Consider the following 922,746-nt stretch of genomic DNA (forward strand, 5'->3'; position numbering starts at 1 on the left):
TAAGCTGTGTGCCTATAGAATTGGAATAGTCATCAGATTCTTCTTTCTCCGGTTGCCAGGATTTCCAGCCTGCATAGATGAGGAAACCTCCAAAAAGGGTCATGACCACGTTAATTTCTACAGTTTGGCCGGCCAATTGAATAGGAGGAAGGTAGCTGAGCTCAATAAGCGTGACCCCGAAGAAAATGAAAATAGCCCGCATGAAAATAGCACCCAATATACCGTAAAATAGGACTTTGTGCTGGTAAGCATCCGGGACTTTGAAAAACCTGAACACCATGATAAAGACAAAAAGATTGTCGACACTCAGTGCTTTCTCGATGAGGAAGGCCGTATAATATTGGGAGGCTTTTTCCATCCCCATATCGAAATAGATATACCCTCCAAAAAGTACTCCCAGGCCAATCCACATCACCGACCATTTGAGAGCTTCTTTGATGGTGACCTTATGTGATTTTTTATTGAATATAAAGAGGTCTACCAGTAGCAGTCCAATGATCAGAATGCCAAAAATGATTAAAGTAGTGCTTTCTTGTTGGATGTATTTCACAAGTTTATAGGGATTTGAACTGCAAAAATAGCTGATTTTCCCGTATGTCAATATACTTTTCCTTACTTATCAAAAGGAAAAAATATTGGAATGCAAAATGTTGCAATAATCCAGAATAGGATGTTTAGCGGTGTTCCTACCTTCAAATAATCAGTGAACTTGTAATTGCCCGGCGTATAGATCATAGTGTTGGTCTGATAGCCCATTGGGGTCATAAAACTCAATGAAGCGGCGAAGGTCACCGCCATCAGGAAAGGACGGTCACTGACGTCCAGTGCTGAGGCAATACTGATAGCAATAGGAGCCAATAAGGCAGCGGTGGCGTTATTTGACATGATATTGGTCGAAAGAAAAGTCACCAAGAAAACCACGCTCATGATAGTTCTAGGGCCAAAATTCCCTAATTGTTCCACTAGAGTAGTGGCGAGGAGATTGGCAGCTCCTGTTTTTTCCAATGCTGTTCCCATGGATAAAATACCAGCCAGCATAAAGAGCACTTTCCAGTCCACAGAGCGGTATGCGTCCTCAGCACTGATTGATTTAAACAAGATGAGCAAAACCACCCCGAAAATCGCCGCAATCGGAATGGGCAACAGCTTAAATGCCGCTACCGTAATGACTGCTGCTACAATGAAAATTGTAAAGGCGATTTTTTTCCAGACCATTCGGGGCGAGGTATCCTCAGAAATAATCAACAGACTGTCATTTCCTTTGAGCTGATCGACCATTTCTTCATCTCCGCGGACGAGTAAGACGTCACCCGCAGATATTTTGGTGTTTTTTAGCTTTGTGTGCAGGATGTCATTACGGTGCCTGATGGCCAAAACAGTGAGACCTGGGTACGTCCTTCTAAAATCAATGGATTTCACCGTATTGTTGATCAGGCTGGAATTGGGAGGGACCACCATTTCGTAAAGTTTATGGCCTTGCGAACGGAAATCCTCATCCTTTAGCTTAAGGTCTATTTTAAGTTCGATTCCCTGGATATTTCTGATTTGGGTGAGCGTGTCTTTATCACATCGAACCCGGATGGTGTCCTCCTCCCGGATCACGGTATATTTATAAGCATTGATTACTTCACCGGTCTTCCGGATGACTTGGATAGGATCCATATTGTAGTCAGTGAATAACCTTGACATTTTGATGGATTTGCCTGTATCTTCAAATTTTTTGGTGACAAATATCTCGGTGATATAATCTCCCATGTCAAATGTCTCAGAAATATTGCGTGAGGGCTGCCTTTTTGGGATTAGCCATTGGCCTATGATCATCATATAGGCAATCCCTGTGGCCAGAAAGATGAGGCCCATTCCACTCATTTCGAAAATCCCGAAAGGTTTGGCGCCATGGCTTTGTGCAATGCCGCTTACAAGGATATTCGTACTTGTCCCCAGCAGGGTGCAGACGCCTCCCATTAGTGCTCCAAAAGAAAGTGGCATTAGGAGTTTGGAGGGAGCGATTCCGGTATCTTTAGCGATTTTTAGCACAGTAGGCATCAGAAGGGCAACGACAGCAGTGTCATTTATGAAAGCTGATAAAACCCCCGAAAAGACCATTAGCGTAAACATAAATGCGTATTCATTCTTTCTTCCCATCCGGAGAAATAGAATATTGATGGTGTTCAGGGAGCCTGTCCTGAATACCGCTGCGCTGATCACAAACATGGCACCAACAGTAATGGTGGCCGGATTACTAAATCCCGCCACTCCTTCTTCAAAAGTAAGGATACCGGTGACCATAAAAGCCAACATGACCATGATCGAAACCGTGTCAATAGACCATTTTTCAGAAAGAAACAAGACCATTGCGACACCAATGATCGAGAGTACTGTTATGATTTCGGGTGTCATAAATTACATTTTAGCATAATGGCCCCTTTTAATTTTTCTTCTGATTGTGAAAAAATTAATGAACCCAACAATTAAAAATACGACACTAATTCCAAATGAAATATAACCAAGGCCTTTTATATTTTGTAGGTCCTCGACCTTGACCAAGGCTGTGCCACTGACCAAAAAATACAAGCTGGTTCGAATATAGGAAAGAAGTGTTCGGTTATTTGCCAATTTAGTTCGCTGGCGCGCCAGATAATCTCTTACTATTAATTCATTTTCAGATTCTTTTTCCATAATTTTGGAGCGTATATTTATATTAATATCATAATAAATCTATCAAAAATGTTTTTTTCGAAGAAGAAATTTATTGCTGTTTTGTCCTTCTCTGCCTTACTATCCATAGGAACGTACGCACAGGGTGTATCTGACAGTGTTTCCCAGGTGGCTACAGATACCACTTATTGGACAAAAGAATTTTCGGCCGGACTTAATTTTAATCAGGGTGCTTTCAGCAGCAACTGGTCTGCCGGTGGTGTAAACTCCGTAGCGCTGGGTGCCATACTCAAAGGTAAGGCAAATTACCTCAAAGGAAAGTGGAGCTGGGATAACCAAATGGAAATGCTTTATGGTATGGTGAAGAATGAAGGTGAAGATGGGAGAAAGTCCAATGATAGAATATTTTTGGATTCTAAAGTCGGATATAGTTTATCGGAACATTGGGGGGCTTATTTTTCCGCAAACTTCCTTTCGCAGTTTGCCAATGGCTACAATTACGATGAAGATCCCAGGACGTTGATCTCTGGATTTATGTCTCCGGGGTACCTGACCACCTCGTTGGGTTTCGAATATAAGCCTAATGAGGAATTTGTGTTAAGGATCGGCCCATTTTCTCCCAGATGGACATTTGTGACGGATTTATCCATTGCAGATAACATAGAAGAAAATTATGGAGTGCCTGTAGGTGAGAAAGTAAGAACGGAATGGCTGGCACTACAGCTCTATGCCGAGTGGGACAAGGATATCAACGAAAACTTCAATATCCTATCAAGGTATCAAATGTACGCCAACTACGAAACATTGTCTTTTAAGAAGATCGATCATCGGTTGGATGTAACCCTTACAGCAAAAATAACAGAGATCATTAGCGTGACATTTACAAGCATTAACCTATATGATTATGATCAGGATCCAGGTATTCAATATAGTCAGGGATTGGCACTTGGGTTACTGTACAAGGTGAGTAACAAAAAAGAGTAGACAACATTCCTTTTTAGATAAATATTTTGTTTGTTCACGGAATTTATTATTTTTGTTTAACTGTGGTAGTTAAATAATAGTTGGTTTAGTTTTCAAAGTAAAGAGCAGGGAATTTTTCCCTGCTTTTTTCTTTTTTATTGATTACCGATGGTGATATTTACTATAGGCAAAGGTCAAATAGTGATTTTTGATTGGAGGAAGGAGGAGTAGGTTAAAGGTTTTTTATCAATCCTAAGAAATTTAAAGTCTATTGATAAACAATAGGAATGACCTAATACTGAAACATTTTCGTGCGTTAGGTATTTGCTTGTGGAAATTTAGACTTTTCCATTTTCGGTTTGTTCAAGGCATTTGCAGATAGGGGAGGTCTGTTTGGCAAAATCATACCCCTCCTGCCACCATCTGCGCATTTGATTGGGGTCAAAGATCAGTGAGTTTTCAGTGAGTTCTTTTGGGGGATAGTAAAAGTTCAATTTGACTTTTTTCTGGGAACCTTGGAGCTTACCAATGGTGATATCGTCATTGGAGATTTGATTGAGCATAAAGTCAAAAGTCCTCGTGGTGAGCTCCAGGGCGTTTTTGACAGGATTTTGGGGCGAAGTGGGTTTGTTTGTTTTGAGGACAATTATGTCTATTTCAGTAGCTCCTCTTCGGATGGATTCTGAAATAGGTACCAGATCGGCCATTCCTCCATCAGCATACTCCATATTGTTCTTTTCGACCAGGCTCATAAACGGGACCATATTGGCAGATGCCCAGATCCAGTCACAAAAATCGGTGTAATTACATTCTTTAAGAGATTTGTATTCCACCTGGTTAGTGCTGAGGTTGGATACCGTAATGACCACATCGGCACTGTTTGCCTGCATTTTTTTATAATCCTCTTTACGGATGCTTCTTCCGATGAGTTTGCGCAGGCTGCTGGTGTCACCAAAGGTTTTCTTTTGCTGGATAAACATTTTCATGATCCCCAAGTGGTTAATGCGGCTCCTGAAAGTCCCGTTCTCTTTTGTGATGATAAAGGGGCAAATGGTGAAAATATCCTTTTGTTTTACGGTGGTATAGACATTTTTGATTTTTTCGACATTGTCGATAGATAGATGGGGGATAAGCAGGCTTCCTGTAGAGGTACCCATAAACAAGTCATACTCAAGTTTGCATTCCCTTATTAAAAACTCTGCTATACCTCCAGCGTAAGCACCCTTGCTTCCACCACCTGATATTACCAATGCCCTCATAGATTCACTATTCCATAAAATTATAAACCGAAATAACTTACGCGGGCCATTGGCTATCTGCCAATTTCCCACGCTAGTATAGTTTATAAATTTACTGTTTTGTGGCTAAAAGCCAAATATCAAGATTGATGTTGCTCCCTGAGGAGGTCATTGATGGTCTTAACAGGATTAAAAGTGCCCAATGGAACCTCAACAAATATGGAGTTCCAGTCAGCCATTGACCCATTCCACAGTCCTGGGAGCTCTTGCGCTTTTAGGTCTTTCCCGTTTTTGGATTTTTGTGTGATAAATCCCGTTTCTGGATCGCGGTACTTGAGCAGGTCGAATTTATCTCCTTTATAATCTTTTACACCACATACCAGATCAGTTGGGTTAAAGTGAGAGGAGCTTCTAAAGATCTTTGCCACTTTATTATCGTTCAGGTCAAGTTGTGCTGTTTCACCAATCTGTAAGGAGAATGATCCATCTTTGTCTTTTACCCAGAAAGGTCCGCCCCCTGGTTCTCCTGTATTTTCCACCATGCCACATACACGCAGCGGTCTATTGAGTTTGCCCTTAAGGAAGACTGTTTTTTCACTGTCAGATAGGCTGTTGAATTGGGATGAAAGTCTTAATCCCAGCTTGTTTTCCAAAAGTTCAGCTGCTGTACTGATGGTCTTCTTGCTTGGATTGTCGTCCAATTTTTCAAGCAAGTCAAAAAGCTCCGTTTGGGTTTCCAAAAGGATGGAAGCAATAACGATTTTATATTTTTTAGTGGCTTCTTTAAGCCGGTCAGGGACTACATTATCGATGTTTTTAATAAAAATAAGGTCTGCATCGATTTCATTTAAATTTTCCAACAGTGCACCATGCCCGGCAGGTCTAAATAGGATTTCTCCATTTTCTTCCAAAAATGGTGTGTTATCCATATTGACCGCAATGGTGTCTGTAGAAGGCTTTTGTTGGGAAAAAGTTACTTCAAAATTCACCTTGAACTGATTATTCAATTTTTCCTTGAGCTGGTTTACATGTTCTTCAAAACGTGCTTGATGTTCTGGTGATACGGTGAAATGTAGTCTTACGGTGTTGTCTTTACCAAGCCCATACTGCAGGCCTTCAATAAAATGCTCATGGACAGGGGTACGGTTTAGATCATTATAAGTGTGAAATTTCAGTAGTCCTTTTGGCAATTTTCCATATCCAAGTCCTTCGTCATTTAGCAGGTAAGAAACAATGGTGGGAAATTCTTCCCTTTCCAGCAGCTCTTTGATATCCAATCCGTTTTCAGAGAGCATTTCCTCTAGGTCTTTGTAAAAAGCAAATGATTTTAGGTTGGAAATAAAGGTCCTTACGAAAGGGTTGGCGTCTAAACTCTGATCCTCAGCTTCTAAATATGCGAAGAGGTTTTTGAACATTCGCGTGGCAGCACCACTGGCCGGTACAAATTTCACGATTTCTTTATTCAAAGTCACGGAGCCATAGTTTTTCTCAAATGCGGAAATCTGCGCATCGGTGATTTCTTCTATCCCATTACCAATGGTTGCTGGCTCATCTATGGCTAAAAAGGGAAAGCCATTTTTGAAATTGGAAATCTGTTTTTCAATCTTTTTTGGATCCCTCCCTTGTAAGGTGATTTTTTCTTTTACTACTTCCTCAATCATGTCTCTATTACTTATAATTAAAAACTATAACTAAAATGGTAATTGTGTCCTAATAATTGGGTTTACGTACTACTATAAAAGCACTTGTTAAATCTCTTAAACAATTTACTGTGTCAATTTTATATAAAAAAATGTATTTTAACTAATTTTTTATGCTTTTTGTGATCAAACAGCCTTAAAGTAGATGGGGTAGTTCCAGGTGGTAATTTTAATATTGGTGAAAGGCTTGTGTAACATACTGCAATACTAAAGGTAAAGATTTTCTCCAATAAGTCCAAGTATGTCCTCCATCTCTTATTCTGAATTCATGGGGGATTTCATGCTTTCTCATGGCAATATGGACCAAACTATTTCCTTCATAAAGAAAGTCATCATCACCACAGTCAATATACCATCTGATGGCTTTCTTATCCTCTTCTGGGATTTGTGCAATTAGGGAGAGCGCATTATGATTTTCATAATACGCTTGGAGTTGCTGGTCTGTATAGTTCTTCGTATCCATTCTCCTTTTCATTTCATCTAAGGATAATGGGCCTACATAGGCACTTAACGGAGCTGCAGATGAAAATAATTCAGGATGATGTAAAGCGTAAATCATGCTTCCTCCGCCTCCCATCGATAGGCCTGCGACGGCGCGATACTGCTTTTCACCCTTAATACGGTATTTCCCTTCTACATGTGGAATAAACTCCTCAAAAAAGAAGTCTTCATAATTCCAGTCACCATCGATCTGGTTAAAATATCCTCGTCTGCCCGTATCGGCATCAGGCATCACAATGATCATAGGAGTAGCTTTTCCTTCATGGATGGCTCGGTCGGCAATATGAAGTACTTCTCCAAACTGCACCCATCCAGTCTGATCATCTCCTGCTCCGTGAAGCAGGTATAGCACTGGATAGCTTCGTTCAGATGTTTCATAATCAGGAGGGAGGTAGATCGCATATTTTCTTTCACTTCCCAAAATCTCACTTTGCAGCGTGAGCTCATCATATACTTTTCCGGTTTGGGCATAAGAAAGGGAAGAGGCAAGCAGCGATACCAATCCAATGAATAGACTTAGCATAATTTTCATGATGGGGTAAATTGGGTTTGGTTAAATATAAGGTTTATCCCGTTTTATCAAGCGGTTTGGAGGCGAAATTGTTTTAGCTGATCATCTATTGTTTTCACAAAAGTGATTTGATGACATCTTTCGCTTTGTCGAGCTGTCCCCTGAAAACCACCTTTCCTTCTGTATTAAGCACCACGACTGTTGGGTAGACGTACACCCCAAAATCATCCATGACTTTTTGGGTTCCTTGTAGGACATTGAAATCATAGCCTTTTTTACGGATGGACTCAAAAGCCTGGCCGGGATGGTCACTGTTCATAGGGCGATTAACAGCATAAATAGCGATTTCCGGTTGATCACGGTATTGCTCGTGGAGTTGCTGTAGGTCGGGAAATTTCTTCCAGCAGGGGGCACAGCCTATAAACCAAAAATCCAATAGGACAATTTTACCTTTAAGGTGTTCATTAATGATTTCTCGTCCCGCTTCATCAGTCACCTTAAATGTAACCGAGGTTTCTTCTGCCACCTGCCCTGAAGTATTGCCAAATTCTATATAATGAACCCATGTATCGTATATCTTAAGGTTTAACATAAAAGGGAAAAGAAACAGTAAGAAGGTGTAGTGGTAGCGTTTATTGATGTTACCCGCAGTGAAAATAGCAGCGGCCAATACTCCCAATACCAAACAGAGAATCGTGGGAAATACTTTCATGGCAAACTTTAAGCTAGGAAGACTGATAAAAGCAAAAAGAATGACGGCAAAGAGAGAAGCGGAAATCACCCACTTCGAAGGAAAAAGTTTCGAGAGCTTTTGGATGCAAAGTGCGTCAATCAAAAAAATCAACGTAAAGCCAAGCAGGGCACCAAATCCCCACAGGGTATAGTCCCTTGACAAGGATAAAATGTGAGCGCTAATAAAAAAAGTGACGATGAATAGGATGACTGACAGAAAAATCCTGATAATGGTTGTTTTCATGAATATATAAGGAATAGATGGTTAATGTTATAGAACGTTAGTTGGTTGAGCTAGGTTTAATCACCATTCGTCGATAAGTTTAAAACTGACTTTATCACCTTGTTTTTTTTGCGATAGGCAAGAGATTGCCTGAGGGGAAAGCTGAAGGACACGAGGATAGCCGCCTGTCACTTGGGCATCTCGCATGAGGATCATTAATTGCCCCCCAGGGGTCAATTGGACAGTCCCGGGATAGACGGGTGAGGTAAGGATTTCGCTGAGATTGTTGTCAACTTTTTCTTCCAGCTGTATGCCCATTCTGTTCTGTTTGGCAGAAAGGTGAAAATCCCTTGTCAAGAGCTGCTCGAAAAGTGCTTCATCCATCTCAGCTGCTTCAGCCCCTGGGTATACTTCTAACACCTCATCTTCAAACAGCGCATCATCCATGGCTACTTTGGCATGCGCAGCTGGTCGTTCATTTGTAGCGGCTTGATAGGAGAGCCGCATGCCTTTTTCCAGTTTGTTACTTTTGGTAATTCCCGCATACCAGCTTTTACTGCCCAGGACTTCTTCGGTTTGGAAACCGCCATCGATGCCTAGGTAAATCCTACAGCCTTTTTTTGCTGGAGAGAGTTTGAGAAAGTCGTCTGCTGCGATGTCGATGACGTGGTTGATGGGATAGGTGTGGCCGTTTACCTGAATTTTTATAGGGGCACCGGTGACTATGATGGTTGTGGGATGGAGAAAGCGAAATTCCCCACCGATCATGGTGAGTTCCAAACAAGCATCATTTGGAGCGTTTTTGAGTAAGTGATTGGCCAGTAGGAAGGACTGCTCGTCCATGGCTCCAGCCGCAGGAATTCCCCAATGCGCATATCCAAATCTGCCATGATCTTGAATGGATCCATAAAATCCCGGTTTGATGACTTCCAAAATTCCCTCAGATTTTTTCATGTTGCAGTTGGTAGTTTCCTTCTTTTATTTCCGAAATAATATCTTGATAACTTTCCTCCGTGACTGCCTCAAATTTGATTTTATCACCGGGTTGAGGTTTTAGCGGAGGATCCGATTTGACGTCAAATAATTGAACAGGAGTTCTTCCAATCACATTCCATCCTCCAGGGCTGTTCATGGGGTAAATACCCGTTTGTTTTCCGCCGATAGCCACTGCTCCCTTTTCGATCAATGGATCAGGCTGCTTTTTTCTGGGTACAAAGAGCTGGTTATCCAGACCACCCAGATACATAAACCCAGGCATAAACCCATAAAAATGTAAGAGATAATTAGGTGTTTGATGAAGTGTAATGATCTTGTCGGGAGCCATGCCGGTGTGTTTGGCTACTTTCTCTAGATCTTTTCCTGAGTACCAAACGGGGATCATCCATTTTTTCCTGGTGAAATCTACAGGCGAACCGCCATTTTTTTCAGCAATGTGCTCCAGTTCATTAAGGACATCATTGAGCCGAAAAGGTGATTTAAAGTGAAGACTTAAGCAATGATATCCCATGCTGACTTCCAGCAACTCATCCTGCCAAATCTTCTGGATATGTGTTTTCATGGACATCATTTCCATCAGCGTGGACTCATCGATTGAAGCAGGCCAATACAGTTCCAGTATCATTGGGGAGATATGCTTGTATTTGAATTGATGTGACATGGATTGGTTCGCTTTAATAGTGGTCGGAATAATGTCGTTTTTAATTTTTCAAGGCCTTATGAATGGCCTTGGTCAGCGCTAAAGCTCCGGGATTATCTCCATGGACACATACGGTATCAGCTACGATTTGGAGCGTTTTTCCTGATATGGTCTGCACCTTTCCTGTAACCATTTTTTTTAAGTGCTTGATGGCATCTTCAGGGGCGTGGAGCAGTGCATTGGGTTTGTTTCTGGAAACAAGGCTCAAGTCATCATTATAGTTTCTGTCTGCAAATACTTCATACCAGACTTCCAGTCCATTTTCTTTGGCTACTTTAGCCATGAAAGATCCGTAAGGGGCGTAAACGATGGCTTCAGGATAGTGGGTTTTAATAAGAGCGACGAGTAAACTGGCTGTATCCAAATCCTTAGCGGCCAAGTTATACAGGGCACCATGGGGCTTGATATGGTGCAGTGTGGCGTCAGTTTGAGAAAGGGCCTCTTGAAAATCCCTTAGCTGTGAAAGAATAGTCTCCAGCAATTGTTCGGCTGGAATATCCATGGTTTTTCGTCCAAAATGTTCACGATCTGGAAAGGAGGGATGAGCACCGATTTTTACATGGTGCTTTTGTGCCAATTTGATAGTGTTGGCCATCGTTTTTTGATCTCCGGCATGTCCACCACAGGCGATATTGCAACTGGTAATGTAGGGCATCACATCAGCATCGGATGACATTCCTTCCCCGAGATCGCAATTGATATCTATCGTCATAAGCTCCAGTTTTGTATCACACTTAAAATACTTTTACATCCCAATATCAAGGTGATGGCCCAAATGGCAAAGCCTAAAATATTGGCCAAAAGATTATTTTTGTAGGCGCCCATTATCTTGGGCTTATTGACCATCCATAGAATAAAGGTACTTAAAACAGGTAATAAAATCCCGTTTGCAAGTTGGGCCATTGCAATCAACTCGATTGGTTTGATTCCCAGAGAAGCAAAAATCACACCGAGTAGAAGAATGGCACTGAAGGTCCAGCGCATGGGCTTTGCCGAGAGGTTATTATTCCATCCGAAGCAGCTGCAGATCACAAGCCCACCTGCCAACGGTGCAGTGATGGATGATGTTATACCAGCCGAGAACAGACCAATGCCCAAAAAATATGGGGCAAAGGATCCTAACAGAGGGACAAGGCTTTCACTCAAATCAGTGATGACTTCCACTTGTTTGGCATTTCCCATAGTGCCGGTCACCAAAATGGCCATGGATACCAATCCCCCTAAAATAACAGCGATAAAAATGTCAACTCTTACGTAGCAAAGTGCTATTGGATTTTTCCATTTTCGTGAAACTAATGATGAATGGAGAAAGAGGTTATATGGAACCACTGTTGTTCCGATCAAAGCGACGATGGTGATAATATTATCTCTACGCACACTGGGGACAAAACCCGCCAGTAGTGTAGTTAAATGGGGCTTTCCCGCCACCGCTGTAACCAGAAACACCATACTCATCATCAATACCACCCCAATCATAAACCTCTCGATTTGTCTATAATTTCCGCACATCAAGAGTCCCCAAGCCACCAATCCCGTAAGCATGGGCATTGGCCGAAAATACCCTCCAAAAGTTGAGGTTGCCTTATTGGGTAGAAATACTTCCAAGCCCATCACTGCCCCACTAAGATTCCCTGCTTCATAGGCTGCATTTCCCATCACAATAGCTGTGATGACCAATCCCAAAGCGATTGTTCTAACAGCCTTGGTCGGAATTTCGGCTCTCATGACTTCAGGCAATCCCTTCTGGGTGATCAGACCGATTCTTGCGGCCATTTCTTGCAGGACGATAGTAGCGATCACTGACAATAACAGGGCCCATAACAGCTCATAACCGAAATTTACCCCAGCCATACTACATACCGCTACGGTTCCTGGCCCTATAAAGGCAGCCGCGACCAATGGTCCTGGCCCCAAGTATTTAGTCCAGTTTTTAATCATCCGTCATTTTCACTTACTGGAATTTGCATGATAGCAATCTAATAAAATCTGTGAATTTAAACCTAAAATACTTTTGTTGCGGAGGTTCCGATGCTGTTGTGTGTTATGTTTTGAGACGGAAATTGTCTCAGTATTGTGATGGCGTTTTAGTTTTAATCCCGAGTGTCCGTTAATTTGCATTAAAAAATAGCATGACATGGAATTGATCGTAGTAGGGCTTATTGCAGTGAACGTGTTACTTAGCAGTTGGATATTGGTGAAGCATGGAGGCAATAGGTCGAATAGTAAAGCGATAGATGAGAAATTTGGGGCAATTAAGCAGGATTTAAATGCACAAATGGCAGAAAACCGCAAGGAAATGGCCTTACAAATGAATCAGCAATTTAAGTTGATAATGGACATGGTACGTGAATCCGGAAAGGATCAGAACGAAACACTCAGGGATTTCGGTAAGCTTTTCAGGGAAAATGTCCGTGACTTCAATGAATTGCAACGAGAGAAATTTTCTGATTTAGAGCGGCGCCAAGAGAAGATGTTGATTTCCACCGAAGCCCGCCTTGAAAAAATGCGTGAAACGGTGGATGAAAAACTTCAAAAAACTTTGGAAACACGTCTGGGACAATCCTTTGAAGCAGTCAGTAAACAGCTACAAGCTGTGCAAAAAGGATTGGGCGAAATGCAACACCTGGCCACTGGAGTGGGGGACCTGAAACGTGTACTTACCAATGTGAAAAGCCGCGGGATTTTGGGCGAATATCAGCTTCAGAGCATTTTGGAAAATATCCTTTCTCCCGATCAATACATTGCAAATGCGGTGATGAAAAAGGGAAGTTCCGAGCGGGTGGAGTTTGCCGTCAAGCTGCCTGGCAATAAAGAGGAGCCTGTCTATCTTCCTGTGGATGCTAAGTTTCCGCAAGAAGCATATCACCGACTATTGGAAGCTTATGAGGTGGGGGATAAAAGTGTTATGGAAGCTGCCAAGACAGCGCTTTACAGGGCGGTAAGGAAATCTGCCCAGGATATCAGCCAAAAGTACATCCATCCGCCCTATACCACTGATTTTGCGGTGATGTTTTTGCCTATGGAAAGTCTTTATGCCGAGGTTATTCGTGACGGGGGATTGGCACAGCAGCTCCAACAGGAGTTTAAAGTGGTTGTGGCAGGTCCTACCACCTTTGCAGCGATGCTAAACAGCCTGCAGATGGGCTTCAAAACCCTGGCGATCCAAAAGCGGAGCAGCGAAGTGTGGAAAGTTCTTGGAGCGGTAAAATCAGAGTTTGGCAAGTTCGGTGATTTGATCGAGAAGGCACAGAAAAAGCTCAATGAGGCCAATAATGAACTTGATACATTAGTGGGTACGCGGACCCGTGTGATTCAGAGAAGATTAAGGGATGTGGAAGCATTGCCAGAGGATGAAAAAGATAAGTTCTTGGATAGCTGATCCTGGACCGCTGATGAAATTTTCATATTTCTCCATGCAACTTTGTCGTTTAGCACTCGTTTTTTCTAGTAAAAGGAAGAAACTATGAAATGGAAAATGGTAATGGGTCTGTTGGCAATGGTTTTGGTGACTGCTGCCTGTAATCCAGTAAAAGTTTACTTAGAGAAAGAAGAGGTCAAAGCCGAGCGGAGCTACAGGACCTTCGCCATCATCAACCAGTATCAGGGAAAGGAGGCATGGAACTCGCCGACGTTGGACAAGAATTTAAGGGATGGATTAATCAAAGGAATGCAAGAGCGCGGTTATGAAGAGAATATCCAGCAACCAGACCTTATCCTTAGGTATAATACATTGCTTAGCGAAGGAGAGAAGGAAGTGAGGGACAATGATTATTATGGTATGTCGCCTTATGGTCCGTATGGAATGTACAATCCCTACATGTACCGCTATCCCTACGGGATGCCTTATTGGCCTAGCAGAACAGAAATAGAGAAGTATAATTTGGGGGAAGTGGTGATTGATTTTATAGACCCCAAAGCCGATGAGGTGATATTACGAATCAGTGCAGTAGGTGAAGTTAATAATGTGAAGCAAAAGTATAAGAATATTGACATATCTGTGAGCAAGATTTTGAGTGAATTCTCAAGGAATATATCCTCTTAAAATGCTAGTATTTCCTGAAATATGCTATTAAAGTAGATGGTTGCTGTTTTTTTGCTTATTTTTTCTATCCCAGTATTTTATGTAGGGGTGTTTGGCCTTTAAACAATTCAACATTTCTATATTGTGGGGAATTATCCAACATAGCAAGTTTATTTATGAATTATAACAACAAATCTTTTAAAACTGTAAGTAATAGCGATAATGGCGAAGTTTCAGGAGAAACCATCTTTGATTATAAACAGGAAGGGAATGTGCTATCGGGATATTATTCAGGAGGAGGAGTGACGAAAGGGAATTTGATCGGAACCGTAGATGAAAAAGGTACCATAAAAATGAGGTATTGTCATATCAATACCAAAGGGGAGATCAAGACCGGCAAATGTATATCGAAACCGAGTCAGGCAGCAAATGGAAAAATCAGGCTTCACGAGCTGTGGCAGTGGACTTCTGGTGATTTTTCCAAAGGAGAGTCGATTATTGAGGAGGTTTAGGGAAATACTGCTTGGGATAAAAAAGTTATATCGAAATTTACTATGATATAAGCAAAATAGGGCTACTTTTAGCAGGTACATCCTATGGGATGTGCCAGAAAAATTGATTTACAATTTTGTCATTGAGGTTTAAAACAACTTATCTTTACGCCCATGGCTATGAATATCGTTATTGCGGGGGCTGGTGATATGGGATTTCATCTTGCAGAATCACTCAGCTATGAGAACAAGGACATTACGTTAATTGATACAGACAAGGATATTTTGGAGCATGTGGCTTCCAGATTGGATGTGCTGACTGTGATAGGGGACTCGGCGTCCATCGATGTCCTGAAAAATGCAAACGTGAAGGATGCCAATATGGTCATGGCGGTCACTACCTCTGAGAAAACCAACATCGTGACGGCGATGCTGGCGAAACAGTTAGGTGCCAAGCGGGTGATTGCCCGAGTGAGAAATCACGATTATTTATTGGAAGACAATGTAGCTTACTTTCATAACTTAGGTATCGATGATATCATTTCTCCTACCATGCTTTGTTCTGGCGAGATACACCGTATGGTCAAAAATTCCACTTTTTCGGATATTTTTGAATTTGAAGAGGGTAAAATCAATGTGATGGGAGTGATCTTGGACCAGTACTCTTCATTGGTCAATAAAAGACTTGCGGATACCCGTACCATGTCCATTTTTGAGGATGTTCGGATCATTGCTATAGTGAGAGACCAAATGACCATTATTCCAGGAGGAAATACCATGCTCCGAAATAATGACCATGTTTATTTTGTGTCCAACAAAAAAGCTAGTGAATCCATCGCTCAGCTGACCGCCCAACGTGAAATAGATATTAAGAATGTGATGATCATCGGTGGTGATGATTTGGCTTTTACATCGGCGTTAAAGCTGGAACCGGAATATAAGGTAACCCTCATCCATAATAATAAGGAACGGTGCAAGTGGTTATCAGAACGTCTGAACTCTACTCTGGTCATTAATGGAGATTATAAAAATATCGAACTGTTGATCGAAGAGGGTTTGGAAGAAATGCAAGCTTTTTTGGCATTGACAGAAAGCTCCGAGACCAATATTATCACCAGTCTGAGTGCGAAGAATCATGGCGTATACAAAACAATCGCCCATGTGGATACGAGAGAATATATTCATATTTCCCATAGTATCGGGGTGGATTCATTGATCAACAAGAAATTAGTAGCTGCCAATCAAATTGCACGGCACCTGAGAAAGGGCAAAGTAGAAGCGATTTCAGGCATTTATGGAGTGGATGCAGAATTTATCCAATACGTCATTTCAAAAAACAACCGGCTTACCAAAAAACAATTAAGGGATCTGCATTTTCCTGAGACAGCCATTGTGGCGGGAGTGATTCGTGGAGAAGAGGTTTTTATTCCCGATGGGGATTTTAAATTGCAGCTGAACGATAAGGCCATCGTATTGGCTCTTCCATCTGCTAAGTCCAGTTTGGAGAAATTATTTAATTAGCATATGATCCATTATAAGGCGATTGCAAAAGTCATGGGGGGCTTACTGATGCTATTGGGGTTATTAATGCTCCCTGGGATCGGTTTTAGTTTCTACTATAAAAGTGGTGACCAAATGCCATTGATTTATTCGGCCTTTGTGTCCATGGCAATAGGTGGACTGCTGTTCTTTTCCTTTTCCAAAGAAGATCAAAATATCCGAAAGCGAGAAGGGTACCTGATTGTGGCATTAAGCTGGATTTTCATGTCCATATTTGGAATGCTGCCTTATTTGGTGAGTGGTACGCTTACCAATTTATCCGATGCCATTTTTGAGACCGTGTCAGGATTGACCACTACGGGAGCTTCTGTTTTAAATGATATAGAGGCATTGCCTAAGGGAATTCTGTTTTGGAGAAGCATGACCCAGTGGATCGGCGGTTTGGGGATTATTGTACTGACTGTGGCCATTTTTCCACTTTTGGGAATAGGCGGGATTGAATTGTTTGTGGCTGAATCCCCAGGGCCTACCTCAGATAAACTGCACCCCAGAATTAGGGAAACGGCCAAGCGATTATGGTATGTATATGTGGGGCTGACGGTACTTTGCACCGGTTTATATTATATAGGGGGAATGGATTTTTATGATGCTATAAACCATGCGCTTACTACATTGGCTACGGGTGGGTTTTCGACAAAGAATGCAAGTATGGCTTTTTTCGATGTTCCTTTTATCCAGTATGTCGCTATTATCTTTATGTTTTTGGCAGGTACCAACTTTACGGTGATCTATTTTGGGATCATGGGTAAGTTTGACCGGGTATGGAAAAGTGATGAGTTTAAGGCATATGTTCTGGTGGTCGGTTTGATCATTATTGGTTTGACTATTCCGGTGTTCTTTATCGGTGGACTGGAGTTCGAAAAAGCATTTAGGGATACGGCCTTCCAAGTGGTGTCACTGATTACGACAACAGGATATGTGACGGCTGATTACACTAGCTTTGGTCATGGCCTTACCATTTTATTCTTTCTTTTGCTCTTTGTAGGGGGATGTGCAGGCTCTACGGCCGGAGGGATCAAGTTTATCCGCCACCTCACGTTCTTTAAAAACACCCTTTTGGAGTTTAAGCGAATAGTCCACCCTAGAGCGATCGTGACGCTGAAAATTAACAGTGATCGCGTATCGGGTAAAATCATTACCCATATCATGATATTTTTACTGATTTATTTGATGGTGTTTGTCATCGGAAGCGTGATGCTGTCCATTTTAGGGTATGATATGCTGACCAGCTTTGGGGCTGTGGCAACTTGTCTCGGAAATGTAGGACCCGCTATCGGCAATGTAGGGCCACTGGATAATTTTTCCTTTTTCGATCCTTTCACGAAAGTTCTTCTGTCTGCTATTATGCTGTTGGGCCGTTTGGAGCTGTTTACCATTTTGGTTTTATTTACCCCTTATTTTTGGAGAGCAAATTAATGGTGAATTGAACTTGTTATTGCTAAAATTGCTTTTACTAGAAATGACTATCGGTAATTTTACACGTAGTGGTACCATTACAAAATGTGATTTGGAAAGTTAAGGAAGTCCCTTGGTGAGAACGGTTTAAGAAAAATGAGCAGGCCGTTAAGAAAATGAATTAGCTCGCGTCGTGGAACAGCGAGATCCATTCATTTTCAGGCCGGAGCAGTTTTCATAAATTAAATTGGGTAACGTATTTTCCTCACTGGAAAACTTGTTTTTCCCGTTTTAAAGGGCTCACCACCGGACTGGATTTTCCGTCCTTTTCATCAATGGAAATGCGTAGCATTCATGAAGACCTATTGAAAGCAATTTTACACCTGAATAAAAGGATGGAAACACAATTTATTCAATTATGCTTGGCTACGTGTATGATTGCGGAGACTCATATTACTGGAAACACTATTATTTAACAAAATTATTTTTCAACATATGGAAATAGATTATCAAATCATTTCAGTTTTTACCGACCAAAATCGGGGATTTACCGGAAACCCTGCTGCCGTGATCCTTTTGGACAAACTTCCCGCTGAAAAGGACATGCAAAATATTGCCAAGGAACTCAATCAACCTGCCACTACCTTTTTGGTCGAGGAGCCGGGTGATGACCGATTTGCAATTAGGTGGTTTGCACCGGATGCCGAGATTGGACTATGTGGACACGGTACAGCAGCAGCCACTGCTTTCTTGGGACAAAAAAAGAGTGGTGAGAGGACATTTACATTCATTTATCCAGAAGGGAAACTAGAAGGGAAATTGCATGCAGATCAAACCATTTCGATCATTACTCAGTCGATTGAAGTTTTGGATGAAGTAAAGGAAATTCCTGAGCAAATTGTAGAGGGGCTGGGGATCCCTTTATTGGCGATGTATCGAACCGAGAATAAATATATCATTCTGGCCAAAGACGGGGAGGACATTAAGAAAATGAACCCTGACTTTGAGCGCTTATCCCAATGTGAAGTCTTTGGCTATGCGGTCACCGCCCAAGGAGCGGATGTGGATTTTATAAGTCGGACTTTGGTTCCCCATACTTTGCAAAAGGAAGATTATGCGACGGGGTCTTCGCATGCGATGTTGGTGCCATTTTGGGCAAAACGATTTGAGAAGAACCATCTACAGTCATTGCAGCTTAGCAAAAGGGGAGGGGCATTCTCATGTGAGTTGGACGATAATGGCTTAGTCACACTTTCGGGAGCATTCTTGATGGAAAGAGCAGGTAGAATATCCTTGTAAATCGCAGGTTCCAAGCAATGTTGATGGTCAAGAACAAAAAGAGAGCTATAATGAGATATAGCTCTCTTTTTGGAAGAAGGGAAATTTAATCCTTCAAATATCATGAAAGATGCGAAGAGAAAATTAAGGTGTGGGGATGATTTTGACGATGCCCGTTCCTTGAATGGCCACATAGATATGGTTATCAGGACCAATTTTGACATTTCTCATTCTTCCGGCCCCATCCATCAATTTGGTTCTTTTGGTCACCTGCTTGCCTTCCAGGCTGAGCATTTCCAAGTATTGGAATTTTAATGAGCCTACAAGCATATTTCCTCCCCAATCAGGATAAGTTTCTTCTGGCACCAGCGCAAATCCACATGGTGCAATGGAAGGCACCCAATAATAAAGTGGCTGTTCCATACCTTCCCGGCTGGTTTCATCTGTCAACTTGGAATCGTCATAATTGATCCCATAGGATACTTCTGGCCATCCGAAATTGGCGCCTTTTTTTACAATATTGATTTCATCGCCTCCTTGGGGGCCATGCTCATTGACCCATATTTCATTATAAAGTGGGTGGAAGATCATTCCTTGCGGATTTCTATGGCCATAGGAATAGATAGCTTTTTTAGCATTTTCATCGTTGTAAAATGGATTGTCCTCAGGAATTGATCCATCGTCATTTAGACGATAGACTTTACCACCATCACGGGAGATGTCCTGAGGATTTACATCCCTTTCTCCCCTTTCACCTATTGAAAAATAGAGATAGCCCTCTTCATCAAATGCCATTCTTGAGCCAAAGTGCTGACCCTTTTCGGTATTAGGAGTCGCCTTATAAAGGACCTCTTGGTCAGTAAGGCCATTACCGTTAAATTTCGCCCTCATGACAGCTGTATGTGCCCCTTCACCTTCTCCTTCTCCTGAAGAATAGGTGAGATAAATCCATCCATTGGTATTATAATCAGGGTGTAGGATGATGTCCAATAATCCACCTTGTCCTTTGGACACGACATCTGGTGTGCCGGGGATAATTCTCTTATTGCCATCTTTGGCGTATATCAGTTCACCATCTTTTTCGGTAACCAATATCCCCCCGTCCGGGAGAAATGCCATACCCCAAGGATTATTGATGTCTTCTACAACCGTTTCAGTGGTGTAATTTTTTGGGTCGTCTTCTATCGGGGGAGTGTTTTCCATGACCCCCGGACGTTTGTCTTGTGCGCATGAAACGCTGCCCACTAATATCAGGGCAGAAATGACGAGCGGCTGGAGTAAGGAAAAGCTTGTAATTGGATTTTTCATTTCAATAGGTTTGTTTATAGGTTTTCTATATTTCATAAATATAATTACTGGCATCCGACTAAATTTCAAATATGATTAAAGACTGTCTTTAAACAGAAATTTGAGGGTTTTTATTCCAACCCCTAAAATGACACCTATCCCCTAAAGGGGAGTTCTAGAAAGTCCTCTTTAGGGGATTTAGGGGTGTAAACAGTTGATTTTTCAATTTGACGATTGTTTTCTCGGACGCCAGTAAATATAATCAATATTATGAGGAAAAGTTTTTAGAAAATAAAGATGATGCTGTAAAATACATAAGTGGTGCGATCAGGTTGGAAAAGCGTTTGTCGTATACGTTAAAAAATCGCAGCCCACTCGTCATCCATAACTCCATAAACTGTATCTTTAACCCAGATTGGTGCGATTACATTAAGAAACTGACTATATATGAAAAGGAAACTAGGCGTATTGATATTGGTTATTTTCTCTTTTTCATCCTGCAAAGATTTGACGGATTCGCTTTACGAGGATAATATTCTAACCTACGATCTTCATACGGTCAGTACAGAATATGGATACACTGGTGAAGCTATTTTTAAGGAGTTTTCCAATGGTACAGGCATTGAAGTGACCATTCAGCTTTATGGTGATGCCTCAGAAGATGAGTATTATTTCCCGGCTCATTTGCACTATGGAGCTTATGAAGCTGGCGCTCATGCAGGCATGGCTGATATGCTGAATAATGTCGATATCAGGCCCTTGCGCAGTGTGACTGTTCTGGAGGGACATAGTCTTGCTGATCTAATGGAAGATGATTACCATATCAAAGTACATTTGGCAGCCTCAGGGCCAGAATATGACGTGATTTTGGTAGCCGGAAACGTAGGTCGGGCTGCAGGACAATGACCCTGGTCGAATCCATGAAAAAAGCCCTGGATTCCAAGTAGAAAACAGGGCTTTGAAATGCTTGTTTAAGGCGGTTTAGAAGATTACATCAAAGTCAATATCCAGATCGCTTTCTCCGCCTGCCTGTACAAAATTCTCCCAACTTGGATTATCGGCGCCTTCAAAATTCTTGTCTAAATCATGGCGTAATACCAAGTTGAATACACTTGTGCCGTTGCCCGTATTTTCATTAACGGTAACAAAGCCACGAAGCCCTATTGGGTTTCTATCTTCGTCTTCATCATCATAGGCATATTCCAGTATGGTGCTTTCTCCTGTGAAAGCACTACCTAGAAAAAAGAACTGGTGTTCGTCTCCTTCTTCTTTGATTTCCTCTGTGATGTCCTCGTTGGCAATTCCATTATAGGCAGTAATCTCCACTAGGTACCTTTTGCCAGGTTCCAGACCATCGATATCGTCTATAATAACATTTCCTCCTAATCCTATACCTTCGTCAGAGGAGGCATTATACTCCATGGCAGTTCCAATGATGTCATCATTTCCATCCACCTCTGTAAAGGTAAGGGTGACGTCAGTAATCACTTCTTGATCCAGCTCGGGAACAGGATCATCTTTACCACAGGACAGCAAAGCTACTGATAAGATGGTCATTACGGCCAAGGCTGATAGTTTTTTCATATTGATCATAGTCTTTTGGTTAAAATTCATATTTGAGTCTTAGGGTGATATTTCGACCCATTTCATGGGTAAAATACCGGAATCGGTTCATATAATCTTTGTATTCGGTATTGAATATATTGTTTACAGTGAGGCTTCCTTTTAGATTGGACTTTTCTTTCTCCAATAGTGTTCTGTTGATACTGGCACTCCACAGGTTGTAGCCTACAGGTGCAGGAGCCAGGTCAAAGTCCGGTTCCCTTCTTTGTTTGAATACAGAAAGGTTACTAAGTTCCAGTTTTCCGATTTTATCTGTTTGGTAAACCAAGCCTGTTTCCAGTCTGTCGGCAGGGATAAATGGAAGATAAGTTTGCTCCGTAAGATTTTTAGCCCTGATCATACTGCCTTTAATGAACCATGATAGCGAGGGCAGTAGCCTGTAATCTGTACTCAAATCTATCCCCCAGAAAGAGGCATCTGTCTGGAGGTATTCATAGACATTGAAGGTGCCTCTGAGCGATACATATTCCTCACCCGTTGGGTTGAGATATATATAATTATTGATTTTATGGTAGTAACCCGATAGTTCTGCATTTACCTTATCATTGCTGAAATTCACCGTGTTTACCCATTTTATGGCCTGTTCACTGACAAGATTAGGATCTCCTATTTCAACTGCCGCAGCACCATGGTGTAGACCTTGGCTAAACTGCTCATTTATATTTGGTGGCCTCCAGGCAGAGCCCAAGTTGGTGGTAAGGAGCAAGTTTTTATCCAGGCTGTATCCAGCGCCTAGAAATGCGGTGAAGTTTCTGAAAGTGAAATCCTGCTCGTTCAACTCTCCCTGATTATAGCGGGCTGCATCCACATAGCGATAATCGTAGCGTGCGCCCCCCTCGAGTTCTAGTGGCCCATTGGTATATTTCTCGATCAAGAATGCTCCCAGGTTAACCATATCATAGTTTGGGATGAGCGGTGTCACCCCTGTGCCCGGGATATTGTTATTGGCTTGCTGGAGTGCACTGACGCCGATGGACCCATTCCAGTTTTTGCTTGAGGGATGTTCATAGCTCAAGTCAAGCGTATTGGTAAATAGCTCCAAATCCAGCGCAGCGCGGTCATTTAACGCACCTCTTCGGACATCGTATTCTTGGCGGTTATTTTGTTGGAAAGCATATTTGATGTTAATGACACCATCGTTGTTAAGATGGTAGTGACCTTTGGCTTTTAGGAGTTGGTGGACTACTTCCTGCCTGGGGTTTTCGATGGTATAAGTGAAGTCCGGGTTTGAAAAGGGCCTGCCGTTGGCAATCAATTCTGCCAAGTCGGAGGAGTTACCCGTATGACTATCGCTCAAAATCCCAATGGTCGTGGCAAATCGGCTATAGAAGAGTTCCATTCCCAATTCCTTGGTGTTATAGCCTATTGCTCCAGAGAAATTTAGTTCCCGCATGCCGGTATTATCCTGATAATATTCCGGCGTTTTGATATTTCCCCCGTTCCTTGAGGATGCCTGGACACGGTAGCCAAACCCGTGAAGGTTTTTTAAACCGCTTTCAAGGCTAAAAGCAGCCGCTCCATTCCACCCATTTGTGCCTCCTACCAACGTAGCAGATCCAGTGGTGCCTGCAGACACGGGAAGTTTAGGAGGGCTAACCAAAATGACACCACCCATGGCCTCTGGCCCAAAGCGTACTGTCTCGGCTCCCTTAACCACGGAAATATCCTCTGCCAAAAAAGGATCCACTTCCGGGGCATGTTCGCCTCCCCATTGCTGGCCCTCTTGCCTCACTTCATTGTTAAGAATCATGATGCGATTACTGTGCATGCCGTGGATGACAGGCTTACTGATATTGGCACCTGTGGTGAATGTGGTTACCCCGGGAAGTTCCTTGAGCGTTTCACCAAGGTTTTTGCCGCGGTTTTCATCCAATATATCTTTGCCCAAGTGGGTGATGCCGTTCAGGGTATTGACCGCGTTTTTATGCCCGATAATTTCCACTCCATCGATCAAATACTCCTTGGAAACCAGACGAATGGTCATGTTGACATGATCGTGCACATTAAGTTGGAGAAGTTGACTGGAATACCCTAAAAATTCAACGCTTATGCCATAGTGTCCTTCACAGACATCCTCTAGATGGAAGTTGCCATTTTGATTGGTAATGGCGCCCTTTTCCAGTTCCTTTATCCAGATATATGCGCCTTCAATAGGTTCTTGACTTTCTCGGTCTACTACTTTTCCTTTTACATCGAATGCACACTTATCTTGCGAAAAAGCAGGGTGGCAGATTGCTAAGAAGAATAAGATGAAAGCTTGTAGCTGTAGCATTTTGATCATGAGAGCACAAATATAGTGCAATAACGTTGCTAAATGCAATTAGGTTTCATGAAAAGTATTAATTGCTCTCTTGGATCTTAAATAAAGAATTCTTTTAGTTTGGAGAGAACAGCAGTTAATAGCTATAAACTCTTGCGCTAGTTTCCAAACTTGCTCAAATTAAGCTTATTACGGTATTAATTATTGTTTTTTGTTGTTGGCTCTTTATTTTTTTGAAAGGAGAAATGGAAATTTATCGGCCTTCATGAACTCGCTGCATTTCGTTAGTGGGAAAAAGACCCCGCCATTACGTTACACTTGTATTGACAGCAGATTGAAATTACTTCTATGCTGCAGTGCGTAATGACGGGAATCTATGTGATAGCCTTTTGGCTTAGTTAAATGCTATTAATTCTCATAAACTGGCTTATCTCCTCCAAAAGCCCTCAAATTATAGGTAAGGGTGAGCATAAAGAACTGTCTGAGGACATCGGTTCTTTCTGTCTCGATATAAACGTCTGTAACACTCCTGTTGATACTGGTGTTTTGGTTTAGCAGGTCGAATACGGTCATTTTAAGTTCAAGGTTCTGGGTAGGAGGAAAACGATACCCAAAGTCAGCGTTCATTAGCCAAACTGACTGGTCATAGGCTTCTCCCAAGCCGACATAGAATTGGTTGTTTACATTGGAGCTGATGAAGAACCCTTTCCAAAAATTCCAGTATAGATCCAATCGGGTTTCATGGGAGTAATACTCCGTATTTCTGTTTTCCTGGATAGAGCTCTTTACTAGGTTATAGTTTCCTGATGTGCTGATATTAAAGTCAAGATCTTCCCCTACATTACTGCTGATGCCTACCCCTTGGCCAAGTCCAAGGTTATGGTTGTTATTGAGTTGGTCATTGATTAGCCCTGGAGTATTGGAGTAACTGATCCGTGTGTCCAAGTTTAGATTGCTTTTCATGAAACTCAAGGGAAAGCCAAACGAGATGCTGGTATTTGCGTTCCAGGCCCTGCTCAGATTGACCGGCATGCTGAGCTGCCCGCCTTGCCTCAGGAGTACATCATCTTGGATCAGGGTATCCCGTGAGGCGATGTAGGTGCTGGTTCCCATGAAGTTGTTGCGCAACCCTGCGGAGAACCACATAAAGAAAGATTTGGAGTTTTCAAGGTTGATTTTCCGAATCCTGGAAAAGATTCTGTGCTCATATTCCTGCTCCAGTTCTGGGTTACCCATGGAAATCTGCAGTGGGTTACTGTTGTTGATCACATCCTGTAACTGCCTTACGGAAGGCGCTTCAGTATCTGTCCTGTAGCCAACTCGCACACTCAGGGATTTGTTGGGCTCGTAGTCTACAAATAACCGGGGTACAAAGTTCTTGAAAGTCCTTTTCGTGTTTTCATATCCGGGAAATAGGCGATCACTATTGAGTTTGGAGACTTCGTAATTCATGGATGAAAATATTCTCCAGATTTCACCAGAATAGCGGTAGCCCAAACTGATTTCATGTCTCTGGTAATTGTTTTCAAATTTATTACTCAAAGTACTGTCTTTTTCAAAGGTAGTAGATTCCATTTCCCGTTGGGACACGTCTTGTATGTTGTCGCTTTTGTCATTCCCTATTTCATATTCCACTCTTAATTGGGAATTTTCACCAATGGGTTCGGTGTATTCAATTTCTGCTTCATACTCGAAAGACCCGTTTTCATTGTTGGTCCTTTGAATTAAGCTGTCCAAGTTACCACTTTGATAATTTTGGTTGACAGAAATCAGCATTGATTCACTCTTATTATCCCTGTAGCCTGTCTCTATACTCGTGGAGATGGTTCTTCCAGGTTTGTTGAATTTGTAACGATAAGTGAAGTCATTATCAAACCTCAATCCTTCATTAGTGCTTTCTGTGGCGTTTACGGTCTCACTTATGGGAGTCGACTGATCAAAGAGGTTAACAGCAGCAAGTCTATTGGTGGAATTTCCTTTTTCATAGGAAAGACGTGGCCTCCAAATGATGGCGTGTTTTTCCGTAATATCATATTCTAACTTCATATTTATACGATGTAGTTGGCTGTTGCTTTCCTCATGCCTTTCTTCATCATAAAACTGCAAACTGTCACTTGGAAGAATATATTCCCTGGTAGACATTCTACTTAGCGTGTTTTGACTGTCATTAAAGAAGTAATTTCCCGAAAAACGCGCCTTGCCATCGTCAAATTTGTCTGTAAAGTTGGTGCCCAGGGCATTGGTTTTGGTAATGCCGGGTTGTTCGCGGACGGTAATGTCATCACTGTCCCTTCGTCCCCATCCACGGCTGTTCCCAGACCCAAAGGCCCCGGTAAGGTCGTCTGCAGAGAAGTTTTGTTGGTTGATGTTATTGCTGAGGCCAAGCAAGGAAAGGCGCTGGGCACCTTCAAAAAAGTGGACCGCACCACCTGCGAGGTAATTGTCATCCGTCCCATAGCCGGCAAATAGCTGCCCAAATTTCCCGCCACGGGTTTCTTTTTTGGTGATGATATTAATGGTCTTAATGGTCTCTCCATCGTCAAATCCTGTCAAACGAGCCTGATCACTCTTTTGATCAAGAAATTCAATCTTATCGATAACGGCCACTGGTAGGTTTTGCATGGCCATTGCAGGGTCATCCCCAAAAAACGGTTCTCCATCCACCAACACCCTGCCGACGGTTTCTCCCTGAACCTCAATGGTTCCACCGTTCATTCTGACACCGGGCATTTTTCTGACCAGTTCACCTGCACTGGCCTGAGAGCGTGTTTTGTAGGCGTTGGCATTAAAGGATACTGTGTCTCCCTTTACCTCTCCAGTCATTGCCTGTCCCTGGATTTCTACTTCCTGTAGCTGGTTGGCATCTTCCTCTAGGGTTATTGTCCCAAAATTGCTTATACTATTACCTTCAATACTTCTTCGCAGGGTCTTGTAGCCGATGAAACTGACTTCCAAAACGAACGTGCTTGCCTTAGGTTTAGTGATCTTAAATTCACCGTTCTCGTCTGTGTAGGTATTGGCCAGGTTATTATTCTCAGCATCCTTCAAAAAAATGTAAGCTCCAGGGAGCGTTTCCTTGGATTCCTTGTCCACTACCTTCCCTCGGAGCATATTTTGCCCTATGAGGTCTCCACATAGTAACAAGCAGAAAAAAAGTAGGAGGTAAATCTTACGCATAATGTTGTTTTTGAGTTAGTTGTGTTTGTTTTTTACTGGTGATCGTTACTTTATTAGACTCCTAAATTACGTAAAGGTTTACCTTAGGATTGCTTTATTGTATGAGTGGAGTGTATTTAAGGTGAGTGGGGTAAATAGATGGTGGGAATTTGGGCGGGGCAGCCTAAAAAAAACATCAAATGCGGCTTCCTTAGGTGCTAAGAAAGTCGGGATCATTGATCCTTAAATTATTTAAGTGGTTTTGATCCCCTATACAAGAGACCAACTACTCGTTTTCAGGGCGATGAGAGCTCGAAAAAAAGGGGCTGTGTTTACCAAAATAGACTGGTTTTGAAATGGTTTGTATAATATTGATATATGGTGTGTTTTTATGGTTGATATTGTGTTGTTCGTTTATATTTTTGGCTTTTTTGTTGATTTAATTTTGCGTATTTATTATTGAATTAATTTTTATTTATATGTTTGTTTATGATTTATAAGAAAAAAACAGGGGTCTGAAATGCGATTATTTATATTTAAACGTTTGGTTGCGTTTTGTCTATTGTTTGTGGTGATATGGGCTTGTCATTCGGATTTGCCAATTCCCGCTGACAGTTCCCATATGGGACATAATGGAGAGGTTTTGCAAATTCTTGAAAACCGGTATATCATTATTTTGAAGGAAGAAAATGCAGGGCTGTTGTTGACACAGGACAGAGAATCGATTAAGCAGCAAATAACTGACTTTGCAGATGATATGTTGAATGGGCTGTCCATACAAAAAGATCGGATAGACCATGTTTATAGTGGCGGGATTTATGGGTTTTCAGCTTATTTGAACGAGCAGGAATATAAGAAATTGAGCAGGATGCCTGATGTGGCGATGATAGAAAAAGACCGTGAAATTAGTTTTAAGGATATTGGCCCTGAAATAAGCCAGGATTTTTACGGGGGGGCAGCTGGAAGGGTGTCAGGAGACTTGGTGCCCTATGGTGTAGAGCGGGTGGGAGGCCCCAAAGCCTATACAGGCAATAATGTGGTGTATATAGTGGACAGTGGCATTGATCTGAATAACGATGAACTGAACGTAAATGAATCCCGAGGATTTAATGCCATATATACCGGGGAAGAAAGTAGGACCTTCCAGGATTTTAATGGGCATGGAACACATGTGGCAGGGATCGTAGGGGCAAAAATGGACGGTAAAGGCATTGCAGGGGTCGCTGCAGGTGCCCAGGTAGTTCCTGTTAAAATTGTCGATCAAGATGGACGTGGTACCTATTCTGGAATTTTAGCGGCTTTAGATCATATAATGGAAGATGGCTGTAAGGGTGATGTGGTCAATGTCAGTTTGACCGGTCCTATCACGCCTACACTGGAAACGTCAATACTTAAAGCGACTGAAAAGGGAATATATTTTGTTTTTGCTGCTGGAAATGATAGTGATGATGCTAACAACTATTCCCCTGGAAGGCTAAATGGTAAATATTTCTCTACTGTGTCGGCGATGGATGAAAATGATGTGTTTGCCGAGTTTTCCAATTATGGCAATCCACCTATCGATTGGTGTGCTCCCGGGGTTGGGATTCTTTCCACATGGATAGATGGGCAATTTAATTTTAGAAGTGGTACATCCTATGCCGCCCCACATGTGGCAGCCTTGATTTTATTGGGCGGTCCGGCAAAGGGAGGTCTGGTAAAAAATGATCCCGATGGCATTTGCGATCCTATTGCAGTATGGAAGTGTCCTTGATGTAGGGGCCGAGGATTGGCAGTGGAGAATTCGATCGCTACTTTTACTTTATCCTCTTTTTAAGCTCAACAAGTAAGTATTCCAGTCCATTGACCCTAATTTCATACATGGTGTGAAGCCACATGCCGAGTTTGCCTTCTGGAAATCCTTTCCCATGCATCCAAACGAGATAATGTTCAGGAATATCACAGATCAATTTGCCCTTGTATTTCCCAAATGGCATCTTTTTAGTAACTAGATCTACAAGTATTTCTTTTTGCATACGCGAAGATATTCTAAATTCCTTTTAACTTTAAAAAGAAATGGAAATACTCCTTCCATTTTCACCAGCGGCAATGTGTAAGGAGTCTGATTTTGGTTATATGCGATTATTTAGATCAATAGGTTTTTTAATTCTCCTATTCATGGTGATGGGTAAATCTCCCGTAAAGGCCCAAAGTAAAGCGGAGGGAGATTGGAAGGGTGTTTTGGAAGTAATGGGGCAAAAGTTGCCATTGGTCTTTCATTTGAATAAGACGGATGAAAAGTGGGAGGGTACCATGGACAGTCCAAAACAAGGGGCCACAGGCATTTCCTTGAATGAGGTTTCAGTTGACTCTTCGAACGTTTCCTTGGGTATCAGTAGACTAAATATCAGCTATAATGGTAAGGTGGAACAGGATACCATTCGGGGTACGTTTTCCCAGGGTGGCATGGAGTTTCCCCTTGTGCTGGCGAGGTTACCAGAGGGGGATCAGGGCATGGGGAAAAGGCCACAGGAACCGAAAGGGCCTTTTGATTATGAAGAAATCGAGACTTCCTTTACGAATGTTGCAGCAGGGATAACCCTTAAAGGTACCATCACAAAGCCTAAAGGCATGGGGCCGTTTCCTGCAGTAATATTGGTCAGTGGCTCTGGGCCTCAGGATCGAAACGAAGAAATGTTTGGCCATAAGCCGTTTTTGGTTTTAGCAGATTATTTTACACAAAATGGGATTGCCGTGCTACGATATGATGAGCGTGGAGTAGGGGGATCTGAAGGGGATTTTGATGGTGCATCTACTTTTGATTTTGCCGATGATGCAGAAGCTGCCATGACACATCTCAGGAAGTTCCCTTTTGTCAATCAGCTCAAAGTGGGGGTGATAGGTCACAGTGAAGGAGGCATGATCGCTTGGATGATGGCAGCCAAGCACAACGGGCTATGTTTTGCGGTTACTATTGCCGGGCTCACGGTTCCCGTGCCCCAATTGATGAAACAGCAAGTCAGGGACCTTTTAGCGTCAGTAGAAGCTCCGGAGGAACAGAAGAAAAGAGAGGAAGAAGTTATCGGTATTTTTTATGAAGTATTGGCCCAAACCAACGATTATGATAGTCTGGAGATAGTGCTTCCTGCCAGGTTGGAGGAGTATCTTGTGGGGGCAGGGGAGCATTATACTGAGGATGAACTTGAGGATTTTGTGTCGAAATATGCCAATATTCTAAATCCGTGGTTCTTTGCATTTGCTAAAATAAATCCTCAGGAATATATCCGGAAAACTGAAATTCCCGTATTAGCGCTTTTTGGCGATAAAGACATCCAGGTAAATGGCAGCATTAATTATGAGGTTTTGGAAGTGATGAAAGAAGAAAATGGAAAAGGGAATTTCACGATAAAATTGTATCCTGATCTCAATCACCTTTTTCAACATAGCAGTACCGGGTCAATGGCTGAATATGGTGCCATTGAAGAGACCTTTAGCGATGAAGTGATGGAAGATATTGCCCAGTGGGTATTAAGTCAATAAAGAAGAGGTTTTATATGCAACGTATATGAAAATAGAAACAATTTGGAATTGTTTTACGGAATTTGCACCAAATTTCGGTTTTCAATGGAAATATGCTCAAGACAAGGACTAAACACAGAGAAATATGCTGGATTATTATGGGCTTAATTTCTTTACTAAATTTTAATTCAATAAATTTGGCCTAGCAAAAAATCACCATCCTATACGAGGTTGCAAGATGTTTTTAGCATACGAACCACTTTTTTGTTTGGAATGTTAAGAAGTGGGGAGTGAGAAGATGGATTTAAAATAACAACATAATTTTACCTATTAACCTTAATTAAAAATGACAAAGATTAAAGTAGGAATTAACGGATTCGGAAGAATAGGAAGACTGGTGTTCCGAGCAGCCCAGGAAAGAGATGACGTTCAGATCGTAGGGATCAATGACCTGGTAGATGTGGACTATATGGCTTATATGTTGAAATATGACTCTACCCACGGCCAATTTAAAGGTGAGGTAGCAGTGAAAGACGGCCAATTGGTTGTTGACGGAAATGTTATCCGTGTAACAGCTGAAAAGAATCCTGCTGATCTTAAATGGTCTGATATCGGAGCAGAATACGTTGTAGAATCTACTGGTCTCTTCCTTACCAAGGAAAAGGCACAAGGACATATCCAAGCGGGTGCCAAGAAAGTAATCATGTCTGCCCCTTCCAAAGACGATACTCCAATGATCGTGATGGGTGTAAATGAATCTTCTTACACTACTGATATGCAGTTTGTATCCAATGCATCATGTACTACCAACTGTCTCGCTCCACTTGCCAAAGTGGTAAATGACAATTGGGGAATTGAAGAAGGCTTGATGACGACTGTTCACGCCACTACAGCAACTCAGAAAACGGTAGATGGTCCTTCCATGAAAGATTGGAGAGGTGGCCGTGGCGCCGGACAAAATATCATCCCATCTTCTACAGGTGCTGCTAAGGCGGTAGGGAAAGTAATTCCTGAGCTGAATGGCAAGCTGACGGGTATGGCTTTCCGTGTACCAACTCCTGATGTGTCTGTAGTAGACCTTACGGTAAGACTTAAAAATGCCGCTACTTACGAAGAGATCTGTGCTAAAATGAAAGAAGCCTCTGAAGGTGATCTCAAAGGTGTATTGGGATATACTGAAGATGCTGTGGTTTCCAATGACTTCATTGGTGACGCCAGAACATCCATCTTCGATGCAGGTGCAGGTATCCAGTTGAGTGACAAATTCGTGAAACTGGTCTCTTGGTATGACAATGAGTGGGGTTACTCTAACAAAGTAGTAGACCTACTTACTTATATAGCTAAGAAAGGTTAATTACTGACCTAACCATATAAAAAGGACCCGACAGGATGTTTTCTGTCGGGTTTTTTTGTGTAATGGTTGATGGTCCGGAGAGGTGGTTTTTTGCAGGGTCTTCCTACCTTAATCCCAAATGCCATTTGATCTGGTAAGGATCTCTGGAGTGCTATCTGTTATCAAAATGGTATGTTCATGTTGGGTCACAAAACCGCCTTTGTTTCCCACAAGTGTCCAACCATCGTCCAGGGTATCGGCGTAAGTGGATTTAGTGGCAATGAACGTTTCCACCGCCACAGTGGTATTTTTCTTAAACCGTTCACGATTGCTTTTTACCCTGTAGTTTAAGATGTCCTCTGGTTGTTCATGTAGACTTTTGCCCACCCCATGTCCTGCAAGGTTTTTGATCACTTTATAGCCTCTTTTCTTGGCTTCACTTTCTATCAAAAAGCCGATATCTGCAATTTTGATACCGCCCTTAATACTTGAAATAGCTTTTTTAAGAATTTCCTTGGATGCGTTGACAAGGGGCTGGTGATGATGAATGTCTTTGCCGAGGACAAATGATCCACCATTATCCGACCAAAAACCGTCCAATTCAGCGGATACATCTATATTGATCAAATCCCCTTCTTTTAGCACCCTGGCATTTTTAGGAATCCCATGGGCTACTTCCTTATTTACGCTGATGCAGGTATATCCCGGAAATCCATACGTTTCATAAGGTGCTGATTTGGCACCATATTCTTTCAAAATAGCACCGCCATACTCGTCGAGTTCTTTTGTAGTCATCCCAGGTTGGGCGTATTGGCTCATTAATTTAAGCGTTTGTCCTACGGCTTCACTGACGCGCTGCATTCCAAGTAATTCTGATTCTTGTGTGATCGACATGGTTTGATTTTTTTGCTGGCTTTGAGTAAAGAAAACCAAATTTAACTAAAAGGAGTGCATTTCCATGCCTTTTACCATTGCATTCAGGGCACATTAAAACACTAAATTTTCTTCATGTATCCCTAAGCGAAAAAGAGGTTGCACCATTGGTTTTTGGATGCAACCTCTTAGGAAGGTGAAATAATTCCTGACTACTTAATCCATGACGATTTTATAGCTCGGATCATTGTCGGCATAGTTGACATTGATGATTTTTTCAGCCTTCTCCAGTAAGGTTTTTGAGCTGGTGCTCAGGTGACGGATATAGACGGTCTTTCCGGCCTTGTAATACCTTTCGGTAACTTTGTGCACTGCATCTATTCCAGAGTGATCTACAATCCTACTTTCTGCAAAATCAATAATAATTTCTTCGGGATCATTAATAGGATCAAATTTTTCACTAAAGGCCAGCGCAGAGGCAAAGAACAGCGGGCCATAGATTTCATAGTGCTTCACACCGTTTTCATCTACGCGCTTTCTTGCACGGATCATTTTGGAGTTTTCCCAAGCAAATACCAATGCGGCGATCACCACCCCAATAAGCACGGCCAAAGCCAGGTTATGAAGGAATACGGTAATCAGGGTTACGACGACCATTAGGATGACATCAGAAGTAGGTACTTTTTTGAAGATTTTAAGGGAAGCCCATTCAAATGTACCAATGGCTACCATGAACATCAGCCCAACCAATGCAGCCATGGGAATCATTTCGATATAGTTGGATAAGAAGAGAATAAAGGTCAACAAACCGAGCGAGGCTACTATTCCAGAGATTCTGTTCCTACCTCCGGCATTCACGTTGATTAGGCTTTGTCCAAGCATGGCGCAACCGCCCATTCCTCCAAAGAAACCGGTAGTTGTATTGGCAATTCCCTGCGCAATGCATTCTTTGTTACCATTGCCGCGGGTTTCGGTGATTTCATCTACCAACGTAAGGGTCAGAAGGCTTTCAATCAATCCCACACCAGCCATAATCACGGAATAAGGAAGGATAATCATAAAAGTTTCCCAGTTTAAGGTAACCATTGGCAGATGGAATTCTGGTAGGCCTCCTGATATGGATGCCATATCCCCGACTGTTTTGGTGTCTACATTGCCAAAAATCACAATCCCGGAGATCACCAGTATTGCGGCCAAGGCAGAAGGGATCACTTTGGTGAGTTTTGGAAGGAATTTGATGATGACCATGGTCAGGATTACCAGGGCAAGCATAATCCAAAGAGGAGGGCCGGTGATCCACTCTTTTACGCCCGGGCTTGTTTCGATCTTAAACTGCTCGAACTGGGAAGTGAAGATAATAACTGCAAGTCCGTTTACAAATCCATATATGACAGGATGAGGCACTAGCCTGATGAGTTTTCCGAGTTTCAAAACCCCTATCAGTACCTGGATTATACCCATTAATACAACTGCGGCGAAAAGAAATTCTATGCCATGGGATTGGACCAAAGCCACGACGACAACTGCAATGGCTCCAGTAGCTCCTGAGATCATGCCCGGTCGTCCTCCGAAAATAGAGGTGATCAGAGAAATAATGAATGCCGAATAGAGTCCTACCAATGGCGATACCTGTGCTATGAGAGCAAAGGCCACTGCTTCAGGCACCAAGGCCAAGGCTACAGTAAAGCCAGAAAGTACTTCATCCTTTAAGCTGGATTGCTTGGGACGAAATAGATTAAAGAACATTTGTGTCATGTCTTTTGCTATTTATAGATAGTATGAAATGTGATTGTACAAGAAATCTGGACAGCCAATCGGTTTGGCTACCATGACATAAATGGTGTCAAAAAAAAATCTACTCAGGGTGGAGTAGGGGTGGACTTTATGATAATATTGTTTTCCATCAGAATCGTAAAGGTAACGTTTTTTGCAGGATACCAAATAATCTTTTAGGTTTTAACTAAGTTGGTTCAACTTAGTGATTATTTGGAAAAGCCCTATTGCTACCAGAAATTTCTAAATTGTTTATTTTGAAACAAAATTAGCGTTTTGTTATGGATAATTCAAATTTAGTGTGGCTTATTAATTGTTGGATAAATAAGATTTACTTTATTTATTCATTCGTAAACCTCTATGGGTAAGTGAGTTTTGGTATTGTAAATAATACTAATTACAGGTATTTATAATTTCGTAACATTTTAATAAATTAAGGTAATGTTGGTCTAAAATTAGAATGACAACAGTTTTTTGAATTTAGCAACCTAAATGACACACTAATGGACTCCTACAAAAAGACCATAGCTGAGTTGTTGGAATTTGCGGGTATTCAGCTGAATGGGTCGGCTCCCTATGACCCTAGGATACACCATGATCAATTTTACAGACGCGTGATGAGAGAGGGCTCGCTAGGCCTTGGAGAAGCCTATATGGAAGGATGGTGGGATTGTGAGCGGCTTGATGAATTTTTTTACAGGATTCTACGTGCAAATCTCGATCAGAAAGTAAAGGGAAACCTAAAGTTGCTCTGGCAGGGTGTGAAAGCACGGTTGTTCAACCTACAGACCAAGGGCCATTCCAAAGACATCATTGTCCAGCACTATAATGTAGGAAATGACCTCTATGAAAAGATGTTGGATGAATACATGATGTATAGTTGTGGCTATTGGCAAGGTGCTGATAACCTGGGTGAGGCGCAAGAGAATAAGCTGGAGTTGATATGCCAGAAATTGAAACTTAAACCTGGTTTACGTGTACTTGACATTGGCTGTGGCTGGGGTGGTTTTGCGGAGTATGCAGCAAAAAATTACCATGTGGAAGTCGTGGGGATCACCTTGTCAGTAGAACAGGCCAAGCTCGCTAAAGAGCGATGTAAAGGACTTAATGTGGAAATAAGGATCCAAGACTACCGGGATGTGGACGAACCCTTTGATCGCATTTTGTCCATCGGGATGATGGAACACGTAGGTGCTAAAAACCACCGGGAATACATGAAGGTGGTAAGCCATAACCTAAAGGACAACGGTATTACCTTGGTCCATACTATCGGCAATAATGCATCTTATCAATATACAGATCCATGGATAGATAAATATATTTTCCCAAACAGTCTGATCCCTTCGGCAGCTCAATTGACCAATGCCATGGAGGGCTATCTTTTGTTGGAGGATTGGCATAATTTCGGATTGCATTACGACTATACTTTGATGGCCTGGCTGGAGCGTTTTCGCATGGCCTGGAGTGGTTTAAAAAAAGAATATGATAATACTTTTTGCCGGATGTGGGAATATTATCTTACCTGCTGTGCAGGCTCTTTCAGGGCACGTAAAAACCAACTTTGGCAGCTGGTGATGGTAAAAGATACTTTTAAGGGAGATTATAAAGCTGTCCGCTCTGTCAATCAAACCCATTCGGTTTAATTATAGGACTGTTTTGTTCAAGTTACCTGACATTCCACAATGATTTCATGTAGGTTTATGTAAGTTTGTGAAGATCAATTTAGATGCGTTATTCATCATTAACCAACTGCTTATGCCTGACGGAAGAAATAGAAAGGATATTCAAATAGGAGACTTGGTAGAAGTGGTCCAAAAACATCACCAACGTACCGGAGAACTTACGGAAGGATTGGTGAAGAGGATATTGACCAAATCACCCCAGCATCCCCATGGAATAAAAGTGCAACTCGATACCGGTGAAGTAGGAAGAGTGAAAAATATCATGGAGGAAGAATAAAAAAAGGAGCGTTTAACGCTCCTTTTTTAAATATTTACATCCAAGCACTCCAAGGAATTCTTGAAAGGATCAAAAGCAAAGCAATTCCATAAAACATATACAGGCTTCTGAATCTGGCCCTGTCTTGCGTCAATTTTTTGGCACGGCTATAACCTACAGTTACCAAGACCACCGCAATAATATTCATGAGTGGATGCTCAAGGGCGTACAATCTACTTACAGCATCCCCCATGGCATTTCCGCTGGATAGATTGCTGAATCCCAAGGGGCTAATAAAATAGATGATGATGCCTACCAATAACTGAATGTGGAGCGGAATAAGGCCTATAAGCCCAAATTTACGGTCCTTATCAGTAAAGTTCCTGTTGCCCAAAGCACCGATCAGCGCATAAATAAAAACGGCTATCAAACCGGCCAGGACCAAATAGGCCATTCCGGAGTGAAGATGTTGAATTCCTGTTTGCATGTTGTCTCTTATTTTTGATACTCAAATTAACGCAAAACTTAGGAGATTTAAACGGATTTTAATCACTTTGTGTTGAGCGGACAGGGGGATTTATTGCTATGGGTTGGTTTATTTTATGGTATCTGCTTGAAGATTATCGGCATAACTGCTGCCGATTGGAACTGTGTGTTTGTTTACGGTGACTTGATGTCGTTCTATTTTGTCAATTTTTGACTTGTTGACAATGAACGAACGATGAATGCGGCAAAAGTAGCTTGGCAACAACTTTTCAGCTTCTGAAAAGGTCATTCTTGTTAAAATCTTGCTTTCGTTTGTCTGGAAGGTGACATAATTTCCCGATGCCTCCAAGAAGAGAATGTCTTCCAGCTGGACCTTTACCTGTTCATAGCCGGTTTTGAGAAAAATGGAGGTGTTTTCGGGATGTTGTTGGTTTTTTAGCATCCAGAGCTCGTTTGCTTTGGTGCAGGCCTTGATGAAGCGGGGGAGGGAAAAGGGCTTAAGGAGGTAATCGACTGCATCGAGCTCAAAGCTCTTGACGGCATGTTCCGAGTATGCTGTGCTGAATATGATCATCGGGTTATGCTGGGGAAGCTCAGCAAATTCTATCCCTGAAATGTCAGGCATTTTGATATCCAAAAAGATCAGGTCCACAGGATTTTCCTGTAAGTAGTCCAGTGCCTTGAAGGCATTGGTAAAGGTGTCCTTCAGGTCCACAAAGGAGACCTTGGAAGTATGGCTTTTGATTACTTCCAAGGCCATAGGTTCATCATCGATGGCAATTGCGTTGAGCATGGATCAGGATTTGTTCATTTGTATGGATAAATGTACAAAATATTCCATATCATTTTCCCGGATCACCAGTTCGTGGCGCTCTGGGTAGAGCAGCTGGAGCCGTTGCCTGACATTGGGAAGGCCGATACCAGAGTGCTTTTCTGGGTCATCGTCATTTTTAAGATGGATGCTATTGTGGATGTCCATGTGCAGCGAGCCTTCCAGGCACCTGAGGTTGATCCGTACCCAGGATTTTTTCTGGAGGCTGATGCCATGTTTAAATGCATTTTCGATAAAAGGGATCAGCAGCATTGGGGCGATGTTGCCCTTGCAGTGCTCATCTTTTCTGCTGAATTCAATGCTGATATTTTCCTGTGCTTCGATCCGTAGCTGTTGAAGGTCCACATAATTGATCAGGTAGTCAATCTCCCTGTTCAGCGGAATGGTTTCTTGGGTGTTTTCGTGGAGCATGAACCGCATCATATCGCCCAGCTTTTGGATGCTTTCTGCCGTTTTTTCCGCATTTTCCTGAAGCGAAATCCCATAAATGGTATTGAGCGCATTGAAGAGGAAATGGGGATTGATCTGGTTGCGGAGTTGTTTGAGGTCTGTGGTTTTTTCCACTAGCTGCACATTGAGTTCATCCATTTTTTCGATATATCCCTGGTATTTGTGGAACAGTGCATTGGAGATGGGATTGATTACCAAAACCAATAATGCGATGGCTACCAAACCGACCAGGATGGCTTCTTCATCTCCGGAACCAGCAGCGATTGTTAAAAATAACGCAGCCATAAATCCGATCAACAGCCAATAATAGATTTTTGAAGCCTTGTTTTGGCCTGTTTGCTTTTTACGATAGACCAAGAAGTAATTATAAATGAAAATGACAATAAGTGAAGGGACTACAAAAGCATAGATAATCAGGATCAGTTCGTGGAAAAAGCGATGAAATTTGAACAAAAATGTCAATAGAAATACATACAGCACTACCAACCTGGAAATATTGTATCCCAGATAGTTTGGTGTTGTTTGTGCTATAGTGGCCTTTTTTAAAAAAGATACCACAAACATGTACCCCACATAGAGCGCCACTGCGGCAAAGTAAAAGGGGATGAACATGTCTTTACCCCATTCTGCCCCCATATAAAAAGCACCTGTAGCCAGCCATGAAAGGATGAAAATTAACAGGCTAAAAAGAATGAGTTTCCATGTTTTGCCGTCAGTTTGATAAATAGGGACTACTTTCATGTGCATAAAATAAAAGGCAGCGAAAAGGATGGCGGGAATGAAAATGGTAGAAAAATACCGTGCCATTTGATCGGGATTTTCCCCTCCGATATAACCTATACTGATTTTACCACCCAGGATATTGGTCAGGATGATCAGGAAGAATACACCTGATACCATCCACCACTCTGTTTGTTTAAATTGTAAAGCTCTTTCTTTCATGTTCAAATTTGGTAAATAATGATGAAGCAATGATAGTCTTTGCCCAAACGGTTCCCAAAAAAATGTGACCAATGACGGGGTTTATGGGATGAAGCGGCAATTTAGAGAAAAGTATCAAGTAGCAAGACGCAAGTATCAAGATGGAACAAAGGATCAAGCGGAAAAGTTGGGGGGATTAGGGTTGGTTTCGATAGCACGCAGATGATGCGGATTAATAAGATTTACGCTGATTTTTTTATACAGGAGCAGGCCATTCCTATTGCTAAATTAAAGGGAAATATGCTTACCAAAATCACCTGGAAATCGCTCATCCCCCAGAAATATTGCTGGGTCCGTTATATGCCCAGTTGATTTCCGATTGCTCCCCAAACCTTCCAACCTCATAACCTTGTATAGCAAAAAAAAAGGTGACACGAGGGCCACCAGTTTAGGGTTTTATAGGTATTGATAGGATGTTTTATTTTTGATTGTTTAAAGTAGTTTAAAATATCATTCCGCTCCAAACACAAAGTTTCCGCAAACGGTTGTGCAATCAATTTCGGAACGATAATTTATATGATTTCTAAATAATAGCATTAAAATATTGGGCATGTGATGGGGTTTATGTAGGTTCATGTTCTTAATTTTGGAATGGATAAGTAAGTACAGAAAATGTCCGAAAAGCATCAATTAACATTAAAAGACATTGCCAAAGAATTGGGCTTGGCGGTCTCCACCGTTTCCAGAGCACTGAAGTCACATCCTGACATCAGCGAGGAGACGATCAAGCTGGTGAAAGACTATGCCGAAAAGCATCATTATGTGCCCAATTTGCTTGCGGTGAATTTCAGAAAGAGCAAAACGTTTAATATAGGGCTGATCATCCCGGAGCTGGTCCACCAGTTTTTTTCGTCCATCATTAGCGGGGTGCTCAGCGAATCCAATGCATATGGCTATAATGTCATGATCTGCCAATCCAATGAGCATGTAGAGGATGAAAAGAAAGTAGCCAAGGCACTGCTAAACAGTAGGGTGGATGGTGTGATCATTTCACTTTCCAATGAAACGACAGAAGTGGCCCATTTGGAGGAGTTTTTAGCAGCAGAGATTCCTGTGGTGCAAGTGGATAAGATCATTGAGACATTTGATACACCCAAGGTTATCGTCAATGATTACAGCGGAGCGCATCAGGCGGTGACCGAATTGATCAAAAAAGGTTATCAAAAAATCGCCCATATCCGGGGAAGGCTAAACGTCCATCATTCCAATGAGCGTTTTAGAGGGTATGCGGAAGCATTGGCCGAAAATGGGGTGAAGTATCCTAATGATTATATTAAGGTATGTGAGCACCTTACCCAAGAGGAAGGATATGAGTTTGCCAAATCTCTGATGGAAACCGAAAATCCTCCTGATGCCATTTTTTGCGTGACAGATCTGGTGGCATTGGGTGTAATGCAGTACCTTAAGCAGCATAACATCCACGTGCCCGATCAAGTGGGAGTGATCGGATTTAGCAACTGGCAGCTAGGGGAAATTATCAGCCCAACACTAAGTACTGTACACCAGCCAGGCTTTGAATTGGGGGAAAAAGCAACAGCCCTGTTAATCGATAAAATCACAAATGGACTGGAAAGCCCCAATGAACAAGTCGTGCTGGATGCTGACCTGATCGTAAGAGAATCGGTTAGATCATGAGTTTTCTAGGTTTGTTAACAATTTGGATATCCTAGGGTAATATAGCGTTAATTTTTAGGGAAAAATGTAGGCAGTTGCTTAAAAGAAAATTAACTTTGATCAAATTACACATGCGATGGAGACTGGCCTTACCTTCTTGATGTTTACACTTGCCTATGGCTTGTGTTTTCTATCATTTTACCCCGAAAGATATTTGAAAAAATTCAGCTATAAGTATTCCCATAAAAACATACCGGAATACAAGAAATTTAGGTTAGCTGAACCAATGTTTTTTAGTTTTTTGGCAGGTTACGTAGTGGCCTTCGCCGTCTTGTTCCTGATGCCTTGAATTTTTCGAGCTACCTGTATAAGTGGGAAGTTTTCAGTGAAATGTGCGGTTCGAACAAGCCATATTTCTGGGGGAATGTTTTTAGGTCAACCAAATAGAAACAATAGGACTATACTTCCCCGATCGCCTTAGCTGCACAGCCTATGCTTTAGGTGATGACCATTTGAATTGTAATTTACCCCAAATTTATTTGCATGCCATCCAACAAAAGGTAGTGGCTTCGTCAAGCCTCCTTTATTATAAAAAATCAGCGGATATATTTTCTATAGGCGTCATCAGCGAGCCATCAAAATGGTTCCTCAGCCCCACCTTTTCCGCTTTATCCGTTCCGAATACCTCACAATCACTTAATACCCCAATAATGATTAGCCACCAAGGCTCAAAGGTACAATTTTCCTTTTAAGCAGTGGACAGTCGATCAATATCAAGAAAGTGATTGATTTTCCTTGGATGCAAGTTCGAGTATTTTATCAAACTCACTAGGCTCTAGATCTTTGAAGAAGTAATGGACAGGATTAATGGTGCGTCCGTCCTTGATGACTTCGTAGTGTATGTGAGGAGCCGTGGACGAACCCGTGTTCCCGACTGTTCCGATTTGGTCACCTCTTTTTATTCTTTGGCCCCTTCGCACATTGAATTCATTCATGTGCCCATACCTGGTCTCAAAACCAAAACCATGGTCTATGGTTACGGATTTTCCATAACCGCCAAATTCAGTTTTGACTTCTACCACCTTGCCATCTCCAGTCGCATAAATTGGCGTGCCTTTTGGAGCGGAGAAATCAATTCCCGTATGCATTTTTCGGACTTTCAGGATAGGGTGGATCCGCATGCCATAACCGGAAGCCAATCTTTTGAGGTCTTCGTTATGAATGGGTTGTATGGCGGGAATAGAGGCCCAGTATTCTTCTTTATTGAGGGCTTTGTCCGCTAATTCATCGTAGGAAAGTGATTGGATGTACATTTGCTTTTTGAGCTTGCCCACTTTGCTCATGACATCCATGATCAGGTCTTCTTGTTGGAGCCCTTTTTCTTTTAGCTCCCTAAAGCGATCAGATCCGCCATAGCCTGCATCTCTAATGGAGGAGGGGATGGGCTCGGATTCGAAGATGACACGATAAAGGTTGTCATCGCGATCCTTTAGGTCGGTCATCATCTCGTTAAGATGAGAGACTTCTTTTTCCATCATCTCGTAATATAGCTTTAGCTCTTCGTTTTCTTGTTTTAGCATCAGCTCCTTTGGGCTGTCGAAGTAATAGCTAAAGATCATAAGGATCCCCACTGCAAAAATCGAAGATAAGGACAGGAAGCCAAGGACCCCTAATAAAATGTCCCATTTGCTCTTTGTGTATCGTTCGTATTTACAGGTTTTGGGATCGTAGTAATATTTTATTCTACTCATTATTAATTAAATGGTATTTCTCCTATTTTTGTACCCCTATGAATGGGTTTCTCGTGGAATGTCTCGCTTGAAACATGCCAATATAGGCATATCAGTTGTATAATCCGAATAATTTAAGCATATAACATCTTACATGGACGCTAAAAGAATCAGAAGTACTTTTATCGAGTATTTCCAATCCAAGCAACATCAATTTGTACCTTCTGCACCTATCGTGGTCAAAAATGACCCGACACTTATGTTTACTAATGCAGGAATGAACCAGTTTAAGGACTATTTCCTTGGAAATGAGACTCCTGCGAGCACTCGTGCCACTAACAGCCAAAAGTGCCTAAGAGTTTCCGGCAAGCATAATGACCTGGAAGAAGTAGGCGTAGACACCTATCACCATACAATGTTTGAGATGCTGGGGAATTGGTCTTTTGGTGATTACTTTAAGAAAGAAGCCATTGCCTGGTCTTGGGAGTTATTGACCGAAATTTATAAGCTGCCCGTGGACAGACTTTATGTGACCGTCTTCGAAGGTAATGAAGGAGATGGCCTGGAGCGGGACATGGAAGCATTCGACATGTGGACCGAGCATGTGGACAAGGAAAAGATCCTGTTTGGGAACAAAACGGATAACTTTTGGGAAATGGGAGATGTAGGGCCTTGTGGCCCATGTTCGGAAATTCACATTGACCTGCGGTCTGAAGAAGAAATCAAGGCAAAGCCAGGCAAAGAGCTGGTCAATGCAGACCATCCACAGGTAATAGAAGTCTGGAACCTGGTATTTATTCAGTTTAACAGACAGGCCAATGGCAGTCTTTCAGAGCTTCCAGCTAAGCATATCGATACAGGAATGGGTTTTGAAAGGCTGGTACGTGCCATCCAGAACAAGACTTCCAATTATGACACAGATGTCTTTACACCTTTTATCGCTGCTGTGGAGAAGAAATCGGGAAAGAAATATGGCGAAGACGAGACGATCGACATTGCTATCCGTGTGATCGTCGACCACATCCGTGCCATTTCCTTTACCATCGCAGATGGACAGTTGCCTTCCAACAACAAAGCTGGCTATGTCATCAGGAGGATTTTGAGAAGAGCGGTAAGGTATGGTTATACCTTCCTTGGCTTTCATGAACCTTTTCTGCATGAACTTTTGCCGCTATTGTCAGCCCATTTTGGAGAGATGTTTCCGGAAATTGCCTCACAGCAAGATTTTATTGCCAAAGTCATTTATGAAGAAGAGGCTGCTTTCTTGCGTACCTTGGACAATGGCCTGAAGCGGCTCGACCAGATCAAGACAGATTTGGCAGGAAAGGGGGAGCGTGTGATTTCCGGTAAGGTGGCCTTTGAACTATACGATACCTTTGGTTTTCCGCTGGACCTGACTTCCTTGATCGCAAGGGAAAATGGTATTTCTGTGGATGAAAAAGGCTTTGATGCAGAAATGGCCAAGCAGAAAAAGCGCTCAAGAGCTGCGGCAGAACAGGAAACCGGTGACTGGGTGCCGGTCAGTGAGGAGGCAGGTGTGCAATTTGTAGGATATGACCGCCTGGAGACGACCAGTAATATTATCAAATACAGGGAAATAAAAGAGAAAAAAGGCACCAAGTACCAATTGGTGCTTGAAGAAACACCGTTCTATGCCGAAAGTGGTGGACAGGTAGGCGATAAGGGTGTGTTGATAGGGAAGGATGAAACCATCATGGTCCTGGACACCAAAAAGGAAAATGACCTTATTGTGCACTTTGTGGAAAAACTTCCTCAAGACCCTGAGGCTACTTTTACGGCGAAAGTGGATGGAGCAAAGAGGGCGCTGACCATGAATAACCATACGGCTACGCACTTACTTCATGCGGCACTTAAGGAAGTGTTGGGAGACCATGTGCAGCAGAAGGGGTCACTGGTAAATGAGCAATTATTGCGCTTTGATTTTTCTCACTTCAGCAAATTGAGTGATGAGGAAATTGCGCAGGTGGAGCGTATCGTCAATCAAAAGGTGCGTGAGAACATCCCATTGCTCGAGCAAAGAAATGTGCCTATAGAAGAGGCGAAGAAAATGGGCGCCACAGCACTGTTTGGCGAAAAATACGGGGAGTTTGTCCGTGTAATCACCTTTGGTAAAGACTATTCGGTCGAGCTTTGTGGAGGAACCCATGTCCCGTACACGGGCCAAATCGGTTTATTCAAGATCGTTTCGGAAGGATCGATTTCCTCCGGCGTGAGAAGAATAGAAGCAATTACAGCAGATGCTGCCGAGCAATATGTCCATGAGCAGGTTGATGTGGTAAAGTCACTTCAGGAATTGCTGAAAAGTCCTAAGGATATCACCAAGGCCGTGGAAGCATTGGTACAAGAGCGAAATGAGTTGAAAAAGGAAATTGAGTCCTTTCACTTGAAGCAGGCCGGAACCTTAAAGAATGAGCTTATCCAGGCTGTTCAACAGGTCAGCGGAACCAATCAAATCATCTCCAAGGTAACCCTTCCTTCCGCAGATGCCCTCAAAAAACTGGCATTTGAATTGAAGAACGAGGTGGATCAAGTTATTGCTGTCATTGCAGCCGATATCGGTGGCAAGCCGCAGATTGCCGTGGTCATCGCTGATGAATTGGTAAAGGAAAAATCCCTTAATGCCGGCAATGCCGTCCGCGAACTGGCCAAGGAAATCCAAGGTGGAGGAGGTGGACAGCCATTCTTTGCTACAGCGGGAGGACAGAAGGTAGAAGGGCTGGATCAGGTGGTCATAAAGGCCAAGGAGATGTTTTCTGCCATCTAATCATGTAATAGCCAGTTATGAATTTGGTTTTGGGGTAAAACTCTGCCATTTTTGGTTAATTTAACTATAGAACACACTATTCATTAAGTAAAATGCCTTCACAGGAGATAAAAGATAAATACGAGTTGGTAGTTGGACTGGAAGTCCACGTTCAGTTGCTGACCAAAAGTAAAATGTACGCTTCGGATTCCACAGAATTCGGAAACTTGCCAAATTCTAATATTTCAGTCATCACACTTGGCCATCCAGGTACACTTCCAAAAGTGAACAAACGGGCGGTGGAATTTGCGATGAAACTTGGTTTGGCCTGTAAAAGTGAAATCACACGGAACAATATTTTTGCCCGTAAGAACTATTTCTATCCGGACCTTCCAAAAGGGTATCAGTTGACCCAGGATAAAAATCCTGTTTGTGTAGGAGGTACTGTGGCCATTACACTAGAAAAGTCAGGAGTCACGCGTGATATCGAGCTTACCCGAATTCACATGGAGGAAGATGCTGGTAAATCCATGCACCTTGCCGGCGAAGTGGACACCCTGGTGGATTATAACCGGGCAGGAGTGCCTTTATTGGAGATTGTGACGGAGCCATGTATCAGGGCATCTGAAGAAGCGTATCAGTTTATGTCAGAAATCAGGAAGCTGGTACGTTATTTGGATATCTGTGATGGAAATATGGAAGAAGGATCCATGCGGTGTGATGCCAATATCTCCATCCGGTTGAAAGGGGAGACCGAATTGGGTAAGAAGGTGGAAGTGAAAAACATGAACTCCTTCCGAAATGTCGCCAGGGCCATTGAGCATGAGTTTGATCGTCAGATTGACATGATGGAAAAAGGGGAGACGATCATCAGCGAAACGAGAACCTTTGATGCCACCACTGGACTTACAGCAGGTATGCGGACCAAGGAGGACCTCAATGACTACAGGTATTTTCCAGAGCCGGACCTTAGTCCTGTGGTGATTTCAGAAGATTGGCTGGAAAGCATCAAGGCGTCCATGCCTTCATTGCCTCGTGAACTGCATGAACGATTCGTGACGGTTTTTGGTCTACCGGAGTATGATGCCAATGTGTTGACCGACAGCAAGGAAATCGCTTTGTATTTTGAAGAACTATGTAGTGAAACCAATAACTACAAAGCTGCATCCAACTGGATGATGGGGCCTGTGAAATCTTATTTGAATGAGCTGACCCTTCATATTGAGGATTTTCCTGTCCGGCCAAAACAATTGGCCAGTTTGATAGCGTTAATTGATGAAGGAAAAGTGAATTTCTCTGTGGCTTCCCAGAAGGTATATCCTGAGATGATCAAGAACCCTTCGCAGACACCACTGGAGATCGCGCAGAAGCTCAATCTGATCCAGGAAAGCGATGAAGGTTCGCTAAAGCCAATCGTAGAAAGCGTGCTGGCTGAAAACGAAGCAAAGGTAGCAGAATATAAGTCCGGTAAGAAAGGACTACTCGGGATGTTTATGGGACAAGTAATGAAAAAGTCCAAAGGAAAGGCCGACCCTAAAGTGGCCAATAAAATTTTAACAGAACTCTTAGAAAACTAATTTCATGACTAAGTTTAATTATATGTTTTTGCTTGCTGCCTTATTAATGGTGGCAGCCTGTTCCAATGAAGTGAAAGAAGAGGCTTTCGATGGTGAAGTAGTTATCAGTGGGAAGTTGGAAAACACTCCGGAGGGCGTATTGATTCTTTCCAGATATACCGATAACAGCGTCGAGCCCATCGATACGCTGACCTTAAAAGATAATGGCAAATTTGAATATAATCTCAGCCTGGAAGGGCCGACATTTTATGAGCTTGATCTTTATGGTGTAAAGCAGATTAGACTGGCACTTTTCAATGAAGACGTGGCGGTAAATTATGATTTTGATAATGAAGAAAGCCTTGCTGTATCCGGTTCATTTGACACCGAACAGGTAGGGAAAGTGGATCAATTGGCGGATGATTATCAAGAGCAGATCAACCAATTAAACAATGATTATTACGAAGCACTTTCTGCAAAAGACGAAGCGGCCGTAAAAAGCATTCAGGAAAAAGCACTGACATTGGAATCTGATCATTCGACCAAAGTTAAAAATACCATAGATGGCATGAAGGGAAGTTTCGCGGCATTGGCAGCAGTGGGAATGCTTAATCCCCGAAACGATTTCTCTTATATCGATAGCCTGGTGGTGGAGCTGGACAAGAAATATCCTGAAACCAAAATGATTGTGGCACTCAAGCAGCAACTTGATGAAATGCGGGCACTGAGCATCGGTCAGCCGGCTCCCGAGATAGCACTCCCTAATCCAGAAGGAGAGGAAGTGAAGCTTTCCGATTTTAAAGGAAAATATGTGTTGATAGACTTTTGGGCTGCTTGGTGTAAGCCTTGTAGGGAAGAAAACCCCAATGTGGTCAGATTGTACAATGAATACAACGAGAAAGGATTTGAAGTATTCGGAGTGTCTTTGGATAGGAGTAGAGATGCATGGTTAAAGGCCATAGAAGAGGATAACTTAACCTGGACGCACGTTTCCGATTTAAAATACTTTAATTCTGAAGCTGCAGCTACTTATAAAATAAATGCTATTCCTGCGACATACATGGTTGATCCTGAGGGTAAAATCATAGCAAAGGACCTGAGAGGGCCAGCTTTGGAAAATAAATTAAAAGAAATTTTCGAATAATGGAATGCTTTTTGTTCAATAGCATTAGCCGGAATTTTAAATAACCATCGTATTTAATTATTAATCTATCTAACATGAAAAAAAGTAGTTTTAAATCACCACTAAGCAGGTTAGTCACCCTAGTTCTTTTTGGGTTGTTAGCCATGGGTGCTTGTAAGAGTAAGAAGAAAGTAGTAGAAGCTGCTCCAGAACCGGCACCAGTAGAAGAGCAGGCACCTGCTCCTGCTCCCGATCCAGAACCCACTGCAGAAGAAGTAGCTGTAGGTAAGTTGGAGGGATATTTCTCTACAATCGCATCCGCCAGCAGTGTACAAAGTGCCAATAGCTCTATTCAGGAAGCTTTGAGTATGTTTTCGAATCAAAATACACCCGTTTTGATCGTTATTCATGAGGAAAATGGTATCAAGGATTATGATGAGCCCACGAACATCGCCAAATACCTCAATTACCTTAAGGATACCAAGAAGAACCTAAACTTCATCAGTGATGTGAGATTGGATGGTAGCGGAAAAATCACTGAACTGGAACTTCGTCGTAGATAAAATAAGGAACACTGAAAAAAATAACCATGAAAAAACATATTCAAGCATTCATTCTACTGTTTTTTGCGACTGGCCTCATCGCGGCGGCGCAATCTGATAACATCAGCCCTCAAAGGAAGCAGGCCATTGATTCATTGGCACTGGAAAAGGTAAAAGACCTTAGTAAGTATATCAGCATCATCGGGAGTAAGGATACCCAATTTTCTGAAGCAAACAGGGTAATGGACCGTGCTGAGGAACTCTTTTCACCAGGGTCTGAGATGGGCGTTTCTTCTTTGAGCTCTCAAGATGTAGCATATTATCCTGTAAGAAGGTATTTTGAGCGTCTGATGGCCCTTAACTATGATAATGTGACCATTAGCTGGTACGATATCCATTATATCTCTGATCTGGAAAGACAGCCTGACGGAAGATATGTAGGTGTTGTGACGATTTATCAGCGATTTGAGGGTACATCTGTAGAAACAGGCCTAAACTATAAAGACACCACCAAGAAAGACATCACTATTTATGTAGAGAAAAAACAAACTCAGGTAGCCGGAAGAACTATCGAGTTTTGGGATGTGATGCTAGGTGATATTAGAGTGACTGAAACTTCCGCATGAAGAAATTAAGCTTATTAGCAATTATCATAATTTCATCCATACAATTTGTCTCGGGGCAGGGCTTAGGCGGCCCCGGGCAAATTAAGGATGACGGCAGATTCGCTGCCTCTACCAAACAACTAAACCAATTCTTTCGAAGATTTAATGCTGAAGAAAGCGAGGATGGACTGACACGGTACCACAATGGTGATGAGATGTACCATAATCGTGAGCTCCGAATAAAATACGTCAATTTACTTTTTGATAATGAGACTTCTAATATCACCAAGAGCCTCAAGCAAGAATTTATAGATCATGTTACTGCTGAAAATTACCCGCAATACCTGAGCTTCCACAGGGAAAACTGGTTTGCCGAAGTGTCGTCAGTGTTTACCTTCAAAGGTAAAAGAACCAATGTGACATTGTTTATGGAAATTCAGCAGGAAGGACTTGGGTTTGAGTGGGTCATAAAGGAAGTGGCTTTTGATGGATTCAAACCTTATTTCGATAAAAAAGAGGGCAAGGAAAAACCGTTCCTGCATCCGTTGAGTCATGAGCTGGGCTTTATGAACCTTAGAAAAGCCCTTCAGGATAATGATACCCCTGAATCATATACTTCCGATGGTTATAAACCCGACTATCTAACACTTTTTCTTTACGAGATCAAAAGTGGCAATATGAAATTTGAAACGGTAAATGGAGTTAAATTTCATTTTTTCCAGATTGGAGACTGGTATTTTGAAGTTTCTCAGTTTAACCGTCCCGGTTTCAATACCGGCTGGCTTATTAGTAACCTTACTAAAGTGGCCGATGCAGAAGAAAAGGAGGCTATTTTAAATTATATCTATGATCAGAAGTAGGCTATATATCGTCTTATTGGGATTGGTCCTTGTGCCCGGAATGGTATTTTCCCAGGATTTGGGAGATTATTCGAAACAGGAAGTAAAAGATTTTTCCCAGAAAGTAGAGGATCAGATACAATTTCTTGAGTATTTCCTCAATACTGTAGGAAACGCCGAGACATCGGCGAGGGACAAGGATGTGATCATTACCGAAAGTTACAAGAAAATTTTCCGTGATGATAAGGTACAAGTAGAAGATGATCTCCTGCTGGACCGTCAGGTGATCACTAATAAGGATGTGCCCGCTTACTTGAAAGATGTAGAGTTTTTCTTTAAAGATGCCAGTTTTAAGTTTAAAGTAAGGGATGTTAAGCCCTTTCTCAGGGATAATGACGAGCTGTCCTTTTTGGTTTCCATGGATAGGACGCTCAAAGCGACCGGTTTGGATGATGAAGCTATTGAGAATACCAAGCCTCGTTTTGTTGAAGTGAATTTGGATCCACAATCCAATGAATTGAAAATTGCCAGTATCTATACCACTAAGCTGAGCCGTGATGAAGAATTGACCGAATGGTGGCGTAACCTTTCATTGGAGTGGGAAACGTATTTTAGAGAGCATTTTGGGCTGATCGAAGATTCTATCACTGTGGATCACCTTAACCGGATAAGTGCCATTGACAGTTTGGATCTGTCCGGTAATAAGCTTATCCAAGACCTGAATCCTTTGGAATCCCTAAGGGATCTTAAATATATCGATATCAGTAATACGATGATCAGGGAACTGGGCCCTATCAGTAACGTAACCTATTTGGCTTATTTAGATGTTTCCAATACACCTACATCTGATATTCAGTTTGTGAAATATTCCGATAATTTGCAGTACCTGAACATTTCCAGTACACTGATCGAGAATATTGACGACCTCACTTCCTTGACCAATCTTAAGGTGCTGATCGCCGAGAATACTCCTTTGATGAGCTTTGCGGGCCTAAGTTCATTTACCGGATTGGAGGAGCTTAATCTGGAAAAAAGTGGCCTCAATAATGTGGAAAATATCCATCAGCTGACCAACTTGAAGCGATTGAATATCAGCGGAAACTATTTGATCAACTTTGAATTTCTGGCAGACCTTAAAAACCTCGAAGAGATCAACCTGTCCAAGACCAATATAGGGAGTTTGGATCCGTTGAAAGATCTTGAGCATCTGGCAGTGGTAAAGATCAATGAAACTTCCGTGAACAACCTTGGGCCACTGGCCCAAAAAGAGAGTCTTGCAACCGTATATGCGGACAGGACCGAAATAGCGGAGGAACAGGCCAATGCCTTTGCGGTAAGCAACAGAAAGGTGTTATTGATCCATAATGTAGAGAATTTACAATCTTGGTGGACGACATTGCCCGAAGGGTGGGAAGTGGTCCTCAGAAAGTATATTCCAGGCAATAGTGGCAGGATGCCATCAGTGGAAGAAATCAGTAGGATTGTAGGGGTGGACTCCCTGGATCTATCCGGCAGTGAAATTATTAATCTGCGCCCTGTCATCAAGTTTAAAAAACTCATTTCCCTGAAGTTTGATGATACCAAAATCCATGAGTTGAGCCCTGTCAGGGAGCTTCAAACCCTAAAACAGCTTTCAGCCAACTATGCGCCTATTGCAAATGTGGAGGATATTGGCAAAATAGAGGGCTTAGAAAGGTTATCCTTAAAGGAAACACTGGTTTCCAGTGTAGAGCCGTTGCAGAAGCTTCGTAGTCTAGAATATCTTGATGTGGATGGCACTGAGGTGCCCAAGTGGGAGGTGCAGGCCCTGCTTCAAGTCGTTCCTGATGCCAATATCATTTTCAGATCAGACGAGCTTAAAGGCTGGTGGAACAGCTTGGATGGTGTTTGGAAAACGCTCTTTGTGGAAGAATTTAATATTTCTACAGAACCAAATTCCCGTGAATTGCACAAACTTACTTCTAGCAGGGAATTGAAAATCCAGCGAAAAAGCATTCAGAATTTGAGGCCTTTGGTGGATTTTATCAACCTGCATACTTTACAAATCCATGATGTGCCGTTAAATGACATTGCTGATCTGGCGAGTTTCGAACTGATTAAAAATCTAAGTATAACCCAAGCGCCGATTACCACGGTGGAGCCCTTGGCACGATTACAGACGCTAGAGCACCTTAACCTGTCCAATACCGGTGTGGAAGACCTTCGTCCGCTGGAGGGATTGACGAATTTGAAAACATTGATTTTGTCGGGAACCAGCGTAAGGAGATTAAGAGGGCTGGATACGTTGCATAAGCTAGAGGAACTGGATATAGCCAGTACTGATGTTCGTAGCATCAGGGATATTGAAGACCTTCATGGACTGAAAAAGCTAAGCTGCTTTAACACCCGAATCAACAGCAGGCAGATCGATAGATTTAAAGAGTCCAACCCTGAGTGTGAAGTAAGGTATTATTAGGAGAAAGAAATTAATATGGTATTATTAAAAGGCCGTGGCAGGATAGACTGTCACGGTTTTTTTATTAATCCAATATAAGGATTTATACGAGTTTTATTCTTTTCCAGTGACCATAAGCAATTGGTCTCAGGGATAGATTTTAATCTTACAGACCAGTGAAACCGCTTTTAGATGAGCGACTGCGTATTCCACTAGCTATGCCATTCTAACAATGCCTTTGTCCCCGATACCATGGGCAGGCTATTCCGATCCCGATACATCGGGAAGGAATCTCTTAACCTCAGTTCGATTATAAAACCGTCACCGCGAGCCTGTCTACAGCCAAAGGCAGGCTTGTCTGGTGCCAAACAGAGCTTAGAGGAAGATTTGAGGGGAGGAAGCCGCGGCAGCTCGCAACGTAGGAAAAACCGTCATCGCGAACGGAGTGAAGCGATCCCGTATCTGAAAACGAGATTGCCGCGTCGCAAGCTCCTCGCAATGACGTTTTTGATGCTAATTATGAGTCGAACTCAGGTTCTTATTAAAAATTGAGATCCCTCCTCAAGTCGGGATGACAACGAATTAGAAATTGTGATTTATATAACATTTTTTTTAAACGCGATTGCCCTGTCTTACAGACCCAATTGTCTAATAAAGAGAGTGTTTAATCAAAAAAATGGAAAACGTTCTTGCCCGCAGCTGCATTGGGGCAATAAACAAACCGGAATAGCCATTGGGCTTTTCCGGTTTGGCTTATAGTTGTTTGATGGTTTACTTCATTCCAAGTGTTTCGGCAGGAGCATCCTGCACACATCTAAAGCCTACATTGGAGGAGCCACTGTCATAGGCATGTCCTTGACGGGCACTGGGTCGGTAGTTGATGCAGTAGTTGTCAGAGCATAGGTAAGAGCCGCCTTTGATCACCCTTTCTTTGGCATAAGGGTTGGTAGGGTTGTAGCATTGGTTCATATTGGCGTCCAGTTTAGGAGCATTTCCAGTAAGTCGCTGGAATTTGATGGCGTCAAACCAGTCATCAGTCAGCTCCCATACATTACCAATGATGTCATAAAGCCCGTATGAGTTGGAAGGGTAGTTCTTTACGGGGGCTGTTCCCATAAAGCCATCTTTGCCTTGGTTTCCATTGGGGAATCGTCCCTGAAAGGTATTTGCCATAAACTTCCCTTGTGGTCTTAGCTCATCACCCCAGGAATATCTTTTTGCTTTCAAACCACCTCTAGCTGCAAATTCCCATTCTGCTTCAGTGGGTAATCTTTTACCAGCCCATTCTGCATAAGCAAGAGCATCATCATAGGCGATATGAACAACGGGGTGATTCATTCTTCCCGTGAGATCAGAGCCTGGACCTTCAGGATGCTTCCAGCTGGCACCAGGGGTCCACTTCCACCAATTGGAGATGTCTCTCGTATCCACTGGTTGGTCAGGTGCTACGAAGACCAACGATCCCGCTTGGAGCAGTGAATCATCCGGTTTAGGTGTGTCAGGGGGAAGTTGCTTTTTCATTTCTTCCCATTCGGGTTTTTTTTCTGCAACGGTCACATAGCCTGTTTCATCAACGAACTGTTTAAATTCAGCATTGGTCACCTCCGTTTCATCCATATAGAATCCGTCCACATGGCGTTTGACAGCAGGTCTTTCCACTGGATAGGCCTCCTCTTCATCCGTCCCCATCATGAAGTCTCCCCCGGGAATCCATACCATGCCTTTTTGTTTAGCTTGTTTTTGATTAGAGACTTGTTGAGTTGGTTTAGATTTTTTGTCAGAAGAGACTTCTTCTGTGCTTTTTCCTTCACTACAAGCCCAAAGCAATCCTGCTGTTGCAGCTAGAAGTAAGGTGCTGCTAAAGGGCTTTCGATAGATAGGTATATTCATAACAGTAAATATTATCGCTGTGTAGCTAGTTTAGGTTTCATGGACAAGTTATGTGCTTGATTTTTAAATGAAAAGCATATTGTGTAAAGATTGCACCAAAATAGGCAATAATTTGTGCTTTGATGGCCTCTTGGCCTTATGAATAGGCTAAATGTCGATAAAAATCATCGAGTGATGATATAAAGGGTGAGTTTGATAAAAGTCTGGAGAAATAGTTTAAGAAAAGGGGACAGTTCAGGAATTTTTAATTCTTCCCTCATATAGGTCAATAAAATCCTGTACACTTATCTTCTTTACCAATTCACCAATAAGCTCAAAAGGGATAAAATCCGGCTTTTTGAACCTGATGCAGCTTTTCCCCATGTCCAACTTGTAATTACTATGTTTAGGAAATTCCTCAATAAACCATCGCATGATCTGATCATCTGCATAGATTCCGCAGTGATATAGTGCTATGAAATTTTTCTGGTTGGCAATGGACATATAGGGTAGAGGAAGCTTTGGGTCGCAGTGATATCCGCTGGGGTAGATGGAGCGGGGTACGACATAGCCAATCATCCCATAGCTCATGGTTTCCTCAAATCCATCGGGAAGATTAGTGGCAATGGTGGCTCTTAATTTTGTAAGTGCGGCCCTTCGATCTTCTGGGACTTTGGAGAGGTAGTCATCTGGGTTTTGGGCGATTGTTTTCATGGCTAGGCAAATCTGTTAAGCTTTGGGGAAAGGTTGTGTAATGCGTTCCCTGACCATTTCTTTGACAGATTCTCCCAAAAGCACCACAGAAGATATGACCAATAACAGGTAATTCAGGATAATGGTCAGGTTAAAAGGGAGGGCCTTGATGCAATAGATGGTGACAGCGATGAATATCAAGGCGCTTAAGCCCCCTCCGGCGATTCCCATTCTAGGAGACTTGAAATGGGCAACCAGCAAAATAGCGGTTAATATTGCTGGAACAGACCAGGATAGTTTACCGGAAAACACCAGGTAGGTTGCTTCTTCTCCGAAAATAGCGTAGCAACAAACTGCAATCCAAAAAGCCGCCATTACAATTCTGAGGGTCTTTTGACCTATTTTTTCTATTTGTAGGAGTTGATTGACCATAGCTTTTTTCAGGATTATGTGTTGAAAACGAAGGGGTATTATCGAATGCAATAATATACATTTCAGGTTTAAGCTAAGAAATTATGGGAAATAAAAAAAGCGACCTGATCGTTCAGGTCGCTTCGAGTATAATTCTTTTTAGAATGGCCTACTGTGCATCGTTCGTATTGTCATGGAGCTTACCAAGCTCTTGGTCGATGGTCCACAGTCCAATACCTTCTTCTCCAATGATATCGAACAACTCCAGGGCTCTACGTGCCAGTGTTTCTTCTTCACGTTGTTCAGTCACATACCATTGCATAAAGCTGAACGTGGCAAAATCCTTCACCCCAAAGCAGTGATCCACAATGATATTGATAGACTTGGTGACTTGGATTTCATGCTCCAAGGTAAGCTGGAAGATCTCTTTGAGAGAATTAAAATGATGCTTGATACCAGAGATCTCTGGCTGTACCGCTAGACCACCAGCTTCGTTGATATAATGGAAAAGCTTCAACATATGGTGTCTTTCTTCTTCGGCATGTTCGTAAAGTAGTTTGGCTGCGTTGTTATAGCCCATCATATCACACCAAGATGCCATGCTTAAATAGGAAGCGGAAGATTTACCTTCCATTTCTATCTGTTTGTTTAACATCTTTTCAGTATCATGTAATAATGAACGTTGTAGCGTTACTATTTCTTTTTCTTTCGTCTTCATAATCACTTATGTTTAAGTTCTTAATACAAACATAACCAAATTATCAGAGTTTAGTTCAATGTATTACCTGTGTTTTCGGAATTTAGAATTGGTATAATTAAAGTTCTAAAGAATAATATTCTGTCTAAGTTAATTTGAATTAAATATAAATAAAGATGAAAAATGGGCTTTAGCGTAATATGAGCATGGTTGATTTATGAGGTGGGCTCTTTCATATGACCTTTCCCACCGGAGAATTGACAGGAAGCGATTTGAAAGGCTACTTGGAAATAGTACCGTCGGTATGGAATATTAGGTAACCCGCGATTTTATCTGCAGGATTCTAAGTATTACCAATCTTCAAATAATTAATTTCTTGGCGGTCCATATATGCTTGGAGGATCTGTATATGCATTTCATGATTTATCCAAGGTGTTTTGGTTCTTTTAGCCATATTCTTCAATTGGTAGAAAAGCATATCATTATAAAATCTCCTATAATCAAAGGGGGGAATGACTTGTGAGATGCGACCTTTGCGTGTATACTCAGATATAAGTTTAGCTCTATGTAATACTATGGGTAAGGTATTTCACCGAAAACCCTTAAAAAAAATCGGACTGGACTATAAAACTTGTATTAATGGATCCGCCTTGCAGGTATTGGGTGTTAAGAAATTAAATAAGGGGTTGGGCAAGAAGACAGGAGGATTTTGTCTGCATGAGGGAGGGGGTTAATTTTAGCGTAATAGATGCACCGCAGCGGGTTTTCCTCCTCAGGCGGACGGGTTTTGGCCACTTTTTTCACTTGTAGGAAAAAAGTGGCAAAGGATGAGCTGATGACAAAGCTTAAATGATACCATTACAAATTAATTCAGCACCCACAGTCAATCATATAGAACCATAAGTTTTTGTCTAAAATGTCTAGTATGGATTTATTTTCATCATTTTTTTTTAAAATTGCCGTATGAAAATAGTTGCAATGATTCCAGCACGCTATGGTGCTACACGCTTTCCAGGAAAGCTGACTTCTGATTTATGTGGTAAACCCGTTATTGTCAGGACTTATCTGAGTACGATGGCCACGGGTTTATTTGATAAGGTGATAGTAGTGACGGATCATAGACAGATAGCGGAACAGATCGAGCAGGAGGGAGGAGAAGTGTTTTTCAGTCAGAAAGCACATGAGAGTGGATCAGACCGTATAGCTGAAGCAGTAGCCGATGTGGAAGCCGATGTGGTGGTGAATGTACAGGGGGATGAGCCCTTTCAAGATAAGGAATCATTGTCAGGATTGGTACAGGCATTCGAAGATAAGTCTGTAAAGGTAGCTTCTCTCATGAGGAAAATTGAAGATGATGTAGATGTCATCAATCCCAATTCGGTCAAGGTGGTAGTGGACAAGGAAAATTTTGCCCTTTATTTTAGCCGCTGTCCTATCCCTTTCGTCCGGGATAAGTACCAACCTGATTACTATAGACATATTGGTGTTTATGCCTATACCAAGCAACTGCTGTTGGCATATACCAATTGGGAAAAGACCATGCTTGAAAAGGCAGAGATGCTTGAACAGTTACGGTTATTGGAAAATGGCATTCGTATTAAGATGGTAGAAACCACTCATGAGGCCGTGGCGATAGACACCAAGGCGGATCTGGACCGTGCGATTGCATTTTACCAGCGTAATTCCCAATAGCCTCTCATACCTGCAATTAGGCAACGGCCTTGAGCCCAATGATAGAACTTATTAGCAACATCAGAAAGCCTATTCTAAGCCAATTGGAGGGTTCTTGGAAAAAGAAAATCCCCACCAGTACAGTTCCTGCTGCACCAATGCCTGTCCAAACAGCATAGGCTGTGCCCATGGGGATGGTCTTGATGGCATGATTGAGCAGGTAGAAGCTTAAACTGATGCTGATGAAAAATGCAACTGACCATTTAAAATTGGTAAAGTTGTTGGCCATTTTCAGTGAAGTGGTGAAGGCTACTTCGAAAAGCCCTGCCAGGATCAATATTAACCAAGCCATAAACTAACGGTTTTTTAAGCTAAATGTGTGTACAGCCGCCAATCCTGCAGTTTCAGTCCGAAGCCTACTATTTCCTAAGCTACAGGGAGCAAAACCATTCTTGGTGGCGAGGTTGATTTCTTCAGGTGAAAAGTCTCCTTCTGGACCGATAAGAATCAAATAGGAAGTATTCTTTTCTGCCAGGTCAAATAGGTGATGAGTATGCGCTTCATCCACGTAGGCAATAAACTTTTGATGGTCAGCAAACGCGTCATTTTTCAGCAGGTCATGGAAGGAGATTAGAGGGTTAATAACGGGGAAATGTGTTTTGAGACTCTGTTTACAGGCGGCAACCATTTTCTTCTCAAGCCGATCTGGCTTCAAGAAGCTTCGCTCAGAATTAGTAGTCTTTAAAAATGTCAATTCCTGAAAACCAATCTCCGTAATCTTTTCCAACATCCATTCCATCCTGTCCGTGTTTTTGGTAGGGGCAATGGCCAGATGAATGCGATGGTCTGGAAGAGGTGTCTCTTTCTTTTCAATTATACTTAATTCGGTTCTTTTCAGATCACTTTTGGTGATCGTACAGGTGAACAAGTGACCTTTTCCATCTGTTAGCAAAACTTCATCGCCAATAACTTTTCTCAGCACTTTGACCAAATGCTTTGATTCCTCATGATTGAGGATGATGTTACCGGTATCAGGAATGTCTTTTTGATAGAATAGCTGCATGTATCACGTAATTTCTTACAAAGATAACAAGTAGTGGGGAAATGGTATGGGACCAAGCAAAATTTCCGGGGGATGAGAGATTTATATTCATTTGGTATGTCGCCACGAAGTCGCCAAGACACGAAGTTTTTTGTAGGCGGATTCCAAATTTCACGGAAAACAAACAGCTTTGGGTCTTAGAATTTTTGTGGAAAAAAACAAAAAAGAAATCCTTTTAAAATAAAGGGATTCATGCCCTCAACTTTTTCGCTTGCCTCCTTTTTAGCACATTTTGAGGACCAAGCAAAATTTCCGGGGGATGAGAGATTTACAAGTGGCTATGGTAAGCATATTTCCCTTTAATTTAGCAATAGTAATGCGTGCTCCAGTATAAAAAAATCAGTGCAAATCTTAGTAATCTGCATGCTATCGAAATCAACCCTAATCCCCCCCCCAACTTTTCCGCTTGATCCCAATTTTACACCTGAATAAAAGGACGGAAACACAATTTATTCAATTATGCTTGGCTACATGCATGATTGCGGAGACTCAAAAATAAAAAAGCGCAAATCGAATGATTTGCGCTTTTCCTAACCTTTATTAACCTTTATATAATTTAATCTTTTGAGAGTTCCATGTTGACAGATTTACCTTTAATGGTATTCCTTTTCATGACACTAATGACATGACTTGCATCTTTGGTAGGTACGTCCACAAAAGAGAAATTATCAAAGATGTCTATACCACCGATCAGACGACCAGAAATTCCTGCTTCACCAGCTATGGCTCCTACGATATCATTCGGTCTGATTCTGTCTTTTTTACCCAGATTAAGGAAAAGCCTGGCCATATTTGCTTCTCTTTTTCCTCTTTCACGGCCACCTTTTCGGGCACCTGGACGTTCTCCTCGACCTTTTTTAGCACCTCTTTCGAAGCGGTCTCTTCCTCGGCTTCCTCTTTCTCCTCTATCCCTTTCACGGCCTAGGTTTAGGTCGAAGTTCATGTCGGAAAGTTCCTGAATTGATTTGCCCATTTGCAGTTTTACCAACCCAAGAGCGATTTGATCCATGCTTAATCCTTCGGCAAGTAGCTGACCTAATGCTGCTTCAAAAAACTGGTTGTCTTCCTCTTTGGAAAGTTCTTTTGTAACATCTTTTACCAATTGATCTTTTTTCTGGTCAACCATTTCAGCGACAGAAGGCGGATTCATTTTGGTCAGGGATGTTTTGATGTATTTTTCCAGATCTTTAAGCCTGAAAATATCCTTTCTTCCTGTAATGAAAGAGATTGCCATACCTGAACGGCCAGCTCTGCCTGTTCTACCGATACGGTGAACATAGTACTCTTCATCCAGCGGGAGGTCATAATTAAATACCACTTCCACATTGTCTACATCGATTCCTCTCGCGGCTACATCAGTAGCTACCAACATTGCGCAGTGACCTTTTCTGAATTTGTTCATCACCTTGTCACGCTGTGCCTGGGACAAGTCTCCGTGTAGTGCTTCAGCAGAGATTCCTCTAGCGATCAAGCCTTCGGTAACTTCGTCTGTAGCCCTTTTGGTATTACAGAAAACCACGCCAAGATTAAATTGATGTACATTGACCAGTCTCGTGATCAGTTCCATCTTCAATGGAGGCTTGACTTCGTAATAAACCTGTGAAATGTTCTCAACAGTCAGTTCCTTACGGAGGATCTTGACGATTTCAGGATTGGTTTGATATTTTCTGGTCAAGTCCATGATAGGCTTGGCCATAGTTGCTGAGAAGAAGATCGTCTGTCTAATCTCAGGCATTTGGCTAAGAACCATTTCAATGTCTTCCCTGAAGCCCATGTCAAGCATTTCGTCTGCTTCATCCAGTACAATGGTTTGAACAGTATCAAGTTTCAGGGTGCCACGTTTCATGTGGTCCATAATTCTACCTGGTGTACCTACGACGATCTGTACACCTTTTTTAAGTGTCCGGATTTGACGGTCGATAGCTTCACCACCATAGATTGCTGTACTGAAAACACCCTTTTTGTGCTTGGCAAGTTTGGTGATTTCACCTTCTACCTGTACTGCGAGTTCCCTGGTAGGGCATAAGATCAATGCCTGTGGGTGCCTGCTGCTGCTGTCTACGCGATCGATGATCGGAATCCCGAAAGAAGCAGTTTTTCCAGTTCCTGTTTGTGCCTGGCCAATGACATCACGGCCATCTAGCATCAAAGGAATTGATTGTGCTTGAATTTCAGAAGGTTGGGTATAGCCCATACCTTCCACTGCTTGAAGAATTTCGTCTGAAATTCCCAAGTCTGCGAATAAAATCTCGTTTTCCATGAATTTTTCCTTACTCCTGCGCCCTGATTTTCCTTGATATAACCCAACACTACGGAGTAAGGAACCTCATGACTCAGAAAAGTTCTTTTCTTAATTGTGCTGCAAAGATATGTGTAATTATTTGCTTTTACAAATAAGGATAAAGTATTATTGAAATAAATAGTAAATAAATGTTCTTGGAAGGAAAAAATATTTGGTATGATAGATAAGGGCTTAAGATGTATTTCACTAAAAAACAGGAATATGAAAAAAGCGGAATCCAAGGATCCCGCTTTAGTTATTAGTTACAGTTACTGTTTAGATTATATTTTTATCTATCACCCATAGTGACATAAGAACGCTCATTGGCACCAGTGTAAACTTGTCTTGGTCGACCAATAGGTTCGTTGTTTTCTCTCATTTCTTTCCACTGTGCGATCCAGCCTGGTAGACGTCCCAGGGCAAACATGACAGTAAACATGTCAGTTGGGATACCTAGTGCCCTGTAGATGATGCCAGAATAGAAGTCCACATTTGGATATAATTTTCTGTCTACGAAGTACTGGTCATTGAGGGCCGCTTCTTCCAGTTCTTTGGCAATTTCCAATACAGGATCATTGACCCCCAGTTTACCAAGGACATCATCGGCGGCTTTCTTGATGATTTTAGCTCTTGGGTCAAAGTTTTTATAAACCCTGTGGCCAAAGCCCATAAGTCTAAACGGATCATTTTTGTCCTTAGCTTTGTCAAGGTATTTTTTCGTGTCACCACCATCTTCTTTGATCGCTTCCAGCATTTCGATCACCGATTGGTTAGCGCCGCCATGAAGTGGTCCCCACAGGGCATTGATGCCTGCTGAGATGGAAGCATAGATGCTGGCTTGGGAAGAGCCCACGATCCTTACAGTAGAAGTAGAGCAGTTTTGCTCGTGATCTGCATGAAGAATAAGAAGCTTGTCCAATGCTTTGGCAATGATAGGATCTACCTCGTACTTCTCCGCTGGTAGCGCAAACATCATTTTCATGAAGTTAGAGCAATAGTCCAGCCTATTGTCTGGGTAATTGGCCGGGTGCCCCATTTTATTTTTATACGCCCAAGCTGCAAAAGTAGGTAGCTTGGCCATTAATCTTACGATGCTCAATTTGATTTCTTCCTCAGTCCTGTTTGGATCCAATGAAGTAGGGTAGAAGGCTGTCAATGAACAGATCAAAGAAGACAATACGCCCATCGGATGGGCTACAGATGGGAAACCATCAAGAATCTTCTTGATATCTTCATGCACTAAGGTATGATAGGTGATTTCATTTGCAAACTGGTCATATTGCTCTTGAGTAGGAAGCTCACCATAAATTAATAGATAAGAAACCTCCAAAAAGTTAGACTTTTCAGCCAGGTCTTCGATGTTATACCCACGATATCTGAGGATACCTTGTTCTCCATCCAAGAAAGTAATGGCACTTTTTGTAGATCCTGTGTTTTTGAATCCTGGGTCTAATGTTATTAATCCAGATTCGCCTCTTAATTTGGCAATTTCTATTGCCTTCTCATTTTCAGTTCCTTCCGTTACTGGTAATTCATATTCGGTACCATTGAAGGATAACTTAGCTATTTCAGACATAAGTTTTACGTTTATCTATTTATGGTTTTGTTCAATCATGAAACCGTATTTGGCGGCCTTAAGTTAATAAAAAACCGCCTTATTTTCATAATAAACAGTATATATTACACGAATAAAATTAAGTAATTTTACTTAATTTTTTGTTGAGGTTATTTGTTGCATCCCATTTGCGCAATAATCAGAAAAACATACCTGATTGGGTTCATGTCTTATGGGGCAAATGCTCGAAAATACAAAATAAAATCCTGAGCCTGATATGTGGGATGTAATGGGGATAAAAAAAAGTAGTCTACCATGGTAGACTACTTTTAATGATTACTTGCAGAAATGCTCAAAAACTTCTACTAAATGTTCTCCAATAATTTGGGCATTTCTTCCTTCGATGTGGTGTCTCTCGATAAAGTGCACCAACTCTCCGTCCTTAAAGAGGGCCATGGCAGGAGATGATGGTGGATAAGGAAGACAAAGTTCCCTAACCTTGTTTACCGCTTCTGTATCGTTACCCGCAAATACCGTGGACAATGTCCCCGGTCTTGCATCGGTTTTGTCCAAGGCATACTTTACGCCTGGCCTTGCAGCACCTGCAGCACACCCACATACGGAGTTAACGACAATAAAGGTGGTTCCTTTATCATTTTTTAAGTGATTTTCTACATCTTCGGCAGTTTTAAATTCTTTAAAACCTACATCTGTTAATTCAGCACGCATTGGTGCTACTAATTCTTCAGGGTACATAATATCTTCAATTTAAATTAGTGCTTTTACATAAATCCTAGTTCCAACTTAGCTGCTTCGGACATCATGTCCTGCGAGTAGGGTGGATCAAAGGTAAGTTCTACTTCTACGTCGTTAATTCCTTGGATCTGCTGGATCCGGTCTTTTACTTCAGCAGGAATAGATTCTGCAGCAGGACAGTTGGGTGATGTCAGGGTCATTAATACATAAACGTTGTTCACAGGGAAGACACTGATTTCATAGATCAGTCCCAGTTCATAAACGTCCACAGGAATCTCTGGATCATATACCAATTTGATTGCCTGGACCACCTTGTCCCTAAGCTCAGGGATATTGGCAGGTTGTGCAGTTTGATTTTCTTCAGCCATAAATCTACACGTTTAGTTTTGATTGGTAAGCTATTGCGTATAACTTCATTTGTTTGATCATGGAAGCTAGACCATTGGATCGTTGGGAACCAATGATATTGCCCATGCCTATTTTTTCGATAAAGTAAAGATCCTCGTCTATGATTTCTTTTGGAGACCTACCTGAAAGTACCCTGATCAGTAAACTGATCAAACCTTTGGTAATGTCTGTATTGGAATCGGCTTTGAAGATGATTTTTTGGTCTTTTACTTCGGTGGTTAGCCATACTTTTGACTGGCAGCCTTTGATCAGGTTTTCGTCCAGTCTGGCTTCTTCGGGAAACTCATCCAATTGGTTTCCCAATTCCATGATGTAAAATATGGTCGACTCTCTGTCGCCTTCCAGAATAGAAAATTCGTCTATGATTTCTTCCTGAACTTGCTTGATGTCACTCATTTATTTTTCAATTTCGCAATTTTGCGGACACTTTCACAGAGCTTGTCCACTTCTTCTTTGGTGTTATAAACAGAAAAGGAAGCCCTTACAGTTCCCTCGATATCAAATCGATTCATCAGCGGCTGGGTACAATGGTGTCCTGTCCTTACGGCAATTCCAGCTGCATCTAACATCACACCCACATCAAACGGGTGCATGTCCTTGATCAAAAAAGAAAGTACACTTACTTTTTTATCCGCAGTACCTACAGGTATAAAGCCTTTAATGTCTTTAAGTTGTCTTTCTGCATGGTGAAGTAAGTCCTCTTCATGCTTTCTGATGTTTTCTTTACCCAGTTCTTTGACAAACTCCAAAGCCTTCTGAAAGGCAATGACATCGGCAATATTAGGTGTCCCCGCTTCAAATTTAAAGGGGATTTCATTGTAAGTGGTCTTTTCGAAGGTTACTTCCTTAATCATTTCACCGCCACCTTGGTATGGGGGCATGGCTTCCAGTATCTCCCTTTTTCCATAAAGGACACCCAGGCCGGTAGGGCCGTAGATTTTATGGGCAGACATGACGAAAAAGTCACAGTCTAGCGCCTGTACATCTATAGCTAAGTGTGCAGAAGATTGGGCACCGTCTATTAGCACCTTTGCACCGACTTCGTGGGATTTGTCAATGATTTTTTTGACAGGATTGATAGTGCCGAGTGCGTTGGAAGCATGTACTACTGCAACCAATTTGGTCTTTTCGCTTAGCAGTTTATCAAATTCCTCCATGATCAGTTCTCCCTTATCATTGATTGGGATGACCTTTAGCTTTGCACCCGTTTCTTCACATAGCATCTGCCAAGGTACGATATTGGAATGATGCTCCAGTGTACTGATGATGATTTCATCGCCCGGTTCAATGAATTTTCTACCAAAAGTAGCGGCCACGAGGTTAATGCCTTCTGTGGTTCCCTTGGTAAAGATGATCTCTTCTTCTTCAGAGGCATTGATAAACTCCTTGATGAGCGTTCGGGTTTTCTCAAATGATCTGGTCGCACGGTCTGCTAATGTATGGGCACCACGGTGGATATTGGAATTATCATGGGTGTAATAAGCAGACAAAGCCTCCAACACCCTTTTTGGCTTTTGGGTAGTGGCCGCATTGTCCATATATATGAGCGGTTTTCCGTTTACTTCTTGGTCAAGTACCGGAAATTCTTCTCGGATATGTTGGATATTCAGCGTCATGAATGGCGTTTATTGATTGTTTGATGGTTTTATCCGAAATACGTATTAGCCTATGAGTTGTGACCTGAAATGGTTTCAACATCAGTTGATTTTCAGCCTTCTCTACGATTCCTCCTGCATAGTCCGTGTTTCAGGCCTGATATTCCGAAAGTAGAAAGCAAGCTTCATCATCGGAATAAAAGAGCATGGGGCCAAAAAAGCCCCATTTCTATCATTCAATTCTTTAGGAACTTATAGATTCCCCAATCGTTCTTGTACTAGGGCTATGCAGAATTCCCGCAATGGCTCGATTTTGATATGGTCAAGAATTTCTCCTGCAAAAGCATAAAGCAGTAGGTTTTTGGCTTCTACTTTACCGATTCCTCTCGCTTGAAGGTAAAACAAGGCTTCATCATCTAGCTGACCAGTGGTACAGCCGTGGGAGCATTTTACATCGTCAGCCCATATTTCCAATTGTGGTTTGGTGTTGATGATGGCATCTTCGGACAAGAGGATGTTATTGTTTTGCTGGAAAGCATTGGTTTTCTGTGCATCTTGGCGCACAAAGATTTTTCCGTTAAACACACCTCTTGACTTATCTGCAAGCACGCCCTTATAGAGCTCATTGGACTCCGCATGCGGCATGGTATGATCCACATTGGTGTGGTTGTCCACATGGGTATTGCCGTTAAGCAAATACAGACCGTACATATTACCCTCACAGCCGCTGTCTCTTAGGTTAAGGGTTAGATTGTTTCGGATAAGGTCACCTTTAAGGGAGAGTGTCACTGTCGAAAGCGTGGCATCACGATGGATATCGGCTTCGAAGTTATTTACTTCTATCGCTGCTTCACTTTCGTTCTGTATTTTGTTAAAGTAAAGGTGTGCATTTTCATTGACCTTCACCTCCGTCAAGCTATTTAGAAAATAGGGATCATCATCTACGCTGATGATCCGTTCGATAAAGGTAGCCTCAGCATTGGCTTCTCCCTGGATAAATACCCTTGGTGCGATGACTTGGCCATCATTTGCCTGGCAAAAGTGCAGCAATAGGATAGGCTTTTCCACCACTTTATTTTTAGCGATGTGGATATGTAGCCCATCTTCAAATAACACCGTGTTCAAGGCATTAAACGGCTCCTTTTCGGGTTTTGCAATGGTGCCGATTTTGCTGGATGCATCAGCATCAAGATCCTGGAAAGCGGAGATGGTATAATTTTCTTCCGTAAAGGTAGAGAGAGTGGCATCAAAATGACCATTGTTAAATACCAAGATATCTGCCTCCAGCTCTGGGATCAATGCTGCCTTTACCTGTTCAGCTGTCAATGAAAACTTACTGGCCACTTGAAGATTGGAAATTCCATTCTCCAGTTTTTTACTGATCGGAGTAAATTTGTACTCCTCTGCTTTGGGGGCTGGCAATCCTTCTTTTTCCAGGATATCGGCGGCGGTTTGCTTTAGTGTAGGCAAAATGCCAACTGAAGCATTGCGGGCGATATCCAAGAAGGAATCCGTTAGTTTATTTTTAGCTATTGTAGTCATGAATATTCAAGAAATGTGTGGTTTGACAATTGGACGAGTCGAGGATTAGACAGAAGCTCCGTCTACATCCGCTTTGATCCAGTCATATCCATTTTCTTCAAGATCCAATGCCAGTTCCTTAGCACCTGATTTTACGATTCTACCTTTATAAAGTACGTGTACATAATCAGGAACAATGTAATCCAGTAGTCGCTGGTAATGCGTTACGACGATGGTGGCATTGTCTTTTGACTTGAGTTGATTGACGCCATTGGAAACGACTTTGAGGGCATCGATATCCAAGCCTGAATCGGTTTCATCCAAAATGGATAGGGTAGGCTCCAGCATGGCCATTTGGAAGATTTCATTTCTTTTCTTCTCACCACCGGAAAAACCTTCGTTCAGGGCACGGCTCATTAATTTTTGGTCCATTTCGACCAATTTCATTTTTTCCTTCATCAGTGAAAGGAATTTTACAGCATCCAGTGCTTCTTGGCCTCTGTATTCCCTCACTTGGTTTACAGCAGTTCTCAGGAAGTTGGTAGTGCTTACACCTGGGATTTCCACTGGGTATTGGAAAGCCAAGAACACGCCTTCTCTGGCCCTGTCTTCAGGATTCATGTCTAGTAAATCCTTGCCTTTGAATGTCACTTCTCCATCTGTAACTTCATATTCTTCCCTTCCTGCCAATACTGAAGCCAATGTCGATTTTCCGGAACCATTTGGGCCCATGATGGCATGGATTTCACCTGCTTTGATTTCGAGGTTAATTCCTTTCAGGATTGGTGTTCCTTCAATAGATGCGTGTAAATTTTTTATGGATAACATGATTTGAACTGATTTCTTTCTGAAAATTTGGTAATAAAGAAGCATAGGGGAACATGTATGGTTCCCCAGCTTTTGCATAGAATGTCTGGTGGATTATCCCACGCTTCCTTCCAAGGTCAAGGCCAGAAGCTTTTGGGCTTCCACCGCAAATTCCATTGGAAGTTGGTTCAATACCTCTTTGGCGTAGCCATTTACGATGAGGGCTACTGCATCTTCGCTGTCAATCCCACGTTGGTTACAGTAGAAAATCTGATCTTCTCCGATTTTGGATGTAGTGGCTTCGTGCTCTACCTTGGCAGTAGGGTTTTGGATGTCAATGTACGGGAACGTGTGCGCTCCACATCGGTCACCCATCAGCAGGGAATCACACTGCGAGAAATTTCGCGAATTGACTGCTCTTTTCATGACTTGTACCTGCCCTCTGTAGGAGTTTTGGCTATGGCCTGCAGAGATACCCTTTGATACGATCCTCGATTTGGTGTTTTTCCCAATGTGAATCATTTTGGTACCGGTATCAGCTTGCTGATAATTATTTGTTACTGCTACCGAGTAAAATTCACCTACGGAATTGTCTCCCTTAAGAATACATGAAGGATACTTCCAGGTTACTGCAGAACCAGTTTCTACCTGTGTCCAAGAAATCTTGGAGTTGTCACCGGCACAGATACCTCTTTTGGTCACAAAGTTGTATATACCGCCTTTGCCATTTTTATCCCCTGGATACCAGTTCTGGACAGTGGAATATTTGACTTCGGCGTCTTTGGCAGCGTAGATTTCTACTACTGCTGCGTGCAATTGATTCTCGTCTCTTTGTGGTGCTGTACAGCCTTCCAGGTAGGATACATACGACTCATCCTCAGCCACGATCAAGGTTCTTTCAAACTGACCAGTGTTCGCTGCATTGATCCTGAAATAAGTAGAAAGCTCCATGGGGCATCTGACTCCTTTTGGAATATAGCAGAAAGAGCCGTCCGAGAATACGGCAGAGTTTAGTGCTGCGTAGTAATTGTCGGTCATTGGGACCACAGAACCAAGGTACTGCTTCACCAATTCAGGGTGCTCATGTACTGCTTCACTGAAAGAGCAAAATACAATTCCCAATTTGCTGAGTGTTTCCTTAAACGTAGTGCCTACCGACACAGAGTCCAATACGGCGTCGACCGCTATGCCCTGAAGTTTCTTTTGCTCATTGAGACTGATGCCCAACCGTTCGTAAATTTGCAAAAGTTCCGGGTCTATCTCGTCCAAACTTTTAGGTTTGCTTTTCTGCTTTGGAGCAGAATAATACTTCAAAGCTTGGAAGTCTACTTTGGGGTAATTGACGTTGGCCCAATCAGGCTCAGTCATATTTTGCCATGTACGGAAAGCCTTAAGCCTCCATTCGAGAAGCCATGTAGGTTCCTCTTTCTTGGCAGAAATCCAACGGATAATTTCTTCATTCAAACCGGCAGGAGCCTCATCAGCTTCAAAATCAACAGACCAGCCGTGTTCATATTCTTTCGAGGTGAATTCCTCTAAAATTTCGTTGTCTTTGCTCATAAAGCGAGTTATTTAGACTAATTACATTTTGTACCGCAAAGATATAACATTAATCTAAAATTATATGTTCAATGACAATGAAAATTCTTTATGGGAAATAGAAAAAAACTATGTGCAGGGTATGAAAAACAAAAGTTTTCGCAACCAAAAGCACTAAATCCGTGCTTTTGGTTGCGTGGAAAAAAGTCAATTAAAACTCTAAATATTTATTTGATTTTTTAATTTAGATTTAATCTAAATAATTATTTTTTCTAAGCAAAACTACTTAGCATCTTGCTCAAAAAGCTGTATCGGTCGATTTATACTTTCTTCTAGTACAATAAGTGTTTCTGTTCTGTCGATTCCGTCCACTTTTTGGATTTTGTTCAGTACGTCTCTCAGATGGTTGGTGTCCTTACAGATTATCTTCGCAAAAATGCTATAATTACCAGTAGTGTAATATGCATTAACCACTTCGGAAATTTCTTTCAGCTTTTCGATAACATTATCATAAAGTGAACTTTTTTCAAGGTAAATGCCTAGATACGCTGAAATGTCATACCCCAATTTTGAAAAATCAATGTTGAGCGTAGCACTTTTGACAATTCCCATATCTTCCAGCTTACGCATTCTCACGTGAACAGTACCAGAAGAAACGTAAACCTTCTTTGCGATCTCCGTATAGGGGGTTTTTGCGTCTTCATTAAGTAATGAGATGATTTTCAAATCAACATTGTCAATATCTAAATTTTTATCCATTATTTAATTATTTGGTTACCTTTATTTGAATAAAGATGCATTCAAATTGTTGAATTGTCAAAATTTACACGAAGATTTTTTTTGATTTGCAAAATAACAAAAAATGTATTTACTTTGGGATTACATTGTTAAGGAGGGTGAAAATTTTGAGAACAATCGATTAATTTAAAATTAACTATTGTTTTGTGATGAATTCCTTACTGAAACAATGGTTTTTGTATTGAAACTTTTAATCTCTAAAGTTATATTTGGGTTTATATTCTGAAAAGGGTCTTGCTACTGGCAAGACTTTTTTGTTTTAGTGCTAGCCACATCCAAATCCTACCACTGATCTAACAATTGATGAATAGTTTGTGGATATATCCTTAAATTTTGACCTTCATTTGATATATACTTATATTTTCTAAAAAGCCCTTTTATAAATGAACAGATTGAAAGTTGTTTTGTTATTGATGCTGGTAAGTTGGAGTGCATATGGCCAGCAGAAAAGACCCCTTGTACATGATGATTACGACGGTTGGGAATCCGTATCATCTACCACAGTCAGTCGTAATGGCCAATGGGTAGGTTTTGAAATCAACCCTCAAGATGGTGACGGCCACTTGGAAGTAAGCCTTCATGATGGTACGGGAACCAATTTTTCGATAGCAAGAGGCGATCACTATTCCTTTTCACATGACAGTCATTGGGTAGTAGGGAAAATCCTTCCGGAAAAGGATACTGTCCGCATGCTCAAACTAGAGGATAAAAAGGACATGCCAAAAGACAGCTTGTTCATCCTTTCTTTAGAGAAAGGAGGCTTGGAAAAGCTTTCACGCGTGAAATCCTATAAAATACCAGAAAAGGAAGGCAACTGGCTTGCTGTGCATTATGAAAAGGAGGAAGAGGATAAAGATGAAACCGAAAAGGACAGCACTGAGAAAGAAGCATCCAAAAAGGAAAAACAGCCCAAAACTGATGGGACACTTTTGCAGGTGAGGAATTTTGATGGTTCCATTACCTATGAAATCCAGCGAGTAGCCCAATATGGTTTTTCTGAAAAGGGGGCATATCTCTATTTTGTCCAAGCGGAAGAAGATACCCTGGATAATGCGGCCATTGGTCTGCTGGACTTAGAAGTAGGCCAACGGACAGTTATTGACACGGGAATGGCCAAGTACACAGATGTGGCTTTTTCGAAGGATCTTAGACATTTTGCCTATTTGGCCTCGGGGGACTCTGCCAAAGCAGAAAAGCCTTATTACCAGCTGTTTTTGCATACTATCGGTAAGGAGGGCTGTGAGCCAATTGTAACCAAGGATACGGAGGGACTTTTGGCAGAAGGTAAAGTAGCTAAAAGCGGTAACCTGAAGTTTTCAGAAAATGGAAACAGGTTGTTTTTTGGGGTCAGTGAAGATTATAAAGCCTATGCATATGAAGATGACACCACCATTCTCGATGAGGAGCGGGTGTCGCTGGATATCTGGAGTTGGAAGGATGATGAAATCCAGCCAATGCAATTGGAAGATAAGGAAAAAGAAGCCAATAAATCATTTTTGGCGGTCTATGATCTAAAAGACAAAGCAGTAGTCCAGCTTGGTGATCGAGCAGTGGACAATGTGAATCTCGACAAAGATGCCAAGTTTGACTTGGTAATTGCTACGGACGATAGCCCTTACCGGATCAATTACAGCTGGGATATCCAGATCGGAAGGGATATCTATTTGATCGATGTGAAAACAGGAAGTAAAAAAATGGTCATCAAAGGTGCCAAAGGCTATCCAAGCCTGTCTCCTTCAGCGAAATATGTGAATTGGTACAGTTATCCAGATAGTGCATGGTTGGCGTACGATATTGCGCAAGAGAAGACCATTGATCTTACCGCAAGTATTGATGATGATTTTTATGATCAACTCCACGACAGCCCCAGCTTGCCACGATCATATGGAGCGGCTGGATGGACTGAGGATGATAAAGCGTTTATCGTTTACTCCCGTTATGATATTTGGAAAATAGATCCAAGTGGCAAAAAGGCACCCGTAAATATCACTAAAGGAACCGGGAAAGCGCAACAGACCCGTTACAGAAGGGAAGTGCTGGATAGAGAGGAGGAATTTATTGATCCCAAGGCTCCCTTGATCCTACATGCCTTCCATGAAAAAAACAAAAGGAGCGGGTATTTTAAGGGTGATATCAATGGAGACCAAGCTCCTGAGCAAATGATTTTTACTGATCATCGTTATTATGGTTTGGAAAAAGCCAAGGAATCAGACCAAGTCATTGTGAGACGCTCCACCTTTCAAGATTACCCAGACGTTTATGCCACGGATTTAGACATGGAAGACTTGACACAACTTTCCCATGCCAATCCGCAGCAAAAGGATATCAATTGGGGAACAGTAGAGCTGACAGAATATATGACACTTAAAGGCGATAGCCTGCAGGGGATGATCTATAAACCAGAGGATTTTGATCCAAATAGAAAATATCCTTTGATGGTATATTTTTACGAAAGAAGATCTGACAGCTTTCACAATTATATCAGTCCTGCACCGAGTGCTTCCATTATTAATATTTCCTACTTTGTGAGCAATGGCTACGTGGTTTTTGTGCCGGATATCAAATACGATATCGGACATCCCGGCAAAAGTGCCTATGACTGTGTGGTGCCAGGGGTAATGTCTGTAGTAGAAAAAGGCTATGTGGATACCGACAATATGGCCATTCAGGGACAGAGCTGGGGAGGATATCAGGTGGCTTACCTTATCACACAGACGGACATGTTCAAGGCAGCAGGTGCCGGAGCTCCTGTGGCCAATATGACTTCTGCATACGGTGGCATCCGCTGGGGATCTGGCATGAGCAGGATGTTCCAGTACGAGCAGACACAGTCCCGGATAGGAGGGACGCTTTGGGAAAAGCCGATGGAATATATCGAAAATTCCCCGTTGTTCTTTGCCGATCAGGTCAATACTCCCGTGCTGATCATGCACAATGATAAGGATGGGGCCGTACCATGGTATCAGGGCATAGAGTTTTTTATGTCCCTTAAGCGGAACAGGACGCCTGCGTGGCTGTTGGTTTACAATGGAGAAGACCACAACCTTCGCAAGAGGAAAAATAGAAAGGACTTGTCCATCAGGCTAAGCCAGTTCTTTGACCATTACCTGAAAGGAGCACCTGCGCCGTTATGGATGACAGAGGGGTTGCCTGCAGTGGAAAAAGGGCGAACACTGAAATATGAGTTGTCTCAATAGCTCGCTGATGACGCTGATTTAGCGGATAATCACTGATTCAGTTATAGAATGGGCCACTGATGCATGGATGATCGGTTATGGTATCCGTGCATCAGTGGCATTATTACGTTCATCGACTAGTGAATAATACTTTTTATATATTTTTATTACGTAAATATTGTTTTTTTAATAATAAATTTCAATAAATATTAATTTTCACTTTATTATTTCGTTTTTTTTCTTGAATAAGAAGTTGCTGGTAAGCAGCTTTTTTAAACTCAGCATTGTTTCATTTAAACTGATTTTCACAATGAAAAGAACCTATTACTCAGTGTATTGATTGTCATGGTTTATCTGGCGGGATGCCAGACGGTCAATGAAGAAGAGATTGCCCCACAGTCAGCAGAAGGAGATAAAGAAGCACCCGAGCAGCAAGTCGCACAGGTAAAAGACTGGTTTGAGCAGAACGAAGCAGACCTCAACCAGCGAAGTAAAAGGGGAAATACCAATGCCCGAGAGGCAAATCCGGATGCATTTTTTGCACCCTTTACCGAGAAATTGCCGGACTGGGAGGACATGCACAGCTATCGGTTTCCCGATGGGAGACAGGTCTATGAGGTGTCCCTGAAGAACAGGCAGTATGTCATTCCCCGGCCGGTGCGGGAGACACTTGGAGAGGAGGACATCGATAAAAAGGTACTCCAGAACATGTTGTTCATCGAGCGACAGGGTGGTGGCTATGATATCCTAATCGCCCGCTACTACCCGGCCAGTGAAGCCGATGTAAAGGCCTTTGACGAAATCAACTACGGCATGCTGGCAGATGGATGGAGCGGAACGGTGGATGTGTACGGGTATGACGAGGGGCATGCGAACGGTTTCAAAATAGAAAACGGTATGGTGTTGAAAAAGTCGGAATACAGGATAGCCAAGGATAACTCAAGCAAAATAGCATCTTCATGGGGTAATTGTACAGGCTACTGGATAGAATACCCATACCATTCACAACTTTATTATGATCAATGGGTTTTATATGGAGGTTTAGCTGAAGGGCCACCATCAACATATGTGGAATCGTGCTGGTTTCCAACAACAGCTCCGGCTGGGCCACCACCAAACGGAGGGAGTACTTCAGGACAAAATCCATCCCATAATAATATTTCCCAAATCGAGGATCAGTTGAAGAATCCTTGTATGAATTCTTTTCACGATATTTGTTTTCCACAGCCTGGGTCCTATTCTCAGCCCACAGATGCCCAGCTTAAAAATCAGATTAAGGACAAGCCATTTGTCTTATTGAAAGATGTACCCTGTGAAACATTAAAAAAATGGATAGCGACGGCAAAACATACCGTTGGGCAGGTACAGATCGATAAACTCAAGAAAATTGCCAACAATTCCACGATAAAGATAAATGGAAAACCGACCTATTCCGATATAGCTCATATACAGAAGCTGGATGACGCTTATAGCACGGTAGTGAATATGGATTATTTTCCGGTGACGGTGACACAGCTCCCACTGATCAATGGAAAGCGAGCCACCCCGGCGCAGTTTCTCAGCCATATCAGGAAGAATATCAATAGCTTTGTGAATACTTACTATAGCAAATTCGCCCCTTATAACGCCTATGGGGCGGATGACACTAAATTATGGAATTCCTCCAATCCATTTGGGGCTGTGGTGGGAATTGATATCAAGGGGCCGGATAATGGCTCGGTGATTGTGAGCGGGTACACCAGCAGCAAATGGACCTTTACTACGGTACATGATCCTAAGTACAGTAACCATCCGGTAAGCGGCAACAGGGATTTTGGTTATATTAAGAACGCCAATGGCTCCTATACCTTCTATACCCGGGGCGTGGACAGGTTGACCAGTTGGGAAGGGACTTTCGCTCAGTGGATGTCGGATAAGATATCTGAAGAAAACAAAGTGCCCAGTCCCTTTGGACAGGCAGACAAATTATGGAAATCTTTCCAATCAAAATTAACGGATTATGTCAACGGGCATGGAGGGAAAGCCAAGACATCAAGTCCTCAGGTAGAAAGGCCCGACTGGAAGGATGTAAAAGATGTGATGGAAGGCAAAAAGTCTCTAAGTACTCTAAGCAAAGATTGTGAATAGACATGGAAATTATAATTATGAGGAACATCTTAAAATATAGCTATTACATCCTATTTTCCATAAGCCTTTTTTGGATTCTTTTTTATACATTTATGCCTTTTGGAGGCTACGGTGGGGCGGTGTGGGGGATTCTCCAAGAGGGATTATATAGCTTTGAATATGACGACTTTGAGGGGCTTGAATGGCTAGGTCGGACATATCAAGTCCTGAATATCATTACGGCTTATATCTATTTTACTTCAATTTTGCTTTGTTTTATTTCTATTTTCCTATTTAGGAAGAATAAGCTAAAAAGATATAGGTTTGGCGTATTTTTTGGGCTGATGATGATTTTGATGATAGTAATATAATTAGTGCCACTAAGAAAAAGGCTCTAAATGTTTAGTATGGCTAAACGTGCTAAACACTGTGGCTACTTGTTTATGTTTGTAGGATGAATAGTACACAGATTTTTGAGATGGCATTAGGGCTTGAGAAGCCTTGGTACGTAAAGGAGATTAAAATGGACCAAGCCGAAGGTGCTGGGCATGGCCAGATAGATATTTACCTTGATTTTGAAAAGGGCCATAGGTTTGCGGGTGGCAAGGTGTATGATACGATGGAGCGTACGTGGCAGCACCTCAATTTCTTCCAACACACCTGCTTTCTCCATGCCCGGGTTCCTCGGGTTGAAAATTCTACAGGAAAGGTGGAGACCGTACAGGTTCCCTGGGCACGTCCTGGGAGCGGTTTTACCCTTTTGTTCGAGGCATTTGGGATGTTGCTTATAGAGTCTGAGATGCCGGTCAACAAAGCTGCCGGTGTGCTGGATATTTATCCCAGCGTCTTTGGAACATCTTTTCCTACTGGATCAAAAAAGCCTACAATGCGGACGAGCAATCAGGGGTAAAGGTGCTTGGCATTGACGAGACCTCTTCAAAGAAGGGCCACCGTTATGTGACCGTAGCGGTCGATATGGAGGAAAGACGGGTTGTCCATGCATACCTTTCTTATGAACAACGTACAAATCCTTTTGAGGATCCGTATGATGCCATACGGCAATATAGTATGGCCCATGGGGTGACTGATGGCAATGCGCTCCATCACGAGTTTATGCCGGCTTATGTCAGTGCGGTGGCCTCTTCACTGCAGCGATGGGATGCTAATAATGGCGGCGGCAATCTGGATTGGTCATACTACGAGGCGATGGCCTGGGGCGGTCTGACCCATCACGGAGAAGGCGGTCCAATGACGGAGGCATTTAAGGCGAATTTCCCGAATAAATGGGATAGAGATAGGATACTGAAAATTTTAGCAAATGAAGCGACAGGAAATGGCCAGGCAAAAGGGGATAAGTGTGATTAGTGTTTTGTTGGTGATAGTAGCGGCAATGGGCTGTGCTTCGGCGCCCTTGACCACGGAGATCGGAGAAGATCATAAAATGGCGTATGAAGTGATCAATCTTCTTCCGCTCTCTGAGCGAGGGCTTTACTATAAAACGCTGGATAGGGATGATCCTTCTATTTATGGAATGCTGGACTATGCAACGATCAACCAAAACAACCGCAAGGAAAGCTTTGTCCTGGAACTGGAGCGGTATATGGACCTGGACACCGTGTTCACCGAGCGACAGCGTATCGAACTGGACCGCAAGCTAAAGAGTGTGGAAAGCGTGGAATTGGACAAAAGACGGCTAAACGTAAAGCAGTTAAGATATGATCATAAGGAAACGGGCAAACTGGAGAAAATTACTTTTCCGGTATTCCAGAAAGACGCCAAAGGCAGCCTATATGCTATTTTGTATTATAGCTGGGCCACTCCCCAGTGGTTCAATGGCGCCTCGAAAATATACATCTATAAGAGGAAGAACGGCAAATGGGAAAAGTTCGCGATGGTATTCGTTTCCATAACTTAGTTGACATTGGTCTGGAGGTAAGGTCACGGATGCACTGATTAAAATATTCCCCGAAGGGTCGGGGCAGGCTATGCATCCGTGGCCCGCTTTTGTAATGCAAAGGTAGTAAAATACACGTTCATGATATCGGCTTCTTTTTTCTCGAAAAGTACGTCAATCTTTGAGGAAAATTCATCGGTCAGCTTTTGGACTTTATCTTCTGCTCTTTTGACATCATCTTCCGAAAGACCTTCTATTTGGAGTTTTTTCAGTGAATCATGGGGCTCTTTCCGGGCACTCCGGATGCTGATCTTGCCGTTTTCGCATTCGAAACTGCTGTTTATCAAGCGCGCCGGAGGGGGCTAAGATGTGCTGATCGCCCGCTACTACCCGGCCAGTGAAGCCGATGTAAAGGCCTTTGACGAAATCAACTACGGCATGCTGGCAGATGGATGGAGCGGAACGGTGGACGTGTATGGGTATGACGAAGGGCATGCGAAGAGCTTTGTCATAGAAGGGGGAAGGGTAGTGAGTGCAGCTAAATATTGAACAGGGCAAAGTGACAGCAAAAGGTCAGGAGCTAATGCTATGATGTGCACAGGTATGTGGGTCCATTTTCCATCATATCATGTTTGGATGGGTGTAGGAGCTAACCAGTCACAATATGTGACAGTCTGCGATGATTATTTTCATACCAACGATGATGGAGCTCATACTATTTTAGAGCCATCCAACCAAATGGGGTATACAGGAAGTAGCGGAGGCCCAGGATCCAAATGGGGATCAGATCCAGCAATGCCCGATCCTACTTGTCCGAAATATTATGGTTCCCAGTGTTACCATCAGCCGGGATCCACTTATGAGGCTTTAGTTAAAGGATATACCGAAACTTTAACACCTGATGATGGTTATACATTTTATGGCGAAACTGATTATATACCGAGTTCCATTACTCTAAAAAATGGTAATACTGTCAAAGTCACTTTTGGAGTTACTAATAGTGATGACAAGAGTGCTAATCAAAAAGTAGCGCAACTTCTTATTAAGGGTATAGAGTTTGCGCTTAATGAGGCAAATAACAACTTGCCAGCATCTGGGAAATTAACAGAATAGAGGTCAGAGTTTAGCTACATATGATTTGAGCTTGGTAAACCTTGCCTCTATCGACCATTCTCTTGATGAGGTTATGGAACACTCTTAGTTTGGACTGTGACCTGTTCAGCCTGTAGCAGAATTCGTTGAAATACCTTCCGATGCGTTTCCTGCTTACCCATGAATAGGTTGTTTTTATCCAGTACTTTACCTGGTGAATCATGGTGTGCATGGCCTTGAAGTTTTGCCCATGAAGACTTGGGACCTGTTCTATATGGTAATCTTTGGCGATGGGCCTGTACCCCCGCCATTCATCTGTGGTGACACTCGCCCCTTTGCTGATATGCCCTTCAAAGATGCCTTTGAGCGATTTGGAGGAGAAGTCATCAATGGGCAGGGCATAAAAACGCCTGACCTTGCCCTGATCGGTCAGCTGGACTGCGCACACGGCTTTTTCTTCTTGCTGTCATAACTCCTACCGGGCTTGCCATCCTCTTTTCCGCCCACAACAAACTCATCCACATGCACTTCCCCGTCCATAGGGGAGTTGCCGCTGGATTTCATTGCTTCCCTGACCTTGTGCATGAACAGTCGTGCGGTGTTCTCGGCTACCCCATAACGGACAGCCATATAGCTGGCAGACAGGCTCTTTGTGCTCGTGGACATCTCAAAGCAGATAAAGAACGCCTTTCGGAGACCGAATTTCACTTTGTGGAAAAGCGTACCGGCACTGGCCGTTTCCGTGTCACTGCACCTGTTGCACGTCCGGGAATAATCCTTGCGCACTTGGCTGCCGGAATGACCGCATTTCCTACAGGTATAGCCCGGATCCCATTTGACTTCCGACAGGTATTTCTTGCAATCTACATCGCTTTTGAACCGATCAGAGAACTCCAGAAGGTTCTGTCCTTTAAAAATATCGATATTAATGCTCATTGAGTGGATAAATATATGAATTTACCTGATGGCCTCAATGAAATTATTTATTGTTATTATTTTGACAAGCGCATGTCTGTTAAACTTCAAAGCACAATCTTCCGTAGTTCAGGATATTTCTGATGAATTATCCCTGAATTATGTCCTGTCCAATATCGATAAGGTGGATTATTCCTTTTATGGTCTCTATGAGCGTAGTTTCTTTGTAAGTGTCTATACTATTTTTGATACTAAGGCTACACCAAAAGGCTATTTTGAAGGCCATGATAGTGTCCTTTCCAGTGTTTTGGTATCGGTAATGCCTGATGGGGATTATTATACCAAGAGCAATCTCTATAAAATAGAAGGGCTGTTAGACCCCAAGGTTCAGGGTATTGCGGAAACCACTTATCCAGATTTTGAGCTATTGGTAGAGCATGGAAAGTATGGTAATAGAAAAACTGAAAAGTATAAACTTCACTTCAAAGAGTAATGAGGAATAGCACGCTGATGACACTGATTTAGTGGATAATTGCTGGGATGCCTGTCCGGGGCATGAGTCGAAGGGTGCAATCCTGAACCGGAATAATGGGGATTTGTAATCCCCACATGGATTTCCCGGTGTTGTGTTTTATTCTGCGAAGTAAAATCAGGTTCCGAAACGAAAAAAAGGAAACCAAAATAGCTTCCTTTTTCTTTCTAAATCTAATATTAGGGGTTTATTGATTATACTTTTTCCTTGTCCATTAGTTGGCTTAATTGTTCCGCCACAGCTGCTTGGAGGCCTTCGACTTTGGTGAGGTCCGTGTCCCAAAAATTGATGTTTTTCAGGACTTCGTTCGCCACTTGGTCGAGATCATGGCTTTCCCAAATAGTCTTGAAGTAATTGATGATTTCTTCATCGTCCTGTACTGGGGTGGCTTCACCATTATAGCTGCCTTTATAGAAAACGATCAGAGCAGCGAGTGAGCGTACCAGATTTGGTGGCAATTGGCCTTTTCGGTCCACATATTCCAAAAGGGAAGGCAATAGCCTTACCTTAAACTTAGAGATGGAGTTCAAGGCGATGGAACTCAAAAGGTGTTTCACAAATGGATTCTTGAAGCGGTCCATCACGTCATTGGCAAACTGCTCCAGCTCTTCCTTGGGAAGGTCCAGGGTAGGGATGATTTCACCTTGGATGGTTTCGTTCAGGAATGGCCCTATGACCGGATCTTCGACGGATTCCCTTACGGTTCTCAGACCATGGAGATAGGCTACAGGTACCAAAGAGGTGTGGGCGCCGTTTAGTATCCTTACTTTTCTGGTCCTGTATGGGGATTGGTCTTTGACGAATTTCACTTCCAGTCCAGCTTCTTCTGCGGGGAATTCCGCTTTGACGGTATCTGGCCCTTCGATCACCCACAAGTGGAAAGGCTCTGCTTTTACCACCAAATTGTCCTCAAAACCAATGTTTTCTTGGATCTCCTTGATGGTCTCTTTGGGGAATCCAGGGACGATCCTGTCCACCAAGGTGTTGGAGAAGGTGTTTGCCTCATTGATCCATTGGATAAAGCCATTTGGCAGCCGCCATAGGGACGCGTATTGAAGAATGATCTCTTTTAGCTTGGCACCGTTTTTATCGATCAGCTCACAAGGAATGATATGAAGTCCTTTGGACTTGTCACCGTTAAACGTATCAAAACGCCTGTAAAGTAGAGCGGTCAGTTTACCGGGGAATGAACCGGGAAGTTTCTCCCTGTCATCATCTTCCGGATTATAAGCGATGCCTGCTTCCGTGGTGTTGGAAACGACAAATCTCAAATCTGGATTTTCGGCCAGCTTCAGGTACACTTCATAACTTTCATAAGGGTTGACCGCTCCTCTCACACAAGTGATCAGGCGGGTTTCCTCTTTGGCTTCACCTTTTTGGATGCCGCTGAGCTGTACATGATAGAGACCTTCTTGATCATTGATCATTTTGCCCAGGCCATGTTGGATAGGCTGTACCAACTGCACGTCACCGTTGAAGTCGGTTTTTTCGTTCATGGTGTCGATGATCCAGTCCACAAAGCCTCTTAAAAAGTTGCCTTCCCCAAACTGGAGGACTTTTACGGGCCTTTCTGTAAGCCCTTCGACATGTTGTCTGTTAAGTGTTTTCATGTGTTTATAATTGTTTTTTCAGCGATCATCCCTATGACTTTGGGACATGCTATGGAACCTTTGACGACCAATCCAATCTTTCTCCAAGAGGTCTAATGATGGTATTGGCCGTATCGGTTTCATGGTTTATCGTGAATTTCTATTGTTCAAACTCAAAGTAGTTTTTGGCATTGTGATAGCAAATATCACTGACAATCTTGCCGAGCCACTTCTCATCGGCAGGTAGTTCGCCATTTTCGACATCCTTGCCGATCAAGTTACAAAGCGTTCTTCGGAAATACTCGTGTCTTGGGAAGGAAAGGAAGCTTCTGGAGTCGGTAAGCATTCCCACGAAGCAACTTAACAGTCCCATATTGGAAAGTGCATTCATCTGTTTTTCCATACCATCCTTTTGGTCAAGAAACCACCAGCCAGAGCCGAACTGAACTTTGCCACGGATGGAGCCATCGTTGAAGTTGCCGATCATGGTCGCCAATACTTCATTGTCTCTTGGGTTGAGGTTATAAAGGATTGTTTTGGTCAGCTGGTCAGTGCTGTCCAGTTGGTTGAGGAATTTGGAAATGGCCTTGGCCTGAGAGAAATCGCCAATGGAGTCAAAGCCCGTGTCCGGCCCCAAAATACGGAGCATCCGTTCATTGGTATTTCTTAGTGCTCCCAAATGATATTGCTGTGTCCAGCCTTTTGCATGGTACATGTGGCTGAGGTGAAGCAATGTCTCAAACTTGAAGTATTGGATTTCCTCTATAGTGAGTGGCTTTTGTTCCGATAGTTTTTTGAACAGGTCTTCTGCGCTATAATGGCCCATATTGAAGAAGTAAAGCTGCTCCAGCCCGTGATCAGAAAGCCTGCCCCCATGGTCATGGAAAAATGCTATTCGGTTTTCCAACGCTGCCAAAAGGTCCCCGTATTTGTTGATGGACACCCCACTGGCTTCTTGGAGTTTTTCCAAGTAGGCCATGTAATCGGCAGGGTTTTCTACCGCATATGCCTTGTCAGGTCTGAAAGCAGGGAAGAGATTAGGTTTGGTTCCGTCTTTTTTGGCTTTTACATGGTATTCCAAGCTATCGATAGGATCGTCGGTGGAGCAAACCGTTTCCACATTCATTTGACTTAATAGTCCCTGGGTATGGTGAGAAGGTTGCTGGAGCAAATCGGTGGCTTTTTGATAAATACTATCAGCGGTATCAGGACTGAGTAGTTCCTCGATGCCAAAGTATCTTTTCAGCTCAAGATGTGTCCAGTGATAAAGTGGATTTCTTAAGGTATACGGAACGGTTTCGGCCCACTTTTGGAATTTCTCCTTGTCGGTAGATGCTTTTCCGGTAATGTACTTTTCATCAATGCCAAGTGTTCGCATGGCACGCCACTTATAGTGGTCTCCGGCAAGCCAGATTTCGGTGAGATTTTTAAATATTCTATTTTCAGCAATGTCCTTGGGAGACAAATGGCAGTGATAATCTATGATAGGCAGTTTTTTGGCATAGTCATGATAAAGAACCTGTGCAAATTCACTTTGCAATAGAAAATCATCTGACAGGAAAGTTTTGTTTGATTTGCGCAATCGATTGCTCACTTGGTCCAACATATACTTTTTTTTGGTTTTTTTATTTTCAAAAGATCTAAATTATTTATCTACAGGTTGATTTACTTTCCGCATAGATGATTCTCTGATGATCAGCTCAGGCTTGAGTACGGTTTTTTGCGGAACGTATTTTTTTGGATCGGCTTTGAGAAGTTCGAAGAATAATTCAGCCGCGACATTTCCCATCGGGATACTCACCTGATCCACCGTGGTCAGGGAAGGGGTGGTGAAAGACGTAAAGGGTTCATTTCCAAAGCCTGCCAAGCCCACTTCTTCTGGAACGTTGATGTTCTTTTCTTTGAGCATTTGCAAGGCGCCCATGGCCGCGTAGTCACTGGAAGAAAAAATGGCATCAAAATCCAGGTGCTTATCGAGCATCTTCAATACGGACTTCTGTCCATCTTCCAATTGCATATTACTTTCTATTACCAAGTTTTTGTCGAAGGGAATCCCATTATCACGAAGTGCATCGGTATAGCCTCGAAGCCTTTCGCTATAGATATTGATTTTTCGCGGGTTGGTAAAATGGGCAATTTTTTTGTACCCACTTTCTATGAGATGCTCCACTGTTTTGTATGCACCCATGTAGTCATCAATGACCACTTGGTTAACTTCCACATCATCAGTGATCCTATCAAATAATACCAAGGGGATACTCTTTTCCACTATGCGCTCCAAGTGTTCGAAATCTTCCGTGTTTTTCCCGATGGACATGATGATACCGTCTACACGAGCACTGAGAAGGGTGTCTACGATCTGGACTTCTTGCTCAAAGTTTTCGTAAGATTGGCTGATGATCACTTTATAGTTTAACTGATTGGCGATTTCCTCGATTCCCCTGACCACGGAAGAAAAGAAATTTCTGTTGGCCGTAGGGACGATTATCCCGATCAATCTGCTCCTTCCATTTCTGAGAGCCGCAGCAATATTGTTTGGTTGATAATTAATATCCTTCGCAGTTTTGTTGACCAGCTTTTTGGTGGCATCACTTATCCTCGGATGGTTGTTCAGCGCACGAGAAACCGTACTGGCTGTAATGCCTAACTTGGAAGCTATATCATGGATCGTCGCTTTCTTTCTCTTATTCATTTTTTCCGAACTGGTTGCCAAAACCTCAAATTTAAGACAATTCTTTCAATTTTATGGCAAATGTCTAAACCGGGTGATAATCACCTGTTTTTGGCATGTTTTGGTTATTAAGGGTTGTTGTTTTAGTACGTATTTGTCCTAAAATATAATGTAATCGTTTGCGCAATATAGTTTTTTATTTGAACTATAGCCAAGTAATATCTGTAATATTTTTTTATTGGAGAATGGTCGTTTTAAAGTATAATGATGGTTAATTATATTTATTTCCTACTTTTTAAAATAATTTTATCGATTATTTAGGATAAAGTTTTAATGTGTGAAAAAAAATAATTAAATATGCAATCGATTGCTCAAAGTAGTGAAGATGATGATTTGGTAGAGGAGGCGGATCACACTAAGTGACTGAGCAATCGTGAATTTGTTTTGAATGTAATTAGTTTAGGGTTAATGATGTGAAATGTCCCCTTCGCTTGAGGGGGACTTTTCAAATTACTCCCAAGACGAAAGCGCAAGAAGATAAATCAATTGACTATAAAACCCCAGAATGATGAAAAACCTAAGAAATAGTTTTAGCACCAGCTGTCTGCAATTTTTTAAGGTGTTGTTTAAGCTGCCAACAGCGACCGTTGTACCCGTCCCAGTAAGATCAGTGCGTAATAATTTCGACCGATTCTCTTAACCGATCGAAACCCTTGTTTTCTTACATTTTCCATTCATTTAACCTTTTGCCTCATGATTAAGCGCAATCAAAATCTACTGAGTAAAGCTCTTCCCGTAGTATTAGCATCCATTGTATTATTGTCCTGTTCCTCTAAAAAATCTTCCGAAACAGAAGAAACTGTTCAAATCACGGAAGAACAACAGGCTTATTCTACATGGATGGCAGATGCTGAAATTAAGAGAAATCCCGAAGGCTGGACATTAGACTTTAATGAGAAGCCAAAATGGGAATACACGCATGGATTGGTCATGACCGCCATGGAGGAAGTGTACGAAAAGACAAATGATCAAAAATACCTCGATTATATAGTGAATTTTGCAGACTTTATGGTAGAAAAGGATGGTGCCATCAAGACTTATAAAAAAAGTGATTATAACATTGATAGGGTCAATGGAGGCCGTTTTTTGATTGGACTATATGATGAGACGAAAGTGGAGAAGTATAAGCTTGCCATCGAGGAGCTGCGTGATCAGATGCGTGATCATCCCAGAACTTCCGAAGGCGGATTTTGGCACAAAAAGCGCTATCCGCACCAAATGTGGTTGGACGGTCTGTATATGGGCTCACCCTTTCTGGCGCGTTATGCAGCAGAATTTGATGAACCGGCACTGTTTGATGATGTAGCCAACCAGATTTACCTGATGGACAAATATGGCTACAGTGAAGAAACAGGCTTATATCACCATGCCTGGGACGAAAGCAAAGAACAGAAGTGGGCTGATCCAGAAACTGGACTCTCCACGAACTATTGGGGGAGAAGCATTGGGTGGTTTAGCATGGCCGTGGTAGATGTGCTGGATTATCTTCCTGTAGATCATCCCAAAAGGGACATGATCATCGGGGTAGCCCAAAAAATAGCCGCTGGTATCATTCGATACCAAGATGAGACGGGTGTTTGGTATCAAGTGTTAGATCAGGGTGAACGTAAAGGAAATTATTTGGAATCATCTTGCTCAAGCATGTTTACCTATTTTCTTTTGAAAGGGGTGGACAAAGGGTACCTGGACAAAAAATACTTGGCGTATGGTCAAAAGGCGTATCAAGGACTGCTGGATGAATTTATCCGTGAAGATGCAGATGGTGGCATCAGTATCACCAATGTCTGCGCAGTAGCCGGCCTCGGAGGAGATCCTTATCGTGATGGTTCTTACGAGTACTACATCAGTGAGCCCCAAAGGGACAATGACCCTAAAGGGGTCGGGCCTTTTATCTTGGCTTCCTTACAACATGAAGCATTAAAATGACCAAGGTTACTGAATATTTATTAATTTCCATGCTTTACCAAACCATAACCGCAATTCTTATCGCATGTCAAATAAAGAAGTAACCTATATTAAGTACCTATTAATTTTGTCCTTTTGCCTGATGGCTCCGCTTGCGCAGGCACAGGGATATGATATTACAGTAGCCAAAGATGGTTCCGGCGACTTTGCTACCATTCAAGAGGCATTTAATAGTGTCCCTGATTTTAGAAAATCCGTAACGCGAATATTCCTGGAGCCAGGAAAGTACAAAGAGAAGTTAACCTTGGCTTCGACAAAGACAAATGTACATTTGATAGGAAGTGATGCTTCCAACACGATCGTTACATACGACGATTATGCTTCCAAGGAAAATAAATATGGCGAAGAAATGGGAACCACTGGTTCAAGTTCCTTTTTTGTTTTTGGAGACGGGTTCTTAGCCAAGGATATCACCTTCGAAAACGCATCCGGTCCTGTAGGCCAAGCTGTAGCCGTGAGGGTCGATGGTGATAAGGTGATATTTGAAAATTGCAGGTTTTTAGGCTATCAGGACACGCTTTATCCTCATGGAAAGAACAGTAGACAGTACTATAAAAATTGCTACATCGAAGGGACAACAGATTTTATCTTCGGGTGGTCTACGGCCGTTTTTGAAGAATGTGAAATTTTCTCCAAGGATGGCGGAAGTTACATTACAGCAGCTTCCACAGATAAGGGGAGCCTCCATGGTTTTGTGTTTATCAAATGTAAGCTGACCAGTGACGCACCCGAGAAGAGTGTTTATCTAGGACGACCATGGCGCGATTATGCCCAGACGGTGTTTATCAGCTGTGAAATGGGTGCGCATGTTAAGCCTGAAGGGTGGCATAATTGGGGGAAGCCTTCAGCAGAGGAAAACTGTTTTTATGCAGAGTTTCGTTCTTACGGCCCCGGGGCGGCTCCTGATGACAGGGTAATGTGGTCATGGCAGCTTACTCCCGATATAGGCAAAGCCTACACGGTCGAAAATATCCTTAGCGGAGATGATGACTGGAATCCTCAAGAGGTCCTCCAAGCTGAAAAGGAAGATTAGGGATGATTGAAGACCAGAGAACAGAGAATTAACAGAACCAAAATAAATAACCCATTCATGAAATTATTCAGACCAATTTTGGCCGGATTAGCTTTCGGTATAGGAAGTACCATGTCTGTTTTTGCACAGGATAGCAGCCCTTCGGGAGTATGGGTGGCAGACCAGGGAGATGGCACTTATATCAATCCTATCATTCATGCAGATTATTCAGATCCAGACCTTTGCAGGGTAGGAGACGATTTTTATATGACCGCTTCGAGCTTTAATGTGGCTCCTGGACTTCCGATTTTACATTCTAAAGATTTGGTAAACTGGGAATTGGTGGGGCATGCACTGGATCGTCAAGTGCCATTGGATCATTTCAGTAAACCTCAGCACGGCAACGGTATATGGGCTCCGGCGATCAGGTATCATGAAGGCGAATATTATATCTATTGGGGTGATCCTGATTTTGGAATTTATATGGTGAAGACCAAGGATCCCGCAGGCGAATGGGAAGCCCCCGTTTTGGTGGAAGCCGGAAAGGGACTGATTGACCCGTGCCCGTTATGGGATGAAGATGGCAATGCCTATCTGTCCCATGCTTTTGCAGGAAGCCGTGCAGGTATCAAAAGTGTCTTGGTCGTAAAACCATTGAGTGCTGACGGTACCGAAACCACAGGGGAAGGTAAGATTGTCTTCGATGGCCATGAGGACCAACCTACTGTAGAAGGCACTAAATTCTACAAGCGTAACGGCTACTATTATATTTTTGCACCAGCAGGTGGTGTATCGACAGGCTGGCAATTGATCCTACGTTCAAAGAATCCTTACGGCCCCTATCAAGAGCACATTTCACTGGAACAAGGAGCTACGGACATCAATGGTCCCCACCAAGGTGGCTGGGTGAGCCTCGAAAGTGGAGAAGACTGGTTTGTTCATTTTCAGGATAAGGAAGCTTACGGCCGGATCGTCCACATGCAGCCGATGACCTGGGAAAATGACTGGCCCACCATGGGAGAAGACGAAGATGGTGACGGTACAGGAGAGCCGGTGATGCGTTATAAGAAGCCAGATGTTGGCAAAAGTCACCCTGTCGCCACAGTAGATGATTCGGATGAATTTGAAGGAAATGACATCGGACTGCAGTGGCAATGGCATGCCAATCCAAAGGCAACATGGGCTTTTGCCAATCCGGCTAAAGGGATGCTCCGACTGTACACCGATCAGCTTCCCGAAGATGCAGAAAACCTTTGGGCAGCATCAAATTTACTTTTGCAGAAATTTCCAGCCGAAGAATTTACCACGACAACCGAATTAACATTCCATCCAAATGAAAAGCTCCAAAATGAAAAAGTTGGCTTTATCGTCATGGGAATGAGCTATGCTTACCTGGCCTTAGAGAGTGCCGAAGATGGCGTCTATTTGAAATACGTAGAATGCGATGACGCCGAGCATGGTAAAGCTGAAAAGGAAACCATCATTAAGAAGTTATCCGATCATACGGTGCAGCTTCGGGTGACGGTAAAAGAAGGAGCGGTTTGCCAATTTGCCTTCAGTGAGGATGGTGAGACGTTCACCGCCATTGATGATACTTTTACAGCTGTCCCAGGAAAATGGATAGGTGCTAAAGTGGGGCTTTTTGCTGTCAGAGATGAAAAAATTAATGACTCAGGATACGCGGATGTAGACTGGTTTAGGTTTTCGAAGTGATGGTGAAAATGGAAAAACATGCGCGCCGGGGTGTAATGGACTAGTATAGAATTGAAAAAATAACGTTAGCGACTTCTTCCGGTAATTCTTAAAGTGGAAAGATATTAAGTATTGAACGTTGATATGGAGCTAGCAATAATAAACCCATGAATAATGAAAAAACAGTATAAAAGTATATTTCTGATTTCAGCCTTGGCAGTACTCACAAGTTTGGTGCAGGCAAGGCAGATCGACCCCGTGCTAGATGATATTTATGAAGGGGTGGAGATTAAGATGCCCAAAGTACAGCTTCCGTCTTTCCCAGACCGTGCAGTAAGTATTGCTGATTTTGGAGCAAAAGGAGATGGTATGGTGAAAAATACCGAGGCTTTTGCCAAAGCCATCGACGAAGTAGTACAAGCAGGCGGCGGGAGAGTGATCGTTCCGAGGGGAATTTGGCTTACCGGTCCCATCACGCTTAAGAGCAATACGAACTTGCATCTTGAAGATGGTGCATTGGTGCTATTTAGTAGGGATTTTGATGACTATCCATTGGTAAAGACCAGTTTTGAAGGCTTGAACACGGTGCGGTGCATTTCGCCCATCAATGCCCTTGAAGCTGAAAATATTGCCATTACCGGCACTGGAGTGATCGATGGAAATGGTGATGCTTGGCGTCCAGTAAAAAAAGGCAAGATGACCGCTGGCCAGTGGGATAAGCTCGTTAGATCAGGAGGTGTGCTTTCTGATGATAAAAAAATGTGGTTTCCCACCGCCAAGTCAAAGAAAGGATATACAAGCAGTACCAATTTTAATGTGCCTGATTTGATCAGCGAAAATGAACTGGCTTCCGTAAAAGATTTCCTGCGCCCCGTGATGGTCAGTTTAGTGAAGTGTAATAAGGTACTTTTGGATGGCCCGACCTTCCAGAATTCCCCAGCATGGAACATTCATCCGCTGATGAGTGAAAATGTGGTCATTCGTAACCTTAATGTTAGGAATCCTTGGTACAGCCAAAATGGTGATGGACTGGACCTTGAGTCTTGCAAGAACGCTCTGATTTATAATAATACATTCGATGTGGGAGATGATGCCATTTGCTTTAAGTCTGGAAAGAATGAAGATGGACGTGATAGAGGGATGCCTACGGAAAATGTCATTGTTAAAAACAATACTGTTTACCATGCCCATGGTGGGTTCGTAGTAGGCAGCGAAATGTCAGGAGGGGTGAAAAATATACATGTATCCCATTGCACCTTCATCGGTACGGATGTTGGGCTGAGGTTTAAAAGTACCCGTGGCAGAGGGGGAGTAGTGGAAAATATCCATATTTCTGATATTGACATGATCAATATTCCCACAGATGCGATACGTTTTAACATGTTTTATGGTGGCAACTCACCTGTACTAGAGGAAGACCAGGATGCAGAAGATGAAGCTAGGAATGAGGCCATTGTGCCTGTGACCGAAGAGACACCTGCTTTTAGAAATATTTACATGAAAAACATTAGAGCCACAGGTTCAGGAACTGCTGCTTTTTTCATGGGATTGCCGGAGAAGAGTTTGGAAAATGTGCGCCTTGAAAATGCACTGTTGGAAGCAAAAAACGGTATCACAGTGATTGATACTGATGGGTTGATATTGAAAAATGTCCAAGTGAAAGCCGAGAGAACTTCTGCATTGACCGTTTACAACAGCAAGAATGTCAATGTCAGTGGATTTACCTTTGAAGAAAATGGCAAGACCCCTGTCAGGATATTAGGAAAACTTACCAATGCAATTCAGCTTGACAAGGCTGATTTTTCAACTATAAATGAACAGGTATCAAAAGGTAATGATTTACCTGCCAACGCACTAAAAATTAAATAAAGATGAATAAAAAAATCGGTTTTATACTGTCTTTTGTTACTATCGCAGGTTTTCTCTTTTCTTTTGTGCCAAAGGACGGAGAGATTACCATATTTATGATTGGCGATAGTACGATGGCCAATAAACCCTATTCTGGCAGTAATCCAGAAAAGGGTTGGGGGCAGGTTTTTGGCTTATATTTTACAGCGGGTGTTCAGGTAGAAAACCATGCCCTCAATGGCAGAAGCACCAAGAGCTTTAGAGACGAAGGACATTGGGATAAGGTATATCAGTCCATACAGCCAGGCGATTATGTGATTATTGAATTTGGTCATAATGACCAAAAGTCCAAATCTCCAGAAAGGTATGCAGCACCCAATACAGATTACAGGAATAATTTGATTCGCTATATAGAAGAGACGTATGAAAAAGGTGGTAAGCCTGTATTGGCCACGCCCATCTCCAGAAGGAGTTATGAAAATGGTATCCTGGTGGATACTCATGGACGATATTCGGAAGTGGTAAGGGAAGTGGCTGAAGAGTACCATATCCCTCTTTTTGATTTGCATAAGAAAACGGTGGAAGTGATTGAGCAGTTTGGTGAGGAAAAATCCAAGGAACTCTTCCTGCATTATAAGCCTGGCGATTATGAACGGTTCAAAGATGGACAAGATGATAATACCCACCTCAGCCCAACAGGGGCATTTAAGGTATGTGACCTTGCAGTGGCTGAGCTGAAAAAGGAATTACCTGAATTGGTGATGTTTCTGAAAGATTGAAGTATCAAGATAAGAGTCCTCTGTTCCCGATTTGGGTTGTGAGCATCCCTTTTGGGTGATATGGAAATAATGATAAAGTAGGATTAGTCCTATTTTGCCAGCTTTTGGGTTGAAGATGAAAAAACACTAATAAAATGAGAAATACAATGAAGCTCCTTTTATGCCTACTGCCGCTTATGCTTGGATTTCAGCCTAGGGAAACAATTACAACCGTGTACTTGATTGGAGATTCTACCATGGCGGATTATCGTGATAATTATGATCATGGAAAGGATTATATGAAAACCCGTTATCCAGTAACTGGATGGGGGCAGGTATTTCAGCCATTTATGGAAAAGGGGAATTTACCCCATCTAAGTGGGCTGATAACTGGAGATTCCGTTGTGGTGGATGATAGAGCGAGAGGTGGACGGAGCACCCGCACCTTCTTCGAAGAAGGAAGGTGGCGTAAAATTTATGAAAACCTGCGACCAGGCGATCTGGTGCTGATGCAGTTTGGGCATAATGATGCTGCTGAAAATAAACCGGAGCGATATGTGACTACGGAAGGATACAAGGAATATATACGTCTTTTTGTTTCTCAGGCCAGAGAGAAAGGCGGAATTCCCATAATCATAACCCCAGTTAACAGGAATTACCCTTGGAAGGATGGCATTCTCCAAAATGTACATGGTGAATATTATAAGGCTGCTGTAGAAGTTGCTGAAGAGAAGGATGCATTGCTGATTGATTTGACCCGGTTATCCATGGAGCATTTTACAGAGATGGGTAAGGATTATGTTACTGAAAATTACTTTATGAATTTTGGTCCGGGACTGTATGAGGCCTATCCAGAAGGAAGTAATGATAACACCCATTTTCAGCCGGAAGGGGCTAAGGCAGTAGCACGTTTGGTCTATGAGGCCATGACTTCACTTGAAAGATAGGTTTACTGACCTATCGAATTGGGTTTACCACTACAAAAGAAATAATGATGGCTCATTTTAAATCGATTTTTGTTTTATTCCTCTTATGTTGGTGTTTTACTTCTGTAAACGCCCAGCATGTAAATTCGTATCCCAAGGATGGAAAAGTGCGTGACCTCAAGGGGAAAGTCCAAGAAGATATTGTGGTCGCAAAGGATGGTACAGGTGACTTTTTGTATATAGCCGACGCACTGGAGGCCATTAGAGTTTACTTGCCTAAACCCATTACAGTCTACATTAAAGAGGGGGTATACAAGGAAAAACTGGAAATTCCCGGCACCATTACCAATGTAACATTCAGGGGTGATGGACCTGAAAAAACCATCATCACCTATGATGATCATACGGGAAAAAATTACATGGATACATTTGATTCCTACACATTGCTTGTATGGGGGAATAGCCTGAGGTTTCAGGATCTGACCATTCAGAATACTGCAGGATCCGTGGGGCAGGCAGTAGCCCTTCATGCAGAGGGAGACCGATTGGTGTTCGAAAATTGCCATTTTAGAGGTGATCAAGATACCATGTTTGCCTCAGGTGAAAATAGCCGGCAATACTATAAAGACTGCTATATCGAAGGGACTACTGATTTTATCTTTGGATCAGCTACTGCGCTTTTTGATAATTGTGAAATTCATTCTAAGTCAAATTCCTACATTACAGCCGCTTCCACTCCAGAATGGGTGAATTATGGATATGTGTTTAAGGACTGTAAGTTAACTGCTGCAGCGGGAGTGGACAAGGTTTTCTTGGGCAGGCCATGGCGGGATTATGCCAAAACGGTGTTTATCAATTGTAAAATGGAGGATCATGTCGTGGCTGAAGGCTGGAATGACTGGGGGCGTCCTCAAGTAAAGGAGACTACCTATTATGGAGAATTTGGCTCTACAGGCCCTGGTGCCAACAGCTCCCAACGAGTAGATTGGGCTCATCAACTTTCAGCGGAAGAAGCAAAACAATATACTGCTGAGAATATCTTCACTGGACAAACATCGCAAACCAATGCGTACGGCTTTCCTTGGTATGGCTATCAAATAGACAGTTCATTTAACCTTGAAGATTCCTATAACCAACTACAGAAGCATTTTCCTGACATCCAACCTGTCCGGAATACAGCCGTGGCTGGTGTGATAGAAGACAATGTAGACTATAAGGATTTAGGGTACAGGCGGTTGAAAATGGATGTTTTTTACCCTGAGCACAGACAGAAGGATAGACTTCCTGGCATCCTCATGGTACATGGAGGAGGGTGGCGTTCTGGTCATCGTTCGTTACAGGCACCGATGGCCAAAGCACTGGCAAAGAAAGGTTATGTGACGGCTGTAATGGATTACAGACTTTCTTTAGAGGCGCCATATCCTGCTGGCGTATATGATGTGAAAGATGCTATCAAATGGTTAAAATCGCATGCCGAAAAATTTGGACTGGATACCAATAGAGTGGCCATTTCAGGTGGATCAGCAGGAGGACAGCTGGCCGCCTTGGTTGCCATGACCAACGGAAGAGAAGCATATGAATCTCCTTCCTCTGGCCTAACGGCTTCTGCCAGCGTCCATGCACTGATCGATATGGATGGTGTTTTGGCATTTCATCATCCGGAATCTTCCGAGGGGACAGTAGCCGCAGAGTGGCTGGGCGGTACTTATGAGGAAGTTCCAGAGATTTGGGACCAAGCATCTGCTTTACATCAACTAGGAGAAGTGGCCGTCCCTTCACTATTCCTTAACAGTCAATACCCTCGGTTTCATGCAGGGCAAGATGATATGATCAAGAAGCTGGACAAACTTGGTGTGTATAGTGAAGTCCATACTTTTGAGGCATGTCCACATCCCTTTTGGCTGTTCCGGCCGTGGTTCGGAACTACTGTGAATTTCGTAGATGGATTTTTACAAAAGGTGTGGTAAAAGTGCCTTTTTTTTCGAATTTACGGAATCGATTCCGTAAAAGGTAATCGATTGCACTACATTGAATCGATTTAGTATTTATCAAACTGTCGAATGATATACTTATGATCTATTATATCACTGTTTATGGTCAAATTAGATTTTTATATGGTAATTTGTAATAATTGTGAAATTAATTTGTATGTATAAAAATTATTAATTAATATGCAATCGATTGCGCATAGTTAGTGTAATAACACTTGAGCATAGTCAATTAGATTAATAAACCCTTAATTAAGATAACCATGATAAATCCTCATTTATTTCCCTTCCCCGAGGTAAGATCAACACGCTGTACACCTAGATTTCAATTCAGGAATTACCTAATGCCGGTAGGCCATCGCTTGCTGGAATTCATACATATTTATTAACAAAACCCAATCAATATCGAAATGATGTTTACCAAAAATCTATCGGGTTTTTCCCGATGCATCTCCTTGCTTTTGATGCTGATGGTAATCGGTGTGATGGACCTGCAGGCCCAGACATTGGAAGTTACCGGAGTAGTCCGAAGCTCAGAAGGTGAGACCGTACCGGGTGTCACCGTATTGTTAAAAGGTACAAGTACAGGCACCAGTACCGACATGGACGGTGCCTATAAGCTGACCGTCAATGATCCCAATGGTACCTTGATGTTTACATCCATTGGTATGATCAAACAGGAAATCCCTATAAATGGACGTTCTACAATTGATGTGACCATGGAAATGGATGTGGCACAACTGGACATGGTAGAAGTAGTGGATTACGGTTATGGCACCGTTAAGAAAAGCGATATGACAGGGTCCGTGGCATCCATGTCCGGTAAGGAGCTGGCCAAGATCCCCGTAGCCAGTGCCGCCCAAGCCATTACTGGTAGGCTTCCCGGCGTACGGGTATTGACCACAGATGGCTCTCCAGGTGCGGATGTCGTTATTCGTGTGAGGGGCGGTGGATCAGTGACACAGGACAATTCCCCGCTTTATGTGGTAGATGGATTTATCGTGGGAAGTATCAGGGATATTCCACCGACAGACATTGAATCCATTACCGTATTGAAAGATGCGGCGGCTACCGCCATTTACGGTGCCCAAGCAGCAAATGGAGTGATCGTGGTAACCACCAAAACACCGAAGGCAGGTAAAACCTCTATTTCCTATAATAATTTCTTCCAATGGAAAAGTCTTCCGGAAGACAGAAGGTACAATGTCTTGGACTCTTATGAATTTGCGCTTGCCAATTATGAATATGCCAAGCTTCAGTCCAATGCAGCTGTTAGAAATTTCGAAAAGTTTTATGGTGTTTACGATGACTTGGAACTATATAAGCAAAAACCATCAACCGATTGGCAAGATGAGCTTTTCGGTGATCCTAAGCTTAGCCAGTACCATAACTTGAGTATTAGCGGGGGGACCGAAAAAACCAAGTTTATGCTTAGCCTTACCAATAACACAGATGAAGGCCTGATGCTCAATTCCGGATATAAAAGGAATGTGATCAACTTCAAATTAAACCATAAACTGGCAGATCGCCTTACGATGGATGTGGGGGCAAGGGTAACCCATACCGTGATCGATGGTGCAGGTACTTCCGGTAATGCTCAGATAAATATTAAGGATGCTGTGCAAACACGACCTACCAACGGAATTGCCGATGAACTGGACATTGATATGAACCAGATCAATTCAGAAGATGATTTTCAATCTTTCTTGCTGAGCCTTGTTAGCCCTGTGGAGCTGGCAAAACAGGACTGGAGAAAAAGAACAGAGTATGATTATGTCTTCAATGCGGGATTGACTTGGGAAATAATCGACGACCTGAACTTTAAATCTACCTTTAACGGCTCCAAGGACTTTAGAGAAGATTTGAGGTTTTATGGCCCTCTAACGGGCGAGTCTTTCAATAATGGCAACAATATGCCTCTGGGCCAAAGGGATGATAGGTCTACTTTCTCCTACAGATGGCTAAACAGTGTTTCCTATAAATTTGACAATTTAGGAACCGACCATGCCCTTGATTTCCTAGTGGGGCAAGAAGTATATTCCAGCGGAGGTAAGCGAAACTTTCTTAGAGCAGAGGACTTTAGGCTGTCCATTACTCCTGAGGAACTGTTTGCAAATATGACTTTTGGACGGGCAGATCGACATGAAACCGAGGATTATACAAACTCAAACCGTTTTTCTCTGTTTGGTAGGGCCAATTACCAATTCATGGGAAAATACCTCTTCACCGCAACGGTAAGATCTGATGCTTCCAGTAAGTTTTCCAAAGCGAATAGAGTAGGTGTATTTCCTGCAGTGGCTGTGGGATGGAAAATCTCGGAGGAAGACTTCTTGAAGGCATCCTCTTGGATAGATGAGTTGAAGTTACGTTTAAGCTGGGGCGAAACGGGTAACGACCGAATAGAGACCACTGCCACACAGTTTCTGTTCAGTGCTTCCACCAATAGAGGTCCCGGATTTGGTAATACCGATAATGTATTTTACCAACCATCCAGCAGTACGCTTTATAATCCAGACCTGAAGTGGGAAACCACGATTACCAAAAATATTGGCTTGGACTTTACCCTTTTCAAGGCCAAGGTGGAAGGTAGCTTGGATTTTTACAGAAATGTTACAAGGGACTTATTACTTAGATCAGCCATTCCTCCAAATACTGGATTTCCTTTTCAATGGGATAATGTGGGCAGCACCTCCAATCAAGGGGTGGAATTGGGTATTAATGCCTTTATCATCGACAAACCGGATTTCTCACTTTCCGTAAATTTCAATACGGGGCTTAACCAAGCCAGGGTAGAGGAGCTGGATGGCACTAATGAGCGATTCTTTCAGTCCAACTGGGCCAGTACCGACTTGAATAATATCAATGATTTTTACCTTCGAGTGGGAGGCAAGATCGGTGATGTCTATGGTTATGTCACCGATGGATACTATACCGAGGATGATTTTGAAGGTTATGATGCTGCAGCTGGGGAGTATATCTTGAAAGCTGATGTGCCAAACTCCACTTCTGTAGTCGGCAATACCAATATCAGACCGGGATTTTTGAAGCTAAAAGATCTCAACGATGATGGCCAAATCGATGCGGATGATAGAAAAGTCATCGGCAATACCCTTCCTAAAAACCAAGGTGGATTTGGTGTAAATGCACGGTGGAAAGGTTTTGATGCTTCGGTCTTCTTCAATTATCAGTTTGGAAATGATGTCTATAATACGGGTAAGATCCAATACAACCAGTTCAGAAGAGTCACTTATGGTAACATGCTGACGACCATGTCTTCTGATAATCGCTACACTTATTTGGATGTAGACGGTACGTATACAGGAACTCCCGGTGAGATCGTAACGGATCTTACGCAATTAGAGGAAATGAACGCGGGCAAGAATATATGGTCCCATAACAGCTATGGTATCGCCGGGGCAGTGATTCACTCTTGGGCGATAGAAGATGGTTCATTCATCAGACTCAATAACCTAACGGTGGGCTATTCCCTGCCGACCGAATTGATTTCTCGTATAGGACTGTCCCAGTTCAGGGTTTACGCGACAGGAAACAACTTAAAGTTGTGGACAGATTACTCTGGCTATGATCCGGAAGTAAGTACCAGCAGAAGCAGCAGCTACTCTGCTTTGACACCAGGTGTGGATTATTCTTCTTTCCCAAGAAGCCGGTCCTATACAGTAGGTGTTAATGTGACATTCTAAACGCGAAACGTATCATGAAATTGAGCAAAACGAAAGCTTCACAATGCTTGTCCGTGACTTATTCCGGGGGAGGAATGCTTTTAGATATTGCGAGATTACATGTGTCCTTTGAAAGAAAATTATAAACAGATGAAACTAAAACATATAATTATAGCAGCGGCTACGGCGACATTTATGGGATCCTGTCAGGACTTCCTGGAGCCAGAATCGCTTTCTACTTTTGATTTAAATTATATTTATTCAAATGTGGATGATGCCAGAAAAGGGGTCAATGCCATCTATTCTCATTTTGGCCAGGATGCCTTCCGGTCCAGGTTATCCAATAACATGACCGGCAATACAGATATAGAACATTCCAGTGGATGGGGAAATAACGGTGACCGATATCAAATTTGGAATTTGGAAGCATTGGAGAGTAACCGTGACTTGCAGATCGTGTGGACCTATGCATATCGTGCCATCAGGGATGCCAATATTGCGATAGAAGGCTTAGAAACCAGTGGCATGCTGGAATCTACCGATGCAGCAACCTCTCAGACGATGAACCAGCTTTTGGGCGAAGCTTATACGCTAAGAGCCTATTGGTACAGCATGTTGACCTATTATTTTGGTGATGTGCCATATATGGTCGAAGCACCCAAGGCCGGCCTTGATTTTAACCTTCCCAAAAAGGACAGGAATGAAATCCTTACAGAGGAGATCAATCACCTGATCAATGTGGAAGAAAAAATGCTTTGGGCCGATCAGGTACCCAATGGTATTGAGCAGGTAAATAGAGAGTATACCTTGGGAATGATTGCCCGTCTTTCATTGCAAAGAGGGGGATATTTCTTAAATCCGGACTTGACGATGGCACGGGAAAGTGACTACCTGGACTATTATCAAATCGCCAAGGATTATTCGCAAAAGCTTATTAGTCTAAAGGATCGTGAGCTTAACCCCAGCTTCCGTCAGGTTTTTATGAACCAATGTACCTTCCAGACTCCAGTAAATAACGATATGTTATTCGAGGTACCTTTTTCCCTGGGGAATGGAGATGTTGGATGGAACATTGGCGTAAGGGTAGACGGTGGCAATACCGCTTCCCATGATTATGGTTCTGGAAACAACTACATGGCGATCCCGCCTACGTATTACCTTTCTTTTGATACATTGGATACAAGAAGGGATGTGACGTGTTCACTATATAAGGTGACTACGGAGTTCACCTATGAATTTGTCAATGGTGGACTGGATATCGGTCAAGGAAAATGGAGCCGTCACTTTCTGCCAACACCTCCCGGTAAATCCACTGCAAAAGGTACCGGTATCAACTGGCCAATGATGCGTTATTCAGATGTTTTACTGATGTTTGCCGAGGCTGAGAATGAATTGAACGGACCGACAGCAGAAGCTCAGGAAGCACTGAAGCGTGTACGTAGGAGAGCCTTTGATGCTGCCCATTGGGGACAGAAGGTGGATGCCTATGTAGGCCAAGTTTCTGGTGGAAAAGATACCTTTTTCGAAGCGATCGTGGATGAGCGTGCTTGGGAATTCGGTGGAGAGATGATCCGTAAGTATGAATTGATCCGCTGGGGGATATATTCCGAAAAGATGGCCGAGACGGTGGAAGGATTAAAGGAATTGGCTGACGCAGCTTTTAACGGTACCACACAGTATCCTGATTACATGTATTGGAAAGTGGATGAAAATGGCGATTTCACCATTTTGAACCCTAATAAGCGAGTGGTCGCTCCACCAGATGATACGTGGACGCAGCAGTCATTTTTGTTAGCACTTCATAGTGATGAATTTGGGTACCAGGAATGGGTGACCAATGACTGGGAAAACTACATTAACGGCCCCCAACCGGGCGTGGTGCGGTACATTTTCCCTATTCCTACTGAAGCTATCGCCAATAGCCAAGGGACGCTGACAAACGACGGTTATGGATTTTAAGGATTGACCTCTAATGCTAAAAATGGAACCAATGAAATTAATAAAGAACAATATATATCAAAACATCTGCATTCTTATGCTAGGCCTGATCGTGATCAGTGCCTGTAAGGAAGATGATGAAATGTTTGAAAGGACAAGGCTTTTCAGGCCTGTACTGATTGAGGATCTCTTTTCAGAAGAAAATACGATCATCGTCAATATGGGGAAAATGAACGAGGCAGTATCCTATACCTTGGAAGTGAGCAGGGATTCCTTTGCTACAGCTCCAGAGTATGTGATCGAGACAGACACAAATTATGTAGAACTGAACGAAGAACTGCTTGGGCAATCGTTATTTTGGGATATGCTCTATCAGGTAAGGGCCACCGCCCACGCCGATGAACAGGAATATGACAGTAAGGTATCTGATCTTGGATCAGTCCGTACCCAGCGATTTCCTACGATCCTTAACGATCCAGAAAGCTATGATGTGATCGATGTGGCTGCCCATGTGACCTGGCAAACCATCGGTGCAGCTGTGACAGAAGTGAAGGCTTATAGTGCAGAAGACTTGTACCTGGAAACACCACTGATCGAGCAAGAAGTGTCTGCTGAGGAGCAAGAAATTGGTGACATGGTCCTTAACGGTCTAGAACCAGAAACGGAATATCAAGTAGCCATATACAGCGAAGATGTCCTTCGTGGTTGGGTAAACTACACCACATTACCGCAAGATATTGATCCTACTGCACCCGGGGTAATTGACATAAGGGCAAATACCAGCCCTTCGGCGGTGTCTGACGCCGTGGCCATGGCTCCTGATGGCGCCATCATTTTGGTGCAGCGCGGGGTGACCTATGATTTCCCTGAGGATAACCTGAACAAATCCATCACTATTCGCGCGGCTTATGGTTTTGGTGAGCAAAAAGCCAAACTGTATACGACCGGCAACTGGGACATTGATGATAATTCTGATATCGATCATATCCGGTTTATTGGCCTGGAGCTGAGAGGGGAGGATTATGGTGGAGACTATGTCTTTAATCCTAATCGTGAGAATGTCCACGTAGGTGAACTGAGCTTTGACAATTGTGAAATAGGTACCTTTAGAGGTATTATCAGGGCTCGTACCAGCACGGTAATAGATAATTATATCATCAAAAATTCCGTAGTGGACAGCATCGGAGGCTATGGTATCTTTACGGTAGACACAGAGGCTACTGCAATGATCAAAAACATTCGATTGGAAAACTCCACCTTTAATAAGATCCAATTCGGGGTGACCTCCCGTAGTAATTCAGAGTCATTTGTCATCGAGAGTTGCACCTTTGCCAATTTCGTAAGTGGAGGTTCAGGCTTCTTCCGCTACAGAGGCGGAGATGGAAACAACAACGTGGCTCAAGGCATCGTGATCCATAACAGTATTTTTGGACATGGATGGGATGAAGCCATGGAAGACAACTATGCTATTAGAGGGATTTACGACGGATTGGAAAATACCAACTTTGACATTGTGAATGTCTATAGTACCAATGATTTCAGTTTCTCCAGTGGTGAAATACCTGGATTCCCCGTTGGAAACTATAAGGGTTCCCAAGCAGACCTTTGGGTAGATCCTGCCAATAATGACTTCAACTTCCAGGACAGAGGTTTTGCTGGTCGATATGACAGCGGTGATCCTCAATGGAGAGCTCGGCTTTAACAGAGACTTAAATTTTATTTGTAACCAATAAAAGGTGTGGCTTGGAAGCCACACCTTTTCAATAAACCCCAACTGACCATGAAAATCAACTATTTACTTTTTCGGCTTATTGGCGTGATGCTGCTGATGGCTTTTTATCAATCCTGTAGTAGTACAGAACCCGATCCAGATCCAGTGGACGAGGAGGAAGAAGAGCCTTATGATGGGCCTGTTTATGCTTTCCCAGGAGCAGAAGGATATGGACAGTATGCTACTGGTGGGCGTGGCGGAAATGTGTATTATGTGACCAAACTGGATGATGATAATAGCCAAGGCACGCTTCGGCATGCCTTGAACCAAAGTGGGCCTCGTACCATTGTTTTCAATGTGGGAGGGACGATCGAGTTAAAGTCCCGATTGAATATTTCCCGAGGAGATCTAACAATAGCTGGACAGTCCGCACCTGGTGGCGGAATCACCCTTCGCAACTACCCAGTGACCATTGACGCAGACAATGTGATCATTCGGTATTTGCGCTTTCGGATGGGAGATACAGCTCAGCAGGAAGGTGATGCCTTGGGAGGGCGGTTTCATAAGGATATAATTATTGACCACTGTTCAATGAGTTGGTCAACAGACGAATGCGTATCTTTTTATGCCAATGAAAATTTCACCTTACAATGGTGCATTATCTCGGAGAGCCTCAAAACCTCTGTCCATGAAAAAGGCTCTCATGGCTATGGAGGGATCTGGGGAGGAAAATATGCTTCTTTTCATCACAATCTCTTAGCACACCATGACAGCAGGAACCCACGACTGGGAGAGGAAGCAGGTAAAGCGTTTGCCTTGACAGATCTGGTAGACCTCAGGAACAATGTGATCTATAACTGGGGCGGTAATGCTGCCTACGGTGGTGAAGCCATGAATGTCAATATCGTGAATTGTTACTACAAACCAGGACCTGCTACTCCATCCGGCAGCAAGAGGAACAGGATCATGTCCATTGATAAGAATAAAAATGAAGGGACTGAGGTCTACGACATTTGGGGCAAGTTCTATATCGACGGTAATGTTGTAGAGGGCAGCAGCCAGACATCTGAAGATAACTGGACTTATGGCGTTTATAATCAATTTCACAGCAGCTATGGCACTGTGGGCGAAGCAGACAAAGCAGCTATGAAGATGGATCAAGCGCATGAGCTGGATGGCTTTACTGTAAGTACCCACCAAGCAGAGGAGGGGTACGATTTGGTACTCGATTATGCCGGGGCCAATCTTAAGCGGGATGAGGTAGATGCCCGGATTATTGCCAACGTCAAAAACGGAAATTATGATCATGAAGGTTCGAATGGTAGCACCAATGGCATCATCGATACGCAAAGTGATGTCGGAGGATGGCCGATACTGGATGCGGGAACACCTGTCACAGATTCGGATGGAGATGGTATGCCCGACAATTGGGAAACGGCCAATAAACTGGATCCCAATGATCCTGATGATGGCCATAAAATCCAAGCAGGTACACCTTACACCTTTTTGGAAGTATACCTTAATAGTTTGATCAAGGATTTTCCGCTTGAATAGTAAGATAAATTAACCCCCCGACAAGAATGAAGACGTTTTTTAAACCTTATAGATTGGTTCTTTTATGGATGGTATTGGTGAGCTGTTCCAGTTCGGAAGAGGCAGAACCGGATGAAATGGAAGAGAAAGAAGAGATCAGCATTGACTTTATGGTGGATCAAAATGGAGAAGGGGATTTTACCACCGTCCAAGCCGCTATCGATGCAGCGAGGCCCAACTTATTTGCAAATCAGTTTATATACATTAAAAATGGGATTTACAAAGAAGAGATAGTCGTTCCGAAGGGTAAAAATAACCTGGTACTCGTGGGAGAAAGTAAAGAAGAAGTTATCCTGACTTTTGATAATGCAGCCGATAAAGTCAATGAAGAAACCGGAGAGAAGTACGGAACCAGCGGTTCTAGTAGTACTTTTGTTCACGGCGAAGGTTTTGTGGCAATTAATATTACATTCGAGAACAGCGCCGGGACAGAAAACGGTCCGGCATTGGCGCTGTATGTAAATAGTGATAAGTCCATATTTTATAATTGTAGGTTTTTGGGCAGACAGGATACTTTTTATGGTAACCGGAAGCGAATATTTCTTAAAAACTGCTACATTGAAGGCACGGTAGATTTTATATTTGGACCTGCTACAGCGGTGTTTGAAAATTGTAAAATCCACTCTTATGGTGGGACTTCCATAACAGCTGCCTCTACCGAGGAGTATGTTGATTTTGGGTTTGTCTTTCGGGATTGTGAGCTTACGGCTGAGGAAGGAATTTCTACGGATCTTGGCAGGCCTTGGAGACCCCATGCTGCAGTGGCCTACATCAACTGCAAAATGGGGGATCTTATCAAACCATCAGGATGGAACAATTGGGGGAATACAGACAATGAGCTTACTGCGCGATTTGTCGAATACGGTAATACCGGAGCAGGTGCCGTCACCTCCAAAAGGGTCGATTGGGCTGTTCAGTTGAGTGAAAGTGAAGCCGAAGCCTATAATCCCCTCAATGTCCTTAAAACTACCTATGCGGAAAATCAAGTGACGGATAACTGGGATCCTTATGAATTTTTGGAAACCATATCTGAGTTAATTAAATAGATAATTAGTATGAAATTTGAGCATTTTGCGATCAATGTAGCCCAGCCACGAGCGATGTCTGATTGGTATGAAAAACATGTGGGACTCAGTGTTGTCAGTAAACAAGCCTCCAGTCCCTACATGACATTTTTGGCCGATGACAGTGATACCATTATGTTGGAGATTTATAATAATCCCAATGCTCCCGTGCTGGACTTTAAAAACCAACATCCCTTGGTCCTTCATTTAGCCTTGGTTTCTGAAGATCCTGCCGATGACCGTGATAGGTTAGTGGCGGCAGGAGCAGAGGTGATCAGTGATGATATCTTGGATGATGGCTCTCATTTGGTCATGTTAAAGGATCCCTGGGGTTTGGCACTTCAGCTCTGTAAGCGAGCCAAACCGATGCTAAAATAATATGAAATGGTCATGAAAATGCTCTCTAGGGTATGTTCATTTCTTTGATTTGAATTTTAGTCAAAAATATTGACTTATCGTAAATAACTGATTTATAAAGATAAAGGAACTATGACTTACCGATATCAATATCATTTTCTCATTGTGACCCTATTAGGTTTGATCCTAATGGTCGGCTGTAAACAGGAGCAGCAAAAGGAAGAAAAAGTCCAACCAAGTGCTTGGGATCAGGTTTCTGAAATATTGAAATCTATCCAAGCACCTGAGTTTCCTGACCAAACTTTTTCGATTACCGATTACGGAGCTGTGGGAGATGGAAATACAGATGCCAGTGAGGCCATTAAATCGGCTATCGAGGCCTGTGCAGAGGCTGGAGGGGGCAAGGTGCTTGTTCCGGCAGGTGATTTTGCCACAGGGCCCATTTATTTGGAAAGTAATGTGAATTTGCATTTGGAAAAGAATGCCAGGTTACTGTTTTCCACTGATCCTAAAGATTACTTACCACTGGTCTATACCCGATGGGAAGGAGTAGAGCTGATGAATTATTCCCCATTGGTATATGCATTGGAAGAGGAAAATATCGCCATCACCGGAGAAGGTGTTTTGGACGGACAGGCCGATGAAAGCAACTGGTGGCCATGGAAAGGAAAAACGCAATACGGCTATACAGAAGGAAATCCACAACAGGAAGATCCGGATAAAAGGCATGCGCTCTTCCAAATGGCAGAAGACAACGTTCCCGTGGAGGAAAGAAAGTTTGGAGAGGGATTTTACCTTCGTCCTCAGTTTGTGCAGCCTTACCGGTGTAAGAATGTATTGATAGAAGGGGTGAAGATCGTTAATTCGCCCATGTGGATATTAAATCCAGTGCTGTGTGAAAATGTGACCATTGAGGGAGTGACAGTAGAAAGTCACGGTCCCAACTCTGATGGCTGTGATCCAGAATCGAGTAAAAATGTCCTGATAAAAGATTGTTACTTTAATACCGGGGATGATTGTATAGCGATCAAGTCTGGCCGAAATGCAGATGGTAGGAGGATCAATGTTCCCAGTGAAAATATTATTATCCAAAACTGCAAGATGGCCGATGGACATGGCGGTGTTGTTATAGGAAGTGAGATATCAGGCGGTGTACGGAATGTTTTTGCGGAAAATTGTGAGATGAACAGTCCACATCTGGACAGGGCACTCCGTATCAAAACCAGTTCCATGAGAGGTGGTGTGATTGAAGATATTTATTTGAGAAATATTGACGTTGGCCAGATTGCCCAGCAAGTGATCCGTGTAAATATGTTTTATGAAGATAGCGGTGCATATGTCCCCACGGTAAGAAATATCCATGTGGAAAATATGACGGTAGAAAATGGGGGGGAAGTCGGTGTGCTATTGGAAGGCTATAAAAGCTCTCCGGTAGAAAATATTAGACTTGAAAATGTGACGATCAAGCAGGTAAAGGAAGCTTTTAAGTTTTCCAATGTAAAGGATGTGCACTTCGAAAATGTCACCATTAACGGTAAATCGGTTAGTTATGATCAAGAGTAAGATGTATCTTTTCTGCTTATTATTGCTGTGCATGCAGCTTTCGTTTTGGTCTTATGGGCAGGATAATGGCCAAAATGAAAACGAAAGAGCATTGGCATTTCCTGGTGCAGATGGTTTTGGCAAATATACGTCAGGTGGACGTGGAGGAAAAGTCTATGTAGTCACCAATCTCCAAGACGAAGGACCTGGGAGTTTGCGCGAAGCGATCAGGAAAAAAGAGCCGCGGATCATCGTATTTGCTGTTTCAGGTAATATCAAGTTGAAATCAAGTTTGGACATTAACCATGGTGATCTTACCATTGCCGGCCAAAGTGCACCAGGTGGTGGGATTACCTTGCAGAATTATCCCATAAAGATCAAAGGGGACAATGTCATCATCAGGTATATCAGAAGCCGGATGGGAGATGAAGAAGGCGTTCAGGATGATGCGATGAGCTGTCTGCGCAATAAAGATGTCATCATTGACCATTGTTCATTGAGCTGGGGCACGGATGAGTGTGGCTCGTTTTATGATAATGAGAACTTTACACTACAATGGTGTATCGTCTCAGAAAGCCTGAATGTTTCTGTGCATGAAAAGGGCAATCACGGCTATGGAGGAATATGGGGTGGAAATAAGGCCACTTTTCACCATAACCTGATCGCAAACCATGCCAGTAGATTGCCCCGCTTCAATGGTGCCAGGACTAGCAAGGAGCCTGAAAAGGAGATGGTGGATTTCAGAAATAACGTGATCTACAATTGGAAAAACAACAACGCTTATGGAGGGGAACAAGGGCATTATAACATGGTAGGAAATTTTTACCAACCAGGCCCGGCGACCACGTCCAATGAAGATCGCATCATAGAACCCTATGAACCCTATGGCCAGTTTTACTTGGCTGGAAACACCAATTCCCATGACTGTGAAGTGTCCCAGGATAATCGTTTAGGAGTAGATGGTGTGGAGGCTGTCGATAAGGTACTGGTGGATAATCCTTTCCCTTTTTTGATGGGACAGGAAACAGAGAGAGCTTCCATCGCATGTTTGCGTGTGCTTAGTAACGCTGGTGCCAGCTATAGCCGGGACCAGGTAGACAAGCGATTGCTAATGGAGGTGAAAAAGGGTAAAAGTACTGCTGGAAAAGACCGCAATGGAATTATTGACAGTCAGCAGGATGTGGGGGGATGGCCAAAACTGAAATCAAAAAAGGCACCCGAGGACAAAGATCGCGATGGCATGCCTGATAAATGGGAAGAAGAAATGGGCTTGGATAGCAATGATCCTTTTGATGCAGCAGGAAGTACACTTCACCGGTTTTACACCAACGTCGAGGTCTATCTGAATGATTTGGTGGATGGTTATTAATCGTTGTTAGTAGTGTTGAAGTAGGATTAGCATCCATGACTTTTTCAAAATTAAACAACTCCTTTTGCATGAGGTCATATAATCGGTAAATTTAACTGAATTATATGCTATGGAAAAAAGAGTTGATTTTTCAGCACTTCAAGAAACCTTAAAGCAGGTGCTTCTGCACTATCACTTTCCTGAAGAAAGGGCGTCACTGAGTGCCCAATTGTTTGCCCAGGCCAGTTTGGACGGAGTACCATCTCATGGGGTGAACCGGTTTTTGAGTTATTTGTCCTCTATCGAAAAAGGCCTGATCGTGCCTTCTGCCCAACCTGAGGCAGTGGCTAAGTTTGGTGGTTTTGAACGCTGGAACGGCCACTTGGGGCCAGGTAATCTCAATGCTCACGCTGCCATGAAAGGAGCCATTTCAATGGCCAAATCTACCGGGTTTGGCTGCGTGGCCTTACAAAATACCAATCATTGGATGAGAGCGGGTAATTATGGTTGGCAGGCTGTAGAAGCCGGATGCATCGGTATTTGCTTCACCAATACCAAGCCCAATATGCCAGGCTGGGGAGGAAGCGAACCAAAATTGGGAAACAATCCCCTGGTGGTGGCCATACCCCGGCAAAATGGCCCAATCGTCTTGGATACAGCAATGTCACAGTTTGCCTATGGAAAGATGGCCATTTATGCCAAAGAAGGTAAGGAGATGCCTTATGCTGCTGGATTTGATGGGGAAGGAAAACTTAGTCGGTCGCCCGCTGAGATCATCCAAAAGGAATTGGCACTGCCCATCGGATTATGGAAAGGTGCTGGCCTGTCATTGGTGTTGGACATGCTTGCAATGCTGCTTTCCGGCGGCCAGGCTACTTTTGAGGTGGGCAAACAGGATGATGAAAGTGGGCTCTCTCAGGTGTTTTTAGCGGTGAACCCTGAGAATTTTGGATTGGATGAATGGATGGAAGAGCGCTTGGATGCGGTGGTCAGTGACCTAAAAGAAAGTGGTGTTTTTGGTAAAGGCAATTCACTACGCTATCCTGGTGAGCAGACCTTAAAAGTAAGGGCTGAGAATATTAGAAGCGGTGTGCCCGTGGATGAAGATATCTGGATCGAGATCAATAATATACTTACATGAAAAAAATCAAAGATGATGAAGTAAGGTGGGGCATCGTAGGAGTAGGCGATGTGTGTGAGGTAAAGAGTGCTCCCGCCATGAATTTGGTGGAGAACAGTCGATTGGTAGCGGTGATGAGGAGAAATGAGGAAAAGGTAAAGGACTACGCCAAGCGGCACCAAGTTCCCAAGTGGTACACCGATGCCGATGCGCTGATAAATGACCCTGAGGTCAATGCGATATACATAGCTACTCCACCTTATGCGCATAAGGAGCTGACATTAAAAGCAGCAGCGGCAGGTAAACCAGTATATGTGGAGAAACCTATGGCCAAAACGTATGCAGCATGTCGAGAAATGATTGCTGCCTGTGACAAAGCTGGAGTACCGCTGTATGTGGCTTATTACCGAAGGGCGTTGCCCCATTTTCTAAAGATCAAATCCTTGATAGAGGAGGGGGCGATCGGAGAGGTACGCCATGTATCCATCCAGATGAACCAAGTGCCCAAGCCCGAAGTGGTAAGGAACCTTGATCATAATTGGCGGGTAAATCCTGATATTGCTGGGGGAGGTTATTTCTATGACCTTGCTTCCCATCAATTGGACTTTTTGGACTTTGCCTTGGGACCGATAAAAACTGCAAAGGGAATTAGTGCAAATCAAGCTGGACTGTATGAGGCCGAAGATATGGTCGTGGCTGCTTTTGAATTTGAGTCGGGTGTATTGGGGAGTGGCAGTTGGTGTTTTTCTTCCAGCAAAATAGATGTGATGGACAAGACTGTTATATTTGGGAGTAAAGGCCATATCAGTTATGAAACCTTTGGTGGGGGAAATGTGTCGCTTGAAACTGATGGTGAAGGAAAAGAAGTGTTTGAATTTTCTTTGCCTAAGCATATACAAATGCCTTTGATTCAGTTAGTAGTGGGTGATTTGTTAGGACTGGCTTTAAGTCCTTCTGATGGCTTGTCAGGAAGCAGAACCAATCGCATTATGGAAGAGATTGCGGTAAAATGAGTGGTTATAAGTGGAGAAACATATAATTATATTATATAAGCTTAAAAACTTATAAATATATTTTATATGTAAATTGACTTATAAATTGTGTTTATAAGTCTAAAATGCTATATTTAGTACGGTTATAAGCTAGATGTATGGGAAAAGTAGCAGTCATATCCGGAGATATTGTATCTTCTACCAGTCTGGTCAAAGAAGATCGGCTGATGCTAAATGATCGTTTGAAAGACCTTATCTTTCACCTTTCAGTAAAATTCGATACGTATGGAAGGGTACTGAAAGGAGATTATGTGGAGTGTGTGTGCAGAAAGCCCCAAGAGTCGCTTGCGGTGGCTTTGGCCATAAAGAGCTTTGTGAAATCCATTGAGGTAAGTACTGGAGAGAAAAGCAGCGACAAAAACCGTATTAAATTGTTTAAGACACATGGTATCCGGTTGGCCATAGGCTATGGTGAGTTACCGACCTTCGATACGACAAATGGCGTGATAGACGGAGAGGCGATTTACTTGGCAGGAAGAAAGATAAATGAGCAATCCGGCCGCAAGAAAAAAAGGGTAGTGATCAAACAAACGTTGTTTTTCGAATCGCATGAAGAGCTGCTAAAGGAACAATTTGATCCTGTGATGGGGCTCTTGGATGTGCTGATCAGCAAGGCCACAGCCCGTCAATCCGAGGTGCTGTACTGGAAGTTGATGGGGCTGAATGAAGATGAAATAGCAGAAAAATTTGGGGTCAGCCAGTCTGTGGTCAATCAGCACAGTACCAGTGTAGGTTGGAATGCCATCGAAGATACCGTAGCATATTATAATCATACCGTAAAGCGACATCAATCATGAATGCAGCCCAGTTTTTTATCCTACAGCTGATTGCCCATATGTTGGCGGATTTTTATTTCCAAAATGATCGATTGGCAGCGCAAAAGAACACACATGGATTTAGAAGTCCATTTTTAAAATGGCATATATTGATCGTGTTTTTATTGTCTTGGGGCTTGTCCTTTCAGCTGTATTTCGTTTATGGGGCGTTGGTGATTGCCCTGACACATTATATCATTGACGGCTTAAAAGTGTACTTAAACAGGAGCAAGTGGCTGGGAAACTATGCCTTTTTTATTGATCAAGTTTTACATTTGGCGGTGATCATTGCAGTAGCCGTATCGTACACGCTTTATTTGGGGCTGCACCCTTGGTGGCAAGTGGAGTTATCATCCAAATTACTTATGGCAATATTTGCCTATTTAGCCTGTTTGAAGCCTTCTAATATCCTCATTAAAGAAGTACTAAAAGCCTATGAAATCAAGGTGCCAGGTACCAATGACCTCCCCAATGCAGGAAAATTGATCGGGGTATTGGAGCGTATGCTGGTACTTACATTTATCCTATTGGGAGAATTTCAGGCTGTTGGATTTTTGATTGCAGCCAAGTCCATTTTAAGATTTAAAAATGACGATATTCTCAAAGCCGAATATGTATTGATCGGTACATTACTCAGCTTTGGCATAGCCATATTATTGGGAACTTGTGTGGGATTGGTATAAGGGATGAACCCATCCGATAAAACTATTCAACTCATTTCTGAATGGTAATGTAGAACCTTATTAAATTTATCAAAAACTAAAGTGACTTTCGTAAAGATATATAAAAAGGCAGGGTTGATATACTAGGTCTTTTTCCCTAAGTTTATACTTTAATAACCCAATAATATTTAAGTTTCATGTATCCCAAAACTAATTCAGTAGGAAAAAATACTGCTCTGGCATTGATGGCCATTGGCATCATTGCTTTCCTGTTTTCCTGCAAGCCCCCAAAGGAGGAAGAGGAGGCGACTGCCAATAAGCGTCCCAATATCATCTTCATCATGTCCGATGACCACGCGTACCAGGCGATCAGTGCTTATAGCGACAAGCTGATCAATACTCCGAATATTGACAGGATAGCCAAGGAGGGAATGCTTTTCGAGAAGGCTTTTGTCAGTAATTCGATATGTGCACCAAGTAGAGCCGTGATTCTGACGGGTAAGCACAGTCATGTAAATGGCCTGGTGGACAATGCAGTGAAGTTTGACAGTACACAGGTGACTTTTCCGAAAATTCTGAGAGAGAAAGGCTATCAAACCGCTATGATCGGAAAATGGCACCTGAAAACGGAACCTACTGGCTTTGATTATTGGAAAGTACTGCCCGGTCAGGGCCATTATTACAATCCTGAATTCCGTACTAAAAATGGTGTGGAGCTGGATTCTGGTTACGTGACGGATCTGATCACGGACTTTGCCATTGACTGGTTGGATGAAGCAAAGGAGAGCGAAGAACCGTTTATGCTGATGTACCAGCACAAAGCACCTCATCGGGAGTGGCTTCCTACGGAAGAAAATTTCCGTAAATATACAAAAAAAGAATTCCCTGAGCCTGAGAGTTTGCTTGATGATTATAGCGGACGGGGCAGCGCAGCCAGGGAAGCAGAAATGCGAATTGATACGCATATGGGGGTGACAAGCGATAACAAGATCCATCCGGATATCGCAGAAAAAATGGGTTATGAGAATTTTCTCACTTGGTATCCATATGCATACCATAACAATCTGGACCGCATGAGCCCATCGGAGCGCGCTGCTTGGGAAGAGGTGTACGGCCCGATCAATGCAGAATTTGAGAAAGCCAATCTTCAAGGAGATGAGCTGACCAAATGGAAGTACCAGCGTTATATGCAGGATTATTTGGCAAGCATTGAGTCAGTGGATGAAAATGTCGGAAGGCTGCTGGATTATTTGGAAAAGAATGGGTTAGCTGAAAACACCATTATCGTTTATACCTCTGATCAAGGTTTTTACCTTGGAGAGCACGGATGGTTTGACAAGCGGTTTATGTATGAGGAATCTTTCAGGACACCGTTGATGATCAAATGGCCAGGCGTGATCAAGGAAGGCAGTAGAAATACAGATTTAGTTCAGAACCTGGACTTTGCGGAAACTTTCTTGGATGCAGCAGGGGTGGCGATTCCAAAAGAAATGCAAGGTAAAAGTATGCTACCACTGCTGAAGGGGGAGGAAGTCGAATGGAGGGATGCACTTTATTATCACTATTATGAGTATCCGGGCATTCATGCTGTGAAGCGTCATAACGGCGTAAGGACAGACCGGTATAAATTGATCCATTTCTATTATGATGTGGATGAATGGGAGCTGTATGACCTTGAAAAAGATCCTCACGAAATGAACAATATATATGAAGATCCAGCTTATGCAGAGGTGAAAAAGGAGATGCATAATAAGCTGGATGAGCTCATGAGCCAATACAAAGATGAAGTGGTGATGCCCACTGAAAAATAGAGAATAACATAAATGTTTACATCCCCTGGCAATGTATTGTGCAGGGGATTTTTATGTCCAATGGTTCTTTTAGTGGTCTGATTCGTACATAACTGCCTTACAGCAGGGGAGAACACAATGATTTTGTGCACAAAATTATAATCTTTTACCGATAGGGATTCTTTTTTTACACGTATCGACGATGATTTGAGTAACTATGCATCAAGTATAGGGAAGCTGTTTCCGTTATTCGGTATTCCTTCAAATTCTGTATAGAACTTAAATGCTATAGTTAATATGAAAAAGCTCTTTTGTGTCCTTGCGATTTTGTGTTTGTTTTCCCTGGAAGGGTTTTCCCAGGATGTGCGGCTAAATGTTTACGGCTCTTATGTTTTCGCCGATAAGTTTGATTCCTATTGGGATGTAGGTAATAACTATTATTATGAGGGAAGGATTGAAGATGGCTTTCAGTGGGGTGGCGGTATCGAATATGTTGTCAATGACATGATAGGCGTGGAAGTGTTGTACCTGAGACAGGATACCAATAGTCCAACACGCTACAGCTATTCAGGTTTTGTGGATCGTCGCACGAATTTTGACTTAGGGATAAACTATATTTTGGTAGCACCATCACGCTATTTTAAAGCTCCTAGTGGAAATCTAGAAGGTTTTTTTGGGGTAATGGCCGGTGTGGTGATAGCCGACTTGTATAATCCTGATAATGGAAATGAGAACAATGCCACCAAAATGGCTTGGGGTGTAAAAGGTGGTGGAATTATGTGGGGTTCTGAACGCGTCGGACTGAAGGTCCAGGCACAATTGCTGTCTGCTGTCCAATCTGTTGGTGGCGGTTTTTATTTTGGAACCGGCGGCGCTGGAGCAGGCGTAAACAGTTACTCTTCCATTTACCAATTTAGCTTGGGAGGCGGATTGGTGTTTAAGCTGAACTAGACCACCAACCATTTTGTGTCGTTATATAAAAGAGGCTGTCTCCTTGTCAAAATGTCAAGGAGACAGCCTTTTCTTTTTAATGCCCTAATAATTAGGGATTAACTTTTACGACGGGACAGTTGGCCAATCCTGCTCCAGCAACCAAAAGATTGGCTGTTTTTGCACTTTCCCAGTCCATTACCGTTTCGAAGTCATTGTTGTCGTATACGTTAATGTACCAAAGTGGTGAGTATTCATCATCATTCGGTAGGGTCTCCACGGTGTTATGTGTTTGCATTGAGCCATTTTCAGTTACAAATCCAGAAGCCGGTCCGCCACCTTCCATGCCAGGGTTGATATTGAACGTGACATAGATGTCCGACAGCGGAACCGAAGTTTCATCGTTCACGTATTCTGCCGTGAGTATTTTTTCGAAGAAGTTGAAGTAATAGATCACTTGGTCGTGATACCATCCTTGATGTAGCTCAGTGTCTTCATCAGGGCTAAACCTTTTGCTAGCCGTACTTCCATCAGGTACTACGGGACAGTTGACGATGGTCTCTGTAGCCTCCACGGTATATCCTCTGGCATTAATTTCATCAAGGCTCGTAACGGAATTTGCAATATAGTAGTCCGGTACAATGACATGGTGTACATGCCAAAAATCACTATAGCCTTCATCCCCAGGAATGACGTCCAAGACATTGAGTTGGCCTTCCACCGGGCTGTCTTCGCCTTCGCGGAAGAACAAGTAAATAGGAGCAGGCTTGGTCGGCATGATATCAAAATTGTAATATTCCACCATTTCACCATTGGGTCCTAAACCTTTGGTGATAAAAGGCTCTTCATCAAAGTTTACCGGCATATTTGGGCCTGGGAAATTATTCTTTCCATTTCTTACAAATAGTGTGGCTGCAGCATCACTAAATCTGTCTACGGAAGATTTAGCGGCCATATCTGGATCCATTGGTGGATTTCCATCATCCACCGACACGACCGGGCAGTTTACCAAGGCTACATTAGCTCCCAAGACAGTAGCTTCCATAGCAGAAGGCCAATCATATACCGAATTAAAGAAAGCATTGTCATAAGCGCTTACACTCCAAAGAGGGCTGTACGCATCATCTGTAGGTAGGGTTTCTATCACATTATGGGTCTGCAAGGTACTGCCTTCCGTTGCAAAACCAGAAGTCGGTCCCCCTCCGGCCATATCCGGATTGACGTTAAAGGTAACCAGAATGCCGGATACCGGTACTGCTGCTTGGCTGCCCATGGAAGTGGACACCAGTGATTTCTCCGAAAAGGTAAAATAATACACTAACATGTCCTTATACCATCCTTGGATAAGGCCTGGCTCTTCACCGTTGCCGAATCGCTTGCTTGCAGTGGATCCATCTGGAACCACTGGGCAGTTAACGATGGTTTCTGTTGGCTCTATAGCGTAGTCTTCTGCCATGATTCCTTCGACACTGGTTACAGTGTTTGCGACATAATTTGAGGGAACCGTAACCCGGTTTACTAACCAGAAGTCGTTGTATCCCTCATCTCCCGGAATCACATCAATAATATTCAATTGATCTGCCACAGGTGTACTTTCGCCTTCCTTAAACAGGATATAAATAGGGGCAGGAGTGATTGGCTGCACGTCAAAATTGTAATACTCTACCATTTCACCATCAGGCCCTAAACCCGTGGTGATAAATGGACCTTCATCAAAATTGATAGCTTGATTGGCAGCTGGTAAGTTATTGCTGCTATTTCTGACAAATAAATTCCCCGCATCCTCACTAAAGCGATCGATAAATGCTTTTTCAGCATTGTTTGGATTCAGGGGCGTTACCGGTTCATCATCTTTGTTACAGGCGGTAAAGATAACGCCCGATACCAACAAAATGAGAAATATTTTTATTTTCATAACACTAAACAGTTTTGGTTCGGTGCTAAATTCCCATTTAAATGTCACAGAAAAGTCACAAGAAAGTCAATCTTTTATAATGGTTTTCCAATGAGTGTAGTTATTGACCAATATGAAGTGTTTTTTCACTTTTATTGGTTTTTTTTAATAACCCTTTAAGTTTTTATTTGGTTAGGATGCTTGCTCCACGGGCAGCATGAACGAAAATGAGGTGCCTTTTCCTGGGTGACTGACGACGTTGATTTCGGATTGGTGCAGTTCAATGATTTTTTTGACAATGGCCAGTCCTAGGCCTGTATTGTCTTCAGAAGAAGTTTGGTTACTCTTTTTGTAGTATCGTTCAAATATGAAGGGCAAATCCTCTTTTTGGATGCCTGTTCCATCGTCCGTTATGCTGACTTTTACTTTCTGGTCACTCTTCAGGTCTACTTCAAGAGTGATGGTACCACCTTCTGGAGTGAACTTGATGGCGTTGTCAATTAGATTCTGGAGGGCTCTTTCGATGAGGGAAATGTCGGCATCTACCAATAGAAGTTCTTTTGGGAAGACGGTATTGAAAGAAATGTGCTTCTGTTTGGCCAAAACCCTGTACTTATTGGTGATATCCTGAACCAGTTCAGAAATACCAAAACGCTCAATTGAAGGTTTAATCTGCTTGGCCTCTAGTTTGGACAATTCAAAAAGCGACGCTACTTGGCCTTTGAGTTTCTCACTGCTTTTCACGATGATATCCAAGTAGTGCAGCTGGTCACTTTGGGACAATGAATTGATTTTTAGAAGCAAGGTTTCCGCATACCCTTGGATGGAGGCAATCGGAGTACGTAGGTCATGGGAAATATTACTGATCAATTCCCTTCTCAAACTATCCAAGCTCTTCAATTCTTCAATATTCCTTTCGATGGTTTCGGCCATTTGATTGAATGTAACGCTGATTTTGTCCAACTCGTTTTGATTTTGTAGCGGAATGCGAGTTTCATACCGGCCAGATTTGAAAGCACTTATTCCTGAGATGATTGTATTGAGTTTCTTGGTCAAAAACCAAAGGGCTACCAGTCCCATGATGGCTGTTATGACCAATATGATCATCACCGATCTGATGGACAGTCCTAGGATGTAGCTGCCTTCCACCATATGGGCAGTGGAAATATATTCCTGGCTGGACAAAACAATGTAAAGATAACCCGCCAACTCTTTGTCATGCTTTATTTTACTCGCGGAAAAGATCTTCTTTTCGCCTGGATTCCGGGGATCATCTCCATAGATGATACTTTTGTCCGTGTTGTTCAAAAAAGTTTTGACAGGCTCTAGGTTTACATGGTCCAGCTGAACTACTTTGTCAGGTGCCACAAAACTTCTGATCTTGCCATCAGGAGCCAAAATGTAAATTTCTAGCGTTGGATTAATAACCATCATGGAATGCAAAAGATCCTCAATAGCTCCTTGGTTAATACTGTCCTTTACCACTAGAGGCTCTATAACACCCAGAACATTATTGGCTAGGTTATAGTTGAGCTTTTGGTTGACTTCTTCAGCATAATCCCTCGCAGATTTAATAGAGATGACCAAGGTGATGGCCGAAAAGACCAGTAAAACTGTGAGGAAAATAGCAGATACTTCCCAAAAGAGACGGTTAAAGAGTTTGAAAGGTTTTTTGGGTTGCGAATGATCCATTATAATGGGATTAATTTTCTCGGAATTTGTAGCCCACGCCCCAAGTAGTAAGTATGTACTCTGGGGTGTTCATATTGGCTTCTATTTTGGATCGTAGGCGATTGATGTGTGAATTGACGGTATGTTCAAACCCTTCAAATTCATATCCCCAGACTTGGTTGAGAAGATTGGGACGGGAGAAAGTCCGGCCGGGGTTAGAGGCCAGCAATACCAATAGGTCAAACTCTTTCGGGGAAAGTTCTATTCGGTTGCCGTTGAGCTCTACTATCCTTTTTCCTACATTGATAAAAAGTTGATGAGCCAGGATTTCCTTTTCTTCCATCACCTCCTGAACCGCCGGAGCACTGCTTCTTCTTAATACTGCTTTGAAGCGAGCGATCAGTTCCCTGATGCTGAAAGGTTTGGTGATGTAATCATCCGCTCCGATTTCCAGTCCGAGTACTTTGTCTATTTCTTCCGATTTGGAAGTTAACATTAGGATAGGGGTATAGATTTTTTCTTGCCTGATTCGCTTACAAATTTCAAATCCATCCATGGATGGTAGTCTGATGTCCAATAAGATGCATGTGTAAGTATAATTTAATGCTTTTAGCAATCCTTCTTTTCCATCAAAAGCGCATGCTACTTCAAAACCCATGTCAGAAATATGAATCGTGAGTAATTCTGAGATGTTATGATCATCTTCGATGATTAGTACTTTTTCCATTGTTGTATTTTGCGCTTATAAAAAGATTCTATCAGTGTAGGATTTGAACGTTTTTTTCAGTGGTAGGTGTCGTTTATCAAGTAACATTTTTTTATCTTCTGAGCCTACAATAGGCCAAATATACTAATATTATAAAGGCAGGTTGATCTTAATTTAAAAAACTCGATTTTTATGCGAAACAGATTAGCTTTTGTATCTTAAATTCTTTCCCCTATAAAATCATATTTCAATATGTCATATCCCATCAAATTTGGAATTATCGGAACCGGAGCCATTGCCGAAAAGCATGCTTCAGCCATCAATGAACTGGATTCCACAGCACTGGTGGCGGTGTGCAGTTCTTCAGCTGAGAGGGCAAAACAAGCTGAACTTCAGTTTCAGGTCAAAGGATATGATGATTTGAAGGACTTTTTGACTCATCCTGGATTGGAGGTGGTGTGTATTTGTACGGCGAGTGGGGAGCATTTGGAACCTACGGTAATGGCAGCACAGGCAGGAAAGCATGTTTTGGTGGAAAAGCCTATTGAGATCAGCATAGAGAGGGCAAATGCAATGATACAGGCTTGCAAGGAGAATGACGTAAAGCTGGGTGTGATTTTTCAAAACCGCTTTAATGAAGGTTATCTCTTGCTCAGGGCTGCTGTCAAAAGTGGACAATTGGGGAGCTTGTTGATGGGGAATGCTTATATAAAATGGTTTCGGGGCAGGGAGTATTATGAAAGTAGTCACTGGAAAGGAACCATTAGTGGTGACGGGGGAGGTGCTTTTATCAATCAAGGAATTCATACCATTGATCTGTTGCTGGACATTATGGGCGATGCAAACACTGTCTTTGGCAAGGTGAAAACAGCTTTATATGACATTGAAGGGGAAGATATAGGAACTTCGTTGGTCACTTTTAAAAATGGCGCTTTGGGGAATATTACCGCAGGAACATCACTCTATCCAGGCTATCCTGAGCGACTGGAAATTTATGGGACAGAAGGCAGCGTGATTCTGGAAGCTGGTAAAATAGTTGCCTGGAGCGTTAAGGATCAAGAGTCAAAAGCGGAAAACGCAGCTCAAGAGCCTAGTAGTGGTGCTGCTGATCCCATGGCGATCGGTCATGCACTTCATTTGATGCAGATCGAGGATATGGTCATGTCCATACAAGAGAATAAACCGCCATTGGTGACGGGAGAAATAGCAAAGAAGTCCCTTGCGATGATTTTGGGGATTTATGAAAGCTCCAAAACTGGAAAGGAAATTTCTTTCTGACTATTTCTTAAACCCGCATTATACATTGGGATTCCGACTACTGTTGGGATGGTTTTAAATAGCATATAATCAGTAGTTCATGGTTTAATGCAGAGCGCCGTTATAGTGGGTCAAGCGGAAAAGTTGGTGGATTAGGGTTGGTTTCGATAGCACGAAGATGGCGCTGATTTTTTTTACTGGAGCACGCATTCCTATTGCTAAATTAAAGAGAAATATGCTTACCAAAATCACCTGGAAATCTCTCATCTTCCAGAAATATTGCTTGGTCCGTTATAGTGAACCTGTCTGCCGGTCAGGTAGAATCATAAAACTCATGCAACGACTGATTCAAAGGGAACTAAGACCACAGTAGATTTTCTAATCTGGCGAAGATGGTTTGACTAGAAGGAAGTGTTGAGCTGGGCTTTCGGCCTGCGATAGAGGAATGAGGGAGGGCTTATGGCCCGAGTCCTTGCCTCGGGTTAAGGTCAGGAAAGGTTTTCAGCCTTCGGTTCTCGATAGAGGTAAGGGCTAAAAATCACACTTGAAGTTGTTATAAGCCAAATTTCAGGTTTAAAATGGCAATGAAGGATCCTCATCGACAGCTAAGATGTTTTAAATCGAATTGAGATTAAAAAGAAGTGGGTGTGTCATAATAGATGTAAAAGCCGGCGGAAGCAAATGAGCTCCCTCCGACATAAAATAATTATTGGGTGGGACAATTGATAAATCCATTATCCTAAACCATGGATCAATCCCATTTCCAAACCTCTCAGCTCTGCCAATCCTTTGAGCCTTCCGATCCCTGTATAGCCAGGGTTGGTGATTTTCTTAAGGTCATCGAGCATTTGATGGCCATGATCAGGACGCATAGGAAGTGATTTCCCCCTTTTTGCCTGTACTTTTATGAGTTCTTTGATTACTTCTACGATCGGGACATCTCCTTCCAGGTGATTAGCTTCATGGAAGTTGCCATCGGCATCCCGCTGGGTACTGCGCAGGTGGATAAAGTGGATATGGTCTCCGTGCTCCCTGATGATCTGTGGAAGATCATTGTCTGCACGCACCCCAAAGGATCCTGTGCAGAAGGTGATGCCATTATATTCACTGGAGTTATCCGTTAGCAGGCGTTTTACGTCCTGGATCGTGCTCATGACCCTGGGAAGTCCAAACATCGGAAAGGGAGGGTCATCGGGATGGATGGCCATGAAGACACGATTTTTTTCTGCGACGGGAATGATTTCATCCAGGAACAGCCTCAAGTTGTCGGCAAGTTTATCGGCGTTGATATCCTTATATGTGTCCAGTACTTTTTGAAAAGCCTCCAGTGAATAACCTTCCTCTGCTCCAGGCAATCCTGCAATGATATTGTTCGTGAGCAATTGCTTGGCTTCATCTGACATCTGCTTGAAATAAGCTTCGGCCCTTTTGATCACTCCATCGCTATAAGCATCCGCGGCATTTGGACGCTGCAGGATGAATAGGTCGAAAGCTGCCAGCGCTTGTAATTCAAAGCGCAGTGCCTTAGCTCCATTGGGGAGTTCATAGGCTAGGTCTGTCCTGGTCCAATCCAGCACAGGCATGAAATTATAACAAACCGTATGAATGCCTTCAGCAGCTAGGTTTTCGATAGAGGTTTTATAGTGGGTAATGTATTCTTGGTAATGGCCACTTCTGGTTTTGATGCTTTCATGGACAGGAATACTCTCGACTACTGACCAGGTAAGCCCTGCAGCTTCAATAGTGTCTTTTCTTTTTTTGATTTCTTCGCGGGACCATACTACACCATTAGGCAAATGGTGCAGGGCAGATACGATGCCAGTGGCACCGGCCTGTCGGATGTCCGCTAAGGTTACCGGGTCTTGGGGACCATACCAGCGCATGGTCTGTTCCATTTTTTTTATTGGTTTCATAGCTTCATCTTTCCCAATGCAGGTATGCTATTGGGCTAATCGAATTTCGGTTCACAAAATTTTTAATCCTTAACTGCTCACACCCCACCATAGGCACTGAAACCTCCATCCACGGGGATTATGGTTCCAGTTACAAATTTGGAAGCAGCACTACAAAAGAAACTTACTGCACCGAAGAGGTCTTCCGGATCCCCAAAGCGATCCATGGGCGTGTGACTTATGATCTGATTGCCCCGGGCAGTCAAGCTTCCATCATCTTGGGTAAGCAATGTCCTGTTCTGTTCCGTAAGGAAAAACCCTGGAGCGATGGCATTGACCCGATACTGTTTGCCGTATTTTTGACAGAATTCCACGGATAGCCATTTGGTAAGGTTATCGATTGCCGCTTTGGCAGATGCGTAGCCCATTACTCTGGTGAGCGGTCTCGAAGCTGCCATAGACGAGATATTGATGATGCTTGCAGCTGGGTTTTTTAATAACAGAGGAGTGAATACCTGAATAGGCATTAAGGTTCCCAGGTAGTTAAGTTCCATGACTTTCTTAACTTCTTCAATCTCCAAGTCTGTAATGTTCTGGTCTGGAGTGACGATGGCACCGGGCATATTTCCGCCTGCGGCATTGATGAGCACATCTACTTTTCCAAATTCTTTTTCCACTTGCTGTGCGGCAGTTTGGAGAGCGTCTTTATTGGTGACATCAGCAATCAGGGCAGAGGCTTTTCCTCCGTTCGTAGTAATGGCGGTTACCAGTTCTTTAACCTTATTGGGATTTCTTCCCAAGATAATCACTTGGGCACCTTCTTTGGCCAAATATTGAGTAATTTGGCTCCCCAGTACACCTGTGGCGCCACTGATAAGGATAATGTTGTCTTTTACAGAAAATAGTGCAGACATATTTAATGCTTTTATTTATTGGAAGTTAAAGTAGTTTTTAGCGTTGTGATAGCAGATGTCCTGAACCATTTTTCCAAGCCATTTTTCATCTGCAGGTAGTTCTCCATTGGCCACGTCATTGCCGATTAGGTTACATAGTGTTCTGCGGAAGTACTCATGGCGTGGAAAGGATAGGAAGCTTCGGGAATCCGTAAGCATTCCCACAAAGCAGCTGAGCAGTCCCATGTTTGAGAGGGTGTTCATTTGTTTTTCCATTCCGTCTTTTTGATCCAGAAACCACCATCCCGAGCCAAATTGCACTTTGCCCCTAATTGATCCATCATTGAAATTTCCCGTCATTGTGGCCATAACTTCATTGTCCCGTGGGTTGAGGTTATAGAGAATGGTTTTGCAGAGTTGATCTGTTTTATCCAGTTCATTAAGAAACTGGGAAAGGGCTTTTGCCTGGGTGAAATCACCAATGCTATCAAAACCTGTATCAGGCCCTAGCGTATCTAGCATACGTTCGTTCGTATTTCGAAGTGCCCCCAAGTGAAACTGCTGAGTCCAGCCTTTGGCGTGGTAGAGGCGACATAGCTCTAATAGGGTGACATATTTATAATAGGCAGTTTCTTCTTGATCCAGAGGCTTGCCTGTGGAGACCTTTTTGAATAGTATTTCTATATCAAAAGTTCCGATTGGAAAGTAGTAAAGCTGCTCCAGTCCATGGTCAGCTAGACGGCCACCGTTTTCGTGAAAGAAAGCGATACGGTTTTCCAGTGCAGCCATTAGTTTTTCGTGGCTGTCAATGGATACATTACTGGCATCGGACAATTTATTAAGGTAAGCCATATAGGTGGACGGTTGTTCCACAGCAAAGGACTTATCTGGACGGAAGGTAGGGTAGAGTCCAATTGGCATACCATTGTCAGCTGCCATTTTGTGGTATTCCAAGCTATCTGTAGGATCGTCGGTAGTGCAGACCGTTTCTACATTCATACCGGCCAGCAATGACTGTGTACTATGGGAATCCTTTTGTAACTGGGCTGTTGTTTCCTGGTAAACTATGTCGGCATTATCAGCGGACAGTAATTCTCCCATATCAAAATACCTTAATAGCTCGAGATGGGTCCAGTGATACAGGGGATTTCTCATGGTATAGGGAACTGTATAAGCCCATTTCTGAAATTTCTCTTGGTCAGAGGCGTTCCCAGTGATGTATTTCTCCTGAATACCCAAGGTCCTCATGGCCCTCCATTTATAGTGGTCACCTGCAAGCCACACTTGAGCGATGTTTTCGAATTTTCGGTTTTCGGCAAGGTCTTTAGGAGATAAGTGACAGTGGTAATCGATGATCGGCATCTTCCTGGCATAATCGTGATAAAGCACATTAGCCATTTCCGTTTGCAGCAAAAAATCCTCTTGGATAAAAGTGGATTTTACTTTGGGTTCAGGAGTACTCATATAATTTTAGGTTTTTGAGTGAAAGGCACAATTGATGGATGTGAGAATAGCGTTTTATAAAAGTGCGTTTCGCCCAATTAAAATAGGTTTTGATTTATAATATCCCTTCATATAAAATAATATTTGACTTGGGATGTTGACATTACCTACTTGCTTTAGTTACAAGTCGAGATGTTAGTTAACATCAAGTAATAATAGCCATTGTTTGCTGCATTTTTAAGGAAAAAGTCCACTTTAATCACGGAATCGTTTTCGTATGATTCAGGAAAGATCAGTACAGCGAGTGCAATAATATGCAGTACGTAGCAGGAGATTGGCGAAATCCCTTAAATTTGATTTGCAATAACCTGAAGAGCGTGTTTTTATGAATGGTGTAAACATTAAAAAATTGGCTGAAGTATTGAATCTGGCACCTTCTACGGTTTCCAGGGCACTGAATGACAGCTATGAAATCAGCGATAAGACCAAAAAGCGGGTCTTGGATATGGCCAGGCAAATGAATTATCAGCCAAATCCTTTTGCCCGCAGTCTGAGGGAACACAAAAGCAAGACCATTGCCATGATTATTCCTGATCTGGTCAATAACTTTTTTGCCCAAGTGATCGAGGGTGTAGAGGAAATTACCCAGCAGTTTGGTTACCATCTATTGGTGTACCATACACATGAAAACTTGGAGAAGGAGAAAGAAATTGTTACCCATTTGCTCAATGGCCGAGTGGATGGCATCATGATGTCCGTTTCCCACCAGACCAAAGAAACCGAACACCTGCTCAATGTGCATCAAAGAGGCATTCCCATTATTTTTTTTGATCGGATTTGTGAGACGATCCCCACTACTAAGTTTGTGACCAATGGGTATGAAAGTGGCTACGAACTGACCAGTCACATGATAAAGGAAGGTTGTCAACGAATTGCTTTTTTATTGCTGTCCAGGGAGATATCCATTAGCCAACAGCGTCTTAGGGGATATTTGGATGCGTTGAAGGACCATGGAATAGGAGAGGATGATACGCTTGTGCTTAAGTGTGAGAATTCTGATGAGGAAAACCACTGTATAATTAAAAACTTCTTATGTAGTGAAGCTAAACCAGATGGTGTTTTGGCGGCGGTGGAAAAACTGGCCATTAGTACATACTATGTGGCGCATGATCTGGAAATGGATATTCCTCATGAGCTGAAGGTAGCCTGTTTTTCGAACATGAAAATCGCCGATCTTTTAAATCCCAGCCTTACTACAGTGTCACAGCCAACCCATGAGTTTGGCCGTAAGGCCGCCAGCTTGCTGATGAATAAACTAACTAAAAAGAATGCTCCTGATTTTGAGGATGAGGTGATTGTTTTACCTTCTACCTTGCATATCAGAAAATCATCTCAGATGCAATAAAAAGCGCCAACTGAATTTGGTTCAGCTGGCGCCCATGGTGTTGGTGGTCAATGATTCGATTAATACCCGGGGTTTTGCGGGAAGGCTTCTTTACCTCCAGCTACTCTGTCTATTTGATTTTGAGGAATGGGTCTGAGGATATGGGTGGCTTTGATGTTTGGAGCCCCGGCTTCGTTGTACATTTTAACTCTTTCCACAAGTGCTCCCCATCTTACCAGGTCCATCCATCTCTTTTGTTCACCTAATAGTTCCCTGGCACGTTCGTCCATGATAAATTCGAGGTTCAGCTCGGCGGATGAAATTTCCATAGCTGCTTCCATCCCTGGCCAAGCTGCTCTCCGTCGGATGGCGTTTATGTTTTCGACGGCATCATCTATTTTGTCTTGCTGAAATTGGGCTTCTGCCAGCATCAGGTAAGTATCCGCCAGCCGAAATACAATATAATCCCTTCCTCCGGCAGCTTGGGTCTTGTCCTGTCTTCCCGGATCCAAGTGCTTGGTCAGCGTAGGGAATAGCTTGTCGGTGTACATACTTGGTGTCAGGATTTGATATGGCTTTGAAGCCCTTTCTGCTTCAGGTATTTCGTATCCAGGTACATAGATAGCGGTATCCCCTTCTGCAAATGAAACCGTACTTTTGCTGAGGTCGAAGGTCGTATTGTATTCTCCTGGACTGTTGGTGTAAAATACATCCTTGAAGGATTTGTGGTAACGCGCATCCACATCCCGGTTTACAAATGCATTATTTAAGGTGTAGTCAGTGGGGCGGTATCGCTTCCATGGCCTGCCATTTGCGACATCCCGTTGCATCCCTGGTTGGATATCATATTCCATTAAGAAATAAAGGTGTGCATTGTTTCCGTCTCCATTGGTGAGTGGATCACGGGTATATTGCACACTGAAAATGACCTCATCATTGATTTCATTTCCAAAAGCGTATACATCTGCAAAATCCGGGAGCAATTGGAAACCATAATCATCGATTACCTTTTTGAGATAGGATTCCGCATTGGCAAAATCATTTCCTTCTGCGGCTTCCGAGTAGCCTTTGGTCAAATAAACCAATCCCAGTAAATGTTCTGCAGCAGGCTTAGTGGCCCTTCCGTATTCTGTCGAGCGCATAGTGGCTTCCAGGTCGGGAATGGAGGCCTCCAAGTCAGCAATGATAGCTGCATACATGTCTGCTAATGTAGCACGGGTCACCTCATTAGTAGATACGACCGTTTCGGTGAGCTGCAGATCTACTCCTCCAAAATGCTGCGTCAACACAAAATAATGGTGGGCGCGGATAAACTTGGCTTCTGCTACGTACCGTGCCTTTAATCCTTCATCCATTCCGCTTACTTCCGGAGCTCTGTCAATTACGGCATTACAAGTATTGATTCCCGCATAAAAGTTGTTCCACACTTCCCTTACATGGCCCGTTCTTGGGTCAAACTGGGAAGTGTACTGATTCATGAATTTCCAGCTACCATCCGCACCATTGGTGTAGGTGTCTGTTCCGAAAATCGTGAAGTTATTTCCCCTTTCGGTGCCATAAAAGGATCTAAGGGTACTGTAGGCGGCATTGACACCATCATGGAGTCCACTTGGTGTGTTCATATATTCATCGCCGATATTGGCAATAACCTCTTCTTCCAAGATTCCTTCACATGAAGGCAGTGCAAGGATACCTACTCCTAGTGAACAAGCTAGGAGAACTTGTGATAATTTGTTCTTATATATATTGATTCGCATGAGTTCGTTTTTTATAATCCTACATTAAAACTTTGCATTGATGCCGAAGGTGAACGAGGTAACTGCGGGCGAGATGTTGGCATTTACCTCTCCGGCGCCGGCGCCTTGATCACCATCCAGATAAACTTCCGGATCTATCCCTTTGTGTTTGGTCCTGTACTCGGCAAAAATGAACGGTTGCTGGATACTACTATAGACCCTCAGGCTGCCCATGCCGATCTTAGCGGCAATTTTTTCAGGAAAATTATACCCTACATTGATGTTACGCACCTTTATGAAGGTGCCATCAAAGTAAGACATGGAACTGGCATACTTGGGGCTTTCTTGGTTTTGGTTTGGTCGAGGAAATTCATTGGTCGGGTTATTTGGTGTCCAATAATCCACAGCCAAGTTATTGTATCGACCGTATAGTCCGTTAAATTGATCATGAAAGCGGCTTCTGATCATGGATCCAAAGCGGCCATAAATGAAAAAGGACAGGTCAATGTTTTTATAGGAGAACCTATTGGTCATGCCCAGTACAAAATCAGGAACGGCAGAACCAAGAATCTGACGGTCATCGGCATTGATTTGTCCATCATTGTTGATGTCTTCTACCCTGATTTCCCCGACATTGTCTTCGTAGGATTCAGCCAGGTCAGCTTGGTCTGTTTGCCATATCCCGATTTTCTTGTAATCATAAAAGACCGTCAATGCCTCCCCGACAAAACGTCCTGCTGAAATATCATCGCCACTTGGAAGTTCAAGGATTTCTTCTCTGTTTCTGTTAAAAATCAGGTCAGTAGTCCAAGTGAAATTGGTGTTATCTATGTTGACACTGTTTACAGTCAGCTCTATACCCCTGTTTTGGGTTTTTCCAACATTGGTGGTGTAGCCTCCAAAACCGATGGAATTGGGTAGTGGCTGTGGTGCCAAAAGATCCTTGGTGGTGGTGATGTAGTACTCAAAACTACCACTTATCCTTCCGGCTATTAGGGAAAAATCCAAACCAGCGTTCAGCGTAGTGGATGTTTCCCACCTCAGGTCTGGATTCCCAATGGTACTTGGTCCGTACCCAAACGCCGGATTGTTTTCAAAGGCATACGTGCTTCTGCCCAATAACGCCTGCGTTTGATAAGGATCAATAGCCTGGTTACCAATGGACCCATAACTTACCCTTAACTTCATTTGGTCAAACGTCTCATTTGCTTTGAAGAAGGGTTCGTCACTGATATTCCAGCCCAATGCCACTGAAGGGAAATAGGAAAACTTGTTGTTTTCGCCAAACTTGGACGAACCATCAGCCCTCAAGGTACCGGTCACCAAGTATTTGCCTTTGTAATTGTAATTAAGCCGTCCCATATAGGAAAAAAGCGTCCACTGTACCAGGTTGGTGTTCGCTCCGGTGATCTGGCTGGCATCACCAAGCCTGTTATAGCTTTGGTTTTCAGCAGGAATGCCTTGAACACTTAAAAAAGTTTCTTCCAGATTATCCTTTTGGAAGGATTGAAGACCAGTAAATTTAAAGACATGGTCTTCCCCAAAAGTCCGGTCATAGGTGATGATGTTTTCCAAGGTGTAATTAAACCTGAAATCTTCTTCTACACTTCCTATTGGGTCACCGCCTCTTCTGGAGTTGGTTTGTGAACCTGTAAACCTACCGTTTCGGTCAATGGTAATGTCCGGGCCGAAATTTACACGGTAGGTCAGTCCATCAACGATTTTCCACTCGGCATAAATGCTGTTAAATATTCTGTACCTTTTGGTTAGGTCGATATTGGCACCGGGGACGATTTCTGCCAGAGGATTGGTCCTGAGACCGTCTGAGGTGGGAAGAAAAATAAGGCTGCCATCTTCATCATAGGGCTTACCAAGTGGATTCTCCTGCATGGCACCACCGATCGGGTTAAAGTTCTCCCCATTTCTTTCGCTGTACGACACCAATGTGGACGTCCCAAACCTGATCTTGTCATTGATTTTATGGTCAATATTTGCGCGAAAATTATACCGGGTATAGTCCTGATTGATCACCACGCCCTTATCCTGGAAAAATCCTCCGGAAACAAAAAACTGTGTTTTTTCACTTCCACCGGATACGGATACCTGATGGCTTTGGATAGCTCCCGTTCGGGTTAGTGCTCCCACATAATCGGTGGTTCTTCCCGCTGCAATTCCTTCGAGTTCCACGGGTTCAAACAGGGCTTCGTCGGCTTCCGCAGTGGCAGGACCTTCAGGGTAATTTCCGGTCGCCCTACGGGACTCACGCTTGTATTCTGCAAACTCAGGTCCATTGAACACCTCTATTGTACCCAAGGATTTATTGAATCCATAATAGGAATTCAGGGATACGACCGTTTTGCCGGTAGTTCCTCGCTTGGTGGTGACCAATACGACACCATTGGCACCTCTGGAACCATAGATGGCTGTGGCGGAAGCATCCTTTAGGATTTCCATGGAGGTAATGTCATTAGGGTTAATGTCATTGATTCCTCCAGTGATGGGAATTCCATCTACTACATAGAGCGGTTCGTTACTGGCATTGAATGATCTCCTACCACGGATTCGTACTTGTGGTGCTGCACCCGGCTTACTGCCAGGGGAGGTCACATCCACACCTGAAGATCGCCCTTGTAACGCCTGACGTGCATCAGTGATAGGTTGGTCAGTGATTTCTTTTGCACTGACCGACGAGATGGCTCCAGTGAGCTGGCTCTTTTTTACCGATCCATATCCCACGACTACCACTTCATCCAAGTCCGATACGTCCGGCTCTAGGGAAACATCTATGGTCGTCTGGTTACCGACGATCACTTCTTTTATCTTGTAACCGATAAAGGAAAATTGAAGGGTTTGGTCAGCACTGGCAGCTATGGTGTATTTACCATCGATATCCGCGGCAGTTCCGTTACTGGTGCCTTTGATAAGGGCGGCAGCGCCCGGTATGGGCATGCCATTTTCATCTGAAATGGTTCCGGTGACTTGTACATTTTGGCCCATCGAGGGACCGGAAAAGAATAGCAGGAACAGTATTATCCCTGTCCAAAAGTAATTTTTGGTTTGCATAGTTATTTGGTTTATTGTTAATCATTAAAGGGTTTAATGGCACTTGAAAATTCCTTGTTGTTTTATAAGGCATGTTTCAAATTAGATACACTATTGAATAAATTCAAGGTTGAATTATAATTTATTTACGGAATCGTTTTCGTAAATAATAATTCCTAATGTCAAAATTTAACGGTAATAAATTAATGTAATTGGAGTATTTTAGTGATTAATAATTTTTGAAACGCTTATTTTAGAGCTTCAAAACATGGCGGACAGAAAGTTTAATAGTATTATTAGAGGATATAGGTGGCGGATCGTAGCGTTGCTTTTTTTGGCTACCGCCGTCAAATATATTGACAGGAATGTCCTTTCATTTACCATGATCGATGAGGGATTCCGGAGGGAGATGTTGAATGTTTCCGAGTCATCCCCACTTTCCGCTGACCTGATTGGACGGTTTAAGATCCTGATGGGCTATGTGGACGCCAGTTTCAAATTTGCCTATGCTATCGGCTTTGTGTTGATGGGCTATTTTATCGATCGGGTGCTGGTCAAAAAAGGATATAGCATTGCCATTGCCATCTGGAGTTTTGCAGGTATTGTTACTGCCTTTGTCAGTAGTTTTAGGGGACTTAGCATTACCCGGTTTGCTTTTGGTTTTGGTGAGTCAGCCAATTTTCCGGCAGCGATTAAAACGATAGCAGAGTGGTTCCCGAAAAAGGAACGATCTTTTGCCACCGGGATCTATAATGCTGGAGCCAATGTCGGGATCATGGCCACAGCCTTGATTGTGCCTGCCCTAATTATCAATTTGGGATGGCGATGGTCGTTTTTGTGTACAGGACTGTTAGGCGTGATTTTGCTGATTTGCTGGCGGATGATTTACAGGCCTCTGAAGGCACATCCTAAGGTAAACGCCGAAGAGCAGGAATATATCAATTCAGATAAGGAAATTGAGTCCGATAATGCCAAGGTGCCATGGAAAAGCCTTATGAAAACCAGGGGTGCTTGGGCAATAGCACTGGGGAAGTTCTTTACAGATCCTGTATGGTGGTTTTATCTTACCTGGTTGCCGGACTTTTTCAATAGTAATGAAGCACTGGAAACCAAGCTGAATTTATCTGGGTTGGCTTTGCCGTTTATCTTTATCTATTTTACTTCAGACTTAGGGAGTGTATTTTTTGGTTGGCTCTCGGGTAAATTTATCAGCATGGGTTGGTCTGTAAATAAAAGCAGGAAATTGACATTGTTGCTTTGTGCACTGTTGGTGGTACCGCTGATGTTTGCAGCTAAAGTATCTAATGTATATCTGGCAATGGTATTGGTGGCACTGGCTGCAGCTGCACACCAAGGTTGGTCTGCTAATTTGTTCACCCTTTCTTCCGATATTTTTCCTAAACGAGTAGTGGGATCGGTAGTAGGATTGGCGGGAATGGTCGGAGGGATCGGCGGGACGATCTTTGCGGCCTTTGCGGGGATCATTCTGGTGAATTGGGGGTATTTCCCCATCTTTATAATGGCATCGGCGTCTTATTTGATAGCACTATTGATCATCCATCTCCTGGTGCCCAGGATAAGGTGATGCTGTCACTAATATCAAATCTAGGGGAGTAGAATACGTTTCAGATTATTTTCTTGAAGTGAATTGATTGAAAAATGGTAAAAAAGAGGCTGACTCATAAACCGGGACAAATGGAAGATGCCATCCCGATAGCCATCTGGGCGGGCTCTCACGATCCCGCCCAGGCAAAGAAGTGATTTCGACATAGACTCAATTTCAAGTATTTTGCCATCACTACGATCGTGACATAGCTATCCCGCGTGGCCATGGGGTAGATTTATGGAACAGCCTCTTTATGGTTCATTTAAATGCATCAGCCTTATGATATGCGTCTATTAAGGCCTTTTCTCCATCTTTTCCGGGTAAGGCATTGCCATGCTCCATGCCACAAATCCCTTTGAATCCTTTATTATCAATCCATTTGAATATATTTTGATAGTTTATTTCTCCCGTTCCAGGCTCCTTTCGGCCAGGATTATCACCAATCTGAATATAGGCGATTTCCTCCCAGCAAAGCTCCATATTGGGGATTAGATTACCTTCATTTCGTTGCATGTGGTAAATGTCATAGAGGATTTTGACAGCAGGGCTGTCCACGGCTTTGCAGATCATATAAGCCTGATTGGAATGTCTAAGGAAGAGGTGGGGATTATCGCTTAGTGGCTCCATTACCATGGTCAGTCCATGGGGTTCAAATACCTCCGCTCCCATTCTATAAGCATCGATGATATGTGCGGTTTGCTGGTCAAGAGGCAGGTTTCTTTCAAAATAGCCGGGCACTACGGTCATCCATTTTGCATGGACGATTTTGGCTACTTCCACTGCTTTTTCGCATTCTTTCACAAAAGCCTCTTTATACTCTTTCTTACCAGTGGTAAGCGCTACTTCCCAGTTGAATCCAGGATCAATCACGAAAACCCCCATAGTCATGCCGTTCTTTTCGAGGGCAGCACCAATGCGTTTTTGATCTTCCAGTGAGCGGTTCATCAGGCCATTATCTTCCAAGGCGGAAAAGCCCTGTTCTGCCATAAAATCAATTTGATCCACCAGATCATTGCCTGCATGGTTTTTGAACATGCCAAAATGGGGGGCATAATTTAAATTGAAATTTTGCCGAGTGTATTGCTTCGTTCTGGTATTAGCCAGGGAAACTCCGCTTGTAAAGGTAGCCAAAGCACTGCCCAATGCAGCATTTTTTAAAAAAGTCCTTCTAGGGTTATGGTGGTTTTTCATTTTGGTTATTGTGTTTTAGTTTTTTTAAAAGCTAACTAATATAAGGGATGAAGCATATGTTGACAAATAATTTTTTACTAATGGTACAGATAATGGTTATTTCATTCTATGAAAAAAGGTTCTGTGAAGAATACTGTGGGTAAATTATCCCCGGACCCGGCTCTCTTGTGCGGGTAGTCCTGAGAAACAGGATTGTACCGGCCTGGAGCGAGGCAGGCCTACAGCACAAAGCAACCTAGCGGCAACCTGATTTTACCAGGCTTTAATGCCTGGCGGCATTAGTCAGGACAGCTACTTCACTGTTTTAAACGGTCGGAAGGGGGCAGCAGCGATGCTCCATTAAGAGCTTTAGCTTGGTAACAGAAAGTGGATAGAGTATCCTAACAATGCCGTAGGTACTGACCACCGGCAATGAAGGAATGTATGATTATCGACTGCATCAGGAGCATGAGTACCAAAATCAACCGTCCACCTGTTTCTTCGATTCCAATAGTGCGGTATCGATTTACTTACGCTCAGTAAATCAATTAGAACCGACAATAGGAAGTTTATGATAGGTTTACCTTTATTGGGATTATTTGGGACAATTGGTGTCAAACTAAAAAAATCAAAACTTAGGATACCTGTAAGAAGTTGGAAAAAATGGTAAATTTAGAACGAACTATGGACAAGAAAAGCGATGAATAGAATTGACCGATTGACCGCTATACTGACCCACCTCCAGTCCAAAAGGCTCGTAAAGGCGCAGCAATTAGCCGATCGATTTGATATTAGCCTACGGACCGTGTATCGGGATGTGCGTGCCTTGGAAGAAGCCGGTGTTCCGATCATTGGAGAAGCGGGAACAGGCTATTCGCTATTGGAGGGGTACAGATTACCGCCTGTGATGTTTACGCAAGAGGAAGCAATCTCCTTTGTGATGGCCGAAAAGATGGTTGAAAAACTCACCGATAAGGAAAGTGCAGGTCATTTTAAAGAAGCCATGTACAAGATAAGATCGGTACTGAAAAGTGGACAAAAGGATATCTATGAATTGGCCGAGTCGCATATCGCTATTCGTAAACGGCCTAACAGCCTTTTGGAGAATCATCGGCCAAGGACGATTCCCACAATCCTCTCTGGTGTGGTTAAGAAGGAAATATTGCGCATGGAATACCAAGCTTCAGGAAAGGATGAACCATCAACCAGGGATATAGAACCTGTAGGCATTTATTATTACTTTGATCAATGGTATATGATTGCCTATTGCAGGCTCCGTTCAGCTTACAGGACCTTTCGCATAGATAGGATTATAGGATTGAAGGAGTTGGGTGAACATTTTGAGGATAAGCATCCTACATTACAGGCTTACTTAAAGAAACTGGAAAACCAGAAAGAGCTGACAAAGATCGTGGTACAGGTGGATAATGGTGTAGTACCCTATTTGAGCGGAGATAAATACGACTATGGATTAGTGTACCAGGCCGATAAAGGGGGTAAGACTGAAATGATCTTTATGCTTCCTTACGAAGATGATTTTATTAGGTGGTTCTTTATGTTTGCGGAGTACGCGGACATCATTTCACCAGATCATGTCAAGGAAAAAGTCGTGAAGCGACTCCAGCAGAAGTGGAGTAGATTAAAAATAACTCCGGCACTGCTGACATAGGGTTGTCATTATTGATGCGTTAATTTGTCTAACTGTTCATTTTGACCCTTAAAATAAGCCATATGATTTTGGTTTTTAGAACATCAATCGGAGATGAGTCGGAAGTTGAAAAAATAGCGCCAGCATTGGACCACCTTATAGGGAATACTGGTTCCTGGAACGTAGATCTTGAAGATTGTGACAATATTCTTCGGGTCGTGACCGATCAAGTGAATGTCAATGAAATAGCATTAGCCCTTATATCAAAAGGATATTTTTGTGAAGAACTGGAAGATTGATTTTTTTTGACTAATAATTTTCCGGGTTAGTCCCACCTTGTCAAATCCATAGTTGGCCACTATGGATTTATAAATCTCATAGTCAATAAATGACATTTAAAATCCCATAAATATAATCAATATTTATTTATTTGGATTAAGTCTAAATAGTTATACATTTGTGATGTTATCTATAATTAATCTAAATAATGAGAAAGAATATAGTTCTATTTTTCGTCATGGTTTTAGCAGTGTCATGCGGCACTAAAAGGAGCCAAGAGCAAGAAGAAACGGCAACAGCTGAAGCTACTCCCAAGATCATCACCGCAGGTGGCACCATAACCGAAATTGTGTATGCCCTCGGTCATGGTGATGCAATAGTGGCAACAGACCTGACCAGTACATATCCTGCTAAGATGCAGGAATTACCCTCCATTGGCTATAGAAATCAAATCCAGGCAGAGGGAATTTTATCCCTTAATCCGGACTGGATCCTAGTGGAAGAGAATTACCTCAATAATGATGTGGTGGCCCAACTAGAAAACAGTGGTAAGAAGGTCTTTGTACTGGATAAGCCTCAATCTGAAGAAGCGGCTGAATTGCTCATTACAGAGATAGGAGAAATTTTCGAAGAAAAAGAGAAGGCAGATGAGTTAATCCGTCAGTTAAATAAGGATTTGGAAGCTCTAAGGATGCTTAAAGAGCGGAATGATGAGCACCCAAGAGTAGCCTTCATCATGTCCCGAGGGCCTGAAATGGTCTTTCTAGCAGGCAAAAATACCTTTGCAGAGGCTATGATAACATTATCTGGTGCCCAACCTGTAGCAGTGGACTTTGAAGGATTGAAACCACTTACTCCCGAGGCTTTACCGGCACTTAATCCTGACTATATTCTTTTATTTGAGTCAGGGTTCCGAGCCGCGGGAGGCAAGGAGGGTCTTCGGGCGATTCAGGGGATAACCGCTACGACTGCTTGGAAAAAAGATCAGCTCATTGCAATGGATGGTCATTACCTGTCCAGTTTTGGTCCCCGAATGGGACAGGCTGCTATTGACCTATTTGAAGAGACCCACCCTTGATCATTGAAGAAAAACCATCATTATGCAATTATCGCTCAGCTATAAAACAGTAAGTGCCCATCGGCCAATGATCATATCGAGTACTTTGATATTCTTGGTGGTGTGTGTGTTGCTTTCACTGGTGACCGGTGCCTATGCCATTTCTGTACCAGAGGTGTGGAGTATTTTGGGTACCAAGATCGGCCTGCCGATGCAGCATGTTGCCGAAGAGAAAATGGCCGTTTTCTGGACAATTAGGTTTCCCCGAGTGTTGTTGGGCGTGTTGGTAGGGGGGAGTTTGGCCGTGGCGGGAGCTTGTCTGCAAGGATTATTTAGAAATCCTTTGGTAGAGCCTGCCATCATTGGTGTCAGCTCTGGAAGTGCCTTATTTGCCGTTATTATTATTGTCTTTTCTAGTTCCATCGGTTGGCAATTACGTTCACTATTTGGTGCATTTGCATTGCCTTTGGCGGCGTTTTTTGGTGGCCTGTTAAATACCTTTTTGGCTTACAGGCTTGCCAGCAAATCCGGCAAAACCGATATCTCCATCCTGATCCTTGCCGGGGTAGCAATCAATGCGCTATCCGCGGCACTGATCGGGTTAGTAATCTATTATGGAGATGATAATGCCATAAGGAATTTTACTTTCTGGAGCCTCGGTAGCCTCGGAGGAGCGAGTTGGAATAAGCTTTATATCGTTGGGAGCTTTATCATCATTTCCACCATAGTGATGATGTCTTTTCCCAAATTCCTTAATGCCTTGGCAGTGGGAGAATCAGAAGCCTTCCACATGGGCATCCATGTACAGAAAGTGAAATATCTAGTGCTTTTTTTTAGTGCATTGGCAGTAGGTGCAGGGGTCTCAGTGACAGGAGCCATTGGTTTTGTAGGACTGGTAGTACCGCATTTGGTAAGAATGATGTTGGGTTCGGACCATCGGACGCTCTTGCCCGTGGCCTTTCTCCTTGGCGCCATATTGATGTTGGTTTCCGATATTATTTCCCGGTTGATAGTCGCGCCTGCTGAGCTGTCCATAGGGATTATTACGGCGCTGATTGGAGCACCGTTCTTTATATCGATACTCTTGAATTTTAAACGTCAACGAATCCTATGATGGTCAGTGCCATAAATATCCATTTCTGCATCAGGAAAAAACCAATCTTGGACCACGTGAGCATTGATCTGTTACCGGGTGAAGTGGTGAGCATATTGGGGCCAAATGGAGCAGGGAAATCCACCTTGCTAAAAATATTGAGTGGTGAAAAAAACTGTGAAAAAGGGGCTGTTTCCATTAATCAAGTACCGCTGGCATCAATAAATCCGCAGCGATTGGCAAAATACAGGGCAGTGATGCCACAGCATTCGACAGTTAATTTTCCCTATACGGTAGAAGAGATCGTGGCATTGGGAATACTGTCTCATGATACCAATGCTCCTTCTGGGCGATTAATGGAAGAAGTGTTGGAGCTTACAGGGATAAAACACCTGAAGGAGAGAATGATAGATGACCTTTCTGGAGGAGAAAAACAGCGAGTACAGCTGGCCAGGGTGCTATTGCAGATTTGGGAAGATAAGCCTTACGCGAGGTACCTGTTTCTGGATGAGCCTACTTCCAGTATGGATATCGCCCAGCAGCACCAAGTGCTACGACTGGTGAGGCATTTACGAAAGAAAAATATAGGCGTTCTGGCCATTTTACATGATTTAAATCTGGCAGCACAATATTCCGATAAGGTCATGTTGATGAAAAACGGTTCGGTAAAAGCTTTTGGTTCCGCCAGAACCATTATGACTGCCGAAAACTTGTCGATGGTGTATGGCCATCCCATATCCGTGATGACTCATCCCCTGAACGATGAGCAGGTCATCATTACCTCAGAAAGTACTGAATACTCAACATTAGCATCCATCAAAACAGCATAAATAATGACTACGATTATCAATACCGTACAAAAGCTAAAAGAACGATATAAATCCCTCAGAGAAGGACAGCCCAATATAAGGATTCGTGAGGCTGCCAAACTTCTGGGTGTTTCTGAAGCCGAATTACTGGCCACTTCTATTGGAGAAGGTGTTGTAAGGCTGGAGGGAAATTGGGCCGACTTTATCCTTCACTGCCGTGATTTGGGGAGGGTTATGGCACTCACCAGATCAGAAGGATGTGTGCTCGAGCACAAAGGAACCTTCCAAAAAATCAGCATTCATGGTTCGGATCCACACCAAGTGGCCACGGTGATTGGGCCGATAGAGCAACGTATTTTCTTTAGCAACTGTAAATTTGGTTTTGCCGCTGAAATCCAAGGTGCGAGGGGCCTGATGAAAAGCTTCCAGTTTTTTGATCAGGCAGGAGAAGCGATCATGAAAATCTACCTTCAAAGGGAAAGCAATGAAGATGTTTATGAGCAGCTAAAAAATGAATACAAAGCGATAGACCAAATGGCTGATCTTGATATTGAAACGATCAAAACTCCTGAATATGCTAGTGAGATAGATGAAGCAGGTTTCAGGAAGGAATGGGAGGAAATGAAAGATACACATGACTTCTTTGGTATGCTAAAGCGGTACAGACTCCACCGTCAGGAAGCCCTGCGAAAGATCGGAGATAAGTGGGCCTATCGTGTAGATCGATTAGTGATTAGGGAAGTGTTGGAAAAAGCTGCCGAGCAAGAGCTGCCTATTATGATTTTTGCCGGTAACCGAGGCAATATTCAGATACACCAAGGAAAGGTGAAAAACCTTCGCCAAATCGATAACTGGTTTAATGTAATGGATCCGGACTTTGTGATGCACTTAAATGAAGATTCGATCGATGAAGCTTGGGTAGTGCATAAGAATACAGAGGACGGCTTGGTCTCTTCCATTGAGCTATTTGACCATTCAGGTGAATTGGTTGCACAATATTTTGGTCTCCGGAAGCCGGGCATCCCGCAAAATGTCGCCTGGAAAAAACTGGTGGATACCTTAAAGAGAATTTAGTTTGAAAGCATTTTTTGTGATTGTCTCTTTACTTTTTGAGTTGTTTTGATACCTCCGGGCACATGGCCCGGGGGCTCAAAAACCGATGACGATAAAAGGATTGGTCAATAAGCAAAATAAAATTTTAAAACATCCAGCTCCCCTTTGATTTGGGGTGATGGAGAATCTAAAACAGCAGCTTTTTACAAATGGCTGTTGAGTGAAATTTATGAATAAAAGGCTAATACATACTCTTCTACTCTGTTTGATCTGCATGGTTTCCTATGCAGTAAATGAACCTGTGGATATTTTGATCCAAGACACCAAGGGCAGTCCTATAGACCATGGAATTGTCCGATTGGATGGTGGAAAGGTGCTGTCTGTAGATAGCAAGGGACAGGTGAGAATCGATCTTTCAGCCTATGCATCATCCATGGAGTTGGAGGTTTATGCTATGGGATTCGAACAGTTAAAACTGACAGTAGGAGAGTTGATGAACAATCCACGTATAGTCCTTCGGGAGTCTTTAGGACAGCTAGATGAATATGTGCTTTCCGCAACGAGGACTGACCGTAGCGTAGAAGATTTACCAATGCCGGTAACAGTGCTGACACAGGAGAGAATTCGTGAAACAGGTGCCTTTCGCTTGTCGGATGTGTTGGCAGAACAAACTGGGCTCCAACTGGTAGCTGACCATGGTACAGGACTGCAAATGCAAGGTTTGGATGCCGAGTATATTTTGATTTTGCTGGATGGAGAACCTCTGATAGGAAGGACGGCGGGCACATTTGATCTGGATCGGATTAGTGTCGGCAATATCGACCGAATTGAGATTCTTCGGGGACCGTCCAGTGCCATTTATGGCAGTGAAGCCATGGCCGGAGTGATCAATATCATTACCAAAAAACAAAGCAATGGACTCAGTGCAAACCTCATCGCCCAATACGGATCATTCAATTCCTTGGACATGGGTGCCGAAGTAGGGCTGAATACCAACGGCTGGAATGTTTATGGATACTACGATTACTATAATACGGATGGGTATGATTTGAATACTGAAACCCTTGGAAACACCAAGGCTCCTCACGAAGCCCAGACAGCCCAGTTAAAGCTGGGTAAGGCAATGGGAGATAAATGGAAAGTTAACTTAAGTGGTAGATTTTATCAAGATGGGTATAAGGATGTAGTCGGCGTGAGTTCCGGAGGAGAGACATTGGTCGCTGATATGGCGGGAGACAGTAGGGATATCAATTTCAATCCGTCCATTCGCTTTAAGCCCAATACCGACTGGACTTTTACACTTCGAAATATGACCACGCTGTACGATACCCATTCCAGCACGGTTTTTTCCGAAACGGGTGAAGTGGTGGACCAAGAGGATTTTAGTCAGCGCTATCACCGGACCGAGCTGCAGACCGATTATCGATTGGATGAAAAGCAGCTATTGAGCGTAGGCATCGGTCACCAATTGGAAACGGTGGATGCCACACGCTATGATGACAATAACCGCTTCAACTCGGGCTATCTCTACCTCCAACATCAGTGGAGCCCTACGGAAAAATGGAATGTGGTGACCGGGGCGAGGGGAGACCTCCACAGTGAATACGGTGGGAGGATAAGTCCGAAAATTTCTGCCATGCACAAGTTTTCCGACCGCTTTAGCTGGCAAGGCTCCATCGGGGCGGGCTTCAAATCGCCCGATTTCCGACAGCTACTACTGAACTTCAATAACGCAGTCGTAGGCTATTATGTGTACGGTTCTGTACTTGTGGAAGAAGGTGTTCGACAACTGGAAGCGCAAGGCCATGTGCAACAGCTGCTGATGGATCCAAGCACATTTGGTGACCTGAAACCAGAAAACAGCTGGGCAGTCAATACTGGTTTCCGGTGGAAACTCACAGATGACCTGTTGCTAAATACCAATTACTTCCGAAATCAAATTTCCAATCTGATCGAAACGGCTGCAGTGGCCCGCCTGACGAACGGTAGAAATGTTTACAGCTACATTAACCTCAATGCAGTGATCACACAGGGAGCAGAAGTAGAAGCGAATTATAGACTGGGCAGCCAATGGAGGTTTTCGCTTGGATACGTGTATCTGGATAGCCGTGATAAGGAAGTAATCGAAGGCATCGAAAACGGCGAATACTTCAAAAGGGACAGTCAAAATCGCACCAGAAGGGTAGAACGACCAGACTACGGAGGACTGTTTAACCGCAGCAGGCACAGTGGAAATGTGAAAGTCAATTATTGGGAAAGGCATTCTGGAGTGAACGTGGCATTGCGTGGAATCTACCGTGGTAAATACGGTTTTGGTGATACCAATGGCAATCAGATTTTGGATGATCCTTCTGAATATGCCGAAGGGATCATGCAGGTGCACTTGACCTTGAACAAGCAATTTGACAATGGAATGACACTGGAGACGGGCGTAAGGAATATTGCTGGTGCTATCAACGAATACGACAGCACCAATCCAGGCAGGACCTACTTTATCCGTGCCAATGTTTCGCTGGATCAATTGTTTGGGAATTGAGAACGGACAATTAAGTATCAAGTATTGAAACTTGAGACAGTTGTTCCTCCCCGCCGCGGCGGGGAGGAACATACGAATAGGGCATAAGGATTTCCTGCAGGCTGTGGCTTCCCTCATAGGGGACAGAGAGGTTGCGGAAGGGAAGTAGGAAAGGTGAGCATAAAGAATCAGGAACTAGTATCAAGAAAGAGTAAAGAACCAAGAAGAAAGACAAAAGAAGATGTTGCTATTGATTTTCGTGATTGCGAGGAGGTGACGACGACGTGGCAATCCCGAATCATAAAAGTGAGATTGCTTCACTCCGTTTACAATGACGTCCTTTTTCGTTGAGCATGAATCGGTAGTGAAAATAAAAATGATCAATATATTCTAATAAATTTTAAAAACTGAAAAACCTTTAAACATTATAAAAAAACATGAAAAAAGTAAACTTTATTGCCCTAGCGATGCTGGCATTGCCTGTATTTTCCGCTTGTACCAATGGTGGTGACACGGAACCAAAAGTAAAAGAAGAACTAAATGCGGTGTTGGTAGAGGATCTTTATGCACCGGGAGCTCACTCTGGGGGACAAGATACAATTTATTATAGTTTTGAGAGTAATGAAAAGATAGCATCCCAGGAAGGGGATTGGGATATTGGTTTTTTTGGGGCAAAGATATTCGTAAACGGAGGGAACTCTGGAGATGGAAAAGCGGAAGTAGCCTTATTAAAAGAAACCATATTTGATGATTTGAATGCAGTGCCTGAAAATGCTGAATTTAAAGTAGATACAAAGGAAGAGGGACTTGCTATTCCTGCACAATCTGGAGCCGGATGGTATAATTATGATAGTTCCACTCATTTTGTTACCCCAATAGCTGGCCGGGTAATTTTGGTGAAAACAAATGCTGGAAATTATGTGAAAATGGAAATTTTAAGTTTCTTCAAAGGTAATCCTCCCGCAGATGAGTATGAGCTCAAAGATATGTACAACTATACATTCCGGTACGTCCTCCAACCCAATGGAACAAAGAATTTCTAAAGATAACTTGATTTGACATATGTTTTCGCTGAAAAGGTAGGGCTACTGGCTCTACCTTTTTTTTTGTACAACAAGTGCACATAATCACTGATATAAGTATCTGTTCCTATGGGATACTATAGGGCAAGTTGAAAAGTTGGGGGCATGAATCCCTTTATTTTAATATGCTTTCTTTTTGGTTTTTTGCCACAAAGTCACCAAGTTTTTTGGGAAACAATGGTGCAGACTGCACGACACTTCCCAATAAATCTACTTTGTGACTTCGAGCCTTCGTGGCAAAAAAAGCAGGCCACCTGTTGTTCCGACAGCTGTGCTGCGGAACCGCGAGCAGTGAGTTTTTAACTCAACATTTGTTAAAGTACGGGCGGCATGGAGCGTTATTTCTTTTCTATTAAGAGGTATATTCAACGCCAATTGGTCAGCCCTGCCTTTAGGTGGGCTGGCTTGGTAACGAATAAGATACGGTAAAGCACAAAGCTCTAAGCCCCAAAGCTGTTTGTTTTCTACTGGCGTCCGACTAAATTTCAAATATGATCAAAAACTGTCTTTAAATAGATATTTGAAGGTTTTTATTCCAATCCCTAAATCCCCTAAAGGGGAGCTTTAGAAAGTCTCCTTTAGGGGATTTAGAGGTGAAAACAGGTGGTTTTTTTAATTTGACGATTGTTTTCTCGGACTCCAGTAATTGTTTTATGATTATACGCTTTTCTGCCAGTTTGAGCATATTCAGCAAACTGCCTTATATCAATCAATGATTAACATAAAAAAATTCGTGACAATCCGTGTAATTCGTGGACTTTCTTCTAATGAATTTGATTACTTGCACAATTCCGTATAATCACATTTGTTTTCCATGAAATTTGGGATTCTCCTTCATAACACTTTGTGTCTTGGCGACTTACCAAATGAATGGAACTTTCCCCTACCCCCAGAAATATTGCTTTAATGGTCATGTTGGGTAAGTGTGAATGCAAATTTCCATTATCAATTAATCAGTGACAATTTAACTATCTCCCCTTCATTTTTTTTAACGATCACAAATCCGTACCAATCGATTTAAGGTCAGGGGGATTGAACAATAGGACTTTTGAAGTGATAAATATAGATTATCGTAAAAAGACAGTTTTTGGTAATATTTAAATGTAATTGTTATTTTTTATTATACGAATAAATAATTATTAAAATATTAGATTGTAAATTTTAATATTATGTGTTAAAAATTTTGAATTAGTGATTGTTAGATATAGTTTTGGGACTACATTGTTTTGATGAGTTTAAAACAGTACAGTCATAATCTTTTCTTCGTCAATTAAGTATGGCGAATCTAAAACAAGATCATTTTAATAAAATTATGAACAAGTTAATTTGCTTTTTGATTATTACGGGACTAATGGTAGCTTCTGTCCAGTCGGTTTTAGCCCAAAAAAAGGTGGGCAGCAGGATTTACAAGTATGGGATATTAAAAGACCAGTTTGAAAATAAAGTACTTGTGTCTTTTGAAGAAGCTGATCCAAAGCTTAAAAACAAAACCGTAAAGTATTTTGAAAAAAAGGACTTAGTCTCGCTGTCTTGGGATGACCTGTTTATTCCTGGATCGGGTGAATATTCCGAGGAGGAATTCCTCAATGCGCTTGAGAAAAATAAGGTTAAAACATTGGTAGTTATTAAAGTGGTGGATTCCCATGAAGTTGGGTACAATTATACCAGTACAAGTGCATATAATAGTATAAGTCGATTTGGTAATTTGGAATTCAATGAAGGATCGAGGGAAACTTACTCAAAGGATGTAACCTATACAACAGATGTTTCTCTCACCATGTCCGTATTTACCGCAAAAGATGATTATATGAAACCTGTAGGGGTCTTGGAAGGCAAGGCGTATAATAGCTGGGGTGAGTACGGGAGTTTTGCCCATGTTGCCAGAAAAGTGATAAGAAGAATGTTGAGAAGTTTAGATAAAATGGAGGCATTATAAATAAAGCCGGTTAATTAATTGATTATTTTTCGAAAAGTAAGACTGATCCTTGGTCGGGTGACTTTTTTGGTGGGCGGCAAGCGATGGAGCCAGTGTTTTTGGGAACCCTCTCGCATGACGAGCAAGCTACCGTTTTCGAGTACCAAACTGACAGTTTGTTTGGTGGTTTTGTGCTTGAAGGAGAATTTGCGCTCTGCACCAAAAGAGAGGGAGGTCACGATAGGATCATCGCCAAGCATTTTTTCACCATCGCTGTGCCAGGCCATGCCTTCGCCGCCATCATGGTAGAGGTTTAGGAGGCAAGAATTAAAAAAATTTCCGGATTTCTCTTCCACGATGGCTTTGAGCACTTTTAATTCAGTGGTCCAAGGGAGTGCTTGTTTTGTGGTTCCGGAATAGCGGTACTCATAAGCCTCATCTCCATACCAAGCCACTTTGCGCTTGGTGACATAATGCTTCCCATAGAGCAGCGCCTCATCATGCCTCCATTCGATGTTTTGTAGCAGCTTTTCAAAATAGGAAGCGGATTGGTCGGCACTAAAGATTTTCCCATAATAATGCACCGTGCCATCAAAGGGCAAAATGTTTGGCAGACGATCTTGACTAAATAAATCCATGGATATTGCGAAGGTAAGGGTTTGAACCCAAAAATGGAATATTGGCACCAGTCGTCATTTCGATCTGCCGTGATCAAGCAAAGGAGAAATTTTATTACTGGGTCCGACTAAATTTCAAATATGATCAAAAGCGGTCTTTAAATAGAAATTTGAGGGTTTTTATTCCAATCCCTAAAATGACCCCCATCCCCAAAAGGGGGGCTTTAGAAAGTCCCCTTTTGAGGATTTAGGGGTGAAAGCAGTTGATTTTTTCAATCTGACGAATGTTTCCTCGGACACCAGTAAAATTTTATGGTTCTATATGATTTACTATGGGCAAACTGAGCGCTAGCGGGCTATGGAGATCGAAGCATCGCGTGGACGGATGAATTTGGGTGCCCATTCTCCTGATGCAGTCGATAATGATATATGTTTTCCTTGCCCATGGTCAGTACCTACGGCACTGTTAGGATGCTGTATCCAATTTCTGTTACCAAGCCAATGCTCCTAATGGAGCATCCTTGCTGACACTTCTGGCGGCTAAAATAGTGAGAAGGGAGTCCTGGCCAATCCCACTAGGCATTTAAGCCTGGTAAAATCAGGTTGCCTCCAGGGGGCTTTGTGCCGTAGGAACAAAACTATTTCCCTGATCTATCCGCACAAGTGGGACAGTCCCGTGAATAATTTACCCACAGTATTCCACATAGAGCCAATTTTATCGTCTTTATTATACCATTCCCTGATGGAGTTTCTTCCTGCCGTCAGAAAGAGAGTAAAATTGGTTAATTGAAGTTATTTAACTACATACAAGCAGGGAAATCTCTTTTAGATGACTGCATATTCCATTAGCTATGCCATTCTAACAATGGCTTTGTCATTTCGACGAATAGCCTGTCTCGATACATCGGGAAGGAATCTCTTACTTAAAATTGAGATCCCTCTCCATGTCCGGATGACCACGAATTAGAATTTATAAGCGGTTTCCCTGCACAAACTAGTAATTCCATTATTCCAAGATGATGAAAAGCTTAGTTAAATTCAGCATTCCCATGGCTTTTTTACTTTACTACACCTTCAGCGTCACAGCGGATGATTTTACTGGAAATATAGTAGCTCTTTCCGCCTGGACTGGTAAAATGGTAAGCAAGGTAGAAGGTCTTCTGGCCATTTTTCGGCAGTTTTACCTTCGCTTGGTAGTGCTTTACTGTTTTGGATTTCCATTTTTCATCCCTGAAATCCATGTCCTCTGGTGATGATGCCTCCCAGAGCAGCACCTTGTCGGGTTTATGGTCATTGAAGCTGCATGAAACGGCCAAATGCTTATTTCCTGATTTTTCGACATCCATCTTTACCTGTGGCAGGGCTTGCCGGAGGCATTGGTATTCCAAGAAGGCGCTGAGGTTTTGGAGGGCGACTTCCCCATTTCCCAGTCCATGTTCCACATTTGGAATGTACACCAAATCATTGTCTCCCGGGATTTCAGCCCAATAGTTTTTGGCCGCATCGATGGGCCAATAGGGGTCATTGGTGCCCATGAAAACCAGCTTGGGCATATCCAACTGGTCACGATAAGCATAAGGGTCTACCATGGAAATAGTGGCGGTTCCTTCTGGGGTGTTGGAGGTCTGTGGGATGCCGAGATCCACGTAATCTTGAATTTCAGGACTATAATCCTGCCACATTTCTATTTGATATTGCAAGCTGACGGGCATGTTCAGCACATCGATCACCATCGGTGCGATGGCATTGACACGGCTATCTTGACTTCCGGTCAGCCATGTGGTCCAGCCTCTTTTGGATAAGCCTGTCAGTAGAAAATGGTTAAGGATATGGCCGGTTTCATCTTTTGAAAATGCCGTGATGGCGTCCATAGCGCGTTGGACGGATTTTACCATGGGAAAGAGCAGCGGCCACGTTTCATCACCCGTTTCTTGGTATTGGTGCAGGGTATAAGAGATGATTTCATCTTCTACTTTTCCATCAAAAATCGGTTGGTTGGGCACTTGGAAGATGGCAGCGACGATGGCTTTGTTATCGATTGCCAAATTTTCAAGGCCCTTAACGACGGCATCATCACGGTCCCGTTGCTTTGGCAGGTTATTTTCCAGCCGGCCGCCACCGATATAAAGCATGGCCTGATCATACCTAACTTGGTCAGGCACCAGAATCACCAATCGGTGATTCCAGATATAGTCCTTCCACTTTTGGGAGGTGAGCAACAGCTCGTATTGTGTTTGGTGAGCGGATTTGATTTTATCCACTAGCTCCACCGCAAATTCTGGCGAAGGCGATGATAGAAAATTGGTGATGGCTTCGTTTTTTTCCTGAGCAAAGGCAGAAATTACGAAGGCTCCAGTCATCAACATGACCAGTATACTGTGACGTAAGTGATGCATCTTCATATAAAATTAACAACAAACAATAGCCCATAAGGGCTGATCCAAAGTTTAACTAGTGTAAAGTGTTTAAAAAGAAGAAGACAACTAAAATTACTTAAAAAAATATAAACCACAAGTGAAAAATATAAATATGATTAACTCCAAATCATTGGTTTTGAGTGTGTTACTGCTATGTCTTTTATGTGGATTCAAACTAGAGGTATCCGGTAAGTCCATCCTGGATCAAGATTCAGTTAGTTTTCCAGATAAGGTCCATTTGATGCCTACAGCAAAGCCAGACAGGATTATTCTCAATTTGGCAGCCAATCCATTGGAAGCAGTAGGCATCAACTGGCGCACGGCTGCCTCTGAATCGACCTCTTTCCTTCAGTTTGCTGTGGCTACAGCAGGGCCAGCATTCAGTAAAAAAGCTGAAACTGTGACTGCTACAACGAGTTACCTGGAAACACAACAAGACGATGAACCTGTGATCAGGGCCCATTACCACGAGGTGGATCTGACAGGGCTGACTCCAGGTCAAACTTACGTGTACCGAGTGGGATCAGATAAGGTCTGGAGTGAATGGTTTCAATTTAAAATGCCCAAGAAAGACGGTCCCGTTAGCTTGTTCTACTTTGGAGATGCCCAAAATGACGTTTCCTCCAAATGGAGCCGGGTCATTCGAGAAGCCTGTTTCCAATTTCCTCGGGTAGACTTTATGCTGTATGCGGGAGACCTGATCAATTATGAAGACGCGGACTTTGAGTGGGGAGGATGGTTTGAAGCTGGAAGTTTTGTCCATGCATCTGTACCGGTCATGATGACTCCCGGAAATCATGAATATGCCAAAGGTGTGATCCTGTCCAAGCACTGGAAACCTCAGTTTAACTTGCCTGAAAACGGGCCGGAAGGCTTGGAAGAAATGGCCTATGAAGTGAATTATCCAGATTTAAAGGTGATTTCATTGGATGCGGAACAAATAGATGAAATCCCAGCTCAAAAGATGGCTCAAGTAAAATGGCTAAGGGAAATCCTGGAAAAGAATCCAAAAAAGTGGACGATCATTACGTTTCATTATCCGATTTACTCCACCAAACCCAATCGCATCAATGAAGATATGCTAGCGTATATCAAACCCGTGCTCGAGGAATATAAAGTGGATATGGTGCTCCAAGGCCATGACCATGCCTATGCCCGTGGTCGTGTGACTTCTAAAAATGGAAAGGAATTATTGGGTGAAGGGCCAATGTATGTGGTATCAGTAAGTGGTCCTAAAATGTATGATATAGGAGATGACCCTTGGATGGACAGAAGGGCCTATATGACCCAGCTTTTCCAATGGATCAATATCGGTGGAGACCAACTGGAGTATCAGGCACTTACGGCCACTGGTGAACTGTATGATGCCTTTATCCTCCAAAAAGATGAGCAAGGGAAAAATACGCTAATAAATCACATTCCTGCCACCAAAGAGCGGGTTGGGGATAATAATCCCTGAATTTTAGGAAAAGGCTATAAGTACAACGTTTTTGTCTTTCGCTGGTTCTGGCCAGTTTGTTTTTCAGGAAAATGGTTTTTAGATGAGCGACTGTGTATTCTACTAGCTACGCTATTCTAACAATGCCTTTGTCATCCCGACGAAAGGAGGAATCTCTTAGTTAAAATTGAGATTCCTCCTCAAGTCGGAATGACATCGAATTAAAAATTGTGATTTATACAACATTTCTTTTAAAAGCGATTACCCTGGCCTGTTTTTGGGTTCGGTATGCCAAGCCCAGGTAGCCGACATCCTAGCAAACCATCCCTATACTAAAAGATGCTCTGATTGCCTTCAAGGACAAGGTGATGGTAGATATGGACATGAAGACAGACCAGGCAGATACCGTACTCCCAGTGGTGGAAGAACTGGGTACAGCTGTTAATATTACTGAGGATTTACAGGGCGAGTGAATGGGTGCCAGGACAACTGGCTATTGAATCCTATCCGAAACTACAAGAGCTGTTTTGTGGTGAGTGTTGAAGAATTTTACGACGATTGGGTATCGTTTTTTTCAGCTTTTTTGATAGTTGGGATACTATATTCTGCCCTTATTTCCGGACTGTCCTGATAGCAGACGGGCGAGGAGGGAGCTGCTTTTGGGCTAGGTGGTGGAGCATCTTTATTTTTACGCTGTTTGGACATGTTGGTTTAAGTAATTTTAATGTTAAATAAGTGATATCAAGTGATTTAAGCAAGTTTAATCCTAATTTTATTCATTACTTACCAAATGGTAATAGAGGTCTTCCGCTGCTTTTCGATTTTTGGAGAAAAGAATAAAACAGATGAAAAAAGTATTGCTAACAGGAGTGACAGGTTTTTTGGGTGCTCATACGGCCATTCGACTTTTGGAAAAGGGTTATGCCGTTACAGGGACATTTCGGAGCCAGAACAGAGCCAATGCCATCAGAAAGTTGATTGCTTCCCATACTGATAAGACTGCTTACCTAACATTAGAAGAAGCCGACCTGAATGATCCGATAGTTTGGAAGACCCTGACCAAGGAAGTGGATTTCGTTCAACATATAGCATCTCCATTTCCCAGGAACATGCCAAAACATGAGGAGGAACTCATCCATCCGGCCAAAGAAGGCACCCTGAACGTTTTGCGTGCTGCCCAAGGCAATGGGGTGAAGCGGGTAGTGGTGACCTCATCCATTGCAGCGGTAGTCTATGGTAAATCCTCTGATACGCTAACCAAAACCATGGATGAGGCAGATTGGACAGATCCTTCTAACCGAAAAGACACCACGCCTTATTTCCGAAGCAAGGCCATTGCCGAAAAGGCCGCTTGGGATTTTGCTTTTAAGCACCCTGAAATGGAATTGGTGACTGTATTGCCGGGGGCGATTCTTGGGCCGGTGTTGGAAGCTGATTTTGGAACATCGGCAAATATCGTGATCAAGCTACTGGATGGTAGCACCCCTGCTTTACCAAAGATTGGTTTTGATATCATCGATGTAAGATCAGTGGCAGATTTGCTTATATTGGCAATGGAAAAGAAACAAGCTGCCCATAACCGTTACCTGGCTTCTTCCGGATATCGAATGTTTAGTGAAATTGCTAAAGTGCTAAAGGAGAATTTCCCCGACCGGAAGCTGCCATCTTGGGAAATGCCCAATTTTTTGGTGAGGGTGTTTGCCAAAATTGATCCTTCAGTAGGTCCGATATTAGTGGATTTGGGAATAAAAAGGAAAGTCAATAATCAAAAAGCTGTTCGGGAGTTGGGTTGGAAGCCTAAATCCGTTGAGGAAGCGATTGTTTCTTGCGCCGAAAGTGTTATTGAAAAGGGAATTGTGAAATAAAATGGAAAAACTTACACGTGCATTGGAATTTGGAGGCATCCTTTCTGAGGGGGACATTGGTGCCGTAGCAGGTTCCTTCCGACAGAAAATGCTTAATTCTGGTGATCATTTTCACCGTATTGGAAAGGTTGCCAAAGAAATAGCCTTTGTAAACCATGGAGCGATACGGGTGTATGCCGCCGAAGCCAACGGAACTGAGGTCACCAAATATTTTGTCAGGCCAAACCAGTTTGCAGTGGAGCTTGAAAGTTATTATTCCGGACAGGTAGGGAAGGACGGTATTCAGGCAGTGATACCTACCGAAGTGTTTATTATCCACCAGAATACCTTTCAGCAGTTGTTGGAGAAAATTCCTAATTTGTTTATTTATTTTAAGGCAGTATCAGAAGCGCACTTGTTAAATAAAATCACAGACGGTGATTTTTTGAATTACGGTAGTTCGAAGACCAAATATGTGGAGTTTCTGCGTAGGTATCCTGATTTGGCCCATCAGGTTCCTTTGCAGTATATTGCTTCATATCTAAAAATTACGCCGCAATCTCTGAGCAGGATCAGGCGACAGTTGATGGAGGATAGGGTTTGATATGCTTCGCCACATGCGAGGGACTTGATGTGGTAACCTCCTTAATTTAAGTTGTTAGTACCTGTCCCCATTTTTAATATTCAATCGTCATAAGGGTGAATCAAAAATAATAAAACGATGAAAGAATTTGCATTGATTTTCAGACTTAAGGACATGGCGGATTTCAAGCCATCTCCAGAACAAATGCAGGAGCGCATGAATTGGCTTGGGGGAATTGCCGCCCAAAACAAGCTGGTGGATAAAGGAAACACCTTACTTCCAATCCCGGGTAGTGCCAAAACGGTCAAGCCAGACAATGTGATCACTGATGGCCCCTATACCGAAATAAAGGAATTTATCAGTGGTTATATTGTGGTCAAGGCAGCGGATATTGACGAAGCTGTGGAAATGGCGCAAGGAAACCCAATCTTTAAGATTGGCGGGAACATAGAAGTGAGGGAAGTATTGAAAAGGGATTAGTTTTGGCAAAAACGAATAGCTATCCTGAGCTTTTGCCTCACCTGTTCAGAGAGGAATATTCCAAGATGACGGCCGTGCTGTGCCGTCATTTTGGCTTAAAGCATATAGAGATAGCTGAGGATATCGTAAGCGATGCATTTTTAAAGGCCTCAGAAATATGGGCACTTGAAGGAGTTCCTGAAAACCCTAGAGCATGGCTCTATAAAGTGGCCAAAAATAAAACCAAGGACTATTTTAAGCACTTATATGTATTTGAGGAAAAGGTAAAAACTGATTTGCCGAAAACAATGATGGCCGAGACGCAAGTAGCCTTTGACGAGGAAAACATCAGAGATAGCCAGCTAGCCATGATATTTGTGGTTTGCTCACCGATTAACGCTCAAGAAAGCCAGATATCCCTGGCGCTGCAAATTCTATGTGGCTTCAGTGTAGAAGAGATTGCCAATGCTTTTTTGTCCAAAAGGGAAACCATCAAAAAGAGACTGCTCCGTGCGCGAAAGAACCTTCGAAAAGCCAATTTTGATATCCAATTACTCTCTGACAATGCCATTCAAGAGCGGCTTTCGCCAGTATTAAGAACCATATATTTATTGTTCAACGAAGGTTATTCTTCCAATCATCCCGAGCATCCCATTCGCAAAGAACTTTGTTCAGAGGCAATGAGGCTGGCGGTTGTTTTAACAGAAAATGACATTACCAATTTACCAGTGACCAACGCTTTGTTGGCATTAATGTGTTTTCAGGCTTCGCGATTGGAGGCCAGACAGGAGGAGAATGGCGAGGTCATCCTTTTTGAAGAGCAGGACAAGTCCAAGTGGGATCAATCCCTTATCCAAAGAGGAAATTATTTTTTGATCGAAGCCTGCAAGGGAGAGCAGCTTTCAAAGTACCATTTGGAGGCAGCTATTGCATACTGGCATTCCGCTGCAGTGGGAGAAGAAAAATGGCCACATATCTTGCAAAGGTACAACCAGCTTATCCTTATTGAATATTCACCGATCACTGCTATGAATAGGGTATTTGCATATTCCAAAGTATATGGAGCAAAGAGCGCATTGATGGAGGCTGAAAAATTAGATTTGGCTGATAATAGCCATTACCATGCCTTGATGGGATATTTGTTTGCTAACGAAATTCCCGAAAAGGCAGTGGCATATTATACAAGTGCTATCCAACTGAGCAACTCAAAAAGTGAAAAATTGACCTTACAGAAACAACTCGATCGGATGAAGTCGAAAAAGCAATGAAAGATGATGATTCTGCATACTTCCAGAAAAAAACACCCAATGCTTATTCTTACTTGTTGGGGCAGGTTTTGAAAAGGGAAATTTTAAGAGATGCCCAATACGCTCCACTTTGGGGTGTGTGAAGAAATCATCAGATCAGGGGGTCAACTGTTTTTCTTCCCTATTGATAGAAAAAACAAACAATCGCCCCCAAAAATAATGACTTTACAATTCCTTTCCATTGATCTTGACATTTTTCATGATCAAGTTGTCGATATATTCCGGCTTGGTTTCTTGGTCCGGTGAGGTAGACAGCTTAACGTTTTCCATGGTCACATTGGAGACTTTATATTGATCAGAAGCCCTGGAATTAAAGATCCGATCACAATCTAGATCGATATTACGGAAAGTAATGTGATTACCTTTTGAGAACTTGATGCCCGTTTCGCCCTTGAGGTCAAAGAATTGCGTCCATGGACTGAAGTTAAACATGTTTTTGGCACTGCCCGTGATATCTTCAAGAGTGATGTACTCATAGTTTTGTGGTGTATCAGGGCGCATTTTTAGCAGAAATAGGCGCTTGGCATCCGTAACTTTTATCCTTCTTAAAATGATGTTCCTATTGTGAATAGATTCACTGCCGCAGGTCAATGCACTATGGCAAAATCCAAATTCGCAGTCTTCCACAATGATATTATAATTTCCTCCATTGTTGGGGTCAGTATCGGCTTTAGGGCCTTTACCTCCCTTGAGTGCAATCGCATCGTCATTGACAGACATAAAGCAATTTTTTACCAATACGTTTTTACAGGCATCTAAGTCGATGGCATCTGAGCTCGGTGCTTTTTCAGTGGTGTGGGGAGCAAAAATATGGAGGTTCAGAATTTTCACATTTTCACATTTGTAATAGTGCGATGTCCAGAAAGGGGAGTTGATCAGGCGGATGCCAGATACTTGGATATTTTTACTGTTAGAAATATAAAGCACACGTGGACGCATTTCGTCCATGTTGGTACAGTTTTTATTAAACTGACGGCGGATCCAGAAATGACGCCAGTAGCGGTGGCCATTGCCATTAAGGGTGCCTTTCCCGGAAATGGTAAAACCGTCCATTCCATCGGCATTTACCAAAGCGGCAAAGTACTTCAGCGTTTGTCCTTCCATTCTAGTTTCCAATAATTTGAAATGGGTAATGTCATCGCTTCCTTTCAGGACCGCGTTTCTTTCGAGGTGTAGGTGAGTGCCTGGTTTGAAAAACAGGGATCCACTTAGGAAGGTGCCCGCTGGAACGATAATCACGCCACCACCTTGCTCATGTGCTTGGTCAATGACTGCTTGGATCTTTTCGGTCTGTAAAACCGTGCTGTCACTGACCACGCCATAATCTGTGATCCGGTAGTGTTTTCCCAATTTATCGATATCGGTGGGTTCGATTTCCCTAAACCAATCGGGGATGGGCGTGCCATCCGGAAATACGTCGTCCTGAGCCATTACCGGGCCTAAACTGGTCATTAACATAAAAAAAAGGAAGAGGAAACTTTTCATGGATGAATCTTGGATTTATACGTTTTAGTTGTGTTTAAATGCGGGCTAATTACTTATGGTTGGAAATTAATTGATTGGGTTTACATATCAATCCTGTATCGTTATGGTTTCCTGTAAGAAAGTGGGAGACAGGGTAGGTTTTCTGCCATTTGGGTGCCTCAATTTAGAAAGGCCTTACACTGAAAAGGAGCAGAAGATAGATCAAGGAATATTGCTGGGGAGCCTGCTATCAATCAATAAAAACACTTATTTGTATCAATGGGGAGGGCAAAGGTGCAGAGGCAATAAGGAAAGTCCCCTCACTGCCTCTGTGATGATTTGGCCTTGTAGACTGGTATTCCATGATTTATGGAGAAGGCCTTTGGGCTTTGGAAAACCGTGCCTTCTAGGAGTGGTTTTGCCGGTCATATCTTTCTATTTCACTGATTCACTAATTAGCCTCACCATCAAGTCATTAAGGTATTCGACCTCATATTCTCCGATGGAGGGTTCCAAGTGGTCATGACCGATGCCGCTGTGGTTGGTAATGAAAACATAGGTGCCATTGGTGATGATGCCTAAGAATCGCATTAGAAATTCGGTTTCCTTATCTATTCCACTAGCGGTAACAGGGATGATTTTGATGCCTTTGGCGGCAGCCAATTTGGTAAGGTCATGGATTTCATCTATGATTTGGTCGTCATGATGTGGCGGGGCATCCAGCAATAAAAAGAGTAGCCTCGTCTTGGCTTGAGTGGACCATTGCAAGTCGTTCATGGCTTTGGAAAGTGCCGTATGGACGGCCTCAGGAAAATCACCGCCTCCATTGGCTTCTTGGTCTTTTATAAATGACAGCGTAGTTTCTATAGTGGAAGTGAAGGGAGATTGGCGGGTCAAGTATTCATCGCCAGTATCCCGGTAAAATACCGTTCCAGTTAAAAATTCCGTTCTAGGGTTTTCTGATTTTGCCCTTTGGATTACATCGAGCAGCTCAGTCTTTAAATATTTCAATTCATCCCCCATGGATCCGGTCGCATCCACTACAAAGGCGATTTCTGCTTGATTTGAAGGGTAGTTACTCGGCGTATAGGCGATTTGAAGGGGGTGTTGGGAATTGGTTTGGGAGACATTGATAATTTTATTGCCACCATCGATAGCAATGGTCAGGTTTTCTGCCTTTACTCTTGCCAATGCATTAGTGAAGACATCTCCCCATAATTCTACTCGGCCTTTATTGTCTGTCCTTGCCTGCCAAATGGTTTCATTACCAGCCTTCAATGAGACAGGAACATCTACAACAGGTTGTCCATTGGGTCGATTGATGTGAATAGGAATCCGGTGTTGGAAGTCCATTCCCCAATATTCGGGCATGTGCTCAAAATCCTTTTCGTTAAATAGGTTTTGCCAAAATTCCCATTGGCTCAGGTCATGCCATTCCCCGGCGGTAATCACTCCGGGCTGTGGTGCCTGGCCCTGGCCATTTCCACTTCCTGAAGAAGCTCCTTCACCTGAAAATGAACCATCAAGCTTGCCGTAACTGGCATCGGATTCAGGGTCTGAATTACCCAAGTGACTTTCACAGCCCAAAAGACTTATTATGCCAGCCAAAAATAAAAAAGAAGGTAGTAATGATCTTTTCATAATAAAATAGATTTAGGTCTTAATGTCCTGACGAAATTTAATCTGTTTTTGTCTCACCGAATAGGGAAATATTTCGTCTATTGGTTTTTAACCTTATCAATAGTGTTCTGGCTCCCTTGTTTTTCATGAGTGGCTGCCAGGGCCCTTCCAAAGAAGGACAGGAAGGGCCAAAACGATCCAATATAATTCTGATCATGTCAGATGATATGTAACATTCGGACATAAACATTCCTGAATCAGGAATATTATCTGGCGGCTTGTCAGTGAAATGTTTATTGTGGATAAAACGTTGTTTTTATGCTCTCAAAATATATGGAAAGGCGCTGGATATTCGTCTTTTGACGCTTCTATTATTTGAATCTATGCATTTGGAAGTGGTTGGAACTATGGGGTTTAATGGTTTCCTGTTTAATAACCATCAATTAAATAACAAATTTCTGTCACGACTTAAAAACTCAGATCATTTTTACTTCGTGATTTTATGGAATGAATTTTTTATTTGGGGAATTATCGTTAAGTTTAAATGTTTAAACATATAAGCTTTTCAATAACCCAAAAAACTATGAAAACACATTTATGCTTACACACAAAGTATGAAGTGATGTGGAAGGTCCCCGTGGCCTGTATCGCTTTTATGCTTTTGTTGTTGTTCCAGATGACGGGTTATGCCCAAGAGCAGGGCAAAACCTACAATGGTGTGGTGTATGACAATGCCACCAAAGAACCACTCCCGGGAGTGAACATCCTTGTAAAGGGTACAGGACAAGGGGTTGTCAGTGATATTGACGGTAAGTTTAGCATTACCATTGACACCCCGGATCCGGTTTTGATCTTCAGTTTTATCGGTATGGAATCACTGGAATATCCCCTTACAGGACAGACCGAGCTCGAGATCAATATGGATCCCAGCGAGGATAGCCTCGATGAGGTAGTCGTAGTGGGGTATGGTACCCAGAAAAAATCTGACCTGACCGGTTCGGTAGGTGTGGTCGGAGGGGATGAAATCCTCAAAGCGCCAGTGGCAAATGCCCTACAGGGTATGAAGGGAAAAGTAGCCGGCGTAAATGTATTTTTGAACTCAGGGTCACCATCCTCCAGTCCCAGGGTACTTATACGCGGATTAGGAACCATTAACTCGTCATCTCAGCCGCTCTATGTGGTAGATGGCGTGGTCATGGAGAACATAGAATTTTTAAATCCCAATGACATTGAGAGCATGGAAGTCTTGAAAGATGCTTCTTCCACCGCAATCTATGGTGCACGTGGGGCCAACGGTGTGGTAATGGTCACCACCAAAAGAGGGGCCAAAAACACCGGCACCACTATTGGATATGATGGCTATTTCAGTGTAGGGGTACTGCCAAAAAAAATGGATGTGCTCAATGCGGAGGAATTTATGGAAGTCCTGGAACAGGGATTTGCCAACCACAATAAATATCGACCGGATTCGCCCATTCCGGATTTTACCAAAAACGATCCTAATCTTTTTGATGAAAATGGCAATCCGTTATATGATACCGATTGGCAGGAGGAAGCTACCAGGACTGCCCTTTCCCATAACCATCAATTGTCCTATCGTTCCAAGGCGGAGAAATCCTCTTTTGGTGCCTTTGTCAATTATACCGACATGCAGGGCATTATGCTGAACAACTATCTAAAACGTGTAAATGGCAAGTTTGCATTCGATGCCGATCCAAAAGAATGGCTTTCGGTTGGGCTGAACCTGTTGGCCAACAGTACAACCGAGAACGTATTTGAGGAAAGTGGGGGTCACCAGATGCCAAGACGTTCCATGATCGAGATGCCTGCCATTTTCCCTGTCAAGTTTCCCGACGGCACTTGGAGCAATTCCAGTATGGTCGAAGATCCCTATGGATTAGAAGCCATTCCCAATCCTGTACACGTGCTGACCACACAGGACAGGCTTAGAAAAAGGACCAAACTGTTCGGGAACATCTATACGACTTTCCATATCCTTCCCGGACTTGATCTTAGAACACAGTTTGGTTTTGATAAAAATGACTTTAATGAGCAGATTTACAGTCCAACTGACCTGATCAATATCTCCTCGCCAAACGGTTACGCTTATTTGGCCAATGAAAGAGTGTTGTATTGGCAGCAAGAAAACTATTTGACCTATACCAAGGATTTTGGGGATCATGGGTTAAATGCAATGGCCGGGCTTAGTTGGCAAAAAAGAACTTCAGAATACTTTAATGTAAGTGCCACGGGATTTTCCGATGATACCTTTAAGTTTAACAGGATGCAGTCGGCCAGTCAGCCGGGAACACCCAATTCAGGATATGATGAATGGAGCATGAATTCCTATTTTTTACGAGGCAATTACAATTATAAAAGCAAATACCTGCTGACCTTTACCGGAAGAGTGGACGGTTCATCCAGGTTTGGTGAAAACAACAAGTATGGGGTGTTCCCATCCGTTGGTGTGGGCTATGTGCTTTCAAAAGAACCTTTTATGCAAGGCCTGTCCGGTACCGTGGATGAGTTCAAGATCAGGTCAAGTTATGGGATTACGGGAAATACCGAAATCCCTACCTACCAATCCCTGGGTACAGTTTCGACCGGTACCACGCTGATCAACGGATCCAGGGCTCCCATCAGCTATGTCAACAGGCTTCCCAACCCGGACCTGGAATGGGAAAAGACACGCCAGTTTGATATAGGGATGGACCTGACACTCATGGAAAGGGCATTGGTATTCAGTTTTGATTATTACCATAAACTGACCACTGACCTGTTGCTGGACAGACCAGTTCCTTCTTCCACCGGTTTTGCCGCTGTCAGGGACAATATTGGATCGGTATCCAATAAAGGAATTGAAGTGTTGGTGCGGGCCTTTCCAGTTACCAATGCCGATTTCAGCTGGGAGTCTACCCTGAATTTTTCCTATAACAAGAACCAAATCGAACAGCTTGGAGAAAATGACGAGGACATCTTTCCCGGCCCCAACTGGGTTTCTGGTAGCCAGACCATTTTGCGTGTGGGCGAGTCCCTGAGTTCTTTCTGGGGTTACGAACGATTGGGCACCTGGGGTACGGACGAAGCAACGGAAGCGGCTGAAGTCGGAGCCATCCCCGGAGAAGCGAAGCGGAGTGCTGAAAGAAAGATCATAGGAAACGGACTTCCGCATTGGACAGGGAGTTTTATCAATAATTTCTATTATGGTAATTTTGACCTTACCCTGGACGTGCAGTTTGTGGCAGGCGTGGATATCCTGCAGCAATTTTTCCATTCTACCCAAGATCGTACCGGTTATGCCAGCGGCCTGAAGGACGTGCTCTATGATGCATGGACAGAGACCAATCAGAACACCATGGTACAACAGATCAGAAACGGGCCATATTCGGGACAGAACAGTGAAGTAGACAGCCATTGGGTTGCAGATGGTTCTTATATCAGGGGTAACTTGATCTCGCTGGGTTACTCATTTGACCAGTCTTTATTGGACAGGATCGGCATGAATAAGCTGAGGGTATATGCCAGTGTGCAGAATGCCTTCCTTATACATTCCGATGAATTTAAAGGATATGACCCTGAGGCTTCTTCTTGGGAAGGCAACCAATGGGGCCAGAACATCTTCTTTTTCCAATATCCTCGGCCAAGGACCTTTACCCTTGGATTGAGCCTGCAGTTTTAACCAAAAAATTAATCTCATGAAAAAGTTATCGATTATATACTTGGTGGCAGTGGTGCTTTTATCTTCCTGTGAGGGCTTTTTGGAAGAAAAGCCCAAGGATGAAGTGTCCTCCACCCAATATTTTGCGCGGCCGGAACATGCCCGGGACGCAGTAAACGCATTGTACAGGACTGGGGCCATGCAGCTTTATGAGGCCAATGGCTCCTATGCCGGGGCAAGGATCATGTTCGGTCCTTATTTGTCCGGATTTGTGGACAATGAATACAAAGGCCAGGAAGTACACGTACAACGGGGACAGACCATGACCTACGATGGCTTGAACCTGTCGAGTTACTTTAATTCCATGTGGTCCGACATGTACGTGGGGATATCCAGGGCAAACAATGCCATTAAATATATTCCAGAGACTCCCGGACTTTCGGAAAGCGAAATGAACAAATACATGGCAGAAGCCCGGTTTTTTAGGGCGTTCAACTATTATTATCTGGTAAGGATGTTTGGGGCGGTTCCCTTGATTACAGAACCCTATGAGAGTTTGGAAGAACTGTTTCCCGAGCGGACAGCTCCATCTCAGGTCTATGCCCTGATCACCGAGGATCTGGAAGCAGCCATTTCAAGTGGGGGATTGGCCGATGTTTCCATGACATCAAACAGCGGCAGGATTTCCGCATCAGTAGCCCAGACAGTGTTAGCTGAAGTATACTTGACCATGAGCGGTGAAGCGGTAGGGCAGGATAACTATGCCAATGCGGCACAGGTCGCCAGGGAGATAGTGGATTCCGGACAATATTCCCTGGTCCAGCATTCTAAGAATGGACAGGGGCAACTCACTGAAAACGGGTCTGCCTATAACAAATTAAAGGACAGTGAACAGGTGCCCGGGGAATATATCTATTATTACGAATATGAGATAGGGATTGCCAACAATATCTATCCAAGTTGGTGCTATCCTTCCACTATTTCGCCCTTACTGGCCTATGCCATTGCAAACAATGCTTATGGCCCGACCAATGACCTGATCGCCTCCTATGATCCGGAAAATGACCTTCGTGTGCAGGAAAAACAGTATTTCCATTCTTCCATAGAATTGGATGGGGAAACTGTTGAATTCCAACGGGCTCCCTTCATGTGGGAGAATAAGGAAGCTGCCTACGAAACGGCACTTTCGGGACGTGAAATGCCGATCTATACCTATGCCGATGTGCTATTGATCGGTGCTGAGGCAATAGCCCGGTCAGAAGGGGTGACCAGTGAAGCGGTGGACTACCTTGCCCAAATCCGGGAAAGGGCTTACTGGAACAGTTCTTCGGCAGCCATTCGAAGTGAGCTGGCCACCATGTCGACTGATCAGTTTGTAGAAGAGGTTTGGAAAGAAAGGGTGAGGGAGCTTGTATTTGAGTTTCCTATTTGGTTTGATGTCATGCGAACAGGCAAATTTCCAAGGCCGGTAGGAGATGGTTCGGGAGAAATAACGTTTGTCGATGCGGTCGGTGCCACCAACTATTTTAATGGTACCATTAAAGCACAAAACATGCTATATCCTTTGCCCGAGCAGGAATTGCAGCGCAATCCTTCGCTGGAACAAAACCCTGGGTATGCCAATTGATCCTTGAGAAATAATGCTAAGGCTGTTCCGAGCCATGTTGATGTTGGCTCGGAACAGCCGTTTTTTCAAGAACCCTTTTCAGCGCAGGGAGCAATGATAAGGTCATCTTGTTACTTTTTGTTGGCAACTGATATGGAATAAAGCACCCGGCCCAGAGGGAAGATGTCCCCGGGGTATACAATCGAAATTCGCAAAAATTATTATAACAATGAACAGATTGAGCAATCAGCCACAGGTACCCGTTTACGATACGGATCAACCATTGAATTCCTACACCTTATTTCCATCCTTTGACTTGGGATCCTCAAGGATTAGTTATGGTTACGAGAGCCTCTTCGACCAGGTATTTGCCGGGCAGGTGGTCCTAATGGACGGCTATGTTGGAGTGGACTGGCGGGAAATCAGCACTAAACTAAAGCATTACTTGGCCAACAAGGACTTTACGTTTACACTGGTAAATATGGCCGATTTCTATAAGCCAACCAATGAGATTCTAGAAATGATTGCCCCGGATCTTGGAGGGGACGATCCGGTTTTCGGAAAAAAGACCCAACGAAATATGGCCGATTACATTGATTGGGGAAAACTGGAGACCTTACAGCTTTCAACGGATCATATTACGGTCATTTACGGTTGTGGTGCCGCCCAAACGGGGATTAAGGGAAAACTGGTCTATTTTGATCTTCCTAAAAACGAACTGCAATATCGTATGCGTGCGGGCAGTGTCCAAAACCTCGGTTGTAGCGGACAGCAAAAGAATGCCAAGCAAATGTACAAGCATTTTTTCTTTGTGGACTGGGAAATCTGCAACAGGGAGAAGAAGGCCTTATTGGCCAAGTTGGATTATGTGGTGGACCAACAACGTCCTGACCATCCTACCTGGATGAGCGGGGAGGATTTTCGGCAAGGGCTGGAAGCCATGTCCCACGCTTATTTCAGGGTCCGTCCGTGGTTTGAGCCGGGTGTTTGGGGCGGGCAATGGCTTCGTGAGCATATCCCGGAGCTTCCACAGAATGAGCCCAACTATGCCTGGTCCTTTGAGATGATTGTTCCCGAGAACGGTTTGATCTTTTCTTCCGAAGGCCTTCTCTTGGAGGTGTCCTTTGATTGGTTGATGTATCAGGCTGGGGAAAATATCTTGGGCAAGGCCCATCATCGGTTTGGCGATGATTTTCCCATCCGATTTGACTTTTTGGATACCTTCGACGGGGGAAACCTATCCCTACAGTGTCATCCAACCGATGCGTATGCAAAAGCCCATTTTGGCGAAAAATTCACCCAAGATGAGACCTATTATATTATGGATAACCGACCTGGTGCCAATGTTTACCTGGGCTTCCAAAAGGACATTGAACCGGAGAGATTCAAAAAGGAACTGGAAAAATCCATTCATGAGAAATCAGTCCTGGAAGTAGAGCGCTTTGTTCAAAAACTTCCCAGCCAAAAGCATGGGCTTTACCTAATCCCCAATGGCACCGTTCATTGCTCAGGAGTGGACAACCTGGTATTGGAGATCAGTGCTACCCCTTATATCTACACCTTTAAAATGTACGATTGGCAACGATTGGACCTAAATGGAGAACCTCGGCCTTTAAATGTGGAACGGGCCTTTGACAATTTGGATTTTGAAAGAAAAGGGGAAGAAGTCCAACGTACCCTGGTGTCACGTCCTGAAGTGATTGCCTCCGGATCGGATTGGCAATTGGTGGAATTGCCTACCCATGAACAACATTTTTACAAAGTCATGCGCTATGAATTTGATACCGAAATTTCTGTTCCCACAGATGGGCAATGCCATTTGTTGATGTTGGTCGAAGGAGAAACCATTTCCCTGTCCACCGAAAATGGAGGGCAAGCCAAGTTTCATTATGCAGAAACATTTGCTGTTCCTGCCGCTGCCGGTAGCTACAAATTGAAAAACCATGGAGCCTCCCGGGCGATGGTGATCATTTCCTTCGTCAAGGATTCCGCCTGTTAGATTGGGCTGATCAATACAATATGGAATGGTAACGAAAGCCTTATTTTATGCATCAGATAATTAGAAGTGTTTTTTTGGTAGTTATGGCCTTAGCGGTACACTGCCCGATCCTATTGGCACAGCAATATAAGGTCTTCCAACTAGGAAGTTCCTCAGACAATGGTGATGGCTTTGCGCTTTATCCCGGCGGTTATGCGGATTTTATTGCCCGTGATTTTGGTTTCGAGGACCGGATGTTTTGGATCGGAAGAGACGATCCGCAAATAGACTTCCCGTACATCCTCCCAGGGCCAAAGGACGCTTGGGGCGGAACAGGACATACCGCAGGAATCCGCTCTCATTTTCTGAACCTCGCCTTTGAACTTGAAAGGGTCCAAGGAGCAACGGGTCAGCTTACGATAGACCTTGCAGATGCCGATTCGTTGCATGCAGTCCTATTGAAGGTCTCTGTCAATGGTAAAGGGTACCATTACCAATTAAAGCCAGGAAAGGGAGCAGCCCTTGGAAATAAAGGATCAGCAAAAGGGGAGGAACAGCTGGTCATCATTGATCTGCCCCAAGGGCTCTTGAAGAGTGGAATGAACAAAATTACGTTAACCAGCCTTGAAGGTAGTTGGTTGGCCTTTGATCAAGTGGCTCTTTTTGCTTCCAGGCCTTTGAGGGTGAAAAAAACGAAAATGGCAGTAGTGGGGGATATAAGTCCGGCTAACTATCAAACCAAAGGGGATTCTGGACTGAACCAACCGCTGTTGGTGCCCGCTTATCACCTTGAAGGATCTCCGAAGATTGCTGTTGAACTGGATGGTTCTGTAATCCTTCACCAACGTTTGGTGAAGGGGGAGTACTTGCTGGAAGCCCCCATGCCCGCTGTCCAAAAGGAGAAGGAAAGCCATTATAAGATCAAACTGGATGGAAGAACGGTAAAGGAGGGCACTGTCAAAAGAATGCCCCAAGTTACCGGAAAATGGAGTCAATACGTCAATACGCTCATCGGAGCAGGACATTCCAGGTGGATGATTGCACCTGGCCCTTGGATGCCTTTTGGAATGGTAAAGCTAAGCCCGGACAACCAGAACTCAGGTTGGCAGGCAGGCTATGATCCTACTTTCGAATCGATCGGTACCTTTAGCCATATCCACGAATGGACCATGGCCGGCTTGGGGACCTTTCCGACTACCGCAGGGCCTGTACAGACCGCCGTTGGTGACCAAAGCGATGTCCAGACGGGATACCGGTCCTCATTTGACAAACAAACAGAGCAGGCAGGAATTGGCATGTACAAAGTCCATTTGACTGACACTGATATCTGGGCTTCCCTGACAGCTACAGAAAGGGCGACGATGCAACTATATGAATACCGAAAAGGTGATCGCGGGCGGATCATGATCGACCTGGCCATTCCCTCTGAATACCGCTACCAGATAGAATCCTGCGAGATTACCCGTGTTTCCCCTACACGGATAGAAGGCAAAAGCCATCAGCTTACGCCAAATGCATGGTCCAAGGGAGTGGGACAGGACTATATCGTCCATTTTGTTATTGAATTTGACCGTCCTTTTGCCCGGTTTTCCCATTGGAAGGACGGTGAGATCCTTCATGGCACCGACCTGGTGGCCGAGGAGCCGAAGAATGCAGGTGCCTTTGTGGAATTTGACCTGCAAGATTCCCGTAGTGTGAAAATGAGAACGGGAATATCCTATGTGAGCATCGAGAATGCTGCTGAAAACCTATCAACGGAGATTTCCACGCCTTTCGGATGGGACTTTGACGCGGTAGTGGCCCATCAACGGGACACTTGGGACAACCTGCTCGGAAGACTCAAGGTGACCAGTAACGATGCAAGGGAAAAGGAACGCTTTTATACCAATATGTACAGGGCTTTGGCCAGCAGGAATACCTTTTCGGACGTAAACGGACAATGGAGGGATGCTGATGAGAAGGTCCAACAACTGGAGCGCCCGGATGACCTTGCCCTGGGCTGTGATGCCTTTTGGAATACGTTTTGGAACCTTAACCAGTTTTGGAACCTGGTCACACCCGACTGGAGCAATCGCTGGGTGCGGTCTCAGCTTGCTATGTACGACAATGCCGGGTGGCTGGCCAAAGGCCCTGCGGGAATGGAGTACATCCCCGTCATGGTGGCCGAGCATGAAATTCCCTTGATCGTAGGGGCCTACCAGATGGGGATCAGGGATTATGATGTGGAAAAAGCGTTGGAAGCTGTAGTGAAGATGCAGACCACAGAAGCTACAGAAGTGGGCGGAGGGTTTGCCGGAAACAGGGATTTGGAGCACTATCTTGAACATGGTTATGTGCCGTATGATCTGGGAAGGTTTTCCAATTCCCTGGAATACAGTTTTGATGACTGGACCGTTGGACAGTTTGCCAAATCCCTCGGGAAGGCCTCCATCTTTGAAGCGTTTGACAAAAGAGGGGCTTGGTGGAAGCATGTTATTGATCCCGAATCAGGCTATGCAAGGATGAAAAATGCCAAAGGAGAATGGCTGGAAGATTTTGATCCGTTTCGCTCAGGTGCCAACCACCATTATGTGGAAGGAAATGCCTGGCAGCTCACCTTTTTTGTTCCCCAGGATGTACCAGGGCTAATGGACGCCGTAGGAAAACAGAAATTCCTCGAAAGACTGGAATGGGGTTTTTCGGAAAGCGATAGATGGCGGTTTAACGGCCCCAATGACCAATACTGGGATTATCCCGTGGTGCAGGGAAACCAACAGTCCATGCATTTTGCCTTTCTTTTCAATTATGCTGGCAAGCCTTGGCTGACCCAGAAATGGAGCAGGGCCATCATGGAACGGTATTATGGCCATGGCGTTACCAATGCCTATTTGGGAGATGAGGATCAGGGCCAGATGAGTGCCTGGTTTATCATGGCCTCCCTTGGTCTTTTCCAAGTGGACGGAGGAACAAGAGCAGCCCCTATCTACGAAATAGGCAGTCCACTTTTCCGACAAGTGGAAATTGATCTTGGCAATCGGTTTGGCAGAGGGGAGACCTTTACCATCAGGGCCATCAATGCCGACAGGAAGAATATTTACGTACAAAAAGCCACCCTCAACGGCAAACCGCTCAACCGTTTTTGGTTTGATGCGGCAGCGCTTCTCAAGGGAGGGGAATTGGTACTGGAGATGGGAGATGCCCCGAACAAGGAATGGGGAAATACTATTCTGCCCTATTGAGGGCGGCAAAGTACCCACAAATTTGTAATCAACGTTGAACAACAATAACCCAAAATTTTCATGAAAAACTACCTGGCATTGGCCGTATTCCTAATATTTGCACTAAAGGTCCATGGGCAAAACAGTGGGGGGGATGATGACAACCTTTCGAATAATATTGCAAACAATGAAAAATTCGAGGAAGTAAAGAAAATGGCCTTAAAAGTAGTCTCCGAAGGATTCAATGCCGGCGATGGATACCGGGAGGTCTGGATCAGGGATTACAATACTTTTATTAATATTGCCACCAAGGTATACCCAAAGGAAACACTAAGGGAAAACCTGTTGGTTTTTTTCAGGATGCAGGGAGATGATGGGAATATCATAGATGGCTTTACCCCAGTGGCATCCATAGGGGAAGACGACTCAGATTTTAGTTATTCGGAACTGGAACCAAGGTATGCAGGCCACAAAAATACCGTGGAGACCGACCAAGAGACTTCTTTGGTGCAAACAGTCTACAAGTACATCAAGGCCACGGGTGATTTCTCACTGCTTTCAGAAAAGGTGGGGGACAAAACGGTGGCCGAACGGTTGGAATGGTCCATGGATTATTTGATGGATTACCGCTTTGATCGGGAGCATGGCCTGCTTTGGGGAGCGACCACTGCCGATTGGGGAGATGTACAGCCAGAGCATGGATGGGGAGTGGATATTGATGAAAGCACCCATAGGGCCATTGATATTTATGATAATGCCATGATGGTCATTGCTTTGGCTAACCTGATGGATATAATGCCCGAAAGCAGTAAAAAGTGGGCTCCCATTAAGGTGCAATTGGAAAAAAATATCAGAAAGCACCTTTGGGACACTGAAGGACAAAAGTTCATTCCCCATATCTATCTGGAAGGTTCCCCGTTTCCAGAGGACTTCAAGGAGAATGAGATTTTTTATTTCGGGGGCACAGCGATAGCCATCGAAGCGGGATTGCTGTCACAAGAGGAAATCGAACATTCCCTGGATCATATGGTTTCGAGGGTAAAACAGGCAGGTGCACCTTCCATAGGATTGACACTATATCCTCCGTATCCAGCGGGCTTTTTTGCCAATAAGATCATGAATCCGGAGTATAGTTACCAAAACGGAGGCGACTGGACTTGGTTTGGAGGGAGGATGATCCTGGAACTGGTGAAAAATGGATTCGTTGAGGAAGCCTACAGGGAAATACAGCCAATGGTGGACAGGGTGATTGACAACAATGGCTTTTACGAGTGGTATTCGGTCGATAACCAGCCACGGGGGTCAGGAACTTTCAGGGGAAGTGCAGGGGTGCTCTATGATGCCATAGTGGCCTTACAGCAATCCATCAAAATAAAAAAATAGGGCAATGGAAAGACCGATAATATTGCCTGATACGGAGAAATCGCTGCAGGTTGGAGTGGACATTGGTGGAAGCCATATTAGCACTTGCCTTTTTGATGGTCAGCGTGCGGAGCTACTGCTGGAGTCAATGACCACACGACATCCCGATCCAAATGGAACAGCCAACGAACTCATAGGCGTATGGGCCGAGGCCATTGAGTGTACCATAAAACAATCCAATAGACCGATAGGAGGGATTGGGATTGCCGTTCCAGGGCCATTTGATTATGCACAAGGGATCAGCCTGATCACCGGGGTAAATAAATTCGAATGTATATATGGAGTCAATATCAAAGAGGAACTTTCCCATCGGCTTAAGCTGGAAAAATCCCAAATAAGATTTGTGAATGATGCAGCGGCATTTGGTATTGCAGTGACCAAGGTTGGCCTTGCCAAAAACGTGGATCGCTGTGTGGCCTTGACTTTGGGAACAGGGTTGGGATCTTCATTTTTGGTTGCTGGGGTACCGGTAATATCAGGCGATGAGGTACCGGAAAATGGATGGCTATATAATGGTGAATTTCAAGGGGAAATGGCAGATGACCATTTTTCAGCCCGTGGTTTGGTGAAGTGCTACCAGTCCCTGGGAGGCAGGGAAGCTTCTACTGCTCTGGACGTTTTTAACCTTGCCAAGTCTGATCGATTGGCCCAAAAAGCCTTTGAATTGTTTGGAAGTAGATTGGGCAGTTTCCTGGATCCATATATCCAAAAGTTCGGTGCCCATATACTTGTATTGGGGGGAAATCTATCACGGTCTTTCCCTCTCTTTGAGCAGTATTTGCGCAAGGAATTGTCTATAGACAGCGTGGTGGTTTCCGCCATCATAGATCACGCTCCGTTGATCGGTGGAGCCATGCTTTTTGAAGAGGAATATTATGAGGATTTAGCTAGGGTAATAAATAAGATGAAATGAAAGATATTAGTTCACAAACACTGCCATATGGTAAAATTGTACCGGTGCTGCTGAGTTTTGTGGTAATGGGATTTGTTGATATTGTCGGGGTTTCGACAGGGTACGCCCAGAAGGAGTTTGACCTCAGCCCAGAAATGGCTCAATTGATCCCTTCCATGGTATTCGTCTGGTTTTTTGTGCTGTCGGTTCCCATTAGCATACTCCAGAACAGGGTGGGGAAACGAAAGGTACTGCTTGCCGGAATTGGTGCTACAGCAATTGGAATGGCCATACCATTTGTCAGTTTTAGTTACGGGGTATTCCTTTGCTCTTTTGTGTTACTTGGAATTGGAAATACCTTAATCCAGGTTTCTTCCAATCCGTTGTTGAGGGAGGTGGTGACGGCAGAGAAGTATCCCAGTATCCTAAGCGTGTCCCAATTTATGAAGGCCATTAGCTCCTTGTTGGGCCCTGTGCTAGTGGCTATTTTGGTAGCAAGGACCGGCAATTGGAAGAATGTGTTTTTGGTATATGGTGTGGTGGCAATCTGTGCCGGGGCATGGCTGGCAAGAACCCCCATAAAGGAAACCCATGAGCAAGCTTCGGCGGGATTTAAGGATTGTTTTCGGCTGTTGAAAGATCCAGTGATTGCCTTTATGGTGTTTGCCATATTTTTGACCGTTGGGATTGATGTGGGAATGAACACCAATATCCAGGGACTCTTGGTTTCCAAATATGAACTTACGCTGGAGGATGCCTCCCTGGGAATCAGCCTATATTTCTTCTCCTTGCTGGTCAGCCGTTTACTGGGAGCGGTGATCTTGGGCAAAATGAGCCATATAAAGTTTCTCAAATGGTCTGGATGGCTTACCGTGGTCGCATTTGTATGCCTGATGGTGTCTCCCAGCCTTGAAACGACCTTGGCTTCCATCATCCTGGTGGGACTGGCTTCGGCTAATCTTTTTCCACTGATCTTTGCCTTGACCATCAACAGGACCCCTGAAAGGAGCAATGAAATATCAGGGCTGATGACCATGGCGATTGTTGGTGGGGCGGTCGTTCCGTTCATCATGGGACTGATCCAGAAATCAGCAGGAGTGGACCTGGTATTTCTCGTTCCCGCAATGGCGGCAGTGGTACTGTCGTTTTCCTACCGGAAATTCGTTAAATAATGTAGCAAGAAGTGACTCCTTCCATTAAACCTGAGCTTGATTTAAAAACCGTCATCGCGAACGGAGTGAAGCGATCCCGTATCTGAAAACGAGATTGCCGCGTCGCAAGCTCCTCGCTATGACGTTTAACTAGCCGGGATTGCTTCACTCCGCTACCGCTGCGTTCGCAATGATGGATTGATATCTATTTTATGGTCGAACTCCGGTATTGATTTTGGCTTACCGGTGGGATGACCAGATGAATCAATAAGTGGATTTAATGACAATTTGATTAATTTTGTTTTTGGTTGCAGTCCCAAGGACGGCGGATAATTTAAATTAAACAGCATCAAGAAGCCTATGGAGGTAAGGGGATTTAAACTGGAACATAAAAGTGCTATTCCATATCATGTGCAGCTGGAGAAATATTTGCGGGAGCTGATCAAATTGAAGGAGTATGCATCGGGAGAGTCTTTTCTTCCCAAGGAAGAAAGTTTGGCCAAACGATTCGGTATTTCCCGTAACACAGTCAGACAAGCAATCGACAAGCTGGTCCAGGACGGATTGATCGAAAGAAAAAGGGGGGTTGGCTCAAAAGTGGTTGCCCAAAATATAGCCACAAGACTGGACCAATGGATATCCTTTACCAAAGAGATGAAGGATAAGGGGATCGAGGTGGTTGAATATGCTGTAAAGGTCGGGTTTGTTTTGCCGGATAAGGAAATTGCCAAGGCGCTTAACCTTTCGTCTGAGGCAGAAGTTTGCCGGTTGGAAAGAATAAGGGGAGCAAAAGACGCCAAGTATCTATTCAGTATTTCCTATTTTCATCCAAGAATAGGCTTGACCGGAAAAGAGAATTTTTACCAACCGCTCTACGAAATGCTGGAGAGGGAATGCCATGTTATTGTTGCGGTTTCCAAAGAGAAATTAAAGGCCATCGCCGCTCCACAACCCATAGCAAAAGCGCTGGATATTAAGAAAGGCGATCCGGTTTTGAAACGTGAAAGGGTAGTCCTTGACCAGGGTGACCGGCCTGTAGAATATAATTTGGTTTATTATTCCACCGATTATTTTTCCTATGACATTGATATTAAAAGGGAGCTGTAGTAATCTTTCTATTCGCTGAATGGTCTTTAAGAAGGCCAGGGCAAACGCATTTACCAAGCATAAGGAGAATTAATGGTTTTATGAATAACAGGGCTAATTGCCGATCCTCAAGGCAGGGAATCGCTTTTGGATGAGCGATTGCGTATTCCACTAGCTACGCCATTCTGACAATGCCTTTGTCCCCGATATCCACCGGGGCAGGCTATTCCGATCCCGATACATCGGGAAGGAATCTCTTATTTAAAATCATTGGCATACGAGTAAAGAATTTACTTTCGAACGAAATTCGTCAAAATCTACCCCCTAAATCCCCTAAAGGGGACTTTCTGATCATTCATTCAGAGGACGGGGTAGATTTAGGAAATCCAAAAAATCTTTTCTCTTTCCGTTTAAACCTACCTTTCAGCGTATGTGAAATTTAGTCGGACGATAGTAATTTAAAATTGAGATCCCTCCTCAAGTCGGGATGACAACGAATTATAAATTGTGATTTATACAACATTGTTTTTAGATCATTCCTCTGAAAGGGGTGTTTAATCCAGCCCAATAGGTAATAGAGGGACTACCTGTGGCCTGTAATCCCAGCTAAAAACCTTCCCGTGCATATGTTTGGTAGATAGAAGAACTAAGTTGGGCTTTCAGCCTTAATGGCTACAAGCAACTTTCTGATAATAGAGCTCACTAACAGGGGATTAGGTGGTTGGTGACTATTCCTCGTCCAAGGATCAATCCTTGGACGAGGAAAACACGGCTAGATTTAGCAACCCCAAAAGGATCGATTTTTATATATGTGTATTCGTAATGTTGCACGTAACCAAATTCAATACTGTTTTTGCTATATTAATCTTTCCTACTTTTTATTCAGGTATTGGACTGACTTTCAAATATGATCAAAAGCTTTCTTTAAATAGAAATTTGAGGGTTTTATTCCAATCCCTAAAATGACCCCTAAAGGGGAGCTTTAGAAAATCCCCTTTAGGGGTGTAAACAGTTGATTTTTTCAATTTTACCATTGTTTTCTCGGACGCCAGTATTTAATAATTGTAAAACACTATAATATTATTAAATTTGTTTAAACATATGCACATATATAATATCGCTTGGTGTATCTATAATTAGATCATATACTATTACAGGACAATAAACCATTGTAAGAATGAAAAATACAATAAATTTTGGGGTTTTGCTGTTGGCATACATGCTGTTTGGTACGGCTTGTAATTCATCTACAGATGTACAGGAAGGGGAGCAACCTGATGGAGATTCATTGCTAGAATTAGTAGACCCTAACATAGGATCAGTACATAGTCGTTGGTTTTTTTATACACCCGGAGCCTTGCCATTTGGGATGGCTAAACTCGGACCGTCCACCAATGGAAGTTATGGGAATAAAAGTGGCTGGGAAGCGGTAGGCTATGATGGCAGGCATGAGAGTATTGAAGGGTTTGCCAATTTGCATGAATTTCAGATCGGTGGGTTTCTTTTTACAGCCACGACAGGTAAGTTGTATACAGTTCCAGGGACCCTGGAAAAACCCGATGAAGGGTACCGTTCCCGGTTTGATAAAGAAGATGAGGTGGCCACTCCCGGCTATTATAGGGTTAAGCTAAAGGACTATGATGTCACCGCTGAATTGACCGCGACCGAAAGAGTAGGATTTCATAAATATACGTTCCCAAAAACTGACAGTGCTCACATCATTCTGGACATCGGGAATCAACTCGGGGAAAGTGGTAAAGTAAAAGATGCCGCTGTTACTTTTAATGATGACAATACCATCGAAGGATGGGTGATTACCTATCCTGAATATGTGAAAAAGTACCAGCCCGATGGTGAAGTGAAAATTTATTTTTCAGCTGTAATAAACAAAACACCCAAATCGGTAGGTGCTTTTAATGGTAATGACAGAAAGGAAAATCAACAGAGCACGACTGGAATAGGGTCCGGGCTGTATATGGCCTTCGATACCCAGGAGGGAGAGTCCATAGAAATGAAAGCCGGGTTTTCTTACACCTCTCTGGAAAACGCAAAAAAGAACTTGCTTGCTGAAGCAAAGGACCTTGATTTCGAACAAGCCAAAACACTGGCCCAGAAAAAATGGAAGGAGGAACTTGGTAAAATCAAGATATCCGATCCTTCTAAGGAGAACAAAGTTAAGTTTTATACCGGACTGTACCATGCGCTTTTGGGAAGGGGACTGGCCAGCGATGTAAACGGTCAATTCCCCGAAAATGACGGGTCTATCGGACAAATACCGCTGGATGAAAATGGCGATCCGGAATTTAAATTTTACAATACAGATTCTGTTTGGGGTGCATTTTGGAACCTTACCCAATTGTGGACCCTGGTTTGGCCGGAATATTACAACGATTTTGTGCAGAGCCATTTGGCCGTTTACAAAAACTCGGGATGGATGAGTGACGGGTTGGCCAATAGTAAATATGTTTCCGGTGTGGGGACCAACTTTGTAGGACTCGTCATTGCAGCGGCTTACCAAGCCAATATCAGGGACTATGATGTGGAATTGGCCTTTAAAGCAGCTTATGAAAATGAAGTAAAATATGAAAACAGAAATGAGGGAGCGGGTAAAACAGATCTTCAGCCTTTTGTCGAAAATGGTTTTATTCCCTATCAGCCAGGTTGGGATACTTCACCGGAAGGTTCTGCATTTTCTGTTTCACATGCTCTGGAGTATAGCTTTAGCAGTTACGCCGTTGCCCAATTTGCAAAAGCCCTGGGGAAGGATGCAGCGTATGAAGAGTTGATGAAATTATCCCGGAACTGGGAAAAAGTGTATGATGAAGAAATAGATTTTGTACGACCAAGATTGGCCTCCGGAGATTTTATTCAGGATTTTGACCCTTTTGCTCCCTGGGTTGGATTTCAGGAGGGCAATGCGTGGCAATATACTTTTTACGTTCCCCATACCCCTGAAGCATTGGTGGAAAAAATGGGAGATGAAAAATTTGTCAGCAGGTTGGATTCTATTTTTACCGTTTCCGAAAAAACAGGATTCGGGGGGGAAGATATCGATGCTTTTGCCGGCTTAAGCTATTTATATAACCAAGGTAACCAGCCCAATTTGCATATTCCCTGGCTCTTTAATTTCACGAGTCAACCCTGGTTAACCCAGAAATGGGTGAGACGCATCTGTGATGTGTTTTATGGTGTGGAAGAAATACATGGTTATGGTTTAGGTCAGGATGAAGATCAGGGGCAGTTGGGTGCTTGGTATGTAATGTCTTCCATAGGCCTGTTTGATGTCAAAGGTTTGGTAGAAACGCAGCCCTCCTTTCAATTTGGCAGTCCCTTATTTGATGAAGTGGAAATTACGACTGCCAGTGGCAAGACCATTCGGATTACTACCAAAAATAACCAGGAAGGCAATGTTTTCATTCAATCCATAAATTTAAACGGCAAGCCTTACACTCAATCCCATATAGGACTCGATAAATTAAGGGCTGGAGCTCACCTGGAAATAGGCTTGGGCAATACTCCCAACAAAACCCTTTTTGAAGATTTATAGCCAATATTAATAACCTGAGCTCGATTTATAATACCGTCACTGCAAGCCTGCTTGGCATCTGAACAAGCTTGCTTGGCATCTGAACAAGCTTGCTTGGCATCTGAACAAGCTTGCTTGGCATCTGAACAAGCTTGCTTGGCATCTGAACAAGCTTGCTTGGCATCTGAACAAGCTTGCTTGGCATCTGAACAAGCTTGCTTGGCATCTGAACAAGCCTGCTTGGCATCTGACAAGCTTGCTTGGTGCCAAACAGTGTGTAAGAGGGGAGGTGCGGAAGGAGACGCATCTCCTTCCGCACTATCCATTACAAAAGGGTCTGCCTAGTACAGACAAGGGGCAAGTGGTATTTCTGGGGGCGGGGTAAGGTTTTTATTTATTTGGTATGTCGCCACGAAGTCGCCAAGGCACGAAGTGTTTTGTAGGAGTATCCCAAATTTCTTGGAAAACAAACAGCTTTGGAGCTTTGTGGTTTACCATATCGTATTCGTCACCAAGCTGCCCCACCTAACGGCGGGACAGACCAATTGGCGTTGATATACCACTTAATAGAAAAGAACTAACGCTCTATGCCGCCCGTACTTTAACGAGTGTCGAGTTAAAAACTCACTGCTCATGGTTCCGCAGCACAGCTGTCGGAACAACAGGTGGCCTGTTTTTTTGCCATCAAGGCTCGAAGTCACGGTCCAAGCAATATTTCTGGGGGATGAGCGATTTCCAGGTGATTTTGGTAAGCATAATTCTCTTTAATTAAGCAATAGGAATGCGTGCTCCAGTATAAAAAAATCAGCGCAAATCTTATTAATCAGCGCCATCTGCGTGCTATCGAAACCAACCCTAATCCCCCAACTTTTCCGCTTGACCGACTATTTGACCAACTGCGATGGAGGAGGCTTGAAATTGTTCCTGAGGTTGCCCGTGAATTTTAACAGTATCCAAGAGCCCAGTTTGGGAAGGGTACGTTTTGTATGTACAACAAAACGTACACCCATTGGAACGATCAACTTTTTGAACAATATCCACGATTTATCATGTTCTGTGACATTGGTTTTGGCGGGAATAATGTGGAGTTGAATATAAGGTCATATTATTCTAATAGAGGATAAGATTATTTAATTCTGATCGCTTAATAGTAATGGTTTTACTTATTCTAAACTCCTTTTAAGCGGATCATAAGACATCCAGTCTACCTCCATTTCGTAAGGTTGTAAGGGTTTTTCAATAGCTTGTGGATTCGTTTCAACTGGCCATTTGTCTGTATGCCAAAAATTCATCCGGTAATGCGTTCGGTTTTGTGGTATGCCCCTTTTGGATCCCTGGTAATCCCACAATACTACCTTTTCACCACTGTCGGGATGAATAATCCACCAACGGATTCGATCCTCAAACCAATCAAAGCCGTAGGTATAAAAGGTAGAAGAAGCATCAAAGTCCGGAATGGCCGCAATGGTTTCCGGCTGGTTTTGTTTACCGGTTAGGGGGGTACGTGTACCTGTATGACCTTCTCTATAGGTCGTTTCATAGATTATTCCTTTGGCCAGGTTGATGGTTCTGCCAATTCGTTTTAACGCTCCGGAATGCCCTCCCGTCCATGTCCCTATATAAATAACAGTAGGGTCAGCAGGGAGCCATTCAAAGTCAATTTCACTCAGTCCGGCCAAACTGTCTTCATGGTAAGTGAAATAACCTACCACTGCTCCGATATTCGGCTGAATATCCCTTACTTCTGGAACTTTCAACCGCGCTGAATAGGTGCCAAAATGCGTAAAGTCTTTTGAGATAATTTCAGGTCCACGTCCTGCACCGGCACTATCCTCCGGATCTATTTTAAAGGAAAGAATTTTAGTATCCGGCTCTGATGGAGAGTTCACACCTAGCTCGTATTTAAAGCTGGCTTTGGTTCCGGTGGAGCCATACCTAAAGTAGTTTGAAGCAGGATCTTCAAAATTCTCGACAAATGAACGGTGATTATTATCAGATTGAGAAATGGCAAGAAAAGGAATGAAAAGTAATATTGCCAATAAAATGTGTTGATTCATAGTTGGTGCCAGTTGATTTCGGAAACCAATATACAAAAAGAAGAGTAGGTTATTAACGTCAGTTCGACGATAATGGTTTTTGTCATTAAGACTGTCCACGACTTTGCACATGGCAAACGGATTTACCAAGCATAAGGAGAATTAATGGATTTATGAATACCAGGCCTAATTGCCGATCCTCAAGGCAGGGAAATCGCTTTTGGATGAGCGATTGCGTATTCCACTAGCTACGCCATTCTAACAATGCCTTTGTCCCCGATATCCACCGGGCAAGCTATTCCGATCCCGATACATCGGGAAGGAATCTCTTATTTAAAATCATTGGCATACGAGTAAAGAATTTACTTTCGAACGAAATTCGTCAAAATCTACCCCCTAAATCCCCTAAAGGGGACTTTCTGATCATTCATTCAGAGGACGGGGTAGATTTAGGAAATCCAAAAAATCTTTTCTCTTTCCGTTTAAACCTACTTTTCAGCGTATGTGAAATTTAGTCGGACGACAGTAATTTAAAATTGAGATCCCTCCTCAAGTCGGGATGACAACGAATTAGAAATTGTGATTTATACAACATTTTTTTTAGAACACTCCCCTGATAGGGGTGCTTAATCCAGCCCAATGAAACGCATTGAGCCAATAGGTAATAGAGGGACTACCTGTGGCCTGTAAGGCCAGCTAAAAATCTTCCCGGTTAAACCTAAGTTTGATTATGGATACAATATCATTCCATATAGCGAGGAGCCTGCGACGTGGCAATCTGGTATTAAGAAAACGAGATTGCTTCACTCCATTCGTAATGGTTTCTAAACCCAGGTTAAAGGTATTCCCGTGCATATTGTTTGACTTGATGGAAGAACTGAGCTAGGCTTTCAGCCTGCGTTAGCGGAATGTTTTTGGGCTTATGCCCCAAGACCCTGCCTTGGGTTAATGTCAGGAAGGCTTTCAGCCTTAATGGCTACAAGCGATTTTCTGATAATAGGGGATTAGGTGGGATTTAACCATTCCTTGTCTAAGGATGGATCCTTTGACGAGGAAAACACGGCTAGATTTAGCAACCCCAAAGAGATTGATTTTTTTAAATGTGTTTGCCCTGCGGCTTTGCACGTAGGCTTGGAGAAATGAAATTTTCATCAATGGAAAAGAACAGCAAAAACAATTTTCCTTAGTATGTGCCATGAGAATACATCGTGATCACTTCGCTTTGCTCGTGATGACATATTTTGAGACAGCCTCTTTTTCAGTTTCTATAAGGTTATTTTTTGAATTTGGTGAAATTTACTATATTTGATTTGGCAATAGCCATTTTTTAACAAACAACACTACTACTCAACATGCAACCACACACTCACCGCGCCGTGGCCATGGCGTTTTCAAGGCATTCATTTGCCATCCATTTATTGGACAGAGGGACGGATTTACGTTATATTCAACAATTGCTGGGGCATCACAGTCCCAACACAACGGCGATATACACGCACGCGTCCACCAAAAATTTGCAAAACATCAAAAGTCATTTTGACCAACTGACAAACGATAATCAACTGGATATTAACTATTTAAAAAACAAGTAACCAATGGCGTATATACTCCAATAGAGTATATTAAGACGTTGGCAACAAGCTAAAGAAACATCGTGCTGAAATTAAAAATTCTGTAAAATGACAAAAATTATTTCAAGCCCAAATTGAGGAAACTCACCAAAAATGGAATTTCTAAAAGAATTCAATATTTCTTTTGCAAAAGGAAAGGTGGAATTTATTATCGAAACCGTATCTGATGATATTGTTTGGAAATATTATTGGCGACAAAAAAGTCGAAGGAAAAGAAACATTTACCGTGGAATTGGAAAAAATGAAATCCGAAAAGGCGACCGAATTAATAATCGACCAAATTTTATCGCACGGAAAGAAAGGAGCTACAAACGGAATTATGAAAATGGAAAATGGAAAAAAATATGCGTTTTCGGACTTTTACAAATTTAAAGGTGCAAAAGGCGAAAAAATTATATCAATAACATCGTACGTAATCGAAATTTAAACACATCGGAAAAAGACACAACAATGAACAAAATATTTGAGACTTACCGACCAAAAGGATTTGGAACTATGAATGGATATTTATTCGTGGAAAACCCAAAAGAATTGATTGATTTTCTTAAAAATGCATTCTATGCAGAGGAATTGAACCGTTCTACTAATCCAAAAAATGGCGACATTGCAAACGTGATTTTAAAAATCGGTAGTTCCTGTTTTATGATAAGCCAAGCAAGAGGCCAATTTTTAAATATGCGCACGGCATTTTATTTATATGTCGAAAATGTTGACGAAATCCATAAAAGAGCCGTGGAATATGGAGCTAAAGTCGAGTTTGAGCCAGCAGATATGGATTATCAAGACCGACAATCAGGAATAATTGACCCAAGCGGAAATTATTGGTGGATATCAAAACGACTTGTAGAAAAAGGCTACAATGAATAGTGAGTTAAAACCAACAGAACGGAAAAGCCAGTTGCCAACAACGTATATAAAACATAGTGGGAGTCGTTGCTAACACGAAGGTTCGGGCATTTTTGGCAAGTCGCCAAATTTTTAAATTTGACGAATTGCCAAAAATAAAATAATTAGTAAAATTTAAAAATTCGGCTTGTGCTTAACCGAAACGAAACTGCCTATTTTCTGCACTATGTTTCATATACAAGACCGTTGGGCACAATATGAAAAACTATGTTTGGAAAAAGGAAGATAGAAGTTAATGCCATTCAAGATTCTGATTTGGAAGAAGCTTTGAAGAAAACTGATCAGTTTGAAGATTTAATAGAGGGAAATATTAAATGTCGATCATGTAATACAATTATTACTGAAAAGAATATTGGAGTTATACAGCCTGAAAGTATAGGTATGAAACTTAAAATTACATTTTATTGCGAAAAAATTGACTGTGTTGATGAGTTCAAAAGAAGATTAAATGAATAAAGTGACAGATAAACTCTTTGATTTTTTAAATTTATTTGGCTTTTCATCAGCCTTAGTTATAATAGTCGTACTTGTAATAACTATTGCTGCTACGAAGCCAGAAAACTTTAAAATACTTTTTGGATATCTATGGCATTTGATAGCAGGTCCTTTTTCATTTTTTCGCAAGAAAGCAATCAGATTTCAAATTGAAGGACCTTTAACTAAAGCCTTAAAAAGAATTTCTAAGGAATTACCTGAAATGGATATTCCTGATTTGAAGATTAATTGGATCAGCTCTGACAATTTGCAAACAAAGTTGAAAGAAGGTAAGGCAATAATAAAGCTGAAATATGACAATGACAACTCAAGAAATATAATTAAAGCTACCTCAATCTATGTTAAAGATGCATTTTTAATAAATTCAAAACCCTATTTAAGTACCGATTTTGTTAAGGCGATTGATTTAACAGTAACAAAAAAAATACTTCTAAACGCCAACATTAAAAATAAGGGGAATATAATTCCTCTTTTTATAAATGAAAACAAAACTGAGAGTAACGAAATTTTCGAGAAATGTGAGAAACTTGAAGAAATAGATGATAACGGATTATTTACAAGAGTCATTTTAAGAGAACTAAATAATCTTGGAGAAAACCAATTTGGGAGAACGCCCAAATCTGAACATCACATTGAAAGTGAAGAATTTTTAGATTTTATTTATAATGTTGTAACACGAGAATATGATGACAATACACCACTAGTTTACAACAAAAGATATTTTAAGGTTGGCTTTTTACTTGTTGCTAAAGCTGAGACATATTTGAATTATGGACTTGAGCCATATTATCGTAGAATTCGACTCGGATTAGCGAGCGGTGTAAATGCATTTTATTTATTAGCACGATCAGAAAAAGTCGAAATCCTAGAAAAAGTAGCAAAAGAGTTATTAGGAACAGGTAATTTCATTTTAAGAAATACTCCGAGAGAATATATAGATACAAATAATAGAAAATGCATATGTTATTCTCTGGAAGTGAATTCAGATAGCATTTTATCAAGTACATTAGCTAGCATCGGAGAAGCTATCAAGGAAAAGTCAACAATTCATGGCGTTATTACATCAGTTAGAGAAAATCGGTTATTGATAGACATCAATGGATTATCTGGAGAAGTTAAACATCATAACTTAAGTGCTGGACAAATTACAGATGCCAGAAATTATTTTAAAGAGGGAAACGATATTGAGCTTGTTCCTCTCGAAATTCTTGAAGGAGGAACTGTTAACTTCAGCCTGAAGAATACGAAAAGTGATCCTGTAAATTTTGTTAAATCAGAATATGAAATAGGTAAAAAGATCAATGGTAGGGTAATTTACTGCGATGATAGTTTCATTAAATTAGATATTGGCAATCAAGTACTAGAAGGTATCGCATTTAGAAATGAGTTGACATTTAGTAAGTATATCTTCCTACATAAGAAGTTTGAACTTGATGAAGTATTTGAATTTATTATAAAGGATTACGACTTCACTCGCGGTAATATCATACTAGCTCTCAATGGCTTAAAAGATCCATGGGAAAATAAAAATTATAAAATAGGTCAAAAGGTGGAATTTACAATTATGCGTAAAGCAAAAAACGCATTGATTGGTGAAATCCAAGAAGGTATAGAAGCTTTAATACCAAAATACGAATTAGGTTGGACAGAAAAACAGCAGCAGTCTGAATTTGATAATGCATCATTAGGGGCATCTATATCTTCTACTATCCAAAATATTGAAGAAAAGTTATTAATTCTTTCAGCCAAACGGAACAAACCGAACCCGTATCAACAATACTTCGATATTAATAAGGATAAAATTGTAAAGTTTATTGTAACCGATATAAATGAATATGGTATTAATGGACTCATCAATAATCTTAAAATATATATTCCAAAATATGAAATATCTTGGAATGGTAAGACTTTTAAATATTATGTAAATCAATCCTATAAAGTATTTATTAAAGATATTGGGAAGAACCATGATAAGTTAATTGGTTCCTTCAAGCCTATTTTGAAACATCCTCTTGATGATTTCAGTAAAAAGTTTTCAGAAGGTCAAGTGCTGAAAGACCTTAAAATAAAGCAAGTATTCGATTGGGGGATCATTTATAATATTTCTTATAAGAATCAGAATATAGATGGTCTTTTATTAAAAAAAGGCATCAGTAATACTTGCTTTATTGAGGAAATAAAACCCTTGTCTAGTTTTCTGAATGACATTCCATTAAAGATATCTGAGATCAATTTTGAACAAAACAGGGTGATTTTAAGTCTGAGTGAATTAACAAGAAATAACATTGACAGACTTGATCAATTTAGATACGAAGATGATTACAAAGCATTTGTGGTAGGTAAAAAACATAATGATTTTGGTGTTATTGTCCCCAATTTTTGGATTGAAGGAATTTTAGAAACAGATATACCTCAAAATATTGGATCAGTAATTTCTGTCAGACCGTCAAAAATTGATGAAAAAGAAATAATCTTTACTGTAGAATAAGTAAATGTGCCCAACATTATATATGAAATCATAGCCGCGCAAGGCAAATACACAAACCAAAGCTACAGATTCATATATTGAACGTTGTGTGCAAGCGAATAAAAAGAACGCAGAGAATTTAACAAACATAAATTAAAGATAATTATGGATTGGTTTTTTAGTGGACTAGGAACAGCAATTTTAACCTTAATTGTAGGATTTCTTACTGGTGGAGCTGTTGGATATAAAATTGGAATTAACAAAAAGATAACCACCAAGCAAAAACAAAAAGCAAAAGACAATGCTTCACAAATGCAAATAGGGAGAGATTACAATGGCAAATAAACAAATTCAAAAAGCAGGAGAAGGTGCACAGCAATTGCAAGCTGATTCTATGATTGTCAATGTAGGTATTGACGAGAAACGTGCAAGGGAAATCTACCAAGAAATGAACTTACAATTAAGAAAAGAGTATTCTAAAGAAGCTTTTGAGATTGCAACTTCTAGGGTTTCTGAATTTGAAAATAGACTTATGCCTAAAATGGATGCAGTTGATGGAGCTTTAGAAGCATTTGCAGACCCAAGTTTTCAATTGCTACTTGTTGAAGCTCAAAAGACCGCTGCATCTACAGAGAGACCTGCGGATTATGACCTTCTTGCTGAATTATTAATTCACCGGTTTCAGAAAGGGGAAAACAGAGTTACTCGAGCAGGAATTATTCGGGCTGTTGAAATAGTTGACAAAATATCTGATGAAGCTTTACTTGGCTTGACTGTTTTTCATTCAGTAACATTTTTCTTTCCTGCAAGTGGGGATATTCTTCAAGGACTAGAGACACTGGATAATTTGTTTGGTAAAATTATTTATGGAGAACTACCTGTTGGCAACGAATGGTTGGACCACCTAGACATCTTAGATGCTGTACGGATAAATGCTATTGGTAATTTAAAAACAATAGAACAGTATTATCCAAATATGTTAGTTGGATACACGGAAGTTGGTATTGAAAAAGAATCAGAAAACTACAATCAAGCCCTTGATATACTTAAAAGCAATGGTTTACCCAAAAATATCTTAGTAAACCATTATTTAAATCCTGATTTTGTAAGATTAAATTTACCCAGCAAAGAACAAATTGACTCCCTTACTTTAAATCAACAAATTGTTCAAAACGGTAAAGTTTCAACTTTAACTATTCCTATTAATGAAAACCAAAAAAAAGCTCTAAAATTAATCTATGACTTATATAAACAGGACGTCAGTCTAAAACAAAATAATATAAAACAATTAATGGTTGAGTGGGACAAATTCCCAAATTTGAAAAAGCTTAGAGAATGGTGGGATAAACTTTCCTCAAGTATTCAAATTACATCAGTTGGGAAGGTATTGGCACATTCAAATGCTCAAAGATGTGATAAGAATTTGCCCCCTTTGAACTAAAAAGAATCAACGCCAGCACACAACACATGGTATAGTGCATGCGGGTTTCAGCGGTTTTTGAATGTTTGTGGCTCGTAAAAAATGTCGGTGTAAACTGATAGGAAATCGCTTCGAAATCCCGCACGACACCATACCATCAAACGTTGTAGTGCATTTGAACAAAAATTCAAATAATGAACAAACTAACCAAAACAGAAGCTATAGAGAAAGTTAAAAACGAACTTTCTAAAATAGATGGAAAAGGAAAGAAAACCCGAACTGGACGATTTGTGGTTTCAGCTTTAAGTAGTATTCCTTGGGTTGGTGGAGTAATTGCCGCAAGTTCAGCTCTACACGCAGAAAAAGAACAAGGAAAAATTAATGACTTACAAAGAATTTGGCTAGAAGAACACAATAGAAAAATCGAAGAATTATATTATACGATTTACCAAATTCACGAAACTTTAGACAATGCTGGGGAGGAAGTTAAAGAAAGAATGGAAAGTGAAGAATATTTAGCTTTAGTCAGAAAAGGGTTTAAAGAATGGGATAACGCAGAAACATTTGAAAAGAAAGAATATTTAAGAAAGTTACTTACAAATGCTAGTGCAATAAACCTTTCGACAGATGATTTAATCCAACTTTTTATAGAATGGATTTCTAGATATCACGAAACGCATTTTATGGTAATTAGGGAAATCTACAAAAATCGTGGAATCACAAGAGGACAAATATGGGACAATTTAAATGGTACTCTTCCAGCAGAAAACTCTTTAGAAGCAGACTTATTTAAGCGTCTGATTAGAGACTTGAGTTTAGATGGAATTATAAGACAAGAAAGAATTACAGATTACGCTGGTAACTTTATAAAAAAATCTACTAGACGTTCTAAGTCTTCAACTTTAAAGTCTGCTTTTGATAATTTAGAGCCTTACGAATTAACAGAACTAGGACAAAGTTTCGTCCATTATACAATGGAAGAAGTTGTAACAAAAATTGAATAATATGAAACACCTTTTCAACAACAGAAAATTCTATGATTTTGCAAACTCACTAGCGAATTCAATAGAAAATCGAATCAACAATTATGATAAAACAAAATTTGATAATCATTCTATTGACGATTTAACAACACAATTAGTAGATGAATTCAAAATTGAACTGCCGGAATTAAAAGAAGATGATATCTATCAAAAAAAGCCGTCAGATACAAAAATAAGATACTCAGGCAGAGGACATTTTGTAAGAAGTACAACCGTTGATGGAACAAAATACACTTTAATTATACCGTTTACAGGAGATTCTACAATGTTTGGAATTTTTCCATCATCATTTACTTCTGTGCTGCCTTATGGAATTGTAGAATCTGACGAACTAAAAGTTGTTTATGAGGTTCCCGTTGGACAGGATGCATCACGAATAAAAGCGGATTTCGATAACAATTTAGACACAATCAAAAAATATCTGGAATATCTGTCTAAAGATATCAATGATTTTAATGGAAAGTTAGAGCCGTCAATAAAAGCAAGACTTGAACGAAGAAAAAACAAATTGGATAATGATGACGAAATAGCAAACACTTTTGGATTTCCAATTAAATAAAAACGCACTACAACAACTAAGTTTTCATGCGGCTTGTAAAGCCAAGCATGAAAACGCTGTTGCACTGCCTGCCCCGACTATTTCGGGGAACCGGTGAAATGCTTATGGGGATTGGGGCTGGATTTTGTGGGTGCCTGGCGGTCCTTTCCGGGCAAAAAGTTATGGGCCGGATTGAATTGTGTTTTAATAAATCTGTTTCAGGTATGATTTTCTGCGATTCCGAACCTGTTTTGGAGGGGCCATTTTGCAGTATGGGCATACCTTTCCCGGCCCGATAAAGTCAGGGATTAATTTTTGGACGGGAGAAGAGCGGAAAATACTGTCCTTGGAGGTCCCCGCTTAGGCAGGCGCTGAATGCTTACCATGGTTTCTTTTTGGCAGTATGGGCAGTATTGAGGGTTGTATTGTGCCAGGGCTCTGGGATCCACAGGCAACTGTGCCGCACCAAGCACTTGGTGTACCAGGGGTATGGTTCCCTGTTTGGCAGAGCTGGACAGTATCCCAAAGTGCCGGATCCGGACCAGCCCCTTGGGAAGGACATGCATGGAAAACCTTCTGATAAATTCCATGTTGTCCAGGCCCATCACAAGCTTTTTGGCCCCCTGTCTGTAATCTTTGTAGCCGAAAGTCGTTTTTTGGGGCCCGATGTCCATTATCCGGTGGTTGGAGATGGCGACTTTGTGGGTATAGCGTCCCAGGTATTCGGACACGGCCTTGATCAACTACTATCACAAGCTGAGAGGTGAAACCATGCGCTATGTATGGAACCAACTCAACCAGAGGCTGCTCAAATGGGAAAAAGGACTGTACAAGATGGCAGCTATAAAATGGATATTCTGGATGATACTGACCCCTCTCCGGGGATATTGACCCCTCTAAAAGTTGGTTTGGTCCTGTGAATCCAATGGTATGACAATTTTACATTTTTTTTCTTAGACTTTCACCTTTAAGTTCGATTCTGTATGATGAGTGTACCAATCTGTCAAGAATAGCGTCGGCAATTGTTTCTTCTCCAATCACCTCATACCAGCTGGATACGGGCAATTGGCTTGCGATGATGGTGGATTTCTTCCCGTGCCGGTCCTCAATGAGCTCCATAAAGTCCATCTGATGCTGTTTTTCCAGATGTGTGAGCCCAAAATCATCCATGATGAGCAGGTCGGCTTTTGCCAACTTGTCAAAGAACTTGATAGCGGTGCCTTCCAGCCTTACCATCTTGGTTTTGAGCATCAGTTTCTGGGTATTAAAATAGGCGGCCTTGAACCCTTGGATACAGGCCTGGTGTCCCAGTGCGGATGCGAGGTAACTTTTACCACAGCCGGTGGCCCCTGTTATCAGCACCGATTCCCCTTTGGTGATGTAGTCTCCGGTGGACAGGGATGCCAGCACCATATCGTCCAACCCCCTGGTTTTATCAAGCTTGAGTTCTTCCAGGGAGGCCTTATACCTGAATCCGGCATTGGACTCCAGCCTTCTGAACCTCCTGTTGTCCCTTTCCTGCTCCTCGGCCTGGAGCATCATCTCAAGGCCTTCTGTCAACGTGAGGTTTTGGGTTTTGCGGGTTTCCTTCAGGGCTGTCCATGTTTTGGACATGCCGTGCAGTTTAAGCCTGGTCATTTGTGCTTCGATCTGATTCATATTCATTAAGTGTTAAAATTGGAGTTTCTGTTGGTCGTAATATTCCTTGCCCCGGACATTGTCGTGTTTGGGCAGGGCTTTTTGTGTAGTATCGGGCTGTTCATAGGCCATGTTGTTTTCAAGGATGTTCCTGATAAACCCATAAGAATAGACCTGGTGATCCATGGCTATTTTGCAGGCCCTGTCAAAGGTATCCGGGTCGGACTTCCTGCTTAAGGCCAGTAAGCCATCACAGGTTCTGTAAAGCTGCTCGGGATACCGGTTCTGCTCAAACAGCAAGGATACATATTGATAAAGAACTGCTGATTTTTTACGGGCAAGCTCCCGGTAGTATTCAGGGCTCCTATCCCTGTAATGCCTGTGCTGGGAACACAGATGGTCTTCAACGGTAGAATAGCCGCCCTTGGTGCTTCTGGCATGGACGGCTACCTTTTTACCTTCATGGTACACATAGAACATAGACCTGGTGTAGACTACCTTCACTTTCTTGCCAATAAGGGTATACGGGACACTGTAATATTGCTTGTCCCTTGCCAGGTAAACATGGTTGTTTTTTGCCACAGTCAGCAAGGCATGGTACCGTAGCTCAAACCGGTCCTCGGGAAGTTTTCCCAACAGGGGTTTTTCATCGGCCAAAAACTTCTCTTCCCGGCAGTAGGGCTTGCGCTGCATCCGTGTCTGGTTATGTGCCCTGATCCGCATTTTAATGGCCTGGTTGAGTGCATAAAGGTCAAAGAACTGCATGTTCCTCAGCTTGGCATATACTCTGGAGTAGAGCATGTTGACCTGGTTCTCGACCAGGGCCTTGTCCTGAGGCTTTCTGACCCTTGCCGGCAGGACAGCCGTACCGTAATGATTGGCAAAGTCTTCCAGTGCCCGGTTGATATCCGGTTCGTACTTGTCGGCCTTGTTCACTGCTGACTTCAGGTTGTCAGGGACCAGCAGGGAAGGGACTCCGCCCAAATGTTCCAGGCAGCAGGCCAGGGCATGGAGAAAATCAGCTATACGCTGGCTGGGCACGGCCATGGCAAAAGCATAGTCCGAACAGGGCAGGCAGGCCACAAAAAACTGGCAGGAAATGACTTCTCCGGTTTCCCGGTCTATGTAGTCAATCGTTTTGCCGGCAAAATCAATATAAAGCTTTTCCCCGGGCTGATGATCAAGTACCATAGTTGGTTTTGATCGGGCAAGATCATGCTGGTCAAGGTGATGGCAGAACTGTGAGTAGCTGTAACCATCCGGATGGGACTGTCTGTATTCTTCCCATAAAAGTGCCCTGGTAACCCCGGTACGCTTCAGCTCTTTACGAAAATATTCAAGACGCATTTTAAAATGATCGTACCGGGGATCCTTATAGGAAGGGTTGCCAGGATGGAAACGGGAATGGATCTCCGGCTCTTCAAGGGCGAGCAGATCATCTATGGTTAGGCTCGTACCTGTCTGCCCCAGCAGCTTTTCCAGCTTGACCAGGTAGGCTTTTACGGTATTCTTGCTCATGCCAAGCATTCGGGCAATGGTCTTGATCCCTTTGCCCTGCTTGTTGAGAATGATCAATTGTTTTATCTGACTCATTGGTTTTGGTTTTCCTGCCATTGGATCACGGTTAGTGGTATATAAATCATCCGCTAAAAAACCAAAACCAGCATTATGAGGGGGCAATATGTTCCGGAATCTGACAACAGAGGGGTCAATATGCTCCGGAATTATTGCTGAAATATTACTTTAGGGGGTCAGCATCCGCCGGAATGGCAGTTGAAAACAGCCGCTTAAGCCACTTTTCAACCTCCGGTTCATTCCCGGATCATGGGGTCAACATGCTCCGGAATATCCAATAAAATGGCTGAAACAAAAATACAGAACCGATCCCGGCTTATTCGAGCATTGGAAATTGGCTCGACCTTAGGTACATTTAGTACCGAGCGATTTATAAACATGAAGAGCCGTGTGAGGTGAGCGTCTCACGCATGGTTCTGTGGGAAGGTGGGGGCGAAATTCCCTTGCCTGACCCGATTGGCGGTCAGTGAAGGAACTAGTAGCAAATGAAAGGTTGAATGACCTTATTCCCCATTAATGTTGTCGTATTTAGCCTCCAAGATCCTGAAGACGAAATTATAAATTTGCTTTAACGGAATTTTAAAAGCTATAAAAATATGAACAAACTAATTCTAGAAACCCAAATAAGCATTGACGGATATATCGCAGACGAAAATGGCGGTACAGGTTGGATGGTATGGAATTGGGGATCAGATTGGAACTGGGATAAAGACCTACAAGCTTATCATACAAGTCTACATAAATCGGTTACCAGTATTCTGATAAGCAGTCAAATGGCACAAGAGGGGTTTAATGCTCATTGGAAACAAGTAGCACAAGACCCGACAGATACCAGGTTTGAATTTTCCAACCATATTGCAAATTCAAAAAAATTTGTGGTGACCAGAACGTTGACTACGGAAACCGAAATTCCTGGTGGTTGGCAAAATGTAACCATTCTGAAAGATAATTTAGAAGATGATATTTCAAATTTGAAAAGCCACAACAATGGAAATATTATCGTTTATGGTGGTGCTACACTTGTGTCCTCGCTAATAAACTCAAACCTGATAGACGAATTTCATTTGATAATAAATCCTATAGCATTAGGGCAAGGTTTGCCTATTTTCAAGAAACTGACAAATCTAAAAATGGTAAACTCAATACCATTTGAGTGCGGTATTATCGTCAATCATTACAAAACAGAAATATAGTAACGAATAATAAAAAACGAACTGCCAGTCGAGTAGATAAAGGGGAATCTCACCCCGAAATTTCTCACAGAGCCGTACATGAAGGTCTCTCCTCATATGGCTCTTATTATGCAGTCGGTTGAAAGTCCATTGGATTAGACTAATTCGTATCCCAACTCCCAGTGATAGAAAAGGTTTGGATAAGAGACAGTAACTTGTCGAGGCCATTTTTCCATCCCGAAGGGAATTCGGGTTCAAAGTTGGGCAGGAACGGTGGGAATGGAAATTGTATATAACGGTTTGATTTGTGCCACCCTTTGCGGTCAAACTGTGCCAGTCCTTTCGGTTCGAACCGTGCCACAGTTCGACAGTGCTCACCGTGCCACTTTGGAAAGAGTAAGCTTAACCTGACCTGCTTTTTCCGCATAAGGTGGTTCATCAGGATTTTAACTTTTGAATTATTCTGGCAATTTCAATGGAAAACCGCAACCAATGATGGTATGTTCTGGATGTTTACCATGGACCTTTTTTATCCCTAGCTGTCCATGATTCAAGAAGAACAATTTAAAGTGGGACAGTTTATGACAATAAATTGTCCAGGTGGCTGAATCTGCTTTTTTTGTCAAAAAAATCTATGAGAAAATTATCATTGTTTATTGCCACCAGTTTGGATGGGTTTATTGCCGGACCAAATGACGACCTGAGTTTTTTGGCCTCAGTAGAAAAGGAAGGGGAAGATTATGGCTATGCTGAATTCACAGCAAGGGTAGATACGATCATTGTCGGAAGAAAGACCTATGATTATGTCTTGAGGACCATAGGTCCCGGCCACTATGATAATGGAGACAGGGATGTCTATGTCATCACCAGGAAGGCCAGGCCAAATGAAGGAAAGGTGACATTTTATTCAGCAGATCTCACGGAACTGGTAAAAAGCCTGAAAAGCAGAAACGGAAAGCATATCTATTGTGACGGCGGTGCCGAGGTCATTGATGAACTGTTGAAGAATGACCTGATAGATGAAATGATTATTTCCGTTGTGCCTATATTGGTCGGAGAAGGAACAAGGCTGTTCAAGGAGGGCAGGCCTGAACAAACACTTGAACTGGTAAACGCCAAAAATTTTGATACAGGCCTTGTCCAGTTGATGTACAAACGGAAGGGATCATGACACAGCCCAATTGGATGGGTACCTGGCCCATCCTTTCATTATTTGGTGCATCGTTGACAGTAGATTTTTTAAAGGCCATGTACTTTGACAATCAACTAACCTTCACCATAGTTTTTACTGTCTTGTGAGGTATAGTATGGTACTAATAAGTAGGATGGAAGTTGTCCGACTATATTGAATTAAAAATTACATAACATTGAAAATACCGGTTGTTAGCCAATTTTAACCTTATTTTGGTCTTTTAAAAAATGTTGGCAGCCAATCATGGGATGTAATGATGAGCAATTGGTCCGGGAGCTACAGGAGGGAAGCGAAATGGCATTGGGGAAACTCATGGAGCGCTATATTGATTCGCTTTGTCGCTTTAGCTATTCGATTACCGGACAACAGGAATTGGCCGAAGAGGCCGTCTCGGACACTTTTGTCAAGCTCTGGAATGGCCGTGAGCGTTTGCAGATAAGGACATCTGTAAGGGGATACCTTTACCGTGCCGTAAGGAACGTGACATTGGATCTGTTAAGAAAAGAAGGGAAGCATTGCCACCTGCAGGAAGTGGACGAAGATGCCTTGGGAACGATCGATGATCCTTTCAAGGAATTGTTTTACAGCGAGCTCGAAGCCCAAATCGACCAATTGATCAATACCCTTCCCGAGCAACGTGCCATTATCTTCCGGATGAACAGGCTCGAAGGGCTCAAATACAGGGAAATAGCCGATATTTTAAATATTTCGGTACATACGGTCCAAAACCAAATGGTAGCGGCAGTACAAAAGATGACCGAATACCTTCCCTATTTCAAATTGGTAATGTATGTCCTATATGTTAACGGTCTCTGATTTTTTGATAATGATTTCTTAACCAAGGCCAATAGTAGACAAAAGTGCCATTTCCCGTCTTCTCCATAATAAGGTCAAATTATGGAAAACAAACATTTCTGGATATTGGTGACCAGGTACCTGTCAAATGAATCGACGCTCGAAGAAAATGAGGAGTTACAGGATCTAGTGGCCTCAAATCCAACTTATAAAAATAAATTTGAGCAGGCTGCCGAAGCGTGGAGCAGGACAAAGCAGCCCCGGTCACATGGTATCGATCCTGAAAAAATTAAAAAAAGGGTTTTTGAAAAAACTACCAAAAGTAAGGGCCTGGAAAGACGATGGCTTTCATGGAAATCGGTAAAGTTGGCTGCCGGGATTGTCATATTGTTTGTGTTGTCAATGGTATGTTGGATAAACCTTCCTGAAGGCACTTCGCCAATTCCGGTATTGACCCAAGTGACGGAAAATGGACAGAAAACCACCCTTACCTTGGGTGATGGTACAGTGGTCCGTCTTAATTCGGGAAGCCGATTGACATATCCATCACAGTTTTCGGACTCTGTGCGAAGGGTCACTTTGGAGGGGGAGGCTTTTTTTGAAGTAATGAAAGATTCAGCAAGGCCTTTCCGGATCAGTACCGGAGATCTTACCACTACGGTACTGGGGACTTCTTTTAACATTTCCACCTTTGATCCAGACCTCACAAGGGTAACGGTAAAATCAGGAAAGGTCATGGTAGCGGACGCGTCGGGAAAAGACCGGGAATCATTATACTTATTGCCGGGAGAGCAAGCCGTTTATCATACGGTGACCTCCCAGCTATTTAAGCGGGAAGTGGACTTGGAAACCTATATGGGATGGAAGGATGGTATCATCACCCTTGACCAAGTCAGTTTAGGAGAAGCCGTGGAAACCCTGGAGAGATGGTATGGGGTTGCCATATCATTTGAAAATCCGGCCATAGCCCATTGCCGCATCAGTGGGAAATACAACAACGATAAACTGGTCAATATATTGGAAAACCTGGTGTTTGTCCTGGACATGGATTACCAATTTATTGATCGACGCCAAATTATGATCACGGGTCAACCATGCCCTTAAAACCATATGCCTATGTAACACTTTGTCAATTTAACCAAAAATAATTGGCCCGTCACTGCGCCAACAGATCGGGGCCTGATTTCAAATCCACTCAAAGATTTAAAACATGAAAGCAAATTTAATGAAAATTTTGATGATTATATCAAAACAAACCCTCTACTTGTTTGTACTGCAGGTGATCAGTCTGCAGGTAATACTGGCCTCTCCGGGAAGTGGCCAGTCACTGTCTGAGGTCAGTGTGAGCCTTGGCCTGGAACGTGCGCGTTTAGTGGACGTTTTCAGGGAGATTGAACGGAAGACGGATTTTGTCTTTCTCTATCCTGAGCAACTTGAGCATTCTACGCAGACGGTAGACCTGGCTAACGGGGAGCAGAAGCTTTCCGACCTGTTAAAAGATTTGGCCAATCATTATGGCCTTAAATTCAAGCAGATCAACCACACGATAGGAGTTTCCCTTGACCGTTCCAAAACCCCGGAGAAATCAATGGTGGTCCAGGAAAGGTCTGTGGAGGGGAAAGTTGTTGATCATAGGACAGGGGAACCCTTGCCCGGTGCGACAATTCTGGTAAAGGGAACCGACCGCGGTACGATAACGGACCTGGACGGTAATTTTTCCATAAAGCTTCCGGATGGACATAGAAAATTATTGATCAGCTTTATAGGGTACATGTCCCATGAGGTACAGGTGGGAAACCAAGAATTCCTGAACGTTCAATTGGAGCCTGATGCTGCTGCTTTGGACGAAGTGGTGGTTATCGGTTATGGGGAAGTGGACAAAAAGGACTTGACCGGATCGGTGGCTTCCATGGACAGCGAGGAGATCAAGAAAACCAATAAGGTAAATGCCTTTCAGTCCTTACAGGGACAGCTTCCGGGTGTGGATATACAAAGCACGGGTAACAAGCCCGGAGATGGTTTTAATATCCGGATCAGGGGAAACAACACCATCAATAGCAACGTATCCGATGCAGGTTACAGCCCTGGGCAGAACCCACTCTTTATTGTGGACGGCGTATTTGTTACCGATATATCATTTATCAATCCCACCGATATCGAGAGGATGGACGTACTGAAGGATGCTTCTGCCACGGCCATATACGGTGCCAGGGGCTCAAGTGGTGTGGTCATTATTACCACCAAAACCGGAAGCAAAGGCGAAGTCAATTACCAGTACGACAATTATATTGGTTTCAGACAGGCATACAATACACCTAGAATATTTGAGGGCGAAGAGTTTGTGCAGTTTTTTAAGGATGCGGCCGTCGGTACGCGTCATGCAACGGGAAACCTGGACTATGGTCAGGAGGATGTGGTGTTGTCCGATTACCTTAGACCTAATGAACTTAAGAATATCAGGGAGGGTAATTACGTCAATTGGCCGGATCTTATCCAGCAGAACGGCCTTCAAATGAACCATACCTTGAGTGCTTCCGGAGGTACCGATAAAGTGGTCTATGGATTTGGGTTTGGCTATACCCGGGACGAAGGAACCTTTCCCGGGGAAGACCTGGAAAGGTTTAACCTTCGCAGTAACCTTACCTTTAATATCAGCAAATACTTGAGTTTTGATTACAGTGGTTACCTGACCCATTCCATCAGAAACCTGGGCAGCCAAGAGGGGTTTCGAAGCGCCTATAGGTTGCGCCCTACCGGTGATGCATATGACGATCAGGGTAACCTTAAGTTTTTTCCCATCGATGGGGAGACGTTTATCACCAACCCCTTGTTCGAGCCTTCTGGTATATTGGAAGAGTTTAAAAACCTGAATTTCATAGGGAACTTTGGCATTACCCTGAAACCCATCGAGGGATTGAAAATTGTCAGCCGGTACAGCCCCAACCTGTTTTATGAGCGCTATGGGCAGTTCAGAGGGATCAATACCAAATCCTCGTCTATGGATCCCGCCAGAAGACGGGCCTATTGGAACACCAGTAACCTGTATTCTTATACTTGGGATAATATCCTTACCTATGGTCACAATTTCAACGACCGTCACCAAGTGGACCTTACGCTGATTTCTTCCTCGTGGATGGATCGGTATGAACTGCATGAAACAGAAGTGAGAAACTTCAACACCGACGAGTTTTTGTTTTACAACCAGGGCATTGCCTCGGACATCCGTAAGCTGGACAACAGCCTGACCAAGGAGACTATCCAATCCTTTACGGGCAGGATCAATTATATCCTTGATGACAAGTATGTTTTTACCGCTACAGGGCGTTATGACGGGGCTTCGAAGTTGTCTGCCAAGAATAAATGGGCTTTTTTCCCATCTGCAGCATTTGCTTGGAGGATCGGGGATGAGGATTTTATGAAAAGCCAGCAGGTGGTTTCGGACTTAAAGGTTAGACTGAGCTATGGCCAGACAGGTAATACAGGAACGGGCGGGGGACTTAGGCCTTTGGGGTCCCAGTCCAACATTGGTTTTGGCTTCACCAACCTGGGAGACCAGCCTACAAGAACTGCTTATGTGACCAATCTCGCCAATCAAGACCTGACTTGGGAGCGTACTTCTGAAGTCAATCTTGGTATTGATTTTGGATTGCTGGGAAATAGGATTTATGGCTCGATTGACCTGTATGACAGAAATACATCAGACCTTATCCTGTATCGTAACCTCCCCATTGTCAGTGGTCATGGTGGCGTGTTCGAGAATGTTGGGGAAGTAAGGAACAGGGGCATAGAACTCGCCCTAAATTCGGTTAATATTGATAAGGGGGGCTTTAAATGGACTACCTCCCTCAACTTTGCCACCAACCATAATGAACTGACCAGCCTTTATGGTGGGCTTGAGGAATTGCCACCCTTTGCCAATCATATACACAGGGTGGGAGAGCCTGTCGGTTCGGTATATACCTATCAGGCAGACGGTATTTGGCAAACACATGAGCTGGAAGAAGCCAGGGAAATGGGCCAACAGCCTGGCCAGGTCAGGGTGAAGGACCTTGATGATGACGGTGTCATCACAGAGGCGGACAGGACCACTATCGGTTCGGTACAACCGGATTGGACAGGCGGCATTACCAACACTTTCAATTATAAAGGGTTCGATCTTTCCTTCTTTGTCTTTACCCGACAAGGGGTAACTTCAGGCAGTTGGTTCCACCGTTCCCATGCTTGGGACGGGGACAGGAGTCCCGCAAGGTTCAACGGCCTAAAGACCAATTATTGGACCCCGGATAATCCTTCCCAGGAGTGGTTCCAGCCAGGAAACGGAGGACCTTACCAGGAAGTGGTTGTTTTTCAGGACGTGAGCTTTGTCAAGGTGGGCTACATTACCCTCGGTCACACGTTCAAAACTGATTTCATCAATAAACTCGGCGTCAAAAGCCTCAGGTTGTATGCCACTGCCCAGAACCCTTTTATTTTCACCCCATACGAAGGATGGGATCCTGAAACGGCTGACCGAAATACTTATCGGGCAGCTTTTCTTTCGAGATCTTTCCTGGGTGGGCTGAATATCCAGTTCTGACCCATTCACTGATAAATAGTTTCAAATATGAATAATGTAAGATTATCCCTGATATATATTGCCCTGTTCTTTGCTTTAAGTTCCTGCGAAAGCTTTCTGGAAGAAGAAAACCGGCAAACCTTGACCAATGAAAATGCTTTCAGCAATTCACAGGTCTTTGACCAAATGGTTGCACATGCCTATGCAAAGCTGAGAACAGCCATTTCCTTTACCGATCCGGATTTATATGGAACAGATTTGGTTACCAGGAATTCGCCCGTAATAGGAGTAGACCAACTCAATGACTACGTTAATTTTTCAGCTACTAACTGGCCGGTAACCAACTACTGGTCCAATTATTTCCAGGTGGTCACGGCGGCCAATGTAGTCATCTCCAGGCTTCCGGAAATAACGGGGGTGGCCCAGGAGGAAAGCTCCGTAGGCTTGGCCGAAGCAAAGTTCCTGAGAGCACTTGCCTATTTCAGGTTGGTCGAACATTTCGGTGATTTGCCCATAGTCCTTGAGGAAATTACGACGGCTACCACACAATTTACAAGGGAAAGTGAACAAGTAGTTTACCAGCAGATTCTTCAGGATCTCGATGGTGCCATATCTGCATTGCCCGAAAGTAGGGCGGAATATGGAAGGGCCACTAATGCTGCTGCACGGCACTTAAAGGCAAAGGTACTGTTGACAAGGGGCTATAAGGATTTCGGCAGCTCTGAGGATTTCAGCAAAGCAGCGGAGCTGGTAGAAGCAGTAATGGACCACCACCCGCTGGAACCTTCCTTTTCCAATGTCGTGGATATCGAAAACCAACGAAATGATGAAGTCATCTTTGCCATGTTGTTTGGTGGTGACCCCCAATCCATCGGAACGGGAAATTACAGGCACAAGTATTTTAAGTTCGATTATGATGTATATCCAGGGATGGAAAGGACAGCCCTTTACAACCAAGGATTGGGGAATACCCTTACCCCTTACTATTTCAGTTTGTACCAACAGGAGGATCAGAGGGCACAGGAATCATTCAGGAGGGTCATCTATGCGCTAGTGGATGACCAGGAAGCAGGAATTGCCAAAGGGGATACCGCTATTTATTTTCCAGTAAATAGTTGGTCCGAACAGGATAAGGCAGCCAAAAAGTATGCAGTCATCAATCCTGATGAGTATTTCACCAACGATGGGTATACCATGGTTCACTATCCTATGTTCAAGAAGTTCGATGATCCGGAGGTGACCTATTCTGCGGCCGGAAGAGAACCCAAGGGGGAGAGGGACGCTGTTGTGTTTAGGTCAGCAGAGACCTTGTTGATCGGAGCTGAAGCCCACTATAAGCTAGGGGAACTAGAAAAGGCTGCAGGTTTGCTTAATATCCTTAGAAACCGAGCAGGGATTGAAGTTCCTCTGGTTGCGGGGGACATAAACCTTGATTTCATTTTGGATGAAAGTGCCCGGGAGTTGATGGGAGAAACTAGTCGGTGGATGGATTTAAAAAGAACCAACAAGTTGGTTGAAAGGGTGTTGGAGCACAATCCTCATGCAGCGCTGAACCAGGCCATCAGGCCTCATCATCTATTAAGACCAATCCCCCAGAGTGAAATTGACCTGAGCAATAACAGTTTAAGCCAAAATGAAGGTTATCTTTTCTAATTGGCATTTTCGTGAAAATGCGATGGTTTTTTCAGCAATGTGAGGTTGCAAAAGACAGCCCTTATTTTGGAAATATTGAGTTTTAGAGATAAATAGTAATAGGGACAGCAAAATACTAGCTGTCCCTATTTGTTTTTATGATTATACGCAATTATGCCAGTAGCCAAATTTAAGAAGGACAGGTAGTGACAATAAGTTGTAGGAGGGATTGAAACAAGGTTATTTGGTCAAAACAAAATATTCTGACCATGTTGTTTTAGCAGTACTTTCTGGAGGGCTTCCGGATCAATCCGTTTGCCATTTGGTTCATAGAGGTTGACGGTTCTGCACTTAGGGTTGGCTGCTACCGGAAAACGCCCTTCTATGCCGGATATGTTGACAGTGTGGAGGTTTCCTTTTTTGGGAGCTGATCAAATAATCTTTCCGATTAAAATCTTCCATTTCCATGATGTATAAGTCCTTAAGCGAACTTTCTAGATCAAACCCATCACCTTCAGGATATTGAAGCATGGGATATTGGCCTTTGTTGTTCTTTTCTGCCAGGTTTAATTGTATCCATGCATTGTATCGCTTCCCTTCTTTGTTGAAAAGGGTTTTGTAGACAGGTCTCCATTCCAGTAGGTTAAAGGCTTCTTTGGCAGAGATGTTCTGGTTTAGATAGAAGGTCTGGGATAGAGTTGCTCCGTCTGGTTTGATAAGTTTCGCTTCAAAGGAATTGAAATAGTACTGCCCGTTTTTTTCCGATTTACGGAAGTTGAGACTGTAATACATATTCTTTTCTCCCATCGATACCGTATGCAGCAGTTTAAAGGTACCGTTTCCCTTATTAATCTGATCTTCAAGTTCCTTTCCAAGTCCTTCTGTAATACAGCTGATTACGTCCTAAAACGGGACCCAAAATAGAAAATTATTTTGGGTCACCGAATAGGTCCCATTTTCTTTGAAATTGCATGTGGTCTTTTGTTGTATAAAAAACAAAAAACCCTTCAAATCATACGATCTGAAGGGTTTTGGTGGTAATTGTACCCGTTTTTGTCGGGGTGGCAGGATTCGAACCTGCGACCTCCTGCTCCCAAAGCAGGCGCGATGACCGGGCTACGCTACACCCCGAAATTATAATGAGTGGGATTTTCGTCCAAAATCCCCATTGTTCTTTTTAACAACCTTGCGACTTTCCCGATACCAATCGGGACGCAATGACCGGGCTACGCTACACCCCGAAATTATAATGAGTGGGATTTTCGTCCAAAATCCCCATTGTTCTTTTTAACAACCTTGCGACTTTCCCGATACCAATCGGGACGCGATGACCGGGCTACGCTACACCCCGAAATTATAATGAGTGGGATTTTCGTCCAAAATCCCCATTGTTCTTTTTAACAACCTTGCGACTTTCCCGATACCAACCGGGACGCAATGACCGGGCTACGCTACACCCCGAAATTATAATGAGTGGGATTTTCGTCCAAAATCCCCATTGTTCTTTTTAACAAGCTTGCGACTTTCCCGATACCAATCGGGACGCAATGACCGGGCTACGCTACACCCCGAAATTATAATGAGTGGGATTTTCGTCCAAAATCCCCATTGTTCTTTTTAACAAGCTTGCGACTTTCCCGATACCAATCGGGACGCGATGACCGGGCTACGCTACACCCCGAAATTATAATGAGTGGGATTTTCGTTCAAAATCCCCATTGTTCTTTTTAACAAGCTTGCGACTTTCCCGATACCAATCGGGACGCGATGACCGGGCTACGCTACACCCCGAAATTATAATGAGTGGGATTTTCGTCCAAAATCCCCATTGTTCTTTTTAACAAGCTTGCGACTTTCCCGATACCAATCGGGACGCAATGACCGGGCTACGCTACACCCCGAAATTATAATGAGTGGGATTTTCGTTCAAAATCCCCATTGTTCTTTGACAAACAAAAGCTATTGCTCCCATACTAAGTCGTTTATCACCAAAAGGTTACGTTATTACTAAAAAAAGGATTCCGTTTAGAATCCTTTTGTAGAGAGTGGGGGATTCGAACCCCCGGTACGGTTTGACCCGTACGACAGTTTAGCAAACTGCTGGTTTAAGCCACTCACCCAACTCTCTATAGTAATTTAGATCCGACGTTTTAGTGGTCGCAACGAATGATTAAAATCACTCACTTTTACTCTGAATTTGCCGGAATACTCTCGTTTGTTTCCCTAAAGGCGTTGCAAATATAAAGGATAATTTTCCACTAAAGCAAACCTCCTAAGGCAAAATAGGTGGATATTTTTAACGTTTATAATGGATGTTTACTTAAGTTTCTGTGGATCAATGGGTAAAATTTTAAGCCCCTTCTATGTAAATGAGAATCTTTCTTTTTCCTGATATGAGTAGTGAAAGTTCAATTTTATAATCTCGGTGTTATCATATTTCTTGGAATGGAAAAGTTCATATCCTTCATCAAGTTCCGAAGCCCATAGTGGAGAGCAATAGATTGTCGATAGCGATTATTCTTTCTGGCTTATGCTTTTATCATTGACATCATCTTACTAACACCTAAACTGGCTATATCTTCTATGGTAATTAAATTAGAGACATGACCTATATCCGGGATTTTGACGTCAATGATATACTTGGGAATGTCTTGTGAGGTATATTGAATCAGACCAGCCGCAGGATATACAAGCATAGATGTGCCGATGACGGCAAAAATATCCGCTTCCTGGGCTGCTATAGCTGCTGATTTCATCATGGGTACCATCTCCCCAAACCAAACGATGAACGGCCTTAATTGACTTCCTTTTTCACATTTGTCGCCAAGTTTAATTTCCCAATGGTCCAGTTCATAGACCAGTGCAGGATCCAATGTACTTTGAGCTTTTGATAATTCACCATGGAGGTGAATGACATTGGAGGATCCGGCCCGTTCGTGGAGATTGTCTACGTTTTGGGTGACGATGGTGACATCAAAGTCCTTTTCTAGCGCTGCCAAACCATAGTGGGCACCATTGGGTTCGACTTCTAGGGATTGTTTTCTGCGTTGGTTATAAAAGTCCAGTACCAGTTTCTTGTTTTTTCGCCAGCCTTCTGGAGTAGCTACTTCCATGACATCATGCCCCTCCCATAGTCCGTTACTGTCTCTGAAGGTTTTTATCCCGCTCTCTGCGGATATGCCCGCACCGGTTAATGCTACCAGTTTCTTTTTCTCCATTGATATTGAGTCTTATGGATTTTCATTTGTGAAAAAGCATGGAATCTCTGGGAAATAGTTTTTGGTTGAACGACTGCATATTTCACTACTTACACCATTTTGATAAATATTTTTGCTTTGTCATTACGGCGAAAGGAGAAATCCCATAAGTTAAGACCACAGCAAAAAAGATGCTGTCCCATGTTGGAATTACCGTTATTCAGGAGTTATGAACAATATAATTTTTATTTTTTAAAAGCGATTTCCCTATGCCAAATCATAGATAGCATGGGGTAGGAAGCAAAAAAACCGGATACATGCTGATCCGGTTTTTATTTTACTTTTTCTTTTTGGCAAACCTGCCTTTTTTCTTCTCCGGCTGGTTTTCTATGATCTCTATGGTCTCTTCATAGTTGAGGTCTTCTGCTACTTTATCCTTGGGGATTTTATAGTTCTTTTTGGCAAATTTGATATAAGGCCCCCAGCGTCCATTAAGGATTTGGATGTCTGGATTTTCGTCAAATGTCTTAATGTGCTTTTTGGCATCCGCCTCTCTTTTGTCCTTAATGAGTTGGATAGCTTCCGATTCATTGACACTTAATGGGTCGTATTCTTTTCCCAAGGAAACAAATTTCCCGTCATGGCGGATATAGGGGCCGAATCGTCCGATAGCCGCAACAATTTTTTTGTCTTCAAACATTCCGACATCCCGTGGTAATTTAAACAGCTCCATGGCATCTTCCAAGGTGATGTTTTCGATAAACTGTCCTTTTTTAAGACTTGCAAATTGCTTCTCTTCATCATCTTGATCACCGATCTGTACGAGCGGACCGAATTTGCCCAACCGTGCAATTACTGGCTTGCCGGTTTTGGGGTCTTTGCCCAGCTCTCTGGAAGAGCTGACATTGGCACGTTCAACGGTTTCGGCTTCTTCTACGGTGTTATGAAACTTGCCGTAGAAATTCCCGATCATATTGTCCCACTGCTGGATACCCTGGGCGATATCATCAAACTCCTTTTCTACTTTTGCAGTGAATTTATAATCAATGACATTGGGGAAATGTTCCACCAAGAAGTCATTCACCACCATGGCTATATTGGTAGGGAAGAGTTTGTTCTTATCTGAGCCGTAGTGCTCTGTTTTTTCAGCTTTGCTAAATGCACCGTCCTTAATCACCATTTCGATATAATCCCTTGGTTTGCCATCACGGGATTCTTTGATGACATAATTACGTTTTTGGATGGTAGAAATGGTAGGGGCATAGGTGGATGGACGGCCAATGCCCATTTCTTCCAATTTCTTCACCAGAGAAGCTTCTGTGTAACGAGCCGGTGGCCTGGTGAAGCTTTGGCGGGACTTCATCTCGGTCAGATCAAGGTCTTGACCAATGGTCAAAGGAGGCAATAGCCCTCTATTTTCATTGCTTTCCTCTTCGTCTTCATCATCTGTGCTTTCCAAATAGACCTTCAGGAATCCCTCAAATTTGATCACCTCACCGCTGGCACTAAGGGTGAGGTCTGAATTGCTGATGCCGATGGTCACTAGTGTTTTCTCTAGTTGGGCATCAGCCATCTGTGAGGCGATGGCCCGTTTCCAGATCAATTCATAGAGACGCTGCTCATTTCTCTCTCCGGAGATTTCTTCATTGGCAAAATCAGTAGGGCGGATGGCTTCGTGCGCTTCCTGGGCACCTTCTGACTTTGAAGTGTATTTTCGCGATTTATGATATTCTGGACCAAAAGCAGACATGATCTGGTTTTGGGCACTTTCCATGGCTTCTTGGGACAAGTTAACACTGTCTGTCCTCATATAGGTGATTTTACCGGCTTCATACAGCCGTTGGGCCAAGGTCATGGTCTGGGCCACTGAAAAGCTCAATTTCCTACTGGCTTCTTGCTGTAGTGTAGATGTGGTAAAGGGTGCTGCTGGAGTCTTTTTGGCAGGTTTTTTCTCAAGGTTCTTGATGGAAAAACTTGCCTCAAGACAAACTTTCAGAAATTCTTCTGCTTCTTCCTGGGTTTCAAACTTCCTTGGAAGTTCTGCGTTCAGTTCTTTGCCTTTGACATTAAATATAGCCGTAACCTTGTAGGAGGATTTGAACTCGAATTTATCGATTTCCCGTTCTCTTTCCACAATAAACCTCACTGCAACTGACTGTACCCTACCTGCCGAGAGCCCGGCTTTTACTTTTTTCCATAGCACAGGCGATAGTTCAAAACCCACGAGCCTGTCCAGAATCCTCCTGGCCTGCTGGGCATTGACCAGATCGATGTCTATATTTCTGGGGTTTTCGATCGCTTTGGTGATGGCATTTTTTGTGATTTCTCTAAAGACAATCCGCTTGGTTTTATCACTATCGAGTTTTAGCACCTCTTTCAAATGCCATGAAATAGCTTCTCCTTCACGGTCATCATCACTTGCCAGATAGATGGTGTCAGAATCCTTTACCATTTTCTTTAGCTGTTTGATGACTTCTTTCTTATCTGAAGTTACCTCATAGGTTGGTTTGAAGTGGTTTTTTATATCTATAGCCTTGTCTCCTTTGGGAAGGTCCCTGACATGTCCGTAGCTGGAAGTTACTTTATAGTCCTTACCAAGATAGCCTTCGATTGTTTTGGCTTTGGCAGGAGATTCGACAATGACTAGATTTTTTGGCATAATGGTTTTACTTTACTTGAAGTGCTGAGTGCTGTCCTCAACAAAATCCAAAAATAGAAGCGATTATATTCTCCTCCAAATAATAATCCATCTCATATTGCTTTTGGCACGGTTATTTTATTGTAGTATTGTAATAATTTTTAATCTAACACTAACCCAAATGACTAAGGTACTAACTTTATTGAGACATGGGGAAGCGGAATATGGTCATGGTCAGGAGAAAGACTTCTCCCGAAAATTAACATCCGCTGGCAAATTAAAACTAGAAAGGCTCACAAATGTTTTGGCGGAGCGGAACCTGAATTACGATGTTGTTATTTCGAGCACAGCGGTAAGGACATATAAAACCACCGAGATAGTACTAAAGGCTATCCAAACTGATGAATGCACATTTCTTGATTCCTTATATTTGGCCGATGTTCAAACGATCCTGGACTATTGTGGAAGTTTACCAAACAAATATAATAAGGTAATGGTGGTCGGTCATAATCCCGGGATAAGTGCTTTCCTGTCATTTATTACCGGAGAGTATCTTATTAGCCTGCAGCCAGGCATGATGGCCATGGTGGATTTTGAAGTAGATGCTTGGGAAATCGCCATAACCAGGGGAATGGGGAATCTGGTGGAAATTTTGCAGTAAACTTAAATTTAGCGAAACGAACATTTTTTCGGTTGATTATACTATTGAAGCAATAATTTGTAAATATTGTTTCATTGTTTGGGTGAAAACCAAATTTAATGTAAATTATACTTAAGGTTAACTGTCGTCCAAATCATATGTGACAGCATATCTGGCAGTTATAAATTTGAAATAAATATGACTACAAAGAAACAAAAAGTAATTGATGGATTTGACCCTAATGGAGTAGCCTCTCAGGGAAGTATTTTTGGATTGCCATTTGATGAGGAAACTGCTTCAATAATTATTTTACCTGTACCATGGGAAGTGACGGTCTCTTATTCCCCTGGTACTGCAGATGGCCCTGAAGCCATATTGAAGGCTTCCTCGCAAGTAGATCTTTTTCAAGATGATATCGTAGATGCGTGGACCATCGGAACCCACATGCTGCCCATCCCGGAAGAGGTTTACAGTAATAATACGAAGTACAGGATTCTAGCTGGAAACTATATTGATTGGTTGGAGCGGGGATCTCCAAAGGAGGAAATGGAGCGTTTTGGTGCAGTGCCCGCATTGATCGATAAGGCCTGTGAAAGCATGAATGAATGGGTCTATGAGACGGCAAAAGATCACTTAAATCAGGGCAAGTTGTTGGCTTTAATAGGAGGGGACCACAGCACTCCTTTGGGTTTTATCAGGGCGCTTTCTGAGCGTTATGCCAGTTTTGGGGTCCTTCAAATCGATGCTCATGCTGATTTGAGGGATAATTATGAAGGATTTAAATATTCACATGCCTCCATTTCACATAATTTTTTAAAAATTCCACAAGTGGAAAAACTCATACAGGTGGGCGTAAGGGATTACTGTGAAGAAGAATCCGATAGAATAGAGAGTGATCATAAAATCACTACCTTCTATGATCATCACATTAGGGAGCAGTTGTATGAAGGAATAACCTGGAGAACCATCTGTGATCAAGTAATAGCCTCACTGCCTAGAGAAGTTTATATTACGATTGATATTGATGGGTTTGACCCAAAACTTTGTCCCAATACCGGAACACCAGTTCCGGGAGGTTTTGAACTGGACCAGGTTATGTATTTGATGAAATTGATTGTTAAATCAGGCCGTAAGATCATTGGTTTTGATATGGTGGAAGTAGCACCCGGAGAAGGAGAGAGTGAATGGGATGGTAATGTAGGTGCTAGAGTGCTCTATAGAATGACCAACCTGATGGGAATCTCTCAGGGCAAACTATGGTGGAAATAATCCCTTTATCCTTTTTTATTAGATCAAAGGCCTGTCATCTCTCTTGGTACCTGATGACAGGCCTTTGGTCATTTGGAAAAAGGCGAAAATGGTGTAACAGCTGAGGCTCAATAGGTTTCTTTACAAGTGAAAAATAATTTTCAGTAAAGCATTGCTTTACGCTAACTTTGTTTATTTCTTTGCGTTCCAAATTAATGAAATAGCCTCAGTCATGCGGACGTGGCGAAATTGGTAGACGCGCTGTCTTCAGGCGGCAGTGCCTTCGGGCATGAAGGTTCGAGTCCTTTCGTCCGCACAAAAAATCCCTTTCTGATTTCGGAAAGGGATTTTTTTGTGCATTAAGGTTGGTCAAAATAGGGGGGCAAGCAATATTTCTGGAGGCGGGAGAAGATTTATATTCATTTGGTATGTCGCCACGAAGTCGCCAAGACACGAAGTGTTTTGTAGGCGGATTCCAAATTTCATGGAAAACAAGCAGCTTTGGGTCTTAGAATCTTTGTGGCAAAAAAGAAATCCTTTTAAAATAAAGGGATTCATGTCCTCAACTTTTTCGCTTGCCTCCTTTTTAGCACATTTTGAGGGGCAAGCAATATTTCTGGAAGATGAGAGATTTCCAGGTGGTTTTGGTAAGCATATTTCTCTTTAATTTAGCAATAGTAATGTGTAGATTATAGAATCAGTATAAATTGCAGAGCAACGGAGTGAAGCAATCTCGTTTTCCCCCAATTTTTCCGCTTGCCCCAAAATAAACCCCAGTAGGAGAGTTGGGGTTTAAGCAAAATCATTTTGGTTTTTTAGTTACTGCTGCATCTGCCCCAAACCCAGACCGATAATGATAATAGGGCAATGTCCTTGATGATAAAAAAATCTGTCACGGGTACCCCATCCACTGATCTCCAAACCCCAGGTGTGGTAAACAAGAATGAAATTGTCGACAGGAAAATAACGGTGGAACCTATTCCAGCGTACATCCCGACTTTCCTGATCCAGATGGATAAAACCAGTCCAATCCCCACCAAGATTTCTATGGATCCAATGATATTAGAGACCATTTGATCAGAGAAAAAACTGTAGAGCCATCCCATGGCAAAATGGTTTTCTACATGCGGTTTGATAGCGGCTGCTTCAGTAGGTGCAAACTTGAAAACACCTATCCAAAGGAGTGGAATGGCGAGTCCAGCGATGCCAATGAAATAGGCAACTTTTTCGAGTAGTTTAGAAGGATACATTTGTACTAGTTTAGGTTAATAATATAATAATGACTTATAGTTTTAATTAACTGTTTATGGTAAAAATAAACATATTTAAGTTGCTTAATGATAGTTGGTTATGGAGTGGTGTTTTATTTTTTTGAAAATAAAAAAAAGGTGCCAAAAAATTGGCACCTTAATGACTTTAATCATGTAATGATTAAGCTTAGTTATTTACTTCTTCTTCGATTTCTTCTGCTTTTTTCTCTACATCATCAGCAGCGTCATCTACGGCTTCACCAGCGTCTTCCATAGTGTTTTCTACGGCATCACCGGCTTCTTCCATTTTGTCTTCTGCGTCATCACTCTTGTCATTACCACAGGAATATAGTGATAGCATTCCTGCTACCGCGAATAATGCTAATACCTTTTTCATAGCTTCAATAGTTAAAGATTAGTGTTTAGATTCAATTTGATAGATATATGTACAAAGCTTGTACCAATTTTTTTATAATCATATAAATATTGGAATTAATTCGAACCGATATATCTTATAATAGACTAATAATGAATTAAATACCATGTATTTGGTATTTTTTAATAGTACAAAATCATTTAACTTAGAGATAATATAACTGCACGTTTAACACCACACTTTGAGTTCGGGGCTTATTGTCTGCTATTATTTCCAAAGTGGACTACACCCGGGGTTTGTGGACTTTGTCCATTTTCATCAGATAATCCTGTATAGATAGTTGTTTTTACCTAATTCGATTAAGTATGGTGACGCGTTGGAGTTTAATGGAATATGTTGCTGATCGTTATGGGAAAGTCCAACCTGTATTTGAGGAAGCAGCCAAGAAGCTACTAAAAGTAAAGGCCAAGGAAATCCCCCTCTTAAGCTTGGAAGATGACCTGGAGAGGGTGAAACTCCGTATGGCACGCGAGGAAGGGGAGATGCCCATCATCATGGAGCGGATCAATGGGGGGGTAGACTTTCAGGATAGCTATATTCTAGAAATGCTTTCTGCTCTTTCCAAGGCGGTCTGCCGAATCACACAACATGGGCGGCCACTTGGGACCGGTTTTTTGATATCCGATAATGTCATCATTACCAATAACCACGTTATAGACAGCTCGGAAAGTGCACATGGAATGTTGGCGGAATTTAATTACGAACTGGATAGGGATAAAAATATAAAAAAGAGTTTTTCCTTCCAGCTTGACGCCGAGCGGTTTTTCCTTACATCCTCTTATGTGGCAGCACCTGAAATTCCCTATTCAGGTTTGGATTTCACAATGATTGCTGTGGCAGAAAAAAGTCAAGAGGATATATCCTTATCCACTATAAAGCCAATTTATCTGGACGGTATAAGGGGAAAGATCATTAAAGGTGAATCCTGCGTGATTATTCAGCATCCAAAGGGAATGCCAAAAAAAATTGTCCTTAAAAACACTGCTTTCTTTTCTGAAACCAGAACGAGGATTGTCTATGAAAGTGACACACTGCCCGGTTCCTCGGGATCCATGGTAGTGGCGTTGGGAACAGGTGAAATCATAGCCCTTCATCATGCAGGTCTTCCTAGGACGGATAGTCAAAACAGGATACTTACCCGTTCAGGTGAGATTGCCACTGCCAGTACCCCAGATGAAGAAATCGATTGGATAGGGAACGAGGGAATAAAGATCAGTAGGGTAATCAATGCTTTAACTAATGCGGAATTGCCTGCTGAAATGCAGGAGATTAAAAGAAAATTATTGCACAAGACGGAAATGAGCCACGGTGAAATTAATACGGAGAATAAGCATAAAGAAGCAGTTTTTAAAAAATCGCCAATCCCTCTTCCATCCAAAGATCAAAAGCCCAAACAAACCATGAAATTATCCACTCAAGAGCGACAAGATTATATTTTCACTGCGAGAAATAATCCGAAAGTGTTGCGTTCGATAAGTGATATATTAGGAGCCAGGTACGGAGAAGAGCCTGTTATCAAATTATCCATGCCCGCTTTTGCTGCAGCGGATAATGTTGAATTGTTTACACTAAATGTTCCCGTGTTGGGCAATACTGAAGATGAAGCCAGAAATCTTTCGACGATTCCTGGGATTATTAATGTGGAAACGGACATCCCCCTTCATCTCAACACAGGAAATGACCAGGGCGATCCTGTCCGTTCCAAGTATGAAGGAATAGTAGAAGACGGATATGGTAAGCCCAATGAATGTGAGTTTCTAAAAAAATATCGGGATGAACGACAGAGTGTCTATGTGCTGGATAAGTCCCCACAATATCATCGTAAGTGGAATTGGTTTGCTACTTCTTTTGATAAAGTTCTTGCTGATAAAAAGGTTATTTCTCCGAAGGATCAAGGAATCAAGATCGTCCAATTTGACACCGGGTTTACCACCCATGCTAAGGTTGATGGAGGGTTTGATAAAGAATTGGATATGGATTTTGTCGATCGGGACGATGACGCTGCGGATAGCTTTACTGCTGGAATATTGAAACATCCTGGTCACGCGACTCGTACGGGTAGCTTGCTTATTGGCAATGAGGTCACATTGATCGATGAAAATGGAAACTCCGGTTTGCTAGCGCAATTTGACTTCAAATTGATCCCTTACCGAATTTGCAAAAGTGTCATATTGATCCGAAGGCAGCAGGAGTTAGCTGATGCATTGAATCTTTGCATCGCCCAGCGTTATCCGATTATTTCGATGAGTTTGGGGCTCCCGCCGACAATGGCCACCGCAGCCATGGCCAAAAAGGCCTATGATGCCGGTATTATTTGGTGCTGCGCCGCAGGTAATGCAGTGCAGGTGGTCGTGGCACCAGCGGTCTATCCAGGTACGATCGCTGTGGCGGCCTCGAATCCCATGGATGAGGAATGGAAAGGGTCTAGCCGTGGCAGTACCGTAGATATTACAGCACCTGGAGAAGATGTTTATGTACCTATTTTTCTGGAGCCTAAAAACAACCAAAAACCAGAAGAATCATTTTCATATGGTAATGGTACCAGCTATGCTACCCCTCATGTAGCCGCGGCTGCGGCACTTTGGCTGGCCAAGTATGAGGATGTTTTGAGCAATGGCAGTTATACGGGCTGGAAGAAGGTGGAAGCCTTTCGGAAAGCCATGGATGTCTCGGCCAGAAGGAAGAATCGTCTTCCCAAGGTGGGCTTTGGCCATGGTATTCTGGATGTGGAGAAGCTCCTCAAAACAAGTCCCGAAAAACCGGATAAGCTGGAGTATGCCTATGAAAATACAGATGAAGGCAGGCTAGGTGAAGTGACCCAGGCTTATGGAGAAATGGCGAAGACCCTTTGGAATAGAATCCATGGATGGGCCTTTGGCATCCCTAGAGGTGGCCAAGAATCCAATTCTCCTGGCCAAGAAGAACTCTCTGATTACTCCAAAATGCTGGAACGGACCTTGGTGACCAGCAGCACATCAGGCGCATTGGAATCAACAGGTGATTTATCCCAAAAAGACCTTCTGGAGCTGTTTTCCAACGTACATCAAAAAATTGAATCTGAATTAAAGAAATGAGCCATGCAGAAGATATTTGATTTCCATTTTCATTTGTTGTTTAAACACTATATCGCAGATCCGAAGTTAAAGCTTGATTTCAACAAGGATTTTAAAACCAAGGGAGTAGCGAAAGTGCTGAACGACTTTGTAGGCGGTTCATTCGACAGCCAGTCGTCTCCTTCGCAGGTCAAGGACAGTTTACTCTATCTTGGAGTGGTTTCACTCAGCAGTGTGGAATATGCCTTTGCGGAGCGGATATTGCATATTTGCGACAAGGATTTCTCTTTTATTCTTCCTGTAAACGACCATATTTTTAATCGTATAAAACACCATCAAACCACCTATTGGAAAGATTTTTTGGAGATTGTGGAGCAGCATAAAAAGAGCTTTGATAAGCTATTTAAAGCTCCTTTTAACATTGAATTTTTGAAGCGAAGTGATTTTGAAGGAAAGTCTATCAGTGAGATAGAAACCTTGCTCACCGCGGGGGATAAAAGACGGTTTGCCCTAGCTATAGAAGGAGGACATAACCTGTCTGATGTCCCTGTAGGTAATGAAGCCTGTATTCTTTCAGAAAATCCCCATAATCAAATGAAGAACGTTCAGGAGATGAAGGAGGTAGATTTTATGTCCATGAACCTGTGTCACCTCAGCGATATTCCAGAGCAACGGCTCGGAGGCTTTGCCCAAGGGGTCAACAAGCTTTCACAAATAGCCTTCAGGAGTGATCACTTTATACCTACCGTCGGGTTAGGATTAACAGAGATAGGAAAGAAACTGATACGTCAATGTTTGATGCATCCTACACGGGCTGTGCTCATTGATGTAAAACACATGAGCTTATACACTCGCCTGGCGTACTACCGGTTTAAGGACCAGCTGGCAAAAGGGAATCCCAACGTAAGCCGCCTGCCAATCCTGTCCAGTCACACGGGATTTACATTTACTTCGATTGACCATTACCTAAACAGTCAATCTTATAGGTCATATGTCCATGATACCCAGGCTGGAAGAGCGGTCATGATAGCACCTGAGAACAGAAAGATCGGCCGTACGGATGATAAGATTAACAAAGGGCTCTATGCCAATCCGTGGACAATCAACCTTTTTGATGAAGAGATCGTAGAAATCATGGCTTCAGGTGGTATGATGGGGATAAGCCTTGACCAACGCATCTTGGGGGCTTCTAACCCCGCACTGGATTCTATTCGGGACAAGTATTATGAAAAGGAACACGTTTCTTACCATGAGTTTAAAAAGCTATTCAAGGAAGGGAAGATGCCAGGAGAAGAGGGGATTACCCAGACGTTAAAGCTTCTTCCTACCAAAGAAGAACGTCATGTAATGCTATTGTGCCTTCATATCATACATGCCGTAAAATTGGGTTATGAGAAATTGCCCTGGCATGAGGGGGCCTCACCGTGGGACCATATATGTATTGGTTCTGATTTTGATGGTCTGATCAATCCGATCAATGGATTTGAAGACATCACCAAGTTAGGAGGAATTCACAATGCCCTCAGACAGTATTTACCTCTTGCTGACAAGTATCACCTGTTCAATAAAGATGTAAATGGCCTGAAATATAATGAGAACGGAGCGGTAGATGCAAGCTTTTTAGAGGAGGCGATTGAGAAATTCACTTTTACCAATGGATTGAGATTTACTGCACGTTTTTTAACTAATTGGTCCGAAGGGAAGTTGGAAGAAGTAATGAACGCCGCCTCCGTAGCAGAATAGATAAGGAGGCGGTGGCGAAATATTGGTTTTTCTTTAAGGCATTTTTATACGATTTACTGATAAATGAAGCAATCTGTCTTTGGTAAAATCGACTGCTTCCTGAAGTTATTGCTTTCGAAAGGCCGGGTTTTATGATATTATTGTTCAAAAAACTTTTAACGTAGCCTACAACTCCCAGCCTACACCTGTTTGGAGTACGTAATCCGCTTTTCCGGCTCCTTCGACAGGCTGGTTGTCATAGTTCAGTGTGAAGCCCACTTTGAAGTACAAGTCCCAAGGTAAGTCGTACTTGGTGTCAATATTGTAATCGATACGCCATCTTCCTCCTTCAGTGATACCTGGATACACCATTCCCCGGGTCAAGAGGGTAAGATCACCTACATCATATAAATTGAGCTCAGCCCCAAGATAAGCCTCCATACTGTTTTTGCTAGGATCATCAGTAGTGTAGACTTCATTCAAATAGGATATACCTGCTTCTACACCCAAATAGGAGTCATTGGTATGTACGAGGTATTTACCGAGACCGGCTGAAAAAGTACTTCTGACATCGATCAATTGTTCTGTATTTGATAGGAATGCGTAATTCGCGGGAACATAATAATCGCGGGGAAGGAATTTTTTATAGTTCAGATTGGCATCTTCCCTTCTGGTGGGTTCGACTTCGTCTTGATTGGAGCGGATGAGGTTATATCCTGCATTTGCTGACCAACTGGACGCCACATAGCCCAAGGAACTTCTAATTCCCGCTTGGGTGTAATTATTGGCTTTGGTAAAGCTATAACTAAAATCAATGGATGCGGACAAGCGGCTCCAAAACTCATCTTCGTACGTTTTAAAGTATACAATGTCTTCAATCCTGACCTTTAGGCTATCTCCAGAAGTGAGATGCAGTGTCACATGAGTAGGATCATAGGTCCAGAGTGAACCATTATGGCGCTCTCCCGACATGAGTGTGATCAGATAGTTTTGTTTGGAATAGACTTCTTTTACTTCTTGCCATTCGATCTGGAAATCACTGTCACTATAATCCGTTTCTATAGTTACTACTCCTTTATCCAAGGACTTGATTTCGCCTACGATGACGTTGTCATTTTTAAAGATAAGAGAATCCCTTACGTCCATGGCAAATGCTGCATAAAAGGAAAACGTAAGCATCAAAAAGGTAAATAACTTTTTCAAAACTAGTTTATTTTAATTTAAGATTAGCTTTTAAGTGTGTTTACAGTCATACTGTACCTGAATCTACTTATTTGGATTTTTCTTAAATCCGGGGAATCTATAATTAAGGTTTAGCAAAAACTGGCTTCTTCTACCAAACACTCCTAATTCACTCCTTAGCATAATATTCTTATTGAACTGGTATTGGGCACCTAATAGGATATTGAAAGGGGAAGTGACCTTTTTATCCAATACGTAATCTATAGTGGCATTTCCTGGGTCTGTTCCATTAGATATATCTTCTATTTTGTCAATGATCTGGTTGGCAATTACTCGCTGTGGTGGGGGAAGTGTGCTGGCCCATTCATGCATATAATCGATCAATATCCCTTCACCTGCCTGTGGGAAAATTTCTTTTACGCTAATACTTCCCCTGGTGTCATTGGAAATGCTTTGGTAAAACACCCCAGCCCAGACAGAAAGAGCTTTTTCAGGATTGGTAGGATTAAGAATCGAATGACCTACACGGAGACTACTGTTAAACGCCGGAATAGGTTCTACCACCACATCGACATCCACAAAGTTGTAATTATTGTCCCAGGCTATCCAAAAGGGACCGACAGCACCAGATAGCGTGGCACCAAGTCCAAAAGAACTTGCTGAGAAGTGCTGATCAGTTTGAAGCCCTATCGGTTTTAGCAAGCTTACATTAGTATCTGTGGTTCCTCCTCCAATCATGCCATAGACATTTAGAAAAGGCAGTACCCAAATGTCAGGCCTGATGGTATAGGCATTCGTCGCCGCAATGGTGGGGCCAAAGGTGATAAATTCACTGAAATCTACCTGGTTGCCTCCATTAAAGCCGAGTTGGATCGATTGGATAGTGATTTCTTGTGTCTGGGTGAAATATATACCGCTGATACCATAGGCATATGGAATATCGTACCCTCTTTTATAGGCTTGCTTACCCAGAATGGGCAGTTTATATGGCCAGTCCATGTTCTGCAAACTGTCAAAATACGGCTTGTAGTAGGGATTGTCGGACTTATTTACCCCTTGAGCAAATGAAGCGCTTGTAATCCAAAAGGAAGTCAATAAAAGCATGAAGATTTTAAATGGTTTCATGTTTAACGGTTTGGTTTGATCGAAGTCAATTGGCTGCTATTCCTTTCTCCTAATTAGCTTTTCCTGCACCTATTGGAATACCTAAACTTACATACAATGAACGATTGAAAAGCTGGTCTGGCATAGCTTTGCTGACATCCACCAGGCCTAAATAATACCTGATACCGAGGTTCATCCCATGGCCTTTCATAAGCCGATACCCGATGCCTCCTGTCATTCCAAAGTCCAACCTTTTGATATCATCTTTTATTTTATGTTCGTACAATAAATCATTATCATCTAAAATACTGTCAGAAAATTCATCATATGCCTGGTGCATCCATCCAAGTTGAGGTCCAGCCTCTATATAGAAGTTGCTGTTTCTAAACCTGTATTTTAGTAACACGGGAATATTAAAATAGCCAAGCCTGCGTCGCACGGTGGCTGTAGACAATAGTTCATCCAGGTCTTCGTCACCCAGCATGTAAGAGGGCATTCCTTTTGCTCCCATGGTGGATTTCACGATTACACCGGTGTGAAGCTGGAGTTGCTCCTTCAGGTATAAATCAAAATAAAATCCTAAATGTAACGCATTGGCCATGTCCGTAGTGGCAGGGCCATGGAGCTGGGTAAAGGCTATGCCGCCATCCACACCAAACTCAATTTTGTCAGAATTGAGCTTGTCACCTAGGAGTAGTGAAATAAGTATTTGACCATGACTGATGTGACATAAAAGACATAGTGAAAGTGTAAGAAATAGTTTTTTATTGCATGCTACTACCATTCAATAGTTTGGGAAAGTAAGGTTTCAGTTGTTATGTATGTTTTTTTAAATAAATGCCTATCAGGTCTTATTTGAGTGGACCATTTTCTGTAAGGAACTACTCATCTTGCTCCTTAAAACCTATCCTTCAGGCGGTCACTGATCTGCATCCTGGACATCAGCGACCTCATATTTATTTTTGCCCTCTACTTGGACTGGCTGATAATAGGTGTCCCCATATTTGACATATGTCTGATCTCCTACTTTTACTTCTTCAGCTCCATCCGGGAGGTTGGTTACGACAGATCCTGATGTGGGAGGTACGACCGTATAGCCATCATCTGATTTTTCATAGTAAGTTCCACCATAATAATAGTTATTGGTAGTTTCATTGATCACGACTTGTTCAGAGCCACTGGGGATGGTTTTTACAGTAGCACCAGATGGAGCCTCCACTACAGTATAGCCTCCGTTGCTTTCTTGATAAAAGACGCCTTGGTCGTAATGGTATTTTTCATTCTCAATCGAAATAACAATAGCTGTAGCTGCTAATGAGGCTATGAAAAATCCCCATGGATGCCATACAGGCCCCCAATAATAGGGGACGAACGGGTGGTAATAATAGGGCCGGTAACAATAAAAACTGAATCCACCATAGCGATAGGGAGGTCTATAATATGGCCTGGGATTGCGGATAACCACCGTACTCCGTCTGTTGACATTTCTGCGGACATTTCTATTGACATTGATATTGGTGCTATTGTCAATATTGATGCGGTTATTATTACCTGTCCTGTTGTTACTTTTAATATTAGAAACCCGTGTGTTGTTATTCCTGTTGTTAGCGTTTCTATTATTTGTATTCCTTACATTATTGGTTCTGTTGCCCTGGCTACTGAAATTATTATTGGTTCTATTACGGTTGTTGGAAAAGTTTCGATTTTGAAGATTTGAAGGCCTTGAAGGGGATCGGTATGCACCTCCATTGATACTTTTATTTCCAGCAGGCCTGGCTGTAGCTCCTCCGCGAGAAGCCCCGCCACCATGACGTAGACGTTGGGCTTCAGCCATATCCGGAGCCCCAAGCATGGCGATGATGCCACAAAATACAATCAGTTTAGATAATTTTTTCATCTTGCGTTTCATGGTGTATTGATTAATGAGGTTTTGGTAGTATAGCGATCAATCTAGCCCCTGGAGGCGGAGTAAATTCAAAAATCGTTGCAGGAAGAGCTGGATTGATCTCCCAATCACTGAATGTAGCTTCATATTGAGGAGCCAGTTCTTTTTTCTTGTTTGTAATCAAAAACTTCACTGGCAAATTCATGGCGTCGTTAGCAATCCAGATCTGGACGCTTTGGTTCTCATTACTGGCGGCGATATGAAAACAATCTTTACCATTTACGTACTTGGTGCCCAAGTACATCAGTGTATCGAAATGTGTCAGAAGATCGTCGGTAAAGGTGGGATAGAAAAAGTCAGCCGCTGGAAACTCCACGCCATAATTATAGTTCATGGAATCTATCATGGTAATGATATCATCAGGAGCATGAACAGTGGTATAGTTGTTTTCACTGTAAGAATAGTGGGTAAAGAATTCACCGTTGTAAAAGAACCCACGATGGCCTTTATGTCCTTTTTGATGGACGAGCATTTTGTCAGGGCCTTGCATGTACACTTCATTATCTGTGTATTCCTTGGAATATTTCACTTTAGCGGCAGGCGTGTCACTGGAAGTAGACAGGTTATAGCTGCAAGATTCCATATCACCGATCACCGCACTCATATGATCTAAAATAAATACGGCGACAGAATCAATGTCCCTTTCCTGAGCGAAGCTGCTAAGCGGAAGTGTTAGGTAGATTGCCAATAATAGTTTTTTCATCTTGAAATTAACTTTAGTGAACTAAAAATCGCCCAACTACGGAGATTTCCAGCTAGTGCTTATATATACGTTAAGGTAATAACTATTTACCCATCAGACTTACCATAAAAAAGTACACCTGCCAACTTTTATAGATTTTGGCATGCGGAATTATATGAAGGAATCAAAAGAAATGTTTTATATAATCCGATGGATTATAGCCAGTGTGCTTTTTGAATGAAGAGATGAAGCTCTTTCTGTCCATAAACCCACTTTGCTTGGCGAGCATATCTAGGGTCATGTCGTGGTATACCTTTTCTTTGATGATGTTTTGACTAAAAAGTATCCGTTTAAAGTTCAAGTATTCCTCAAATTTCACTTCCTTCTTTTTCAAATAACTTTCCAGGCAATTCTTCGATACTCCTATCTGCTCAGCCATGCTGCCCAGGGTGATGTCCTTACTTAAATATGGGTGGTGTTTGGAGACATATCGCTCGATGCTTTGCTCTTCGAGGGATAAATTAATGCTTGGTCTATCAAGGCCTTTGGCCAATAGATTGAGGTGGATCTTGTCTGAAAAGTCTTTGGGCTTTAAATCCCTGATGCCAAACAGCAAAAAAGGCTGAAAGAATAGTGAAAGGCATAAAGAAAAGCTGCCGAGCATACCAATAATCTCTGGTTTGAGCATTTGGGGAAGTGAAATCATTCCTAATGTGACCAGAAAATAAGGAAGGAAAAGCAGTACTTGAATGAGGATGAAACTGACGGTCCACCTAAGCCAATGACTGTTAATGTGGATCAATCCTTTATTGCTAATAGAGAACAATTTAAACACTAGGTTGATTTCCATGAACCAGTAGATGACCATCTGTAAATAAATCAACAAATAAGGAAGGTCTGAAGAAATGACCTTGGGGTTACTCGCGTGGTGTATCCCGATGATGCCAATCGTCACGGGAAAAACCATATGGATCAAAATGGATTTTCCAAGATGGGAAAAAGCCAATGTATAAAAATAAAGATAGGTCAATGGCATGAATAAAGCCATGCTGATGAGCAACAAGATATTAAAAAAATAGGGTTCCTCAGGCTCTAAATAGTTGTATATAATAAATTGGGAAACATGCCATATAAAAAGAGCCAAATAGGCCAACGATAGTATCTTCTTTGGTACTTTTTGTCTTTGGACTACATTAGGGGACCACCAAAGGATAGTCGAGATCATTATCGCAGTCACGGCAACTGTGAATGGAAATATGGAATAAATTGTCAAAAGATCTGGCATGTTGAACTGATAAATAAACTAATACAACACTAGTATTATTTAAAGATGTCATGTTTGTATCTACCAGGAAGGATTTGCTTTGTGTTCTGGTGAAAGAATCAAAAAACATCATTTACCTAAATTTAAGGATATGTAAAATCAATGTTGATTAATAAAAAGTAATTGATGCCAAGAATTATAATGTTGTGAAAATCAGTGACTATTTATATTCTTTTATAAATTCAGAAGGCGTTTTGCCGACCCATTTTTTAAATGCCGAAGTGAAGGAATTACGGTTTGAGAAGCCACAATCATAGCCCAGTGCCTCCAGCGTGATATTTTTCCATTCGCCATTTCTGATTTTTTCCTTGCAATATTCAATGCGGTATTTGTTCAAAAAATCATTGAAATTTAGGCCCTTTTCTTTATTGATAAAGGAACTGATGATGTAAAGTGGCACATTCAGGTCGTCAGATAAGTCTTTTAGATTATAGCCCTGGTTAAGGTAGGGTGTGTTATTTTGAATGTGTTCAGATAGTTTTGAATTAAGTTCAATGATCCTGGCTTCACTTAAAAACTTAGAAGAATAACTGCTGGTCTTTTCTGTTTTGTGACTTTTTAACGTTTGTACTGATGCTTCTTTTATAGGAGAAAGTACCTCGGAAAATCCATAAAGTATCTCTGGTTTGCAGAATAAATATCCTGCGCTAAAAATCACACACAAAGCACCACCGATTTCACTAAAATTGGCATATGCAGACATTTGAAATGGATTGTAGCTATTTACGAAATATGGGTAAAATAAAAGAAACTGAATGCTACAGAAAAAGAAGAGCCAATTGACCGCATGACTGTTTTCTTCTTTTACATCAGCATCGCCATGTTTGATAAAGGAGATAATGACCCATACTTGGAGCAACCAGTACACACCAAAAATGATATGATAAATAAAGACATTTAATTCGTTAGGAATCGAAATCAGTGTGAAAGCTGATAGTTCTCCAGCTCCTCCTTGGAGTATCTGCTCCTGAAGAAGGGCAAGTTGCTTATCGTAAGGTAAAATGAGGTAGGGGATATTATTGGTTAGGTAAAGAAAAAATGGTGTAAAATGTAGCGCGTCTTTGATTTTGGGATAATCTTTATTTAGGACTCCTCTCACGTATAGATAGGCCAAGGGCATAAAAAGGAAACAGATCACACTTCCTACACTATAAGCAAAGGGGATTTTTAGAATAAATTCGCTCTGGATAAGGGTAGCATATACCAGACTGCTGGTCAAGATAAAGAAAGACCAGCTTAATAGTTTGCGCGATTTATTCTTCTTATTTGGGAAAGCCCAAAGGATGATAATGGTAATCACTCCCACAGTAATTGCGAGTAGATGGGTAAGGAGGATAGGGGCAAAATCAAATTTCATAATTTCTAAAAAGCTAAATGTTGAATAATAACAATGGTAAAATTAATCAGATTGAATGCTTATCAATATTCACTTCTAGAACATCGGTGGTTATAAATACTAGTTGGTGTATTGTATTATATATATTTTTAAATGTACCTGATTAATTATTTTCAAATAAACTTAAAGTACATCAGTTTAAGTTTCCAAGCCCTGTTTTTATGATTAAAAACATCAATTTTATCGATTGATACTACCTAAATATATCTATTTATACCAATTTTTGAAAATATTTTGAGATAATATGTTAATGATTTGATTTTCGATTATAAATATACAACACTATTAAGTTATAAGAAATATTTAAATTATTAATAAATTGTAATTTAAAGGAGTGGGTGTTTTCACATGATTAATTGGTGAAATTTGTCTATGTATCAAGAGTTTTGTTTTTTTTGTCGGTGAATAGGATGTTAAATTTTACTTGTTTTCGCTTATATAATACGTTTTTTGCAAAAATTTAACGAATTGTTCCAAATCCAGGGAGAACTAATTTTTGAATTCAAATTTTAAAAGAAAAATTGTTACATGACTTTTGTTTGGTTACTCTTAATTCTAAATAATATAGGTTTTTTTTCAAGAATATTATTGGATTAGTAGATAATCGAGGAAACGACGAAAAACGAAAAGCTGCAATTTCTTAATGCAGAAATAATTTAAAGGGAAAATGAGATCATAAAAAAGGAGTTTGGTCTTGCTTTTTTACCAAAACTAATCACGCTTATGATGGTGGTACGTAATATACTAGTACTTTTTACGATACTTTTTGGCTTGGTAAGAATTCCTTCTGCTAGCGCCCAAATCGTAACGACAGACATGCGGATCAGTATGGCTGTCAATAATTCTTCTCCCAATGTAGGTGAGACAATCGTATTGACCTTATCTGTCCAAAATGCAGGAAACGCACCTGCTTCCGGGGTAATTGTTGCTAGCCCTTTACCGAGTGGGCTCACCTATGCCAGTGACAATGGCGGTGGCGACTATGACCCATCCACAGGGAATTGGGGGATTGGTATCATGGGCGCTGGGGCAGCTGAATCCTTGGAGATTACGGCAGAGGTGAATCCTATGGGTAATTATACGGCATCAGCATCTGTAAGTGCCAATCAGAACGATGATTTTCCAGGGAATAATACGTCGAATGTTACGCTATCTCCTGTAGCAGTAGCTTCTACTGCACTTTTGCAGACCGTTTCTGAAGAAACGCCTCAGATAGGTGATGAGGTTACGTTTACGATCACACTAAGCAATGAGGGTCCCTCCACAGCTACAGGCGTATTGGTAGAAGGGGTGTTGAGTAATGGGCTGGAGTATATATCCAGTAACTCAAGTTCCGGAAGTTTTGACCGTGAAGCGGCAAGCTGGACAATTAGTGACTTGGCAGCAGGAAATCAAGCAATACTAAATGTAGTAGCCCTTATCCTGCAGCCCGTTAACGGAGATGTATCCTATCAACTTGATGCAACTATTTCTTCGCAGAACGAAGTAGACCCTGATGCCGAGGATAATAGTTCCTCTGTCAGCATATCCCCTGTAGCGAATCCATCATGGCAAATTTCGAAATCAGCCACAGTTTCATCTTATGCCGCACCGGGAGATCAAGTCGACTTTAATATAACGCTTGAAAACACAGGAAATGTAAATATTGGGGAGATTGACTTGACAGATGAGCAAGTGGATGAGGCACCGGTGCTTGTCAGTGGGGACACCAATAATGATGGGGTATTGAACCCCCAAGAGTCCTGGACGTACGAGGCTACTTATACCGTAACCCAAGCAGATATTGATAATGGAAGCATTACCAATACCGTAAGTGCCACGGGGAATCCCCTCCGAGGTGATCTTACGGATACTTCTGATGAAGTGACCGTGGATGCTGATCAGGATCCAAGTTGGGTCTTAACCAAAACTAATAGTGGCACTTTAGATGAATATACGAATCCGGGTGATGAACTGACCTATGACATAACGGTCGAAAATACTGGAAATGTATCGATCAGTAGTGTGCAGGTAAACGATCCTTCCGCGACCAGTGGTCCTGCATTTGTTTCAGGAGATGCTAATGGAAATAGTGTATTGGATGTGGGCGAGTCTTGGACCTACACGGCCAGTTATATTGTAACTCAATCTGATATTGATGCAGGAAGTTTTACCAACACCGCTACTGCGTCCGGAGATCCAGCAGGTGGTTCATTGGATGCTGCTACCGACAGTGCAACTGTTCCAGCTGTCCAAACTCCCTCGTGGACACTCACTAAAAACAGCTCAACTAGCCCGAATGAATACACAAACCCGGGGGATGAACTTACTTATCAAATAACAGTTGAAAACACAGGAAATGTATCGATCAGTAATGTACAGGTAAATGATCCTTCTGCGACCGGTGGCCCTAATTTGATTGCTGGTGATGCAAATGGAAACGGTGTGTTGGATGTGGGAGAATCTTGGACTTATGAAGTAAGCTATATCGTTACTCAAGCCGATATCGATGCGGGAGGATATACCAATACCGCTACTGCCTCCGGTTTGCCTGCAGGGGGAAGTTTGGATGATATAAATGACAATGAAACCATTCCTGCAGTTCAGTCACCTTCATGGACGATCAGTAAAGACGCCATTACCACTGACGGATATACTAATCCGGGAGATGTAGTGAATTATGAAATCACCATAGCCAACACAGGTAATGTCTCCATCCATGATGTGGATGTGCTCGATGCCCAAGCCACCAATGGCCCCACCTACAGTACTGGAGACAATGACAGCGACCAAGTTCTTGATGTAGGGGAAGAATGGACCTTTACAGCCAGCTATACAGTGACGCAAGCGGATATTGACAATGGAAGCTATACGAATAGCGCTACTGTTACGGGTGAGCCCGCAGGAGGAGATTTGGAGGATATTTCAGATGATGAAACTGTCCCTGCCAATCAGGAACCTGCTTGGAGCATCGAAAAGAGCACCGGGGAGATCAATTATACCCAAGTGGGCCAGGTATTGAATTACACCATCGAAGTGACCAATACCGGGAATGTTTCCATTTCAGGGATTGACGTAACAGATCCCGAAGCTACCAGTGGGCCCAGTTACCTGTCCGGTGATGATGGTTCAGATGACATTATGGCTCCAGGGGAGACCTGGCAGTTTTCAGCTACCCATGAGGTTACCCAAGAAGACCTTAACAATGGATCATTTACCAATACCGTGACGGCAGAAGGAACTCCCGCAGGTGGAGAGTTGGACGTAGCCAGTGATGATGTGACTGTTCCAGCGGTAAAAGATCCCGCTATCAGGGTACTCAAAGTGGCCGACAAAAGTGGCTATAGCCAGGTGGGCGAAGAAATCACCTATACGGTGTATGTACAAAACAGTGGAAACGTATCGCTTTCGGATGTCATTGTTGCCGATCCATTAACAGACTATACCGATAATATCGATGTGATCAATTCTGGGGAGACCATAGAATTTACCACCACTTATACCGTTACTCAAGATGACATTGATAATGGAAGCATAACCAATACTGCCTTCATTACAGCCACCGATCCGGATGGCAATGAGCTTCCGAGTGAAGACAGTGAAGTCATTAATGCCTCCCAAACCCCGAAAATTTCCTTAAGCAAAAACACCGATAAAACCAGCTATGACGCAGTAGGAGAGGTTATTACCTATGAAATAGTGGTGGCCAATACTGGAAATATCACCATCGAAAACCCAGTGGTCAATGATCCACAGGCAACTACTGGCCCCACTTACACCTCAGGTGATGATGATGGCGACGGAGTCTTGGATGTGGGAGAATCCTGGGTGTATACGGCGACTCATGAAGTGACCCAAGGAGATATCGATGCAGGAAGCTTTACCAATACCGTCACTGCAAACGGCGATCCAGCAGCGGGCACACTTCGGGAAGAAACCGCCAATGAAACAGTGGATGCAGACCAGCTACCTGAATGGACCATAGCAAAGACCAATACCAACATATCCAATTCCTATGCACAGCCTGGCGACGAGCTGACCTATGATATCGTGATCGAAAACACTGGAAATGTTTCTATCAATAATGTGAGTGTTTTTGATCCCAAAGCTACCTCCGGTCCCACTTATGTGTCAGGTGATGACACGAATCCGGATGTCTTGGATGTTGGCGAATCATGGACGTATTCGGTCACCTATTCGGTGACTCAAAAAGACATTGACAATGGTAGTTATACCAATACTGCTTCTGCCAGCGGCAATAGCATAGGCGGGACACTGCCAGAGATTTCTGATGATGAAACGGTTCCCGCCGACATTTTACCTAGCTGGAACATCACCAAAACTGTTGCTCAGCCTACCTATCAAACTGTAGGGGAAAATGTGGTATTTACCATTGAAGTGGACAACACCGGAAATACTTCGATTCTAGATCCACAGATTGATGACCCTTTGGCTACTTCTGGACCTACTTACCAATCAGGTGATGCAGATAGTGACGGACAAATGGATCCGGATGAAACCTGGATATATCAGGTGACTTACCAAATTACCCAAGCGGATATCAATAATGGCAGTTTTACCAATACGGCCACAGCTTCTGGAGATCCGAGCAATGGTACTTTAGATGATGTCACCGATGATGAGACCATAGATGCGGTGCAAATAACCGAATTGAGCATAGATAAATCGGTGTCGCCAACGACCTATGATACCCCCAGTGAAGAAATCCAGTTTACCATCGTGGTGACCAACACCGGGAATATGCCGATAGATAATGTGGTGGCTACAGATCCTATGCTGGGCGTGAATGAATCCATCGGTACACTTCAGCCAGGAGAGAACAGGACCATTACGATACCTTATACCATTACCCAGGAGGACATAGACAATGGTAGTATTTCTAACACGGCCACTACTAATGGGGATGATCTTGATGGAAATCCCGTGGATGATAGTGACGATGCTACTGCGAATGCTGATCAGAATCCTGATATTTCCATCGAAAAGAGCCTTGAAGGCTTAGGATATACCGGAGTTGGAGATGAATTGCACTATACCCTTACAGTGACCAATACGGGAAATGTCACCCTAACGAACGCGGTGGTAACAGATCCACTGACAGGGTTAAGCCAAACTATACCAGAACTGGCACCGGGGGAAACGGTAGAGATCCCAGTTACCTATACTGTCACACAAGAAGACGTCAATAACGGTTCAGTAACCAATGCTGCCGAGGTAACTGCCGATGATCCCAATGGTGACCCTGTATTGGATGAAGATGACATCACCACAAATGGGAGCAAAACAGATGAAGTGAATATTGTGAAGACAGTGGATGAAAGTGCTTTTTACCAAGCAGGGGATACCTTACATTATAACATCACTGTCATCAATTCTGGAAATGTTGAAATCTCGAATGCTACGATTACCGATCCACTTACAGGATTTACCGAAACGGTGCCGGTTATAGCACCAGGCGATACCCTCAAATATACCACAGAGCATATTGTGACGCAAGAAGAGGTGGATGGAGGAACAGTAGTGAATACAGTTGAATTTGATGGAGCTGATCCTGATGGCAATGAGGTAATCGACAGCGATGAGACGACCACCAATGGCGCCAAAAATCCAGAATTGACAGTGAATAAGTCCTCCCAACAGGAGGACTACACGAGTGCAGGTGAAGTCATTACTTACACCATCACTGTTACGAACACCGGTAATGTGACCTTAACAGATGTGGTCGTTACAGATCCACTGACAGGTTTGAATGAAACCATTCCGACATTAGCTCCTGGGCAAACAGTAACCTTCACGGAGGAATATACGGTCACCGAAGAAGATATCACTAACGGTTCCATTACCAATACCGCTACGGCAGATGGTCAAGATCCGGATGGGGATGATGTAATCGATGATGACAGCCATACCATTCATCCATCTGGGGAAGATAGGCCTGAATTGACCGTCACCAAAGAACTTGAAGAATACGGTTATAGTGATGATGGCCAAATTCTACATTACACCATTACCGTTACGAATTCAGGAAATGTCACGCTGTCTGACATAACGGTTACCGATCCGTTGACAGGATTGAATGAAACCATTACTTCACTGGATCCGGGCGAAAGTGAAGTGTATGAGTTGGAGTATGTGGTCACGCAGGAAGATGTGGATGAAGCAGAAATAAGCAATACAGCTACCGCCGAAACAACCAATCCAATTGTTCTGGCCGACAGTGATACCAAGATCATCTACGGTACACAGTCTCCAGATATTGAGTTAAGAAAAAGTGTAACCGAGAAAGGATATAAGGCAGTTGATGAAGTATTGACTTATACGATTTTTGTCAGGAATGAAGGCAACGTGACACTCAGCAATGTAGAAGTGACGGATCCGACCATGGGGATTGACCAAACCTTTGCCACCTTGGCTCCTGATGAACTGCAAAGGATCGACTTTACTTATACCGTAGTTCAAGAAGATTTGGACAGGGGCTATGTTGAAAATATAGCAAATGTCACCTCCACCGCGCCGAAGGGGGAAACGCTCACAGATGAGGATACTGTTAGGATTTTTGCAGCGCAGAATCCAAAATTGGAGTTGGAGAAAACAGCTTTGGAAACTTCTTATATCGCTGTCGGGGATGAGCTTAATTATACCATTACAGTACGCAATACGGGTAATACTTCGTTTTTTGACCTTGTCGTTACCGATCCACTGACGGGACTGGATACTGATATTGGCACCTTGGCACCAGGTGATGAGGAGATTATTACAGAAAGCTATACGGTGACCCAGGATGACCTGGACAATGGAAATGTCACCAATACCGCTACGGTGAATGCCACGGATTATGACGAAAATCCCGTGAATGAGGCCAGTACAGTTGTGGTTCCTGCTGTACAAAACCCTCAATTTACCGTTACCAAAACGCCAGATATAAGCGAATTTGATCAGCCAGGGCAATTGATCAATTATGACATCACGGTAAACAATAGCGGAAACATCACCATCAGCAATGTCAACGTAAGTGATCCTCAGGCGTCCAATGGTCCTGAATACCAGTCAGGAGACATCAATGATGATGGCATCATGGAAGTAGGGGAAACTTGGTTCTATACAGCTGATTATACCACGACACAGGAAGATGTGGACAATGGTGGATTTACCAATACCGTAACTGCAGTCGGAACACCAGCCGGAGGCAATCTCTCCAATGGGACCGCTTCTGCAACTGTTCCTGCTGTTCAAAGCCCTTCTTGGACAATTTCCAAAACCAGTACCACTTCACCTAATACTTACAGTGTACCGGGTGATCAGTTGACGTATGAAATCACCGTACAAAATACCGGTAATGTTTCTGTCAGAAACATCACCGTTGCCGATCCAGGAGCTGATAGTAGTCCTGTTTTGGAAGGTGGGGATGACGATGGGGACATGGAACTGGATGTGGATGAAACATGGATATTCGAAGCCGCCCATACGGTAACGCAAGCCGATTTGGATGCAGGAAGCTATACCAATACCGCTACTGCTTCTGGAAATTCAGCTGGTGGAAACTTAGCCGATATCACTGATGATGAAACTGTTTCGGCCACGTTAGATCCCGAATGGACCTTGACGAAAGTCAGCACCACCCAGCCCAATTCCTATAATAGCCCGGATGACCTGCTGAATTTCAACTTGCTACTGGAAAATACGGGAAATGTAACGATCAGCAATGTCCAACTAGTGGATGAGCAAGTCAGCGAAGGGCCTACTTATAGAGGTGGTGATGTCGATCAGGACAATCAATTGGATGTTGGCGAGACTTGGAACTATTCCGCTAAATACAGGACCGTGCAAGCAGATGTGGACAATGGCGACTTTGTCAATATCGCCACGGCATCAGGAACTGTTAGTGCCGGTACTTTGGAGGATGCGGTCGGTGAGGCTACCGTTCCAGCCATTATCAATCCTCAACTTACCATTACAAAATCAGTAGAGGAAACAGGTTTTACAGCGCCAGGGGAAGTACTCAATTACACCATAACTATTACCAATACAGGAAACCAGACCATTTCGGACGTGCAGTTGACAGATCCATTGACGGGCTTGGAAGAGAGCATTCCGGCGATGGCCCCCGGGAGTACCTTCACCTATAACGAAACGTATACGGTGACCCAAAATGACCTTGACGTAGGGACCATAGAAAACACGGCGGCAGTAAGTGGAAATGATCCTGAAGGAAATGAAATCACCAGTGAAGACACCGAAGTGATCAATGGCTCCCAATCTCCTGCGCTAGACCTGATCAAGGGCGTCTCTGAAAATGGATACATCAATGCTGGAGAGGTGGTGAACTATACTTTGGTCACCCAAAATACTGGCAACGTCACCCTTTTTGATGTCTCTATCGTGGATAGCCTGATCAACCTCAATATCCAGATCGATCAGCTTGATCCGGGTGAAAGACAACGCTTTGATGAGCCATATACCATTACCCAAGCGGATGTGGATCGAGGAGAAATCGCCAATACGGCTACCATCACTGCTACAGACATCAATGGCAATGAATTGACCGATTCGGATTCGGAATTACTTATTGGCACCCAGCTGCCAGGCCTCTCAGCTTCCAAGGCAAGTTCTACATCCAATTATGATGCAGTGGGGGATACCATTCAATATACCTTTACATTGACCAATACGGGTAATGTAACCCTTTCGGATGTTTTGGTGGAGGATCCCAATGCTGAAGTGATCAGCACCAATCCTGTTGCCTCAATTGCACCTGATGAAACGCTAGTGCTCAATGGCCGTCATATTGTCACGCAGGAAGACTTGGATGCTGGAAAATACACCAACCAAGCGACAGCGATTGGAGATGATCCCAATGGCAACCCTATCAGTGCTACTACCAATAAAGTGACTGTTCCAGCTATACAATCCCCACAACTGACCGTCACCAAAGGTACCACTACTGAGAATTATGACGAGGAAGGAGATGTGATCGCCTATACCATTACTGTGGAAAATACGGGTAATGTTACGATTACGAATATTAGTGTCTCAGATCCGAAGGCAGACTTCCTGAGTGAAACAGCTATTGCCCAATTGTCTCCGGGAGAAGCCATTACCTTAAATGCAGAACATGCCGCTACCCAGGCAGATATAGATGCCGGTGAGTATGCCAACACCAGCCAAGCAACAGGTAAAGATCCAAACAATAAAAATGTAACGGATAACTCCAATCAAGTCATCGTTCCGGCGGTCCAAAATCCAACAATGACTTTGGTGAAATCTTCCAGCAAAACTACTTATAGCGCTGTTGGTGAAATTATTCCTTATACGATAGTGGTCACCAATACAGGAAATGTCACGCTGCATGATATAGAAGTGACAGATCCAAAAGCCGAAATTACCACTGGTAGTCCAATTTCTAGTTTGGCTCCTGGGGCCACTACAGAAATCAATGCCCAGCATGTGGTGGTACAAGCAGATCTGGACCAAGGGATTTATCTAAACCAATCCATGGCCACCGGGAAAGATCCTATAAACAATACCCTCTCCGTGGTGTCCAATGAAGTTGTTTTGACTGCAATTCAAACGGCTTCCTTTGAAATTCGTAAAACCACTACCACACCTACTTATGATGCAGTGGGCGATGTGATCCTTTATGAACTGGAAGTGGAAAACACCGGTAATGTCACCCTTCACAATATTGTGGTCAATGATCCAAAAGCGGAAATAACCAGTGGAAACCCTATTGCTGCATTGGGGCCAGGAAAAATCGCTAAGCTTACTGCCGAGCATACCATCACGCAAGCGAATTTAGATGCGGGAAGTTATACCAATCAAGCGGTGGCCTCCGGCTTGGATGTGAATGACGAAAGGATTACTAATTCTTCCAATCAAGTTACGGTTACAGCCATTCAGTCTCCAGAAATTAGTATTACCAAAACGGCAGATCCGAAAAACTATGATACAGAAGGGGACGGAGTAAATTACACGATCGTCGTTACCAACACTGGAAATGTGACGTTGAGCAATGTCACTATTGTTGATCCGCTTACTGAGTTGGAAGAAACCATTGTGAGCTTTGCTCCAGGGGAGAGCAAACCCTATTCCACCTCCATCATCATCACGCAAGAGAATATTGATACAGGAGAAATCACCAATACGGCTTCTACTACTGCTTTTGATCCTACCGGAGAGGAAATCAGTGATAGTGATGATGAAGTGGTTACGGCCATCCAATCTCCGTCCATTGAACTGACAAAGGAAGCTGATAAATCGACTGTTTTCGAAGTAGACGAACAAATCAATTATACTTTTACGGTTACCAATAACGGAAACCTGACACTTACCGATGTGGTCCTTACAGATCCGCTTACAGGCTTAAGTGAAAACGTAGCGACCTTAAATCCGGGTCAAACCTTAACGTTTAACGACAGCCATGTAGTGACCCAAACGGATTTGGACAATGGCCAGATACCAAATACGGCAACCGTAAGTGGTACGGCTGCCAATGGTGAATTGGTGAATGATTCCGATAATTACTTGGTCACGGCTGATCAGATAGAAGCTATGGAAGTGGCCAAGCAAGGCGATCGCCATACGTATGATGAAGTAGGACAGGTCATAACCTATGAATTGGAGGTGACCAATACCGGCAATGTGACCTTGAGTAATGTGACACTGACGGACGCCCAGTTGGATTTTGAACAAAACCTTGGGGAAATCGCTCCTGGACAGACCAAGACCTATACAGGTTTGACCTATACCATTACCCAAGCTGATCTGGACAACGGTAGCTTCCTGAATACCACTACCGCAACAGGTCAGGCACCCAATGGAGACACGTTAAATGATGAAGATTTCTTCGAGGCAGATGCCTTGCAAGCCGGTGTAATTGGGATTGTGAAAACCGCCACGCCACGATTCTTTAACAATACCGGGGATCAAGTTACCTATTCTGTGAAAGTCACCAATGAAGGTAATGTTACACTGAGCAATGTACTGGTCACTGATCCAATTACCGGCCTCAGTGAGACGATCGAAAGCTTGGCACCTGGCGCATCGCAAACATTCAATACACGCTATACCGTTACACAGGAAAATGTAGACAACAGGACTTTATTGAATACGGCTACTGCTTCGGGCGAAACACCTGACGGGGAAGAAGTGAGTGATTATGATGAATTCCGTATTTACTCTTACGGAGTACCGGCCATAGAAATTACTAAAAATGCCAACGTCAGCATATTTGAGAAAGCTGGCGATGTCATAGAATATACACTTAAAGTCGAGAACATCGGAAACCAAACCCTTAAGGATGTAGTGGTGACCGATCCATTGACAGGTTTCAGTCAGATGATTGAAACACTGGCTCCAGAACAAATCGAGACATTCAGTACTTTCTATACCACTACCCAGGCGGATGTGAATAGAAGGGAACTGACCAATACAGCAACCGTTACCGGAACAGCACCGAACGGGGATGAAGTCACAGATAATGATCGGGTAGAAATAATTCCATTGTGGTCTGCCAGCCTGGATCTTCAGAAAACAGCTGATCCTTTACTGATCGGTCAGTCTGGTGAGGAAATCACCTACACTTTTGTACTTACCAATACCGGTAATATCACCCTCACGGAAGTCAGGATCACAGATTCCTTGATTGGTGCGGAGCAATTGGTAGGCACCATGGAGCCAGGAGCATCACAGACTTACACTGTCACCTATCAAACTACCCAGGCCCAAATCGATGATGGAAGAATAACCAACGTGGCCACTGCCACAGCGGTGGCTCCAAATGGTCAAAGTGGAACAGTAGAGGACAGGGCGATTGTTTTGGTAAGGCGATCGGGTGAAATCCAAGTGACCAAAACAGCTGATGTGGATACGGTACAGGCTGTCGGTGATGTGATCAATTATGCCATTGATGTGACCAACACCGGAAATGTTACCTTGACAAATGTGGTGATCACAGATCCTTTGACTGGGATGGAACAAAATATTCCTAGTATGGCCCCAGGCCAAATGGAGTCATTGTCTACGTCCTATACGGTTACCCAAGGAGATATGGATGCCGGAGAAATAGCGAATACGGTCACCGCCACCGGAACCACACCGGCCGATCGTCAGGTAGTCGATTCAGCTGATGCCTTGGTCATTGCAGAGAGAACGGGAGGTATAGAAATCGAGAAAGCTCCACAAATCGATTCCTTTAATGCCGCTGGGACATCCATCCCATACGAAATTACGGTCACCAACGGGGGAAACGTAACCTTAACCAATGTGCTCGTAAATGATCCACTCACGGGACTCAACCAAAACGTAGGAACAATACTCCCTGGTGCGAGTGAACAATTGTCAACTAGCTACCTCAGTATACAGGAAGATGTGGATGATGGACTGGTGAGCAATGTGGCCACTGCCCGTGGACGAACTCCCAACGGACTAATACTCATCGATTCAGACACCGCTAATGTACCTGCAAATCAGACTGCTGACATCGAATTAGTGAAAAGTGCAAATGTGGCTGAATACAATAGGGTGGGAGAAGTGATCACGTACACCTTGACCGTTACCAATACAGGAAATGTTTCCTTGAGCAATGGCACACTTAACGATCCACTTACTGGTGTAAACCTCAGTGGAGGGGAATTGGCACCTGGTGAAACCAAAGCCTTTACTGTTACCTATACCGTTACGCAAGAAGACATCGATAATGGATCCATTACCAATATCGCAGCAGTGAAGGGCAATGCACCGTCAGGTGAAAGAGTGGTCGATGTAGACACATTAGTAATCGATGCCCTCCAGCAGACTGCCATTGACCTGACCAAATCCAGTAATGTAAGTGAGTTTGATGAGGTGGGTGATGTGATACGGTACAGCCTACAGGTGACCAATACAGGAAATACCACCCTGGACAATGTCACGGTTACGGATCCACTTACTGGAATGGATCAATTCGTAGGAACACTTGCCCCGTCGAATAGCCAAAGGTTTATTACCAGGTATACCATTACGCAGAGTGATTTGGACGCGGGAGCAGTAACCAACGATGCGGTAGCCATTGGCACCACACCTGCTGATCAAACGATCACGGATAGTGCTGCCGTGACTGTCACCGGCGTACTATCGCCAGCCATTTCGTTGATTAAAACATCAGATGTAAGTAGCTACAACGCTGTGGGTGATGTGATCAATTATACCCTTACGGTAGAAAACTCCGGCAATGTCTCCTTGACTGCCGTTCAGTTGCAGGATCCGCTTACAGGTATCGACCAAAGCATGGATGATTTGGCACCTGGTGAATCTACCGTCTTGTCCGCAGCATATACCATTACCCAGGAAGACCTGGATGCAGGAGCCGTGATGAACACCGCGACGGTAAGGGCTGAAAGTAACTTGGGAGAGGCTGTTTCTGATGAAGATTCCGTAAATGTACAAGCCGTTGCACAGCCATCCATTCAACTTGAAAAATCGGCCAATGTGCTGGGGTATGATGCAACAGAGCAAGTCATTTCCTACACCTTGACAGCTACCAATACCGGTAATGTCACCCTTGATAATGTAACTATAAGTGATCCTCATAACGGTTTTGAACAAAATATAGGTGTTTTGGTACCAGGTCAAGACACCACACTGACCAGCACTTATGTGGTAGTTCAGGGTGATTTGGATAAAGGAAACATCACCAATTTAGCTACAGTAAATGGGCAGGATCCATTTGGGCAGGAAGTCAGCGATGAAGCCACCGTTGTAATTCCTGCCAATCAGTTGGTAGCATTGGATATCGATAAATCAGTGACACCAAAAACTTACTCGGAGGTAGGGCAGGAAATCACCTATACCTTGACTGTCGTCAATGAGGGCAATGTCACATTGAGCAATGTGGTCACAGATGACCCTAGGAGTGGCTTTAGCGAAGTTACTTCACAGTTGGCTCCTGGTGATACAGTGACCTTTACAGTGCCGTATCTAATTACACAAAACGATCTGGATCAAGGTCGTGTCCACAATGAGGCTACTGCTCAAGGAAACGCTCCTGATGGCACCACGGTAGATGATGCTGATATGGCTACCATCATTGCGCAACAGTCACCAAGCATCGAAATTGAAAAATCAGCTGATCCTAGACGATACAGTGATCCTGGAGATGTGATCACGTACACACTTGTAGTGACCAATGATGGCAATGTAACCCTACAGGGCGTAAATGTGAATGACCCGCTTACCGGCTTTAGCAGGTTTGTAGTTACGCTGGCACCTGGTGAAAGTAGAACGTTTACGACTACTTATACCATAGATCAAGGGGACATTGACGAAGGTACGGTGGACAATACAGCCACAGCAGATGGCAAAGCCCCTGATGGAGAAAGAGTGTTTGATAGCGATAGCCAAACCGTATTGGCCTTACAGGCTGGTGCCATTGAAATCGAGAAAACGGCCAATCCAAAAGTATTTGATACTGTCGGAGAGACCGTTACTTATACGCTGACCATAACCAATCCAGGCAATCTCACCCTTCATGATATTGAAGTAACTGATGACATTATAGGCTTTGGCCAGTCCATTGCATCCATGGCTCCAGGTACCTCACAGAGCTTCAATGTGGACTACGAGTTGACACAGGCCGATGTAGATGGGTTGATTTTGGTGAACAGCGCAAGCGTATCTGCCTTGACTCCTGATGATGAAGAATTGACAGATTCAGATAAGGCAACCGTAGTGGCGCGTGGCGAAGGGGCTATTGAAATAAATAAGGCGGCATCTGTTAAGGTTTACTTTTCCCCCGGAGAGGTCATTACTTACACCTTGGAAGTAGAGAACATTGGAAGCGTGACCTTATCGGATGTAACGGTAACTGACCCTTTGACCAATGTAAATCAGGAAATTGCAGTGCTTGCTCCTGGTGAAGTGCAAACCATTACAACAGATTATACCGTTACGCAAGAAGATATTGATCAATTATATATCACTAATACTGCAAGGGCAGAAGGCTTTACCCCTACGGGAAAAGTGGTTGAGAGTGAAGATCAGGTAAATGTTTTTTCCGTTAGGACAAGAAGTTCTGGAACGATAATCATCAATAAAACTCCTGACGTGAAAACGTTTGACGAGGCCGGAGATGTGATCACTTATACACTAGCGGTAACCAATGTCGGTATTGTGACCCTTCATGACATTGAGGTAGTGGATCCGCTGACTGGCTTTGATACGAACATTGCCACCATGGCACCTGGTGATACCTTGACCTATACGACGAGTTATGCTATCCTTCAAGAAGACTTGGATACAGGGCGGGTCGATAATACGGCAACTGCTACCGGATATACTCCTCGTGATATCGAAATTTCCGATAGCGATAATGCCACAGTGAGAGGATTACAGGCCTCGGCTATCCTTTTGGACAAAACAGCTAGTCCAAAGGTCTATCAGGTACCAGGTGATGTGATCACCTATTCACTGGTGGCCATTAACACAGGCAATACGACCCTGAGAGATGTAGTGGTGGCTGATCCATTGACTTCTTTCGAGGGAATTGAAGCGATTCTTTTGCCGGGCGATTCTGCTGTGTTTACGACTACCTATACCGTTACACAAGCTGATATAGATGAGGGAAGGATCACGAATTTAGCCGATGTCAATGCACTGGATCCAAGTGGTGTTAACATCACGAGTGAAGATGATGCACGTGTCATTGCACTAAGGCTTGGTAGATTGAATGTTGAAAAAGTAAGTAATACGCCAAATTACGCTGAGCCAAATGATGTGATCGATTATACTGTTACCGTTTCCAACACCGGAAATGCGACACTTATTTCTGTGGCTGTAACGGATCCATTGACAGGGATGAATGAGGTCATTCCACAATTGAATCCAGGCGAAAGTATTTCCTTTAATACGTCATACACCGTAAATCAATCAGATTTGGATCGGGGTGAAGTTAGCAACACTGCCGCGGCCACAGGATTGACACCGACAGGCAGGAGAGTAGAAGCTTCGGATGATGCTGTGGTGCCTGGTGTAGAAATGGGAGCCATATCACTGTCCAAAACACCAGATATGGCCGATTATGATGAAGTAGGCGATATCATCACTTATACACTGGAAGCGACCAATACAGGAAATGTAACACTGAATAGTGTAACCATAACAGATCCATTGACGGGATTGAATCAGGCTATTGGTAGATTGACTCCTGGTCAGGCTGTCGCTGTCGAAAGCGACTACAGGGTCAAACAAAATGATTTGGACAATGGTCAAATTATAAATACTGCAACTACGGCAGGTAACACACCAGCCGGGCAAGCCGTCAGGGATACGGCCAACGCCCAAGTAACGGCTGTCCAAACACCCACCATCAGCCTGACGAAAACGGCCAACAAGGATACGGTGGCCCAGGTGGGAGAAAAGATTACATACTCCTTGGAGGTAACGAACACCGGAAATGTATCGCTACATGACCTTTCCTTGGTAGATTCCATGACCAACTTCACCGAAACGGGAGCCTTGATGGCGCCTGGACTGACCGTGACATTGGAAGCTTCCTATGAAGTGACCCAAGCCGATCTCGATGCTGGTATGATCCAAAACATAGCCGTAGTGGAGGGCTATGATCCAGCGGAGGTACGTGTCAGCTCTCAGGACAGCGCAACGGTACAAGTCCGACAATTACCTGAAATATCCATTACCAAATCAGCAGATAGGGATACGGTGACTCAATCAGGTGAAGTTATCCAATATTCCCTCAGCATTATCAATACCGGAAATGTAAGCCTAACGAATGTTACGGTAACTGATCCATTGACAGGCCTTAATGAAACAATTGGCACGTTGGCTCCGGGTCAAAGCACTAATGTGGGAAGTAGTTATACCGTGACGCAGTCTGATATGGATGCAGGCACAATTGATAATACAGCAATGGTTTCCGGTACCTCTCCAGCATCCATTAGCGTGGAAGACGAGGATTCCTATCAAGTGGTTGCAGCCCAACAGGCAGCTATTTCACTGACCAAAACGGCCAGCCCAACAAGCTATGAAGAGGTTGGAGACGTGATCACCTACACCTTGACCGCTACCAATACAGGGACGGTAAGTCTTTCAACGGTTTCTATTAACGATCCCAAAACCTCCTTAGTAGAAGATGTAGGTACCTTGGCACCAGGTGAATCGGCCACTACCGAAACCACTTACACGGTAACGCAACTGGATCTTAATACCGGCATTATCAATAATGTGGCTAACACAACAGGCACATCACCGTCTGGAGCTAATGTTCAAGCAGAAGATAGTGCCAAAGCGATCGCCAGGCAATTGCCACTTATCACCCTCGAAAAATCTGCGGATAAGCAGGAAGTGCTCGAAGCCGGTGAGGTGATCACTTATTCCTTGACAGTCACCAATATCGGAAATATTGACCTTACAGCGGTGACGGTGACTGATCCGATGACCAATTTGGATGAAGCAGTAGGCAGTATGGTTCCTGGAGAGACGGTCACTTTAACTGCCCAGTACACCGTGACCATCAACGACCTTGCATCGGGCACGGCACTGATCAATACAGCCACCGCAACGGGAGAAGGCATCAATGGCCAATTGGTGGAAGATACGGACCAGGCAGAAGTCCAAATAGGATGTGCCGACAATACGTTGGTGACCGGCCGCATCTACCACGAACAAACGGGTGCACCGTTGACGAGTATACCGGTTATTCTGATTCCCGAGAACAATACTCCTGGTGAAGGTTTGATGGTGCTGACTGATGATACCGGACAGTATTCATTTGAAGGCGTAGGAGCAGGTCGCTATACATTGACGGTATTTGATAGGAATATTAATAAAACCCAACAGCTCTATCCTGTCGATGGCAATTCCAGAAACATTACCGTGCAAGTATGTTCTTACCTGACGTTTGACTTCGCATATGCAGCGACGGGTATTCCTGTGATCAATGGTTATGTGTGGTATGATCTGAGCGGTGACGAAACACAAAACGAATGGTTCGATGCCAATGGAGATGGCCTAGTCACTCAAAACACCCTGACACCAGGGGCTATCATCGATATCAGTGAATGGGAATGGTTTGACTTTAATGGAGACGGCAGCTATGAAGGCCCGGAGAACGATGGAGAATTGAACAAAGCGGGCTTTGGCAATCCCCAAGGAGCCAATATTGAGATAGAAGGGCCGAATGGATACTTCCGTAAGGCCACCATCAATGCATACGGCTTCTGGCAACATACCCTGGAGAATGCTGACCCTTTCGGCGAATACACCATCACCTTGGTTCCGGATAGTACTTTTGCCCAAAACGGCATAGGGCTAGCGGCCACAGGGCTGGTATCAATGCTGCCAAATAGCGGGGCAAGGCTCTCTGCGATCCAGGAAAATTTGATCTGTGAATTTACTACTGAGCAAGTGCTGGCCAAGATGGTAACACCGGGAGATGTTCCCGATTTTGACTACGGTCTGAGCTGTCGATTGGAAGAAGAAGAGATCATTGCCAATGATGATGACTTCGGAGAATTCTTCCTGAGCTATGATAACATAATGGGGAATGTACTGGACAATGATGCATACAACGGAGATCCTGCACAACCTGAAGATGTTACGATAGTGGTCACTGATGCTGACGGACTTTTGGGGCTTAATGTGGCAGATAATGGAAACCTCACTGTGGTGCCTGGGATCAATGAACCAAGGAGTTATGAATTGGCCTACGATCTTTTGGAAACTGGTGATGAAGAGAACTTCGATTCGGCTATCATTATTTTCACTTTGGTGAATGATGAAGTGGACCTCGCCATAACCAAAACTTCCTTTGATACAGAGATCTATGAAGGGGATGAATTTGAGTATGAGCTGGTAGTGACCAATAATCATGACAGCGACGCGACCAATGTCATCATCAGTGATGTGTTGCCAGATGAGTTGGCCTACTTGGGGTCTGAAATAACCACAAGCAGTGATGATATCGTCGTCAATACCAATGTGAATGGCCAGCAGCTGGCCTGGGCTATGCCAATACTTCCGGTAGGTGGGGAGGTAACCATCACCATCCAAGTAGAGGCGGGTAATCCAGCGACCATCACCAATTCTGCAGCGGTAGAGGCCTTCGAAGAAGATATTAATCCTGATGATAATACTGCGACGGATATCAATGAAATCAATCCATTCAGGATACCAAATGTGATCACGCCAAACAATGATGGCGACAATGACACTTTTGAAGTCCTCGGGCTTGGCAAATTCGAAACCAACAGGATTACTATTTTCAATAGGTACGGTGATCATGTCTTAGAGCGAGAAAATTATCAGAATGATTGGGATGCTCCTGGTCAGGTAGCTGGGACTTATTATTACATCCTCTTGTGCTACGATGAGGATGGTACAGAGCATGAGTTTAAAGGCTGGATTCAGGTTATAAAAGATTAAGCGATGAAAAATATTCTAAAAATATCCTTGTTTTATATGGTCTTCATGGCGACATCTACTGTTTTTTCCCAGCAGTTGCCACAGTTCAGCCAATACATGTTCAATGGCCTGCATATCAATCCAGGATATGCAGGCTATAAGGGTGAATCCTATATTCAATCCACCTACAGGAGCCAATGGGTCAATTTCCCCGGTGCACCCGAGACTTTTACCGTCACAGGGGACTTTAGTGCCAATGAAGGTACGATGGGGTTTGGCTTTTCGGTCTTAAGCGATCGACTGGGCCCCGTCGCTACTAACGGGGTGTTATTGACCTATGCTTACCGCATTCAAACTGGAATGCGGTCTTTCCTAGGACTTGGAGTTAGTGCAGGAGTGTCGGAGTATGCCATTGACGGCTCGATGCTGGATCCCAATGACCATCCTGATGTGGAGCTCCCGGAAGGTAGGGTCAATCTGTTTACACCCAATATGAATGCAGGGATTTTCTTCAATACACCCCGGTTTTATGCTGGGCTCAGCATGTATAATTTGGTGGGGAAAAAATCCCTCGAGAGGGAAGACGTTGCTTTGGCCTATCATGACTTCCACTACTATCTGACGGCTGGAGCGATACTTCCGCTCTCGGAAAAAGTCCAGATAAAACCATCATTTTTGATCAAAGAAGTCAAAGGTGCTCCCACAAGTTATGACCTGAATACCATGTTCCTGTTTTTTGAAAGGGTATGGCTAGGTGGATCTTATCGATCCAATATGAAACTGGGCAAAGACAATTTACCCGAAAATCTCAGTAATCGGAATTCCATCGCCATGATCATCGAGTTTTTTGCGACCAATAATTTACGTATCGGCTATGCTTATGACCATAACCTAAATGTACTGGACAGTTACCGTAATAATTCACATGAAATTTCCATAGGTTATTATATTTCTCCCAAAAATATCCGAATGAGAAACCAGCGTTGGTTCTAAATTTTATACTGGTAGAAAACCGTATAATCCGAAAATATAATGCACACCTGAGTAATGCGAGCAACGTAATCCTTATTTAACGGATTACGGGTACTAAAGCGGGAATCCACAAAGAGCATTTTTCTCCAAATAGTAATCACTGGATTTGTAATCAATTGATAACAAATACATTAATTTGTTTGTCTTGTGGTTTTTATTAGTTAAATTTTACGTAACACGAGTAAGGAGTATATCCAACTATTTTTCTTTTACTTCTTTCAAGGACCTAATGCTATGAAACGTTTTGTGGGACTTTTGGTCGTTGCTACGATATTGGTGTTGATTCTGGTTTTTATTACCAATCCTGAATTAATTTCCAAAATCTGGCTATACTTGGTAGGTTTTATCGGGTACATTGTGGTCTTAGCGGAAAAAGGCTTCCGGTCACTAAAGGGTGCATTCAAAAAGGACGAAATGAACAAGGAGGAGTCCAAACAGGAAGCCGCCACTTCAACCCCAATTGTTCCTAAAGGTCCTTTACCCGAAGTGGCCCATTTAGACCAAAAAATTCAGCAGCTAGAAGCGAAAATCGGTTCATCGCAAGCTGAAGGTCAACCTTTGGCAGCTGGTACGGTAACGGTTTTGCGATATATGGATGATGGTGAGACGACATTAGGATTGTTGTTTCTTCGCAACAAATTTTTTGCCTATACCTTGGAAGATACTTTCAGAGAGGAAAAAGTAAAACACGAAACAAGAATACCAGCTGGAAAGTACCAGTTGGATTTTAACCGACAGGTTACCCCTATGACCGAGCGGTATCGCAACCGGATGCCATGGTTTGATTTCCATTTGGAAATCAAGGAAGTTCCTCATTTCAGTCAGATTTATATACACATAGGCAATACCCATTCGGATACCAGCGGGTGTATGTTGATTGCTGATGGGGTCAGTGCAGGTTTACCCAGATCGATAGTCCAATCGACCCTGGCCTACGAAAAGTTTTATAAGATAATTCACGGATTGTTGCAGTCCAATGAGCAGGTAACCATCCAGGTTCACGACGAAGACTGGATCAAGAAAAGCAAAATTACCACCATATGATACAGTTTATCTCCAAACATCGACTTCCCATCATTCAGATCATTACCATTATCGTAATGATCTTGCTCTTGGGTATATTTGTTGCACCTATTTTTAAGGGCTTCATGTTTTTAGCGGTAGGGATCATCATCGTCATAGGGATGGGGATGATCTATGGTGTCATTGTGCGGTATTTTAGGACCCCGGATGAAAAGCGAAAGATTTATCGGAATAAATACCATGATGTCTTTTTTAAAGGGACAGTTATTTTTGCCATTCTGATGGCGGTATTGGGGATTGTCTATGGCTTTATTTCATATGTAGAGGGTGGAAATCCTTATCGGATTGTTGGATTGCTGATAACTGTAATTTGGATAGCGGTATTCATGATTTACTTTGTTTGGTCGGTTTATTTTTACAATATCAATTATGGCTTAACAGACGAAGAATGGGAAAAAATAGCAAAGGCAAAGGAAATGAGTGCATATGGTGTTCAAGAAGTAAATGCAGGTATTCCTGAGCCCTTGTATAATCCGTACCGAAGCCAGACTTTTGGACTTCCTCCCGGGACAGTGCGGGGGATGATTGCCTTTACGCTCTTGATTGGTGGAATGTCCCTGTTGATCAGCAGTTATGGAATGGATTATATTTCCAATGCAGAGATGGCACTAAGAGCAAAGCAGTTCGAGTTTTTTGAAACGGCATTTTTGATGATGATCGCCTTTTATTTTGGTGATCGTTCACTTAAATATTTGCGTGATCGCTGGAATACCTCACCAAACCCAAGTGAGAAGGACGGTACCAACATCACAGCGCAGCCAAATGCATCAACCACTTCTTCCCGCGTACAGACCTTTGATTTTCCTACTTCCGATCCAGTGGGCCTCGATGACCAGGCCTTTCAGGAGGAGGATTTGTTGTTTAAGGAAATCAACCAGCCAGAAAGTACTTCCAAGCCATTGACAGGCTTAAAGAAAGCCTTGCTCAAGGGGCCCGAAATGATGGAATCCATGGGGTCGGCATACGTGCAGATCAGGGACAATACCACTCAGAAGGTCCTTGCTGATGAGGAAATAAAAGACGCACTGGAAACATTATGGCTAGAAAAACAGGTAAAATTGGCATTTCCAGTAGTCAAAGCAGTCATCTCGGTGGAGTCATCCGGAAGGGGCCACCTGCAGGACGGCAGGGCAAAGATCCTCTTTGAAGGCCATAAATTCTGGTACTGGCTCTCCAAAGTAGGCAAAACGCAAGAAGAATTGGAAGAGCTACAGCGCCAATATCCTGATATTGTCTATCCTTCTTGGACTCGGGAACATTACCGCTTGGGTGCTGATGAGTATAAACGATTGGAAAAAGCCAAAGAAATCTGCCAAGGCATTAACGATAAGGCCGCAGTGTATGCTACTTCTTGGGGCCTATTTCAGATTTTGGGAGAAAACCTGGATCATTTTATCAAAGGAAGGAATTATAAGGATTGGAAAGATTTTGAGCAAAAACAACATGAAGCAGAACTGTATCACTTCCTGGATTTTCTGACGTTTATCCAAACCAAGAAACTTGACCGAAAGCCTTTGGTCAGTTTTATTTCGGAGGAAAATAAAGGAAACTACGACTGGACTTCCTTTGCCTATGGCTATAATGGCCGTGGATATAAGTTGAACAAATACGATGAGAAATTGGCAGCGGCCTATTATAAATTTAAGTCGCAAGAGATATGACAGCCCTTCAAAAATATTGGTGGGTAGGATGGCCTTTGATGATGGCATGTCTATTGGTCGGATGTAAGGAAGATGATCGTGCCATGGTGGTTGGTAAAATACAGCAGGCCAATGATTTGGCCACCACGGAGTTTTTGATCGATAAGGTGGTCTTCGGCACCAAAACAAAAAAACTGCTTTTTATCAATATCAGCGAAGCCCGCTTTTTGGCCTATTCCAAAGCCAGTGTAAAAACCGGCGTGGACCTTAGTAACCTTACTCCCGAAGACATTACTATCAAAGACGAGATGATTTCCCTTAAGCTGCCGCCCATAGAAGTGGTGAATTTTTCCTATCCTCCTGCATCCTTTCGCGAAGATTCACTCATTTCAGATACCAAAGCATTTTTGAATACCATCAAGGTCAGGGATCAAGAGGAGTTTTTCAGGCTTGCTGAGCTGGATATTCGCTCCAACTTACAGTATATGGGGATCGTGAAAACCTCCCAGCAGCATACACGGAAAATGTTTGAAACCCTGCTAAAGTCGTTAGGTTATCGAGAGATTTACATCTCTTTTAAGAGTGATGAATTGGTCATTCCACAAGTAAATTTATTGGTAGAACAGGATCAAATCGTTTCACCATGATCGGGCTGTTGTTAAAAAACTGGCGATCTATTATCGATGTCCTATTGGTCATCGGATTGGTGATCTTGCTCTTTTGGTGGAATCCAATGAAGATTTTTGGCGGTGGGCTTAAACTTGAAGACACTGCGAACTTGGTCACAGAAGTAAATCAAATCCGGGAACTGGTCACTGCGGAATATTACGGTGAAGTAATCACTTCCATCGAAGAAGCAAGGCTTAATCCACTGGAAGAGGATGAGATCAGAAAGGATGTAAGTTTACTTTATGATGATTTATTGGCTTCCCTCCAACACTTAAGGGATTATCAAAATATTCCAAAGGAACAAAGAGTAGACGAATACAGGGAAGGGGAGAAGACCAGCAATTGGAGAAGGAAAGTGAAACATGAAGTGGACAGCCGTAATATTCAAGATAAATTGGATTATTTGGATGTTATGGTAGAGATTCAATCCGATCCCTATTACCAGCCGCTGCTGGAGTATCTGTGGAGAACCATCGATAAACAAGAAAAAGGAGAGATACCAAATGGTCGCGATGAGGAAGCCACGCTATTCTCTATTTATCGAAATCCCCCTTTCCGCACCATGTCCACCCCTGAGATGGACAAGTTTATGGAGGATTATTATTTCCATCTGCAGGAAACAATAAGCAGGCGTGAGTCAAGAAAAAAACTGACCATGATCGGTAGGGGATGGGTAAAGGCCGGTTTTGATTTCAATGAGTTGGGACCAGAATCGATCGTCTATTATGAGGAAAGCGGCATTGTTCATTTGATTGGGATAACGCCAAAAATACTGAATGCCGATATTAATCCATGGTTTATTCCTGAAAAGGGCATTCCGGGCTTTCAGATTTTGGATGAACGAGGCCCTGTAAACTTTCATGATGCCAAGAGGGTAAAGCAATATTGTATAGAAAAATTAACAGTACAGGCGTACCAGGCCAAGATTCTTCAAAGTGCCCAAGACCAAGGCCAAGAAACACTGAAGAATTTTTTTAGTCTTTTGACCGATAGAGAGATTTCTCAGGTGATCTTTCATAGTAATCCCTTTACGACTTTCGCTAGGGAAGCGGAGAAGGATGAATTGATCACTTATGCTGAAGCCTATATGCTTGATTCCCTGTTGGGAATAGAAATTCATCATATCGACTCTCTGAACCGTACAGTCCAGAACCAGTCTGTAAATAAAGGGTTTGCAAAGGATAGCCGCAGGGTGGTAGAGCAAACGCTTTATAACCTTGGGCAATATCCCTATCAGAATGGAAAACGTAATTATGGGGTTTTATCCAAACTCGCAACTGATATTGCTGAGGATAGTATAATTGATAAACAGGAAGAACAGTTGCTCCAAAATTTAAGGTATCCCGTATCCTTTAACAAAGTGGAATGGGCCTTCATTGGAGAGGATTCTACGGATAGATTGAGCTATTGGGTAGAGAATCCACTGGACTATTGTAGAGCATATAACGCCATGATCACGGATTTTATGGATCACGGGGTCATCCCAGCGGAGTTTGATACCACAGTGATAAGTAGTGATAGCTTTGACCCCGAAAAGTACTTGGATACGGTTAAGATCGTGGATTACGTCAGTATTGACCAGGAGTCAATACGGCTTGTTTATAGTTATAAGGAACATACAGCGGCATTTTATCACTCGCTCTATTATCCTTTTGAAGTAGATTTAATGGATTTGGGAGAGTTTATCGCATCCAAGCAAAAACCTCAAGATTCAGTGGCTTATTCAGATTACAAACGTTTACCACCTATCCAGAAGGGATTTTGGTTTTATGACCAGCGGTTAAATGGTCAATATGCCTATCATATTAACATGGCACCTGATCAACTTTTTCCAACGCACCTTGCGGACCGACTATTAAAGCAGCAATTTCTTTATAGATCTGATACGGCGTATTTGGGATTTGGTGGCGCAATGCCGTCAGAAATGGATAGTGCTGCTGTGCTGCTCCATCCCCTTTCTTTAGAAAACGTAACCATGCTAAATAACATTATAACAGCCCTCCTTAAAGCAAGGAAGCAAGAGCGAAATAAAGGTTTTGTGCAAAAGACCACCGATTGGCTCAAATCAAGGTCATCTTCTAAAGACCAAAAGACCTTGTATGTGGGCAAAAAGGGTATTCAGTTTCAGTAGTAAATGTCCCGGGTAATTATTCATAAAAGAGGACAATGTAATGTGGGATTTGCCTGGAGGTGGACTTGATCATGGGCAAACAGCTGATCAGGGAATCCAGCGGGAAATGATTGAAGAAAGCATCAGCAGGTTGTTAAGCCTTGCAATATTTTGATCCAGTGGACTTGGAAGGTGTGAGGAGCGATCTTAATATTCGCATTTCTAACCAAGCTTTTAAAAGAAAGGATGAACACAGATAAATAATATGGGGATTAAAATATCCATGTTAATCTATACGCTTAAATGATTCGATCCAGTTTCTTCTATTTTGACAATTGGATCCTCAATGCAGCATTTATGCCTACGATCAGTTCATCATTTTCATCAAACCGTTCTCTGTAAAAAGAGAAGGCCGGATCAATGACATCATAATCATCCGCATACCGAATCCAAGAGACACTTGGCCCTGCCACAAACTGTACACGCGGGCTGAGGTTGGCCCCAAAGTTAAAACTTGCCCTGGTAATGCTGTTTTCAGCGTGGACATGATACAGGTAATAAGCCTCTGGGTTTATGAAAAAAACCGGACCTACTGCGATATTGCTTCCCAGACCAGCCCCCACGGCAAATTCATCATCAAAATCAGGATTAAAGGCTCCATTGATAGTTGTATAGAGGGCTGGTATTCCTATTTTTACGGACAGGTTATAGGGGAATAGTTCATTATAACCTACCTCAATTGCCTGATAGCCTCCCTGTTTAACGATGGATAGAAAACCGATAGGTATCCCGCCTTTTTTGATTGAATCAGCAAAGTTTACAAATCCCAACTGCAAGGTGCTGAGTTTACCGGTGGTATTTACAAAGCCGATCTGCGCTCCTGTTACCTCAATTGGATTGGAGTTGACAAAACCCACTTGGGCACCATTTAGCTTTTTCGTAGAAGTATTGATAAAACCAGTCTGGAGGCCGGTTGATTCATGCTCTTGAGTGTTAACAAAACCTAGTTGGGTGCCATTGACCGAATCAGCACTGGAGTTGACAAAACCGACTTGCATACCCTTTACGGGGCCATTTGTCGAGTTGACAAATCCTACTTGCAGGCCATTTTGGTAATCTCCAATGGAATTGACAAACCCAACCTGAGCACCTGTAAAAGCCTTGGTGTTGGTGTTGATAAAACCAATTTGGGCACCTTTATGATTACCGTGCGCATTATTGACAAAACCGATCAACGGGTAATCAAAGCCTTCTGGAGCCTGGTTGTACATAATGGTATAAATGGGGATGGAGTCATTTTGTCCAAATGTCCACTGGCTAACCAGTACCGATACCGCTGCTAATAAAATTCGAATAGTTTTCATGAGTATTGATTATTATTGCTTTGTATCTAGGACACGCTAAGGCGACATTACCCTGATAGAAAAGGATTATTTTTAAGAAAAAGTATAGCCACAAAAGCCCGAAGGCACAAAGCGGATTGATAGGGATTAGCCGTGCAATGGGCACCTTATATTTACAAATAACTTAATGGCTTGGGGACTTGATGGCTTGCTTTTTTCTGCCACAAAGCCTCGAAGGCATAAAGGGGCCTGTAGAGGCAAAATTTGATTCTAGCAAGCTTTAATGGCTAGTGGTATTGGCCACGGGGAAGGAAAGCATATATGGTTATCAACTCTTTCAGGAACATGGAGGACAAATTCACGTTTATTAAGTCCTTTGTTCCATGTGATTAATATCAATCATAACCCCTAGGAATAATGTAGTACGTGGTATTGGGTTAAAAACTCAATGTTCGTGGTTCCACAGCACAGCTGCCGGAACAACAGGGGTTGGATTTATACAAATCAAAAATTTCGTGTCTTGGTGACTTGATTTTTATTGCCACAAAGACTCGAAGGCACAAAACGGATTGATAGGGATTAGCCGTGCAATGGGCACCTTGTATTTACAAATAACTTAATGGCTTGGAGACTTGATGGCTTGCTTTATTCTACCACAAAGACCCGAAGGCACAAAGCGGATTGATAGGGGTTTGCCGTGCAATCAGCCTTTATTTTCCCAAAGGCTTGGTGACTTGGTGGCAATAAGCTAAATAATGACAAATTGTAGTCCGACACTCAAGCCCATGTACCAAGCCTGGACCCGAGTGGCATTGGAATTATCTTCGATTACCCAGCCGGGGATGTGGTTTTCTTCGGCGTTTTGCCGCATCAGGAAATTTAGGGATGGGCCACAAAATAGCTTGATGTTCTTATGTGGTGAAAAAGCAGGGAGCAATTTCATGGATGCCAAACTAAGGGTGGTTTCTGGGGGACCAAAGGAAGTTCTCGAGACCAACTCACCATCCAGATCAAACCACTTGGTATTTACAAAATGGAGGCCTAGACCGGCATCAATTGCCCAATTATAGGTGCGATCTTCTGTAGCATGAGCTAGGCCCACGATTCCATAACTGTAAGTACCACCCGTCCGAACGGTAAACATGGAATATTTCAATTCATCATAGCCAAGCGTAAAGCTCTTTTCACCCGTTTTGATAATGTTGATAAGGCCAATGGGGTATGCACTAGAGTCCGCTTCGTTCAGCAGCGTGGTAAGCTGGAAACCTGTGACTTTTTTTCCAATATTGATCAATCCCGAAATCTGGTTTTCGGTGTTTCCTTCACTGATGTTCATCAAGCCGGCTATTTGAAGTCCTTTTGAGGAGGTCGCTTCATTGTGGAGTCCGGCCAATTGAAAGCCGGTAAAAGGCCCTGTATGGTTATAAAGCCCTGCTGCCTGAAAACCCGAGGCCTTTCCCAATACCCGATTGGAAATCCCAGCCAACTGCACCCCGGAAACATCACCCCCAACCAGGTTAAAAATACCGGCGGCCTGTAGGTAGTTGGCATCCTTACGGTTAATGTTAAATATTCCGCCTAACTCCACACCATTGGTGCCAGCCGTATATCCGCCGATGATATTGAAAGAGGCATGGTTAATGATCTGGCTGTTCATCATACCGTGGGTGCTCAGCCGCGGAACCAATGACACCTGAGCAGGCATCTCTGCAAAGAAATTCCCGATATTCAAGCCCTGCATGCGCTGCCTAACACCAATCATCATTCTCCCAAAAAACGTATCCTGAAGGTTTTCGTCTCCAGCACCATTGGGGTAGTAGCGAAACTTACCTTTCTTCTGAGTGGCCTCAATGTCAAATGGCGGTAGCAGCATAAAAGTGGTGTCTCGATAGTCCTCCTTGCTCACCGTGACCATCACCGAGGTATTAGGGTCCTTAAGCTTAAGCTCAAAATAGCCGTTTTTATCGGTTATGGAGGAAGTAAGCATAGTTTGCTCATAGACACTGGCATAGGCGATCAGTTCATCGCTCTCCAAGTCTTTAATGCGTCCCTTTACAATCCAACTTTTACCGACTTGCTCATCATCTCCTTCTTCGAGATACAACCTGTTTGGTGCATAACGTATGACGATATATCCCGGTGTCTCGATAAACTCATAGCGTTCCCCCAGCATTTGGTACAAAAAATTCCGGACACTTCCTGCATAGCTTTCTACCTGTACCAGACTATCCTGGGGAAGGATATTGCTGTTATAGGAAAAAAAGAAATCTTGGTTTTCAGAAACTTCCTTAAGCGCTTGGCCAATGGTGATTTCTTCTTGGCCTTTTAGAGAGATTTCCTTTTCAAGGTTACTTTGTGCTAAAAGCATATGAGTGCAGCCAAAAAGCACCAAAAAAAGTCCTAAGCTACATTTTGACAGCTTTGTTACAGCCATATTTGTGAAAGTAGGTTATTTAATAATGATTCGGTCAGGTTCCCTGATCACGGTAAGACCAAAAGTAGCTTTTAGTACTTCGAGGTTATTTTCCAACGAATCGTTTTTGAAGGTAGTGGTTAATGGTAAATTACGCAAGCGTTCATTTAAAAGGATAATATTGGCTCCATAAGCTTCATTCAATACCTCGATCACACGCCAAAGTGGGGTCTCGTGCGCTTCAAAGTAGTCCCCAACATAATAGCTATAAAGTTTGTCTTCAACAGTAGTGCTGGTCAGGAGACCTTTTACCTGATTGATCAGGAGACGGTCGCCAGGCGTTAGGATGCGAACCTCACCTTCATAATTGACTTGGACGGATCCAGACTGGAGGATAATTTCAATCAGCCCATCCAGTTTTTTGATATTAAACTTGGTGCCAAGAACAGTAACGGTAGCTTGCCCTACCAGCACACGGAAGGGCCTGTTTTCGTTTCTCGCGACTTGGAAAAAAGCCTCTCCCTCAATCAGCTCTGCATTCCTTGATTTTTTTATAATGGACTGGTTAAAAGATAATTGGCTTGATTTGTTTAACGTGATAATGCTTCCGTCAAAGAGCGTATCTGTAACTGGTTTTTGGTTAGTTGCTAAGTGTAGATTGGATAATAGGGCATTGTCAGGTTCTATAAATCGGACGTAAGCAAAAGCGGCTACCAAAAAAACACTTATGGCAGCTGCTATTTGATACCACGGAGAGAATCTGACCTCTTTTGACTTGTGGGATTTCCGTCTCTGAAAGGCTTGCCAAGCTTCTGCTGTACTCACATGTGTACTTGGTTTTATGCTAAGGCTCTTTTCCCAAATAAACTGGATCTGTTCATACCGCTTCCGATGATCAGGATGTGCCTGGATCCATTTTTGGATCTCCTGATTCTCAACGTGATCAGTTTCCTCAATGATATATTTTATCAACTTACTTTCGTCCATAAGATCAACTATTGGTAAACAGGATAAACAGGATAGGGAGAAAGTCCGCCAGTTCTATCCTGAGGTGCTTTAATGCTTTGCCCATGTGTGTTTCCACGGTTTTTACGGATATGCCCAAGCGATCAGCGATTTCATGATATTTTAGGGATTCATACCTGCTCAATAAAAACACTTTTCTACATTTTTCGGGCAAGACGTGAAGTGCTTTTCTGAGTGCATCCATAAGCTCGTGGTCATGGCCTTCATCCATTTGGAGTCCACCATCACTGGATTGGCGCAGGGTGATATCATGGTGTTTTTGTTTCACTTTTTGATGCCTGAGATGATTCATGCTATCCCTATAAACCATTTGGTACAGATAGGCTTTAAGAGAAGATGTTATTGAGATAGTTTCCCTTTTTTCCCATACTTTCAGAAACACCGTCTGTACGATTTCTGCTGCTTCATCTTCATCTTTCACGAGCATGCATGCATAGGCATATAATGCCTGAAAATGACTTTTAAAGGTCGTTTCAAACAGTTCCTCGTCTATCGGTGCACATAGGGTATTTTCCGAAGAATCTTCCACCTGGTAAAGATTAAAAGTTTAGCTAAATTTAATCGTTTTATTCCTTTTATATAAGTATGACACTTGAAAAAGAAATTACCCTTACTGGGACTGAAAAAGTTTGTCGTATTGGTGAGATGCTACCATTAAATTCAGCGTGATGAAAAAACATTCATGCGCTAGAGGTATCACAATGGCCGCTCTTTAGTAGATGTGATATTCGGTAGGAGTGTTGTATACCCGGTAATTGATAAATAGAGCTGTTAATTACTGGCGTCTGACCAAATTTCAAATATGATCAAAAACTGTCTTTAAATAGAAATTTGAGGGTTTTTATTCCAATCCCTGAAATAACTGCCATCCCCTAAAGGGGAGCTTTAGAAAGTCCCCTTTAGGGGATTTAGGAGTGAAAACAGTTGATTTTTTTCAATTTGACGATTGTTTTCCCGGACTACAGTAGTTGTTAACCATACTTTTCCCACCACGGATTGACTTTCAGCTCATCCTCTAATGTCCAAATTTCTCCTAATTCCGGGGTAAAGATTGGCTGATCCTTTTCTTTGGCAGCTTTTGTAAAGCGTTCAATAGGCTCCTTCCAATCATGTGGGGCAAGCCCAAATCCACCCCAATGTATAGGTACGAGGATACTGGCTTTGGCATCTATTCCTGCCTGCACACTTTGTTCTGGAAACATGTGGATCTGCGCCCAATGTTTGTAATATTGACCACACTCCACAAACATCAGGTCAAAAGGCCCAAATTGCTCTCCAATGGATTTAAAGTGGGTATCGTAGCCACCATCACCACTGTGAAAAATGGTATGATTGGCCGTTTTGAAAATAAATCCTCCCCAAAGCGATTGGGCACGGTCAAATGCCCCTCTGCCAGAAAAGTGTCTACTTGGTGTGTAGGTTATGTCCACGCCCTCTAGCTGAACTTGATCCCACCAGTCCAGCTCTGTAATCAGGTTTTCATCTAATCCCCACTTTACTAAGTGTCTGGAAATACCCAAGGCCACAAACCAGTTTTTTACTCGTGGAATGAGCTTTTTGATACTTATAAGATCTAAGTGGTCGTAGTGGTCATGGGTGATTATTATAGCATCGATTGGTGGTAATGTATCGATAATATCAAGGGCGCCGCTACTGAAACGCTTCGTCTTTATCGGGGCAATGGGTGAAGCATCATCACCAAACATGGGATCTATTAATATATTCTTTCCTGCCAGTTGGAGTAACAGAACGGAATGACCATACCAAATGAATTTTGGTTTCAAGTCTTCCTTTCCGAACTTCGCTTCATCAAATTTCTTTATGGGTAAAAGCTTCTCGGGCATCTTGGCTTTTCTTTTTGAGAAGTTGTCCTTTAGTACTTCAGGAAGATTTCCTAGACTGAATCCCATAAAGGTGGGAGAGAGGTTATGGAATTTTTTATCTTTCCAAGCAGGGGATTTTTTGAATTTTTCCAAGTCTTGTTTGCGTAATGATGCCCCGAATTGTGCTTTTAATGACATATTTTTGCTTCTTTTAGGAAAAGTAATGAAATTGGTCTATGTTCACATCACATAAACTAGAACCACAAATTTTAGTTTTTTTACCAATTATAGTTATCTTATACGCCAACAATTTTTAATATGTTGTATAAAGCTTTAATAAAGAAAGGATACCGTCCTTTGACTGACAATATAAGAGAATTATTGTCTATGATGGGATTTGATGTAGTATCTTCCAGTTCAGATAAGAATCAGGAAACTGGTGTGCAGGAGGAATTGGATTTGGTAGTGGATATGGTGGACGAAGAAATCCCCTATGAAGAGTTTATGGAAATTTATGGTGGTTATAATTCAACTGGAATTCCTACCATTCTGATTACGGATACAGAGTTCAATAGCAACATTGTCAATAACTTGCCGGATGGAAGCGATGTTTCCATTTTATCGCGGCCTTTCACATACGAAAAACTTAAAAAGGCTGCTATGCCTAAAGTAAAGAAAGAAGAGTAGATTATCTAAGGGGAGGGGAAACTGGCTATATTTTTTTTATCAGGGGATTGAATGCCTTGGAGCCAACCATTACTTTATCACCTATAGTTAAGTTTTTGGTCTCATCTATATCGCATACGACCTTTACCAGTTCGCTTCCAATTTTAACGTGGATGATGTGGACGACGTCCTCATCGTGAATGGCAATGATTTCTCCCTGAAACTGGAATTTGGCACTGGTAAGTCCCGCACCAAAAAATTCTCTGGGCGTACATTTACGGCGTATTTTACCATTGTCCAGTTCGATGAGGAGATCTGATAATTTAATGATCTCGCTGACATCATGACTCACCAAAATAGTCGTAAGGGAATATTTTCGGTGAATGGATAGGATATACTCTTGGAGCTTTTCCCTCATGGAATGATCCAGGGCAGATAAGGGCTCATCCAGTAATAGGATTTCAGGCTTTACTGCCAGTGCCCTGGCCAATGCCACGCGCTGCTGTTGTCCTCCAGATAATTGTGCTGGACTAAAATCCTGTAGCTGCACAAGGTCCATGCTCTCCAGTAGTTCCGTCAAAAAGACCGTGTCTTTGGAATCAGCAAGGGCAAAGGCTATATTTTCCTTAACGGTCATATTTGGAAAAAGCGCATAATCCTGAAACAAATAACCTAATTTCCGCTTCCCCGGCGAGACATGGATTGACTTGGAAGCATCAAACCAGGACTTATCCTTTACGAGTAAATGTCCTTCATCTGGCGTCATGAGGCCGCTGATCATTCTTAAAGTAGACGTTTTCCCTGATCCAGAAGAGCCAAATAGTGTGATAAACTGCCCTTGAGCAATATTTAACTGGATGTCCAGTACCATTGCCGTGCCATCAGACGTTAGTGATTTTCGTAGCTTTAGATCGATCATCGGGCGAATTGTTTGAAATAGCTGCCATTGTACAGATACACACAGAGGAGTGTGACAAAAGACAACAATACTAAAATGATGGAATAATGATTTGCAGCGGCATAGTTCAGGCTTTCCACCTCGTCGTAAACGGCAATAGAGGCTACTTTTGTCTTTTCAGGAATATTTCCTCCAATCATTAAGACTACTCCAAATTCCCCCATGGTATGGGCGAAAGTGAGGACACAAGCTGACAGAACAGCGGGTTTTACATTGGGCAGCAGTACTTTTCTAAGGATGGTCCATCTACTTTTTCCTAGTAGGATGGCCGCTTCTTTTAGACTGGGAGAGAGGCTTGACAGGCCGGATTGAAGTGGCTGGACCATAAATGGCAGACTATAAATACAAGAAGCCACCACTAGCCCTGAAAAGGTAAAGACAAGCTTTATCCCTAAAACACTTTCCAGCCAGTTTCCAAAGGAATTTTGTGGACTAAAGGCCACTAACAAATAAAACCCCAAGACCGTGGGCGGCAATACCAAGGGCATACTTACCAACGCTTCTACTACAGGCTTAATCTTTATGCGTGTTTCCGATAGCCAGTACGCCAAGGGCAATGCCACTACGAAAAGCACCAAAGTGGTGATCAAGGCTAATTTTAAGGTCAGTATGATGGGAAACCAATTCATGTTGGCGATAGGATAACTTCATTGGATTTTACCATGGCTTGGATAGGCATGTTAAGTGTCAATTCAAGTGATGTTGCGGATTGGGTGCTGATGAGGGCCACAAGATTGCCACATGATGTACTAATAGATAGCCTGCTCAGCAATTTCCCCCTTTTGATTTCCAGGATTTCTCCAGGAATATTATTTTCGATGCTCATACCTGCATGCCCTGAAGTCCCTATAATGACTTCCGTTTCTTTAAAAAGTACTTGAATCTGTGTGCCTTCTTTGAGATAAGGTGCTGAAGAAGAAGTGTCGATGATCAATGATTGCATTTCAATCTGTCCCTTTAACAGTATCGTGACGATAGACATTTGCTCACTACTGGTGATGTCCTTGATATGTCCTGTGAGTCTATTCATGGATGTTTATGCCAATTTACGAAGAATGGACGGAAGAAATATTATGGTCAACTGGGCATTTGATAGCCAAATTCTTTTAAAATTTGCCGGGCTTCCTCGGTAAATAAATATTCGTAAAATAGTATTGATCCGGGCTTTTCACTTTCTTTTCGGTCGATAAGAACAACGCCCTGCTCGATGGGAGCGTAGTGGTTTTCATCTAATAAAGTCCATTTTCCTTTTTCGATCATACCAGGGGATTTTACCACTGAAAGTGACGTGAATCCAATATTTGCTGCTTTCGATAAAATATACTGATTTGTTTGTGAAATACTCTCACCAAATATCAATTTATCTTTTAGGGCTTCGTACAGGTCATTTGTTTTCAGTGTCTCCATCGCGGCCAAACCATATGGAGCTGTTTTGGGGTTAGCGACCGCGATATGCTTAATGGCAGGGTCTGATAGCATGTCCAAACTAGGTATAAGGTTTTCGTCCAGTGTCCACAGCACCAAAGCTCCCAAGGCATATCCTTTAGGAGCTGAATGGGCCAATCCGGCTTCATAAACAGCCTTAGGGTATTTGATATTTGCCGCCACAAAGATGTCAAAAGGAGCTCCTTCTTTTATCTGGGCAGTCAGTTTTCCCGAACTGCCCACTACCATTTGGCATTCCACGCCTGATTTTGCCTCAAATGCCTCTATAAGAGCCTCCATGGCAAACTGCATATTGGCCGCCGTGGCAATGGTGACTTTGGGATTTGCCTTATCCTGACAGCCGGTCAATACTGAAATCAGAAATATAACTATACGGACGTCTCTCATGTTTTTACTATAGTGGAATGGTTATCTAATGTGATTTGTTTGTTAAGGCTCACAATTTTCCCCTAAAATCATGTTCAATTTTCCAATAAAATAGCAGGTCAATAATTTCAATTAACGGACGAAGATAAAAAATTAAATTGAAGTAAAAGTGATCCAAAAGAAGTGATCTATTCACCTAGGTATAGGTCCAAGTCTGCCAAACGCTCAGTCACCTCCAGTAGTGTTTCGGCTGTCAAGTTAGTGGTAAAGGCTGGATTTTTGTTGGAAAGGGCTGTACGTTCTAGCTTAGAGGATAAACGGGCTAGCTTTTCCATGCATAAAGAACTGGCAGAACTGTAAAGTTTATGAGCGATTTGGGAAAGTTCGGGGTTTATAGGAGCGGGAAGTGCTTCCATCGCCTCTTTAGTTTTTAACAACTCTCTTTTACTTAAGACCAGCAATTGCTGGAATATTGGATCTTCAAGGTCCTTAAATCCCATCACTTGCTGTAATTTTTGGATATCAAATGGAATGAGGTCTCCAGAGTTGTTGGCTTGGCCATTTGCTTTTTCTGAAATGTCGGGCTTATGCCATTTTTCTAAAAGGCGGATGAGGTCTTCCTCTACAAATGGTTTGGCGATATAATCGTCCATTCCTGCCTCGAGGCACCTTTCTTTTTCTCCCTTTAAGTTTCCCGCTGTAAGGGCAAAGATCAATATGTTTTGATTTAGATATATTTCCCTGATTGCTTTAGTGGCATCATAACCGTTCATTTCGGGCATTTGAACATCCATCAAAATCAAATCAGGTAGGTCTTCTTTCATCAGTTCAAGGGCCTGTTTGCCATTGTTTGCTTCTATTACTTTGGTTTTCGGAGAGATGTTATGGATGACCGTTTTCCCTAAAAGCAGGTTAATGGCATTGTCCTCGACGATTAAAATGGTGCTTTTTTCGTTGAGTAGCGGGCTTTCATAGGCTTTTTTGTTTTTAGTTTCTTTGATCGTGTCCGGACTGTTTTGCTGTATTTTAAGTAATGTATCAAACATATCCTGCATTTTGATGGGCTTGATCAAACGAAGAGGGATGTTCAGATCTTTGGATGCTTGGCTGATTTTCTTATCTTCTGAAGAACTGTGAAGAAATATAATTGGTTGGTGCACAAAATTGGTGCGTATTTTTTTAGCAGTATCGATTCCATTTAGATAGGGCATCTGAAAATCCATAAGGATAACGTCATAACGCTCACCATCTACTAACCTTTGAATAGCTTCAAAACCGTTTTTAGCCTGATCTGTACGAATACCTTTAAGGGCAAGCATTCGTTCGATGATCATTCGGTTGTTGGCATTATCATCCACAATTAAAATACGCTGCAAATCGAGGTCATAAACCTGGCGTGAGGGGAGGCCATCTTCACATTTTACTTTGAGGTCAAAATAAAACGTACTTCCTCTTTTGGGGCGACTGGTCAGCTGGAGCCTACTTCCCATCAATTCTAACAAGCGATTAGAAATGGTAAGTCCAAGTCCGGTTCCACCGTATTTTTTGGTTGTGCTGACATCCTCTTGAGTGAATGCTTCAAATATTTTGTCCTGTTTATCAGGCTTGATTCCTATACCTGTGTCGCGCACTGAAAATCGAATGTCCATTTTGCCGTTTTGATCCATTTCTGTAAGAGGGGTGAGTTTGAGCTCTACCTCTCCACTATCGGTGAATTTGGAGGCGTTACCGAGTAAATTGACCAATACCTGCTTCAGCCGTACACTGTCGATCCAAGCAAACCTAGGGATGTTTGGAGAGATATTGAGCAGCATTTCCAGGCCTTTCTGGTGGATGACGTAGGTGATGATATCACTGGCCTGTTCTACCAGTTCATGTAGATCATTCCGCTCAATGTCCAAATCAAGCTTACCGGCTTCAATTTTGGAAAAGTCCAAGATATCATTGATAATGTTGAGAAGAGAATTAGCGGATTGATTTACGATAGAAAGATACTGTTCTTGTCTATCATTTAACTCTGTTTTTAGCACCAAGTCACTAAAGCCAATGATGCCATTAAGAGGGGTGCGGATTTCATGGCTCATATTGGCGAGGAATTCTGATTTCGCTCGGTTTGATTGTTCTGCGTGAAGCTTTGACTTCTCGAGATCACCTCGCTGTAAGTATGCTTCGGTGATGTCTTCAGTGAGCATTAAAATGCCCCCAATTTCATCCTTTGAATAATACCAAGGCCTTATTTCCCATCGTACGTATTGGTCATAAGACCATCCTTCTGGTCGCCAGACATCTTCTTCACTGCAGATGACTTCACCGTTTAGCCCACGCTTATGGATCTCTTTCCATTCATCAGATATGTTGGTGAAAATATCATAGTGGGATTTTCCTGTTATATCTTGCCCTTCCAGCCCATACATCTCTAACCACTTATCACTGTATGCGACAAACCTTAATTCATTGTCAAGCATGGCGACAGAGGCAGGAACATGCTTGACAAAGGATTTTAGGCGCGCCCGTTCGATGAACAAATTTTTAGAGGCTTTCTTTTCTTCAGTAATATCTGTGGCAACCCCCAAATAACCATTGATTTCTCCATGCTCGTCCTTCATGGGCGTCAAGGTCAATTTTACCGTAATGCGGGTTTTGTCCTTTCGGATATATGTCCACTCTTTTGCTTCAGACCCTCTGAGGTTAGGCTCGTAAACAAACACCAATTTCCCTTCAATTTCCTTGCCGTATTTTTCTTTTAGCTTATGTGCTTGTTTTTGGATTTCTACTTTATCATGAAATACCTCGGGAGTACATTTACCTACCAATTCATCAGCTGAATAGCCTAACATTTTTTCGGCTCCCTTGCTAAATAGCCTAATGATCCCTTTAGCGTCAGTGGAAATAATCGCTACACCCGTGGAAGTATCCAGTACGTCTTCCAATAACTTTTTGGCATTGATCACATTCTCCCGAGCTTCCTTGGCCTTGGTGATGTCTTGTATCGTACCGAATATCCTGACACATTCCCCGTTTTTGAACTTGGGCTCGCCGATGGTCCTTACCCAGATTTGATTTCCTTTGGCCGTTTTTAACTTTAATTCCAGATCGTAAGGTTTATTCTTCTCCTGTGCAAGCGAGATGGCTTGAGCTATCAGGAACTTTGAATCTCCAATTTCATAGAACGCAAAAGCATTTTCCAGTGTAGGTATGAACTCGCTATCTACTTCATGGATTTCACGAGTGACATCAGTCCAAAATATGGTGTTGGTAATACAGTCCATTTCCCATCCACCGACACGTGCCACTTCATTGGTCTTGTGATAAATCTCCTGTAAATTCTTTCGGTGGTAAACAGAACCCATTGAATGATCGGGGTTTGTTTTTTTTTCCAACAAGCTACCAATTGTCTTTGCAATGAATAGAAGGGATTTTTTCTGATTTTGTGTGATCGTTACCTTTTCCGAAAAGAATAAAAGTAACCATACATCAAATCTGTTATTTTCTCCTAAAATAATAATGGGAAATAAATATTTACCATCAGGCATGCATCCAAGCTCAATAAGATCAGTGTCTTCATCTCGGTTAGGTTTGACCTTTTTTATATGCTCGTATACTTTGGCTTGATAGTTTACCTTATGTGCTTCTTTTATACCACTTGAAATGACTAGCTTAAATTCCTTATCATCCTTTATTCCTAAGGATGTTACTTGACAAACAGCTGTAAGCATGGCCATCTCCAGCCAATGCTTGATGGAAGCATCAGAAAAAAAATGGGGGATTTTTGAAAACTCCATAAAATGCATTGATAAACAAACTATATGTGATCATTCTCAATTCAATAAGCACTTTTTTTGAATATTATAAAAGAATCATCCTAAGTATGGTTTGAAGTCCCTTTTTATAGTATTGAATCTCTAAAACCTGTTTTTATTTAACGTATTAAACAAAGGTCATGTATATTGAATAAGGTTCAATTCGTCCAGGTTCAAATGTATTTTGAACTTATCGTCGAGATTATAGTAAAGAATGCCTCATTTTTTACTGTAATGACTATCGGTAATTGTATACGTAGTGGTACCATTACAAAATGTGATTTGGAAAGTTAAGGAAGTCCCTTGGTGAGACCGGTTTAAGAAAAATGAGCAGGCCGTTAAGAAAATGAATTAGCTCGCGTCGTGGAACAGCGAGATCCATTCATTTTCAGGCCGGAGCAGTTTTCTTAAATTAAATTGGGTAGCGTATTGTCCTCACTGGAAAACTTGTCCTTCCCAATTTAAAGGGCTCACCACCGGACTGGATTTTTGGTCTTTATCATCAATGGAAATGCGTAGCATTCATGAAGACCTAATGAAAGCAATTTTACACCTGAATAAAAGGACGGAAACACTATTTATTCAATTATGCTTGGCTACGTGTATGATTGCCGAGACTCATATTTTACTATAATCTCCTTTATTTTTGGTATCCATTGCTGATATCCATACAATAAAGGAACTAAAAAACGGATAAAGTCGGCCATATAATAATCACTATTTCAAGACTAAAAATAGTGATTATTGACCTGCGAACAGTGCCGAGAAAACAATCTCATGGAAGTTAATAATAACTGTAGTTATTGGTGACTATTCTAAACTGGTTCATTACTTTGTAAGTAGCCCTGGTCAGATCAAGATTGATACTTGGAGAGTTTACGTCAAAATTAGCAGCTGTATATCCCTGCCAGATGGTCTTATTTTTTTTATAGTCAATAACATAGATAATCAGCATACCCTCATTTTCATAGTATTTTATATTTTCGTAGTCTTCACCCTTTTGACGATCTTCATCATCTTCTTCCTCTTCCTCTTCGAGTTCTTTTTTCCTTTCTTCTCGCAATTTCTCTTCCTTTAAAATATCCAATCCCCTGGCAGAAAGCCAATTGTCAAAGTCAGGTTGGATATACCCTCTATACCGAATCTGATTAATGAAAAGTTTGTAGTATATCAAAATATCGGGCTTTTCTATTTCCTGACTAAAACCTTGTGAATTTAAGCGAGAAACAATGGTTTTGTTTATGATGGGAATATGCTTGATCGAGTCAGTCCCGGTATCTTCCATAAACGCAAAGGTCTTGTACTTTTTAAAATTTCCGCGATAGTCGTAGTCATACTCAGCCACAAAATCCTTGGATGAAAAACAAGCCGTAAATAGAAATAGCGTCAGGGTGATGCATAAGTTAGCTTTTTTCATTTTTCAATAATTTTCGTTCTAATTTAAACCATAAATACGCTAAACAATTTCAGTTTTTGGTTCCGTTTTGTTGTCAAAAAAATCTTAATTTGGTTATGATGAAAACGAGATATTTGGTATTCTAATCAAACATCATTGTACTTACTGAATATTAGTGAATTACGTGGTTATATCAAAATTTATAACCGTTTAAAATGGGAATTATATCAAAAAATATGCAATTATTTTTAGCTTATGACCTTAAATAAATCACCAATAATATGCAAAGGAGTCTTTAGCAATTTCATATGGGCTAATCAATGTAGTTCGGGCTATACTTCTTCCTCTGGACGGAAGCGCATGTACTCAGGATAAGGAAATGCATGGATCAATTCGCCATGTTCAATACGTCCTTGAATTTCTTGCCAATGATCAGGATGAAAGAGCAATTCATGAAATTCGAAAAAGTGAGGCCTTACATCTGCCCGTCCTATCATAAATCGTTTAAAATCTTCTGGAAACACATCATTTTTGGCGATTTCGTACCAAGGCCTTGAAGCATAAATCTGATCAAAGGTCACTGCCTTCGGCTTAACACGGAAATTCATTTTGGTCAAAAATTCAATTTCATCATAATCATAAAAAATCACTCTTTTTTGTCGTGTCACACCAAAGTTTTTGGTCATCATGTCACCGGGAAAGATATTTGCCTTTGCCAGCTGCAGGATGGCATTGCCATATTCTTCCACAGCGATTTTGGCATCTTCAAGATCACAGTTCTCCAGATACATATTTAATGGAGTGAGTCTCCTTTCTGTATATAGATGTTTTATAAATAATGTATCTCCTTTAATCTCTACCAGTGAATTGACCGTGTTTCTTAATTCCTTTATCAATTCCGGATGTACCCTGTCCAATGGAATCTGAAAGTATTCAAATTCATGGGTATCTGCCATTCTCCCCACACGGTCATGAAGGGAAACCAAGCGGTATTTGTCCTTCACTTCCTGGCGGGTCATGTTTTTGGGCGGATCAAAGTGGTCCTTGATTATCTTAAACACAATGTTGTATGAAGGAAGTGTAAATACCGTCATTACCATTCCTTTAATCCCTGGCGCTATGATAAATTGGTCGTCGCTGGTATTAAGGTGGTTTAGAAAATCCCTGTAAAATTCAGTCTTGCCATGTTTGTTAAAGCCAATGGCATTATAGAGCTCGTAGACTTTTTTGTGGCGGATGACCGAATTTAGAAAGGCGACAATCTGGGACGGGATTTCAGTTTCTACCATAAAGTAAGAACGTGTATAACTGAAAATCGCACTCATGAGATTAGGATCAAAGATCAATGTGTCTACATAAATACCCCTAGGGCCATTCAGAAAGGGAATGATGAAGGGCATCCATTTACCGCCCAGGAAGGTTCTGCCAATTAGGTAAGCAGCCTTATTGCGGTAAAAAACCTGTTTCAATACTTGTGTGGTGGTATTTTCATCTACCTTGTATCGGGTCAGGATTACTTCTCTGATACTTCTTACCAGAAACTGGACATCCTTCTCTCGCTGGTAGTAGGCTGCTTTAAAGTCAAAATCTTCCAGTATTTTTCTGATGATCTTTTGGACGCCCCACTTAGAGGGATAATTATGGAAAAGTGGTTCTTGGGGATGGATTTCACAGGAATCGTATCCCTCCAGGACAAACATCAATTCTTCATCAATGGATAGGTCTGAAACGGCCTTTCTGATGACTGAATTATAAAAGGATTCTGCCAGTTCTTTATCTTTACGTTGGTTGATTTCATTGGAAAATGCTGTTTTTACACTTACCCAGAACTGCCTGTCCTTTAAATATTTCCCATAGCGATCCTTGCAAGAGGCCACCACTTCGTTTACGCAATCTTTGTACAGACGAAGACGTTGTCGATGGTTGAGCTGTACGCCATCCCAGTCCCGTTCCCTGAAATGGATAGGAGCACGTTTGGTGTGTTCATGAAAAGCAGTGATGTATTTTTGGTAAGCACTTACTATTTCGTGGACAACGAGCGGCTGGGTGTCTGTACTCATGAATGATGGTTTTTGAAATCAAAACTAAATTTCGAATATAAAGAAAAGTATAGTTAATTACAGTAGGAAGAGATACTTAAGTAATGATTTAGGAGCAGATTTTTCCTTGTTTTGAACAGCAATATTCCTATAAGTGTTTTTGGTAATGACCGTATATTTTACGGTGATATAACATAAACTTAATATGTAAATTTTGTGTTTTATTATTTGGAGGATTTAATGATGAATGCTTCTCTAAATGCTAATGCAATCGTTTGTTTGCTTATTGAAAATTATTTTTTACCTTTCCGTAACATTATTCAATCTTTTGAATAATTCAACAATAGGTTTAATAGGTTTGATAGTAAAAAAAGGTCTGCACGCTGTGCAGACCTTTTTCTATAAAAGAATGTTTCTTATTCGTGTTCTATCACTATTGGTCGGTTCAAAACCAATAGCACGATACCTGAAAAAGATTTTTTTACTTTCTTATAGAATTATCATGGAAAGTTACTGGCGTCCAACTAAATTTTAAATATGATCAAAAACCATCTTTGAATAGGAATTTGAGGGTTTTTATTCCAATTCCTAAAATAACCCCCATCCCCTAAAGGGGAGCTTTAGAAAGTCCCCTTTAGGGGATGGGGGGTGAAAACAGTTGATTTTTTTAATTTGACGATTGTTTTCTCGGACGCCAGAAATAGAGAATGAATGTCCAATATCAGAAATTATGGACACTTGTACCATTAAAAAAACTTGGATAGCTTTAAGGTCATGAAATTAGAAGAGGTAATTCTCAAGCTAGAAGATAAGATCAAGGGGCCATTACCGGGAAAAGCCGGTCAAATCAAGATGGCGCCCAGGCCGTTGGATAATGCTCGGTTTGCTCAGCATGACCTTACATACGCTAGGGAAGGAGCTGTTTTAATACTGTTATATCCAAACGGGAAAGACTGTTGGGTGCCATTTATCAAAAGACCGGAGTATGATGGTACCCATGGAGGACAAGTCTCCCTCCCTGGGGGAAAAAAAGAACAAAAGGACACCAATCTTCAAGAAACGGCCCTAAGGGAAACAGAAGAAGAAATCGGAGTACCTGCAAAAGACGTGCATGTGATAGGAAAGCTATCTCAGTTATACATTCCTCCAAGTAACTTTTTAGTAACACCTTATATTGGATTTGTAGACCAGGTTCCTATATTTATTCCCGATCCACGGGAAGTTTCTAGGGTAATCCAATGTGATTTTAACACCCTTATTGATCAAAATGCCCGGAAGGAAACCACCATTGAGGCCAGAAATAAGAGGAAGATCCAAGCACCCTATTTTGATATTGACTCAGAAATGGTGTGGGGAGCCACGGCCATGATCTTAAGTGAACTTATGGTGATATGGGAAAAGTGATTGGTAGCATTTTAAGGATTGATTCCTCCATTGGCCAATAGATAGATTGTTTAGATTAGGAAGTCCTATCTACATCACGTAATTTTTTTTTATGGTAGGTTTTGTTTCTTTTGTACTACTTAATGTTCTAATGAATTTAAATATTCCATGCAGGAAAGCACTCCTTTGATCACCAATGATGCGGTAGTATTAGGCATCCTTGTCAGTATTCTAGCCGTTGTATTTGGCACTGCTGCCAGTAAAAGTCCCTTTTGGCAAAAATTCTACAGGGTGGTTCCTACCGTCCTGCTTTGTTATTTCCTGCCTTCTATTTTGAATACATTGGGCGTTATTTCAGGGGAAACCTCCCAGCTGTACAGGATCGCTTCACGGTATTTATTACCCGCCTCATTGGTATTACTGACGTTGAGCATTGATTTTAAGGCAATTTTAAAACTAGGTCCGAAAGCCCTCACTATGTTTTTAGCGGGAACTATAGGTATTGTGTTGGGAGGTCCATTGGCTTTATTGGTGGTTTCTGTATTTGACCCAAGCGTGGTGGCAGGCGTTGGCCCTGATGAAGTTTGGAGAGGTCTTTCGACCATTGCGGGCAGTTGGATAGGGGGAGGAGCTAATCAAACGGCCATGCTCAGGACCTTTGAGCCTAGCGGTGAACTTTTCAGCCAGGTCATTGCCGTGGATGTGGTAATGGCTAACCTGTGGTTGGCATTCCTGTTATACTGGGCCGCTAATCCAAGACGGATCGATAAACTGTTCAAAGCGGATAGCTCAGCCATTGATGCCCTTCAGAAAAAAGTGGAAGCCTATCGTGGAAGTATTATGAAGATCCCGAGTATGTCCGATACCTTGATGGTATTGGGGATAGGATTTGGTATTACTGGATTGGCTCATTGGCTGGCCGATTTTATTGCTCCTTGGATAGGAACGAATTATCCAGAACTGGAGAAGTATTCATTGGATTCCCCTTTCTTTTGGATTGTGATCATCGCTACCACGGGTGGATTGATCCTGTCATTTACCAAGGCCAGAAATCTAGAAGGTGTAGGAGCCAGTAGGTTGGGAAGTGTGCTACTTTACGTGCTTATCGCTACTGTAGGAATGCAAATGGACCTATTTGCAATACTGGACAATCCTACGCTGTTTATCATAGGAGGGCTATGGATGGTCTTTCACATTACGATCATGCTGGTGGTGGCGTACCTGATCAAAGCACCGTTTTTCTATGTCGCAGTGGGATCCCAAGCCAATGTGGGCGGTGCTGCTTCTGCGCCGATCGTAGCTTCGGCTTTTCATCCTTCATTGGCTCCTGTTGGAGTTTTATTGGCTGTTTTTGGCTACGCTGTGGGTACGTATGGAGCTTATTTGTGTGGATTGTTGTTGCAAATGGTATCTAACCTTTAGTTATAGATGGGAAAGTTCAGGAAATTCATATTCGTTTGTGCCGGTTCGGATTGTAAGAAAAATGGATGCAAGGGATTATTAAAGGATATCCAAGAGCTGACCAAACTGGATACACATAAAGGAAAATATAAAATCGTCAAGACCAAATGCATGGATTTTTGCAAGACTGGCCCCATGGTGGTGATCAATAACGAAGTGATCAAAAAGGGAACCAAAGAAAAAATCCATCAAATCTTAGATGGAAAAAATACCCTGGAATAAGTCATCCGTATCCTGAGCGTAGCCGAAAGATACGGATGACTGTCGAAACAGAAAATCAAAGGGAACTATTTAGGTTCGACAAACACGGCTGTGCCACTTGCTGTCACCATCAACATGCCATCCCGAATAGTTTCATAATCCAAGTCTACACCTACCACGGCATTTCCTCCCATCGCCTTGGCTTGCATTTCCATTTCCATCAGGGAAGTTGACTTTGCTTCTTTCAGTACTTTCTCATATGTGCCGGAGCGACCGCCCACAATATCCGTAATACTGGCAAAAAAATCTCTAAAAACATTCGCTCCGATAATCGTTTCTCCTGTGACTATTCCACAATATTTCTTGATTTCGTGTCCTTCCACAGAAGGAGTGGTTGTTGTAATCATACTGTTGATTTTTTATTTGTTAAAGAGTTAAAAACTAAAACAGGGGAGTTAATATACTACAAAATCGAATAAATGTGTTGTTTTTGGCGCAATATCTGTAGAGAGTTATTGGTGTAAAAGGAAAAGCTGGTCTTCTGGAAAGAGCATCTGCGAAGTTTTTACCGGAAGGGATTAGCTGGCAGGTAATTGGTTATTAATTACGCGTTAGGTCTAATAAATAGATAAAGCTCCTTAAAGTTCACCTATACCCAAAGCCTATAAACATGATTAAAAATTATCGCATTCTAACATTAAAATTATATTTTTGAGCTGAAATTTCACCTGATGAGGACAATTGTTTTAATTTTTATCCTGCTTTGCTGTACTGAAGGGGTCTTGGCTCAAGAGAGAGGCTATCAGCGAACCAGCTTCAGCGTTTATTATGGCACCTCCGGAGCCCATCTTCAAGGATTAAATGAGCTCTTGGAAAACCATGGCCAGCCACCCATGCCCAATAATTACAATACCTACGGTATTAGCTACCAAACGAGATTTAATGATTTTATCGTAGGTGCCGAGCTTTATCAAAACAATGGCGTAGAAACTCCATTTAATACTTATGAATTGGATTATCGTACGACCAGGGCCTTTATTAATTTCGGCTATAGCTTTACAGAGGAGGGGAAATTTCATCTGATTCATTATATGTCCATTGGGATGGGATATCTTAATGTGGAGATGCTTGAAGAAAGGGAAGGAGAGACCTTGGACCAGTTTTTGGCTGATCCTGCACATGGTTTTATCCTCAGAAAGAACGATATTAATAAGGGAAGCCAGTTTATGGGAGGCTTTTTAACTGAAATTGGATTTGAAGTAGGCTATGACCTTAATCTCTTGGCAAGTGAAGAAGTGGTCACCATGATTGCTAAGGTAGGTTATTCCTTTAACCCTTTTGAAGATTCCTGGAAATTAAATGGAATGACCTTTGATAATCTACAAAGTGGAGCTTTTGTGCGTTTGGGAGCGGGGATCAGTCTTCCAGAGAAAAATTACTTTTACAGAGATGCCTCGCTTGGTTTGTACTTTGTTTATGGTAGGCATTTCACCAAACCAAATGACCTTAACGCCCATTTGAAGAATAATGGATATAAACCACTTGAAGGAATCCCTGAAAACCTGGGCGTCAAGATCCTAGGCGAGAACAGGGGACTTCTTTACGGCATTGACTTGTATAACCTGAACATGGAAGGTGAAGCCAACCAATATTATGACCAAAGTCTAAGCAGTTTGAGGGTTTATGGGAATCTAGGCGCAAAATTAATCGATATTTATAATTGGGAAGTGGGAGCCTTGGGAGGCCTTGGGTACGGCAATGTGCGTTACAGTTTGCTTCACAGGCGAAAATTGCACTTCCCCGACTTGATTGACCTGCCTGATTACGATGGGGAATTGCGAAATGGCGGATTAATGGCCAAACCTGAAATTTATCTAAGTCGAGTATTTCCACTCTCTAAAAAGTCTAAATTAGCCTTGGTGGGCTCTGTATATGGGGGCGTGGAGATACCTTTTGGCAGCTATAAACTCGGCACGGTCAGCATGTCCCAATTTATGTCCAATCCCTATTTACAAGTAGGTGTGGGAATCAGGCCCTGACCCGTTCAAAAATACGATATATATTCGTTTTCAGAGAGCTTTTGGTAAAGCCAAGAGCAGATAGTTTACAATCGACCTTGGGATACCGACCAGCAACGATTAACCACTGGCTGCAACTGAATATTTTCCTAAATAAAATTGTCTATTTGTAATTTTTTTCCACCAATTCATGTTAACTTTGGAATTGCTTATCGAGAAAGACCGAGGGAAGGGCCCTATGACGTCTTAGCAACCTGATATCACAAGGTGCTAACTCCCATCCTGAGCTTGTCAGGAAAAGATGAGCGGTAGATTATTGTTTTTCTATCGGTTCTTTGCTCGGTACAGCTTTTCGTATTATTAATGAGAGCATGAATACACGAACCGACATATTACTTCAGCAAGTTGAAAAGAAGATTTTGATCCTTGACGGTGCGATGGGCACCATGATCCAGCGTTACACGTTGGAAGAAGAGGATTTTAGGACACCGGACTTAACTAATCACCACAAAGCCCTCAAAGGCAATAATGATTTATTGTCGCTGAGCCGGCCAAAGATCATTCGGGACATCCATGATACCTATCTGGAAGCAGGGGCGGACATCATTGAAACAAACACGTTCAGCAGCACATCGATTGCCCAGGAAGATTATGATCTTTCACATTTGGCATATGAACTCAACGTAGAATCTGCAAAAATTGCCAAAGAAGCTGCCTTGGCCTACAGTCAAAAGACACCGGAGCAGCCTCGTTTTGTGGCTGGAGCCGTAGGGCCTACCAATAGGACAGCTTCTATTTCTCCAGATGTTAATGACCCTGGTTATAGGGGCATAAATTTTGATCAACTGGCCAAAGCGTACGCAGAGCAGGTGAGGGGACTATTGGATGGTGGTATAGATATCATTTTGGTAGAGACGATCTTTGATACTTTAAATGCAAAAGCCGCATTATTTGCCATCCAGGAAGTTTTTGAAGAAAAAGGCCTGCCTCTTTCGCCAGAGGAAGGTGGGATCCCTATCATGATTTCCGGTACCATCACCGATGCTTCTGGTAGGACATTGAGCGGACAGACCACGGAAGCTTTTTTGATTTCGGTTTCACACGTACCTTTGATGAGCATTGGGTTGAATTGTGCTTTGGGTGCAAAGGAATTAAGGCCATACCTAAAAGTATTGGCAGAAAAAGCACCATTCTACGTGAGTGCTTATCCCAATGCTGGGCTGCCCAATGAGTTTGGCCAATACGATCAAACAGCGACAGAAATGGCTGATCAGGTAGAAGAATTTCTCAAAGATGGGTTGATCAATATTTTGGGAGGCTGCTGTGGCACTACCCCAGAACATATTCGGGTGATAGGAGAAGTAAGTAAAAAATACAAACCCAGGAAACTAGCGTTTACATTAGAAGAAGAATAGTGGGAATGGATACGAAGATTAAAAATAACCAACTCAAATTATCCGGGTTGGAGCCATTGGTGTTTACACCAGAGTTGAATTTTGTCAATATCGGTGAGCGAACCAATGTAACAGGTTCTAAGAAGTTTGCCCGTTTGATCCTGAATGGACTGTTTGACGAGGCCTTGGAAGTGGCCCTGGACCAAGTAAGGGGAGGTGCACAAGTACTGGATGTCTGTATGGATGAGGGGATGCTTGATGGAGAAGCGGCCATGGTCAAATACCTAAACCTGATCGCTTCTGAACCTGAGATCAGTAGGATTCCCATTGTCGTCGACAGCTCGAAGTGGGATATCATTTTGGCCGGGCTAAAGTGTATCCAAGGAAAGGGTATTGTAAACTCCATTAGTTTGAAAAATGGAGAGCAAGAATTTATCCATCAAGCGAAGACAATCAAGAAATTTGGTGCGGCGGTGGTCGTTATGGCTTTTGATGAAGATGGCCAGGCAGATACTTACCAGCGTCGAGTAGATATCTGCAAGAGGAGTTATGACATCTTGGTAGAGACCGTGAAATTCAATCCCCAAGACATCATTTTTGACCCTAATATTTTTCCGGTGGCCACAGGAATGGAAGAACATCGCAGCAATGCAATCGACTTCTTCAAGGCCACGAAGTGGATAAAAGAAAACCTGCCTGGTGCCAAAGTGAGCGGCGGTGTCAGTAATGTGAGTTTTTCGTTTAGGGGGAATAATCCAGTTCGTGAAGCCATGCATGCGGCGTTCTTATATCATGCTATTCAGCACGGGATGGACATGGGGATTGTCAATCCTGCGATGCTGGAAGTATATGATGATATTCCTAAGGACTTGTTAGAACATGTAGAAGATGTCCTTTGGGATAGGAGAGATGACGCCACAGAGCGATTGTTGGAGTTTGCCGAGACGGTCAGATCATCCGGGAAAAAGGAAGTCGCCAATGAAGCCTGGAGATCAGAATCTGTACAGAAGCGGATGGAGCATTCTTTGGTAAAAGGCATCATTGATCATATCGAAAGTGATGCAGAGGAAGCCAGACAGCTCTTAAAGAGTCCTTTGAAGGTCATCGAGGGACCATTGATGGATGGAATGAATGTAGTGGGTGACCTTTTTGGATCTGGTAAAATGTTTTTGCCCCAAGTGGTAAAATCAGCGAGGGTGATGAAAAAAGCCGTGGCCTATCTGGAGCCTTTTATGCCCAAGGCCGGTGATGCCGATTTTAACGAAGAAAAGAGTTCTATCAAGAAAGTATTACTTGCTACGGTAAAAGGAGATGTCCATGATATAGGCAAAAATATCGTAGGAGTGGTGCTGGCATGTAATAGCTACCAGATCATCGATCTTGGTGTGATGGTAGATGCCCAAACGATCATTGATGAGGCCATTAAAAATGATGTTGATATAATCGGTCTTAGTGGATTGATTACGCCTTCATTGGATGAAATGGTAAATGTAGCATCTGAGATGGAAAGACAGGGGATGAAGCTTCCTTTGCTGATCGGCGGCGCTACGACCAGTAGGATTCACACGGCGGTGAAAATAGATCCTGTATACAGCGGTACAGTGGTCCACGTTCTGGATGCATCCAAGTCCGTCCCTGTGGCGGGTGAAGCGATCAGTGAGGACACTAGGGAAGCGTATCATCAAAAGATCAAAGCGACTTACGCAGAATTACGAGAAAGCCATCAAGCCAAACAAGAAGCTAAAAAATTAGCCACATACGAAGAGGCCAAGGCCAATCCTGTCATGATCGACTGGGAAAGCTATACCCCAGTGAAACCAGCCAAGCCAGGTAAAACGATCCTTGACCTGGACCTAAATGTAATAAGAGAATATATTGACTGGACACCGTTTTTCAGCACATGGATGCTTTCTGGTAAGTACCCTAAGATCCTTAAGGATGAGGTGGTCGGGGAACAGGCCCAAAAGCTCTTAGATGAAGCCAACGCCATGTTGGATAAGGCCATCGCTGAAGATTGGCTTCAAGCTAAAGCTATAGTAGGACTGTACCCGGTAAGAAGGAGCGGAGATGACCTGTCGATCTTAGATGAGCATTTGCATGAAACAGGAACTACTTTCCATTTCCTTCGACAGCAGGGCAAAAAGGGCAAGGGGGTTCCAAACCGTTCTTTGGCGGATTACCTTCATCCCGACGAAGTGGATTATTTTGGCGGATTTGCGGTTACAGCAGGATTGAATATGGACAAAAAGGTGGATGCTTTTAAAGCGGAAGGGGATGACTATAGTGAGATCATGTTTAAAGCCATCGGAGACCGGCTAGCCGAAGCTGCTGCAGAATACATGCACGAAGTCGTTCGAAGAGATCTTTGGGGCTATGCAGCTAATGAACAGCTGGACAATGACGCTTTGATCAAAGAAGCTTACGCCGGTATTCGGCCTGCACCGGGATATCCAGCTTGTCCAGAACATTCTGAGAAAATCACCCTTTTCGAATTACTCGACGTCCAAAATAGCATTGATGTGCACTTGACGGATAGCTTTGCCATGTTACCCACTTCCTCCGTAAGTGGTTTTTACTTTGGCCATCCTGAAAGCAAATATTTTGGATTGGGCAAGATCGGTGAGGACCAAGTGGAAAGTTATGCCAGACGAAAAGGTGTATCCAAGGAGCAAGCAGAAAAATGGCTTTCTCCAAATCTGGCCTACACACCGCAATTGAACCCTGTTTTGAAGTAACAGGCAACCAATAACTTAATAACCAGTAACTTTACAACATTTCAACCCCATAGCCTTTCAAGCTTAAAACCTACAAACATTACAACCTAAATGAAAGTAACTGAACACCTCAATCAAGCAAAAAAGACACTTTTTTCTTTTGAGATTCTTCCTCCCTTAAAAGGGCAAAGTTTAAATGAAATGCTGGACGGAATATCTCCTTTAATGGATTTCAATCCGCCATTTATAGATGTCACCTACCATCGCGAAGAGTTTGTTTATAAGAAGCATACCAATGGATTATTGGAAAAGGTAAGCACACGAAAACGTCCCGGTACCGTGGGAATCTGTGCAGCACTGATGAATCGCTTTAAGGTGGACGCTGTCCCTCATATCCTGTGTGGTGGATTTGACAAAGAGGAAACAGAAAATGTACTGATCGATCTTAACTTCATTGGGGTGGAGAATGTCCTTGCCCTTCGTGGCGATGCGCCAAAATCGGAGGGTAGGTTTATCCCTGAAGAAGGTGGTCACAGCTATTCCAATGAGCTGGTAAAGCAAATAGTGGGGATGAACCATGGGAAATATTTACATGAGGAAACCGAGACGGGCTTTCAGACAGACTTCTGTGTAGGTGTGGCTGGATATCCTGAAAAGCATTTTGAAGCACCCAGTTTTAAGTTTGACCTGAAATACCTCAAGGCCAAAGTAGACGCTGGTGCAGAATATATCGTAACACAAATGTTTTTTGATAACCAGAAATATTTTGAATTTGTAAAAAATGTGCGGGAGGCGGGAATTACAGTACCCATTATTCCGGGCTTAAAACCCATCACTACTTTGCGGCAAATCACCGTGCTGCCGAGTATTTTCTTCCTTGACCTTCCTGATGCCCTGATGGATGAGCTGGAAAAATGTAAGGACAATGCCGCAGTCCGTCAGGTGGGCATCGAATGGGCTATTCAGCAAAGTAAAGAATTGGTGAAGTTTGGCGTGCCCGGTCTGCACTATTATACGATGAGCAAAGCCAGCACTGTTCACAAAGTGGCCAGTGCAGTTTTTTGATGGCCAACATGGCGGCATTGGTCTGAGCAGCATTGTAGAGTAGAAGCATCATGGTTCATCATTTCGATATGGAACATGATGCTTTTGTATTTTTACGGATCAAGTGGAAAAGTTGGGGGCTAAAGCCATTTAAATGGCCATCGCCTAAAGCATAGGGTGCACAGCTAAGTCGACTTGGGAAGTGGATCCTATGTGGTTAAGCTAATGGCATTTCCCCAGAAATGTGGCTTGATTCCTTTTAACTTTTAATCCAGCTTCAATGCCGTTTAGTTAACGTATGTCCCCTTATAGTCATATAATAAACTTCCAGGGTTTACAGTTAACGATATTGCTGATCATCAAAATGTATGGCCGATCCCATTCCGTGAAATTGAGACCAATACGGAAGCCCGATTGGAGCAAAATTCGGTCATGGAGTGTCATGGTAGAGCAAACAATGAGCATTTTAATTGTTTGTTTAGTCCTTATGGACTAAATTTAAGTCAATAAAAGGTTGTCCCATAACTTATTCCGAATTTATTGGGGACTCGTTATGGGACGGCCTCTTTATTATATGATTTTAACATGACCTATTCAGCATGATGACAAACAGAAACTGCATCCAAAAGTGTTTTTTATCTTTATTTATTGCACAGCTTATCTGCGTTTCGGCTATTGCCAGGCAGGAAATCAGCATTTCACCTGATGAGCAGGACGTTAAAGTCTGGTACGACCGACCTGCAGGGGAATGGACAGAAGCCATCCCCATTGGCAATGGCTATATGGGTGGGATGGTCTTTGGGGGAATAGAAAAGGAGCGTATACAGCTGAATGAAGGCACCCTGTATTCCGGAGATCCGGATCGTACTTATAAGAGTATCAATGTGCGCAAGAAGTATCCTGAAGTAATGGCCTTGATGGAGGCCGGGGAATACAAACATGCCCAGGATATTATTCAAAAAGACTGGCTGGGCAGGGCGCAGCAGTGCTTTCAACCTATGGGTGATGTATGGATCGATTTTGACCATGGGGGACAGATAGAAAATTACCAAAGAAGTCTCGACCTGGGAAAGTCTGTGGTTCGGGTTCGATATAAAGTAGGGGATGTGAATTATACCCGGGAGTATTTTGCCAGCTATCCGGATCATGTTATTGTCGTAAAAATTTCTACGGACAGACCTGGTAGGATCAATTGCAAACTTGATCTGTCAACCCCGCATAAACCCACAGAAAAAGTGTTCCGGGACGAAAAACAACTGGCACTGAAGGGAAAGGCTCCTGGTATCGCTTTACGCAGGACCTTGGAAAAGGTGATCGATTTAGGAGACCAACATAAATATCCGGAGATTTTTGATATGGATGGAAATGTTAAGCCCGGGGCTTCCCAGATCATGTACGATGAAGATGTCTTTGGACTGGGGATGGCCTTTGACACGAGGGTGGAGACCAGGAATACCGGTGGGACGGTCAAGGTAACGGATGAAGGGGTTACTGTGGAAAACGCCGATGAGGTGGTCTTCCTTGTTTCCGCGGCCACCAGTTACAATGGCTATGATAAATCCCCGGCATTTGAGGGGAGCGATGAAACCGCCAAGGCAAAAGGCTTCTTGAAGACTATTGGGCATAAAGATTATGAGGCGCTTCACGCTACTCATGTAGCCGATTACCGGGAACTGTTTGACCGGGTTAAGATCCGTTTGGACAAGCCCGCTAAACAGTCAAAACTTCCCACTGACCAGAGGATAAAACTATTTAAAAATGGCAAAGACCAATCTTTGGTCGGTTTGTATTTTCAATTTGGACGGTACCTGATGATCTCAGGTTCGCGGCCGGGAGGACAGCCATTGAATCTTCAGGGTATATGGAATGCTCAGATCATTCCACCTTGGGCAAGTGCCTACACGATGAATATCAATTTGGAAATGAATTACTGGCCGGCAGAACTGACCAATCTTTCCGAATGTCACGAACCGCTGTTTACCGCCATTAAAGAACTTGCCGTGAACGGTGAAGAAACGGCCAAGACCATGTTTGGCAATCAAGGTTGGGTAGGAAACCATAATATGACTGTATGGAGGCATTCAGAGCCGGTGGATTGGTGTGCCTGTGCATTTTGGCCGATGGTGGCCGGTTGGCTGACGAGCCACATGTGGGAGCGGTACCTTTTTACAGGTGATGAGCAGTTCCTTAAGACTGAAGTTTTTCCACTCTTGGAAGGAGCGGTATTGTTTTACAAAGATTGGCTTATTCCAAATAAAGAGGGGTACTTGGTGACTCCAGTGGGGCACAGTCCTGAAAATAAATTTATTTTCGGGGAAGGAGAAACCTCTACCCAAAGCCCCGGGCCAACTATGGACATGGCCATTATCCGGGAATCTTTTTCCCGCTATTTAGAGGCCTGTGGACTTTTGGGATATAATACCGATATCCAATCTGAAATCAGTAAAAAGCTGGGCAAGTTATTACCTTATCAGATTGGAAAATATGGGCAGTTGCAGGAATGGCAATTTGATTTTGAAGAACAGGATCCGAGACACCGTCATATTTCCCATCTTTATGGCTTTCATCCCGGAAATCAGATCAATGCGTCTGTTACGCCTGAATTGGCTGCTGCTGTCAAAAAGACTATGGAACGTCGCGGAAACAAGGCTACCGGTTGGTCCATGGGCTGGAAGGTCAATATGTGGGCGAGACTGCACGACGGCGATAATGCCCTTCAACTGTTGACCAATTTGCTACAGTTGGTAAAGGATGGTGAAGAAGGTGCTCATAGAAGTGGCACCTATACCAATCTCTTTGATGCCCATCCACCTTTCCAGATAGATGGTAATTTCGGTGCCACTGCCGGTATAGCCGAAATGCTGGTCCAAAGCCACAATGGGGCTGTTCACCTTTTGCCAGCACTTCCTACTAAATGGAAACAGGGGGAAGTATCAGGGCTAAAAGCCAGGGGCGGCTTTGAAGTAGCCTTGGGATGGAAAAACAATGAATTACAAAGTGGAACAGTCACCGCACATAATGGTGGGGTATTGCCGCTGCGGTCCAAAACGCCGCTGTCATTTGATAAAGAAGTTACATTGCTCCAAAGTGGGGAAAACAAATTATTGCATCCCATTGACCCAGGAGATTACCTCAACCATTATGAAGGGAAGTTAATGGAAATAAGTCAGGGGGATTATTATGAATACTATATCCAAACGGAACCGGGGCAGGTGATTAATTTCAATAGAGATTAGTCTTGTTAACTTGTAGAAACCTATCAGGTTTGTCGAAAGTGAAGACGAATAAGGATTGATTCTTCGCTTAGGCCTGATAGGTTTTTACTATTTTCCAATTGCATATAATTCCGCTGTGGGGCTTTTTGCCACATTTTATTTGAACGGGGGACGATTTTTTTAAATAGTTGCTATATTGGCCAAAATATTATTGAAACCCTATAGCGATATGTTGCTGAATAAACCTATTATAACCCTTGTTTTAGCGGGGGGAATGCTATTTCCTCAACAAGTTACACGTAATGGTTCTGTTGATTTCAAACCCTATAAGCAGAAAATACCCCATACTGATTTAGAATTTGGGCTTACCCCGATTCCGGCCGGGGAGTTTGTGATGGGCAGTCCGGAAGGGGAAACAGACAGGAGAGAGGACGAAGGCCCGCAAAGAAAAGTGGCTGTGGATGCCTTCTGGATGGGAACCCATGAAATCACCTGGGACATTTTCGAATTATTTCTCAATAAAAACTATGAAGCATCGGTAAGTGGTCAGGCATTGCCTCCCGAAGTAGATGGATTGACACGGCCGACAACTCCTTATCTGGATATGACTTTTGGCATGGGCAAAGACGATAAGCCCGCCATCGGTATGACCCAGTATGGAGCTATCCAGTTTTGCAAATGGCTTTATACCAAAACCGGAGTGTTTTATCGCTTGCCTACTGAAGCTGAATGGGAATATGCTGCCCGCGCAGGTGCTGACGCCCCTTATTTCTTCGGTGATGATCCTGAAAAACTGGATGAATATGCCTGGTATGGTGCCAACAGTGGGGAAACCACCCATAAAATCGGTCAGAAGAAAGCCAATCCATGGGGGCTCTACGACATTTATGGAAATGTCATGGAGTGGACCAATGATGCTTACCTTCCCAATTATCCAGTAACCGCAAAAGTAGATAATAATCCGGTTCAAACTACGGAAGAGCTGTACCCACGATCCATTCGCGGAGGCAGCTATGTCAGCGAGGCAGACGAATTGCGGAGCAGTCAACGCTTCCAGTCTACACCGGAGTGGAAACAGATAGACCCTCAGATCCCCAAAAGCCGATGGTGGTTTCCTGAAGCTCCTTTTTTGGGAATCAGGGTAGTTAGACCGCTGGAGCAACCTTCTGAAGAAGACATCATGGCCTATTATGACCAAGCACCCATTGATGACTATTAATCACATAAAACCTAATAACGTACAATGAACCTAAAAAATAAAAACCAACGGAGGGATTTTCTCAAAACTTCAGCCCTAGTAACAGGAGGAATGATGCTTAGTCCCTTTTCCATCCCTGGCGCGCATGCCGCAGGGAGTGATGAGATAAAAATCGCCTTGATCGGATGTGGTGGCAGAGGAACTGGTGCAGCTTTCCAGGCTTTTGGCACCGACCAAAATATAAAACTGGTAGCCATGGCCGATGCTTTTAGGGACAGGCTTGACGACAGTTATAAAGCCCTATCTTCAAAAATAGGTGCTGAAAAAGTAGTGGTAACAGAGGACAAAAAGTTTGTGGGATTTGATGCCTACAAACATGCTATCGCGGAAGCAGATGTGGTCCTATTGGCAACTCCTCCAGGTTTTAGGCCTATCCATTTTGAGGAAGCTATTCGGCAGGGCAAACATGTTTTTATGGAAAAACCTGTGGCCACAGATGCAAATGGCATCCGAAGAGTGATTGCTGCTGCTGAGCAGGCAAAATCCAAAAAGCTCAATGTGGTCGTAGGACTTCAGCGGCGGTATCAAGATAATTATATCGAGACCATCAAGCGTATCGAAGATGGAGCGATTGGGGATATTGTCGGAGGACATGTTTATTGGAATGGAGGAGGAGTATGGACCCGGGCCAGGACACCTGATCAAACCGAAATGGAATATCAAATGCGCAATTGGTACTATTTCAATTGGCTATGTGGAGACCATATTACCGAGCAACATGTTCACAACATCGATATTGCCAACTGGGTAAAAGGAGGATATCCTGTAAAAGCAGAAGGTACCGGAGGTAGAATGGTCCGTACAGGATTAGACACTGGTGAGATTTTTGACCATCACTCAGTCCGTTTTACCTATGCTGATGGCACAGTGATCGACAGTGAATGCCGCCATTTCCCTGGTGCATTTAACAAAGTCGACGAGTCGTTTGTCGGCACAAAGGGTAGGGCGTATATGAATGCAGGGAACGTAGGAAAACTTACAGGGCCCGGTGGCAACGCTATTTATGACCATGACGGAAAAGGCAATATCAACCCTTATCAACAGGAACATAATAAACTCTTTGCTGCAATCGTAAAGGGGGAGTATGTTTATGAGGATGCTACGAGATCAGCCATGAGTACCATGACTTCTATTTTAGGAAGGAATGCGACTTATTCGGGCAAAGAAATCTCATGGGATGAAGCATTTAATTCCAAGATTGACTTGATGCCGGAAAAATTTGCCTGGGATGCTATGCCAAAAGTATTGCCTGACGAAAATGGACTCTATCCTCATGCCATACCGGGACAAACTAAAGTGGTTTGATCTAGGTTAGTATAAAAGTAAAATAGTAACCTGAGCTCGATTTAAAATACCGCCACTGCGAGTTTGTCTGGTGCCAAACAGGCTTGTCTGAAGCCAAACAGGGCTTAGGGTAGAATTTGGGGAAGGAGCCGTGGCAGCTCACCGTGGCAATTTTAACGCACAAACCATCCCAAAAAGGGCTCTTAATGACGAATTTATACTGATTTCATAATCGAATTCAGGTTAGTACAAATATTTAATGAACCCAGATGATTCTTTTCGTCTGGGTTTTTTGATAACTCTCAAAATGCTCACTTGGTTATTTGAACTATTACTTAAGTAAATATAGCATTTGTCAATTCTTCAAGAATTGACAAGTTGCCACGAATTATACAAATGGAATGAATTTAAAGTGGATATTTAGCGAGTAAGTATATGAAGAACCCTGTAGTAAACACAGTCAGTATGATGAAAATCATTAGGGCGATTTTGGTGGACCTGACATTGACACCTTTATAAAACCTCAATCCATACCAGATAAAAAAACAATAAGCTACCATCGTAAAACTTGTCATAAAAAAAGCTGTCCACTGTTCTCCTAAACTAAAATATAGTACCCCACTTCCTATAAAGATTCCGATTCCCAAAAACCAGTGAAACCTTCTAAATAGTTCAAGGTAGGAAGTAATATCAATTTTTTTACGCTCCTCTTCACTCAATCGGTTATATCCGGATAGCAGCTGAGCTGCATTACCTTTATTCACCAGATAACCAATACTTATAAACAATAAACTGATGGCAAAAACTACAAAGATCATGTTTGTCCAGTAAAAACAGAAAAAAATGCCATGACTCCTGGGCCATGGCATGATCTAAATACTACATACAACCTACTAGTTTAAATAGTAGGTTCGTAACCTTTCTCATAATCCCTTGACCAAAGCTTTTTGGCTGCCTTACTATTGGTGATGTGGCCATTTTTGGTGTTACACTCCAGAACTTCACCTGTACGCGAAGCGATGTTGGCCAAGTGGCACAGCAGGGTGCTTTTAGCCCCTTCATCAATTGGGGAGTTTTGCTTTTCTTTACCCCTGATGGCCTGGAAGAAGTTGTAAACGTGTGTCGTGGATACATCGCCACCACCTCCCAGGGCTGTACCTGCTTCCGAACCGGAACCATAGTTTTCCTTTACTAATTTGCCATCCCTGTCGTACTGCTTATAGCCGCTTCTGTCGATGAATGCAGATCCTTCTGTACCATAGATGATCGTTCCTCTTCCACCACCATACGTTTTCATGCTATTTCGACTCTTTCCATCCCATTGGATGGTCTTATTACCTTCAAACTTAAACACAGCATCCATGGTATCGTACATGGTCCAGCCGTCCTCCGGCCAATGGTATTTTCCGGAATCCACCATGACACGATTAGGGAATTCTACTTGAAGTGCCCATCGGGCAATGTCCAATTCATGCGTGGCATTATTACCGGTTTCTGCCGTTCCAAAATCCCAACCGTACCAGTGCCAGTTGTAATCCCAGGTGTCGTGCATGTACTCCTTCCTTGGCGAAGGGCCCTGGAAAAGGTCCCAGTCCAGTCCTTCAGGAACTGGTGCTTTGGTTGGATTTACTACTTTACCCCTGGCATTGGAATAAAAGGCCGTTGCTTTATATGGATTTCCTATTTCACCATTATGAATGGCATTGATGATTTCTTGAGAAGGGGAAGAGGACCGCTGTTGGTTACCCATTTGGATCACCTTGTTGTATTTCTTTTGGTACTCTACCAGTAATTCGCCTTCTCTCGGATTATGGCTGCAAGGTTTTTCCACGTAGACATGCTTTCCTGCTTCCACAGCCATCCAAGTACCAGGCGCATGCCAGTGATCAGGTGTGGCATTGATGATGGCGTCCACGTCTGGATCTTCGATGACTTTAAAAATACTATTTTCCAGCTTTGGCGTGTGGTCTATACGCTTTGCAAAGTTTTTTGCAGCCCTTTCCCGCTGTGATTTCATGACATCGCAGAGGTATACCAAGTTGACATTGGAGATGGGAAGGGAAATGGGGTCATAATAAGCTCCAAGTCGCCTTCCAAGGCCGCAAATAGCCACATTCAGCCTATCGTTTGCTCCTATGATTTTGCCATAGCTTTTTGCACTGAATCCCAGCGCACCCAAGCTGGATATACCTGCAGTGGCAAGGGCTGATTTTTTTATGAATTCTCTTCTATTGTTATTTTTTTTCATAAGGCTTTTAGATTTTCTCTAGATTAAGTTGGGTAGGGGCATCGCTAAAATCAAATGACCCTGCAAACGCATATAAGCGACAGGGTCATCTGGAAGTTAGCTTACAGCATTGTTTGCTAGTGGTTTATTTTATAATTCTTTTAATTTGATGCTTTTAAAGCTTACGAGATTTCCATGATCCTGGAGAAGGATATGTCCTTCCTCGGCCTCACCAAAACCTTCCCATTTGGCATATTTACTGCCAGCTACCAGGTTACGATATTCCTCTGAGCCTCTTTCGTATTCAAGAACTTTGCTGCCATTCAAGTAATGCTCCACATGATTGTTTGGATACACGACGACGCGTCCTTGGTTCCATTCACCGATTTTTTTGGTAAATCTGGACTGCTTATCTGCAGTGATCAGGTCATATAGGGAAGAAAGGGTCCTATTACCATCTTTTCCTTTTTTGGCATCAGGATGCTTTTCATCATCGAGGATTTGATACTCCAGGCCGATTGCCGAGCCGGAAGTTTTTTCATCCAAGGTTACAAAGTATTTCACTCCGCTATTGGCTCCTTCAGATAATTTAAACTGAAAAGATAAGTCGAAAGCGCTGAACATGTCTTTTGTCACAATGTCTCCATAAGATTGGGACTCGCTGCCGTCAGATTCCGCAATGGTCAGGACGCCATCACTGATGGTCCAACCCTTTGAGGGAAATTCATCGCCATTGGCAGACTTCCAGCCTTCGGTACTGGTACCATTGAAAAGTAACTTCCAGCCATCCTCTTTTTCATATTCAGTAAGTTTATTGTCCACAGTACTTACCACATAATGTCCTTTTTCAAAAGCCTTTGGCTGAAGGTTTTCTGTTTGGATCTTAATGTTTTTGAAATAGGTCTTTCTTCCGGCATGGTCAGGATTGCTTCCGATGCTGTGAACCTGCAGGCCAATGAATCCTTGGCTGTCCATATCATCCATCACATAGGCTACCGGCTGGCCATTTACCCATGTTTTGATTTCGTTGCCAATGGCCTCTATACGGTAATGATTGTACTCGCCCAGTTTGAAAGCTTTTCTTGCTTCGGGATTTAAGCTTAACGGATATAACCAACCACGTCTGGCTTCGTCATAAATACCACCTGACCAAGCCCTCTCTTTGGGATCCGCTTCCACTTGGTAGCCGAAGACACGGCTTTTTTCAGTATTATACTGACCTCGTGTCATGACACCGGAGTTACTTGTCTCATCTTCTATCTTTAGGTCCAGCTCCAATATGTAATCGCTGTAAACCTTTTCTGTAGAAAGAAAGGTATTGGGAGTATTCACTTTAGAAATACCGACAATTGCGTCGTCTTCAATAATAAATTCAGCCTCGCCGCCTAGTGCTTTCCACCCTTCTAGTGATTCACCATCAAAAAGTGAGGTCCATCCATCTTCGGTGGTCGTGTTTTCCTTTTTCTGTTCGCAGGAAAAACAAACTATTCCGCTTAAAATAATAGCAAGCGGGAAAGATAATTTCTTAAACATGTTTATCTTGGTTTTATTAATTTAGCATGTTAAAAATGAGGATTTAATCCTTGCTTGTCAAATATTGTAAGTAGTTTAATTACGAAATCGATTCCGAGAAGGAGGAGCTTGGGATGTTTAAAAGTTGAAATGTTATCATGTTCTGAGGTAAGATTGAAAGATTAAAAAATAGTGGAATCAGCTGGGTTGCGGGGCTACTGGAGTTGAACCTGCTATGTTCTACTGCGGTCTGTGACTCCAGGGATTATGATATCTCCATCCGCCTGGGCTGGCTGCCCAAACAGTGCGGATGCAGCCAATCCTAAGGCTTTCTTATAACCTTCCCGACAGTAGTCGTGACAGTCTTACTACATAATGTGGGTTCAACGCCGTTTAGTTAAGTGACTTTGATGGTGTCAGATCGAGCGGAACTGCCTAGGCAGATCGTGTCGAGGTTCAACGCTGACCTTTTTTAGTTTATCCTAAGCTGGCCTGTACTGAGCTGGCCGAAGGGCTCAGGGTGACGTTCTTTATTCTTGACATTAACTAAACGGCATTAAATGCGGAATAAATAATTGCTACCGTCCGACTAAATTTCAAATATGATCAAAAACTGTCTTTGAATAGAAATTTGAGGGTTTTATTCCAATCCCTAAAATGCCCCCATCCCCTAAAGGGGAGCTTTAGAAAGTCCCTTTTAGGGGATTTAGGGATGAAAACAGTTGATTTTTTTTTCAATTTGACGATTGTTTTCTCGGACTCCAGTAATAAAGAATATAAATAGGTAAAAGCAGTTTTCCTGCATCCTTTGATTTTCAACAAAAAAACGCCCGAAGGCGTTTTTATATCTCTACTCCAAAAGTCTCAAATCTTTCATCTAGCTTCTCACAATGACACTCCTCTTTTCCACGGGATAAAGTCATCCTGATTGAGTAACTGTGCTTTGGCTTTCTTAGTGCCGCTGGCCACTTCGATGATGTGTTCAAGGATCTCTTCACCCATCTGATCGATGGTCTTATCTCCAGAGATGACACCTCCAGTATTGATATCGATGATATCGTCCATTTTTTTCGCCAAAATATGATTGGAGGAGACTTTCAGCACAGGCGTAACAGGGTTACCGGTAGGTGTTCCCAGTCCAGTGGTGAAGAGGATAACATTGGCACCTGATCCGGCCATGGCAGTGGTACTCTCCACATCATTGCCTGGGGTACACAGTAAGTTTAAGCCTGGCTTTTTGGCATATTCTGCATAATCCAATACATCCACGATAGGGGAGGTTCCGCCTTTTTTGGCAGCTCCTGCTGATTTCATCGCATCTGTGATCAGGCCGTCCTTAATATTTCCTGGACTCGGATTCATATCAAAACCAGAACCTACGGCTTCTGCTGAAGCAGCGTAAGCACGCATAAGGGACACGAATTTATCTGCTGATTCATCTGTTGTACATCGGTTGATCAGTTCTTGCTCTACACCACACAGCTCAGGAAATTCGGAAAGAATGGTTTTGCCACCAAGTGCCACTACCAAATCAGAAGCATGTCCTACGGATGGATTGGCAGAAATACCCGAAAAACCATCTGATCCACCACATTCCAGGCCAACGGTGAGCTTGCTCAATGGTGCAGGCTGTCGCTCTAGTTGGTCAGCATCAGTAAGTGCCAAGAAGGTTTGTTGGATGGCATTGGTCAGAAGGATGTTTTCAGTTCCTTCTTGCTGCTGCTCCAATATAATAACTGGCTTTTTAAGATCTGGATTGACTTTATCCAGTTTTTCTCTCAAGATAGCAGGCTGCGCATTCTGGCAACCTAAGCTGAGAATAGTAGCCCCTGCCACATTTGGATTATTGATATAGCCAGCGATCAAGCCACAGAGCATCTCAGAATCCTGCCTGATTCCACCACATCCACCTTGGTGTGTTAGGAATTTGATACCGTCAATATTTTTAAATATCCGTGATTCCCCGTCTTGCTCAGCTGTCTCTACGCTGAGCTCGGAGATTTGTTCTTTTTTACCTTGGGCATAAAGGTCTTTCATCTGTTTCACGAAGCTTTTGTATTTATTTGGCTTCGCAAAGCCTAATTCTTCTACAAAAGCATTTTTCATGATTTCGATGTTTCTGTTTTCGCAGAATACTAGCGGTATTACCAACCAATAATTGGCGGTACCTACCTGTCCATCTTTACGGTGATAGCCCATAAAGGTACGGTCGGCCCATTTGCTGACATCAGGGGAATTCCATGGTTTAAAATCCCTAACCCCTGTAAATTCTGAAGTCTTATGAGCTACATTTTGAGTTGTCAATACTTCACCCTTTGCGATGTTGTTCATGGCTTTTCCACAGATGATACCATACATATATATATCTTCATCAGTAGCAAAGCTATTTTCTGCAAATTTGTGCTTTGCCTTTACATCATGCGTCAGCATGATTTCATTTGCCTCAAACTCAATTTTCTCACCAGCTTTTAGGTCAGTTAGTGCAACCAACACATTATCTTTTGGGTGAATCTTTAAGATTTTATGTAACATGTGAATTAAAATTTATTATATTGCGCAATCGATTGCACAATTTAGGTAAAAAAATGCTAATGCAAATGAAAATTCCGGTTTTTTTCTTCTGGTAAAATGTTTTAATCGGTTTTGGCCCACTTTGTCTAATGAAATGCCAGTCGGGTAATGTAATAGGAAGAAAAAATTTAAGTGTTCATCTGAAAATGATCTGTAAAATTTTTTTTGGAAATTTATTTGGGCTTAATTCGGTAAATGAAAATGAAAGCATGCTTTAAACAGATACAAGATGCTTTTAATTTCTGAGAAATTTAGAATTAGAGTAACCATATTATAACCAAGCAACTAATAAGCGTTAAATGAATAAACGAGTAATCACACTCGGAGAAATCATGATGAGACTCTCTACTCCGGGCCACGAAAGATTTGTTAGTAGTAATAATTATAATATCGTATATGGCGGAGCAGAGGCCAACGTGGCAATTTCGCTCGCCAATTGGGGCGTATCCACAGCACACGTGACGGCATTCCCTAAGAGCGATATCGGCAAAGCAGCCCTTCAGTACTTGCGATTTGCAGGGCTGGATACACAGTATGTGTTTTTTGAGGAAGGAAGAATGGGGCTGTATTTTGTGGAAAATGGAGCTATGCAGCGATCTTCCAAAATTATTTATGACCGTTTTGATTCCGTATTTGCCAATTTTGATGGCAGCTTCATTGACTGGAAAAGAGTCTTTGAAGGAGCGGATTGGTTTCACTGGACAGGAATTACCCCTGCTATATCTGCTTCTGCTGCAAGGATATGCGAAGCAGCGGTTAATGCAGCAAGTGAACTTGGAGTCAAAATAAGTGGCGACATCAATTACCGTAGAAACCTTTGGCAGTATGGCAAACAACCGCTGGACATCATGCCAGATCTGATCGCCAAAACCAATTTGATCATTGCCGGGTTAACGGACTTTGAAAACTGTATGGACATCCACGAGACAGATTATACTACTGCTTGTAAAAAGGCACAGGAAAAATGCCCTTCCATTCAATACATTTCGACTACTTATCGAAAAAGCATTAGTGCCAGCCATAACGGCCTTTCGGGGGTAATCTGGAATGGCAAGGAACTTTTAGAAAGCAAAAGCTATGACATGACGCATATCGTGGATCGCGTAGGTGGTGGCGATGCCTATATGGCTGGGCTTATCTATGGATTGCTGGAAGGCGCAGACCAAGAGGCACTGGAGTTTGCTGTGGCGGCTTCTGTATTAAAGCATTCCATTCCAGGAGATGCCAATTTTGTTTCAGTGGACGAAGTGGCCCAATTGGTGAAAGGTGAAAATGTAGGAAAATTATTAAGATAGTTAATCAGTTAATATCATATGAAGTTTAGCAATAGTGAGATCATTGAAACAATGGAAAAAACAGGGATGATCCCCGTTTTCAACCACAGTGATCTGGAAGTAGCCAAGAATGTATTGGACGCCTCTTACAATGGCGGCGTACGTGTTTTTGAATTTACAAACAGAGGCGAAAATGCCCTGGAGGTTTTTCGGGAGCTAAAAGCCTATTCCAGTAGACACAAGGGCCTTATCCTCGGTATTGGGACCATTTTCACCCCAAAAGAGGTAGAAGACTTTATCGAGGCCGGTGCTGATTTTATTGTTTCACCGGCCCTTATACCTAATGTGGCTGTGACTTCTACAAGAAACGATACCCTCTGGATTCCAGGCTGTGGCACAGTTACGGAAATTTTTAACGCACGCGAGATGGGTGCTCAAGTCATCAAAGCATTTCCTGGCAATGTGCTTGGCCCATCGTTTATTTCTGCAGTAAAAGCCGTGCTTCCTTCCCTTAAAATCATGCCTACAGGAGGGGTAGAGCCTACTGAAGAAAACCTAAGCCAATGGTTCAAGGCGGGAGTTACCTGCGTGGGTATGGGGTCTCAGCTGTTTAAAAAAGATTGGATCAAACAAAAGAAGTTTGATGCACTCGAAAAACAAATTTCGGATGCATTGGATACTATTCAAGTTATTAGAAATACTCCATAATACATGAAGAAGTTAATCAATTATCATAGACCCAATTACATTGTTAGTTTGCTGGTATTCAGTGTTTTGATACTTTTATTTTCATGTAAAGGTTCTGATGAAAAGAAGGTGATCAAATTAGGTCATGGCCTGGATACCAAGCACCCAGTGCATGAAGCCATGCTTTATATGGCAGAAAGATTGGATGAGAAATCAAACGGTAAATTAACCATGAAGGTATATCCCAATGCCCAGTTGGGCAATGAAAGGGAATTGGTGGAACTGTTACAGATCGGAAGTCTCGGTATGACCAAAGTGTCTTCTGCGGTAATGGAGAGTTTTGCTCCAAAGATCCAGGTACTGAGCCAGCCTTATCTTTTCAAGGACAGTGAGCATCGCGAGCGTGTGCTAAATGGAGAAATCGGTAAGATGCTGTTAAATGAAGGTACCCAATTTTGGCTGAAGGGCTTGTGTTTCTATGATGCCGGCTCCAGAAGCTTTTATACCAAAGACAAACCAGTGGAATCCCCCGAAGATTTGATAGGAAAGAAAATCAGGGTAATGGAAAGCAATACGGCCATTAACATGGTCAATAGCTTTGGAGGATCACCTACGCCAGTTTCCTGGGGAGAGCTTTATACGGCCCTTCAGCAGGGAATCGTGGACGGTGCGGAGAACAATCCACCCAGTGTGATAAGTTCCAGGCACTATGAAATCTGTAAGTTCTACTCATTGGATGAGCATACGGCGGTTCCGGACATGCTGATCGTCAGCACAAAAGTATGGGACGGGCTTACTGAACAAGAGCAAAACTGGCTTCAGGAGGCTGCAGATGAGTCGGCTACATTCCAGTACAAGATATGGGCGGAGGCAGAGGAAGAAAGTATGAGGATCTTGGAAGCGGAAGGTGTTACCATTACACGTCCAGACAAGGAGCCCTTCAGAAAGGCCGTGGAGCCTATGTATGAGCAGATCAAGCAAACGCAGCCAGAAATGTACGAGATCATAGAAAAGATTAGGAACCATGAATAACCAAAGTAACTCTCTCAAGAATCGTATAAACCATAATGTAGGATTTGCACTAATGCTCATCATGGCCCTTATGGTAATTAATGTGACATGGCAGGTGCTATCCCGATATGTCTTTCAATCGCCAAGTTCTTTTACAGACGAATTGGCAAGGTTTTTATTGATCTGGCTGGGAATGTTGGGTGCTGCATATGTTGCTGGACATAATGAACATTTGGCCATCGATATATTGCCTTCTAAGCTTACCGGTAAGGCCAAGAACAACCTGATGATCTTTATCCATTTTATCATCATTGCCTTTTCTGTTCCAGTTATGATTTTTGGTGGCAGCAATTTGGTGTATATCACATATATGCTTGGTCAAAAATCCACCACTTTACAGATACCTTTGGCATATGTGTATACCATTATACCTATCAGTGGAGCCTTGATCCTGATTTACCAATTGGCTGATATCAAACTCCTTCTTCAACAAAACCCAAAATCATAATCATGGAATACATTACTATAATCATATTAGTACTAAGTTTTATAACCCTGATGGGATTGGGCGTTCCGGTGGCATGGAGCCTTGGTTTTTCCAGTCTGTTGACATTGATGGTGACAGTAGCTGCAGTGCCATCCATGACAACGATCGCCCAACGAATGGGGGCAGGCTTAAATAGTTTTTCCCTGTTAGCGATTCCCTTCTTCATTTTGGCAGGAGAGATAATGAACAAAGGAGGTATTGCCAATAGGCTAATAAATCTCGCCAAAGCACTTACCGGAAGACTCCCTGGAGGTTTGCTTTATGTAAATGTTATTGCGGCCATGCTTTTCGGTGCCATCGCCGGATCGGCCGTTGCGGCTGCGTCTGCCCTGGGAGGTATCCTGGGAAAAAGAATGGATGATGAAGGATACCCTAAAGAGCTGGGTGTAGCGGTGAATGTAACCTCGTCTACCACAGGCCTGGTGATTCCGCCTTCAAATGTTTTGATTGTATATTCCTTGGCCAGTGGCGGGGTTTCTATTGCAGCGCTTTTCATAGCAGGATATATTCCTGGGCTTTTTATGGGGCTGCTTTTGATGTTGACGGCAGGATACTTCATCAGGAAGCATAAGTTGCCTGCAGGTGAGCGGACTTCTTTTAAAGAACTCGGTAGGGTATTCTTTTCTGCTGCACCTAGTTTGACTTTATTGGTGATTGTGATTGGAGGAATCGTGATGGGGGTATTTACCGCCACAGAAGCATCTGCCATAGCGGTCCTGTACACGCTGGGGCTTTCCTTTTTTTATGGAGAACTGAAAGTAAAAGATTTACCGGCCATTTTGCTTAAATCTTCCGCAACGACAGCCGTCGTGGCGATGTTGATCGCTACTTCTATGGCCATGTCTTGGGTGATGTCCAGCGAAGATATTCCCCAGTCCATCAGTGCTGTGCTGTTGTCATTAAGTGATAACAAGTTTGTAATCCTTATTATCATAAATGTTATCCTCTTGTTTGTGGGAATATTTATGGATATGACACCTGCTGTACTGATTTTTACGCCGATATTCTTGCCTGTGGTAACCGAACTGGGCATTGACCCTGTGCACTTTGGTATCATCATGGTACTGAACCTTTGTATTGGGCTATGTACACCACCTGTGGGATCGGTGCTCTTTATTGGGGTAGGAGTAGCCAAAACTTCCATTGCCCAAGTGGTCAAACCTTTGCTTCCGTTCTTTATCGCAATGATCATAGGCTTGGCCATCATTACCATTTGGCCACAAATGACCCTTTGGCTGCCAAGTCTCTTTGGACTTTAAACCCGAATCTAAAATTAAATTCCAGTTGTATCGACTGGTATTGGAAATCATTAAGACCATTTGGGTTTTCGAATAGTCGGAAACCCAAATGGTCTTTTTGTAGTTTATGAAGGCAGCACCATCTAGTGGGTTTCACCTGCAGGTACATTTTTTAGTACTGTCAATAAGAATTCTTTCTAGCATACATATAGTTTGTTTTACGACAAAGAACGTGAGCAATTAGATTTTTTACTAGCGCTACTAATTGTCATTTATTACTCAAAATAAAACGTTAGTATTTTAAAATCGTTAGATTGTAAAAGGACACTAGCTTATTTAAACTGTTACCGACTACTATTTACGCGTCAATTATTGATCTTCAGTCTCATTAGGTTATTTGATTACCCCCTAATTTTTGTATTATGCACGATGCATTGAGCTTTTCACAAGAAAATGAATTTCCATCAAACAAAGTGGTAGATGATAACTTCACTCCCAGCAAGAATTTTTTTGTAAGCGATAAGATCCTCGTTCATTTTTTGCAAAAGGAGTTTTCATCAGAGGTTTGGTCATTTATTCAAGCAGGGCTAAGCAGATTGGGCAAATGTGCGGCTTCGGATATGGACGAGCTTTCGCTGACAGCAGATAAAAATCCTCCAAAACTGATCAAAAGAGATCTTTTTGGCCGGGATATCCAAAAAATCGTCTATCACCCAGCTTATAAGACACTACTTAAAATCGCTGTAGATGCAGGTATCCTTAGCGTAAAATGGCATCCTAAATATCGGATGGAGTATAAAAATCAAATTCACCGGATGGGATTTAGCTTGGCTTTTATTTATGGTATGGGAGAGAGCGGAGTGTCCTGTCCGCTATGCATGACCGATGGTGTTGCCACTATCCTTGATAAATATCTATCTCCGAGACACAGTAAGCGATTGATCGAGCACATTTATACCAGGGATATTGAGCATTTTTTTACCGGAGCCATGTTTATGACCGAAAAGGTAGGAGGGTCCGATGTGGGTGCAAACAGAGTATTGGCAAATAAAGTCGGCGATTCTGCTTATCTACTTACTGGTGAAAAGTGGTTTTGCAGCAATGCTTCTGCAGAAATGAAATTGGTTCTGGCCAGAACGGATGCTGCCATTAAAGGGACTCCAGGATTATCTCTTTTCTTGGTAGAAAACACCCCATCTGAGGGGAATGAAAGTACCATGGAATACGTTAGGCTGAAGGACAAAATGGGCGTCAGGTCCATGGCAACAGCAGAGATCATTTTTAAGGACACCAAGGCCACCATCATCGGCAAAGAAGGTGAAGGGTTTAAGATCATGACCGAAATGATCAACCTCTCCCGTCTATGGAATGGTGTCATTTCCATTGCTGGATTCCGGAGATGCCTGATCGAGGCGTACCAATTTTTGTGCTATAGACAGACATTTGGAAAGCGGACATTAGAGCATGCGCTGGTCCGGAATAAGTTATATGAATTGGCTTCTCGCTATGTGGCTGATTTTTACCTGACGTGGAAAACGATTGCCATGTTGGATAAGTTGGAGGCTGGACAGGAAGAATATAAAGATATGCTACGTTTCCTTATTCCCATAGTGAAAAAGCAAACTGCCGAAACATGTGTATATGGTATTCGGGAATGCATGGAATTGATGGGGGGATTGGGCTATATGGAAGAAGGGGTAGTGCCAAAATTTATGCGCGATAGCCTTGTGTTACCTATTTGGGAAGGAACCAGCAATATGATGGTCTTGGACACGCTAAGGGCTAGTGTGAAAGGAGAGGGGCTGGAAAGACTTGTCCGCCAAACCAAAGAAGCTTTGGGCAAAAAAACCGGTATGGAAAAAGAAATGGCAAATTTCAATTATGTACTTGGCCAACTCGATACCCTTGAAGTGGTAGATAGGGATACCGCGGAATATAATGCAAAGGAGATTTTTGAAAAGATTACTCGTTATATCCAATTAGGCATGCTCATTAATCAAGAAGACAGGGAAAGTGCCTCTTGGATAAAGCCCTGCATTCATTGGCTGAGACAGCAAGTCGCGGATAAGAAAGACCTGGTAAAATCCCCTATTAGTACCGAGGAGATCATTAGGATGATCGCTTGGGGCTTTTGACAATGGCCATTTTTCAAGCGGTAATAATTGGGTGAATTTTATCTGAAAAGTATTTTGTCACTTTTATAAACCACAATGGCCATTGGTGCGTTAATATCCCAACGTTTTATCACATTTGGATGAAGAGAAACATTCTGATTTTATTTTTGGTTTGGAGTTTTAATGCTGAAATAGCGGAAGCACAGGAAAATGAAAGCCTGAAGACTACCAAGCAAATTCAAAAAAGAGGCTTAATTCACCGGTATATCAATGGACTGATCAACGACACCAGTGATGTGGCTCAACCTAGGTTTTTATTTTATCCTACATTGGCTTATGCACCTGAGACAAGCTGGGAAATTGGGCTGAGTTCATTGTATGTGTTTTATGCTAAAAGAGATACATCCAATCGGTTAAGTGAGATCAATGGGTTCACATTCTTTACCCTGGAAGGGCAATATGGGTTATGGTTTGATCATGCGATCTATAGTGATAAGGAAGATTGGTTCTTTTTAGGTAAACTCCGCTTTCAGCGCTTTCCAATGTACTATTACGGAATAGGTCCCGACACACCGGAGGAATATATGGCGGTGGTAGATTCTCGCCAAGTATTGATCAAGGAACGTGTCCTTCGTAAGATGAAGAAGAACTTTTACCTGGGAGTGGAGCTGGACTTTAATAATTTCGGAGCAGTGGAATTTGAACCGAAAGAAGAGGGAGGAGACATCGATTATCCTGTAGGAGCAGAAGGCTCTACCAATGTAGGACTTGGTGTCGGTCTGGTCTATGACAACAGGCATAATGTGCTCAATGTCCGCGATGGATTATTTTCAGAATTGGCGTATATCAAGTATGCTCCTTTTTGGGCTGGTAAGTATGAATTTGCTACGATAATCACTGATAATAGGATCTACCGGCCCATCAGCAAGAATAATGTCCTTGCTGCCCAATTATTTGGACAGTTCAATACAGGAAATGTTCCTTTTAATATGATGAGTGCGCTGGGCGGTGAAAGTATGATGAGGGGATACTATTATGGCCGCTATCGTGACAATAATTACCTAAGCACCCAAGTGGAATTACGCTTTCTTCCTTTACCTTTAGGGTTTTCCAAACGGATTGGAGCGGCTGTTTTCGGAGGAACGGGTACCGTCTTTGATGACTTCAGTAATCTTTCACTGGATAAAATGGTGTGGTCTGCAGGTGCTGGACTACGGTTTCTGTTGTTTCCTTCTAAAGACATTTATACACGGATTGATGCCGCCTTTACCCAGGAAGGGCATGGGTTTTACATTTATATTGGCGAAGCTTTTTAAACCCGCATTTAATGCCGTTTAGATAAGAGTAGACAGTAACAAGGCTGTTATTCCGACCAATAATAGCCTGTCCCGCATGACTATCGGGGACATACGGTAACTAAACGGCATTGATTTTGGATTAAAGCTGTCTTTACATGCCGTTTAGTCAAGGAAGACAAGCGGATACATCTTTCATTCTTATCGTTGGTGGAGCCGATTGACCACTGTCCCTGCCAAGGATAAAGGCTATTCATTGATCAGTTTGAAGAGGATTTCCGGTTCATCGGTGGTGATGAAGTCTACATTTTGTTCTAGCAGCCACTGCATGTCTTCTCTTTTATTAACAGTCCAGGCATTTACGGTCAATCCCAGGTTTTGCGCTTCTTTAATCCATTCTGGCTTTTGGCGCAGAAGTTTGATATTGTAATCAAAACCAAAAAATCCAGCCTCCTTAAGTTCTGAAGGGGATTTGTCCCCATTTAGGTAGGCTACATTGGCAGTAGGATCAAGGGCTATCGCACGAAGGCCCCCCTCATAGCTAAACGTGATATAATCGACCCATTTTTCCGCGTTAAGTTGCTGCACCGTTTTTACGGACTTTTCTGCGATATACTCACTTCTTTCCGTACTAATTTTTGAAGGTTTTATCTCAAAGATCAACTTGGTGGAAGTTTGTTGCATGCCTTTATTGAGGTATTCTTCGACCGTAGCAATCTTTTCACCATTCTTATGTTTTTTGGTAAGAAGCTGCTCATATGTAGATTCTTCAATAATCATTCCTTCAAAATCAGCATCGTGATTTACCACCAGCACACTGTCAGCCGTCATCCAGACGTCAAACTCTGAACCTTCACATCCTAACTCCACTGCCCTCTCAAGTGAAGCCAGGGAATTTTGGGGAAGATCGAGATTTTTCCAGGCACCACGGTGTGCGATGATTTTATTTTGATGAAAATCCATTTTTGATGAACAGGACATAAGTAAAGAGAAAAGAAAAACAGTGGTAATTAGCGTTTTCATCGATGACTTCATATCTTAATATTAACAATATTTTAAAGTAAATCTAGTTAAAATTTGAAGTTATAAATTCATTTAAAAAACATTTAATACAAACATAATCTTATTTGACCATCCGGAACTTTGCACGTAGCTTCAGAGAAACGAAATATTCATGGGTAATCCATTCTTTGGCCTTTGGTCCCGGCCGACCTGGATTGGGACAGTTGATGGGGGCGTAAAAAAATGAGTTAGCTCGCGCAGTGGACAAGCGAGATCCACTCATTTTTAGCCCACGGCAGCTGGCGCAAAATCAAATTGAGCCAAACGAAATTGGAATCGGAATACCAAATTCACTCAATTTGAAGGAGGCTCCATGGCCTAGATTTTTTGCATACTTTTTTATCAATGGAAATGCGAAGCATTCATGAAGCTCTCTGAAAGTCAGTCCAATACCTGAATAAAAAGTAGGAAAGATTAATATAGCAAAAACAGTATTGAATTTGGTTACGTGCAATATTGCGAATACACATATAATCTTATTTAGCGGAGCCATTTTTAAATATCACCTACCCTTAAAATGCCTAACAATAAGATAACTTCTCCGCTTTCTATACTTCATTAAAGACATTTTATTGCATTAATAAAATCCAAATTGTTTTTTGTTTCGTAAATTGAAAGCTTTGATTATTAAATAGAGCAGTTAATCCTGAAACATTTGAGTGTTGAATATTAATCACCCACCCCCAAAAAATTCTATCCTCAAGCTTTCTGATTAACCCTAAATAATCATTGAATATTGACAGTTAATCACCCTAACTTAAAATGTATGTCTAAAATATTGATCCTGGAGACGGATGAAAATCTATCTGATAATATCCGGGAAATCCTTCAGATGGAAGGCCATGAACTTATGGAAATTGATGAAGTGAGTGATTTGAATGATGCTTTAAATAAATTTTATCCGGATTTATTTATTATTGGTGTGTTTTTAGAGCAGAAAACTTCTGGGCCGGCGACGGTGAATTTTATGCGTAGGTATCATCAAATTCCGGTGATGTTTATTTCTGATGTTTATTCTCAGGTAAATTTTGAGGAGGAGATCAGGGAAATTCAGAACATAATCATTCTAACAAAGCCCTTCAGGGCAAAAGATTTGGTTCAAAAAGTAAGTGAAATATTAATTTCGCCCGAAAACGACTTATCGGCACCATAAAAAATCGATCATGCAAACCTATTGCATGACTTAATTTGGTAACTTTGGACATGATGAAAATCATTCAAGTCATATTGAGTTATTACTTGTTGATACTGGTGGTTCTTCCTTGTGCCGATGAACACAGTGCTGTAGTTTCTGATAATCAGGATACTGTGGTGGTGGCATTGGAAGATCACCATTCTCATGGCTCCGATGCTGACTATTGCTCTCCATTATGTGTCTGCCATTGTTGTCATATTCATTATGTGGTAACCGATAAGCCACAAGTGAACTTTATGAATCAATTTACATCGATACATTCCTCACATTTTAATGATTTTAAAGGAATACATTCTTTTGATTTTTTAAAACCACCCAAACGTTTTTCCCCCCTTACCCATTTAGGATAAGCTGGAAGCCAATACAGATTTTTCCAAATCAGATGGCATGAAAAAGAACGTCAAGGAGGGATTGTTGATGTTGACTTTTCGTGTCTTGGTAAAGCGAAGGCCAGTACTGCTGTAAAACGGCTTGAATGGTCGTCCTTCGCTTTAGCGCCAGCTATAGTACACCCCATAAGTGTGTAAATCCTCATTTATCCAATTAAGATTAGAAACAGGCTAATGGAGTATTTTGTCTTCATTTTTGCCTGTTACAAACCCAAAACATCAAAATAATGATCAATAAGCTTATTACATTTTCTATTAAAAATAAGCTCATTATCGGACTGTTTACCTTAGCCTTGATAGGGCTTGGTATCTGGAGTATGCTGCAAGTACCAGTAGATGCGGTACCTGACATTACCAACAACCAGGTGCAAGTCATCACCCAAGCTCCTAACTTAGGGACAGAAGATATTGAGCAGTTTGTCACTTATCCAGTAGAACTGGTCATGGCAAACCTACCCGGGGTGAAGGAAGTCAGGTCCGTTTCCCGGTTTGGCCTGTCAGTAGTGACTATTGTCTTTGAGGATGATCAGGGCACATACTTGCCCAGGCAGTTGGTGTCTGAAAAGCTCAGTGAAGTCCGTGACGAAATCCCGGAAGGTTTTGGCAAACCCAGTATGGGCCCGATTAGTACTGGCCTGGGAGAAATTTATCAATATACGCTGGAAGTCGACAGTACCTATCGTGACCAATATACTATCACCCAACTCCGGACCATGCAGGATTGGATCATCAAACGGCAGATGGCCATGGTGCCCGGTGTGGTGGAAGTGAATGCTTTTGGCGGTAAAATAAAGCAATATGAAGTAGCCGTAAACCCTGATGATTTGAGGGCTATTGGTATCAGCATAAGCGACATATACACTGCTTTAGAACAAAACAATCAAAACACAGGTGGTGCCTATATCGAACGAAACCATCAAGCTAATTTTATCCGTGGTGAAGGCTTGGTCAGAAGCTTGGATGAAATCCGAAATATCATCGTAACCAATCGCAGCGGTATCCCCATCAAAGTAAAAGACGTAGCAGATGTGAGGTATGGACATGCGGTACGCTATGGGGCATTTACCAAGAATGGCAATGGTGAAGCGGTTGGGGGAATGATCCTGATGCTAAAGGGAGCGAATTCCGATAAAGTAATTGAAGCTGTGAAAGGGCGGATCGAGCAGATTCAGCTTAGTCTCCCCGAAGGGGTAAGTATAAAGCCGTTTTTGGATAGAAGTGACCTCGTCGAAAAAACGACCGATACCGTTACCACCAATCTATTGGAAGGTGGCCTTATTGTGATTTTCGTGTTGGTATTGCTGCTTGGCAACTGGCGGGGAGGGCTGATTGTAGCCTCTACCATTCCATTGAGTTTGCTGTTTGCGTTTATCCTGATGAATGCCTTTGATGTTTGGGCAAATCTCATGAGTTTGGGTGCGATAGATTTTGGGATTATTGTAGATGGGGCTGTCATTATCGTGGAAAGTACTGTGTTTTATTTGCACCAAAAAGTCAAGGCCACTAAAGCCATCCACCAAAAAGATCGTGATCAGCAAGCGGCAGAAGCTTCCAAAAACATGATGAACTCAGCCTTTTTTGGTCAGTTGATCATTTTGATCGTCTTTCTGCCGATTTTGGCACTAGAAGGGGTGGAAGGTAAAATGTTTCAGCCGATGGCATTGACCTTTATTTTTGCAATGCTTGGAGCCATGTTGCTTTGCCTTACCTATGTGCCCATGATGGCCGCGCTCTTCATCCGAGTGCGTAAAGACAACCGTAAAAGCTGGGGAGACCGAGTGGTCATTTGGTTGGAAGATAAATATGTTCCATTGTTGGAGCGGGCATTGAAGCGAGGCAAATGGATCGTAGGAATGGCCATTGTATTATTTGGCGCGGCATTTTTAATTTTCAGAAATATGGGAGGCGAATTCATTCCTCAATTGGATGAGGGAGATATTGCTTTTCATATTATTCTTTCGCCCGGTAGCTCACTTTCTGAGTCGGTGGCCACTTCCACGCAAGTAGAACAGATCATTCTTGACAATTTCCCAGAGGTGGAACAGGTGATGAGCCGTTTTGGAGTAGCCGATGTGCCCACCGATCCGATGCCCATGGACTTGGGAGATTGTTTTGTGATTTTAAAACCAAAAGACCAATGGGTATCCGCCACATCAAAAGAGGAGCTCATTGAAAAAATAAAGGACAAAATCAGCGTACTTCCTGGAGTCAATTACGAATTTACCCAGCCTATCGAAATGCGGTTCAATGAGCTGCTGACGGGCGTGAGGGAAGATATTGCGATTAAGTTGTTTGGTGAAGACTTAGAAATCTTAGCTGCCAAAGCCAATGAGATAGGGCAGTTGATCGGTGGAATAGATGGTGTGGCCGATCTACGGGTAGAAGCGACCACTGGCTTGCCCCAAATGACCGTCCACTACAACCGTGATAAACTGGCTCAATATGACCTGGATATTTCTACGCTCAATACGGTGGTCCAGACGGCCTTTGCCGGAAAAAGTGCAGGAGCCATTTTTGAAGGGGAAAAGCGCTTTGATTTGGTGATCAGGTTGGACTCTTCGAACAGAAGGAGCATAGACGATATCAAGAACCTGTATGTCAATATTTCTGATGAACATCAGATTCCGCTCAAAGAAGTGGCCGAAATCAGCTATAAACCAGGCCCTATGCAGATCAGTCGGGACAATACCAACCGACGAACGTACGTCGGGATCAATGTCCGCGGGAGGGACATCGAATCACTGGTGAGCGAAATCCAGGAAAAGCTAACAAGTTCCTTGGACCTTCCTCCGGGATATTATATCCGCTATGGGGGAGCCTTTGAAAATCTAGAAAGGGCCTCTAAACGCCTTCAGCTGGTGGTGCCTGCGGCATTGGCGAGTATCTTCATTTTGATCTTCTTTGCGCTAAAGTCCGTGAGGCAAACACTGATGATCTATATGGCCATTCCTCTGGCGGCCATTGGCGGTATCTTCTCGCTGTGGTTAAGAGGAATGCCCTTCAGCATTTCCGCTGGAGTGGGCTTTATCGTTTTGTTCGGTGTAGCTGTGCTGAATGGCCTAGTGCTGATCAATGGACTCAATGAGCTCAAATCAGAAAGTAACCTATCGCTGGTAGAACGGATAAAAGCTGGTACCAAAAGGCGAATCAGGCCGATTCTTCTGACCGCACTTACCGATATTCTGGGTTTTTTGCCTATGTCCATTTCTGCTTCTTCCGGGGCGGAAGTGCAGCGGCCATTAGCCACCGTGGTAATTGGTGGCCTGATTACCTCTACCTTGCTTACCTTATTCCTTTTACCCATACTTTACCAATGGATGGAAAATACCAAAACCAAAATGATGACACCCAAAACCGGGATGATGCTGTTAATATTTACGTTGGGACTTTTGGGTTCCACCAGTGTTAAGGCGCAAAATCCACAGATTAGTCAACCCATCACATTGGATGAGGCGATTGCCCGGGCCAATGAGCGGTATCCCATGATACAAAATGCCCAATTGGAAATCGACAAACAGACGGTGCTAAAAAAGAAAGCGTGGGACATCGGAAATACACAGCTCTATACAGGCGGAGAAGAAATCAAGGACGACCTTGGCGTATACACGACCATTGGCATCCAGCAGCAGCAAATAGATGTTTTTGGCATACCGGCCAAGACCAAATACCAGCAGAAAAAAATTGGACTCGCGGAAGCATCCTTGGATCTGTCGGAAGCTGAACTGACGAAAGAGGTAAGCCTTGCTTTTGCGCAAGCATATAGTGCCAAGCAACGTTATATGCTACTGGAAAAAATGGATTCTTTGTATGCCAATTTTGAACGAGCGGCTCGGATCCGATATGAGACAGAAGCAACAAGTAAGTTGGAGTGGCTTAGTGCCCAGAATAAAACCAAGCAGATTACCATTCAGAAGGAGCAAGGCTATCGAGACTTTCAAATTAGCCTTAAAAGACTAAACCTGTGGCTGGTCAGTGATACGCTATTTACCATTCAGGTAAATGATCGGAAGCAGCTCTTGACCCTTAGTCAAGAATCAAGTATCATGGAAAACCATCCCCAAATATTAATGGCAAGGCAACAGCAAGAATTGGCAAAGCAGGGAGTTAGAACAGCACGAGCCGGCTTTTTACCAAAGCTCTATGCCCAATATGGGATTCAGGAAGTCCAGGGCGTTACAGGATATACTACATTCCAACTGGGCATTAGTATTCCATTAGCATTCCACCAAAACCAAGCAGATGTCCGTGCGGCAAAGCTGGAAGCCAGGCAAGCAAATAGCAACTTGGATCAAACGAAAATGGAATTTAATGTGGCGCATCAGACAGCTTGGGAAAAATACCTGAAATGGAAAAATGCCTTTTCGTATTACGAATCAGAGGCTCTTCCACTTGCTGAAGAGCAGGAGAGAGGTGCATTATTGGCCTATCAACAGGGAGCCATAGACTATGTGGCATTTCTGCAAAATATCAATGATGCATTAAGCATTGAGCAGAATGCGCAGGAGACACTAAAATCTTATCTCATTAGTAAAATAGAACTAGAATATTTTAATCGTTCAATCAGCAATCAAGATGAATAATACCCATATATCACAAACAAAAAGCAATCAAGCACTGTATACACTCCGCTGGATAGTAGGGGCTGTTGCGATGATCACATTACTCTCCATTACCGCTTGTAATGATGAGGAAAAGATAACTGACCATAGCGATGAAGAGGAGAAGCATGAGGAAGGCTTACACCTCTCTAACCAACAGGTAGAAGCACTTCAACTCACCATTGATACGGTAAGTACACGAGCAATGGCTCGATTGGTGGAAGTAAATGGTGTACTGGAAGTACCCCCTCAAAACGAAGCGGCAGTCACGGCTTATATCGGTGCAAATGTCGTGGAAATAAACGTCATAGAAGGGGACAAAATACAAAAAGGACAAGCGCTGGCACACCTTTCCCATCCCCAATTGATCAAAATCCAGTCGGATTATAGCCAAAGCTGGCATGAGATGGATTACCTCCAGAAGGAGTATAATCGGCAAAACACACTCTACGAAGAAGAGGTCGGCTCTGGCCGGGATATGCAAAAAACCGCCGCGGAACTTGCTTCTTTGGGCGCTTCGATAAGTGGACAGGAAAGCCAATTGAGATTGCTGGGCTTAGATCCAACTTCCATCCGGAAAGGTGTCATTACCGACCGAATTCCTGTAAAAAGTCCAATATCGGGCTATATCAAGGAAGTTCACATAAAGACTGGACAATACGTCGGGCCTGAATATGAGATGTTTGAAGTGGTAAATATCCATCATATCCATGCTGATATGATGGTTTTTGAGAAGGATGTAAGTAAAGTAAAAGTAGGACAAAAAGTTCGCTTTTCAGTAGAGACCTTACCAGGAGAAGAGTTGATGGCTGAGGTTTATTCGGTTGGGAAATCCTTCGAATCAAAGCCAAAGGCCGTTCATATTCATGCAGAAATAGAGAATAAAAAGGGGCTGCTGATCCCAGGGATGTATGTCAGGGGCCAGGTAATCACTGATAAGACCAAACAGCCCGCAGTACCCGAAGAGGCAATAGCCAAGGAAGGAGATCGTAATTACCTCTTTTCCGTAAAGAAACAGGGAGAGGAGTGGCTTTTTGAAAAAACAGAAATCGTCTTAGATAATCAAAATGATGGATGGGTTTCCGTTAAATTCATGAGCCCTGAAGATGCCAACAAAAAATATGTCATGAACAAGGCGTATTACCTGGTCGCAGAAACCAAAAAAGGTGAGGGAGGTCATCACCACTAGGTACTTTTTTTGGGGACAAACAGAAAAGCCACAATTTTTTAATTTGTGGCTTTTCTTTATTTTGGCAAAGGTATTTTCTTAATCTGCCCATATGAAATCAATCCTTACTTTTATTTTTCTGTTGTTAGCAGCTAATACGAATGTTTTGGGGAATCCTGTGAAGGAAAAATTGCTGCTCATTCCATTGGATGATCGGCCACCCTGTTTACAGTTTCCGATAAAACTCGGTGAAATTGTCAATATGGAAATCATCACTCCACCCAAGGAAATATTGGGAAACTTGCATGATGCAGGAAATACTGATGCTTTGGCTTCTTGGATCAAGCGCCAGCCCATTGAAGATGTGAGTGGTGTTATTCTCGTAGCAGACATGTTGGCCTATGGTGGTTTAGTGGCAAGTCGCAAGTATGCCATAAACTCAGAATCTGCATTGGCCAGATTAAAGTTGATAAAATTTATAAAAGAGAAAAATCCCCTGATTCCTATTTTTGTTCAAAGCGTCATCATGCGATTGGCCCCCACAGCTGATGGTACAAATGAAGAGCATAGGGTGAAACTGGCCAAATGGGCAGCCACAGTGGACCCCGCAAAGAAGACGGCGCTGGAGCGTGGGTTGCCAAAGGCTGTGACGGCTGATTATTTGGCGGCCAGAAACCGAAATCATCAAGTGAATCGCCAAATGATAGAATGGACAAGCGATGGTTTGATCGATTATCTCGTGCTTTCACAAGATGATGCCAAACCTGCCGGACTTCATGTCACTGAAAAAGAACACCTTGCCCAACAAGTGAAAAGTTACAAGTTAAGTGATAAGGTGGCTATCCAAGCAGGTACCGATGAAGTGGCCATGTTGCTCCTTGGCCGTTTTGTCAATCGACAAAAACACCTCAGCCCCACTGTCAAAGTCCATTATTCTTCTGAAGCAATGCGAAATGAAGTGATGCCTTTTGAAGATGAGATACTTGGCGAAACGGTTAATAAAATGGTGAAATGTGCCGGTGGAGACTTGGTTGACCAAGGGTCAAGTCCTGACCTTCATTGGTACGTCTACACCTCCCGGTACAATGAGGAAGAAACAAAATCCTTTATAACAACTATTATCCAGGCCATAAAAAAAGGCCAAAAGTTGATTGTTTCTGACATTGATCCGATAGGAAATGTACAAGGAGGAGCAAAGGTGTTTTCTGAGGCATTGATAGAAAAGGGCACTTTATCAAAACTGTACGGTTATGCCTCCTGGAATACGGCAGGAAATACATTGGGTACCGCATTGCCGCAGGGTTTTCTCTTTCACGCCCGCCAAACGGCCGCAGCACATGATAAAATGACTTCAAGCAATTCTTCAGCCCATTACTGGTTTACTATCCATCGTATGGTAAATGATTATGTTTATAATAATGAAGTAAGGGCGGCCTTGAAACAGGCATTTGGCCCTAAACATACGAATGCCACCATATTGTCTGCCGACAAACTTGAAATGGCAGACAATATTGCTTTGGATATCATAGAGCCATGCCTGGAGAGAATTATACGCTATAATTTTACCGATCAGTTTCAAGCACATCATTTGAAATTTGAGTTGCCTTGGAAAAGGGCTTTCGAGGCGCTGATTGATTTTGACCTGACTAAATCATCAGGTAAGGAAATGGATCATCAGGAATTTTTAATACCTTAACATTCTATAAACCTACTAAACCACTTACCATGAACATTCGCATTGTTTTATCCCTTCTTGTTGGCTTGTCATTACAAACCCTTTGCTCACTGACTTTCGGTCAAAGTATAGGGGTTGGGGCTGCAAAACCAGCAACTGCCAAGTGGCTCTTTGATGGAAGTAGGGAAATGCTTGACAATAAATGGGAATATTGGGAGGGACCAAGGTTAGCAGCAGTCCCACCGATCAAGTGGGAAATCGTCGATGATCCATTATCTAGCAGTACCGCGCTAAACACCAACGATCCGGCAGCTGCCAATGGAAAATATGGTGCGGCCGATATTGTGACTAAAGAAAAATTCAATGATTTTAGATTACATATCGAATTTTTGATTGAACATGAAGGAGGGAATAGCGGAGTTTACCTTCAGAACCGTTATGAAATCCAGGTACTCGATGGTGACTCAACCACCCATGGGATGGCTGCCATTATCAATGAGAAAGCCGCTCCTTATGAAATTTATAATGGATTGGGCAAATGGAATGCCTATGATATTGTTTTTCGAGCAGCTAGATTTGACCAAGAGGGAAAACTCATCGAAAAAGCACTGATGACCATGTATTTTAATGGTGTGAAAATACATGCGAACGAATATATCCAGCAAGTCTGGGGTGGTCCTAACTCTGGGCTTGATGGTGGCAATGATGGCGGAAAAGGTATTACCGATCGGGCTGGTGGAATTAAACTGCAAGCAGAGGGGCACGATGTGCTATATCGGAACATTTGGATCCTGCCGCTTAATATAGATAAGTCCGATACTGATTTTTAGGATGCTATAAACCTTCCCGACAGTAGTCGCTACAGGCTGTAGCGAAATACCAATCCACAATGCGGATTAAACGACCTGATATGATCAAGAAATATGTACTCAGTATACTGTTGTTTTCGGTTTTAACCTCTTCAGCAAAAGCCCAACTTATCATTGAGCCACAACCAATAGACGCAGTGGTGGTGGAGAATGGCTCCAGTTCCATTTTAAAAGGGCCTTCTATATTAAATAATGAGGGTTATTTCGTCTGGGGAGGGAGTGTTATCAAAGGGGAAGATGGCAGGTACCATATGTTTTATAGCCGTTGGCCTTCCGGGGATGATCAGGACAAATTTACAGATGGTTGGTTGACGGCATCAGAAATAGCCTATGCTGTTTCTGATGATGCCGATCATGGGTTTAAATTTGTCAAAACCGTGGTCCAGGGACAAGGAAAGGAGAGAAGACCAGAAGCTTGGGACGGTCAGTCCGTTCATAACCCTCACATTCAACGATTCAATGGCACCTATTACCTTTATCATACCGGTAGCACCTATCCCGGAGAACAGCCAAGGGGAAGTTCCGGAGCTGAGCTGAGCAGGCGAGACCTTATCCAGCAAAGCCAGCAGATAGGCGTGATTACCTTCCATAGCATCGATGACCTCCTTGAAGGAAATATCATTCGGTCCGAAAATCCCTTGCTAAGTCCGAGGACACGGGTAAAAGATGAAAATGTGCTGAATCCTTCACCCAAAGGCACTGAAGCCAAACCAGATAACTTAATCGTCGTAAATCCAGCAGTCGTGAAAAGGAGAGCAGACGGCAGATATCTACTTTACTTCAAAGGAAACCTTTATATTCCCAATTGGAGAGGAGTACATGGGGTCGCAATCAGTGATTCACCGACAGGCCCTTTTAGGCAACGGGATGAGTTTGTTTTTGATGTAAAGGATGATGATGGGAAATTGGCCTCAGCAGAAGATCCCTATGTTTGGTACCATGAAGACAGTGGTTTCTATTATACTGTTTTTAAAGACTTTACGGGGAAAATCACAGGCGGTGATCCAGGCTTGGCACTGATGAAATCTTCAGATGGAATTCACTGGGAAAAACCTGATAATGCTATGTTTATGCCTTTATCACTTAAGCTAAAAAACGGCCATACAGTGGAAGTAAACAGGCTGGAAAGACCCCAATTTCTCATTGGTGAAGATGGATTGCCGAAAGTACTTTACGCCGCTTGTTCACTTAATCCACTAAATGAAAAAAGAGATGGAAGCTCTTTTAACGTCCAAATTCTATTGAAAAGCTATTTTTATAAGGAATAGTATTAACCAAGAAATAAATGACGGAGCGCTCATGGTGATATTCGCTCTTTTTTTCATTCTCAACAAAACACCATCGAACCAGAAATACGCATTAACCTATCAGCTGATATCTGTAAATATTGGCTAAAAACTCCTGCAAAAAAGTTACTTTTGTCCCATGAATAATTTTGACCAAAAAGGGAGGGTAATCGTAACCTGCAAGGATCGGTTTGCCCCATATCTTGAGGAGGAACTGATCGAACATGGATTTAAGCCATTAAAGGTAGACCGTACCAGTATAGAGCTTAATGCCAGTATGAATGAGTGCATTTACCTAAATATGCATTTGAGAGTGGCTAGTCATGTACTTTTCGAAATCAAGTCTTTTTATCTTCACCATGCCCGTGATATTTACCGACGCGTAAAAAATATCCCTTGGGAAGAATATATTGACAATGACACGTATTTTTCTGTAATCAGCCATGTCGAAAACGAAAGTGTGAACAATCCACTTTTTGTAAATGTAAAAGTCAAGGATGCGATCGTTGATCGTTTTCGTGAAAATACAGGCAAAAGACCAGACACCGGAGCTGATTTTGACGGTGCGGTATTTCAGTTATATTGGAAAGAAACACAGGCCTCCATGTTTATCAATACCTCGGGTGAAACCCTTTCCAAAAGAGGCTATCGCAAGCTTCCATGGATGGCACCGATGGTCGAAAACCTAGCGGCTGCGACCATCTTGGCCAGTGATTGGGATAGAAAAGGGCCTTTCGTTAACCCTATGTGTGGTGCAGGGACATTGGTCATCGAAGCTGCACTTATGGCCACCAATCGCTACCCGGGACTTTTTAGGGAACATTATTCCTTTATGCATATCAAAGGCTACAAGGAAGAGGTTTACGATTTGCTAAAAGAGCAGCTCAAGTCCAAGATCAACGATAACATCACGGGAAAATTCGTGGCTTCCGACATCAGTGAAAGGGCCATCTATGCTGCGGAGGAAAATGCCAAAGTGGCCAATGTAATCGATCACATTTCCTTCGAAGTGGTAGATTTTGCAGAGACAACCGTTCCCAAATATGAAAATGGAGTAGTTTTCTTCAACCCAGAATACGGCGAAAGGCTAGGAGAGGAAGAAGAGTTGGTCAATACCTATAAACGTATTGGTGATTTTATGAAACAGAACTGTTCAGGCTATACCGGTTACATCTTTACTGGCAACCTTAAGCTTGGCAAGAGGGTTGGTTTAAGGCCCAGTAGAAAAATTGAGTTCTTTAACGGTACGATAGATTGTCGCCTTCTGAAGTTTGACCTGTACAGTGGCGGCAAGAAGGACAAGGAATTTGGTTCTACATGATTTACTGTGGGAAACTTTTTACTTTGTTTGCCAAATTCCAGTGTGGCCTTGGCCTCATCACCGTTGTTACTTTTTTCCTACAGGTGAAAAAAGTAACCCAAACCTGTCCGTCCATGGAGGAAACCCCGCAGCGATGAATCATGAATTAACTGCAAAATAACTGGCTTCTGTCTTTTATATCCCTGATTATAGTTGACCGGATTAATTATTAGATTTCATTGTCAAGCATAGTTGTAATGGCTGATCCATCCCTAGATGGAATTTTGCTATAACGAGAGCTGAAGCCATGCATAACGAATTGTGTTTGTCTGCTCCAGGCAGTCTCGTCTAAAGAGAATGAGATTGCTTCACTCCGTTGCTCTGCGTTTGCTATGACGTTATTCTCATGTCTCATTTCCCTTTACTCTTGGCTTTTTTTGGATCAAGCAATATTTCTGGGGGCGGGAGAAGGTTTATATTCATTTGGTATGTCGCCACGAAGTCGCCAAGACACGAAGTGTTTTGTAGGCGGATTCCAAATTTCATGGAAAACAAACAGCTTTGGGTCTTAGAATCTTTGTGGCAAAAAAACAAAAAAGAAATCCTATTAAAATAAGTAATGCGTGCTCCAGTATAAAAAAATCAGCGCAGATCTTATTAATCTGCATCATCTGCGTGCTATCGAAACCAACCCTAATCCCCCCAACTTTTTCGCTTGACCCTGGGTTTTTGGGGCGATGTATTTCCAAATTATCAGGGTTAAAAGAAAAAACCCTCTTCGTATTATAGAAGAGGGTAAAATCTATTCAACTTTCTAGCTGAATAAGATAAGCAACGATTTCTTTACCGATTATATGTATAACGCAGCCAATGAAATAGTTATTGTTTTTTTATTAATTCATTGCCTTCGCTACTTCAATGATGTGCTCACTAGGGACTTGACGGATTCTTTTTGTTCTTAGATATCTTCCCAGTTCATATTCATCGTAATTGGGGCTACTGGAGTCAAAACTGCTGATGCGTACCCTTCCCCTGGAATGAATAAACGAATTGTTTCCGATCCACATTCCTACGTGTACGATTCGCTCTGGACGATCTTCTGTAGCTTTTCTACCAAAAAACAACAGGTCACCTACGGCTAATTTGTCCCAATTTTTTTCTGTATCTACTAGCTCTCCTTCATGAACCTGCTGCGAAGCATCTCGTGGAATCACCTGGCCATTAAGAAAATAAATGGTTTTGGTAAATCCACTACAGTCGACTCCTTTGATCGATGTACCTCCCCAGAGATAAGGTATTCCCATCATGTTTTTGGCTGTACTGATCAGGTTATTGTCACTAAGAGAACGGGTGCTAATCCACTCTTCAAATGGCATGGCCAAATCCTTTTCCAAAAAACCTTGACGGCCATCAGGCAAGGCAACTTGATAGTGATTTCTATTTTCTGCCACGAATTTCAGCAAGTTGCCAGCTGTAAGATCTGTGACCATCATGGATTCATCTTCACTTTCATAAACATATCCCAAAAGCTCGGTAAAGACCAGCTTGGGACTACCTTCCCATAGGTCATAGGCCTTTTGGTCCATTAGTTCTATTCCTGCAGCGTCCACCCATGAAATATACCTGTCAGGTGTTTGCACTAAATACCAACTCCCAGCTTTCTTAAGGACATTCACCGGTGTGCCCATGGTCGCTTGAGTTGCCAACTCCGCAGAGTGCTTGGGAGCACTTCGGATATTGGCCACGGAAATGGTCACCACTCCATGCGTTTTGCCTGCCAGAGCCTTCTCTGGAAGTACTTCCACCACATTGGTATAAGAGACTCCCGCACTGTCCAGCTTTCCAGCCAATTCATCCAGTGCCTGCGGCAAATTGGTTTGACCTTTTAACGTGTCGTTTACGTATTCGATGTCAAATAATGCTACGCGCTTGTCCGGTGCATAGCTTTCTTTCACTCGATCTATTAGAGGCGCCACTGAGGTGGTTTCTTTATTGATTGGCTGACAGCTCGCGAATAAGCCCAGTACCATCAGGAGTATGGCTACCCAAGTTAACGTTACGTTTTTCATCCTTGATAAGTATTGTTGTTCCTTAGTACTAAATAAAACAAATCCCCGGAAAGTTCACCGGGGATTTCGATTATTCTTCCAGGCCTGGGCTTCTCTCCAGGAATTCTTGATAAAGGCGTATATGCCTACTGGTCATTGGTATTTTATACCCGTCGATAAATACATGCTTGATCTGTGTCTTGGTTTCGAAAGGATCTCCATCAGAAACAAATACAGTGGCACTCTTGCCCTCTTCAATGCTTCCAAGGTGATCATCCACCCCAAAAATCTCAGCTGGAACAATGGTAATGGCCTTTAGTGCTTCTTCTCTGCCCATCCCGTAAGCTGCAGCAAAACCTGCATTGAAGGGTAAATTTCTTACATTTTCAGTGTCGGAAGTCCTGATGGCTACTTTCACCCCAGCTTTCTGCATTTTACCGGGGTTGCTATAGGCTGCATCATAGCGATCAGAAGACCTTGAAGGTAATGCCAAAACAGGACCTGTAATAACAGGAATACCTGCAGCGGCTATTTTTTCAGCTACTCTAAAACCTTCAGAGACACCTGTAAGAACTGCCTTTTTCACTTCCTTTTCCTTAATCCATTCGAGGGCCTTAAGGATGTCCTCTGCTTTATTGACCTCTATCAATAAAGGTAAATCACCTCGCACGGCTTTGGCCAATTGTTCCATTTCTGGATAATAGTTCAAGGATGCATCGGCATCTTCAAGTTTCATGTAGGTAATAGCCCTTTCCCAAATATCATTGATGTTTTTCAGGGATTCTTTGGCATCTTTTTCGATTTCCTCATCTGACCTACGGTCCCATCGCCCTCTTCTGGCGGAGGTAGGAAAATTCATCGGAATCCCTTTGAATCCTGTATACATCTGGTCAGGAGTATACCCGTTTAGGTTGATCAAGGCTGCTGTTCCGGGAAACAATCCCCCTGAAGGAACCGATAGTGCTGTGGTGACACCACTTACCCTGGTCACGGGAATGGCCACGGAATTTGGATTAATGGCTGTCAGTGCCTGCATATTGGGTGTTACGTTTCCTATTTCAGCGTAATCTTGTGTTTCTGCCAAAGACCCTACTTCCACTAAGCCCAAACGCGTTCCACTGTCGATCATACCTGGATAAACATACTGGCCAACGCAGTCGATGACGGTGGCGTCTCCAGCTTCCAGTTCCGCACCAATAGCCACAATTTTCCCATCTTCCAGTAAAATACTCGTGTTTTCCAGTGAGCCATTGGTAACGGTGACTACTGTTCCTCCTTTAAGGAGAAACTTGCCGTTTTGTGGTTTTAATACTTCTCCTTCAATCTGCCCATAACCCAAGACAGGCAACAGTAGAAGTATCAGGAAGTATATTGTTAAATTAAATTTCTTCATATGTCATTTAATTTTTTAATAATCAATGAATTAAACTAGTGTGAGTGATGAAAAGTGGTTCCTTCAGTAAAGAGCTCGACACCATGCATACAGCTCTCTTCCTCTACCTGAAGATAAACTGGCTCTACCATTTCAGTAGGGCTTACTTTTAGCCTTTGGTCATCTTTATCTTCATTGATATCAAAATATTTTATCCCATCCACAAAAGTCATCTGTGGGACGGCATAAACAGATAACGGATGGTGGTCAAAGATCACCAGGTCACCTTGCTTGCCCTCCTCGATAGATCCCACGTATTCATCGATCCCAAGTTGCTTGGCAGGATTAATGGTGATCAGGGCCAATGCCTGCTCATCCGATAATCCACCGTACCGCTGGGTCTTGGCAGCTTCATGGTACAAATGACGGATCAGTTCATCTGAATCCGAATTGATCGAAGTGATTACGCCATTTTCGGTTAGGATCGCTGCATTGTAAGCAGTGGAATAATACACTTCAAACTTATAAGCCCACCAATCACTGAAAACAGAAGCACCCATGGTATATTTGGCGAGCTCTGGAGCTACCTTGAAACCTTCGTTCACGTGGGTGAAGACTAGCTTATCCACCCCAAAATCCCTACATACATTGATCAGCATATAGATCTCATCTGCACGATAGGAGTGGCAGTGGATAATGATTTCTCCATCCAGGATGTCTGCCAAGGTCTGCAAACGTAGGTTGTATTCTGGATGAGTTGCCTTACTGTTCTTTTGTTCTTTTGATTGGTTATAGGTTTTCCATTTTTTCTTGTATTGAAGGGCTTCATTAAAACCGTTTCTTATGACCGCTTCCACGCCCATACGGGTGCGCGGCTGGATGTTTTTACCACGACCATGAACCCTGGTCGGATTTTCTCCCAAAGCAAATTTGATAGTTCGGGGAGCCTCTTTCATGATGATATCCTCCGGGTTTCGGGTGCCGTATCGGTACTTCATCGTGATGCTCTGGCCACCAATGGCATTGGCAGAACCATGAAGGCCGTGGGCGATAGTAGTACCCCCCGCTAATGCCCTATATATTCCTACGTCAAATGGATTGATAACATCAGCGATGGCCACTTCCGCCGTAATGGGAGCGGTGGCTTCATTGACCACATCCAGGGCAAGGTGCGAGTGTGCATCAATAATGCCGGGCATAAGGAATTTGCCAGAGGCATCTATGGTCTCTACGTTATTGGAAGCAGAAAGGTCCTTACCCACCTTCTTGATGATGCCGTCTTCTACCAGTACGTCCGAATCTTCCAAGGTTCCCTGGGATACTGTCAATACAGTGGCATTTTGAATTAAAACGCTGCCTTTGGGTGTTTGTGCAGTCAGTTGTTGTGATCCTATGAACAATAGGGAACAAATGATATATGTTAATTTCCTCATTTCCTTCATCAATTAGAATTTAAAATCAGGTGCTTTTTTGGCCGTGAGCGAAAAATCTCCCATGTCTCTGATACTGATGGATCCATTAAAATCATCTCCATCGACTTTCCCCTTGGTATGGACGGTGAGCTTTTGTCCCTGAACTTCGATAGAAAAAGTAAAACTCAGTGTTTTGCCGTCATAACTGATGTTTTCCAAAGGCCTCGTTAGTGTACCGCCACCATTGGGATCGTCCACATCAATTTCCCCAGAAAGATTACCTGATTTTTCGGTAAACCTGATTTCTCCAGTGGAAGTACCTCCAGGAGTTTCAGAGGTGTAATTCCACTCGCCAGTCACATCGGATGTATTTCCTTCTGTTTTTTTGGTTTTGGAAATATCGTATTCATATAGATATCCATCAGCCATTACGTAGTTGATCTTGCTGTCTTCTGCAAAAAGGCTATCTGTTGCCAAAACTAAGTTGGCCGATTTTCCTTCCTCAATCGTACCGGCATACTTGCTGATGCCCAAGATGGATGCAGGATTTGTGGTCAAGGCCGCCAAGGCGCCTTCTTCCGTCAGGCCATTTGCTATCATCAACCGCAGGTTTTTTAATGCATCGTCTTTTTTAACCTGATTGGTGGAGAAACCAAATTTCACCCCTGCTTTTTCAAAGTTACCCGCATGGGACAAAGCCTCCTCATAAGCTTCAACTACACGTTTATGGGCAGTTTTGGACTCTTCTGTGGCATCTTCCATATCCGCCTTTTGGGCTTTATCATCTGGCAGCTTGAGTGAAAGCACCACGGATGCATTGGCGGCCAATAGTTCTTCGGCCAAATTGCTTCCTTCTTCCATGTCCATCAGCACTAGGTCAAAGCCCAATTCTTTTTTCAATTTTAATACCCGACGGATTTCAAGTTCCTCATTGGCTTCAAAAACCACCGGAATTTGCTTGTTGATCACTGGATAGAATGCTTCCAGGCTTTTATTTTTTTCGGGCCTGCTTATTCCATTGGAATTGTTGGCAAACATTTGGGCATGCTGGTTTTTAAGTTCAGCATTTTTGTACAGTTCCCTGTATTTTGCCATGAGTCCCAGGGTAGTTCCGGGATAAACGCCACGGGCAGTTTCAAATTGACCAAATAGACCCGTGGCCGCTTTGAGGATATTGGTGGATTCAGCATTACCGTATACGACCAATGCTGTTTTTCCTGGGAGCATTTCACCTTTTGGAAGAAGTTGGGCGATGGTGAAACCCGTCTTTCTCCATTCTGTGATACTGCCATTAGCGGTATCCCAATAGTCCAAGACAGTACGCTCAGGAGTGATCCCGGCCACATCATTGGGAGGATTGGATGGATCAAAATTTTCAGGTTTTTGGGCTTCTTCTGGCTTTTGGACACCCGCTTCACCTCCCATGTCAATAAATCCAGCATATACAAATAAAGAGTCCCCGGGGATGACTTTTGCTTCCACGGGAACAGCTGCATTTTCGCCAATTTCGGTGATCAGCCCATCTTTGATCACGATTGTAGTGGCCGAAAGCCATTTTCCGGGTTGGGTAATTACTGTGGCATTAGTGATGGCGTAGGTGCCCGTCACTCTTTTTTGCCCTGTCTGGTCACTCTGGCCAAAAACCGTCGACGTGTCCATCAAACAAATCAATACCACCAAAAACAATACAGTGGTTAATCTTTTAATCATACACATTTGGGATATATTAGTTCCAATAAAATATTACAAGACGTTAAACTAACAAAAGATTCAAAAAACTGAATGGTTTATTTTTTAAAAGGTTATATAATGTGACCTAATGCTAATTTTGTTTTGAAGTATAAAATTCGAAAAACATTTTATATAATTCTATTTACAATAAATTATATATAAAAATATTTCGTTCTTAATTTTGGTCATATCAATAGTATTTTAGGTTAGAATTGTACCAAAAAGTGCATACTTTTAGGAAAAGTAAGACGTATTATACCCCAACATGAAGGATATTTTAGTAATAGAAGACGACCAACTCATATTAAAAATGGTTGAATTTCGACTAAAGAAAGAAGGATACAAAGTAGTAATAGCAGAAGATGGTAACAAAGGAATAGAAGCACTGGATGATTTACAGCCTGATTTGATCATAACGGATATTATGGTTCCTTATAAAAGCGGGATAGAGATCATCGAATATGCAAAAGTCAAATACCCTAAATGCCCCATCATTGTCCTCAGTGCATTAGGGGATGAAGAAGGGACCGTTATGGAGGCTTTTAATATGGGCGTATCTGATTTTGTGCCAAAGCCTTTTAATCCAAATGAACTCGCCATCAGGGTAAAAAGGTTATTTAATTAATTGTCTATAGTTTAAGGTTTATCTTGCTGAAAATAAAGATACTTACACTGTTTTTAATTGCCTTTATAGGAAAGGCCACCATAGCTGCTGGGCAAAAGCAGATGGATTCACTAGCTACCGTTTCCTTTTTGAAAGAGATTGGCGAAGTGGAACTGATGAGTTATAGGTTAAGTTTTAGTCCTGACGGACGAAAGCCAAAGGAATTTTCCAGCAAATTCGAAGATTTTAATGCTGTTCTATCTTTTAAAGATTCCGTCGAATCTGCCGGGCTATCCCCACAGCAACTTCACTATTACATCTCTGACGAGGAGAAGGATTTTGAAAATGTGATGAGTTATATTGATATTATACAAGATAATGACCTATACATTGCCGATCAGGATCCCGGTTTATCCAATGGTACAGACCAACTCCTTATAGCTGCAAATCAGCTTGGTTTTAAGCCTTTCTATCGGTTTAGGAGTAGGATACTAAGTGATATTAAGTTTGTTATTCTCATTGGAATCCTGTTGCTGTTTGTCATTACATTTTTATTGTTGCTCTTCTTTATTTTCGTAGTCAAGGCACGGAACGCACGGCGTGAACGACTGACCAAACAGTATGTGGATATCTGCAGAGAGCCTCTTTCTGCTTTTCTGTTTACATATAGTGTAGACGAAGTAAATGAACTTAGTTTTGATGAAGTAGTGGGACTTTTTGATACAAAGGAATTTAAATCTACCGCATTTAAAAATACCCTGATAAATGAAATCATCAATCTAAACAAAAACCTTAAAGGAGACTTTAAAGATAAATTAAGGATTATTTATACTAAGCTAAAGCTGGACAATTACTCCATAAAGAAGTTAAAAAGCAGGAATTGGGAAATGCAGGCTACCGGCACGATGGAGGTCTATGAAATGAATATTGGAAAGGCGGCACTGCATCTGGAAAAACTATTGCATTCAAAAAATTTCGTAGTAAGATCCAACGCTGTGAGGGCTTATTTGCACCTTTCGGCAAATAAGGATCTGAGCTTCTTGGGCAAACAAACCTATCCGCTTTCCAGATGGCAACAAATGTGGCTGTATCGGGTGGTCAGAAATACCTCGTCCATGGGAAAAGTGGACTTGGTAAGGCTCATAAAATCTGAGAATGAAAGTATTCGGATTTTTGGTGTGAAACTAGTGAGGCTTTTAGGGAGGATGGAGATCATCGAGCAGTTATCCGAAATGTTTTCAGCCGCTACACTTGAAGAAAAGTATGAAATACTTAAAACGTTTAAATCGCTCGCAGCACATACCACAATAGAGTTAGTGCATGGAAGTTTTCAGAGTGATGACTTAAAACTGGCCAAGCTTTCAGCAGAACTCATGGGAGTGATCGGCAATGAGATCTCTGTGGCATTGATCATGGAAAAGTTAAAAAGCGAGCAACCTTTTGCTTTGGAAAAAAGCATGTTGACAAGTTTATCCTACCTGGATCCCGAAATGATGAATTGGGCCGTCAGCCATTTTAAGCGACCCCAAATGGAAGCGATACAGTTACACATAAAAGATACATTACTGGAACATGTATAGTCTATTATTTGATCTCTTGATAGATCTGTTTGGTATTTTCTTTCTGCTATACGGTTTTGCCGTGATCGTTATCTATATGACCATTACGGCATTGTCCGGACTGGAACTGCGTGAACAGTTTAAGAAAAACAAATTTGTAGATTATAAAGATGTCATTACTACGCCTATGGCCCCGGGGGTTTCGATCTTGGCACCAGCCTATAACGAAGGAAAAAGCTTGGTCCAAAATGTCAGGAGTTTACTTTCACTGCATTTCAGTAAATATGAAGTGATCATCATCAACGATGGGAGCAAGGACAATTCCATGGAAGTTTTAGTGGAAAACTTTGACTTGAGAAAGACGGATTATGCATTTGAGCAGACCATCGATACCAATCGCGTAAGAGCCGTATATAAATCTACAAACCCTTCTTTCAGCAAGCTCATCGTGGTGGACAAGGAAAATGGAGGAAAAGCAGACGCGCTCAATGCAGGCATCAATGTTTCCAATCAAGAACTGATCGCCTGTATCGATGTGGACTGCATTCTAGCTCCGGATTCGATCATACGGATGTTACGTCCATTTCTAGAAGAAACCCACAAGAAAGTCATCGCCGTAGGTGGGGGCATTGGTGTAGCCAATAATTGTGATATCAAAGATGGTACTGTGGTAAAATATCGGGTGCCGTCCACATTGTTGGGCAGGTTTCAGGTGATAGAATATTTTAGAAGTTTCCTTTTGGGAAGAATGGCATGGTCTCGCATAAATGGTCTGCTGCTTATTTCAGGAGCCTTTGGTTTTTTTGACAAAGAATTGGTCAAGAAGGTGGGAGGTTACTTTCCCGCCACGGTAGGTGAGGATATGGAACTGGTAGTAAGGATGAGGCGATACATGGAGGAACAAAAAATTCCTTACAAGGTGTCTTTTGTATCGGATCCACTATGCTGGACGGAAGTGCCTGAATCCGAAGAGGTTCTGTCTAAGCAGCGTAACAGGTGGATGAGGGGCACGATAGAAACGCTTCAACTCCATCGGAAAATGCAGTTTAATTTGAAATATGGTTTTACAGGCATGGTGAGCTTTCCTTTTTGGACAATATTCGAAAAAAATGCGCCTATTATTGAATTTTTAGGGGTGATATATACCTTCATTCTTATCTTTTTGGGTGAGTTTAGTGCGGTTTATTTCATCAGTCTCTTTGTGCTGATTTATTTTTTTTCGGTAATGCTATCATCCTTCAGTATTCTTTTTGAAGAACTTTTCTTCAAAAAATATGGAAGGAAAGGAGATCTGAGAAAATTGATCATCACGGTCCTTAAGGAACCTTTCTTTGTACATCCAAAACTTATGCTTTGGTGCATGAAAGGACACTGGAACTTTATTAAAGGCATTGGCGGATGGGGTGAAATGGTACGAACAGGTTTTAAAAACACAAAATGATCAACGCAACTAGGCATATGAAAAATAGTATTTTATTCTTTGTTTTTTTTATCGTTTTGTTTGCGCATCAGACAAGCGGACAGACCTCTTTTGATCCAGATAAGAATTTTCTTGAGGCGAGGGATTTAGCCCTCGATGGCAAAAGAGATGAGGCGATCGCACTAGGGCTGGAGATTGTGGAGAGATATCCGGGATACAGCGATGTCTGGATACTGCTTGGAAGGGTCAATGCCTGGGAGGGAAGATATGATTCCGCTTCTGTGTATTTCGAAAAGGCCATAGCGGTGAGTCCTGACTATGAAGATGCCTATAACGGTTATTTGGATAACCTCTTTTGGGGCGAACAGTATGATAAGGCCCAACAAGTACTGGATCGAGCAGAGGAACAATTTGGAAGTAATGCATCACCTGGCTTGACTTATCGAAAGTCCAGGTTACATTATTATCGAGAGGAATACGAGGAAGCACTCGATATAGCAGAAAAGTTATACAAGAAAAAAGCAGATATCGATGGCTTATTGTCCTATATCAGTAATTTAAAACGCCATACCAGAAACAGTGCCGTTGGGATGACTGTGGATTCTGACAGTTTCCAGGGGGAGATTTCCCCTTGGCAGACTTATTCACTGTATGCAAGGACAAGATTGGGATTTATGGGTAGTGTCATTGCCAGGGCCACACATTCCCACCGTTTTGATGCTTATGGTACGCAATATGAAATCGATGCTTATCCTAGCCTGGGAAAAAACTTCTATGCGTACATCAACGGTGGCTTTAGCAATGCTTCTTTCTTTCCAGATTATCGGTTCGGGACCTCCATCTATTGGAGTTTACCGAAGGCTTTTGAGTTTGACATCGGCTATAGGCATTTGAAATTTTCTGAAATCACGCATATCCTTACCGCTTCTGTAGGCAAATATACTGGTAACTGGTGGCTAAACTTAAGAGCGAACCACGTCCCTTCTAGCAATGGAGGCTCTATAAGTGGAAATATCCAGGCGAGGTACTACTTTAAGGGAGCAGAGGATTACCTGATGGTGCAGTTCAGTACTGGCGTGAGTCCTGATGAAGAGGATAGAGACCTTCAGTCCCAGCTGCTGGATTCCTATAGGGGAAGGCTGGGATATCAGCAACTATGGACACCTAGGTGGATGGGATATGCTTTTCTAGGTTATTCGTATGATGAGCTTAGCCCAGGAAATTACCGTCCCAATCTTAACATTTCAATCGGTACAGAATTTAGATTTTAATGGCGGATCTTAAAGGCGCTTATCAGTTTAGCAAAAATAATCTACTGACTATTGTCAGGTCATTACTTGTTTTCTTGATCCCGTTGGTTGTTTTTCCTGGGATTACATATTTCATTTGGTATGTGCAGCCCAGTGTTAAAAAAAATGTATTGATAATCGATAAAACTGTGGCAGATGTCGAGAGGCAGGAACATCGATCTATTTTCTGGGTTTTAAAACACCTTAGGTATAAAAACTCTCATGGTGAGTATTATAACTATAAAGAAGACTACCTAGGGTATTTCCCTGATGAAGAAAGTAAAGAAAAGAGCCTGGATATCCTTTCATCTGCTCAAATTGATTCAATAAATAATGTAACTGACATAGTTTATATAGCTGATAATTACGGGGTTTACGAGTCTGATTTTTTAGATGTAGATAACAATATTTCACCAAAAATATACGGTGGCCTGACCCAGAAAGATCTTGATCTTTTAGTTTATTCCATAGCATCAGGAAAGCTGGTATTTGCGGAATTTAACAGTATGGGTGCGCCTACCTCAAAATACCTCAGAAGTGAATTTGAAAACCTCTTTGACATAAAATGGTCAGGGTGGATCAGTCGGTATTTTGATGAAATGGATACTGTGATCAATGAAGAAATTCCTGAATGGCTGATCAGTAATTATAATAAACAGCACGATGAAGATTGGAATTTCCAAGGTGCGGGACAGATCTTCGTAAGTGAGTTTGGCCAGATTGAGGTATTTAAAGTGGGGGTTGACATCACTGTAAAAGTACCCAAGGTTATTTCACCACTGGCAAGCCAGAGCACATACGGACTTCCCAAGGAAGCCAACTATCCGTACTGGTTTGAAATTTTGCGTATCGATCGTTCTTATGAAGTGATTAGTTATTTTGACCTTGGGCCCACACAGAGAGGAGTAGAAAAGCTAAAGGCTCTTGGATTGCCCAGGTATTTTCCTGCATCCATCACTAGAAAAGTAGGAGATGCCCGTATCTATTATTTTACAGGTGACTTTGCTGACAATCCCGTAAGCATGGAAACGGCCACATTCTATGGTGTACCCACGCTTTCAAAGCTAGCTAACGAAAAAGACGACTATTCAAATAGAACATCCTTTTTCTGGAATTATTACCTACCACTGATGACAAAAGCATTATCCAAGCAAAAGTGATGATTCAAGGGCATTCTCATGGAATAATAGCATTATTCTTTATGACGTAAGCGTCTTCATTTTTATACTGCTGAAATTCCGTAGTAAGCTTTTCATGCAGTGAAGGGTCATCTATCTGATCAATGTTCATGTTATCTGAAATCTTAAAGGCTACATCATCTGAGATGAAATATTCTCCATTGAGATAGTCCCTGAACTGATATTTGTTACGCATAAGGGCATGCTTGATATTCGACTGGAATTGCTGTGCGGTGTCCAGCACATATCCTCTCCAGGCCACTTCTTCTGGTGCTTTGATGTCATAATTTTTGTCCAAAAAGGCCAAAAGGCTCGTTGGCACCTCGAAGTGAGTCGTTAGAGCCGCCATCTGCTTTGGCCTTTTTAGTTTTGTGGAATACATCAAAAGAGGTACATGAAACCGGTCTATCAGGGATGACATGGGGATTTCAGGCAAGCGGTGATCACCCGTGATGATAAAGATCGTATTGTCGAAGTCTTTTCTCTTTCTATAATCCGTAAAAAATTCCCTGATGGCATCATCCACATACATAATACTTGCGAGTTCTTTTTGATACTTACTGAGGGAAATGGTAGGGTGAGTGTATTGTTTAGCTTCTAGGTATGCTGTCACTTTTTGATTGTAGTAAGATTGCCTCGGAATGACAAATGGCGAATGGGAAGACATGGTCTGGAAAATATTGACCTGAGGCTTATCCGTGGAAGGAATTTTTCTTAAACCATTTTTAAAATTCTCTTTATCGGCGTATCCCCAGGAAAAGCCATTGGACTCAGCAGGCGATTTTTTAAAGTCCTTGTCAAATTTATTGACGTCCACAATGAGGTCCACACCTTGATGTTGCATGAATTTATCTGTATTGTCAAAGTGCTTATCTGAGCCTATAAAGTAATTGATTTGGTAATCATTATCTTTCAGCACTGAAAGCAATGTTCGGTGCTTGGGATAGGGGGTAGCTTCCATAAATCCATGTTCACCAAAAGGTAATCCCCCGAATAACCCTGGTAACACGCCAAAGGTTCGCCCGGTACTGGAAAGGTTGTTTTTCCAATAAAGGCTCTGGTCACTAAGTGAATCCAAAAACGGTGTCCAACTTCCCAAATAAGCATCTGGCCCTGAGTAGGCTTTCCCAAGCCCTTCTACGATCACAAAAACCAAATCAGGAGCACTATCAAACGGTTCAAAATATGCACCAAGTAAATCCGGGTAGTTGTTTTTATGCAAAAGTGGATATTGGGTATCCACGTATTTCTTATGAAACAAATTGTTTTCATCATTGGTAGATGAAAGATAAAAATCAAAATATATGTTTTCTGCAGAGGCAAAGTAATCATATGATTCCTGATAGAGAAAGAAGGACTTATTCTCAGCTAGAAAATAGGAAAGTCCAGTAAGTCCTTTGGATGAATTTAATGGAACTATCATCAGCACCACCAATATAAAAAAAGCTATTCCAGGGATAATCAGCGCACCTTTTTCTTTGATATTTATAAATTTTCCCAAACTAAAAAGCCAATAAAAAAAGACCAATGCCACAAGCAGGACCATAACGGAATAGAAATTAAACATGCCGGCGGCCATAACGGTCTCTTTTATATCACTGAACGAATAGGTATATACGTCTGCACCAAGAGGGACTAAGGCCCGGGAAAAATAAAATACCAGCCCCATTGCTGTAAGTATTAAGGCACTAAAAATGACTTTCAATAAAAAGTAAGACAATTTTGGAAAAACCATTCCCAAAAAGGCTTGAATGATAAAAAATATTCCTATCGCATACAAAGACCATTTTAGCGTTTGCAGGACATTGGTGATCAGTATATTAGGATGTGAAAGGATGCTGATATCATGCATTTTTCCGATCCAAAAGACCTCCCAAAAACTCAAAGTAATTTGCAAAAACAGGAAAATCACGCCTATTTGCCAGAATTTAATCAAATTGCTTGTAATTTTGGATACGAAAGTAGATTGAATACCTGTTTTTTGACTCATTCTTTATCGATTGACTGGTGTTTAAAGCGGTTATAACAATACAACTACTAAAATTTAACGCAAAATAACTATATTGATCAATAAATTCGAAAATTATAAAATGAATAAAAGTTCCTTAATAAAAGAACTATTTTCCAATATAAAAACTACTGGAGCGGTAACTTTTAGCTCCAGGTATTTGGTAAATAAAATGCTATCCTTCGCCAATTTTAAAGGGGCCAAGGTTATTGTGGAGCTGGGAGGAGGAGATGGAAGTATCACCCGGGGAATCATCGATCGAATGGATGAGGACGCTACACTTTTGGTATTTGAAATCAGTGAGGCTTTTTGTAAAAACCTTGGACGGCAGTTTCCCCAGAAAAATGTAAAAATCATCTGTGACTCAGCAGAAAATATGGATACTTATCTTGAAGGAGAGGGAGCTGATCTCATTCTCTCATCATTGCCTTTTAGCCTTATCCCTAAAGAAGCCAGAATGGAGATATATAAAAAGAGCCGCTCTAATTTAAAAGAAAGCGGTTATTTCATCCAGATATGCTATAGTTACCTCTTGAAATTCCAGTTTGCCAACTACTTTAAGAATATACGTACAGCATTTACCCTCAGAAACTTTCCGCCTGCTTTTATCATGATCTGCCGCTAAACGGGGAATCCTTCAGGCGTTTGCTGTTTTTGGGACAATTAATGTCATATATTTTACACCTTGGGATAGAAGCGTTAACTTCATACGGATGAGTGATGAAGTTTTTAAAGGCAGAGGATCAAAGATTGCACCGCACAATCCATACTTGAAGCGGAAAGAGGTAGCAGAGCACTTGGAAGGGCTTGATGAAGAGAAGTATACCGAGAAACCGGTAACCAAGTTTTATCAGGAACATGCCAAAAAAGGGTTAAGTACCAATGACAGCCCTGACTTGCCCTTAAACTACTCAGTGAATCCCTACCAAGGCTGTGAACACGGCTGTATTTATTGCTATGCGCGTAACTCCCATCAATATTGGGGATTCGATGCAGGTTTGGGATTTGAAACCAATATCATTGTAAAGCAGGATATTGACGAAGTTCTCAAAAAGCAGTTTAAAGCCAAAAACTATCGACCGCAGACCATCATGCTTTCCGGCAATACCGATTGCTATCAGCCTGCTGAAAAAAAATATCAATTGACCAGAAAAATTCTTCAGCTTTGCTTGGAAGTAAGTCATCCGGTAAGCGTGATTACTAAAAATAGTCTTATTCAGCGTGATGCAGATATTATAATGGCGCTGGCCCGTAAACGACTTATTCACGTATATTTTTCCATTAATCACTTAGATTCGAGGCTGAAGGCGAGTCTGGAGCCGCGTACTGCGACAGGCAAGAAAAAAATAGCCCTCATCCGCCAATTTACCCAATTGGGGATTCCCTGTGGCGTGATGGTTGCCCCCATTATTCCTGCCCTGAACAATCAGGATATCACTGAAATCATCCAGAAATGTGCTGAAGCTGGTGCCTTGGCTGCTGGCTATACTGTAGTAAGGCTAAACGGGAATGTAAGGGAGGTATTCAAAGCCTGGATTCACGAGACCTATCCGGACCGGGCAGATAAGGTACTCCATCAGATCGAACAGCTGCATGGAGGAAAGCTGAATGATACCGAATGGGGAAGGCGAATAAAAGGGAATGGGCCGTTGGCGACTGTAATTGACCAAATTTTCTCCAGTGCAAAAGCGAAGTACCTTGGTGGAAGGTCCATGCCGGAGTTAGATTTTTCTGCTTTCAATGCAAATGGGCAGTTGAAGTTATTTAAATGATGAAACAATGCATAATATTTTGGAAATAGCTATTTTGGAAATGGGTAGACAGAAGGGAGAGCAACCATTTTCCTGTATAGAAGTGATCCAATGGCTATACCCGCAGGACTGGAAGCACTTCACCAAGGAAATCCTGCATTCCGCCCAATCCTTGGAAAAAGAGGGTAAAATCATCCTTTCAGAAAATGATGAGATCAAAGTGCTGTAGGGAAAAATATATGAGTGGATGATCTCGTATTAGGTATTTTAAAAGCAGCAACAAACAATAATAGCGCATATGACGACACTTCCGAAGACTCCCATACACGATATACCAGCAGGTAAACAGGTGGCCACCTTTGGCGCAGGATGTTTCTGGTGTATCGAGGCCGTGTATCAGAATATCCGTGGCGTAGAAGAGATCATGCCTGGCTATGCTGGAGGTTTTGTCCAAGGGCCCACTTACAAGGAGGTATCCACTGGTACGACTGGACATGCAGAGGTGATCCATTTCTTTTATGATCCGCACATCATTTCTTTTCAGGATCTACTGGAAGTCTTCTGGGCCACCCATGATCCCACGACACTTAACCAGCAGGGAGCGGACATTGGTCCACAGTATAGATCGGCCATTTTCTATCATACGGAAGAACAGCGAAATACAGCAGCAGAATTCAAAACATTGATCGAGAAAGCGGAAGTATATGAGAGCCCCATCGTCACGGAAATCACGGCGTTTACGAATTTTTACCCAGCGGAAAATTACCATGTCAATTATTATGAAAACCACCCGAACCAACCCTATTGTCAACTCATGATCAAACCAAAACTAGAAAAACTCAAAAAGGTATTTGGACAGCATACAAAACTGATTTAGAGCTAATCATACAGTCCGTGATCAATTCATTGGTCATGCAAGATCCTTTAATAAGTTGAGCAGTACTTTTTCTGATCTGTTGTGGGAGTGATGAAAGTCTTTATTTCCGACATCCAACGCGGGCTTCCACTTATTACAGCGGTAATACTCAAAAATAACGGGGTGAATATAGTATTTTTCACAAATGGATTTAGTATTGCTCAGTCGATCGGCGACTTTTGAAATTACCGCTGATATCACCTCTTCCCGTTTCTCCTGAACAGAAGGAAATTGGTGGCGTATAAGGTATTCTACGGCCAGAACGCTTCCTGACCATGTTCTTAAGTCCTTTGCCGTATAAGGGCCTCCTGTAGTGTTTTTTATGTATGTGTTGACCATTTCTGAATCTATTGGTATGGACTGATGCTCTGCTCCAATATGTTTAAAAAGTGCTTCTCCGGGCAGATTCCTACATTTCCTTACGATATGGGCAAGTTGTTTATGTCGGAGCGAAAGTTCTTGAACAATTCCCTTTTTACCGGGAAATGAAAACATCATCTTATCTTTATGTATGGTCACATGCTCCTGTTTCAAGGTCGTCAGGCCATAAGAACCATTTTCTTCCTCATAATATTCATTACCTATTCTTGCGTGGAGCTTTAGCAGTAGTGAAACCACTGTGGCCAATACCCTCTGTAACGGTAAGCCACTTACAGATAAATCCTCTGAAATAGCCTTTTTGATATGGGGAAGTAGCAAGCCAAAAGGATAAAGCTGCGAAAATTTGGTCTGGCTTCTTAATGTAATCCATTCTGAATGATAAAGGTATTGTTTGCGGTCTTTTTTGTCATAGCCGGTTGCTTGGATATGTCCTTTAGGGCTCTCGCAAATCCACACCTCAGTCCAGGCAGGTGGTATGACCAATGCTTTAATTCTCTTTAATATACCTGCATTCTCCACCTTTTTTCCATTGGTATAATGGTACGAAAAGCCTTTCCCACGGCGAATTCTCCTGATGCCCAAATCATCACTGTCTATATAACGTAGACCAATGATCTCGGCACATTGCTCGTTTTCCCTTGACAGAAGGGTGAGTTTTTTTTGTGTGAGTTTTTCCATGGACCGGGAAAAGCGTGGGATGGGTCAAAAAAGCCCCGGAAACCATCCGGGGCTTTTTTGGTTACAACATAAAGTGAAATGGAAAATCTACAATATGTTTTTGTCCCTTTTGTAGCCATAGTAGGCATGAACTTTATTTATAAAGTCATATTGGGGACCGGTTGGCCAGTTATCCTTATCAAAACCAGGAGATGCTTCCAGTCTGTCTTTGTCCACGTCCAAAATGATGACTTCATCTTGGTGATTGTCCAGTGAAAGTGCCTGCCATGGAATGGCAAAGAACTTACTTCCCAGATTAAGGAAACCGGTATCCACTTCCAGGACCGCATAGGCTATATGGCCAGTGCTGGTTTCTATCATCAGGTCTTTGATGCTGCCGATTTTTTCGTCCAGCGGTGTTTTTACAGTCGTTCCTTTGATGGAACTGCCTGATAGGATCAGATCATTCACTTCATTTCTCATCGTTTTGTGGTTAAATTGGCAATTCTTCAGATACCTAAGTATATTCAATTCCCGTACCACTGGGACAGAATACAACAGGACGATAGTAGGGACTGATTGGTCAAATAGGAGTGGCGATAGAATGGTACATAATTCTGAGATAAGTTTCACTTTGTGGCTGATGGCAAATGCTACGATTACCTGTTGGAAATGTCCTTCACAGATTGCCTTAAATGAAAATTACCAGTATGTTGACTAAGCAATAGCCGATAAATTATGGAGATCAATTTAAAAATTGACCAGAATGTACTTTGTAAAGTGATTATTAATGAAATATTGAAAGCAGAAGGAATTGTCTATGAGCTTCAATCGTCCGCCACAGTTAAGATCACTAAGCCACTCGCACCAGACAAACTCGATCAGTTGGCCAAGCGTCTGTTGCCTTATGGGATTACGATTATTGATGACCAGAAAGAAGCAATGGTACAAAAAATCAAAACCCTGATCATCGATATGATCAGGGGTGACGAGGAAAGTTTACCAATGAATACTTCCTCTTATCTTAGTGAAAGGCTGGGATTTAGTTATGGTTATCTGTCTAATCTTTTTTCAGAAATAACCATGACGACCATTGAAAATTTTCTCATTATGCAAAAGATTGAAATGGTCAAACACCTGCTTTCCAACCATAATCTCACCCTTACTGAAATAGCCTACCGGCTAAATTACAGCAGTGTAGCCCATCTCTCCAATCAATTCAGAAAAACGACCGGTCTGACCCCATCTGCATTTCAACGGATCCTTTCAATGAAAAAAGAAAAACTGGAATCATAAAATACCACAGCTTATCGGATAATATTGTAAGCCTGCATGTAAATGATGTAATCTTTTTAGCCCCCTTTGGCTTCATAGTTGGTCTATTGAAAATAAAAAACAACAATGGAAGAAGACAAAGGAAAACCGGGACAAGTGCAATCTCACCAACCTGGCAAGGAATATAAAATGAACCCTGCCCCAGCGTATATTAAACCCGGATATAAAGGTAATGGCAAACTGAATGATAAGGTAGCAATCATCTCTGGGGGTGACAGCGGTATAGGAAGGGCAGTAGCGGTGCTCTTTTCCTGCGAAGGAGCGAAAGTGGTCATCGCCTATCTCGAGGAGGAAAAAGATGCTGAAGAGACCAAGCGCTTGGCAGAAGAACAGGGCGGCCAAATCCTCCTGATCAAGGCAGATCTTAGCAGAAAATCCGATTGTAAAAAAGTAGTATCAGAAACCTTAGCGAAATTTGGCCAACTCAATATTGTTATCAATAATGCAGCGCAGCAATATGTCCAAAGACAATTGGAGGATATTGATGAAGCACAATTGAGAAAAACCTTTGAAACCAATATTTTCTCCTACTTTTTCCTTACCCAAGAAGCACTTCCCCATCTCAAAAATGGCGACACGATCATTAACACCGCCTCTGTAACAGCGTACCGGGGGAAGCCTGAATTGATCGATTATTCTTCCACTAAAGGAGCCATAGTGGCCTTTACCAGGTCCCTGTCTACCAACTTGGCTTCTAGAAACATACGAGTAAACGGGGTAGCTCCCGGGCCTATTTGGACCCCGCTCATTCCGGCTTCATTTTCCGAGGAAGAGGTCAGTGAATTCGGGGTGCATGTTCCGCTGGGAAGACCCGGTGAGCCTTCAGAAGTGGCACCGTCATATTTGTTTCTTGCTACCGATGAAGCCAGTTATATCACAGGGCAGTTTATCCATCCAAATGGAGGTGAAATCCTCAATACCTAATTAGAGTATGTAATTAAAAATGATTTAAAATCACTATTATGAAAAACCAACAATTATTTCCATCTGCAATCTATGAAAACCTGGTGCAGGTAAAAGAAAGAAAAAAGAAAAATAGGACTAGCCAAGATGCTAGAAGTAATCACCCATACCAACAACGAGAACGTAAGAAGGATGAGGAGATTGACGAATCTATCCAATCCGATGCTGACCAAAAGTCAAAAAGTAAAATTGGTTATCCCGAAAGGTCATTTGGAGAACGTTCAAAATAAACTGTAAGAGCCATGAACGAAGAAGTGACGTATTTTCCAAAAGAAAGCCCCCAAGGAAATCTTTCCAAATGGGAGCGAATCGTGTCCATTGCTATAGGTACCTTGCTGGTCTATAAAGCGGTAAAATCAAAAAATAAATTCTTAGGGACCGGAGGAGCCTATGCCTTGTTCAGAGGCGCTTCTGGACATTGTTATTTAAAAGATGGACTTGCATGGAACGCAGATCTTGACCATAGAAATGTAAACATCAAAAAGTCCATCGAGATCGATCTTCCGGCCAATAATGTTTACGAATTCTGGAAAGCCTACCGTGATTTTCCCCATTCTCTCAAACATCTGAAGGGAGTAGAACAATTTAGTGATCAAAGGGCTATTTGGATCGTCAATCCCTTAATTCGTTGGGAAACTGAAATTGTTCATGATGAGCCCAATACCAGAATAGGGTGGAAGTCCTTTGGGGGCTCTATAATCAAACAATATGGAAATGTACATTTCGATGTTCTCCCTTCCAAAAAAACCAAAGTAACAGTAGCTATTTCTTACATTTTCCCATTTGGAAAGGCAGGAAAACTAGTGGCCAAGATGATCCAGCCCTTTATGAGTGCAACCATAGAAAAAGAGCTTTTTCGGCTCAAAAAGCACATGGAAAATCATAAGCTAGAGCAAGTCTAATTAGATTCTCTTGGTGTTTCTTTGAAAGTAGTCAAATTTCCTTTTAAGTAGTCGTCACATGCCGCAGCACATGTCCTGCATGCTTTTGCGCAGAGCTCGCAATGTTGGTGCTCATGTTTTTCACATATTTTTGCACATGCTTCACAGATGGATTTACAGTAGGCTACCAGTGGCTCAATATTAGAAAAGGAAGTGCTCAAGATTTTTGAAACCAGGGAGCAGACTTCACCACATACCGTGCAGTTTCTGATGCAGTCTACCATTCCATTGGGCTCATCTAGACAGGCATCGGCACAATAAAAGCAGGTAGAGGAACATTCATTTACTATTCTGAAAGTCTGTGTATTTTTCATGATAGTCGAAATTTAGTTTATGATCAGCCTATTTTTTCAAGCTAAAAACAACAAGTTTCCTGCCCCAGTTAAGTAGTGGAGTATATTCGGATAAAAAGCAATGGATTGACCGTGCTATTCTTAATGAATATTGGTCCAAATCCCTAATAAATTGGTTTTGGTCTCTTTCTGCTATGGTCAATACCTTAGTTAAGCTTGATAAATTCTCCTGAAATCAAATAGACCATAATAGAATGAAAAATTTTGTTGCTTTTTGATTACAGATTGTAACAGATATTGTCCATAGAGTATATGAATTATATAAATCTTGTAATAAATAGTGTAATGTAATGGGCGTCTTATACACTTAACTTTATATACAGCAAACAACTAAAGTGAAGAAAACTAATTCGTTCATTTAAATCAAAGAATTATGGAAAGCATACTCGTCGTTGATAATCAAGTATCCGTGTGTAATTTATTAAAAAAATACTTGACAAATAACGGTTACTCGGTGGATACAAGTACACAGGCCACACATGCACTTCAATTAATGAAGGGAAATTTTTATCATTTTGTAATCAGTGATTATCGATTGCCGAAAATGGATGGAAATGTATTTTTCCATATGATCAAAAGCATAAGCCCTAGAAGTAAAGTGATCTTTACTTCTAGTCAGGTGAACTTAAGGAATGTGGTCAATATGATTCGTGAAGGAGCCTCCAGTTACCTGGCAAAGCCCTTAAATCCCGATGAACTGGTGGAAGTACTCAAGCAAAGTCCAAGACCTGTTTCCCCGTCATCTACACCTGAGGAAAAGTCAGTGCCCAACAAAATACTACCTGATTATGTGATGGGAAAGAGCAAAAAAGCCGGGGAGGTTCAATACAAGGTGAGTAAAGTAGGCCCTACTAACTATTCGGTCATCCTGGAAGGTGAAACAGGTACTGGAAAAGAATCCTATGCACGCCTGATCCACCATTCCAGTGCTAGAAAGGACAAGCCCTTTGTTGCGGTGGACTGTGGATGCTTGTCCAGAGAATTGGCAGGAAGTGAACTTTTTGGACATGAAAAAGGGGCATTTACTGGAGCGGTTACCCAAAAGACAGGTTTTTTTGAAATGGCAAATGGGGGAACCATATTTTTGGATGAAATTGCCAATCTTGGTAGCGAAATCCAAATGGCACTTCTTAGGGCCCTTCAAGAAAAGGTCATCAGAAAGGTGGGAGGTACCAAAGAGATCCCCATAGACGTAAGGATCATTGCAGCTACCAATGAAAACCTGTATTCTAAATCCGGAACTTCAGGATTTCGGGAAGACCTTTATTATAGATTAAGTGAATTTGTACTGAAAGTACCGCCCCTGAGAGAAAGAGGGAATGATATTTATCAATTTATCGACTTTTTCCTTAAAAAGACCGCTCTGGAGCTCGACAAACAAAATGTTCCACAGTTTACTGATGAAGCATTGACTTATCTTAGAGAATATCCGTGGCCAGGAAATATCCGAGAGCTTAAAAATGCCATCCGAAGGGCTAGCCTCTTTATTAATGATAAAAACCTCGTTCCAGCATCGGCACTCCCGGAAATGATTAAAGCTAGCCAACATAGGGGAATTTCTATTTCGGGATTGTCAAATACGAATACTGGACCAAAGCACGGAGAGCATCAAGAAAAGGATCTAAAATCGGTAGCCTTGATGGCAGAATCAGAAAAAATAAAAGAGGTTTTGGAAGATGTAAAATATAATAAAACCAAAGCGGCACAGAAGCTTAATATTCACCGGAAAACACTTTACAGCAAACTAAAAGCCCTTAATATTACTTATTAATGAGATCTTTGGGAGTCAACACCTCGTTTAGTCGTGGCTGGAGAAACCACACGCCAATGGGGAATATCAAGGCCATAATGAATTCACTGAAATACTCGGTTTTGTGAGGCTGATGGTTTCTTTCGGCCATTACAAGCAAAAATGCCAAGTGATTTAAGCTGATAAACAGTAAGGACAGCGATATAAATAACATGATCGCAATGGAGATGGACAATAATGGGGAGTTTTCGATGGCATTAAAATGTTGGTCCATGGACTCCCCAGCCAGTAGTCCTCCTGAATGAAAATATAATATGGCCAATATCCCAAACACCATGGACACCAACAGTGCCAAGGAAAAACTGGAACTTGGAGTGATTTTTTTTTGGTCCAGTATTTTGCTCAAATATAAAATGCACGACCAAATCCACAAATACATCATCATCATTCCGATCAACATAGCGGACATATTAATACTGGCCATAGTGTTTTCAGAGATGTCGGCTCCTGCCAAATAAGTGGTATTGATCAATAGACTGCTCGCAAACGGAATACCCACAATGATGAGGAAAAGGGTATAATGTTTCATTTTGATAAATACTTCCATAGCTTCGTCTACTTAAGTTTTGGAAATTGGGAGTTCTTCCTTGTGAAGCGAGGTGCTCCAAGCGATCAATTTATTGCCTATTTCGCCTTCAATCCGGAGGTTTTCTGCCAGCAATGGGAATACCTCTTTTTGTTGTAATTGTTTAGCTGTCTCTTCCATCCAACGGTATGAAAAGTGGACCAGTGAATTAATCGCCAAAATTACCTGGGATAATTGAAAGTAGTTTTGGGAGCGACCATCTGAATTTGCGCCGTAATCGAAGCATTGATCCAAGAGGAAGTCCATGAGGGCATTTTTCTTACCCCCAACGGGCAAATCGATAAGTAAAAAAATTTTCTCAAGGTTTTCAATTTGAATTGCTTTCCCTAATTGAAAGTTGGCCAATAACTGATCAGGTAACCACCTGTCGTTATGAATCCTAAGAATATTTATACATTTCAATAACTTCATCTCCCCTTGATAGACCTCCATGCATTTATACATGAACCATTGGTGAATATCGCCATTTAGAAAGTTTACAGGTCTGTGGGGAGTGGGAGCGTGCTTAAAAATCATGTTTTTTCTTTTATTTTGGTTTGAATGCTATACTGACACCAGTAGCCCATCTCCAGAAGTGCTTTACTTCATAATAGTCAAAAGGCTTATCCACTTTAGTTTGATATACTAATTACTGCTAATTGTAGACCAGTTCATTTGATCTCGGTATTAATCTGAATTATTTATTTGACAGGAAGCAGGTGGGACTATAATTAAACTTGACCATCCATTCAAGCTGCATATAAAAGGTGAATTGTAAGGAATTGTGGATAAATAGAAGTATGAAGGGGAAAAATGAGTTTAATGACCGTTACAATGTCGTAACAAATTGTCACTCTATCTTGACAAACTGGAGGCTGATAAGAAACTAAAGAAAGAGGATCAATATTCCCTAATGAGGTTGTTTATTTACTTCATTAGGGTTCTTATTGTGTTTTTCTAACCAATAAATTTTTCACCATATAATAGTCATAAAATCAGTTTGTTTTAATAAAAAAAGTACTTGTTTTAGATTTAATATACTACTAAATTAGAAATGGTGTTTTTGGATTAATATTCCAGTAAATGCTAAAAATCCCTATTCATTGTTACCACTCTAATTATCAGGCCAATTAACCTGTGTAATATGAGTGTAAGCATGTTACTTTTTTTGTTTCAACTTAAACTTGAACTAATGAACCAAAAACCGATTCGGATATTATTGGCAGACGATGATGAAGACGATAGAATGATGTTTAGAGATGCTATTATGAAGATTCCCTTGAAAACTCGTGTGGAGACCGTGAATGATGGAGTGGAATTATTGAATTATTTGTCCAATTTAAATGGAACTTTGCCTCATATACTTTTCTTGGACTTAAATATGCCCAGGAAAGGAGGGCTGGAATGTCTAAAGGAAATAAGATCAAATGAGAATTTCCGTGAGCTATCTGTCGCGATTTATTCCACTTCCAATGCCGAAAAAGATGTAGAAGAAGCTTTTGTGAGTGGTGCTAATATTTATATCAATAAGCCAAATGATTTTGGCTGTTTAAAGAAAGTCTTGACCAAAGTGCTCTCTGTAAATTGGCAATACGTAACTTCTGGTCTTGACAGAGAAACTTTTTTATTGAGTGTGTGAAGGAATAGGATATGCTTAGATACCTTGGCCGATCAGAAATCATCCTAAATTTTATATTTCTTTCCACTGTCATATTATTGGTGGTCATAGCTGGATCCAGTTTTATCCAGCACCAATTAATGATCAAGAGCCAAAATAAAATCATCCAGTCCCATCACTTTAATTATGCCCTGCAAAATCTTATCGTGGAAGTTTCTGACATGGAGTCTGCAGAGCGTGCCTACGTGGCTTCAGGAGATAAAATGTTTTTAAGTAACTATGGAGCATTAAAGGATTCCGTTTACAGAGCGATAGAGAGTATCAGAGAGCTGGCCATTGCAGGAAATGCTCCTTCCCAAACAGTGGATTCACTTCAGTACATTGTTCAGGGGAAATTGGACCATTTGGAAACTGTAATCTCAATGTATGAGAATGGTCAGTCCTTTGGACAATTGCAAGATGAGTTTGTGCGAGGGGACAGCCTTATGCGAAATATTAAAACAGCCACCAGTATGATGGGCTATGTTACGTTCAAGGTATTTCAGGAGAGAAAACACTATCTCCAACAAAAGAATAAAGTCTCTCCTTATTTTACTGCCATTACCTTTCTTTTTTCCCTTTTACTGTTTACTACGGCTTACTTCAAGATAGGTAATGACCTGCGAAAACAAAAAAAATCCCTTAACCAACTTGAGATAAACCATGAGATTTTTGAGAAAGCAGAGGCAATGGCTGAAACGGGACACTGGAAGTTTGATCCCGATGATGGAGAGATCATACTTTCCAATAACCAATATCGGCTGCTGGGCTATGAGCCTGACAAGATTGAACCTACCTTTCTTCTTTTCGTCCAACATGTGGATAAAAAGGACCGAAAACTTGTGCTGGATGCAATTAGGAAGGTAGGGAATGGTCAGTCGGCGAAATCCATTGATGTACGTGTTATTACAGCTTCTGGAAAGGAAAAATGTCTCCAAATGGTCATCAAAATGCACGAAAATGAACTCGGCAAAAAAACCGTTATCGGAGTAAATAGAGACTTGACCAAGATCATTGAATCCAAAGAGGAACTTCAGGAATTGAATAAAAAACTGACAATTCAGAACAATGCTTATAACAATGCCGAAACAATAGGGCGTATGGGAAGCATTTCCATGAATTGCAAGACAGGGCAGCTTTCTGCATCGGACAATATGTTTGGAATGCTAGGACTAAGCAATGAAAGGGATCTTTCTGATATTGCGAAATTTAAAAGCTATATACATCCCGAGGATTTGGTCGATCTGGAAGAATATTATAATTGTGACACTTTATCTGTAGAACGTCAATGGGTTAGCTTTAGACTGATGAAGCAAAGTGGCGAATACATCCATGTAAGTTCTCTCAAAAAGATTGTACAGGAATCCTGGGGCAAAATTTTGACTACAGTGGTGCGTGATATAACCACCGAGAGGGATGCGGAGCTAAAATTAAAAGTTCAAAATGCTGAGCTAAAAAAAATCAATGAGCAGCTTTCCTCTTTTAATCATATCGCCAGTCATGACCTTCAGGAGCCGCTGAGGAAGATCCAGACGTTTATCTCCCGTATCAATGATGATATCGACCAAGTTCCCGCGGATATGGTAAGTTACTTTTTGAAGATCCAAAAGTCTGCCGAGCGGATGCAGCAATTGATCCTTGATTTACTCGATTTTAGTAGGGTCAGCAGGATAGAGGAGGAGTTCAGAACGGTAGACTTAAACGAGCTGGTTTCCAAATCGATCAACGAAATGGCCATTGCCATCGAAGAAAAGAATGGAACGGTACACTGCGCCAAACTACCGACAATTAAAGTCATTCCTTTTCAGCTTATTCAGCTTTTTAATAACTTGATCAGTAATTCAATCAAATACGCTGATCCGGAAAGACCTCCGGAAATTATCATCTCTGCAGGTCCTGTCACAGAAATCGACCAGCTGCAAAGTGAGCCTTCCGAACGTAAGCAGTTGGTGAAAATTACTTTTGAGGATAATGGGATTGGTTTCGAACAGGAATATGCCATGACCATTTTTGATCTCTTTCAGCGATTACATCCCAGGACAAGTTTCTCAGGCACTGGGATAGGCTTGGCCATATGTAAAAAAATTGTCCAAATCCATCATGGAGAAATTTTTGCGACCGGTGAACCGGGCAAAGGTGCGCGCTTTACGATTTTACTTCCTCAAAATCTCAGCTGAATTTCTTATAAAAATGTTGTAAGGAATCAATAGAAAGATGTAAGACATCAGAATTTGATCCTATGTACCTTCATAGTTAGAATTGGTAATCAAAGATTATTTAAACAACCATAAAAATGAAGGAATCATGAAAAAACTTAGCTTAATGGCAGGTTTAGCCATTTTTCTGTTAGTTGCAGCTTGCGATGAGGGAAAAAAGAATACTGACCAATCCTATGAATCCCCAACTACAGTTGCTCCAGGACCAAAAACGATCGATATGGATCCTTTTCAAGTGACGTATGAGGACATTGAAGAGGAAAAAATGAAACTTAGTGAAGACCTTAAAAAACTAAAAGCTGAAAAAGCGGAACGCGCCCAAGGCAATGAAGCTACCGAGTTTGATCAGCTAATGAACCAAGCAGAAGAAAAACTTAATGAAATCGGTGAAAAAGCCGAAGAGTTTCGGTCTGCTGCAGAAGACCAACAAAAAGATATCTATGATCAAATCAAAGAGATGAAAAAACAAGTCGAAGATAAAATGGCTGAAATAGGAAATCGGTTTGATAAAAACAACTCATAGGATTAGCCAAAACCTAGAATGGCCAACCTTGTCCCTGCCTATTGCATGCCCAGTCGGCAGGTGTACAATCCCTTCCCTGAAAATATCTATGAAAGATGTATAGGGGAAGGGATTTTTTAGTGATTTCTTTTTATCCCTGCTATTAACACTCCAAATACCCAGTGACAGATAATGCGGAATTTATAAATAGGTGTGTAAATCGTACAATATCAAGGAGAAATAGTGTAACATTTTGAACGTCGAAAATGATTAGATTGGATTTTGTACGTATTACACCAATTTTCGGTGATCAACCAAAATAAATCTAATTATGAGGAATATCTTATATTTAATTGTCGTAATCGTATTGATCGGATGGGTAATGGGCGCCTTCGTTTATGACGTAGGAGGATTGATCCATATACTGCTTGTCATTGCACTAGTTGCTTTTGTTTTGTCATTTATAAAAAGAGCTGGGTGATTGATTGTGGATGAAATCACTTATCTGTTAAGAAAAAAGGCTGTCTCACAGCGTAATCAATTTTACAGAGACAGCCCTTTTTAATTCAGCTAATCGAGTAAGTTTATATGGCTAGAACATAAGGGAACTATCAAGCTACCTTTAAGCTGGTATATTGCTGGATCCTTCACGCTTCCAAAACCTGTATTTTGCCACCGCTTTTAAAAACTGGTCGATATTACCATTGGTAATTATCCCTTCACGAGCATTTTCATTATCGTGCACTGCCTGCGCTGAGCGTGTGGCCTTCCAAAGGAGCGACCCTTCATCATCCATTCCAATGGATTTGCAGTGTTTGAACATTTCTTCCACAAAAAGCACGGCCTCGGAACTTTTGCTCAAAAGTTCATCACTTTTGGTACCTTGTGGCAAGTATAAAGCATCAAAAAGTACCGATGCGCTGGAGGCAAGACTTTTTTGGACAGTAAGAGATCCATTGTCCATGGTTTTGATCATTCCGAGCTTTTGGGAAATGAAGGTCACTTTTGCTCCCTCAGCTTTTGCCTGTTCCAGTAACTTTTGTATAGTGGCAGTATTGACGCCCTCAGCTACTAATACCGCGATGCTTCTTCCTTGAATGGAAGTGGTTTTGGTATGTTCCATGCTCAGGGCATTTGATTTTTTGACCGAAGGTCGGGCCGGACCGGACTGGAAATCTTGGGGATTTCCATCAGCAGGAAAACTTTGGTTTAATTCCTTGTCCAATTTGACAGGTGTGTCCACCCCAATGTGCTCGGCTACTTCTTCGGCAAGATCTACGTTCACTTCCTGTAACTGCGCAATCATGCGCTCTTGGATTTGTTTCGAGCCTACTTTCCCCAGTTCAAATATAAGCGCTTTTTTGAGGTGTTTCTTTTCCACTTCGGTCTGACTGTCATAGAACAGCCTCGCCTGGCTGTAGTGGTCATGGAAGCTTTGGCTCCTCGCTTTGGTTTTTTTACCAGAAACCGGTTCAGTATAATGGGCATAGCCCCCGTCACCCATCGCAGCTTGGAAGGGACAACCTCCTCCGGTTTGATTGGGATGGTAACTGCTTTGGCCCGAATTGATGGTCTGACGCATGTGTCCGTCCCGTTGATTGTTGTGTACAGGACTAACAGGCCTGTTTATAGGGATTTCATGAAAATTAGGGCCACCTAACCTGATCAGCTGAGTATCCGTGTACGAGAATAGCCTTCCCTGCAGTAGGGGATCATTGGAAAAATCTATCCCTGGAACCAAATGGCCAGGATGAAAGGCCACTTGCTCAGTTTCTGCAAAGAAATTTAAGGGATTACGGTTAAGCACCATTTTCCCTATGATCTTTACCGGTACGAGTTCCTCAGGAATGAGCTTGGTGGCATCCAATAGATCGAAATCGAATTTATCCTCATCTTCCTCATTGACGATCTGGACACCCAATTCAAATTCCGGATAATTTCCTTCTTCAATCGATTCCCAAAGGTCTCTTCTTAAAAAATCGGGATCGTTCCCAGAGATTTTCTGTGCCTCATCCCACGTGACCGAATGTACACCGTGTTTTGGTTTCCAATGGAATTTTACAAAGTGAGATTTCCCCTCGGCATTGACAAACCTAAAGGTATGAATTCCAAAACCTTCCATCATGCTAAAACTTCTGGGAATGGCCCGATCACTCATGACCCACATGATCATATGCATGCTTTCTGGCATAAGTGATATGAAATCCCAAAAGGTATCGTGTGCGGATGCTGCTTGGGGAATTCCATTATGTGGCTCTGGTTTGACAGAGTGGATCAGGTCAGGGAATTTGACGGCATCTTGGATAAAAAACACCGGTATGTTATTCCCTACTAAGTCGAAATTTCCTTCTTGGGTATAGAATTTAACGGCAAAACCTCGCACATCCCTAGCCAAATCCGTGGAGCCTTTAGATCCTGCTACTGTACTGAAGCGTACAAAAACAGGTGTTTTAGTGGAAGATTCCTTCAAAAACCCCGCTTTGGTATATTTTGACATGCTCTCATACGTCTCAAAATATCCATGTGCTCCAGCACCCCGGGCATGGACGACGCGTTCAGGAATCCTTTCATGGTCAAAGTGCGTTATCTTCTCACGGAAATGGAAATCTTCCATGATCGATGGCCCCCGTTCTCCCGCTTTTAATGTATTTTGGTCATCATTGATACGAACACCTTGATTGGTAGTGAGAAATTGTCCTACTCCTTTTTCTGTGTTTGGCCGGAGTCCCTTTTCTTTATCATGCTCAGATGAATGTTTTTTTTCATTTTTTGACATATTAATTTTTGGTTTTAGTGGATAAATTTTTTACGAGTCTCCGCAATCATAGACGTAGCCAAGCATAATTGAATAAATAGTGTTTCCGTCCTTTTATTCAGGTGTAAAATTGCTTTCAATAGGTCTTCATGAATGCTACGCATTTCCATTGATGAAAAGGACCAAAAATCCAGTCCGGTGGTGAGATCTTTAAATTGGGAAAACAAGTTTTCCAGGGAGGACAATACGTTACCCAATTTAATTTAAGAAAACTGCTCCGGCCTGAAAATGAATGGATCTCGCTGTTCCACGACGCGAGCTAATTCATTTTCTTAACGGCCTGCTCATTTTTCTTAAACCGGTCTCACCAAGGGACTTCCTTAACTTTCCAAATCACATTTTGTAATGGTACCACTACGTGTAAAATTACCGATGGTCATTAAATTTTTAACAGATCAAACCAATAGTACCTTTTAAGAGACACATAGTGGCAGGATTTTAACGCGATCTCCAAGGATGATTATTTCTTTTTTTGTATCCATATTGGTCAAAATTCCAATATCATGCCTCAGGGGTTGATGCATGAAGTACTTAAGGTAGATAGTGCCGTTTAGACCACCTGGGCAGGTATAAAAGCGACTAGTTCGTTTGCCTTAACCAAATAATAAAGCGGTTTGGCCAAATCAGAGTATCATCCTTGTAACAAATTGGTGATTACTGGTTACAGGGTCACACACTACTTTAAATTGCCAACCTTTAACCTACCTTTCATGGTTTTAGAGGCCGAAGTACTGGACCAAGCCATATTTCTGGGGACAAATAAATTTCAATCTGCTTATTTTAACATTCCTTTTCCTTGTAGATTATGTGATTAATGCTCCACTGGCGTGGATCGGGTTTTAGTGTAAATTTGAGGGGATTGGTCAAGTGATCGATACTAAAACCTAAATCGGTTTGCTAGACTGTTTATCATAGGCGTTGCCCATGGCTATGGATATAGCGCCATTTCAAATCTTGGCTATCTCCTCTTGGATTTCCAATTTTAAAAAAATCAGTGGAAATCTGCCCAACCTGTCCCGCCGGGGCGGGTCAGCGTTACCTGCGTTCCATATAAAATAGCTTCAGCTCTAACTGACGCTTAGACATGTATGTCCAGCCCCCCAATTTTCCACTTGATCCGAAATACTTTGGTGACCTGAAGCAATGGGCTCTCATTAATGATGTAATGTTTTGATTATTAAATTTTACAATATTCTATAGAATTATTACAACTATAATAAGGTGGTTTGGAATAAAATTTGGATGAAATTGTAAGTGGCTGGATCTTACATCTAATTGGTTGAACCTAATACCACAAAAGATCAATTGATATCATCTTCCAGAACAGCATAAAGAAACAACTGTGAGATATCAGTACTTCTCCTATGGCAAAAGGCCATCAGGAAAATTCATTAAATCACACCTAAAACAAAAGTAATCATGAGTGAAGCTAAAGAAAGAATCAAAGGAAATTGGAATGAGATCAAAGGAAAGCTTAAGCAGGAATATGGGGAATTGACAGATGATGACCTGTATTACGAAATCGGCAAAGAGGATGAACTAATGGGAAGGATTCAAAAGCGAATAGGAAGACCCAAAGAAGAATTGGAAGGCCTAATCATGAGGACGACCATTAGATGATGCTGGTTTCGTGAGAAGCAGTAGGTTTATCGTCAAACATGCACTAATCTATCTGTTTCGACCCGAAACTACTTCAAAAGCAGCCGCTACGCTTGAGTTTTTGCTCTATTTGGCAGCTGGCCAGATACCCCGTAGCGGTGCTTCGCTTTCGCCTCCAACTAACTGATTGTATTTTCCGTCCTAACTACGGTTCCCAAGACATAATCCGTCTTTAAACCAAATTTATATGGTTCTATATGGAATACTGTGGGTAAATTATCCATGGGACTGTCCCACTTGTGCGGATAGATCAGGGGAATAGTTTTGTTCCTATGGCACAAAGCCCGCTGGAGGCAACCTGATTTTACCAGGCTTAAATGCCTAGTGGCATTGGCCAGGACTCCCTTCTCACTATTTTAGCCGACAGAAGTGTAAGCAGGGATGCTCCGTTAGGAGCATTAGCTTGGTAACAAAAATTGGATACAGCATCCTAACAGTGCCGTAGGTACTGACCATGGGCAAGGAAAACATATATCATTATCGACTGCATCAGGAGCATGGGCACCCAAATTCATCCGTCCACGCGATGCTTCGATCTCCATAGCCCGCTAGCGCTCAGTTTACCCATAGTAAATCATAGAGAACCGTTTATACTTACATATGGAAGTAACATTTTTTGGGTCTTATAAAGACAGTGGAGCAGATTCTGAAAAAGTTCAAAAGGAGAACCTAAATATTCCAATTGTTAATGATGAGATGATATACAATCCAGGGCTACTTGCATTGACAGATATTAAGGACAGACATTTTGATCTTGTGTCGATGATGGCGCCCCCTACGGTCTTTAAATTGCTGATTATTACGTTATCGATGGGAAACTAGTTGTAATCCATTGTATATCAATACGGTAATAATTTCAAATTTATAAGTCGATTGTCGGGGGCATCATCCATCTAGTTGGTTTAGCTAACGGTGCTAGTATTTACCAACTTAAATCACCCGTTTTATTTATGATCCCTCATATAATGACTACTACTAAAGAAATATTGCCAAATTCTGTGCCGATAACTGCCCCTTTTTCCTGTGGCCCGGGTGACAATTTCAGAAGCCAATATCAGGTTATTGTGTGTTATAAAGGTGACAATATCCTTCCATGATGTCACATTTCTGTAACATATGATGCATGGACGAATGAATGCTGCCTTCCTATAAAATGATCGGATACCCTCATTTATTGGCGCTAACCCGCCAAATACGGTTTCCATTGTCGTCATTGACCAGGAGAGATCCATCAGGCATTAATGTTACATCAACAGGCCTCCCATAGACCTCCGATTGATCAGCATCGGAAATAAATCCAGTAAGAAAGTCCACAGGTTTGCCAGAAGGTTTTCCTTTTGAAAAGGGAATGTAAATCACCTTATATCCACTTAACTCTTTGCGGTTCCACGACCCATGTTGCCCCACAAAAGCACCCTGTTGATACTTTTCGGGAAAAGCATCCTTAGTATAGAATGTAAGGCCAAGTGAGGCGGTATGACTACCTACCGGGACATCTGGAACTAAGGTTTTTTTGACCATTTCAGGGGCTTTTCCTTCCATTCTAGGGTCAGGAATAGCTCCATAATAAGTATATGGCCAACCATAAAACCCTCCTTTTTTTACACTTGTGACGTAATCGGGCACGAGGTCATTTCCCAGCTTGTCCCGTTCGTTCACTGCTGTCCATAGCTCTCCAGTGATTGGATTGATGGACATGCCCACCGGATTTCTCAGACCATGAGCATAGGTGATTTCTCCGCTGCCATCCGGGTTTACCTGCAAGATGCAGGCGCGTCTTTCTTCTTCGTCCATTCCATGCTCACCGACATTGCTTGCGGAACCTACCGAAATAAAAATCTTGCTTCCATCTTTGCTCGCCAGAAGGTTTCTGGTCCAATGATTATTATAGCCTCCTGCTGGTAGGTCCACTATCTTCTCGCCTTCTTCCTGTATGGTTGTTTTGCCGGCTTCATAAGGATATCGATATAGCCCGTCCGTATTAGCCACATAGAAGTAATCGTCCAGCACCAATATGCCATAGGGTTGGTTTAGTCCTTCAAGATAATTTTCCTGCAGCTCATAATCTCCATCACCATCCTTGTCCTGAAAAATAACAATCCTGTCAGCACTGTTTTTTGTGCTGCTTTCTGCGACAAATACATCTCCATTTGATGCCACATACGTATTTCTTGGATGTTTCATGTCTTTGGCAAAGAGACTAACCGTAAATCCTTCTGGAGCCTTGGGTTTTCCTCCTTCTGGCCAGTCAACCATTTTGCTTTCGTTGGTCACTGATTCGCTAGAGTAGGGAGGAGGCAATATCAGATCACCGACTGCAGTCTGGACAGTGTCGGCTGCTTGTTCCGATATATTCTCTTTTTTCTCCTTGGATACCTTGTCGCTGCATGAATAACAGCAAAGCAGTGTAATAAGAAATAGTGATAGTGAGATTTTCATAGCATCAAATGGTTTATGGGTTGATGGAGTTTATGACCAAAGGACAATGACCAGTACAATCATAATGCCGTTTAAGCGCATTATTTGAAGAGTCCCTTCAGCTTTTTGGCCAGTGAGCCCAAGAAATCATCATCCTTGCTGCCCATATCTTCCTGGCCCAAAAAATAGCCTAGCGGTTTCAATACCTCTATCTGGTCGGCAATGATTTTCAGCATGCCAAAGAATGGAATCGAAATGATCATGCCCACTACACCCCATACCAATCCTCCCAGCACCACGACAATGATCGTCACCAATGGGTTAAGGTCTACTTTGTCACCTACGACAAAAGGTTCTAAAATATAACTCTCGACAAATTGGGCTAGGCCATAGGTGATGGATACACCGATAAACAGCCCGGTCTCTCCACCTGATACTACCGCCATCATCATCGCGATGACATAGCCGATCACCGTCCCCACATAGGGGATCATTGATAACACTGCTGCAATAAGGCTGATCAGAATAGGGCTATCTATCCCTGTAATGGTCATCCCGACACTATAAATGATCCATAGAAAAAAAATCAAGATAAGCCGACCGATAAGATATTGCTGGGCAATGGTCAATGAACCGTTTAAGATCTTGGTTGTTTTGGTCCCTTCACTTTTAGGAAAAAAGCGTATAATGGAAAGCCTGATTTTTCTTCTATAAAAAAGGAAAAAGAAGATATAAATAAAGGTGAGCAACGAGTAGCCCACAAAATCAAAGAAGTTAGCAATTGCTGTTTTGACACCTTTGTTTTTTTCAGGAGCTTCCGCTTTGTTGTCTTTTTCTCCTGAAGAAGCTGTTTCTTTGCGCTTCTTCTCTTTGTCGGCTTTGGTACTATCCGATGGTACGGCAGAAGGCGGAATATTTAGGATTTCAAGTTGTTCATCAGGACTTACCCCTGAAATCCCCTCGATGGAGCCTTGTATTTTCCCTATCGTGCTGTGAAGTCTTCCTTTGACGGTATCCCAATTTTCATAAATATTATTGGCCTGCAGCGAGATAAGGACAAACATCGCCAAATACATACTTAGTGCCAAAAAAGTAGATAGAAAAGCCGCCAATAAACGGTTTACACCCCATATTTCAAGTTTCCTCGCTATGGGAAGCAGGATCATCGTCACTAAGGCAGCAATAGCAATAGGAGCCAAAAACACATAAGCGTTGACAATGCCCACAATAAAAAAGTAAAGGCCTATTACGTACAAAGGAAACAAGTAAAATAATGGATGAGGAAGTTTGTTTTTACTTTCCATACAGGCGTTTGATAGAATAAACAATGGTTTTAAGCATAATATTGGTAATTATAAACAAAACACATACCATAGATATCCAGTGAGCCTATTGTGGGACTTACCTTATCAGCAGTTAGTAGTTTAGTTTATGGAAACATTTCTAATTAATGTTCGAACACGGAAAGTTCAGGAGATTTAATGTTATCACAAAACCACATTTTAAAAGCTTCCCGTTTTTTGGACAGCAAAAAATTGTACAGTAGTTCGAGCTGCATCGCACCAGTTTTGGTAAGAGTTGATTCTTACTTCTAGTTTTCTACCAAATTACTTTTACTTGGGAGACCACAGGTAGGTGGTCGGAGAGGAGGATGGTTTGTTTTGGGGTGTTTAGTAATTTCCAATTGGTTTTGGGGTACCCAAAAATATAATCTATCTTGTATTTGGCTTCGTCTGAAGGGCTGGTCGGTTCCTGATTATCCAGCAGTGACCACAAGGACATACTAGAATTGATTTCGTTGGATGTTGGTCGGGCATTAAAATCACCGCAAATAAGCACGGGAATGGATTTGCTGAGGAGGGTTTCATTGATCTGCTTCACTTGGAGTTGACGCTCTTCTGTATTGGTGTAGTCCAAGTGCGTGCTGGCAAAAACAATAGTTTTATCGCTTGCCAATTCAATAGTGGCCACAAGAAGGGCTCGCTGTTCCTTGCCATTTTCAGTAAATGGTAAAAGGATTCTTTCCGTTTTGGACATTGGATATCTGGACAGGATGCCAATGCCATAATAGCCACCGGCATAATCGATGGTTTTCCCAAATACAGCAAACATTCCTGTCATATGAGCCAATTCTCCCATAAAGTCCTTTCCGTTTTGATGCGGGGCTCTTTTACGAAAAGTCTTAATGTCCACTTCCTGTAAGGCTACCAAATCGGCATCTTGTGCTTTAATAAAATTGGCAAATTCTTCCATGGAAGCACGCTCACCAAAGCGCAGGTTATAGCTGATGATTTTCAGGGTGTCTGACAATCCTTGCGCTTGAAGCTGAAAAGAAGATACAATTAAAAATAGGACGAAATAGATTGATTTCATAGCGATGATTTTTTGGACAAAAAAAGGCTGCCGCTTTCCTTGTGATGAGACAGCCTTACTGATCATGGATTTGACTTAAAGTCAAACAATGTAATAATGGGCAAGTGATCCGAAGCCTCCGTCTGGAGCACTTCATGTGACTTTACACCAAATGAAGTCCGTGGCCTAAAAAGGATATAGTCCAGTTTTCGATCAGGATCACGGGAGGGTATGGTGAAGCACTTGCTTTGATCCCCTTCGCAAGTGCTGGCGTAGCCCCTTTCCGAAAATGAGGTCATTGTTGGTCCTTCTGGTGTGGCATTAAAATCTCCTCCAAAGATCACTGGATAAGGAGAGGAGGAAAGGACACTGTCAATCGCGGGAACTTGCAGTTCCCTATTTTCCGGTGTCAGCTCCATATGCGTATTGGCAATCGTCAGCTGCTTTTGCTCTACCGTAATAGCGGCTGTCATCAGGATACGGTAGCTGACGTATTTACCATCCAGTTCCACACGGGGCAGGTGATGGATCTGCTGATCGGTCATGGGGTATCGGGACAATATCCCCAGTCCCGTTTCACCACCTTGATACGAAATGGCCTTACCATAGAAATAGTAAGTTAGCCCTGTTTTTTGCGATAACAGCTCCAGCTGATTGACCTTTCCGCTGCGGGTGGTGTTACGGTCTATTTCCTGCAAAAAAACGATATCTGCATCAGTGTGGCTGATGATCCGTGCAATAGAATCCAGGTCAGGTGTGCTGCTCTTATAAGGTGCACAGTATTTTACATTATAACTCATCACCTTTAAGGTGCCATTTCCCTCTCGGGAAGTATTTATTGACGAGGCTCCAAGCGGGAGAAACGTCACGCACAACCAAAATAATGTCGTCGCAAATAGCGTATTCATATTGAAATGTTTACATGAATATAAAATGGGCAGGATTGTTATAAGAACTTTCCTGCCCTTTAGTAACTTATTCCCAACCGGGGTTCTGTCCTAGGTCGGGGTTTTTTATCCTTTCAGCATAGGGAACCGGCCACAGGTAATGTTTGGTTGGGTCAAAATTATCCAGGCCACCTTCTGCCACGGACTTTTCGTAAATAATATCACCAAATTCATCGGTACCATTGTCAGGATAGGGGTTAGCTCCCAAATCATTCATACAAACTTCCAGACTTGGACCCACCATGGCTTTGCCCAGGTGAACTTCACCTTCTTTCCATCTCAATACATCAAAATACCTCATGCCATCCATGGACATTTCTACACGTCGCTCCCGATGAAGCTCTGTTTCCAGATCCAGTCCCCAACTTTCCAGCTCCTCCAGGTTCATGGGATGCATATCGACACGTTCTCTGAGTTGGTTGACAGTCATGTCTATCTGTGCTTGAGTGAGGGTTCCTCCTTGAAGGTTAAACAGAGCTTCTGCATAGATCAAAAGGATTTCGGAATAACGGATGACGTTGATGTTGTTATGATCACGGTTAAACAATCCGGCCAGTTCCATTGAGTTGTACTTTTTGAAATAAAATCCTGTTAATCCATTGGCACCAAGTCGGTTGTTGTTTTGCAAGACGGCAAACCGTGGAAGCTGATAAATATCATTGTCCGTATCGGTATCAGGATCTCCATCATCGCCACCAGGCCATTCGTCTCCTGGGCTGTAAACGGTCATTTGGAGACGTGGATCCCTGTTTTCAAAGTAATCTGTATAGTGTTCTTCAGGATAATTGTACAGTTCGGAAGTGGTTACAGTCTGGCCATAATATTCCAGTCCTGCTTTGGCGGGTTTACCATCGGTGCACAAGAAAGCGTCCACCAGCCTCTTGGAAGCATTAAGACGAACATAATCCACTGGTGTACAAGTGTAATTGCTCATGTTATTGGTGCGGAGGTTATCTACAAAGAGGCTATAAATAATGGCTTCCCTATTAGCAGGATTTGTCTCTGCATTGCCCGCCAGCTTGTACATGTCGCGGTAGTTTGAATATAATTCATAAGGACTGTTGTCCATGATTTCCTTAGCGGTGTTGGCAGCCACTTCCCACATCTCATTTTGGAGGGCTACACGTGCCTTTAATGCCAGTGCCCCCCAGCGATTGATCCTGCCCACATTATCCCCTGAGGGAATTTCATTTCCCAGCTTACTGGCCGCCCAGTCCAGGTCATCCATGATAAACTGGACGACTTCCTCTTTTGGAGTTCGTGGCATATAAGCTTCGGAAGCGTTGATTACTTTATCCACCAAGGGCACATCACCCCAATAACTTGTCAACCAAAAATACTGCAGCGCACGGATGACCTTAACTTCTGCAGCATAGACATCTTTGGTGTCCTGATCCACATTTGCCTTGTCATAGTGGTCCAGGAAGTTATTACAGGTAAAGATCGGTGCATAAAGCCAAGACCAAAAGCTGGTAAAAGGAAATCCGTCCAAAGCAGTGTGCCTTCCTCCGGGGATTTTGGCCAGGCCACTGTTAAGGTCCCCCACACCACGTCTCCGCCAAAAACATTTGGGTACATCAGTAATTCATAGTCCAAGCCCTCATAACAAGGATACAGAGCTGCTCGCAACTGGTTTTCTGTCTCCCAATACGTTTCATGGGTAACACTGTCCAGTGGATATTTATCCAGAAATTCATCATCACAGGCACTGAAAAGAAGCAGTGCCAAGATCAAGGAATATTTTATATAGTTCATGTCAAATTGAATTAAATGTTGAAGTTGCATATCAGGTTAAAATCCAAGTTGGACGCCCAGGGCCATGGTTCTTACCTGTGGGTAAGCATCCCCGGAAGTTTCACGTACCTCCGGATCAAAACCACCAAAGTAATCCGTAATGGTGAAGAGGTTTTCACCCGTAAAATAAATCCTGCATCGGGAAAGTTTGATCCGTTCGATTAGCTGCTGGGGTAGGGAATAGCCCAATTGGAGGTTTTTTAGCCTTAAGTAAGAAGCATCTTCCAACCAGTAATTTGAGAAAAGGATGTTGTGCTGGGGCTGGTAGTACATGCGTGGGTAGGAAGCATCCGTATTTTCGGGTGTCCACCGGTCCATATGGACTTTTTTAGGCACAGAATAGTCGTTGATGAAGGCATGACGCGCTTCGTCGCGCAAGTATCCGTTCACCTTAGCCACGCCTTGAAGGTAAAAAGAAAAGTCAAATCCCTTCCAATTGGCAAAACCTCTTATTCCATAGCTATAGCGAGGATAGGGATCACCAAATACCACCTTGTCATATTCATCAATAAGGCCATCAGGCTGGCCTTCTTCTCCACTAATATCTCTGTAGACCACGTCTCCAGGCTGGATGATGTCTGCATAGCTGCTGACTACAGGGAAAGATGGATTTATATATCGGCCTGTGGCTTCATCAAAGGCTTCGAAGTCTTCGATCTGGGCAAGCCCACTGGTGAGGTAACCATAGTAGGCATTGACCGGATCGCCCACTCTCCTGATATTGTCCCCCAAAGAAGCAGCACTGGATCCCATGTCGGTGATTTCATTTTGGGCATCTGCAATATTGGCATTTATGCCGTAGCGGAATTCGCCCACTTGATCATTCCATCCCAGTGCAATTTCCCATCCTTTGTTTTCGATGGCGCCAATATTTTCCAATGGAAGATTACTGGACGAGGTAATGCCTATCAGTGAAGGATAGATGGGTTTTAGGAGGGCATTGAGGTTCTTTTTCTTAAACCAGTCCACGGACAAGGTCATCCGATCCTTTAACATGCTGAAATCCGCTCCAATGTTGATCATTTGGATGGTTTCCCACTGGATGTTTTCATTGGCCAGTGAATACTGTCTGAAGCCGACATTTTCCTTGGCCCCAATCGGATAGGCTTTGGTCTCCCGCTCTATTTCTGTGAGGTACGGGTAGTAATTGCCACTGATGTTTTGGTTTCCCAGTTCGCCCCAAGAAGCGCGGATTTTTCCCACCGTGAGGAAGGGTTTTGCAAAATCCATGAAAGTTTCTTCCGTGAATTTCCATCCTGCGGAGAAGGAAGGAAATACGCCCCAGCGATTGTCCCTGGAAAACCTCGAAGTACCATCCACCCTTAAGTTGGCCTCGAAAAGGTACTTTTGGTCAAAGTCATAGTTTAACCTGCCGAAATAGGAGCGAAGTGCCCATTCCTCGGAAGTGCCTCCGTTAATGATATCTTCGGTACCGGCGTCTATTTCGGTGATGCCATCAAGCAAAATGTTCTTTCTCGAAGCATATAGACGGGGCATGCTGGACCATTCTTGGGAATAGCCAGCCAGGAACTTAATTCCATGCCTTCCGATCACTTTGTCGTAATTAAAGGTGGAAAGCAGCGTTTGTGTCAGGATGGTATTGTGGCTATTGGCTATGCTGTTCCTGATGTTTTCATTGGCAGCGTGGGGCGTCCCGTCCGCTAAGAACCTCGGCATAGTTGGTGTCCAATCCTTGATGTCCCTGTTATAGTAATTGTAAGCATATTGGGCATTGATGTACATGCCATCGATGAGATCCAGTGTGGCCTTAAAGTTCCCGTTCAATGTCCGTGATTTGCTCTTGGTATAGCCGGATTCATGGGCGGTTCTGACGGGATTGGTCACGGATCCATACGACCAATATGGTGAATCTTCCCAGCCTCCATCAGCGGAGGGCTGCTGCCACATGACAGGGAGCAATGGGCTGATTCGCTGGGCCAACCTAAATACGCCTGAGGTACCTGCTCCTCCAGCATCACGCTTGTAAAAATCCACATAACTGATATTTGCATCTAGTTTCAAGCGGTCCACCACTTTTGTGCCCAATCGTAACCTGACATTGTTACGAGAAGAAAAGTATGGATCGCCCACTACCAATCCTGTTTGTTCCAAATAGCCATAAGAAAGGTAATATGTGGCGTTATCGGTTTGACCTTGGATATTCAGGTTATGGTTTTGTTGTGATGAATGTGACTTATAGGTTTCCGATACCCAATCCGTGTTGGAATAATCATTGGGGAAATCACCGGAGTCATACATCTCAAAGGCTTCATCAGAATAGGGGATGGCTACGCCTCTGGCACGCCGTGCTTCATTTTCCAAGGTCATATATTCCCTTCCATTGACCAGCTCTGGCGTAGAGATTGGCGTCTGGATACCAAAGTAATTACTGTAATTAAGGGAAACTTTTTCCTCTCCGCTGCCTTTTTTGGTGGTGACCAGGATCACCCCATTGGCAGCGCGTGCACCATAGATGGCTGAGGAAGCGGCATCTTTCAGTACAGTCACACTTTCGATGTCATCTGGATTGAGCAGGTTGATATCCCCGCCCGCTACTCCGTCAATTAGGATCAAGGGAGAGGTTTGGCTATTGATGGTGTTTACGCCCCTGATCACCATGTTGGTGGCCGGTGCTCCCGGCTGACCTGACGGAGAAGTGACGGTCAGGCCCGGAATGAGCCCTTGGAGTCCCCCCGCTACAGATGAGATGACCCTTCCTTCCAGCACATCGCCTTTCACTTCGGCTACCGCTCCAGTGATATTGGACCTTTTCTGGCTACCATATCCGACGACGATCACTTCATCAAGTCCAGTGACGTCTTCCTCTAAGATGATTTCAATCGTTGTCCTGCCATTTAGGGAATATTCTTGGGCTATAAAACCCAGGTAGGAAATTTTAAGCACGGCATCTCCATCCGAAACCTCCAGGGTAAAATTCCCATCGATATCAGCCACCGTCCCATTATTAGTTCCTTTTTCCAAAACCGAAGCGCCAGGAAGGGGGGATCCATCCTTATCTGTGACAGTCCCTTTAATGGTTAACGCCTGGCGGGCAAGTAGCTGATCTTGTTGGTCAGCAGCTTTTTTCTTCAGGACAATTTGCGTGTCCATGATGATTTGGTATTCGATTTCCAGCTGGTTGAAGAGCTCGTTAAGTACCTCCACCAACGGTTTATTCTGAACATTTAAAGTAATATTTTCTCCTGCATTTAGTTCGTTATTGTTATAGATGAATTTAAAAGAAGTCTGGGACTCTATTTGATAAAGAACTTCCTCAAGGGGTTCATTTTCAATATGTAGCGTTACTTTTTCCACTTGTCCATAGGCAGAATATGCCTTGATAGGGCTTATGGTAAAAAGAAAGATGAGCATCATCAGGAAGGGAGGAGATTGGACAGCCTGCCTAAACCTTAAAAGGGGTTTGCCTTTCGGCTTACATAGATTTTTCATACTTTTGAAGTGCATTTGGTGGTTAAATTGATTTTGATCACAAAATTCTTTATCGGAAAATGTTCGCGCATTTTCCGATTTTTTTTCCCGTCCTTCGGGACAATCTTTGTGAAAGCATTTGGTGTTAGGTTTTTAATTTTGATTCATAAGCAGTTTTTTAATGGTGGATCTTGATTTTATTTCCTTCTATTTGGTATTGTAGGCCATAGGCCCTTTTAAATGTTTCCATGACTTCTTCGATACTCTCCACATCAAAGCTGGCTGTATAGTACTCATTCTCAAAAGCACCATCAATATTGATGATCTCGACATCATAGTGCCTTTCCAGCTTCTTAATGATGTTTTCGAAGGGAACATTCTTAAAAATGATTTTGCCGGTTAGCCAAGCGGTGTACATGTCCAGCGATGTCTCCTTTATTTGTAATTTGTCGTTGGTTTTGTTCCAGCTGGCCAAGTGACCAGGGCGGAGCATTTTGGAGGTTTCGGGATCGTATGATGAACTATCGCCATAAACACTGACTTTACCCTCGACCAGTGCTGTCTGGACAAGCTCATCTTCAGGGTAGGAAGATACATTGAATTGGGTACCCAAGACCCTTATGTTCATTTGGTCGGCATTCACAATAAACGGATGGGATTTGTCTTCCCTTACGTTGAAATAGGCTTCTCCGATAAGGGTGACGGACCTGATGTCCATTGTTTCAAAACTCGTAGGATATGTGAGTGAGCTACCTGCATTGAGGGTAACGTGGGTACTGTCAGGGAGGATGATTTCGAAGCGTTTGGCGTAAGGAACCGTTAAGGTATTGTAGCTGACCTGACCAGGGGTGTCGGTGCCATTTACTATATATGACAGCTTGCTTCCGATTTGGTTTCCAATAATTTTGCCGGCTTCATTTTTGATGGGCAAATCACTTAACTCGTCTATGGCTACTACTTTCCCGTTACCGAGTTTGAGTGTGATCACATTTTCCGCCATGACAGGTGATGTTTGTTCTGCAGCGAATTGGAATGTGTAAAATACATAGCCGGTTCCCAACACCAATATGACCGCTGCTGCATACCGCAAGACGATGGAAAGTGAAAAAGACGATGGAACAGTATCAAGGTGATCACGGAAATTATTCCACTTCTGATCCAGGTCGACTTCTTTGGAAGTTTCTGAAAACTTGGAGGCAATATAGTAGGCCTTTAATTGATGAAAATGGCTTTCATTGGCTTCATCTGCATCGATCCATTGATTGATTTGCTTTACCTCTTCTGCTGAAGCTGTTCCTTCAAAATACCTTAAAAGTTTATGGTCTTCCATCGCGGTGTATTGGTCATGTAACTAATAAACGATTCAGCACGAGGAGGTACGTAGTGGAAAATGTAAAAAACAGAAAATTTATTTCTGACTATTCGCTTTTCTACCCGTCACACCAAATTGAGCAATTTGCCCAATATTGATCTGTAATAGGTCAAGCAATATTTCTGGGGGCGGGAGAAGATTTATATTCATTTGGTATGTCGCCACGAAGTCGCCAAGACACGAAGTGTTTTGTAGGCGGATTCCAAATTTCATGGAAAACAAACAGCTTTGGGTCTTAGAATCTTTGTGGCAAAAAAACAAAAAAGAAATCCTTTTAAAATAAAGGGATTCATGCCTTCAACTTTTTCGTTTGCCTCCTTTTTAGTACATTTTGAGGAGCAAGCAATATTTCTGGAAGATGAGAGATTTCCAGGTGGTTTTGGTAAGCATATTTCTCTTTAATTTAGCAATAGGAATGTGTAGATTATAAAATCAGTATAAATCCGTCATTGCGAATGCAGAGCAACGGAGTGAAGCAATCTCGTTTTCTTAATACGGGATTGCCACGTTCCCGATAGCTCGGGACAGGCTATACTTCCTCGCAAGGACGGTATTTTAAATCGCGTTTATTATAAAAAATCAGCGTAAATCTTATTAATCTGCATCATCTGCGTGCAATCGAAACTAACCCTAATCCCTCAACTTTTCCGCTTGATCCATGATTTGGGGTAACCATATAGGAAACAATGGGGGTACATTTTCCGAATTGATTATCTGTACTTTAATCAGCGCTGGGATTGACTACCTGATTTGTATTGGCCCTCAACTTTTCTGTCTTCACCATGGTAATTGGCAATTAAACAGTTTGAGTTGGCCTTGTCATCCGTAGGAAAAATTCCTTCCTATTTTGAAGGTAACTACAGCATCAGCATCAAAAATTCTTTTAATTGCAAACGCATGGCCTTTAGTGCTAGGGTGATATGGGTGTCGACAGTCCTCTTGGAAATTTTTAATTCTTGGGCAATTTCCATGTTTTTTTTGCCATCCATCCTGCTTTTTACAAATACTTCTCGTTGTTTAGTGGGGAGCGCAGCGATACTTTCCTGAATTTTCTGATCAAGTTCCTTTTCTAAAATATAGGAAGCCGTTTCATTTTGAATAAATCGTAGCGGATCGGCTAATTGATTGTCATAGAGTTCCTTTGATTTCTTCAAGACGATCGATTGATGTTTTAAATAATCCAAACAGCCATTTTTGGTCATGGTAAAAAGGTAGCTGTTGTTCAGCTTGGTGATCTTTTTTCTTCCTTCCCAAAGCTTTAAAAATACATCCTGAACGATTTCCTCTGCATCTTCAGCGTTATTGGTATAGTACTTTGCCAAGTGAAGGAGTTTGTCATAATATAGCTTGAAAAGCAACTCGAAAGCCTTGACCCCGTCTTTCTGCAAAAGGTCAATGAATTTGCTGGATTCAATATATTGTTTTTGATCAAACAATGATGTTAGGAGATTGTTAAACAAATCTTTAGTCAATAGGTATCCTACTGCCGTGTTATGACATCATGAGGATATAACAAAAATAGAAAAAAGTGCAACTCATCAAAAAATACCAGCTATAAAGAAAAAATTACTTAATTGTTAACTCATTAATTCAACCCTTGGAATGGGCGAATAAAGAGCGAAAGGGGCGGTTAAGTGTTTTAGATGGATTGTTCTTATTTAGAAAGGGCTAGTTAAAAATTAGGCCTCCTTTTGCACCGCAAATGGAGGCCTATTGGTATTTGCTATTTTACTAAATGGTAATTGATGCCAAAAGAGAATTCTTGACCTTGTTTACCAAAATCAACTTCGTAGTCATAGTCATCCTCATCAGCGTATTCATTTTTCTCGCCATAGAACTTCCCTGGAGCGTAATAGGCCTCGATTCCTAATCGTGGTAAAATCATATAATTGATACCTACATGGATTTCGGATGCGATGTAATTTCTTTTTCTAGAAACTGATTGACTTGAATAGCCCGTAGTGGTTCCTTTTTCCTTATAAAAGTTAGTGCTCAGCCCGACAAATGGGGAAAGCTTTCCCGATAAGGTAAAGTACTTTCTGAACAGCAATCCTCCTCCAATTCGATCGAGATCCGTATCGCCCTCTAGGATGGTTTCATTGTTTTCATTTGTTTGGGTTTGGTTTATTTTGGTCTGTCCAATTACTGCATGCGCACCAAGATAATACCCTTTGCCCAAAAATTTACCGATCCCAGGAGTGAAGTAATAGGAAGATTTTTTAAAATCAACTCGGTGAATATCCGCTGGATCTGGATAAGATTGGTACCAGGTGGAATGTTCATCAGAGTACTTTCCAAAAGAATAACCAGAACGGATAATAATGTCCTTACGGTCTGTTTGAGCGGTTACTTGTTGGATGGACACCAGTTGAAAAACGAGAATGGCAGCTAAAAATGCCATAAAATGATTTCTGATCATGATAAATAATATTTTAATTTTAAATTTCAACAAAAAAAGATAAAAATAGTCAATTCTAAAAATTGAAAGTGCTAAAAATTGTTACGTGGTTTTGTTTTAAGATCTATTGGCGTTTATTATTTTACAAGTTTCTAAATAAATTGAGGATATTATGTGTTGAGTCAGTTTTTTTGGTTATATCACTTGTAAAATACCCAAAGCTGGGTATTTTGTATGTTTAGGAAATTGGTTATCTTGCCCTTAATAAGTTCTTTTCAGTAATAGCTGAAAATCCCCCTAGTTTTCAACGAGACCTGCTATTCCTTGAGGTAGCATTTTTAATAATCTCCAAACAATAATCCCTAACAAACATGAAAAGATTGTTTTGGCTGGCTCTTAGTGTCAGTTTACTTTTATTATCAATATCAAAAGCTCCTTGTAGTCCTTTTCAGGAACTGAGCCAAAAAGAAGAAATTCCCGTAAATGTCCGCACTCCTGCTGTAGATCAACAGCCCTTTAGAGGTGATACCGCTCGATTGGAGGGGTACATTAAGGACTATGAACCATCCATGGGCTTCAAGACGGGGATCATCCAGGCCGAAGATGTATTGTCCAACAAATCTTATCCAGTGGTGATAAAGGTATTCCCGGATGGTAAGTTCGAAGCAAAATGGCCAATTCTATATCCCATCTATACTTCCGTAAAGATCGGTGATCAGTGGATGTCCGTGTATGTCGAACCAGGAAAAACCTTGACCATGGAGTTGGACAGGAGGGATTTTATAGAAGCGGGCAAAAAAAATGACCATCGATACAAATTCCAACATACCGAATTCCATGGTCCACTGGCCAAAATCAACAGAGAGCTAATGGACTTTGATTTCGAGCATTTTAATTACCGGACCATGGAAAGTCAGGCTACATCCCTAACGCCAACGGAATTTAAGGAGAAACAAATGGCTGTTCTTCAAACACAGCAAGAAAACGCCAATAGCTATATCGAAGAAAATACTGTAGACCCGAAAGCAGCTTCCATTATCAACAACAATATTTTATTGGAAAACGCCAGGGTCCTATTTAATTTTGAAAATAAGCGCCAGTATTTGACGAAGCATGACACATCAAAAGCAGTCTTTGATAATATCGTGCTAAAGCAGCCTGTGCCGGAAGGTTACTATGATTTTCTAAAAGAGCTTCCCTTGGATGATAAATCCCTTATGGTTGCTGATGAATATAACCTTTTCATAAACAGGTTTGAATTCAGTAAGCCATTCACAAGGAGTAGTCCCACCTATAAAATTCCAGTGAAAAAGATTGATTTGGCAGTGATATTGGGGTATTTTGATCAAGAGGAAATTGAGATTCCTGATCAAATGAGGAGATTGATGGAACTAAGCTATAAGGAGAATAAAACAAAGGAAGACTCGACTTTTATAGAAGAGAGTGAATCCGATATTAATTTTTTCATGGCCAAGCATAGTGCTGGATTACAAGGTTATCTAAAAGAATTTATAGAAAGCCAACAACCCTCTAAGTTGACCTATTACAAAAAATATTGGCACAACCGGGATTCGGTGCTAATCAATCAGTTTGGCCTTCGGGATAGCTGGACCTATCAGGTCACCAAATTGAGGAGCTTGGCATTTACATTAAACTTTATTGGGCCTGAAGGTGCTGCTGAATACTGGGAGGAATTAAAAAGTGACCTCACTTACGATGAACTCCGATGGAAAGGGCAAGAAATTTACGACCAAGTGGTAGCCGATAGAGTGTCCATTGCCTATTCGCTCGGGAAAGGAGAGGCCGCTGAGATTTTCAAGGAAATCATTGCTCCCTATAAAGGAAAAATACTGTTTGTGGATTTCTGGGCCACCAGTTGTGGTCCTTGCGTGTATACCATCGAGAAAATGAAGCCTATTCGCCAAAAATTTATAGATAATGAGGATGTGGAATTTATCTTTATTACCGAGCGTAGTAGTTCACCGGAAAAGAAATACCTTGAGTTTACAGCCGAACAGGAATTGACACACACCTATATGATTTCCGAAGACGATCTTAACCAGCTGCGTCAGTTGTTTGAGTTTAATAGTATCCCCAGATATGTAGTGATTGATCGAGAAGGAAAGGTGTATGACGATAATTTTCCGATGCATAATTTTACGTCAAGACTTCAGGATATTCTTGCAGCAAATCCTTAGTAATTAGACTTGAGAGATATGAGTATTGAGATGTGAGACTTGAGAAATACCGGCTTGCAGGGGGGTAGGTGGGGAAGATTGGAAAAAAGAGCAAAGAGAAAATGTAGATAGCAAAAATATAAGGTTGAGTCGGGAGACTCAGTATTTGCTGTCCAGCGTCAGAGACCGAGGGACAACGCTAAGACGTGGTAGTACCGGTATATAATGAACTTTAGTAAAAACAAACAGTAAAATCTTAAAAATATGGGAATATTTTCATCACTGCTGGGCAATGCCGGAGCAGTAGAACCTGAAAAACTTCGTGCAGATTTCGGTCAGCTGCTGATTAATGGGGAAGAGCTTGAGATAGGATTTAAGTTGATACGCGATACTTTCATTTTCACCAGTAAACGATTGATTCTGGTGGACAAGCAAGGATTGACGGGTAAAAAAGTGGAATATAAATCCATCACCTATAAAAGCATTACGAGGTTTAGTATCGAGACTGCCGGAACCTTTGATCTGGATGCAGAACTGAAGATCTGGATCTCCGGTGAGCAGCACCCATCACTGGTGAAGAAATTTAATAAATCAGTCAATGTTTATGATGTGCAGAAAGTGCTTGCCCGCCACGTTTTAGGATGATTGCTGAAGATATCATCACGAGCGGTATACCGAAATGATAATCCTACAAAAGCCTATGCTCATTTTCCAGCCTGGCTTTTTATACCAATGACATAAAAAAGATCACCCGACAATCAGGTGATCTTTATATGCTATCTTGTTAAGATGAAAAGTCCTTATGCGGACTCTCCATGCTGGGAAATATCCAACCCGACTTCCTCGTATTCGTCACGTACCCTTAAGGTCACAAATTTGTTCAGGACAAAGAAAATGCCATAAGAAACCACAAAGGAAAAGACCGATACTCCTAGCAGTACTACCATATGGGAGCCAAAGATCGCCCAACCGCCATGCAACAGGCTGGATCCTTCAGGGCTGGCAAAGATGGCGGTCAAAATCATCCCTACAATTCCACCTACGCCGTGGCAGGCAAATACATCCAGGGTATCGTCCATTTGCTTTAGGAATTTGGCCGATAAGGCCAAGTTAGACACAATAGCGCCGATAAATCCAAAGAACATACTTTGGGGGACGGTGATAAACCCGGCAGCTGGAGTGATCACCACCAAACCCACTACCGCACCGATGCAGGCACCCATGGCAGTGATCTTGCGCCCTTGCATCCTGTCAAAAAAGACCCAGGTCATCATGGCCGTGGCGGAGCTTATTGTGGTGGTTGCAAAGGCTACAGCGGCCGTTCCGTTGGCGGCCAGGGAAGAGCCTGCATTAAAACCAAACCAGCCAAACCAAAGCATGCCGGTCCCAAGCATGATGTAGGTAATATTAGAAGGAGCATGGTGTTGGTTTCGACGCTTGCCTATGAACATGGCACCCGCCAAAGAAGCTAACCCAGCACTGATATGCACCACGGTACCTCCTGCAAAGTCCAACACCCCAAAATATGCACCGATCAGACCATTGGGGTGCCACACCATATGACAGAGTGGAGCATAGACCAACACACAAAAAATACCAATGAAAAAGACATAGCCAATGAACCTTACGCGTTCCGCAAAAGAACCGGTGATAATGGCGGGTGTGATGACCGCAAATTTCATTTGAAAAAGCGCAAATAATATAAATGGAATACTGCTGGCAATGTTTAGGTGAGGAAGCTTGTTGACCTGATCAAAGAACATATATTGAAATGGATTACCTATCAGGCCGTACAATTCACCACCTATTTCTATCCCAATGGGGTCTCCAAATGCCAGGCTAAACCCAACGACTGCCCATACCATGGTCACCACACCCAGTGAGATAAAACTTTGGAGCATGGTAGAAATAAGGTTCTTTTTTCCGACCATTCCTCCGTAAAACAAAGAGAGGCCCGGAGTCATCAGGAGCACAAGGCAAGAGGCTGTCAAAAGCCAAGCGATGTCTGAAAAGACCAACTGGTCTTCTGTTCCAAAATTTCCGGGTGAAGGGGCTTCGACCTGCCAAAATAAACCAGCTATTGAAGCTGCGATAATTGTCCCGAAGGCAACTTTCCACTTTTTCTTCATTGTAAATCTTAAAATTTGGCTACAAAACTAAGTCAATTTTCTGAATTTTCAGAATTTAAATCAAAACTTAGCATAGTTCTTAATAATATTACGTTTTCATTATTTTTATATAAAAGTTCCAGGAGTGGGTAATAACTGAATGAAAATTTCTCAAATGGCTATAAGAAATAGTATAAACAGAGTCTTTTTTAGGTCAAAAACTTAATGGCCTGAATCATTAATAGTACTGAAACAAACTTTTGACTTTATTTACGTAAAAAATAAATAAAACAGGTATAGGCACTGTTATTGTATTTTTAAGATTTTAAAATTATACATTCATTATATGCAGAAAATACAGATTCCCACATTTATACGAATACTTTTCGTATTGCTTTTAATCATTACCATCGCCTTTATCATGATTTTGGGAAAGAAGCTACTTGTTCCGCTAATGTTGGCGGGATTACTTTCCATGTTATTGACCCCTTTGTGCGAAAAGCTTGAAAAATGGAAAGTCCCTGAAACCGTAAGTGCATTGTTATCGCTTTTGAGTGGAATCATTATTGTGGGAGCGATTATAATGTTAGTGATCCTCCAAATCAAAGGAGTAAGTCAGGACCTTGGCAATGTGGGACAGCGAGTGGATGAGTTTTTTGCGAGCGTAGATCAATTCTTTTCGGTATATCTGGGAATACATTTGGGGCTTGAAAATGGAATTAATAAAGAACAGGTCGTAAATGTACTCCAATCAGGCAATGAATCCATGCCCCAGTTATTACTCAGTGCCATTGGATCACTTACCGGATTGGTGTTTACGCCCGTATTTATCTTCTTTATGTTGATTTACCGCCGTCATTTAACGCATTTTTTGGTGCAGCTGTTCAAAAACCATAACCAACGGGAAGTAAAAAGAGAGGTGCTGCATATCAGAAGGATGGTCCAAGGCTACATCATCGGCTTACTTAAGGTCATGGCTATTTTGGCGGTGCTGAACACTGGGGCATTGTACATTCTCGGCATTAAACACGCCTTGTTTTTTGGGCTATTTGCGGCGATCTTAAACGTCATTCCGTACTTGGGTCCATTTCTGGGAGCTATTCTGCCTTTCAGCTATGCTATGCTCACTTCTGATTCTATGCTTTCACCGTTTATCATTATTATCTTATTTGCCATTATCCAATTGATAGAAAGTAATTTTCTTACGCCGAAGATTGTAGGCTCTAATGTTAACTTAAATGCTTTTATTACTTTGCTCGGGCTCTTACTGGGAGGGGCTGTATGGGGAATAGCCGGAATGATTGTGATTATTCCAAGTTTGGCCATCCTTAGAAGAATTTTCGAACTAAGCGATAGCACGAAGCCTTTCGCATTTCTCTTAGCGGAAGAAAAAAACAATATTTTCACAAAAAATCCATCTAAATAGATGAAGGAGGCGAAAACCGCTAACAAAATTCACTTAAGGATTACTGATTTAAGTAAATGAAAATCAGATATTTAACAATAGTCAATGGTGTTAAATAATAGTCAATATAAAGTAAAAAAGAAGCGCACCAGCTTAACCACCGGTGCGCTTTCCAGATGAGCTATTTCCTGGATTATAATGTCTGTTTGGAGTGTCTGCCTTCGTAAACCTCTTCGATGAGCTTTTTGTTAAAGGCAGGTAAATCACTTGGGCTTCTTGAGGTTACCAAGCCTTGGTCAACCACTACTTCTTCATTTAACCATTTGGCTCCGGCATTTTCCAAATCTTTACGGATGGAGTGGAAGGAGGTTAGCTTTCTTCCATTTACAGCATCCGCGTCGATGAGTATTTGAGGACCATGGCAAATGGCGGCCACTGGTTTATGGCTTCTGAAAAAGGACCTTACAAAGGCGATTGCCTTTTCATTCCTTCGGAGCTTGTCAGGATTTATAACTCCACCCGGCAGTACCAAGGCGTCATAATCATCTTCATATATAGCATCTATCGTATGATCTACGGCTATGTCCAAACTCCAATTGCCATCCTTCCAGCCGCGAATTCTCCCTTCTTCCAGCGAGATGATATCCACCGTAGCACCACTTTCTTCCAAGGCATTCTTGGGACTGGTAAGCTCTGATTCTTCAAATCCGTCAGTTGATAATATCGCAACTTTCCTATTTATTAAATCTTTCATGGTTACTGTGGTTTTTGGTTATAAATTTAAATGATAAATTATATAGTAAATCATGCAATGACCATTCCAACAACACATGTATTTATTATGTTTTTAATATTTTTAACATACATTAAGGATATGTTTTCTAGTTAAATTTATAAATTGAACGTATATAAGAAACCATAGAAATGTATTGCTCCTCTAAAAGAATGGGCATATTGTGGTTTTCATATTGAAACTGTATGTTTACAAAAAAAAACCGGATCTCAACTATGAGAAACACTCAACTAATAGCTGTCCTAATGATCATCATGGGTATTTATGGTTTTCAAACCAAGGAACCTTGGACTGCCAGTCAGCTGGTCTCTCCATATGATCTGAATAAACAGATGAAATCAGACCATGAAAATAACCCCATTTTACTCAGTGTTGGGCCCGAAGCAGTGATAAAGGGTTCCGTGGATATTGGGCCAGGACAAGAAGAAAAGAATATTGATAAACTGATCTCACAGGTGGAAAAGCTCGACAAGGATCAAGAGATTATCATTTACTGCGGCTGCTGTCCGTTACAAAAATGCCCCAATGTGAGGCCTGCATTCGAAGCACTCAACGACCTGGATTTTACAAATCATAAATTACTTGCCATCCTGAATAATATCAAGACTGACTGGATCGACAAAGGCTACCCCGTTAACATAATTGAATAAATATTGTTTAATAAAGTTGTTATAAATTACTGATAACAAGTTTATTAACATTGTTTAATTAAGTTAAATTTAAGTCAGTAATGGTGTTTTTTGTCGGGAATTTGAAGTACGGTTCTTTTCTTAACTGGCCATATTATGGTTATGGGTGTGTGCTTTCAGGTATTCGGAAGGAGTATAACCGGTAATCAGCTTAAATTGCCTGTTAAAATAGGAAATATTGAAATAGCCACTATCAAAAGCAACCTCCTTCACACTATATCCTTCCTCAATAAGTTGTTTGCAAGCATTACCGATTCGGACTTCATTCAAAAATTGGGAGAAGGTCTTGCGTGTGTGCTGTTTAAAATAGCGACAGAATGCATTGACACTGAGATTGGCCACATTGGCGGCATCGGATAGGGATATGTCCTTGGCAAAATTCTCCATGATGAAGGTGATAATTGCATTTACCTTTTTCGTGTCATGTGGTGGTGTACATGGTTCAAAATTAATATGGCTAAGTACCTTTATCTCTTTGCTTTTGGATATTTTGTCCAACTGCTTGACCAAACAAATTATCCGTTCTATTCCGTCTTTATGTGCTATTTTCTTGGCAGCTTTAAAGAGTTTCTTTTGGGTTTTGCCATGTATCATCAATCCCTTTTTGCTGTAATACAGGAGTTTTTTGATGGCATGGAATTCTGGCAGATCCAGGATCTTTTCGCCCATGGTCTCCAAGGAAAATAAGATAGAAATGTTCTTTGAGCGTAACCCCGATCCTTCACTGTAATAGTCCTTGTCACTTCTGAAAAAATGGGGAAGGTTTGACCCCAATATAAATATGTCCCCCGCACTGAAATTACCCATAGCATCTCCTATAAAATAGGTGCCTTTTCCTTCTAAAATCACCATGATCTGAGTTTCTGTATGGTAATGGAGATTATCATAAAAGTATGGATAATCTTCCTGGAGGATCCTTACAGCTTCCTCTTCAGTTTTTGCAATTTTGAATAAAAGGGGTTTCATAGCTTTTGTGAGTTGATGTTGTCAGTGATTATGGTTAATTACTTTATACGTCGGTGGTAAATCGAATAATTCGATGGCTAGTTATCCCATTGGTGTAAATTCGAATACATTTTAATAATGTAAATTTTACACTTTTATAACATTAACTATTATAATCATAATTCTTCACAAATACACTTGTCATGTTAATAGAGTATTAGAAATGAATAAATATGTATGATTGATATAATAAACAAAGAATAATGTTTGGTTAAATTAAAGATATATATCTATTATAAACGACTTTTATTGTCGTATAAAAAATTGATTTGTTGGTGATTTAAAGGTGATACATTATTAATCACACTGCATTTGGGGTATAACTTTTAAAAGCATGGGAGTTTTTCGGGTACCGATAGGCTGAACATTGAAAACCATAAACAGCCATTAAACACCCCAAATAATTATGTAAAGGGTTCTAATTACCCTATAGTATTACGTTAAGCGATCGTTTTTGATAATCCTGTATAAGTATTGGGTATTATGGTGAAATGAAAGGATAAATGGATAGCCTAATTTTATGAATGACTTAAATATAGTTGAAAATCAGCTGTTTAAGTACGATTTTTTACGCTAGTATTCACCTTAACCCAATCTATATGAAACACTTTACTAAAAAGGCTGGACTGCTTTTGAGTTTGACGTTAGGAGGCTACATGCTTTCATCCGGAACGGCTTTCGGCATTTCGACGCATGAGTTGTCCACTGAATTAAGCCCTGAAATGACATCTTTTACGGAAGTAAGGGATCTTACCGTAACGGGGACGGTAATTAGCGGAGAGGATGGATTAACCCTTCCAGGTGTGTCTATACTGATCAAAGGTACTTCCAAAGGCGTAACAACTGACATGGATGGTAAATTCACCATAGATATTCCGGATGAAGGAACCACCTTGGTATTCAGTTTTATAGGTTTTGCACAGCAGGAAGTGGACGTTTATACAGCCAAAGACCTATCGATCACCATGGAAGCAGAAATGACCTCCATGACAGAAGTCGTCGTGGTAGGCTACGGTACCATGCGCAAAGGGGACGTTACCAGCTCTATTGGTGGCGTAAAGGAGGAAGATTTTGTAAAAGGAGCGGTACGTGATGCTGCGCAATTGGTACAGGGAAAGGTCGCCGGTCTTCGGGTCACTACGCCAAGTGGCGATCCAGGGGCATCCACAGAGATCAATCTCAGAGGGATCAACAGCATCAACGGTACTTCCAATCCTTTGGTGCTGATAGATGGGATACCCGGGGATCTGAACACCGTGCCACCAGAAGATATCGAGTCTGTAGATGTCCTGAAAGATGGTTCTGCAGCGGCCATTTATGGCACCCGAGCTACAGGAGGGGTGATCCTGATCACTACAAAGAAGAACAGCAGTGGAACCAAGAATTCCATAAATTATAACAGTTATGTCAGCTTACAGACCATCGCCCGCAAACCAGCGCTCCTTACTGGTGATGATTACAGGAGATTGATAGAAGAGGAGGGGATTGGTTATACCGATTATGACGGCAATACGGACTGGGTGGACGAAATGATCAGAAATCCCATTAGCCAAAACCATAATTTAAGCTTTTATGGGGGAGACCGTAAAACCAATTTTACCGCCTCGGTAAACTACAGAAACTGGCAAGGGATTTTTCTAAGATCAAATCAAGAAAGGTTCAATATCCGCGCTGATCTTAACCACAGTATGTTTGATGATAAGCTTCGGGCCAATATCCAAGTGATCAACCGGGTGTTTACGCGTGAAGAAGGCGGGGCTGATGGTTACGCATATCGACAGGCCATTATCCGAAATCCGACCGATCGTGTGCGTACGGAAGACGGTGCTTGGCAGGAAAGGGACGGTTATTTTTACGAAAATCCGATTTCAAGGATTTATGAAGCGGACGCTGAGTCCAAGTTCAAAGAAATGCGTGCCAATGGTAGCCTGAATTATAATCCAGTTGATAACCTGGACATAAAACTGATGGTTTCCAATGTACAAAATAGCAACCTATCAGGATATGCCACCAGTTTTGACCATACCAATACTCGATTAAATAACCAAAACGGCACCGCTTCGCGATCCACCAGTGCTTATAATGAAAATTTGCTGGAATTTACGACCAATTATAACAAGACAGTAGGTGATCATTATTTCACCTTGCTGGGTGGCTATAGCTGGCAGGATGCCACTTACGAGGATTTCTTTGCATCCAACTGGAATTTCCCTACGGATTTATACACTTGGAACAACTTGGGGGCGGGCGCTGCATTACAGTCCGGGCAGGCAGATATGGGAAGTTCCAAAAATAAATGGCAATTGGCCGGGTTCTTTGGTAGGGCCACATACAGCTACGATGACAAGTACCTTTTCATGGCCAGTGTGAGAAGAGAAGGTTCTTCCAGGTTTGGAGAAAACAGCCAGTGGGGAACTTTCCCTGCCGTCTCAGTGGGCTGGAGAATCAGCAATGAACCTTTCCTCAGCGGTATCAAAAATGTTGGAGATATTAAGTTGAGAGCGGGATTTGGAGTGACCGGAACCATTGCCAATTCACCTTATCTTTCCCAGATCAGCTATGATTTTACCCGTACCGAAGGCGCTTTCATTGGTGGCCAATGGGTGCAGGGGTTTGTTCCCGCACGGAACTTTAACCCTGATCTGAGATGGGAGCGGAAGGAAGAATATAATTTCGGTGTGGACTACAGCTTCTTCAATGACCGATTGAGCGGTTCCATAGATGTGTACAGAAGGGATATCAAAGATTTGCTTTATAATTTTCCCGTACCTGTCCCTCCTTATTTGACCAGTTCTATGACCATTAATGCAGGAGTCCTTCAAAATGATGGTATAGAGGTACTGGTAAATGTAGTGCCCATCCAAAACAAGGATTTTAGCTGGAACACCAGCATTACTTATTCCACTAATAGGAACAAATTGGTTTCCCTTTCCAATGATCAGTTTGAAGCGACCAATGATTTCTTCACTGCCGGTTATACCGGTGAACCTATACAGGATTATACCCACCGTGTAGAAGTAGGTGAACCCATTGGAAGATTTTATTTGTGGAAGACAGTGGGTGTTACTGAAGATGGCGAATGGCTGATCGAAAACCAAGAGGGGACAGCCACTCCTATCAGTGAAGCCTCCCAAGAGGATCGGCAGTATTATGGCAACGGGATTCCACTACATATCCTAGGCTTTAACAATACCTTGAAGTATAAGAATTTTGACATGCAGGCCAACTTCCGTGGCGCTTTCGGACATGAAATACTGAATTTTCAGCGAATGTTCTACGAAAATCCTTATAACCCTGCTTACAATATGCTGAAAACAGCCTATGATCCAGTATATGGACAGCGACTAAACAGTGATTTGGCTTTGGTAAGCCATTATGTTGAAGATGGAGACTATTTTAAGTTGGATAACTTGACCATTGGCTACACCATTCCAAAGCTGGGTTTCTTGAAAAATGCACGGCTATATGCCTCAGGACTTAACCTCTTCACTGTTACCAACTACAAAGGTATCGACCCAGAAGGGGTTAGCATCACCGGGTTTGACCCCGGAAATGACGAGCGGGACAAGTATCCCACGACACGCACCTATACCTTGGGCCTTAATGTTACATTCTAAAAGCGACCATTATGAAATTTAATTATAGATCATTTCAGTGGCTTTTGACTGCTGGTATATTGACAACAGGCTTATATTCATGCCTGGATTTGAACGAAGAAGTATATTCAGAAGTAGTAGCCAGTAATTTTCAGCCAACAGAAAAGGATATACCTTCTATTATCGCTCCTGTCTATGGCTCCTTTAGAGGCTTGATGATGGGCTGGCAAGGGTATTTGGATACCCAGGAAGAATCGGCAGATTGTATCATCACGCCGGCCAGGCCAAATGGTTGGTACGATGGCGGTACTTATCTTAGGATGCACCAGCACAACTGGACCTCCCTGCAATGGCAGCCCACCAATATTTGGCAAAGTGCCTATCGCAGTATCACCACTGCCAATCGGGTGATGTCTCAAATTGAAGAGGGAGAAATCCCCATTACAGATGGAAGGGAAGCGGTGATCGCAGAACTGCGCGCTACCAGGGCTTTTGCCTACTACCTATTATTGGACAATCATGGCAATGTCCCCATTGTGACCGACTTTAAGGATGTCTCCTTACCCGAGCAAAAAAGTCGTCAAGAGGTGTATGACTTTGTGGTCAGTGAGCTTCAGGAAGCGATGCCTTTGCTCAGCGAAGATGCCAGCTCCACTTACGGTCAGTTGAACAAATGGGGCGTACAGACCCTTTTGGCCAAAATATTTCTTAATGCGGAAGTCTATACCGGCAGTCCTGAATGGGAAAAATGCATCGCTGCCTGTGATGCCGTGATCAATGGTAATGGAGGATATGAATTGGACGACAATTATTCGGATGTCTTCAATTGGGAAAACCATACTTCTCCAGAGATCATTTTTGCGGTTCCTTATGATGAGATCTATGGAACCGGCAATCTGGTGCATATGAAAACCTTGGATCCTCTTAGTAGGTTTGTATATGACATGCAAGCGGGGCCATGGGGCGGAAACTGTGCTGTCCCACAGTTTATCGATACCTATGACGAGCAGGATGGAAGGCTCCAGGATACCTGGATCATGGGACCGCAGCACAGTGCCTCTACAGGTGAAGTGGTCATTGATTATCAAAAAACAGTTCCCAGCATGAATGGTACGGCTTCCAATGATGGTTTTCGAATAGGAAAGTATGCCATCAAGCAAGGAGCCACCGGATCGCTGGACAATGACTACCCCATGTTTCGGTATGCAGATGTTTTGATGATGAAAGCTGAGGCACTTTTGAGAACCGGAAGGGCGGATGAAGCGGCTACACTGGTGACCCAGGTAAGGGAGAGGGCATTTAGGGATACAGATCCCTCCAAAGCCCAAGTCACCGGAGCCGAACTGATGCAAGGCAGTAGCTATAACTATGGGATTCAAAATGAGGATGGATCAGTGGAAGGCACTGGTGGAGCTGATATCCCATTTGGTAGATTGCTGGATGAATTGGGCTGGGAATTTGCCGCTGAGGCACACCGGAGACAGGATTTGATCCGTTTTGGGGTATTTTATACCAAGAGCTGGTTTAATCACAGTCCACATGCCCAAGCCGAAACAAGGACCATTTTTCCGATTCCCAATGATGAGATCAACAAAAATCCTAATTTGACCCAAAATCCCGGGTATGCCAATTAAGCGCATTAAGGCATTGGGTACGATGAACGCTCAAATAGGGAAGAGACCAGTGCCTTTGCTCTTCGTGGATTGATCATTTTATTACCAAATTAACCATTCATGCCATGGCATTTAAGCTATGGCATGAATAGTTTCATATTCTGACTGGGTTTTACCAAGTTTTAATGATTAACGGCATTAGTCAGAACACCTCTTTCACTATTTTAGCGAACAGAAGTGTCAGCTGTGATGCTCCTAACGGAGTATCAGCTTGGTATTAAAAGTGAATGCAGTATCCTAACAGCAGTGCTATAGGTACTGACCATGGGAAAGTAATTGTATGTATCAGAATAGACTGCATCAGGAGCAAAGGAACCGGATTCCATCTCTTCAGGTGTTTCTTCGGATCCCGATAGCCCGCTACCGCCCAACTTACCCACAGTAGATCATTTAAAACCAAAAACCATATCACATGAAAAGAATTTTTATCCTAGCTTGTTTTATGCTTGTCAGTTCAACCATCCTTGCACAAGGAACACTGGCAGATTATCAACGGGCAGATAGTATCAAGAAAGCTTTTAAAAAAGTGTACCATGCACCTGCACATTTTGAGTGGATTGAGGATACCGAAATGCTTTGGTATGTGATGAAAACAGAAAAAGGGCAGGTCTATAAAAAAGTGGATGTCAAAAATAAACAAAAATCAGCGCTCTTTGATCAAGAGAAAATGGGAGATCAGCTGTCCAATACGCTAGAAGATACCATAAAACCATATTCATTGCCCATCAGTAAGGTGACTGTCAAGGAGCATGGGAAGTTATTAACATTTATAGCAAAAGATTACCATTGGGAATATGATCTGGTAGCGGAAACACTTAGCCAGAAAGAACCAATAAAAAAGCGCGAAAATGGCTATTGGGGAAACCGTTGGGATGATCGGAAAGGAGCCCCTGTACCTTCACCAGATAGCAGCAGACAAGCTTTTATTCGTGAACACAATGTTTGGATCAAGGATCTTTCTAGTGGTGAAGCCGAACAATTGACCTATGATGGTGCTCGAGGACTTTACTACGCAGCCAATTTGCAGTGGTCTCCTGATGGTGAAAAACTGGCCGCCGTTAAGGTAAGGCCAACTGAAGTGAGGAAATTGACCTTGATCAGCTCATCACCCGATGATCAACTCCAGCCAAAGATGGAAACCCGGGATTACCCAAAACCTGGAGATGCCTTGCCTCAAAAGACACCTGTCCTGTTGAACTTGAACAATGGTCAATTCTATGAAGTGGATCAGCAGCTTATCCCAAACCAGTTCAATCTTTCTAAAATAAACTGGCGTGAAAACAGTCGTGCGTTTACCTTTGAATATAACCAGCGCGGTCATCAGGTTTACCGAGTCCTTGAAGTAAATGCCAAAAATGGAACAGTTAAGTCCATTATTGAAGAAACAAGTGATACGTTTATCGACTATTCGGGAAAGCAATACCGAAAAGACTTGAATGACGGTCAAGAGGTTATTTGGGCTTCGGAACGGGATGGCTGGCGGCATCTGTACCTATATGATGGCCTTACGGGTAAGGTCAAACACCAAATAACACAAGGCGACTGGGTGGTCAGGGATGTACTGGATGTGGATGAAAAGGCGCGAATAGTCTATTTTTTGGCCAGCGGCCGATCAAAGGACGAAGATCCCTATCATCTTCATTTATGCATGGTTAGTTTAGATGGAGGGAGTGTAAAGCAGCTCACATCGGAAAATGCTTATCATCAGGTAACCTTGTCTCCTGATTACCGGTATTTTGTGGATAACTATTCCAGACAAGACCTTGGCCCTGTCAGTGTCTTAAAGTCCTTATCTACCGGAAAAGTTGTCTTGGAATTGGAAAAGGCAGATATCCACACAATAGAACGTGCCGGATGGAAGGCCCCCGAGATTTTTACCGCCAAAGGCAGGGACGGAACCACCGATATTTGGGGCCTGATCATTAAACCAACGAACTTTGATCCCAATAAAAGTTATCCAGTGCTGGAGTATATTTATGCCGGCCCACACAGTTCCTTTGTGCCAAAATCCTTTGCGCCAAACTATGGTGGATTGCAGGAAATGGCAGAATTAGGCTTTATTGTCGTCCAAATTGACGGCATGGGAACCTCCAACCGCAGCAAGGCATTTCATGATGTATGCTGGAAAAACCTTAAAGATGCAGGCTTTCCAGACCGTATTTTATGGATGAAAGCTGCTGCCAAAACAAGACCCTATATGAATGTGGATAAAGTAGGCATCTTTGGTACATCTGCAGGTGGACAGAGTTCAACGGGAGCCTTATTGTTTCATCCGGAATTTTATAAAGTGGGTGTTTCTTCCTGCGGCTGTCATGACAACAGGATGGATAAGATCTGGTGGAATGAGCAGTGGATGGGGTATCCCATTGGCAAGCACTATGAAGCCTGCTCTAATGTGGTCAACGCCCATAGGCTGGAAGGAAAGCTTATGCTCATCGTAGGAGAGGTGGATGACAATGTAGATCCTTCCTCAACTTATCAGCTGGTGGATCAACTGATCAAGCACAATAAGGATTTTGAATTTTTGATGGTTCCTGGCATGGGACACAGTTCAGGTGGTGAATATGGTGAGCATAAAAGAAGGGATTTCTTTGTGGAAAACTTACTAGGTGTCGATCCTCCAACATGGACTGCCTTTGAATAAAAATAGTGGGAGAGATGATTGACATCACCATTGAATGGCAATTTTCCCGCATGGATTGTGATAGCAGTAAGCAATTTGTGTGGCAGCTCCTTGAATCGGAGGATACTCAGGACTAAGCAGTTCGGGGCCAAGACCCCGAACTGCTTAAACTCAATACTTACCAATTATTTTTATCCAAAAACCTCCAACTCGTGCGGTGGTCTTTGGATAGCGTTTTGCCTTTGATTCGGGCTCGGATCAGTTCGATGGGAAGGGTGTTTTGGGTCATGATAAAATCATGGAATTCCTTTTCGCCCATGTCCCCATTATCCACCATTTCAGCCTTGAGCGCATAGAACTGTAAGCCACCGACCATATAGGCAATTTGGTAAAGTGGCCCATAATTCCCTTCAAAGGATCTTCTTACTTCCGCTTCAGCATTGGCATATTCATGGCCTACTTTATCCACCAGGAAATCGATGCATTCCTGTGGCGTCATGTTACCAAGGTGATAGTTGAGTGAAAAGATGATGCGCGCACAACGGTGCATTCGCCAGAACAGCATGCCCACCTTATCCTCTGCATTTCCAGGGAAATTTTTGTCCCAAAGGTTAAGCTCCCAGTAAAGTGCCCAGCCTTCGATCCAAAATGGCGTATAGAACATCCTTCGGTAGGGCTTGTGCCGCTGATTCATAAAACCTTGGAGATGGTGGCCAGGAATAATCTCGTGCTGGACTGTCGCCCGGCTGAAGTGTGGATTATTACCGCGCATGCTCATCAGCTTTTCCGCTTGGGTCATCGTGCTGGTAGGATAGGAGATGATGATCGCCTCACCACCAAGGAAAAAAGGGTTGACCCGTTGGGCTTCAGGGCTCATCATTTTGGTTCGCCATGTTTCCTTGGCCAGCTCAGGAACGGTGATCAGGTCATGCTTTTCCACGTATTGGGTGGCTTCTACCGCGAGGTCATAGACGTCGCCAGGCCATTCACCGGCAGGGACATAGGTGTTCTTCACATGCTCTAAGGCTGCTTTCCAGTCATTGCCATAGCCCAGTTCTTGACTTGCTTTTAGCATCTCCTTTTCGCAAAAGGCAAATTGCTTTTCGGCTTCATCAATGAGCTCTAGGGCGGTATAGGGGATCAATTCAAACTCAAGTTCTTTTTTTATCGCTTCCGCTCCAATGGGCTTTCCGATGATCCCACTGCCATCGTCCTTTACAATGGTATTTTCATAATGGTCCGTTAAGGCTTTCTCATAATCTTCCAGTGAGGTCGCCAGCAGCTCCCAAGGTTTCTTCACCCACCAAGTAAACGAAGGGTCATAGTCATAGTAAAACAGGTATGCTTCCTCTAGTGTTACTTTAAGTTCCTTGATGATGTTAGCAGCCAATTCCGCCTTTTGCCAACTTGTATATGGAGTTGTTTCCTTTAGCTTTTCCAACTTCGATTGGACGGATCGCTGAGCCGTTGTAAATTGCTTGGCGATGGCCTTGGCATTTGGTTTTTGGGCACTTCTTCTGAAGATATAAAATGCTTCCAGTTCACTGGCAAAATCCTTTACATCTTCCACTTCCTTATAATCAGCAAATTCTTTTTCATGAAAAAACAGTTGCTTCTGAAGGTAATTCCGGAAAGCCAGGTAATCGATTTTTCCATCGTCACTGAGAGCAGCGTAATCTAGGTTTTGAACCTTGTCCAGCCAATTCTTATAAAGTCTCCCAAATCGCTCAAAATACTCTTCCGAGAGGTGGTTGGAATACTTCCTGCTCAAAGCCGATCGATCGGCCTGAAAAGTTTGTATAGGTTCGTAAAGTTCACTGGATTGGGCCAAAAAGGGCATTATCAACAGGAACAGACATGCTAGGACTATTTTCATAATTGATTCTGGTGATATGGATAATTTGATGTAAGATCGGTTTCCCTCTATTATTATATGAAGAAATAACTTAATATGCTCACCTAGGTTGATATAGTATAGACAATCATTAATCTGGTATTATAAAAGTAGACAGTACACATGTGATCGGTAATCAGAGTTTGAAGAGCAAAGAACCGACTGACTAAAAGATTTCCTGAGTGCTGGGCTTCACCACAAAACAGCTCGACCTAAGGCAACTGACTCAACTAGATTTACTATATATACATATATAACTGAATAACAAGTATTTACAAAACTTAACTGAATCATTTTGTTTAAGCCTAAAAAGGATACACTTTCAGGTCAATCCCCCACAGAAGTGGCATGATGTAGTAAACAAATAACGTAATAAAGAAAATGGAAAGGATATTCATCCATAGCCCAGCTTTGGCCATGGCGGGAATGGTCAGGTAGCCGGAGCCAAATACCACTGCATTGGGAGGAGTGGCCACGGGGAGCATAAAGGCACAGCTTGCTGCCATCGTGGCTGCTACCATCAGTCCGTAAGGATGCACGCCCAATGCCAAGGCAACAGCTCCCAAAATGGGCAACAGCATGGAGGCAGTGGCTACGTTGGAGGTGATTTCGGTGAGGAAATTGACGGAAGCTACGATGATCAGGACAAAGAACAGGAAATGGATACCTTGCAGTGCTTCAAAATGGCTCCCAAGCCAAGCGGCTAAGCCTGTATCCTTAAAGCCTGCTGCCAGTGACAGTCCTCCTCCAAAGAGCAGCAGTATGCCCCATGGGATACGTTCAGCCGTTTTCCAGTCCAGCAATTGCTTTTGTTCTCGCGCAGCAGGGATCATAAACAAGGCAATAACACCTGCAAGGGCAATAATGGTATCATTCAAAAAGGGGAGGAGGTCCTCTAATAAAAACACCCGGCTGATCCAACAAAAACTGACCAATAAAAAGACGATCAATACGCGTACTTCAGGCTTACTTATCGTTCCCAAAGCCTTTAATTGACGTTGAATTTCTGCTTTTCCACCAGCCAAGGCCATATTTTTAGGAAAAGGATAAGCTATGCGCACCAAATACCACCAACAAATTCCCAATAAACACAAGGAAATAGGCAATCCCACCAACATCCATTCTGCAAAACCAATCTCAATGCCATAAAGTTCTTTTACGATACCCACCAAGACGATATTGGTAGGCGTTCCAATGATTGTCGCCAAGCCGCCAATAGAAGCACTGTAAGCAATTCCAAGCATCAATGCTTGACCGATCATTGTATCAGTAACTTCATTATTGGCAATACCCGAAGAGAGTTGATTGACCACGGCTACGGCAATGGGCAGCATCATTAAACTAGTGGCCGTATTGGAAATCCACATGGACAGCAGGGCAGTGGCCAGCATAAATCCCAGAACGATAAAACGCATGTCCGTACCGATCAAACTGATGATAGAGAGGGCAATACGTTTGTGAAGGTTCCATTTTTCGATGGTCACTGCGATCATAAAACCGCCCATGTAAAGTAACACCATAGGGTCAGCATAAGCCGCCGCGGTATCGTCCATTGGCAGTGCACCTGTCAATGGCAAAACCAACAAAGGCAATAGCGCCGTGGCAGCAATGGGAATCACCTCCAGAATCCACCAAATCGACATCCATATAGCCAAAGCCATTACGGCCAAAGCTTCGTGAGACAATCCCTCAGGACGTAAAAACAGTATAATAAATATAAAAGCCAATGGCCCCAGCACTAAGCCAGAACGCTTCCATAACAAATGGTCCATAAAGTCAGCAAGGATAGTTTCTTGCCAAGTCACCAAAAAACACAGTGCCTCGGCATTGGATACATTTATCCAATAATAACAAATCTTAAGGAGCTTTTACGCGGATTGGAAAAAATTGTAAGATATAGCGGATTTATAATGCCAAGTATTCCTTTTAGCTTACTCAGATCTAAGCTGAGCTTAACATTATTTTGATTTTTCTGTTGGCCATTTCATCTGCAAAAGCAGGAAGATAGGGGAAGATATAAAACCGTAATGAATGAAGTTTATGACAATTGACATTTCTTTATTTAACATAATGTAAATTATATAACAATGAATCATGTTACTATTATTAACCATCACTTTTTGTCCCATAGACTTTGGTGAGAATATCATCCCCTGGATCATATTTTATTCCCACGGCAGCGTTCAGGTTTTCCGAAAGGAATTTAACCTATATTCTAGATCAAACAACCTACTTATAGCTTTAAACAGAGCAAATCATCTGTAATCAGTTGGTATGACGGATTCAAGAAACAATTAGTCCTACAGGACTATTTTGGTAAGTTTGTTTTTTCATGAACACAGGCATTAAAAGCTTCTCATTTATTATTGCTTTAATCTTGGATTTTCCCTTAAAAGTGTTCCGTCTAGTTTTATAAAAATCCAATCCGGCAGGTTTACCCAAAGAGTGTCTACGTAAATTATCCCAGCTCTGGACAATGATCGTCTATCTGTATTTAATTCTCCAAAATCACCCTGGACTCAGAATACAAATCAAAAATGGCCACTAATCCCTCTTGTCCAGTGTTATGGGGATATGTCTCAAAACTCTTTAATTCTTCGCGGTTTTCCACATATGTCGGGCGGTAGACTTCATCCAACACATTCCAGATAATCAAGAGGTAATTGTAAGCGATCTTTTTATCCCGACCTTCTTCAAACCAGGTTTCAAAAAGTGCTTCATCAAGGGGTTTAGGGTAATCTGAACTATCAAACATAGCTGTGTGAGAGGGTTTTTAATTTTCCTGGAAAATTAGTTAAGTAACAAGAAAAGGCAAAGGCAATAAATTCGAAAAGCAGAAATCATCTGGCAAAAAGAGTCTTGGAAAAATTGAAAAGCAGGATACCTGACATCCAGCCTTATATAGTCCTTAAACAGGCGGAAGAGCGTACTTTCCTCCTCCTGTCTTCCGCTCTTCACAAGCCTTTCCTGCCCATATCATTCACAATACTTTTCTAGAGCAGTATCAGCTGCTTTATAGCCCAATCCTGATGCTTTTTTGAAATCGTCGCAGGCTCCACGCTGCTTTTTGGTGGCATATTTTAGCACACCGCGGTAATAATAAGCCTGGCCAAACTGATCATCTATTTCGATCGCTGCCGTATATTCCTTCATGGCTTCTTCCGTATTGCCGATCTGCTGTAGCGCTCTGGCTTTAAGAAAATACGCCATGGCCGGTGCCCCTGCCACTGATGTAGCATACTCCGCATAGAGCAGAGAGCGGTCAAAATTGCCTTGTTTCTGATACACGTTTGACAGGGCAAGCAAAAGCTTCACATTTTTTTCATCCTGTTTATAGCCAGCTTCAAAGTCCTTTTTGGCACTTTCCAAGTCTCCTAACTCTTCATAAGCCCGCCCCCTACTGTACAGTGCTTCCACATCTTTGGGCTTGGTTGCCAGCTTATCTGAATACACTGCAATGGCCTCTTTATAGTTGCCTTGCTTGAATAAAGTGTCACCTTTGGAATCCCCCTTATTACTGCATCCCGAAAAAAGGGCTGTACAAATGCACAGCCCCAAAATTGATTTCTTAAACATATTTCTTTGTTTGTATTTTCCTCTTTATCCACTATGTTTGGTCGTGGGCCTTTCTGATGATACCTACCTTACTCAAGTGGATCCTGGCAAGCTAGACAGCTACATTGTTTTCACGCAGTGCCTCATTTAGTGAGGTTTTGCGGTCTGTCGACTCCTTGCGCTGGCCAATGATCAAGGCACATGGTACTTGATATTCCCCAGCAGCAAATTGCTTGGTGATAGACCCTGGTATCACTACGGATCTTGGAGGTACAAAACCTCTGTATTCTTTCGGTTCGTCACCCGTCACATCGATGATCTTGGAGCTGGCTGTCAACGTCACCCCGGCACCGATAACGGCTTCTTTGCCTACACGGACACCTTCCACGATAATGGCTCTGGATCCAACGAAGGCGCCATCCTCAATGATCACAGGTGCTGCTTGGATAGGCTCTAATACACCTCCAATTCCCACACCACCACTGAGGTGTACATCTTTGCCAATCTGGGCACAAGAGCCGACTGTTGCCCATGTATCTACCATCGTGCCACCGTCGACATAAGCGCCGATGTTCACATAAGAAGGCATCATCACCACACCTTTTGCAAGAAACGCGCCATAACGGGCCACCGCATGAGGAACTACCCGTACGCCTTGCTTAGCATAATCGGATTTAAGGGCCATTTTGTCATGAAATTCAAATGGTCCCACTTCTATGGTACGCATTTTTTGGATCGGGAAATAAAGGATTACAGCCTTCTTTACCCAGTCATTTACCTGCCATTCGCCGTTTTCCAATGGCTCTGCAACTCGGATTTTACCTTTGTCCAAGTCTTCAATGACCGTCTTGATGGCGATTTCAACATCCTTTTCCTTTAACAATTCCCGGTTTTCCCAGGCGTTTTCGATGATAGTCTTTAATTCCATAAATTTATATTAGATTCGCTCTAGTTAAGCACACCAAGTTTTACATGAAAAAAACCAAAATTGTCATTGCTTCAGTATTAAAGCCACTTACCGATAGCAGGGCTTTTTACAAGCTGGCAATTTCACTGCGTGAAACAAATAAATACCACATTAACATCATAGGATTTTTAGAAAAAAATCCGCCAAAACTGGAAAATATTGAATTTATGTCAATCTTCGGAAGGGACAGGTTGCATCCTAAACGACTTTTAGTGCCTTTTCGATTTCTTTCCCAGCTACTCCACATTCGACCAGAGTTAGTTATCATTACCACCTATGAACTCCTTTTACCTGCACTGATCCTAAAACCCTTTATAGGATATAAACTAGTCTATGATCTGCAGGAAAATTATGTAAAAAACATTCTCTTTAACCGGACATTAAACAAATGGCTCAAGTACCCAGCGGCGGCTTATGTACAGATTGTGGAAAAAATCGGCAAGTCCTTCGTCAACCATTATTTCATGGCTGAGAAATGTTTTCAGCAGGAATTTCCCAGTATCAAAAATTATACGGTTTTGGAAAATAAGCATCATGGAAATGTGAATAACAAACCAGCTTTTTATCTTCCAACAACAGCTATTAAATTTATCCTGACAGGAACCCTCACAAAAGTCTATGGCATCGAAGAAGGCATCCAATGGTTCAAGAGTATAAAACCCTATTTCCCCCATGCACAACTGCACATCGTGGGTTATGCCCCGATGGCTGACTTCAGGTCAAGGATCAGGGAGTTATCCGCCAGTTCACCTGATATCTACCTCCAGGTCAGTGATCGCCCTCTCCGCCAACAAGCCATTTTTTCAGCAATGGACAAAGCCGATGTTCTGCTCCTACCTTATCACTCCATCCCCAGTATTTGGTCCAAGATTCCTACCAAAATCTATGAAGCCCTGGCCATAAAAATCCCCATGATCATTCCCGAAAATCCGTTGTGGACGGCATTGATATCATCACATCCTGCGGGCACTGCATTGGACTATTCACACCCAAACCTCAATCGGCTCCGATCCATGATCGCCCAACAGCAATTTACACAGCCTGTTGATGAAGAAGTCACATGGGAAAGTGAAAAACCTAAGCTCCTTCAGCTTGTGGAAAACTTGATAAAACCATAATCAACTCAGTACAAATAGCCCCAAGCAGCCTTGAAAAGAAATTTCTTCCTGGAATTGATTGGCTGAATTTCACGTTTTAATACAGACACCCCTATTTTGGCCATTTTTCTATTGCCCATACCTGGCAGGTTTAAATTAAGAGTAGATCGAATTAAACCACTCCTTCGATAGTGTGCAGAGAAATCGTTTTTAGATGCTCAGTTCGTTTAGATAAAGCCTTTTTTTTAAAACGATTTGTCCCCGATATCCATCGGGGCAGGCTATTCCGAGGTCACGAGGAATATCTTTCCGATAACGCATCAGGTAAAGGCCCTTCATTGCATCAGCATAACAGGACGCCTGTCATTCCGAGGAACAGCCTGTCCGGATACATCGGAAGCAATCTTTCTTACCATTACGCAGGTTTTAGAGATCACGACTTCGCCTGTCTGTCTTGATGGAGATGAATGACAATTGCAGCATGCATAGCATAAAACCACTCAACGTTAGCAGAGATTCCTGCCGAACCGGTCCATTCCGACAAACACCAAAGCCATATTATAACATAACAGCCACCCTATCCATATCAATTTTATGGACAGTAGTTATCCACATTTTTGGAATGTGTAAACTGAAGGACTGGTTTTGGAAACGCTGACCAACTGCCCTAACAAGAATTTTTCAACCGTGTGGATAACTATACAAATGCTTATATAACAGTGATATATAGTAATTTTAAGATATAAACGTAACTTATTTTTAGTCTACACTAAAACCGTAATCACATATCAAGATCAGTTATCCACAGCTGTTTTAGTTTATATTGAAATATTTTTTTAGTATTACCTAAAGTTTGTATATTTGTGTCAATAACATTAGAGAAAAGAAATGCCATCATTGACCTACGCAGAAGAGAATTACCTTAAGGCTATCTACCACCTATCGGATGGTGGCCAGCATAATGTATCCACCAATGACCTCTCTAAGGAGATGAAAACGAAGCCGGCCTCGGTGAGTGACATGCTTAGGAGGTTGTCCGAAAAAGCAGTGATCAACTACCGGAAATATTATGGTGTGACCATCACTGAAGAGGGTAAAAAATCAGCCCTACAGATCATACGGAAGCACCGTCTTTGGGAGGTTTTTCTAGTGGAAAAACTGATGTTCAGTTGGGATGAAGTACACGAGGTAGCCGAGGAATTAGAGCACATAAAATCCAACTTGCTTATCCAACGCTTGGATGATTTCTTGGGCAATCCCAAATATGATCCTCATGGTGATCCTATTCCTGACGAATACGGTGATGTAAAAGCCCGCCCGAGAATACCACTGAATGAACTCAATATTAATGATGGAGGACAGATCGTAGCAGTAAAGGATAGCAGTGCTGCCTTTCTTCGGTATTTGGATAAAGTGGGAGCTTACATCGGTGCCCGGATAAAGATCCTCGATAAAGTGGAATTTGACGGTTCATTGGAAATATTAGTCGACAATAAAAAGACATTGTTTATGTCAAAAGACGTAGCTGCAAACATCTTAATCATTCATACTTCATGAAGACGCGGATTTGGCTTTTAGTAGGCCTCGCATTTCTGACTGCCTGTAAATTTGAAAATGACGAGGACAAGAATAAGTTTCACATTACCGCCACCACCAATATCATGGCCGATGGTGTCAGGGCATTGGTAGGTGACAGTGCTGTGGTGACCCCGATCATGGCCGTAGGCGTGGATCCTCACCTTTACAAGGCTTCCCAACGTGACTTGGACTTACTCTTCGAAGCAGACTTGGTCGTTTACCATGGCTTGCACTTAGAGGGCAAAATGGTACAAGTCCTCCATAAATTTTCACGCACTCATCCAGTGGTAGATGTGGGAGCTACACTCCCCCCTACTCTATTGATCGCAAGTCCGGATTATGCCAATACGGTAGATCCTCACATTTGGTTTGATGTGCATCTTTGGAGCATCGCCATGCGCAATCTCAAAGATGAAATCATCGAAAGGAAGCCTGAATGGGAACCTTATGTCAATGCCAACTGGGAAAAGCTTAATGCGCAACTCAATGAGCTTGACCAGTATACCGCCCAAAAGGTCAAATCAATCACCAACCAAGGACAAGTACTAATCACTGCCCATGACGCCTTTTCTTACTTTGGCAAAGCCTACCAGATAGAGGTAAAAGGACTCCAAGGACTGTCTACGCTTAGTGAACCAGGACTGAATGACGTATCCAGTTTGGTCAGCTTTATTATAGAAAAAGACATTAAAGCCATATTTATAGAACAATCCATTTCACCACGAGCCATTAAAGCGGTAATCGAAGGGTGTAGGCGAAGAGGGCATCAAGTAACACTTGCAGGCCCACTATACACTGATAGCTTGGGAGACCCCAAAGGCTCCGCAGGGACTTATGTGGGCATGGTAAAAACCAACGTGGATGAGATTGTAAGTAACCTGAAACAGCATGATACAACAAATAGAGAACCCGGTAGTTGAGGTCCATGACCTAATGGTCAGCTATGGACAAAATCCGGTGCTTTGGAATATAGACCTTACCCTGCCATCGGGATCATTAATTGGTATTTTAGGACCAAATGGTGCAGGGAAATCCACCCTCATTAAGGCCATTATGGGCTTGGTAGAGGCGAATAGCGGCTATTCCAGACTGTTTGACCAGGAGTTAAACCAAGTCAGAAATAGGGTAAGCTATGTTCCTCAGCGTGAGTCTGTGGACTGGGACTTTCCTGCATCTGCACTGGACATCGTCATGATGGGCACCTATCATCATTTGGGGCTGTTCAAAAGGCCTGGCAAAAAGGAAAAGGAATTGGCTATGGAGTGCCTGGAAAAAGTAAACATGAAAGCCTTTGCCAAAAGACAGATCAGTGAGCTTTCCGGTGGCCAACAGCAACGGGTGTTTATCGCCCGAGCCTTGGCCCAGCAGGCAGACATCTATTTTATGGACGAGCCCTTTGCCGGTGTGGACATGAGCACCGAAAAAGCCTTGGTGGAGCTGTTCAGAGAAATGACCGCCAGTGGAAAAACGGTGATTGTGGTCCACCATGATATTTATTCAGCTGGAAGCTATTTCGACTGGTTGATCATGCTCAATATGCACTTGGTGGCTTCTGGTCCGACCAAGGAAGTACTGACCGAAGAACTATTGACCAAAACCTACGGCGGTAAGTTATCCACACTGACAGATATTGGCGAAGTGATCAAGAAAAGTGATTTTAACCCATTAAAGAGCTGATATGGAAGAATTTATTTACTTCTTTTCCTTTCAGGACCCTAACGTCTTAATGGTCGTCACAGGCATTGTTTTGCTGTCCATTAGTGCTGCCATGGTGGGAACATTTACATTTCTGGACAAAAAGGCATTGGTTGGCGATGCCATTTCCCATGCGGTACTACCCGGGGTCTGTTTGGCCTTTATGATTTCTGGCAACAAGAATCCCTATTGGATCGTATCAGGAGCGTTTGTTACGGGCGCTTTGTCCACTTATACCATCACTTGGGTAGCTAATTACACCAAACTGAAAGAAGACACTGTCATCGCTTCGGTTTTGTCAATTTTCTTTGGTGTAGGGATCGTGATGATGACCCAGCTGCAACAAACCGGTAATGCCTCCCTTTCAGGATTGGACCATTTTATTTTTGGTAATGCCATTTCCATTGTAGGCCAGGACCTTTGGGTCTATGGCTTTTTGGCCTTGGCCATTATCATAGTGATCTTGGTTTTCTACAAGGAATTCCAACTCATGGTTTTCAACCGCTCTTTTGCAGAAAGTGTTGGACTTCCAGTCAAACGACTTGAATTCTTGTTTAATTCATTAATGGTCCTGGCAGTGGTAACAGGCATTCAGGCCATTGGTGTGGTGCTAATGGCTGCGTTGTTGATCACACCTGCAGCGGCCGCTAAATTCTGGACCAACCGCCTAAGCCTAATGCTGCTGATCGCGGTCATCTTTTCGGTGGTCTCTGGAATTGTAGGTGCCTATATTTCATTTGTACTGCCTCATATGCCTACGGGACCATGGGTAGTGATTGTGTTGTCGCTAATTGCCTTTCTATCTTTTTTCTTTTCTACGAAAAAAGGAATCCTCACCAAATGGATCTCCAAAAGAAACTATCAGCGAAAAATTCATCGGGACCATATTCTGAAAGCATTATTTTCCGCAAATGAACAAGGCCATGAAGGACTTTCATCTAGTGAGGTCTATGCGAATTTTCCCGGTAAAAGCTTTCGGACACAATATGCCATAAACAAGTTAGGAAAAGAAGGTTATATTTATGAAAAACAGCTAGTTATATCGTTGACCAAAAAAGGAATTAAAGAGGCTGGGAGGATCGTAAGGCTCCACAGGCTGTGGGAATTATACATGACTGAATACATGAACATAGCACCGGACCATGTGCACGACAGTGCCGAAAAGCTGGAACATATTATTACCCCTGAACTGGAAAGACAGTTGGACAAAAACCTGAATTTTCCACAAGAAGATCCCCATCAGTCCATTATACCACGAGATAAAGATAAATCATGAATTTTGACCCTAATGCATTTCTGATCATCACCACTGGATCAATGATCGCCATTTCATGCGGACTATTGGGGGTTTTTCTTATGCTCCGCAAAATGGCCATGACAGGAGACGCCATTTCTCATGCGGTACTACCGGGAATTGTCATCGCCTTTCTGGTATCCGGAAGCCGCCATGGATTGACCATGGTCATCGGTGCTGGGTTAGTGGGAATCCTTGCCACCGTATTTATTGAATACCTGAGCAATAAAGTAAAACTACAATCCGATGCTTCCATTGGCATTACGTTCACTTCACTTTTTGCGATCGGAATCATCATGATTACTTTTTTGGCAAACGAAATTGACCTTGACCAGGACTGTGTGCTGTACGGTGAAATTGCATATGTGCCCATTGACTTGTGGATCACGGGTGCCGGTAAGATTATGGGGCCCAGGGTAACCTATCTTTCCCTAATAAACATGGCTCTGGTAATTGGGTTTATCACCCTGTTTTTCAAGGAGTTAAAGATAAGCACTTTTGATAAAGAATTTGCCGCCACCATTGGCTTAAATACTGTTTTGGTAAATTATGGCTTGATGGGCATGGTGTCCTATACCACAGTGAGTTCCTTTGAAGCAGTGGGAGCTATTCTAGTGGTAGCGCTGATGGTAGTGCCTCCCGCCACTGCTTATCTCTGGACAAAGAATCTTTATAAACTGATCCGATTGACCGTATTACTGGGCATTATTATCTCGTTTTTGGGGTATTACTTAGCCTATTTCCTTAACAGTTCAATCGCCGGAGCCATGGCTTCAGTGGCAGGTGTATTTTTCTTTACCACCGTCGTATTACAGCGAAAACAAATCCCCCGCATCAAAAAGAAGCTATCCACCATGAAATTAAATGATTAAACCCGCATTTAAATTACAATACTAATGAAGACGGATATATGCAGAATAGACCAAGATACCTGTGTTTATCCTCTTCATCTGTGGTCAACTCATATTTTAGCTAACGATCCCTTGCCTCGTAAATCCTCAAAAACAAAATACTGGCCATATTTCGGGCGTGTTCTTTGGCATGGTCGGCTACTCTTCCTTCAAACAACATGTCCAAAGTGGTAAACCACAACTCCAGCCAGTTTCCAAAGTGTACTTGGCTGAGTCCCTGTCCTGTTTTCTGATCTACCTCTTTGTGTGCTTTCAGTGGATTGAATTTATTCTTACCAGGCCCTGATTGCAGCAGGATCATTTCCCAAAAATCCGATAATCTTTCCAGGTGTTCCGGCCAATTGGTCACTATTCCATTAAAAATTGGCCCTAAATCCGGGTGTTGGCGTACTTGTCCATAAAATGTATGCACCAGTTTTTCCACATCTTCCCTATTACTGATATCCTGCTTCGTCATACTACAAAGTTACGGTATAGCAGGAAAGGTTAAAAATACCAGGCCATAATTTGATTACTTGGATTTAATTTGGGCAAGGGTAATTATTCATGCTTAGATTTAAGTATCTTGGTAAGAAGATTGCTTCGATAATAAGTATAGTTTTTAACCATAAAATCACTAATAATATGAAATTTTCAAGAAAAGGATCAGCTAACTGGAAAGGCAGTGGAAAAGAAGGCAAAGGCACTGTCAGCACCGAAACCACGGTTTTGGATAATACGCCATATTCTTTCAAATCACGTTTTGAAGAGGGAAAAGGTACCAATCCTGAAGAACTGCTGGGTGCTGCCCATGCAGGGTGTTTCTCGATGAAGCTGAGTTTTGTGCTCAATGAAATGGGCTTTACTGCTGATAACATCGATACTACCGCAAAAGTAACCATGCAGGATGGCAAGATCACCAATGTGCATTTGGATCTTAGCGCCAAAGTTCCAGATATCAGTGACGACGATTTCCAAAAAGCTGCTAAAGACGCTAAAGAAAACTGTCCTGTTTCCGCCCTCTTCAGCACGGAGATAACCATGGATGCCAAATTAGGGTAAAATATTCCATCTAGTCAAGCACTAAGAAGTTTCTCACGGAATTTCACCAATGTACACTAATTTGAAAAGTGTCATTTTGTGATTACCGTGAGAAACTCTCGTTTAATCCGCTTTTGTTAGATCAAGTAATATTCCTGAGGGAAGATTAGGGAATTGTTTAAGATGTTCTGTTCGTTAAGATAAAGAAATCTTTTTCAGGACGATTTGTCCCCGATATCCACCGGGGCAGGCTATTCCGATCCCGATACATCGGGAAGGAATCGCTTACATCATGCTAGTTTGGAAAGCGACTCCTCTTTCGCTTGTCCGCCTTGGTGGAGCACGGTGACTGTTAGCTAGAAATGGTGATTTACAACAGTTATGCTAAAAACGATTTCCCCTTTTTTGATTAGGAATATTCTTCCCAGAAATCAGAAAATTCGTAAGGACTGTTATGCGCTGTCCATAATTTACCGTCGGTAAAGCGGTAAGGGCCTTCAAGTTGGTTGAGTTGATCCATTTCCTCTTGACTCAAGGTTAATAGATTTGACTTAAAGTTTTCCTCAATCCTAGAAGGGGTTACTGACTTGGGAATCACAGCTATATCCCGTTGAAGATTCCAGGCCAGCACTACTTGAGCGGTACTGGCATTTAGCTTATTGGCTATATCTTTTACATGTTCGTTTTCTAAAAGGATGGGAAGGTCTACCCCACCTTGCCCCTGAGTTCTATATGCAGCACCAAGTGGCGCATAAGCAGTAAGATGTATGTCCTCATTTTTGCAGAAATCTACCAATCCCTGCTGGGGTAAAAATGGATGCATTTCGACTTGGTTGACTTCAGGCTTTACCTTTGCTTTGGAGAGAACTTCCTTAAGCTTATTGATTTTAAAATTGGAAACACCGATATGTTTTACTTTTCCAGTTTCCAAAAGTCCTTCCATGGCCGTCCAGGTGGTGGATAACGGAATGCTCTCCAAGGATTCAAAATCCGCATTGGATTCAGGGAAGTCCACCCCATACTTCAGGGCCAATGGCCAATGTACCAAATAGAGATCCAGATAGTCGAGCTGAAGGTCCTTTAGCGTGTTTTCTAAAGCAGGAAGGACGTGTTCGGGTTTATGACTGTCATTCCAAAGCTTAGACGTAACCCAAATATCACTTCTTTTGATAGTTTTATCTGCAAATGCCTTAGCAAATGCATCCCCTATTTCTTTTTCGTTTTTATAGATATATGCACAATCAAAGTGACGGTAGCCCACTTCGATGGCTTTTAAAACTGCTTCATAAACCTCTCCTGGCTTTGATTGCCAAGTGCCCAGACCTAAAATGGGCATTTTATCCCCATTACTAAAAGTTAGTGATTTCATACGTTTGCTTGATTTTGAAAATTATTGATGAAAGTAACCCCTTTGAAAAGGTACCATAAATATACCTTTTCAAAGGGTAATTGGAAAACAAAAGTTCCGAAGATCAATTCACTTCAAAGGAGACCTTTGCATTTATCCCATAAGAAACGATTTGGTTGTTTTCCACATTGGCTTTCATGTTTTCTACATAAACGGACTTAATGTTTTTTACCGTTTTGGAAGCTTCAGTGACGGCATTTTTGACGGCATCATCAAAGCTTTTTTCAGAACTGGCAATAACTTCAATAATCTTCACTATAGACATAACATTAGAATTTTGGGTTAACAAATGAATGTTGGTCATTTTGACCGATGTCCAAATAGATGCAAAACATCTGCCAAGATAGCGTTTATTTACCCAAAAGTACCTTGTAAAATAGGATCCCAGTCCTTCCAAACCGGTTGATAACCATTCCTTTCCAATAAATCCGCTACTTTCCTGGGACTCCGTTCGTCTGAAATCTCGAATTGCTCCAAGGACTCCTTGCCTGCGGCATATCCTCCTGGATTGGTTTTGGAGCCCGCGCTCATGGACGTAATGCCCAGCTTGATCACATGGTTTCTGAAGTGCTCTGTTTCACGCGTGGATAATGACAACTCTACATCAGGATCCATAAGGCGATATGCGCAGATAAGCTGTACCAATTCCCTGTCACTCATGGCTACCTTGGGTTCTTGACCGCCCGAAAATGGCCTCAGTCGGGGAAAAGAGATGGCATATTTTGTCTGCCAATATTTCTTCTCTAAATAGCGCAAGTGCATGGCGGTGTAAAAACTGTCTACCCGCCAGTCTTCCAGACCGATCAGCGAACCAATGCCAATCTTGTGTATACCCGCTCTTCCTAGTCGGTCGGGCGTTTCGAGCCGATAGTCAAAGTTAGACTTTTTGCCTTTTGGATGGTGGATTTTGTAGGTTTCGCGGTAATAGGTCTCCTGGTAAACCAATACACTGTGAAGGCCACTGCTGATCAGCCGCTCGTATTCATCCTGGTCAAGCGGCTGTACTTCCATACTGACATTGGCAAAATGAGGCTTGATGAGCTGAATGGCATGCGCTAGATAGTCCACCCCCACCGTTCTGTTTGCCTCACCGGTTACTAGGAGAATATGTTCAAAACCCATTCCCTTAAGCACTTCCACTTCCTTCATGATTTCTTTGTCAGAAAGGGTTTTACGTGGGATTTTATTGTCCAGACTGAACCCGCAATAGGTGCAGATATTTTGGCATTCATTGGAAAGGTACAGTGGGGCAAAAAGTTGCATATTGTTACCAAACCGTTGCAGTGTCAATTGACGGCTCTTTTGCGCCATCACCTCTAGATAGGGAGCTGCTGCTGGAGAAATCATGACCAAGAAGTCTTCCAGGTCCCTTTCTTTTTTGGCCAAGGTTTGCTCTACTCTTGTAGCAGTAACATTGGTTAAAGCTTGATGTACTTTTTCTGGTGGATATTGAGATAGAAGGTCTTTAAATTCACTCATAGGATAAGAATTCTGTTAATGGACTACTTGGATTTGCTTGGGTACTGATAGCTCCTTTACCACACGCATAGGCCATTCTACCTGCTTCAACAGCCATCTTAAAAGCTTTTGCCATTTCTACGGGATTTTGGGCTACGGCAATGGCCGTATTGACCAAAACCGCGTCAGCCCCTATTTCCATGGCTTGGGCAGCATGGGATGGAACGCCCAGCCCCGCATCTATGACCACCGGAACGTTACTTTGTTCAATAATTATTTTGAGGAAATCAAGGGTTTTGAGGCCATTATTGCTGCCAATGGGAGAACCTAGCGGCATCACTGCAGCTGCCCCTGCTTCCTCAAGCCTTTTACATAGCACCGGGTCTGCATGGACATAGGGCAATACCACAAAGCCTTCCTTCACCAATTCTTCCGTAGCTTTTAGTGTCTCTATAGGGTCGGGCAATAAATATTTGGGATCCGGATGTATTTCCAGCTTCACCCATTGGGTTTCCAATGCCTCTCTGGCCAGTTGAGCCGCAAAAACGGCTTCTTTAGCTGTTCGTACACCCGAAGTATTCGGAAGCAAGTTAATTCTGGGATGGGATAAGTGAGCCAACATATCATCATCTTTGTCCTTGACATTTACTCTTCTCAGTGCCACTGTCACTAGTTCGGATCCCGAAGCCTCGAGCGAATCCTGCATGGATTGGTAAGTAGGGAATTTTCCAGTTCCTGTAAAGAGCCTGGATGTAAATGTTTTATTGGCAATGGTCAACATAGTCGAATGTATTTTTAATTTCTTTGATTAATTCTTGTGGCGTCTCGCTTTGGTGAAGCAAACCGCTGACGGCCACTCCATCCAAACCGATCGCTTTTAGAGAAGCGAGGTCTTCACTGATTATTCCTCCTATGGCAATGATGGGGAGATCAGGAAACATCGTCTTCACTTTATCCATAATAACTTGATAACCAGTTATTCCAAGTATTTTACTTAAATCTTTTTTGGTACTGGTAAAACGAAATGGTCCCAGACCGATATAGTCAGCAGTATTGGCAGCGGCCAGGATGTCTTCCAGCGTATTGGCAGTCGCGCCAATGACCATTCGGTTACCATATCGCTCCCTGATATCCTCAACTGATTTATCATTTTTGCCCACATGTACGCCATAAGCACCTGACTTATGGGCGATCTCAGGATGATCATTGATGATCAAAGAACACCCAAATACATCGCAAATTTCTTTGGCCCTATATGCTGTTCTTAGGATAACCGATTTTGGAAATGCTTTCATTCTCAGCTGAACCCATTTTCCACCCGCCTCACCATACGTCTGTATGGTGTCCAGATAGTCTTTTGGATGGTCTAGATTGGGTGTGATATAATGTAAAAAACTGATCGTGCTCATTTTAGGGCTGTATTTTTATAGTTCAAGAACCGCTTTAGTCGTATTTCAGTATTTTCCCCGTTCCAAATACCTCCCATTATAGCTGCCCCGTCAAATCCAATCGAGTCTAGATAAGGTAAATGTTCAGGAGTAATCCCGCCGAGGGCAAATAATTGGAAAGGTAAATCTCCTTTATAAGCTGCAGTCCATTCGCTGAGTTTATGGGTAGTAAAGGCTTGTCGGTAACCGGGTTTTGAGATGCTATCAAAAACCGGGCTTATAAATGAATAATCCAGTGCTGCATTTGGGGATTCTTGCAAATCTTCCAGTTTGTGAAAGGACTTACTGGTCACGACCGACCCTGGACAAATGAGCTGGTCACTTTTAAAATGCGTTCCTCCCACCCCATATTGATGAACCAACTCATGGTGCTCATGAAATGAAATTTTAGAATAATAGACAGTAGGCACTTGTTCGATTAATTCTTCCATTTGGGCTTTTGACCAACTTGGCTTTCGGATGTGCAGGCGATAAAGGCCATGGTCCAAGAGCCGGACCATGGTTTGGATTTCCTCTTTTTCTTTATTGGGAGAACTGATTAAAATCAGCTTCATTATTGGTTAAGGTAGATTTCACCACCATTTTCGGAAAACTCCTCCGCCTTTTTCTGCATACCTGCTTCGATGGCTTCTTGGTCATTTAGGCCATTTTTGTCGGCATAGTCCCGCACATCCTGTGTGATTTTCATGCTACAGAAGTTAGGACCGCACATGCTGCAGAAGTGGGCTATTTTGGCGCCATCCGCAGGAAGTGTTTCATCATGGAAAGACCTGGCGGTGTCTGGATCCAAGGAAAGGTTAAACTGGTCTTCCCAGCGGAATTCGAAGCGGGCCTTGCTAAGTGCATCGTCTCGATATTGGGCACCGGGATGGCCTTTGGCCAAGTCTGCTGCATGCGCAGCGATCTTATAGGTGATGACACCATCTTTAACGTCCTTTTTCTCCGGTAAACCTAAATGCTCTTTTGGTGTCACATAACAAAGCATCGCACAGCCGTACCAGCCGATCATAGCAGCTCCTATTCCAGAGGTAATATGATCGTAGCCTGGAGCTATATCAGTAGTCAATGGCCCCAATGTATAAAAAGGTGCTTCTCCACATTCTACCAATTGCTTGTCCATGTTTTCCTTGATCATGTGCATCGGAATATGGCCTGGACCTTCGATAATGGTCTGCACATTATGCTTCCATGCGATCTGGGTAAGCTCACCCAAGGTTTCCAGCTCCGCAAACTGGGCCGCATCATTGGCATCGGCGATGGATCCGGGACGGAGGCCATCTCCCAATGAAAAGGTCACATTATAAGCTTTCATGATCTCGCAGATTTCCTCGAAATGGGTATACAGAAAATTCTCCTTATGATGGGCAAGACACCATTTGGCCATAATAGAACCACCCCTGGAAACGATGCCCGTTACCCTCTTGGCAGTCATGGGAACGTACCGGAGCAATACGCCCGCGTGAATAGTGAAATAATCCACTCCTTGCTCTGCCTGCTCGATCAAGGTGTCCCTGAACAATTCCCAGGTAAGGTCTTCTGCCTTGCCGTTTACTTTTTCCAAGGCCTGGTAAATAGGCACCGTCCCTATCGGAACAGGGCTGTTACGCAGGATCCATTCCCGGGTTTCATGGATGTTTTTGCCTGTGGAAAGGTCCATGATCGTATCCGCTCCCCAACGACATGCCCACACCGCTTTTTCTACCTCCTCCTCTATACTGGAGCCAATGGCCGAATTCCCAATATTGGCATTGATCTTGACCAAAAAGTTACGGCCAATGATCATGGGCTCTGCTTCGGGGTGGTTGATATTGGCAGGGATTACTGCCCTGCCCTGGGCCACTTCATCACGGACAAACTCCGGTGTGATCATGCCTTTTGGTGTATTGGCACCATAGTTTTGGCCCGGATGCTGCTTGGGCAGCTCTTGAAGCTCATCTATACGCTGGTTTTCCCGGATAGCAATGTATTCCATTTCTGGAGTGATGATACCCATTTTGGCATAGTGCATTTGGCTGACATTCTTTTCAGATTTGGCACGGTAAGGCATCTTCACCAAGTCAAAACGTAACTTATCCAATGCCGGATTGGCCAACCTGCGCTGACCATATGCCGAAGTGAGCTGATCAAGTAACTCCACATCTCCGGTATTGGTGATCCACTCTTCCCGAAGTCGGGGAAGTCCTTTTTTAACATCTATTTCCAATGAAGGGTCAGTATAGGGACCACTGGTATCGTAAACGGTCACTGGTGGATTTTTCTCTACCGTCTCATGACGGTCAAGGTGTGAAACGGTATCGTGCAGCGCTATTTCCCGCATGGCTACCTTGATGGGGTGTAGTTTGCCTTTCACGTAAACTTTTTTGGAATTGGGAAAAGGATCCGTGGTAATGTAAGACTTAATGTTTTCTTGACTGAGTGTTTTCATCTTGCTGTTTTGAGGTTGTGTAAAGTTTAAATGTTGGAAGGTTAGATGAGGATTGGAAGATTTGAAAATTATAACGTGGAAAGATTTCCCTTCAACTGTGCTTAGGTGCCGGTACTTTCGACTTCATTCGCTACCCTACCAGTGACCATCAGCCCAATTCCCGAAGTCGGGCTGTCCTGGACACTGATATCCACATCAAGCGGACTTGGGGGATTACGATCTCGACCAGCGAGCAAATAGCGTAGGATGGTCAAAATTTGGCGTCACCGAAACAACGTGAATTTACAATCCACCTTATCACAAGTTCTGGATTGCAAATCCGAAACAGCTCAATAACTATAGACCTTAGTTCGACTATGAAAGCAGTATTAAACCGTCATTGCAAGCCTGCCTGGCGCAGACAGGCCTGCCTTTGGCTCCAGACAGGCCTGCCTTTGGCTGTAGACAGGCCTGCCTCTGGCTGTAGACAGGCTCGTAGTGATGATTTTTAAATTGAACTGAGGTTTATAGGGACTGACAGCTGATAACGTCTATCTTCGTATTTCCCCTCACCCGCCTTGTGTAGCTTTTATGATGAGGATTTGATCGTTTTCGGAGAGTTTGTAATGATCCCATTCAGATTTGGGGATTACCTGATCATTGACGGCCAAGGCCATGCCACGAGTCGGGTGGATTTCCTTTTTATGGAGCATTCCTGACAATGACAAATCCCCGTCTGTAAGCTCAAAGGGCTCATCGTTAAGGAGAAAATTCATAAGAACTTAATTTTTGTGAATAAATAAAAAAACTTCAGGAATGAAGATAATCGCTCGGAAGGACGCTTCACTTTTCCCTTCGCCCGCATTACCGGGATCAGGTTCAGAGGGTATGTCTCAGTCCCGATGGATCATCGGAACACCCCTAAAGTCTTGTACGTACTTGCAAAGGTAGAATGATAGCGGAATTTTAAAAGCTATTGGTGAATTTTATTTGGATTGAACAGTCATTCCAACTTATAATCTACCTGGAGGCAGGAAATAGAGGATAGCGGCACTATTTTCCTTATTAATTTTTACTGGCGTTCGACCAAATTTCAAATATGATCAAAAACTGTCTTTAAATAGAAATTTGAGGATTTTTATTCCAATCCCTAAAATGACCTTCAACACAGGGCAAACGCATTTACCAAGCATGAGCAAAATTAATGGATTTATGAATAATAGGCCTAATTGCCGATCCTCAAGGGTTGGACAGCTGAACATTGGTTGTGCATATTAGCCCTTGCTGCGGTTATAGGAATATATCAACTTACTGAAAAGGATCAGGCAAATTGTTTTTGGATCACTCCCCTGAAAGGGGTGTTTAATCCAGCCCAATGAAACGCATTGGGCCAATAGGTGATGATGGGACTACCTGCGGCCTGTAAGGCCAGCTAAAAATCTTCCCGTGCATATTGTTTGACTTGATGGAAGAACTGAGCTGGGCTTTCAGCCTTAATGGCTACAAGCGATTTTCTGATAATAGGACTCATTAACAAGGGATTAGATGGTATTTAACCATTCCTCGTCCAAGGATCGATCCTTGGACGAGGAAAACACGGCTAGATTTAGCAACCCCAAAGGGAATGATTTTTTTAAAATGCGTTCGCCTTGCCCCATCCCCTAAAGGGGATTTAGGGGTGAAAACAGTTGCTTTTTTTCCATTTAACGATCGTTTTCCAGGACGCCAGTAATTAATTTTCCGATATCGAATGTGTCAAAATCGCATCCAGTATGGTATAAATGGCAGATCAAGGAAACCGATATAAGATCGCATTGACATTCATGCCGGCCCCAACGGAAGCGAAGATCACATGGTCACCCGAATTGATATTGTGTCTTTCTATCTCTCCACGGAGCAGCATATCCAATAAAATCGGTATTGTTGCCACAGAATTGTTGCCCAGTTTACTGATGGTAATCGGCATGATCTTTCTCGGGTCTTCTTGCATGTCATAAAGTTTGAAGACCCGGTGGATAATGGCATCATCCATTTTGGCATTTGCCTGATGAATAAGGACTTTTTTTATATCCCTAATGTCCAAACCTGCCTTATCAATGGTGGCCTTGACCAAACCTGGAACTGTATTCAAGGCATATTCGTAAAGTTTACGCCCATTCATTTTCATGAACAAGGTATCATCTTTGTAATCTGTATTATAAGACAGGTCCATTCGTAACAGCATGGCTTCATTCAGGGTGTCTGTCCGGGTTTTATGGGTCAGTATCCCGACAGGGGTGTTACTTTCCTGGGACTGCAAGATAATGGCTCCTGCCCCATCGGAATAGATCATGCTATCTATATCATGTGGATCAGAAATCCTGCTAAGCGTTTCCGCACCGATCACTAGGATGTTTTTGGCATCACCGGATTTGATATAATAATCCCCTTGGATAAGCCCCTGCACCAAACCAGGACAGCCAAAGGGCAGGTCATAAGCGACGCAATCAGGGTTTTTGATTTGAAGCTTATATTTTACTCGGGAAGCCAGACTGGGAACCATGTCGGATTTTTGGTTGTCCTTAAGGACATCACCAAAATTATGCGCCACAATGATGTAGTCCAATGTTTCTTTATCCAATAAGGCTGATTTCAATGCTTCTTCTGCGGCAAAGAATGCCATATCAGAAGTAACATAATCATCCTCGATATATCTTCTTTCGGCTATTTCTGTTATTTCTTGGAATTTCCTGACAATCTCCTCATTGGATTTAGTGAGCTTTCCACCATCCTTATTATAAAATTGAGCATTTAGAAAATCCTTATTTTTAATCACTTTTGAGGGAACATACTTGCCAGTTCCCTTAATAACAGAATAATGCGGATCGGGCATATAATTTTTTTTTAAAGTGACTTTGATTGATAAACCTATTAATATAAAGGGGGAATTTACTAAAACCATTAATTGGAACAATACAAAAAGAGAATTTTCGGCCCAAAATGAAAAAACGTAATTAAGGATAACGGAAATACCGACATAGGTACAACAGATCCATCTGCCAAGCTAGAAGTTATTGGACACATTAAGGTAGCTGAAATTGCAGAAATCAATAGGGAATCTAATGGTTCTATATGGAATACTGTGGATAAATTATCCACGGGACTGTCCCACTTGTGCGGATAGATCAGGGGAATAGTTTTGTTCCTATGGCACAAAGCCCCTGGAGGCAACCTGATTTTACCAGGCTTAAATGCCTAGAGGCATCGGCCAGGACTCCCTTCTCACTATTTTAGCCGACAGAAGTGTCAGCAGGGATGCTCCGTTAGGTGTATTAGCTTGGTAACAGAAATTGGATACAGCATCCTAACAGTGCCGTAGGTACTGACCATGGGCAAGGAAAACATATATCATTATCGACTGCATCAGGAGCATGGGCACCCAAATTCATCCGTCCACGCGATGCTTCGATCTCCATAGCCCGCTAGCGCTCCGTTTACCTATAGTAAATCATATAGAATCTAATTTAGATTCTATTGCCTGGCATTATTTTTATTTCTGCTCGTACGGGTGGGAGGCCATTTTCTCCTCCAATAAAACAGGCTCTAAAACTTTCACCTGCCCATCAATATCTTTGGGAATCGGAAGCCCCAACAACCGACAGATTAGCGGATAAACATGAATGTTTTCAAAAGCTTTTATTTCATGACCGGACTTGACCCGGGGGCCATTGGCGTAGAAAATGGCATGCATGTCTTTTAGCGAAGGATGGAATCCATGCTCGCCAAAAGTATCGGTATCAAACATGGCTGCCCTGTTTTGATATTTTATGAATCCTGAAGTAGCCACTAAATAATACCCTGGGTCGGGAATAATCAGTAAATCCCCTACTCTTTCCGAATAATTGATATGCTTGCCGTAATAATTTTTGGATAGTGGATCGACCACCGAAAAATGATCTTCCAATTTTCGTAATTCTCTCCTAATTTCCCCCATATCCTTTGTATCTTTCAAGTGAAGGTGTGCCAGTGCCCCATCATTATAGTAATCAAGGGGAAATGGAGCCAGCAGCTTTTCCAGGTCTATCAACCGATCCTGTGTAATATTGGTCATCCCATGATCCGATACTATAATGATGTTAACAGGAAGACCTGACTTTTTTACTCCATCAAATAATATCCCCAGTTCTTCATCTAACTTGAATAGGGCCTCTTTAAGTTTTAGATCATTATTAGGACCATATTTATGCCCAGTATCATCCATGTCCGAAAAGTATAAAGTAATCATCCTGGGCCGCTCTTCATCCGGAAGCCGTAGCCACTCCAGCACTTGGTCAATTCGTGTAGTGTTGGGTATGGTACCATTATAATCATAATAATAACTGGGACGAATTCCCTGAATGGCTGCTTCAGAGCCTACAAAGAAGTAGCTTGCAGATTTCACTCCATGCTTCTCGGCTTGAACCCAAATGGGAGTTCCTCCATACCAACTTCCGTCCTGTACCACAGAACGGTCACTAATACGATACGTTTTACTTTTCTGTGAACTAAAAAAAGTATTATCCACCAATCCATGATTACCCGGTTTCATACCTGTCGCAATAGTATAATGGTTTGGAAAGGTTTTGGAGGGAAATGAAGGAATCATAGAAGTCGCTGCAGTGCCCGAGGAAATAAATGCTTCGATATGCGGAGGATGAAAACGCTCGGTATAATCGTGGCGATAGCCATCCAATGAAATTAGCATTACATATTGATCCTGGGCAAATCCCTGAAAAATGGTTGTGATCAAAAAGATGATGAATAAAAGCAATCTCATTTGGCTCAATTTATAAGTGACACACCAAAAATAAATCAATCAACACGATATTAGATCAATTACATGTTAAATTATACTGTCGTCCGACTAAATTTCAAATATGATCTAAAACTGTCTTTAAATAAAAATTTGAGGTTTTTTATTCCAATCCCTAAAATGCCCCCCATCCCCTAAAGGGGAGCTTTAGAAAGTCCCCTTTAGGGGATTTAGGGGTGGATTTCGACGAATTTCCTTCGAAAGCAAAATCTTTACTGGGACGCCAATGTTAAATTATGGCTCTATATGGAATACTGTGGGTAAATTATTCACGGGATTGTCCAACTTGTGCGGAAAGAGCAGGGAAATGGTTTTGTTCCTACGCCCCCCTGGAGGCATCCTGATCTTACCAAACTTAGATGCCCAGCGGTATTGGCCAGGACTCCCGCCTCACGGTTTTAGCCGACAGAAATGTCAGCAGTTATGCTCCGCTAGGTGCATTAGCTTGGTAACAGAAAGTGAATACAGTATCCTAATAGTGCCGCAGGCCTGCCTCGCCCTGGGCGGGTACTGACCACGGGAAAGAAAAGTATGTATGATTATCGACTGCATCAGGAACTTGCCAGACAAATCCATCTGTCAACCAGCTTCTTCGATCCCCATTGCCCGCTACCGCTCAACTTACCCAAAGAAATCATATAGAACAAAAAAAAGGCTGTCAATGCAAATTGGCAGCCTTTTCTTTCAAGAGAAACTTTCTGTATTAATTTCCACCTTCTATCCAATCAGGCCCGATCAGTTCTTGCAGTTTTTGATCGTATTCTGCAGCTTTGTCTTCATTTTTAAGACGCGTGTGGATAGAATGCAGGATTCTCAAAATTTCAGTGTTGTCAGGCTTGAGCTCTACAGCTTTCTCAAACAGAGGGATAGCATTTTCATAAAGGCTATCGGCCTCTGCAAGCATATCTTCAGATTTAGCTTCCCACTCATCATCAGGAAGGTTGTTTACTTCATTGATGATATCCCTTGCTTTATCAATGTAAACCGCTCCTGCATAATAGTTACCTTCGAAGAAGTCAGGATCAATTTCCACCGTTTTCAGGTATTCTTCCAGTGCCCCATCCATATCACCAGATTGCTCTTTTAGGTAACCGTATCTCAACCGGATAGGCGCATTGTTTGGATCTTGGTCAAGGGATTCTTTGATAGAAGCCATGGCCTCGTCCATTTTCTCAAGCTGGAGCAAAAGCTGGATTTCAAATTCAGATAGCCCTTTATCGTTAGGATATTCTTCACGTGCTTGTTTTACTAGACGGTAAGCTTCTTCTTGATCATCCTCTTGCTGGTTAGCAATTTGGATAAGGAAGTAATATGCGTTTAGTTTATTGTATTCAGGTACATCAAGCAACATGGTCAAATACTTCTTGGCTGCATCATAATCTTCCGCCATGTTTGCAGTATATCCAGCATTAAATACAATAGAAGTATCTTTAGGGTCAATATCAGCCGCAATAGCAAAGAACTTGGATGCCAATGCATTATCATCAGTCTCATATCTACTGATCGCTTTATTTACGGAAGCAGTTTTTAGTTTGAATATACCTTCTCCTTGTAGATTCTCTGGAAGACCAGCAACTACTTCTTTATAAATTTCTTTACCAATCTTACTGGTAGAATCATTGCCGTCCATGTCCAGTGATTTTCTGAAGGCATCAAGGGCATTTCTCCCCTTATCCACTGTAGTCTCAGTATTAGAGGAATCAGCTGCAAATTGAATAGTAAGGATTTTACCTTTGATTAAAAACGTTTCCGGATCAGCTCCAGTTTCTGCATCTTGTGTTGCCGCTTCTATGTCCGTAAGTGCTTCTGAAATATTACCCTTTCGTAGGTTTTTTTCAGCTGATTTTACAACCTTTTTTTGGCCAAAGGCTACTGTTGAAGCCACACCGACCAAAGCCAATGATAAAATTAATTTCTTCATTTTTGTCTAATTATTCCTCTTTTGGTTTTTCGCTATCGTTTGATTCGTCTTGATTTTCATCAGTAATATCCTGAATGTCCTCGATCTCCTCTTCCACTTGCTCTACTTTCGCAACGGAAGAAATTTCATCGTTTTCATTCAGTTTGATAAGGCGCACACCTTGTGTCGCGCGGCCCATGATTCGCAAACCAGCTACTGGGGTTCGGATGATTATTCCTGATTTGTTGATGATCATTAAGTCGTCTGAATCGATTACTGACTTAATGGCCACTAAGTTGCCGGTCTTTTCAGTGACGTTCATCGCCTTGACTCCTTTTCCGCCTCTATTGGTAATGCGGTATTCTTCTACTGCACTCCGCTTTCCATAACCTTTCTCCGAAACAACCAATAAAGTGGCTTCTTCCCTATTAACACAAACCATGCCAACAACTTCATCTTTAGCGTCACTTAAGGTGATGGCTTTCACCCCTGTAGCCGTCCTGCCCATTGGTCTAACTACTGATTCATGGAAGTGGATCGCCCTTCCGGATTTGGCAGCAATGATAATGTGGGAATCCCCATGGGTAAATTCCACATTTAACAGCTGATCATCTTCCCGGATATTAAGGGCAATGATCCCGTTAGAGCGTGGTCTTGAGTATTGCTCCAAGGTCGTCTTCTTGATCACCCCCTTTTTAGTGGTCATGACCAGGTAGTTATTTTGGATGTAATCCTCATCATTGAGATCAGCTACTTGGATAATGGAACGGATCTTATCATCACTTTCGATATTGATCAGGTTCTGAATAGGTCGACCTTTGGAAGTCTTGCTGCCTTCAGGAATCGCATAGGTTTTCAGCCAGAACAATTTCCCCTTGTCGGTAAAGATCAACAGATAATTATGTGTCAAAGCAGAAAACAGGTATTCGGTGTAGTCATCATCCTTAGTCTTTACTCCTCTGGATCCTACTCCTCCTCTACCCTGTGTACGGTATTCCTTCAGCGCAGTCCTTTTGACATAGCCTTGATGAGAAACGGTGATGATTACCTCTTCGTTTGGAATCATATCTTCGTAACTGAAGTCTTCAGCGTTATGCTCGATGGTCGTTCTTCTGTCATCGTTATAACGTTCCTTGATTTCAGCCAATTCTGATTTGATGATTTCCATCCTTCTTTCCTTCTTCTCAAGGATGTCTTTTAGGTCTTCTATAAGGATCATTAACTCCTCGTACTCTTTCAGGATCTTCTCACGCTCCATACCTGTCAGTCGCTGGAGACGCATATCCAGGATGGCACGGGCTTGAATTTCGGTCAATTCGAATTTCTCCATCAAGCTTGTACGTGCTGTTTCAGGATCCCTTGAATTTCTGATAAGGCTGATCACCTCGTCCAAATTATCCAGTGCAATCAAGTACCCCTGCAGGATATGAGCTCGCTTTTCTGCCTCTTTTAGCTCATACTCTGTCCTTCTGGTGACCACTTCATGACGGTGGTTCACATAGTGGACGATCAGTTCTTTTAGGTTAAGTGTATATGGACGTCCTTTTACCAGTGCCACATTATTGATGCTGAAGGAAGTCTGTAGTTGTGTCTGCTTATAAAGGTTATTCAGGACGACATTGGCAATGGCATCACGCTTGAGTTCGTAAACGACGCGCATTCCGCGACGATCGGACTCGTCTCGAATTGCCGAAATTCCTTCCAATTTTTTCTCTTGGATCAATTGGGCCGTTTTCTCAATCATATTGGCTTTATTGACCAAATAAGGAATTTCGTTGATGATGATCATCTCCCTGCCGGTGTCCTTGGTTTCGATGGTGGCTTTTCCGCGCATGACGACTCTTCCTCGTCCGGTTTCATAAGCGGATTTCACACCATTATAACCATAAATGATCCCGCCTGTTGGGAAATCTGGAGCAATGACGTGCTTCATCAATTCCTCCACAGTGATGTCATTGTTTTCAATATAGGCAATGGTACCATCTATGACTTCTCCCAGCTGATGAGGAGCCATATTGGTGGCCATACCCACGGCGATACCGGATGCTCCATTCAACAATAAAGCCGGAATTTTAGCAGGCAGTACCACTGGCTCTTTCAGTGAATCATCGAAGTTTAGCTGGAAGTCAACCGTCTCCTTATTAATATCAGTCAATAATTCCTCAGCGATTCTCTTTAGTCTCGCTTCGGTATAACGCATGGCAGCGGCATTATCACCGTCAATGGACCCGAAGTTTCCTTGTGGATCTACCAATGGATACCTTAAGGACCAGTCCTGGGCCATTCTTACCATGGTCTCGTACACGGCACTGTCACCATGCGGGTGATACTTACCGAGTACTTCCCCTACGATCCTTGCTGATTTTTTGTAGGGCTTGTTATGATGCACTCCCAGTTCCTGCATTCCAAAAAGAATTCTGCGGTGAACTGGCTTCATCCCATCTCTTACATCTGGAAGTGCTCTGGAAACAATGACCGACATCGAATAGTCGATGTAGGCACCACGCATTTCTTCCTCAATGTTAATCGGTATTATGTTCTCGTTTTCTCCTTCGGCCATATGTTGAATATCTCAATATAAGGTTGCAAGATAGTAAAAAGAATAAGGTTTTAAAATACTATTTTAGCTTTCAAAAGGGTTTTCTACTCGCTTTTTAATACCATTGCCCTACCTTTCGATTTTGCATGTGCCAGATGGAGCTTCCACGGTATCCTACCCCGTTGTGTAAGTGTTTCATTTTCACCCCACATCCGGGAATTTTGCACCTCTTGGTTCCAGGAAGGCGAAGGGCCACACCTAGATTTATGGTGAATAACTTTTGCTCAAGCATTTGGCTTTCTTCCAATCCCTCCAGCTGGTAATTAAACTTCCTGAATGATGCGTTTGGTTTTAGGAATATCTTGGTATATTCAGAGAATTCCCTCTCGATCCTCAAACCGATGGCATAATAAGGTTCTGTAGCGGTCAGGGCATCGTCATAACTCTCCTGGACTTTTATTGACCCATATTCCCCCTCTAAGGTAAACCTCCAAGGGTAGTTTTGTTCCATTCTTAGTTTCCGCTGTGCCTGCATATAGTGATTGTTACCACTGTACTTTCTGTATTTCCAATTGAGAAATGCCCTTCTTCTTTTGGCATCATACAGCACGAGTCCCAGCGTACCGTACATTTTATCAAAGACATATTTGTCACTTGAAAAGGTAAATTGATGAGAATCGCCTTCCAAAGCTGCCATGCTCCCCATTTCTCTGCCGTATCCACCACCTATTGCGAACAACCCAAAAAGATCAATTCTAACACCTGCATCGAACGGAATAGCACTGCTATTTGATTTAAAAGTCCTGGTCTCACCAGCTAAAATGTCTTGGGAACTGCCATCATCACTTATTATGGAAATAGGATAATTATCAGGCATGCCGCTATTAAAATCCATCGCATTTAGGTGCATTCCATATCCTCCACCCAACTCTAAGGAGATTTTACTCATGATTCCTCTGGTAATGTTCCCCACCCCACTTTCACTTCTTCGGGTTTTATCAGGCCTAGCTTTCGTGTCTATTCCGAAAATATCCTCCTCTTGCGCATGAACTATTCCACTAGAAATAAGAAGGATTAATACCCCTATAAACCTGTGCTTTATAAGGCTCACTAATACTGGGCATTTAACAAAAAAAGATGAGTGTCTACTGTTGGTCATGGGTAGTTATTGATTTACGTAGTTTCCTTGTCGGTTGCTGCCTAAATTTAAGTAATTCAACTTGTATCTTCACGGCATCCATTATTATTCTTCCATTGAAGAATTTACAAAACGAAAAAAAACCCTCCAATTAATTAGAGGGCTTTGGGAAGTTATTTTTACCAATTTAAGTATTAAGCACCGTCGCCTTCCTCTTCAGGAGCTCTTGCGCTTGTTTTTTCAGCGATCAATGCATCAACTTTCGCTTTTACTTCTGGATCTGCTTTCATAGCTGCATTTACCTTATTATAAGTAGCAGCACCCAAAACCTCATCGTCTTTGATAAGGGCGATCATTCTTTCCTTGATCACGTCAGAAAGAGAGTTTTTGGTGTCCAGAATTTCTTGGTATTCGGCTTTTTCTTCGTCTGTAATGTTGATCTCGGCGAGCTTGGCATCATCGCCCCAAGCTTCTTTGATCTCATTGTATCTTCCTACATCAAACACCTCATTATCTTTGATCATGCTTTCTAAATCTGCTTGCTTTACTTCCATAAAATGATTCACAGAGTCTTTCATGCTTGCAAATTTTTCGATCTCTTCGTCAGTAACTGCTTCAGCTTCACTGTTTTCTTGCTGAGCTTGTACAGCTACACTCATTAAACACATCATTAACAATGCCCATCCAAATAAACGCTTCATCTTTCTTAATCTTTTTAGTGAATATTCTTAAAATAAACTAAATTCCAATAAAAGGTATTACAGCTAATTAAGCAAGGAAATTACCTTAAAAAACCTTAATTTTTTCACTTAAAAACATTTCTATTGGAAAAAAACAAGTGTTAACTACCTGATAGTTTTATAGTTTTTTAAGCTCCGAGATGGTAGCTTTAGGATCATCCGCATTAAATACAAAACTACCGGCCACGAGGATATCTGCACCAGCATCGATCAGCTTGTATGCATTTCCCATGTTTACGCCACCATCGATTTCAATTTTTGCTTGAGAACCTGAAGCAGTAATGATGGCCTTCAGATTTCGCACTTTCTCATATGTATGCTCTATGAACTTTTGTCCGCCAAACCCAGGATTTACGGACATGATGATTACCGTGTCCAGCTCCCGGATGATATCCCTTAGCAATTCCACATTAGTATGTGGATTAATGGCCACGCCAGCTTTGCAATCCAACTCATGGATGGCTTGGATAGTTCTGTGCAAATGCTGGCAAGCTTCGAAGTGTACTGTTATGGTTTCTGCACCTACTTCCTTAAATGCTTCTAAATACTGATCAGGATTTACGATCATCAGATGGACATCAAGGGGCTTTTTAGCGTGCCCTTGGATGGCTTCCACCACAGGAAACCCGAAAGAAATATTGGGCACAAAGACGCCATCCATAATATCGACATGAATGAGATCTGCCTCTGAATCATTTATCATTTCAATTGCTGATTGAAGATTGGCAAAATCAGCGGCCAGCACCGATGGGGCAATTAGGGTATCCATAGTAACAATTGGGGTTAACTCGTACAAAATGAAGCATAAAGAAAACAAAAAATATGCAAAATCAGGACTACATGGACAACCTTTTCAAAATTTACCACCAATAGTTACTTAATGATTATCTTATGTCGCTCGATATTGAGTCCCTCCATTAGCTGCACAATATAAAAGCCACTGGTTATTTTAGCTATTTCCACTTCGTATGGAACATCGTTGGAAGTCCTGACCAATTTGTCCTGATTGATCACTTGACCGCTTTTATTGATCATGGTAAATTCACATGCCTTTTTACTGCCAAATTGGATAAAAAGTTCTTTACCATCGGTCGGATTGGGATAGATCTTGGTGTTGGCTACTTCTGGCCTGGCCACGACATCGAGGATTTCCCCATAATAGGCCAATTCAAAATCAGGAATGCCATAGCCAAGCTGACTGTCAGGATCCTTAAATTGACTGCTGCTCTGTAAAATGTAATGGATAAGTTGGTCTTTTGTCCACTCAGGTCTTCCTTGCCACAACCCTGCCGCCAAAGCCGAAATCTGAGGGGCAGAAAATGAGGTTCCGTTTGCGGTACTGGTAGTGTTAGCACCTTGCCATAGCCGTACCCCCCTGCCCAGGGCGACTACATCCGGTTTGATACGTCCATCCGCTGTCGGCCCTACCGAGCTGAAACTTGCTTTGGTGAGGTCTTTACTTACTGCACCCACTGATAAGATGCCATCCGCATCCGCCGGAGCTGAAATGGTCATTTCTGAGCCACTTCCTTCGTTACCGGCGCTATTTATTACCAGAATTCCCCTTTCAGCAGCCATGACAGCTCCTTGTGTGATAGTGGCTGTTTTGCCATCCAGGTCGGATTTGGTGTAATCCATGGACGATTCAGTGAACGTAGCATAACCAAGGGAACTACTAATAATATCCACTCCCAAACTGTCTGCAAATTCTGCAGCCCTTACCCAGTTGTATTCTTCTATACGATACTCAGAGGCCACATCTTCTGTGATGCACAAGACATAATCGGCATCATACGCACCCGCCACGAGGGTACTGGCATCATTTGATGCAATCAATGACAGCGCGGCTGTACCATGGGTTTCTGATCTGTACACATTCTCCGACCACGGCATGACAAAATCCCTGGTGGCGAGAATCTGATTATTGTCAAAGAGATGCTTCATCCCTCCTATCTTATCTGTATTCAAGAACCCACCATCAAAAACGGCTATGGTCACTCCTTTTCCAGTAAGTCCTTCTGCATGCATGGCGGGAATACCGATCAGGTTATTTTGAAATGCATAATCTTCTTCGTCGTTGGTTTTGGACAATAAACGAATGCTAACAGGATGATTTAGGATATTGGTTTTCTGTTCTTTACCATCTGTATAAAAACCCTTCGCAATCTGTTCAATGCCCTCTTCTTTTATAAAGGGAAGCTCTTTTATAGCGGAAATCTGCTCATCTGTGGCCACGACAATGGAAGCATTCATCCACTTACTGCTGTACTGTACATTAATGACAATATCCTTGACAGCATCAACATACTTTTGGGATACGGGCAGATCAGTGCTGTCCAATACCACTGCATTGCGCTCACGTCTTGCGATTGCTTTCTGGCTTAAAAAAGTAGCTGGTTCGTCTAGATGATAAATTTCTTGCGGCTTATACTTGTAATGAATCGCATACCTATCCTGCCCTTTTACCGCAGCTGCAGAAAGGATGATTAAGCCGACAGCAGCGATAAATTTCCTAATATTGTCCATTATTGATCAGTTTCAAATGAGATAAACGACCATTCTCAATTATTTGTTCGCCGAGGCAGTCATTTCTAGAGCAATAGGTCAAATTTTCACTATATTGCTCTACCAAGCCTACTCCTTTGGCATATATTTCATAGCGATTGTCCCTGATGGTTATTTGGTCATCTTCCTTTTCCTGTAGCACTTTTACGACAGCTTGGTAAGTGTTGCCATTTACCTCATAAGCTCCCGTTTGTTCCGAGGAATATAGATCTTCTGCTTGGGAATTATAAACATTGGAATCCCAGGATTTTTGGACTGATGGCGGAAAAACCAATGGTACGGTAGTAATATTTTCACTCGATCTTAAGAGGGCACTCTTTTTTACCTGCAAAGTATATACCGAATGGTCTAGCCAAGTGGATTGGTCATCTGATTTTTCTCTTATGACGCGATAAACCAGGACTCCTTCTTCATCAATATAGCTGTCTGCAATAATATCCCGATAATAAAAAGTGGATGTCTCACTATCTCCTTCACCAAAATACACCGTTTCTTCCACCGCATATACCCAAAAACGGGATACTTGTAAAGGCATATAATCATGCCCCAATTCTGTCGGTGCTGTACCGTCGGACTGGCATCCAGTGATAACTATAAATAGAAAATAATGTAGAAACTTCCTCATTCAGTTCTTTTTCGCCACGTTGCAAAAATACAATTTCCCTTGATATCTTCATGATTGTTACCTCAAAAAAGATTATCGAATGAAACTATTCAAGGAAAAAACTGTCAATTTTCCTTTCCACGACCGTCAAGAACTTTTTCCTTGAGGCAGTTTAAGTCTCATTTTTGGTTCAGTGTGGCCGGGGTTTAGAAATCGTGGCTTTTCTACTTATCTTTGGCTCGGTAAAAACAAAAAAAAGAAAATAACAGACAAGAATGGCCCTCAAGACATTTGTAAAGATCAGCACTGTAAACAACCTTAGTGATGCGCGATACTGTGCAGGCATGTATGTAAACCTTATGGGATTTAACATGGAGGAAGGAAATAAGGATTACATGGCTCCAGAGAAATACCAAGAACTGACAGAATGGCTATCCGGATTAGAATATGTGGGCGAATTTGAGGCTTCCCATCCCGACGGCATTTTGGAAACTGTCAAAAACTATAAGGGTCTAAGTTACCTTCAAGTAAATGAGGAGGCATTGCTGCAAATGTTGGTCAACACGTCCTATAAGCTTATCCTAAAGCAAGAAATACAATCCCTTGGTGAGTTGGAGAATCTCGTGACCAAGGCCCAGACTTATCAAGAAAATGACGTTTTGCTATTGCTCGAATCTGAGAATTTGGAACTTAATGGAGATGCAAGCAACCTGGTAAAAGAAATTGCAGAAAAATGCGAGGTCTTACTTGGTTTTGGACTAGAGGCTAACACGGTCGAAAATGTGCTCAAGGATACAGGTGTAAAAGGAATTGCCATCAAAGGAGGCGATGAGATTAAGCCTGGTCTCAAGGACTTTGATGAATTAGCAGACATTTTGGAAGCATTGGAAGAGGAAGATTAACATAATATAACTATTGTTTAATCCAAAGGCTGGTATCATCGAAGTTGTGAACTGGATGATGCCAGCCTTCTTTATTGAATACCTTCCTGAAAATAAATTTTAGCCTCAGTTCGACTCTATAATCAGGCTTGAAGGGTTGGTTTAGATGTTTTTTTAGAACGCTCCCCTGAAAGGGGGACTTCATCCAACCCAATGAAAGATCAAGCCATATTTCTAGAGGCGGATTCAGGTTTCCATTCATGTGGGATGTCGCCACGAAGTTTTTTGGAATAGGAGCCAAGTGCACGGCCCCCCTATCAATCTGCTTCGGGCCTTTGTGGCAGAAAAAGTCAAGTCACCAAGACACGAAGTTTTTGATTTGTATAAATCAACACCCCCTGTTGTTTCGACAGCTGTGCTGCGGAACCACGAAGGATCTACTTCGACAGCTAGGATTTTTTAAATCGAAAAGAGGTTTTTATCTAAGTCCATTCCCCGATCAGCTTTTATTTGACCGTTAATTTTAGTATGTTATAAATTGTATAAACCATTATATTGTATGAAAAATAGCATTTTCCTTCTCTGCATACTTTGTTTTATGTGTACTGCATGTGGTACGGATGACATGGAGCCAGAAGCCATGACTAAAAAGGACATGAAAGATGATACGATCAGTGGTGAGGTCGCCTATTTGGGTGACTTTATGAATGATGCGCATCCCACCAGCGGTATCGCTTCCATTGGGAAAAGTGAGACTTCGCTAAACTTCACGGACTTTAAAACTGATAATGGGCCGTTACTGGAAGTATACCTGGCCACTGATAAAGAAGCTTCTGATTATATCACTTTGGGTGAGTTAAAGGGCATAGAAGGGGATTTTTCGTATAGCATACCTAAAAATGTAAATTTGGACAAACATAAGTATGTGCTGATTTGGTGTGTAGACTTTTCGGTGAACTTTGGATACGCAGTACTTGAGATGCCATAACGGTAGCCAAGTCGGTTTATGAACATTTTCAAAAAAGCAACCATTACAATCAGGGAAATCGTTTTTAAACTATCAGTGAAGTGATGTCAGCCTGAGCGGACCTATCTGTCCGCCAAGTAGAGTCGAAGGCTAGACATTATACCTCGACTCCGCTCGGTCTGGCACCATATTTCTTGAATTGAATAACACCATTAGCTAAAACCAATTTCCCTGCCATTACAATTAAAAAAATCAACATACTGGCGTCCGACTAAATTTCAAATATGATCAAAAACTGTCTCTAAATAGAAATTGGAGGGTTTTTATTCCAATTCCTAAAATGACCCCATCCCCTAAAGGGGATTTAGGGGTGAAAAAAGTTGATTGTTTTTTCAATTTGACGATTGTTTTCTTGAACGCCGGTAAAATCAATTCACCATTTTACCTTCTTTTACCAACTCCTTTTTTATCCCGGTAAGAAGGTCATCTTGACCAAGTTCCTTTTTAGCTTTGCTCAGTGCTTTTAAGCTGGCATATTGGATAACATTAACAATATTGGCTCCGGTAAGCTCATATTTTTTGGCAAAAATGGATAGATCAAGGTCTTTGGCGAGCTTTGCCTTTGGTGGGATATTTTTTTCCCACAGGATAAGTCTTTCTGCCGCCACAGGAAGGGGAAACTCAATGATACTTTGAAATCTCCTAGTAAAAGCCATGTCGATATTACTCTTGAAATTGGACGCTAAAATCACCAGCCCAGGATGATTTTCGATGCGTTGTAATAGATAGGACACTTCTTGGTTCGCGTATTTGTCATGGGCATCCCGCACATTGGTTCGTTTCCCAAAGATGGCATCCGCCTCATCAAAAAACAGAATCCAATCTTTATTGGCTGCCTTGTCAAAAAGGGATGACAGGTTTTTCTCTGTTTCCCCGATGTATTTGGAAGTGACCAGTGAAAGATCAATTCTGTAAACATCCTTTTTGGTGTATTTTCCCAATAGGCCTGCCGTAAGTGTTTTACCAGTACCGGGAGGGCCAAAAAACATCACACGATAACCTGGTTTCAATCTTTTGTACATTCCCCAGTCATGCAGTAACGCATGCTCATGCTGGAGCCACTCTTCTATTTCTTGAATTTGGTTTAATGTTTTTGAATTTAAGACAAGATCATCCCATTCCAATTCGGTATTGATCAGTTGCGCTGGAAAATTGGAACTTAATTTGGGCTTACTGATACGCTCAGTGGTAAATAATTCAGCATATTCTCCGTCTAGCACCAATGCACCTGACCAGTGCGGTTCATTTCTGCTACTTTCTTCAAGGAAAATGATCCCTTTCTGGAATAGAAAAGATGTATTGAAAAGCGATAAATATCTTTTTCGGGTATTGGCGTCATTGCCTGCCAGAATGTACAGCGCAGTTTCCCCCGTGGGAATGATTCCGCGATGGTTTTTTGCTTTTACACCGCCAAACTCAGGAAACTCCCCTCCTTTTGGGAAGTATTCTTGAATGATACGATTAAAGAAACCAGGGTCTATATGTGGAACCAGTGCCAAAATCAATAATAACAACTCTTGGTTTTTGACTTGGTTGTCAAATATAAACTTGCCCAGTGCTTCATTCTTATTGAGGTGCAAGTCCATCTGTGGTTTCTGGAGCTGTTTGACTTTGCCCGTTTCAAAATCCATGCGGGCACAAATGGCAATCTTTAAAAAATGGAGTAATTCATTCATGGGTTGAGGTTGTAAAGTTATAATGTTTCAAGGTTTGCAAGTCGAATTGTTTAACTGGTCCACCGCCTGTGGTATGTACCAAACGAGCCTGTCTGGTGCCAAACAGGCTTGTCTGGTGCCAAACAAGGAGGAACCACGAGGCAGTCTTGTTTCAAGAAAAGGAGATTGCTTCACTCCGTTTCTCTGCATTCACAATAGCCTGCCGCGATACTTTCGGGGACGTAACCGACAAGGCACCTAATTTGTACCTCTCGCCTTTAATTTCGTCCTTCATTTGTACCTTTCATAGGCTCGTTGTAGTTTGACATCATAATGATTTTGGGCATAGGCAGGGCCATTATATCCTCTTGCGAATTTTGCCCAATCTTTTTGCTTCAGGTACCTGATAAGGTTGTTGGTCTCAAGAAACCTCCCAAAGGCATTCAAATGCTCCCGCTCATGTTTTTGCATCCTTTGCACAAAATCCGTCACGGAAGAATAGCCAAGGTTTTCGGCATGATACCCCATGATCTGAAAGGCTCCCCAAGAGGCAGCTGAATAAGCCGCATCTTCAAACTCAGGCTTTCTGTCGATATTAATTGCTTTTTGCAATCGATCATATTCAGCACCTCCTCCTTTGTAATGGTTACGGGTCCATTCTGGATAGAGCACATTGCTCGTTTGCTGATTATAGTAAGCATTGGGATCGATTCCTCTTTGTTTCAGCTGTCGCCAAAATACATGTCCCTCAAAAAGGATTTTTGCCCTTCCATCAGCCAAAAAGCCTTTGCCACTACTTTCTACTTCATTTACAGCTTTTACTGTAGCCAGTTCCAGGTCATATTCCTTTCCGAAGGTTATCAAGTCCTGTTCAGCGAGTAGTTTGCTGTTCTGTTTGAGTACGTCAGGGTTTTGTTCCAGCAATTTACTCCAGGTTTTCAGTCCGACGATTCCATCTACCACCAAATCATTTTTCTGCTGATAGTCCCAGATAGCATTATGGGTATCCATTCCAAAATAATTGGAAACATAGACTTGATAGCCCAAGTCTGACAGGATTTCCTCCAAAAAACGTACTTCAGGTCCTCGAGAACGGTATTTGATGGTTTTCATAGTTTCAGGATGTTTGGTTTTCGATGAGGTTCTTGTAATGCTTTGCTTTGGGAAATTCCGGCTTGATTTCCAAAGCCCTTTCAAATAGCGATAAGGCTTCATCATACTGGTGCAAACTGCTAAGAATAACTCCCTTTTCAGTTAAGATATCCGGATTTTCGGCATCGTATTTTAGTATAATATCGAATTGTTCCAAGCCTTTTTGGGTATCTCCTTTGGCAAGATGGTTTAAGGCTAGATAGTACCGGAAGTCAGCATGATCAGGAGAGGTAGCCAATGCCCTCATTAAAGCCTTTTCTGCTAGCCCATGATTCCGGAGCTGAAATTCACATCTGCCGATCTGAAACCAAATTTCTGGATTTTCACTTTTGGCGGAAGTAGAATACAACAGCTCCAGTGCAGGTTCAAGGTCCTTTTGAAGGATCATTAGCTTGGCCAGTTCCATGAAATTCTCAGGCTTGGGAGCCAGCTGGACTACTTCATTCCAATAGGCCCTGGCATCTCCCAAACGGTTTTGGTGAGCTGCTAAACGCGCCAAACTGACCCAAGCACCCAATGCCTTAGGGAATCTTTTTACGGTATTTTGGTACTGCTTTCGGGCTTCTTCGAGTTTGCCCTGCATCGCTAGCGCATTTCCTGCATTTACCATATAACTGGACTTTTCTTCCAGATCAATGGCTTTTTGGAAAAATGACAGGGCTTTGTCGAAATCCTGCTGCTGATGATAGTACAATCCCATGTTATTAAGAAGAGATGTATTTTCCGGATGAAGCTTGTACGCTTCTTCATAGCAGGAAACCGCCTGGTCAAATTTTCCATTAAGGAAATACCTGGCTCCCTGATTGTTAAGTTCGATAGCTCTTTTGGTTTCCATAGTAGTAATTTAAGAAAATATATCGTTTTTAACATCGCTGGCGAGTCCTTTCGCCATGTCCACTACATCTAAATCGGGATAGATGACTTCAATATCATCGAAGGACATATCGAAAGCTTCCCCTTCTCTGTAGTGAACCGGAAATACCACACCAAACTGAATGTCTGGTCCCCATTCATACGAGGCAAGATTGTGACGCCACGTCTCAGAAATAGAAAACCATCCGATTCCCAGACTGGCCCGGGCAAAGGCATTCAGGTCGAAGGTGAATTTCGGATTGACCGTAACCCGTCCTTCCGCATCCAAGGCCAAACCAGTCTGGGGACTCCAATTGACATCTACTTCTGCGGCAGCCTCACCTTCCAATCCCAAAGAGCCCGCTAGCTCAATTCCCCCTGTCAAACTGGCAATACCGATACTCACGCCTAAGCTCAAGTCACCACGCAAGGTCAATCCTGCATCTGCCGGAATAGCAAATTCACCATGGCCTGTCACCGTAGTTTCTTCTTCCCGTTCAGGGTTATAAGTAACCTCCGCAGACATATTACGCAGTTCCCCGGGGCCAAATCCTGCGGTAAAATCCAAACCACCTCCAATTTGCGCCACCAAGCCAATACTACGTGGTCCCAGCGGAATGGCAAACAAGGGAATCTCGATGGTAGGAACCGTGAATAGATTGCGGTTTACCTCTCTTCTGCTGAATACCTCGTAGCTGTCAGCAGCCAATCGGGCAGTGACTTCTATTTCTCCTTCTGGTGTAAATGTGACTCCGGCGGTAGCCTCCAGCCAAGGGGTCAGCTGTAGCGTCAGGCTGCCACCCCCATATACCCGCATGGTATCGTCAGGTTCGCCTGTAGGCTCTCCATCCTCGCCGATGGCACGATTGGTGGCGCCGACCTCAATGGTACCGCTGAGCATGCCCCGTTCGTAGGAAGCGCGCCCCTCAATGGTCAGGGCTCCGTTATCATAAGTGACCGTCAAGCTGGAAGAAATGCCCGGAATATCCGGCTGGGCCGTACCGGAAACGAAAACACTGTATTCTTCCGCTCCGGATTCCTTGGATACACGGGCCTCTACATTTCCTCCAGAGATTCCCGGAATGTCACTGCTCAGGTCAAAATTACCACCAATGGAAAAGCCCTCTTCCCCGTATTCGATGGACATGGAGCCACGCTCAATACCCGGAATGTCCAGTTCAGCTTCCCCTGTGGCACTGAAAGTGTTTTCACTATAGGTGGCATTGATGGTCGCACTTTTAACTCCGCGGACTTTGCCTTCGGGAATTTCTATGGTTCCACCAATCGTCCAAATATTATCCCGGTAAGCAACATCAATTTCCGCATTGTCAAAAAGGTTAGGGTCGAAAGTAAAATTCCCTTCCAGCTCAAGACCACCTGAGGTTGATGCTGTAGCACTTATATTCCCATCTCCTACTTGATCAATGCCAAAATCTGTTTCTCCAGTTAATCCTAATCCATTTTCAGTGCTGGCAAAAATCGTTAATGAGGTATTGGATATTTCAAATGGAGGAGGGACATTAATTTGTTCAATTGGAAAGGTCTTGGAAACTCTTAACTCACCATTGGAAATAAAGAACTCAATCGGATTCCCTTCAAAAACCGGAATACTAGGTAAAATATGTCCATAGACCTCAATGCCATTTGGAGTTAGCTCCAATTCAATGATGTCTATTGGACTGGCTTTCTTAACACGGAGTCCATATAAACTGAATTTTACAGATTGTTTACTAATATATCCAGCATATTTTGATCCAATAAAGCGATTAACAGGTATCACTTTGTCTTCAGACCAAGGATGCCAGGTTTTATCACTTGAAGGTATATTTACAGAAATACTTCCCAAGGATTCTGTATTTTCAACCCCTTCTCCCGAAGTGTTAAATTGTTTATTTGTTATTCTAAATGGATTACCCAGCCATGTTCTCTCATTACTTGTCAAGGCTGTGTCGGCTCCGTTCCAAACAAATTTCTTTCCAAGACCACCAGCTTCACTGGGAAATATCCGAACCTCTCCTTCTCCTCCAATGTCCGCAAGATTAGCAACTTCTATTGCATTGAGATGTTCTCCTGACTCAATTTGTTCTTTTTTCCAATATTCATTTTCAGTAATCTCTCCATTACCACTTAAAGCTTCTGCTTCGTTGAAAACAAGCGTATAATTATTTTTGAAATGTCCATCCCCTCCTGGATATTCCTCTCCATGCCGCTCTCTAAAGCTATCTAACTTTTTCGTGATTTTGCTTTTTATTGTTGATCCACTTGAACTGTTCTTTGAAGAATCCAAAAGCTCCATATTTAACATAGTATTTGGCCAAGTTTCATTTCCCCAATTGGCCAATTGCAATTCTACAATATGATCAACATCAAATCGTCGATAAGCTTTATCTTTTCCCCATGTTGGAGTGGACAACTCCATTGCAACGTCGTCTATGTTACCTATAAAAGTTGGAGGTACATTCCTACCTGTTATATTAGCTTGGAATACATGAGTAGTATTTGGTGTCGGGGGAGTATGATGATGACTTTCATACAATTCATTAAGCTGAGATACAATATTTGATTTATCTATTTCAGGTTTCCAAACTCCGCTTCTCTGATTAGTAGTTCCTCGGGTATAGTTGTTCTTTCGTTTTAATGGCTTTTTACTGTTATAAAGTGAGCTTCGATGCTCCAATAATTTAAATCCAGGAACCGGTATTTTATCAAAAGTTATGGTCTTGGCTGTTTCATCTATTATTCCCGTTTCTAATTCCATTTCTGGACTCTCTCCATCCTCCCCTTCCTTCTGCACCATTTTACCTTGCACGGCACTGCTGCTTCCCTGCTGGATGGTGTGGGTCAGCTCATGGGCCAGAAGATGCTGTCCTGACGGGCTGCTGGGATTATACTTTCCTTCGTTGAAATAGATGTCATTACCATGGGTAAAGGCCTGTGCACCCAGATCACTGCTCATCTGTACTGCTGAGCTGTCTGTGTGGATGTTGACTCCGCTAAAGTCTGCTCCAAAACCACTTTCCATGTTGGATTGGGTGTTCGTATCCATCGGACTGCCTCCACTGCTGGATTTTATTTGGCTTTCGAGTTGGGGAATTACGGAATTGGTATGCTCGGACTGGGCTTGTACATTTCCTTCATTGGGATCATCGTCATCACTGGCAGCGGGGCTTTTCTGAAGTTCCTCGTCATCCTGCATTTGGAGCTCCTCTTCCTCTTCTTTTTCCTGTACCTGTTCTTCTTCCACTTGTGCCTGTACCACTGGCGTGACTGACTCTGCGAGCGGTTTTTCCTGTATTTCCGGCTCTCCGCTTCCTTCTTGCTGCATTTCTTCTTCCTGCTGGCTTTGAATCGGGGTATCGGCGGTAGTAGCGACGGGGACATCGTTTATACCGTTGACTACCTGATCGGCCATCTGGTCAGCTTCCATTTCGTATTTATCCCCAGGTTGACCCACGTTCAATTTGGCCTGAAAGAAATTTTCGGGCTGCTTTTGAGCAGGATTGCCTTTGGGTTGATTCGTTTTGGAGCTGAAGTGTTTCATCTAATGGACGTTCGATTTTTTCGGAGAAAATTATTCACTTGGGGAATGTTTTACAGGTACTGTATTGGTGTGGAAAGGATTACTCTTTTTTGTGTCCAGCCCCGTAGTAAAGGGCACAAGATTGCCTAAAACCCGTAGGTAACCTATTGCTCCTTTTTGATGATTGATAGCCGGGAATGCCAATGTAAACTGATACCTGGATTCTGGTGCGAAATTGAGGGTAGTCTGGTTGACCACTTCGGTTATATCACATTGGTTTTGATTATAGGTTACCTTTTTGACGACAAAGGAAAAGTCCCGTTCTGGATCCAGCGACCGGTTAAGATTAAGCAAAAGCACTGGCACCTTATCTTCCATTGGGATCACATTTTGTTCTTTGTCGATCCATTCTATTTTTAAGTAATATAAAGGGTTGATTATTTCTAAAGGAGCCTCACTGATATAGTTCAAGGTAATTTCTAATGGACGAGATTTTGGGTTCCAAAACACCTCTTCAGCAATCACGGTAAACGCTCTTTTATTTCTTGGTTGCGCTGAGTCTGCTTGGCCAAGTATTTCTTGGAGAGGGATGTCAATGGTATTTTTCACAATTGTGTTCATAGTATTTTTATAAAAGCTAATCCAAACAATGACATATAAATATACGGTCAAGGTATTCATTCACCGTACTATTTAAGTACACAAAGGAGGGCAGGATGGCCATCTGTTTGCCTTTGCGTGATGACAGATTCTTCTGATCATGGGATTGAGAATTTCCCTTTCTGCACTATAGGTTGGCCCGGTACCTCTTGGCGCGCCATGATCTCCTCCCACTAGCACCAAAATCTGGTTCAGCCAATTGGTTTGTGCGTCGCTCAGGGCAGTTAAGTACGTTGGGCTTACCCTTATCATGAGCTCTGCAAATCCGGCATTGGGGGCAAAGTGCTTGGGAATAGTGACGCCTTCAATCGCTGTTTCTAAGGGAGTGAGTACTGATGGATCGATCAGTGCATCCCTGAACTTTTCAGCATGTACTCTTTCATGGGCCACTACCGCAGATTCCATAAACCAGTTGCCTCCTGCCAACGTCAAGCTGTTCATATCATTGATTTGATTGCAGTAATTGGCTGCAGTAGCATTACCTCCTGGTCCGGTCACCTCAGACACACCTGGAAGAAGACGTGTCTGTAGGCTATAATTTCCCGTAACACCTACTATTACTGGTTGCCATACTGCCCCATTGTCAATTACCTCAAGGTTTACCTGGACATTTTCAGGAAATGTCAGTCCCCAAACACCCGCCCCGAGTGCTCGTGATGGTGCTGCTCCAGGCTGCGCTATGACATTATCAAGGTTAATAGGTGCGTTGGCAACTACCGGTAACGGGGCTGGATCTACATCCTGACCGCGGTCTCTTTTATCCAAAAAGTCTATCGTATTGGTTCCTACAATACCATCCACTTTGATCCCTACATCTTCTTGAAAAGCTTTGACGGCACGTTGCGTCTCATCACCAAAAGAGCCATCCACACCAAAACGAGGTAGTGGATAATCAAGCCCTACAAGGGCATTTTGGATCATGGTCACATGAGTACCGTTACTTCCGGACTGTACGGTTCTGAAATTGTCAAAGGTGGATTCCAAAATGGCATTTCTAGAAAACCTGCTGGTAGCAGGAAAGTCGTGCCCATCTCCTAACCTGGCTTGGATTTTTTTTTGTACCATTCCTTTTTGCTGGATGGTATGGGTAAGCTCATGTGCCAACAGGTGCTTTCCTTTAGAGGAATCAGGTTTGTATTTTCCTTTGTTAAAGTAAATGTCATGCCCATGAGTGAATGCCTGTGCACCAATTTTGCTACTCATCTCCTCCGCTTTCTTATCCGTGTGGATATTGACCTTGCTGAAATCTGCCTCAAAACCGCTTTCCATCTCGTGTTTTGTAGCTTTGTCCAATTGACTTCCCCTTCCCTTACTTTCTCTTAAGGTGCCTTCTATACCTTGGAGGGCTCCGTCTGTTTTGGATTCGAGCTTCTCTTCCTCAGTTCTCTGTTGGAGAGAATTTTCTTTTTCTACCTCCTTAGCCTTTAGCGGCTCTTCACTGTCTTCTGTGGCCGCCATTGTAGCCTCATCCTTTTCACATTCTGCGCATTTTGATTGCACGGTTTCTTCTTCCTCTGCCTTTTGGACTGGTTCTTCCATTTCCTCATTGGATTTGGTTTGTAATGGTTCCTCCTCTTCCATTTCCTGTTTCTGGACTTTGTTAATGGTTTCTGCCAATGGTTGCTTTTGTACTTCTTCTTCCTCTCCCGCTTGCGCCTGGATAGGCTCTGATGGATTTGATTTAGACACTACCTGATCGGCCACGGCATCTGCTTCTCTTTCGTATGGGTCACCTGGTTGTCCCATTTCCAGTTTTGCCTGGACACCAAAAAAATCTTTGGGTTGGTCATCTGCTTTTTTGAAAAGCTGGTTATTGTTTTGCTGGCCGGCTATATTTTTCTTCTTTAATTCTCTCATGGCTGTTTACAGTTTTTCTTTCCCAATCTATTTCCGGAAACATTCCGCTCTGTGCAATATAAATCTACCTCATAAGTAACCCAGTATTTATATTCGGTTGATCCATAGCTCCTTCATAGGATTTACCAAGGAAATTGCCAGCTTATGCCCACTCCACAAAGAGCAATTGCTTTTTCCACGGGAACTTTACCAGTCCGATATTCCAAGGCAACCGATCCAAGAGGATATCCTGCGTTTTGCGTTCAATGATCAACTTATGGTAGTTTCCTTGTGTGACCAATTTTCCTTTCCTATTAAGGTATTCCGCTCTCAGGGTATTCCCCTGTGTGTTTTTTAAAGCTGTCCAATGTCCTATCGCCGCTTCCAACAATTCTTCTGCGGCACCTTTCATCTTTTGGGATAAGGAAACCTCCCTTTCCAGAGAAGTCTCCAGTCCTACATTACAGCAGTACTTTTCAAATACCATTTCCTGTTCAAAGGCATTCTCCTGTTTGGTCGCTAAGTAATGCAATAGGTGTACTGCCTGGGTTTTGTTTTGTATATTTTTATCCTGATCCAATAGATTGGTGGATTGAAACAATTGACAGATGAATGGATGTAAGAGCACCAAACCCGCCTGATCTACATGGATTCCTTCGGAAAGCCTGGCCTCATCTGTTTCGGGAGTAGAAGGAGCGGGCTCTTCCTCTTGCCTCTTTTCTTCGCTAAGCCTCTCCCTCACCGTAATGTTATCCTTGGTCTCCCAAAGCTGACCTAACTGATTTATCAAGTCCTTTTTGTTAGTTTCAGTTGTCGATTTATCAATTGAATTGTTTTTTTTAAGCTTTAAACTGTTGTAATTTGATTTAAATTGGCTAAAGGTTCTTGGGTTACTCCAGCTTTCCTGATGGTGAAACTGACTCGCTGTAAGTACGATTTGGTCTATGATGCGGAAAATCATCTCATGACTTTTTGGATGTTCCTCCATGCCTATCTTCCAAAGATGCTGTGCATCGTCTATATAATTTTTGTCAAAATAGGTCTTCGATAGCGCTCCGAATACCATTTGCCAAAACGCCATCCTAAACTTACTTGATGAAAAGCTATTGACTAAAGTTTTATAAAATTGAACAAAAGTTAATTCACTGTTGTAATTAATCAATTCATGGTATATTTTTTCCAATTGATGATTAGAAAACTGGTAAATTAGCCGTTTAAGGATAATGGGTTGATGGACGATGCCTCTAAGGAAAACTTGAAGTTTAGGTTTTTTAATGCTCTCTTTTAAAGAACCATCCATTGTATTCCAGTCAGAAAAAAACAACACTTTTTCATTCTCCCTTAGCCACCATGGCCTGTGACCGTGTTCCAATATATAGATGATCGATTCCACCGTCCGTTGACTCGGAGTCATGTTTGAGGGAGCATCTTCAGATGGCTTCTTCCTACCGTCCAATGCATTTAGCGAACGAGCTCGATTGACCATGCTATCCTTGGTGACTGGACTGGACAGGATTTCTCTGTTCCATTGCTGTAGTTGCTGCTCTACCTGCTGCCGAAATTGGTTCAGAAGATGATCTACAGCCAGCATATTGGTGGACCGTCCTAAGGAATCAAATATCCGTTTGGTGGTATGAAGCTGGATAGTGAGCGCTGGAAGCTGCAAATGATTTCCCTGGAATTGTTGCTCCAGTTCATTAAAGTATTCCTCCAGTAGTGGAAATAGCTCTTTTTGGACAAATACTGCGATTTGATTTTTAATACCAAGCGCTGTTTGCTGATCGTCAATATTGAGCTGTACCAGTACTTTATGAACAATATGGTTGGTCAGCGTGCTCACTGGCTAAGGATATTTGCTTGTTCCCGTATTGCTTCCAAAAGGAAAACCACTTTTTCAAAGGACGATGAGATCTCTTCATAAAAGGATAGCATGGTATTTTTGGGATCCCAGTTAACCTTGCTTTCTGCCAGTAAATTGAAATCATTGGTGATTTTATCAGCTGTTTCCTGTAAAACCTTTACTGATTCCTCCAGGATGCTTGGCTCCTGACATTTCAATACCAAATAGAACAGACGAACGTAATCTCTATATAAATCCTTCATTGGGACATCAATTGCCCCATCTCCACGGTGCATTTCACGGAGGTAAGAAACCAAATTGGTAAACTGCTTATCGAAAATTCCCTGCAAGCTACTATTAGCATTTCCTTTTTGGAATTCATCAATTTCTCCGGTGATTGAATTCATCACTTCGACTGCCTCCTTCATGGTATCCTGACCCCAACGGCCCATTTCCTTAAACTGTTCCGACTCGATAAATTCATGATGCTTACGGTTCATTGCTTCGACATTTGCTTTACCAAGGGATAGGCAGTTTTCCTCTAGCGTCACCGTAATTTCATCAGAAGAAGCGACCTCGCATATATTGTCGAGATTGGCCTTCACACTTATCCTTATAGATGATATACCTGGCTGGAACGTCTGACTATAGCTGGGTTTATTGGTGGATTCCTGTTCCTGACCATCAATGATCCATTGGTATTCTTTGGCTGAATTGGGTGGATTGGTAATGGTGAAGGTTAGCGTTTTTCCTTCATTAGGACCGTGATCTTCAGTTTTTGTATCGATAAGCAAAGTAGGTTTTTGGTAAACCCTGACCACCAAATCCACCGCTTGGCCATTTACGGTAAAATCAGTGATGTCTTTTCCCAGTTGACTTTGCGGTACTGTATTGGGGGCAAACACAAACTTCCCTTCCTGACTGGTCGTAACACCGGTACCTTCTACTCTTCCATCCTCCGGTACCACGTCAAAGGGAACTGGTGTACTTTCCCTGCCACGGCAGAATTCATTGGGTTCGAGGGCCAAATCAACAGTGTCATCGATAATAATATGGCCAATTTCAAGTTCTTCCGTCACAGTGCGTGGACATGTGCCATTTTCGGGAGTGACCGTTAGTGAAACCGTTACGGATTTAACCTCTTCGGGTAAATCGTAGGTATGACTAGGAGCTTGATCCGACGAGCCATTGTCATCCCCAAAATCCCATTCGTAAGTCGCCCCATCAAAAGCTTGTGACGGTTCGAACTTAACCTCTAGGCCGCTTATTGCTGGCTGCTCAGGCAATTTGATGGTAAATAGCGGCGCTTCGTGCACGATAAGCCGGGAGTCCGTCGGTTCACCATTGACCGTAAAGCTTATGGGTTTTCCGATCATGTCAGCTTCGAATGCTTCTGGATCGATGCTGATAAACTGTCCAGAGATCACCACCCCAGGTACTTCTTCTTCCACCTTTACAGTAGCATCTTTTGGTACCACCTCGAACGAAATTGGATCCTGCTCCAAGCCCAAACAATATGTTTCTGTGCTAAGATTAAGAAACACAACTGGTCTTGGCACGATAAAATTGATGGGGTTACAGTCTGAACAGCAGCGGTAAGGAAGCATAAAATCCGCTACGACTGTCTTGTCCTTCAACGTGCTCTTGTAGTCTTTTCTATATCCTTTCACAAGTCTTGTCCGATCCATAAAGGATTCCTTGGAAACTTCTCCGGCCTTGATCATTTCTGCCAATAGGGCGTCATATTTCACAAAATCTCCTGAACGAACTGACCGCTCCTTTTCCTCCTCCATTGCTTTTAACAACGCAAGCCTCTTGCGCTCTTCCAGGTCTTTTGAACTGGCCTTTGCTACATCCTCGATTGCTTCTGGGGCATTTGATTTGTTGCTTGAAGGGCTGGAATAATAAACCATCACAAAGGTTCCGCCTTTGCTCACTCCTGCCCTATGGTCAAGTCCCGGATGATGTTCTACAAATTTGTGGAGCTGTAATTCCTCCAAAATATTCTTTTTTCTGACATCTATTTCTTTCCGTAGTACTTCCAGCTTTTTATCTGCACAGCAAATAGAAGAGAAAAATATAGCTTGTGCCTGAAACTCTGTCTTGTACTGTTCTCTTATCGATAGTTTCTTCACGCCTCGCCGAAATTCCTTTAGTTCATTGCACAGACGATCGATCGATTCACCATAATCTTTTAGATAATTGTCCTCCAATTCACTGAGCCTTTCGGGAATTTTAGTTCCAATAGCGATCGTACTGGCGATAATGTCGATTGGCTTGTCCACAATCGCTTTCCTCACCGCATCTGTTAGTTCAATGTCGCCAATGTAATGTTCTGCTTCTTTTTGGGCCTGTACCTTAAATTGGTCTGATGTGAGGATGCGGTCCTCGTTATCTTTCAGTACTTTTTCGACCACCATTCCAAATTTCCCTTCTTCTGCCACGACATTTTTCGAAATACTGTTCCAATAATCCTTCTTACTATCTGTCTTGCGGGAATCGGTTCCGCTGAAGAGCTCAGGATAGTATTTTGCCGCTTCCCTGTAGTTGATTGTTCCTTCTTCTATCATCTTTAGGACCTTCTCCGTTTCTCTGGAGTGGGATACTACGATTTCTTTACTTCGAACCGTATCCTTTGTTCTTTTGGATTCATCGACCACTGTCTTTTCATCTACAGGTTCTTCTGATAGTATATCGCCTAATTTCATGTCGGTGAAGTACTGGGATATTTTACCGGCAATACAGGCCAGTTCTTGGTTCCAAGCTTCCAGGAGGACCATAAGGTCTTCAAACTGACATTTATAATCCTCCATGCGGATGTTTTCTATTACTTCATTTATGGAGAGGATCTTTACATCGAAGTCTAAATTGTATCGTTGAACCATATCATTTAGCGCAATCAGCGCTTGGTCTGCGATCTTTCCTTGGTGTCCTTCGATCCGGTAAAAGTCCACTTCTGTTAAGTCATATTCTAGTGGGGTCAGGTTTACATTTTCTTGATTTTCTTCTTTATGGTCATATTGGAGGATTTCCTCGGTTTGTCCACGCTGCCGCTTAGCAAAGCTCCAGTTATCCAATAGGCTTCTACTGGGGTTATAGTAATATGGAATGGCCATTTCCCCTAGTTTGCCCCTAAATTTGGAAGGGGTGATCTGTATGGTATATCCCGTTGTCTGGAAAGCATTCAACATGACATTCAGGCGGTCCAGGAGGGATTGGATGTTTGTAGTGGTGCTAATGTCACCGGTGATGGGAGACTTATAAAAGCGGTGCCGATACTGTTCTGCCTGATTATTATTGCCCACAAATCCAAGCAGCAAATGCTTAGGAAAAGCAGTGATGTCAGGTAGACATGTGGCATTGAGTTCAAACAAGGTCTCGATGAGCTCATGATATGTTGCAATGACATCCCGAAGCCAGTCGTAATGGTATTGGAACGGATTGACCAACTTGGTGCTGGGTTGTTCCATAAAAAACTTGAGGCTATCTACCTTCAGGTTCGCACCGAGCAGGCCAGCAATGGCGTTAAGCCCATCGGCCAATTTCTCGATATCGGTGGCTGTTATGGAATCGTAATAACTGTTTTCCAGCCTTTGGAGAGCTTGGGTATTGGAGGTAGAAAGCAATACACGTTTCAGTTTGATTTTAGCCAGTTGACTGTATATTTTCTTGGCATTTAGCTTTTGGTAGACATTATCTTCTGAGAGCAATCGCTGGGCACCTTCTTCATCGGTGAGAAGGACCCGTAGCCTTGCCACTTGTTCCACTCCTTGATTGTCACAGTCTATTCCACTGCACATATCTGCTTCCTTGGAGAAGGTCTCCAAATAGAGCACAACTATCCTTTCATTCAGGTTCTCAAAATCAGCTAGCGGTGTATCCGTCTCTACACTTTTTGATTCAGGAACTATTTCGAACAAGGAGATCTGGCTGTCATCGTCTTTGGTGAATTTGGTATAGTTGCCATTGAGGTCTTCGAATGCACGATAAAAAGTATAGTCAACAGCCCCTGTCACCATTTCCAGACCGGGTTGCTCAGGATCATTGGATTCCTGGAGCAACTTGAGCATATCTCCGTCTGTCGTCACGCCGATTCCCTGTGTGATCCTTACGGTACCGCTGTAGGGACGGCTCACGTTAAATCCACATACAATGCCGACCCCATTTAAAAATACACGCGTCAACCTATCCTGATCCTCAAAAAAAGCAATGGATTCATTAAGTTGCGTATGGGTCAGTACCTGATCCACCTTATAGGTGCGGTACTGTGTGGTTAAGGTACTTAGTTTATTAGCCATGACGGTATTGATTAAAGAGTTCCCAAATTCGTTTTTCCTAGTATTAATTTTCCATCCAAGTCTTCATTCTCATCTGTACAATCGTACAGTCGACCTGTTGGATAAATGGTATGAAGTCCGGTCAGGGAAGCTATCATCTCATTTAAGGTTCCATTATATTTGTTCATGGAAGTGATATTATCTTTTCGTTTGTGTATGTCTGTCAATTCATATAAAAATTCCTTGTAGGCTTTTTCGAACCTTACCAGCTGATTTTCTTTGTAGGTGGCATCTTCTGGATTTTCTACATCCTCTTGGTGAATCTCTGGTTCTTCCCCTTCGCGGTAGCCTATCCAGCAGATTTTTGCCACAATGTGGGCGGGAAGTTCTTCGCGAATGACATTTTCCAAATAATTCCTGAAGTCTTTATTGGCAAATCGATAAGTGAAACCAGGAAGTATGATGCTTACCCTGAAGGAATAAGGATCGATCAGCTTGCAGCTGTCATAATCATCAGAGCAGAAAGGGAGAAATTCTCCCTTCGTAAAGGTTTTACCATCGCTTTCCCATTGGTCAAAATGTTCCGCATCATCCGCACTTGGGCGCAGCAATATGTGCTCTACCAAAAATATTCCCTCTTCTGTAAATTTGTATTTCAAGAAATCAATCAATTCCAGTACAGCTTTCACAGCAGCTTCTTTGTCTTTATGATAATGATACTGCTTCGCTATGATATAATCAGGACTTGACTCAGATTCAATGGCAGGATTAATGACATCAAAACTGTATTTATCCGAACTCTCGGCTTTGTGAAAATGGAAGGCCTCTACCTGAATGGATGTATCAAAAAGTTGGTACAGCTTATGCTCAGGATCCAAAAGATGCTGTATTTTCTCTTTGTCAGTTTCGATGACCTTTAGAATAGTGAAATACATTTCCTGGCCGGCTTTGTTATAGCTTGGATAATCGGTGGTGGAGGAAAGCAGAATGTTTCCACTCTCATTTCTAATTCTCCACCGATAAACCTCCTCACCATCTGTGTTTGTGTATTTGTAGATTTCCACAGGAGCATCGGACAAATTCCTCCGTTTGTATTCTTTGATACCCACGAGACGCGCAATACGTTTCTGTGCGCCAGACACATTGAAAGTATCCCAAAGAGCAGATGCAGGCTGATCATAATAGTTAAATGCATCGCCTCTATTTTTGCTTATCTCTTCATAATCCTTTAAAAATTCCAACTTATTTTGAAGAACAATCTCATCGGTACTTTTTCCATAAAGCAGCTTCATAAGAAAGGCATAATTACCAAAGTTCTCCGCGAAACGTGCCATAAGGTGATCCATGAGCTCATTTCTCCTTGTGATCGGATCATCCAAAATCCCCATCAGTGATTTGGAAAGTCTCGCTTCGTCTTCCAGTATTGAATCATCTTTAAAAAGCTCCTTGACATCCTTAATGTCATTCACGGCTTGGGTAAAGTAGGTCATCCGCGGACTTTGGTCCATCGATAGCAGGTCACTGACTTTTTCAAGGTGCTTGAAATAGGACGCCAGGATTTGGTCAAAAAACAGTAAATACCCTTTCAACTGCTTAGCCAGGGCCCTCCTCGGCATACCCAATTGATGAGGGAGCCCATTGTCACTGAGACCGTATGTCTCAGGAAAATCATGTTGAATACTACTGTAGGCGCCCCATGCTCCATAGTTACCTTTTGGGATTTCCGGAAACTTATCTTTTCCGGCCAGTAAATCCTTATCATGTCTGGCCTTTAGAATATTCTGCTTGTATTCCTTGGCTTGTGCTTTATTTACATTGACCGGTAAGATGCCTTTGAAAAAATTCAGTGTGGTTTTGGAACATAGCTTTGGTTTCTTGTTTTCCGGAACACAGATAACCCATGGAGTATCTCCTTTGCCATCATTTTCATCACAGTGGCCTAGGGTGATATCCTTCACTACTTCCACTCCCTTGATATCCATGATAATATTAATGATATCAGACAGCCTTACTTCCCTTCTGAGTTTAGAAGCATCCAGTTCTTTTGGATCCAGAAAGCCATGTGATAAGACAGGACCTTCAAAAATCTCTGCTGTGCCATATCCTTTATCGATCATCTCCTTAAGGGAATAAAACCGTGGTGATGGTGCCAAGTAATCCTCTAAGGCCACGGTAATTTGCGCATGGATCAGCTCCTCATCGGCTTCTGGTATTACTTCAATATTGGCACAGACAGAAATGGGCACGGTTTCTACAGCTTCTACCGCAATTAGCTCCTCACATAGATTTCGATGGGCGTGAAATGCTTTAAAGATTTGGGTTTTTAGCGCTTCAGGCAATTCCTTGTCAGCATTATCAGTTTCAACTAAAAAACGATAGAGTCCTTTTAGGGTAAAGGATGTCTTTTGGTGAGTTTTCACATTGGGGTCTGCAATCGGGACATAGGATAGCTTCTCATTTTTGAGATCAGCATAGAGCGTGATTTCTTCTTTTTTTAGCCACGCATTTTTGACTCCTTCGATGTCTATCATCAGTTTACGGTAGTCACTGGCAGAAGTCGGTGCAGATGGAAGTATCTCTGCCACCTGGTAAAACTGACCTTCCAATCCCACGTCTTTTCGTGTCATCAGATCTTCAATGGGAAGGTTGATGCGATTGCCAAGATCTGTAATGGCATAGCTCAGTACTTCGAGCATTGTAATACCCGGATCATGGACATTGTAATCTGTCCACAGCTTACTGCCCAATTCCTGGATATGACGTATGCCCTCCTGCCTTAAAAAGTCAAAATCAAGGTCATCTTTGGACTTAATGTCCCTAGGTATCGTGATATGTTCATTTAATGTTGACATTCCTCATTGGGTTGGTTGGGTTCACTGGAGCAAGTATGCGTTATTGGTGTTATCGTATGTTTTTTTGCGGAAACCAAGATCGATTTGGGATTGAGAGGACGGATATAGTCTTTGGTCGATACTTCTTCGAAAGTAGGTGAGCAAGGAGGACTGCTGGGATTTCGCTTCTTGAGCTTAACAGCTTCCAGGTAGTCTACATAGGGAAGTTCTTCCAAATAATGAATCAATTGGCTGCGATGTAAGGTCACGCCAAACTGCACGGTCAGGGCTTGGTCATACGCCCAAGGAGATAGAAAACGTTTAAGGTCTTCCTGCATTTGGGTTTGATAGAAACTTATGTCAAATCCCTCATGAAACTTTACTTTGGTATCCACTTTTACTTCTTCATAATTGGGATTGATGATCTTTGCCTGGACATGAAAACTGTTCAGGTCGTTGATAAAGGTGGCCACTTCGTTTAAGGTAGCTTGGCTGACCCTAGGCTGGTAAATGTCGAAAACCGCTTGCTTGACAGTGTCCGGTACCAGGATAATGGTGACATTTCCAGGAGATTGAAATGCTTGTTCACACGTATGGTTAAGGCATTTTACTTTATAGACATTTGGAAAATGCTGCAAAATCAAGTGCTCGTAATCCCATAAGGTAATGGCTCTCTTTTTGTGCCTCAGTCGTTCGCTGATCCTTCGATAATAGGCATCGTCTCCTTCCTGGTCGCTGCCATCAAAAGAAGAAAATGGTTGATTAATTGATTTTATGCTGCTCAGGCGTTGCTGCAGCTTGCTGATCGTGGCAGCATCCAATCCTTTGGCAAGATGGTCTCCTGTATTTCCCTTATCTTCAAATACCGCTTCTACTGCCTGGGCTTTGATGTCAATCAGCTGACAAACCACATCATAGGGCTTCCTCATGGACGCTCGAAGCCAATGAAGCCCTGTGGGAAGTTTTGTACTTTCCTTAGAGGCGTCTTTAGGTAGGGAAAAGCGGAATATTCCTGATTTCAAAAAACGGGGACTTTGGTTAAGCAGCACATGATCGCTTTTTAACTCCTCCCAATGATCACCTTTCAGATAGTGCCAGCTTATTTGTTGGTTGCCTGTGAATATATCTTTGGCAATTGGATTTTCGCTTCCTTCCAGAAACTGGAACAGCAAGGTGACTTGCTGAAGGGCTTTTGCATTTTCAATGCCTATATATAGCTCTCCCCCCTTGCAAAATGCCGGAACCACCATCAGATCCTTTTGGACTTTCGCTTGGTCTGGTGAAAAAACCTGTAAATGACCAAAGGGCTCTTCATGGATAATGTGAATATTTTTCTCAGCACTTTCCGACCAAAAGTCAATCGTAGCACTGGCCGTATAATCCAATCTGAGATTTTCTACTAATGGCGTGTATGGTTCATTTGGAAGAACACCTACATCATTAATCCCTTCTCTGCCGTTGATCGTTGCTAAGGTGAAATAATGTGGGTATTTCTCATGTAGGAATGAATTGACCAAACGGATCTTTAGTGTTTTATCTTCTCCTGTATCCCATTGGGGATTATCAAAACTAAAAGCAGATGAGTATACGGATCCATTTTTCTGGAACAAATTAATGGTTTCGGAAACATCGTCAGGGTACTTTCTGACTTTAAAATAGTTGTCACTGGTGACCGTTTGGTTTAATGAAACCAATACATTTGATCGATCGGTCTCCTTTATTTCGACGATTTTATTGTCATAAAATTCCCTTACTATTTTTTGACGATTTTTTGAAGTTTTGGCTTCTTCCGCCTTTTCCAATTTTTCTGTAATGTCTTTAATAATCGCCGGGGAATTATATGCCATATAATGTTCCACAAAATCATCCGGTGTATTCAGATAATCCATACTAAAACTGATGTCCTTAAGGGGTTTGGACATTGCTTCGGGATAATGGATGGTAAAGTTAGCTCCCTTTAAAGCCCTCGGGCCAAAAGGAAAAAAAGGCTTGGAAGGGTTTAAAGTGCCTAAATCATTTTCAACTTTCACATGCTCCACTCCAAAAACATCGGTTTGGACAGTGACCTGATGTAGAGGGTTTTCATTGAGCAAACGATAAAGGTTATAACCTTCCCTGTTTTCTGTCCTGAAAATCACCCTCAGCAAGGGCGTTTGAATGGCATAATTTCCACCGTGAATCCCAGCGTCATAGGCAATGACTGGAGAAGCAGATTCATCCAGGTTAATTTGAAGGATCAATTTGTTATTTCCCACAGGAGTATTGATAAACGCTGGTTCATTTTCAAGCACGAACGCTTCCTCACCTATCCAACCCTTTTCACCGGTTAATTCCAGTTTTAGGGCTTTCTGTAAAAGTGCAAGGTCTATGGTCTCTCCTAGTATATTATGCTCGAACAGCAGCGTTACCGTAATCCACCGGTTTCCTTCTGCCAGGTTTAATAGATGGCTGCCAATGGTAAATCCCAATTTGGCGTTTGGAAGTGTTGGCAGTTGGGTGGAGGCATTGCAGCTTTTGGTATATCCAAAGGGCCACCACTTTTTAGCTTCCTTTGGAAGATCCGCCCCTTGGCCGTCATAGGAATTGGCGATAGGAGCCATTACTATCGTTCCTGTTGCATCTGAGGTATCAAGTTCTTTGATGGCTGCTTTATCTACCGTAATATCATTATAGACACTTTTTAGTGCCACGACTTGGGCTTTATTGATGATGGATTCCTCTATCGTCAAGTATGTCCTTTTGGTTCCAGCACTGTCTTTTCCACCATCCAGAGCAGTGTTCTTTTCCAGTTTCCCTTCAGATAAGTTCTTGGCCAGCTCGAATATCAAGTAAACATGATCAGGTGTTAATGGCTCCTTTTCAATTTGAAGTATATCCTGATAGTAAAAATCAAGGTGTCTTTTGGTGAGTTGATTAAAGCGATCCTGGCTGATTTGCAGTAATTTGATAAAGCAAACAAAGAGTGTTAGGTGTGGTGTAAGGTCTTTCGTAGCTGCCTTTTCGGCTAAAAATTGGTCAAAAGAGTCTTTTAGCAGATCCAATTTCTCCCTATCCTCCAAATTGTCCAGCCAGGAAGTGTCTTTCAGAAAGTGTCCGAAGAATTTTTCCCAATCACCAGCAGGTTTATTCTCTGATTCCTTAGTGTAAAAAAGAACGTGCTTAGAAAAGTTAAGTGCAAAAGCATACCAATCCCCAAGTTCAAAATCCTGTAGTTTTACACTTTCAGGAGACAGATGATCCAAGACCAAATCAGGCCTGCCTGTGCCGTCCCTGTTCAAAATATTAACAATATGATTGCAATCTGCGCTCATTGGTTTTAGATTATATTGTTATGCCTTTGTTCCAATTGTCCCCTTAATGTAAGTCCCGGTCCTAACGGTTTATATTGGTTCCTTCTTCGATATAGAATGGATAGACCATATTGTTTCGTGCATTGGTGGCCCTGACCCTGTAATGGAGATGAATGAGTAATTCTCCCCTTAATTCGTCTCCTTGTGTAATGTCGATTTTCTCCGTTTCGATCCGTGGTTCATGGTAAAGTATGGCATTTTTGATAAGCTCGGTGACATAGGTTTTTAAGGTCCTGTTAATCGAACTGAACAATAGCTCATCAAGGTTACAGCCATAAGTAGGCTGCATGATTCGCTCACCAAGCTTGGTTCCGAAAAGGATTTCCAGGCTTTGGTTGATGTCTTCTACTCCTGTGGTGGTTTTCAAACGGCCGCTTTCCTTGGTAAATTCAGGGGGAAAGCTCCATCCGGTTCCTAAAAATTCGTTACTATCTGCCATGACTTTTATCCGATTAAAACTGTAGGTTCGCCTATCACAATACTGCCTCCATGGGCCGTAGAATCTCCAAGTCTCGCTGCCGGCATTCCTCCTATCAACACCGTGGATGACCCCATCACGATACTGTCAGGAGGTCCAGTACACGTGGCCATATCGCCCACACGCGCAGCCGGCATTCCACCGATCAAGACGGTAGGCTCACCGGGGGGCATGATGGGGCCTCCCACATGGGGAACTGTACCCGTCACCATTGGGCAGACATGCATATCGTTTGCTCTTGCTGCTGGCATTCCCATTTTTTTAGCTGTTAGATGTTAGAAATAAAATGTTCGATGTGTCACTTTCTTCGTGCTTCCCCTCAATTGATCTGTACCAAAGAGCCCTTGAGCACTGCTACAGCACTGGTGCTTACTTCTGCTCCTGCGCTGCCTTCTGCTTTGAACTGGGCATTGGCCTTTACATTTACATTGGTGCCTTCCAGGTTAAGGTCTCCAGTTGCCTTGATATTGAAATCCTTCGCTGCCTCCAACGTAATACCACTGCTGTCCATCACTGCGGTATTGCCATTTTGATCTTCAATGGTAATACTCCCGGCATCATCATCCAGCAAAGCTTTGTTTCCACCAGGTGTTTCGATGAGCACACTGGATTTTTCATCATTAAATATAAACTTGATCCCGGATCGAGTATGGATTCCTTTTTCGTGGTTGTCATCAGCGCCTGGAATGGGGCTAGGTTTAGCACTGCTATGGAGCATTCCCAAGATCACGGCTTCATTCGGATCTTCATTGATAAACCCCACTACCACTTCATCATCAAGTTCTGGCCTGAATGTCACGCCTCTTTCATTGCCTGCATCGAGACAGGCCTGTCGACACCAAATGCCTTCCTCTTCGTTATTAATGATGGGAATTTTTACTTTGATACGATCTTCTCCATCGGGATCTTCTTCCAGTTTGGTCACAATCCCTACTTGTAAACCGCTTATGGCGGCTGTTAGCCCCGCTGCAGGCGGAGTGTGGATGTTTGACTCAGATTCAGAAAACCAGGATGGATCAAAACCAAACTGCGCATCTATCGTCCAGTTTCCTTCAGCGATTTGATGACTTATGCCCGAAATAAAAACCTTGCCGTTATAGCGATCCCCTACCCCTTCCAGTAATAAATTGGTGCCGGGCTTTACGTTAGGTATTCCCTGAAACTTAATCCTTCCCCTGGTCTTGGCCATTTGCTGAAACTTCCATTTAGCATCCGCCCAGTCTTGCAGAGCGGTATCTTTCTTGTTCCCACCATGCCGAAGTATTACCTCACTGTCATCCAATAAAGCAGCTAATTCCCCCGAAGAAATATTGCCATTCAAGGACAAGGAAGGATCGGTTCCTTCGATCTCCAATAACTCCTGATCGGCCATATTCCAAGCTTTTGCCAATACTGTGGGTATTTGGGTACGTGCATCCATCTCGGCATCAAACTCTAAAACGGTAGCGCCAAACGTAACCGTCTCCACGGGTTCTGCACTTAAATCGGGCAATTGAAATTTCAATTTTCCGTCGTCTACCAATCCAATCATCCCATTGGCTTGTGCCCTCATGATCATAAAATCCCAATCGGTCACATCGTATTGGATCAATTCTGCGTGAGTGGTATTTGTAGAGCCAATGTCAGTATCCAAACCATGGGCGCCCCCAAGTGCTTCCAAAACATCCGCATCAGCCATTTCATAGAAATATTTACTTTTCCTCCTAAGGGTCATTTTCACCGCTTTGTCTTTAGCCTCTACCATAAGTAAGGACTGGTTGTTTCGGATTTTCAGGTTTTGCTTTACGATGATGCCTTTAAAAATGGTGGCTTCATCAGAATGGTAACCAGCGGTAATTTCCATTTCCTTTCCAGGAACAAAATACTCACCGTTACTGACGGCGAAATCCCGTTCAGATGGATCACCATCCAAGATGACCAGCTTTGCCACCGGTATTCTGTTGATTTCCTTGGACACGAGAATGTTTTTTACCTGAATGGTGCCTGGGATTTCTTCCCCGTCAATCAGGATCTTGTGCGTCACTCGATCTACGCTTTGGCTGGTCGATATGGTTCCACTGTTGTTCATTCCTTCTGTTTTTGTAGTGGTGGAAATCTAAGCTCTGTACCTGTTTTCAGCTTTCTGAAGTTCGTCAGTCCATTTGCTTTGGCTACCTCAAGGTAGTATTTGCTGTCTCCATAGATCCTGTATGTCATGAGTGGCAGCTTATCCCCATCCTTGACCACTCTATAATGGGTTAAGTCTGGTGACTGGTTGTTCTCTTGGGCAGTACGGAGTTCTTCCTCGACAAACTCCCCGATCTTTGCCGTGGCCAGTGCTCTTATAGGCGTACCATCTGGTCGAAAGAGCTTATACTCAATGTCCATTTCCTTGAGATAGCCCTTGAATAGCAGGCTTCCCCAAGTGATCATCAGGTAGTTGGGTTTATGCTTTTCTCCATTGTACTCATAGACCACTTTTTTGAAATGCGCCACATCATCGATTACCCCGTTTTCGGTAGCTTCATAGCCAGCGATCACGCCTGTCCGATCAAAGAGAAAATCCAATTCCAAGGTCTGTGGCAAGATCTTATTGAAGCGGATGGGTGCTGCACTGGTCCCTGCCGCCTGATCTTCATTTTGCTCTACACGGTACTGAAATTTGTATTTTTCAGGATTGAGCAAGGTGGTAAATTCACCATTGTCCACTTCTTCAGAGAATTTAGTGTCCTTGTAGGCGACGATTCTAAGCTTTTCCAGTTTTCCTTCACTCATGGCTTACCTTTCCTTTTTATTTTCCAAAATTTCCATCACTTGCTCCACACATTGCGATATGATCTCTTGCTGTCCTCCCGTTCCGGACTTGCCACCGCCAGTGGGTGATTTCCCTTCATCCACGGTGATTTTGATATGCAGTTCTTTGATTTCAATGGGCATCACTAATTTTCTTTTGTGATTTTGGTAAAATAATTATAGGCCAATTCAAGTGATTCAATGGCCAACTTACTCTCTTCAGCATTGAAATCTTCCACACTCCATTTTACAGGGTAAGCGTGTACAATATTCCAAGAGATCAAAGGCTCATGCTCTTCATTTAGCAGAGAAACAGTCACATCCAAGGGCTGGAAAACAAAATTCTCAATCGCATCCCTGCACCAAGAAATCAATTCGGAGTCAACTAATAATCCTCTCTTTAGGACTAGATTGGGATACTTGGTCTTTACTGGGAATTTATGTTTAAACCTATTTTCACCTCCCTCCGCAAATTCCTCTGTATCTATATCCACACTCAGGCCGGATACCGACTGAAAGGCATGATCCTTTTTCTTACTGAACTGATCTCCTTTTTGTGAAAAGGAAACTTGAAAGTGAAAACTGGAAGGTGGATAGAATGTCTCCATGGTTTATACTAATCATTTTGAATAGTAAGTCCCTCATGGGCAATCTCCATGGAGTCTATCGCCACCTCATTCCCATCTCCCTTTAGATCGGTAGACTGGATTTTGAGTGGCCAGGCATTCTTTACTTTCCAGGTCACCACCGGTTCATGCTCTTCATTTAATAAGCTAATGGTGATATCCCGTCGCTCTACCTTGTTTAAATTGATCGTTTGGTACCACTCGTAGTAGTTGTTGTTCCCCTTAAAAGTGCCTCTTTTCATGGTGATGTTTGAGAATTTTTGCATTCCGGGCATTTTGATCTTGCTGTATTCCGGCATCGCTCCATCCCGGTATTCTATGATCTCGGTTTCCATATCCAGTCCGGATATTTCAGTAAACCCTATTTTATCTTTTCCCCATTCCACAGAGAAATGAAACTTTGATAATGGATAGCTCATGATTTTTGTTGTTTTTGGTTACTGCATTATTTGATAATTGAATTAGCCTGGTGTCAGAAGCCGAATGTCCTTAAGTATATCTACACGACACGCTTTTACGGACATCTTGACATCCTAAGACTCTTGCATTTTGTGGGAGAATTTGAGAATGATAAACTCGGCAGGTCTTACTACGGCCATACCTATTTCTACATTCATTCTTCCTTCCAAAACATCTAAACTGGTCATGGTCTGTCCCAGTCCTACCCTTACATAAAATGCATGCTCCGGTTTCGCTCCTGCCAATGCCCCTGCTCTCCATTGGAGGGTAAGGAAGTTTTCGATCATTGCTCTTACTCTCACCCAGGTATTGCCATCATTCGGCTCAAAAACAAACTGCTCGGTAGCCTTTTTGATGGATTCCTCTGCCATGATAAAGAAACGCCTCACCGAAATATAGCGCCATTCATTATCGTTTCCTGCCAGGGTCCTGGCTCCCCATACCATAATACCTTTACCCGTAAATGGCCTAATAATATTAATGGACTTCCCTGCCACGACGTCCACATTAAGGTTTTCTTGCTCCTTATTATCAATCAGTTCGGTAACGCCCACGACATTATTCATAGATACATTGGCCGGGGCTTTCCATACTCCTCTGTTAGCATCCACACTAGCATAAACGCCCGCTATTGCTGCACTTGGAGGCAAGGTCAAATATTCATTGGCGATCCGTTGAAAAATACTCTTGAGCGCCGGAATGGCCTCCTTGGCTGAGTTTTCGACGGTAGCAGTGAAACTCTCTCCTGAAGTGGTGATGAGATCCAGGGAAGATTTAATGCTACTCCATAATTTTGAAATAGCACCTACATGGGGCTGGATCCTTTCCACATTGGAAGTTCCGGTACCAAAATAGGTATTTGTCGATGTGGAGCTGGTATAATCCAAACCTGTATCCGAAGCAGCCAACGTTAATGCTGAGCTGAGTGAACCGCTGTCTCCATTGATTTTGGCAATCTCATTTTCGGTACTGTCCAGGGCGGTACTTAATTTTGAAACCAAAAAATCAAACAGGTATTCATCATCTCCTGCGGGAGCACTTTTGTCTTCCAGTGTAATGGCCGTACCGCTACCGATATCGATGGTATCCCTGACCACATCCATGCTAGCGGTGTAATAATTGATTAGGGCTTCCAGATTTGTTTTGCTAGGCGTATTTTTCAGAGTAGTTGAAAGTGCCTCGAATTTTGCCTGAAAAGAAGAATGGCTTCCCTTCAGTGCATCTATGGCACCTTTAATGGTGCTGTGGTCATCCACAAGATTATCTAGCCTATTGGCCAATTCCTTGGCGTCGGCATCTGCTATCAAATCTGCTAGATTGACAGCGGGACCATTTTGGGTTATTTTTCCTTTTATGTCCTTATATTTAACCACACGAGGAAGGTTGGCTTTTATCCATGGAGAATAAGCAGCACCATATTTAAGGTAGTTCATGCCTATTCCATTTCTAAAATTCTCCACCGCTTCATCGTGATCCACTGTATCCTCTTTTAAGTCAAAAATGCAAAACCTGTCCTGAAGGTCATTGCACTGGCCTAGCATAGCGGCATAGAGTGAATTTAGATTACTTTGGTTCATTAACGGGGCGTCTGGCATCACCAATAAAGTGGGGCGATCCACTTTTTTTATCTTCGCCAAACCTGCCAAAAAACCTGGCGTGGATCCATCTGCAGTGCCATTCTGAATGGTGTCTTGATATGAGCCGACAGATACCACATAGCAATCTCCGCCGCCATTAGCATAAAACATCCTAATACATTCATAAAGATGAAATTTTTCTGTTAAAGCCAATTCGGTGACTTGATTCTGTGCATTGATCTCCAAAGTACCTACATCAACTTGTGGTGCACCACCAAAGTATTCGGTGAATTCAAGAACGGAAGAAATCTTCACTGGTTCATTTTGGGGGAGATCTTTCTCTCCATCCTTAGCTTTTGCCGTATACCCGATAAAGGCCGGAATTGCTGTTTCTACTTGTGCTACAGAGGGTGGAAATTTGGTGATTTCCTCTATGTAAACACCTGGTGTTTTATATGATGTTGCCATGATAAAAAGGTTTAAATGAAAATTTCTGAATATGGTTTATTAGCTATAAATTTTATTTGCTGAGGGCTGGGATTCGGAAAATTATATTTATCCAAATCTGCAGGCGGAGATTTAAAATCGGAGGGCTTGTCCATGGGAATATACCCAAAGCGGGTCAATGGCCATTCCTGTTTGGTTTCTGTCTCAAAACCATCCCGCAGATGGATGTATTTCCAAGTGGTCTTTTGATTGTCAAAATGGATTTTGAAATGTGGTAAATTATTCTTTATCCTCCCGTCGTTGATGATGGGGCTTTTATTGGTATGGTCGCCTTGCATATATACATGGAGGATGCCATCTGTGTTGATCGACTCGTCCTTGTCCAGAAATTCCAGCAGGTGACCTTTGTTTTCACCATCAAAAAGATACCTGCTCGTGACGGTGGCTTGCTGGTTTGAGGTATGGATCGTATTGAAATTATGGCTTTCGGGAAGCATGAGTTCTTTATTGGAAAAATAGAATAAGGCTCCTGCCCTTTCTAGATTTGTATAATTATCAAAGAATGGATCTGTAATAGAAAGCTTGAAAATCAATTGCTGATCACCTGCAAGGGATACGTAAGGAGTACGGTCATCATCAGGACTTACCTTCACCACCACCAATAGCTGGTTTGGAAATGACTTAAAAATCATCAATTGACCATTGAGCATGTCCTTTGTTCTGGCAGTTGGTGTGATGTTCATGAAATCCTGCCAATTATAGTTTTTCAATTGGCTTTCCTTTTCATTATCGGTCATATTACTGAACTGGACCTCTCCATCATTCAAAAAGTAATTATGGTAAATACTTAGCTTAAAAACCGGCCTGTATAGGGAAGTAGCTTTCATGGTCATTGTTGCTTGTAGTTTCTGCTGATTTCTGTGATGACGCCCTGTTGGGAAATAGGCAAATCCCTTTCGATTTGAACAAGGTTCAATTTGTAAAAAACGGAAGGTAACTGCCTTCCTCCCAATGTGCCCCAGATATAGTTTAACTCTTCAAAAGTTGGGGTAAATAGCTCCATTGTGAACCGGAAATTCTTAATACCACTCATCTCATCCAACTCCCGATCAAAAGAAGTGTTGGATTGGGTAAAGACTTTTTTATGCTGGAAAAACTCTAAAATCCTTGATAAGTCACTCAATGACTTTTTATAAACAGTGCGATTGGCACAGAATATCAAAAATAAATTAAGGTTAAGCTTGGGATTTTTATAATTGACCATATCCTCTTCTATTTGATGATTGGAGAAATTTTTCATTGTAATTTCTTCCCTCAGGTTCACCATTGATAGGATCAACTTATTCTTGAGTGATTCGGCCACGTCCTGCTGAGAATCGATCATGGCCACGTTCTCCAATATGACTTCGGAGTCGTCCATTTCAAGTTCATTGAAATACTGGTTTACTTCACCAGCTAGGATTTTAAGTACTTCAAAAATCATATCGTAAAAGAATAATTTAAAACAATCTCAAACTGCCCAACACGTCCGAAAGGACAGTCAGAAAAGTCAAACTTTGGATAATTCCGATAAACTGATGGATGGATGTTCCGAATTAAAAATTAAAACAGTCCAAAAGATGATCAGTTTCGTGCCGCTCTGCGATCAAATATTAATTCGAGGGAGAGCTATGCTCCTCCCCCGAAGTGTGTGTACTTGATAGACTAAAATTAGTAAAAAACACTACTAAACAAAAGATATTTTAGGTTAAAAATTATTAGATAGAATTAAATATTTAAAAATACACTTTTTAAAACTTAATATTCTAATCCAAACCTGATAAATTCTAATTGCTAGTATAATTTAGCCTAATTCAAGTAATGTTTCCTTAAGAGAAAAAAAGCCAGAATTATTTTATCCATTTCTAAAAAATCTATAATCCATGCCGATCGAATTCCGTTTATAAATAAAAATCCTACATTAATTTATAATGTAGGATCGTTTATATTGTCCAATATGAATGCTAACTGTTAGTCAGTTACGTTGCGCCTGGTTCTGAATTTCCCGGGATTTTGGGATTCTTCCTTGTTCTGTGTGGAAGGCTTTTCATTTTTAGGGGTATCCTTACTTGTATTGTTGGAGTTACTTTGCACGTGCTTTCGTGCGTTTCGTGGTTTTTTATGCTTACCCTCCTTCTTTAGATTTCCTTTGGAAGGTTGTTTGCTTTTTCTTGCCTTAGGCTCACTATATTCCGGCCCCCTTTCCATCTTTTCCGGAAGATCCATCCGAGGGATTTCAAGTCCGATCAGGTTTTGGGTTTTGTGGAGCTTGTGGAGATCTTTTTGGTTCACAAATGTAATGGCCTCTCCTTTCTTATCTGCTCTTGCGGTTCTTCCTACACGGTGGACATAATCTTCTGGATCACTTGGCGTATCATAATTGATGACCAGTTCGATTCCTTCTACATCGATCCCCCTCGAGATAATATCTGTACCAATAAGGATTTTCAAGGTTTTGTTCTTGAAATTGGACATGATTTTCTCCCGCTCTTCTTGGCTGAGATCAGAATGGAAAGCTTCTACATTAAACTTCTTCTTTAAGGTCTTAAAAATACTCTTCACCTTGTCCTTAGTGGACGCAAAGATAATGACCGCCTCATAATTCTTCTGGGTAAGGATATGCTCCAAGAGATTTTCCTTCTGGCTATCATGAACCATATAGATCATCTGTTTGACCCCTTTGGCAGTTTTACTGATTGCTATACTGACTTCTTGTGGATCATTGACTATTTTTCTGCTGAATTGCCTGATTTTTGGCGGCATGGTAGCTGAGAACAATACCGTTTGCCGGTTTTTGGGCAGGTAATTGATAATTTTCAGAATATCATCCGAAAATCCCATGTCCAACATTCTATCCGCTTCATCCAGCACCAGGTGCTCTAGGGTGTCCAGCTTCATTTTTCCACCTGCCAACAGGGCAATTAGCCGTCCAGGAGTAGCCACTACGATCTCTGTGCCATGTTCCAGTGCCTTCTTCTGCTGCTCCCAAGCTAGGCCATCACCGCCACCATAAATCGCTATAGAGCTAACGCCTACGAAATAGGCTAGCCCTTGGATTTGCTGGTCAATTTGGATCGCCAGTTCTCGCGTAGGAGCTATTATTAGCGTATTGAACTGATTATCTCCCTTTTCTGCGATCTTGTGCAGAATAGGCAAAATAAAGGCAGCTGTCTTGCCAGTTCCCGTTTGTGCACAGGCAATCAAGTCATTGCCATTAAGTATTACTGGAATAGCTTCTTTCTGGATGGGTGTGGGTTTATTGAATCCCATTGCATCCAGTCCCTCTTGTAGGGAATCATTGAAATTAAACGTTTCAAAATTATCTGATGTCATAAATATTCTTGGATTTTTATTGGTCCATCCTTTCTTCTGACTGAAGTAAGACGCTCAATGTATGGCGTTAGGTGAATTACTGGACCTATAAACTATGTATTAGGCGATATGCCTGTCCTACTGTTTTGTACATTCTTAGCAAATATATCTATTTTTTGATTTTGTAAACCATAAATTAGATTATCAATTAATATTCATTTAAGATTTAGAATAAAATTCCCCAAATTCCTCGCTTACTTAAATTGGACATGAACAGGTTTGGATAAGTGCCCATGAATTTATTTAAACAGCTTTTCAAGAATCTTAAAGGTGATCAAGTAAGTGGGCTTAACCCCTTCTATTCCCAAGCTGCCTGAAGCCAGGGTACTGCCCGTCATGAGTGGATTATCCGAAGCATAATAGGCATAGAGTACTTTTACATTTTTCCGGATGCTTCTCCTGATTTTGCTTGCAGCTTGGAGGGCCTTTTGGTAATGTGCCCCTTCCATTTCCAGCCCAATTGCTTTCCAAGAAGACTCCAAGAAATAATTCAGTACATCTTTATTTTGGAGTGATGTACCCAAAACCGTGATCATGGCTCCTTCATATACCCCTAATCCATAACCTTCAAAATCGGATGGTTTTAGCTGATTTATAAATGGATAATTATCGGCAGTTCCTTCAAAGACATGGCTATTGGGGATCATTAGATCTCCTTTGTTTCCCTCGAGAATACCTGCTTTTCCCATAATGGAAGCAGATACTACGTCCAGTGGAATAGATTGTTTGCCTGTTTCAAAGGGCTTTAACAGCTCATCAAAACACTCATATGCCTGTTCCCCAAAAGCATAATCCATTACCACAATAACCGGTTTCTTTGAAGCTTCTTTTGGTAAGGAGACCCCGGGAATTAACGTCGATGAATTCATTTTGGCTGTATCGAATATCTGTGCCCCAATATTGGTACCAGACAAATCCGGCACTTCGATATAGCCGTGCTTATGTGCATACGTTATGATTTGCTCAGCTTTATTATTCTTCTTTCCAAGACTGATATCCTGGGCTACCTTTTCAAGGGCATCAAAGTCCTTTAAGCCCAGCATTTGATACCCGTAAATGGTGTTCAAAACACTGTGCAAATTGGCACTGATAATATGAATGGGGCGATGGAGTAAATTGTTTTCGTCCAGAATTGCTTTGATATTATGCGCCCACATCTCTCCATAGACATGGTGGCCAATTCTCTCCCGTAGTGTTGCAGAAAAGCTTATTTCCCGATCAATATGATGCATGGATTCGTCCATCGATAATTTCCCCAAATGATAGACGATCGAAAAGAGGCTATTGGAATTACTGCTGGCTTCAAATTTTCTGATGGCTCGCTGTGCCTCATCAAAAGTCCTTCCGGTGAGGTGACTTAGGTACGAGCAAGCTGCTTCCTTGTCAAAGGGCTCTCCCTGCTCCTCCTTTTCCACGATTTTTTCCAGCCTTTTCCAATTGAGATGGATGCGTCCTTTGCTGTCTGTGCTGTTGAAGCGGATTTTTTCCGCCTCGATATATAAAAAGGTCAGGTGCGTCAGAATGTCATAAACATCACTTTTTCCCCTTGTCATCTCCACAAACATTTGTTCCTTATCCACGCGATAGCAATTTCTTCTTCGCTTCGATGGAATCAATATTTCAAAATCGGCATGTTCATAGCCTTCACGGCTGATCAGCCGAATATACCGGCATTCTTCAATTCCACGTGGCAATCGCTCCATTACGTAAAGCAGCCCGTCCAGTTCAACTTTTTCATTTTCTGTAATCAAGCCATAAATCTCTGGGCGCAGGACCAACAAAGCACTGATCAAGGATTCTCCTGAAACTCCCAATGGCTTATAGTTTCCCCGCATAAAAAGATGGCGCATGGTGATGTACAACCGTTCAATGGCAGCTCTTGATTCTTGGGCTCTTGTTCTCATATCAGTAATTTAGAAATCTTAAAAAAAAGGTCAATTATCCCGGAATATGTAATAGGAATCGTAGTAGCCAGTCCTCCCAAATCCTTCAGGCTGCCCGCCAGGTAGAGCCGAAAATAAAGCATAGTGGCTGATTTTAAAGCAATCTCAGGTCGCAACACTTGTGCACTCCCTAAATAGTCAGGGACAGGCTGTGGCGTAGATAGACTCATGCATATTTTAGGATCAATATCCTAAATTACATTAAACATGGTAATTTATCCGAATATTTTGTTTCAGAATAATTCCAAATTGTGATTATACGGAATTGTGCAAGTTTTCCATAAACCTGAAACCTTCTATCCTCATTACTCTGGAATATCCCGTACTGCTCCAACCCCCAAGTAACAGCATTTAGCACCAGTGTAGCACCAGCCACGCCACGAGCTGAAGAAGGGGTGCCGGAAACTGTCCTGTCCTTATATCTCCTGTCTGTCTGCCCCGTACTCTTCGCTGTTGGATTTTGAACCCTATGTTCCCCCAGGATATAATTGGGATCGTTGGCCCCATAGGTATTGTCCAGATTGAGTGCACCTGGATATTTTGGTAAATCGGGATGGGTCAGTTCTCCAACTGCCGTCGGCCAACCAACATAACCGGGTGGCCAGTTCCCTTTCTGGTTCCTTAAGTACCATTTACCCCTAGTAATGCGGTTAAAATTCTCAAGGTTAATATGGGCCTTTCCTCCCATCATTTTAATCCTGGCCTCATCTGCCCTTAAATACTCCAGTCCGTCCAGATCAACACCATCAATCGGCCTGTTGCTCGCAAACTGATAAGGCGTCAGCATCGGATAGGACTTCGTCAGCGGGTCGACGCTCAAAAACCTCTGTACGGTTTTTTACCCCGGACTCACCTTTCCCTACACGATAATCCAGTCAAAGAACGCTTCAACATGACGTTGCACTTTAATGGATCAAGATATATTATTCCAAAAATGGGATAAACATAAAATCCTTCAAAGACATCTGGGAACTTAATATTGAATCTTGTACAGATTCCTTACTTGGATCTCTCTTGTTAAACGAACTTGTTCGGATTTGGTGCAAATTGAAACCATTTTGCTTGCACTGAAAATAAAACTCCTTTTGATAATAGTTAATTGAGCCATACTCGACTGAAACAATAAATCCTTTCTCAGTTTTCAAAAAGCCATTCAATGAAAATCCACTATAATCAAGCTGACTAGGTAGATTGACTCTTTTATATATTTTGTTTTCGTTAAAAACGCGAATGAATTTTGATTCTTGGTCATAATCAACTTCTAACCTGTATTCTTCCCCATTACAAATAACCACAAGAGTATCACTTAATTCTTTTAATTGTTCATTTCTCAAATTCTCTAAATTTCTTGATTTTGTATTCGTACAAGAGCAGAAAATTAAACTTGCAATAACCAAAATTGTCTTGAATCCCATGTCTTTAATGTTTATTAATCTACTCTCCAAATGAGCATACCCCAATTTGTCCCTACACGGTTTTTCCAATCAAAGAACGCTTCCAAAATGCCGTTGCATTTCCTCTGGCAAAAATAAAGATTTTTAATTTAAACTAAGTTTAAAGTTTTAATTTACAATCCTAGGTGGCAGAAAATGGTAACTGAAAGCTAAATTTCTTGCCTATCGAGTGCGAAAATGCCGAAAAAGGCAGTGGCCTTATCCACTTTTTTAGACAGTTAATAGATCCTAGCTTACAATATCAAGCTCCATATTTTCTTCCTCAGAAATACAAGAATTTCTGAATTTAAACTCAATTATCTCTTGCTATTTATTAGGTTCTCGCTGAATTTGGTAATCCAACCAGCTTTCCCAAATAATTCTCCTGATAAACCATCACTTTCTTCCACAAGGTCATCACTAGGAGTTACCGCATTTTTCATCGCAATCGTGAACTCATCAGATTCTTCAAAAAGAAATAGAAATTTATGTATTACTCGATCAATAATTTCTTCAGAAAATCGGTCTAGCGTATCTAAATCTTTTTCATCAAATGAGGACATAGATTCATAGAGTTCGCGACCGATCTTTGACTTAATTTGTCCTGTTTTTATCAAATTATAATCTTCGGACACAGAATCTCGAACTTCTCTAATTAATATTTCTCCAAATTTTTCTAGCATATTATTCATTATTTTTGTTCCAAGGAATTTTTGTAGGTTGTTCTACTTTTTGATTCTTAAGGTTTAAAATAGACTGATTTACTAAACCATCAGCCATTTCTCCTCCTGCGCCACCTGCTATTAAAGCTTCTCTTGCTATACGACTATGTTCTTCCAGTGTATTAGGTCTACCACTTTCTGAAAGCTCATCAAATAGTCGTCTTTGAGTCCTAGTCATTTCAATATGATCAAGTCCATTAGCTTTCATGAAAGCTTGACTAATCGAAAATCCTTTATTAGGATCATATGTAAAATGATTTTGGAAAGCAGCTTTAGCATGGACATGATGCCCGCCAACCTCTTTATATTCACCTATTCCACTTTTAATGGCAGTAATACTTTGATTTTTAGCACCAGTCTTTGCACCTAAAAAATCCGTAGGATCCAATTTACCGAAAAAAAGCACATTGACTACGTCTAGTCCATCTAATAAAGTATTTATAAAATAGTCCCCTAAACCAGTTTCTTCTCTAGAATAATATTCGGTTTCAAATACCTGATTATCATTCCCATCAACTTTATATCTCGCTCTGAATTTCCCTCCATTCATCGCTGCTGAGGCATTGTAAATAGAATGCTTCACATCATAAAAAGTAGTTTTGACCAATTTGGCAACAAAGAACGGATCTTGCATTGGATCATACTCCTCCAAACCATCAAGATCAATGAATCTAATTGGCTTATTCCCCGCAAACTGATAAGGTGTGTACCAAGGATAATCAGCTGCCAAGGGATCCACACTCAGGAACTTCCCTATCCCCGGATTATAGATCCTAAACCCATAATCATAATGGTTCTGATTTCCCCATTCCCTCCGGATCTTTTTCCTTCCCGTTAAAGCCATAACGGTACACACCTGCACAACCTTTCCAACTGGTTTCCAGCTTCCCGGCACAACTTTTTTCAACAGTCAAACAACTTCCGGGCACACTATTTTAAAGAACATTTTACCTTTCGGCCACTCCCCTAAAGATAGCCTATTCTTTCAGATGAAGTCTCTTTTCAATTGGAAAAAGAAAGGGTAAGTTATTGCTTAATCTGAATCGACCGTACGGTTTCACTTCCCTGTGATATGGAACTATATTCCAATCGATCATTATCGAGACTTAATGATGTACAAATCCCTTCAATCCTGTCACTTGAAAAAATAACTTCCTCTTTTTCGGTATCCGATACAACTATGTCAAAACCTGGCTCATTATCCGCCTTAATATCCCATTTTATTAGAGCCAAAAATTTGTGATTATGATCCCAACTATAAATATCTTGAAAGCCTCCCTCGCTTAATTCAGGTAGCGTAAACCCTTCGAATTTCAGCTTACAATGATTAAATGGTGACCCCATTCTAATTTCCATTTTATCAACAAAATACACTTGCTTCATATAGATTTTTAGAGGTAAGCGTTTAACTAAATATGATTTGGACTTGGTAAACCTTGCCCTTTTCGACCATTCTCTTGATGAGGTTATAGAAAACTGTTGGCTTGGACTGTGACCTGTTCGCCCTGTAGCTGAATTCGCTGAAATACCTTCCGATATGTTTCCTGCTCACCCAGAAGTAGGTTGTTCTTATCCAGGATTTTACCTGATGGATCATAGTGTGTAGGGCCTTGAAGTTCTGTCCGTGAAGGCTTGGGATCTGTTCTATATGGTTTCATTGGTTCCCTGACTTTGTGCATGAACAGTCGTGCGGTATTCTCGGCCACACCATAACTCACAGCCATATAGCTGGCAGACATGTTCTTTGTTTTTGTCGACATCTCAAAGCAGATACAGAACGCCTTTCGGAGGCCGAATTTCACTTTGTGGAAAAGCGTGTCTGCGCTGGCAGTTTCCGTGTCACTGCACCTGTTGCACGTACGGGAATAATCCTTTCGCACTTGGCTGCCGGAATGCCCACATTTCCTACAGGTATAGCCCGAATCCCATTTGAGTTCTGACAGGTATTTCTTGTAATCTTGATTACTTTTGAACCGATTAGAAAACTCCAGAAGGTTCTGTCCTTTAAAAATATCCATATTAATGCTCATTGAGTGGATAAATATATGAATTTATCTGATGACCTCATTTATTTTAATTATGAAGCTCCCCCAGGCTGCAGGGGACATTAAAGGCAAAGAGGATCGGAATAAACAAGCGGGGAAATAGCAATTGCTTTATGCCGGAAATCCTTGTCCTGTATGGGACCTGTCTGCCTAACTTTGCGGGGTAATTGAATAAGAAATAAAAAATAGGCTTCTTTAATCCTTCATCGCTTATATTTACATTGCATGAAAAAGTTATATGTCATAGCGGGATGTAATGGAGCGGGGAAAACCACTGCTTCTTATACCATTCTTCCTGAAATACTGGATTGTAAGGAATATGTCAATGCAGATGAAATCGCCCAAAGGCCTATCACCGTTCCGGCCTGAAAAGGCCAGCATACAGGCGGGAAAACTGATGCTTACCCGGATCAAAAAATTGATCGATGATGGTGAAAACTTTGCTTTTGAAACAACCCTTGCCACGAGAAGCTATACCAAACTGATCAAAGAGGCCAAGCAAAAAGGTTTTGAGGTTTACCTGCTTTTCTTTTGGTTACATTCCTCCCAATTAGCTGTTGAACGGGTGAGGATAAGGGTACTGGAGGGAGGACACAATATTCCACACAATGTTATCCTCAGAAGGTATGAAAATGGGTTAAAGAATTTTTTCAATCTATATTTGCCTATAGTTGACCAATGGTTCCTGATTGACAATTCCGGGGAACCTTATGAAATCATAGCGGAGAACCCCGGTAATGAAATCAACGTTAATGACAAAAGAAATTGGGATATGTTAAAACACAAATATATCAGGTAAAATGGACAATACCAGAGACAAAATCATCAAGGGACTGGAAGAGACCTATAAAAAAATGGTCGAATTCAAAAAGCAGAAAAACAGCCCGATTGTGGTGTACAAAGACGGGAAAATAGTGGAATTGAGTCCTTTTGAGGCCAGTCCCACTACTAAATACGGGCATAAAACAAAGTAGCTACCTTTTTTAGATGATATACTTGGCCAGTCCCGGACTGTCCATCATCCGTTCCAGTTCAGACTCGACAAGTTCGTTGATCTCCTCCTTTATCCGCTTGTAGTTGTCCATCACCTCCTTTTCCCCCAACTTCCTACAGGCAGGAATTTCCCTGTATGCATCCTCCTCTCTTTTGATCCTTTCATGGTCATTGATGATCCTGGCATGGAAGCCCTTCAGCTCCATGGGCTGGTCCGGCGTATCGGCCACCATTCCCACAAATTCCCCGGATGACAGCGAAGCAATGGTGGATTGGGGCACTGCCAGGTCCAGTTGCATGGAATGGCTGATGGAAGTATCGTTGGAATTGACAGAACGGCTTTGCCGCTGCTGCCTGATCTTCCCAAACCTGTCGGACAGCTGTCTGGCCGTATCTCCCACTACCTGTCCGGAGATGATATTGCCCACTGTGTTCATGATGACTTCTGCCTGTTCCTTTCCATAATCCTTTTTGAGCTGGCTGTAATCCTGTACGCCCAGGCAGGTAGCCACCTTGTTGCTCCTTGCCGTGGCGATCAGGTTGTCGATGCCGTTAAAATAGATGGTTGGAAATTCATCAAAGATAAGGCTCGATTTGAGTTTTCCCTTTTGGTTGACCAGTTTGGTGATCCTGGAAATGTAGAGTGACAGCACTGCCCCATATACCTGCTGTTTCTGCGGGTTGTTGCCCATGCAGACGATCTTGGGCTTTTCGAGGTTGTTGACATCCAGGGTAAACTCGCTTTCGGAAAGCACATAGTAAAGCTGCGGGGAGGAAAGACGGGCCATGGTGATCTTGGCGCTGGCGATCTGGCCTTCCAGCTGATCGGTAGCCCCTTGCAGGTAGGCCGATACAAATGGGTTGATGAGCACCTCGATTTCCTGTTCGCAGCGCAGCACGGAAAACAGCTTGTCATAATCGGTCTGCATCATTTCTATGACATGGGGAAGGGTACAGTATTTTCCCTTTTGGTAGCGCTTCAAAAACCAGATGACCGCGGTCAGAAAGTTGATGGGCGACTCCACAAAAAAATCGCCCTGTTTTTTGATCCACTCCCGGTTGAGCCCCATCATGATGGTCCGGGAGGATTCGCTGGCATCGGTAATGTCCAGCATGGTGGCCGGCTCCAGCGGATTGCAGCGGTGGCTGCGTGACAGGTCATCGAAGTTGATGGTATAAAACTTAGGGGGAACGGTATAGGCTGTTTTATTATTCAAAAGGGCATTGTAGGCGATCCTGGAAAGGTCATCGTACTTGAAGTCATAGACGAACATGGAAAAGCCCTTGGCGATGTGTTGGGTGACCACATGGCGGATAACAAAGTAGCTTTTCCCCGAGCCGGGTGTCCCCAGTACCAAGAGGGCACGGAAGGGATTGATGATATTGATCCAGCTTTTCCGGATTTTCCGTTTGAGCTGGTATTGTGCAGGAAGGTTAATGGAATATTCATTGGTCAATTTTCTTTCCTCCTGGGGAAAGGTTTCGTTTTCGGTATTGAACACTTCTTTGCTTCCCTGGTCTCTTAGGAAGCGCGACAATCTTCCTCCGCTCCCCAATACCAGTAGGTAGCCTGTTATCATTGTTCCGGCATAAAAATAGTCCATCACCAAAGGCTTCGCTATCATCCATGCCCAAAGCTGGGCCAGCATGAATAAGGAGCTTCCTCCGACCAGTCCCATCAAGGCCGGTAACCACCTGGTATTGATATCCTTTTTTCCTTTTGCCCCCATCAGGCTGATATAAAGTAATCCCAGTGCCAGACATTTGGCATAAAGGGGGATTCCCAAAAAGGGTAATTTGTCCAAATTCTTTAAATAGGTATCCCAGAGCGGCTGTATCAGGCCCCAACTGTCCCAAAGGTCAGGTAGCTCCAGGTAAAGATGGATGAGCAAAATTGCCATGCTGATCTTCGTGGTCAGATCAAGGATTTGGCGTAATGCCTGTACGTTTTCTCCGGTTGCCATCGTCAATGTTTTTTGCGCCGCTTACGCTTCTTCTTTTTATAAAATGGATCGGCCAGCTCCTGGCTTTCCGGTCTAAGTAACTGGTGGATGCCTGATAGGAAGACCTGCATAGAAGGATTAATGTCTATTTTCCAGATGGGCCTTTCCTGTTCCAATGCTGGTGTGGAACCTCTCCATTCTACCGGGCCTTGGGAAAGTTGATGGGCTTCTCTTTTCAGGATGATGGCCGATCCTTTCTGTTGATCAGGGGCCAATGCCTGGATTACACGTTGACCACTGAAAGCACGGGAAAGCTCGGAAGCCTTGAAAGCTGTTCGGTTGACATGGTCGATCAGGGTAAGTCCATAGACCTTTCCGGTTTTTCCATAGTGGAAATCGGCAACCAGTCCGTGTTTCTTCAGGTTTTCCTGAAAGTGTTTGGTGCCTTTGCCCATTGATTCCCTTAAGACCGAGTCTACGGTTTCCCGCGTACGGTGTACCAATTTGTTTTTTATGGCCCCATTGCGTTCCATTCTTTTCTCCAACCTTGCCATGGAAGGGCGGATATAGAATGCACTGGCTTTAATGGGTACACCAATTCGGTTTCCATGATCATCCAAGATACTATAGGCCAGTCCCCTGTTGGCTTTCATCCTGCTTCCCTCCTCTCCCTGGATCAGCCCAATATTAAACTGCCGTAAAATGGCACTGAACTCCCCTATGGAAGTATAGGAATAGGCCCTCATCACCTCGGTAAGGACATTGCCCATCGCTGCTTTACTTTCCTTTTTTCCATATTCCAACTTTTCCAAAGGTTCAAGACCGATCAGCCGCTCCTTTTGCTTTTCGGCTTTTACCAGCCCCAGCTCCTGCTCCAGTTCCTTCCTGGCTTTTTCTGATTGCTCCTTGCCCAGGTTATGGGTTTCTATACGTTTGCCTTCCCTTGTGATATTGGTACTGACAATATGCAGGTGGGGGTGTTTGGTATCGGAGTGCTGGTAGACCAGGTAAGGTTGGTTACCAAAACCGATACGTGCCATGTATTGCTGGGCGATGTATTGGAGCTGTGCCCTGTCCAATTGGTCTTTTGGGGAGAAATTCAGGGATACGTGGAAGGTATTGAGCTTTGACCGCTTGTTATGGTCGGTAAAAAACAGGAAACGGCGGTGCTTCTCCCCGATGGATGCCCGGTGGCCATCAGTTCCAAAGCCATGGGCAGCGAGCACGGTTGCCTTACCTGCTTTCACCTTATCCTCGTTATAATGCAGCAGGCCAAGGATTCTTCTGCCCAAGCTGATCCTGGCTACCATTTTGGAAAATGTCGCTTGATTTCCATTTCCAGATGGTCCACCTTTTTACCGGTCTGTACCAACTGCTTTTCCAGCTTTTTGACCAATGACTTCTTGCGAAGTGGATCTTTCAGGCTGTTGAAGTAGCGGGTCACCTGGTTGATGTTGACGCCTATGGCATGGATTTCCATCTGGATGGCCTGCATGCGGTCAAGCAAAAGGTCATACGTTTCATCATGGGTTTTACAGACAATGGTCTTACGCGAAAGAATGTCCCGGATTAGCGAGCTCATGGTCGGATTTTGGGATTTGGCAAGGGTATCCACTAACTGTTGGTACTGCTCCACGGAAATTCTGGACTCAACCAGTTTGGTGAGATTTCTCCGTTTGGATTGTTTTGTCATGGCCTTTAGTTTTCCAGGTTGTACAACCATTCGTTGGCTGCTTCTTTCCAGTTATGGATGGGCATGCCGTTTTCCGAATGCCAGTTCAGGGACTGGTAGTAGTAGTAGAATACTTCTGCTTCTGCCACGGGCACTGCCTTTGCCGTAAAGAAGGTTTTGGTTTCATCGAGTGTGGGCGGGATGATATGCCCAAAGCTGAAGGACAGTTGAAAATCATTCATGGCTGTTTCATTTTGGTGAGTGACCAAATTGAAAATCCCTATGAACAAAAATTCACCAGTTGTACCGTAGTGGGGTAAAAATTAATGTGAAGTGGCCTATGTATTTGGAAGCCTGGCACAACTCTTGGCCGGTTTTTTAGAATGGCCATTGGTGAAGTATTCAACAAATTGAGGTAGGGCTGAAAATGTCTCCATGGTTAAAAAACTAAATCAAGGTTCTGCTATTAAGGGTGTTAATTGTGGGTAACTTCCGGGAAGTTATCCACTGTTCACGCCCCGCATAATAGGATTTTCTTAAGGTATTCAGCATATCATTTATCCCCATCAAAAGGCTGCGAGTCCCGAGCACCTTTCCACCCGACTTTGGAGGTTGAAAAGAGGGTTTTGTATACAAAACTACATCTTGCTGGCCGCCGGATCGCGGCCCTGTCTTGGCACAAACCGTCCTACGTTTCACTTGGTTGGATTCGGTTATTATGGAAGGCCTTGATTAATTTTCCAGGTTCCACACCCACTGATCCTCGGCCATCACCCAGTCCCGTAGCGAGCTTCCCAACTCGCTTTTCCAGTCCAGCCCCTGATAGTAAAAATAGAATACTTCCGACTCGGAATCCGTATGTTCATGTACCGGAAATAGGTTTTCACTTCTTCGATGGTAGGAAGAATACGGTCGGTAAAATTCGGATGTTCTCTTTGGTCTTTCATGATCATTCTTCGTTTTGGTCAAAGACCAAAGGTGGATCACAAAAGGTTGGAATGGTCACACTGAATACCGAAGGGGGACACACGGCTAATATTTGCAAAAACCGTTGACTGTTAAGATCACACATCAATAATTTTAAAAAATCTCTTTGTTTATCCCCTTTACAACGAAAAAACCGATATTTTGTCCTTCAATCAGAAAACTGTATTTTACACTAAACAAACCCAGGTATAAGAATATAACACCACAGTACATGATCGATATACAAGAAAAAACAATATCGAAACATGAGGATATCTCTCATAATTATGGTAAGAAACCTAAATATAGTCCCATTAATAATTATCCTTTTTGGATTCACTGCCTGTACTGAAAAGGGGCTCCCCAGCACAAGTATCCAGGGTATATGGAACCTGATTGAGACAAAAGGCATGATGGAAACCGATTATTCTTCCAACAGGATTTTTTATGAATTCGATCCGGATGGAACATTAACGGTACAAAATGGAAATGGGGCAATGAACGGTATCTTTGAAGGGGGGGAGTATAAATATGAAGTACTGGAAGGAGGCCCCGAAAAATGGAATGAGTACACTTATTACGGCACTGTAAAAATTGAAGATGAAATTTACGGATTTTATTTAGCCCCAAACAAATTGGTACTTGTTGACAATCCCGCTTTTGACGGGACACTTACGTTTTTTATTAGATAGTAGCAAACCTACATTATTCATATTAATAGTCAAATCATCAATACCATCCTAAATAAAAAATGAGAGGCTCTATTTTTTATTTAGGACGCTATTGAAGCCACTTTATGAAGACAAAACAATACGACATAAAAAATAATATCAAAATCGGACAGGAGATTTTTGAGAACTTACCTAACGACATTAGACCAGATTGGGCAGGACTTGTTTTATCACGTTTTGACTATTATATAAAAGACATTCCGATTTCAATTAGTGAACTTTATCCAATCATAGACGACAAAGACCGTTGGAAAGAAGCACACGAACAATTTACCAAAATCAGAGTGTTCGGACTTGAAAACAAAAATTACGAACCTGACAATTATATAAGACTTGCAGAACTTGTTGCTAAAGTTACTTACAATGCTTCGGGGCAATCTGCATCGTTTGACAGCGACAGCGGACACTACATTGCAAGTTTGGCTCTCAAAGCAACAGAATATTTTGACGACAATAGACTTGAAGAAGAAGTAAAATCTGCAATTCTGTTGTTTAGTCGCAACAAGAAGTTCAAAGACAATTTAACAGCAGCTAAGGACTTTTTGCTTTACAAAAAAATTGACGACATACTTTGGTTTGACTGGGACCCAATTGGCATTAACGACATTACACCAAGAGACGAATATCAAAGTTATGTTCCCGAAATCTTCGGACTTGTAAAAGCAAAATCTGACAGACAGGAAATTGCAAACAGACTGCACAAACTTGAAACTGAAAATATGGGAATGAGCGGAACAATTGAAAACTGTTTGACCATTGCAGACAAAATACTAAAAGTACGATGACAGAAGGAAAAGCGGCATATAACAGGCGTTTGGCAAAAAAGCGGGTTCAGTGCTTAATTGAAGCATTGTGCTTCGTATCAAGTTCAATGCTGGCAGACAGTTTAGTGCTTCGAAATCCGCTTCTTCTCCAAGCGCCAAACCGTGTAGCACAGTAAGCATTCGTCCAACTACGTGTTGGATTTAAAATTCTGAGGATAAAGACTCTTGATGTTTTTATGTTTAATGGTCAATAGCGTCCTAAATAAAAAATGAGAGGTTCTATTTTTTGCCCAAAAAAGTTATTTTGGGTTTGCACCAAAAAACACGAACCTCTCATGTGTAATATTACATTGTTTTCACAGATTATTAAAAAGATAGACCGATCAATTTTCAAGAAATTGGTCAAGGAAAAGCAAACCGATAAGGGCTGCAAGGGATTTGACAGCTGGACGCATCTTGTCTCGATGTTGTTCTGCCATTTTGCCAAGAGCACCTCGGTAAGGGACATTTCCAACGGACTCCGGTCTGCTACCGGGAACCTTAACCATCTTGGTATTGCCAAAGCCCCCTCCAAATCAAGTATCAGCTATCAGAACAAACGAAGGGATTCGGACCTGTTCAGGGACCTTTACTATTCCCTACTGGGAAGTTTAGGACAGCAGGCAGCTGTCAAGAGGTCCAAACTCAGGATCAAGGTCCCCGTTTACCTGCTCGATGCCACGGTGATCAGCCTTTGTCTTTCGGTGTTTGACTGGGCTACTTTCCGTACCAAAAAGGGAGCTGTAAAGATGCACACCCTGCTGGAATATGACGGGAAACTCCCTGTTTACGTGAACATTACCGAGGGGAGTGTCGGGGATAATAAAGGAGCTTACGACATTCCCTTGGAAAAGGGCTCGGTGATCGTCGCCGACCGGTATTACAATGACTTCCCCATGCTCAACGTCTGGGACAGCAAAGGGGTGTTCTTCGTGATCAGGCACAAGGGAAACCTTGCCTTCAGCACCCTCGAAGAACGGGAGCTGCCCGAAACAACCGCCCAACATGTGCTCAAAGACGAAGAAATCGAACTGACCAACCCACAATCCAAAACCAAGTATAAGGGAAGGCTCAGAAGAGTGGCCGTGTGGGATGAGGAAAACCGGCAGACCATTGAACTGATCACCAACAACTTTGCCTGGGCGGCCCAGACCATTGGGGACCTCTACAAATCAAGATGGGAGATTGAGGTGTTTTTTCGGGACATCAAGCAGCTATTGCATATCAAAACCTTTATCGGAACCTCTAAAAATGCAGTAATGATCCAGATATGGACGGCTTTGATCACCATCCTGCTGATCAAAGTCATGAAGGCAACAGCTAAATTCGGCTGGCACCTGTCCAATCTGGTGGCCTTTATCCGGCTCAATATATTCGTGAAAATCGAACTGCAAAAATGGCTTGATAGCCCATTTACGGAACCCGAAAAACCACCCCTGAAAATAGTACAGGGGGATCTGTTTGCTCAAACTCCTTAATATGTCCCCAATTTGCTTTCAAATACAGACTAAAGGGTAAATCAAAAATTATTTAGGACAGCATTGTTTAATGGTCATAATATTTTGTAGTGTATACTTGAGCCATTCGTAAGGATTCACTTCGTGTTTCTTGCAGATAGCAAAGAAGGAATAGATCATTGCCGCTCTCTGGGCTGCTTTGTGCGATCCTGCAAATAGGTAGTTTTTGCGTCCGAGGGCCACAGGCCTGATGGCGTTCTCCACAAGGTTGTTGTCTATTTCAAGCCTGCCGTCGTAGAGGTAGTTTGAGAGTTCGTCCCATCTTTCGGCGCTGTAGCGCAGCGCTTTGCCTATGGCACTGCCGGGCAGGACCCTTTGGTCCTGGAGCTGTTCCTTTATCCATTCGGACATGCTGTTGATTACCTGAAGGGATTCATCCAGTCTGAGTTTTTTCACCGCATCGGGTACGAGGTTGTTTTCTTTTGCTTCCCTTTCGACCGCATATAGTTTCCCGATGAACTCCAAAGCCTTTTCCGCCCTCTTTTTGTCATTGGTCATGGCATCAAAGAACTCCCGTCGGGCATGTGCCCAGCAGGCCAGGTGGGTCACCCCTTCCTGTTTGCCCAGTTTTTTGTAAGTGGCATAACCGTCGGTCTGGAGATATCCTTTAAATCCTTTCAACAGGTTTTCTGCTCCGATGGATCCACGGGTAGGCTGGTAATCAAAAAGGACGGTTTTCTCCAAGGGGTTATGGTAGGTCCAATAATAGCCCAGGTGGCAGGCTCCTTTTTTGGCGCCGTCCATGACCTTGATGGTTGTTTCGTCCGCCTGAAGGTATCCCATCGCTTTGGTGTCCCCAAGCAGGCAGTCATATAGGGGTTCGAGCCTTTCGAGTGCCTGTCTGACCCATCCGTCCATGGTGGAAGCGGCGATCTTTATGTTTTCCCGTTTAAACCGCTGCAGCTGCCTGTAGAGCGGGAGATGGTCCCCGTATTTATCCGTGAGGATACTTGCCAGAAGCCCTGCCCCGGGTATGCCCTTATCAATGACCCGCTCGGGAAGTTTTCCGATCAATACCCCCGAGCCACTGTTTTTGTCTTTTGGGGCATATTTGTAGCGGATATATCTTCTGATGATATGTCTGCCCGGGATGTAATCGAGTTCTTCCGTCACTTCTTTGCCAATACATACCATACCGCTAAGGTCTCCTTCCGGTTTGATCTCTACTTCCTCAACGGGAAGGTGTTCTGGAAGGGCGACCCGTCCTGGATGAGCAGATGCCTGCTTCCTGCGGGTATATTCGGTCTTTTGTTCAAAAACTTCCTTTTGTGCCTCCTGTCCGGCCGCTGCTGTCTCGAAGGGCAACGCCATCTGGTCTTTGTTGCCCTCGAACCTTTCCCTTTTCTGGGCAAAGGCCATGCGCTTGAACTTGTCGATCAGGGCCAACAGCTGGCATTCATAGGCCTCCTTCTCACCGATCACCCGGTCACGCTCCCCGATAAGGGCGATGAGCTGTTCCCTTGAAAGATGTTCCAGTGAGGTGTCCATGGTTTAAAAATAAGGCCCTTTGGGCACTTTTCCATGGATTATTTCCCCACAACTGGCCGTGGATAACCCGGCAGGAAAAAGGTTTTTTCCCTTTTGGCCCACAAAACCCCTTTTCTTTAAACATATAAGCCCATCAGCCCCGAAAAGCATAACCCCCGGTCAATAAAAACGCCCTTTTTCAGGCAGTATATGCCGGGGTTTTTGGCTGGATTTTTCAACCTCTATGCCCTCGACCATCATCACCAGCTCAGGCCACCGGATATATTGGGATTCGGGGCGGGCTACAGGCGGGACAAAGGTCCCCTTTTCAAGCCTCTTGTAATAGACCACAAAGCCCCCGTGTTCCCAGTGGAGGAGCTTGAGAAGGTTCCTGCCCCGGTTGAGGAACACATAGACTTCCCCCGAGGCAGGGTCTTTGTCCAAAAAGTTCCTTACCAGCCCGCTGAGTCCGTCAAAACCTTTCCGCATGTCCACCGGGTCCCGGTAAAGAAAATAGCGGTGGGAAGAGCCCAGACTGAACATCAGAAGAGCCTGATCAGATGGGAAACAAGTGAAAGATCACCTGATGATAGCTTTAGCTTTACACCGTTGGGGTATTCAAGTTCAAGGGTCGCCCGGCCGGCCGTTTCGGGTTTTGACGTGTCCACGCGCACAAAATCCGCAGTGCCCCCGGACCCCTTCTCTTTTTTAAGCTTCCTGTACCAGTAATTGAATTTGGGAAACCCTATTCCCATGGTGGCACTGAATTCCTTTTGGGTCTGTCCACTGTTTTCAAACTCCTCCATCAAAAGGAGCATCTCTTCTCTTTTATCCATAATCCTTTGTTTTTATGCAAAGCTATGGACTATATTATCTCGAGAAAACATGTACTTAGTGGGATGGATATATTGCATCTGCAACAGATCTTTCAAGCTGAAGTCCTGCCTTTGAAGCATTTAAATTCTTCAACCCTCTCTGAATCCCAAAATTGGCTGTTACCGCACCAACCTGACCAAATGCTTGTGCAGTGCCCTCCATCTCATTCAATCGCATTTCCTCTGCATTTGTGGTTTTTGCAGGATCGAATCTGTCAATTCCTTTAAAATTAGTTTTAGCAGCTTGAAATGCTTCAGACATATTTGGGAACCTGTATCCTACATCTCCTCCATTTTCCATCGCAGCATGCACAACCACTTCTTTTTCCAAAGGAAAATGGAAGGTCGGATTCCATCCGAAAATTCCCAGTATTGTTGACATCTGGACTTCACGGCTCTTTTGAACTCCTAAGAAGTTAAAGACTTGTACGGCTTCTCCTGACTGCTGTTTTTCGATTGCGAAGCTGTAATGTATCCTTTCCAGTCCATCCAGATCAATTCCATCAATAGGTCTGTTACTGGAAAATTGGTAAGGAGTCAGCATCGGATAGCTCTTGGTCAAGGGATCCACACTCAAAACCTCTGTACGGTTTTTTACCCCAACCCCACTTTTTCCTACAGGGCTCACCGGTCAAAGAACGCTTCCAAAATGCCGTTATATTTAAAAATCAATAATTACTGCTTTTTGTTTCCCAGATAGTATTTGATAATATCATCAGGGCTGGGAACCACATTTTTGAGATACACACTATTAAACACTATAACGCTAGTTGGTTTAGATTTCTTACTAAGGCTTTTGAAATAGATTCCAAATCCAAATTTGGGGGATGTAAACCCTTCTTTATCTGCAATTAACCCTAGATCCTCTTTTGAAATTTTTTCTTTTATTTCCAGAAAAGTTGAATTCAGTATATTCAATTCGTCAAAAAAAACATCTCCTTTAAATATTTCAATACTTTCAATTTCATTACCACCGATATCTGAAAATACAATATGGATATCGTAAGCAGGCAAATATAAAGTCTTATTTCTTTTGCCTAGAACACTTGTGCTTCCTTCTTTGGAATTAGGATACCTAGATAAAATTTCTTGAAAATTATCTTTTAGCTTAAAATCACCAACAGAAAAATATGGAATTATCTTCATTGCTTATTTTTTTTTGATTGTTCTTCGAGAATAGGAATAACCTCTTTCACAAAATGATCCCTTGCATCGTCCAATCCTTCATTGTAGATATCTCCAAATTGTTCTCTGATAGCATTTGCATTTAAATCAAATGCATCTAAATATCTCCCTTCACTAAGTAGATTAGCTTCCGCTTGTCTAAACATTTTTGCAACCTCTTTTCCACCTGTTGATATAAAATCCTTATGATCTTGTATAGACATTATGTTAGCACTGCCCATGTAACTAGAAATTTTAAATCCAGATAATTCATAGGACTTAAGCGTTGGTAAATGATTCTTATTCGTAAGGAGCTCACCTAAACTACCATAAAAATTTTTCATCCTTCCATATGCACCACCTAGTTTGAATCCCTTATTTATTAGCCTTCCAAATTCATCCCCACTCGTACCTGGAATTTCGCCATCAAACCCCATAGCTCCGGCAGCAAACCCAAGAGCTTCAGGACCATATTTTCCAGTGGCCAAGATCCCGCTTGCAGCGGAACTATAAGCCCAGGGGAGCCAAACAGGCATGGTCTCCACAGCTGTAACGCCTACCAATGGAGCCAAGACTGTACCAAAAGCAATCACAGTATTAATCTTATTTTTCCTATCTATTTCCGCAGCAACAGATTTCACGTCGCCGCCTTTAATAGCAGTTGTATTTAATTTGTGATAGTCTTGCCAGCCAGCATATTGACCCTCCAAACCGTCGATGTCAATATTTGCTATAGGATTGTTACTAGCAAATTGATAAGGAGTAAGCATTGGATAGGAACCGGTCAGCGGATCCACACTCAAAAACCTCTGTACGGTTTTTTACCCAGGACTCACTTTTCCCTACACGGCTTTCCAGTCAAAGAACGATTCAAAAATGCCGTTGCATTTCCGTTGGCCAAGATATAAAAAAACACCTGACTTTTTCTTTTTCATCTGAACAAAAAAGCTTTCATGGATTCTGAGCAATTCCCTTCACTGCGTGGCATTCATTTGAATCAAAAAAGCTGGATCATTCTGATGAGCTCCAAAAAATTCTGTACTCAATACCAGACAGTTAAAATCCATAGGCGTCCCCCTAAGTAGCATTCACTTTTCAATCTAAAAAGCTTCCTTATTTTATACTAAGCCCTATAGAGTCGCAAAATAACACCATGTCACGAACTTCTTCCCCAACTAATCCCTCTATCTTTTTATCCTCTTCAATCATTTGCTTTAACCTGTGTGTGACCGTCATCAACAGTTCCGTCCCTGTACTTGCTGAAGATTTCAGCTCAGTGATCTCTTCAGAACACGATAACGCCTTGGCTGCTACCAAAACTTCTATTATATGGTCTATTTTTAATATGTAATTCATTTGTTAATTGTGTTAAAGGATTCAAGCTTAACACCACTAGCCGGTGTTACAACCTCTATTCCACCACCCCCACCCTGTGGCCCCCCAGGTGCATTAGGAGCGGGTCTTGTTATAAAATTGTTTCCCGGTCGTAAAGTTCCTATTTCTATAAAGTTGGCATTCGTGATATTTTCTACAGGAATTCCGTATTTTACTGAAAATGCATCCGGGTTGGATAAAGGGTTTTCAGTTGCCCAAAATTGTGCTTCCGCCGCTTGACTTTTACCTGTGGTACCGATTCTATATAATTTTCCTCCTGATTCGACATACGAGCGCATGCTCAAAGCCTCTTCCGCCAAGGATTGGACAGCTTCACCATAAGGAGTTTTAACCGACCTAGGAATACCCACCTTATTAGGCATTCTGAACTTGGAGAATGCTTCGACACCTCCATAAATACTCAATGCTCCAACTGTTCCCAGCCTGAATCTGTCCTCAATCGACCCATGCTCGATAGTGTTGGAGATTCCCCTATAAGCGTCTTTTGCCTCAGAATAAATTGGAATATAATTTGGACCAACAGACTCTGTTGCCATCTGGGGGCGGAAAGCGCTGAAGAAGTCATAAACACCTAAAGCAATCCCCCTGTATGCCCTATATACTTCTTTGACCTCCTGTTCGGTCGGTTTCTGGAGCATTTCCGTTGTGGTCCCCACTCCTGGATACCTGACTGCCTCCAAACCATCCAAGTCTATTGCCTGTATCGGCGTATTGCTGGCATACTGATACGGTGTGAGCATCGGATATGAACCGGTCAACGGATCCACACTCAGAAACTTCCCAATACCCGGATTATAGATCCTGAAACCATAGTCATAATGATTCCTTGAACCCCATTCGCCATGGCTGTCATTTTCCTTGCCGTTGAACCCATATCGGTACGTACTGTCCGAGAGGCTTCTACCGACCATGGTCAGCCCAAATGGATAGTAATCCGAAACACTCACAGTCTCCGTCCAAGTAGAGTCTTGGGATAACTGAATTCTATCTCGAACTGTAGCAAGCACATTTCCCAGATGATTGGAAAGCTCGTAGCTCTTACGGCCAAGGGTTCTATATCCCGGTTTGGCTGCATGAAGATGCAGTCCTAGCCTATTGCTGCCATAAATGGACTGTTCTACAAGCGTATCGTTTTTGTAAACAGCCATAACGTTACCTGAAGCATCCCGAACGTAAACGGTCGAATCCATGCCCGTTATTTTGGCGATCCTGTTTCCGGCAGCATCGTAGCGAAACCCTGTTGTGGAATTATCTGATTTAGAAACCTGTCTTACTTTGCCGTAAGGGTTCCAAGTGATGTCCACTCCTTCCTTAAGGTCTTTTGTCAAATTGCCGATGGGATCGTACTGGTAGTTGTCACCATCTTCCTTGGCCGTGTGCCACAGGCGGTTGGTACCGTAGTAGTAGCTGTACTGGAAGTTGTCCTGTAAAGCCCCTGCCTGGTCCCTACGCTGTAAAGTTAGCAGATTTCCGTTGGGATCATAGCTATAATCCACATCATATGGCGAAGGATTTTCGTCCCTGGCTGCGAAACCGGAGCCTTGGGTATATTCGGTCAGGCTACGCGCCTGTACGATACGGTGGAGCTGGTCATAGCCGTACACCATGGCCTGCATGCGCTTGTCCCCTTCCAATCCCGGTAGGTCGGTTGCCATCCATGCGATATTACCGTTGTACAATCCTGTAAGGGTGCTGTCCCCCTGATCCCGGTACCGCTCCCAAAGCTGGTCACGCTGGTCGGGAAGGGAGATTCCCTGCCCAATGGGTGTGTAGTCCCCCTCGTGATAGCCCAGCGTGAAGGCCATGACGTCGGTTCCCGTCCTCAGGCCGTTTTGCCCGTCGGTGCCAGGGTCACCTTCCATGGGCATGTTCACGCCTTTCAGCCAGCCCTGCAGGGTGTAGTAATAGTCCACGCCCTGTACATTGTACTCGCCCAGCTCCACACGCGCCAGCGGACCGTGGGGATAGTAGATATACCTCGCGTCACTGTTCCAGATGAAGCCGTCCGTACTGGTCTGTACTTCCTGGATGCGGTTGTCCGCATCGTAGGTATAGCGGTGGATAAACTGGTCGGGCTCGTTGTACTGATAGAGCACGAAGTTCACATTGCCACTGACCAGGTCATAGACGTAGTCCGTCCGCTTGTAGCCGATGCCCGGCAGCTCCTGTAGCAGGGACCTGACATTACCGTGCGGATCATAACTGAACTTGGTAGCATCTCCACCACCCTTATTCACCGTTCTCACCTTACCGTAAGGGTTCCACGTGATTTCAGTTCCTTCCTTGAGGTCTTTTGTCAAATTGCCGATGGGATCGTATCTTAATTGAATAATCAAGCTTGTACTGTATCCCACCTCTCACTTTATCAAACCAAGGTGCTGCCTTTCCCTTTACTTAATCATCTTCATAATCATCTATGTTAGAATTTCCTTCGTTGTTAATTAATTCAATTATTCCATTTTGAAACATAAACTTTCAAGCTTGGTTTATTTGAATAATTGTAATTAGATAGCAAAAGATAGTTTATCTCATTCCTTTTAAAGGATCAATATTTACATATAAAGATTACCGGAGTTTCTTTATCAGTTGCACCATTAAAAATCCAATCTTCCTTATCAATTAATCTTTTATTCAATTGATAAAACCTATTTAATTGGTCATAAGTTTGATAGTACCATGCAAAATCATTAGAATTTCCTTTAAAATTTATTCCAGTCGATGGAAGATTAGCTAAGTCATTTTTTAGACTTTTATAAACTATACCTACATTTTTCTCTAAGTCAACCAATAATATTTTTTGACGCCGGTTGTATAATATTGTAAAAAGAAATTTATTTTTTGTTAATTTTATACCATTTGATATTTTATAATAACCATTAAAAGAATTTACCTTCTTCAATCTTTCAACTGGGTGAGAAATATCGAAATATTCATACGGTAGAAAGTTGTTATTAAAATCAATTCTAATTTTATTTATTGTTCTATCTTCTATTATATATAAAGAATCTATATATGGATGATAATGAATGACTTCATCTTCAACGGGAAAGAAAAATTCCTCACCAGATAATATAGTTTCATTTAATTTATCAGTTTTAGGAAAAAAATCTTCAATCCACTTTCCTTCATGATCATAGAGACTAAAATTAAAATCTATTCCATCCAATCTGTTTTGGTAGTAAAGATATATTCCGCTATCATCCACCCATAAATTATTTGCCAATTCTTTGATATTAAATGTTCCTAAATCATTTAAATCTTTATCAAAGATTAAAATTCGTCTACTAGTCCCATCTAATACATACAGTTTATTTTTATAGTATGAGAAGTCAGTTATCTCACTCATTCCGTATGGACCTTCTCCTATATCATCCCGCTCAGATAATAGTTTACCATTAAAGTCATACACCTTCAATGATTTCATTAAATAAAAATCAGAAATAAATATTAAAGAATCCTTAACTACCACCTTGTCGATTTGTCCGACTATATGATTTGGATCCAATTGCACAGGTGTGATAGTTTTAAAAAAATCACTGAATTTTAATTCTTGGCTTAATGCTTGTCCTACTTTTATTGTTTCAATAATTTCACCATCCTTTGTGTTATCTTTTTTGTTGCAATTTGTAAATAAAAGGATTGAAATACCAATAAAAATCAGCTTGTTAATTGACATAGTATTTGTATTAAGGTTATAAAATTTATGAGTATGGCCTATAGGCCATACTCACCCTACCCTTACTGATCTTCCTTTTTCTAAGATGTACTTTCATATTTAATAGTTAAAGAAGTTTTCAATGTTTTTCTTTGAAATAACAGGTCGTCCTCCCAGTTTAATGAACTGAAGGTCTCCTTTTTTCCTGATCCTAAATAGCGTCGTACGGCTTATGTTCAAGAGTTCGCATACATCGTCCAGGTTCAGATATTCCTTTTCTTTTAAAGCCCTTAGGGGAGCCTGAACAATGTTCTCTGTTTCCCTGTTGGAGGCTTCAAGTTTCTCCTCCTTTTTACGTTGTTTATAGGCTTTTTTGGCGCAGGCATCACTACAATATTTGGTAACAGTTGTTTTTGCTACGAACACGGCATTGCAGTACTGGCAGATACGATGTACACGGATATTGGAACTCATGGTAATTTCTCCGGATTTTTTGTTTCAGAATAGTTCAAAATGTATCAATATGTTTCAAACTGTTTCAAATCATTTCATCAATTCCCAAAATTTGTATCGTGGTGCAAACACCTGGTTTTGTGGTACAAATACGGGATGAATACGGTACAAAAGTATCAAAAAACCGGAAACAAAAACAAATAAAAAAAGGTGTAAAAATAATTTTTACACCTTTTTAATTTCGTATTTTAGTATTTTTTTAGATTTATTTTCTGTTTCTACTTGCCGATACAAAACTTACTAAATATATTAGCCAACAGATCATCCGTAGTGATCTCCCCGGTAATCTCTCCAAGGAAATGTAGGGACCGGCGGATGTCCATGGCCAGGAAATCATTGGTGATTTCTTCGTCAATACCGTTCAGTACATCCAACAGGGACTCGCGGGTCTTTACCAAGGAATCATAGTGACGGATATTGGTCACTACGGTATTGCCTGTTTTGAATTTATCCAGGTTGACCAGTTCCAGTACTTTATCTCTCAGATCATCAAGGCGCTCCTTTTGCCCTGCTGAGATAAAAATCGTATCCGGATATTTATCTTTTAACTCACTGATAAATTGATCATTAGCCTTATCAATCTTATTGGCTACTTTAACGAAAGGAACGCCGAGATTTTCCAGCTTATTGATATCACGATTGATCTCCACCATATCGGTATCGCTGAGGTCAAAAAGGTAAAGAATCAAAGAAGCACTTTTCATCTTTTCCTGAGTCCTGGAAACACCCATGGCTTCAATTGTATCGGTCGTTTCGCGCAAACCTGCCGTATCGATAAAACGGAAAATCACTCCGCCAATATTGATTTCGTCCTCGATAAAATCACGTGTGGTGCCCGCAATATCAGATACAATGGCCTTTTCTTCATTTAGCAGCGCATTGAGCAAAGTAGACTTGCCTGCATTGGGTTTCCCTGCGATGACCGTCGGAACACCGTTCTTGATCACATTGCCCAAGTCAAAACTGCCAATCAGCTGTTCTACCACCCGGAGAAGCTTCTCCACCAGCACTTTCAGGTCATCACGACTGGCAAACTCCACATCCTCTTCCACAAAATCCAGCTCCAGCTCGATCATGGATGCAAAATGGATCAACTGGTCCCTCAACTGCTTGATTTCACCACTAAAGCCTCCTCGCATCTGGTGAAGAGCTGCCTGATGGGAAGCTTCACTGTCCGAATGAATCAGGTCCGCCACCGCCTCTGCCTGGGCCAGATCAAATTGCCCATTTAAAAATGCCCGCTGGGTAAACTCACCCGGTTTGGCAGGCCTCGCCCCTTTTCTTATTAGCAGCTTAATGACCTGATTGATAATATATGAAGAGCCATGGGTAGATATTTCCACGACATTTTCCTTGGTGAAGGATTTTGGAGCTACGAATAAGGACACTAATACTTCGTCAATGACCTTATCATCATCCCTGATCGTGCCAAAGTGAATGGTATGGCTTGCCTGCTCTTCCAGGTTCTTGCCAGCAAATACCTCATTGGTAAGTCTGATAGCATCCTTGCCGGAAAGGCGAATGACGGCGATGGCGCCTACGCCTTGGGGGGTGGCCAATGCGATGATCGTATCTTCTTTTTCGCTGATCGAAAAGCTCATGGAATGGGATTATTTTATAGATAAGGAGACAAAGATACAAGGCATTTGGTGGAATTGTCGAACTCCTGGACTGTTAAATTACCGAACTGTAGTATTTTCAAATACGAGATTTTGCCTCACTATATTGGAAACGAGGATCCCGAAAGCCTTCATTTTACTTCGTACCTCGTATTTCTAGCTTCATTCTTTACCATCGACAAACCGCTCAATGGTCGCTTTTAGGTCATTGATAAAGGCTTCTGGCTTTCGGTAACCTGGAAGTTGGGTGATGTTTTCCATTGCTGAATCAATGATCACGAAATTCGGATAAGAACTTACGCGCATCGCCTTGGCCATGCTTGCTTCGGTATATTCCTGTCCTTTAAACTCAAACTTCTCACCGTTATTTTCAGCATCCAGCTTCACCGCATAAAAATTTTCATTCAGATAACTGATCACTTGCTCATCCGTAAAGGTCTCCTTGTCCATTTTTTTGCACCAACCGCACCAGTCGGTATAAACATCCACGATCAGCATTTTTGGAATTTCTTCGTTCAGGGCTGTTGCTTCTTGGAAGCTATGCCATTTTATCTCAGGTTTTTCCTGTGCGAAAACCAGCCCTCCAACCAACAAGAAAGCAACCAGTGAAATTAACTTTTTCATTTGATTCATCATTATGTGCTATTACCAAGCATTTTCAGTCTTAGTTCCTTACGGAAAGAGACCGGAATAGGTTTGGAATTAAAAGATTCGTAGCTACACTGTAGGTTCTAACTCATGACGATTGTTTATGTTTTTTTACCCGGATGCCGTTTAGACAATAACAGACAGTGACAAAGCTTTGATGATTGAAAAGGTCCTTTGCCGATCTGTCGGGATCAGCCCCGCATGACTATCGGGGACATACGTTAACTAAACGGCATTGATTTCGGGTTTAAGCATTTTGGTCCTGTATCTGTTATGGAGAAGGATTCGGAACGTTTATTTTCTTCCTCGTCATTGGTCATTACCTAGCCTAAAGGGATGTCTTTGGCACGGCACTGCATTTGACCGAATACAATCAATTAGTGGCCGTTTTTCATTTTAAGCTCCGGCTCTACCCCCAGTTGTTTTGCAAATTCCTCTAAATATGCCTTAAAGTAGTCTTTACGCGCAAAGCCCGGATCTGACAATTCCCAGGCCGCCACGGCATAATATTCCATCGGTTTTCCTGGTTCAATGTTCACCTTGGCCAAAAAGCTATTGGTAAGCTGGCCGGTTTGGGGAGCTTCCATCCACCCTTCGTAAACGGATGTAGGAATGATCAGGGCCAATCCCAAGTACCATTCCTTTTCATAAGTCTGTTTATCATGAGTGAATAACACTGTGAAGTCCCCTACTTCCATGTCTTGGAGTTGCTGGTCAGTATGGATATTCACCAATCCGATCACACCCTTTTCATCTCCCTGCAGGTTGTCAAAAACCACAGCATTATGGTAACCAAACATCCCAGGCCAGATTTCAGTGGTTTCTGTGACCCGATACGTTCTTCCTGTTTCCTCTGGTGCCCAATCCTGGTAGTCGTATTTCATCAATGAAAGTAAGGGCCCACTTTCGATCACCTCAAAAGTTGTGGCGGCCACATTATTGGCACTGTCTCGCTGAGTGACACCCAACCGGACGAGTTGATCGCCTATCAAAAGTGAATAGCCACCAATACCCACTGAAGTTCCCACCGACAGGATATCCCTGCCCCAATCTTCCATGACATGGTAGTTGTCCTCTGTCACACCAGCCTCATTGATACCGACATTTCGTGGGGACATGGCGCTTACCCTTTTGCCAAATACATCCTTGGAATTACGGCCGTCCAGATAGTGTCGGAAGCCTACTTTGTCATTTTCCCATGATGGCCCATCGGTCTGGTAAGGTTGATAGCCCATCACGCCCGGCAATTCCTTGGGATAAAAAGTATCCTTTTTGGCCGGATTCACCGTATCCGATTCGGAAGACCTGACCCCAAAACGCACATAGGTCCTCTCTTGCCATTTTGGGACCACTTCCTTCCAGCTTAAGCCTATTTCCTTGGACGCTCCTTGGTCCAAATCCAATAGGAAGAACAACTCATCCCACTGTCCATCCCCATCAGTATCTACCAATTGGCTTGGAATCGTGTCTGATGATCGCTTATCGATCAATAGAGGCTGCATTCCTTTTTTATCGGAGGTGCCCAACTTTCCCTTTGGAATACGTATAGGCTTTTCTGCCAGATCAACTTGACTTGGATTATTGGCCGAAATCGATGCATCATATCCATTCTTAGGTTCACAACCCACCACTAAAAGACAACCTATAAATGGTAAAAAAAACCTGTATTTGAATCGTTGATAAATCATTGAAATGTTAGTTTATGGGTAAATGGCGTGATGCCAGTGAGGTAAACATGATTTCCTTCTGTACGCAAGGAGCCAAAGTGCACACTGTACTTTTCACCATCCAACCGGCGAATCCGCTCATGTTCTTTGATTCCAGGACCAAAAGTAATCGTATCTCCACCTTTCTCAAACGCCCCTTGACCATCGGTCAAAAAGTAATTATCCTCACCATCATTCGCCGGTTCCACACCTTTCAATTGGCCTGTCTGGTCAAAACACATTTCCACGGTAACACTCACCCCCTCCAATCCAGTAACCTCAAAAACCAAGTCTACTTTTCCATTGTTTTCTTCGACAGTCACCTTACTTTCCAGTGTCTTTACATTGCTCACAGGCCGCTTGTCAAAGGCCATTTTACTCCAGAACCTACCGTCCACACTCGGGGTAAGTTCATAATCCCCATCTTTATTTCTAAGGGACTTCGGTAGCGGTTGGTAATAGGGCGCCTCCAATTTTTGATAAAGGTGATATTTGCCATTTTCATGACGAAGTCCTTGACTTCTGAAATGCCCCATACTGAAAAAATTGGCGGACATCCGCATGTACCAAAGAATGGCATTTCCTTTGCGATAACTGAAAAAGTTAGGACTAACAGATCGCCCTGAGGCAATGATCAAAGGCCAATCCACTCCACCAAAAATGGTTGCCGTGGTAGCCTCCCTCCTGATTCGGGCAAGACCACTTGTCGTAAACAGTTTTTCGAAATCCACCGGCACCGGCTCACCAGCTGGAAGGTCTTTTCTCAGCATTTCATCCTCCATAAAATGGAACAATGCTTCTTCGACAATCATCCTGTCAAAGCCAGGAAAGCCTTCGATCATCTGGCAGATTTTTGCAAAACGACCATTTTGGTCATAGTTGGCCAAATAACGGTAATGCAGGTACTGCACCACGATGCTACGATGGGAATATTGGTCTTGACGTCTGCTGTCAGTGGTCACAAGATCGCCGTTTGGCTCCATGTAATAGTAGGTCATCTCCAGGCTTTTCCTTGGAGCCGCATATAATTCCGGCCGATCCAACAGCCTTCCCAAAGCAATAAAAGCGTTATTTTCCACATCGGAATAATTCATGCTTCGTTCTGGATAATGTCCGTCTTTGTCCAGGTAGATGCCTTCACTTAGCCATTCATCTATGCGGTCTACGTATTTCTGTTCAGGGTAAAGCTGATTGATCCTGGCCAGCGCATGACACACCACCCAACGGTGATTAGGGGTATGCACCCCTCCTACTACCAGTGCCTCCCCCGTTTTCAGCACAAATCCTTTGATCTTTTTCTTTACCGGATCCAACTCACCATCTGCCTTTTGGCTCAAAATATAGACACCGGCACAAAGTGGCTCCATGATAAAAGCAGTATCCGGAGGAGATTCTAAGTTACCTGCATTGATGGTGCCATCGGGCCGTTGGTTTTCTATCAGTTTGTCTGCTGTGTAGTCCAATAACCCTATCACTTTATGGTCTTCATAATAACGTGAGTCAGTACAGCAATATGCAGCAGCCAACATGGCAAAATTATAGCCATAACTTCGGCCTCCATGCTTATTGGCTTGATCCCCTTTCTCAAGGAGATTTTGTACATGCTGATCATTTGCCTTGACCATCTCATTCCAGAGAGGTGTCATCGTTTCATACCTTTTCCTGCCGGAAAAAGAAAAACCCAGGGACGGCATCAGGTACATAGCTCCTCCCAGTCCAAGGGATTGTTTTAGAAAGGTATTTCTGTTTATTTTTTTCATTGCTTAGATGTTTTAATTTCGACCTATTTTCGGAGTGGATCATCACTTCGAGCTTGTCTGAACTGTCTGGAGCCAAAGGCAGGCTTGTCTGAAGCCAAGCAGGCTTGTCTGAAGCCAAGCAGGCTTGTCTGAAGCCAAAGGCAGGCTTGTCTGAAGCCAAAGGCAGGCTTGTCTGAAGCCAAAGGCAGGCTTGTCTGAAGCCAAAGGCAGGCTTGTCTGAAGCCAAGCGGGCCTGTCTGGAGCCAACGGCAGGCTTGTCTGGAGCCAAGCGGGCCTGTCTGGAGCCAAAGGCAGGCTTGTCTGGAGCCAAGCAGAGCGTAGCGAAGTATTTGTGGGAGGTGGCCGTGGCAGTCTCATTTTCTTAGATGAGATTGCTTCACTTCGTTTCTCTCCGTTCGCTATGACGGTTTGGAAGACCTGTCTATTGCAGATAAAGTCTAAGGGCAACTTCATTCAAATAGATCTCAACTAATTATAAAAGGAAATGCTCCCAAAAGGAGCACCTCCCTTACAATCAAACCCCCAACAATTAATATCCGTCGTTTTGTGTGATACTGTTTCCCGTCACATCCACTTCGCTTTGCGGAATGGGCCTAAGGCTGTGAAAAGGCTTAATGGCTTTGTTCAAGGCCGCATGGGGATTGTACGCAAGGACTCTTTCCTGCAGCTTGCCCGTACGTTTGAGATCCATCCATCTGCTGATTTCTCCTGCCATTTCTATTGCACTTTCATTCAAGATCACATCAAGGTCGATATCACCTGCATCCAGCATCATATCCAGTCCGGCGCGATCCCGAAGCGCGTTGATATGTTCAGCTGCTTTGCCTGCATCGCCTGCTTGGAGGTAGGCCTCCGCTGCTATCAACCTGGTCTCCCCGGATCGGATCAGGATCGCGTCCCGCTCACCATCTGGATTGATTCCTGGATTGGTATACGGTACGCCCGGATCGTCAAATTTCTTGAACATTGGAAAATGAACCTGGGTCAATCCGTCAGGAGTGAAATATTCATCAGGATTGAAAACCACATAATCCTTACTGCTGATGACAGCATCTGCCCAAGCTGTTTTGGGAAAATAGATGCTGGTATCCCCTTCTTGAATAATCCCGTCCGGACCATTCACCTCGGCAATCATCAGCCTTCGGACCGTAGCTGCTTCCCTTTCGTCACCTTCTTCAAACAAGCTGAAGAAATAAGGTGTGGGAGCCCTACCTAAACCTCTGTGGTAAAGTGTGGATCGCGTCTGACCAGGATATACATCATATACAAATTTAAACAGCAAATGACGATAGTTTCCAAGACCTCTGGATACAGGATTATCTCCATAGAGCAACGAAAAGATGACTTCTTCATTCCGTTGGTTTTCGATGGACACCAATGATGCAAAATCATCCACCAAAGGGTGCTTTTCGATCACTGTTTCGGCCAGTGCCGCTGCTTCAGAAAAATCAGTTGCACTCCCAAAATCCTTATAGCCCCTTGTCAAAAGCACTTTGGCCTTTAAGTGCCTTACGGCATCTTTTGACACTTTGCCATATTGGGCAGGGGATTCGTCCACTGCTGCCAAGGCATCATCCAGATCAGCTATTATCTGACCGTAAACGTCCGTTTCACTTGCTCGTACAAAGTCGGCTTGGGCAGTCTTGATTTCTTCCAGCACCAAAGGCACTCCTCCAAAGTTCTCTACCAGATGGAAATAAGCAAAAGCCCGTAAAAACTTGGCCTCTCCCACTCCCACTGCTCGATCCGTGTCACTCAGTCCCTGCACCTGGTCTGCCCTGCTGATAGCCGTATTGGTAGCGGCCACGACATTGTAATAATTGGTCCAATACGTCTGCAATGCACCGTTTACAGGACGAAGGTTGACATAGTCATTCAGTTCACTGATACCGGCAATAATATCCCTTCGGGTAAATATATCTGTGCCCTGATGGTCAAGGTCATAGAAAGTAGTCGCCAAACGCATTTTGTCATATGCATTGGCCACCATTTGGTCCAATGCTGTGGGATCATTGAGCAGAATCTCATCTGACAAGTAATTTCTGTTTTCCTCTTCCAGAAAGTCCGAGCAAGAAACCAAGCCCATGATTCCGACGATACTTACGAATAATACAATATAGTTCTTCATGATGCTTTCTGATTAAAATTTAACATTGATACCACCCATAAATATTCTGGACATATAGGCTGATCCCCAGCTGTTACGTGCAGCATTTTCAGGATCCCATCCTTCGTAATTGGTGAAGGTAAATGGATTCTGTGCAGTAAAATACAGCCTCATGCTCTGGATTTTAAGGGCATCCAGCACGTCTTGCTTAAAATTATACCCCAAGGTGATGTAGCCCACTTTTACGAAAGACACGTCATGGTAAGTAAGTGGCTCCGCAAAAGGACCATTGTTACTCGGTTGATACCATTCATTGGACGGATTGTCAGGAGTCCAGTAATTGGTCTGGAGGCTATTGAACCGTGCAGGTGTGCCGTCAAATCCACCAGAGTGGGAAATATGAAAATAACTGGCCGAAACCGCACCTTGATTGGTCCTTACAAAGAAGGTGAAGTCCCAGTTTTTATAATTAAAGGTATTGGCAATACCGCCAGTCCACTTTGGCATATTGGATCCGATCACGGTGCGGTCATCTGCGTCAATAGCACCATCATCGTTAAGGTCTCTCACTTTTACCTGACCTGGCTGCTGGCCATACCCCTGGGCTTCGTCCAATTCATCCATCTGCCATATCCCATCAAAAACATAAGAATAAATCGACCCAACAGGCTCTCCTACTTTATGCACATAGGAACCTGCCTGGACACCAAATAGGATTTTGTCTAAATCACCATATAGCTTGGTGATCTTATTATTGTTTTTGGCAAAATTCAAGGAAGTAGTCCATTTGAAATCACTAGTGTGAATGTTCACGGAGTTTAAGCCCAATTCAACTCCTTTGTTTTCCGCCTCTCCCACGTTTTCGAATACTCCAGAAAAGCCTGAAACGGTCGAAATTGGCCTGAAAAAGATAATGCCAGTGTTCTTTCTATGGTAAATATCCAATGACCCGTACAGCCGGTTATTGAAGAAGCCAAAATCCAGACCAAAGTTAAACTCCTTGGTTTTCTCCCAGGTCAAGTCCTGATTGGCCAGGTTGGTCACATAAGCTGTCTGCGTAATTTGGTCGCCAATATTGGTAAAGTTATTACCAATCAATGAAAGTGATCCCAGCGGTGCCAAACCACCTCCCGCACCGTTGTTACCGGTTTCACCGTAGCTCAACCGCAATTTCAAATCAGCAATGAAGTTTTGGTCTTTCATAAATCCTTCATCGATAATGCGCCAGGCAAAGGCAGCCGAAGGGAAAAATGCCCACTTGTTTTGCTCGGACAAGATGGATGATCCATCATAACGGCCTGTCAAGGTCAGCAAGTACTTGTCCTTAAAGGCATAATTTACCCTTGCTGTATAAGACTCCAATGTCTGCTTGGAAAAGCCTCCCTGGGCCGTTCGCAGGTCGGAGCCTGCATCGATATTATAAAACAAGAACTCATCGGTGCTGTAATTACGACGTTGCATCAAGTAGTTCTCGTAGCGATCCATGAACAATGAATACACAAAGGTGGTATTCAGACGGTGATCACTTCCAAACTCAAGGTTATAATTGACGATATTATCCCAGGTATAAGAAATCCGGTTACTGTTATTGACTTCCGCACGCGTATTGCCTTGCTGTCCACTGGTAGATTTTGCAAACCTTCCCCGGTACTCACCATATCGGCTAAACTCGATGTTTGGCGAGAAATTAGAGCTGATCTTGAGGTTTTCTACTGGCGTAAATGCAAGTGACAGGTTGCTCAGGTAATTAAGGGTCCTTGTTTCCCTCGTAATATTATCCGGTTCGAATAATGGATTGGTGATGAAGGTCTCTCCTTGCAAGGGGAAAAACTGTGGATCTCCGTTTTCGTCGAAAGGTGTACCCGTAGGCCTCAAACGATAGGCACTGCGCAGCCCTTCACGGCTACCTTCATTCCTCAATGCAAAGGAGGCGTAGTTATTAAACGAAATCGAAAAAAGCTCCGAGAGCTTGCTGCTCAGGTTTCCGCGGATGGTATATCGTTCGTAATCTTCTCCTTCAAAAGTTCCTTCATCCTGGGTATAAGCTACGCCGATGCCATAGACCGTCTTATCATTTCCACCATTGAGGCTCAAGGTGTGGTTTTGCTGCATGCCATTGTGCTGGATCAGGTCAATCCAGTTTACATAATCCCCATTGGCTATATTCTCCAGTTCATTGGGTCGCATATAGTCGGCTAGATCGACATCACCAGCCGATACACCAAAATCTCCGGAAGAATAAAAATTACCCACCACGGCATCTCTGAAGTATTGTACAAATTCCTCACCTTGAAGCATATCGGGCAGGTTATACGCCTCTTTTACTCCAATGTAATTATCGTATTGGACACTCACTTTTCCTTTACTGCCTTTTTTGGTTTCGATGATTACCACACCGTTACTTCCTCTCGAACCATAAATGGCCGTAGCAGAAGCATCTTTCAGGACGTCCATCCGCTCGATATCCGCTGGGTTAAGAAACGAGATATCGTTTACAAATATTCCATCCACCACAAACAGTGGATTCTGACCGGGATTAAATCCTCCCTGTTCCACGGTTTCATTGGCATTTATGGTGTTAGAGCCCCGGATCCGGACATTGAATCCGCCACCTGGCTTATTGTCGGCTGCCTGAATATTTACCCCAGCCACTTGACCTTGCAGCGCTTGGAAGGCATTGACCTTATTGGCCTCTTGGATATTTTTGGAATCCATCGACACCACCGATCCGGTAAGGTCTTTCCGCTTGGTCTCACCATATCCTACCACGACTACTTCATCCAGCTGGGCCACATCAGGCTCGAGCTCGACATCAATAACCGTTTGGTTACTTACAGCGATCTCCTGGGTAATATACCCAACAAATGAAATGGACAAGACTGCCTCTGAAGGAGCAGCTACGTTAATTGAAAATTTACCATCAAGGTCAGTTACTGTTCCCGTTCCGGAGCCTTTGAGCAGTACTGTGGCTCCTGGGATGGGCTGTTGGTCTTCTCCCGAAATGACCGTACCGGTAATTTCTGTGGATTGGGCCAAAACCAAATTAGAATAGACTAACATCAAGAGCAGCAATGCTGCCCTTGAATAACATTTTGAGCGAGGTACACAAATGTTGGTTTGAAATACATTCGAAACCGACACGATGATTCGCTTAAGGGTTTTTAGGGAAAGGTGCTTCATAGATTCTCACTTTGGGTTATAGAAAACATAAGGTTTTAAGCATCGATATTGTATGTTATTTAGTTTGGTAAAAGGATATCTTTACAGTACTAAATTTCAAACATCGTACACTCCAAAGTAAAAGTGTTATGAGTACACTTCCAAAACATAATATGCAAACGTTTGCATCAGGTTACATGGAATTTTTTCAATTCAATCATTGATGAATCAATAATTAAAACCTGCTTTTAGTACCAACTAATACATAGATATATAATACTGATTTACAGTAAATTATGAATAACAACAACAATTTAGCTTTATATAATTTATAAAGAGCAAGTCATACTGTACCTATGACTCGAAATATGCATTAGCCTACAGTATCGATATAAAACTGATTCAAGCCGGATCAAATACAGCCCCTACAATTTCTAATGCACAATAGAGGTTTAAATATTCCCAAGCAAAATGTAAATGGCCACGGTAATGATGACCAGAATAGCAGAAAGTAAACGTGCGTGTTTCCATCGCGTGGTGGGAATGATCGATTTCAAGGAAGGAACATCCGGCCTTACCCGCTTTGGTCCAAAATGAGACACCAAAAACATAATCAGGACATTCAGCAGAAATTCTATCCCCCAAATGTGGACAAAATGGATATCAATATCCAAAATAAAAGTGGTCAGGACATAAAAAGTCAGCCCCGTCACCAAGGCTACTTTAGCTGCCAACGGTGTGACCCACTTGGTGAAAAAACCTGCCAACATAATCGAGGCAATCGGGATAAAGAAAATACCATTCAGCTGCTGTAGCAGTTGGAACAGTCCTTCTGGAGCATTAGCTACCATGGGCGCAGCCATTATGGACGTGACAGCCAATACCGTAGCGGAAAGTTTACCGGCTTTTACCAATTGAATTGAACTCGCACCGGGCTTGATCAGCCGTTTATAAATATCAATACTGAAAATAGTAGAGGCACTGTTCAGCACACTGTTAAAAGTACTGAGCACCGCTCCCATGATCACAGCAGCAAATACACCAGTCAACCCAACGGGAAGTACTTTCTTTACCAGTTCGGGATAAACCATATCCTGCTGATCATACATGCTGTCGCCAAAATAGTAAAAACCGATCACCCCTGGCAAAACAATGATAAAAGGTACCAAAAGCTTTAAAACTCCTGTATAGAGCAACCCTTTTTGGGCCTCCTTAAGGTTTTTGGCACCAAGTGCCCGCTGAACGATGGTCTGGTTCATGCACCAAAAATACAGCTGATTGATAATCAATCCCGTAAAGAGGGTGCTGAAGGGCAATACGGAATCCTTTTCGCCTACTACATTAAACTTTTCGGGACTGTGTTCAAAGACCTTTTCCATACCTAGGATTGGATTGCCATCGCCAATCATAAAAAGGGCAATCAACGGTACCATCAGCCCCGCCAGGAGCAAACCATAACCATTGATGGTATCGGATACGGCCACGGCTTTCAAGCCTCCAAAAATGGCATAAATGGAGCCAATTCCCCCTACAGCCAAGACAGTGTACCAAAGCCCTTGTTCCTGACTCACGTTCAACACTTCTGATACGTTAAAAAGGCTCTCTAGATTGATCGCTCCTGTGTAAAGCACGATGGGAAGTAAAGTTATGGCAAAAGACACCAACAGGAAAAAGGCCACCAAGGACCTTATGCCAGCATCAAAGCGGTTTTCTAAGTATTGGGGGATCGTCGTCAAGCCCATCTTAAGGTAACGGGGCACAAAATACAAAGCTGCCACAATCAGTGCTAGGGCTGAGGTAACTTCCCAAGCCACAATAACAAAACCATTTTTATAAGAAGAACCGTTCATGCCTACCAAATGCTCGGTGGAAATATTGGTCATGATCATGGAGCCAGCAATGACGATCCCTGTAAGGCTCCTCCCTCCCAAAAAATAGCCATCTTCTGAATCGAGGTTTTCCTTTCGGGTTTTTAACCAAGCATAAATGGCCACAAAAAGGGTAAAACCAATAAATGATAAAACAGTTAAATCCATAGGTATTTTGGGTGTATGTTTTGGTTATTCAGTTACTTGTTGATTGGTTGTGACGGGGACTATGACCCGGTACAGCAGATCCCGATACACTTTTTCAATAATCCCATTATTTGCACTATTTAAAAAACTTTCTCCACTATATCATTATGCAAAGGTTTGCATTGCCACAATTTAGTTTTTTGCAGCCCTTGGACATGCTATTCATCTAAATAATCATTAAATTTAAAACAGACTGTTTAAAGTTAATACTCGACTAATAAGAGAAATTAAATCATCAGTTATTTTGCCCCGCCAACTCAATAAGTTACGCACCATGCTTTCTTTAACAGCATATGAAAAAGCTGCTTTTCACTCCTTTATATTTTTTTCATACTCATTGATGCTCCTATTGGGGGCTAATCAAGCTTTCGGCCAGAAAAACGATGATAAAAAAGTCGCTTTTCTGGCCGACGTGCATTTGCAGGATGTGTATGCCGATTTAGGTGAGGAGGAATTTAAGGGGATTTATAACCCGCAGAATGGCAAGTATGCCACCATTAGGACGATGAAAGCCCAAATCTACTCTACCAGGCTTTTTAATGAGAACTATTTTGCGTTTCATGAAGCACTGAGGGAAGTGGTCTCACAAGGCATCAAAATAGTCGTGCTGCCGGGGGACTTCAGCGATGATGGCCAACCTATGAACCTTAGCGCACTAAACACCATTCTTTCCGAGTTCAGCGAAGCATATGGCCTACGTTTTTACCTTACCACAGGAAATCACGATCCCGTCACCGCAGCAGGAAGTCCTGGTGGAAAATTTGATTTTATGGGACCTGGTGGAAAACCACAAGCGTTGGTTAGTGATAGAAGTTTCTTAAGGGACAATCTTCCAACAGACTTGCCCGTGGCTTTTTCGGATCAAATTGCCTACGGTGGTTATGCAGACGTTTTGGAACAGCTGGGAGCTTTTGGCTTTTATCCTTCAGAGAAGGACCTTTATTGGACCCACCCTTTCGAAGTACTGGATTATGAAGGGTATAACTTCCAGGAATCCAAAAAAAATGCTGCATTGGCCAATCGATATTTTGATGTCTCCCCTACCGATTCCCTTCCCGATCTCAGCTATCTGGTGGAACCAGTGGAAGGAATCTGGCTACTTGGAATAGATGCCAACGTTTATTTTCCTGTGGAAGGGACGGATGTTTACAAAGGTTCCAGTGTAGGCTTTAATCTGGCTAAAAGTCATAAAAGCCACCAGCTGAAGTGGATCAAAGAAATCGCAGTAGAGGCTAAAAAAAGAGGTAAAACACTGGTTTCATTCAGTCATTATCCTCTTGTGGAATTCAATGATGGCAGCGATGTCTTGTTAAAAAGGACTTTTGGCCCAAATAGATTCCAATTGGCACGGAGTCCGCTGCCCGCCATCTCCACCGCCTATGCCGATGCCGGAATCAAAGTACACGTGGCCGGCCATATGCACATCAATGACACTGGGATCTTTACGTCTGAAATCGGTAACACCTTGGTCAATGTCCAAGTCCCGTCCTTAGCAGCCTATCCACCGGCTTTTAAGGTCTTGACTTTTGGTCAACCCAGTAAAATAAAAGTGGAAACGCACCGTCTCCAAGAAGTACGAGGAATGGACGAATTTTTCCCGCTGTATACAATGGAACACGATCACTTGAAGGAGCAAAAAGACACCAGCATCTGGAAAAAGGACATCCTTAGTGCTCATACTTATTTGTCCTACACCAGCCATCATTTAAAGGAATTGGTAAGGCTCCGGTTCATTCCCAGCGACTGGCCAGAGGGTCATGCCGGACAATTATTATCACTCAATGGATTGGAATTGGCATATTGGGCCTTGCTACAAAACCATGATGATCGAAATGAATTTTTGACCAATAGATCACTCGGTAGCAAGTCTCTTAAGCAGCTCACAAAAACCCTTAGAAAACAAGGGGTAGAAAGGTCATCGTTGGCCAATATGAGCGGACTGGAGCTCATTACTGCTTTTTATTTTATCAAAAATGGAGACCAATTGGCAAAGAAAGACATGGATGGCTCTAACTGGGCCACTGCTGTACATTTAATGCAAACAATAGCAAGGTTGACCCCGGGTCAAAACGAGGCATTTGCGCATTTTATGGTGAATTTTGCCCAGATCTTTACTGCCATGGCAGAGGATACACCATCAGACCATTTTCTAATTGATTTGCAGGAAGGGGTAGTTGAAGATCTTTATTGAATTGTTATCTCCAATAGGCAAGCTTGTACTTTTATCAACAATCGTATTTTTCAAGATTTAGAGGCTGTCTCATAATTCAATAATTTCCGATCATAGAATCAGCGCTATAGATTTTGTTTCCTTTAGAATCGATTTCCATTCATCAGGATGACATTAAGTGCTTACTTATGAGACAGCCTCTATCTTATTCCCATTTATGTTCTACTTTTTTAGTTTTTGGTTGTTATCCTCTTCATTACAGTAATCCACTTGATCCTTCAACCCGGGTTCAATGCCGTTTAGTCAACGTATGTCCCTGACAGATCGGGAAAGGATCTTTTCAATTATTAGCTTTGTCACTGTCTGCTCTTATCTAAACGGCATTGATTTTGGGTTCAAAATCAATAACCTGGATTCTGCTCCAAGTATCCGGGAATGCTTGATGCTCCATCCAAGGCTGTTTGGGGTATAGGGAAAACCCTTTTATGCGGATCATTATCGGTCTTTTCGGTCCATACGCCTTCATATTTTCCAAATCGTACCATGTCAGTTCTTCGCTGCATTTCCCAGTAAAATTCGAACCCCCTTTCTCTAAAGAGAAGATCAAGATTAATTTCTTGCAAAGGAGGAGCTGTAAACCGTGCTGTTCTGGCTGCTCTTACCATGTTTACATCCGCAAGTGCCGCTGCCAAATCTCCCCCACTTCTTAACTTTGCCTCTGCTCTCATTAGATAAATATCAGCCAACCTGATCAGAACAATATCTGCCTCGCCGAAATTTCTACCGCTTGAAGATTTTTTGCTAAATTCATATTTTTCCACACGATATCCCGCACTGTACTGGCTTCCTGGGGTGGTGTAATCAATTTGTCTGGTAAAATTAACGGCAAGATCAGGCCGGTTTCTACTCCTGCTGTATAACTTTCCGATGCGGTATCCTCCACCCTCACATCTTTCGAAACCATTTTCATTCCTGATAAGTCCATATTGTTGGCCCCTAAGGATACCGCGGTTGATCTCAAATTCATCCGCACTCATACAAGAATCTGAAGGAATGATCAGGTTTTCTCTATGAAAGCGAGGATCAGTCACGGCAGGATCCATAGGTGCATAGGCTTCTTCCCAAGTGTCATAAAAGTCAGAAGTGATACCAGGTCCATCAGTACCGTTTGCGTTAGGAAATTCAGGCAGTGGATACATATCCCCAGAAAGGGAAAAATAGGCCATCCTGTTATGACCATTTAGCTCAGCCCTTTGGTCGTACACAAAAATCAGTTCTGGATTCGTATGGTTTTCATCATCAAACATCGCAAAATAGTCGGTAGAAAGCTCATACATACCGGAATTGATTACATCATCACAGTATTCGATCACCTTGGCCATATCTGACTGGTCAAAGGTGAAATTTTCTGCATACCGATCTTTGTAAACCGCTGCATTCAGGTAGAGCCTGGCCAATAACCCTTGCACGGCTCCTTTGGACATCCTTCCGGGCCCAATATTACCTGGTACAATTGGCAAGGCATATTCAAGTTCAGAAGCTATATAGTTAAAAGCTTCCTCTCCCCTAAGAATTTCTGAAGTCTCATTTACATCTTCTTTTACAAAAACCAGCCCATAAAGATCAAGGCTAAGCATTGAATAAAATGCTCTCAAAGCCCGCATTTCCGCTACATAAATTGTAGCGTCTCCTTCTGAGGTTTCCGGAATGACATTGATCGCTGTCACACAGCGGGAGATCCCTTGCATAATCAAGTTCCAACTGTCACGGATCCTTGGGTCTGTAGTAATGAAGTTATGTGTATGCATGCCAATAAAAATCCCATTATCTCCCCAGTCTGTCCCGCCCCTAAAAGGCAAAATCGCCTCATCTGTAGATATTTCTTGAAGGTTAAAGTAATTTACATGATTAAATAAATTGCTAAACACGGCATAGGCAGCGGCCACATTCCCTTCGACGATCTCATTTTGAGACAGTCCGGAAGCAGATGTTTCATCCAAAATTTGTTCGTCCAAATCTGTGCATCCTGCTGTAATAAGCAACACCACAGCTAAGGCTGATATGATCATTTTTTTCATAGTTGAAATCATTTTCATGTTCAAGTTTCTTAAAGTGTGATGTTCAAACCAAATATAAAAGTTCTGGCCTTTGGATAGCTCAAATAGTCTATCCCATAAGAGGAAACACCATTAATATTCCTGCTGGTATTTACTTCGGGATCATATCCATCATATGGCGTGATCACGAAGAGGTTTTGGCCAGTCAGTGAAACCCTGAGGTCCTTCACATACTTTGAGATACCTAAGTCGGCGGTATTAAAATTATAGCCGACAGTAAGATTGTTTAACCGGAAGAATTGGGCATCTTTCAGGTATCTAGTGGACACCGGCGCAGCATTATTTACAGATTCTTCTGGAGATGCCGTGGCTTCTGGTGTCACATTAAGTCCGCGAGCCAAACGAAGTTTGAAGAAGGAAACGTTAGCGGTATTATCATATACTTTGTTTCCTGATGCCCCATTGAAGTTAAAGGACATATCGAACCGCTTCACGGTAAGGTTACCGAATAGATTATATTGGAAATCCGGTAATGCCGTTCCTGCTACAATACGATCTTGATCATTGACTACACCGTCATTATTGGTGTCCCTGAATCTATTGAGCCCATCTTCATCAAAACCAATATGATCCAATAGGTAAAAGGAGCCAATAGGTTGGTTATTGATATAGCCATTGATAGTGGCTGAAGAAAGCCCCGCTCCGGTGGCACTTCCTGATGGTATCACAGTAAAAGGAGAGTTTTTTACTTCATTGTCAATAAAAGTAGCATTCCCTCCTACGGTCATAAAAACGTCAGTTGAAAAGCGTTGACGATAGTTCAAGGCGAGCTCCAGCCCTTGATTAATAATGTTCATATCCTCTACATTGACCCATGTGGTGCTGGCAGGTTGTACAGGATCTGCTGGGATTACTTCGAGAAGAATATTATTGGACACCTTTCTAAAGTAATCGACCGACCCTGATAGCTTAGCATCAAAAACGGCAAAATCAAGGCCTAGATTGGTCTGTGTGGATACCTCCCATTGCAAATCGGGATTGGCCAATCGCGCAAAAGTAATCCCTGCTGGAAAAGTTCCAGAATTGTCCAATGGATAACTCGTACCTCCGCTGACCGTGGCCGTATAAAGAGGTTGGGTGATCTTAGAAGGAATTTCTTGATTGCCGGTCTGCCCCCATCCAAAGCGCAATTTCAAATCGCTAATCCAAGAAGAACGGTTTAAAAAATCTTCTTCGGAAAGCCTCCATCCCAAGGAAAATGAAGGGAAAACACCATACTTATTATTGTCACCAAACTTAGACGAACCATCTGCTCTTACTGTAGCAGTCAGTAGGTAGCGGTCATTATATTGGTAATTTAGCCTTCCAAAGAACGACTGAAGCTCATTTATGGTGGCATATCCCGTTGGTCGGTTATTAGCCAAGCTAAGATCCTGTCCCAATCCAGGGTTATAGCGCGGCTCGATTTCCGATACCGGAAACTCATTGATACTATTGGTTCTGGACTGTATAAAAACCTCCTGGTAGGAATGTCCTGCCATTGCCGTTAGAAAGTGAACATCTTTATCATAAGTATAGGTCAAGTAATTTTCGATCAGGAAATTCCTATTATAGGCATTAGTAATTTCCAATCTTCCTATTTGCTGAGGTTCTACACTGGGCAACTCTTGGACATCTCTAGTGGAATTACTGTTGTCTATACCCACGTTGATCTTGTATTGGAAGGCTTTACTGATATCCAAGGTTCCTGAAATGTTTCCGATCACACGGTTTACCCTAAGGTATTCATCATAAATCTCCAGATACCGCAGTGGGTTGGTCCCTGCTGGATCCCTAAAGGGTGTACCATCCTCATTATAAGCTGGGAAGGTAGGATTGGCCGCCAGGGCACTTCCTATAATCCCTTCCACATTGGGGCTTTGGCTCAGTGTCTGCGAGGCACTAAGATTCATGTCTATGGTAAGAATATCATTTTCTAAAAATTTCTGGGAGACATTTAGCCTACCGGTATATCGCTTTAGTTCACTGTCCTTAAGGATTCCTTCTTGATCTTGGTAACCCAATGAGGCAAAGTAAACCAGTTTTTTGCTACCACCATTGAACGAAAGGTTATGGTTTTGGGTAATGGCTGTTCTGGAGATTTCTTCTTGCCAGTTGGTATTGGCCAAGGAGTCTTGAAGAATACCGTCAACCGCTTGTACCTCACGACGGTAATCATCTGCTTTAAACACGTCTATGGGTCTGGCCATTTTGGACATCCCCATTCCCATCGTGTAATTAATTGTAGATACGCCTTCCGCACCTTTTTTGGTAGTAATCATGATGACGCCGTTAGCACCCCGACTACCATAGATGGCCGTAGCAGAAGCATCCTTAAGTACATCGATGGATTTGATGTCTTGAGGATTGATAAAATTTAGCGGATTGTTATTTCCTCCAGTGCTGCTATTGTCCAAAACTACTCCATCAATGACAAACAACGGTGAGTTTCCTGTCCTGACTCCCCCTGGTCCTCTGATGGTTATATTTTGGCTGGCTCCGGGCTCACCACTTGACGACACCACATTTACACCAGCTACTTTACCTTGGATCAAGTCTTCTGGTGAATTGACTATTCCTCGGTTAAAGTCCTCATCCTTGACAGTAGCCATAGCTCCGGTTACATCCTTTTTCTCCTGGATACCATAGCCAACAACTATTATTTCATTAAGGTCCTGCGTGCTGCTTACCATGGTGACGCGCAAGGACTCCTGATTTCCTACCAATATCTCTTGGCTGTCAAACCCCATAAAACTAAAGACCAAAACTGCTTCAGTCGAATTCACTTCTATGCTAAAATTCCCATCGATATCGGTAATTGTCCCATTGGCAGATCCTTGTTCCAATATACTCACACCTGGTAAGGGCGAGCCTTCACTGTCAGTGACCAATCCGGAAATGGGAATTTTATCCCGGTACGAAGAAACGCTATAAATACTTGCTTGGGCTTCAATTGGCCCATATACGGCAAACACCATCCATAAAAAAAACCACAAACGTGTAGCAGTTATTTTTGGTGGCAACTTATCGGTAAAGTTATCCATTAATAAAGGGTTAAGTATTGAAAATAAAATTAGCTCTAGGTTAATTTGCTACTCCCCCTTGAATAACCTTTACTTCATGGTTAAAAGCTGAATTCCGGACGGTCTCTACATAAAAGTCAACATCGTCAACCTTTTCTTTCGCTGATAGACGAAATTAGTTTGATAAGAGTTATTCTTGGGTATTTGCCCAAATAAGTTGGACAAATATATCCGAAAGTAAAAGGACAACTTCAGTATTCATTGTGCAAAGGCTTGCGCTTGAGAAATCGAGAATATATGTGTTTAATAATTGCCCAAATAAGTAGTAAAGGAGAAGATTTATTCAAAAAATGCAATGCCTAATCTTCAACAACTATACGGGCCTAGATGAATTTCTAACTATCAATTCCGGTTTTAGCAGCTCGTATCGAAATTGGGTCACATCAAGGTCTGATGCCAAATGGTTCATCAAAATCTTGGAAGAAAGCATGCCCAGCTCATAAACGGGTTGCCACACGGAAGTCAGTGATGGATGGAAATACTTACTGTAAGGTTCGTCATCAAATCCCACGATGGAAATATCCTCCGGAATCCTTAACCCTTTATCCCTGATAATAGCCATGGCTCCTATGGCCACGGCATCATTGATGGCAAAAATAGCATCCGGTCGCGATCGCCTATCCAATAATCTTTTGGTGGCTTCCTCACCATCCTCCGAGGTAAATCCTTCCACCCATTCGATCAAGCTTTCATCTACTGGAATTTGATGTTTCTGAAGGGCTTTGATATAGCCGTCCATTCGGTGTTGACAGGTAGTCAGGTTTTTTGGACCAGCAATGTGGGCAATACGACGGCACCCCGTTTTGATCAGGTATTCCATAGCCTGAAATGCCCCGTCAAAATCATCCACCAGCACCCTGTCCGCATCAAAACCAGGACAATCCCTATCAAAAACCACCACAGGAATGCCTGAAGACCGTAAACGCTCGAGATGGGTAAATTTCATGGTTTTGGAAGCAGGAGAGATCAAAAAACCATCCACCCTGTTCAGCGCAAGTGTTTCGATCAGCTTTTGTTCCTCCTCAAAGGACTCATTGGATTGGCAGATCACCAGTTTATATCCTGCTTCATTGACCATATCCTGCACACCACTGATCACAGTGGAAAAAAAATAACTGGTGATCTCCGGTACGATCACTCCAATGGTCTTGGTCCTTTTGCTCAAAAGGCTTACCGCGAGCATATTGGGTTGATAATCCATTTGCTTGGCCATTTTCATTACCGCTTGCTTGGTCTCCTTGCTAATGGAGGGACTATCGTGCAGGGCCCGGGAAACGGTAGATGCGGCAATATTGAGTGATTTGGCGATGTCTGTTATGGTACTGGGTCTCTTCTTCATACAGCTATGAAGATATCAAATTTCTTGGTTATGATTAAAGGATACCATTTAAAACCTTTCCTTCACCAATAACTAACTGATAAATAATCTGTTATAACACATTTCTATAAATAGACCATCATTAAATACACTTTTAAGTTATTTATATACAATAAAAATATTTTTATAGTATAAAAGTGTCAAAATAAGTAATTTTAACTAATCAATTTTTAAAGAAACGCTATATCCATTTTGTCATGAATAAACCCAGCTACTATAATCTATTGTTTTTATGTCTATTGGCTTTTGCCTGCGTGCAAGAAAACATCGAAGAACCCAAGATGGGAACAGTCAGCATTTCCAGGATGACTTTTGAACACTTTGGCAGCATGTCACCTAACAGCCGTGTAGCAGAAGAATCGGAATGGAAACACATTTTTTCCGAATCTGCCACACTGCTCATCACTAACAAGGCCACTGGACTGGAATACACATTGGAGTACGATCCGAATAACTTCACCGAAGCCTATCAGATCCAGCTTCCCTTTGGGGAGTATACGCTCTTCTCAGCAGTGGAAGGCGGGGATTTTGAAACCTTTTTGCCTTTCACCATCTCTGGGGAGTTTACCCTGGACGAAACCAGCCTCGACATCAGTCTGCAGGGCAGCACCGAATACGGCCTGGTGACGGTAAAAAAGGAATTCGTCCAATCCGCCAACCTGGACGGTGAGCATGAGCTGGTCATCTGCGATCATGGAAAAATTCTTTATGGATACGTCAAAGAAGGCCTCTCGCCCACCCTGACCATCTATGAAAACTTCAACGGACAGCCTCTGCAAAAGGAGCTGGACATCTCTGCCTACAATCACTACCACTTTTACCTCAACCTAACCGAAAGTCAAGGGACGGTGAACTTTATCGAACTGGCCATTGGGCCGTTTGAGTACCACGAGGAAACATGGATGAGAGGCGAGGAAATCAGCTATGTAACCGACAGTGAAGGAAAGATTTACAAAGTGGTAAAGATAGGTGACCAATACTGGATGGCCGAAGATCTCAACACCACGAGGTTCTGCAATGGTGACAAGATCCCGACAGAGGGGAATATATTTTCGGAGACACCCGATATTGATATTCCTTCAAGCTCCAATAGCTTAATATCAAGTGAATACAACTACTATGCGGTCATGGATTCAAGAAATATCTGCCCATGCGACTGGCATGTTCCCTCAGATGAAGATTGGATAGAACTGGAAAAATACTTGGGTATGCCAATAGAGGAAGCCTATAACTGGGGGCCTCGTGGGAATATCCAAAATATAAGTGTAAAGCTAATGACCAGATCCATAGATTGGGAATATGTGGGTTTTGGAGGCAGTGATGAGTACGGATTAAATATCACTCCAAATACCTACTCCAGAGGCTATCAGGCGTATTGGACATCTACTTATTCACATGAAGAAGATTACCAAGGCACGGTCCTACCTCTTGGTATCATCCGTTACTTTTCTCCCTATTCTAGGAGCATTGACAGAGAAACTGAATTTCCACACAATCTTTCTGTAAGGTGTGTTAAAGACTAATTCTTCCCTACCATTAACAGCATTATCATGAAAAATAATTTTATAATAATTGCCATCATTACTTTGTTATGGGGATCATGTACCCATGAGCGAGACCAACATTCTCCAGTGGGCAAAGTACAGCTGACGACATTATCCCTAGAAAGTTTTGGAGTAATCAACCCCAATGCAAGGACAACGGAAAATTCTTCTTGGAAGCATATTTTGCCGGAAGAAGCTACTTTGGTATTTACCAATAAATCCACTGGACAAGGCACCACCCTGTTCGTTGACCCTAGACAGTTCGGCAAAGACCTTTACGTCCAGTTACCTTTTGGTGATTATAATTATCGGATGGAAATCGAGGGAGATATATTTGAGGATTATTTGCCCATTGAAGTCAGTGGGGATTTTACGTTGGATCAGCATGTATTGTCCTTGTCCCTTGTTGCCCAAACGTCCTATGGACTGGTGACGGTGGAAGCTGCCCACATCGAAAGGGCATTGCTCAATGAAACGTACGAAATGCCCCTCACGACCGATGGAAAAAATTATTATACCTATGTAAAAGAAGGCATCCACCCTACCTTGACCGTTTACGAATATTTTAATGGACAGGCTATAAGTCTTGAAACACAAATCCCTTCTCAACACCACGAGCATTTTTACCTCAAGATCACTGAAGACCAAGGGGAAGTGAATTTCGTAAGCTTGGCCATAGGAATGTTTACCTATCATGAAGAAAGCATCGATATCATTGCTGGTGATGGGTGGGTAAAAGACGCAGATGGCAATATTTATAAAACCGTAAAAATAGGCAACCAGTACTGGATGGCAGAAAATCTACGCGCCACTACTTATTGTAATGGGGATCCCTTGGAAGTCATACGTCCAGAATACAATTACTTCCTTCAAGGAGCTAACCTTTATCCCGACTTTGTAGTAGAAGAAGAATCCGATTACAGTGACCAACCTATTTATTTTTATAATCCCAAAGCAGCCCTGAGTGATAAAAATATCTGCCCTTGTGATTGGCATGTATCCACAGATCAAGACTGGATGGAACTGGAACAGGTGCTGGGCATTCCTGAAAACGAGTTGACAAACAGGGTCAGAGGAGAAGCCCAAATGGCGGCGGACCAGCTGATGGCGCTGGACTGGGAGGAAATACATGGATACCTGCCATCTGATGTGACGATTACTGATCCATTCGGTTTTTCGGCCTATCCTTATGGTTTTTATTTGGATGACTGGGTAGGTACAAATCAATATGAAGGATACGCCTGGTACAACCAAAACTATGACCTGGCTTGGTGGAGTGTCATTGAAAATGATGTCCTGAGCCGTGAAATACGAACAGTAAACGATTTGTTTGATTCATCTCCTATTTATCGAGATGATAATCCAAGCAAGGATATGTTGACCATTAGATGTGTAAAAGATAATTGAAAATAGTCATGAAAAATAGCTTAATATATTGTCTTATCAGTATGTTCACCTTAATTTCCTGTATGGAAGAAAAGGCTGAACACCCCACTCAAGGATTGGTAAAATTCTCTTCCATTGATTTGCGGGAATTCAACCAATATGCCGCCAATAGCCGCATCCAAGCATCTTCGGAATGGAAGCATGTTTTTCAAGATGAAGTGATATTAACCATCACAAACAAAGAAAAAGAATATACCTTGTCGATCAATCCGAATGATTTTTCTACAGGCTATGAAATCATGCTACCAATGGGGGAATATACTTTTAAATCAAGAGCTTCAGCACCAAACTACACTGCTTATTTGCCATTTTCCCTATCCGGTGAGTTTGTTTTGGATAAAACCAGCCTTGACATATCATTGGAAGGTAATACCAATTACGGATTAATAACTCTCGATCCTGCCTATGTGGAATCGGCGCAATTAAGCAAAACACATGAATTGGAGATGACTGAGGATGGTCAATTTTATTATTTATATGTGAAAAACGGGCTGCTGGTACAATTGAGCATTTACGAGTTTTTTGCAAGTCAAGAATTTGTCAAATACTTTAAAATGGAAGCAAAAAACCATTACCACTATAAACTTAACTTAACAGAAAACCAAGGTACCGGAAACATCATGGAACTGTTGTTAGCTCCATTTACCTATGGTGAAACTCCAATTGAACTCCCCGGAGGAAATTAAACCCGAAATCAATGCCGTTTAGTTAACCTATGTCTCCGATAGTCATGCGGGGCTGACGACAGATCCTTTCCCAACAGATCGGGAAAGGATCTTTTCACTCATTAGGGATTGTATGAGAGAGATTCCCTCGCCGCGACGAGCTGACAGCTTTGTCACCGTCAGCTCTTATCTAAACGGTAATAAATCCGAGTTAAACTAAAAACACCAACGTCAGCACATACGCCATCAAGAATGCAAAGATCGGTGCCACTGCCCAGATCAGAAAGAATTTTCTTACAGTGGGTTTTTTGAGCGTTGTTTTTGCGCCATCCTTACTGATGCTAAGCGCGATAAAGGCTGCACCATTCAGCTGTACCAATGAGGTGGGGATGCCCTGTATGATGGATGCATACAGTAGCAGACTGGCCACGATCATCGCAATCACCGTCGCGTGAAAAGGTGTGGGCTCCACAATGCCTTTTCCTGTAGCTTTGGTTACCTTATGTCCCATTAGTGAACTGCCGATCGCAAAGCATGGCGCCACGATCAATACCGACAAAATGATAATGGGCAGGAAATTTCCAATGGCCTCTTTCCCAATTTCATTGGCTGTCAGTGAGGCAATAGGTGCTGCGGCATTGGCCACATTATTGGCACCAATGGAAAAGGCTACGTAAAGTGAGGAAAAAATCAAGAGGCCTTTTAATACCGGATGCGTGGACAATTGTTTGTAATCGGAAGTGAACATTTTTTTCTGGACCAAAGGGAATACCCATTGGCTCAGCACCAGCATTAGCCCAAAAGCAACCATGGGTAAAATCAACCAAGTAGGCAAAATCACATAGAAAAATTTCCGACTGTCAAAAACGCCCAAAGCTGTCGCCGCACCCGCAATCGCCAACACCGTAGACTGGCTAGTGGACTGGGGAACGCCAAGTAAATTGGCGATCAAAAGTGAAAGACTAATGGACAGCAAAATCAATGAAGTAGCTTCAGGAGTAAAAAAAGCCGCATCCAGAAGCCCTTTTCCTAATGTTAAAGAGACTTCCTTACCCGCAACCAAGGCTCCAACCAATACCATAATTCCAAATAATCCAGGAATCAGGCTTCTGCGGATGACACTCGCCCCATAGGCTGCTGAAAAGGCGGGCGCGGTACCACTTCCTCCCATATTTACAGCCAAAAACATCGCCAACAAAAAAGGAATGGTAAGGGAATTAAATAACTCTGACATAATACCGTCGTGAAACAGGTGTGAAAATTAGGTTAGCAAGTGGCAAAACTAACAAATAAAAACATATTCCCTATTAAACCAATAGGGAATATGTTTTTAAACTAATTTCTCTTCATCAGATAAGCACAGTTCAGTCAAGGACAAACGCCTTCACTATTTTGTAGGGAAATCGTTTTCAAGAAGGTTGCTATCAATCGAGTTAAAAACCCAAGGTTCCTGGTTCAACAGCACAGCTGTCGGAACAACAGTTAAATTAGTTCGTGAGGGAAAATCCGTATAATCTTGATAGCCTTGTAGAATTTTGGGACAATGAACTTATTTGCCTTCACAATACTCCTTTAGCCGTTTTAAAAACATTGCCCAATGGTAATTGCAGAACCGGTAAAAGTCTGTCAATTCCCGCCAATCATAGTGCTTTAATACTACATCGGTAATCCCATCCTTTTCAATGAGCTCAAAACTGATCTTTGTACCGATCCACTCTTCATCCGAATCCACACATTCCCAAAACACCCTTTCATTGTCCTTGAGCTCCAAGACTTTCATTTTGGTAATGTACCCCTCATCAAAATCAAATTCATTTATAGCTCCCACTTCTGGACGAACGGAAAGCTTTGGGGTCCAAACCTTGCCAAGTCCCTCTTGGGAAATAAGCGCCTGATAAACCGTTTCTTTGGAGGCTTTGATGGGGTTCAGATGTTCTATACTGGTCATTTTAAATTTGGATTAAGTTCACGTTCTATATTACGATACGAAAAATTACATAAAAATGTCTCATTTTGAACAAATCCTAATCAATTTTACCAGCCATATGTTATTTCCTAAATTTTTAATTTAATTTACCGTATAACGGTCAATAAGCCAAACCTTGTTTTTATGATTTCCTGCATCTATTTCTAAGCCCTTTTCTTTATGCTTCCAAGCCATGAGTTAAAACCATTTTTTGGTTTAATCCAGTTCCTTTGCTTACTTCTCTGCGCAGTATCCCCTCTTTGTGCCCAGCAGTCGAAGCTAGCTTCGGATGCAGCAATAGCAGAAAAAATCTACCTCCAGACAGACAGTGAGCTTTATATCAATGGACAGGTCATATGGCTAAAGCTATTTGTGGTCGAAGCCGCCACCAATAGGCCTACCAAACTAAGCGGTGTCCTCTATGCTGAGCTGATCGACGCCAATGACAACATAATGGATGAAAAACTGCTGAAAATTGAAAATGGAGCAGGCAGTAGCTATTTTGAGCTCACTGACCAATACCTTCCCGGTAGGTACATGATCAGGGCTTATACCGCTTGGAACAAGAATTTTGGTCGTGCATTTATCACTAGAAAGTACATTGATATTTATCCTTCCAAAGAAAAGGACCATTTGACTCCTATTCAAAACACTATTGTTTCTGAAGAAACTCAAGGCAATTATTTGCTTTCCGCAGAATTCCTTCCCCTGCAGATCGATAGCCTCCATTCCAAAAAACTGGATGTCTTTATTAACCTTGATGAAGACACGGATTCCCTCCGTATAAAAAGCCAAGATGGCCAGATTTACCCTTTTCAATATCCAGTTGCTGCTGCCCATCACCTCGCTACACTGGGAATGCGTACCGCTAATGGCAGGTTTTATTCCAAAACCATCGCCCTTCGCCCTACCCTGCCAGAAGTAGACTTCTATCCAGAAAGCGGCCATTTGGTGCACGGTATTATGAGCAAGGTAGTTTTTAGGGCAACTGATATAAAAGGCAATGGGCTGAAAATAAAGGGTGCTATAGCAGATAGTGATGGTAATTTTATCTGTGATATCACCAATAACCACTTGGGATTGGGCACTTTTATGCTCAGACCGGACAGCAGCAAGACCTATCATGCCTCCATCAATATCGCTTCAGATAGCGTCGAAACTTATACATTCAAACTCCCTAACGTAAAAAGCAGCGGCAATATCCTCAACGTAAGCACCTTTAAAAACCAAATCAGGCTAGCGGCCTATTCTTTCCCCGCTACACAGGACAGTATATACATCCAAGTATCCAGTCGGGGAATCAATTATTATATGCTCAAAGGACCAACAAACAATGGCCAGATGGCAGCGTTGATAGCGGCTGATCATTTGCCTACCGGGGTAATTTCATTTACCCTACTCGATGCGGAAAAACGTCCCCTTTCCCAACGCCTATTCTTCAATAAGGCAGGAGAAGATGACTTAAGTATTCAAGTAAAGACTGACTCCGCCGCTTATCATCCACGATCCAAAGTGGCCCTTTCGGTGCAAATTTCGGATACCACAGGAAATCCAATACCAGCCCAAATAGCCATTTCCGTAGTCAATAAACGACTTAATGGGGCATTGCAGGAAAAAAGCGCCAATATCCAGTCCTCCTTTTTGCTAAGCAGCGACTTCGATGGCGGAATAAAGCAGCCGGGATATTATCTGGATCCGCAGCAGCCGGCACGTCTTCAAGAACTGGACATGCTTATGATGACCAAAAACAGTGCGTACCGTTACGGCATCATTGAGCATCAACTAACCATTCCTCCTGAACCTTCCCTAAAAGTAGCGGGGACTGTCAGCAGTACTTTTTCCAAAAAAAAGAAAAAGGAAGGCATTGACCTGACATTAATGACCTTTGGGGAAAAAACTTCCTTTCTGAAACAGCAAACGGATAGCCTTGGCCGATTTAATTTCAACCTACCTGACAATTATGGCCAGCACATCAACGTCTTGCTCCAGACTGCCAATGCAAATGGAAAAAAACGTAATTATACTGTCCAACTTAATCGGAATGTAGCTCCTGCTATTAGCTTTGATCAAAAAGAAGCCATCACCACACTGGATAGTGTAAAGCATCTACTGGTCAAAAAACAGCAAGAAAAAAATACGGTGGATGAGGCATTCAGGCTTACAGGCGATTATATGGACCTGGAGGAAGTGACCGTAGAAGATTACCTGCTTACTCCCCAGCGGCAAAAAGTCATGGACAGATTTGGCAAACCGGACGATGTCATCGACGGGGAAGAAATCGAAGCAAAAGAACAAAAATGGTCCTATGGTTTGTACAGCGTGTTATTGTTCAATTATCCCGAAAAAGTCAGGATCGAGCGTGTAGGTGGAGGCGGTGGCTACTTATGGGCCAAGGTAAACAACAGCGAAATGACCCTGGTGGTAGTCGACGGCATTCCCGTCATGAATTTCAACTACGACCTCATTCCAAACATTCCCCCATCGGAAGTCAAAAGTGTAGAACTTATCGAATATGCCAATGACTTTTCACGGCTCTTCATGGAAGTATATCCACAAGCAAGTCCCCTGGAAGCACCTATGACAGGCAATGTAATCGCCATATACACCTACGCGGGCAAAGGTGTTTTCTCCGTGGACCAACCCGACGGAATACTCAAAACTTCCGTGCCCGTATTTTCACCAAAAAGGGATTTTGAAGCTCCTGATTATTCCCAGCTCACCCCACAGGAACGCCTTAAACCAGACTTAAGGACCCTTATCCACTGGGACCCCACCCTAAAAACCAATGTTGAAGGCAAAGCTCAAATTCATTTTTACAACGCCGACTCCCCGGGAGAAATGCTGATCATAATTGAAGCCATTACAGAAGATGGCAAAACGGGTTACCAGGAATTCACCTATCAGGTCAGGGAGTAGAAAACAGTCAATCCAGCATAAACAAAAATGGAATAATGATCAGGAGGTGAAATCACAATTGGGGATCCGCCATGTTAAAAGGAACAACACGGGGCAAGCGGAAAAGTCGGGGTCGTGAATCCCTTTATTTTAATATGATTTCTTTTTTGGTTTTTTTGCCATAAAAATTAGGTTCTATATGATTTACTATGGGTAAACTGAGCGCTAGCGGGCTATGGAGATCGAAGCATCACATGGACGGATGAACTTGGGTGCCGATGCTCCTGATGCAGTCGATAATGATATATGTTTTCCTTACCCATGGTCAGTACCTACGGCACTGTTAGGATGCTGTATCCAATTTCTGTTACCAAGCTAATGCTCCTAACGGAGCATCCCTTCTGACACTTCTGTCGGCTAAAATAGTGAGAAGGGAGTCCTGGCCAATGCCACTGGGCATTTAAGCTTGGTAAAATCAGGTTGCCTCCAGGGGGCTTTGTGCCGTAGGAACAAAACTATTCCCCTGATCTATCCGCACAAGTGGGACAGTCCCATGGATAATTTACCCACAGTATTCCATATAGAACCAAAAATTCTAAGCCCCAAATCTGTTTGTTTTCCATTCATTTGGACTCCGCTCACAAACCACTTCATGGCGACATTCTATTTGAATGAAAACCTCGCCCCGCCCCCCAGAAATATGGCTGACCCAATAATATATAAATAACTGAATACCAGCTGTATGCAAAAACAGTCTACCTGACACTCAACACCAAGCTGTTCTATTGTCTGATGGGCCACATCTACCGACGGTACCATATGCCCAGCAGTATATGGAAATACTTCACCGTGAAACCGCTGGCCAACTGCTGAATGCATTGGGCAACAGGAAAAAATGAACGGGTTCATCGAAGAGCTGTTCGAAATGGCACCCCTCCGTATGAAACTTGAGAAAGAGAAAACATCTCTTAATCAAATATTACGCTGTTAACCTAACAGTTATGGGTTCCTAACAGGCCTGCACCAATGGTTATCTGCGCTTTTCATGCCATCGTCTCCGATGACTGTGTAAGCCTCGCTTCCTGTAAGAGGATAACCCTTTCAGGCTAACATGAATAAGTTGACTTCTACATGTTTATAATAAAGCTAAAGGTCTTATATAAATTCTCGTTTCATGGACTTTCATTGCAAAATAAATACACTTTCCCTGCCAGTTTTCCGCTTACACTGTGAACGTAGATTCCCTTTTTATCTTACTAAGATATGATACACCAGACAACAACAAACATTTTTAAAAAAACCGTAAAACAAGTAATAAAAGTTAATTATTTACGATAAATACCAACTATTAAACCTTATAATTAATTTAATCAGAATTTAATTTCAATAACAATCTGTTTATTATATATTAGAAACAAACCAACATATTTCACACTCTCAGGTAATAACTAATGTTAAAAAAGTCATTTCATACATTAATGTGAAGCATCGTATCCTCCTATGGCTCTAAGAAGTCATAGCGAAAGTAGTATGGCAATTCCACTTTCGAAACAGGAGACTACCACTTCGTTCCCGATAGCCATACCGGGCGGGCTTTCCCCATCTCAGCGACATGGTTTTAAAGGCAGAACCATGGTAACGCATTTGAAATATCACGTTTGACACGACACTATCCTCCTGTAAATGCTCAAATAACGGCTAAGGAAGAAGTGGTGGTTTTTGGGGAGATTTGGCTTTAATAAAGCTGGTATATCACTGCGCAGAGTATCTTTAATTGTGCATCAGGCTACCTCGAAATATGATAGAGTAACATAAAACATACAGTGGATGGCTTTAATTATCAATAGCATTTGAATAGAGCTAATGATGAAATAATTATAAAAATCTCGTTGAGAAAAAATATGATAATATGATGAAAGTGCTACTCAAACCTCTTATAGCAATTGTTTTTTTATTTTTAATTGGCCTGTCGGGATTAGTTCATGCACAGTCCGATCCCGAAACTTCTGAAATAGACATCATCCAAGAGCGCTTTTATCAGGGTTTTATTTCTTCTCCAAGCGTTGAGTCTAACGACCAGAACGTAACAAATCTTATGGCCAGTCAGGAAGGGGACGGTTCCTGGTCTGACATTGATTATCAGTCGAATGCACAATCAATCTGGCCACCGGGCGACCATCTTTACCGTCTTGAAATCTATGCCAGGTCGTATTCCAATCCTGCAAGTGATTATTACAACTCAGCAGATCTTTTGTCAAGGATTGAAACTACCATCACGTACTGGCTAAACCTTGATCCCGAACCGAGCAGTACCAACTGGTTTTTTTATGCCATCAGTGTCCCTAAGGATATTGGGAATACGCTTATAGCACTCCGGGAGGCCCCCAATGGCATTTCTACTGCGATGGAGAATGATCTGCTCGACTGGATGACCAAAAGTAACAGACCATTTTCAGATTTTACTGAAAGCGGAGGGCCTAACCTTACCGATGTTGCCCAGCACTATATGATGCGGGCCTGTATCACCAATGATGAGCACTTGCTTTCAGAAACCGTAGAAGCAGTTTCGGCATCGATCAAAATTGATCCTGAAAGCGGTATACAGCCCGATAATTCCTTTAAGGCACATGGGCCCCAACTCTATACCTATGGTTATGGAACGGAGTTTATAAAAGGAATTGGAGTCATTGGGAATAGTGTAGTGGGCACTTCCTTTGCATTTCCTGTGGGAAAAATGGCTATTTTTTCTGATTTCATGCGTAAGGGCTTTATGAAACCGGTCCGCGGCCAATATGTGGATTTTAACAATTTCGGACGTGGGATCAGCCGCCCAAACAATGCAAGAGCCCAGCCAAGTATTATTGCCCCCATTTCACAGATTGACCTGCCGGAACACAAAAGCGAATACGAGGATGCAATAGCCCGGATGAAGGGGGAAAAGGATGCTTCCTATAATATAGTTCCTGAACATTACCACTATTGGACCACGGATTATTCCCTTCATATCCGTCCGGAATATACCTTTGGCCTGCGTTCAGTATCCAGGCGCACGGCAAAGTCTGAGGCAGGTAACGGGGAAAATGAAAAAGGACATTTCCTGGCGGAAGGGGTGACCTACATCGGGGTGAGCGGTGATGAATACTACAATATCTATCCCACCTGGGACTGGAACAAGATCCCGGGAACGACCACCCCGGAAATCACCTCTTATCCCAAAAGGCCTCAATGGGGAGGCAATTTGGGTACTTCCTCCTTTGTGGGCGGGGTTTCCGACGGAGTGTACGGCGTGAGTGCCTATGCCATGGACGACTATGGTACCCGGGCAAAAAAATCATGGTTCTTCTTTGATGATGAAATCGTGTGCCTGGGCTCCGGTATTGAGGCAACGGCCGCTGAAGCAATCAACACCACGGTCAACCAGAGCCACCTGACCACGGACGTGAACGTGTCCACCACGGGAGGGACATCTGTCCTCTCTTCGGGAATGCGCAGCTACAACGGAGACCTGAAATGGGTGACGCAGGGAAATGTGGGGTACCTGTTCCCTTCCGGGGGTAATATCAGCCTGTCGAACCAGACCCAGACCGGGACATGGAAAAGCATCAATACCAGTCAGTCTGATGCCGAAGTGAGCCACGAGGTGTTCAAACTGTGGTTCAACCACGGCGTTGCCCCCCAGGACGCTTCCTATTCCTATGTAGTTTTACCGGGAAAAGGGACGCCGACAGCGATGCAGGGGTATGACCAAAGCCGTATCGATATATTGGTGAACAGCGACAGCGTCCAGGCGGTGCTGCACCGCACGCTGAACATCCTGCAGGTGGTGTTTTATAAAGCGGCCACCCTGAAGTACGGCGATGTGCTGCTGAAAGCTGACAGGGCGTGTACGGTGATGCTGACAGATCCCGGATCGGCAGAAGTGGCCGCATCCGTGGCAGATCCTGCCCAGACCCACAGCGAACTGAACCTGGTGTATAAGAACGGAGTTCTTGGGGAACCCCGTACACTGACCATGACCTTGCCTTCCGGCGATTATGCGGGGAGCACGGTTTCCGGGAAGATCAACAGTACGCTGCCTGTTTATGTACCGCCTGCTCCTCCGATCATGAGCCTTGTGGCCATAGCCGATTCCTATGTCCGCGACGGAAGTCACAGTTCCAAAAATTACGGGACAGAAACGGGTCTAGTGGTAAAGGACAATCCCAGCAGTTATCTTCGGGAATCCCTGTTGAAATTTGACCTTTCGGCGCTGCCTGCCCAGACCGACAGCGTTGTCCTGCGTCTTTATGTGAAGGAGACCAATGCCGATATTGAAAAAGGTGTCAAATGGAAGTTCTATAAGGTACCCAATGATTGGAGCGAAACCTCTGTTTCCTACGATGATAAACCGGCGGCCACCGGGGATCCTATCGGTGAGGTACGGGGATCGTCTGCGGGGACCTATGTGAAACTTAATGTGTCCGGGGCGCTGCAGGACCACAGCACAGACCAACTGTCATTGCTTGTAGTAGCAGACCTTTCTTCATTTTCTTCCGGGGGTAATTCAAGCTGGACAGACGCTACATTTGCTTCCCGCGAGAGCACAGAGGAGGGGATCCGTCCACAGCTTTTGGTATATGGTGATGCCCCTGAGGAAGCGGTTACCGGTTCTGTTGTCGCAGAGGCCGATGCGTTTGTGGACAAGGATAATCCTGACAATAATTACGGGTCCAACGGCTATATGGCAGCCCAGCAGGACCGCAGGGATATATTTCTGCGATTTGATATCAGTGACGTTGATCCCGATAAGGTCACATCGGCCAAAATGCGTGTCTTTTTTAAGAATGACGAGACCTCCGTCGGGCTGAACCTGCACCCTGTGGCAGACAATACCTGGGAGGAAACGGGGATCACCTGGAACAATGCACCTGCCGGGGGAGATGTGATCGCCACGGTGTCCGGTGAAAGCAAAGCTAAGCAAGAGGCGGCAGCATTTGATATTACCAGCCAGTTACAGAACTATCAGTCCGATGGGGAACCCGGCTATATTACCTTCAAGATCTCATCGGCTTCGGGCTCGGGGGTATATTTAGATTTTTATACCAGAAATAGTCCGGAAACGGAATATCATCCCAAGCTAGTTTATGAAGAGGGAGGGACAACAGCTTCAACTTCTGAAATCGACATCATTCAAGAGCGCATTTATCAGGGTTTTATTTCTTCTCCAAGCGTTGAGTCTAACGACCAAAACGTAGCAAATCTTATGGCCAGTCAGGAAGAAGACGGTTCCTGGTCTGATATTGATTATCAGTCGAATGCACAATCAATCTGGCCACCGGGCAACCATTTTTCCCGTCTTGAGGTCTATGCCAGATCGTATTCCAATCCTGCAAGTGATTATTACAACTCACCGGAACTGTTGTCAACGATTGAAACTACCATCACGTACTGGCTCGAACTTGATCCCGAACCGAGCAGTACCAACTGGTTTTTTTACACCATTGGTGTCCCTAAGGATATTGGGAATACGCTTATAGCACTCCGGGAGGCCCCCAATGGCATTTCTACTGCGATGGAGAATGATTTAATTGCCGTGATGACCAAAGGACATCCTATTACGCATGGGTATATAACCGGCTCAGCGTCAAATACTACTGATGTGGCTCAGCATCAAATCATGCGGGCCTGTCTAACGGATAATGCAGCACTGCTTTCGGAAGCTGTGGATGCCGTGACAGCCTGGATAAAAATAGATGTTGAGGCAGGTATACAGCCCGATAATTCCTTTAAGGCACATGGGCCCCAACTCTATACCTATGGTTATGGAACGGAGTTTATAAAAGGAATTGGAGTCATTGGGAATAGTGTAGTGGGCACTTCCTTTGCATTTCCTGCGGGAAAAATGGCTATTTTTTCTGATTTCATGCGTAAAGGTTTTATGGAGCCTGTGCGCGGGAGATATGTGGATTTTAATGTGTTCGGACGTGGGATCAGCCGCCCAAACAATGCAAGAGCCCAGCCAAATATTATTGCCCCCATTTCACAGATTGACCTGCCGGAACACAAAAGCGAATACGAGGATGCAATAGCCCGGATGAAGGGGGAAAAGGATGCTTCCTATAATATAGTTCCTGAACATTACCACTATTGGACCACGGATTATTCCCTTCATATCCGTCCGGAATATACCTTTGGCCTGCGTTCAGTATCCAGGCGCACGGCAAAGTCTGAGTCGGGCAACGGGGAAAATATTAAAGGAAATTTCATGACTGAAGGGGTGACCTACATCGGGGTGAGCGGTGATGAATACTACAATATCTATCCCACCTGGGACTGGAACAAGATCCCGGGAACAACTACTCCTGAAATCACTTCTTTTCCCAGCAGGACCAGTTGGGGAAGTAATTTGGGTACTTCCTCCTTTGTGGGCGGGGTTTCCGACGGGGTGTACGGCGTGAGTGCCTATGCCATGGACGACTATGGTACCCGGGCAAAAAAATCATGGTTCTTCTTTGATGATGAAATCGTGTGCCTGGGCTCCGGTATTGAGGCAACGGCCGCTGAAGCAATCAACACCACGGTCAACCAGAGCCACCTGACCACGGACGTGAACGTGTCCACCACGGGAGGGGCATCTGTCCTCTCTTCGGGAATACGCAGCTACAACGGAGACCTGAAATGGGTGACGCAGGGAAATGTGGGGTACCTGTTCCCTTCCGGGGGTAATATCAACCTGTCGAACCAGACCCAGACCGGGACATGGAAAAGCATCAATACCAATCAGTCTGATGCCGAAGTGAGCCACGAGGTGTTCAAACTGTGGTTCAACCACGGTGTTGCCCCCCAGGACGCTTCCTATTCCTATGTAGTTTTACCGGGAAAAGGGACACCGGCAGCGATGCAAAGCTATGACCAAAGCCGTATCGATATATTGGTGAACAGTGACAGCGTCCAGGCGGTGCTGCACCGCACGCTGAACATCCTGCAGGTGGTGTTTTATAAAGCGGCCACCCTGAAGTACGGCGATGTGCTGCTGAAAGCTGACAGGGCGTGTACGGTGATGCTGACAGATCCCGGATCGGCAGAAGTGGCCGCATCCGTGGCAGATCCTGCCCAGACCCACAGCGAACTGAACCTGGTGTATAAGAACGGAGTTCTTGGGGAACCCCGTACACTGACCATGACCTTGCCTTCCGGCGATTATGCGGGGAGCACGGTTTCCGGGAAGATCAACAGTGCACTGCCTGTTTATGTACCGCCCGCTCCTCCGGTTATGAGCCTTGTGGCCATAGAAGATTCCTATGTCAGGGACGGGGTCCACAGTTCCAAAAATTTTGGAACAGAAACGGGTCTGGTGGTAAAGGACAACCCGAGCAGTTATCTTCGGGAATCCCTTTTGAAATTTGACCTTTCGGGGCTGCCTGTGCAGACCGACAGCGTTGTCCTGCGTCTTTATGTGAAGGGGGCCAATACCGATATTGAAAAAGGAGTCAGATGGAAGTTCTATAAGGTAGCCGATGACTGGGGCGAAACCACAGTTACCTATGACAACAGACCGGCAGCGACCGGGGATCCCATCGGTGAGGTATGGGGATCGTCTGCAGGGACCTATGTGACACTTAATGTGTCCGGGGCACTGCAGGACCACGGCACAGGCCAGCTGTCATTGCTTGTGGCAGCAGACCTTTCCTCATTTTCTTCCGGGGGTAATACGGGCTGGACAGACGCTACATTTGCTTCCCGCGAGAGTACAGCGGAGGAGACACGTCCGCAGCTTTTGGTATATGGTGATGCCCCTGAGGAAGCGGTTACCGGTTCTGTTGTCGCAGAGGCCGATGCGTTTGTGGACAAGAATAACCCTGACACTAATTACGGGTCCAACAGTTATATGGCAGCCCAGCAGGACCGCAGGGATATATTTCTGCGGTTTGATATCAGCGACATTGATCCCGATAAGGTCACATCGGCCAAAATGCTTGTTTTTTTTCAGAATGACGAGACCTCCGTGGGGCTGAACCTGCACCCTGTGGCAGACAATACCTGGGGGGAGACTGGGATCACCTGGAACAATGCACCTGCCGGGGGAGGTGTGATCGCCACGGTGTCCGGTGAAAGCAAAGCTAAGCAAGAGGCGGCAGCATTTGATATTACCAGCCAGTTACAGAACTATCAGTCCGATGGGGAACCCGGCTATATTACCTTCAAGATATCATCGGTTTCGTGGGCATATTTAGATTTTTATACCATAAACAGTCCGGAAACGGAATATCGTCCCAAGATCGTTTATGAAGAGGGGGACCCTTCGGGAACAACAGCTTCAAATTCTGAAATTGACATTATTGAAGAACGCTTTTACCAGAAATTCCTTTCCTCTGAAAGTGTGGGATCCAATGATCAGAAGGTAGTAGTTCTATCAGACAGTCAAAATGCAGACGGTTCCTGGCCTGATATCGATTATCAATCACAGGATAATGTAATATGGCCTCCTGGAAGGCATTTTAAGATGCTTGAAGTTTATGTAAGGTCTTATACAAATCCTGAAAGTGCCTATTACCGCTCAGCGGAACTTCTTCAGAGGATAGAAACGACCATAACTTATTGGGTTGAGCTGAATCCTGAGCCAGAAAGTGTTAACTGGTATCATGGCACAATAGGACTTCCCAAGAGGATCGGACAAATTCTCATAGCTCTCAGACAAGTTCCAGAGACTATACCGGTTATGTTGGAAAATGAGTTGCTTGCCTGGATGACCAAAGGACTGCCTATCACTCACCAATATATGGTTGGCTCAGCGTCAAACACTTCTGACGTAGCCCAGCATCAGATTATGCGGGCCTGTCTAACGGATGATCCGGTACTTCTTTCGGAAACTGTTGATGTCGTGACAGCCTGGATTAAAATTGATATCAAGGCTGGTATTCAGCCTGATTATTCTTTTAAGGCACATGGTTCTCAGTTGTATATTTATGGTTACGGGTCGGAATTCATTAAAGGTATTGGACTGATTGGTAGTGTGATTTCCGGTACTTCCTATGCGTTTTCCGCCGAAAAAATGGCCATCCTATCAAATTTTGTCCGCAAAGGCTTTATTAAGCCGCTTCGTGGTGGTTTTGCTGATCTTAACAATTTTGGACGTGGAATTACAAGGCCAAACAATGGGAAGGCTCCTAAAAGCCTTATAGGCACCATTTCAGTAATTGATCTTCCGGAACATAAAAGTGAATACGATGATGCGATCGCCCGTATGACTGGAGAAAAGGAGCCATCTTACAACCTTTCGCCTGAACATACCCATTATTGGACCACCGATTATTCATTGCACCTTAGACCAGAGTATACCTTTGGCCTCCGGTTAGTTTCAAACCGCACAATAAAGTCGGAAGGGAGCAGTACCGAAAATCTGAAAGGTCATTTTTTGGCAGAGGGTGTCACCTATATTGCTGTTGATGGGGATGAATACTACAATATCTATCCCACTTGGGACTGGAACAAGATCCCGGGAACAACTACCCCTGAAATCACTTCTTTTCCGACAAGGCCTTCATGGTGGAACGACAAAGGTGTAGCCTCCTTTGTTGGCGGGGTTTCCGACGGGGTGTACGGCGTGAGTGCCTATGCCATGGACGACTATGGTACCCGGGCAAAAAAATCATGGTTCTTCTTTGATGATGAAATCGTGTGCCTGGGCTCCGGTATTGAGGCAACGGCCGCTGAAGCAATCAACACCACGGTCAACCAGAGCCACCTGACCACGGACGTGAACGTGTCCACCACGGGAGGGGCATCTGTCCTCTCTTCGGGAATACGCAGCTACAACGGAGACCTGAAATGGGTGACGCAGGGAAATGTGGGGTACCTGTTCCCTTCCGGGGGTAATATCAACCTGTCGAACCAGACCCAGACCGGGACATGGAAAAGCATCAATACCAATCAGTCTGATGCCGAAGTGAGCCACGAGGTGTTCAAACTGTGGTTCAACCACGGTGTTGCCCCCCAGGACGCTTCCTATTCCTATGTAGTTTTACCGGGAAAAGGGACGCCGGCAGCGATGCAAAGCTATGACCAAAGCCGTATCGATATATTGGTGAACAGTGACAGCGTCCAGGCGGTGCTGCACCGCACGCTGAACATCCTGCAGGTGGTGTTTTATAAAGCGGCCACCCTGAAGTACGGCGATGTGCTGCTGAAAGCTGACAGGGCGTGTACGGTGATGCTGACAGATCCCGGATCGGCAGAAGTGGCCGCATCCGTGGCAGATCCTGCCCAGACCCACAGCGAACTGAACCTGGTGTATAAGAACGGAGTTCTTGGGGAACCCCGTACACTGACCATGACCTTGCCTTCCGGCGATTATGCGGGGAGCACGGTTTCCGGGAAGATCAACAGTACGCTGCCTGTTTATGTACCGCCTGCTCCTCCGATCATGAGCCTTGTGGCCATAGCCGATTCCTATGTCCGCGACGGAAGTCACAGTTCCAAAAATTACGGGACAGAAACGGGTCTAGTGGTAAAGGACAATCCCAGCAGTTATCTTCGGGAATCCCTGTTAAAATTTGACCTTTCGGCGCTGCCTGTGCAGACCGACAGCGTTGTCCTGCGTCTTTATGTGAAGGAGACCAATGCCGATATTGAAAAAGGTGTCAAATGGAAGTTCTATAAGGTAGCCGATGACTGGGGCGAAACCACAGTTACCTATGACAACAGACCGGCAGCGACCGGGGATCCTATCGGTGAGGTACGGGGATCGTCTGCGGGGACCTATGTGAAACTTAATGTGTCCGGGGCGCTACAGGACCACGGCACAGACCAACTGTCATTGCTTGTAGTAGCAGACCTTTCTTCATTTTCTTCCGGGGGTAATTCAAGCTGGACAGACGCTACATTTGGTTCCCGAGAGAGCACAGAGGAGGGGATCCGTCCACAGCTTTTGGTATATGGTGAGCTTCCACTGGCAATTACAGGCCATAGTCAGACCAATGTAAGCTGCTCCGGAGGTGCAGATGGCTCGGCGACTATTTCCGTAGACGGTGGGAGTGGAAACTACACTTACCTGTGGTCACCTTCAGGCGGAACAGGTGTAAAAGCTACAGGTTTGGCAGCGGGAGAATATACGGTGACAGTTACGGACTCTAATGGTCTTACGGTAACTCAATCGTTTGAGATAACCCAAGCTGAAACTTCAATGCATGTGCATCCGACACAGAATAATGTGAGCTGCAATGGTGGCTCGGACGGTTCGGCAACCGTATCGGTAACTGGCGGAAGTGAGGACTACACCTATTCCTGGTCTACCGGCGGAAGCGATGCAACGGCCACAGAATTGACAGCGGGGACCTATACCGTAACGGTAACCGACGGGTTTGGCTGTACAGTCACCAAATCCTTCGAAATCACCGAGCCTGAAGCCCTTGTCGCGACACTTTCTGCCCAGAACAGCGTTAGTTGCAATGGCGGATCAGACGGTTTGGCGACCGTATCGGTAACTGGCGGAAGCGGGGACTACACCTATTCCTGGTCTACCGGCGGAAGCGACGCAACGGCCACAGGGCTGACAGCGGGAACCTATACCGTGACGGTAACCGATGGGAATAATTGTACGGTAACTAAACCCGTCGAAATCACCGAAGCCGAAACTTCAATGCATGTGCATCCGACACAGAATAATGTGAGCTGCAATGGTGGCTCGGACGGTTCGGCAACCGTATCGGTAACTGGCGGAAGCGAGGACTACACCTATTCCTGGTCTACCGGCGGAAGCGGCGCAACGGCCACAGAACTGACAGCGGGGACCTATACCGTAACGGTAACCGACGGGTTTGGTTGTGCGGTAACCCAATCATTTGAAATCACCGAACCTGATCCAATAGTATTCCATGGGAAGAGGTTGTCCAACGGAAAAGCGGGTAGAACATATGATGAGACTGTAAGTGCTTCAGGAAGCCAGGGAGAATTTACATACTCTATCCAGAGCGGTAAACTGCCTGTAGGGTTAAACCTGTCTTCCACAGGCCACATCAGCGGAATCCCAGAAGAAGCGGGAGACTTCATCATTGAAATCAGCGTAGCAGACAAATGCTCATCAGAGCATGCAAGCTTCTCAATAGAAATTGCAAAACAAAATCAAAGCCTCACATTCAAACCTTTCCCTTCAGGTGTGATGTACGGAGAGGGTTCTATCAATGTTGATGCAGGTGCAAGTTCAGGTCTTAAGGTGAAATATACATCATCAAATCCTTCAGTAGCCGTTATCAATGGGCAGCAAGTGGATATTGTTGGAGCTGGAACAGCGACCATTACTGCAGTACAGGAAGGTAACGATGAATTTGAATCGGCAAGTAAAGACCAAGAACTGACCGTTGGGTTACGTTCGATCAATGTGACCGTTGATAGAAAGCACAAAACTTATGGGGAACCCGATCCCGTCTTGACTTATACGGCAACGGGTTTTGCCAATGGAGAAGATGAATCTATTTTAAGAGGCTCATTGGACAGGGTTTCTGGAGAAGGCACAGGCACCTACGCTATCCGGCAAGGAACCCTGAGTGTAGGTTCCAATTACACAATCAATTTTGAAGGAGCTGACTTTTCAATCAGCCCGGCAGCACTGAAGGTGAAGGCCGACAGCCATAGCAAGATATATGGCGAGGGTGATCCGGTGTTCACCGTTGGATATGAGGGCTTCGTAAACGGAGAGGACAAAACCGTCCTTGGTGGAAGCCTTTCGGTAAAACGGGCTGCTGGAGAAGATGCCGGATCATATGCGGTTACACCTTCTGGTTACACAGCCAAAAACTATACGATTGACTATGCGGACGGCAACCTGGAAATTGTACCGGCAGCACTGAAGGTGAAGGCCGACAGCCATAGCAAAATATATGGCGAGGGTGATCCGATGTTCACCGTGGGATATGAGGGCTTCGTAAACGGAGAGGACAAAGCCGTCCTTGGTGGAAGCCTTTCGGTAAAACGGGCTGATGGAGAGGATGCCGGATCATATGCGGTTATACCTTCTGGTTACACAGCCGAAAACTATACGATCGACTATGCGGACGGCAACCTGGAAATTGTACCGGCAGCACTGAAGGTGAAGGCCGACAGCCATAGCAAAATATATGGCGAGGGTGATCCGATGTTCACCGTGGGATATGAGGGCTTCGTAAACGGAGAGGACAAAACCGTCCTTGGTGGAAGCCTTTCGGTAAAACGGGCTGATGGAGAGGATGCCGGATCATATGCGGTTATACCTTCTGGTTACACAGCCGAAAACTATACGATCGACTATGCGGACGGCAACCTGGAAATTGTACCGGCAGCACTGAAGGTGAAGGCCGACAGCCATAGCAAAATATATGGCGAGGGTGATCCGATGTTCACCGTGGGATATGAGGGCTTCGTAAACGGAGAGGACAAAACCGTCCTTGGTGGAAGCCTTTCGGTAAAACGGGCTGATGGAGAGGATGCCGGATCATATGCGGTTACACCTTCTGGTTACACAGCCGAAAACTATACGATCGACTATGCGGACGGCAACCTGGAAATTGTACCGGCAGCACTGAAGGTGAAGGCCGACAGCCATAGCAAAATATATGGCGAGGGTGATCCGATGTTCACCGTGGGATATGAGGGCTTCGTAAACGGAGAGGACAAAACCGTCCTTGGTGGAAACCTTTCGGTAAAACGGGCTGCTGGAGAAGATGCCGGATCATATGCGGTTACACCTTCTGGTTACACAGCCGAAAACTATACGATCGACTATGCGGACGGCAACCTGGAAATTGTACCGGCAGCACTGAAGGTGAAGGCCGACAGCCATAGCAAGATATATGGCGAGGGTGATCCGATGCTGACATACAAAGCTATGGGTTTTACAAATCATGACGATAGTGCGGTACTTACTGGAGAGCTGTCCAGAACCGCAGGGGATGATTTGGGGAGTTATCCGATCAACATTGGTACCCTCTCAGCTGGGGATAACTATGCTATTCAATTCGAGGGGGCCTTATTTACCATAGAACCGGTACAAATTGAGGAGATTTTCACCCCAGCCCCGGTAGAGGTAGCATGGGGCGTATCACCCGGGGAGGTGAACCTACCGGAAAACGTCCTGATAAGAACCCGACATGATGAAATGATCAATCTTGCGGTGATCTGGGACAAAGGACCTATTAACCTGAGAAGCAGGGGAACCTACCAAATAACCGGAGAACTTGTCTTACCGAAAAGTATCGATGATAATACACCGGAACCATACATGGACGTAACGGTCCTCGCAAAACCTGTCCCGACCGACATCACACTCGATCATGATCAGTTTGAGGCATCGGTCGATCATACGCCAATTGCTGTGGGAGCATGTACGGTTATTGATCCGGTTGATAGCCAACACACGCTTGGCTTAGTTCCGAAAGCCGCCGATAACCGGTACTTCTCCTTATCAGGAACTACTCTCTACTGGGACAGCGAAGAAACAGTAGCCGGGAAGACTTCTTTCGACCTGTTATTACAGGTGACGGATGCGGACGGGAATATTATGGAGAAGACATTTACGGTTACCCGTCTTCGAAAACCACTTAATGAGGTGGTGATTTATAATAGCTTTACGCCGGACAATAACGGTTCCAATGATAGCTGGGGTGTCAGTGAACTACAGCTTTATACTGAGGTGAGATTTATGATCTTTGAGCGAAGCGGTAAACGGGTTTTCTATACCGAAGATCCTAAGAAACGGTGGGACGGAACATATAACGGGAATAAAATGCCTTCCGGAACTTACTTCTGGGTAATAGAAGTAAAAGAAACCGGTGAAGTAAGGAAAGGAACATTAAACCTGTTGAGATGATGGTGCGTTTTTCGATTATTTCCAATTGGTATGTGGATATACAATCAGATAAGCTATTTATAAAAATGAGAAAAATACTTATTATATTATTATTGATAATGGCTGCCCCTCTTACTGTAATGGGGCAGTCCAGAAAATATATCAGCCAGTTCAGCTTTTTCCAAAGTTACTTTAATCCAGGGCTCACGGGGTATGAGGGAAGTGCTCTCAGGGGCTTTATCAGGAATCGGTGGAGTGGATTTGAAGGGGCACCGAGGACGATGTTCTTCAGTGGGGAGTTGGATTTTGCGGAGATGAAGGGAGCACGAGATCCAAGCCTAACGGGGAAAAATGCCGTTGGGTTAAACCTTCTTTTTGATAAGTATGGTGCATTTGCCGAAACTGGTCTTGTCTTATCCTATGCCAGTAGGGTTCGACTTACGGCCAAACACAATCTACGTCTGGGAGCTGGAGTAAGTTATACCAATATAAAACTGGACGGCACTGCCATGACCGCGGAGCAACAAAATGACGAAGTTCTTGGCAAATATATTGGGGGATTTTCGGATATGCAGATCGTGGACTTCAATATTGGACTGGCTCTTACCCATTCACAATACTACATTTCTTATGCCATGCATCAAGTAAATGGTGGTAGAATATCCAGTGGTGATGATTTCTTGGATGGACGTCCCGTAAATTACATTGTGCAGGCCGGGTACCGGGAAGCTCTAAGCGATAAACTTGCAGTGATTACCAATATCTACTTCAGATCCCAAAATGATCTTTTCAACAATGTGGAGTTTAATGTGAAGGCACTCCTTATGGACAAATTTTGGATCGGAGGTGGCCACCGCGTTGACTATGCCAATAACCTTCAGGTCGGTCTATTGACCAATAGGTTCAGGTTTGGCTATGTATATGAATTTCCTACCAACGGAAGTTACCACTTTCCCGGAAGTACCCAGGAATTTATGTTGGTTTTCAACCTCTTTAGAAAAAATGAGCGCAGGTACGCCGACGAAGTATTGATTTGGTAGTGTTCTTGAGCCCCAAGGCAATGTAAACGGTCTGTTGAGCACCTTGGGGTTTTCCCGTACTTTGAACAATATTCCGTCCATCCATACGATCAATAGACCGAGTCAAGGGAACCGTTCAGCCAGCGGGACATCCCTTTGGCCTACATGGAGCAGATTACATTCTATAGGCCTTCGGCATATTTTTCCTTTTGGGAGTGTGCCCGTGGCGTGGATTGGGATTCGCCCATTGTTCCCTTTTACCATAACCCATTTAGGCCTCCAGCTCTCCATTGGGCACCTTCTCTATAGCACGTTTTTGGAGTTAGTTTAAAAACTGTTTACCGCAGGATTCTCAAAAAATCAGTGCAGATTTTAACCAATCACACTGATTTTTTGAGATTTGTCTTTTTACTGCAAAACCCTCTCTGCGGACTTTCACAGTTTATGAATTACTCCAAAGATCACTCTGTAAATTAGCAAACTGCGAAAATGAGTCCCCATTGTAAATCATAGCACCTATTTATATTATCATTTGACAATAGCTATTATGATTCTTCCTTAAATGTCCCATGTTTCAAGTCAACCTTAAATTGCTGGCCATCAATGGCATTAATCACCAAAAAGGAATCACCTGTTGCATCTACTTCATAAGCGTACGGATTCCCGGTTTCAGTCAACCAATAATAATGCAATTCACCTTTCTTTAGCTTTCTCCGAGGAATGTCCAGTGACTTTCCATTAATGGGGGAATGAACCTGATGGCCGTTTTTATAGATATGAACAATTGGGTTTTCCTTATTGTACCAATTTTCGACGTAGGTAAAGAACTGGCCATCATTGGATAAAATCCCGGTAGCTTTACCCGAATAGGTATATGCTGACTCCCAAAGCAATTTTCGACTATCTTCAATCAGTTCATAAACTTGTATCTTCCAATCATTTTTCCAACCGGGATTCACTTCATTGTCGTCTGCCGGTCGAATGCTTGCCAAATATTTTCCATTTTCTGATATCACTTCAAAAGCGCACCAACATACCTCTTTGGCTTCAAGGAATTGAAAAGAGAGGAATACCACTACAGTCAAAAGCAAATTTTTCATATATGTTATAGTCATAAGACGAGTCAGCTATTTGATGAATAATTTAGCTTAAATTACCTAAGAACAATTGTTTATGCTACTCAAAAAGATTAACAAAGTGTTAAAATCGACAAGATAAAATAACACAAAAAGTCAAGAATAAGTATAAATGGTATTTTTTAGTATATAAAAATCACATTAATCGTATTAAGTTAGATGTTAAAATTGATCACCATTAGCATACATCGTTTATCATTATGAAAAAAGTATATACCATTTCACTACTATTTCTTTTAACTACTCCCATGCTGCAAGCCCAGCACTATAGCCATATGAAAAGTAAAAGTTTTGTCGGCATAGGACTAGGGCTACCTTATGGAGGCATCGGTTTGAAATTTACTTATAATCCGATTAATATGCTGTCAGTATTCGGAGGATTGGGATATAACCTGGGCAATGTTGGAAGCAATGCTGGAATAGAGTTGGAAATCCCTTCCCAAGAACAATCTTCTGCGTATTTTACAGCAATGTATGGATATAATGGAGCAACTAGAGGTGGCGGACACTTTTTGAGCGGAAAGAATTATTACGGTGTTAGTTTTGGAGGAGGAATAAAAATCAACTCAAAAAGAGTTCCCGGAAAGTTTGTCAATATTGGTCTACTGATCCCTCTCCGCTCAGAGGAATTTGAAAGTATTAATAATCGCTTGGACCAAAAGGCCTGGCCAATGCTTATTACGGTTGGATTAAATTTTATGGCCTCGGAGCCATAGTCCCTCCTTTTGGTGCTTTACCTTTATTATCTTTAGCCCTTATCAAACTAAAAATACAATTAGCACCTATTGAGATATCAACAAGTAAATAAAAAAATATATGTGTATCCGCAATGTTGCACGTAACCAAATTCATTACTGTTTTTTCTTTATTCATCTCTCCTACTTTTTATTCAGGTATTGGACTGATTTTCAAAGAGCTTCATGAATGTTTCGCATTTCCATTGATGAAAAAGTCTAGGTATGGAGCATTCTTTAAATTGAGTGATTTGGTATTCCGGTTACAATTTCATTTGGCTTAATTTGGTTTTGTGCCAGTTGCTTAGGGCTGAAAATGAGTGGATCTTGCTCGTCCACTTCGTAAGCTAACTCATTTTCTTAACGCCCCCATCAACTATCCCAAAACCGAATGCTACAAAGGCCAATAAAAGGATTTCATGTAAATATTTCCTTTCTCCAGTGGTACGTGCAAAGTAACGGGTAGTCATTAAAAACAAATGATTATAAGAACAATAAACCTATCTACTTAAACCTAAACTTCAAGTATTTAATCTTCTCCCCCTTTGCGCTGAAAATGGTTTCATAGCGTGTTTTGATACCATGGTGATCATTACGGAATTCCGAAGCGTAAAAATCATGTGTAAAAACCAAGTCCCTGATATCGGCTCTGTTTTGAAGTAATTCTACGGTGTAATCAAACAACCCCGTATTATCCGTCTTAAAATGGATCCAGCCATCATTCTGGATCATCGGTTTGTACATTTCCAAAAATCTAGGGGATGTTAACCGCTTCTTCTCATCCCCATCCCTTGGCCGGGGGTCAGGAAAGGTGATCCACAGTTCACTGATTTCTTTTTCTGCAAAAAAGCGGTCCAGTAGCTCAATTTGCGTCCGCAAAAAGGCCACATTCTTCAAGCCCTCTTCGATGGCTATGGTGCTTCCTTTCCAGATTCTAGCACCCTTTATGTCCACCCCGATAAAGTTCTGCTCAGGATACTCCCTCCCCAGCCCTACGGTAAATTCTCCTCTACCACAAGCCAATTCAACCACAATTGGCTGTTCATTCTTAAACTGTTCCTTTCTCCAATTGCCTTGGATGCGTCCAAAGATATCTTTGCCTTCCTGGACGACATTGCTATTTTCCTCGTTGGCCTTAAATCTCGCCAGCTTATTTCTGCCCATTTTATAAGTTTTCGATTTCAGCGACCACAAAGGTACTGCCTCCGATAAAAATAAGATCGTTTTTTGATGCTTTTTTTAGGGTATCGGCCAAGGCTACATTGACATTCCGAATAACTTCACCTTCGATCCCCTGAGCTGCGGCTTTTTCCTGGAGCTGATCAGCAGGTAGTGCCCTGGGGATATTAGCTTCACAAAAAACGTACTTTGCCGCTTTCGGCAAAAGGCTAAGCACCTTGCCCAGATCCTTATCATTGACCATCCCAAGGATAATATACAGTTGATCATATCGCATAGCTTGGAGCTGCTCCATCAGTAGGCTAATGCCATCTTCGTTATGACCGGTATCACAATAGACCAAAGGCTTCTCACCTAGTTTTTGGAACCTCCCTTTCAATCCGGAAATCTCAGCAGCATGTGCAAGTCCAGATTGGATGCTTTCGGGTCTGATTGCGATCCCTTTATCCCTTAACACTTCTAACACCATAAGGACTCCAGGAAGATTTTTTTCCTGATACTTCCCAAAAAGATCTAATGAATAAACGGACTCTTTATTATTTTTAAAAACTTGATAATCACATGTTTTTAAACCTCTATTTAAACCAATTTGTTGCACTTCAAAAAATTGGTTGGCGAAGAAAATAGGTGCTGCCTTTGCCATTGCCTTGGCTTTGAACACTTCAAAAGTTTCCGGTTGGTTTTGGCTGATGACCACGGGAACTTTTTCCTTAATAATGCCTGCCTTTTCTCCCGCTATTTCGACCAAGGTGGTACCCAAAAACTGAGTATGGTCCATACCGATATTGGTAATCAAACATACCTCAGGAGTAATCACATTGGTGCTGTCCAGTCTACCGCCCATCCCTACTTCGATGACGGCAAAGTCCACTTCCTCCGCTGCGAAATGGGCAAAAGCCAATCCCACCGTCATCTCAAAGAAACTGGGCTTTAGGCTATCGAGAAAATCACGGTATTGGGTTACAAAATCAACCACTTTTTCTTGTGGTATCTCTTTGCCATTTATCTTTATTCTTTCCGTAAAGGATTTTAAGTGTGGAGAAGTGTACAGGCCTACTTTATAGCCAGCTTCTTGAAGAACAGCAGCGATCATATGGGAAGAACTCCCCTTGCCATTGGTGCCGGCTACATGAATGGACCTGAATTGCCTTTGGGGTTGACCAAGGTGTTCGCAGAGCTGAAGGGTATTGCTAAGGTCTTTCTTAAATGCCGCTGCACCAATTCGCTGGAACATCGGCAATGCATTGAACAAGTAGTCCAACGTCTCCTGGTACGTCATCTTATGATTAATCTACTTTGATGATAAAGGTGATTTTTCCTTCCGAATAGTCGGCCGCAGGATTCCCGCTTTTTCGTTTAAAAGTAAGGCCGTTGACTACTCCCCGGTAATAGGTAAGGACCGCATTGGTCACATTATAGGTATCTGGAATGGCCCTGATTACCTTGCCATTGTCATCCACAGTGATTTTAAAAACGATTTTACCATTTCTATTGGAGACCCTGTCCTGAATATTGGGCTTGCTGGCAAAATCCCAGCCGGCCAGATCCAAATTATACCCAGCGCCATTTCCGGCATTGCCCTGTCCGGATTGCATCAATGACCTGCCATCAATGGTGCCTTCAGAATTACCTTGGTCGCCTTTCTGTGTGGAAGTGCCCTCACTACTGCCAGCAGAAGATTGGTTGCTCTTGCCTTTATTGCCTCCAGCACCAAAAATAGCACGCTGGTCAATGGTCGGCTTTTCTTCCACCTTCTCCTCTACTTTCTTTTCCTCCTTTTCGGCAGGTTTGGTCACAGGCTTTGCTTCCTCTTTCGGTTGTTCAGGTTCTTTTACCGCTTCCTTACTTTTCTCACTGCCCTTTAAAGGACTTGTGGTATTGGAACGCGTTTCATAACTGTTCTTCGATTCGGTAGGTTGTGGTTGTGCTTCTGGTTGGGCTACGGGCTGCGCTTCTGGTTGGGCAGGCTCAGGTGTCTCTACGGGTGTACCTGGAGCAGGACTTTCAGTGCTGATCTGCTCACTCTCGGAAGGTGGGGTCTCCGTTTGTTCATTACCGCTTCCCACATCCGTAAAACCAAGATTAAGCTCCAGGCCAAACTGCGCCATCGGTGGCACTGGAGGTCTCCATACCACAATAAAATAAATGCCCACCAATACCAACACATTCACAATGATGGTAATGATCGTTGCCTTCTTTTTGCTGTCCAGCTCCGTACTATGTGCGGTTCCTTCCACTCTTAACTCCTGCTTTATATTTTACCCTTCTTGATACTGATATCTAGCTACTCACACCTTGTCACATCCTCTAGCTTCTATCTTTGCTCCAACACAATCCCAGCTAACCGAGGAATCTTGATGCTCATGTCTTTGCTCTTTCTTCTTTACTCTAATCTTGCTACTTATATGGTCTTGTAGCGATAGACACATTGGCTTCCAGTTTAGCGGCAATCCCACCTATTTCAACTAAATATTCCACCGGTACTTCCTTATCGATATGAAGCACCACTTGTCCATCTTTGCCTTTTAGTAACGAAGTCAATTCATTTTTGATTCCCTCCCGCTCCACGATCTTATCGTTCACGGAATATTTCAGGTCTTTGGTCACCGTTACGGTTACCTCCTGCATCACGATATCAGCTGTTTCACTACTTGGCAAGTTTACCGGTAATCCAGAAGGCGTGATGAAAGAAGAAGTCAGCATAAAAAAGATCAACAACAGAAATATAATATCTGTCATGGATGACATGCTGAATGCCGCTTCCACTTTATGTTTTGATTGTAGTGCCATATGCTTGTTTCTTGTAAAAAAGGTCCACTGTTGACCTTACTTCTTATCCTGTAGCAAATCCATAAACTCCACTGTGGTATATTCCATACTGTGAATAAGCTTGGATACACGCGCCACGAGGTAGTTATATCCCAAATAAGCGATAATCCCCACCACAAGTCCAGAAGCCGTCGTAATCATCGCTTCATAAATTCCCGTGGACAGCAGTTTTGGGGAAACCATTCCTTCTTCTTGGGCTACCCCGATAAACGCCCGGATCATCCCGGCCACTGTACCTAAAAACCCGATCATCGGTGCTGCACCGGAAACGGTCGCCAAGAGGCTCAGGTTTTTCTCCAATTTGTAGATTTCTATTTTACCTACATTTTCGATCGCCACTTCAATGTTTTTTAGCGGACTACCAATTCTTTCCAGTCCTTTTGAGATCATATTGGCCACTGGAGTGTCTTCTTCCTGACATATCATTTTGGCACCACCAATATCCCCTGTCTGCACCATCATCTTCACCTGATCCATCATGCCCTTTGGGGTTTGGGCCGCTTTCTTCAAGGTAATTATACGTTCCACAAAAATATAAATAGCTAAAATGAACAACGCATAAAGCGGAATCATCATGTATCCACCTTTGATCAATAGATCAAAAAGCCCAATACTTTGAGCTGTATTTTCCATGGTATTAAGTGAATCGGCAACCGCTTGACTATCGGTTGATAAAGTCTGTAGTAAGATCATATTAGTATTTAAAAACCCATAAAGTTTCTTCAAAATTCTTTTGCTCTCGCTCAATCATGGCCAAAGCATCATCTACATTATTAAAATCTTCAATGGCCAATTTATAAAACGAAGAACCATAGCCAGGAAGTACAATGTAGGTGTTATATCCTTTTCCGTTTAATCGCTTGGAAAAATCTTTGGCAAGGTCTCCATCAATAAAAGCGCCCACGGTCACAAAATAATGCGGTACATCGCCTTTTTCACTGATTTCCGTAAGCGAAGGAGCCTTGGGAGTTTCCACTGGAGCTGGTGTTTCAGCTTCTTCCACGACAGGTGCTGGCTCTTTTGCCTCCGGCTGAACAGCCACCTGTTCTGGAACTTCCGGCATTTCCGGTGCCTTGAACACAAAATGATATACACCAAAACCTATCAAGCACAACAGTAACAAAATCAGAATGATCCAACCTGCTTTATTGTTTTTCTCGTCCTTTTTCTCATCATCTACTGGTACATATGCAGCTGGAGCCGCTTCAGGTATAGCTGGTGCTTCAGAAGCAGCAGCTTTCGAATCAGGTACAGGTGCTACGGGCTTTTCAGGATTTTCTTTTTTGGTAGGCTCTTTTGGAGAATCTTTCTCGGCTCCACTTCCCGTAGGCACAGGAATCACAGAAGGACGTGAATCAGACTTGTCTTCCTCACTGGATATAGGAGTGATTTCGATTTCAGGCAAGCCAAAATCCTTATCCTCGTCTTTTCTTTTCGATTTTTTTTCCTGGTCCTTGTCTGTCATTCTTCTGCTTTCTTGGTGGTTTAAATTGCTAAACTAAGATAAAACCCTCAATTACTCAATATGGCACTAATGAATAATTACGGAAAATCATTCCATCTCACCAAAACTAAAATTTAAAGGTCACCCCACCAATCCCTTGAATTCCACGGGATTGATAATTCCAATATCGTTCATTTTTCTGATTCAATAAATTATTGCCTTTTGCAAATACCGAAAACCGTTCGGTGATTTTATAATCTATCTTAGCGTTTAGGTCCAGAATGGGGTTTAGGGTATCCTCAGTTCCTGATTCGAGGTTTTTGGCATAAATCCCGCCCATCATATCCAGTCCCGCCTGGATAAGCCATTTTTCATCCGGCGTGAATGTATTATGAACATTGATCTCCCACTCAGGACGCTGCCAAGGACTGGCTGCTACACCAGGATTACTGCTGTCTACATCATCCAGGGTATAATGGTAATAGTTTGCCTCAGCAGTGAGGTGGTAGCGGTCGCTAAAGCTATATCCCAAAGAGCCGGTATAATTCAACACAGAACCGTCATTGTACAATACCTCAAAACGCGTGCTGTCCGACTCTCCATTGGCATAGAAATACATATTGTCATAGTCTCCATAAGCGATGCCCAGCTTGTAGGTGAATGCATCGTTTACACTGCCCTTGATGCCTCCTTCAGCCCTAAACTTCTGCACCGTGTTCAGCAGTCGGTCACTGGGGCCCAAATAGGGGTTTTCCATAGCGAAACTGTAGTACGTATTTCGCTGCACATCACCTATATACTCGCCATACACCGCGAAAGCTTCATGGATATAATAGGCTGCATCGATCTTAGGGAAAATATGAAAATCTCCACTCTTACCATCATACACGTCGTTTTCATTGATAAAATTCACCCCGGCATTCACTTCAAACATGGTGGTTTTGTACCTCACAAAAGGCGTGAGCTTAGCGTAGTTTCTATTGATGTTATTATAATTGACATCAGAAGGTGAGGTCAAAAATGCCGAAATGTCCAATCCCGCCCTAAAACCATCACTGATTCGATAATTACCAAAGCCATTAAAATTAACTTCATGCTCTCGAGCGGAATAATCGTCATTAAAAAGCCTTACACCTATTTTTGCTTCATAATTAAATGGATCGTCCTTTTCAATATTGCGAATACCTCCCTGTCCATATATTGTGCTAAACAATTGCTGGATGCTGTCCGCCATCACTTCAGTTCCTGGTGTATAACCATAAAAATGGTACCGGTCGCGGTCATACCCTACCTCTCCAAAAATTTCCACAAACTCGGTAAAATAGCTGGCGTTCAGCCGAATGTTTGTATGGTCTTCAGCAGAATTCTTCTGGTCTACCGGCCCTTCATAAAATCCCTGATGCCTGAGCATCACGCCATAATTCAGGTAATCACTCTCCAGGTTATTGACATAGAGCTCTGCGAGTGGCGACTGGTAATTTCCATACCCTAACCTTACAAGGCTATGGTGCAGCATTTCGTTACCGGAGGGAAACTGCTTTTGATACGGCTTGATCTCTGATTGACTTGGTGGAAGCGTAAAGAAGAAGTCCCGCGCATCATAACTAAAACTGCTTTTGCTCTCAGGCTGTGGCAGTGCCGGTACCGTTTCAAAATTCCTTGTCCGCTTTGGCAAACTCAATATCCTATCCTTACGAATGATAAACTCTGCGTCGGTTACTTCACCGCGCTCATTTCCCTTTTGGTCTTGGGCATAGACCGAACCAATAGATAAAAATATTGATAAATATGTGACTATAAGTACTTTATTCATGTTTTCTTTAATCAATGCATTAACAAAGTTTATGGTAAGTTTGCTAACTCAGCCTTGGCCTCTTGAATGACTTGTTCGTTTTCTGAATTCTCTATTACTGATTCCAGTGTAGCCTTTGCTTGGAAATTTTCATTGAGCGATTTATAGTTTTTAGCCAGCAGCACGAAGCATTTCCCGTACCAATAATCATAAACCGCATATTTCTCTGAAAAGCCAAAGATCGTTTCATTGGACTGCGTGAAGTTTTCGGCTTTGCGGAAAGCATCTGCCAGCAAGAAAAGCGCCTCTGCCCCTTGAACACTGCCACTCTCATTGACCAAGGCCATCAGTTCATCTTGGGCTTCTGTGGTGTTATTGGTTTTCAGCAGTGACTTGGCCTTTATGAGCTGGGCATTGGCTTTGGCATCAGCCGTTACATCCCCGAGTTCGATCACCTTATTGGCATAGAAATCTGCCGAATCGTATTTGGCCGTCTCATAATAAGCCATCATCAAACCCTTATTGGCTTCGTATTGCTCTATCCTGTCACGGGCGACTTTGGTACTGGTGATGAAATATGGAATAGCTTTTTGGTAGTTCTTTTGTTTAAATTCAATTTCCGCTATCCGCTGTATTGCCTTGGCCTTTTGGCTAGAAGCCCCCATTTTTTCCAAATCGTAAAACGTCTTCAATGCCTCATCCTCTTTCCCCATTCGCAAATAAGCATCTCCGATGAAATACGTTGCCTCGTACTTCTGGGCGGAATTCGGATAATTGCTCAGGTAAGACTGGAAAGCTTGAATGGACTGTTGGTAAGACTGTCCGAAGAACAGGTTTTTGGCCGCTTCATACTCCACGCCCTGAACGCTTTCGTTGCCGGGATTAGAATTTTTATAGTCTGAAAGGTAATTCGAGAATTCTCCTGACCTACCCTGCAGCGTCAATGCCTCCTGAAGGCCGACCAAAGCAGCATTGGCATTTTCAGCATTGGGATATTGGCCCAATATCTTCTTATAGTCATTGATGGTCTGGTCATATTTTTTTAGTGAATAACTTGCGATGGCCCTTCCCTCCAGTGCAAATGGCACAAATGGACTGTTAGCACTTTTGGTGATCAGTTCACTATACCCTTTGCTGGCCTCTGCGTAGTTGGATTCTTCCATATTGATCTGGGCTTTTTGGAAGATGATATCGTCTCTAAAACGGCTATTTGGATAACGGCTGATGGCCCTGTCCAGCTCAGCAACGGCTTCCCTATTTCTGTTTTGGAAGTTGAGTACCACGCCCGCCATGTAGTGGGCATAATCGGAAGAAGGATTGCGCTCGCTGATCGCCATACGGAATGTGCTTAGCGCTGGATCAAATTTCTTTTGAATGTAATAACAATCTCCCAAGCGGATCAAAGCATCATCGTAATAGCTTTGGACATTGGAAACCTTCTTGATTTTATCGGTATATGACTTAAATTGTTTTTCGGCCTTGGCGTATTCCTTGGTGTTAAAATACGCATAGCCCAAGCCATAGTGGCTTTTGATCAATGCAGGATCCAGTGATGTCAAGCGCATGTTCATGACCTGCTCATAGGCTGAAATGGCACCTTTTAAGTCCTCCTTTGCCGCATATGACTCCCCTTTTCGATAAAACGCCTCATGTACGATCCCCTTATCCACTGGATAGATAATGGATTTATCAAAATAGGTAATGGCTTGGTTGTACTGTTTATTACGGTAGTAGGTCAATCCCTGATAATAGGTTACTTTTTGGTATGCAGCCCTGATGGCGGGTGACTTACTGCTCATGCCTTCGATATGCTGGATGGCACGAAGGTAATTATTGGTATTGATGAGGGCATCGCTCAGCAAAGTCTCCACTTCGCCTACATTCTGGCCATTTGGATAGTTGGCCAGATAGCTGTCCATCGCATTGATGGCTTCTTGAAATCCACCCCGCTCTAGGCTCAGTTTAGCATAATTGAACAAGGCCTCCTCTTGAATTGCCGGATCAAAATCACCCTTATATGCAGTACTGAAGCTGGTCACAGCGTATTGGGGATTATTCAGCTGCAGGTAAGCATGTCCAAGATAATAACTGGAAACTTGGCCGAGCTTATCCTTTTCCAGGGCCACTTGCTTAAAGTAATCGGTGGCTTTCTCATATTGACGTACCTTAAACTGGGCCACACCAGCCTTGTACATTTGTTCACGCGTCATATCGCCTTTTCCTGCCTTTGTAGCCGCATCATAGTAGGTGGCGGCATTGGTGAAATCACGCTTCTCAAAATAAGCCTCCGCCATCAGCAGGTAAATCCCCTCTTTACGGTCCAAGTTCCCTCTAGACTGCGATATTGGTGTGGCATAAGCTATCAACTCATCATACTGTTCTTGGCGATAATAAAGCTCAGAAAGCATGTAAGGAACCTTAGACTGGTATTCAGGATAGCGGTCTGCTTGCTTGAAATCAGTAATGGCTTGATCATACTTGCTTTGTTGCAAAGCTACATAGCCACTGTAGTAATAACCATCTCCGGTATACGTGGTCTGCATTTTCTTCACCGGATCGAAGTAGCGCGAGGCATTGGCATAATCCTTAAGTTGGAAATAAGCATATCCCATCTTAAAATACACCTTTGATCGCTGTTCAAGTGAGACCACGTCTACATTGACCAGGTTATATGCTTCTATGGATTTTTTATAGTGGCGCTGATCAAAATAATAATCCCCCATTAGAAAGGCCGCTTCATTTGCCTTGGGGTCATTGGGATAATCGTTAATGATCTTGCCGACCAAGCTCGGCCCATCTGGATTGTCCAATCGCAAGGCCGATACCGCATGGTAAAAGTCCACATCGATACGCTGTGAAGGGCTCAGCTCGGCCGTTTGTAGTTTTTCAAACTCAAGTTTGGAAGAACTGTATTGATGCTTATCAAAAAGTTCATATGCATCATCAATCTGCTTTTCCAGTCCAGTCTGATAAATGCCGGACTGAGCCTGTGCCTGATAAAAAAAACCTGCGGCCACAAACAATAGTAATAGTTTTCTCATGGTAAAATGGTGTACCTTAATGCATCAATTTAAATACGAGTTCCTTGAGGATTTCTGATTCGTTCATACCGTTGGCATCGATACCCTTTGAACGAAGATCAGCTTCCTTTAAGTATCCGATGTTATCAATAACCTTGCCTAAAGGATAGTTTTTGGAAGCAATCATATATTCTTTCATAAAATAAGGATTTACCTTTAGCTTTCCCGCCAGCTCCCTTTCACCTTGGCTCTTATTGGCGTGTACCAATAGCAATCTCGAAAAGTGCAAGTAGAGCAAGGCAATGATCGGTATCAGCGGATTGGATTTTGGGTTTTGGCTAAAATAGTGAATGATTTTATTGGCTTTCAATATATCCCTAAAACTCAGCGCTTTGGTCAGTTCGAAATTATTGTAGTCTTTATTGATCCCGATAAACTGCTGGATGTGGTTACTGTTGATCTGCACCGGCTCACTGAAGTTGATCAGCATCTTATCGATCTCATTGGTCAGTACCTCAAGGTTGTTCCCGATGGATTCGGCAATGATTTGGCAAGCTTTAGGCTCGATGGTAAAGCTCTTGCTCTTCAGATAGGCATCTATCCAAGGGCTGAGCTTGTATTCAGGTACTTTTGCGGATTTCACCAGCACCGCTTTCTTGTCCAGCTCTTTGGCCAATGCCTTTCTGCCATCCAGTAATTTATACTTATGGGCAAATACCAAAATGGTACTCGGCAAAGGATTGGAAAGGTAATTGATCAGCAAATTATCACCGGCCTCTTTGCCCAGATCCGGTAGGTTTTGGGCTTCCTTGACGATGACTACTTGCCGCTCTGCCATCATCGGAAACCTTCGGGCATTGGTCAGTACGGTATTCATCGTGGCATCCTTGCCGTACATTATGATCTGGTTAAAGCCCTTTTCGTGTTCCGGAATGGTATTTTCTTCAATGTAACTGGTAATCTGATCAATAAAATAAGGCTCTTCTCCCTGCAAAAAATAAACGGGAGCATATTTCCCGCTTTTCAATTCCTTTATTACTCCTTCAGGTTGGTTTGGCATATCTCTATATTTCTACTCAAATATAGAAATTATTGGCATTTTGGGAATAATGAAAAGGGATATTCCTTACATTAAATAAGGCGTGTATGTAGCTAAGTTAATAGGTATCGACTTTTTTCATGCCCACAACCCAAAAACAATTTTGCTTGCTATTCGTAAACAGAACTTACCTTTTTGGAATGATTGAATTTTTAAAATCCCATGCATTTATTTGATTCATCGTAATCCTGCTTTGTCAAATTAAGAAAGTGACTTAAAAAGATCTCTTCCCGATGTATCGGGACAGGCTGTTCCTCGGAATGAACAGCGTGTTTTGTCATTCCGACGAAGGAGGAATCTCCTAAAATAACCGACCAAGCAATATTTCCGGGGGATGAGAGATTTCCAGGTGGCTATTGTAAGCATATTTCCCTTTAATTTAGCAATAGGAATGCGTGCTCCAGCATAAAAATCAGCGCAAATCTTATTAATCTGCGCCATCTGCGTGCTATCCGAATCAACCCTAATCCCCCAATTTTTTCACTTGACCCAAAATAACCGTAACATGACAAAGTAGGAGTAACTACTCCTTCCTTTCCATGAAGTCCTTGATGCCCGTATTATTGTTGGTCATTTTCTCAGGATGCTCTATGTTTTTCAAAAACCGAATAGTCATAGAACATGATGAGGTAAAGGCGATAATTCGAAAATTAAAGAAGCTCATCGCTACCTAAACCAATCCATCTTCCATTCATTCCATTTTTTACCAATCCCCATTCTTCAACTTTACAAGATTAAAGCCTCCCCTGCTAAACTTATTCAAACAATGGGCTGTTATAAATATTGTTGCTAATTTTGGCCAAAATTAAAAGCATAAAGAGCGTGAGTGATATCAATCAAGGCATTTCGCTGTACAAAGAAGGGAAATTTGAAGAAGCACTGGGGATTTTCAATCAGTTACTGACCAGCAGTCCAAAACAACCATTGCTTTTGCTACATCGGGGACGTATCCTTTCCAGAATGGGAAAACTGGATGCGGCATTGGAAGATTTTGACCTACTGATACAAGCCGACAATTACAATGCTGATTTTATCAGTGACCGTGCCGTGGTACTCCACCTTCTGAAGCGTAACGAAGAAGCCCTGTCAGAACTGGACCGCGCCCTTAACCTTGACCCCAATAATCCCTACCGGTATTCCAGTAGAGCCTTTTTAAAAGACCGTATCGGCGATTTGGAAGGAGCCATTACTGATTACGACAAAGCCATCGAAATGGATCCGGAAGATGCCATTTCTTATAACAATAAAGGTCTTGTGGAAGAAAAATTAGGTTATAAAGAACGGTCAAAAAAGAGCTTTGATAAAGCCGACAAGCTGGTAGGCTATCAGCCGAAAAGCACCGATGCTCCTGAAGTAAATCCTTCACCTAAACCGGCTGCCGAAACTCCTGAACAACTCAAAAACCAACCCTCCAAGGCTCCTAATGAACTATCCTTTTCCAATTATTGGAAAACCGTAGGAAAGGTTCTTGGCGACAAAAATACACGAGCTGAATTCTTCTCCTTTATCCAATCCAAACTTGGCAAAAAGAATAAATAAAGGTTGAATTAGTGGCTTGGTGACTTAGTGGCCTGTTTTTTTCTGCCACAAAGGCTCGAAGGCACAAAGCGGATTGACAGGAGTTTGTTGTGCAATTGGCACCTTATATTTACAAATAACTTCGTGGCTTGGTGACTTAGTGGCCTGTTTTTTTCTGCCACAATGGCCCGAAGGCACAAAGCGGATTGATAGGAGTTTGCCGTGCAATCGGCACCTTATATTTACAAATAACTTCGTGGCTTGGTGACCTGGTGGCTTGCCTTTTTCTGCCACAAAGGCCCGAAGGCACAAAGTGGATTGATAGGAGTTTGCCGTGCAATCGGCACCTTATATTTACAAATAACTTCGTGGCTTGGTGACTTAGTGGCCTGTTTTTTCTGCCACAAAGGATTGAAGGCACAAAATGGATTGATAGGAGTTTGCCGTGCAATTGGCACCTTATATTTACAAATAACTTCGTGGCTTGGTGACTTAGTGGCCTGTTTTTTCTGCCACAAAGGATTGAAGGCACAAAATGGATTGATAGGAGTTTGCCGTGCAATTGGCACCTTATATTTACAAATAACTTCGTGGCTTGGTGACTTGTCTTTTTCTGCCACAAAGGCCCGAAGGCACAAAGTGGATTGATAGGAGTTTGTCGTGCAATCGGCACCTTATATTTACAAATAACTTCGTGGCTAGGTGACTTGTCTTTTTCTGCCACAAAGGCCCGAAGGCACAAAGTGGATTGATAGGAGTTTGCCGTGCAATCGGCACCTTATATTTACAAATAACTTCGTGGCTTGGTGACTTAGTGGCCTGTTTTTTCTGCCACAAAGGATTGAAGGCACAAAATGGATTGATAGGAGTTTGCCGTGCAATTGGCACCTTATATTTACAAATAACTTCGTGGCTTGGTGACCTGGTGGCTTGCCTTTTTCTGCCACAAAGGCCCGAAGGCACAAAGTGGATTGACAGGAGTTTGTCGTGCAATCGGCACCTTATATTTACAAATAACTTCGTGGCTTGGTGACCTGGTGGCTTGCCTTTTTCTGCCACAAAGGCCCGAAGGCACAAAGTGGATTGACAGGAGTTTGTCGTGCAATCGGCACCTTATATTTACAAATAACTTCGTGGCTTGGTGACCTGGTGGCTTGTCTTTTTCTGCCACAAAGGCCCGAAGGCACAAAGTGGATTGATAGGAGTTTGTCGTGCAATCGGCACCTTATATTTACAAATAACTTCGTGGCTTGGTGACTTAGTGGCCTGCTTTTTTCTGCCACAAAGGCCCGAAGGCACAAAGTGGATTGATAGGAGTTTGCCGTGCAATCGGCACCTTATAATTACAAATAACTTCGTGGCTTGGTGACTTAGTGGCCTGCTTTTTTCTGCCACAAAGGCCCGAAGGCACAAAGTGGATTGATAGGAGTTTGTCGTGCAATCGGCTATTGGCCAGGACACCCACTCACTATTATCGCGGACAGAAGTGCCAGCAGGGATGCTCCGCTAGGAGCATTAGCTTGGTAACTGAAAGGGGAAATAGTGTCCTGACAGTGCCTTAGGTACTGACCACAGGGAAGGAAAGCTTATAATATAGTACGTGGTATTGAGTTAAAAACTCAATGTTCGTGGTTCCGCAGCACAGCTATCGGAACAACAGGGGTCAGACAGTCTTTCCTATAAGCAATGGCAGCATCGTTCAAAATGATCTTCGACTCCATTAACGTGATCTGTCATCCTGACGTTAGGAAGTATCTCATAAATAACCGTAACATGACAAAGCAGGGCGAATATCTCCCACCTAATATCCGCTGTCTTGCTACTATCTTCACACCTTCTTGATTACCCAAAGTGGTTTATTGATGAAATAGGACATTTTCTTGGAGAGGTTCTTGGTAAAAAGTTGATCAAACCAGCTCTTTTTCTTGCTGAGCGTGACGAGGATATCCCCTTTGGCAGTCAAAAGATAATTTTCAAGTCCCAAACCGACTTCATCCCTAAACGTTTTTAATACATAACTGGTCTTTTCATACCGGATAAAAGGCTTGATCTCTTCTACCATGGTTTGGTGCAGGGCTTTGTCTATTGCTTTTACACGTGTTCCTACATGGACAATGTCGATTTCACTGTCATAAAAATGGGCCATCTCCACCACTTTTTGGACGGCTAGCTTATCCTCTTCCAAATAGTCAGAAGCATAGACGAATTTACGAGGAGGCTTAAAAAACACTTTACGTGGTACGATAAGCACATCATTCTCTGCATTTTCAACGACATTGCTGGACTTCGTTCCTATAAAATTAGTCTTGATATCATTAACTCCTTCTGTGCCCATGACGATAAGGTCAACACTGTTGGTTTTGGCATAACCTACAATGGTGTCGACCGTTTCTCCTTCTTTCAAAACAGACACACAAGAACGCAGCCCATTATCTTTGCTCTCCAATAACACCTCCGCTACCAGGCTATTCATTTTTTTCTGGACAAAATCCAACGCCTCACTCTTCGGCTCCTTAAACAACTTCTTGTAATCTTCCATATTTGGCACATGGAAAAGGACCAGCTCTGCTTTGAATTTCTCCCCCAGCTTGGCAGCATATTCAAGCGCGTTCAGCGAACATTCCGAAAAATCGGTCGGGCATAAAATCTTAAAAGTACTCATGTCTGTTCAAATTTTATTTAATATCCTTTCTTTCTATCTATTTGATTTATAAGCGGATGCCCTTTTTCCAGATTCCAGAAATTTTCGATGATTTGGGGAGCCGCAGCATCTGGATTGGTAATACTTGCTATATGAGGGGTAATGGTGAGCCTCTCTTGTTGCCAAAACGGATGATCTTCTGGCAAGGGCTCTTGGCGAAACACATCCAGCATGGCACCACTCAAAATACCTTCCTCCAAAGCGGTAATCAAATCCTCTTCTACCAAATGCTTCCCCCTCGCCACATTGATCAGATAGGTTCCCTTGGTGCACTTCCTGAACAAATCCAAGTTCAAAAAACCATCCGTACTTTGTGTCAATGGCAATAGGCACACCAACACGTTGCATTTTGACAAAAACTCCTCAAGCTGATTTCCATAATAATAAGGATGTCTAAAGTCTGATTTTGGGCTGTTTCCATATCCATATACTTCCATACCCATATATGATAATTTGTCCAGCACATCACCTCCCAGCTCTCCTACTCCCAATACGCCAACACTCACTGGGATTTCGGGATTGCTCATGTCCCATTTTCGTTCTTTTTTATCCGCTTGGTATCGCCTAATCTGACGGTGAAAGTCCAATACGCCCATTACCACATAATTGGTCATGGAAAAGGTCAATCGCGAATCTACAATCCTCGTAATCGGGATATCCTCAGGAATGGTATCATCGCCAAGTATATGGTCCACTCCCGCCCCCATGGAGCAAATTAGCCTTAGGTTAGGAAGGGACTGCAGGGATCCTTTTGGATGCTGCCAAACCATGGCGGCAGTTACCTTCTTCGGGTGTTTGATATCCGGATAGATTTCCAAAGGTATGTCTGCTGCCTCCTTTCTGAAAATCTCCAACCAAGGAGTAATGTCTCTGTTAGGTGATATTATCGCTAAACTCATTTATTTCTTACTTACGTATGGATTATTCTTGATGTAAAACCTCCAAGGGAGTTTGGCATCTTCCCCTGCATAATCTACTCCTATCCTTGTACTAACATTAATTTCAAAATTAACGTTATTCATTTCACATACAATGCCGATTATACCATTTTTTTGATATAAGATCACATCATTGTGCAAAGTGCTGATTCCCAAGGCTTGTGCAGCCTTACCGGGGCCATTGGTCAGTTGGATATCCGTTTTTACTTTTCTGCGCTTTCGCATTACTTCCTTTCCTTCCAAGGGCTCAACAGCCCTTATAAGGACGGCTTTGGGGATTCCCTCTCCTTGAGTTACGATGTTAAACAGGTGATGGATGCCATAGCAAAGATAAACGTAACTTCTTCCTCCTTCGCTGAACATTACTTCCGTTCTTCTCGTTATCTTGTTCGGAAATGCATGACATGCCTTATCTATGGTGCCATCATAGGCTTCTGTTTCGATGATCCGGGCTGTAGTGTATTCACCGTTTATTTGTGTTACGATTATTTTTCCTAAAAGATGCCGCGCTATTTCTGTTACATCATCTTTCAAAAAGAACTCCTTGGGAAGAATATCAACATCGTTTATGATCATTTACAGCACATTTTAAATATAAATAATAAAAACCTCATATAATTACTATTAAAATTAACGTATTAAATCTATGAAGCTTATCGCAACTCCGTTTCTTTTACTTTTGGTGCTCTTTTCATTTGGGATGGCAAAGGCACAGCAAATCCAAATGCCACAGGCAAGTCCTGCCGCAGCTATCAGTCAAAAAATAGGGCTCACTGACGTAAAACTGGAATACAGCAGGCCTAGCGTCAAAGGCCGTAAAATCTTCGGCACCCTGGTTCCTTACGGTGAAGTGTGGCGGACCGGCGCAAACGCAAGCACCAAAATAACCTTCAGCACTCCTGTGACCGTGGAAGGCAATGAAGTGGCTGCTGGAACCTATGCACTTTATGCCATTCCCAATAAAAAGGAATGGACATTTATTTTGTCAGACAACCTGGAGCTTTGGGGCGCAATAGGCTACACTCCTGAAAGTGACGTATTAAGGTTTACTGTCCCATCCACAAAAAGCAAGGATGAGTACGAAACCATGGAGCTGAGCTTTAATAACATGACCGATACCGGTGCTACACTTAACCTTCACTGGGAAAAAACTGCTGCAGGTTTCCGCATTGAAACCAAGGTGGATCAAATCGTGATGGATCAAATCCAGCAAATGGTCATAGATACCAAAACGGACAACCCTGGACTATTATATCAAGCAGCTTCTTATTACTATACCAGTGACAAGGAAATGGAACAGGCACATAAATGGATAGAACAGTCTGTAGCCACAGATCCAAAATACTGGACAGTTCACCTCAAAGCCAAAATCGAGGATAAACTGGGCCTCACAGAAGAAGCCATCCAAAGTGCCGAAATGTCCAAACAGTTGGCCGATGAAGCAAAAAACATTGATTATGTCAACCTCAATGACCGATTGATCAAGGCATTGCAATAAGGAATCGGAAGATGGAAGATTTGAAAATTGAAATATTACTTTTCATATCCCCATCAGCAATTTTTGTTAATTGGGACACATTATAGTACTTTATTCTGAAACAACCGTCATCACTTTACTCGTGATAACGGTTGTTTTTACAAACATCAAGCCTTCTCCCCCTTCACCAATTGAAATACAGCAGAAAGGGCCATCACCAGTAGGCAGCCGATGGCATTGTACCAGAGGTAACCTATATCGATGTGGATTCCGAACAGCTCACTACCATTTTTCCAGTGGATCAATAAAATCACTGCTTCAGTCACTAGTGCAGCAATAAATACGGCATTTCCCCTTACCCATTTCATATAAAACCCTACCAAAAATATCCCCAAAATGGTTCCATAAAACAGTGAACCCAACAGGTTTACGGCCTGGATCAAGTTTTCAAACAGTGTCGCATAGGTGGCAAATAGAATAGCAAAAACACCCCAAAGAGCTGTCAGTAGCTTTGAAGACCGTGTATAGTGTTGTCCTGATTTTCCTTTGTTGATCGAGCGTTTATAGATGTCCACCGAGGAGGTTGCTCCAAGTGCGTTAAGCTCTGAAGCAGTGCTGGACATCGCAGCACTGAAAATAACGGCAAACAACAGTCCCACTACGCCTTTTGGCAGATAATCCATCACAAAACGCATAAACACATAGTCCGTATCTCGCGTCTCTGCATTAGGATCATTCTTGGTAATCAAGTCTTTGACGCCTGTGCGGATTTCTTCCTGTTCCTGCTGTTTTTCGGAAATTTCTTGCTGCAGTTGGTCTACTTCTGCCGTCTTTCCTTCATTTTGGGCGGCAATCAATGATTTGATGGCCGTATTTTTTTCTTCAAAAACTTCATCATAAGCACCTTGGAGCTGTTGAAATTCGGCATTGTAGTCACTTTCAACCAGCTTTTCGGTTTGTACCTTATTAAAGAAAATAGGCGGCTGATAAAATTGGTAAAAGACAAATACCAATACTCCGATAAACAGAATAACAAACTGCATGGGCACCTTCAAAAACCCATTCATGATCAATCCCATCCGGCTTTCCCGCAGTGAACGTCCGTTCAAATAGCGCTGGACTTGGGACTGATCCGTACCAAAATAGGACAAAAACAAAAATAGGGCACCCGTAATACCAGACCAAAAATTATACCGGTCCCCAAGGTCAAAGTCAAAATTGACAATATTCAGTTTTCCCATCTTTCCAGCCACATGCATGGCGTCATTTAAGGAAACTGGTAACATATTATAAACCAAAATCCCCGCAAGGATCATCCCTCCCATCATCACAGTCATTTGCTGCTTTTGGGTAATGGAAACGGCCTTGGTGCCACCCGTAACGGTATATAAGATCACGATCAAGCCAATGAAGATATTGGTAAAGGTCAGGTTCCAATTGAGCAAAGTACTTAGGATAATGGCTGGCCCATAGATAGTGATCCCAGCAGCCAATCCACGCTGGATCAAAAACAAAAATGCAGCCAGCGTCCTTGTCTTCAAATCAAACCTAGACTCCAAAAACTCATAGGCCGTATAGATCTTCAGCTTATAATAAATGGGAATAAAGGTTACCGAAAGGATAATCATGGCTATGGGCAATCCAAAATAAAACTGGATAAAGCGCATACCATCTTGATAAGCCTGTCCGGGCGTACTCAGAAAAGTGATAGCCGAAGCCTGTGTGGCCATAATGGACAATCCTATCGTCCACCATCCCATTTCACTTCCACCTTTCAGGTAGCTGTCCATGTCCTTTGGACCATAGGTTTTATAAATCCCATAACCTATGATGGCTATCAAAGTACCAAAAAGTACTATCCAGTCAATATAACTCATGAGTAATAGCGTGTTATGGCATAAAACACCCCTATTAATCCCGCCAGTACCAAAATTAGCAAGAAATAAAGTCTTTTCCAGTTGACGGACGGCTCACTCATGGTCTTGTTCGATTAAGTTCACAAATAATTTAATAGCACCTGGCACTCCTGCAGGCAGTAGCCTGAACCAAGATATTCCAGAATAGGTGTACGTTCCCTTTCCATAATTGGCCAACAACAAACTTCCCTCGCTGGGCGACTCTTCGGGATCATGCATGGACAATGGCGTCACATAATGCTCATCCCAATTTTCCGTAAAGTAAAGTCCCCTTTCCTGGATCCACCCATCAAAATCTTCCAAAGTAATGGCGTTCGGGCCTTTAAGTACTGGATGTGCCTCAAAGTCCGCCTCAACAGGTGCATTCTCTACAGCAACCCTTTTTCGTGTAATGTCAAAGGGATACGGCCCCAGTCTATCCGTCTTGAGAGAAGCAGTCGTATTGTATTGGACAATGAGATTACCGCCATCTTCTACATATTTCATCAATTGGTCAAACTGATCCACCACCTGCTGGTTGACATTAAATGCCCTGATGCCGACGATGACGGTTGAGAATTGCCCTAAACGATCTGCATCCAAGCTGCCATTTTCCAATTCCGTCACTGCATACCCTAAATTGCGCAATACCTCAGGTACATCGTCACCAGCACCTGGAATATAGCCAATATTCTGGGCTGTGGTCTTTAGGTTAAGTTTGATCAAGTCAAAAGTGGCCTTGGGGAAGTACGTCAGTGCTGGAATATGCTTGTAATCAATCCGTTTTACACCCTCTTCATAGATCTTCCCATCAGTGGTAAGGTACTGGGCTGTCACCACTGTTTTTCCTATTTTGGTATCTCCATTGACGCTAAGGTGATAGATTTTTTCCTTTTTAGCTTCATCTATGGTAGTTTCCAACACCTTGTAATTTTCCTCTTTGAGTCCTTTAAGCATTAAATCTCCCGGAAGAATGCGGGTTCCAAAAGATACCTTTATTAAGAACTCAGAAGGTTTGTCCGACAGGACATACACCTGATCATGATCGATGGACACCTGCACAGGCGGCAGCAACACGAACGGCTGGTTTACTTCCCCGTCCACAGGGTCATTGTACTTATATTTCAAGGGAACCTTAATGGTAAATTCCTCCCCCTCAAGATGGAATGTAAACTGTCCGCTGACGGTAGGATCATTAAAAGCCTTGCCGATTTTTTCTTGGTCGCTTACTTGATAAAGGTTGTTTTGAGGACTGTTTTTAATCCAATATGGCTGGGAAACGGACATGGTTGGTGCGAACTCCATTGCGATTCCATCCCTTAAGACGGCATTGTCCTTGATCTCTTTGTTAAAAGAATGGCTGCTGCCCATCACAGTAAAATCCTGAACCTGTATCCCAACTGAAGAAGGGTTGTTGATCACAAGAGTTGCTTCTACCCTCTCGCCCACATAGGCTTCTTGGCGGGCTGCGGTAAATTCAACCTTCAATCCCAGCAACTCCATGATCAGTTCATCGATGCACTGTTGCTTTTCCCTCACCCACTTTTCGGGGGAATCCAATTCATCCAGTAATTGCTTAACCGCTAAAAAGCGGGATAAATTATTCTCAAGCTGGGCAAAATCAAACTGGTCAACAGACTCATCCAGGGCGTCTTGTATAGCAGCACCGTTGGGAACACCATCCCATCGGTTATTGACACCTTCAAAAGGAGATTCTTCAAAACGAGCCCCATCTACCAATTCGATAAAATCCACCGCCCCTCCTAATGGAGCTGTGGATCCAAAACCCTGTGATTTGTGCATCGTCCTACTATCAGCGGCAATCTGCGCATAGGTTACGCCCAATAGATCATCGTATTCACCGGTTTCGAAAGCATGATATAGTTTTCCTTCTTCAGGCTGATATGGAGCCCTCCAATTATAAGCATTCCAAAACACACGCTTTGCCTGCCAGGGATCCACCATATCCAGCTGATCGGGAAAAACCTGTGGATCTGCCGCGGCCTTAAAGGCTTCCAATGAAAGAATAGCGGATGTGGTATGATGGCCATGGGTGACGCCTGGAATGGTATTGAACCTATTGATGATAATGTCCGGCTGAAAATTCCTGATCACCCAGACCACATCTGCCAAGAGCTTTTTCTTATCCCAATTATTGAGGGTTTCTTCCGGGTTTTTACTGTAACCGAAATCAATGGCCCTGGAAAAAAACTGCTGTCCTCCATCTGTCTCACGCGCCTTTAGCAGCTCCTGTGTCCTGATCATGCCTAATTCGACGCCAAGCTCCTTTCCAATGAGGTTCTGCCCCCCGTCTCCTCGGGTAAGGGAAAGGTAACCAACCTCCGCATGTGTGTGGTTGCCCAAATAGGCAATCAACCGCGTGTTCTCATCATCAGGATGAGCAGCTATATACAGCACTCTCTTCGTCTCCCTCAGCTTAAGTAGTTGGTGATAGATGGTAGAAGATGGATACCTGGGGCGTTCATAGCTCCAGGAAGTACCATTTAGAATTAGAAAAAATAGGATAAAAAGAGACAGGTGTTTAAGCTTCATAGATATGGTGTTAATTACCGAAAACTAAGGGAATCAATCTGAACTTCAAATCATTTTTATACTAATGGTAGGTCAACGAATTTATCCCAAAAGGGTTTCCTAAAGTACAGTAATAAACTACCTTACTTAACAATAGACTTGTTTTTGGTAATTATAAATTGGTAATATTTATAAATCTTATCAACCATTTAAGATTTAGGTTTACCTATTCCTGCATTATTTGATTACTTGTATTAGCATAAACTTTAAAGTTCTCAAATTAAGCTAATGATGCAATTAAAATCACTACTCTTTTTCGGTAGTTTACTTATCATCTCCGCTTGTACACCTCAGGGCGCGGATTATGTAGAAGATCTTGATATCGCCATTACATTTCAAGATCCTGAAGTAAATTATGATCGCTACGACAGCTATCATCTTCCAGACACTGTAGTACTCATTTCCAATGACGCTAACACGGAGCTTTCTTCAGAAATGGAGGATTATATCCTTACTGAGGTGAATCAGCAATTCCGCAGTATTGGTTGGGAGAAAAACAATGACCCTGTAAGTAATGGATCGGATGTGGTATTAATGGTCTCGGTAGTCAATTTACTGAATGTCCAATATGTTTCTTGGTGGGATTACTGGGGCTGGTGGCCAGGATGGGGCTGGTATCCCTATCCTGCTGATGGCTGGTATCCTTATTATCCAGGAGGATGCTGCTACTTTGGGGGAGTTTACAGCTACAGGGAAGGGACCATTATCATCGAAATGGTAGATCCCAATAGTATCGAAGCGGTAGATGATGGAGAACCCGACAGACTTCCTGTCATATGGGCCGGTGGACTGAACGGCATATTGCAGGGGGATGAAACCAATATCAAAAACCGAATTGATCGCGGCATGGATCAGATTTTTACCGATTCACCATATCTTAACAAGTAATTATGAGATTCATCAAAACCTTATTTATACTATTTGCACTGCTGTTAAACGTACAACTCCTAAAGGCACAAGGAACTAGTCAATTTCAAGTGAATTATACCCCAAGCCTTCCGCTTGGGGATGTGGCAGATTACACGGGAAACTTCAGCTTTAGGGGTATTAATATCGCCTATGAGTACCATATAACAGAATATCTGGGGCTGGGAATTACCACAGGTATCAATACCTATTATGAAGATATCCAAGGGGTGGAAAATGTCAAAGTCGACATCGATGGAAAAATGGTTACCCTTTCCGGTAAACGGTACAATTATACAAACTCCGTTCCGATCCTGGCTACGGCCAATTATTACTTTTCACCTGAAGGCCAACTAAGACCCTATGTGGGATTGGGGATAGGAGGATATTATGTAATGAAATGGACAGAAATAGGCCAGTACCAAGTAAGGGATAATGGATTTCAGTTTGGCTTAGCACCTCGAGTGGGCGTATTAAAGCCACTGGCTTATGGGCTGGGCCTCCACTTGGCAGCCCAGTACAATGCTGGATTTGGAGAAGATCCCTTCAGCAGTGTCGACTTTATGGTCGGCTTTTCCTGGCAATTTTAGCACTTAAAAACATTATTATGATACGCACTAAAATCTATGCTTTTGCAGCCCTTCTTTCAGTCTTGGCCGTTTCATACGCTTGTACGGCGGGAAAGGTAATCGATACCAATCAGGCAGAAAACTTCAAATTGGAAAATTATAAGAGCTTTGACTTTTATAAGACCGATTTGGAGATTGACAAAATGCCAGAATATACCCAGCGGGTAGATTGGATAAAAGAGGCCATCAAAGAGAACCTTGAATCCAGGGGTGTCAACCAAGAAACCGAAAACCCAGAAATGCTGGTCAATATTGGGGTATTTATAGAAGAAAAGGTACAAACCCGCGAAACAGACCTGATCAGCGATCCACCCATGTATATTGGCCAGCGAAACTATCACTGGGAAGTACAGGAAATCCCTGTCGGAACTTACAATGAGGGAACCTTCACGCTGGATTTTGTAGACAGGGCGACCAATGAAATGGTCTGGCAAGGTGTAGGCAAAAGCATCATCACCAAAAAAGACGAAGCGGCTAAAAAGGACATAAAAAATGCCACCCAAAAATTATTTACTAAAATAGAATAACACCCTTCAGGAAAAAATCCTGTAAAATAGTACACACTAAACTTAACAGAACGATGATAAAACGATTAATGATTTTTGTAATTGCCATTGCATGTGGATGCTCTAGCTCCACTTCCATTGTAAGCTCATGGAAAAGTCCTGACGCCACTCCTCAGGATGTGGAACTGACCAAGGTATTGATTGCAGTATTAGGCAATTCGGAAGCCAGCAGAAGGATCGCAGAAGACAAAGTGGCCAGCCTCAATGCCAAGGTTCACCCCTCCTATCAAGTCCTCATGAACGCAGCTGCCGCTACAGACACCACTAGAAGTAGCAATATCCTAAGAGAGCAGGGCTTTGATGGTATTATCGTCATGAAACTAGTGGACAAGGATAAATCCACCGATTGGGTACCGGGTTCTTATTCCGGCTATTGGTCCATGCACCCTTATTACTGGGGTGGCTTTGGATATGGCGGCTATTATGATCCTGGGTATTATACTGAAGATGTGACCTATATCGTAGAGACAAGCCTCTATTCGCTCAAAGGTGACACCAGACTGCTATGGTCAGGCATCTCCTCTACAGTTAATCCTTCATCTGTAGAAAAGACCGTACAGGATATCGCCATGAAATCCTATGACCAAATGAAAACGGATGGATTATTGCCAGCAGAAAATGGCAAATAGAAAAATATTGATAAATTAAATGCAATCAAGGCTGTCTCCTAATCATCGGGGCAGCCTTGATTATTTTTCTTCGTCGATAAAACTCCTTACATTTCTATTTAAAGACAATTTTTCATCGTATTTGCCATTTCGCTGGATGACCATAATATAGGACTTTAAACTTCATAAAATTTCGACCAATTAAAGTTGAAAATCGATTACTATAAATCTTCAAATTTTTCAATATGACAATCTTCCAATCCCCTCCTACTTCACCACTTTGCTGATGGCAAACAGGCCTCCAAGACGAATCAAAAGTGTCATGGCAGCTCCTGCAGAAGCAATGATCGTATTGATTTCACTGAGGACATGGATCCTGCCAAAGGAAATAAACACCAGCAAGCTAATGACCACTAGGATCAGCACCGCAAACGTAATGTTCCAAGTTCCCTTTTGCTTGGATTCCAGTTCCCTTGCCAGTGCCTCATCACTGCTCACCTTGGACAGTACAAAGTTTCCAAAGCTCTCATTCATCAATCGCAACGAATGGTCAAAAACCAATATTCCTTTGTGCAGCAGATCGATGATCCCGTCCACATTGTTGGTATTGACGAATTTATCCCTGGCAATATCGTAGACAATATAACGCTCCTCTTTTGACAGGTTGTTCCAAATAGAATAATAGTAGGTATAGGAGGTCTCCTGAACATGTAGGATGACATCTTCCTCAGTCTCGCACCCTTTGTAAAGTCCCCTATTAAAGAAAAGCTGGTTGAGGTACTTGCCATGCTCGAATTCCCCTTTCATCACTTCATATTGAGGTGATTTTTGATCTCCGATTGACCAATCAATTTGGGTGGTGTCAAAAGGAACATTGATCCGATAGAAGCCTCCAAGTACATTAAGCCAATTTCTATAATCCATCTTGAGTGCCATCATTTTATCGTACGCCCCATCTGCTTTGGCCCCAGGGTCGGTAGAAAAATGATTGATTTGATCTTCATAGTGCTCATAGATTTTTATGGGGCTTATATTACTAGAAATCACGACCCGGATAAGTGGATTATGTACTATTTGTTGAAGGATATGGAGCTTGATTCGGTTAAGTTCCATATCATCATATAAAAATTCAAAGTGTTCGATATAGATCAAAAGTGGAAGTTTGGGGAGATTTTTATCTTTTTTGGAAGTTTCATCTTCATATAGCCCTTTGCCCTCCACGGAATTTCTCAGCGCCGTTTCCAACGCTGTGTAGGTAGATACAGGTGATTTTATGAGTTCGTCCAATGATATGTCCAAGCCTAATTGATCATTTTTAAAGTGATAGATGGATCCAGCAGGGCTTTCTACCGCCTTATCCACGGCCTTTTGGCTTTTTAATACTTGTGGCAAGTCTATCATGTCCATGGTGTACAAAGTAGTTGAAAATTCTCGCTCCAGCTTGTGATAAACTTTTCTTACACAGGAAGCATTTACACCTACCAAAAAGGTATTGTTAAAACTGTCCTTGCCGATTCCCTTGTCATACTCTAACCGCCATTTGTCAGCTTCTTTGTAGATCTTGACCAGATCATGGCTACGGCTTTTGGTGGGCTCGCTAAATTTGGGGATAAGATGATCCACATATCCTTTAAACGCCAATCCACAGATTTTACGGGAAGTTCCCGAAAGCAATATGAAGAGAACTGCTATCAGCAATGGAAAAAGCACTAACACCAACATCGCTACGTTATCTAAGAAGAAATCAGAAAATCGCTTAGGACTGCCGGCCATGATATACTTTTCAGTTGGTCCGTAATAAATAAAGGTGTCCGTTTTATACTTCCACTCCTGGTTCCTGTCCTCATTTGCCAAATAACCCTCTGAAGCCATCCCATAAGGATTAAAAGCAATCCTTATGTCACCATATACTCCTCCAATCAGAAAATAGTACATAAAATCCTGTGACAAACTATCTGTACGCAGGTCATCTGCGGTGTCATAGGTGGCCGTTTCGATAGAAATATCCTCAAAAGTAAAATGGCGCAAATCATCATTTTCCATGGTCGCTATAAATTCATCCAAATCGGGAACCCTACTCGATTTTTTAGGGTCTGAAAAATCATAATACTGCCTGGCTTTGTTGGACATCCAACTGGCATGTTGGGCGGTCAGATCATGGCTATAATATTTATGCAGGATCTCCCTTTCTTTATTATAGCTGATCGAATAAAAAATAAAACTGGGTATTACCGTTATCAAACAAATCAAAGAAAAGGTAAACAACTTATACGCTTCTAGCATGGGCCTCTGTTGATACTTCTCCAATAGCAGTGCTCCCTTATCCAACACATTACTTTTATTTGAAATGGGCTTGGTGCCGCTTTCAGGTGGCAAAGGTACTAGCCTCACCAATTTATAAATTCCAATGGCCAACATCCCAAGTAGCACCAAACTCCAAAAAGCTTTTAGATCCTTCGCATAGCCCATCAGTATAAATTTCCCAATCATCAGCACGCCCAAAATCACCCAAAAGCTAATTTTTAAAAACCTATTATGACCAGGCTTACCAAAACGGGTGTACATTTTTTTGCTGGGTGGCAATAAATTGGACAGCACATAATAGTTAATGCCTACCACACAAATCCCAACCAACATCAAGTCATGAATGACATAGTCCTCAAAGCCAGCATGTAATACACTTTCCACAAAACAGTAAATTCCTGCCAGAGCATTCATGAGAAACAGACATACATAGGCGCGGTTATACTGATGATCATCAGAACTGTAGGGTCTTAGCCAATTGAAAGCAAAAACCTTTTGCTTAAGGTTACTGGGTTTGGTCGATAGTAAGGAAACTGCTACGGCCAGTAGAAAGAGTAAAGCCAAATAGGCTACCTGCATTTCTATGGTAAGCATAATGGTCATGGAATTGGCTGTATTGATGTATTCCTTGTCCAAGAAAGTGGCCAAATAATAGCCATCAATACAGTCCAACTTTCTGAGGTAGACGTAGTGGGGCTTGCCCAAATAGTCTACGGACGAAAATTGAGGACGGCCGCTCGTAACATAAGAAGTGAACTCACCACCTGTTTCTTCGAGAAAATTCTCATTGAGGTTCCGCTCTTTTTCAGAATGGAAAAGTGTTTTACCGGATTTATCAATCAGGCAAAACCCATATCCGTTCTTTACCAACGGGTCAATTAAGCTCGCTGAAGAAAAGCTGACCGCCAGTACCGGCAATGAATCAATTCCGGATGGAACACCAATCCCGATCTCATAATTACCATCACTAACCGATCGGATCGACTCCATAAAAAGTGGCTGACCACGCTTAAATCGCCTCGCTTCATTATTGGCCACTTTCATAATGTACTTTCTGTGAGAAAGATCGGTGACCTTTTCAGGTGCCCCCTCGCTGGAAATATAAATGCGTATTTTTCCATCTGGGCTACACCAAAAAATAGAATTGAAATATTTGAAGTGATGCGTGCCTTTCAAATTAAGATCATCGTATTGCAGCCCTCCAAATGACCAGTATTCACCCTTTTCTGTATCACGATAGACCGTCGTATCATCATCTTTGGTCGGAAATGAATCACGCCTATCGCTTTGGTATAGCCCGTGAAAAAAAGCCGAACTTTCTGGCCGATTAAAATCTTTGATCCAGTTGGAGACACTTTTTAGAGAATCACCCTTATTTTTCCATTCCAAGGTAGTGATCGAATCGATGTCATTCAGCAACCCCATGGCACTTGTGATCTCCGCTTCGAAGTTTTTATCCACCCGATCGTTCAGCGTCACTAGATTTTCCCTGGCCTCATTTTTATCATCCTTTAGCTGTGTGGTCAGGTACATAAACAGCAATATAATGCCCATAGGGATCACCGTAACAGATGCTCCCGTAAATAGCACGTCCTTCGTGTACAGCCGCTCCATATTGCTCATGACGAAAAGCTTAATAATGGGTAGCGCCAGCAAAATGATAATCGTAAGGATTACGGCTATGGATATCGTGTGCGCTGAGACTTCCCGCTTTTTATCTTCAAACTTATCCATATTCACCAATCCCGTAAGGTAAACAGCACCATCCTCTGATTTGCACAAGAGTGTATTGTAGGCTTTATACTCAGCCAAGCCCAAATCCAGATGAAATATTTTCTTGCTCTCAAAGACATTTACCACGCTATCTCTGGTATAGTATAGCTCCCCAAAAGTTGGGTTATTGGTAAACAGTGTATTGAGCTCCTGTTTGCCATCCTTGGTAGACACACAATTGATGCTGATAAAATCGAAAATGTCCTTCCGTACTATCAGGGGATTACTAAATAGCTCTTCATAATTCTCATTGGCCTTTACTTTTGAATCTTTAGCGTAATCCATTAGTTTAAAAACCACATAATCCTGCCCAAATCTGTATTCATAATCCTCGGGATTATGAATACTGTGATGAGTAGTCATTATTTTCTTTTGGCCTTCTATCAGGTTTTCGATATTGGTCTTGATATTGCCCAGTACACGCATATTATCTGCGTTCATGGTTTTCTCATTCCCCGCCACGTGCACAAAGAAATAGTACACAAAAGCCATGGCTATAATGACCAGTGTGGAAAGTACGACAACCCCTTTCTTGGATATTCGCATAACTCATAAAAATTATAAATTGTAAAGAACTACCGACGGATGTGGTGATCTCGGTCAATGCATGAATTATTGAAGCAAAATAGCTTGGTGATGGCCACTTTACTTACCTGTAGGAGCAGAAATTTGTGGTAGTAAAAATTACCAATAACGGATTTAGTACTTATCGATCCAAAATGAGGACAGCTTAAGGTTTTGATCCCATTCATCTAGGGAAGAACGTAAAACATATAGCATAAATCCACCTTCATTTTCATGTGCAGAATAAAGGTAATACCTTTTTAACTGTAACTCAATACCTGTTTTACGGTATTTTCACTTATTTTGAATAAGATTCAAGTTCTTCAACAAGGGAGTAATAATCGAATTGCAGGTCAGGGTGAAGGGTTGAAAAAAGTTTCTGGATTTTAGAAACTTGGAGTTCATACAGGTTATGGATCACTTGATGATCAAAATCAAGGTACTTATATGAAATCAGCCCTTTGCAAAAATAAGCGATCAGCTCCAATTGAATGGTTTTGTCCTTGGTGAATTTCAGGTATTTGTTCAATTTACGCCTAATGGCCTGAGCAGATTTCTTAGCAAAATAGGCATGATCCATATTCGCCGCTTCAAAGGACTCCGATAACTCCTCTTCCACCATCTCCTGGAAAAATTGGGGGTTTTCCCGGCCAAACACCTTAAAATATAAAAACTGCTTATTGTCCTTGGTAAACTTCGCAGTCTCCATCAGCAAGTCCACCAGCTCCTCATCAGACAAGTGCTGAAGTTCCTTTTTTATATTGGCCAAACTCGGTAATTTCATATAGTCCAATTTGTCATGATCCCCAAAAGATAACGGCCATAAAGATATTAAGTTAATACGGAATATGTGGTAGAAATTAATTTTTGACAAGGGAATCCATGGTTCCGCCAGAACCATGTTCGAACGGACTTACATAGCCTCCTCCGATAAATAGCCTGGAATTGTGATGAATCCCCGGCAATTCATTTAACCCGGTTTCATTCCCGTTTAGTTAAGGAATTTTAGATGGTGGCAGGGTGATACTTTCTAAATTATTTCAGGTTCTATATGATTTACTATGGGTAAGTTGAGCGGCAGCGGGTTATGGGGATCGAAGAAACGCATGGACGGATGAATTCGTCACTCATGTTCCTGATGCAGTCGATAATCATACATTCTTTCGGGGTCAATACACACGGCAGGGTTAGGATACTGCATTCTCTTTCCGTTACCAAGCCAATGCCGCTAGGTATTGTTGCAGTGGGTTAACACAACACTAAGGATAGATTAAGCTAACTGATCAACCAACATTCTCAAATTTATTTCGTATAATTAAATCATTAGTTTTTAAACACATAACTAAACCAAAAGCGAGTTAAACCCGCAAAACAACATTTTTATGTCAAAATCACTTCTATTTCTCTACTTATTCTGCTATCCCATTTTTGCATTTACTCAGGACAAGTACCAATCCCAATGGGACAAGGTAGAAAAACTGGAGCTTAAAAGCCTGCCCCAATCAGCCTTGACCGTCACGGATTCCATTTTTCAGCAGGCCAAAGCAGAAGGTAATCCACCACAGTGGATAAAAGCCATGCTCTACCAATCCAAGTTTGCATTAACCCTGGAAGAAGATGCCCAATTGAAGATTATTGCTAATTTTAAAAAGGAGATCGCCCAAACTACCGCTCCTGAACGAAACATCCTGGAAAGTATGCTGGCACAGTTTTACTGGCAATATTTTCAGGAAAACCGCTATCGCTTTTATGATCGGAGCCAAACAGCCGAGGTGGTAGACAGTACCGACTTCAGGACATGGGATTTAGATCACCTCTACCAGCGCATCTACCAACTGCATTTGCGGGCTTTACAGGATCAAGAAAAATTACAGCGTATTCCCATAGCCCTTTACCAAGCCATTCTTTCCGAAGAAGATAAGACAATGTCCCTTACTCCTAGCCTATTTGACCTATTGGCACATAGGGCACTCGAATTCTTCAATAGTGAAGAATCAAGCATTAGCCAGCCCAAGGATAAATTTCTGATCAACGATCCAGTCTATTTTCAAAATGAAAGTTACCTTCCTGAATACACTTCGCCAAGTTTTTCAAGGCACTTAGAAGCCCTTAAAGTCTACCATCAGCTCATAGATTATAACCGGCGTGAGCAAAACGAAGCAGCATTGGTGGCAAGTCAACTGAAGCGCTTGAAGTTTGTCGCCGAAAACTATACCGGTGAATCCAAAGAAAAACACTACGAAGCAGCACTGACAAAACACTTTTCCAAGTATCAATCCAAGGCAATAAGCACGCTCATCACCTATGATCTGGCCACTTTATACCATAACATGGCCAAGCAATATTCCCCAAGTGATGCCCCTAAATATCAGTTCAAACGTAAGGAAGCCTTACAGCTACTTGAGAAAGCCATTGCTAGTTTTCCCGATGGTTTGGGAACCGAATCCTGTACATCACTGCTTACTTCCATTACCCGATCATATCTTGAACTTACCACCGAAAAACACCTTCCTATCAACCAAGATGCCCGAGTATTGGCTGAATATAAGAACCTTCAACGGCTGGATTTTATGCTTTACTCCTTGGATATTCAGCAGTATGAGCAATTCGAGCGCCTATACAACAAGCATGACCAAGATAACTTTATCCAAAAACTCAAACCATACAAGTCGTGGCAGAGCAAATTGAAAAATGAAGAAGATTATCAGCTTCACACCACAGATAACCTTCTACCCGCCTTACCAGCTGGCATCTACTTGATCGTGGCCAATAGCAAAACAAGTGAAAGCCAGGATCAGATCACCGCTCATCAAGTGATACAAGTCACGGATATAGCCTTGATCCATCAAAATATAGGCAATAATGTTTCCCTCCAAGTCATCGACCGTCAAAACGGCGAGCCTATCGAAGGAGCTAAAGTGACCTTGAGCCATGAAGGATACGGAAAAAAGATACAGTTGCCCAAAGCACCTCTTACAACTGATGAGCGTGGTTTTGTGAAATTTAAAGTGGATGACCGGTATTACGGCGTGGTAACCAAGGTGGAGAAAGATGGACAAACCGCTATTTTTGACAATTTATCCAGTCGAGTCTATTTCTCCAATAATTCAGAAGCTACTATCAGGCCCCACTTATTTACAGATAGAAGCATCTACCGTCCCGGACAAACAGTGTTTTTTAAAGGCATTCTTGTAAAAAGGGTAAACGACCAAAGTGAAGTAGTTGCTGATGCAGGTGTCGAAGTAGTGCTGAAAGATGTGAATGGAGAAAAGGTTTCAGAACTGCTTCTTGAGTCCAATGAATATGGGGCCTTCAGCGGAGAGTTCGTTTTGCCTACTACAGGATTGACGGGAAATTTCACCCTTGAAGTAAACAAAAACAACAAAATAAAAAATATTTCGCTCAGGGGAGCGGATTTTTCGGGTGGCCACCATGGTATTTCAGTGGAAGAATACAAACGCCCCACTTTCGAAGCCAGCTTTCAGCCGATCGACCAAGAATATCAGGTCAATGATAGCATCCATGTTCATGGGGAAGCCTTGGCATTTTCAGGAAGTAAAATTTCCAATGCCAACGTAACCTACCGAGTGGTCAGAGAGGTGCAAATGCCGTATTGGTACTACTCGTGGAGACGGCCAATCCACAGGGGACAGTCCCAGGAAATTGCCCATGGTTCATTGCAGACTGATGCAGATGGCAAATTCATCCTGCCTTTTAGGGCCATACCTGATGAAAGTATTCCCAAAGATGACCAGCCTGTATTCCGCTATACCGTAACGGCAGAAGTCACCGACATCAATGGCGAAACCCGAACCGCCAATACCACGGTAAAGCTAGGCTACCATGCACTGCTCTTAAACCTTGACCTTCCCGAGCTTGGTCATAAGCAACAGGACAGTATTTCCCTGAGCATTAACAGCACCAATCTTAATGATACCTTCGTTCCTGCCAGTGGAAACCTGAAAATCTATAAGCTAAATTCTCCCGGACGGATCCTGCGCGACTCCCCATTTTCCACACCAGACTATCAACGTTGGGACAAGGACGAATTTACCAAGCGGTTTCCGCATGAGCCCTACGGGCCGGAAGCGGAAAACACCAACTGGGAAAAAGGAGAAATGGTCGTCAACAGGGAATTCGATACCAACAAAGAAAAAGTAATCAGTATTACAGGATTTGACCAGTGGTCAATAGGTAAATACCTCGTTGTGTTGGAAGCAAAGGATAAATCTGGCCAAGAAGTGGCCGTGAAAGAGCTTTTCACACTACAGGATAAAACCAGTAAAACAGTCCCTGACCACCAACTACTGGACATCCAACTGGATCAATCTTCCTATATTCCTGGAAATACGGCCAAGCTTACCTTGGGCACAGCAGCAGAAAACCTAACGGTAAGTGTCTTTTTGGAAAAAGACGGTGCGATCAAAGATACCTGGCTGGTGAAGCTGAAAAACGGCTATAAAAGCCTGTCATTTCCGGTGGAAGCCACTGATATCGGTGGTTTTGTGATTCATTATACGACGGCCTTTGCCAATTCGAGCGTAACCGGCCAACTACCTGTAAATGTCCCCTACCCGAAAAAGGAACTGGAAATAGAAACCCTCACCTTTCGTGACAATATCCAACCTGGATCCGCACAAACATGGACCTTTAAGATCAAGGGCCCGCAAAAAGATAAAGTCGCCACAGAGATGCTTGCCAGCATGTACGATGTATCTTTGGACCAATTCAGATCGCACCAGTGGAATTTTTCCACTTCGCCCAGAAACTACCGCAGTCAGGCTTCCTTTGACAGCCACTCCAGTTTTTCTACGGCAGTGTTTGACATGAACTATTATTTGAATAGCCGTTATTTCACCTCACATGAAGCCCTACCCCTGACACAGTTCAATTGGTTTGGTTTTCATTTTGGCAATGCATACTATTCCAATTATCGCTATATCCTGTCCCTTCGGGAAAAATGGATCCCCATCGCCCCCAAACTCACTTACGACTATGATGAATCCTTGGCAGAAGGCATCGTAAAAGGCAAGGTCACGGATCCTGACGGTAAACCGTTGGCAGGAGTAAATATTTCTCATGAGGATCATAAAAAAAGCATACTTTCTGACCTGAATGGCCAGTTTACCATAGAAGCGGCATCCGGGGATGAGCTGCACTTTAGTTTTATCGGTTTTCTATCTGCCACCGCCAAAATTTCACCCAAACGTAACGTCATCCATCTGGTGTTGCCAGAAGACATTGCAGGATTGGAAGAAGTGGTCGTGGTGGGATATGGTGGTGAAACGAAAAGAGTGAAAACTTCTTCGAATGCTACTATCGCTCCTCCGCCGTCTCTTATGGAGGCCGAAATGAAAGTAGACGCCAATATGCCACCAGCAGACATGATCATCAGAGGCACCAGTTCTGTAGAAGATGAAAACACCCTTTATATCATCGATGGTGAAATAGCCACTACTCCGCCAGACCAACGTGACATTGCCACATTAGAAGTGCTTAATCCTGATGAAGCCTCAGCGATCTATGGCACCAAGGCTGCGAATGGTGCGATCATCATCACAACCAAATCAGGACAAGCCTCCCTCGATCGGCAACTGGCAGAAGTGCAGGCAAGGACTGACCTTAGGGAAACCGCTTTTTTCTACCCCCACCTTAGTACTGATTCCACGGGCAATATCAGTTTTAGCTTCACCGCACCGGAAGCACTTACCAAATGGAAACTCCAACTGCTAGGACACACCAAAACCCTGGACATCGGCTACAAACAGCTGCAGACCGTGACCCAAAAAGAGTTGATGGTAACACCTAATGCGCCACGGTTCCTCAGAGAAGGCGATGAACTAATGCTATCCGCCAAAATCAGCAACTTGTCCGATGAGCCACTATCAGGGAAAATACTGTTAACATTGACAGATCCGATTACGGGCAAGATAATCGATCCGCAGCTGGAGAATCTCAAGGGAGACCAAACATTCCAGATAGGTGCCAATGGAAATTCAGTTGTAAATTGGTCATTAAAAATCCCAGAAAGCCTCCAAGCGGTGCAGTACAAAGTAGTGGCGGTGGCGGGGGATTTTTCCGATGGTGAGCAAAGTGTACTACCGGTCCTCTCCAATCGCATCTTGGTAACCGAGACCATCCCGATGTGGATCAGTACCAAGGGAAGAAAATCCTTCAAACTGGAAAACATGACCGCCAATACATCCACTACCCTTAGTAATCATCAACTGACGTTAGAAGTCACCTCCAACCCGGCTTGGTACGCTGTTCAGGCACTGCCTTACCTGATGGAATATCCCTATGAATGTGCTGAACAAATCTACTCCCGCTTCTTTGCCAATGCCCTGGCAAAGCACATCGTAGACAGCCATCCTCAGATAAAAGCAGTCTTTGAAAACTGGAAAAATCAAGACAGCGATGCCTTGCTCAGCAACCTCGAAAAGAACCAAGAGTTAAAATCATTGATCATCCAGGAAACACCCTGGCTGCGTGATGCCCAATCCGAAAGTGAGCAGAAACAAAGAATCGCTCTATTATTTGACTTGAACAAAATAACCAATGAACTGTCAACAAACATCGACAAACTGTCATCTATGCAAATGAGTTCAGGTGGATTTCCCTGGTTTAAAGGCAGCCGCTATCCCAATCGCTACATCACACAGCATATTGCCATGGGACTAAGCGAGCTGAAAAAGATGGATGTCAAAGCAGCACAATCCGAGAAGGTAACTGCCATCATCACCAAAGCGAAGAGGTATTTGGACGAACAGTTATTGGAAGATTACGATAAGCTTAAAGACCAAGTGGAGCAAATAAAAAACAAGACCGATAATGATGCTGACGCCCAGGCCAAGATCAATACATTACACGACGAAAATCCTCTACAGTCCATCCAAATACACTACCTGTACTTACGCAGTTTACTTCCTACATCCAACGTCTCCAAACCACTTCAGGAAGCGATCAATTATTACCAATCCCAAGCCCTTCGCCAATGGACCACTGTGAGGCTGCAGGAACAAGCAATGATCGCCCTGATGAGCCATCGAATGTTATCAAATGATACCGATCAGGAGATTCTAAGATCACTGGCAGAAAACAGCGTCAACAATTCGGAACTTGGCCGCTATTGGAAAGCCAATAAACCTGGCTGGCGTTGGGACCAAGCGCCCATCGAGACCCAAGCTTTCTTGATCAGAACTTTTGCAGAAATACCTATAGCCGACCACACCGATACCGAGCAGACCAATATGGTAAATGAGATGAAAATATGGCTCCTCAAGCATAAACAAACCAACCGATGGAGCAACACAAAAGCCACTGCATCAGCTGTCCAAGCCTTACTTCTTAAAGGTATGGATTGGCTAAGTATTGCTGAAACAGTCCAAGTAACCATAGGAAACCAACATGTCTCCCCCGCATCGGACGAAACCATCCAACCAGAAGCTGGAACGGGCTACTATAAGAAATCGTGGCCAGGTGATCAAATCACCTCCGAAATGGGGAAAGTTACCTTGGTCCAAGAGAAAGAAGGCATTGCTTGGGGCGCGCTCTATTGGCAGTATTTTGAAGACCTCAATAAAATCCAGGACAACACCGCTACCCCTCTCCAAATCACAAAGGAGCTCTTTGTAAAAGAAAACACCGATCAGGGAGAAATCTTCCATCTCATCGAAGGAGACGCAGGCATCAAAGTGGGTGACCTGGTCAAGGTACGCATTGAAATAAAGGTGGACAGGGATATGGACTTTGTACACCTGAAGGATATGCGCGCAGCGGGGTTTGAACCCGTAAATGTACTTTCGGCATATAAATATCAAGATGGTTTGGGCTACTATGAAAGCACCCGTGATGCCAGTACCAATTTCTTCTTTGAACGACTAAACAAAGGTGTGTATGTTTTTGAATACGAATTAAGGGCCAACAATGCAGGAACCTTCTCCAATGGGATTAGCACCATTCAATGCATGTATGCCCCAGAATTCAGCAGTCACTCTGGTGGACTGGTTGTCAGGATAGAAAGATAAATGCCATGGAAAATGACTTCGGCCATTCCAGATAATTAAACAGTCATCGCGAACAAAGCACTAGTGACGTGAAGCGATCTCGTATAAGGGAAATGAAATGCTTTTGGGAAAATTGGGATATAATAAGGAAAATCAGAGCCCATATTCCCTTTTTCCCACCACACACAACTAAACTCGTCCATCTACGTAATTCAAGTATTACCTTTTTAATCGAATATGCAATACACCTGGAACTTCAAGCTCTCCCATGACATCAAAGGCGATCTAAAGCATATACTCAGAGAAACATTCTCCCATCAGCAAAAGGAACTGGAAATTTTCCTTTCCTATTACACAAAAATGGATGGAGCCGTGGCTGAAAATGCGACATTTGAAAAGGCTATAGAACCCGTCTCAAACACATCTGGTAAGCTGATATTACGTTTTCATAAAGTTTTTTATAATGCTTGTCTAAACATACACGAAACAGAAAAGGATCAGATGGAAGTGGAGTATAAAATTGATTGGGACGGCAGCACTATAAAACTTTTAGGTCCCGTTATCGAAGAAAGAGGGATGGATGATATTTGATTGCTTCACTCCCTCCCACCATCCATTCAATCACAGTTGGATACAGGGAAATCGCTTTTAGATGAGCGACTGCGTATTCCACTAGCTACGCCATTCTAACAATGCCTTTGTCATCCCGAAGAATTATAAATTGTGATTTATACAACATTTTTTTAAAAGCGGTTGCCCTGCAGTTGGATACCCTTAATGTGGTTATTCCGGATGATGCATCAGGAATTCCCGACGAATGTCAGGAAGACCTGAAAGAGCTATATAATCAGTCATTATGGGTTGCATGAGAGACTCCACCTTCATCGGCATGACAGCTTTGTCACTTTCTTCTTATCTAAACGGCATTGACTTCGGATATAAATATCCAGGATTATAAGGCTCCATATGAATTACAGCGGGTCAATATAACAACCATAATGCCGACACATACACTCGTTATTTTTACTAGTAAATATTGAAAAACACTTGTTTTAATTATTTTTATTCTGAAATTTATTGTTTTTTAGATTAAAATTTTGACTTGATAATTATTACACTAAGTTCGAGCATGTATAAAGTCAGAACTCACTAAACCATCCATATGATGAACACTGTAAAATCAAAAAAATGGATTTAGGGAGGGCCTCAGGTGCATTGACCTTGATAGCCAACTCAGTGTTAGAAAAGAAATGAGGGGTTTTTAGAAAAATATAACTTAAGATATATGAAAAAGAAACTATTAATTGGGATGCTATTGCTAGGAGCCATCAGCTGTAACCAAACCAACCAAAAATCAAATCATATTGATGAAAACAAACATACTACTTCAGCTAAAGTTATAGAAGTGATGACAGAGCAGAAGCAGCGTGAATTAACACCTGAAGAGGTTTTAACAGATCTATTACAGGGTAACGAACGGTTCGTATCCGATCGACAAATAAACCGGAACCTACCAAAACAAATCAGCTCAACTACAAAGAAACAATACCCCAAAGCTGTAGTACTGGCCTGTATTGACTCCCGTGTGCCAGTTGAATATATATTTGATCAGGGTATTGGGGATATCTTTGTTGTTCGCGTGGCAGGAAACATTGAAGACAAAGCACTCCTTGGAAGCATGGAGTATGGCTTAGGGATAGCAGGCTCTAAACTGCTTATGGTACTGGGACACGAAAACTGTGGTGCTGTTAAATCAGCAATCAAAAAATTAGATGTCGGTAGTGATAATGTATCAGTATTATTAAACCAAGCCGAACCTGCAATTCTAGAAATTGACGGCGAAAGAGATGATAAAAACAAAGAATATTTTGACGCTGTCGTCAAGAATAATGTATACCAAACCATTGAGGATATAAGAAATAGAAGTTCTATAATTAATAACTTAGAAGATAAAGGTGAAATAAAAATTGTAGGGGCATTTTATAGTCTCACCGATGGCAAAGTTACCATTATCCGAAATGATACTCATGAACACGATGATGATTAGGCCTCGTTGTTATTGAAATAATCTTATAAACCTGGACAAATTAAACAAAGTAGATGTCCACTTTTTATTGATCCATAGTGATTAATTATTACCACCTCAACCAAATTATTATCTCAATGAATATAAAAGTGAATAAACAATATGTTATGATTGTGCTTTTCATGGCGCTGATAAGCCATGTTTTCGCTCAAAAAAAATTGGTGTATGTAGCTGCTGAAAAAGAGGCTGTGGCGCAGTTGGCGGCATCAGAATTAGTAAAATATCTGAATCAAATGTATCCGGCCGATGAGTTTGTGCAAGTCAATAAGTCAGGCAAATCGCCTACTTTTCGTTTAGAGCTTAATAAAAACAATAAATCTTTAAATGGCAAAGCAGAAGCCTTCTGTATATACAAAAGAAAAAACCAGGTGGTTATTGAGGCCGCCAAACCAAGGGGCTTACTGTATGGAGTTTTTGAATTCTTGGAAAATCGGGGTTGTTACTTTCAATTAAGCGACGAATTTGTTCCTGTATATAAAAACACTTCTTTCACCATTCCTGAAATTAATATATGCGATGTACCGCTAACCCAAAAACGAATTGTTTTCAACTGGCACAATTTCCTGAGCGGTTGCTCTGGCTGGGAGCTGGCAGACTGGCAAAAATACATACGTCAAGCAAGCAAGCTGCGCTACAATACCATCATGATTCATGCTTATGGAAATAATCCGATGATCAAGTTTACCTACAACGGTTTGGAAAAAACGATCGGTTATATGTCATCGACCAACAAAGGCCGCGACTGGGGTACCCAACACGCAAATGATGTAAGAAATATAATAGGGGCCGAAAGCCTGTATACTGATAAAGTATTTGCACCTGAAGCTGCTAAAGTAACTGATGATCAGCGATATACAACAGCTAAAGAGTTGATGCAGCAGGTGTTTGATTATGCCCATCAATGGGGGATGAAAATCATATTGGCCTATGATGTAGATTCCGAACCTGCAAATCCGCAAAACATTTTAAAAACCCTGCCCGAGCATGCATTGATTAAAATTGAGAAAGGCAAATATGTGGTGGCTAATCCGGATACCAAAGAGGGCTACGAATATTATAAAGCGCAGTTGAAACAAATACTGGATGACTACCCGCAGATAGACGAATATGCCTTGTGGAATAGAGCGCATACAGGTAAATACGGTATTATTTGGGGACTGATACGAAAAGATGATATGCCTGAAACCTGGCAAAAGGAATTCGAACAGGCTTTCCCCGACGAGAAGGAAAATACCGCTTTTAACCATGTGGTTTTTGCCTGGTCAAAAATGCTGGACACTTATCAACGCCTATTAAAAGATTTGGGCAAAGAACATATCAAACTATCCACCGGTAGTTGGAGCTTCGATTTTATGGGTCCTTTGCATCGTGTCGCCGATAAGAGCATTCCTTTTATTCCGCTGGATTTTAGAATTGAGTTTGGCAAGGAAGAAATTCGAGAACAAATTAGTACGGTAAGCCAGCAAAGACGCGTGATTCCCATCTTATGGAGCCATCATGATGATTTTTCTTATGTTGGCCGCCCTTATCGTCCTTTCGAAAATCTTGCTGATGTTTTCGAAAAAATGGAGATTAAAGATTTCGCAATCATCCATTGGCTGACGCGCCCGCAGGATTATTATTTCAAAAACACGATGCAGCAACTGTGGCAGCAATCAAAAAACAAAAAGCTGGAATCAACATTATCAGATTATAGCAATGCCGTCATCAATACATCAGATAGTGTGTTGTTTGCCAAATTTCTAACAAACTGGATGAAAGATGCGCCTATGTTCGGAAGAGAAACAAGCAATAATTTAATCGACAGAAAGCTGTTGGAGGTTGAGAAAGTAATAGCCGATTGCTCACAGAGAATTGACCAGTTGCAAAAGATTGACAAAAGTCATTTGAATGCTTACGCTGGAGATTTAGTCTCTTTTCATTTGAATTATGACAAATTTATCCGGTCTTTTTACGAAGCCCATTCTGATTTTGAAAAAGCCAATGCTGCCATCAAAGACAAAGATATCGCAACGGCAACACGGCTTGCAGATGGAATTAACCCTGAAAAGGTAATCAACCATTTTTCGGACGCAATTCGGAGCACAGAAACAAGTGCCGGCGGAAAGGGGATGCTGTATTCATTAAACACACGTTGGCTACCGCAAATGACCGCATTGAAACAATCGCTGGGCTTAAAAGAAATCACTTATATCTTCGGAGAGACGAAACACGATTTTCTGGCAAAAGATCCTGGTAAACATACATTCTATTTTGACAAAAACGGTCACCTTTCTCAATGTCTCGGAAATTATGAAACAAAGCTTGTTGAATATGAAAATAAGCAAAAATGTGAAGACCAATTTTGCGGTGTGGTTATCGAATCTACTTATAGTTTCGATTATAAACCTTTTGTAGATTTTGATTTCAGCAAAACACTTAAAGGCACTTTGCATCTGTATTTGAGCACGATGAATACATCCAAAGCGCGTGTAAAAATAACACAAAAATCTACCGACGGAGCTTCAAAAGAAATTGTTGTAGATGGAAAAGATGTTGAATTGGAAATGCCCATTAATGTAGTCGACAAATTTTTTGTGGTGGATTTTGATACAGACGCTCCTGTTGTTTTAAACAAGATGGTGTTTAAGCAAGAAAGGAGCGAATAAACTAACTTCAATGGACTTTCCCCAGTTTTCAGCTTTGGATAATCTTCTAATTCCACAGATAGTTGAAACTGGTCAAGGGAGAGACCTCGTTTGGTTTTTACCTTTTCAATTCCGACCCTGATGTATTTCGAGAGCTCGTAAATACCATCAGCCAAGCCATAATTAAAGAAAGTGGGAATCCCAAAGAACCTTTTGGAGAAGGTGAATATCTTCTGCCTAAGCAATTTAATTCAGTTCTAACCCTATCCAAATACTGGTAAAATAGGCAACGGAATAGACGAAAGCTGTGATATATTTCGCTCTCCGTTATAAGAAAGTAAACCTACATCTTCCAAGGGCTGTTTGGAGATTGAGACATCCGCTGAGGCGGATGATGTCCCTGCATGCCCGCCAGATAGAATCGAAAACATCAGTGTATCGACTGATTTTGAGGCAGTTTAAGGTCGTAATAGATCGGCTAATGCATATTCGGCATTCAATACCGTTTAGTTAACGTATGTCCCCTATAGTCAAGCAGGCCAGGCTATCCTAATTCCGATACATAGGGAAGAAATCTCTTACTTAAATTGAGCTTTGTCACTTTCTTCTTTTCTAAACGGCATTGACTTGGGGTTTAAATATCCAGGATTATAAGGCTCCATATAAATTACAGCGGGTCAATATAACAACCATAGTGCCGACACATATGCTCGTTATTTTTACTAGTTAATATAGAAAAACACTAAGTTCGAACATGTATAAAGTCAGAACTCGCTAAACCATCCATATGATAGACACTATTTATTGGTTCATAGTGATGATTTAATGTAAATGTCCATCAGCAGAGGAATCATAATAACCGGCTTTCTGCTACCTATATAATATCCCGCAAATCCCCCAATTAAAATGGATTCTTTTTCAATATCCATAAAAAACACGATGCAGTGTTTTTTATGGATTTTTTAATATTTATCCAATCTAAATGGTACGCTATTTGCACTTTAACAAAGTGAACCAACAAGTAAATACCATGAGCAAAAACCACGGCCCGCATATTAAGAATGATGAACAATATGAAGCGCTAAGAGATCAAGGAATGAGTAAAAGCAAAGCTGCTAGAATAGCCAATACTCCAGATGCTGGCAAGAAAGGGGGCAAATCTAAACCCTATGAAGAATGGACCAAAGAAGAGCTGTATGATCAGGCTCAAAAAGTGGACATCCAAGGAAGAAGCAAAATGGATAAGGAACAATTGATCAAAGCACTAAGGTCAAATTAACCTGACTGGACGCTATTAATTACACGAATTATTTTAACCTAAACCAATATAAAAATGGCTAAAAATTTGAAATTAAAAGGAAATTGGAATGAACTGAAAGGTAAATTAAAATCCAAATACGGGGAAATTACCGATGATGATCTTATGTATGCAGAAGGTCAGGAAGATCAGTTGCTTGGCAAACTGCAGCAAAAAACTGGAGAATCCGTAGAGAACCTAAAGAAATTCCTGTTCACTGAACAGGAGGAAAACAAATAGAGTCCAAGAAATATGTAAACAATGCTCTAATTAAATTAAAAAGGTGACGTTAAAGAAACGCCACCTTTTTTCTTGCCTCTTTGGTTAAATCATTGACACACTATCAACTGTGTAAAGACAAAAGCAATATCCCTCTTCCCATTACTTTAACTTATGGAAATTGGCTAAATTTGGAAAGCTGTTGGAACTTAACCCCATATCATAAGGGTTAATGCTACCATGAGCAGTTTTTTTCTAAATTGAGAAAACGCATATACAACACCTCATGGGCCTTGACCCCATGAAAACGTAAATACCATGAGCACAAAAAAAAGAGTCGTCGTCGGCCTTTCGGGAGGCGTGGACAGTTCTGTAGCCGCTTACCTTTTACAAGAGCAAGGCTATGAAGTCATCGGCATGTTTATGAAAAATTGGCACGATGAATCGGTCACCATTTCAAACGAATGTCCATGGATGGAAGACAGTACAGACGCCATGCTGGTAGCCGAAAAACTGGGCATTCCATTTCAGGCCATTGATCTGAGTGAGGAATACAGGGAGCGGATCGTGGACTATATGTTTGCTGAATATAAAGCTGGCCGGACCCCAAATCCCGATGTGCTCTGCAATAGGGAAATTAAGTTTGATATCTTCCTGAAGGCTGCCAAAAAGCTGAAAGCTGATTTCGTGGCCACTGGGCATTATTGCCAAAAAGGAGAAACCCAAATGGAAGGAAAGGCAGTATACCAACTGCTCGCTGGTGCCGACAACAATAAAGACCAAAGCTACTTCCTCTGCCAGCTTAGTCAAGATCAATTGGCAAAGGCACTTTTCCCCATCGGACATTTACAAAAATCCGAAGTTCGAAAAATTGCCAAAGAGCAGGATCTGATCACTGCTGACAAAAAGGACAGCCAAGGCCTTTGCTTTATCGGCAAAGTAAGACTGCCTGATTTTTTACAGCAGCAGCTCAAACCCAAAAAGGGAGATATTATCATCATTCCAGATGACTTGGCCATTTACCAAAAGCAGCAAATCCCAACTGGTTTGGAGTCCGATGAGCTGGACCAGGAAGTGCTGGATCAAATATGCCTTCCGGTCAAGCACCAAACCAGCCAAGGCAAGAAAGTAGCAGATCATAATGGCGCCCACTACTTCACGGTGGGACAGCGAAAGGGCCTAAATGTAGGTGGCACGGGCAAGCCGCTATTTGTGATTGAAACCAACACCGACGAAAATATCATCTACACAGGATTGGGTGAGGATCACCCTGGGCTGCTCAGAAATGGTCTTTTTGTACCAGCGGAGGATGTACACTGGATCAGAGAAGACCTCAAACTGACTCCTGGTCAATCAAGAAAGTACTTGGCCAGAATTCGTTATAGACAACCCTTAAGCGGAGCCACATTGATCATGAAAGAAAACGGACTCTATGTCCTGTTCGATAAACCTCAAAAAGGAATCGCCGCAGGACAGTTTGTGGCGTGGTACGATGGTGAAGAGAGCATCGGTTCTGGGGTGATCGCTTAGTGAGAAGCTTTAAGGGCTGGACTATTGTAAAGGATAAAGGTTTAAATATTGAAGGATACAGCGTTTGAGGGTTGTAAAGTAACTGGTAATTCGTAATAAGTTACATTAGCTACTGAATACTCCTTTCTCAAAACTAAGTACTTAACAAATCTTTTTCCAAGCCAATGTTTTTCCAGCAGTTTTTAGGTATATTCAAGGATAAAATTATATAACCATGAAAAAACCTAATATCACACGATGCAGTTTTTTGCTCGTTTTTGCACTCTTGTTTAGTGCAGCCGCATTTGGTCAAGATGAAAAGCCTAAAAGTCCTCCAGCCACCGCCACTGGTGAAATCAATGGTGCCAACATCACCATCAACTACCATGCCCCCAGCGTCAAAGGAAGAGTTATCTGGGGTGATTTGGTGCCTTTTGGCGAAGTATGGAGAGCTGGTGCCAACGATGCCACTACCTTTGAAACCGATAAAGACATCAAGATTGAAGGAGAAACATTGCCAGCAGGTAAGTACAGTTTCTTCATCATCGCAGGAGAAACGGAATCGGTGTTTATTTTCAATAGTGTAGCCAAACAGTGGGGCGCATATGATTATGATGAATCCAAAGATGTTCTTCGCGTGACCGTGCCGTCACAGGAATCGTCAACTATGGAAGAACAACTCGTTTATGAAGTAGTGGACGATGGATTCGAAGTCCGTTGGGAATACGGCAAAGGGAAAGCACATATCGAGTAACCCTGATCAGAAAGACCCATTTATAGAAAAGGCTGTTTCGAACGTTTCCTTCCTTCTACCAGTCAGAGGAAAGTACGTTTTAGAAACAGCCTTTTACTTTTAGTCTAGGTTGAATAAACCGCCGCTGCAACTTACCTTTGGAGGATAAACAATGTATCACGTGCCTTTCGATCCCTCTAAAACCAACTTACCTGTCGTGGAAATTCTCCCGCAGGTAAAACAACAGTTAGCAAAAAACAATACCCTCATCCTCCATGCCCCTCCTGGAGCAGGTAAAAGTACATTGGTTCCTCTAGCCCTGATGGAAGAAACATGGCTGCAAGGTAAAAAAATCCTCATGCTGGAACCACGGAGGCTTGCTGCCAAATCTATTGCCTCCAGAATGGCCAGCTTACTGGAAGAGCCTGTTGGCCTACACGTAGGGTATCGTATTCGTTTTGAAAACAAAGCCACGAAAAATACACAAATAGAAGTACTGACCGAAGGTATCATGACCCGCATGATCCATCATGACAATGCATTGGAAGAGGTGGGTTTGGTGATTTTTGACGAATTTCATGAACGAAACATCCATGCGGATGTTGCAATGGCTCTCTGTCGAGAAGTTCAGCAAATACTTCGTCCCGATCTGAAAATCATGGTCATGTCTGCTACTTTGGATATGCCACAGCTTTCGGCACTCTTGCAAGCCCCTATTGTAGAAAGTCTCGGACGCCAATACCCTGTGGAGATCATCCATACCCAAGATGCCGATCTCTGGACACTACCCGAGCAAATGGCACAGATGATAAAACAAGCCTCAAAAGAAAAGACCGGAGACATTTTGGCCTTCCTGCCCGGTCAGCGAGAAATATTAAAAACCCAGGAATTGGTACAGCATATGTTACCGCAAGTCAAGGTGTTTCCACTATTCGGCCAACTCAGCCCCCAAAAACAGCAACAAGCCATTCTGCCCCACCCCGAGGGAAAACGAAAAGTGGTCCTTGCCACTTCCATCGCAGAAACCAGTCTGACCATTGAAGGCATCAGCATCGTGATAGATGCTGGTTTTAGCAGAACTTCACGATTTGACCCAAAGTCAGGACTATCCAAACTCGAAACCATAAAAATATCCAAAGATGCTGCTGACCAACGCGCAGGAAGAGCCGGAAGGCTTGGCCCCGGCACTTCCTACAAGCTATGGACCAAAGCGACGGATGACCGGCTGTTACCATTCCGCATCCCAGAAATCATGGAAGCTGACTTAGCTTCTCTTTGTCTGGATTTGGTACAGTGGGGCATTAAGGATATTCCCAACATGACCTGGCTTACCCCTCCTCCATCAGGAGCCCTTTCCCAGGCCCAAGAATTGCTCGAACAGCTGGGAGCCATCACAGACCAAAAACTCACTCCCCATGGAGAAGCCCTGCGGAAATTGCCGTGTCATCCCCGCATTGCCCACATGCTTCTTAAAGCGCAGGAAGATGAAAACCTTTCGTTAGCGACGGATATAGCTGCTGTTTTGGAAGAAAAGGACCCGCTTCCCCAAAACTCAGGAACTGACATCAATCTGAGACTGGAAAAATTACGCAGGCACAGGGCTTCCAACAAGCAAGGCAGGGGCTTTGAACGATTAGAGAAAGTAGCCAGTAATTACAGAAGGTTATTTGACATCCAGGAGGACAATGCGCCCTTTGATCCATATGAAAGCGGGCTAATCCTTACCTATGCCTATCCAGAACGTATTGCGCATGCCCGGCCGGGCAATAATGCCCAGTTTAAGATGACCAATGGCAAAATCGCCAGTATGCATCACAAAGATGATTTGGCCCATGAAGCCTGGCTCAGTGTCGCCCATGTGGATGCTCGTGATGGCATGGGAAAAATCTTTATGGCCGCTCCATTAAATCCCACAGACTTGGCACCACTGGTCAAGGAAGTTGAAATTGTTGATTGGGATTTTAGAATTGGAGAATTGGTGGCCGAAAAGCAATGGAGAGTCGGACATATTGTGCTCCAATCCAAACCAATCACATCGATAAGTGACACCCAAAAAATCCACGCCATCACAAGAGCCATCCAACAGGACGGACACCGCTTATTGGACTTCAATGAAACTGTACAGCAATGGCAAAACCGGGTAATGAGCCTCATAAAATGGCAGGCAGCAGGAGATTGGCCGGATGTATCTACCGACACACTGCTCGCTAACACCAACTGGATCGCTCCTTACCTCGAGCAAATAACCTCAGCAGACGCACTTGGAAAGCTTGATCTTTTGGAAATCCTCCAATACAGCATGGACTATGACTTGCAGCAACAATTGGAAAAACTGGCACCCTCACGGCTGGAAGTTCCAAGTGGATCAAACATAAAGCTACGCTATCAACCTGATGGAGAACCACCTATCCTAGCGGTGAGGCTTCAGGAGCTTTTCGGATTATTGGACACACCCAAAATTAACGACGGCAAACAAGGCGTCCTGATCCACCTACTCTCGCCAGGCTTTAAACCTGTCCAAGTCACAACAGATTTACGTAGTTTTTGGAAAAATGCCTACTTTGAAGTGAAAAAAGAATTAAAGCGGCGCTATCCCAAACACTACTGGCCGGATGATCCATTTAGTGCAGAGGCCGTAAGGGGCGTAAAACGAAAATAACCAATGCGAAGTTAGTTATACTGGGCTTTTTTAGTGACCTTTGTCCAGAAGTAAGCAAGTCGATTCACCTCCTATTATCATTAAAGCCATTTCCAAATTTCTACATGACTGAATATTAAGGGATTAATTCGTTTATCTGTCTAATGATTTTGTTAAAGGTTTGAATATAGGTGTTGGAGCTTGTATGTCGGAACTAACTATCATTTATGGCAAGATCGAACAATAGTTTTATTAAAAAGCAGAAAGCAGACCGAAAAGCGAAGAAGAAAAAAGAAAAATTGGAGAACCGCTTAGAGAAAAAGAAACAAGAAAGTAGCGGCAAACTTGAGGATATGATCGCTTATGTAGATGAATTTGGAAACATTTCAGATACACCACCAGAGCCACCTCAAGAGAAAGACAAGAAGAAGAAAGACACAGGATCTGCATCAACTGACTAAAAAATTTCCCACCATATCAGGCCCACACTTTAGGTGATCGGGCTTTTTTTGTACTCTAGTATTTTATCTTTTTTTTGGATCATCACATACTTCAGGTGAATCGTTTAGCATTAACCACATAAGACACAATAGGATTAAACTTCCATAATCGACTTATATTTGCGATCAAGCGGAAAAGTTGGGGGGATTAGGGTTGGTTTCGATAGCACGCAGATAAATAAGATTTACGCTGATTTTTTATAATAAACGCGATTTAAAATACCGTCATAGCGAGGAAGTATAGCCTGTCCCGAGCTATCGGGAACGTGGCAATCCCGTACTAAGAAAACGAGATTGCTTCACTCCGTTGCTCTGCATTCGTATGACGGATTTATACTGATTTTATAATCTACACATTACTATTGCTAAATTAAAGAGAAATATGCTTACCAAAACCACCTGGAAATCTCTCATCTTCCAGAAATATTGCTTGGTCCTCAAAATGTGCGAAAAAGTTGAGGGCATGAATCCCTTTATTTCAATAGGATTTCTTTTTTGTTTTTTTGCCACAAAGATTCTAAGACCCAAAGCTGTTTGTTTTCCATGAAATTTGGAATCCGCCTACAAAACACCTCGTGTCTTGGCGACATCGTGGCGACATACCTAATGAATATAAATCTTCCCCCGCCCTCATAAATATTGATTGATCCTGTATTTGCCTTTAATTTTTCGCTTTATCCAACTTTATTTTTTACCAATAGTCAACAAAGAGGCTATATTGTTTCCATCAGTCCTCCATTACTCCGTATCTTAGGGAGCTTCAGATCAGTAACCAAAACCACCCAACTATGAAAAATAGATTTACTTATATCTTAGTGTTATTCGTTTTTGTCTCCATAAAATGGGGATATGGACAGACTAGAGATGTTTTTGAGATCAAGATCTATCATGTCAGCACCACCTCACAAGAAACTGCTATCGATCAGTTTCTGGAAGAAGCTTATATTCCAGCAATGCACAAGAAGGGGATCGCGCACATTGGGGTCTATAAGCCATTGGACAGGGATAGTCTAGCAGGCAAGCGTATATATGTCTTCACGCCCTATCAATCGGCAGAAAATTATATAGAGATCGCTTCTACCTTCCATTTAGTCGACTTGCCCCATGCCGGCTCCTATCAAAAAGCGTCACATGACGAAGCCCCTTATGATAGAATAGAAACGATACTTTTAAAGGCCTTTAGCGGTATGCCCCATTACGATGTCCCAAAACTAAACGGTAAAAAAAGCCAAAGAATCTATGAGCTCAGAAGTTATGAAAGTCCTACAGAACAGTTATTTCACAATAAGGTGGACATGTTTAACAGTGGAGAAATCACTATTTTTGATCGCTTGGGATTCAATGCGGTTTTTTACGGAGAAGTCATCGCAGGCTCCAAGATGCCCAATCTCATGTACATGACCTCCTTTGACAACATTACAGCTGAAAAAGCCGCTTGGAAGGCCTTTGGAAGTGATGAGGCCTGGATAACACTCAGGGATGATAAACACTATCAAAACAATGTCTCCCACATCGATATTACACTCCTAAAACCGGCAAAATATTCTGAGTTGTAAGAATAGAATCGATCCCTAAAGATAGGACTGCCCTATTCCTTGGGAGGGGTGATCATAATATGCGCCCGGTGTGTCCCAGGATCCATAATCCAAGGCATGCCGGGTGCTTCGGGTCTAAGGGGAAGCCCTGTACTTTCTCGTGTAGCATAAGGAATATAAACCACATACCTAAAGCTCCCATTTTCCACCTCGCCATTGCTCCAGTTCACATCCTTTTCATCTGCAGAAAATACATAAAGGGTAGCGCCATTATCAGGCATTTTGAGGATCCCTTCTTTCACCTCCTCTTCCCTAGTATCAAAAATTTCCCGAAAGGTTTTACCTTCTTTTTTCAGCTCCCTTCCCCGTGCCATAAATGCCTCCAGTTCCTTTTGATAACACGCTACATTCAAGCCGTCTTTATCGGGATCATCTCCTGTGCAGATCATTTCATTTTCCCCTTCTCTCAGAACAGTCAGTTGGCCCTCAGCTCCATAACCATATACCATGGCTCCTTTCCTGCTCTCTTCCGGTGCCGCCAAAACGGCCATTTTTATTTGAATATCCTTTGGTGGAATGATTTGCTGGCCATAGGACGGTAAATTTATTGCAAGGACAAAACAACTAATTAGCAATGATTTCATAGCGATTGGATTAGGATGGAGTATAATTTAACTATCTTTTCTGCCAATTCACAAACATCCCTCGAAGACTTATTGCCTAACAGCCCTAGGTGCCAGAAGAAATCCTATTGACTATTCGTCAAACATCCCCCTCATTTCACCCAAAATTTCCTCGATTTCTTGTTTTTTGATATCATATTCCTGATCGTTTGCACTGTTGTTCTGAAAATGTTTCCAGTGCTTTTCCGCTTTGCGAATGACCCGTGGAGTAATCTCAAATTCAGTATAGTCAAGATATTCCTTCGCCAGCAGTGATGCTTTAAAATTACCAAAAAGATAAACACGAAGGATATCCACGAATTTGTCACTTAAGTCAAACCCTTCCAAGGATTGGACGAAGGTACCATTGCGCATTTTGTTTTGCTTATCATGGATCACTTCGAGCAGCGGATCGAGTGCTGCGTCGTTATTCTCCATGGCCGCTAAGCCTCTAGCTGCCAAGTAGGCACTTTCCATATCCTCACCTTTCAGCACTTCCACCAATCTCTCCAGCACTTCCTTTCCTCCAATTTCAGCAAGTTGATCCGCGTAGTTAAACGCTTCCTCTTCCTGCTTATCACACATTTTTTGGATCAATAAGTCAATATCTTGAGCCATGTTTCTTATTTTTTTCGGTACTTTGACAAAGATAATTGGTTATTTGATAAGCATACACAGAAACGGAAATTTCCTCTCCATGAATGAAAAGTTGATCTCAGCAACAGATTGTCAAGTTTTGGTCGAAAAGTTAACATCATTGGTAGATGAAGTAGTGTTTGATAACGGGAAAAACACCTTGTATTTTTATAAAGACACACAGAAATGCGTGCAGATGAGGCTCCCCATATTCTGGAACTCTCCCGAAAAGATGTCTCTAAACCAGCTGGAAGAAACCAATTATATTCTTCTCATCATACGATCAGGAATAGCGGCTGTTGGTTACTTTGAAAACGGAGAAAACATTGACCATAAGGTTTTCAGGGCCTATATGGTCCGTAAGAAACAAGGAAAAAGCCAAATCAAACACCTCAAGACAAAAGGTAAATCCAGGGCTGGATCACGAGTACGATTAGCTGAAACCCTCGCATTTTTTGAAGCGATCAACTCACGATTAAGGCATTATTTTGAAGAATTTAGGGTGGATAAAATCGGTGTAAGTTATGCTACGACATTGGTACCCTATGTATTTGGGTCAAAAGTAGCCCCCCCATTTACCAAGGAAGATCCCAGAATCTTTAAGATCCCAAAACATATCGCCAATCCCACCTTTGAGTCTCTTCTGGAAACCAATCTATTCATGCTTAAAGCAACCGTCAAGTATGAAGATCATATGGCTGCGGTAATTGTGTCGAATCAAGACACTACTACGGATGATGACCTTGAAGATTGGTAATGATAAATCTTGGTTGATTTTGTCGCCATTATTTATAAATCATTACATAATTGAGACCAATAAAACCACAATTGTGATGTTTGAGTGGTAATTTTATTGTTTAAGGTTATAATTCTTTTGGTACTCTTCAAACCAACAAAGCATGAAATCATTTGTAATGGCATCGCTAATGTTGAGCTTTTTTTGTCTCAGGGCATTTGGCCAAAGCAATCACTATTGGACCAGAAATTACGGAAGTGAATCCATGTTGCTGAACGGGTCTGTCATTGGAGGGGTCACGGATTTGGGGGCGGTATATTATAATCCCGCCAGACTGGCCATTACAGACAATCCTGCCTTTATCATCAGTGCCGATGTCTATGAATTAAACGCATACAAAATAGAGGATGCGATTGGCAATAGAAAGGACTTAACACAATCGTCCTTTGGTGGAGCTCCTTCCCTAGCTGCAGGAACCGTGGATATGAAAGGAGACTCAAGATCCACTTTTGCCTACGCCATATTATTGCGGTACAATAGCGATTTTGGCTTTTCGTATCGGGATGAGGTAACCCGGAACATCTTGCCAAATGTCCCGGGAGATGAACTATTCGAAGGGGAATTGAAAGTGACCAATAACCTAAAAGACCATTGGTTTGGGGGAAGCTGGGCCTATACGCTCAAGGATAATTTTAGTATCGGGGTCTCTTTGTTCGGTTCAAGGGCAGAAGCTTCGAAGGGAAACATGTTTGACATGACTGCATTGGATATAAATAATGATATCAGCAAGTATAATTATAACCGTGCATATTCATTCCAGAGTTATGGCATTCTGGCCAAACTGGGCGCCGCCTATTCCACCGAAAGGATGGATTTTGGCATGACCATTACCACACCCAGGGCACATATATTCGGATCAGGAGACTACAGTTACAACCTGTACTTTGCTGCACCAGATGAAAGTGGCATTGAAGATATTTATGCCAATAGTTACCAGAGTGACTTGGAAGTAAACCTTAAATCTCCCTTATCCATTGGACTGGGTGCCAGTTACCATATTGCCGAAAATAAAGTCATCCATTTCAGTGGGGAATATTTTGGAAAAATCAGCCAATACAACATCCTAGAGGCTTCCCCACATGGGATGCAAAGCAAACCGGACTCTACTATCTATTTTACCCTTATGGACAGCCGTAAGAGCATCGCCAATGCTGGCATCGGTGTGGAGTGGTTTCTGAATAAAAAAGTGAGCTTTTACGGTGGATTCAGTACTGACTTTAATGCTGCAGCAGACAATACCGTAAGCTTCGTCACCCAAGAGTCCACGGCTACTAATTTATCCTTTGATGCCAATTTTTATCATGTGGCAGGCGGTGTATTGCTGAAATTTAAAGGGGCTGAATTTACGTTGGGAGCTACCCACACAAGTGGTCAAACGGATTTTGATAAGCCCATCAATTTCCCCTCAGATAATGATCCTTCCGTAGTGGATATTGCGAATGACGGAAGGATGCTCTGGGACCGCTGGCAATTTATTGTTTCCGTCTCTGTACCCTTCCTTAAGGATTATGTAGACAAGCTGGAGGACAAGATATTTTAAATATCTAGCGCTTAACAAGATAAGGCACTTTCTTCATTTTTTTCTTAAAATCGTTTGGGAAGGTAATCGTATCCATATATATTTGCACTCGCAATACGGGGAAAAGCCTCGATATTTCCATCTAAAATGGATTGATAAGCAGAGAATTTCATAGCAAAAAACTTGGTCTGCATTTTATTTTAGAATAAACGCCTCCTTAGCTCAGCTGGTAGAGCAACTGACTTGTAATCAGTAGGTCGTTGGTTCGATCCCGACAGGAGGCTCAAGTAATTATGGAAAAGCCATAACGCTAAAAATAATTTATGATTAAAAAATGCCTCCTTAGCTCAGCTGGTAGAGCAACTGACTTGTAATCAGTAGGTCGTTGGTTCGATCCCGACAGGAGGCTCAAGGCAACCAATATTTGGTTGCCTTTTTTTATGGATTATATCTTAAAACTGGATATAGGGTCAAGCGGATCAAGCGGAAAAGTTGAGGGGATTAAGGTTGGTTTCGATAGCACGCAGATGATGCAGATTAATAAGATTTGCGCTGTTTTTTTCATACTGGAGCACGCATTCCTATTGCTAAATTAAAGCGAAATATGCTTACCAAAACCACCTGGAAATCTCTCATCTTCCAGAAATATTGCTTGATCCGGTCAAGCGAAAAAGTTGGAGGGATTAGGATTGGCTTCGATAGCAAGCAGACGGTGCAGATTAATAAGGTTTGCGCTGTTTTTTTTCATACTGGAGCACGCATTCCTATTGCTATATTAAAGCGAAATATGCTTACCAAAACCACCTGGAAATCTCTCCTTCCCCAGAGATATTGCTTGGTCCGTTGATTATGGGAATAATCCTCCATTGGCGTGGATCGGGTTTTAGTGTAAATTTGTGGGCATTGGTCAGGTAATCGATACCAAAACCTAAATCGGTTTGCTAGACTGTTTACCATAGGCGTTGCCCAGGGTTATGGATATATCGCCATTTCAAGTCTTGATTTATCTCCTCTTGGCTTTCAAATTTTAAAAAATCAGCGAAAATCTGCCCAACCGGGGCGGATCAGCGTTATCTGCGTTCCATATAAAATAGCTTCAGCTCTAACTGACGCTTAACAGGTATACCCATCCCCCAACTTCTCCGCTTGTTCCAATGTTAACAGATCGTAAAATACCTTAAAAAAAAGTGGCTGATATAAATCAGCCACCCCTAAATTCTAGTAAGAAAAAACTCACCTAAAACTCTCTCAGAATAGACAGTTTTTTCTTCAGCTTATCGATTTCTTCTTCCGCTTTTTCAATTTTTTCATCAAACTGATTTTTTAATTTATCCGCGGTCCTGGAAGAGGCAAAGAACTCAAGGTTATTTTTCCAAAGTGTAATATTGTTTTCGAGATCAGAAATCTGCTTCCTGATACCATGTTCCTTCTTATTGAATACTCGATCACTGTTAGGATCACCTTGGATTTTATTAAGGTTTAACCTGAACAAGAACTCTTCCCTGTTCTCTCCATCAGTATCCAGTTTTTTCACACAAGTTTCCACCGCCTCATTAAATTTACCGGCTATTTCCTTGATATTTTTACGGGGAACAAAACCAACAGCATTATACTCTGCTACAAGCTTTTCGAGGTTTTCTACGGTAAATTCATCACCCTCAGGTAGTGCTTTTATCTTTTCACAAACAGCTTCCTTAAGCTCTAAATTCTTATCGAATTCCTTATTGATTTCTTTATTGGCCTCCCTCCTGCTATCAAAAAACGTATCACAGGCTGTTTTAAATCTCTTATAAAGATCATCGCGGACCTTCTCTGGTGTTGGCCCGAGCTTTTTCCAGTCTTGCTGAAGCTTAATAAGGGCATTGGAAGTGTTCTGCCAGTCTGTACTGTCCTTTAGCGATTCTGCTACTTTGATGAGTTCCTCAGCTTTCTCTTTGTTGATCCTTCTGATTTCATCAAGTTCTTTAAAGAATAGGTTTTTGTTATGGAAAAATTGTTTGAAGGCACCCCAAAAGCCCCTGTTGATCTCTCTACCACACTCTCTGGGCACTGGACCAATGGCCTCCCATTCCTTTTGGATCGCTAGGATTTCCTTGGTTTTGACATTCCATTCCTTGATGCGATTGGCCTTGAAGTCCTTAAAAGCATCAAGTTTTTCTATCAATGCCTCTTTCTTTGTTTGATTTTCCTTAAAGACTTCTTTCTGGCTCTCGTAATAGGCCTTTCTCTTGGCATAAATCGCATCTGAAGCAGCCTTAAAACGCTGCCATACAATCTCCTGCTCTTCTCTGGGTACTGGGCCGATGTGTTTGAATTCATCATGAAGTTCATTTAAGGCCCTTATGGCTGTTCTTAAATCTTCCTCCTTATCCAGGGCTTCCGCTTTATCGCATAGCTCCAGTTTACCTTCCAGATTTTTCTTCCTGTCGAGCTCTTTTAATTCAAAGTAAATACTCCTATTGTCATAGAAGCGATCCATTAGGGCATTATAAGACGCCCAAAGATTTTTATTTTGCGCACCAGGAACTGGGCCGATATTTTTCCATTCCTGTTGGATTTCTTTTATGGTGCTTATGCTGTGCGTGGTTTCTTCTCCATCCACTAGCTCTCTAAGTCTTTCCAGGATTTGGTTCTTGGCATATAAGTTCTTCTCTTTTGCCTCCTCCTGTTCTTTTATTTGAGAGCTCCTGCGGTTTTTAAACTCCCCGTACAGCGCAAAGAACATCTTATCATCTTCACTCTGCTTATAGAAGAAGTCATCTTCAGCGCCACCATCATTTATAAAACTCTTTAGCGCTTCTTCTTTTTCCTTATTGAAGTGATCTTCTTCAAAATGAGTTTTGATATCGTTGGCGACATGATCTTCCTTAATATATTTACCCTTTTCTATCAACTCTTTAAGTGCTGATAGCAGCTGTTTCTTACTGAAATTTCCGTAATCTACATGATGCTCCTCTTCCTGATGATCATCTTGATCATGATGCTCCTCCTCCCCATCTTGACTCGATTCACTTTTCGATTCCTGCTGATTACCCGAATCAGTATTTTCTACCTGCTGTTGGGTCACCTTGTTTTCTTCTGATATTTCTTTATCGTTCTCCATAATATCCTATGAGTACTTCTTTCCAAATATGCTATAAACAAAAGTAATAAATAATTTAATTTAATCTTGGGTCAATAGGATAATTTGCCAACACTTGGAAATCACCACCCATATTCCTCAACGCCACCCTCCAAAGATCATCTGGTGCAGAGGTAAAAATAGCCTCCGCATCAGTATCTTCACATATTATCCAAGTCTTCTCCGCCAATTCCTCCTCTAGCTGGCCACTGGACCATCCGGAATACCCAATGAAAAACCGAAAATGGTCTAAGTTTATCTGACCGGATTTATATTTCATTACAAACTCCTCAAAATTTCCTCCCCAATATAAATCCTTTGCCAGCTGTACGCTGCCTTCAATGACTGCTTCTCCCCAATAAATAAAATGGAGTGTATTTTGCTCCACAGGTCCACCTACAAACACCTCCATATCCAAAAAATCAAGTTCATCCAATAAATCCTTAATCCGCAGAATGGATAGTTTGTTCAATACAAGGCCAAAGGATCCATTTTCATTGCTCTCGCATAACAACACAACAGACCTTACAAAATTCTCATCTTGTAAAAACGGCTCTGATATTAGCAAATGTCCAGATTTGGGATTTATGTGCTTTTTTTCTTCCATCAAAATATTCATGGTATTCAACTTTTAATATAGGTCAAAATTTCATAAATGCAATTAGTAATAGTACTTTTATGATTATAATATTCTGATTTTATTATGGATATAGCATCGATTAGAACCGAGTATTTACTTAAGTCTTTAGATGTCAATAAGCTGGAATTATCACCTTTGGATCAATTTCAGATATGGCTTGATGAAGCTATAAGTGCAAAAGTAAATGAACCCAATGCCATGAATGTGGCCACAGTCAGTGCTGAAAACAGGCCAAGCGCCAGAATAGTACTGTTAAAAGGGATCGATTCGGGTTTCGTTTTTTACACAAACTATGCTAGTAATAAAGGGCTTGAGCTGGCCCAAAACAATGTTGCTGCGCTAACCTTTTTCTGGCCTGAACTTCAGCGTCAGGTTCGGATAGAAGGTAAAGTAGAGAAAGTAAGTGAAGCCCTGTCGGACCAGTACTTCCTTTCCAGACCAAAAGGAAGCCAAATCGGTGCTTGGGCTTCCCCTCAAAGTCAACAGATTCCTGATCGGAATTTTCTGGAATCTGAAGAAAAGAAGATGCTGGAGCGATTCGCACACGAACCTCTGAGCCGTCCTCCTCACTGGGGTGGTTATCGTGTGGTTCCTGATCGAGTGGAGTTTTGGCAAGGGAGACAGTCCCGTCTTCATGACCGAATAGTCTATACCCTGGAAAACACAGAAAACTGGGTAAAAAACAGATTGGCACCCTAGCATAATGACGGAGCTTTTAAGTTGACATTATGACAATAAAAGCAATACATCATACCATACTACTACTTGTATGCATTTGGCAGATTCTTTGCCAAAAGCGGTCGGCAAAGAATCTGCATTCAGCATGGTAATCAAATAACTTATAAAACAGCCGTACTGCTATTTGAGATCAAACAAGTTTGTGACCCCTATCATTTTTTCTACGGTATATCCTTCACCATATTTCACATTGATCATGTGACCAAATTCCCGTGCACGGGCTTCTACAAAATCAAAATACTCCTTGCTGCTGATAAAGCTTTCGGGTTCGTCATTGGTTGGGTCATAAAACTGCGATTTGAACGCCTTTATACTGGCCAACTTATCATCCCAAAAACCAGTAATATCAAACACAAAATCAGGCTTGATATAATTGTTTTGGATGTAATGATAGACATACTGTGGCCGCCATGCTTGCTGGTCCAGGCCATCAAGAGATGTTTCCACTTTTCGTAAGCCACTGATAAAACAGGCATTGGTAGCCAATGAACCGCCTTTTCCATGGTCAGGATGACGATCGCTGATGGCATTGGCAAGCACAATGTCTGGCTGATATTTTCGAATAATCTTTACCACTTCCAAATGATGGGCTTCATCATCTTTGAAAAAGGCATCCCTAAAACCAAGGTTTTCCCTAGCTGACAGCTCTAGCAATTCAGCTGCTTTAGCGGACTCCTCCAATCTGATCTCGGGCGTTCCTCGCGTTCCCATTTCACCTTTGGTAAGGTCTAAAACGCCTACTTTATACCCTGCCTTAATATGAGCGGCAATGGTTCCTGAGCAAGACAACTCAGCGTCATCAGGGTGAGCTGCTATCGCCAGTATATCTAATTTCATGTTCAATTATTAAGATTTATTAGTCTAAAACTGTATTGAAACACCAAACCCCACGTAAAAAGTTTACCTGATCCGCAATCTTTGACCTACACGGAGGATGGATCTGGAAGAAATATTGTTTAATCGTGTGATAGTCCTCACCGACGTTCCATAGCGATTTGCAATCACACTTAGGTTTTCACCGCTCCTTACCCTGTGATAAACAGCCTGGCGCATTTTAATGATGTGTTCGAAACTGGTTGACGTGACGGTATATACAGAGTTTTTCAGTCTTCCCACAGAAAAATCAAATAGCTCAGTAGGATTGATGGACAAACCTTGATAGCGTACCTCAAAATGAAGGTGTGGCCCTGTACTTCTTCCTGTACTCCCGCCATAAGCGATCACCTCTCCGGCTTTTACTTCCTGTCCTACTTCCACATTATACTTGGACAAGTGACCGTAGAGGGTTTCCAAACCATTTTTATGTCGTACCACAAGGTAGTAACCATAACCATAGCGATCGTATGAGCGCATCCTCACGATGCCATCAAATACACTGTAGACAGGATCTCCCCTGTTCAGGTCCAGATCAGTACCATGATGCCATCTATATCTTCTAAATCCAAATTCTGAATTGATTTTTGTCTCCTTCAGCGGACTACTCCAATTGGTACCGTGAAAGGGATCATAAAGCTTGATCATTACCGTATCCTTGAATCCCTTCGGATCAAAACCATAACTATCTATGCGCTGGCTGTCCCAGGAAGAGTAATATTCATAGGCGGTAACCCAGATGCTGTCAATCTGTATCTTTTCTGATACTTGGGCCAGTTGGTGGGTAGGTGCCCATATCAAGGTAAGCGTATCTTCACTCACTGCTGATAGCCTCCTGCGAAGGTCCACACGATCCTGGTAGATAAGGGAATCGGTTCCCTTCTGTAAATTATAGAGATATTCCTCTACATCAAAAGTCTGTAATTTACGGGCATCAGGCACCTTTACAGCAGGTGTCTTGTCCTTTTTTATGATCTTTGGAAAAATCTGTGCGTAAGCTTCCGAAAAGCCCACACACAGATTTAATGTCACTAGTAAAATGATTATTCTGATGCCCATCCTTTCTTATGCCAACTCTTTTTCTGCGAGAAAACGCTCCGCATCCAGAGCTGACATACATCCCGTACCAGCAGCAGTTACCGCTTGCCTGTAGATATGATCTTGGGCATCCCCACATGCAAATACCCCCTCTATGTTTGTCTTGGTACTGCCAGGCTGGGTATTGATGTACCCTGCTTTATTCATATCCAGGTAATCCTTAAAAATATCTGTATTTGGCTTATGGCCGATTGCCACAAAGAAACCTGTCACATCCAATTCCTGCGCTTCATCAGTTTGGTTGTTTCTCACACGAACCCCAGTTACTTCCTCTTCTCCCAGAATTTCTTCTGTTTCTGTATTCCAAAGAATTTCTATTTTTGGGTTTGAGGTTACACGCTTTTGCATAATTTGAGATGCTCTCATCTCATCCCTACGCACCAGCATGTATACCTTCTCGCAGATGTTGGCCAGATAGGAAGCCTCTTCACAAGCAGTGTCACCAGCTCCCACGACGGCTACTCTTTGATTCTTAAAGAAAAATCCGTCACAAACAGCACAAGCAGAAACTCCTTTACCATTCAGCTTGGTTTCACTTTCTAGCCCCAGCCACTTGGCAGATGCTCCAGTAGATATAATGACCGTATCGGCCAAAATCTCGTCTTTGTCATCCACGGTTACTTTATGGGGACGCTGGGAAAAGTCCACTGCGGTCACCAAACCATAACGCACATCGGTGCCAAACCGCTCAGCTTGTTTCTTGAAATCTTCCATCATCTGTGGCCCCATTACTCCTTCCGGATATCCGGGATAATTCTCCACATCATTGGTGATGGTAAGCTGACCTCCTGGTTGACCACCCGTGTATAGCACTGGGCTCAGCCCTGCTCTGGATGCATAGATGGCTGCTGTATATCCAGCCGGGCCAGATCCTACAATTAGAACTTTAATCTTTTCTGCTTCTTTATTCATTGACCAATGGTTTTTGGTTGGCAAATTTTAGAATTTTAATTTTTTTAACAAAGCTTCACCATGTTAAAATTCCCTAAAAGGAAAATTAAATGGCTGACCGAAAAAACACGATGTTTGGGTGATGGTGTGTTGGCAATATAATGTACATAAAAAAAGGGGCGTTAGCCCCTTTTTTACTAAGTTGGGTGTTTTTTACCCCAAATATGGTTTTAACGTTTTACTTCTAGAAGTATGTCGTAACCTTCGGATAGCTTTTTCCTTTATCTGACGTACACGCTCCCTGGTAAGGTTAAATTTCTCACCGATTTCTTCCAAGGTCATGGCATGTTCTCCATTAAGTCCAAAGTAAAGCGTGATGACATCGGCTTCCCGCTGGGTCAGCGTAGAAAGCGCACGCTGTACTTCCTTCCGTAAGGAGTCATTCATCAAACCATCATCAGGCTTCTCTTCACCGTCATTTTCCAATACATCCAACAGGCTGTTTTCCTCCCCTTGTACAAATGGGGCATCCATGGACACATGGCGGCCGGATATTTTCATCGTATCCACTACTTCACCTGCAGTCACCTCCAATACTTCCGCCAATTCTTCCGGTGAAGGTTCACGCTCAAAGCGCTGCTCCAGCTCACTGAAAGTTTTGCTGATCTTATTAAGGGATCCTACACGGTTAAGTGGAAGCCTCACAATTCTGGATTGCTCTGCCAATGCTTGCAAAATGGATTGTCTAATCCACCAAACGGCGTAAGAAATAAATTTAAAGCCCCTGGTCTCATCAAAACGCTGTGCAGCCTTGATAAGTCCCAAGTTTCCTTCATTGATTAGATCACCTAATGACAAACCTTGATTTTGATATTGTTTGGCCACAGATACCACAAACCTCAAGTTTGCTTTTGTTAATTTCTCAAGAGCAAGCTGATCACCTTCTCGGATTCGCTTGGCAAGTACTACCTCCTCATCTGCTGTAAGAAGGTCCACTTTACCAATCTCTTGTAGATATTTATCGAGAGATTGACTCTCACGGTTTGTGATCTGTTTGCTAATTTTAAGCTGCCTCATTCAGGAATTTCTTTTTTTGTTAGGACTTACTTATAACAGATTTTAATCTTAAATAAGTTCAATTTAACAATTGACTTGATAATTTAATCTTTTTTTCAAGATTTATCTGGCTTTGGCAATAATGCCTTCCTAGATAATTTGAATTTACCAGTCTTTTTATCGACATCGATAAGCTTGACCATAATTTCTTCGCCTGGCTCAAGTACACCATCCATAGTCTCAAGTCTTTCCCACTTGATTTCAGAGATGTGCAACAATCCATCCTTACCCGGCATGAATTCTACAAACGCACCAAACGGCATAATGTTTTTCACTTTACCAGTATAAGTCTCTCCAATCTCAGGCTGCGCCACGATCGCCTTGATGCGGCCGACAGCACTGTCCATGGAATCTTGGTTGTTAGAGAAAATATTGATCTTGCCAGCGTTATCCACTTCTTCGATGACGATGGTCGCTCCTGTATCCTTTTGGATTTCCTGTATTACCTTGCCACCTGGCCCAATCACTGCACCGATCAATTCCTTAGGAATGGTCATGATATAAGACCTTGGTGTATGTGGCTTCAAGTCCGGTTTTGGAGCAGCAAGGGTCTTACTGATTTCTTCCAGAATGTACAGTCTTCCATCTTTGGCTTGATACAATGCTTCTTTCAAAACGTTGTAGTCCAAACCTTCCACCTTAAGGTCCATTTGGCAAGCTGTAATTCCTTTTTCCGTTCCCGTCACTTTAAAGTCCATATCGCCAAGGTGGTCTTCATCACCAAGGATATCGGACAAAATCGCGTATTTACCTGTATTGGCATCAGAGATCATCCCCATGGCAATCCCGGTCACCGGTGACTTGATAGGAATACCGGCATCCATCATGGCTAGTGAACCTGCACAGACTGTCGCCATAGAAGAAGATCCGTTAGACTCTAATATATCTGATACGACACGAATGGTATATGGGTTTTGATCCTCACCTGGGAGCACTTTCCTCAAGGCCCTCATGGCCAAGTTTCCGTGTCCTACTTCTCTTCTGCCCGGTCCTCTATTTGGTCTCACCTCTCCTGTGGAGAATGCTGGGAAATTATAGTGAAGGAAGAATTTGTTATAGCCAGAAATCACCGCTCCGTCTACCATTTGCTCATCCATCTTGGTACCTAGGGTACAAGTAGTTACGGATTGGGTCTCTCCCCTTGTAAATACAGCGGATCCATGCGCTGAAGGCAGGTAATCCACCACTGACCAAATAGGCCTAACTTCATCAAGCTTTCTTCCGTCCAAACGCTTCTTCTCGTCTAGGGTAAGGTTTCTGGCAGCTTCTTTATGTATTTTCTTGAAATAAGGGCCAATCAGATCGTCCTCGTACTCATGCTCTTCTCCCAAGCTTTCGATGAATGCTTTTTTGATCGCATCGATGGCCTCGCTTCTTTCTGTTTTATTGGGAACTTGCTTACTGACTGCTTCGTAGCATTTGTCATACAGCTCGGCTCTCATTTTCTCGAAAAGTGCCTTGTCTTCTTTTTCGTGACAGTATTCACGCTTTTGTTCTTTACCAACAAGCTTGGTAAGTTCATTTTGCACTTGACAATGCTTCTTAATTTCTTCATGCGCAAACTGCATCGCTTCTACCATCTCATCTTCTGAGATTTCATCAGCTTCGCCTTCCACCATTAGGATATAGTCCAGGGAACCGGCTACGATAAATTCAAGGGAAGCATTCTCTAGCGCAGCGGGTGATGGATTGATGACCAATTCTCCGTCGATCTTTGCTACCCTCACTTCAGAAATGGGACCATTAAATGGAATGTCAGAAACGGACAAAGCAGCTGAAGCCGCAAGTCCCGCCAAACAATCCGGAAGAACATCCGCATCTGATGACATCAGTGTGATCATGATCTGGGTATCTGCATGATAGTCATCAGGGAATATTGGTCGAATGGCCCTGTCTACGATTCGGCTAATCAGGATTTCATAGTCGGAAAGTCTTCCTTCACGTTTTAAAAATCCCCCGGGAATTTTTCCTGATGCCGCGAATTTTTCTTGGTAGTCAACTGACATAGGGAGGAAATCCACCCCTTCACCAGCTTCTTTTTTTGAAACGACGGTCGCCAATAGCATCGCATTGCCCATTTTCACAACGACGGATCCGTCTGCTTGTTTGGCCAATGCACCGGTTTCAATAATGATTTCTCTACCATCCTCAAGGGTGATAGTTTTTGAAATTACATTTGGTAACATACGTTCTCTTTAAGAATAAATCTTTTGATAAGTTATAAAAGTAAGGTTTAAATAAAGGGGGAAATCTAAAAAAGTAAGGTTCCCAATTCAGGGAACCTCACGTTAATCTTATTTACGTAATCCTAAGTCAGCGATGATCGCCCTGTATCTTTCAATGTCGTTCTTGTAAAGATAGTTCAACAGGGATCTGCGCTTACCTACTAGTTTCAAAAGACCTAATCTTGTAGAGTGATCTTTTTTGTTGCTCTTTAGGTGATCGGTCAAGTGCTTGATTCTGTAAGTGAATAGCGCAATCTGAGACTCAGGAGACCCTGTGTCTTTATCAGATTTTAACCGACCATGATTCTTAAACAGCTCTTCTTTTTTCTCTGTAGTTAAATACATGCTTAGCTAAAATTAATTTTAATGAATATTTAAAGCAGCTACAAAGATAGAACGATTATTTTTAATAGTAAAATACCTCATCACTTTTTACGCGATTTAATGTTAAAACGACCCTTAATACGCTCCACAAAAGCATAATACACATCTGATTCGAATATTCGCGCATCTTTTCTGGCTTGTCGCAAAAAGAAAAAGCCAATGGGCAATAGGGTCAAATTAGAGAACCATGTTCCAAACAGCGGATTGGTTATCCCCTCTTTTGCCCATTTTTCCCCAGTCATGGTCAGTATATAAAAAATGATAAAGAAAATGATCGAAACCAGTACGGGCATTCCCAGTCCTCCTTTCTTAATGATTGCCCCTAGTGGAGCCCCAATCATAAACATCACGATACAGGCAAATGCCTGAGTGTACTTTTGGTACCATGAGACCTGGAACCTCCTCTTCTCACGAGAAAGGTTTTCTACGTTCCCTTGGTTACTGCTAAAGTTATTTTTGAGCGTTCTGGCACTCTGTAGACCAATGGTGGCAGCTCTGTTCATATAATTCCCAGCTACCATTACCGAATCGATTTTTGCCACCTGTACATCTGTGAAATTCTTATAGGCTGTTTTGATGGCTTCTTCCCGCTCTTTCTTTTCAGCGATCAGCTTATCTGCCTCTCTTCTGGAGGCACTGTCTACTTTAGGAGCTTGTTCAGGCTCACGCTGCTCAGCAATCGATCTCTCGGGTATTTCTTCTACAGTATCGTTTTCCTTTGCGGTATCGATCGACTCTATATCTTCCTCTCCGTTATCTATGGTAATTTGCCGCTCATTTGGATTTCGCTCTTCCTCATCCTCCTGTATATTTCCCTCCTCGGATGGGGATGAAAGTCGGGACATCCCTCCTTTTTCCTGTTCATTCTCTCTCTTCTCCTGCCATTGAAGTGTTTTTAGTGAATCCACTATCGCCTTTTTTCGCTGAAGATCTTCCGGAATCTCGATTTCCCTTTGCTTCGTGAAAAATGAATAGGCTGACTTTAATTGCGCATAGTTGTAGTATTGATAATTCACCAGCTGATTTGACATGCTGTCCACATCCATTTTAATTTCACTGATGTCCTTAATCGATCGGTTTGAGGACCATAGTTTTTCAGGTGTCCTGTTCATCTCAAAAGCATCTAGGCTAAAGACTATTTCATTGACATCAAACTTTGTCCTGGTAAATGGAGCAGGTTTGCCCCTGATACCCCTTTTGGGATTCTCTTCATTGTAATTGTACCCATTGTAAAGGGTGAGCTTCATGTAGCGATCATTAAAAAAAGGTTCCATCCTACCCGAATCAGCCAGAATGACGACATTGTTTCCACTGTTTCCTGTATGATCATAAATAATGATATCCCGTAGCCTGACATCGTCGATCTTTTCATTTACCTTGATACTATACCCTGGCATTCCATTATAAAAGACACCTTCTTTTATGTCCAAGGCCGGCGACTTCATCCTGATGTCGTATAGTAAACTGAAGGTTTTCAGGTTTACTTTAGGCACCAGATAATTGTTGGAATAAAATGCTGCAAAAGAAAGTACCAGGACGAACACACCAATGGGCAGTAAGGCCCTCAACAGCGATATTCCACTGCTTTTGATCGCCGTCAACTCAAAGTGCTCTCCCAAGTTGCCAAAAGTCATCAGTGCAGAGAGCAAAACCGCCAAGGGCAGTGCCATCGGAGATATAGAAATGACAAAATAACTGATCAGCTCCATATATACTCCGAATCCCAATCCTTTTCCAAAGATTTCGTCGAAATATTTGAGCATGTTGACCGTCAGTAGAATAAAATCTACTACTATGAACGTTAATAAAAATGGGCCAATAAAAGACCCTAAAATCAATTTATCTAATTTCTTCATGAGGCGTAACTACCACCAGTATTCACGTAATATGAAACCGCTAAGTTCATCATATTAAATGAAAAATGATAATGATCGCTCTATTTATCCACCTATAATTTCTTTGAGGGTCATAATAAGCCCTTCCCAAATTTTTTCTTGCTCATCATCATCATATCCATCATTATAATCTATCACTTTCAAAAACATCGTTTGGGTAAGTTCATTTTCTTCCAATCTGAACTCGACAAAAGCATGATCCTCTTCTTCTGGCATAGTAGGGTCGAAGAATTCAAATTTAACCAAGTGATTGGTTCTGATAGCTATTATCCGTGCGTAATGATCCACTCCATCATATTCGATGTGGAAATTTTTATCCTGGTCGATACTAACATCATCCGCAAACCACTCCGAAAGCCCACTAGCGGTACTTATATAAGGGAAAATAATCTTTTTTGAAGCATTTATCTGATAGTCAGCTACAAACTTATTCTTAACCATAACTTTATAATTTAATTCTGTAAAAAGTTAACTTTTTTCATCCTTAACACTTGCTTTTACGCATTTAACCCCACATATTTGCATTCCCATTCAGCAAGGGGATCGCCAGTAACCAAGGCGCTCGATTACTTGTTTGAAGGAAACTCTTTAGAGTTTTTATGGCGAGGTAGCTCAGTTGGTTAGAGCGCAGGATTCATAACCCTGAGGTCACGGGTTCAACTCCCGTCCTCGCTACATTCAAGGCTTCCTTTTGGGGAGCCTTTTTCGTTTTATACATTTTTTTTATCTCATCTGACATTCTAACACCTATTTATATTTTATTTTCTCCCTCTTTTGGAAAACCTAAGCAGCAATAACGGTTGATTTGATCAATCGATTCCATTTCCACAATACCATTGTCAAGGATGATTTTACTGGCTACTTTAGACCGCCCGTGTTTTTCACCAAGCCTAATGTCTTAATAAGGAATAGATGCTTTTGAGGTAGAAAGAATCTTAATTGGCAAAATGGATAGAAATACATCCCTTAAGAAACAATGCTTCAATGCCGCGATGGCATTTTGACATCGCTGAGGTGATCGTATTTAAGCCCTTATCTGTCGCTCACCAAAGACTCCCCTCTTCAGCATATTTTTCTTTAGAATGTGATTATCAAACAACACAAAACAATAAGCTTTATCTTTCAGTATTGGCCAGCTACTGGTGATTAATTGATGCTTACCTTCTATCAATCCCATATAAATGGGACTGTACCTAAAGCTTTATATTTCAGTACGTTTCGCCCAGTCTACTCCTTAAGCAAGTGAAACTGGCGATTATTTTGACTTCCGCTTGTTGTAATATAGTGAAATTTAGTATATCACCATGCTTCATTAAAAAAAATCTTGGACACAAAAAAGCCCCTCGATCGAGGGGCTTTCAGGTAACGTAAGTTAGTGCACCTTACTTTACTTTTTCAACTACAGCTTTAAATGCCTCAGGATGATTCATCGCTAGGTCGGCCAATACTTTTCTGTTTAGCTCAACTTCCGCTTTTTTCAACATCCCCATTAATTGTGAATAAGAAATGCCATGTTCTCTGGCACCGGCATTGATACGCTGGATCCAAAGCTTTCTGAATTCTCTCTTCTTAGCTTTTCTATCCCTATACGCGTACTGTAAACCTTTTTCGTATTTGTTTTTTGCTACTGTCCATACGTTGCTACCTCTTCCGAAATAACCCCTAGTAGCCTTTAATACTTTTTTTCTTCTTGCTCTTGACGCTACTGCGTTTACTGATCTTGGCATAATTTGATGATTTTTTGACTCTTGGTGGCATGAGAACAAGTTCCTCCGCACTTTTTACAGACCAAGCATCTGGTGAATAAATAAACCTTAAACTTAAATTGTCGAAAATTAGATCCTCAACATGTCCTTTACTCTGTTCACATCTGACTCATGAACTTCACCCATTTTAGTAAGATTTCTCTTTCTTTTGGTGGCTTTCTTTGTCAGGATGTGGCTTTTGTAAGCATGCTTCCTTCTAATTTTCCCTGATCCACTTAGTTTGAATCGTTTTTTTGCACTTGATTTAGTTTTTACTTTAGGCATAACACTGTATTATATTTGTTGAAATTATTTCTTACTTGCTTTAGGAGCAACAAACATATTCATCCGCTTACCTTCCATTTTGGGAAGCTGTTCTACCTGCCCATATTCCTCGAGTGACTGTGCAAACTTCAACAACAGCATCTCTCCTCTTTCCTTAAAGACAATCGAACGCCCTACAAAGTGTACGTAAGCCTTCACTTTTGCCCCATCTTTCAGGAAGTTGATGGCATGCTTCAATTTAAAGTCAAAATCATGGTCGTCCGTGTTAGGGCCAAACCTGATTTCTTTCAGCACAGTCTTAGCAGCATTGGCTTTGATTTCCTTCTGCTTTTTCTTCTGCTCATATTTGAACTTTGCATAATCTATCACCTTACATACAGGTGGATCAGCGTTTGGAGAAATTTCGACGAGATCCAGATCCTGCTGCCGGGCAATTTTGATAGCTTCTTCTGTAGACATGACCACATTGCCACCTTCTACAAAATCCCCTACTACCCTTACTTCTCTGGCGCGGATCTTTTGGTTTACTTTATATGGTTCCTCTCGTCTCGGTTTAAACGGTTTTCTTCCTCTCAAAATAGTTATGGTTGATTGAATGAATTTGACTGCAAATATCGGATATTTTTTTAATTATTAAAATACCGATTCTTTTTTAGCTTTTATTTTTATTTACTCAGTGATTCCAAAATAATATTTTTGAAGTACTTCACGAAATCTTCTGGTGTAAAACTTCCCAAATCTCCTTCTCCATGCTTACGTACGGATACTTTGCCTTCTTCTTGCTCTTTTTCACCGACTATGAGCATGAAAGGCACTTTTTTCACCTCTGAGTCCCTTATTTTTCTGCCGATTTTTTCGTCTCGATTGTCTATAGATCCTGTTATGTCGTTCTCATCCAACAGCTCACGAACGGTATCGGCATAGTCAATAAATTTCTCGGAAATTGGCAAAATATTTATTTGCTCTGGTGATAGCCAAAGCGGGAAGTTACCGGCACAGTGCTCGATCAGCACGGCCACAAAACGTTCCAGTGAACCAAACGGCGCCCTGTGAATCATCACTGGACGGTGTTTCTGGTTGTCCGATCCCACATATTCCAGCTGGAAGCGGTCGGGCAGTTGATAATCCACCTGGATAGTCCCTAGCTGCCAGCTTCTGCCAAGGGCATCTTTTACCAGAAAGTCAAGCTTCGGCCCGTAGAAAGCAGCCTCACCAAGCTCGGTGATTGTCTGAAGTCCCTTTTCCTGAGCAGCTTCAACAATCGCTGCCTCGGCTTTGTTCCAAGCGTCGTCACCTCCGATATATTTTTCCTTATTTTCTGGGTCTCTCAGGGAAATCTGTGCCGTATAATCATCAAAACCCAATGCCTTGAACACATAAAGCACCAAGTCGATTACCTTGATAAACTCTTCTTTCACCTGATCGGGACGGCAGAAAATATGCGCATCATCCTGCGTAAATCCCCTTACCCTGGTCAACCCATGTAGCTCGCCGCTTTGCTCATAGCGGTAGACTGTTCCAAATTCAGCATAACGAATCGGAAGGTCCTTGTATGACCTGGGCTTGTGCTTATATATCTCACAGTGGTGAGGACAGTTCATGGGCTTCAGCAAAAACTCCTCTCCATCGTGCGGAGTGGTGATCGGCTGAAACGAATCTTTTCCATATTTCTCATAATGGCCAGAGGTCTCGTAAAGTGCCTTATGGCCAATATGTGGAGTTACCACTTGTTGGTAACCTGATTTATCTTGTGCTTTCTTCAAAAAGCCTACCAATCTCTCTCTTAACAAAGTTCCTTTTGGCAACCACAGCGGCAATCCCATCCCCACTTTTTCGGAAAAGGTGAACAGTTCCAGCTCACGACCCAGTTTCCTGTGGTCGCGCTTTTTGGCTTCCTCTACCATTGCCAAGTATTCCTTCAGCTCCTTGGCCTTAGGAAATGACACCCCATAAATACGGGTAAGCATCTTATTGTTTTCATCACCGCGCCAGTAAGCACCAGCAATGTTCATCAGTTTTACGGCTTTGATAAATCCTGTATTCGGAACGTGCGGTCCACGGCATAGATCCACAAAATTTCCCTGCTCATAAAAGGTGATCTTGCCGTCTTCCAGGCCATCGATCAGATCAAGCTTATACTCATCTCCTTTCTCCTTAAAATACGCAACGGCATCATGCTTTGAAATTTCTTTTCTGATGTACTCATTTTTCTGCTTGGCAAGTTCAGCCATCTTTTTCTCAATGGCCTCCAGCTCGCTGCCATCGATCTGCTTGTCGCCAAAATCCACATCATAATAGAATCCTGTCTCTATAGATGGACCAATACCGAATTTGACCCCTGGATAAAGTGCTTCAAGCGCCTCTGCCAATAGGTGGGCAGATGAATGCCAAAAAGTGGACTTTCCATCCTTGTCGTTCCAGGTTAATAATTGAACCTCAGCATCTTGGAAAATAGGGCGCGTAGCATCCCAAACTTCTCCATTTACTTTGGCGGCCAGGACATTCCGTGCTAATCCCTCACTGATACTAAGCGCGATTTGTAAGCCGGTAGTGCCATTTTCGTACTGCCTTACTGACCCATCAGGCAGTGTAATACTAATTAAATTGTCAGCCATTTAAAATTGTTATGCTAATATGAAACAAAACACCTTTACAAACAGGTGCATCAAGAATGCAAATATGCAAATTCAGATACGGAATTGAAAAAAATTGTCCTCACAATATTATAGCGCATTAAATAAATGTGTCGGCGACATAGTTAGATAAGGATACTTTACCAAGTTTCCAGCATTTAAGTTAGATCAAGCATAAAAATCAGGAGGGAACAAATTCAACTGACGATGACCCCGCCGGTCAGGGGCCATGGAAAAAAATCGTTGCTTATGTAGAGGAAATTAAGATTCTTACATCCTAGCATTCCGAGCTTTCGCAGACTGTCCAAAAAACTGTCAGAAAATAGATTGGCCGCCTTTGCCTTTTCGAAGGGCATAAGCGGCCAACCTGTAAATATAAATAATGATAAAAAAACTGCTCCTTACCTTACCAGGGCTGGCCAGTACCTTGTAGCAACCAGAATTTGGACCAAGGACTATTGGCTTCATCTGCTTGGGAATACGGAGTCGTTTCAAGCCTATCAAGCGCCCCTGAGGCATTGTCGGCATTGATGCTTAACTCTTCCTGCATATAATAAAACCGCAATGGAAGCACTGACCTTACCGCAAACTGACCAGCCGTCAAATCTGGTAATCCAGTCCTTCTGTAATCAAACCAGGCTTCTGTAGCGGCCGTCCAGCTGGCTATCCATTTTTGTTCCATAATTTGGGAAAGTGAACCGTCAAAAGCTGCAGCTCCGGCGATATACTCATCATAGCTTCCTTCCAGTCCCCATGCTGCCAGTGACTGGCTTACACCTGCTTGATAATACCCCGATGCATCTCCACTTATCCAGCCTTTCACTGCTGCTTCAGCCAAGTCAAACTGAACTTCAGCTGCGGTCAGAAGCCTGCATTTCAGAAAATTCCCTGAGGGCTCGGTGTACATTTCACTGAGGAATGAAACGTGTGGATTGTAGGATTGCTGTCCTGGTGTCGGATTGAGGTTGTATTCACTGGGAAGGTTGGAAATGGACGGGGGAATACCTACATACGCTGGATCGGTGTCCACTGGCTTTCCTTCAGCAACATCGCTGGCTATATAGCGTACGCCATCGCTTACTTCGTCATATCCCGCCGGTAAATCCGGATCAATCACGATTGGCACATCGATTTTAGAGGCCCATACCACCAGTCGGGCATCATCCAGTTCCTGAAGCCTGTCCACCAAGGTAGCACACATCTTTATCCGACGGTAATTGCTGCCATTACTTCCATCAAAAACCGTATTGGATGGCCAGGAAGTCCCTGAGGATACGCCTGGAAATGGCAAAGCTGCTTCATCCACTTCGACCATTATCAGTGGAAACTGTCCTGGATCATTTACGATGGCCTGAATTCCGGAAGTCGCAAAATCCGGCATTTTATCTGAAACCCGGATATAGTACCGTAACATCAAGGAATTGGCAAATTGCCGCCATTTCATCACATCCCCTTGGAACAGTACATCCTGAGGTACGGCAGTATCATTGGGAAGCCCTTGCAAGGTGGTATTTGCTTCTTGCAGCATGACAATGACGCCCTGATATATTTCTTGCTGGGTGTTAAAATTGGGCAAAAGGTATTGGTCTCCCCCCAAATCCCCCTTCAGCGCATCGGTAAAAGGGGCATCTCCCCACAAATCTGCAATTCGCCCAAAATTATAGGCATTCATTACTTTGGCTACGGCTACATAAAAAGGTAGCTCCAAGTCCTGAGCACGCTTTTCCATTAGCCGGGAATTTTCCAGAATGTTATAATATCCCGACCAGCTCTGGTTGGACCAATCGTAGTTGTTGTGGTCTTCAAACCAAGCATCTTTTTGGGTGTGCTGCATGACCCCTGCGATATTCCCAAAACCCAAATCCAGCTCACGTGTGGCCGTTTCAGTAATTACTGTAGTGATCAGAAGATTGGGGTGTACCGTTTCGGGATCAATTCCATTCGGATTGACATTGAGTTCGGTAAGATCTTGGCAGGATGACCATAGGAGCACGAAGGTTATTCCCAAGCACAAGGATCGACAAAATCTATTTTTATTGTTTTTCATGATATCATCTCTTTTCTTTTTGCTATACATTCATCAAAATTTAGCATTTAGCCTAAAGCCAATAGGAATCACCCAAGGGTTGACATTGTACCGTTCGATACCCTGTTTGAAGGTGCCGTCACTTTCAGGCTGGAAGGCATTTTCCGGATCGATACCGATTTTGGCTTTGGTCCAAAGGATAAGGTTGCTGGTGTACAGCCCTATATTGATGGATTGCATATTGAGCTTTTTGGCGGTTTCGGCAGGCACACTGTAGTTAAGGGTGGCATCCCTGAGCTTGATGTAAGAAGCATCAAACATCGCAGGCTTAAAGAAATCCCAGGGGTAGTTATCCGCGTAAGGAATGATTTTGGTACCTTCCTCCCCTAAATTTTCCTGGTATCCTGTAATCTCTCCTGCATCATTGTAAACAGGGATTACACCTGGATTAAACACCCCATCATTGAGCGTAACTGCATATTCAAAAGGGAAACCTCCACTTTCTGCCGTCGGACCACCGACAATATTGATTCCATCGGTAATATAGGTACCTTGGTTGGCCACCAGCCAGTCCCTGAGCTCCTTGCCGCTCATGCCGTTAGGGCTGATGATTTCATCCAAGAAGCGCTGGGTTTTCAGGTCGGATTCAGAGTAGCGGAACGTCTGCGAAACGAAGTCCCCTCCTTTTCGCCAATCAAACGTCAAGTTGAGGCTCCAGTTTTTGTAGCTAAGGCTGGCCTGCATTCCAGCGATAAAATCCGGATTAAAGTTGCCGATTTTGTTTTTGGCATTGGCTTGGTTGATGGCTTGCCAACTGCCGTCCTCATCCAAGATGGGATAGCCATAATAAGGCGATTCGGGATCTTCGACCGTAACCAGTTTCCGGTCATAAATACTACCTATTTCATCCCCCACATAAGACCAAGCACCTCCCCGAGAATCGTTCCAAAGGTAAAATACCTCCACCTCGTCTGTCAGCTCCTCTATTGTACTTCTGTATTTAGAAACATTGAAATTTAGGTCCAGTACAAAGTCATTGTCGATAGGCGTAAGTCCCAAGACCACTTCCCAGCCTTTACTATTGACCAGACCGGCGTTTACAAATTTGCTGGTAAAGCCAGAGGATGGTGGAAGGGTTACTGGTAAAATCTGGTTTTTGTTATCGGTATTAAAATAGGTAACGTCAAACCTCAACCTGTTCCTGAAAGCAGCCGCTTCCAGCCCAAATTCGTAAGAAGTAGCAATTTCTGGTTTCAGGTCAGGTGTTTTAAGCCCATCAGGAACTGAAAGCCGGGTCTGGCCGTCCCATTCTTCTGTGTTCGAAAGTGTAGGGAGCAAATTATAAGGGCCTGTATCGTTACCTACCTGCGCCCAGCCTGCCCGTAGCTTGATCATGTCTACCTGATCGCCCATGGGCAGCATATCACTGATGATCGCACTCAGTGAGGCCGATGGGTAAAAATATGAGCGATTGGCCGCAGGCAATGTACTGGACCAGTCATTTCTTGCAGTAAGATCCAAGTAAAGCAGGTCCTTATAACCTAAGTTTGCCAAGCCATATACACTGTAAACAGCTTTTTCAGAAATACTACTGCTGTATACCAAATTATCTGAAAGGGTATTGCTCAAGGTGTACACACCTGGCACGATCAATCCAGAGCCCTCGGCTTTTGTAGCATTTTGGGCGGTATTACCACGGTTATAGCGAAGGTTTCCCCCGGCCGAATAGGTCATGCTAAAATCAGTAAGGTCCTTTTGGTAAGTCGCCAGCACCTCGATATTGCGTTCATAGCGATCCAAGTTCACGATACCGTAACCACCATTGGGATCCTCTGTATAGCTCATCGGAATCTTAGACTCGCGCCTCTCCGAATACATGTCCAGCATGTATTTTCCTTGCAATGAAAATTCATCAGTGATTTGATAATTCAATCCGATATTGCCAAAGACCCTATTCCTGTCAAAACTGTTGTTCACCTCATAGGCCAAAAAATAGGGGTTATTATACTCTCCTAGAGCCTGGGAGCGCTGCTGAATCCCTTCTTGACCGGGCATCCAATAATCTTTCAGCTCATTGATATCAATGTGCGGGGAAAGCTTATAGGCCCATTCAAGTGGGTTGGTCCCCCTGTTTCCAGCTGGCCTGTTATCAGACCCTGTTTTGCTGATATTGATGCTGCTGCTCAGCCGAAGTTTGTCATTTATGGCCAAATCGGAATTAAGAGACAGGTTGTTTCTGTTAAAATCTGAATTGGGAATGATCCCCCAGTTGTTGAGATTGGTGTAGCCAATCCTGTAATTCATTTTTTCAGTGTTATTGGATACCGAAACCCCGTTGGTGGTAGTCACGCCGTTTCGTACAAAATTGGCCACATTATCAGGGTTTGACACCAAGGGCAAGGGAACCAAATTCCCATTTTCATCCCGTGGACTGTTCCACTGAATGGCTTCGTATCCTCTGTCAAGTTCCGGGCCAGCTCCAGCCGAGGAGCCTTCCTCAATGGTCAAGACACCTCCCGGATAAGGATTATTGTCAGGCGTATAAGGCCGTACACCGGTAGCAAAGCGACTGTGCATTGGCAGGTATTTAAAGGGTACCTCCACCAAGGTATTGGAGGAAACACTGACCGTTACTTTATCCACATTTTTTCCTGATTTGGTGGTAATCAGGACGACACCATTGCCTGCACGGGAGCCGTAAAGAGCTGCAGCACTTGGTCCTTTCAGCACAGACACACTTTCAATATCCTCAGGATTGATATCGGACATGGCATTGCCATAATCCACCTTATTATCATTTCCAATTTGACTGACATTATTGAGGGAATTGATCACTGGGACGCCATCTACCACAAACAAGGGCTGATTATCTCCGCTCAGTGAAGTAATTCCCCGGATGATCATACTCACCGATGAGCCAGTACCACCAGTGGAATTGATGCTGACACCCGGCACCCTACCGGCCAGGGATTTTAACATATTGTCCTGTCCTCCTCGCTCAAATTCCTTTCCTGACACTTCTGAAACCGCATACCCAAGGGAGCGCTCTTCCCTTCGGATGCCCAGTGCCGTCACCACTGCACCTTCCAGGTTTTGATAAGCACCTTGCAAGGTTATCCGTAAATTGGTTTGGTTACCTACCTGAATTTCCTTGGAGTGAAAGCCCACGTAACTGATCACTAGTATGGATTGGTCATCAGGTACCTCTAAACTAAATTTACCGTCCAGATCGGTAATGGTACCACTGGTGGCTCCCTTTATTTTTACCGTAGCACCAGCCAATGGATTGCCTTCTTCATCGAAGACCACCCCATCTATCTGTACCCGCTCCGCTTTCACTGTTTTATGACGAATTAGAATCGTTTGGCCAGCTTTACGGAATTCCAGTTTACTCTTTGCATTGAGCATGCTCAGCAGCTCATTCAGTTGGGCATTTCGGCTGAGCATCACTTCCTTGTCCAGCGCGGTGGCAATTTCTTCGTCATATAAAAACTTATAATCTGTTTGTTCTTCTACACTAAAAATAAATTGCTTCACCGTGACGTTAGATTGGGGAAGACTGATTTCTTGGTCTTCTGCGGAATTAGCCTCTGCGCCTAGCAAAATTGCCATGGCAAAGAGAAACATCCGTCGGAGCCAATACCCCCATAGATTTCCTTTTGTAATTTTAATTTTCATACTTTGCTAAAATTTTGAGTGGTTAATGTTCTACTTGAATTGACAGCATGGGGCCGTTCGCCAAAACAGGGCTCCATGCTTGTTTTTTGGCTTAATGGTTTGGATGATGCTCCATAGGCAGAGGGTTGATCTTTATGAGTTGGGGATTCTTTGTGTGCTCTTTATTTGCCAGAAAAGCTATTGCACGGATCATTTCGTGCACATCTTTATCGGCAAAACGACCGTTTAGCGTTAGTTGGAAAAGTGATGGATCCACCACTTCCAGGTCCACGCCATACCACCGTTCCATTTTCCGTACGACTTGATCAAATGGCGTTCTCTCAAAAGCCAGAATTCGTTCTTTCCAAAGGATTTCTTGGGCGCTTTCCATTTGATAATTTCCGTTTTTCTTATCGAAAACAATTGATTGACCCGCGGTCAGGATTTGCTCAAGCTTAGGATGGATGTTATCATGGACCGCTACTTTTCCTTCCGTCACAGTGACCTTGACTATATGCTCCTCTGGATAGGCTTCTACATTAAAAGCTGTGCCCAATACCTGAATATCCATTTGGCCACTATGAATGATAAAGGGTCTCGATTCATCTCTAGCAATGTCAAAAAAGGCTTCTCCACTGAAAGTTACCTCCCGATGGTTTTGGGATCCAAAAGATTCAAATGCCAACGTACTTCCCGCATTCAGGTAAACATGACTGCTGTCTTCCAGCAAAAAGTCCGATTGCTCACCATAGGCTGTTTCATAGGTAATGTACTGGGGTGTATTTTGGTTTGTGAAAAATAAAAGCACAGTCCCCACACCCAGCACCAGCAAGACGGATGCTGCAATGGCCCAGGATGGTATTAGCCGCTTGGCAGGCTTCTGCTCAGGATGGTGCTGCTCCATCACCTGCTCAAAGTGACGCTGAAGTACTTCCTCCACCTCTTGACTACCACTGGTAAACTCCTCCAACATCAGTTCAAATTCCTCCCTGCTGATTTCACCTTTCAGGTACCGCTCTGTTAGCCCGCTAATATTTCTTTTCGAATTTGGCATACATCTGATCTTTATCTAAAGTTCTATCCACTTAACATTCAGTAGATAAGCCCCTTTTACATAAAGACTCAAAAAAGGTATAAACAGACTACTCCGCCAAGATTAACTTTTCATTAACAACATGCCCCTACTCACTTCTACGTACTGCAGGGAAAATGCCCCATTCCGCTACTAATTTGTAGAGCTCTATAGGTTTCAGCGAATGACAAATCCAACCTATCTGCCATCCATTCATGGCTTGGCCCTTGGCTCCATGTACATCCCTGATTATAGTTGACCGGATTAATTATTAGATTTCTATTGTCAAACATAGTAATATCGGGTCCTTCCCTAGATGGAATTTTAGACCAATTCCTTTCAAACTCCTCTGGGCTTTTGTTATAGCGAGAGCTGTGACCAAGCATGACGAATTGTCTGCTCCCCGCGAGGAACAGCTTGTCCCGGAGGCTATCGGAAACCAGGCAGTCTCGTCTAAAGAGAGGGAGATTGCTTCACTCCCTTGTTTTGCGTTCGCAATGTTATTCTCATGTCTCAATACTCATATCTTGATACTTTATCCTTCTTTCTAAATTGGTCTGATATCTTCCCCAGATCCACTGATCAAGCCTAAATACCTTCCCATCCAGTACGGTAATAACCAAATATCTCCAGCGCTGTATTCAGCTTTTCCTTCACCGCCACCATCCAGCGCAAATCGGTTGGCATTATGCCTGCGAATTCGGAGTTCGTCCGGTGGCAGTACTTTGGCGGTAGCTTGCTCTCTAAAGTTGGTATCCAGCATAACAATGTCTTTTCGATGGCTATTGACCATTGTCCAATCGATCAGATCCATGGGATATTGTTTCAAGTACCAAATGGCCTCCTCCTGATCAAAATCATCAGGTGAAACCATGGCAGTAAAAATATTCCACAAACCATCCTTCTCAGGGCGCTCGGCTTCCCAGTGGTCCTTGATGGCAGTCTTATATTGGGTTTTCAAAGAATCATTAAAGGCATAGCGATAAAGCCCCCAATAGCCCAAAAAGTACATTTCATCATCAGAATGATTCCAGCTCTGGGATAACATCTCCGCCCAATCATCTGAGTCTTCAGTTGCCTTGCCTATATCTTCCATTGGCACCATCAGGTTTTGAAGATAGCCATGGTCTTCCATCAGCTCAAAGGCCTTTTCCTTATAGATTTCCTTTTTGGTAAAATGATAGGCCGTTTGGAGCATTGCAATGATATTGGAAGAATTCAGCTTTCGATCACCTACCATCGGTGGAAAACCGTTTACATAGTCAGGATTCCATTTTCCCCAAAGTGTAGGTTTGCCGTCATAATCGACCAGATAATAATCATGGTCCACCACGTGCTGCATCAATGCATCCAATAACTGGATTGCCTTATTTCTGATAGCAGGCACCTTAACCACTTCTGCCAGCACCCCAAAAGCAAACACATGCCCTATTGCCTCATCACTGCTGGTAGTCGCTTTCCAATCCCACTCAGGGTGATCAGACCGTTGCCACCGCTCTGGATCGGAAAGGTGCTCTTTGTAACCTGATCGGTTAAAGGACCGGGAAGGAAATCCTTCTACCGGATTAATGGTATAAAGCCTTTCCATGGCATCTAGCGACTCACGGCAATTTTCCAGGGCTTCTGCATCCCCATTGACGCCGTACCTAAAAGCCTGCCCTGCAAGGTACATCGCTGTCCATAAACCATCATTGTCCGAGTCCTTGAGCATGCCCGTATCTACATTACCTTTTTCCATATTTCCCAAAGTGGCATTAAAGCCAAATCGGATATGGCGGTTTCTTACCTGATCTTCAAAATACATCGCCTTTTCATATAGGGTTTGCGTGTTAAAATCAAGCTTGGAAAGTCCCTTGTCTGTCAAAAGCAGCACCTGTCCATTTTTTGCTTTGGCTATATCTATTACCCGCTGCCCAACCAACCACCGGTCCCCAAAGTAATAATCAAAGCGCCCATCTTTTTTCACCCTAAAAGCACCCTTATCAGACCCTAACCAAAGTGATCCATCAATATTTTTTATAGAAGTGATGGCTGGACATGGAAGCTGGGAATTTTTGGTGGATGCTTTGTTTGTGGTTAAATCATAGGTGAAGTAGCCATCAGCTGTCCCGACAGCGATCTTTTGGCCACCATTGATAAAATCAAAACAGGTCAAGTTAATACTACTGTACAGATTGGTCAATAGTCCGTCATCCTCATCCAAACTGAAAATCGCGGTTTCTGAAAGTAAATAATAGGTCTTTAAAGCGGGGTTATATTTTACCATAAGCAGCTTTTCAGGCATGTTGATTTTCCATACTATTTCGTTTGCCTTTATGACATGAATGAGTTCTTTTCCAGCAACCAAAAAAGTAAAACGCTCCGAAGGGCTTACGATCCTCGCCCCTGCCACGCCATGGATATCAAATAGCTTTCCTGCCCAGGCATTTGACAAGACCGCCATACTATCCAAATAGACAAATTGCTCCTGATAGAGCACCATGTCACGCAGTTTCTTGTCGCTTAACGCACGGTACGTCCGATCCTTTACAAGTTTTCCTGGATATAAAAAAGCTCCGCCATGTGGCCTGAATAATCCTTCCCGGGTGAGTACCTGAATGACACCATTCCTGTCCTCACTTACCTTCAAGGCTTCTTGTGGCGTTTCAAAAGGATATTTGATACTTACTTCCTGTTCGAAAGGGATATCCGGATAGGCCACAGGTTTGCTTAAGTTATCATCTGCACCTTTGCTCTGGCAGGCACAAATACATAAGGTAACGGCGAGGCATAGCAGAAGTAGATGTGTATTGGATTTTGACATTGGTATACTAGGTTGATGGATGTAAAACTGAACGGTTTATCTGAAAGGATTACGCTACTTGAGGCAAATCGGGCTATTCAAAAATGTAACGCTGGATCCAAGACTATATACTTTATGGATTTTTTATCATCGGAAAGATGATAAGAATAGGTAATGTGCAGCAGGTCGTCCGCACCGCGTAGCATGCTGGGATAGGAGAATTTCCCCCTCTTCATCCTGTCATATTCTACCTTCCCCAAAGCCGTCCACGAAGCCCCTTCATCCTCAGAAACATATAGGGTCAATAGGTAGCGGCCATCGACGATATCATTACCTAAAAACAGCCAATGTCCCTCATCCCACTTGATCATTTCCACACTGGCTGTATTAGGAATAGCAGTCTTGGTAGATGCCGTCCAAGTGTGGCCGTTATCCATGGAAATGCTCTGGTGCACCCGTGCAGGCGCATCGCCACTATCCCGCATCAACGCCAAAATATCCCCATTTTTCCTTCTCGCCAATGCTGGCTGAATAGCCCCTCTTCCTACTATTGGCAAACTTGGACTCCAAGTCATTCCGTCATCCTCTGAAATAGCCATCATGGAAAAGTTAAATCCATCAGAATATAGTGGCAAAATAATTCTGCTTCCTTCCATCAATGGCTTTATCCGCGTCATCCAACCTATGCTGCGCTTGGACGGGTCTTTGGCCGCCGATATGATCTGTTCGTCATATGGACGCGCATATTCTGCCCATCCGCCAGTGCTTTTGGGGAGGGCCGAAAGCTGCTGATCTACCGCTTGGGCAAATTCTCCTCCCGGTTTTAGGAAAATATTGTCTTGCCAATTCCATTTTGGCAACCCATGTCCAGTGTAATCCTTTGCAGTCTTTACCCGTAGCACCGACTGTTCCCACCGATTGGCCAGTACCGCGATCCAGACCAAAAACAATTTCCCTTGGTCATTTATAAACACCACGGGATTACAATCCGGAATACCGGGTGTGTCCGCCATGATAAAAGGTTTACTCCATTGTCCTTTTCCCTTTTGGCAGGTAGCTCCCATGATCAGTACATCATCGGCTGTTCTTTCTCCCGATCCTTGAAACCATACAGCCAACCAATTTCCATTTTTAAGTTCTACCAAACTACTGCCATGAACATGCTTGTCCTGCAACGGAAAGATCAATACTTCTTCCTTTAACGACTTTTCCAAAAGGCCTTTTTCCTGTGCATCCACTCCCCCAATACAGCATAATACCAATACCAGGATACGCAAGAAGCTAGCATAATTTTTGGGTATCGCTTGCGCTAAAATATTTAGGTTAGAAAGTTTCATAGCTTACTGGTTTTTAATAAGATGACTGCATTATAGTTAAAAAAGACTAGTGCAACTTCTTTTGAATCCCCGTTAGTTGGAGGACAACAACGCCTTTGACCAGTAGTCCATGTTTGATGGTTTGAAGTAATTAAATCAATACCTTATCTTTTTTACGATGAAAATAGGAATTGATTTAGGAGGCACTAAAGTTCAGATTGGCCTAGAAGAAAATGGTGCCATTGTACGACAGCAAAAGGCATTTTTGAACAAAAAGGACAACCTGGAAGCTACCTTGACACAGCTTAAGGACTTTATCCGGCCCTTTATCTCCCCGGGAGTCTCGGGCATTGGCATTGGTGTCCCCTCTGTGGTGGATACCGCCAGAGGGATCGTGTATAATGTCACCAATATCCCCGCCTGGGAAAAAGTCCATTTAAGGGATATTTTGGAAGCTGAATTCCAACTCCCCGTGATGGTCAATAATGATGTTAACTGCTTTGTACTGGGCGAGCATCGTTTCGGCATAGGAAAATCATTTCGCAATATCGTCGGGATATGCATTGGTACAGGACTGGGAGCAGGCTTGGTACTGGGCGATCAGCTCTATATGGGCCATAATTGTGGCGCTGGCGAAATCGGTCTTGTCCCCTATTTAGACCATAATATTGAATATTACGCTAGTGGAAACTTCTTCAGTGCCCTTTATGACACAACAGCCCTGGAAGCCTTTCATGCTGCCACAGCAGGAGATCAAATGGCTTGCAGGCAATGGGAAGAATTCGGCCAACATTTTGGGAAATCTATTTTGGCAGTTTTGTATACCTATGATCCAGAAGCCATTATCATCGGCGGTTCCATTTCCAAGGCATATCCCTTTTTTAGCCAATCCCTCCAAAAAACATTGACAGAATTTATCTATCCCGAATCATTTAAACGGCTAAAAATACTAATTTCAGAAAACGAAAACATTCCCATGTTGGGAGCTGCTGCCTTAACCCACTTGAACTTATCCCGCTGATATGAAAAGAAATCCACTCATTGTTCTTTTAATATTGCTCATTTTCTTCGTCATATCTTTTTTAACCAACATCCTTGGTCCTATCATCCCAGATATCATCGAAAGCTTTGACCTGAGCCTTGCTTTGGCTGGTTTTCTGCCTTTTTCGTTCTTTGTGGCTTACGGTGTAATGTCCATTCCTGCTGGCCTGTTAGTAGAAAAGTACCAAGAGAAAAAGGTGCTCTTGGCTGCATTTATGATGGCATTTATGGGTGCATTGATCTTTGCACTCTACACGGGTTTTACGATAGCGCTGGTATCACTTTTTATCATCGGTATTGGCATGGCCATGCTCCAGGTGGTGATCAATCCTCTTTTGCGAACAGCAGGCGGTGAAACTCATTTTGCGTTTAATTCTGTCCTGGGTCAATTGGCTTTTGGAGCTGCTTCCTTTCTCAGCCCTAAACTATATAGTTATTTGGTCACCAACATCCATACCGGATCAACTTCTCCCTTCATCAAAATACTCAATCCATTAGTTCCAGATCAAATGAACTGGGTTTCGCTGTATTGGGTATTTGCAGTCATTGCGCTGGTGATGGTCATCATATTGTCCCTTGTCAAATTTCCCAAAGTTGCCTTGGCCGATGATGAAAAAATAAACATCCAGGGAGCCTTTAAGGAATTGATGGCCAATAAAACCGTCCATCTCTACTTCCTTGGGATATTCTGCTATGTGGGCACGGAACAGGGAATAGCCAACTGGATTTCCAAATTCCTTCAAACTTACCACCATCTGGACCCAGCAGCCGAAGGTGCCCGCACGATTTCTTATTTCTGGGGATTACTCACCCTTGGCTGTCTTTTGGGATTGATACTGCTAAAAGTGATGGACAGTAAAACGGTCCTCAGGCTTTTCACCTCTGGTGCTATTATCACCCTTTTACTCGCCTTATTTGGTACTGTTGAAATGGCCTTGGTAGCCTTTCCACTGACAGGCTTTTTTGCTTCTGTGATGTGGTCGGTTATTGTTTCCTTAGCGCTAAATTCGGTACCCCGGCATCATGGAACGTTATCGGGCTTGCTCTGTACTGGGATTGTAGGTGGTGCAGTGGTTCCGCTCATTGTCGGTGCACTTGCAGAAATTATTGGGCTGCGATTGGCGATGCTTTTTTTATTGGTCACCTTGGGCTATATCTTTAGTATTGGGATTTGGGCCACGCCATTAGTGAAAAATGCAACCATTGCATCGATAAAAGACCTATTTCATCGTCAAAACTAATGCTATGTACAAGGTGATTTTACTTCTGGATTTTGCGGAGGAATATAGTAAAAGTTTACTGAAGGGCATTTCTAAATATGCTTCCGAACATGGGCGATGGACATTTTGTCGCATGCCGCTATATTATCGAGAAACCAAGGGTATGGAAGGCATCTTGGATTGGGCAAAGGAATGGGGAGCCGATGGTATCATTGGCCAGTTATACAATGAAATGGACATCCAACAAATCCTTGATTCCGGCATCCCAGTTATTGCGCAGGATTTTAAAGAACGCTTCGATGCCCTGCCAAACATCACTGGTGAATACCATAAAATGGGCCAATTGGGCGCGGATTATTTCCTAAAAAAAGGATTTAAGCATTTTGCCTTTTATGGCTTTAACAATATCGTCTGGTCAAGGGAACGCGCAGAGGGATTCGAACAGCATATCAATGCCCATGGATATGAAGTCCATTATTTTGAGCATCGCAAAGCACGGTCTACGGATATCTGGTACTATAAAAGTAGCTCTTTGAGTAATTGGCTCCTCTCTTTACCCAAGCCCATTGCGCTGATGACCTGTGACGACAATCAAGGGCTGCACATTACCGAAGTATGCCGCCAAAATGATATCCGCATTCCCGAAGAAGTGGCTGTGCTGGGCGTAGACAACGACGTCATGCTGTGTGAACTCTCTGATCCACCGCTTTCCAGTATTGCAATGGACATCGAAAAAGGCGGCTATGATACTGCCAAACTACTGGAGCACATGATCGTCAATGGCAATAGGTCCTATTATGACATCATTGTTGAAGCCACCCAAATTATCACACGGCAATCTACCGACATTTACGCTACCAATGACACCCATATTGCTTCTACGCTAAAGTATATCCACCAACATATCGAAGACAATTTGCATGTAAACGACGTGGTCAGGCAGGTACCGCTTTCGAGGAGATCCCTTGAAAAACGTTTTCTACAAATCACAGGCTATCCCATCTACAAGTATATTTTTAATCTTCGTATCGAAAAATTCACTCAAAAACTATTGGAAACAGATATGACCGTATTTGAGATAGCAATGGATATGGGCCTCACCGACAGCAAAAACATCGCCCGCCAATTCAGACAGGTAAAAGGCTGCAATCCCATCGAATACCGCAAAAAATACCTTGCAGGAAAGTAGACGCTTTTCAATTGTCATCCAATGTTACAAAAAAGGTAATTTTTTCAAGGTTTTATCACTGCATTCCAGTAACTTGGTTTTCGAAATACATTTTAATTAATTTGAAATACTTTTTAATACAATTAAAAGTGTTTTTTACATACAGTATTGCAATACTTATTAGTATTATCAAACATAAAAGATAAAGTATGAGCGCAATAAAATATCGTCCAGAAGTAGACGGATTAAGGACTGTTGCAGTTATCCCTGTGATCCTATTTCATCTAGGTTTGAGTTGGATAAAAGGAGGTTTTTACGGTGTAGATGTGTTTTTTGTAATTTCCGGTTTTTTGATCACTTCTATCATTGTTAAAAATCTTGAAGCGGAAAAATTCACATTCTCAGATTTCTGGTTACGTAGAGTACGAAGAATATTACCTGCCTTGATTGGAGTAATCATATTCTGTTTTTTGATTTTTCCCTTTTTAATTTTTGAAGGCGATTTAAAATACATGGCCCAAGATGGTTTGGCGGCTCTTTTTTCAGTGGCTAATTTTAACGCCTATTTGAACTTAGGAGATTACTGGGGAGGAAGGGCTGAATCCTCTATATTCCTCCATGCTTGGTCACTATCAGTCGAAGAACAATTCTATTTAGTTTATCCCATCATTTTGTATTTCTTACACAAAAAAGGTAAAAGTATGCTAAAATGGGTTGTCTTGATTGTGATAGTAAGCTTTTTATGGTATTCCTTTGCGGTCATGTATGAAGCGGCACAGTTTCCACTCAATATCATCTCCAGTAATTCACTGGCCTTCTATATGATTCCATCTAGAGCTTGGGAGCTTGGTGCGGGGGGAGTCATCGCCCTCCTAGCCAGAAATGGTTACGGAGAAAAGTTAACTTCCTCGTTAAAATCAACTCTTTCCTTGATTGGTTTAGCAATGATATTTCTTGGCTATTTTATACCTACCAATGGAGGCATAAGCCTTTTTGCCCTGCTACCAGTAATTGGCTCATGTCTGTTCATCCTTTTCGCATCAACGAGTAGTCCGGCCGGAAACCTACTGAGCAATGGAACAATGGTATACATTGGAAAAATTTCCTATTCACTATACTTATGGCATTGGCCATTTTGCGTACTATTTCACAGATATCTATCTCCTAAGTTTGGACTTTCTGACTTTACTTCGAGTATTCTCATTATAGTACTTACAGTGGTCCTGTCTATTTTATCCTATAATTTAGTAGAAACCAAAACCCGTTTTTATCAACATACGGTCAAATTGGTCGGCGGACTTGCTGTCCTCATCTTAGCCACAAGTTCCTACTTCATTTATTTCTACATTATAAATTACGATAAGGTACCCTTTAACTATGTAGAAGCCTACTTTGATTATTATCAGATGGGCAAGAAAAAGTCTGAAAGCGGTAAAGAAATGGAAAAAAGTAAGGAAGACCACACCATAAGATTCTATCCCCTCCATGAAACCAACGAAGCCTATAAAACTGGAGGTCTGGTCATAGGGAATAATCAAATGAAAAAGCCTGAAATAATGATGATGGGAGATTCCCATGCCACCGGATGGGCAAAGGTGGTTCATGAAATCACAGATAGCCTTTCCTCCAAAATCTCCTATTATACGCAAACTGGCTTTTATCCATTCTTCAAGATTGAAGACGAAATCGATGATAATTTCTTCGGTAATGATTGGGAGGGCTACCCCACAAACGTTCTCAAAACTTTAGAAGATTCTTCCATAAAATTACTTATTATGGCCGCTCGTATGGAAAATAGAGACCAAGAAGCTTTTGATAAATTCGAAAGTTTCTGTGACTATGCCAACTCATTGGACAAAAAGGTCCTTATCATTAATCAAGTTCCCCTTTGGAGCAAATGGTCTTCTAAAAACTCCGCTGTAGTTCTAAGTTATTTTGATATTCAGCCCAACGGTGCAAAACAATATTTAAATTGTATCGAGAAAAATGAAATGGTAGAAGTTTCCAACGAAAAACTGAACCAAATAGCAAGTAAATATCCTCATGTTTCAGTATTTGACTCCTATTCTATTTTTATGAACGAGAATAAAGTTTGGATAGCAGATGATAAAGATGTTCTTTATTTTGACGACGATCACCTTAGCTATCAAGGTACATTAAGAGCTAAAGACTATTTATATGCCACAATTAAATCCTTGGTAACAACCAATGGATACTTTGATGAGAAAACAGAAAGTCACATTAAGCAAACATCTTATACAGACAATTAAAAGGTAAAAATTCTACGCATGGGAATATTATAATTTTATAAACACCTTTTTCTGATAAAGCAGCCATGCTGGGATATAGTTTATGAACACAAATAGTACCGCAAAAACCATACTCGCTATCTCAGCCATAATGCCTAAGTGGATGGCACCATGCATAAAATGTTCGCTGATGCTTTTCCCTCCCATCGGTAGCTGATAGAAAACCAAGGAAAGCAAATCGGCCAGGACGTAGACCGTAATAGCATTTGAACCAAATATGATCCAAGGCTTGGTACCTTGCTGATTTCCCTTGATGTCTATCCAATAATAAAAAGCTCCCAAGAAGCTAAATGCCGTCCCTCCTGTCACTAACACAAACGAGCTTGTCCAAATGTTTTTATTGATGGGAAAAAACCAAGCCCACAACACCCCCCAAAGTGTTAATATCAAACCTACCACCATCAGTTTGTTGGCTTTATCTGTATCTTTTAAGTTGCTTTTTAATAGCTGGCCTCCCAACATGCCCAAAATCCCTGTCGCCACTGCAGGAAAAGTACTGAAAAGCCCCTCTGGATCCCAATTGCCCTGCCACATCTTACCTGGAAGCAATTGCTGGTCAATCCATGCCGCTAAGTTTCGGCCAGGATCCAGAACCACTTGGCCGATTCCGGGTGTAGGAATCAAGGTCATGGCCAGCCAATATCCGACAAGCAGGGCCAGGGCCAAATAGGCTTGCTGTTTCCATCCAAGGTTTATAAACATAATTGTACACACCACAAACACCACCGCGATCCGCTGGAGGACACCAGCCACTCTGATAGATGAAAAATCAAACTCCGGAATCATTCCCAGTATGATCCCCAATATGAAAATCTTTGCACCACGGAAAAGTAACTTCTTATAGATATCTCCCTTATCCAATGGCGCATCCATTTTTCCAGAGTAGGCCATGACGATAGAAACTCCCACGATGAACAAAAAGAAGGGAAAAATAAAATCAGTTGGGGTGATAACATTCCATTGGGCATGATGCAAAGGGGGAAAAACATGATCCCAGCTACCCGGAAAATTCACAAGGATCATTGCGGCAATGGTGATTCCCCTTAAGGCATCCAAAGAGATTAATCGTGTACTTCTATAAGCCATTATCTATGTTTATTGGTTTATTCGAATGCCTTAAACACTTCATTTTTCAGCAACAGGCTATTGCTTTTATCAAGGAATTATTAATCAACACCCAAACATTTAACAAAACCTTAATCATCTAAAAACCAATCGGTAACAAGTAAAAACGAAGCGCAAAATGAGGTTTTTAATACGTGTTTTACGAAAAAACTTACCAATAAAAACATGAAATTTATTCTGTGGAGATAAAATTATTTCATCATGAACCAGCCAGACAAACAAATTTTATTGAGGTTTATTCAGGGAGATCAGGAAGCTGCGGACTATATCTATAGATATTACAGAACCCCAGTGCTTCGCTTTGCCATTTCTATTTTAAAGGATGAAATAGAAGCTGAAAATATTTTCCAGGAGGTCTTCACCAAGATCATTTGCAGACATGATCGAATCAATCCGGACATGAATTTCAGCTCTTATATTTTTACGGCCGTCAAAAACGAAATTTTTGATTATTTCAAAGCGGTAAAAAAAGACAATAAACTCAAGGAACAGTTCTGGGTAAATGTACAGATCGCCAGTAAGGAGGAAAAAGAACAGCAGGAATTTCAGCTGGAAAAATTGGAAGGACTTATCGGGCAGCTTTCTCCAAAGCGAAAACAAGTACTCCACATGAACATTTTCGAGAAAAAATCCTATCAGCAAATTGCCGAGGAGCTGACCATATCTGTCAATACCGTAAAAAATCAATTGATCAAGGCAAAAGCCATGATCAGACAGGAAATGAACTAAAAAAAGTACCGGCGATGAAATGCCTTCATGCCGGTACTACCTCTAATTACCTTGTTATTTATGAGGGCCAGAGTAAAGAGGCTTAGTCATCTTTACCTTTTCCTTTACCATGGCCACCATCTCCGTGATCATGCCATTTGCCATCCTTAAATTCTCCATTTCTCATTACCAAGGCTGATTCTATATTTGCATAAAGGGCAGCATATGCCTCTCCATTACCGTCTACATCATTTGGACCTACCTCGATAAGCCCATCGCCATTATTATCCCTTACCAATGACGGATCTACCCCTTCCAAGAACTTGTCCATGTATAGGGATAGGACAAAATTGGCCGTACCGCCATCGATTTCCAGTCCTTTATTGAACATAATTTCCACTTGGTCCTCAAGGGTCAGGTACATCACTGCTGGTGTGTCAAACCAATTTGCCTTTACAACCACAGATCTATTGAACATTTCATGATCCATGGGAACATCTTCCGAATGCACTAGATCAAAGCTCAATTTGCCGTAAATACCATCATAAGCCCTTCCAATACCTATGGGGGCGATATGGATATTGCCATCTCTTACTAATGTTAGGGTTTGTGACATTCCGCTATTGATATTCACCACGGTAGGTTTTTTACTGTCATCGCTGGTGGCGCGCATATGAAGTTTTAGATCCTCCAAAGAGATAGAAAGATCAGTTATCTCCAAATTGTTATATACCAAACTTGGATTTGGGCTGTCTTCCTCAGCGGTATTGGTAACCATAGCGGATACCGTGACTTCACTTTCTTGGGTTTCCGGCATTACATCCTCTTCTTGATTACACGAGGACAGTAACGCCGTGGCAGAAAATGCCATCATTAGATTTCTCATACGGGTTGTACAAATCATAATTGTAAAATTTAGTTGGTTATAGAATTAAATTGGTAATTAGGTTAAATATGGTTTTTACGTAATGAGCTATTCTTCTTCCACTGGTTCCGCTTCATCGCCCCATTGGACATGTTGAAATTGTCCATTAGTGACGACTACTTCAGTGCCATTTTCATCATCCAGTGCCTCGAAGTGGAAAGTACCTGATATGGACTTCGCGACTGGATCAAACTCCGTTACGGTAAGGCTCACTTTCCGTGTGTGATTGGAACTGGCTTTAAAAATATGCTCGTCGGTATTGACTGAAGGCCGCTTTTCCACGGCTCCCAACACTCCCTTGTAATGTGAACTCCCTTCTGTAATAGGGGTCCAAGTGGTGAAGGTATCGCCTGTTTGAATGTCTGTGACTTGCTCGCCCCCCAGTTTAAACCCTACTGCCAATGCTCCTCCGTCGTCAGAAAGCTGCACGGCATATACGGTAAGCACAAAAGCACCCTCAGCTTTTTCGATATCCGCCATCACAAAGTCCAAAGCAAGAAGCCCCTCTCCATTCACTGCTTCAAAAGGCTTTCCATTGACTTCACAAGTCACTTTTTCTGCATTGGCCATATCCAAGTCCGTCTTGGTATCCAGTGATGTAATACACCCACTGAGACAGGCAAAGAGTAAAATAGCCAATAAATATATTTGTCTGCTAAATAGGTTCATATCAAAATAAAAATATAGTTGGTTTATGTATTGTATGGTTTCACACCTATATATGAGAATTTAATCTACATTTTGTAGAAAACCGCCCACTACAATAGCTGATGTTTTTTTTGTAATCCTTTTTCGAGCTGTGTTAACGTGCCTTTTGCCCATTTTCCAGATGTATTATTCATAAAATATGCCACCAACGATAATCTTTTATCCTCACCATAAAAAAAGCTGACCACCAGATGTGATCAGCTCAAATCAAAAAACTCCTTACGTTGTCATCAAATTTACTTTATCATAAATTGATCAATTCATTAGATTACCACTTCTAGAATTGCATTTTTTGGAATATGGATACTTGCTTTAAGGCAGACCCTTGTATCGGTCACAGCCCATACTGTGGTCTCCACCATCAAATGATTCATCTCATCATCACATAAATAAAGCTTTACTTTCAGATGATCTAAATTTCCCAGTATAAGGGCATTCATCAGCTGCCTTTCACGATGGTTTATTTCCTCTTGCGTAGCCAGTACCTCATGGCTAGCTAATTTCAGCCCAAGTAATTGTTCTTTTTCAAGATGTATTAGCGTTTTCATATGTGTGCTACTTTTAGAGAAGGTTTGGTAATGGCTTCATGGATACGCTTTTCCCAAGTTTTGGCCAAAATAGGCTCATTGACCAAGCCAGAGAATTTCTCTCCATCATATACTTCCAGCATACACTGCTGCCCAGGAACTTCCCCTTCCAATATCAACTCGATTTTATCGATTATTTTATCCCCCAGTGAATTATCACGGGATTTTATCCGCCTTATTTTCTCATTAATATGCACCCGGCGAATTGTCTTTAAATCTATGATTATTGGTTCACCTCCGCCGACATCTTCCAGATAGACAAGTTGACATTTTACCTCATCCAGGCCTAAAAAGTACTGGTTTCTCCAAAGTTCCGTAAAATGCAAGGATAAATCGTGCATTCGTGCAAATTCCAAGATGCGCTTGTTTACCTGCGCTTGTTTTCTTTTATTTTTTTTACTGTGTATGACAAATGGTATGGCAAATGCAATGATCATCACCACCACAAATACCATGGATATCGTATCAATCATGTCGGTTGTTGATTGCGTAGTCGCTTAAAAGCACTACTGGTATAGAAATTTATTTCCCTGTCCCCTATCCTACGGGAAACAGCGTTATTGATAAATAACCATGGAAATGTTACCAGAAAAAATGGCTGGGAAATATGATCTCTCTAATACCAAAAGGGATGGCTGTTTTGGAACACAGAAAAATCTGCTCCAACAATTGCCTTTCCAGGATTCTTAAACCACAGAAAAAACCACCCACAAAATGATTCGTCTCCCGTGTTTGATCTACATTTGACGAACCTATGCTCCAATCATGCTCTGTAAGATTTATCGCATTTGGAGTAAAATTGCTCCAAGTCGTGACCGATACAGTATCTTTTTTAGAATAGGTATCGTGGACACTGGTGGAAAAATAACCGCTGAGTAAAACAAAACAGGTCATCAGCAGAGCGCTCATTACCCCTGAAAAACCTATTATTTTTTGTTTACTCATTGTTGTTTATCGATCAAATACTATTAATAAAAGCTCTACTGACTAAAAGGCCAAAGAGCTATTATTTAAAACGACAAAGCTCAAAAAAAACGTTTGTTATTTTCTAATAATTTATCTGATAAAATTTAGTAATGGCTGTCTCATAAGTCAAATTGACTGTCATCCGCTTGAGACGACAGGAAAAATCCCAAATCCACATTTTAGTAAAATTAAAGGGGGTAGGATTTCTCCTTGGGCCAAAATGACACGTTACGAGACAGCCTCTTTTAACATTTAGCTTATCTTTTGGAAAGCCTGCTCCAGATCTGCACGGATGTCATCGATGTGCTCGATGCCAAGACTAATTCTCAGCATTCCAGGGGTCACACCAGCAGCGGCTTGTTCTTTGTCAGACAGTTGCTGGTGAGTGGTGGCTGCAGGCTGTATGATCAGCGTCTTGGCATCCCCGACATTGGCGAGGTGACTGATGAGCTGTAAGCTGTCCACCAGCTTTTCACCTGCCTCTTTTCCTCCTTTTACTTCAAAAGTCAATACCCCTCCAAATCCATTTTTGAGGTATTTCTTTGCCAAGGCATGATGGCTGTGGCTTTCCAAGCCGGGGTAGCTTACTTTAGACACTTGAGGATGCTTTTCTAGCCACCTGGCCAAGACCAGGGCATTTTCAACGGTTCGCTCAGCACGAAGTGAAAGTGTTTCCAAACCCTGAATCAGCAAGAAGCTATTGAACGGACTGATCGCTGGGCCAAAATCACGAAGACCTTCCACCCTCGCACGGATGGTAAAAGCAATGTTTGGCAGGCCAAGCGGATTTCCTTCTCCAAAGACCTCCCAGAAATTCAGTCCATGATAGCCTTCTGAAGGTTCTGAAAACTGCGGATATTTACCATTTCCCCAGTTGTAATTACCTCCATCCACGATGATCCCGCCGATGGAAGTCCCATGGCCGCCAATCCATTTGGTAGCAGATGCCACCACGATGTGTGCACCATGCTCAAGTGGCCTAAAAAGGTATCCACCCGCTCCAAAGGTATTGTCCACCACTAAGGGGATGTCATGTTTCTTTGAAAGCTCAGCTAATTTTTCAAAATCAGGCACATTGAACCCGGGATTTCCAATCGTCTCCACGTACAAGGCCTTGGTCTTGTCATCGATCAGCTTTTCAAGGTCTTCGGCCTTTTCACTATCAGCAAAACGCGCAGATATCCCCAACCGTTTAAAAGCCACTTTGAACTGGTTATAAGTACCGCCATATAAGTATGGAGAGGTTACAAAGTTCTCTCCACTCTCCAGAATATTGCTCAAAGCGATAAACTGAGCAGCTTGTCCGGAGCTGACCGCCAGAGCAGCAACTCCCCCTTCCAAGGCAGCCATGCGCTTCTCAAATACGTCATTGGTCGGATTCATGATCCGTGTATAGATATTCCCAAACTCCTTCAGCCCAAAAAGATTGGCGCCATGTTCTGCAGAATTGAACACATAGGAACTGGTTTGATAAATCGGAACGGCTCGGGAATTAGTATTGGTATCAGGTTCGTGTCCTGCATGAAGCTGCAAGGTTTCAAATTTTAAGTTGTTTTCAGACATTTTAAATATGGTTATTTAGAAGATTTATTCATCAAATAGTATGGACATTTTGTCCATCACTGCTATACCAAAAATAATAATTACCGCGGTATTTTAGTGTTTTTTTTGTTGAATTTATCCAACTGGTCAGTCCCATATGCCAAGGAATAAAATTAGGAATAGATAGTCAATACCGTTAACAGACTCGGTTTGAAAACCGCTACTGCCCCAAAGCAATCCCTCAATGTTATTAATAACCTGAGCTCGATTTTAAATACCGTCACTGCGAGCCTGCCTTTGGCTTCAGACAGGACGTAGGATAGGATTTGCAGAAAGGGCGTGGCAACTCGCCGCAGCGAGTTGCCACGCCCTTTCCTGCCCTATTTCAATGCTAATAGAGTTCGAAATGAACAAATAATCATATCTTATTCATCGATACCAGGCCCCAGCAGGTATTTCCTGCTTATTTCCATCAGCATCAGTCCAAAAAAGGTTTAAAGGTGTATTTCTTGTTTCCTTGAGATAGTAAATTTTTACTGGATGCAGCCCTTTTTGGAGGTGAACGGTGCCTTCAGGAGAATGGTCTGTAGCATAGTTTCCATCCAATACTCCAATATCATGAATCCTCATAAAAAAGTGACTCCTTCCCCTATCTGCTGAAAAGGTATATTTCCCATCTTCTGGAACAGCCAAATACCCCTGCCACATGACCAAATTACCTTTTGTCGACACCTTATTAATGGCTAAACTCTTAACTTTTTTACTCGAAACAGCCTTCAAGGATACTTTGGGAATCCATGCGCTGTTTACGCTATAGGTTTTGGCTACCAGCCCGTTTTTGGGTTTGTCCACTACCATGGACGGGACCAGTGCTTCATCATATGGTCGGGGAGCTTGCTTGTCGATGATTCGATTACGTAGTACTGTTGCTTTGAAGGTGGTCTGCAAGGCCTCATTATCGGCCGCAAGATCATTTCCCTGCTGAGGATCTTTGGTCACCTCATAAATCTCAAAGTCATCCCCATGCCCTTTTATATTGTAGCGGACTCCTACCATATTTCCCTGTCTAAGCATCTGCATCTGTCCACGCTTTTTTCCTTGATGTGCCTCCAGAAATTCTGCATATTCCGGTACTTTTCCTCCCTGTGCATATTCCACATAAATCTGGCTTGCCTCCTGTTTTCCCTTTCCGGTCAAAGACGGCAACAACGAAACACCATCGGTCCTGATCGGCACAGGAGCTCCTGCGGCATCAGCAAAAGTCGCCATCCAATCGTATGAAATACTGGGTGAATTCACCACGGTGCCCGCTTTGATGTGCTCCGGCCAGTGGGCGATGGTGGCCGTTCTAAGCCCTCCCTCATATACATCACGTTTTATACCATCAAAATAAGCGAAGTTGTTAAAAAACTCGGGCGTATACGCTACATATTCCTGTGGTAGATAAGATTCCCTGGAAGGTCCATTGTCAGAAGTAAACACCACTAGGGTATTTTCAGAAATCTCTAAATCCTCCAACAGGTTCATCAAATCCCCCACCTGATCATCTATCCTTCTATTAACGGTCGCATAGCGCTTATAGGTGTCCGGCCAGGGCACCTCCACGGTGGATGGATCTTTGTCATGATCATAGGTAGCTTCTGCAAATTCGGGATAGATAAAGGAATCTACTTCTCCTGTAGCGGTATTGATCATGTTCCCTTCAGTCCCTAGCCACTGGACGCCGCCGTTCAGTCCCCCACCATCAGGATAACCCTGTGTAGGCAGTTCTATCACTGCATGCGGGGTATCATATGCCAAATACATAAAAAATGGTTGCTGGGAATTTTTCTCTTGGTGTTTGATGATATAATCCTTTGCCCTCGCAGTAAACAGATCTCCTGTATAGCACTTATCCAATCCCTCTACGATTTCATAGTTATGATAAACCTCTTTACTCCCCCTGTACACTCCCTCTACTGGATAATGCTCATGGCCATCTCCGTGCCTGATATAACCAAAATACTGGTCAAATCCGACTTTCAGCGGATGAGTGGGCCAATCTGGCCCTTCTCCCTTACCTTGAAGTCCCCATTTCCCCACTGCTACGGTTGCATAACCGGCTGCTTTTAGAACATCGGCCATCGTATGGTTTTCGCCTATTTCTTTGTCAAACTGGTTATCACGCACATGCGCATGACCTTGGTTTACTCCCATCAGGATGGAAGCCCTGGAAGGAGCACATACAGGCGCTGCTGTATAATGATCGGTCATCATGGCACCTTCTTGAGCCATATTATCCAAATGCGGTGTCATAATCCAAGGCTCACTTCTGTCATTTCGCCCTTTTCGTTCATTTTGGAAGAAAACCCCTATGTCGCCATACCCCAAATCATCGACCAATATGAAAATGATATTTGGCTGTTGTTCGGGTTGGCCTTTTGCAGGCAAAATCAATTTGGACAATACTATTAAAAACAGAAAGAAACTTCTCATTGGAGGTATAAAGTTATTATTGGGCAATATGTTTAGTAATTTCAAGCTATTGGCAAATTTTCATTTCGTCAGAATACGAAGATAAATATTTTCGACTTCTTACCATTTAAAGATAATATAAATATAGGTAACCCAGCACAATTCAGCTAATTAATACAATTAGCTGTCCTTTTTGGACCACTTTTTAAAAGTTCATTTCTTCAAGGAGCTTTTGATGTCAACAGGTCTTCAAAAAGTATAACATCCTTAATCTCAATTAACAAAAGGAAACCAGTCAAGATTATAAATGTATCTTCAGTAGAATACTGTTTTAAAAAATGAGTTAAATCACGTGGTAAATCAACTTTTTTATTACATCTTGGATTATGGTAATCAACAGTACCTCAAACCTTTAAAATAGAATTATTCATTTCACAAAATGAAGGCACTTCACCACCCCATTTATAAACATTCAAAGGGTTCTTGCCGGATTAATATTTAAACCGTAAGAATTGAATGAGCAAAAACAACTTTAATAAGCAGGACAATACCGCCAAACTGAAACTCTTATCGCTGGTAAGCCATGAGATAAGAACACCCCTTCATGGCATTATCGGGCTTACAGAACAGCTGCAGGACACCCCACTTTCCGATGATCAAAAATCCTTGGTGGATCACCTGATTCATACAGAGAGAATTTTGATGAATCTAATAAATGATGTCCTGGATTATTCCAAACTTAAAAGCGCTGCTTTTGACATAAAGCTCAAACCAGCCAGTGTCCATACCATTCTAGATGAATTAAAGACCCTTTTTGCACCTCTGGCAGCCCAAAAATCATTGGACCTTGAAGTCAATATAGAGGTGGGGGCTGAATATGTTTTAGTGGATAATTTAAGGCTAAAGCAAGTCCTTTCCAATCTAATCAATAATGCCTTAAAATTTACTGATTCAGGGTACATTAGGCTTGAATGTAAGCAGACTACTTCAACGAACAGCGATGGACATCCCATGTTTCGATTTACCGTCGAAGATTCCGGTTCTGGAATTCCAGAAGGTAAGGAAACTAGTATTTTCGAAGCTTACGGACATTCCTCGGAAAGCCATAATAAAAATGGAACAGGACTTGGGCTGGCCATTTCTAATATGATCCTAAACAATTTGGGAAGTGAGCTGCATTTGTCAAAGCCATCAGCTTCTGACACTGGTGCTATTTTTTATTTTGATCTTGCGATGGAGCCTACGGAAACAGCTCCTCATACCAAGAAGGAACAACTAACTCACCAGTTTGAAGGCACGCGAGCCCTGTTGGTAGATGATGATCCCCTCGTCCAGAAGATTACTACTGCCATGCTTGAAAAAGAAGGCATTTCCGTAAAAACATCCTTATCTTTTAAAAGTGCCTTAGATTGCCTTTCCCAAGTCCAGCCTGAACTGATATTCATAGATTTGGTCTTAGGAGAAACCGACGGCGCAGAACTGCTTGGTTATCTAAAAGAAAGCGGGATCCATTCAGCCTCATTTATCTGCATGACCGCCTCCGAAAACAGTAAGGATGAAATACTAAAATTGGGATTTGATGCAGTGCTCAGAAAGCCCTTTAATCGTAGGGCACTCACAAGAGTGCTCTCCCAGCTCTCGAAATAGGGATATAAACAAAAATTGGGGAATAAACTAGCCCTCTGTCCCTAAATCAACACTTTGGTCATCAGAAAAAATCCCCGCCAGCCTACTTTTTTGGTACACTAGCGGGGTTGCTATTAGTCAGTCAGATAAAAAAATTACAAACCTATTTTTTAATACTTTGTGTGGCACATCGCCAGATAAATTCATAAGAAGCACCAAAATGCTCACCGGATGTTTCTTCCGTATCCACTGCCTCTACGATATATTGGCCTTTCCATGGCGTTTCTACTACTATTTCGCCATTGGTGTCTGTTGTATATTCCTTGGACCAACCAGTAGGACCATCCACTGCCACTGTTACGCCTTCTTTGGCTTCACCTTTAAACAGGACTTTGAAGTGAAGTGGGTTTTTGAGTCCCCCTTTATCAGGCGAAGTCATCACCAAGGCCAAATCCGTTTTCGGACCTTCTACTGAAGTTTCTTTAGCTTTACCCACCCACACTTGGGAAGCGGTATTGAACTGATAAATATATTCACCTCCTAAATCCTTGGCTGAATGGCCAATCTGAAGTCGATATACACCGTCCATGCTTGGTGTAAAGCTAGCATTAAAGTGATCCGAAGATGGTGAAGTTTCCAATAGCGTCTTATTTCCTTGGGGATCGATCAGCCATAACTCAAATTCTTTCACGTCCGAGTACCAATCATCCACCTTTTCGATCACCCCTTCTCCGTATTCACCATAAAAGATTTTCACTTGTTGTTCCTTGCCTTTTTTGCCATCCACTGCTGTTTCGATCCATAAGGCATGCGCCGTGGCCAATCCAAGGTTGGCAAAAATCGCCAAGGCAAATAGAATACTAAATTTCGTTTTCATCTTTTTAATTGTCTTTTTAAGTTATTTTTTTAATAAATCCTCAATCTGAAACTGCACCTGAGCGTCGCTAAGGCAACTCTTTAATCTATAGAACTCTTCTTCCATTAGGGTAAACTGGATATCCATGTGATAGGTTTCGATCACGATCCTGTCCACTCCATCATAAAACGGACTATGGTCGCCTTCAAATGATAAATCATCAATGTAGCGACAAAACCCGGTAAAATCCACCTTACTAAAACTCAACATGCACTGGCCGTACATCAATCCTATCCTTCCACAATGCTCACATCTGGTCAGGATAAAATTGTTCTTCATCAATATGACTTCCGGATTACAGTAATTCATGCGATCTTCAGTTTGATAAAAAATCCAATTGGTGCCTGATGTGGTAAGGTTCACAAGTTACTTGCATGTACCCGATTGCGCAGAACATAACCACACAGGACTTAATTTTTTGTTCAATATTTATATAAAAACTACGGGAATTTCCTGTCCTTTCAGGCGGCTAACACCCGAAAGGACAGGTACCCTAAATTTAGAATTTAAACCCTACACTTAGACGAGCATTTCTTGGGGCTTCTGCTTGGTAATAATAATAAGCAGCATAAGCAGAACCTGAATAGAGATACTCGTTCAAGATATTAAATACATTGGCGCGAATGGTCAGGTTTTCATTTTCCCAAGACAATCCACCGTCAAGCTTGAAGTAATTTGGGAGGGCCAATTGGTTATCACCAGGCCAGTTCCAAGTGGTTCTATCAGCCTGATAAGTAAATCCAGCTGAAACACCAAAACCTTCAAGGACTCCATTTTGGATGGAATAGGTTAACCAGCCATTGGCAATGTGCTTGGCAAATCCTGGTACTGGACTTCCCACCTGAGAAAATTCTCCAGTCCGCTCATCATCGGTAATTTCAGAATCAGTATAAGCATAGTTTGCAGTTACGATCAATCCCGGAATAATCTCTCCCCTTGCATCAAATTCCACGCCTTGAGTTGTGGTCTGGGTCAAAAGAGAGTATTGGGCTGTTGGATTTTCCGGATCGGAAACCATTTGGTTATTCTTAAAAATCCTGTAGAGTGACAGTCCAGTACTCCATTTTCCGTTGAAGAATTCCCTCTTTGCACCAAATTCTACATTATTTCCAGTGATTGGTTTTACAGGATCTCCACTTTTCAACACCCCTGTCTGAGGAACAAATGCCTGATCATATAGGGCGTAAACCGATGTTTGATCATCAATAGAATAGCTCAAACCAACTCTTGGCGTAATTCTGCTATCCTCATCTACGGCGCCATAGGAATTTTGGTTAACATAAGTATATCTACCTGCCAACGTCAAGCGTAGGGCATTGTCAAAGAATCCCAGCTCATCCTGAACATAAAAACCACTGTAAGACTGGGTAATAGCAGTAGTATTGGCTCTTTGTCTCAAACTCTTACTACGATTAAATTGCGGAAGACCGTTTACAGGTACACCATAAACTGGATTGTTCATATTAAAATACCCACCATTGGCAGAATCCAACTGGTGCGATTGACTCCAATCAGCGATGTATTCTTTTGTTCCGACATCAAATCCTGCCAAAATCCTGTGATTTACAGCACCGGTTTTCACCTCACCATTTACATAGACTTGCCCAAAAGCATTTTCATTCAAAGCATCCCATATTGATACGTACCGGACAAGATTGGCCTCTTCATCCACAGAATTCAGCCACATGGAGCTTCCTTCCTGTTGATAATTAAAATAAGCCAATTGTGCAGTCACTTTCCAATTGTCACTGATATCATGCTGTAAATTGGCCATGACACTGTGGTCATCGATTTTGGTAGGATCCAAACCAGGCTCTGCAATGGTAAAACTTTGGTCATAAATACCATATCCCTCTGTGGAGAACACATAGGCAGAACCCACATTTGACATATTTACATGCTGGTAAACATACTCAAGGGTCAATTTCGTTTTTTCGTCCAGCTGATAGCTTAGCACAGGAGCCACGCTATATCGATCAGTGAAGGTGTAATCTTGAAAGGAATTCTGGGTCTGCCCCATGACGTTCAGGCGATAAAGGAGTTTTCCATCCTTGCTCAATTTACCGTCCAAGTCCAGGGTTCCCCTGTACAAGTCATAGCTTCCCATTGTTAAATTTACTTCCCCTCGGCTTACCCCTGTTGGCTTTTTGGTTACGACATTGTAAATGCCACTAGGCTCACCATTGGACATCATAAATCCTGCAGGACCTTTTACAAACTCAATAGTTTCCACAAAACTCATGTCTTCATTCAAAGGCCCCCAGTTTGAGGTTACGTTCATGCCATTTCTGAAGGCTCCAGCGCGAGATCCACGCATATTTACACGGGCATAGAGGTTTCCCCAGTGCTCTAAACGCGTAGCACCACTTACATTTCGCAATACCCCATCACTCATATCGATTACCTGCTGATCTTTTAAGGCCTGCGCTGTGACCACCTGGATATTCTGTGGTACTTCGATCAATTCTTCATTTAAGCGAAGACTTCCTGATGGCTCGTCTACTTTATATTCACTTCTTTCACCTGTAACGGTTACTTCTCCCAGTTCAGACTCTGTTTCTTTCAGGATAATGGTGCCGAGCGCGGTGGACTGTCCATTCTGCACAATAATGCGCTTGTACACTGTGGCATGACCTACGGCAGAGATATCCAAGGTATAGCTACCAGCAGGAGCCGAAAATTCAAAACGTCCATCCTCACCGGATGCGGCTCCATAAGAAGTCCCTTCTAAAATTACAGAAGCATAAGGTAAAGGTTTGCCTGCTTCATTCTTAACATATCCATTGATAGTTCCTCTAGATTGAGCCATCACCAATTGGCCAATCCCTAGTAAAATCAAGACAAGTACAATTCGTTTCATTTATCTTATTTAGATTAATTTTAATTAAGAACAAAAGTAAGCTGCAAAACCGTAACATCTAAATTATTTAGAATGATTTTAAATATATTTTATCAATAGGTTTATAATTTCAATAGAAAACTCCTAACTCTCTCAAGCTTACCATCCATATCTGTAACAATTTTATATAAACCCTTTCTACCAATAGATAACTCCTTCATAATCAAAACCAGCTACTGGTACTACTAATAAATACTTAGCATTCTATGAACAAAAAAAATGATGGAGAGCTTTTATATGATAAGTTGGGCAATTAGTAAAATGTGTATTCGCAATGTTGCGCGTAACCAAATTCAATACTGTTTTTGCTATATTAATCTTTCCTACTTTTTATTCAGGTATTGGACTGATTTTCAGAGAGCTTCATGAATGCTTCGCATTTCCATTGATGAAAAGGACCAAAAATCCAGTCCGATGGTGAGCCCTTTAAATTGGGAAGGACAAGTTTTCCAGTGAGGACAATACGTTACCCAATTTAATTTAAGAAAACTGCTCCGGCCTGAAAATGAACGGCCTGCTCATTTATCTTAAACCAGTCTCACCAAGGGACTTCCTTAACTTTCCAAATCGAATTTTGTAATTGTACCGCTACGTGTAAAATTACCGATAGTCATTATTAGTAATAAGTCTTGGTCACATAAATAATTATTTATTAATCACACAATAGTAAAACTACTTAAAAAGGGTTATTTGCTTTATTACAATTATTTAGTAACTTGTTATAAAATTCGTTTTTATACATTTATAAAACATTTTAATCGAATTATAATTCAAAAAATAAAACACTTACCAACTCAAATTATAAGTATAAATCAATACAACCACCTACTAAATAATGTCATATGAGCTCCATAAAATACCGTCCTGAAATTGATGGATTAAGATCTATTGCAGTTGTACCGGTTATTTTGTTTCATCTAGGCCTAAGCTGGATTACAGGAGGCTTTTATGGTGTAGATGTTTTTTTTGTCATTTCAGGTTACCTAATCACTTCCATTATCGTCAAAAACTTAGATTCAGGTAAATTTACATTTCAAGACTTTTGGCTAAGACGGGTAAGGCGTATCATGCCCGCTCTCATCGGAGTCATCCTCTTCTGTTTTTTAGTCTTTCCTTTTTTAATTTATGAAGGTGATATCAAGTATATGGTACTGGATGGATTTGCTGCGTTATTCTCTGTGGCAAACTTTAATGCTTATATCAATTTAGGTGATTATTGGGGAGGTAGAGCAGAAACTTCCTTCTTTCTCCATGCCTGGTCATTATCCGTAGAAGAACAGTTCTATTTGGCATATCCTCTGATACTTTTTTTGCTCCATAAATGGGGACAACCATTTCTCAAATGGGTAATTGCCATTGTGATACTGAGCTTTGGACTATATTGTTATGGTGTGTTTTTTGAGATGAAAGCTTTCCCATTCAATGCGCTTTCAAGTAATTCCGTAACCTTTTACATGATCCCATCTAGAGCTTGGGAACTTGGCATAGGTTGTATTACGGCACTCTTGGTGAAAGCTGGACATCGAGAAAAATATGACCAAAAAACAAAAGCGATTTGTTCCCTGATCGGGCTGATGCTAATCGTATCATCTTACCTCATTCCTACGGATGGTGATGTGAGTTTGATTGCGTTATTACCTACTGTTGGAACTGGTCTATTTATCTTCTTTGCTAATAATGAGGTTTTTGCAGGAAAAATCCTCAGCAATAAGCCGATTGTATTTATTGGAAAAATTTCATACTCCCTGTATTTGTGGCACTGGCCATTTTGTGTTCTCTTTCACAAATACCTTTCCATCAAATATGCAATTTCTGAAACAGTCTCATCTGTTCTAATTATACTTCTAACCACCATATTTTCCATTCTTTCCTATTATTTGATAGAGGAACGAACCCATCATTACAATAATGCAGCAAAATTGGTCGGTGGACTGGCAATTACGATACTTTGCTTTGGTGGACTATACATGCAGGTGATATTCAAAGACCTCCAAGCTCCTTTCAATTATGTAGATCATTATTTCAACTATTACAGCATCAACCCTGAATTGTTTCACAAACGTTCTGATAGTATAGAGGTAGACGATAAGGACATGAAAGTAAATCACTACCTAACATCGAGAAAATCACCAGAATATAATAAAGGAGGGTTGATAATCGGCAATCCTGAAATAGAAAATCCTGAAATAGTGGTCATTGGAGATTCACATGGATGTGGTTGGGGAAAAGTTCTTAATGAAATATCCGACAGCCTAAAGACCAAGACAACGTTTTATGTGGGCGATGGTATGTTTATGCATTTTCCAATTAAAGATGGGAAGTTACCAGCCCAAATGCCTGCTATCAATAGTTTCACCGATGAGCAAGCCAGAGCCTATGGAGAAAATGTCCTGAAATCAATCGATGATGCCAAATTAGTCATTATCACCAACAGACTTACAGGCTCCTATCCCCGAACTGACGAGCAAATGTCATACATCGAAGATTTTATCAGGTATTCAACGGAAACTGGCGCAAAGGTACTCCTAATCAACCAACCTCCTCTTTTGGCTATACCGCCCAAAAGACAGCTCACACCGCTTTTGATCTATTTTGGATATAGACCAAACGATGAAAACCAGTACATTGATGAATTCATGCCAAGTTCTGTAAACGCTTACAACAAGAGACTGTATAAAATGGCTGAAAAATATAAATCAGCTTCCGTCTTTAATTCTTACGATATTTATAAAAATCAACAGAAAGGAATTTGGGTAATTGATAAAAAGGACATTCTCTACCGAGACATTAATCACCTCAGCTACCAAGGGACTTTAAAAGCAAAGGAGGGGCTATACCGTCATATTAGCGGCTTATTGTCCCCCTCATCTTTGTATTCTAATAAGACAGTAACCCTAACCCCGCAATAATCTTACTTGACTTTGTTTGCTTAATAGGCAAAAATAACCATCAAAAAACCGAAGAGTATCAAACGTGACTCTTCGGTTTTTTGATGGTTACTGATGAAAATTTCTCAAACTTCAGTTAGGTACCTCTCCTACTCCTTAATGACCTTATACACTGTCCTTAGGCCAGATTGGTTGATATATACAAAATAGATCCCAGATGCATAACTGCTGATGTCCCAGTTGGAGGTCGACTCCTCAAGGGTTCTATTGACCATCAACACACCATTGGCATCATAGATACTGACTTCAACAGGTTCTTCTGCCGAGGCGCCTACTTCTAGCTGGAGCTTTCCTTGGGTAGGATTGGGATATACTTTAATGGTCGCAAGTTCTGCTGTTTGATCCACTCTTGCAGAGCTTTCTTCATTGGTAAGATTGGTCCTTAGCGCAGCAGTAGCAGCAGCATTTTCACTATCGGGTTCCATACCAAACATCAATTTGCCATAATAAAAAACGGCGATTTGCTCTTGAAGTACCCAGCCACTTTCAGAATGATTTGAATAATCGTTTTCCTGTTCAAAATCCGTCCAATCCGTCTTCGTTATCCGCACTTTTATTTCCTCGGTTTCACTCAATGGGGCTAGTTGGCCTAATGAGGCATCAAAGGTTATTTCCACATAATGGTCTGCAGTAGCGGTAGGTGCTCCAAGTGCCATAAAAGCACCGTGAAGATTTTCCTTTCCCAGCGCTGCATAATCCTTCCAAAACTTCAGGGCTCCCCCACCGTCTTTGGTAAACCAATAACGAATGCTAATACCTTCATAATCCAATGGCACGTTTCCAGTGTTTTTGAGATTAAAAGCCTTCTTGATAGTATTATCATTGGACGAATCATTCTTGGCCATTACCGCGGCATCTTGTTCCACAGAAACGGGCTGCGGCTCTTTCCCCCATATCAGATTGTCATCCGCATAAAGGGTAATCTTATCATGCACAATATAGGTAGAAGCAGGCGACATGGAGTAATCATTGGTTTCATCCATAACTGACCAGTCATCATCGTGGATGGCGGACTTGATCTCTCCTGAATTTCCATCGAGGGCTATTACATTTCCTTCGGCAAAACCATATTCCACATATCCAAAAGCACCTTCCCTCGGCTCATCTAGCATTATATAATCCATGGACACCTGTTCATTGCCCAAACTAGCATAATCAATTCTTGTTTGGATATCATTCATTTGTTCGGCAGTCAGCCAATACCTCGCTGTAATATTACCCAAATCAACTGCCATAGTATCCATATTGACCAGTTTTAGATAGGGTTTAATTTGGTTATTGGCAGGAGATGAAGCATCTCCATTTTTATAATGTACTTCGAGTTTTGGAAATGCATGGTATAATGCCGCTATTTCAGCTTCATCCAAGACATAATTATATAGTCTCACATCATCCATCAAGTCGCGATAAGGTTTGTTTTCATCTGAATTCCCCAACCGTACCGGGCTGGCCTTGCCTATCTTACCAGTAGAATAACCTGTTTCTGCAGTTTTCTCACCATTGATATAAAACCTAATTTCGCTGTCATCCTTATCCCTTATGGCCACCAAATGCACCCATTCATCAGTAAAGATCGGATGAGAACTACCATTGCCCACAGAGGTACTGACAGTCGTCTTGGTACGGTCATCATCAATTCCAAATGTCAACCTTCCATCGCGTAGCTGAATACCGTACCAGTTATCTGCAAAACTGCCTTTATGAATCAAATAACAATCTTTTCCGTCGCCGTACCGATAGGTGTCTTCAGCTATTTTTATCCACATGGAAATGGTAAAGGAAACTTCATCAAACAAGAGATGATCTTCATGTGCAATATCAACAGAAGCCGTGGCAGATGGCTCATCAAATAAATATGCCTGCCCAAATTTACCCAGCACACGTTCTGTGGATTGGAAGCCTTGTGACTGACCATCTTTACCATATTTACTGTAATCCTCTACTAGCGTCCCGCTGGCTTCGTCCATTTTCCAATAGCCCACCAATCCAGCCGGTGCTGCGGCTTGGAAAGACCATATGTCTCCTTTCGTGGTTCCTTTAGCACCTATGGCATCCACCCGCCAAAAATAGGTGGTTTGTCCCTGTAAACCCTCAATTTCATACTGTGGTGTTTCTACTGGAACGGTTCCTTGTAAAATGAGACTGTCTGGATGAGTGCCTAGGTAAACCTCGTATCCAGTTGTATTTATCCCTCCGTTCCAAGAAACCTGTACTGTATCCCCAAAACCTTCTAAGACACCTCCTTCACCAAGTGAGGGAGAAAATGCCTTCATAGGGGTTGGCAGCGTATGGTAAAGCTCCAAGACCTCTTGTGCAGACAAGCTTTTGTTATACAAGCGTACTTCGTCAATATTCCCTCTAAAAGGTGTGCCAAAGCCATTGGAATTGCCCAAGATGATAGGTTCTTCCTGCCCAATACTCAAATCAGTCCCATCACCGACCTCTTTGATTTCCTCACCATTGATGTACAATCTTAATACATCCTCTTCCGTATCCCTCATCGCTACCAAATGCACCCATTCACCCGTAAAAATCGGCGAAGCACTCGTCGAAAGCTGCGTCTTGTCATGGTTATCATCAATTGCAAATCGAAGGTCTCCATCTTTGATTTCGATACCATACCACTGTCCCGTTCCTCCTGTAGATTCATTGGCAGAGAATGTTCCTTTATGGATCAGGTATGATTGGGAGGAACCATCTGTGGACTTAAGCCACATGGAGATGGCAAAGGAATGAGTATCAAAATATAACTGGTCGGCATGTGGAATGAACACATGTGAGGGATTTTCAGCATTGGTCATGTCCAGGGCATTATTGACCTTTCCCGTTATCCATGAATAATCATTGAGTTCATTCACCTCACCATCATTGGCAAAATCGGTACTGTCTCCCACCAGTGTTCCCTCTGATGCATCCATTAACCAAGCTCCCACCAAGCCGCGTGGGATATACGGCCTGGTCGTAAAACTCCACACCTGTCCTTCAGTAAGTCCCAATTCATTGCCAGCATCCACTCTCCAATAATAATCCGTATCCGATTGAAGTCCTGACCACTCGTATGCTGTGGTTTCCAATGAATCAAGCAAAAGGAGATTATCTTCATCTTCACCTGCATATAGCACATAATAGTCCGTATTTTCACTTCCCGACCATGTCAATTGCACGAAGGTAGTATCCGTAAAACTCCCCTCATCCACTGGATAGCCATTAACGGGTTCGGAAGGAGCTGAAGGTACGGGAATGGTCTTGAAAGCCGATGACACAGCTGAAATGGCCTCCAAATCCGCTTGGTAAGGTCTAAGCTCAAATTGATAACTGGTATTCGGCTCAAGATCAGTCACTTCATATTGGGTTACATTCCCTCCAAGACTATCCAAAAAAGTAACATCACCTTCTTGGGCAGTTACGGACAAAATGATCCCTTCGTAGCTGCTATCATTATTGGTCCAGCTCAGGGCCATGGATGAACTGGTTATATCACTAGCGGAAATATCCGTTATCGGTTTTAAATACTCAGCAGGCGCCTGATCCGGTAAGCCATTGATATAATGCTCAATATTGGCATATCCGTCAGAAGCGATCTGCATTGCATCGGATGGATCGTTTGGATCCAGGCCGTTCGCTGCTTCCCAGTCATCAGGAATCCCGTCTCGGTCGCCATCTGATGGAGCAGGTGCTCCAAACAATTGCCCTGGACCTCCCATCGGCAACTCCCTTTCATTGGAGATCAACTTGCCTTCCAGTCCCAAACTGGTCAATTCTGTCGTCAAAAATTCATCCACTTGGTCCCTTACCGGATAGTTGGCTCCCACATGCTCCAGCACAAAATCATAGCTCTCCTGAGCAGTCATCACATCATCTGGAAATGGGTAATCATAAGGTACATCCGCAAAAGTGGTAATCCCCTCGTAAGCAGAAAGCGGCACCAACTCACCGTCCAAGGTGCCGTTCAAGTTGCCATCATGGTAATTGCCTTCTACATAAGGGATGAAGGTTTCCGTCCCCCTGGAAAATGGTCTGATGGTGGTACTGGGGCCGTCAATATAATAGTTGTTAACGATATTTACCCGGGAATCAGCCGTGGATCCGCCCATGATGTATCCTCCTCCTCTTCCCCAATTATACACGACGTTATTGACGAACTGATTGCGGTTTTTCACCTTTGGGTTTCGGGTGTTATTATCGATATAAAGATTCCTGAAAAGACTGATCAAACCGGAAGGCTCCAGCAAACCACCACAAGAGTGCGTCTCCAGCCCCTGGGAAATGATGCTGTTCTGAATGGTAATACTGTCTGCATGCCCCGTAATCGAAAAGGTCTCATCCCTTCCCCAACTAGCAGAAACATGATCGAAAATAAGGTTTTTGGCATCATCGGTCATGGTCATGGCATCCGCTCCACTGGTACCGTAACGCCCCATTCTTACCCGAAGATAACGAACGATGGTATTGCTCGCCTGGGTAAAGGTAATACCGTCACCATAGATCACTACACCATCTCCAGGAGCGGTTTGCCCTGCGATGGTGATATTGTTTGATACAATAATCCGGGACGATAGGTGGATAATGCCACCTACTTCAAAAACTACAATCCTATTGGGTTCGCTTACAGCATCCCGAAAGGAGCCAGGACCGGAATCATTAAGGTTGTTGACTATGTAGACTTCACCATATCGGCCTCCTTCTGCCATTCGCCCGGCACCCTCTGCCCCGGGAAAAGCTATTGTCTGTGCTTTACTTGATAAAATCAGTCCTCCCGAACATAGAAGAACCATGAGACAGATGCATCCTGCCTTGAGAATTGGCTTAGTAAAACTTTGCTGCATGTTAGTATGGTTATTTTGGTTGTAAATATTCTACTAACACCAGGGGTCTGCTAAAAAATTAACTTTATAAACCTCAGTATAAATCGTCTAAAAACTGTTATGGTCTATCCTGATAATAGCGCACAAAAGGAATAAATAAGCTAATCAGCTATTAACCAACATTAATTTATTAAATAAAATCAAAAAATACCCCAAAATTGGTATTTCTTGTTAGGCTTCAGTTTGGTAGATTTGTTATACTAAATTACTGGTGTCCGAGAAAACAATCGTCAAATTGAAAAAAATCTACTGTTTTCACCCCTAAATCCCATAAAGGGGATGGGGGATAATTTTAGGGACTGGAATAAAAATCCTTAAATTTCTATTTAAAGACAGTTTTTGATCATGTTTGAAATTTGGTCGATCGCCAGTAAAATTAAATTAACCCCCTAACATTAGATCGACACAAAATGCATTTTTACAACTATGATGAACAATTAAAAAAAATCGACCGCGCAGGAAGAGGAGCCATTATTTCACGTAGTATAGCTACGGCCACTATAGTACTTTTTCTTTTTGCCACAGCCTTCACCATGGAGCTCCGTTTCGTGATTGGATCCATTATGTGCTTAATGGTTTGCTGGTGCCTTGAATCCTATTTTAAAATTATCGAAGACAAGCATCAACAGCTATTTGACTTAAATGGAAGTTCCACTAACCAACCTAATGCAAAAGAAACAGTTAAAACCTGGATGGGAGAACTTTTCTTTTCCCTAAATAGTCTATTTTATTTTCTTGCCATTCTATTGCACGGTGCACTTTTTATCCTTGTACAGTAGCCGGCTATACCATAAATCAACCACCACAATCTCCCATAAGACCAAAAGCTCCATTTCTCGGTATATGGAGAATGGAGCTTTTGAATTTTGGTCATAGTATATTGGATGTTTGTACTTACCTGCCAATCATCTTCCAAAGAATAGTTCAAGTATGTTGTCCTGAATTAAAAACTCAAGGTTCGTGATTCCGCAACACAGCGGGCGGAACAACAAGAGTCTCACTACAACATCCTTGGTGTCTTGGCGCCTTTGTGGCTTTCATTATTAACCTCAGTTCGATTATAAAACCGTCATGCGAGCCTGCCTTTGGCTTGTCTGGAGCCAAACAGGCTTGTCTGAAGCCAAACAGAGCTTAGAGGAAGATTTGAGAGGAGGAAGCCGCGGCAGCTCGCAACGTAAGAAAAACCGTCATCGCGAACGGAGTGAAGCGATCCTGTATCTGAAAACGAGATTGCCGTGTCGCAAGCTCCTCGCTATGACGGTTTTGATACTACTTATGAGTCAAACTCAGGTTATTAGTGCCACAAGGGCGCCAAGACACGAAGACTACCATTAGCTCATTACTTCTCATAATGAACTTCCTCACCATTGATCAGGACGTTTTCAAATTTGACATCCTTCATGTGGTTCACGTTAAATACCTCATCTACTCCGTCAATACGACAATTGATCATCTGAAAATTGGTCACGGGTGAACTTTCATAAGCATTCGCCATAACCGCGTATTTCCCTCCATCTTTGACTTGAAGGTTTTCGACGATGACATTTCTGATGGTAGGGATATGGTCACCTTCTTCTTCATAGAACATATTAAAGCGTACAGCAGCTTCCCGGTAAGTACCCACGACCACATTGCGCATGTAGATATTTTCCACGGTACCTCCTCTTTTGGAAGAGGTTTTGATGCGCAGCACCCGATCCAGGTTAGGGCTGTCCATCACCAGATTTTGGGCGAAGACATTCCTTACCCCACCGGAAATTTCGCTTCCCATCACCACACCTCCGTGGCCTTCTTTCATTTCGCACCCTTCGATGATGATATTTTCGGATGGAATACCTGGGATCCTTCCGTCCTCATTCCGGCCAGATTTGATAGCGATACAGTCATCCCCAGTATCAAAATAGCAATCCTTTATCAATACGTTCTTGCACGCTTCTGGATCACAGCCATCGTTATTTGGCCCGAGGGTTTCTATTTTTACCCTTTCTACGGTTACATTTTCGCACAATACGGGATGAAGGTTCCACATTGGGGCATTGATCAACTTCACATCCTGGATCAGCACATTTTTACATTCAAAAGGCTGGACAAACTGTGGACGCATATAATGCCCTTCCCCAAAAATCCGCTCTTCCAAAGGCACCTGATCATGCACCATTTCGTGCAATAGCTTTCTGGAAGGATTCTGTCTTCCCATTCCTTCTTTCCATCCAAAATGCTTAGCCCCACACCAAGGCCACCAGTTTTCCATATCTGCATGGCCATCCAAAACACCCTTTCCGGTGATCGCAATGTTTTCTTGCTGATAGGCATAGATGAAAGGGGAATAGTTCATCAGCTCCATGCCCTCCCACCGGCTTCGCACCAGTGGCAGGTAATCTTTAGGATCACGACTAAACCGTAAAGTGGCACCTTCTTCCAGATGCAGGTTCACATTGCTCAGTAAATGTACCGCACCAGTCAAATAAACCCCTTTGGGAATGACCACTCGTCCTCCACCGGCCCCATTACATGCTTTGATGGCTGCCGCAATGGCTTCGGTATTTAATGCCTCGCCACCTTCCTCTGCACCATATTCGGTAATATTAAAGTCTTTATTGGGAAATTCCGGGACGATGATCAATCCTCGAATAGAATCCAGTTGTGCCCATGGACCAGTTTCCGCTACGGATTGATCGTCCTTCTTTTCGGACTTTTGGCTACAGGAAGAAACCAACATGGCTACTGCTAAACCTAAAATGTAAAACTTACTGTTAATGCTCATTTTATTTATTAATTATTATTCTCTAAAAGAAATCAAGCTGTCTCATTAGTCTGAATGGTGTGTCCCCGATAGTAAGACAGGGACAAAACACGCTGTCGCCCGCCGCAGCGGGCAAGGGATTTATTTGAATCAAACATTTAATTTGACAAGATAGGACCAATGAGATTATTCCGTAATCTACCTGCCGTGGCTGATCGAAATAACCGCATGTGAGACCGCATCGTATCGATAGGCCACTATTTCAAACCCCGATCAGCAACCTTAAAACATTCAAACCTCACTTCCCCAACTCCAAGGCCGCCATGATAAATGGCCCCACCCCTTTGGGATCGTTGACGCGGATTTTTTCGTTGACGTAATAGTCATAAGTGCCATCGCGGTATGGTTTTCCGCCAAGCCCTGCTACAGCACAAACCTGTATCAGACTGACTTCTCCATTTCCGTCGACCTCAATCAATTGATCCACTAGGCCTTCAAACCCCTTCTCAGCTGTCTGCCTGAAAGATTGGTCCAAATAGCCATGGTTTACGCCTTTGGCAAGTGCATAGACAAACATGCTGGACGCCGAGGCTTCTAAATAATTGCCTTCCTGGTCTCCTTTGTCAATGACCTGGTACCACAGGCCACTTTCAGCATCCTGATAGTTCCGAATTGCACCGGCCAGCCGTTGTAAAATGCTTTTCAATACCACCCGTCCGTAATGTTCGTCAGGAAGGAAATCCAATGCATCTACCACAGCCATGGCATACCAGCCCATTGCCCTGCCCCAAATATTGGGTGAACGTCCGGTCCCGGGATCAGCCCAGGACTGGAACCTACTTTCATCCCAACCATGATAAAGTAAGCCGGTTTTGGGATCACGAAGGTGCTTTTCCATCAGTACCAATTGTAAAACTCCTTCATCAAAAGCAGCTGGATCATCAAACTCCTGTGCATACTGCAATAAAAAGGGCGTTCCCATATAGGCACCGTCCAGCCACATTTGGTTGGTGTACCGTGCCTTGTGCCAAAAACCACCTTCACTGGTCTTGGGCTGATACCTCAACTGCTTCCGCAGGACTTCTATCGCTGTTTTATACTTTTCATCATCGGTTTTATTGTAAAGGTTAAACAGCAATTTTCCGGAATTGATCATGTCTATATTGTACGTCTCGTACTTATAGGTTTTAATCTCACCTAATGGATCGATCAGTTTATCCGCATAAGCTTTGATATAATCATAGTACTTATCTTCTCCAGTCTCTTTCCACAATTCTTCAAAAGCATGCAACATTAGTCCCTGTGGATAGCTCCATACCGGACGGTCCATAAAGTCGACCTGCCAAGCCTCTGGGTTACGCTTCATCACCGATAAGGCCATCCGCTCCGACCAGTCCAAGGATTTGGGAATTGGCCCGTTTTGACCAAAGGTCAGGCCCATTATAAAAACGGAAATGAGTAGCAATAAGCTGATTTTTTTCATGGTGTAAGCTTAAATATTTTGAAAGTGGTAAGGTTTTAATGTTGGGAGGATTACAAATCCCGACCACTCTTGGTTCTTTTTTCTATCTTGATAGGTTATACTCAAATTTCACCTACGGCATCTTCCGCAATCCTTCCCATTTCACGTTCCACTTTCCATTGTCCGGAAATCCGGGATTTTCCCGGTCTGGGGCTCCTTCCCATCCGGCTGCCATCATGGCCACAGTGGTCAATAGACCACCATTACCCGGAAGATAAATCCTTAGTCTTTTATCCTGATAATTATGCCCATTTGGCAAATAGGTATTTTTTTCTTCTCCCATAAACAGGGCCTCCAATGCCGTTTCAGACATTCCCAATCTCGCTGCATTCATGGCCATCATGGGATAATCCCAGCCCCAGGTGGATTCCCAATTCCAGATTTTAAGGATCTTCTCCAAGGTATTCTTCATGATGGTCGTATCGATCATCTCTGTTTTTGGCAAAATGCCATAAGCTCCCAGCACAACTGGATGGTCATGCAGGTAAAAATCATCCTCGTATGCTCTTGGGTGCGTACTGCTCGGCAAGTAAAGGCTGTCCTTGATAGCCAATGGGGCCAGATTCTCCAGCACTTCACGCCATTTGGGATTTTCTTCCATACCCAATCGTTCTTGCCAGTCCAATGCCACATTCAGTCCATAATGCCAGTAAGCCAGCTCAAATGGCGGATCATCGGTGGCATTGGCAGGAAACAGCTCTTGTGCAGGAATCAATGGTGCGATCAAATGGTATTTGCCATCACCTTTGCTGTCCTTGGCAAAGGAAGCCATGAATTCCGCTGTCTCAAAAACCAGTTCTTTGTACTTCTCCAATGTGGCTGCTTCAGGGCGTGCCTGATAGATTTGCTCCACAAAATACAGGATATGTGGCTGTTGCCAGATCAGGTAAGGTGCTACACTGGAAGGGCTTTCATCACCATAAGGATCAGTCATTTTTTGCCACCTGGCTCCGTCATACCCTTGCCTTTCTGCTGTAGCCTTGGCCTTTTGCAGTGAACTAAAATACCACGGAAGGCTCTTCTCCATCAATCCAATGCGATTCCATAATCCAAAATGGGCACCATGCCACCAATGCATCTCCATGTGGAATTTTCCATACCAGCTGTTCATGGTCAACCCGGTCTCTTGCGGTGGCAATGAACCTGCGCAGTTTACCTTTGTCAAATACTGGGAAAGCACTACTCTCCTTTCCAGTTCATCGGCACGTTCGTCGGTACATTCGGAAAAGTCAATGGCTCCACCCGATTGCCAAAATGTCTCCCAACCATCTTCACTACTCTTGGCTGTTGACCCAAAGTCAGGCATATCATTTTCTCCCTCTTCCGAAAACAATGCTGTGAATTCCAAGGTTTCTTGCCCTTCTTGGGCATTGAGCAAAAAGGTATGCTTCGCCGCTGTTTCAAAGGCACCATTTCCTTCCCAACTCACATCTGTCACGTATTTGGCACTGTCCAAGCTCCTGGAAATACGGACTCGGCCTGGCTTTGTTACTTCCACATATGTATCATGTTTGTCTGGCTGCGTCCAATCGTACCCCGGACAAACATGACATCCAGAACCGTATGGGAATCTGAATTTAACTTTCAATTTTCCGTTTGCCACCAGCGGTGAGCTGATTTTGGCCGAAATGCCATCTTTTTCTTGATGACCGTATAATTCCACCTTCACCGGCTGTCCTTCAATGCTGTACTCACTGGTGATTTTTCCTTTCCAGAGATCAAGCTCCTGATGGACATCCTGTAAATCGTCCACCATTACTTTTGTGCCATCTTCCTTGGTGATCTCCAGCCCTATAATCCCTAGATGCAACCGATGGGGGCTGGTACGGAAATAATCGGTGACTTTCTTCTTTCGACCTTCTTTCCACTGAACAGGAAATGAAATCACCTGACCAATGGCTGAAGTATCATACCGTAAGATCTCTTCCCAGCGATAGTTGTCTGGATTGGGAAAGGCATGCCAGCCCCATTGGCTCTGGGTTCCCAGTGAAACACCCTTTTCATAATACTCAGGAAAAGTCTGTAGTCCACTGACATCCACAGTATAGGCAAACTCACCATTGCCCACACTAAGTGAGGCCAAAGTATCTGGCTTTTCCAGCACGACATTATGCCGATTTACCAAAGCATACCGGTCAATACCAGTACTGGAGTTATCTTCGTTATTTTCATCGTTCTCAGTACAGGCAAAAGTGACTAAGCCTGATAGCAGCAAAACACACCAAGTGTGAAAGTAAGGGGAAAAAGAAAATTTGATCATGAGGGTACTATTGTCTTATTTTTATCTATTTTAACATTAGTTGAGGGCAATCCGATCTATTAAACTGAATCCTGAACAAAACTTCATAATAACCTAATTATCAATATCATAAAGCATTTATTCTATATTATTTATTTAAGGCTATTGATCGGTCATTTACCAAAGTATTAAGATAATTTTCCAAAGCGGTATAACCATACTTGTCTGTCCGGTTTCTGTCACTGGCATCTGTTGGATTGAGCCCTTGCTGTTTTTCGTAATGGTCAGGCATCCCATCACCATCACTGTCTTTTAGGGCCTTGCCATTCTTTACTTTACCAGGACCCTTCATAGGCAAATTCATCTCATCACTGATAGTTCTTCCTGTTTTCCCCAGGGACAATAAGTCCTTGATAAGAAATTCGTCCACTTCATCACGATGCAGTGAAGCCCCTACTTCTTCCACCACTTCTTGATAAGCCGCCAATGCTGATTTTATAGTGACTTTAGGATAATCAAAAGGTGTTTCCATCCAGGTTACTGGTTCGTAGACAGATCTTTCCACTACTTGGCCATCCAGTTTACCGTTAAAATTCCCATCGTACCAGTTATCTCGGGCAAAAATATGGAAGTTTTTATTCGAGCGGTTAAAAGGAGGCGTATCGCCTGTTTCGGGACCGGCAATAAAATAGTTCCCAATGACATTGGCATGGGACAGTCGTGCTGATCCTCCCCCTTGGATATAGCCCGCCACGGCCCAGTTGTACACTACATTATTGACGTACTGATTGGTACCTTTTACCTTGGGGTTACGGGTATGGTTATTGATCCACAGGCAGTTTAAGATGGATACTCCGCCGGATGGCTGGATGAGTCCGCCGGTAGAATGCGTCTGAAGTCCCTGGCCAATAATGCTGTGCTGTAAGGTCACATCCTCCACATCTCCGTTCAGATCGAACGTACCGTCCCTTCCCCAGGTGATGGAAACATGATCAAATATCATATCATGGCCGGTCGCCATGGCTACGGCATCTTTACCTTTATCACCTACTTTGCCCATCCTGACACGGATATAGCGTGTGATGGTATTGTTGGCTTCTGTGTAGGACAGTCCATTGCCATAAATAGTAATCCCCTCGCCAGGTGCAGTTTGGCCAGCAATGGTGATGTTTTCCTGGACAATTATCCTCGACTGGATCCTGATAACTCCGCCCACTTCAAATACCACCGTGCGGTTAGGTTGGCTTACGGCATCACGGAATGACCCTGGCCCTGAATCATTGAGATGGGTTACTTTGTACACGGCTCCACCTCTCCCACCTGTGGCAAACCTCCCAAAACCTTCAGCTCCCGGAAAGGCCAGCTGCTGGGCATAGGATATAGAAGTGACCAAAAAGGCAATTACAAATACTAGTATTTTGTTCATTATACTTTGAATTTTAAGTTATTGGTTATTGGAGTTCCTGATTGCAAATCCGGAACAGCTGTTGAACCCCATTGCTATAAAGCTATCACCCTATCTAGTACTGACGGGCCTCTTTGGAACCAGAGAAGTACTCTGGGATTTGTCTTTGCTCGAATCTACCCCGCCTAACCTCTCTTTGCAAGGGGGAGGAACTTATACTTCCCTGATTATAGTTGATCGGATTAATTATTGGATTTCAATTTTACATATAACTGTAACTTATCAAAAGGCTCTTGGTGACCTTTCATGGAAATAGCTATGGCTACTCACCCACTGCGGGCTTGCAAATCCCCTCTCTCACGAGTTCCTGATTTCACCCTGGGACACGCTCAGGACAGGAATCAGGAACAGCTTAATGGAGTCAGAGACTCAATGCTTGCCAATGCTGGGGCAGAGCTCCAGCATAACCCAGTTGCGGTACTTTTACCTTGATACTTGATTATCAACTTGACTCAATATACTCATGTCTCAAGACTCAATACTCTCGTCTTAAATCTCATATTTCACTACTGAAAAAGACAAGACCGGGCAAAACTTCACCCGATCCTGTACTGGATTAACAAACCCCTAGTGTTGAGTCATTTTTCAATGACCTTTCAACTCCGCCCAAATTAAACCAGCGGTCAATCTGGGCGGAACTGAGCTACAAAAGCTACTTGGATGAGCTTTTTGTATAATGTTATTGATTTAAATCGTAGTCAATAAACCAGTTTTCGGGCTGCATGAGCAAATTTCTGATGCTCTCACGCTTGCCTGCGGGGTATTTGGCACTTACCCGGTCTGCCAGCATGCTTGGATCATTCCACCGCTTAGCCATCCGGATCATGGCAAAATAAGACCTTGCTTCCCCAGCGCTTTCCATGCATGTTTCTTCCAAGAGCAGGCTATCCAAGCCTTTCTTATATTCCTCTATCTTTTCTGGTGTATCCAGTTCATCCTTGCTCAAGCCCTCCGGAAAGACTGGTCCCAGGTCAATTCTTCTTCTTACTCCCCAGTTGATGTTAATGGCTGCGTTATAGGTCTCATTGTCCAATGGATACGCTAAATTTCCCTCATTTTTGGAAAGGTAATTTTGAACGCCGTCATTAAGGAATGCTTCAGCCTCTTTGAATTTCTCCATTTGGTTAAGAGCTTCTGCTATAAACAAATGAACATCACCTGCACGGTATAGCACAATATGTACATCATTCTTGTAGATGTTGTCAGCGGACTCATGTGCTCGTGAAAACTTACGGACTACCCAATCGCCATTTTGTCTCCGATAGGTGTAATTATCTCCACGATAATTATCACCAATGGTAACCCCATCCTGTCTCACCTGTCGCTGGAAACGCTCCATGGCCGCATCTGTTGGGCGTAAGTAGTACTTATTGGGCTCTGTATTGGAGAAATACTCGATTAGTCTATTGGTCTGCTGACGTTGGTAGTCAAAAGGAACAATATTGATCAATTCCCGGGTTTTGGTGATCGGATCACGGTAAAAGAACTGTATCCACTCTCCATTGTAATCATTATTGCTCAGCTTATATCGGCCACTGCCTTCATCATAGATAAAGGACATGCCCAAGTTCACCACCTGCTCATAATTGCCATTCCAAAGGTACAGCTCAATGAGAAGCGGCTCCGGAGAAGGGCAGATCATGTTCCAGGTAAGGTCCTGCGCTGAAGTATTCACGCCGGGAAACAGGAGATCAGACCAGATCAACACCTGCTTTCCGTTTATGCCATTGACACCGCCTTCCATCAGGCTGATGAGTTGGCCGATAAGCTCTTCGAAGCCCAAAGTGGGATATTTTGACAAGTCTGCTTCTTCTGTGAGGGGTTCATCCAAGTAAACCGCCTCTCCATAAAGCTTACCAAGCATCAGGTAAGCCCAAACCTTAAAGCGGATAGCTCCACTCACCAATGGCTCAAAAACAGCATCCTCCACAGCATTGGGATTGGCCTGCTTGTATTCAAAGGCCTTTTTGATGTAGTTATTGGCATTGGATATCACGTCATAGTATCCGCTGGGATCAGCTAGACTGTTTCCCGGACTGATACTATGGTTATAGATCTCCCACAGTTCCTGAGGGGCATTGTCGGTAGGTTCGAGGAAATCACCTCTCAGTTCAGAAAGGAAGATGGCTTTATCGGCCACCGTCTGCACCTTGGCCGCTATGCCCATGTATCCAGAATACAGTTCATTGGTATTTCCAATATAATTTTCCTCCAAGAGCATGTCATCTGTATCGGCCTCAAAGTAGCTTTCGCAACTACTAAAAGCCAATAAGCTCAAGAGTAAGGTATATTTATAAAAAGCATTATACTTCATAACTGATGTCATTAAAATTGTAGGTTAAAACCAAATTTCACGGTAGATGGAAGAGGCATAGCACCGTAATCTACTCCTTGCCAAGCCGGCTGGTAAGCATAGGAAACCACTGGATCCAGTCCTAAATAGTCGGTAAATGTCAGGAGATTTTCACCCGCCAGGTACACTTCTCCGCCCTCGAAAAAGCTCCACTTGCCAAGCTGATAGCTCAAGGTGACATTGTTAAGGCGCATGAATGATCCATCTTCTATCCAGCGGTCAGAAAAACGGCTGTTGCCCATTGGGTCACCGTAACTCGCCTTGGGAATATCGGTCTGCTGGCCATCGGTCTGCCATCTCTTATCCACCGCCAATGACTGGTTTCTAAAATTGCTCAACGATTCCATTTCCCTTCTCACACCATTATAGATCTGATTTCCCGAGCTGAAAGTAAACTGGGCCGATAGCGACAGTTTTTTATACCTGACTTGCGTAAAGAAGCTGCCAAAGAAATCAGGAGAAGCATCACCAATAATGGTTCTGTCCTGATCGTCAATGACCCCATCCTGGTTCAAATCCTCAAATTGGATATCTCCGGCATTGAACTGGTCTCCTTTAAAATCCACCAAGCCCAAAGCATCGGCTTCTTCCTGTGTACTGATCACACCGTTGGAGACAAATCCATAGAAATTGTATGGGTTTTCACCTACTGCGGAAGACACGGCCCATTTGCCGCCATCCATCTCGCGGATGACAGGGCCATCAGCGCCTTCCATCACGGTGATCTTATTTTGGTTTTTATTGATGGTACCACCTACACTCCAGCTCACATCCCTGTTATCCACCAGTCGCAACTGTAGTGCTGCTTCGATCCCCTTGTTCTCCAGCTTGGCTCCGTTTACATACATTTCGTCAATGCCGTACACTGAGGAAATACTTTGGGGAAAAATCACGTCTGTAGAAATCGTCTGGTAAACGTTTAGGCTGGCTACCAATCGTCGATCAAAGAATCCTGCGTCTATGCCTGCATCGAAATTTTGGTTGCGCTCTCTACCAAGACTGGTGTTGGCCACATTACCGTTCACGATTCCCGCCAGCTGGCGGTAGGCCTGACTGGCATAGAACTGACGACTAAGGCCCGTGGGATATTGGCTGTTTCCTGTGAGCCCATAGCCCACATGCACATCCAATTGATTAACAGCCTGGCTATTCTTCAACCACGGACTGTTCTTTGCCTGCCAAGTCATTTCCAGACCTGGAAACACACCAAACCTGGATGCGTCGGCTCCTGTAGAGGAAGCACCATCTGCAGACACATTCAAGGAAGCAATCCACTGATCTCCCATGGTGTATTTGGCATAGCCATAGAGGCTCATCCAGTTCCAGGAATCATAATACCCTGAAAAGTAACGTCCCTCAGCATCCACATAAGAAAGTGTTTTGTAGAAATCCGAACTAGTATTTCGTCCAAAGCCACCATCAAACTCATGTCTGATCATGATCCCTTGGTAACCCATCCCTGCTTCCAACCGATTACCTGCCAATTCCTCTACCATATCTGCACTGACTTTATAGAATAAATTGGAGACTTTACCGGTTCCTGCTCTGGCGGTGTTAAGTGCCACGCCCTCTTCTTGCGGGGTGATGGTCTGGCTGGATCTGCCAGGGATAAAGGCTGACTGCCGCTTATATCCTGAATAATACCCAAATACCGCTTGCATTTTCGTATGGTCGTTCACCTCGAAATTCAATCCGGTGTTCAAGAAGGCATCAAAATTATCAGACTCCATCTTGGTATCATTCACCACGGCCAGGGGATTGGACACCCCAAACTGCCTAACAGCATCATAAGCTGGTAGCTGATTGTTGTATTCATCCTTCTTAAACGGGCTCAAGATCGGTGCCTTGTACAAGGCCGCCATTAATGGATTGGTAGCATCGGAGAGGATCTGCTCATGCAGCTTGCTATTCCCATAGGTCAAGCCCATGGAAGTCACCAGTTGGAAACGTTGGCTCAACTCGACCTGGGCGTTTAGCCGGGTGGTATAGCGGGTGAAATTTGCATTATCATAGGTACCTCCTTGATTACTGGCTCCTACAGATAGATCGTATTTTGCAATGGCATCCCCACCTTTCACACGCAAGTGATTAGAGGTAACAAAAGATGATTTATCAATCAAATCCTGCCAATCGGTCTCATTATTATATAGGAAATTATAGTAATAGTCCGGATCATCCCGCAAGAAAGGAAACAGGTCCAGCATGTCTCCCATGTCCTCATAACGGGTAAGTCCCACATCTCCGATATAGCTCTTGAAATCATCTACTCCTAAGACTGGTAGCCTTTTATTGTTGTAGGCCATACCATATTGCCCTGAAAACTCAATGACCGTTTCCATGTCTTCCGGAGAACTGGTCTCGATCAGCAAGACGCCATTGGAGCCCATGGAGCCGTAGCGTGAAGCTGCACTCCCTTTGACCAACTTGATATTGTCAATATCATCCACACTGATCACATTAAACATACTTGGAGAATAGCCCTTGATAATCGCTGAATTGTTCATATCAGGCAGGTAAGGCATGCCATTGATAACGATCAACGGCGCATTTTTGCCGGTCAGGGAACGGATTCCCCGCAAGTTGACATAAGCTCCCTCGCCGGGCATGCCGCTTTTATTGATGACATTCAGTCCTGGGAAAGCCCCTTGGAGCACATCCTCGACATACATGGAACTAGGTTTGAAGCGCTCGGCAGGAAGCACCTCTCCTTTCATGCTGCCCTGCTCCTCATTTTTTGCAGGCACTTCATAATAGTCTGTTCGCTGAGGAATCAGTACCACTTCAATATAATCCCTGCCCAGGAGTGGAATGGTCTGCTCCCGAAACCCTGGGGACCACACGATCAGGTTTCCCTCCAATTCGTCCAGCTCGATACTGAATGTACCCTGTCCATCTGTCTGGGCTGTATTTTCCTTATTTTCTATGGAAATATAAGCCTCACTGATAGGTTCATTCCCATATGGGCTGCTCACCTTTCCTTTCAGCACTTGCTGTGCATTGGCCCCAAAGGCAATAACCATCATCAAGGCCAACAGCACGGCTATTTTATGTTGTTTTATCATTGTTCCTTCCATTTTCATCAATAGTTATTTTGGGTGGGTACAAGTGCCCAGTGGTAGAGCTTCATTTCTTCTCTGGATGATTTTCCCAGCAAAGCCACCTCTACCCTGATCTTGAATGTGCGTACTTCATCACCTTCGATGTTCACCACGCCGACCAAACCGCCGAGGCCATCCCATTTGGTACCGGAAACCGTATTGGTGCTCCGGTCATAGTTCCATGGTGAAGAAGGCTCTACATTCAACTCTGAAGCGACCAGTTGATCATCGATGTAAACGTTCAAGAATGGATGGTTTTTGGACTGAACGCCCATGTAGAGGTTATATTCACCCGGCGGAACCTCCACCACAGAAGCCGACGTGGTACCGTCCTCGTTTTTATCCAGCTTCACCGGCGTATAATCCACTGCCAAAGGTTGGCCTGGAATATTGTCGCCAAACAACCTTAGAATGGTATAGGTACCGGAAACGTTGAGACTAGGAAATGAATAATTGTCCGTTCCTTGTGCCCTGATCTCTGTGGCATTATGGAAGGTAAAGAGTTCATCTCGCTGCTGGTCTGGCACAAATTCGTAATAGTAAAACAACTGCTTGATCGCCGATATATGGACGTTATTGGGGATTTTCAGGAAGTTTACTTCATAGATCCGGCCATTGCTCATCCGCTTGTACTGGGTGTTCACGCCTTGTACAGAGGTCTTCCATCGGGCACCAAATGCCGATATCAAATCCTCTTCTGTACCATAATCCTCTACAATGTCATCATAGAAAACTGCATCCATGATCCAATTCCAAGCCGTCAACGAGTCCTCTCTGGTGAAAGGCTTGCCAAACTGGTCATAAAGTCCCTGGAGGTTTTCGAAGCAATTCGCAACCACCTGGTTACTGGGCACAAACATGGTCACCTGGGAAAACTCTGACCTAAAGTCAACCTCCTCAAAAATCTGGTTTTCAATGACAAACGCTGAATCATAAATGGTGTTTCCCGACTTATCTACACCAATAGGAACACTGTTTTGCGCATCAAATACAGTATCATTGGCTGCAAATACGGAATCCCTGATCATGGAAAAATCGTCTGAAAGTTTATAGATATAATCATAAATACTTTCATCCGGCACCATCAGTTCATTGATTTCATGCACTACTCCATTTTGACAAAACTGGTTTCCATTGGTGATGGTAGCATCTGCCACCTGGATGGTGCTTTCTACCTTTTTGGTCACTGGAATGTATTTACCGTTAAGTGACCGAAGTCGTAAGCCGTCCCGCAGTTTGCTCATATCATAGGTCAAATTGTTGATATGATAGCGAAGGACGAATTCAGCATCCAAGTCCATCTGCTGAAGGGCTTCCATTCCTTCATTATTCACTGCCCAGACAGACAAGTATTGGTCTCTGGTCAATTCCTCAGCGATACCGTGCTCTTCCAGTGCCTCCACAAATTTGGCATAATCAGGATTTGATTTCAGGTAATCCAATAAGTTAAGATCTGAAACCACCTGGGTACTTTCGTCTGTCCCTTCCAAGCCATAATGCTCGTCCCATGTCTCCTCACATGCCACACAAAATAAGACAAGCAATCCAAGTATGTATTTAAAATTTTTCATGAGCTTCATTGTTAGTCAACAGGTTTAAATCTGATGTGATCAAGTGTTAGCAATTCACCGTCAATCGCCACAATCCTCAAGGTGTGGCTACCGGTTTCATTAAAGGTGAACGAACTGGTCATTCTCCTCTCCAAAGCCCTGTCATAACGCCTATTGGACACGGGCCACTGGCTGCCCAGTCGCTTGCCGTCCATGGAGCACTGCAGGTAACCTGTATTTTCAGACTCTGTATAGCTAAGGTAGGTCATGGTGATTTCATAGCTTCCTTTGATCAGCACGGGTGTTTCCATCTCTATCCAACCTGAAGGACCAAGGTCCAATCTAAGATGGTCGTGGTTTACCGCATCGGCATACCAAATACCGTCTGCCCCTCTATTATTGCGGTAAGCGACGACATTTTGCCGGTACTCTGGTGTGGATTTCCAGGTATAGCAGCTTAGTTCTTCTTGGGTAAATGTCCGTGTATAAGTCGAACTCAGACTGCTGTTTTGGTATTGGTCGCAGAGCGCTTGGAGATCAGCATAGTCTGTTAAGTCCCAAATCACCGTCACCCTCTCTGGTGTAAAAAGCGGCATCCAATGGTCTACTTCGTGCATGACACCGTTCTTACAATTGATGTTTTCCTCGATAAAGGCCACGCCTCTGTTGGCGGCAGTATCATAGTTCATGACCAAGCTTCCTGAGCGATCGGCGATATTGATCAGTTCGTTGGTAGCCAAGGTATTGATGTTCATGGATGTTTCTCCTTCCGGAAAATCACCCAAATCCGCAAAAGACCTTACCTGCGACAGCAAGTGATAATCCACATATTTTCTCAGGCCATTTTCCGGGTCAGTATAATTGTCACCTTCGACCGCTAATTTTTCAATCAGGTCGGCGAAGTTCATAATTCCATCTTGGGCAAACACCTCATCAGTCACGGCAAAAGCCGTCATTCGAATCCTGTATTCCAATGGATTCCCAGTCATATCTGTTTCCTCTATCACGATGGTATTGAGCGTCTCAGTCCTACCGGTCGCTTCCACCGCCTCACGGAAAATAGAAAACCGTTCATCTCCCAGTCGGTCCATGATGGTGGCCCTTACCGGTACTAATACATCTTCCAATCCATGAATAATGCCGTTGGTTGCCTCAATATCCAAATCTACGATCCGGGATTCTCCGTTCAGGTAGATCGCATTCAGGCCGCCTTCCCGAAATTCGATGGAAAGGTTATCATCGGTGGCATTACGGTCATTGATTACGCCATTTTCAAATTGGCTTTGGCTGATCTCTACCTGATTGATAGTGTGGTATTTTACCAAATAGGCAGCATCCTCCTTGGGAATGTCTGTAACAGATGACCAATTATTGGCCTCCAAATAATGCTGTACCCCTTCATTAGTCGGCGCAAACACCGTGTAGGTGCTTTTGAGGTTCAGCGTATTGTACATATCTGCATGCAGCATAAGTTCTACCCACATGGAGAATTTCTCCGGCTGGGACTCCAGCAGCAATGAGATGGGCAGCTCTTCGTAAGCGGTAAACGTGGTCTCCTCATAGGGATCCGAGCATGAGGCCAGTGTCATGACCAACCCCATGAGGTATATGATATAGTTCTTTCTAATGTTCATGGCGAGGTTAATTTAGGTTATCGTAATATGGGTTTTGTTCCAACAGCCTGTTAGCTGACAACTCACCAATGTGTATGGGCAGGTAATGGCTGTCCACATCCAGTAATTTGGAGCGGATAATGGGTGCGGAACTGGCAGGAGCCGTCAGCAATACCTGGGTGATCAGGTAATCCTTGTACTGATAGTCATTTCTGCTCGCCACACGAAGGATATCGTACCAGTTTTTACCTTCACCGACAAATTCCCTTCCCCGCTCCTCCATAACAAGTCCCAGCATCTCCAACTCCGTGGAAGCAGCAGAAACCGGTGCTGAAATCTGGGCTCGTTCACGCACCTGATTGATCAGTTCAACGGCTTGATCATAGCTGCCGGAACCTTTCATGACCATGGCCTCTGCCTTCATCAGGTAAATGTCAGCAATGCGGTAAATGATCCAGTTTTGATCACTGTAGGTCCTTGGAATGCCCGTCTCAGCCTCCGAACCCAAATACTTCCAAACACTGAAATCTCCATCCAAATAGCTGGATCCTTCTCCTCGGATATCTTCATCATAATCTGCAAATAAGCTAACGGTATGTTCAGTGACGCTATACCGTTGATTGGAACCAAACCAGGACACCAGGTTATTGGTCTGACTCTTGTCAAAGTCAAACTGCAACTCAAAAATCCCCTCGTTGGTATTGCCTTCGCTGAAGATCCTGTACCAATTGTTATTGTTATTGACCATGCCTTCCAATAGGCCCAGTTGACCGCTGTTGATCACTGCATCACTGGCTGCGATAGCCTTGTCATACTCTTCTGTCCACAAGTAAACATCCACCAAAGTGGCATATATCGACCATTTGGTCGCACGACCTTTGGCTTCCCAAACGGTTGGCGCTACTTCCTTGGCATATTCCACTGCTCCTTCCAGGTCCATTTTTATCTGCTGGAAAATCTCATTGGAAGGTGACTTGGCTACCTCGAAAGCCGTCTGGTCATCCATATAAGGTTCCGTGATCAAGGGAACGTCCCGGAAGTTTCTGACCAAATAGAAATAAGCCAATCCTCTGAGGAAATAAGCCTCCGAAAGATACGATTGCATCACATTTTCATTGAAGGACGGATCCCTCTCCACTACCTCAGGAGCATACTTGATGACCATGTTCGCATAGTTGATCACTTGGTAAAACTTGTCCCATTTGACAAAGTCATTACCGGGAAGGATGTCCCATTGGTTGATTCTGAAGATATCGGCTAAAATAGCCCCACTGCCTGTTGTAAGGCCATTTCCACGCATCTCGCCCCATACCAGCTGCTGTTCCATCGTCTCACGGAGCCTCACATAACCGGCTCCTAGGACAGCCTCTACTTCTTCTTTATTGGTCCAGTATTCATCACTGACCTGGTTGTTTTCAGGCTGCAATTCCAGCCAATCGTTACATGAACTGATGACGAATGTCAATGCAGCCAGTAAGCATATATATGTCTTTCTCATGATTCCTTCGGATTAAAAGTTCATATTTATACCCAATGCAAACCGCTTAGGACGCGGCGTGGATGCTCCATCCACACTGAGCATATAAATATTGCTGGAAAGGTTGACTTCTGGATCCTGACCGGAATAGTTGGTCCAAGTGTGCAGATCCTGTGCGGTAAAAAAGACATCCAGCCGCTCGATCTTGTTCTTGGACAGCCAAGCTTTCGGTAAGGAATATCGCAGCGAAACGGTCTTTAGCCGTACAAATGAACCATCTTCCACAAAACGATCCGATCCCAGGTAATTGTAGCCTTCATTATAAAGTGCTCTTGGGATATTCGTATCGTCTCCTTGGTGCCTCCACCGCTGAAGTACCGCCGTACTTTGATTGGAAGTACCGTACATATTTTCGGTGTTGATACGCGTCTGGTTGACAATCTTCTGACCAAACCTTCCGTGCAGGAAAGTTGTGAGCATAAAATTCTTCCAGCGGATATTGAAGCCACCACCAGCGGTAAACAGCGGCATGGCATTCCCCAGGTACACAATGTCAAACTGGTCGATGACCCCGTCTCCATTGACATCCTCATATTTGGCATCTCCGGGATACACACGTCGATTTCCGTTTTGCATATACACCAACTCCCCGTCAATGTCATACATCAAGTTTCCGTCATTGTCTCTTGCATAGGTCTCCTCACCATCTTGATAGACGCCTTCATAGCGATATCCATAAAATGAACCGATAGGATTTCCTTCCACGATCTTATGGGCGTACTTTCCATTGTCAAAATCATAATTTTCGAAAAGCATATTGTCCGGAAGCTGCTCCACCTTATTGCGGTTACGCGCAATATTGAAGTTAAAGGAGATCCCTAAATCCTCTCGCTTGATCGCATCATAGTTAAAGATCATTTCCCAGCCCCTGTTGTACACTTCTCCGGAATTGTAGTACCTCACTTCTGAGAATCCAGTGGAAGAAGGCAAACTGTAGTCCTTCTGCAACAGATCGGTCGTCCGTCTGTCATACAATTCTGCCGTGACAAATAGCCTTCCCTCCAAGAGGGAAAAGTCGATACCGATATTGGATTGTGTGATGGTTTCCCAGCGCAGATTCTCCAATTGCATGCTGGAAGGTGAAATGGCCACCATGTCCATATAGCCAGGAGTAATCGGGCTAAACGTGCCGATATAAGGAAAAGCTCCTCCCGGAGGGTTACCGCTTTTACCCCAACTGGCCCTTAATTTTCCGAGCTCTATACCAGCTATATCCTTCATAAAAGGCTCGTCTCCGAAATGCCAGGCCAAACCTATCGAAGGAAATCCTGCCCAACGGTTATTCGCCCCCAAGCTGGAATTGGCTTCCCAGCGGTAACCACCCGAAATGATATACTTGCCATTAAAGGTATAGTGCGCATTGGCAATGGTCGCCACTCTCCTGGTCATCGAATTATCAGATTCCATTTTGGAAACTGCACCACCATCTGTTGGGTCATTTAAGGATTCAGATGCGTTTCCGCTGGTCTGGCTGACATAGCCAAAACTCCTGGCCTCGTTGGTTTGTACCAAACCACTGAGAATAATGTGGTTTTTATCGTTAATGGCTTTGTTATAGATCAGCTTGTTCTCTGTATTGATATACAACTGATCCGAAAGCATATCAGCACTTCTGTTGAAATAAGGATCTGTCCAAAGCACACCCGTTACAGACTGCGGCAAAAAGCTGGTGTTCTTGTTGGTTCTGGTGTCAAAACCTACCGTCCCCTGATATTGTAAATCTGGATTGAACTGGTAGCGCAACCGAAAGATCACCCGGGCATTGTCCGCTATGGTTTGATTACTCGATTCATGTACCAAAGCCACTGGATTGTAAAATTTGTTATTGGCAAAACTTCCTTGGAAATTCTCCAATGGAGAGAAATACTCGGAAGTCCGGTTACCGTTATCATCCAATACATAAGGACTCATATTCGGCATCTTACGCATGGCCATGGCACGAGCCGAAGAAATATCATTTCCAGTCCAATTGGCGTCCTTTATACTCTGTGAATAGGACATATCAGCACTGACACTGAGTTTCGTGGAGAAGTTATAGGTCACACTGGCCATGGAATTGAACCGGTCCAGTGAAGTACCGATCGTCGTTCCCATGTCCCGAAGGTAGCCGACGGACACACGGTAGATGGCCTTGTCCCCTCCACCACTTAGGGAGAAATTATTGTCGAGAAAATAGCCCAGCTGTGTCACCTCATTGACCCAGTTGGTGTTTTGGTTGTATTCATCAAAATACACCCATTCCGGATCGAAGTTGATCTCCGGAGTCTGGAACAACAGGTTCGTATAGGCAGAACCAGACTGATAGCCGATATCATTGATGGAATTCCAAATCCCATCTTGCATCATGCTGACATACTGTGATCCATCCAGCAGTGGAATGGTATTGGGTTCTTTCTTGATTTCCGATTTGGTGGAAAAAGAAAATCTCGTCTTTCCTTTCTTTCCTTTTTTAGTCTTGAACACCAAAACCCCATTGGCTCCCTGAGATCCCCAAATAGCCGTCGCAGCAGCATCCTTGAGCACCTCGATGGATTCTATGTCATTGGGTGAAATATTGACCAAGGCACCAAAATCCTGGTCATTGGCCGTGGCAAAGTTAAAGTCATCCCCGAAATTGGTCGGATAGGGAATCCCATCCACCACGATCAATGGTTCCGAATTGGCATTCAAGGAAGAAGTTCCCCGGATACGGATGGTACTTCTTGACCCTGGGTCAGCACCTGAAATAATGTCCACATTGGCCATCCGGCCCTGCAAACCTGACTCGATGGAGGTCATGGGGACTTCTTCCAGTTGCTCCACATCAAAACGCTGGCTCGAAGATACTTGCTCACGCTGACTGATCCCTAGTGAGTTGGTCTGGACACGCTCAGCCACGACTTCGGCAGAGCCATATTCGAAGGCATCTTCTTCCAGTTTGGTGTTGATGGTGGTTTGGTTACCGATGGAGACCCTTTTTGTACTAAAACCTATATAAGAGAAAACCACTTTTAGGTTATCGCCCACAGGTACTGCCAAGCGATAGTTACCATTTTCGTCAGAAATGGTGCCGTTTAAATTACGTTGCTGTTCATTTTCGATGAAGATACTTGCTCCTATGAGCGGCTCCCCACCGGTGTCGGTTATTTTTCCTGTCAAAACGGTCTGTTGCTGCTGCTCCTGCGCCACAGAAGGCAATACGGTGAGCAGTAATAGCAGACAGCTAATGATATATCTTGTTTTCATCTGGTATCTGTTTATTTTTTTAACAGTCAGATGGAACCTCGCCAATTAAAATCGTACACCTGTATATGGTGTATGTCATGCTCGGTTTCATAAAACTGGTATTGAGGGTTTATTGTCCTGAATTGAGCACTTTATCTATCTGATAGATGGCGCCATCCACATAGGTTCTTGGAAATGTACTGACCACGCTGGCCATCTCTCCAGAAGCAGCCCTTAACTGTAGGCCTGTACCATTGTCCAAAAGTGTCAGTTGGCTAAAGTCATCCCCACTTTCCTGGGCTGTTGTCAGCGCACCTTCCACTCCCATTCCCGGGAAGGCATAGTCACTGAAGCTATTGGTACTGGCCGGTACAAAATAATACCGCAGAAAATCCTCCAGCTCATCTTCATCTTCCGGGATCAATCCTTGCTCCTTGGCTTCCAAAATGGCTTCATTGGTCGGTGCGAAGAGCATATAATTGTCGCCAAATAAAAATTCAAATTCATTATTAGGTTCCACCAAACCCGCTTGGGATAGCAGTTTGGAGAATTCCGAAAACTCCTGAATGGTACTGGTTCCAGAACTTGCTGATGCGATAATATACTTGAAGCTGCCCTCCTCACGGATAAGGGAGCGCTCTACCTCATAGGCCTTGCCGTTGGTCCACTCCCCAGCAACAGCCGCCGCTGGGGCAAATTCCCCAAGGTTATAATTGTTGGAAGAAGCTACGCCCTGGTCAGTGATATACAGGTAACTGAAAGGATTTCGTGTACGGTAAACCTTGGTTCCTGAAATTTCCGTGATCTCTTCAGTCACGATGTGGTTCTGTACAAAAGCCCTCATGGCACCGCTACTCATCGGTACCCTGATTCCTTCGGTGTTTTCCACCTCTACTGCTTCATCACCAAACTGTAATGGATTCCCATCGTTCCAGAAAATTTCACTTCCACCATATATGGTGCTTAGAATGGTTTCATTGGTAGGAATAAAAACCGTAAACCGAAGTGCATCCCCCAAAAATGCCTGTAGACTTCCCGAGTCATAAAGCATCTGCAAAAACATGCTGTATTCTGGTTGCTGAAGCAGTGGGCCGATCACTCCGCGGAAAAGCTCAGGTACGATCACTTCGTTCAATCCATAATACACACCGTTCACAGCGATTCCTTTGGTCTCTACGTCCTGTGCCGGGTCAAACTGGATGGTATTGCCAAAGACACTTTGGATATCACCGCGCTCGATTTCGGATGGAAAGACAATACTTCCGGTATACACATGGTTGAACAGCAATAACCTGATCGGCACAAAAGGAACTTCGTCAAGTGACGCATAATTATCTGACCAATATTCGGTGAAGAAAGCCTGCAAAGCCGAATTGTTGGGCGCAAATACATTGAAAGCATTAGCAGAAAGAACAGCTAGATGGGCATAATCCACCAATCCCGCGCCGCCATTGTACGACCATTCGGAAGCAATTTCCGGCAAGCCAGTGTGTGTTTTCACATAAAGTGAGTCTCCTGCATCTGCATAGGACTTGGAAGTCTCATCATCATACCAAAAACTGGTAAAACGATCGTAAATTTTAATAAAATCGCTGTAATTGTTTTCCTGTTCCAGTTCTTTATAAACTGTCTCCAAAGGCGCTACCACCCTGTCGACTATATACACATAGCCATTATCGGTAGGCAGGGCATATTCGGTGACCGTGGCATTGGAAACATTAAATCCACCTGATCCTGTCCAAGTACTTTCAGGATAAAAATACTCGTAATTGGATGCTGCATCGATGTTTTTCGAAGTGAATAGGTTGTAAGAAAAGACAGGGACAAAACGTTCTTTGTGAAAAATAGTACGCTCCTTTCCCGCCACTTTATCCATTTCTACCGTAATGGTGTCCCGGCTTTTGGTGCGGTGCTTATAATACATGCCGGCCATAGCGGGCTTTTCCACGGCCTGGCCTTCCGGACGGTAGTTGGCGAATCGCTCCCTGGAAAAAGAGTAATAAACCAAATGATAGCCCACCAACTTCTTTGCTTCAGCTTCTGAGACTTCATCGATAGAACCAATACCCTCTTCAGCAAAATACTTTTCAAAAGCATCATCTGGTGGGGCCATTACCGTTATAATCCCTTTTCCTTCTACTAGACTTTTAAAGCCGGCTTTTTCTACGGCCTCTAGAAAGATGGTAAAATCCCCCCTGCTTTCCAGCAATTCCCAGGCATTGCCTTTCAGCCACTCAGGGCGTTCATAGTGTTCTTCCCAGCCTACTTCTCTACATCCAAATAGCAGAAAGCAAGCTGAAAAAAAGTAAGTAATCCTTTTGATCATCTTGACTTGGTTTAGGTTATGAAATTGGGTTGTTAATTTTTATCGGCCGCACACAGTTAAGTGTTTAAAAAACACTTTATTATGCAAAATAACCGATTAATAAAATTTACTTTCTACTATTAGTTCAGGGTCAAAATTATGTTTGTAAGATAGATAGGAACATTACCACAACTGATCTGTACTGTACTGTTATGGCCACACAGCACAGGTATGTTTGCATTTTTCAAATATATTATTAAATTATACTATGTATTATATTTACCTATACACATACTATTTTTGCAATAAATCACCTAAAATTGATATTTAAATCGGTTGCATATAATAACTTTTACCAAAGCTCTCTCATATTTATTAAAGAGAGTATATGAAAATATTAAGATTTCAATCATTCGATGTTAGTCCGGGATCAATCTATATTTCTATTGTTTTCCGCTGTATCCAAAATTCAACCAAACCTCTTGGTGCCTTTGTAACACTAACAGCGGAGGCACAAAGGCGCAAAGACACGAATATACCTGTTGTTCCGACAGCTGTACTGTGGAATGTGGAGCATGGGGTTTTTAACCCAATGCCACATCGACTGTATATCATCCCAAGTGTTTCTGCTGGATTTAAGCTTTTTGTGACTTAGAGCCTCCTATGTGGTACCAAGAATGGAAGCCACAAAGCCCTAAGACACCAAGACATTTGTAGAAAAACGCCAATTTTGCTTTATGCCTTTAGTCCTTTGAAAAATAGGGGCACGTGATATTTCTGTAGGAGATTCGTGATTTACCGATATTGAACCTCTCACAATCTATCCATGTTCCTGAAAGTGAAAATCAACTGCAAAGTCAACTCGTAGTACTCAAAAAATCCCACCTTAAACATTCTGCTCTGTGCTTGATTATGCACTTTGTTATGCAAAGGTTTTCGTTTTCACTTTCCGTTGTTAAATGCATACAGAGGCCTATTTTTCGCATCCCCAAACAAACCATCCAAACGTGGGGAATTGTAAGTGATTGCTTTCGTATGTAAATTGGTTTCAGAAAAATAAATATGGAGCAGAAGGTTAGCTGCCTTTATCTCTCATTACAGCGTAAAAAGCCTCAAGTCCTACCGTAAGTGTAACAGGACAATGCTATTCAAAACCTAAATAGACCTATGAAGAATTCAAAGGACACACCAGAAAAGAATCCGCTAAACAGCATTGAAGATTGGGAAAAAGATCTGCTGAAGCGTTATCCGGATCCATCTGATCAGGATAAATCACAGGAGGAATACCGCAATTATAATGATGGAAGTCGACAAGACACCGTTAAGGAGTTTTATAAACTCAACCACCAATACCAAACCTATGATTTCGTCATCAAAAAAGAAGAGGAATTCCTAAGGTTCAATAAAAAGAAAATGGGCTTTTGGGAAGCGGTGGATTTTCTCAATACGCTGGTCGATGATTCCGACCCGGACACTGACCTGGATCAGCTGCAGCATCTCCTGCAAACGTCCGAAGCCATACGGGCAGACGGTCATCCGGACTGGTTTGTGCTGACCGGCTTTATCCATGATTTTGGCAAAGTACTCTGTCTTTTTGATGAGCCACAATGGGCTGTGGTCGGTGATACTTTTCCAGTGGGCTGCCAATTTTCGGACAAAATCGTTTTCCCGGAGTTTTTTGACCTCAACCCAGACAAGAAAAACCCTGAATTCAACACCAAGTATGGTATTTACAGTCCCAATTGTGGCTTGGAAAATGTTAAAATGTCCTGGGGTCATGACGAGTACCTTTATCAGATGGTAAAAAATTACCTGCCCGAACCAGCACTCTATATGATCCGGTATCACTCCTTTTATGCACAGCATAAAGAAAATGCCTATGATCACTTACTGAGCGAACATGACAAGAAGATGTTTGAATGGGTCAATAAATTCAATCCCTATGACCTCTACTCCAAGGTGCCTATCCCTCCGGATGCCAAGGCTCTTCGCCCTTATTACGAGGATTTGGTAGCCAAATACCTGCCTTCCGAATGGTCTTTCTAGTCCCCTTGGCCTCCTAATCGACCCTTATATAAAATGATTATAATCGGTAATTTTTATCACATAAACGGATTTCCATGTAAATAAACGGTCATTTACACATTTAAAATTAATCCAATTAAGAATTGTGAAAGTGCGAGAGATAGTTAGTTTTGCACACTAATTGAAATCAATCTAATTAAATTTAAAAACTATCTCTTTATGAACCACAGACTCTTACCAGTCGCTGCAATAGCACTACTACTGCTTGGATGTAATCCTGATAAGGAAAAGGAAAATACACCGGAGCTTACCATACCAACTACTTATCATTTTGAAAGAGGAGGAAGCTCTTCGGTAAGTTACCAGGGCCAAAAGGACCGGCTGAACATGCTCTCTGAAATAAAATCCTACCTCAAAACAGGGGATAAAGGCAAGGAACTGTCTTCCCAGCATCTTCTGGATATGTTTGCCAATGCCAACAGTCCGTTTGAAAGTGCCGACCTCAATGTCTCCAGCAAAAAGTTGGAAAACAAAACCAATCCTGCCGAGGTGGAATTCAACAAATCCCTCTTTACCGAAGCGGCCGCTGTGAGTAAAGAGGTCGCCGAGAACGGAACCATGGCTGATGAAGGTGTGGCGGGTTCTATCCAGCGGGGTACTTCTGAAAAATTCATCAATGTAAATGAAAAGGGTTGGGAATTCACTCAGTTTATAGAAAAAGGACTGATGGGGTCTGTATTTTACCATCAGATTTTTAACGTCTATCTTTCTGATGCCAGAACCGGTGATGATGTGGACAATGAAACCATAGAGGAAGGAAAAAATCACACCCCTATGGAGCACCACTGGGACGAAGCTTTTGGTTATTGGGGCGTTCCGGTGGACTTCCCGAATGGGGATCCAGTACTGACTGATGACCAAGAACGTTTCTGGGCCAAATATACCCTCGGAAGGAATGAGCTGCTCAATGTCAGTGAACCGCTGATGAAAGCCTATATCACCGGAAGAGCGGCTATCGTGGCAAAGGATTATCCCACCAAAAACGCCCAAAAAGAAGTAATCATCGATTTCCATGAACTGGTGACTGCTGCCACTGCTGTCCACTACATCAATAAATCCATGAACAACTTCAGCTCAGGAGACACGGGAAGTATGTTCCATACACTTTCAGAAGGCTATAATTTTGTAAAAGCCATCCAATACAGCCCAAGAAAAAAAATTACCCAAGCGGACATCAATGAGATCCTCAATGAGGACTTTGGTACGGATGGGGATTTCTGGACAGTGACCATGGAAGGACTCCGGGAGGCCAAAAATAAACTGACCACGGCCTATCCTGAATTAAAAGAAGTGGAAGATGAACTATAGATCCATTTCGACCTACTTATTATGGGCAACGGTAGCAGGCATCATATGCCTGCTGCCTTCTTGCATGAATGACGAGAAGGAGCAAAACCAGATGAAAGTCGACAGAAGCCCTATGCTGGAAAGCCTTGCAGACAAGGTCATTATCCCAGCCTATACGGTATTTCATACTGCTGCATTTGGACTGAATGAACATATTCAAGCCTTTGCTGAAACACCCAGTCAGGAAACCCTTTCCGATGCCCGGGAACAGTTTCACACTGCATACCATTCCTGGCAACATGTCGCGTTATTTGATTTTGGGCCTGCTTTTACCCACACCCTTCGGGCCAATGTCAACACGTTTCCAACGGATAACTTCTCTATAGACAATGCCATTGCCTCCGGGACCCTGGAACTGGACAAGATCAGTGCCCAAAACAAAAAAGGGCTGCCGGCATTGGATTATTTGCTTTTTGGCCTTGCGGAAACCGATCAGGAAATGCTGCAACTATACACCGATGGGGAGAATGCTGCACATCGCCGTGCTTACCTGACAGCCGTAGCGGAAGACATCCTGCTCAAGACCGACCAAGTCTATAATGGGTGGCTGGAAGCGGAAGGGAACTATCGGGACACTTTTATCGATAAAGACGGGACAGACGTAGGCTCTTCCATCGGTCAGATGGTCAATGCCTTTTCCCAATACTTCGAACGCTTTAACAGGGACGCACGCATAGGTGTTCCTTTAGGTAAACGCTCGCAAGGCACTCCCATTCCCAGGAATGTAGAAGCCTATTATAGTGGAAAAAGCATCTCCCTGGCAACTGAAAACCTAAAAGGTGTCATCAACTTCTTTAAGGGAGGCAATGGAGAAGGGCTCCATGATTACCTCAAATCACTGGATACCAAGCACAATGACCGACTCCTTGCTGATGTTGTCCTGGATCAATTTGAAACTGCCGAAAAGAAAGTGACCGCCATTCCTTCCCCACTGACGGAAGCTGTCACCTCCAACACGGAACCGGTGGATGCTGCCCATAAGGAGCTTCAGAAAGCTGTTATCCTTATCAAAGTGGACATGGCTTCCGCCCTGGGGGTATTGATTACCTATCAGGATAATGACGGAGATTAATTGCTTTCCTCCATCAAACATAGTATCAACCAACCGGTATCCATCGCATCACTGGTTAATTTCAGGATGTTTTTTGGTACTATCATGCTCATCAGTGTACTGCGTTTTGTCTCCAATGGCTGGATAGAAACGCAGTACCTGGAGCCTGTGTTCCATTTTCCCTATTATGGTTTTGAGTGGATCAAGCCATTGGGAAGCATGGGTATCTATGGCCTTTTTGCCTTGATGGTACTGGCCGCGACAGGAATTATCATTGGATTTCAATACCGGCTTTCAGCCTTATTTTTCTTCCTTGCATTCACCTATGTGGAATTGATCGACAAGACCAATTACCTCAATCATTATTATTTTGTCAGCATTATTGCTTTCGTGTTGATCGCTGTCCCTGCACACCGGAATTTCTCCGTTGATGCCCTTCTTTCGCCCGGAAAAACGGTGCAAAGGGTTTCGTATGGCTATGTTTTGATCATCCGGCTCCTGCTAAGCCTGGTTTACTTTTATGCAGGACTGGCCAAGCTAAATTCCGATTGGATGTTAGAGGCTTTACCACTAAAAATCTGGCTACCTCCCCATACCGGCCTGCCGTTGATCGGTCCGCTTATGGATGAGACCTGGGTAGCTTACGCTTTCAGTTGGTTTGGAGCGATCTATGACCTTAGCATTCCGTTCTTGCTTTTCTACCGAAAAACACGACCTTACGCTTTTGGTGCGGTAGTTCTTTTTCACCTCTCCACCTGGTTGCTCTTTCCCATTGGCATGTTTCCCTTTATCATGATACTGGCCACTACTATTTTCTTTTCCCAAGAAACCCACGAGCGAGTACTTTCTACACTAAAAGGAGTGTTAAAGATCAGGAAAAAAACCACCCAATTGGCCACAACTTACCAGGCCAAAAACCAATGGCTGATCTGGATCCTTTTTGCCGCTTTGTTCATTTTCCAGGCAGTATTTCCATGGAGGTTTCTGGCTTACCCCGGCAAGCTCTTTTGGACAGAGCAAGGGTACCGTTTTTCCTGGCGTGTCATGCTGATGGAAAAGGCCGGCTATGCCATTTTCCACGTCCGTGACCCTGCATCGGGAAAAGAATGGGAAGCTTATGCCAACGATTATCTTACGCCCATGCAGGAAAAGCAAATGGCTACCCAGCCCGATATGATCTTACAGTTTGTCCATTTCCTCGAAAAACAGCTGCAAGACCAGGGAATCACCGATCCGGAAATAAGGGCTGAAGTTTATGTTTCGCTGAATGGCCGGGGAAGCCGGCTGTTCATTGACCCGGAAGTGGACCTGACCGACAAAAAAGACAGTTTCAAACACAAAGATTGGATATTACCTTATACCGATAGATGAAAAGACTTCTACTCTCAATTATTTGCTTGTCAATGGCTTCTGCTTCCTACGGGCAGAGCACCATTACCGGAAAAATCACCAGCAACCAAACGGAATTGCCCGGTGCTACTATATACCTCCGCGATACTCCCCATCATACAGTAACTGATCTTGATGGCCATTACCGGCTTACTTCCCTGCCAAAAGGCAACTATACACTAGTGGTATTTTATACGGGAAAAGCAACCATCACCCATCCCGTCACCATAGGAGCAGGAGAGGAAAATCTACAGCTGGATTTCGTTATGGAAGATATCAGCAAAAACCTTGACGATGTGACGGTCATGACTGAAGAAACGGTTACTTACGGCATCAAAAGGCTGAATACAGTAGATGGTTCCAATATTTACGAGGCAAAAAAAAATGAAGTCATAGAGCTGGCAGACATGACGGCAAATCTGGCTACCAATAACAGTCGCCAAGTGTATGGCAAGGTGCCGGGGCTGAACATTTATGAAAGCGATGGCGCCGGTCTCCAACTCGGCATAGGTGCGCGGGGACTTGATCCCAGTCGGACCGCCCACTTTAATGTACGCCAAAACGGCTATGATATCAGTGCCGATGCCCTGGGTTATCCGGAAAGTTACTATACCCCTGCGCTGGAGGCTGTTAGCCGGATAGAAGTCGTCCGCGGTGCTGCCTCATTGCAATATGGTACCCAGTTCGGGGGGCTGTTGAATTTCAAGCTCAAAAAAGGCCCAAAGGATGAGAAATTGGCCGTTACCCTAAGAAATTCTGTGGGATCCTACGGTTTTTTAAATACCTTCACCAGTCTTGGCGGCACTATCGGCAAGTGGAACTATTACACTTTTTTCCAATATAAGCGCGGGGACGGCTGGCGTGATAACAGTGGATTTGATTCAAAAATGGCTTATACCTCTTGGGTTTACCAACCTCATGACCGCTTCAAAGTGACCTTTCAATACACCTTCATGGATTACCTGGCCCAACAACCCGGAGGACTGACGGATGCCATGTTTGAAAAAAATCCCAGGCAATCCATCCGGTCCCGGAATTGGTTCCAGGTCAAATGGAACCTTTTAGCCAATATCGTTGATTACAAATTCACGGACAGAACCAAGCTAAACGTCCGTAATTTTGCCCTGATCGGTGGCAGGGATGCTCTTGGCAACCTGGGAAGAATCGACCGGGTAGATGATCTGGAAGAGCGAAACCTATTTGTCGATGATTTCACCAATTTCGGTTCAGAAGTCAGGCTTGTCCATACATATGATCTTAAAGAACAGAAACATGTGGCCCTGATCGGCGCACGCTATTACCAGGGGCTTACCGACCGAAAGCAGGGGCTTGGCAGTGATGGCAGTGACGCGGACTTTCGTTTTCTTCATCCAGAAGCACTAGAGGACTCGGATTATGATTTTCCAGGAAAAAACCTGGCTGTTTTTGCAGAAAATGTATTCAACTTGTCCACAAAACTCAGCCTTACTCCGGGAATCCGCTTTGAACACATTCAGACAAAAGCAAAGGGATATTACACCCGCTCCACCAAAGTGCTGGATCGGGATACCGGATTTGCAGTGGATTCGACTTTCCAGGTACCTGAATCCAGGACCAGCACCCGGTCATTTGTATTTACCGGGCTGGGCTTAAGCTATAAACCCGGCGACCACCATGAACTCTATGCCAATTTCTCCCAAAACTATCGGTCCATAAATTTTAACGATATCCGGGTAAACAACCCCAACCTGGTAGTGGATGAAGATATTCAGGACGAAAGCGGTTATAATATTGACCTGGGTGTGAGGGGAAACAAAGCAGGTTTATTTAATTATGACATCAGCGTTTTTTACCTACGGTACAATGACCGCATCGGAGCCATCCTGAAAACAGATCCTGAAAATTTCCGCATATACCGCTACCGTACCAACATTGCTGATGCTTACAGTGCAGGAGTAGAGGCATTTGCTGAAATAGATCTTCTTGAAGCCACACACCTGGGTGACCGATATCATGTGAATTTATTTTCCAACTTTTCATTGATCAGGGCACGCTATCTCCATTCCGGGGAGACAGCAGTGGAGGGTAACCTGGTAGAACTTGTGCCGCCATTCAGCATCCGCCCGGGGCTTACGTTTGGAAATAAGGATTTTCAATTGACTTACCAATACGCCTTTGTACAGGAACATTTCACTGATGCCAGCAATGCCAGACAAACGGCCTCTGCGGTAGAAGGAATTATCCCTTCTTATCATGTGATGGACCTGTCTTTAAGCTATCGCTACAAGTGGGCAAAGCTGGAGGCCTCTGTAAACAATCTTAGCAACAATGTCTATTTTACCAGACGGGCCTCCGGCTATCCCGGGCCGGGAATTATCCCGTCCGAGGGAAGGACTTTCTTCCTAACAGCTGAATTCAGGTTTTGAAGTACTTTATTGTCACGTCCCTTTAGACTGGGAAATAGCTTACTGCAATAATTCTCTTTTTATTGAGTCAGAGACCCAATGCTTGGGAGTGCTGGGGCGGAGACCCAGCACCACTTTCAGTAATATAGCCACAGGCTTTTTCCACCAATTATATTTTGTTCCTCTAAATCCTAAATTTTTACCTACTGGCCTGTCCTACGCTCCCCCGACCCCTAAAGGGGCGAAGCTGACACATTGCCAACTGAGTCAGAGACTCAATGCTTAGGAGTGCTGGGGCGGAGACCCAGCACAACTTTCAGTAATATAACCACAGGCTTTTTCCACCAATTATATTCTGTTCCTCTAAATCATATTTTTTTGCCTACTGGCCTGTCCTACGCTCCCCCGACCCCTAAAGGGGCGAAGCTGACACATTGCCAACTGAGTCAGAGACTCAATGCTTAGGAGTGCTGGGGCGGAGACCCAGCACAACTTACATTTAGATTTTAAAAGCATGAGGTAATCCTTTACCTTAGCTGCCAGAGTAACTACTTCATGCCGGCAGCTTTACATCGCTTCACTCATTCCGTATCCAAGTCCCACTCTTCGTTCATCTGCGTAATGGCATGATAGGCCGTCATATCAAACTGGCAAGGAACTACGGAAGCGTAATTATTGGCTATGGCCCACTCGTCGTTATCTTCTCCTTTGTCAAAATTCACAAAGTTTCCAGCCATCCAGAAATACTTTCTGCCATTGGGATCGAAGCGCTCATCAAATTCCTCTTGCCACTTGGCCCTGGCCTGGCGGCAAAGTTTAATGCCCTTGATTGCCTCATTCCGTTTGGGAGGGAAGTTGACATTAAGGGCTACTCCTTTTGGCATGCCATGTTCAAGCACCTGCTTGGCGATCTTGTAAACATATTCCTCCACATGCGAAAAGTCCGCCTTGGCGCTGTAATCACACAAACTAAATCCAATGGAAGGATACCCCTCAATCGCGCCTTCAATCGCCGCAGACATCGTCCCAGAATAAAGTACACTGATGGAGGTATTGCTCCCGTGATTGATTCCACTGACAATCAAATCTGGCTTTCGCTCATGAAACACATAGTGCTTGGCCAACTTCACACAATCCGCTGGCGTCCCGCTTGATTTGTATGCTTCCACATCATCAAAAATCTCTTCTTCATCCAATCTCAGTGTATTGCCAATGGTAATGGCGTGGCCCATTCCTGACTGTGGACTGTCCGGTGCCACGACGACTACCTCGCCGAGTTTTTTCATTACATTTACCAAGACCCTGATACCCCGGGAAGTAATACCATCGTCGTTAGATACTAAAATAAGTGGTTTAGTCATTAAAATATTGTTTTAGGATTATTACCTTGAAAAGGTCTTTTATATAAAAATGATATTTCGCTTTGATCGGTGAAATTAGGAGACATCATTCTCCTTTATCCCATTGTTCAGATTACTGATCAAATTTACGATAAAGCCTTCAAAAACAAAGAATGATGAAGCGGAGATTATTGGTTATTTGCTATTGAGATACTGGGTTATTGGGTTACTAAAATCCACTGCCTAATGGCCTGTCCTACACTCCCCCGACTCCTAAAGGGGTGAAGCTACCGCACACTATACCAACCGAATACAGGCTATTGGTAATGATGAAGGTCATCGTACCTCGTACTTGGTACTCAGCATGCTACTGCTGCTTCAACTCATTGTAATAAGCGGTAATTCGTAGCAAATCCCCTCTCCTGTCACAATCAAGCCTGTTTTTACGCATATAAAGCTTCACTTCATCTTCCCTGTCCTCCATATAGCCCAACAGGTCTTTCCGCTTTTGGCTGTATTCTACAATCTTTCCATCGGTCAAAAAATAATAATCAAATGCCAATTTATTGGTCGTGCTCATGGGAGGGCCATACATTGGAGACATATACATGCTGTACATTCCCATGTTTCGTGTATCGGTGGTAATGTATTCCCGGCACAACAAGGTAATATCATCCCCTTCCGTAAGTAGTTCAAAGAAAATCGGCACCTCATAGTTGTTATTGTTTACATCATAGGGAAGGCTGTAAAAGGAACGCATTCCGCCATAAAACTCATCAAAAATTTCAAAGCGCGAAATAGAAGAGCTATTATAGGTATGGATACCCTCATTCTGGACCTGGACTATATTTTTCTCCAGATCATATTTTACTTTCCCCTTGTAAACATCTCCACTACTCAGGTAAAGGGTACCATCATGCCAAACTTGCGAAGGAAAGTTCTGGGCACCAACATACTGCACAGTTATAAACAGGAAAACAACTATTGAAAGGAGTCTTTTCATGACAAACGCATTTGATTCTACTTTAAACTAACGAAAATAAAGACGAATTAGTTAATCAATCTGTCTCAAATTATATTAGAAAAGTTTAAATCGAACGCAGAGGACGCTGATCTTTTCATGATATTCGAAGATTGATTTTTTTGCTCAATACACAAAAAAACTACTGACCCGAAATTGGTTTCTGATCAGTAGCTATCTTTCGCAGGTATTTATCTGCACCTTTCGAACTTCTATTAGCAGTATTTCGGCCAGATTATTTCATCTTGTTGATTTCTTTTTTAAGGATTTGGTGCCCCATTTTATCACGCTTGGTGGTCAGGTAGCGTTCATTGTGGGCATTTGGGGAAATCTCCAAGGCCACTGTATCCACAATTTCCAGTCCATAACCAAGAAGGCCAGCCCGTTTGGTAGGATTATTGGTCAGCAATTTGATCTTGGACACACCAAGGTCACGAAGGATTTGGGCTCCTACACCGTAATCCCTTTTATCCATCGGAAAGCCAAGAGCTTGGTTTGCCTGGACGGTATCCATTCCTTCCTCTTGCAGTTTGTAAGCTTTTAATTTATTGATAAGCCCGATGCCTCGGCCTTCCTGGTTCATGTAAAGTACCACACCCTTACCGGCTTGATTGACCATTTCCATGGCACTGTGCAGCTGAGGCCCGCAGTCACATCTACATGAGCCAAATATATCACCAGTCACACAGGAAGAATGCACCCTTACGAGTATAGGCTCTCCTTCTTTCCACTCCCCTTTTACCAAGGCCATGTGGATTTCATCAGTGTTGGTCTGGCGGAAGGCAATCAGGTCAAAATCCCCGAATTCCGTAGGCAATTCGACACCAATTTCCCGTTTGATAAGCGATTCGTTTTTAAGGCGATAGGCGATAAGGTCTTTTATACTCACCAATTTCAGATCAAAACGCTTGGCCACCTCGACCAGATCAGGAACCCTGGCCATCGTACCATCATCATTCATGATCTCTACCAGCACACCGGCAGGATAAAGTCCGGCTAATCTGGCCAAGTCAATGGCCGCTTCTGTATGTCCCGTTCTTCTCAGTACACCTCCTCTTTTGGCCTTTAGCGGGAAAATATGTCCTGGCTTGCCCAGCTCATCAGGATGAATATCATCATCGATCAGGGCTTTGATCGTTTTGGCACGGTCACTGGCGGAAATTCCCGTAGTACAACCATGACCGATCAAATCTACTGAAACGGTAAATGGTGTTTCGTAGGTAGCCGTATTACGTCCCACCATCAGCTCTAGTCCCAGCTCCTCACATCTATCTTCTATAATGGGTGCGCAGATAAGCCCACGTCCATAGGTTGCCATAAAATTGATAATCTCAGGAGTCACTTTCTCTGCTGCACAGACAAAATCCCCCTCGTTTTCGCGGTCTTCATCATCTACTACAATGACCACTTCCCCGTTTTTGATCGCTTCTATTGCCTCCTCAATGGAATCAAGTTTAATTTCTTCAGCCATAATTTTTTCTTCAATGGTCAATCAAAGGTGCAAAAATACACCCTTTATTCTCTAAAACCGAGAAACCCCTTATTTAGTTTGGTTTATCGTGACTTAACTGTCCCCAGCTGTTTATTGATATCACGCAATGAACCCGTTAACGATATCAAAACCATCTGAAAATCTGTCACTTCATCTTCTTTCCCCTGCTCTTCAGCAGTTCTGATTTTTTCCATGGTTTCGTCCACCATTTTTTCAAGAACCCTTCGCTTCAATCGTAAGATTTCATTGAAGGTGGTTTTGGATAGGTCATCTGATTCCCGATTGGTGTAGATCATGTGCTTTTGCTCCCAATTGTCAGACATTTCATGCCTTTGGGAAATCATATTGATCACCTCTCCTTTCAGCTGGCTATCATCTAATTTTATGAAGTATTCTGTATCTGGCAAAATACCTTTTTTAAGGGCCCGCTTGTATTCGATAAACAACTTTTGATAAATCGGTGTTTGGAAGGAAATATCGCCCGTCTCTTGGATCAGGTACTCACAAACATGCAAATCATCCGACACTTTCTCAAAGCCATAGGTAACCAACAGCCTCATCATTTCCCTTTCCTGTTTGGCCAAAACATCTGTTGAGGACCATTTGTTCTTTTCCTCGGGAAGGAATTCCTCAAATGGAGTATCGGGTGATGACGGAGGGGGGGCTTGCTGCTTGTCCTTGTAGTAAGCATCTTTTTGCCCCTTTAGCAGGATCTTGTTCAGCTCGGCCAGCACAATGTCCTCATCCATCTTTAGGAGCCTGGCAGACTCCTTCACATATACCGAGCGGGTAATGGGATCAGGAATCTTGGCCACACTCTGCACCACCTGGCGCACCGTATCCGCCCGTTTGATAGGATCATGTGCTGCTTCCTCGGCATACAGCTCAATCTTAAAGGCTATAAAATCCCGGGCATGGTCATTAAGGTACTGTTGGAAAGCTTCTGAACCTACTTTTCGGGAATAGCTGTCCGGGTCATCTCCCTCCGGGAACACCACTGCCTTTACATTCAACCCACCTTCCAAGAGCATGTCAATACCCCGAAGAGAGGCCTTGATGCCGGCAGCGTCCCCATCATAGAGCACCGTGACATTGTCCGTAAACCGTTTGATCAGTTTGATCTGGTTTTCAGTAAGTGAAGTACCCGAAGAAGCGACGACATTTTCGATGCCCGAAAGGTGCATGGAAATCACATCGGTATAGCCTTCCACCAGATAGCAATTGTCCTGGCTCCTTATGGCCTGCTTGGCTTGGTAGATTCCGTACAGCACATCACTTTTATGGTAAATGGCTGTCTCCGGAGAGTTAATGTATTTTGGCTGCTTCTTATCGTTGGTCAGGATTCTGGCACCAAAGGCTATAGGCTTACCTGCCAGGTTATGGATCGTAAACACCACCCTCCCGCGAAAACGGTCGTATTTCCGAGAAGGATCCCCTTCTTTTTGGAGGATCAGCCCCCCTTTAAGGAGAATGTCATCCGAGTGTCCGGCCTTGTTCGCCGCATTGTGCAGATGATCCCAGCTGTCCATGGCATAGCCCAGGTCAAACTTCTCTATGGTAGACAAGTTAAATCCCCGTTCCTTGAAATAACTGAGGCCAACGGATTTGCCCTCATCGGATTCCAGCAAGTTTTTGGAAAAGAAGTCCCTTGCAAAACTTTGGACGATATAAAGGCTCTCCCTTTCATTGTAAGCCTGGACTTCTTCTGGTGTTGCCGCTTTTTCCTCCTCGATCTCAATGCCATATTTCTGGGCCAGATGCTTAATGGCTTCGTTAAAACCGATGCCCTCAATATCCATCACAAATTTCAGGGCATCCCCGGCCGCTCCACAGCCAAAGCACTTGTATATCTGTTTGGCAGGGGATACGGAAAAGGATGGTGATTTTTCATTATGAAAGGGACAGCATGCCCAGAGGTTTTGGCCTTTTTTCTTTAACGACACGTAGTCATTGACCACTTCCTCAATATCTACTCGCTCCTTTACTTTTTCTGTCGTTATATTGCTTAATCCCATGATGCATTCTTAATAAATTCAAAGATAGAAAAGTCCGTGGAAACTTCCTTTCTCTCCTACACTTCTAAAAAGAAACTATTCCTTCTCGTTCGAAGTTGTATGGTATCGGACATTAATTACGAAGTACAAGGGATTAGGTACAAAGTATAAGATAGTAAGGTATATCCTAATACCTGATCAAGCAGCTACTATCTAAATCCCCATTTTCACCGATAATTGGACACAATAATTTTAATTCGTATCAATAAGCACTAACTTGCGCAAAATTTACCTATCGTAATGATCATTAGTAAAGAAAAGGTACTTAAGGCCCTCTCCACCGTGGAAGACCCCGATCTTAAAAAAGACCTGGTCACACTTGGCATGATCCAGGATGTGGTGGCAGAAGGGAATAAATTGAGTTTTAAGGTGGTACTTACCACTCCTGCTTGTCCTCTCAAAGAGCTGATCAAAAACAATTGTAAAGAAGCCTTGGTCAAGGAGTTTGGTGAGGAGTTGGAATTGGATATTACCATGACTTCCAATGTCACCACCGTGAGGGACAATGCACCATTGCTCCCCAAAGTAAAAAACATCATCGCCATCGCCTCTGGCAAAGGTGGCGTCGGCAAGTCCACCTGCTCGGCCAATCTTGCCGTGGCACTGGCCAAAACCGGTGCTAAAGTCGGCTTAGTGGATGCAGACATTTCTGGCCCTTCCATTCCCGTGATGTTTAACGTGGAAGGTGAACAGCCGGCCGTAAAGCAGGAAAACGGGAAAAACATCATCATTCCAATCGAGCAATACGGCGTAAAGCTGATGTCCATCGGTTTTCTGACACCAGCAGACAGTGCGGTGGTCTGGAGAGGCCCCATGGCCAGCTCTGCCCTGAAGCAATTCATTGGGGATGTAGAATGGGGTGAGTTGGATTATTTATTGATCGATTTGCCTCCCGGCACTTCAGACATTCACCTTACCATGGTGCAAACAGTACCCGTCACAGGTGCTGTCATCGTGACCACCCCACAAAAAGTTGCGTTGGCAGATGCTACAAAAGGTTTGTCCATGTTTAAGCAACCCCAAATAAACGTTCCCGTTTTAGGTGTTGTGGAAAATATGGCTTATTTTACACCTGAAGAGTTACCGAACAATAAGTATTACCTTTTCGGTAAAGAAGGGGGGCAGCGATTGGCCAGAAAGCATGACGTCCCCTTCTTAGGAGAAATCCCTATCGTACAGAGCATTAGGGAAAGTGGAGACACCGGTTACCCTGCAGTTCTGAAAGAGGGAATTACTCAAAAGGCATTTTCCGATCTTGCCGAAACAATGGCAAGACAGATCGCGATCAGAAATGCAGAAAAAAATAAAACCAAGGTAGTACAAGTAAATACCTAGCAGATAAAATGGAATCAGAACTAATCGAAAAAATAGAAAATGCACTGGATACCATCCGCCCTTACTTGGAAGCGGATGGTGGCAATGTGAAAATTGTTGACCTTACAGACGAGATGGTTTTGCAGCTCGAGTTGACGGGGACCTGCAGTTCTTGTCCCATGTCTACCATGACACTAAAGGCCGGTGTGGAAGAGGCCGTCAAAAAGGCCATACCTGAAATAAACAGAGTGGAAGCTATCAATATTTCCGTTTCGGAATAAACAGCAAAGGATTTAGTTATTAATGAAAAGGGTAATACTGATTTTAAGGATAGGGTTAGTACTATCCTTTTTGTTATTTATAAATTGTTCAATACTTTTTGCACAGCAAACGCTGACACCCACCATAAACACCTCCACCCAGGATCCTATTGAAAAATGTACTGCTCCCCTAGTGGAACAAAAGCAAATGGAAGCCTTGGGGATTTTTGGTTCGAAGGAATATTTTGAAGCCTGGATGGAAGATAAGATCCAGGACAGAAAAGGTGCCAATCTAAGAACTGCTGAAGACGAAGTGAGGGTCATTCCCGTGGTCGTGCACGTGATCCACAATGGAGAACAGCTCGGACAAGGTGCCAACATCCCCCAATCACAAATAGAGGCGCAAATCCGCATCCTCAATGAAGACTACAGCCGCACCAATACCGATGCGGCCAATACACTGGCAGCATTCCAGCCTATAGCTGCCAATGCCAATATCCAGTTCGTACTGGCCAAGCAGGATCCCAGAGGACTTCCCACAGATGGCATCAACCGTGTACAGGGTCCCCAAACAAGTTATAGGCTGAGTGATGCTATCATTTTAAGCCAATCCTCTTATTGGGACGCTGAAGAATACTTAAATATATGGGTTGCCCCTTTGGAAACCATTAACCTGGGATGGTCTTCCTTTCCCATTTCGGATTTGCAAGGGCTTGATTATCCTCCTACTGCAAAAGAAACGGATGGTGTAACGATAGACTACGAATATTTCGGGGAAGGTGGCAATGCCATCGCTTCTTCCAGGGGTCGGACTGCTACCCATGAAGTCGGTCACTTTTTAGGACTCAGACATATTTGGGGAGATGGTGGATGTGATGTGGATGACTTCGTAACCGACACCCCTGACCAAAACGGCTCCAATATCGGCTGTCAAACCGACAGAACTACCTGCGGTACCTTGGACATGATCCAAAATTATATGGATTATACACCTGATGCTTGCATGAACCTCTTTACCCAAGGGCAATTGGAGCGAATGGATGTGGTCCTGGCCAATAGTCCGCGGCGGATTTCCCTGGTCAATGGACGTGCCACACAAGCACCTCAGGTCGTGGCACAGGATCTGGCACTGGAAACGATCCTTGCCCCGAAAGATTTTGTTTGCTCCAACACCATTACTCCCCAAGTCAGTGTTTATAACGCAGGCACCGACCTACTGACAGGTGCGGAATTGGCCATCAGCCTCGACGGCCAAGTTCTGGAACTAAAGTCGTTTAGCTTTGAGCTTAACCAAGGAGATACCGAGATCCTTGCATTTGACCCCATTCAGGTAGCTAATTCAGGCAACGATTTTGAAGTAACTATCATTACTGTCAATGGTGGGGCGGATGAGAACAGTGCCAATAATACCCTTTTCACTTCACCTGTTATCCAGCCCAACCTCTCCTTGCCCTACAACTATGCCTCCGGGGATTTCGATGAGGCATGGACCGTAAAAAATGAGGACGAGGCACTTACATGGGAATCAATGGAGCTCACCTTGGATGGTCAGTCGGTGGATGCTGTAGGGTTAAATTTCTACAATTATGAAACCAGCGGCGCGACCGATTACCTGATCTCACCACAGATCAACCTTGCCCAATTCCCAAATGCCCAACTGGTCTTCGATATGGCTTATGCACGGTATCCTGAGGAAGGCTTGGACGATCAATTGATCATTGGCGTATCCACCGACTGTGGCAATACCTTTGACCTGTTAAGCCCTCCTTATCAAAAGTCCCAAGTAAGCCTGGAAACAGCTGCCGCTTCTACGGCTGAATTTATACCAAACGCCGCGAGTGACTTTCGAACAGAAGTGATTGACCTGAGCCAATTTGCCGAAAACGGTAATGTCCGCATTGCATTTATCACCATCAACGGGTTTGGCAACAACCTGTTTATCAAGAATATTCGAATCAATGCCGCACAGGAAACCAATTACAGCTTTAGCATCGATCAATTGGTTAGTCCTTCGCCACTCCCGGATGGCAGTCAGGAAAATGACGTGGTCCGCTTAACCAATACAGGAGAACTAGCTATCAACACCCTGCTGGTGGATCGCGTGCTCAATGGCTTTGCCCAAAGTACCTTGACACTGGAAGACATGAACATTGCTCCTGATGAGCAAGTGAACATCGAGCTGCCCTCCTTGCTTACAGATGAGCTGAATGGAATGGAATATCGACTCCACTCCCCCAACTATGATCAAAATGCAGGCAATGAACAGCAAATTAATCGCTTCTTCTACCAAAACGCCGAATCTGTTGAAGTTCCTTGGAGGCAGTATTTCGATAATTTGCTCCAACTGGCCCCTTGGATTACGGTCAACCCGGAAAACGGCCAGCCCGCTTGGGAAGTGGTAGCCAAAGAAGGTGCCCTAAATGACAACCTTGCTGTCCTTCAAAACCAATCAAGCGGAAACACCTATTGGCTGGGATCACCGCTGATGGACCTGAGCAATACCAGCAGGGCCAGTATTTTCTTTGACCGTGCAGCAAGTGGGATTACCAACAATACACGATTAAAAGTTATGCTGAGCCTGGACGGTGGCCAAACCTTTGAGCATCAAGTGCTCATTTATGAAGGAGAAACCTTAAACACCATTATCGGCGACAGCCCTGTAAATCCAACTACTGAAAGCGAGTTTGTCAAAGAGTTCGTCAATCTTTCTGATTTTACAGGCAATGGTAGCGAAAAAATCAGGATTGCCTTTGTGGTAGAAAACGGCACTGATGCCACCAACCCTATCTACTTGGACAATGTCGAATTATTCCTTTCGGATGATCCAGATCCAGTCTACCCGACCAATGGTGATGCTATCCTCTATCCCAATCCAGCCACGGATATTTTCAGCTTGGCGTTTAACCTCCAACAGCGTGAAGACGTGCGGATTCAGGTCATCAGCACCAGCGGCCAAGTAGCCCATGATGTGGTTTACCCTGGCACACTGAACCAAACCTATCATTTAAGCACTGCACTATTTTCCCCAGGAGTGTTCATCATCAAAATCCAGAGCGAAACACTATCGCTCACCAAAAGGCTAATTATTCAGTAGGTGGTTAGTATTGAGATATGAGACTTGAGAGTAATGTGCAGTATGCCCTTTTACCCAAAAACCCTCCTCGACAGCCTTCCCGAAATCCTTCGGGACAGGCTGAAGGATTTCGGGGGGACAGGCTATACTGCCTGGCATGAAAATCATACCAGCCGGTCTTGTTATCCTTCCTGCCCTACAAGCTGGCTCCTCGCTAGATCAGTCCGGTGGACAGATTCTTAACGCTCTGTCCTCAGTCATCTGGATTAGTGGGCTTTCTTCCACTTTCACGGTAAAATCATCAAAAGGCTGTCCGCCGAGGCAGGAACGCTTCTTTCCCTTCGGAACTCTCATTGCTAGGATAAATATAATAATATCTTACCAATCCTCCCTTAAAAAGTAGAACCTCCTCACCTGATTCAAAACTCACCGTAAAAGGCCATACCCAAGAAGTCAAGGTCGACCTCAATGGAGCCGTCGTGCCGGATTATGTGTTTGAAGAAAACTACACGCTCACCTCACTGGAGGAAACAGCCACTTATACCAAGGAACACAAGCACCTGCTCGAAATCTCCTCGGCTGCCAAAATGGAGGCTGATACTAAAAACAAGCTTTTCGATATTATTGATACCTACATCAGGGATTCTAAAGCCAGAGTGGCTTACGGCTCTTAATGACAAAAGCCCCGGATTTCTCCGAGGCTTTCAAAAGTTTAGTTACTTAATCTCTGTTGTGCAATCTTGTATTTCTGCTTAAAGGATGCTGGCAAATTGGCTTTATTTACCTTTTCCAAGCTCCTGATTACCTCCTGGTAATTTCCATCCTTCCAAGCTTTGTTGGCTGCTTCTAAGCTTTGTTGCTCTACCAGAGTGGCGGTATATTCCGAACTCCTTTGTTCGTTAAACTTCTCAAGGCTAACTAAAGCACGCTCATTTCCTTCCAACAACTTTTCCCCATCTCCCATAAAAAACAGGAACACATTATTTACAAAAGTTTCCTTTGGAAGATTGCTAAGTTTTAGGTCAGAGTTAAAATGCTCTCGCATAACCTGATTATCAATCTCAACTTCATTGAAGTGCTTTCTGCCTACCCAAAGAGTATTTGAGTTCTCTCTGGGATTATGGCTTAATGCAATAATCAATTCGTCCGATTCATACTTTACAATGTTCTTTGATTGCTCGGTCATTTCCAGTCCGTGTTCTGTGAACAAGGAATGAAGCTTTTTTGATATGAGTTGATTGAATTCCATAAGCGTCCTTCTTAATTAAAATCCAGGTGGCATCCATGCGCCACTACCCGGGTTATAAATCCAACCTCTACCCTGAAGGATTGACCTTTCTGCATTTAAGAACCCACCCGTTGGTATCAAATTACCGTTAGGCAGTCTGTAGGAGTCAAAAATAGGTTTACCTAGGCCCATCTCACTACGTAGTGCCCCATAGTTGGCTTTCCAATTTAATGCAGGTGTTCCTTTGTTAGGAAGATGAAGCATATAATCCCCAGCTTTCCAACCTGTCGCTTTCGTGGTTTGAGGAGCTCCCCATTTGAAAAGGTTCAATCCTCCTTGCGTACTCGACCTAGCAGCCCACCGGCTCCCTATTTTGGATACAGCCTTCACTCCTCTCACTGCCGCACTCAAAGCCATCTCCCCACCAACCATCTCTGGGATACTCAATATCGCCCCACCGAAAGGATTACTGGCAAAAGCCTCATTTGTTCGGTAAATACCGGCGATCACTGCATTGGTCGCACCATTGGTCCGTCCCCACCAGCTCGGATAGTTAGCTTCATCCGCTACTTTCAACAATACCAGCCTCTGGATTTCACAGAAGCTATCATTTATGACATTTTCTTATCGTAATATTCCGAGATACTAAACTCACCAGATTTCAGGGCTTCAAAAAAGGATTCTTTAGTTTCAAAGAGTTTTTCTACTTCGTATGGGTCATGTATCATTCCATAAACTGCACCTTTTTCATTCATTGAAAGATAGTTTCCATCTTCCAAGTCTTGGATAACATAAAACTCACCTTCAGGGACTTCAATTTTGAATGTGTCATCTATGTCTAATTGAGCCAATATATCATTACTTACTGTACCAATGATTTTCTCCAACTCTTCCTTTTCCTTATTTTCATAGGGCTTTTTACGAAGACTCTTTATATCGATATTTTCATAATCAAACTGTCGGCTACTGTCATCAACCTTGTAACCAATTAAAACACCTTCGTATAAATCAAGCTCAACATTTTTATAATCTTTGGCTTCTAAATCAAAAACCTTGATGCCTACAAGCTTATAGTTAATACTATTATTCTTGATTGAGTTATATACATTCTGGTCACAGATTATTCGCTTCCAACCATGTTCTAAAAACTCATTTGGAACACTATCCAAAATAAAGTTTGGATTTACTTGGCTTATCAAAAAGGAATATTTTGATGGCAATTTCTCAGCCACTGACTTCAACAAATCATACTCCCATTGTTGAATATTTTTAGCCCGTTTTTTCTTGAATAAGTTAAACATGTTAGTATCCAAAAGTATTGCCACTATTTATTGCGTTCTTAATTTCTTTAGGGAAAAACCTATACCTGTACGGGTCTCTGATTCCGTGCTGTATTGTATTTAAAGGCTGCAAATTCAACCTGTTGTTCTTTAGCCAATTTGGAGCCCATTTTGCCCTTTGAGGGATAAATCTATGATGGAGCTCCATATGAACTTTAAACACTTTCCCGCTGGACATCCTTATCGGCTGAAAAGTTGGTTTAGTTCTGGTAGCCCAATATGAAGTTTTAAATTGCGAGAATGTTTTGCCTCCTTTAAGGAAACTACCTCCCTTTGCTACTGCCTTCACCCCTCTCACTGCCGCACTCAAAGCCATCTCCCCACCAACCATCTCAGGGATACTCAATATCGCACCACCGAAAGGGGTGTCGGCAAAGGCCTGTCGTCCACCATATACTCCGGCCACTACCGGATTATATCCGCTGGCAAAAAGCTTATGCCATCCTGCCAGGTCATACCCTTCCAGCGCCTCAATGGTGTGGACAGGTAAGGACACATAATCGTCACGAAATACAGGAATGGCGAAATTTCCCCGCTGACCCGTAATAGGCATTTGGGCTTCTATCGCATTTCGGGCGGAAGCACCGGCCAGCAGTGCCTTACCGGCAGCCATCCCCCAGTCTATAGAACCTCCTGCCACCAATGTACCGGGCCATGAACCCAATGCCCCTCCTATAAAACCAGATGTCTGGGGGCTGATACCAAGCGAGTTCAGCCCCGCTGCTGAGCCGGTACTTACCGCAGTGGATGCAGCGTTTGCCAGACCGCCCATCAAAGCCCCTCTACCTACCTGACTTGCAAACTGCCCCCAGTCCCAGCTGTTGCCTGCCGTCAGACTGGCCGCATAGAACAGGGCACTCTGTGCCGCACCGGCGGCCATCGCCCCGAGGATCGGCCCCACAAACTCCCCATCCGGATCCACCGCAAACCACCGTCCCAGTGCCGCATCATACTGCCTGGCATGAAAATCATACCAGCCGGTCTTATACAAGCGTATGGTCCTTCCTTCCCTGCATCCTAGCCCCTCGCTAAATCAGTCCACCGGACTGATTCTTAACGCTCGGTCCTCAGTCATCTGGATCAGTGGGCTTTCTTCCACTTCCACGGTAAAGTCATCAAAAGCCTGCCCGCCGTGGCGGGAACGCTTCTTTCCCTCGGGAGCATCGTTACTCAGGTAAATATAACAAAATTCGGGTGCATCCGCAGTGGCCTTCACCACCTGGGATGACGGTTTTTCCTGTAATGCGACACGGTTACCGCCTAAGAGCTTTTCCCCTATTGGAACAGACCTTTATTTCATCCTACTATTCTGAATACCTTGCATATTTTGATTCCAGATCAGCATACAAAAACACCAAAAGTGGCACTCTGTATATGCTTTTATTTTTAAATTCCTGTTCGGATAATGAATCCAAATATCTTTCCAACAAATCCTTTCTAAATGAATCTTCATAAAACATATCTCCCAAAACAGTAAATATTCCATAAATTGTAGATTCTTCAGTAATATGATCTTTATTTCTCTTTATAGTTTCATCGAATATATACCAACTCCTACTCAAGGTAGAAGGGTAAACCATTGTAATGAACATATTATTTGTCTTATATATACTTTTCATATCTATGATAGAATCTCCAACAATATATTTATAATAAAACTCTTTGTAATCGTTCTTTGAAATAGACTTGAGATATTTTCTCTCTATTAACTTCTCTTCGAATCCTGTAGCAATATCCAATAAGGAAGTAGTTCTCCCATCTTCCCCGTATACTTGATTTACATTCATAGAATTATATATCAACCTTTCCTCCTCTGATAAACCCTTTTGCTGTGAACAGAATGAGAAAATAAATATTATCAATATTATAATTGCTCTCATCTTTCTAAAATCCAATCTCTAATGAATGATCTATGATTCCTGAAATTCAAAAATAAACCTCCTAGTCCACCCCATCTAATTGCCCAATTTCCATTACTTGATAACACCTCATGTTGATAATCATGATAACCAAAAACCAAGCCTTTGTTTGGCCCGTGAAATGGAATTTCATACATCACCTTGATGTTTTTGTCACCAACATAAACTGGAGCAAATAAGTCTCCACTTGGTCCCAAAAAAGAACTTAGCCACGACTGCTTTTGTCTGGACAATAAATGCGTACCTCCTGTTTTTAAACACTCAGTGCTTAAGCAAGCAAACAGTTTGTTTAAATCAATGTCACTCTTTGATGTCATATGATACTTAATACCTCTTAAAAGATGTGCCGCTATTACGTTTCTATTTCGCCCTTTAAGGTTTAATTTTCCCGGATGTTCTAGTCCGTTATACTCCGCAAGGAGTTTCATAATCCTCCTAGAACTACTATGTCTTAAATGATTCAATCCTGCCACTGTAGCTCCTGTGGCAGCCCCTCTCCAAAAATCACCGCCCATTATTTCTGATGATAGTCCACCGGACAATGCGGCTCCTCCTATCTGAACCACCCCATTACCATCCAAAGCAGCAATTCCTGAACTAACAGCGGATGACAACCCACCGGCGGCCAAACCCTGCCAGAAGTTGCCTCCCTGCATAGCAGAAAGAGCACCTCCTGAAAGACTGTGTGCCCCCACCTGAAAGGCAGCCACTCCCAACTGGCTTGCACCGGTATTTGCCAGAGATTGGGCCAATTCACCTATGCCCGCACTGAATGCTCCTCCAATGGCTCCAAAAAAGGGCTGCCTTACCACCTCCCTGAAAGAAACTATCACCATTGATCAGGTTATTAATGCCATTGGTTCCCAGACCGATCAAAGCTCCTATTAATACCGGATTTTCTCCACTTGGATCGGTAAAGGCTACAGGATTATTCCCCATTCCGCCGTAAGGAGAAACCGATGGCATTTCTGTTGATTTTGGATCAACAGCAAACCATCTTCCCAGTGCCGGGTCATACTGCCTGGCATGAAAATCATACCAGCCGGTCTTGCTATCCAGCGTTTTGCCCTGGAAAAGCTCCTTGGTGGGGTCTTCGATTTCCCTGACCCAGTTTTCGGCTACCAGTCCATAAGGGTAGTAGTCGGTCATCTGGATCAGTGGGCTTTCTTCCACTTCTACGGTAAAGTCATCAAAGAACGCTTCCTTCCCTTCCGCTGCATCATTGCTGAGATAAATATAACAAAATCCGGGAGCATCAGCAGTGGCCTCCATATAAAATTCCTGGTGCTGCTTATTACTGCCGTCTTCCCTGGCGGTCGTGGTCACAGGTTTGTAGGACAGGTTCTCCACATTGCCTTCACTGTCCACTACCACGATGTTAAGATAGGCTTTAGGGGCCGCTCGAGTTATCACTGCTATGGTCCATCAATCCGGCAAGTGGGGCTATTGGGTTAGTCCCGGCAGTCGCTCCATCAACCACTACTGTGGAAGCATTGTTGGACAAATCCTCAATCAACTGGGCAAAGGAAGAACCCGGTGTCCCCGTAGTAGAGATATCCAGGTATTTCGCCCATACCTCTGCCGATACCTTGTCGCCGGGCTTGACCTCTAGGGATTTAGCCAGTCCATACACTTTAATGTACTCCCAATAGTTAGGTCAATAAACTCTTAAATTTCAATAGGGAGTACATTAGAAAGCCCCTTTGTTAAACTTCTAATTTAGGTAGAATATGCTTTAGAAAGTACATGAATCTTATTACTCTGCTATCACATGACATCTAAACAATGATACTCTAAGAAATTAGTCTCCATTCTTCCAAATTCTTGTAATTTCATACTTATATAGCTGAAAACCTAAATACATTCCCAAACTTAACCAGAGAACATATCCACTTTTATTTTCAGGAATCAATAAGTTTAACAATGATTCATTTATTATGTAAAACAGCAAACTTAAAACAAAAAAGAGAGTTATTCCCCATTCGATCACCATTAACCTTTTCATCTTCTCCATTTTTTTAATTTAAATTTAACTAACTCCGCTATCAAAAACAATACTATTAAAATAGTGAAAGCCGGTATTAAATACTTATTATATTTTTCTTCGTTTTCCAGAAAGAAACTGGAAAACATAAACAAAAAACCACATCCGTATGCACAAATATTTGATACTAACTTCCAATTCTTTATTTTTTTCATCGCTTAGTCCTTAAGGTTTTCGATATAATTTAGGTGAAGGAGCTACGTATGTTTTATCCATAAGTGCTGGTTTATGAACATTATTAGTTCTTATACTTTTCTTATAGTTTTTATATATTTTATATGTTCCTGCTCCAATTAATGCCCATTTGGCAACATTATTTGGAGGGAAACCCCCATCAAATCTTTTTGGATTAAACCCTTCTGGAGCTTTTGGTATATAATTTTTAGGTCTATCAGTATACCATGGTTTAGGAAATGGATCATCATTATATTGGAGCATTGACGTTGTTATTGCAGCCACACCAATCACCCCATATACAGCCCATTTTTGCCAAGCTAAATCTGACGGTTCAAAAGTACCCAAATCATAAGCCATAAGAGATAAAGTAGTTGAAGCCCAATTTCCGCTACCTCTCCACCTTGAAGGTCCTACATAGGGATCCAATCTTGTTCTTTCAATAGTAAACATATCCATCGTACCTCCCTCATATATTTTGTCTTTTTTATCGTTCTGGGAGCCAATATATAAAGGGGGAAAAATTAAATTCTGATGGCCAATACCTAATAGATCATTAGTTCCTTCCAAATTTCCACCCAGAATTGAAAAAGAGCCATAATCATAATTCTCGTAATTTTCAAATCTTGAATCCGCAGGCAACATCCCGTCCGGATCAATGAATCTGATAGGATTATCAAAAGCATAGTTATAAGGGGAATATCTCCTCATCTGATCGGCCATCGGGTCAATCACACCCCACCGTCCAAGATCACTCATATACATCCTGGCCCCAAAATCATCCCATCCGGTCACTTCATCCCTTTCCTTTCCATTGAACTTGAATGCCTGGGACGTGGAACTCGGTTTTGTATAAGAGTTAAAGCTCATCCCAAAAGGATAGTAATCATCCTTCTGCACGATATATCCCGAAGCCTGCATCACCTGCATATCGTCAAAGAACACTTCCGTGGGAGTTGTACTCTCATTGGATAGGTAAATATAAGCATATCCAGGCTCTTTGATCGTGACCGGATTGATTTTTCGGTATTCGTGGGGGATATCGGAGCCGTTTTCTTTTGCCGATGTGCTCACCTGGATAAAGGAGCTTGTGACATAATTATGGTTCCTGTCCAGCACTAACATGTTCAGATAGGCCTTGGGCGCCCCTGCAATACCGCTTCCATGGCTGATCATCCCGGCAAACGGAATGACCGGATCAGTGCCAGCGGTCGCTCCGTCCACCACTATGTGGCTGGCATTGTTCGAAAGGTCTTCGATCAACTGCGCGAAGGAGGAACCTGAAGCTCCCTTGGTCTCCGGATCCAGGTATTTCGCGTTGATGCGGGTCACCTCGCCGTAGCGGCTGAAATATGTCTTTATTGCAGATTTGAAAATGACATTTTCTACAATTTAGTTAGTCTCCATATATCCAATCATAAAGCCCGAAAAGCTCCATTCTCTTTCTCCGGTAAATTTTCAGTTCATTAGGGACTTCCGGCCATCCGTCCCATGGAACTTCAACATCCACCGTGTCCGGAACCGGATAATAAAGCAATGCCTCCGACAAGTCCAGTTTCTCTTTGCTGAATTCAACGACATACCTGTCCCCAGCCCTGAGAGAGTAATCCCCCATTCCCGTTCCACCTTTAATTTTTCTCCCCTGGTAGTAGAATTCAAATTCAATTACTGTACCTGATTTCATCCCAACTGCTTTCCCTACCACTTTTCCGATGGTATAACTTTTCTCGTAGGAATCGTAATAAATGTTCCAAATAATAACTCCAACGAAGCCCAATAATATAGACAACAATATTTTTTTCCACTCACTCATCTTGCACCCCATTCTTAATACCTGTTCCTACAGTGTTTCTAAAATTGCCGTTAAAACCATTGAAAAAGTTTATTACTCCTTTGTCAATACCTGCTGTTCCCATCTTATCAGTATGCCATTTGCTGAAGCCCCCGATCAGTAAATCCGTACCAAACTGGGCAAAGTTTTTTCCTGATCCAACAGTAATGAGTTCTCCCTTCGGCGTAAAATCAAACATGGCCATTGCCACAAATCCTGATTTCCCAAAAATACCGGCAAACCCGATATCGGCTATATCCACTTGGGAAAGGTCTCCATTATAAAGTAAACTGTTCATAATCTGAAATCCGGACTCCAAGGCCATATCCCCACCTGCTTTATTTGCCAAGGTTTCCAATAAAATCGGACTCGCCGCTATAATCACAATACTGCCGGTGACCCCATATTTGTATAAATACCTGATACCGTCAAGGTAGTCGGAGTTTATGCTCTGCTATGCCTCAAAGTCACTGTAATGAAGGGGTCTCCCCCTGGTTAATAAATCCCGAGCCTCCTTTGCACCTTTATTCTGAGCAACATACCCCAGATTCCTATAAACAGTATTGGTACTATTTCTGAACTGTTCAAAGAGCAGGGAATAATCCGGATTTGCTTCCTGCAATCTACTGGCGGTGACCGTGACTTCCGGCAGATCCACTTCAGGACAATCGTCACACTCCCCTAACAGTCCAGTTGGATCGTTGAATTTGATCGGGTTGTTGAACCCAAATACCATCGGACTTATCGAAGTGTACATATCCGACAGTTTGTCCGTACCCAAAAACCGCCCAATTGCAGGATCATAAAACCTGTTCGGCGTCCAGTACAAACCAAGATTCAGATCATCGATCAATTCACTTCCCTTGTTATAAAGGTACTTTTGACTCGTAGCACCCGGCCTGCTATAAGAATTAAAACTCATCCCAAAAGGATAGTAATCATCCTTCTGTACGATGGGACTGTGGGTGTGCGTCACCTTAAAGTCATCAAAAGCCTGTCCCGTATGGCTATCGGGAAACACTTCAATACGGGAACCTGTCTCGTTTGATAGGTAAATATACACATATCCCGGCTCTTTGATCGTGACCGGATTGATTTTTCGGTATTCGTGGGGAATATCCGATCCATTTTCTTTTGCCGATGTGCTCACTTGGACGAAAGAACTGCTGACATAGTTTTGGTTCCTGTCCAGCACCAACAGGTTCAGATAGGCCTTCGGGGCACCGGCCTGGCCGCTGCCATGGCTGATCATCCCGGCAAACGGAATGACCGGATCAGTGCCAGCGGTCGCTCCGTCCAACACTATGTGGCTGGCATTGTTCGAAAGGTCCTCAATTAGCTGGGCGAAGGAGGAGCCTGAAGCCCCCTTGGTCTCCGGATCGAGGTATTTCGCCCATACCTCTGCCGATACCTTGTCACCGGGTTTCATCCCGAAATACGCTACGGGACAGGCTCTCCAGTGACTTGGCCAATCCATAGACTTCATTCCCCATGCCGTTCAGTCGCATGGAGTAGGTCTTCTTGTCTCCCGAATCGGTATGGTCGAAGAGGTCCGCATTGATGCGGGTGGCCTCGCCGTAGCGGTTGAAATACATCTCCTCGTAGTCCTTGGTCTTCCTGTCGTTCTCTGCCGTGGCCAGGTAGGTGTCCGGCGCATCGGGCATGGTCCTGAAGGTCGCCCGCACATTGCCCAGAGCCTGTCCCGAACTTTCTTCGGGATGGTCCTTCAGGTGGTACTGGTAGTCCCATCTATGGTGACTGAATATAAAATTTTTGCTTTACGTTTTTTCTTTAAAATGTTACTACGACAAATTCAAGTAAATCAAAAAAACAATCATCAATACAAAAACCATCATAATAATTTTTCCAGTTACTGATAATACTTTGTGGAGTACCAATAATCGTTTTAATGCTAAATAAGGCTTTGACCCCATTTCTTGAGATTTAATATTATTTAATATATCCTCTCTGATCAACGAAAAAAAAAATGATCTCCTTTTAAACTCTACACCATAGGATTTATAAATAAAATGAGTATAAATATTGTAAGTACATGCTAAAACAACATGTACCATGATCAAATAATAGAACAGTTTAAAATAAATCACTCCTCGTCAATTATAAAATGATCAGTTTTTATACTAGTGTTGTCTCTTGGAGTTAATAAACGTTGTCTTAATTCTTCTTGGATATCCTCCTTTGATGGCCACTGAATTTCACTTTGCTTATTTATATAATCTTTTGCACGATTGATAAATTCGGTCAATTGCTCCGATGCAATACCTAGACCCTCTGCCAGTTTCCCCATTTCTTCTTTTGTTAAATCCGTTAGATTCATTGGTTCGCCCAGAAATTCAGTATATGAAGCTTCTGCCCAAATTCCTCCACCCATTGCTCCTCCCGGAGATGCAAATGGAATCAATCCACCTAACTGAGTACCATCAGCTGTTGTCGTTAATTCTAGTGAACCGCCAGCTAAGCCAGTTGGGGTTGCGCCTAAAAAACCTCCAACACCAAAGCCTAGACCAGACAAATCTTCTAAGTCCCCGCTATTTACATAGGTTCCAATTCCACCTGCTATCCCAATACCTGATGCTGGCCCTAATGAACCTGACACAAACCTTACAGCATGAATGCCTTCTTTTCCTCTTCTAGTACCTATAGCCATTCCATATGCCCCACTGCCAGTTACACTTAAATTACCAACAACTGGAACTATACCTCTTCCCTCTGCTTGAATAGAAACAGCCTCCAGTCCCTCCAATTCAACATGTGCCGTCACCTTGTTCTCACTAAAAGCATATGGCGAGTTATAGTAATATTCTTCCGCCAACGGGTCAACATTAAAGAATCTTCCCAGATCAGGCTGGTGGTTTCTCCACTTAAAGGAATCCCAATTCAGTCCCAGATCATCAATATGTTCCTGCCCCTGGAATTTCCAGTTCTGAGCCACACTTTCCGGCCTTGTATAAGAGTTAAAGCTCATCCCAAAAGGATAGTAATCATCCTTCTGTACGATGGGACTGTGGGTGTGGGTTACCTTAAAGTCGTCAAAAGCCTGTCCCGTATGGCTATCGGGAAACACCTCGATGCGCTTACCGCTTTCGTTTGATAGGTAAATATACACATATCCCGGCTCTTTGATCGTGACCGGATTGATTTTTCGGTATTCGTGGGGAATATCCGATCCATTTTCTTTTGCCGATGTGCTCACTTGGACGAAAGAACTGCTGACATAGTTTTGGTTCCTGTCCAGCACCAACAGGTTCAGATAGGCCTTGGGCGCCCCTGCATTACCGCTTCCATGGCTGATCATCCCGGCAAACGGAATGACCGGATCAGTGCCAGCGGTCGCTCCATCAACCACTATGTGGCTGGCATTGTTCGAAAGGTCCTCAATTAGCTGGGCGAAGGAGGAGCCTGAAGCTCCCTTGGTCTCCGGATCGAGGTATTTCGCCCATACCTCTGCCGATACCTTATCCCCGGGCTTAATCCCGATATACGCTACGGGACAGGCTCTCCAGTGACTTGGCCAACCCATAGACTTCATTGCCCATGCCGTTCAGTCGCATGGAGTAGGTCTTCTTGTCTCCCGCATCGGTATGGTCGAAGAGGTCGGCATTGATGCGGGTAAACTCGCCTTACCTTGCGAAAATGATGTTGTTGCCCCTCCTTCTGTGAGCAGTTTTCGATTGTGGGAATTATAAATTTCCTAAAATAGTTGGGTGTAGTTCTGTAAACTACACCCAGACGGGGGCTCAATTAGCTGAGGGAAGGAGTTCCGGTAGAATCCCTCTATTAGGCTGTCTCATAACTTGTCATTTTCATCCACTTTGGACAAGCTGAGAAGACATCTTATCAATTTTGTCTCTTTTGACAATCAAGTATTAGAGACTCTTTCTATCATCAGTATAGCATTCGATTCCAGCTTATAAGACAGCCCCCAATTTATCATTTCAATGCTCGCATTTCTAGGGATCTTTCTTTTGTCAAGCTGCCATTTATTTCAGGATTTGCCAATTCAAAAATTAACTCCTTCAATAAATCCTCATGAGTAGGGTCAAGCCTGATATCTTCTCTCATCTCAATCAAATTTGCCCATTCATAAATGTCGTTATCTGAAAGTTCCTTTTCTAAATATCTGTTCAAAATATTTTTCAAGTGATTCAGAGTTAAAGTAACTATTTCTTCTTCTGAATCCCATTCAAGTACTGATAAACTATACCTTAATTCGACCAATCTTCTTTCAAAGTTCAGTAATTCATTTAAGGTATTTTCCCGATCATTTGAAGGAGTCCCCATTATCTCATCTTATTTTTGTTATGGACTATGTTACCACTTGGATCACTCGTAACCTTGTACATCCTGACAGTTTGACCATTACTATCAACCTCTTTAACATAAACAGCTTTAGAGCCGGGCACCTTTCCTGGAGACTCTACTGAAATTTGAATATTTCCATTTCCAAGTCTTCTAATTTTAGGCGTCTTAGAATTAGCTGGAGCCTTCTTCAAAAATCTCTTAAGATTCTGTTGCTGCGCTTGGTTTAATTGCGGATTTTCCCCTCTAGGGGTACCTTTACTTTTCCCTATTCGACGGTTTCCTTTCAACTGCTGCCCTTGCATTGTAGCACCTGATATCATAAGTGCCGTTTCAGCCGAAAAAAACAACATTTCCCATTGAGAAGTCATGGTGCTGTAATTATGCTGGCTATCAGGATCTTGCAAAGTACCGACTAAAGCCATTGTTTCTGGATCAGCTGGCTGTTCGGCATCTACTATTCCCAAAACTTCATTCTGATGATAAACAACGACAGATCCATCTGTCAATGACAGTGCATATAGAGCTCCAATATTATTGTAAGTTTCTCCATTTATTTCTATGGTTTGGTCATCCCCCTCTCTCCAAATTACTGATTCATTTCCATCATCATCAGTATAACGATACCAATCTCGACCATCTGGATCAACATTGGAAATAGGATTGTTTCCTACCCAACCGTAGGGAGACCAACGTGCATATTCCTCTGAATTTAGATCCATCGAAGCGGATCTACCAATATCACTCATATACATCCTCGCCTCAAAGTCATCCCATCCTGTCACTTCATCCCTTTCCTTTCCGTTGAACAGGAAATTCTGTTCCGTGTCACCCGGCCTGCTGTAAGAGTTAAAGCTCAGGCCGAAAGGATAGTAATCATCCTTCTGTACGATGGGACTGTGGGTGTGGGTTACCTTAAAGTCGTCAAAAGCCTGTCCCTTATGGCTATCGGGAAACACCTCGATGCGCTTACCGCTTTCGTTCGATAGGTAAATATACACATATCCCGGCTCTTTGATCGTGACCGGATTGATTTTTCGGTATTCGTGGGGAATATCCGATCCATTTTCTTTTGCAGATGTGCTCACTTGGACGAAAGAACTGCTGACATAGTTTTGGTTCCTGTCCAGCACCAACAGGTTCAGATAGGCCTTCGGGGCACCGGCCTGGCCGCTGCCATGGCTGATCATCCCGGCAAACGGAATGACCGGATCAGTGCCAGCGGTCGCTCCGTCCACCACTATGTGGCTGGCATTGTTCGAAAGGTCTTCGATCAACTGCGCGAAGGAAGAACCCGGTGTCCCCGTGGTGGGTACCGTTCAAGCACCCACAGAAAGAGGAATTACAAATTCCCTGAAATAAATGGGTGTATGTAGGTTGGAAATTATACATGGAGGGTACTTTATAAGAGCAGGTTATACAGGAATTGCCCATTGCCTATTCATTTGTAACCATCCTATCTTTACTTTTCCATCTCCAATTTCTCAAAAGCAACTTGTTACCAACATCCAAGTATTCTCTATAATGCTTTTACACACTGGTTGTTAAAGCTTTATCAAAATCTGCTTGGATTTTTTGTATTTCTTTGATTTTTAGCCGACAACAATGTATGTTATAATCAAATTTCTCATAATTAAAAAAATGATCTTTTGATAATCTCCAAAATAACAAAACATCCCCTTTTGACTTGATATACCTAATATCAAAATCATCAAATGACTCTCCTAAAGACAAGATCGTTTTATCATATCTAATATCATCACTATTAATTATTTCCAAAAAAACATCTTCACTTGACATTCCTTTAAACTCATCAAAATCAACATCTTTATTTGCAACCAACCTTTTTAGCTGGTGACTAAATGCATTAAGATTTACATAATCATCATAATAGCCTAGAGCCTTATTATCAATGTACAGTCTAATATTTCCATAACTTCCGTTGGACTGAATTATATCCTTAAAGCTAAATTCAATGGCTATCCTATTTTTACTTCCTAGAATCATTTTTCTATAGTTTTTTGATACGATTTGGGATGGTATTGATTCGAATTGGGTATGATTTACCATATTTTGTTTTCCCATTTGTTGATCCATTCCAATGCCAATTATTATTTCCATCATTCTGGAACCTATGATAAATCGCTTTTTTCCCCATCCCAATTTTCGTGTATCTGTTTCCATCTCCCCCATCAACACTTTTTAACCAAAGCTCATAATGATTCTCTGGCAATACACTTTTATTCGGGTTATAGTAATTTGGACCGGTGTTCAAAGGATCATGATGTCCAGGATTTTCATATCTTAGATAATACTTTACATACCTTTCCCTTAGCTCCTGCAAATCTCTTTTCTCCTGATCACTTAGCGAACCTTGAGATTCTTTGAAGGACAATTCATCCAGCTTCTGTTGGTGCTGATCTGACCATATAGAAGCATTTATCCCTGTCTCGGTGGGACTGAGCATAGCTGTCACAAAAGTAGCAATCCCTCCAAACAATGCCCCCAAAGATCTTTTTCCCACCTCTTCCACTGCTTTTGCGGCCACTAACAAACTTGGTGCTTCTATAAATGCTTTCTCCGTGTTATCTTCACAAGGAGGTTCCGGGGCATCCGCAGGTACAGTTTCCATCCGAATCGTAGGAACTTCTACCTTCCGGGGCATTATTGAAGATGTCAATAATCTGATCCAGTTCCAGCAGACCGGACGGATCGGAGTATCTCAGCGGGTTGTTAAAAGCAAAACGATACGGGGTCCATCCCGGTTCATAAGAAGCAAGCGGATCCACCACACCCCACCCTCCAAGATCACTCATATACATCCTCGCCCCAAAATCATCCCATCCGGTCACTTCATCCCTTTCCTTTCCATTGAACAGGAAATTCTGTTCCGTGGAACTCTGTTTTGTATAAGAATTAAAGCTCATCCCAAATGGATAGTAATTATTGCGTTTTTTTATCACCGTTATTTGGCCAGTGCGCCTCTGCAAAAAAATACAGATTTTCCCAAGGACTCCCTTCCGCTTGCCAACATTTTTCAAAAAAATCTTCTGCCATTTTCTTGTAAGACACACTTTTACCATATACTCTTAACTCCCTTCCATTGTAAAAAAACTTCTCAAAAGAAATCAAATAGAAACTCAAAATGAGTCCGATAATTACTGGTTATCTTCTATTATAAACTCTGGAATTTTCTCCCAACCTTCCCAAGGAAAATCTATCGGACCACTTGTTGGAATATCTAACAATATTTTTGATTTCTTGATATCCCTAATTGGAACTTCAACAATATAAAACTCACCAGCTTTGGGATGATATATACTTCGAGGTGATAATTCTCTGTGATTTTTCCCGTAAATTGTAAAACTAAATTCTACTTTTGGATCTTGTCCCCATGCTGGAACAATTCGTTGAACCTCGCCAACTACGTACCTTTTTTCCAAGGAATCGTAATTCTTTTTCCAAATAATATGTACTATAACTACAGTTACAATCACTAATATTACTTTTCCAATTATCCTTTTAGCTTTTGAATTCATCATTCCTTGGTTTTTGAATACTCTCCAATTCCTTTTCTTGCTCCACTAAAAATGTTGTTATATATTTTTATTACTTTTTTATTTATATCAGAAACATTTAATATTTCTGAGTGTCCTAAGTTGAAAGAACCGACACCTAAATCAACTCCAGTTGAAAACAAAGATTTTCCATTTTCTCCCAAACCAAATGAGGTACTGACTCCATCTTGAATGTTGTAATCAATAAACGCTTGGCTTACGAACGAAAACTTACCAAAAACACTTGCTAAACCTATATTTGCTACATCCACAGATGACAAATCACCTCTAAAAATCAAACTTGATCCCATTTGTAAAACAGTTTCAGTTCCCATTTCCAATGCTGCCTTAGTTCCTGTGGCTTGCACTAAATTTTCTATAAGTATCGGACTCGCCGCTATAATCACAATACTGCCGGTGACCCCATATTTGTATAAATACCTGATACCGTCAAGGTAGTCGGAGTTTATGCTCTGCTGTGCCTCAAAGTCACTGTAATGAAGGGGTCTCCCCCTGGTTAATAAATCCCGAGCCTCCTTTGCACCTTTATTCTGAGCAACATACCCCAGATTCCTATAAACAGTATTGGTACTATTTCTGAACTGTTCAAAGAGCAGGGAATAATCCGGATTTGCTTCCTGCAATCTACTGGCGGTGACCGTGACTTCCGGCAGATCCACTTCAGGACAATCGTCACACTCCCCTAACAGTCCAGTCGGGTCATTGAATTTGATCGGGTTGTTGAACCCAAATACCATTGGGCTTATCGAAGTGTACATATCCGACAGTTTGTCCGTACCCAAAAACCGCCCAATTGCAGGATCATAAAACCTGTTCGGCGTCCAGTACAAACCAAGATTCAAATCATCGATCAATTCACTTCCCCTGTTATAAAGATACTTTTGACTCGTAGCACCCGGCCTGCTATAAGAATTAAAACTCATCCCAAAGGGATAGTAATCATCCTTCTGTACGATGGGACTGTGGGTATGCGTTACCTTAAAGTCGTCAAAAGCCTGTCCCGTATGGCTATCGGGAAACACTTCAATACGGGAACCTGTCTCGTTCGATAGAGCCTGTCCCGCCTGTGGCTGATAAATATACACATATCCCGACTCTTTGATCGTGACCGGATTGATTTTTCGGTATTCGTGGGGAATATCCGATCCATTTTCTTTTGCCGATGTGCTCACTTGGACGAAAGAACTGCTGACATAGTTTTGGTTCCTGTCCAGCACCAACAGGTTCAGATAGGCCTTCGGGGCACCGGCCTGGCCGCTGCCATGGCTGATCATCCCGGCAAACGGAATGACCGGATCAGTGCCAGCGGTCGCTCCATCCACCACTATGTGGCTGGCATTGTTCGAAAGGTCCTCAATTAGCTGGGCGAAGGAGGAACCTGAAGCTCCCTTGGTCTCCGGATCGAGGTATTTCGCCCATACCTCTGCCGATACCTTATCCCCGGGCTTGACCTCGAGGGATTTGGCCAGTCCATACACTTCATTCCCGGTACCGTTCAGGCGTGAGGTATAGGTCTTGGATGTTCCCGCATCGGTATGGTCGAAAATATTAGCATTGATCCGCGTGACCTCCCCATACCTACTGAAATACGTCTCCTCGTAGTTCTTTGTTTGGGAATCATTTTCGAAAGTCGCCAGGTAGTTATCCACTTCTTCATCTGTTTTAAAAGTCGCCCGCACATTGCCCAGAGCCTGTCCCGAACTTTCTTCGGGATGGTCCTTCAGGTTGTACTGGTAGTCCCAGCCCCCGTCCTTGGGTACAATACGGCCCTCGTCGTGCTGGACGAACTGCAGCGCATTGTTCTCGTACACAAACCCTCCCAAATAATCGGAAACTTTCGTCGTATTCCCGTCCACTGTCCTCTGGGACAGTTTGGTTCCCGAGGCGTCATAGGTATATTCTATGTATTTATTGGCATTGAAGGTCACCTTCTCCGGCAGGTTCAGGTGGTTGTACGTAATCGAAGTAATGCCCTTGTTCCGGTCTTCCTTCATATTGCCGTTTTCATCATAGAAGTACTCCGTCGTTTGATTGGTACCGTCCTTAAAGCCTGCGGTCTTTCCCGAACTGTCCGTTACTTTGCTGAGCTGGTTGCCCCTGGCATAGGTATAAATCAGGTTGTCTATGGTGACATTTGCATTGTCGTTCTCATCATTACCTCTGCGCTGTAGGGTTTCGATGTTCCCGTTCAGGTCGTAACTGATCTGTGGCACATCAAAGCCCATTGTGCCTGCTCCACCATTACTGTACAAAGCTTTGGTCAACCTGTTCATGGGATCATAGTTATAGTCATAACGGTTCACCGTGGACTCGTACGGGTTCTTCCAGACAGTAGAGCCTATGTTGCCGTTATAAGCCTTATGGCCGCTCGGGGCATTGTCATACTGCATATCCATCTCGAAGAGCTTCGCGGTCCCGTCGGATACATTGTTGATTTTGGTCAGCCAGCCGCGGATATTATAGGCATAATCAATGTCCTCGAAGCCTTCGGCCAAGTCCTTGTTCACCAGTTCGCCCAGTTCATTATAGGTATTGCTCAGCAAAGTTACAGGAGTGACCCCATTGATGCTGTGGTTGACTGTCAGCAACCTGCCCGCATGGTCATAGGTATATTCTTGGGTCACTTCAGTAGAGCTGATATCTGCTGTGGGATTGTAGTGTTCCAGATGGGTTTTCCTCACCCTTCCGGCAAAGTCGTATTGGGTAGAGACGATATCGTTTCCGTTCTTATAGTTCACCACTTTGGACTGGATCAGACGATAGCGGTCGTCGTAGAAGTTGACCGTTTCGACGTAGTCGTTTGTCGTGCCGAGTATCTTGACCTTGGTTCCCGTCAACTGGCCCTTTACCGTATTGAATGCTACTGGAACTATCTTCCCGCCCGCACTACCGGAAAGTCCTGGCGGTAGGCTAAAGCTCTTACTGGTAAAACCATAGTTATCGTAATAGGTAACGGTATGGATTTCCGGTTCCGCCACGGATGCCGGATAGGCAGTGTTGGAATATTTGGTGGTCCCGCTCCCGGTGTAGGTCTCGTGCAGGACACTGTGGCCGTCCACTGCTTTCCGGATGGAGGAAAGGCTGCCGGAGATGGCCTTCTCCCCGGTAATCACCGGACGGCCAAAGGCATCGTATTTGGTAAAGCTCCATTTGCCTGTCTTCCGCTGGTTGCCGTCCTGGGCCAGCACCAGGCGGTCCAGCTTATCGTAGACCATATAAACAGGCTCCGCACCCGGCACCCGTTTGTACGTCATCCTGTTCCTGTCGTCGTACCGGTACTGGAAGGCCCACATGTCCAGGTATTCCTGTGTGGGCATGATCCCGTGCAGCCTGATCTCCGTGCCGTCTTCCAGGACATCTCCGGGCTTTACCGTGACGGTCGCCGTGGGGATTTAGGCCACCTTGCCGCCGGATTTGGCGGCGATGTCCGCATAATCCACATCCTCGGTCACCAGGTAATAGCCTGCCGGGGCTTCCAGATCGGCCTTGGCATGGCCCCTGGAGGACTCGGGCGGGAGCACATAGGCCAGGTTTCCATAATCATCATAGACGTAGTGGGTATCCGCCCACTGGCTACCGGGGGCCTGCACCCGTTTCAGCACCGCACGGTCCTGCAGGTCCCTGAATTCGATGGCAACATGCCCTTCCTCATCGGTGGTCCTGGTCTTGTACAGGCTGCCCGGCCCATAGAAGCGGTAGGCGATCAGCCTGCCCTCCTCCTCTTCCCAGAGTATCACGTTGTCGGAGGACGTGCTGGCCAGGTAGTCGGTCTTTACCGGCCTGCCCGTGTCATTGCCCTCTTCGTCCACTGCTTTGGCCCAGGGCTTCCCGGGGGCATGGGTGGCGGTCACCCGGTTCAGCGGGGAGCCGTCATAGCTGTTTTCGCTGAAGGCATGGTCACCGGAACTGCCGCCGAAGCGGTCGTCGTAGTAGGCCTGTTGGTCGGCCACCGCACTTTCCCGGTAATCCCCGGAGGAGCTGCCGTAGTCTTTGGCATAGGGCAGGTGGTTTTTGGCCGGCCGGCCGAAGCCATCGTATGCGATGGGACGCACGATGTCATGTCCCGAGGCGGAGGCCCCTGCCCGTACTTCCTGCATGGGACGGCCAAGGCCGTCGTAGTAGGTGAAGTGTTTCTGCGAGGTGGCCTTGTCGTCCCAAAAAAACATACCCCCTTATTCTTTGGCGCACCACTCAGACCGGGGCATACAGTATTGTAGCTATGATTATACAGGACTGTTGAAAAACAGTAACGTGTGAATCAGCATGACCAAACCCGCTTCACCGCATGAAAATGCCATTGCCGAAAGGGTGAACGGTATACTTAAAGAAGAGTGGCTGGTTGATCTTGAAAACCGGAAAGATATAAATGTGAACAAATGCATTGACCGGATTATCAATATCTACAATGAAATGAGGCCACATAATGGACTGGGGAACATTACCCCGACCCAGGTACACGATAAAGGTTTTTTAAGGCATGATACCAAACGCGTTATCGGAAAAAAGTATCCATGAAAAAAGAAGACCGAACCTGTTAAGGCCCGGCCAGCTCCTAGCAACGCTATCGGACCAAACGATTATTCCTCGGCAAGTTGCTCCTCAGCAAAGCTTGCATCCGCTTCATCGTGGTATTGTAATTTAGGATAATCTTCTCGAAAATTGAAACAATAACTATATTTGAAAAACAAAAGTGTAAACCATTTTCAGGACGCTTCATTGAGATCCCTCCTCAAGTCGGAATGACATCGAATTAGAAATTGTGATTTATACAACATTTTTTTAAAAGCGACTTCGCTGATGTAGATCTTCATTGTAGGGGCCATATCCCAAGTTTTTCTATTTTACTGCTTCTCCTTTTATATCAGTCCCTTTCGGATACTTGCATCCCACTGCTTGACACATTTCTGGCACACTTATTATGGTATAGATAGCTATTTATGGAAAAAATCATTCCATGAAGTAAAAATTAAAATTACCTTTACATCGGAATAAAAAATCAGATAATCGTCAATGAGCAATTTAAAGCAAGGTTCCAAGAGAGTTCTTATCCATCTCGCAGTGATCCTGGGACTGTTATTCACAATTCTATTTGTCTTCTTCCAGGTTTACTTGCCCAATTACACCAATCATGGGGAAACTGTTACGGTTCCTGATTTGGAGAATTTTGATTACAGTGAAATAGAAAGTTATTTGGAATCGCGTGATCTTCGCTATGAAATCACACTTGACAGTGGATTTGAAGCAGATGCCAAGCCGCTAACCGTACTGAAGCAAAATCCACGGCCCGGAGCAAAAGTCAAGCAAGGGCGAAAAATATACATTACCCTCAATGCTGAGAATGCACCTTTGATAAAAATGCCTAACTTGGTAAACAGTCCACTAAAAAATGCCCAAGAGGTACTTTCCAATTACGGACTGGTCAGAGGCGAGATTATCTATGTACCGGACATTGGTCAAAATGTAGTATTGGAGCAAAAATTTCATGGAAGATCAATCAAGGAGGGTTTCGAAATACCTAAGGGATCGCAAATTGATTTGGTCGTAGGCGATGGACTGGGCAAACAAAGCTTGGCCATTCCCAACCTGATCGGTATGGAAGAGGAAGAAGCAGAATTTTTGGTTGTGGGATCAGGACTACGAATGGGCAGGGTAAATTTCGTCACTACGGATACTGTTCCGAAAGGAACCATTGTCAAGCAGCTTCCTCCTTCTGGCATAGAAGCTAAAACCGGAGAATTGGTTGATGTGTGGGTATCTGAACTTGGAGCTATAGAGAATGATTTTTAAATGAAAAGAAACATCGCCAAGCTTGGTCTATTTTTATGTGCACTGATAGGTGTCTTTCACCACTCCTTTGGTCAGTTACGCCAGCTTAGCGTCAACAGGAGCGATTATGTTTCCTATAAACAGCAAAATATCAATTCCAGAGTGTTGGCCGACACCTTGGAGTTGCCTTTCTGGGATGATTTTTCCCTCGGCACCTTGGACAGTACAAAATGGGAATCAAATGGTGCCTATGTATCCCTTAGTGTCGGCGTAGGAGCGCCAAGTTTAGGGGCAATGCTCCTGGATGGAACCAAAGCCAATGGACAACCCTACAGTACTGATATTGGCCAAGTAAACCTGACCGATCAGATTACCTCCCAACCAATTAACCTTTCAGGGCTAAACGATGAAGAGCAAGGTACCGTTTACCTTAGCTTCTTTTGGCAAGCAGGCGGGAAAGCCGAAATCCCTGATTCCGATGACTTTCTCCAACTATCATTTCTGGACAGCCTGGGGAATTGGAATGTGATCTGGACCCAATATGGAGGGGACAGCATACAAGCCTTCCAACAGGAAATCATTCCACTGGACGGGATTTACCTGCATGGCCAATTCAAAATGATGTTTCAGAGTTCTGGGCGATTGGCAGGGCCATTTGATAGTTGGCTGCTAGATTACGTGTACCTTAATAAAAACAGGACGGTAGATGACCTGAGTTATCCCGATCGAGCACTAACACTCCTGAACAGCAGCTTTTTAGGAAAATACACAGCCTTGCCATTATATGAATTCAAAGCGCTTTCCGACACGGTTTTGACAAGTATCAACAATCAGTTTTATAACTTGAACGATCGGTTTAGGGCCATGGAATATTCAGCGGAAATCAGGGACAAAGACAGCCAAGAACCGTTCATGGTGCTCAATTCCAACACCCCATTTAACCCCGTGCCTTTAGCAAACGAGCGAAGGGATTTTGCCAGTGGAGTGCCTACCGAGCTGGTGCAGCAAGATCGTGAGGAAGTATTTGACCTGGAAAGTATCGTATACCTTAGCTCAGGGGATGATTACCTCATTGATGAAATTGTGAATGGTGACACCACCTACTTCAGCCAGGTGGATTTCCGCATCAACGACACTGCTCGGACTACCATCCCTATCAGGGATTACTATGCCTTTGACCGGGGAACGGTGGACTACGCGGCGGGGATAAACCAACGCTCGGGGATGGTAGCAATAAAATATCATGCCTCCTCTCCTGCCTTTGTCAATGCCCTCAGTATCAATTTCACAAACCCTGCCCAAGCGGGTACGGCAGTTGATTTATTGGTATGGTCATCGCTGGATGATGAACCGGTTTTTGCCAAAGAGGTTATTATTCAGCCCAAAGAAACACTGGAAGATTTTACCAAGTTCACGTTGGATACTGCTATCCAAGTAGAAGGCGATTTTTATGTTGGTTATATGCAGTTTACCAATGATTTCATTCATATTGGCCTGGACAAATCAAACGACACCTCTTCCGAAGTACATTATAACATCTCTGGATCCTGGGCACCAAGCGAACAGGTGATCGGTTCACTCATGATCAGGGCACATATGCAAACAGAAGGCCCCTTGCCACCAGAAACCCCAGAGACAGAATCGCTGATCAAAGCCTATCCAAATCCAGTAGTAAACGACCAAATATTCCTGGAAGGAGACGTAGATGATGTCAAACTCTTCGACACCTTCGGCAGGGAAATAAAAATCGATATCAATGAGGCAGAAAATGGCAAATTCGTTAATTTTACGACCAATCGTAAGGGCGTTTACCTGATCAAGGCCTGGAATAAAAACTCACCGCAATTAATAAGAATTTTAGTCAAATAGAGATTATGGAAGACATTACTGTAGAAGAACTAAAGGAAAGATTAGACAATAATGAGGAATTCCCATTTGTAGATGTAAGAGAAGAGTGGGAATATGAAGAGGACAACCTCGGTGCCTTGAATATTCCACTGGGGCAACTGGCGGCTTCATTGGAGGAATTGGAGGAATATAAAGACCAGGAATTGGTGGTGCACTGCCGCTCAGGCGCCAGAAGTGCCAATGCCAAAAAATTCCTTGAAACCAAGGGCTATACCAAGGTAAGAAACGTCTTGGGAGGCATTATGGCTTACCGAGAACTGGAAGAAGAATAAACAAGATAAACATGAGGCTGTCTCATCCCATAACGGGACAGTCTCTTTTTTTAGTATGATACTATGGAAATGATCGTGTTTTTCAAAGAGCTTTTTGATTATGTTTTCACGCAAAACCAACGGATCATTCAGCAGCTACGCGATCAACCTGACAAAGCCTCCGAACGCAGCCAACTCCTGCTCTCTCATATCGTCAATGCCCATCACATCTGGAATGCCAAAATCATACAATCCACTCCCTTGATGAAGCCATGGGACTTGCATTCCCTCGAGAAAGTGGATTCAATGGACAGGGAAAATCTCGAAAACACACGCGCTATTCTTTCGGAAATGGAATTGGACCAAGAAGTTCCCTACCGGTTAAGGGGAAGAAAAACCTTTCACCATCCCGTTGGGGATTTACTTTTTCAGGTCGTAAACCACACCGCTTACCACAGGGGGCAAATCGCCACGGAATTCAGAAAATGCGGCATGGAACCAATAATGTCCGAATATATCGTCCATAAAATGACGGGAAACAAGAAGAAGTAAGCAGCTATCCAGTATCAAGTAGTGAGATATGAGTAGTGAGACTTGAGACTTATGAATAACGTCCCCGAAAGTATCGGAGCGGGCTATTAAGAACGCAGAGCAACGGAGTGAAGCAATCTCCTTCTCTTTAGACGAGACTGCCTCGTTGTTCCACCCTGCTTGGCAGCAGACAATTCGTTATGCATGGTTGCAGCTCTCGTTATAGCAAAAATATAAGGTTGAGTCGGGAGCCTCAGTCTTTGTGCTCCCACGTCAGAGACGGCGGGACAACGATAGTAAAAGTATCAAGTAGTGAGATATGAGTAGTGAGTAGTGAGAAACGTGCCGCCGCGGCGGGGAGGTTAGGTGGGGTAGATTGGAGAAAAGCCAAATCCCAGAGGGCTTGTGGCAAAAAAGAAATCATATATAGGATACAAGCCTGAGCTCGGTTTAAATTTCGCAATTTTCGGGTGGTGCACATCAAATGATCAAGCTATCTTTAGCCTGATAAAAGAATCTTAATATGAAAGAGCAGGAAACCATTACTTTTCAACGCGTTGCAGAGGCCCTAAACTATCTACAAGCCAATTTCCAGCAACAGCCGCGGCTGGATGAAGTAGCTGACATAGCCCATCTAAGCCCTCACCATTTCCAACGAATATTTTCTGAATGGGCCGGGGTAAGCCCTAAGAAATTCCTGCAGTATATCAGTATCGGACATGCAAAAAAGATCCTAAGCGACCCTTCATCAAACTTGCTGGAAGCCGCTGTGGAAACTGGACTATCCGGCACAGGCCGACTTCATGATTTATTTGTCAATATCGAAGGAATGACACCTGGCGAGTATAAAAACGGGGGTGGAAATCTCCAGATCAGCTATACTTTTTCCACTACACCATTTGGGCCAGTATTGGTAGCGGCCACCCCAAAAGGGATTTGCCATATGTCATTTATGGATGACAGGTCCCAAGCCCTTAACTACCTTCATTCCCAGTTTCCGAAGGCTCAATTTTCAGAACAGGCCTCTCCCCTACATCAACAGGCACTCAATATCTTCCAAAAAGATTGGCAACAAATGGACGCCATCAAGCTCCACCTGAAAGGCTCTGATTTCCAGCTCAACGTATGGGAATGTCTGCTAAAAATCCCTCACGGAAAGCTCAGTACCTATGGCCACATCGCCCAGCACATCGAGAAGCCCAAAGCCGCAAGGGCAGTTGGAACGGCCATTGGTAGCAATCCAGTTGCTTTTTTGATTCCCTGCCACCGCGTCATCCAGTCTTCTGGCGTGATCGGTGGTTATATGTGGGGACCGATCAGGAAGAAAGCCATCATTGGCTGGGAAGCTGCGACCGCTGAAAGGGAATTGTAAGGCTGAAGGGGTATTCAAGGTATTGGGTAAAATGACTATCGGTAATTTTACACGTAGTGGTACCATTACAAAATTCGATTTCGAAAGTTAAAGGTATCACCACCGGACTGGATTTTTGGTTCTTTTCATCAATGGAAATGCGTAGCATTCACGAAGACCTATTAAAAGCAATTTTACACCTGAATAAAAGGACGGAAACACAATTTATTCAATTATGCTTGGCTACGTGTATGATTGCGGAGACTCATATTAGGTTATTTGAGGTTAGTACCACATATCATTATTTTTTACCTCATACTTGATATTTAATTATACGCTCTGCAAAAGCTGTCCAAAAACTCGAAATTGCATACTTGATAAAATTTGAAAATCCGTTTCAGAACTCTATCTTTATTGCCCATCTTTTAGTACAAAAACCTATAGAAAACCTATAATCATGACAAAAACAATCAAAGCGGCCATCGTGGGTACCGGTTTTATTGGTCCTGCACACCTGGAGGCCTTACGAAGAATTCCAAACATCGAAGTAATTGCACTTTGTGAAGTAAACCAGGAACTGGCCGAAGAAAAGGCAAAACTTTTAGGGATTCCCCAAGCCTTTACTTTTGAAGAAATGCTCAAACAACCTGAGATCGAAGTGGTGCACATTTGTACACCCAACTTTCTTCACTTCAGCCAATCAAAAGCAGCATTGGAAGCAGGCAAACACGTCGTTTGCGAAAAACCCCTGGCAACCAAACTTAATGAGGCTGAAGAACTGGTAGCCCTTGCCAAAGCAAAAGGACTGGTGAATGCCGTTCATTTTAACCTGCGCTATTATCCAATGGTCCGCCAGATGAAAACCATGAGGGAAAATGGTGAACTTGGGGATATCTATAGCATCATGGGCTCCTACCTACAGGACTGGCTTTATCTCAATACAGATTATAACTGGCGACTTGAGCCGGACAAATCCGGAGATTCCAGGGCCATTGCCGATATCGGTTCGCACCTGCTGGACCTCACCGAATATGTCACGGGATTGAAGATCACCGAAGTGATGGCCGATTTCAGCACCGTACACAAAACAAGGCTAAAACCGCTAAAGCCTATCGAAACGTATTCCGGGAAAATGCTGAAGGAATCCGATTATGCTGAAGTGCCGATCGATACCGAAGACCACGCCACCGTCATGCTGCGTTTTGACAATGGCAACAAAGGCTCCGTAACGGTCAGCCAAGTCAATGCAGGCCGTAAAAACCGCTTGAACATTGAAATAGCTGGTTCTAAGTCCAACTTTGAGTGGTGTTCTGAGCGTCCTAATGAAATGTGGATAGGAAAGCGTGAAAGTCCCAATCAACAACTGATGAAAGACCCGGCGCTCTTTACGCCCGAAGCCGCTGGACTCATCAGCTTCCCAGGTGGCCATAATGAAGGCTTCCCGGATACCTCCAAGCAGATGTTTAAGGAAGTGTATGCAGCTGTAGCAGAAGGCAAACAACCCGAGCAACCTTCCTTCCCCACTTTTGAGGACGGGTACAGGGAGCTATTGATTTGTGAAAGAATCATAGAAAGTCACAAAAAGCAAGCTTGGGTAAAAATCTAAGCGACATTACAGCATAACTAAAAAAGTGCCTTTCTTGCTTCTGCATGAAAGGCACTTTTAGGATCATGACCGAACTCGAAATACTCTTTGAAGACGAGCACTACATCGCGGTAAACAAGCCTGCCGGTGTCATGGTACACCGCTCGAGCATTGCGAAAGACGATGATCCTGTGTATGCCATGCAGGTGTTGCGCGACCAAATGGGACACTATGTCTACCCGCTTCACCGCATTGATAGGCCTACATCTGGTGTGCTGTGGTTTGCCAGAAATCCTGAAGTCGTCCCTGCCTTCCAAGAGCAGTTTATCACCAAAGACATTCAGAAATACTATCTTACCGTGGTCAGAGGGTACACCAAGGAGGATGAAGGGCTCATTGATCACCCATTACGGAAAAAACTCAAGAAAGAACTCCAAGAAGCACAAACGGCGTACCTTCGCCTGGGAAAAGTAGAAATTCCTGTCCAAAGCTCCCCACGTCATGACTCCAGTCGCTATTCACTGGTTCGTGCATATCCCATGACTGGTCGTATGCACCAAATCAGAAGGCATTTTGCTCATGAGCGCAATTATATAATCGGAGACAATACCCACGGAGACAACCTTCAAAACCGCTTTTTCAGGATGCATTTTCGGATGCACCACATGCTCCTCCATGCTTGGTCCACTGTTTTTGATCATCCGATCACCGGCAAAAGGATTACCGTAACAGCTCCCCTACCTGACCACTTTCATAAAATCATAACCGAATTTGGCTGGGAAGAATTGGTGTAACCGTGTACAGTGTCAAATTGGAACTTGGTAGTGCACGATCATCGTTTCCCATTCTGGCAAAAAAAAGCCTATATTTAACCCAGAATATTACTTTAGACATGCTTATGAAAAACAGTTTTATCTACGCAGCATTCGCAGGCCTTACGCTCCTGCCTCTTACAGCTATGGCCCAAAAAACAGCCATAGATAAGTCCATTGAAGAAAAAGAAGCCGTATCCCACTTTAGGTACTTGGCAGCGGATGAGTTAAAAGGACGGGACGCCGCCCGTCCCGAGATCAATATTGCAGGAAGATACATTGCTGAGCAGTTTCGGAAATATGGAGCTTCTCCTATTGATGTGGAGGACAGTTATTACCAGTCGGTACCCTTAAGGCTCTCCGCTCCTCCCAAATCGGGACAATTACAACTCGGAACCGAAAAACTGATCCAGGGTGAAAGCATGCTTGTTTTGGACGGGAAGTCTTTGGAAGGCGCCTACGAAATGGAGGTGGCAGGCTATGGACTAGAGGAAGATCTGGAAGGCAAGGATGTTACCGGTAAAATCTTGGTAGTACGTGTCGGAGGACCAGAAAAAATGGGGCCTTCACAGCTCTTTGCCGCAGGTAGGAAAAAACTGGCCTTGGCCCAGGAAAAAGGAGCTGTTGCGCTAATAGAAATGTACAACCTCAACAATCCACCATGGCCTCTTCTTTTAGGCTATCTGAATAAACCACAGCTGATGCTGGCAGATGACGATAAACCTGAAGATGCCGGAATTCCATACATCTGGGCCAAAGACCTGGACGGAAGCCTTATCAAATCCATTGACCAAGGGGATATTGATCAGGCAGCTGTAGCCATCAACGGAAAGGTAAATAAGGCCATTACCAGCAATAATATTGTCGCAGTGGTAGAAGGGACAGATAACGAACTGAAAGATGAATATGTGATGCTTTCAGCCCACTATGACCACATTGGTGTGGGCACTCCAAACGCCCAGGGAGACTCCATTTATAACGGGGCCAGGGACAATGCCGTCGGAACAGTGGCCATCATCAATGCCGCCAAATACTTTGCGGAAAACCCTCCCAAGCGGTCCATCTTGCTCTGTGCGTGGACAGCTGAGGAAAAAGGGCTCTTGGGCTCGGCTTACTTTGCCGAACACCCAATGGTGCCATTGGATAAAATCATCTATAACCTAAACATCGATAATGGGGGCTACAATGACACAAGCATTATCACCGTCATCGGGCTGGGAAGGACAACGGCGGATCACCTTATTTATGAAGCCGTGGATGAGTTTGGCCTGTCTGCTGAAGGAGATCCGTCCCCAGAGCAGGGACTTTATGATCGCTCGGACAATGTGAATTTTGCCAAAAAAGGTATCCCCGCCCCTACTTTCAGTTTAGGGTTCACGGCCTTTGATGAAGAAATCATGAAATATTACCACCAAGCAGCTGATCAAGTCGATAATTTTGACATGGATTATGCCATGAAGTACTGGAAAGCCTATCTCTTAACGGCAGAGAAAATAGCCAATACCGATGAAAAACCTAATTGGGAAAAAGGTGATAAATATGAAGAAGCTGGGAAGGCGCTCTATGGCGATAAGTAATGTAAACCTGGAATAAATTGGCTTTCCCTGCAAGAAGCTTGTTCACTTCCCATGGCTAAAAAAAGAGCCTGAAAGCCTGACGATCGATATCACCACACAGAAACTTGAAAAAGATAAAGCCGGGATTACTCCCGGCTTTTGTCATTTAGAGAAATTGGGTGCAATCAACTTTTTCCAGATATAAAGAATGATCAATGCTCCTATAATTGCCCAGATTAGGCCCCATCCTAGTCCACTTCCTCCTGCACTTTCGAAGCCCAATGCCTGACCCAAAAAGCCACCCACAAAAGCTCCTCCTATGCCTATTAAGATCGTTACAATAAAACCACCGGGATCCTTTCCAGGCATAATCCATTTTGCTAATGCTCCGGCTATCAAGCCAAAAATAATCCACCAAATAAATGACATAAGTTAATAAGGTTTAGTTGTTAATGAATAATTCAAAATTACTGGAGTCCGAGAAAACAATCGTCAAATTGAAAAAAATCAACTGTTTTTACCCCTAAATCCCCTAAAGGAGACTTTCTAAAGCTCCCTTTTAGGGATGGAATACAAAACCTCAAATTTCTATTTAAAGACAGTTTTTGATCATATTTGAAATTTAATCAGACGCCAGTAATTCAAAATAACGAAAACCTGCAAAATAACCTATTGATTAGTAATATTTTAAAGTATAATACACTGTCAATACCGAATTTAAATAAAGTTTCAATAAAAAAGCACCATAACAGGTGCTTCTAATAAATTATCATAATGGGTTACCCAACTCACTAGTTCTCAATACTGATGCTTCCTGAACTGACAGCGCCGTGAACGGTTTTGGTTGCGTTATTATTGATCCTTAAACTATTTCCGCTTCGCTGATCACCGACACGAACACTTCCACTACTGGCCTGCAGTTCAAAATTATAATCATCCAAGTCATCGGAGGTCTTGATACGAATGGCTCCAGAGCTGAACCTGATTTCAGTATTTTCACTCAAACCAGCCTCCTCCGCTTCTATCATTCCTGAGGACCCCATCAATTTGCCCAGCTCACCAATATTTCGTAATGCTATTTTGCCAGATGTAATCTTCGCATCCACTTTACCCGAAGCATCTGAAATTTCGATCTTTCCACTACTACCAACAGCATCGACGTTTCCTTCAACACCGTGTATTTCCATCATTCCAGAGGAAACTTTTCCGGTCACATTTCCTTTAAGATTCTTTCCCTCCAACTTCCCTGAGCTGACAGTAAGACGCAAATCATCCACGTCCAGATCCGATGCGGTTACCCTTCCAGAACCTGCAGAAATGTCAATCTCATCATACGACACATCGGAAACATTTACAATGCCTGATCCACCTTTTACCTTAAGGTCGATCTCTTTGGGACCAATGACACTGATAAATCCTTTATTATTATGGTTGCCCCAGCCACTGAAGCCTTCACTTTGCTCCCACTCGACGATTAGCCTATCCCCTTCTCTTTCATACTTTATTTCCACGCCTTCTGGGTTGTTTGATTCCAAATAGGCATTTAACGATACTTCGGTAATACCCTCCCTTCCCTCATAGGTCACTTCAAGGGGGCCTCCGTATATTTCCACTGAGTGTACTCCATCAAACACCTCTTCAATATCGGAGACGACGGACATATTTCCAGAATAAGAGCAGCTGGTAAGAAGGACAGCCCCAAAGATCAGGGCTGCCATTTGGTTAATGTGATTAAGCTTCATTGGTTTTGTTATCATCATTGTTAGAAAAATTATCAGTGGTGTATGACATCATAGATAGTGTCTCATGGGCCACCTTAATGTTGTACTCATATGCCAGGCTTTTATAATTGACCAAATCCACGATGGTACCTATCCAACAAAGCCCAAGCGTAAAGAAATAAAGGATACCTAATCCAATCTGTCCCAATACAAAGCGGTGCAAGCCAGCAAAACCAAAGAAACCCAATAGTGCCAAGATCAATACCATCTGGCTATCCTTTCTCCTCGCGCGATATACCTGAGCAAAGAGCCCCGCTTGTTCATCATCCATATTTTTAAGAATCCCTTGGATATATCCAAGTTCCATCCCTTCCAGCTCGGGAAGGTGCTTTAATACATTAGCCATAATTAAGTCTACTTTTTAGTTGCTTTATAATTTCAAACATTCTGTAAGGAATAACTGCCCAAGCAAATGCTCCCATCGGATGCATTTGAAACGATTCCCTAAATTCTCCTAAGGCAAATAGCTTCATACTTCTTCCCAATCCACAGCCCGGACACCATTCGATCCCTGCCAAGCTCAGCGGACATATTGTAAAATGATGCGCTGTATGTGGCTCAATAAACATAACCCCAACTGAGGCTGAAAACCAAAATACGAGTTCTAAGGGTAATTTTGCTTGTATATTCCTTATTGATTTCATTTGACCATTTAAATACTAAAAGGGTGCCATTTACCAAATATAGCCTTAACCTGTCCACAAAGTACTTTTGCACTTCAAAACTGCTCAAAACTGAACAAAAAAATGATCGATTTCGAACACTTTTCGCATATAAATTAACCGATTCGGATTAAATTAAACACATGACACTTCCCCTATTCCCTCAGGGAAATCGCTTTTAGATGAGCGACTGCGTATTCCACTAGCCACGCCACTTTGTCCTCGATATCCACCAGCCTGTCCCGAAATCCTTCGGGACAGGCTGAAGGATTTCGGGAGGGCAGGCTATTCCGACCCCGATACATCGGAAGGAATCTCTTATTTAACTCCTCAAGTCGGGATGACAACGAATTAGAAATTGTGATTTATACAACATTTTTTTTAAAAGCGATTGCCCTGCCTATTCCCTTAGACAAATGCAAAACCAAAAATATATTGCTGATCATCCACACCAAGCCCCAAAGGGGGAAATGCAACCTTGACAAACCCACTTTCCATTACTTTTAGTGATGGAAAGTGCTAGAAAGGCTTTAAATAAACAATTTTAATTACAGAAATAATGAACACACTTTCGTCAAAACCACTTTCCTTTTGTATTTTAGCTATTAAACAGTTCAAACCTTTTGACACCTAAAAGATGAAATACACGCTTTGCTTGCTGGCTTTTTTATTCACTGGAGTTTTTAGCCATGCCCAATCGTCCTGTGACCTGATATTATTAGAAACAAAAAAGATGTTTGGGAATTTCAGTGTCATCCCAGGAAGCGCCCAAAAGCTTACCGACCGTGATGGTTACGATAATCAACCCTCCTTTCTCAATAACGACCAAGTGGCTTTTTCTTCTATAGATGAAAATGGCAATAGTGACATCATCGTTTACAGCTTCGACACAGAGGAGTTTATGAACATGACACGAACCGAATTCAAAAGTGAATTTTCTCCGCGTTTGACAGACTGCGGCAAGTATATTTCTGCAGTCACCGTCGAAGAAGATAGTGCCCAGCGACTCTGGCTCTACCCTATCAACTTCGGTGAACCTGAACTACTCTATGATGACATTGAACCCGTTGCTTACTATGCTTGGTTCAATAATATCGCAGCAATGAACATCCTGGGAGAACCCAATAAGCTGGTGTATCCCTACAGTCGTGAAAATGTAGTTGAGCTGGCTGAAAATATTGGCAACTGCATCCAGAAAAGACCAAAAACCAGCGAAATCACCTATATCGACAAAGGCACCAGTGTGGTCCTTAACGGAAAAGAAACGTTTGAGCTTAAATCCTATGATCTGGAAGAAAAAATAGCTGGCAATCATGGGGTGGCCTTGGGACAAAGTGATGATTTTACATGGATTGATAAAAACACCCTTATCATGGCCAAAGGACAAGAATTGTACATCAAAAAAGTAAACAAAAGCATGGAATGGGAAAAAATTGCCGTGGTATCCATGCCGGGTTACGGTGACATCAGCCGTCTCGCTGCCAGTCCTCGCGGAGACAAGCTGGTCTTGGTAATGAAAAGAAAATAATTAATTCGATAATCGCCGAACAGCAAAGATTTTGAATGGTGAATGATAAATGGTGAATTAGGCATTTTTTTGCCATGGGCATGCCTTTGGCACAATCTTCCAATCCTTAGGAATTTTTAGTCCTTACTAACCGCAGAAGTGTGGGGAGCGCAGAGGATTGGGATGAATGGAATTGCGCCTTAGACAGTCTGTATATCGTTCCACAATTCGACAACCTATAACCTTCAATCCCTTTTCAACTTTCCTTCCAGTTCCTCAATGGCCATTCTGGGATCCAGATAATTATCCAATCCTTTGAGCTTGCTGATCGCTTGGTTTACCTCAAAGACATAGTCCCTGCTCTGTGGATTATAGGGCAGGTTATTTAGTGATTGAAGAATGTCATCCATTTTTCGGGAAGCTTCCAAAAGCTTGGAATCGAAATAAGCTTCGTTGAATTTCGAGGTAATATACTCGATTGCCAAGTCATTGGGCTGTAGCAAATCCCGCTCATAGAACCGGTAATCCCGCAAATCACTGATCTGTAATTCATATGCCGGAAAATACTTTACCTCTGGGAATTCATTAACAATCTGGTGAATGGCCACCCTCAACACCGACTTACTGACACAATTCAGCGTGATTGTGTCTTTGGTATGCATCACAGGACTGAGCACAAAAATGATATTTTTGATATGGTTAAGTTGCGGATAGATATGCCTGAAGGCCTCAAGTATTTTATCAGGTGTTAGTAGCTCTTTTTCGAACAGCTCTTGAGGTGCCTTGTGACAATTGGCCACTACTTTTTTTGATTCAAGATGCCTGAACACATAGGCCGTACCCAGGTTGATCATCAAAAATTCCTGCTTCTTGAAATTTTCCTGCATCACCTGGACCTGGGCTTTAATATTTTCCATCAGTTCTTCCTCCGAAGATTGTTTTCTAAGGAAATCATATTGAAAGTGGTTCCAGTTTCCCTCGTATTCGGTCAGCATTGTCGCATCTAGCTCAGCATGCCTGCCCAGTAATTCAATATGGTGAAAGAGACTGATGGGATTATATATCCGACCAAAAGGGTTACTGGTAATATCCAGGCCATACTGTCTCAGGTTTTGGTCCATCAGCGATGAAAAGCCTGATCCCAAAGACATGATTTTTGCTTCCTTATTGATTTTCGTCGGATTTTCTTCTAAGATCAGTTCACTTCTAAAGGTACTCATGTTTGGTTATTTACGTAAGAAAATATATCAAAAACGGGTAAAATCCCTTTGCTAAAAGATGTTTATTTAAGTTATAAAAAAGATCAAAGAATCCTTTCGCTGTGACAGGTAAAATAGGTTATTTATTTCGAATCTAAATTTACCGCTCCATATGGATTTATAGTGGGCAAATATTCAAGGCCGCTTTTTTCACAACTGTTTCACAATCCTTCGTAAGTGAAGGATTTTGTGACCTGTCTAGAGATAATTGACATTAAAGATTTACTATGGGTAAACTGAGCACTAGCGGGCTATGGAGATCGAAGCATCGCGTGGACGGATGAATTTGGGTACCCATGCTCCTGATGCAGTCGATAATGATATATGTTTTCCTTGCCCATGGTCAGTACCTACGGCACTGTTAGGATGCTGTATCCAATTTCTGGTACCAAGCCAATGCTCCTAACGGAGCATCCCTGCTGACACTTCTGTCGGCTAAAATAGTGAGAAGGGAGTCCTGGCCAATGCCACTAGGTATTTAAGCCTGGTAAAATCAGGTTGCCTCCAGGGGGCTTTGTGCCGTAGGAACAAAACTATTCCCCTGATCTAGGATCAAGCAATATTTCTGGGGGCGGGAGAAGATTTATATTCATTTGGTATGTCGCCACGAAGTCGCCAAGACACGAAGTGTTTTGTAGGCGGATTCCAAATTTCATGGAAAACAAACAGCTTTGGGTCTTAGAATCTTTGTGGCAAAAAAACAAAAAAGAAATCCTTTTAAAATAAAGGGATTCATGCCCTCAACTTTTTCGCTTGCCTCCTTTTTAGCACATTTTGAGGACCAAGCAATATTTCTGGAAGATGAGAGATTTCCAGGTGGTTTTGGTAAGCATATTTCTCTTTAATTTAGCAATAGGAATGCGTGCTCCAGTATAAAAAAATCAGCGTAAATCTTATTAATCTGCATCATCTGCGTGCTATCGAAACCAACCCTAATCCCCCCAGCTTTTCCGCTTGATCCCTGATCTATCCGCACAAGTGGGACAGTCCCGTGGATAATTTACCCACAGTATTCCATATAGAACCTTAAAAAATTCCTGGAGTCCGAGAAAACAATCGTCAAATTTAAAAAATCAACTGTTTTCACCCCTATATCCCCTAAAGGGGTTATTTTAGGGATTGGAATAAAAACCCTCAAATTTTTATTTAAAGACAGTTTTTGATCATATTTGAAATTTAGTCGGACGCCAGTAATGAACTACCCCGACGCAGAGCGTCGAGAAATTCTTCAGATTAAAAAATCAAAGAAGCGGGATGGAACAGGCGCAGGCGTGCCTGTCCAGCAACCGTATAGACCTGATGCAGATCAGTACAAAAAGGTAGCTAGCTGCCTAAATGGAGGAGCTTACCTGTGTGAGTGCTGGCGTTGATTTAGCCCGGAATTAATGCCGTTTAGATAAGAGCAGGCAGTGACCAAGCTGTCATTCCGACCCCGACAGATCGGGAAAGGATCTGTCGTCAGCCCCGCATGGTTACCGGGGACATACGTTGACTAAGCGGCATTGAACCTAGGTTTAGTCAAATAGCTCACCGCAGCGGGTTTTATTTGTTCCTTTTTTGAGCTGGAGCAAAAAAGAAACAAAGATCAGGAGGTAAAAATCACGCTGAAATTTAGCTTATAGAGATCAACGTTATCTATGTTTCATTAATTTTCCTTTCTCTCCCAAGAAACCCTATATTTGCAGCTTAAAATTGATCGAAAATACTCAAAGATACCATGAACAACTTTATTGAAGAGCTGCGTTGGCGAGGCATGGTCCAGGACATGACTCCGGAATTGGAAGAGCACCTTAACAAAGGCATCACCTCAGCCTATCTGGGCTTTGATCCCACGGCAGATTCTTTGCATATAGGACATTTGGTGGGTGTGATGACCCTTCTCCACTTTCAGCGTTCCGGCCATAAGCCCATCGCATTGGTAGGTGGAGCGACGGGCATGATCGGAGACCCTTCGTTCAAATCTGCTGAGCGAAATCTCTTGGATAAAGAGACATTGGATAAAAATATCGCCGGTATCCAAAAGCAGTTGGGCAAATTCCTCAACTTCGAGGATGACCAAGCCAACAAAGCTGAATTGGTGAACAATTATGACTGGATGGCTGAATTTTCATTTTTGGAATTTATCAGAGATGTGGGCAAACACATCACCGTAAACTACATGATGGCCAAGGATAGCGTAAAGCGTAGGCTTGAGGATGGCAATGGCCTGTCGTTTACGGAATTCACTTATCAGCTTATCCAAGGGTATGATTTTTACCACTTGTGGAAAAATAAAAACTGCACCATGCAGCTGGGAGGATCTGACCAATGGGGAAATATCGTCACCGGAACAGAACTTATCAGAAGAAAAGAGGGAGGCAGTGCTTTTGCGCTTACCGTTCCTTTGATCACCAAAGCAGATGGTTCCAAATTTGGCAAGACCGAAGGAGGAAGTGTTTGGCTGGATCCAGAGAAAACTTCTCCGTATGCATTTTACCAATTTTGGCTGAATGTTTCTGATGAAGACGCTTCCAAATATATCCGCATTTTCACCACATTGGAGCAGGCTACCATCGAAGGTCTGGAAAAAGAACATGCAGAAGCCCCTCACCTGAGGATTCTCCAAAAGGAAATTGCCAAGGAAATCACCATCATGGTCCACTCTGGGGAAGACTATGAAATGGCTTTGAAGGCTTCTTCCATCCTTTTTGGAAAGTCATCCATCGAAGACTTGGCAGCCCTTGATGAGCGGACATTTCTTCAGGTATTTGATGGTGTTGACCAAGTGGAATTGACTAAAACTGAATTTGAAGAAATTGATGGCGTCCTCGACTTACTTGGAGAAAAAGGCCAGGGAGTCATCTTTAATTCAAAAGGTGAAGCTCGCAAAATGATCCAAGGAGGCGGTGTGAGCATCAATAAAAACAAGCTCTCCGATCCACAGGACACTACAGATGGACTGGAACTCCTTCAGGGAAAATACCTTCTCGTTCAGAAAGGCAAAAAGAATTATTTTATCATCAAAATAATCAACTAACCTACTGACAGAGACTGTCTCATAATGGCGTATGTATGGTATCACTACTTGCCATATCGGTTTTCATTGGAGACAGTCTCTATTTACCTATATTAACCCTGATTTAAGTTTTCTGATTTTTTTCAAATATAAACCACTGATCACAAATCCAGTAATTACATTATCAGGCTAGATAACCAACAAGGTATTGGCATAATTTTGGTAATTTTTAGTTTGAACCATTATCGATTTTAAATAAAGTTCAATATCTTTAAACTCGGTTTAACATAAATACTTTTTAGTGCAATGGGAGTTTACGAAAGACAAAAAAAGGAAAAAGAAATTCTGGAGGCTGCTATTAGTCTATTTGCCTCTAAAGGCTATCATGCCACCAAAATGGATGAAGTAGCGAAACAAGCCAAAATGAGCAAGGGGCTGATTTATTTTTATTATAAAAACAAAGAAGACCTTTATATGGCCGTGACCAAAAAGGCCTACGAACAACTAAAGGAAATCTTCAGGGATACACAAAAGACCAAAGGAAAATCAGGGATTGACCTGATCACCATATTGATCGATCAGTTTATCCAATTTACGACGGAGAACAAGATGTACCAAGAAGCCATTTTGAATTTCATGGGCCTAATGGCACAGTACAATGATCCTGAGAAAAAGAAGCTAATGGATCCCCTAATTCTGGACAGTCCAAACTTCAATGAACTGCTCGAAATCCACCATGATCCCGCAAAAATCGGTATTCAATTAATATCCCATGGGGTAAGAGACGGCTCCATGCGGCCGGACTTGCAGCCGGAAATCACCTTTTATACTATCTGGACGATGATGATCGGCTATGAGCGCCTAATGGGACCTATCGAGTATGAGAAAAAAGAAGTTAAGATCAGTCAAGAGAACTGGAAAAATGGCTTTATCAAACTGATCCACGAAATGCTGAAAGGCACTATTCAGGCACAAAGGCCAAAAGCCGTCCAAGGCAGCTTATTCTAGACCTATATAACGGAATCATGAAGGCGCTATCAAGGTAATTGGAGGAAGGTGGATAGCGGCAAATGATCTGGTGGCTTAGTATCTCTGTGGCTTCCATTTTTAGGACCACAAAAGCACTAAGGCGCAAAAAGGTTTAGTTGTATCTTGGATACAGCCGAATCGCTTGGCGGATATACAATCGATGTGGAATTGGATTAAAAATTCAATGCTCCACGTTCCCCGGCACAGCTGACGGAACAACAGGCAGTTCCGAATCTTGGTGGCTTCCATTGTTGGGGACTCAAAGACGCAATATACCTATGTGATTAGCCCCATTGTTTGATCCGGTAATTGCTGGTAAAACTGGAAGATTTGAATTCCCTTGTTTCACCCAGAGTTGTTCCTTTAGCGGACCGGGCTTTTCAAGACATCGTTACTGAATGCCATTTCATTCAAATTGAATACCGATACGGATCCCTGTCTCCTCTTGAGTCTAATTACAAACTGCCTAGAAAAGACTATTTTTTGAAAAAATAACACCAAATCACCCAAACTATTTCGCTAAATTTTCTATCTTAATCAAACAATTTTTCATGATCAAAACCTGTAATCAAATGGATCTATCGTCATTGTTTTCTCTAAACAATAAAGTAGCACTCATTACTGGTGCAAGTAAAGGAATTGGCTTAAGTATAGCTGAATTTTTTGCTGCTGCTGGAGCAAAAGTAGTCATCTGCAGTAGACACCAAGAGAAATTAGATGAAATCGCTAAAAAATTATATGCAAAAGGCTACGACATCATGGGAATAGCCTGCAATGTAGGCCGACCAGAGGAACTGTCACATTTAGTGAAGCAAACGGTCAATGCATACGGACAAATAGACATCTTGGTAAATAATGCCGGAACCAATCCTTATTTTGGGCCTGTCCATGAAACTTCACTAGAACTGTTTGATAAAATCATGGATGTGAACGTAAAAGCCCCCTTTGAGCTTTCCAAGCTATGCCTCCCCCATCTACGGAAGTCTTCACAGGCATCCATCATCAATATCAGCTCTATTGGGGCCCTGTCCCCAGAGCCTCAACTGGGCATTTACAGTGTAAGCAAATCCGCCCTCCACTCCCTGACAAAAGTATGCGCCAAGGAATGGGGACAACAAAAGATCCGTGTAAACGCCATATGTCCAGGAATCATCAAAACGGATTTTAGCAAAGCCCTTTGGGACAATGACCAAATTATGGATGTAATCATGAAAAGACTCGCTTTAAAGCGACTTGGAAAAACCGAAGAAATAGCTGCATTAGCACTTTTTCTCGCCTCTCCTGCTGCGAGTTATATCTCAGGCAGTATCTTTACCGTGGACGGTGGATTTACCAGCTAATTCTCCTCATCGGTATTGTCTATTTCCTTTAATTCTATCTTCACGGCATTTCTTACTGGACGTATGCCCCTTCCTGTATTTTCGGCAATATAGAAGGTGACCTGAGCTCCATAGAGGAAAATGATCACAGAATAATATACCCAAACTAAAAAGATCACCAGCGAACCAGCCGCTCCATAAGCACTTCCTATATCACTGTTTCCCAAGTAAAATCCAATCAGGTATTTACCCAAGGCAAAAAGCAGCATCGTACAAATAGCACCTAGCCAAACGGATCGCCACTTCACCTGGGCGTCAGGTAATATTTTATACATCAATCCAAAAATCAAAACCATCATGGCCTGAGTGATAACAAAATTGGTTATGGCAGCCAAATAGCTGGAAAGTCCATCAAAAAGCGTCGATAGCTCATTGAAAAAGATAACAATAGCCGTATCAATCACCAATGAAATCAACAATACAAATCCAATGGAAGCCACCATCGAAAAGCTAAGCAAGCGGTTGACGATAAACTTGATCAATCCTTTTTGGGGCTTTGGTTTAATATGCCAAATATGGTTAATGCTATTCTGCAAACTCACAAAAACCGTAGTGGCACTAAAAAGTAACACCCCAATCGCTATGGTACTGGCCCAAAACCCATCCACATCCAACGTCGCATTATAAATGATCTCATCCAGCATGTTGGCCATCTCCATGCCGCTAAGATCGGATAGTTGTGTCAGCAGTTCATCCCGGACTTCTCCTTTATTGTAAAATGTAGCCCCAATATTTAGCACTATAATCAATAAGGCAGGCATGCTGAAGATCGTATAAAACGCTATACTCGCCGCGAACGTCATGGAGTCACTTTGTCCAAATCCCTTGACACTATCAATAAGTATCGTAAAAATGGTAAACTTTCTAAGCTTCTTTATCATAAGGCGTTAGTTTATAGAAACAAAACAAAATGTATGCCTTCACAATCACATACGCAACCTTAATGTGTAAAAAAATCCAACTGATAAAGCTATCATCTACTTGATAATAACCTTCACCGAGAAATGTACGCTTAAAGAATTCCTTGCTCGGGATACTTGCCGGTTACATTTCTACCAAAGGCTTTGATCTCTTCCATCTGCCCTTGCAGATCACCATTAGGGTATATTGCAGGGCCTATTCCGGCATGTTTCTTTTTATAGTCCAAGAATCCAATAACAATCGGTACCCCTGCGCCATCGGCCACATGATAGAACCCGGATTTCCAACGCTTGGCATAGCTTCTGGTTCCTTCGGGAGTGACCATGATTACCAGTTCATCACTCGTTTTGATAAGTTCGATCATTGCCTCAGTATACGTTTGTTTCCGCTTGCCTGCTATCCGCTTCCTATCAATAGAAATGCCTCCTAGCCCTCTAATAAGCCATCCCAAAGGTCCTACCATAACCTCTTTTTTGATCGTAAACCGCACCGGTACATCCAAGATATAAAAGGCTGCGCGAGCATACAACAAATCCCAATTACTGGTATGCGGGATCGCCACCATAACGGCTTTTTTTAAGCCTTCGGGAAAATTCCCCTTCACTTTCCAACCGGTAAGCCAAAAAACCAACCGAGACAATAACTTCATCATCAAGTTTCCTTTTATTGATTTACTTCACCCAGCTTCATCAAGCCCTCATTATAGGTGATAAAACGCTGAGCGGATTCGTATCCTGCTGCAAAGATATCTGCTGCTTTTTTGATATCAAAAACCCCATAACGTGCAAGGCCCTGTGGCTCGATAAAAAAGTCACATTTATTTTTACGGGTATATACATTATAATTCATGGACATGATCACGGTGCGCTCGATTAACCTTTTCATATTGGAGACATTGGTTTCTTCATGAAGGTGGTTACAGTTTATACCAATGATATCATCACAGCGACCTTCAAGAGGCTCTACTGGCAGATTGTTCAATGCCCCACCATCTATATAGAACTTACCATCGATCTGTATGGGATCAAAAATCCCCGGAATACAACAAGAGGCCATCAATGGCTTGATCAGTTCTCCTTGGGAAAAATACACCACTTTCCCTCTACTGATTTCAGTTGCTGTGATGCTTAAGGGAATTTCGAGGCTTTCAAACGTGTTTTCTGGCAAATGCACTTCAAAAAGCTGTTTCAAAGAATCCATTTTAAGAATTCCTGTCCAGCTGATAGCCGGCCTCATAAACTTGAAATAATTGGTGTTTATGATAATATCGAGGATCGCATCAGGCTTCAATCCTTGACAATAAAGTGCACCCACAATTGCTCCGGCACTGGTCCCCGAAACCCTGCTTGGCTTAATGCCAATCTCTTCCAATGCCTTCAAAATGCCAAGGTGGGCAATTCCCCTCACCCCACCACCCGAAAGTGCTATACCGATATTATGATTAGAGCTCACTCAGTGAAAATGTTTTGTCCAGCCTTACACCCTTTTCGGTCATTTTCACTGTACAGCATTCATGGACAGGGTCATGCTCCAGAAAAAGGATATATTCATTTTTCGCTGCCTCCTCCAAAAACGCTTGTTTTTCTTTCAAGGTTATCAAGGGCCGTGTATCGTATCCCATGACATAAGCCAGTGGTATATGGCCTACGGAAGGAAGCAGGTCTGCTGCAAAGATAATGGTTTTTCCCTTGTATTGGATTCGCGGTATCATCTGTTTATCCGTGTGGCCATCAGCTGTAAAGAAGCTAAAACCTGAAAACAACTCTCCTTTATCAGGATCGAGAAAATTCAATTGGCCACTTTCCTGCATCGGTAAAATATTTTCTTCCAAAAACGACGCTTTCTCACGTGCATTGGGGACTGTGGCCCACTTCCAGTGATCTTCATTGCTCCAGTACTGGGCATTCTTAAAGGTCATTTCAAGTTCCTCTGTTCCGGCCTTGTACCGAACCCCTCCTCCACAGTGGTCAAAATGAAGATGGGTTAAAAAATTATCCGTTACATCATCCACCTGAAATCCCGCCTTTTTCAAAGAGCCATCAAGACTGAAATCTCCATGCAGATAATAATGTGAAAAAAATTTGTCATTTTGTTTATTGCCTATTCCATTATCGATTAATACAAGGCGGTCCCTTTCTTCCACGAGCAAACAACGCATTGCCCAAGTACACATATTGTTTTTGTCGGCAGGATTGGTACGTTGCCACAGTGTCTTGGGCACCACACCAAACATGGCCCCGCCATCCAATTTAAAAAAGCCTGTATTGATCACATGAAGTTTCATAGCCCTGTTGTTTTTCTGGGTTCACACCAATATGATTATTCATCAGTATTATAAAACACCTACAGACAAAAAAGCCTCTGCTGTTTACAGAGGCTTTTTTCTGGGAGTTAATACTGGTTTATTCCTTTACTACGCCCATCGCAGAGAACTTATTGATTCGTTGTTCAATTCGCTTCTCTGGTTTTATTTTATCCAATTCATTCAATGCCTTTGTAATCGCTGCCTTAAGGTTTACCGCCATGGCTTTCATATCCTTATGCGCACCACCTAGGGGCTCAGGGATAATATTATCCACCAGCTTATTGCCCAGCATGTCCGAAGCTGTCAATTTCAGCGCTTCAGCAGCTTGTTCCTTATAATCCCAACTTCTCCAAAGGATGGTAGAGCAGTTTTCAGGTGAAATCACTGAATACCAAGAGTTCTCCAGCATCATTACTTTATCACCAATGGCGATGCCCAATGCTCCACCGGAAGCCCCTTCACCAATGATAATACAGATCACGGGAACTTTCAGCATAAACATATCCCTGATATTATGGGCGATGGCCTCTCCTTGCCCTCTTTCTTCTGCTTCCAAACCAGGAAATGCACCTGGGGTATCTATCAAGGTAACGATGGGCTTGCCGAATTTTTCGGCCATTTTCATCAGACGAAGGGCCTTTCTATATCCCTCAGGGTTAGCCATACCAAAATTACGCTCCTGACGCTGTTTGGTATTTCTTCCTTTTTGCTGTCCAATAAACATCACCGATCTACCATTGACATCTCCAAGTCCGCCGATCATGGCTTTATCATCTTTCACGGTACGATCACCATGGAGCTCTATGAAATCATTGGTAATTTCGTATATGTAATCAAGTGAATAAGGCCGATCCGCGTGCCTGGACAACTGTACCCGTTGCCATCTGGTTAAATTTTGGAATGTTTCTTTTTTCAAAGTTTGTATTTTTTCCTCCAAAGACTCAATATCGGCTGACAAATCGATTTGCTTGCCTTTAGCCAATTCCTTCATTTCTTGAAGTTTAAGCTCTAAATCAGCAATTGGCTTTTCAAATTCTAAGACCATATTTACATTTTTTAACACAACAAAGATAAAAAGATTATCCCGAAGTAAAATCATTGGCCCAACTGTCTTTCCAAATATGGCCTATGCTGATTTACAGATTTGGCGAAATATAAGGATAATTGTTTTAAAATCAACAACTTGAATTCCTTCACTATTGTTACAAAAAATAAGACAAATTCAATAGTTCCACTTAATCGCTTTTATTCTACTGGCAAACCATTGTTATTTTACTTGGTCCTGGTAAATACCCTTAATAAATTTGTCTGTTTCACCAATGCCGGTTTGTTTAAGAATTCTTAACGCTTCAGGCTGAGTCATGTTGGTAGGCTTCACTTGGGAGGCTTTATAGATGATCAAATTACCTGACCATGGATCCGGTGATCCTGGAACAAACACCAACTTATCACCTTCTGGAAGCTCATCCACCAAAAAAGCCAAAACAAGACCGTCCATAGGCACCAGTACCACAGGCAAGTCTTTATTTTCCCGTATTCCAGCTGCTGATTGAAAAGTGCTTTTCATCAAACGGTAAGCTGGAAACATGGTAAGGATATTATTTTCTATCCAAGTGACAAAGGAAGCTCCCACAGCTGATGCCGCTATCAGACCAAAAAAAAAGCAGAGAACAATAATAAAAAAAGTTGTCAGTATATAACTAAAATCAAGGATCTTATCATGATCGGGATTTAACCATTCGGAAAGTTTGTAAGCCAAGGGCTGTAGTAGATGCAGTACTTTTTCCAAAAGCACATATGCGAGCATCAATGGCAAAAGAAAAAACACCCCTCCTTTTAGGGTCTTATTGATAAAATTCAGCACTAATTTCATAGGTATTAGGAATTTCCAGTTAAACCACAAGAAAAGTTTTACCTAAAATAGTCATATTTCAGGTAAAACCTTCTGAAAAGAGAAATTTCATGCTGCCTCAAAAAGAGAACACTTATGCTAACTGCGGAGTTAACAGGGGCGTAGAAATTATGAATAAAAGATCCGGTATCATGGCGGTTTACAAAAATGCCTGAACTAATTCTCCCAACATTAAACCTTAAAACCTCCAAGGACACAGCGGTTTTGTGTTAAGCTATTTCCCAATCTATAAGTCAATCCCCCTGGGTGATCTTTAAATTTCTGAACCATCCATCCGATCCGTTGCCTACCCAAAAGCCAAGTTTTCCCTCATCCATGTCGTTGAGCTGGCCTACTTCTAATGTTGGCTGGGCTGCGTGGTTTACATAAACCCTTATTTCGGGATAATCGATTACAATCCTGGCATGAAACCAATCGTCCACAGGGTCAGGCAGGGGTTCAATTCGGTTTTCGTATTTCCCTGGAAATTTCTCCCGCAACGTGGACCAGTCATTTCCCGGCAGGGAGATATATTGAACAGAGTGGCCATTCCTTTCCGGATTGCGGAAGTTGAAAGGTCGGAAATAGATAGCATCGTAGGTTGTTGAGTCCTTACCGTGAAAGGCAACTCCTACGAAGCTCCGTCCCGGAATATTCTTGCCTTTTAACTCCAGCTCGATAATACCGTTCCCGAAAAGAGAATCCTTCAGCCATAATATTCCACTACCGCTTTTTGCATCCAAATAGACTCCTTCCTTCTCATAAGTAGGTTTACGGTTGAATTCCGTAAAGTTATTTCTGTTTATCAGCGGTGTTTCCACTCGGGACTGAGCCAACAAATGTCCGATAGTCAGCAATAAAATTGTTGAAAGCATGCAGATTATTTTCATGATCTTGATATTTTTGATTATGAAAGCAAACATAGATCTCTGGGTCAATAAGCATCGATCAAAGCCGGTTCAAAGTCCGGTCAAATTGAGGTTAAAGTCCCGGGGTAAGTGATAGCCTCCATGTCATTTTCAGAGCAACAATATATTGCCTTATGCAGAAAGCAAATCGAAGAAAAATTTATCTTCGGTAATGGTAGCAGGTATACCCAACGAGACCTTGAGCTACTGAGCCAGAACATAGAAGAGAAGACAGGGGTCGTCTTAAGCCTGTCGACATTAAAACGCCTTTGGAAGGATGACTTCAAGCAAAGTCCCCAGCTGGCGACATTAAATGCCCTGGCCGCGGTATTGGACTATCGTGACTGGCAGGACTTCAAACTGCATAACCACCCGAAGGCTGGAAATATCAATTCCAAAAAGAATGCCTTGTTTGCCGTTATTCCCGCTTTGATCCTGGCCGCTGCCTTGGCAATCGCGCTGATAATCAAGCTGGAAAACCGGCCCCATAAAGTACAAGTGGATGGTTCCGTCCATTTTTCTGCCCAAAAGACCGTTCTCTCTGGCACACCGACCACCGTTATTTTCAACTACGATCTATCCCAAGTAGCCGCTGACAGCTTTTTCATACAGCAATCCTGGAACCCCTTGCACCGGGTTCCCCTCGACCCCGAAGGCAATACCTACTCAGCTATTTATTACGAAGCTGGTTATCATCGGGCGCGCTTGATAGCAAATGATAGCGTCCTTGCCATGCAGCCTGTGCATATACTAAGTAACGGCTGGGAACCCCATCTGTATTACAACTACCGAGACAGGCAATCAATCACCTTTAAAAACGAACACATTACCAGCAACGGGTACCTGCATATCAGTGAAGAGCTACTCAGGAAAAAGAACATCGATTTCTCCCGCCAGTTCGAGACCAGAACCATTAACAGTCGGATATTCCATACCTCTTCAGACCACTTTAACCTAACATCCCGCATTAAATTAGATCATATAACGAGTGATGCCTGTCCCTTTATGCAGATTATGGTAGTAACTGAAAAACATATCTTTTGGGTTAATCTCCAAAACAAAGGATGCGAGCGAAACGCCAGCTACAAGATGGGAGAGATCATCCGTTCCGGAAATGAAAACAACCTCTCGAGTTTGGGTGTGGATGTATATAATTGGCAGGAAATAAACATCAAAGTAGAAAATAAACACGCTGAAATAATCCTAAACGGAGAGCACCTGTTCCAGGAAATATTTCAAGAGGACTTCGGAGACATCATGGCACTTACCTATATTTTCAATGGAACCGGTTCTGTCGACTATGTCCGGCTGGAAGGAGCAAAAGGTGAAACTGTCTTCCAAGATGACTTTGACTAGACCACTCGTATATTGACCGCTGAGATTCAGAGGTATTGAATGACGAAATAAGAATTGGAAATAATGAATTAGTCATCTGCCACTATTACTACTTTAAGACCTTCTCGCCTAATCAACCGCAGTACCGCAAAGTCTGCACAGATTAGGAATAAAAATTACTGTCATCCGACAAAAGCACTGGGTGTTTTTTGTGACAGTAGTTTCCTTTTTGTTCTTTTGCCACAAAGATTCTGTATTAAAAGCCAAGGTATAAGTTTGTTTTTTTACCTGTTGTTCCGACAGCTATACTGTGGAACCACTAACATTGAGTTTTTAACTCAACACCACCTACTGAAGTTATTTTTTCAGACATGATTTGACGTTAAGCACAGAGGAGCATAGAACATGATTGGTGTGAATACATTTAAACTTCACTATTTTAATGATGGATTAAATAATAAGCCACCAGGACACAAAGATTCTCTAAAACCCAAAGCTGTTTGTTTTTCATGAAACTTGGAATCCTCCTACAAAACACTTCGTGTCTTGGCGACTTCGTGGCGACATACCAAATGAATGGAAACCTTACCTGCCCTTAGAATATTTAATGATCCTATAAATGCAAAAAGCCCCACTTTCGTGAGGCTTTTGCGGAATGGACGGGACTCGAACCCGCGACCTTCCCGACACGTCGGGACTTTCTAACCAACTGATCAGATTGAAAAGATCCTTTCCCGATCTGTCGTCAGGATACCGATAGGGATCAGGACAGGGTTCATTATCGACTTTAACCATGACTTTCTATAAGAGTATACCAAACGAGACAGAGTTTGGACAGAAGCTCAAAAATGGTTTTAGAAACGGTTGGAACAACTTGATTTGGTTTTTTTACCGTTATGACTAATATTTGGCCGTTTACCTAATTATATTAGAATAAAGTTTTACATAATAAAAAATAAAAGCCTGGATAGAAGTTGTGATAGCGCCTACTGAAGTTGTTTTTTCAGACATGATTTGACGTTAAGCACAGAGGAGCATAGAACATGATTGGTGTGAATACATTTAACCTTCACTATTTTAATGATGGATTAAATAATAAGCCACCAGGACACAAAGATTCTCTAAAACCCAAAGCTGTTTGTTTTTCATGAACGTTGAAATCCTCCTACAAAACACTTCGTATCTTGGCGACTTCGTGGCGACATACCAAATGAATGGAAACCTTACCTGCCCTTAGAATATTTAATGATCCTATAAATGCAAAAAGCCCCACTTTCGTGAGGCTTTTGCGGAATGGACGGGACTCGAACCCGCGACCTCCTGCGTGACAGGCAGGCATTCTAACCAACTGAACTACCACTCCATTATTTTTTCTTAGTGACCCCAGATTGGAAATCTTCCCGATACGTCGGGACTTTCTGGCCAACTGAATTTTCACTATTGTTTATGAAATAAGAATAAAATATCTAAGCGGAATGGACGGGACTCGAACCCGCGACCTCCTGCGTGACAGGCAGGCATTCTAACCAACTGAACTACCACTCCGTTTATATTCTTTGTGAAATCAAATCAGCGACTTTCCCGACAGGTCGAAATTTTCTAACCAACTGATTCACATTATTTTTACAACAAAACCTATGTATTCTGCGAAAACTGAAGGATTTTGCTTGTTTATATTTCAATTCTTATATCAACTCCTCGTTTGAAGTGATGCAAAGGTAGTAGTTCTTGTTTTTATTGCAAAACCTACGTCAAAAAAAATACCACTTTAACATTTAGTACCCTCTTTTTCAGCTTAATAATTTTCGATATTTATCTAACATCGACGTTGCAGACATGAAAAAGCCAAGAAGTTTTCTCTCTTCCTCTTTCATAATACAATGGAAATTTCCTCAAGCCTATATAAGCCCGTATATTTGTGATCCATTTACCCAATAAAAACGCTCACCATGAATCAGGTCTCTTTTCAAGGCATCATCGAAGCAAGTGAAGCACTCAAAGAAGTGCTGAATACCACACCGCTCCAGTTTAACGAACAGTTAAGTGATGAGTACGGCTGTCATGTGTACTTAAAAAGAGAGGACCTGCAGGCGGTAAGATCCTATAAAATCAGAGGTGCCTACCATAAAATAAGTTCTCTCTCCGAAGAAGAAAAAAGCCGAGGAGTGGTCTGCGCCAGTGCGGGAAACCATGCCCAAGGGGTAGCCTTTGCCTGCAAAAAGCTGGGCATCAAAGGCACCATCTTCATCCCATCCACCACCCCTGCCCAAAAGATCAACCGGATGAGATTATTTGGAAAAGAATTGGTTGAAATCGTGCTTTCAGGTGATACCTATGACGATGCTTACCAAACGGCAGCCATTTATTGTGAGGAAAAAGGCGCTGTGTTCGTTCACCCTTTTGACGACCCGAAAGTCATTGAAGGACAAGGCACTATTGCGAAGGAGATACTGGATGATGCTGATTTCCCAGTGGACTATCTATTCCTTCCCATTGGCGGAGGGGGTATGGCAGCTGGAGTGAGCACATATTTCAAGCAAACCAGTCCTGAAACCAAGTTGATCGGAACAGAACCCAAAGGAGCTCCCTCCATGTTGACTTCTATTCAAAACCTAAAAAACACTGTTTTGGATGAAATTGATGGATTTGTTGATGGAGCGGCGGTAAAAAAAGTGGGTAATATTCCCTTCGAAATTTGTCGTAAAAACTTGGACGAAATGTTACTGGTGCCGGAAGGCAGGATCTGCACCACCATCCTAAACCTCTATAATAATGAAGGCATCGTAGTAGAACCAGCAGGAGCCATGACTTTGGCGGCCCTTTCCCTGTACGACAAGGATAAACTCAAGGGCAAAAATGTAGTCTGTGTAGTCAGTGGTGGCAACAACGACATCATGCGAACAGCAGAGATCAAAGAAAGATCATTGATCTACGAGGGGCTTAAACACTATTTTATGATCCAGTTTCCCCAGCGCCCTGGCGCCCTCAATGATTTTGTTTCTAAAATCCTTGGGCCTGATGATGATATTGCCTATTTCCAATTTACCAAAAAGAACAACCGTGAAAATGGCCCCGCTGTGGTCGGCATCGAACTTAAAAAACCTGATCATATCGCTGGAATCTTTGACCGTCTAAAAGAAAACCGATTTAAATACAATTACCTTAATGAAAATCTCGACCTATTGACCCTGCTCATGTGATCAGTTGATGATGGTAAACATGCCTCGCTTTTGCCTGCTAATTTGGTTTCCATCGATTCTATATTGGTATTCCAAAAAATAAGTATAGGTATCACCGGTGACCATTTCTCCATCTACACTACCATCCCACCCTTGGGATCCGGAATAAATCAGCTCTCCCCATCGGTTGTAAATTTTTAATATAAAATCAATTGGACAGCTAGAAACAGGTTGATAGATCCTATTGACTGCCTCACCATTGGGATCATATCCGGTGGGCATTCTTACTTGGGGAGCTACTTCTTGGAGCCAGGCCGTACCAAAGGCCAAACATCCATGATCGTCTTGGACAGTAACAGTGTACTCCCCCTTTGGAATCCCCGTGAGCTCAGCATTGGCACTTGCGCCATAGTTCCAGGTAAACCGATACGGATTTGTCCCCCCTGACGGCACGGCCAGCAACTCTCCACCAGATTCCCCTGGACAGCTCCTACGAAGCACATCTACTTCTACTTCCAAAGGTGCAGGCTTTGGCACCTTGACCTCCAAACTGATTTGACAATCGTTGCTATCGAAAATGATAAATTCGTGTTTTCCAGCTTCCAATGCCTCCAATCGTATTTCCTCACCAGCTATCAAGGCACTTTCACGATCCATTCTGTAAGGAGGACTTCCTCCTGCTACCTTTATCATCACTTCAGCATCTGCCGTCTCGTAGCAACTCGTACCGGCATTGGATGTTACCTTAGTGGTCAGCTGATCGGGCTCCTTCACCTTTAGATCATCATAAATAAACTGACATCCCAACGCATCTGTTATGGACACCTGATAGCTTCCAGCTTCCAATCCCGCAGCGGTAGGGCTGCCCAGCGAGTCATCATGGCTCCACGAATAGGAATAGGGACCCTTCCCCCCAGCCACTTCCAAGCTTATTTCGCCTGAGCTACCTCCATGACAGTCTACATCCTTTATCGTCTCTGTTACTGAAATGGCCACTTGCATCTCGACTTGTACGGTATCAGAAACCACGGAACACTGTGCAAAGTCCTCATGAAAAGTCTCATACCAGATCTTCCTGTTTGTAGCAGAAGCGCTCCACTTTACTTCCACTTCTCTCTTGTCACTAGAAGAAATGATTTCACCTCCTTCCACAAACCACTGGTACAGGTGCTTTTCCTCGGTATCCGTTATAAAATAGTGAGTTGAATTTTGAGGATCAGAACACACTTCAGAAGGCCCATCTGGTGCAGGTGGCACCCCTGGCTTCCAGATGCTCACTGCTTTCGTGATTGGACTACCGGGGCACCCCTCTGCTGTAAAGGGTAACAGCGAAAGAGCTGCATTATCCGCTCCAAGATCCCAATGAACAGTGGCCGTATTTCCTTCCGATGAGACCAGCTCCCCTCCCACTGCTTCCCATTCGAAATGATCGATATTTTCCATGTCAATAGCTTCGTAGGTGATCGCTTCCATCCCTTCACATACAAAATCGCTTCCTCGTACTGTCGCACTGGTCTCTATAACCTCTACCTCAAATCTTATTTCCTCTATATGGTCGCAGGTAGTAGGGCCATTTGATGCATAAACGGTCACCTGATAGGTCCCCGGCTCTTCAAAAGTGTGCTGTATTTCTGCCCCTGACTTTGGCGCCTCCAAACCTTCTATATACCAGTTAAAATAGTCAAATGCCGGATTTTCGGGAATGATCTGCCAGGTAAATTCTTCATCGAGGCAGGTCACATTTTCACCAATCACCTCGAAATCTTCATAATGGGTGTCAGTCGTAAAATCAAGATTTTCCAGGTTGGCCCCCACTGCATATCCGTAGGACTCCAAATCACCAAAGCCATAGGCATAAGCAATAAAACCATCCGGATTGGACAAACGATGGACCCCTCCGGACACTTCTATTCGTGCATATGCATAATCACTATTGCCAGGTACTGGCTGAAAAGACTGGGAAATGACCTCACCATCCAGTCGCATGGTGCCTGTGGATGAATGCTTTACAACAATATTAATATAGTGGTATTCAATCTGGACAATATTCATGGATTCAAATGTCACGTCCTCCAGTAAACGTTCTGATGGATTTAATGCCACCATAAAAGGATCCCCAAAAGCATAAAAAGGATCTTGAGAGCTATTGCAATTTCTACTTTTGGAAAACGAAGTAACAGAAATGTCCTTTGATCCACTGATAGAGACCACCTCATCAGGAGCCATGTCCATCGCCATCCATTCACCTGCATTCAGGACATCCTTAACTTGTCCATTGACCGCTACAGATGTACCATTTTCTGCAGCTAGCACCTTTACCAGTTCCCCTGACGAACGGGTTTTCAGCGGGATATGAATAGAGGATTTGCCCCAGGTATTTACTGGATACATTTGCTGAAATAAATGATCGGGCGCAGAACCGCATTCCCCGACACCTGTCCATTTATTTCCTCCAAAAACCGCTATATTCTTACAATCGGACAATTGATCATCACGTACCCGTACCCGGCTTCCAGTCAGGTCCCCTTTTGCTTTTAATTGATAGCTTTCGCCGGCATTGAGTGAGATGGTAAAAGATACCCCTCCCTGCTTTCCATCCACTGTGGTCACGGAAGGCGTAATCTCCACTTTGGTATTGTCTTCCACCCCTACTACTAGCATAGTGCTCTCATCGTTGATGTTCATATCTACTCCGGGGGTAGTATTAGGCGTAATTTCATAATGAGAGGTGATCAAGTAATCCTTTCCTAATGTTCGCTTTGGCAAAACCACCGTTCCATCAGCACTTTTAAACCGTTCATTGAATGCAAACACAGAAACCTTTCCTGATGATGTAACAAAGATGCCCTTGTCTTCTTTCTGGCCAGATTCTCTATGCAACAAATCAAGATCATACTCCGGAATACGCATAGTGTAACTTTCCCCTTTCTCCAGATCAAAAGAATAAGTTAAGCCATCCGAAATAGCACTCAGGTCGATAGTACCTTGGGCGGCTTCATTGGCAGAAATAACTATCACCGCCTTACCATTCTTTCCATCAGTATTATTATCCATAAAGCCTACCCAAAACTCCTTTCCCACCGTGGTCAGTTGAGCTTGGGCAGAAGGTATTGACCAAAGGATCATGCTCCACAAAAAAAAGCAATAGAAAGGAATTCTCGACTTCATGCTGACAGGGACATTAATTAGGGTGAAAAAATCACTTGTCTCATACAGGCTATTCACAAATCGCTATAGCTAGGTTTATCGTCCACCAAAAGCGTGTAACAGGGCTCAAGAAGCAATTAAGATAAGGGATTTGTTTCGAACGTATTTAGGAAATGTATACAATTGATAATAAAAGGTATTTTCTGAAATCCATTATAACTGGTGCGATTCTGTGAAATCATAATTTCAATCGTCACCCGCCACACTTAAAAAAAATTCTGGCGTCCAAGAAAACAATCGTCAAATTGAAAAAATCAACTGTTTTCACCCCTCCCCCCCTAAAGAGGACTTTCTAAAGCTCCCCTTTAGGGAATGGGGGCAGGGAAATCGCTTTTAGATGAGCGACTGCGTATTCCACTAGCTACGCCATTCTAACAATGCCGTTGTCATTCCTCCTCAAGTCGGGATGACAACGCATTAGAAATTGTGATTTATACAACATTTTTTTTAAAAGCGATTGCCCTGGGGATGGGGGCATTTTAGGGATTGGAATAAAAATCCTCAAACTCTATTCATAGACAGTTTTTAATCATATTTGAAAATTAGTCAAATGCCAGTAAAAAAAACAATAAACCAACAAAACACATAAATGCAAAATAAAATTCCACAAAACCAGTTATCCATCCTCGTGATAATTTCAAAAAAAACCACAATCACTTTCTACCTACACAATTAATCCTTATAATTTTTAACAATAAAACAATACTACACCCTTAAATTTGCGAACTAAGCTAAACAAGTTAGTGTTGGGGATAAGACAAAGTTTATTTTGATCCAAAATGTCAGAAGGGGAATGAGCAAGAAGCAATATTTTGTAGTTATTTTGATTTTAGGGGCTTTGAGTACCATCAGCCCTTTTTCCATAGACATGTACCTTCCTGGGTTTCCTTCCATTGCGAAAAACCTGGGAACGAGCATCGCCAATGTGCAGCTTTCCCTTACCAGTTATCTTGTAGGTATCGCCATTGGTCAGCTTTTTTATGGTCCCCTATTGGATCGATTTGGGAGAAAAAAACCCTTATATATTGGCTTGCTGATCTACGTGGTGGCTTCCGTCGCCTGTGCCTTGAGCAATAGTGTTGAAAACTTGATATTAATGCGCTTTATCCAAGCGATTGGCGGCTGTGCAGGAATGGTGGCTGCTCAGGCAATGGTACGGGACATTTTCCCAGTCAATAAGACCGCACAGGCAATGGCACTTTTGATGTTGGTCATAGCGGTCTCTCCAATGATCGCCCCTACCGTTGGGGGATTTGTAACGGCCCATTATGATTGGCATACCATTTTCATGATTTTGGCAGGAATCACCGTAGTGATCTTGATGGCGGCTTATTTCTTCCTTCCTGACGGGGCGATGCCTGACGCCGAAGTATCCCTGAGACCAAAACAGGTTGTAAAAAAATATGTAGAGGTAACTAAAAACCGCCAATTTTTGGTTTATATGCTTATCGGTGGTGTGGCCGGGGCTGCCCCATTTGCCTACATCTCCGGTTCCGCAGATGTATTTATGAACATTTACGGTGTGACCGAGCAGCAATATGGATGGATCTTTGCACTGTTGGCCTTTTCAATGATTGGCTCCACACAACTGAACCATATCCTGCTGAAGAAATTCACCAGCCAGCAAATCATCAAAGTAGCACTGACCTATCAGACGATCATAGGCTTTGCGATGATTCTTGGTGTTTGGAATGGGTGGCTAAATGTTTACACACTGATAGGAATGATGTTTATTTTCCTTACTGGTCATGGATTGAGCAATCCCAATGCCGCAGCACTGACCCTGGCTCCATTCAGCAGAAATGCTGGGAGTGCCGCTGCCATGATGGGCAGTATGCGCATGGCCATGGGCGGTGTAGTATCCGGAGCAGTCAGTGTCTTCCATAATGGCACTGCTAACCCAATGGTCATCATGATGACGTTCTGTGCGGTAGGCGGCCTACTGACATTGGTCATTGACACCAATCAAAAAAGAGTGGAAAAAAAGCGTAAGGCCCTGGAGGAAGAAAAACAACACTCCATGGCTGTATAACATTTTCAGTAATAGTTGATTAACAGCCGGTTTATTTTCAAGAAGCCGTTGGTTTGATGTACAAATCAGCGGCTTTTTTATGCCCCCTGGGTAAAAGGATCGGAAAATTATGTAAAACCCTATAAAAATATCCATTTCCTCCCTGATCCAAGGCAAAAATCGTTTCTCCGCCCAATAAAATTTGTATCTTTGGGACTTGTAAAAAACAGCAACGGAACGATCCATGATTTCAGTAGATAATCTCTCTTTAAAGTTCGGAAAACGAACCCTTTTCGATGAAGTAAGCTTAAAGTTCACCCCCGGCAATTGCTATGGTGTGATCGGTGCCAATGGGGCGGGTAAATCCACCTTTTTAAAGATCCTTTCTGGGGATCAAGACAGCACCACCGGCAGTGTCAACATCACGCCTGGCCAACGAATGGCCGTATTGAAGCAGAACCACTTTGAATTTGACGAGGTGGAAGTGCTCAAGACGGTGATCATGGGCCATAAAAAATTATACTCCATAATGGAGGAAAAGGATGCCATCTACATGAAACCTGATTTTTCAGAAGAAGACGGCCTCCGCGCATCGGAATTGGAAGCTGAATTTGCCGAAATGGACGGCTGGAACGCTGAATCGGACGCTGCCGCTATGCTATCTGGTTTGGGGATTTCTGAAGACCTTCACCATGCATTGATGAAAGACCTGGCCGGTAACCAAAAAGTTAGGGTATTGCTCGCCCAGGCCTTGTTCGGTAACCCTGACATTCTTATTCTCGACGAACCTACCAACGACCTGGATGCCGAAACCATTAATTGGCTGGAAGATTTCCTGGTAAACTTCAAGAACCTCGTGATCGTCGTTTCCCACGACAGACACTTCTTGGATGCGGTATCCACGCATATCGTGGACATTGACTTTAGCAAAATCAAAATTTACAGCGGTAACTATACCTTCTGGTATGAGTCTTCCCAGCTGGCAGCAAAACAAAAGACAGATCAAAACAAAAAGGCAGAGGAAAAGCGAAAAGAACTACAGCAGTTTATCGAGCGGTTTTCTGCCAACGTGGCCAAGTCCAAACAAGCCACTGCCAGAAAGAAAATGCTGGAAAAACTCAACGTGGAAGACATCCAGCCTTCAACGCGTAAATACCCAGGCATCATTTTCAAACCTGAAAGGGAAGCCGGTGACCAGATTTTCATGACCGAAGAGCTCGAGCTGAAGGACGAAGGAACTACCTACTTTACCGATGTCAACCTGATGGTGGACAAAGGGGACAAAATCGCCTTCATCTCAAAAACCAAGCAGGCAGTCAATAAATTCTTCCAGACTATTATGGAAGATATCCCTACCCAAAAAGGAGAATTCAAGTGGGGTGTGACCATCAACAAGGCCTACTTGCCCAATGACAATTCAGCATACTTCAAAAGCAGCCTTAACCTGATCGATTGGCTACGTCAATATTCTAGCAATCAGGAAGAAGCCTATGTAAGGACGTTTTTGGGAAGAATGCTCTTTACGGGAGAAGAAACCCTTAAGTCAGCATCAGTGCTCTCTGGAGGTGAAAAAGTAAGGTGCATGATTTCCAAAATGATGCTGCAAAATCCAAACCTGCTCGTCATGGATGAACCCACCAACCACTTGGACTTGGAATCCATCACAGCATTTAACAATGCCATCATTGAATTCAATGGCACTGTGTTGCTCTCTTCTTATGACCACGCTTTTGTGCAGTCCACCGCCAATAGGATCGTGGAATTCACTCCTAACGGCACTATTGATCGAAGAATGAGTTACGATAACTATCTGGAGAGTGACGAGATCAAAGCGTTAAGAGAAAGCATGTACAAAAAAGGATAATTTCCGCCCTATACATTCCTTACCTAATCCCTTTTTGAATAGTTTCCGGATGTTCAGAAAGGGATTTTTCAGCTCCATAGACCTATGACTAAATATCCACAAATCACCCTTAAAAAAGGAAAAGAAATTTCACTCAAAAGACGCCATCACTGGGTGTTTTCAGGTGCTATCGCCAAGGCAGACTCCGGCCTCCAAAATGGCCAGCTTGTGAGCGTATTTAGCCATCGCCATGAATTTCTGGGAACAGGTCATTATCAAAATGGATCCATCACGGTTAGAATAATCAGTTTTGAGCCTCGGGAAATCGATGCTTCATTTTGGCAAGAAAAGCTCCTAGATGCCCATCAAATGCGGACCAAGATAGGATTGACCGATAGTCAGGCCACTAATGTATATCGGCTGATCCATGGAGAAGGGGACCAACTCCCCGGGCTGATCATTGACCATTACAATGGCACCGCTGTCATACAAGCCCACAGCATAGGCATGTACCAACATCGGGAGGAAATTTCAAAAGCCCTACAATCAGTTTATGGAGAGAAGCTGAAAGCCGTGTACGATAAAAGTGCGGAAACGCTCAAGGGACAAACCAATATCGAAAATCAGTTCCTCTACGGTGAACCCACGACCAACATTGTCTTGGAGAATGGCTGTAAGTATGAGATTGATTGGGAAAAAGGCCAAAAGACCGGTTTTTTTATTGATCAGCGGGAGAACAGAAAACTTCTCGGGAATTATAGCCAAGGCAAAAAGGTGCTGAACACCTTTTGTTATTCCGGTGGATTTTCTATCGCTGCACTGGAAGCAGGCGCCGTAGAGGTGCATTCGGTGGACATTTCTGCCAAAGCCATCGAGCTGACCGAAAAGAACCTACAGCTCAATTCCGAGTTTAGAGGAAAACATGAATCCAAGGTAGCTGACGTGGTAAAGTATATCCGTGAAATAGAGCATGATTATGACGTGATCGTACTGGATCCTCCAGCCTTTGCCAAGAACATCAAAGCACGGCACAATGCAGTCCAAGCCTACAAAAGACTGAATGCAGAAGCCATAAAGCACATTAAAGCTGGTGGTATCCTCTTCACCTTTAGCTGCTCCCAAGTGGTGGACAAGCAGCTTTTTGCCCACACCATCACTGCTGCAGCCATCGAAGTAGGCAGAAATGTCCGTATCCTCCAACAACTCACCCAGCCCGCTGATCACCCCATCAATGCTTTCCATACGGAAACGGAATACCTGAAGGGCCTGGTGCTGTATGTGGAATAAAGGAGGAAGGTCTTGAGGTTGGTTTACTGTTTGGGATTTGGAATCCCCATCACTTCACATCAATATTATAAACAAAAGCCCGGTATTTCAGCAAGGCCACGAATACCGCTCCTCCCACGGCATTACCAAAGAGTGCAAAAACCTGGAAGTTCAGGTACCTTTCAAAAGTGATATTGGGAGAGCTCACCAAACCTGCGAAGACCTCTACGTTTCCCACAATGCTGTGATGCAAGCCTGTAAACGCCATCATGGAGGTAATGATAAAGATGATCACAATCCTGCTCAACGTATCCCGGGACGAAGACAAGAGCCAAGACAGTAACCCCATCAGCCATCCCGCCAGCAAGGCACTGCTAAAGATCACCAAACTGGAAAAATCCGTAGCATGATGTGCTATTTTCTCCACCACTATCATGTCAAATATGCCCAATCGAGGGCCAATCCACAATAATAAAGAAGCGATCAGCATTCCACCAATTATATTTCCGGCAATCACCAATCCCCAGATTTTTAACAAACTCGACACACTTCGTTTCTTATTTAGCACGGGCAAGGTCAATAAAGAAGTTTGCTCTGTAAAAAGAATGGATTGACCGAGAATAACCATGATAAACCCCACAGGATAGACCAATGCTGTTAACTTATAGCTGACATCTTCACCAAGGAATTTGGATGAGTAAGCGTAAACCGCACAGATCAGCAGATAACTGAAGCCAATTTCCAACCCTGCAGTCAATGAACTGAGCAATAAGCTGCTCGCCTTCTTATCGTAGGTTTCCAGCCCTTCAGTGATCTGTTCTTTTAGAATTTCGCCATGAGACTTCGTACCGTCATTAGAAACGGATTTGGATTTTTTTAGCTCAGAATCAATGTTCTTCTGCCGCTTTGCTTCTTCTTTATTGTGCTTCTCTGCCATGGATATTCCGCTTTAAAACCTCAATAACGCACAAAATCCGTTCTATTCATAACTTGGGGATTGTAAAATTGTAGGATTGGAAAAGAGGTCGTCATTCGATACGAATATCCAGTAATCAATGGGGCCTGGGTACCTGGGTGCAAGCCGTGTCTATTTCTGCTATCCTTCTTCTTAATATTATTCTCTTTCATAAAACTTTCCTCTTGCACTTGACATGCTCATCTTTTGTACTTCCCTGATTATAGTTGACCGGATTAATTATTAGATTTCATTGTCAAACATAGTAATTAACTGCTCTTTCCCTAGATGGAATTTTAAACCAATTCCTGTCAAACTCCTCCGGACTTTTGCTCATTTTTGCTATAATGAGAGCTGTGACCAATCATGACGAATTGTCTGCTCCAAGCAGGCTTGTCTGGTGCAAGCAGGCTTGTCTGGTGCAAAACAAGTTTGTCTGAAGCCAAGCAGGCTTGTCTGGTGCAAAACAAGTTTGTCTGAAGCCAAGCAGGCTTGTCTGGTGCAAAACAGGCTTGTCTGATGCAAAACAAGTTTGTCTGAAGCCAAGCAGGCTTGTCTGGTGCAAAACAGGCTTGTCTGAAGCCAAGCAGGCTTGTCTGGTGCAAAACAGGCTTGTCTGAAGCCAAGCAGGCTTGTCTGAAGCCAAGCAGGGAGGAACAGCTTGTCCCGTAAGCTATCGGGAACGAGGCAGTCTCGTCTAAAGAGAAGGAGATTGCTTCACTCCGTTGCTGTGTTCGCAATAGCCTGCCCTGATACTTTCGGGGATGTTACACGTGTCTTAAGTCTCAATACTCACTACTTGATACTCTATTCCTAGCTTTCTTCTTTTATCTGCACTAGAAACTATTTGAATATGTATATTTGTCCATCATTACTTTTAGCACATAATTTGTCAATGTTTAAAACACCTGACGTAAAAAAATGACATACGATATCGCAATTGTGGGTGGTGGCATCGTGGGCCTGGCCACTGGACTAAAGATAATACTGCAGCGACCAGAACTTAATGTGGTCGTCCTGGAAAAAGAAAGTGAATTGGCCAAACACCAAACCGGCAATAATTCCGGCGTGATCCACTCGGGCCTGTACTACAAGCCTGGGTCACTAAAAGCCACCAATTGCATCAATGGATACCATGAACTGGTAAAATTCTGTGAAGAGGAAAATATTCCATTCGAAATTACCGGAAAAGTGGTGGTCGCCACCAATGATGAGCAGCTACCGTTGCTTCAAAGCCTTCTGAAAAGGGGGCTGCAAAATGGACTGAAAGGAACTCGTCAGATCACCTTGGACGAGCTCAAAGAGTATGAACCCTACGCTAAAGGCGTGGCGGCCCTACACGTGCCACAAACCGGCATCGTGGATTATAAAAAAGTGGCTTTGGCATACGGTGAAAAGTTCAAATCCCTTGGTGGAGAAATCCTTCTCAATCACAAGGTCAAAAAAATCCATCATAAAGCTGATCAAACGGAGCTTATCACTTCTGGCAAAACCATTGTTTCCCGCCTTATGATCAACTGTGCGGGACTTTATTCCGATAAGGTCGCCGATATGAACGGTGAACTGGACCTGGATGTCAAGATCATTCCTTTTCGCGGGGAATACTACAAACTCAAAAAAGAGCGGGAATACCTGGTCAAAAACCTCATTTATCCAGTCCCAGACCCTAACTTCCCTTTCCTTGGCGTGCACTTTACCCGAATGATGAAAGGCGGTGTAGAAGCCGGACCAAATGCGGTCATGGCCTTCAAACGCGAAGGATACAAAAGGACGGATTTTAACCTCAAAGAATTCCGTGAATCCATCACTTGGCCAGGCCTTCAGAAAGTCGCTGCCAAATATTGGAAAACCGGTATCGGTGAATACTACCGCTCCTTCTCCAAAGCAGCCTTTACCACTGCCCTGCAAGAGCTGATCCCTGACATCAAAGAAGATGACCTCGTGGACGGTGGCGCAGGCGTGCGTGCCCAAGCTTGCGATCGTACAGGCGGCTTACTGGATGATTTTGCCATCACGGAAAATACCCACGCCATCAACGTTCTCAATGCCCCTAGTCCAGCTGCTACCTCTTCCCTGTCCATCGGCGGAACGGTTTCCGAACTGGCCTTGAAGCGGTTTTTATGATGACATAATTTCATCCCTCCAACGAGAAAACCGTCATTACAAACGTAGCGAAGGCAGCGTGAAGAAGTGATTGAAAGAGGAGGCTGTGTTCGAAGCGACAGATTCCTGGGATTGCATGAAGCGGAAGAAATATTCCTGTACTATCGACACGAGATTGCTTCGTTCCCGATATCGGGACAGGCTATACTTCCTACCGATGACGTAATTTTAACCGTCATAGCGAACGGAGTGACAGCGGAATGAAGCAATTTCTTTCTTCACTAGTGCGTCCGCAATTTACCTGACAAACTTAAACCAAAAATGCCTCTAAAATATATCCGAACGGTTCTATTTTCCTTTATACTCTTCGTCATCTCATTATCCTCCGCCTTGGCCCAAGCCAAAAATTGGAAGGAGAAGGACTATGCTGACGCCATCCAGGAATTGATCGGCGGCGAGCGGGAATATGCAGTTCAAAGTGGCCGGGTAGACCTGCTGACGGAAGAACGTGCCTTTGAAGTGGAATGGGCCAACAAATGGAAAAATGCCATTGGCCAGTCGCTGTGGTATGGACTCCAGACCAACCGGAAACCGGGAATTATCCTGATCCTTCGTTCCAGAAAGGACTACAAATACTACATCCAACTCAATTCAGCCCTGAACTATGCCAAATTGCAGGATGAAATTGTAGTCTATATTTATCCGGATGATTTTAAGGAGAAAAGAGAGAAGTATTAGGGCCATCGATGAACATGCATAAACTCAGATGGGATTGAGAGGTCTGATCGGAAAAACAGGAATGTTAAAGTTCTTTCCTTCTAGCTTCTTTACCCCACCAAGGTCTTTGGCCCACAGGCTTTTTGGAACGGATAAGAAAGAATTGTTAAACAGTATTTTGGACCTTACCGACACATTATTCACCAAATGGGCAGTAATACAGCTGGTGAAATGGAAAAATAGAAAGAGAATTGAAAATTTAATTAAAATATCGGGAACCAAAGACAAACTAAACCCTGCTAGCAATATTGATAAAAATACCTACCTTATCGTAAACGGAGAACACTTTATGATCGTTGATAAAGCAGATGAAATAAGTCAACTTATCAATCAACAGTTACCATTACTTTTCACTGACCAATAGACCCATTATGGTAACCTGGCCTTTAAGAACCATAAAAACCTTGCGGATACCATTATGAAGACGAACTTGATTTTAGCATTAACCATGTTTTTAGGTGTAACCTACAATGTCTCTGCCCAAAGCGAAGGCCTCAAGTGGCTGGATATTGAACTCTCCAATTACCAATATCCTTATGAAGTTCACACCATCGATCTGGACGTGCAGGAACAACATCTCCACATGGCCTACATGGATGTAAAACCCAGTAACTATAATGGCAAAAATATCCTCCTGCTGCATGGCAAAAACTTTAATGGAGCCTATTGGGAGACCACCATCGAGGCACTGACCCAGAAAGGATTCAGGGTCATTGTGCCTGATCAGATCGGCTTTGGCAAAAGCTCCAAACCAAGCCATTTTCATTATACCTTCCAGCAATTGGCCCAAAATACCAAAGCAGTACTGGACGAGATTGGTGTTGACCAGACCGCAGTACTTGGCCATTCCATGGGCGGTATGTTGGCGACCAGGTTCGCGCTGATGTATCCTGAAATCACCGAAAAGCTGGTCTTGGAAAATCCCATCGGACTGGAGGATTGGAAGCTGAAAGTTCCCTACAAACCTGTGGAATGGTGGTACCAAAATGAACTGAAGAAAGACTACGATGCCATCAAAAATTACCAGAAGGAAAGCTACTATGACAATAAATGGAAGCCTGAATACGACGAATGGGTAAATTTACTGGCCGGATGGACCTTTAATTCCGACTATGAAACCATCGCTTGGAATGCAGCACTCACCTACGACATGATCTTTACCCAGCCAGTGGTATATGAATTTAAAAATGTCACCGCACCTACACTATTGATCATCGGTACCCGTGACAGAACTGCGCTGGGAAAACCATTGGTCACCGAAGAAGTCAGGACGACGATGGGGCTTTATGAAGAGTTAGGCAAAAAAACACAAAATCGCATACCCGATGCCCAATTGGTGGAAATCGACAACATCGGTCACTTACCACATATCGAAAGTTTCGATCGATTTATCCAGCCACTGGTTCACTTTCTAAGTGAATAACACCAATATGCTCAACCTCATTGCCCACAAAGATAATGTTGATTTTTTCACAGAACTCACCAAAACCTAGCCCACTCTGTGAATTCCGTGTGTTCTGATAGCAATTCAACCTTATGACTTTAATGTAATTCGCTCTATTCCACCATGGCCAACCGCTTTCAAAACACCTTTCGCGCCTTACATTCTTCCAATTATAGGATTTTCATTACAGGCCAAGCCATTTCACGCATTGGAACGTGGATGGAAAGGACGGCTGTGAGTTGGGTAGTATACGAAATGACCAACTCCACTTTTATGCTTGGACTTACTGCTTTCGTTTCACAATTTCCATCCTTCCTGTTTTCCTTGTACGGTGGTATTTTGTCAGACAAGTATCCAAGGCTCAAAATCGTCATGATCACCCAAGTCGCCTCCTTTTTGCAAGCGGCTCTTTTAGCTTTTATCGTGCTAAGTGGAGATACGGAAATATGGCATATTCTGACCCTGATCACCCTTTTGGGCATTATAAATGCCTTTGACATTCCTGCCAGGCAATCTCTCCTACATCAGCTGCTCTCCCACCCAGAGGACTTACCAAACGCCGTAGCACTCAATTCTTCTGTGGTGAATTTAGCAAGGCTGATAGGCCCTGCAATAGCCGGACTGGTGCTGAGTACTTTGGGCGCTGGTATCTGTTTTTCTCTTAATGCCCTGAGTTATTTGGCAGTAATCGTTTCACTATTATTTCTCCGGCTAACGCCACAACCAAAAAAGGTGAAAAAGCAAAGCAACCTCTCAGAAATAAAAGAGACTTTTGCTTACTTAAAGCATCACCCTATCCTCGCCCCTACGATGGTCTACATTGCCGTCATCAGCCTTTTGGTCATTCCATACAATACACTCTTGCCGGAATTTGCAAAAGAAGTATTTCAGGGAAATGCCCAGACATATGGCTTTATGGTCAGCAGCATTGGTTTAGGGGCATTTTTAGGAACCCTATTTTTGGCATCCTTGTCCCCTAAAACCAAAAAATCCTGGATTTTGATCATCAATGCGACTATTTTGGGAGGCTCATTGATTGTTTTTTCGATTACCGAGCTGCTGCCTTTTGCCCTGTTTCTGGCAGTCATAACAGGCTTTACCGGATTGACTCAGTCCACCATATGCCTGACCATCGTCCAGACGGAATCTGATGCGGAGAAAAGAGGCCAGCTCATCAGCCTGTACGCCATGGCGCTGTTTGGCATGATGCCCTTGGGAAGCTTATTGGTCGGATTGACCTCCAACCACATTGGAAGTTCGATCACATTACTGGTCCAAGGATTGATCGCCATAGCCATAGCCTTTTCGTTCTTTCAGTTCCTGAAAAAGAAAAAACTAAAATCAATAGCAAAAAAGGTCGCTACAGAATAAGGATATTCATAACCCCATACCTTGAATTCCGTAAAACTACTTAACAGTGTGGAAGAGAAAACACTATGAAAAATAAAAATCAACCTCTTAATTTTCCTTACGACAAGCTTTCTATTACTTTATAATTTTTCAGTGGCACAGAATATTGATGAAAGCCAGCTAATAGGAAAGTGGAAGCTAAAAAGTTTTGACACCATCGAAATGATTCGGATGTCTCCGGGATACCAAAGCGTGCCTGAAAACACCCGCAAAGAAATGTACCAGCATATTGACAAACAACTTATTACACCATCTACCATTTCACCGGCAAGGACAGTCTGGTGTATACAGACATAGAGGCTGGTAAAGTACTCAAGCGGAGTGCCGTCTATAATATCAGCGGGGAATGCCTTACGCTAAAGGAATTGGATCGATCTTACAACCGACAAGCTAAAATCATAAATCTGGATGAAGAACCCCTGATTCTTACCCCTAAAGTGGAAGGAAGAGATGGAAAGGGAAAGATGGTTTTCAGCAGAATATCAAGGGATTAATTAAAAAAAAGTGCGCATTTTAAACTTTTAGATAAATTTAATCGTTTACGATATAATCGCAAATGAATTTAAATCCTAATAGTAAATTTATCATTATGAAAACTCTATTTGAAACTCGTGCTACGGCAGTTGGCGGTAGAAATGGCCATGTAAAAAGTGAAGATGGCATTTTGGACTTAGACGTCCGTGTTCCCACCGGAATGGGCGGCAATGGCGGTGGATTCACCAATCCGGAACAACTATTTGCTGCAGGCTATTCCGCTTGCTTTGACAACGCTATCATCCACGTGGCTGCCATGAAAAAGGTGAAAATACAATCCCAAACCACCGCCACCGTTGGATTGGCCATGACAGACGATAAAAGTTATCAATTGACCGTCGCGCTTGATGTAACCATTCAAGGTGCTGATCAGGCCACGGCCGAGGAAATCGTGACCACCGCACACGCGACATGCCCTTACTCCAATGCCATAAAAGGAAATGTGGATGTAAACATCCATGTAACTACAGAAGCATAAATAACATATTTATAAATCAGACTATAAATCAACTACAAATTGTCATTTGGGAGAAGATAAAACGAAGTAATCCCGTATCCTGAATACGAGATTGCTTCACTCCTTCTTCACTGCGTTTGCCCCGCTACTATCGGGGAAGGTTCTTAAGTCGAACTCATGTTATGACACTAACCCCGACCTCCATGACCACCACAACGATCAAAACTTCCCTAGTTCAAAATATCTTTCGCATACTGCTCGGGCTAAACATGCTCTTTGCGGGTTTCGGGCACATGACCTTTCTGAGGGCTGAATTCCAGGCCCAGGTTCCAGATTGGATGCCCTTTTCAAAAGATTTCGTTGTACTTGCCTCAGGTGTGGCAGAGATCCTCTTTGGGCTTGGCATGGTCATCGGTACAAAATATAAAGTGCATACAGGACTGGCACTAGCGCTCTTTTTTGTGGTTATATTCCCTGGTAATATCGCTCAATACATTAATGGCATCAACGCCTTTGGTCTGGATACCGACACTAAAAGATTGGTAAGACTCTTTTTCCAACCTGTACTTATCGCCTGGGCACTTTGGAGTAGTGGCGCGTACCAATACTGGATAAAGCGAAAAATCTGATGTAACTTGATTTGACAGATCGAACATAATCACTGACAATGGCAAAAACCGAAGATTACTCTAGCCTCAACCTCGAAAATCAGCTTTGCTTCCCTCTCTATGCCGCTTCCCGGCTGATGATAAAAGCCTACCAGCCACACTTGAGCAAACTTGACCTGACCTATCCACAGTATTTAGTACTACTGGTGCTTTGGGAGGAAGATTACCTTACCGTAAGTCAGATCTCCCATGCCCTGATACTGGAATCCAACACCCTGACCCCACTTTTGAAAAGATTGGAGGAAAAAGATATCTTAAAAAGAACACGGGACAAAGGTGACGAGCGAAAGGTATTTGTCACCTTGACCTCCCATGGCAAAGCACTGAAGAAAGAAGCTGTTTGCATCCCAACAGCCATTATGAAGAATGTAGATGTTCTGAGCTTGGACGAGATAAAAGCCCTCTACTACCACCTAGGGAAATTGATCAATCACTTAAAGTAGCTGAAAATAGGGAAACCTTCTTCCCGCATTCTTGTGGCTCCTGATATTTCTGCAAATCACGAAAAATATATCAGCGGAAACTCCCCCCAACTTTCCCACTTTATCCCTAGCCTTTCCTATTGTGCCCTATGTGATTACCAACAAACCAGCTCCCAAAGGATAACCCTGTAGATGGTCTTGAGTTAAAAACTCAATGTTCGTGGTTCCGCAGCACAGCTGTCTGAACAACAGGAGCACAATGGCACATGGTTTAAAGTTTCACGTCCATATCTCAAGACTACCTACTAAATACTCATCAATCCACTCTGTTCAGTACAGAATCAGGGAAGTATTTATTGGTCAGGGCCACCATTTCATCACCTTTTACAAACATGCTAATGTCAATTTCATTGGTATGTTTGACCCCACAAGCACCCAATAATTCCAGTACGGCATGCATCGTATTGTGGTGGAAGTTAAATACCCTTTCTGCTTTATCCTCTACTACAAGACCTTTTACAAGCATTTTATTCTGGGTAGCCACACCTGTTGGGCAATCGTTGGTATTGCAGCGGAGGGCTTGGATGCAGCCCACAGTAAACATAAAGGCACGTGCGGAATTACACATATCAGCTCCCAACGCACGCATCCTCAAGATGGAAAAAGCCGTCAGCACTTTGCCACTGGCAATTACCTTGATTTCTTGCCGCAGCCCAAATTTCTCCAAGGTCCTGTTTACAAAAATCAAGGCTGGCTCCAGCGGAATGCCCACCGAATCGGAAAACTCCAAAGGAGCCGCTCCTGTACCTCCTTCTGCCCCATCCACCGTGATAAAATCAGGCACCACTCCACTCTTTTTCATGACTGCACAAAGGTCTATAAACTCTTCAGTCCTTCCCACGCACAACTTGAATCCTATCGGCTTACCATCGCTAAGTTCCCTTAATTCACTGATAAATCTGATAAGGCCTTCTGGATCAGAAAACTTCCGATGACTGGGAGGTGACACGATAGTCGTATGGGGCTTTACACCTCTGATTTTAGCAATTTCTGGCGTGTTTTTCTCTCCAGGAAGAACCCCGCCATGGCCTGGCTTGGCACCTTGGGAGATTTTGATTTCTATCATCTTTACCTGCTCATGTGCTGCTCTCTGCTTGAATTTTTCCGGATCAAAATTTCCATCCTCAGTACGACAGCCAAAGTAACCGGTACCTATCTGCCAGACAAGGTCTCCACCGCCTTCCATGTGGTAAGGAGAAAGCCCTCCTTCCCCTGTATTATGATAAAAGTGCCCTTTTTTGGCACCTCGGTTAAGGGCCATGATGGCATTTTTGCTCAATGAGCCAAAACTCATCGCTGAAACATTCAAAATCGAGGCACTGTAGGGATGCTTGCAAGCCTTGCTGCCGACAATCACCCTGGGAATCTCTGATACCGGCGGTGTAGCATAAATCGAATGCCGGATGGCTTCGTAGTTTTCTCCTGTGATTTCCAGCTGCGTTCCAAAGGGATGCGTGTCATTTACATTCTTGGCCCTTCTATAAACCAATGCCCGATGGTTGCGGCTAAAAGGTTTGCCATCAGTGGTCCTCTCGATAAAATACTGTTGGATTTCTGGTGAAATCATCTCAAAAAAATACCTGAAATAACCCAAAATCGGAAAATTCCTTAAAATCGTATGGCGCTTCTGAAAACGATTATAAATACCAATAATGGCTATGGGACCAATGATGAGAAAAGCCCAAACCCATTGCTCATAATAGTACGTCAGAATAGCAAAGAAAACGACAAGGATAATGGTGATATTATAAAAAAGATAGCGCATAATTTTGGTATTTATTATTTAATCTGACACCTTGGCCAAGTATTTTATATTAACAAATGACCTGTTAAATTCAATAGGTTTAAATATAAGCTTTTTGAATCATGCGAAAAACTATTTAATACCCTAAACCATCAAATCAGCAAAAGGTTTTGGGCACTATAATAAACCTAGCTGGTTTTAGCCTAAAAGTTACTAGAAAGTAGTATGTTGGGTACAGGATTGTTTCGTCATACTTCTCCTTCTCACAATGACAGTTTCATGAAGGCATAGCCCATCGGAAAGTTATTTTTTCATGCTAAGGTATTAAGCCGCCCGTCTACTTCGAATCCAAAAACTCCAGCAACCGTCGTTCTACCCAGGTAAATTCCTGCCCTTTGACGGCAAACCCCGTATGTCCACCTCTTTTAGGCATTTCCAGATAGATCATTTCGTGCAGAGCGGACAGTTCCACTGGATAGCATCGGTCGATCAGCAGTGGATCGTTCTGGGCATTGACAATGAGCGTAGGAATGGATATCTCCTCCATCCAATTGTCTGGGCTTACCTGATGATAAAAATCACTGGCATCCTTAAAACCATGTAACTTGGCGGTAAAATGATCATCAAACGTATCAAAATCACTTACCTTCTGCAGTAGAGCTTCGTCAATGATGCCTGGAAACTGTTTGGCTTTATTGGCCATTTTTACCTTTAACTTGGCGAGGAATTTATTTTTGTAGAAGATATTAACAGGAAAACGTAAGGTAGCTGCACTGTCCGGTAAATTGCAAGGAGTGCTATAAACCGCGGCCTTTTTTATCTGCTCAGGTAGGTTGTTTCCTTCTTCGCCTAGGTATTTGAGTGTTTGAGCTCCCCCCATACTGATCCCTGCAAGGTAAATTTCCTCGTACTCCTCAGTAGCCAACACATGCTTAATGACAGTTTTCAAGTCATGCGATGCTCCATGATGGTAAAGTACTTGCTGAAGGTTCATTTCACCACTGCACGAGCGATTGTTCCAAGCCAATGCATCTACCTGATGATCGTTAAACAATTTCACCAGACCAGTGACATAGTGTCTTTCAGAGCTTCCTTCCAGCCCATGGGAAATAATCAGGAGTTTTTTGCTCCCTGTTTTACTCCAGTCCAAGTCCAAAAAATCCCTGTCAGGCGTACCAATCCGCTCACGCTGGTATACGACACCAGTGATCTTCCGAAACACACTGGGTAAAATGGTTTCGAAATGGCCATTAAAGTAATGTATTGGTGGACCGGGATAGGTAGATTGTTTTATTAAAGGCATGGAAATTTCACTCTGTATTGCCTGACAAAGTAAAGGGTATTAGACTGATGGAGCAACAAACTTTTCAAAAAGAAATCATATTGAAAAATAGCGTTAAATTCGAATAGGTAAGCATCCGAATAACAATAATTAAGGATCAATCAATATTTCTGGGGGCGGGAGAAGATTTATATTCATTTGGTAGGTCGCCACAAAGTCGCCAAGACACGAAGTTTTTTGTAGGCGGATTCCAAATTTCATGGAAAACAAACAGCTTTGGGTCTTAGAATCTTTGTGGCAAAAAAACAAAAAGGAAATCCTATTAAAATAAAGGGATTCATGCCCTCAACTTTTTCGCTTGCCTCCTTTTTAGCACATTTTGAGGACCAAGCAATATTTCTGGAAGATGAGAGATTTCCAGGTGGTTTTGGTAAGCATATTTCTCTTTAATTTAGCAATAGTAATGCGTGCTCCAGTATAAAAAAATCAGCGTAAATCTTATTAATCTGCATCATCTGCGTGCTATCGAAACCAACCCTAATCCCCCCAGCATTTCCGCTTGATCCATAATTAATAGTAGTGTTGAAGAATATATATTATCCTTAAAAACCACTTAGGTCTGATTTGACATCCTCAAATTCAACCTAAGAGACCAGAAGAAGTAAAGGGTAAAAAGAGTAGTCAAAGGGGGGAATAATAATCATAGAAATATATAAGGATAAGTCGATCCGGCTGACTTACTCATTCATTTCATGGATCTCGCGAAGCAATTCATCAATTACCTTTAAAAACTGCTCGTGGTGGACATTGATTTTTTCCTCCAATTCATCATGACGGATAATTTGTTTTCCTTCATCCAGTACTTGACTGAGATTTCGTAATTCGAAGATGGTAACAGTAGGCCTTACCTTATGTCTGGCTTGGTGCAGCAAGTCCTCATCTCGCTGGGCCATGGCTTCTTCATATCTATCCTTTAGTTCTTCTACCGAACTCGCGATAGCTTGAAGCAGCTCCTTCTGAAATTCCATATCTCCTTCTGACATTTCATGGACTTTATCCATGTTGATATTCCTGCTTTTAATCATGTTAGGCATGGTGTTGATCATAGTTAGTTATGTGTTGATTGTCCTGCAATATAACCTGTGGTCCAGGCCGCTTGAAAGTTAAAACCACCGGTAATTCCATCAATATCTAAAACTTCTCCTGCAAAAAACAAGTTCGGTACTAAACGACTTTCCATGGTGGTTGGATTTACTTCGTTTAGGGCAATTCCCCCCGCAGTAACGAACTCCTCTTTGAAGGTCGTTTTTCCTTTCATTTGTAATATATAGCAAAAAATATGCTGTTCCAAAATATTTATTTGTTTTTTGACACATTCTTGCCATGTAAGTGAGTCGTCAATACCTGCACTTTTTAACAAGTGTTCCCATAACCTTTTAGGTAGATCAAAAAGGGGATGGCTATGGACTTTTCGTTTAGGGTGATGTTGTTTATATGTTCTGAGCGCCTCACGAATTTCCTCCACCTTCATATCCGCTTTCCATCTGATATGTACATTGGTGCAGTACGTTTGCTCATGCAACCATTTCGCACCAAATGCTGACAACTTCAACACCACTGGCCCGCTAATTCCCCAGTGTGTAATCAACAGCGGCCCTTCGTAAGCCAACTTCGTACCCTCTATCCTAACTTGGGCATTTGGTACTGTCAATCCCGGTAATTTTTTAAGGCCTGTTTCGGGTGTATTGAAAGTAAAAAGACTGGGAATAGGGTCTACCACATGGTGTCCCAGTTCCCTGTACATTTGATAACTATTGGATTTTGGGCTCCCTCCGGCCGAAACGATCACTTTGTCCACCGCCCTATCTTTTCCATTCACTTGAAGTACAAACCCGCACCCAACACGGGCAATCTGCTCCACAGAAGCCCTTAATTCAATCACCACACCTAGTGTTTCTGCCTCCTTACGCAGCAGGTCAATGATCGTCTGGGAACTGTCGGTGATGGGAAACATCCTACCGTCACTTTCTGTTTTTAGCTTTACTCCCCTGGTTTCGAACCACTCCACCGTGTCTTTTGCTTGGAATTTCCCGAACGCCTTCTTGAGAAATTTCTCACCTCTTGGGTAATGCTTTACCAATGTTGATATTTGAAAAGCATCGTGGGTCACATTACACCTTCCACCACCTGAAACTTTCACTTTTGACAGGGTTTTCCCTGTTTTTTCGAAGATGATCACCTTGGTTCCGTGCTGTGCCGCTTGAATCGCTGCAAAAAAACCAGCAGCCCCGCCACCTATTACTCCAATAACTCCCATAGTTTACAAAAATATTCAACTCATCCTTTATTTTAAAAGATCATTACTGATTTCTCCGTTTCAAAAAGGATGAATTGACTAATATAGAAAGATCTTGCAAAAATTAAAACTATCTTCGTTTTCCAGACAAAGTGCCCAAGATACTTCTGGTCAACTCCCGGAAAATCGTTCTCCCGATCTGCCTTACCATGGTGTTTTTTGACAATTCCTCAAACAGATTGTCTTCTCCTTTTGAGGAAGCCTCGCCTGTGTTTTGCGAAGCCACTTTTTCCTTTGCCGTCTCTTCGGCTTGTTGGAGTTTGGTTTCCAATATTTCATGGGCACTCTCCCTGTCTATTTGCTGATTGTATTTGGAAGCAATATTTGAGCTGTTGGCCAATTCATTGATTTCGCTTTCTGAAAGGACATCCATTCTTGAAATGGGTGCACGGACCAGTGTATGGGCCAGCGGTGTGGGTATGCCCTTTTCATTTAAGGCCGTGACCAGTGCCTCGCCTATCCCCATGGACGTGAGTACTGCTTTGGTATCATAAAATTCGGAGATGGGATAGTTTTCGGACGTTTTGCCGATTGCCTTACGGTCTTTGGCGGTAAAAGCCCGCAAGGCATGCTGGACTTTTAGTCCTAATTGGCCCAATACATTGTCGGGAATATCAGTCGGACTTTGAGTACAGAAATAAACCCCTACCCCTTTTGACCTGATCAATTTCACAATAGCTTCAATCTTATCAATCAGATCTGTGGAAGCATTATCAAATACGAGATGCGCCTCATCAATGAACAAACAAAGCTTGGGCTTATCCCCATCGCCCTGCTCTGGAAAGGTCTCATAAATCTCTGACAAAAGGCTCAACATAAACGTAGAAAAAAGCTTCGGTCGATCCTGAATATCTGTCAGGCGAATAATGGAAATTAACCCTTTACCGTCTTTTTGCCTTACCAGGTCGTTGACATCAAAAGACACCTCTCCAAAAAACGATGTCGCTCCCTGCTGTTCCAATTCGATGATCTTTCTCATGATGGTATTCACAGAGGCGGCTGATACTGCTCCAAATTCCTTTTTGATTTCTTCTTTGCCCTCATTGATCACATATTGCAGGACTTCTTTTAAGTCTTCTAAATCCAACAAGGGCAGCTTCTTGATATCGCAAAATCTAAAAACCAAGGCGATAATCCCCTGCTGGGTACTATTGAGGCCCAGTATCTGCGAAATCAGCACTGGCCCAAACTCGGTCACCGTCGCCCTTAATTTTGTCCCTGGCTCTTGGCTGATCGTCAATAGCTCCACCGGAAAGCCGGTAGGCTCATAATCCACTCCTATGGCATCACTTCGCCAGACAATATGATCATTGGAAGTGCCCGGACCAGCGAGGCCAGAAAGATCACCTTTTAAATCCATTAGTACACTCGGGACTCCTTTCAGTGAAAGCTGCTCTGCCATCACTTGCAATGTCTTGGTTTTTCCGGTACCTGTAGCGCCAGCTATTAAGCCATGGCGATTGAGCGTCTTGAGCGGAATCCTTACCGTAGCCTCCTTTACCGGATCCTTTTCCAGTATACCTGTCCCCAATACAAAAAAGTCCTTTTTCGTTTGGTACCCTGCTGAAATATGTTGCTGGAAATGTTCTTTGGTAGTCATATATGATGATCAAGCTGGTGGCTGGACTTCAGAAATCCCTAACAATTCTACGATGAGATCCCTTCGGATAACGCCAGGTTTTAGTTATTTCATTTTTTTGATTAACGCTAGGCCATGAATCCGGTAGCACAATTCGGGGGAAAAGCATTTTTTTGTTCTATGCTATAGGATCAGCCATGCTAAAACGAAAACACCTTGGACGGCAAACCATCCAAGGTATTTCTTTCTGTTGCTGATATCAGTGGGTAACCACAGGATCCAATGATTTGGCCTGATCTATAAAATCTTCAATTTGGCTTAATGCAGGGACTGTTCTGGTAAGCTTTTTGGCTTCATTGGTTTCCGTAAGCGACTTGTGGAGATTTTCGGGATTCCGGGTACGAAGCTCTTTGACCGTATCCACTCCCGTAGCTTTAAGAAGTTCTGCAAATTGGCTGGCGACACCATTTATTCTAAAAAGATCAGCCATATTAACAAAATCCAAGATCTTACCTTCATCAATTCCTGTAGCTTCGGCCAGTTCTTTCCTTCCTTTTTTTGAAGCTCCTTTTTCCAATAATGCTTCCACGGTTTTCACCGTTGCTTTGGCAAATTTCTCTTGGTACGCAGGACCAATTCCTTCAATACTTGTGATAGTTTTTGACATGGTTGTAAACAAATTATAAAATTGAAAATAAATATAAACTTGGGGTGCGATAACAATGCTGTCCGTTAAAGCACTAAGACAAAGCCTTTTAGACAGAGTTTAGTACAATCCAGCGCTACCGCTCTATAAATTCATATTGAAAAGAGTAGGCTATCATTTAAACATATTGCCCAGGCCACCCAGCATATCTCCTGCCTTTCCTTTGAGGATGTCACCGGCACTACCTCCGATAAGCTTCATTAAGTCCCCTTTTCCGGCATTTCCACCTGTTTGTCCCATGATCTTATCGAGTACCAATGGCAGGACAAAGTTGCTGATCTGCTGTGCAATCCCTTCAGAAACACCCAGTTTGGAGATATAATCACTGGCCAAGTTTCCTGCAAATTTCTGGAACATGCTGCCTCCAGCTGCTCCACTTCCTTGATTGATCATATTGAGCAGTCCATCCAGGTTACCGCCTGCGGCTTCTTTAGTCGCCGTGGCAGTGAGGGATTCTTGTGTCGTGTCCACTGCTTTGGAGGCTTGCTCTTCTGACAATCCAAACTGACTGGTAATTTTTGAAATCACCTCTGGCCCCACATTTTTTAAAATTTCATTAATCATGTTAAAACAGTTAAGTTGTGTATTACTTCAAAAAGATGGAGGTTACAATTCATCCATAACCCTGCCTGCTTTTTAACAAATCACTTTTAATATAATAAAAATTTACAAATCATTTAACACCTCTCCCTGATATTAACAGTAAATTATAAAATCCTTAACAAAAACCCATAACAATCACCCGAACCGACTTATTTCATCGTGATTTTCACATCCTGGTCATTGTTCCTTTTTTGTTAAAGGTCAAAAAAGGACCTGATAATGTTAATAAAACTTAAAAAAACGGAAAAAACTGCGGACATTTCCTACAAATTTAAGTTCTTTAGGCTCGATTAGACAGAGAGTAGATTACTATGCCGCGAAAGAGAAATTATCAGGACCAATCCTGCCTATCCACGCTAAAATTCCTTTTTGTGATCATCTTCCTAATGCTAGGGATAGGGATTCATAGCACTTCTTTGGCCCAGGGCAGTCCGAATTTAGGAAAGACCGATCGATTGATGGAAATGGCCAAAACCTCCATCTCCAGCAGCGAATATGAAAAGGCCAATTATTATTTTCGCCAGATTATTGAAAGTAGTGCTTCCATCCCACCGGAAATGCCTTACTATTTCGCTGAGACCCTTTTCGAATTAAAGCAATACGACAATAGCGCGAAATTTCTCAACAAATATTTAGAAATAAACGGCTTCAAAGCTGAAAATTACGAAGCGGCCAAAAACCTCGAAAAAAAGTTAAAAGCCCCATTGGAGGCCATTGCGGCTTGTAAGCTATGTGACTCCAAAGGCTATCGGTACCAGCCTTGTCCTACTTGCCAAGGAGACAAAGTCATCCAACAAGATTGTAGTTACTGTAAAGGAAAAGGTATCGTAGGATGCAGCCGCTGTAAAGCCACGGGCATCGTCACCAAGAAAAATGTCTTCAACATCACTGAATATTATCAATGCTCCCGATGCAAAGGGGAAGGCAGGCTCACCTGCCCACGATGCGATGGTAGCCTAAAGGAAGTCAGTGCCTGTCACACCTGCTCAGGTTTTGGTGAAGTACATTCAGAAAAGCTGTGTGATCATCAAGTGCACCATGAGCACGCTGATGAGAAAACAACTGCACAATAATTCATTAAATAGATTACACTTATCATGTCTGACCATATTCCTCCTTGCCCAAAATGTAATTCAGCATTCACCTATCCTACAGGGATCTCCATGATGTGCCCTGAGTGTGGTCACGAGTGGAACCCAGAAACAGCAGCTGAGGAAGCAGAAGAAAGTTTAGATGTCAAGGATGCCAACGGAAATCCCCTCCAGGACGGCGACGATGTGGTAATGATCAAAAACCTCCCTGTAAAAGGGGCAGCCCACCCCATAAAAGCGGGCACCAAAGTAAAAAACATCCGTTTGGTGGATGGAGACCACAACATTGATTGTAAAATCCCCGGTTTTGGTGCAATGGCTTTAAAGTCCATTTTTGTAAAAAAAGCCTAGGGAAAAATCTTGCTATTGTATCTGGAACGGAGAAAGCAGGCGTTTTGATTTTTGCAAGGCAAGAATAAGAGGACAATTTGCAATAGGCAGTTCACTGTAACGGTATAGGAAACAGCTCTATACCCTTTACAATTGGAACAAACCACCTCTAATCAGAAACAAACTGCCGCACAGGGACAATCAACACTTCCAATCGTTTATCCAAGATCCCGTAAGCTTTTTGACTCGTTCACAATTTATGCACCACTATTTCCTGTGGCAGTTCTCAGTATATTAGCTGAGAAAATCCTATATTGCCGGAATAACTAGCTGATTGCTATTTTTTTATCAACCGACTTTATCTTATCATTATTTTATGGCCGAAAATCACGAAAAGCTGGACATACTTCTCAAAAAGCTGGAAGTACTACTGGAAAAACAAGAAGCATTTTCTAAGGAAGTCAATCAGCTACAATCTGAGATCCAGCAGCTAAAAGGAACGACTACCTCCACTGCAGAAAAGGAAAAACCTCAACCCAACATCCCCAAAACGGAACCAAAACTACGTCCTTTCCGCGAGCAGGCAAAGTCAAAAAAAGCAGCTCTGGACTGGGACTTCCCCCCCAAACCTCAAAAGTCAAAAACCGACTTTGAAAAGTTTATCGGAGAAAACCTTGCCAATAAGATCGGTATTATCATTGTCATCATCGGGGTCGCCATAGGAGCCAAATACACCATTGAAAACCATCTTATTGGTCCGCTGACCAGAATTATCATTGGCTACACCGTGGGCATTGGCCTCATGGGATTTGCCATAAAGCTAAAAGAGAAATACGAAAACTTCAGTGCTGTACTGCTCAGTGGAGCCATGGCAATCATGTATTTCATTACTTTTGCAGCATTTAGTTTTTATGGCTTGATCGGGCTTCCGGTAACCTTTATACTGATGGTCATATTCACAGCCTTTACGGTTCTGGCGGCATTGCATTACGATAAGCAGGTCATCTCACACATTGGACTGGTAGGTGCCTACGCCGTCCCTTTTCTTCTCAGCGATGGATCCGGCAATGTTGGTTTTCTCTTTTCCTATATTGCTATTATCAATGCGGGGATCCTCGTCATAGCCATCAAAAAATACTGGAAAGCACTTTACTATTCCGCTTTTGGACTGACCTGGGTCATCTATTTGGTATGGTTTATTTTCGAGTATGATCGACTGGATCATTTTGGTTTGGCCATGATATTTCTGGCAATATTTTTTATACTCTTCTACCTGGCATTCCTTGCTTATAAATTCCTTCAAAAAGAAAAGTTCAGTTCAGCAGACATTGTCATGCTGTTGAGCAATGCCTTTATCTTCTACGCGCTAGGATACGCACTCCTCGCAGACCACTCCGAAAAAGAGTCGTTTCTGGGAGTGTTCACACTTGCCAATGCTATTATTCATTTCTTGGTCAGCTTGCCCATTTATAGACGAAAACTCGCCGACCGTAACCTCTTCTATTTGGTTATAGGATTAGTCTTGATCTTTATTACCCTTGCTTTCCCGGTACAGTTGGATGGCAATTGGGTAACACTGCTATGGACTGGTGAAGCCGCATTGCTATACTGGATTGGGAGAACCAAGCAGGTAGCATTTTACGAAAAATTGGCCTATCCTCTCATGCTCATCGCCTTCTTCAGCCTGATCCAAGACTGGTCTATCGTTTATGGAAAGTATTCTTTTGAAATTGAAGCTAATCATTTCACCCCACTGATCAACATTCACTTTCTATCCTCACTGCTTTTTTTAGCAGGCTTTGGATGGATCTATTGGCTGCAGTCCAAAACGGATTTCTCACCGTCGTGGAAACCATCCAAGGGGACTGTCAATATCATTTCCTTTGGGATTCCTGCCATTCTACTCTTTAGTACTTTCTACACTTTCCTTGTAGAAATCAATGCCTATTGGCAGCAGCTGTATGTAAGGTCTGAGGTGGTGATAGGAAATATAGGTTTAACTACAGAAGGATCCGTTAGAAATGAGGATATATTGCATTTTAAGGCCGTTTGGGCTATCTGCTATTCGCTGTTCTTCCTGTCGGGATTGGCGTTTTTAAATTCCAAAAAGCTCCGCAGCCAGCCACTCGGCTGGGTAAACCTGGTTTTAATCGCCTTTACCTTACTGATCTTTCTGGCCAGTGGTCTTTATGCGTTAAGTGAGCTTAGGGTGACTTATCTGGATCCACCACATCCGGAATACTTCGTTTATGGCTTTGGAAATATCCTCATGCGATATATCTCCTTTGTTTTTGTAGGTATAGCCATAGTAGCTGCTTATCTCTACCAAAGACAACCCTTTATTAATCAACCGTTTGTAATGGAATTTGATTTTGGATTACACCTAACATTAGTATGGGCACTCAGTAGTGAACTGATTCATTGGATGGATATGGCCGGATGGTCCAAGCAATATAAGCTTGGGCTCAGCATCTTTTGGGGCATTTATGCGTTGACATTGATAGGAATTGGAATCTGGAAAAATAAAAAGTACCTGCGGATCGCAGCGATCGCGCTGTTTGGCCTTACGCTGCTCAAATTGTTTTTCTATGACATCAGTCACTTGGACACCATCGCCAAAACTGTGGTATTCATTTCCCTTGGCATTTTGTTGCTGATCATCTCATTTTTGTATAACAAATTCAAGCACATTATTTCTGATGAGACCAATCATTAAACTCCTTATCCCCCTTTACCTGCTAGTGTACCAGAATGCTTATGGACAAATCAAAAATTACGCTTATATGCGTGAATTGGAAGGCATCACAGATACGTGGCACCGAATCCCTTTACCGGGTGAGTTGTTCGGAAAAGTCAGCCAGCAGCTAGATGATCTCCGTATTTATGGCATCACAGCACAACAGGACACGATAGAAGCCCCTTACCTGCTCAGGTCCACTGCGCCAAAAGTAGACAAAACCTCTATAGATTTCAAAACGCTAAATATCTCGCAAAATGGCGGCCATCATTTTTTCACTTTTAAAGTAGCGGATGAAACGATCACGGACCATATTACCCTTGATTTTGGCCAACAAAACTTTGACTGGAAAGTCAAGCTGCATGGGAGCCATGACCAAAAAGAATGGTTCACCTTGCTGGAAGATTACAGGATACTTTCCATCAAAAATGCTTCCAATGATTTTCGGTTTACCACCTTGAAGTTCCCCGCATCCAATTATCCTTATTATCAGCTGACCATCCCCAGCAGCAAAAAGCCCAACCTGCAAAAGGCAACGCTAGAACGACAGGTCATCGCAAAAGGAAAGCTCCAAAATCACCAAGTCAGCAGCATTCACTCCCATCAGGATGATAAAACAAAATCAACGCATATCAATATAAAACTGGCCATGCCGGTACCGATAAGTCAGGTAAAGATCAATATCAATGAAGATGTGGACTATTATCGCCCGGTCACCATAAGCTACCTTTCGGACAGTGTAAAAACAGAAAAGGGCTGGCATTATCGGTATCGGCAGTTGGGTTCTGGGGTACTCAATTCACTCTCGGGCAACCAATTTGACCTGTCTCCAACCACGTTACAGCAACTCCTCATCACCATCCACAATCAGGACAATGCCCCCCTCAGGGTAAATGGTGTAGAAGCCAAAGGATTTGAATATTCGCTGATCGCCCGCTTTACGGTGCCGGCTGATTATTTTATAGTGTATGGCCAGGCCGATGCCACTGCACCGAATTATGATATTGCCCAATTCACGGAGAATATCCCCGCTTCACCAAAAGCACTAAATCTAAAACCAGCAGTTTCCATTAAAACAACTCCTGCTTCAACTACACAATCGCTATTTGAAAATAAAGCCTGGCTTTGGGCCATAATGGCTATCATCATTGTCGTTTTGGGTTGGTTTTCGCTCAAGATGATCAAAAAGGCCTAATCGCTGTGCAAATAGAAACGATATCCACAAAATGCACGAATGTTCGCAAATAATTATTGTTTCCGCACATTCAGTGAACACTTTCACTTCCCAATACAAAACAGCGTTTCGCCTTTGTTTACGGGTGGTGTGCCCACTTTATAAAGCACAATACCCGATGAAGGTGCTGAAATATCTTCCAGTTTCTCTCCAAAAATATTCGTGATATTACCCAGTACCTGCCCTTTGGTGACCTTGTCGCCGCTCTTTATTTTGCTATAAAAAAGCCCTGTGGAAGGACTTTTTAGATAAACTTGTGCCTCAAACCATTTTTGATTTACGGAACTGTTGATTTCAGACGGGTACATTCCCATGTCAGTAAGCATATTCATTACACCCGTGCTGATCATTTCGACCATAACAGGCTGTACACTTCCCAACTTTCCGGCTTCGATGCTTAAAGCCGTTTTCCCTTGCTGAACAGCCTCCTTAAAGGCGTATTCCGAGGGGGCATCCGGAGCCAGGGTGTAGGGATAGATCACATTGTATTCAAAATTGGCAGCTTCCGTAAGCTGATGCGCCAAGGCTACTTGCTCAGGCTTGTCGGTTCTATTGTAATAACATACGAACGGCAACAAATCCTCACTGGCATCACCACCATGAATATCCAAAAACACATCCGAAACGGGAATAACTTCCTGACTGATCCAGTATGCAATCTGCTCGGTAACAGTCCCTTCAGCTTTTCCGGGAAAAACACGGTTGAGATTTTTGCCATCCACTGGATTTGTAAAGACAGAGCGCCCATAAAATGCTGCTTCATTGGCCAAGGGAAGGATTACCAAAGTGCCGTGGAGTTTTTCAGGTTGGATCTTTTGCATAAGTTCCTGAACGGCCATAATAGGAGGATATTCAAAACCGTGAACACCGGCTACCATTGAAAACACCGGGCCATCATGCTTTCCTTTAATGACGGTCACAGCCAATGAATCTTCTTTGCCAAAATACACCACAGTATCCCTCCTACTTCCTAACGGAATGTCCTTAATCTGTTGAGCGTGCAAGATACCTGGCATACAACACACCACTATTGGAATAAAAAACCTTATAAATAGCTTTGGATTAATCATACTACCTCTTTCTTAAAGTTAAAATTGATTACGCTTCACCGATATACCGGGACATTGCCCCATGATCAAAGCCTTTGGAAAATAATTTCATAATTCCTTTCCTGGTAAGCCCTTTTCCGATTACTACTAAAAACGGCTTTTGATCCTTTTTACTTTCAACTGGTATAATGCTAAGCTGCTGGCCCACACTTTGTACCAAGTAAAGTCCCTTACTTTCATTGACACGGACAAAGCCTTTGATCCTATAAATCTGGTGATAATGAAGAAACAGCGACACGGTCAAGATACTTCGCAAACGACCAAGATCAAAAACGGCATCCTTAAAATCCAATAAAATGGATTTGACATCACTATGTGTATGGGGATGGGTTTCTTGATAATCAAACAACTGAGTGTCCCTTGTTAGATTCTGTGCCACCATCTCTTTGGTTACTTTACCGTGATTGGTAGGGAATACAACAGAAAGTGGGTTTATATGCTTGATTTTCTGTTCAAGGGATTTAGTGTAGCCATTAGCGACCATTGCTTCCTTATTCAGTAAAATCAGGTCAGCAATAGCCAATTGTCTTCCCGCCTCGGGCACTTGTGTCAAGCTGTCTTCGAATAAAACAGCATCTACCACCCCTATAACGCTCTTAACCACAAAATACTCACTAATCGTTTCGAAAATAAAAACACTTGCCAGTGCTCCGGGGTCTGCCAATCCTGAAGCTTCTATGAATACATTGTCTGGTGGTGTGGACAGCTCGGCAATCTCCCTTAGGACTGCATATAACTCCTCCCCCAATGAACAGCAAATGCAGCCATTGTTAAGCTCAAATACTCGCTCTTGTTTTAATTTCACCAAATTACCGTCTACGGATTCTGATCCAAACTCATTCTCAATCACCATGTTTTTTTGATTGGAGTATAGGATCAGCAAGTTATTAAGAACGGATGTTTTACCAGCCCCTAGAAAGCCAGTCAAGATAATGACATTTATTTTAGTTTCCTGCATAGCCATTTGCTTCACCTGATAAGTGTGGGTTCAAAGCGATTACGATGATGCAAACTTAATGGCTGCCAGTATATTTTGCAACAAAGTTGCAAATTTAATTCAACCTAAAAATTGTTGTGAGATGATGTTTTTCCCTTAATTCGTCCACACTTATTTGAGTAATACTGGTATGTGATTATACGAAATCGTGCCAGCAATCATTTTTTTGGTGCTATGTGATTTATAGTGGATAAGTAGAGCGGTATTGAGCTATTGGAATAGAAGTAATACGTGGACGGATAAATTTGGCTCTTATGCTCCTGATGCAGTCGATAATCATACATTCTTTCGGAGTCAGTACCTACGGCACTGTTAGGATACTACATTCACTTTCTATTACCAAGCTAATCCTCCTAACGGAGCATCACTGCTGCCCCTTCTGTCCGCTAAAAAGTGAGGTGGACGTCCTGGCGAATGCCGCTAGGCAATGAACTACCATGACCCAGAGCGATCGAGGTATCAAAATAATGTTAGTTGATTTGTATATAACCTTTTGTATTCTTTTTCTGTTCCTTGATCCTTTACGTAAGCCCTTATCACTTCTTCATTAGCGTATTGACCAACTGTCTTGGCGTAAAATCCACTTGTCCAAAATTCCCCTCCCCATAACTTCGCCTTGATTTCTGGAAACCTCTTGAACAATTCTTTTACCGTGATACTCTTCAACATCGTTATCATTTTTGAAACCGAATAGCTCGGAACACTTTGAACTAAAAAATGAACATGGTCCGGTTCGTGTCCTATCTCTACAAAATGTACTTCATATCGCTCCGAAATATCCAAGCAGATTTGCTTTAAACCTGACCCTATTTCATCTGTTATAACTGATTTCCTGTACTTCAATGGAAAAACCAGATGATACAACAATAGTGTCTTATTATGCATTTTGAAAATATGATCTCCCATTTCTCAAAAGTACACTTTTCAAAGTGTCATGAAAAACTCTCTGTTTTTCAAACTTTTCAGCTGAACCCCGACGCAGAGCGTCGAGGAATTCTTCAGATTAAAAAGTATATGATCATATAAGTGTTTCCCTAAAAGCTAATTTGAATTTTTCCGGATTCGATTCCTGATTCTTATAAACCTGCAAACTCGAACGGTTCAGTGTCTTCGAAATGATCCAGGGCATCTCCTTGGTAGGTCTCATTATTTGACAAAGCTAGTTTAAGTATTGAAGTAGTACCAAAATCTAGATTCTTGATATCGACCCAAAAAGTATTTGGTGTCATGACAGACTCAAAATAATACACCCGGTGCTTTTGATCTGAAACGGTACGCCATCTAGTAGAAGAAATATTTGGTTCATTTTCGGAGGATATACCATAAGGAACAGAACAATTCCTGATCACACTAAAAACACTCGCAACAGCTGTTCGTCTATCAGCTGTTTTGGGAATGGCGTTAATATAGTAAGAAGCTCGGACAAATCGATCTGCAGCATTATTGGTTCCTGGCAGCATCATCGTTCCTGGAATTCGTTCCCAATAAGCATTCAGGGCCAACTGTTGCTCGTAAACAGGAGAATTGGTCATCACCACATACGAGGGATCATGATGGATGACAAGCTTCCCTCCGACATACTCAAAAACAGCATTATCTCCTTTGGCATCTGAAATGGATAAATGACAGGTAGCAAACCTCTCCGTCCCAGGAATATTACTGGAAACAACCACAAAATCCTCCTTTTTCATCCTTTGCACAGCTTCGTCTACTGTGGCAAAGTTATCCAAAACGTATTGTGCCCAAGCAGCTATAGACAGTCCCTGTTGTTTTCCATCGTAGGAAGGATATTCTGATTCTGTCAGCCAGAGGATATTGGCCACTAAGCCTTCTTCGTTCATCCCATCTACAGTCGCTACATCGAATGAGCTGGCCACTATGCTTCCGTATTTGGAACGCCAGGTCAAAGAATTGGAGCCTACCTTCCCTTCGCGCTCCATATCCCGGGGAAAAATCCACAAGTTAACTGGAATTTCATCCTTCCAATCCATAGACCTTGCCGTAATCACCAAATTCCCTGGCCCCTTATACACCACACGTGTACATGGAACCGCTATGCGTACCAGGAAAAAGAAAACAAAAACAATCAACACATGCTTGGTCTTCATAACATCATTTCTTTTAACATTAAACAAGTACTTATCACCTACTCTAAACAAGCCAAAAAATGTAAAACAGGCCTCAGCAATGGGAAATCATTCAAAAATCAAATGGGACAACTCCATATTGCTGGTAAAATTTACAAAATAAATATAACTTTTTTGGTAAAAAATTACTGGTGTCCGAGAAAACAATCGTCAAATTGAAAAAAATCAACTGCTTTCACCCCTAAATCCCCTAAAGGGGATGGGGGCATATTAGGGATTGGAATAAAATCCCTCAAATTTCTATTTAAAGACAGTTTTTGATCATATTTGAAATTTAGTCGGGCGTCAGTAAAAAAAATATATTTATTTCACCTGTAAATGTAAAAACCGTAGCTCGTCCAATCCAAAACCAACGGACTTGTTAATCATTTTTGATCTTTCTGTTCATTACCACACAACATTTATTTTTGCCTCTCCTAAAAGGATTAAGTAAAAAAGGCCGATTATATGATGATATAAGCAAACAATCATCAAAATTTAAAATAATTACGTGAATAACGTGTTTATGTAATTAACAAGTAAATAATCAAGCATAAATGATATTAATCACCATCATTTTTCCCACCCTTCTTTCATTGGCATTTTCTTGGTTTGTAGGGGTTATGATTTGTCATTGGACCAAAGGCCATCACCTTTATTCCAAATATGGAAATCGTTTCCTGATCCATGACCGGAAATGGGAAAAGTTCATCGCCCTAAAATGGTTCGAGAAATTCATTTCTTATTTTCCATTAGAATATTGGGAGTTCAAATTGATGTATGGCAAAAAACAAGACAGCTATAGACTGGAGGAAATAAAAGAAAAGCACTTCACCCGCGAAATTGAATATATTATCGCCTTGATCGTCTTAACAGGTATTGCCATATTTATTTATTTCACCGGCAATACCCTGTTCTTTTACCTGCTCTTGACTGCCAATGTCTTTGGCAACATATACCCCTTTTTGGTCCATCAGCGCATCAGGAGGAAACTGAATAGAAACTAGGCTAAGATGGTTTTGAGCGCTGTTTGGTCACTCAGATTTAACCAATTAAATCGAGCAAAGGAATTTAATATGCCTCAATTGTCTCTTCTCCTTTTCTGAGTCCTTTTCCTGTTGCTTTCACATGGATTTTCCCGGCATTTTCAGGCGAAACGATAAGCGTGAGTTGTCCATTAAAAACCTTCATACTGGGCTTATGGAAAAGCTCCACGCTAGTTGGGTCACCATTTGCTACAGCCTTGAAGCTACCAGCGCCTTCCACAGTAAAAGACAATGAACGCTGATCTGTGGGGCAAACGCGCCCCTCTTTATCCACGACCTGCACACGGACAAAAGCCAGTTCTTGGCCATCCACAGACACTTTTTCTTTCTCAGGGACCAGTTTGATGTGATGTGCTTTTCCTGCTGTAGACAGGACTTTTTCAGCCGCCCTGTGTCCTTTGTCATCGTAGGCTATCACCTTCACCTCACCAGGAAGATAGGCCACATCCATCCACATCAGTCTGTAGCGTTCCTGCAGGCTACCTTCCTTGGTCTTGGTCTTTTTTCCTTGGCTCTTGCCGTTAATGAAGAGTTCGGCAGATGGATAGTTGGTATAAACGAATACAGGAGTTTTCTTACCTTCTCTTCCTTCCCAATTCCAATGCGGTAAAATATGAAGGGTTTCTTCTTCCGGCTTCCACACACTTTTGTACAAATAGTACCTGTCCTTGGGAATTCCTGCCAAGTCTACAATCCCGAACATCGAACTGTGATTGGGCCAAGCATCAGTATCGTATGGGGTGGGCTCTCCCAAATAGTCAAACCCGGTCCACACAAACTGTCCCAAGGTCCAGTCGTAGTCTTCTGCAAGCGCAAAATCATCCTCTGGGAGATTTGACCAGCTGCAGTATTCCAATCCATAAGCACTGGATTGTTGGTCATCATGGATCACCTGTGCGCCCTTTTCTACCGGAAAATGATACACTCCCCTGGAGCTTACCGTAGATCCTGTCTCTGAGCCAAGCACCAAACTGTGCGGCAGCTTTTCATAGCCTTCCTGATACCGATGTGTCCGGTAATTAAAACCAGTAACATCGATCATCGCAGCAAAACCATTGTCCAATACGCAGGAAATGCGGTCCATTCCAGCGGTGACCAACCGGGTAGGATCCTCGCGGTGGCAGATATCCTGTAGGAATTTGGCTACTTTATACCCGTCAGCGCTGCACTGTGTAGGCACTTCATTGCCGATACTCCACATCACCACGCTTGGATTGTTTCGGTAATGACGCACCATATTGACCAGGTCTTTTTCTGCCCACTCTTCAAAGAAGCGATGATAACCGTTTTTGCATTTGGCTACATCCCATTCATCAAAGGACTCCACCATCACCATCAATCCCATCTCGTCGCATAGTGCCACCAATTCCGGAGCTGGCATATTATGTGAAGTCCGTATGGCATCAGCGCCCATGTCTTTCATGAGCCGCAGCTGTCTCTTGATAGCGGAGCGGTTGACCGCGGCTCCTAAGGGTCCTAGGTCATGGTGAAGATTTACACCTTGGAATTTCCTTTGCTTCCCGTTGAGGAAAAAACCTTTATCTGCAATAAATTCAATTTTCCGAATACCAAATCGCGTTGTAAACTCATCTATCTCCTTACCATCAATGGAAATGGTGGACTTGGCAAAATACAACTGTGGCGTTTCAGGTGACCAAAGTAGAGGGTCATTCACCGTCAAAAACTGCTCAAGTGGCCGACCGTGATTAAGTTTTTGGGTGTTCTCTTTTTGTGTCACCTCTTTTCCTGCAGCATCGGTAATGATCGTTTTGATAGTGATGTCTGTACCTTCTGGTACATTCTTCACCTCCGTTTTCACATTGACCGATGCATATTCCCCAGAGACATGCGGTGTGGTCACAAAAGTCCCCCAAATGGGCACATGCGTTTTAGGAGTAACTTGCAGATGTACATTACGGTAAAGCCCGGCTCCCGGGTACCATCGAGAAGATTGCTCCTTGTTTTCCAGCCTTACGGCCAATTGGTTTTCCGCCCCGTCTGTATTGAGGTAATCCGTCACATCGAAGTAAAATGAATTATAGCCATAAGGCCAAAAACCAACTTTTTCCCCATTGACATACACTTGTGCCTCGCTCATTGCCCCATCAAAAACCAGCTTTACCCGTTTTATTTCCGGATCAAAATCAGGTACCTCAAAAGTTCTTCTGTACCAGCCCACGCCCATGTAGGGCAAACCACCTGTTCTCCCGGTTTTCTTTGTGGCCACTTTCTCGCCATTTTGGCTTACAGCCACGATTTGTAAGTCATTGTTCTCATCAAAAGGCCCGTATATAGCCCAATCATGAGGAACGCTCACCGCTTCCCAGGCACCATCATCAAAATCCTTCTTAAATGCTCCTTCTTGCTCCCCTTTACTGAACTTCCAACCTTCTTCTAGGGGCCAGGATTTCCGGGTATTTTGGGCAAAGATGAAAGAGGGAATACAGGCCACTAAAAGCAGACAAGAAATAGCTAATGGGAAACGCATGATCTTCATATTATTGGTTAAGCTAAAAATAAATATAGTTACTTTAAGGATACCTCCTTTAACACACCTGAAAATTCCAACCTCATTGTGCTGTACTGTGCTGTTTTCTTAGGTAAGCTCTCAACAATCGCTGACTGTCCCTATCGTCTGTTTTGGGCTGAATGATAGTGCTTAAATGAACATCCTTTTCTAGCTCCCCCTTAAAATACCCATAGCCTCGGTAAACACCATTTTCAATCAAGACCACCCCTCTCTCCCCTGCTGTTCTTCCTTCCAGCAGAATGGTTCGATCCTCTTTGGGAAGGCTGATATCTTGGACAAATTGCCGCACCCTATCATTATAAACCCAAGTGGGCTCTTCTCCTAGGCAGGCACCTTTACATGTTTTTAAGGAGTATTGGAAGCAGGCTCCGCTGGAAGGGTACAACCCATTTATTTTTTGACAAAGTTGATACTGCTCTGTTACACGAAAAAGGTATTCCTTTCCTTCGGATTTGGCTGTGAAAGCCATCAATTCCCGCTGGTCTTTATTGATTTTTTTCAATTGCAAGGCCATATATCCTTCCGCAGTATCCACCAAGTAAAGCCCCCACAAAAAAACACTTCTTCTCAAAGCTCGGTTAAAAACAGGCTTGTGGACTTTGATCAGTTCTGACTCTCTCAGTAAGGCCATCAGTTCATTGCCCATGTTTTCATACTTCACCTGATCCACCTGATTTTGCATCCTTAAGGCCTTGGAAGTAGTATTATGGAAATGCTGGTGGAGTCGTTTTCTGATATCGTTGCTTTTGCCGATGTAGAGGATCCGACCACTTCGGTCCACAAAAAAATATACCCCCGTAATGGCCGGAGGTATATTGCTTAGGATATTTTTTAAGTTATCTGATAACATTTATTACCTGCCTAAACTATTTATGAATATGGGATCCTATTGCTCAGAAAGACTATCGGTCCGCATTAAGTTAAGTGCTATTAAATTAACCCACAAACAGTGGAAATGTTATAAGTTTTTCGGCTAATTGTAGAACTGAGGAATTGTACGTTTCACGAGTTCTTTATCTACACCGCTGTTCAAGTGGCCGGAATCTTTTTTTCGTTTTGCAGAAGCCTTTTTTGCCGGCTGCTTTTTTACCTTACTGGCGACCCACAGCGAGGTAGCGCCCAGTACCAACCACAAAAAGTCTACCGTGAACATCTGATAAAAACCAACTTCATAGGATTTCCAAAGCCAATTGCCCGTCGTGAGTCCATTGGCCACAGGAACGGCCAGGCCCAGAATTCCTCCAGAAATGAGACAAAACTTATTGATAAAGAAATTGTTTTTGGTAGCAGTAAGCCCTACAGAACACACCAGCCAAGCGTAGAAGAACACCTGATATATAAAGGTCATTCTAGTTTCATCAAACTCGAGCGGAAATAATTTGATGATTATAAAAGAGAAAGCAGATACCGGCAGCATGCTTAGGCAAATTGCCAAGTATGTTGCCACCAGCCACGCGTTGAATTTTCTTTTGACAGGAGAGACATGTTTCTTGTCCCGTGCCACCAGCCAGATCAATACCCCTGAAATGATTACAAAACACGTCACTAAACCTAAGATAAAATAAACGACCCTAAGCGGTATCCCGCCAAAATCTCCATAGTGCAACTGGGTAATAATAGCCGCAGCAGCATCTTGATAGCTAGTTTCGGTGTAAGGGTTCACTTCATACACCTGCTCCCCCGTTGCCATATTGTACATGACACCACCTCTTCCGAGGAATTTTGAATCCGTATGGGTATTTCCCTCGATCAATGCATGCATGTTTTGATCGCCGTAATTGAACAGCTGAACGGATTTAACGTCGAATTCGGGCCATTTAGCCTCTACTTGGTCCACAAAACCATTAACACTTGGTACTGAAGCCATCGCCTGGCCGACAGGTGCTATTTTTGGCGGATTAAACCCAAAATCATCATATAACATTGTCATATCCCCATCATACATATAGGTCACGATGGCGGGAGAAAGCACAGTCGTACCAATGATCAGATAACAACCCGTCACAGCAAAAACAAACTGATATGGCAATCCCAACACCCCTAAGGCGGTGTGGGCATCGGTCCAAATATTCTTCAAACTCGCTTTTGGCCTAAAAACGTATAAATTGGAAACGATCTTTTTCCAATGCACCAATACACCCGTCACTATTGCAAACAAGAAGAAAAATGCCACAAAGCCCGCCAATAGATAGCCAGAAGTGCCCCATAAGTTGAGCTGTGCAAAAAAATGTAGCCTATAAAAAAATTCTCCCAAACTATAACTGGTCACATAAGTGTACGCATCCAGCGTCTCGGGATCCAAATAAAAAAACTCCCCCCTACTCCTGCTTTCTTTCTGAGCCGTAGTATCCTTGGGGGCACTAAGGTTGACATTGATCCGGCGCTCTTCAAAATGCTTATAAAAAGATACATCCCTCCCCGCTAGCCCCTTTCTGGCGTCCAACGTATCCAATACGTGATCTAGATCAAGATACTTGAGGTTAGCATTTTCACTGATCGGCTCATTCCTTTCCCAGCCTACGATTTCATCCCTGAAAAAAGAAAGAGAACCCGCAAAAAAGATCACATACAATGCAGCACTGATGATAATACCGCTGATGGTATGGGTATGAAACAGGATATTGTAAATTCTATTACTCATAAATCAGAAAATTGGCAGGTACATTTTATTGAAGTAAATCACCACACTAAACACCACCGTGATGATGAGGTAAAGCCCCCAAGCTTTCCATCCGTTTTTAAATAGAAAGGCAAGCAAAAACAACGTCACCCATAGCATAAACCCTCCAAAACGTAAAGTCATCAGGACATTGACGTGGTCTAGCCAGTATGCTACCATCATAAATGCTGCAACAGTCACGGCATATCCCCCAAAAAAACCTGCTGTGATCTTCGCAAATCGCTGAAGTGGTGAAGTAGTTAAGTATTTTCTATTTGCTGGCATGGATTAAAGGATTTCAAGAAGTAAACTCACTGAAAACAACAGCACCATCATGCTTGGATGGAGTATTCTTAGCGGATTTAGCAATACCACCAAGCTTCCCACAGTCATCAGTACCACGGCATAGGCGAATATCCCAGCCCCGATGCCCAAGACAATTACCGAAAGGAGTCCTCCAAAAACCAACAATACGCCTCCTACTCTTTTGGCAATATGTGGCTTATGCTGCCCCCATTTTACGATAGACAGTTCTCTATCCAACACGGCTCTTTTGGAAGTGATATAGAAGCAGATAAATCCTGCCAAGGCAATCAAGACGGTTATGGTGATCATTTTTTCGATGCAATTTTCCACAAATATAGAAGTGCACCCAATGTATCGCAACTTTAATTAGATTTAATTTAAATAATTAAACAAACATTACATATGCCCCATCCTTCGACTTATTATTTGGAAAAACAACCTAAAGCCAAATAAAGTAACCACTTATAAAAATCAATAGATAATATCAATAGAAAACGTAGGCCTTTATTCTACGTAAACTGTTTGGCATTATCAGGTATACTGGGGAAATCCATCGATAAAAAATAATGCCTTAACAGTCAAATTGACACCGGATATAAATGAGGCAAGCTTGAGATTATGGCCTGCACCTAAAGTCCAACACGGTAAGCAGGCCATGGTTTACCTACTGTTCAATCTTTCCCTCGTAAAATTTCCGAATATGTGCTTCTACATTTTTGACCATGCTTTTATACCATCTAAAGCGGATTTCGGCTTTTTCTTTTTCACTTAAAAAATAGACTTCCGGCTGTGAACGCACGATCTTTTGCTGCAAATCATATAAACAAATGGAAGCACTGACCGAAATATTAAAACTCTCAGTAAATCCGGTCATGGGGATGTGTACCACACCATCACTTTTTTGGATGACCTCTTCGCTTACCCCTGCATGTTCATTGCCAAATACCAAAGCCGTTTTCTGGTCTGCCTTTAGTTCATGCAATGGATTGCTTTCGCCATGTGGCGAAGTAGCCATGATCTTATACCCCTGCGACCTCAGCTCGTCAAAGCAAGCATCCACAGATGATTGGTCGGGAGCATCTTGGTATTTATGGATGTCCACCCATTGGGCTGCCCCCCTGGTGACATAGGGATTGACATTGTAAGAATTGGCTTTTTCAATGATATGAATGTCCTGCACTCCGAAACAATCACAAGTCCTGATGACAGCACTGGCATTATGGGGCTTATAGATATCTTCCAAAACCAGCGTGAAAAATCGGGACCTTAAAGCCAGGACTTCTTCCATCCTGGCTTTTTTATGATCCGTTACATACTGGGACAAGTAAGCTAGTAAATCGGCGTCCAAAAAACTATTTTCCATTTTTGAACAATCCTAGCTGATCCTTATCATCATCATCCTTCACATTCAGGTCGATGGTCGAACCAATTTCCAAATCATCTTTATCCTCTTTTTCTTCCTTAGAAGGCGAATCCTTCTTCACTGGCTCCAATAACTTGATGTTTTTGACAATGTGAGAACTTAGCTTATTCCCAACTGACTTCCATCCCTTTACATCAATAAGCATATCCAGATCGTATTCCACTTTTTCCGTCTCCTTGTCCTTTTTGAGGGTTACCTCCACCTGTGGTTGTTTGTCCGTAGAGACGATATCCAGTGTAGACCTGCGATGATCAGAAATGAAGCTGAATTTCTTATTTACAGTACTGGTTTCTATATTGAACCGCTTCACATAATGATTTTTGCTGGTGCCATCATAGTAAACACAAGAAATTACCGCCAGCGGATCAAATTTCTCGATAAGCAGGAGTGTGTTGGGGTCATACCGATTGGTCAGTTCATAGGAAGTAAGCTCATAACTTCCATCCTTATAAAAAGCAATGATCTTATCATCACCTAAAAAGTTGCCAATCAGTTTTCCTCTTTCATCTGTATTGATCCTGCCTACCGCATCGTCATAATACACATCCAATCCGCCTAATGTGGACACCCCTTCCATTTTCAACTGGATTTTTCTGACAGTGTATTTGGTCAGGATATTTCCACCGGCCCCCCTACCTTTAATGTCCAGCTCCTTAAAGTCAAAGTCAAATACCTTCACCCTGGCTTTGCTTCCTTGTGTAAGGTAAACAGTCACGATCTCCGCTTCCCCATTGGCATTGGCGGTAAAGTACAGTACTTTGGAACCCTTGGTTCCTTTAGTGAGGATATACTCTCTATCGCGGGTTACGCTCAGGATCTGAAAACGCTTCACCATGGTTCTTCCGGACGTTCCATCAAGGTAAATCATATTATAGACCATGCGCTCATCCCCCTTGCGGAAAATCCCTACATGAATGATGTCCTTACCGACAAACACCTTGTCTTGAATCTTGGTCACCACACAAGTTCCGTCCTTTTTGAAAGCAATGATATCATCAAGATCAGAGCAGTCGCAAACAAACTCGTCCTTTTTCAGCCCATGACCGATAAAGCCGTCCTTACGGTTAACATAAAGCTTGGCATTGTTCGCGGCTACCACCGTCGCTTGGATGGTCTCAAAATTGCGTATTTCTGTTTTCCTTTCCCTGCCCTTACCATGTTTCTTCAACAGGTTTTTATAATAGTCTATGGCAAATTCCGTGAGATGCTCCAGGTTATGCTCGACTTCCTTCAGCTCATCCTCAAGCTTACGCATGAGCTCATCCGCTTTGAAACTGTCAAATCTGGAGATCCTTTTGATCTTGATCTCCGTCAGTCTGATGATGTCATCTCGGGTGATTTCACGGTAAAATTCCGGCTTATAAGGATCCAGTCCCTTGTCGATCGTGGCAATGACATCCTCCCAAGTTTCACACTCCTCGATGTCGCGGTAAATCCTGTTTTCGATGAATATTTTCTCCAACGAAGAAAACAGCAACTTCTCCATCAACTCGCCCTTACGAATCTCCAACTCTCGCTTCAGGAGTTCTTTGGTCTGGCGGGTATTGTAGGTGAGGATATCATTTACACCGATGAACACCGGTTTGTCTTTGATGATCACACAGGCATTTGGTGAAATGGACTGCTCACAATCCGTGAAAGCATATAAGGCATCAATGGTCATATCAGGAGATTGGCCAGAGGCCAGGAACACCTGTATTTCTACATCCTTGGCAGTATTGTCCACCACTTTTTTGATTTTGATCTTGCCCTTATCATTGGCCTTGATAATGGAGTCGATCAGTGAGGTGGTCGTCGTTCCAAAAGGAATATCCTTGATCAAAAGGCTTTTGCCCTCTCCTTCCTCTATTCTTGCTCTTACTTTGATCCTTCCCCCACGAAGGCCTTCATTGTATTCCGAAAAATCCGCCAATCCACCGGTGGGGAAGTCAGGGACAATACTGGCTTTTTTACCTTTCAGCACATCAATAGAGGCATTGATCAACTCACAGAAGTTGTGAGGAAGGATTTTGGTAGATAGTCCCACGGCAATTCCTTCCACGCCTTGTGCCAACAGCAAAGGGAATTTCACTGGCAAGGTTACCGGCTCGCGCTTCCTGCCATCATAGGATACTTGCCAATCAGTCGTCTGTGGGTTAAAGACCACTTCCAAGGCAAACTTCGACAGCCGTGCTTCGATATAACGCGCTGCAGCAGCCCCATCACCGGTACGGATATCGCCCCAGTTCCCCTGCGTTTCGATCAGCAGGTCTTTTTGGCCCAGATTGACGATGGCATCACTGATGGAAGCATCCCCATGCGGGTGGTACTGCATGGTTTGGCCGATAATATTGGCCACCTTGTTGAACCGGCCATCGTCCATTTCCTTCATTGCATGTAGAATCCTCCGCTGTACGGGCTTAAGACCATCTTCAATGGCAGGAACGGCCCGTTCTAAAATCACATAGGATGCATAATCTAAAAACCACTCTTGATACATGCCGGTCACCGGTACGGAATCATGCAAAGCATCTCCGTTTTCACTTTGACCGTTGTTTTCTATATCACTCATATTTGGATGTTATGACATTAATAAGGTTGAAAGGTTTTAATGTTTTGAAGGGTCCAAAAATCGAGGACTTATGCTGCCTCAGTCTCTTCTGAATCCACTTTGGTTCCTCCATCTTTTTCCTCGACGATGTCTTTTTCTATTTTCAGGTTATCGATAATAAAAGTCTGTCGGCTTGGGGTGTTTTTGCCCATAAAGAACGAAAGCAAATCAGCTATCTTGGTGTCCTTATTGAGGATAATTGGTTCCAAGCGGATATCTTCACCGATAAAGCCACCAAACTCTTCGGGCGAAATCTCGCCCAGCCCCTTAAACCGTGTGATTTCAGGCTTATTTCCCAGCTTAGCGATAGCTTTTCTTTTCTCGTCCTCCGAATAGCAATAAATGGTTTCCTTCTTATTTCTCACCCTAAACAATGGGGTATCAAGGATGTACAAATGTCCATTTTTCACCAGTTCAGGAAAAAACTGCAGGAAATAGGTCATGATCAATAACCTGATGTGCATACCGTCCACATCGGCATCCGTCGCAATAACAATTTTACGATACCGTAAGCCATCTATCCCATCTTCAATGTTCAGCGCATGCTGCAGCAGGTTAAACTCTTCATTTTCATACACCACTTTCTTGGTCATGCCAAAGCAGTTTAACGGCTTACCCCTTAGGGAAAATACTGCTTGTGTCTGCACATCCCTGGATTTGGTAATGGAACCTGAGGCCGAGTCCCCTTCTGTGATAAACAGCATGGTATCGTTCTTCCTTTCCTCGTTGGCCTTGGCATCGTCGTAGTGCACACGGCAATCCCTTAGTTTCTTATTGTGAAGATTGGCCTTTTTGGCCCTTTCGTTGGCCAGTTTTTTTATCCCGGAGATTTCTTTTCGTTCTCGCTCCGATTGCAGGATCCGCTTGAGCAGGGCATTGGCCGTTTCTGTATTTTTATGAAGGTAATTATCCAGTTCGGTCTTCACAAAATCATTCACAAAGGTCCGCAAGGTCGGTCCATCAGGCCCCACGCTATGCGACCCTAGCTTGGTCTTGGTCTGCGACTCAAACACCGGTTCTTGTACCCTGACGGCAATCGCTGCTGCGATACTTTGGCGGATGTCAGCAGCATCGTAATCTTTCTTAAAAAACTCCCTTACGGCCTTGACAATCGCCTCCCTAAAAGCAGCCAGATGGGTTCCTCCTTGGGTCGTATATTGGCCATTCACAAAAGAATGGTACTCTTCACCATACTGATTGGTATGGGTCAAGGCCATTTCTATGTCATCGCCTCTCAAGTGGATGATCGGGTACCGCTTGCTATCATCATCAACCTTCCTGTCCAAAAGATCATGAAGGCCTTTGTCAGAAAAGTACTTTTTACCGTTGAAATTAATGGTCAATCCTGAATTAAGGAAGGCATAATTCCAAATTTGGTTTTCCAGGTATTCGGGAATAAAGTGGTAATTCTTAAATACGGAAGCATCAGGGCTAAACACAATCTTAGTCCCATTTCTATCAGAGCTTTTCTCCACTGGACGGTCTTCTTTCAGCTCCCCCCTTTCAAATTCTGCAATTTTCGTTTCCCCATCCCGGTAGGATTGTACTTTAAAATACTGGGAAAGGGCATTCACGGCTTTGGTACCCACACCATTTAGCCCAACAGACTTTTGAAAGGCACCCGAATCGTACTTACCACCGGTATTGATTTTCGATACACAATCGACTACTTTGCCCAGCGGAATTCCACGGCCATAGTCCCTTACCTCTACTTTGTGTTCACTGATCTTGATATCTATGGTACGCCCATACCCCATCATGTGCTCATCGATACTATTATCAAGTACCTCCTTCACAAGCACATAAATACCGTCATCCTGGGCACTCCCATCACCCAATTTCCCGATATACATCCCCGGACGAAGCCGGATATGCTCTTTCCAGTCGAGTGACCTGATACTATCTTCGGTATATTGTACGTTCTTTTCTGCCATGTGTGGTTATTATGTTTTCTTGGCTACTTAATTTTCTCTTCGCTCTTTACTTGTTGGACTGGACACTCTTCATTTTTCGGGTCAATAATATAAATAAAATGACCGTCCATATCACAAATAAAACAGGCAAAATATATAATCCTAATCCTGACGGACGCCCTGTTTCCTCAATGGTTCCGTTCAACTGGAATAGGTACATCACCACCACGATAATAGAAACATTAATGATACCAACAAAAGAATAAATCCATGTCAACATCTGTTCGCGGAAAGGGTCTCCTTTGGCAAACAACTTTTTGATATTTGGACTGGCTCCACTCTCAATGAGTTTAGCCGGGGTCACCAGCAGGATATTCAACACTAAAAAAATGCCTATGACAATATAGAAAAATATATTCTTATTCATCACTCCATGGGCAAACCCTTCCTCGTTCAGTTCAAAGCCCACCATCTCAGGCAAACCCGAATAGATGTACATGAAAATAACAATAAAAGCCAATACAGTAATTAGGTGGAATGCTTTAGCAAATCTATGATTCATATATGCGTATTTTAAACTGCTAATATAAGGGTTAAGATGATAGAATGCCTGATTCTGAAGTATTAGATTTCCGCATCCTTCTGCCCCATATTTCTGGATAACCATAATCTACTGACTGTAAGTAGCATTTGAAAGAATATGTCATATTAGTCTTAACTTTGTCAAGATTGCTTCACTCCGTTGCTCTGCGTTCGCATGACGTACCGATAAGTCAGGAAACTTTGTCTTAAGTCTCACTAATCATTACTAGATTCTTGGGCCTAGATACTTGCTACTGGCTACCACACTTGTATCCCCCCCTTTCTTGAACTACCTTTGGCATCAAATTATTATATATTATTCCCCATGAGAAAAACAGTTTTTCCCCTTATCATATTTACCATAATATTGGCGGCTTTCACCAGCTGTCTATCTAAGCTGGATACAGGCAATATCAATATGGACAATTGGAAAAACGATCGCGATGGCTGTAAAGGGCTCCGTATAAAGGATCTTGACGAACTCCAATCGCTTAAAAACACCTTTCTAGGCGCTACCAATCAAGAGCTCATCGTTACCTTTGGGCGCCCTGACAGGGTGGAATTGTTAAATAAAAGCCAGAGTTTTTTCTTTTATTTTCTCGAACCTTCCAGTGAATGTGATAGCCACAACAAAGAAAAAGAGCCCCTAAAGGCCCTTTTTCGCTTAAATGCAATCAATAAGGTCAGTGAAGTGACCATCACTACACTCAATCCATAGCGTCAATACTGGTCAGAGTCGTAGACTCAATTTTCATAGAGCCGAGCCACATACCCGGCACAATGTGTACTTCCCTGATTATAGTTGACCGGATTCATTATTAGATTTCATTGTCAAACATAGTAACAATTGGTCTTTCCTTAGATGAAAGTTTTGACCACTTCTTTTCAAACTCCTCTGGACTTTTGCTCATTTTTGCTTTAACGAGAGCTACAACCATGCATAACCAATGTCTGGTGCAAAACAGGCTTGTCTGGTGCCAAACAGGCTTGTCCGGTGCAAAACAGGCTTGTCTGGTGCCAAGCAAGGAGGAACAGCTTATCCCGGAGGATATCGGGAACGAGGCAGTCTCGTCTAAAGAGAAGGAGATTGCTTCCCTCCGTTGCTCTGCGTTCGCAATAGCCTGCCCCGATACTTTCGGGAATGTTATTCTCAAGTCTCAATACTCATATCTCACTACTGGATACTTACATCTTCATACTGTCAGTTAAAAGCAAAGTGCAGCAGCCCCTTGTGTTCCGGCATTGTTGCCTAAAATGGCTTTTTTGAGTTGAATGTCTTTGGTGTAATAATGAGTAAGGTATTGCCTAACGGTCTTTTCGAGTGCAGGCATCATAAACTCCAATCCAGCGGAGATTCCTCCTCCAAAATACACTTCATTTATGTCTAAAATACGGATTGTGGAGACAATCGCCTCGCCAAGGATATTCCCCACTTCCTCAAATGTGTTCAAGGAAACTTCATTTCCCACACGAGCTGTATCTACTAGCAAATGGGTCCCCAATTCTTTGTCCAATAGCTCTCCGGCCTTTTCAGGATAAGCATTGATCATCCTTTCCAGAATGTTCAATATGCCATTTCTGCCAATAATGGTTTCCAAGCGGGCATTTCCCCTAGAGAGCATATGCCCCATTTCCATAGCGTTGCCGCGTGCTCCTTTAAAAATCTTCCCTTCCACTACAGCAGCACTTCCGATCCCTGTTCCCATCGTGATAAACAGAAAATTAGGAGAGGGCTTCGACGAAGCAAACTTAAACTCCCCCATGGCCGCCGCACTGGCATCATTTTCCAGGAAAAAGCTCTTTTCAGGATACTTCTCCAAAAGTGCCCCCTTCAGGTCAAATCCATCCAGTTCAGGTATAGCAGGAATTTCCAGTGTGGTCGTTCGCTCTTTATTGATCAAGCCCGGTAAGCCTATGCCTACCTTATTGACATCGGGATATTTTGACAAGTACTTCCCAATGACATCCACAAAGCAGGAATTAAAGCCTTTTGGGTCATCCTTGTAGTGACTGGTATCTTCTTTATCAAAAGAAACGATATCTCCTTGCTGACTCACTTTACCAATTTTCAGGTGGGTTCCACCCACGTCTACACCCAGAAAGTGTTCGTTTTGATTACTCATGGTTTACGGTTTAATAGGTTTTGGATTCTAAAATACTAAACAGATCAGTTTACTTCCTAAATTCTTTGGAAAAGACTTGAAAGATTTCATTAACGGCAGGACAAACCAAGGTGTTTTTTAACGTCAAACCGAGAATTCCATGCATGTTTTTCCGATTGGTATGTGGATATTCCCGGCATGCCTTGGGGCGAGACTCATACACAAAACACTTGTTATCATCACCCAAAAAAGGACATGGGGCACTGTTCAGCACAAAATCCCCTTCCTCATCCCGGTGCAAATACGAATCGATAAATTCCGAAGTCTTCATGCGAAGCTTCTTTGCCAGTCGATCAATATCAATTTGCAAAAAAATAGGACTAGTGGTCTTGCAGCAGTTGGCACATTCCAGGCAATCCATCTTTTCAAATTGTTCCTCATGAGCTTCTTTAAACCTTTCATCAAGCACCTTGGGTTTGATCTTTCCCAATCGTGCCCGGAGTTTCTTGTTATGGCTATAATCCGAAAGGGATTTTTGCCTGAAATTTTCTAGGTCCATACTTTACTTTTGTTGAATTGCCTGATTGTCGAACTGGTAAATCGTAGGTGACAACTCAATAAATTTAACGGCTCAGCAGTTATACGGCTCAGCGATTTCACACTTCCCAGTCCCTTAAAACCATATTTTCACCTATTACAGGTATATTTTAAGGTAAAATATTTGGATTTTACAATATTATTCGTAGTTTTATTAGTAATTCCAAACCAGTTTCGACATGAAAATGCACCCTAACGAATTGTTCTTCTATTATATTCCCTCGCATACTATTGACAAACAAGCCAGGGCGTATGCGCGATCGGTATCTCGGTATGTCAATGAGATCAATATTGAAAAAGAACACATTACCACGACGGGATGGCGAACCATCTTGGACAAGTTGCATTTACGTCCCAAAGATTTACTCAACCGTGCTCATCCTGAATATCAAAGCCAAATAGCAGGCAAAACCTGGGATGATGAAAGCTGGCTGCACATCCTGGTAAAACACCCTTACCTGCTCAAGGCTCCCATCGCCATTAAACGTGATAAGGCGGTTCTATGTATTAATCCTGGAGAGATATTTAAACTGAATTAATCTATCAGGCTGATACCGTCTTCCTTGATTTCGATTTTCCTACTTTTATAAAGTTGACCAATGGATTGTTTAAAGTGCTTTTTACTCATCCCTAAAGTCTTTTTGATTTCTTCGGGGGATGATTTATCATGAAGGGGCAAAAAATGCTTAACTTTTAAAAGGTTTAAGATTTTTTCTGCCCCTTCTTCGTATTTCTGGCGGCCGATGGGCGTTAGCTGTAAGTCCAATTTCCCGTCATCCCTTCGCTTCTTAATATACACCTTCACATTGTCTCCCACTTCTATATCCTTAAAGGTCTCATTCTCATAGAGCAGCCCCTCATAATGCTGGTTGATCAACACCTTGTAGCCCAGATCAGATGATTCAAACACTAAGCCATCCACTTCCTGTCCTTCTTCGAAGATAGCCGTATCACTGAGCATAAAATCCTGGTACTTGGATACGCCGATCAGTCGGCTGGTTTTAAAGTCAACACAGATCATGACCAAGTGCTTTTCCCCCTGTCTCATGGGCTTGCCCATTTCAGAGATAGGGACAAAAAGGTCCTTGGGCAGTCCCCAGTCCATAAAAGCCCCAAACTTGGTTACCTCTTTTACTTCCATTACTGCAAATTCATCTGCCAAAGCCACCGGTCTGTCGGTTATGGCCACAGGACGGTCTTCACTGTCAGTATAAACAAACACGGCTACTTCATCCCCCTCTTTCTCATCTCCCAAAAGATAGCCCTTTGGCAATAGCACTTCGTTGCCGTTGGATAAATTTAAATATGCGCCATTTGCCGTAAAGCGGGTGATTGGTAGCGTAGAAATCTTCCCTAGTTCTTTAATAGTATCCATATCCTGCAAAGGTAACTAAAAGTGTGCAAATAGTAAGAAGCTGACTCTGGCAGGTGCAAAGTATCAAGAGGACAAGATCCTAACGGGTGGTTGGAGAGAAAAGAAAAGAGTGTCATCCCTCCCTTGTCTCACCTGCTCTATAAATCCTGAATTAATAGCTTGCTAAACCCAAGGATAAAAATTAGTTTTATATAAATCCAATATGTCAGTACCTGTAGGAATCAACAGATCTCGCACTGCATATACCAAGGGCAATGAGCCAAGTAATAAAACCACTATTTAATGTTGAAAATAGCAGTAATAGGATCAGGGACCATGGGAAACGGAATCGCCCATGTCTTTGCCCAACATGGTCGTCAGGTAGTTCTTATTGACACCAATGAAAAGGCTTTGGAAAAGGGTTTGTCGACAATTGGTAAAAACCTGGATAGGCAGATCTCCAGAGGGATCATCCAAGCAGAAGAAAAGGGGGTCGTTTTGGCGAATATCACCACCCATACCCAATTGGAAAGCGGAGTGCAAAACGCAGACATCGTGGTAGAAGCCGCTACCGAAAACACCCAACTGAAGCTGGACATTTTCCGACAGCTGGATCGGCACTGTCCAAAAAACACCATTTTGGCCACGAACACTTCCTCCATTTCCATTACCAAAATAGCCGCTGCTACCGAGCGGCCGGAAAAGGTCATTGGGATGCACTTTATGAATCCAGTCCCCATCATGCAGTTGGTAGAAGTCATCAAAGGGTACAAGACCTCTGAAGAAACCACCCATCAGATCATGTCCATAGCGAAAGGATTGGACAAGCTACCAGTAGAGGTCAACGACTACCCTGGTTTCGTCGCCAATCGCATCCTGATGCCCATGATCAATGAAGCCATCTATACCCTGTTTGAAGGAGTGGCTGGGGTAGAAGAAATCGACACCGTCATGAAACTCGGCATGGCACACCCCATGGGGCCGCTACAGCTCGCCGATTTTATTGGTTTGGATGTCTGCCTTTCTATTTTAAATGTACTTTACGAAGGCCTGGGTAATCCCAAATACGCACCTTGCCCCCTGCTGGTCAACATGGTCGAAGCTGGCAATAAAGGCGTCAAATCCGGAGAAGGTTTTTACATCCATACTCAAGGAAGCAAAGAACTGATCGTTTCAGAACGGTTTAAAAAGTAATCAGTAGGCAGTTTTAGGATTTATACAGATTCGTTCAGTCTCACAGGATGCCATTTTGGCCATTGGGCCTTCACCTTTAGCCCCACTCACCGACCATTAACCTTTCATCAAAACAACCAATCATGCACATCGCTATAGCTGGCAATATCGGAAGTGGCAAAACAACCCTTGCTAAAAAACTGGGCAAACATTATGGCTGGAAAATCAAGCTTGAGGATGCTGAAGACAATCCCTATTTGGAGGATTTCTACGAAGACATGAAAAAATGGGCCTTTCACCTACAGATTTATTTTTTAAACAGTCGTTTTCAACAAGTCAAGGAGATCGCAAAGTCCGCAACATCCACTGTTCAGGACAGGACAATCTACGAAGACGCCCACATTTTTGCGGCCAACCTGCACCAATCTGGCTGTTTTGAAGAGCGAGATTACCAAAATTACCTAAAACTCTTCCATTCGATGATGGAATATGCCGCACCGCCAGATCTTTTGATCTACCTGCGCGCCGATATCCCTAAACTGGTAAGCCAGATTGAAAAAAGGGGGCGGGACTACGAAACCACTATCAGCATCAATTATCTCAAAAACCTCAATAAGCACTATGAAAACTGGATCAATCACTACGACAAAGGCAAATTACTGATCATCGATGTCAACGACCTCGACTTTGTGTCCAACAGGGAGGACTTTAGCTTTATCGTCAACCAGATCGACAGGGAAATCAACGGGCTGTTTTCGTAAGGTCTTTTAACCTGAAATATCAATGTCGTTTAGTTAAGGATTTTTTTTAATTTTTGGGTAAGAAAAGGGAGCGTAGTTTTTTTGAAAGAAATCTGACAACGAGAAAGTCCTTTTCCTTTTCGGAGGACTTTTTAAAACTATTAAAAAGCAATATAGAAAATGGATTGACACGAGACAGGTTCCGTACGACTAACAAAGCATTTGTTCGCCAGCGGTGTTTGGGGTTTACTGATCTTATCTACTTTATGTTAGGTTTAGGTTAATCCAGTGTTCAGCAAGAGCTGGATGATTTTTTTCGGATAAATTGGTCAGCTATTCCAAAGGAGCTTTCAGTCAGCAGCGATCCAAACTAAACCCCAAGGTGTTTACCTGGCTGAATGGAAAACAATGTTCTTTTTATTATAATAAAGCCAGCCATGTCCGTAGATGGAAAGGTTTTCGGCTTATAGGTATTGACGGCAGTACTCAGCAGCTTCCTTACAGTAAAGAACTGGCAAAAGGTTTTGGCCAGTTCGAAACCCGGACTGAAAACGGCAGAAAAGTAGTCCTGGCCCGTGTTTCCCAAGCCTACGATGTACTCAATCAAATCAGCATAGATGCCAAAATCAAGCATTACAGGACAAGTGAACTTTCTCTCTGTGAAAGTCACCTTCCCTGTCTGGGGCAGGGAGACCTGCTTATAATGGATCGGGCCTATGCGGCCTTTTGGCTCATGTCCTCATTGGTTCAGCAACAAAAATCTTTTGTCATCAGGGTAAAGGCAAACAGGTGGAAACAGGCAAAGGCATTTTTAGCATCTACCCAAAAACAGCAGTTAATAGAGGTCTCCCCTTCCAAAGAGGCCATATACAGGTGTAAGGAAAGGAATATTTCTACTGAGGCACTCAAATTAAGACTGGTACGGGTACCGATTGAATCAGGAGAAGACCATATATTGGTAACCAACCTGGTTGACCATAAAAAGTACCCTGTCAGGGAAATCCGTGAGCTTTATAGGAAAAGATGGCCTGTTGAAGAGTCGTTCAAACTACTGAAAACCAGGGCGGAACTTGAAAACCTGAGCGGAAAGACGGCCAGGGCCGTTCTCCAAGATTTTAACAGCATCATTCTCAGGGCCAACTTGAGCAACATCCTCAGTAAAACACTTACCAAAAAAGGGGTTGACTACTGTAACAAAAAACGGAAAAATACTTATCAGATCAACAGAACCCAGGCTTATCGTAAAACCAAACCTATACTTGATCAACTGAACAAAGGGATCGACAAAATCATCGGAAAAATATCCGATTACGCTTTCAAACTATTGCTTCAGCTTGAAATAGTGCGGCCCAACAGGTCAGTTCCAAGAATAAAAAGGTATATAGCGCTAGACCCAGCAATTTTATAACTTATAATCCTTAACTAAACGACATTGCCTGAAATATGCATTAGCCTATTTATTACGACCTGAAACTACTTTAAAATCAGACGCTTTGCTTTAGTTTTCAACATCACCATAGCGGTGCTATGCTTCTGCCTCCAAACTAGCTGATTTTCTTTCATTTATAAGTTTCACTATATTGCATAATCCAGGTTTAACCAGACAGACACTCTTTGGAATTTTATATTCTATAGTAAAATATTACTGGAGTACGAGAAAACAATCGTCAAATTGAAAAAAAACCAACTGTTTTCATCCCTAAATCCCCTAAAAGGGACTTTCTAAAGCTCCCCTTTTGGGGATGGGTGTAATTTTTGGGATTGGAATAAAAACCTCAAATTTCTATTTAAAGAAAGTTTTTGATCATATTTGAAATTTAGTCGGACGCCAGTAATTATAAACCCGACTTTATGCCAGTCCGGAGTTACTCCGTCAGGAGTTTCCAGGGCATAAATACCGAACAACAATAAAGAAATCGCCGGAACTGGTCCCCCATCCATCAAACGGCTTTTCGCTGCAGCCAATTTAAGATCGCGTTGTAATTTTCCTCCTTTGGATTCATCAGCAGCTGATCGATTTTTTTGAGGCTACCACCCGTCATGATATTTTCATACATGGGAATACGGATGATCTTGTAGCCATGTAGCCTGCTCAGTAGATCGTATTGGGCATCATTATAGGCATTTAGCTTCCACCCTGCCGCGCCGTTTCCAGTGAGATCTCCCGGCTCCATGGACTCTCCAAAGCATTTGGTGGCAATGGGTGGGCCATTCCAAATCCTATCATGCTGGCCAGCCTTATGACATTCCCGCTCAAAAGTCCGGCACAACCGCTTATAACTGTCCAGCCAGGAAAAAGTAAATACTTCATACAGAGAAGCCTTCAGTGTAGCCAAACGATAACGGTTAAAATGCACCGCATCGTCATATATGAACAGAAATCGATCAATTCTAAAATCAAATCGCAACCTCTCCAACAAAACCGGTTCCCCAATACCACCCATACACTCGTAGAGTTCTGCTTGCAGCCCGGCAGCTTTATCGTCCAGTAACTTTTTATTGATTTCCAACCGGAAGTCCTCTTCCAGATCGACATTATTCTCTAGCAGTACCTTGATAAGGTTTTGGACTTTTAATTGGTGCACTTGTATATTTCTTTTGTGATAATGTGGATGATTGATGTTATTCGGAATCCGAATTGATAATCCTTTCTTTTAGGCTTCCCTTGGAGCCCGGAAAGGTCGTTTTGGAAGAGATATCAAGTCCGATCAAGATCATGATGATCAGAAAAACGATACTTACCAGTAGAAATATTTTTTTCTTTGTTTTCATATTGAAATCTTTTCGCCTATTTTTCCAATATAAATTTTGCCAAAAGTAGTTTAAACTTAACGTTAATAAAAAACTAAAAGCCCCTAAAAACGTTAAAACAGCCAAATCTTGGTTTATTTCATATAAGGCAAAATTGACAAACTATTACTTCTTAACCATTTTCTTTAACTACCAAATGTACGAACTTATCAATAAGGATGTTATTTTTCAGTTCTTAGGAGATGACCCTGAACTCATTCGCCCTATGCTGGAAATGGTATTGAACAACAACCTCACCGAACTGGAGGAACTCGACAGCCTTTATCAGAAGGGCAACTACGACGAAGTGAGAATAAAAGTACACAAAGCAAAGTCCGCGATGGGCTATGTCGGCGCTTCTTCCACCAAAAATTTGCTTCAGGAAATCGAAAAGGATGTGGCCAATACCTATCCAAAAAACATCTCAGCGCTTAAGGCGGAAATTGAAATCATCAAAAAGGAAATTTCCGATTTTTTGAAAAGCATGTAACGGGCTTTTATTCATAAGCTTTCGTAACCATTTAACCTTTTTGCCTTGCAAGATTTAGACTTCTTGATCATATTGGGGAAAAATCCCAAATATGAAAAAAATTTGTTTACTGTTTTTAGTTGTTTTCGGTACCATCGTAAGTACCTTCGCCCAAAAAAGTGTACTTTCCGTGGAAAAGATCATGCAAGATCCCTCTTGGATGGGCACTTTTCCCTCAGATGTCCACTGGAGTGCAGATAGCAAAACCATCTACTTCAACTATAATCCAGAAAATAACCCTACCGATTCCCTTTATAAAATACAGCTATCCGATACTGAAAAAATCATCAAAGTCCCCGCTAAAGAAGCTCTTGGCCTTATCCCCTCTTCCGGTGATTTTAATGAAGCCCAAGACCTAAAAGTCTACACCCGCAATGGGATTTTATTTTTATATGATTTTAACGAGCATCAGGAGCAACAACTCCTTGAACTGGGAGACCGAATTTCCCAACCAGAATTCCTGGCTGATGAAGCAGTCATTGCATTTCAGCTTTCAAACAACATGTTCACCTATCACCTGGCTTCAGGTGAAATCAAAAAGCTCACCCACATCAAAGATGGAGAAAAGCCCGCAAAAAAAGAAGCACAATTATCTGAAAAGGACAATTGGCTGAAATCCGAAAATCTTGACTTGCTCCAAGTCATCCACGAGCGGGAGACCAAAAAAGAAAAGCGAAAAGCCTATCGTGAAGCGACGAAAGAAGCTGAAAAATTCACCTTTTATACTGAGGAAAAGCGATTGGCAAACCTTAAGATATCCCCAGATGCGAAATTCGTCACTTTCAATTTAATTACCCCTTCGAAAGAACGGAAAAACACCTTTGTCCCTGATTACACAGACGTCACAGGATACACCAGTGACCTTGATACCCGCCCAAAAGTAGGCGATGAAGCCTCCAAGGTAGAAATGGCTATTTATAACTTGGAAAAGGACACCGTCTACTATGTCCAAACCGACCAATTGCCGGGTATCAAAGACCTTCCTGACTATGTAAAAGACTATCCTGAACGGAAATGGAAAGAAGAAAACCGCCCAGTCATTACTTCAGGAGCTTATTTTTCTCAAAACAGCCAAGCGATGGTCAACATCCGCTCCACAGACAATAAGGATCGGTGGATTGCACTTCTTGACTTGGAAGATGGCACTTTAAAAACACTTGACAGGCAGCGTGATGAAGCCTGGATTGCTGGTCCTGGCATCGGCTATAGTTTTGGGGGAGGCACCTTGGGGTGGCTTCCAGATGGTGAGCATATTTACTTCCAATCAGAAGCTACTGGATATTCCCACTTGTATCTTTACAATGTAAAAAACAATAAGAAAAAAGCCCTTACCAAAGGAGCATTTGAAGTATTTTCCCCATCCCTTTCACGTGATGGCAAACACTGGTATTTAAGCTCCTCCGCCATTCATCCCGGGGAGCGCCATTTCTACAGGATGCCCGTTATGGGCGGAAAAATGGAAAAACTCTCCTCCATGGAAGGAAACAACAAGGTAAGCCTCTCTCCAGATGAAAAGCACCTGGCAATCTTGCACAGTTACAGTAACCAGCCTTGGGAACTATACCTAAAACAAAACAGTGATAAAGCCAAAGCCGTCCAGCTTACTTCAGGCCAAAGTGAAGCATTCAAAGCCTATGATTGGAAGGACCCTGAATTGATCCATTTTGAGGCACAGGACGGTGCCAAGGTGCCGGCTAGACTGTATACCCCTGCCCCATCCACTGCCAATGGCGCAGCGGTGATCTTCGTCCACGGAGCAGGATACCTCCAAAATGCCCATAAATGGTGGTCCAGCTATTTCAGGGAATATATGTTTCACAATTTACTAACCGACTTAGGCTACACCGTTCTGGATATTGATTACAGGGGAAGCGCCGGCTACGGCCGGGATTGGAGGACGGGGATCTACCGTCACATGGGCGGTAAAGACCTTTCTGACCAAGTGGATGGTGCCCAATACCTGATCGATGAATTGGATATTGATTCGGAAAAAATAGGCATTTATGGCGGCAGCTACGGTGGCTTCATCACCCTGATGGCCTTATTTAACGAAGCTGACACCTTTACCTCTGGAGCGGCCTTGCGCTCCGTGACAGACTGGGCACATTATAATCACGGTTACACTTCCAATATCCTTAATGAGCCGTTTAACGACCCCATTGCCTACCGCAGGAGTTCGCCGATTTACTTTGCCGAAGGGCTGGAAGGCAATCTCCTTATCGCCCATGGCATGATAGACGTCAATGTGCATTTCCAGGATGTGGTCAGGCTTTCACAACGGTTGATCGAATTGGGCAAAGACAACTGGGAAATGGCCGTTTATCCGGTGGAAGACCACGGTTTTGTAGAGCCTAGCAGCTGGACAGATGAGTACAAGCGCATCCTCAAGCTCTTTAATGAAACACTACTGGATTAACGTATTATAAAAAGTATTTGCTCAATGGAAGTTTATTCTCCTACTGGGTACGAAAAGGTACCCAGTAGGTAATTCGGTGGTAGTTGCCCCCTGTAGCGCTGCGGTTAAGTTAACAGCACCTCTTGTCCCGACTGCCTGGACAAAAAGGATAACAGCAGGTGCAGGATCGATAAACCGGTGGTCATCCTTGCCTATCTATGGTCAACCGCTACTTTAGCCTGACCACATAGAAAGGTGCAAAGGATTAAAAATATGCACTATACTTTCCGCCACTACACCATCAAACAATTATTTTAGGTGTGTTAATTTAACCAAAAATAATTTTAACTTAGTAGACAAAACTTACTTTACCCCCCAATTTTAACCTAAATAACCTGTATGAAAATCCTAAAAATCATCCTGCTGTCGATCCTGGGACTTGCGTTATTGGTACTCATCATTGCCTTCTTTGTGCCCAGGGAAATGAATGTCCAAAAAAGTGTGGTCATCAATCGCCCTGTGGAGCAGGTTTTTGACTATGTCAAGATGCTCAAAAATCAAAATGAATTTTCCGTTTGGATGACGATTGACCCCAAAATGAAAAAGGCATACGAAGGAGTAGATGGCACAGTAGGAGCCATCACTAAGTGGGACAGCCAACATAACGACGTAGGACAAGGAGAGCAGGAAATTATAGGTATCGAAGAGAATACACGTATCGATTATGAACTCCGATTTATCAGGCCATTTGAGTCCACCGCCCAAGCTTATATGATCACAGAAAGCACCTCTGCAAACCAAACCAAGGTAACTTGGGGCTTTCATAGTGAAAGTAAATATCCAATGAACCTTGTCCAAAAAGTGATCGGACTAGAGAAAATGCTAGGGGACCAACTTCAGCAAGGACTGGACACGCTCAAAGGACAAATGGAGGAGTAAAGTTTAGATTACAGTAAACATTATATGAATTACATCCGCTGTTCTTGGCTCTTCTCCTGAGCGCACGTCGAAGGATGAAGTGCTGTTCCTTTATTGTAATCAGGAGCTTCCCTTAAAGGGGGGGTATACTCCCCTTTAGATTACCTTAATCGATTACGACCATCTCCACTCTCCTGTTCTTTTCCCTTCCTTCGGTGGTACCATTATCTGCAATAGGCTCACTCCCACCCAATCCGCGAAGCATGATCCGCTCAAATTGGACGCCATGGTCTACCATATAATCCCTGATGGCACCTGCCCGCTCCATAGAAAGCTGCTTGTTGAGGGCTACATTGCCGACATTGTCCGTGTGGCCTTCCAATCTGATCTTCTTGGATGGATTCTCCTTCATAAAATCCACCAATTGATCGATATAGGTCAAGGAATTTTGATCAGCTAGTTCTGCTGTCCCCTTCTTAAATAAAACCTCTTGTAAAACCAAACTCGTTCCTTTATCGGCCGGTGTAAGCATCACCAGTTCCTTTTCTCCAAAATCAGTCACCAAGATCGTCTCAGGAAGGTAGTTTTCGGATGAGATGGTCACTTTCGCGGTGTTTTCCCGCAAGGGAAGTTCTTGGGCTCCTTTAAGCCCTTCCTCGACACCTACTTTATCTCCGTTTGCATTCTTAAAAGTCACTTTAAAAGGAATTTCAGCATTGGTGTTTTTATCCAAAGCACTGACTTTGATAAGGCTATTGAGAGTGGCTGCTTCCATCACAGTTTCCTGGTCCTCCGAAACTTTCTCCACTAATTTCTCCTCAACAACGACCGTTTCTTCAGTCAGCTCCTCTTTTTCCTGAGCTATTTCAGCTACCTGCTCTTGTTCCTTCTCAGCAGCAAAAGGGACATTTTCTTCTCCTCCAGGCAACGTGGCCACTTCTGAGACAGTTTCTTCCACAGCTACCTCACTGGTCACATTGGCCGTACTGGTCACTGGAGCTGGGGTGTTTTCACTTACAGGGAAACTGGCTGCCAGGAATCGACCATTTTCCGCGGGCGAGACTTCTTCCAGGACGATCTCTTCCTTCCTTCTCATCAGAATATCGCCATAACCTTCACTGTTTTGGGTAGTGGTGACAAAAGCTGTAAATGGGCTGTTAGGATCGATAAAATACGAGAGTTCGACCCCTCTGGAATTGATGTCGTCCTTTAGCATTTTGGGTTTGCTCCATCGCTCCCAAGAATCATCGAGTCGCTGGGAATAGTAAATGTCCCTGCCTTCACCAGTGCCGTGTCCGTTGGAAGAAAAATACAGCACTTGTTTGTCATTGGATAAAAAAGGCGTCATTTCCTGCTCATAGCTGTTGACATCAGCACCAATATTCTTTGGCACCGACCATTTTCCTTCAGCCTGCTTAAAACTCACATAGATATCCTCATTGCCAAAAGTCCCATATGTATTCATGGACATGATCAGGATATCACCGGAGGGGTGCAGCCGTGCGCTAAAACTCTTTCCGTTATTCTTAAAACTCCCAAAATCAAGCTGGTACTCATATTTCCAGTCTGTTTCACCAGTACGCCGATAAAGGTGAATGCCATGGGGTTTCTTCTTGCCATCGTGATACACCAATGCCGAATTGTCATCCGGAAACCCAATGAACAGATCGTAGCCCGTGGTACTCAGACTGGCCACGGGCTTGGCTTCTTGCCATTGGTTAAAATCATCCTTTTTGCTGTACCAAACATCGCCATAATCCCTACTGCCTCCAGTATTATCAGGATGGAAGGCCACGCTGAGGAACAGCTCTTCCCTTGAAGAAAGCACGGGCTGCTGCTCATCATATGGGGTATTGACCTGCTTGAGGGCATAGATCCCTTGGGCAAAAGATGGAGTAAATGCACAAAAAGCAAGCACAGGAACCGTGCTTGCTTTTAGAAATGTTGATTTAAGTTTTTCTGCTACGTTCATTTTATTGGTCTAATACAATCGCAAATACTAATGGAGCCACAATGGTCGCATCAGATTCGATGATGTATTTTGGCGTATCGATTCCCAGTTTTCCCCAGGTGATCTTTTCATTGGGGACGGCTCCTGAATAGGAACCATATGAGGTGGTCGAGTCAGAAATCTGGCAAAAATAGCCCCAAAGCGGCACATTTTCACGCTGTAGATCCTGATGAAGCATCGGCACTACACAGATCGGGAAATCCCCTGCTATTCCTCCTCCTATTTGGAAGAAACCAACTGTGCTATCCTCTTTGGCATTTTCCGTATACCACTCTGCCAAATACATCATGTACTGAATACCGGTTTTTACGGTATGGACATTTTTCACATCTCCTGTGATCACATGTCCTGCAAACATATTGCCCAGTGTAGAATCCTCCCATCCTGGTACGATGATCGGAAGATTCTTTTTGGCCGCTTCGAGCAGCCAACTGTTTTTAGGGTCGATCTGATAATCCTTTTCCAATTTTCCTGAAAGCAGGATCTTGTAGAAAAATTCATGTGGAAAATAGCTTTCGCCAGCACGATCGGCATTCACCCATTCCTCCAAAATGATATCTTCTATCCTCCTCATCGCTTCCATTTCTGGAATACAGGTATCAGTGACCCTGTTCATGTGTCTGTCTAGCAAATCCTGTTCCTCTTGTGGAGAAAGCTGGCGATAATGTGGAACTCTTTCATAATAATCGTGTGCCACCAGGTTAAAAACGTCCTCTTCGAGGTTAGCACCGGTACAGGTGATGATCTGTACTTTGTCCTGTCGGATCATCTCCGCCAGTGAAATTCCCAATTCTGCAGTGGACATGGCACCGGCAAGGGTCACCATCATTTTCCCGTTATTGTCCAAATGGGCCTTGTAGCCTTCTGCTGCATCGATCAAAGCGGCAGCATTAAAATGTCTGTAGTTGTGTTTGAGAAATTCTGTTATTTTCATCAAGAATAGTGTTTACGTCCTCACTAAAATTACTGATATTATTTGGTACAAAAAAAAGCCCGGACAGTACCGGGCTTTTGATATTTTTTCAATGTCCCATCAGGATCGGTCACTCACCTGCTGCGGTACTGTCTTTATCAGCTTTTGCCGGTGTTGGGGTATCACCCGCCTTATAGGCCTCATTAAGGCCCTTGGTGACGTCCTTGGTCACATCCATGGCATCATGGGCATACCATACACCGCCACCTCGCGTGTAGCTAAGTACCATTTCCAGGCCATTTTCTTCTGCATAGCCTTTCATAAACTCCTGAATCTTGTCATATACCTCATTGTAAAGGTTTGTTTCATCAGCAGAAAGTTCCTGCATCAAGTTATTTCTGTATGTCATCAGGTTTTGCTCCTTTTTCATCAGGTCCTCTTGCTTGGCCCTGGATTGATTAGGGGTCATGTTTTGGGCAGTTTGCTGAAAACTGGACACTTCCTGTTCAAACCCTTTGGCACGGTTGGCCAGCTCACTTTCATAGCGCTTGCCTTTCTGGGAAATCTCCTCTGATTTGTCTTTAAAAAACTGGTAGTTATTGATCACGCTGTCTGTGTTGATATATGCAATTTTCACTTCGCTCAAATCAACAGTACTACCCTTAGATCCATCATTACTTGTAGAGGTCGTTTGGTTTCCTTGGTTACAGGCTGTAAATAGAATTGCAGCCATTCCTAAGATGCCTAATGCTTTGCTTATGTTTTTCACTTTTCTTGTTTATTATTTCAACTTGCCGCAAATATAAACAAAGTTCTCATTCTACAAATTGTTATTTGGTATTTTGAAGGCTAGATTTACTTGTGATCGTGCTCTGTGAAACGTCCTTAGAAAAATATCTCCTGTGCCAGGCGATACGTGTTGGCATGGGCCTCAATGATATGGCTAATCTTTTCAGCATATCCACCTCCCATACAGCACATCATTGGGATTTCATCCTGATGGGCCATTTCCAGCACCATCCGATCGCGAGCCTTGCACCCTTCAATGCTCAATCCCAGCCTGCCCAGCTTGTCAGTGGACAATACATCCACACCACACTGATAGATTATAAAATCAGGCTCCACCTGATCGATCAATCGCGGGAGATTTTCCTTAAGTGTCTTTATGTAGAATTCATCCCCCACTTTGTCGGGCAAAGGCACATCCAGATCGGACTTTTCTTTGTGCAAAGGGTAATTGGCAGCACCATGCATACTGAACGTAAAGACAGCCTTTTCGTCTTTAAAGATTTCGGCAGTACCATTGCCTTGGTGAACATCCAGGTCAACCACCAGGACTTTCTTGGCCAGTTGGTTTTTGATCAAGTAATTTGCGGAGATCCCGATATCATTGAGCAAACAAAACCCCTCTCCCCTGTCTGAAAAAGCATGGTGGGTTCCCCCCGCAATGTTCATCGCAATGCCATGCTCCAGTGCAAAAAGGCATGCTTGGACAGAGCCATCCATAATGTGAATTTCCCGATCCACCAAAGAGGCACTCAGCGGGAATCCTGTCTTTCTGATTTCTGATTTGGAAAGTGTAAGCTCAGTAAGTTTTCGCAGATATGCTTCCTCATGCGGGCCGATGATCCATCCCCTATCCAGCGCACCCGGTTCGAACAGGTTACGTTGCGCTATTGTCCCCTCATACAGCAATTGTTCCGGTAACAATTCATACTTTTCCATTGGAAACCTATGCCCTGCGGGTAAAGGGTGTGCATACTTGGAAGACCAGGCGATCTTTAACATAGCTGACAAAATAAAACCGTTTGCTGGGGATCAACAAACGGTTTGGCCAATTAGTTTTGAAAAAACGGCAATTACTCCTCAATATCCTCAGACTGGAAGGAATAAAGGGTATCATCCAGCTTAATGGTATCGTCGTTAAATTCCTTAATGAATTTTTTAATGACCGTATCATCGATGTGGTCCACGTACAGTGCTGCATCCACACCGATACCAAAGTCATGATTGGTGTCCATGTCTATAAACTCCTGTACCTTTACGGCCTCTTCTTCTTCCAGGTCCATGATGATCTCTGTAATAAACCACCCGATCTCTTCTTCGTCATTGTCCAAAGGCTTAAGATTTCCATTTTCATCCTCCTCATAATTGATTCCCTTAAAATTAGGGAATTTCTGGGCAGCTTTATGTTCTGCCAGTTCATAGATTTCACTGGAGTGATGAAGCCTCAGCGTATAGAGCGCTGCGTCATAAATCACTTCCCTTCCCTCAAACATCCCTAGAAAGTAAAAATTTTTAAACTCTTCGTTGTTCCCATCAGAAGGTATCACCTTGTAGGATTTCCCTGAAGCCTTTAGCTCTTCTTTCAGGGCTTTGATTGTCTCGGGCCTAAACCCATCATTCTTATATAACATATCTACTGTCAAAAGGGTGTATTAACTAATAATCTAATCAATCGATATAAAAATGTACATCCTGAATTGTACCAATCTACACTCAAACTTTACTAAGTAATTAAATTACAATTAATTACAATAAAAAAAAATGAATGCAGAAAAATTTCAGGACCCATGATCCAACTTCAGCCTTATGCCGAACTACTTCTCACTATCGAACAAAGAAACACCAAAAATGGCATTGATGATCGATAAAATAAAACTGAACAACAGTGCCCACCAAAAACCATCCACTACAAAGCCCGGGATAATTTCAGCAGCAAACAAAATAATCAGCCCATTAATTACCAGCAAAAACAAGCCCAATGTCACGATCGTAATCGGAATGGTCAATATGATCAGGATAGGTTTAATGGTATAGTTCAATAAACTGATGACCACCGCGATGAGCACACCAATCCAAAAATCCTCTACATAAACCCCTGGTAAAAGGTATCCAGTAACAATTACAGCCAAACCAGCCACAACCAACTGGATGAGGATATTACCCCAGCTATTGCGTTTACTCCTCATATTTTCAATTATTGCTTTATTAAGTTCTGTATAAAAGTAAGTGCATAATACCAGTTTAAAAACGCTAATACAATAAAAATCGTTACTAAAAATCATGAATTATATCATGTTTAACAAAATTTATCCGAGCTTACTCAAATTTTACGGTTTAAGAAATTATCTTTGTAATCTTAAATCAACAATAAAATCAAGTGATATTAATAGTATTCTTCCTTCTTCACTGGTATTTCTCGCTGTTTTGCCAGAGTTTCTTTCTGCACCGGTATGCTGCCCACCAGATGTTCATCATGAACAAATTCTGGGAAAAGTTCTTTTACTTTTTCACCTGGGCATGTCAAGGCAGCTCTTACCTATCACCAAGGGCTTATGCCATTCTTCACAGAATGCACCATGCGTACAGTGACACCCCTAAAGATCCACATAGTCCACACCATACCGAGAACCTCTTTACCATGATGTGGAAGACCAAGAACATTTATAACGATTATTTCAGCTTTAGGCTTAAGCCGGAAGAGCGGTTTTCAAAGGACGTTCCCGATTGGAAAAAATTTGATCTCATGGCCGACAGTATGGTTGTACGCGTCGCATGGGGTGTACTATATGTGGCGATCTATGTGTTAAGCATCAGTGTTTTTGATTTGCCAGGTACCCACTGGTGGATGTACTTCTTGCTCCCTATTCACTTCATGATGGGGCCGGTTCACGGTGCCATTGTAAACTGGAGTGGACATAAGTACGGTTATGCTAATTTTGACAATAACGATCATTCAAAAAACAGCTTACTACTGGATGTGCTCATGCTGGGTGAATTGTTCCAAAACAATCACCATAAACTGCCAAATCGTCCAAATTTCGCAGTAAAATGGTATGAGTTTGACCCTACCTACCCTGTAGTGAAATTACTTCATTTTACACGCATTATTAAATTGAGAACTAATTGATCTAATTCTTGCAAAAAACATATTTAAAAGGACTGCTTAGACAAGCAGTCCTTTTTTTTAATTTAACCCGGAATTGATGCCGTTTAGTTAGTAAGTATTAGGGATGACTGATTACTATTTCTCTTGCTAAATTCCAGCTTGGTTTTCATCCCATTACCTTTGTTCCTTTTTTGCTACAGGTCAAAAAAGAATCCAAACCTGTCCGCCTGTGGAGGAAACTCCGCCGCGGTGCCTCTATTGTGCTAAAATTAAACCCCTCCTTTTTTTAGCTGCCAACCCCCTTTTTGATTAACATTCGTCAAATCTATCTGGCTACTAGACAGACAAGCCTGCCTTCTTGCCCGCCCACTTTATAATTTCTTAACGCCCAATACCTGCAAGGCGGAACATCTCATACAAGTTTTAAACGGCCCTAAATTAAAACTACTGGTGTCCGAGAAAACAATCGTCAAATTGAAAAAAATCAACTGCTTTCAGCCCTAAATCTCCTAAAGGGGACTTTCTAAAGCCCCCCTTTAGGAGATGGGGATCATTTTAGGAATTGGAATAAAAACCTTGAAATTTCTATTTATAGACCGCTTTTGATCATATTTGAAATTTAGTCGGACGCCAGTAAATTAAAACCATGATTCCCTCAATAACCGCCCTTCAAACTGGAAAATCCCCCTTAACTAAACAGCATTGAACCTGAAATATGCATTAGCTTATTTATTACGACCTGAAACTACTTTAAAATCAGACGCTTTGCTCTAGTTCCCAACATCACCATAGCATTGCTAAACTTTTGTCTCCAAACTGACTGATTTTCTTGCATTTTCAAGGACAGGCTATAACGATTTCTAATGCATAAACCGGGTTTAAGCTACTTATGGATCATAGTGGGTAAATTATCCAGGGATCTGTCCCGCTTGGGCGAATAGATCAGGAAAACAGGTTTGTACCCGCCCATAGCGAGGCAGGCCTACGGTACAAAGTGGATCAAGAAATATTTCTGGGGGCGGGAGAAGATTTATATTCATTTGGTATGTCGCCACGAAGTCGCCAAGACACGAAGTGTTTTGTAGGCGGATTCCAAGTTTCATGGAAAACAAACAGCTTTGGGTCTTAGAATCTTTGTGGCAAAAAAACAAAAAAGAAATCCTATTAAAATAAAGGGATTCATGCCCTCAACTTTTTCGCTTGCCTCCTCTTTAGCACATTTTGAGGACCAAGCAATATTTCTGGAAGATGAGAGATTTCCAGGTGGTTTTGGTAAGCATATTTCTCTTTAATGTAGCAATAGGAATGTGTAGATTATAAAATCAGTATAAATCCGTCATTGCGAGGAAGTATAGCCTGTCCCGACCTATCGGGAACGTGGCAATCCCGTATTAAGAAAACGAGATTGCTTCACTCCGTTGCTCTGCATTCGCAATGACGGTATTTTAAATCGCGTTTATTATAAAAAATCAGCGTAAATCTTATTAATCTGCATCATCTGCGTGCTATCGAAACCAACCCTAATCCCCCCAACTTTTCCGCTTGAGCCCACAAAGTGCCCAGAGCCAACCTGATTTTTTTAAGCTTTAATGCCTAGTGGAATTCCCTAGCCCCTTTATTTTTTAGCGGACAGAAGGAGCATTAGCTTGGTAATAGAAAGTGAACACAGTATCCCAACAGTGCCGTAGGTACTAACCATAGGCAAGGAAAGAATGTATTATTGTCGACTGCATCAGGAGCATAAGTGCCAAATTTATCAGTTCACGTGTTTCTTCGATCCCAATAGCCCAGTACCGCTCTACTTACCCACTATAATCACATAGCACCTCATTTTCTTAGCGCCCCCCCAACTGTCCCAATCCCGGTCGACCGGAAACAAAGACCGGCGAAAGGATCCCAGACAAACTCGTATGACGTTTTTAATGCCAATGATAAGTCAAGCGCAGGACACAACTAATTATTTAATTAAAACTAATAAAATAGTTGTATAACTAGATTTTTCATCGTAATTTTATAATTGCCAAAAGGAAGACCTTTCCATATTTGCTATTTTCAAACTAAATGATTAAGTTGACAGAAAAACATACGAAAACCAAAATGAGAGAGTTAACAAGAGCTGAGGAACAAGTAATGCAAATCTTATGGGGTATCGAGAAAGGCTTCGTCAAGGATATCCTGGCCAAAATGTCATCGCCCAAACCGGCCTACAATACCGTATCTACGATCATTAGGATCTTGGAGAAGAAGGGTTTTGTCAAGCACAAAGCTTATGGCAAGTCCCATGAATATTACCCGATCGTCACAAAAGACCAATACAGAAGTTTTTCGATCAAGAACCTGCTGACCGGTTATTTTGGTGGTTCGTTTTCAAAACTGGCTTCCTTCTTTGCCAAAGATGAAAACTTGGACATTAAAGAATTGGAAAAATTGATGAATGAGGTAAAAGGCGATGTAAAATAAACTAGATGGCACATCTGATCGACTATATCTGGCAGAGCTCATTCTGCTTGTTATTTTTTTTCGGGATATATTGGGTTTTCCTGAGGAGGGAAAAAGTATTTGGCTTTACACGGGTATTTTTACTCGTCACACCCGTTTTGGCCTTGCTGTTTCCCCTTATCGAAATTCCAGTGGAATTTTCAAAACCCACCATATCCCTGGAAAACACGGACTTTTTACAGTATTTGACTGCGCAAGAGGCGAAAGATGACATAGCAGCAAGCTATGGACTGCCAGAAGTAACGGTAGAAAGCACCAAACTTCCCATTCTTTTGGAATGGAAAGACTACTTGTTCCTTGGATATGTGGCAATCGCACTTTTACTCACTTTCAGGCTGTTATGGCAATTTCTACAGCTAAGACTACTTACTGAAAAGGGCTGGTACCAAACGGTCTTCAATTTGAAAAGCAGTTATTTTTTGATACCGACTTTTGGCCTGGCACCGGTTTTTTCTTTCTTTAACAGGCTCTTTTGGGACGATAGCCAGCAGCTAAAGCCAGAAGAAAAAGAGCACATCATCAAACACGAAATAGAGCATATCCGTCAGGGACATTCCTGGGATATGATGTACTATCAGATATTGAGCATTTTGTTTTGGTTTAATCCGGGTATCCATTTGATGCGGAACGCCTTAATCGACACCCACGAATATTCGGCAGATGCCAACGTGGTCAAACAAACCGCAAACAAAGACACCTATACCAATCTTATTGTCAAGATAGCATTTAAGGGACTGGATCTTCCTGTTGGCAACTATTTTATAAGATCGACAACCTTAAAACGCATTATGATGATGAAAAGCAACAAAAAGACCAATTGGTTTAAACTACTGATGGTGGTACCCCTGACGGCCATGTTATTGGCATTGGTCTCCATGAAGACCATTTCCACCTCCAGTTTTTTTGATACTGGATCCAGTATGAGCTTGGCCAATATGAAAGAACTGATCGAGCAAGCACAGGATACCATCAGCGTGAGCACTAAAGTGATGCACATTCCCAATCCAAAACACTATGAATATGTATCTTCCCTAACAGAGGGAAAAGTCACTGCGCAGCTTGGAAACCTACAGTATGAAATTGGCAACATTTCAGATGACGAGGAATATGCCGATGTGCTGGAAATGATCAATATTTTCAAACACCACAGCCGCTTCACCAAAAACTACAACACACCAGATCTCCATACGACCGCGGATATAATGCCCGAGGCAAAAGGTGGCATGGACGAGTGGAATAAGTTTCTATCCAAAAACCTTAGGTACCCAACAGAGGCAAGAAAGATCGGAATGACTGGTGATATTTACATAGAGTTTGTGGTAAGCAAAGAAGGCAAAGTCCTACACCCCACCCTTAAACGATCTTTGGGTATGGGCTTGGACGATGAAATCCTGAGAATTTTCTCCTTGGAAAGTATGCCAGAATGGAATCCAGGCATCATCGATGGAAAGCCCGTCAACACGCTCATGGTCCTTCCCATCAGGTTTAAACTCGATGGAGAAGTGGCCAAGTCGAAGTCATTCTTTGGTACTCCCTCCTACTCATCTGACAAAGATGTGTTTGACGTAGTAGAAAAAATGCCCGCTCCCCAAGGGGGCATGGAAGGCTGGAGCGAATATATTTCCAGGAACATCGAATATCCTAAAGACGCCATGGAAAAAGGCGTAGAAGGGACAGTTTACGTAACCTTTATTGTGGATAAGGATGGCACAACCAGGGATCCCCAGATTTTGAGGGGAATTGGCAGTGGCGCGGACGAAGAGGCCATGCGCTTGGTCATGAATTCACCTAAGTGGTCCCCTGGTGAACAAAAAGGCACCAATGTCCCTGTGAAAATGAGGCTTCCGATCAAGTTTGAATTAAACAAAAAAAACAAACCTGTCAAACCCAACAAGCTGGATGAAGTAGTCGTAGTGGGATATGGAGCGGTCACAGAAAATAAAAGCACTTCTCCTCTACTCAATTATAATACATTCGAAGAGGGAAAAGAACCTTTGTTAGTAATCGCTGGTAAGAAATATCAGAAAGAAAAACTTTCCCACCTATCCCCCGAGGACATCAAAAGCATCAATGTACTGAAAGATGAATCAGCGTTTGAGAAATATGATGAAGAAGGAAAATATGGTGTGATCGAAATCACACTAAAAGACGGCGTGTTATGGCCCAGAAAATCCGAGGAAAAATCTACCAGCAATATCCAAAACACAAATAAAGATCTCCCAAAACTAACAATTGGTAAAGACCCTCTATACATTGTCGATGGGGCAATCACCAAAAAGTCAGCACTTAAGCATGCATATGGCCCAGATGATATCGAATCCATTTCTGTACTAAAAAATGGAGATGCCATTAATCTTTATGGATCCAAGGCTCAAAATGGAGTCATCCAAATCACAACAAAAAACAAGCCGTAAAACGAGCTTCTTTACACCTCTCCCACCGGGATTGCTTTTAACCATTGATAGAAGCTAGCAATGCAATTTGTTGTCAGCCTTAGCGGACCTGTCTAGCCTTCGACTCTACCGGGCAGACAGACAGGTCCGCTCGGGCTGACATCACTTCACTGATAGTTTAAAAGGGATTTCCCTGATCTATCCCCAAAGCATTTGTTGTTCTCTTTTATGGCTATTACCTTAGCATTACCAGATTAAATAAATTCTTAAACCGTAAAATCATAAAAATATGGGCAAAGGAGACATGAAGACCAAAAGAGGTAAAACCCACAGGGGGACCTTTGGTAAAAGCAGACCGCGTAAAAATCAAAATATAGCTACCAAAAAAGAACAGTCACAAGCCACCAAGTAAGGCTTTCTTTACATTATTTTTAAACACTTAAGGGACTGTCTCATAAGTGGACTTCCGCCAGGCCCCAAAGAAGAGCTTTGGGCTTGATCCAGTGCATAAGTGATCTTTCTATACGTGCAGCAAGCGTTAATCAAGATCCCTTCGTTCGGCCTGTGATGACGGAATCCGAAAAAATGAGACAGTCTCTTTTTATTTCCACCACTTTTTGGATGTTGTTTATTTAAAGATCCAGGATCAAGCAATATTTCTGGGGGCAAGAGAAGATTGACATCCATTTGGTATGTCGCCAAGACAGGAAGTACTTTGTAGGAAAGTTCCAAATCTTATGAAAAACAAACAGCTTTGGGTTTTAGAGAATCTTTGTGGCAAAAAAGAAATCATATTAAAATAAAGGGATTCATGTCCCCAACTTTTCCACTTGTCCCATGCTAACCTCCTAGGGTCATAAAAGGGGACCAAGCAATATTTCTGGGTGATGAGAGATTTCCAGGTGGTTTTGGTAAGCATATTTCTCTTTAATTTAGCAATAGGAATGCGTGCTCCAGTATAAAAAAATCAGCGAAAACCTTATTAAAATGCGCCATCTGCGTGCTATCGAAACCAACCCTAATCCCCCCAACTTTTTCGTTTGATCCAAGATCCACCCGTTTCACATACATATTCCACTATATAATCTACTATTTGTACTATTACGCAATCCAATCAATCCTTCAGCATCGTAAATAGTTTTCATAAATCACAACTCACTATCTTATGAAAACATTAACGAAAGCAATTTTAAGAACAAGCCTCATCGTCCTGCCTACTCTAGGTTTCTATTCCTGTGACAACGATGAGGAAATGGACATGCCCGAGAATGAAGTAGCATCCTTATTCGTATCCAGCAATACGAGCGGGATGATTACCATTATTGATTTCTCATCAATGAATGATGTAAGCAGTAGTACTGTCGCTTCTGCAGGAACAGATGCCGATGGCATCTATTATGATGACCAAAATGACGAAATCATCCAATTGGTACGTTCTGACAATTCCCTCAATGTCTATTCGGATATCATGGCCTCTATGATGGACAAGGGACTGTCCATTTCATTGGGTCTAAGCGGAACAGGTAGTTTCGCCAGTGGCCGGGAAATCGCGGTTATGGATGACATGGTCATCGTAGCAGACTCCCCGGCAGAAGCAAACGGCAACCAAAGCAGCCTTTATGTATACCAAAAAAATGCCAGTGGATTCTCCCTTCTAAACACCTATGAGGTGGATTTTGCCCTGTGGGGCATCCATATAGAAGGTAATACTCTCTATGCCATAGTAGATAAAACAGCGGACTTAGCCGTATTCAATAACTTCATGGCCAATACTGATGGCATGATCACTCCAGACAAACGCGTTACTATCGAAGGACTCGGAAGGACTCATGGACTGACTTATTCGATGGAAGATGACCTGATGGTCCTTACCGACATCGGCGAGGCTTCTTCAGATAGCGATGGAGGTTTGGTCATCATCACCGACTTTACCAGCACATTTAACAGCGCAGCAGACGGTGGCACCATCTCCATGGCTGATCAAGCCAGAATCGAGGGCAATAATACCATGCTGGGAAATCCTGTGGATGTCGCATACAGTGAAGATAGCAAAATGATTTTCGTCGCAGAAAGAGCCAACGGTGGTGGGAAAGTATTGGTCTACGACTACTTCTCCTCAAACGGCAACCCCGCTCCAGCATATAGCTGGGACGTCGCAGGTGCTTCTGCCGTTTACTATTACGAGGACTAAGCGGTAATTGATTTTAATCTAGCTGAAACATTCAATCAATATTTCACAAAAGAGCTACACACCCTTCTACTACCAAAGGTGCCTTGATTTATTTAGGCACCTTTTTATATTTTGCCCACTTTCGATACCTTTCGAACAATAGGCCAAATACATTGCGCTTTTCAGGGCACTATTTCAATTAAGAGCCTCAAAACCTAATTCTCTATCGATTTTATAGGGTTTTATAGAGAGTATTATTTTCAAAAAACTCTTTTTCGAATACTTGCAAATTCAAAAATTGGATTGTTACTTTGTGTTATCCTTTACTTTTTAAAAGTACAAGGATTTATACAGAAGAGGTGAGAGACAGGCTCGCAGACCCTCTGGCAACCTGGAAAATCCAAGGTGCCAATTCCTGCCGAATGTGAATATCCGCATTTGGAAATATAAATTCTTAAACAATGAATTTTATAAAAAGGATACACACAGCAATACAACTTCACACACAAATCATCATCGAATTTCTTTTTATCGACAGGGATAACTTCATGCATCGTCGAATGTGCATGTGTATGTGCAACTAAGGACTCTCCTTTTGTCCGTATCGGGCACTATAATTTCTTTTATTCCCAATATTGATGATCCCAGTTGACCGAAGTCAACGCTAAACTTAAGAGTAAGAAAATGAATCTAACATCACCGTATCTGATTACCGATATGACACAGGAAACATTCCACTGTGAAGAGGAATTAAATCTCGAATCAGGTGAATCACTACCAGGATTTGAGATCAGCTATACTACTCAAGGGCATTTGACGCCAAAAAAAGATAATGTCATCTGGGTATTGCACGCACTGACAGGAGATGCCAATGTCCACGAATGGTGGAGTGGCCTGGTCGGAGAAGACAAGTTTTTTGTTCCTACAAAATACTTCATCGTCTGTGCCAACCTTCTAGGATCATGCTATGGATCCACGCAGCCACTTAGCGATAATCCCAACACCGGGAAACCATACTATTACGATTTCCCGAACCTGTCCACCCGTGACATGGCCAAGGCATTTGACCGTCTTCGCCAGCATTTGGGAATCCAGCAGATAGACACCATCATCGGTGGATCGCTTGGTGGCCAAGTAGCACTTGAATGGTCTTATAATTTACAAGAGCACGTAAAAAAAACGATCATAGTAGCCTCCAATGCCAAAACCTCCCCTTGGACGATTGGCTTCAATGAGGCCCAAAGAATGGCTATCGAATCGGACAGCACCTGGGGACAGAACTCACCTGATGCAGGCAAAAAAGGCCTGGAAGCGGCACGTGCCATCGGCATGCTCAGTTACCGCCATCAGGATATTTTCCATGCCAGCCAAGCCGAAACGGAAGAAAAGACAGATCATTTCCGCGTAAGTTCTTATCTGCGCTACCAAGGGCAAAAGCTCTCCAATCGCTTTAACGCCCTCTCCTACTGGGTGCTCACCAAAGCCATGGATAGCCATGATCTTGGAAGAGGCAGAGGTGGTACCGCCAAGGCACTTTCAGAGATTAAAGCGAAAGTACTCTCCATCGGGATCAATACAGATTTGCTCTTTACCAAAGAAGAATCGCAGTTTATCGGCAAAAATGTCCCTAATGGCACTTATCGGGAGATTTCTTCCATTTATGGCCATGATGCCTTTTTGGTAGAAAACGAACAGCTAAATTATATTCTAACATCTTTTTACCTGGAAAATAATGACTAACCGCATTGGTTTGTTTGGCTTTGGAGTGGTTGGCCAAGGATATTATGAAATTGCTAAAAACCACCGCCCAGCGCTTTTACCTGAAACAATTGTCGTACAGAACAAAAATAAAAAAAGGGATCATTCACTGCAGTTTTCCTTTGATCCGAAAGACATTTTGGATGATCCTTGTGACATCGGAATAGAGCTGATCTCGGATCCCGCACAGGCTTATGATTATGTCAGCAGCCTGCTAAAATCAGGAAAGAAAGTCATTTCAGCAAACAAAAAAATGCTTTCTGCCCACTTGCCAGCACTATTGGAACTGGAAAAAACTTATGGAGGAAGTCTTCTGTATGAGGCATCCGCTGCAGCAGGTATTCCGATCATTACTTGCTTGGATTGCCATTTTGCCGGGGACGATATCAGCAAGCTCCAAGGCATCCTCAATGGTTCCTCAAACTACATTCTAACCCGATTATTTCAGGATGACCTTAGCCTACAAGAGGCCGTAAAACTAGCCCAAGAAAATGGATTCGCAGAAGCAGACCCTACACTGGATATCAACGGAAGCGATGTCAGCAGCAAACTGACCATTCTGAGCCTCCATGCTTTTGGAAGGTATATCCCCGAAGGGGAAATCCTGACCATCGGAGTGCAGCATGTACATGCCGCAGATGTGGCGCTGGCCAAATCCCTGGGCCTAAAGATCAAGCTGATCGCCACAGCCCAAAAAGACAAAGAGGGCCTAAACCTGCACATCCTTCCTACTTTGGTCGGTGACAATGATCCATTGTTCTTGGTAGAAAATGAATACAATGCAGCAAAAATAACTTCCCAAAACCTTGGCGAACAATTCTTCCAAGGGAAAGGTGCCGGAAGCTTACCGACAGGTGCTTCCGTTTATGCGGACTTGACCAAGGCCGAAAAAGGCTATGGTTACAGCTACGATAAGCTCAATGGCAAAAAAATCACTACCGAACTTCCACAAGCTGCATCCTTGGAAGTAATCATCAGTGCGGACAGCCCTGATGCCCTGCATCCAGTAATCGGAAGTGCCTCCATCCACCAAGCCAATGGAAGGTATTGGGCCATCAGTACTGTTTCTACTGCCGAGCTCATCAAACGCCTCCCGGCCATAGAAGCCAATAAGCTCTCGATCGTAGCACTCAATAATACTATTAGTGAAGATAATGTCCTTGCCCAAATCCAAAGACAGGAAACCGTTAATATAAGCTAACCCTTGCAAAAAGACCTTTGCCCCACTTAAAAGGTAATGACACGTGTTTTTTCCAGTGTTTTCGCTAACTTAAAGACATGGATTACACGCAAATCAAAGAAACCTGTCTCTATATCCCTGACCTGGATCGGGCGGAGGAATTTTATCATAAAAAACTAGGTATGCCGGTGATTTCCAAAGAGGAAGGCCGGCATATTTTTTTTAGGTGTGGGACAGCCGTACTGCTTTGTTTTATTCCTGAGACCACCAAAAACGAGAAAGTGCTGCCTCCCCACTTCGCCAGCGGCAAACAGCACATTGCCTTTGAGGTAGAAGCTAGTGCCTACCCAAAGAGCAAAGCAGAATTGATCGAAAAGGGCATTGTCATTACCCATGAACAAGAGTGGAAAGACGGCCTTGAGAGTTGCTATTTCGAAGATCCCTTCGGCCATGTGCTAGAAATCGTCCCCAGGGGAATTTGGGAGTAGTCCGACTTTGTCAAGTTCAAGTGGGAATAGTCTCCTTGAGCCCATCAGTGCATGGAAAATTAACGAAGCGACCTTTTCTATAAAAGAACAGATCGCTTCCCGCCATTACCATTCCGTTCGCGATGACGGCTTGAGCTCTATTACTTCCAGAAATCCGCATTGTCCACTCCTGCTTCTTTTGCTTTAAAAACAGGATCTTTTCCGGATCGGAGTTGTTTTCTATAATCCTCAAAAGTCTTCATGGCTGGTTTTCTCAGCAGCAATATGGCAATCACGTTTAGCCAGGCCATCAATCCTACGCCAATATCTCCTAGCATCCAGGCCACCTTCGCGGTCTTCACCGTGCCATAATACGTCGCCACCAAAATCATGATCCTCAATGCCCATAAACTCCAGGCCCGGTGTTTGAAGCGATTAAGGTAACTTAAATTGGTTTCAGCAATATAGTAATAAGCCATGATGGTCGTGAAGGCAAAAAACAACAGGGAAATGGCTACAAAACCGCTTCCCAAGTCCGGGAAATGCGTCGCCACGGCATATTGGGTATATTCTGGCCCCACTTCCACTCCTGGTAGGTTTTCCCTGATAAATCCTCCGTCGGGATGGACGACATTGTATTGGCCTGTAAAAAGAATCATCAGTGCGGTGGCCGTGCAGACGAACAGGGTGTCCACATATACCGAAAATGCCTGTACCAAGCCCTGCTTCGCCGGATGGCTCACTTCTGCCGCTGCAGCAGCATGGGGTGCGGTGCCCTGTCCGGCTTCATTCGAATAGATTCCACGCTTCACCCCCCAGGCTATGGCCATTCCAAAAACACCACTGAAAGCCGCCTCCAGGTTAAACGCCGATTTAATGATCAAAGTCAAAACAGTGGGCACTTCTGTAATATTGGTTCCAATGATGATCATGGCCATCAGAATATAAGCAGCAGCCATAAAAGGCACCACCACTTCGGCCACTTTTGAAATCCGCTTTACACCGCCGATAATAATCAATCCCAGAAAAAAAGTAATGCCCATTCCTGTATATTCCACCGGTACTCCAAAGGCATTCTGAACACTCAAGGCGATACTATTGCTCTGCACTCCCGGCATGAGCAAGGTCATACTGACGATGGTCGCAAAAGCAAACAACATCGCGTACCACTTTACGCCCAATCCTTTTTCGATATAATAGGCCGGTCCTCCTCGGTACTGGCCTTCGTTTACTTCCTTGTACACCTGTCCAAGTGTAGACTCCACAAAAGCAGACGCCCCGCCCAAAAAAGCAATGACCCACATCCAAAAGATCGCACCGGGGCCTCCCATCGCAATGGCCATGGCCACGCCAGCAATATTCCCGGTGCCCACCCTACCTGAGATGGCAATGGCAAAGGCCTGGAAGGATGAAACACCTTTTTCGGAAGACTCGCCCTTAAAGAGCAAGCGGAACATTTCTTTCAGGTAAGTAACCTGCAAAAAACGCGTCCTGATCGAAAAATAAATACCTGCCGCCAAGCAGAGTCCGATCAAGGCATAACTCCACACGATATTATTGACCACTTCTACAATCTCTTTCATAACAGTTGATTAAACGATCCGTTCCAACGAACCTTTTATATCTGGGTATTAATTCAACAAAGCCCCAAAGAAAAGAAAAAAATCCCACTTTTATCGAAACAATATTCCACACAATTATTTAATTTGTACGAGTGGTAAAAATCACATAAAATTTTGCCGGAATCCTTTCGTTATACTGGCAAGTTTTCGACGGTTTCATTTTAATCCAATATCATTGGTTTAATACAGATACCTGATTAATTTTGGAGGAATTCACAGCAGCATGGGCAAATCTTCAAGGAAAAAGAAAAGATTAGGGAGTTTTAAATTTACGAGTGTGCTTTTCAGTACCACCCTCTCACTTTTCATTGTAGGACTTTTTGGTGTCATCGTCATTCAGGCCAAGACACTCACTTCGATCATTCGTGAAAACATCGAGGTACAAGTGTTTTTGCATAAAAACATCACTGAAGCCGATCAGGGCAAACTCGGCAAACTTCTCGAAAACCAGCCGTATATCTTACAAAAGGATGATGGAGCCCAGCTTTCCTATATCACGGCCGATGAGGCAGCAGCGACGTTTTTGGAAGATACCGGTGAAGATTTCAGCAAATTCCTGGATGACAATCCCCTCCGTGACAGCTACGTCCTGTCCATCAATGAGGAGTACCAAACCTCCGAAAAAATGGAAAAGATCGTGGCCGATATCCAAAAAATGGACGGGGTCTTCGAAGTAACCTATATGAACGATCTGGTAGAATCCATCAACAAGAACCTCATGAAAGTCAGTATTGTCCTTGGGGCTTTTATCTTGATTTTGGTCGTTACCGTGATTATATTGATTAATAATACCATCAGATTGGCACTTTTCAGCCAGCGCTTTCTGATCAGGAGCATGCAGCTGGTAGGTGCCACGAGGGGATTTATCCGCAGGCCATTTCTGAACCGCTCCTTCTTGTTTGGAGCACTGGCCGGCATCATCTCCTCGGCCATGCTTTATGGTCTGATCGAATACACCAAAGCCAACATAGACGGATTTGCATTGCTCCAAAATAACCGAATGCAACTGATGCTTTTTGGAGGACTGGTACTCTTGGGAGCCATCCTTTCCTTCTTCAGCACCCTCAGGGCAGTAAACAAGTATTTACGAATGTCTTTAGACGAACTTTATTAAGATGAACAACAATTTACCTTTCTCTAAGAGAAATTACCTTTTGATGCTGATCGGCATTGCCATCATCGTGGTAGGATTTATCATTATCGGTCTGGACAGCGAGCCACACGGATTCGGTTTTATGGGACTTACATTGGGTCCCTTGGTCACCCTTTTTGGTTTCATTTTTGAGTTCTACGCCATTTTTTCAAAATCTAAATCTGAGGAATAAATGACCATCATCGAAGCGATTATCCTGGGCATCATTCAGGGGTTAACTGAATTTTTGCCTGTTTCCAGTAGTGGCCACATTGAACTGGGCTCCTTCCTGCTAGGTGTCCAGGCAGCTGACAACCTGCTTTTCACCGTTGTGGTTCATGCCGCTACGGCGCTGAGCACCATTGTGGTATTCAGAAAGGACCTGGCGACGATCATCAAGGACCTCTTTAAGTTCCAGTGGAACGACGGCACGCAGTTTACTGCTAAAATATTGCTATCCATGATTCCAATCGGCATCGTAGGTGTGTTGTTTGAAGAACAGATCGAAATGCTTTTTGGGGGGAAAATTGTATTTGTGGGTGCCATGCTATTGGTCACTGCTACCCTTCTGGCCTTTTCCCACTTTGCTGCCAAACGGGACGGACACGTTACTTTCCCTAAAGCAGTGGTAATTGGCATTGCCCAGACAATTGCCATCATGCCGGGGATCAGTAGGTCAGGATCGACGATTGCGACGGCATTGCTGATCGGTGTGGAAAAAGAAAGGGCCACCAGGTTTTCTTTCTTAATGGTGCTTTTGCCCATATTGGGCGCCTCAGGAATCAAAATGCTCAAGTACATGGAAGACCCCAGCTTGGCTGCAGGCATCTCCATGACCGTCCTTTCAGCGGGTTTTATCGCAGCATTTATCGCCGGGCTGGCCGCGTGTATCTGGATGATCAATATCGTAAAACGCGGCAAGCTTATTTATTTTGCCGTATACTGTGCCATTGTGGGGCTTATTGCACTCATTGGCGGATTAACAATGTAAAATGGAAACACCTTACGGAGAAGTATTTCTGGTCAACAAACCTTACCGCTGGACCTCTTTCGATGTGGTCAAAAAGATCAGGAACACCCTCAAAATCAAAAAAGTAGGCCATGCGGGCACCTTGGATCCGCTGGCAACTGGCTTATTGATCATTTGTGCCGGTAAGAAGACCAAAAGCATCAATGATTTTATGGGACAGGAGAAGGAATATACGGGGACTTTTGTCCTCGGAAAAACCACTGCATCTTTCGACCTCGAGCAGGAGGTAGAAGAGGTGGCTGATCCCTCCCACCTCTCCTTGGAAGCTATCCAGGAGGCCTGCAAAATCCTTACGGGAGATATCATGCAAGTGCCCCCTACTCATTCCGCCATCAAGAAAGATGGCAAGAGGGTCTATGAATCTGCCAGAAAAGGAATTGATGTAAAATTGGACCCCAGACCGGTGACCGTCTCTGTATTTGAAATCACCCGATGTGAACTTCCCGAAATAGATTTTCGTATTGTCTGTTCCAAGGGCACTTATATCAGGAGCCTCGCCAGGGACTTGGGCGAGGCACTTCAGGTAGGTGCTTATATGTCCGCACTGACACGCACAAGAATTGGTGATTTTCACCTTTCAGATGCGTTTGAAGTCAATACTATTGTAGAAAAAATCAAAGGAGAAGCCCATTCATGAAGATTTACGAAGGCCTGGATCATTTTAAACCTGTCAAAAACGCCATTGTCACCAGTGGCACCTTTGACGGGGTGCACCTGGGACACCAAAAGATCCTTGACCGGATCGACAATATGGCAGAAAGAATGCGTGGAGAAACCGTTCTGATCACTTTTTGGCCTCATCCCAGGCTGGTGCTTTACCCGGAAGAACACAATCTAAGACTGCTGACGACTTTTGAGGAAAAAGCACGGTTGCTCGAAATGTTTGGCATCGATCACCTGATCACCATCCCTTTTACCAAGGACTTTTCTCAAATGACCAGTGAGGAATTTATCCAAAAGGTGCTGATCAAAAAAATCCAAACCGAGAAACTTGTCATCGGCTATGACCACCGGTTTGGCAAAAACAGGGAAGGCAGTTTTGAGCATTTGATGGCAAACAAGACCCGATATGGCTTTGAGATTGAGGAAATATCCCGGGAGGACATCGACAACGTCGGCATCTCCAGCACCAAAATAAGAGCAGCCTTATTGGAAGGAAATGTAAAGGAAGCAAATGAATTTTTAGGGAGGGAATATGAACTAAACGGCATCGTCATCAAAGGCCAGCAAATCGGCCGCTCCATCGACTTCCCTACCGCCAATATCCATGTGCCGAACAATTATAAATTAATCCCGGGAGACGGAGCTTATGCCGTGCGTGTAGGCGTAGGCCAGGAAATGTACAACGGGATGCTCAATATCGGCAATCGCCCCACTGTGGACGGCATCGAAAAAACGGTAGAAGCCCATCTTTTTGATTATAATGACAACTTGTACGATAAACAAATCACAGTTTATTTCACGGAATTTTTGAGACCGGAAAGAAAATTTGCAAATTTAGAAGAGCTAAAAGCTCAACTTGAAAGAGATAAGCAAAAAGCAAGGCATATTCTTGGTCTTTGAAGGTTGTAACGTTTTTATGTTAGAACCTTGGAAGGTTGTGGATAGGTAATCGATAGCGTAATTGGACATTTGCCTCCTGATCTTAGCATAACACTGTCAACTGCCTATCGGCTACTTTACTATAATAGCAAGGTTTTCCCTAAACGATAAAAGTATGATCAACAAGACCGTAAATGGCGCCGATGAAGCCGTCAAGGACATTACCAATAATTCCGTTCTAATGTTGGGGGGCTTTGGCCTGTGTGGCATTCCGGAAAATTGCATCGATGCCCTGCTCAAAAAATCGCTCACAGGCCTTACCTGTATTTCCAATAATGCCGGTGTAGACGACTTTGGCATCGGCCTGATGCTGAAGAAACGGATGGTCAAGAAGATGATTTCCAGCTATGTGGGTGAAAATGCAGAGTTTGAGCGGCAGCTGCTCAGTGGTGAACTGGAAGTAGAGCTTATCCCGCAAGGCTCTTTGGCAGAGCGTACCCGCGCAGGTGGTGCAGGGATTCCAGCATTCTTCACCCCTGCTGGTGTAGGAACAGAGGTGGCTGAAGGAAAAGAGATGAGAGAGTTTGACGGTAAGTTATATATCCTGGAGCGATGGCTAAAGGCTGATTTCTCCTTGGTCAAAGCTTGGAAAGGTGATGCTGCCGGTAACTTGATCTACAAAGGAACAGCCAGAAACTTTAACCCCATGATGGCCACTGCCGGTACCGTTACGATCGCCGAAGTAGAAGAATTGGTTCCGGCAGGAGAACTGGACCCAAACCAAGTACATACCCCGGGGATTTTTGTTCAGCGCATCTTTCAGGGAAATAATTACGAAAAACGAATTGAAAAACGAACAATAAGATAGAACGCGAATCACGCAGATGGAGCGGATTTTCACTGATCAATTTGTAGGGTTTACGCCACTAAAGCAAAAATAAGATGTGTCTGTCCGCACGATGGTAATGCCCCTGTGGCAATAGTCCCTCGCGGAAACCTCCATATTACTGGAAATGATCGAATTATGGCAAGTGTATTCCGTGATAAGTAAATCCACCATAATCTGCGGTACTTCCCCTGCCCAAGCGGATCAGCGTGTCATCCAAATCTCTAAACCCCAGCAACCATGCTCACTAAAGAACAAATTGCCCAACGGATCGCCAAGGAAATCAAAAATGGTCAATATATTAACCTGGGCATTGGCATCCCAACCCTGGTGGCCAACTACATCCCAGATGAAATGGAAGTCGTCCTTCAGTCCGAAAATGGCCTGCTGGGGATCGGCCCCTTCCCTACTGAAGACCAAGTGGATGCTGACCTGATCAATGCCGGCAAGCAGACCATCAGCATGGTCAAAGGATCCGCACTTTTCGATTCTTCAGACTCCTTTGTCATGATCCGGGGAGGCCATGTGGACCTCACCATCCTGGGCGCCATGGAGGTGGCAGAAAACGGGGATATAGCCAACTGGAAGATCCCCGGCAAAATGGTCAAAGGTATGGGCGGTGCCATGGACCTGGTAGCTTCTGCTGAGAACATTATCGTCGCCATGCAGCACTGCAGCAGAGACGGCAAATCAAAACTGCTAAAGCACTGTACCCTCCCGATCACCGGCATCCAGTGTGTGCGTAAAATCGTCACCGACCTGGCCTTCCTCAAGGTCCTCCCCGAAGGCGGTTTCAAACTCCTGGAAAGAGCCCCCGGTGTCAGCGTGGAAGAGATCCAATCCAAAACGGAAGGCCGCCTAGTGATCGGCAAAGAAGTGCCGGAGATGGAGGTCTGATCCCCTTCCACGCCAGCGAAAACGCATTTAAAAAATTCAGTCCCTTTGGGGTTGCTAAATCTAGCCGTGTTTTCCTAGTCCAAGGATCGATCCATGAATGATGAATTCTTAAATCCCACCTAATCCCCTGTTAATGAGCCCTATTATCATAAAGTCGCTTGTAGCCATTAAGGCTGAAATCCTTCCTGACATTACCCCAGGGCAAGGCCTTGGGGGCATAAGCCCAAAAACATTCCGCTAACGCAGGCCGAAAGCCCCGCCCAGTTCTTCCATCTAGTCAAACAATATGCACGGGAAGATTTTTAGCTGGCCTTACAGGCCGCAGGTAGTCCCATCATCACCTATTACCAATTGGCCCAATGCGTTTCATTGGGCTGGATTAAACACCCATTTCAGGGGAGTGATTCAAAAAAACAACTTCCCTGATCCTGTTCAGTAAGTTGATATATTCCTATAACTGCAGAAAAGGTTAATATGCACAACCAATGGTCAGCTGTCCAACCCTTGAGGATCAGGGAAATCGCTTTTAAAAAAATGTTGTATAAATCACAATTTCTAATGCGTTGTCATCCCGACTTGAGGAGGGATCTCAATTTTAAATAAGAGATTCCTTCCCGATGTATCGGGATCGGAATAGCCTGCCCTCCACGAAATCCTTCAGCCTGTCCCGAAGGATTTCGGGAGGACAGGCTGGAGGATATCGGGAACAAAGGCATTGTTAGAATGGCGTAGCTAGTGGAATACGCAATCGCTCATCTAAAAGCGATTTCCCTGCCTTCCACGCTATAGATTTTTTAATATTTCAAAAATTTAGTTATATTAAATTGTCAATTAACTTTTTGGATATTGAGTATACTACGGTCTTCCATTAGTGTAGAGCATCTCTCGCATCGCGGACAAGAGGTCTTGGGGTTATTTTTTCCCTACGATACGAACCTGATCGATTTCAGCAAAAAACTGGGAGCAAAATGGAGCAAAACCAAACGGTGCTGGTGGATTCGAGACACCCAAGAAAACCGGCGTCGGCTGGAAGAAGAGCTATCTGGAGATGACAGGTATCCGGTGCCGACAATAGCTAAGGAAACGGCCGAAACATCTGTCTCCCAAAAGGACTTGGTGCCTAATGAATACCGTAATCGGCTAAAAAGAAGAAGGTATAGTGAAAGTACCTATAAAACATACTGTTATCTTTTTAATGAATTTCTGCACCATATCCATCCCACCAGTCACTTTGACTTTAAGGAAAGCGATATCCGCAAGTATCAGGATTGGCTGGTACAGGTAAGGAAAGTATCCATCAGTACCCAAAACCAAGCCATCAACGCCATCAAATTCTATTTAGAAAAAGTAGCTATGGGCAAACGGAAGACCTACTATATAGAACGGCCCATCAAAGCGAAAAAGTTACCGAGCGTACTCAGTGAAGAAGAGGTAATGGCCTTATTCAATGCCACCAAAAACCTCAAACATCTCACCGCCCTGAGCATGATCTACGGCAGTGGGATGCGCCTCAGTGAATTGTTGAATTTGAGGATTAGAGATATCGACACCAATAGGAACCTTATCTCGATCAGAGGGGGAAAAGGAAAAAAGGATCGGGTAACTTTACTGGGTGAAAGTATCAAGCCACTACTTCGCCAATACCTGCATACCTACAAGCCAAATTATTGGTTTCTGGAAGGGCCAGGCCGGCATCGCTATTCGGCAAGCAGCATTCGAAGCTTTTTAAAACGCAATGCAAAATCAGCAGGGATAACTGTCGAAGTGACGCCCCATATGCTAAGGCATTCATTTGCCACCCATTTATTGGACAGGGGGACGGATTTACGTTATATTCAACAATTGCTGGGGCATCACAGTCCCAACACGACGGCGATATACACGCACGTGTCCACCAAAAATTTGCAAAACATCAAAAGTCCTTTTGACCAACTGACAAACGATAATCAACTGGATATTAACTATTTAAAAAACAAATAACCAATGGCGTATATACTCCAATTGAGTATATTAAGACGTTGTGGGCAATTTTAAAAAAAAATATGAACGAAAAAGAAAGATTAGAAAAACTGATTGAGAAAGGAAAAAGTGTATTGAATACACATAAACCAAATCCTTCGCATATGATTGGTTTTACTACTCTTGATAGCGGAAAATTCATTGCTTGGAAAACACAAGTTTTAAGTTTTTTTGGCGATATTCTTCCATTAGATAGTCCATATATTGAGACTTTTAAATCGAACGTTAAACAAGCATACAAAAGTTCAACACAAGAAGGAATTGGTATTTTAGAATCAGTTAAAGAGGATTTAAATTTTGGCTTAATTAATAAAGATACCAAACCAAAATTTGATCCGACAATTCCATTATTCAATCTTTTCGATAAATTCCATCAAATTGTAAGGCAATTGCGATACCGATATGATTCTCGTGAAACGCTAAATGTACACGATGAATACGATATGCAAAACTTATTACATTCGTTACTTCATCTATATTTTGACGATATTCGACCGGAAGAATGGACGCCAAGTTACGCTGGAAAAAGTAGTAGAATGGATTTTTTATTAAAAGATTACAAAATAATAATTGAAGTAAAGAAAACAAGAAAAGGTTTAACAGAGAGGGAATTAGGAACTCAACTGATTGACGATATTGCTCGTTATAAATCTCACCCAGATTGTGAAACTCTACTTTGCTTTACTTATGACCCAGAAGGACTAATTGGAAATCCAAGAGGTTTGGAAAACGACTTAAATAGACAAGAAGAAAACGGACTAAATGTAAAAGTGATAATCAGACCGTAGAAAAACTGCCCACAACAAGGCATAATAGCAATAGCGAGAAAGTGCTTAACCAAAAATAGGTGCTTTTTTGTTCGCCAAAACCTTATTCTGATTTCCTTTTTTGTAAATTAGTCAATAAAATAAGGTTTTGGCTAAGGCAGTTGCCAAACGGAAAGGTTCGTGCTTTTCTATTTCGCTACTGCGTTTATACCCGACCGTTGTCAGTTTATACCTCCCTCCGGTCGGCATAAACTGACAATGGGCGGCATATAAAACATACTACAAATGGAATTCAACTACCAAGTCGACAATGAAAAATATTTCGAAGCAGTAAAGGTAATTCTTAGAAACAAGAAATGTGTTGATGCTCAGAACCTTCTAAATGGTGGTTCTTTTTCTGTTTCACAAACAGGGAAATTGGGGAAAAGATGGAATGCCTCAGAAGTTGATGTAGTTTTTTACATTAAAACCGAAGACTTAGAAAAATTGACTCCAAAGATTGAGCAAGAGATATTATCAGCAGCAAACACCGCAATGCCCAAAAAAGCCGGTTTTGATTTTGAAAAGGTACAATTTGCTCCGAATATCGAAAATGATGATTCTGATCTTAGCAGTAAAACAGAAGAACTTATTGCAGAGATAGAACAAGAAGTCGACACTGTGCAGCTTGACCCTGATTTGATAAAAAAGGGAAAAGAGATGTCAAAAGCCTATATTCTTCTTTACACAATTGAAAATGTTCTTCGGGAATTTATTTTGAAAGTAGCTAATGACAAATATGGTCAGGACTATTGGGATCAATTGACCATAACCAAAACAATTAAAGAAGGAGTTGAAATGAGAAAGAAGCAGGAAGAGAAGAATAAATATATCTCAGTGCGTGGTGGTAATAATCTATTTTATTGTGACTTCAAAGAACTTGGTTTACTGATATCAAACAATTGGGACATATTTAAAAGTTTCTTTCCTACAACACATTGGATAGAAACGAAAATTAATGAATTAGGAGAATGCAGAAACTTAATCGCTCATAATAGTTACTTGGATGAACACAACAGAGACCTGATAAAAGTGAATTTCCAGAGTATCATTAAACAATTGAAAAAACAAAAAAATACGACCGCACAACAATGGGTATAAAACATAGGGCGGACAGTGGTTTCCGCAAGTTTTCGTCTCTTAGCAAGCTTGGTTTCGGACGGACAGCTAAGTGCTTCGAAATGCCCTACGTTTCATACCCGAGACCGTTGTGCGTAATATGACCATCAAAATTTATCAGAATGCAAGAAAGAGATTGGCTAGAAAAACTTTTCCAAAAATCACTAGAAAAAGCTAGACCAGATTTCGAATATACTGATGAAAATATTGAGAAATTATCTGAAATTATTGAAGAATCAATGCCTTCGATAATTACAATGTTTGAAAAACAAGTTCACAAGAAATCAAAAGCAATTCTCAAACAAAACAGAAAGGATATTTCAAAATTCAGGAAGAGGCTAAATAAGACTTGGAAATCTGCAATTGACCAATTAGAAATCTTCATCTCATTTAATTTAGAATATGGAGTTATAGTGTCCGATTCATACAGACAAGAAAATCCAAACGATGTTAAGTTTGAAGCTCTTTTAAGATTACACGCAAGGTCGTGTCAAATAGCTTGTGAAATACTGGAATTAATTAAAGGAGGTTTTGCTGATGGAGCAATGGCAAGATGGAGAAGTCTATATGAAATATCAGTTCTTGCAAACTTTTTAGAAAAAGGAACTGAAGAACTTTGTCAAAGATACTTGGACTACTATTTCGTAGAAAATTATTTTGAGACATTAGAATATCAAAAAAATTGTGAACGACTTGGATATGAACCGCTTTCCGAAGAAGAAATAGAAGAATCTAAAAATTTGGTCGAAGCCCAAAAGGAGAAATATGGAAATGATTTTGGAAAACTATATGGTTGGGTTGGAGATATTCTTCCTAAAAGGAAATGGAATTTTGCTGGCATAGAAGAAACAATAGAGTTTAAATGTATGCGCTCATTCTATAAAATGGCCAATAATTCTGTGCATTCTGGCGCAAAAGGATTCATATTCACACTTGGACAGTACGACAGTAATGAAGTAATGTTAGCGGGACCGAGTAATTATGGTTTTGCAGACCCTGGACAAAATGCAGCGTTTTCTCTTTTTCAGACTACTTTAACATTATCAGAATTCGAGACTTATTTGGAAGACTCTTTATATATAAAAATCGGAATGAATATGTTAGACAAGTTAAGTGAAGAATTTGTTAGAATACAGAAAAAAATAGAAGCAGAAGAAGATGAATTAAGAAATACTACGCACAACAACGTATATAAAAAATAGCGGTTTAAGTGCTTAAATCAAAGTGATTTCCGTAAATTTATTTTCAATACCAAACCGAAAAGTGTGTTAATAAAATCCGCTACTTTTCATATACAAGACCGTTGTCAGTTTATACCTCCCTCCGGTCGGCATAAACTGACAATGGGCGGGCGGCTCCGCCGCATGTCGCCGTTTCTGCACTCCCTACGGTCGCTACAAAACGACAACATGCGGCTAAATGCCATATTATTTCAAGATACTATGTATCTTTTCACAATACGGCACTTAGCCGCCCGCCCATTGTGCGTCATTTGAGAAAACCAAAATGCTAAAGATATTTAAGCGAAATATTAAATTTGAATATCAGGAAAGATTAAAAAAGTCGTTTCCGAAAAAATTACATTCGGACTTAAATAAAGTCTTGAAAATCTTACCATTTGAAAATAATAACGTGAAATTGTGTGATGGAAAAATTCACAGAGTTGACAATCTAATTAACGAAACGGAATTGGATATTGTATTTGACAACGAAACTCTGACAATTCCTTACAGGCTTTACTTTAACGAACCAAATCTTGAATTAGAAAAGTCTTTGACTGACAAACAGAAAGACATCTTGAATTGCATTTATTTGCGACATCACAATGGATATTTAAGAGAGAAACGTCTGAATTTAATATCTGATAATTCAGAAAAATGGACTGTTCCGTTTATAATCCAATTAATTGGCGAATATGTTTATGAATTACTACCAATTATTGCCAAAAAAGTAAATGAAAACACTTTGGATTATTACGCTGAATTTAGAGATGAAAATCCTAAATATTGGCAACAAACTGAAAGTAGAATGATAAGTTATTGGAATGAATATTATAGATACAAATTTCCGAAACTGAAAGAATATTTGGGATTTGAAATTGTTAACCGAATAAAAAAACGAACGCACAACAATGGCTATACGTAATGCGGGCTAAAGTGCTGAAAACAAAGTTTATAACTTCTATTCCGCTCGCAGTTTTTATATTTATTGAAAGAAATAACAAATATAAAAAACGGCTCGCTACTGTTTGTGCGAATTTGAAACTTTCGGCTTTCAAATCCCGCACTTCGCATAGCCGAGACCGTTGGGCATAATATGAAAAAAACGAAACTTCTAATATTCGGAATTTTAATTTTACAATTAAATTTTTCTTGTAAAACCCAATATTCTACAACCGAATTAAACGAGAACTTTACATCCGAACAAATAGCGGATTTGAAAAAAATTACTGATTTTTTTCAAGAACAAATGTGCTTGAAAATGGAATCTGATTTCAAAACTTGCTACGAACGTACTCCGCACGAATACCTTGAAGCTACAGGTAACGGATTTTGGACAAACATTAACTTTGAAGAACAAAAGAAACTATATGAGCAAATTTCAAAATCAACATTTGACGAAATTTGGGATTTCTGCGAAACAACCTATTTCCATCCAAACGAAACTAAAGTTAAAGAAATTTGTGCCGTTTATAATGGAAAATACCAAAAATTCTTGTCGGATTTAGGTAATTCAAATCCAGCAATTGCAGAATACCTCAAAAAAATACAAGCTTCCGGAGATTATTCCTATTCAAATATCCGATATTGGAATGTACTAAATGATAAAAAACATTTTGACTTAAATGACCCAAATATTCAACTGATTTTAGCAATCCATTACTTATCAATGAATGACCAAGAATCAAGAAATAATGAACTAAGAGAAAAAGCATTTGAAAATCTAAGAAAACCAAATCGTGAATAAAATACTATGCCCAACAGCGCATATAGTTTATGGCGGAATTAGTGTTAAACCGTAAGTTTTTGTATTTTTAAAAACATAAAACCTTAACCGAAAAAACTGCGCATTTTTGCCCGCCACAAACCATATGCGCGAACCGTTGTCAGTTTATACCTCCCTCCGGTCGGCATAAACTGACAATGGGCGGGCTGGAAAAATTATGAGCAAATACAAATCAAGAGAAATAAAATTCAAAGAAATAATCGAAATAAATGGCTGGAAACTAAAAGTGTATATTATCACAAAAGGAGAATGAGCATACCTCCCCCTTGTCAATGAACTTTATTAACTGATTGAATATCGGCTGTCCGCTAAAATTACTACTTTTGCCCATGGCTTAACTTTTTTGTGTCGTAACTCAAAAGTAGCCACAATGGGCTGGTTCAGCAATGGACTGGCCCTCTTTCATTTATTTTTTACCGGACACCAATGAATTAAGAATAAAATAACTGTTGCCAACAACTAAGTTTTCGTGCGGCTTGTAAAGCCAAGCATGAAAACGCTGTTGCACTGCCTGCCCGTAACCACCTTATAAAGTACATGTTTCATAGTGAGTTTTGACCACCTAGCTTTGTGGAAAAACAAGAAGATATGAACCTACAAGAAGAAATGTCCTCCCTAGTCGAAGAATACAAGAGCAGCGGTTTGACACAGAAATCCTTCAGTGAGCAAAAAGGGATCGGCTTCCACAAATTCAATTATTGGTACCGGAAGCTGAGGGATGAACAGTCCCGGGGAGCGACCGGCTTTATGCCTGTCCGTACCCAGGGCAGCAGCCTTCCAGCAGAGACAGTGGAAGTGGTCTATCCGAACGGGGTAAAGCTGCGGGTGCCTGGCGGGGACCTATCGCTGTTGTCGAACCTGATCAAACTCTACTGATGTTTTCACTGGGCTCCCAGCACCAATATTTCCTGTACCGCAGCCCGGTGGACATGCGCAAAGGATTTAATGGGCTTTACGGGATGGTCATCAATGAACTGGACCGGGACCCGGTTTCCGGGGAGGTGTTCGTCTTTGTCAACCGCAACCGCAACCTGATCAAACTCCTGCACTGGGAGAAGGGCGGTTTCGTGGTCTATTATAAACGCCTGGAAAAAGGCACTTTCCTGCTCCCGGAGGAGCGGGACGACGGCGTGTTGGAATGGCCCGAACTGGTGCTGATGGTCGAGGGCATCCAGGTGGACGGCTACCGGCAGCGTCCCCGCTACACCCCCGGTTGATTTTTTTACTGACCGGTGTTCAGCTTTTTGGAGCCGTATGCGCTCCTATTCGCTCCATCAGGTGTTTTTTGAAGTGAAATGGCCGAAACCATCCCTTGAGGGCTTTTTCCACAGGGGATGTGGAAAAAAAGTTCATGGTTTTATAAGCGGGAGGCTTTATTTTCGGGCATGTCAAAGCCACTCGATCAGTTGACCAAAGCCGAACTGCTTGCCCTTTTGGAGCAAAGGGAGCAACAGGTGGCCGACCGTGAGCGGGTGATAGCCGAGAAGGAACGTATCCTGGCCGAGAAAGAAGCTTATGAGAAGCAGCTGTTGGCGATGATCGAGAAGTTCAAGCGCATGTCCTTTGCCCAGAAGCGGGAGCGCTTCGAGGGGAACAAAGACCAGATGGACCTGCCCTTTGAGCCTACCCAAGAGCAGGAGCGGCAACAGCAGGAGGAGTTCTCCCGCAAGGTGGAATACATCCGCAGGAAACGCCCCACCCATACGGGCAGACAACCCTTGCCCGACCATCTCCCTACAGAAGAGATCGAGATCCATCCGGAAGGCGATCTTACCGGCATGGAGTGTATCGGCAAAGAAGTGACCGAAGAGTTGGACTATATCCCTGCCCAATATATCCGCAGAAGGTATATCCGTTACAAATATGCACCAAAAGACAAGTACAGCAGTGCCGGGGTAAAGATCGGCCTGTTACCGGAAAGGGCCATCCCGAAGGGCATCCCGGGTTACGGACTGCTCACCGACATCCTTACAAGGAAATACCTGGAACATATGCCGCTGTACCGGCAGGCGCAGCGGTTCAAACGGGAAAAGATCCCCATAGCGCCCACCACACTTGAGGGATGGGTGAAACAGGGCCTGGAAAAACTCGAGCCCCTGTACGATTGCCTGGTGGCCGACACCAAGGCCATGGGCTATCTTATGGTGGACGAGAGTACCATACGGGTATTGGACGGCGACAAGAAGGGCGCCTGCCATACAGGCTACTATTGGGTGTACCATAATCCCCTGGAAAAAACCGTACTGTTCGATTACCGGCCTACCCGGGGAAAGGAAGCCCCCAGTGCCATCCTGGAAAATTTTAAGGGCTACCTGCAAAGTGACGGGTATGCCGTATATGAACACTACGCCGACAATAAGGAGGTCACCCACCTGGCCTGCTGGGCGCATGCCAGGCGGAAGTACTTTGAGGCCTTGGTGGAGAACAAAAAGCTGGCTTCCGAAGCCCTGGGCTTTATCGGCAAGCTCTACGATGTGGAAAGAAAGGCCAAGAAGCTGAACCTATCTGCCGAAGACCGTAAAAAGCTCCGTTTGGATGAGGCATTGCCGGTGATCAACAAAATGTCCGAATGGATCAAGAAGCAGCTGCCCAAGGCCCTGCCCAAAAGCGAGCTGAGAAAAGCCCTGTTCTACTCGGCAAACAGATGGGCCGAGCTGTCCAACTACCTGTATGACGGGGAACTGGAGATCGACAACAACCCCGTAGAGCGAGAAATCAGATCCATGGTGGTCGGCCGGAAGAACTACCTGTTTGCCGGTTCCCATAAAGCGGCCCAAAGGGCGGCCATGATCTATTCCTTCTTTGGGATATGCAAGCTACATGACGTGAATCCCCAGCAGTGGCTCGAACATGCGCTGAGAAATATCATGACCATCAACCATAAAAACATCCGGGACTTATACCCACAAAACTTCAACCACACAACACGGGGTTAATAGGGCGGTTACGCCTGCCCCGACTATTTCGGGGAACTGGTGCCTATCGCTGCCACGTAACCACCTTATAAAGTACATGTTTCATAGTGAGTTTTGACCACCTAGCTTTGTGGAAAAACAAGAAGATATGAACCTACAAGAAGAAATGTCCTCCCTAGTCGAAGAATACAAGAGCAGCGGTTTGACACAGAAATCCTTCAGTGAGCAAAAAGGGATCGGCTTCCACAAATTCAATTATTGGTACCGGAAGCTGAGGGATGAACAGTCCCGGGGAGCGACCGGCTTTATGCCTGTCCGTACCCAGGGCAGCAGCCTTCCAGCAGAGACAGTGGAAGTGGTCTATCCGAACGGGGTAAAGCTGCGGGTGCCTGGCGGGGACCTATCGCTGTTGTCGAACCTGATCAAACTCTACTGATGTTTTCACTGGGCTCCCAGCACCAATATTTCCTGTACCGCAGCCCGGTGGACATGCGCAAAGGATTTAATGGGCTTTACGGGATGGTCATCAATGAACTGGACCGGGACCCGGTTTCCGGGGAGGTGTTCGTCTTTGTCAACCGCAACCGCAACCTGATCAAACTCCTGCACTGGGAGAAGGGCGGTTTCGTGGTCTATTATAAACGCCTGGAAAAAGGCACTTTCCTGCTCCCGGAGGAGCGGGACGACGGCGTGTTGGAATGGCCCGAACTGGTGCTGATGGTCGAGGGCATCCAGGTGGACGGCTACCGGCAGCGTCCCCGCTACACCCCCGGTTGATTTTTTTACTGACCGGTGTTCAGCTTTTTGGAGCCGTATGCGCTCCTATTCGCTCCATCAGGTGTTTTTTGAAGTGAAATGGCCGAAACCATCCCTTGAGGGCTTTTTCCACAGGGGATGTGGAAAAAAAGTTCATGGTTTTATAAGCGGGAGGCTTTATTTTCGGGCATGTCAAAGCCACTCGATCAGTTGACCAAAGCCGAACTGCTTGCCCTTTTGGAGCAAAGGGAGCAACAGGTGGCCGACCGTGAGCGGGTGATAGCCGAGAAGGAACGTATCCTGGCCGAGAAAGAAGCTTATGAGAAGCAGCTGTTGGCGATGATCGAGAAGTTCAAGCGCATGTCCTTTGCCCAGAAGCGGGAGCGCTTCGAGGGGAACAAAGACCAGATGGACCTGCCCTTTGAGCCTACCCAAGAGCAGGAGCGGCAACAGCAGGAGGAGTTCTCCCGCAAGGTGGAATACATCCGCAGGAAACGCCCCACCCATACGGGCAGACAACCCTTGCCCGACCATCTCCCTACAGAAGAGATCGAGATCCATCCGGAAGGCGATCTTACCGGCATGGAGTGTATCGGCAAAGAAGTGACCGAAGAGTTGGACTATATCCCTGCCCAATATATCCGCAGAAGGTATATCCGTTACAAATATGCACCAAAAGACAAGTACAGCAGTGCCGGGGTAAAGATCGGCCTGTTACCGGAAAGGGCCATCCCGAAGGGCATCCCGGGTTACGGACTGCTCACCGACATCCTTACAAGGAAATACCTGGAACATATGCCGCTGTACCGGCAGGCGCAGCGGTTCAAACGGGAAAAGATCCCCATAGCGCCCACCACACTTGAGGGATGGGTGAAACAGGGCCTGGAAAAACTCGAGCCCCTGTACGATTGCCTGGTGGCCGACACCAAGGCCATGGGCTATCTTATGGTGGACGAGAGTACCATACGGGTATTGGACGGCGACAAGAAGGGCGCCTGCCATACAGGCTACTATTGGGTGTACCATAATCCCCTGGAAAAAACCGTACTGTTCGATTACCGGCCTACCCGGGGAAAGGAAGCCCCCAGTGCCATCCTGGAAAATTTTAAGGGCTACCTGCAAAGTGACGGGTATGCCGTATATGAACACTACGCCGACAATAAGGAGGTCACCCACCTGGCCTGCTGGGCGCATGCCAGGCGGAAGTACTTTGAGGCCTTGGTGGAGAACAAAAAGCTGGCTTCCGAAGCCCTGGGCTTTATCGGCAAGCTCTACGATGTGGAAAGAAAGGCCAAGAAGCTGAACCTATCTGCCGAAGACCGTAAAAAGCTCCGTTTGGATGAGGCATTGCCGGTGATCAACAAAATGTCCGAATGGATCAAGAAGCAGCTGCCCAAGGCCCTGCCCAAAAGCGAGCTGAGAAAAGCCCTGTTCTACTCGGCAAACAGATGGGCCGAGCTGTCCAACTACCTGTATGACGGGGAACTGGAGATCGACAACAACCCCGTAGAGCGAGAAATCAGATCCATGGTGGTCGGCCGGAAGAACTACCTGTTTGCCGGTTCCCATAAAGCGGCCCAAAGGGCGGCCATGATCTATTCCTTCTTTGGGATATGCAAGCTACATGACGTGAATCCCCAGCAGTGGCTCGAACATGCGCTGAGAAATATCATGACCATCAACCATAAAAACATCCGGGACTTATACCCACAAAACTTCAACCACACAACACGGGGTTAATAGGGCGGTTACGCTGCCACATCTACTATTTTGGCGCTTCCTTCCTTTCGGAAAGTTTGGACTTCGGCAGCATGTGTTACCTCACCCGACCTCATAGCCTCAGTATGTGGTTCTCCCGGTCGACCGGGATACAGACACCGCAGTCTGGCTTACTTCACTGCATGCCTCACGGCAAACCAGCTTGCCACTTGCTTGGCTTCGGGACGTTACCCCCCGCGCTTAAGGGACTTTCACCCGTTGGAACGGTCAACTTTTTGACCTATATTCACCATTCAAGGCACACACAAAGGCTATAAGTAATTGCTTGTTCTCGCCTATTTCTGAAAATTCTCGCGGATTTTCAGTTTGGTGTGTGCTTGCAAAGTTAACCGCTAAACCACGCAATTACTCATAGCCGAGACCGTTAGCCCACATTTGAGAAATGACAGCGATTATAGTATTTATATTGATAATTATTGGATTCAACTTAATTCCAGAACTGACAAAAAAAAGATTCCCTAAAACGGAAAAATTAATCAAACGAATATTGATTTATGTAACGGTTACGTTTGTAATTCTGATAATATTATCATTTAGCGGACTAAAACTCAAAGGAATTTACTCAAACTTAATAATTGGACTGATTTTTATTCTGACAAGCCTTTTATATTTTGCAATTACGAAAAACACAACTCGGAAAATAGTTACTATTGTTGCTTTAATCCCATTGATTTTATTGAGTGCCTATTTTCAAGTTTTTAACGATAATTTAGGTCGCTACAAAGTGACCAAAAACCATGATATAGTTATAAGTCGTGAAGGATTTTTAGCGTGTGGGGAAATAATAAGATTGACAACGCCAAAATTTTTGATATTTGACAAAGAACTGATTTATGACAGTAACCAATGTTTGCGAGGAATTTATAAAATAGAAACTGTTGAGTTTGACGAAAAACGAGCCGAATTTTTAATTTATCATAATGGAGATATGGATTCTGAAAACCCTTATGATTACGAAATTGAAAATAAAAACGTGTGGTAATCGAGTAGCCCGACCTGAACCAATTGGCTCAGGTTGAGGCTCTCACACCATCCCGGTCGACCGGGACGGTTCACTAGATTGTAGGTTGCGTTTTGAGATAGTAAGAAAGCATCGGTTCATAACCTTTTCTTCTCAAGCGTGACACAGTCGAGTAGGTAAAGGGAATCGCACCCCTAAACCTCTCACACAACCGTACATGAAGGTCTCCCCTCATACGGCTCTTATTATGCAGTCGGTTGATAGTCCATTGGATTAGACTAATTTGTATCCCAACTCCCAGTGATAGAAAAGGTTTGGATAAGAGACAGTAACTTGTCTAAGCCATTTTACTGCTTTGACCTTGCTTCCTTTGAAACTCTTGTACTTGTTCAGAATCCACCTGATCAATCGATGGTGCAGGTAATAAAACACAGGTTTTAGACTTCTACGGCTTATTTTTCCATAATATTGAACCCACCCTCGGATCTTTGGATTCAGCAATGTTGCCAGATCCTGAATACCCCGTTGGCTTTTGTTGTGGAAATTGAGCTTTCGGAGCTCACCATTGATACGCACCTTGGACTTGCGGCTCATCTTACAATCAAACTGCAGAAAACTCCCCCCCATTTCTTAATCTGTTTCTCATAGACTAAAAACTGAAACCCGGGAAGTTTAAACCGCCAAGCATTTCGCTTCCTGACTGCGGCTGGCACCGAACAACAAGGTGAGTGGCGGGGAGGTGCTCTCAAGTAAAGTCCCAAAAGGAAGCAACAGGCTGAAAATCGCAATGCGGCCAATGCCAATAGAAACCTGAAAGATTCTACACCACTACGAGACTTCTTTCATAGGATAAGCTTTAGAAAAGGGAGGGTTTTGGCCATCAGTGCCACGGCCAGAAAGCTCGCCGTCTTCATCTGAAACATGGTAGTGAAGGGAGTTCCCTACATCAATCCGGAAGGTTATCTCTTCCTGGACCAGAAAAGAAAGGTGGGTCTGGTCAAGAAGATAAAGAAACAAATCGATAAATTCGCTCTGACAAATGAGGATTTGGGACTGGAAACAGTCCATATTTAACCTATTTTTATTACGTTACCCACAAGCTAAAAAAACCGAATGGACAAAGAAAAACCCAGACTTGCAAGATTGACAGCAATCCTAACCCAATTACAATCGAAACGGATTGTAACTGCAAAAGAGATTGCCGAAAAACATAATGTAAGTGTCAGAACGGTTTATCGGGACATCCGAACACTTGAGAAATCGGGAATTCCAATTGTAACTGAAGAAGGAAAAGGCTATTCAGTTGTAGAAGGTTACAAACTTCCACCCGTAATGTTTACCCAAGAAGAAGCGAATGCTTTAATAACAGCGGAACGACTAATCAGAAAAAATAAAGACCAATCTTTAACTGAACAATACGAAAGCGCAATAATAAAAATCAAATCGGTCTTAAAGTATGACCAAAAGGAAAAAGCGGAATTACTAACAAACAGAATACAGGTACGCAATAACCGTGAGAACGAAAAAACAAGTAGTTTTCTGATACAACTTCAGTCTACTATATCAAATTATCAAACGATAAAAATTGATTACCTGTCATTGGAAAACAAGCAAAGTCAAAGAGAAATCGAACCTTTTGCACTTTACACCACACAGGACAATTGGGTGCTTATCGCCTTTTGTAAATTAAGAAATGATTTTAGAGCATTCCGTCTTGATTGCATCCAAAAAATAGAAATCTTAGGAAATCATTTTGAACCTCACAAAATGACTTTGCAACAATATCTCGAAAAATGCAGTGAAAAATATAAAGACACCCCTGACACACCTTTGGCACAAGGTCAATCTACTTTTGCATTAAATCATAAAATATAAAAAGATGCAAACAGCAAAAATTAAACCTTTTAACATTATTGGAATTTCGATTAGAACAACAAACGAAAACGGACAGGCAAGCAAAGAAATTGCCGAACTTTGGGGTAAGTTTATGTCCGAGAATATTTTGACAAAAATCCCTAATAAAGTTGATAATGAAATTTATTCACTTTATACGGACTATGAAAGCGACCATACAAAACCCTATACAGCAATACTTGGTTGCAAAGTTGAAAACTTGGACAACATTCCCAACGGTATGGTGGGTAAATCATTTAGCGGAGGAAAATACATCAAGACAACAACAAAAGGAGACTTGATGCAAGATTTGGTCGTTAACCAATGGGCGAAAATATTTGAAATGGAATTAGACAGAACCTATGATGCTGATTTTGAGATTTTCGGAGAAAAAGCACAAAATCCGTCAGATGCGGAAGTAGATTTTTACTTAGGTATAAAAAACCAATTAAATGGGTAAATTTAAATTAAAAACAGACCCTAAAGTAGAGACAGTTTTTGCGAATTATCCCGACTTTGTTCGGGATAAAATGCAACATCTGCGGGAATTGGTAATAGAAACAGCACAAGAAACAGAAGGTGTAACCGACTTGGAAGAAACTTTGAAATGGGGAGAACCCAGTTTTGTCACGAAAAACGGCAGTACATTGCGTATGGATTGGAAAGAAAAAACACCTAACCAATATGCAATGTATTTCCAATGCACGAGTAGATTAGTTGATACTTTCAGGTTAGTTTTTGACCACAAATTTCAATACGAGGGAAAACGAGCAATCGTCTTTCAATTAAACCAGAAAATCCCTGAATTGGAATTAAAAGAGTGCATAAAAGCATCTTTAACTTATCATAATGTAAAGGAGCTGATTACCTTGGGGATTTGAAAACTGAATAGAAAAAGCCTGTGGCTAATCGTGTAGACGGCCGTGAGCCATAAGCTCACGGTGCGCCTCTCACACCATCCCGGTTGACCGGGACGGTTCACTGGATTGTAGGTTGGGTTTGTTAACCCTGTGCGCTTAAGATAAGGCTACCAAAAGGCTCCCCATCGAATTTGGACGTAATCCATTGTTCGGCCCTACAATGTTCCGTGAAACCCTCAGGGGTATGGTTTTAGCAATCCCTGCTCGTTCCTCCAGCTACTATGACCTCGACTGACTTCTTAGCTCATAGAAATCGAGTCTATTCCAAGATCTTCCCAGAGCCTGCCCCAATTTTCTCGGGGTAAGGGCATATTCCTTTCCCAAATGTCCACTGGATCTACCTGGCAGATGCTTGATGGTTTCCCACCCTTTGGACGTCAGTATGATGTGCTGCCTCATCCGACCTGTCAGGCCTCCATATCCAGTTCCTGTACGTTGGAACCGGGGTTTGCAGTCTCGCTTCCTTCACTCCATGCTTTACAGCAAACGAGCTTGCGACTTGCTAATGCTTTGGGAAACTACTCCCGCACATAAGGGACTTTCACTCTCTGGAATATTTTGGTATCTTCGATACCTGATGCACATGCTGGGCACACACAATGTATATGAAAAATAGGAGAAATAGTATCAAAATCAAGGGTTTTGGCTCGTATCAAGCTTTGTGTTTAGCCGAAAGTTCAGTGCTTGGAAATCGCCTACTTTCCCTATACTAACCGTTAGCAACAAGCAGAAAAAATGAGAATTCTAAATATTATTTTCTTACTGACATTTATTTCTTGCCAATCTCAAAATTGTGATTGCGAAGGATTTATTGATTGGGAATCTGATAAAATCATCAATATTTACTCGGACTCAAACGGAAAAACAAAAATTGCGGAATTACACAATGATCTTATAAACGATGACTTTTTAATATTCAGGATCTTGGAGTCTAATAAAAACTATTTTAAAGTGGAGATCGGACGAGCGATGACTGAAAACCGAATCACAGGTTGGATTAAAAAGATAAAAGAAATTGTAGTTGATGACAGAAATTACTCGGACTCCCAAACTTTGAATTTATATACAGAACCGAATTTAGAATCTAAAATAAAAAACAAAATCACTGAATATAGTACTGAACATTATACCATAAAGAACTGTAAAGGAAAATGGATTTATGCACATCAAGTAAAAGATGGAGAAGTAATTGAAGGCTGGCTCGAACCGTCAATGCAATGTCCTAATCCATATACGACTTGTAATTAAAAAAAGCCAGAGCACAATATCGGCTACTTTATTATAAAATCATACCACTTAAGAAATGATAAGTAGTTCCACCTACAATGGCTATAAGTATTTGCTTGTTCCCTCCTACTTCTGAAAATTCTCGCGGATTTTCATATTGATGTGTTCCGCTACGGGGGATAAGCGCTAAACCACGCAACTACTCATAGCCTAAACCGCTACCAATAACTTAAAAAAATGACCATTGAATACTTGACATTCGGAATAGGCATATCGTTTATTTCCTGGATAATCGGAATGATATTCAATAATATTCTTGTGAAAACTGAATTTTACAACAGCCTTTCCCATCTGAATTTTATAGAAAACAAAACCTTGAATAAGTACATTGGCCTCTTCTATTTTAAATGGGTGGTGAATAACACCTTTTTTAAATTCTTCAATCAAAAAATCAAAATTCGAAACAAAAATACAGTATTAGCTGATATTCGAAGAGAAATGACAATTGCTGAAATAAGTCATCTAATTGGTTTTGTTTTCGTCACCTTTATTGCGCTGTATAAAAGTATATCTGTCAACCCTTTGTTTGGATTGACCATAATGTTTGTGAATGTCTTCTTGAACCTTTACCCATCATTATTGCAACAGGAGAACAAAAGGCGTCTTGACAAATTGATGAAAAGGAAACTAACATTCGGTACACGCTAAAGTAGATGACAGATTTGGTGGAAAATCGCACTTAAAAAAATAGCTTTTCCCTCTTGATAGGTTAAGAAATAATAGACTTGAATATATCCCAATCGATAAGAAAACAGAAATTCAGAAAAAGAAAAAAATGAACGAAAGGATCAAAATCCAGAAAACCGTACTATTGTCAGACGAATGGTATACGCTGAATAAAGTCATTTTCGATTATCTAAAGGAAGATGGAGAATGGGAAACGCAATCCAGAGAAGCCTATGACAGAGGAAACGGAGCCACCATATTGCTGTACAATAAGAAAGAGGCAACCGTAATACTCACCAGACAATTTAGACTGCCCACCTATATAAATGGCAACCCTTCAGGTATGCTTATAGAATCATGCGCTGGCCTGTTGGACCAAGATAATCCAGAGAACTGCATCAAAAAAGAGACAGAAGAAGAGACTGGATTCCGGATTACCGAGGTGCAGAAGATTTTTGAATCATACATGTCCCCTGGTTCGGTCACCGAAATACTGCATTTCTTTATCGCTGAATACGAAGACGAAATGAAGGTCAGTGAAGGCGGCGGGTTGGAAGAAGAACACGAAGACATAGAAGTACTGAAACTCAAATTTACAGATGCTTACAATATGATCTCTACGGGCGAAATAAAAGATGCCAAAACTATCATGCTGCTACAATATGCCAAAATAAATGAATTAATGAATAGATAAAAAAACAGATGATCTTCTTAACCCAAATAACAAAAAGAATGAAGATAAGATATTCCAGAAAAAGACTAAGACAATACCTGATTTTCGGATCGCTATGGTTTATTCTCGGAATCGCTGCGCTGGTCTATAATGCTGAAAATGTCTTTAGTTATGGTTATCTACTGGCTGGAATATTATATTTTGTAATCTACCTTTTCGAAAATACCAAACAGTATCTGACGATAAGGCAAGGGATCATCACAAAAAAGCATCTGATTCCGAAAAAGATCAACATAAAAGACATTATTCATCTGAAAAAGTTTGACGGAAAGTATATATTGAAAACCATCGCAACTGAAATGAAAATCAATATGGAATTGATCGAAGAGAAATCGCTCGTCAAACTAAAGGCTGTATTGGAGAACCTGAATGTGGAATTGAAATAGTAAAATAAAATTGCGAATTGGATCTCTTTTGCATCAAAAGAACATAAACCCCTTAGGCATCTGGAAACCATCAAGTATAATGGCATTAATAAAAATCATACCACTTAAGAAATGATAAGCAGTAAAACAATCAAACTCTTCCTACGACTCGCTATATCAGCGGGGTTTCTGTCCGCAGTAGCCGATAGATTTGGGATGTGGAGCGAAGAAGTTTCCGTATGGGGCGACTGGAATAGCTTCCTAGGTTACACTCAACTGATAAACCCTTGGTTCCCGGAAACCTTCACCCCAACCATCGGAGCCTTGGCAACAGCAGCAGAAATCATTTTTGCAGTGTGCTTGATCATCGGGTTCAAAACAGAGCTGTTCGCCAAGTTAAGTGGATGGTTACTGTTACTTTTTGCCTTGTCCATGACCTTTTCCACTGGAATGAAAGGGGCACTGGATTTTTCGGTTTATAGTGCTTCCGCTGGTGCTTTTGCATTGAGCCTAATGAAGGAGAAATATTTGGAAGTAGACAAGCTAATATCTAAGGCTAAAACTTAATGGACATATACCATCTCTCCTCAATGCATACGGAATAGCAGTTCACCATTTTGCCAAAAATAAATTCTCGATCCCCAAGAAAAAATTTTTATATATTCAAATAGTTACTATAATTGAGAAAAAACAGTTAATTATTTCTTTCACAATGCTAACTAAGGTAATTCATTTATATTTTACGGATTAAACACCTGTTTTATAGATAAAGTTACCAGCCTGTTTTACCGATGAAAAAAGTAAACGCATTCTTTTTAGTGATAATGCTGACAATTTTCAGCCATGCCATTTTTGCACAGGATTTTCATCCATCAGATGAATTTCTTATGACCACTGTTCCGGATGCATTGCGCAGGATTGATCATTCGAATCTTCCAGCGGATGGTTATACAAACATTTATCTTACTGACCGCGGAGGAAAGGTGTTAAAAGGATTTCCAGTCTTCATCGAATCCTACTATGACAATGCCGAAGTAGAAGAGATAATCCTTCCATGGCTCAAGGATGTCAGGAAGGTCATTCGTCTTAGGATAGATCATTGTCCATGCTACTGTGATATCGAAGTTTACCACTGGCTGCTCACCCATGACGGCCAATGGACTGCACTTCCAGTCCTGACACCGCCCGACTATGAAGTCAGCTTGACCTATTTAGCCTATATTTTTCCAGAAGAAGAACCAAACGTGATCGAACTCCATGAATACCAGGACGAAGTGATTTTAGGAGAAATCGAGCCTACTTTCCGCCAGATTGCTGATCAGACCATCAAAACGCTGACATGGGATGGAAGGAGCATAAAGGAAGAATAAATAGGCACAAGTAGATTTTAGTGTTCATACGACCCACTGATCGTTAAGGCATTAGATTTCAGGCTCGCTCAGCCGCCATAAAGAATAAAAGAAAATTTCTATAAATCAACGATTACATATACTCCAAAAACCCTCTACATTATGAAAAAGGCTATGTTAACCTTAGTTATTGTTTTATCAGTATCAGTGCTGTGCTGCGCCCAGCGAATCGAGAGCCATAAAGTATTTGGTGGATACCAATACACACAAAACGGACAACATATCAGTTTCAAACACATGACAAAAGCCATGGAGTCCAATCCAAGGGCATTTGATTTAATTAAAAAAGCAAGGACCAGTAACACCTTTGCTTCTATAGTTGGATTTGCAGGTGGTGCATTAATTGGCTGGCCAATCGGAGCTGCACTGGGAGGCGGAGAGCCTAACTGGGCTTTGGCGGGAATCGGTGCAGGCCTGATCGTTGTAACCATTCCGATTTCCTCCAGTGCCAATAAGAAAACCCATCAAGCTGTAGATATATATAATTCCGCTTTTAATTCAGGTACATCCTTTAAGCCTGAATTAAATTTCATCACGAACCAGAACGGGATAGGACTTGCAATGGTGTTTTAACCGGTTGTTTGGAACAAAGGAAAGTAACCTGAATCCTTCTTCCGCTTCTAACATCACCCATGCAACTAAAAAATGACATAGGTGGTCTGGGGTTTATGGTAAATGGTAGTAACTTTATTCATCGTCTCATGGCTACTTAAATTACTAAATTAGTCTAATCGGTTTTTTGCTTTAAAAGCAGATTTCAGTGAGCTTCAGTAAAATTATACATGTGACCAGGAATATATTATGAAAACCTCTGACAAACAAAACGAACGCATTGCCAAAATGACCTTTGCTTCGGTTTACCCCCATTACGTCACCAAAGTGGAGAAGAAAGGCAGAACCAAAGATGAACTCCACCAAGTCATCACTTGGCTCACTGGCTTCAATGATCAAGCAATTCAGCGACTGATCGATGAGAAAGTAACTTTTGAGGAATTCTTTGCCCAAGCTACGATCCACCCAAACGCCCATTTGATCAAAGGGGTCATCTGCGGTTACCGTGTAGAAGAAATCGAAAACCCATTGACCCAGCAGTTACGGTATTTGGACAAACTGGTCGATGAATTGGCCAAAGGCAAGAAGATGGAAAAGATACTGCGGATGCCTTGAATTCACGCCTTCCCTCCGACCAATCATCACTAATCCATTCCTTATGAAGGACCAGAAAACCATAGACTATACCCAAACATTCTATCATGGCACTAAAGCAGTGCTAAAGCCCGATGACCTGATTGAGGTGGGCTTTCACTCCAACTATGGAAAAAGAAAGCAGGCTAAGTACATCTACCTGTCCGCTACTTTGGACGCTGCCATCTGGGGAGCTGAACTGGCCCAAGGTGAAGGTGCTGAGCGTATTTATATCGTAGAGCCCACCGGCTCCATCGAAGATGATCCCAACCTGACGGACAAGAAATTCCCGGGCAATCCCACCAAATCCTACCGCTCCCAGCATCCTTTTAAAGTCATCGGTGAAGTCACGGAGTGGCAAGGCCACGCCCCCGAACAACTGCAGGCCATGAAAAAACATTTGGAAGCACTAAAAGCAAAAGGGATCGAGGCAATAGAAGAATAAATCATTGGCTCCCCTATGAATGGGTAAATTACTACAAATGATAAATTCAGCCAAGAAAGGTGTACTTACTAATAACCTGAATTTCTATAAAATCGATATCCAACCGTCATAGCGAACACAGAGCAACGGAGTGAAGCAATCTCGTTTTCATTACGAACCTGTCCACAGCCAAAGGCAAGGCCCTTTTAGGATGGGGTGTGGGTCGGACAGGGCGTGGCAGCTCCTTCCCGCAAATTCCCCTTCTCACGCTTTGCAGTGATAGTTTTTAAACTCAGGTTAATAACAATTATCCAATGAAACTAAGATCAGCAGACAACCTCGCCCCCATTTGGGACTTATTATACGATATGATCCCTGACAATGCGAACGTTCTGGATATTGGCTGCGGAAATGGTAAATTGTTGCTAAAAATCGCCCAAAAGCTACAAATGGGCTTGGGTATTGACGAGTCTCCACGCCTTATTCGCTCAGCCAACGAACAAGCCAGGAAATTTACCCACCTCTCTTTTCAGTGTAAACAGATCCAGGAGGATTTCACCGTCCCCACAGGCATTGATTGTATTATCGGCAGCATGTTTTTTCATGTGATATCCCCTGATCTTAGCCTATCCTTGCTTAACAAAGTAAAAATTAGTGCGGACAAACTATTCGTGGTCGCTTTAGCCAAACCAACAACATCAACCGATAAATGGATACTTTGGCTTGACCAGCGATTCTCCGGACATTACCATAACTTCCGATCCTATCAGCACCTAGGCTATATGGATAGAATACTTACACTGGCACAGCTTCCTTTTTCAGTCTCTCCTACACCTATTCCGTTTATAAAAATTTATACCGTGAATTTGTAAATACACATAGGAAAATAGAAATAGGAACAGCTTGGATTTAACCGTGGATTACCTGATGGTCAAGAAAGAGTAAATGCTGAAATTTTGACATGAAGTCACCAAAGAGCATGGGCTAGAACCATTAATTGCCCGCGAGCTCAGCCAAACACCTGGATGCCTTTATGGCTATAAGTGTTCGGCTTGGAATTACCACTGATTAATGCTTAATACCGAATTTTTACTCCAAAACAATCACCAGTTCGTAACCTGCCGTACCCTATTATTAAAAAAACTTAAGCATCCATGCTAAAAAAACAGCTTTTTTATTGTGTAGCCAAATAACTACACTTATATTAATAGTCAAATAGCTACATATTAATGCTCACTAGCCTAAAATGAAACTTAGACGCGACCCCTTCCAGGCAATTGCCGACCCTACCCGCAGGGCAATACTGCTATTGCTAGCTGCCCAGACCATGACGGCTGGAGCAATCGCAGAAAACTTTGAAGCCGCACGGCCTACCATATCAAAGCATCTTCAGGTACTTCAGGAGTGTGAATTGATTGACTCTAACCAAAAAGGCCGGGAGGTTTTATATGAAATAAAAGTGGATAAAATGAAGGAAATCGACCAATGGCTAGAACAGTTCAGAAAAATCTGGGAAAGCCGATTTAACCAATTGGATAATCTTATTGCTAAACTCAACCATAAAAAACCATGAAAACAAAACTTGCCTTTGACTTCCTTGTGGACAAGGAAGCCAACACCATGTCCATCAAAAAAGAATTTGCTGCCAACCGACAGCTGGTCTGGGATTGCTTTACCAAGAGCGAGCTATTAGACCAGTGGTTTGCGCCTGAGCCGTATACCGCCCAAACCAAGCATATGAACTTCACTGAAGGAGGCTATTGGCTTTTTGCCATGATCAGCCCAGAAGGAGAACAGCACTGGAGCCGTCTTGACTTCCAGCACATTCAGCCCACTGACCACTATACGGCTGTGGATGTATTCTGTGATGAAAATGGTAAACCGAATCCCGATCTTCCCCAAGGTAACTGGAAAACCAGCTTTGCCAATTCGGCAGATACCACCACGGTAGACATTCTGATCAGTTACGGTTCCCTGGAAGATCTGGAAGCTATTGTCAAGATGGGTATGCAGGAAGGGCTGACACAGACACTGGAACAGTTGGAAGTACTACTTTCTACACTTTCCCAATAGTCTAATAAGACTGGCTCAGTTTTTTTTCTGTTAACCGCTTTACTTCTCACGGCCAACTCCGATAGTGATCGGAGCAGGCTGTGAGATTATGTTAGCATTACGAAAGCCATTATCCCTCACCAATATTGAGAAACTCAGTTAGATTTTATACTTTAAGAATCTGTTATATGACTATCCATAACTTTGCACGTACCACCGGAAAAGTGAATGTTCACAAGAAGTCCTTTATTGGCCTTTGGCCCCGGTCGACCGGGATTGGGACAGTTGATGGGGGCATAAGAAAATGAGTTAGCTTGCGAAGTGGACGAGCAAGGTCTACTCATTTTCAGCCCATGGCAACTGGCACAAAATCAAATTGAGCTAAAAGAATCACAATGTGAAAGGAAAATTCGCACAATTTGAAGAGTGCTCCACGGCCAAGATTTTCCGTCCTGTTCATCAATGGAAATGCGTAGCATTCATGAAGACCTATTGTTAAGTTCCAAATAATTTTTCCTAATTGGCTTGACCCTTAATACAATATTCAAATAACAATTTTGACGATGCGGTTATTCATTACTACTGAAAGCGGGGCGGCCGACATAGCAGCGGGGCGGCGGCTGGTTTGTGGATTGAAGCATTGCTATGTCTTGATTTTTTCGTTCTTTTTTATCAATAAAAAAGGACAAATAGTTTGCAAACTTATTACATGAAAATGCTTCTTTTCACGTTTCCAAAAAAACAAGAAAACAATATAAATGCTCAATCTGTACTAACATATATAAATTCAGCATATACAGTAAATCATATTGAACCATTTACTTTAAAGACTCTTATAATGAAAAAGGGAATTATTTCTTTACTTTTCTTCTTGGCCATTGGGCAACTAATTGCGCAACAATCTTATCCTAAACTTCAAATCATACATCTGGAAGACAAGCTTCTCCATGGCAGAATAGACGATCAATATGATATCACCATTTACCTGACCTTCCACTCATTTTCCAATTACCATGCAGCCGCTTATTCAGTGAGTGGCTGGTACTATTATGACCATATCAAAACAAAAATCCCACTGGTGGGCTTACGTGAATATAATCAACTTACTTTGTATAATTTTAGTGACACCGCAAAAGCATATGAAATGCTTGATTTCACCACTATGAAAACAAACCACTTGGAAGACATGAAACACTATAAGAATCTCGAAGGATACGTAGAAAAATTTGTTCTTACTGATTCGGCCTCTGTCTGGTCAAATACCAATAAATCGATGGGCATGACACTCTACAATAGTGATTTTAATATCAAACGAACCTCTCAATTATTACTACTTGGAAAAAATGAAGCATTTGACCTCACCAATATTGCTCCCAGAAACTGGAACTTCCAATTAATGGCCCAGCATGATAAAAGATTCATCCTATCCTTCCGATACCCTTCCAGCTATAATGTCATGGGAATGTGTGGTGCGGCCGAGGAAACCGGATTGCTGTATCTTGAATTAAAGGAAGACCACTCTCTGTCCAATTTTAAAAATTATCTTATCGAAAGCTGTACCCACCATCACCTACCCAAAGAACCAAAGCAGCTCAAGGAGCACGTATGGGAATATACCTATCATAATGAGAAAAATCACTTGAAAAGCTATCAAGTAAATCTACAAAAGGCGACCATCACTCCTACTGCCCATTAGTCTTCCCTTCCGAATGGACCCTCACCCAAAACACCGACCTGCCAAAAGTGGGCAGGCCCAAGTATCCCCTGACCTCCAAATGATCCTCATCCTCCTTAAACCTCGCAAGACAGTGATACGTCTTGCCACTTTCCGGATCGTACAGATTTCCTTCATCCCACTCTCCATCACCATACTGCAGCCCCTCGATAATATTGATCCCCAAAATAGGCCGATCCCTTAGTGCAGGATCTTCATTTTCAACATCCAGGGGAGTAGAAGCCCCCTCTTGTACGGACTTTAGCCAAATGATTTCTCCAGCATAACCTGCTTTTACTTTGGTGATCTTCACTTTGGCTCTTTGATCAGTAGTAAACCATTCTCCCACGATTTTATCCCCTTGGGCAAAGGCGACCCTAATCACTATAAACTGGGTTAAAAAACCAAATACCAGTACTTTGCAAAGTCCTTTCATAGACAACAAATCAATAGCGTCCTAAATAAAAAATGAGAGGTTCTATTTTTTGCCCAAAAAAGTTATTTTGGGTTTGCACCAAAAAACACGAACCTCTCATGTGTAATATTACATTGTTTTCACAGATTATTAAAAAGATAGACCGATCAATTTTCAAGAAATTGGTCAAGGAAAAGCAAACCGATAAGGGCTGCAAGGGATTTGACAGCTGGACGCATCTTGTCTCGATGTTGTTCTGCCATTTTGCCAAGAGCACCTCGGTAAGGGACATTTCCAACGGACTCCGGTCTGCTACCGGGAACCTTAACCATCTTGGTATTGCCAAAGCCCCCTCCAAATCAAGTATCAGCTATCAGAACAAACGAAGGGATTCGGACCTGTTCAGGGACCTTTACTATTCCCTACTGGGAAGTTTAGGACAGCAGGCAGCTGTCAAGAGGTCCAAACTCAGGATCAAGGTCCCCGTTTACCTGCTCGATGCCACGGTGATCAGCCTTTGTCTTTCGGTGTTTGACTGGGCTACTTTCCGTACCAAAAAGGGAGCTGTAAAGATGCACACCCTGCTGGAATATGACGGGAAACTCCCTGTTTACGTGAACATTACCGAGGGGAGTGTCGGGGATAATAAAGGAGCTTACGACATTCCCTTGGAAAAGGGCTCGGTGATCGTCGCCGACCGGTATTACAATGACTTCCCCATGCTCAACGTCTGGGACAGCAAAGGGGTGTTCTTCGTGATCAGGCACAAGGGAAACCTTGCCTTCAGCACCCTCGAAGAACGGGAGCTGCCCGAAACAACCGCCCAACATGTGCTCAAAGACGAAGAAATCGAACTGACCAACCCACAATCCAAAACCAAGTATAAGGGAAGGCTCAGAAGAGTGGCCGTGTGGGATGAGGAAAACCGGCAGACCATTGAACTGATCACCAACAACTTTGCCTGGGCGGCCCAGACCATTGGGGACCTCTACAAATCAAGATGGGAGATTGAGGTGTTTTTTCGGGACATCAAGCAGCTATTGCATATCAAAACCTTTATCGGAACCTCTAAAAATGCAGTAATGATCCAGATATGGACGGCTTTGATCACCATCCTGCTGATCAAAGTCATGAAGGCAACAGCTAAATTCGGCTGGCACCTGTCCAATCTGGTGGCCTTTATCCGGCTCAATATATTCGTGAAAATCGAACTGCAAAAATGGCTTGATAGCCCATTTACGGAACCCGAAAAACCACCCCTGAAAATAGTACAGGGGGATCTGTTTGCTCAAACTCCTTAATATGTCCCCAATTTGCTTTCAAATACAGACTAAAGGGTAAATCAAAAATTATTTAGGACAGCATTGACAACAAATATATAAATTTAGTTTTGTTCCTCTTTTAAAAGGAACTCCAAACATTGTTTTGTAGTTTTGCACTTTAAAATCGAATGAGCAAATGAAAAATTCCGAGATAAAATTCACCATTAACTTAGACGAAAAGAATCTTCCAAAAACCATCACTTGGGACGCTACCGACAAAGAAAGCGAAGGAGCAGAAGAAACCAAAAGCATCAGCCTTAATGTTTGGGACAATCTCAACCACAACACCTTGAGGATTGATCTCTGGACAGATGATATGTCTGTAGTGGAAATGAAGCGGTTTTATATCGATATTTTGGGAGGAATGGGACAGACCATTCTCAATAGTACCGGCGATGAATACATGTCCGAAGAGATCAAGGACCTTTGTGATCGCTTGGTAAATCATGTCAATGAGGAAAACAATAAAGCGAAGTAATTTTCCCATAAGGCCATCCCTTTCTCATACACATTTAAAGGCAGCAGAATCATATTCTGACTGCCTTTTCTTGTTTTATTCAAAACAACATCTTCCTTCACCCCTAAAATTATCCCATATATACCCACAATAATTAAATTTTTACCTTATATTAACTAGACGATTAGACTTCTAATTGGCTAAAAGCAATTAGCGAAACAAACCCGATAATAACATGAAGAAAGCATTATCTAAATGGATATCTTTGCAAGTGCTTTTATTTTTTGCACTCTTCCAAATTGGAGGCGGCATGGTACTGGCCCAGGAAACGACCTCGATCACCGGAACTGTCAAAGACGCGCTCACACAAGAAAGCCTTATCGGCGTAAACATACTGGTCAAAGGAAAAGTAGTCGGCACCGTGACGGATTTGGACGGTAACTTCTCCCTCACCGTTCAACAAGCTCCTCCCCTCACCTTGGTGGTTTCTATGGTCGGCTTTATGACTAAGGAAATCCAGATCACCTCTCCCGTCAAAACCGACCTGGACATCACATTGGAGGAACAAACCCTTCTAGGACAAGAAGTGGTGGTCTCTGCTTCCAGAGTGGAAGAAAGCATCCTCACTTCTCCCGTTTCCATCGAGCAAATGGACATCCTCAGCATCAAGGAAACAGCCAGTGACAGTTATTATAAAGCCATCGCAAACCTCAAGGGCGTGGACGTCACTTCTTCCTCCATCAATTTCCAAATCCTCAATGCACGCGGTTTTAACTCCACCGGTAATACCCGTTTTGTGCAGCTTATCGACGGAATGGATACACAGGCACCCGCGCTAAACTTCCCTATCAGTAACCTGAACGGCCCTTCCGAACTGGATGTCGAAACCGTGGAATTTATACCAGGCGCATCTTCTGCACTCTATGGCCCCAACGCCTTCAACGGCATCTTGCTGGTAAACAGCAAAAACCCGTTTGATTACCAGGGCCTCAGCGCTTATTACAAACAAGGAATAAATCACATCAATGGGCGTGAAGGAGAACCCCAAAGCGCCCAGCCAATGTACGAGGGAGCCATCCGTTATGCCAAAGCCTTCAATAACAAATGGGCTTTTAAGCTCAATGCTTCCATTATGCGTGCCGAAGATTGGTATGGTACGGACATGAGCGACCTTAACGCCAGAAGCCAGGGTGACTTGCCTTTTAACCCTGGAGCCAATCGAGTGCATATTTTTGGTGATGAAGTGGCCAATAATATCGGTTTACTCCGTAATGTCGGTACCATTCAGCAGCAAGCAGCCAACCTCGGTATTGATGGTTACTTGCCCAGCATTCCCGACCAAATCGTTTCCAGAACGGGCTATGAAGAACCTTACTTGGTAGATTATGGTGCCGCAGCATATAAATTTAACGGTGCCCTCCACTACAGGATCAATGACTTACTGGAGCTTTCCTATACCTTAAATTACGGGTCAGGAACCTCTGTTTACACAGGAGCCCAGCGCTATTCATTATCTGATTTTGAAATCTCACAGCATAAGCTGGAATTGACTGGTGACAATTTTTTTGTCCGGGGATACACCACCCGTGAAAACTCAGGTGGTTCATTTATCGCCGACCTTACGGGAGTGCGCATTAACGACACCTGGAAAAACAATTCCTCTTGGTTTGGTGAATATACCCTTGCTTACATGGGCGCTCTGGCCCAGCAAGGTGTAGCTCCTGGCACACAGGGCACGACAGAGCAGCAAGCTGCCGCCCACCAAGCAGCACGTAATGTGGCCGATCAAGGCCGAATGATGCCCGGATCTGCAGAATTTAACAATACCTCCGAACAGATTAAGTCGGACTTCATTCCGGAAGGTTCCCTTTTCAATGACCGCTCCAGGATGTACATGGCCGAGGGACAGTATAATTTCAAAAATGAAATTGATTTTATGGACCTCCAGGCAGGAGCAAGTTACCGTCTCTATGAATTGCGCTCAAACGGCACCATCTTCGCCGATGTAGCAGGCAATGACATCACCATTTCGGAATACGGCGCATTTGCCCAAGGGGCAAAAAAAGTCTTGGATGACAAATTAAAACTAATGGCTTCCGTTCGGTATGACAAGAATGAAAACTTCAAAGGCCAGGTAAACCCTCGTTTTGCCGCCGTATTTTCACAAGGAAACAGCAACATCCGGTTTTCTTACCAAACAGGGTTCAGGATGCCCACCACACAAGGACAGCACATCGATCTTAACGTGGTATCGGCAAGACTCCTGGGAGGATTGCCCTACTATAGGGAAAAATATCAAATCTTCGAAAACGCCTTTTCCCTTGCTTCCGTAAACAACTATATAGCCAAAGTAGGTGAAGGACTTAGTCCAGTAGATCCTGAAGCAACAGGAGAACTTGTTCCTGTCGATGACCTTCCTGCACTCAAACCTGAGCAGGTCAAATCCTTCGAGATAGGTTATAAAGGATTACTGGCAGACAATAGGCTCTTGATTGATTTTGCATATTACTATAATATCTACAATGATTTCATCACACAAACGGCCGTCAGAAAAGCACCGGGGCCAGTTTATCCCACCCCCGCAAACAGCGACCAGGCGGCCATCAATGCTGTGAACGCGCCCGCCCTGCTGACTCCCGTAACCACCCCAGGTCAAGAAAACACCTTTCAAACCTACACCAACTTGGTCAGCAGCAGCGTCAAAGCCAATGGTGCTGCCATTGGAATCACGTATAACCTCCCCAAAAACTACACCTTCAGTGGCAACTATAATTACAACAAACTACTGACGGATATTGAAGAGGGGTTTCTTTCTGATTTCAATACTCCTGAACATAAATTTAACCTGATGTTTTCCAACAGGAAGCTCACTGAAAAATTAGGGTTCAATGTCACCTACCGCTACCAAACCGCCTTTCGTTGGGAATCATCCTTTGCCGCTGGCAATGTACCCCAGGTAGGCACACTGGATGCACAGGTAAGCTACAAAGTAAAAGACTGGAAGTCCATCATCAAACTGGGCGGATCCAACGTCTTCAACAAGCGTTATTTCCTCAATTATGGTGGCCCGACCATTGGCGCAATCTACTATGTAAGCATCACCTTTGACGAACTCCTAAACTAAACCCAAATGGCCATGAAATTGCTAAATCAATCGACCTATATCTTACTTGCAGGACTTTTGCTGGGAGCATGTCAATATGAGTTCCCCGAATCACCGGTGGATGAGCCGGATGCCGGCAATGCTGATTTTTCCAAATACATTGCTGTAGGGAATTCCCTTACCGCTGGTCTGATGGACGGAGCATTATATGATAGGGCACAGCAGAATTCCTTTGCGGTGATTTTGGCCGGACAGCTGAAAGCTACCGGAGGCGGGGACTTTAATGTACCGGATATCGATTCTGAAAATGGATTTTTCACCATGGGTCCCAATGGGCCTTTGGGACGGCTTATTTTGACGACCAATTCTACCACCGGAGCCACAGCTCCGGCGCCAATTGGTCCGGGAGATCTTCCCGCCCCCTATACCGGTGACAAGAGTACCTTGAATAATTTCGGGGTGCCAAGCATCACCCTTGGGCAAGCACTTACCCCATTGGCCGGTGGCCCTGCGAGCACCCAAAATCCTGCATATTCTCCACTTTATGCTCGATTTGCCAGCAATCCTGGCCAATCCACCGTTATCGGTGACGCTGCGGCAGCTTTGGCCAATGGAGGTACTTTCTTTAGCTTTTGGCTAGGAGCAAACGATGTCTTGGGATATGCCATAAGCGGTGCTTCCAATCCGGACATTCTTACTACTGATGAGGACTTCCAGACAAGATTCACGGCAGCACTGGGCACCATGCTCCAAGCCAACACTTCGGCCAATGGTGTGGTCATGAACATTCCTTCTTTTGATAATTTACCGTATTTTAACCTTGTCCCCTATAATGCCATTCCTCTGACACAAACAGAAGCAGATCAGGTAAACCAAGGATATGCCCTTTACAATGGTGGACTGCAGCAAGCAGTGCTGGGTGGTCTGATCACGGAGGAAGAGCGGCAGTACAGAACTATCGCCTTTTCTGCGGGGGCCAATGCCTTTGTCATGGAAGACGAAAGCCTGACCGACCTTAGCATGCTCGGATTACCCTCTATCCGTCAAAGTACGGCAGAGGACAAAACTACCCTGCCCCTGTCCCAAGCGCTGGGATCACCCTCCAATGAAAACCCAAATGGCCAAAGGGGGGTTACCTTCGCGGTGGAAGACGAATTTGTACTGATTCCCGACGAACAAACGGAGATAAATGGAAAAATCACCACCTTCAATGAGCTGATCACAGCCGCTGTAAATGCACATCCCGAACGTTTGATTTTAGTGGATGCAGCCGCATTCATCGATCAGGTAGCTGCCGGCAATATCAATGCCGGGGGAGTTACGCTAAATGCCAGCATCATCCCTCCCAACGGTGGATTTTCGGTAGATGGTGTCCATCCAAACGGCCGAGCACACGCCTTTCTGACCAACTTGGTCATCGACGCCATTAATACCAAATGGGGAGCCAATATCCTAAAAGTAAATCCCAATGCCTATATAGGAAATGACCTTCCAAGGTAAGCGGACTAAAGCATATGGGGGATCAAGCAAAAAAGCTGGGGGGATTAGGGTTGGTTTCGATAGCACGCAGATGATGCAGATTAATAAGATTTACGCTGATTTTTTATAATAAACGCAATTTAAAATACCGTCATGCGAGGAAGTATAGCCTGTCCCGAGCTATCGGGAACGTGGCAATCCCGTATTAAGAAAACGAGATTGCTTCACTCCGTTGCTCTGCATTCGCAATGACGGATTTATACTGATTTCATAATCTACACATTACTATTGCTAAATCAAAGAGAAATATGCTTACCAAAACCACCTGGAAATCTCTCATCTTCCAGAAATATTGCTTGGTCCTCAAAATGTGCTAAAAAGGAGGCAAGCGAAAAAGTTGAGGGCATGAATCCCTTTATTTTAAAAGGATTTCTTTTTTGTTTTTTTGCCACAAAGATTCTAAGACCCAAAGCTGTTTGTTTCCCATGAAATTTGGAATCCGCCTACAAAACACTTCGTGTCTTGGCGACTTCGTGGCGACATACCAAATGAATGGAAACTTTTCGGCTTGATCCATAACCATGCCTGACACAAAAAAAAGCCTCGTAACATAGTAACGAGGCTTTTCCATTCACTTTAACCACTAACAACCATAAAACAAAAATTCATCATGCTATAAGCAATCAGAAATGATGAAAACATCACTTTGTCAGTAGTCCGTACGGGAATCGAACCCGTGTTTCATCCGTGAAAGGGATGCGTCCTAACCCCTAGACGAACGGACCATAAAGCAAAAAGGCAAGTCTAAAATGGTAGTCCGTACGGGAATCGAACCCGTGTTTCATCCGTGAAAGGGATGCGTCCTAACCCCTAGACGAACGGACCATTTTGTTTTTATTTCCTTGCCTTTCTGTAAGGTGATGCAAATATAGAGGGTTAATTTTACAATACAAAACCCAACAAAAAAATATTCTACCCTTAGCCCCAACCCCCTGTGTATTAGTTAAAAAAATTAAACTAGCCTCTTCCCTATCTAAAAATCTTTTGTCAATGTAACTCCTTCAGCTGAAAATCACCTTCACTAAGCACCTCCTTATCTTCATATACAAGCTTCCACCCCAACGAGTTCGTGAGGACGTAAAAGCGTGCAAGCTCAGCGATCAGCCGTCGATTGGCATTTTCTTTTAGATCAGATCCATCCACCTTCCTGCGAATGGAGGCGTTTACACGAGACTTGATGGTGTTGATATCATCTGCATCAAAGGGGTTCAAATAATCTCCTTCTGCATCGTAGTATTTAAAATCAGGAAAGACTTTTATTTCAGGCGCTGGAATTTCCTTGATGTAGAGGGTTTGATTGGCTTCATCAATATCAAATTTCACTTTCGAAAGGTCATAGGCTATCTGCACGTCGGCATTGACCACCACCAAAGCCTTCTTTTGGGTAATCCAGAGATTGCCAAACATCCCCTCGGACTGCTTATAATTATACACCTGTGAAAAATGGCCCTCCGTCACGATTAGTTTGCTGACATTCTCCACCTCCTGCTGGATCAAGCTTGAGCTTTCTTCAAGGGTGTTTTTTTGCTCTATGCCCCCTGCAATCCAACGATAAGCACCTATCGCCAACAGTCCGATCAAAACTCCAAACAAAAACTTCCGCATAGTTGATTTCCTTGTTGTTTATTTAAGGGAAAGATACCCATTTTCTTTTATTTGTATAACATCCTGCAAAGGTGAATAGGGACCAATCATCGTGTACGACATCGATCGCACATTTATAAAGTAATCTTCTAATCATTAAGTGCGGAGCTATATCAATAATGCAATTATTAACCGAAAAAACTCACCAACCGCTGCCCGGAGAAGTTGGTGAGCCATATAAAATCGGAAAGGGTTCACCTATCCATCAGCCCTTACTTCCTCTTAATCTCTGTCGAACTGATGTCTTCATGAAAAAGCTCCTCTGCCTCGGTATCTTCATACTTTTTGATGGCTTCCAGCAACTTGACTTTCATCTCTTCTTGTACTTTTTGGTAGTGCTCTTCACCATACACATTATGCATCTCTTTTGGATCTTCCTCCAGGTCGAAAAGCTCCCAGGATACCACTTGATTATAAAAACGGATGAGCTTATACCGATCGGTTTTTATCCCGAAATGAGGCGATACATTATGCTCTCCCACTTCATAATAATGATAGTACAGCACTTCCCTCCCTTGTTTTTCCTCACCGGTCAGCACAGGAAGCATGGATTCACCCTGAATACCCTCGGGGATCTCCACATTCGCGGCATCCAGCATCGTCGGAGCAATGTCCAAATTCATCACCATCGCATCTGATTTGGTTCCCGGCTGGATCACACCGGGATACTTCATCATCATAGGTGTACTAAACGATTCTTCGTACATAAAGCGCTTGTCAAACCAACCATGCTCACCCAAGTAGAACCCTTGGTCAGAAGTATAGATCACGATAGTATTTTCATCCAGTCCATGTGCCTCTAAGTAATCCAGCGTACGGCCGATATTGCGGTCCATGGATTCGGCTGTAGCCAGGTAATCACGCATATACTGCTGGTATTTCCACTCCACCAGATCCTTACCCGAGAGATTGAGCGAATCCAGTTCTCGATGGATCGGTTTATAATGGGCATCAAATTTCGCTCTTTGTTCCGGGGTCAGACGGCTGACGTTACCATCTTTGGTATCCTCAGCATACATTTTAAGGTCATACCCTAGGATCATGGTTTTGTCCACGGTCATATCCTGCTCCATGGCTGCCTGGCGTCCCTCATAATCATCATAGAAATTATCCGGCAATGGAAAAGTGACTTCGTCGTATTTGTCCAAATCCTGTAAATCTGGCATCCAGGTACGGTGGGTTGCCTTATGGCCTATGACCAGGCAAAACGGCTTATCATCCTCACGCCGATCCAACCAGTTTTCGGCAGCATCTTCCACCAAATCACTGACATACCCCGTTCTATTTACCCGACCACTATCCTTTACAATAAAATCAGGATTATAATAATATCCCTGTCCAGGAAGGATCTCGTAATGATCAAAACCCTGCGGATCTTTCCCCAGATGGTATTTACCTATCCAGGCGGTTTGATAGCCTGCGGCTTGCAAATGCTTCACAAACTGATCCTGATCACTTTCAAATTTGCTGTCAGAATTCCTTCTAAAACCGTTCTTGTGGCTGTACTTTCCTGTCAACAACACCGCACGACTAGGGCCACATATCGAATTGGTCACATAAGCATTAGTAAGCAAGACCCCTTCGTCCGCAATACGGTCAATATTTGGAGTTTGGGCAATAGTACTTCCGTATGCACTGACCGCTTGGCGTGTGTGGTCATCCGAAACAATGATCACAATATTTGGTGGCTTTTGCTCTTTTGGCTTGGTACAGGAAACCATCACTAATGCCATTGCTCCCCATAGTATAAGTTTATGCATATTATTTGTTATTTGGTTACTGTGTTATTTTGGGACTATTTTATCGCAGAAACAGCACCTCAAAGCTACCTGCCAAGTTTGGAAGGTCCACTGAATACAGTTTACTTCCTACCATTTACTTCCCACTAATTCCATAGCCCTTCCCCAGATCATTATCCCTTACCTCTGCCAACTTCTCCTTTAGCCGCTCCTGAAACATCTTCACTTGATCAGCATATTGCGGATTGGCCGCCAAGTTGTTAAACTGCCGGGGATCATTGGCCATATCAAACAGCTCTAAACCACCTGCTCCATCTTCCTCGTATTGGATAAAAGCCCAGTTATCATTTCTCAACAAAAACATGTGCTTACCCCTGAACTGAGATACCGAAAACGCCATATCCCTCACTTTGTAACTAGGATCATCTAAGGTCTTGGCCAAGCTTTTTCCCTGGATTGCACCGGGCAATTCCAATCCGGCCAATTCAGCCACCGTCGGGTACAGATCGATTAATTCCGCAAAGGAACGACACACCGCAGGTGCTTTCCCAGGAACTTTGATGATCAATGGTACCCTGGCCGACTCTTCGTGAAGACTCACTTTCATCCAAAACTCATGTTCACCCAAGTGAAATCCATGATCAGAGGTAAATATCACAATCGTATTGTCTTCCAAGCCCTCTTCTTTGAGGGTTTTTAGTACTTTTCCTACTTGGGCATCCATATAGGCCACCGAGGCATAATAGCCGGAGATGGCTTTTTTCTCTTGGTCTTCTGACATCTCGGCATTGACCGTGGTGACGTAGTTGATACCATTGTCGGGTATGTCGTCCCAATCTCCAACTACCTTTGGCGGCAAGATCATTTCTCTATAGGGATATGCTTTAAAATAGTTCTTTGGCGCCACAAAAGGGACATGTGGACGGACAAAGCCTACCGCCAAAAAGAAAGGACCTTCTTTATGTACCCGGAGCAATTCGGAAGCCTTTTCGGCGGTTTTCCCATCAGCATGTACCAAATCGTCTCCGGATGCCTTAACGATGGTCATGACATTGCCCCCCTTTCGCTCCAGTTTATTGTAGGGATTGTTTTGCACCAGTTCTGCCGCTCCTTCTGCCTTCCACTCTGGCCCCGGGCTGTTGAATCGCTCTTGCCAGGAGGCAGCGTCGTCAGCACCATTTGATCCCTTTTCGATATCTCCGGGGACACCCATGTGATAAATTTTACTCACCCGAGCGGTGTAGTAACCATTATTTTTAAAAAGCTGTGACCAAGTGACCTTGTCGGGGCCTATATTTTCCCTGCCACTGGTATAGCCAAAAGTTTCTGTGGCATGAGGATAATATCCAGACATGAAAGATGCCCGTGAAGGACCACAAACGGGAAATTGACAATATGCTCGCTCATAGCGTGTCCCTTCCGCTGCCAGCTGGTCTATATTCGGGGTGATTTTCAAAGGATTGCCGTAACAGGACACGGCATTGGCCGTCAGGTCATCGGCTATGATAAACAATACGTTAGGCTTTTCCCCTTGTTGGGCCACAGCCTTACCACCAATGATCAAAAATACCAAGCAAAACAATCGTTTCAATATCATATTTATTCTTTTCCCCAATGCTTTAATCCAAAATTAAGGCAAATGCCTAAAACAAATCTAACAAAATAAATTGTGACTTTTATATATTTTTACAGTAACATACAGATAGTATATCTATTTTTTTTTAAAACTTCTTCCGGCAATTTTAAGTAAACCTTTCTTAACGCCACTTACTTTTTAATGATCTGAATAATCCCTAAATTCTCAAAAAAACAGATCATCAACGCTAAAAAACACTTTTAAAGTTATGGCAAAAAAAATTTTAATGATCGCTGGGGACTATGTGGAAGATTATGAAATCATGGTACCTTTTCAGGCAATGCTTTCTGTAGGACTGGAGGTGGACGTAGTAGCTCCTGGCCGTAAAAACGGAGACACCATCCCCACTGCTATCCACGATTTTGTAGGAGACCAAACCTACAAGGAATTGACTGGGCATCAATTTGCAATTAATGCAGACATCGATGCCATAAATTTAGATGATTACGATGGATTGTACGTCCCTGGAGGAAGGGCACCTGAGTACCTTAGGCTAGAGCAAAAAATACTGGATATCGTAAAGCACTTCTTTGACGCTGACAAGCCGGTGGCCGCTATCTGCCATGGTATCCAAATCCTGACCGTAGCGCGCGTGTTGGAAGGCAGGACACTTACCGCTTATGTGGCAGTGGGTCCCGATATCGAGCTGGTCGGTGGTACATGGAAAAATATTCCTGCCGACCAAGCCATTGTGGACGGCAACTTGGTCACTTCTCCTGCTTGGCCTGGTCACCCGGCAATTTTGGCGGAGTTCTATAAGTTACTGGGCATGTCAATTAGCCATTGATGAAAATGTCAGCCATTCGATAAAACCTTGGGACTACTAAGTTTTTTCCCAAGGTTTTATGGCTCTTTTTAAACTATTCTTTCATCTGTGAGTTGAACGGATAAAGATCATTGAAGTGAAAATTCTACTTACAGGTGCTACCGGCTACATAGGTAAACGACTACTTCCATCCCTCGTTAGAATGGGACATGAAGTGGTCTGTTGTGTGAGGGACAAGAACCGCTTTGAGCCACCTCCCTCCATTCGCAAGAATATTCAAGTAGTAGAAGTGGATTTTTTGGAAGAGAAGACCCTGTCCAATGTTCCCAAAGATATCAATGCCGCCTATTATTTGATCCATTCCATGTCCAGTGCAGATGATTTTGCTGAACTGGAAAGAAAATCTGCTCAAAATTTTCGCAAAAGTCTTGAAGAAAGCCATGTTGAGCAGGTAATTTATCTCGGGGGTATCGTCAATAACGAGGTACTGTCCAAGCACTTGGTCAGCAGAAAAGCCGTAGAGAATGAGCTGGGCACAGGAAATTACCATTTTACTGCCCTGCGTGCAGGCATTATCATTGGATCAGGCAGTGCCTCATTTGAGATTATCAGGGATTTGGTAGAAAAACTACCAATAATGATTGCACCTCGCTGGCTCAAGACCCGCTGTCAGCCCATTGCAATTCGCGATGTCATCAGCTTCCTCAGCCAATCACTATTGGAGCCGAAAGCTTTTGACAATGCTTTTGATATTGGAGGCCCGGATATCCTTTCGTACAGACAAATGCTGCTTGGTTATGCCAAAAACCGTGGCCTGAGCAGAAGAATCTGGACGGTACCGGTGATGACACCCCGTCTCTCCTCCTACTGGCTGTTTTTTGTGACCAGCACTTCCTACAAGCTTGCTGTCGCATTAGTGGACAGTATGAAAATAGAAGTAGTCTGTCACCCCAATAACTTGGCCCAAAACCTTGGTATCCAACCGATGAATTATCAGGAAGCCCTCAACGCGGCATTCACCAAAATAGAATCCAATGAGGTCATTTCCAGCTGGAAAGACTCGCTGATCAGTGGACGCTTTGAGAACAATCTTTCAGAATACATACAGATTCCTACCCATGGGTGTTTTGTGGACAAAAGAAGCGTTCCCATCAGCGATGAGCGCAAAACCCTTGATCGAATTTTTGCCATCGGTGGCAATACCGGCTGGTATTATGGCAACTGGCTGTGGCAGCTTCGAGGCTTTATGGACAAGATAGTTGGCGGCGTGGGACTTCGCCGGGGCCGCACACATCCCAGCACCATTAATTCGGGCGATACGGTGGACTTTTGGCGTGTACTCTATGCCAGAAAAGATGAAAAACGACTTTTGCTTTATGCCGAAATGAAAGTCCCTGGGGACGCGTGGCTGGAATTCAAAATCGAAGACAACCACCTCATCCAAACGGCCACCTTCAGACCCAAGGGACTTTGGGGAAGAGGCTATTGGTATGCCGTCTATCCCTTCCATGGTCCGATATTCGGAGGGATGGTCAAGAAGTTGGCAGGCTAGTCTGATGGTTTACATTCACCGGCTTTATCTGATCAAAAGTGGGATCAAAACCGATTATTCCAATTTAACGCGTCATATCGTAAAACCTAAATCACACCATCTTGACTAACCAAATTGGAGATGATTACTCCTCTACTTTCTTATCAAAAAACTTATCCCTTTCGAATGTTTCGATATGACGGTGTTTTTTGCTATCGTAGATATCGGTCAGTGTAATCATGATTCCTGTCTCTTCCACCGCGCCAAATTCATTATTCATCGCCGTTCCAAAGGTCTTCATGGTAGGGGAAAGATTCATATAAGTATTGATCAGTGGTGGGATATTTTCTCCCAGAGCGCGTACTCTAGTGTTCAGTTCCTTATAGCCCTCCTTATAATCCAGTCCATCAAAAAACCCCTTAAACTTGGACACATCTGTTTTGTAAGGAAGTGGACTTAATGGCTCCACTAGATGCTCATTATCCGGGAAATAATAATTCATAAAATAAAGCAGCAAGTCACGCGCTTCCGCATTGAAATGTGGATACATGGTCACCTTACCAAAGAGGTATTTTACCTCAGGATGTAGCGCCACCACTGCTCCCAGACCGTCCCAGAGATTGTCCAAGGAAAATATTCCTTTGCGATTGTCCTTTCTTGGCTGGTATTTTGGCTGCACAAATGACCGCCCCAGCTCAATGGTATACGGCAAGTAATCAGACTTAAACTTCTCGGTAAACTTAAACAAATGCGCTGTAGAGAGGTTTACCTCACCATGGTCGTTCTGGCCGGCCTTGTTGCAGTCGATGAGTCTGTATCCTGCGATGATTTCTTCCTCAAGGGGATTCCAGGCGATAAGCTGTTCGTAACAATTTTCGCAAGTATCATTTTCATCGATGTCAAGCGGAAGGCCAGTCCCCCCCCCAGCACCTCTGAAAGTAACTTCTCGCAGCCTTCCTATTTCCCGCATAATATGGGGGGAATTGTGGTGATTGACCAGGTAAACCTGATTATCTCCATTATTGGTATGGCGCAGGAAACGCTCTGGTGTCAACTCTTTTTTTAAAAGTTCCCTATCTACAGGTGCTATTATCTCTTGCATAAAAACGGTTAACTTTCTGAGGCAATGGAATAAACGACTTTCTTTACGTCCTCTGCCCAGTCTTTTTCACTTTTTGTATCATCAAAATACTGGTAAGAAATTGGTTTTCCTACATGTATAGTTACTTTTTTGTTCTTTTGGCCAAACATCTCATCTGCCAAATACATCATTTCAACATTTGCCTTAATACCGATTTTCTTACGGAATTTGGCCAAATTATAAAAAAAAGAAGAGTTTCTGCCATCTATGTAGACAGGCACTATATCTTTTTTATACTTTTTGGCCTTGGTGATAAAGCTTTTCTTCCATTCAAGGTCACTGATGCCTCCCTGTTGTTTTCTGGAAACCAAACCAGCCGGAAAGACCAATACAGCATTATCCCCTGCATAGGTCTCTTCGATCAATCGTGCAGCCCCTCGCCCATGACTGCCATGTTTGTTTACAGCCACAAACAAAGGGTCAAAGTTCTTGATATTGGTCAAAATATCATTGACCAAAAACCGTATATCCTGACGGTATTTACCGATGGCATGCATAAAGGCGATCCCATCAAACCCACCCAGTGGATGGTTTGAGGCAAATATCACCGGTTCGGTCAGGGGAATGTTTTCTGCTCCTCTTAGGTCGATTTCAACTCCAAAATCCGCTATAAGTGCATGAACGAAATCCATCCCATGCAAATGACCATAATCAGCCATCAACCGGTTTACATCGTCTTCATGGGTGATTTTTCGGATGTAGTTCAGCACAAAGCCCGGAATCCACTTCAGCAATGTGGGATTTTTGTCCCGGATGACCTCTTTGATTTCAATAAATTTCTTTTTCGACTCCTCCAATGACCAATCTTTTTTATCCAAGTGTCAAGCCTCCTTCAGCACTCACACAATTAATGTTTTGATAAACAGGACAATGCTGTCTGCAGGATGTTTTTGGCTATCACCTTCAAACCTTTAATACCAGCTTGAATGCTTAAAAATACAAAAAATTTACAAAGCAACACTTAAAAAACTGTCACGTTTATGACCAAATGCCTATTGGATCGTCACCGCCTCTGATAAAACAGGCCCAACCATATAATATCCCAAAACTGGCGTATCTCCTTCTACCAATTCAAAATTACTGGGCGGATTCTGGGGAGGTGGAGTGAAGAGTCCCCCATCATTATACATCAATTCCACCAGGCCTTCCAAATAGTCATAGGCCCCTTCATTTAACCGATATAGTCCAATTCGCACTTCATCCCCCTCATCAAACGGTATGGTCTCTATTTCAAAGCCGTCCTCCAGAGCTGCCGTACCAAAAGTCTCATCAAACAACAAATAATCGCTTCTGGAAACCAAGAGAGTATCATTTCTCACTACTCTTACCCGGTAGTAATTGTCCTCCTCAAAAGGGATTTTGCCGTGAAGTGTAATGTAATATCCTTCTGGTCTTAATAACCTTTTCTCTTTGTACCGATAGCTCAAGCTATCCAATTCCGGAGCCTCTAACAACACCCCGGATGATCGGTAATGATTTCCGTTCATCTTTACATGTAGGGTGTAATGCTGCCCTTCAAATCCCCGCTCATTATAAACAGGAAGGTATGATTTGGTCTGCTGGGAATATTCAAAATTAAACCGTTTGCCACGCTCTTCATGGATAATGTACACTTCAGCATCAGTCACAGGACGATAAGTTGATGAATCGTAATACGATTGACTCATGGAAACCCTTACTTGATTCAGGTTACTATTGGTTGTCCATATTCCCTCCACTACGGGAAAGTCCACTGTATCTCTCAACTCCAAATGAACTTCCTCCTGACAGGAAAACAACAGGATCAATAATCCCAAAATTAAATTTTTCTGCATCATCTTAAAATTCAAAATTATAGGAAACTGACGGTAAAAAGGTGAACAAATAGGTCATCACCACACCCGGTCTTCTGGAGTAGACCATCCCATCAGAAGAAGAATCATAATGGACATCGTTATTGACGATATCCTTGAACTGATAGGAATAAGGGTTCTTTCTTCCATACACGTTATATATGCTAAAATTCCAACTCCCTTTCCACCTTTTACCCTTGTCCTTATTCTTCCAAGTAACCGCCAAATCCATCCGGTGATAATCCGGAAACCTGTCCTCATTGCGTAATGGACTATATAATGGCATCTGCTGGTTGTCTATTGCATAGGTTCCCACAGGAAAACTTACCGCTTGTCCTGTGGAGTACACAAAGGTCATGTTTGCTGTCAGGCGCTCACTGAATTCATGCTGCAGGACCAGAGAAACATCATGCGGACGATCATAGCGCGGATTATAGGCTTTGCCCTCACTGATGCCTGCTATTTTTCGGAAGGTTCTCGAATAGGTATATCCCAACCACCCTGTGGTCTTGCCCGCATTTTTCTTCAGCAAAAGCTCTCCGCCATAGGACCATCCCCTTCCATCCAGCACTTCTGTCTCCAAGTGATCTGTAAACAGTACATCAGCTCCTTGCTTGACGTCTATGATTCGATCATATTCCTTATAATACCCTTCCATGGACAATTCCCAATCTCCCCCTGATAAGGTTTGGTAAAGCCCTGCTGAATACTGGTCAGATTTGATCGGATGGATGTATTCACTGGCAAGTGCCCATCGGTCTATCGGTAAGCCGGCCGAACTATTGGAAGCTACCTGTAAATACTGGAAATTTCTGTTATAAGCACTTTTGAAGGATAGATTGTCGCTAATCTTAAATCGCAAGGCAATTCGGGGTTCTTTACCTTGATAGAATTTCATGGGGCGCAGTTTATCATAATATACCGTATCGGTAATTTCACCACTTTCACTTTTGGGACCATTATCATAGATATACTTTGCTCCATTGCCAATCTGGGCGTACAAGCTCCATCTCAGCCCTCCTTCCAGTTTTAACCTTGGTGAAATATCAAGTTCTCCAGAAACGAAAAAATCCTGCTGTAGTCCATTACCGGAATTAGTGGTAATGGGCGAAACCTGGCTTCCCGGGGATGTACTCATGTCCACAGGTGAAAAATGATAATACCTGCTGTGTGCTCCCGCTTCAATAACAGCTTTGTCACTGGGTATTAGGGTAAATAACCATCGCAGTCCCCCTTCAGAAATCAGGCTACTCCAGCTGAAGCCATTGTCTTCATCCATTATTTCGATCAAATAATCGTATTGGGAATAATACCCATTGACATCCAGAAAAGTTTTCTTGTTGAATGTTTTGCTCCACTGAGCGGCATTGATCCAGTTTTTCCAACCAAACCCAAACATATCTCCCGCTTGGAGGTAATCACGGCCATAATAACTTGAGATGGTAATCTTATCCTTTACCGATGGTCTAAACGTCATTTTCCCGCCCAAGTCGTAAAAAAATAAGCGGTTACTATTGATTCCTTCATCATTGGAAAGTTTGAGAAAAAGATCGGCATATGTCCTTCTACCCGTGACCACGAAGGATGATTTTTCCGAAAACAGTGGCCCGTCTACGGTGATCTTGGAACTGATATTCCCGATTCCCCCTACCCCATGAATCCTGTCCGTGCGTCCTTCTTTCATGGAAATGTCCACTACAGATGACAGCCTGCCTCCGTAAGTAGCAGGAATATTCCCCTTGTAAAGATCCACTTCATCCAAGGCATCTGGATTAAAGACGGAGAAAAACCCAAAGAAATGGGATGGATTATAAACAGGCGCACCATCAAGCTGAATCAGGTTTTGGTCGGAACTGCCACCACGTACAAACAGGCCCGTGGTCCCTTCACCGGCAGTCTGGATACCGGGAAGGAGCTGTAATCCCCTCAATACATCCACTTCGCCAAATAAGCTGGGGATAGACTTAAGGGTTTCTATCGGCACGATGTTTCTCCCCATATCCACACTTTGGGTAATATCCTCTTCATGGTTTCCTTCCACAACTACCTCTGCCAGTCCTTCTGCGGAAGCTTCCAGCCTAACAGACAACGTACCAATGGCGTTTTCCTTGGTAATGCGTATTTCCTTTCTCTTAAATCCAATAAAGGACACCACCAAGGTCTTGGGTAAAATGCTCAAAGGAAGTTCAAAAGAACCGTCCTCATCACTTATAACACCCTTATTTTCTGATGATTCCCAATAAACGGAAGCCCCGATCAATTTTTCACCGCTTTCCTGATCAGTGACCACGCCCTTTAACGTGTTTATTCTCTGGGCATTGACCTGTGTGGGACTTACCAGTATCGTCATTACCGTTATCCATAAGGATATAAGCTTTTTCATGTGTTTTGTATTGCTCCTTAATAAATGAGCCCCCATTAATTTTAAGTGAACATGATGAGCAATTTGCTTGCCTATTATTGATCGCTTTCATTAAGATAAATAAAATTATGGGAATTGCGTCTGATTTAACATTGGAGCCGCTCTTGATACTAGTCCCTAATTCTTTATGCCCACCTCTCCTACTTCCCTCCACAACCCCTCTGTCCCCTACAAGGGGAAGCTACAGCCCGCTGGAAATCATTATGCCTTGTCCGTATGGCAAGCTGTAAAATATTCTTGGTCTTAATTTCTCATGTCTCAAGTCTCACATCTCATTACTTGATACTAATTCCCTCCACAACCCCTCTTTCCCCTACAAGGGGAAGCTACAGCCCGCAGGAAATCCCGATGCCTTGTTCGTATGGCAAGCTGTAAAATATTCTTGGTCTTAATTTCTTATGTCTCAAGTCTCATATCTTGATACTTGATACTAACTTCCTCCACAACCCCTCTGTCCCCTACAAGGGGAAGCTGCAGCCCGCAGGAAATCCCTATGCCTTGCTCGTATGGCAAGCTGTAAAATATTCTTGGTCTTAATTTCTTATGTCTCAAGTCTCATATCTCAATACTTGATACTAATTCCCTCCACAACCCCTCTTTCCCCTACAAGGGGAAGCTACAGCCCGCTGGAAATCATTATGCCTTGTTCGTATGGCAAGCTGTAAAATATTCTTGGTCTTAATTTCTCATGTCTCAAGTCTCACATCTCAATACTCATATCTCATTACTTGCTACTTCATACAGCTTCAGCTAATTTTGGCCTTTAGTAAAGTGCACGATAATTTATCCGCTGTTCTTTCGTTTTGAATTAAAATTCCTAATTTCAAGGCATGATTTGGGCATATCCTGACTTAACATTAATTGGTATCTTGGCCGCCGTTTTTGGCGTGCTCTATTTTATTTACCTCATACGCTTCTGGCGCATCAATAAAAGGCTGAAGGTCAAAAAGCATCGGCTCCTGATGAAAATGGGCCTGCGAACCATTTACTTCATACTTTTCCTCGTGGCACTGGCTGGCCCATCAGTGGGCAATGCCACCAAGGAAATCAAACAAGAAGGTAAGGATTTGTTTATTGCCATCGACCTCTCACAGTCCATGAAAGCCACAGACATCAGTCCCTCGAGGCTTCAGCGCGTAAAATACGAGTTAAAAAACCTTATCAAAAACTTTAGCACTGACCGTATTGGCCTCATCATCTTTAGCTCCGAAGCCTTTATACAGTGTCCACTGACCTTTGACCAAAATGTCCTACAGCTCCATTTGGATGGGTTGAACACCAGTTTGGTACCAAACTCCGGGACGGACATCGCTGCCCCTTTGGCCTTGGCAATAAAGAAATTCCACACAGACGAAAACCAAGATCCCAAATCAAAATCCATCGTGCTGATCAGTGATGGAGAAAACTTCGGTGACAACCTGAACAACATCCTCGATCAACTTAAAGATGAAGGCATCAGGGTCTTTAGCCTTGGCGTAGGAACCGAAAAAGGCAGCACGATTCCCAGGGGAAATGGCGTGATCATGGACGAATCTTCCAATGCACCCGCTGTCAGCAAACTGAGCTCCAATACGCTAAAGAGAATTGCCAGCGAAACCAATGGCCAGTATTTTGAAATCAGTGATGAGAGCCAAGAGATTCCACAGCTGATTTCCTCTATCGAAAAACTTGAAGGTGCCGTAACAGGTTCCCGAACGGTAGAAGCCTCTGCCAACAAGTTTTTCTACTTCTTGCTGGCAGCTCTGGGCTTGGCCATACTTGATATGATCCTGCCCTTGAAAACCATTAGTATGTAACCTCTAAATGCCCGAAAAGGAAATATGAACAAAATACTCCTGGCGACACTACTGCTTATCCCCTCTTCGTGGTCCAAAATTTCGGAGAAAAATGCGGCCATCGATTTGGCAGCAGAAAAATATGCCAAAGCCGAATATGAGGAGTCGGTTCGCCAGCACCTTGCGCTGTTGAACGAGCATGACATCACCTCGTCTGAAGTTAATTTTGACCTGGCCCTAAGCTATCAGCTGAACGGGCAGGAAGAAGATGCCAAGAAAAAATACCTGGAACTTTCCGGTGCCCCCAAAGCCAATATTGCTTCCTCTGCTTCCAACCAAAATGGTGTGCTCCTGGGCAGGGAGAAAAAATACGAAGAAGCCCTTACAGCATTCAAAACGGCATTGATAAAAGATCCTACCAATGAAATCGCCCGGTACAATTATGAGCTCTTGGCACGATGGCTGGACAAAAACCAGGACCAACAAGAACAGGAAAACCAGGACGATAATAAGCAGGAGCCTTCTAACTACGCCAAGCGCATGAAAGCAGAAGCTGACAAACTGGTCGAGCAGTTTAAGTTTAAAGAGGCCCTTGACGTAATGAGTAAAGCGTTAGAGATCGATGAAACTGTTTCTCACTATCAGGAGTTTATAAAGAACCTAGGAGATATCAATGAAATCAATGAAAACTAAGCTATTAACCGTATTGATTCTTGGCGCAGCATTGGTGCTGATGAGTTTTTCTGCATCCGCTCAATCGCCGGATACATACTTTAACCAAGCAGCCAAAAATTATGTCAATGCTGATTATCCCGGTGTTGGGCAGACCTTGGCTGAAGGTCTGCAAAAATTCCCCGATGACCCAAAGCTCAATGCCCTAAAGGAAAAACTCAAAGACGAGCAGGAAAAGCAAAACCAAGAGCAAAAGGATCAGCAAGACCAGCAGCAACAAGATCAACAAAACCAAGACCAACAACAACAGGGAGACGAAAACCAACAGCAGGAAGATCAGGGGCAGCAGGAAAAAGAATCCAAAGACGGTCAGGGTGAAGAGCAAACAAAAGAAGATGGCGCCCAAGAATCCGATAAAATGGAGGAAAAAAGAGGCGAAAAGTCCAATCAGCAAAAACCATCTGATGAAAAGTCCAACATGGAAAGCGATCTGAGCGAACGCGAAAAGGCCATGGAAGAGCTCCGCCAAAAGCTGCAACAGATGAACATCTCTCCCGAGCAGGCAAAAAAAATCCTGGATGCCATGGACAATGCCGAAATGCGCTACATCCAGCAAACCAAAAAGAAAGCCAGCAAACGGCCAGATAAGAACTTGCCGGATTGGTGAGATAGTAGTGGGATATGAGTAGTGAGTATTGAGACTTGAGACAATTTGTCGGTAACTTCCCCGAAAGTATCGGGGCAGGCTATCGCGAACGCAGAGCACCGGAGTGAAGCAATCTCCTTCTCTGTAGACGAGATTACCTCGCTCCCGGTAGCCTCCGGAACAAGCTTTTCCTCACTGCTTGGCATCAGACAAGCCTGTTTGGCACCGGACAAGCCTGCTTGGCACCGGACAAGCCTGCTTGGAGCAGGCAATTCGTCATGCATGGTCACAGCTCTCGTTATAGCAAAAATGAGTGAAAATCCAGAGGGGTTTGAAAGGAATTGGTCCAAACTTTCATCTAAGGAAAGACCAATTATTACCATGTTTGACAATGAAAACCAATGATTAATCCAGTCAACACTAACCAGGGAAGTACATTATGACTGGAGTATTCAGTATTGAGCTGGTTGTACTGGGGCATATCCAACTAAGGCACCACTTTCGGGACAAAAAGCTAAAATGGTGGTATGAGATATATAATGGCACCAAAAACTTGCAGCCTTGCAACTTTCAAATATTTTAAACTCAACAACCCATAAACCCAAATGAAAGAAGTATATATCATCTCAGCAGTAAGAACTCCCTTGGGGAGTTTTGGAGGCAAGCTCTCAAGTCTCACTGCAGTGGAACTGGGGGCTCAAGCCATCAAAGGCGCATTAGAACGGGCACAGGTCGCATCGGACCAAGTCGAAGAAGTGATCATGGGAAATGTCCTGTCCGCAAACCTGGGACAAGCTCCCGCTCGCCAAGCGGCCATAGGTGCAGGCATTGGCTATGATGTTCCCTGCACCACCGTCAACAAAGTCTGTGCATCGGGAATGAAGTCCGTCATATTTGCTGCCCAATCCATCATGACCGGACAGAGCGAAGTCATCGTGGCCGGAGGTATGGAAAGCATGTCCAATGTCCCCTACTACATTCCCAAAGCCCGCTTTGGCTACAAGTTCGGCAACGGAGAATTTATCGATGGCCTTGCTAAGGACGGATTGCACGAGGTATATTATAACTTCCCCATGGGCAACTGTGCTGAAAATACCGCAAAGAAAAGGAACATCAGCCGTGAAGCGCAAGATGAATATGCCATCCAGTCCTACCAACGCGCTGCCGAAGCCTGGAAAAACAATGTCTTCAAGGACGAAGTAATTCCGGTCACCTATAGAGGCAGAAAGGGTGAGACCATCACAGTAGATGAAGACGAAGAATACAAAAACGTTATTTTCGAAAAAATACCATCACTGCGGCCGGTCTTTGATAAAGAAGGCTCGGTAACCGCTGCCAACGCTTCCACCATGAACGATGGTGCATCAGCCTTAGTACTGATGAGCAAGGAAAAAGCAGAAGCCCTTGGGCTAAAACCTATCGCAAAAATCCTGGGCTTCGCCGATGCGGCCACGGATCCCATCTGGTTTACCACCGCTCCTGCGCTGGCCATTCCCAAAGCCATCAAAAACGCAGGAATAAACGCGGAAGATGTGGATTACTATGAAATCAATGAGGCTTTCTCTGCAGTGGCCATCGCAAATCAAGCCGAATTAAAAATCGCAAAAGATCGTCTTAACATTTTTGGTGGAGCAGTATCGCTCGGGCACCCTTTGGGTGCATCAGGCGCCAGGATCATGGCCACCCTGTACACCGCACTCCAGCAGAAAGATGGTAAAATCGGCGTAGCAGGCATCTGTAATGGCGGCGGAGGGGCTTCGGCTATCGTCATCAAACGCATGAAATAAGAAAACTGGCCTAGATCCAAATTTAACCTAAAGTACAACCCTCCAAATAAGACCAAGCACTTGACAGTTCCACAAAACGACATGTCCTTTAAATTACTCTTCCTATCCATCTTTGCACTCTTCTGTATCAAAAGTTACGCACAGGATACGGTAAGAACCTTTTATGATGAGATGAAGTCCATACCAATGGAAATTTACCTCACAAAAAATAAACAAGTGGACGGTCGTTATCAGTTATTTTACGAGGATGGATCGATTCAGCTCCAAGGGAACTTTGTAAACGGAAAGCGGGAAGGAGTATTTGTGCATTTCTACCCTGAGCATGGTGATACGCTTAAAACAGTCCACTATCAAAACGGTAATAGAAAAGGCCCGGCTTTGTCTTATGACGAAGCTGGAAACCTCATCCAAAAAGCCTATTTTCATGAGGACATGATGGAAGGAACAGTAGAAAGTTACTTTACGGACGGCACCTTGAAAATGAAAGGACAATTTGTCCATAACAAACCCCATGGTAAGCATACAGACTATTATCCTGATGGTACTCTCCGCTCAGAATCCAATTATGAAGAGGGTATGCTGGACGGATCATTTAAGAGCTTTTATGAAAATGGAAAACTGCAATCTGAAGAGCACTATGCTGCTGGACAGCTGGATGGTAAAGTCACCTCTTACTATCCAAATGGACAACTAAAAGAGCAGTCTTTTTATGATGACGGCGAGCAGGACGATGCTTTTACAGGCTATCATGAAAATGGACAAATAGCCAAAAAGGGAGAATATAAAAACGGACGACCAGACGGTCTTTTCAAAACATTCTATCCCACAGGCACCACCAAAGAGATCATAGCGTACAAAAAGGGGAAACCGATAGACAAGCAGATACTCTACTATCCATCAGGAAAGAAATCCGAAGTCATCTCCTATGCTCGTGATGGGGTCAAACAGCAGCATATCTTTTATCATGAAAATGGCCAAGTCCAGAAGAAGGTCCAACTTGTCGGAGGGCTTCCACAAGGCCAGGTCATTGCCTATGATGAAAACGGCAATAAGCAAGAAGTAATCCCCTATCAAAACGGAAAATGGAATGGTCATTACAGGCGCTTTGATGCAGCAGGGAACCTGATATTGGAGCAAGGATTCAAGAATGGAAAACAGCACGGAGACGAAAAAACCTACCATCCCAATGGTCAACCCAAAACATTGACCTCTTACGATTTCGGATGGAAGCATGGCCCTTTCCAATCATTGAGCCCTACAGGGGATATTCTAGTGGAAGGAAGTTTTTGGTTCAACAAAAAATCCTCAGTTTGGAAATACTATGACGATAAAGGAACCCTCATAAAAACAGAAAATTATGATAAAAAGGGTAAATTAGTTGAATAATTTTTCATCAATTAAAAGGTTAAAATCAGCCTAACTCCTATTTTTGCTATTTAAAATTTATACGTTAACCTTAGGTAACATTCGGTAGAGAATATCGGGCAGTTGCCCCAAAGAAAGTGATAGCATCATGAATACGGCCATAAAAGAAACCCAATTCGAATTCCCGAATCAAACAGGTTTTTACAAAGGAAAAGTCCGGGATGTCTACATGTTTGAGGACAAGATCGCAGTAGTCGCCTCCGACAGGATCTCCGCTTTTGACGTGGTCCTTCCACTGCCCATTCCTTTTAAAGGTCAGGTGCTAAACCAGATAGCGGCCAAGTTTTTGGCAGCCACCGCTGACATCGTCCCCAACTGGGTGATCGCTACACCTGACCCCAATGTCACTATAGGCAAAAAATGTGAGCCTTTTAAGGTAGAAATGGTCATCAGGGGCTATCTCGCTGGCCACGCTTGGCGTGAATACCGGGAGGGAAAAAGGAGCATTTGTGGTGTCAGCCTTCCAGAAGGACTGAAAGAAAATGACAAGCTCCCAGAACCGATCATCACCCCTACCACCAAGGCAGACGAAGGGCATGATGAAGACATCAGCAGGGAAGACATCTTGGCAAATGGCATTGTCAGTGCGGAAGATTATGCCATCCTCGAAAAATACACTAGGGCACTCTTCCTCAGAGGAACTGAAATGGCCGCCGAAAAAGGCTTAATCCTAGTGGATACCAAGTATGAATTCGGGAAAGCTGAAGGCAAAATATTCTTGATCGACGAAGTGCATACTCCTGATTCCTCCCGCTACTTTTATGCAAAAGGCTATAAGGAAAACCAAGAAGCCAACCAGCCCCAAAAGCAGCTTTCAAAGGAATTTGTAAGGCAATGGCTGATCGCCAATAGCTTTCAGGGCAAAGAAGGCCAGAAAGTACCCAATATGCCCAATAAAATTGTAAATGATATTTCCGACCGTTATATTGAGCTTTATGAGATGATTACTGGTGAAAAATTCCAAAAAGCAGATAATACCAATATGATGGAAAGAATCAGGAAATCAATTGAAGTGAGCATTTGATTTCCTAAATCTCCTATCCAAAAGGCCTAGTATTGGCCAGAACAAAATCCACTAAAAATGAAGTACGCAGTAGATAAAAAAGAACAATACGTAATATTCACCTTGCAGGAAGAAAAGTTGGATTCTCCCCTTTCTCCTGTCTTGAAGTCAGAACTATTGACCGTCCATGCCGAAGGCTATAGAAACCTGGTCCTGGACATGAGCCAAGTAAAGTATGCTGACTCCAGCGGACTAAGTGCGCTACTGGTGGGCCACCGTGCCTTCAGTGAAGATGGCGGCATCTTTGTCATCTCCGCTCCCCAAGACCATGTCACCAAGCTTATCAAAATATCCATGCTAGACAAGGTCCTTAATGTAGTAGATTCTATTGAAAATGCCGCTGACAAGATCTTTATGCATGAGATCGATGGAAGTAAGGAAGAGGAAGAAGAGGAAAACTAAACTTGGAATTTTCGGTTACTATTTTAGGCTCCAATTCTGCCGTTCCTGCCCATAACAGGAACCAGACTTCCCAGATCGTCACCCTTGGCAGTAAATTACTGATGGTCGACTGTGGAGAAGCCACCCAAATCCAGTTACAGCGTTACAAAATCCGGTCGTTTAAGATCGACCATATCTTTATATCGCATTTGCATGGAGATCACTACCTCGGACTGATGGGCGTGATCTCCACTTTTCATCTCAACAAGCGAAAAACGCCCCTCACCATCTATGGTCCCCGTGGACTGGACGAGATCATCACCACGCAACTTAAGTACAGCAATACGAAATTGAACTACCCGCTCCGTTTTGTCCGGACAGATCCGAACGAAAAGCAACTGCTGGTAGATGCCAAAAAGTTTATGGTGTACAGTTTTCCGCTGAAGCACCGCTTACCGTGTACAGGATTCCTGATCGTGGAAAAGCCCGGTCTTCGCCACATCAACAAAGAAAAACTCCAAGAACAGCCACTGAGCATCCCTGCCATCAACGTACTCAAAAACGGCAAGGACTTTAGGGATAAAGACGGAAACGTATTTACCGTCGAGGAATTTACCAACCCGCCAGATCCCATACGTAAATATGCCTTCTGCTCTGATACGATCTTTGATGAAGCATTAGTGCCCTACTTGAAAGAAGTAGACCTGCTCTACCACGAATCCACCTTTATGGAATCGGAATGTGAAAGGGCTGCAGAAACCTTTCATTGTACAGCCAGTCAAGCTGCCACCATTGCCAAAAAAGCCAATGTCAAGCAGTTACTGCTGGGACATTATTCCACGCGGTATGTTGAGCTGGAACCTTTGCTGGAGGAAGCCAGCAGTGTTTTTGACCGATGCCAGCTCAGTATCGAAGGAGAAACGTATCATCTCTAGCCTATGTCCACCACCGCCGACCAAAACTTCCAAAACAAGAAGACCACACTGTTCATCGTGCTGAGCGGGATCTTCTTGACCAATGCCATCCTGGCCGAACTCATCGGGGTAAAAATATTTTCCGGTGAGGCCACCTTGGGGCTTGAACCTGCCAATTGGACGTTTTTCGGGGAATATGTACTGGACTTTAACCTTACGGCTGGAGCGGTGATCTGGCCGGTGGTCTTTATCACCACAGACATCATCAATGAGTATTTTGGCAAAAAAGGAGTGCGCAAAATCAGCTTCCTCACGGCGGGCTTTATTGCCTATGCGTTTATTTTTATAGTCATTGTCACCGCCTTGCCCCCTGCAAAATTCTGGCTGGATGTCAACAGCACCGACCCCAATGGCAATCCCTTCAACATAGAATATGCCTTTGACGTTATCTTCCGGCAAGGCTTGGGAATCATCATTGGCTCCTTGACCGCATTCTTGCTGGGGCAGTTGATCGACGTATATGTCTTCCAAAAACTCCGGAAGATCACCGGTGCCAAAATGATCTGGCTGCGTGCCACCGGCTCCACCCTGGTTTCCCAACTGATCGACTCTTTCGTGGTATTGGGGATCGCTTTTTACGTCTTTGGCAATTGGTCCATCGAGCAGCTGATCGCTGTGGGCATCATCAATTACATTTACAAATTCACCGTCGCCATCATCCTCACTCCCCTACTCTACGTGGGACACAATATCATCGATGATTACCTCGGCAAAGAGTACGCCGAACGAATGGCCGAAGAAGCCTCAGGGAACACTTCTTTTTAACCAGGTTTTAATGCCGTTTAGATAAGAGCAGACAGTGACAAAGCTGTTATTCCGACGAATAGCCTGTCCCAATGGCTATCGGGAATACGGCATTCTCGTTTGCGGGAAATGAGATTGCTTCACGCCGCATCGCCCACTGATTACTGAATCCTGATTACTACCCTGCCCCACTCCTATGCAAAATACCCCATTTTGGGTATTTGTTTAAACGTAAAGATTCGGTATTTTTCTAAAATATCTGGTTGTAAACAGAAGTAGTCGTTTATAGTCGTTTACAAACGGGAATTATAATGAAGGTAGAGGCAATGTTGTTGCTTTTATATGAGTGTTACCCAACCTAAAGAAAATGAAACATCAGTTATCGCTAATAATTCTAAGCTTCATCATATTATCCCAAAAAGCTTACTCTCAAGATAAAAGCGATAGTGAAGTCGTTTCAAAAGCAATTGATAAACACGGAAAAGACTTTTTGAAAAATAAAGACATTACTTCAGTTTCCATAGGTGTGCTCAAAGATGGAGAAGTCTACACCCAACACTTTGGAGAACTTGAAAAAGGCAAGGGCAATATCCCTAGTAATGAATCGATCTATGAAGTTGGCTCTGTAACCAAAACTATGACCGGATATTTGGTTGCCGAGGCTGTAGTTGCCAGGAAAATCAAATTAGAGGATGATATTAGACTATATCTAAAAGGAGATTATCCAAATTTGGAATACAACAATAAGCCTGTAACCATAAAGCACCTACTAACCCATACAAGTGGCTTACCTATGTCTTTGCCAACAGAATTAAATGGGGTATTTGAAAGCCTAGATGAAAATGTGCCTAAAGAATACTATGAAATAGAAAAGTCTTACGACAAAGAAAAATTCTTAGCGGACTTAAAAAATGTTTCCCTAACCGTTGAGCCAGGCACTAAATACTCTTATTCCAACACTGGAGCAGAATTGATTGGATATGTATTGGAAAAAGTATATAGGAAAAGCCTAGATCGTCTATTGAAAGAGAGTTTTTTAGATGAATACGAAATGCTTAGCACTGCAATCGAGTTAAACGAGACACAAACCAGAAAGCTCGTACGTGGATATTGGATGAGCAATACAACACTTTCACCTATTCTACTTAACCAATTATGGGCAACCGCAGGTGGCATAAAAATGAACCTGACAGATATGATACGCTATATGGAATTACAATTGAATACCGAGGATCCTATTGTTTCTGAATCCCATAAAGTGCTTTATGATAATAAGACACTCAAAGTTGCCTATTTTTGGAGAGCATGGAATGATAAATATGGCCCATCTTACAATCATCATGGAGGAACAACTGGCACTCAAAATTGGCTTTTCATTTTTCCTGATCATAAATTAGGTATTTCCATAATAACAAATCAAAGTGGTCCAAAAACGCCAAATCTTCTAAGTAAAACTGTAAAAAAGATTTTGAAAGACATAATTAAAGCATAAAAGGTTGGGTAATCGAGTACACGGCCATCAGCCATAAATCCACTGTGTGCACCCTCGCCACGGCGCACACAGTCTCACAACTCTGCTGAGCTAGCCAAAACACCACCAAGCAAGCGTACGAGGGCCTTACCAATAGTCATCGGTAAAGGCTGTATATGGCGGTTCACGGGATTGTAGGTTGTGCTTTTGGATAGTAGCCCTTTTACGAATCGTGGCAAAATAGCTTGCCACTTGCTTTCAAGGTACACACAATATATAACCGCAATTTCGGCGGATTCGACTACGTCCGAATCCACTCGGAACTGCTAACTTTCATACCAATCCGAAAATTAACGCATATAAACCCGTAACTGACCGTTATACAAGACCGTTGTAAGTAATGCTGAAAAAAATATCGTTCCAAACAAAAAATTAAGTTGAATTAGGAAAATGGACAGTAATTTGAACCAAATAAATACGGAAATATATAAAAAATGCGGACTGAACATTTCAGGGATCCATCTCGAAAAAGAAAGTAAAGAATATAATGCCTGCCGATTTGAATTAAACGGACAAAAAATTATAAGCAGAAACGCTAAAATCACCCCTAAAAAAGTTGGACAATTTGTGACATTCTGGAAGCGGAATGAAAACGGACCAATTGAACCGCTTGAAGAAAATGACCAAATTGATTTTTATGTTGTAAACGTGAGGACTGAAAGTGAGTTCGGACAGTTTGTTTTTCCAAAATCTGTGTTGATTAAAAAAGGAATAATCTCAACGGAAAACAAAGAAGGAAAAAGAGCATTTCGAGTTTATCCGAATTGGGACATTGTTAAAAGTAAACAAGCGGAACGAACTCAAAAATGGCAATTAGACTATTTTTACAAAATAGATGATTTAACGGACATTGAAAAGGTAACGAAACTGTATAAAACTAAATAACTACGAGCGAAAAGCATTACTTACAACACTGCAGATAACGCATAGCTTCGGATTTTCATTACACATATTGTATTTTAAACCTTACCCCACGCCATTTTCAATACCTTCCTTACTCCTCTGCGCCAGCTGCTGAGCGATCATGCTGCCAGTCACCAGCTGCAAAGCGTGGTAAAGCATCAAGGGAAGTAAGACCACCCCAAAGGTCACGGGATCGGGAAAGAGTACTTTGCCCATTGCGGCACCTTGGATGAGGGATTTTTTGGAGCCGCAGAAGAGCACTGTAATCTGGTCGGCCCGCTCAAATCCCAACAGCCTTCCCATGCCATACATCAAGGCTGCCATCATCAAAAACAACAGCAACATCAATCCTCCCAATCCCACCAAAAAGGACCAACTCCTCCCTTCAAACATCCCCCTGCCCACAGCGGCAGAAAAGGCCGAAAAAACGATCATCAAGATAATCGTCTGGTCAAGGTTTTTGAGGGCTGTGCTGTGCCTACTGACCCAAGGCCCCAAGACACGATGTAAAAGGAACCCTCCCATCACTGGAAACAGCACTTGTAAACTCAACTGCCAAAAGGTATGCAGCAAATCAAAGGTCATTTCGCTTCCTTCCAAGAAAAATTCCATCCATATCGGAGTAATAAAAATCCCCACGATACTGGAAATACTGGCATTGAAGATCGCTGCGGGGACATTGCCACCAGCAATGGACACCATCACCACCGAAGCGGAGACGGTAGATGGCAATGCAGAAAGGTACAGGGCTCCTAGCCACATCGGATCATCTCCTGCCCCCACAAGGCACTTTACCAAGGTCACCACAGCAGGAAAAACCAAAAACGTAGTGCTCTGGATAAGGAGGTGCAGTTTCCAATTGCCCAATCCTGATTTCAATTTGACAGGATCCATCTTTACGCCGTAAAAGAAGAAAATCACCGATACCCCGTAATGAGTGATCTCCTTAAACGGAATAATGCTGTCCTCTGCTCCCAGCTCAGGAAATATATTGGCCAGAACAATCGTCCCTATCAAGGCCAGAAAAAAGCCGTTCAAACCGGCTTTGGTAAGGATGTTTTTAAGTTGACTCATTACGTTTTCCGTTATTGGTTATAAGGATATCAGGTTACTGGTCGGTGTCCACAGGCCACTATACCGCCTGCGGTGTGCCACAGCAATGGCTCCATTTTGACCTAGCAGGCTTTAGCCCCCTCTCCTAAAATTATCACAAATTACCGCGGTGGCAATGGCCACATTAAGGGATTCGGCATGGCCAAATCGAGGAATGGTCAGTTTCTCAGTCACCATTTTCTCAAGCCGGGGACTGATTCCATTGGCCTCATTGCCCATAAGAATAATCCCCTCTGGTGCCAACGTTCGCTTGTGGATGTTTTCTCCCTCCAAAAACGCCCCATAAACCGGTAATGGTTGCTGAGGCAGATAAGCTTCAAGGTCGGTGTAAAAAAAAGACACCCGTGTAAAAGAACCCATACTGGAATGTAGTACTTTGGGATTATAAAAATCGGCTGTTTGTGAAGAAAGCACCAACTTATGGATCCCGTACCAGTCGGCGATCCGGATGATGGTACCCAGGTTTCCAGGATCACGCACATCATCCAGCGCAATGGCCAGTTCACCTTTTCTGATGTCAAATGGAGTATTTTTCTTAATTTTGGCTACTGCTAGGGCTGCGTCGTTGGTTTTAAAAGAGCCAGCAGACTCCAAGGTCTTTGGGGACACTTCATGACTTGCAGCATTAGAGGAACTGATCAGCTGGGAATGTTCTTCATGATATTTGGCAGTATAAAGAAGATGCGTAACTTCAAAATCCGAAAGCAGTAATTCCGTTACATTTTTGGCGCCTTCCACAAAAAAAGCGTCCTCCTGTTTACGGAATTTTTTCTGTTGCAAGGATTTAATAAACTTAAGCGTATTTTTGCTGATCATTAAGGTCGATTAGTTGTGAATAAAACCAAATATATAAACTTTATTCTTGCCTTGCTGTTGCTTTCGTCATGTTCTTTGACCAAGGGGCTCAAAGAGGGCGAATACCTGATTTATGATGTTGACCTTAAAGGCATCAAAAAAGCCAATGAAGTAAAAGTCAAGCAGCTGATCAAACAGTTCCCCAACACTCGGATACCCATTCTGAATTTTTCCCCGGGTGTCTTCGTTTACAATATCGGCGAAGCCAACTATGACAGCGTAAAAGTGGCCCAAAAAATGGCTTCCATACAAGCCAAACAGCGTGATATTCAAGCCCAACTCGAAACCGATCCTAACAACAACAAACTAGAAAAACAGTATTACAAATACGCCAATAGAACAGACGACCTCAAAAAGAAACTGAACTATGGCAACTGGTTCATGCGAACGGGAAACCCAAAAACCGTCCATGACAGTGCCAAAACGGCTGAGTCAGAAAGAGAAATCCAAAACTACTTGGTCAACCATGGTTTTTTTGAGGCGGAAGTGAGCACGCAAGTACAACGGAAAAGGAAAAAGATGTACATCACCTATAAAGTAGAGGAAAACAGTCCCTACCTTATAGACAGCAGCTACACCAAGACTGGTGATGCCAATATTTCACGTTTATTGGAGATGGACACCGAAAACAGTCTCGTACATACCGGCCAGCGGTACAACCAAGACAACCTCACCAAAGAGCGCCAGCAAGTCGAAGACCTGCTCAAAAACAACGGCTACTATACCTTCTCCAAAACCTATATCGAATATAATGTCTACAAGGATACACTAGACAAGAATGTAGTCATCGAACAGGTCATCAGAAAACCCTCCTATGCAGAGCAGCACAAAGTTTACACGATCGATTCGGTGATCTTTGAGATCTCTACGCCCACAGAAGTCATTACAGACCAAGAAGTGCAAAGGGAATATGACGACATCTCCTATATCATGTACCGTGACCGCTATTCGGAAAAAATCATTGATTCCAGGGTTTTTATAGACAAAGGAGCGCTCTATAACAGGGCCGAAGTACTGGAAACCCAACGACAGCTGGCCAATTTGGATATTTTCCGCTATATCAATATTTCTTTTGATACACTGGGCAATCACATTACGACACGTATTCAGACCCAGCCCAATGAAAAATACCAAATCACCAACCAGCTGGGTGCCAGCATCACGGAACAACTGCCAGGGCCATTTTTCAGCCATTCGCTTCGAAACAGGAACCTCTTTCGGGGACTTGAGATATTTGAATTCAATTTTCGGGCCGGCCTGGAAGGAGTGGCATCGGCCACGGCAGAAGGGGGCGTTTACCGTAGCCGGGAGCTCAGCACCTCCGCTTCGGTGATTTTTCCCCAATTTTTGCTCCCCTTTAGCAGGAAAGGGCTCAAACGCTATGGCCGGTATAACCCCCGAACCAGAACACTGATCGGATATAATTATGTAAATAGGCCGGAATACATCCGGGAAGGATTCAATACGATAATTGCCTATAATTGGGCTACCAGAAACCAGCGGCAGCAATATAGCGTCAACATACTGGACGCCAACCTGATCAGGTCTAATTTAGATCCCGTTTTTGAGGAGCGTCTGTTAGAACTCCAGGAGCAAGGTAACAACTTGATCAATTCATTCCAGTCCTCTTACGTCAGCAGTGTTTCCGGTCAGGTCATCATCAACTTCAACCAGTATGGCCTCTGGCAAAGAAACCGGTCTTCCCTGTGGCGACTTAACTTCGAAAGTGGTGGTACCACCATCAACCTCCTGAACAAATCCCACTTTCAAAACCGCAGTTTGAAATACTTCCAATTCCTGAAGTTCCAGTCAGACTTCAGGAGATATATTCCGCTCAGTAGGAAAAGTACCTTTGCCTACCGTATCAATGCAGGACTGGCGGTTCCTTATGGTATAAGTGACGGGGTGTTACCCTATGAAAAGTACTTCTTTGCTGGGGGAAGTACCAGTATCCGGGCTTGGTCGCCAAGGCGCTTGGGACCGGGATCATTCACCCCCCAGACAGATGAAGAAGGCTATTTTGACTACCGTTATGAGCAGCCGGGAGACATTTTGCTGGAAGGGATGTTTGAGATCAGGCGTGAGCTCTTTGGGTATTTTGACGGAGTATTTTTCGTAGATGCAGGTAACACGTGGACCCTAAAAGAAGACCCCACCCGTGAAGGCTCCCAGTTTAAGCCAAAAACCTTCGTTCGGGAAATTGCGGTGGGCACAGGGATCGGACTGCGGATGGATTTTGATTTTCTGGTGCTCAGACTGGATATGGGAATCAAGGCCATCGACCCGGCCCAGCCAGAGGGTGAACGCTTTGTCCTTGACAACCTTTCATTTAAAAAACCCCTGGGCGAAAAAGGACAAACGGTATTTAACATTGGTATTGGATATCCTTTCTAATGGATTAATTTTGGAACATCGTCGCTGCCGAACCGTTTAACCATAAAAATTTCTAAGTGCAGCGTTATCCTTAAGCATCATTTTAATGTCAAATAGTATCAGTAAAGAACAGGTTTCAGAAGCGTTTAAATCCATTCAAGACCATATCTGTCAAGAGCTGGAAATCGGCGATGGAAAGGCAAAATTCCATGAAGACCTTTGGAAAAGGGAAGCAGGTGGTGGTGGTCGCACACGAATCATCAAAGATGGAAATGTCATTGCAAAAGGAGGTGTGGCTTTCTCTGCCGTTCATGGCCCCACACCTGATAAAATTCTGAAAAAACTAAAACTGGAAAAGGCTGATTTCTATGCTACGGGCGTATCCATCGTGATCCACCCAAGCAGTCCAATGGTACCGATCATCCACATGAACATACGGTATTTTGAAATGAGCGACGGCACCTATTGGTTTGGAGGGGGCATTGACCTTACCCCCCACTATGTGGACAAGGAAGACGCCCGCTACTTTCACGAACAAGTAAAAGCTACCTGCGACCAGTATAACCCTGCGTTTTATCCAAAATTCAAAAAATGGGCTGATGATTATTTTTACCTTCCCCATCGTGAGGAAACCAGGGGCATTGGGGGCATTTTCTTTGATCGTTTGAACGCTACGGAAGCCAATTCTTTTGAGTCCATTTATGAATTTGTAAAATCCATTGGCTACCTCTTCCCAAAAGTTTACCGTCACTTTATGGCCAAGAATGCCGCTTTGCCATTTAGTGGGAATGAACAAAAATGGCAGGCCCTGAGAAGGGGTAGATACGTCGAATTCAACTTGGTTTGGGATGCAGGGACGAAGTTTGGATTGGATACGAATGGCCGAACCGAGAGCATTCTCATGAGCATGCCGCCCGTAGCAGAATGGGAATATATGAACATCCCGGAAGAAGGCTCAAAAGAGGCCGAAACGGTCAGGCTATTGAAAAAAGATATTGACTGGATAAACTGTTAAATCTGTGATAGAAACACTGAAACATTGGGACGAAGAGCTCTTCCTCTTTCTAAATGCCCAGCACCAGGATTGGCTGGATCCTATCATGTTTGGCATTTCGGGCAAGCTGATTTGGCTTCCTTTTTATGCCCTGCTGGTCTATTTGATCATCAGGAATGCGGGGAAAGGCAGTATTTGGATTTTCATTGGGATCGCTTTGGCAATTCTTTTTAGCGACCAAATAGCCTCTGGTTTTATGAAACCCTTCTTTGAGCGCCCACGCCCCTGCCATGATCCGCGATGGGAAGGCATTATGTTTAATTACAAACATTGTGGTGGCATGTATGGTTTTGCTTCCTCCCACGCCTCCAATACTTTTTCGCTGGCCACCTACCTGCTGCTGACCTTCCACCGAAAAGTCAAGGGCTTTGGGTGGATGTTTTTGTGGGCAGCCCTCGTTTCCTATTCCAGGATTTACCTAGGTGTCCACTATCCTGCCGATGTAATCGTGGGCGCTATCGTGGGCATGATTTCGGCAGTCATCGCCTGGTGGCTGGTCGTAAAGATCAAAATGACCACCATCCGAAAAGTGGAAAAAATGGGTAAGTGACGAACAAATCAATTGGTATTTTAGGGGATCACACATCCCCTATATTTGTCGATCGGGACTGCGACACCTAAACAGATACGCGGTCTTATAAATTCTCGCCATTCTGATCGCAGTAGTAGCGAAGAGAAGCAATCCCAAACGTTCTTGAGAGTACAAGTGGCACTACTTTGCCCCGCTCGTCATAGCCTGCCCCATGGTAATTGGGGACGTTTTTCTATTGATATTACCTAAGTTCCATTAAAAAACGATCTGGTTATCCCCACAGCTTTTCCACTTGATCCTTTGTCTTAAGTCTCTCTACTCACTACTTGATACCATAAAATCAATACCCCTTCACCATCCGTTGAATGTATTTTCCCACAATATCAAACTCTAAATTGACCCTGTCACCTACTTTCAGCTGGTGAAAATTGGTGTGCTCATAGGTATAAGGAATAATGGCTACTGAGAAGCCTCCTGATTTGGAATTGAAGCAGGTCAAGCTGGTACCGTTAATGGTAATGGAACCTTTTTCCACCGTTACGTTGCCGGCAGTATCTTCAAAGGAGAAATCAAAGAGCCAACTCCCATCCTGGTTCTCTACCCGCTCCACCTTACCGATCTGATCCACATGTCCCTGCACGATGTGTCCATCAAAACGGCCATTGGCCGGCATGCATCTTTCCAGGTTTACCTTGGTACCCTCTTTCCACTCCTTAAGGCTTGTCTTTTTGAGTGTCTCGTCAATGGCTGTCACCCTGTAAATATCACCGTTCACCTTTACCACTGTCAAACACACGCCGTTATGCGCCACAGACTGATCAATCTTCAGTTCACTCGTAATGGGTGATTTGATATCAAAATGGATATTTGTACCTTCTTGGTAGATGGCCACTATTTCACCCATCGTTTCTACAATACCAGTAAACATCTTCTGACTAAAATTTAACGTTCATAAAATCAGGCAATAAGTAAAATTGCCTATTCAGGATTAAAATTAAGCGATTTAATCCATTAACTTAGCATTAAACCTGAAATATGCATTAGCCTATCTGTTGCGACCTTAAATTGCTTCAAAATCAGCTGCTGCGCTTTAGTTTTCGGTGCAACCGTAGCGGTGCTACGCTCACACCTCCAAACTAACTGATTTTATTGCACTTTCGGTTCTTCCCGACATCCGCCGGGACAGGCTACTACGATTCCTAATGCATTATCCGTGTTAAAAAGAAGTTTCAACGCAAATAAGTTCACTTATCATTATGATAAAATTGGAGGATAGCTATTCTCACAAAGGCCAGCGAAAAGCACTGGTAAAAACACTGGCAAGAAAGGGCATCATGGACAAGAAAGTGCTGGAAGCCATTGGTACGATCCCGCGTCATTTTTTCTTTGACAGCGCCTTGCATTCCCATGCGTATGAGGACAAAGCTTTCCCCATCGGTGAAGGACAGACCATTTCCCAGCCATTTACGGTGGCCTTCCAAAGTGAACTATTGGCCATCAATGCCGGTGACAAGGTATTGGAAATAGGCACTGGATCTGGCTATCAGGCAGCCATACTCTATCTTCTGGGGGCTGAAGTTCACACCATAGAATATAACCAACACCTATATCAAAGGACCAAAAAATTCCTTCCCAAACTCGGCATCAAAGCCCACTTCTATCAAGGTGATGGCTCGCTGGGAATTCCCGATAAAGCTCCTTTTGACAAGATCATCGTCACGGCAGGTGCGCCTGTGGTGCCCAAAAGTCTGCTGAAGCAATTGAAAGTTGGTGGAATCCTGGTCATCCCTGTGGGAGATAGAAAGACTCAAAAGATGATGAAGCTAACAAAAAAAACCGCCAAGCAGATTACGCAGGAAGAATACGACAGCTTTGCTTTTGTGCCGCTGCTGGGGCATGAAGGATGGTAAGGAGAGGTATCAAGATTAGCGTGAAGAGACAAGAAGAAAGAATAAAAAACAAATGGTAACACGATGCAAGTATCAAGATGTCTCTTCCTCCCTCTTTGCTTGGAAGTCAGCTGGGGAGCTTCCAAGCAAAGCGAAACCACAATGGATCTGTCTCTAGTCCCAGACAGGTCCCTGAATCGATAGCATGTACTTAAATCTTTTACCAATAGTACAAATAGATGCAAAAGGAAGCCTAATACAAAAAAACAAATCAAAACATTATTCCAAAATACACCTATTATCATTTTATTATTTGAATAATAATTTCGTATTTTCGTAAAAAATATAATTAAAATGGGAAAAACAAAGAAAGTACAGGAATCTGAAGTAGTCATGACCGAGATGGTCCTGCCCAATGACACCAATACACTCGACAACCTCATGGGGGGCAAATTGATGCACTGGCTGGATGTAGTGGGTGCTATCGCGGCACAGAAACATTCCAACAGGATCGTGGTGACGGCTTCAGCAGATAGTATTTCTTTCAAGCACCCCATTGCCCTGGGCAACGTCGTCACGCTAAAAGCCCAAGTGACCCGATCCTTCAACAGCTCCATGGAAGTCTATATCGAAGTATGGGCCGAGGACATTCCTGCCAATAAAAAAACCAAGACCCACCGGGCATTTTTCACCTTTGTGGCCGTGGACCAAAACGGCCGTCCCATCGAAGTACCCAAGCTGGAGCCTACCACTGACGAGGAGAAGGAGCTGTTTGACGGAGCACTACGTAGACGGCAATTACGACTGGTACTTTCCAAAAGAATGGATCCAAAAGATGCCGTGGAGCTCAAATCCATCTTTGGCCTGGAAGAGGCTTTGGGTGCAAAGAAGAAGTAATTCTAAAACGGGTCCTCACAGATTTTCAGGGTTCCGCATGTAAAAATCCACCGAATCTGTGAGAAATCAAACAAAAGTTGTTTTCAGGCGATTTTTTGATCATTTTAGCCTTATGGAAGAAATGGACATCGATAAATTGGGATTCTTTATAGAGGAAGATATTTTCCTTATCCCTGAAGACGCCCAAGAGATACTATTAGCGGATAAATTCAAGGATTTTACTGAAGATATTTCGAAGGAAAATCCCGCAATCCCAGCCGACAACCCTGCTGATAGCCCCCAAGAACAACCGGACAATGAAACCGTCTCATCACCTTCATTGGTTTACGATGGGGATTTTGAAAAAGGCTTGTTAGTCATTCACCAAGATGATCCACTTGGCGAGGAGTTAAAGGCATTTTTACTAAAAATCCTCAGGGCGGTTTCCTACTCGCTCAAAGACATTGCCTTGGTCTCCGCTTCCCAGGTGGCCGGACTTCCACCGGAAGCAGTCCAACAGCTCAACCCACATAAAATCCTGGTATTTGGGCGCCTGAGCCACCCAATGATTCAGCTCAAAGAGGCCAATTATGAAGTCACCAGTGATGACGAAATTGAGTACCTTTTTGCCGATAGCCTGCCTGTGATCTTTGAAGAGCAAGACCTCAAAAAACAGCTATGGAAAAGTCTTCAGGCATTTTTCAATATCAACAAATAAAAATGGACAACGCACATAAATTACGAGTTCTCAATCGATTTAGGATCATCAGCTATGCAGAAGGTATTTCCTACCTCCTCCTACTGTTTATCGCCATGCCGCTAAAGTACACCATGGACATGCCCCTGGCGGTAAAATACACAGGCTGGGTGCACGGCCTTCTTTTCATTGCTTATGTTTACCTTATTTTCCCGACACGGAGAAGCCTTAATTGGACGTTTCGTAGGACTTTATTTGCCCTAATTGCCTCCGTCCTGCCATTTGGCCCTTTCCTTTTTGACAGGAAATTGCGCCAGCAAGGACATCAAATAGAGGATCAGAATTAACGATCAGATCGTAAGGAATCATGATAGATAAAAAGAAACATATCTATCCCATCCGAAGTGGCCTGCGCACCTACCTTATTAAATACGGCAGGGAAGTGGACATTCCTGTGCACTATAAAGAGCTCTTAAGGTTTATGAGCTCCATTTCACTCTATGATTCCAGAGGAAATGATACGCTTTGGGAAACGGTCTTTTACAATGAACAGGACCGGGCAGACATCTATTATAACCTCCGAAAGATCTATGCCATCCTCAAAGCTGAAGGTGATATGAGTGTCATGCAGCACCTTTATGTGGACAGGGTGGATCTATGTACCTACGGCAACACAAAACCTTTCCGTATCCGAATCGTCAATCGCATCAATGATAATTTCGATTATTTTTATGTAAAAACGGCAGATGCTTCACGAGTGTACGGGCTGGAGCTTGAACACCTCCTCTCTCCAAACCGCATCAGCTATTTAGTTTACCAAGATACGCTGATCGAAGAACATATTGCCGGAATTCCCGGAGAGCAATTTATGCGGACTCAAATCAAGGATCCATTGCTGAACCCTATCCGGATATCCAAGGAATTTGTCAAATTTAACGAGCGTTGCTTTGTAAGACTATTGGGCGACATGCATTCCTCAAACTTTGTGGTGGACGTAACACCTGATTTCGAAGAAATCCATTACAGAATCAGGGCCATTGACTTTGACCAGCAGTCCTACGAGGGAAGAAAAACCGTCTACCTCCCACAATATTACAAGCAAAACAACACCCTTATCCAACTGGGCATCAAGCACATTACCCCTGAATCCATGGCACAATACCAGCGTGAAGAGCGGGCACTGATCGCCTTTAGGCTTAAGACCTCTACCATAGAAATCGAAGACATCCTTTACAGTATGGAAAGGGATATCATTGCCCCCATCGAAAATGTGGAGAGCTTAAAGGAGGACCTTTCCAAACACTATAAAACCTCTGCCTTTCTGGACTGCAAAAACATGGGAGAAATCCTTCGTCATAGTTTGAGGCAGGTGCTCCATAAATAGAGTAAAGCGATCATGAACGACAGTTATCGGAAAAGGTCGTATTTTCTTAACTACCTCCAAAAAGTGTGACCACATGGGCTAAAAACCACCTTTTCCATATAAAACAGGGTACCAAAAGAGTAGCTTATTGTATTAATAAGGGACTGAATCCGGTTTTCCGTTTAGCACCAACTTACTTAGACTACTTATTTTTACCAATATCAATTCCAAATTATTGTTAAATCAAAACAATACCACATCCCTGTAGGTTATATTACGTATAAACAATTAAGACTTGGCACAGAATATGTTTTAAATTAAGCAGCCGAAACAAGATGAAATCAGAAGGATTTTTACCTGTTTCATATTACCAGCCATTTTCATTTCGAAAATGACTGATACACAAATTTTAATTTAGTTAATCATTAACGTATAATTTTAAAACCATCACAACTATGATTACTTCAGAAAAAAGAGTTTTTAAGAAATTAGGTTATAACGCCGAAGAATCAGAGAAAATCGTCAAATCACTTAATAAATTACTGGCCAACTACCATGTGCATTATCAAAAGCTAAGGAATTTTCACTGGAATGTGACCGGGGGAGACTTTTTTGACCTGCATGAGAAGTTTGAGGAACTGTACACTGAGTCTTTCGAAAATATCGACTTGATTGCCGAGAGAATCAGGATTTTTGGCATGACCCCACTGAGCTTGATCAAAGAATACCTGGAGCATTCCGATATTACTGAGGTGGGAACCGACCTGTCATCGGATAAAATGGTAAAAGAAGTCCTCAAAGACTTTGAAATCCTAGCAGAAAACATGAACGAATGTGCAGAAAGTGTTGCAGAACTTGGCGATTCCGCCACAGAGGATATGCTGATCGCCATGATCAAGAGCATCGAGCTGCATCACTGGATGCTCACTTCATTTCTTAAGTAATTAACTTTAAGTAAAAATAAAACCTAAAAAAATCCCCGATCAATTTGGATCGGGGATTTTTTTTTGAGTCATGTGGTATACCTTATGCTGCGTTTCTCGCTGCATTGATAATACCAAACATAGTCCTTAGAATCAATTTCTGCAAGACCGTATTTTCCTTCCCTGCCTCCAGCATTTCCTGAATGGCATACTGCTGAATGGTGATGAGCGGCAATACTATTTTTTCCCGAATTTCTATAGATTGTCTACTTACAGCGTTATCTTCCAAGAGCTCATTCATTCCAGAAATTTCCAGTATTTTCTTAAATGACTGTTGATATTCTGCATGCATCAGCTCCCAGAAACCGCCATATTCCTTATCATCTTTAAGGTAGGCCGTGGCAGGATAATAGGATTTGGCCAGTGACTGCATGGAATTGCCCATCAGAGAGCGGAAGAAAAGGGAGTCCTGGTATAGTTTGGCTACCTGATCCTTTTTGCCTCTTTTTTCCATTTCACTAATAGCCTTGCCTACACCGTAAAAACCTGGGATATTTTGCTTCATTTGTGCCCAAGACCCGACAAAAGGAATAGCCCTCAGGTCTTCAAACTTCATCGCTTCACCTTTGCTTCTCTTCAATGGTCTCGAACCGATATTGGTCTTGCCAAAGAACTTGAGCGGTGTCACTTTTTCCAAGTAGGACACAAACTGCGGATGGCTCTTAAACTCCTTATAAGCTTGATAACTGATATCAGCCATTTCATCGATCAATGCTCTTTGGTCATCGGTAAGCCTATTTTCTTCAGTTGGATACAAGTGATTTTCCAGCCCTGCACTGAGCAATTGCTCCAAGTTATACGTACAGGAAACGGGTTTACCATAATTTGCACTAATGGTCTGTCCCTGGATGGTCACCTGGATTTCTTCATTTTCCACTTGGTCACCCAGCGAAGCGTAGAAGTTGTGCATATTTCCACCACCCCTGGCAGGAGGCCCACCCCTTCCGTCAAAGAACACTACGCTGACTTCATATTTTCGGGAAGCTTTAGTCAGTTCTTCTTTAGCACGCAAAATCGACCAATTGGCTCGGATATAGCCACCGTCTTTGGTTCCATCTGAGAAGCCCAGCATGATACTTTGCTTTTTACCTCTTGACTTCAAGTGTGCAGAATACACCTTGTTTGAATAAAGACGCTCCATGATTTCCGGCGCTGCTGCCAAATCATCGATAGTCTCAAATAATGGCACAATATCAAGCTTCAAATCTCCCTTTGGAGCCAGTGTAAGCTTATTCAATTGGTACACCTGAAGGATGTGCAGTTCCGATTGGCAGTTGGAGATAATGTACCGGTGAAGGCCTTCACTGCCGTTATTGTCCTGTACATAACTGATAGACGCGATGCTCTCCAACATCTCCTGATGGAATTCATCCTTAAGTGATTTCGGATTTGGCAACTCCTTAAAAGAAAGGATTGTATTAATTTGCTCTTCCTCAGTGCCTTCCTGGTATTTCTTTAGGGCATCCTTTCCTTGGCTCACCTCGATGATTTCTTCCCATAGAGCGGCGTGTTTTCTACTGTCCTGGCGCATGTCCATGGAGGCGAAATAAAAACCAAACACATTTACCTTTAGGATAAACTCATCCAGAATATCCAAGAAGAGCCCATCGTGCGACTCGATGATGATCCCTCTAGCCTTCAAAAGAATCTTCAGCAAGTCTTCTTTTGACTTCAGTACTTTTTCTCCACCATAAAGGGTCTTATAGATGCCGTTTTCAGCTTCCAGCATCAGCGACTCTACGCCTTTGAAGGTCATTCTTCTTCTGACCTTTCTTACATCCCTGTACAGGCACCTAAGGATCGTCTCCTGAAGCTTATCCGCTACATCCATGGTGATTTGATGTGTCACGAAAGGATTTCCATCACGGTCACCGCCTGGCCAGAAACCTACTTTGAGCAGGTCTGGATTATCCCATTCGTGCAAGGGAATATCGAGCTTTCTGAGGACCCTGGCCATGATATCCGGAATACTCTTATAGAAGACGTGTTCCAAAAACCAACACAAGCTGACCGCCTCCTCATAAGGAGAAGGCTTTTCCTTATTGATAAAGGCTGTCTTGCCCAATTGCCTCAGCAAGGCATCAATGCTGCCCAAATCATCTTTCCGGATCGCCGACTCTAAATCAGTGATGATGGCCAACACATTTCCTGGATAAAACTGGGTAGGGTGCGCCGTCAGCGTCAGACGGATAGAGAAAGTCCGTAGCTTCTCGATCAGCTCAGCCTTCTTCTTATCGCTTTCCACCCTGGAAATCAATGCGTTCATGGTACCTTTACCTTTTACATCATTGATTTTCTCGAAGGCAGCATCTTCAATAGAGTCAAAAAGAACAACCTGTCTTTCTACATATTGAACCAGCTGAAACAGTAAATTGTGTTTTTCCTTGGATGAATCTGAGGCTAACATACCCTCAAAAAATGAGTTGATAATCTCTTTTGGGGTTTTCCCCTCTGCAAAGCCTTTTTTACATTCCGAAGATAAAATTGGAAGCAATGTTCCCGTCCGGTAAATGTCATCAAAAGGCAGATCTAGAAATAAACTGTTGTAAATGGTAAACCGCTTGGCTATCTCAGTCTGGTAGGTATTTGACATGGTTTATAGTTACTTTTTTATGAAAATTTTAATTTAATCAAAATATATCGAATTAAAAACAATTTGATTAAAACAACCCTAATTTACAATAAAATATTCACAAAAACACTATTTTCATTGATTATTTTTTAAAAAAACAACGTTTTATACGATGATTTAACAAAACATTGTCGAATTTATTTAAGTATCAAAATTTACACCTCAGATCAATCACACCGCCCAGCCTATTGATAAGAGACAGATAATCAAACGAATGCAAAATACTCGGTAAACTTTGGGCATCATTTTCAAAAAATAATTACCTTAACCCTCCTAAAAAAACACCCCAAACTTGTGAAATCATTATTATCTCCCTTACTTCTTATCGCCATGTGTACCACGTTTTCTTGCCACTCATCAAGCACGCAAGAAGCATCACAATCAAACACTGACTCATTGGCCGCCCCCATCACCTTTTGGCTGGGCACCTATACCTCCCAACCAAGCGAGGGATTCCACCTGATTTCTTTCCAACAGGAGACCTCCACCTTTGATTCCGTGCTGATGGAAAGTGACATCAACAATCCTTCTTTTGTGATCTCCAATAAACCAGGGGATTTGGTATTTGCGGTCCAGGAAGAAGGTGGGGAAGACGGAGGCAGTGTTTGCTCTTTTAGATTTGACCAGACTGCCAATACCCTCAAAAAACTCAGCACCAGCTCCACCATAGGCAGCGGACCGTGCTATATCACGTTGTCTCCAAATGAAAAGTTTATCTTTGCGGGCAATTATGGAAGTGGTGACCTGGCTGTCTTGCCTATCCAAGCAGATGGTACTTTGGGTGATGCTATCCAAACGATCAGTCATGCTGGATCCAGTGTAAATGAAGATAGACAGGCATCACCTCATGTCCACAGCCTCGTTTTTCACCCCAATGGAAAACAGCTCTTCGTGGCGGATCTGGGAACTGATAAGGTCTATATTTATGATTTTGACCCCAGCAGGGAGCAACCACTATCTACCTCTATCCCAAGTCATTTTACTGTGAAGGCAGGATCAGGCCCTCGTCATTTAGTGTTTAACCAAGCAGGTGACAAAATCTACCTCGTCCATGAAATGACTTCCGAGGTGGGGCTGTATGATTATAACCTGGAAGAAGACAAGATCACTCACTTAGACAGTTATGCACTTACGCCAAAAGGCTTTGCGGGTGACAAAGGCGCTGCTGAAATCAAGATCAGTGATGACGGCCAATTTCTATACACTTCCAATCGTGGCGATTCCAATGAAATTATTGTCTTCAAAATCAACCCACAAACGGGAACATTAGACAAGATTCAAGCCATCAGTTCAGGAGGCCAGACACCTAGGAATTTTGCCTTGTCTCCGGATGGTAATTTCCTATTTGTAGGCAACCAAAACTCCGATCAGATCCTGGCTTATGAAAGGAACCCACAATCTGGCATTATCAAAAAAACCAATGCTAAATTGGCGATACATCGACCGGTCTATTTCTTTATGCTGGACAAATAACGGTAAATTCTAAAAAGCATAAATTAATTTACCCATTGATTCACAATTATTTATTAACAAAAAAAATGATTGAAAAACGAAATTACGCATAACAAGTAAAAAACACTTAACCGAATTAATTGCAAAAAAAATATTGAACAATAATATTTTACAGTAAAAAATATTGTGTTAACCGATAAAAACCGTACAAATAATCATTAACAAATTCAGGGTTTCAGGTGAATTATATATTACCGGTATTTTATCTTTTAAAAAAATATTTTATTCAAATAGTGCTAATGTAAAAACAATCACTACCTTTGATTCATTAATTAAAACATCATTTATTATCATTATTACTATGAACACAGGAAGAGTTAAATTTTTTAACGAATCTAAAGGATTCGGTTTCATTATTGACGACGAGTCATCAAAAGAATATTTCGTACACATCACCGGTTTGGTAGATGAAGTTAAAGAAGATGACGAAGTGACTTTCGACCTTAAAGAAGGAAGAAAGGGTCTTAATGCCGTGAATGTAAAATTATCATAAGATATAGCATTTAGTGACATTATTATGAGAGCTATCAGCTGCAGCTGATAGCTTTTTTCATTTTTCCTTGTACAGATAGTGCCAGGTTTTTGGGTACATTTTCAGCACTGTATTACCATTTTTATCCTCGACAAAATCCATTTTGATCACTGCCGTTTTGCGAGGGCTTACGGTACTTTCATCGTGATGGGTATGGAAGACATAATTCCACTCCCCTGCTTCATCCTTAAAAACATCTCCGTGACCAGTCCCGGGAACCAGAAGCATCCCTTGGTGTAAAATCGGATTTTCAGGAGCTTTCTTCCAAGGCCCCGACGGTGATTCACTGACCGCATAGCCCACAGCATATTGCTTGCTTCTAAAATCATTGGCACTATAAAGGAGATAAAAAAGCCCTTCGTGCTGAATAATGGTAGGTCCTTCCGTTACCGTCCATTCTGCAGTTTCTGTCTTCTCCCATGGCACTGCCGCTTCAATACACAAACGGGTGCTTCCCGCCACCAAGCCACTATGATCTTCCTTTAACTCCGTCACGAAAATACGGTTTCCGCCATTGGCCACCTTTACATGATAAAGGTAAAGCTTACCGTCAGGGGCATTGTAAATGAAAGGGTCAATCATCCGCTGATCCAAGCTTATCGCCTCCTTATCCTGCTGTGTAAAAGGCCCCAAGGGACTCTCGCTACATGCAATGGCAATTTGCTCATTAGCGGTATAAGCCATATAATAGTACTTCCCCCTCTTGAACACCTGTGGCGCCCAGAAGCCTTTATCTCCATACACCTGCTCCTTTCGAAGGCAAAATCCCTCAGAAAGCATTCCAAGAGGCCCTTCCCAGTTTTTAAGATCAGTGGATTGATACACCAAAAAACCTTCATTGGCCCTACTGGTACCGTAAAGGTAATACGTGCCATCATCATGGAAAATAGTGGGATCAGCCAGGGTGATGGTTTCTGCCGTTTGTGCGACACACCACTGGGTTGCTGATAAAAATATTAATACCAGTATTTGCTTTAGCATAACATTCTTTTAGGGGTAAACAACTTCATATACGTAATTTCATTTAATCATTTTGCTTCTCAAAATCCCAATCATCACCTTCAGTCCAATTCCATAGAAACTGGCTTCAGTGTTTATCATTGCTATTCCTGAGATGGAATAGCCAACATACCTGGAAAACGGAAATTCCAATTTGGGATTGATCACTAAACTGGGAGTCCTTTTGTTTTGATAAACCCAGTTAATATCCGACTCCAGCACTACATAATTACTACCATAAATTGCAAAATCTCCATAAATAAATTTTTTTGTTGAAAACTGTGCTTGCAAATTACTGAAACTGAATAAGAAGCCTAAGACTAAAAATCCTTTTTTCATACCACTAAGAGATTAGAGATCCATTTCCTATAAAAATAATATAAAGACTCAAATTCATGGAAATTGGCAAAGAGTAAATCAATATTGATCATAAACCTGGTAAAACACCTTTACTTTATAAGTCTTGGGGTAATACCAACTGCACGTAGAAGATCATCCTTTCAAAGGAATACCATATTCCAGCTGTTGTCCAAGTGGCCAAAAGCCCCGCCGCGGTGCATCTATTGCGCTAAAAATAGCCCCTCCCTCATGCAGGCAAACTCCTCGAGTAAGCTGCCAATAGCCTTTTTGAGCGGTATTTCGTCAAATCCATCTGGCTGCTAGACAGGCAAGCCAGCCTTCTTGCCCACACCCTTATTTAATTTCTTAACGCCCAATACCTGCAAGGCGGATCCATTAATACAAGTTTTCTTAGTCCAGTGCGATTTTTTTTTATGGGTTTTCGGTGGAATACTTTACGCATAGTATTACATATAGAGCCTTTTCTTTCACCTCAATACTTCAGATGAATCTGATAAAGCACTTTTTCCATTTCTTTTTTCAATTCATTGGAGCTGATCACGTAATTATTATGCATAAAGCTAAAATGAAGCGTTTTACCACTTTTGGTAAGCAGGTAACCACTCAGGCAATGAACACCGCTAAGGGTTCCGGTCTTGGCGTAGACATAGGGATTTTCATCATCGGACTTGTACCAGGAGCGGATAGTACCGGATTTTCCTCCGGCGGGAAAATACGCGTAAATTTTCTCTTCCGGCACTTCCGCTTTGATCTTTTCCAGTAGCTTGATGATGCTCCTTGGCGTAAATTTATTCTGTGCAGAAAGTCCAGATCCATCTACCCACTGGGGCTCATCAGGAAGATCGGCCAAATAATGCTCCTTGACATGGTCAATCGCTCCACGCACATCCAGCGAATCAAACAGTTCATCCGCCACCAGCACCATCAATTGCTCGGCAAGGAAGTTATCGCTAATGGTCAGCATTTGTCTATAGAGTGAATCAGTGGCTATTCCCTTCAGCTTTTGATGTGTCCTGTTTTTCACCTTATCGTAGTTGATCATCGTGATCTCCCTGCCCAAGGTATCTTCCAGCATTTCCCGCGCCAGCTGGGAAGACGTCACAAACGGCTTATCGGTTTCAAATGACAACTCCTCTCCCACCAAATGGTATCGAAAATCATTGGTGTTCTTATCCCGTAAAATTGAATATTCCCTAGCCGGCAAACCAAGGTCTTCTTTGATCTGATTGGCAAAAAAGCGGGGCGAATAACTGAAATTTTCAGTTTGTTTCTCCTTTGTGAACCGGATGATATTGCCATAAATGGGCATGGAGGATCGCTCTGGACCGTAATAATAATTGAACCAGTTCCATGACCATCCCGAAGCATAGGCCTGCACTTCGTCAAAATTGTCAGCCATAAACAGTTGTTTCTCCGTGTTTTCCAAGAAGTTCAGCACCGACCGGTCTTCAAAATCCGGATGCATCAGGGATGGATCTCCTGTCCCCCAGAAAACAAGGGAATCACCACTCTCTGCATAATCCAAGGCATTTACCTGATCACCAAGCACCTTGTAGGCTGCATAAAAGGTAAACATCTTGGTATTGGAAGCAGGGGTAAAATACTTGTCCTCATTCAGCGCATACAGTACCTTATCCTTGGCCGGATCCACCAGCATAAAACCGGTAAAACCTTGATTAAAGACCTCTGAATCTCGTACTGACTTTTTTACTTTCTGTACCGTACAGGCAGTGAATAGTACAAAAAGGACTGGTAATATTTTTTTCATGACGATGGTAGTTTTCGTAATGATTACAGGTAGTGATCAGGAAAAAAAATAACCACAGATAAATGGAGTGGGCACAGAATGTATCGATTTTTTAATCTTACTGTGCTCATCAGTGTCTATCTGTGGTTAAATTTAGGTCTTCAAATTTATTCTCCGTCCCAGAATATACGGTCCAAGAGCGTTACGCTAGGGACGTTTTGACCATTTCTACTTACCTCACTGTCTGGATAGGCCAGCCTTCTGATGAATTGACCATTAAGACCAGTATTGAGATTTGCAGGAGTAGTCATATCCTTATAAGCATAGTCAAATCTTCTGGCGTCATTCCACGTTTCGGGATGTAAGAACATGGCCACCCATTTCTCCTTGAATATATCCTCCATGGTAAAGGCTGCTTCGCCCATACTAACACTTGGATCATCTAAATAAGCCTCCATTTCACCCGAGGGAACTTCCAGCATCTCCATATTTGCCTCGATACCATCCAAGTAAGCTTGATAAGCACGTGCTTTATCAGAATCAAATGCTGCTTCGGCTTCAATAAACTTTTGCTCAGCGTAGGTTCCAATTAAAACCGGTGAAAGTTCTGAAGTATAATATTGCCCTTGGATCAACGTGGATCTTGCACCTTTTTCAGGAGCATTTCCTCTTCCTGCTCCGTTCTCCGTACCAATATATTCACCATCATCTGTGGTTCCTACCAATAATTCCAATCTCGGATCTTCCATCGGATAAGAAGTACCATCCAATGCTTGGATAAACTGCTCGGAAATCCATCCGCCCAAAAGCAAGTTAGCATTGTCCCTTGCCACAGCTGACCATGGATTGATGTTCTGTTCAAAAAAGATTACCTGAGCATTATCCCGATTGGATGCAAAGCCACTTTCAACGGCTGAAAGCACTTCTTCGGCACTGTAACCGGCCTGTCCTTTTATATGGATCATTAAGCGGGCTTTCAGCATATTTCCAAAGGCCTCCCATTTATCCAGGTCACCTGCGAAGATAAAATCATCTTCCTCCATGGTATAAATACTTTCCCCCCGCAGGTTTTGTATTCCCTGGTCCAGATACTCCAATGCTTGGTCATACAGGACCATGTCATCGTCATACACCGGAGTCAATGTTTCAAAGTCGAAGCCCTCCGAAAAGGGAATATCACCGAAGATGTCCACAGTCATGCTCATGTTCAGCGCCATCATGATCTGGGCGGCACCCATGTAATTGCTTGCTCCGGATTCCTCTGCTTTTTGCATCATGACATATAAATCCGTCATTACGTTGTACAGATTAAACCATGTAGAACTGTAATTTACAGGCTCCATGGTATCAGTAGAACTTCCCGGATTCGGAGATGCCAGATACTGCACGTAATACGAAGTGAAGCTTCCCAGCCTATAAGTATTGAGTGCTGATTGGTACGTTACATGGGTCATCATTCCTGATAATGGCGCATCCTGAGGATTATTGGGGTTTTCGTTTACATCCAAGTAGGATTCACAAGAACTGGCAAATAGCACCATCGTTACCCCAATAATGCTTTTATATATTTTGCTTGATTTTATCATTGCTTTCATTGCTTAGAGTCCAAGATTTAATGTAAAAAAGAAGCTTTGTACGCCGGGATATCCCAGTCCGGTAAATCCTACTGCATTACCTCCGGCTCCTGCGGAAAATGACTCTGGGTCAAATCCGTCCCACGGTGTATAGAGAAGGATGTTATTGGCTGCAACTGAGGCCCTAATAGATCTGAATGGCGTATTTTCAAGCAATTCAGTATCAAAATTATACCCTAACGTTACATTTCGGAGTTTTATATAACTTGCATCTTGAACGAAATTTTCACTGATCGTCCGGTAGGTATTTCTCCAATATCCAGCTCCATAATCTCTTCCATCTGGACCTATACCCTGACCAAGCCATACTTCCTGGGTATTGGCGGATCCATCGGCCAATAAACCATCAAATACCCTTGTCTCATTTCTAACTTCCGTATAATCATTTTTACCAAATGCAGACAGGAAATTATCAAACTGATTGTACTGCTCCACATCCGCCCGGAAATCGATTAAAAAACTCAGATCAAAATTCTTGTATGAAAATTCATTTCTAAGCCCTCCAAACCATTTTGGCACAGCATTGCCAAGGATCAATTGACTACCATTTCTAACTGGAAACCCATTATCCCCAATAATCATAGGCAGGTCGGTTTGTGCATGTTTACTTTCAGGATCCGCACCATACCGCTGATAGCTGGAACCATAGAGGTTACCGTAAGCCATTCCCTCTATCAGCTTCATGGTCACGGTACTTCCCGCATAACCAAACTGTTCACCAACAACAATCTCGTCAATTCCTTCCCTGATGGAAACCACTTCATTTTTATTACGGGTAAAATTACCGGTCACACGCCAGTTAAAATCACTGGTCTGGATAATATCCGCCCCAAGTACTACTTCGACTCCACTATTGAGGATTTCTCCCGCATTGGTGAAATATTCACTGAATCCGGTGGCATCTGAAACCGGAACCCCAATGATCATGTCCTTGGAGTTGGATTTAAAGTAGGTTACATCCAGGTCAAATCTCCCATCAATAAATGAAAGCTGCGTGCCAAATTCAATGGAGGTAGTGAGCTCAGGTCTTAATGCCGGGTCACCAAAGGAACTGTTTCGGCTAAATCCTACTTGGCCATTAAGCGGAAAAACGTCCGGTGCCGCATAGGTAGCTCCCAATCTATGGGGATCGGTATCTTTGCCCACCTGTGCCCAGGACGCCCTTATCTTTCCGAAAGTAAACCAAGAAGGCATGTCCATATTTTCACTGAACACATAACTTAAATTTACCGAAGGATAAAAGAAAGAATTATTCTCTTTAGGCAGTGTTGATGAAATATCATTTCTCCCTGTCAAGTTTATAAAAAGATAATTTTGATAATCCACAGTCAAATCCCCATAAAAGCCAATCAGCCTTTTGATTCTACTATCCTGACTTGCAAAAATTTGCGCGGTATTATTAAGGTTATAAAAATCCGGAATTACAAACTCCGACCCAGTCGAAATTACCCGATCATACCTTTGCTCAAAGATATCATTTCCCAGTCTCAAAGTAGTATTCCACTCTTCGGAAAACTGATGTCTTAAGGTCACATAAAAGTTGGAGGTCAAGTCCCGGGAGTTTATCCTTGTCTCTTCAATAAACCCTGTGGAGCTTAATGCCACTTCACCGTCGATACCTTTTGGGCCAGGCGTAATCTCAGTCCTACTGTCACTTGAGACGTCTGTTCCAAGTCGATAAGACAAGGTCAGCCAATCGGTAGGTCTATAGTTTAGATTAATATTCCCAATGATCCTGTTGACATTATCCTCATAGGTAGCAAATCGCGCATCATAAATTGGGTTGGTATTCCCATAGGTTTTCATGGTACCATCTGGATTAATATAATCGCGAACATCTTGGGTTTCTGCCCAGTACATCATCCGCTCCATAAATCGGTCATGAGGGACTCGATTACCTCCGGAGTTAGAGAAATTCATGGATCCACTAAAATCAAACTTTTCACTGGCCTTTACAGTACCGGAAAGTTTGGCGGTGGTTCTGCTCCAATCACTAAAAGGAATAATACCCTGCTGATCCAATCGACCAAAGGAACCATAGAAAGTAGCATTTTCACTACCCCCTGAAAAGCTAATGTTATTATCAATGTTCAGACCGGTATCAAATGCCCTGTTCCAGTTGTCCTGATACTTGTGCCCCGGTACGGTTTCGGCCACTTCTGCAATCGGCGCTCCCCAAGATGGCCAGAAACTTGACGGATCATATTCTCCACTAAATCCTTGGCCAAATTGATCTTGAAGGTTGGGGATTTTGACCAACTTATCCATTCCGATGGAGCTGTTGATATTGATACGGGTATCTCCTGCTTTCCCTTTTTTGGTACGGATGATCACAGCACCATTCGCTGCACGAACACCATATAAGGCTGTTGCGGCAGCACCTTTCAGGACAGACATAGATTCTATATCATTCGGATTGATATCGGCGGCCCTGTTTGACATGCCTCGAGGAGTATTGCCCGATTCAATAGTTGAATTGTTAATAGGAACACCGTCCACAACAAAAAGTGGCTGGTTATTGGCATTGGGGTCAAGGGAGTTTATCCCTCTAATGACAATCCGGGCACTTTGTCCAGGCGCACCACCAGAATTAGTAATCTGCACGCCCGCCACTTGGCCTTGCAGTGCATTTACTAGATTAGGCTGCTTAGTCTTAGTGATTTCATCCGATCCCACTACTTGAGCAGCATATCCCAAACTTTTTTCACTCTGGTCAATATCAAATGCGGTAACCACAAATTCCCCCATCTCCGACACATCCTCCTCCATTACTACATCGACCGTTGTCCTGTTTTCGATGGCTAAGGTCTGGGTAATATATCCAAGATAACTAAAAACCAAGGTTCCCTCCCTATTTGGCGTATCAATGGAATAATTCCCATCCAAATCCGTCACAGTACCTGTATTGGTTCCCTGCAACAACACACTTACCCCGGGAAGTGGCTCCCCATCTTCCGCGGTCGTCACCTTCCCTGTGATTATTACCTGCTGCCCGTAAGCTGAGCCTACAAACAAACAGACAAAAACCAAGAAGGTTAATTTCGTAAAGGTTTTCTTCATTTGTAATTGATTTGTGGGTTATAAAACTTGAAGCAAAATTATATTCCAATAAATCCGGTAAAATAAAATTATCAATTATATAACACTATTTAACCGAAACCTACAAAACATAATATGTCAATTTTGCAATTTATTTGTTAATAAACAAACCAATAAAGTAAAATTTACTTAATGTATGTTTTTATGACATTGCAGTAAAAATAGGTATAAAAAAAAGCCCCGATGTATCATCGAGACTTTAATTCATTTCTTTTCAGTTATTTAACAAACCTGCTACTCCCCTATCACTTCTCGGCTTCTTGCGCCTTCACCTCCTGCCGAAGCAAAACCAATTCCTCTTGTACACTTTCCATTTTGATTTCTTTGCGATCATCATTCTTTTCACCCATTTCATTCGGTGCTACTTCCGCTATATGAGGAGCTATGATCAGCGAAACAATGGAAGTCAGTTTGATCAAAATATTCATGGATGGCCCAGAAGTATCCTTGAAAGGATCCCCGACGGTATCACCTGTTACAGATGCTTTATGCGCTTCGGAGCCCTTATATTCCATTTTGCCATCGATCTCTACTCCTTTCTCAAATGACTTCTTGGCATTGTCCCAGGCTCCACCGGCGTTGTTCTGGAAAATTCCCATGAGGACTCCAGAGACGGTCACTCCCGCCAATACTCCGCCCAATACCTCAGGACCAAAAGCAAATCCCACAATAATAGGCACCAACAGCGCCAATGCCCCCGGAGCGATCATTTCCCTGATAGAGGCACTAGTGGATATATGGACGCATTTATCATACTCAGGTGTGGCCTTGTATTCCATAATGCCCGGAATCTCTTTGAACTGCCTTCTTACCTCATTGACCATATCCATGGCCGCACGACCCACTGCTGCTATCGCCAGGGAAGAAAAGATAAACGGAATCATCGCCCCGACAAACAGACCTGCCAAGACATCAGCCTTATAGATGTCGATGGAGTCTATGCCCGCAATCCCCACATAGGCCGCAAACAAAGCCAATGCCGTAAGTGCCGCAGACGCTATCGCAAATCCCTTTCCTGTGGCCGCCGTGGTATTCCCTACCGCATCAAGAATATCTGTCCGCTCTCTCACCTCCTTGTCACAGCCGGACATTTCAGCAATTCCACCGGCATTGTCCGCAATAGGACCGAAAGCATCAATGGCCAGCTGCATCGCTGTAGTAGCCATCATCCCCGCAGCGGCTATCGCCACGCCGTACAACCCCGCACTCAAAAAGGATCCATAGATCCCCGCTGCCAATACCAAAATCGGCAGGACTGTCGATTCCATTCCTATAGACAATCCTCCAATGATATTGGTGGCATGACCAGTAGAGGATTGTTTGATGATACTATTCACCGGCCTTTTGCCCATGGCAGTATAATACTCGGTGATAATGCTCATCAGCGCCCCTACCACCAAACCGATCAATACGGCTCCAAAAACGCCCATTTTGGTAAACACAGGTGAATTGTCCCTAATCATGACCAAGTCCCCTTCAGGCAGCATAAAATCAATCACAAAATAAGACGCAGCCACGGTCAGTAGGATAGAAATCCAATTGCCTTTGTTCAGGGCCGCTTGAACGCTGTCGGTTTCTTTTGAGATTTTTACAAATAATGTTCCGATGATCGAAAAAACCACTCCCAATCCAGCAATGACCAAGGGCAGCAATATCGGTGCAATTCCGCCCATCTGATCATCGGAAACGATCTCTCTACCCAAGACCATGGAGGCCAGGATAGTCGCCACATAGGACCCAAACAAATCCGCTCCCATTCCGGCCACATCTCCGACATTGTCCCCTACGTTATCGGCAATAGTAGCGGGATTACGTACGTCGTCTTCAGGAATGCCTGCTTCTACCTTTCCCACTAAGTCAGCCCCTACATCCGCGGCCTTGGTATAAATACCACCTCCCACTCGCGCAAATAACGCAATGGACTCGGCTCCCAATGAAAAGCCGGCCAAAACCTCCAATGCGCGTTCCATATCCAACCCATTGACATCACCGCCGGCCGACACCACATAGATATGGTAAAAAACAATGAAGAGCGAGCCCATGCCCAACACGGCCAATCCTGCTACACCCAACCCCATCACGGTACCTCCAGAAAAAGAAACCTTCAGGGCTCTGGCCAAACCTGACTTGGCTGCTTGGGTGGTGCGGACATTCGCCTTGGTAGCAATGTTCATTCCGATATACCCGGCAAAGGCCGATAAAAATGCCCCTAAAACAAAGGAAGCGGCAATTACCGGACTGGAGTTTTCTACCAGCGTCCCCGACCAAGCCAAAATGATCGCTGCAATGACCACAAAATAAAAAAGTACTTTCCATTCTGCTTTTAAAAATGCCATGGCTCCACGGGCAATATACCCTGCCAGTTCCACCATCTTTTCATCGCCAGTAGGTTGTTTATTTACCCAAGCTGACTTTACGGCCATCACAATAAGCCCCAAAATCCCCAAGAAGGGGACCACATAAATAATCTGTTCCATAATATGTATTAGCGGTTTTTTAAATGTTCTATACCTAAACAAATATATTACTATTCAACTACGAAACAACCAGCACATTAATTATGAAAAGAGATCATTCAGCAATATAAATTCCGAAATGGCAGTAAACACAAAAAATATTAACAATTTAACAAACCAGATTGTTTGTAACTATTAAAACCTAAACCAATGATATGTTTTATTAAAAATCAGGGAGTTATTTGATTTCTCCTTCCCGGAGATACTATTTGATCTGTCCCACTATTTTATTCCCTATCTTCAAGCCTTATATTTACAAGGAGCTAAATGACTGATCGCTATGAAAGCAATTATAATCACTGAGGCAGGCGGACCGGAAGTCATGCAAATCCAAGAACGGAACATTCCAAAACCTGCCCCACACGAAGTACTGATCAACGTATCCGCAGCAGGCATTAATCGACCTGATGTGGCCCAGCGTAAAGGTCTATATCCTGCTCCAGCTGATGCACCCTCGGATATTCCGGGATTGGAAGTTTCCGGGACTATCGCTGCCATAGGGGAAGATGTAAAAACATGGGAGCTGGGAGATGAAGTCTGTGCATTGGTATCAGGAGGTGGATATGCAGCGTTCGTAACCGCCCCTGCCGTCCAATGCCTGCCAATTCCTGAAGGGGTTTCGCTATTGGAAGCGGCAGCCCTTCCGGAAACGTTCTTCACCGTTTGGAACAATATTTTTGACATTGGCCAGTTTGAAGAAGGCAAGACAGTACTGGTCCACGGCGGCACCAGTGGCATTGGCGTGACGGCCATCCAGATGGTAAGGGCACTTGGCGGTAAAGTCATCGTAACCGCTGGAAGCAATGAAAAATGCACCTTTTGCCATAATTTGGGAGCCAATTTGACCATAAACTACAGGGAGCAGGATTTTGAAGAAGTGATCAAATCCAATCCAGCATTTAACAAGGTAGACATCATACTGGACATGGTCGGCGGAGATTATACCGCAAAAAACATCCGCTTGCTAAAACCTCAAGGCAAGCTCATCATGATCAATTCCATGAAGGGCAGAATGGGTGAAGTGGATTTGCTAAGGATCATGGCCAATCGCCTTACCATTACCGGCTCGACCCTTCGGCCCCAGTCCATTGGGTATAAAGGAAATATCGCCAAAAAACTGCAAGCACATGTTTGGCCTTTCTTTCCTGAAAAGATCAAACCCATTATTCATAAAATATTTCCCCTGGAAGAGGCCCCACAAGCGCACCAACTCATGGAAAGCTCGGAACACATTGGCAAAATCCTACTTCAAATCCCTATAGAAGTATAATTGGATTGCAAAATTGAAAGATTGAAAGTTTGCTTACTAAACGTGCCACCGGCATGGATGATATCAAAGAGGATTGCTCCCCTTACAGCATTGGTCCCTGACCATGCCCCCCAGGGAAATCGGTTTTTAAAAAATAAATGTTGTATAAATTTCTAGTTCGTTGTCATCCCGGCATGAGGAAGGATCTCAATTTTAAATTCCTCCTTTCGTCGGAATGACATATCCATGGTTAGCATGGCTTAGCTAGTGGAATATGCCGTCGCTCATCTAAAAGCGATTCACTACCATGACCACACTTGCACTGTACTCTTCCAAATAAATATGTATATTTAGCTAACACAACCCCTTGATCCATGAAAATAACCGCCCCTTTCATCTTGATGGTTTTTTTAGCCGTTGGTATGGTTGCTTGCCAAGACAAAAATAGCCAGAAGGAAGCGCCTACAAACACTGCAAAGGTCATCGCCGATGTTAACATCATCGACATCCGCAATGGCCGTATCACCAAAGGCCACGTGGTCGTGGACTCGGGCAGAATCAAACAAATCCTGCCAGTTTCTGAGGATGAAGCCGAGGTGATCCAAGAAGCCGAACTGATCAACGGCAAGGGGAAATACCTTGTGCCGGGCATAGCAGAAATGCACGCCCACCTTCCTTCTGTCATCTGGAATGATCCCCAGATGGAAGAAACCCTTTTTTTATACCTCTCCAATGGCATCACCACCATTAGGGGAATGCTTGGACATCACCTGCACCTGGAACTGAAGGAAAAAGTGGCCAAAGATGAAATCCTTGGTCCAAGAATCTACACATCCAGCCCTTCGCTGAACGGCAATACCGTTACCAGCACTGAGCAGGCTACCGAAATGGTCACCTCCTACCAAAAGGACGGTTTTGACTTCCTCAAGCTTCATCCAGGCCTCCGGCTGCACGTCTTTGACCAAATTGTCAAAACAGCCAAAGAAGTAAACATCCCCTTTGCCGGGCATGTTTCTACTTTGGTCGGAATCAGACATGCACTGGAAAGTGGCTATGCCAGCATTGACCATGTGGATGGTTTTCTGGAAGGACTGGTACCGGAATCAGCAGAAGTAAACCCGACTGAAAATGGATTCTTCGGCTATAATTTCACGGAAAAGGCTGATACTGCCATGATCCCTGAATTGGTTAACCTCACCAATGAAAACCACGTATGGGTGGTGCCGACCCAGAGCTTGTTTTCCAGGTGGTTTTCTCCCACTCCTGCCGAACAACTGGCAACTAATCCTGAAATGAAATATATGGCTCCAGAAGTACTCGAAAACTGGATCAACAGTAAAAAGAACCTCACCGAGACAGACGAGTACAACGCCGAACAATGGGAAGATTTCATGGCCATCAGAAAGATGCTTATCCATCAACTTCAAGAAAATGGACATGGTCTACTGCTAGGCTCTGATGCTCCACAGGTATTTAATGTACCCGGTTTTTCTATCCAACATGAAATGCAGGCCATGGTGGATGCTGGCTTAAGTCCATTGGAAATCCTCCAAATGGGCACTATAAATCCAGCAAAGTATTTTCAAGAGGAAGGCAATTTTGGAGAAATCACCGAAGGTGCCAGTGCAGACCTGATCCTTTTGGACAAAAACCCACTGGAGGACATTGCAAACATGCGGCATCCACTTGGTGTTATGGTCAAGGGTATATGGATTAGCCGTGAACAGATCGACCAAAAACTAAAAACCATCGCCGACAAATACGGCGAATCAAAGCAATGACACCAGTAAAAATCACCTATTCAATACTTCCCCACTTCCGACCGACCTGGTAAACCAACTTTCCCTCTTGAATGTCGAGTGGGGATTCGATATTATTATGATAAAGCTGGCCGGTACCCAATCCCTGAGGCAACGTGGTTTGGTAAGAAGAAGTAAGCTGAGCGATGGCATTGAGGCCAATATTGCTTTCTAAAGCAGAAGTCACCCACCAAGCTATGTTCCGCTCCTCTGCTAATTTGATCCATGCTTGGGTAGCACGTATACCTCCTAACAAGGTGGGCTTTAAGATGATGAAAGGCGGCCTTATCTTATCCAGCAAGGCTGCTTTTTCGTCTCGTCCGGTCACCCCTATCAATTCCTCGTCCAAGGCAATGGGCAAGGGACTGGTGGCACATAACCGCTGCATTTCCTGATACTGTCCAGCCTTGATGGGTTGCTCGATACTGTGCAGGTCAAATTCAGCCAATCGGGATAATTTTTGGATGGCTTCACCTGGTGGAAAGGCTCCGTTAGCATCTACGCGCAACGTGATGTCTTCAGCAGAAAAGCGCTCACGAATATAGCCTAACAACCTGCACTCTTCATCAAAATTTATCGCCCCTATCTTCATCTTTATGCATGAAAACCCTTGCGAAAGTTTATCCTCAATCTGCCTGCGCATAAAGACTGCATCTCCCATCCAAATGAGGCCATTGATGGCAATCTTCTCTTGCCCCCCATAAAAGCCATTCTCCATAATCAGCTTTTTTCCTCCGTGAAACAGGTCCAGCAAGGCAGTTTCCAGAGCAAAACGTATACTGGGATAATTGTCCGGCACCAACTCCTCACACAAATCCAATATGGCCTTCTCCTCCCACTGAACCTCGGTTTGGGACAGTTTGAGCACCAATGCTTCCCATATCGAAGGAAGGTCCAGCCCATCCTCGGGACTGAGTTTTGGCAGGGGCCCCGCTTCCCCCCAGCCTGCTTTATTGGGATTATCGGTTTGCCAAACTTTCAAGAAGTACGAGTCTTTTGTTTTTAATACTCCTCTTGAAGTACCTGCATCAAATTTAAAATCCAGGGTATAACGGTACCATTTGGCGTTTACTTTGGTGGGATTTGCCTGCTTATTGTTCATGTCTGATCGTAATGCCTTATATTTGCTCTCCGAAAAGCAAAGCTAAAGGAATCAACGGTAAATTACCTTTCCCAAGCCTGAAAAATCCCAACACCTAAGAGGTATACGAATGGACACCACTTCTGACATCAAGCTCTCCGATTATCAATACGAACTTCCTGAAGACCGGATCGCCAAATTCCCCTTGGAGAAGCGCGACGAATCCAAATTGCTTCATTTTGAGGATGGAAACGTCGATCACCACAGGTTCTATAACCTTCCTGCGTTATTGCCTTCCAATACCCTAATGGTGTTCAACAACACCAAAGTCATCCCTGCACGCCTGATTTTTCAAAGGGCTTCAGGAGCCAAAATCGAAATTTTTCTCCTGCAGCCCATTGCGCCAAGCACTATCATAAACGAAACCATGATGCATACCGGTGCAGTCACCTGGCAGGCGATGATCGGCAATTTGAAGAAATGGAAAGATGGTGAAGTCCTCGAAGGAAAAGTAATGGCCAATGGCAATGTACTGACCATTAATGCTACCCTCGAAAACCGAGAAGAGCGGCTGGTAAAAATAGACTGGAAAGATGACAACCTTCCCTTTGCAGCCGTAGTGGAAGCCGTGGGAGAAGTTCCCCTGCCTCCATACCTAAACAGGAAAGCTACCAATGAAGACAAACCCCGCTACCAAACGGTATATTCCCTGAAAGAAGGTGCCGTGGCAGCGCCCACTGCCGGCTTACACTTCACTGATGAAACCCTAAGAAAACTAACGGATGCCGGTATCAAAACCGACTACCTTACCCTTCATGTAGGCGCGGGCACTTTCCAACCTATCAAAGAGGAAATAGTGACCCACCACCCCATGCACAGCGAACAGGTGGTGGTCACCAGGGAAAATATCAGGCATTTCCTGGCGCATGACGGTAATATAGTGGCCGTAGGCACTACTTCGATGCGCTCCTTGGAAAGTATCTATTGGTATGGTGTAAAACTACTAAACGGTGACAGCAAAGCATTCCAAATCCAAAAACTATATCCTTATCAAGAAGGTCTAATAAAAGCTTCTTTACAAGAGAGTTTTCAGGCAATATTAGATTTTATGAATACAGAAAACCTGGACGAAATCACTGGCAGCACCGAAATCTTTATCATGCCTGGCTATGAATTCAGGGTATGTAACGGACTCCTTACTAATTTTCACCAACCCGCCTCCACACTGATACTTCTCGTAGCAGCGTTTACCAAAGGCACTTGGCAAAAAATCTATCATGAAGCCTTATCACATGATTACAGGTTTCTGAGCTATGGAGATAGTAGTTTACTTTGGCACCATAAAAAGGCTTAAGCCCCGGCGCCCAGCTTATTTATCCCATGGATAAGTTTCTGATAATACGTACGACCGACAGGAACCCGTTCCTGCTCAATGGTCACTTCCTTGGGCGATATGGTAGTTATCCTGTCGAGTCTTACCAAATAAGATTTATGAATCCTCACAAATTCCTCTTCCGGTAATATCGCTTCAAATTCCTTAAGGATATTTCGCAGTGAATATACCTTATCCTTTGTTACCAAAGTGGTATAATTTCCATCCCCTTTCAGCCATAGTACATTTTTGAACTTCACACGCCGAAGACAGCCCTTATCCCGGACAAACAAGGCGTCCTTGATCAACAGTTCATCGTGTTCAGAGTGGTGGTTCTCTAGGTTTGAATTTTTTTTATTCATTACAGTCCCGTGATGATAGATTACTTCTCCCATAGTTTTTCCCTTTTTTGGAGAGTTATTACATTAAAAACATAAATCAATTAATACTAATTGTCTAAATGACTATTACATAAATCAGAAGCCCACAACCTTCAAAATATTGATTTCGATTACCCCATATTTCTACAGAATTCAGTATCAAAAGTAAAATGATCCGTTGATTTTGCTGGCCTCTTAATTATTTACCTGCATAAATATAAACATATTATACATATTTATGTATTCAAAAGTCATTTATTTTGATAAAAATAAAAAATAATAGCCTGACATATCGAGAATCTCTCAAATGCCAGGCTATTTTCTAATCTATTTCAGGCTGATAATCAGGACTCAGCCTGATATTGTTCTTCCAACTCTTTCAATTTTTTGCTGCCGTAGGCAATTTTTGTAATTACCACATAAAGTACAGGCACCACAAAAATCGCGAGGAAGGTAGCGGCAAGCATCCCACCGATCACCGTCCAGCCGATCGTTTGTCTGGCCACGGCTCCAGCCCCATTGGAAAGTGCCAGTGGCACCACACCAAGAATAAATGCCAGTGAGGTCATCACGATCGGCCTCAACCGCAGCTTAACAGCCTCAATGGTCGCGGCCAATAATGGCATACCTGCGTCCACACGCTCCTTGGCAAATTCCACGATCAAGATGGCGTTTTTGGCAGCAAGGCCGATCAAGGTCACCAAACCAATCTGCGCATATACGTTATTGTCAAGCTTAGGCAGGAAGGTCAGGGCCAATATCGCACCAAATGCACCCAATGGCAAGGCCAACAGTACTGAAAACGGTACAGACCAACTCTCATAAAGGGCCGCCAATAATAATGACACCAAGATAATCGCCAAAGCAAAGATTAAGATTGTCGTATTGCCAGATGCCAGTTCTTCCCTGCTGAGTCCTGAGAAGTCATATCCATACCCAGCCGGCAATACCTCTGCAGCCACTTCTTCCAATGCTGCCAGTGCCTGCCCACTACTGTAACCTTCGGCCGCATTACCATTGATTTCAGTAGACCTGAACAGGTTATAATGGTTGATCACTGGGGCATTTTCGACTACTTCATAGTCCACGACAGCTCCCAGCGGAACAGACTTTCCTTGTCTGTTCATGACATAATATTGATCCAAGTCTTTAATATCCATCCTGTAGGCGGTATCTGCTTGGGCCACTACACGGAAATTACGACCGTATCGGGTGAAGTCATTGACATATGAACTCCCCATATAAGTGGACATGGTCGAGAACACATCTGATATCGACACGCCAAGTTTCTTGGCCTTTTCCCGGTCTACGGTCACGTGGTAGCCAGGAGTCTGTGCAGTAAAGAAACTGTAGGCCATGGCAATTTCTGGTCGCTGGTTAGCGGCTCCCAAAAACTGGCCTACCACTTGTTCAAACTCTTTGATATCTCCACCGGAGCGTTGCTCGAGCATAAAGCTAAATCCACCTGTCTGTCCGAGGCCTGGAATGGCCGGGGGCGGTACGACGATGATATTGGCTTCCTTGATCGCGGAAAACTTTTGGTTCAGCTGCCCGATCAAGCCAAAGAGCTGTTTGGAAGGATCCTGACGCTCATCCCATGGGTCCATTTGGATAAAGAACGTACCACTGTTTGACTTAAAGGAGAAGTTAATCGCATTTAACCCTCCAATACCTGTCACATTACGAATACCGTCAGTATTGGTAATCATCCCTACCATTTCGTCCATGATGGCCCGTGTCCTGCTGGTAGAAGAACTTTCAGGAAGTTCGAGAGAAATGAACAACCTTCCTTCATCTTCTGTCGGTAAGAAACCGGTCGGTTTGGCTTGGAAGAGTCCTACCGTACCTGCATAAATACACACGAGAATAATAAGCACCAATGGAGTGGCTTTTATACTTTTCCTTACACCATTTCCATATGAACTGGTCACTCGCTCAAACCAAGTATTAAACTTGTAGAAGAATTTATTGATTCCTCCGGAATCTTTTTTCACCTCCGTGGGCTTCAGCAACAAGCTACACAGGGCTGGCGTCAGCGTCAAGGCCACAAAGGCAGAAATCAATACGGAAATCGCAATCGTAATCGCAAACTGCTGGTACATCCGCCCCACTATTCCGGGGATAAAACCTACCGGGATAAACACCGCGGCCAAGATCAGGGCAATGGCAATTACCGGAGCGGTAATATCCTTCATGGCCAGCAAGGTAGCTTCCTTCGCAGATACCCGCTTGGAATCAATATAGTGCTGGGCAGCCTCTACCACCACAATCGCATCATCCACCACTATACCAATGGCCAGCACAAAGCCAAACATGGTTAGGGTATTAATGGTAAACCCTAGCGGTATAAAAAAGATAAAGGTACCAATGATCGAAACCGGAATGGCCAAAATAGGAATCAAGGTCGCTCTCCAGCTTTGAAGGAAGAGGAATACCACCACGATCACCAAGATCAATGCTTCCACCAGTGTATGCAGTACTTCGTCAATCGACACCTCCACCACCGATACGGATTCAAAAGGAACCACGTAATCCATATCAGCAGGGAATGTGGCCTTCATTTCATCTAGAGCCTTATAAATCCCTTCTGCCGTATCAATGGCATTACTGCCCGGTGCCTGATAAACCAACAAAATCGCTGCTGGCTCACCATTTACCGTGGAGAACCTACCGTAGTCAAATTCACCAAACTCTATTCTTGCTACATCTTTCAGGTAAACCAAGCTTCCTGAACTAGGGTCAGTCCTTACGATTATGTCTTCAAACTCTTCTTTTCGTTCCAGCTTACCGTTAACGGTAATTGGATATTCAAACGTCTGGGAAGATAACTGAGGCATCCCGCCTACTGTACCAGCAGCCACCTGTAGGTTTTGCTCCTGGATGGCGGCAGTCACCTCGTTTGTAGAAATATTATATTGGGCCAGCTTATCTGGCTTCAGCCATACCCGCATACTAAAATCCTGTCCAATGGCATTGATGTCCCCCACCCCTGGCACCCTCAAAAGGGCATCCTTCACGAAGATGTTGGTGTAATTGGAAAGGAACTTGGTATCGTGGGTACCTTTCGGTGAATATAAACTGATCACCATCATGATACTTGGATTCCGCTTACGCACGGTCACACCAAGGCGCTTTACCGCTTCAGGAAGTCGGGGCTCCGCAATACTCACACGGTTTTGCACATCCAAGGTGGCAATGTCTATGTCGGTTCCCACGTCAAAAGTGACGTTCATGTTCATCTGTCCGGTACTGGTATTGGTACTGCTGATGTAAGCCATACCTGGAGTACCGTTCACTTGCGTTTCGATGGGCGTCGCCACGGTTTGTTCCACCGTTTTGGCATCTGCACCAGTGTAGTTAGCAGAAACAGATACTACTGGAGGCGTAATATCTGGATACTGTGTCACCGGCAGGTTGACGATGGAGATAGCCCCTACCAATAGAATCACTATGGAGATCACCATCGCCGTCACCGGGCGTTTAATAAAAATTTCTGATATCATAAAATTATCTTACTTTGGCGTTATAAAGGATTCGTTTAGCTTAGGCATCTATCTGTACCTTAGCGCCTTCTTGTAGTTTCTGGATACCTTCCACTACTATTTTCTGACCAGGCTTAAGCCCTTCCCTGACCACTATCTCAGCACCCACTTTGGTTCCTAGTTGGACATTTTGCTGGTGCACAACACTGTCATCACCTACCACATAGACAAAATATTCCCCCATCTGCTCTGTCACTGCTTTATAAGGAATAGCGATTTGGCTCCCGATGTCCTGGTTAAGCACACGGAGATTTAGGGTCATGCCCGGGATCAACTCTCTCTCAGGATTTGGGAATTCCACACGCATATTGATCGTACCTGACTGCCTGCCAACAGCACGGTCAATGGTGGTCAGTTCTCCATGATGTTGATATACATCATTCTCCCCAAACTGTATAGTAAAGGTAGAGTCTGGAAGATTTTCATTTTTCATCATCCTGCTAAACCTTCTCACGTCTCGCTCATTTACCACAAAATCCACCATTACCGGATCATTGGACGACAGGGTGTTCAGTAGGCTTTGGCCTGCAGAGACCTGGGCTCCTAGTCTCACTTGGGAAATCCCCACCGTTCCGGCAAAAGGCGCATTGATCACCGAGTAATTATAATCTGTCAAGGTACTTCTCACCTGCGCTTCGGCTGAGGAGACTTGTGACTCAGCAGTTAGGATATCTGCTTTGGCATAATCCAATTGCTGCTTGGCGATGGCTTCTTGCTTGTCCAATGCTTCGTAACGCTCCAGGTCTTTTTTTACGCGCTCCAAATTCGCTTTGGCACTTTTCAGCGTGGCCTGTGCCTGCTCATAAGCTGCCTGATATTTACTTCTGTCTATTTCATAGAGCTTTTGGCCTTTTGCCACCTCTTGACCGTCCTCTACAAAGATCTTGGAGATATACCCACTTACCTGTGGCCTGATCTCAATTTCATTTAATGGCACGACAGTACCTGGATAGAGGTCCAGTCCCGTCACATGTTTTTTTGTCACCGCTGTAGCTCGCACGGAGACCGCTTGCTGACCTTGGCCTGCTTGCGTATTTGCTTCAGAACCACAAGAACTCACCACTCCTGAGATTCCCACAACGAAAATTATCCACAAAAACTTTTTCATTTCCCGATTGATTATTTGCTGTTTAGTTGATTTCAATATTTCCCAATGCTCTGTCCAGATCGATCTTGCTGGACATTAAATTGTACATGGCATTGAAGTGGCTCAATTGAGCTGTCCTCAATTCTGTCTCTGCTACGATCAGGTCTACATAAGCCTTGATGCCTTCATCATATTGCAGTTTGATGATGTTGTATACTTCCTCTGCCAGTACCATGTTCTCCTTGATTGTTCTCCATTCATATAGATCACTCTTGTAGTTGGCGAGCGCTGTCCTATATTCTGTATTGATCTGCTTCTCCAGGTTTTTCTTTTCCACCGAAACCTTCTCTTGCTGCAATTCAGCAATCTTGATATCCTGATGACGCTTTCCTCCTTGGAAAATCGGAAGGGAAAGGGTCAGCCCCAGGCCAGATGTCGGATAGCTCCTGTCATATAAATGGGAGAACGAATTATTAAAATAAAGCCAGTTGTAATTGTAATTGGCCGTAAGCGTGGGCAGGTAGGCCCACTTTTGGTAGCCAGTATTCAGCTGGGCAAGGCTCTCCTCCGTCTGGATCTGCTGGAATTCTATCCTGTCCTCAGGGAGCATTACCTGCGTGGTATCCGCAAATGCCCTTTCTTCCATCGCTTCATAATTATAGTCCAGCGACAAAGAAGCATCGGTCGGGTATCCCATCAGTTGTTTCAGATATGCCAGCTTAGCTTCTACACTTTCATCCGCCCTGCGCTTATTGCTGCGCGTATTGGAGAGCGTAATGGCCGCTCGCTGATAGTCCGTCTTATCTACAAGCCCTGACTCATAACGGCTCTTGGCATCATTATACTGTTTCTGCAGTCGCATCAGGTTTTCATCGATGATTTTTAGCTGCTCATAGGTTAGTAGTACATCATAAAACGCCTTGCTGACATCCACAACTGTAGCTATCTCGACATTGGTTTTATTTTGATCCCACTGTTGCTTGATGTACTTGGAAGTTCTCCCTGCAAATATCTGATCCCTGTTGATCAGGTTTTGATCCACTTGAAGGGAAATCGAGGAATTATAGTTTTGACCAAACGTGATCAGCTGGTCACCGATAATCTGCTGTTGCAACTTGATGTTTTTGGTTCCTGCGGCAGAAGCTGATATCTGCGGAAACCAGCCGGAGAGACTAGATTTTATCTCTCGGTCTCCAATCCGCTCATCCAGAAAAGCCTGCTGCATTGCAGGACCATTATCCAGCGCGTATTGTATACACTGATCCAGTGTCAGCTCCAACTGCCCCCGGTTTCCCACGGCCTCCTGTCCATACAGAAAACCGGGCAAAAACAAGTACCCTGCCATAAGCCATAAGAGTACACGATTTCTCATTTTCATAAAATTATTGATTGAAAACACTTAATTAAACACCTATTTATTTATACTTATCCTAAACTGGCACACGAATATTTGGACTAATCACTATGCAATTAAAAAAAGCGACTACAATTGTCTTTTGATACCATCCCAAACGATCTCAGCAATTTCCCCAAGGTTAATATCATCCAGGTTCATTTTTTTATTGTGATGAAGTTCTACTTTGACAGAACTGACAATACTTCCATGCACCATAATGGCCAGAATTTCGGGCCTCGCACTTGTCCGAAGGGCTCCGCTGCTGATACCACTGTCAAAAAACTTCCGCATCCAGCTATACCAAAGGTTATCTTTTACCTGCATCTGATCCGTAAAGTAAGGGGAATTATAAAATTGCTCCAAAAACCGCTGGATTGATGACTCCTTTATGTAAAACCGCTTCATGGTATGCCAAAACTGCATAAACCTGGTTTTAAAATCCAAACCGGCGTCGTCAGCCTCCTCAGCCACGCATACCAGCTTCCCCACAACATAGTGATATAACTCCATGATCAAATCATCCTTGTTTTTGAAGTGATGATAGATTGTCCCCGCAGCTACATTTGAATTCTTGGCCACCAAGCTCATCGGACATCCGTGAAATCCATGATCACGGATCAATTCCAACGTAGCCTCAAGTATATTTTCTCTCTTATCCATTTTCTACTTTCACAAAACCGAATGAACATTCAATCAATTTTGCGAAAGTTTAGTTCACTTTATCTTTACTTTTTTTGTTTTTTTTAACTAAGAAACTTAAATGGCTCTTTATCAGATAAAATTATGCCCTCTCCTGCACATCACACTAACCCAAAATTTTAGCTAAGGACAGCTGCTCCAATTACGCCTACTTATACTATAAAACCCACAACATATCGTAACTATTAAGTAACCATAACCCTCCCTAAAAAAGTAAAGTTCTCATAGTTTAAACAAATGTTTGAATTGATGATATACGGTTATTTTTATAGATAAACCAATTGATTTTAGGGATTAAATATCAAGGAGAAAATCGATCTATTTTGGCCTAAAAAGAAAAGTTGGGGGGATAAGCAAAGTTATATTACAAAGGAACGTAGATAGCACTGATTGGGCATATTTTCGCTGATCCTATTTTAAAAAATTACTGGAGTCCGAGAAAACAATCGTCAAATTGAAAAAAATCAACTGTTTTCACCCCCGCATCCCCTAAAGGGGACTTTCTAAAGCTCCCCTTTAGGGGATGCGGGTCATTTTAGGGATTGGAATAAAAACCCTCAAATTTCTATTTAAAGACAGTTTTTGATCATATTTTAAATTTAGTCGGACGCCAGTATTTTAAAATTGGAAAAGTACAGTAAAAAAAGCCCTGAAAGGGTGCTCCATCCATAGCCATAAACAACTCCCGTGGTAAACAGCCAAAAAAGTCACCTTATTATGGTCAACGACTTCACGCTAAAACCCAATCAAAGCAGATAGGTCATTATTCCAAAATAATCAGCATGCTATAAGCATTCATAAACCCAGATTATTGCTTGGCCGACAAAACACAAAACTATAGAGGCTAATTGGGTGAATGTTAATTGTTGTGTTCAACAGTCGAATAGTCAAAAAAATCAGTCAAGGGTAATCATACCTGATTCGAAATTGGTATAATCAATGCATTTAATCATCTTAATCAATGTATCTGCAAACTCTTGTTTACAAATAAATATCCCGAAATTGAAGATTTCATGCTGGATAGGATGAATCCTTCTTTCGTCAAATAATTGGGACAGATCCGATTTGGATTTTGCCCTGACCAGCAAATGGTCAACATTCGATGGACTATTTACTACTGACAAAAATCCGTTTGTCGAAGTTATTAGCATATTTGGCTTTAGTTTAGTAAATATTTAATTTCAACATGATATATATCCATTATCATCAAAAACCAGTCCGAAAACTTATCTTTCAAGCATTAGACCACCTTATCGCAAAACAATCAATAAATGAAAGGAATTCTCGTATTATTTAAAATCAAACTCCTTCTTTATTGAAAATCCGTTAATAAAATAAATGTAATCACAGAAATCTAAAAACGCAACAGAAACCACCACCATAATTTACTTTTTATCAATTACTTAACACTTAAATCACGCTATATATTTTTACTTAATAAATTATAAGACAAAAAAAATACCCAAATTCGGGTATTTTTAATTACTTAATTTTGATGTTTACATACATTTTTAATCAAAAATAAAAAACCAGCATAACTAGGAAAAATCTAATTAAATAGATCAAATTTCACACCTAAGTTAAATCGGGCATTATAGTACTCCGCTTGCATGGTCCTGGACCTGATTCCTTGATAATATCTAAGCGGCTGGTTGGTCAGGTTGTTTCCTTCAAAAAACACCCTCCATTTAGGGGTAAAAGCATAGGAAGCATTAATATCCAAAAATGTCTGCCTATCATAATACCTGTCTTCAAAGGTACTTCCACCCAATTCATCAATATAATCACTCGCATAGTTTAAGGACGCTCGAACGACCAATTTTTGGGTCTCATAGGACAGCGAAGCATTAAACATGTTTTGGGCAGTCCCTGGTAGCATCAGGTTTTCCTCTTCCCTTCCCTCGATTCCTGTGGTCTCTGATTTAGTAAAGGTATAGTTCAAGTAAAGCCCTAAGCCTTTCCAAATTTGCTTCTGAAAAGAAGCCTCCAATCCATAGACATTGGCAGTTCCACCATTTTCCGGCCTGGTATACTCAAGATTATCACCAAAAACAGGATGGCTGTAATCCAAATCCGTAATGCTATAGATAAATTGGTCAATATCCTTATAAAAACCTCCAATGGAAATCAGGCCCACATTATCATAATACTTCTCCGCCATCAGGTCAACGTTCATGGATGTGGTTGGTTTAAGGTTTGGATTACCAGTGGCCAGCTCATCATCTTCAGCGTTATACTCCGCATATGGTACCAAATCATAGTAATTTGGACGGGCAATCGTATTGGTCCACGCTAACCTCACGATGGTATTGGCATCCATGTCATATTTAAAATGTACCCCGGGCATGAAGTTATGGTAGGAATCCCCCGCACGCTCTTGGAAGTATGCTTCTTCCTCCACATCGTACAAATTCCCCGTGTAGGAAATATCTGTATACTCCCATCGAACACCAGCTATCGCAGAAAGCTTATCGGTAAACTGATGATCAGCCATAATATAGGCAGCTTGAATGGTTTCATTAGCGGTGTAGTTACCCGGTACAAACTCCTCGTATATCAGTTCGCCCTCAAACTGTCCCGCATCGGTCAACTGCTGACTGCCCACGAATTCCGGATCCACAAACGTACCAATTTGATATTGGCTGCCTGGCAGGAAATCTGGATCAGACTGATCCGTATGCGGTACATCGCCTAATGTAGCGCCAAAGGCACCTTCATCCACCGGGCTGTATTGATAGTAATTATTGTTACGATACTTGTACTTACTTCTGTACCTTCCACCAAACTGTAAGAGGCCTTTATCACTGTAAGGCAACTTAAAATCCAGCTTACCATTCAAATCCTCATCAAAGGTATATCCGTATTCCTCCGTCAGCTCATCCAATTCCAAACCCAAATTATCCTGGCGATTGATCAGGGCTGCAAAAGGCTTTCTGGGATCCGTGATATCTACACGTACGTCCTGTCCCCCTGATCTATAACCAATGTATCGCTCATGTGGACGCTCTTCTGAAGCTTTGGCATAGGTCACCGACCAGTCCATTTTTAGGCTATTGAAGAGGTGATCACCACCAAGTGTGAAATTCTGCACCCGCTGATCTTCCAATCGCTTATTATTTATCCGGTCAGAACCAAGTCCGCCTTTGGTTTGGTACTCCACCCTTCCGACGGTATTGAAAACACCCGGACTCACTTCTTCAAAGTTCCCGCCGTCAAATGCTTCGTCCAGCTCATCCACCTTCATCGCAAATCGGTTTTCCCAATCATCGCGGTGATTGTACATCGAGGAAAACATCAGGGTGTGGTTAGGAGTGAGATCATAGTCCAAAGACAATGAAACTGATCTCCTTACCCGCTGCACAAGATATTTACGCACTTCCATTTCTTCCAGTGCGATGCCATTATCAGACTCATACCAAACTGCCTCCACATCATCCGAACCAAAATTGTGGTTATTGTACGAAGCGGATAAAATCACGCCTAATTTATCGTCCAGTAGCCTATCGCCCAAAATCATCGAACCAGTCCAGATCGGCTTTTCCGATAGGAGGTTTAAGCCAGTGGCGGCCGTTCCTGATATTCGAAGGCCATTAGGAGCTTTTCTTGTTACCAAATTCACAGAACCACCAATAGCATCTGCATCCATACTCGGAAGGACCGCCTTGTTCACTTCAATGGTCTGGATCATATCCGAAGGAATCAGGTCCATCTGCACCCTTCTGTTGTCCCCTTCAGCGGACGGGATCCGTTCACCGTTTAAGGTCACCGAATTTAACTGGGGAGCCATCCCACGGATAATGATATCACGGGCTTCCCCTTGATCATTTTGCATCGTGATACCTGGTACACGCTTTAGCGCATCCCCGATATTGGCATCAGGAAATCGACCGATCTGGTCAGAAGACACAATATTGGTGATATTAGCATTATTTTTTTGTTGGTTCAGTGCTTTCGCTTGCCCTTTTAGACGGTCACCAAGTACCACAAATTCCGCACTTTCCACATAACCTGGGGTCAACTGAAACGAAGTTTCGGAAACAACGCCCTGTTTGACAGTGACTTTTTTCGCATCTCCCTCATAGCCCAGGTAGCTTACCGTCACCTCGTACTCTCCATGAGGAAGGCCTACCAATAAGAAATCTCCAGACTGATCCGTTATGGTCGCTTTATTCAAAGCAGTAACCATCACACTGGCACCTGGCAAAGAAAGGTTCTGGTTATCAATCACCCTTCCTTTGATCACTCCCTGAGCTTTTGCTACATCCACAGAAAAGTAGGCGACCAATAAGAATATAAAAGCTAAATATTTTTTCATTTGGTAGTTTGTTTGTTTTGGTTGTTTCATTATTGGATGATATTCAAAGTATCTCCAGCCATATCCTCCCACTTGTACAAGTGAAAAGTCCTATCGTCGGACATGGCCACAAAAAGCCCCTTCTTAAATGTCTCGTTCAGCGGCACACTAACCACCTCAGAGCCATCGCTGTTTACCGCACTCACCTTCACGATCGTAATCAACTCGTGCTGGTGCGGATTACCTTCAGTGCCTTCTCTGGGAAACACCTGAAATTGATTGGCTTCCTGATCGGATACCAGAACATAACCGGTACGGTCATCCAGTTTATAAATGCTGATTCCCTCGTGGTCTTTGGTAAACCCTTGCTGGGCAAAAAATGCCAACTCCTCGTTTCCTTTTTCTGGGTCGGCATAGTATTTTCTAACACCTACACCTTCATCAGAATAGTACACATACCCCAATTCATTATCTACTGCAATGGCTTCTATTTCCTTTTCCCCACTAAACTGGCCAAATTTCCGTACGAGCTCCAGTTTCACCTGGACTCCATCAGGAATGATCTCATACTGCCATAGGTAAGTACCATCCTGTGGGCCGTTTTTACGACCTGCTATAACGTAGCTTTTACCGTTACGGGGGTTTTGATAAATAGCCACGCCCATTAAATCCCTAAACTCGGTACCTGTCTCTCCTTCAAAAATCGATATTCCTCCGGGAACTATTTCCTTCATACCTGGAAGACTGTAAAAACGAAGCTTGGAAGTCAATCGCTCACCGGTCACGGCAAAATCAACGGTTCCTTTACCAAGCGGCAGATCATAGCCTATATCCACATTATTGGGCCGCTGGATATTCTTTACCACCAGGGAGTCAATAATGCTCCCTTCAAGATCAAAAACATACAGCCCTCCATCCTGATCCTTATCGGTACCAATAATGAGACTGTAGGCAGGATTTTCCTTATTGATCCAGATAGCAGGATCATCAGAATCGTGTGGCAATGTGTCGGTAGCATAGGTCGCCTTAAGCGGTCTGTCCATGCCACTGGAAGCAATTGTAGAAGTGCTTTCCTTCGGAGTATCACAGGCGTACATAAAAGCCCCTCCCATGATTAAAAATGCAATGTTTCGTAAATTGTAGCTCATCTAATTTGGTTAACTGTTAAGAACGACAATATTAGTCAGGTTAGATGATAAAGGACTACGCTTTAATATTATTAAAAAGTAAAAACAAAAGCCCCAAACAACACAAAAAATAAACATTATAAAATACTATAAATCAATACATTAAAACAATAAAAAGTAACAACAAAAGATAATAACTAAATATAAGGAAGATCCTCTCCTACAACCATGAAATAAATGTTAACAACTGCTGTAGGATGTTAAAAATTCATTAAAAAAGTAAAAAGGTCCAGAAAAAATCCCTGAACCTTTTTTTTCACCAAGTTTGACATATTAAAAAATCAACGAAAAGAATCTTTGAGTGCCCTCAATATTTTTAGAATCGTTTTATCCTTTATTTTTTTCTCCAAATAACCGTGATCCAGATGATCGATCTTTATCACGTTTATTAAAATACTCCATAATTTCGTTTCTTCCAGTTGCTCACAAGCTGCCACATTTCGCTCAAGCATTTCCCTTCCCAATACATCCTTTACCGCTGTTGATTTCACTTTTAACAGCCGCTTAATTTCAAAAGCCATATCGTAAAAGTCATAGTAATAATAGGCTGCTTCCGGAGTAAGCTCCTTGCCTATGATTTTTTCCACCCTGCTGAATTCACTTTCCATTAATGGAATGTAATCCAACACACCGTTAGGTTTTCCGAGGACATCTATTTCAGACATCAATATACTACCGGAAAAATCTTGATTCAGCTTCATATCCATACCTTATCCAAGTGAAATGAAACATAAAAAACAACCAAGGCTTTGAGTATTTAAAAACAACTTAAACTCTGCTCCTTTATGTTGATACTAAGATGAATATTATTTTTTTAACAAACAACAATTTTACGTTTTTAATATAAAAAAATGCTTTTTACATAATGTTTTAAATATTTCATATAAATTCTTACTTAAATGCAAACTTTTAAAGTTCCCTGTATTTCTAAGTCAATTTTTCAACAATCATACATGAATAAACACCCAGTTAAAAGCAAAATTTGTCTCTTTTCTTAACGTAACGGGGATGAGAACTTTGGCTTTTACTATATTAGAAGTTGAAAAAACACCAAACTATAAACCTATGAACTATCGCCCTGCACCAAGCCGCTATGATAAAATGACTTATCGTCGATGCGGCAAAAGTGGTCTAAAACTCCCTGCCCTTTCGCTGGGTCTTTGGCATAACTTCGGCCACGTGGATGTGTTGGAAAATTCCAGAAAATTATTGCAACTCGCTTTTGATGCCGGGATCACCCATTTCGATCTGGCAAATAATTATGGTCCTCCTCCCGGATCAGCTGAGGAGAATTTCGGGAAAATCCTTAGGGAAGATTTTAGTGGCTTCCGGGACCAAATGGTCATCTCGACCAAAGCTGGGTATTACATGTGGGAAGGTCCCTATGGGGAATGGGGGTCAAAAAAATACCTGGTATCCAGTCTCGACCAGAGTTTACAGCGGATGGGATTGGACTATGTGGATATTTTTTACCACCACCGACCTGATCCCGACACTCCGCTGGAAGAAACCATGGCGGCCCTAGACCATATCGTCCGTCAGGGCAAGGCACTCTATGTTGGCATCTCCAACTATCAAGCTGACGATGCTGCCAAAGCTATCAGTATTCTCAGGGATTTAGGCACTCCATGCCTCATCCACCAGCCAAAATATTCGATGTTTGAGCGCTGGGTAGAAGGAGGACTTTTGGATGTACTTGGCAATGAGGGCGTGGGCTGTATTCCTTTTTCTCCCCTTGCCCAGGGAATGCTTACAGACAAGTACCTCCATGGCGTCCCTGAAGATTCCAGAGCTGCAAAATCCCACGGCTTTCTCCAAAAATCTGCCATCACAGAAGAGACACTGTCCAAGATCAAACAACTAAACGAGCTCGCCGCAATACGTGGACAAAGCCTCGCTCAAATGGCCCTTTCATGGCTGCTAAAAGATGACCGCATCACGTCTGTTTTGATAGGAGCAAGCAAAACCACCCAGTTGGAGGATTCTCTAAAATGCCTTGATAATCTCTCCTTTTCCAACGAGGAACTAAGCAAAATAGAGGGGATTTTAACATAACTGGTCGATGGGCTAAAGGAAAATTGCTCCAATAAATACCTTGGTCAATAAAGCTCCCATACCATTTTGTCATGCTGACGACAGGAGAGATTTCTTACGGCGAATTTGCGTGAGATTCCTCCTGTCGTCGGAATGACAATCATAACAAGGTTGGATTTAGCCCAAAAACCGGGGATTACAAATCCCCTTTTAATGAGGGTTCCTGATTAGTGTTGACCAGATTAATCATTGGTTTTCATTGTCAAACATAATAACTGGTCTTTCCCTAGATGAAAGTTTGGACCAATTACTTTCAAACTCCTCCGGACTTTTGTTATAGCGAGAGCTGCAACCATGCATAATGAATTGTGCTGGTCTGCTCCGATCTACCCCACCTAACCTCCCCCGCCGCCGCGGGGAGGAACAAATCTCAATACTCATATCTCACTACTTGATACTTGCATCCTAGCTCTATATTCTATTTTGATTGCTCCATCGCCACCACGGCTCCTAACAAATAAGCCATGGGGGCGTTCCAATTAATGGTGATTTCATTGCTGGCATAGCTGCAAACATGATCTACATAGGATTCATCAAAAACAGTAGAAGAATAGTCACAACCGTCCTGCTGGCCAGGGTTGGGGCCACCTACCAAGAGCCCCGGAACTGGCTCCTCGATACCATCAGCTTCTGAAATCCTATGATGCGGATACATGGGAGACTTGGCTCCAAAGCCGGTCACAAAGCAATATCCAGTAGCATTCCTGCCTAATAGATAATCTAGATTCGCCTTGGCTGCCTCTAAATAAGCCGGCTGCTTTTCAAAAAAAAACAGTTGGATAAGCGCAACGCCTTGATTGGCGGCCACAGCGTTACTGCCCCACACAAAGTCCTTGGGATCCTTTCCCATCACCGATTGGAAAGAAGTCTCCTCCATCTGCGATACCCAATCATCACCGGTTGCTTTCAAGGTGGATTTTAAGGATGCTATCAATGGTTGCAATGCCTCATCTTCATGCCTTAACAGCGAATAATATCCTAACCATGCTACATTACTCCAGCTCGGCACCGAAAAACTTGGGACAGAATCGACAGGGATTTTTTCCAAATAACGCTTTTCAAGAGTATTAAGGTAAAGCTCACATGCAGCCCAAATCCATTCGTCCTGCAAATTTCCATCGCCATAGGCTCCTGTCGTGATAGCTGGATCGTAGGTGTTATTAAGTTTCTCTTGGTCATAGGTAAGATCAGGATTTTCAGATGCCCATCTCCAGGCCGCTTCAGCTTGGGATTGCCATTTAACAGCCCTGTCTCCCAAGCCTTCCACATGTTTCATTACCCTGGCCGCCTGTGCCATGACCGCCGCAAAATCCAAGGTGGCAGCAGTGGATTTGCTCACTACATATCGCTTCGCCGTGGCATCCGCGGGTGTTACCATTCCTTCAAATTTTGCTGTGGTCAGCTTATGATAAACCCCTCCGTCATGAGGATCCTGCATCTGCTCCATCCAGTCCAAATTCCACAATATCTCATCCAAAATATCCGGAATGGCATTTTGGTTCTCGGGAATATCCCAGCTTTTCCGGTCAAAATAATCCGGAAAGTCTTCGTATAAGGACAACAGTGTGCCCATTGAAATACCACTATTGACAATGTACTTGTTATAATCACCGGCATCATACCAACCTTTGGAAGCGGACAGGACTGTCTCCTCGGTCCTATTCCCACACACTGCAGAAGCATGCACATACACTTCATCATCCCAGTGTCCTGCTGCCCGTGCCCATTTCCCTGCTTGATCAGGTTTAAGCGCAGTAGATGCCCGCTGAAAATAATATCCCTTCAGCACTGCTGTCAATACATCATCATAAACACCTTCGCGAATAACGACTGGATAAGATTTGCCCAATCCCTCAACGGTGATTTGGTAAAGCCCCGGTTGCTTAAGACTGCTGAAATCAGCGACCCAAACTTCTCTTTGGGGCACCTGATCCTGGCCTATTTTCACTAAGGAGCCTTCATACACTTCCTTCCCTGAAGGACTGGAAATCACCTTAAAAGCTGCTCCTTTTCCCACTTCCAAGACGATTGCCACTTTTTTACCGGACGGATAATGTCCCACTTGGTTTATTCGGATGGCTTCTGTCAACTCACCAGAAGACTCCTTCTCCTGACAGCCTCCCAGCAGAAGTGCCAAGCCAACATAAATTCGACACACATAACTAAAGGTTTTCATAGGTTATTAGGTTTTAGGGAATATTTTTTTGAAATCTTAGCAGCGGCCGGTTATACACCCCGACCCACAGTTCTTCTCCCACCTGCAGGGCACTGCGTACATCTCCCTGGATATTGAAACCACTGGTTACTTGGTCGATGTACCGGTACTTCCCTTGCGAATCCGCAGCTAACAAGACACCATGATTGGCATCGGTATCGCCCAACTTTATGCGTGTATGGTGGATATTTCCACCCAGCCAAAGCCGCTTACCTTCACTGTATGGTAGGCTGACTATACTGTACACCGGAGAAAACTGAGCCTGAACCGGCAGTGGTAGCAATTTAAATTTCCCAGATTCCACTTGTGAGAATAACATCGTCTCCAAAATCGTGGCTTGATAATTTTGTGCTCCTTCCAGTTCTTCTTCAGTAAAAACATCCTCGATTTTTGCCTCCGCATAACTAGCGTAATTATCAAACTCCGTACGCTTTTTACTGATTTGTTCAAACAACTCGTCCCGCGTGACATAAGGATAGGTCTCACCTTGGATGTAGAAGGACAGTATGGGATCCATGGCACCATTTCCATCAAAATCCTTAAACAACAATTCCGCAGGCTCCTCTTTGCTCGCTTTGATCTGGGAATTTAATCCAAGGTTACCGGCTACCAGTTCTGTTCGTCCATCACCATCCAAATCCTCCACCAACAGCGTATTCCAGAGACCGACGTATGATTGATCAAAATAATCACTCGTCACCCGCTTTATTTCTCCATCCATAAAATCAAATACCTCAATACCCATCCAGCGGCCCACGACTACCAATTCCCCCGTTCCATCATTGTCCAGATCGGCCACCTTGGCATCCGTCACCAGGTGCAGTGGCGCAAAGGCCTTGGTCAACCCTTCAGGTGCCAATGCAAATTTCCCTGTGCCATCGTTTTGGAGCAACTTGGAAGTGTAAGATTCAGGAAAGCGGCCCGGTACGACCGCTCCACCAATAAAAATATCCGGTGATCCATCCTGATTATAATCCCACTCGACCACAGCGCCCGTACTTTCTTTTATTTGGGGCAAGGCCCCGGGAGCCAATGTGAAATGACCCATTCCATCATTCTCATATAACCGATCGGTCAGTAACGCTGCACCTGGTGACAAATCGTGGTAGCCACCACTGGCTAGGTATAAGTCTTGGTCACCATCACCATCCACATCCAAAAATAAGGCGGCAGCGTCCACTGCACCTTTTTCCTGTTCGAATGCAGATTGTTCCGTCGCTTGATATTCTTGACTCCCCACGGAGAGCAGCACACTGGCGGCCTGCCCTTTTCCTCCTCCAAAAAACACATCCTGCTTGCCATCATTATTGACATCGGCTTTGGCCATTACAGGCCCTAAAGTACTTTGTGGATTGATAAGCAAGGGCTGTCTTTTAAAATCATTGAACAGAACATCCTTGTGGGCGACCAGAGACGGTGCATCCATTTTTTCCCAGAGGGGAGCCGGTACTTTTTTAGGATCGACCACATCTTTTTTGGCATCTTTTTGCGTGAGGGACAGCCGCTGATTGGGTGAGACGGCTGTCAAAGTCTGACGGGAACCATCCCTCCACACCACTTCCACCGAATCAACCTTTCCCACTGTCAATCCAAAAGTCAACACCGAACTCACGCTCGATTGATAACCTCGGAAGGGCATTTGCTCGAGCAGCTGCTGCTTATGGCCTTGGTAAATCGATACCTTCGCACCGATGCCAAGGGTATTGGTGCCATTTCCCGTTAAGGACACTTGCAACCACTGGTGGTTTGGACGCTCATTTCTTTTGTTTTCGTATATAAAGGCCTCCAAATTCACGTTATTGACGACCAAATCCAAGTCTCCATCATTGTCCAGATCACCATAGGCCGCTCCATTGCTATTGGAAAAATGGTCAATTCCCCAGGATTCGCCCTGATCGATAAATTGAAGGTTTCCTCCATTTCTAAAGATATAGTTCTTCACCTCGGAAGACGGCATCTGTTTGATCACTTTCAGGATATCTTCTTTGGCCATCGCTCCCACATTAAAAATAGAGCTGCGGTATTTGATAAAATCCAAGTTGGTGAAATCCCTCAAAAAGCCGTTGGTCACAAATAGATCCTTCCATCCATCCTGGTCAAAATCCACCCACAGTGGTGCCCAACTCCAGTCGGTATTGGAAATACCAGCCACCTGACCAATCTCGCTGAAAGTACCATCACCATTGTTCAGTTGCAGCATATTGCGCATGTACTGGTGGTAAAGTCCCACTTCATGAAACAGGTTAAAATGCTCATAGTTGTCCTGGGAGGATAACAGCTTCTGTCGTTTGTTTTGCTGGGGAAGCATATCCAGGCTTATCAGGTCCACCAAGCCATCATTGTTCACATCCGCAGCATCACTGCCCATACTGTACAGACTGGTATGGCCCATCCTCTCCTGCAGCTCATCACGAAAAACTAGATCTTTCTGCTGGATGTACAAATAATCCGGAGCAGAATAATCATTGCCAATAAAAACATCTGGCCGATGGTCATCATTGAAATCAGCAATACTCAAGCCCAGGCCATAAGAAAGCGGGCTTTCGTCCCATCCTGCCTCCTCAGTAATATCCTCAAACTTCCCATCCCTATTCTCCAGTAACTTGGAGCTGGAGTGTTTGTCCTTTTGCGCTAGGATGTACTCAAACGACATGGCATCCAAATTACGGAACAAGTCGGCATTATGATTGAGCAAAACAGCATCCAGATCGCCGTCTCCTTCAAGATCAAAAAACGCTGCCGAAGTGGTAAATGCCGGATCATCCAATCCGTAAGCCGCAGCCTCTTCCTTAAAATATGGAATTCCCTTCTCGTCGGCTCCTTGGTTGATGAAAAGTTGGTTTCGTCTGCTATCCGTCGCCAGTTCGCCACTGTAGCAAACATAAATATCCAACCATCCGTCTCCATTGATATCCACCATGCACACTCCCGTAGCCCAGGCATGTGGTCTACCGGCTACATTGGCTGCCAAGGTGATGTCTCGGAACTGCATTCCGCCCTTGTTGAGGTACAGTTTATTGTCCACCATATTTCCAGAGAAGTAAATATCCTCCAAACCGTCATTATTGACATCGCCCAAAGCCACCCCACCGCCATTATAAAAATACTGGTACCTAAAAACATTCGCCTCTGGGGTTTCTGTAATGGTATTCCGAAAGACCACACCGCTCTGTTCATGGTCAAGCAGTAAAAAAAGCGGGTCTGCTGCCGAACCTTCGGTTTTTTCATCATCATACGAACAAGACATCATTCCCGTCGTCATGACTATCAAAAGAAAGGTGTAGGTGGTAAATTTCGTCATTTTGGGTGTTGTTATATTTTTTGATTATGCCTGAATTACCAGCACTATAATTTCTCACAGGTTTCCCGGATAACCACACATAAATGCTGAAATTTTTATCTACATCCTTTCACCATGAGGTCTTGGGCTCTAATATTCTTCTTGTTGGTTACGACAGGTGGTATGCACAGGTATTTCGAAAATGAAGCTTTCACCTCACTTATTTGAGCTAAAAGTTCAAAGCCAGCCGCACTAGCGCACAGCCCTCAGTACAGCATGGCAGCAACCAGGAACCGCTTTGATCACCCCCTAGCCCCCTAAAGGGAAATTTGCAATACTGTTCGACAGCAATGAACTGAGGCCGAGACTCAGCACAACCCAGGTTCCTGAGCGTAGCCGAAGGACACCTATCTAACCGCCACGGCGAATGGGGATTTTATCTCAAGTCTCAATACTCAAACCTAACCACTACACTAAAACTCGAAGCGGCAAACTACCGCTTCGAGAGTCAAAACCATAATCCAAAATTACGTCTTTACTGGCTTTATTCTTCTGCCCTCACCACACGGACATTGTCAATGCCCATGACTACTGGAATACTTTCACTTGAATTGCTGTTCTGAACGACCAATCTTAGTTCAGTCAGCCCATCCCCATTTCCACTGATAAATTCCGCATAGTCGGCAATTCGCTTATTATCAAAAGACAGCTGGCTAAGGTTACCTGACAGCGTGTACCACTTTCCGTCAGTAGAAGAGATAAAATCACTGATCGGAACATTCATGGAGTAAAATTCCCATCCGTCATCTGACTGGTTTCGGATTTTACTTCCCCAGGCCACCTGCAGGATCAGGTCATCGATGGGGCTATCTGTATTAATGACCATTTCCATTCTTAATTCAAATTTTCCCAAGGGAGTACTTGGTGCATATCGATCTTCAGGCGTAGTCGGAAATATATTCACCCCACCCCAATTGGCAAAGTTCATCACCTTATCATTACTCCAACCATAAGAAGGCGGCAAATCCATATCGATCGCTCCGAAGTTACCATCAATGCCCTCAATGCCGCCTATGGACGGCACGATCATATTGCCGGAAATTCCCCAGCCCCAGTTCCAGGGCCATTCGAGAGCACCGTTGGTATCAAAGTCCGCCACCATGCCATCGCCATCATAAATCTGGGTTCTTCTGTTGGTCGCCGAAGCGCCACTTTGGGTGACCACCGTAACGGAATTGCCTTCGCCAAAATCCAATCCGTCAGGAACGGTCACCGTAAGTCTGCTCCCTGTGCTGTTGGTGCTGAATCCGTCTGTCACATAGACATCCTCCCCAGGGAAATACACCGTATCGATAAAATAGTAATACCGTCCGAACAGCGTCAGCTGATCTCCGGGCTTCACGTATTCGTTGGCCACACGGCTGATCTGTGGGGCGGGTGGCAAGGTCTGAAAGGGAATCGACGCTTCCCCGCCTTTAGTGACCAGCCGAAGCATATTGGGCACATCAGGATTGGTCGCCACCGTTGGCACGCTGTCCGTGATGGTCACGATGACATTTTCATTGGTGACATAGGCGGGATTTACCCCTACCGGATAGTCATTCAGGTAAACCTGCTGGGTAGTCCCCAGGTTCTTCCCCATGATCGCCAAGGTACTGCCCAAAGTGGCTCGACTAAAGGCACTATCTGCTGTAGTCGGATCCGTATAGCGCACACGCTCGATCGAGGGCATGCCGGTCACTTCGTCCTCGTCTTCCTGGCAAGCCAACGAACACAGTGCCATCGCAAGGATCAGTGCACTGCTGAGGAGATTGAATTTATTTATATGATTATTTTTCATTGGTTACTGAGTTATTGGTTACTGGGTTTAATTATCTTAAAAACGTGAGTTCGACTATGAAATCAATACCTTTCGTCATTGCCCCATCGGGATGCGAGTGGCAATCTCCTTTTTGAACAAAAGATTGCTTCGCTCCACTATCGTTCCGCTCGCAACGTTTCTTTCCGTTCATTGCAAGCCCTTTTTTAGAATGGCTTGAACTCAGGTCATAAAACTCCTTCTTTCGTCGGAATGACAGCTCACCATCTATTAAACACCTTATTCTCCTGAGCTAAAGTCATAAGGTACCGGTGGCTTCCTTAGGTTCGGTGCTTTGGAAAGTTCCACCGATGGAATTGGCAGATGGAAATTGCTGGAGTTTACATCAAAGTACCTTGGACTGGTATCGTCTTCTGGAATCTCCACTTCCCACATTCTTGGATCTGGAATCTGATCCGGATAAATCCTGAAGGTACCCCGGTCTTGATTGCTCAGCAAGTCATAAGTGCGCTGTGGGTCGTAGTAGTGAAGCCGTGTAAACTCATACCACGCCTGGCCTTCCATGGCAAATTCCAAAATCCGCTCATTGAAGATATCCTCCCAGGTGATGGAGGTCTTGGTACTCACCCCTGCCCTTTCACGTACCATGTTATAATAGGTCAGAGCTTCGGCAGGATCCGTCTCCAGCATTGCTTCGGCATAGATCAAATAAACATCCGAGAGCCGTAAAATGTAGGTATTGATTTCAGTTCCTTGTTGCACGACTTTTCCGTCATTGTCCTCAGGTCTGCCGACCACGTATTTCTTCACCCAAGCTCTGGTGCCATAAGGCTGACCGGCATCTTCGCTGGGAGCGGGTACGCGTAACTCTTGTGCAGAACCACCTGCAGGTACTTGGGTGATATAATCGTAATGATCGCCAGGCAACATAAAGGTGGCTTTTCTACGCTCGTCAAACACCCAATCATCATACAGGTCCAGCACCCATTTGGAGCCGCCAATATCTCCTCCCCAGCCATCCGAAAAACCAGTAATTTCGGAACCGTAGGCCAAGAATGCCTGCACGGAATTTTGAGCACCCCAAGCATTGAGGTTACCCGCATTGTAAGTCCACTGAAGAGCCGCCAGGGTTTCTTGGTTATTGTTATTGGCTGTCTTGAACAGGTCTTCATACTCATCCATAAGGCTTGCACCGCTGTTATCAATTACACGCTTTGCGAAGTAAGCGGCACTGTCCAGATCATCTTGGTTTCGACTCCCGGAAACACCCGCTCTCGTAAGGTACATTTTGGCCAACATGCCTTCGGCACTCCACTTGTTCAGCCTGCCCTCCTGCACCGAACTTTCGGGTAAATTGTCCACAGCATAGCGAAAATCCTTAATGATAAACTGCCAAACCGATTCTACCGTATTCCGTGCAATGGTCGTATCCTGTAGCAGCGTTGTGTTATTGGTTATGATCGGCACAGGCCCCCAGTTTTGCACCAAGTAATAATATGCCAGCCCGCGCATAAACTTTCCTTCTGCTATGCCATGCCGCTTAATCCGGTCGGACACCTCTTCTCCCGAATATTGTACCACATTATTGATAAGCGTATTGGATTGGCCTACGACATTGTAAAATGATCGCCAAGAGGCACCATTTTCCGGTGTTTCGCCAGTGGTATTGAAGCGTACATTTTCCAGTTGATAGGAACCAGAAGTTAGGATTCCTCCACGGGCATCTCCGATCCCATGGGAAGCTTTGTCGTTATAGGAAAACCATACAATATTATAAAGGGGTGCCGTTCCGGCCAATACCTGTTCGTCATTTTGATAAAAATTGGCATCCACGATTGCATCCAACGGCGGTCGCTCCAAAAACTCTTCTCCACAGCTCCATAAGCCTACAGTGAGGGTCAGTCCACTCACCAGTACCATGGCTTTTTGAATATATTTTTTCATGACTGTTCTCATTTTTAAATTAGAAATCTATGCCCAAGCTGAAATTGTACATTCTCGTAGATGGATACCTTCCGTAGTCCACACCGATCAGCTGCTTATCGGCCTCCACATTATTGCCGACATAAGCACCTACTTCAGGATCATAACCTTTGTACTTGGTCCATGTCGCCAGGTTTTGTACGCCAAATGACAGGCGTGCTCCGCGGATGACATTTTGCCATCCCAGGAGCTCTTCATCAAATTCATAGCTTAGGTTGATATTCTTAAGCCTTACATAGGAACCATCTTCCACAAACTTGTCACTGATCCTGGTTCCATTTCCGTTTGGATCCGTTACGGTGATCCGTGGAATATCCGTTTCCGGATTGGCCAAATAAGGATTTCCTTCACCGTCCATTTCCACTTTTGCATAATCAAAGGTCTCCACCAGCAGGTTTCTGCCCAGGTTGATATTATTGGGATTGGTGTTGTAGAAGCGTGAGTAGTTAAACACATCCGCTCCGAGCGCACCCAGCAGCAAAATATCCAATTTGAACCCTTTATACTCAAAGGTCTGCGTGGTACCAAAAGTAAACTTAGGCCAGGGATTACCGATAAAAGTCTGATCCCGCTCGTCAATGATATTATCTCCATTGAGGTCTTTATATTTGATATCACCGACCCAGATGTCATCTTCCCCAATGGGAAGCCTTTCACCGTTATTATCTGCAGGTATAGCACTGCCTTCGATGTCTTCGACCGATTGGAAAATCCCATCATACTGATAGCCATAAAACAACCAAGGAGATTGGCCAATGACCGCCCGTTGGGTGAAGTCATTCATGTACCAAGCGGTCCGGTCAATAAAGGCAGACTCAGAATAAAACTCTGTCACTTCTGTCTTGAAGCCGGAAAAATTAAAATTGGAACTCCATCTGAATGAGGTGGCCCTGTTATCGATATTGATGGTATTGACCGTAAAGGCATAACCTTGGTTTTCCAGTGCTCCGATGTTCACCGTCGGTGTACCGATACTTCCTTCTCCTTCTGTACCCATATACCAAGGAAGTGGATTGGGCAGCAGCAGGTTATCGGTGATTTTCTTATAAAAATCACCTTCTACCTGCACCCGGTTGTTGAACATGTTCAGGTTAAAGCCCACATTGTAGGTCTGGGTTTCTTCCCAGGCCAACTCTGGGTTACCGTATCGTGTCACCAAAAATCCACCGCCCCAAGGAGTAGGGACGCTCGGAGAACTGAGTGGTGCATAGATGGCATTGGCACTTCCCTGATTACCGGTAAGTCCAGTTTCAACACGAATTTTCAACTCATCCACCGCGGCCATTCCAGCCATAAAATCTTCTTCTGACATTCTCCATGCCGCCGAAACAGAAGGAAAATACCCCCACCGGTTTTCAGGGCCAAAGTTCGCTGATCCATCAGCACGTAAGGCTGCCAATACGATGTACTTGTCATCATACGTGTAATTGATTCTTCCCAGGTAGGATTCCATGGCCCATTGGTTTTTGTTGCCACCATTGGTAGCTCCTTGTGAGGAACCCAGCCCCAAAACCGGGAGATCATTGGAAGTGAAATTTTGCCTTGATCCTTCTATCGACTCCCAACTGGACTCTTGTGCCTCATGGGTAAACATCACGGTTAAATCATGTTTGTCGGCAAATGTCTTATTATAGGTCAAGGTTTGTGACCAGTTCCAGTAGAAACTGTTTTCGGCTTTGCTGGTCAGCTCATTCACATCATTGGTCACAGAACCCAGGGTATATGTAGGTCTCCAAAAATGCCCATTGGCATAGTTGATATTGCCGTTCAGCTGGGTGGTAAATTTCAGTCCTTCCATAATGTCAATTCCTACGTTCAGTCCCCCCAGTGCCTGTCTTCGCTTGTAGGTTCTGTCCAGCAAATTGGCCAGGGCGATGGGGTTTGGAGGGGTGAATTGCAAGCTGCTTCCATTCAGCGCATCCGCTCCGCCCCAGCTTCCGTCAGGGTTTTGAACTGGAATATTGGGAGCCATCTGTATGGCATAATTAATCACATCACTACTTCCGGTGGCGAGCTGTTCATCCGTTTCATTCAATGCCAGGTTCACCCCGATGCTCAGCCAATCCCGGACTTCGTTATCCAAGTTAAGCCTGATGGAATACCGCTCAAATCCAGAACCAATGGCCACTCCGTCTTGGTTAAAATACTCACCGGACAAGTAGTATTTGGTGCTTTCATTACCACCGCTAAGGCTCAGGGAATGCTTGTTCAGCGCGGCTGTTTTGTAAAGGGCATCCTGCCAATCTGTTCCTTCACCCAGTAAGGATGGGTCCAAAAATGCTGCCGGTGGATCCCCCCCCGTCAGGTCACGAATGGTATTGGTCATCTCCGCATATTGTCGCAGGTTCATGACAGCCAGGTTATCTGGCTTGTCCTGCAAGCTGTACAAATACGAATAATTGATATTGGTCTGCCCCTCTTTTCCTCTTTTGGTCGTGATCAGCACCACACCATTGGTACCACGAGAACCATAAATGGCGGTAGCCGAAGGTCCTTGAAGGATCTCCATGGATTCGATATCACTGGGATTCAAGCCCGCCAAAGGGTTGGTACCGGAAGTAGGGCCGTAGGTGACCGTGTTTGGTTGGATCTGCACGCCGTCGATGACATAAAGTGGTTCGTTTGTGCCTCCTATGGAATTGATACCCCGGATATTCACTGAAAGACCACCTCCGGGCGCACCGGTGTTCTTGGTTACGTACACTCCTGCTGCGCGGCCTTGGATAGCCTGCTCGATGGTGGTGTTCACCGTTTTCTCAATATCATCGGAGGTTACTGTCACGTGGGCGCTGGACATGTCTGATTTTTTCATGGTTCCGTAACCGACCACTACAAACTCCTCCAAGTTGGAGATATCTTCTTCCAGTTGGATATTGATGACACTTTGATTGCCGACGGCCACTTCCTGCTGCTTGTAGCCTATAAAGCTATAGACCAGCACATCATCTGAAGAAGCCGTAATATTGTAATTTCCTTCCAGGTCCGTTGTTACCCCTTTGGTGGTGCCTTTAATGATAATGCTGACTCCGGGGATGGCTTCCCCATCTGAGTCGGCACTTACCTTTCCCGTCACCGTGACCTGGGCATAGGTGATTCCTGCGATCAGCAGCAGAAACCCTAAGAGTAAGCATTTTTTCATAGTTATTGAGGTTTATTTATTAGGTAAATAGATGAAAAAAGGCTTTCCCAACAGCCAAAAACTTATGGGAAGCCTTTCCCAACAGGTTTAGGCGTAGGATAGCAATAGGCTGTCGTTACGGCGTAATTGGCCTGGCAAAAGCTGCCAATAGCAAGAATGTGGTATCCAAGGTAGTGGATAAACCAACAACCTTAAAAGGTGAGTACAATCCTCAAGAAACCAAGGAAGATCTCTTTGCTTCAAAGTAGTAAATATGTCTGTCATTGTGGGTTTAGGTTAATTTCCTAATCTAATGTAGGCCTAAACAAAAAATTAAAGGGCTATGAAATGTTTATTTGAAGGGGCACAAATGTTAACAAGCGGTTTAATGGCCTTATAGTCCGTTAAAAGCTACGTTTTATCATTTCCGTGAGCGGAAAAAAATCAATATCCTCCTGTATTTTGCCAATAATCACTGTCAAGCTCCAGCATTGGTGAACACTAAACCGGGATCAAGCAATATTATGGTTCTATATGGAAAAAGAAAATCAATGCATAAGTTCTATCTATCTTTATCAGCACATGAATGTTATAAACCACAGGACCTGTCCCGATACTCGGGATAAAAAGGGTGAAGCAGGTTTAAGTTTGTAAAAGAAGGATACATCTGAGTTTGTGCCCATCCGTAGCTACATTGAAACTATTCCTGTTCACCATTACCCGATCGATCTAAAAATCATCCACTTCTATGTGCTGCTTCCACTTTTTGTTGTGCATACACCGAAGGCAATACCTGATATTCCGCTTTAAAGTGCTTGGTAAAATACTTGGCATTGTTATATCCTACTTGGTAAGCAACTTCCGCCACGGTAAGCTGGCTCTCACCCAGCAATTGAGTGGCCCTTTCCAAGCGGATCATGCGGATAAACTCCAGGGGCTTTTTACCTGTCAGGGAAGTAAGCTTTTTGTAAAGATGCACCCGGCTCATGGCCAGTTCTCCACTGAGCATTTCTACCGAAAGCTCCGGATTGTCCATATTGTCCTCCACCACTTTTACCGCCTTTTGGATCAACCTGTCATCGAGTGATTCAAGTTTTACCTCACTGGTGATGACCCCTATTCGCTTCTTGAACCGCTCCTGTAACAAACTCCGTTCGTTCAGCAAGTTTCTTATCCGAAGCAATAAAAGCTCCACATTAAAAGGTTTGGTAATGTAATGATTGGCACCACTGTCCAATCCTTCCAGTTGTTTCTCTTCGGAAGATTTGGCTGTCAAGAGAATCACTGGAATATGAGAGGTACGAAGGTCTTTTTTCAGCATTTGGCAGAGCTCCACACCATTCATTTTTGGCATCATCACATCACTGATCACCATATCGGGGATAAACTCAAAAGCCATTTCCCTTCCTTCCTCCCCGTTCAATGCTGTCATCACTTTATAATCCTCCACCAAGCAGGATTTTAGGTAATGCACAAAATCCTCATTATCCTCTACCAGTAACAGGGTCTTTTTCTCGGATTGATCTATCCCTGAAATTTCTTCTTCATCGCTTTCTTCCATCACTTGATCCACATGCTCTATTTCCTCCACGGGCAATGTCACGGTAAAAGTGCTGCCCCTTCCCAAGTCACTTTCCAACAGTACTTCTCCATGATGCAGCCGTGCAAATTCCTGCACAATGGATAAACCAATGCCACTTCCCTGGTTAAGGCTATCACTGTTTTCCTCACCTACATAATAGCGCTCAAAAATTCGCTTTTGGTCCTCCTTACCTATGCCTACGCCAGTATCCTGAACACTGATTGAAAGGATTCCTTTTTCATCTGATGGATTTAACCTTTCATAGTTCACCACCACTTGGATCTCGCCTCCCCTGTAAGTAAACTTAAATGCATTGGAAAGTAGGTTGAAAAGCATTTTCTCCAATTTATCTACATCGAAATGTGTAAATAACCGATGTTTATTGGACTTAAACTGCAATGCAATATTTTTCTTTTCTGAGAGGTCTTCAAACGATTGGGTAGTTTCGCGTAGAAAACCCACAATATCTCCTTCCACAGGAGAAAAATCAATGCCCTCGCTTTCGATTTTTCGAATGTCAAGCAGTTGGTTGATCAGGTTCATCAGCCGCTTGGCATTTCGCTGAATGGTGAGGTATTGGTTTCGGTTATGGAGTGCATTGGAAGTCTTTAGCAATTTTTCCACTGGTGCCAAAATCAAGGTCAAAGGTGTCCTGAATTCATGGCTGACATTGGTGAAAAACTTGGTTTTCATTTTATCCAGCTCCTTCATCCGTCTTGCCTCTTCCCTGTCTTGGGCGATTTGGAGGCGGTCTTTTTCCCTGGCGATGATTTCACGCTGAATCGCCACTACGATCAAGGCCACAATGATAAAGTACACCAAAAATGCCAATGGCGTTTTCCAAAAGGGCGCCAACACCTCTATATCCAGCATCTGGGCTTTTTCGCTCCATACACCATCATTATTGGCAGCTTTCACCTTAAACGTATAATTGCCCGGATCCAAGTTGGTATAGGTGGCCTTGGTGACACCGTCTTCCACATCCACCCAATCACTATCAAAGCCTTCCAACATGTATTGATAATGGTTTTTGTCAGAATGGATAAAGTTCAGTGCAGCAAATTCAACGGCAAAAACATTTTCATTATGCTTCAGCACCAACTTATCGGTTTGGTTGATATTTTGATCCAGTAATACCCTGCCCGCTATTTTTTCCCCAATCTTCACAGACTTGTTAAACAATTGAAAATCCGTCAAAACGGTTTTGGGACTTTCCTCATTCATTCGCATCTTATCGGGGAAAAAGATATTGTAGCCATTCGGTCCACCAAAGACCAATTCGCCTTTTGAGGTTTTCAGTGCTGAATTTTCATTGAAAGAATTTCCTTGGAGCCCATCGCCAACACTGAAATTACGAAAAGCCAGTGATAGGGTATCCGTTGTCCTGTCCACATTAACATGGCTCAACCCATTGGTAGTGCTTAACCATAAATTATGGTGATCATCTTCCAGGATATTTACCACATGGTCAGAAGGAAGGCCATCTGTGTGGTTAAAATTATGGAATACACCATTTTCCGGATCAAAGTACCCCAGTCCTTGAGTAGTAGCCACCCACATAATGCCACTATTATCCCTGAAAATGTCCATGATATTATTGCCCACTACCGACGCCGAATTACCAAGCTCGTGCCCATGGTAAGTGGCAAAACCACTCTTTAGGTTGATAACATCGATCCCATTGCCACCACCTATCCAGAGGTTTCCTGCAGCATCCTCCTCCAACGAAGAAATATAATCACAGTGCATAGGAAACCGGCCCTCAGGACCGATAAAATGGACAAAACCATCCGTTTCCGGGTCATAAAGGTCAAGACCGCTGCGCAAAGTTCCTGCCCAAACATTCCCTTCCCTGTCCTCAAAAAGCTCCCATACACTTTCACCTGATAGACTTTGGGGATCATTGGGATCAGGCTGGTAATTCCTAAAGCGCTGACCGTCAAAACGGCTAAGTCCCTTTAAATAAGTAGCAATCCACAGCTCCCCGTTTTTGTCCATCATCAGGTCCACGATGATGTCTCCTGGCAAGCTGTTTTTTTCGCCTTCTTGATGCTTAAACTCCGTATATCGCTGCCTCTTCCGGTCAAAATATAATAGGCCGTTGCCATTGGTACCAATATAAAAATTGCCTTTTTCATCCTCCACGAAGCAGTTGATATCATTGTAAGGAAGGGACTGCTTGGCCGTCAGCATGTGCTTGACATGGGGAAAACGGATCAGTTTCTCGTTATACAGATTGAGGCCATTTTTGAAAGTGCCTACCCAAATGATACCTGAACGATCCTTCATAAGTGCATACACACTGTTATGTGCCAAGCTGTGGGGATTTTCTGGATCATGTTGGAGATACCTCACCGTCATATCAGTCTTATTTAGGACATTGATACCTCCATGATCTGTGCCGATCCAGATTTCGTTCTTTTTGTTTTCTACTATTCCCCTTACTTGATTATTGTTCAGTTTTGTCTTTTCGGAGTTGGTATGAAGGTGATGTAGCCGATCAGCATAACTGTCAAAATAAAAAAGTCCCTCGCCATTTTCATACAAATAGATCCAAGCATCATCATCACTGTCGATAAAAATCTGAAAATCATCTGTGAAGTTAACATTGGTGTCTGCAAAAAGCTCAATTCTTCGCTTTACTTCTAAGGAATTGGCTTCAAGAATATCCACCGCTCCATTGGAATAGACCAGCCAATATTCACCATTGGAATTTTCCGCAACAGCCGAAACATAATTATAACTGATAGAAGAGAGGTCGTTGCTTTGGTGTTTAAGGTAAATGGTTTCTTTAGAAGCAGGATCATAAATGCTGATTCCCTGATTGGGATGCCCAAACCAATATCGCCCCAAGTCATCTTCATATACTAAATGAACCGCAGTACTTTCAAGGCCATACCGCTTGGCATACCGCAAAAGGGAAGTACTAAAAGTCTCTGTAGAGGCATCATAAACCTCCATAACGTTGTTTCGGTTAAGTAACCAAAGCTCGCCTTCCGGGCCGGACATGATTTTCCGAACACTGTTTTCCGATAAGGATGTGGTGTCATTGGGACGGTTTCTGAACACCTTAAATTCTTCACCATCATAGCGGTTAAGTCCAGAGTTGGTCGCCATCCAAATATAACCAAGCTCATCCTGGTGAATATCTGTAACGCTGTTATTGGACAGGCCATCTTCCACGGTAATGGCACCAAAAAGGTAAT

General features: G+C 43.0%; 697 protein-coding genes, 11 tRNA genes, 4 pseudogenes and 3 riboswitches (2 of these 715 running past the window's edge). Of the genes and pseudogenes, 339 read left to right on the top strand and 373 right to left on the bottom strand.

Annotation, left to right across the window (positions count from 1 at the left end; genetic code table 11):
* From FKX85_RS14175 to FKX85_RS14185, 3 genes are all read right to left on the bottom strand, one after another.
* Nucleotides 1-550: the 5' portion of a TerC family protein gene (locus tag FKX85_RS14175; protein ID WP_141615356.1), read on the bottom strand. 443 nt of this gene lie to the left of the window's left edge; the window shows 550 of its 993 coding nt (coding positions 1-550); its start codon is at nucleotides 548-550; the stop codon falls past the left edge of the window.
* Between the two features lie 62 nt (nucleotides 551-612).
* On the bottom strand, nucleotides 613-2,400 hold the full coding sequence (locus tag FKX85_RS14180; RefSeq protein WP_141615357.1) for an SLC13 family permease: 1,788 nt from the start codon (nucleotides 2,398-2,400) through the stop codon (nucleotides 613-615).
* A gap of 3 nt (nucleotides 2,401-2,403) precedes the next feature.
* Nucleotides 2,404-2,679, bottom strand: a complete 276-nt coding sequence (locus FKX85_RS14185; RefSeq protein ID WP_141615358.1) for a YidH family protein — start codon at nucleotides 2,677-2,679, stop codon at nucleotides 2,404-2,406.
* Between the two features lie 48 nt (nucleotides 2,680-2,727).
* Between FKX85_RS14185 and FKX85_RS14190 the strand changes: the two genes are divergently transcribed.
* Nucleotides 2,728-3,642, top strand: coding sequence for a DUF3078 domain-containing protein (locus FKX85_RS14190; RefSeq protein WP_141615359.1), 915 nt, complete (start codon nucleotides 2,728-2,730; stop codon nucleotides 3,640-3,642).
* A gap of 317 nt (nucleotides 3,643-3,959) precedes the next feature.
* On the opposite strand, the gene FKX85_RS14195 is transcribed toward FKX85_RS14190, so the two are convergent.
* The 8 genes from FKX85_RS14195 to FKX85_RS14230 all read right to left on the bottom strand — a co-directional run bounded on the left by FKX85_RS14195 (nucleotide 3,960) and on the right by FKX85_RS14230 (nucleotide 12,160).
* Entirely contained in the window at nucleotides 3,960-4,880 is a 921-nt protein-coding gene (locus FKX85_RS14195) for a patatin-like phospholipase family protein (protein ID WP_141615360.1), read from the bottom strand.
* Nucleotides 4,881-4,999: 119 nt separating this feature from the next.
* Nucleotides 5,000-6,520 (bottom strand): DUF4301 family protein, encoded by a 1,521-nt coding sequence (locus tag FKX85_RS14200; RefSeq protein WP_141615361.1) that lies wholly within the window; start codon nucleotides 6,518-6,520, stop codon nucleotides 5,000-5,002.
* Between the two features lie 208 nt (nucleotides 6,521-6,728).
* Entirely contained in the window at nucleotides 6,729-7,583 is an 855-nt protein-coding gene (locus FKX85_RS14205; RefSeq protein WP_394345019.1) for an alpha/beta hydrolase, read from the bottom strand.
* A 103-nt stretch (nucleotides 7,584-7,686) separates the two neighbouring features.
* Entirely contained in the window at nucleotides 7,687-8,547 is an 861-nt protein-coding gene (locus FKX85_RS14210; protein WP_141615363.1) for a TlpA family protein disulfide reductase, read from the bottom strand.
* A 60-nt stretch (nucleotides 8,548-8,607) separates the two neighbouring features.
* Entirely contained in the window at nucleotides 8,608-9,480 is an 873-nt protein-coding gene (locus tag FKX85_RS14215; RefSeq protein WP_141615364.1) for a 5-oxoprolinase subunit C family protein, read from the bottom strand.
* Nucleotides 9,467-10,183, bottom strand: a complete 717-nt coding sequence (gene pxpB, locus FKX85_RS14220; protein WP_141615365.1) for a 5-oxoprolinase subunit PxpB — start codon at nucleotides 10,181-10,183, stop codon at nucleotides 9,467-9,469. Before pxpB ends, FKX85_RS14215 begins: the two co-directional genes overlap by 14 nt.
* A gap of 40 nt (nucleotides 10,184-10,223) precedes the next feature.
* Nucleotides 10,224-10,934: a 5-oxoprolinase subunit PxpA gene (gene pxpA, locus FKX85_RS14225; RefSeq protein ID WP_141615366.1), complete on the bottom strand. Its 711-nt coding sequence runs from the start codon at nucleotides 10,932-10,934 to the stop codon at nucleotides 10,224-10,226.
* Nucleotides 10,931-12,160 (bottom strand): Nramp family divalent metal transporter, encoded by a 1,230-nt coding sequence (locus tag FKX85_RS14230; RefSeq protein WP_141615367.1) that lies wholly within the window; start codon nucleotides 12,158-12,160, stop codon nucleotides 10,931-10,933. The genes pxpA and FKX85_RS14230 overlap by 4 nt, the downstream gene beginning before the upstream one ends.
* A 196-nt stretch (nucleotides 12,161-12,356) precedes the next feature.
* Here FKX85_RS14230 and FKX85_RS14235 point away from each other — a divergent pair, with 196 nt between their 5' ends.
* The 6 genes from FKX85_RS14235 (at nucleotide 12,357) to FKX85_RS14260 (ending at nucleotide 18,988) form a co-directional block, all read left to right on the top strand.
* Complete coding sequence (locus tag FKX85_RS14235) at nucleotides 12,357-13,601, top strand: DNA recombination protein RmuC (protein ID WP_141615368.1); 1,245 nt, start codon at nucleotides 12,357-12,359, stop codon at nucleotides 13,599-13,601.
* 84 nt (nucleotides 13,602-13,685) lie between these two features.
* Nucleotides 13,686-14,264: a DUF4136 domain-containing protein gene (locus FKX85_RS14240; RefSeq protein WP_141615369.1), complete on the top strand. Its 579-nt coding sequence runs from the start codon at nucleotides 13,686-13,688 to the stop codon at nucleotides 14,262-14,264.
* A gap of 155 nt (nucleotides 14,265-14,419) precedes the next feature.
* Nucleotides 14,420-14,755 carry a n-acetylglutamate synthase gene (locus tag FKX85_RS14245; protein WP_141615370.1) on the top strand — a complete coding sequence of 112 codons (336 nt, stop codon included), beginning with the start codon at nucleotides 14,420-14,422 and terminating at the stop codon, nucleotides 14,753-14,755.
* Nucleotides 14,756-14,908: 153 nt separating this feature from the next.
* Nucleotides 14,909-16,255, top strand: a complete 1,347-nt coding sequence (gene trkA / locus FKX85_RS14250; protein WP_141615371.1) for a Trk system potassium transporter TrkA — start codon at nucleotides 14,909-14,911, stop codon at nucleotides 16,253-16,255.
* A gap of 3 nt (nucleotides 16,256-16,258) precedes the next feature.
* Complete coding sequence (locus FKX85_RS14255; protein WP_141615372.1) at nucleotides 16,259-17,710, top strand: TrkH family potassium uptake protein; 1,452 nt, start codon at nucleotides 16,259-16,261, stop codon at nucleotides 17,708-17,710.
* A 474-nt stretch (nucleotides 17,711-18,184) separates the two neighbouring features.
* Entirely contained in the window at nucleotides 18,185-18,988 is an 804-nt protein-coding gene (locus FKX85_RS14260; RefSeq protein WP_141615373.1) for a PhzF family phenazine biosynthesis protein, read from the top strand.
* Nucleotides 18,989-19,111: 123 nt separating this feature from the next.
* On the opposite strand, the gene FKX85_RS14265 is transcribed toward FKX85_RS14260, so the two are convergent.
* Nucleotides 19,112-20,275 carry a PQQ-dependent sugar dehydrogenase gene (locus FKX85_RS14265; protein WP_141615374.1) on the bottom strand — a complete coding sequence of 388 codons (1,164 nt, stop codon included), beginning with the start codon at nucleotides 20,273-20,275 and terminating at the stop codon, nucleotides 19,112-19,114.
* 426 nt (nucleotides 20,276-20,701) lie between these two features.
* Between FKX85_RS14265 and FKX85_RS14270 the strand changes: the two genes are divergently transcribed.
* Nucleotides 20,702-21,160, top strand: a complete 459-nt coding sequence (locus tag FKX85_RS14270; protein ID WP_141615375.1) for a hypothetical protein — start codon at nucleotides 20,702-20,704, stop codon at nucleotides 21,158-21,160.
* A 75-nt stretch (nucleotides 21,161-21,235) separates the two neighbouring features.
* Here the strand turns inward: FKX85_RS14270 and FKX85_RS14275 are convergent, their stop codons facing one another.
* The 3 genes from FKX85_RS14275 to FKX85_RS14285 form a co-directional block, all read right to left on the bottom strand.
* Nucleotides 21,236-21,838: a hypothetical protein gene (locus FKX85_RS14275; RefSeq protein WP_141615376.1), complete on the bottom strand. Its 603-nt coding sequence runs from the start codon at nucleotides 21,836-21,838 to the stop codon at nucleotides 21,236-21,238.
* Nucleotides 21,839-21,857: 19 nt separating this feature from the next.
* The gene (locus tag FKX85_RS14280) at nucleotides 21,858-24,158 is read right to left on the bottom strand and encodes a TonB-dependent receptor (protein WP_141615377.1); all 2,301 of its coding nucleotides are present in this window, start codon (nucleotides 24,156-24,158) and stop codon (nucleotides 21,858-21,860) included.
* Nucleotides 24,159-24,545: 387 nt separating this feature from the next.
* Nucleotides 24,546-27,248: a TonB-dependent receptor domain-containing protein gene (locus FKX85_RS14285; protein WP_317130637.1), complete on the bottom strand. Its 2,703-nt coding sequence runs from the start codon at nucleotides 27,246-27,248 to the stop codon at nucleotides 24,546-24,548.
* Nucleotides 27,249-27,813: 565 nt separating this feature from the next.
* On the opposite strand from FKX85_RS14285, the gene FKX85_RS14290 reads away from it, so the two are divergent.
* Complete coding sequence (locus FKX85_RS14290) at nucleotides 27,814-29,046, top strand: S8 family serine peptidase (protein ID WP_141615379.1); 1,233 nt, start codon at nucleotides 27,814-27,816, stop codon at nucleotides 29,044-29,046.
* 43 nt (nucleotides 29,047-29,089) lie between these two features.
* Here the strand turns inward: FKX85_RS14290 and FKX85_RS14295 are convergent, their stop codons facing one another.
* Nucleotides 29,090-29,308, bottom strand: a complete 219-nt coding sequence (locus FKX85_RS14295) for a DUF3820 family protein (protein ID WP_141615380.1) — start codon at nucleotides 29,306-29,308, stop codon at nucleotides 29,090-29,092.
* Nucleotides 29,309-29,348: 40 nt separating this feature from the next.
* Here FKX85_RS14295 and FKX85_RS14300 point away from each other — a divergent pair, with 40 nt between their 5' ends.
* The gene (locus FKX85_RS14300; protein ID WP_141615381.1) at nucleotides 29,349-30,812 is read left to right on the top strand and encodes an alpha/beta hydrolase family protein; all 1,464 of its coding nucleotides are present in this window, start codon (nucleotides 29,349-29,351) and stop codon (nucleotides 30,810-30,812) included.
* A gap of 325 nt (nucleotides 30,813-31,137) precedes the next feature.
* Nucleotides 31,138-32,145, top strand: a complete 1,008-nt coding sequence (gene gap, locus FKX85_RS14305; RefSeq protein ID WP_141615382.1) for a type I glyceraldehyde-3-phosphate dehydrogenase — start codon at nucleotides 31,138-31,140, stop codon at nucleotides 32,143-32,145.
* A 108-nt stretch (nucleotides 32,146-32,253) separates the two neighbouring features.
* Here gap and map read toward each other — a convergent pair whose 3' ends face one another.
* Both map and FKX85_RS14315 read right to left on the bottom strand, forming a co-directional pair.
* A complete protein-coding gene (gene map / locus FKX85_RS14310) occupies nucleotides 32,254-33,018 on the bottom strand; it encodes a type I methionyl aminopeptidase (RefSeq protein ID WP_141615383.1) in 765 nt (254 codons plus the stop codon).
* A 195-nt stretch (nucleotides 33,019-33,213) separates the two neighbouring features.
* The gene (locus FKX85_RS14315) at nucleotides 33,214-34,752 is read right to left on the bottom strand and encodes a SulP family inorganic anion transporter (protein ID WP_141615384.1); all 1,539 of its coding nucleotides are present in this window, start codon (nucleotides 34,750-34,752) and stop codon (nucleotides 33,214-33,216) included.
* Between the two features lie 521 nt (nucleotides 34,753-35,273).
* Between FKX85_RS14315 and cfa the strand changes: the two genes are divergently transcribed.
* Together cfa and FKX85_RS14325 are read left to right on the top strand one after the other, a co-directional pair.
* Entirely contained in the window at nucleotides 35,274-36,413 is a 1,140-nt protein-coding gene (gene cfa / locus FKX85_RS14320) for a cyclopropane fatty acyl phospholipid synthase (protein ID WP_141615385.1), read from the top strand.
* 112 nt (nucleotides 36,414-36,525) lie between these two features.
* Nucleotides 36,526-36,729: a YwbE family protein gene (locus tag FKX85_RS14325; protein WP_141615386.1), complete on the top strand. Its 204-nt coding sequence runs from the start codon at nucleotides 36,526-36,528 to the stop codon at nucleotides 36,727-36,729.
* A gap of 34 nt (nucleotides 36,730-36,763) precedes the next feature.
* On the opposite strand, the gene FKX85_RS14330 is transcribed toward FKX85_RS14325, so the two are convergent.
* The 3 genes from FKX85_RS14330 to FKX85_RS14340 all read right to left on the bottom strand — a co-directional run bounded on the left by FKX85_RS14330 (nucleotide 36,764) and on the right by FKX85_RS14340 (nucleotide 39,418).
* Nucleotides 36,764-37,195: a hypothetical protein gene (locus tag FKX85_RS14330; RefSeq protein ID WP_141615387.1), complete on the bottom strand. Its 432-nt coding sequence runs from the start codon at nucleotides 37,193-37,195 to the stop codon at nucleotides 36,764-36,766.
* A 108-nt stretch (nucleotides 37,196-37,303) separates the two neighbouring features.
* On the bottom strand, nucleotides 37,304-37,987 hold the full coding sequence (locus tag FKX85_RS14335; protein ID WP_141615388.1) for a LytR/AlgR family response regulator transcription factor: 684 nt from the start codon (nucleotides 37,985-37,987) through the stop codon (nucleotides 37,304-37,306).
* A gap of 3 nt (nucleotides 37,988-37,990) precedes the next feature.
* Nucleotides 37,991-39,418 carry a sensor histidine kinase gene (locus FKX85_RS14340; RefSeq protein ID WP_141615389.1) on the bottom strand — a complete coding sequence of 476 codons (1,428 nt, stop codon included), beginning with the start codon at nucleotides 39,416-39,418 and terminating at the stop codon, nucleotides 37,991-37,993.
* 651 nt (nucleotides 39,419-40,069) lie between these two features.
* Between FKX85_RS14340 and FKX85_RS14345 the strand changes: the two genes are divergently transcribed.
* Nucleotides 40,070-41,092, top strand: a complete 1,023-nt coding sequence (locus FKX85_RS14345) for a LacI family DNA-binding transcriptional regulator (RefSeq protein ID WP_141615390.1) — start codon at nucleotides 40,070-40,072, stop codon at nucleotides 41,090-41,092.
* Nucleotides 41,093-41,844: 752 nt separating this feature from the next.
* Here the strand turns inward: FKX85_RS14345 and FKX85_RS14355 are convergent.
* Nucleotides 41,845-42,822 (bottom strand): M23 family metallopeptidase, encoded by a 978-nt coding sequence (locus FKX85_RS14355; RefSeq protein ID WP_141615392.1) that lies wholly within the window; start codon nucleotides 42,820-42,822, stop codon nucleotides 41,845-41,847.
* Between the two features lie 133 nt (nucleotides 42,823-42,955).
* On the opposite strand from FKX85_RS14355, the gene alaS reads away from it, so the two are divergent.
* The 7 genes from alaS (at nucleotide 42,956) to FKX85_RS14390 (ending at nucleotide 52,685) form a co-directional block, all read left to right on the top strand.
* The gene (alaS, locus tag FKX85_RS14360) at nucleotides 42,956-45,586 is read left to right on the top strand and encodes an alanine--tRNA ligase (protein ID WP_141615393.1); all 2,631 of its coding nucleotides are present in this window, start codon (nucleotides 42,956-42,958) and stop codon (nucleotides 45,584-45,586) included.
* Between the two features lie 92 nt (nucleotides 45,587-45,678).
* Nucleotides 45,679-47,142: an Asp-tRNA(Asn)/Glu-tRNA(Gln) amidotransferase subunit GatB gene (gene gatB, locus FKX85_RS14365; RefSeq protein WP_141615394.1), complete on the top strand. Its 1,464-nt coding sequence runs from the start codon at nucleotides 45,679-45,681 to the stop codon at nucleotides 47,140-47,142.
* 4 nt (nucleotides 47,143-47,146) lie between these two features.
* On the top strand, nucleotides 47,147-48,265 hold the full coding sequence (locus FKX85_RS14370; RefSeq protein ID WP_141615395.1) for a TlpA disulfide reductase family protein: 1,119 nt from the start codon (nucleotides 47,147-47,149) through the stop codon (nucleotides 48,263-48,265).
* A 74-nt stretch (nucleotides 48,266-48,339) separates the two neighbouring features.
* Nucleotides 48,340-48,807 (top strand): nucleoid-structuring protein H-NS, encoded by a 468-nt coding sequence (locus tag FKX85_RS14375; RefSeq protein ID WP_141615396.1) that lies wholly within the window; start codon nucleotides 48,340-48,342, stop codon nucleotides 48,805-48,807.
* A 26-nt stretch (nucleotides 48,808-48,833) separates the two neighbouring features.
* Nucleotides 48,834-49,412, top strand: a complete 579-nt coding sequence (locus FKX85_RS14380) for a hypothetical protein (protein ID WP_141615397.1) — start codon at nucleotides 48,834-48,836, stop codon at nucleotides 49,410-49,412.
* Nucleotides 49,409-50,251 (top strand): hypothetical protein, encoded by an 843-nt coding sequence (locus tag FKX85_RS14385; RefSeq protein WP_141615398.1) that lies wholly within the window; start codon nucleotides 49,409-49,411, stop codon nucleotides 50,249-50,251. The genes FKX85_RS14380 and FKX85_RS14385 overlap by 4 nt, the downstream gene beginning before the upstream one ends.
* Complete coding sequence (locus FKX85_RS14390; protein ID WP_141615399.1) at nucleotides 50,238-52,685, top strand: leucine-rich repeat domain-containing protein; 2,448 nt, start codon at nucleotides 50,238-50,240, stop codon at nucleotides 52,683-52,685. The genes FKX85_RS14385 and FKX85_RS14390 overlap by 14 nt, the downstream gene beginning before the upstream one ends.
* A 750-nt stretch (nucleotides 52,686-53,435) precedes the next feature.
* Here the strand turns inward: FKX85_RS14390 and FKX85_RS14395 are convergent.
* From FKX85_RS14395 to FKX85_RS14410, 4 genes are all read right to left on the bottom strand, one after another.
* Nucleotides 53,436-54,554, bottom strand: a complete 1,119-nt coding sequence (locus FKX85_RS14395; RefSeq protein WP_141615400.1) for a formylglycine-generating enzyme family protein — start codon at nucleotides 54,552-54,554, stop codon at nucleotides 53,436-53,438.
* Between the two features lie 234 nt (nucleotides 54,555-54,788).
* On the bottom strand, nucleotides 54,789-55,247 hold the full coding sequence (locus FKX85_RS14400; RefSeq protein WP_141615401.1) for a DUF1801 domain-containing protein: 459 nt from the start codon (nucleotides 55,245-55,247) through the stop codon (nucleotides 54,789-54,791).
* A gap of 15 nt (nucleotides 55,248-55,262) precedes the next feature.
* Nucleotides 55,263-55,658, bottom strand: a complete 396-nt coding sequence (locus FKX85_RS14405; RefSeq protein ID WP_141615402.1) for a hypothetical protein — start codon at nucleotides 55,656-55,658, stop codon at nucleotides 55,263-55,265.
* A gap of 148 nt (nucleotides 55,659-55,806) precedes the next feature.
* On the bottom strand, nucleotides 55,807-56,355 hold the full coding sequence (locus tag FKX85_RS14410; RefSeq protein WP_141615403.1) for a ferritin: 549 nt from the start codon (nucleotides 56,353-56,355) through the stop codon (nucleotides 55,807-55,809).
* A 942-nt stretch (nucleotides 56,356-57,297) separates the two neighbouring features.
* On the opposite strand from FKX85_RS14410, the gene kdsB reads away from it, so the two are divergent.
* Nucleotides 57,298-58,026 (top strand): 3-deoxy-manno-octulosonate cytidylyltransferase, encoded by a 729-nt coding sequence (gene kdsB / locus FKX85_RS14415; RefSeq protein WP_141615404.1) that lies wholly within the window; start codon nucleotides 57,298-57,300, stop codon nucleotides 58,024-58,026.
* A gap of 16 nt (nucleotides 58,027-58,042) precedes the next feature.
* Here the strand turns inward: kdsB and FKX85_RS14420 are convergent, their stop codons facing one another.
* The 12 genes from FKX85_RS14420 to FKX85_RS14475 all read right to left on the bottom strand — a co-directional run bounded on the left by FKX85_RS14420 (nucleotide 58,043) and on the right by FKX85_RS14475 (nucleotide 70,328).
* Nucleotides 58,043-58,357 carry a DMT family transporter gene (locus FKX85_RS14420; protein ID WP_141615405.1) on the bottom strand — a complete coding sequence of 105 codons (315 nt, stop codon included), beginning with the start codon at nucleotides 58,355-58,357 and terminating at the stop codon, nucleotides 58,043-58,045.
* A gap of 3 nt (nucleotides 58,358-58,360) precedes the next feature.
* A complete protein-coding gene (locus FKX85_RS14425) occupies nucleotides 58,361-59,068 on the bottom strand; it encodes a 16S rRNA (uracil(1498)-N(3))-methyltransferase (RefSeq protein ID WP_141615406.1) in 708 nt (235 codons plus the stop codon).
* Nucleotides 59,069-59,663: 595 nt separating this feature from the next.
* Entirely contained in the window at nucleotides 59,664-61,367 is a 1,704-nt protein-coding gene (locus FKX85_RS14430) for a DEAD/DEAH box helicase (protein ID WP_141615407.1), read from the bottom strand.
* A gap of 310 nt (nucleotides 61,368-61,677) precedes the next feature.
* Nucleotides 61,678-62,964 carry a citrate synthase gene (locus FKX85_RS14435; RefSeq protein ID WP_141615408.1) on the bottom strand — a complete coding sequence of 429 codons (1,287 nt, stop codon included), beginning with the start codon at nucleotides 62,962-62,964 and terminating at the stop codon, nucleotides 61,678-61,680.
* Nucleotides 62,965-63,279: 315 nt separating this feature from the next.
* On the bottom strand, nucleotides 63,280-63,699 hold the full coding sequence (locus tag FKX85_RS14440) for a BrxA/BrxB family bacilliredoxin (protein WP_141615409.1): 420 nt from the start codon (nucleotides 63,697-63,699) through the stop codon (nucleotides 63,280-63,282).
* A gap of 26 nt (nucleotides 63,700-63,725) precedes the next feature.
* Nucleotides 63,726-64,067 carry an SUF system Fe-S cluster assembly protein gene (locus FKX85_RS14445; RefSeq protein ID WP_141615410.1) on the bottom strand — a complete coding sequence of 114 codons (342 nt, stop codon included), beginning with the start codon at nucleotides 64,065-64,067 and terminating at the stop codon, nucleotides 63,726-63,728.
* Nucleotides 64,068-64,071: 4 nt separating this feature from the next.
* Nucleotides 64,072-64,503 (bottom strand): SufE family protein, encoded by a 432-nt coding sequence (locus FKX85_RS14450; protein ID WP_141615411.1) that lies wholly within the window; start codon nucleotides 64,501-64,503, stop codon nucleotides 64,072-64,074.
* Complete coding sequence (locus FKX85_RS14455; RefSeq protein WP_141615412.1) at nucleotides 64,500-65,723, bottom strand: cysteine desulfurase; 1,224 nt, start codon at nucleotides 65,721-65,723, stop codon at nucleotides 64,500-64,502. The genes FKX85_RS14450 and FKX85_RS14455 overlap by 4 nt, the downstream gene beginning before the upstream one ends.
* A gap of 231 nt (nucleotides 65,724-65,954) precedes the next feature.
* The gene (sufD, locus tag FKX85_RS14460; RefSeq protein WP_141615413.1) at nucleotides 65,955-67,244 is read right to left on the bottom strand and encodes a Fe-S cluster assembly protein SufD; all 1,290 of its coding nucleotides are present in this window, start codon (nucleotides 67,242-67,244) and stop codon (nucleotides 65,955-65,957) included.
* A gap of 45 nt (nucleotides 67,245-67,289) precedes the next feature.
* Nucleotides 67,290-68,051: a Fe-S cluster assembly ATPase SufC gene (sufC, locus tag FKX85_RS14465; RefSeq protein ID WP_141615414.1), complete on the bottom strand. Its 762-nt coding sequence runs from the start codon at nucleotides 68,049-68,051 to the stop codon at nucleotides 67,290-67,292.
* A 93-nt stretch (nucleotides 68,052-68,144) separates the two neighbouring features.
* Complete coding sequence (gene sufB, locus FKX85_RS14470) at nucleotides 68,145-69,590, bottom strand: Fe-S cluster assembly protein SufB (protein ID WP_141615415.1); 1,446 nt, start codon at nucleotides 69,588-69,590, stop codon at nucleotides 68,145-68,147.
* A gap of 261 nt (nucleotides 69,591-69,851) precedes the next feature.
* On the bottom strand, nucleotides 69,852-70,328 hold the full coding sequence (locus FKX85_RS14475) for an Lrp/AsnC ligand binding domain-containing protein (RefSeq protein ID WP_015266856.1): 477 nt from the start codon (nucleotides 70,326-70,328) through the stop codon (nucleotides 69,852-69,854).
* A gap of 422 nt (nucleotides 70,329-70,750) precedes the next feature.
* Here FKX85_RS14475 and FKX85_RS14480 point away from each other — a divergent pair, with 422 nt between their 5' ends.
* The 5 genes from FKX85_RS14480 (at nucleotide 70,751) to FKX85_RS14500 (ending at nucleotide 77,564) form a co-directional block, all read left to right on the top strand.
* A complete protein-coding gene (locus FKX85_RS14480) occupies nucleotides 70,751-73,564 on the top strand; it encodes an alpha/beta hydrolase family protein (protein ID WP_141615416.1) in 2,814 nt (937 codons plus the stop codon).
* Nucleotides 73,565-73,888: 324 nt separating this feature from the next.
* The gene (locus FKX85_RS14485; protein WP_141615417.1) at nucleotides 73,889-75,670 is read left to right on the top strand and encodes a hypothetical protein; all 1,782 of its coding nucleotides are present in this window, start codon (nucleotides 73,889-73,891) and stop codon (nucleotides 75,668-75,670) included.
* 433 nt (nucleotides 75,671-76,103) lie between these two features.
* Nucleotides 76,104-76,559 carry a helix-turn-helix domain-containing protein gene (locus FKX85_RS14490; protein WP_141615418.1) on the top strand — a complete coding sequence of 152 codons (456 nt, stop codon included), beginning with the start codon at nucleotides 76,104-76,106 and terminating at the stop codon, nucleotides 76,557-76,559.
* Between the two features lie 2 nt (nucleotides 76,560-76,561).
* Nucleotides 76,562-77,014: a transposase gene (locus FKX85_RS14495; protein ID WP_141615419.1), complete on the top strand. Its 453-nt coding sequence runs from the start codon at nucleotides 76,562-76,564 to the stop codon at nucleotides 77,012-77,014.
* Nucleotides 76,968-77,564, top strand: coding sequence for a hypothetical protein (locus FKX85_RS14500; RefSeq protein ID WP_141615420.1), 597 nt, complete (start codon nucleotides 76,968-76,970; stop codon nucleotides 77,562-77,564). Before FKX85_RS14495 ends, FKX85_RS14500 begins: the two co-directional genes overlap by 47 nt.
* Before the next feature lie 68 nt (nucleotides 77,565-77,632).
* Here FKX85_RS14500 and FKX85_RS14505 read toward each other — a convergent pair.
* Nucleotides 77,633-77,872 (bottom strand): annotated as a pseudogene (locus tag FKX85_RS14505) (ribosome recycling factor); the annotation flags it as partial.
* 40 nt (nucleotides 77,873-77,912) lie between these two features.
* Here FKX85_RS14505 and FKX85_RS14510 point away from each other — a divergent pair.
* Nucleotides 77,913-78,092, top strand: a complete 180-nt coding sequence (locus FKX85_RS14510) for a hypothetical protein (RefSeq protein ID WP_141615422.1) — start codon at nucleotides 77,913-77,915, stop codon at nucleotides 78,090-78,092.
* Nucleotides 78,093-78,179: 87 nt separating this feature from the next.
* On the top strand, nucleotides 78,180-78,656 hold the full coding sequence (locus FKX85_RS14515) for a hypothetical protein (RefSeq protein WP_141615423.1): 477 nt from the start codon (nucleotides 78,180-78,182) through the stop codon (nucleotides 78,654-78,656).
* A gap of 10 nt (nucleotides 78,657-78,666) precedes the next feature.
* Here FKX85_RS14515 and FKX85_RS14520 read toward each other — a convergent pair.
* A pseudogene (locus tag FKX85_RS14520) lies at nucleotides 78,667-79,559 on the bottom strand (IS1595 family transposase).
* 49 nt (nucleotides 79,560-79,608) lie between these two features.
* On the opposite strand from FKX85_RS14520, the gene FKX85_RS14525 reads away from it, so the two are divergent.
* Complete coding sequence (locus FKX85_RS14525; RefSeq protein WP_141615424.1) at nucleotides 79,609-80,043, top strand: hypothetical protein; 435 nt, start codon at nucleotides 79,609-79,611, stop codon at nucleotides 80,041-80,043.
* A 233-nt stretch (nucleotides 80,044-80,276) separates the two neighbouring features.
* On the opposite strand, the gene FKX85_RS14530 is transcribed toward FKX85_RS14525, so the two are convergent.
* The 3 genes from FKX85_RS14530 to FKX85_RS14540 form a co-directional block, all read right to left on the bottom strand.
* Nucleotides 80,277-81,692 carry a tagaturonate reductase gene (locus FKX85_RS14530; RefSeq protein WP_141615425.1) on the bottom strand — a complete coding sequence of 472 codons (1,416 nt, stop codon included), beginning with the start codon at nucleotides 81,690-81,692 and terminating at the stop codon, nucleotides 80,277-80,279.
* 139 nt (nucleotides 81,693-81,831) lie between these two features.
* Entirely contained in the window at nucleotides 81,832-83,277 is a 1,446-nt protein-coding gene (gene uxaC, locus FKX85_RS14535) for a glucuronate isomerase (protein WP_141615426.1), read from the bottom strand.
* 39 nt (nucleotides 83,278-83,316) lie between these two features.
* Nucleotides 83,317-84,363, bottom strand: a complete 1,047-nt coding sequence (locus FKX85_RS14540; RefSeq protein WP_141615427.1) for a LacI family DNA-binding transcriptional regulator — start codon at nucleotides 84,361-84,363, stop codon at nucleotides 83,317-83,319.
* Nucleotides 84,364-85,095: 732 nt separating this feature from the next.
* Between FKX85_RS14540 and FKX85_RS14545 the strand changes: the two genes are divergently transcribed.
* The 21 genes from FKX85_RS14545 (at nucleotide 85,096) to FKX85_RS14645 (ending at nucleotide 114,214) form a co-directional block, all read left to right on the top strand.
* The gene (locus tag FKX85_RS14545; protein WP_141615428.1) at nucleotides 85,096-86,328 is read left to right on the top strand and encodes a glycoside hydrolase family 88/105 protein; all 1,233 of its coding nucleotides are present in this window, start codon (nucleotides 85,096-85,098) and stop codon (nucleotides 86,326-86,328) included.
* 64 nt (nucleotides 86,329-86,392) lie between these two features.
* A complete protein-coding gene (locus tag FKX85_RS14550) occupies nucleotides 86,393-87,400 on the top strand; it encodes a pectinesterase family protein (RefSeq protein WP_141615429.1) in 1,008 nt (335 codons plus the stop codon).
* A 57-nt stretch (nucleotides 87,401-87,457) separates the two neighbouring features.
* Nucleotides 87,458-89,092, top strand: coding sequence for a glycoside hydrolase family 43 protein (locus FKX85_RS14555; protein ID WP_141615430.1), 1,635 nt, complete (start codon nucleotides 87,458-87,460; stop codon nucleotides 89,090-89,092).
* A 153-nt stretch (nucleotides 89,093-89,245) separates the two neighbouring features.
* A complete protein-coding gene (locus FKX85_RS14560) occupies nucleotides 89,246-90,940 on the top strand; it encodes a glycoside hydrolase family 28 protein (protein ID WP_141615431.1) in 1,695 nt (564 codons plus the stop codon).
* A 2-nt stretch (nucleotides 90,941-90,942) separates the two neighbouring features.
* Complete coding sequence (locus FKX85_RS14565) at nucleotides 90,943-91,698, top strand: rhamnogalacturonan acetylesterase (RefSeq protein ID WP_141615432.1); 756 nt, start codon at nucleotides 90,943-90,945, stop codon at nucleotides 91,696-91,698.
* A 134-nt stretch (nucleotides 91,699-91,832) separates the two neighbouring features.
* Nucleotides 91,833-92,624, top strand: coding sequence for a rhamnogalacturonan acetylesterase (locus tag FKX85_RS14570; protein WP_141615433.1), 792 nt, complete (start codon nucleotides 91,833-91,835; stop codon nucleotides 92,622-92,624).
* A gap of 146 nt (nucleotides 92,625-92,770) precedes the next feature.
* Nucleotides 92,771-94,570, top strand: coding sequence for a pectinesterase family protein (locus FKX85_RS14575; RefSeq protein WP_229239632.1), 1,800 nt, complete (start codon nucleotides 92,771-92,773; stop codon nucleotides 94,568-94,570).
* 431 nt (nucleotides 94,571-95,001) lie between these two features.
* Entirely contained in the window at nucleotides 95,002-98,292 is a 3,291-nt protein-coding gene (locus tag FKX85_RS14580) for a SusC/RagA family TonB-linked outer membrane protein (RefSeq protein WP_141615434.1), read from the top strand.
* Nucleotides 98,293-98,421: 129 nt separating this feature from the next.
* Nucleotides 98,422-100,230 (top strand): RagB/SusD family nutrient uptake outer membrane protein, encoded by a 1,809-nt coding sequence (locus FKX85_RS14585; protein WP_141615435.1) that lies wholly within the window; start codon nucleotides 98,422-98,424, stop codon nucleotides 100,228-100,230.
* Nucleotides 100,231-100,261: 31 nt separating this feature from the next.
* A complete protein-coding gene (locus FKX85_RS14590; protein ID WP_141615436.1) occupies nucleotides 100,262-101,911 on the top strand; it encodes a DUF4957 domain-containing protein in 1,650 nt (549 codons plus the stop codon).
* A 78-nt stretch (nucleotides 101,912-101,989) separates the two neighbouring features.
* Entirely contained in the window at nucleotides 101,990-103,474 is a 1,485-nt protein-coding gene (locus tag FKX85_RS14595) for a pectate lyase family protein (protein ID WP_141615437.1), read from the top strand.
* A 26-nt stretch (nucleotides 103,475-103,500) separates the two neighbouring features.
* Nucleotides 103,501-104,559 carry a pectinesterase family protein gene (locus tag FKX85_RS14600; RefSeq protein ID WP_141615438.1) on the top strand — a complete coding sequence of 353 codons (1,059 nt, stop codon included), beginning with the start codon at nucleotides 103,501-103,503 and terminating at the stop codon, nucleotides 104,557-104,559.
* Between the two features lie 9 nt (nucleotides 104,560-104,568).
* Nucleotides 104,569-104,955, top strand: a complete 387-nt coding sequence (locus FKX85_RS14605) for a VOC family protein (RefSeq protein WP_141615439.1) — start codon at nucleotides 104,569-104,571, stop codon at nucleotides 104,953-104,955.
* A 111-nt stretch (nucleotides 104,956-105,066) separates the two neighbouring features.
* Complete coding sequence (locus tag FKX85_RS14610) at nucleotides 105,067-106,497, top strand: glycoside hydrolase family 28 protein (RefSeq protein ID WP_141615440.1); 1,431 nt, start codon at nucleotides 105,067-105,069, stop codon at nucleotides 106,495-106,497.
* Nucleotides 106,484-107,845 carry a pectate lyase family protein gene (locus FKX85_RS14615; protein ID WP_141615441.1) on the top strand — a complete coding sequence of 454 codons (1,362 nt, stop codon included), beginning with the start codon at nucleotides 106,484-106,486 and terminating at the stop codon, nucleotides 107,843-107,845. Before FKX85_RS14610 ends, FKX85_RS14615 begins: the two co-directional genes overlap by 14 nt.
* A gap of 109 nt (nucleotides 107,846-107,954) precedes the next feature.
* On the top strand, nucleotides 107,955-108,965 hold the full coding sequence (yiaK, locus tag FKX85_RS14620; protein ID WP_141615442.1) for a 3-dehydro-L-gulonate 2-dehydrogenase: 1,011 nt from the start codon (nucleotides 107,955-107,957) through the stop codon (nucleotides 108,963-108,965).
* Nucleotides 108,962-109,957, top strand: a complete 996-nt coding sequence (locus FKX85_RS14625; protein ID WP_141615443.1) for a Gfo/Idh/MocA family protein — start codon at nucleotides 108,962-108,964, stop codon at nucleotides 109,955-109,957. The genes yiaK and FKX85_RS14625 overlap by 4 nt, the downstream gene beginning before the upstream one ends.
* 137 nt (nucleotides 109,958-110,094) lie before the next feature.
* The gene (locus tag FKX85_RS14630) at nucleotides 110,095-110,793 is read left to right on the top strand and encodes a helix-turn-helix transcriptional regulator (protein WP_141615444.1); all 699 of its coding nucleotides are present in this window, start codon (nucleotides 110,095-110,097) and stop codon (nucleotides 110,791-110,793) included.
* Nucleotides 110,790-111,494, top strand: a complete 705-nt coding sequence (locus FKX85_RS14635) for a DUF3307 domain-containing protein (RefSeq protein ID WP_141615445.1) — start codon at nucleotides 110,790-110,792, stop codon at nucleotides 111,492-111,494. Before FKX85_RS14630 ends, FKX85_RS14635 begins: the two co-directional genes overlap by 4 nt.
* 176 nt (nucleotides 111,495-111,670) lie before the next feature.
* Nucleotides 111,671-113,284, top strand: coding sequence for a sulfatase family protein (locus FKX85_RS14640; RefSeq protein ID WP_141615446.1), 1,614 nt, complete (start codon nucleotides 111,671-111,673; stop codon nucleotides 113,282-113,284).
* Nucleotides 113,285-113,560: 276 nt separating this feature from the next.
* Entirely contained in the window at nucleotides 113,561-114,214 is a 654-nt protein-coding gene (locus tag FKX85_RS14645; protein WP_141615447.1) for a hypothetical protein, read from the top strand.
* A 91-nt stretch (nucleotides 114,215-114,305) separates the two neighbouring features.
* Here FKX85_RS14645 and FKX85_RS21575 read toward each other — a convergent pair whose 3' ends face one another.
* The 3 genes from FKX85_RS21575 to FKX85_RS14660 all read right to left on the bottom strand — a co-directional run bounded on the left by FKX85_RS21575 (nucleotide 114,306) and on the right by FKX85_RS14660 (nucleotide 118,485).
* On the bottom strand, nucleotides 114,306-116,108 hold the full coding sequence (locus FKX85_RS21575; RefSeq protein WP_210416859.1) for a hypothetical protein: 1,803 nt from the start codon (nucleotides 116,106-116,108) through the stop codon (nucleotides 114,306-114,308).
* Nucleotides 116,109-116,279: 171 nt separating this feature from the next.
* Nucleotides 116,280-117,779, bottom strand: coding sequence for a sensor histidine kinase (locus FKX85_RS14655; RefSeq protein ID WP_141615448.1), 1,500 nt, complete (start codon nucleotides 117,777-117,779; stop codon nucleotides 116,280-116,282).
* A 10-nt stretch (nucleotides 117,780-117,789) separates the two neighbouring features.
* A complete protein-coding gene (locus FKX85_RS14660) occupies nucleotides 117,790-118,485 on the bottom strand; it encodes a response regulator transcription factor (protein ID WP_141615449.1) in 696 nt (231 codons plus the stop codon).
* 231 nt (nucleotides 118,486-118,716) lie between these two features.
* Between FKX85_RS14660 and FKX85_RS14665 the strand changes: the two genes are divergently transcribed.
* Complete coding sequence (locus FKX85_RS14665; RefSeq protein WP_141615450.1) at nucleotides 118,717-119,742, top strand: Gfo/Idh/MocA family protein; 1,026 nt, start codon at nucleotides 118,717-118,719, stop codon at nucleotides 119,740-119,742.
* Nucleotides 119,743-120,455: 713 nt separating this feature from the next.
* Here FKX85_RS14665 and uxuA read toward each other — a convergent pair.
* The 3 genes from uxuA to uxaC (FKX85_RS14680) form a co-directional block, all read right to left on the bottom strand.
* Entirely contained in the window at nucleotides 120,456-121,634 is a 1,179-nt protein-coding gene (uxuA, locus tag FKX85_RS14670) for a mannonate dehydratase (protein WP_141615451.1), read from the bottom strand.
* Nucleotides 121,635-121,711: 77 nt separating this feature from the next.
* The gene (locus tag FKX85_RS14675) at nucleotides 121,712-122,527 is read right to left on the bottom strand and encodes an SDR family oxidoreductase (protein WP_141615452.1); all 816 of its coding nucleotides are present in this window, start codon (nucleotides 122,525-122,527) and stop codon (nucleotides 121,712-121,714) included.
* 15 nt (nucleotides 122,528-122,542) lie between these two features.
* Entirely contained in the window at nucleotides 122,543-123,970 is a 1,428-nt protein-coding gene (gene uxaC, locus FKX85_RS14680) for a glucuronate isomerase (RefSeq protein ID WP_141615453.1), read from the bottom strand.
* A gap of 388 nt (nucleotides 123,971-124,358) precedes the next feature.
* Here uxaC (FKX85_RS14680) and FKX85_RS14685 point away from each other — a divergent pair, with 388 nt between their 5' ends.
* Nucleotides 124,359-125,354, top strand: a complete 996-nt coding sequence (locus FKX85_RS14685; RefSeq protein WP_229239633.1) for a LacI family DNA-binding transcriptional regulator — start codon at nucleotides 124,359-124,361, stop codon at nucleotides 125,352-125,354.
* A gap of 59 nt (nucleotides 125,355-125,413) precedes the next feature.
* On the opposite strand, the gene FKX85_RS14690 is transcribed toward FKX85_RS14685, so the two are convergent.
* Together FKX85_RS14690 and FKX85_RS14695 are read right to left on the bottom strand one after the other, a co-directional pair.
* Nucleotides 125,414-127,090 carry a RagB/SusD family nutrient uptake outer membrane protein gene (locus FKX85_RS14690; protein WP_141615455.1) on the bottom strand — a complete coding sequence of 559 codons (1,677 nt, stop codon included), beginning with the start codon at nucleotides 127,088-127,090 and terminating at the stop codon, nucleotides 125,414-125,416.
* A 24-nt stretch (nucleotides 127,091-127,114) separates the two neighbouring features.
* Nucleotides 127,115-130,132 carry a SusC/RagA family TonB-linked outer membrane protein gene (locus tag FKX85_RS14695; RefSeq protein WP_141615456.1) on the bottom strand — a complete coding sequence of 1,006 codons (3,018 nt, stop codon included), beginning with the start codon at nucleotides 130,130-130,132 and terminating at the stop codon, nucleotides 127,115-127,117.
* A gap of 247 nt (nucleotides 130,133-130,379) precedes the next feature.
* On the opposite strand from FKX85_RS14695, the gene FKX85_RS14700 reads away from it, so the two are divergent.
* Nucleotides 130,380-131,696: an MFS transporter gene (locus FKX85_RS14700; protein ID WP_141615457.1), complete on the top strand. Its 1,317-nt coding sequence runs from the start codon at nucleotides 130,380-130,382 to the stop codon at nucleotides 131,694-131,696.
* A 279-nt stretch (nucleotides 131,697-131,975) separates the two neighbouring features.
* On the opposite strand, the gene FKX85_RS14705 is transcribed toward FKX85_RS14700, so the two are convergent.
* A complete protein-coding gene (locus FKX85_RS14705; protein WP_141615458.1) occupies nucleotides 131,976-132,908 on the bottom strand; it encodes a hydroxypyruvate isomerase family protein in 933 nt (310 codons plus the stop codon).
* Between the two features lie 679 nt (nucleotides 132,909-133,587).
* Between FKX85_RS14705 and FKX85_RS14710 the strand changes: the two genes are divergently transcribed.
* The 9 genes from FKX85_RS14710 to FKX85_RS14750 all read left to right on the top strand — a co-directional run bounded on the left by FKX85_RS14710 (nucleotide 133,588) and on the right by FKX85_RS14750 (nucleotide 144,359).
* A complete protein-coding gene (locus FKX85_RS14710; RefSeq protein WP_141615459.1) occupies nucleotides 133,588-134,556 on the top strand; it encodes a helix-turn-helix transcriptional regulator in 969 nt (322 codons plus the stop codon).
* A 62-nt stretch (nucleotides 134,557-134,618) separates the two neighbouring features.
* Entirely contained in the window at nucleotides 134,619-134,834 is a 216-nt protein-coding gene (locus FKX85_RS14715) for a hypothetical protein (protein WP_141615460.1), read from the top strand.
* 188 nt (nucleotides 134,835-135,022) lie between these two features.
* Entirely contained in the window at nucleotides 135,023-135,892 is an 870-nt protein-coding gene (locus tag FKX85_RS14720; protein WP_141615461.1) for a heme/hemin ABC transporter substrate-binding protein, read from the top strand.
* 22 nt (nucleotides 135,893-135,914) lie between these two features.
* Nucleotides 135,915-136,985 carry a FecCD family ABC transporter permease gene (locus FKX85_RS14725; RefSeq protein WP_141615462.1) on the top strand — a complete coding sequence of 357 codons (1,071 nt, stop codon included), beginning with the start codon at nucleotides 135,915-135,917 and terminating at the stop codon, nucleotides 136,983-136,985.
* A 56-nt stretch (nucleotides 136,986-137,041) separates the two neighbouring features.
* Nucleotides 137,042-137,794: a heme ABC transporter ATP-binding protein gene (locus tag FKX85_RS14730; RefSeq protein WP_229239634.1), complete on the top strand. Its 753-nt coding sequence runs from the start codon at nucleotides 137,042-137,044 to the stop codon at nucleotides 137,792-137,794.
* Between the two features lie 3 nt (nucleotides 137,795-137,797).
* Complete coding sequence (locus tag FKX85_RS14735; RefSeq protein ID WP_141615464.1) at nucleotides 137,798-138,847, top strand: hemin-degrading factor; 1,050 nt, start codon at nucleotides 137,798-137,800, stop codon at nucleotides 138,845-138,847.
* Between the two features lie 208 nt (nucleotides 138,848-139,055).
* Nucleotides 139,056-141,362 carry a TonB-dependent receptor plug domain-containing protein gene (locus FKX85_RS14740; protein WP_141615465.1) on the top strand — a complete coding sequence of 769 codons (2,307 nt, stop codon included), beginning with the start codon at nucleotides 139,056-139,058 and terminating at the stop codon, nucleotides 141,360-141,362.
* A gap of 416 nt (nucleotides 141,363-141,778) precedes the next feature.
* Nucleotides 141,779-142,384, top strand: coding sequence for an HmuY family protein (locus FKX85_RS14745; protein ID WP_141615466.1), 606 nt, complete (start codon nucleotides 141,779-141,781; stop codon nucleotides 142,382-142,384).
* Nucleotides 142,385-143,735: 1,351 nt separating this feature from the next.
* Nucleotides 143,736-144,359 carry a hypothetical protein gene (locus FKX85_RS14750; protein ID WP_141615467.1) on the top strand — a complete coding sequence of 208 codons (624 nt, stop codon included), beginning with the start codon at nucleotides 143,736-143,738 and terminating at the stop codon, nucleotides 144,357-144,359.
* A 14-nt stretch (nucleotides 144,360-144,373) separates the two neighbouring features.
* On the opposite strand, the gene FKX85_RS14755 is transcribed toward FKX85_RS14750, so the two are convergent.
* Both FKX85_RS14755 and FKX85_RS14760 read right to left on the bottom strand, forming a co-directional pair.
* Nucleotides 144,374-144,976: an alpha-ketoglutarate-dependent dioxygenase AlkB family protein gene (locus tag FKX85_RS14755; protein WP_141615468.1), complete on the bottom strand. Its 603-nt coding sequence runs from the start codon at nucleotides 144,974-144,976 to the stop codon at nucleotides 144,374-144,376.
* A 1,037-nt stretch (nucleotides 144,977-146,013) separates the two neighbouring features.
* Nucleotides 146,014-147,351, bottom strand: a complete 1,338-nt coding sequence (locus tag FKX85_RS14760) for a PhoPQ-activated pathogenicity-related family protein (RefSeq protein WP_141615469.1) — start codon at nucleotides 147,349-147,351, stop codon at nucleotides 146,014-146,016.
* Between the two features lie 133 nt (nucleotides 147,352-147,484).
* Here FKX85_RS14760 and FKX85_RS14765 point away from each other — a divergent pair, with 133 nt between their 5' ends.
* The 5 genes from FKX85_RS14765 (at nucleotide 147,485) to FKX85_RS14785 (ending at nucleotide 152,964) form a co-directional block, all read left to right on the top strand.
* A complete protein-coding gene (locus tag FKX85_RS14765; RefSeq protein WP_141615470.1) occupies nucleotides 147,485-148,831 on the top strand; it encodes a purple acid phosphatase family protein in 1,347 nt (448 codons plus the stop codon).
* Between the two features lie 824 nt (nucleotides 148,832-149,655).
* Nucleotides 149,656-150,675: an SDR family oxidoreductase gene (locus FKX85_RS14770; RefSeq protein WP_141615471.1), complete on the top strand. Its 1,020-nt coding sequence runs from the start codon at nucleotides 149,656-149,658 to the stop codon at nucleotides 150,673-150,675.
* 1 nt (nucleotide 150,676) lies between these two features.
* Nucleotides 150,677-151,258, top strand: a complete 582-nt coding sequence (locus FKX85_RS14775) for a Crp/Fnr family transcriptional regulator (protein WP_141615472.1) — start codon at nucleotides 150,677-150,679, stop codon at nucleotides 151,256-151,258.
* A 117-nt stretch (nucleotides 151,259-151,375) separates the two neighbouring features.
* Nucleotides 151,376-151,717: a YciI family protein gene (locus tag FKX85_RS14780; RefSeq protein ID WP_141615473.1), complete on the top strand. Its 342-nt coding sequence runs from the start codon at nucleotides 151,376-151,378 to the stop codon at nucleotides 151,715-151,717.
* A gap of 2 nt (nucleotides 151,718-151,719) precedes the next feature.
* Nucleotides 151,720-152,964, top strand: a complete 1,245-nt coding sequence (locus tag FKX85_RS14785; protein ID WP_229239635.1) for an RNA polymerase sigma factor — start codon at nucleotides 151,720-151,722, stop codon at nucleotides 152,962-152,964.
* A gap of 204 nt (nucleotides 152,965-153,168) precedes the next feature.
* On the opposite strand, the gene FKX85_RS14790 is transcribed toward FKX85_RS14785, so the two are convergent.
* The 3 genes from FKX85_RS14790 to FKX85_RS21465 form a co-directional block, all read right to left on the bottom strand.
* Nucleotides 153,169-154,488, bottom strand: a complete 1,320-nt coding sequence (locus tag FKX85_RS14790; protein ID WP_141615474.1) for a rhamnogalacturonidase — start codon at nucleotides 154,486-154,488, stop codon at nucleotides 153,169-153,171.
* 414 nt (nucleotides 154,489-154,902) lie between these two features.
* Nucleotides 154,903-156,108 (bottom strand): vWA domain-containing protein, encoded by a 1,206-nt coding sequence (locus FKX85_RS14795; RefSeq protein ID WP_141615475.1) that lies wholly within the window; start codon nucleotides 156,106-156,108, stop codon nucleotides 154,903-154,905.
* Nucleotides 156,109-156,145: 37 nt separating this feature from the next.
* Nucleotides 156,146-156,304, bottom strand: coding sequence for a hypothetical protein (locus tag FKX85_RS21465; protein WP_168196270.1), 159 nt, complete (start codon nucleotides 156,302-156,304; stop codon nucleotides 156,146-156,148).
* A gap of 366 nt (nucleotides 156,305-156,670) precedes the next feature.
* Between FKX85_RS21465 and FKX85_RS14800 the strand changes: the two genes are divergently transcribed.
* From FKX85_RS14800 to FKX85_RS14840, 9 genes are all read left to right on the top strand, one after another.
* Nucleotides 156,671-159,766, top strand: a complete 3,096-nt coding sequence (locus FKX85_RS14800; protein WP_229239636.1) for a SusC/RagA family TonB-linked outer membrane protein — start codon at nucleotides 156,671-156,673, stop codon at nucleotides 159,764-159,766.
* A 16-nt stretch (nucleotides 159,767-159,782) separates the two neighbouring features.
* On the top strand, nucleotides 159,783-161,372 hold the full coding sequence (locus FKX85_RS14805) for a RagB/SusD family nutrient uptake outer membrane protein (RefSeq protein WP_141615476.1): 1,590 nt from the start codon (nucleotides 159,783-159,785) through the stop codon (nucleotides 161,370-161,372).
* A 208-nt stretch (nucleotides 161,373-161,580) separates the two neighbouring features.
* The gene (locus FKX85_RS14810; protein ID WP_141615477.1) at nucleotides 161,581-163,350 is read left to right on the top strand and encodes a class I mannose-6-phosphate isomerase; all 1,770 of its coding nucleotides are present in this window, start codon (nucleotides 161,581-161,583) and stop codon (nucleotides 163,348-163,350) included.
* A 47-nt stretch (nucleotides 163,351-163,397) separates the two neighbouring features.
* Complete coding sequence (locus tag FKX85_RS14815; RefSeq protein ID WP_141615478.1) at nucleotides 163,398-166,547, top strand: GH92 family glycosyl hydrolase; 3,150 nt, start codon at nucleotides 163,398-163,400, stop codon at nucleotides 166,545-166,547.
* 60 nt (nucleotides 166,548-166,607) lie between these two features.
* Nucleotides 166,608-167,909 carry a GH36-type glycosyl hydrolase domain-containing protein gene (locus FKX85_RS14820; protein WP_141615479.1) on the top strand — a complete coding sequence of 434 codons (1,302 nt, stop codon included), beginning with the start codon at nucleotides 166,608-166,610 and terminating at the stop codon, nucleotides 167,907-167,909.
* Nucleotides 167,910-167,913: 4 nt separating this feature from the next.
* On the top strand, nucleotides 167,914-168,861 hold the full coding sequence (locus FKX85_RS14825) for an ROK family protein (protein WP_141615480.1): 948 nt from the start codon (nucleotides 167,914-167,916) through the stop codon (nucleotides 168,859-168,861).
* Entirely contained in the window at nucleotides 168,858-170,012 is a 1,155-nt protein-coding gene (locus FKX85_RS14830; RefSeq protein WP_210416861.1) for an MFS transporter, read from the top strand. Before FKX85_RS14825 ends, FKX85_RS14830 begins: the two co-directional genes overlap by 4 nt.
* A 339-nt stretch (nucleotides 170,013-170,351) precedes the next feature.
* Nucleotides 170,352-171,098, top strand: a complete 747-nt coding sequence (locus FKX85_RS14835; protein ID WP_141615481.1) for a GntR family transcriptional regulator — start codon at nucleotides 170,352-170,354, stop codon at nucleotides 171,096-171,098.
* A 1,156-nt stretch (nucleotides 171,099-172,254) separates the two neighbouring features.
* Complete coding sequence (locus FKX85_RS14840; RefSeq protein WP_210416862.1) at nucleotides 172,255-174,624, top strand: GH92 family glycosyl hydrolase; 2,370 nt, start codon at nucleotides 172,255-172,257, stop codon at nucleotides 174,622-174,624.
* Here FKX85_RS14840 and FKX85_RS14845 read toward each other — a convergent pair.
* Together FKX85_RS14845 and FKX85_RS14850 are read right to left on the bottom strand one after the other, a co-directional pair.
* Nucleotides 174,567-174,929, bottom strand: a complete 363-nt coding sequence (locus FKX85_RS14845; RefSeq protein ID WP_141615482.1) for a hypothetical protein — start codon at nucleotides 174,927-174,929, stop codon at nucleotides 174,567-174,569. The genes FKX85_RS14840 and FKX85_RS14845 overlap by 58 nt on opposite strands.
* 837 nt (nucleotides 174,930-175,766) lie before the next feature.
* Nucleotides 175,767-176,660: a glycoside hydrolase family 16 protein gene (locus tag FKX85_RS14850; protein WP_141615483.1), complete on the bottom strand. Its 894-nt coding sequence runs from the start codon at nucleotides 176,658-176,660 to the stop codon at nucleotides 175,767-175,769.
* Between the two features lie 1,361 nt (nucleotides 176,661-178,021).
* Here FKX85_RS14850 and FKX85_RS14855 point away from each other — a divergent pair.
* The 9 genes from FKX85_RS14855 to FKX85_RS14895 all read left to right on the top strand — a co-directional run bounded on the left by FKX85_RS14855 (nucleotide 178,022) and on the right by FKX85_RS14895 (nucleotide 185,160).
* On the top strand, nucleotides 178,022-178,231 hold the full coding sequence (locus tag FKX85_RS14855) for a tyrosine-type recombinase/integrase (protein ID WP_317130680.1): 210 nt from the start codon (nucleotides 178,022-178,024) through the stop codon (nucleotides 178,229-178,231).
* A 205-nt stretch (nucleotides 178,232-178,436) separates the two neighbouring features.
* Nucleotides 178,437-178,697 carry a hypothetical protein gene (locus tag FKX85_RS14860; protein ID WP_229239637.1) on the top strand — a complete coding sequence of 87 codons (261 nt, stop codon included), beginning with the start codon at nucleotides 178,437-178,439 and terminating at the stop codon, nucleotides 178,695-178,697.
* A 23-nt stretch (nucleotides 178,698-178,720) separates the two neighbouring features.
* Entirely contained in the window at nucleotides 178,721-179,137 is a 417-nt protein-coding gene (locus tag FKX85_RS14865; RefSeq protein ID WP_141615485.1) for a VOC family protein, read from the top strand.
* 246 nt (nucleotides 179,138-179,383) lie between these two features.
* Complete coding sequence (locus tag FKX85_RS14870; RefSeq protein WP_141615486.1) at nucleotides 179,384-179,632, top strand: hypothetical protein; 249 nt, start codon at nucleotides 179,384-179,386, stop codon at nucleotides 179,630-179,632.
* On the top strand, nucleotides 179,625-182,159 hold the full coding sequence (locus tag FKX85_RS14875) for a hypothetical protein (RefSeq protein ID WP_141615487.1): 2,535 nt from the start codon (nucleotides 179,625-179,627) through the stop codon (nucleotides 182,157-182,159). Before FKX85_RS14870 ends, FKX85_RS14875 begins: the two co-directional genes overlap by 8 nt.
* 144 nt (nucleotides 182,160-182,303) lie before the next feature.
* On the top strand, nucleotides 182,304-182,483 hold the full coding sequence (locus FKX85_RS14880; protein ID WP_141615488.1) for a hypothetical protein: 180 nt from the start codon (nucleotides 182,304-182,306) through the stop codon (nucleotides 182,481-182,483).
* Nucleotides 182,473-183,579 carry an LPO_1073/Vpar_1526 family protein gene (locus tag FKX85_RS14885; RefSeq protein ID WP_141615489.1) on the top strand — a complete coding sequence of 369 codons (1,107 nt, stop codon included), beginning with the start codon at nucleotides 182,473-182,475 and terminating at the stop codon, nucleotides 183,577-183,579. Before FKX85_RS14880 ends, FKX85_RS14885 begins: the two co-directional genes overlap by 11 nt.
* 173 nt (nucleotides 183,580-183,752) lie before the next feature.
* Nucleotides 183,753-184,562, top strand: coding sequence for a hypothetical protein (locus tag FKX85_RS14890; protein ID WP_141615490.1), 810 nt, complete (start codon nucleotides 183,753-183,755; stop codon nucleotides 184,560-184,562).
* A 1-nt stretch (nucleotide 184,563) separates the two neighbouring features.
* On the top strand, nucleotides 184,564-185,160 hold the full coding sequence (locus FKX85_RS14895) for a hypothetical protein (RefSeq protein ID WP_141615491.1): 597 nt from the start codon (nucleotides 184,564-184,566) through the stop codon (nucleotides 185,158-185,160).
* A gap of 287 nt (nucleotides 185,161-185,447) precedes the next feature.
* Here the strand turns inward: FKX85_RS14895 and FKX85_RS21920 are convergent.
* A pseudogene (locus FKX85_RS21920) lies at nucleotides 185,448-185,876 on the bottom strand (transposase); the annotation flags it as partial.
* A 45-nt stretch (nucleotides 185,877-185,921) separates the two neighbouring features.
* Here FKX85_RS21920 and FKX85_RS21470 point away from each other — a divergent pair.
* A complete protein-coding gene (locus tag FKX85_RS21470) occupies nucleotides 185,922-186,059 on the top strand; it encodes a hypothetical protein (RefSeq protein ID WP_168196272.1) in 138 nt (45 codons plus the stop codon).
* Between the two features lie 19 nt (nucleotides 186,060-186,078).
* On the opposite strand, the gene istB is transcribed toward FKX85_RS21470, so the two are convergent.
* Together istB and istA are read right to left on the bottom strand one after the other, a co-directional pair.
* Nucleotides 186,079-186,798, bottom strand: a complete 720-nt coding sequence (gene istB, locus FKX85_RS14905; protein WP_141614274.1) for an IS21-like element helper ATPase IstB — start codon at nucleotides 186,796-186,798, stop codon at nucleotides 186,079-186,081.
* A 12-nt stretch (nucleotides 186,799-186,810) separates the two neighbouring features.
* Nucleotides 186,811-188,370 (bottom strand): IS21 family transposase, encoded by a 1,560-nt coding sequence (istA, locus tag FKX85_RS14910; protein WP_229239638.1) that lies wholly within the window; start codon nucleotides 188,368-188,370, stop codon nucleotides 186,811-186,813.
* A 578-nt stretch (nucleotides 188,371-188,948) separates the two neighbouring features.
* Here istA and FKX85_RS14915 point away from each other — a divergent pair.
* From FKX85_RS14915 to FKX85_RS14940, 6 genes are all read left to right on the top strand, one after another.
* Nucleotides 188,949-189,545, top strand: coding sequence for a dihydrofolate reductase family protein (locus tag FKX85_RS14915; protein ID WP_141615493.1), 597 nt, complete (start codon nucleotides 188,949-188,951; stop codon nucleotides 189,543-189,545).
* A 613-nt stretch (nucleotides 189,546-190,158) separates the two neighbouring features.
* Entirely contained in the window at nucleotides 190,159-190,695 is a 537-nt protein-coding gene (locus tag FKX85_RS14920) for a dihydrofolate reductase family protein (protein WP_141615494.1), read from the top strand.
* 264 nt (nucleotides 190,696-190,959) lie between these two features.
* Complete coding sequence (locus FKX85_RS14925) at nucleotides 190,960-191,532, top strand: RNA polymerase sigma factor (RefSeq protein WP_141615495.1); 573 nt, start codon at nucleotides 190,960-190,962, stop codon at nucleotides 191,530-191,532.
* Nucleotides 191,533-191,613: 81 nt separating this feature from the next.
* Entirely contained in the window at nucleotides 191,614-192,615 is a 1,002-nt protein-coding gene (locus FKX85_RS14930) for a FecR family protein (protein ID WP_141615496.1), read from the top strand.
* 106 nt (nucleotides 192,616-192,721) lie between these two features.
* Nucleotides 192,722-196,087, top strand: coding sequence for a SusC/RagA family TonB-linked outer membrane protein (locus tag FKX85_RS14935; protein WP_229239639.1), 3,366 nt, complete (start codon nucleotides 192,722-192,724; stop codon nucleotides 196,085-196,087).
* A gap of 27 nt (nucleotides 196,088-196,114) precedes the next feature.
* Nucleotides 196,115-197,719 carry a RagB/SusD family nutrient uptake outer membrane protein gene (locus tag FKX85_RS14940; protein ID WP_141615497.1) on the top strand — a complete coding sequence of 535 codons (1,605 nt, stop codon included), beginning with the start codon at nucleotides 196,115-196,117 and terminating at the stop codon, nucleotides 197,717-197,719.
* 330 nt (nucleotides 197,720-198,049) lie between these two features.
* Here the strand turns inward: FKX85_RS14940 and FKX85_RS14945 are convergent, their stop codons facing one another.
* The 5 genes from FKX85_RS14945 to topA form a co-directional block, all read right to left on the bottom strand.
* On the bottom strand, nucleotides 198,050-198,505 hold the full coding sequence (locus FKX85_RS14945) for a hypothetical protein (protein WP_141615498.1): 456 nt from the start codon (nucleotides 198,503-198,505) through the stop codon (nucleotides 198,050-198,052).
* A gap of 249 nt (nucleotides 198,506-198,754) precedes the next feature.
* Nucleotides 198,755-198,829, bottom strand: a tRNA-Pro gene (locus FKX85_RS14950).
* A 908-nt stretch (nucleotides 198,830-199,737) separates the two neighbouring features.
* Nucleotides 199,738-199,826, bottom strand: a tRNA-Ser gene (locus FKX85_RS14955).
* A gap of 400 nt (nucleotides 199,827-200,226) precedes the next feature.
* Complete coding sequence (locus tag FKX85_RS14960; protein WP_141615499.1) at nucleotides 200,227-200,916, bottom strand: SIR2 family NAD-dependent protein deacylase; 690 nt, start codon at nucleotides 200,914-200,916, stop codon at nucleotides 200,227-200,229.
* Nucleotides 200,917-201,232: 316 nt separating this feature from the next.
* Entirely contained in the window at nucleotides 201,233-203,554 is a 2,322-nt protein-coding gene (gene topA / locus FKX85_RS14965; RefSeq protein WP_141615500.1) for a type I DNA topoisomerase, read from the bottom strand.
* 160 nt (nucleotides 203,555-203,714) lie between these two features.
* Here topA and FKX85_RS14975 point away from each other — a divergent pair, with 160 nt between their 5' ends.
* The 4 genes from FKX85_RS14975 to FKX85_RS14990 all read left to right on the top strand — a co-directional run bounded on the left by FKX85_RS14975 (nucleotide 203,715) and on the right by FKX85_RS14990 (nucleotide 206,088).
* Nucleotides 203,715-204,194 carry a SixA phosphatase family protein gene (locus FKX85_RS14975; RefSeq protein WP_141615501.1) on the top strand — a complete coding sequence of 160 codons (480 nt, stop codon included), beginning with the start codon at nucleotides 203,715-203,717 and terminating at the stop codon, nucleotides 204,192-204,194.
* A gap of 177 nt (nucleotides 204,195-204,371) precedes the next feature.
* Nucleotides 204,372-205,442 carry an agmatinase family protein gene (locus FKX85_RS14980; protein ID WP_141615502.1) on the top strand — a complete coding sequence of 357 codons (1,071 nt, stop codon included), beginning with the start codon at nucleotides 204,372-204,374 and terminating at the stop codon, nucleotides 205,440-205,442.
* A 213-nt stretch (nucleotides 205,443-205,655) separates the two neighbouring features.
* Nucleotides 205,656-205,737, top strand: a tRNA-Leu gene (locus FKX85_RS14985).
* A 168-nt stretch (nucleotides 205,738-205,905) separates the two neighbouring features.
* The gene (locus FKX85_RS14990) at nucleotides 205,906-206,088 is read left to right on the top strand and encodes a hypothetical protein (RefSeq protein WP_141615503.1); all 183 of its coding nucleotides are present in this window, start codon (nucleotides 205,906-205,908) and stop codon (nucleotides 206,086-206,088) included.
* Between the two features lie 148 nt (nucleotides 206,089-206,236).
* Here the strand turns inward: FKX85_RS14990 and FKX85_RS14995 are convergent, their stop codons facing one another.
* Together FKX85_RS14995 and FKX85_RS15000 are read right to left on the bottom strand one after the other, a co-directional pair.
* A complete protein-coding gene (locus FKX85_RS14995) occupies nucleotides 206,237-206,671 on the bottom strand; it encodes a DUF417 family protein (protein WP_141615504.1) in 435 nt (144 codons plus the stop codon).
* Nucleotides 206,672-206,858: 187 nt separating this feature from the next.
* A complete protein-coding gene (locus FKX85_RS15000; protein WP_141615505.1) occupies nucleotides 206,859-207,068 on the bottom strand; it encodes a hypothetical protein in 210 nt (69 codons plus the stop codon).
* 344 nt (nucleotides 207,069-207,412) lie between these two features.
* Here FKX85_RS15000 and FKX85_RS15005 point away from each other — a divergent pair, with 344 nt between their 5' ends.
* Together FKX85_RS15005 and FKX85_RS15010 are read left to right on the top strand one after the other, a co-directional pair.
* The gene (locus FKX85_RS15005) at nucleotides 207,413-210,181 is read left to right on the top strand and encodes a S8 family serine peptidase (RefSeq protein WP_141615506.1); all 2,769 of its coding nucleotides are present in this window, start codon (nucleotides 207,413-207,415) and stop codon (nucleotides 210,179-210,181) included.
* A gap of 3 nt (nucleotides 210,182-210,184) precedes the next feature.
* Complete coding sequence (locus FKX85_RS15010) at nucleotides 210,185-211,903, top strand: membrane dipeptidase (protein ID WP_141615507.1); 1,719 nt, start codon at nucleotides 210,185-210,187, stop codon at nucleotides 211,901-211,903.
* Nucleotides 211,904-212,068: 165 nt separating this feature from the next.
* Here the strand turns inward: FKX85_RS15010 and FKX85_RS15015 are convergent, their stop codons facing one another.
* From FKX85_RS15015 to FKX85_RS15045, 7 genes are all read right to left on the bottom strand, one after another.
* Nucleotides 212,069-213,085, bottom strand: a complete 1,017-nt coding sequence (locus FKX85_RS15015; protein ID WP_141615508.1) for a DUF481 domain-containing protein — start codon at nucleotides 213,083-213,085, stop codon at nucleotides 212,069-212,071.
* 63 nt (nucleotides 213,086-213,148) lie between these two features.
* The gene (locus FKX85_RS15020; protein ID WP_141615509.1) at nucleotides 213,149-214,189 is read right to left on the bottom strand and encodes a hypothetical protein; all 1,041 of its coding nucleotides are present in this window, start codon (nucleotides 214,187-214,189) and stop codon (nucleotides 213,149-213,151) included.
* Between the two features lie 49 nt (nucleotides 214,190-214,238).
* On the bottom strand, nucleotides 214,239-214,952 hold the full coding sequence (locus FKX85_RS15025; protein ID WP_141615510.1) for a porin family protein: 714 nt from the start codon (nucleotides 214,950-214,952) through the stop codon (nucleotides 214,239-214,241).
* Nucleotides 214,953-215,087: 135 nt separating this feature from the next.
* Nucleotides 215,088-216,065: a DUF6515 family protein gene (locus FKX85_RS15030; protein ID WP_229239640.1), complete on the bottom strand. Its 978-nt coding sequence runs from the start codon at nucleotides 216,063-216,065 to the stop codon at nucleotides 215,088-215,090.
* 22 nt (nucleotides 216,066-216,087) lie between these two features.
* A complete protein-coding gene (locus FKX85_RS15035; protein ID WP_141615512.1) occupies nucleotides 216,088-216,816 on the bottom strand; it encodes a DUF2092 domain-containing protein in 729 nt (242 codons plus the stop codon).
* A 163-nt stretch (nucleotides 216,817-216,979) separates the two neighbouring features.
* Nucleotides 216,980-217,843: a helix-turn-helix domain-containing protein gene (locus FKX85_RS15040; RefSeq protein ID WP_141615513.1), complete on the bottom strand. Its 864-nt coding sequence runs from the start codon at nucleotides 217,841-217,843 to the stop codon at nucleotides 216,980-216,982.
* A gap of 436 nt (nucleotides 217,844-218,279) precedes the next feature.
* Nucleotides 218,280-219,476, bottom strand: a complete 1,197-nt coding sequence (locus FKX85_RS15045; protein ID WP_141615514.1) for a helix-turn-helix domain-containing protein — start codon at nucleotides 219,474-219,476, stop codon at nucleotides 218,280-218,282.
* Between the two features lie 762 nt (nucleotides 219,477-220,238).
* Between FKX85_RS15045 and FKX85_RS15050 the strand changes: the two genes are divergently transcribed.
* The 7 genes from FKX85_RS15050 to FKX85_RS21475 all read left to right on the top strand — a co-directional run bounded on the left by FKX85_RS15050 (nucleotide 220,239) and on the right by FKX85_RS21475 (nucleotide 245,616).
* A complete protein-coding gene (locus FKX85_RS15050) occupies nucleotides 220,239-238,928 on the top strand; it encodes a DUF7507 domain-containing protein (RefSeq protein ID WP_141615515.1) in 18,690 nt (6,229 codons plus the stop codon).
* 3 nt (nucleotides 238,929-238,931) lie between these two features.
* Entirely contained in the window at nucleotides 238,932-239,900 is a 969-nt protein-coding gene (locus FKX85_RS15055) for a PorP/SprF family type IX secretion system membrane protein (RefSeq protein WP_141615516.1), read from the top strand.
* Nucleotides 239,901-240,173: 273 nt separating this feature from the next.
* Nucleotides 240,174-240,983, top strand: a complete 810-nt coding sequence (locus FKX85_RS15060) for a DUF5675 family protein (RefSeq protein ID WP_141615517.1) — start codon at nucleotides 240,174-240,176, stop codon at nucleotides 240,981-240,983.
* Nucleotides 240,980-242,683: an N-acetylmuramidase family protein gene (locus FKX85_RS15065; protein ID WP_141615518.1), complete on the top strand. Its 1,704-nt coding sequence runs from the start codon at nucleotides 240,980-240,982 to the stop codon at nucleotides 242,681-242,683. Before FKX85_RS15060 ends, FKX85_RS15065 begins: the two co-directional genes overlap by 4 nt.
* Nucleotides 242,680-243,309 (top strand): DUF4230 domain-containing protein, encoded by a 630-nt coding sequence (locus FKX85_RS15070; RefSeq protein ID WP_141615519.1) that lies wholly within the window; start codon nucleotides 242,680-242,682, stop codon nucleotides 243,307-243,309. The genes FKX85_RS15065 and FKX85_RS15070 overlap by 4 nt, the downstream gene beginning before the upstream one ends.
* Nucleotides 243,306-245,462 (top strand): DUF4230 domain-containing protein, encoded by a 2,157-nt coding sequence (locus tag FKX85_RS15075; RefSeq protein ID WP_141615520.1) that lies wholly within the window; start codon nucleotides 243,306-243,308, stop codon nucleotides 245,460-245,462. Before FKX85_RS15070 ends, FKX85_RS15075 begins: the two co-directional genes overlap by 4 nt.
* A gap of 40 nt (nucleotides 245,463-245,502) precedes the next feature.
* Nucleotides 245,503-245,616, top strand: a complete 114-nt coding sequence (locus FKX85_RS21475; protein WP_168196273.1) for an NUDIX domain-containing protein — start codon at nucleotides 245,503-245,505, stop codon at nucleotides 245,614-245,616.
* A gap of 148 nt (nucleotides 245,617-245,764) precedes the next feature.
* Here the strand turns inward: FKX85_RS21475 and FKX85_RS15080 are convergent, their stop codons facing one another.
* The 5 genes from FKX85_RS15080 to FKX85_RS15100 all read right to left on the bottom strand — a co-directional run bounded on the left by FKX85_RS15080 (nucleotide 245,765) and on the right by FKX85_RS15100 (nucleotide 252,244).
* Nucleotides 245,765-246,805, bottom strand: a complete 1,041-nt coding sequence (locus tag FKX85_RS15080) for an LA_2272 family surface repeat-containing protein (RefSeq protein ID WP_141615521.1) — start codon at nucleotides 246,803-246,805, stop codon at nucleotides 245,765-245,767.
* Nucleotides 246,806-247,532: 727 nt separating this feature from the next.
* On the bottom strand, nucleotides 247,533-249,152 hold the full coding sequence (locus FKX85_RS15085; RefSeq protein WP_229239641.1) for a carboxypeptidase-like regulatory domain-containing protein: 1,620 nt from the start codon (nucleotides 249,150-249,152) through the stop codon (nucleotides 247,533-247,535).
* An 81-nt stretch (nucleotides 249,153-249,233) separates the two neighbouring features.
* Complete coding sequence (locus tag FKX85_RS15090) at nucleotides 249,234-250,184, bottom strand: FecR family protein (RefSeq protein WP_141615523.1); 951 nt, start codon at nucleotides 250,182-250,184, stop codon at nucleotides 249,234-249,236.
* A 4-nt stretch (nucleotides 250,185-250,188) separates the two neighbouring features.
* The gene (locus tag FKX85_RS15095; protein WP_141615524.1) at nucleotides 250,189-250,752 is read right to left on the bottom strand and encodes an RNA polymerase sigma-70 factor; all 564 of its coding nucleotides are present in this window, start codon (nucleotides 250,750-250,752) and stop codon (nucleotides 250,189-250,191) included.
* A 442-nt stretch (nucleotides 250,753-251,194) separates the two neighbouring features.
* Entirely contained in the window at nucleotides 251,195-252,244 is a 1,050-nt protein-coding gene (locus FKX85_RS15100) for an MBL fold metallo-hydrolase (protein WP_141615525.1), read from the bottom strand.
* A 159-nt stretch (nucleotides 252,245-252,403) separates the two neighbouring features.
* Here FKX85_RS15100 and FKX85_RS15105 point away from each other — a divergent pair, with 159 nt between their 5' ends.
* Nucleotides 252,404-252,733 carry a hypothetical protein gene (locus tag FKX85_RS15105; protein ID WP_141615526.1) on the top strand — a complete coding sequence of 110 codons (330 nt, stop codon included), beginning with the start codon at nucleotides 252,404-252,406 and terminating at the stop codon, nucleotides 252,731-252,733.
* Between the two features lie 25 nt (nucleotides 252,734-252,758).
* Here the strand turns inward: FKX85_RS15105 and FKX85_RS15110 are convergent, their stop codons facing one another.
* The 7 genes from FKX85_RS15110 to aceK form a co-directional block, all read right to left on the bottom strand.
* Nucleotides 252,759-253,631: an ABC transporter ATP-binding protein gene (locus FKX85_RS15110; protein WP_141615527.1), complete on the bottom strand. Its 873-nt coding sequence runs from the start codon at nucleotides 253,629-253,631 to the stop codon at nucleotides 252,759-252,761.
* Nucleotides 253,628-254,299 carry a molybdate ABC transporter permease subunit gene (gene modB / locus FKX85_RS15115; RefSeq protein WP_141615528.1) on the bottom strand — a complete coding sequence of 224 codons (672 nt, stop codon included), beginning with the start codon at nucleotides 254,297-254,299 and terminating at the stop codon, nucleotides 253,628-253,630. Before modB ends, FKX85_RS15110 begins: the two co-directional genes overlap by 4 nt.
* A complete protein-coding gene (locus FKX85_RS15120) occupies nucleotides 254,296-254,700 on the bottom strand; it encodes a TOBE domain-containing protein (protein ID WP_141615529.1) in 405 nt (134 codons plus the stop codon). Before FKX85_RS15120 ends, modB begins: the two co-directional genes overlap by 4 nt.
* A 47-nt stretch (nucleotides 254,701-254,747) precedes the next feature.
* Nucleotides 254,748-255,503, bottom strand: a complete 756-nt coding sequence (gene modA / locus FKX85_RS15125) for a molybdate ABC transporter substrate-binding protein (RefSeq protein ID WP_141615530.1) — start codon at nucleotides 255,501-255,503, stop codon at nucleotides 254,748-254,750.
* A gap of 167 nt (nucleotides 255,504-255,670) precedes the next feature.
* Entirely contained in the window at nucleotides 255,671-259,264 is a 3,594-nt protein-coding gene (locus FKX85_RS15130; RefSeq protein WP_229239642.1) for a PAS domain-containing hybrid sensor histidine kinase/response regulator, read from the bottom strand.
* An 802-nt stretch (nucleotides 259,265-260,066) separates the two neighbouring features.
* Nucleotides 260,067-260,699 (bottom strand): DUF4136 domain-containing protein, encoded by a 633-nt coding sequence (locus FKX85_RS15135; protein WP_141615531.1) that lies wholly within the window; start codon nucleotides 260,697-260,699, stop codon nucleotides 260,067-260,069.
* A gap of 311 nt (nucleotides 260,700-261,010) precedes the next feature.
* Nucleotides 261,011-262,738: a bifunctional isocitrate dehydrogenase kinase/phosphatase gene (gene aceK, locus FKX85_RS15140; protein ID WP_141615532.1), complete on the bottom strand. Its 1,728-nt coding sequence runs from the start codon at nucleotides 262,736-262,738 to the stop codon at nucleotides 261,011-261,013.
* Between the two features lie 753 nt (nucleotides 262,739-263,491).
* Here aceK and FKX85_RS15145 point away from each other — a divergent pair.
* The 3 genes from FKX85_RS15145 (at nucleotide 263,492) to FKX85_RS15155 (ending at nucleotide 265,783) form a co-directional block, all read left to right on the top strand.
* Nucleotides 263,492-264,121, top strand: a complete 630-nt coding sequence (locus FKX85_RS15145) for an NUDIX hydrolase (protein ID WP_141615533.1) — start codon at nucleotides 263,492-263,494, stop codon at nucleotides 264,119-264,121.
* A gap of 147 nt (nucleotides 264,122-264,268) precedes the next feature.
* A complete protein-coding gene (locus FKX85_RS15150) occupies nucleotides 264,269-265,522 on the top strand; it encodes a DUF819 family protein (RefSeq protein WP_141615534.1) in 1,254 nt (417 codons plus the stop codon).
* A 6-nt stretch (nucleotides 265,523-265,528) separates the two neighbouring features.
* Nucleotides 265,529-265,783, top strand: coding sequence for a (2Fe-2S) ferredoxin domain-containing protein (locus FKX85_RS15155; protein WP_141615535.1), 255 nt, complete (start codon nucleotides 265,529-265,531; stop codon nucleotides 265,781-265,783).
* 65 nt (nucleotides 265,784-265,848) lie between these two features.
* Here FKX85_RS15155 and FKX85_RS15160 read toward each other — a convergent pair whose 3' ends face one another.
* Nucleotides 265,849-266,169 (bottom strand): YbjQ family protein, encoded by a 321-nt coding sequence (locus FKX85_RS15160; RefSeq protein ID WP_141615536.1) that lies wholly within the window; start codon nucleotides 266,167-266,169, stop codon nucleotides 265,849-265,851.
* 324 nt (nucleotides 266,170-266,493) lie between these two features.
* On the opposite strand from FKX85_RS15160, the gene FKX85_RS15165 reads away from it, so the two are divergent.
* The 7 genes from FKX85_RS15165 (at nucleotide 266,494) to FKX85_RS15195 (ending at nucleotide 278,710) form a co-directional block, all read left to right on the top strand.
* Nucleotides 266,494-267,801, top strand: coding sequence for a hypothetical protein (locus tag FKX85_RS15165; protein ID WP_141615537.1), 1,308 nt, complete (start codon nucleotides 266,494-266,496; stop codon nucleotides 267,799-267,801).
* 185 nt (nucleotides 267,802-267,986) lie between these two features.
* Nucleotides 267,987-268,088: riboswitch (SAM riboswitch) on the top strand.
* Nucleotides 268,089-268,151: 63 nt separating this feature from the next.
* A complete protein-coding gene (locus tag FKX85_RS15170) occupies nucleotides 268,152-269,195 on the top strand; it encodes a homocysteine S-methyltransferase family protein (RefSeq protein WP_141615538.1) in 1,044 nt (347 codons plus the stop codon).
* 5 nt (nucleotides 269,196-269,200) lie between these two features.
* Nucleotides 269,201-271,909, top strand: a complete 2,709-nt coding sequence (gene metH / locus FKX85_RS15175) for a methionine synthase (RefSeq protein WP_141615539.1) — start codon at nucleotides 269,201-269,203, stop codon at nucleotides 271,907-271,909.
* Nucleotides 271,910-271,999: 90 nt separating this feature from the next.
* Nucleotides 272,000-272,953, top strand: a complete 954-nt coding sequence (gene metF, locus FKX85_RS15180) for a methylenetetrahydrofolate reductase [NAD(P)H] (RefSeq protein ID WP_141615540.1) — start codon at nucleotides 272,000-272,002, stop codon at nucleotides 272,951-272,953.
* A gap of 578 nt (nucleotides 272,954-273,531) precedes the next feature.
* A complete protein-coding gene (locus FKX85_RS15185; RefSeq protein ID WP_229239643.1) occupies nucleotides 273,532-276,168 on the top strand; it encodes a glycoside hydrolase family 95 protein in 2,637 nt (878 codons plus the stop codon).
* A gap of 253 nt (nucleotides 276,169-276,421) precedes the next feature.
* Nucleotides 276,422-277,366: a formylglycine-generating enzyme family protein gene (locus tag FKX85_RS15190; protein ID WP_229239644.1), complete on the top strand. Its 945-nt coding sequence runs from the start codon at nucleotides 276,422-276,424 to the stop codon at nucleotides 277,364-277,366.
* Between the two features lie 24 nt (nucleotides 277,367-277,390).
* Nucleotides 277,391-278,710 (top strand): Gfo/Idh/MocA family protein, encoded by a 1,320-nt coding sequence (locus FKX85_RS15195; protein ID WP_141615542.1) that lies wholly within the window; start codon nucleotides 277,391-277,393, stop codon nucleotides 278,708-278,710.
* 386 nt (nucleotides 278,711-279,096) lie between these two features.
* Here the strand turns inward: FKX85_RS15195 and FKX85_RS21925 are convergent, their stop codons facing one another.
* From FKX85_RS21925 to FKX85_RS15215, 4 genes are all read right to left on the bottom strand, one after another.
* On the bottom strand, nucleotides 279,097-279,558 hold the full coding sequence (locus tag FKX85_RS21925; RefSeq protein ID WP_141615543.1) for a DUF3784 domain-containing protein: 462 nt from the start codon (nucleotides 279,556-279,558) through the stop codon (nucleotides 279,097-279,099).
* 29 nt (nucleotides 279,559-279,587) lie between these two features.
* A complete protein-coding gene (locus FKX85_RS15205) occupies nucleotides 279,588-280,937 on the bottom strand; it encodes a Gfo/Idh/MocA family protein (protein WP_141615544.1) in 1,350 nt (449 codons plus the stop codon).
* Between the two features lie 129 nt (nucleotides 280,938-281,066).
* Entirely contained in the window at nucleotides 281,067-282,449 is a 1,383-nt protein-coding gene (locus tag FKX85_RS15210; RefSeq protein WP_141615545.1) for a 3-keto-disaccharide hydrolase, read from the bottom strand.
* A gap of 864 nt (nucleotides 282,450-283,313) precedes the next feature.
* Nucleotides 283,314-284,960: a UxaA family hydrolase gene (locus tag FKX85_RS15215; protein ID WP_141615546.1), complete on the bottom strand. Its 1,647-nt coding sequence runs from the start codon at nucleotides 284,958-284,960 to the stop codon at nucleotides 283,314-283,316.
* Between the two features lie 338 nt (nucleotides 284,961-285,298).
* Between FKX85_RS15215 and FKX85_RS15220 the strand changes: the two genes are divergently transcribed.
* The 7 genes from FKX85_RS15220 (at nucleotide 285,299) to FKX85_RS15250 (ending at nucleotide 293,186) form a co-directional block, all read left to right on the top strand.
* The gene (locus tag FKX85_RS15220; protein WP_141615547.1) at nucleotides 285,299-286,294 is read left to right on the top strand and encodes a sugar kinase; all 996 of its coding nucleotides are present in this window, start codon (nucleotides 285,299-285,301) and stop codon (nucleotides 286,292-286,294) included.
* An 18-nt stretch (nucleotides 286,295-286,312) separates the two neighbouring features.
* Nucleotides 286,313-286,981, top strand: a complete 669-nt coding sequence (locus FKX85_RS15225; RefSeq protein ID WP_141615548.1) for a bifunctional 4-hydroxy-2-oxoglutarate aldolase/2-dehydro-3-deoxy-phosphogluconate aldolase — start codon at nucleotides 286,313-286,315, stop codon at nucleotides 286,979-286,981.
* Nucleotides 286,982-286,984: 3 nt separating this feature from the next.
* A complete protein-coding gene (locus FKX85_RS15230) occupies nucleotides 286,985-287,992 on the top strand; it encodes a TRAP transporter substrate-binding protein (RefSeq protein WP_141615549.1) in 1,008 nt (335 codons plus the stop codon).
* Nucleotides 287,985-288,479 carry a TRAP transporter small permease gene (locus tag FKX85_RS15235; RefSeq protein WP_141615550.1) on the top strand — a complete coding sequence of 165 codons (495 nt, stop codon included), beginning with the start codon at nucleotides 287,985-287,987 and terminating at the stop codon, nucleotides 288,477-288,479. The genes FKX85_RS15230 and FKX85_RS15235 overlap by 8 nt, the downstream gene beginning before the upstream one ends.
* Before the next feature lie 2 nt (nucleotides 288,480-288,481).
* Nucleotides 288,482-289,777 carry a TRAP transporter large permease gene (locus FKX85_RS15240; RefSeq protein ID WP_141615551.1) on the top strand — a complete coding sequence of 432 codons (1,296 nt, stop codon included), beginning with the start codon at nucleotides 288,482-288,484 and terminating at the stop codon, nucleotides 289,775-289,777.
* A 401-nt stretch (nucleotides 289,778-290,178) separates the two neighbouring features.
* Complete coding sequence (locus tag FKX85_RS15245; protein ID WP_141615552.1) at nucleotides 290,179-291,891, top strand: acyl-CoA dehydrogenase family protein; 1,713 nt, start codon at nucleotides 290,179-290,181, stop codon at nucleotides 291,889-291,891.
* A 119-nt stretch (nucleotides 291,892-292,010) separates the two neighbouring features.
* Complete coding sequence (locus FKX85_RS15250; RefSeq protein WP_141615553.1) at nucleotides 292,011-293,186, top strand: BamA/TamA family outer membrane protein; 1,176 nt, start codon at nucleotides 292,011-292,013, stop codon at nucleotides 293,184-293,186.
* A 228-nt stretch (nucleotides 293,187-293,414) separates the two neighbouring features.
* On the opposite strand, the gene FKX85_RS15255 is transcribed toward FKX85_RS15250, so the two are convergent.
* Nucleotides 293,415-294,188: a glycerophosphodiester phosphodiesterase gene (locus tag FKX85_RS15255; RefSeq protein ID WP_141615554.1), complete on the bottom strand. Its 774-nt coding sequence runs from the start codon at nucleotides 294,186-294,188 to the stop codon at nucleotides 293,415-293,417.
* Nucleotides 294,189-294,993: 805 nt separating this feature from the next.
* Between FKX85_RS15255 and FKX85_RS15260 the strand changes: the two genes are divergently transcribed.
* From FKX85_RS15260 to FKX85_RS15295, 8 genes are all read left to right on the top strand, one after another.
* Nucleotides 294,994-295,380, top strand: coding sequence for a response regulator (locus FKX85_RS15260; protein WP_141615555.1), 387 nt, complete (start codon nucleotides 294,994-294,996; stop codon nucleotides 295,378-295,380).
* A gap of 50 nt (nucleotides 295,381-295,430) precedes the next feature.
* Nucleotides 295,431-295,772, top strand: a complete 342-nt coding sequence (locus tag FKX85_RS15265) for a DUF6660 family protein (RefSeq protein WP_141615556.1) — start codon at nucleotides 295,431-295,433, stop codon at nucleotides 295,770-295,772.
* A gap of 266 nt (nucleotides 295,773-296,038) precedes the next feature.
* Nucleotides 296,039-300,391: a CusA/CzcA family heavy metal efflux RND transporter gene (locus tag FKX85_RS15270; protein ID WP_141615557.1), complete on the top strand. Its 4,353-nt coding sequence runs from the start codon at nucleotides 296,039-296,041 to the stop codon at nucleotides 300,389-300,391.
* Entirely contained in the window at nucleotides 300,384-301,598 is a 1,215-nt protein-coding gene (locus tag FKX85_RS15275; protein ID WP_141615558.1) for an efflux RND transporter periplasmic adaptor subunit, read from the top strand. The genes FKX85_RS15270 and FKX85_RS15275 overlap by 8 nt, the downstream gene beginning before the upstream one ends.
* A gap of 91 nt (nucleotides 301,599-301,689) precedes the next feature.
* Nucleotides 301,690-303,273 carry a DUF4127 family protein gene (locus FKX85_RS15280; protein ID WP_141615559.1) on the top strand — a complete coding sequence of 528 codons (1,584 nt, stop codon included), beginning with the start codon at nucleotides 301,690-301,692 and terminating at the stop codon, nucleotides 303,271-303,273.
* Between the two features lie 29 nt (nucleotides 303,274-303,302).
* Nucleotides 303,303-304,082 (top strand): 3-keto-disaccharide hydrolase, encoded by a 780-nt coding sequence (locus tag FKX85_RS15285; protein WP_141615560.1) that lies wholly within the window; start codon nucleotides 303,303-303,305, stop codon nucleotides 304,080-304,082.
* Nucleotides 304,083-304,162: 80 nt separating this feature from the next.
* Entirely contained in the window at nucleotides 304,163-305,389 is a 1,227-nt protein-coding gene (locus FKX85_RS15290; protein ID WP_141615561.1) for a glycoside hydrolase family protein, read from the top strand.
* 157 nt (nucleotides 305,390-305,546) lie between these two features.
* Entirely contained in the window at nucleotides 305,547-306,728 is a 1,182-nt protein-coding gene (locus tag FKX85_RS15295) for a THUMP domain-containing class I SAM-dependent RNA methyltransferase (protein WP_141615562.1), read from the top strand.
* Nucleotides 306,729-307,600: 872 nt separating this feature from the next.
* Here FKX85_RS15295 and FKX85_RS15300 read toward each other — a convergent pair.
* From FKX85_RS15300 to FKX85_RS15315, 4 genes are all read right to left on the bottom strand, one after another.
* Nucleotides 307,601-308,776, bottom strand: coding sequence for a C40 family peptidase (locus tag FKX85_RS15300; protein ID WP_141615563.1), 1,176 nt, complete (start codon nucleotides 308,774-308,776; stop codon nucleotides 307,601-307,603).
* 70 nt (nucleotides 308,777-308,846) lie between these two features.
* Nucleotides 308,847-310,148 carry an amidohydrolase family protein gene (locus tag FKX85_RS15305; protein WP_141615564.1) on the bottom strand — a complete coding sequence of 434 codons (1,302 nt, stop codon included), beginning with the start codon at nucleotides 310,146-310,148 and terminating at the stop codon, nucleotides 308,847-308,849.
* A 35-nt stretch (nucleotides 310,149-310,183) separates the two neighbouring features.
* A complete protein-coding gene (locus FKX85_RS15310) occupies nucleotides 310,184-311,560 on the bottom strand; it encodes an amidohydrolase family protein (protein ID WP_141615565.1) in 1,377 nt (458 codons plus the stop codon).
* Between the two features lie 12 nt (nucleotides 311,561-311,572).
* The gene (locus FKX85_RS15315) at nucleotides 311,573-313,249 is read right to left on the bottom strand and encodes an amidohydrolase family protein (protein ID WP_229239645.1); all 1,677 of its coding nucleotides are present in this window, start codon (nucleotides 313,247-313,249) and stop codon (nucleotides 311,573-311,575) included.
* 286 nt (nucleotides 313,250-313,535) lie between these two features.
* Between FKX85_RS15315 and FKX85_RS15320 the strand changes: the two genes are divergently transcribed.
* The 5 genes from FKX85_RS15320 to FKX85_RS15340 all read left to right on the top strand — a co-directional run bounded on the left by FKX85_RS15320 (nucleotide 313,536) and on the right by FKX85_RS15340 (nucleotide 319,302).
* Nucleotides 313,536-313,895, top strand: coding sequence for a response regulator transcription factor (locus FKX85_RS15320; protein WP_141615566.1), 360 nt, complete (start codon nucleotides 313,536-313,538; stop codon nucleotides 313,893-313,895).
* A 23-nt stretch (nucleotides 313,896-313,918) separates the two neighbouring features.
* Nucleotides 313,919-315,454: a hypothetical protein gene (locus FKX85_RS15325; RefSeq protein ID WP_141615567.1), complete on the top strand. Its 1,536-nt coding sequence runs from the start codon at nucleotides 313,919-313,921 to the stop codon at nucleotides 315,452-315,454.
* Complete coding sequence (locus tag FKX85_RS15330) at nucleotides 315,447-316,874, top strand: glycosyltransferase family 2 protein (protein WP_141615568.1); 1,428 nt, start codon at nucleotides 315,447-315,449, stop codon at nucleotides 316,872-316,874. Before FKX85_RS15325 ends, FKX85_RS15330 begins: the two co-directional genes overlap by 8 nt.
* Nucleotides 316,875-316,891: 17 nt before the next feature.
* Nucleotides 316,892-318,124 carry a YaiO family outer membrane beta-barrel protein gene (locus FKX85_RS15335; protein ID WP_141615569.1) on the top strand — a complete coding sequence of 411 codons (1,233 nt, stop codon included), beginning with the start codon at nucleotides 316,892-316,894 and terminating at the stop codon, nucleotides 318,122-318,124.
* 149 nt (nucleotides 318,125-318,273) lie between these two features.
* Nucleotides 318,274-319,302, top strand: coding sequence for a hypothetical protein (locus FKX85_RS15340; RefSeq protein WP_141615570.1), 1,029 nt, complete (start codon nucleotides 318,274-318,276; stop codon nucleotides 319,300-319,302).
* A 16-nt stretch (nucleotides 319,303-319,318) separates the two neighbouring features.
* On the opposite strand, the gene FKX85_RS15345 is transcribed toward FKX85_RS15340, so the two are convergent.
* Nucleotides 319,319-321,256, bottom strand: a complete 1,938-nt coding sequence (locus tag FKX85_RS15345; RefSeq protein ID WP_168196275.1) for an LTA synthase family protein — start codon at nucleotides 321,254-321,256, stop codon at nucleotides 319,319-319,321.
* A 154-nt stretch (nucleotides 321,257-321,410) separates the two neighbouring features.
* On the opposite strand from FKX85_RS15345, the gene FKX85_RS15350 reads away from it, so the two are divergent.
* From FKX85_RS15350 to msrA, 4 genes are all read left to right on the top strand, one after another.
* Nucleotides 321,411-321,953: a class I SAM-dependent methyltransferase gene (locus FKX85_RS15350; protein WP_141615572.1), complete on the top strand. Its 543-nt coding sequence runs from the start codon at nucleotides 321,411-321,413 to the stop codon at nucleotides 321,951-321,953.
* A gap of 88 nt (nucleotides 321,954-322,041) precedes the next feature.
* On the top strand, nucleotides 322,042-323,100 hold the full coding sequence (locus FKX85_RS15355) for a PA0069 family radical SAM protein (RefSeq protein ID WP_141615573.1): 1,059 nt from the start codon (nucleotides 322,042-322,044) through the stop codon (nucleotides 323,098-323,100).
* 7 nt (nucleotides 323,101-323,107) lie between these two features.
* Complete coding sequence (locus FKX85_RS15360; protein WP_141615574.1) at nucleotides 323,108-323,308, top strand: hypothetical protein; 201 nt, start codon at nucleotides 323,108-323,110, stop codon at nucleotides 323,306-323,308.
* Nucleotides 323,309-323,377: 69 nt separating this feature from the next.
* Nucleotides 323,378-323,956, top strand: coding sequence for a peptide-methionine (S)-S-oxide reductase MsrA (msrA, locus tag FKX85_RS15365; RefSeq protein ID WP_141615575.1), 579 nt, complete (start codon nucleotides 323,378-323,380; stop codon nucleotides 323,954-323,956).
* Between the two features lie 33 nt (nucleotides 323,957-323,989).
* Here the strand turns inward: msrA and FKX85_RS15370 are convergent, their stop codons facing one another.
* Nucleotides 323,990-325,054, bottom strand: a complete 1,065-nt coding sequence (locus tag FKX85_RS15370) for a DNA topoisomerase IB (protein WP_141615576.1) — start codon at nucleotides 325,052-325,054, stop codon at nucleotides 323,990-323,992.
* Nucleotides 325,055-325,141: 87 nt separating this feature from the next.
* Nucleotides 325,142-325,516, bottom strand: a complete 375-nt coding sequence (locus FKX85_RS15375) for a PRC-barrel domain-containing protein (RefSeq protein WP_229239646.1) — start codon at nucleotides 325,514-325,516, stop codon at nucleotides 325,142-325,144.
* A gap of 255 nt (nucleotides 325,517-325,771) precedes the next feature.
* Here FKX85_RS15375 and FKX85_RS15380 point away from each other — a divergent pair, with 255 nt between their 5' ends.
* The 4 genes from FKX85_RS15380 (at nucleotide 325,772) to FKX85_RS15395 (ending at nucleotide 328,233) form a co-directional block, all read left to right on the top strand.
* Complete coding sequence (locus FKX85_RS15380; protein ID WP_141615577.1) at nucleotides 325,772-326,329, top strand: helix-turn-helix domain-containing protein; 558 nt, start codon at nucleotides 325,772-325,774, stop codon at nucleotides 326,327-326,329.
* A 105-nt stretch (nucleotides 326,330-326,434) separates the two neighbouring features.
* Entirely contained in the window at nucleotides 326,435-327,292 is an 858-nt protein-coding gene (locus FKX85_RS15385; protein ID WP_141615578.1) for a glucose 1-dehydrogenase, read from the top strand.
* 38 nt (nucleotides 327,293-327,330) lie between these two features.
* On the top strand, nucleotides 327,331-327,561 hold the full coding sequence (locus FKX85_RS15390) for a hypothetical protein (RefSeq protein WP_141615579.1): 231 nt from the start codon (nucleotides 327,331-327,333) through the stop codon (nucleotides 327,559-327,561).
* 12 nt (nucleotides 327,562-327,573) lie between these two features.
* Nucleotides 327,574-328,233 carry an SRPBCC family protein gene (locus FKX85_RS15395; protein ID WP_141615580.1) on the top strand — a complete coding sequence of 220 codons (660 nt, stop codon included), beginning with the start codon at nucleotides 327,574-327,576 and terminating at the stop codon, nucleotides 328,231-328,233.
* Here the strand turns inward: FKX85_RS15395 and FKX85_RS15400 are convergent.
* Nucleotides 328,230-328,586: a four-helix bundle copper-binding protein gene (locus FKX85_RS15400; RefSeq protein ID WP_141615581.1), complete on the bottom strand. Its 357-nt coding sequence runs from the start codon at nucleotides 328,584-328,586 to the stop codon at nucleotides 328,230-328,232. The two genes, FKX85_RS15395 and FKX85_RS15400, sit on opposite strands and share 4 nt — an antisense overlap.
* A 412-nt stretch (nucleotides 328,587-328,998) precedes the next feature.
* Between FKX85_RS15400 and FKX85_RS15405 the strand changes: the two genes are divergently transcribed.
* Nucleotides 328,999-330,396: a sigma-54-dependent transcriptional regulator gene (locus FKX85_RS15405; RefSeq protein ID WP_141615582.1), complete on the top strand. Its 1,398-nt coding sequence runs from the start codon at nucleotides 328,999-329,001 to the stop codon at nucleotides 330,394-330,396.
* On the opposite strand, the gene FKX85_RS15410 is transcribed toward FKX85_RS15405, so the two are convergent.
* On the bottom strand, nucleotides 330,386-330,982 hold the full coding sequence (locus FKX85_RS15410; RefSeq protein WP_141615583.1) for a hypothetical protein: 597 nt from the start codon (nucleotides 330,980-330,982) through the stop codon (nucleotides 330,386-330,388). The two genes, FKX85_RS15405 and FKX85_RS15410, sit on opposite strands and share 11 nt — an antisense overlap.
* A 12-nt stretch (nucleotides 330,983-330,994) precedes the next feature.
* Nucleotides 330,995-331,537: a ferritin family protein gene (locus tag FKX85_RS15415; RefSeq protein ID WP_141615584.1), complete on the bottom strand. Its 543-nt coding sequence runs from the start codon at nucleotides 331,535-331,537 to the stop codon at nucleotides 330,995-330,997.
* A 655-nt stretch (nucleotides 331,538-332,192) separates the two neighbouring features.
* Between FKX85_RS15415 and FKX85_RS15420 the strand changes: the two genes are divergently transcribed.
* From FKX85_RS15420 to FKX85_RS15435, 4 genes are all read left to right on the top strand, one after another.
* Entirely contained in the window at nucleotides 332,193-332,639 is a 447-nt protein-coding gene (locus FKX85_RS15420) for a response regulator (RefSeq protein ID WP_141615585.1), read from the top strand.
* A gap of 11 nt (nucleotides 332,640-332,650) precedes the next feature.
* A complete protein-coding gene (locus tag FKX85_RS15425; RefSeq protein ID WP_141615586.1) occupies nucleotides 332,651-334,834 on the top strand; it encodes an ATP-binding protein in 2,184 nt (727 codons plus the stop codon).
* Between the two features lie 127 nt (nucleotides 334,835-334,961).
* Nucleotides 334,962-335,396, top strand: a complete 435-nt coding sequence (locus FKX85_RS15430) for a hypothetical protein (RefSeq protein WP_141615587.1) — start codon at nucleotides 334,962-334,964, stop codon at nucleotides 335,394-335,396.
* Between the two features lie 310 nt (nucleotides 335,397-335,706).
* Nucleotides 335,707-335,856 carry a lmo0937 family membrane protein gene (locus tag FKX85_RS15435; RefSeq protein WP_141615588.1) on the top strand — a complete coding sequence of 50 codons (150 nt, stop codon included), beginning with the start codon at nucleotides 335,707-335,709 and terminating at the stop codon, nucleotides 335,854-335,856.
* A 141-nt stretch (nucleotides 335,857-335,997) separates the two neighbouring features.
* Here FKX85_RS15435 and FKX85_RS15440 read toward each other — a convergent pair whose 3' ends face one another.
* A complete protein-coding gene (locus FKX85_RS15440; RefSeq protein WP_141615589.1) occupies nucleotides 335,998-338,151 on the bottom strand; it encodes a catalase in 2,154 nt (717 codons plus the stop codon).
* Between the two features lie 1,458 nt (nucleotides 338,152-339,609).
* Here FKX85_RS15440 and FKX85_RS15445 point away from each other — a divergent pair.
* Nucleotides 339,610-339,810 (top strand): CsbD family protein, encoded by a 201-nt coding sequence (locus tag FKX85_RS15445; protein ID WP_141615590.1) that lies wholly within the window; start codon nucleotides 339,610-339,612, stop codon nucleotides 339,808-339,810.
* A 1,206-nt stretch (nucleotides 339,811-341,016) separates the two neighbouring features.
* Here the strand turns inward: FKX85_RS15445 and FKX85_RS15450 are convergent.
* The 10 genes from FKX85_RS15450 to FKX85_RS15490 all read right to left on the bottom strand — a co-directional run bounded on the left by FKX85_RS15450 (nucleotide 341,017) and on the right by FKX85_RS15490 (nucleotide 354,580).
* Nucleotides 341,017-342,288 carry a PQQ-dependent sugar dehydrogenase gene (locus FKX85_RS15450; protein ID WP_141615591.1) on the bottom strand — a complete coding sequence of 424 codons (1,272 nt, stop codon included), beginning with the start codon at nucleotides 342,286-342,288 and terminating at the stop codon, nucleotides 341,017-341,019.
* Nucleotides 342,289-342,368: 80 nt separating this feature from the next.
* The gene (locus FKX85_RS15455) at nucleotides 342,369-343,571 is read right to left on the bottom strand and encodes an AI-2E family transporter (RefSeq protein ID WP_141615592.1); all 1,203 of its coding nucleotides are present in this window, start codon (nucleotides 343,569-343,571) and stop codon (nucleotides 342,369-342,371) included.
* A gap of 295 nt (nucleotides 343,572-343,866) precedes the next feature.
* Nucleotides 343,867-344,640 carry an endonuclease/exonuclease/phosphatase family protein gene (locus tag FKX85_RS15460; protein WP_141615593.1) on the bottom strand — a complete coding sequence of 258 codons (774 nt, stop codon included), beginning with the start codon at nucleotides 344,638-344,640 and terminating at the stop codon, nucleotides 343,867-343,869.
* A gap of 62 nt (nucleotides 344,641-344,702) precedes the next feature.
* Complete coding sequence (locus tag FKX85_RS15465; RefSeq protein ID WP_141615594.1) at nucleotides 344,703-345,527, bottom strand: endonuclease/exonuclease/phosphatase family protein; 825 nt, start codon at nucleotides 345,525-345,527, stop codon at nucleotides 344,703-344,705.
* Between the two features lie 67 nt (nucleotides 345,528-345,594).
* On the bottom strand, nucleotides 345,595-347,010 hold the full coding sequence (locus FKX85_RS15470) for a RagB/SusD family nutrient uptake outer membrane protein (protein WP_229239842.1): 1,416 nt from the start codon (nucleotides 347,008-347,010) through the stop codon (nucleotides 345,595-345,597).
* Nucleotides 346,893-347,321: a hypothetical protein gene (locus FKX85_RS21670; RefSeq protein WP_229239851.1), complete on the bottom strand. Its 429-nt coding sequence runs from the start codon at nucleotides 347,319-347,321 to the stop codon at nucleotides 346,893-346,895. The genes FKX85_RS15470 and FKX85_RS21670 overlap by 118 nt, the downstream gene beginning before the upstream one ends.
* 36 nt (nucleotides 347,322-347,357) lie before the next feature.
* On the bottom strand, nucleotides 347,358-350,810 hold the full coding sequence (locus FKX85_RS15475) for a TonB-dependent receptor (RefSeq protein ID WP_229239647.1): 3,453 nt from the start codon (nucleotides 350,808-350,810) through the stop codon (nucleotides 347,358-347,360).
* A gap of 157 nt (nucleotides 350,811-350,967) precedes the next feature.
* Nucleotides 350,968-352,119 carry a FecR family protein gene (locus FKX85_RS15480; RefSeq protein WP_141615596.1) on the bottom strand — a complete coding sequence of 384 codons (1,152 nt, stop codon included), beginning with the start codon at nucleotides 352,117-352,119 and terminating at the stop codon, nucleotides 350,968-350,970.
* A gap of 899 nt (nucleotides 352,120-353,018) precedes the next feature.
* A complete protein-coding gene (locus FKX85_RS15485) occupies nucleotides 353,019-353,597 on the bottom strand; it encodes an RNA polymerase sigma-70 factor (protein WP_141615597.1) in 579 nt (192 codons plus the stop codon).
* Between the two features lie 287 nt (nucleotides 353,598-353,884).
* Nucleotides 353,885-354,580: a hypothetical protein gene (locus tag FKX85_RS15490; RefSeq protein ID WP_141615598.1), complete on the bottom strand. Its 696-nt coding sequence runs from the start codon at nucleotides 354,578-354,580 to the stop codon at nucleotides 353,885-353,887.
* A 350-nt stretch (nucleotides 354,581-354,930) separates the two neighbouring features.
* On the opposite strand from FKX85_RS15490, the gene FKX85_RS15495 reads away from it, so the two are divergent.
* Nucleotides 354,931-356,757 carry a TlpA family protein disulfide reductase gene (locus FKX85_RS15495; RefSeq protein WP_141615599.1) on the top strand — a complete coding sequence of 609 codons (1,827 nt, stop codon included), beginning with the start codon at nucleotides 354,931-354,933 and terminating at the stop codon, nucleotides 356,755-356,757.
* Between the two features lie 243 nt (nucleotides 356,758-357,000).
* On the top strand, nucleotides 357,001-357,381 hold the full coding sequence (locus FKX85_RS15500; RefSeq protein ID WP_141615600.1) for a PH domain-containing protein: 381 nt from the start codon (nucleotides 357,001-357,003) through the stop codon (nucleotides 357,379-357,381).
* Nucleotides 357,382-357,536: 155 nt separating this feature from the next.
* On the opposite strand, the gene FKX85_RS15505 is transcribed toward FKX85_RS15500, so the two are convergent.
* Nucleotides 357,537-358,865 (bottom strand): ammonium transporter, encoded by a 1,329-nt coding sequence (locus FKX85_RS15505; RefSeq protein ID WP_141615601.1) that lies wholly within the window; start codon nucleotides 358,863-358,865, stop codon nucleotides 357,537-357,539.
* Nucleotides 358,866-359,190: 325 nt separating this feature from the next.
* On the opposite strand from FKX85_RS15505, the gene FKX85_RS15510 reads away from it, so the two are divergent.
* The gene (locus FKX85_RS15510; RefSeq protein WP_141615602.1) at nucleotides 359,191-360,270 is read left to right on the top strand and encodes an AI-2E family transporter; all 1,080 of its coding nucleotides are present in this window, start codon (nucleotides 359,191-359,193) and stop codon (nucleotides 360,268-360,270) included.
* Between the two features lie 172 nt (nucleotides 360,271-360,442).
* On the opposite strand, the gene FKX85_RS15515 is transcribed toward FKX85_RS15510, so the two are convergent.
* On the bottom strand, nucleotides 360,443-361,003 hold the full coding sequence (locus tag FKX85_RS15515) for a type 1 glutamine amidotransferase domain-containing protein (RefSeq protein ID WP_141615603.1): 561 nt from the start codon (nucleotides 361,001-361,003) through the stop codon (nucleotides 360,443-360,445).
* A 254-nt stretch (nucleotides 361,004-361,257) separates the two neighbouring features.
* On the opposite strand from FKX85_RS15515, the gene FKX85_RS15520 reads away from it, so the two are divergent.
* The gene (locus FKX85_RS15520) at nucleotides 361,258-361,692 is read left to right on the top strand and encodes a rhodanese-like domain-containing protein (RefSeq protein WP_141615604.1); all 435 of its coding nucleotides are present in this window, start codon (nucleotides 361,258-361,260) and stop codon (nucleotides 361,690-361,692) included.
* Between the two features lie 120 nt (nucleotides 361,693-361,812).
* Here FKX85_RS15520 and FKX85_RS15525 read toward each other — a convergent pair whose 3' ends face one another.
* Complete coding sequence (locus FKX85_RS15525) at nucleotides 361,813-362,697, bottom strand: AraC family transcriptional regulator (RefSeq protein ID WP_141615605.1); 885 nt, start codon at nucleotides 362,695-362,697, stop codon at nucleotides 361,813-361,815.
* Nucleotides 362,698-363,335: 638 nt separating this feature from the next.
* On the opposite strand from FKX85_RS15525, the gene FKX85_RS15530 reads away from it, so the two are divergent.
* The 3 genes from FKX85_RS15530 (at nucleotide 363,336) to FKX85_RS15540 (ending at nucleotide 370,649) form a co-directional block, all read left to right on the top strand.
* The gene (locus FKX85_RS15530) at nucleotides 363,336-366,353 is read left to right on the top strand and encodes a SusC/RagA family TonB-linked outer membrane protein (RefSeq protein WP_141615606.1); all 3,018 of its coding nucleotides are present in this window, start codon (nucleotides 363,336-363,338) and stop codon (nucleotides 366,351-366,353) included.
* 11 nt (nucleotides 366,354-366,364) lie between these two features.
* Complete coding sequence (locus FKX85_RS15535; protein WP_141615607.1) at nucleotides 366,365-367,966, top strand: RagB/SusD family nutrient uptake outer membrane protein; 1,602 nt, start codon at nucleotides 366,365-366,367, stop codon at nucleotides 367,964-367,966.
* A 451-nt stretch (nucleotides 367,967-368,417) separates the two neighbouring features.
* Nucleotides 368,418-370,649 (top strand): S9 family peptidase, encoded by a 2,232-nt coding sequence (locus FKX85_RS15540; protein ID WP_141615608.1) that lies wholly within the window; start codon nucleotides 368,418-368,420, stop codon nucleotides 370,647-370,649.
* Nucleotides 370,650-370,806: 157 nt separating this feature from the next.
* Here FKX85_RS15540 and FKX85_RS15545 read toward each other — a convergent pair whose 3' ends face one another.
* The 5 genes from FKX85_RS15545 to FKX85_RS15565 all read right to left on the bottom strand — a co-directional run bounded on the left by FKX85_RS15545 (nucleotide 370,807) and on the right by FKX85_RS15565 (nucleotide 377,005).
* Entirely contained in the window at nucleotides 370,807-372,504 is a 1,698-nt protein-coding gene (locus tag FKX85_RS15545; protein ID WP_141615609.1) for a DUF885 family protein, read from the bottom strand.
* Nucleotides 372,505-372,827: 323 nt separating this feature from the next.
* A complete protein-coding gene (locus tag FKX85_RS15550; protein WP_141615610.1) occupies nucleotides 372,828-374,294 on the bottom strand; it encodes an SLC13 family permease in 1,467 nt (488 codons plus the stop codon).
* Nucleotides 374,295-375,016: 722 nt separating this feature from the next.
* On the bottom strand, nucleotides 375,017-375,277 hold the full coding sequence (locus tag FKX85_RS15555; RefSeq protein ID WP_141615611.1) for a hypothetical protein: 261 nt from the start codon (nucleotides 375,275-375,277) through the stop codon (nucleotides 375,017-375,019).
* Between the two features lie 221 nt (nucleotides 375,278-375,498).
* On the bottom strand, nucleotides 375,499-376,098 hold the full coding sequence (locus tag FKX85_RS15560; RefSeq protein ID WP_141615612.1) for a tetratricopeptide repeat protein: 600 nt from the start codon (nucleotides 376,096-376,098) through the stop codon (nucleotides 375,499-375,501).
* 91 nt (nucleotides 376,099-376,189) lie between these two features.
* Entirely contained in the window at nucleotides 376,190-377,005 is an 816-nt protein-coding gene (locus tag FKX85_RS15565; RefSeq protein WP_141615613.1) for a 2,3,4,5-tetrahydropyridine-2,6-dicarboxylate N-succinyltransferase, read from the bottom strand.
* A gap of 44 nt (nucleotides 377,006-377,049) precedes the next feature.
* On the opposite strand from FKX85_RS15565, the gene FKX85_RS15570 reads away from it, so the two are divergent.
* The 6 genes from FKX85_RS15570 (at nucleotide 377,050) to FKX85_RS15595 (ending at nucleotide 383,580) form a co-directional block, all read left to right on the top strand.
* Complete coding sequence (locus FKX85_RS15570) at nucleotides 377,050-378,162, top strand: glycosyltransferase family 4 protein (RefSeq protein WP_141615614.1); 1,113 nt, start codon at nucleotides 377,050-377,052, stop codon at nucleotides 378,160-378,162.
* Between the two features lie 867 nt (nucleotides 378,163-379,029).
* Nucleotides 379,030-379,698, top strand: a complete 669-nt coding sequence (locus FKX85_RS15575; protein WP_141615615.1) for a metal-dependent transcriptional regulator — start codon at nucleotides 379,030-379,032, stop codon at nucleotides 379,696-379,698.
* Complete coding sequence (locus FKX85_RS15580; RefSeq protein WP_141615616.1) at nucleotides 379,695-380,639, top strand: metal ABC transporter solute-binding protein, Zn/Mn family; 945 nt, start codon at nucleotides 379,695-379,697, stop codon at nucleotides 380,637-380,639. The genes FKX85_RS15575 and FKX85_RS15580 overlap by 4 nt, the downstream gene beginning before the upstream one ends.
* Nucleotides 380,608-381,396, top strand: coding sequence for a metal ABC transporter ATP-binding protein (locus FKX85_RS15585; protein WP_141615617.1), 789 nt, complete (start codon nucleotides 380,608-380,610; stop codon nucleotides 381,394-381,396). The genes FKX85_RS15580 and FKX85_RS15585 overlap by 32 nt, the downstream gene beginning before the upstream one ends.
* Nucleotide 381,397: 1 nt before the next feature.
* A complete protein-coding gene (locus FKX85_RS15590; RefSeq protein WP_141615618.1) occupies nucleotides 381,398-382,690 on the top strand; it encodes a metal ABC transporter permease in 1,293 nt (430 codons plus the stop codon).
* Nucleotides 382,687-383,580, top strand: a complete 894-nt coding sequence (locus tag FKX85_RS15595; protein WP_141615619.1) for a metal ABC transporter permease — start codon at nucleotides 382,687-382,689, stop codon at nucleotides 383,578-383,580. Before FKX85_RS15590 ends, FKX85_RS15595 begins: the two co-directional genes overlap by 4 nt.
* A gap of 100 nt (nucleotides 383,581-383,680) precedes the next feature.
* Here FKX85_RS15595 and FKX85_RS15600 read toward each other — a convergent pair whose 3' ends face one another.
* Nucleotides 383,681-384,076 (bottom strand): group III truncated hemoglobin, encoded by a 396-nt coding sequence (locus FKX85_RS15600; RefSeq protein WP_141615620.1) that lies wholly within the window; start codon nucleotides 384,074-384,076, stop codon nucleotides 383,681-383,683.
* Nucleotides 384,077-384,243: 167 nt separating this feature from the next.
* Here FKX85_RS15600 and FKX85_RS15605 point away from each other — a divergent pair, with 167 nt between their 5' ends.
* On the top strand, nucleotides 384,244-384,660 hold the full coding sequence (locus FKX85_RS15605) for an OsmC family protein (protein WP_141615621.1): 417 nt from the start codon (nucleotides 384,244-384,246) through the stop codon (nucleotides 384,658-384,660).
* 388 nt (nucleotides 384,661-385,048) lie between these two features.
* Here the strand turns inward: FKX85_RS15605 and FKX85_RS15610 are convergent, their stop codons facing one another.
* The 18 genes from FKX85_RS15610 to FKX85_RS15690 all read right to left on the bottom strand — a co-directional run bounded on the left by FKX85_RS15610 (nucleotide 385,049) and on the right by FKX85_RS15690 (nucleotide 405,695).
* Nucleotides 385,049-386,008, bottom strand: a complete 960-nt coding sequence (locus FKX85_RS15610; RefSeq protein ID WP_141615622.1) for an aldo/keto reductase — start codon at nucleotides 386,006-386,008, stop codon at nucleotides 385,049-385,051.
* 103 nt (nucleotides 386,009-386,111) lie between these two features.
* Complete coding sequence (locus FKX85_RS15615; protein ID WP_141615623.1) at nucleotides 386,112-386,312, bottom strand: dodecin family protein; 201 nt, start codon at nucleotides 386,310-386,312, stop codon at nucleotides 386,112-386,114.
* An 89-nt stretch (nucleotides 386,313-386,401) separates the two neighbouring features.
* The gene (gene thiH / locus FKX85_RS15620; RefSeq protein ID WP_141615624.1) at nucleotides 386,402-387,526 is read right to left on the bottom strand and encodes a 2-iminoacetate synthase ThiH; all 1,125 of its coding nucleotides are present in this window, start codon (nucleotides 387,524-387,526) and stop codon (nucleotides 386,402-386,404) included.
* Nucleotides 387,519-388,286 (bottom strand): thiazole synthase, encoded by a 768-nt coding sequence (locus FKX85_RS15625; RefSeq protein WP_141615625.1) that lies wholly within the window; start codon nucleotides 388,284-388,286, stop codon nucleotides 387,519-387,521. Before FKX85_RS15625 ends, thiH begins: the two co-directional genes overlap by 8 nt.
* On the bottom strand, nucleotides 388,267-388,914 hold the full coding sequence (locus tag FKX85_RS15630) for a thiamine phosphate synthase (RefSeq protein WP_141615626.1): 648 nt from the start codon (nucleotides 388,912-388,914) through the stop codon (nucleotides 388,267-388,269). The genes FKX85_RS15625 and FKX85_RS15630 overlap by 20 nt, the downstream gene beginning before the upstream one ends.
* Nucleotides 388,911-389,507, bottom strand: a complete 597-nt coding sequence (locus tag FKX85_RS15635) for a thiamine phosphate synthase (protein ID WP_141615627.1) — start codon at nucleotides 389,505-389,507, stop codon at nucleotides 388,911-388,913. Before FKX85_RS15635 ends, FKX85_RS15630 begins: the two co-directional genes overlap by 4 nt.
* A complete protein-coding gene (gene thiC, locus FKX85_RS15640) occupies nucleotides 389,507-391,378 on the bottom strand; it encodes a phosphomethylpyrimidine synthase ThiC (protein ID WP_141615628.1) in 1,872 nt (623 codons plus the stop codon). The genes FKX85_RS15635 and thiC overlap by 1 nt, the downstream gene beginning before the upstream one ends.
* Before the next feature lie 101 nt (nucleotides 391,379-391,479).
* Nucleotides 391,480-391,632: a hypothetical protein gene (locus FKX85_RS21480; RefSeq protein WP_168196276.1), complete on the bottom strand. Its 153-nt coding sequence runs from the start codon at nucleotides 391,630-391,632 to the stop codon at nucleotides 391,480-391,482.
* A 294-nt stretch (nucleotides 391,633-391,926) separates the two neighbouring features.
* On the bottom strand, nucleotides 391,927-392,133 hold the full coding sequence (gene thiS / locus FKX85_RS15645; protein WP_141615629.1) for a sulfur carrier protein ThiS: 207 nt from the start codon (nucleotides 392,131-392,133) through the stop codon (nucleotides 391,927-391,929).
* Nucleotides 392,134-392,190: 57 nt separating this feature from the next.
* A riboswitch (TPP riboswitch) is annotated at nucleotides 392,191-392,290 on the bottom strand.
* A gap of 856 nt (nucleotides 392,291-393,146) precedes the next feature.
* On the bottom strand, nucleotides 393,147-394,229 hold the full coding sequence (locus tag FKX85_RS15650) for a 3-oxoacyl-ACP synthase III family protein (RefSeq protein ID WP_141615630.1): 1,083 nt from the start codon (nucleotides 394,227-394,229) through the stop codon (nucleotides 393,147-393,149).
* Between the two features lie 657 nt (nucleotides 394,230-394,886).
* Nucleotides 394,887-396,152 (bottom strand): alkaline phosphatase family protein, encoded by a 1,266-nt coding sequence (locus FKX85_RS15655; RefSeq protein WP_141615631.1) that lies wholly within the window; start codon nucleotides 396,150-396,152, stop codon nucleotides 394,887-394,889.
* A 739-nt stretch (nucleotides 396,153-396,891) separates the two neighbouring features.
* The gene (locus tag FKX85_RS15660) at nucleotides 396,892-398,109 is read right to left on the bottom strand and encodes a tetratricopeptide repeat protein (RefSeq protein ID WP_141615632.1); all 1,218 of its coding nucleotides are present in this window, start codon (nucleotides 398,107-398,109) and stop codon (nucleotides 396,892-396,894) included.
* A gap of 10 nt (nucleotides 398,110-398,119) precedes the next feature.
* Nucleotides 398,120-400,648, bottom strand: a complete 2,529-nt coding sequence (gene gyrA, locus FKX85_RS15665; RefSeq protein ID WP_141615633.1) for a DNA gyrase subunit A — start codon at nucleotides 400,646-400,648, stop codon at nucleotides 398,120-398,122.
* Nucleotides 400,649-400,742: 94 nt separating this feature from the next.
* Nucleotides 400,743-401,576, bottom strand: a complete 834-nt coding sequence (locus FKX85_RS15670; RefSeq protein WP_317130639.1) for a hypothetical protein — start codon at nucleotides 401,574-401,576, stop codon at nucleotides 400,743-400,745.
* Nucleotides 401,577-401,959: 383 nt separating this feature from the next.
* Entirely contained in the window at nucleotides 401,960-402,424 is a 465-nt protein-coding gene (locus FKX85_RS15675) for a hypothetical protein (RefSeq protein ID WP_229239648.1), read from the bottom strand.
* Between the two features lie 199 nt (nucleotides 402,425-402,623).
* Nucleotides 402,624-403,274, bottom strand: a complete 651-nt coding sequence (rpe, locus tag FKX85_RS15680) for a ribulose-phosphate 3-epimerase (protein ID WP_141615635.1) — start codon at nucleotides 403,272-403,274, stop codon at nucleotides 402,624-402,626.
* 104 nt (nucleotides 403,275-403,378) lie between these two features.
* Complete coding sequence (locus FKX85_RS15685) at nucleotides 403,379-405,031, bottom strand: S8 family serine peptidase (protein ID WP_141615636.1); 1,653 nt, start codon at nucleotides 405,029-405,031, stop codon at nucleotides 403,379-403,381.
* Nucleotides 405,018-405,695: a hypothetical protein gene (locus FKX85_RS15690; RefSeq protein WP_141615637.1), complete on the bottom strand. Its 678-nt coding sequence runs from the start codon at nucleotides 405,693-405,695 to the stop codon at nucleotides 405,018-405,020. Before FKX85_RS15690 ends, FKX85_RS15685 begins: the two co-directional genes overlap by 14 nt.
* Nucleotides 405,696-405,949: 254 nt before the next feature.
* On the opposite strand from FKX85_RS15690, the gene trpF reads away from it, so the two are divergent.
* Nucleotides 405,950-406,576 carry a phosphoribosylanthranilate isomerase gene (gene trpF, locus FKX85_RS15695; protein ID WP_141615638.1) on the top strand — a complete coding sequence of 209 codons (627 nt, stop codon included), beginning with the start codon at nucleotides 405,950-405,952 and terminating at the stop codon, nucleotides 406,574-406,576.
* A gap of 538 nt (nucleotides 406,577-407,114) precedes the next feature.
* The gene (locus FKX85_RS15700) at nucleotides 407,115-407,543 is read left to right on the top strand and encodes a DM13 domain-containing protein (protein ID WP_141615639.1); all 429 of its coding nucleotides are present in this window, start codon (nucleotides 407,115-407,117) and stop codon (nucleotides 407,541-407,543) included.
* 407 nt (nucleotides 407,544-407,950) lie between these two features.
* On the opposite strand, the gene FKX85_RS15705 is transcribed toward FKX85_RS15700, so the two are convergent.
* The 28 genes and pseudogenes from FKX85_RS15705 to FKX85_RS15835 all read right to left on the bottom strand — a co-directional run bounded on the left by FKX85_RS15705 (nucleotide 407,951) and on the right by FKX85_RS15835 (nucleotide 445,441).
* Entirely contained in the window at nucleotides 407,951-409,258 is a 1,308-nt protein-coding gene (locus tag FKX85_RS15705; protein ID WP_141615640.1) for an ATP-binding protein, read from the bottom strand.
* A gap of 270 nt (nucleotides 409,259-409,528) precedes the next feature.
* A complete protein-coding gene (locus FKX85_RS15710; protein ID WP_141615641.1) occupies nucleotides 409,529-410,350 on the bottom strand; it encodes an N-acetylmuramidase domain-containing protein in 822 nt (273 codons plus the stop codon).
* Between the two features lie 4 nt (nucleotides 410,351-410,354).
* The gene (locus FKX85_RS15715) at nucleotides 410,355-411,224 is read right to left on the bottom strand and encodes a tetratricopeptide repeat protein (RefSeq protein ID WP_141615642.1); all 870 of its coding nucleotides are present in this window, start codon (nucleotides 411,222-411,224) and stop codon (nucleotides 410,355-410,357) included.
* A gap of 9 nt (nucleotides 411,225-411,233) precedes the next feature.
* Nucleotides 411,234-414,782 (bottom strand): eCIS core domain-containing protein, encoded by a 3,549-nt coding sequence (locus FKX85_RS15720; protein ID WP_141615643.1) that lies wholly within the window; start codon nucleotides 414,780-414,782, stop codon nucleotides 411,234-411,236.
* Nucleotides 414,783-414,812: 30 nt separating this feature from the next.
* Complete coding sequence (locus FKX85_RS15725) at nucleotides 414,813-415,382, bottom strand: hypothetical protein (RefSeq protein ID WP_141615644.1); 570 nt, start codon at nucleotides 415,380-415,382, stop codon at nucleotides 414,813-414,815.
* A 72-nt stretch (nucleotides 415,383-415,454) separates the two neighbouring features.
* Nucleotides 415,455-417,278 (bottom strand): eCIS core domain-containing protein, encoded by a 1,824-nt coding sequence (locus FKX85_RS15730; RefSeq protein ID WP_141615645.1) that lies wholly within the window; start codon nucleotides 417,276-417,278, stop codon nucleotides 415,455-415,457.
* A 142-nt stretch (nucleotides 417,279-417,420) separates the two neighbouring features.
* Complete coding sequence (locus tag FKX85_RS15735) at nucleotides 417,421-419,097, bottom strand: contractile injection system tape measure protein (RefSeq protein WP_141615646.1); 1,677 nt, start codon at nucleotides 419,095-419,097, stop codon at nucleotides 417,421-417,423.
* Nucleotides 419,094-423,395 (bottom strand): PKD domain-containing protein, encoded by a 4,302-nt coding sequence (locus FKX85_RS15740; RefSeq protein WP_141615647.1) that lies wholly within the window; start codon nucleotides 423,393-423,395, stop codon nucleotides 419,094-419,096. Before FKX85_RS15740 ends, FKX85_RS15735 begins: the two co-directional genes overlap by 4 nt.
* An 11-nt stretch (nucleotides 423,396-423,406) precedes the next feature.
* Nucleotides 423,407-426,226 carry a hypothetical protein gene (locus FKX85_RS15745; RefSeq protein WP_141615648.1) on the bottom strand — a complete coding sequence of 940 codons (2,820 nt, stop codon included), beginning with the start codon at nucleotides 426,224-426,226 and terminating at the stop codon, nucleotides 423,407-423,409.
* Complete coding sequence (locus FKX85_RS15750) at nucleotides 426,214-429,516, bottom strand: baseplate J/gp47 family protein (RefSeq protein ID WP_141615649.1); 3,303 nt, start codon at nucleotides 429,514-429,516, stop codon at nucleotides 426,214-426,216. The genes FKX85_RS15745 and FKX85_RS15750 overlap by 13 nt, the downstream gene beginning before the upstream one ends.
* A 61-nt stretch (nucleotides 429,517-429,577) precedes the next feature.
* Entirely contained in the window at nucleotides 429,578-429,994 is a 417-nt protein-coding gene (locus FKX85_RS15755; protein WP_141615650.1) for a GPW/gp25 family protein, read from the bottom strand.
* Nucleotides 429,995-429,999: 5 nt separating this feature from the next.
* A complete protein-coding gene (locus FKX85_RS15760) occupies nucleotides 430,000-430,290 on the bottom strand; it encodes a PAAR domain-containing protein (protein WP_141615651.1) in 291 nt (96 codons plus the stop codon).
* Nucleotides 430,291-430,352: 62 nt separating this feature from the next.
* Entirely contained in the window at nucleotides 430,353-432,101 is a 1,749-nt protein-coding gene (gene vgrG / locus FKX85_RS15765; RefSeq protein ID WP_141615652.1) for a type VI secretion system tip protein VgrG, read from the bottom strand.
* Nucleotides 432,098-432,787 carry a CIS tube protein gene (locus FKX85_RS15770; RefSeq protein ID WP_141615653.1) on the bottom strand — a complete coding sequence of 230 codons (690 nt, stop codon included), beginning with the start codon at nucleotides 432,785-432,787 and terminating at the stop codon, nucleotides 432,098-432,100. Before FKX85_RS15770 ends, vgrG begins: the two co-directional genes overlap by 4 nt.
* Nucleotides 432,788-432,790: 3 nt before the next feature.
* Complete coding sequence (locus tag FKX85_RS21485) at nucleotides 432,791-432,949, bottom strand: DUF5908 family protein (RefSeq protein WP_168196277.1); 159 nt, start codon at nucleotides 432,947-432,949, stop codon at nucleotides 432,791-432,793.
* A gap of 2 nt (nucleotides 432,950-432,951) precedes the next feature.
* Complete coding sequence (locus FKX85_RS15775; RefSeq protein ID WP_141615654.1) at nucleotides 432,952-433,413, bottom strand: phage tail protein; 462 nt, start codon at nucleotides 433,411-433,413, stop codon at nucleotides 432,952-432,954.
* 8 nt (nucleotides 433,414-433,421) lie between these two features.
* Nucleotides 433,422-433,850, bottom strand: a complete 429-nt coding sequence (locus FKX85_RS15780; RefSeq protein WP_141615655.1) for a phage tail protein — start codon at nucleotides 433,848-433,850, stop codon at nucleotides 433,422-433,424.
* A gap of 114 nt (nucleotides 433,851-433,964) precedes the next feature.
* Complete coding sequence (locus FKX85_RS15785; protein ID WP_141615656.1) at nucleotides 433,965-435,935, bottom strand: phage tail sheath family protein; 1,971 nt, start codon at nucleotides 435,933-435,935, stop codon at nucleotides 433,965-433,967.
* A gap of 11 nt (nucleotides 435,936-435,946) precedes the next feature.
* Nucleotides 435,947-436,801, bottom strand: a complete 855-nt coding sequence (locus FKX85_RS15790) for a hypothetical protein (RefSeq protein WP_141615657.1) — start codon at nucleotides 436,799-436,801, stop codon at nucleotides 435,947-435,949.
* 2 nt (nucleotides 436,802-436,803) lie between these two features.
* Entirely contained in the window at nucleotides 436,804-437,397 is a 594-nt protein-coding gene (locus FKX85_RS15795; RefSeq protein WP_141615658.1) for a DUF4255 domain-containing protein, read from the bottom strand.
* 527 nt (nucleotides 437,398-437,924) lie between these two features.
* Entirely contained in the window at nucleotides 437,925-439,286 is a 1,362-nt protein-coding gene (locus tag FKX85_RS15800) for a DEAD/DEAH box helicase (RefSeq protein ID WP_141615659.1), read from the bottom strand.
* A gap of 278 nt (nucleotides 439,287-439,564) precedes the next feature.
* Nucleotides 439,565-441,229 (bottom strand): DUF6909 family protein, encoded by a 1,665-nt coding sequence (locus FKX85_RS15805; protein WP_141615660.1) that lies wholly within the window; start codon nucleotides 441,227-441,229, stop codon nucleotides 439,565-439,567.
* 235 nt (nucleotides 441,230-441,464) lie between these two features.
* Nucleotides 441,465-442,088, bottom strand: a complete 624-nt coding sequence (locus tag FKX85_RS15810) for a hypothetical protein (protein ID WP_141615661.1) — start codon at nucleotides 442,086-442,088, stop codon at nucleotides 441,465-441,467.
* 103 nt (nucleotides 442,089-442,191) lie between these two features.
* Entirely contained in the window at nucleotides 442,192-442,683 is a 492-nt protein-coding gene (locus FKX85_RS15815; RefSeq protein ID WP_141615662.1) for a hypothetical protein, read from the bottom strand.
* Between the two features lie 335 nt (nucleotides 442,684-443,018).
* Nucleotides 443,019-443,393 carry a hypothetical protein gene (locus FKX85_RS15820; RefSeq protein ID WP_141615663.1) on the bottom strand — a complete coding sequence of 125 codons (375 nt, stop codon included), beginning with the start codon at nucleotides 443,391-443,393 and terminating at the stop codon, nucleotides 443,019-443,021.
* Nucleotides 443,386-444,330 (bottom strand): RHS repeat domain-containing protein, encoded by a 945-nt coding sequence (locus FKX85_RS15825; protein WP_141615664.1) that lies wholly within the window; start codon nucleotides 444,328-444,330, stop codon nucleotides 443,386-443,388. The genes FKX85_RS15820 and FKX85_RS15825 overlap by 8 nt, the downstream gene beginning before the upstream one ends.
* A 119-nt stretch (nucleotides 444,331-444,449) precedes the next feature.
* Entirely contained in the window at nucleotides 444,450-444,806 is a 357-nt protein-coding gene (locus FKX85_RS15830; protein WP_141615665.1) for a hypothetical protein, read from the bottom strand.
* Between the two features lie 22 nt (nucleotides 444,807-444,828).
* Nucleotides 444,829-445,441, bottom strand: a pseudogene (locus FKX85_RS15835) (hypothetical protein).
* A 252-nt stretch (nucleotides 445,442-445,693) separates the two neighbouring features.
* Here FKX85_RS15835 and FKX85_RS21675 point away from each other — a divergent pair.
* Genes FKX85_RS21675 through FKX85_RS21490 form a run of 3 tightly spaced genes read left to right on the top strand, consistent with a single transcriptional unit; the run spans nucleotide 445,694 to nucleotide 446,442 of the window.
* A complete protein-coding gene (locus tag FKX85_RS21675) occupies nucleotides 445,694-445,837 on the top strand; it encodes a hypothetical protein (protein ID WP_229239649.1) in 144 nt (47 codons plus the stop codon).
* Nucleotides 445,800-446,267: a zeta toxin family protein gene (locus FKX85_RS15840; RefSeq protein WP_229239650.1), complete on the top strand. Its 468-nt coding sequence runs from the start codon at nucleotides 445,800-445,802 to the stop codon at nucleotides 446,265-446,267. The genes FKX85_RS21675 and FKX85_RS15840 overlap by 38 nt, the downstream gene beginning before the upstream one ends.
* Before the next feature lies 1 nt (nucleotide 446,268).
* Complete coding sequence (locus tag FKX85_RS21490; RefSeq protein ID WP_168196278.1) at nucleotides 446,269-446,442, top strand: hypothetical protein; 174 nt, start codon at nucleotides 446,269-446,271, stop codon at nucleotides 446,440-446,442.
* A 9-nt stretch (nucleotides 446,443-446,451) separates the two neighbouring features.
* Here the strand turns inward: FKX85_RS21490 and mobC are convergent, their stop codons facing one another.
* The 5 genes from mobC to FKX85_RS15865 form a co-directional block, all read right to left on the bottom strand.
* Nucleotides 446,452-448,425, bottom strand: coding sequence for a conjugal transfer protein MobC (gene mobC / locus FKX85_RS15845; protein ID WP_141615666.1), 1,974 nt, complete (start codon nucleotides 448,423-448,425; stop codon nucleotides 446,452-446,454).
* 2 nt (nucleotides 448,426-448,427) lie between these two features.
* Nucleotides 448,428-449,714, bottom strand: coding sequence for a relaxase/mobilization nuclease domain-containing protein (locus tag FKX85_RS15850; protein WP_141615667.1), 1,287 nt, complete (start codon nucleotides 449,712-449,714; stop codon nucleotides 448,428-448,430).
* The gene (locus FKX85_RS15855; protein ID WP_168196279.1) at nucleotides 449,708-450,097 is read right to left on the bottom strand and encodes a plasmid mobilization protein; all 390 of its coding nucleotides are present in this window, start codon (nucleotides 450,095-450,097) and stop codon (nucleotides 449,708-449,710) included. Before FKX85_RS15855 ends, FKX85_RS15850 begins: the two co-directional genes overlap by 7 nt.
* A gap of 5 nt (nucleotides 450,098-450,102) precedes the next feature.
* Entirely contained in the window at nucleotides 450,103-450,318 is a 216-nt protein-coding gene (locus tag FKX85_RS15860; RefSeq protein WP_141615669.1) for a hypothetical protein, read from the bottom strand.
* A gap of 490 nt (nucleotides 450,319-450,808) precedes the next feature.
* Nucleotides 450,809-451,045: a hypothetical protein gene (locus FKX85_RS15865; protein ID WP_141615670.1), complete on the bottom strand. Its 237-nt coding sequence runs from the start codon at nucleotides 451,043-451,045 to the stop codon at nucleotides 450,809-450,811.
* Nucleotides 451,046-451,308: 263 nt separating this feature from the next.
* On the opposite strand from FKX85_RS15865, the gene FKX85_RS15870 reads away from it, so the two are divergent.
* The 3 genes from FKX85_RS15870 to FKX85_RS15880 all read left to right on the top strand — a co-directional run bounded on the left by FKX85_RS15870 (nucleotide 451,309) and on the right by FKX85_RS15880 (nucleotide 454,054).
* A complete protein-coding gene (locus FKX85_RS15870; protein WP_141615671.1) occupies nucleotides 451,309-451,734 on the top strand; it encodes a hypothetical protein in 426 nt (141 codons plus the stop codon).
* A gap of 104 nt (nucleotides 451,735-451,838) precedes the next feature.
* Nucleotides 451,839-452,558: a hypothetical protein gene (locus tag FKX85_RS15875; RefSeq protein ID WP_141615672.1), complete on the top strand. Its 720-nt coding sequence runs from the start codon at nucleotides 451,839-451,841 to the stop codon at nucleotides 452,556-452,558.
* Between the two features lie 314 nt (nucleotides 452,559-452,872).
* The gene (locus FKX85_RS15880) at nucleotides 452,873-454,054 is read left to right on the top strand and encodes an IS4 family transposase (protein ID WP_141613049.1); all 1,182 of its coding nucleotides are present in this window, start codon (nucleotides 452,873-452,875) and stop codon (nucleotides 454,052-454,054) included.
* 48 nt (nucleotides 454,055-454,102) lie between these two features.
* Here the strand turns inward: FKX85_RS15880 and tnpC (FKX85_RS15885) are convergent, their stop codons facing one another.
* The 18 genes from tnpC (FKX85_RS15885) to FKX85_RS15970 form a co-directional block, all read right to left on the bottom strand.
* Nucleotides 454,103-455,581 carry an IS66 family transposase gene (gene tnpC / locus FKX85_RS15885; RefSeq protein WP_141615673.1) on the bottom strand — a complete coding sequence of 493 codons (1,479 nt, stop codon included), beginning with the start codon at nucleotides 455,579-455,581 and terminating at the stop codon, nucleotides 454,103-454,105.
* 159 nt (nucleotides 455,582-455,740) lie between these two features.
* Nucleotides 455,741-456,103: an IS66 family insertion sequence element accessory protein TnpB gene (gene tnpB / locus FKX85_RS15890; RefSeq protein ID WP_141615674.1), complete on the bottom strand. Its 363-nt coding sequence runs from the start codon at nucleotides 456,101-456,103 to the stop codon at nucleotides 455,741-455,743.
* Entirely contained in the window at nucleotides 456,103-456,396 is a 294-nt protein-coding gene (tnpA, locus tag FKX85_RS15895) for an IS66 family insertion sequence element accessory protein TnpA (protein ID WP_141615675.1), read from the bottom strand. Before tnpA (FKX85_RS15895) ends, tnpB (FKX85_RS15890) begins: the two co-directional genes overlap by 1 nt.
* Nucleotides 456,397-456,451: 55 nt before the next feature.
* Nucleotides 456,452-456,997: a hypothetical protein gene (locus FKX85_RS15900; protein WP_141615676.1), complete on the bottom strand. Its 546-nt coding sequence runs from the start codon at nucleotides 456,995-456,997 to the stop codon at nucleotides 456,452-456,454.
* Between the two features lie 113 nt (nucleotides 456,998-457,110).
* Entirely contained in the window at nucleotides 457,111-457,581 is a 471-nt protein-coding gene (locus FKX85_RS15905; RefSeq protein WP_141615677.1) for a hypothetical protein, read from the bottom strand.
* Nucleotides 457,578-458,369 (bottom strand): hypothetical protein, encoded by a 792-nt coding sequence (locus tag FKX85_RS15910; RefSeq protein WP_141615678.1) that lies wholly within the window; start codon nucleotides 458,367-458,369, stop codon nucleotides 457,578-457,580. Before FKX85_RS15910 ends, FKX85_RS15905 begins: the two co-directional genes overlap by 4 nt.
* Before the next feature lie 343 nt (nucleotides 458,370-458,712).
* Nucleotides 458,713-458,955 carry a hypothetical protein gene (locus FKX85_RS15915; RefSeq protein WP_141615679.1) on the bottom strand — a complete coding sequence of 81 codons (243 nt, stop codon included), beginning with the start codon at nucleotides 458,953-458,955 and terminating at the stop codon, nucleotides 458,713-458,715.
* A complete protein-coding gene (locus FKX85_RS15920; RefSeq protein ID WP_141615680.1) occupies nucleotides 458,952-461,330 on the bottom strand; it encodes an RHS repeat protein in 2,379 nt (792 codons plus the stop codon). The genes FKX85_RS15915 and FKX85_RS15920 overlap by 4 nt, the downstream gene beginning before the upstream one ends.
* Nucleotides 461,331-461,539: 209 nt before the next feature.
* Nucleotides 461,540-462,670: a hypothetical protein gene (locus FKX85_RS15925; RefSeq protein ID WP_141615681.1), complete on the bottom strand. Its 1,131-nt coding sequence runs from the start codon at nucleotides 462,668-462,670 to the stop codon at nucleotides 461,540-461,542.
* Nucleotides 462,671-462,769: 99 nt separating this feature from the next.
* Nucleotides 462,770-463,123 (bottom strand): helix-turn-helix transcriptional regulator, encoded by a 354-nt coding sequence (locus FKX85_RS15930; RefSeq protein ID WP_141615682.1) that lies wholly within the window; start codon nucleotides 463,121-463,123, stop codon nucleotides 462,770-462,772.
* A 257-nt stretch (nucleotides 463,124-463,380) separates the two neighbouring features.
* Nucleotides 463,381-464,763 carry a tRNA uridine-5-carboxymethylaminomethyl(34) synthesis GTPase MnmE gene (mnmE, locus tag FKX85_RS15935; RefSeq protein WP_141615683.1) on the bottom strand — a complete coding sequence of 461 codons (1,383 nt, stop codon included), beginning with the start codon at nucleotides 464,761-464,763 and terminating at the stop codon, nucleotides 463,381-463,383.
* Nucleotides 464,764-464,943: 180 nt separating this feature from the next.
* Nucleotides 464,944-465,405 (bottom strand): thioredoxin family protein, encoded by a 462-nt coding sequence (locus FKX85_RS15940; protein WP_141615684.1) that lies wholly within the window; start codon nucleotides 465,403-465,405, stop codon nucleotides 464,944-464,946.
* Nucleotides 465,406-465,806: 401 nt separating this feature from the next.
* Nucleotides 465,807-467,117 carry a DUF4861 domain-containing protein gene (locus FKX85_RS15945; RefSeq protein WP_141615685.1) on the bottom strand — a complete coding sequence of 437 codons (1,311 nt, stop codon included), beginning with the start codon at nucleotides 467,115-467,117 and terminating at the stop codon, nucleotides 465,807-465,809.
* Nucleotides 467,114-468,895 (bottom strand): hypothetical protein, encoded by a 1,782-nt coding sequence (locus FKX85_RS15950; RefSeq protein ID WP_141615686.1) that lies wholly within the window; start codon nucleotides 468,893-468,895, stop codon nucleotides 467,114-467,116. The genes FKX85_RS15945 and FKX85_RS15950 overlap by 4 nt, the downstream gene beginning before the upstream one ends.
* Before the next feature lie 42 nt (nucleotides 468,896-468,937).
* Nucleotides 468,938-469,348, bottom strand: a complete 411-nt coding sequence (locus FKX85_RS15955; protein WP_141615687.1) for a hypothetical protein — start codon at nucleotides 469,346-469,348, stop codon at nucleotides 468,938-468,940.
* A gap of 76 nt (nucleotides 469,349-469,424) precedes the next feature.
* Nucleotides 469,425-471,023 (bottom strand): RagB/SusD family nutrient uptake outer membrane protein, encoded by a 1,599-nt coding sequence (locus FKX85_RS15960; RefSeq protein WP_141615688.1) that lies wholly within the window; start codon nucleotides 471,021-471,023, stop codon nucleotides 469,425-469,427.
* A gap of 12 nt (nucleotides 471,024-471,035) precedes the next feature.
* Nucleotides 471,036-474,182, bottom strand: coding sequence for a SusC/RagA family TonB-linked outer membrane protein (locus FKX85_RS15965; protein WP_229239651.1), 3,147 nt, complete (start codon nucleotides 474,180-474,182; stop codon nucleotides 471,036-471,038).
* A 431-nt stretch (nucleotides 474,183-474,613) separates the two neighbouring features.
* Entirely contained in the window at nucleotides 474,614-476,197 is a 1,584-nt protein-coding gene (locus FKX85_RS15970) for a solute:sodium symporter family transporter (protein ID WP_141615689.1), read from the bottom strand.
* A 313-nt stretch (nucleotides 476,198-476,510) separates the two neighbouring features.
* On the opposite strand from FKX85_RS15970, the gene FKX85_RS15975 reads away from it, so the two are divergent.
* Nucleotides 476,511-478,427, top strand: a complete 1,917-nt coding sequence (locus tag FKX85_RS15975) for a metallophosphoesterase family protein (protein ID WP_229239652.1) — start codon at nucleotides 476,511-476,513, stop codon at nucleotides 478,425-478,427.
* A gap of 380 nt (nucleotides 478,428-478,807) precedes the next feature.
* On the opposite strand, the gene FKX85_RS15980 is transcribed toward FKX85_RS15975, so the two are convergent.
* From FKX85_RS15980 to FKX85_RS15990, 3 genes are all read right to left on the bottom strand, one after another.
* Complete coding sequence (locus FKX85_RS15980) at nucleotides 478,808-480,484, bottom strand: RagB/SusD family nutrient uptake outer membrane protein (protein WP_141615690.1); 1,677 nt, start codon at nucleotides 480,482-480,484, stop codon at nucleotides 478,808-478,810.
* A gap of 29 nt (nucleotides 480,485-480,513) precedes the next feature.
* On the bottom strand, nucleotides 480,514-483,546 hold the full coding sequence (locus FKX85_RS15985) for a SusC/RagA family TonB-linked outer membrane protein (RefSeq protein WP_141615691.1): 3,033 nt from the start codon (nucleotides 483,544-483,546) through the stop codon (nucleotides 480,514-480,516).
* A gap of 352 nt (nucleotides 483,547-483,898) precedes the next feature.
* A complete protein-coding gene (locus FKX85_RS15990; protein WP_141615692.1) occupies nucleotides 483,899-484,924 on the bottom strand; it encodes a LacI family DNA-binding transcriptional regulator in 1,026 nt (341 codons plus the stop codon).
* A 236-nt stretch (nucleotides 484,925-485,160) separates the two neighbouring features.
* On the opposite strand from FKX85_RS15990, the gene FKX85_RS15995 reads away from it, so the two are divergent.
* Genes FKX85_RS15995 through FKX85_RS16005 form a run of 3 tightly spaced genes read left to right on the top strand, consistent with a single transcriptional unit; the run spans nucleotide 485,161 to nucleotide 488,639 of the window.
* The gene (locus FKX85_RS15995) at nucleotides 485,161-486,486 is read left to right on the top strand and encodes a fibrobacter succinogenes major paralogous domain-containing protein (RefSeq protein ID WP_141615693.1); all 1,326 of its coding nucleotides are present in this window, start codon (nucleotides 485,161-485,163) and stop codon (nucleotides 486,484-486,486) included.
* Nucleotides 486,487-486,513: 27 nt separating this feature from the next.
* On the top strand, nucleotides 486,514-487,914 hold the full coding sequence (locus tag FKX85_RS16000) for a fibrobacter succinogenes major paralogous domain-containing protein (protein WP_141615694.1): 1,401 nt from the start codon (nucleotides 486,514-486,516) through the stop codon (nucleotides 487,912-487,914).
* 8 nt (nucleotides 487,915-487,922) lie between these two features.
* Nucleotides 487,923-488,639, top strand: a complete 717-nt coding sequence (locus FKX85_RS16005; protein ID WP_141615695.1) for a hypothetical protein — start codon at nucleotides 487,923-487,925, stop codon at nucleotides 488,637-488,639.
* A gap of 190 nt (nucleotides 488,640-488,829) precedes the next feature.
* Here FKX85_RS16005 and FKX85_RS16010 read toward each other — a convergent pair whose 3' ends face one another.
* Both FKX85_RS16010 and FKX85_RS16015 read right to left on the bottom strand, forming a co-directional pair.
* On the bottom strand, nucleotides 488,830-489,852 hold the full coding sequence (locus FKX85_RS16010; RefSeq protein ID WP_141615696.1) for an inorganic phosphate transporter: 1,023 nt from the start codon (nucleotides 489,850-489,852) through the stop codon (nucleotides 488,830-488,832).
* A gap of 315 nt (nucleotides 489,853-490,167) precedes the next feature.
* Nucleotides 490,168-490,566: an SRPBCC family protein gene (locus FKX85_RS16015; protein ID WP_141615697.1), complete on the bottom strand. Its 399-nt coding sequence runs from the start codon at nucleotides 490,564-490,566 to the stop codon at nucleotides 490,168-490,170.
* A gap of 198 nt (nucleotides 490,567-490,764) precedes the next feature.
* Between FKX85_RS16015 and FKX85_RS16020 the strand changes: the two genes are divergently transcribed.
* The 3 genes from FKX85_RS16020 to FKX85_RS16030 all read left to right on the top strand — a co-directional run bounded on the left by FKX85_RS16020 (nucleotide 490,765) and on the right by FKX85_RS16030 (nucleotide 509,316).
* Nucleotides 490,765-493,500, top strand: a complete 2,736-nt coding sequence (locus FKX85_RS16020) for a hypothetical protein (RefSeq protein WP_141615698.1) — start codon at nucleotides 490,765-490,767, stop codon at nucleotides 493,498-493,500.
* Between the two features lie 1,888 nt (nucleotides 493,501-495,388).
* A complete protein-coding gene (locus FKX85_RS16025; RefSeq protein ID WP_141615699.1) occupies nucleotides 495,389-508,297 on the top strand; it encodes a polysaccharide lyase family 8 super-sandwich domain-containing protein in 12,909 nt (4,302 codons plus the stop codon).
* Nucleotides 508,298-508,362: 65 nt separating this feature from the next.
* Complete coding sequence (locus FKX85_RS16030; RefSeq protein WP_141615700.1) at nucleotides 508,363-509,316, top strand: PorP/SprF family type IX secretion system membrane protein; 954 nt, start codon at nucleotides 508,363-508,365, stop codon at nucleotides 509,314-509,316.
* A gap of 524 nt (nucleotides 509,317-509,840) precedes the next feature.
* Here the strand turns inward: FKX85_RS16030 and FKX85_RS16035 are convergent.
* On the bottom strand, nucleotides 509,841-510,395 hold the full coding sequence (locus FKX85_RS16035) for a hypothetical protein (protein WP_141615701.1): 555 nt from the start codon (nucleotides 510,393-510,395) through the stop codon (nucleotides 509,841-509,843).
* A 236-nt stretch (nucleotides 510,396-510,631) separates the two neighbouring features.
* Here FKX85_RS16035 and FKX85_RS16040 point away from each other — a divergent pair, with 236 nt between their 5' ends.
* Complete coding sequence (locus FKX85_RS16040) at nucleotides 510,632-511,147, top strand: hypothetical protein (RefSeq protein WP_141615702.1); 516 nt, start codon at nucleotides 510,632-510,634, stop codon at nucleotides 511,145-511,147.
* 522 nt (nucleotides 511,148-511,669) lie between these two features.
* Here the strand turns inward: FKX85_RS16040 and trmB are convergent.
* The 9 genes from trmB to holA all read right to left on the bottom strand — a co-directional run bounded on the left by trmB (nucleotide 511,670) and on the right by holA (nucleotide 522,489).
* Nucleotides 511,670-512,329 carry a tRNA (guanosine(46)-N7)-methyltransferase TrmB gene (gene trmB, locus FKX85_RS16045; RefSeq protein ID WP_141615703.1) on the bottom strand — a complete coding sequence of 220 codons (660 nt, stop codon included), beginning with the start codon at nucleotides 512,327-512,329 and terminating at the stop codon, nucleotides 511,670-511,672.
* A 1-nt stretch (nucleotide 512,330) separates the two neighbouring features.
* Nucleotides 512,331-513,623 carry a bifunctional folylpolyglutamate synthase/dihydrofolate synthase gene (locus tag FKX85_RS16050; protein WP_141615704.1) on the bottom strand — a complete coding sequence of 431 codons (1,293 nt, stop codon included), beginning with the start codon at nucleotides 513,621-513,623 and terminating at the stop codon, nucleotides 512,331-512,333.
* 7 nt (nucleotides 513,624-513,630) lie between these two features.
* A complete protein-coding gene (locus FKX85_RS16055) occupies nucleotides 513,631-514,581 on the bottom strand; it encodes an energy transducer TonB (protein WP_141615705.1) in 951 nt (316 codons plus the stop codon).
* A gap of 160 nt (nucleotides 514,582-514,741) precedes the next feature.
* The gene (locus FKX85_RS16060) at nucleotides 514,742-515,134 is read right to left on the bottom strand and encodes an ExbD/TolR family protein (protein ID WP_141615706.1); all 393 of its coding nucleotides are present in this window, start codon (nucleotides 515,132-515,134) and stop codon (nucleotides 514,742-514,744) included.
* Between the two features lie 36 nt (nucleotides 515,135-515,170).
* Nucleotides 515,171-515,866 carry a MotA/TolQ/ExbB proton channel family protein gene (locus FKX85_RS16065; RefSeq protein WP_141615707.1) on the bottom strand — a complete coding sequence of 232 codons (696 nt, stop codon included), beginning with the start codon at nucleotides 515,864-515,866 and terminating at the stop codon, nucleotides 515,171-515,173.
* Nucleotide 515,867: 1 nt separating this feature from the next.
* Nucleotides 515,868-516,638, bottom strand: coding sequence for an SPOR domain-containing protein (locus FKX85_RS16070; protein WP_141615708.1), 771 nt, complete (start codon nucleotides 516,636-516,638; stop codon nucleotides 515,868-515,870).
* Between the two features lie 106 nt (nucleotides 516,639-516,744).
* A complete protein-coding gene (locus FKX85_RS16075) occupies nucleotides 516,745-518,430 on the bottom strand; it encodes a TonB-dependent receptor (RefSeq protein ID WP_141615709.1) in 1,686 nt (561 codons plus the stop codon).
* Between the two features lie 29 nt (nucleotides 518,431-518,459).
* Complete coding sequence (locus FKX85_RS16080) at nucleotides 518,460-521,450, bottom strand: tetratricopeptide repeat protein (protein WP_141615710.1); 2,991 nt, start codon at nucleotides 521,448-521,450, stop codon at nucleotides 518,460-518,462.
* Nucleotides 521,451-521,466: 16 nt separating this feature from the next.
* Nucleotides 521,467-522,489, bottom strand: a complete 1,023-nt coding sequence (gene holA, locus FKX85_RS16085; protein WP_141615711.1) for a DNA polymerase III subunit delta — start codon at nucleotides 522,487-522,489, stop codon at nucleotides 521,467-521,469.
* A gap of 861 nt (nucleotides 522,490-523,350) precedes the next feature.
* On the opposite strand from holA, the gene FKX85_RS16090 reads away from it, so the two are divergent.
* Nucleotides 523,351-524,067, top strand: a complete 717-nt coding sequence (locus FKX85_RS16090; RefSeq protein WP_141615712.1) for a tetratricopeptide repeat protein — start codon at nucleotides 523,351-523,353, stop codon at nucleotides 524,065-524,067.
* Between the two features lie 221 nt (nucleotides 524,068-524,288).
* On the opposite strand, the gene FKX85_RS16095 is transcribed toward FKX85_RS16090, so the two are convergent.
* The 4 genes from FKX85_RS16095 to FKX85_RS16110 all read right to left on the bottom strand — a co-directional run bounded on the left by FKX85_RS16095 (nucleotide 524,289) and on the right by FKX85_RS16110 (nucleotide 528,261).
* A complete protein-coding gene (locus tag FKX85_RS16095; RefSeq protein ID WP_141615713.1) occupies nucleotides 524,289-524,666 on the bottom strand; it encodes a hypothetical protein in 378 nt (125 codons plus the stop codon).
* 1,208 nt (nucleotides 524,667-525,874) lie between these two features.
* On the bottom strand, nucleotides 525,875-526,708 hold the full coding sequence (locus FKX85_RS16100) for a universal stress protein (RefSeq protein WP_141615714.1): 834 nt from the start codon (nucleotides 526,706-526,708) through the stop codon (nucleotides 525,875-525,877).
* A gap of 17 nt (nucleotides 526,709-526,725) precedes the next feature.
* Entirely contained in the window at nucleotides 526,726-527,646 is a 921-nt protein-coding gene (locus tag FKX85_RS16105) for a 2-hydroxyacid dehydrogenase (RefSeq protein WP_141615715.1), read from the bottom strand.
* Complete coding sequence (locus FKX85_RS16110; RefSeq protein WP_141615716.1) at nucleotides 527,647-528,261, bottom strand: DNA-3-methyladenine glycosylase; 615 nt, start codon at nucleotides 528,259-528,261, stop codon at nucleotides 527,647-527,649.
* Between the two features lie 70 nt (nucleotides 528,262-528,331).
* Between FKX85_RS16110 and FKX85_RS16115 the strand changes: the two genes are divergently transcribed.
* Nucleotides 528,332-529,183 carry a DUF2911 domain-containing protein gene (locus FKX85_RS16115; RefSeq protein ID WP_141615717.1) on the top strand — a complete coding sequence of 284 codons (852 nt, stop codon included), beginning with the start codon at nucleotides 528,332-528,334 and terminating at the stop codon, nucleotides 529,181-529,183.
* Nucleotides 529,184-529,329: 146 nt separating this feature from the next.
* Here FKX85_RS16115 and FKX85_RS16120 read toward each other — a convergent pair whose 3' ends face one another.
* Both FKX85_RS16120 and FKX85_RS16125 read right to left on the bottom strand, forming a co-directional pair.
* Complete coding sequence (locus FKX85_RS16120) at nucleotides 529,330-531,039, bottom strand: sodium:solute symporter (RefSeq protein ID WP_141615718.1); 1,710 nt, start codon at nucleotides 531,037-531,039, stop codon at nucleotides 529,330-529,332.
* Between the two features lie 93 nt (nucleotides 531,040-531,132).
* Nucleotides 531,133-533,610, bottom strand: coding sequence for a PIG-L family deacetylase (locus FKX85_RS16125; protein ID WP_141615719.1), 2,478 nt, complete (start codon nucleotides 533,608-533,610; stop codon nucleotides 531,133-531,135).
* 267 nt (nucleotides 533,611-533,877) lie between these two features.
* Between FKX85_RS16125 and FKX85_RS16130 the strand changes: the two genes are divergently transcribed.
* From FKX85_RS16130 to FKX85_RS16145, 4 genes are read left to right on the top strand one after another with little or no spacing between them, the layout of a single operon-like run.
* Entirely contained in the window at nucleotides 533,878-534,537 is a 660-nt protein-coding gene (locus FKX85_RS16130) for a DUF4136 domain-containing protein (RefSeq protein ID WP_141615720.1), read from the top strand.
* 2 nt (nucleotides 534,538-534,539) lie between these two features.
* On the top strand, nucleotides 534,540-535,145 hold the full coding sequence (locus tag FKX85_RS16135; RefSeq protein WP_141615721.1) for an OmpW family outer membrane protein: 606 nt from the start codon (nucleotides 534,540-534,542) through the stop codon (nucleotides 535,143-535,145).
* Nucleotides 535,146-535,162: 17 nt separating this feature from the next.
* Nucleotides 535,163-535,711, top strand: a complete 549-nt coding sequence (locus FKX85_RS16140; protein ID WP_141615722.1) for a DUF4136 domain-containing protein — start codon at nucleotides 535,163-535,165, stop codon at nucleotides 535,709-535,711.
* A gap of 53 nt (nucleotides 535,712-535,764) precedes the next feature.
* Nucleotides 535,765-536,379, top strand: a complete 615-nt coding sequence (locus FKX85_RS16145) for a hypothetical protein (RefSeq protein WP_141615723.1) — start codon at nucleotides 535,765-535,767, stop codon at nucleotides 536,377-536,379.
* A gap of 246 nt (nucleotides 536,380-536,625) precedes the next feature.
* Here FKX85_RS16145 and FKX85_RS16150 read toward each other — a convergent pair whose 3' ends face one another.
* A complete protein-coding gene (locus FKX85_RS16150) occupies nucleotides 536,626-540,981 on the bottom strand; it encodes a PDC sensor domain-containing protein (protein WP_141615724.1) in 4,356 nt (1,451 codons plus the stop codon).
* A 316-nt stretch (nucleotides 540,982-541,297) separates the two neighbouring features.
* Nucleotides 541,298-541,783 (bottom strand): hypothetical protein, encoded by a 486-nt coding sequence (locus FKX85_RS16155; RefSeq protein ID WP_141615725.1) that lies wholly within the window; start codon nucleotides 541,781-541,783, stop codon nucleotides 541,298-541,300.
* A 598-nt stretch (nucleotides 541,784-542,381) separates the two neighbouring features.
* On the opposite strand from FKX85_RS16155, the gene FKX85_RS16160 reads away from it, so the two are divergent.
* The 11 genes from FKX85_RS16160 (at nucleotide 542,382) to FKX85_RS16210 (ending at nucleotide 562,170) form a co-directional block, all read left to right on the top strand.
* Entirely contained in the window at nucleotides 542,382-549,026 is a 6,645-nt protein-coding gene (locus tag FKX85_RS16160) for an alpha-2-macroglobulin family protein (RefSeq protein ID WP_141615726.1), read from the top strand.
* 216 nt (nucleotides 549,027-549,242) lie between these two features.
* Nucleotides 549,243-549,596, top strand: coding sequence for a hypothetical protein (locus tag FKX85_RS16165; protein WP_141615727.1), 354 nt, complete (start codon nucleotides 549,243-549,245; stop codon nucleotides 549,594-549,596).
* Between the two features lie 694 nt (nucleotides 549,597-550,290).
* Nucleotides 550,291-551,052: a carbonic anhydrase family protein gene (locus FKX85_RS16170; protein ID WP_229239653.1), complete on the top strand. Its 762-nt coding sequence runs from the start codon at nucleotides 550,291-550,293 to the stop codon at nucleotides 551,050-551,052.
* A 116-nt stretch (nucleotides 551,053-551,168) separates the two neighbouring features.
* Nucleotides 551,169-553,739, top strand: a complete 2,571-nt coding sequence (locus FKX85_RS16175; RefSeq protein WP_141615728.1) for a hypothetical protein — start codon at nucleotides 551,169-551,171, stop codon at nucleotides 553,737-553,739.
* A 1,009-nt stretch (nucleotides 553,740-554,748) separates the two neighbouring features.
* Complete coding sequence (locus tag FKX85_RS16180; protein WP_141616818.1) at nucleotides 554,749-554,997, top strand: DUF7218 family protein; 249 nt, start codon at nucleotides 554,749-554,751, stop codon at nucleotides 554,995-554,997.
* 54 nt (nucleotides 554,998-555,051) lie between these two features.
* Nucleotides 555,052-555,255, top strand: coding sequence for a CsbD family protein (locus FKX85_RS16185; RefSeq protein ID WP_141615729.1), 204 nt, complete (start codon nucleotides 555,052-555,054; stop codon nucleotides 555,253-555,255).
* Between the two features lie 297 nt (nucleotides 555,256-555,552).
* Complete coding sequence (mnmA, locus tag FKX85_RS16190; RefSeq protein WP_141615730.1) at nucleotides 555,553-556,764, top strand: tRNA 2-thiouridine(34) synthase MnmA; 1,212 nt, start codon at nucleotides 555,553-555,555, stop codon at nucleotides 556,762-556,764.
* Between the two features lie 214 nt (nucleotides 556,765-556,978).
* A complete protein-coding gene (locus FKX85_RS16195) occupies nucleotides 556,979-557,497 on the top strand; it encodes a DUF2911 domain-containing protein (protein WP_141615731.1) in 519 nt (172 codons plus the stop codon).
* Nucleotides 557,498-557,648: 151 nt separating this feature from the next.
* Nucleotides 557,649-560,135 carry an ATP-dependent helicase HrpB gene (hrpB, locus tag FKX85_RS16200; RefSeq protein ID WP_141615732.1) on the top strand — a complete coding sequence of 829 codons (2,487 nt, stop codon included), beginning with the start codon at nucleotides 557,649-557,651 and terminating at the stop codon, nucleotides 560,133-560,135.
* Between the two features lie 206 nt (nucleotides 560,136-560,341).
* Nucleotides 560,342-560,575 carry a cold-shock protein gene (locus tag FKX85_RS16205; RefSeq protein WP_141615733.1) on the top strand — a complete coding sequence of 78 codons (234 nt, stop codon included), beginning with the start codon at nucleotides 560,342-560,344 and terminating at the stop codon, nucleotides 560,573-560,575.
* 827 nt (nucleotides 560,576-561,402) lie between these two features.
* Entirely contained in the window at nucleotides 561,403-562,170 is a 768-nt protein-coding gene (locus FKX85_RS16210) for an NIPSNAP family protein (protein ID WP_141615734.1), read from the top strand.
* Nucleotides 562,171-562,202: 32 nt separating this feature from the next.
* On the opposite strand, the gene FKX85_RS16215 is transcribed toward FKX85_RS16210, so the two are convergent.
* Entirely contained in the window at nucleotides 562,203-562,793 is a 591-nt protein-coding gene (locus FKX85_RS16215) for a hypothetical protein (RefSeq protein ID WP_141615735.1), read from the bottom strand.
* A gap of 111 nt (nucleotides 562,794-562,904) precedes the next feature.
* On the bottom strand, nucleotides 562,905-563,429 hold the full coding sequence (locus FKX85_RS16220; RefSeq protein ID WP_141615736.1) for a HEAT repeat domain-containing protein: 525 nt from the start codon (nucleotides 563,427-563,429) through the stop codon (nucleotides 562,905-562,907).
* A gap of 79 nt (nucleotides 563,430-563,508) precedes the next feature.
* Here FKX85_RS16220 and FKX85_RS16225 point away from each other — a divergent pair, with 79 nt between their 5' ends.
* The 4 genes from FKX85_RS16225 (at nucleotide 563,509) to FKX85_RS16240 (ending at nucleotide 566,171) form a co-directional block, all read left to right on the top strand.
* Entirely contained in the window at nucleotides 563,509-564,204 is a 696-nt protein-coding gene (locus FKX85_RS16225) for a hypothetical protein (RefSeq protein ID WP_141615737.1), read from the top strand.
* 142 nt (nucleotides 564,205-564,346) lie between these two features.
* Complete coding sequence (locus tag FKX85_RS16230; RefSeq protein ID WP_141615738.1) at nucleotides 564,347-565,783, top strand: OmpP1/FadL family transporter; 1,437 nt, start codon at nucleotides 564,347-564,349, stop codon at nucleotides 565,781-565,783.
* A gap of 190 nt (nucleotides 565,784-565,973) precedes the next feature.
* Nucleotides 565,974-566,046 (top strand) — tRNA-Thr (locus FKX85_RS16235).
* Between the two features lie 52 nt (nucleotides 566,047-566,098).
* Nucleotides 566,099-566,171, top strand: a tRNA-Thr gene (locus tag FKX85_RS16240).
* A gap of 828 nt (nucleotides 566,172-566,999) precedes the next feature.
* Here the strand turns inward: FKX85_RS16240 and FKX85_RS16245 are convergent.
* Together FKX85_RS16245 and FKX85_RS16250 are read right to left on the bottom strand one after the other, a co-directional pair.
* Nucleotides 567,000-568,865, bottom strand: a complete 1,866-nt coding sequence (locus FKX85_RS16245; RefSeq protein ID WP_141615739.1) for a DUF349 domain-containing protein — start codon at nucleotides 568,863-568,865, stop codon at nucleotides 567,000-567,002.
* Nucleotides 568,866-568,920: 55 nt separating this feature from the next.
* Entirely contained in the window at nucleotides 568,921-569,490 is a 570-nt protein-coding gene (locus FKX85_RS16250) for a YqgE/AlgH family protein (RefSeq protein ID WP_141616819.1), read from the bottom strand.
* 96 nt (nucleotides 569,491-569,586) lie between these two features.
* Between FKX85_RS16250 and pdxH the strand changes: the two genes are divergently transcribed.
* A complete protein-coding gene (gene pdxH / locus FKX85_RS16255; protein WP_141615740.1) occupies nucleotides 569,587-570,222 on the top strand; it encodes a pyridoxamine 5'-phosphate oxidase in 636 nt (211 codons plus the stop codon).
* A gap of 159 nt (nucleotides 570,223-570,381) precedes the next feature.
* On the opposite strand, the gene bshB1 is transcribed toward pdxH, so the two are convergent.
* The 8 genes from bshB1 to FKX85_RS16295 all read right to left on the bottom strand — a co-directional run bounded on the left by bshB1 (nucleotide 570,382) and on the right by FKX85_RS16295 (nucleotide 579,184).
* The gene (bshB1, locus tag FKX85_RS16260) at nucleotides 570,382-571,098 is read right to left on the bottom strand and encodes a bacillithiol biosynthesis deacetylase BshB1 (RefSeq protein WP_141615741.1); all 717 of its coding nucleotides are present in this window, start codon (nucleotides 571,096-571,098) and stop codon (nucleotides 570,382-570,384) included.
* A 63-nt stretch (nucleotides 571,099-571,161) separates the two neighbouring features.
* Entirely contained in the window at nucleotides 571,162-572,193 is a 1,032-nt protein-coding gene (locus FKX85_RS16265; protein ID WP_141615742.1) for a M23 family metallopeptidase, read from the bottom strand.
* Nucleotides 572,194-572,199: 6 nt separating this feature from the next.
* Complete coding sequence (trxB, locus tag FKX85_RS16270) at nucleotides 572,200-573,144, bottom strand: thioredoxin-disulfide reductase (protein ID WP_141615743.1); 945 nt, start codon at nucleotides 573,142-573,144, stop codon at nucleotides 572,200-572,202.
* Nucleotides 573,145-573,336: 192 nt separating this feature from the next.
* Nucleotides 573,337-574,200, bottom strand: coding sequence for a sigma-70 family RNA polymerase sigma factor (locus tag FKX85_RS16275; RefSeq protein ID WP_015267200.1), 864 nt, complete (start codon nucleotides 574,198-574,200; stop codon nucleotides 573,337-573,339).
* 95 nt (nucleotides 574,201-574,295) lie between these two features.
* Nucleotides 574,296-576,425 carry a polyribonucleotide nucleotidyltransferase gene (pnp, locus tag FKX85_RS16280; protein ID WP_141615744.1) on the bottom strand — a complete coding sequence of 710 codons (2,130 nt, stop codon included), beginning with the start codon at nucleotides 576,423-576,425 and terminating at the stop codon, nucleotides 574,296-574,298.
* Nucleotides 576,426-576,533: 108 nt separating this feature from the next.
* Complete coding sequence (gene rpsO / locus FKX85_RS16285; protein ID WP_141615745.1) at nucleotides 576,534-576,809, bottom strand: 30S ribosomal protein S15; 276 nt, start codon at nucleotides 576,807-576,809, stop codon at nucleotides 576,534-576,536.
* A gap of 80 nt (nucleotides 576,810-576,889) precedes the next feature.
* On the bottom strand, nucleotides 576,890-578,704 hold the full coding sequence (locus FKX85_RS16290) for an LptF/LptG family permease (RefSeq protein WP_141615746.1): 1,815 nt from the start codon (nucleotides 578,702-578,704) through the stop codon (nucleotides 576,890-576,892).
* Between the two features lie 84 nt (nucleotides 578,705-578,788).
* Nucleotides 578,789-579,184 carry an START-like domain-containing protein gene (locus FKX85_RS16295; protein WP_141615747.1) on the bottom strand — a complete coding sequence of 132 codons (396 nt, stop codon included), beginning with the start codon at nucleotides 579,182-579,184 and terminating at the stop codon, nucleotides 578,789-578,791.
* 160 nt (nucleotides 579,185-579,344) lie between these two features.
* On the opposite strand from FKX85_RS16295, the gene FKX85_RS16300 reads away from it, so the two are divergent.
* Nucleotides 579,345-579,418 (top strand) — tRNA-Met (locus FKX85_RS16300).
* 707 nt (nucleotides 579,419-580,125) lie between these two features.
* On the opposite strand, the gene rplT is transcribed toward FKX85_RS16300, so the two are convergent.
* The 9 genes from rplT to FKX85_RS16345 form a co-directional block, all read right to left on the bottom strand.
* Nucleotides 580,126-580,470, bottom strand: coding sequence for a 50S ribosomal protein L20 (gene rplT / locus FKX85_RS16305; RefSeq protein ID WP_137403791.1), 345 nt, complete (start codon nucleotides 580,468-580,470; stop codon nucleotides 580,126-580,128).
* A gap of 108 nt (nucleotides 580,471-580,578) precedes the next feature.
* Complete coding sequence (gene rpmI / locus FKX85_RS16310) at nucleotides 580,579-580,773, bottom strand: 50S ribosomal protein L35 (RefSeq protein WP_015267192.1); 195 nt, start codon at nucleotides 580,771-580,773, stop codon at nucleotides 580,579-580,581.
* Nucleotides 580,774-580,797: 24 nt separating this feature from the next.
* Nucleotides 580,798-581,349, bottom strand: a complete 552-nt coding sequence (infC, locus tag FKX85_RS16315) for a translation initiation factor IF-3 (protein ID WP_141615748.1) — start codon at nucleotides 581,347-581,349, stop codon at nucleotides 580,798-580,800.
* 89 nt (nucleotides 581,350-581,438) lie between these two features.
* Complete coding sequence (thrS, locus tag FKX85_RS16320; protein ID WP_141615749.1) at nucleotides 581,439-583,388, bottom strand: threonine--tRNA ligase; 1,950 nt, start codon at nucleotides 583,386-583,388, stop codon at nucleotides 581,439-581,441.
* Nucleotides 583,389-583,812: 424 nt separating this feature from the next.
* The gene (locus tag FKX85_RS16325) at nucleotides 583,813-585,453 is read right to left on the bottom strand and encodes a SusD/RagB family nutrient-binding outer membrane lipoprotein (protein ID WP_141615750.1); all 1,641 of its coding nucleotides are present in this window, start codon (nucleotides 585,451-585,453) and stop codon (nucleotides 583,813-583,815) included.
* Nucleotides 585,454-585,486: 33 nt separating this feature from the next.
* Nucleotides 585,487-589,110: a SusC/RagA family TonB-linked outer membrane protein gene (locus FKX85_RS16330; RefSeq protein WP_141615751.1), complete on the bottom strand. Its 3,624-nt coding sequence runs from the start codon at nucleotides 589,108-589,110 to the stop codon at nucleotides 585,487-585,489.
* A 91-nt stretch (nucleotides 589,111-589,201) separates the two neighbouring features.
* A complete protein-coding gene (locus FKX85_RS16335) occupies nucleotides 589,202-590,143 on the bottom strand; it encodes a FecR family protein (RefSeq protein ID WP_141615752.1) in 942 nt (313 codons plus the stop codon).
* 565 nt (nucleotides 590,144-590,708) lie between these two features.
* Nucleotides 590,709-592,964, bottom strand: coding sequence for a ligand-binding sensor domain-containing protein (locus FKX85_RS16340; RefSeq protein ID WP_141615753.1), 2,256 nt, complete (start codon nucleotides 592,962-592,964; stop codon nucleotides 590,709-590,711).
* A gap of 77 nt (nucleotides 592,965-593,041) precedes the next feature.
* Entirely contained in the window at nucleotides 593,042-594,280 is a 1,239-nt protein-coding gene (locus FKX85_RS16345; RefSeq protein WP_141615754.1) for a sialidase family protein, read from the bottom strand.
* A 157-nt stretch (nucleotides 594,281-594,437) separates the two neighbouring features.
* Here FKX85_RS16345 and FKX85_RS16350 point away from each other — a divergent pair, with 157 nt between their 5' ends.
* The 4 genes from FKX85_RS16350 (at nucleotide 594,438) to FKX85_RS16365 (ending at nucleotide 599,958) form a co-directional block, all read left to right on the top strand.
* A complete protein-coding gene (locus FKX85_RS16350; RefSeq protein ID WP_141615755.1) occupies nucleotides 594,438-595,280 on the top strand; it encodes an ROK family protein in 843 nt (280 codons plus the stop codon).
* Nucleotide 595,281: 1 nt separating this feature from the next.
* Entirely contained in the window at nucleotides 595,282-596,541 is a 1,260-nt protein-coding gene (locus tag FKX85_RS16355) for an MFS transporter (protein ID WP_141615756.1), read from the top strand.
* Between the two features lie 4 nt (nucleotides 596,542-596,545).
* Nucleotides 596,546-597,709 carry an AraC family transcriptional regulator gene (locus FKX85_RS16360; RefSeq protein WP_141615757.1) on the top strand — a complete coding sequence of 388 codons (1,164 nt, stop codon included), beginning with the start codon at nucleotides 596,546-596,548 and terminating at the stop codon, nucleotides 597,707-597,709.
* A gap of 188 nt (nucleotides 597,710-597,897) precedes the next feature.
* Nucleotides 597,898-599,958 (top strand): acyltransferase family protein, encoded by a 2,061-nt coding sequence (locus FKX85_RS16365; protein WP_141615758.1) that lies wholly within the window; start codon nucleotides 597,898-597,900, stop codon nucleotides 599,956-599,958.
* 27 nt (nucleotides 599,959-599,985) lie between these two features.
* Here FKX85_RS16365 and FKX85_RS16370 read toward each other — a convergent pair whose 3' ends face one another.
* On the bottom strand, nucleotides 599,986-601,083 hold the full coding sequence (locus FKX85_RS16370; RefSeq protein ID WP_141615759.1) for an acyltransferase family protein: 1,098 nt from the start codon (nucleotides 601,081-601,083) through the stop codon (nucleotides 599,986-599,988).
* Nucleotides 601,084-601,323: 240 nt separating this feature from the next.
* Here FKX85_RS16370 and FKX85_RS16375 point away from each other — a divergent pair, with 240 nt between their 5' ends.
* A complete protein-coding gene (locus FKX85_RS16375; RefSeq protein WP_141615760.1) occupies nucleotides 601,324-601,851 on the top strand; it encodes an RNA polymerase sigma factor in 528 nt (175 codons plus the stop codon).
* 82 nt (nucleotides 601,852-601,933) lie between these two features.
* Here the strand turns inward: FKX85_RS16375 and FKX85_RS16380 are convergent, their stop codons facing one another.
* The 7 genes from FKX85_RS16380 to FKX85_RS16410 form a co-directional block, all read right to left on the bottom strand.
* Complete coding sequence (locus FKX85_RS16380; protein ID WP_141615761.1) at nucleotides 601,934-602,716, bottom strand: hypothetical protein; 783 nt, start codon at nucleotides 602,714-602,716, stop codon at nucleotides 601,934-601,936.
* An 87-nt stretch (nucleotides 602,717-602,803) separates the two neighbouring features.
* Nucleotides 602,804-603,424, bottom strand: a complete 621-nt coding sequence (locus FKX85_RS16385; protein ID WP_141615762.1) for a hypothetical protein — start codon at nucleotides 603,422-603,424, stop codon at nucleotides 602,804-602,806.
* Between the two features lie 302 nt (nucleotides 603,425-603,726).
* A complete protein-coding gene (locus FKX85_RS16390) occupies nucleotides 603,727-604,011 on the bottom strand; it encodes a hypothetical protein (RefSeq protein ID WP_141615763.1) in 285 nt (94 codons plus the stop codon).
* The gene (locus tag FKX85_RS16395) at nucleotides 604,008-604,523 is read right to left on the bottom strand and encodes a hypothetical protein (RefSeq protein WP_141615764.1); all 516 of its coding nucleotides are present in this window, start codon (nucleotides 604,521-604,523) and stop codon (nucleotides 604,008-604,010) included. Before FKX85_RS16395 ends, FKX85_RS16390 begins: the two co-directional genes overlap by 4 nt.
* A 109-nt stretch (nucleotides 604,524-604,632) precedes the next feature.
* Nucleotides 604,633-604,995, bottom strand: coding sequence for a hypothetical protein (locus FKX85_RS16400; protein WP_141615765.1), 363 nt, complete (start codon nucleotides 604,993-604,995; stop codon nucleotides 604,633-604,635).
* A 273-nt stretch (nucleotides 604,996-605,268) separates the two neighbouring features.
* A complete protein-coding gene (locus tag FKX85_RS16405; protein WP_141615766.1) occupies nucleotides 605,269-606,579 on the bottom strand; it encodes an O-acetylhomoserine aminocarboxypropyltransferase/cysteine synthase family protein in 1,311 nt (436 codons plus the stop codon).
* 408 nt (nucleotides 606,580-606,987) lie between these two features.
* The gene (locus FKX85_RS16410; protein WP_141615767.1) at nucleotides 606,988-609,033 is read right to left on the bottom strand and encodes a sulfatase-like hydrolase/transferase; all 2,046 of its coding nucleotides are present in this window, start codon (nucleotides 609,031-609,033) and stop codon (nucleotides 606,988-606,990) included.
* A 495-nt stretch (nucleotides 609,034-609,528) separates the two neighbouring features.
* On the opposite strand from FKX85_RS16410, the gene FKX85_RS16415 reads away from it, so the two are divergent.
* The gene (locus tag FKX85_RS16415; protein ID WP_141615768.1) at nucleotides 609,529-610,659 is read left to right on the top strand and encodes an ATP-binding protein; all 1,131 of its coding nucleotides are present in this window, start codon (nucleotides 609,529-609,531) and stop codon (nucleotides 610,657-610,659) included.
* 142 nt (nucleotides 610,660-610,801) lie between these two features.
* Here the strand turns inward: FKX85_RS16415 and FKX85_RS16420 are convergent, their stop codons facing one another.
* The 3 genes from FKX85_RS16420 to FKX85_RS16430 form a co-directional block, all read right to left on the bottom strand.
* The gene (locus FKX85_RS16420; RefSeq protein ID WP_141615769.1) at nucleotides 610,802-611,515 is read right to left on the bottom strand and encodes a DUF4198 domain-containing protein; all 714 of its coding nucleotides are present in this window, start codon (nucleotides 611,513-611,515) and stop codon (nucleotides 610,802-610,804) included.
* A gap of 21 nt (nucleotides 611,516-611,536) precedes the next feature.
* Nucleotides 611,537-611,863 carry a DUF6686 family protein gene (locus FKX85_RS16425; protein WP_141615770.1) on the bottom strand — a complete coding sequence of 109 codons (327 nt, stop codon included), beginning with the start codon at nucleotides 611,861-611,863 and terminating at the stop codon, nucleotides 611,537-611,539.
* Between the two features lie 190 nt (nucleotides 611,864-612,053).
* The gene (locus FKX85_RS16430) at nucleotides 612,054-614,414 is read right to left on the bottom strand and encodes a TonB-dependent receptor (RefSeq protein WP_141615771.1); all 2,361 of its coding nucleotides are present in this window, start codon (nucleotides 614,412-614,414) and stop codon (nucleotides 612,054-612,056) included.
* Between the two features lie 881 nt (nucleotides 614,415-615,295).
* On the opposite strand from FKX85_RS16430, the gene FKX85_RS16435 reads away from it, so the two are divergent.
* Complete coding sequence (locus FKX85_RS16435) at nucleotides 615,296-617,362, top strand: acyltransferase family protein (RefSeq protein WP_141615772.1); 2,067 nt, start codon at nucleotides 615,296-615,298, stop codon at nucleotides 617,360-617,362.
* A gap of 128 nt (nucleotides 617,363-617,490) precedes the next feature.
* On the opposite strand, the gene FKX85_RS16440 is transcribed toward FKX85_RS16435, so the two are convergent.
* Nucleotides 617,491-622,227, bottom strand: a complete 4,737-nt coding sequence (locus tag FKX85_RS16440; protein ID WP_141615773.1) for a LamG-like jellyroll fold domain-containing protein — start codon at nucleotides 622,225-622,227, stop codon at nucleotides 617,491-617,493.
* Between the two features lie 449 nt (nucleotides 622,228-622,676).
* On the opposite strand from FKX85_RS16440, the gene FKX85_RS16445 reads away from it, so the two are divergent.
* The gene (locus tag FKX85_RS16445; RefSeq protein ID WP_141615774.1) at nucleotides 622,677-623,045 is read left to right on the top strand and encodes a hypothetical protein; all 369 of its coding nucleotides are present in this window, start codon (nucleotides 622,677-622,679) and stop codon (nucleotides 623,043-623,045) included.
* 560 nt (nucleotides 623,046-623,605) lie between these two features.
* On the opposite strand, the gene FKX85_RS16450 is transcribed toward FKX85_RS16445, so the two are convergent.
* From FKX85_RS16450 to FKX85_RS16500, 11 genes are all read right to left on the bottom strand, one after another.
* On the bottom strand, nucleotides 623,606-625,030 hold the full coding sequence (locus FKX85_RS16450) for a glycoside hydrolase family 28 protein (RefSeq protein ID WP_141615775.1): 1,425 nt from the start codon (nucleotides 625,028-625,030) through the stop codon (nucleotides 623,606-623,608).
* Between the two features lie 277 nt (nucleotides 625,031-625,307).
* Nucleotides 625,308-626,492, bottom strand: coding sequence for a glycoside hydrolase family 88/105 protein (locus FKX85_RS16455; protein ID WP_141615776.1), 1,185 nt, complete (start codon nucleotides 626,490-626,492; stop codon nucleotides 625,308-625,310).
* A gap of 112 nt (nucleotides 626,493-626,604) precedes the next feature.
* The gene (locus FKX85_RS16460; protein WP_141615777.1) at nucleotides 626,605-628,791 is read right to left on the bottom strand and encodes a glycoside hydrolase family 65 protein; all 2,187 of its coding nucleotides are present in this window, start codon (nucleotides 628,789-628,791) and stop codon (nucleotides 626,605-626,607) included.
* 127 nt (nucleotides 628,792-628,918) lie between these two features.
* A complete protein-coding gene (locus tag FKX85_RS16465) occupies nucleotides 628,919-630,196 on the bottom strand; it encodes a pectate lyase (protein ID WP_141615778.1) in 1,278 nt (425 codons plus the stop codon).
* A gap of 718 nt (nucleotides 630,197-630,914) precedes the next feature.
* Nucleotides 630,915-632,561 (bottom strand): RagB/SusD family nutrient uptake outer membrane protein, encoded by a 1,647-nt coding sequence (locus tag FKX85_RS16470; protein WP_229239654.1) that lies wholly within the window; start codon nucleotides 632,559-632,561, stop codon nucleotides 630,915-630,917.
* Nucleotides 632,561-635,650 (bottom strand): SusC/RagA family TonB-linked outer membrane protein, encoded by a 3,090-nt coding sequence (locus tag FKX85_RS16475; RefSeq protein WP_229239655.1) that lies wholly within the window; start codon nucleotides 635,648-635,650, stop codon nucleotides 632,561-632,563. Before FKX85_RS16475 ends, FKX85_RS16470 begins: the two co-directional genes overlap by 1 nt.
* Before the next feature lie 17 nt (nucleotides 635,651-635,667).
* Nucleotides 635,668-637,257 carry a fasciclin domain-containing protein gene (locus tag FKX85_RS16480; protein ID WP_141615780.1) on the bottom strand — a complete coding sequence of 530 codons (1,590 nt, stop codon included), beginning with the start codon at nucleotides 637,255-637,257 and terminating at the stop codon, nucleotides 635,668-635,670.
* A gap of 11 nt (nucleotides 637,258-637,268) precedes the next feature.
* Entirely contained in the window at nucleotides 637,269-638,870 is a 1,602-nt protein-coding gene (locus FKX85_RS16485; RefSeq protein ID WP_141615781.1) for a fasciclin domain-containing protein, read from the bottom strand.
* Between the two features lie 7 nt (nucleotides 638,871-638,877).
* Nucleotides 638,878-640,347 (bottom strand): RagB/SusD family nutrient uptake outer membrane protein, encoded by a 1,470-nt coding sequence (locus tag FKX85_RS16490; RefSeq protein ID WP_141615782.1) that lies wholly within the window; start codon nucleotides 640,345-640,347, stop codon nucleotides 638,878-638,880.
* A 12-nt stretch (nucleotides 640,348-640,359) separates the two neighbouring features.
* Nucleotides 640,360-643,611 (bottom strand): SusC/RagA family TonB-linked outer membrane protein, encoded by a 3,252-nt coding sequence (locus FKX85_RS16495; protein ID WP_141615783.1) that lies wholly within the window; start codon nucleotides 643,609-643,611, stop codon nucleotides 640,360-640,362.
* A gap of 109 nt (nucleotides 643,612-643,720) precedes the next feature.
* A complete protein-coding gene (locus FKX85_RS16500; RefSeq protein ID WP_141615784.1) occupies nucleotides 643,721-645,916 on the bottom strand; it encodes a fasciclin domain-containing protein in 2,196 nt (731 codons plus the stop codon).
* Between the two features lie 1,146 nt (nucleotides 645,917-647,062).
* Here FKX85_RS16500 and FKX85_RS16505 point away from each other — a divergent pair.
* From FKX85_RS16505 to FKX85_RS16525, 5 genes are all read left to right on the top strand, one after another.
* Complete coding sequence (locus FKX85_RS16505; protein WP_141615785.1) at nucleotides 647,063-647,941, top strand: inositol oxygenase family protein; 879 nt, start codon at nucleotides 647,063-647,065, stop codon at nucleotides 647,939-647,941.
* 198 nt (nucleotides 647,942-648,139) lie between these two features.
* Entirely contained in the window at nucleotides 648,140-649,288 is a 1,149-nt protein-coding gene (locus FKX85_RS16510; RefSeq protein WP_141615786.1) for a DUF4856 domain-containing protein, read from the top strand.
* Nucleotides 649,278-650,399 (top strand): imelysin family protein, encoded by a 1,122-nt coding sequence (locus tag FKX85_RS16515; RefSeq protein WP_141615787.1) that lies wholly within the window; start codon nucleotides 649,278-649,280, stop codon nucleotides 650,397-650,399. Before FKX85_RS16510 ends, FKX85_RS16515 begins: the two co-directional genes overlap by 11 nt.
* The gene (locus tag FKX85_RS16520) at nucleotides 650,400-651,749 is read left to right on the top strand and encodes an HTTM domain-containing protein (RefSeq protein WP_229239656.1); all 1,350 of its coding nucleotides are present in this window, start codon (nucleotides 650,400-650,402) and stop codon (nucleotides 651,747-651,749) included.
* Entirely contained in the window at nucleotides 651,746-654,172 is a 2,427-nt protein-coding gene (locus tag FKX85_RS16525) for a TonB-dependent receptor (RefSeq protein ID WP_141615788.1), read from the top strand. Before FKX85_RS16520 ends, FKX85_RS16525 begins: the two co-directional genes overlap by 4 nt.
* A 560-nt stretch (nucleotides 654,173-654,732) precedes the next feature.
* On the opposite strand, the gene surE is transcribed toward FKX85_RS16525, so the two are convergent.
* The 4 genes from surE to dnaG form a co-directional block, all read right to left on the bottom strand.
* On the bottom strand, nucleotides 654,733-655,512 hold the full coding sequence (gene surE, locus FKX85_RS16530) for a 5'/3'-nucleotidase SurE (protein ID WP_141615789.1): 780 nt from the start codon (nucleotides 655,510-655,512) through the stop codon (nucleotides 654,733-654,735).
* A gap of 346 nt (nucleotides 655,513-655,858) precedes the next feature.
* Nucleotides 655,859-656,494, bottom strand: coding sequence for a hypothetical protein (locus tag FKX85_RS16535; RefSeq protein WP_141615790.1), 636 nt, complete (start codon nucleotides 656,492-656,494; stop codon nucleotides 655,859-655,861).
* Between the two features lie 253 nt (nucleotides 656,495-656,747).
* A complete protein-coding gene (locus tag FKX85_RS16540) occupies nucleotides 656,748-657,983 on the bottom strand; it encodes a bifunctional 3,4-dihydroxy-2-butanone-4-phosphate synthase/GTP cyclohydrolase II (protein WP_141615791.1) in 1,236 nt (411 codons plus the stop codon).
* Nucleotides 657,984-658,066: 83 nt separating this feature from the next.
* On the bottom strand, nucleotides 658,067-660,019 hold the full coding sequence (gene dnaG / locus FKX85_RS16545) for a DNA primase (RefSeq protein WP_141615792.1): 1,953 nt from the start codon (nucleotides 660,017-660,019) through the stop codon (nucleotides 658,067-658,069).
* A 279-nt stretch (nucleotides 660,020-660,298) separates the two neighbouring features.
* Here dnaG and FKX85_RS16550 point away from each other — a divergent pair, with 279 nt between their 5' ends.
* From FKX85_RS16550 to FKX85_RS16565, 4 genes are all read left to right on the top strand, one after another.
* Nucleotides 660,299-661,393, top strand: a complete 1,095-nt coding sequence (locus FKX85_RS16550; protein WP_141615793.1) for an Mrp/NBP35 family ATP-binding protein — start codon at nucleotides 660,299-660,301, stop codon at nucleotides 661,391-661,393.
* An 8-nt stretch (nucleotides 661,394-661,401) separates the two neighbouring features.
* Nucleotides 661,402-661,653, top strand: a complete 252-nt coding sequence (locus FKX85_RS16555; protein ID WP_141615794.1) for a NifU family protein — start codon at nucleotides 661,402-661,404, stop codon at nucleotides 661,651-661,653.
* A 172-nt stretch (nucleotides 661,654-661,825) separates the two neighbouring features.
* Nucleotides 661,826-664,726, top strand: coding sequence for a T9SS-dependent choice-of-anchor J family protein (locus tag FKX85_RS16560; RefSeq protein WP_229239657.1), 2,901 nt, complete (start codon nucleotides 661,826-661,828; stop codon nucleotides 664,724-664,726).
* A gap of 458 nt (nucleotides 664,727-665,184) precedes the next feature.
* A complete protein-coding gene (locus FKX85_RS16565; protein ID WP_141615796.1) occupies nucleotides 665,185-665,379 on the top strand; it encodes a hypothetical protein in 195 nt (64 codons plus the stop codon).
* 38 nt (nucleotides 665,380-665,417) lie between these two features.
* On the opposite strand, the gene FKX85_RS16570 is transcribed toward FKX85_RS16565, so the two are convergent.
* The 23 genes from FKX85_RS16570 to FKX85_RS16675 all read right to left on the bottom strand — a co-directional run bounded on the left by FKX85_RS16570 (nucleotide 665,418) and on the right by FKX85_RS16675 (nucleotide 685,305).
* Nucleotides 665,418-665,954 (bottom strand): hypothetical protein, encoded by a 537-nt coding sequence (locus FKX85_RS16570; protein ID WP_141615797.1) that lies wholly within the window; start codon nucleotides 665,952-665,954, stop codon nucleotides 665,418-665,420.
* A gap of 15 nt (nucleotides 665,955-665,969) precedes the next feature.
* On the bottom strand, nucleotides 665,970-666,512 hold the full coding sequence (locus FKX85_RS16575; RefSeq protein WP_141615798.1) for a hypothetical protein: 543 nt from the start codon (nucleotides 666,510-666,512) through the stop codon (nucleotides 665,970-665,972).
* Between the two features lie 32 nt (nucleotides 666,513-666,544).
* Nucleotides 666,545-667,258, bottom strand: a complete 714-nt coding sequence (locus tag FKX85_RS16580; protein ID WP_141615799.1) for a hypothetical protein — start codon at nucleotides 667,256-667,258, stop codon at nucleotides 666,545-666,547.
* Complete coding sequence (locus tag FKX85_RS16585; protein WP_141615800.1) at nucleotides 667,236-668,264, bottom strand: RHS repeat-associated core domain-containing protein; 1,029 nt, start codon at nucleotides 668,262-668,264, stop codon at nucleotides 667,236-667,238. The genes FKX85_RS16580 and FKX85_RS16585 overlap by 23 nt, the downstream gene beginning before the upstream one ends.
* A 42-nt stretch (nucleotides 668,265-668,306) precedes the next feature.
* On the bottom strand, nucleotides 668,307-668,492 hold the full coding sequence (locus tag FKX85_RS16590; RefSeq protein ID WP_141615801.1) for a hypothetical protein: 186 nt from the start codon (nucleotides 668,490-668,492) through the stop codon (nucleotides 668,307-668,309).
* 85 nt (nucleotides 668,493-668,577) lie between these two features.
* Nucleotides 668,578-669,153, bottom strand: a complete 576-nt coding sequence (locus FKX85_RS16595) for a hypothetical protein (RefSeq protein ID WP_141615802.1) — start codon at nucleotides 669,151-669,153, stop codon at nucleotides 668,578-668,580.
* A complete protein-coding gene (locus tag FKX85_RS16600; protein ID WP_141615803.1) occupies nucleotides 669,150-669,902 on the bottom strand; it encodes a hypothetical protein in 753 nt (250 codons plus the stop codon). The genes FKX85_RS16595 and FKX85_RS16600 overlap by 4 nt, the downstream gene beginning before the upstream one ends.
* 43 nt (nucleotides 669,903-669,945) lie before the next feature.
* Nucleotides 669,946-670,605 (bottom strand): RHS repeat-associated core domain-containing protein, encoded by a 660-nt coding sequence (locus FKX85_RS16605; protein ID WP_229239658.1) that lies wholly within the window; start codon nucleotides 670,603-670,605, stop codon nucleotides 669,946-669,948.
* A complete protein-coding gene (locus tag FKX85_RS16610) occupies nucleotides 670,583-670,825 on the bottom strand; it encodes a hypothetical protein (protein WP_141615804.1) in 243 nt (80 codons plus the stop codon). Before FKX85_RS16610 ends, FKX85_RS16605 begins: the two co-directional genes overlap by 23 nt.
* Before the next feature lie 576 nt (nucleotides 670,826-671,401).
* Nucleotides 671,402-672,586 carry an RHS repeat domain-containing protein gene (locus tag FKX85_RS16615; RefSeq protein ID WP_141615805.1) on the bottom strand — a complete coding sequence of 395 codons (1,185 nt, stop codon included), beginning with the start codon at nucleotides 672,584-672,586 and terminating at the stop codon, nucleotides 671,402-671,404.
* A gap of 220 nt (nucleotides 672,587-672,806) precedes the next feature.
* On the bottom strand, nucleotides 672,807-673,223 hold the full coding sequence (locus FKX85_RS16620; RefSeq protein ID WP_141615806.1) for an SPRY domain-containing protein: 417 nt from the start codon (nucleotides 673,221-673,223) through the stop codon (nucleotides 672,807-672,809).
* On the bottom strand, nucleotides 673,216-673,590 hold the full coding sequence (locus tag FKX85_RS16625; protein ID WP_229239659.1) for a hypothetical protein: 375 nt from the start codon (nucleotides 673,588-673,590) through the stop codon (nucleotides 673,216-673,218). The genes FKX85_RS16620 and FKX85_RS16625 overlap by 8 nt, the downstream gene beginning before the upstream one ends.
* 105 nt (nucleotides 673,591-673,695) lie before the next feature.
* On the bottom strand, nucleotides 673,696-674,727 hold the full coding sequence (locus FKX85_RS16630) for an RHS repeat-associated core domain-containing protein (protein ID WP_141615807.1): 1,032 nt from the start codon (nucleotides 674,725-674,727) through the stop codon (nucleotides 673,696-673,698).
* On the bottom strand, nucleotides 674,657-674,836 hold the full coding sequence (locus tag FKX85_RS21495) for a hypothetical protein (protein ID WP_168196280.1): 180 nt from the start codon (nucleotides 674,834-674,836) through the stop codon (nucleotides 674,657-674,659). The genes FKX85_RS16630 and FKX85_RS21495 overlap by 71 nt, the downstream gene beginning before the upstream one ends.
* Before the next feature lie 509 nt (nucleotides 674,837-675,345).
* Nucleotides 675,346-676,791, bottom strand: coding sequence for an RHS repeat-associated core domain-containing protein (locus FKX85_RS16635; protein WP_141615808.1), 1,446 nt, complete (start codon nucleotides 676,789-676,791; stop codon nucleotides 675,346-675,348).
* Nucleotides 676,792-677,192: 401 nt separating this feature from the next.
* Nucleotides 677,193-677,543: a hypothetical protein gene (locus FKX85_RS16640; protein ID WP_141615809.1), complete on the bottom strand. Its 351-nt coding sequence runs from the start codon at nucleotides 677,541-677,543 to the stop codon at nucleotides 677,193-677,195.
* Nucleotides 677,543-678,838 carry an RHS repeat-associated core domain-containing protein gene (locus FKX85_RS16645; RefSeq protein ID WP_141615810.1) on the bottom strand — a complete coding sequence of 432 codons (1,296 nt, stop codon included), beginning with the start codon at nucleotides 678,836-678,838 and terminating at the stop codon, nucleotides 677,543-677,545. Before FKX85_RS16645 ends, FKX85_RS16640 begins: the two co-directional genes overlap by 1 nt.
* Nucleotides 678,839-679,091: 253 nt before the next feature.
* The gene (locus tag FKX85_RS16650) at nucleotides 679,092-679,568 is read right to left on the bottom strand and encodes a hypothetical protein (protein WP_141615811.1); all 477 of its coding nucleotides are present in this window, start codon (nucleotides 679,566-679,568) and stop codon (nucleotides 679,092-679,094) included.
* A gap of 4 nt (nucleotides 679,569-679,572) precedes the next feature.
* On the bottom strand, nucleotides 679,573-680,094 hold the full coding sequence (locus FKX85_RS16655; protein ID WP_141615812.1) for a hypothetical protein: 522 nt from the start codon (nucleotides 680,092-680,094) through the stop codon (nucleotides 679,573-679,575).
* Between the two features lie 58 nt (nucleotides 680,095-680,152).
* Nucleotides 680,153-680,644 (bottom strand): RHS repeat domain-containing protein, encoded by a 492-nt coding sequence (locus FKX85_RS16660; protein WP_141615813.1) that lies wholly within the window; start codon nucleotides 680,642-680,644, stop codon nucleotides 680,153-680,155.
* 75 nt (nucleotides 680,645-680,719) lie between these two features.
* Nucleotides 680,720-681,103, bottom strand: coding sequence for a hypothetical protein (locus tag FKX85_RS16665; RefSeq protein ID WP_229239660.1), 384 nt, complete (start codon nucleotides 681,101-681,103; stop codon nucleotides 680,720-680,722).
* Nucleotides 681,100-684,456 (bottom strand): RHS repeat protein, encoded by a 3,357-nt coding sequence (locus FKX85_RS16670; protein ID WP_141615814.1) that lies wholly within the window; start codon nucleotides 684,454-684,456, stop codon nucleotides 681,100-681,102. The genes FKX85_RS16665 and FKX85_RS16670 overlap by 4 nt, the downstream gene beginning before the upstream one ends.
* A gap of 75 nt (nucleotides 684,457-684,531) precedes the next feature.
* Nucleotides 684,532-685,305: a DUF6443 domain-containing protein gene (locus FKX85_RS16675; RefSeq protein ID WP_141615815.1), complete on the bottom strand. Its 774-nt coding sequence runs from the start codon at nucleotides 685,303-685,305 to the stop codon at nucleotides 684,532-684,534.
* 97 nt (nucleotides 685,306-685,402) lie between these two features.
* Here FKX85_RS16675 and FKX85_RS16680 point away from each other — a divergent pair, with 97 nt between their 5' ends.
* The 9 genes from FKX85_RS16680 to FKX85_RS16720 all read left to right on the top strand — a co-directional run bounded on the left by FKX85_RS16680 (nucleotide 685,403) and on the right by FKX85_RS16720 (nucleotide 694,920).
* On the top strand, nucleotides 685,403-685,654 hold the full coding sequence (locus tag FKX85_RS16680; protein WP_141615816.1) for an integrase core domain-containing protein: 252 nt from the start codon (nucleotides 685,403-685,405) through the stop codon (nucleotides 685,652-685,654).
* Nucleotides 685,655-686,149: 495 nt separating this feature from the next.
* Nucleotides 686,150-686,926 (top strand): PASTA domain-containing protein, encoded by a 777-nt coding sequence (locus tag FKX85_RS16685; protein ID WP_141615817.1) that lies wholly within the window; start codon nucleotides 686,150-686,152, stop codon nucleotides 686,924-686,926.
* Complete coding sequence (locus FKX85_RS16690; protein WP_141615818.1) at nucleotides 686,927-688,774, top strand: T9SS type A sorting domain-containing protein; 1,848 nt, start codon at nucleotides 686,927-686,929, stop codon at nucleotides 688,772-688,774.
* 5 nt (nucleotides 688,775-688,779) lie between these two features.
* Entirely contained in the window at nucleotides 688,780-689,085 is a 306-nt protein-coding gene (locus FKX85_RS16695) for a rhodanese-like domain-containing protein (protein ID WP_141615819.1), read from the top strand.
* Nucleotides 689,086-689,148: 63 nt separating this feature from the next.
* Nucleotides 689,149-689,616: a DinB family protein gene (locus tag FKX85_RS16700; protein ID WP_141615820.1), complete on the top strand. Its 468-nt coding sequence runs from the start codon at nucleotides 689,149-689,151 to the stop codon at nucleotides 689,614-689,616.
* A 502-nt stretch (nucleotides 689,617-690,118) separates the two neighbouring features.
* Nucleotides 690,119-690,967 (top strand): methylated-DNA--[protein]-cysteine S-methyltransferase, encoded by an 849-nt coding sequence (locus FKX85_RS16705; RefSeq protein ID WP_141615821.1) that lies wholly within the window; start codon nucleotides 690,119-690,121, stop codon nucleotides 690,965-690,967.
* Nucleotides 690,968-691,403: 436 nt separating this feature from the next.
* On the top strand, nucleotides 691,404-692,552 hold the full coding sequence (locus FKX85_RS16710) for a Gfo/Idh/MocA family protein (RefSeq protein ID WP_141615822.1): 1,149 nt from the start codon (nucleotides 691,404-691,406) through the stop codon (nucleotides 692,550-692,552).
* 65 nt (nucleotides 692,553-692,617) lie between these two features.
* On the top strand, nucleotides 692,618-693,325 hold the full coding sequence (locus FKX85_RS16715; RefSeq protein ID WP_141615823.1) for a pseudouridine synthase: 708 nt from the start codon (nucleotides 692,618-692,620) through the stop codon (nucleotides 693,323-693,325).
* A 104-nt stretch (nucleotides 693,326-693,429) separates the two neighbouring features.
* Nucleotides 693,430-694,920, top strand: coding sequence for a M28 family peptidase (locus FKX85_RS16720; protein ID WP_141615824.1), 1,491 nt, complete (start codon nucleotides 693,430-693,432; stop codon nucleotides 694,918-694,920).
* A 141-nt stretch (nucleotides 694,921-695,061) separates the two neighbouring features.
* On the opposite strand, the gene FKX85_RS16725 is transcribed toward FKX85_RS16720, so the two are convergent.
* From FKX85_RS16725 to FKX85_RS16740, 4 genes are all read right to left on the bottom strand, one after another.
* On the bottom strand, nucleotides 695,062-695,328 hold the full coding sequence (locus FKX85_RS16725; RefSeq protein WP_141615825.1) for a GlsB/YeaQ/YmgE family stress response membrane protein: 267 nt from the start codon (nucleotides 695,326-695,328) through the stop codon (nucleotides 695,062-695,064).
* A 362-nt stretch (nucleotides 695,329-695,690) separates the two neighbouring features.
* Complete coding sequence (locus FKX85_RS16730; protein ID WP_141615826.1) at nucleotides 695,691-696,641, bottom strand: DUF4097 family beta strand repeat-containing protein; 951 nt, start codon at nucleotides 696,639-696,641, stop codon at nucleotides 695,691-695,693.
* On the bottom strand, nucleotides 696,631-697,026 hold the full coding sequence (locus FKX85_RS16735) for a TM2 domain-containing protein (protein ID WP_141615827.1): 396 nt from the start codon (nucleotides 697,024-697,026) through the stop codon (nucleotides 696,631-696,633). The genes FKX85_RS16730 and FKX85_RS16735 overlap by 11 nt, the downstream gene beginning before the upstream one ends.
* Nucleotides 697,019-697,324 carry a DUF2752 domain-containing protein gene (locus FKX85_RS16740; protein WP_141615828.1) on the bottom strand — a complete coding sequence of 102 codons (306 nt, stop codon included), beginning with the start codon at nucleotides 697,322-697,324 and terminating at the stop codon, nucleotides 697,019-697,021. Before FKX85_RS16740 ends, FKX85_RS16735 begins: the two co-directional genes overlap by 8 nt.
* Before the next feature lie 655 nt (nucleotides 697,325-697,979).
* Between FKX85_RS16740 and FKX85_RS16745 the strand changes: the two genes are divergently transcribed.
* Entirely contained in the window at nucleotides 697,980-698,870 is an 891-nt protein-coding gene (locus FKX85_RS16745; protein WP_141615829.1) for a TolB family protein, read from the top strand.
* 224 nt (nucleotides 698,871-699,094) lie between these two features.
* On the opposite strand, the gene FKX85_RS16750 is transcribed toward FKX85_RS16745, so the two are convergent.
* Nucleotides 699,095-700,069, bottom strand: coding sequence for a GSCFA domain-containing protein (locus tag FKX85_RS16750; protein ID WP_141615830.1), 975 nt, complete (start codon nucleotides 700,067-700,069; stop codon nucleotides 699,095-699,097).
* Between the two features lie 1,756 nt (nucleotides 700,070-701,825).
* On the opposite strand from FKX85_RS16750, the gene tyrS reads away from it, so the two are divergent.
* From tyrS to FKX85_RS16765, 3 genes are all read left to right on the top strand, one after another.
* Nucleotides 701,826-703,124: a tyrosine--tRNA ligase gene (tyrS, locus tag FKX85_RS16755; protein WP_141615831.1), complete on the top strand. Its 1,299-nt coding sequence runs from the start codon at nucleotides 701,826-701,828 to the stop codon at nucleotides 703,122-703,124.
* 285 nt (nucleotides 703,125-703,409) lie between these two features.
* Nucleotides 703,410-704,111, top strand: a complete 702-nt coding sequence (locus FKX85_RS16760) for a TetR/AcrR family transcriptional regulator (protein WP_141615832.1) — start codon at nucleotides 703,410-703,412, stop codon at nucleotides 704,109-704,111.
* A 593-nt stretch (nucleotides 704,112-704,704) separates the two neighbouring features.
* Nucleotides 704,705-705,472: an SDR family NAD(P)-dependent oxidoreductase gene (locus FKX85_RS16765; protein ID WP_141615833.1), complete on the top strand. Its 768-nt coding sequence runs from the start codon at nucleotides 704,705-704,707 to the stop codon at nucleotides 705,470-705,472.
* Here the strand turns inward: FKX85_RS16765 and FKX85_RS16770 are convergent.
* The 7 genes from FKX85_RS16770 to FKX85_RS16800 all read right to left on the bottom strand — a co-directional run bounded on the left by FKX85_RS16770 (nucleotide 705,469) and on the right by FKX85_RS16800 (nucleotide 711,518).
* The gene (locus FKX85_RS16770; RefSeq protein ID WP_141615834.1) at nucleotides 705,469-706,392 is read right to left on the bottom strand and encodes a YihY/virulence factor BrkB family protein; all 924 of its coding nucleotides are present in this window, start codon (nucleotides 706,390-706,392) and stop codon (nucleotides 705,469-705,471) included. The genes FKX85_RS16765 and FKX85_RS16770 overlap by 4 nt on opposite strands.
* 131 nt (nucleotides 706,393-706,523) lie before the next feature.
* Nucleotides 706,524-707,084, bottom strand: coding sequence for a 1-acyl-sn-glycerol-3-phosphate acyltransferase (locus FKX85_RS16775; RefSeq protein ID WP_141615835.1), 561 nt, complete (start codon nucleotides 707,082-707,084; stop codon nucleotides 706,524-706,526).
* Between the two features lie 11 nt (nucleotides 707,085-707,095).
* Entirely contained in the window at nucleotides 707,096-707,884 is a 789-nt protein-coding gene (locus tag FKX85_RS16780) for a patatin-like phospholipase family protein (RefSeq protein WP_141615836.1), read from the bottom strand.
* Nucleotides 707,874-708,716: an MBL fold metallo-hydrolase gene (locus FKX85_RS16785; protein WP_141615837.1), complete on the bottom strand. Its 843-nt coding sequence runs from the start codon at nucleotides 708,714-708,716 to the stop codon at nucleotides 707,874-707,876. Before FKX85_RS16785 ends, FKX85_RS16780 begins: the two co-directional genes overlap by 11 nt.
* Before the next feature lie 118 nt (nucleotides 708,717-708,834).
* Nucleotides 708,835-709,782 carry an acetyl-CoA carboxylase carboxyltransferase subunit alpha gene (locus FKX85_RS16790; RefSeq protein WP_141615838.1) on the bottom strand — a complete coding sequence of 316 codons (948 nt, stop codon included), beginning with the start codon at nucleotides 709,780-709,782 and terminating at the stop codon, nucleotides 708,835-708,837.
* A gap of 222 nt (nucleotides 709,783-710,004) precedes the next feature.
* Nucleotides 710,005-710,610, bottom strand: a complete 606-nt coding sequence (locus tag FKX85_RS16795; protein ID WP_141615839.1) for a DUF502 domain-containing protein — start codon at nucleotides 710,608-710,610, stop codon at nucleotides 710,005-710,007.
* A gap of 272 nt (nucleotides 710,611-710,882) precedes the next feature.
* On the bottom strand, nucleotides 710,883-711,518 hold the full coding sequence (locus tag FKX85_RS16800) for a family 16 glycoside hydrolase (RefSeq protein WP_168196282.1): 636 nt from the start codon (nucleotides 711,516-711,518) through the stop codon (nucleotides 710,883-710,885).
* A 120-nt stretch (nucleotides 711,519-711,638) separates the two neighbouring features.
* On the opposite strand from FKX85_RS16800, the gene FKX85_RS16805 reads away from it, so the two are divergent.
* Complete coding sequence (locus FKX85_RS16805) at nucleotides 711,639-712,892, top strand: hypothetical protein (protein WP_141615841.1); 1,254 nt, start codon at nucleotides 711,639-711,641, stop codon at nucleotides 712,890-712,892.
* Nucleotides 712,893-713,522: 630 nt separating this feature from the next.
* Here FKX85_RS16805 and FKX85_RS21500 read toward each other — a convergent pair.
* The 3 genes from FKX85_RS21500 to FKX85_RS16815 form a co-directional block, all read right to left on the bottom strand.
* Nucleotides 713,523-713,606: transfer RNA gene (locus FKX85_RS21500), tRNA-OTHER, on the bottom strand.
* Between the two features lie 554 nt (nucleotides 713,607-714,160).
* Nucleotides 714,161-714,234, bottom strand: a tRNA-Asp gene (locus FKX85_RS16810).
* Nucleotides 714,235-714,342: 108 nt separating this feature from the next.
* Nucleotides 714,343-714,416: transfer RNA gene (locus FKX85_RS16815), tRNA-Asp, on the bottom strand.
* Nucleotides 714,417-714,820: 404 nt separating this feature from the next.
* Between FKX85_RS16815 and ilvA the strand changes: the two genes are divergently transcribed.
* Nucleotides 714,821-716,071, top strand: coding sequence for a threonine ammonia-lyase IlvA (gene ilvA / locus FKX85_RS16820; protein WP_141615842.1), 1,251 nt, complete (start codon nucleotides 714,821-714,823; stop codon nucleotides 716,069-716,071).
* Here the strand turns inward: ilvA and FKX85_RS16825 are convergent, their stop codons facing one another.
* Nucleotides 716,072-719,218: a gliding motility-associated C-terminal domain-containing protein gene (locus tag FKX85_RS16825; RefSeq protein ID WP_141615843.1), complete on the bottom strand. Its 3,147-nt coding sequence runs from the start codon at nucleotides 719,216-719,218 to the stop codon at nucleotides 716,072-716,074. It abuts the gene before it with no gap.
* A gap of 832 nt (nucleotides 719,219-720,050) precedes the next feature.
* Here FKX85_RS16825 and FKX85_RS16830 point away from each other — a divergent pair.
* From FKX85_RS16830 to FKX85_RS16840, 3 genes are all read left to right on the top strand, one after another.
* Nucleotides 720,051-721,289: a Bcr/CflA family multidrug efflux MFS transporter gene (locus FKX85_RS16830; RefSeq protein ID WP_141615844.1), complete on the top strand. Its 1,239-nt coding sequence runs from the start codon at nucleotides 720,051-720,053 to the stop codon at nucleotides 721,287-721,289.
* Nucleotides 721,290-721,512: 223 nt separating this feature from the next.
* The gene (locus FKX85_RS16835; protein ID WP_141615845.1) at nucleotides 721,513-723,132 is read left to right on the top strand and encodes an ABC-F family ATP-binding cassette domain-containing protein; all 1,620 of its coding nucleotides are present in this window, start codon (nucleotides 721,513-721,515) and stop codon (nucleotides 723,130-723,132) included.
* An 84-nt stretch (nucleotides 723,133-723,216) separates the two neighbouring features.
* Nucleotides 723,217-724,398, top strand: coding sequence for a class I SAM-dependent rRNA methyltransferase (locus FKX85_RS16840; RefSeq protein WP_141615846.1), 1,182 nt, complete (start codon nucleotides 723,217-723,219; stop codon nucleotides 724,396-724,398).
* Between the two features lie 49 nt (nucleotides 724,399-724,447).
* Here FKX85_RS16840 and FKX85_RS16845 read toward each other — a convergent pair whose 3' ends face one another.
* Nucleotides 724,448-725,314 carry a formate/nitrite transporter family protein gene (locus FKX85_RS16845; protein ID WP_141615847.1) on the bottom strand — a complete coding sequence of 289 codons (867 nt, stop codon included), beginning with the start codon at nucleotides 725,312-725,314 and terminating at the stop codon, nucleotides 724,448-724,450.
* 939 nt (nucleotides 725,315-726,253) lie between these two features.
* Here FKX85_RS16845 and lhgO point away from each other — a divergent pair.
* The 10 genes from lhgO (at nucleotide 726,254) to FKX85_RS16895 (ending at nucleotide 733,168) form a co-directional block, all read left to right on the top strand.
* Nucleotides 726,254-727,456, top strand: a complete 1,203-nt coding sequence (gene lhgO, locus FKX85_RS16850) for an L-2-hydroxyglutarate oxidase (RefSeq protein ID WP_141615848.1) — start codon at nucleotides 726,254-726,256, stop codon at nucleotides 727,454-727,456.
* Nucleotides 727,457-727,756: 300 nt separating this feature from the next.
* Nucleotides 727,757-728,173 carry a hypothetical protein gene (locus FKX85_RS16855; protein ID WP_141615849.1) on the top strand — a complete coding sequence of 139 codons (417 nt, stop codon included), beginning with the start codon at nucleotides 727,757-727,759 and terminating at the stop codon, nucleotides 728,171-728,173.
* Nucleotides 728,174-728,234: 61 nt separating this feature from the next.
* Nucleotides 728,235-728,576: a hypothetical protein gene (locus FKX85_RS16860; RefSeq protein WP_141615850.1), complete on the top strand. Its 342-nt coding sequence runs from the start codon at nucleotides 728,235-728,237 to the stop codon at nucleotides 728,574-728,576.
* Nucleotides 728,577-728,630: 54 nt separating this feature from the next.
* Nucleotides 728,631-729,635, top strand: coding sequence for an alpha/beta fold hydrolase (locus FKX85_RS16865; protein ID WP_141615851.1), 1,005 nt, complete (start codon nucleotides 728,631-728,633; stop codon nucleotides 729,633-729,635).
* Between the two features lie 144 nt (nucleotides 729,636-729,779).
* Entirely contained in the window at nucleotides 729,780-731,027 is a 1,248-nt protein-coding gene (locus tag FKX85_RS16870) for an MFS transporter (RefSeq protein WP_141615852.1), read from the top strand.
* Nucleotides 731,028-731,159: 132 nt separating this feature from the next.
* On the top strand, nucleotides 731,160-731,363 hold the full coding sequence (locus FKX85_RS16875; RefSeq protein WP_141615853.1) for a hypothetical protein: 204 nt from the start codon (nucleotides 731,160-731,162) through the stop codon (nucleotides 731,361-731,363).
* Complete coding sequence (locus tag FKX85_RS16880; protein WP_141615854.1) at nucleotides 731,348-731,560, top strand: hypothetical protein; 213 nt, start codon at nucleotides 731,348-731,350, stop codon at nucleotides 731,558-731,560. The genes FKX85_RS16875 and FKX85_RS16880 overlap by 16 nt, the downstream gene beginning before the upstream one ends.
* 95 nt (nucleotides 731,561-731,655) lie before the next feature.
* Nucleotides 731,656-732,078, top strand: a complete 423-nt coding sequence (locus FKX85_RS16885) for an organic hydroperoxide resistance protein (RefSeq protein ID WP_141615855.1) — start codon at nucleotides 731,656-731,658, stop codon at nucleotides 732,076-732,078.
* Nucleotides 732,079-732,260: 182 nt separating this feature from the next.
* Complete coding sequence (locus FKX85_RS16890; protein ID WP_141615856.1) at nucleotides 732,261-732,686, top strand: DoxX family protein; 426 nt, start codon at nucleotides 732,261-732,263, stop codon at nucleotides 732,684-732,686.
* Between the two features lie 38 nt (nucleotides 732,687-732,724).
* Entirely contained in the window at nucleotides 732,725-733,168 is a 444-nt protein-coding gene (locus FKX85_RS16895) for a MarR family winged helix-turn-helix transcriptional regulator (protein ID WP_168196283.1), read from the top strand.
* Between the two features lie 295 nt (nucleotides 733,169-733,463).
* Here FKX85_RS16895 and FKX85_RS16900 read toward each other — a convergent pair whose 3' ends face one another.
* The 7 genes from FKX85_RS16900 to FKX85_RS16930 form a co-directional block, all read right to left on the bottom strand.
* On the bottom strand, nucleotides 733,464-734,972 hold the full coding sequence (locus tag FKX85_RS16900; protein WP_141615858.1) for an FMN-binding glutamate synthase family protein: 1,509 nt from the start codon (nucleotides 734,970-734,972) through the stop codon (nucleotides 733,464-733,466).
* Nucleotides 734,973-735,288: 316 nt separating this feature from the next.
* Nucleotides 735,289-736,254: a YheT family hydrolase gene (locus FKX85_RS16905; RefSeq protein WP_141615859.1), complete on the bottom strand. Its 966-nt coding sequence runs from the start codon at nucleotides 736,252-736,254 to the stop codon at nucleotides 735,289-735,291.
* A 716-nt stretch (nucleotides 736,255-736,970) separates the two neighbouring features.
* Nucleotides 736,971-737,318 carry a hypothetical protein gene (locus FKX85_RS16910; protein WP_229239661.1) on the bottom strand — a complete coding sequence of 116 codons (348 nt, stop codon included), beginning with the start codon at nucleotides 737,316-737,318 and terminating at the stop codon, nucleotides 736,971-736,973.
* A 23-nt stretch (nucleotides 737,319-737,341) separates the two neighbouring features.
* A complete protein-coding gene (locus FKX85_RS16915) occupies nucleotides 737,342-738,550 on the bottom strand; it encodes a BaiN/RdsA family NAD(P)/FAD-dependent oxidoreductase (RefSeq protein ID WP_141615861.1) in 1,209 nt (402 codons plus the stop codon).
* Nucleotides 738,551-738,659: 109 nt separating this feature from the next.
* A complete protein-coding gene (locus FKX85_RS16920; protein ID WP_141615862.1) occupies nucleotides 738,660-740,189 on the bottom strand; it encodes a helicase HerA-like domain-containing protein in 1,530 nt (509 codons plus the stop codon).
* A gap of 238 nt (nucleotides 740,190-740,427) precedes the next feature.
* A complete protein-coding gene (locus tag FKX85_RS16925) occupies nucleotides 740,428-740,835 on the bottom strand; it encodes a DUF4332 domain-containing protein (protein ID WP_141615863.1) in 408 nt (135 codons plus the stop codon).
* A gap of 153 nt (nucleotides 740,836-740,988) precedes the next feature.
* Nucleotides 740,989-741,438, bottom strand: coding sequence for a DUF937 domain-containing protein (locus FKX85_RS16930; protein WP_141615864.1), 450 nt, complete (start codon nucleotides 741,436-741,438; stop codon nucleotides 740,989-740,991).
* A 350-nt stretch (nucleotides 741,439-741,788) separates the two neighbouring features.
* Between FKX85_RS16930 and FKX85_RS16935 the strand changes: the two genes are divergently transcribed.
* The 4 genes from FKX85_RS16935 (at nucleotide 741,789) to FKX85_RS16950 (ending at nucleotide 746,830) form a co-directional block, all read left to right on the top strand.
* Nucleotides 741,789-742,550 (top strand): tetratricopeptide repeat protein, encoded by a 762-nt coding sequence (locus tag FKX85_RS16935; RefSeq protein WP_229239662.1) that lies wholly within the window; start codon nucleotides 741,789-741,791, stop codon nucleotides 742,548-742,550.
* Between the two features lie 24 nt (nucleotides 742,551-742,574).
* On the top strand, nucleotides 742,575-742,919 hold the full coding sequence (locus tag FKX85_RS16940; RefSeq protein ID WP_141615865.1) for a zinc ribbon domain-containing protein YjdM: 345 nt from the start codon (nucleotides 742,575-742,577) through the stop codon (nucleotides 742,917-742,919).
* A 355-nt stretch (nucleotides 742,920-743,274) separates the two neighbouring features.
* Nucleotides 743,275-745,614, top strand: coding sequence for a DUF2339 domain-containing protein (locus tag FKX85_RS16945; RefSeq protein WP_141615866.1), 2,340 nt, complete (start codon nucleotides 743,275-743,277; stop codon nucleotides 745,612-745,614).
* Nucleotides 745,598-746,830, top strand: a complete 1,233-nt coding sequence (locus FKX85_RS16950; RefSeq protein ID WP_141615867.1) for a DUF3999 family protein — start codon at nucleotides 745,598-745,600, stop codon at nucleotides 746,828-746,830. Before FKX85_RS16945 ends, FKX85_RS16950 begins: the two co-directional genes overlap by 17 nt.
* Before the next feature lie 83 nt (nucleotides 746,831-746,913).
* Here the strand turns inward: FKX85_RS16950 and FKX85_RS16955 are convergent, their stop codons facing one another.
* The 4 genes from FKX85_RS16955 to FKX85_RS16970 form a co-directional block, all read right to left on the bottom strand.
* Nucleotides 746,914-747,885, bottom strand: coding sequence for a succinylglutamate desuccinylase/aspartoacylase family protein (locus FKX85_RS16955; protein WP_229239663.1), 972 nt, complete (start codon nucleotides 747,883-747,885; stop codon nucleotides 746,914-746,916).
* 82 nt (nucleotides 747,886-747,967) lie between these two features.
* Complete coding sequence (locus FKX85_RS16960) at nucleotides 747,968-748,936, bottom strand: CobW family GTP-binding protein (RefSeq protein WP_168196284.1); 969 nt, start codon at nucleotides 748,934-748,936, stop codon at nucleotides 747,968-747,970.
* A gap of 498 nt (nucleotides 748,937-749,434) precedes the next feature.
* Nucleotides 749,435-749,881: an IS200/IS605 family transposase gene (gene tnpA / locus FKX85_RS16965; RefSeq protein ID WP_141615870.1), complete on the bottom strand. Its 447-nt coding sequence runs from the start codon at nucleotides 749,879-749,881 to the stop codon at nucleotides 749,435-749,437.
* Nucleotides 749,882-750,051: 170 nt separating this feature from the next.
* Nucleotides 750,052-751,083: a linear amide C-N hydrolase gene (locus tag FKX85_RS16970; RefSeq protein ID WP_141615871.1), complete on the bottom strand. Its 1,032-nt coding sequence runs from the start codon at nucleotides 751,081-751,083 to the stop codon at nucleotides 750,052-750,054.
* Between the two features lie 575 nt (nucleotides 751,084-751,658).
* On the opposite strand from FKX85_RS16970, the gene FKX85_RS16975 reads away from it, so the two are divergent.
* A complete protein-coding gene (locus FKX85_RS16975; RefSeq protein ID WP_141615872.1) occupies nucleotides 751,659-752,108 on the top strand; it encodes a glycosyl-4,4'-diaponeurosporenoate acyltransferase CrtO family protein in 450 nt (149 codons plus the stop codon).
* 64 nt (nucleotides 752,109-752,172) lie between these two features.
* Here the strand turns inward: FKX85_RS16975 and galB are convergent, their stop codons facing one another.
* The 9 genes from galB to FKX85_RS17020 form a co-directional block, all read right to left on the bottom strand.
* Nucleotides 752,173-754,635 (bottom strand): beta-galactosidase GalB, encoded by a 2,463-nt coding sequence (gene galB, locus FKX85_RS16980; RefSeq protein WP_141616826.1) that lies wholly within the window; start codon nucleotides 754,633-754,635, stop codon nucleotides 752,173-752,175.
* Between the two features lie 82 nt (nucleotides 754,636-754,717).
* On the bottom strand, nucleotides 754,718-755,527 hold the full coding sequence (locus FKX85_RS16985) for a GIY-YIG nuclease family protein (RefSeq protein WP_141615873.1): 810 nt from the start codon (nucleotides 755,525-755,527) through the stop codon (nucleotides 754,718-754,720).
* 123 nt (nucleotides 755,528-755,650) lie between these two features.
* On the bottom strand, nucleotides 755,651-757,318 hold the full coding sequence (locus tag FKX85_RS16990) for a PepSY-associated TM helix domain-containing protein (protein ID WP_141615874.1): 1,668 nt from the start codon (nucleotides 757,316-757,318) through the stop codon (nucleotides 755,651-755,653).
* Between the two features lie 3 nt (nucleotides 757,319-757,321).
* A complete protein-coding gene (locus FKX85_RS16995) occupies nucleotides 757,322-757,621 on the bottom strand; it encodes a hypothetical protein (RefSeq protein ID WP_141615875.1) in 300 nt (99 codons plus the stop codon).
* A 3-nt stretch (nucleotides 757,622-757,624) separates the two neighbouring features.
* Entirely contained in the window at nucleotides 757,625-757,951 is a 327-nt protein-coding gene (locus FKX85_RS17000) for a hypothetical protein (RefSeq protein ID WP_141615876.1), read from the bottom strand.
* Nucleotides 757,952-758,306: 355 nt separating this feature from the next.
* The gene (locus FKX85_RS17005; protein WP_141615877.1) at nucleotides 758,307-759,005 is read right to left on the bottom strand and encodes a TrmH family RNA methyltransferase; all 699 of its coding nucleotides are present in this window, start codon (nucleotides 759,003-759,005) and stop codon (nucleotides 758,307-758,309) included.
* The gene (locus FKX85_RS17010) at nucleotides 758,995-761,616 is read right to left on the bottom strand and encodes a DNA gyrase/topoisomerase IV subunit A (RefSeq protein ID WP_141615878.1); all 2,622 of its coding nucleotides are present in this window, start codon (nucleotides 761,614-761,616) and stop codon (nucleotides 758,995-758,997) included. Before FKX85_RS17010 ends, FKX85_RS17005 begins: the two co-directional genes overlap by 11 nt.
* 68 nt (nucleotides 761,617-761,684) lie before the next feature.
* On the bottom strand, nucleotides 761,685-763,589 hold the full coding sequence (locus FKX85_RS17015; RefSeq protein WP_141615879.1) for a DNA topoisomerase IV subunit B: 1,905 nt from the start codon (nucleotides 763,587-763,589) through the stop codon (nucleotides 761,685-761,687).
* 46 nt (nucleotides 763,590-763,635) lie between these two features.
* Nucleotides 763,636-764,130 carry a DNA topoisomerase IV gene (locus FKX85_RS17020; RefSeq protein WP_141615880.1) on the bottom strand — a complete coding sequence of 165 codons (495 nt, stop codon included), beginning with the start codon at nucleotides 764,128-764,130 and terminating at the stop codon, nucleotides 763,636-763,638.
* Between the two features lie 345 nt (nucleotides 764,131-764,475).
* On the opposite strand from FKX85_RS17020, the gene FKX85_RS17025 reads away from it, so the two are divergent.
* Both FKX85_RS17025 and FKX85_RS21785 read left to right on the top strand, forming a co-directional pair.
* Nucleotides 764,476-764,868, top strand: coding sequence for a hypothetical protein (locus FKX85_RS17025; RefSeq protein ID WP_141615881.1), 393 nt, complete (start codon nucleotides 764,476-764,478; stop codon nucleotides 764,866-764,868).
* A gap of 229 nt (nucleotides 764,869-765,097) precedes the next feature.
* The gene (locus FKX85_RS21785; protein ID WP_262711612.1) at nucleotides 765,098-765,226 is read left to right on the top strand and encodes a hypothetical protein; all 129 of its coding nucleotides are present in this window, start codon (nucleotides 765,098-765,100) and stop codon (nucleotides 765,224-765,226) included.
* Between the two features lie 129 nt (nucleotides 765,227-765,355).
* Here the strand turns inward: FKX85_RS21785 and FKX85_RS17030 are convergent, their stop codons facing one another.
* A complete protein-coding gene (locus tag FKX85_RS17030; protein WP_141615882.1) occupies nucleotides 765,356-766,273 on the bottom strand; it encodes an ROK family protein in 918 nt (305 codons plus the stop codon).
* A 49-nt stretch (nucleotides 766,274-766,322) separates the two neighbouring features.
* Complete coding sequence (locus tag FKX85_RS17035) at nucleotides 766,323-766,811, bottom strand: YkgJ family cysteine cluster protein (RefSeq protein WP_141615883.1); 489 nt, start codon at nucleotides 766,809-766,811, stop codon at nucleotides 766,323-766,325.
* A gap of 217 nt (nucleotides 766,812-767,028) precedes the next feature.
* On the opposite strand from FKX85_RS17035, the gene FKX85_RS17040 reads away from it, so the two are divergent.
* Nucleotides 767,029-767,388 (top strand): arsenate reductase family protein, encoded by a 360-nt coding sequence (locus FKX85_RS17040; protein ID WP_141615884.1) that lies wholly within the window; start codon nucleotides 767,029-767,031, stop codon nucleotides 767,386-767,388.
* On the opposite strand, the gene FKX85_RS17045 is transcribed toward FKX85_RS17040, so the two are convergent.
* Nucleotides 767,385-768,215 carry a CvfB family protein gene (locus FKX85_RS17045; RefSeq protein ID WP_141616827.1) on the bottom strand — a complete coding sequence of 277 codons (831 nt, stop codon included), beginning with the start codon at nucleotides 768,213-768,215 and terminating at the stop codon, nucleotides 767,385-767,387. The two genes, FKX85_RS17040 and FKX85_RS17045, sit on opposite strands and share 4 nt — an antisense overlap.
* A 291-nt stretch (nucleotides 768,216-768,506) precedes the next feature.
* On the opposite strand from FKX85_RS17045, the gene FKX85_RS17050 reads away from it, so the two are divergent.
* The 3 genes from FKX85_RS17050 to FKX85_RS17060 all read left to right on the top strand — a co-directional run bounded on the left by FKX85_RS17050 (nucleotide 768,507) and on the right by FKX85_RS17060 (nucleotide 771,524).
* The gene (locus tag FKX85_RS17050) at nucleotides 768,507-769,397 is read left to right on the top strand and encodes a 3-hydroxyacyl-CoA dehydrogenase family protein (RefSeq protein ID WP_141615885.1); all 891 of its coding nucleotides are present in this window, start codon (nucleotides 768,507-768,509) and stop codon (nucleotides 769,395-769,397) included.
* A 122-nt stretch (nucleotides 769,398-769,519) separates the two neighbouring features.
* Nucleotides 769,520-770,137, top strand: coding sequence for a deoxynucleoside kinase (locus FKX85_RS17055; protein ID WP_141615886.1), 618 nt, complete (start codon nucleotides 769,520-769,522; stop codon nucleotides 770,135-770,137).
* Nucleotides 770,138-770,441: 304 nt separating this feature from the next.
* Nucleotides 770,442-771,524: an IS4 family transposase gene (locus FKX85_RS17060; protein WP_229239664.1), complete on the top strand. Its 1,083-nt coding sequence runs from the start codon at nucleotides 770,442-770,444 to the stop codon at nucleotides 771,522-771,524.
* 532 nt (nucleotides 771,525-772,056) lie between these two features.
* Here FKX85_RS17060 and FKX85_RS17065 read toward each other — a convergent pair.
* Together FKX85_RS17065 and FKX85_RS21505 are read right to left on the bottom strand one after the other, a co-directional pair.
* A complete protein-coding gene (locus tag FKX85_RS17065; RefSeq protein ID WP_141615887.1) occupies nucleotides 772,057-772,701 on the bottom strand; it encodes a DUF7255 family protein in 645 nt (214 codons plus the stop codon).
* A gap of 37 nt (nucleotides 772,702-772,738) precedes the next feature.
* Complete coding sequence (locus tag FKX85_RS21505) at nucleotides 772,739-772,888, bottom strand: hypothetical protein (protein ID WP_168196285.1); 150 nt, start codon at nucleotides 772,886-772,888, stop codon at nucleotides 772,739-772,741.
* 175 nt (nucleotides 772,889-773,063) lie between these two features.
* Here FKX85_RS21505 and FKX85_RS17070 point away from each other — a divergent pair, with 175 nt between their 5' ends.
* From FKX85_RS17070 to FKX85_RS17080, 3 genes are all read left to right on the top strand, one after another.
* Nucleotides 773,064-773,396: an Hpt domain-containing protein gene (locus FKX85_RS17070; RefSeq protein ID WP_141615888.1), complete on the top strand. Its 333-nt coding sequence runs from the start codon at nucleotides 773,064-773,066 to the stop codon at nucleotides 773,394-773,396.
* Between the two features lie 91 nt (nucleotides 773,397-773,487).
* On the top strand, nucleotides 773,488-775,851 hold the full coding sequence (locus FKX85_RS17075; RefSeq protein ID WP_141615889.1) for a S9 family peptidase: 2,364 nt from the start codon (nucleotides 773,488-773,490) through the stop codon (nucleotides 775,849-775,851).
* 378 nt (nucleotides 775,852-776,229) lie between these two features.
* Nucleotides 776,230-776,769 (top strand): SRPBCC family protein, encoded by a 540-nt coding sequence (locus tag FKX85_RS17080; RefSeq protein WP_141615890.1) that lies wholly within the window; start codon nucleotides 776,230-776,232, stop codon nucleotides 776,767-776,769.
* Nucleotides 776,770-776,914: 145 nt separating this feature from the next.
* Here FKX85_RS17080 and FKX85_RS17085 read toward each other — a convergent pair whose 3' ends face one another.
* The 6 genes from FKX85_RS17085 to FKX85_RS17110 all read right to left on the bottom strand — a co-directional run bounded on the left by FKX85_RS17085 (nucleotide 776,915) and on the right by FKX85_RS17110 (nucleotide 782,644).
* Nucleotides 776,915-778,720, bottom strand: coding sequence for an OmpA family protein (locus FKX85_RS17085; protein ID WP_229239665.1), 1,806 nt, complete (start codon nucleotides 778,718-778,720; stop codon nucleotides 776,915-776,917).
* A gap of 1 nt (nucleotide 778,721) precedes the next feature.
* On the bottom strand, nucleotides 778,722-779,693 hold the full coding sequence (locus FKX85_RS17090) for a deoxyhypusine synthase family protein (RefSeq protein WP_141615891.1): 972 nt from the start codon (nucleotides 779,691-779,693) through the stop codon (nucleotides 778,722-778,724).
* Between the two features lie 109 nt (nucleotides 779,694-779,802).
* A complete protein-coding gene (locus FKX85_RS17095; RefSeq protein ID WP_141615892.1) occupies nucleotides 779,803-780,441 on the bottom strand; it encodes an OmpH family outer membrane protein in 639 nt (212 codons plus the stop codon).
* A 116-nt stretch (nucleotides 780,442-780,557) separates the two neighbouring features.
* Nucleotides 780,558-781,460, bottom strand: a complete 903-nt coding sequence (locus tag FKX85_RS17100) for a histone deacetylase family protein (RefSeq protein ID WP_141615893.1) — start codon at nucleotides 781,458-781,460, stop codon at nucleotides 780,558-780,560.
* 71 nt (nucleotides 781,461-781,531) lie between these two features.
* The gene (locus FKX85_RS17105; protein ID WP_141615894.1) at nucleotides 781,532-782,089 is read right to left on the bottom strand and encodes a hypothetical protein; all 558 of its coding nucleotides are present in this window, start codon (nucleotides 782,087-782,089) and stop codon (nucleotides 781,532-781,534) included.
* 183 nt (nucleotides 782,090-782,272) lie between these two features.
* Nucleotides 782,273-782,644: a phage holin family protein gene (locus FKX85_RS17110; RefSeq protein WP_141615895.1), complete on the bottom strand. Its 372-nt coding sequence runs from the start codon at nucleotides 782,642-782,644 to the stop codon at nucleotides 782,273-782,275.
* A 191-nt stretch (nucleotides 782,645-782,835) separates the two neighbouring features.
* On the opposite strand from FKX85_RS17110, the gene FKX85_RS17115 reads away from it, so the two are divergent.
* The 8 genes from FKX85_RS17115 to FKX85_RS17150 all read left to right on the top strand — a co-directional run bounded on the left by FKX85_RS17115 (nucleotide 782,836) and on the right by FKX85_RS17150 (nucleotide 794,052).
* Nucleotides 782,836-783,585, top strand: coding sequence for an acyl-CoA desaturase (locus FKX85_RS17115; protein ID WP_141615896.1), 750 nt, complete (start codon nucleotides 782,836-782,838; stop codon nucleotides 783,583-783,585).
* A gap of 2,076 nt (nucleotides 783,586-785,661) precedes the next feature.
* Nucleotides 785,662-786,024: a BlaI/MecI/CopY family transcriptional regulator gene (locus FKX85_RS17120; protein WP_141615897.1), complete on the top strand. Its 363-nt coding sequence runs from the start codon at nucleotides 785,662-785,664 to the stop codon at nucleotides 786,022-786,024.
* Nucleotides 786,025-786,029: 5 nt separating this feature from the next.
* Nucleotides 786,030-788,477: a M56 family metallopeptidase gene (locus tag FKX85_RS17125; protein ID WP_141615898.1), complete on the top strand. Its 2,448-nt coding sequence runs from the start codon at nucleotides 786,030-786,032 to the stop codon at nucleotides 788,475-788,477.
* Nucleotides 788,478-788,760: 283 nt separating this feature from the next.
* Nucleotides 788,761-788,868 carry a 30S ribosomal protein THX gene (locus FKX85_RS17130; protein ID WP_394345020.1) on the top strand — a complete coding sequence of 36 codons (108 nt, stop codon included), beginning with the start codon at nucleotides 788,761-788,763 and terminating at the stop codon, nucleotides 788,866-788,868.
* Between the two features lie 753 nt (nucleotides 788,869-789,621).
* Nucleotides 789,622-790,647 carry a hypothetical protein gene (locus tag FKX85_RS17135; RefSeq protein ID WP_141615900.1) on the top strand — a complete coding sequence of 342 codons (1,026 nt, stop codon included), beginning with the start codon at nucleotides 789,622-789,624 and terminating at the stop codon, nucleotides 790,645-790,647.
* Between the two features lie 322 nt (nucleotides 790,648-790,969).
* Nucleotides 790,970-791,079, top strand: a riboswitch (SAM riboswitch).
* Between the two features lie 231 nt (nucleotides 791,080-791,310).
* Nucleotides 791,311-792,366 carry a homoserine O-acetyltransferase family protein gene (locus FKX85_RS17140; RefSeq protein WP_141615901.1) on the top strand — a complete coding sequence of 352 codons (1,056 nt, stop codon included), beginning with the start codon at nucleotides 791,311-791,313 and terminating at the stop codon, nucleotides 792,364-792,366.
* Nucleotides 792,359-793,585 carry a homoserine dehydrogenase gene (locus FKX85_RS17145; protein WP_141615902.1) on the top strand — a complete coding sequence of 409 codons (1,227 nt, stop codon included), beginning with the start codon at nucleotides 792,359-792,361 and terminating at the stop codon, nucleotides 793,583-793,585. Before FKX85_RS17140 ends, FKX85_RS17145 begins: the two co-directional genes overlap by 8 nt.
* A gap of 77 nt (nucleotides 793,586-793,662) precedes the next feature.
* Entirely contained in the window at nucleotides 793,663-794,052 is a 390-nt protein-coding gene (locus FKX85_RS17150) for a VOC family protein (protein ID WP_141615903.1), read from the top strand.
* A 140-nt stretch (nucleotides 794,053-794,192) separates the two neighbouring features.
* Here the strand turns inward: FKX85_RS17150 and FKX85_RS17155 are convergent, their stop codons facing one another.
* On the bottom strand, nucleotides 794,193-795,614 hold the full coding sequence (locus FKX85_RS17155; protein WP_141615904.1) for an alanine/glycine:cation symporter family protein: 1,422 nt from the start codon (nucleotides 795,612-795,614) through the stop codon (nucleotides 794,193-794,195).
* 262 nt (nucleotides 795,615-795,876) lie between these two features.
* Between FKX85_RS17155 and FKX85_RS17160 the strand changes: the two genes are divergently transcribed.
* From FKX85_RS17160 to FKX85_RS17255, 20 genes are all read left to right on the top strand, one after another.
* Nucleotides 795,877-796,767: a cell division protein FtsX gene (locus tag FKX85_RS17160; RefSeq protein WP_141615905.1), complete on the top strand. Its 891-nt coding sequence runs from the start codon at nucleotides 795,877-795,879 to the stop codon at nucleotides 796,765-796,767.
* 1 nt (nucleotide 796,768) lies between these two features.
* Nucleotides 796,769-796,978: a DUF3098 domain-containing protein gene (locus FKX85_RS17165; protein WP_041738759.1), complete on the top strand. Its 210-nt coding sequence runs from the start codon at nucleotides 796,769-796,771 to the stop codon at nucleotides 796,976-796,978.
* Nucleotides 796,979-797,776: an undecaprenyl-diphosphate phosphatase gene (locus tag FKX85_RS17170; protein WP_141615906.1), complete on the top strand. Its 798-nt coding sequence runs from the start codon at nucleotides 796,979-796,981 to the stop codon at nucleotides 797,774-797,776.
* Between the two features lies 1 nt (nucleotide 797,777).
* Nucleotides 797,778-798,452 (top strand): tRNA pseudouridine(55) synthase TruB, encoded by a 675-nt coding sequence (gene truB / locus FKX85_RS17175; protein ID WP_141615907.1) that lies wholly within the window; start codon nucleotides 797,778-797,780, stop codon nucleotides 798,450-798,452.
* Entirely contained in the window at nucleotides 798,449-799,378 is a 930-nt protein-coding gene (locus tag FKX85_RS17180; RefSeq protein ID WP_141615908.1) for a bifunctional riboflavin kinase/FAD synthetase, read from the top strand. Before truB ends, FKX85_RS17180 begins: the two co-directional genes overlap by 4 nt.
* Before the next feature lie 154 nt (nucleotides 799,379-799,532).
* Nucleotides 799,533-800,225, top strand: coding sequence for a CoA transferase subunit A (locus tag FKX85_RS17185; RefSeq protein ID WP_141615909.1), 693 nt, complete (start codon nucleotides 799,533-799,535; stop codon nucleotides 800,223-800,225).
* Between the two features lie 258 nt (nucleotides 800,226-800,483).
* Entirely contained in the window at nucleotides 800,484-801,140 is a 657-nt protein-coding gene (locus FKX85_RS17190; RefSeq protein WP_141615910.1) for a 3-oxoacid CoA-transferase subunit B, read from the top strand.
* 846 nt (nucleotides 801,141-801,986) lie between these two features.
* A complete protein-coding gene (xerA, locus tag FKX85_RS17195) occupies nucleotides 801,987-803,120 on the top strand; it encodes a site-specific tyrosine recombinase/integron integrase (protein WP_141615911.1) in 1,134 nt (377 codons plus the stop codon).
* Nucleotides 803,121-803,182: 62 nt separating this feature from the next.
* Nucleotides 803,183-803,947: a PD-(D/E)XK nuclease domain-containing protein gene (locus FKX85_RS21510; protein WP_168196286.1), complete on the top strand. Its 765-nt coding sequence runs from the start codon at nucleotides 803,183-803,185 to the stop codon at nucleotides 803,945-803,947.
* A gap of 264 nt (nucleotides 803,948-804,211) precedes the next feature.
* Nucleotides 804,212-805,066 (top strand): Swt1 family HEPN domain-containing protein, encoded by an 855-nt coding sequence (locus tag FKX85_RS17205; protein WP_141615912.1) that lies wholly within the window; start codon nucleotides 804,212-804,214, stop codon nucleotides 805,064-805,066.
* Between the two features lie 140 nt (nucleotides 805,067-805,206).
* Complete coding sequence (locus FKX85_RS17210; protein WP_141615913.1) at nucleotides 805,207-806,286, top strand: DUF5677 domain-containing protein; 1,080 nt, start codon at nucleotides 805,207-805,209, stop codon at nucleotides 806,284-806,286.
* Nucleotides 806,287-806,590: 304 nt separating this feature from the next.
* Nucleotides 806,591-807,229, top strand: a complete 639-nt coding sequence (locus tag FKX85_RS17215) for a hypothetical protein (RefSeq protein WP_141615914.1) — start codon at nucleotides 806,591-806,593, stop codon at nucleotides 807,227-807,229.
* Between the two features lie 171 nt (nucleotides 807,230-807,400).
* Nucleotides 807,401-808,051 (top strand): hypothetical protein, encoded by a 651-nt coding sequence (locus FKX85_RS17220; protein ID WP_141615915.1) that lies wholly within the window; start codon nucleotides 807,401-807,403, stop codon nucleotides 808,049-808,051.
* A gap of 627 nt (nucleotides 808,052-808,678) precedes the next feature.
* Nucleotides 808,679-808,966 carry an IS66 family insertion sequence element accessory protein TnpA gene (gene tnpA / locus FKX85_RS17225; RefSeq protein WP_141615095.1) on the top strand — a complete coding sequence of 96 codons (288 nt, stop codon included), beginning with the start codon at nucleotides 808,679-808,681 and terminating at the stop codon, nucleotides 808,964-808,966.
* Nucleotides 808,966-809,307: an IS66 family insertion sequence element accessory protein TnpB gene (gene tnpB, locus FKX85_RS17230; RefSeq protein ID WP_141613661.1), complete on the top strand. Its 342-nt coding sequence runs from the start codon at nucleotides 808,966-808,968 to the stop codon at nucleotides 809,305-809,307. The genes tnpA (FKX85_RS17225) and tnpB (FKX85_RS17230) overlap by 1 nt, the downstream gene beginning before the upstream one ends.
* Nucleotides 809,308-809,475: 168 nt before the next feature.
* A complete protein-coding gene (gene tnpC / locus FKX85_RS17235) occupies nucleotides 809,476-811,026 on the top strand; it encodes an IS66 family transposase (RefSeq protein WP_141614247.1) in 1,551 nt (516 codons plus the stop codon).
* A gap of 127 nt (nucleotides 811,027-811,153) precedes the next feature.
* Nucleotides 811,154-811,441, top strand: a complete 288-nt coding sequence (gene tnpA, locus FKX85_RS17240) for an IS66 family insertion sequence element accessory protein TnpA (protein ID WP_141615095.1) — start codon at nucleotides 811,154-811,156, stop codon at nucleotides 811,439-811,441.
* Entirely contained in the window at nucleotides 811,441-811,782 is a 342-nt protein-coding gene (gene tnpB / locus FKX85_RS17245; protein ID WP_141613661.1) for an IS66 family insertion sequence element accessory protein TnpB, read from the top strand. Before tnpA (FKX85_RS17240) ends, tnpB (FKX85_RS17245) begins: the two co-directional genes overlap by 1 nt.
* A 168-nt stretch (nucleotides 811,783-811,950) precedes the next feature.
* On the top strand, nucleotides 811,951-813,501 hold the full coding sequence (gene tnpC / locus FKX85_RS17250) for an IS66 family transposase (protein ID WP_141614247.1): 1,551 nt from the start codon (nucleotides 811,951-811,953) through the stop codon (nucleotides 813,499-813,501).
* A 421-nt stretch (nucleotides 813,502-813,922) separates the two neighbouring features.
* Nucleotides 813,923-814,522 (top strand): hypothetical protein, encoded by a 600-nt coding sequence (locus tag FKX85_RS17255; RefSeq protein ID WP_141615916.1) that lies wholly within the window; start codon nucleotides 813,923-813,925, stop codon nucleotides 814,520-814,522.
* Between the two features lie 252 nt (nucleotides 814,523-814,774).
* Here FKX85_RS17255 and FKX85_RS21930 read toward each other — a convergent pair whose 3' ends face one another.
* Both FKX85_RS21930 and FKX85_RS17265 read right to left on the bottom strand, forming a co-directional pair.
* The gene (locus FKX85_RS21930; protein ID WP_210416864.1) at nucleotides 814,775-815,128 is read right to left on the bottom strand and encodes a group II intron maturase-specific domain-containing protein; all 354 of its coding nucleotides are present in this window, start codon (nucleotides 815,126-815,128) and stop codon (nucleotides 814,775-814,777) included.
* A 201-nt stretch (nucleotides 815,129-815,329) separates the two neighbouring features.
* Nucleotides 815,330-815,569: a hypothetical protein gene (locus FKX85_RS17265; protein ID WP_141615917.1), complete on the bottom strand. Its 240-nt coding sequence runs from the start codon at nucleotides 815,567-815,569 to the stop codon at nucleotides 815,330-815,332.
* Between the two features lie 45 nt (nucleotides 815,570-815,614).
* Between FKX85_RS17265 and FKX85_RS17270 the strand changes: the two genes are divergently transcribed.
* The 16 genes from FKX85_RS17270 (at nucleotide 815,615) to FKX85_RS17345 (ending at nucleotide 827,131) form a co-directional block, all read left to right on the top strand.
* Complete coding sequence (locus FKX85_RS17270; RefSeq protein ID WP_141615918.1) at nucleotides 815,615-816,376, top strand: helix-turn-helix transcriptional regulator; 762 nt, start codon at nucleotides 815,615-815,617, stop codon at nucleotides 816,374-816,376.
* A gap of 4 nt (nucleotides 816,377-816,380) precedes the next feature.
* Nucleotides 816,381-816,854, top strand: coding sequence for a GyrI-like domain-containing protein (locus FKX85_RS17275; RefSeq protein WP_141615919.1), 474 nt, complete (start codon nucleotides 816,381-816,383; stop codon nucleotides 816,852-816,854).
* Nucleotides 816,847-817,275 (top strand): DUF1801 domain-containing protein, encoded by a 429-nt coding sequence (locus FKX85_RS17280; RefSeq protein WP_141615920.1) that lies wholly within the window; start codon nucleotides 816,847-816,849, stop codon nucleotides 817,273-817,275. Before FKX85_RS17275 ends, FKX85_RS17280 begins: the two co-directional genes overlap by 8 nt.
* A 774-nt stretch (nucleotides 817,276-818,049) precedes the next feature.
* Nucleotides 818,050-818,562 (top strand): hypothetical protein, encoded by a 513-nt coding sequence (locus FKX85_RS17285; RefSeq protein WP_141615921.1) that lies wholly within the window; start codon nucleotides 818,050-818,052, stop codon nucleotides 818,560-818,562.
* Between the two features lie 276 nt (nucleotides 818,563-818,838).
* Complete coding sequence (locus FKX85_RS21680; protein ID WP_229239843.1) at nucleotides 818,839-819,249, top strand: glycosyl-4,4'-diaponeurosporenoate acyltransferase CrtO family protein; 411 nt, start codon at nucleotides 818,839-818,841, stop codon at nucleotides 819,247-819,249.
* Nucleotides 819,250-819,376: 127 nt separating this feature from the next.
* Entirely contained in the window at nucleotides 819,377-819,961 is a 585-nt protein-coding gene (gene nudK / locus FKX85_RS17295; protein ID WP_141615923.1) for a GDP-mannose pyrophosphatase NudK, read from the top strand.
* Between the two features lie 38 nt (nucleotides 819,962-819,999).
* Nucleotides 820,000-820,386: a hypothetical protein gene (locus FKX85_RS17300; RefSeq protein ID WP_141615924.1), complete on the top strand. Its 387-nt coding sequence runs from the start codon at nucleotides 820,000-820,002 to the stop codon at nucleotides 820,384-820,386.
* A gap of 111 nt (nucleotides 820,387-820,497) precedes the next feature.
* Nucleotides 820,498-820,932 carry a DoxX family protein gene (locus FKX85_RS17305; RefSeq protein ID WP_141615925.1) on the top strand — a complete coding sequence of 145 codons (435 nt, stop codon included), beginning with the start codon at nucleotides 820,498-820,500 and terminating at the stop codon, nucleotides 820,930-820,932.
* A 224-nt stretch (nucleotides 820,933-821,156) separates the two neighbouring features.
* Entirely contained in the window at nucleotides 821,157-821,735 is a 579-nt protein-coding gene (locus FKX85_RS17310; RefSeq protein WP_141615926.1) for a hypothetical protein, read from the top strand.
* Between the two features lie 141 nt (nucleotides 821,736-821,876).
* Nucleotides 821,877-822,347, top strand: coding sequence for a hypothetical protein (locus FKX85_RS17315; RefSeq protein ID WP_141615927.1), 471 nt, complete (start codon nucleotides 821,877-821,879; stop codon nucleotides 822,345-822,347).
* 228 nt (nucleotides 822,348-822,575) lie between these two features.
* Nucleotides 822,576-822,941, top strand: coding sequence for a DUF2200 domain-containing protein (locus tag FKX85_RS17320; protein ID WP_141615928.1), 366 nt, complete (start codon nucleotides 822,576-822,578; stop codon nucleotides 822,939-822,941).
* Nucleotides 822,942-822,984: 43 nt separating this feature from the next.
* A complete protein-coding gene (gene arr, locus FKX85_RS17325; protein WP_141615929.1) occupies nucleotides 822,985-823,404 on the top strand; it encodes an NAD(+)--rifampin ADP-ribosyltransferase in 420 nt (139 codons plus the stop codon).
* 293 nt (nucleotides 823,405-823,697) lie between these two features.
* Nucleotides 823,698-824,255 carry a class I SAM-dependent methyltransferase gene (locus FKX85_RS17330; protein ID WP_141615930.1) on the top strand — a complete coding sequence of 186 codons (558 nt, stop codon included), beginning with the start codon at nucleotides 823,698-823,700 and terminating at the stop codon, nucleotides 824,253-824,255.
* 374 nt (nucleotides 824,256-824,629) lie between these two features.
* On the top strand, nucleotides 824,630-824,956 hold the full coding sequence (locus FKX85_RS17335) for an ArsR/SmtB family transcription factor (protein ID WP_141615931.1): 327 nt from the start codon (nucleotides 824,630-824,632) through the stop codon (nucleotides 824,954-824,956).
* Nucleotides 824,953-825,456 (top strand): SRPBCC family protein, encoded by a 504-nt coding sequence (locus FKX85_RS17340; RefSeq protein WP_141615932.1) that lies wholly within the window; start codon nucleotides 824,953-824,955, stop codon nucleotides 825,454-825,456. Before FKX85_RS17335 ends, FKX85_RS17340 begins: the two co-directional genes overlap by 4 nt.
* Before the next feature lie 817 nt (nucleotides 825,457-826,273).
* Nucleotides 826,274-827,131, top strand: coding sequence for a hypothetical protein (locus FKX85_RS17345; protein ID WP_141615933.1), 858 nt, complete (start codon nucleotides 826,274-826,276; stop codon nucleotides 827,129-827,131).
* On the opposite strand, the gene FKX85_RS17350 is transcribed toward FKX85_RS17345, so the two are convergent.
* On the bottom strand, nucleotides 827,118-827,585 hold the full coding sequence (locus FKX85_RS17350) for a DUF2147 domain-containing protein (protein WP_141615934.1): 468 nt from the start codon (nucleotides 827,583-827,585) through the stop codon (nucleotides 827,118-827,120). The genes FKX85_RS17345 and FKX85_RS17350 overlap by 14 nt on opposite strands.
* A 98-nt stretch (nucleotides 827,586-827,683) precedes the next feature.
* On the opposite strand from FKX85_RS17350, the gene FKX85_RS17355 reads away from it, so the two are divergent.
* The 4 genes from FKX85_RS17355 to FKX85_RS17370 all read left to right on the top strand — a co-directional run bounded on the left by FKX85_RS17355 (nucleotide 827,684) and on the right by FKX85_RS17370 (nucleotide 833,946).
* On the top strand, nucleotides 827,684-828,865 hold the full coding sequence (locus FKX85_RS17355) for an IS4 family transposase (RefSeq protein ID WP_141613049.1): 1,182 nt from the start codon (nucleotides 827,684-827,686) through the stop codon (nucleotides 828,863-828,865).
* Between the two features lie 157 nt (nucleotides 828,866-829,022).
* Entirely contained in the window at nucleotides 829,023-829,364 is a 342-nt protein-coding gene (gene gldC, locus FKX85_RS17360) for a gliding motility protein GldC (RefSeq protein ID WP_141615935.1), read from the top strand.
* Between the two features lie 214 nt (nucleotides 829,365-829,578).
* Nucleotides 829,579-832,467 (top strand): TonB-dependent receptor, encoded by a 2,889-nt coding sequence (locus FKX85_RS17365; protein WP_141615936.1) that lies wholly within the window; start codon nucleotides 829,579-829,581, stop codon nucleotides 832,465-832,467.
* 12 nt (nucleotides 832,468-832,479) lie between these two features.
* Nucleotides 832,480-833,946, top strand: coding sequence for a hypothetical protein (locus tag FKX85_RS17370; RefSeq protein ID WP_141615937.1), 1,467 nt, complete (start codon nucleotides 832,480-832,482; stop codon nucleotides 833,944-833,946).
* A 692-nt stretch (nucleotides 833,947-834,638) separates the two neighbouring features.
* Here FKX85_RS17370 and FKX85_RS17375 read toward each other — a convergent pair.
* The 5 genes from FKX85_RS17375 to FKX85_RS17395 form a co-directional block, all read right to left on the bottom strand.
* Nucleotides 834,639-834,710, bottom strand: a tRNA-Glu gene (locus tag FKX85_RS17375).
* 25 nt (nucleotides 834,711-834,735) lie between these two features.
* Nucleotides 834,736-834,810, bottom strand: a tRNA-Glu gene (locus FKX85_RS17380).
* A gap of 162 nt (nucleotides 834,811-834,972) precedes the next feature.
* The gene (locus FKX85_RS17385) at nucleotides 834,973-835,590 is read right to left on the bottom strand and encodes a DUF4230 domain-containing protein (RefSeq protein WP_141615938.1); all 618 of its coding nucleotides are present in this window, start codon (nucleotides 835,588-835,590) and stop codon (nucleotides 834,973-834,975) included.
* Between the two features lie 251 nt (nucleotides 835,591-835,841).
* Nucleotides 835,842-837,389, bottom strand: coding sequence for a sulfatase family protein (locus FKX85_RS17390; protein WP_141615939.1), 1,548 nt, complete (start codon nucleotides 837,387-837,389; stop codon nucleotides 835,842-835,844).
* A gap of 115 nt (nucleotides 837,390-837,504) precedes the next feature.
* Complete coding sequence (locus FKX85_RS17395) at nucleotides 837,505-838,965, bottom strand: sulfatase (protein WP_141615940.1); 1,461 nt, start codon at nucleotides 838,963-838,965, stop codon at nucleotides 837,505-837,507.
* 247 nt (nucleotides 838,966-839,212) lie between these two features.
* Here FKX85_RS17395 and FKX85_RS17400 point away from each other — a divergent pair, with 247 nt between their 5' ends.
* Nucleotides 839,213-839,791 (top strand): DJ-1/PfpI family protein, encoded by a 579-nt coding sequence (locus FKX85_RS17400; RefSeq protein ID WP_141615941.1) that lies wholly within the window; start codon nucleotides 839,213-839,215, stop codon nucleotides 839,789-839,791.
* 115 nt (nucleotides 839,792-839,906) lie between these two features.
* Nucleotides 839,907-841,322, top strand: coding sequence for an SDR family oxidoreductase (locus tag FKX85_RS17405; protein ID WP_141615942.1), 1,416 nt, complete (start codon nucleotides 839,907-839,909; stop codon nucleotides 841,320-841,322).
* Between the two features lie 124 nt (nucleotides 841,323-841,446).
* Here the strand turns inward: FKX85_RS17405 and FKX85_RS17410 are convergent, their stop codons facing one another.
* The 4 genes from FKX85_RS17410 to FKX85_RS17425 form a co-directional block, all read right to left on the bottom strand.
* On the bottom strand, nucleotides 841,447-842,403 hold the full coding sequence (locus FKX85_RS17410) for a GNAT family N-acetyltransferase (RefSeq protein WP_141615943.1): 957 nt from the start codon (nucleotides 842,401-842,403) through the stop codon (nucleotides 841,447-841,449).
* Nucleotides 842,404-842,411: 8 nt separating this feature from the next.
* A complete protein-coding gene (locus FKX85_RS17415) occupies nucleotides 842,412-843,260 on the bottom strand; it encodes a 1-acyl-sn-glycerol-3-phosphate acyltransferase (RefSeq protein ID WP_141615944.1) in 849 nt (282 codons plus the stop codon).
* Nucleotides 843,261-843,434: 174 nt separating this feature from the next.
* Nucleotides 843,435-844,259, bottom strand: a complete 825-nt coding sequence (locus FKX85_RS17420) for a DUF4249 family protein (RefSeq protein ID WP_317130647.1) — start codon at nucleotides 844,257-844,259, stop codon at nucleotides 843,435-843,437.
* A gap of 1 nt (nucleotide 844,260) precedes the next feature.
* Nucleotides 844,261-846,657 carry a TonB-dependent receptor gene (locus FKX85_RS17425; RefSeq protein ID WP_210416865.1) on the bottom strand — a complete coding sequence of 799 codons (2,397 nt, stop codon included), beginning with the start codon at nucleotides 846,655-846,657 and terminating at the stop codon, nucleotides 844,261-844,263.
* Between the two features lie 869 nt (nucleotides 846,658-847,526).
* Here FKX85_RS17425 and FKX85_RS17430 point away from each other — a divergent pair.
* From FKX85_RS17430 to FKX85_RS17485, 11 genes are all read left to right on the top strand, one after another.
* Nucleotides 847,527-848,492: a VWA domain-containing protein gene (locus tag FKX85_RS17430; protein ID WP_141615945.1), complete on the top strand. Its 966-nt coding sequence runs from the start codon at nucleotides 847,527-847,529 to the stop codon at nucleotides 848,490-848,492.
* 24 nt (nucleotides 848,493-848,516) lie between these two features.
* Nucleotides 848,517-849,164, top strand: coding sequence for a hypothetical protein (locus FKX85_RS17435; RefSeq protein ID WP_141615946.1), 648 nt, complete (start codon nucleotides 848,517-848,519; stop codon nucleotides 849,162-849,164).
* Nucleotides 849,154-849,810 (top strand): hypothetical protein, encoded by a 657-nt coding sequence (locus tag FKX85_RS21515; protein WP_168196287.1) that lies wholly within the window; start codon nucleotides 849,154-849,156, stop codon nucleotides 849,808-849,810. Before FKX85_RS17435 ends, FKX85_RS21515 begins: the two co-directional genes overlap by 11 nt.
* Nucleotides 849,811-850,394: 584 nt before the next feature.
* Nucleotides 850,395-851,576, top strand: a complete 1,182-nt coding sequence (locus FKX85_RS17450) for an acetyl-CoA C-acyltransferase (protein ID WP_141615949.1) — start codon at nucleotides 850,395-850,397, stop codon at nucleotides 851,574-851,576.
* A gap of 81 nt (nucleotides 851,577-851,657) precedes the next feature.
* Nucleotides 851,658-852,962 (top strand): toxin-antitoxin system YwqK family antitoxin, encoded by a 1,305-nt coding sequence (locus FKX85_RS17455; RefSeq protein ID WP_141615950.1) that lies wholly within the window; start codon nucleotides 851,658-851,660, stop codon nucleotides 852,960-852,962.
* Nucleotides 852,963-853,089: 127 nt separating this feature from the next.
* A complete protein-coding gene (locus tag FKX85_RS17460) occupies nucleotides 853,090-854,025 on the top strand; it encodes a phosphoribosylaminoimidazolesuccinocarboxamide synthase (RefSeq protein WP_141615951.1) in 936 nt (311 codons plus the stop codon).
* A gap of 57 nt (nucleotides 854,026-854,082) precedes the next feature.
* Nucleotides 854,083-854,466: an STAS domain-containing protein gene (locus tag FKX85_RS17465; RefSeq protein WP_141615952.1), complete on the top strand. Its 384-nt coding sequence runs from the start codon at nucleotides 854,083-854,085 to the stop codon at nucleotides 854,464-854,466.
* Nucleotides 854,467-854,468: 2 nt separating this feature from the next.
* On the top strand, nucleotides 854,469-855,380 hold the full coding sequence (locus FKX85_RS17470; protein WP_141615953.1) for a ribonuclease Z: 912 nt from the start codon (nucleotides 854,469-854,471) through the stop codon (nucleotides 855,378-855,380).
* 3 nt (nucleotides 855,381-855,383) lie between these two features.
* The gene (locus FKX85_RS17475) at nucleotides 855,384-856,184 is read left to right on the top strand and encodes a queuosine precursor transporter (protein WP_141615954.1); all 801 of its coding nucleotides are present in this window, start codon (nucleotides 855,384-855,386) and stop codon (nucleotides 856,182-856,184) included.
* Nucleotides 856,185-856,530: 346 nt separating this feature from the next.
* Nucleotides 856,531-857,655: a serine hydrolase domain-containing protein gene (locus FKX85_RS17480; RefSeq protein WP_141615955.1), complete on the top strand. Its 1,125-nt coding sequence runs from the start codon at nucleotides 856,531-856,533 to the stop codon at nucleotides 857,653-857,655.
* A 429-nt stretch (nucleotides 857,656-858,084) separates the two neighbouring features.
* Entirely contained in the window at nucleotides 858,085-858,579 is a 495-nt protein-coding gene (locus FKX85_RS17485) for a MepB family protein (RefSeq protein ID WP_141615956.1), read from the top strand.
* Between the two features lie 81 nt (nucleotides 858,580-858,660).
* Here FKX85_RS17485 and FKX85_RS17490 read toward each other — a convergent pair whose 3' ends face one another.
* Complete coding sequence (locus FKX85_RS17490) at nucleotides 858,661-859,671, bottom strand: bile acid:sodium symporter family protein (RefSeq protein WP_141615957.1); 1,011 nt, start codon at nucleotides 859,669-859,671, stop codon at nucleotides 858,661-858,663.
* A gap of 111 nt (nucleotides 859,672-859,782) precedes the next feature.
* Complete coding sequence (locus FKX85_RS17495; RefSeq protein ID WP_141615958.1) at nucleotides 859,783-860,526, bottom strand: TrmH family RNA methyltransferase; 744 nt, start codon at nucleotides 860,524-860,526, stop codon at nucleotides 859,783-859,785.
* A 15-nt stretch (nucleotides 860,527-860,541) separates the two neighbouring features.
* On the opposite strand from FKX85_RS17495, the gene tamL reads away from it, so the two are divergent.
* The 3 genes from tamL (at nucleotide 860,542) to FKX85_RS17510 (ending at nucleotide 864,542) form a co-directional block, all read left to right on the top strand.
* Nucleotides 860,542-862,959, top strand: coding sequence for a translocation and assembly module lipoprotein TamL (gene tamL, locus FKX85_RS17500; RefSeq protein WP_141615959.1), 2,418 nt, complete (start codon nucleotides 860,542-860,544; stop codon nucleotides 862,957-862,959).
* Between the two features lie 85 nt (nucleotides 862,960-863,044).
* Nucleotides 863,045-863,953 (top strand): oxygen-dependent coproporphyrinogen oxidase, encoded by a 909-nt coding sequence (hemF, locus tag FKX85_RS17505; protein WP_141615960.1) that lies wholly within the window; start codon nucleotides 863,045-863,047, stop codon nucleotides 863,951-863,953.
* Between the two features lie 4 nt (nucleotides 863,954-863,957).
* On the top strand, nucleotides 863,958-864,542 hold the full coding sequence (locus FKX85_RS17510; protein ID WP_141615961.1) for a phosphatase PAP2 family protein: 585 nt from the start codon (nucleotides 863,958-863,960) through the stop codon (nucleotides 864,540-864,542).
* A 322-nt stretch (nucleotides 864,543-864,864) separates the two neighbouring features.
* On the opposite strand, the gene FKX85_RS17515 is transcribed toward FKX85_RS17510, so the two are convergent.
* A complete protein-coding gene (locus tag FKX85_RS17515) occupies nucleotides 864,865-865,452 on the bottom strand; it encodes a riboflavin synthase (RefSeq protein WP_141615962.1) in 588 nt (195 codons plus the stop codon).
* A gap of 328 nt (nucleotides 865,453-865,780) precedes the next feature.
* On the opposite strand from FKX85_RS17515, the gene FKX85_RS17520 reads away from it, so the two are divergent.
* From FKX85_RS17520 to FKX85_RS17545, 6 genes are all read left to right on the top strand, one after another.
* Nucleotides 865,781-866,434, top strand: coding sequence for a protein-L-isoaspartate(D-aspartate) O-methyltransferase (locus tag FKX85_RS17520; RefSeq protein WP_141615963.1), 654 nt, complete (start codon nucleotides 865,781-865,783; stop codon nucleotides 866,432-866,434).
* A 333-nt stretch (nucleotides 866,435-866,767) separates the two neighbouring features.
* A complete protein-coding gene (locus FKX85_RS17525) occupies nucleotides 866,768-867,310 on the top strand; it encodes an acyl-CoA thioesterase (RefSeq protein ID WP_141615964.1) in 543 nt (180 codons plus the stop codon).
* 58 nt (nucleotides 867,311-867,368) lie between these two features.
* Complete coding sequence (locus FKX85_RS17530; RefSeq protein WP_229239666.1) at nucleotides 867,369-868,007, top strand: hypothetical protein; 639 nt, start codon at nucleotides 867,369-867,371, stop codon at nucleotides 868,005-868,007.
* Between the two features lie 2 nt (nucleotides 868,008-868,009).
* Entirely contained in the window at nucleotides 868,010-868,333 is a 324-nt protein-coding gene (locus FKX85_RS17535; RefSeq protein WP_141615965.1) for a DUF3817 domain-containing protein, read from the top strand.
* 20 nt (nucleotides 868,334-868,353) lie between these two features.
* Nucleotides 868,354-869,370 (top strand): hypothetical protein, encoded by a 1,017-nt coding sequence (locus FKX85_RS17540; RefSeq protein WP_141615966.1) that lies wholly within the window; start codon nucleotides 868,354-868,356, stop codon nucleotides 869,368-869,370.
* 434 nt (nucleotides 869,371-869,804) lie between these two features.
* A complete protein-coding gene (locus tag FKX85_RS17545; protein ID WP_141615967.1) occupies nucleotides 869,805-870,293 on the top strand; it encodes a Dps family protein in 489 nt (162 codons plus the stop codon).
* Nucleotides 870,294-870,375: 82 nt separating this feature from the next.
* On the opposite strand, the gene FKX85_RS17550 is transcribed toward FKX85_RS17545, so the two are convergent.
* Nucleotides 870,376-872,925: a phosphoenolpyruvate carboxylase gene (locus tag FKX85_RS17550; protein WP_141615968.1), complete on the bottom strand. Its 2,550-nt coding sequence runs from the start codon at nucleotides 872,923-872,925 to the stop codon at nucleotides 870,376-870,378.
* Between the two features lie 333 nt (nucleotides 872,926-873,258).
* Here FKX85_RS17550 and FKX85_RS17555 point away from each other — a divergent pair, with 333 nt between their 5' ends.
* Both FKX85_RS17555 and FKX85_RS17560 read left to right on the top strand, forming a co-directional pair.
* The gene (locus FKX85_RS17555; RefSeq protein ID WP_229239667.1) at nucleotides 873,259-874,437 is read left to right on the top strand and encodes a lactonase family protein; all 1,179 of its coding nucleotides are present in this window, start codon (nucleotides 873,259-873,261) and stop codon (nucleotides 874,435-874,437) included.
* A gap of 340 nt (nucleotides 874,438-874,777) precedes the next feature.
* Nucleotides 874,778-874,969, top strand: a complete 192-nt coding sequence (locus FKX85_RS17560; protein WP_015267483.1) for a cold-shock protein — start codon at nucleotides 874,778-874,780, stop codon at nucleotides 874,967-874,969.
* Between the two features lie 57 nt (nucleotides 874,970-875,026).
* On the opposite strand, the gene FKX85_RS17565 is transcribed toward FKX85_RS17560, so the two are convergent.
* The 6 genes from FKX85_RS17565 to FKX85_RS17590 all read right to left on the bottom strand — a co-directional run bounded on the left by FKX85_RS17565 (nucleotide 875,027) and on the right by FKX85_RS17590 (nucleotide 885,324).
* Complete coding sequence (locus FKX85_RS17565; protein WP_141615969.1) at nucleotides 875,027-875,989, bottom strand: glycoside hydrolase family 43 protein; 963 nt, start codon at nucleotides 875,987-875,989, stop codon at nucleotides 875,027-875,029.
* A gap of 39 nt (nucleotides 875,990-876,028) precedes the next feature.
* Nucleotides 876,029-876,346, bottom strand: a complete 318-nt coding sequence (locus FKX85_RS17570; RefSeq protein ID WP_141615970.1) for a hypothetical protein — start codon at nucleotides 876,344-876,346, stop codon at nucleotides 876,029-876,031.
* Between the two features lie 493 nt (nucleotides 876,347-876,839).
* Nucleotides 876,840-878,135, bottom strand: a complete 1,296-nt coding sequence (locus FKX85_RS17575; RefSeq protein WP_141615971.1) for a D-alanyl-D-alanine carboxypeptidase/D-alanyl-D-alanine-endopeptidase — start codon at nucleotides 878,133-878,135, stop codon at nucleotides 876,840-876,842.
* A 146-nt stretch (nucleotides 878,136-878,281) separates the two neighbouring features.
* Complete coding sequence (locus tag FKX85_RS17580; protein WP_229239668.1) at nucleotides 878,282-879,709, bottom strand: SusD/RagB family nutrient-binding outer membrane lipoprotein; 1,428 nt, start codon at nucleotides 879,707-879,709, stop codon at nucleotides 878,282-878,284.
* A 3-nt stretch (nucleotides 879,710-879,712) separates the two neighbouring features.
* Nucleotides 879,713-882,808 carry a SusC/RagA family TonB-linked outer membrane protein gene (locus FKX85_RS17585; protein ID WP_141615972.1) on the bottom strand — a complete coding sequence of 1,032 codons (3,096 nt, stop codon included), beginning with the start codon at nucleotides 882,806-882,808 and terminating at the stop codon, nucleotides 879,713-879,715.
* Between the two features lie 284 nt (nucleotides 882,809-883,092).
* A complete protein-coding gene (locus tag FKX85_RS17590; protein ID WP_141615973.1) occupies nucleotides 883,093-885,324 on the bottom strand; it encodes a sodium-translocating pyrophosphatase in 2,232 nt (743 codons plus the stop codon).
* A 319-nt stretch (nucleotides 885,325-885,643) separates the two neighbouring features.
* On the opposite strand from FKX85_RS17590, the gene FKX85_RS17595 reads away from it, so the two are divergent.
* Both FKX85_RS17595 and FKX85_RS17600 read left to right on the top strand, forming a co-directional pair.
* Nucleotides 885,644-886,633, top strand: coding sequence for an NAD(P)H-quinone oxidoreductase (locus tag FKX85_RS17595; RefSeq protein ID WP_141615974.1), 990 nt, complete (start codon nucleotides 885,644-885,646; stop codon nucleotides 886,631-886,633).
* Nucleotides 886,634-886,986: 353 nt separating this feature from the next.
* Nucleotides 886,987-888,393, top strand: coding sequence for an amidohydrolase family protein (locus tag FKX85_RS17600; RefSeq protein ID WP_141615975.1), 1,407 nt, complete (start codon nucleotides 886,987-886,989; stop codon nucleotides 888,391-888,393).
* A gap of 16 nt (nucleotides 888,394-888,409) precedes the next feature.
* Here FKX85_RS17600 and FKX85_RS17605 read toward each other — a convergent pair whose 3' ends face one another.
* On the bottom strand, nucleotides 888,410-889,513 hold the full coding sequence (locus tag FKX85_RS17605; protein WP_141615976.1) for an o-succinylbenzoate synthase: 1,104 nt from the start codon (nucleotides 889,511-889,513) through the stop codon (nucleotides 888,410-888,412).
* A gap of 109 nt (nucleotides 889,514-889,622) precedes the next feature.
* Between FKX85_RS17605 and FKX85_RS17610 the strand changes: the two genes are divergently transcribed.
* Nucleotides 889,623-890,846: an S-adenosylmethionine:tRNA ribosyltransferase-isomerase gene (locus tag FKX85_RS17610; protein WP_141615977.1), complete on the top strand. Its 1,224-nt coding sequence runs from the start codon at nucleotides 889,623-889,625 to the stop codon at nucleotides 890,844-890,846.
* Here FKX85_RS17610 and FKX85_RS17615 read toward each other — a convergent pair.
* The 8 genes from FKX85_RS17615 to FKX85_RS17655 all read right to left on the bottom strand — a co-directional run bounded on the left by FKX85_RS17615 (nucleotide 890,843) and on the right by FKX85_RS17655 (nucleotide 904,150).
* A complete protein-coding gene (locus FKX85_RS17615; protein ID WP_141615978.1) occupies nucleotides 890,843-891,259 on the bottom strand; it encodes a LytR/AlgR family response regulator transcription factor in 417 nt (138 codons plus the stop codon). The genes FKX85_RS17610 and FKX85_RS17615 overlap by 4 nt on opposite strands.
* Before the next feature lie 329 nt (nucleotides 891,260-891,588).
* On the bottom strand, nucleotides 891,589-894,747 hold the full coding sequence (locus tag FKX85_RS17620; RefSeq protein ID WP_141615979.1) for an efflux RND transporter permease subunit: 3,159 nt from the start codon (nucleotides 894,745-894,747) through the stop codon (nucleotides 891,589-891,591).
* Between the two features lie 40 nt (nucleotides 894,748-894,787).
* On the bottom strand, nucleotides 894,788-895,894 hold the full coding sequence (locus tag FKX85_RS17625) for an efflux RND transporter periplasmic adaptor subunit (RefSeq protein WP_141615980.1): 1,107 nt from the start codon (nucleotides 895,892-895,894) through the stop codon (nucleotides 894,788-894,790).
* 22 nt (nucleotides 895,895-895,916) lie between these two features.
* Nucleotides 895,917-897,251: a TolC family protein gene (locus tag FKX85_RS17630; RefSeq protein WP_141615981.1), complete on the bottom strand. Its 1,335-nt coding sequence runs from the start codon at nucleotides 897,249-897,251 to the stop codon at nucleotides 895,917-895,919.
* Between the two features lie 105 nt (nucleotides 897,252-897,356).
* Entirely contained in the window at nucleotides 897,357-897,929 is a 573-nt protein-coding gene (locus FKX85_RS17635; RefSeq protein ID WP_141615982.1) for a TetR/AcrR family transcriptional regulator, read from the bottom strand.
* A 1,588-nt stretch (nucleotides 897,930-899,517) separates the two neighbouring features.
* Nucleotides 899,518-902,283 (bottom strand): TonB-dependent receptor, encoded by a 2,766-nt coding sequence (locus FKX85_RS17645; protein WP_141615984.1) that lies wholly within the window; start codon nucleotides 902,281-902,283, stop codon nucleotides 899,518-899,520.
* Nucleotides 902,284-902,312: 29 nt separating this feature from the next.
* A complete protein-coding gene (locus FKX85_RS17650; protein WP_229239844.1) occupies nucleotides 902,313-903,305 on the bottom strand; it encodes a phytase in 993 nt (330 codons plus the stop codon).
* 425 nt (nucleotides 903,306-903,730) lie between these two features.
* Nucleotides 903,731-904,150: a hypothetical protein gene (locus FKX85_RS17655; protein WP_141615986.1), complete on the bottom strand. Its 420-nt coding sequence runs from the start codon at nucleotides 904,148-904,150 to the stop codon at nucleotides 903,731-903,733.
* 364 nt (nucleotides 904,151-904,514) lie between these two features.
* On the opposite strand from FKX85_RS17655, the gene mgrA reads away from it, so the two are divergent.
* Nucleotides 904,515-905,504, top strand: coding sequence for an L-glyceraldehyde 3-phosphate reductase (mgrA, locus tag FKX85_RS17660; protein ID WP_141615987.1), 990 nt, complete (start codon nucleotides 904,515-904,517; stop codon nucleotides 905,502-905,504).
* A gap of 457 nt (nucleotides 905,505-905,961) precedes the next feature.
* On the opposite strand, the gene FKX85_RS17665 is transcribed toward mgrA, so the two are convergent.
* The 6 genes from FKX85_RS17665 to FKX85_RS17690 form a co-directional block, all read right to left on the bottom strand.
* Nucleotides 905,962-907,719: a glycoside hydrolase family 9 protein gene (locus FKX85_RS17665; RefSeq protein ID WP_141615988.1), complete on the bottom strand. Its 1,758-nt coding sequence runs from the start codon at nucleotides 907,717-907,719 to the stop codon at nucleotides 905,962-905,964.
* Nucleotides 907,720-907,732: 13 nt separating this feature from the next.
* Nucleotides 907,733-911,059, bottom strand: coding sequence for a VCBS repeat-containing protein (locus FKX85_RS17670; protein ID WP_141615989.1), 3,327 nt, complete (start codon nucleotides 911,057-911,059; stop codon nucleotides 907,733-907,735).
* A gap of 523 nt (nucleotides 911,060-911,582) precedes the next feature.
* A complete protein-coding gene (locus tag FKX85_RS17675) occupies nucleotides 911,583-912,878 on the bottom strand; it encodes a glycan-binding surface protein (protein ID WP_141615990.1) in 1,296 nt (431 codons plus the stop codon).
* 258 nt (nucleotides 912,879-913,136) lie between these two features.
* Nucleotides 913,137-914,801 carry a RagB/SusD family nutrient uptake outer membrane protein gene (locus tag FKX85_RS17680; RefSeq protein ID WP_141615991.1) on the bottom strand — a complete coding sequence of 555 codons (1,665 nt, stop codon included), beginning with the start codon at nucleotides 914,799-914,801 and terminating at the stop codon, nucleotides 913,137-913,139.
* A 19-nt stretch (nucleotides 914,802-914,820) separates the two neighbouring features.
* Nucleotides 914,821-917,979 carry a SusC/RagA family TonB-linked outer membrane protein gene (locus FKX85_RS17685; RefSeq protein ID WP_141615992.1) on the bottom strand — a complete coding sequence of 1,053 codons (3,159 nt, stop codon included), beginning with the start codon at nucleotides 917,977-917,979 and terminating at the stop codon, nucleotides 914,821-914,823.
* 715 nt (nucleotides 917,980-918,694) lie between these two features.
* Nucleotides 918,695-922,746, bottom strand: partial view of a hybrid sensor histidine kinase/response regulator transcription factor gene (locus tag FKX85_RS17690; RefSeq protein WP_229239669.1) — the 3' portion only. The gene runs 79 nt beyond the window's last position; the window shows 4,052 of its 4,131 coding nt (coding positions 80-4,131); its start codon lies beyond the right edge, outside the window; the stop codon is at nucleotides 918,695-918,697.

This window comes from Echinicola soli, from assembly GCF_006575665.1.
GTDB lineage: Bacteria > Bacteroidota > Bacteroidia > Cytophagales > Cyclobacteriaceae > Echinicola > Echinicola soli.

Coding starts and splice junctions, on each gene's coding strand:
- FKX85_RS16555 (WP_141615794.1), top strand. CDS start 661,402: ATGGAATCAGAACTAATCGAAAAAATAGAAAATGCACTGGATACCATC.
- FKX85_RS17185 (WP_141615909.1), top strand. CDS start 799,533: ATGATCAACAAGACCGTAAATGGCGCCGATGAAGCCGTCAAGGACATT.
- FKX85_RS15500 (WP_141615600.1), top strand. CDS start 357,001: ATGGGAATATTTTCATCACTGCTGGGCAATGCCGGAGCAGTAGAACCT.
- FKX85_RS14375 (WP_141615396.1), top strand. CDS start 48,340: ATGAAAAAAAGTAGTTTTAAATCACCACTAAGCAGGTTAGTCACCCTA.
- FKX85_RS17460 (WP_141615951.1), top strand. CDS start 853,090: ATGAATACGGCCATAAAAGAAACCCAATTCGAATTCCCGAATCAAACA.
- uxaC (WP_141615426.1), bottom strand. CDS start 83,277: ATGTTGGACCAAGTGAGCAATCGATTGCGCAAATCAAACAAAACTTTC.
- FKX85_RS17020 (WP_141615880.1), bottom strand. CDS start 764,130: ATGAATCATAGATTTGCTAAAGCATTCCACCTAATTACTGTATTGGCT.
- FKX85_RS17635 (WP_141615982.1), bottom strand. CDS start 897,929: ATGGATAAGAGAGAAAATATACTTGAGGCTACGTTGGAATTGATCCGT.
- FKX85_RS17385 (WP_141615938.1), bottom strand. CDS start 835,590: ATGCGGAAGTTTTTGTTTGGAGTTTTGATCGGACTGTTGGCGATAGGT.
- FKX85_RS14705 (WP_141615458.1), bottom strand. CDS start 132,908: ATGAAAAACCACCATAACCCTAGAAGGACTTTTTTAAAAAATGCTGCA.
- FKX85_RS17075 (WP_141615889.1), top strand. CDS start 773,488: ATGAAAAAAATTTGTTTACTGTTTTTAGTTGTTTTCGGTACCATCGTA.
- FKX85_RS16405 (WP_141615766.1), bottom strand. CDS start 606,579: ATGTCTGAAAACAACTTAAAATTTGAAACCTTGCAGCTTCATGCAGGA.
- FKX85_RS17130 (WP_394345020.1), top strand. CDS start 788,761: ATGAAGACCAAAAGAGGTAAAACCCACAGGGGGACCTTTGGTAAAAGC.
- trpF (WP_141615638.1), top strand. CDS start 405,950: ATGGCCCTCAAGACATTTGTAAAGATCAGCACTGTAAACAACCTTAGT.
- FKX85_RS16040 (WP_141615702.1), top strand. CDS start 510,632: ATGAAAAAAGTATATACCATTTCACTACTATTTCTTTTAACTACTCCC.
- FKX85_RS16180 (WP_141616818.1), top strand. CDS start 554,749: ATGAGCAAAAACCACGGCCCGCATATTAAGAATGATGAACAATATGAA.
- FKX85_RS17630 (WP_141615981.1), bottom strand. CDS start 897,251: ATGAAAATGAGAAATCGTGTACTCTTATGGCTTATGGCAGGGTACTTG.
- FKX85_RS14655 (WP_141615448.1), bottom strand. CDS start 117,779: ATGGATCATTCGCAACCCAAAAAACCTTTCAAACTCTTTAACCGTCTC.
- kdsB (WP_141615404.1), top strand. CDS start 57,298: ATGAAAATAGTTGCAATGATTCCAGCACGCTATGGTGCTACACGCTTT.
- FKX85_RS16105 (WP_141615715.1), bottom strand. CDS start 527,646: ATGAGTTTAGCGATAATATCACCTAACAGAGACATTACTCCTTGGTTG.
- FKX85_RS14215 (WP_141615364.1), bottom strand. CDS start 9,480: ATGAAAAAATCTGAGGGAATTTTGGAAGTCATCAAACCGGGATTTTAT.
- FKX85_RS16745 (WP_141615829.1), top strand. CDS start 697,980: ATGAAATACACGCTTTGCTTGCTGGCTTTTTTATTCACTGGAGTTTTT.
- tnpC (WP_141614247.1), top strand. CDS start 809,476: ATGTCAAAGCCACTCGATCAGTTGACCAAAGCCGAACTGCTTGCCCTT.
- sufD (WP_141615413.1), bottom strand. CDS start 67,244: ATGACTACAATAGCTAAAAATAAACTAACGGATTCCTTCTTGGATATC.
- FKX85_RS15965 (WP_229239651.1), bottom strand. CDS start 474,182: ATGAAGCACCTTTCCCTAAAAACCCTTAAGCGAATCATCGTGTCGGTT.
- FKX85_RS16630 (WP_141615807.1), bottom strand. CDS start 674,727: ATGAAGTCTATGGATTGGCCAAGTCACTGGAGAGCCTGTCCCGTAGCG.
- FKX85_RS16370 (WP_141615759.1), bottom strand. CDS start 601,083: ATGGCTTATAGAAGTACACGATTAATCTCTTTGGATGCCTTAAGGGGA.
- FKX85_RS14870 (WP_141615486.1), top strand. CDS start 179,384: ATGTTTGGAAAAAGGAAGATAGAAGTTAATGCCATTCAAGATTCTGAT.
- FKX85_RS14740 (WP_141615465.1), top strand. CDS start 139,056: ATGAATAAAAGGCTAATACATACTCTTCTACTCTGTTTGATCTGCATG.
- FKX85_RS17655 (WP_141615986.1), bottom strand. CDS start 904,150: ATGAAGCTGAATCAAGATTTTTCCGGTAGTATATTGATGTCTGAAATA.
- FKX85_RS16250 (WP_141616819.1), bottom strand. CDS start 569,490: ATGGAAGAAAAAAAGCACATAAATCCCAAATCTGGACATTTGCTAATA.
- FKX85_RS15660 (WP_141615632.1), bottom strand. CDS start 398,109: ATGAAGAAATTAATTTTATCATTGGCTTTGGTCGGTGTGGCTTCAACA.
- FKX85_RS14255 (WP_141615372.1), top strand. CDS start 16,259: ATGATCCATTATAAGGCGATTGCAAAAGTCATGGGGGGCTTACTGATG.
- FKX85_RS16150 (WP_141615724.1), bottom strand. CDS start 540,981: ATGCGAATATCCAAGAAAGGGGTTGTCGTACTTTCCACACTGGTCATT.
- FKX85_RS16700 (WP_141615820.1), top strand. CDS start 689,149: ATGGAAATGATCGTGTTTTTCAAAGAGCTTTTTGATTATGTTTTCACG.
- FKX85_RS15510 (WP_141615602.1), top strand. CDS start 359,191: ATGCAGAAAATACAGATTCCCACATTTATACGAATACTTTTCGTATTG.
- FKX85_RS16165 (WP_141615727.1), top strand. CDS start 549,243: ATGCAATACACCTGGAACTTCAAGCTCTCCCATGACATCAAAGGCGAT.
- FKX85_RS16230 (WP_141615738.1), top strand. CDS start 564,347: ATGAAATCATTTGTAATGGCATCGCTAATGTTGAGCTTTTTTTGTCTC.
- FKX85_RS17430 (WP_141615945.1), top strand. CDS start 847,527: ATGATTTGGGCATATCCTGACTTAACATTAATTGGTATCTTGGCCGCC.
- FKX85_RS16445 (WP_141615774.1), top strand. CDS start 622,677: ATGCATTTTTACAACTATGATGAACAATTAAAAAAAATCGACCGCGCA.
- FKX85_RS15705 (WP_141615640.1), bottom strand. CDS start 409,258: ATGAATGAATTACTCCATTTTTTAAAGATTGCCATTTGTGCCCGCATG.
- FKX85_RS17010 (WP_141615878.1), bottom strand. CDS start 761,616: ATGAGTGATATAGAAAACAACGGTCAAAGTGAAAACGGAGATGCTTTG.
- FKX85_RS14205 (WP_394345019.1), bottom strand. CDS start 7,583: ATGCTAAGTCTATTCATTGGATTGGTATCGCTGCTTGCCTCTTCCCTT.
- truB (WP_141615907.1), top strand. CDS start 797,778: ATGGAAACACCTTACGGAGAAGTATTTCTGGTCAACAAACCTTACCGC.
- FKX85_RS15595 (WP_141615619.1), top strand. CDS start 382,687: ATGAATTTTGACCCTAATGCATTTCTGATCATCACCACTGGATCAATG.
- FKX85_RS15670 (WP_317130639.1), bottom strand. CDS start 401,576: ATGAGTAAAATCTCCTTAGAGTTGGGTGGAGGATATGGAATGCACCTA.
- FKX85_RS15905 (WP_141615677.1), bottom strand. CDS start 457,581: ATGAAGATAATTCCATATTTTTCTGTTGGTGATTTTAAGCTAAAAGAT.
- FKX85_RS15910 (WP_141615678.1), bottom strand. CDS start 458,369: ATGCTTACTCCTTATCAATTTGCTAGTAACAATCCTATAGCAAATATT.
- tnpA (WP_141615870.1), bottom strand. CDS start 749,881: ATGGGAGATCATATTTTCAAAATGCATAATAAGACACTATTGTTGTAT.
- FKX85_RS16640 (WP_141615809.1), bottom strand. CDS start 677,543: ATGGGGACTCCTTCAAATGATCGGGAAAATACCTTAAATGAATTACTG.
- FKX85_RS16195 (WP_141615731.1), top strand. CDS start 556,979: ATGAAAAAACCTAATATCACACGATGCAGTTTTTTGCTCGTTTTTGCA.
- FKX85_RS14925 (WP_141615495.1), top strand. CDS start 190,960: ATGGGATGTAATGATGAGCAATTGGTCCGGGAGCTACAGGAGGGAAGC.
- pxpB (WP_141615365.1), bottom strand. CDS start 10,183: ATGTCACATCAATTCAAATACAAGCATATCTCCCCAATGATACTGGAA.
- thiS (WP_141615629.1), bottom strand. CDS start 392,133: ATGAATTTTCTCCTTAACGATGAGCCCTTTGAGCTTACAGACGGGGAT.
- FKX85_RS14390 (WP_141615399.1), top strand. CDS start 50,238: ATGATCAGAAGTAGGCTATATATCGTCTTATTGGGATTGGTCCTTGTG.
- FKX85_RS17610 (WP_141615977.1), top strand. CDS start 889,623: ATGGACACCACTTCTGACATCAAGCTCTCCGATTATCAATACGAACTT.
- FKX85_RS15055 (WP_141615516.1), top strand. CDS start 238,932: ATGAAAAATATTCTAAAAATATCCTTGTTTTATATGGTCTTCATGGCG.
- FKX85_RS16715 (WP_141615823.1), top strand. CDS start 692,618: ATGACCGAACTCGAAATACTCTTTGAAGACGAGCACTACATCGCGGTA.
- FKX85_RS14860 (WP_229239637.1), top strand. CDS start 178,437: ATGATATTGTTTGGAAATATTATTGGCGACAAAAAAGTCGAAGGAAAA.
- arr (WP_141615929.1), top strand. CDS start 822,985: ATGAAGGACCAGAAAACCATAGACTATACCCAAACATTCTATCATGGC.
- FKX85_RS16955 (WP_229239663.1), bottom strand. CDS start 747,885: ATGCCAGGTATCTTGCACGCTCAACAGATTAAGGACATTCCGTTAGGA.
- FKX85_RS14430 (WP_141615407.1), bottom strand. CDS start 61,367: ATGGAAAACGAGATTTTATTCGCAGACTTGGGAATTTCAGACGAAATT.
- FKX85_RS17210 (WP_141615913.1), top strand. CDS start 805,207: ATGCAAGAAAGAGATTGGCTAGAAAAACTTTTCCAAAAATCACTAGAA.
- msrA (WP_141615575.1), top strand. CDS start 323,378: ATGACGACACTTCCGAAGACTCCCATACACGATATACCAGCAGGTAAA.
- istB (WP_141614274.1), bottom strand. CDS start 186,798: ATGAATCAGATCGAAGCACAAATGACCAGGCTTAAACTGCACGGCATG.
- holA (WP_141615711.1), bottom strand. CDS start 522,489: ATGCCAAACCAACCTGAAGGAGTAATAAAGGAATTGAAAAGCGGGAAA.
- FKX85_RS16145 (WP_141615723.1), top strand. CDS start 535,765: ATGATAAAACGATTAATGATTTTTGTAATTGCCATTGCATGTGGATGC.
- FKX85_RS17165 (WP_041738759.1), top strand. CDS start 796,769: ATGAACAACAATTTACCTTTCTCTAAGAGAAATTACCTTTTGATGCTG.
- FKX85_RS15615 (WP_141615623.1), bottom strand. CDS start 386,312: ATGTCTATAGTGAAGATTATTGAAGTTATTGCCAGTTCTGAAAAAAGC.
- FKX85_RS17595 (WP_141615974.1), top strand. CDS start 885,644: ATGAAAGCAATTATAATCACTGAGGCAGGCGGACCGGAAGTCATGCAA.
- FKX85_RS15395 (WP_141615580.1), top strand. CDS start 327,574: ATGAACGAAGAAGTGACGTATTTTCCAAAAGAAAGCCCCCAAGGAAAT.
- FKX85_RS16130 (WP_141615720.1), top strand. CDS start 533,878: ATGATGCAATTAAAATCACTACTCTTTTTCGGTAGTTTACTTATCATC.
- FKX85_RS14980 (WP_141615502.1), top strand. CDS start 204,372: ATGACTACAAAGAAACAAAAAGTAATTGATGGATTTGACCCTAATGGA.
- thiC (WP_141615628.1), bottom strand. CDS start 391,378: ATGAAAACACTCAGTCAAGAAAACATTAAGTCTTACATTACCACGGAT.
- hemF (WP_141615960.1), top strand. CDS start 863,045: ATGTCAAATAGTATCAGTAAAGAACAGGTTTCAGAAGCGTTTAAATCC.
- FKX85_RS17315 (WP_141615927.1), top strand. CDS start 821,877: ATGAAAAAGGCTATGTTAACCTTAGTTATTGTTTTATCAGTATCAGTG.
- FKX85_RS14180 (WP_141615357.1), bottom strand. CDS start 2,400: ATGACACCCGAAATCATAACAGTACTCTCGATCATTGGTGTCGCAATG.
- FKX85_RS15475 (WP_229239647.1), bottom strand. CDS start 350,810: ATGAAAAATCTATGTAAGCCGAAAGGCAAACCCCTTTTAAGGTTTAGG.
- FKX85_RS16175 (WP_141615728.1), top strand. CDS start 551,169: ATGAATATAAAAGTGAATAAACAATATGTTATGATTGTGCTTTTCATG.
- FKX85_RS16505 (WP_141615785.1), top strand. CDS start 647,063: ATGAAGAATTCAAAGGACACACCAGAAAAGAATCCGCTAAACAGCATT.
- FKX85_RS14800 (WP_229239636.1), top strand. CDS start 156,671: ATGAAAACACATTTATGCTTACACACAAAGTATGAAGTGATGTGGAAG.
- FKX85_RS15590 (WP_141615618.1), top strand. CDS start 381,398: ATGGAAGAATTTATTTACTTCTTTTCCTTTCAGGACCCTAACGTCTTA.
- FKX85_RS15775 (WP_141615654.1), bottom strand. CDS start 433,413: ATGGAGACATTCTATCCACCTTCCAGTTTTCACTTTCAAGTTTCCTTT.
- FKX85_RS15020 (WP_141615509.1), bottom strand. CDS start 214,189: ATGAAACCATTTAAAATCTTCATGCTTTTATTGACTTCCTTTTGGATT.
- FKX85_RS16435 (WP_141615772.1), top strand. CDS start 615,296: ATGAGCTCCATAAAATACCGTCCTGAAATTGATGGATTAAGATCTATT.
- FKX85_RS15655 (WP_141615631.1), bottom strand. CDS start 396,152: ATGAGATTGCTTTTATTCATCATCTTTTTGATCACAACCATTTTTCAG.
- mnmE (WP_141615683.1), bottom strand. CDS start 464,763: ATGAGCTTTTCGATCAGCGAAAAAGAAGATACGATCATCGCATTGGCC.
- alaS (WP_141615393.1), top strand. CDS start 42,956: ATGGACGCTAAAAGAATCAGAAGTACTTTTATCGAGTATTTCCAATCC.
- FKX85_RS16995 (WP_141615875.1), bottom strand. CDS start 757,621: ATGCCAGCAAATAGAAAATACTTAACTACTTCACCACTTCAGCGATTT.
- FKX85_RS16380 (WP_141615761.1), bottom strand. CDS start 602,716: ATGAGAAATCTAATGATGGCATTTTCTGCCACGGCGTTACTGTCCTCG.
- FKX85_RS16985 (WP_141615873.1), bottom strand. CDS start 755,527: ATGTTATCAGATAACTTAAAAAATATCCTAAGCAATATACCTCCGGCC.
- FKX85_RS17160 (WP_141615905.1), top strand. CDS start 795,877: ATGGGCAAATCTTCAAGGAAAAAGAAAAGATTAGGGAGTTTTAAATTT.
- FKX85_RS14420 (WP_141615405.1), bottom strand. CDS start 58,357: ATGGCTTGGTTAATATTGATCCTGGCAGGGCTTTTCGAAGTAGCCTTC.
- FKX85_RS16890 (WP_141615856.1), top strand. CDS start 732,261: ATGACCACCACAACGATCAAAACTTCCCTAGTTCAAAATATCTTTCGC.
- FKX85_RS17025 (WP_141615881.1), top strand. CDS start 764,476: ATGAGAAAAACAGTTTTTCCCCTTATCATATTTACCATAATATTGGCG.
- FKX85_RS15785 (WP_141615656.1), bottom strand. CDS start 435,935: ATGGCAACATCATATAAAACACCAGGTGTTTACATAGAGGAAATCACC.
- FKX85_RS16135 (WP_141615721.1), top strand. CDS start 534,540: ATGAGATTCATCAAAACCTTATTTATACTATTTGCACTGCTGTTAAAC.
- FKX85_RS16205 (WP_141615733.1), top strand. CDS start 560,342: ATGGCAAGATCGAACAATAGTTTTATTAAAAAGCAGAAAGCAGACCGA.
- tnpB (WP_141613661.1), top strand. CDS start 808,966: ATGTTTTCACTGGGCTCCCAGCACCAATATTTCCTGTACCGCAGCCCG.
- FKX85_RS16450 (WP_141615775.1), bottom strand. CDS start 625,030: ATGAGCATTAACAGTAAGTTTTACATTTTAGGTTTAGCAGTAGCCATG.
- FKX85_RS15530 (WP_141615606.1), top strand. CDS start 363,336: ATGAAACACTTTACTAAAAAGGCTGGACTGCTTTTGAGTTTGACGTTA.
- FKX85_RS17620 (WP_141615979.1), bottom strand. CDS start 894,747: ATGATATCAGAAATTTTTATTAAACGCCCGGTGACGGCGATGGTGATC.
- FKX85_RS16170 (WP_229239653.1), top strand. CDS start 550,291: ATGAAAAAGAAACTATTAATTGGGATGCTATTGCTAGGAGCCATCAGC.
- FKX85_RS14545 (WP_141615428.1), top strand. CDS start 85,096: ATGATTAAGCGCAATCAAAATCTACTGAGTAAAGCTCTTCCCGTAGTA.
- FKX85_RS16855 (WP_141615849.1), top strand. CDS start 727,757: ATGCCTCTAAAATATATCCGAACGGTTCTATTTTCCTTTATACTCTTC.
- FKX85_RS21465 (WP_168196270.1), bottom strand. CDS start 156,304: ATGATCAGAATTATATTGGATCGTTTTGGCCCTTCCTGTCCTTCTTTG.
- FKX85_RS15315 (WP_229239645.1), bottom strand. CDS start 313,249: ATGATTAAAAGATTAACCACTGTATTGTTTTTGGTGGTATTGATTTGT.
- FKX85_RS16515 (WP_141615787.1), top strand. CDS start 649,278: ATGAACTATAGATCCATTTCGACCTACTTATTATGGGCAACGGTAGCA.
- FKX85_RS17515 (WP_141615962.1), bottom strand. CDS start 865,452: ATGTTTACTGGTATTGTAGAAACGATGGGTGAAATAGTGGCCATCTAC.
- FKX85_RS15135 (WP_141615531.1), bottom strand. CDS start 260,699: ATGAAAAAAGCTAACTTATGCATCACCCTGACGCTATTTCTATTTACG.
- FKX85_RS15675 (WP_229239648.1), bottom strand. CDS start 402,424: ATGAGTGTAGCTGTACAAGCTCAGCAAGAAAACAGTGAAGCTGAAGCA.
- FKX85_RS15440 (WP_141615589.1), bottom strand. CDS start 338,151: ATGTCAAAAAATGAAAAAAAACATTCATCTGAGCATGATAAAGAAAAG.
- FKX85_RS16360 (WP_141615757.1), top strand. CDS start 596,546: ATGTACAAGGTGATTTTACTTCTGGATTTTGCGGAGGAATATAGTAAA.
- FKX85_RS15455 (WP_141615592.1), bottom strand. CDS start 343,571: ATGGAAAGTAAAAACAAACTTCCTCATCCATTATTTTACTTGTTTCCT.
- FKX85_RS14200 (WP_141615361.1), bottom strand. CDS start 6,520: ATGATTGAGGAAGTAGTAAAAGAAAAAATCACCTTACAAGGGAGGGAT.
- FKX85_RS14640 (WP_141615446.1), top strand. CDS start 111,671: ATGTATCCCAAAACTAATTCAGTAGGAAAAAATACTGCTCTGGCATTG.
- FKX85_RS14210 (WP_141615363.1), bottom strand. CDS start 8,547: ATGAAAACAACCATTATCAGGATTTTTCTGTCAGTCATCCTATTCATC.
- FKX85_RS15720 (WP_141615643.1), bottom strand. CDS start 414,782: ATGAAACACTTCAGCTCCAAAACGAATCAACCCAAAGGCAATCCTGCT.
- FKX85_RS16805 (WP_141615841.1), top strand. CDS start 711,639: ATGTCATTTTCAGAGCAACAATATATTGCCTTATGCAGAAAGCAAATC.
- FKX85_RS15010 (WP_141615507.1), top strand. CDS start 210,185: ATGCAGAAGATATTTGATTTCCATTTTCATTTGTTGTTTAAACACTAT.
- FKX85_RS21925 (WP_141615543.1), bottom strand. CDS start 279,558: ATGCCATGGCCCAGGAGTCATGGCATTTTTTTCTGTTTTTACTGGACA.
- FKX85_RS16330 (WP_141615751.1), bottom strand. CDS start 589,110: ATGAAAATTAAAATTACAAAAGGAAATCTATGGGGGTATTGGCTCCGA.
- FKX85_RS16905 (WP_141615859.1), bottom strand. CDS start 736,254: ATGCCTTTAATAAAACAATCTACCTATCCCGGTCCACCAATACATTAC.
- FKX85_RS15080 (WP_141615521.1), bottom strand. CDS start 246,805: ATGAAAACTATTCGAATTTTATTAGCAGCGGTATCGGTACTGGTTAGC.
- mobC (WP_141615666.1), bottom strand. CDS start 448,425: ATGGCAACCGGAGAAAACGTACAGGCATTACGCCAAATCCTTGATCTG.
- FKX85_RS14195 (WP_141615360.1), bottom strand. CDS start 4,880: ATGAGGGCATTGGTAATATCAGGTGGTGGAAGCAAGGGTGCTTACGCT.
- FKX85_RS16895 (WP_168196283.1), top strand. CDS start 732,725: ATGGCAAAAACCGAAGATTACTCTAGCCTCAACCTCGAAAATCAGCTT.
- FKX85_RS17575 (WP_141615971.1), bottom strand. CDS start 878,135: ATGAAAAAAATATTACCAGTCCTTTTTGTACTATTCACTGCCTGTACG.
- FKX85_RS17040 (WP_141615884.1), top strand. CDS start 767,029: ATGAAAATGCACCCTAACGAATTGTTCTTCTATTATATTCCCTCGCAT.
- FKX85_RS14990 (WP_141615503.1), top strand. CDS start 205,906: ATGGAAAACAAGCAGCTTTGGGTCTTAGAATCTTTGTGGCAAAAAAGA.
- FKX85_RS15925 (WP_141615681.1), bottom strand. CDS start 462,670: ATGTCAATTAACAAGCTGATTTTTATTGGTATTTCAATCCTTTTATTT.
- FKX85_RS15120 (WP_141615529.1), bottom strand. CDS start 254,700: ATGAATAGACTCACAGGACATATCAAGGACATCACCAGTAGTGAGCAA.
- FKX85_RS15770 (WP_141615653.1), bottom strand. CDS start 432,787: ATGAGTGAAGGAAAACTGGAAAAGCTTAGAATCGTCGCCTACAAGGAC.
- FKX85_RS16990 (WP_141615874.1), bottom strand. CDS start 757,318: ATGAGTAATAGAATTTACAATATCCTGTTTCATACCCATACCATCAGC.
- FKX85_RS17455 (WP_141615950.1), top strand. CDS start 851,658: ATGTCCTTTAAATTACTCTTCCTATCCATCTTTGCACTCTTCTGTATC.
- FKX85_RS17170 (WP_141615906.1), top strand. CDS start 796,979: ATGACCATCATCGAAGCGATTATCCTGGGCATCATTCAGGGGTTAACT.
- FKX85_RS15460 (WP_141615593.1), bottom strand. CDS start 344,640: ATGAAATCAATCTATTTCGTCCTATTTTTAATTGTATCTTCTTTTCAG.
- FKX85_RS15220 (WP_141615547.1), top strand. CDS start 285,299: ATGAATAAACGAGTAATCACACTCGGAGAAATCATGATGAGACTCTCT.
- FKX85_RS16355 (WP_141615756.1), top strand. CDS start 595,282: ATGAAAAGAAATCCACTCATTGTTCTTTTAATATTGCTCATTTTCTTC.
- FKX85_RS17370 (WP_141615937.1), top strand. CDS start 832,480: ATGAAATTGCTAAATCAATCGACCTATATCTTACTTGCAGGACTTTTG.
- FKX85_RS15280 (WP_141615559.1), top strand. CDS start 301,690: ATGAAATCAATCCTTACTTTTATTTTTCTGTTGTTAGCAGCTAATACG.
- nudK (WP_141615923.1), top strand. CDS start 819,377: ATGAACGAAAGGATCAAAATCCAGAAAACCGTACTATTGTCAGACGAA.
- FKX85_RS17300 (WP_141615924.1), top strand. CDS start 820,000: ATGAAGATAAGATATTCCAGAAAAAGACTAAGACAATACCTGATTTTC.
- FKX85_RS14490 (WP_141615418.1), top strand. CDS start 76,104: ATGAATAGTACACAGATTTTTGAGATGGCATTAGGGCTTGAGAAGCCT.
- FKX85_RS16920 (WP_141615862.1), bottom strand. CDS start 740,189: ATGACTACCAAAGAACATTTCCAGCAACATATTTCAGCAGGGTACCAA.
- FKX85_RS17645 (WP_141615984.1), bottom strand. CDS start 902,283: ATGAAAAAATATTTAGCTTTTATATTCTTATTGGTCGCCTACTTTTCT.
- FKX85_RS15225 (WP_141615548.1), top strand. CDS start 286,313: ATGAAGTTTAGCAATAGTGAGATCATTGAAACAATGGAAAAAACAGGG.
- FKX85_RS15600 (WP_141615620.1), bottom strand. CDS start 384,076: ATGACGAAGCAGGATATCAGTAATAGGGAAGATGTGGAAAAACTGGTG.
- FKX85_RS14815 (WP_141615478.1), top strand. CDS start 163,398: ATGCATCAGATAATTAGAAGTGTTTTTTTGGTAGTTATGGCCTTAGCG.
- FKX85_RS15850 (WP_141615667.1), bottom strand. CDS start 449,714: ATGGTAGCCAGGATCAGCTTGGGCAGAAGAATCCTTGGCCTGCTGCAT.
- FKX85_RS21505 (WP_168196285.1), bottom strand. CDS start 772,888: ATGAAAACAAAGAAAAAAATATTTCTACTGGTAAGTATCGTTTTTCTG.
- FKX85_RS15930 (WP_141615682.1), bottom strand. CDS start 463,123: ATGAGTTCCAATATCCGTGTACATCGTATCTGCCAGTACTGCAATGCC.
- FKX85_RS21675 (WP_229239649.1), top strand. CDS start 445,694: ATGAAAAAGTTATATGTCATAGCGGGATGTAATGGAGCGGGGAAAACC.
- FKX85_RS16385 (WP_141615762.1), bottom strand. CDS start 603,424: ATGAACCTATTTAGCAGACAAATATATTTATTGGCTATTTTACTCTTT.
- metF (WP_141615540.1), top strand. CDS start 272,000: ATGAAAGTAACTGAACACCTCAATCAAGCAAAAAAGACACTTTTTTCT.
- FKX85_RS14875 (WP_141615487.1), top strand. CDS start 179,625: ATGAATAAAGTGACAGATAAACTCTTTGATTTTTTAAATTTATTTGGC.
- FKX85_RS15635 (WP_141615627.1), bottom strand. CDS start 389,507: ATGAAGCTGATTTTAATCAGTTCTCCCAATAAAGAAAAAGAGGAAATC.
- FKX85_RS14245 (WP_141615370.1), top strand. CDS start 14,420: ATGAATTATAACAACAAATCTTTTAAAACTGTAAGTAATAGCGATAAT.
- gyrA (WP_141615633.1), bottom strand. CDS start 400,648: ATGGCCGAAGGAGAAAACGAGAACATAATACCGATTAACATTGAGGAA.
- FKX85_RS17345 (WP_141615933.1), top strand. CDS start 826,274: ATGAAAAAGGGAATTATTTCTTTACTTTTCTTCTTGGCCATTGGGCAA.
- surE (WP_141615789.1), bottom strand. CDS start 655,512: ATGACTAAACCACTTATTTTAGTATCTAACGACGATGGTATTACTTCC.
- FKX85_RS15690 (WP_141615637.1), bottom strand. CDS start 405,695: ATGAGGAAGTTTCTACATTATTTTCTATTTATAGTTATCACTGGATGC.
- FKX85_RS14605 (WP_141615439.1), top strand. CDS start 104,569: ATGAAATTTGAGCATTTTGCGATCAATGTAGCCCAGCCACGAGCGATG.
- FKX85_RS17650 (WP_229239844.1), bottom strand. CDS start 903,305: ATGGACAGACCGCTTAAGGCGACCTATGCTACCGACACATTGCCACAC.
- FKX85_RS16800 (WP_168196282.1), bottom strand. CDS start 711,518: ATGAAAATAATCTGCATGCTTTCAACAATTTTATTGCTGACTATCGGA.
- FKX85_RS14285 (WP_317130637.1), bottom strand. CDS start 27,248: ATGCTCCGAGGGAAGGTAGTGGACAAGGAATCCAAGGAAACGCTCCCT.
- FKX85_RS16290 (WP_141615746.1), bottom strand. CDS start 578,704: ATGAAGAAATTAGATAAATTGATTTTAGGGTCTTTTATTGGCCCATTT.
- FKX85_RS15350 (WP_141615572.1), top strand. CDS start 321,411: ATGAATAAAAGTTCCTTAATAAAAGAACTATTTTCCAATATAAAAACT.
- FKX85_RS15030 (WP_229239640.1), bottom strand. CDS start 216,065: ATGAAAAAATTATCTAAACTGATTGTATTTTGTGGCATCATCGCCATG.
- FKX85_RS15290 (WP_141615561.1), top strand. CDS start 304,163: ATGATCAAGAAATATGTACTCAGTATACTGTTGTTTTCGGTTTTAACC.
- FKX85_RS16870 (WP_141615852.1), top strand. CDS start 729,780: ATGGCCAACCGCTTTCAAAACACCTTTCGCGCCTTACATTCTTCCAAT.
- FKX85_RS14820 (WP_141615479.1), top strand. CDS start 166,608: ATGAAAAACTACCTGGCATTGGCCGTATTCCTAATATTTGCACTAAAG.
- FKX85_RS16500 (WP_141615784.1), bottom strand. CDS start 645,916: ATGATCAAAAGGATTACTTACTTTTTTTCAGCTTGCTTTCTGCTATTT.
- FKX85_RS15000 (WP_141615505.1), bottom strand. CDS start 207,068: ATGAAAAAGGTATTAGCATTATTCGCGGTAGCAGGAATGCTATCACTA.
- FKX85_RS14275 (WP_141615376.1), bottom strand. CDS start 21,838: ATGAAAAAACTATCAGCCTTGGCCGTAATGACCATCTTATCAGTAGCT.
- FKX85_RS15605 (WP_141615621.1), top strand. CDS start 384,244: ATGAAATTTTCAAGAAAAGGATCAGCTAACTGGAAAGGCAGTGGAAAA.
- FKX85_RS15515 (WP_141615603.1), bottom strand. CDS start 361,003: ATGAAAGATTTAATAAATAGGAAAGTTGCGATATTATCAACTGACGGA.
- FKX85_RS15740 (WP_141615647.1), bottom strand. CDS start 423,395: ATGGCTAATAAACTAAGTACCTTAACCACACAGTACCGCACCTATAAG.
- FKX85_RS17435 (WP_141615946.1), top strand. CDS start 848,517: ATGAACAAAATACTCCTGGCGACACTACTGCTTATCCCCTCTTCGTGG.
- FKX85_RS17120 (WP_141615897.1), top strand. CDS start 785,662: ATGAGAGAGTTAACAAGAGCTGAGGAACAAGTAATGCAAATCTTATGG.
- FKX85_RS16225 (WP_141615737.1), top strand. CDS start 563,509: ATGAATGAAAAGTTGATCTCAGCAACAGATTGTCAAGTTTTGGTCGAA.
- FKX85_RS16615 (WP_141615805.1), bottom strand. CDS start 672,586: ATGATCAGCCATGGAAGCGGTATTGCAGGGGCGCCCAAGGCCTATCTG.
- FKX85_RS16340 (WP_141615753.1), bottom strand. CDS start 592,964: ATGTCAAAATCCAATACACATCTACTTCTGCTATGCCTCGCCGTTACC.
- FKX85_RS14550 (WP_141615429.1), top strand. CDS start 86,393: ATGTCAAATAAAGAAGTAACCTATATTAAGTACCTATTAATTTTGTCC.
- FKX85_RS15170 (WP_141615538.1), top strand. CDS start 268,152: ATGAATACACGAACCGACATATTACTTCAGCAAGTTGAAAAGAAGATT.
- FKX85_RS16140 (WP_141615722.1), top strand. CDS start 535,163: ATGATACGCACTAAAATCTATGCTTTTGCAGCCCTTCTTTCAGTCTTG.
- FKX85_RS17625 (WP_141615980.1), bottom strand. CDS start 895,894: ATGAAAAAGTTTTTGTGGATAATTTTCGTTGTGGGAATCTCAGGAGTG.
- FKX85_RS15710 (WP_141615641.1), bottom strand. CDS start 410,350: ATGAAAACCATCAAATACCGTTCTCGAGGACCTGAAGTACGTTTTTTG.
- FKX85_RS21470 (WP_168196272.1), top strand. CDS start 185,922: ATGGAACCAACTCAACCAGAGGCTGCTCAAATGGGAAAAAGGACTGTA.
- FKX85_RS15780 (WP_141615655.1), bottom strand. CDS start 433,850: ATGAGCTATCCATTATCAAAGTTTCATTTCTCTGTGGAATGGGGAAAA.
- FKX85_RS16935 (WP_229239662.1), top strand. CDS start 741,789: ATGCCGCGAAAGAGAAATTATCAGGACCAATCCTGCCTATCCACGCTA.
- FKX85_RS14300 (WP_141615381.1), top strand. CDS start 29,349: ATGGAAATACTCCTTCCATTTTCACCAGCGGCAATGTGTAAGGAGTCT.
- FKX85_RS14710 (WP_141615459.1), top strand. CDS start 133,588: ATGAATAGAATTGACCGATTGACCGCTATACTGACCCACCTCCAGTCC.
- FKX85_RS16415 (WP_141615768.1), top strand. CDS start 609,529: ATGAGCAAAAACAACTTTAATAAGCAGGACAATACCGCCAAACTGAAA.
- FKX85_RS14355 (WP_141615392.1), bottom strand. CDS start 42,822: ATGAGTAGAATAAAATATTACTACGATCCCAAAACCTGTAAATACGAA.
- FKX85_RS16460 (WP_141615777.1), bottom strand. CDS start 628,791: ATGATCAAATTTTCTTTTTCCCCTTACTTTCACACTTGGTGTGTTTTG.
- FKX85_RS15185 (WP_229239643.1), top strand. CDS start 273,532: ATGATGACAAACAGAAACTGCATCCAAAAGTGTTTTTTATCTTTATTT.
- FKX85_RS14330 (WP_141615387.1), bottom strand. CDS start 37,195: ATGCAAACAGGAATTCAACATCTTCACTCCGGAATGGCCTATTTGGTC.
- FKX85_RS15880 (WP_141613049.1), top strand. CDS start 452,873: ATGTGTAATATTACATTGTTTTCACAGATTATTAAAAAGATAGACCGA.
- FKX85_RS14295 (WP_141615380.1), bottom strand. CDS start 29,308: ATGCAAAAAGAAATACTTGTAGATCTAGTTACTAAAAAGATGCCATTT.
- FKX85_RS15260 (WP_141615555.1), top strand. CDS start 294,994: ATGTCTAAAATATTGATCCTGGAGACGGATGAAAATCTATCTGATAAT.
- FKX85_RS14775 (WP_141615472.1), top strand. CDS start 150,677: ATGGAAAAACTTACACGTGCATTGGAATTTGGAGGCATCCTTTCTGAG.
- FKX85_RS15715 (WP_141615642.1), bottom strand. CDS start 411,224: ATGGAAACCAAAAGAGCTATCGAACTTAACAATCAGGGAGCCAGGTAT.
- FKX85_RS15145 (WP_141615533.1), top strand. CDS start 263,492: ATGAAATTAGAAGAGGTAATTCTCAAGCTAGAAGATAAGATCAAGGGG.
- FKX85_RS14405 (WP_141615402.1), bottom strand. CDS start 55,658: ATGGTCAATCAACTCCTACAAATAGAAAAAATAGGTCAAAAGACCCTC.
- FKX85_RS16680 (WP_141615816.1), top strand. CDS start 685,403: ATGACCAAACCCGCTTCACCGCATGAAAATGCCATTGCCGAAAGGGTG.
- FKX85_RS16550 (WP_141615793.1), top strand. CDS start 660,299: ATGATCATTAGTAAAGAAAAGGTACTTAAGGCCCTCTCCACCGTGGAA.
- FKX85_RS15165 (WP_141615537.1), top strand. CDS start 266,494: ATGAGGACAATTGTTTTAATTTTTATCCTGCTTTGCTGTACTGAAGGG.
- FKX85_RS15255 (WP_141615554.1), bottom strand. CDS start 294,188: ATGAAAACGCTAATTACCACTGTTTTTCTTTTCTCTTTACTTATGTCC.
- FKX85_RS15745 (WP_141615648.1), bottom strand. CDS start 426,226: ATGTCAACATTAAATGAACATATCACGATACCTAGGGACATTAAGTCC.
- tyrS (WP_141615831.1), top strand. CDS start 701,826: ATGAACAACTTTATTGAAGAGCTGCGTTGGCGAGGCATGGTCCAGGAC.
- FKX85_RS14270 (WP_141615375.1), top strand. CDS start 20,702: ATGAAAAGGAAACTAGGCGTATTGATATTGGTTATTTTCTCTTTTTCA.
- FKX85_RS21495 (WP_168196280.1), bottom strand. CDS start 674,836: ATGTATTTCAACCGCTACGGCGAGGCCACCCGCATCAATGCGGACCTC.
- FKX85_RS14280 (WP_141615377.1), bottom strand. CDS start 24,158: ATGATCAAAATGCTACAGCTACAAGCTTTCATCTTATTCTTCTTAGCA.
- FKX85_RS14265 (WP_141615374.1), bottom strand. CDS start 20,275: ATGAAAAATCCAATTACAAGCTTTTCCTTACTCCAGCCGCTCGTCATT.
- FKX85_RS16845 (WP_141615847.1), bottom strand. CDS start 725,314: ATGGCAGAGAAGCACAATAAAGAAGAAGCAAAGCGGCAGAAGAACATT.
- FKX85_RS17070 (WP_141615888.1), top strand. CDS start 773,064: ATGTACGAACTTATCAATAAGGATGTTATTTTTCAGTTCTTAGGAGAT.
- FKX85_RS21670 (WP_229239851.1), bottom strand. CDS start 347,321: ATGAACTATATAAAATATTCCTTGATCTTGGCACTGCTTCTTTTCAGT.
- FKX85_RS15275 (WP_141615558.1), top strand. CDS start 300,384: ATGAATAATACCCATATATCACAAACAAAAAGCAATCAAGCACTGTAT.
- pnp (WP_141615744.1), bottom strand. CDS start 576,425: ATGTTACCAAATGTAATTTCAAAAACTATCACCCTTGAGGATGGTAGA.
- FKX85_RS15195 (WP_141615542.1), top strand. CDS start 277,391: ATGAACCTAAAAAATAAAAACCAACGGAGGGATTTTCTCAAAACTTCA.
- FKX85_RS15610 (WP_141615622.1), bottom strand. CDS start 386,008: ATGAAATCACTAACTTTTAGTAATGGGGATAAAATGCCCATTTTAGGT.
- FKX85_RS17335 (WP_141615931.1), top strand. CDS start 824,630: ATGAAACTTAGACGCGACCCCTTCCAGGCAATTGCCGACCCTACCCGC.
- FKX85_RS15915 (WP_141615679.1), bottom strand. CDS start 458,955: ATGAATTACATATTAAAAATAGACCATATAATAGAAGTTTTGGTAGCA.
- FKX85_RS17390 (WP_141615939.1), bottom strand. CDS start 837,389: ATGCATAAACTTATACTATGGGGAGCAATGGCATTAGTGATGGTTTCC.
- FKX85_RS16765 (WP_141615833.1), top strand. CDS start 704,705: ATGGATCTATCGTCATTGTTTTCTCTAAACAATAAAGTAGCACTCATT.
- FKX85_RS14660 (WP_141615449.1), bottom strand. CDS start 118,485: ATGGAAAAAGTACTAATCATCGAAGATGATCATAACATCTCAGAATTA.
- FKX85_RS16785 (WP_141615837.1), bottom strand. CDS start 708,716: ATGAAACTTCATGTGATCAATACAGGCTTTTTTAAATTGGATGGCGGG.
- FKX85_RS15250 (WP_141615553.1), top strand. CDS start 292,011: ATGAAGAGAAACATTCTGATTTTATTTTTGGTTTGGAGTTTTAATGCT.
- FKX85_RS15060 (WP_141615517.1), top strand. CDS start 240,174: ATGAAACGTTTTGTGGGACTTTTGGTCGTTGCTACGATATTGGTGTTG.
- FKX85_RS16835 (WP_141615845.1), top strand. CDS start 721,513: ATGATTTCAGTAGATAATCTCTCTTTAAAGTTCGGAAAACGAACCCTT.
- FKX85_RS16060 (WP_141615706.1), bottom strand. CDS start 515,134: ATGGCACTACAATCAAAACATAAAGTGGAAGCGGCATTCAGCATGTCA.
- FKX85_RS14720 (WP_141615461.1), top strand. CDS start 135,023: ATGAGAAAGAATATAGTTCTATTTTTCGTCATGGTTTTAGCAGTGTCA.
- FKX85_RS15555 (WP_141615611.1), bottom strand. CDS start 375,277: ATGTTTGATAGTTCAGATTACCCTAAACCCCTTGATGAAGCACTTTTT.
- FKX85_RS14345 (WP_141615390.1), top strand. CDS start 40,070: ATGTCCGAAAAGCATCAATTAACATTAAAAGACATTGCCAAAGAATTG.
- FKX85_RS17495 (WP_141615958.1), bottom strand. CDS start 860,526: ATGATCAGCAAAAATACGCTTAAGTTTATTAAATCCTTGCAACAGAAA.
- FKX85_RS15335 (WP_141615569.1), top strand. CDS start 316,892: ATGAAAAATAGTATTTTATTCTTTGTTTTTTTTATCGTTTTGTTTGCG.
- FKX85_RS16210 (WP_141615734.1), top strand. CDS start 561,403: ATGAAAAATAGATTTACTTATATCTTAGTGTTATTCGTTTTTGTCTCC.
- FKX85_RS14805 (WP_141615476.1), top strand. CDS start 159,783: ATGAAAAAGTTATCGATTATATACTTGGTGGCAGTGGTGCTTTTATCT.
- FKX85_RS15830 (WP_141615665.1), bottom strand. CDS start 444,806: ATGAAGCAAGTGTATTTTGTTGATAAAATGGAAATTAGAATGGGGTCA.
- FKX85_RS15650 (WP_141615630.1), bottom strand. CDS start 394,229: ATGCCCGATCCGCATTATTCTGTTATTAAGGGAACTGGCAAGTATGTT.
- FKX85_RS16775 (WP_141615835.1), bottom strand. CDS start 707,084: ATGATGAAGTTATTGTCTCGGTTGGTTTTTTGGCTTACCGGTTGGAAA.
- FKX85_RS17100 (WP_141615893.1), bottom strand. CDS start 781,460: ATGTTAAAGATCGCCTGGTCTTCCAAGTATGCACACCCTTTACCCGCA.
- FKX85_RS15685 (WP_141615636.1), bottom strand. CDS start 405,031: ATGGACAATATTAGGAAATTTATCGCTGCTGTCGGCTTAATCATCCTT.
- metH (WP_141615539.1), top strand. CDS start 269,201: ATGGATACGAAGATTAAAAATAACCAACTCAAATTATCCGGGTTGGAG.
- FKX85_RS14665 (WP_141615450.1), top strand. CDS start 118,717: ATGTCATATCCCATCAAATTTGGAATTATCGGAACCGGAGCCATTGCC.
- FKX85_RS14500 (WP_141615420.1), top strand. CDS start 76,968: ATGAAGCGACAGGAAATGGCCAGGCAAAAGGGGATAAGTGTGATTAGT.
- FKX85_RS17545 (WP_141615967.1), top strand. CDS start 869,805: ATGATTACTTCAGAAAAAAGAGTTTTTAAGAAATTAGGTTATAACGCC.
- FKX85_RS21475 (WP_168196273.1), top strand. CDS start 245,503: ATGTGGGATTTGCCTGGAGGTGGACTTGATCATGGGCAAACAGCTGAT.
- FKX85_RS14700 (WP_141615457.1), top strand. CDS start 130,380: ATGGCGGACAGAAAGTTTAATAGTATTATTAGAGGATATAGGTGGCGG.
- FKX85_RS16115 (WP_141615717.1), top strand. CDS start 528,332: ATGAAGCTTATCGCAACTCCGTTTCTTTTACTTTTGGTGCTCTTTTCA.
- FKX85_RS15540 (WP_141615608.1), top strand. CDS start 368,418: ATGAAAAGAATTTTTATCCTAGCTTGTTTTATGCTTGTCAGTTCAACC.
- FKX85_RS16275 (WP_015267200.1), bottom strand. CDS start 574,200: ATGAGGCAGCTTAAAATTAGCAAACAGATCACAAACCGTGAGAGTCAA.
- FKX85_RS15355 (WP_141615573.1), top strand. CDS start 322,042: ATGAGTGATGAAGTTTTTAAAGGCAGAGGATCAAAGATTGCACCGCAC.
- FKX85_RS16100 (WP_141615714.1), bottom strand. CDS start 526,708: ATGAGTACTTTTAAGATTTTATGCCCGACCGATTTTTCGGAATGTTCG.
- FKX85_RS15575 (WP_141615615.1), top strand. CDS start 379,030: ATGCCATCATTGACCTACGCAGAAGAGAATTACCTTAAGGCTATCTAC.
- FKX85_RS15520 (WP_141615604.1), top strand. CDS start 361,258: ATGAGAAACACTCAACTAATAGCTGTCCTAATGATCATCATGGGTATT.
- FKX85_RS15230 (WP_141615549.1), top strand. CDS start 286,985: ATGAAGAAGTTAATCAATTATCATAGACCCAATTACATTGTTAGTTTG.
- FKX85_RS15525 (WP_141615605.1), bottom strand. CDS start 362,697: ATGAAACCCCTTTTATTCAAAATTGCAAAAACTGAAGAGGAAGCTGTA.
- ilvA (WP_141615842.1), top strand. CDS start 714,821: ATGAATCAGGTCTCTTTTCAAGGCATCATCGAAGCAAGTGAAGCACTC.
- FKX85_RS16725 (WP_141615825.1), bottom strand. CDS start 695,328: ATGTCATTTATTTGGTGGATTATTTTTGGCTTGATAGCCGGAGCATTA.
- FKX85_RS17355 (WP_141613049.1), top strand. CDS start 827,684: ATGTGTAATATTACATTGTTTTCACAGATTATTAAAAAGATAGACCGA.
- FKX85_RS16025 (WP_141615699.1), top strand. CDS start 495,389: ATGATGAAAGTGCTACTCAAACCTCTTATAGCAATTGTTTTTTTATTT.
- FKX85_RS16400 (WP_141615765.1), bottom strand. CDS start 604,995: ATGAGTAAACAAAAAATAATAGGTTTTTCAGGGGTAATGAGCGCTCTG.
- FKX85_RS15750 (WP_141615649.1), bottom strand. CDS start 429,516: ATGAGCGCAGATTGCAATCATATTGTTAATATTTTGAACAGGGACGGC.
- FKX85_RS16430 (WP_141615771.1), bottom strand. CDS start 614,414: ATGAAACGAATTGTACTTGTCTTGATTTTACTAGGGATTGGCCAATTG.
- FKX85_RS15990 (WP_141615692.1), bottom strand. CDS start 484,924: ATGAAGAAGAGACCCAGTACCATAACAGACATCGCCAAATCACTCAAT.
- FKX85_RS14565 (WP_141615432.1), top strand. CDS start 90,943: ATGAATAAAAAAATCGGTTTTATACTGTCTTTTGTTACTATCGCAGGT.
- FKX85_RS14560 (WP_141615431.1), top strand. CDS start 89,246: ATGAAAAAACAGTATAAAAGTATATTTCTGATTTCAGCCTTGGCAGTA.
- FKX85_RS14850 (WP_141615483.1), bottom strand. CDS start 176,660: ATGAATCAACACATTTTATTGGCAATATTACTTTTCATTCCTTTTCTT.
- FKX85_RS15730 (WP_141615645.1), bottom strand. CDS start 417,278: ATGAGAGAATTAAAGAAGAAAAATATAGCCGGCCAGCAAAACAATAAC.
- FKX85_RS16110 (WP_141615716.1), bottom strand. CDS start 528,261: ATGATCATAAACGATGTTGATATTCTTCCCAAGGAGTTCTTTTTGAAA.
- FKX85_RS17590 (WP_141615973.1), bottom strand. CDS start 885,324: ATGGAACAGATTATTTATGTGGTCCCCTTCTTGGGGATTTTGGGGCTT.
- FKX85_RS16790 (WP_141615838.1), bottom strand. CDS start 709,782: ATGGTCTTAGAATTTGAAAAGCCAATTGCTGATTTAGAGCTTAAACTT.
- FKX85_RS16705 (WP_141615821.1), top strand. CDS start 690,119: ATGAAAGAGCAGGAAACCATTACTTTTCAACGCGTTGCAGAGGCCCTA.
- tnpB (WP_141615674.1), bottom strand. CDS start 456,103: ATGTTCAGTCTGGGCTCTTCCCACCGCTATTTTCTTTACCGGGACCCG.
- FKX85_RS14890 (WP_141615490.1), top strand. CDS start 183,753: ATGAACAAACTAACCAAAACAGAAGCTATAGAGAAAGTTAAAAACGAA.
- FKX85_RS15050 (WP_141615515.1), top strand. CDS start 220,239: ATGATGGTGGTACGTAATATACTAGTACTTTTTACGATACTTTTTGGC.
- FKX85_RS17570 (WP_141615970.1), bottom strand. CDS start 876,346: ATGAAAAAAGGATTTTTAGTCTTAGGCTTCTTATTCAGTTTCAGTAAT.
- FKX85_RS17310 (WP_141615926.1), top strand. CDS start 821,157: ATGAAAAAAGTAAACGCATTCTTTTTAGTGATAATGCTGACAATTTTC.
- FKX85_RS15305 (WP_141615564.1), bottom strand. CDS start 310,148: ATGAAGAAATTTAATTTAACAATATACTTCCTGATACTTCTACTGTTG.
- FKX85_RS16365 (WP_141615758.1), top strand. CDS start 597,898: ATGAGCGCAATAAAATATCGTCCAGAAGTAGACGGATTAAGGACTGTT.
- FKX85_RS15955 (WP_141615687.1), bottom strand. CDS start 469,348: ATGAAGTTGCCCTTAGACTTTATCTGCAATAGACAGGTCTTCCAAACC.
- FKX85_RS16950 (WP_141615867.1), top strand. CDS start 745,598: ATGAGACCAATCATTAAACTCCTTATCCCCCTTTACCTGCTAGTGTAC.
- FKX85_RS16075 (WP_141615709.1), bottom strand. CDS start 518,430: ATGAATAAAGTACTTATAGTCACATATTTATCAATATTTTTATCTATT.
- istA (WP_229239638.1), bottom strand. CDS start 188,370: ATGAGTCAGATAAAACAATTGATCATTCTCAACAAGCAGGGCAAAGGG.
- FKX85_RS17665 (WP_141615988.1), bottom strand. CDS start 907,719: ATGAAAACCTTTAGTTATGTGTGTCGAATTTATGTTGGCTTGGCACTT.
- FKX85_RS15950 (WP_141615686.1), bottom strand. CDS start 468,895: ATGAAAAAAATAAACAGAAATACCTTTCTAAAACAATCCCTTGGACTG.
- FKX85_RS16865 (WP_141615851.1), top strand. CDS start 728,631: ATGAAGACGAACTTGATTTTAGCATTAACCATGTTTTTAGGTGTAACC.
- FKX85_RS16675 (WP_141615815.1), bottom strand. CDS start 685,305: ATGTTTTTTTGGGACGACAAGGCCACCTCGCAGAAACACTTCACCTAC.
- FKX85_RS14745 (WP_141615466.1), top strand. CDS start 141,779: ATGAAAAAAGTAAACTTTATTGCCCTAGCGATGCTGGCATTGCCTGTA.
- FKX85_RS16070 (WP_141615708.1), bottom strand. CDS start 516,638: ATGACAGACAAGGACCAGGAAAAAAAATCGAAAAGAAAAGACGAGGAT.
- FKX85_RS15795 (WP_141615658.1), bottom strand. CDS start 437,397: ATGATTTTTGAAGTACTTAAAATCCTAGCTGGTGAAGTAAACCAGTAT.
- FKX85_RS15860 (WP_141615669.1), bottom strand. CDS start 450,318: ATGAATGATTTTCAACTGTCCTTCAGCTTTGGGCATATCATCCCGCCC.
- FKX85_RS16635 (WP_141615808.1), bottom strand. CDS start 676,791: ATGAAGTCTATGGGTTGGCCAAGTCACTGGAGAGCCTGTCCCGTAGCG.
- FKX85_RS14715 (WP_141615460.1), top strand. CDS start 134,619: ATGATTTTGGTTTTTAGAACATCAATCGGAGATGAGTCGGAAGTTGAA.
- FKX85_RS17275 (WP_141615919.1), top strand. CDS start 816,381: ATGCAAACAGCAAAAATTAAACCTTTTAACATTATTGGAATTTCGATT.
- FKX85_RS16945 (WP_141615866.1), top strand. CDS start 743,275: ATGGCCGAAAATCACGAAAAGCTGGACATACTTCTCAAAAAGCTGGAA.
- FKX85_RS17030 (WP_141615882.1), bottom strand. CDS start 766,273: ATGAGTAATCAAAACGAACACTTTCTGGGTGTAGACGTGGGTGGAACC.
- FKX85_RS15285 (WP_141615560.1), top strand. CDS start 303,303: ATGAACATTCGCATTGTTTTATCCCTTCTTGTTGGCTTGTCATTACAA.
- FKX85_RS15855 (WP_168196279.1), bottom strand. CDS start 450,097: ATGACAAAACAATCCAAACGGAGAAATCTCACCAAACTGGTTGAGTCC.
- FKX85_RS15150 (WP_141615534.1), top strand. CDS start 264,269: ATGCAGGAAAGCACTCCTTTGATCACCAATGATGCGGTAGTATTAGGC.
- FKX85_RS14770 (WP_141615471.1), top strand. CDS start 149,656: ATGAAAAAAGTATTGCTAACAGGAGTGACAGGTTTTTTGGGTGCTCAT.
- FKX85_RS14915 (WP_141615493.1), top strand. CDS start 188,949: ATGAACAAACTAATTCTAGAAACCCAAATAAGCATTGACGGATATATC.
- FKX85_RS15400 (WP_141615581.1), bottom strand. CDS start 328,586: ATGAAAAATACACAGACTTTCAGAATAGTAAATGAATGTTCCTCTACC.
- FKX85_RS17350 (WP_141615934.1), bottom strand. CDS start 827,585: ATGAAAGGACTTTGCAAAGTACTGGTATTTGGTTTTTTAACCCAGTTT.
- tnpA (WP_141615675.1), bottom strand. CDS start 456,396: ATGGATAAAAGAGAAGAGATGCTCCTTTTGATGGAGGAGTTTGAAAAC.
- FKX85_RS16760 (WP_141615832.1), top strand. CDS start 703,410: ATGGGAGTTTACGAAAGACAAAAAAAGGAAAAAGAAATTCTGGAGGCT.
- topA (WP_141615500.1), bottom strand. CDS start 203,554: ATGCCAAAAAATCTAGTCATTGTCGAATCTCCTGCCAAAGCCAAAACA.
- FKX85_RS16670 (WP_141615814.1), bottom strand. CDS start 684,456: ATGCCCACACAGGAATACCTGGACATGTGGGCCTTCCAGTACCGGTAC.
- FKX85_RS16350 (WP_141615755.1), top strand. CDS start 594,438: ATGAAAATAGGAATTGATTTAGGAGGCACTAAAGTTCAGATTGGCCTA.
- FKX85_RS16540 (WP_141615791.1), bottom strand. CDS start 657,983: ATGGCTGAAGAAATTAAACTTGATTCCATTGAGGAGGCAATAGAAGCG.
- FKX85_RS14455 (WP_141615412.1), bottom strand. CDS start 65,723: ATGACGCTGAATATCCAACATATCCGAGAAGAATTTCCGGTACTTGAC.
- FKX85_RS15940 (WP_141615684.1), bottom strand. CDS start 465,405: ATGAAAAAGTTAATTTCACTGGTTGCTTTCTTGTTGGTTGGAGGGCTG.
- map (WP_141615383.1), bottom strand. CDS start 33,018: ATGTCGATCACACAAGAATCAGAATTACTTGGAATGCAGCGCGTCAGT.
- tnpA (WP_141615095.1), top strand. CDS start 808,679: ATGAACCTACAAGAAGAAATGTCCTCCCTAGTCGAAGAATACAAGAGC.
- FKX85_RS15155 (WP_141615535.1), top strand. CDS start 265,529: ATGGGAAAGTTCAGGAAATTCATATTCGTTTGTGCCGGTTCGGATTGT.
- FKX85_RS15800 (WP_141615659.1), bottom strand. CDS start 439,286: ATGACATCAGATAATTTTGAAACGTTTAATTTCAATGATTCCCTACAA.
- FKX85_RS15210 (WP_141615545.1), bottom strand. CDS start 282,449: ATGTTTAAGAAATTATCTTTCCCGCTTGCTATTATTTTAAGCGGAATA.
- FKX85_RS14410 (WP_141615403.1), bottom strand. CDS start 56,355: ATGAAGACGAAAGAAAAAGAAATAGTAACGCTACAACGTTCATTATTA.
- FKX85_RS16080 (WP_141615710.1), bottom strand. CDS start 521,450: ATGAGAAAACTATTACTATTGTTTGTGGCCGCAGGTTTTTTTTATCAG.
- FKX85_RS17685 (WP_141615992.1), bottom strand. CDS start 917,979: ATGAAAAAATGCTTACTCTTAGGGTTTCTGCTGCTGATCGCAGGAATC.
- FKX85_RS14635 (WP_141615445.1), top strand. CDS start 110,790: ATGAATGCAGCCCAGTTTTTTATCCTACAGCTGATTGCCCATATGTTG.
- FKX85_RS14690 (WP_141615455.1), bottom strand. CDS start 127,090: ATGCGAATCAATATATATAAGAACAAATTATCACAAGTTCTCCTAGCT.
- FKX85_RS16685 (WP_141615817.1), top strand. CDS start 686,150: ATGAGCAATTTAAAGCAAGGTTCCAAGAGAGTTCTTATCCATCTCGCA.
- FKX85_RS15240 (WP_141615551.1), top strand. CDS start 288,482: ATGGAATACATTACTATAATCATATTAGTACTAAGTTTTATAACCCTG.
- FKX85_RS15625 (WP_141615625.1), bottom strand. CDS start 388,286: ATGTTGACCATTGCCAATAAAACATTTACATCCAGGCTCTTTACAGGA.
- FKX85_RS16125 (WP_141615719.1), bottom strand. CDS start 533,610: ATGAAGCTTAAACACCTGTCTCTTTTTATCCTATTTTTTCTAATTCTA.
- FKX85_RS15570 (WP_141615614.1), top strand. CDS start 377,050: ATGAAAAAAACCAAAATTGTCATTGCTTCAGTATTAAAGCCACTTACC.
- FKX85_RS17525 (WP_141615964.1), top strand. CDS start 866,768: ATGGGAAAAACAAAGAAAGTACAGGAATCTGAAGTAGTCATGACCGAG.
- FKX85_RS15110 (WP_141615527.1), bottom strand. CDS start 253,631: ATGATCGATCTAAAGCTACGAAAATCACTAACGTCTGATGGCACGGCA.
- FKX85_RS17110 (WP_141615895.1), bottom strand. CDS start 782,644: ATGAGGAGTAAACGCAATAGCTGGGGTAATATCCTCATCCAGTTGGTT.
- FKX85_RS15445 (WP_141615590.1), top strand. CDS start 339,610: ATGAGTGAAGCTAAAGAAAGAATCAAAGGAAATTGGAATGAGATCAAA.
- FKX85_RS14600 (WP_141615438.1), top strand. CDS start 103,501: ATGAAGACGTTTTTTAAACCTTATAGATTGGTTCTTTTATGGATGGTA.
- FKX85_RS14960 (WP_141615499.1), bottom strand. CDS start 200,916: ATGGAGAAAAAGAAACTGGTAGCATTAACCGGTGCGGGCATATCCGCA.
- FKX85_RS14445 (WP_141615410.1), bottom strand. CDS start 64,067: ATGGCTGAAGAAAATCAAACTGCACAACCTGCCAATATCCCTGAGCTT.
- FKX85_RS17490 (WP_141615957.1), bottom strand. CDS start 859,671: ATGAGTCAACTTAAAAACATCCTTACCAAAGCCGGTTTGAACGGCTTT.
- tnpB (WP_141613661.1), top strand. CDS start 811,441: ATGTTTTCACTGGGCTCCCAGCACCAATATTTCCTGTACCGCAGCCCG.
- FKX85_RS16960 (WP_168196284.1), bottom strand. CDS start 748,936: ATGCAGGAAACTAAAATAAATGTCATTATCTTGACTGGCTTTCTAGGG.
- FKX85_RS15840 (WP_229239650.1), top strand. CDS start 445,800: ATGAAATCGCCCAAAGGCCTATCACCGTTCCGGCCTGAAAAGGCCAGC.
- FKX85_RS16215 (WP_141615735.1), bottom strand. CDS start 562,793: ATGAAATCATTGCTAATTAGTTGTTTTGTCCTTGCAATAAATTTACCG.
- FKX85_RS16665 (WP_229239660.1), bottom strand. CDS start 681,103: ATGATGAATTCAAAAGCTAAAAGGATAATTGGAAAAGTAATATTAGTG.
- FKX85_RS14675 (WP_141615452.1), bottom strand. CDS start 122,527: ATGTCTGCACTATTTTCTGTAAAAGACAACATTATCCTTATCAGTGGC.
- FKX85_RS15490 (WP_141615598.1), bottom strand. CDS start 354,580: ATGATCAGAAATCATTTTATGGCATTTTTAGCTGCCATTCTCGTTTTT.
- FKX85_RS14185 (WP_141615358.1), bottom strand. CDS start 2,679: ATGGAAAAAGAATCTGAAAATGAATTAATAGTAAGAGATTATCTGGCG.
- FKX85_RS15505 (WP_141615601.1), bottom strand. CDS start 358,865: ATGAAGAAAAAGTGGAAAGTTGCCTTCGGGACAATTATCGCAGCTTCA.
- FKX85_RS16120 (WP_141615718.1), bottom strand. CDS start 531,039: ATGAGTTATATTGACTGGATAGTACTTTTTGGTACTTTGATAGCCATC.
- FKX85_RS14400 (WP_141615401.1), bottom strand. CDS start 55,247: ATGAAAACAATCGCCCAAAACCCAGATGACTACCTCTCCAAAGTCCCA.
- FKX85_RS16650 (WP_141615811.1), bottom strand. CDS start 679,568: ATGATTCTAGGAAGTAAAAATAGGATAGCCATTGAATTTAGCTTTAAG.
- FKX85_RS16420 (WP_141615769.1), bottom strand. CDS start 611,515: ATGAAAACGAAATTTAGTATTCTATTTGCCTTGGCGATTTTTGCCAAC.
- FKX85_RS17475 (WP_141615954.1), top strand. CDS start 855,384: ATGTCCACCACCGCCGACCAAAACTTCCAAAACAAGAAGACCACACTG.
- FKX85_RS14790 (WP_141615474.1), bottom strand. CDS start 154,488: ATGAAAAGTTTCCTCTTCCTTTTTTTTATGTTAATGACCAGTTTAGGC.
- FKX85_RS16050 (WP_141615704.1), bottom strand. CDS start 513,623: ATGACGTACCAGGAGACGTTGGACTACTTGTTCAATGCATTGCCGATG.
- FKX85_RS14450 (WP_141615411.1), bottom strand. CDS start 64,503: ATGAGTGACATCAAGCAAGTTCAGGAAGAAATCATAGACGAATTTTCT.
- FKX85_RS15580 (WP_141615616.1), top strand. CDS start 379,695: ATGAAGACGCGGATTTGGCTTTTAGTAGGCCTCGCATTTCTGACTGCC.
- FKX85_RS21785 (WP_262711612.1), top strand. CDS start 765,098: ATGTCTGGTGCAAAACAGGCTTGTCTGGTGCCAAACAGGCTTGTCCGG.
- FKX85_RS16005 (WP_141615695.1), top strand. CDS start 487,923: ATGAAAAATAGCTTAATATATTGTCTTATCAGTATGTTCACCTTAATT.
- FKX85_RS16795 (WP_141615839.1), bottom strand. CDS start 710,610: ATGAAATTAGTGCTGAATTTTATCAATAAGACCCTAAAAGGAGGGGTG.
- rplT (WP_137403791.1), bottom strand. CDS start 580,470: ATGCCAAGATCAGTAAACGCAGTAGCGTCAAGAGCAAGAAGAAAAAAA.
- FKX85_RS14735 (WP_141615464.1), top strand. CDS start 137,798: ATGACTACGATTATCAATACCGTACAAAAGCTAAAAGAACGATATAAA.
- FKX85_RS15100 (WP_141615525.1), bottom strand. CDS start 252,244: ATGTCATTAAAAGCACAATTCGGGGCATCATTACGCAAACAAGACTTG.
- FKX85_RS15995 (WP_141615693.1), top strand. CDS start 485,161: ATGAATAAACCCAGCTACTATAATCTATTGTTTTTATGTCTATTGGCT.
- FKX85_RS17150 (WP_141615903.1), top strand. CDS start 793,663: ATGGATTACACGCAAATCAAAGAAACCTGTCTCTATATCCCTGACCTG.
- FKX85_RS16570 (WP_141615797.1), bottom strand. CDS start 665,954: ATGGAATTCAATCAACTCATATCAAAAAAGCTTCATTCCTTGTTCACA.
- FKX85_RS14945 (WP_141615498.1), bottom strand. CDS start 198,505: ATGGGAGAAAAGAATATGTATTACAGTCTCAACTTCCGTAAATCGGAA.
- thrS (WP_141615749.1), bottom strand. CDS start 583,388: ATGGCTGACAATTTAATTAGTATTACACTGCCTGATGGGTCAGTAAGG.
- FKX85_RS16245 (WP_141615739.1), bottom strand. CDS start 568,865: ATGGAGAACGATAAAGAAATATCAGAAGAAAACAAGGTGACCCAACAG.
- FKX85_RS16710 (WP_141615822.1), top strand. CDS start 691,404: ATGACAAAAACAATCAAAGCGGCCATCGTGGGTACCGGTTTTATTGGT.
- yiaK (WP_141615442.1), top strand. CDS start 107,955: ATGGAAAAAAGAGTTGATTTTTCAGCACTTCAAGAAACCTTAAAGCAG.
- FKX85_RS17340 (WP_141615932.1), top strand. CDS start 824,953: ATGAAAACAAAACTTGCCTTTGACTTCCTTGTGGACAAGGAAGCCAAC.
- uxuA (WP_141615451.1), bottom strand. CDS start 121,634: ATGAAACCAATAAAAAAAATGGAACAGACCATGCGCTGGTATGGTCCC.
- FKX85_RS14555 (WP_141615430.1), top strand. CDS start 87,458: ATGAAATTATTCAGACCAATTTTGGCCGGATTAGCTTTCGGTATAGGA.
- FKX85_RS17395 (WP_141615940.1), bottom strand. CDS start 838,965: ATGATATTGAAACGATTGTTTTGCTTGGTATTTTTGATCATTGGTGGT.
- FKX85_RS17480 (WP_141615955.1), top strand. CDS start 856,531: ATGAAACATCAGTTATCGCTAATAATTCTAAGCTTCATCATATTATCC.
- FKX85_RS17565 (WP_141615969.1), bottom strand. CDS start 875,989: ATGCTAAAGCAAATACTGGTATTAATATTTTTATCAGCAACCCAGTGG.
- FKX85_RS14370 (WP_141615395.1), top strand. CDS start 47,147: ATGACTAAGTTTAATTATATGTTTTTGCTTGCTGCCTTATTAATGGTG.
- FKX85_RS15295 (WP_141615562.1), top strand. CDS start 305,547: ATGAATAATTTTGACCAAAAAGGGAGGGTAATCGTAACCTGCAAGGAT.
- FKX85_RS16480 (WP_141615780.1), bottom strand. CDS start 637,257: ATGAAAAATTTTAAATACATACTTGGATTGCTTGTCTTATTTTGTGTG.
- cfa (WP_141615385.1), top strand. CDS start 35,274: ATGGACTCCTACAAAAAGACCATAGCTGAGTTGTTGGAATTTGCGGGT.
- FKX85_RS17035 (WP_141615883.1), bottom strand. CDS start 766,811: ATGGACCTAGAAAATTTCAGGCAAAAATCCCTTTCGGATTATAGCCAT.
- FKX85_RS15085 (WP_229239641.1), bottom strand. CDS start 249,152: ATGCTTTTAGCACAAAGTAACCTTGAAAAGGAAATCTCTCTAAAAGGC.
- FKX85_RS16325 (WP_141615750.1), bottom strand. CDS start 585,453: ATGAAAAACAATAAAAATAGATTTTGTCGATCCTTGTGCTTGGGAATA.
- FKX85_RS16030 (WP_141615700.1), top strand. CDS start 508,363: ATGAGAAAAATACTTATTATATTATTATTGATAATGGCTGCCCCTCTT.
- hrpB (WP_141615732.1), top strand. CDS start 557,649: ATGTATCACGTGCCTTTCGATCCCTCTAAAACCAACTTACCTGTCGTG.
- FKX85_RS16015 (WP_141615697.1), bottom strand. CDS start 490,566: ATGACCAGTATAGAACATCTGAACCCCATCAAAGCCTCCAAAGAAACG.
- FKX85_RS16525 (WP_141615788.1), top strand. CDS start 651,746: ATGAAAAGACTTCTACTCTCAATTATTTGCTTGTCAATGGCTTCTGCT.
- FKX85_RS16720 (WP_141615824.1), top strand. CDS start 693,430: ATGAAAAACAGTTTTATCTACGCAGCATTCGCAGGCCTTACGCTCCTG.
- FKX85_RS15310 (WP_141615565.1), bottom strand. CDS start 311,560: ATGAGGAAATTAACATATATCATTTGTTCCCTATTGTTCATAGGATCA.
- FKX85_RS14855 (WP_317130680.1), top strand. CDS start 178,022: ATGGCGTTTTCAAGGCATTCATTTGCCATCCATTTATTGGACAGAGGG.
- FKX85_RS14920 (WP_141615494.1), top strand. CDS start 190,159: ATGAGAAAATTATCATTGTTTATTGCCACCAGTTTGGATGGGTTTATT.
- FKX85_RS15035 (WP_141615512.1), bottom strand. CDS start 216,816: ATGAAAAAACTATTATTGGCAATCTACCTAACACTTCCGCTTAGCAGC.
- FKX85_RS16425 (WP_141615770.1), bottom strand. CDS start 611,863: ATGAATTACTGTAATCCGGAAGTCATATTGATGAAGAACAATTTTATC.
- tnpA (WP_141615095.1), top strand. CDS start 811,154: ATGAACCTACAAGAAGAAATGTCCTCCCTAGTCGAAGAATACAAGAGC.
- FKX85_RS17535 (WP_141615965.1), top strand. CDS start 868,010: ATGGACAACGCACATAAATTACGAGTTCTCAATCGATTTAGGATCATC.
- FKX85_RS15380 (WP_141615577.1), top strand. CDS start 325,772: ATGGAGATCAATTTAAAAATTGACCAGAATGTACTTTGTAAAGTGATT.
- FKX85_RS17520 (WP_141615963.1), top strand. CDS start 865,781: ATGATAAAATTGGAGGATAGCTATTCTCACAAAGGCCAGCGAAAAGCA.
- FKX85_RS16490 (WP_141615782.1), bottom strand. CDS start 640,347: ATGAGAAAGACATATATATGCTTACTGGCTGCATTGACATTCGTCATC.
- FKX85_RS14340 (WP_141615389.1), bottom strand. CDS start 39,418: ATGAAAGAAAGAGCTTTACAATTTAAACAAACAGAGTGGTGGATGGTA.
- FKX85_RS17400 (WP_141615941.1), top strand. CDS start 839,213: ATGGCAAAAAAAATTTTAATGATCGCTGGGGACTATGTGGAAGATTAT.
- FKX85_RS17675 (WP_141615990.1), bottom strand. CDS start 912,878: ATGAAAAATAATCATATAAATAAATTCAATCTCCTCAGCAGTGCACTG.
- FKX85_RS14795 (WP_141615475.1), bottom strand. CDS start 156,108: ATGAAAAGATCATTACTACCTTCTTTTTTATTTTTGGCTGGCATAATA.
- thiH (WP_141615624.1), bottom strand. CDS start 387,526: ATGAGTGAATTTAAAGACCTTCTATCTCAATATCCACCAGAAAAAGTA.
- FKX85_RS15980 (WP_141615690.1), bottom strand. CDS start 480,484: ATGAAAAAAATGATCATATCAGCCTTAGCTGTGGTGTTGCTTATTACA.
- FKX85_RS15755 (WP_141615650.1), bottom strand. CDS start 429,994: ATGGCAGATAGTAACGAATTTTTAGGAACCGGATGGAGCTTTCCCCCT.
- lhgO (WP_141615848.1), top strand. CDS start 726,254: ATGACATACGATATCGCAATTGTGGGTGGTGGCATCGTGGGCCTGGCC.
- gap (WP_141615382.1), top strand. CDS start 31,138: ATGACAAAGATTAAAGTAGGAATTAACGGATTCGGAAGAATAGGAAGA.
- FKX85_RS14625 (WP_141615443.1), top strand. CDS start 108,962: ATGAAAAAAATCAAAGATGATGAAGTAAGGTGGGGCATCGTAGGAGTA.
- FKX85_RS17180 (WP_141615908.1), top strand. CDS start 798,449: ATGAAGATTTACGAAGGCCTGGATCATTTTAAACCTGTCAAAAACGCC.
- FKX85_RS16900 (WP_141615858.1), bottom strand. CDS start 734,972: ATGCGCTATCTTTTTTATAATATCACCATTATCCTTGTCGTTTTCTTT.
- FKX85_RS17270 (WP_141615918.1), top strand. CDS start 815,615: ATGGACAAAGAAAAACCCAGACTTGCAAGATTGACAGCAATCCTAACC.
- FKX85_RS14630 (WP_141615444.1), top strand. CDS start 110,095: ATGGGAAAAGTAGCAGTCATATCCGGAGATATTGTATCTTCTACCAGT.
- FKX85_RS15320 (WP_141615566.1), top strand. CDS start 313,536: ATGAAGGATATTTTAGTAATAGAAGACGACCAACTCATATTAAAAATG.
- modB (WP_141615528.1), bottom strand. CDS start 254,299: ATGAATTGGTTTCCCATCATACTGACCTTAAAATTAGCCTTGATCACC.
- FKX85_RS15550 (WP_141615610.1), bottom strand. CDS start 374,294: ATGGACCATTTGTTATGGAAGCGTTCTGGCTTAGTGCTGGGGCCATTG.
- FKX85_RS14995 (WP_141615504.1), bottom strand. CDS start 206,671: ATGTATCCTTCTAAACTACTCGAAAAAGTTGCCTATTTCATTGGCATC.
- FKX85_RS14765 (WP_141615470.1), top strand. CDS start 147,485: ATGATTAACTCCAAATCATTGGTTTTGAGTGTGTTACTGCTATGTCTT.
- FKX85_RS14570 (WP_141615433.1), top strand. CDS start 91,833: ATGAGAAATACAATGAAGCTCCTTTTATGCCTACTGCCGCTTATGCTT.
- FKX85_RS14235 (WP_141615368.1), top strand. CDS start 12,357: ATGGAATTGATCGTAGTAGGGCTTATTGCAGTGAACGTGTTACTTAGC.
- FKX85_RS15700 (WP_141615639.1), top strand. CDS start 407,115: ATGAAAAATAGCATTTTCCTTCTCTGCATACTTTGTTTTATGTGTACT.
- FKX85_RS14840 (WP_210416862.1), top strand. CDS start 172,255: ATGAAAAATACAATAAATTTTGGGGTTTTGCTGTTGGCATACATGCTG.
- rpsO (WP_141615745.1), bottom strand. CDS start 576,809: ATGTATTTAACTACAGAGAAAAAAGAAGAGCTGTTTAAGAATCATGGT.
- modA (WP_141615530.1), bottom strand. CDS start 255,503: ATGAGAGACGTCCGTATAGTTATATTTCTGATTTCAGTATTGACCGGC.
- FKX85_RS15160 (WP_141615536.1), bottom strand. CDS start 266,169: ATGATTACAACAACCACTCCTTCTGTGGAAGGACACGAAATCAAGAAA.
- FKX85_RS17580 (WP_229239668.1), bottom strand. CDS start 879,709: ATGAAAGCAATGATAAAATCAAGCAAAATATATAAAAGCATTATTGGG.
- rpe (WP_141615635.1), bottom strand. CDS start 403,274: ATGGATACCCTAATTGCCCCATCGGTGCTGGCCGCTGATTTTGCCAAT.
- FKX85_RS14835 (WP_141615481.1), top strand. CDS start 170,352: ATGGAGGTAAGGGGATTTAAACTGGAACATAAAAGTGCTATTCCATAT.
- FKX85_RS17465 (WP_141615952.1), top strand. CDS start 854,083: ATGAAGTACGCAGTAGATAAAAAAGAACAATACGTAATATTCACCTTG.
- FKX85_RS15435 (WP_141615588.1), top strand. CDS start 335,707: ATGAGGAATATCTTATATTTAATTGTCGTAATCGTATTGATCGGATGG.
- FKX85_RS15945 (WP_141615685.1), bottom strand. CDS start 467,117: ATGATTTATCAACGATTCAAATACAGGTTTTTTTTACCATTTATAGGT.
- FKX85_RS14975 (WP_141615501.1), top strand. CDS start 203,715: ATGACTAAGGTACTAACTTTATTGAGACATGGGGAAGCGGAATATGGT.
- FKX85_RS17550 (WP_141615968.1), bottom strand. CDS start 872,925: ATGTCAAATACCTACCAGACTGAGATAGCCAAGCGGTTTACCATTTAC.
- FKX85_RS14595 (WP_141615437.1), top strand. CDS start 101,990: ATGAAAATCAACTATTTACTTTTTCGGCTTATTGGCGTGATGCTGCTG.
- FKX85_RS15545 (WP_141615609.1), bottom strand. CDS start 372,504: ATGAAAATAGTCCTAGCATGTCTGTTCCTGTTGATAATGCCCTTTTTG.
- FKX85_RS15535 (WP_141615607.1), top strand. CDS start 366,365: ATGAAATTTAATTATAGATCATTTCAGTGGCTTTTGACTGCTGGTATA.
- FKX85_RS16375 (WP_141615760.1), top strand. CDS start 601,324: ATGAACCAGCCAGACAAACAAATTTTATTGAGGTTTATTCAGGGAGAT.
- FKX85_RS17485 (WP_141615956.1), top strand. CDS start 858,085: ATGGACAGTAATTTGAACCAAATAAATACGGAAATATATAAAAAATGC.
- FKX85_RS17615 (WP_141615978.1), bottom strand. CDS start 891,259: ATGGGAGAAGTAATCTATCATCACGGGACTGTAATGAATAAAAAAAAT.
- trxB (WP_141615743.1), bottom strand. CDS start 573,144: ATGAATAAAGAAGCAGAAAAGATTAAAGTTCTAATTGTAGGATCTGGC.
- FKX85_RS14435 (WP_141615408.1), bottom strand. CDS start 62,964: ATGTCTGAAATAGCTAAGTTATCCTTCAATGGTACCGAATATGAATTA.
- FKX85_RS17285 (WP_141615921.1), top strand. CDS start 818,050: ATGAGAATTCTAAATATTATTTTCTTACTGACATTTATTTCTTGCCAA.
- FKX85_RS16535 (WP_141615790.1), bottom strand. CDS start 656,494: ATGAAAAGACTCCTTTCAATAGTTGTTTTCCTGTTTATAACTGTGCAG.
- FKX85_RS17365 (WP_141615936.1), top strand. CDS start 829,579: ATGAAGAAAGCATTATCTAAATGGATATCTTTGCAAGTGCTTTTATTT.
- FKX85_RS15425 (WP_141615586.1), top strand. CDS start 332,651: ATGCTTAGATACCTTGGCCGATCAGAAATCATCCTAAATTTTATATTT.
- FKX85_RS14590 (WP_141615436.1), top strand. CDS start 100,262: ATGAAATTAATAAAGAACAATATATATCAAAACATCTGCATTCTTATG.
- FKX85_RS17215 (WP_141615914.1), top strand. CDS start 806,591: ATGCTAAAGATATTTAAGCGAAATATTAAATTTGAATATCAGGAAAGA.
- FKX85_RS16295 (WP_141615747.1), bottom strand. CDS start 579,184: ATGGTTAAGAATAAGTTTGTAGCTGACTATCAGATAAATGCTTCAAAA.
- FKX85_RS17280 (WP_141615920.1), top strand. CDS start 816,847: ATGGGTAAATTTAAATTAAAAACAGACCCTAAAGTAGAGACAGTTTTT.
- FKX85_RS16470 (WP_229239654.1), bottom strand. CDS start 632,561: ATGACATCAGTTATGAAGTATAATGCTTTTTATAAATATACCTTACTC.
- FKX85_RS15070 (WP_141615519.1), top strand. CDS start 242,680: ATGACAGCCCTTCAAAAATATTGGTGGGTAGGATGGCCTTTGATGATG.
- FKX85_RS21510 (WP_168196286.1), top strand. CDS start 803,183: ATGAACGAAAAAGAAAGATTAGAAAAACTGATTGAGAAAGGAAAAAGT.
- FKX85_RS15790 (WP_141615657.1), bottom strand. CDS start 436,801: ATGAAAGCTACTTCCCTATACAGGCCGGTTTTTAAGCTAAGTATTTAC.
- FKX85_RS14645 (WP_141615447.1), top strand. CDS start 113,561: ATGAAAAAGCTCTTTTGTGTCCTTGCGATTTTGTGTTTGTTTTCCCTG.
- sufC (WP_141615414.1), bottom strand. CDS start 68,051: ATGTTATCCATAAAAAATTTACACGCATCTATTGAAGGAACACCAATC.
- FKX85_RS17330 (WP_141615930.1), top strand. CDS start 823,698: ATGAAACTAAGATCAGCAGACAACCTCGCCCCCATTTGGGACTTATTA.
- FKX85_RS16510 (WP_141615786.1), top strand. CDS start 648,140: ATGAACCACAGACTCTTACCAGTCGCTGCAATAGCACTACTACTGCTT.
- FKX85_RS14475 (WP_015266856.1), bottom strand. CDS start 70,328: ATGGATAAAAATTTAGATATTGACAATGTTGATTTGAAAATCATCTCA.
- FKX85_RS14810 (WP_141615477.1), top strand. CDS start 161,581: ATGAACAGATTGAGCAATCAGCCACAGGTACCCGTTTACGATACGGAT.
- FKX85_RS15090 (WP_141615523.1), bottom strand. CDS start 250,184: ATGGACGAAAGTAAGTTGATAAAATATATCATTGAGGAAACTGATCAC.
- FKX85_RS17005 (WP_141615877.1), bottom strand. CDS start 759,005: ATGGAAAATAGTTTTTTGGACGCCGATTTACTAGCTTACTTGTCCCAG.
- FKX85_RS16185 (WP_141615729.1), top strand. CDS start 555,052: ATGGCTAAAAATTTGAAATTAAAAGGAAATTGGAATGAACTGAAAGGT.
- FKX85_RS15075 (WP_141615520.1), top strand. CDS start 243,306: ATGATCGGGCTGTTGTTAAAAAACTGGCGATCTATTATCGATGTCCTA.
- FKX85_RS17265 (WP_141615917.1), bottom strand. CDS start 815,569: ATGGACTGTTTCCAGTCCCAAATCCTCATTTGTCAGAGCGAATTTATC.
- FKX85_RS17600 (WP_141615975.1), top strand. CDS start 886,987: ATGAAAATAACCGCCCCTTTCATCTTGATGGTTTTTTTAGCCGTTGGT.
- FKX85_RS15005 (WP_141615506.1), top strand. CDS start 207,413: ATGGTGACGCGTTGGAGTTTAATGGAATATGTTGCTGATCGTTATGGG.
- FKX85_RS15450 (WP_141615591.1), bottom strand. CDS start 342,288: ATGAAAATCTCACTATCACTATTTCTTATTACACTGCTTTGCTGTTAT.
- FKX85_RS16930 (WP_141615864.1), bottom strand. CDS start 741,438: ATGATTAATGAAATTTTAAAAAATGTGGGGCCAGAGGTGATTTCAAAA.
- galB (WP_141616826.1), bottom strand. CDS start 754,635: ATGCGTTTCCCATTAGCTATTTCTTGTCTGCTTTTAGTGGCCTGTATT.
- gldC (WP_141615935.1), top strand. CDS start 829,023: ATGAAAAATTCCGAGATAAAATTCACCATTAACTTAGACGAAAAGAAT.
- FKX85_RS16690 (WP_141615818.1), top strand. CDS start 686,927: ATGAAAAGAAACATCGCCAAGCTTGGTCTATTTTTATGTGCACTGATA.
- FKX85_RS16840 (WP_141615846.1), top strand. CDS start 723,217: ATGACTAAATATCCACAAATCACCCTTAAAAAAGGAAAAGAAATTTCA.
- FKX85_RS14755 (WP_141615468.1), bottom strand. CDS start 144,976: ATGGATTTATTTAGTCAAGATCGTCTGCCAAACATTTTGCCCTTTGAT.
- FKX85_RS17145 (WP_141615902.1), top strand. CDS start 792,359: ATGACTAACCGCATTGGTTTGTTTGGCTTTGGAGTGGTTGGCCAAGGA.
- FKX85_RS15430 (WP_141615587.1), top strand. CDS start 334,962: ATGAAAAAACTTAGCTTAATGGCAGGTTTAGCCATTTTTCTGTTAGTT.
- FKX85_RS17015 (WP_141615879.1), bottom strand. CDS start 763,589: ATGGCAGAAAAGAACGTACAATATACCGAAGATAGTATCAGGTCACTC.
- FKX85_RS17220 (WP_141615915.1), top strand. CDS start 807,401: ATGAAAAAAACGAAACTTCTAATATTCGGAATTTTAATTTTACAATTA.
- FKX85_RS15025 (WP_141615510.1), bottom strand. CDS start 214,952: ATGGTAGTAGCATGCAATAAAAAACTATTTCTTACACTTTCACTATGT.
- FKX85_RS16455 (WP_141615776.1), bottom strand. CDS start 626,492: ATGAAAAAAATCAGCTTATTGCTACTCATTTCCGTTTTTATAATGGGC.
- FKX85_RS14540 (WP_141615427.1), bottom strand. CDS start 84,363: ATGAATAAGAGAAAGAAAGCGACGATCCATGATATAGCTTCCAAGTTA.
- FKX85_RS14780 (WP_141615473.1), top strand. CDS start 151,376: ATGAAAGAATTTGCATTGATTTTCAGACTTAAGGACATGGCGGATTTC.
- FKX85_RS17420 (WP_317130647.1), bottom strand. CDS start 844,259: ATGATGCAGAAAAATTTAATTTTGGGATTATTGATCCTGTTGTTTTCC.
- FKX85_RS21930 (WP_210416864.1), bottom strand. CDS start 815,128: ATGGGGGGGAGTTTTCTGCAGTTTGATTGTAAGATGAGCCGCAAGTCC.
- FKX85_RS15375 (WP_229239646.1), bottom strand. CDS start 325,516: ATGAGAAATGAAGTGAATGATCTGATCCTATCAGGCAGTTCCATCAAA.
- FKX85_RS17585 (WP_141615972.1), bottom strand. CDS start 882,808: ATGAAGAAAACCTTTACGAAATTAACCTTCTTGGTTTTTGTCTGTTTG.
- FKX85_RS14930 (WP_141615496.1), top strand. CDS start 191,614: ATGGAAAACAAACATTTCTGGATATTGGTGACCAGGTACCTGTCAAAT.
- FKX85_RS15630 (WP_141615626.1), bottom strand. CDS start 388,914: ATGAGCACGATCAGTTTTTTACATTATATCACACCCAATCTAGACCAT.
- vgrG (WP_141615652.1), bottom strand. CDS start 432,101: ATGAACAACAGTGGAACCATATCGACCAGCCAAAGCGTAGATCGAGTG.
- FKX85_RS17090 (WP_141615891.1), bottom strand. CDS start 779,693: ATGAAAATAACAGAATTTCTCAAACACAACTACAGACATTTTAATGCT.
- FKX85_RS21485 (WP_168196277.1), bottom strand. CDS start 432,949: ATGCCCATTGAAATCAAAGAACTGCATATCAAAATCACCGTGGATGAA.
- FKX85_RS15330 (WP_141615568.1), top strand. CDS start 315,447: ATGTATAGTCTATTATTTGATCTCTTGATAGATCTGTTTGGTATTTTC.
- FKX85_RS17085 (WP_229239665.1), bottom strand. CDS start 778,720: ATGAACGTAGCAGAAAAACTTAAATCAACATTTCTAAAAGCAAGCACG.
- FKX85_RS17135 (WP_141615900.1), top strand. CDS start 789,622: ATGAAAACATTAACGAAAGCAATTTTAAGAACAAGCCTCATCGTCCTG.
- FKX85_RS17050 (WP_141615885.1), top strand. CDS start 768,507: ATGTTGAAAATAGCAGTAATAGGATCAGGGACCATGGGAAACGGAATC.
- FKX85_RS17305 (WP_141615925.1), top strand. CDS start 820,498: ATGATAAGCAGTAAAACAATCAAACTCTTCCTACGACTCGCTATATCA.
- FKX85_RS16265 (WP_141615742.1), bottom strand. CDS start 572,193: ATGGGCATCAGAATAATCATTTTACTAGTGACATTAAATCTGTGTGTG.
- FKX85_RS16770 (WP_141615834.1), bottom strand. CDS start 706,392: ATGATAAAGAAGCTTAGAAAGTTTACCATTTTTACGATACTTATTGAT.
- FKX85_RS16440 (WP_141615773.1), bottom strand. CDS start 622,227: ATGCAGCAAAGTTTTACTAAGCCAATTCTCAAGGCAGGATGCATCTGT.
- FKX85_RS16825 (WP_141615843.1), bottom strand. CDS start 719,218: ATGAAGTCGAGAATTCCTTTCTATTGCTTTTTTTTGTGGAGCATGATC.
- FKX85_RS14845 (WP_141615482.1), bottom strand. CDS start 174,929: ATGGATAGTGCGGAAGGAGATGCGTCTCCTTCCGCACCTCCCCTCTTA.
- FKX85_RS16885 (WP_141615855.1), top strand. CDS start 731,656: ATGAAAACTCTATTTGAAACTCGTGCTACGGCAGTTGGCGGTAGAAAT.
- aceK (WP_141615532.1), bottom strand. CDS start 262,738: ATGAGTACAGACACCCAGCCGCTCGTTGTCCACGAAATAGTAAGTGCT.
- FKX85_RS16740 (WP_141615828.1), bottom strand. CDS start 697,324: ATGAAATCAATAAGGAATATACAAGCAAAATTACCCTTAGAACTCGTA.
- FKX85_RS14530 (WP_141615425.1), bottom strand. CDS start 81,692: ATGAAAACACTTAACAGACAACATGTCGAAGGGCTTACAGAAAGGCCC.
- FKX85_RS16395 (WP_141615764.1), bottom strand. CDS start 604,523: ATGATTGATACGATATCCATGGTATTTGTGGTGGTGATGATCATTGCA.
- FKX85_RS14395 (WP_141615400.1), bottom strand. CDS start 54,554: ATGAATATACCTATCTATCGAAAGCCCTTTAGCAGCACCTTACTTCTA.
- FKX85_RS16620 (WP_141615806.1), bottom strand. CDS start 673,223: ATGAGTGAGTGGAAAAAAATATTGTTGTCTATATTATTGGGCTTCGTT.
- FKX85_RS16010 (WP_141615696.1), bottom strand. CDS start 489,852: ATGTCAGAGTTATTTAATTCCCTTACCATTCCTTTTTTGTTGGCGATG.
- FKX85_RS15390 (WP_141615579.1), top strand. CDS start 327,331: ATGAAAAACCAACAATTATTTCCATCTGCAATCTATGAAAACCTGGTG.
- FKX85_RS14385 (WP_141615398.1), top strand. CDS start 49,409: ATGAAGAAATTAAGCTTATTAGCAATTATCATAATTTCATCCATACAA.
- FKX85_RS15235 (WP_141615550.1), top strand. CDS start 287,985: ATGAATAACCAAAGTAACTCTCTCAAGAATCGTATAAACCATAATGTA.
- FKX85_RS15065 (WP_141615518.1), top strand. CDS start 240,980: ATGATACAGTTTATCTCCAAACATCGACTTCCCATCATTCAGATCATT.
- FKX85_RS15415 (WP_141615584.1), bottom strand. CDS start 331,537: ATGATTTTTAAGCACGCTCCCACTCCCCACAGACCTGTAAACTTTCTA.
- trkA (WP_141615371.1), top strand. CDS start 14,909: ATGGCTATGAATATCGTTATTGCGGGGGCTGGTGATATGGGATTTCAT.
- FKX85_RS16595 (WP_141615802.1), bottom strand. CDS start 669,153: ATGAGAGCAATTATAATATTGATAATATTTATTTTCTCATTCTGTTCA.
- FKX85_RS14880 (WP_141615488.1), top strand. CDS start 182,304: ATGGATTGGTTTTTTAGTGGACTAGGAACAGCAATTTTAACCTTAATT.
- FKX85_RS17105 (WP_141615894.1), bottom strand. CDS start 782,089: ATGTTATATAAGAATGATGGGTTTAGGCCCGAGACAATCAAAGCCCTG.
- FKX85_RS16915 (WP_141615861.1), bottom strand. CDS start 738,550: ATGGGAGTTATTGGAGTAATAGGTGGCGGGGCTGCTGGTTTTTTTGCA.
- FKX85_RS15420 (WP_141615585.1), top strand. CDS start 332,193: ATGAACCAAAAACCGATTCGGATATTATTGGCAGACGATGATGAAGAC.
- gatB (WP_141615394.1), top strand. CDS start 45,679: ATGCCTTCACAGGAGATAAAAGATAAATACGAGTTGGTAGTTGGACTG.
- FKX85_RS16020 (WP_141615698.1), top strand. CDS start 490,765: ATGCTTCCAAGCCATGAGTTAAAACCATTTTTTGGTTTAATCCAGTTC.
- FKX85_RS17670 (WP_141615989.1), bottom strand. CDS start 911,059: ATGACGAAATTTACCACCTACACCTTTCTTTTGATAGTCATGACGACG.
- FKX85_RS17410 (WP_141615943.1), bottom strand. CDS start 842,403: ATGCAAGAGATAATAGCACCTGTAGATAGGGAACTTTTAAAAAAAGAG.
- FKX85_RS16485 (WP_141615781.1), bottom strand. CDS start 638,870: ATGAACATTAGAAAGAACTATATCATATACCTCATGGGGTTGGTCATG.
- rpmI (WP_015267192.1), bottom strand. CDS start 580,773: ATGCCTAAAGTAAAAACTAAATCAAGTGCAAAAAAACGATTCAAACTA.
- FKX85_RS15205 (WP_141615544.1), bottom strand. CDS start 280,937: ATGAAAAAAAATAACAATAGAAGAGAATTCATAAAAAAATCAGCCCTT.
- FKX85_RS14760 (WP_141615469.1), bottom strand. CDS start 147,351: ATGCATCACTTACGTCACAGTATACTGGTCATGTTGATGACTGGAGCC.
- FKX85_RS14585 (WP_141615435.1), top strand. CDS start 98,422: ATGAAACTAAAACATATAATTATAGCAGCGGCTACGGCGACATTTATG.
- FKX85_RS15265 (WP_141615556.1), top strand. CDS start 295,431: ATGATGAAAATCATTCAAGTCATATTGAGTTATTACTTGTTGATACTG.
- FKX85_RS17140 (WP_141615901.1), top strand. CDS start 791,311: ATGAATCTAACATCACCGTATCTGATTACCGATATGACACAGGAAACA.
- FKX85_RS15245 (WP_141615552.1), top strand. CDS start 290,179: ATGCACGATGCATTGAGCTTTTCACAAGAAAATGAATTTCCATCAAAC.
- trmB (WP_141615703.1), bottom strand. CDS start 512,329: ATGGGCAGAAATAAGCTGGCGAGATTTAAGGCCAACGAGGAAAATAGC.
- FKX85_RS14825 (WP_141615480.1), top strand. CDS start 167,914: ATGGAAAGACCGATAATATTGCCTGATACGGAGAAATCGCTGCAGGTT.
- FKX85_RS15760 (WP_141615651.1), bottom strand. CDS start 430,290: ATGGGAATGCCAGCAGCAAGAGCAAACGATATGCATGTCTGCCCAATG.
- tnpC (WP_141614247.1), top strand. CDS start 811,951: ATGTCAAAGCCACTCGATCAGTTGACCAAAGCCGAACTGCTTGCCCTT.
- FKX85_RS15875 (WP_141615672.1), top strand. CDS start 451,839: ATGAAGACAAAACAATACGACATAAAAAATAATATCAAAATCGGACAG.
- FKX85_RS14895 (WP_141615491.1), top strand. CDS start 184,564: ATGAAACACCTTTTCAACAACAGAAAATTCTATGATTTTGCAAACTCA.
- FKX85_RS15805 (WP_141615660.1), bottom strand. CDS start 441,229: ATGAGAACAAGAGCCCAAGAATCAAGAGCTGCCATTGAACGGTTGTAC.
- FKX85_RS14865 (WP_141615485.1), top strand. CDS start 178,721: ATGAACAAAATATTTGAGACTTACCGACCAAAAGGATTTGGAACTATG.
- FKX85_RS15385 (WP_141615578.1), top strand. CDS start 326,435: ATGGAAGAAGACAAAGGAAAACCGGGACAAGTGCAATCTCACCAACCT.
- FKX85_RS21575 (WP_210416859.1), bottom strand. CDS start 116,108: ATGAAAATAAAAATATTTCTCATTTTGTTGGTATCGGGCGTTATCTTT.
- FKX85_RS15215 (WP_141615546.1), bottom strand. CDS start 284,960: ATGTTACATAAAATCTTAAAGATTCACCCAAAAGATAATGTGTTGGTT.
- FKX85_RS15585 (WP_141615617.1), top strand. CDS start 380,608: ATGATACAACAAATAGAGAACCCGGTAGTTGAGGTCCATGACCTAATG.
- FKX85_RS16035 (WP_141615701.1), bottom strand. CDS start 510,395: ATGAAAAATTTGCTTTTGACTGTAGTGGTATTCCTCTCTTTTCAATTC.
- FKX85_RS14325 (WP_141615386.1), top strand. CDS start 36,526: ATGCCTGACGGAAGAAATAGAAAGGATATTCAAATAGGAGACTTGGTA.
- FKX85_RS16695 (WP_141615819.1), top strand. CDS start 688,780: ATGGAAGACATTACTGTAGAAGAACTAAAGGAAAGATTAGACAATAAT.
- FKX85_RS15300 (WP_141615563.1), bottom strand. CDS start 308,776: ATGAAAAACGTAACGTTAACTTGGGTAGCCATACTCCTGATGGTACTG.
- FKX85_RS14335 (WP_141615388.1), bottom strand. CDS start 37,987: ATGCTCAACGCAATTGCCATCGATGATGAACCTATGGCCTTGGAAGTA.
- FKX85_RS16940 (WP_141615865.1), top strand. CDS start 742,575: ATGTCTGACCATATTCCTCCTTGCCCAAAATGTAATTCAGCATTCACC.
- FKX85_RS16390 (WP_141615763.1), bottom strand. CDS start 604,011: ATGAAAACGCTAATACATCTTGAAAAAGAACAATTACTTGGGCTGAAA.
- pxpA (WP_141615366.1), bottom strand. CDS start 10,934: ATGACGATAGATATCAATTGCGATCTCGGGGAAGGAATGTCATCCGAT.
- FKX85_RS14580 (WP_141615434.1), top strand. CDS start 95,002: ATGATGTTTACCAAAAATCTATCGGGTTTTTCCCGATGCATCTCCTTG.
- FKX85_RS17540 (WP_141615966.1), top strand. CDS start 868,354: ATGATAGATAAAAAGAAACATATCTATCCCATCCGAAGTGGCCTGCGC.
- FKX85_RS16730 (WP_141615826.1), bottom strand. CDS start 696,641: ATGAAGCTTAATCACATTAACCAAATGGCAGCCCTGATCTTTGGGGCT.
- FKX85_RS15480 (WP_141615596.1), bottom strand. CDS start 352,119: ATGGAAGACCATAAACTTTTAAGGTATTTTGAAGGAACAGCTTCAGCA.
- FKX85_RS14885 (WP_141615489.1), top strand. CDS start 182,473: ATGGCAAATAAACAAATTCAAAAAGCAGGAGAAGGTGCACAGCAATTG.
- FKX85_RS14515 (WP_141615423.1), top strand. CDS start 78,180: ATGGGTGTAGGAGCTAACCAGTCACAATATGTGACAGTCTGCGATGAT.
- FKX85_RS16910 (WP_229239661.1), bottom strand. CDS start 737,318: ATGATTAAAAGCAGGAATATCAACATGGATAAAGTCCATGAAATGTCA.
- FKX85_RS15045 (WP_141615514.1), bottom strand. CDS start 219,476: ATGAAATTTGATTTTGCCCCTATCCTCCTTACCCATCTACTCGCAATT.
- FKX85_RS16750 (WP_141615830.1), bottom strand. CDS start 700,069: ATGAGTACCTTTAGAAGTGAACTGATCTTAGAAGAAAATCCGACGAAA.
- FKX85_RS15565 (WP_141615613.1), bottom strand. CDS start 377,005: ATGGAATTAAAGACTATCATCGAAAACGCCTGGGAAAACCGGGAATTG.
- FKX85_RS15820 (WP_141615663.1), bottom strand. CDS start 443,393: ATGAATAATATGCTAGAAAAATTTGGAGAAATATTAATTAGAGAAGTT.
- FKX85_RS15560 (WP_141615612.1), bottom strand. CDS start 376,098: ATGTTTAAGAAATCAATTTTGGGGCTGTGCATTTGTACAGCCCTTTTT.
- FKX85_RS21680 (WP_229239843.1), top strand. CDS start 818,839: ATGATATTCAATAATATTCTTGTGAAAACTGAATTTTACAACAGCCTT.
- FKX85_RS15960 (WP_141615688.1), bottom strand. CDS start 471,023: ATGAAGAACTATATTGTATTATTCGTAAGTATCGTCGGAATCATGGGC.
- FKX85_RS16410 (WP_141615767.1), bottom strand. CDS start 609,033: ATGAGAAGTTTCTTTCTGTTTTTAATAGTATTGTCCAAATTGATTTTG.
- FKX85_RS15360 (WP_141615574.1), top strand. CDS start 323,108: ATGCATAATATTTTGGAAATAGCTATTTTGGAAATGGGTAGACAGAAG.
- FKX85_RS14725 (WP_141615462.1), top strand. CDS start 135,915: ATGCAATTATCGCTCAGCTATAAAACAGTAAGTGCCCATCGGCCAATG.
- FKX85_RS15405 (WP_141615582.1), top strand. CDS start 328,999: ATGGAAAGCATACTCGTCGTTGATAATCAAGTATCCGTGTGTAATTTA.
- FKX85_RS16975 (WP_141615872.1), top strand. CDS start 751,659: ATGATATTAATCACCATCATTTTTCCCACCCTTCTTTCATTGGCATTT.
- FKX85_RS17155 (WP_141615904.1), bottom strand. CDS start 795,614: ATGAAAGAGATTGTAGAAGTGGTCAATAATATCGTGTGGAGTTATGCC.
- FKX85_RS16160 (WP_141615726.1), top strand. CDS start 542,382: ATGTCAAAATCACTTCTATTTCTCTACTTATTCTGCTATCCCATTTTT.
- FKX85_RS14940 (WP_141615497.1), top strand. CDS start 196,115: ATGAATAATGTAAGATTATCCCTGATATATATTGCCCTGTTCTTTGCT.
- FKX85_RS14750 (WP_141615467.1), top strand. CDS start 143,736: ATGAACAAGTTAATTTGCTTTTTGATTATTACGGGACTAATGGTAGCT.
- pdxH (WP_141615740.1), top strand. CDS start 569,587: ATGGATATAGCATCGATTAGAACCGAGTATTTACTTAAGTCTTTAGAT.
- FKX85_RS14830 (WP_210416861.1), top strand. CDS start 168,858: ATGAAAGATATTAGTTCACAAACACTGCCATATGGTAAAATTGTACCG.
- FKX85_RS16830 (WP_141615844.1), top strand. CDS start 720,051: ATGAGCAAGAAGCAATATTTTGTAGTTATTTTGATTTTAGGGGCTTTG.
- FKX85_RS16475 (WP_229239655.1), bottom strand. CDS start 635,650: ATGATAAAACAACATAAAATAGCCGTGCTGTTGGCCTTGATGATGGTT.
- FKX85_RS16735 (WP_141615827.1), bottom strand. CDS start 697,026: ATGGCTAATGTATTAAAGCACCTTCCCGAGCTGGAAGGGATGGAACTT.
- FKX85_RS15970 (WP_141615689.1), bottom strand. CDS start 476,197: ATGGATTTAACTGTTTTATCATTTATTGGTTTTACCCTTTTTGTGGCC.
- FKX85_RS16465 (WP_141615778.1), bottom strand. CDS start 630,196: ATGAACAAAATACTAGTATTTGTAATTGCCTTTTTGGTCACTTCTATA.
- FKX85_RS14425 (WP_141615406.1), bottom strand. CDS start 59,068: ATGCAGCTATTCTATCAAAAAGACATTCCTGATACCGGTAACATCATC.
- FKX85_RS15040 (WP_141615513.1), bottom strand. CDS start 217,843: ATGGCTTTATTCATGCCATTGACCTATCTTTATTTTTATACATTGGCT.
- FKX85_RS17205 (WP_141615912.1), top strand. CDS start 804,212: ATGGAATTCAACTACCAAGTCGACAATGAAAAATATTTCGAAGCAGTA.
- FKX85_RS17055 (WP_141615886.1), top strand. CDS start 769,520: ATGCACATCGCTATAGCTGGCAATATCGGAAGTGGCAAAACAACCCTT.
- FKX85_RS17680 (WP_141615991.1), bottom strand. CDS start 914,801: ATGAAAAAATATATTCAAAAAGCCATGGTACTGGTGAGTGGACTGACC.
- FKX85_RS14440 (WP_141615409.1), bottom strand. CDS start 63,699: ATGTACCCTGAAGAATTAGTAGCACCAATGCGTGCTGAATTAACAGAT.
- FKX85_RS14610 (WP_141615440.1), top strand. CDS start 105,067: ATGACTTACCGATATCAATATCATTTTCTCATTGTGACCCTATTAGGT.
- FKX85_RS16220 (WP_141615736.1), bottom strand. CDS start 563,429: ATGGCTCAAGATATTGACTTATTGATCCAAAAAATGTGTGATAAGCAG.
- FKX85_RS15410 (WP_141615583.1), bottom strand. CDS start 330,982: ATGGAAGTATTTATCAAAATGAAACATTATACCCTTTTCCTCATCATT.
- FKX85_RS16335 (WP_141615752.1), bottom strand. CDS start 590,143: ATGCCAAATTCGAAAAGAAATATTAGCGGGCTAACAGAGCGGTACCTG.
- FKX85_RS14240 (WP_141615369.1), top strand. CDS start 13,686: ATGAAATGGAAAATGGTAATGGGTCTGTTGGCAATGGTTTTGGTGACT.
- FKX85_RS14190 (WP_141615359.1), top strand. CDS start 2,728: ATGTTTTTTTCGAAGAAGAAATTTATTGCTGTTTTGTCCTTCTCTGCC.
- FKX85_RS14290 (WP_141615379.1), top strand. CDS start 27,814: ATGCGATTATTTATATTTAAACGTTTGGTTGCGTTTTGTCTATTGTTT.
- FKX85_RS15270 (WP_141615557.1), top strand. CDS start 296,039: ATGATCAATAAGCTTATTACATTTTCTATTAAAAATAAGCTCATTATC.
- FKX85_RS16065 (WP_141615707.1), bottom strand. CDS start 515,866: ATGATCTTACTACAGACTTTATCAACCGATAGTCAAGCGGTTGCCGAT.
- FKX85_RS14315 (WP_141615384.1), bottom strand. CDS start 34,752: ATGACACAAATGTTCTTTAATCTATTTCGTCCCAAGCAATCCAGCTTA.
- FKX85_RS15870 (WP_141615671.1), top strand. CDS start 451,309: ATGAGGATATCTCTCATAATTATGGTAAGAAACCTAAATATAGTCCCA.
- FKX85_RS17255 (WP_141615916.1), top strand. CDS start 813,923: ATGACAGCGATTATAGTATTTATATTGATAATTATTGGATTCAACTTA.
- FKX85_RS16345 (WP_141615754.1), bottom strand. CDS start 594,280: ATGAAACTTTCTAACCTAAATATTTTAGCGCAAGCGATACCCAAAAAT.
- FKX85_RS15465 (WP_141615594.1), bottom strand. CDS start 345,527: ATGAATACGCTATTTGCGACGACATTATTTTGGTTGTGCGTGACGTTT.
- FKX85_RS15130 (WP_229239642.1), bottom strand. CDS start 259,264: ATGGAGTTTTCAAAAATCCCCCATTTTTTTTCTGATGCTTCCATCAAG.
- FKX85_RS17560 (WP_015267483.1), top strand. CDS start 874,778: ATGAACACAGGAAGAGTTAAATTTTTTAACGAATCTAAAGGATTCGGT.
- FKX85_RS14380 (WP_141615397.1), top strand. CDS start 48,834: ATGAAAAAACATATTCAAGCATTCATTCTACTGTTTTTTGCGACTGGC.
- FKX85_RS16860 (WP_141615850.1), top strand. CDS start 728,235: ATGTTAAAGTTCTTTCCTTCTAGCTTCTTTACCCCACCAAGGTCTTTG.
- dnaG (WP_141615792.1), bottom strand. CDS start 660,019: ATGGGATTAAGCAATATAACGACAGAAAAAGTAAAGGAGCGAGTAGAT.
- FKX85_RS16155 (WP_141615725.1), bottom strand. CDS start 541,783: ATGAAATTACCGAGTTTGGCCAATATAAAAAAGGAACTTCAGCACTTG.
- FKX85_RS17080 (WP_141615890.1), top strand. CDS start 776,230: ATGAAAATCCTAAAAATCATCCTGCTGTCGATCCTGGGACTTGCGTTA.
- tnpC (WP_141615673.1), bottom strand. CDS start 455,581: ATGGACACCTCACTGGAACATCTTTCAAGGGAACAGCTCATCGCCCTT.
- FKX85_RS14480 (WP_141615416.1), top strand. CDS start 70,751: ATGAACAGATTGAAAGTTGTTTTGTTATTGATGCTGGTAAGTTGGAGT.
- FKX85_RS15190 (WP_229239644.1), top strand. CDS start 276,422: ATGCTATTTCCTCAACAAGTTACACGTAATGGTTCTGTTGATTTCAAA.
- FKX85_RS21490 (WP_168196278.1), top strand. CDS start 446,269: ATGGACAATACCAGAGACAAAATCATCAAGGGACTGGAAGAGACCTAT.
- FKX85_RS15975 (WP_229239652.1), top strand. CDS start 476,511: ATGCTTTCTTTAACAGCATATGAAAAAGCTGCTTTTCACTCCTTTATA.
- FKX85_RS17425 (WP_210416865.1), bottom strand. CDS start 846,657: ATGAAAAAGCTTATATCCTTATGGATAACGGTAATGACGATACTGGTA.
- FKX85_RS16660 (WP_141615813.1), bottom strand. CDS start 680,644: ATGGTAAAAGTGTGTCTTACAAGAAAATGGCAGAAGATTTTTTTGAAA.
- FKX85_RS14485 (WP_141615417.1), top strand. CDS start 73,889: ATGGTTTATCTGGCGGGATGCCAGACGGTCAATGAAGAAGAGATTGCC.
- bshB1 (WP_141615741.1), bottom strand. CDS start 571,098: ATGAAATTAGATATACTGGCGATAGCAGCTCACCCTGATGACGCTGAG.
- FKX85_RS14615 (WP_141615441.1), top strand. CDS start 106,484: ATGATCAAGAGTAAGATGTATCTTTTCTGCTTATTATTGCTGTGCATG.
- FKX85_RS14525 (WP_141615424.1), top strand. CDS start 79,609: ATGAAATTATTTATTGTTATTATTTTGACAAGCGCATGTCTGTTAAAC.
- FKX85_RS17000 (WP_141615876.1), bottom strand. CDS start 757,951: ATGATCACCATAACCGTCTTGATTGCCTTGGCAGGATTTATCTGCTTC.
- FKX85_RS17450 (WP_141615949.1), top strand. CDS start 850,395: ATGAAAGAAGTATATATCATCTCAGCAGTAAGAACTCCCTTGGGGAGT.
- FKX85_RS17125 (WP_141615898.1), top strand. CDS start 786,030: ATGGCACATCTGATCGACTATATCTGGCAGAGCTCATTCTGCTTGTTA.
- uxaC (WP_141615453.1), bottom strand. CDS start 123,970: ATGAGTACTCCTGAACCCAAAGTAAAATCCACTTTTATCCAAGAGGAT.
- FKX85_RS17320 (WP_141615928.1), top strand. CDS start 822,576: ATGAAAACCTCTGACAAACAAAACGAACGCATTGCCAAAATGACCTTT.
- FKX85_RS16000 (WP_141615694.1), top strand. CDS start 486,514: ATGAAAAATAATTTTATAATAATTGCCATCATTACTTTGTTATGGGGA.
- FKX85_RS16495 (WP_141615783.1), bottom strand. CDS start 643,611: ATGAAAACAAGATATATCATTAGCTGTCTGCTATTACTGCTCACCGTA.
- FKX85_RS16970 (WP_141615871.1), bottom strand. CDS start 751,083: ATGAAGACCAAGCATGTGTTGATTGTTTTTGTTTTCTTTTTCCTGGTA.
- mnmA (WP_141615730.1), top strand. CDS start 555,553: ATGAGCACAAAAAAAAGAGTCGTCGTCGGCCTTTCGGGAGGCGTGGAC.
- FKX85_RS15495 (WP_141615599.1), top strand. CDS start 354,931: ATGAAAAGATTGTTTTGGCTGGCTCTTAGTGTCAGTTTACTTTTATTA.
- FKX85_RS14260 (WP_141615373.1), top strand. CDS start 18,185: ATGGAAATAGATTATCAAATCATTTCAGTTTTTACCGACCAAAATCGG.
- mgrA (WP_141615987.1), top strand. CDS start 904,515: ATGAACTATCGCCCTGCACCAAGCCGCTATGATAAAATGACTTATCGT.
- FKX85_RS21515 (WP_168196287.1), top strand. CDS start 849,154: ATGAAAACTAAGCTATTAACCGTATTGATTCTTGGCGCAGCATTGGTG.
- FKX85_RS15815 (WP_141615662.1), bottom strand. CDS start 442,683: ATGGGATTCAAGACAATTTTGGTTATTGCAAGTTTAATTTTCTGCTCT.
- FKX85_RS17605 (WP_141615976.1), bottom strand. CDS start 889,513: ATGAACAATAAGCAGGCAAATCCCACCAAAGTAAACGCCAAATGGTAC.
- FKX85_RS14695 (WP_141615456.1), bottom strand. CDS start 130,132: ATGCAAACCAAAAATTACTTTTGGACAGGGATAATACTGTTCCTGCTA.
- sufB (WP_141615415.1), bottom strand. CDS start 69,590: ATGAGCAAAGACAACGAAATTTTAGAGGAATTCACCTCGAAAGAATAT.
- FKX85_RS15370 (WP_141615576.1), bottom strand. CDS start 325,054: ATGGAAAAACTCACACAAAAAAAACTCACCCTTCTGTCAAGGGAAAAC.
- FKX85_RS17190 (WP_141615910.1), top strand. CDS start 800,484: ATGCTCACTAAAGAACAAATTGCCCAACGGATCGCCAAGGAAATCAAA.
- FKX85_RS14230 (WP_141615367.1), bottom strand. CDS start 12,160: ATGATTAAAAACTGGACTAAATACTTGGGGCCAGGACCATTGGTCGCG.
- FKX85_RS14935 (WP_229239639.1), top strand. CDS start 192,722: ATGAAAGCAAATTTAATGAAAATTTTGATGATTATATCAAAACAAACC.
- FKX85_RS15985 (WP_141615691.1), bottom strand. CDS start 483,546: ATGGATAACTTTACCGATAAGTTGCCACCAAAAATAACTGCTACACGT.
- FKX85_RS15725 (WP_141615644.1), bottom strand. CDS start 415,382: ATGAACACAATTGTGAAAAATACCATTGACATCCCTCTCCAAGAAATA.
- FKX85_RS16925 (WP_141615863.1), bottom strand. CDS start 740,835: ATGTCAAAAACTATCACAAGTATTGAAGGAATTGGTCCTGCGTACCAA.